Genomic DNA, 922,746 nt, shown 5'->3' with positions numbered 1-922,746 from the left:
GATCCTGCTGCTGGTAACTCCGGCGCAATTTCTGGCGGAAACGCTCTCCCGCATGTCCGCCTTCCCGCGCGATCTGGTTCTGTGCGCCAAGGGGATAGAGGCGAAGACCGGCCGCATGATGCATGAAGTGGCGTCACAGGCCGCACCGGCCAGCCAGATCGCCGTCCTTTCCGGGCCGACCTTCGCGCATGAAGTCGCCGCCGGAATGCCGACCGCGATCACCCTGGCCTGCGGCGGTGGCGAGGAACAATGGCAACGCCTTTCCTCCGCACTCGGCCGGCCGAGCTTCCGCCCCTATTACAGCGACGATCTGACCGGCGCGGAAATCGGCGGCGCGGTCAAGAACGTGCTGGCCATCGCCTGCGGCGTGGTCGACGGGCTGGGCCTCGGCCAGAACGCACGCGCTGCCCTGATCGCGCGCGGCTATGCCGAAATGCAGCGTTTCGGCGAAGCGCTGGGCGCTGATCGCCAGACTCTGTCGGGGCTGTGCGGTCTCGGCGATCTGGTGCTGACCTGCTCTTCCACCTCCAGCCGCAATTTTTCCCTTGGCGAAGCGCTGGGCAAAGGTGCGAAGGCATCGGAACTGATGGCCAACCGGCATACGGTGGCCGAAGGCGCCTTTACCGCTCCGGTCCTGGCGGAAATGGCTGCCAGCCGGGGCATTTCCATGCCCATCGTCGATGCGGTCAATCGCCTGCTGGACGGCGCGGACGCCCGCGACATCGTCACCGGCCTGCTCGCCCGCCCGCTCAAGGCCGAAGGACCGTCCGCTTGAGCGTTAAGACAGCGACGGAGGAACAGGGCGGCGATCTGGTCGCGCTGGCCAAGGGCGGGCGGACGAATTTCTTCGGCTTCCTGCTGCGGCTGGCCGCACGCCTTCCCTTCCTGTTCATTGCCGGCCGCCTCTATGGTGCGGCGGCGCTGGGGCGTTTTGCATCGGCGCTGGTGATTGTCGAACTGATCGCCATGCTTTGCACGATGGGCGAAAAGCGCGGCCTGGCGCAGCGCCTTTCCGATAGCGATGATCAGGATCAGCATCCGGGCCTGGTGGCGGACGGGCTGGTTCTGGCCTGCGGCGTTGGCGCACTGGCGGCGCTGTTGCTGTGGTTCGTACCGGCGCCGATGTTTCCCAGCGGCATCTATACCGAAACCGACAAGCTGCTGGTTCTGGCAATACCGGCACTGGCGCTGACGGAAATCATCCTCGCCGCGCAGGCTTACCGCTATGACATCGCCACGACGGTACGCGCGCGCGCCATTGTCGAGCCATGGACGATCTCGATCATGGCCGGCGTCATGTATCTGGTAACACCCGCCAGCGGATTGTCGCTCGCCTATCTGATATCCATTTATGCGGCGCTGATCACGGCGCTGATCCCGTTCCTGCGCAGCTATGGCCTGCCGGGCGGCGGCTGGCGCCCTTCCTTCAGCCGGATGAGCAGCCTGACAATTCGCGGTGCGCCGCTGGCCGCGGCAGACGCAATCGAATGGGGAACGAGGCGGCTCGATATCTTCATTCTCGGCCTGTTTGCCGCCCCGACGGCAGTCGGCGTCTATTACGTCGCGCAACAGGTCGCCAGCCTGCCGCAGAAGCTCAAGACCAGTTTTGAACCGATCCTCGGCCCGGTCATCACGCGCAAATTACGGGAGAAGGATTACAGCTCGATCGCGAAACAGGTGTGCCAGGTGGGCTTCTGGATCACCGCCGCACAGGCTGGTGTCGCGCTGGCCCTGGGCATTCCGGGCGAAGCGGTGATGGGGCTGGTGGGGCCGAACTTCGTGGGCGGCACCGGCGCACTGGCTTTCCTGCTGGCTGCCGAAGTGGTGGCGGCGACTGCCGTCGTCGCAGAAGCCGCGCTGGTCTATGTCGCGCGGCTGCGCAATCTGTGGGTTTCCGCAGGCACGATCGGGCTGCAGGCGCTGCTGACCGTGGGCGCCATGTTGGTGGCCGATCATTATGACTGGAACGAATATTATCGCGCCGCCGCCGCAGCCGCTGCGCTGATGCTGGCACTGGGCGCGGCATCGCTGATCAAGGCTTTGATGCTGGGCCGCATCCTGCACGAGCCGGTGAACAATTGGCGCTGGGCACTGGTCTGGGCCGTCGCGGTCGCGGTCGTGGTCGGCCAGTTCATGCTGCTGCTGCCCGAATGGGCGGAGCTTGCCTTCGGCATCCCGGCCATATTGCTCGCTTATGGCTGGGTCATCTGGACCAAAGGGTTCGGCCCGGAAGACCGTGTGCTGTTCCGCCGCAAGATGACCGAGGAAGAGCCGCCCGAAACTATCGACGGCAAGTGATTTCCCGCTAGTAAGGCCCCATGTCCGCGTTGCGTTCCCCCTATCTGCCCATCGTCGCCGGTGCCCTGCTTTGCATGGCGCTGGCGCTGGCGGCCAGCCGGATGAACGGCGCCGCCATGGCCGATGATCTTGCAGCGCGTGCGGAACTGGCCATTGCCGAAGCGCGCGGCGCGCCCGTGATCGCCCATTTCCGGACGGAAGGTGGCCTGCCCACGCGGCACCCACTGCTTAGCGGAGGGGAAGAGCTGAACGAGGCGACCCGCGCCCGCATCGCCAACGTCGTGGCCGCGATACCCGGCGCAGGCGGCATTCGCTGGACGGACGGCTCGGCCCTGGCGGAAAGCAGTGCCGCACCGATCCGTCCGCTGCACTGCCAGAACGAAGTGGAGGCATTGCTTCGCGCGCGCACCATCCGGTTCGAGGAAAGCTCCACCCGGATCGACGCAGCCAGCCAGCAATTGCTGGATGAAGTCGCCGCCGCGCTGCGCCCCTGCCTTGGCAGCATCATCGCCATTACCGGGCACACCGATTCCTCGGGGCCGGAACCGGGCAACCTCGCCTTGTCCGCCGACCGGGCCGAAGCCGTGCGTCTCGCCCTGATGAATCGCGGAATTCCGGCAGACGGTCTGCGCGTGCGGGGCATGGGATCGAGCGATCCGGTCGAAGGGCTGGATCCCACGGACCCGGCCAATCGCCGGATCGAATTTTCGGTCATTGCGACCGAAGCAATCGTGCCGACCCCTGTGGACACGCCCGGCCCGCGCTGATGCAAATCGTGCAGCATTTCCACGTCCATTGCCAAGCCCGGGCAAAGACCATTAAGAGCCGCCCATGCCGATAAGTCTTGAGCTGGTTGTGCTGTCGCTTGTCGCCTATGGCGCCGGGCTCGCGATCGGCTGGGGCCTGTGGGGCCGGGACGAGAGCAGGACCGAATAGGGAGATAGACTGTTATGGCAGAGCTGATCCAGCAGAACTGGATTTTCCTGGTCATCGCATTGGTCGTCGGGCTGATCGTTGCCTGGTGGATCTTCGCCGCCAATCGGCGCACCACGGTTACTCTCGAAAAGCCGGAAGAAGATCAGCCCGCAGCGGCAAAGCGCAACCAGGCGCTGATCGACGCGCCGCCTGCCGCTTCTGCGGATTCGGGCGAAGACCTGCCCCCCGTTACACCCGTCGGCATGGCTGGCGTGGGTGAAGCGGTCGCCGCCGCGGCGCGGCCCGTCCATGTCGAAAGCAGCCATGACGAACTGACCCGGATCAAGGGCATCGGCCCCAAGCTGGCGCAGCAATTGCACGATCTGGGCATCACGCATTTCACCCAGATTGCCGATTGGGACGATGCCGAAATCGACCGGATAGATGCCCAGCTCGGCCGTTTTCAGGGCCGTATCCGGCGCGACAACTGGCCCGAACAGGCCCGCCTCCTCTCCTCCGGCGATAAGGCCGGATATGAGGCAAAATTCGGCAAGCTCTGACCCTGGCGGGAACTCAAACCCCGGGTTTTGGGTTCTAGTCTCCAAAAACAACCCGAATTTAGAGAGATTTAAGGTCGCGCTAGGAGTGTTATGAAATGGCAACCGCCGCATTAAGCGAAGAGAGGCCGAGGGTCCTGGTGGTCGAGGATGAGTTCATCATCGCTCTCGACCTGTCCGAGACGGTCAAGGATCTCGGCTATGCGCTTGAAGGGCCATTCGCAGACAAGAAAACCGCATTTTCCGCATTGGGCCGTGGCTTGCCCGATTGCGCCATACTCGATGTATTCACCAAGGATGGCGAGGTCTTCCCGCTTGCGGATGCGTTGACGGAAGCCGGTGTCCCCATCATTTTCCATTCCGGCCATGTCGATGCGGAAGAGATGCGCAAACGCTATCCCCGCGCCATTGCCTGCAACAAGCCCTGCCCGCCCGATCACATGATCGACATGTTGCAGGCAGCACTCGACCAGGCAAAATCCTCGCACTGAGGGCCGCCGGCCAGCGCAAGCCATTTGGCGCGCCGATCCTCCACGGTTAAGACAGCCGCAGAGAAGGATCAGCATGGCAGACAAGACGCCGTTCGATTGGGCCGACCCGCTCGGCCTCGAAAAACTGCTCACCGAAGAAGAGCGGATGATCCGCGATGCCGCACGGCGTTTCGCACAGGATGTGCTTATGCCGCGCGTGATCCGGGCCTATCGCGAAGAGATCAGCGCGCCCGAACTGTTCCCGATGATGGGGGATGCCGGCCTGCTTGGCGTCACCGCGCGCGAGGAATCCGGCGGCGCTGATGCAGGCTATGTGGCTTACGGCCTCGTCGCGCGGGAGATCGAGCGGGTCGATTCCGGCTATCGTTCGATGGCATCTGTCCAGTCGAGCCTGGTGATTCACCCGATCGAGGCTTTCGGATCGCAGCAGCAGCGCGAATATTATCTGCCCCGCCTTACGAGCGGCCAGGCGATTGGCTGCTTCGGCCTGACCGAACCGGACGCCGGATCGGACCCCGGATCCATGCGCAGCTTTGCCCGCAGGGATGGCGATGGTTTCAGCCTGTCCGGCACCAAGACATGGATCACCAACGCCCCCTTTGCCGACATCTTCGTGATTTGGGCGAAGAGCGAAGCGCATGGCGGGAAAATCCGCGGCTTCGTGCTGGAAAAGGGCATGCCGGGTCTCTCTGCCCCGAAAATAGAGGGCAAATTGTCCCTCCGCACCAGTACGACCGGCGAAGTGGTAATGGATGAGGTGAAATTGCCCGCCGATGCCATTCTGCCGGGCGTGGAAGGCATAAGGGGGCCGTTCTCATGCCTCAACCGTGCCCGCTACGGCATTTCATGGGGCAGTATGGGCGCTGCCGAGGCGTGCTATTCAGCGGCCCGGCAATATGGGCTGGACCGCAGGCAGTTCGGCAAACCGATCGCCGCCAACCAGCTATTCCAGAAGAAACTGGCCGATATGGCGACGGAGATCGCACTCGGCCTCCAGGCCAGCCTGCAAGTCGGCCGCTGTATGGATGAAGGCGATTTTGCGCCGGAAATGATCAGCCTGGTCAAACGCAACAATGTCGGCAAGGCGCTGGAAATTGCCCGCGCCGCGCGGGACATGCATGGGGGCAACGGCATTTCCGAAGAATTCCACGTGATGCGCCACATGGCCAATCTGGAAACGGTGAACACCTATGAAGGAACGCATGATATCCATGCGCTGATCCTCGGCCGGGCTATTACGGGCATAGCCGCCTTCTGAAGTGCCGCCTTACACAGCGATTATAGGCAAAGGGGAAATCGGCGCCGCGATGGCTGGCAGCATTGCCGCCAGCCCGATCGCGACAGGAGACTGAAGCGAATTCAGCCGGTGATCAGCGCATACCCCCGGCGCGCCGGCGCGGCCCACCCTGACCGGGAGTGCGTTCGCGATAGACGATCCGCCCCTTGCTGAGATCATAGGGGGTCATTTCCACATGCACGCGATCCCCCACGACTGAGCGGATGCGGAAACGGCGCATCTTTCCAGCGGTATAGGCGATGATGCGGTGATTATTGTCCAGCGTTACACCGAAACGGCCATCGGGCAGGATCTCGTCAATTTCGCCTTCTACGGTAAGCAATTCTTCCTTGGCCACGGATACTCCTTCCTGAGAATGGAACGTCGCCGACACACGCCCGCCGCAAGGGGGCGAGAGCGAAGACTCATAGGTTTGGAACTGCCGCGCGGAATCGCGGCAAGGCCCGTCGCAGGCGACGTGAGATTGCATAAAGATGGTGTCTCGTTGCCGAATTACAACATTGGCGCGCACATCCCGGAGCGCGCTTGTGTGAAGGTCCTGCGGGAACTGTCTTTCCGAAACATCTCTGCCGCATGAAGATTTCAGCCGGCCCTGCAAAACCGACTCGAAATAGCAGCGCCCGGCCCGTCTACCTGTGGATAAGCCGGTGCATATCTTCGACACAAAAGACGCTCGGACCTATCCCGCAGATGGGATATGATCGCTGCAGTCGAACATACGGTCGCACCCATTCTTCGCAATTGCGGATCAACGGAGACGTATGATGTCGAAACACAGCTATCGCAGTAGCCGCCCGGACAGATGGAGCGTGCCCCGCCCACCGCTCGACCCGAGCCTGCGCCTCTCTCGCTTCGGCAAGATTCAACCCATGGAAGAACCGGGATTTCTGGCGCGCCTTTTCCGCTGGCGCTGACGCGAAATTGAACGGCGGGCCTGCGGCGTTCCGCCAATCGGCTGGGCAAGACCTCAGGCAGGCTTTACGGCGATGGGTGATCCGCCCTATCAGGCCTGCACTTGCCCGGGGTGGATCGCACCCGTGGCCGCCGAAGCCGAGGTTCCTTGTTCCAGCCAAGCGACGTGCCAGAGGGTTCCTTGCGGGAACGCATTCGTGCGGGGCTGGGTCCGCGCGCAATGGGCATTATCGTCGCGCTGGCGCTGGAAGCCTTGCTTATCGGCCTGCTGCTGACAATCGGCTGGGTAAACTCTCCGCCAGAGGTGATGGGCCCGGCAATCGCTACATTCGACGCTGGCGACGCTGAACCGGATCAGGCCCCCGAACCGCAGCCCGAGACCGAGCAGGAACAGAGCGTTCAGGAACAGGTGCGCGAGGCTGAACCGACGGAGACGCCGCCTGAGCCGGTATTGGAACCGGTCCTGGAACCGCGACCGGCCCCATCGATTCCGGCCTTCATCCCGCTGACCCGTGACCAGATGGCCTCTGCCGATATTGCCACCAGGGAAAGCGCGCCCGCACCGCCCGCCGCCAGCCAACCGGCCTATGGCCCGGCTGACATGGAACCCGGCCCGCCCGATACGGAGCGGGTCGGCACCGCGCCGAATGGCGAGCCGCTTTATGCCGCACGCTGGTATCGGGAGCCGACCCGTGACGAGATGGCCGGCTATCTTTCAACCGCCCGGCCCGGCTGGGGCCTGATAGCATGCAAGACCGCGCCGAATTACCGCGTGGAAGATTGCGTCGCGCTGGAAGAATCCCCTCGCGGATCGAATGTCGCCCGCGCCGCGCTGGCGGCGGCCTGGCAATTCCGCGTCCGCCCTCCCCGCCTCGGGGGAAAGGAAATGATCGGCGAATGGGTCCGCATCCGCATCGATTACAGAATTACCAGATAGGCGCCGCACCTGCCCGGCCGACCGCGCGGGGGCAAACCGGCCCAATCGCCATAATCATGCCGATGTAATGCGCCACATGCGATCCAACCGCGAGAAGGCAGGCCGGATCGCATGTGCCAGGGCTGGATCAGTCGACCAGCATCAGCGCGTCGAGCGCAACCACTCCATCACCCTTGGGATGGATGATCACCGGGTTGAGATCGATTTCGCGGATGGAAGGATTGCCGGTCATGACCTGCCCGATCTTCACGATCAGATCGGCCAGAGCATCGACATCCAGTTCCGGCGATCCGCGATAGCCCTTCAGGATCGGCGCCTGCTTCAATGCCAGCAAGCCTTCCTTCACCCGTTCCACGCCCATATCCGGGGTGAACAGCTTCACGTCCTTGAGGATTTCCGCCGTCACGCCGCCAAAGCCGGCCAGCACGACCGGGCCCCACTGCGGATCGGACTTGGCGCCGACGATCATTTCGGTGCCCATGCGGCCCATTTTTTCAACCAGCACGCCGTCCAGCGTGATGGAGGAATCATAGCTGGCCACATTGTCATACATGCGGGTGAAGGCTTCGCGCACTTCGTCCGCGGTCTTCAGGTTCAGGATGACACCGCCGGCATCGCTCTTGTGGCCAAGTGCGGCAGCCTGCGCCTTCATCACCACCGGGAAACCGATGGTTTCGGCCACGGCGGCCGCTTCATCCGCGCTGGGGGCGAATTTGCTTTCCGGGAAAGCGATGCCCGCCGGGCGGAGCAATTCCTTGGCCTTGTATTCAGGCACGACGCCGGACACTTCGGCCATGCCGGAAAGGGGCAAGGGTTCGCCCGACTGGTCCGTCAGATCGCGCTTGGCAAGATCCGCCAGCCGCGCGATCGCGCGATAGGCGCGTTCCGTGCTCGGGAACCAGGGAATGCCGACCTTGCGTAGCCCGTCGATATATTCCTGCGGCACGGTGGCGCCTTCATCGACGCCGGCGAAGACCAGCGGCTTGGCGAAGCTGCCGTCTTCCAGCACCTTGATGATATGCGGAAACTTGATGCCGCTGGTGATCGGGTCCGACTGGATGATGGAGGCGACCACCGAGCCGACCCGGTCATCATCCAGCAGCGCAGTCAGCACCTTGGTGTAGATCTCTGGCTCCGACAGGCCGATCGCCGTGATGTCCGTCGGATTGGAAACCGGCACGAAATCGGGCAGCACGGCGCGAAGGGCCGGGCTGTTATCGTCATTCAGATCGATCAGGTCGAGGCCGATATCCTCGGCAATGTCGAAGGCCAGGCCACGCAGCGCGCCGCTTTCGCCCAGAACCGCCATATTGGCGCCGGGCAGAGCCGGGCAGCGCAGGGCGATTTCGGTAATGTCTTCCAGCTCTTCCAGCGTATCGGCGAAGATCACGCCTTCACGGGCTAGCTTGGTCTTCATCAGCGCATAATCGCCGGCCATGGCGCCCGTGTGGGTGGCAGCCGATTCCTGCGCCTTGTTGGACTTGCCCGGGTGCAGCATGATGATCGGCTTGCCGGCCGCGCGGGCGCGCCGGGCCGCTTCGATGAAGGCCTTGGGCCGGCGCAGGCTTTCCACATACATGGCGATGACATGCGTATCCTCGTCATCGACGAGCCAGTTCACATAATCTTCCACGCCCGAAGCCGCTTCATTGCCGGTGGAAACGGAGGTGGAGACGTAGCAGCCGCGCGGATGCAGCGCAGTCGCCAGCACGGCGGCCAGCGCGCCGGACTGGCTGGCAATGCCAACAGCGCGCGTGCCCTTGGGCGGCGTCTGCATGTTGGTTTCAACGAAGGTCAGCGGCACGCGTTCGACATAATTGGTGCAGCCCAGGCAGTTCGGCCCTTCGATCACCATGCCGTGTTCGCGGGCGATTTCGCCCAGTTCGAGCTGTTCCTTCATGCCTTCTTCCCCGGCTTCGGAGAAACCGGCGGAATAGATCACAACCGCGCCGCATTTGCGGGCCGCAAGGCCGCGCACCGTATCGAGCACGAAGGGACGCGGAATGGCAAGAACGGCGCAATCGATGCCTTCGGGCAGTTCATCCACCGTGTGATAGACCTTCAGGCCCAGCAATTCGTCCCGCTTCGGATTGACGGGATAGATATCGCCATCAAATTCATACTGCACCAGATTGTTGAGCAGCGTCGCGCCAAGCGCGCCCTTGCGGTCCGACGCGCCGATAACCGCCACCGATTTGGGGCGCAGCAGCCGGTCGATCTGTTCATTGGTGAAACGCCGTTCGCTCATTGCAGCAATCCTCCCATGCGAATGCCCCGGCAACCATGCCGGAGCATCCGAAATTCCGCGTGTCCCTACGGTCGGAGGGCGGACCCGACAAGCCCGCCCTGCCAGATCAATCCTTCTTGATCTTGCTCGTATCGAAAGTACCCAGACCCGGCTTGAATTCCTTCTTGTCGAGGAACTGGCTGGTCGCTTCCGTGCGGGCTTCCTTGCCGCCGAAGCTGTGCAGCGCTTCCTGAGCGCGGATCTGGTAATCGAGGCCGTTGTCATAGGTCATGTCGACCATGCGGCGCATCGTCCACTTGGTGGCACGAAGGGCGTGGGTTTCCTTCTTCTTCAGAACGTCGCAGATTTCCTGCACGCGTTCCTTCAGCTTGTCAGCCGGCACACATTCGGTGACCAGGCCCTGTTCTTCGGCCTGCTTGCCGGTCAGGTTTTCACCCATCATCGCGTGATACATGGCCTTGCGGAACGGCATGAGTTCCTGCGCCACCTTGGAGGCGCCGCCACCGGGCAGGATGCCCCAGTTGATTTCCGACAGGCCGAACTGCGCATCTTCCGACGCAACGGCGATATCGCAACCGAACAGCGGGCCGTAGCCGCCGCCGAAGCACCAGCCATTGATCATCGCAACGGTCGGCTTTTCATACCAGCGCAGGCGTTCGAACCAGCCATAGCTTTCACGCTGACTCTTGCGGATGGCGCCCAGCCCTTCCGCTTCGGTCATGCGGAAATATTCCAGCAGGTCCATGCCCGCAGTCCAGGCCGTGCCTTCGCCAGTCAGCACCAGCACCTTCACATCGTCGCGGAATTCCAGCTCTTCCAGGACGATCTTCATCTGGCGGTTGAGCTTGGGGCTCATGCAGTTGCGCTTGTCCGGGCGGTTGAAATAAACCCAGGCAACATCGTCAATCACTTCATATTTGACGGTTTCTTCCTGCGGACGCGGATCTGGTTTGGACGGCATGGCCATTTGGTCTCTCCTCGGACAAATGAGTCGCCGGACGCGGTCCGGCTTTCGCATTGCCTCCCCCTTATCGGCGGGTATTGTTATGATCAACAACAATCGCTAGGCTCCCACCATGCGAGATCCATTGCCCAGCCTGCCCGGCTATGCGCTCCGCCGCGCCGCGCTGGCGACTGCATCGGAACTTGCCGCGCGGCTAAGCGCAATCGGCCTGCGCCAGTCCGATGCATCCGCCCTGATCCTGATCGGCGAAAACCCCGGCGTCACCGCCAGTGCGCTGGGCCGGCAACTGGCCATTCAGCGCGCCAATATGGTGCCGCTGCTGAAACGGATGGAAGATGCCGGCCTGATCGATCGGGCGCCGATCGACGGCAAGTCCCAAGGGCTTGCACTGACCGCGGCCGGCCAAGCCCGGCTGGCGGAAGCGCGCAATGTCATTGATACATATGAAGCCGAACTGCTGCGGCGCGTTCCGGCGGAACACCGCAATCATCTGCTGCCGGCGCTGGCCGCGCTCTGGACCTGATCCCTCTTGAGCCGGGGCGCCATGCGGCCTAGCCCCTTTCCCGGACTGGCTGCTTTCCCTAATCAGGCTGCCAGCAAGTGTGTGGGAGCAGGTGATGAGCGACAAGGCGGTTTATCCGGTGCCGGAATCCTGGGCGAAGAACGCCCTGATCGACGCAGCCACTTATGAAGAGCGTTATCGCAATTCGGTGGAAGACCCGGAAAGCTTCTGGGCCACGGAAGCCCGCCGGATCGACTGGATCAAGCCCTTCTCCACCGTCAAGAACACCAGTTTCGCGGCTGACGATTTCCGCATCAAATGGTTCGAGGATGGCACGCTCAACCTTTCGGCCAACTGCCTTGACCGGCATCTTGCCGACAAGGGCGACGATATCGCCATATTGTGGGAGCCGGACGATCCCGAGAACGAGGCGCGCAGCTACACCTATCGCGAATTGCACGAGGAAACCTGCCGCTTTGCCAATGTGCTGAAGGCACATGGCGCGAAGAAGGGCGACCGGGTCACCATCTATCTGCCGATGATCCCCGAAGCAGCCATCGCCATGCTGGCCTGTGCCCGGATCGGCGCGGTCCATTCGATAGTCTTTGCCGGGTTCAGCCCGGAGGCGCTGGGCGGCAGGATCGACGATTGCACCAGCGACCTGGTCATCACTTCGGATGAAGGCCTGCGCGGCGGGAAGCATATTCCGCTGAAAGCCAATGTGGACGAGGCGCTGGAACATCACGCCAAGGATGTCTCCACCGTGATCGTCGTCCGCCATACGGGCGCCGACATCGCCATGAAGGAAGGCCGCGACGTGTGGTGGCACGAAGCGATGAAGGGGCAGGAACCGGAATGCGAACCGGAGGAAATGAACGCGGAAGACCCGCTGTTCATCCTCTATACCAGCGGCTCCACCGGCAAGCCCAAGGGCGTGCTGCACACTACCGGCGGCTATGCCGTGTGGACCAGCATGACCCATGAATACACATTCGATTATCGCCGCGGCGAAGTCTATTGGTGCGCCGCCGATATCGGCTGGGTCACGGGCCATTCCTATGTCGTCTATGGCCCGCTGGCCAATGGCGCGATCACGCTGATGTTCGAAGGCGTGCCGAACTATCCGGATTTCTCCCGTTTCTGGCAGATCGTGGACAAATATCAGGTGGCGCAATTCTATGCCGCACCCACCGCCCTGCGCGCCCTGATGCGCGAAGGGGATGACTGGGTCACGCGCACCAGCCGCAAGAGCCTGAAAGTGCTCGGCTCGGTCGGCGAACCGATCAATCCCGAAGCGTGGGAATGGTATTACAAGGTGGTGGGCGACAGCCGCTGCCCCATCGTGGACACATGGTGGCAGACGGAAACGGGCGGCCACATGATCACCCCCCTGCCCGGCGCGACCGCTCTCAAGCCCGGCAGCGCGTCCATGCCGATGTTCGGCGTGCAGCCTGCCATCGTCGATAATGACGGAAAGGTGCAGCACGGCGCGACCGAGGGGCCGCTGGTCATCACCGATAGCTGGCCCGGCCAGATGCGCACGGTCTATGGCGATCATGAACGCTTCATCCAGACCTATTTCAGCACCTTCCCGGGCAATTACTTCACCGGAGACGGCGCCCGCCGGGACGAGGATGGATATTACTGGATCACCGGCCGGATCGACGACGTGATCAATGTTTCCGGCCACCGCATGGGCACTGCCGAAATCGAAAGCGCGCTGGTGCTGCATGAAAAAGTGGCCGAAGCCGCCGTTGTCGGGATGCCGCACGAGATCAAGGGACAGGGCATCTATGCCTATGTCACCACCACGGCGGGGACCGAGGATTCAGACGAATTGCGCGCCGAGCTGATCAAGTGGGTGCGCCGTGAAATCGGCCCGATTGCCACGCCGGACGTGCTGCAATTCGCCCCTTCCCTGCCCAAGACACGCAGCGGCAAGATCATGCGGCGCATCCTGCGCAAGATCGCGGAGAACGACACGAGCAATCTGGGCGATACTTCCACCCTGGCCGATCCCGGCGTGGTGGACGATCTGATCGCGAACAGTCCGCAGACCAATCAGGCTGATTGATCCGGCAACAAGAGGCCAGGCACATGATCACGATCTACCACGTTCCCAATTCCCGTTCCCTGCGCATCGTCTGGCTGATGGAGGAACTGGGAGAGGATTATCATGTGGAGCGGGTTTCCTTCCCCGTTGGCGAGGAATTTCTGAAGGTCAATCCGCTCGGCTCCGTCCCCACGATCGAGGATGACAACATCGTGATGTGCGAAAGCCTGGCGATCCTGCAATATCTGACAGGGCGCAGGCTGGTTGCTGGCAATGCACAGGCGGCCGCGCTGACCACCGGGCCAAATCCGGACCCGGCTGCCTATGCCGAACATCTGCAATTCCTCCATTTCGGCGAATCTGACCTTGCCGTCCCGCTCGGCACAATATTCCGTACCAGAGTGTTCGCGAAGGAGGTGACCAATGGCACGGTGAAGGATCTGTTCTCCCAGGTCGCAAAACGGCTGGCCTTCCTGAACAATCATCTTGCCGATGGCCGGGAATGGGTGACCGGCGACAGGTTCACCATTGCCGACATTTCAATCGGTTATGCTTTCGTGATCGCCGATTTCGCCGGGTTCGATCTGGATCTTCCCGAACATGTGGCGGCCTATTGGCAAAGGCTGCAATCGCGCCCCGCCTATCAGCGGGCAATTGGCAAGTAAGGCAAGCCGGCTCCGCAGGTAAAATCAGAATCTAATCGCTGGCGCATCGCCCGACGGGCAAGTAGTGTGCTCTCAAACAACAGGGAGAGGGCCCACCATGACACTTTCTATCCGCGCTGCGGTGCTTGCCGCCGCATGTCTGTTCGCCGTGCCCGCCGCGGTTTCGGCAGAAGTTCCATTGCCGCCCAAGCCGGAACAATCGTGTCAGCGGGAATGCCTTGAAGACTATGTGAACCGCTATCTCGCCGCCATGCGCGATCAGGATGTGGATGACGACCTGTTTGCCGACAATGTCCGCTTCACCGAAAACGGCATCGAATTGCCGATCGGCAATGAGGGGCTGTGGGCGACGACCAGCGGGCTTGGCAATTACACCTTCTATGTCCCCGATGTGGAAACGCAGCAGGTCGCCTTTCTCGGCACGGTGATGGAAACGGCGGGCAGCAGCGCGGCGGGCGCCATGCGCGATCCGGAACCCGTGGGCCTGGCGCTTCGTCTGCGGATCGACGATCAGGGCAGGATCAGCGAGGTGGAACAGATTGCCGCCCGTCCGGACCGGCCGCTGGGTGATAGCACCGGCGAATCTTCCAGCCCCTTCCCGGCCACGGGTGAAGCGGTGGAAAAGATGGGATCGCCCCATCCGCATTTCCTGCAAGCGATCCCGGAAGACGAACGGATGAGCCGGGCCGATCTGATTGCCGTGGCCAACCAGTATTTCGAAGGCATGCAGCGTAATGACGGCAAGGGATATTATCCCTTCACCGATGATTGCGTGCGTCATGAAAACGGGATGTTGGCCGCCGCGCCGGTAGAGGTCGTTGCAAACCTGCCCGAACGCCCCGCCTTTGGCCGCATCCAGACCTGCAAGGGCCAGTATGAAACCGGGTTGAAAGGCGTGGTGACAGGCATTCGCGACCGGCGCTTCGTTGCCGTCGACCAGGAACGCGGTATCGTCTTCGCCTTCGCCTTTTTCGATCACCGGCCGATCAACTGGACCTGGCAATTGGGTGAATTGTTCAAGATCGAAAAAGGCCTGATGAGCCGGATCGAAGCCATCTTCATCCGCGGGCCATATGGCATCAATTCGGGCTGGAGCACTTACGAACAGGGCCGCTCCGAAGAAATCCAGGATGTCCGCTGAGACGATGCCAAGGGGGAGAAAGAGCATGTTGAAGAAAGCACTCGCCACCGCCCTGCTGCTGGGCGCGGCAACGCCGGCTCTGGCGCAGGGCGCCCCGCCCAGCCCCTATGCCCCGCTGCAGGATCGCCCCGAATGCACGAAGGCGCAATTGCAGGCGGCCAGCGCCGCCTATGTGAAGGCGCAGGAAGCGGGCGACCTGTCCGGCCTGACACTGGATCCGAAGGCGCATTTCCTTGAAAACATGGAAACGGTGGATCAGGCGGAAGGGCTTTGGAACACTGCCCTGCCCGTCGCCCATGCAATGAGCTTCCATGATGACAGGCGCTGCAAGACCTTCACCGAAATCATCGTGACCGAAGGGGGCAAACCCTATGTCATCGGCACGCGGCTCTATCTCCATCAGGGCAAGGTGATCCGCGTCGATTCCATCGTTACGGAAGAAGGGGACTGGCTGTTCAACGCCAATGCCTTCCTCAAATATACGAAGCAGGAAAATTGGGAGCCATTGTCGAAATATCAGCGCACCGATCCTGCGGAAATGATCCGCGGGGCCAATGCCTATCTGGATGGATTTGCCGACAAGTTCACCGATATTCCGTGGGGAACGCCCTGCGCGCGGCTGGAAGGCGGCGCCTATACCAACCGGGACGGCGACCCGGAGGCGAGCTGCGAGATCGGGATGCCGCCGGGCGTGCTTTATATCGTCAATCGCGATTATCTGATCGACGAGGAAATGGGCGTGATCAACGTCTTCTGCCGCTTCGGCGGTTCGGATGGCGGGCCGGATTCACACACATTCCGCTATGTGGATGGGAAATTCCGCCAGATCCACACTCTCACCGCCATTCCCGGGCCGCAGGCGGATGACAATGGCGCGATGGCCGGCGGCGCGCCGGATCCGAACGCCACCTGAGGAATAGCGAGGGCGCGGCCGGTATTCGTGCACCGGCCGCGCTTTGTTGCGATTTTGGTCACACCCCCGGTTTTGTTGCATTTTTTGCAAATCGCAAAGCTGGCGGAATCCTGCGCTCGCTGTTAGGCGAGCCCTTTCCTGAATCACGACAAGGTCGCATTATGCGCACGAGACTTTATCCGCTCGAAGAGCTGGACGACATTCCCGGCACCAAGATCTTCAACGCCAGGCGCTCGCGCCAGGCCTATCACCTGCACAAATTCTGCATGTCCTTGATGCAGGCGGAAAATCGCGAAAAGTTCAAGGCCGACGAACGCGCCTATCTCGATAATTTCCGCATGAGCGAGGAACAGAAGCAGGCCGTGCTCGATCGCGATTTCAATCGCCTGATCGACCTTGGCGGCAATGTCTATTTCCTCGTCAAGCTCAGCAACACCGACGGGTGGAGCGTGCAGAAGGCGGTCGGTTCGATGACCGGCATGACGGCAGATGAATATGCGGCGATGATGCGCGCGGGCGGACGCCCCGCCAAGGGCAATCGCTCTATCCGGGAAGGAAACTGAACATGGCCCGCATTACCGCAGGTATCGCCACCAGCCACGTTCCCGCCATCGGTGCGGCGATCGATCTCGGCAAGACCGAAGAAGATTACTGGAAACCCGTTTTCGCCGGCTATGAATGGGTGAAAGAGTGGGTCAAGGACAACACGCCTGACGTGGTGATCCTGGCTTATAACGATCACGCATCCTCGCTGATGCTGGATATCGTGCCGACTTTCGCCATCGGCTGTGCCGAGGAATTCCGCCCCGCCGACGAAGGCTGGGGCCCGCGCCCCGTGCCGACCGTGATCGGGCATCCCGAACTGGCAGCCCATCTGGCCGAACAGCTGGTGATCGACGAATTCGACATGACCATTCTCAACGAGATGGATGTCGATCACGGCCTGACCGTGCCCCTCTCCCTGGTCTTCGGCCAGCCCGAGGAATGGCCGTGCAAGGTGATCCCGCTGGCCGTCAACGTCACGCAATTCCCCACCCCGTCAGGCAATCGCTGCTTCCAGCTGGGCGAAGCGATCCGCGACGCGGTGAAGAGCTTCCCGCAAGATTTGAACGTGCAGGTCTGGGGCACGGGCGGCATGAGCCACCAGTTGCAGGGCCCGCGCGCCGGCCTGATCAATCCGGAATTCGACAACAACTTCCTCGACAAGCTGATCAACGATCCCGACGATCTGCGCACGATCACCCGCCTGGAATATCTGCGCGAAAGCGGCAGCGAAGGGATCGAACTCATCATGTGGCTGCTGATGCGCGGCGCGCTCGGCTATGGCGTGGAGGAACTGCACCGTTTCTACCACGTCCCCGCCTCCAATACGGCGGTGGGCCATGTGGTCTATGAAACCAAGGAAGCGGCCAGCGCCAGGGCGAAGGCCGCGGCCAAAGCCTGACCTGATCGGGAGAGGGGGCGATTTTCCGCCCCCTTTTCTTTTTGAGGCCGCCGTGTTGGGGTTTCAGCAAGATTTGCCCACTAGTCTGCACGCGCAGAACCGGAGGGCGCATCTTGATCGAGATCGAAGTCCAGAACGAAACGGACCAGACGCAGCAGCGCCTGCGTTTCGCAAGCGTGCCGCGCATTGGCGAAGGCATCAGGCTGCGCGGAACGGATGGCTTCTGGGCATCCTATGACGTGCTCGACGTCTGGTATCAGAAAGCCGATTACGGCGATGTCTGGGTTCCCTATCTGCATGTCCGCCTGACGCCGGCCGAAGGCGAAGCCGCCCCGCTGCCGGGCGAAGTGGAGCCTTTCCCATTCACGGCCTGATCAAGCGAGCCGCCCAGCCGGCACGCCCGGCGGAGAAGCGAGTGGAAGAGCCCGCGCCCGCGCCCGCTCCCGTAATGGGCCCGCGCAACTGCCTGATCGTGGACGATTCACGCGTGATCCGCAAAGTCGCCCGCCGCATTGTGGCTGGCCTCGGCTACAGGGTCGAAGAGGCGGAAAACGGGCAGGAAGCGCTCGCCAAGTGCAAGGTTGCCATGCCCGATCTGATCCTGCTCGACTGGGAAATGCCAGTGATGAGCGGGTTGAATTTCGTCACCGCGCTGAATGGCGCAACCGCCGAAAAACGGCCGCGCATCCTGTTCTGCACCACGCGGACGGACACGCTGGACATTCATCGCGCGATCGAAGCCGGGGCAGATGATTACCTGCCCAAGCCCTTCGACGAAGCCGGCTTGCTGGCCAAGCTGAAACGGATCGGCGCCGCCTGATTTCAGCCGGCATATGAGCCACCGCCATCCATGGCCGCATGAACCGCATGGCGGGAATAAATACCGGGGGCGTGCCCGTAAATTCCTGTCGCCATGCGGTTTCTCGCTTCATTCCGGGGCGATGTGGAACACGCGTTCGGCATTGCCGTGGCAGACGGCATGGCGTTCCGCCTCGGTCAGCGGGGCGGACTTGATGAACTCCACCGCCGGCGCCATCGGCTGGTAGGGATAGTCTATCGCCCAGATCACATTGTCGATCCCCATCCGGTCGATCGAATATCTCAGCGCCAGATGGTCTTCCACGCCGCTGGTGGTGAAGACGAAATTGTCGCGGAAATATTCCTCCATGCTGCGCTGGGTCTTGCGGGCGCGTCCCACCTGCTGCGCGCGGGTGTTCATGAAATTGATCCGCCAGATCCAGAACGGGATCGCTTCGCCCATATGGCCGATGCAGATCTTCAGATTGGGGAAAGCGTCGAACACGCCGCCCGCCATCATGCGCACGGCATGGGTGCCCACCTCCACGCCATAGCCCCACATGGCGCTGTCCATGCCGTAATCCTGCAACGGACCTTTCAGCGTGTCGCTGGCCCCGCGCGGATGGATATAGATACATGCATCATGCGCTTCGGCCGCTTCCAGGATCGGCCAGAATTTCGGATCGTCGAAATATTCGCCATAAGTGTGGCTGTTGACGATCAGCCCGTTGAGCTTGAGTTCGCTCATCGCGCGGTCGATCTCCTTCGCGGCCCGCTTCGGGCTGTGCGGGGCAAAGCTGGCCAGCCCGGCAAAACGCTTCGGATATTTGGCGCAGATTTCCGCCATGCGATCATTGGCGAGCGCGGCCAGATCGGTTGCCGTATCGGCATCGAACATCTGCACGCCCGGCGCGGTGAGGGACAGCAGGTGCATGTCCACGCCCAGTTCGTCCATCTGCTTCAGCCGATGTTCCTCGACATCGGTCAGGCCGGACAGGAAATCGAGCTTGCCATAGCCGGACGTGTCGGCGGGCGCGTCGTAAATTCCCTTCACCAGCAGCTTGTCCAGGCTCTGCGTCGGGCTGTTCGCGACCTTCTTCAGTTCCGCGGCGACTTCCGGGATCGACCAGGCTTCTTCGGTGGCGATCAGGCGCATTTCAACTCTCCTCAGTCTCTATATCCGTGGGCCCGGATGGGCCGCCATTCGGGCTCAGGGCCGGCCACTCCCGGCAGCTCTTCACCAGAATGATTGTCCTCCGCCGCGAACAGGGCGGATGCGATTTTGAAAGTCCGATTATCGGCATGGAGGGCATCGGCTGCCATTGCGCAGCGGACTTGCGACAGGCAGCCAGAGGCCAAGGCAACGGCCGATAGCATCATCTCTCCCCCCAATTATCGGCTGCAAACTGGACGATTGCCGGGCTGACCGCAATGCCGTTCTCCGCCATATCGCGGAGCCTTGCCGCTTTCCCCCGCGCGGCGTAACTTCCCCCCATGGGAGAGCCGCGATCAGCGGAAGACACAAGCTGGAGCTCGGCGGGACTGGCCCGGCCCGAGGCGCTGAACCAGTGGCGCGACTGGGCCGCCAGCACCATCGCCCCTATCGAAGTGACCGTGTTCGATGCCGATGCCTTTGCCGCGCGCTGGGCCAGCCACGGTCTCGGGCAATTGCGGATGCTGCATCTCCACGCGCCTGCCCAGCGCGTGACCCATACCGGGGCGGAAGGCAGCAGCGGGCGGGCCGCGCCTTCGATCCAGCTCGTCTATTCGCGGCACGGCGTGCTGAAAACCCGCATGGGCGGCAAACGGTTCAACGTCATGCCCGGGCAATTCGTGCTGCTGGACAATACCCAATTCTATGAAATGGAAATGGAGACAGAGCATGAATGCCTGGACCTGATGATGCCGCAGGGCTGGCTGGAAAAACATTTGCCAGATCCCGCCGCCCTGCTCGCCCGGCCAATCTCCGCGCGGGACAATTGGGGCGCGCCGCTGGGCGCATTGCTGGAAGCGATGCTGGACGGGGTGGACCAGGCGCCCCTGCCGCGCCCGCTGATTGCCGAACAGCTGGGCAGCCTGCTCGGCCTGGCAACGGGCTTCCATGAACCGTCGGAAACCACACGCCATCGCGGGCAATTGGCGCGGCAGATCCTGCGCCGGATCGAAAGCGAATATGCCGATCCCGATCTTTCGCCGGAACTGGTGGCGGAAGAATGCGGCATATCCAAACGCTATCTGCAAAACCTGCTGGCCGGCAGCGGGACCAGCTTCGTGCAGGAACTGAACGCCACCCGCCTCGACCGGGCGAGCGACATGCTGGGCGATCCGCGCGCACGGACGCTTTCCATCGCCGATATCGCTTTCCGCAGCGGGTTTCTGGATCCGGGCTATTTTGCGCGATTGTTCCGCAAACGCTTCGGCATCACCCCGCGTGAATGGCGCGCAGGCCACGCGCCGCAGAGCTGATCCGCCCGCCGCGTGTCAGCCGGAAACCGGCCTGCCCCCTGCGCCATTCCGCGCAAGAAGGCCGGGACATAAACCAGACAAATTCCCCTGCGCTTTTGTCCTGTTCGGCCTGCGCGGGAATCCTTCACCGTTCAGTTATGAACCGTTAGGATCGTAATCAATCGGGATATTGGCAGACGCCGCAAATGGCGCGCCGATCCCGGAGAGAGAGGATGCGATCCATGGCCGATGAACAGAAGTCATTCCCCCTGCCCAGCTCCGTCAAGGTGGTGCCGGGCACCGAGGATGCACAGGCAGCCTATCCCTATTACGCGCAGTTCACGCCGGAAGACGATGACCGCTTCTGGTTCTATAACTCCATGCATTTCCCCGAACCGATGCATCATTTCGACATGATCACGGCGGAGGCGGCCTATTGCGCATTGGGCAGTTTCAACACCCGCGTGCATGTTCTGCCCACCACCAAGGGGATCGATCACCGGGTCATCAATGGCCGCGTCTTCATCGGCGGCGTGCCCGTTACCGATCCGGAAGAGATCGAGGCGCGGACGGCGGAATTCCAGCAGCGCGCCTTCTATTACTACGAAAACTGGGAAAAACTGTACGACCAGTGGAAGGAAAAGATGAAGGCGCTGATCGCGGATGCGCAGGCGCTGCCAACCCCTTCCCTGCCAGATCTGGAACCGATCGAAACAACCCACACCGGCAAGGGCGTGGCTGCCAATCACGCGCTGATCGATACTTATCGCAAGCAGCTCGAAGGCTATTACCGGATGTGGCACCACCACTTCGAGTTCCTGCTGCTTGGCTATGGCGCCTATCTGACCTTCTTCGATTTCTGCAAACGCGCCTTCCCGGAAATTTCCGACCAGGCGATCAGCCGCATGGTGGCGGGCATGGAAGCGGAAATCTTCAAGCCGGACGAGGAAGTTAAACGCCTGGCCCGCCGCGCCGTGGAACTGGGCGTGGACAGCCATTTCCATGACGAGATGGAGATCGAACAAGTGCTGGGCGCGCTGGACCAGTTGGGCGAGAATGGCCGCGAATGGCTGCAGGAACTGGAGACCAGCCGGCACCCCTGGTTCAACGTCAATGTCGGCGATGGTTTCTATCACTATCACCGCAGCTGGAACGACGATCTGTCGATGCCCTTCGCCGCCCTGCCCGGCTATATCGACAAGGTGAAGAAGGGCGAGAATATCGAACGCCCGATGGACCAGCTCGTGGCGGAGCGCGAACAGCTCGTTTCCGATTATCGCGAATTGCTCGACAGCGAGGAAGACAAGGCGACCTATGACCAGCTGATCGGCCTGGCGCACCGGGTGTTCCCCTATGTCGAGGGGCACAAATTTTATTGCGAGCACTGGTACACCAATCTGTTCTTCAACAAGATCAGGGAATATGGCGCCCTGCTGCGCGATCACGGCTTCTGGGAAGCGGAGGAAGATGTCTTCCACCTGACCCATTACGAGCTGGAAAGCGCCATCGTGGACCTGATGCTGGCCTGGTCCAGCGGCTCCGCCCCGCTGGGGCCGAAACGCTGGCCCGCAATCATCGCACAGCGCAAACAGGCGATCGAGGCATGGGCCGAGGCAACCGTCCCGCCCGCGCTGGGCGCGGTGCCGGACGTGATCGATGATCCGGCCATCGTCATGCTGTGGGGTATCACGCGCGAAAATCTCGATACCTGGCTGTCCGACGGCGAGGAGAACGAGAATGAGCTGAAAGGCTTTGCCGCCTGTTCCGGCGTGGTGGAAGGCACGGCGCGGGTCGTGAAATCGGTCAAGGAAATCGGCCGCCTGGAAGAAGGCGATATCCTTGTCTGCCAGGTCACCAACCCGACATGGGCGCCGATCTTCCAGAAAATCAGCGCCGCCGTATCCGATATTGGCGGATCGATGAGCCATATGGCCATCGTGGCGCGCGAATATGGCCTGCCCGCCGTGGTCGGCACCGGCGCGGCCACGCAAAAAATCAGGGACGGCCAGCGCATCCGCGTGGATGGGGGCCGCGGCGTTGTGACCTTGCTCGATGAAGAACATGTGCTCGAGGACGCCTGAACGATGAGCAGCGCGAATGAAGCAGTGGCATGGTTCAGGGATGTGGGCATTGCCGACCGTCCCACGGTGGGCGGCAAAGGCGGATCGCTGGGCGAATTGACGCAGGCGGGCATTCCCGTGCCGCCCGGTTTCGTGGTGACGACGCACGGGTTCGAACTGTTCCTGCAGGCGCTGGAAGCGCGCGATCCGGTCCGTTCGCGGGTGGAGGCACTGGATCGGCACGATCTGGCCGCTGTCACCAGCCTGTCCGAAGAATTGCGCGCCCGCGTGCTGGAAGAAAAAATGCCCGCCGAAGTGGAACAGGCGATCGTCGATGCCTATCGCACGCTCTGCCCCGATGGGGAGCCGGTGGCCGTCCGTTCCAGCGCGACGACGGAAGACGCCGAAGATGCCAGCTTTGCCGGGCTTCAGGACACTTTCCTGTGGGTGCTGACGGAACAGGACATGGTCCACCGCGTGCGCGAATGCTGGGGCAGCCTCTATTCGACCGAAAGCATGACCTATCGCCTGAAGCATGATTTCCCCGAAAGCGGGGTGGCCATGGGTGTGGTGGTGCAGCGAATGGTGGATGCCAGATGCGCGGGCGTGATGTTCACCCGCAGCCCCACCACGGGCGACAAGTCCGTAATCACGGTGGAAGGGGCATGGGGCCTCGGCAGCGCGGTGGTTTCAGGCGAAGTCACGCCGGACAAATGGGTGATCGGCAAGATCACTGGCGAAATCTCCGACCGGGAAATTTCCGACAAGCATGCGCGGCAGGTGCCCGCCGATGGCGGCGGCATCCGCGAAGTGGAGAACAAGCCAGATAAGCGCAAGGCGCCCTGCCTGACTGACGAGGAACTGATGGGCCTGCGCGAAGTCGGCCGCCGGATCGAACGGCATTACGGCAAGCCGCAGGATATCGAATGGGCGGTGGACCAGGATGGCCAGATCCTGCTGCTGCAGAGCCGGCCGGAAACGGTCTGGGCCACGAAGGACAAGGAAACGCCGGTGAAGAAGCCCGAAGGCAATGCGCTGAACCACGTGATGACGATCTTCGGAGGGAAGAAATGAGCCTTTCGCGGAAAGACGTGGAAGAGATCATGCAGCTGCTGGAAGGCAGCCGCTTTGACCGGCTGGCGCTGGAAATGGACGGGGTGAAGCTGGAACTGGTGCGGGAGGGTGCCGGGTTGGGAGCGCGTCCTTCGACAGGCTCAGGACGAGCGGAACCTCCTCGTTCCCCCGAACCTGCACCCACCCCCGCTCATCCTGAGCCTGTCGAAGGACAGCCTCCGCAAGCACCCGCCCCAGCCCGCGGGGAAGGACTGGTCGAAATCAGGAGCCCGCTGCTCGGCGTATTCTACCGTGCGCCCAAGCCCGGCGAACCGCCCTTCGTGGAAGTGGGCAGCCGGGTGGAAGAAGACACGGTGATCGGCATCATCGAAGTGATGAAGCTGATGAATTCGGCCCGCGCCGGCGTGTGTGGCGAAGTGGTCGAAATCCTCGGCACCAATGGCGAAATGGTCGAGCATGGCGAAGCGCTGATGCTCGTCCGCCCGGATTGACCATGGCCATCCGGCGCATATTGATCGCCAATCGCGGCGAAATCGCCGTTCGCATCATCCGCACATGCGAGGCGCTGGGCATCGAAACCGTGCTGTGCGTGTCGGAGGCGGATCGCAATTCGCTGGGCGCGCAAATGGCCACGCGGGCCGTCTGTATCGGCCCCGCCAGCCCGGCCAGAAGCTATCTGTCCATGGAAACCGTGATGCAGGCAGCCATCGGATATCACTGCGATGCGATCCATCCCGGTTATGGATTCCTGTCCGAACGTGCCGAAATGGCAAAAATGTGCGAAGATGAAGCGGTAATCTTCATCGGCCCTACGGCAAGCCAGATAGAAGCCGTGGGCGACAAGCTGCGCGCCCGCAGCGAAGCCATCGCCGCCGATGTTCCCGTGGTCCCGGGCGGGCCGGTCGAAACACCGGAAGATGCGCGCAAACTGGCCGAAGAAATCGGCGCCCCGCTGCTGATCAAGGCGGTCGGCGGTGGCGGCGGGCGCGGCATGAAACTGGTGGAGAATCTGAAAGACCTGAACTCCACGATGGACATGGCCAGCGCGGAAGCGGGCGCCGCCTTTGGCGATGCGCGCGTCTATATCGAACGCTATGTCGAACATGGCCGCCATATCGAAGTGCAATTGCTGGGTGATGGCGCAGGCCGCGTGATCCACCTGGGCGAACGCGATTGTTCGGTCCAGCGCCGGTATCAGAAACTGGTGGAGGAAACCCCGGCTCCGCATCTGCCGCCAGCCACGCGGGAAAAGCTGCTGGATGCCGCGGTCCGCTTTGCCGAAAGGCTGCATTATCGCGGCGCGGGGACGGTCGAATTCCTCTATGACGTTGCGCGGGACGAATTCTATTTCCTTGAAATGAATGCCCGCATCCAGGTGGAACATCCCGTAACCGAAATGGTCAGCGGGGTGGACCTGATCGCGCAGCAGATCGCCATCGCCGCGGACGAAGGGTTGCGCGTCACGCAGGAAGAGATCGGCCTGAACGGCGCGGCGATCGAATGCCGGATCAATGCCGAAGATCCGGCCAATGGCTTCATGCCCTCCCCCGGCACGGTAACTTCGGTTCAGTGGCCGGAGGGCGAAGGCATCCGGGTGGACACGCATATCGTGGAGGGCGCGAGCATTCCGCCCTTCTACGATTCCATGATCGCCAAGATCATAGCCCACGGCCCGGACCGGGCGACCGCCCTGGCCCGCCTGCGCGGCGCGCTGGAACGCACGCGGATAGATGGGATCGCCACCAATCTGGCCTTCCAGCAGGAAGTGCTGGCCGAACCGGAATTTGCGGCGGGCGGCGTGGATACCGGCTTCCTGGCGCGGAAGCTGCAGAAGGAGCCTGCCTGATGGCCAATATCGAACTTGTCGAAACCTCCCTGCGCGATGGCAATCAATGCCTGTGGGGCGCGCTGGGCGTTACCACGGCGAACACGCTGGCCGTGGCCCCGGCGCTGGAACGCTGCGGTTTCAAGGCGATCGATTTCACCACCTCCACGCATATGGGCGTTGCCGTCCGCTACAAGCAGGAAGACCCGTGGGAACGGATCCGCCTGATGGCGGAGGCCTGCCCGACCACGCCGCTGCAATTCCTGTCCACCGGCTTCCGCTTCATCGCCTGGGAAACCGCCACGCCCGAATTCATGGAGCTGGCCTTCCGCACGCTGGCGCGCAACGGCATCCGCCGCTTTGCCCTGGCTGACCCGATGAACGATGCGCAATCGAATGTGGAAGTCGCCCGCATGGTCAAGCGCGCGGGCGGGGAACAGGTGGTGGGCGCGCTGGTCTATACGATCAGCCCGATCCACGACGATGCCCATTATGCCGAAGCGGCGCGGATCATGGCGGAAAGCCCGGATGTGGACGCGCTTTATATCAAGGATCCGGGCGGGCTGCTGACATCGCGCCGGGCGCGCACGCTGATCCCCGCCATTTTGGAACAGATCGGCGACAAGAAACTGGAACTCCACGCCCATTGCACGATCGGGCTGGCGGAACAGGCTTATCTGGAAGGTGCGGATCTGGGCGTCACCGCCGTGCAATGCGCCAGCGGCGGGGCGGCAGACGGCACATCCAACCCGCCCATCGAACGGATGATCGCCAATCTGCGCGAGATGGGCCACACGGTTGAGATCGACGACGAAGCCGTGGCCGAAGTGGCGCAATATTTTCGCGACATGGCGGAGGCCGAGGGCCTGCCCACCGGCAGCCCGATGGCTTTCGACGCGGCCTATCTCCACCACCAATTGCCCGGCGGCATGGTCGGCACCATGCGCCGGCACCTGGCCGATCACCGTGTCTCCCATCTGGAAGGCGCCGTGATCGAGGAGCTGGGCCGCGTGCGCGAGGAACTGGGCTGGCCCATCGTGATGACGCCCTTCGCGCAAATGCTGCAAACCCAGGCGGTGATGAATGTCACGGGCGATGAACGCTATGGCGTGATCCCGGACGAGATCATCCGCTATGCCCTGGGCAAGTTCGGCCGCCCCAATGTCCCCATCGAACCGGATGTGATGGACAAGATCATGGCCAATCCGCGCACGAAGGAGCTGGAGGCCGAAAAGGGCATGGCCGATCTGGACGATCTGCGCAAACGCATAGGGCCCAACCTGTCGGACGAGGAATTCCTGCTGCGCGCGACCATGCCCGCCAATCTGGTGGATGCGATGCAGGCCGCCGGACCGGCGCAGCGGGAATATAATCCGCAGAAACAGCCGGTGATGGAACTGTTGCGGCAAATGCTCGCCCGCACCGACCTCACCCGCGTCAGCGTGGAGAAGGCCGGCTTCAAGCTGGAGCTGGAGAGAAACGAGCCATGAGTCCCCGCGCAGGCGGGGACCTCCCCCAGCCAGCGCGGCGCCTAACAGATTGAGGCCCCCGCCTGCGCGGGGGCTCACCGCGAAAGAATGGAACAGGCCGAATGAGTGACACCGCCCTTCCCCGCCAGCCGAAAGGCTTCATGTTCGATCTGGACGGGACGCTGATCCTGTCCAACCGCAAGCTGGGCAGTTACCAGGTGATCCCCGGCGCGGTGGATCTGCTACAGGCGCTGGAAGAGCGGGGTATTCCATATCTCGCCATGACCAATGGCAGCGCCTATCCCGCCCGCAAACAGGCCCCGCGCCTGCGTGAAGTGGGCCTGCCGATCCGGGACGAACGGCTGTTCACCCCCAATTCCGTGGCCGCCGGGGTGATGCTGGAACGGGCCTATTCCCGCGTCATGGTTCTGGGCACGGATGGCGTGGCGGAAGCGCTGACAGAACAGGGCGTGCATTGTTGCCTGCCGGGCGACGAAGCGGCGGCGGATGCCGATGCGGTCTATGTCGCCTGGCACCCGGATTGCACGATGGACCATATCCACGCCGCCTGCGGCCGCATCCTCGACGGCGCGCATTTTCTCACCGCGTCGGACGTGCCCTTCTTCGCGACCAAGGAAGGCCGCAGCTTCGGCTATAGCTGCGCCATCAACGGCGCCATCGCCCGCGTGACCGGCACAGAGCCGGAACCGACCGGAAAGCCCTCCACCGACGCCATGCGTTTCGTGGCGAAGCAATTGGGTCTGGACGTAGCCGATGTGGCCGTGGTGGGGGACGATGCCGTGGCCGAAATGCAGATGGCCCGCGCAGAGGGCGCGATGGGCATCGCCGTCACCAGCGGATCAACCAGCCGAGAGGATTGGGCCGCCCAGCCCCCCGAACGCAGCCCGCATCTGGTGATCGAGCATGTCGGGGAATTGCTTAGCGAGGGCTATCTGGGCTGAGTTCCTTCGCCCGCAGCGCATCGAAATAGGCGATCAGATTGGCGATATCGTCCTCTTCAAAGGTGAAGACGGGCATTTCCGCCGTGTGGCCCACCTGAATTCCCCGCTCGAACGATCCTTCCACCATCCAGTCCGGCAAACGGTGCGCCGCATGGCGAAGGCTCGGCGCATCAGGATTGGGCGAGACACCATCGTCAATCGCATGACAGCCGGCGCAATTCTGCTGCGCAAAGGCCCGACCTTCAGCCGCGCTTTCGGAGAGCGTGTTCGCTTCGCGATCGGTAACGCAAGCCGCCAGCAGCAGCGGAGTTGCAAGAACAAGCAGGCGCTTCAACACGATATGATCCCCTCTTCCGATCGGAGCGCAGTAGCGCAGCGGGGCCGATAGGCACAAGGCGGCTGAGATGGAAGGAGTTTTGGTTCTGGGTGTGTGCGGTGGGGTGAACGAGGCAGACGCCCCTCCCCGCTCATCCTGAGCCTGTCGAAGGATGCGCTCCCACGCTAGAGACTGCGCGATGGACTTCTACGCTTACCTCCTGCGTTGCAATGACGGGTCATATTACGCCGGCCACACGGACAATCTCGATCAGCGCATGGCGCAACACGGCTCGGGGTTGCTCGGCGGATATACCGCAGGTCGGCTACCGGTGACCCTCGTCTGGTCGGAGCGTTTCAGTAGCCGCGATGAAGCCTTCGCCGCCGAGCGTCGGATCAAGGGCTGGAGCCGGGCGAAAAAGGAAGCTCTGATTGCCGGGGATTGGGACGAATTGAAAAGGCTTGCCCGGAATCGGCAGGTTGACGCGGGGGTTGGCGCGCATCCTTCGACAGGCTCAGGATGAGCGGGTTTGTGCAGGGGATTTCATCCACGCCCGGCAGCACTCTACAAACTCAAGCTCGGCTTCCTCGTCGACGCTGGCTGAAAGAACATACCACCTGCCCGCTCATCCTGAGCCTGTTGAAGGATGCGCGCCGACACCCACCCCCGCGTCGCGCCCCTTTCCTACACGCCCCCGGAACTCCACAAACGCGCTGCTCTTTGCCATCGTCCACCCCCCTTTCGCACCGGAAAGCCTCCGCCTTTCCGGGCGACATAAGGCAGCCCCGAACCGCCGTGATTTTCCTGGCACAGGACTGTGTTCCAAGTGTTCCAGCCACGGGGAAATCCTCGCCTTGTCAGTCATTTCACCCGATCCGGCGGGCGGGCGTTTCCATTTGCCCGCCCAGCCCGTAAAGTCGTGGGACCATTGGGAGAATTGCGATGAAACTGGGGCCGCTGAACCATGTCGGCGTGGCGACGCCGTCGATTGACGAGGCCGTGACCTTCTGGCGCGAAACCATGTGCGCCAGCGTGATCCACGAACCGTTCGACATGCCCGAACAGGGTGTGCGCGTGTGCTTTGTCGATACGCCCAATTCGCAGATCGAATTGCTGGAACCGCTGGGCGCGGATTCGCCGATTGCCGGATTCCTGGAAAAGAACCCGCAGGGCGGGCAGCATCATCTCTGTTTCGAAGTGCCCGATATCGAAGCCGCGCGCAGCCGGTTCGAGGAACTGGGCAAGCGCATACTCGGGCCCACGCGGATCGGGGCGCATGGCACGCCGATCTTCTTCCTCCACCCCAAGGATATGGGCGGCATCCTGACCGAGATCATGGAAACACCTGAAAAACCCGCCGACGAAACCGGCAAATTCGCCTGGGCGCAATAAGGGACCGGCCATTTCCATGACAGACAAGACCGACTGGCAAGCAAAGGCCGCGAAGGAACTGAAGGGCAGAGACGTGACCTGGCACACGCCGGAAGGCATCGACGTGCAGCCGCTCTACACGGCGCAAGATGCACCTTCGGATGGGCCGGGAATGCCGGGCATGCCGCCCTTCACCCGTGGCCCCTATGCCAGCATGTATACCGGCCGGCCGTGGACCATCCGGCAATATGCGGGCTTCTCCACCGCGGAGGAAAGCAACGCCTTCTATCGCCGCAATCTGGCCGCCGGGCAGAAGGGGCTTTCGGTCGCCTTCGATCTGGCCACCCATCGCGGTTACGATTCCGATCATCCGCGCGTGGTCGGCGATGTCGGCATGGCGGGCGTCGCCATCGACACGGTGGAAGACATGCAGATCCTGTTCGACGGCATCCCGCTCGACCAGATGAGCGTGTCCATGACCATGAACGGCGCGGTCATCCCGGTCATGGCGTTCTATATCGTGGCAGCGGAAAAGCAGGGCGTCGGCCAGGACCGGCTGAGCGGAACCATCCAGAACGACATCCTGAAGGAGTTCATGGTCCGCAACACCTATATCTATCCGCCGGAACCCAGCATGCGGATCGTGGGCGATATTATCGCCTATACGAGCGAGCACATGCCGCGCTTCAATTCGATTTCGATCAGCGGCTATCACATGCACGAAGCCGGGGCGACTGCCGTGCAGGAACTGGCCTTTACCATTGCCGATGGGAAGGAATATGCGAAGCGGGCCATGGCAGCCGGGCTGGCGCTGGACAGTTTCGCGCCGCGCCTGTCCTTCTTCTTCGGCATCGGCATGAACTTCTTCATGGAAGTGGCCAAGCTGCGCGCCGCCCGCACATTATGGTACCGGGTGATGGACGATCTTGGCGCGCAGAATGACAAGTCCAAAGTGCTGCGGACCCATTGCCAGACCAGCGGTGTCAGCCTGCAGGAACAGGATCCCTACAATAATGTGATCCGCACCACGGTGGAGGCGATGGCCGCCGTGCTGGGCGGCACGCAAAGCCTGCACACCAATGCGCTGGACGAAGCGCTGGCCCTGCCCACGGACTTCTCCGCCCGCATCGCCCGCAACACGCAATTGGTGCTGCAGGAAGAAACCGGCATCACCAATGTGATCGATCCGCTGGGCGGCAGTTACTATGTCGAGGCGCTGACTGCCCGGCTGGTGGAGGAAGCGGAAAAGCTGATCGCCCGCGTCGATGAAATGGGCGGCATGACCGAAGCCGTGGCCAGCGGAATGCCCAAGCGCCTGATCGAGGAAGCCGCCGCCGCGAAACAGGCCCGCGTGGATCGCGGAGAGGACGTGGTGATCGGCGTCAACAAATATGCCGTCGATGAAAGTTCCCCCATCGATACGCTGGCAGTGGATAATCACAAGGTCCGCAAGGGGCAGATCGCGCGGATAGAAAAGGCCCGCTCCACCCGCGACGAAGCGGCCTGCCGCGCGGCGCTGGAGGCGCTGAGCGAAGGCGCGGGATCCGGCGGCAATCTCCTCGCCCTGGCAGTGGAATGCGCGCGGCAGGATGCGACCCTGGGCGAAATCTCCGCCGCGATGGAAAAAGTGTTCGGTCGCCACGATGCCTCCCCCACGCCGGTCCGGGGCGTCTATGGCCCGGCCTATGCAGGCGATGCCCGCTATGCACAGGTGACGCAGGGCGTGGAGGCCGTCAGCCACCGGCTGGGCCGCAAGCCGAAGATCCTGATCGCCAAGATGGGTCAGGACGGGCACGATCGCGGCGCGAATGTGATCGCCAGCGCCTTCGCCGATATGGGGTTCGACGTGGTTTCCGGCCCGCTGTTCCAGACGCCGGAAGAAACCGCGCAAATGGCACTGGCGGAAGGGGTGGATGCCGTGGGCGCCAGCTCGCTCGCCGCCGGGCACAAGACGCTGATCCCCGAACTGATCGGCCATCTGCGCAAGGCCGGGCGCGGCGATATCAAGGTGGTGGCAGGCGGCGTGATCCCGCCGCAGGATTACGACTTCCTGCGCGAAGCCGGGGTGCAGGGGATTTACGGGCCGGGTTCCAATGTCGTGGAATGCGCGGCGGATATGCTTCGCCTGCTCGGCCACAATATGCCACCGTTGGAAGAGGCGGCGGAATGATCAGCACTCTCCCCTCGTCATCGACGGAATAGGGACGATGGCCGGTCTCGGCTTCTCGGTCGAAGAGCTGCTTCCCCGCGCACGCGGCGGCGGGCCGCTGAAGATCGGCCTCGCCAAGCTGACCGAAGACGAATGGCTGCAACAAGCGCCCGATCTGGCAGCGCGCAAGGCGGCCTTCGATGACCATCCCGATAGCGTCCAGCTAACGCCGGAGGCCGAGGCACCGGGCCGCGAACTGGCGGCCATGCTCGCCCTCAGCGGTGGGCTGGAGAGCGCCGCCCGCGCGCATCACGAGGATATGTGCCTGCTCACCCGCGCCGAGAGCGAGGATATCTACCGCCTGATCGGCGCGGCGGTGGCCTATCCCACGGACTGGCACCCGGCGGACAAGATCGGCCTGCCGCTCACCGCGCTGCACGGCCCGATCCACGGCTATGCGGATCAGCTCGCCAGCGGGGTCGATCGCTTCATGGCGAAGCTGAAGCCCGGCGCGATCTATGGCCGCTGCAACTGGTTCGTCAGCCCGACAGCGGCGCTGCGCTGGATCGAAACCCGCCCACCCGAACAGGCATTTGCCCATGTCTCGCCGGATAATGCCGGTGAAACTTTGTTCATCCGATCCGAACGGCAGACCCTGCGCCGCCTGCCGGAAAGCGGCGCGATCCTGTTCACGATCGGCGTCTATGTCGCTCCGCTCGGCACGCTGTCCCCGGCAAATATCGGACGGATGGCAGGGGCACTGGCCACTCTGCCGCCGGAGGAAGCAAAGCGGCGCAGCGCGGAGTATTTCGCGCCCGCTTTACAAGCCTTTGCTCAGGCCCATGGCAGCGCTATCGGGGAAGCCGCATGATTGACATTCGCAATGACTGGACCCGCGAGGAAATCGCGGAAATCTTCGCCCTCCCCTTTACCGAGCTGGTGTTTCGCGCGGCCGAAACCCATCGCCGCCATCACCCGGCGGACGAGGTGCAGCTCTGCACCCTGCTGTCGATCAAGACCGGCGGCTGCCAGGAAGATTGCGGCTATTGTTCTCAAAGCGTCCATGCCGATAGCGGCGTGAAAGCAACCAAGCTGATGGACGCGCAGGAAGTGCTGCAACGCGCGGCGCAGGCCAAGGATGCCGGCAGCCAGCGTTTCTGCATGGGCGCCGCATGGCGCAATCCGAAAGACCGCGACATGCCCAGGATCGTGGAGATCGTGAAAGGCGTGCGGGAAATGGGCCTGGAAACCTGCATGACATTGGGCATGCTGACGCCAAAACAGGCGGAAATGCTGGCCGAGGCAGGGCTGGATTACTACAACCACAATATCGACAGCAGCCCCGAATATTACGAACGGGTGATTTCCACCCGCAGCATGGATGACCGGCTGGATACGCTGGGCAATGTCCGCGCGGCGGGGATCAATGTCTGTTCGGGTGGGATTGTCGGCATGGGCGAAACGCGGGAGGATCGCGTCGGCTTCATCCACACGCTCGCCACGCTGGAACGCCACCCGGAAAGCGTGCCGGTCAATGCGCTGGTGCCGGTGAAGGGCACGGCGCTGGGCGATATGCTGGCGGATACGCCGCTCGCCCGGATCGACGATATCGAGTTCATCCGCACCGTGGCAACCGCGCGCATCTGTATGCCGATGAGCATGGTGCGCCTGTCCGCCGGGCGCGAGAGCATGAGCGAGGCGACGCAGGCCCTGTGCTTCCTGGCCGGGGCGAACAGCATCTTCACCGGCGATAAATTGCTGACAGCGCCCAATGCCGGGGATGACGAAGACGCCGTCCTGCTGGCGCGGCTGGGCATGAAGGCAATGGAAGGCGAAGAACCGATGCGCGCCGCCTGTGAACGGGAGCCAGCGGAATGATTATCCTACCCCTGCTTGCCGCCGCCGCCCAGGCGGCCACGCCCAATCCCGAGTGGAATTGCGATGACCCGGTCCAGCAGCAGGAAATGAACTGGTGCGCCCAGCAGGATTTCCTCGCCGCGGACGAAGCGCTCAACACGCAATGGGATGCCACCGCATCGCGGATGAAGCAGCGGGACATGGTCTATGACACCAGCCATGACGGCAGGCCCGGCTATTTCGAACAATTGCTGGAAGCGCAGCGCGCCTGGCTGAAATATCGCGATGCACATTGCGCCACGGACGGCTATCTCGCACGCGGCGGATCGCTGGAGCCGTTGCTGGTGGCGACCTGCAAGACCGCGCTGACAAAGACGCGTATCGAAGAATTGCATGATATCGAGGTTTGGCCCGAATAGGGCCGCCATTGGCGCAACATTGCCGATTGGGAGAGAGACGAATGAGCGAGACCGAACAGCACAATATCGAAACCATGGCGATCCACGCGGGGACCGCGCCCGATCCGACGACCAAGGCACGGATCACGCCGATCTACCAGACGGCCAGCTATGTGTTCGACGATGTGGACCATGCCGCCCGCCTGTTCGGCCTGCAGGAATTCGGGAATATCTACACCCGCATCATGAACCCCACCAATGGCGCGCTGGAAGGCAAGATCGCGGCCATGGAAGGCGGCGCGGCCGCGCTGGGCGTGGCATCGGGCCATGCGGCGCAGTTCATCGTCTTTCACACGCTGATGGAACCGGGCTGCGAAATCGTTGCCGCCAAAAAGCTCTACGGCGGCTCACTCAACCAGCTGGGCCAGAGCTTCCTGAAAATGGACTGGCACACCAAATTCGTCGATGCGGATAATCCGGCGGAAGTTGCCGCCGCCATTACCGACAAGACCCGCGCCGTCTTTATCGAAAGCCTCGCCAATCCGGGCGGCGTGGTGCAGGATATCGAAGCTATCGCCAAGGTCGCGCATGATGCGGGCGTGCCGCTGGTGGTGGACAACACGCTGGCCACGCCAATGCTGTGCCGCCCGATCGAACATGGCGCCGATATCGTCGTCCATTCGGCAACCAAGTTCCTGAATGGCCATGGCAATTCCATTGGCGGGCTGATCGTGGATTCCGGCAAATTCGACTGGGGGGCGAGCGACAAGTTCCCGACCATGACCCAGCCCAACGCATCCTATCACGGCGCGGTCTTTACCGAAGCGGTCGGCCCGATCGCCTTCATCATCGCCTGCCGCGTGCTGGGCCTGCGCGATCTTGGCCCGGCCATGGCGCCGATGAACGCCTTCCTTGCCCTGACCGGCATGGAGACGCTGCCGCTGCGGATGGAACGGCATTGCAGCAATGCCCTCGCCCTGGCGCAATGGCTGCAAGATCATCCGAAAGTGGACTGGGTTTCCTATGCGGGTCTTGCCGACAATCCCTATCACGCGCTGGCTCAGAAATATCTCGGCGGCAAAGGCGGCGCGGTGTTCACCTTCGGCCTGAAGGGCGGATATGATGCGGGTGTGAAGCTGGTTTCGTCCGTCAAATTGTTCAGCCACCTCGCCAATATCGGCGATACACGCTCGCTGATCATCCACCCGGCCAGCACCACCCATAGCCAGCTGGAGGGCGAGGAACTGGTGCAGGCCGGTGCCGGGCCGGACGTGATGCGCGTCTCTGTCGGCATCGAACATATCGACGATATCATCGCCGATATGGCGCAGGCGCTGGATCAGGTCTGACCGCGGCGTGTTCTCCAAGATCCTCATCGCCAACCGTGGTGAAATCGCCTGCCGCGTGATCCGCACGGCGCGGCGGATGGGCATTGCCACGGTGGCGGTCTATTCCGATGCAGACGCGCGCAGCCCGCATGTCGCGCTGGCGGATGAGGCGGTGCATATCGGCCCCGCCCCCGCCGCCGAAAGCTATCTGCTGCCGGAAAAGATCATCGCCGCCTGCAAGCAGACCGGGGCCGAGGCCGTGCATCCCGGCTATGGCTTCCTGTCCGAACGGGCGAGCTTCGTGGAAGCGCTGGCGGCGGAAGGCATCGCCTTTATCGGCCCACCGGCCAAGGCGATCGCCGCCATGGGCGACAAGATCGAAAGCAAGAAGCTGGCGGCCGAAGCGGGCGTGAATGTGGTTCCCGGTTCGGAAGGTGCGATTGCCGATACGGAACAGGCCCTGCGAGAAGCGAACCGTATCGGTTATCCGGTGATAATGAAGGCCAGTGCCGGCGGCGGCGGCAAGGGCATGCGGCTGGCCTGGAACGACACGGATGTGCGCGAAGGCTTCGAAGCGACGCAGCGCGAAGGCTTGAACAGTTTCGGCGATGACCGCGTCTTCATCGAGAAATTCATCGAGAGCCCGCGCCATATCGAAATTCAGGTGCTGGGGGATCAGCACGGCAATATCGTCTATCTCAACGAACGCGAATGTTCGATCCAGCGCCGCCACCAGAAGGTAGTGGAAGAAGCGCCCTCCCCCTTCGTGACGCCGGAGATGCGGCGCAAGATGGGCGAACAGGCCGTCGCGCTGGCCCGCGCAGTCGGCTATTTCTCGGCCGGGACGGTGGAACTGATCGTCAGCGGGGCGGACCCGACGGGGGAGAGTTTCTACTTCCTTGAAATGAACACCCGCCTGCAGGTCGAACATCCGGTGACGGAAGCGATCACCGGCGTGGATCTGGTGGAACAGATGATCCGCGTGGCCGCGGGCGAGAAACTGCCATTCGCGCAGGGCGATATCGGCATCAATGGCTGGGCGATCGAGAACCGGATCTATGCCGAAGATCCCTATCGCGGTTTCCTGCCCAGCATCGGCCGGCTGGTGCGCTATGCCCCGCCCCCTGCCGAATTGCGGCAGGCGCCCTTTGCCGAACCTGCCGAAGAGGGCGCGCCGGACGGCCCCTATGTCCGCGTGGATGATGGTGTGGCCGAAGGCGGCGAAGTGTCGATCTTCTATGACCCGATGATCGCCAAGCTGATCACATGGGGCGAAACGCGTGACGAGGCGGCGGATCTGCAGGTGCAGGCGCTGGACGCGTTCCGGATCGAGGGGCCAGGCCACAATGTCGATTTCCTGTCCGCCCTGATGCAACACCCGCGGTTCCGCGCCGGGGAACTGACCACGGGCTTCATTGCGGAGGAATATCCGGACGGCTTCACCGGCGCACCGGCATCGGATCAGCTTTCCCGCCAGCTTGCCGCGATTGCCGGCGTGATTGCCACAGTGCGCGCGGACCGCGCCCGCCGCATCAGCGGGCAGCTGGACGGCAGCCCCCATCCGCCCTTCGCATGGCGCGTGCAGCGGGGCGATGCGTCATGGGATGTCGCCATCACGGAGGAGGATATCCTCGTCGACGGCGAAGCGATCGACATCTCGATGGAATATACGCCTGGGGACTGGCTGGTCAGCGCCCGGTTCGGAGAGGAAGATCTGACCGCGCAGGTGCAGCCCGGCCTGCTGGGCCTGACGCTGACCGCGCGCGGTGCGAAGCACAAACTGACCGTGCTGCCCACGCGCATGTCCGAACTGGCCGATCACATGATCGAGAAGGTGCCGCCGGATCTCTCCCGCTTCCTCATATGTCCGATGCCGGGCCTGCTGGTGCGCCTGCATGTGGCGGAAGGGGAACAGGTGGAACCGGGCCAGCCACTCGCCACGATAGAGGCGATGAAGATGGAGAATATCCTCCGCGCGGAGAAAAGCGGCACCGTGTCCTCCATCTCGGCCGCGGAGGGTGACAGTCTCGCCGCCGACACGGTCATCATGGAACTGGATTAGCGGCTCAGCTCCGCCTCCGCCCGTGCAAGGTCAGCGGGCCGGTCAATATCCAGCAAGGCAGATTCCGGGGGATCGAGCAGCGTCAATTCGTCCAGTCCGGCCAGCAACGAAGCAGCGCCGCGATCTCCGCCAAGCTGGGCCAGTTGCGGCAGGAGAGAAGCAGGAAACAGCGCGGGCACGCCCGGCCGGCCTGTTTCATGGCGTATTGCGGCAGGCGCATTGGCGCCGGCCAGCCCCGCAATCAGGCCTGGCGGGACCAGCGGCATATCCGCCAGCAGGACCAGCATGGGCGCATCATCCCGGCGGCTGAGTGCATCTCGGGCAGCCAGGGCGAGCGAGGTGCCAAGCCCCGCTTCCGGTTGCGGATTGACCAGCAAGCGCCACCCCGGCGCGGCTCGTGCAAAGGCGGGAACATCCGGCCCGACCACTATGGCACCCGGCGCCAGCCCGGCCTCCGCCACGGCATCCAGCACCCATTGCCCCAGCCTCTTGCCCGCGCATGGTGCATCCAGCTTGCCACCGCCAAAACGTGTCGCCCGCCCCGCGGCAAGCACCACGACATGCGGCTTCTCAGCCATGCGGGTGCAGCGCCTCATATTCGCCGACGACCTGCGCCAGCACGGAAAGAGCCAGTACCGAAGGCTCCCGGCTGCGCGGGATCAGGCCGATCGGGCTGCTGATCCGCTGCAATTGATCTTCCGCCACACCAGCGGCACGAAGGCCGTTCATCCGATTGTTGCGTGCCTCTGCACCGCCCTGCGCGCCGATATGGAAAGCGGGGGTCTGCAGCGCCCATTGCAGCAGCGCCTGTTCCCATTCGTGATCGTGAAACAGCAGGATCACTGCTGTCCATTCATCGATTTCCTCACCCTGTGGCGCCTTGCCCAGCGATAGGGCCGACGGATCATCCTTGCGCCGCGCCGAAACTTCGATCCCGGCCGCCCCTGCCAGCTGCGCCAGCTCTTCCAGCTCCGGACCTTCGCCGAACAGGGCCAGTCGCATCGGAGGGATATAGCGCCTTTCGCGCAGAAGCCCCTGCCCCGCATCCAGATCCAGCGTGGCCGGCCTGCGCAGGTCGAGATGGTTCACCGCTTGCCGGCAGGCCCGATGATCGGGCTGCGGGTCGATCAGAATGTCCAGGCCACTGCCGCAAGGCAGGCGGAAATCTATGATTGGCGATCCCGCGCCAAAGCGCTTGACCACGGCGCCCTGTCCGCGTGCCCGTTCGATCTCGCTCGCCAGCTGTTTTTCCAGGCAACCATCGGCAAGGCTGCCGGTGATCCCGCCATCCGGATGCACGGCAAGCTGGGCGCCAAGGCGGCGGGAGAAACTGCCTTCGATGCCGACAATGGTGCAAAGCCCCGTTCCCGGTTCACATGCGGCGCGCAAGGCGGCGCGGTCATCACTGCGGCTCGGTCTTTGTGCTGTCATCATCGCGCCCAGACATAATGTGCTTCACGCCGATAGCCAGCATTGCCCGCTTGCCTGGAAGAGGCCGCCCACCATAGGATCAGCCCATGAGAGCCCGAAAAGCGGCTCCGGAAGGGAGAGGGGATTGCCATGAAGACTTGTAACTTGTTCACCGCTGCCGCGCTGATCGCGCTGGCCACTCCTGCCGCAGCGCAGGCGCAGGACTGCGACCGTGATTGCCTGATCGGCCTGGCAGATGATTATGTTGCCGCACTGGTCGCCCATGATCCATCCGCCGTGCCGCTTTCCGGCAATGTGACCATGGTAGAAAACATCCAGACGATCGCGCCGGGCGATGGCTTGTGGAACTCGCTGGCCAGGGGACCGGATGGCAGTTTCACCATCCATGTGGCGGATCCCGTGTCCGAACAGGTCGGCATCATGACAATGGTGACGGATAGCGACAACGAACCGGCCCTGATTGGCATACGCTTGAAATGGGAAGACGGTGCAATCACCGAGGCGGAACATATGGTCACGCGGGACCTCAGCCCTGTGGCGCTTGGCAATCTGCAGGTGCTGCGCCCGGCCATCATGCAGGAAGTGCCAGAGGCATATGCCGATTCCCGCAGCCGGATGATCTGGCTGGGCAAGAGCTATTACGACGCGCTGGACAACAACAATTCCCGGCATTCGGCGATGGCGGATGATTGCGAAAGGCGCGAAAACGGCTTCCAGACTGCCCGCAATCCCATGGTTCGCCCCACGCCAGAAGGTCCGTCAAACGGACAGCGCGATCCGATCTTCGCCTATCTGGGCGGCCTTGGCTGCGCGGCCCAGATGGACACGAATATGTGGGAATATATCACCAGTATCGACAACCGCCGGGTGGAGATCGCCGATCCTGTGACGGGTCTGGTCTGGGGCGTCAGCCATTTCCGCCATGCTTTTGACAAGAAGGACTTCGATCTGGTGGGCGTGCCCTGGGCGGACAGCCGGCACCTTGATTTCCAGCCCTTCGATATGCCGGCGATCCATATCTACAAGATATGGGGCGGTCAGATCCACGAGATAGAAGCGATGGGCTTCACCACCGCATACAGGGCGCCGCTCGTTTTCGCGGATTGACGCGGGGCTTTTCAGGAACGGACTTTCCGGGGCGGGTACATGGCCCGCCCCGGCCTCTCCAACTCAGACCAGAGCCTTGCCGTCAATCGGCAGGCTGCGCACGCGCTTGCCCGTCAGGGCCGCCAACGCGTTTACCAGCGCGGGAATGACCGGCGGCAGGGCAGGTTCACCCAGCCCCGTCGGCGAATAATCGGTCTTGATGAATTCCACCTCGATATTCGGCGTTACCGGCATACGCGGAACCGGATAATCGTGGAAATTGGACTGCACGGTGGCGCCGCCTTCGATCTCGACCGCCAGCGACATGGCCTGGCCGATACCGTCGATGATTGCGCCTTCCACCTGGTTCAACGCGCCGAACGGATTGATGATGTGGCTGCCCACATCGCCTGCCGCCCAGACATTGTGCACGGTAATCTGGCCGCGATCCGAAATGCTGGCTTCCACCACTTCAGCGAAATAGCCCATATGGCTGAAATAGAAGCCGAAGCCCTTGGCCCGCCCTTCAGCCGAAGGTGTGCCCCAGGCGCCCATCTGCATGGATTTTTCGATCACTGCCTTGGCGCGCGCCGGTTTGAAACCCGGCTGCATCCCGACAAAACCCTGCGTATCGGGGAACGGGCCGCGGGTGGACAGCAATTCCAGCATCAGGTTCGGCAGGTCGGAACCCTGTTCCTGCGCCACTTCATCCAGGAACGACTGGGTCACGAAGCTGAGCGCATTGGAGGATGGCGCCCGCAACGCCCCCATCGGCACGGCCGATTTCAGCTTGCTCTGCGCATAACGCAGATTGGGCACGAATTTCGCCGGGAAGATGTCCGGCGCCATGGCGGCCGGATTATAGGCGCCGTCGCCCAGATCGAAGGTGATGAAATGATCGTCAAAGCCGGTCAGCTTGCCGTTTTCATCCAGCGATGCACGCAGCCGGTGCCAGCCTGCCGGACGATAGAAGTCGCTGCGGACATCGTCCTCGCGGCTCCATATCAGCTGCACGGGCGTGCCCGGCATCTTCCTGGCGATGGCGGCGGACTGGTGCATGTAATCATTGGTAAGACGTCGGCCGAAACCGCCGCCCATACGGGTGACATGCACCGTCACCTGTTCGGGCTTGAGGCCCAGCATCTGCGCCACGCCCTGCTGCCCGCCCTGCGGGGTCTGGGAGGGCGCCCACATTTCGATCGAACCGTCATCCTTGCACAATGCGGTGCAATTCTGCGGCTCCATCGGCACATGGGCCAGGAAGGGATAGGAATATTCCGCTTCGAGGATCTTGGCCGCGGAGGCGAAGGCGGCGTCCACGTCCCCTTCGGAAGAGAACACTTCCTCCGGCTTGCCCGCCGCCATCAATTCGCGCGCCTTCTTGTCATAACCGGCGCTGGAATGGCTGGCCCATTCGCCATTATCCCATTCGATTTCCAGCTTTTCGCGCGCCTTGTTGGCGATCCACCAGTTCTTGGCGATGATCGCCACGCCGTCCACCAGCTGTTCGGCATTGCCATTGCCTTCCACCACGAAGGCATCGATCACGCCCGGCTGCGCCTTCACGGCGTCCAGCCTGGCCGAAACCAGCTTCGCCCCGAATACCGGCGAGCGTTCATAAGCCGCATAGACGAGGCCCGGCAGCTGCGTATCGACACCGAATATCGGTTCGCCCCTCACGATCCGGGGGCTGTCGATCCCGCCGATCGCGCGGCCGATGATCTTGAAATCCTGCGGGTCCTTCAGCGGCACCTTCGCAATATCTGGCACGGCCACCTTGGCCGCTTCACTCGCCAGTTCGCCATAGGTCAGCGAACGGCCGGACGCGGGGTCCACCACCGTTCCAAGCCTGGTCTGCAGTTTGGCGCTATCGACACCCCAGCGGCGCGATGCAGCTTCCAGCAGCATCTGCCGCCCGGCTGCGCCGACCTGGCGCATGGGCATCCAGTTCATCGGTGTCGAAAAACTGCCGCCGGCCATCTGCGGGCCGTATTTCGCCATATCGGCATCGGCCTGCACGATCCGGACCTGATCCCAATCGGCGTCCAGTTCCTCTGCCACCAGCATCGGCAGCGAAGTCTTGATGCCCTGCCCGATTTCCGGATTCTTGCCGACGATCGTGATCGTATTGTCCGGCGCGATGGTGATGAAGGCGTTCAGCATCGCCTCTGCCGGTTCGGCGCCGGCCGCCGCGCGGGCAACCATCGGAATGCTCGCCGTCAGCGTCAGCCCGCCGCCGGCAAGGGCGCCGGCCTTGAGCAATGTCCGGCGGCTAAGTTGCGGGGAAGCAGCCTTTTCCATCAGGTCAGACATTGGCCGTGTCCTTCTTTTCCGCGACCTGGGCGATCGCATCGCGAATGCGGGTATAGCAGGCGCAGCGGCAGATATTGCCCTGCATCGCCGCATCGATCTGGCGCGCGCTGGGCTGCGGATTGCGATCGAGCAGCGCCGTCGCGCTCATCAACTGGCCGGCCTGGCAATAGCCGCATTGCATCACGTCCTCATCGAGCCATGCCTGCTGCAGGGCCTGGCCGGTTTCGGTTTCGGCCAGCGCCTCGATCGTGGAAACCCTGGATTCGCCCACAGCGCTGACGGGGAAGGAACAGGACCGCTGGGCCTGGCCATCGATATGCACGGTGCAGGCACCGCACAGGCCGACGCCGCAGCCGAATTTCGTGCCAACCATGTTCAGTTCATTCCGGAGCACCCACAAAAGCGGCATTTCGCCGGGTACATCCACTTCATGTTCGACACCATTGATCGAGAGCCGATAGGCCATTCGAACCTCCAATTGATCCTTCCCCGATCACCGGGCGGCACATCTGCGGCGCGCCTGCCTGTACGAGGGTAAAAAATACGCGCGTGAAAAGACTTGCAGCCGGGCGAGTTTACCTTTCTGGCACGCGGCTGCAATACACTTTGATGGCCGCAATTGGTATCGGCCGTTCGGTGGACAGTTCGAGGTAATCATGACGACGGCGAAGGCGGGCAGCGGCCCGGCATCGAAGCGGGGCGGCAAGTCCAGTTTCCAGATCTATGAAAACGGCGGATCGACGGATGAAATCCGCCTGACCATACAACTCGTGATCGTTGCGCGCCGATGGCGCTCGCTGATGGATGAACGCCTGCGGGCAATCGGGCAGAGCTCTGCCCGGATGGAAGCCATGTCGGCGATCATGAATTCACCCGAACTCAGCGCGCAGGTGGATATTGCCAAGAGATTGCGGATCGAAGGGCCGACCATGACCCGCATGATCGACACGCTGGAGAAAGACGGCCTGGTGGAACGCCTGCCCGATCCCACCGACCGCCGAAGCAAGAAATTGCGCCTGACGCCGGAAGGCAAGACCGTGCTTTCCGACATCTTCGACATTGCCGACGAAATGCGCGAACGCCTGCTTCAGGGATTGCCGCAGCAGACGGTGGACGAGCTGAACGACGTGCTCAAAATCCTGTCCGATCGTCTCGACAAGGGCCTGCCCGCGGTCGAAGGCTGACCCTTCGCCAATTGCCCGACCGTGCCGCGTCACCGGCCGGGCCGCGGCAATTTTATTCGCCCCAATCCTCGTTGGCGCGCGCGATCAGATAGGCGTGGATGGCATCCGCCTCTTCCTCGTCGATCAGGTCGGCGAAGGAAGCCATGCCCTTGTCCAGATAGAGCCCTTCCAGCACGATCTGCCTGAACTTCTCATGCGCTTCGGCGCTCATATGCCGGAGGTCTTTGACCCCGCCCACGGCATTGTCGCCATGGCATTGCGAACAGGTATCGGCATAAAGCTTCGCCCCGCGCTGGACCACGGCTTCGCTCGCGCGGAGCGGCGGTGGCGGCGGCACGGGTTCCTGCGCCGCAAGCGGCGGCAATTGCGCGCTTCCGCCCAGCTTGAATACAAGCAGGCGCGCGGGCGAGCGCGGCAATTCGATGCCTGCCCCACGCTCTATCTGCGCGGCGCCGCCGCCCCAGCCAGCATTGATGGCGATATATTGTTCGCCATCCAGTTCATATGTGATGCCGCCCGCCACCGGGGCGCTCTGTGTCGGAAACTCCCATAATTGCTCGCCCGTATTCGCGTCGAAGGCAGCGAAGGTCTGCTTCGTTGTCCCTTCAAAGACGAGATCGGAAGCGGTCACGAACACGCCGCCATTGCCGTGGCGGGGCAGATCAACCTTCCAGGCGATTTCCTGCTTCACCGGATCATAGGCGACCAGGAAGGCCTGTTCGTCCTTGTCCCCTTCCTTCTGCAGGGCCAGCGTCCGGTCGATCTGATGCGGGCCATACCCGCCCCAACCGGAATTGGACCGGAAAGGCTTGGCCTTGAAATCGGGATCCAGCGCATAGGTCCGCCCCGATTGATAGGCCGGAAAATAGGCCAGCTTCGTGCGCGGGCTATAGGCCATGGGGAACCAGTTATGCGCCCCGCCCGGCCCCGGATAGACCAGCACCGGATCGGTGCCATAACGGACTTCCGGGTTGACGATCATCCGGCCCGTTTCCGGGTCCGGCCCGCTGGACCAGTTGACCTTCACATAGCTTTCAGCGCTGATCAGTTCGCCCGTCTTGCGGTCCAGCACATAATAGAACCCGTTCTTGGGCGCCTGCATGATGACCTGGCGCTGCTTGCCATCGATTTCCAGATCGGCGCTGACGATGGAACTGGTGCAGGTGTAATCCCAGTCTTCCCCTGGAACCATCTGATAGTGCCAGGCATATTCGCCGGTTTCGGCATGAAGGGCCACGATCGAACAGAGGAACAGATTGTCCCCCTTGTTCTCGCTGCGGTGATAGCGTGACAAGGGCGAACCATTGCCGGTGCCGACGAATACCAGCTTGTTTTCCGGGTCATAGGCGATGGAATCCCAGGCATTGGCGCCGCCGCCCAGTTCCCAGTACTTGTCCCCGAACCAGGTCTTGCGGATCATCTCCATGATCGGGTCCGACGCTTCGCCATCGGGGCCGTCCGCCGGATTGCCCGGGGCGAGATAGAATTTCCAGAGCTTCTCCCCGGTATCGGCGTCCAGGGCGATCACGAAACCGCGCACGCCGAAATCGCCGCCAGACTGGCCGATAACCACCTTGCCATCGAACACACGCGGCGCGCCGGTGATCGTATAGGCATATTTTTCATTATCGAAGGTCCGGGTGGACCAGACCTGTTCGCCAGTCTTCCTGTCCAGGCCGATCAGCCGCCCGTCCAAAGTGGCGATGATGATCTTGTCATTCCACATGGCCAGCCCGCGCGACACGGGTTCGCAGCAGGCATAACGGCCCATCTCACGCGGCACTTCGGGGTCAAAGGTCCACAGCCGTTCCCCCGTCTTCGCGTCATAGGCGATGGTGATGTTGAAGGGCAGGATGTTGTAGAGCACGCCATCGGAATAAAGCGGCGTCGCCTCCACCCCGCGATAAGTATCGAGATCGTCATACCAGGCCAGGCCCAGTTCCCCGACATTGGACGCATCGATCTGCGTCAGCGGGCTGTATCGCTGCGCGGAATAGGTTCGCCCGTCGCTAAGCCATTCGCCTGCGGCGGGATCGGACAGCGGATCCGCATCGCCTGCCAGGGCGGAACAACCAGCAAGGGCGAACGCGCAGAGCGGCGCGAAAATTGCTCCGGCAAAAGCGGATGCGCGTTTTCGGAACAGCATCATCTCAATTCCTCGGGGCTTCGGCGATCGGCTGCGTCCCGTCAGCCAGCCGGCCCACGGTCAGCGATTGCGCCTGTTCCGGCGTGCCGGGCGGCCGGTGATAGGCGCCAACCTGGCCCGCGTCGGTGACAAAGCTCTCCCCCGTGACCGGGTTGGGATAGTGGAAGGGCACGATGTAATAGGCGGGATAGGTCAGATAGACCGTGCTGGGCGGCAGGTCCGGCGGCGGATCGAACTTGTCCGGCCAGGTGTTGTTGAGCGCGTTTTTACCCCAGCCCTCCCAATTGGTGTACATGGTGAAGGGCCCGGTCAGGCGGCTGATTTTCCAGACGCCGTCTTCCTTCACGAACTGGTCTTCATATAGCGGCAGGCCCCAGCCGCCATTGCTCATCACATAGGCGCGGGACCGGATCCAGCCGGTCTTGCCATCGGGCGAGACATCCGGGATCGGCTGGAACTGCATGTGATTGACCAGCAGGCCCGGCTTCGCGCCATCAGGGCCGAAAGCGGTCTGCATATATTCGAGCACGCGGTCCTTGCCGATGAAGATGCCCTTGCCGCCGATCTCCAGCGTCGCATCTTCGGCAAACAATTCGGAAAGCCGGGTCCACTGCCCCTTGTCCACGAAATAGCCATAGGTCCGCTGCACCCGCTCGATCTGGTTGAGATCTTCCAGCCGGGTGATCCGCGCATCAAGATCGTCCAGCCGTTCTTCAGCAGTCTGGGAGATGGCTGGCGCGGGCAGAACAGCGGCAAGCGGCAACAGCCCGCCCAGAAAGCTCCGCCGCACAAACCCCCAACCCGCCCGTCTCGAGCCGGTCGAAGGACGAGCGGAGGCAATGCGAAGGGCCTTGGGACAATTCACCATCATCATTCCCTCCCCAACACGTCGTCAGCCGGCTGCGGAATGTCCGACAGCGGCTTCCCGGTGACAGGGTGATCGAAACTGAAAGGCGGAATATATGCGCCCGGCAATGCGCGATACCGCTCCGTCGGCGGGGCGTCGGGCGGGAACAGCGCGCTCTGCCCTTCCATCGGAATGGTGGAGCGCATCCAGCCCGCATCGTAATCGGTCTTTGCCGTGACATAGAAATGCAGGCTGGAAATCTTCCAGGCGCCGCCTTCCTTCACATATTCGTTTTCATAGATGCCGACGCCCCACTGGCCGTTCGCACCGGGCTCGCCCAGCATCACCATGCCCTGCCAGCGCGCAGTCGCGGTTCTGCCATCAGGGGCGACCGCGATAACGGCCTGCAATTGCATGTGATTGTTGAGATGGCCCGGCGCCAGGCCTTCCGGCCCGAACAGCAACAGGGCACGGCGAATGCGGTCCTGCCCGATATAGACGCCGCGCTGGCCATATTCGAAACTGCCATTCCGTGAAAAAAGGCTCGCCACCTCGTCCCACAGGCCCTTGTCGAAATAATAGCCATAGAGCGCCTGCAATTTCTCTATGTCATTCTGGTCTTCCAGCCGCTCGACCCGCTCACGATAGGCGGAGACGCGCTGTTCCAGCGATTGCTGCGCCAATGCGGGGCCGGAAATAGCGGCAGTGCCCATGCCCAGCGACAGGGCCAACAGAGCGAATTTGCGCATCACTGCCCCCCTTCCACGTTCTTGCCGGTCACGGGGTTCGGCGCCCGGAACGGTGGCAGCTGCACAGCCGGGAAAGGTTCATAATTATCGCTCGGCCCGCGGTCGGGCGGAAATTCCTTCGATGCATCGCTGCGCAACAGCCCTTCACCCGGCTGCAACCGCGCCCAGCCCTTTTCGTAAGGGGTGACGAAATTCACATAGAGATGGAGCGAACGGATACGCCAGATACCATCCGCCCCCTTCACATAAGTGTTCTCGTAAATTCCGTCGCGCCATTCGGCATGTTGCTTGTACTGCCCCAACATGCCCAGATCGCGCCAACGCGCCGTCGCGCTCATCCCGTCATCGGCGATGGAGATGGCCGGCTGCAGCGTAACCCATTCGTTGAGCTGGCCGTAAATCAGGCCTTCCTGCCCGCCATGCAGGCGTTTCAGATATTCGCGGATCCGCTCCTTGCCGACATAGACGCCGTCAATGCCGATTTCGATCGTACCGTCATCGGCGAAGAGATCCGCCGCTTCTCCCCACAATCCGCGATCGACATAGAAGCCGAAGGCCCGCTGCAACTTCTTTACCGCGCGAATGCCCTCCAGCCTTTCGACGCGCTGCGTCAGCTCGTCGATTTCCCGGTCCAGCCGCGCCGACTGGGCGGAGGCCGCAACTGGCGCGCACAGAATGGCCAGCGCCGCGAAGGCGGCACAATTCCGCCGCATATTAGCTGAGAAAATCCCCATCCTCTCCCCATCCGGTCTATGCCGTTTGTTAGTATGATAAACATACGCCGGCACAAGCAAAGCCCAAATGCGGCAGCAGGCGCGATTGTTCTTTCCCCCCTCCCGCCCATCGACCGACGACGCAAAAAATCAAAAAAGGAAAAGAATGGAAAGCGTTGCTTTCAGGCAACGAGAATTGACACTTGTCAAGAAAACTTGCCCCTCGAACCAAAAACGCTTTTGCGCGATGCCAATACAGCCCCTAGGATCAAGTTTCGAATGGGGCGGTATTGGGGAAAACCGATGTATTCACGGCGAACGGTCCGCAAGGCCGCCTGTCTCGCCGTATGCGCCGGGGGGGTTTTCTCTCTCGGGGCCTGCAGCACAGCTTACATCCCGCCCGCCCAGACCGGATCCGACATTCCCGAACAATGGGCGGAAAGCGATCCGGCGCCAGTCAGCCGGGACATTGCCGAATACTGGACCACGCTGGACGATCCGCTGGTCAGTGAATTCGTGCAAGCCGGCCTGGCCGAAAATCTCGACCTCGCGCAGAGCGCTGCCCGGCTTGAACAGGCCCGCGCATCCTTTCGCCAGGCCCGCGCCGGCTGGCTGCCGCAAATCAACGCCAGTGGCCGCACGACGCAGGAAGTCGGCGATTTCGCACAGGACGATCTGCAAATCTCGCTCGGCGCCGATGCCAGCTGGGAAATGGACCTGTTCGGCCGGATCGGCGGCAATGTCGCGGCATCGCAGGCAGATCTGCTTGCCGCCGGTTATTCGCTGGCGGATCTGCAAAGGCTGATTGTCGGCCAGGTGGCGCAGGCAACGATCAATGCCCACGCCACATCGCTGCAACTGGCCATTGCGCGCGACACGCTGGGCTATCAGGACGAAAATCTCCAGATCGCGCAATGGCGCAACCAGGCCGGTCTGGTCTCCAGCCTCGATGTCGAACAGGCGCGGACCCAGCGTGCCCAGACCGCGGCAACCATTCCGCAGCTGGAAAGCAATCTGGCCGCCACGGCCAACGGTATCTCCACCCTGATCGGAGAGCCGCCCGGCCGGGTTCTGGCCTTGCTTGCAGATAGTGCCGCCGTGCCCAAACCGCCAATCATGGCCGGGTTCGAACCGCCGGCAGAGGTACTTCGCCGCCGCCCCGATGTGCGCGGGGCCGAAGCGACACTGGTCGCCGCCGGCGCGCGGGTTGGCGTGGCCAGGGCGCAATTGCTGCCGCTGGTCCAACTGAGCGGCACGGTAAACACCGCCTCCGTCGGACTGGGCGACCTGTTCGACGTGATCACCGGCGCGCTTTACGGCTCGATCAGCCAGCTGATCTTCGATGGAGGACGCACCGCAGCCCAGATCGACAGTGCAGAGGCCGCAGCCGATGGCGCGTTGGCCGCATGGCGCCAATCCATCCTCGGCGCGCTGGAGGATGTGGAAAGCGCCGCCGTCAATCTGCGTTCCGCGCGCGAACGCGTGGCCATATTCGGCGAAGCGCTGGATGCGGCGAACAATTCCGCGATTCTGGCCCGCAGCCAGTATCAGTCCGGCCTGACCGATTTCCGCACCTTGCTGACTGCCGAGAACCAGCTTCTCTCCGCGCGCAATTCGCTGATCGCGGCGGAAGCGGAGCGCGCGAATGCCTTTATCAGCCTGACCCAGGCCCTGGGCGGCGGATGGTCGCCCGATGACTATCCCATGCCTTCTACCGACGGGATCGAACAATGAACGACACGGCACAAGAGCCCGAAGCGATCGAGGATTTTCTCGGCACGTCGGAACGCCCGCGCTGGCGCCGCTGGGCCCGTTACTGGGTTCCGGCCGTGATCGTCATCCTGCTGGTGCTGATCGTGGTGCGCTGGACCAGCGGGGGTGGAAAGCCCGATTACATTACCGAGGAAGTGGCCCGGCAATCGCTCGACCTGACGGTGACGGCAACGGGCAATCTGCGGCCCACCAACCAGGTGGAGGTCGGCTCCGAAGTGTCGGGCCGCATCGACGAAGTCTTTGTTGATGTGAATGACCGCGTATCGCGCGGCCAATTGCTCGCCCGGATCAATACCGACGTGATCGAGGATCAGATCACCCAGGCCCGCGCCAGCCTGAATGCCGCACGCGCGGCGGTGGAGCAGGCGCAGGCCACGCTGGACGTGGACACCGCCCAGCTCGAACGATTGCAGGAAGTGCTGCGGCTTTCGGGCGGCAAGGTCCCGTCGAAGACGGAACTTCAGGCGGCCGAAGGGCTGGTCCTGCGCGACAGGGCGGCGCTTGCTTCCGCCAGGGCCAATGTCGCATCGGCCCAGGCGGCATTGTCCTCCAACGAAACCAATCGCGACCGCGCGGCGATCCGATCCCCCGTTTCGGGCGTGGTCCTGGCCCGCCAGATCGAACCGGGGCAGACCGTCGTAGCAAGTTTCAACACGCCGACCCTGTTCGTGCTGGCGGAAGATCTTTCCACCATGCAATTGCGCGTGGCGATTGACGAGGCAGATGTCGGGCAAGTCGCGCCCGGGCAGGATGCGAGCTTCGTGGTCGATGCCTATCCCAGCCGTCGCTTCCCGGCCAAGGTCACGCGGATCGATCTTGCATCAAGCAATACGGCAACCGCCAGCAGCAGCGGCACGAGCACGGGCGCAGCAGGCTCCACCGGCAATTCGGTCGTCAGCTATGAAGCGCGTCTGGCGGTGGCGAATGGGGACGGCCTGCTCCGCCCCGGCATGACCGCCACGGCGACGATCGCCACGGAAAGCACGGGTGAACAATTGCTCGTGCCCAATGGCGCCCTGCGCTTCACGCCCGACGCGCAGGAAGAGGAAGAAGGCGGCGGCGTGCTCAATCCGGAAATCGGCCTGGGGCGCGAAGAACAGCAGGCGACAATCGGCGTCGGCAGTCGCCAGGTCGTGCATGTCCTGCAGGATGACGGATCGCTGAAACCCTATGATGTGGTGACGGGGCAGAGTGACGGGCGGCGAACGGTTGTGATGTCCGATGAACTCAAGCCGGGCATGAAGGTGGTCACGGGGGTCAGGGCAGACCAGTCGTGAGCGATAGCCACCTCATCGAACTGGAAGGAATCACCAAGACCTTCGGCCAGGGCGAAACCGCGTTCCAGGCATTGAAGGGAATCGATCTGCAGATCGACCGCGGCGATTTCGTCGCGGTCATGGGCCCGTCCGGCTCCGGCAAATCGACCACGATGAATATCCTCGGCTGTCTCGACACGCCGACATCGGGCATCTTCCGTTTTCGCGGGGTGGAGGTGCAATCGCTCAACCGCGACCAGCGATCCCTGATCCGGCGGCGCTATCTCGGCTTCGTTTTCCAGGGCTTCAACCTGCTGGCCCGCACCAGCGCGCTGGAAAATGTGGAACTGCCCCTGCTCTATCGCGGCGAGAAGAAATCGGCGCGGGAAGAGGCAGCCATGAAGGCGCTCGATCTGGTCGGGCTTGGCCCATGGGCCGATCACACGCCGGCGGAACTTTCGGGCGGCCAGCAACAGCGTGTGGCCATCGCCCGCGCACTTGTAACCGATCCCGACGTGCTGCTGGCTGACGAACCGACCGGCAATCTCGATACGGCCCGCTCGATCGAGATCATGGAATTGCTGCGCAAGCTCAACCAGGGCGGCATCACCATATTGATGGTCACGCACGAATCGGAAATGGCCGAATACGCAAAGACCATCGTGCATTTTCGCGATGGGCTGGTGGAAAGCGTGGAACGCGGCGCCCGTGCCGATCACGGAGTATCCGCCTGATGTTCGGCGCCACCCTGCTGCTCGCCTTTCGCGAGATCAGGCGCCATCTGTTGCGCTCTTTCCTGACGACGCTGGGCATCGTGATCGGCGTGGCGGCGGTGATCACCATGGTCACGCTGGGCCGCGGCGTTACTGCATCGGTGCAGGAAGATATCTCCTCGCTCGGTTCCAATGTGTTCATCGTGTTCCCGGTGCGGACCGACCGTGGCCCGGGCCGCCCGTTCGACGGCGATGACGTGGAAGCAGTGGCAAGCCAGATCGCCGGGGTGGAAGAGGCCGCCGGCAGCGTAAGCGCCAATGCCACGGCCATCTATAACGGGCAGAACTGGTCCACATCGGTGCAAGGCGCCAACAACGCCTTCCTGCGGGGGCAATCGATCGAAGTGGATGCGGGCCGCACCTTTACCGAGACGGAAGAAACTGCGGGCAAGAGCGTCTGCCTGATCGGGACCAAGGTCCGCGCGGCGATCTTCCCCATATCCAGCAGCCCGCTGGGGGAAAACCTGCGGCTGGGCGACGTTTCCTGTACGGTCATCGGTGTGTTGAAAGAGCGCGGACAGGGCGCATCAATCAACAACCAGGATTCCGACGATGTCGTGATCATGCCGCTCAAGACCGTGCAGCGGCGCTTCACCGGCAGCACGGATCTGCAATATTTCATCGTCAAATATTCCAGCGCCTATTCCAGCACCGGCATCCAGAACGCACTGATCGATCTGTTGCGCGAACGCCGCGTTTTGCAGGGCGGGCAGGACAATGATTTCGACATCATTGATACGGCGCAGGTGAATGACGCCATATCCTCTGCCACTGGCGCGCTGACCGCCATGGTCGCCGCGATTGCGGGGATCAGCCTGATGGTGGGCGGCATCGGCATCATGAACATCATGCTGGTTTCCGTGACGGAGAGAACACGGGAAATCGGCATAAGGCTGGCCATCGGGGCCCTGGCGCGCGAAGTGCAATTGCAGTTTCTGACCGAAGCGGTGGTCCTGTGCTGTTTCGGCGGGATGATCGGCATCGGGCTGGCCTTCGTTCTTTCGATCAGCCTCGCCCAGGTTCTGGACGTGCCATATGTGTTCGATCCGGCAGTCAATGCGATCAGTTTCCTGTTCTCCGCGCTGATGGGCATCGCCTTTGGCTATTACCCGGCACGCCGCGCATCCCGGCTGGATCCGATAGACGCCCTGCGCCACGAATAGGCTTCCTGCGCCCTCAATGCCCGTTTCCGCCATCTGGCGGGCACGCCTTTTCGCATTCGCAGCATAAAGGTTTTGATTTGTTCAATCGAACGAATTATTGAAATCGCATGGTGAAATCACGCCTCATGGACGTGGCTGTCGCCCATTTCGGCCGGCGCGGTTTTGAAGGCGCCAGCACGCGCGACATCGCCACGGCCGCGGATACGGCCATGTCATCCATCACCTATCACTTCGGCGGCAAGGAAGGGCTTTATCTCGCCTGCGCCGATCACATCGCGGCGCAAATCCGGGAAAGGCAGACAGAAGCCTTCGCCCTGTTCCTCGATGCCATGTCGCTCACCCCCGACGAAGCGATCGAACGGGTGCTGCTGGTCGGGGACAGCATGGCCGTGATGATGCTGGATCCCGCCTCTGCCGACTGGGCGCGCATCGTGGTGCGCGAACAGCAGGATCCGACCGAGGCTTTCGACAGGTTGTGGCGCGGGGTGATGGAAGATCTGATGCTGGGCGTGCAGGCCCTGCTTTCGCGTATCTGCCCCAATCATTCCCGGATCGAATTGCGGGCCCTGGCCATTCTGCTTTTCGGGCAGGTCATGGTCATGCGCTCTGCCCGTGCTTCGGTGTGCAAGGCGCTGGAGGTAGAAGAGCTGGGCCAGGAACAGGCCGCAAGGCTGCGTGACCGGCTGCGACGCAATATTCTCGCCATTCTCAATGCGGAGAAAACCAGATGAACAAGCGCCTGATCGCCATCATCGCCCTGGTGGCGCTGGCCATCATCGCCTATTCGACAAGCGGGTTTGGCCTGTTCGCCGATGATCGCAACGGCCCGCTCAAACTCTATGGCAATGTCGATATTCGAGAAGTCGATCTGGGTTTCCGGGTCGGCGGCAGGATTGCCGAAATTGCCGTGGAAGAAGGCGACCGGGTGGAGCAAGGCCAGCAACTGGCCCGGCTCGATCCCGCACCGATCGACGCGCGAGTGGCCGAAGCGGACGCGGCGATCGCCCGGGCGCGGGCGCAACTGGCCGAATTGCGCAATGGCAGCCGCACGCAGGATGTCCGGCAGGCCAGCGCCGCGGTTGAAGCTGCCCGGGCCGCCTATGAAAAGGCCCAGCAGGACGTTGAAAGGCGCGAACCGCTGGTTGGCCCCGGCGCGATCAGCCGCGAGGTCTGGCAAGCCACCGTGGCCGCCCGCGATCAGGCGAAGGCGCAACTGGAACAGGCGCGGCAAACCTATTCCAAACTGCGCGAAGGCGCCCGGCCGGAACAGATCGCCGCGGGCGAAGCGCAGTTGGAATCCGCACTCGCCGCGCGAGGCAGCATCACAACCGATCTTGGCGATACAGTGCTGGAAGCGCCGCTGGACGGAACCGTGGTGACACGCGCACAGGAACCGGGCGCTATCGTTCAGCCGACGCAGACCGTGCTGACCATGTCGATCGACCGGCCATTGCGCATCCGGGCCTATGTCGCGGAACAGGATCTGTCCCGCGTCGCCCCCGGCATGGAGGTGGAGGTCGAAGTGGACGGCAATCCCAGGATTTATAAGGGACAGATCGGCTATATCTCCCCGCAGGCAGAATTCACGCCAAAGACAGTGCAGACCGAAGATCTGCGCACCGATCTGGTCTATCGCATGCGCATTATCGTCAAAGATCCGGATGACCGCCTGCGTCAGGGCCAGCCGGTAACGGTGATCGTCCCCCGCCCCAACCCTGCCCCTGCCGAGGGCTGATCCCGATGGGCGACGCCCCGGACCAGGCGACCGCCACCGCGCGCGATGTCGTGAAGCGTTTTCCCGGCGCCGAAACACCCGCGCTGGCCGGCGTCAGCATGGAAGTGGAACCGGGCAGGATCACCGGCCTTGTCGGCCCCGACGGTGCAGGCAAGACCACGCTGATCCGCCTGCTGGCCGGGCTGATGGCCGCTGATGAAGGCGAGGTCGCGATCCTTGGCCGCCCCGCCGGCGAAATGCTGGACCAGCTTGGTTACATGCCGCAGCGTTTCGGCCTTTATGAAGATCTGACGGTTCGCCAGAATCTGCAACTTTATGCAGAATTGCGCGCCCTGCCCAAGGAAGAGCATGACGCGACCTTCGACCGCCTGCTGAGCTTTACCGACCTTGCCCGGTTCCAGGATCGGCTGGCCGGCAATCTTTCAGGCGGAATGAAGCAGAAGCTGGGCCTTGCCTGCACTCTCGTCCGCACGCCCAAACTTATGTTGCTGGACGAACCGGGCGTCGGCGTCGATCCGATTTCCCGCCGCGAATTATGGGCCATGGTGGAAGATCTGACGCAGCAGGGCATCGCGATATTGTGGTCCACCGCCTATCTGGACGAGGCGGAGAAGTGCGACACGGTCTATCTCCTCAATGACGGCAAATTGCTGTTCCACGGACCGCCGGGGGAACTGACCGGCCGCATATCGGACCGGGTGATACAGGTCAGCGGTTTTGAACAGCGCCGCCGCCATTTCCTGACCAGAATGCTCGACCGGGACGATATTATCGACGGGTCGATCCAGGGCCACAGCGTCCGCCTGCTGGTGCGCGACAATTGCGAAATACCGGATGCCAGCGCCCTTGGCGGCGGAAGTCGGACCGCCGTGACCGGCACCGCCCCGCGTTTCGAAGACGGTTTCATAGAGATACTGGGCGGCGGCCCCGGCGGTTCCAGCCGCCTGGCCGAACATTTTCGCACCATTCCGGACAGCGGCCGCCCCGCGATCGAGGCGAAGGGCCTGACCAAGCGCTTTGGCGATTTCACGGCCGCGCGGGATATGCAGTTCGAAATACCGCAGGGTCACATCTACGGTCTGCTCGGCCCGAATGGCGCGGGCAAATCGACGACGTTCAAGATGTTGTGCGGATTGCTCAGCCCCACCGAGGGCACGGGATCGGTGGCCGGCAACGATCTGCGCATATCGGCGGCAGAGGCGCGCAGTTCGCTCGGTTACATGGCGCAGAAATTCTCGCTCTATGATGAACTCAGCGTCGCGCAGAATCTCGATTTCTTTGCCGGCGCTTATAATCTTGCGCGGGGCGAGGCGCGGCAGGCCAAGGATGCCATGGTCGAGATCTTCGATCTGGGTGACAAGCTGGACCAGAATGCCGGCGCACTGCCGCTGGGTTTCAAGCAGCGGCTCGCTTTGGCCTGCGCGGTGATGCACGGGCCGCCCGTGCTGTTTCTGGACGAGCCGACATCGGGTGTCGATCCAGTGACGAGGCGCGAATTCTGGACCCATATCAATGGCCTGGTTGAAAAGGGCGTGACGGTTCTCGTCACCACGCATTTCATGGACGAGGCAGAATATTGTGACGATGTCTCGCTGATCTATCGCGGCGAACAGATCGCCAGGGGCACGCCCGACGGGTTGAAGGAAGAAGCCGCGAAACTGGCCGGGCTGGAAGATCCCAGCATGGAGGATGCCTTCATCGCCCTGATCGAGGAAAGCGACCGCAAGCGCGAAGCGGCGGAAGGCGAGGCGGCATGAGCGGGGAGAAACTGCGTTTCGACAAGCGGCGCCTGCGTGCCATGATCGTGAAGGAATTTTCGCAGATCAGGCGCGATCCCTCCACCTTCCTGATCGCACTGGCCATGCCGCTGCTGCTGCTGTTCCTGTTCGGCTATGCCGTATCGCTCGATATTTCCGGCACACGCGTGGCACTGGTGGTGGAAGACGATAGCGGTCCGGCCGCAGGCCTGACCCAGTCCTACGCCGCATCCCCTTATTTCAACGTGGAAATCATGCGGGACCGGCAAACGGCGCGGGAGCGGATGGTTTCCAGCCGGACCCGCGGCATCATCGTGATTCCGCAGGATTTCGGGCGTGTGGTCGCTTCGGGCCGGGTGCCGGAAATCCAGATCATTACCGATGGATCGCAGCCCAACATGGCGGCTTTCATCGCCGCCCATGCGCAGGGCGTATTCCAGACATGGCTGAGCGCGGAGGGAATGGCCGACGCCCCGCCCACGCCGCAGATAGAGGTCAGTTCGCGTTACTGGTTCAATCCAGGCCTGCGCAGCCGATATTTCCTGGTGCCGGGCGCCATCGCCACGGTGATGACGATGATCGGCACCTTGCTGACCGCACTGGTGGTGGCGCGGGAATGGGAACGCGGCACGATGGAGGCGATCATGGCGACACCGGTTTCCATGGCGGAATTCATCGCCAGCAAAATCCTGCCCTATTTCCTGCTGGCCCTGGCATCCATGACATTATGCGCGGTGATCGGCGTGACCTTGTTCGGCCTGCCCTTCCGCGGTTCCATCCTCGCGCTCTACCTGCTTTCCTCCGCCTTCCTGCTGCCGGCGCTGGGGCTTGGCCTGTTCATTTCTTCGGCCACGAAAAACCAGTTCGTTGCCAGCCAGATGGCGTTGCTGACCAGTTTTCTGCCGACCTTCCTGCTATCCGGCTTCATCTACGAAATTTCGTCCATGCCGCTGCCGATCCAGGCGCTGACCTATATCGTGCCGGCCCGATATCTGATCCCCTCCTTGCAGACGATCTTCCTCACCGGCGACATCTGGGCGCAATTCCTGCCCAACATGGCCGTGCTCGTGCTGTTCGGGCTGGCCTTCTTCCTCCTCTCCTTCCGCGTGACGCGAAGGAGCCTCGACTGATGCAGCGCCTGAAAGCCATGGTCGTGAAGGAAATCTGGGCGCTGCTGCGCGATCCCAAGGCGCGGATCGTGCTGATCGCGCCGCCATTGATGCAGCTTTTCATCTTCACTTTCGCCACGACGCTGGACGTGACCAATGTCGATATTGCCGTGCTCGACCGTTCGCAGGGCGTTCACGCGGCGGAGCTGGTGCAGCGCGTGGCGGGCAGCCCGAATTTCCGCAAAGTGGTCCATGTCCATTCCGCGCAGGAACTGGATGCCGCGATCGACCGGCAGGATGTGATCGCGGCGCTGGTGATCGACAATGGCTTCGACACCGCGCTGGAACGCGGGCAGCAGGCCCGGCTCGGCATCGTGCTGGACGGGCGAAGATCCAACGCGGCCCAGATCGTCAATGGCTATATCAACCAAATCGTCAGCGACATGAACCTGGAAAATGTTCCGCAATTGCGGGGCGGCGGCGCGGTGGTGACCAACTGGTTCAACCCGACGCTGGATTTCAAATGGTTCACCCTGCCCGGCCTGATCGTGATCATTTCCTCCATCGCGGGCATTGCCGTCACCAGTCAGACCGTCTCGCGCGAGCGGGAGATGGGCACGTTCGACCAATTGCTCGTTTCCCCCCTGCGCGTGCACGAAATCCTGGCCGGCAAGGTAGTGCCGCCTTTCCTTGTGGGGCTGGTGAACGGGATATTGTTCCTGGTGGTGGCGCAGATCGTGTTCGGCGTGCCTTATACCGGCTCCGTCCTGCTGTTTTTCCCTGCCTTGTCGCTTTACCTGCTCTCGCTGATCGGGATCGGCCTGTTCGTTTCCTCCATGTCGATGACCCAGCAGCAGAGCTTCCTCGGCGCCTTCGCCGTGACTGTGCCGCTGATGCTGCTGTCCGGCTATGCCGCACCGATAGAGAACATGCCCGTCTGGCTGCAGCCGGTGACCTATCTCAACCCCGCCCGCTATTTCCTGATCCTGATGCAGGGGCTGTTCCTGAAGGATATGCCCGTTTCGGCAGTGCTGCAGCAATTATGGCCGCTGGCCGTGATCTCGATAATAACATTGACTGCCGCCGGGCGCCTGTTCCGCGCGCGAATGGAGTAACCGCCATGCGTCTCCGCCCCCTTTCCGCCTTTCTCGTTCCGGTCCTTCTGGCCGGCTGCACTGTCGGCCCGGATTACCAACGGCCCGAAATGGCCGTGTCAGATCAATGGATGGAGCCTGTATCGGCCGATCCCGTCGATCCGCGATGGTGGGACCGTTTCAACGATCCGGTTCTGACTGCGCTGGTGGAACGCGCCTTTGCCGACAGTCCCGGCCTGGCCGAAGCCAGCGCCCGACTGGCCGAAGCGCGCGCCCAGCGCGAAGCCGCACAGGGCGGCCGCCTGCCGCAGGGTGGCACAAGTGCAAGCGTGACCGAAAACCGGCTGAGCGAAAACGGCCAATTGCCGGTGGGCAGCATTCCCGGCTTCGACCCCACCTTCCCGCTATTCGACACAGGCTTCGATGCCAGTTGGGAAATCGATCTGTGGGGCAAGACAAGCCGCGAAGTGGAAAGCGCGGCCGCCCGTGAACAGGCGGCCATGTGGGCAGAACGCGATGCCCGCATCGTGCTCGCCGCCGAAATCGCCCGTGCCTATGTCGATTGTCGCCAGGCGCAGGCGCAACTGGCGATCCTGCGGCAGGAAGCAGATGCGGCGGCCAATGTCGCCCGCCTGACCGGTCTGCTGGCGGATGCGGGGGAAGCGAACCGCATCGATGCCAGCCGCGCCGCTTCTTCCAGCCAGGCCGCGCAAATCGCCTTGCGCAATATCGAAGCGGAAGTGGCCGGGGCCGAATATCGTCTGGCCGTTCTCGCCGGGGCCACGCCCGAAGCGATCGTTCCTGAATTGCAGGCCACCAGCGCGCCCGTTCCCGAAGCGCCGGACATCATCGCCAGCGGCATCCGTTCAGACCTGTTGACGCGGCGGCCGGATATTCGCCGTGCGGAGAGGGAGCTGGCGGCAGCCACTGCCGGGATCGGCGTCGCCACTGCCGATCTCTATCCCAGATTTTCGCTGATCGGCAGCCTGGGCCAACAGGCGCAGCAGACAGGCGATCTCTTCGACAGTGCCAGCACCCGCTACAGCGTCGGACCGAGTGTGAGCTGGCCGATCTTCTCGCTCGGCACCATTCGCGCCCAGGTGCGCGCCGCCGACGCCCGCGCACAGGCGGCAGCGGCACGTTATGAAGCGGCGATAATCCAGGCGCTGGCCGATAGCGAAGGCGCAGCCAACCGCTTCGCCGCGGCCAGCGCCTCCGCCCGTGCAGCGCAACTGGCGCTGGAGCGGGAGCAGGAGGCATATCGCCTTGTCCGGATGCGTGAAGAACGCGGGGAAGACAGCAGGCTGGTGCTGGAACAGGCCCGCCTCAGCCTGACCCGGGCAGAACGCCAGGCACTGCAGGCCCGGGCGGGCAGATCTGCCGCCGCCATCGCATTCTACAAGGCGCTGGGCGGCGGCTGGCAATAATGCCTACATACCGTCCATCTGCGAGCGTATCTGCTTGAGCGCCGATGCCTTCAACTGGTGCACGCGGGGCACGCTGACATCCAGAATGCTGGCAATCTCCGACAGGTTAAGCTCTTCCACGAAATAGAGCTGGATAACCATCTGCAACCGTTCCGGCAGCGCGGAGATCGCTTCGATCAGCTGGCTGCGATCTTCCTGCTGGAGCAGGATTTCTTCCGCGTCCGGCATATCGCTGGCAAAGGATCCATCACTGTCCGAATAGCAATCGTCGATCGAGGTGAGCGAGACTTGCGCACTTCCCGCACGCAGGCGCGAGGTTTCTTCCACGCTCAGCCCCAGGGCCTGAGCCAGTTCGGCCATATGCGGTTCGCGGCCCAATTGCGCACGCAGGGCCTGTTCGGCCTTTTCCAGGCGCAGCCGTCGCTCGCGCGTGCCGCGCGCTTCGGTGGAGGAACTGCGCAGCAAATCCACCATGGCGCCGCGCACGCGCAATTTGGCATAAGCTGCAAAGCCGTCCTCACCCGGCCCTTCATGCCTCTGCGCGCATTCCGTCAGCGCAATCAGCCCGGCCTGCATCAGATCCTCGGCATCGAGTTCCGGTCCGGCGCTTCCCGCCAGATGCCAGGCATATTTGCGCACCATGGGAAGGAAGCGCGCAACACGCTCCCCGATAGGATCGCGATAGACTCGTTCGGCCTGCAGGCCGGCATGGTTGTGGATCATGCGGGGACTGCCTCCATGTCATGCATATGCGGCGTTTCCTGACTGTGCGAATTCGGTGCCGGCAGCCCCTGCTGCTGACTTTCGCCGCCAATCACCGAAATGACTTCTATCGGCTGACTGGTCGGAAGTTCGTTGATGGACAGAACCGCGCAGCTTGGCGCGCGCAGTTTGAGCAGGGATGCCAGCGGGCGCCGGGCGCGCGGCTGGACGATCAGCGCGGCCGCCGTGCCAGCGGGCAGGCTGTTGACGATCTGCGATACACGCTCCCCGATGGAACGGGCGAGATCGGGTTCGATCACCATCTGCCCGGTCGTCGGATCCTGCATCCCGCCGACCACCATCTCTTCCAGTTCTGCGGCGAGAGTGATGACCGGCAGTTTCTCGTCCGGGCCGCAAATGCTGCCCACCAGCATCGGGCCAAGATCGGCGCGCATCATGTCGACCAGCGTGTTGTGATCCGTGGTCTGCTGTGCCGCCTGCGACAGGCTGGAAAGCACCGGAATCGGATGGGCCAGCGAAATGCCATCCGCCAGCAGGGCCCGCAGGAGACGCGTGACCTGTGCCAGGGAAAGCGGCTGCGGCGTGATGGTTTCCACCAGCTGGCCGTGGCGCTGCTTCACCGTGTCGAGCAGTTCGCGGACCTGGTCCGGCCCCAGCAATTCCTGCGGGCGCGAGGATAGCAGCTGGTTCACATGGGTGGCGACAACGCTTTCCGCATCCACCACCAGATAGCCTTCCGCCACGGCCAGATCGCGCTGGCCGGGTTCGATCCACAAAGCCGGGCAGCCAAAGCTGGGATCCTGGGTCGGATCGCCCTGCAACAACGATTCCTGCCCTACCTGCCCGGTATCGATGGCAAGGACCCTGTCGGCGCGCAATTGCGCGGTGCCCAACGGCGCACCGCCCAATGTCACGCGGTAACGATCGGGGGCGAGTTCGAAACTGTCCTTGATGCGAAATTGCGGGATGATGAAACCGAAGGACTGGCACATCTGCCGCCTCAATCCGGTCAGGCGCGATACCAGCGGCGCCCCGCGCCTCTCATCCGCCAGATGGACCAGGCCATAGCCCAGTTCCACCGTGACCAGTGCCTGTTCGGAAATATCGTCCATGCTGATCCGCGACGGATCGGGTTCCGGTTCCGGAATGATTGCCGCGAAGGCCGCCTGTTCCTTGCGCTTCTTCAGATAGTGCCACAATGCGAAAGCACCGGCTGAAAGCGGCAGGAAGATGGTTTGCGGCATGGCCGGGATCATGCCCATCGCGCCCAGCACGAAGCCCACGGGCAGCCAGATGCGCGGATCGGAAAGCTGCCCCCCAATCTGGCCCGTCAGGTCGCGTGTATCCGCTACACGGGTAACGATGGCGGCAGCGGCAATCGACAGCAGCAGGGCCGGGATCGAGGCGACCAGCGCATCGCCCACGGCCAGTGTGACATAGCGTTCGCCCGCTTCCCCGGCGGTAAGGCCATGGCTGATCATGCCCAGAACAAGCCCGGCAATGATATTCACCGCCAGGATCAGCACTGCGGCAATCGCATCGCCCTTCACGAATTTGCTGGCACCATCCATGGAGCCGTAGAAATCCGCTTCGGTGGCGATTTCGCGGCGGCGTGCCTTGGCCTCTTCCGCGGTCAGCAGGCCGGCTGCCAGATCGGCGTCGATCGCCATCTGCTTGCCGGGCAAGGCGTCGAGCGTGAAGCGCGCCGACACTTCCGAAACGCGGCCGGCGCCCTTCGTCACCACCACCAGGTTTATGATCATCAGGATCAGGAAGACGAAGATGCCGACAGCAAAATTGCCGCCGATCAGGAATTCGCCAAAGCTCTGGATCACCTTGCCCGCGGCGGCTTCCCCTTCATGCCCGTTGAGGAGCACCACGCGGGTCGACGCCACGTTGAGAGCCAGCCGCAACAGGGTCGCGAACAGCAGAACAGAAGGAAAGGAGGAAAAGTCGAGCGGCTTTTGGGAATTCACCGCAGCCATCAGCACCGCCACGGACAGCGCGATGTTCAGCACGAAGAATATGTCCAGCGCCATAGCCGGGATCGGCACCACCATCAGGACGATGACGGCCAATATGCCGAAAGGCAGCGCCAGTGCTGGCGAAATGAGGGATCGCAGGTTCACAGTCCGAAAGCCTTGAATTTGGCGTAGGCGGCATTCACCCGCTGGCCGGCCGCGTCAGCGGAAGATCCAGCGGTGCCGAAGGTGGCGCGCAATGTTTCGGCCATGGATGGCCGCGCGGGCGCAGGGTTCATGGGTGGCGGCGCAGGCGCGGCGGGCGCGCCGCCCTGCGATGCCGACAGGGATTGAGAATAAGCCGCCGCCATCGGGAAACTTCCCTGATTGGCATCCATTGCCCCGTCGACCTTGGCGCGGACCAGATCCATCACCTGCCCCACGGTGCGCGGCATGTTGCCATCATAGAAAATGGGCCGGTTGGCTGCCGCCGCCTTGGGAAACAGGGCCGGCGCCGATTTGGACGGTGTCGCCTGCAACACGCCCAGGAAATCCCGCGCGCCCTTCGCGCCTAGGAAATGGGCGAGATAGAGTTCGGAAGAATCAGGCGAACGGCCGAGAAACCCCTCCAGCTCCGCGCTGTTATCGCGCGCGAGTTCCGCAGCCATCAATGCGGAGGCGTTGGGGTCGTAACGCAGGGCCATGACTTCGGCCCGCATGGACGGATCGGCAATCACTGCCCGCCCGCCCTTGCGGCTGATCGCATTGTCCGCCCAGCCAAGGCCGTGCGCGGCGCCATGCTTGTCCAGCGTATCCAGCCAGGTTCCGTTGACGAATTGATAGAGGCCGGCGGCGGATGACGTGCCTGCCCGGGCTGAAGGATCGAAACCCGATTCCAGCTTGGCCTGCGCCAGCAGGTAATCGAAATTCACGCCCGTTGCGGCGGAAGCGCGCGCAATGGCGGCGTGTACTTCGCCTTGCCGGACAGGATTGATTGAGGGCACGTTCTTCCCCGGGGTTGATCAATATCCTCCCGGGGTTCTGCAACAAGCGTGCCAGTTTGCTGTTTAGCGCGGCATCTCCGCAATCACGGAGGGACGCTGGCCCGAATAGACGTTGACCGCGCCGGTCAACGAATGGAGCCGCGCCTGCAGATTATTGGCTATGAGGTTGCGAAGCTTGCGGTTTACCTCGTTGAGGCGTTTCACCGCGTCCAGCAGGCCGGTGCATTCCTCGTCCAGATCCGCCTTGTTGCAGCGTTCCATCACGGCGCAAAGTTCCAGCTTGCCATCGGCGCAGCTGACGATGCGATCCATGTCCAGGGCGGCAAGCGCCTGCCGCTCCCCTTCCAGGAGGGCAAGCATTTGCCGCAGATGGTCGCGAAGGGATGCGGGCTGGTTCACGACTTGGTCCTCAACAGATAACCGGCAGCAATCATGGCGTCACCGATGCGGGTCGGGACCAGCGGATAACGCCCTTCTTCCACCGCCTTGCGGATTTCCGCGACCCGATCGACATCGATCGGGGCTTCGGCTCCTGCCGATGCGGTCTTTTTCAGGCCGGTGGTCACGGCGGCGCCGGTCCTGCCCCCTTCACTGGCGGCAGGACGGACTGCTTCCGCGCGTGACACGGGGGACGATGCGCCGTTTTTCAGGCGCTGAGTCACATTCAGACTTGCCGCGTCAACCGGGTTCATCGTTCCGCTCCGTAAAGCAATTCGATAACCAGAACGGCCGCGGGGGAGCATATTTAAGGGGCACCCCCGACAAAATTTTGCCGGTTACGGCAAATCCATGCCGACCATGCCGGGCCGGACCACGCGGGCGCGAACGGGATCGGTACGTTTGCCCGCCGGTCGCACGCGGATCCATTCGCCCACGGCGCCGGATTCCATCGCCTCTCCCTGGCGGGACAGGACAAAACCACTGCCGCGCACGGCGATGGTCACGGATTCCCCGCGGGAGACGACCGGCTGGGCCGGTGCGGCGGCGGCCATCTGCTGCTTCGGCTCTGCCACCAGCGGCACGAAAATCCGCCAGCCGCCCGGTTCCGGGCAGCGGACAAGCACGGTTTCCCGGTTCCTGCCATACCATTCAAGGTCATGCGGCTGCGGGCAGTTGGACAGTTTCAGCCGCCGGTCGACCGGCAGGCGCGCGCCGCCCGGTTCGCCCTGGCGGGCGCCAGTGAACTGCGCAACTTCGAGATCGATTGTGGCAGGATCGGCAAAACCGGCGGCGATTGCACCAGAGGCAGCAGTCAGCGCAGCGGCGCCCGCTGCGAGCTGGATGATACGCATGGTCTATCCCCTTGCATGGTGGCACCATCGCCACCTTTGCCCGGAACTGTGCAATCTTCATGCCAGCCGGCCTGCGTATCGTCATAGGCCAGCACCGCCAGCAGTTCCGCCTGTTCCCCCGGTTCCAGGAGAATGCGCGTGCGCCCGGCCCTTTCGCCGGCCTCCTCGGCCAGGGCCAGCGCTGCGCCTGCCGCTTCGACCGAGGCGCCATTGGGATAGCGGGCCATGATCGTCAGGCGCTGGCGCGGATCGGCCTGCATCTGTTCAAGCCAGTCGGCGATCGGCAGGGCATCGGGCCCCGCGCGGTAAATGCCGATCGGCTCGCCCTCTGCCGGCAGCGGATTGGCCAGCACTGTCTCCTGCGGCGCGGCCTGCCCTTCATCCTCCCCGTCGCCGTCCCCGATGGCGGAAACCGAGATCATGAACAGGATCAGCGCGAGATCCGCGATCACGGTCTGCCAGCTTGCCCCCGCCCCGCGGGAGATCACGCCGCATTCCTTCGCCGACCGTCAGGCGCGGCCCGTTTCCGCACTTCTTCGCGCAGGGCACGCGGGCCGCTGGCGTCTTTCACTGCCTGCGCCAGCCAGTCGAGCAATTCCTTGCGGGCGCATTCTTCCACGCTGGAACGGCGCTTCACCGCGGCCGCCAGGGGGGAAAAGAGGAAGTTGGCGATAACCAGGCCATAGAGCGTTGTGGTGATCGCCATGCCGATAGCGGCTGCATAATTACCGCCTTCGGCCACATCGGAAGAAAGGCTTCCCAGGGAGATCAGCGTTCCAGCCAGCCCCAGCACGGGTGCAAGCTCGGCCGCGGCCGCCAGAACGCCTGCCCCGGTTTCCGCAAGAGCAAGCCTCTTCTGCCGGTAACGTTCATGTTCATCGTAAAGCGCCTGGACCGATCGCCGCCCGATCAGCGTTCCCGAAAGTCCATCGAACTCGTCATCGCCCGATCCCCGCAGTTCGGCCCGCAGAAGCCCGTCTTCCTGTATGGCCCTGACCTGCCCCGCGAGCTCCGCCTTCACGCTCGCCGCGTTGAACGGGCGCGCCGGCAGCTGTGCGAGAGAACGCAGCATATCGCGCATATCGCGCCAGCCGCAGCGCAGCACAGTCGCCGCGATCGTGCCCCCCAGCACGATCGCGATGGCCGGCAGATCGATCAATTGCGTGACGGTCATTGGGTCTCCTTGACCATCAGAACGGCAGGAATTCGCCGTTTTTAATCTGAATGGCCAAAACTTGCCGCCGGACGGCAATGCTTTGCCGCTTCCTCGGCTTGTCGACTTGAAACCCCAGCAATTCCGCCAGTTTCGCCAGTTTGGCACACCAATTGCTTAATTGGGTGCGAGTTATTGTGTGGAGTGTGTGATGAGCGAAGGACTTTTCGGCGTCCACGGTGCCGCGCTGGAGATCAGATCGCAGCGCCTTGGCCTGCTGGGCTCCAATATCGCCAATGCCGCGACGCCGGGATACAAGGCGCGCGACATCGATTTCGATGCCGCGCTCGAAGCGCGTCTGGGTGGTGCGAGCGGGGACGAGGCCATCGGCACCGCCACACGCTATCGCGTTCCGGTCATGCCCAGTCTCGATGGCAACACGGTCGAAATGGCGACCGAACAGACCGCCTTCGCGGAAAACGCCGTCGCCTACACGGCCACGCTCTCCTTCCTTCAGGGCCGGATCGAAACCGTGACCCGCGCGATCAGGGGCGAATGACGATGTCCGACCAGATGACCATGTTCCAGCTGGGGCAGCGCGCCATGTCCGCGCAGCTCGTGCGGATGAATGCGGCCGCTTCCAACCTGGCCAATGTCGGCAGCGTATCCGCCAGCGAAGGCGAAGCATACCGCCCCGTTCGCGCGGTGTTTTCCGAAGAACTGGATCAGGCAACCGGCCTCAGTTCCGTCCGCGTCGACCGCGTGATGGCGTCCGAGGCCGCACCGATCAAGCAGCACGATCCCGACCACCCGCTCGCTGACGAGAACGGCGATATCTGGGTCTCCCCGGTCGATGAGAATGAAGAGATGGTCGAGATGCTCGAAGCGTCCCGCCAGTACCGCAACATGGTCGATGCACTGTCGACCGCCAAGCAGCTGATGCTCGAAACAATGAGGATGAAATGACGGCTATCGCCTCCACCAGCGCGGCGAACACCGCCGCGTCCTCCACCACCGGGAAAGGCTTCGCCTCGCTCGGCTCCGAAGACTTCCTCGAACTGCTCGTCGTCCAGATGCAGCAGCAGGACCCGTTCAACCCGGTCGATAATACCGACATGCTGGCGCAGATGGCGCAGTTCTCCTCCCTGTCGGCCACGACCGACAGTTCCGAGTTGCTGCAGGAAATCTCCGACAAGCTGGACCTGCTGGTCTCCGCCCAGGCCCATGGCGCAGCCAATACCGAAACTACCGAGAACTGATCAGGAGTTACACCGATGTCCTTCTATGTGTCGCTGAACGGATTGAAGAATTCCCAGACCGATCTGGGCGTGATCGCCAACAATATCGCAAATGCCGAAACCAACGGCTTCAAGAAGAGCCGCACGGATTTCGGCGATGTCGTGGCCGCCACCGCGCTGACCAATCCGCGCATGATCCAGGGCGTGGGCTCCACCGTGGAATCCATCACCCAGGTCTTTGAACTCGGCCCGATCGAACAGACCGGCTCCGCGCTCGACCTCGCGATCACGGGCCCCGGCTTCTTCACCACGGTCAACATGGAAACCGGCAAGACCTATTATACGCGCAACGGTTCCTTCACGACCGACCAGGTCGGCAATATCCAGGACGGTTCGGGCAATGTGCTGCAGACCTATCCGGTGGACGCCAACGGCACGCCGACTTCGAACACCCCGCAAGACACCCAGATCCCGGCAACCAATGCATCCGGATCGGAATTCGCCAGCGTCTCGATCAGCACTGACGGCCTCGTTACCGCATCCTATGCCGATGGTTCCACCCTGCCCCTGGGCAGTGTCGCCCTCGCCTCTTTCCTCACGCCGGAAGGCCTGAAGAAGGTTGGCTCTTCCAACTGGGAAGTCAGCGGCATTTCCGGCGCCGCCAATTATGGATCTCCGGGCTATGGCCAGTACGGCACGCTGCTGTCCGGTTCGCTGGAACGGTCCAATGTCGACATTGCCGAAGAACTGGTCGGCCTGATCACGGCCCAGCGCAATTTCCAGGCCAATGCCAAGGCGATCGACACTGCGACCCAGATTTCGCAGACGATCATCAACCTGCGGACCTGATAGAAGATGGACCGGCTGATCTATACCGCTTTATCGGGGATGCAGTCCTCGATGCAGCAGCAGCGGGTGATCGCCAGCAATATGGCGAATGCCCAGACTCTCGGCTTCAAGGCCGAGCTGCTGGACCAGCGGCCGATGACCGTGAAAGGCGACAGCCTGGAAGTGCGGGCGATGCAGCACGCCGAAGTGCGCGGCGCCCGCATGGATACCGGGGACGTGATCGAAACCGGACAGCCGCTGGATATCGCCATCAACGGACAGGCTATGCTGGCCGTGCAGGCGGACGACGGGTCGGAGGCATATACGCGCCGCGGCGACCTGTCGATTTCGCCCACCGGCCTGCTGGTCACCGGAGAGGGTCAGCCCGTCATGGGCGATGCCGGTCCCATCACCATCCCGCTGGGCGGCAAGGCCAGCATCGCGCCGGACGGCACGGTTTCCGTGACCGATCCCGCCGCGCCCAACGCCCCTGCCCAGGATGTCGGCCGGATCAAGCTGGCCGGCTGGCAGGGCAGCCCGGTTCTGAAAGGGCTGGACGGCCTGTTCCGTGTCGAGGGCGGCGGCGTTCTGCCGCGCGACGAAGAAGCGAGCGTCACCACCGGATCGCTCGAACAATCGAATGTGAAACCAACCGAGGTGCTGGTCGAAATGATCGACGCGCAGCGCCTCTTTGCCATGCGCAGCAAGCTCATCGCGACCGCCAGTGAAGTGGACGAAAGCGGTTCGCAGCTGATGCGAATGACCTGACGAAAGGATTGAACCCATGCCTGTTTCAGCACTCCAGGTCGCCCGCACGGGGTTGGAAGCACAGGATGCGCGGATGCGCGTCGTGGCCAACAACCTGGCCAATGTCGGCACCACCGCCTTCAAGCGCGATCGCGCCAATTTCGCGACACTCGCCTATCAGGATGCCCGGATTGCCGGCCAGCGCAGTTCCGGTGAAACCGCTTATGCAACCGGCCTCAATCTCGGCACCGGTGTCGCCATTCAGTCGACCAGCCAGATCGTGACGCAGGGTGCGCTCAACACAACGGGCAATGCGCTAGATCTCGCGCTCGATGGCGATGGCTATTTCCAGGTGGAACTGCCCGGCGGCCAGCTTGGCTATACCCGCGCCGGCAATTTCACCGTTTCGGCCGAAGGGCAGGTGGTGACGCAGCAGGGCTATGTCGTGCAGCCCGCGATCACCATCCCCGAAGGCGCCAGCGCCATTTCCGTTTCCCCGGACGGCATCGTTTCGGCCCAGCTTCCGGGAGAGAGCGAATCCGCCGAACTGGGCCAGCTGCAAATCGCGAGCTTTTCCAACCCGGCCGGCCTGCGCGCCATTGGTGACAACTTCCTGGTCGAAACCGGCGCCAGCGGCGTCGCCCAGCTCGGTCCGGGCGGAGAAAACGGCCGCGGCGGCATCCGCCAGGGCATGCTCGAAGCCTCCAACGTCAATATCGTGGAGGAGCTGGTCGACATGATCGAATGCCAGCGCGCCTACGAGATCAATTCCAAGATGGTCTCTTCCGTCGACGAAATGCTGCGCAACGCCAACCAGACGCTGTGATCGGCCGCGATATCGTGACCGGCGAAGCGACAAGGACCAATATGATGACCGTCAAATTCACCCGCATTGCCGCCCTGCTGGGAGCGACCACGCTGCTCGGCGCCTGCGGTGCGGAACGGCCCGCAGGCTTTACCGCGTCGCTGCCCCCTGCCCCGGTGGCGGCACCTGCCCCCGGCAATGGCGCCATCTTCCAGGCGGCAGGCGGTTACGCGCCTTATTATGCCGGCGCCCGCGCCCATCAGGTGGGCGATCTGGTGACCGTGGCGCTGATTGAACGCACCACGACATCCAAATCCGCCAGTTCCAGCAATTCGCGCGACGGCGGCTTTGCGCTGACTCCGCCGACCACCGGCCCGCTGTCTTTCGATCCCAGCAAGCTTAATTCTTCGGCATCTTCGTCGTTCAATGGAGGAGGCGACGCGGCGCAATCCAGTTCGCTGGCCGGCACTATCACCGTGACCATCGCGGAAGTGCGGCCCAACGGGACCGCGCTGATCAGAGGCGAAAAAGTCATGAATTTCAGCCAGGGCGATGAATGGATCCAGCTTTCGGGCATCATCCGTCTCGCCGATATCGGGCCGGATAACATGATCGCTTCGCAGCGGATCGCGGACGCCCAGCTTCGCTATGCCGGCAAGGGCGCCGTCCAGCAATCCAGCCGTCAGGGCTGGCTGCTGAACTTCTTCAACAAGATCAGCCCGTTCTGAGGTCGGCCATGATACGCAAGCTGCTCATCGCACTCGCCGGCGTTATCGCCGCCATTGCCAGCCCCGCCGCGGCCGAGCGCGTGCGCGATCTCGGCACGTTCCAGGCGGTCCGTTCCAACCAGTTGACGGGCTATGGCATCGTGGTCGGACTGGACGGATCGGGCGACGACAATTTCGCTTATGCCACGCAGGCCATGCGCGGCGTTTCCAGCCGGTTCGGCCTGCAATTGCCGCCGGGCGTGAATCCCGCGCTCAAGAATGCGGCGGCCGTGCTGATCACTGCCGATTTGCCCGCTTTCGCCAAGCCGGGCCAGCGGATCGACGTGACCGTTTCCGCCATCGGCAAGGCCAAGAGCCTGCGCGGCGGCGCGCTGGTCCTGACCCCGCTCTATGGCGCGGACGGCCAGATCTACGCCATGGCGCAGGGCAATCTTGCCGTGGGCGGGCTTGGCGTTTCGGGGCAGGACGGATCCAAGCTGACCGTCAATGTGCCGACAGTGGGCCGCATCCCCGAAGGCGCCAGCGTGGAACGCGGCGTTGCCACCGGCTTTGAACAGACCCCGGTGCTGCGCTGGAACCTTTATCAAGCGGATTTCCTCACCGCCTCGCGCGTGCGCGATGCGATCAACAACATATATCCGGGCATGGCCCTGGTGGAAGACGGGGTGACGCTGGCGCTCAACCTGCCGGCGGGTGCCGATATCCGTGCCAGCATCATGTCGCAGATCGAGATGATCGATGTCGATCCCGCAGAGGCTGCCGCCCGCGTCGTGGTCAACAGCCGCACGGGCACGGTGGTCATCTCCAGCGCGGTGCGCCTCGCCCCGGCAGCCATCAGCCATGGCAGCCTGGTCGTCCGCATCGACGAGGATCCGACCGTGGTCCAGCCCGAACCCTTCAGCCGCGGCCAGACTGCGCTGGAGGATGACAGCCAGATCGATGTCGAACAGCGCGGCGGCCATGTCGCCATGTTCGATCCGGGCGCCTCGCTGGCCGAAGTGGTGGATGCGCTGAACCTGCTCGGGGCAACCCCCGCAGACCTGGTGGCGATCCTGGAGGCACTGAAGCAGGCCGGTTCGCTCAAGGCGGAGATGGTGGTGATATGACCCAGCCGATTGCCCTTGCCAGTCACAATGCCTCTTCGGCGTTCCAGTCCACCCAGCCCGGCGATCGCGAGAAGCTGGGCGAGGTGGCGGAACAGTTCGAGGCGATTTTCCTGCGCCAGATGCTTGCCGCGGCCCGCAAGGCCGATTTTGGCGGAAACGAGCTTTTCGGCGGACAGGGGGAGCAGACCTTCCGCGAAATGCAGGATGCGCAATTTGCCGATATCGCTTCGCAGACCGGCATGATCGGCTTCGCCGCCTCCATCGAGGCGCAATTGTCCCAATATATCCAGCCGGAGGACTAGGCGATGGCATCGGACCTCCTGCAGATTGCGGCCAGCGGCGCCCGCGCGGCGCGCGGCGCACTGGACGTGACAGCGCAGAACATCGCCAATGCGTCCAGCGATGGCTATGTCCGCCGTTCGGTCACGATCGAGGAAGTCACTGCCTCGGGCGGGATGCGCCGCGTCCACGATATTTCGCTGTCAGGCTCGCGCGTTACCGGCATCAATCGCAATGCGGACATGTTCCGTCAGTCGGAAGTCCGCCGCACGGTCAGCGACCTCGCCCGGTCTGACGCGGAGCTGACGGCGCTGCAGAACCTGGAGGCTTCGGTCGACCAGGTCGGCATCTATCAGGCCATCGTCGAATTCGAAGGATCGCTGCAGGAACTCTCCGTCGATCCGGTCGATCCGTCGCTCCGGGCATCAGTCATCGCCGCGCTGGATTCACTGGCCAACAAGTTCGAGATCGCCGACAGTTCGATCACCTCGGCCATGTCCGGGATGCAATTCAACGCCCAGGCCGGTGTCGATCAGGCCAATGTCATCACCACCGAACTGGCGCGGGTGAACTTGCAGCTGAGCCGCGCCGGCGATGGCAGCAGCGACCAGGCATCCCTGCTGGACCGGCGCGACAGCCTGCTGGAACAGCTCAGCGGCATAACCAATATCAATACCACTTTCGGCACCAATGGCACGGTCACCGTGCAGGCGGCTGGGGCATCCGGCCCGACGCTGGTATCCGCCGGAAACGCCGCTTCTATAGCCATGGCTACGGCGGCCGACGGCACGATTTCCTTTACCGCTGGCGGCACCGCCTTCACGCCTTCCGGCGGATCGCTGGCGGGTAACGCGCTCGGCCTGGCAGAAGCCACCGACCTGCGCAGCCGGCTCGACACTGTGGCGGATTCGGTCATCAGCGCGGTCAATAATTCGCAGGCCAGCGGCGTCGCCCTGGACGGTTCGGCAGGCCAGCCCCTGCTGACCGGCAGCGGCGCCGGCGGGATCCAGCTGGCCTTCAGCAATCCCGACGGGCTGGCCACCGCACCGGCCGGCGCAGGCGCGAACAGCCGCGATGCTTCCAATCTCGACGCGCTGCGCTCGGCGCTGAACAACAGCGAAGCGGCGGATGACATGAACGCCCTGCTGTTCGAGATTTCCAGTAAGGTTTCCAGCCGCGAACTGACCAATGAAGCGCTGGAAACCATTGCTTCCTCGGCCCGGATCTCGCTGCAGGAACAGGCCGGCGTCGATCTCGACAAGGAAGCCGCCAACCTGATCCGTTACCAGCAGGCGTTCCAGGCTTCGGGCCGCGCCATGCAGGTGGCCAAGGAATTGTTCGACACCCTCGTCGCCATTGGATGATGCCACGATGATCAATCTCAGCACTTCGGCATATTTCGAACGCGCCACACGCCAGATGGGCGATCTGCGTTCGCGCGCCAACAAGATGCAGGAACAGATCAGCACCGGCGATCGGCTTACGCGGTCTTCGGACGATCCGGTCGCGGCAGCGCGCCTGCGCACTTTGTCGCGCACGCAGACCTTGTCCGATATCGACAAGACCAATTCCGACCGCGCCGCCGCCGATCTCAAACTGGCCGACAGCGCCCTGTCTTCCGTGGCGGAGATCATCACCCGCGCCAAGGAACTGACCATCCAGGCTGCCAATGGCATCTATGGCGAGACCGAGCGGGCGACGATCGGCATGGAACTGGAAAATCTCCAGAAAAGCCTGCTGCTGGTGATGAACGGCGAAAACAGCGCGGGCCATGCCCTGTTCGGCGGGCAGACAAGCGGCGATTCCTACGAATTGCAGGGCGGCAGCTATGCCTATGTCGGCACGGCGCAGACCACGCCGCTCGATCTGGGCGAAGGGCAGGACGTGATACCGGGCGTAACCGGGCCGGAAGTGCTGGAATTCGAAGTGAATGGCAGCACGACCGACCTGTTCGCCGTGCTCGGCAATCTTGCCGCCGTGCTGCAGGACAGCAGCCAGGACGGCACATCCGCAGCCAATGCCGCGCTCGACAGTCTGGATGCCGGTTTGCAGAAAGTAACCACGGCCCAGACCGTGATCGGCGCGCGGATGAACTGGGTCGATCTGATGGATACGCGCCGGATCGAAGCGTCCGAACTCAATGCGGATGAGAAGGCAACGGTCGGCGGGGCGGATATCGCCGAAACCACGGCCCGGCTCCAGGAAATGCTGACCGTGCTGGAAGCCAGCCAGGCCAGCTTCGTCCGGCTCGCCAATCTCTCGCTCTTCAACATGATCTGACCTGCGCAAGCGGAACCTGAAGGACTAAAATAAATGTATGCTGCAATCGGGATCGTCATTCTGCTGGTCATGGTTTTCGGCGGCTTTGCCATTACTGGCGGCGCGCTCGAACCTGTCATGCATGCGATCCCGCATGAAATGCTCATCATTGGCGGCGCCGCGCTGGGCGCGACCGTTGCCGGCAATTCGCTGCATGAACTGAAGGCGATCGGCGGCGGGCTGGCCAAGGTCTTCAAGGGCCCGCGCCACACCAAGCAGGATCACATGGATGCAATCGCGCTGACGACGAAGCTGATGAAACTGCTGCGCAGCGAAGGCCCGGTCGCGCTGGAAAGCCATGTGCAGGAACCGGAAAATTCCCCGCTTTTCGCCGAATATCCAAGGGTTCTGGCCAACAAGCCGCTGGTGGCGCTGATCTGCGACACGCTGACGCTGATCGTCGTTTCTTCCGGCACGCTGGAAACGCATGCCGTGGAAGAGGTGATGGACAATGCGATGAAGACGCATTTCCACGAATTGCACGAGCCGCAGCACGCCTTGCAGTCCCTTGCAGACGCCCTCCCCGCACTGGGAATCGTCGCCGCCGTGCTCGGCGTGGTCAAGACCATGGGTTCCATCGACGAACCGCCTTCCGTGCTGGGCGGCATGATCGGTTCGGCGCTGGTCGGCACCTTTCTCGGCGTGCTTCTGGCCTATGGCATTGTCGGCCCGCTGGCATCGCGCCTGAAGCAGGTGCTCGAAGCCGATGAACAGATCTTCCACGCGGTAAAGCAGGTGATCATCGCATCGCTGAACGGCTATCCGCAGCCGCTGGTGGTGGAAAGCGCGCGTTCGGGCCTCGGCCACGCCTTCCGCCCGGGCCTGTCGGAACTGCTAGACAGCCTGCGGAGCCGCTGAGATGGCATCGCAACGCGGAAAGAACGAACCGCCGCCGCCCATCATCGTCAAGAAGGTCACCGTCGTCGAAGGCGGTGGTCATCATGGCGGTGCCTGGAAGGTCGCCTATGCCGACTTCGTGACGGCCATGATGGCCTTCTTCCTGCTGCTCTGGCTGCTCGGCGCCACGACGGAGGACCAGCGCAAGGGCCTGGCCGACTATTTCACGCCCACCCTGGTCAAGACGCGCCAGGAAAGCGCCGGCGCCAATGGCCTGCTTGGCGGTTCATCGATCACCGATGTCGACAATTATCCCAATCGCGCCGGCCAGACCGGCACGAAATCGCTTACGATTCCCCGCGGGGCGACCGGCGGCCCCAAGGAAGGCGCCGACGCGGTCAGCCGGATGCGCCGCCGGGTCGAGCAGGAACTTAATGAAAGCAAGCGCATGCGCCGCCTGGTCCAGCAGGTGCGCATGGTCGACACGACCGAAGGCGTTCGCATCGACCTGGTGGACGATGCCGATTTCTCCATGTTCTCTCTCGGCACCACGGTGCTGACGCAGGATGCCTCGCAATTGCTGAAGGTGATTTCCCGGGCCGTAGCCGAAGAACAGGGCAAGCTGACCGTTCGTGGCCATACCGATGCCCTGCCCTGGAAGAGCGGGATCAAGGCCAATAACTGGTCGCTTTCCGCCGGACGCGCCGAAGCAACGAGACAGGCCTTGATGCGCAGCGGCATTGGCGAAAGCCGCTTCCTGCGGATCGAAGGTGTTGCGGACCGCGAATTGCTGATCAAGGACAACCCCCAGGATCCACGCAACCGACGGATTTCGATCCTGCTGAGCCATTAGCCCTTAAGGAACGCGCCAATCCGGTGTTAAGGTCGGTTACCGCCTGTTAACCATGGCTGTTTAAGCCCTCTGTTCAGACAGGGGGGCGATACCGGCATGGCGCCGGCAACAGGCTATGCTCCCGAAGCGACAGGAGCTCGCCTTGACCGTTTCCCTTTCGCCGCATCAGTTCGACCAGTTGCTTGGCAGCCATCCCGGCATCCAGTGCCTCTCGCTCGACTGTTTCGACACTTTGCTGTGGCGCGACACCCACAGCCCGCGCGATATCTTTCACGGCCTGCCGGGGATCAGCATCATCCAGCGCAGCAGCGCGGAATCGCGCGCCCGGCGCGCGGCACAACTGAACGGCCGCGGCAGTGAAGTGACGATTGCCGATATCTATGATCAACTCCTGCCAAATGCGGATCGGCAGGAGCGCGAAGCCGCCATCGAAGAGGAAATAGCGGCAGAAGCACGCCATTGCTTCGGCTTTGCGCCGGTGGTGCAATTGATGGTCGCGGCAAAGCAGCGCGGCCTGAAAATCGCCGTGGTCAGCGACACCTATCTCGATTCAGATCAGTTGCTCAGCCTGATCGCGAAGGCGGCGGGGCAGGACGTGGCCGATCTGATAGATCACGTCTTCTGTTCATGCGCATTCGGCAAGTCCAAGTCCGGCGGCGTTTATCACGATGTGCTGCGCAAGCTGAAATTGCCGGGCAATGCGATCCTGCATGTGGGCGACAATCGCAGCGCCGATATCGACGGGGTCAAACCCTTTGGCGTGAACACCGCCCATCTGGCCCAGTTCGCGAATTCGACCGAACAGAGATTGCGCCTGGAAGCGGCGATCGACCGCATGATCCATCCGCACAGGGCGGAGAAAGTGGCGGCTACCCTGCCCCATCGCGCGGCCCTTTCCATTGCCGAACCCCTGGCCGAAAGCCCGGCGGAACGGCTGGGCATGACCCTGCTCGGCCCGGTATTTTGCGGTTTCGAACGGTGGCTGAAGTCCGAGGCGAAAGCGCTGGAAAGCGCCAATGGCGGCAATGTGCACTGGTGTTTCCTGATGCGCGACGGCCATCTGCCGATGATGGTGCATTCCCTGTTCGGGAAAGACGAAAATGCCCATGCGCTGGAAATCAGCCGTTATACCGCCGTCGCTGCGTCGCTGACGACGGAAAAGGCCCTGCAGCGTTTCATCGAACAGAACGCCAATCTCGATCCCTTTATTCTCGCCCGGCAATTGCTGATCGACGAGGAACAGATCCGCACGATTTGCGCCGATCTTCCCCCGGCGCAGGCCAGCCAGGCCCTGCTGCGCGAATTGCGCACCGGGCAGCGCAAGAAATCCATCATTCGCGCATCGCGCGAAATGGCGGAGCGGTTGATTGCCCATATCGCCAATTCAGTGCGGCCAAAGACTGGCGACACGCTGATGCTTGTCGATCTGGGCTATAACGGCACGGTCCAGAACCGTATCGATGGATTGCTGGCCGAAAGACTTAGCGTGAAAATCGCGGGGCGTTTCCTGTTGCTGCGCGAAAATGACCGTCCGGGCCTCGACAAGAAGGGCTTTATCGGCGCCGATCATTACGACGCATTCACGCTGGAATCGCTCTGCGCCAATGTCGCCGTGCTGGAGCAGCTATCCACCCGCGCCACCGGATCGACCATCGATTATGAAGAGGATGGCACGCCGGTCCGGCAAGGCAACGAAATCAAGGAAACACAAAGCGCCACGCGTGACGCGATCCAGGCAGGCTGCCTGAAGTTCCAGGCTTTTGAAGAGACAGCGACCATCCGCAACTCGGCGGAACTGGATCTGGAAAACTGGCGCCGCGGCGCGGCCAATGTGCTGGCCCGGATGATGTTCCTGCCCACGGCCGAGGAATTGAATGTGATAGAACAATTCGAACATGACGTGAATCTTGGCACGGCGCGTACCACGGGCCTGTTCGACAAGACGATCGCCCATCGCGGCCTGCGCAAGCGCGGGCTGTTCTACATGAACGGATCGGAACGGATGTATCTTCCGGCCGAAATCCAGGGTCAGGGCATGGCGACACGTCTCAGCCTGCTGACACAGCGCCGTTTCGGCCTGCCGCTTACCTTCGGCGACATGGCCGATGCCACGATCGAACTTCCGGTAATTTTTGCCGACAGCAAGGAGGCCGTGCCGCAACTGGTCACCGCCACCAACACGCATGACGGCTTCTTCATGGCGGCGATCCCGGTCGGCGCGAGCCAGTATTCCGTGGCACTGCAATTCGGCGCCCTATTCGAATATTTTGAGCTGGACAGCCTCAGCTTCCACCCGGTCGAGGAATTCCTTTCGCTGACACCGGATGATCCGCGCAATGAACAACCGGCGGAACCTGTGCTGGACGGTATCGAAAAAGCCGCCGGCCGGCTCATGCATTGCCAAAACGAGGCCGGATTCATGATGGTTTCCCCCCCTCATAATCCGGACGGGCAGCAATTGCTGCTGGCCTGCGTGTTCCGGCCGACCGTGATCCGCAAAGCTGCGACAAGCCCTGCAAACACCGCCGATGTCGAATCCGGACAGCCCCTTGCCGCCACGGAGATCAATTGATGGCCGATCTGCTTATTCATTCCATGGCCGAATTTGCGCCGCTTATCCGGCCCTGCCTCGATCGGGCCGGCGTCAAGGATATCGTGGAAATCGGCGCCGAATTCGGCGGCATGTCCACCCTTCTGGCGGAACATTGCGCATCGGCCGGCGGCACGCTGACCAGCATTGACCCGGAACCCAAGGCGGAGTTCCTGGAATGGGCCGCGTCCAGCGACAATGTCCGTCATTTCGCCCAGCCCAGCCTGGAAGCGCTGCCGCGCCTGTCCGCAGCTGATGCCTGGGTGATCGACGGCGATCACAATTATTACACGGTCTTCAACGAACTGTGCCAGATCGACGCCATCTGCCAGCGGGACGGCAAACCGTTGCTGGCCTTTCTGCACGATATCAGCTGGCCGTGCGCCCGGCGCGATTTCTACTATGCGCCGGAGCGGATCCCGGAACAGCATCGCCATGCCTATAGTTACGATGTCGGCGTGACGATCGACAGCGGCGATCCCCGCCCCAATCGCGGGATGCGCGGCATGGGTCATTTTGCCTGGGCGCTGGAAGAAGGTGGCCCGCGCAATGGCGTGCTGACCGCGGTGGAAGACTTTCTGGCCCAGGCCGATAGCGACGATCGCCCCCTGGTCTTCGCCCATATCCCGGCCGTGTTCGGCCTCGGGGTTGTTTTTGACGGCAGCGCCGAATGGGCGGAGGATGTGGCCGGGCAATTACTCCCCTATCACCAGAACGAATTGCTGGCGAAGCTGGAGCTTAACCGGCTGACCAATTACCTTGCCGTTATCGAATGGCAGGACCGCGAAGCGGAACGCATCGCGGGCTGAACAAGCCCCGGCAAACGCCGGGCGCCCCTGTCTCTTCGGCCGCCGGCACCCACGGGATCAAACCTTCCGACACGCATACAAAAAAGGCCCCGCGCTCCAGGAGCGCGGGGCTTTGAGATTTTGAAGAGATTGTGGGTCTGTTTTATTAGCGCAGCAGGGAGAGAACGTTCTGCTGGCTCTGGTTTGCCTGCGAAAGCATTGCGGTCGAAGCCTGGCTGAGGATCTGCGCCTTGGCGAGAGCCGTGGTTTCCACCGAGTAATCCGCATCTTCGATCCGCGAACGGGCGTCCGACAGATTGGTGATGTTGTTGGTCAGGCTGGTCACCGCCGATTCAAGGCGGCTCTGAGCGGCACCCAGCGTGGCGCGGGTGGTGCTGATCTTTTCGATGCCCGTGTCAACGGTGGCCAGAACCGCGTTCGTGGCGGAGGTCAGATCGACACTGGTGACAGCCGTCACGGCAGCATCGGCCGCCAGATTGCCGAAGGTGAGCGAGACAGTGTCCGAAGCGTTGGCGCCGGACTGGATCGTCACCGTGCCGCCGCTGCCGGCGGTGCCGTCGAACAGCTTGACGCCGTTGAATTCGGTGTTGGACAGGATGTTGGTGATTTCCGAAGTCAGCTGCGTCACTTCCGACTGCAGGTTCGTCTTGTCGCCTGCGTCATAGGTGCCGCTGGTGGCCTGCACGGCCAGTTCGCGGATACGCTGCATCATGTTGGTGACTTCGTTCAGCGCGCCTTCGGCCGTCTGGGCCATGGAAATGCCGTCATTCGCGTTGCGAACACCCTGGCTCATACCGCGGATCTGCGAAGTCATGGTGTTGACGATCGCCAGACCGGCGGCGTCATCCTTCGCGCTGTTGATGCGCTTGCCCGTGGAGAGACGTTCCATCGCCGTGCCCAGGTTCTTGTTCGCAAGGGCGGAAGCGTTCGACGCCCGCATCGCGCTGGTATTGGTGTTGATGACAGACATTGTAAAACTCCCTGATAGTCCTTCGATCGCTGCCGGGCATTGATCCGTTGCGATCGGGCAGCTGGAACCTAGACCGGCAGTTCCGGCGAAAGTTTAAGCGGGAATTTTCGGACCCTGATGTGCGATTGATGCGGGCCTACGTAGTTATACGTGTTTTCCCTTAAGGGGCCCCTCAATCTCTAAAATTAACCTTCTTTTGTCCGTCCCGCGCGCATCAGGGTTCACGAAGAGATTGAGTTAACACGCCGGGGGGCGCTTCATGGGTTCGGTAGAAATTTCTGGCACGTTCGATCGCGCGCATGCTGCGCTTGCGGGAAAATTGGCGGGGGTTGCCCCGTCGCTTTTTCCGGATCGCCATGTCCTGCTGACGGATGGCCAGGAAAATGGCCAGGGCAGCCACGCAAACCGGATTGCGGTGACACGCGGCGATACGGCGGCTTTCGAACGCAGCGGCAATAACGGCGCGCTGACCTATTCCGATCCGGCCAGCGAAGCGAGTTTCGCGGCCCTGATCGCCATGCTGTGCGGACGCCGAGCCCCGGTCGCGGCCGATCCGGCATCGCTTTCGGTCCTGGCCCTGGCCGACCGGATCGCCACGGCGGAGATCCCGGTCCTGATCAACGGCCCGACCGGCACCGGCAAGGAAGTGCTGGCCAGCTTCATCCACAATCGCAGCCCGCGCGCCCATAAACCCTTTGTGGCCGTAAACTGCGCCGCAATCCCCGAAACCATGCTGGAAGCAATGCTGTTCGGCCACCAGAAGGGTGCCTTCACCGGCGCCAATTCGGCGGGCGAAGGCTTCTTCCGTGCGGCCGATGGCGGCACTCTGCTGCTTGACGAAATCGCCGAGATGCCTCTGGCGCTTCAGGCCAAGCTGCTCCGCGCCTTGCAGGAAGGCGAAGTCGTGCCGATCGGTTCGACCACGCCGATCAAGGTCGATGTGCGCATCATCGCCTGCGCCAACCGCGATCTGCCGCTTGAAGTGGAAGAAGGCCGGTTCCGTGCCGACCTTTTCTATCGCCTCAATGTTTTCCCGATGTCGCTGGCCGCCCTGCGCGAACGCCCGGCCGATATCGCCCCGCTCGCCTTCATGATGGTGATGCGCCACACGCCGGAAGGCCAGCCCAAGCCGTGGATCAGCGATGAAGCGCTGGAAATGCTCAAGGCACATGGCTGGGCCGGCAATGTCCGCGAACTGGAAAATGTCATGCGCCGCGCCCTGGTGCTGGCCATGGGCCAACCCGTGATCGAAGCTGAACACATCATTTTCGATCAGCCCGCGCGACTGGTGGAAAGGCCGATGGCGGAAGCGCAGCCCGCTGCGCAGGAAGTGCCGGCCAAGTCGGGCCAGAAATTGTCCAAGATCGTCCAGCTTTCCGAAGCGCGCGCGATAATGGAAACGCTCGACGCCTGTGGCGGCCGCCGGAACGAAGCGGCACGCAAGCTGGGCATCAGCGAACGGACCCTGCGCTATCGCCTGGCATCCTTCCGTGAAGCCGGGCTGGCGATCGGAGGTGCACGATGAACCCGATCGGTGGAGGCGCCGGTGGCGCCGGATCTGTCCAGCAGATCATGGAGATGCGCCAGCAGCTGCTCGACAAGTCGAAGCTGCTGCAGGAATTGCACGAGGCAAAAGCGGGCGCGCCCGCCGAACCGGAAAAGAGCGCCGGAGGCGGTTTTGCGGACACGCTGAAAACCGCACTGGATGGCGTCAGCGCGAGCCAGTCCAAGGCGGGCGAGCTGACCGAAGCCTATGAACGCGGGGAAGTAACCGACATCGCCAAGGTCATGCTGGCGCGTCAGGAGGCGGGGGTTGCTTTCGAAGCGACCTTGCAGGTCAGGAACAAACTGCTCTCCGCCTATCAGGAAATCATGCGAATTGGGGTCTGATAGATGAGCGATCTCGTTCCCGCGGCCCAGCAAGGGTCCATTCTCCAGCCCCTGAGCAATCCGGCGGGCGGTTCGATGCCGAACCGCCTCAAGGCGTTTACGGCCCAGCCCGCCATTCGCCGCGCTTTGCCATGGTTTGCCGGCCTGGCCGGTATCGGCCTGCTGGCCCTGACCTGGGCGACGATGGCCCCGGCGCCCCAGCGCGTGCTCTATTCCTCTCTCAGCGACAATGAACGCGCCGAAGTGGTCGCCGCGCTCGAAAAGGGTTCGGTCAACTACCAGATCGATTCCGGCACGGGCGTGGTCACGGTGGATGAAGGCGATCTCTATCGCGCGCGTATGCTGGTCGCCTCCGACGGCGCATTGGCGACACCGGAAAGCGGCGCCGAACTGCTCGATTCCCTGCCGATGGGTGCCAGTCGCACGCTTGAAGGCGACCGTCTGCGCGCCGCAAACGAACGCGAACTGACGCTGACCATTTCCGAAATTGACGGGGTGGAAGCGGTGCGCGTGCATCTGGCCCAGGCCGATCGCTCCGTCTTCGTGCGTGACAATATCCCGCCCAGCGCCTCTGTCATGGTGCGCATGGCGCGCGGGCGCCAATTGTCGGATTCCCAGGTGATGGCGATCGCCAATCTGGTTGCGGGTTCCGTGCCCGGTCTTGCGGCCGAGGCCGTGCGGATCGTGGACCAGCATGGCCGCCTGCTGTCCCAGATCGACAGCAAGAATTCCGACCGGCTGGAACTGCAGGCGCGGATGGAAGAAAAGCTGCGCCTTCAGGTGGAACAATTGCTGGCCCCGATGATCGGCGCGGAGAATTTCTCGACCGAGATCCAGGCAGAGCTGGACATGGACGAGGTTACCTCGGCCCGGGAAAGCTATGACAAGGATGGCGCCGTGCGCCGCGAAACGGTGCAGGAAACCAGCAGCAGCAGCGGACCCGGTGCCGCCGGTGTTCCCGGCGTCATGTCCAACACCCCGCCAAGCGATGCCCAGGTGGAAGAAGGCGCGCCCAATCCCGGCCGCGCAGCCGGCGCCGGTGCTGCCGGCCCGCGCAACGACAATACCAGTTCCAGCCGCACTTACGAGCTGGGCCGGGAAGTCGCCGTATCGAATACCGCGCCCGGCACGCTCAAAAGGCTGTCCGTTGCCGTCGCTCTCAATGAAGAGGCGATGAAGGGAGCGAAGCCGGAAGAGCTGGAGAAGATCAAGGAACTCGTCTCTGCCGCGGTTGGCGCAAATGAAGCGCGCGGCGATAATGTTGCCGTCATGGTTCGCCCGTTCCAGAAGATGGAGGTTGAACCCCTGCCCTTCTGGGAAACGGCATGGTTCGCCACTGTTCTGCGCAATGTGGTGGCGCTGATTTCGGTATTGCTGGTCCTGCTTCTGGTAGTCCGGCCCGTGGTAAAGTCCCTGACCCGCGGCAAGCAGAAAGCATCGGAAGAAGGCGAAGCCCCGTCTGGCGCCGGCGTGGTCAATCTCGTCGGCCAGCAGGCCCCGCCGCAGGGCGGAAACCCGGCCGCACCGCCACAGGGCGGCGGCAATGAACAACTGACCTCGCAGATCGAACTGGCCCAGCGCATCGTGCGCGAAAAGCCGGATGACGCGCTGGAAGCCTTGCGCCGTATGCTGGGTGAACCGGACAAGGCGGAGACTGCCCGATGAGCGACATGTCCCCTGCCACCACCCCCAGCGGCGCCGATCGCGCCGCGGTGATGGTCATGCTGCTGGGCGAAGAGGATGCAGCCAGGCTGCTCGGCCGCCTCTCACCCGAAGAGCTTCGCGTGCTTGGCGCCAAAATGTGCGAGCTGGGCGAAATCAGCCCGGCAACCATTGCCGATGCGATATCCAATTTCGCCAGTTCCGCCAACCAGTCGGGCATTTCGGCCCATGGCCGGCTCGACAGTGTCCGCCGGATGATGGTCGGCGCGGTCGGCGATCTGAAGGCGGAAAATATCATGCGCAGCCTCGCGCCCGAGGAACAGTCGGCCAAGACGCCGGCACTCGACCTTGCGCGCTGGCTGGAACCGGAAGTCCTGATCCCGCTGGTGTCCGACGAACCGCCGCAGGCCATCGCGGTATTGCTGGTGCAACTGGACCCGGTCGTGGCGGCAAAGGTGCTGGCCGGATTGCCGGAACATCTGCACACACCGGTGGTCCACCGTATCGCCAAGCTCGGCCCCGTATCGCCCGACGCGATAGAAATACTCGAACAGACCCTTTCCACCAAGATTTCCCGCGCCCATGGCAAGTCTTCCCTGAAAATGGGCGGCGTGCGCGGCGCAGCGGAAATCATCAACAATTCGGGCCGGGTGCTGGAAAAGCGGATCATGCCGGCGCTTGGCAAGCTGGACAAGCAGCTTGCGAAACAGCTCGAGCAGGAAATGTTCAAGTTCGAACATCTCTATGTCCTCGATGCCCAGATGATGGGGCAGTTGCTGCGCGAAGTGGATGGCGAATTGCTGATCGACGCGTTGAAGGGCATTCCGGACGACGAACGCGATCATTTCTTCCGCGCCATGTCCAGCCGTGCAGCCGATGGCCTGCGCGACGAGATCGAATCGCGCGGGCGGATCAAGCGCGCCGACGTGGAAGCTGCGCAGCAGAAGATCCTGATCGTGGCGAAAAAGCTGGCCGCCGAAGGATTGCTGGTGTTCGGCGATTCCGGGGAAGACGAATATGTCTAGGCCAGCCTTGCAGGACATGTTCAAACCGCGCAGCTTCACCCAGGATCCGCGCTTTGCCGGCTTTGCGGGCAGCCCTCCACCGCCCTGCCCCGCCGATCCCGTGGGCGAAGCCTTTGAACGCGGCTATGCCCAGGGAATGGACGATACACGGGCAGAAATCGCCCGGCAGCAAGCGGCCAGTGAAACGGCCTTGCGCAAGATCGAACTCGCCTTCACCCGGCTGGACGAAGAAACGGCCGCCGAACTGCGCGAGAAATTCCGCCAGACAGTGCTGGCCCTGTGCAACGAGGCAATCGCCCCGCTGGCCGTGGATGAGGAAGGGCTCACCCGCCGCATTGAACGCGCCGTCTCAATGTTGCAGCGTTCCCAGGATGAAAAGCGCGTGCTGCTCAATCCTGAAGATCTCGCTCTTGTTGCCGATCGCCTGCCCTCCGGGCTGACCGTGGAAGCGGACCCGGCAATCGAACGCGGCGCCTTGCGGATCGAAACGCCCGACGGCGGAATAGAGGACGGCCCCAGCCAGTGGCGCCGCATTCTCGACGAGGCATTTCGCGAGTGCTGAAGCAATTCGACACGATGCTGGATGAGCTCGCGGTCGCGCCGATCGATCTCAGCCCCCGCCGTTTCGGCCGGGTCACGGCATGCGATGGCGGCCTGATCGAAGCGAGCGGGCTGGCCGTGCCTGTCGGCGGCCTGTGCCGCATAGACCATGGCAAGGGGCAGGCCCTGACCGCGGAAGTCATCGGTTTCCGCAATGGCCGCACGATGATGATGCTGCTGGGCGACACGGTTCTTCTGCGCCCCGGTGTTCCGGTCCGGGCCGAAGGGCGCCCCGGCATGTTGCCGGTGGGCGAACAATTTCTCGGCCGCGCGGTCGATGGACAGGGCAACCCGATCGATGGCGGGCCTCCGGTCCATGCGATTGCCGACTGGCCCGCCGGCGGAAAGCGCAGCGGCGCGCTGGATCGCGCCAGCGTTACCGAACCATTCGACACCGGCATTCGCGCGCTGAACGCATTGACCACTTTCGGCGTGGGCCAGCGCGTGGGCATCATGGCCGGGTCCGGCGTCGGCAAATCCGTCCTGATCGACATGATTGCCCAAGGGGCGCAGGCCGATATCGTCGTGGTCGGCCTGATCGGTGAACGCGCGCGCGAAGTGTCCGATTTCGTCACGCGCCACATGCGCGGAGAAACGGGCACGCGCACCGCCGTGGTTGCCGTGCCGGCTGACCATGCCGCCAATCTGCGGCTGCGCGGGGCGCTGTTCGCCACTTCCCTGGCCGAATATTTCCGCGCGCAGGGGCACCGCGTGCTGCTGATCCAGGACAGTTTGACGCGCATCGCCCATGCAGCGCGCGAGATCGGCATCCTGCTGGGCGAACCCGGCGCGGCGCGCGGCTATCCGCCTTCCGCCCTTTCCGCCATTACCAAGCTGGTCGAACGGGCCGGTAATTCGGCCGAAAGCGGGGGGTCGATCACCGGCCTTTATACCGTGCTGGCCGATGGCGACGACCAGAACGATCCGGTGGTGGATACCGCGCGGTCAATTCTGGACGGCCATATCGTGCTGTCGCGCGAACTGGCGCAGCGCGGGCAATATCCCGCCGTGGATGTCGGCGCTTCTCTCAGCCGGGTGATGAACGACGTGGTGCCGCCGCATCAGGTGCAGCTGGCCCGCAAGTTTCGCGCCCTTTCCTCCAGCTATGAAAGCAATCGCGATCTCGTGCTGATGGGTGCCTATCGCCAGGGCGCGGATGCCGTGCTGGACCGGGGCATTGCCCTGGCCCCGCGTCTGGCCGCTTTCCTTTCACAGGATGTGGGCGAGCGTGTGTCGCTCCCCCAGTCGCTGGAACAGCTGGAAGAGCTGATCGGCAATGACCAGTGACCGCCAGCGCCTGCGCCGGGTGCGCCTGATCGAGCGGCTGCGGTCCAGCGAACATCGCCAGGCCGCAGCCGAAGCGCATCGCGCGGAACTGGTGCGGCAGAAGCTGGAAAAGCTTTCCGAACGGACCCGCTCCCTCGCCCAGCTTTATGCCTTGCGCGACGGTGCGCGGGACGGCGCGGATCTGCGCGGCGCGACCTTGCTCAGCGCCCATATGAACGAGCTCGGCCGTACGGCCGAACAGCAGGCCAGCCAGGCGCGCGACGCCGCCGATGAAAGACTGGCCGAACTGGCCATTGCCGACCGCAAGCGCCGCCGTGCCGAAGATAATCGCCGCGATGTACATCGTGCGATCATTGATCGGCTTGCGAAGCCTGATTCCACCCCTGCCCGGAGGACTGGCACGGAACTTGAATAGCAAGGAAGGCAACAGAACGCACAGGCAGGCACATGCAATCTCTACCTTCCTTTCTCGACGCGCTTTCCCCGTCCGGCCCCGCCAAGGGTCTGAAGGGTATGGTCGAGTTCGCAAGCGCAGAAAATGGCGCAAAACCTGACTTTTCGGGCCTTCTCGCCAGTCTCGTAAAACCGTTGCAGGGCAAGGATGGGATGCTCAAATCCCTCTCCCCCGAAGATGCGCTTCCCGGCGAAGAAGGCGGTAGTCTGCCATCCGCCGAACCTGCCGACGGCAGTACGCTGCCGCTTATGGTTAAGACCGGCAAGATCTTGCCGCTTTCCTTGCCGGCTGCCTTGCCGGTCGCCTTGCCCGTTACGCTGCCGATCGCGGCTGGCGGCGAAGCAAAGGAGATCACAATCTCCGAAAATGGAGAAAGCGCGGATAAGACCGAAGACGGCCAGGAAATCGCCGATGCGGCCATGCTGGTCGGCGCCGCTCCGCTGCTTGCCGTGACTGCACAGGAAGCGCCCATTACACCCTCCGCGACTGACAAGCCGGACATGATGCAGGGCGCGCAATCGAATGCCGCCATGCTGGCTCAGAAGCAAAATGATCCGAAGCAGGCCGATCCGAAACCGGCCGATCCGAAACAGGCAGGCAGGGCGGAAATGGATCAGGCGCCGGCGGTTTCGCTGCGCATGGCCGATCGCTCCGCCAATGCGGATCTGGCGGATAGCTCGGCCGGGACCGGGCGGCAGGATATGCAGCAGGGCGGGCAGCGTCCCGAGATCGTCCGCCAGGCCCAAACGGTGCACGCCCAGGGCGTGATCGAAACGGTGCAGACCGGCAGCGATGCGTTCACGCAGGCGACGGCGGCACCGGCCATTCCAGCCGCGCCGCAACCGGCGGCACATGGCGGAACGAATATCCCCTCCCTCAATCCCGCCGCCAATATGGATGCGCGGCAGGATCTGATGCAGATCGTCAACCGGCTGGTGGCCGCGCGTGAGGCGGCAGCCCCGGCCACGGCGGATTTTTCCATCGACCATGCCGAATTCGGCGAACTTTCCCTTCGCATCGACCAGCGGCAGGACGGCCGCCTGGCGGTGGAACTTTCGGCGCGCGATCCGGATGCGCATCGCGCCATTGCCGCCGCCATGGCCGCCGATCGCGGCCAGTTTTCCGGCAACGACCAGTCCGGAACCAACAGCCAGCAACATCAGAACGCGCAGACGCGTGGCGGAACCGCCGAGCGTGAAGCCGGTGCCGGCAATGGCAGCAACAACAGCACCGCCCGGCAGGATCAGCCGCACGGGCGCGCCGACATGCGCGACAGCGATCAGAACCAGCCCGGCGGCGAGCCCCGCAGCGGCATCTTCGCCTGAACCCGAACCGACAGCATTATCCCGCAGGAACTGACATGAGCGACGAACAGGAAGACAAGAAGCCGAAGAAAAAAGGCATGGGCATGGTCACCAAGCTGCTGATGGGGCTGGTCCTGCTGGCAGCCGGCGGCGGCGGTGTCTTCGGCCTGATGGCAGCCGGCATCATCGGTGGCGGGGCGCAGGCCGAACCGGCAGAGCCGCAGGGCCCGCAGCTTGTCCTCAAGGGAGAAGAAGATCCCTATGCCCTGCCCGCAGGCAAGGGCGAGGCAGAGATCGAGATGGTCTATGGCGAAGGCGGCAGCAAATACCGCACCGCCTATTTCGACTTCGGCGATGATTTCACTTCCAACCTGAAGAATTCCGAAGCGCTGGTGCAGGTGAGCCTTGCCGCATCGACCCAGCGCGATGGCCGCGTGCTGATGTGGCTGAAGGAACATCAGACAGCGATCCGTTCGCGCATGTTGGTGGAACTGGCCAATACGGGCGAAGAGGAAGTGTTCACGCCTGAAGGCAAGAAGAAGCTGCAACAGCGGATGACCGACGCGATCAATGAAGTGCTGGTCGACCGTGAAGGCTTCGGCGGTGTCGACCGGGTCTATTTCCGGACCTTCATCGTCCAATGATGCAACAAGGCTTCCCTGTCGCGGCGAGTGTCGCCGCGAACCATTGCGACGCGCTGCGGGCCAGACGTTCGGCAGCTCCGAACGATTTGATGCCGCAGCTGTCGCGCGCGGGCGAAAGCCTGGCCAAGTCGCTGGCGGAAGAACTGGCGGAATTTTTCGGTGATCAGGAACCCAAGATTAAATCGCTGGGCGCACAGACGGCCAGATCGGAAACCTTTGCCCGGCTGACGGGCCCGCTGACGGCCAATGCGCTGATGGCGCTGGGCGCCACGAACCATCGGCTGCTGCTGTCGATCGACGCGCGCATCATTCTGGCGGAGCTGGACCGCACTTTCGGTGGCACCGGCGATATCGATGACGATGAAGTTCCGGCCGCCCTGCCTAAATCGGCGGAATTGCTGGCCCGCAAGATCCAGCAACGCATGGCCGATGGCTTCATCAATGCGCTGGGTGCCAAATGCGCCCTGCGCAATGTCGGCGGGAATGCCCGCTATTCTCTGCTCTCCCCCTTTCCCGAGGGGAAGGAGCTGGCCGTCCTGACGCTGGAAATCGAACGCGGGGATGCGGATCCCTGGACCGTTCGTTTCGAAACCGATCTGGAAGCCCTGCCCGCGCTGCTGTCGCAAAGCGCAAAGAATACTGCCGACGGCCCGCGCGAACCGGCCAGCCCCCTGGACCGTCCCTTTGCCGATGTCCCGCTGGAAATGCGCGCGACGCTGGTGGACATGGACATCCCGCTTTCCCGGCTCGCCGCCCTTCAACCCGGCATGGTTCTGCCGGTGGCGGTTGCCCGAAACGTGCCGTTGAAGATCGGCGATACAATGATCGCGCGCGGCCATGTGGGCGAACTCGACGATCAGATCGCCCTGCAAATATCCCAGACATTTTCCGGAAAGGAAGCGCAATGACCTTCTCAGCCGATGGCTTCGGCCTGATTCAGGACATCGATGTCCGTCTTACCGTCGAACTGGGCCGCACGCAGATGCGCCTGCGCGACGTGCTTGGCCTGGCCGAAGAAAGCGTGGTCACGCTGGACCGTCTGACCGATGAACCGCTGGACGTGATGGTCAATGGCAAGCTGATCGCCCGGGGCGAAGTCGTGGCCGAAGGCAATCGCTTCGGCCTCAGGATCCTCGAACTGGTCGGCGCGAACGGCCAGGGTTCTGCTCCGCGCGCTGCGCCCACCCCGCCCCCGGCACCTGCCGCTGCTTCGGGCATGGCCGCATTCGGCCAGGCCGAAATGCCCTCTGCGGAGTAACGCAATCCATGTTCTGGTATGTCGTCAAACTGCTGGTCCTGCTGCCGCTGATCGGACTGATGATCTGGGGCAGCCTGAAACTGGCCCAGCGTATGCAGGGCCGTTTCGGCGCCCCGCAAAGCGGCACGCGCTCCGTGCGGATCGTGGAAACCACCATGCTTTCGCCGACCATGCGCCTGGCCGTGCTTGAATTCCACGGCCGTGAAATCCTCGTTTCCACCTCCCGCAACGGGCTCGTCCGCCTGGCCGAAGCGCCGGCGCGGCCAAGGTCGGAGATCGAGGAATGAAGCGCCTGTCTGCCCTTGGCGGCGCCCTGATCGCGGCCGCTGCCCCGGCACTGGCCCGGGCGCAGGATGTGGCTGCGCAGGCACAGAACGCCATGCCCGGCGCGCTGGACCGCGCCTTTGGCGAACTGGGCGGCGCGGGCGGCGAACCGTTGAGCCTTTCGCTCCAGCTGCTGCTGGTCATGGGCCTGCTGACGATCCTGCCGGCCCTGATCCTGATGATGACCAGCTTCACGCGGATCATCGTGGTGCTCGCCATTCTCCGCCAGGCGCTGGGCCTGCAACAATCCCCGCCCAATCAGGTGCTGGTGGGATTGTCGCTGTTCCTGTCGCTGTTCGTGATGGCGCCGACGCTGGAACGGGTGAACGACGCCGCGCTCGCGCCCTATTCCGCCGGAGAGATCAACGCCGAACAGGCAATCGCTTCCGCGGGCGACCAGTTTCACGCCTTCATGATCCGCCAGACGCGCGAAACCGACCTGGAAATGTTCGCCGATATTGCCGACGTGCCCCGTTTCGCCTCCCCGCAGGACGTGCCTTTCAGCATCCTGCTTCCGGCCTTCGTCACCAGCGAGCTGAAGACGGCGTTCCAGATCGGCTTCATGCTGTTCCTGCCATTCCTGATCATCGATCTCGTTGTTTCCAGCGTGCTGATGTCGCTGGGGATGATGATGATGTCGCCCATGCTGGTATCGCTGCCTTTCAAGCTGCTGCTCTTCGTCCTGGTGGACGGCTGGGCGCTGCTGATGGGCTCGCTCGCTTCAAGTTTCGGATAAGTCGATGAACGAGCTTCCCACCCTTCTCTCGCTGACGGACCAGATGCTGTGGGTCACGGCGCTGGTGGCGGCGCCCGTGCTGCTGGCCAGCATGGCCGTGGGCCTGGTGATCGGCCTGATCCAGGCGGCGACTTCGGTCAACGAACAGACCCTTACCTTCGTCCCCAAGCTTGCCGCCATCGCCATCGTGCTCGTCCTGCTTGGCGGCTCGATGATGGCACTGGTGAGCGACTTCATGCAGGACATCTTCCTGGAGATCGCCAGGATCGGCCGATGATCGCACTGGATTTCGGCCTCGGCGCGATCGAGGAACAATTCCTGATCGTTGTTTTCCTGATGGTGCGGATCGGTGCCGCGCTTCTGGCCGCGCCCTTTTTCGGGGGCGCGGCCGTACCCGTTACCGTGCGCGTCTGCGCCACCGGAGCGCTGGCCATTTTTGCCTTCAACTGGATGCCTCCCATCGCCACCCCGCCGGAACTGTTTTCCGCAGTCGGCCTGCTGGCCGTGGCGGGCGAAGTTCTGATGGGGCTGGTTCTGGGCTTCGTCCTGCAGATCGCCTTTGCCGCACCGCTGATCGCGGCCGAACTGATCGGCGGCGGCATGGGCATGAGCATGGCGACCGCCGTCGATCCCAATAGCGGGGTTCAATCAACCGCTTTCGGCCAATATTTCACCATCGTCCTGACGCTGATCTTCCTGGTTCTTGGCGCCCATCTGCAATGGATCGGGCTGCTGATGGAAAGCTATCGCACCTTCCCCCCGGGGCAGACATGGCTGGGACCCGAACGGTACGAGATGATCGGCGGCTTTGCCGGGCTGATGTTCGAAACGGGGCTGCGCATTGCCCTGCCCGTCACTCTCGTTCTCCTGCTCGTACAATTGCTGACCGGGGTTCTCAGCCGCTCTGCACCGTCCCTCAACCTGTTCGCGCTGGGCCTGCCTGCGGGCGTGCTGGCGGGTATCGCCGCCATGATCATCGCCGCGCCGCTGATCTATGACCAGTTCATCGACATTGCAGAAACATCGCTGCTGCAGGTCGAACAGGTGATGACGCCATGAGCGAGACCGCCGGCGAAAAAACCTTCGCCCCAACCGCGAAGCGCAAACGCGACGCGGCGCTGAAGGGCGATGTCCTTCGGTCAAAGGAATTGTCCAGCGCGGCGGTGATCCTGCTGGGCGCGGCCTGGCTGACCTTTGCCGGCCCCTGGGTGTTCAGCGATCTGACCGGGATCCTGCGGTCCGGCTTCGTGTTCGACCGGCGCGACCTGATCGATTTCGAACCCGGCTCCATGCTGCGCGGCGGATTGTTCTTCATCCTCCCGCTGCTCGCCACCATTGCCCTGCCCGTGGTTCTGGTGACGCTGCTGACCCAGCTCGGCTTTGGCGGAGACGGGCGCTGGGTGATCGAAAACCTCAATTTCAAGGGATCGCGCATCAATCCGGCCTCAGGGCTGAAGCGCATGTTCGGCCCGAATGGCCTGATCGAAATGGGCAAGGGTTTGCTCAAGGTCGCCCTGCTGGGAACCATCGCCTATTTCTGGGGCGTCAACTGGCTGGAAACGATTGCCGGGCTGGGCCGCGGCAATATCGCCCATCAGCTCGCCGCCGGCTGGGGCGCGATCACATCGCTGCTGTTCTCGCTGGCGGCCGGGCTGGTGATCATCGCCATGGTGGATTTTCCGATCCAGCTTATCCGCCGCAACATGCGCCTGAAGATGAGCCACCAGGAAATGCGCGATGAAAACAAGGAGATGGAAGGCTCCCCCGAAGCAAAGGCAGCACGCCGGCAAAGGCAGCGCGAACTGGCGGCGGGCGGTGTCGCCCATGCCATGCGCGAAGCGCAATTCGTGCTGACCAACCCGACCCATTTCGCTGTCGCCATGACTTACGACCCCGCCAAGGCATCGGCCCCCTTCGTGCTGGCCAAGGGGCGCGGCGACAAGGCGCAGGCGATGAAGGAACTGGCGCGTGAACTTGGCGTGCCGATGCTGGAATATCCGCAGCTTGCCCGTTCGGTCTATTTCACCACGCGCGAAAACCAGACGATCCGGGAAGAGCTTTACGCCGCGATTGCCGCCGTGCTGGCCTTCGTCTTCTCGCTCAAGCGAGGGGAAAAGCCGCCGGTCCCGATCATCGATGTTCCGGCCGAACTGCGTTTCGACGCCGATGGCCGCCTGCAAGCCTGATCACCCCCTTAACCCTGCGCCCGGAAAGCCGTTCTTCTCACCATGGTGGACAATTCGATATCTTCCTCGATCGTCACGTCGCTCGGTGCGGGCAGCGGGGTCGACATGTCGGCGCTGGCGACGCAGCTCGCAACGGCGCAATATGAAGATCGCGTCACCCGCCTGACCGAAAAGAGCGAGACGCTGGAAACGCAGATTTCCTCCGCCTCATCGATCAAGAACATCCTTGCCCAATTCGTTTCCGCGCTGGGCGACCGTGTCCGCGCGGGCGATTTGTCGGCCCAGCCGAATATTGCCAATTCCGCGATAGCGCGTGTTTCCTCCCCGATCGGAACCGCCGGTTCGGGCAGCTACACGCTGGAAGTGGAACAATTGGCCAGGGCGCAAACGCTGACCAGCCCGGCCTTTGCCGGGGCAGATACCGTGGTGGGCGCCGGTTCGCTGACTTTCCGTTTCGGCACCGCGACTGCTTCCGGCTTTACGGAGGATAGCGGCCAGACGGCGCTGACCGTGGATCTGGACAGCGGATCGACGCTGGCCGATGTAGCGCGCGCCATCAACGCCCAGGGTGCCGGCGTCACGGCATATGTGGCGCAGACAACTGCCGGTGCACAGCTGGTCTTCAAGGGTGAAGAAGGGGCACTGAACGGTTTCATCGTCGAAGCGGTGGAAACGCCCGGCGAAGAAGGGCTGTCTGCGCTGGCATGGGATCCCGGTTCCGGGGGCGCCCCTTCCCGGCTGCTGGCCGTATCGGGCGATGCCTCCTACAAGCTGGATGGCCTGCCCATGACCAGCGCCAGCAACAATGTGGGCGAAGTCGCGCCCGGGCTGGCACTGGAACTGACCGGCACGAATATCGGATCTCCGACCACGATCGGGTTCAAGGACCCGACCGAAGCGATCGGATCCATGATGGATGACCTGGTGACGGCGCTGAACGAAGTGCTGGCGGAACTTCTGCCTGCCACTGACGCGCTGACCGGCGAACTGGCCCGCGATCCGGGCGCACGTGCCCTGCGCCGCGCCTTCCAGGAACTGGCCAGTGCGGAAATCATGCCCAATGCCCCGGCAGGCGCGCCGCGCACGCTGGCGGAACTGGGCCTCAGCACCCAGCGGGACGGCACTTTCGCGCTGGACACCGCGCAATTGCAGCGCGTGCTGGAAGCCGACCCGGAAAGCGTGACCGCCATGTTCACCACCGGGGTCAACGGCGTCTATGCCAAGCTGTACAGCATCGAACGGGCGGCCCTTTCCACTTCCAACCCCGCCTCGCTCGCCTCTTCCATCAGCCGCTACCAGTCGCAGACCAGCGACGTGGCCGAAGCGCTGGAGAAGGTGGCGGAAAAGCAGGAAAACCTGCGCGCTTCACTCGCCAGCCGTTTCTCGGTGGCGGATTCGCGGATTGCCGCATCGCAATCCACCCTGACCTTCCTGCAACAGCAGATCGACGCCTGGAATTCGCAGAACTGACATGCTTGCGCTGACCGATCCCCACGAAGCCTATCGCCGCAGCGAAATCGACGCACGCGTATCGGGCGGCAATTCCGCCGATCTCGTGCGCTTCTGCCTGAGCCAGGTGATCGAAGGTCTTGGCGGCGCAATCGCCGCGCGGGGCCCGGCAACACCCACCCTGCGCAGCAAATCGATCACGCGGGCACTGACCGCCCTGACCGCGCTGGAAATGGGGGTGGACCGGGGCGCACCGCTCGCAGGCGCGCTGCTGCAGGTCTATGGCTCTGCCCGTCGGGCCCTGCTCGATTGTGTCACCGATTTCGATGCCGATCGCCTGCGGCTGGTGCGACAGGACCTTGCCGATATCCAGCAGGCATTTTCCCAGACAGCCTGATACGAAAAACGGGTTTACTTGCGGAATCAACTTTAGTTGATCTCCTATGGTTTCCCGTTTCGAGACAAACCGGTTCTATTTGCGGCTCCTTTCGTTATAAACCCTGTTGGGGACAACGGAGATGGGGGGCCATTCTCCTGCGAAAACAGCAGCACCAGGGTTAACGGATAGTCGGGTCTTGCCGCCAGGAGCTTCGGCTTCCGCTATTCGGACAAGGTCGACAATTGCCCAATTGCGGTTTTCGCAGACGTTTGTCCCATCGGGGGGCCTGTTTCCAGGTTCCGAATGTATGGACACAGACAGTCGGGGATCATGCCTTCAATTCACAGCATCTTCTTCATCGGGGCCGACACGCGCACCCGGGCGGAAGTTACCAAATTATTCTCGACTGGCGGCTGGCAGATCAGTCCGGCGGACAGTTTCGACGAATTCGACGCCGTGCCCGTCAAGGGCGCTGTAGCGCTCTGTTATGTCAAGGATGCAGGGGACGTAGCAGAAGTTCAGGAACAGATGGCCCGCCGGGGTCACTGGCTGCCGCTCATCACCTGTTGCGACGGCGGCGATCACAGGCTCATTGTAAAAGCCGTCCAGTCGGGTTCGCACGGCCATCTGGTCTGGCCCTTCGATCTCGATGAATTCGCCGGCGTCCTGGACGAAGCCGAAATCCGGATGGAACAGATCGTCCGCAAGCAGAGCGCGCGCGCATCGGCCTCGCGCAGGCTTCAGTCCCTCTCGCGCCGCGAACGCGAAGTGCTGGCCGCCCTCGCCCGTTTCGGATCGAACAAGCGAATTGCACTGGAACTGGATCTCAGCCCGCGCACGGTCGAAATCTATCGCTCCAAGATCATGCAGCGCCTTGGCGTGAGCCATGTTGCACAGGCCCTGTGGCTTGCCTTCCAGAGCGAGGAATTCGTGGGCGATCCACAAGCCGGAATGCCACAGGTGGAAGACCAGACCTACCCATCGCCCTTCCCTGGTGATGCGCTGCTTGGCGATATTGTGCGATAATACTAAGATTCAGGGTAAATAGCGGGTTAAATTCCGGCGATTTATCTCCAGTTTTCCGTGTGATGGGCTGAATTTCTTAGTGAACGTTCCGTTCTTATGGGCATGTTCATCCGCTCTCCCTCCCTCGCCGCACGTCGGCCGCTCGGCAATTGGCTGCGCACCGGTGCATCCGCGCCGATCACCGACAATGTCGGCATGGGCGGCCGGCCGGATCCGAAGCACCAATTGCTGGAACAGATCAGCGCATTCCTGATCGACAATGATCTGGAAGTGAACCCGGCCAATCTGGCCACCGCATTCCACGTTGCATCGGGCGGCAAGCCGCGCCTTGCCTTCCAGGTGGCGCAGCTTTCCGCCCATGGCGGGATCACCCAGGCCTGGCTCGATGCGCATCCGGACCACGAATCCGAAGTCCATGAGGCGGAGATGTCGCGGCGCCTGATGTCCGAGCTGGATGAAGTGCTGACACAATTTTCGCGGCAAGCCACCGCCGCGCGCAGTGCGGCCAGCGATTACAGCAGCGATCTTCAGCGCCACGCCTGCGAACTGAAAGAAATGGACGGCGGAACAGACAATCTTGTCGGCCGGCTCGTCTCGCTCACCCAGCGCATGGCCGAACGGACCCGCGCGATAGAAGGAGAGCTAAGCTCGCGCGAGAAAGAAGCGCGCAAGCTGCGCCGGCAGATGGGCCAGATGAAGCGCGATGCCGAACAGGACCACCTGACCGGCCTTCCCAATCGCCGTGCCTTTGAGGTGCAATTTACCGCTGCCTGCGAAAAGGCACGCGAAAATGACGAAGCGCTGAGCCTTGCCTTTTGCGACATCGACCACTTCAAGCGAGTGAATGATACGCATGGCCATGATGCGGGCGACCGTGTGCTGAAAATGGTGGCCAAGGTGCTGAGCAGGATTTCCAACGAGCGTTGCCACGTCGCCCGTCATGGCGGCGAGGAGTTCGTGATGCTGTTCCGCGGCAAGGATGTGCTGCAATCGAAAGATGCGCTGGATCAGGCGCGCGAGACGCTCGGCGCGCTGCGCCTGATCAATCGCGACACTAACGAGCCGATCGGGCATATCACTTTCTCGGCCGGTGTGGCGGATGTGTTTGCCGACGAAGATCCGCGCAAGGCACTGCGTTCTGCCGACGAGGCGCTCTACAAGGCCAAGCATTCCGGCCGAAACCAGGTGCTTGTCGCCGGCGCGGACGAGCAGGAGAATCCAGCCGAGAAGCTGTGAAAAGCTCGCGGATTCGGGCGTTGCCCCACCCAAGTGACCGGCTCGACAGCGGCCAGTTTCCATCCGTCACCATCGGGATTGGTTTAGCCCCGCAAATGGCTTGAAGATCTTGCTGGCAAGTATTGGCCGAACGGAAGAGAAGCCCGCCGATTGAGCGGGCTTTTTCATGTCAGGAGAAATGAAAATGTATGGAGCAAGGTTTGAGGTCGCGCGCCTCGCAGCTGCGAGTGGCGCAAGTCCCAGCAAACTAGTCAACGTCGCAGAGACTATCCGCGCTTTTCTGGAAGAAGGGCAATCGCGTCTTCTGGATAACTCGGGGCTTTCACGGCGTGAAGACAGGCTGCAAACGTCTTAATGATCCATTCTCGGGGCGGTGCGTCCCCCATTCCAACCAAAGTATAGCCTTCGGTTCGCGCGATTAATCCCATGAGCCTGTAGGCAACTTGTTCAGGCGAATTCTCGCCCATATGAACCACAGAATTATCAGCCATTAGATCCTCCGTTTTAGCGATTGGCGGAGGGTGTCTTAACGCGTGCACAGAGTCGAGTCAGTCCAGTGACTTAGGGCTGTGTTTGCAAGGTATCCAATCACCAAAAAGAAAGGGGCCCGATTGGGCCCCTTTCGAAACTCGGTTCGGCCTAAGCCTTAGCGGTAATATCCGCCGAGCAGCCATTCCCAGAAGCCACGAGCGGACTGAGCCGTGCGAGCCTTCGGTGCCTGCATAGTTTTACGATTGGACATGATTCGACCTCCTTGTGCTGGAAGCCGTAGTTAGAATTAACCATGTCTGTTTGTAAAGTATTTACTATACTCGTCGGCGTGGCACCCCGTCGGTCAAGCGCTTTGCCGGTGCTTCGAATTCCATTAAACGGCTGAATTTCGCGGGTTTGGCGAAGTAATAGCCCTGCGCAATATCGCAGCCGGCCTCCTTTAGTCTTTCGACAACATCAGCCCCTTCAACCCCTTCAACCCCTTCGGCGATAACCGTCATGCCTAGACTCTTGCCAAGCATGGTTACCGATTCGACAATTTTGCGGGCTTTCCGGTCATCCGGCGTTTTTGCCACGAAGCTCCGGTCGATCTTGACCTCGTCAAACGGCAGGGCATGCAGGGTTTCCAGGCTCGCCGCCCCAACCCCGAAATCGTCGACCGAAAGTTTCACGCCGGTCTGACGCAGGCGTTCCATAACCAGGCCCGCCTTGACGTAATCGACGATGCGCGCCGTTTCGGTGATTTCCAGCGTAATCTGGGTCGGATCGAGCGAGACGCCCGCCAACGCTTCTTCCAGTATTTCCGCTACGCGATAATCGGCCAGCAATGTGGCCGAGACGTTCACGGATAATTGGAAACCGGTTTCCGCCAGCGGCGAAGCTGCGAGGGTGGACAGCGCATCGCGCATGACCTTGCGCGTCAGCGCCTCCATGCGGCCCGCCTGTTCGCATTGTTCGATGAAGTAGGACGGGGAAATCGATCCGCGTTCCGGATCCTCCCAACGAACAAGCGCCTCCGCCCCAAAAAGGGCGCCGCTGCGTATATCGATCTGCGGCTGATAGACGACGTAGATTTCGCCCGTGCGCAGCGCATCGTCGATCTTGGCTTGCAGCGAGATGTTCCAGATGCGGTCCGCCTCGCTGGAGGCACTGGCGAAGTGGATCGGCGCGACCGCTTCCGATGTCTTGTCCGCGGCGGCAGTGGCGGAAGCGATCTTGCGCACGGGGGAACCTTCGGACGTGGAATCCACGCCAAAGGTTATCACCACGTCCACGGCAGTACCGCCAACACTCAACGGGCTGGAGAATACGGCGCGCAATCCCTTGAGATGAGCTTCGAGCCGGACATCGCCGTGATCCTGCACGGCCCATGCCAGATAGCGCCCGCCATTGGTGTAGATCTTCAGGTCGCGCTGCGTGATGCGCAGGCGATCAGCGATCATGTTCAGATATTCGCCGTGTTTTTCCACCGGCAGGGCGGACAGCACTTCATCGAAGTGGTGGACCTTGGCCACGACGACCGATGCCGTGTGGACCGATCCCATCTGGAACAGGTCGCGTTCCAGCGCCTTGAATGTGGGCAGGCCGGTCGCTTCATGTACGAGAGCGCTGGCATTCTGCCGCGCAACCCACAGGCGCAACCCGCCATAGATTGCCAGGAATATCGCGGTTTCGGCCAGATTGGCGGGCCAGTGTTCAGCCGTGAAAAAGGCAAACAGGCCGATCAGGGTCAGTGAAATCAGACCGTAACCGATCCGCCGCGAGCCCCGCTTCACCTTGATGACCGCCACGATCAGCGTCAGGCCGGTGAAGAACAGCAACATGGTCGGCCAGGCGAATTCCGGCGGCAGCCCAGCCAGCAATGTTTCCGCGCCATAGATGGATACCATCGCCCCCGGCACCTTGGGATGGCCCGGTATGGTCGCGACATTGGTGGTGTTGGCAACGCCGCTGCCGATCACCACCGTCTTGCCGGCAAAGGCTTCTTCCGCCTTGCGCATATCGGTGCGAAGCATGGTGGCGGCTTCCACCATGGTGAATGCGGGGATGGTGGAATAGCTGACCGAGTAATCGACGGCGAAACTTTCGCCTGCGGGACCGATCTGACCTGCGAGAGCGGCGGGAAGGCTGGGCAATTTGTGCCCATCATCCATGACTGCGAATGGCAGGCGCCAGATAAAGCCGAAAGGATCGACCCATTCCTTGCTCACCACCTCATCCGAATTGCCGGTGATGATGGGCAGCGATCGCAGCGTCTCGTCTCCACCCATGGTCGTCATGTGACGACGAACGAAATATATCTGTGACGTGCCGGCAACTGCATCGCCCAGGCGACGGTCAGCCTCGATCGTGGAAGGCTTGTCAAAAACGTCGGTGACGAATGTCCTGGCCGGGCCTGCCCTTCCCAAACCGTCGATCAGGTCGGCCAGTGCGGCGCGGCGGCCGGGACTGGACGGATCGGCCAGATCTTCCGGTGCGCCAATGAATACCACCTGGCCGGACGCCGGGTGGCTGGCCAGGCGCGATTGCAGGATACGCAGGAAATTGGATGCCGGAGAAGCAATTCCGGAAATGCCGAGCGCAAAGGCAATCAGGGCAGCAATTGCCACATGCCTGGTGCGCTGGTTTCGCCAAAGATCCGTCAGTGCTGTCATCCACCTTCTCTTGGATACGTTCTTCTTGCGACCTTGTGTTCCGAACGACCCCGCAGATTACCTAGCAGCCGATGGTAAACAGCCCGTTTTCAATTGCCGAGATCGGTAGCCTCACTGAGAAAATCGCTTTCCCGGGATAATCTTTTGTAAAACCAACAATTTGGCGCGTTTCACCAAGCGCCTGATCAAATTTGATCCCCGGAAATCTGCAGAAATCCGCTGGACATGGTTATTTTCTTGATGCCGCAATCAATCCACACCGCATCCGCAAGCGGGATTCGGTTTACGGGAATCCGCCCGGTCAGCCGGCCCGGAGCACGGCGGCACACGATAGATACGGCCAAAGAGTTTCAGGCGGCCGCGGGGTTGCCCCCGACATCCGGCCGCGCGGAAAGCCGCTTGGCAATGATCGCACAGGCGATCAGCTGCAATTGGTGGAACAGCATCAGCGGCAGCAATATCGCACCCACTTCGGCCGGGGCGAACAACACGCCCGCAATAGGCACGCCGGAGGCCAGGCTCTTTTTTGAACCGGCGAAGAGCAGCACGACCTGATCTTCGTAGGAAAAGCCCACCAGCTTGCCAGCCCACCATGTGAGCGCCAGAACGACGGCGAGCAGGACACTGCAGCAGGCCAGCACGATGGCCAGGTCGGTCCAGGAAACCTCGCTCCACAACCCCTCCACCACGGCAGCGCCGAAAGCTGCATAGACAACCAGCAGGATGGAGCCGCGATCAACCTTAGAGAGGATCCATTTATGCTTCGTCACAAATGCGCCGATCAGCGGCCTAAGGGCATGGCCGACAAGGAACGGCAGCAGCAATTGCAGCACGATCTTGGTAACGGAATCGAAGCTCAGTTCCACCTGCGATCCGCCCATCAGCAGCACGGCCAGAACCGGCGTCAGGAAAATGCCGAGCAGGTTGGAAAAGGATGCCGTGCAAACCGCAGCCGCGACATTGCCCCGGGCGATGGAAGTGAAGGCGATGGAACTCTGCACCGTGGAAGGGAGCAGCGTCAGGAACAGCAGCCCCGATGCCAGCGCCACCGGCAGGCCCGGCACGGCGGCAAAGCCGAGGCCAAGCAGCGGGAACATCACGAAAGTGGCTGCCAGGACTGTCAGATGCAGTCGCCAATTGGCGAGGCCCTGAATAATCGCCTCGCGCGAGAGCTTTGCCCCGTGCAGGAAGAACAACAGCACGATCCCCGCATCGGCTGCGATGTCCACCACCGGCACGAAACCACCGCGCGCAGGAAGCACGGATGCCAGCACGACAGTCGCCAGCAGGGCACCGATGAAGGGATCGAACAGGGCAAGGATACGGCGGATCATTCAGCGTCTTTCTCTCCGCCATGGCGGCGGTGCAGGATGGCCCTGCGCAATAATCAGGACAGAATGCCCAGCCACATCCCGATCTTCACGATGCGAACAGGCAGTTCGGCAAGGCCATGTTCCGCCATCCGTTGATCCGGCGGCAGAGTGCTGCCGGGCCGCGCAGGACGAAAAAAGCCTCTGAATCGTCCTCTAGCGCCGCGATCCGGTCTGCAACAGATGGTGGACGCGGCAACCATATAAAGTGCACGCTTGGGATCAAAACGTCGCGCCGGGCATCCCACAAAGGCTGCCTCCCCGCGCCAATACGCAAGCCGATCAAGGCGATGGCTGGATCATGCGGTAGCTGGGAACGGCTGGAGGACGCGGACTTGCCGGTTCAGTCCTGCCCCGCCGCGCAATTTTCCGCCATTTCGGCGGCATTGGCGTTGAGCAGATCGACATAGGATTGCAGGCGCCGGCGCTGCACATCGCGCAACCCTTCTACCAGGGCGACATTCCGCCTGATTGCATCCTGCAGCATTATGTCGTGAATCCGCCAGCCTTCATCGGTCAGCTGGAAACGGACAGGCTCGTTCCGGCCGCCCTTGCTCCGTTCCAGCAGATTGGCCCCGACCATCGCATCCAGTGCGCGGCTGACCTGGGCCTTGTCACTATCAACATGGTTCACGATTTCCATGAAGGGAATGGAAGGGCGATAGGCGACATTGGCCAGGATCCGCCATTCATAATTTGAAATGCCGGTCAGCCTTTTGAAGGACAAGGTTGCCCCGCGAATGATCAGCGTCGCCAGATTGATCACGGCCGGCTGCACCCGGCTGGGCATTTCGGCCATAGCCTGATCGGCCGGATCCTCTGCCTCGGCGCCATCTCGTGCCCTGGCCGTTTCTTCAGCCAGTATCTGCGCGGCATTGTGCATCAGAATGCCCAGCAGACTGGCCAGTTCGAACATTTCCTGTGCGCTCAGCCCCTTGGTCAGCTGTTCTTCCCGGCGTGAGGCGACCTCGTCGATCAAGGCTCCCAGCTGCTTGCCCTTTTCTGTCAGGCGATAGGGATCGCGCTGCCTCTCCCGTTCGACAATGCCGCTATCCCGGCCGGCCCGCAGCGCCCGGCTGACTTGCGACACGTCATTGCCGAGCCGGATTGCCAGTTCGGAAACACGCGCTTCCTCCAGCCGATAGAGGGTGAGCACGATCCGCCGTTCCATCTGGCTATCCGGCTCGACGCCGGCAAAATCCCGGCGCGCGCTCTTCCGCAATAACCGACCGAGCAGGAGGAAATGCGCGCCCAGCAGTTCCCGCTGGACACCGGCCAGCGGTTCCGACCATGCCGCCTTCGTATCGGTATCGATCTGCACTTGCTCTTTCCCAGCCTCCTGGGCGTAAACTGCATTCGTCCGACCGGAGCGCGCGGCCAATGTCAAGGAAATCGGCCCTCTGGCGCGCGCCTTGCGATCAATGGGGGACCATGCCGTAGGGCAATTCGGAAGTGAATGCCTCGATCCGCTCAACCTTTCCATCCGTGAAGTGGAACAGTTCCACCACCTGGTATGTCAGCGGATAGCCGGCGCCATTCCGGGCCGGCAAATCCTCGAATGTGCGGAACACGGCCAGTCCCCGGCTTTCATCCATGGCGAGCAATTTGCGGTCACGCACATGCTCTATCGCCGCCAGGCCTTCGCCGCCGAACGGAGCGGCGCAAGCGGCGACATCCTGCCCATTCACATGCCAGCGGCAATCGGAACCGAAGATGGAAGGGGCAGCGCCCCTGTCATTCACCGCCGCATAGAACTGCGCCGCGCCCGCCAGCATCTCCTTGCGCGAAGTGCGGCTTGCCGCCGGCAGCACGCCATAATCGTTCGCCGAAACGGGATCGGCATAGGGCAGGCCATATTCCTTCCGGCGGATCAACGCATCGACCGCGCCGATCCGGTCCCCATCGCCGGTCATGGTGATAGCCGCCCAGGCGGGCTGGCCATGTTCTTCTATCCGGCCGATCCACACGGCCTTGCCGGTTTCGTCATCGGCAACGACCAGCGGATCTTCGTCCACCGCCGTAACAGTGGCCCAGATGCCTTCGCTCACCCGGATGCCGACGCTGTTCTCCGCATAGCCAACCTTGTCGGCCCAGTTCAGGCCACGCCATTGATTGCCGATCATGCCCTGCACCAATTGGCGGGCATTATTCGCCAGGCACTCTCTGTCGCAAAGATCCGGCTTGGCGGCATATTCCGGCGGGCTTGCATCCGGCCCCCAGAAGGGATTGTGCATGAAATAGGGGACATAGGTGAACACCGCCTCGATCCGCTGGATTTCCGCATTCCTGATCCGGAAGGCTTCCAGCAGGGTGATCGAATTCGGCCATTTCAGCGCCGTCTTCATCTCCTGCCCATTGGTCAGAAGATAGCGGTCAAATTCATTGGCGTGATCGAAGAAACCGCGCGCCACGGCCACGCCGCGTTCCTCGTCGATGATGAAGATGTCCCGCCGGATCCGCTTGTTGATCCGGTAAATGCCCAGTTTGAACTGGTTTTCGCACCCGGCCATGATCGAGGCGGCATTGCCACCACCGTCACCCGGAGCCGCAGCCGTGGTGGAAATGCCGTTTTCCAGCCGTGCGCAATCATCCGCGAATGGGGCGAAAACCTGCCCGTCATTCACTTCAACCGTGTCGAAATAGGAATCGGCGATCGCATGCAGCCTTTCGCGCGTGCTGCGTTCTTCCTGCGGCAGGATTTCGTAGAATTCAGGATCGTGGACCATCTGTTCCACATCGCCGAAGGGTGCCGGCAGCGCCGTCTTGCGATGGACCACGCTTTCGATCTCGTCGATCAGGCCATCTTCCACATGGATGCGCACGGCATAGATCGCCGGCTCGCCATTTTCCCGCACGGAACCGAACCAGGCGGCATTGCCCGTCCACGGATCGGCGGTTTCCAGCCCGATTTCGTCCACGGCAGTAACCGTGTTCCACAAGCCCTTGCCGACCGGCAGAAGAACATTGTTCTCGGTAAAGCGGATATCGGCGGCCAGCGGCAGGGCGGACGCATCACCCGCCTTCAGGGCCGCCATGTGATCCTTCAGAAAACCGATCAGGCATTCCCGGTCGCAAGGCCGCGCGGGAACGGCACTGCCCTCCCCCGGAGCCTGCGCGAAGGCAGGTGTGGTCAATCCGGCCAATGCCAGCGCGGCTAGTCCAAGAAAACGCATCCTCGATATCCCCCTTGCCCGGTCGTGGCCGGTATTCTTGTTCTTTAGCTGTTTATTGCGCCGAAACGGCGGCGTCCTGCCAATCCTCATTACCGCGCGCGATCAGATAGGCATGGATCGCCTCGGCCTGTTCCTTCGACAGAATATCGGCAAATCCCGCCATCCCCTTGTCGGCCAAAGTGCCGTTCAGCACGATGTCGAGAAATGCCTCGTGGGTTTCGGGCGCCATGAAGCGCAGATCCTTCACCCCGCCCACAGCATTGTCGCCATGACATTTATGGCATGTCTCGCCATACAGCCTGCGGCCCAGCGCGACCTGCTGCTCACCCGCCATCAGGCGTGGCGGGCGTGGCAAGGCCGTCGGCTCGGGCGGCGGCGGCAAGGTCACGCCACTGGCATCCAGCTTGAACACCAGCAGCTTGGCCGTGGATGTCTGGAACGGTCCGAGATTATAGACCGGTGATCCGCCCCAACCGGCATTGAGTGCAATATATTGCTCGCCATCGACCATATAGGTGATCGGCCCGGCAATGGCCGCCTGGTCGACATCCATCTCCCACAATTTCTCGCCATTGTCGGCGCGATAGATCGCCACGGTCTTGTTGATCGTGCCCTGCACCAGCAGATTGCCGCCCGTGGCCAGCACTCCGCCCGATCCGGGATGCGGATAGGGCACGCGCCACGCCTCTTTCTGCGTCTTCGGATCCCAGGCCAGGAGATAGCCCTTTTCCGTCTCGTTTGCCTGTTTCTGCAACTTCGCCCGCAATTCGGGGTGATTGCCATAAGCCTGGCCGGAATTGGTGCGGCCGGGACCGGGCCGGTACTGATATTCCCCATCGGCAGCACGGGCATAAATGGCGCCCTGTTCCTGCGCCCCCAGATAGACCAGCCCGGTGTCGGGGCTGTAGGCCATCGGGTGCCAGGTATGCGCTGCCAGCCAGCTCGGGCTCATCAAATGCGGCGTCGTGGTATTATGCGCACCGGGCCGCAACACGGGGCGGCCCGTCTTCATGTCGATATGGCTGGCCCATGTGTTTACCGAGACATAGCTTTCCGCGGAAAGCAGCTCCCCCGTGGCGCGGTCTATCACGTAGAAGAAACCGTTCTTGGGCGCCTGCATGATGACCGGGCGCTGTTTCCCGCCCAATTCCAGATCGGCCAGGATCATCGGCTGGGTGCAGGTGTAATCCCAGTCTTCCTCAGGCACCATCTGGTAGTGCCATTTATACTCGCCGCTATCGGCATCGACCGCGACGATGGAACAAAGGAACAGATTGTCTCCCTTACCCTCGCTGCGGAAATGCCACATATGGGGCGAACCATTGCCGGTGCCGATATAGACGAGGTTGAGATCGGGATCGTAGGCGAAGCTGTCCCAGGCATTGCCGCCCCCGCCTGCTTCCCAGAACTTGCCATGCCAGGTCGGCCGGGCGATTTTCATCGCGCTGTCGGAGGCTTCACCATCCGGTCCCTTCGCCGGATCGGTTGGCACGATATAGAATTTCCAGACCTTTTCGCCCGTTTCGGCATCGAAAGCGGCCACGAAACCGCGCGATCCGTAATCGGCCCCGCCATTCCCGATAACCACCTTGCCATCATAGACGCGGGGCGCCCCGGTGATGGAATAGGGCGCCTTCTCCGCATCGAAAGTGCGGGTGGTCCATACTTCCTGCCCGGTCTTCGCATCGAGTGCGATCAGCCGCCCGTCAAGCGCGCCGATATAGAGCTTGCCCTTCCAGGCCGCGATCCCGCGAGAGGACGGGCCGCAGCAGGCAAGCCGCGCCCATTCGGTCCCCACCTGCGGATCATGGGTCCATAGCTTGCGCCCGGTCTTCGCGTCATAGGCGGTCACGACGTTGTAGATGCTTTCATTATAAAGCACCCCATCGACCACCAGCGGCGTCGCCTGCACGCCGCGAAACGTATCCAGATCGTCATACCAGGCGAGGCCGAGCCGCCCCACATTACTGTCGTTAATCTGATCGAGCGGGCTGTAATGCTTCTCGTCCCAGCCGCGGCCGGTGCTCATCCAGTCACCCACATTGGCAGGCGCATCGAGCTGCCGCATTCGCTGGCCATCGACCATGGCCGGCCCCGCATCGGCGCCGCCAGACGCAGACGGTTCTTCCATCGTCGCCGCGCAGCCGGCCAATGCCAGCAAGGCCGCGGCGCCCAGCCACCAGCCATGTTTCGGTGAAAACGCCACGCCCCTCATCCTCAATCCCGTCTTTTCGTTTTGCCGCCCAACCATTGCCCAATCGAGGCACGGTGTGAAGGGCGAAAGGGGCGGAGCGTCGAGGCCCCGCCCGGTATGGTCAGAACCGCTTGCGGACTGACAAGGCGACTTCGCGCGGCCTGCCCGGCTGAAAAGCGCCACTTTCCGACCGTGGCGAAAGTGCGGAAACGCTTTTCCCCAGGCCCGCCCCGGCTATGATGGGCGGATTAAAGGACACAAACATGATGGGGGACATCAAGATGACTGATCGGCAGAATAATCATGCGCGCACTGCTGGGCTGACGGCGATCTGCGCGGCGCTGGCGCTGGCGCTGGCGCTGGCCGGTTGCGGGGGCGAAGCGACTGCGGAAGTCGAGGCGGAAAGGACAGTTTCCGAAATCACCATCGACGGGACGGATATCTTTCCCGAAAGCCTGACCGCCGACGCCAAGGGCAACATCTATGCCGGCAGCGCCGGAGGCACGATCTACCGCGCCGAACCGGGTGCGACGATTGCCACGGCCTGGGCCGTTCCCGATCAGGAAAATGGCCTGCAATCGCTATTCGGCGTGCTGGCGGATGACGCGCATGGCCTGCTCTGGACCTGTTCCAACCAGGACATGTTCTCGCCGGGCGAAAATGCCCTGCCCCCAGCGATCAAGGCCTTCACACTCGGCACGGGCAAGATCGCCGCCAGCTATGATTTTCCGGAGGGGAAGCCCGTCGTCTGCAATGACATTGCCATTGCAGCGGATGGCACCGCTTTTGCCACGGAAACCGCTTCCGGCCGCATTTTCCAGGTCGCAGCAGGTGCGGATGAGATGACCCTGTTCGCGGATGGGGAGGAGCTGATTGGCGTCGACGGCATCGCCTTTGCCGAAGACGGGACGATGTATATCAACAATGTCCGGCAGAACCTCATCCAGCGCGTCGAACGGAATGAGGATGGCAGCTATGCCGGGCTGACCACGCTCGAACTGTCGGAACCTGTCGCCGGTCCGGATGCCTTGCGGCCACTGGGCGGAAACCGCTTCCTCCAGGCAGAAGGGACCAACGGGCGTATTACCGTGGTCACGATAGAAGGCGACAAGGCCAATATCAGCGTGGTGGAAGACCGCTTCGATTCCACGGCCGCGGCCACCCATTTTGGCAACACCGGCTATACGGCGGAAGGCAAGATTGCCTATCGTTTCGATCCGGCGCTGCAGGGACAGGATCCGGGGCCGTTCACGATAGAAACCTTCCCGATGCCGCAGGCTGAATGAATCGGCGCGGCGCCGCACCTCTCAAAAACCGGCTGCTGCTTCCCATATGGGGCGAGCTTTCGCCACATATGGGAAAACAGCCATGCCGGGCACGATTACCGATCAGGACACCAATATTCGCAAGGTCGCGCTTGTTTCTGCCGGGGAGCCGACCTCCGACGGGGCCGGCGTCAATCTGACGCGGATGCTGGGCAATCGGCAGCTCCCCCAGCTCGATCCGTTCCTGCTGCTGGACCAGATCCGTTCCGACGCGCGGGAAAATTATATCGCCGGCTTCCCCAACCATCCGCATCGCGGCTTTGAAACCGTCACCATCATGGTGGAAGGGGCGATGAAGCATGGCGATAACAAGGGCCACTCCGGCATTATCGAAGCGGGCGGCATCCAGTGGATGACCGCCGGCAAGGGCATCGTCCATTCGGAAATCCCCGTGATCGAGGATGGCCGGCTCTGGGGTTTCCAGCTCTGGATCAACCTGCCCGCGGCATCGAAAATGGTCGAACCGGCCTATCAGGAATTCGGCGCCGCGGAGATACCGGAAGTGCCCGTCTCGGGCGGGAAGATCCGCATATTGGCCGGCACCCATTCCTCCGGCGCAACCGGCCCGGCCAGGAGCGCGGCGACCGACCCGCTCCTGCTCGATATCGCGCTCGAAGCGGGCGCGAGACTGGAAGAAGCTGTGCCAGAAGGCCATAATGCGATTGTCGCGGTCTATCACGGCAGCCTCTCCCTCGGCGCCGAGGGGGAAGCGCAGGAAGTGCACGATCCGGACCTCGCGGTGATGGCGCAGGGCGATACGATCCGCATGGTGGCCGGCAAGGAGGGAGCCCGGGCCCTGCTGATCGCCGCCCAGCCCATTGGCGAGCCGGTGGCCCGCTATGGCCCCTTCGTGATGAACACGCCGGAGGAAATCCAGCAGGCCTTCACGGATTTCCAGAACGGAAAGTTCTGATCGCCCCTGCGCCGACCGGCGGAGATTGCCGAATCGCACGATGCACGGTGCCCCTGCGGGTATGCCCCTGCGCGCGCTCCAAGCCGGCTTGACGCCCCCCATTCGCTGGAATTATACAATCGTATAAATCGAAGAGAGCCTGCGCGCTCCCGGGTGGCCCGGCCTCCCGGTTTGGGGGAGAAGATTGCCAATGTCGCTACCACCGGGCGTTTCCGCCTCCACCTTTGCCGACGGGCTGGCCCAGATGCGTTCCGCTGTCGGGGACGAATGGGTCTTCACCAATGAAGAGGATGTGGGCCTCTACCGCGATTTCTATTCCGTCCTGTGGGACGAGCCTGAAGAACGCGTAGCCTCCGCCGCAGTGGCCCCCGCCAATGTGGAGGAAGTGCAGGCCGTGGTCCGGGCCGCGAACGAACGCGGCATCCCGATCTATCCCATCTCGACCGGGCGCAATCTCGGTTATGGCGGATCGGCCCCGGTCTATTCCGGCAGCGTGGTGCTGGATCTGAAGCGGATGAACCGCATTCTGGATGTCAACGAAGGCAACGCCTCCTGCCTTGTCGAACCCGGCGTTTCCTATTTCGACATGTATCGCCATTTGCAGGAAACCGGGTCCAAGCTGTGGCTGGACGTGCCCGATCCCGGCTGGGGAAGCATGGTCGGCAATGCGCTGGATTCCGGCGGTGGCTATACAGCGGCGCCATATCGCGGCCATTTCGAGGCGCAATGCGGTATCGAGGCGGTTCTGGCCGATGGCGAACTGTTCCGCACGGGCATGGGCGCAATGCCCGGTTCCGAGACCTGGCAGCAATATCGCATGGGCATCGGCCCCTGCCTGGACGGGCTGTTCCGCCAGTCATCGCTGGGCGTTGTCACCAAGATGGGTTTCTGGCTGTTCCCCCAGCCGGAGGCGTTTCTCAGCGGATCGGTCGACCTGCCGCGCTTTGCCGATGTCGGCCCGCTGGTCGATCTTTTCAACGAGCTGGAATATGGCAACATCTTCAACGGCATGCCGTCCATCAGCTCGCCGGTTCTCTCGCGCGAGAACCCGATGATGTTCCAGCAGATCCCCGAAGAAGATGAAATGAACCGGCTGGCGCAGGAAACCGGCCTGCCGGCATGGAGCGGTTCGGCCAGTTTCTACGGCCCGGAAAAAGTCATCCGCGCGCAATGGGAATATGTGAAGGAACGTTTCGCCCATTTCGAAGGCGTGAAATTCCGCGAAAACCAGTTCGTGAAACTGCCGCTTTCGGCAGAAGACATGAAGAAAGTCTCCAAGGCCCGTTTCGGCATTCCCAGCCTGGAAATCTTTTCAGTCGGATCGCGGGGCTTCGGGGATTTCAACCCGAGCGATGGCCATATCTGGTTTTCCGCCGTCATCCCCCGCACGGGCGAAGGGCTGGTCAAGGCAAACCGCGTAATGCGCAGCGCGTGCAAGCGACTGGACATGCCGCTGTTCATGTTCAGCCCCGCCGTCACCTGCTGGACGCGCAGCTTCGTGCTGTTCGCGGCCGTGCCCGTCTACAAGGACGCCGAAAGCAACAAGGCGCTGCGTGAAAAGGTGCTGGAGGTAATCCGCATCTGCGCCGATCACGGCTGGGGCGAATATCGCTGCCCGCCCGCATTCCAGGATGCGGTGATGGACAGCTACAGCTTCAACAACAACATCCTGCGCCGCGTGAACGAACGGATCAAGGATGCGCTCGATCCCAACGGCATCATCTCCGCCGGCCGCTATGGCGTCTGGCCCAAACATCTCCGCGAAGGGAGGGCATAATGAAGCGCTATCTCGCAATCGCGGCGATCGTGATCGCAGGCGGCATGATCGGCGTGGCCCAGGCGGAAGACACCTCCGCCGTCCGCACGGGCGAAACTGCCGCAGCACTGGCGCCGGGCAAAGATGTCTTCGCCCATTGGTGCGCGCCCTGCCATGCGGCGGAACCGCGGCTGGCCGGCACCATGGCGTTGCAGGTCAAATATGAAGGCGCGATCCCGGCCGCGCTGGAAGACCGCACCGATCTGACCCCGGAAGTGGTCGCCTATTTCGTGCGCAACGGCGTTGCGTGGATGCCGCCCTTCCGCAAGACGGAAATCTCGGACGCGGACCTTGCCGCCCTGGGCGCTTACCTGTCCGCGCCGCTGGAAGAACGGGGCGCACATGCACCGCGCCTCGCCGATGAAATGATGGCCCGCAAGGGAGTGCAGCAATGATCAGCCGCCGCGACATGCTCAAATGGAGCGCCCTGACTCCGGTTCCGGCCTTTGCCGGCATGGCTCCGCTTTCCATCATCCAGGTTCCCGAAGGGCTGGATGGTTTCGTGATCGACCGCCGTCACGCCGGATCGGGCTTAGCCAGCCCGTTTGGCGCGCGCGTTTTCAAGATTGACGGTGATGTCACCGCATTGTGGTACGAAACGCTCGATCCGCTGTGGCGCAAGCCGGGCTTCGTGCTTGGCGGAATCACCGGGGCAGATGCGCTGTTCGTGCTGGAAAATCTGGCCTGGGATCGCGGCCGCAGGGTCGTCAGCCGCAAGTTGCAGGATGCGTCCGCAGGCAAGGACGGCAAGGTCATCAGCTGGGTCATTGCGCCGCACCATCCCAGCGTGAAGGCCTGATCCGATGGCCGTTCTTCCCCCCGATATGAATGCTGCCGGTTTCGCGGCGGTGCTGGAAGAATTTCGCGGCGCCGTGGGCGCGGACTGGGTCTGGTCCAGCGAAGATGAACTCGGCCCCTATCGCGACAGCTTCTCCCCCGTATGGAACATGGAGGAGGAACGGCACGCCTCCGCCGCGGTTGCGCCCGAAAATGTGGAACAGGTGCAGGCGATCGTCCGCATCGCGGCGAAGCACAAGGTCCCGCTGTTCCCGATCTCTACCGGCAAGAATTTCGGCTATGGCGGCCCCTCGCCCAATGTCACCGGCAGCGTCGTACTCGACCTGAAGCGCTTGAACCGCGTTCTGGAAGTGGACGATAAGCGCAATTTCGCGCTGGTCGAACCGGGCGTTTCCTATTTCGATCTCTATCGCCACATCCAGGAACGCGGGCTGAAAGTCATGATCGATTGCCCCGATCCCGGCTGGGGCAGCCCCATCGGCAATTCGCTGGAACGCGGTATCGGCTATACGATGCCGCATTTCCGCGACCATTTCGGCGCCAGTTGCGGGATGGAAGTGGTCCTGCCCAATGGCGAATTGATGCGCACCGGAATGGGCGCAATGCCCGGCGCCAAGACCTGGCAGGAATATAAATACGGTTTCGGCCCCGACCCGTCCGGCCTGTTCGCGCAGGGCAATTTCGGCATCGTCACCAAGATGGGCTTCCGCCTGATGCCGACGCCCGAATATTACCGCACCGGGCTGATTACCGTACCCCGGCGGCGCGATTTCGTGAAACTGGTCGAACATGTGAACTTCCTGTCCGACAGTTCGATGATCGGCGAAGCCGTCTATGGCAGCCCGCTGGCCGCGCTGATGGGGGACCAGGAATTTTTCGCGCTGGCAACCAGGCCCGGCGGCCCTTCCGACGCGGAGATGGACGCTGCTGCACAAGCCGCCGGATTGCCCAGCTGGCAGGTCGATCTGCAATTCTTCGGCCCGAAAGAAGCGACGGCGGCGAATTGGGAATATGCCAAGGCGCGCATATTGGCCGATATTCCGGGCGCGAAGGCGCTGGACGGGGACCATTTCCCGCTGCCCGCCACCGAACAGCAATTGCTCAATACCACTCAGCCTTATCGCACCGGCATACGCCGTTTCGGCGCGCTGGGCGTGCCGAGCCTCGGCATCTGGCGGATCGTTCAGGATGATGGCCATGTCGGCTTCTTCCCCGTCCTGCCGCGCAGTGGGGAGGCGGTGTTTGAAATCCAGCGCGTCATGTGTGACGGCTTGCGCGAATTCCCGCTGGCCGGGCGATTCTTCAATGCCACCACGGCGCCGCTTTACTGGCACACATTCGCCTTCCAGATGGTCTTCGCGCCATCGGTAAAGCATGACGATCCGGACCATAATGCCATGGTCCATGCGGCGATGAAGAAAGCCGTGGCCGTCGCCGCTGAACATGGCTGGGGCGATTATCGCGCTTCGCCCATCTATCAGGATGACGTGGCCAGCACATACAGCTTCAACAACCACCAGCTGCGCCGATTCCACGAACAGCTGAAGGATTCGATCGACCCGGACGGCATCATCGCGCCCGGTCGCGGCGGCATCTGGCCCAGGAGGTTCCGCGCATGACCCGCTGGACGATCATACCCGCGCTGGCCCTGCTGGGTGCCTGCAGTTCGCCCATGGCGCAGGAAGTGCCGCAGCAAGGCAGTCCGAAAGTGGTGAAGGCCGATTTGCCGGGCCGGACCATTTTCGAACATCAATGCGCGCCCTGCCATGGTGCCGGGCCCGGCGATGACGGTATGCCCATGTTGCCGGGCACGATGGCGCTGGCCAGGAAATATGATGGCGCCCTGCCCGCCGCGCTGGAACTGCGTAGCGATCTCGGCCCGGAAGTGCTGGAGCTTTTCGTCCGCAAAGGTTCCGGCGCCATGCCGATGTTCCGCAAGGCGGAGCTGACCGACGCGGATATCAGCGCAATCGCCGAATATCTGCAGGCCACCGCCGAAGCGAGCGGCAGCGAATAAACCCTGGCCGATACTGCACCAGCAGGATGCCCCCGGCGCGCCACTGCGAGGCGCGCCGGGAACTATCCGCCCGCCGACCGGGGGTAAAGCGGGTGTTGGCGGACGGAATCCCTGCTGGAATCAGAAGGCCATGCGCAGCGATCCGCGCAGCGAATAGGCAGTTTCGCCCATGCGGTCCTCCGCGCCCAATTCTCCGCTGAGCTGATAGGATTCGCTGCCGCCAAGGGCGCGCAGCCTCGCATACCAGCCGCTTTCCAGTTCATCGGCATCGAGGGTGAAATCCTCCCCATCCTCGAAACGGGCGGTTGTCGCGCCAAGCGAACCATCCACGATTTCGCGCCAGCCGCCTTCGCCTTCGATGCGGAACCAGTTTCGGTCACGCCGGCCGGTGCCGGTGAAATCCACGCCCAGCGTCAGCCCGCCATTGACGGCGAACTCATCGCTCTTGCGGCTATCCACCATGAGATCGAGCGCTTCGCCCCCGCCCGTATCGGTATATCCGTCCTCGTCCAGCCGGGCGTAATCAACCGTCACGGCAGGGCGGAAGAAGAAGTGCTTCCCGCCGCCTTCGAAAGACGCCCCGCCATTGAAGGTAACAAGCGTGCCGCTCCATTCGGAAAGCGCGCTCAGTTCCACCGCTTCGCCATCGGCAGCCCCCTTGAGAGTGCGGCGACCGTGGAAATCGACCGTACCGATGGACCCGCGCGCGAATGCCGCGAAGCCGCCCCACTTCCCGCGCCAGTAACCGGCCAGTTCATACGTATCCGACTGGACGCGGTGGCTGGCCGATCCGTTGGTATGTTCGTTCCACAGCCAGCTGACCTGCGCGCCAAGCGAACCGAAGCCGGTGTCCACTTCCCCCGCCGCGGTGAAGCCGAAACCGCCAAGATCATAGGCCGCGGTCTGGCCTTCGGACTTGTTCATGCCCCACGCCCCGGTGCCGACAATCACGTCCAGCCCGCCCAGCGTGTAAACCGGGCTTTGCGGTTCGGAGACCTGACGGGCGAAGGTGCGCGCCCCCAGGCTCACGCCCTGGAAACTGCCGCCCGCATGATCGGGCACCATCTGCCGCACTGCCTGGCGGAACTGGTCGCCATTGGTGATGCCCAGAAACACGCCTTCCACATCCTCGTCATTGGCGAGTGCAGCGTAAATCGCATCATAAGCGCCAGCCTGGGAACGGTTGAGGCCGAGTTCCGCAGTGGTGCGGCGCGCGACATCGACGGAAAGCTGATTGGCAGGCGCATCTTCCGACAGGCTGGCCTTGAACATGAAGGGGATCATGTCCGTATCGGTTTCGATCCCGTCCAGGCCTTCCAGCGTCCCGGCGTCGAGGATGACGTAATTCCCTTCCGCATCGGCCACGCTGGCGAGACGGAGCGAAAGCGTGGCCCCTTCCGCGAAGGAAGCGGTTCCGGCCACGTCATAATAGGTGCCCTCCCCCGCATCCTTGTCGAGAGTGACGGCCAGGTGGCCGCTTGCGCCCACGCTGAGCGAGGAGATCGAAGCGGGCGTGCTGACATCCAGCGTGCCGCCCGAGACGTTTACGGTCAGCCCCGATGCCCCGGCGAGCGAGCCGGAAAAGCGCGAACTGCCCGACAGGCTGAGCGTATCCGCGCCGCCGCCGAAATCCGCGCTGCCGGTAAAGACCGAGCTTCCGGCCAGCGACATCGCATCATTCCCTGCGCCGAAAGCGACCGATCCGGTCTGCACCGCATCGCCGGAAAGCTTGTGCTGGTTGTTGCCCGCACCGAAGAAGACCGCGCCGCTGACCTTGCCATCGGCCACGTCCAGCACATCGCTGCCGCTGCCGAAGCGTATATCGCCGGTAATGGCGGGCGCGGCGACGCCGGATGCGACCTGCGTCTGACGAATGGTTGCGCCCTGCGTGTTGGCGGCAAGGTCGATCGCGATATTGCGGCCTGAACCTTCCTCCGCCCCGGTGGCGCTGATCGCGCCGCTATTCTCGATCAGGGCGAGCGTGCCGCTGGTATCGCGGATTGCATGGGCCGTGCCGTCATCGCCCGATGCCACTGCCTCCACCTTGCCGCTGACACGCAGCAGGGGAAGATCCGCGCCCTGGCCGATCAGGATGGCCGTGGAAGTGGTGGCGGAATTTCCGCTGCCCTTGGCGCTGACCGTGCCGGAAACGCGCAGTTCCGGCACATCGGCCCCGGATCCGACATATATGGCCGTGGCATCGGCGCCCCTGGCTTCGGCAGAAACGGTGCCGGCAATGCCGATCCCATTGGCGAAGCTGACCGCGCCGCCCAGCCCGCCAATCGAAAGCCCGGTGGCATCGACGCCGGAATAAACGCCGCGCCCGGCAATAACGCCCTCCACGACAAGCCCGTAACCGCTCGCCGTGCCCGCCACCGAACCGATGGAGATATCCCGGTTGGCGGAGCCAATGCTCATGGCCGGAGCCGCGCCGTAGGAGACGACCGCGGCGTTGCCCTCTGTCTTGTCGGGGATGCCGTCCGAATCCTCGTCATCGTCAGCAGGATCGGTATCGGCAGGTGCCGTGGCGAGCACTATGCCGCCCGTCACATCACCTTCGATCGACAGGGCGGAACCGCCCTGCAGCAAATCGTCATCATCGAGTTTCGACGTGTTGCCGGGCGCCGTGGTCTTGCGATAGCCGGTCGCGCTGACCGTGCCCTGCACCACCAGCGCACCATCCACATCGCCCGCAAAGCGCGCGCCAATTGCATCCTCGCCCCGCGCGCTGACCGATCCGGCCAGCCGGACATCGCCGGCAATATCGCCGGCCTCTACACCGACGGAACGATCGCCGACCACGCCGGTGGTCCCGTCATGCACCAGCTTGCCGGTCAGCGGCCCTTCCAGCCTGATGCCGGCGGAATCATTGCCCTGAACGGCGATGGTCCCATCGTTGCGAATATTGCCCGTATGCGCACCCTGGGTGGAAATGCCCACCCGGTTGGACCCGATCGCGAAGGGACCGTCGAGATCGCCGTCATTATCCTCGTCCTCGGGCTCGTAGGATTCGTCCAATGTGATCGTGCCGGTATTCACGATATCGCCGCTGGTTCCCGCCAGCGCGGCAATGCCCCTGCCGCCATTGGCATTGCCGACAGAAATCTTGCCGTCATTGGTGACGGCGTGGTTGCTATCCATCGTCACCGCCGTGCCGGCGGTCAGCACCACGGATCCATCCTCGTCGATCACGATGGCATCGGGCGCGCCATTATTGATGGTGGAGGTGCGCAGGGGCTGCGTCCTCGCGTCCGAAACGGTTTTTGCCGCGGCAGGCGCGGAAATTGCCAGAACAGCGGTGGTGGCAAGCAGGTAACGGTGCATGTGTGGTGTGGCCCTCTTCCGGATCATCTTTGACCTGCAGGACGGAGCCACTGCCATGCAGCCTTGAGAGATTTTTCCGATTTTCTTCTGGCCGGATTTACCAGCTGGCGTCGAGGCCGATCCGGATCGTGCGTGGACGCAGGGGCGTGATCTGGTCGCGCCCGATGGCAAATGGCGTGCCCAGCGCAAAGCGGTTGCCCTTCACATCGGCCAGATTGCTGACGCCCAGAGTGACGCCGAAGCCACGCCGGCCCACCCGCACAGTCAGCCCGCTATCCAGATAGTCCCCTTGCCGCGCGCCCAGTTCCGGCCCGATGCCGAGGCGGGACTTGCCGACATAATTGACCCAGCCCCGCGCGGTCAGCAGCAGATCATTCCCCACGGGGCGCAGATATTCCATGCCGACCCGGCCGGAAAAATCCGCGATATTGGGCACCTGGCTGACCTGGGAGGCCAGGGCCAGATCCTGCTGCCCGATCAACCGGTCTATCAGTGCGGTGGAAAGCGGCGATGTCACCTGCCCCATTTCCGGAAAGTCGATGGCGGGAACATAAGTGAAGGCCGGTTCGTCCACGCGGCTGTCATTATAACTGATGCCCGCATCCAGCCGCAGGCCGGGGGCAATACGCAGGCCGCCCGTCAAGGTCGCGCTCCATATCCTGCCATTGCCGATATTGGCCGTGCTGGGGAATCCGGACGGATCAATGAAATCGGCCTGGATATTGTTCCAGCGCGTGTAGGAAACACTGGCCGCAATATCGAAGGCGCCCGCGCCAGGGCTGCCGTGGCGGCCGCCGAATTCCAGTGTGCGGACCTGATCGTTCTCGTATCGGCGGATATACGGCCCTTCGATGGACAGGCCGCCGGGGCGGAAGCTTTCCTGATATCGCAGATAGAGCGCGGTTGCCGGCATCACATTGGCCACCAGCGATGCCGAAGGGAGGAAGACGGTTTCCGATCTTTCCGCCGCCACCTCCGCCAGCGCGGCCATCAATTGCGGCGCAATATCCTCTCCCGATCCGCCAAGCTGCGAATGGGTCAGCCGGGCACCGGCCGTGGCAATCAGGCCATCCGCCAGCAGCAGGCTGGCTTCGCCATAAAGCGTCGCCTCATCCACCGTGTTGCGAACGCCGGTGGTGGGCGCACGCAGGATCAGCGTTTGCAGATCGCGGGTCAGCCTGGTGGAATTGTGGGTGAAGCTTACCCCGGCCAGCCAGCCGAAACGATCGCCCAGCGGCTGCCACAGGCGCGTTTCATTGGCGAACATCTTGGTATCGTTGTTCTGGGTGAACAATCGGCGCGGCCCGTCCGGCTCTGTCGCATCGAAACGTTCTTCCAGCCCCTGCCATGTCGCCCCGGAGGATGACCGCAGGCGTATATTGCCCAGCCGCCCGGAAATGACGAACTGGGCCTGCCTGAAATCGGCATCGAACCCTTCGGGCACTGCCGACTGACGTTCCAGCCCGCCACCTTCGCGATCGGCATATTGGCTGTCATCCGCTTTGGTCGCCTGGCCCACGCCGACCAGGTCCATCACCCAGTCCCCGCCCAGCGCCACGCGGAAGGCCGCGCGTCCGCCATAAATGCCGGTGCGATTGACATCATCCCTGCCCAGCAGCGGCTTGTCGATATATCCACCCTGCGTTTCGGCATCGACGGCAAGGCGCAAGGCGGCCTGTCCTTCCGCCACGGGCAGGTTGATCATCACGCTGGCATCCGCACCCGGCGCGCCATGCTGTGTCGCGCTGCCGCCGAACATGGCAGAACCATAGGCGGCATCGAGATCGGGATCGTTGGGCACGATGCGGATAATTCCGCCCAGCGAACCGGCGCCATAGAGCGTGCCCTGCGGCCCCTCCATCACTTCCACCCGCTGAATGTCGTTCAGCCGCAGATCCGGGTCGGGCGCGTTGTAGCTGATCCGCAGATCACCCAGATACTGGCCGACCGTGGCCTGGGTCGGCCCGGTAAAACTGGAATCGGCGATCCCCCGAATGAACAGCTTGTTCCGTCCGCTGCCCAGATGGGTGGACGATACGGTGGCGAGACTTCGGGTAATCTTTTCCGTGCCGCCAACGCCGCCGAAGCTCAATTCCTCGCCATCCAGCAGGGAAACCTGGCTCGGCACCTGTTCCAGATGCAGATCCCGCTTGCTGGAAATCACGACTATCGGTGGAGACGGCGGCGGAGCGGGTGGAGGTGCCGGGCGCGGTTCCGCCCCTGGCGGTGCCGCCTGCGTTCGGGGCATGGGCGCGGCAACCAGCCGCCAGCCATACGGCCCCGCAGGCACCGCTTTCGCACGTGCCGCGCGGGCCAGGCGGCGTACTGCTTCTTCCGCGCTGAATGTCCCTTTTATCGCACCGATGCGGCGGTTCGAAATTTCCCGATCGACGATTACGATGCTGGTGCCGGTCTGCCGCGCAACGGCGGCGGCGACATCGCCCGCGCGGCCGGCGGGCGCATCCACGCCCATGTCCCGCGCCAGCGTGGGCGAGGAGATGGCCACGGCTATTGCCGTCGAAAAAAATTTGCCCGTCCGCCGCATGGTCACTGCACGGCGATGATCCAGCTATCGCCCTGGCGCCGCACGGTTACACCCAGAAGCGGCGCAATAGTGCGGGGGTCATCCCGCACCGGCCCAAGCAACAAGCTGCCCGAAACACGGGGAGCATTGGCGGCACCTTCAGCAGCGGCGAAGGGAATTCCGGTGGCGCGGGTCAGATCCCCCGCCAGTTCGGCGATGGTGGCATTCTGGAAGGTCAGCCGGCCGGTCCGCCATTCGCCCACCTGCTCCAACGGGACGCGGGAAAGCGTATATTCGGCAGATCCCACGGCGCTGGTCAGCATGTCGCCGGGCTGCAATTCGACATTCTGCCCATCAGGATTGAACAGAACCGCCCCTTCGGAAACGGCAACGGTCAGCGAATCCGGGCGCGCCGCAACATCGAACACCGTGCCGATATCGACCAGCCGATCACCGCCCACTTCCAGCCGGAAGGGATTGGCCGGATCGTGAGTAATCGTGAACAGGGCCTGCCCCGCCTCCAGCGCGGCTTCGCGCGGATCTTCGGGATCGAACAGGAGGCGCGTTCCCCCGGAAAGAACAATTTCGCCCCCATCGGCCAGCGCGATAACCCGCGTTTCCCCCGGCGCTGTCTCAAAGGTCTGGCTGCCGTCGCGCGATTGCCAGACGCCAATCACGGCCAGCACCGCCACCGATGCGGCCAGGGCCCCGCCCAGCCAGCGCCGACGCGCCGGGGATTGTGGCATTTCGCCCGCATCACCGTCATTCGCGGCCGGTGCGGGCGCCGGAATATCGGCTTCCGCCGCTTCGGCCACGGCTGCCATCACGCGGTCATAGGTCGCGGCGTGATCGGGATGGCTTTCCAGCCACGCCGTAAACTTTTCCCAATCATCGAATGCCGGATCGCTCGTCAACACGGCCCAATGAGCCGCCTGGTCCCGGATCGGATCAACTGGTCCCATGGGTGGATCCTCCTGACAGCAGGACGGAGACATTCGCATTACGCCTCATCGAAGCGCTCCTTCAATTCGGCCAGGGCAGCATAGGCGGTGCGCAAATCGCCCTCCACCGTGCTGAGGCTGACGCCAAATTCCTCGGCCACCTTGCGTTGAGGCACACCATCAACCCTGTGGCGGCGGAATATGGCCGCGGCGCGCGGGCCGAGTTCGTCCAACCTCTGCGCGATCATTCCCATCTGCTGGCGCGCCATGATCGCACGGTCAGGCAATGGCGCGTCGGAAATGCCGGGCATCGTGCCGACCTGGGTTTCCGTCCATTCCCGATCGCGAATGTCGGACTGGCGCGCGGCGCGATAGCGATCAATCATCAGCAGGTTGGCCATGCGGAACAGATAGGACAAGGGTGAAGCCACCGGGCCGGACGGCGCCGCCTTCACCTTCAGCCACATTTCCTGCAGCAGATCTTCCGCCGAATCCCCCGCCCCGCGCGCGACGAGAAACCGCAGCAGTTTTTCGCGATTGGCGAAAAAGGCACCTTCAAGGCCACTATTGGAAGGATGGTCTGACAATGGGCGAACCGTTTTGATGAAGGTGCCAAATAGCCGCACCGGACAGCGAAGACCACGTGAATATGTAACGGATATGTACTGGCCCGCATCGCCCGTTGTGCAACATATCCTTCCCCGCCTATGCATGAATTGTGCTTTTGGCGCGGGTCCGATGAGATCTGGCAAACAACGGAAATACAAGGGAAATGGCGCGTAGTCCGGTAGATCTTGAACGCAGGGCGGAAATCGGCCGGGAACGCCGGGCGAAGACCCGCGCGAAGATCATCGCCGCAGCCTTTGAACTGTTCGGGCATGAAAACGGACTGTTCAGCCGGGTAGAGGACATTGCCGATCGGGCGGGCGTAACGCGGCCGACCTTCTACAACCATTTCAAGGGAATGGAGGAATTGCGCGAGGCGTTGAGCGACGAGCTCACGCATGATTTCCTGGCCGCCGTGACGCAGACGGTTTCGCAAATGGCCGATCCACGCCAGCGCGCGGCCTCCGCCATACGCTACTACCTCCGGCGCGCCCGCGAGGATCGGCCATGGGCCTGGTCGATCCTGAATATGAGTGCGAATGGCGTGATCATGGGCAGCGAAACCTATCGCCAGGCGGAGCAGACCGTGATCGAAGGGATGGAGGCAGGCATGCTGCCGATCCCGTCCAGCGCGATCGGGCGCGACATCATCCTGGGATCCACCCTGGCCGCCATCGGCACCTTGCTGCGCGACGATCCGCCCAGCGAATATTGCGAGACCGTGGCGGGTTATATCCTGCTGGGCCTTGGCGTTCCGTTCGACGATGCCCGGCGGCTCGCCTCGGTCCCCCTGCCGCCCTTGCCCGGCAAGCCCTGACCGAAGGGGAAGGCCCGACCAGTCCGCGCCAATCGGAGAAGTAACAAGCCCCTTCCGAGATTGACGAAATGACAAATTTGAATTAAATAATTCCGAACTTTACAATCTGTCGCATTTGAAGAACGGCGGATGTTGGAGGGGAGAGAATTATGGAAAGGCCGAAATATCGGCTGGGCGCCGCATCCGCTGTCTGCGCCGCCGGCATTTTGTTTTTCGCGCAATCAGGCGGGTCCGCCGCCGAACCCGGTTCCCCTGCTTCAGGAGAGAGGCCCCCTGAATTCATCTATGACCGGACCTGCGGCTATTGCCACGGTCACAATGTCGGTCCGATCCTGAAGGGGCGCGAGCTTCCAGCGGAATCGATCGAATATTTCGTTCGGCACGGCAATGGCGCGATGCCGGCTTTCAAGCCGACAGAAATCACGCCGTCCGAACTTGCTGCACTGGCCCGATGGATCAGCGATGCGCCGGCCGATCCACAGGAGAAGGGCCGATGAGCACCGAGATCTCCCGTCGCGGCGTGCTCGTCGGCTCCACTCTGCTCGGGGCCAGTGCAGCGATCAGTCCCCTCGCCCATGCGCGGATGATGCCGCAGGACATGGACCGGGACATATTCGCCGCCGCCATTCGCGAATTGCGCGCCATCGTGGGCAATGACTGGGTTTTCGCCGACGAGGCGAGCACGGTCAGCTACCGCAAGAGCTTCATCCCCGATCTCAAGGGGGAACATATTCCATCTGGCGCGGTCGCCCCCGCCTCGGTGGAGGAAGTGCAGGCGATCCTGAAAGTCGCCAACAAGTACAAGCTGCCGATGTGGCCGGTCTCCACCGGGCATAATATGGGCTATGGCATGGCCACGCCCGCCAGCAGCGGGCAGATGATCCTGGACCTGAAAAGGATGGACCGGATCCTGGACTTCGATGCCGAACTCGGCACGATACTGGTGGAACCGGGCGTCACCTACCAGCAGATCCAGGACTATATCGAAGCGAACGATCTGCCTTACTGGCTGGATGTGCCCACGGTCGGCCCGATCGTGTCCATGGTCGGCAACACGCTGGAACGCGGGGTCGGCTACACGCCCTATGGCGATCACTTCATGATGCAATGCGGCATGGAAGTGGTGCTGGCCGATGGATCGGTTCTGAAAACGGGCATGGGATCCATCCCCAACGGCAATAGCTGGCAAGCCTTCAAATGGGGCTATGGCCCCTATCTGGACGGCATTTTCACCCAGTCGAATTTTGGCGTCGTTACCAAGATGGGCATGTGGCTGATGCCCAAACCGCCAGTCTACAAACCCTTTGTCGTTCGATCGGCCGAAATGTCGGACGTGGCCCGGATCACCGACACGATCCGCCCGTTCCGCATGAACAACCTCATCCCCAATGGTGTGCTGATAATGGGCGCGCTGTACCAGCTGGCCATGTTCCAGCGGCGCACGGACATTTTCGACGGCGAAGGCGCCATTCCGGATGAACTGATCAAGGCCGAGGCGAAACGCAACGGCCTGGGCATGTGGAACACCTATTTCGCGCTTTATGGCACGGAAGAAACCGTGGCCGCGACCGAACCGATCCTGCGCAGCGCATTCGAAGCCGCAGGCGGTGAAGTGCTGACCGATGCCGAAATGAACGGCAATCCCTGGTTCGAACACCACAAGACCCTGATGCGCGGCGGGATGACGCTGGAAGAAATCGGCCTGGTCCGCTGGTGGGGGCCGCAGGGGGGCGCCATCGCCTTCGCGCCGGTTGCCCCGGCCAAGGGCACGGAAACTGGCGGCCAGACCGCGCTCGCCAAGGAGATCATGAACCGGCACGGTTTCGATTATGCCCCGGCCTATGCGGTTGGCGGGCGGGAACTGCACCACATCATCTTCCTGATGTTCGACAAGGGGGACGATGCATCTTCCGCCAGGGCCAACGAATGCATGGACGAAATGATCGTCCGCTTCGGGGAAAGAGGGTGGGCAGCCTATCGGTCCAGCGTTTCAACGATGGATCTCGTGGCCCGCCAGTATGGCGAAACCAATCGCGACGTTAATGCCCGGCTGAAACAGGCCCTGGATCCCAATCATATCATTGCACCGGGGAAACAGGGTATCAGCTAAGGGTCGCACGGGGGGCAGTGCCGCAACTGCCCCCCAAACCCGCAATGGGGGGAGGAAAGGACCATGATACGCCTTTGCCTGGCAGCCGCACTGCTGCTGTTCACCACACCCGCCGCAGCCCGGCCGGACGCTGGATCGCCCCCGCTCGATTTCGAGGTGCTGCGAACTTCCCCCGGGTCGCTCAACGTCAATGTCGCGCTGATCATGGGGGAACGGGATGCCGTGCTGGTGGATCCGCCCTTCACCCTGGCCGACGCCCACCGGGCAGTGGCCATGGTGCTCGACAGTGGCCGGAACCTGACCCATGTGTTCGTGACCCATGACCATCCCGATCACTTCTTCGCCATGGAAGTGATCCAGGATGCTTTTCCTGATGCGAAAATCGTCGCCCATCCCACCGTGGTGGCCGATATCTGGCGGTCCCTGCCCTTCAAGGTCAAACGCTGGAGCCCGATGCTCGGCGATAATGGCCCCGTCCATCCCAGCGCCCCGCAAGCGCTGGAAGGGGACAGCATCATGCTGGAAGGCCACGAATTGAAGGTGCTCGGCCCGATGCAGGGCGATCACATCCACGCCACGGCGCTGTGGGCGCCGTCGATCCGCGCGCTGTTTGCCGGAGACCTTGTTTTCAACCAGATGCATCTGTGGCTGGGCGAACACGATCCGCAGCAGGTGGAAGGCTGGGCGGAATCTCTGACGAAACTGGCCGAACTGGGTCCCGAAGTGGTCGTGGCCGGTCATTCCGCGCCCGGCCTGCCCGATACGCCCGAGGCATTGCAATTCAGCCGCCGCTATCTGGAAATGTGGCCGCAATTCGTGGCGCAGGCGGAAAATTCGGCGGAAATGCGCGCGCTGGTGCGGGCGGAATTCCCCGATGCGGTGGATGCGCTGGATGATTTCATCCTCGGCAATTCCTCGAAGGTGGCAATTGGTGAGGAACCGAAATGGCAGGAATAGACGGGCGGTTTTCCGGCAAGGCGGCGCTGATCACGGGCGGCGCCACCGGCATCGGGCGCGCGGCGGCAATCGCCTTTGCCGCGGAAGGTGCCAGGGTGATGATCGGCGATATTGACGAGCGCGCGGAAGAAACCGTGGCGATTATCCGCCAGTCCGGCGGAGAGGCGGAATTCAAGCCGACTGACGTGACGGATGGCGAAGCGGTCCGCATGCTGGTCGGCAGCTGCCTGGCCACTTACAAACGCATGGACTGTGCGTTCAACAATGCCGGAATATTGCCGCCCCAGCGCCCGATCCATGAAGTTCCGGACGAAGAACTGGATGCCGCGATCGATGTCGATTTCAAGGGCGTATGGTATGCGGTTCAGGCGGAAATCCGGCACTTCCTGACCACAGGCGGCGGCGCGATCGTGAATACTGCATCGGTGGGCGCCGTGATCGCCGATCCCAACATGGCCGCTTATTGCGCGATGAAACACGCCGTCGCCGGGCTGACCAAGGCAGCGGCGGTGGAATATGCTAGGCACGATATCCGCGTGAATGCCATCGCCCCCGGCTTCGTGGTCACTCCGATGACGCAGCACTGGGCCGACAGCAATGAATTCACCGACGCATTCTTCCAGCACAACATATCCGGGCGTGCGGCCGCGCCCGAAGAGATTGCCGGAACCGTGCTGCACCTCTGTTCCGATGCGGCGAGTTTCGTGAATGGCGCCCTGTTCGTGATCGACGGGGGCCAGACTGCCCATTGATGATCACCGCGGCGCGGGCCGCCGGTGTGGGCATGAAACGGCACACAAAAATGTGGCCGGGCGTGGAGGGACACGCCCGGCCACTCCAATGAACCGGCGTTAGGCCAGACGGTCCACCAGATGTCCCGGCCCGACAACTTCCACGCGATTGCCCAGCTTCTTGCGACGGGCGATCCATTCGCGGACCTGTTCGGACGAGGTATGGTCAAAGCCCCTCACGCGATCGAGATGCAGGCGCACCGGGCGTGACATGGGGATTTCTTCCAGCTTGCGGGTCAGGCCGGTCAGGCTGACAAAGGTCGCGCTGCCTTCCAGATGGACGGAGCGTTCTTCGCCCTCATCATCTTCTTCCACCTTCAGGCGGAGGCTGCGCATATGCGGCACCAGCTCGATCAGGGTCAGGGCCAGGCCCACCAGCACCCCGGTCAGCAGGTCAACCGCGACGACCAGCACGAAAGTTGCCGTCCAGATCACCGCCGGCAGCGCACCATAGGATGCGTAGAGATGGCGCACATGGGTCAGGCTGACCAGCCGCCAGCCAGTGACGACCAGCACACCGCCAAGCGCCGCCATCGGGATCTCCCGCAGCAACCAGGGCAGCAGCGAAACGAAGCCGAGAATCCAGAAACCATGCAGGATGGTGGAAGTCCTGCTTCGCGCGCCGGCCTGCACATTGGCAGAGCTGCGAACGATAACGCCGGTCATCGGCAAGGCACCGACAAGACCGCACAGGAAATTACCCACGCCCTGCGCGCTCAGTTCCTTGTCGTAATTGGTGCGAACGCCGTCATGCATACGGTCCACCGCCGCCGCCGAAAGCAGCGTTTCAGCACTGGCGATGAAGGCCACCGCAATCGCCGCAATGATGATCGCGGGGGACATCATCATGGACAGGAAGCTTTCATCCGGCGAACGGACTGCACCGATGATCGATTCCGGCACGTCGACACGGGCAATGTCGAGCTGCAGCATCCAGGCGGCAATTGTCGCGGCCATCACGCCCAGCAGGGCGCCCGGCAGCAGGCCGAAGCCCGAAGGACGGTATTTCTCCCAGACGAGCATCACGGCAATGGTCAGCAAGCCGATCAGCAGGGCCAGTTCGGTCGCCCGCAGGTCAAACGGCGTCAGCCCCAGCAGGCGCGCGGGCATGGCCGCCAGATTGTCGATACCGCTGGAGAGCGGCTGCGCATCGAACAAAATATGGAACTGGCTGATGACGATCAGTGCGCCAATACCCGCGAGCATCCCGTGCACGACCGCGGGGGAGATAGAGCGGAAAAAGGCGCCGAGTTTGAACCAGCCCGCCACCAATTGCAGGGCACCGGCAAGAACCAGCATCGGACCGAGAGCGGACAGGCCGTTCTGGGTGACGAAATCGAACACGATGACGGCAAGCCCCGCCGCCGGCCCGCTCACCTGCAGCGGCGAACCGGCAAACAGGCCAACGACGATACCCCCGATAATGCCCGTCAGCAGGCCCTTTTCGGCCGGCACGCCGGAAGCGATGGCGATGCCCATGCACAGCGGCATGGCGACAAGAAACACCACGATGGACGCGGTGAAATCTCGCGAGAAATTCTGCGAGAGATTTTCCTTTATGGCGGATAGGCTCATGCGGCCTCCCCGGCATAGGCAGGACGGGCCGGGTAACGGGCAGCAGCCGGGAAGGCCACGGGCAGCTGTTCATGCTCGCGCAGCGGCACGAATTCATTGGTCTTGCCTTCCAGGCCGAGAACCTGCCCGGCATGAATATCCACGAACCAGCCATGCAGCGACATTTCACCCGATGCGAGCGCCGTCGCGACCGAAGGATGGGTGCGCAGATGGGCCAGCTGGGCAATGATGTTTTCCAGGCTGATCGCGCGGATCCGCTCCGCACCCTTCAGATCGGGGGTGCAGGTGCTGACGACATGTTCGGCGGCGGCGCCGTGGCGCAGCCAGGCGGCGACATTCGGCATTCCTTCCAGCAATTCAGGCTGGGCCAGTGCCTTCATCGCGCCGCAGTCCGAATGGCCGCAGACGATGATGTCCCGCACTTTCAGCGCTGCCACCGCATATTCCACGGTGGAGGAAACACCGCCATTCATCGTGGCGAAGGTGGGAACGATATTGCCGGCATTGCGGCAGACGAACAGATCGCCCGGCCGTGCCTGCATTATTTCTTCGGGAACGATACGCGAATCCGCGCAAGAGATCATCAGTGCCTTGGGGCTCTGGCCGTCACGTGCGAGCGAGCCGTATAATTCGCTGCTTTTGGGGAATACGCTCTTTTCGAAGCTGAAAACGCGTCCGATCAGTTCGTTCACGGGTTCGGTCCTCCTGAATACGGCCCACCGGATGCATTTCCGGGAGCGCGATCAGGCAGGAAGCTAGGGCGGCAATTTCTCTACCGTCGTGCCGCTTTGTAAGATTTTATTGCTGCACCTGCGAAGACAGCCGAAGCGTTAATTCTTCGCGGCAACCGGAAGGCGCACCACGGCACGCAGACCGCCTTCTGCCCTGTTGGACAGTTCGAAACAGCCGCCCTCGCCGCGCACGATCTGATCGACAATGGCAAGGCCCAGCCCCATTCCAGGCGTATCGCGGCTGCGCGCCTCGTCCAGGCGAACGAAAGGCTGGAGCACTTCTTCAAGGCTCTCCTCGTCGATGCCCGGCCCGTCATCCTCCACCGTAATCACCACTTCGTCGGGTTGGGAGTGGATGGTCAGCCGCACATTGCCGGCATAATGCAGCGCATTCTCCACCAGATTGGACAGCACCCGCCGCAGCGACAATGCACGGCCCTGCATTACAAGATGGGTCGGCCCGTCATAGCGCGCATCATGCCCACGGTCGCAGGCATCGTCGATCAGCGTCTCCGCCATGGAGGCGATATCCACCCGCTCTATTTTGCCCGTGTGATCCAGCCCTTCATTGAAGGTCTGCAACGATTCCAGCAGCAGTCGCATCTCGACGATATCGGCGGCCATCGCATCCCGGTTGTCCTTGTCTCCGGGATCGTTTTCCAGCCGCATCTGCAACCGCGTCAGCGGCGTGCGCAGATCATGCGCGATGGCCGACACGGTCAGCTGGCGATTGCGGATCAGCTGGTGGATGCGATCCTGCATGACGTTGAAGGCGTTGAGCAGCGCCCGCACCTCATGCGTGCCCGACACGGAAATCGGACTGGGTTCATCGCTGCCCACCTTGCGTGTCGCCTCCAGCAGCTTGTTCAGCGGTTGCAAGGCGGCCCGCACCAGCAAGGCGCCGACCAGGACAAGCAGGACGGTGGGCATGATAAGGATGAGCACGCGCTGGGCATTGAAATGCCAGGCCTCGTTCACGTCGGCGGAAAAGGATACGATGGAACGGTCCGACAATATCATGCTGCCGCCGACATCTCCGCCATCGCTCAAGGCCTGGAGATGCAGGCGCAGGCCGGTGCGGTTGAGATCCGGTTCCCGTTCCAGGATCTGTTCGCGCAACCGGTCCAGCTCGATACTGGTGGCCTGTCTGCTGGCTTGCGGCGCCCAGTTCACGGTAAAGCGTTCCGTGCATAATTCCTCGGCCACTTCCCCGCGCATATCGATCGGGGACTGGTCCAGCATGCGATAGGCAACGACAAGCTGATCGGACATGCGGGAGGCGTCTTCCTCCTGCAGGGAAAATTCATTCGCCCGTTCGAAGACGATCGCGTTGAGGATGAAATCCGCCGCGACCACGAGAACCAGAATGCCGAGCAGACGGCCCAGCAGGCTGGACGGACGAAGCAGTTTCACGCCAGCGAAACGTCGGCGCGGAACATGTATCCCACGCCGCGTACCGTCGCGATCGGTGCCTCCTGCCCATCATGGCTCAGCTTGCGACGCAGACGGCTGACCAGCACGTCCACGCTTCGGTCCGACGCATCGCCAATGCGGGAACGGGACATTTCGATCAGCCTTTCGCGGCTGATGGCCCGCTGCGGTTCCTGCAGGAACACGCTGAGCAGATCGAATTCGGCCGTGGTCAGATCGACCAGCGCATCGCTGGGGGAACGCAGTTCCCGCCGGGCGAAGGACAGTTTCCAGTTGCAGAACTGCGCTTCATCCCGCCGATCCGGAGTCTTGAGGGCGCCGTTTCCGTGGCGACGCAGAACTGCCGTAATCCGCGCGATCAGTTCACGATTGCCGAATGGCTTGGCCAGATAATCATCCGCGCCCAGCTCCAGCCCGATCACGCGATCCGCTTCGTCCCCGCGTGCACTGATGAAGATAACGGGAAGATCGCTGTCGGCGCGCAACCTGCGCAGCAATTCGATGCCGTTCGATCCGGGCAGCATGATGTCCAGCACCACCAGATCGACCGGCCCGTTTTCGAGCAGAACCTGCATTTCGGCCCCGGTGGAAGCCGTCCGCACCTGGAAGCCATGTTCCTTCAGGGAACGGGCGACCAGCAGGCGCAATTGGGGATCATCCTCGACGACGAGGATCGTCGGTGCTGTCATAGTCTAACTGTCAGTAGGGGCATGGGGCGACCTTGTTTTTCAACCTATTTAGGTCCGCGCCCGTGCCGCATCAACGGTCGACGAGCGCGGATCGCGTTTTCCCGTGGTCGAAATACGGGCAACCACTTTGCCTTCATTCCTTCACGACGGTGTCATCGCCCTTGCGGGCCGCGAACAGGGTTTTGCCGCCCGCGCGCGCGCGGGCATTGCAACTGCGGGACTTGGTGGGATCGGGATGGCACAGAACCGTCGCCTGCTTGCCCTTGTTCCGGGCAGCTTCCCTGTTCTTGCCGCAGCCAGGCACCTTGTGCGCGAAGGGATGGCACCGCTTGCGATAGGCAGCGAATGTTTCAGGCGAGGCTGCCTGCACCGAAGGCTGGGAAAGGCTTGCGACCGTAAGAGCGAGTGCTGCGGCCAGCATATATTGTCTCCACTTTGTTAGCGGAGCGGGCTGGTAGACTTCAGACTGTTTCGCTTCCTTGCCATGAATGTAATGTTTTATTGCTGAACGAAAAATTGCAGGAATCCGGCAAGAAGGCCCGGTTTGGCGATCCAACCCGGCATATCGGCGGGGCCGGTTTCCGAAGAGGAAAGCCCCCTTGCTTCTGCCTTTGCCCGGTCCCGGCGCGCGGGAATATCGGGATTGGGGTTGCACGGATGCAAGAACCGGCGGACAGCCACGAAGCAGTCTGCCCGCCGGCCTTCCGCCCCCTCAGGAAGTCGTCATCCGCTCGATCGGCGGGTCCACCTTCCACATGCCGGAAGGGAGGAATTGCAAGGCGCAGATCAGCTTGCCATCGCGAAACAGTTCCGACCTGCGATCGGACGCATGTTCCCTGGCCTCCACCAGCGCCTGATAGGCGTCCATGGCAAGGAATTCATATTCCGTTTCTTCGTGAATAGCATCGGCAAGAACCTTCAGACGATAGGCATGAAAACCGTCTGCGCTTGCCGCCGGATTCGCTTCATCGTCAGGTCTGTTCGGCTTCTTCAGCATAGTGTCCATGTAACATGCGGCTTTGCCTCGGCAGCCAACATTTGTTGCTTTGACCGGAATTCTTCGCGGCGATAATCGGTTCCTGCGCCAAGCCAGGGAGAAGCCGCTTGCTTACGGGTCAGTTCTTGAAAGGCCGCCTTCGGCAGGATTTGGCCGAAGAGGAAATGCGGGCGCTGGAAAACGCCATCGACAAGGTCAGCGAAGTCGGCCCGCGACGGGTGTTGGTTGAACGCGGCGCATGGCTGGAGCGGAGCTTCTACGTCATCGAGGGCACGATGTTGCGCTATCTCGACGATCGGAAGGGTGAACGCCAGCTGGTGCAGGTGAATATATCCGGCGAATTCGTGGATCTGCACGGCTATGCGATGAAGCGGCTGGACCACAGCATCGAACGCTGACCAATTGCCGGCTGGCCGAATTCACCCATGCCGCGATCACGGATCTGGTGGCCCGTTTCCCCCACCTCGCCCGTGCCTTGTGGTTTTCCACCCTGCTGGACGCGGCCTTGCACCGGGAATGGATCTTCATGCTGGGGCGCCTGACCGCCGAAGGGCGGATCGCCCATGTGATCGCCGAATTGATTGCCCGGCTGCGCCTGCTGGGCAAATATGATGGGCGAACCTTCCCCATCCCCCTGTTGCAACGCGATTATGCCGATATTTGCGGAATTTCCGCCGTCCACGCCAATCGCAGTTTCCGCACGCTGAAGGAACGCGGCATACTGACCCCGCTGGGCGATGGCAGGATGGAGATACTGGACGAACCGGCCCTGCGCGAACTGGGTGAATTTTCAGGCGATTACCTTTACGGCACCGGACAATTGGCGGTGGAATCATTGCATGATCGGGATCCGCACGCCTAGGCAGCGATTCAACAGGCACAATCCGCGCGAACAAGGTTCGCGGCACCGAAGAAACCGGAAAGACAGATTATGGCGGGTCCATCCCCCATCCTAGTGCTCACCACGGGCGGCACGATCGACAAGCAATATTTCGATGCGCTGAGCGAATACCAGATAAGGGAAAGCACGGTCGCGCGCCTGCTGGAAATCGCCCGCGTAACCCATCCCTTCCGCACCAGGGAACTGATGCGCAAGGACAGCCTGGAACTGACGGATGAGGACCGCCAGATGATCCGCCAGGCGGTGGCCGATGCGGAGGAAAGCCGCATCGTCATCACCCATGGCACGGATACGATGGCACAGACCGCGCAGGACCTTTCCGGCATCGAGGGGAAGACGATCGTTCTGACCGGTGCCCTCGCCCCGGCGCGCTTCATCGAAAGCGATGCCGCCTTCAATGTCGGCATGGCCTTCGCCTGCTGCCAGGCCGCGCAGCCCGGCATATATATCACGATGAATGGTTCAGTTTTTGACGGGCTGCATGTCGCGAAAGATCGCGAAAGGGGCAGTTTCGTCACAACGACCGACTGACGGGTGCGGCATCGCCAAGCTGGACCTCATCGCGCATATACATTATATACCGCGCGATATGGAAAAATTGGATTGCAATACAGATCCGAAGACAAGGGGGCGCCCGCGCGAATTCGATGTGGATCAGGCACTTGCCGCCGCTCTTCGCGTATTTTGGGACAAGGGTTACGATGCAGCCTCGCTCACCGATCTGACCGAGGCGATGGGGATCACACGGCCGAGCCTCTATGCCGCCTTCGGCAATAAGGAAACGCTCTTCAAGCGCGCGCTCGATCTCTATGAAAACGAAAAGCTCGCATATGTCGGGCGGGCAATGCACGCGGCCACTGCCAGGGGCGTGGCGCGCAACATGCTGGATGGCGTGATCGAAACAGTCACCAGTGCCGGCCGCGGATGTATGCGCGTGATTGCTTCTGTCGCATGCAGTCGCGATGATTCCCCGATCCGGCAGGATGTGCAGGCACGCTCCCAATCCGCATTTCGCGTGATAGAGGCGCGTATGCAGCGCGCGATAGATGAAGGCGATTTTACCGGCCCTATCGATGCGGAAACGATCACGCGCTATCTGCTTGCGGTGATGCAGGGCATGTCCGTTCAGGCGGCCGCCGGTGCTTCTGCCGAACAATTACAGCAGATTGCGGACGCCACACTGGCGATATGGCCCAGCCGCTGAACACGCCAGAAATGGTGCGTTGCGAAAAAAATATCGGTCGGTATAGAAATATCGCTTGACCTGAACGCCAGATTACATACTTAGCGGTACAGAAAGCTCCGAATGAAGAGTTCGGGATTCGCTGTCGGCACGGCCGGGCGCGAAGGCCGGATTGCTTTGCCGGATGCGTTTTCCGCAAGGCCCGGAAAATATCGGGCCGTAAATGACCGAATTTTCTGATCGTCACTCCGCAAGCCGCGCGCTTCCCGGGGCGATATCGCACGATTGCAGGGGAACCCGCCGGGCCGCTGCACCGAAGGACCGATGATGAACGATTTGACGCCGATCGATATCGATGAGCTGAAGAAGCTTCGCGAGGATGAGGGTTCGCGCCCCCGTGGGCGCCGTATCTTCTGGATTGTCTTGCTGGCGGGCATCGTGGCGCTGGCCTGGTATCTCCTGTCAGGCCGGGAAGCGCCGGCGGCCGGGCCGGCCCTGCCCGTTGTGACGGTTGCCACTCCGCTGCAGCGCGAAGTCACCGAATGGGACGATTATATCGGCCGTTTCGAGGCCAGCCGCAGCGTTGACCTGCGCCCCCGCGTCTCGGGCGAGATTACCGCGTTGCATTTCCGCGATGGCCAGTTCGTGCGCAAGGGGCAGCCGCTCTTCACCATCGATCAGCGTCCCTACCGTGCCGCCCTGGCCGAAGCGCAGGCCGGCGTCGCCACGGCGCAAAGCGATCTCGCCCTTGCCCAGAGCGATCTTGATCGTGCGCTCCGGCTCGTTGCGGATGACGCGGTATCGCAGAGCGAGATCGATTCCCTCCGCGCGCGAGTGAAGGCCACGCAGGCTGCACTTGCCGGTGCCAAGGCCCGTCTCCGCTCGCGCAGTCTCGACATGGAATTCACCACGGTGCGCGCGCCCATAAGCGGGCGCATTTCCGATCGGCGTGTCGATCCGGGCAATCTGGTTGCCGGCGGAGAAGGCCCTTCGGCCACGCTGCTGACAACGATCAAGGCGCTGGATCCGCTCTATTTCACCTTCGATGGTTCGGAAGGGCTGTTCCTGAAGGCGAAGCGCCAAGGGCTGGCGCGCGGTGCGGCGGTCGATATCAGGCTGCAGGACGAAGCCGGCTACAACTGGCATGGCGAACTGGACTTCACCGATAACGGGCTCGATCCGGCTTCCGGCACGATCCGCGCCCGCGCCATTGTCCGCAATCCGGACAATTTCCTGACGCCCGGCATGTTCGGCAATATGCGCCTGGCCAGCGGCGGCAAGGAAATGGCGATGCTGGTGCCCGAAACCGCGATCCTGACCGACCAGACGCGCAAGCTGCTGCTGGTCGTCGACAAGGAAGATACGGTTCTGGCCAAGCCTGTCGAACTCGGCCCTCTCGTCGACGGGCTGCGCGTGATCCGCGGCGGCATCCTGCCCGATGACCGCGTGGTTATCGAAGGCACGCAGATGGCGATGCCGGGAAGCAAGGTTTCCGCGCGCTTCGACAAGATCGCGCCCCCGGTGGCCGATGCACCGGCCGCCGAAACCGTGGCCCAACTCCCAGCGGGCGAGGCAACTCTCGCCAACTGACGGCGCAACCCCCTCCGCAACCTGATCCAGATTCCACCAGGAGCCCGAAATGCGCCTGTCACGCTTCTTCATCGACCGGCCGATATTCGCCGGGGTGATTGCCATCATCATCACGCTTGTCGGCGCGATCTCCTATTTCTTTCTCCCGGTGTCGCAATATCCGGAAGTCGTGCCCCCCACGGTGACGGTCACGGCAACCTATCCGGGCGCCTCCGCCGAAACGGTTGCGGACACGGTCGCCAACCCGATCGAACAGGAAATCAACGGGGTAGACGGAATGCTCTACCTCTCCAGCCAGTCCACGGGCGATGGACGGGTGACAATCACGGTCACCTTCGAACAGGGAACCGATCTCGATCAGGCGCAGGTGCTGGTGCAGAACCGCGTCGCCATTGCCGAACCGCGCCTGCCCGAAGAAGTGCAGCGCCTGGGCATCGTGACGAAGAAGACCACGCCCGACTTCCTGCTGATCGTGAACCTCATCTCGCCCGACAAGTCGCTCAGCCGGGAATATATCTCCAACTACGCGCAGACGCGGATCAAGGACCGCCTGGCCCGCATCGAAGGCGTGGGCGATGTGCAATTATTCGGCAGCCGCGAGCTTGCGATGCGTGTCTGGATCGATCCTGGCCGTGCCGCCGCACTGAACCTGACGGCGGGCGATATCGTTTCGGCACTCCGCGCGCAGAACGTACAGGTCGCCGCCGGCGTACTCGGCCAGCAGCCGAGCCCTGAAAGCGCGTTCCAGCTCAATGTCGAGACACAGGGCCGTTTCACCGATCCCGCGCAGTTCGAGAAAGTCGTCATCCGGACCGATGCCGATGGCCGCCAGGTCCGCGTGGGCGATGTCGCCCGCGTGGAAATCGGCGCGCAGGATTACAGCACCTCCGCATATCTGAGCGGCATGGATTCGGTGATCATCCCGGTCTTGCAGCAGCCGGGGTCAAACGCCCTTGGTTCGGCCGAGGAAGTCAAGGCGACGATGGACGAGCTGTCCGCGGATTTCCCCGCGGGGCTGGAATATCGCATCGTCTATAACCCGACCGAATTCATCGAACAGTCGATCGACGCCGTCGTGCACACGCTTCTCGAAGCGGTTGTGCTGGTGGTGATCGTGATCGTCGTCTTCCTGCAGAAATGGCGCGCTTCGCTGATCCCCGTGCTGGCCATTCCAGTGTCGCTGATCGGCACATTCGCGGTGCTGGCCATGCTCGGATATTCGCTGAACAACCTTTCGCTGTTCGGATTGGTGCTGGCGATCGGCATCGTGGTGGACGACGCGATCGTGGTGGTCGAGAATGTGGAGCGTAACCTCGAAAAAGGCATGAGCCCGCTCCAGGCCGCGCGAACTTCCATGGACGAGGTGGGTGCGGCGCTGATCGCCATCGTCCTCGTGCTCTGCGCCGTTTTCGTGCCGACGCTTTTCATCGGCGGTCTTTCCGGTGCGTTCTATCAACAATTCGCAGTGACGATTTCCGCTGCCACGGTGATCTCGCTGATCGTTTCGCTGACCCTGTCGCCTGCCCTTTCCGCGCTTTTGCTGCGGCCGCATGAACGGGCGCCCCACGGTGCCTATTGGCGGCAGCTGACCGAACGAGCCGGCGATGCATTCAACCGGGCATTCGACCGCTTCAGCGAAACCTATGGCCGGTGGACGGCAAGGCTGGTGGCCATGCCAAGGCGCATGATGGGCGCCTATGCCGGGCTGATCGCACTGACCGGCGCTGCATTGTGGGCAACGCCGACAGGCTTCATCCCCCAGCAGGACCAGGCATATTTCCTGACGGTAATCCAGCTTCCGCCCGGCTCCTCCACTTCGCGAACCGACGAGGTGGTGAAGAAGGTTGCCGAGCGTGTTCTGCCGATCGAAGGCATTATCGGTTCGGTCATGCTGTCCGGCTTTGACGGTACGTCGGAAACACAATCGGCCAGTTCCGCAGCCGCTTACTGGGTGCTCGACGATTTCGACAAGCGCGCGGCCAAAGGCCAGACGCTGGAAAAGCTCATGGCCCAGGCGCAGCAGGCCACCGCCGATATCACCGAAGCGCGGCTGATGATCGTCAAGCCGCCCATCATTCGCGGCATCGGTTCCGCCGGCGGTTTCCGCATGATGATCCAGGACCGCAATGGCGAAGGTTATCGCGCCTTGCAGCAGGCCGCCTATGGCGTGATCGGCCAGGCCAACCAGCAGCCCGGCCTGGCTGGCGTCTATACCTTCTTCGATACCGGAACGCCGCGCGTGCGCGCCGATATCGACCGTGACAAGGCGCAGATCCTTGGTGTTGCCCCGGCAAGCATATTCGAAACGCTGCAGGTCTATCTGGGATCGGCCTTCATCAATGATTTCAACCTGCTGGGCCGCACCTACCGCGTAACGGCGCAGGCCGATGCACCATTCCGCGACAGCCCGGCGGATATTGCCAACCTCCAGACCCGATCAGCCAACGGTTCCATGGTTCCGATCGGTTCGGTCGCAACGCTGAGCGATACGACCGGCCCCTATCGGGTCACGCGCTACAATCTCGCGCCGGCCGTTGCGGTGGATGGCGATACGGCTCCGGGATATTCGACAGGCCAGTCTCTGGCGACGATGGAAGAAGTTGCAGCCGAAGCCCTCCCGCGCGGAATGGACTTTGAATGGACGGGCATCGCCTATCAGCAGAAATATGCCGGGAACACGGCCGTCCTGGTCTTCGGCCTGGCAGTGCTGCTCGTCTTCCTCGTGCTCGCCGCGCAATATGAAAGCCTGGTGATGCCGCTCTCGATCATTCTGATCGTGCCGATGTGCCTGCTGGCGGCGATGATAGGCGTCAATCTGAGGGGGATGGACAATAATGTCCTGACCCAGATCGGCCTTGTCGTGCTGATCGCCCTCGCCGCAAAGAATGCGATCCTGATCGTGGAATTCGCCCGTCAGGGTGAAGAAGCGGGGCTGAGCCCGGCGGAAGCGGCGGTGGAGGCGGCCAAGACCCGTCTGCGGCCAATCCTGATGACCAGCTTCGCCTTCATTCTCGGATCGGTCCCGCTGGTGATCGCAACCGGGGCCGGGGCAGAGCTGCGCCAGGCGCTGGGTACGGCAGTGTGCTTCGGGATGCTGGGCGTTACCGGCTTCGGCCTGATCTTCACCCCGACCTTCTATGTCGTCTGCCGCTCGCTGGGAGACCGTATCGCTGGCCTGCGCCGCCCTGGCCGCAGGGATGGCGATAGCGATCCCGCCGCGCAGCCCGCCGAATAGGTGCCATGATGAAACTTCGCCATCTCGCCTCCTCATCTCTTTCCGCACTGGCCCTGTCGGCCTGCGCGGTGGGGCCGGACTACGTCCCTTCCACCCCCAATCCCGCGTCGTCCGCCCCCCTCCTTTCCGCAGATGATCCGGCCTTCGCGCCGGATCCCCTGCCGGCCGATTGGTGGCGGCTCTACAACGATCCCGTGCTGGACCAGCTGGTCCAGGATGCACTGGCGGCGAACACGGACATGCGCCAGGCGCTGGCCCGGATCGACCGGGCCCGTGCCGGCCTGCGCGGTGCGCGAAGCGATCGCCTGCCGCAGAGCGAAATCGGTGCCGGGGCAACCTATAACCGCCTTCCCGAACAGCAATTGCCCGCAGGCCTGGACCGCGAGGCATGGAATTACGACGCCGGGATCGACATTGCCTATGAAGTCGATCTGTTCGGCCGGGTCGGGCGCGGGGTCGAAGCGGCACGCGCCGATCTCGCCGCCAGCGAGGCTGATGCCGATGCGATCCGCGTGATGGTCGTGGCCGACACTACCCGCGCCTATGCCGATGCGGCATCCGGCGCTGAACGGTTGCGCGTTGCGCATGAAATTGTGGACCTGCTCGACGAATCTCTCGAACTGACGCGCAAACGCCATAAGGCCGGGCTGGAACACGGGCTTGCCGTGGCGCGCATCGCCACATTGCGCGATCAGCGCGCGGCGGAAATTCCGGCACTTGAGGCGCAGCGGCGCGTGGCGCTGTTCCGGCTGGCCACGCTGACCGGGCGTGCACCTGCCGAATTGCCTCCCATCGCGGGAGAGCGCAGCATGGTGCTGGAAATCGAACAGCCGCTGCCCGTTGGCGACGGGGCGCAATTGCTGGCGCGCCGCCCCGATGTGCGGGCCGCGGAACGGCGCCTGGCCGCCGATACGGCGCGGATCGGGGTCGCCACGGCGGATCTCTATCCGCGTATCACGCTGGGCGGCGCGATCGGATCGACCGGGCCCGATCTGGGCGATATCTTCACCAGCGGCCCTCTGCGCTGGGTGCTGGGTCCGCTGCTGAGCTGGACTTTCCCCAATCAGGAACCGATCCGCGCCCGGATCGACGCCGCCGAAGCCGATGCCAGCGGCTCGCTCGCGGCATTTGACGGTACAGTGCTGACCGCGCTGGAAGAGGCGGAAACCGCGCTGACCAATTATGCCGCCGCGATCCAGCGGCGCCGTGCGCTGCAATCGGCGAGCGAGCAGGCGGACAAGGCCGCCCGTATCCTGCGGGCCCAACAGCGCGAAGGGGCGGTCAATTCGCTCGACAGGCTGGATGCCGAACGGACCCTGGCTGAAGCGCGCGCGCAATTGGCAGCGCAGGATGCCACCGTGTCCCGTGCGCAGATCGACGTGTTCCGCGCCCTGGGCGGAGGCTGGAGCCAGGGCTGAAAGCCACCCCGGGCGCCCCGCTGATCTACACGCCGTCGCGTGCTGCCCTAGCGCACGCGGCGGACGCGCGCGGGCTGCTGATTGTCATAGCGCAGGAGATAGCTGCCCAGCGATCCGCGTTCGATCTCTACCTTCGATCCCCGCCGTGGCGGGCGATAAGACAGCGGCATGTTGTCGGAATATTCCCAGCTGGCGCCGTCTTCCAGCGTCACCAGAAATGCGCCCGGCGACCGTTCGGAAATCGAAGCGATAACGGGCGTGAAGCTGCTTTCCCCACGCGGAGGGGGCGCGTCTTGCCGGACGGGCGCGACAGCAGCCCGGGTTTGCGTTGCAGCACCTTCAGCAAACGCCGGGCTGGCCGGCTGTCGATCCTGCCCCCGGTCCGGCACAGCGGCCGCTGCTGAAGGTTCGACCCTGCGGATATTATTGTCATAGCAGGACACGCGCGCCATCGGATCGGCGATTTTCGCGCATTCCAGCAGGATATTCAGCACGATGTCACGGTCCACTTGCGCCGATACCGGCAGCGGGGCCGCGGCGAACGCGGCCGCGCCCGCCACGGTGAGAACGGCCCGGTTCGGAATGATCGGCATGTATACCCTCCCTTGCCCAAACGCCTGACAATCATCTGCAGATCATCATGGCCGGCCCCCGGCGCGTTAACTGCGCCGGAGTCCGGGTATTCCAGTCCGGTTTGAACCTACCTGCGCACCTCAAGCCCGGCCCCCGGGCCACGGCCCGGTCCGCGCGGGCCGCCAGCATTCGCCGCCACGAGCTTGACCCATAATGTGGAGTCATCCTTGTAATAAGCGGTGCCCTGGGCCGCGCGCAGTGCATCTAGGCTATCCAGCTGCTCACCCTCGGCGGCAGTGGTGAAGCCGGGTAGTTCGAAAATGACCCAGGAGCCCTTGTCCATTTCCGCCAGTGACAGCGACAAATTGTCCCTGCCCGTCTCGACCCTGACTTCGGCTCCGCTGCGGATCGTCGTCTGCCCGGTATATTCCCAACGCCGGCCATTGCGGCTGAGCATGATCGGATCGGCGATCGGGCCGCTGCCGAAGCCCATATTCCCGCCAAGCCCGAAATGGCCGAAATCGCCCCGGCATATGGCCGCGCCCCAATCCGGCCTGATGTCACACGCATCTTCATCGGAAGCGATGCCGTTATCCAGGACGATGTAGGAATCGGGGACGCCACCGACCGAGCCGTCCCGGTCATGGATCGCCGCACCGCGCCACGCATTGCCCCTTCCGAAATCGGACGCCCATCTGCGCACGACCGGGGGGAAACTGACCGGCTTGGCATCGACGAAGGTCGCGCCTTCGACGGCGTTCTCCGTGCTCATCCCGAAGCTGGTATACATCAGGTAAGAAATGGCCCCCGCATCGCGCGTTTCATTGGGCTGGAAATTGACGAAGGTGACGTTCTCCACGTCATGGCGCATGTCATAATATTCATAGCCCCGGATCGGGAAATCCGCATGTTCGCTCGGCAGGCTGCGGCCATAGGCGATTTCTTCCGGGCTGCTCGGATTGCCGATATTGTCGCTTTCGCCCACGAAAATGGAATCGATGACCCTTGAGGAATAGGCATTTGGTCCCCTGCCCGCAGCATGGGTGAAGCCGATGGCATTATCGGCCAGTTTCAGATTCTTGAACGTGTGCAATTCGCCGCGCGCCCAGATGGCGCCGTTGCGGTTCTTGTAGCCGGTGAAATCCTCGAACAAGGAATCCAGCTTCTGGCTGTCGGGATCGGACGGATCGGCATGGCCGGTATGGTAGTTGCTGCCGACAACGCTGAATGTTCCGTCGGGCTTGGGCCCGCGATCGAACATCAGCCCGTCGAAATTGGAATGGGCGGTGTTGCCCTTGAATTCCCGCACCGGAATCCGGCGCGGCCAGGTGTTCGCGCTCGTTTCCGTGCCTTCGAACTGCCCCGTCGGGTGTTCGGGCAAGGCGAACCAGAAGCCGATCTGGTCCGAACCAGCGGCCACATTGTCCCGGTAGATATTATCGGGATTGGTGATCCAGAAAGTCGATGCCGTGTTGTCCGAAGGGATCAGCACATGTTTGGCGCGCTGGCCGGCCATGCCCGATCCACCGCCCGGCGCCAGGTTCGTCGGCTCGCACGGGAGGGTGGGATGGCATTTGGTCATGATCCCCAGATTGCGAACGAACTGATTGCCCGTTTCCACCGCGTCTTCCAGGAAGAAACAGTGGCCGACAGTATCGAAGGTCACATTATTTTCCACCCGCACATTATTGGTGCCATGCACGGTGACACAGCGGCTGTAGGTGTTGTGGATCGCGGCGTTGCGGATGTACTGGCCAGCCCCTTCGCCCACCAGGTGCCAGTGCATCGGGTAGCGGGCCAGGTGCATGTTCTGCCCCATGCGATACAGCTCCACACCGGAAGCGCGGACCTGGGATCCGGGCATGGCCATGATATGCCCGCCGAAATAGGTTTCCTCCGCATCCTCCGAAGCCTGCACGCGGATATTCCGCGTCAACAGGCCGACTTCGCCGCGCTGGTCCACGCCTTGGGTGATCTGGCCGAAATGCATGTAATCCAGCTTGCGATCGAGCGTGATCAGGTTGCCCCGGATGGCCATGATCCTGCGCTTTTCCGCCTGGCGGGGATTGAAGTCGGTCGATGCGAGGACGATCTCGTCACCCTTGCGCCAGCCGCTGGCGTCCAGCACCTCGATCTCGGCGCTGCCGGCTTCGGCCGTTTTGGCAAGCTTCGTCCATGTGTGTTCGCGGTCGCCATGCAGGTTCAGCGTGCCCCGCATCAGCAAGATGCCACGATCCCCCATCGTGTTGACATCCTCGTCGCGGATATTGTCCGTGAGGGTGATAACCGCCTTGCGCGTATGCGGACTGGCTTCGGTGCCGATCTCAAGCTCGCCGCCGCGGACATAGATCCACTCGGTTTCCAGCTCGATATCGAGATCGTTCGAAAAGCTCAGCTTCCCGTCGATGGTCAGGCTGCGCAGGGCCGGGGGATCGACATCCAGAACGACCTCCATGTTGCGCGGAATTGTGACCGCATCGCCCGCGCCCGGTACCTTCCCGTCAGGCCAGGCGGCAGGATCGGACCAGCGCGCCTTGCTGACCGCCGCCGCGGACCTATCCGCGCCCTGTTCCATATGGGCGTGATCTTCCTGCGCGGCCGCCACGGACCCGGCGCCCAGCATGAGCACCGCCGGGACAAGCGAGGCACAATGAAGGAGGCTAAGCTTTCGCATCGTATTTATCCCCTCAACCGGGACTTCGGTCCCGTATTTTTATGGTCAGAAGCTCACATTCGCGCCGAACGAGAAGCGACGGCCGAGTGTGTCATGAAACAAGCTGTAACTGCCACCGGGAATTTGACCCAGCGACCTGTCGATATTGGCGTCGATATTGGTCAGCGGCGGCCTGGTATTGAACAAATTGTCCACGCCGAACCGCAGCCGCACCACATCGCTGAGCTGATAGCTCGTATTCAGGTGAAATAGATTATAAGCCGGAAGCCCGGTCTGGTCGGATCCTTCCGCCGCCAGCCCGTTGAGATACAGCGCTTCATTGCCGTCTTCCGTCTTGGGCAGATGCTGCCATTGCAGCGAGATCGACGCCGGACCCAGATTATAGCCGAGCACGCCGAAGATCTTGTATTCGAAGGAAGAACCCGAACTGACGCCAAGGGCGCCCGTGCCGGTGGTTCCGACATAATCGACCAGAGGCTGGCCATCGAAGGCGCGGATCTTGAAATCGATCATGTAATTGGCGTTGAGGTTGAGGAAGACAGACCCCGGCCCCGCATCCGTGCTCCAGGACAGATTGGCATCGATGCCGGACAGCTTGACCAGCCCTTCATTGCCATAGGTCCCGACCGTGTCCGCCGTGTTGAACTGCCCGGTGAAATTCAGCCCCGTGCTGGGATCGCGGAACACGCCCGAACAGGTCGATTCCGCATTGGCGAGCGCGGCCTGGGCCCGTGCTCTTATCTCCGGATCGTTCAGATCGGCCGAACTGGTGGCCCCGGCCGCAACGCCGGCGGCGGCGGGGTTGTAGGCCGGGCTGACACAACGCAGGAGCTGCGCCCCCGCACCGATGACCGAGATCGGATCGCTGATCTTGATGTTGAAATAATCGACCGTCAGGCTGAGGCGTGACAGCGGGCCGCTGGCCAGGGGCGAACGGATCACCGCCCCAACTGTCCAGGTGTCCGCCTTTTCAGGCTGAAGCACCGGGGCAGAAGGGTTGATGTCGCGCCGATAGACTTCGGTTCCCACCCTCGGCGCGGTGGAGAAACCGCCACCAACCGCCTGGCGAACCAGGGCATCGGCAGGATTATAGAAACTGTTGGGGTTCGGCGATCCATCCGGATTGGTGATCGGCGCATACACACCGCCATTATCGCGCGCCATCAGCTCCAGACAGACGGCCTGCACATCAAGCGCGGTAGAGGAATTGGCATTGGGATTGGCCGAGAAGAGGTTGTTGTGCCGTGTCGAACAGACATCGCCGATCGGATCGATCGAGATGGAACGCTGCATTTCCAGCATCTGTTCACCGATATTCGGTGCACGTTCGGCCCGGTTGTAGCCACCGCGCAGCCGCAGCCAGTCAGTAACCTGCCAATCGCCCAGGATCTTGTAGGTATAGCTGGTGCCGCTGGTGCTGTAATCCGACATGCGGCCGCCCACTTCGAGGCTGAAGCTTTCGATCAAAGGCAGATCGGCAACCAGCGGGATCAGCAATTCGCCATAGAATTCCCGTGTGTTGTAGCCGGTGTTCTCCATTATCGTGCTGGCCGCACTGCCGACCAGAGAGTCAAGGAATTCACGGCCTGCTGATGCCTGGCCGGAAGGGAGGAATTCGTAACGCGCCTCTCGATATGTGGCGCCCGCGGCAAAGCGCACATCGTCGCCCGCCCAGGGAATCTCGAACAGGCCGCCCTGCATATTGGCTTCCACGATGGTCTGCCGCGAGGTTCCGATATTCTTGTTGTCTTCAGCGATAGCCTGCCGGCAATCATCGGAAATACCCTGGTAGCCGCCGAAGAAATTCAGCCCGGTTGTGCAACTGCCGGTCGTGGCGCCGGAACCATTGGTATATTGATTGCCGGTATATTCGAAATTCTGCCCGAAATTGGGCGCCGAGATCACGGCGCGGAGCCGGTTCAGCGAATACATGCCCGTCTGCCGGCTGATGGTCCGGGCGATACCGTGATTGACGAAGGCCTCCCACGTCCAGTCGGTTCCCGGCACATAGCCTTCCAGACCGGCAATCAACGTGTAGGTCGTTACATCCTGATAGCTCTCGCGAGGATTCGGGAGCATCCCGGCCAGGCTGACACGGGCGTTCGGGTCCGGGCGGGCGTTGAGAAGCGCCTGGATGCTACCCGGCACCACTGCCTGGAAAGCCTCGGTATTGGTGCAGCCGGTGGGGTTGTAACCCGGGTCGCCCCGTGTCGCGCAGGGCAGAATGCCGCTGTAGATATCGATGAAGGCAGGATTGGGAGCATAGGTCGTGACAATCTGCCCGTTCACCACGTTCTGCGTCCCGATAACTGCGGAAGGAACGGACGGGTTCTGATAGACGGCCTGCGGATAACCGCCGGAAATCGCGCCGGTATATTTGCCGTCACCCCACGGGATATACAGGTTGGATGCCGCGCTCGGCTCCAGCGCGGTATAGGTGGTGCTGTTGCTGAACAGCCCCTGCGCGAACACGCCGATCCAGTCGTTGATTTCGTAATTGCCGCGGGCAAGGAAATTATAGCGATCCGATGGGACAACCTGGGCAGTGTTGGTGCTTATTCCATACAGCGTCCCGGCCGAGGTGGTCTTCCAGTACACGCCGCTCTGGGCGTCGACCGCGTCCCACAGCTTGAAGAAGCCCACGGAACCGCGCGCATCGTAATTGGCACCGAAGAAGGAGGACGGGCTGAACAGCGATCCATCCTGGTTGAGATATACCGCAGTGGTATTGTTGGGCACGCCCGGGGTGGAACCGGCGAAATAGTCGGTAAGCACACAGCCGCGCGGTGCGACCTGGAATTCACATCCCGCACCCGGAGTGGAAAGCGGCAAGCCGGTGGCCGGATTGATCTGGTTGGGCGTCAGGCCGATCCCGGTGATCCCGGGCCGGGCCACGCCCAGCAGCCCGCCTGACGTGGTATCGGGATCGGCCCAGAGTTTACGGTAGAACGGGTTGTCGGACTGCATCAGCAATTCGCGGGTATTGACCGACATCGCCAGGCTGACATTGCCGCGCCCGCTGTCGAAATCACTGCCGACGATACCGGAAAGCTGGTATTCGAAGCCATCGCCCTGCTGGTTGACGCCAGCCTGTGCGTCGATCTCCACACCCTGGAAATCGCGCTTCAGGATGAAATTGGTGACGCCCGCTATGGCATCCGCGCCATAAGTGGCGGATGCGCCCCCGGAAATGATCTCCACGCGCTGAAGCGCGGCCGAAGGAATGGTGGAAACGTCAACCGCGCCATTGGCGTTGCCCGGCGTGCCGCGACGGCCATCGATCAGGACCAGCGTCCGGTTGGCGCCGACGCCGCGCAGCGAAACAGTGGCAGCTCCGGGCGTGCTGGTGGCGCTTGGCTGAATGCTGGTGCCAGCCGCAACCGGCCCGCTGGTGCCGCTGACCGTGTTGAGAGTGGTCGAGGATTCCGCGACGACGAATTGCGGCAGCCTGTTCAGCTGTTCTTCGACGGCAGCAGTCGCCGACTGCTTCAGGAAGGCATCGTCAACGGTGACGATGGGGCTGTTCGCTTCGTAATCCTTGCGCGCAATGCGCGATCCGGTGACGACAATGGCCTCTGCAGGAGCGGACGGCACCGCACTGGTGCCGATCCCGGCGCAACGGGCGTCTTGCGGATTGGCGGCGCAGTCAGCCTCTGCGGCCTGGGAGGACACTTGCGCCGCCGCCGGCGCGGCCACGGCCAGAGCAGCCAGACCGACACCGCCGGCCAGCCATGCGCGAAGACAAATTGTCCGATTCCCCGGTTCCCGAAATGTCACAGCTTCTCTCCCCCCACATGTTATTCCCTGCGGCTCTGCCGACCGCGAATTATTGAATTTTCGGTCCCGGGAATGTGGGCAGCAGGCGTATCGGAGGGGTCGTGGCGCGCCCTCTCTTTGCCCTCGCCTCCCCCCAGGCAGACATGAATTCATCGGCTGTGGTAAGTCCGGTGGGATGAAAGCAGCGTGGGAGCGGCATGACGCGCGCCTTGCCTCAAGATTAATATCGGATGAAATGCCGATGATTTCTTTGGCTCTCCGCCCCGAAACAATTAGAGTGCTTACCGATAACCCGAAAAATCGGGGGCGACCGCCCTGAAGGCCGGTGCCGAATCTGGGAGGTTGAGGAGATGCTGGGTGACCGCTGGCTCCCGCCATGGAGCCTTCGGGGCCGGTTGAGCGCCACTGCGCTGGCCGGGCTTACAATTACTGCCGTTCTGACAGTCCTCCTTTTGCTGACCGCATGGTCAGCGGACGAGGTAGTGACCACGGCGCAGCGAACCCATGAAAGGGTTCATATCTACACCCAGATCCAGGACGCCACGCGAGATTATCAGGGCCAACGCTATGCCGGTGTCCGCGAGCCCGGCCTTGCGGCACGCAGAACCGCGCTCGAAGCGCGCACCCGGCTTGAAAACCTGCTGGCAGAAGCGGCTCAGCTTCCCCTGGCCGATGAACGCGAACGCGAAGTCAGCAGGCTCATCGCGCAGCAAGGCCAGGCAGTACTGGACCATCTTCGCGATCCCGATGCGCTCGTCGCCCGGGTCGGCCGCGTTGACCGCATCTACCGCACCCAGGGATCAGGTGTGGCAATGCGCGAGGTGGAACGCATGACCCGGCCGATCCATGATCTCAGGGAAACCCTCAACGCAGAGATACGGCGCGGCAACTGGGCCGTAGCCGCGGCGACGAAGAACACCCAATCGCTGATCCGGACGGCTGTTTACGCTGCGGTTGGCGGGCTGGTGCTGTCCCTCATCTTCCTGCTCGCCATGCAATATCTGCTGCAGGTGCGCTTGCGCCCGGCGCTGAAACGGCTGGAAGATGGCGCGCATGCCTTTGGCCGGGGCGATCTCGATCACCGGGTCGGGCTGGCCGGCGGGGACGAATTGTCCCGGCTGTCCAATGCTTTTGACGCCATGGCGGCAACGATAGCCGAGAAGCAGGAAGCCCTGCACCGGATCCAGCACGATCTGGAACGTGCAGTGGCGGAACGGACGGAAGAACTGGAACAGGCCAATGGCAAGCTTGCTGCCGCCGATGAACGGCGCCGCGCCTTCCTGGCCGATGTCAGCCACGAACTGCGCACGCCGCTGACCATTATCCGCGGGGAAGCGCAGGTCGCACTGCGCACCGTCGACCGGACGGGATTCGAACCGCAGGAGGCGTTCGAGCGGATATTGCAACAGACGCACGATCTCAGCCGCATGGTGGATGATCTTCTGGTGATCGCCCTGGCGGAAGCCGGGCGTCTGCCGCTCGAACGCGAATTGCTGGATCTGCGGGAACTCGGCGCGAGGCTGGCCGGGGACTTCGAGATCTGGGTAAGCGAGATGGGCGGATCAATCGCTTCGGTGGCTGGACCGGCAGTGCTCGCCTCGGTCGATAGCGATCGATTGCGCCGTGCGCTTGCCGCGCTGATAGAGAATGCGTTGCGACATTCGCAGCGCGGCGTGGCCATCACCATCAATAGCAGCGTCAGCGCCGAATGCGCCGCCATCTCGGTAATCGACAATGGGCCGGGTCTGGATTTCGCGCAGGCCAATCACCTGTTCGAACGTTTCCATCGCGGCGAAACCCGCGGTGAAGGTTCCGGCCTCGGCCTCAGCCTCGTCCACGCGCTGGTTCAGGCCCATGGCGGCCGCACGGAGCTGACGCCGAATCCCGGCGGCGGCACGGTGGCGACACTGTATTTCCCGCTGACTATTGCAGAAAGGGTCGCTGCCTGATGGAGCTGCTTCTGGTGGAGGATGACGAACGCGTCAGCCGCTTTGTCCGCCGCGGGCTGGAGGCGGAGGGATATTCCGTCACCGCAGCGCAGGATGGTGTCGCAGGACTGAGCCGGGCCCGGGCTGAAAGCTATGACGTGCTGATCCTTGACGTGATGCTGCCCGGCCTCAGCGGCCGCGACGTATGCCGCCAATTGCGCAAGGCGGAAGTATCGACACCAATCCTGATGCTGACCGCGCTCGATCACACCGATGACAAGGTGGAATGCCTGCGCGGCGGGGCGGATGATTACCTCACCAAGCCCTTCGATTTCGAAGAACTTCTTGCCCGACTGGAAGCGCTCGCAAGGAGAGGGAGAGGCTTCTCCAGCGAACCGCCGGCCGTGCTGGAAGTCGGAAATGTCCGGATCGATCGTCAATCGATGCGGGTGCTGCTGGATGGCGAGCCGGTGGAACTGACCGCCAAGGAATATCAGCTGCTCGATCTTCTGCTGTCATCGCCCGGCCGGGTGTTCAGCCGCACGCGCATCCTGAACAAGGTCTGGGGCTATGATTCCGATCCGCTGACCAATGTGGTGGATGTGTATATCCGTCGCCTGCGCGGAAAGATGCGGTGGGACAGGGATACCGGCTGGATCCGAACGATCAGGAGCTATGGCTACCGCCTCGACCCCACGATTTGAATCGCGATCAGGAGACGTTCGCCAACCGCACCGGCACACGCAAATCAAGATGGCAGCGGGGACCGAATCGGGGCTGTCGGAAAGGCAAGTGGCGGAGCGGGAGGGATTCGAACCCTCGATACGGGGTTACCGTATACACACTTTCCAGGCGTGCGCCTTCGACCACTCGGCCACCGCTCCGCATACCTGTCGGGAGGGCGCCCACTAGCGCCGGGAATGCGACAAGGCAAGCCACTCGCTTGCTGGTAATGCGTTCCGGCCTTATCCAGTCCCCAATGGCACGGAATTTCGGCATTGCCCCTTCGGCTGATGAAATGGAAAAGCTGGCCCGCCAGGCATTGGCCAGGCTGCCGGATCAGTTCCTTTCCCATCTTGGCGATATCGTGTTGCAGGTGGAAGAATTCGCCGACGAGCATCTGCTTGCCGAAATGGAGATAGAAGATCCCTTCGCGCTGACCGGCCTGTATGAAGGCCTGCCGCTGCATGCGAAAAGCATCGATCATTCCGGCACCATGCCCGACCGCATCCGCCTGTTCCGCCGGCCAATTCTGGATGAATGGGTGGCGCGCGGGGATGAAACGCTGGAACGCCTGATCGCCCATGTCGTGGTGCATGAGGTCGGACATCATTTTGGCCTGTCGGACGAGGCGATGCACGCGCTTGAGGAAGCAGCCGGATAGGGGCAGAAGGGGCGAATGAAGCACACTTCCCTGCTCTCGGCCATGATGCTGGCCGCCCTGTCCCTGACATCCACGGCCGCACAAGCCCAGGAAGATCAGGCCCCGAAAAATACGGAAAAGCCAACGCCGGAATCCGTCGTGGCCGCAGCTGCGGACAGCGAATGGCTGGCGATCGATCCGGCGGATCTGCTGGTGATGCAGCTTGCGCCCGACATGGCGGGGCAGGACCGGACGGTGGTTATCCAGCTGATGCCCGCACCCTTCAGCCAGCCCTGGACGGAAAATATCCGCAAACTGGCCGCCGCCCATTGGTGGGACGGCACCAGCATCTATCGCGTGGTCGATAATTGGGTGGCGCAATGGGGCGGCGGCGATCCGGAACTGGACATGGATCCGGGCCCGATGCCCGATGGCGTGGCATCCCCGACCAGCGATTATACGCTGACGGAAGCGGATGATGGCTTTACCGATCTGGCGCGGGGTTTCCTGGAAACGGCGCGCGAACGGGCCCGGGCAAGTGCGATCAATCATCGCGCCGATGAACGCGACCGGGAAAAGGCCGAAGCCGGGGAAAAGAAACCCTTGCTGACGGTGCGCGCCAATGTGCCGCCCATGGTTTTGCTGCAGGACGATCCCTATGCCGAGGGGGCATCATTCCATCAGGGATGGCCGATCGGGCTTGGCAAGGGCGCGATGTGGCCGGTCCATTGCTATGCCTCCGTCGGCGTGGCGCGCGATCTTGTGCCCGATACCGGCACGGGCAGCGAGCTTTATGCCGTGATCGGCCATGCCCCGCGCCAGCTGGACCGCAATATCGCCGTGGTCGGCCGCGTGATTGACGGGATCGAACATCTTTCCACCCTGAAGCGCGGGACCGGCGCGGCTGGCGTTTATGAAACGCGCGAGGAAGATACGCCGATTACTTCGGCCCGGATGGGCGACAGCCTGCCGGAAGGCCGGCGGCCGCATTTCGAATATCTCGACACGTCGAGCAAGAGCTTCGCGCAATACGCCCATATTCGCGCCAACCTGGAAGACAGCTTTTACCAGATACCGGCAGGGGGCGTTGATATCTGCAATCTGCCGGTGCCGATCCGGGAAGCCGGGGCGGAGTAAGCGGCCCGACTTCCCGTAAAATCAGATACGGTCTGCCTCTGCCACGGAATCGCTGGCGCGCAGGGCGCTGACGATGCGTGTCAGATGGGCCAGATCCTGCACTTCCAGATCCACTTCGTAAGTGTGGAAGGGATCGTCGCGCTCTACCAGTTCTAGATTGATCACATTGGCGTGATTGCGGGCGAAGACCCCGGCCATTTCGGCCAGCGTTCCGGTGCGGTTGTAAAGGACGCTGCGGATGCGGCCGACGGCACCCTGCGACCGTTCACCCCAGGACAGATCGACCCAGTCGGCATCCACGCCATTGGCGAGTTGCAGGCAGTCAATCGCGTGAACTTCCACGCCTTCACCCTTGCGGCGCAGGCCGACGATGCGATCTCCTGGCACCGGATGGCAGCAATTGGCCAGGCTGAAACCCATGCCGGGAGTCAGCCCCTTGATCGAGATCGCCTTGCCCTGCGTCGGCTCCTCCGGCATGTCGGCCGTACTTCCGGGCACCAGCGCTTCCATCACTTCGCGATCGCTCAGCTTGGCTGCGCCGATGGCATGCATCAGGTCGTCCTCGTCATCGAGTTCGAGCCGTTCCAGCGCGGCGGCGATGGCCTTCTTGCCGATCTTGGCCGGGATCTGTTCGACAATTTCGTCAAACAATTTGCGGCCGATCGTGGCCACTTCGGCGCGTTCCTTCGCGCGGACGAAGCGGCGGATCGCAGCACGGGCCTTGCCCGTGACGACAAAGCCCAGCCAGTTCAGTTGCGGCTCTGCCGTGGCGCCCTTGATGATTTCCACCACGTCGCCATTGTTCAGCGGAGTGCGCAGCGGCATGTGCCGGCCATTGATCTTGGCACCCACGGCCTGCGCCCCCAGATCGGTATGGACGGCGAAGGCAAAGTCCACCGGGGTCGCCCCCTTGGGCAGCTGGAACAGGGCGCCCTTGGGCGTGAAGGCGAAGATCCGATCCTGATAGATTGCCAGCTTCGTATGTTCGAGCAGTTCCTCGGCATCCTGGCTGGCATCGACGATCTCGATCAGGTCGCGCAGCCAGCCCACCTGCCCGTCCGGCCGGTCACCCTGTTTGTAAGCCCAGTGGGCAGCAAGGCCGAATTCATTGCGGCGGTGCATTTCGCGCGTGCGGATCTGCACCTCCACGCGCATGGATTTGCCATAGATCAGCGATGTGTGAAGGCTGCGATATCCGTTGGTCTTGGGCGTCGAGATGTAATCCTTGAACCGCCCGGGCACGAATTGCCAGACCTGGTGAAGCACGCCGAGGGCGCGATAAGTGTCTTCGACATTTTCCGTGACCACGCGGAAGGCCATGATGTCGGTAATCTGTTCGAAGCTGACATGGCGTTCCGCCATCTTGCGCCAGATCGAATAGGGATGTTTTTCCCGCCCCCAGACTTCGGCCTGGATGCCGGCTTCGGCCAGTGCATGCTTGATTTCCAGCGCGATGGCATCGACCTGCCCGCCTTCCTGGCTGCGGATCTGCGCCAGCCGGCCGGTTATCGTGGCATAGGCTTCCGGCTCCAGCTGTTCGAAGGCCAGAAGCTGCATTTCGCGCATATATTCATACATGCCCACGCGTTCCGCCAGCGGGGCATAGATATCCATCGTTTCGCGCGCGATGCGGCGGCGCTTTTCCGGATTCCTGATGAAATGGAGCGTGCGCATATTGTGCAGCCGGTCCGCCAGCTTCACCAGCAGAACGCGTAAATCCTCGCTCATGGCGAGGAGGAACTTGCGCAGATTTTCAGCTGCCCGTTCATTTTCGGGCATCTGTTCGATCTTGGAAAGCTTGGTCACACCATCCACCAGACGGGCGACTTCGGGGCCGAAATTGGCCCGTATGTCGTCAATCGTGGCCAGCGTATCCTCCACCGTATCGTGGAGCAGCGCGGTGATGATGGTTTCCTGGTCCAGCTTCAGATCGGTCATCAGACCGGCGACTTCGACCGGATGGCTGAAATAGGGGTCGCCCGATGCACGCTTCTGCGCGCCGTGCTTCTGCACCGTATAGACATAGGCGCGGTTGAGCAGCGCCTCATCCGCGTCAGGGTCGTAGCTCTTTACCCGCTCAACAAGTTCATATTGCCGCAACATCGTATCCCTGATGTGCGGATTGTTGCGCGAACGGCAAGAGGAAAGGCGCGGCTGTGCGCAAATACCGGACGAATCCGGTCCGGCATCGTCCCGGTCATTGGCAGGCTCCGCCGTGCGGAAGCCACCAAAGCCGGTATTATCCAGCACGCTTTCGATCACCCCCGTCGCTCAATGCGCGGACCGATCCCAGATCTTCCACGCTGAAGGGATCAAGCAATTGCAGGCCCGCAATGTTTTCCTGACTCCAGCGAACGATGCCGTCCTTCTCTCCGCCTCCGGGAAGCAGCACGCGGACTTTCAGGCCGGGGGTAAATTCGCCCCTGTGCGAAAGCTTGACGCCGCGCTGCGACACGTCATGCGTGCGCGTCACGCAAGTGCGGCCTTCGTGATATACCCAGGCCGGCACATCGGCCTTCAGGCGCGGCGGACGGGCACCTTCGGCCCTCAATTCGGCGGAGGTCGTGCGCAGCAGGTCCGAACTGTCCACCTTGTCCAGAAACTTCACGCCGCAATCGCTCCCGTTAACCCACACCACCTGCCCTTCCAGCGATACGCTGGGCGAAAAGTTCAGGCAGACATGATCGTTCAGCTGCACCGGCATCGTCAGATGGAGGGCAGCACCGCCATCGGAAATATTGCGGCAGCGGGCGAGACCTTCATCATCACCGCTCAATATCTGGACCAGCCGATAAATCGTCCGCGTTCGCTCGTCATCGCGGCGATTGCCTTCATTCCCAACCGGCGCATCCGATGCGCCACCATTGCTCTGCATGTCCCGCTCTCCGACGAAGAGTTGCGTGCAAGAATGGTCTGGTAAACAACCAAATTACAACTCGGTTCCAAAAAATATTGAAGATATTAACCGGTATTTAACTATTTATATTATTTCTTAATATTAAGAATTTTAAAAAGCGGCCGTTTCTTGCGGCCTTCAGTGTAATCCCGTGAATGCGCCTGCGTTCCGGACGCGTACTGACACCCCGGCCAACTGTCCGCCAGACACTTGATCGGACACAAAAAAGGGAGCGCGGCATCAACCGGCGCTCCCTTGTCTGTCATGCAGAGAGGCGGCGGGGGATCAGCCGTCCCGGCCCATCACCTTGTCCACCGCGCCCTGCGTCACGGCATGATAGCCGCTGCGCGTATCGGCATAGATCCGTTCCGCAATCGGGCGGCCCCACGCACCCTGATCCACCAGCGCCTTGAACAGCGGGCGCACGAATTTGGTGCGGCCGACCGTGGACAGGAATTGTTCCGCCTGCGGCACGGCCGGTTCGTAACGGTTCTCCAGCGCCAGTTCGAGCCAGGCGAAGCGGATCTCGTTATTGCCCGTTTCCGACAGGCCCAGCTTGCTATCCAGCTCAGCCAGCTTCGCCGCGCTCAGTTCACGGGGGAGCCTGGCCAGGAAACGCTGCCTTTCCGCCGTGGTCCACCCGCCCCACAATTCGGGGTTGAGCGTGCCGTCGTCTTCGTAAGCGGACGCCGCCCGGTCCACTTCGGCAAAGGCGCTTTCCGCCGGACGCGCAACATTATCGGGCAGGCCCGGTTCATAGACCCAGGCATCGAGCTGCAGCTTCTCTTCCAGCTCCTTGTCACCCTGCACCAGGTTGGCGCGCATATCTTCCAGCAGCAGGGCGGAGGTGGCGGGCTGGAATGCGTGACTGTCGAACCACTGCCGCAGCCAGGCATCGAATTTTTCCCGCTCGACGATCTTTTCGACCGTGCGCATGAAAGTGGCGCCCTTGTCGTAAATGATGCCGGATGATCCGCCATCGGGCGTCGCTTCTTCCGGCGGCAGGTGCAGCGCGGTGATCATGGCGTCGCTGCCATTCTCCGCAATCGCTTCCTCCATCCCGGCAAAGCTCAGCGCAGCCTCCTGCTCCGCCCGCTTCTTGCCATAGACCTTCTCGACGATGCGGTTTTCGAAATAGGAGGTGATGCCTTCATTCAGCCAGCTGTCCGACCAGTTGGCATTGGTGACGAGATTGCCCGACCAGCTATGCGCCAGTTCATGCGCCACCAGCCCGGTCAGGCTCTTGTCACCGGCGATGAAGGTCGGCGTCAGGAAGGTCATAACCGGGTTTTCCATCCCGCCATAAGGGAAGCTGGGCGGCAGCACGATCATGTCGTACCGGCCCCAGCGATAGGGGCCGTAAAGCTCCTCCGCCGCTTCCACCATCGCTTCGGTGTCTTCCAGTTCGGCGGCGGCGGCATCGATCATGGCGGGTTCGCTCCACACGCCGGTGCGCGGGCCCAGTTCGCGGAATTCCAGATCGCCCGCCGCGATCGCGATCAGATAAGGCGCGACTGGCTTGGTCATGGAAAAGCGGAAGGCCCGGCGATCATCGCCCACATCCTCCGGCTCGCCCACGCTGAGGCCGGACATGACCACGGTCAACGGTTTGGGCGCGGTGATGCGTGCTTCCCAGCTCTGGCGGATGCCGGGGCTGTCCTGCGTGGGGATCCAGGTGCGGTTGAGCGTCGGCTGTCCCTGGCTCAGCAAATAGGGATGTTCCCCGCCCGCTGTCTGTTCAGGGGAAAGCCATTGCAACGCCGCGGAATCTGGCGCGGTATAGGCAACGGTGATCTGCCGGGCGTCCCCGATGGTAACCGTCACCGGCTCGCCCTTGCCTTCCACCGTTTCGCCCACGGTGAAGGGCACATCCGCACCATCCTCATTGGTGATGGCGGAAATCTGCAGGCCCTTGCTGTCCAGCACGATCGTATCCGCATCCGGATCGGCCAGCACGTCCAGCGTGGCGGTGCCCGAAACGCTCCTGCTTTCAAAATCCAGCGCCAGGTCCAGATCGACATGGGTGACCCGCGCGACTTCCGGCTGGGCAAAGCTGGCCGGGTCCTTTGCATCCTCGGTAGTAAGGATGGGGGACACCATCACCTCTTCCTGCGGCGCATCGCCGCCACTGGAACAGGCGGCAGCAAACAGCAGAAGCACGGCGGACAGGGCAAAACGCATCTTTGTCTCCGGTCGGAGGGAATGGGCAGTTGGTTGCAGTAGTAACCTCAAGCGCAGCCGAGTGGCAATGTCACGGGTGGATGGCGTGGTGACCATCCTTCGACAGGCTCAGGATGAGCGGGATTTGCACCGAAGAGAGAACCAAGACCCGCTCATCCAGAGCCTGTCGAAGGATAGGCACAAGACCAGCCGCTAGTTCGCAGGTCTCAACCCCACCGCCGCAATCGCGGCGAGCGCGCAGGCCTCGTCATTATCACTGGTATCGCCGGTCACGCCGATAGCGCCCACGATCACGCCCGCTTCGTCCAGCACGATTACCCCGCCCGCGGCCGGGACCATGCCGCCAAAATCCATGGAATCGATGGAAGCGATGAAATGCGGACGGTCCAGCGCCATTTCGCCGACTGTCCGGCTGGAAACGCCCAGCGCCAGCGCGCCCGCCGCCTTGCCCGCCGCCAGCCTCACCCGCAGGGTGGAGGCATTGTCCTGCCGCTGGCACGCGATCAGATGGCCGCCCGGATCGTGGATTGTCGCCGTCAAGGGCTTCAACCCCATCTCCGCCCCCTTGGCGAAAGCGGCTTCGATCATGGCATTGGCCTGGGCCAGGGTCAGTCGGTGCATGTCATTCCTCTGCTGAATCGAGCCGTGGATAGGCAAGGCGGTACCATAGCAGCCCAACAAACAAGCCAATCAAGGTACCAATTTCGAAGATTTGTCCGGGCCCTTCACCAAGTTCATGAAACCCCATAGTCCAGCTCAGCAGGCGTCCACTCCCGGCGCCTGCCAGAGCGGCAAGAGGCCACATCCACCACCGGCCAGAGAACCGTCGAAGCAAAATAGCGACAGGCACTCCAACCACGCACAAGGAGATGGCAGCGACGGGAAAGCAGAACAGGGTCGCAATAAGCAATACGGTGACGAGACCCATAAAAGGGTCCACCGATGCCGAGGGTTCGTACGCTGCCACCGCAACCATCACGGAGCTCAGGCCAAGTACTGAACCAAACCAAGCAGCACCTGTAAGGGGCCCCAAAAGATCAAGAACGCGCCAACTGGCTATATCGTCAGCTCCACTTCACCTCGGGCGGAAGGCTCATCAATATCGCGTCGATATTGCCGCCGGTCTTGAGGCCGAACAACGTCCCGCGGTCATAGACGAGGTTGAATTCGACATAGCGGCCCCGCCATTCAAGCTGTTGCTGCTTGTCCTCGGGCGTGAATTCCATGCCCATCCGGCGGCGGGCGATCTTCGGGAAGGATGCCAGGAACGCCTCGCCCACGTCTTTCGTGAAGGCGAAATTGCGTTCCCACGCCGTTTCATCCGCGCATTCCAGGTGATCGTAGAAAATGCCGCCCACGCCGCGCGCGACATTGCGGTGGGGGATGAAGAAATAATCATCCGCCCATTTCTTGAACCGTTCGTAATAGGTCGGGTTATGGGCTGCGCAGGCGGCGCGGAAGGCAGCGTGGAATTCCTCCGTATCCTCTTCATACGGGATCGGGGGGTTGAGATCCGCCCCGCCCCCGAACCACGCCTTGCTGGTGGTGATGAAGCGGGTGTTCATGTGCACGGCCGGGACATGCGGATTGGCCATATGGGCGACTAGGCTGATGCCCGTGGCGGTAAAGCCGGGATTTTCCTCGCTCGCGCCGTTGATCGTGCCGGCGAAACCGGGCGCAAAATCGCCATGCACGGTGGAAACATTGACGCCGACCTTTTCGAAGACCTTGCCCTTCATCTGGCCGCGCACGCCGCCGCCGCCTTCGGATTCGTCATCCGTGTCGCGGTTCCAGGGGATATATTCGAAGCGCGCATCCGATCCGGCTTCACGCTCGATCGCTTCGAATTCGGCGCAGATGCGGTCGCGCAGCGATTCGAACCATTCCCGTGCACGCTCGGTATAGGGTTGCCAGTCGGTCATTCGTTTTTCACCTTCCCCTGCCCGCAGCAGTCCTTCCAGACCCCTTGCCAAACCCGCCGCCGCGCGGCAAGTGAGAGCCATGGTTCACCTTTCGTTCGCATCGCTGGAATTTGCCGGGGAAGAGTTCGCCCTCACCGCTTCCAACGCGCTGTACTGGCCGCGCGAATCCGCGCTGCTGGTGGCGGACCTGCATCTGGAAAAGGCCAGCTTCTATGCCAGGCACGGCCAGATGCTGCCCCCCTATGACAGCCGCGAAACGCTGGACCGGCTGGCGCTGGCGATTCGCGAAACGGGCGCGCGGCGCGTGTTCACCCTGGGGGACAATTTCCATGACAGCGCCGGGGCCGATCGGCTGGAACCCTATGCAGCGGGAATGCTGGCCGCCCTCACCCGCGCGGTGGACTGGGTGTGGATCACCGGCAATCACGATCACGAATTGCACGATCACCAAACGGGCGATGGCAGCGGCGGCGAACTGGCGGAAGAACTGGAAATTGCCGGGCTGATTCTCCGGCACGAGGCAAAGAAGGGCGAAAAGCAGCCCGAACTTTCCGGCCATTTCCACCCCCGGCTGCAACTGCGCGTGCGCGACCGTTCGATCCGCCGCCCCTGCGCGGTGCGCAGCGAAAGCCGGATGATCCTGCCTGCTTTCGGCGCACTTACCGGGGGGATGAACGCCGCCGATCCGGCAATTTTGAAGGCCATGCAGCCAGCCAATGCGATCGATGCCGTGGTGCCGGCCAGGGGCAGGATCGCCACATTCCCCCTCTGGCGCGCAGCCTGACGCCGGCAAATCTGCAATCTGTTCCCCGTTTCCTGCGCTGCACCCCCTAGCGCGCCGGAGCGTTAGCCCTTAAATAGAGGGACTGAGGGCAATAGTTACAGGAGAACGTCTTATACCCCGTCCACCCCGGCGCATGATGGCGCCCCCGGTCAAATCAGGACCGCGCTACGATAACATGATCCAGGTTCCCAAGGTTCGCGTCATTGACGAGAACGGTGAAAATCTGGGCGTCATGTATACCAGGGAAGCGATCGAACAGGCTGCCGAAGTCGGCCTCAACCTCGTCGAAGTTTCGCCCAATGCAGACCCGCCCGTCTGCAAGTTCCTCGATGTCGGCAAACATCGCTACGAGGCGCAGAAAAAGGCGAGCGCTGCGCGCAAGACGCAGAAGACGCAGGAAATCAAAGAGATCAAGATGCGTCCCAACATCGATGACCATGATTACGATGTGAAGATGCGCAATGTGAACAAGTTCATCGAGCATGGCGACAAGGTGAAGGTCACCCTTCGCTTCCGCGGACGCGAGATGGCGCACCAGCATCTGGGCATGGACCTGCTCCGCCGCGTGCAGGACGATGTTCAGGAAATCGCGAAGGTGGAAGCCTATCCGCGACTCGAAGGCCGGCAGATGCTGATGGTGCTGGCTCCCAAATAGGGAAATCGGGCGATTCGCCACTCGGCGCGGCGCCTATCCATTTCAGGAAAATATCCGGATGATGCGCGAAGGGCGAACTGCCATTCGCGCATCATCGGAAATTTCGGCCCGAAAACCATCGAACCGGCCCCGCCTGCCAAGCATCAGCCCTACGCCGGCGGCTCCCACAATTCGATGGGATTGCCTTCCGCGTCATGGATCCGGGCAAAACGCCCTGTCTCTGGGTGATCCCATTCCGCGCGTGTTTCCACCGCAATGCCGTGATCGCGCAGCCGGGCAATCAGCGCATCCATCCCTGAAACCCGCAAATTGATCATTACCTGCCGGTCCGCGGCGAAATAATCGCTGTCCGCTGGAAAAATGGAAAAGACCGTATCGCCGCCTTCGGCCTGCCAGAACCACGCCCCGTCGGGCGAAGGTTGCCCGGCGCAAGTCACGGTAAATCCCAGATTGTCGCGATACCAGGCGGCCAGTCGCTGCGGGTCCTGCGCACGCAGAAATATGCCGCCGATGCCAAGCACCCTGCCCTCAGCCACGGCCAACCTCCTTGCCGAATGAACATCCAAGGCTAGGATCGGTCCCGCACGGGGTAAAGGGGGCTATATTGGGCGGACGGGCATGAATGCGCAGCGGATCGGCTTCTGGCTGGGCCTGGCCGCTTTTTCCGCCACGATCATATTGCCCGCACCCGCCGGCATGTCTGCCCAGGCATGGTCCGTGGCCGGGCTGGTCATGTGGATGGCCGCCTGGTGGATGACGGAAGCGATCCCGCTGACCGCCACGGCCCTGCTCCCTTTCGCCATCCTGCCCTTTGCCGGGGTCGGCAGCCCGAACGAAGTCGCATCGGATTATTATTCGCCGATCCTGTTCCTGATCCTGGGCGGGGCCTTCCTCGCCCTCGCCATCGAAAGAACGGGCTTGCACAAACGGCTGGCTGTCTTCGTCCTCGATGCAGTGGGGACAGGCGGGCCGATGCGCGTGATGCTGGCCTTCATGGTATCGGCGGCGATCCTTTCCAATATCATCTCCAACACTTCCACATCGCTGATCATGATGCCGATGGCGCTGGCAGTGCTGGCAGGCGGCGGAGCAAACAAGGATCAGCGCATGGGCCTTTCGGGCGCGCTGCCCATGGCCATTGCCTTTGCAGCCTCTATCGGCGGGCTCGGCACGATCATCGGCAGCCCGACCAACGCCATTGCCGTCGCCCTCCTGCGCGAAACGATCGGACTGGAAATCAGCTTCGCCCTGTGGATGGTATTCGGCGTGCCGATCGTCATTCTCGGCATTCCGCTGGCCGCATTTCTGATCGCCAGGGTGCAGCGCATTGCCGATCACCCCTTCGATGCGGTGGCCGCACGCGAAGCGATCAAGCCGGAGGGGCCATGGACCGGCCCGGAAAAGCGGCTGGTTCCCGTGATCCTGCTTGCCTTCCTGCTGTGGATGACACGGCCCCTGACCGGCCCCTATCTGCCACCAGGATCGCTGACCGACGGCACGATTGCCGTTGTCGCGGGCCTCGCCCTGTTCATCCTGCCGGACGGGACGGGCCGCCGCCTGCTCAACTGGACGGAGGCCAATCGCGCCCCGTGGGATGTGATCATGATGTTCGGCGGCGGGCTTGCCCTGGCCGGCGCGATGACACGCAGCGGGCTGGCTGACTGGCTGGGCCAGGCATTACTGCCACTGGCCAGCGTGCCCCTGCCCATCGTGGCACTGGCGGTGGTGGGCATGGTGGTGCTGATCACCGAATTTGCCAGCAATGTCGCCACCGCCAGCGGCATCATACCGGTCGTCGCCAGCCTGGCCGTGGCGCTGGGCGTCGATCCCATATTGCTGGCCATGCCAGCGGCCATGGCGGCGAGCTGGGGCTTCATGCTGCCCGCCGGGACAGGGCCAAACGCCATCGCCTGGGCAACCGGCCGGATAGAATTGCCGCGCATGGTCAGCGCCGGATTGCTGCTGGATATTTGCGGAATATTCCTGATCGTGGGCACGGTCTGGGCGATCAAGGCTTTTATCTAGCGCGCCCTGTGCTGCCCCGCCCGTCCCTGTTCCCCTTTCCTACTCCGCTTGCCTGATCCACCCTCCGGCGCATGGCTGGCACCGCGCAAAATTGCCCCTCTCCACCGTCATTTCGGAACCGGCCCATGCTGGCGGAATTCTCCTTCAGGACAGTGTTCCAACTGTTCCAGCGCACGGCATTGTTTGGCGCTCGCAATACAATTCCAGAAAGGTTACCACTGTAACCATGTCCGATCCGAAAGACCTCCCGCCCATCGATCCCACCACTCCGCGGCGCAAACCGAAACCGGAAGTGACAAAGATCGGCGGGCGCAAGCTCAAGCCGTCCACGCTGATGATGGGCTTCGGCTATGATCCGGTTCTGTCAGAAGGCGCGCTGAAGCCGCCGATCTTCCTGACCAGCACTTTCGCCTTTGAAAGCGCGGAGGCGGGCAAAAGGCATTTCAAGAGCATTACCGGCGGCGGCGGGGCGGATGGCCTGGTCTATTCCCGCTTCAATGGCCCCAACCAGGAAATACTGGAAGACCGGCTGGGCGTGTGGGACGGCGCGGAGGAAGCGCTGGTCTTTTCCAGCGGCATGACCGCAATCTGCGTGCTGTTGATGGCCTATTGCCAGGCAGGCGATGTGATCGTGCATTCCGGCCCGCTCTATGCGGCGAGCGAGGGCTTCGTGGCCAAGGTGCTGGCGAAATTCGGCGTCACCTATGTCGATTTCCCGGCCGGTGCCATACGGGAAGAACTGGACGCGGTGCTGGCCAAGGCGAAGGCGCAGGCCGATGCGCAAGGCGGCAAGGTCGCGATGATCTATCTGGAAAGCCCCGGCAATCCCACCAATGCGCTGGTCGATGTGGAGGCGGTGCGCGATGCGCGAAACGCCGCGATGGACCCGGCCGAAACGCCCATCGCCATCGACAACACTTTCCTCGGCCCCGTCTGGCAGCGCCCGCTCGATCATGGCGCGGATATCGTCGTCTATTCGCTGACCAAATATGTCGGCGGACATTCCGATCTGGTGGCCGGCAGCGTGGCGGGCGCGAAACACTGGATGGATCCGGTGCGATCCCTGCGCAACACGATGGGCGGCATTTGCGATCCCAACACGGCATGGATGCTGCTGCGTTCGCTGGAAACGGTGGAACTGCGCATGCAGCGGGCGACCGAAAACGCGGTGAAGGTCTGCGATTTTCTGAAAGACCACCCGAAGGTGGAAGGCGTCGGCTTTCTCGGCCTGCTGCCGGAAGGTTCACGCCAGCAGGACATTTACCGCCGTCATTGCAGCGGCCCGGGCAGCACATTCTCGGTCTTCATCAAGGGCGGCGAAGCGGAAAGTTTCCGCTTCCTCGACAGTCTGCGCATTGCCAAGCTGGCCGTCAGCCTAGGCGGCACGGAAACGCTGGCCAGCCACCCTGCGGCCATGACCCACCTATCCGTTCCGGATGCGCGGAAAAAGGCGCTGGGCATCACCGATAATCTGGTGCGCATCTCCATCGGGATAGAAGATGCGGACGATCTGATCGCTGATTTCGAACAGGCACTGGATCAGGTTTAGGAACCGCGCCATTCCCGGCGTTCTTCCGCCTGCCGCAGGACTTCATAGGCCACGCTGAAGGTCTGGAACTGTTTTGCCGCCTCCGCGTCCCCCGGCCTCACATCGGGATGCACTTCCTTGGCCTTTTCCCGCCACGCCTTCTTGATGGCGGCGAAATCCGCGTGGGAATCCAGCCCAAGCACATCAAGCGCGCGCATCTCGTCCGCGCTGCGGCTGCCATCGCCGCTGGTCGCCCAGCCATAATGGGCGGATTCGGCATAGCCGGCATTTTCGGTCTGCTCGGCCTGGGCGCGCTGCGCCGCCTCTTCCTTGTCGAGCCCTTCGAAATAATCCCATTTCTGGTTGTATTCGGCCGCGTGGCGCTGACAGAAATACCAGCGTTCCGGGCTGTTCGGGGATTTTGGCGCAGGGCAATCGCCAGGTTCTTCACAGCCATGCCGGTCGCACAGGCGAACGGTTGCCGCCTCGCGGGAAGAACCATAGCCGCGCCAGCGCGGAAAACCCCAGTCGAGCGAGCGCCTGTGCCTCGCCATCAATTCGCACCCAGTGAAAGCATTTGCCCTTTATAGGCATTCTCGCGGCAATCGAACAGGGCCGTAAAGGCCGCCGGCACGCCCGGTTCCGATCGGCGAGCATTATTATCTGGCCGATGCTGCATTGCAATAAACCGATTGTTGACTATGTCCCCGCTAAAGCCCCGGCCACCATTCACCCTGTCGAAGCATCCATGTCCAAACAGCTCGCCATCGCATCTGCCTTTGCCATTTTTGCGCTTTCCGCGCTGGCCCTGTTTGCGCCCGGATCTTTTCAGCCTTCCGACATGGCAATGCAAAGGGGCGCGACGATGGATATCGCCGCGCCCGCAATTTCGGTGCAGCTGCCGGATTTGCCGCTGCCCGTTATCCTGCGCTGATCAGTTCAGGACGATAGTAACCGCGCGGCGGTTCTGCGCCCAGGCTTCCTCGTTGGAACCAAGGGCAATAGGACGTTCCTTGCCATAGCTGACCACGGTCAGGCGGGTCGCCGGGACGCCCAGGCTGACCAGATAGTTCTTGGCCGCATTCGCACGACGTTCACCCAAAGCGAGGTTGTATTCGCGCGTGCCGCGTTCGTCACAATGGCCTTCCACCGTGGCGCGGATGTTCGAATACTGCATCAGGTACTGAGCCTGAGCGCGCAGCGCGGCCTGATCCTGTGCATCGATATCGTACTTGTCGAGATCGAAATAGATCGTGTCCTTGCCGGACATTGCCTGCGAGAAATGCGCCTGTGTACCCGGGACCGGGCCCGTGGGCGTCGGCGTGGGGGCAGGTGTCGGCGCCGGGGTCGCAGTCGGCGGCGGCGGCGGCAATTCTTCGGGCGCTTTCTTTGCGCAGGCCGCGAGCGCAAGCGCGCTGGTGGCGGTCAGGGCGAGAACGAGCTTCTTCTGCATGCCTTATCCTCCTCAACTAACTATTTAAAATGATGCGGCCCTTGGGGATGGAAACGCATTTACGGCAAAACCGGTCCCCAGGCCGGATCTGACGCGCCAACCGGCGTGGGGAGCCTGCGCTCGTTCTCGCCGGTAAGATCAACCTGCCAGAGCGAGCCTTCGCCCGATCCCCTGGCTGTACGGAAGAATTGCACGATGCGGCCGTTGGGCGCCCATGTCGGCGCCTCGTCCTGCCAGCCATCGGTAAGATGGCGCATATTGCGGCCCGACGGGCTCATCACGGCAACGCGCAGGTCGCCGACAATATGCGTAAAGGCGATCTGGTCACCGCGCGGGCTCCATTCAGGCGTCGCGCAGCGTCCGCCAAAGAAGCTGATGCGGCGCTGATTGGTGCCGTCGGCATTCATGACATAGCATTGTTGCGAACCGGAACGGTCGCTTTCGAACACGATCTGGCTGCCATCGGGCGAATAGGATCCGCCAATGTCGATGCCCGGCGTATCGGTCAGCTTTTCGCTGCGCCCCCCACTCGCCGGGACGCGATAGATATCGGTATTGCCGGCAATGGCCATGGAATAGAGAATCCAGCGCCCATCGGGCGACCAGCGCGGAGCGAAGGTGGCATTGTCGCTCTGCGTCACCAGCGTCTGGCGGCCAGTGCCGATGTCATAGACATAGATGCGCGGCCTGCCGTTGAGATAGCTGAGATAGACGATCTGCGAATAGTCGGGCGAATAACGCGGGGTCAGCGCCGTCGCCTGGCCATTGGTGATGAAGCGATGATTGGCGCCATCGGAATCCATGATCGCCAGGCGTTTGATCCGGCGATCCTTGGGCCCCGTTTCCGCGATATAGGCGATCTTGGAATCGAAGAACGGGCTTTCCCCGGACAGGCGCGAATAGACAAGGTCGGAACATTTATGCGCCGCGCGGCGCCATTCGGCGGGCTGCACGACCCAGCCTTCCCGCACCAGTTCATCCTGCAATTGCACATCGTAGAGATAGCAGCCCACGGTCAGCCGCCCATCATCGTTCGCGCGGACATAGCCATGGACCAGCATTTCCGCCGAACGGCCGCGCCAGACATTCCATGCCGGGGCGGTGATCTGTTCATAGTTCGGCCGCGGCAAGGCATCCGGGCCGACCGGGCGGAACAGGCCATTATTGCGCAGATCGTTGAAGATCACCCGCGACAGTTCCAGCCCCAGCGCGCCCGTGCCCTGCGAATTGGCCGGCGTCGGCACATCGCGGTTGGTTGCGAAGGCAGGAATGGCAATGCCAAGATCCTGCCACGCATTTTCATCGGTAACGGAGCCGGTCAGCCCGCCTTCATCGCCATTTTCCGCCTGCACTGGCGGCAGGTCCAGCGAACCCGAAGGCGCGGCTTGCTGCGCGGCGGCAGGCGCGGCGACAGCAACCAGGGCGAAGGCAAGGATCGGCTTCAGCATAATCACAATTTCCTGTCGAAGCGCCATTCGCGAATGCGCTTCCATTTGTCGTAGAATTCTTCCGGCAGATTGAACGGCGCCGCAAGTTGAACTGCACGCATGGCCCTTTCTGCATGTAATTTGGCCTGCGGGCGATTGGAATCGGTAATACCGGACTGGCTCACGAGTCTGGGCGCACCCGCCAGGCTGCCATCCCGGTTCAGTTCCCAGCTTAATACGGTCACCAGTTTTTCGGCATCGACGCCTTGCGGCGCGCTCCAATGCGGCTTCAGCTGGCGGTTGATCGCAGATGCCAGCGCGGCGCGCTCCGCCGCGCCGAATTCGCTCGCCTGCGTCCCCCGGTCCGCCCCCTCGCTCGTACCGGCGCCTTCCAGGAAGTCGGATCCGATGCGGCTGCCGCCGGCGCGTTCCTGCCGCGTGGGGCTTGGCTGCGGTGTCGGCGTGGGCGTGGGCCGCGGGCGACTGGTCGCCGTCGGGCGCGGCGCCGGTGCGGGGGTGGAGGCGACGCGCGGCTGCGGCGGAGGAGGCGTAACCGGCTGCGGCCGTTCTTCGGTGACGGCGGGGCTCGGTTCCGGCACCGGCGCGGGCTCCGGCGATAATTCGGGCGCCACGACGGCCTGCGGCTGGGCAGCTGGATCCGGCGCGGTCGAGGTCAGGCTGATCTCGTCCGCCAGGCTCACTTCCATCCGTTCGGGCGGCGGTATGGAAGGCGGCGACTTGTCATAGAATACCAGCACGGCGACGATCGCCACATGCGCCGCCGCGGCAATGCCGAGACCGATGCGTTCTTCACGCGAAAGATGGGCGAAACCGGCCATGGAGGCGGAGCTATGGAGCCTCATCTGAACCGCGGGTGACCAGCGATATCCGGTTGCAGCCCGCGCGGTTCAATTCACCCATCACGGCCATCACCCGGCCATATTCCAGCCCGCGATCGGCACGCAATGTAATGATCGGCCCTTCCGGCGCGCCGCATTGCAGGCCCGAAATCACCGATGGGAAAGCGCCGTTTTCAACCACTGCATCATCCACATAGATGAAACCGCTGCGGTCGATGGAAATCGTCACCTGGTCCGGTTCCTGATCCAGCGCATTGGCGCGGCTTTCCGGCAAATCCACGGGCACGCCGCTGGTCAGCAGCGGCGCGGTGACCATGAAGATGATCAGCAGCACCAGCATCACGTCGACCAGCGGCGTGACGTTGATTTCCGCCATGGGCGTGCGGCGCGATGACCGCCCGCGCCGCCGCGAACTATGCAGGCCCATTGCCATGGTCAGGCGCGCTCCAGCTCTCGGCTGATCTGGGCGTGAACCTTGTCCGCAAAACGCTGCAACCGCGCCTGGAAATTATCCACCCGGTGGCTGAATCGGTTATAGGCGATCACCGCCGGGATGGCGGCAAACAGGCCGATTGCGGTGGCGAACAGCGCCTCCGAAATACCCGGCGCCACGACGGCGAGCGAGCTGTTCTGCTGCGTCCCGATCTGGAAGAAGCTGTTCATGATGCCCCAGACCGTGCCGAACAGGCCGACAAAAGGCGCGACCGATCCGGTAGTGGCCAGGAAGTTCAGCCTTTCGGCAAGCCGGTCACTTTCCACCGCGACCTGCCCTTCCATCGCCAGGGCAACGCGCTGGCGCGTGCCGTCACGATCGCGCACGCCGCCCGAAGTGGAACTTTTCAGTTCCTCTATCCCGGCTGCGGCCACGCGGGAGGATGGGTTGGCCTTGCCCTTGCGGCCACCCAGCAGGCTTTCAGGATTGTCGGCCTGCCAGAAATCTTCCTCGAAATCGCGGCAGCGGCGTTTCACACTGCCCATCTTCATCGAGAAGGAAACGATGATCATCCACACCCAGATACTGGCCGCAATCAGGCCGGCGATCACCAGCTGGACGATGATATCGGCATCGAGAAACAGTTGCAGCGGATCGAGCCGGGTCGGCGCCGTAGCGCCCGCTGCAGTCATCATGTCTAGAATCATTCGGCGTCTTTCACGTCGAGTAGGGGAGCGAATGCATCCCGCCAGGCGGCGGGTTGGCGGCGGGGGCGGCCTTGGGGACTGACGAAGCCCACACGAATATCAGCTTCGGCCAGAAGCACCTTCTCCTCCCCATCCATACGCAGGGCACGTTGTTGCAAACGCACGCTGGCCGCGCGCAGTTCCGTGGCCCGTGTTTCAATGATTATAGCGTCATCCAGCCGCGCCGGGAGAGCAAATCGTATCGCGATGTCGGCGACCGCGTAATTTCCCTCTCCAGCCTCCAGGGCTGCACGCTGGTTTATATCCAGCAGGCGCAGCATGTCCGACCGCGCGCGTTCGAACCAGCGCAGGTAATTGGCATGGTAAACGATACCGGACAGGTCGGTATCTTCGTAATAGACCCGCACCGGAAAGAGATGCAGACGGCCTTCGAAATGGCCCGAGGGTGGTTGGGGGTGCGCCATGGAGATGACAGCAGTAGCGCCCCCGCGACTCACGGGGCAAGCGCCATCTTCGCGGTTTTGCGGCAGAGCGATTCTAGACGGCGATCATCCGCCCCAGCGGACCACCGCCGAACAGGTGGACGTGCAGGTGCGGAACTTCCTGCCCGCCATGAGCGCCGATATTGGCCAGCATCCGGTATCCGGGCTCTACCAGCCCATGTTCGCGCGCGACATGGCCGACGGCACGCACGAAGCCGGCAATCTCTTCCGCCGATGCTTTCGCGGAAAAATCGTCCCAGCTGACCCATTCCCCCTTGGGCACGACCAGTATGTGCACCGGCGCCTGGGGCGAAATGTCGTGGAATGCCAGCGACCATTCATCCTCATACACCTTGTTGCACGGGATTTCCCCGCGCAGGATCCGGGCGAAGATATTGTCGGGATCATAAGGCTGGGTCGGGTCGATCGGCATCACGCTTTCCTCGCGGCTTTTTCCACCAGGCCGGATGTCCCTTCCCGCCGGTCCAGTTCCGCCATGACTTCGGACAGTTTCACGTCCTTGGCGCCCAGCAGGACCATCAGGTGAAACAGCAGATCGGCCGCTTCGCCCACCAGTTCTTCCCGGCTGCCCGAAAGGGCGGCGACAACGGTTTCAGTCCCTTCTTCGCCCAGTTTGCGGGCCATGACCGGCAGGCCGCGCGCATTCAACTGCGCGACATAGCTCTGGTCCGGCGCGGCACTGGCGCGCTGGGCAATGGTCTGTTCGAGACGGGAAAGCGTATCGCCTGGCATATCCATGCGCCGGGCATGGGCAAGCGCAATGCGCTCGTCAAGCGGGTCCGCGCATGAAAGCGCTCAGCGACGCTTGCTGGCGATGCCCCGCCCTATAATCACGCCCAGCACGCCAAGCGCGAACAGCGTCAGATGCGATCCTTCGGGAACGGCAAGACCTGCCTGCGCATGAGCAGGCGAAGCGGAAAGCGCGATCAAGGCGCAGCAGATTGCAGAAAATCGACCCATCGCAAATCTTTACGCAAACACCGTGCCACAGCCAAAAAACGACGCAATCACACGGACAGGAAGGTTAACGCGAAAGACGCCCTACATCCGTTTGTAAAAAATTCCGACGATCAGCTACGCGCCGGAAGGCCCGCAGCGCGCAATGCTGCATGGGCATCGGCTATGGAATAAGTGCCGAAATGGAAGATCGACGCGGCCAGAACCGCGCTGGCATGGCCTTCCGTCACACCTTCCACAAGATGCTGGAGCGTTCCGACGCCGCCGCTGGCGACCACCGGGACTGAAACCGCATCGGCAATCGCGCGGGTCAGCTGGAGATCATAGCCCTTTTGCGTTCCGTCTCCGTCCATGGACGTGACCAGCAATTCACCCGCGCCGAGATCAGCCAGTTTCACCGCATGGTCCACCGCGTCGATCCCGGTCGGGCGGCGGCCGCCATGGGTGAATATTTCCCATTTCCCCGGCCCGGTTCGCCGCGCATCGACGGAAGCGACGACGCATTGGCTGCCCATCCGTTCGGCAATATCGGAAACCACTTCGGGCCGTGCCACGGCGGCGGAATTGACCGCCACCTTGTCCGCCCCGGCCAGCAGCAGGGCCCGCGCATCTTCCACCGTGCGCACACCCCCGCCCACGGTGAAAGGCATGAAACAGACTTCCGCCGTGCGCTGGACGATATCCAGCAAGGTGCCCCGCCCTTCATGGCTGGCGGAAATATCCAGAAAGCATAATTCGTCAGCCCCGGCCGCGTCATAGGCGCGGGCCTGCTCCACCGGATCGCCGGCATCCTTCAGGTCGACGAAATTGACGCCCTTCACCACGCGGCCATCGGCCACGTCCAGACACGGTATGACTCTGACCCGGACCGTCATATCGATTCCAGAATGACCACGGGACAGGGCGGGCCGCCATTGCAGACCGGCTCGTTCGCCAGCCGTTCGACCAGCACCGCCAGGCAGGCGCCGAAACACAGCGCAGAAAGCGCGATCAGCGCCCAATATGCGCGCGGCGTCCGGTCGCGCCGAACCATCACCGCGCCGAAGCTGACACGGCGGCGAAAAATATCATGCGCCAAAGCGAGCGCGACCAGCATGGCAAGAAGGGCAGCGGCAAGCACCATCGGTCAGGCCTTTTCCGCCATGGCCAGCGCCGCGGCAAGATCCAGCCGGCCTTCATACAGCGCACGGCCGGTGATCACCCCTTCGATCCCGTCCTGTGCGTGCAGGGACAGCATGTGAATATCGTCCAGCCCCTTCACCCCGCCACTGGCGATCACGGGCAAGTCCGTCTGGCGCGCCAGATCCACCGTTGCCTGCACATTGCAGCCCTTCAGCATTCCGTCGCGGCCGATATCGGTGAACAGCAGGCTGGCAACGCCCGCATCTTCGAACCGGCGGGCAAGGTCCGCCACGGGCACGTCGGACACTTCCGCCCAGCCTTCGGTCGCGACCATCCCGTCGCGCGCATCGACTGCCACGACGATACCGCCTTCCCATTCGCGGGCCATATCCTTCACGAATTCCGGGTTCTTCAGCGCGGCCGAGCCCATGACCACGCGGGCCACGCCAAGCTTGAACCAGCCTTCCACGGCGCTGGCATCGCGAATGCCGCCGCCCAGTTGGACATAGCCGGGAAACGCCTCGACAATCGCTTCCACCGCTTCCCGGTTTTCCGCGCGTCCGGCGAAGCTTCCGTCAAGATCGACGACATGCAGATGCTGCGCCCCGGCATCGGCAAAGATGCGGGCCTGCGCGGCGGGATCGTCACCATAGATGGTCGCCCGGTCCATATCGCCTTCCGCCAGGCGAACGACCTGGCCACCCTTGAGATCGATGGCGGGAAAGATGATCATGACGGATCCCATTCAAGAAAGCGGCCCAGCAGGTCCAGACCGTAACGCTGGCTCTTTTCCGGGTGGAATTGGACGCCAACCATATTGTCGCGCGCGACGGCGGCGACCAGCCCCCCGCCATGGTCGGTCATGGCGGCGATATCCCGCCCGTTTTCGGGCTGGAAGAAATAGGAATGCAGGAAATAGGCTTCGCCCGGTTCGATCAGGGCCGCCCCGTCATGATGCGGAGTGGGGACGACATCGTTCCAGCCCATATGCGGCACTTTCACGGCAGGATCGGTGCGTTCGATCATGTGCACTTCCCCTTCGATCCAGCCGAGGCCGGGCGTGCTGCCATGTTCGAGCCCGCGCGTGGCAAGCAATTGCATGCCCACGCAAATGCCGAGGAAGGGCACGCCGTCATCCAGCACGCGTTCTTCCATCGCCTGCACCAGGCCGGGGATCGCCTTCAGCCCATGGGCGCAGGCGCGGAACGAACCCACGCCCGGCAGAACGATGCGCTGCGCGCCGCGCACGATATCCGGATCGGCCGTAACCGCGATCCGTTCGGCACCCGCTGCCTTCAGCGCGTTATGAACGGAATGGAGATTGCCGGCGCCGTAATCGATCAGGGCAATGGCTTCAGCCACCCAGCCGCCCCTTGGTGGAAGGCACGGCCCCACCCTTGCGCGGATCGAGTTCTACTGCACTGCGCATGGCGCGGGCGAAACCCTTATAGATCGCTTCGCACACATGGTGGTTATTCTGGCCGTAAAGCAGTTCGATATGCAGGGTAATTCCGGCGGCCTGCGCCACCGAATGGAACCAGTGTTCGACCAGTTCCGTATCCAGTTCGCCCAGCTTTTCCTGCGTGAAGGCGGCCTTCCACACCAGATAGGGGCGGCCGGAAATATCCAGCGCCACGCGGGCCAGCGTTTCATCCATCGGCGAATAGGCATGGCCATATCGGCCGATACCGGCCTTGTCGCCCAGCGCATCCAGTATCGCCTGGCCCAGCGCGATCGCGCTGTCTTCCGTGGTGTGGTGCTGATCCACATGCAGATCGCCATCGACCTTCAGCGTCACATCGATCAGCGAGTGACGGCTGAACTGTTCAATCATGTGATCGAGAAAACCGATTCCGGTGGAAATCTCATAACTGCCCGACCCATCGAGATTCACCTCGACGAGAATGTCGGTTTCCGCAGTCTTTCGGGCTATCCGGCCTGTACGCATGAGGCACGCGCTATACGCACGGCGCGCCATGGTGCAAGCATTCCTGCTTGACCGGGAGCGAACACGGCTCCACCTATCGGCTCGATATGAGCGACGAAACGCCTGACAGCCTGATACCATATGACGAAATCGTGCAGGAAGCGCTGCGTGCCGTGGTCGGTCGCGTGCTCGGCTCGGTTGAACGTTCCGGCGGCACATTGCCGGGCAATCATCATTTCTACGTGACGTTCAAGACGGGTGCGCCGGGGGTGAATATCCCTTCCCACCTGCGCGAACGATTCCCCGACGAAATGACGATCGTCCTCCAGAACAAGTTCTGGGATCTCGCTGTCGAGGAAGAAGGCTTTTCCGTCGGCCTGACCTTCAACCAGATTCCGGCAAAGCTGGAGATTCCCTTCTCGGCCATCACGGCCTTTGTCGATCCCGCGGTTGATTTCGGCCTGCAATTCCAGGCCGCCGTGGCCGATGCCGAACCCACCATGCACGACGATGCGGAAAATGACGCGCCGGGCGAATCCGGCAAGGAACAGGGCCGCGAAGAAGGCGTTGGTTCGAGCGAGGACGGCTCCAACGTCGTCACGGTCGATTTCGGCCGCAAGAAATAACCCAGCCGCCTTCTTGCATTGCGGGGCGGCTGCCAGAACGGGGGCTGACCGGATGACAGACGCGATCGAACCTGGCGAATTGGCCGATCAGGCTTCGGACAAGACGCGCCGGGAAAAGCGGCGCGTGGGCAAGGCTGTCGGTTCGGCGAAACAGGGATTGAAGCAGGGAATCCGCAAGGTTCGCGGCCCCAGCCCCAATGAATCAACCAATCTGCTGATCGCCGATGTGGGTATGCGCGTGGCGATGATCCTGTTCCGACGGAGCATGGAACGCGGCCTGTTGAGCGCCCGCTTTGACGAGGAAAAGGCCCGCGCGATCATTGAAGGCCGCCCGAAAATGCGGGCGCTGGCCACGGCGGCGGTGGCGCGGCAGGCCAGCAAATCCGTGCCTGGCATGGTATTGCTGGGCGGCGGCCTGCTGGCCAAGGTGGCGTTCGATCGCGGCCGCAACCGGCGCAAGGCGCGTGCGGCGGGGGACAAGGCGCTGAACAAGATGGCCCGGAACGCCGACGGGAAATGATTCCCGCCTTCCGCTGACCCAAGTCTTGATTTTACATGCCGGTCTGCGCCAACAGCGCTCATGCCGGATAGTCCAGTTGAAACAGGTTCGCTGCCCCGCCGGGGGCTCATGTTCATTCTCTCTTCCCCGTCGGGTGCCGGGAAGACGACGATCGCCCGCCGCCTGATGGCGGAGGAAGGCGATCGGCTGAGAATGTCCGTTTCCGCAACCACCCGCCCGATGCGGCCGGGCGAAGTGGACGGGAAGGATTATTTCTTCATGAACCAGGCCGGTTTCGACCGGATGGTGGAGGAGGATGCCTTTCTCGAATATGCGGAAGTGTTCGGCAATTGTTACGGCACGCCGCGCGCGGAAATTCGCGCAGGATTGAAGAACGGACAGGATTACATCTTCGATATCGACTGGCAGGGCACCCAGCAGCTTTACCAGCGCGCGCAGGGCGATGTGGTCCGCGTGTTCCTGCTGCCGCCCAGCATCGATGCGCTGGAGAAACGCCTGCGCTCACGCGGGACTGACAGCGAGGAAGTGATCCGCGGCCGGATGGCCCGCGCCAAGTCCGAAATCAGCCATTGGGACGCTTATGATTATGTCGTCATCAATGACGATATCGATCATTGCTTCCACAAGGTGAGGATGATCCTGGAGGCGGAGCGGTTGCGCCGTCTGCGGCAGGTTGGCCTGATCGATTTCGCGCGCGAACTGATGCGCTGAACCGGCTCAGAAATCGCGCGACCAACGCAGGCCGAACCCGTAATCATCCGCTAGGGCGGAATAATGGCCGGGATCACGCCGGTAGAACAGGCTGGCCGCCGCATCGCCGGACAGCAACCGCCCGCGCCACGCCATTTCACCAAGGATTTCCCGCCCCTCTGGCGAGAGCGGGAGGCTGCGCCGCCCATATTCGGGCAGCATGGTCTCGTGACTCCAGCCCACGGGCAGGTTCAGGCCAAGCGATCCGCTTTCCACGCGCAGCGACTGGGCGATCCGCAACCCGACACTGCCGCCCCCCGGCACAGCGCCGGAATAGGCCAGTTCCACGGACCACGCCCTGCTGGCCAGGCTTGAGCCGGAAGCGATCAGCCCGCCCTGCGCCGCCCGTGTCCAGCCCTGCCGCAGTTCGGCGCCCATCCGCCAGTGCTGCGCGATTTCCAGCCCCGCCCTTGCGTTCACGAATAATGTATCGGCGCCGCCGGACCCGAAGGAAGCCGGCAGGCGGCTGCCCAGAAGCGTGTTTTCCTCACGCATCCAGTCAAGGCCAAGCGCCGTTTCCAGCGCGCCAAAATCCCGGTCCAGCGCGGCGCCATACCGGATCACGCCATGGCGCCTGCGCCCTTCCGCCAAAGCGACGGGATCGAAGCGGCGGTATTCGGACATGATCTCTCCGCGCATGGCGCCGATCGTCAGGCCCCAGCCCGCGCCGATTTCCCGCCGCAGGGCGATGGAGGCATCGCTGCGCAGATAAAGAGGCGCATCATCCCCGGCAGCGGGCGCGACCATGAAGGCCGGCCAGTCCTGCCCCTGCAATTGCGCAACAAGCCCATCCGCCCCCTGGGCATAAGCGAAGGCAAATTGCGTGTCGGGCGACAATTTCAGCGCGATCCGCGCCGCCAGCACCCTGGCCCGTCCGGCATCGTCACTGGCGAGGCGCAATTGCGCGATATGCGGCATCTCCCCGGCCTTGCCGGACGCATCGATCGAGACGGACAGGCTCATCGCTTCAGTGGCCAGGCCCATCTGCCGGGTCTGCCCGGCCAGGGCGCGGCCCAGCCGGCTGACCGGCGCCGCCCCGCGCAGGGAACGCGCAAGATCGGCGCGATAAGCCCGCGAATATTCATCGAGAACGACAGTGGGCAGTGACGCCGCATTGAGAGCATCGCCCATCGCGCCGGACATCGTGCCGCCCAGCGAGCCCGCGCTGACGGCAATATCGCTGCCGGCAAGGCTGGTCGTGCCGCTGGGCGCGAATGCAGCGGCAATATCCAATATGCCCCGGCCATAGACTGCATCGGTCCCCGGAGCGCCCGCATCGCGCGCGGAATCGAGCAGTATCTCCGCGATTTCACGGCCGGTAAGATTGGGAAATGCCTGCGCCAGCAATGCCGCAGCACCGGAAATCAGCGGCGCGGAATAGCTCGTGCCAGAGACGATATAGCGATAGCCGTCCGCATCGACATAAAGCTCCCCGTCTTCATAAACGCAGCACAGCCCTTCTCCAAGAGCGGAAAGATAATTGGCAGCCTGCCCGCCCGCGCGGTTGCTGAAATCGGATATGGCGCTGCTGTCATCCACCGAACCGGCGATGATCACGCCGCCATTGCCGGCACTGGCCAGTTGGCGGGCAAAATCGGTCGGCTCAAGCTCGCTTTCATTCCCGGCGGAAACCACGACCAGAGCGCCCCCACCCACGGCATTGCGCACGGCGTCGAGCACACGCTGGGACGCCCCTTCGCCGCCAAGCGAGATATTGATGACCTTTGCCCCGTTGCTGGCCGCGAAGTTCACGGAATCGGCAATCGCACTGTCATTGAACAGGCAATCGCTCGCACAGCTTCCGGGCTGATCCGTGCGCAGGGCCAGCACGGTCGCATCATAGGCCATGCCGACAATGCCGTAATCGTCGCGCGCGGCGGCGGCGAACAGGGCAACCTGCGTGCCGTGATCGCTTTCCCCTTCGAGCGCGCGATTTTCGGCGTAAATATCGCGCGACAGCGGAGAGAGGCGCCCGGCGAATTCGGGATTGTCGGGATCTATACCGCTATCGACCACGGCGATTGTAATACCGTCCCCGCTATGTCCGCCGAGCCACGCGGTCAGTGCGTCATGCGCAAGCGGCCCGTCCGACCTGCGGACTTCCGCCGTGTCGAAATCCGCCGGAGTGGGCGCAGGCGCCGGGGTTGGCGACGGAGCGGGTGTCGTCGGTGCAGGCGCGGCGGGAGGCGTTGGCGTACTGATCGGACCGCCACCGCCGCTTCCCCCGCCACATGCGCCCAGCAGGATCAGCGCAAATGGCGCGGCCGAGCGCAGCAGCAGGAGATGTGGAAGTCGTTTCGGCATAGTCGCCTGGTCCACTTAGTCATTCAAAATACGACTTTTCCTAGGACCGGCAAAGCTAATTCCGAGTAAATGCCGCGCCTGCCGACTTGCCCCGCCACGGCCGCCGGGCTAGCGGGCGCAGCGACTAGCCGCAGATCCGGCGGCCGAACATTAAGGAGAGAGCATGTCCGCCGACCTCGAAACCGCCATTGCACAGGCCTGGGAAAACCGCGCTTCGGTAACCCCGGCAAGCAGCGATGTGCGCGAGCCCGTGGAAGAAGCTCTGAACCTGCTCGATTCAGGGAAGGCCCGCGTGGCCGAACCGGATGGCCAGGGCGGCTGGAAAGTGAACCAGTGGCTGAAACAGGCCGTGCTGCTGTCCTTTCGCCTGAACGACAATGTCGTGATGCCCAATGGCGCGGCCGGCGCACCCGGTTTCGACAAGGTGCCGAGCAAGTTTGCCGGATGGGACGATGCCCGTTTCCGCGATGCCGGTTTCCGCGTGGTGCCCGGAGCCGTCGCCCGCGCGGGCAGCTTCATCGGCAAGGGCGTGGTGCTGATGCCCAGCTTCGTGAATATCGGCGCCTATGTGGATGAAGGAACCATGGTCGATACCTGGGCCACGGTCGGTTCCTGCGCGCAGATCGGCAAGAATGTGCATATTTCCGGCGGCGCAGGCATTGGCGGCGTTCTGGAACCCTTGCAGGCCGGGCCGGTCATCATCGGCGACGGTGCCTTCATCGGCGCACGCAGCGAAGTGGCCGAAGGCGTGATCGTGGGCGAAGGCGCAGTCCTGTCCATGGGCGTCTATCTTGGCGCATCGACCAAGATCGTGGATCGCGCCACGGGCGAAGTGCATCGCGGCAAGGTTCCGCCCTATGCCGTGGTTGTCCCCGGCGCATTGCCGGGCAAGCCCCTGCCCGACGGCACGCCGGGCCCGTCGCTCTATTGCGCGGTGATCGTGAAGACGGTGGATGCGCAGACCCGCGCCAAGACTGGAATCAACGAACTGCTGCGCGACTGATCCTCCCGTTCGCGCTGGGCCGAGGAAAAGGATCGGGGACTTGGCGATCATTGCGGGTTAGTCTGCCCGCATGATCGCCATGTTGTTCACCCAGTTCGCCATTTCATCCTTCCTGGTGGTCGTCTGCGTCACGATCCACGGCTTCGGCCTGTTCGGGCTGAGCCGGGTGATGCATACCGAACGCGCGCGGGAGAGGATCGAGCGGATCAATCCGCTTTCTCCGCGCGGAACGATCTTCACCCTCGGCGTGGTGATTGCCATTGTCATGCTGCATGGCACGGAAATCTGGCTGTTCGCCTTCGTCTATCTGATCCTCGGCGCGGTGGGGAATTTCGAACAGGCATTGTATTTCTCCACCATCAGCTATTCCACGGTCGGCTACAGCGATGCGCATATCCAGCTCGACTGGCGGCTGATCGGGGCTTTTGAAAGCATATTGGGGGTGATCCTGATGGGATGGTCCACCGCCTTCTTCTTCCGCATTCTGACACGCATCGATCCGCACTGATCGCGCCCTGCGCCCTGCGTCGGGGCGGAACATTCGTTCGCGGCAACCGTATCTCTGGGGAATGCGCCCTGAGAGAAGACGGAGGCACCATGAACGAAAATAACACTGAAATGCACAGGGATTCCGATGCGGTCCGTGCCGGATCGACCCCGCATGTGGTGCGCTGGATTCTGGGCATCAGCCTGCTGGCCGTGATTATCGCGCTATCCGCGATCTGGATCTTCGGTGCGGCCACTCATGGCCCGACCGAAGAAACCGTCGGCACGCAAATGCAGGACGGTTCCGCCGTGGGTCAGCTGGACGACAATATCACCGAAGGATCGGACGAATTCGAAGCAGTGGATCCGGACGCGCCCGACACGCCGCTGCAGACGATAGAGAACGAAGGCTAGGAGGTTATCATGCCCGCCAAATCCAAGGCACAGCAGAAGGCAGCCGGGGCGGCCCTGTCCGCCAAGCGCGGCGAAACCAAGGTTTCGGAACTGCAAGGCGCATCGAAGGACATGTATGATTCGATGAGCGAAAAGCAGTTGGAAGAATTTGCCGAAACCGACCGGGAAAATCTTCCCGACAAGGCCGATTCCTGAAGTCAGGACTGGATATCCGATATGGGCGAATGCCGCGGATTGACCCGTTTCCTCCAGGCCCAGGCCGGCATCTACCCGCGGGCGCTGGAAGAGCTGCGCCAAGGCAGCAAGACCAGCCACTGGATGTGGTTCGTCTTCCCCCAGATCGAAGGGCTGGGCCGCAGCAGCACCGCCCAGTTCTATGCTATTGCCGACCTGGCCGAAGCGCGGGCCTATTGCGGGCACGAATTGCTGGGCGAACGGCTGGCCGAAGCGACCCGTGCCATGCTGGACTGGGCCGGCAGGAAATCCGCCCGCGACATTCTGGGCGAAACTGACGCGATCAAGTTCCGCTCTTCCATGACCCTGTTCGAAGCCGCCTGCGCCGATCGCGATCTGTGCGCCGCCGCGCTCGACGCCTTTTACGATGGCGAGCGTGATCCGGCGACGCTGGAGAAGATCGGGGCGACAGGCCGGACCGAACCGGCCTGAGCCCTATTCCGCGATCGGCGTTTCGATCGGCAGATCATCCTTGCGGCTGGCGGCATAGGCTTCCGCGCCGCGCAGCACCCGCATCATGTTGCGGCTGGCGATCTTTTCCAGATCTTCCTGCGAATATCCGCGCCGGGCCAGTTCAACGAACAGCGCTGGATAGCCGCTGACATCTTCCATACCCACCGGCCCGGTGGCCATACCGTCATAATCGCCGCCAATGCCGATATGGTCCACCCCGGCCACTTCGCGAATATGGTCGATATGGTCGGCCATGTCGGAAACGGTGGCTTGCGGGGCGGGATGCGCCTCGTCCCAGGCATCCATTGCCGCCTCCACCGCATCGGGCTGGCCCTGCCACAGGGCGGAAAGCCGCGCCTGTTCGGCGGATCGCTGCGCCTGGAACTGGCGCAAATCCTCGCTGAGATAGCCCGGCAGGCCCACAACCATCACGATACCGCCATTTTCCGGCAGGCGTTTCAGCACGCAGTCGGGCACGTTGCGCGGGTGGCCGTTCACAGCGCGCGCGCCGGAATGGCTGAAGATCACCGGCGCGCCGGACACATCCAGCGCATCCATCATCGTCGCTTCGCTGACATGGCTGAGATCGACCAGCATCCCCAGCCGCTGCATTTCCCTCACGACCTTTTCGCCGAATTCGGTCAGCCCGTCATGTTCGGGCTTGTCCGTTGCACTATCGGCCCAGGCCAGCGTCTTGGAATGGGTCAACGTGATGTATCGGGCGCCGAGATCGTAGAACTGGCGCAGCACCGCCAGGCTGCCATGCAGCGCGCCGCCACCTTCCATCCCCAGCAGGGAAGCGATCCTGCCCTGCGCCATCGCCTGTTCCACATCATCCGCCGTAAGCGACAGGGCGAGCTGATCCGGATAGCGCGCGATCAGCCGCTTCATCACGTCGATCTGTTCCATCACCGCCACGGTCGCTTCCGGTTCCGGCAGGCTGGCACTGACATAGACGGACCAGAACTGCGCCCCCAGCTTCCCTTCGCGCAGGCGCGGCAGGTCGGTATGCAGCGACGGGCTGCCCCAGTCGCTTGGCGGAACATCGGTGCCGTCATTGAAATCGAAATCGGCGATCACGTTCCCGTACCGATCGCGTAATTGTCCAGGCACGTCATTATGCCCGTCCCATACCGGCGCCGCTTCCAGCGCGGCGGCGGCCACCTGTTCGGGCGATTGCGCCGCCAGCGGGGTGGACAGGGCCAATGCGGCAATCCCGAAAACGGCAGTTCTCATTCGCTTCCTTTCAGCATGTCGGCCAGCGCCATCGCGGCGGCCGGTGCGCGTTCCTTCGCGCCGTTGATCATGAAGGCGAAGACATCGCCCCCCTCGCCCCGACTATCGCCGCGATCGCCATAGTGAGACAAGCCCTGCGGTGCGTGCCCCCCGGCCCAGCTTTCGCAGATGCGGCGGATCCGGTCGAGTTCGGCAGGCGGATATCCGGTCGGGCAGCCCGCCTCCATCCCCTGCAGCCGCAGATAGGCGAAACCGGCCGAGCGGTCGGCGATGGGCGTGCGTTCGGGATGGTCGGACCAGACCACCGCCACGCCCGCCTTGCGCGCCAGTTCGACGAAGTCCGCGCAGGCAAAGCTTTCATGCCCGACCTCGATCGCATGGCGCAGCGCCACGCCTTCGTGCTGCGCCGGCAGCAGATCGAAAAAGGCGGAGATATCATCCGGATCGAACCGCTTGGTGGTCGCCAATTGCCAGCAGATCGGGCCCAGCTTCGGCCCCAGTTCCACCAGCCCCTGCTTCAGGAAATTGCCAACTCCCTCCTCCGCTTCGGCCAGCAGTTTGCGATTGCTGACATAGCGCGATCCCTTCAGCGCGAAGATGAAGTCATCCGGCACTTCATCATGCCATTTGCGGAAGCTTTCCGGCTTTTGCAGGCGATAGAATGTGGCGTTGATTTCTATCGTGCGGACATGGCGCGCGGCATATTCCAGCTCGCGCCGTTGCGGCAGGTCGGCGGGATAGAAAACCCCGTCTCGCCAGCCTTCATAGCTCCAGCCGCCAATTCCCGCGCGAATAGTCATCGATGGGACAATAATGGAACGGGCGAGACTTTTCTGCGATAATATTCCACAATCGGGGCAATACAGGCAGGCGGGAAGGTCAGTATCGTGAACGAAGCCAAGGCCATTATCGAAGAATTGCGCCTGTCACCCCATCCGGAAGGTGGCTGGTATCGCGAAACCTGGCGCGCCCCCGCGGCGGAGGGTGAACGCGCTGTCGCCACCGCCATCCATTTCCTGCTGGAAGCGCATCAGCGGTCGCACTGGCACCGGGTGGATGCGGCAGAAATCTGGCTGTGGCATGCAGGCGATCCCCTATTGCTGTCACTGGCCGCCACGGATGAAGGCCCGATCCGCGAAATGCAGCTGGGCCCGGACGTGCTGGACGGCGATCTGCCGCAATATGTTGTCGCGGCGGACGAATGGCAGGCCGCCGCGCCGCTGCCGGGACAGTTCGGCTATACGCTGGTCAGCTGCGTGGTTGCCCCCGCCTTCCAGTTTGAAGGCTTTGAACTCGCGAAGGAAGGCTGGCGTCCCGGAAAGTAACCCGGCGGTCGCGGCATCTGTCCTGCCGCCATGCTGCTGTGCCGGCTGCCCTCCAATGCAAATGATCTGACCACGAAATCAGGCACTGTCTTGATTGAGTCAAAGTGTTGATTTAGCCTCTCTTCCGATGGTTTGAATGAGGGGAGGTTTCTGATGAAGAAATTGGCTCAATGCGCGGCGATCATTTCGGTCCTGTCACTTGCTGCATGCCAGGATACAACGGAACCAGTTGCCGAAAGCACGCCCTCTCCCCGTTCCGATTTGACTTTGCCAGTCAGTATCAATGCAGTGATGGTTGGCCTGATCGACAATTCCGCCGATTATATCTGGGCGGTCGGCAATGGCGACATGCCGAAGGATGATAATGACTGGGACCTGGTTCGCAGCGCCACTTACGACATGATCCTGGGCGGCACGGTTTCCAAGATTCCCGGCACTGGCGAGTTCGACGCCCAATGGACGGCCGAAGAAAACTGGCAGGAAATGGCCGATGAACTGACGAAGATCGGTCAGGATGCCCTGCCGCTGGCGGAAGCGAAGTCGACCGATGTCGAGGCGTGGCGGCAGATCGGCGACCGCCTGATCCAGAATTGCGAAAGCTGCCACGAAGCGTTCAAGCCGGAAATCCCCAGCGAAGGGATCCTGCACCGCTCCACGGAAAGTGAATCGCGCGGCGAAAGCATTTTCGACTGAGGTCCGGCAGGGGGCCTACCCCTCCCAGCCGAACACATCCTCCACCCCCACGCCGAACAGGCGGGCAATGCGGAATGCGCTTTCCAGGCTGGGGGAATAGCGCCCCTGTTCAATGGCGATCACGGTCTGGCGGGTGACGCCGATGGCATCGGCCAGCGCCTGCTGGCTGATGCCGCCATGCAGCGCGCGCAGATCCTTCACCCGATTGGTGATCGGCGGAGCTTTGGCCATGGCTCAGGCGCCCCTGCGGAAGAACCAGATCTGCAAGCCATATTCGGCCACCTGCGCCGCAATCAGCGCGCCGATCACCCACAGGAACATCACATTGCCATTGCCCAGCACCACATAATGCAGCGCCCCCGCGACCGCGCCGACCGCCAGCACATAGCCGGACCAATTGCCCGCCCGGTCCAGCGCCACACGCTCCCGCTCATCCGCCTCCCGCCCCGCTTCGCGCGGGGACATGGCGGCCAGCACAATCTGCACCACGATGGAGCCGATCACGACGGCCAGCACATAGGGGATCATCGGCCCGATCTGCGCCACGGCCGGAGCATCGGCAGGCAAGCGCGCGGCGATGGAGAAATACCACGCTCCCGTCACCAGCATGAGCAAGCCCATGGCCCAGGCGGATTTTTCACGAAATGACACGGTGTTTTCCTCTCACGATTTATGTCTGATATTTTTGACATAGTCGAAGATTTTTTACGTGTCAAAGATTTTGTACACCCGGAGTGGATAAGCAGCCTAAGCCCAAAAACGCTGCCACTCCCACCAGCAGGGGGAAATTGGGGCACCGGCAGCCGCATTAGGCTGTCCTACAACGCCCTGCCCTGCCTATGCCCGCCACGCTCTTTCTCAGCGTCGCATCCCCCTGAAATCGCCCGCGCATTACCTCCGGGCTTTTGGCTTCAGAACAGTGTTCCAAGTGTTCCAGGCCGTGCACAAAACAAAAGGCCGCGGGCTTGTGCCCACGGCCTTTCCCCCGCCCCGTCTGCCCTTGGAGGGGCTGCGGTTCAGTCGTCGTCTTCTTCCTTGCCGGCAACACCGTAAGTGATCGCGGCATTGCGGGTTTTCTGGAATTCTTCCACGCTCATGCCCTTCATCGCGGCATAGATGTGGATGTTGCCCACCCCGGTCACCGCGCCGAGCTTTTCCAGCATGAAGAAGATCACGCCGTAATGGATCATGCCGATCCAGTCCCGGCGGCGGATCAGATCCCGTTCTTCATCCGTCAGATCGGCTTCGGCCAGGCATTTTTCCTCGTCTTCCTTGAAGGCGCGGCGGATCTTCGGATCGATCAGCGAATGCAGGAAGTGGTTGATGCGGAAACCCTTGACCGACCGTTCTATGGTGAAGGGATAAGTGCCTTCCAGCGCGGCCGCGCCTTCCCAGTCCCACTCCATCCGTGCGCGGAATGCCTCGTCGCTTTCGCGCGGTTCAGGCTCCGGCTTTTCTTCCATGATCATGGTGGCGATCGGCGTCATGGAAGGCAGGAAATAGGTCTTGTGCGTGCACTCCACCTCTTCCGACAGGGCGGCGCGCATCATCATCCACATCACCACTTCGGCGCCTTCCCAGCCGCCCAGTTCGGCCAGTTTCGACACCGGATAGTCCAGCAAGCCTTCCGGATGCTTTTCCAGCCGGTCCATGAATTCCATGTCCCATTCGGTGTTGTTGAAGCCGTTGCGTTCGCCATGCACCTGGTGGCTGAGGCCGCCCGTCCCGATAATCGCGACCTTGATATCTTCCGGATAGGACTGGATCGCACGGCGCAAGGACTTGCCGAATTTCCAGAACCGCTTGGCCGAAGGCAGCGGCACAGTCAGCACGCCGCAGGCAATCGGCACGAAGCGCGCGGCCCAGCCATCCTTGTCATAATCCAGGATGACAGACAGCGGCGAAAAGGCGCCATGATCCAGCTTCTTGCCCTGGAAATAGGACAGGTCGAATTCGTCCGCGACCATGGCCTTGGCAATGTGCTGCGCCAGTTTCGGATCGCCGGAAATGGCCGGGATATCGCGCGGGCCGCCGCCTTCATCGGCCGGGCCGTAGCTTTCGCCCACGCCCAGCGCGAAATGGCTGTAATGGTCGAAAAAGGCGGTCATGTGGTCATTATAGATATAGACCAGCACGTCCGGCTTCTTTTCACGCATCCATTGCTGGACGGGTTCGTAACCTTCGAAAATGGGCTTCCACACCGGATCGTCGAACTTGTTCGCATCCTTGGCGAAAGCGATCGTGGGAGTATGCGAAGTGGCGATGCCGCCGACAATTGTTGCCATGATCCGGGCCCTGTCCTCTCCATGAAAGCGCATCGGGCTGCGCCAATTATTTATCCCTGAACAATGCCACGGGCGGCTGCATTGCCACAAGTCAAAAACTACGCATTGGCGAATGGATCACATATATGAAAAGAAACGGGCGGCGCAGCCATTCCGGCCACACCGCCCGTTTCTTTCAGGATTTCGGAACCGGCCAGAAGACCGGCTCCACGCCCGGTTAGCTGAGGTGCTTGGACACCGCGGCAGTCATCTTGAACATGGAAATCTGTTCCTTGCCGATGACGGCGCCCAGCTTGTCGTCCGGGTTAATCTGGCGCTTGTCCTTGCTGTCCTGCAGGTCGTTCGCCTTGATATATTCCCACACTTTGGAGGTGACTTCGGCGCGGGTCATCGGACCCTTGCCCACCACATTTTCGAGTTCGCTCGACAGGGTAACCGGCTTGCTAAGAGCGTTGTTCTTGGCGGCCACTTTTCTTCCTTTCCAATGTAAACTTGTTGCGGGGGCGTGCGGGACCGAGGGGATTATCCCTCGTCTTCGTCCTCCCAATCCTCGAAATCGTCCCCACTGGGGGCGAATTTGGCGGTCAGCAGGGCCGCACCGATCACGTGGCCGTTCATGGCCGCGATCAGTTCGTCCCTCGTCGCGCCGGGCATCAGGGTCAGCGGCAGGTCCAGCGCGAAGAGCTGGAACACATATTCATGCGGTTCCCCCTCCTCCGGCGGATTGGGCAGCAGCCATTCGGAATTGCCGAAGGAATTCTTGCCCACGCGCGGCGGCACTTCGCCTTCCAGCAATTTGCCCTTTTGCGCCGGCAGGCCCCAGACCAGCCAATGGCATGACGGCTTGTCCGCCGGGGCGTTGGCATCTTCCACCACCAACGCCAGCTCATGCGCGCCGGCGGGCGGGTCCGTCCATTCCAGCGGCGGGGCGACGGCGTCTTCCTCTTCCGCGGTAAAGCAGGGGTCCAGTTCGTCCCCGTCGCTGAATGCGGCGGAGCGCAGCTGGAAACCACTCTTGCCCAGCAAGTCTTCACTGCCGAATTGGACGATCGCCAGCCTGCCATGTCCGGCGCCCGCATCGGGCAACGCCTTGGCAAGCCAGGCGGGGACAGGTTCTGCCATCAATCCTCTCTATATCTTTCAACCACCAAGGGAGGCGGCCATGTGCCGTTTCGCCAGGGCCTTGGCAAGGGCGCCCCGATATCTCCCCGTCGATACGCCACACCATTGAAGGCATGACCGCCGATTGAACGCTGCCGCCCCGGCTTCGATCCCGCTTGCCGGGAAACAGTTACAAGGACAACCGGAAGCGGGGCCTCTCCAGTCAATGACTGAAGGTATTTTATCGCTTTATAACAATGCGTTAATCACAGAAGCCAACCATGCGCCATCGCTGTCTTGATAGCAGATCGGCCGCAGTGCTCGCAGGCGGCTTTTCGGCGCGTCCTGCACCTTTGGCAAACAGCGGCCAACCCTTGGGCCGGTAAGTTGCAGGCTCCTTGTCCATCACGGGAAATGGCAGCTTTTCCCCAGCGCGCTGTGCGAAACGGCAGCAAAATGGCGCCAGGCAGGCTGCCGCCTGCATATTGGCGCGCCAGCTGACTCGCATTCGGATTCGCGACCTTCGCATCCCCCCGTGAAGATAATCGATGAAGGCAGGCGCGGAATCGGATATATTGAATGACGCAGCTTTACTGAAGCGGCCGAAAAGGATCTGCGCGATGCCTCTGCCGAATTGCACGGCGCAGGGCATGACCAGAACGATCACCCGCTGGCGCGACGATGGCCGGCAGGATCCCGTGGCCGCATTGCCAGGGCGCAATCGATGAAAGAAAAGCGGGCAATTGTTACGGCTTTTCGCTCCTTTCCCGGAGTGGGCGAAAATCCGTCCGAACGCCTGCTGAAATATTTGCAGGAGAATACCGGCCTGCTTCACCAAAGCGCCGATCTGCAATTGCTGGAAACAGCCTATGCCGCGATCCAGCCGGCGCGGGATGCCATCCTGGCCGATCCGCCCGACATTCTCGTCATGCTCGGTTACAGCGCAATGGCGAATGGCTTCAAACTGGAATGCCGCGCCACCAGCCTGTGTTCGCCGACTTTTTCCGACGCGCGCGGTTTCCGGCCCGAACAATCGGATGACCCGCCCGACTTGCTGCATAATGATACCCTGGATTTCGGGGCATTGGCGGCGGATCTGAACCAGGCCGGCCTGCCCGCCCACTTGTCAGACAATGCCGGCGCCTATGTCTGCAACCATGCCTATTATTCGGTCCTGTCGCATATTGCGGAGCAGAAGCTGCAGACCAGGGCCATCTTCGTTCATATCCCCGCCATCAGCGGATCGGCCCTGGCCCCGATCAGCAAATCATCCATGGAACTGGCGGATCTGGCGCGCGGCGTCGGAGTGATTACGCGGCATCTGGCCGAGGACGATTGAGGGCGAGACGGGTCTGGCCAGCTGCTCATGCAGCAGAGCAGCCGCCCGTTCCGGATCAGATTTCGCCCGGCCCTTCGAATGGCTGCTGATCGGTATAGGCACAGCCAGCCCGATCCTCTCCTCGCACCATAAGGGTCGCGACATAGGGGTAGGTCCGATCGCTCATCCCGTCGCTGCATTCGCCCGGCGTTACGGCAAGCACGAAATCCTGATCGGCAAGCCGGCCGGTAAAAGACACGCCGTTGCGGCCGGCAAAGCGGTCCACCCGGATCACCGTGCCTTCCATGTCTTCCGGCGTTGAATAGGTCAGCCTGCCATCGGACACTTCGCCGTTCCAGAAAGGTTCGGTCCCGGTGAAATAAACCACTTCATCCTCGCCAATGCCCGAAAATGGTTGCGTGTCGGACTGATCGCCCGGCGCCCCATTGGCGGCATCGCCACCTGAATTGCAGGCGGCAAGGGAAAGGGCGAGAACCGAAATGAAGAGGCGATTTTTCATGGAGCCGTCATGCCCTGCCATACGGCCAGCCGCAACAGCACCCCTTGCAAGGGACGGAACATGCGGCACCCCCATGCGAGGCACCAATCAATCGAAGCGGAAGGCGGAAAGCTGGCTGCACAGCACCACTTCGCCGAAATCGCGCCTGCCCGGTTCGCCGGAAGCCCCGGCGGCGACCATCAGCGGCAGCAGATGTTCCTCTCGCGGATGGCAGAGCCGTGCAAAGGGCGCCGTTTCCCACTGCGCCAATTGCGCGGCGCGTGTTGCAGGATCTGCACCGGCAGCGCTCTCCAGCCATGTGTCGAATGCCCGGGAAGGTTCTGTCACCTGCGGATTGCCATAGCCGCGCATATTGTGGAAGCTCATGCCCGATCCGATGATCAGCACGCCCTCTTCGCGCAGAGGCGCAAGGGCATTGCCGGCGGCGACATGCTGCGCCGGGTCCAGCCCCTTGGCCAGGGACATCTGCACCGTGGGAATATCCGCGTCGGGAACCGCCACTTTCATCGGCACGAAGACACCGTGATCGAAACCGCGCTGCGGATCGATGGAAGCGGGCATGCCGGCCTGTTGCAGCAATTCCATGCCCCGCTGCGCCAGCCACGGGGCACCGGGCGCGGGCCAGGCGATTTCGTAAGTGTGGGGCGGAAAGCCGTAATAATCGTAGATCAGGCCCGGATGTTCATCGGCGCCGGTAAAAGCGAAACCATCCGCTTCCCAATGGCCCGAGATAATCAGGATGGCCCGCGGCCTTTCCGGCAGGCTGGCGACCAGCCCGCGCAGATATTCGGCCATCCCGGTCCAGGTCCCTTGCGGATCGGGCATGAAGAAGCAGGGGCCGCCCCCATGGGGAATGAAGATGCTGGGCTGGCGAAGCGCGGTTGCAGTGTCAGTCATGCAGCCCAATATGCGCACGGCACGCGATGGGGAAAGAAGGCACAGAAATGTGACCGGGCGTGCAAGGTTCAGCCGCCCACCTCATCCGCCGGCCAACTGATCAGCATCGCACCGCGCAATTCGCCGGGTTCAAAGCCAATGGCCTTGTCGCCGGGATAAAGCTCATTGATCTTTGCCGCCACTTCGGGGGCGACATCGGTGCCGTGACAAACGGAGCAGGGTTGTTCCTGCATCGGAATGGCGCTGAGCACGTTGATCCGCGCCGCCTCCCCTTCCCCGCTGCGCCAGATTTCGCGGCTTGGCTTGCCATCGGTCAGCGGCATTTCCTGCAATAATGCATAATGCGGCAAAAGCTCTTCCGTCAGGCCGCCATCCGGGTTGCGGTTGCGGGCGGAGACGCGGCTCAGATCCGCGCCGCTTTCCTGCGAGAGTTCCGCGGCAATCATCGGCGCGGCCGAATGGCACACATCCAGCGCCAGAATCGGGCCACCGGCGGCCAGCGCTTCCTTCAGCTTGGCCTGCAATTCGGCCTGGAATTGCCCGGCCACTTCTGCCGAACGCGCCAGAACCGCCGCCTCGTCAAAGGAAGCCGTGGGCCCGGAAGCAGAATCGGAAACCGTATCGGTTTCTGTCCCGCCGCAGCCTCCAGCCGCCAATGCGGCCGAGGCTGCGACAAGACCCGGAAACATCCTGCGCGACATTATCTCCTCCAGCTTGCCGGTTCGCTATATTCAGCCATTCATCCGGCAAGGCAGTGAGACAAGCCGGTAATGTCCCTATTCCTTCACGATGCCATTACGGGCATCATATTCGGCCAGGGCCAGCCTGGCGCTGTAGCCGCGCGCTTCCAGCTGATCCGCCGCACCGGCCCGCGCCTGGGTGAGGCAAGCCGTGGCATCGGGCAGCCGGTCGATCTTCGATCCAGCATTCACGTCACACACTTCGCGCGCCGCACCTTCGATACGGATGGCCAATGTGCCCCGGTCATAGGCGGTCGACAGGTCCAGGTCGGAAACCTGCACTTCGACCGAACGCAAATCAGTGGACGGTTCCGATACGACGAGTTCGGACTTGCCGCCGGCCATGGCAGCGCTGGCGCTGAGGCCGAGAATACCGGCGAGCGCGGCACGGCCCAGATAATGGGGTATACGATTAACAGACATCATTCTCTCCTACGTGTCCGCCCGGCGTTCGTGCGCCGGGCGTGAACGGCACCGATATAGGTTCCGTGTGACAGGCTGGCTATGCGCGGCGCAGCAATTCGTGCCCCGCAGCGCAGCGAGAAATGGCGGTTTTCCGCCGGATCGTGTGCCAGTTCCGGCAAATCGTGCCAGCCGCGTAATCGCGTGCGGAACGCGCAGGGGCCCATGTGCATTGTCATAAGCAACGGAAGCCATTAGGAAAAATATGGATGCGGAACCGGAAAACCCTGTTCTTGATCCTGCCGGTCGGGCTCGCCCTTGGCGCTGCCAGCGCCAGTCTGGTGAAGCCGGAAATGAAGGACCGCGTGGCCGAGCCATATCAGCTGGGCCGCGATGGACAGCCCGAATCGCCGGTCCAGACCTATCGCGCCTATATGGAAAATGCCGCAGCCTCCGCCCGCGATGCGGCCTTGCGGATAAGGCAGGCCGCCTTCGATCCGGAAACGGAGCCATCCCCGCCTCCGCCCCGCACCCCTTCGCCCGAACCGCGCGCGCCGGGAAGCCCCCTGCCCGCCATCTGGTGAGGCCGGAAACGGCATCGCTTCGCCGCAAATCCAGCACGGCTGGAACGCCTGGAACACAGTCCTGACCGGGAAAACTCCCGCCCCCGCCGCACAGTGGCCGCAAAGGCGCGCACCGCCCCATGAAGGGCAGCGGGCAAAACCATCGAATTGTTCGGATCAGGGCCCATCACTGAGGAATGAGCCAGATTTTCAGCCGGTAGGAAACTGCAAACGGCCCAGCCTAAATAGCCCGGCTCAAACGCCCCGGCCCAAACGGCCCAACCTGACGCGTCAGTGTTTGGGGCCGGCTTCGTCCATGCGGGCGGCAGCTTTCTGCTGTTCCACCTTTTCCCGCTCCGTGGCGACAGCCCTTGCCTGGTTTGCCAGGCCCCGCCAGGTCGCTTCGGACCGCAGCGCCCTTGCGCGGACATTGTCCAGCGTGGCGATCTTCGCCTCGGCGGCGGCTTCGCGCGCCCGTGCATCGTAAAATTCGAATGTCAGGGCCATGGGTGGCGCCTCCCCATATCGGGTGGCAAGCGCCCCTCCCGCATCAGCGGGAAGGGCACTCGGAAAAATCAGTCAGCAGCGGACAGGTTGACCGCGCTTTCCTTGCCATTGCGGCCCATTTCGACCTCGTAATTGAGGCGCTGGTCGCGATCGAGCGTCTGCATGCCCGCAGCCTGAACGGCGGTGATGTGCACGAAGCTGTCGGAAGAGCCATCATCGGGCTGGATGAAGCCATAACCCTTGTCGGCGTTGAAGAATTTGACGGTGCCAGTCTTGGCCATGAAATATTCCTTTCAGGAAACGAGATTGCCGCGCCGCAAGATACGGAACGGCGGCCCTTAATAGTTACAGCCCGATCGCGGGCACGATCGGGAGGCGATAGGTCGTCCGATGAAAGGAAAACGTCGTCTGGTTTACGCCGGGGCTGCATCCATCAAAGGATCAGCAAGCGGCGAGTCTCAAATTTCGATTCCGTCGCAAATTTCGACGTCAGCAGCGATTATGTAGCACGGGCTGCGGCATTTAGCGAATGATTATGTTCCCCATTCCCGCCTGCCCCCTTCCCCTTGCCGAATACGCCTGCCATTGCCCCCATAAACAGCAGGAGAAAGCCCGCATGGCCGGGGATGATGAAGAGTATGTCTATGACGAAGCGAGCGGCGAATGGATGCCCGCTTCCGAACTGGCGGCCAGGCAGGCCGCGGAAGATCAGGTCGAAGTGCGCGACGCGGTGGGCAATTTGCTGGCCGATGGCGATCAGGTGACGCTGATCAAGGATCTGACGGTCAAGGGTGCCGGGCAGACGCTGAAACAGGGCACGCTGATAAAGAGCATCCGCCTGACCGGCGACCCGCAGGAAATCGACTGCAAATATCCGGGCATCAAGGGTCTCGTCCTGCGCGCCGAATTCGTGAAGAAGCGCTGACCGCCCCTCGAGTAGCGGAGCGGTAGGGTAGATAAGAACCCTTCAAGTAGCGGAGCGGGAGAGCCGCGCAAAATCCCTCTCCCGCTCAGCCTGAGCCTGTCGAAGGCCCCGCGCTGATCCTGAGCCCCTCGCTCATCCTGAGCTTATCGAAGGCCCCGCGCTCATCCTGAGCCTGTCGAAGGATGGAGGAAGGGACGGATAGCCTCCGCCAAAGAGACAAGCCATCTCCATTCGGCTAGGCCCCGCCCCATGCCGAACCAAGCGCCCGAACCCGCCACCATCCTGGTCGATGCCGATGCCTGCCCGGTGAAGGAGGAGATCTACCGCGTCGCCACGCGCCACAAGGCGCAAGTGCGCGTGGTCAGCAATTCCCCCTTCCGCATCCCCGACAATCCGCGCGTGCGCCGGGTGGTGGTGGATGACGGGTTCGATGCGGCGGATAACTGGATCGCGGAAAATGCCGGGCCGCGCAGCGTGGTGATAACGGGCGACATATTGCTGGCCGAACGCTGCCTGAAAGCGGGCGCCCAGGTCCTCGCCCATAATGGCAAGTCCTTCGACGCCGCCAGCATCGGCACCGCCATAGCCACCCGCGCCATCATGGCCGACCTGCGCGCAGGCATGGACGGAGTGGGCGGCGGCCCACCGCCTTTCAGCAAGGCGGACCGGTCACGGTTTCTACAGGCGCTGGACCGGGTTTTGGTGGGTTTGGGGTGACAATAGAAAGCTTCGGAACAATTCCAAAACCCTACCCCCGCTCCATCACCGCCATAACCAGCAGCGCGAGCGACAGCACGCAGGCCACGCTGCGCACATGGTTCCAGGCCATCCACCTTTTCATATAGCGGCGCCACATCGCCTCGCCCTCCGGCCCGGCGGGGTCGGTGGCTTCCAGCGCGTTGTTCAGCGGGACGTTGCGCGTGGCCGTCACCACGAACATGCCCAGCACATAGGCCGCGCCGCCCGCCGCCATCTGCCATGATCCGGGCAGGTTCCAATACACCACGCCCGCCACCACCAGAGCCGCGCAGGCCAGGCTGCTGACGAAGAACAACGGCAGGAAGGGGGAGACGAGGATCACCCGGTTGATCGTCTGCATGGCGACCATGCCCGCGGGCCGATCCAGCCGGTCCAGCGATTGCATCAGGAAGGTGGAAAAGGTGAAATAGACCCCCGCCATGATGCCCACGGCCAGAACCGCGAACCACAATATGGCGCCAAGCACGATCTGCACGGGACTTCCCCCCCTCCGGTTACGACGAGACCCATATTAGGGCACAGCCGCCCGCCGGAAAGGGGGGAGCAGACTTATCTGCGCAGGACGATCAAGCTGAAGAGAGCCGTGACTTGCTATCCCGCGCCCAAAACCGCGTCGGCCAGTTTGGTATCCATGAATTCGCGCACTTCGACGATCTGCCCTTCAGCCATGCGGAAGACGAAGCAATATTGGTTGGCATATGTCCGGCCATCCCTGGTCTGCGCGTCTCCGCGCGCCAGCACCACCACGTGATCCCCATCGGCCAGCACGAGTTCGGGGATGTTGCGATAAGGGCCGGTGAATTTGGCGAATAGCGGGCCGATCAGTTCCCGCTCCACATTGGCGAGGCCGCTGGCTTGTTTGGACCAGGCGCTGGTGCCCATCACGCGCCAGGTGATGTCCTGTGCGAACAGGGGCAGGAATTGCGATGGATCGCCATGCTCCAACGCCGCGAAGGCGCCGGTCAGTGCGGCGCGATTGGCTTCGGTCCGGTCGGTCACCTCCGTCTCCCCCATGCTGCCTGCGGCAATGGCAGGAAGCTATGATGGGGGAGCGGAAATGGCCAGACAGAGATGGCCGGAACGGGCCGCCTATTCCTTGGCCGGGACGTAGAGATCGCCGGCTTCGCGGTATTTTTCGGCCATCTGTTCCATGCCTGCTTCCGCATCTTCCGCGGCGACAAACCCTTCCACGCCCTGGTTCTGCTTCGCGGCGAAATCGCGCACTTCCTGGGAAATTTTCATCGAGCAGAATTTCGGCCCGCACATGCTGCAGAAATGCGCCGTCTTGGCGCCTTCGGCCGGCAGGGTCTGGTCGTGATATTGTTCCGCCGTGTCGGGATCGAGGCTGAGATTGAACTGGTCACGCCAGCGGAATTCAAACCGCGCCTTGGACAATGCATCGTCCCGCACCTGCGCGGCCGGGTGCCCCTTGGCCAGATCCGCCGCATGGGCGGCCAGCTTGTAGGTGACGACGCCGACCTTCACATCGTCCCGGTCCGGCAGGCCCAGATGTTCCTTGGGCGTGACGTAACAGAGCATGGCCGTGCCGTACCAGCCGATCTGCGCCGCGCCGATGCCGCTGGTGATATGGTCATATCCCGGCGCGATATCGGTGACGAGCGGCCCGAGCGTGTAGAAGGGCGCTTCGCCGCAGGCTTCCAGTTGCTTGTCCATGTTTTCCTTGATCTTGTGCATCGGGACATGGCCCGGCCCTTCGATCATCACCTGCACATCCTGTTCCCAGGCGCGCTTGGTCAATTCGCCCAGCGTGTAGAGTTCGGCGAACTGCGCTTCGTCATTGGCATCGGCGATGCTGCCAGGCCGCAACCCGTCGCCCAGCGAATAGGCGATGTCATAGGCCTTCATGATCTCGGTGATCTCGTCGAAATGTTCGTAAAGGAAGCTCTCCTTGTGATGCGCGAGGCACCATTTCGCCATGATCGAACCGCCCCGGCTGACAATGCCGGTCACCCGTTTTGCCGCCAGCGGGACATAGGGCAGGCGCACCCCGGCATGGATGGTGAAATAATCCACGCCCTGTTCCGCCTGTTCGATCAGCGTATCGCGGAAGACTTCCCAGCTCAGATCCTCGGCCACGCCGCCGACCTTTTCCAGCGCCTGGTAAATCGGCACCGTCCCGATCGGCACCGGGCTGTTGCGGATGATCCATTCGCGCGTGTCATGAATGTTGCGGCCGGTGGAAAGGTCCATCACCGTGTCCGCGCCCCAGCGGATGGACCAGACCATCTTGTCCACCTCGCTCGCCACGTCCGACGCCACGGCGGAATTGCCGATATTGGCATTGATCTTGACCAGGAAATTGCGGCCGATCGCCATCGGCTCCGCCTCCGGGTGGTTGACGTTGCTGGGGATGATCGCCCGGCCCCGCGCCACTTCGTCCCGCACGAATTCCGGCGTCACGTAATCGGGGATCTGCGCGCCCCAATCCTGCCCTTCGCGCTTGTATTCGGCGAGGCGGGCACGGCCGAGATTTTCCCGTTCCGCCACATATTCCATTTCCGGCGTGATGATGCCGCGCCGCGCGTAATGCATCTGGGAAAGGTTGGCGCCCGGCTTCGCGCGCAGTACCTTCTTCGCCACATTGGGGAAGGCAGGCACGCCGCCGCTGCGATCCGGGCCGAGTTGGCCGTTATCTTCCGGCTTTACTTCGCGCGCGGAATATTCCTCCACGTCCCCGCGTTCGAGCTGCCACTGGCGGCGCAATTGCGGCAGGCCGGCGGCGATATCGATGGTCGCTTCGGGATCGGTATAGGGGCCGGACGTATCATAGACGCGCACGGGCGGATCGCCGCTGGTCGGCTCCAGATCGATCTCCCGCATGGCGACGCGATATTTGCCGACATGGATCTTGCGGCTGCCACGGATCGGGCCGGTGGTAACGCCGATTTCGAGATGCGAGTTGATGTCGGCCATGCGAATGCTCTCCGTATTATCGGAGCGAGGCCACGGAATTCAGGCGAAGACCGCTTCCCTCCCTCCGCCGGTCTTAACCGGATCAGGTTCAGCGGGTCGACGGCTCGTGCCGCCCTCTCAAGCGCCGTCACAGCGCTCCCCCGGGGATGCGGTGCAGACTAGGCGTTCCGCCCGGCCCACGCAAGCGCATCGCGGCACGGCCCCGGCGGCTGGGTGCGGACAGGATGTTCCGGTTCTGCTATATTCGCGGATCGGAGGGGACGAGGAGAGTCGACATGACCCGATCTGCCCGAATATTCGCCATTGCCGCCGCGCTGGCCCTGCCCGCAACCGCCGCCGCCCATCACGGCTGGGGCTGGACGGAAAACGAGGAAAGCCGCCTGTCCGGCACGATTGAATCCATCAGCTTCGGCAATCCGCATATGCATCTGCAATTGCGGTCAGACGTTGCCGGGTGGAGCGAAGGCGCATTGTGGGAGGTGGACCTGTCCCCGCCCATTGTTGCCCGCCGTTCCGGCTTCGGCCCGGATGCCGCCAAGGTGGGTGACAAGGCCGTGCTGACCGGCCACCGCGCCCGCGACAAGGACGTGCTGGGCTTCAAGGCCGAAACGATCACCGTCAATGGCAGGACTTACGACGTCTATCCGCAACGCGAGAAGTCGCTGAGTGCTGATTGAGGGGAGAATTCCGCGGACGGCAATTCCTGCATGAATTCCGAGATTCCGTAGACATCCAATTCAGTGTCAAGGTCCGCAGGCTTAGACTTGTAGTAGCCTTGATGCAGTAATATGGATCGGTCGCCAGAAAGGTACGCCCCTGTAAAATTTCAACGCCATAACTACTTGGCCAGATCGGTTGCGAGTGAATATGCATTCGACTGGCGGCGGGTTCATACGGATAGGATGCATCTCGGATGGAATGGAGCAAACTTCTTAAGCTCAATCGGCTGAATGATACAGATTATATTCAACAGAAACACCGCCCCGCCTACGCACAAGATATCGATCGCATTCTTTTTTCTCCGCCGTTCCGTCGGTTAGCGAACAAGACCCAAGTGCACCCGCTTTACGACAATGATCACATTCATCATCGCCTGATACATAGCCTCGAGGTTGCGAGCGTCGGACGTTCGCTCGGTATCGAGGTCGGGGCATGGCTTGAAGAGCGCGGCGAAATTCAAGCAGATCAAGTAGAGGTGATCGCCGGCCTCGTGCAAACTGCGTGTATGGCGCACGATATTGGCAATCCGCCTTTCGGCCATTCCGGCGAAACCGCGATCGCATCTTGGTTTCGAACGAAATTTGCCGATCAACGTGGCTTACTCGCCGATATTGATGACCGCCAGCGTCCTGAATTTGAAGAGTTCGAAGGCAATGCTCAAGGCTTTCGAATACTCGCTCGAACCGAGATGTATCGGGACGATGGTGGCATGCGGCTGACACTCGGGTCGCTTGGAGCTTTCACCAAATATCCGGTGTCGGCGTTCGTAAAGGCCCATTCCGGCGACATATTGATCGATGAGCATCCCTATATCGGCGTCAAAAAATATGGCGTGTTCGAAAATGATGTTGCTGTTTTCTCGGCGATTGCTGGAGAATTGGGCTTGCCTTCTCACGAGGTGCGCGGATCCAAACTTGAGTTGCTAGGGCACTGGTGGGCGCGGCATCCGCTCGCCTACCTCATGGAGGCAGCGGACGACATATGTTACAACGTGATGGATTTGGAAGACGCCTATCTCAGTGGCGATCTAGAAGCCGATTTCGTTATCGAGCTGCTCGAGGGGCTAATTTCGAGCTCTAACAAAGCTTATCCTGAACAGAGCAAGGCGGAGACGGTTTCCCGCCACCGGGCGTTGGCGATCCGCGGTGCCATCAAGTCTTGCGTTGAGGCCTTTAAGGAGAATTACAAGGCCATCATGGCCGGATCCTTCCCAATATCTCTCGTCGACGCCGCATCTGTGAAAGATTCCTTCAAAGAGATCAAGAGCGTCGCGAAGAACCGCATCTTCGAGGCCCGTCGCAAGACTGAGCTTGAAGTGTACGGTCGTAACATCGTCTACAAAGTTCTTGATGGCCTCCTGCCGCTGTTCGATGACCTTGGAAGAGTTGATTGGAACACGGACAGAGTCAGCGACTACCACCGCAATGTCATCCGCGCGCTTCGGATTCCGACCGCCTCTCTTAAAACCCCCTACGACGCCGTCCACGGCCTGACCGACTTCGTGTCGGGCATGACGGACCGCTACGCAGTTAAGGTCGCCGACATGATCGGAGCGCGATAGCGTCGCAGCCTAGCCTGCCTCTTTATCCGTTCATTCTGGCTAGCGCGGGAACGGCGACAACGGGCGTACTGCTGCCGTCAATCCATCGGTGGGCCAAATGCTACGCTATGTCAGCTTACTTCGGTTCGCACAGCCATCACTCTGTCCTACAGCATCTTCCCGGACGTAAGAGCACGCCGCTCTTTCTTACTGTCCGGCCTTGCTCGAAATGCCTCGTGCGCGCGAGGTGGGGAATTGTCCTTCGGGACTGTGTTCCAACTGTTCCAAGCTGTAGGGTTTGGCCGGAGTTCTCGGTCTGACAAGCCTGGATAGCGGCCCAGGATAGGCCCACCCCCAAAACGCCCCCCTTGCTCCGGCCCGCGACCCGCGCGATGGCGGGGGCGGTGACCATGCTTTATCGTCTCGATGCGGATGCCGCCGCTATTGCCCGGCAGTTCGGGGTGCGATTGGGGCAGGATCCGTGGCGGGGCGGGCATGTCGCCCCCGGTGCCTTTGCGCCGGTGATTACAGCGGGGCGTGAATTCATTGCCGGGCCCCGGCCTGCCAAGGGGGAGCGGCGGATGGTGCCGCGCCTGTGGGGTGTCCCGCCCCCGCCCGCCGCAGGCAATGCCACGCGCGGCGTCACCAGTGTCCGCAATGTGGACAGCCCGTTCTGGGTCGGCAATCTGCGCAATAGCGAGTTTCGCTGCCTGGTTCCGGCCACTGCCTTCATGGAATGGGGCAGCGGCACGGATCATGAAGGGCGCCGCATCCGCCACTGGTATGCCCCGGCGGACCAGCGCATCTTCGCCTTTGCCGGTGTGTGGAAGGACAGCGAAGTGCCCAGCTTCGCCCTGCTGACCTGCAAGCCCAATGCCGTGCTGCGCGGATCGGGCCGGGATGCCATGCCGGTGATCCTGCCCGCCGATGCGCGCGCGCAGCATGTGTGGCTGCATGGCAGCTGGAAACAGGCGGCGGATCTGATCGCGCCCTATTCATCCTCCCTCATGCTAGAACGGCGGGAGGAATGACCTGCTTCAGGCAATACGGCTGAGGGCGATCATCACCAGCACTGCGCCCAATGCGGTGGAGACCCAGGCCCAGAATTCACCCTTCACGCCCACGATCCGGCGGGCCAGCGCCATGAAACGATCCCCCACGGCGATCAGCGCGCCGCCTTCGGCCGCGATCAGCCCGCCCATGATGGTGACGACCATGGCCAGCGGATCGTCAAGATTCCACGGGTTGGAGAGATAGATCGCCGCGCCGAGCGACAGGCAGACCACGCCGGTGACGAAGCGCAGGGCCGGGCTGTGTTCCAGTTCCGACAGTATATCGAGATAGAGGCCGTTCACGCGCAATTCGCCCGCGCCGCCGGCCAGCGCATAAAGGCCGATGAAAAAGGCGATCCACGCCGGGATGTCCATATTCGCGGCCATGGCCACATTCTCCGCTCAGCTTGGCGCCCCCTAGGCCGAGCGGGCGCGAAGATCAAAGCCCCTTGCGGCCGAAGCCCCCGGCGCGGCGGACAAAGGGCGCGCGGGCGGGTTCCGGCGCGGCGGGCGGCGCATCGGCTTTCGCGCCCGGTGTCTGGACCTGTTCGGGGCGGGAAGGCTCGCCGCCATCCACTGCCGCCTGCACAGGGCCGAAAGCGGCGATTGCGGCTGGCAGCCCTTTCCCGTTCATCACCTGCTCCGCCACCTGTTCGACTTGCCCATTGTCGAGCCAGGGGCCGCCTTCGAAACGGCACTGGCTGCCTTCCCGGTCCGCCTGGCACAGGGCAAGCGCGGTCACGGCCAGCATGCGTTCCGCCAGATCGCGATCCTCCGTGGTCGGATGATGCAGCGCCAGCGTGAACACGTGATGCGATCGCTCCGCCGCGGCCGGCCAGCCCGGTTCCAGCGTCATGGTCACGATCATGCCGGCGGATCGCCCCATGATCAGCTGGCTGCGGCGAAAGGGCACGGCGCAATCGGCGCTGCCATCGTCATCTTCCCCGCAAGTCCAGACATACAAGGGCAAGGCGGCGGAAAGCGCCCTGCGCAATGCCCCCGCCGGCAGTTCTATTTCCTTGCCAAAGGCAAGATCAGCCATGCCGTTTCCCGATTTCACGGAACCGATGCTATCCCCCAATCTTGAACATCCGGTAAGCGCGGCGAGCGAGCGGATTGCACAGATTGGCACCCTTGCTATGGTTTCGCCGCAAACCAGTTGGAGGAAACGATCCGCATGGCTGCCCTGGGCAAAGCTCTAATCATCCTGGCGCTTGCCGCGCCCACCCCTCTCCTCGCCCGGACCATGACGCCGGAAGACGTGGTGCGGTTGCAGGCCGTTGGCGCGATAGAGATTTCGCGCGACGGATCGCACATCGCCTATACACGGTCCCACCGCCCGGATGTGACGAAGGGGGAAAAGGACGGCGGATCGCGCCAGCAGCTTTATCTGGCCAGCGGCCCGGACAATGCCCGCGCCTGGCTGCCGGAGGATATGAGCGTTTCGGGCGTCGGCTTTTCGCCCGACAGTTCCATGGTCAGCTTCCTGTGGAAGAAGGACGATGAAAAGCGCGCCGTCTGGGGCATCCCGGTGGATGGCGGCGCATGGCGCAAGCTGGCCGAAGTGGGCGATGCCGATATCCGCTCCTACGCCTGGGCGCCGGACGGATCGACGATCTATCTGCTGGCCGGGGCCGCGCCTGACGAAACGCGCGACAAGGAAAAGAAAGCCGGCTTCGATTCCATCGTTTACGAAGAAGAATTCAGGTTCAACCGCCTGTTCGCTGCGCGGATCGGGGCGGAAGTGGATGCCGACCCGGCGGAAATCACCGTCCCCGGCCATGTCAGCGCGATGAAGGTTTCGCCCGACGGCAACTGGGCGATGATCGAAACCGCGCCCACCCCGCTGGTGGATGACAGCTATACTTCCAAACGCGTGGCGATACTGGATCTTGCCAGCGGCGAAGTGCTGCGGACGGTGGAAACGCCGGGCAAGATCGGCGATGTCGAAATTTCGCCCGACGGCAGCAAGCTTTCCATGATCGCCGCGGTGGACAGGAACGATCCCGCGCCGACCACGCTCTATTTCGTGGATGTGGCGACGGGTGAATATCGCGCGCTGAACGAAGGCGAACCCGAAGCGGCGGTGGATACGGAATGGATGGCCGATGGCCGGCTGGCCGCGGTGATCCATGTCGGCGCGCAAAGCGTGCTGCGTTTCTACAACGATAGCGGCAACATGATCGAGAATGTGGATCCGGGCGATCTCATCCTCTCTTCTCTGGAACAGGGCGGCAACCGGCTGATCGTGCGCGCCGATGCGCCCACCCACCCCGGCGAATTGTTCCTCTATGCCGGATATGGCGAGTTCGATCGGTGGACCAATTCCAATCCGTGGCTGGCCGATATCGAATTCGGCACCCAGCGCACCATGATCTATACCGCGCGTGACGGGCAGGCGGTGGAAGGCATTTTGATCGAGCCGGTCGGCACACCGCCGCTGGAAGGATCGCCCACCATCATGATGGTGCATGGCGGGCCGGAAGCGCATTATTCCAATGGCTGGCTGACCGCCTATTCCATGCCGGGGCAAGTCGCGGCGGGACAGGGCTATGCCGTGTTCCACCCGAATTATCGCGGCTCCACCGCTTACGGCACGGCATTTTCAAAACAGCATCAGGGCAATTACACCGATCCCGAATTCACCGATATCGTGGATGGCAAGAACGCGCTGGTGGACATGCTGATCACCGATCCGGCGCGGGTAGGCATAACCGGCGGATCCTATGGCGGATATGCCACCGGCTGGAGCGCCACTGCCCTGACCGAAGAATATGCGGCGGGGGTAATGTTCGTCGGCATTTCGGACCAGATCTCCAAATTCGGCAAGACCGACATTCCGGAAGAAATGTATCTGGTCCATTCCACCAAATGGCCGTGGGAAGACTGGATGGGGATGCTGGAAGTCAGCCCGATCTACCATGCGGGCAAGGCGGACACGCCGCTGCTGATCATGCATGGCACGGATGATCCCCGCGTTCCGCCAGACCAGAGCTATGAACTCTATCGCTTCATCAAATTGCAGACCGATACGCCGGTGCGGCTGGTGCTTTATCCCGGCGAAGGGCACGGCAATTCCGGCACGGCCGCGCGCTATGACTATAATGTCCGCATGATGCGCTGGTTCGACACCTATCTGAAAACCGGCAATCGCGACGCGGAAATGCCCCCGCCCCGCCCCGCATTGGAAAGCGGCGGGGAGGACTGATTGCAGGGCCTGATGCGGGACTGATTGCGGGGGCCGCCGCTATCCGGCGGCCTCCGCCTTCGCGCCCGGATGCACGGAAGGGGCGCTTCTAGAAAGTATAGCCGATGCCCAGCGCGCCCATCCACTGGTCCGCACTGCCGCGAATACTGGTGATCGGGCTGTCCTTGGCATCGCCAAGCATCCGCGAATAGCTGCCGATCCCGACAAGCGAAAAGCCGCCATTCTGCAGGTCGCCATCCAGATCCACGGCCAGCAGCAATGTCGCCCCGGCCCTGGTGAAACCCTTATCCGCCTGAAAGGCGGGCAATCCGCTGGCCGCCTCCTGCGCGGGCGTGATCGAGTAATAATAATCGGCAAAATCATCATCCGCATATTCGGCGGAGAAAGACAGCGATCCGGCCATGCCGCGGCTGAAAGGCGTGAAATAGGAAATCGTGGGATTCAACGTCATCCCGTCATGCGCGCCGGCCACATCCCACAGCGCATCGCCGCTGATCGTCAGGCTGTCATAGGGATTGAGCAGTTGGGAAAAACTGATGCCCGCGCTCGGCCCGAACTCGATGGCGGTATCCAGTTCGCCCAGGCTCTTCACCACTTCATCTTCGATCTGGCGCGCACGGTTCATGCGCACCCGTCCCGCTACGCCAAGGTCGAAGCCGACCGTGCCATCGCCGTCCTGGATGAAATCCAGCGCCAGCCCGGCTGCGCGCGGATTGATATCGACGCCGCGGAATGAACCTTGCAGGATCGGCGCTGGCGAGACCACATAATCGTCCGATCCGTCATAGCTTGGGCCATAGGCCGCGCCGATACCGATACTCAGATAATCGCCGTCAAAGGCGCTTTCGCCGCCCTCGCCCCCGGCTCCGCCAACGCTCTGGCCATGGGCCGGCGCGGCGGCCAGCAGGACTGCGCCGCCCATTGCGGCTACGATATTTTTCATGCGGTACCCCGTGTTTCCATTTATTGCTGAACTAATGGTCGGAAGGGGAGTTCCCCCCTCCCACGGCCCATCTCAGCCCATCGCCTGCCACTGGCGCACGGCCTCCAGCGGCCAGACCAGCATCAGCACGTTCAGCGCCAGATTGTCCCGGATCATCCAGGCAGTGAATAATTCCAGTGCGATGCCGGTGGCCAGGCTGGCCTTCCACGGCAATTTCGCCGCATATAGGAAGCCTGCTGCCATCCAACCGATATCGGCGGCGGAATTGACGATACTGTCACCCACATAGCCCCAGCTGATCGTAACTTCGCGATAGCGGTCGATTATCATGGGCGTGTTCTCCAGCACTTCCCATGCTGCCTCCACCAACACCGCGATCGGCATGGCCCAGCGCGCGGGCCTGCCGCCGAACAGGCGCCAGCGGCTCCACAGCAGCCATGAAGCGAAATACATGATCAACCCGTGGGTGAAGTGGCTGGGCGAATACCAATCGGTAATATGCTGGCTGTTGCCCGCCGATTGCACCGTGCCGTGCCACAGCGCCACATGGCCGCAAGTGCAGATGGGCGGCCTGCCCATGGCGAACAGCACCGCCACCGCCCCCAGGAAAATGGCCAGCGTGGCAATCAGGGCGGATCGGTGCGGCAGAAGTCGCGTCATATAAGTCATTGTCTTGCCGACATCCGGCAACAGCGCAAGCATGGCATTGCGCCGCGCCCATCAACCGCTAGAGCGGAATGCATGAACGGGCGCGACTGCGACATTGCCATTGCGGGTGGCGGGCTGGCCGGGGGGCTGATTGCCCTGGCGCTGGCGCGCCTGCGCCCGGATGTTTCGGTAAGGCTGCTGGAAGCCGGCACCGTGCCGGGCGGCAACCACCGCTGGAGCTGGTTCGCCAGCGACCTTTCCCCGGCCGCGCGCGATCTGATGAACCCGTTCCGCAAATCGCGCTGGGAAGGCGGATATGACGTTCGATTCCCCGCGCATGAACGGCATCTGGCAACGTCCTATCGTTCGCTGACCTCGCTCGATTTCGCCTATGCGCTGCAACGTGAACTGGCGCCGGGAACGCTGCGGGTGAATGCCGTTGTCGCCACTCTCGATGCGGGCGGCGTCACACTGGAAAGCGGGGTACGGATCACGGCCCGCACGGTGATAGATTGCCGGGGGTTCACGCCGACCGCGCATCTTTCGGGCGGGTGGCAAGTGTTCATGGGCCGCCACCTGCGAATGGCGGAAATGCACGGCGTCCACCGTCCAATCATCATGGATGCCCGCGTCGCGCAGCATGGCGGCTATCGCTTCCTCTATGTCCTGCCCACCGGCACGAACGAACTGTTCCTGGAAGATACCTATTACCAGGATGGCCCGCTGCTGGACCGGGGGGCGCTTTCCGCCCGGCTCGATGAATATGCCAGGGCCCATGGCTGGGTGGGGGAAACGATCTCTTCCGAAACCGGGGTGCTGCCAGTCATTACCGGGGGCGATTTCGGGGCATGGCAGGCCAGCCAGCGTGTTCCCGGCGTCGGCATGGCGGGGGCGAAGGGAGGTTTCGTCCATCCGTTGACCAGCTATACGCTGCCTTTTGCAGCACAGACTGCCCTCGCCATCGTGGCCGGGGCAGACCTTCCCGGAGAAGAGATGAGCGCGATGCTGGAAGATCGTGCCCGCGCCCACTGGCGGGCGACACGTTTCTATCGCCAGCTTGGCGGCATGTTGTTCGGCGCCGCCAAGCCCGAGGAAAGATACCGCGTGTTCCAGCGATTCTATCGTCTGCCGGAACCGCTGATTGAAAGATTCTATGCCGCCCGCTCCACAAGGGCGGACCGGATGCGCATTTTATGCGGGAAACCACCCGTGCCGATTGCCGGGGCGCTGCGCGCCCTCGCCACGTCGCGCCCCGCCCTGCAGGAGCCAGCATGATGAATGACAAGGGATCGACCGGAAAGCGGGCCTGCGTGATCGGGTCCGGCTTTGGCGGGCTGGCGCTGGCCATCCGCCTGCAATCGGCGGGCGTGGCAACCACCATTGTCGAAGCGCGCGACAAGCCCGGCGGCCGCGCCTATTTCTGGGAAAGGGACGGCTTCACATTCGATGCCGGGCCCACGGTGATCACCGATCCCGATTGCCTGAAGGAATTGTGGCAATTGACCGGCCACGACATCGCCGAAGATGTCGAACTGATGCCGGTCTTCCCCTTCTATCGCCTGAACTGGCCGGACGGCACGAATTTCGATTATTCGAATGACGAACGGGATCTGCGCAACCAGATCGCCAAGCTCGATCCCGGCGATATCGCCGGATACGAAGCCTTCCTCAACTATTCCGCCGCCGTTTTCGAAGAAGGCTATGTGAAGCTGGGCACGGTCCCCTTCCTTGACTTCAAGAGCATGATCAAGGCGGCCCCGGCGCTGGCCAAGCAGCAGGCCTGGCGTTCCGTCTATGGCATGGTCAGCAAATATGTCCGCAACGAGAAGCTGCGCGAAGCGCTGAGTTTCCATACCTTGCTGGTCGGCGGCAATCCGATGACCACCAGTTCGATCTATGCCCTGATCCACAAGCTGGAAAAGGATGGCGGCGTGTGGTGGGCGCGTGGCGGAACCAACCGGCTGGTGGCGGGCATGGTGCGCCATTTTGAAAGGCTGGGCGGCACCATCCGGCTGGCCGATCCGGCGGTGAAGGTCCACACGCTGGGCAACCGCGCGACCGAGGTGGAAACCGCCAGCGGCTGGCGCATGGCATTCGATGCAGTCGCCAGCAATGGCGACATCGTGCACACCTATCGCGAATTGCTGGGCCAGACGCAGCGCGGCAGCACTTATGGCCGCAAGCTGACGCAGAAGAAATTCAGCCCCTCCCTGTTCGTCGTCCATTTCGGGATCGAGGGGAACTGGCCGGGCATCCCCCATCACATGATCCTGTTCGGCCCGCGCTATAAGGGCCTGCTGGACGATATTTACGTCAATGGCGTGCTGCCGCAGGATTTCTCGATCTATCTCCACCACCCGACGGTGACGGATCCATCCATGGCGCCGGAAGGCAAGAGCACCTTCTATGCGCTGGTCCCGGTGGCCCATATGGGCAAGCTGGCGGTGGATTGGAAAACACTCGGCCCCGTGCTGGAAAAGCGGGTGCTGGACGAAGTCGGCCGGCGGCTGATCCCCGATATTCACGACCGGGTGCTGACCAGTTTCCATTACACACCGCGCGATTTCGCGCATGATCTGGGCGCCCATCTGGGCAGCGCCTTCAGCCTGGAGCCGGTGCTGACGCAAAGCGCCTTCTTCCGCGGGCATAATCGTGACGATGTGTTCAGAAATTTCTACCTGGTCGGTGCGGGCACCCATCCCGGCGCCGGCATTCCCGGCGTGGTCGGCAGTGCCAAGGCCACGGCCGGATTGATGCTTGAGGATATGAATCAGTGAAGCGTATCGCCATTTATTGCGGATCGGCCACTCCCGGCGATCCACGCTATATGGAACTGGCCTATATGGTCGGGGAAACACTGGCGCGGCGCGGCATCGGCGTGGTCTATGGCGGCGGCAGGCTGGGCCTGATGGGCGCCGTGGCCAAGGGCGCGCTGGAAAGCGGCGGCGAAGTGATAGGCATCATCCCCGAAGCGCTGGTGGGCGGTGAAGTGGCCAATACCGACTGCACCGAACTGCATGTCGTCAAGAACATGCACCAGCGCAAACAGGCCTTTACCGATCTTTCGGACGGGTTCCTCACCATCCCCGGCGGCGTGGGGACGATGGACGAATTGTGGGAAGCGGTCAGCTGGGCCCAGCTTGGCTATCATTCCAAGCCGGTCGGCCTGCTGAACGCCTTCGGCTTTTACGACAAGCTGATCGAATTCAATCGCCACATGGCTGAAGTCGGCTTCGTGCGCGAGGCGCATCGCGGGATCATCATCGACGATCAGGCGTTGGGCCCGTTACTGGAAAAGATGGCCGAATACGTGCCCCATCGGACGATTTTCGAAATGAAGGCGGAGGATCTGTAACAGGGCAATGCCGCGACCGCGCCTTTTGGCACCCTCCCGAATCCTGCGATCCACGCCCCGCCAGATTGGCGGCGGTCGATCGCGTGAGGCACTGGTCCGCCGGGCGCGGGAATCGATCGAAAAGGGCAGCAAGAGCTTTGCCATGGCCAGCCGGTTGTTCGATCGGCACACGCGTGAAAAGGCGTGGCTGCTCTATGCCTGGTGCCGCCGGTGTGACGATATTGCCGACGGGCAGGATCATGGCGGCGAACTGAAGCTGGACGAAGCGGACGCCAAAGACCGGATAGAGGCGATCCGCGTCCTTACCCGCCGCGCGCTGGATGGCCAGCCGACCGCCGAACTCGCCTTCGATGCGCTGGGCCAGGTGGCGATGGAAGCCGGGCTGACCCAGGACATGACCGACGACGTGATCGAAGGTTTCGCCCTGGATGCCGCCGGCTGGCGCCCGCGCAGCGAACTGGACATGATGCGCTATTGCTATCACGTGGCCGGCGCGGTGGGCGTGATGATGGCGCAGGTGATGGGCGTTCCGGCGGATGACCAGGACACGCTGGACCGGGCCTGCGATCTCGGCCTTGCCTTCCAGCTCAACAATATCGCCCGCGATGTGTGGGAAGACGATGCCGCCGGCCGTTGCTACCTGCCGATGGAATGGCTGGTGGAAGCGGATATTCCCCCCGGCCAGCACATGAAACCGCAATATCGCGGCAAATTGGTGGAACTGGTCGCCCGCATGGTCGGCATGGCCGAACAGCATGAAGCGGCCGCCCGTCTGGGCGCGGCACGGCTCGGCTTTCGCCAGCGCTGGGCGATCCTGTCCGCCGCCAATATCTATGGCGCGATCGGGCGCGAAGTGCGCGCACGGGGCGCCGCCGCGTGGGACCATCGCGTGCATATTTCAAAAACGGCCAAGCTGCGCCATGTCGCCCGCGCCTTCCGCGAAGCGCTGCGCAAACCGCCCGAGCCGGAACAGATGCCGCGCTGGACGCGGGGCGAAATACTCGTCGCCGTGCGCATGGCAGGCCCCGTTGCACCAATCCCGATGACGCCCCTGCCCGATGATTTCTGAGCGAAGGCAGCCTTTGCCTTTCCACTCTTCTCGGCTAACCAGTTGCACATGATACGATCTCTGCTCATCGCCAATCGCGGCGAGATCGCCTGCCGCATCATCCGCACTGCGCGGGCGATGGGGATCCGCACGATTGCGGTCTATTCCGATGCCGATGCCACGGCGCTGCATGTTAGGCAGGCGGATGAGGCCGTGCATATCGGCCCCTCCCCCGCGGCTGAAAGCTATCTCGTGGGCGAACGGATCGTGGCCGCCGCGAAACAGACCGGAGCGGAAGCGATCCATCCGGGATATGGCTTCCTGTCGGAAAATGCGGATTTCGCGCAGAGCGTGCTGGATTCCGGGCTGATCTGGGTCGGCCCGAGGCCGGAAAGCATCCGGGCGATGGGGCTGAAGGATGCCGCGAAGAAGCTGATGGAAGATGCCGGCGTGCCGGTGACGCCCGGCTATCTGGGCGAAGACCAATCACCCGAAACCCTGCGCGCCGAAGCGGACCGGATCGGCTATCCAGTGCTGATAAAGGCCGTGGCCGGCGGCGGCGGCAAGGGCATGCGCAAGGTCGATAATGCGCAGCAATTCCTTGAAATGCTTCAATCCTGCCAGCGTGAAGCGAAGGCCAGTTTCGGCAATATGCAGGTCCTGCTGGAAAAGTGGATCACCAGCCCGCGCCATATCGAAGTGCAGATCTTCGGGGACAGCCACGGCAATGTGCTGCACCTGTTCGAACGCGATTGTTCGCTGCAACGCCGCCACCAGAAAGTGATCGAGGAAGCCCCCGCCCCCGGCATGGACGAGGCCACGCGAGAGGCGATCTGTGCTGCTGCCGTGCGTGCAGCAAAGGCGGTCGATTATGTCGGTGCCGGGACGGTGGAATTCATTGCCGATGCCAGCGACGGGCTGGATGCGGAACGCATCTTCTTCATGGAGATGAACACCCGCCTTCAGGTCGAACATCCGGTGACCGAGGAAATCACCGGCGTCGATCTGGTCGAATGGCAATTGCGCGTCGCCAGCGGGGAGGAACTGCCCAGGAAGCAGGAAGAGCTTTCGATCAATGGCCACGCCATCGAGGCGCGGCTTTATGCGGAAGACCCGGCGAAGGGGTTTCTGCCGAGCACGGGGCGGCTGGATATCCTGCAACTTCCGCACGGCGCGCGCGTCGAAACGGGTGTGGCAGAGGGAAGCGAGATATCGCCTTTCTATGACCCGATGATCGCCAAGATTGTCGTTCACCGCCATGACCGCGCAGAAGCTGTAGAGGCGATGGAAACCGCCTGCCGCACGGTCGCGGCCTGGCCGGTGAAGAATAATGCATGGTTTCTGGCCCGTCTCATGCGGATGCCCGAATATGATGCGGGCACGATGACCACCGGTTCGATCAACGATCACATCGACGCTCTGACCGCAGCCCCGGCCCCGTCCGGCGGCATGATCGCTGCAGCGGCCGAAGCCGCCTTCTTCGATCACGTGGCATGGGAGAATAGCTCGCGGGAAACCGGCCTGATGGGATTCCGGCTGAACGCGCCGCGCCGGGCCGCGGCGTCACTGACCGTCGAGGGCGAACGCGTGGACGCCTGCATCGATATCGATCTCGCGCAGGAATGGCGTGACGAACGGATTGGCCGCGAGGATTTCGGCAACGGCATCTTTGCAGAGGACGGAGCCACATTCGCCCTTCCGGCCTTTCGCGCCGATGGCGGCGGCGCTGCCTCCGCCCATGATGGAGATATCCTCGCCCCCATGCCCGGCAAGGTCATTGCTGTGGACGTGGCCGAGGGCGACATGGTCGAGGCCGGGCAGCGGCTGATGGTGCTGGAAGCGATGAAGATGGAACATGCGCTGACCGCACCCTTTTCCGGGACGGTGGCGGAACTTGCCGCCAGCGAAGGTGCACAGGTTCAGGTCGAAGCGCTGCTGGCGAGGATAGAATCAGCGGAGAAGGTGGAGAACTAACCCCTCCCCTCCTCTCTCCGATCTGGATTGTTTCACTACGCTCGCAACTACGAATGCCGGAAACTCAGCCGCCCGGAAACAAGTCAAACGGATCGTTCATTCCGCTTCCTGCCGGACCGGGCCGTTCAGGCGGCGGAACAGCCGGCCCTTTTCGCTGAACAGGACCAGCGCCAGCGCCAGGACGCTGCAAATCAGCAGGGCGAAGGCGAAGGGGCGTGCCGTGCCGTCATAGGCCTGGCCAATGACAAGCCCGACAACCGCCGCACCGAACATGCGGAAGAAGCTCTGGATCGAACTGGCGGCCCCGGCGATATGGGCGAAAGGCTGCATCGCGATGGAACCGAAATTCGCGCCCAGAAAGCCGAGCAGGCCCAGATTCGCCGCCATCAGCGGCAGGAACCAGGCCAGTTCCCCGGGATGCGCATAGGATGCCCAGACCTGCACCATGCTGACCAGCATGAACAGCAAGACCCCGGCATGCGAAACCCGCCTTGCGCCGAATGTTTCGACAATCCGGGAGTTCACGATGTTGGAAAGGACCATCATCGCCGCCGTCGCGCCGAACACAACCGGGAACCACGTGCCAGCCCCGAAATGTTCCCCGATAAGCTGCTGCGCGCTGTTCACGTAACCGAACACGGCACCGATCAGCAGGCTGGTGCCCAGCACATAGCCGACAGCGGCACGGTTGAAGAACGCGGCGCCCATATTGCGCAGGATGATCGGCACGTTGATTTCATGGCGATATTCGGGATGCAGCGTTTCCGGCAAGCGCAGCCACAGCCACAAGGCACCGATTGCGGAAACGCCCGCCAGCGACAGGAATATCCAGCGCCAGCCGGCAATCAACAACACGCCCTGCCCGATACTGGGCGCGACAACGGGCACGACGATAAACACCGCGCCCACCAGGCTCATCAACCGGGCCATGGCATCGCCTTCGAACTGATCGCGAATGATTGCGTAGGGGACGACCATCAGCCCGGCAGCGGAAAAGCCCTGCAAGGCGCGGATCACCAGCAATGCTTCAAAGGAATGGACCAGCGCCACGGCAATCGAACAGGCGGCAAAGGCCGCCAGAGTGCCCAGCAATACCGGCCGCCGGCCGTAACGGTCAGCCAGCGATCCGGGGAACAATGTTCCCACGCCATTGGCCAGCAGAAATACAGCGACCACCAATTGCCGCTGATTACCGTTCGCCGCGCCAAGTTCCCGCGCCATTTCATCGAGAGCGGGCAACATGCCGTCAATCGCCATCGCGCTGAGACTCATCATCAGCGCGATCAGACAGACAAGCTCTCTTCTGCCGATCATCGGCATTTCATGGGGGGCAATCCTGGTAGCCATGCGCGCGGCCCTAGCCTCATGCTGCGGTGCGGTAAATCGGTTTTGTAACAGGCGCGCGTGGCAAAGCCCGCGCGCAGGGGCTACATCCCGGCCATGACGAGGCCCGCGCCCGAAGAGGATGCCGAGGAAGCGCAAGGGCTGCGCAAGATCATCCATGTCGACATGGATGCCTTCTTCGCCAGCGTGGAACAGCGCGATAATCCCGATCTGCGCGGCAAGCCGGTGGCGGTGGGCGGATCTTCCGGCCGCGGCGTAGTGGCGGCGGCCAGTTACGAAGCGCGGCAATTCGGCGTGCGATCGGCCATGCCTTCCGCCACGGCGAAGCGCAAATGCCCGGACCTGATCTTCTGCAAGGCCCGGTTCGACATCTATCGCGAAGTGTCCCAACAGATTCGCGAGATCTTTCGGCACTTTACACCGCATGTTGAGCCGCTGAGCCTGGACGAAGCCTATCTGGACGTGACCGACGATATTCGCGGCATTGGCAGCGCGACGCGGATTGCCGAACTGATCCGCCAGCGGATCAGGGAGGAAACGCGGCTGACCGCCAGTGCCGGCGTGTCCTACAACAAGTTCCTGGCCAAGCTGGCGAGCGATCAGAACAAGCCCGACGGCATATGCGTGATCCGGCCCGGCCAGGGCGCGGCTTTCGTCCAGTCATTGCCGGTGCGGCGTTTCCACGGGGTCGGCCCGCGCGGGGCGGAAAAGATGGCGCGTCTGGGCATAGAGAGCGGCGCCGATCTGGCGAAAAAGGATGTGGCATGGCTGCGCAGCCATTTCGGCAGTTTCGGCGATTATCTCTATCGCGCCGCGCGGGGCATCGATCTGCGCCCCGTGCGCGCCAACCGTATCCGCAAATCCATCGGCGGCGAACGGACCTTCCACGAGGATATTTCGAGCGGCCCTGCCCTGCGCGAAGCGCTGGCCAATATCATCGACATCGTGTGGGGGCGGATTGAAGAGGCCAATGCCAAGGGGCGCACGATCACGCTGAAACTGCGCTATTCCGATTTCCAGCTGATGACGCGGGCCAGATCCCTGCCCGACTTTGTGGCGGACAAGGCGCAATTCGCACGCGTGGCAGGGGAATTGCTGGACGCGCAATTGCCGTTGCCCATGCCGATCAGGCTGATGGGCCTGACGCTCAGCTCGCTCGACCGGCCGGATGCCGAAGCTGAGGAAGAGGATACGGCGCAGCTTTCGCTGCTCTAATCCCTCCCCGTCCGTTCCCGCCAGAGATCGAGCCGCCTGCGCGAAAGACCGCTGAGCCGCAAAGGCAGTTCATCCGGGGCGAACATCCCCGCCTCGATCACCTCGCGGCCATCGGGCCTGGGTTCTCCGACCAGGGTCAGCGCGAAGACATAGGCCGTGTGCGGCGCGCCCGATATCCGTTCTTCCAGCACGCTCAGCAAGGTTACATCCTCCGCCTCGCAGCCGAGCTCCTCGAACAATTCACGCCTTGCGCCGGCTTCCGGATCCTCCGCCTTGCCGATCCCGCCTCCCGGAAGGGACCACAGGCCCGAACCATAGGAGTGCCGCACAAGCAGCACGCGGCCCTGCCGATCCGTTCCGATAATCGAAACGCCGGCAATATGGGGCCGGGCCAGCCGCCGGAAACGCGCGCGAAGCCGATGAGCGATCCTGAGCGCGGCGCGATGCAGCGGCGCGGGTATCAGGTGAAGCATGTCACCTTCTGCCGGGCAGCGCCAAGCAGGCGCGCGATTGGTAGATCCACTTTCCCTTCCATGGCGCGAAGGAACAGGGCCCGTTTGTCTTCCCCGCGAATGACGAACAGCAATTCGTCACTGTCGAGCAGAGAGGGGATGGTCAGCGTAATCCGGTCGAACGGCGCCTCTGGCGGCAGGGGATCGGGCGTCAGGCGCCTGATCGGCAGGGGATCATCCACCTGCGGATCGGTATTGGGAAAGAGCGAGGCGATATGCCCGTCCGCCCCCATGCCCAGCCACGCCACGGCAAAATGCGGGACGTTTTCGCCCGTGGCCAGCGGCACGATCCTGGCCCCTGCCGGTTCCAGCAGGGCGCGGATCCTGCCGGTATTGCTGGCCGGGTGATCTTCCGGCACTTCACGATCGTCACCCGGCCAAACGGCGATGCGTTGCCAATCCAGCCCGTCCCGAGCCAGTTCTTCCAGGATGGGGAACGGCGTGGAACCGCCGGGCACCGTGATGGCAACGGGCCCTTCCTGCGCATTCAGCGCGGCAGACAGGCGGGCCTTGAGCCAGGCGGCGATATCTGAATCGCCTGCATTTTCGATCAATTGGATTTCGGCCATGAAACGCCCCCTACACACAAAGCCCCCGCGGCGCGATGGCCGCGGGGGCAGATTTGACCCTGGAGGGGGGACAGGGTCAGTTAATCGTTTCGCTGAGGAACCAGATCCGTTCCTCGGTCTGGTCGATCCAGTCATCGACCATGCCGTTGGTGGCATTGTCGCCAGCGTCTTCCGAAGTCTGTTTCACGGTCTTCAGCCGTTCCAGCAGCTTCACATTATCGTCCCGCAATTCCTCGATCATTTTTTCCGGAGCCAGATTGATATCGTCCTGATCGGCGATGTTGGTCGCCTTCGAGACGGAGCCCAGTCCGGTCAGCGTCTTTTCGCCAATCTTGCGAACACGTTCGGCAATCGTATCGACAAGGCCGAACAATTCCCCTGCCTGTTCATCGAACATCAGATGCAGGCTGCGGAAACGCGGGCCCGATACGTGCCAGTGAAAATTCTTCGTTTTCAGATAGAGTGCAAGGTGATCGGCCAGCGCGCCATTGAGTGCTTCGACCAGCGCCGCTTTCGAATTGTCTCCGGTATTTGCCATAATCTTGATCCCCTTTCGTGAATTCCATTTGGGGATGTAACGGCGCGCCACAAGATCGGTTTCGCGCAGTATCACGAAGAGACCGATCGCCTCAGTCGATCACGCAAGAATGCCCAGCCCTATCAACAACATGGCGGCCCCGGCCAGCAGCAGAAGAGTGGCTGCTGCCCAGCGCAATGCGGCCAGAGGCAACCGTTCTTCCCATTCGGCGCCCATTGCCCAGGCAAACGTCAATACGATGCCACTGCCCAGCGCACCGCCCGCCGCGGCCAGCATCGGCACGCCATTGGCAACGGAGAGAGCCAGCACGAGAAACCGCGCCGCATCCGTGATCTGCGATGCCAGCAGCACCAGCAGCATCGCCCCGGCAGACCGGGTCGGCTCTGCCGGTTTCCTGCGCGGGCGCAGCAGCGCCAGCTCCCCCGCGCCCATCAGCAGGGCCATGGCGGCGAAGACCTGCTTGGCATCGGGCGCCATCATCGGCGCCAGCACACCGCCGACCCACGCGGCCAGGGCCGAACTGGCAATGCAACTGGCCCAGATCGCCACCAGCAGGCCCACGCCCTGCCCCAGCGAGTGGGAAAGCCGCGCCGTGGACACGACTTCGCGCCCGCCAATCGTGGCAAGAACGCAAGCAATCAGCGTGGTAAAGAATGCCGGCAAGGAACCTCCCCGTCACTTATTGTAACGGTGGAGCGGTGAAGGGAAGCCAATAGGCTGGGCAAGCCATTGAATTCAATTTTCTTTTTGAAAACAACGATTTCAAAGGCCCCCAATCTGGCCCCCAGCGTACCGCGCTTCTGTGGAAAAGGCTGAGAACAAGCGAGATCATCGCGCCCTTCTTGAAGCTTGGCTTTTAGCGCTCCGAGCGATGTCTGTCATGGCCCGTGACAACAACTCACCTGCGAGCAGAGCGCCGCAATAGCACATCGAGGAAGCCAGAATTCTGCGGATCGCAGACCACTTGCAGCCTCGTAAGGAATTACCGCACCAATCCAATGCCTTAAAGGAGAGCGAGTTGCCAGCGGTTCGGTGCAAACCCGCTCAACTCGTAGACGGGTGACTTTCACCCAAACCACATTTATTAATATAAACCAACGGCTTGCATCCCGAATTCGCGGTGTACGGTGTGCTCGCCAGATTACGTTTTGCGCGAGTGGGCGTTAGATAGAGCGAGATCATTGCCTGTGCCCTTACAGGACAAGTGAATGGAGGTAGAGCCGCGCGGCGATTGAGCGCTGAAGAACGGCAGCTTTGCGCCCCAATCCCGGCCGTTGGAGACTTTAACCTGTTCCCCCGAAAGCAGACATACACCAAAGCCCTACCGGAGGGCCGACATTGGGACTTTCCAGTCATTCCAAAGCAAGTGGTCGAACAGCAGTTCTGAAAAAAAGCGGGCATTCAGCTTTCGCCTGATCAGCATCGCAGAATGACATAGAATGAGCCGATTCCTGACTAGCGGTTTCTGGAACGGTCCAGGCGGAAAGCTGCCATTCGGCTTACGCTCCCCTTCGGCCACTTAGGAAGCGCCGCTCGAAATGGGCACTGCACCTAAGGCAGCCCCCTCAGAAGGGTAAACGCGAATCCTGTAGCAGGAGAATTAGGTTGGCCTACTGCAAGCGTAGCAGGAAATGGCAGTGCTGCACCGATAGGCAATAGGCATGGATACAAATTCTCTGCTGATTGACAGCGGAATGGCTGTAGCTAAACAATCGCTATAAATGGGGGGGTGACAGTGAATTTCCTGACAAAAATGCTTGCCGCCGTGCTGGCGCTTTCCGTCCCTGCGCCGCTTGCCGCACAGGAACGTGGCGCGGTACGACACGATTTCGACGCTACGCAACTGCAGGGCGGAGCTCGTATTTTGGTTTTCCGTCCGCGCATTCGGGTGGGCGAACAATCGACCGGCGGCATGTTCGAGCCCCGCGCTGACTGGACCGAATTGGCGCGAGACAATCTCGGCACGGCTATTGATGATTACCAAGCGCGGTTTGGCGCATCGCTGATTGACGCCCCCGAGGCGTTTGGCGACGAAGCACGGCTGGTGGATGATTACATCACCTTGTTCAGCGTGGTCTCCGAATCGATTGTCAACTATCAGTTCTTTGTCGGCAACCGGCTGGAAACCAAGAAGGCGAACAACCGCGAGGATATTTTTGATTGGTCGCTCGGATCAGGCGTGGGCGAACTACCCGGGGCCGCCCAGGCCGACTATGCCTTGTTCATTAACGTCGAGGATCACTACGGCTCGACTGGACGTAAGGTGTTGCAGGTATTTGCCGCGCTAGGTGGGGTCAGCGTGACTTCGGGCCGCCACGCGGGCTTCGCTGCGCTGGTCGACCTGCACACGGGGAATATACTTTGGGTCAATGCCGACCTCCAAATGGGCGGAGACGTGCGAGAAATTGATGGGGCGCAGCGCCGCGTCGAACAGCTCTTCGAGGACTTTCCGTTGCTGCCGAATGACGCGGTCGCGGCCGAATGAGTGTACTACGCCGGGCGTGTGCCGCCGCCGCGCTCATCTCACTCGCAATCCCGTTTGCAGCCACCGCGCAAGACGAATTTGCCGTGCCAACTTACGAGGGCGTCTACCAACCGCAGGACCGTGACGAGCGTGGACTGTGGACGATGGCAGATGAAGACGAACGCCTGCTCCGCGATGCCGACCTGGTAATCCGCGATCCCGCACTCAACGACTACATCCGCAGCATATTATGCCGCACCGTGGGTGACGATCGCTGCGGCAACGTGCGTATCTACATTGTACGGGTCCCCGTCTTTAACGCCTCGATGACCCCCAATGGCACGATGCGAATAAACACCGGTTTGTTGCTGCGTATGCGCAATGAAGCCGAGCTGGCTTCGGTGCTAGGCCACGAGTTCGCGCATTTCGAACTTCGCCATACGCTGGCAAATTACCGCAATACGCGGTCCGGCAGCGATCTCCTTGCCTGGACTGCAGTCTTGGGCGCGGCCGCAGCGACCTATGGCGGTGCGTATAACAACAACCGCGACTTGCAGCTGGCGGTCTTGGGCGGCGTGTACAGCTTTCGACGAAACCAGGAGCGCGACGCTGACATGCTCGGCTTTGGCTACATCGCGCAGGCCGGTTTCCGGCCCGCCGCAGCAGCTGACGTCTGGCGCGCAGTGATGAATGAGGCAGACCAGACCGCTATCGATCGTGGTCGCCGCACATCGCGCTACAATGGGGTGGCGTTCTTTGCCAGTCATCCGACCAATCTTGAACGCGCAGACACGCTGGCGACGCTTGCCAACCGCGTCTCCGGCGGCGACTATGAAGGTCGCGATGCTTATAGCCGCGCGCTGGCACCGTGGGTCGCCCAATTCCTCGCCGACGAGCTTGCTTTGAACGATTTCGGCGGCACCGATTATCTGATTAACCGCATCGCGGGCGACGAATATACTGCTGACCTGCTGTTCGCACGGGGCGAACTGTACCGCGGCCGGGGTCATCCACGTGACTTGGTCAACGCGGCGGAATTTTACCGGCGAGCACTCGACCTCGACCCGGATCTGAGCGCAGCCTGGCGCGGAATGGGGCTGTCGTTGATTCGCAGCGGCGAACTCGCGCTGGGGTCTGACGCGCTGCGCACCTACTTGGAGAAAGCCCCTGAGGCCCCCGACGCGGCGATGCTCCGCACTATGGTACAGGAGTGACGAATGCGTAAACTTGGATTGATGCTGTCGATGCTGTTCGCGCTGACACCGGCGGCCGCGTCGGCCCACCGCTTAATTGAGGCCAATGCCGCTGTGACTGTAGCGCGTTCGGATGTCACCGTAACCCCGACGATTGAATGGAACCGCATCAGCCAACGACCGGGTAACCGTGCCGAGCGCTGGACGCTTGACGGCGAGCTACTAAACGACGTGCTGTTTTTCGCAGAGGTCGGCGATGGTGATACATTGTTTCGTGAAGTAAACCGCCGTGAAATGCCGCTGCCGCAGTTCTCGGGCAACATGCTTCTGGTCGACGTGCCCAGCTTCCTGGAAAGCTCGCTGCGGATCAGCAAGGGCGTGGCCACCTTCGAGGTGACTTCGGCAGCGCCGGTCCAATTCCTTAGTCATGACGGCATCCGCTTCGAATTTACAACGCTCGGTGCAGACGACCTGCAACGGCGGGGAGTTGCCCAAGCCACCATCATCGACGGCAATCTATTCATGATGCTGTACGAGGCCCCAGCGCTGCACTTCTTCCAGCGCAATTTGGCCGATTTCGAACAACTGGTCGCCAGCGCTCGGATTGACTGAAATTGCGTCTCTTGCGTTGGTAGCCGAATGGTAGATTCCGGGCGACCGGCACTGCACGGGGAAGCCGCCGTTCCGAGGCTAGATCGCAAATTGCAGCTTCCGGCCAGACCCTGCCGTCTCAACTGAGCCGACGCGACCTTCGCTTTCCGGAAGTCGGCGGAGAAGCCTGTATGAGCGAGATGAGGGCAGCACTGCTGCCAGGCCGATCAACGAACCGGGAATGGCCGGTTGGGGAAGGAGCGGCCTTCCCGCGCTAGCAGCGGAACGCATTTAGTTGGTCGACAGTTGCCTCACCGGAGCTTCGCGAGGAAGGGCAGCTATCTCTATTTCACTGCCCGAAACCTGACGGTCGGCAAGCGGCCTAAAAGCAGCCTCAAACGCCAGCGAGGCTGCAAATCCAACTCTAAGCGATGCGTAGCCCCGCGAGCACCTTGTCTCGCCTTTCTGGCCTCTCCACTGTAACTGGAAACGTGAGCACACCCTACGCAGTAAGACTGCCATGGTATGGGAAAAAATGCCGTAAAATCAGTGCGTGAGATGCTGGAAGTGCTCGGCAGCAGGCATGCTGTTGAAGGCCATCCGATCCCCGAAAATGACGGTAATTCCGCGACTTTTGAGGGCAGTTTTGCTAGTGACGATTGCCATATGGTCCCCAGGCGGCGAAAGCCCGGGCGCCGGGCACTGCTCGATGGCAATTTCGCGCGGCGCAAGCTGCCGCTTCGCGAGACCGAATACTGCATCTGGGATACCGAGCTTGCCGGATTCGGCCTGCGTGTCAGGCCGAGCGGCAATTACTTCTGGTTTGTCCGCGTACGACATCGCGGTAAGCATCGCCGGATTTCGCTTGGTCGAACGGATGAACTCGATGCTTCTATAGCAAGGGCTCAGGCGCGGCGCATTCTTGCCGAGGTGGCGCTAGACGGTCTGCCCAAGCGTGCCGTGGTCAAAGCCACGCCAACGCTTTCTGATTTCGTCGAGACGTATTGGGATGACCTTTCGCGGGTCTGGAAGCCTTCGACGATCAAGCGCAATCGGAATGCGTGGCGGCTTTCCATCGAGCCTGAATTTGGCGCGATGCGGGTGGCGGACATCATGCCCGCCGACATCCACCGCTGGCGTGACGGTTGCTCCGGGGAAGGCGAAACGAGCTTCAACCGCGCCGTGCCGGTTCTCGCCTCGCTCATGAAATACGCCGAGGCGCTGCGGATGCGCCGCAAGGGATCGAACCCTTGCCGGGGGATGCCGCGCTTCAAGCGCCCGAAGATGGAGCGATACCTCACACCTGCAGAGTATCGCCGCCTTGGTGCGGCTTTGCGTGAGGCTGAGGCCGAGCATCCCATTCCGGTCTCAATACTGCGTTTGCTGATGTTCACCGGCGCGCGGTTGGGCGAGATCAGGTTTCTTCGATGGGGAATGGTGAAACCGCCGCGGCTCGTGCTGCCCGATAGCAAGACCGGCCCGAAAGTGATCTGGCTCAACTCTCAGGCGCTTGAGGTGCTGGCAGGATTTGAGCGCGGCGAAGACGACGCGCTGGTGTTCGTCAACTCAAGGGGCAAGCACCCGGTCAACATCGAACCGTGGTGGTACAATCTGCGCCGACGCTGCGCGATGCCCGATTTGCGCGTCCACGATCTGCGGCACAGCTTCGCCTCGACCGCCATCATGGACAATGTGCCGCTCGCCACCATCGGCAAGCTGCTAGGCCACGTCTTGCCGGAGACGACGGCAAAGTACGCGCATCTGTCCGATGACGTGATCGGCGATGCCGCCGAGCGCATCTCCGGCTCGCTGGCGCAAGCGATCGGACTGCGGTCATGACTGCTGCCAGCCTCAAGCGCATTGTCGAAGAGGCACTTGCCGAGGTTGGAGCATCGGTAAACTTCAGGCTCGTTCCCAAGGGCAAGGCACGGACGACGACCTGGCTCGGGATCGAGCACGGCTTCGGCATCCGCCACTATCCCAGCGGACGAAACGTTTACATCGTGCAGACCCGGATGGGTGGCAGGCTGCGCACTGTCACCATCGGCCCGGCTTCGGTCCTCACGCGCCATCAAGCGCAAATGGTCGCGCGCCGCGTTATTGCCTACGCGCAGGTGGGGCGCGATCCGGCCACCGATCGAAAGCGCATTCGATCCGCGCCGAGGTTCGACGATTTCCTTAAGGAATATTGGACCCGCTGGTCGCCGCGCTGGAAAGTCTCGACGCTCGATTCACACACACGCTATCGGCGGCTCTACCTCGACGACGCCTTCAGGGGCGTCTTCATCGACGAGGTCAATGAAGAGCATGTGACCAAGTGGTTTGCCGAGCTCAACAACCGCACCGGTCCGGGTGCTGCCAATCGGACCCTCGAAATCCTCAAGCACATGCTCAACAAGGCTGAGGCGTGGGGGTATCGGCTGGAGAATACCAACCCGTGCCGGTCAATCCGACCGAACCGCAAACGCCAGTGCGAGCGGTTCTTGACGGTTGAAGAGCTGGGGCGGATCGGGATCGAGCTTGCGAAGTTGCGTGAGAGCGACGACCTGACCGCCCGCTGTGAGGGCGCGGCAATCACCCTGCTGCTGCTGACTGGTTGTCGCAAGGGCGAGATACTCAATCTGCACTGGGGCGACGTGAAGGGAAATCGGCTGAACCTTCGCGATAGCAAGACTGGGCCGCGCACCGTCTGGCTCGGCTCCGCCGCGCGAGAGGTCATTGGTGGCATCCCGCGCCATCGGAAGCTCCCCTGGCTATTCTGGAACTACCGATACCGGCGGCATATGCGGGACGTTGCTTGGGCATGGAAAGGTATTCGCGAACGTGCCGGGCTTGGTCAGGTCCGCATCCATGACCTGCGACACACCTTCGCCAGCCATGCCGCCATGAACAAGGAAACGCTGCCCATGATCGGTCGGTTGCTTGGCCATGCGAACCACCAGTCGACGGCCCGGTATGCGCATTTGGATGATGGCCATTTGCTGGATGCGGCGCAGCAGATTGGCGACGCAGTCGAACGAATGTGCGGGGGAAATCAGTCGCTTTGGAATTGATCCTTGTGGACGAAATGTGGACAAGCACGAAGTGCGCATACGGATTGCGATTCTTCGCCAGAGGAATCCTTTCGCCAGAGCAAGATAGCTCCGAAAGGTTCGCCGATCCGCTTGCGCGTCATTGCTGGCGATTTTGACAGCAATCGCTATAGTGGTCTGGGGCAGCTTCGGTTGAATGGAAGAGAATGGCGCGCGGCGAGTTGATGAAAAAGCTGCTGGCAAGTTACGGCCGGGACGAGGAGTTCCGCGCTGTGGCCGAGCAGATCATCGGCGAAGAGGAAAAGAAGAATAACCGCGTTCTCGCTCGTTCGCTGCGCAAATCCTTGGAGACCGGTCCTTCGCCGCGATCAAAGCCGAGAGGCCTTGCGCCATTAATTCCATTCCCAGAGTCAGCTGGTGATTTCATCGAGCTGGTCGAGCCGTCGCACAACAAACAGGACATCGTACTGTCCTCCGAGAATGTGCGAATCTTCTTGTCGTTGCTGCGAGAATATCGTCGCGGCGACGAGATCCGTCGGCGCGGCCTGCCTGTGCGCTCCAAATTGCTTTTCTGCGGGCCGCCGGGCTGCGGCAAGACATTGTGTGCTGAAGTGTTCGCGGCAGAGCTCGGTTTGCCGCTCTATATCGTTAAGATTGATCGGCTCATCTCGTCTTACCTTGGCGAAACAGCGACAAATATCCGCAAGATCTTCGAGTTTGCTCGCAAGCAACCCACTGTCCTCTTTTTCGATGAGTTTGATGCGCTAGCCCGTGCACGGAGCGAAGATGGCGAGCACAGCGAGTTGCGCCGGGTAGTGAATAGCCTCCTGATATTCATTGACCGGATTCAACCGAAAGGTTTTTTGGTAGCTGCGACCAACTTCGACCAATCGCTGGATTCCGCGATATGGCGGCGGTTTGACGAAGTAATATGGTTTGACCGTCCTGATCGACGAATGGCCGCTCGATTCCTTCGAATGAAATTTAAGAACGTTCCATTGCAGTTCGATCCCGAGGCCCATTTGGATGGCTTAGATGGATACTCCTACGCTGAATTGGAAAGGATCTGTGTTCAGGCGATCAAGGCATCGATCATCGATCAGCGAAAGCAGGTTTCGGAAAAGGACTTCCTCGATGCATTGGTTGATGAGCGGCGGCGGCGTAGACGCACAGCGCGTATAGCCGAAGCATGAGCTGTCATTGCCTCGCTACGATCACCTTGAGCTTGTCAGGCTGCCGGAGCGCCTCCCTCGCCGCAAAACCGGTGGCGGTGGGCCACCACCGCAACGAAATCCGGGCGGGCACAGCCGCCAGCTCAGCAACGAGCTCGACGAAGCAATAGCGTCACAAAGACGGCGACGCAGGCCTGATTCCGTCGATCCATCACTTATTTTGCGTGTCCAGATGCATGGGGCACTCCAAGAGGATGAGTGGGCGAAAGTTGGGCTGACGGTCCTCTCGAGCGACGAGGATCGCACACTCATTTTGTTTGCCGATAGTGATGAACTTGATGAGTTCCGGAACAAGCTCGACAGCTATGGGCAAGGAACGCAGCCGGGTCGGCAGAACCCGGCTTATGCCGCTTTCATCGCAAATGTTGATGCGATCGCCGAGGTCGCGCCGCGTGATCGCATTGGGATGCGCGCGCGCGAAGAAGGCTTGGTTGAGGTCAACGATTTCCAGGCGGGTGTAGAGTATATACTCGACATCGAACTTTGGGATTTGGGACCACGAGCCTTGCGTGAGCGCAAGCTCGACGACATCGCTGCGTACTCAGAGGCCCTCGGGGCAGAAGAGTTGGACCGTCATATTGGTCCCAATTTGACGATGCTTCGATTGCGTGCCGATGGAACGGTGGCCCGCAGTCTGCTGAACATCGAGGAGATCGCCGAACTCGACTTTCCGCCGGAGCCCGATCTCACCACGAGTGAGTTAATTGAGCGACCGTTGGTGGATGTGCCAGACCCCGAGGACGCGACCGACGATCTCCCACTAATTGGCATCATTGATAGCGGGATCAACGATCACCCTTTAATTGAAGACGTTATCGCGGGATCCATCGCCATTCCGGATACGCTCGGTACTGCCGATGATTTTTGCCATGGGACCTTTGTCGGAGGAATAGCCACCTTTGGCGATTTGCGGGCTCAGCTTGGGCAGGAGAGGCTGGTTCGCTACGCAAGGCTCTGCTCGGCGAAGGTAGTGGATGATCGGGGGCGATTTCCGAATAGTCGGCTCACTCCGCGTCTAATGCGCGAGGCTGTCACCCGCTTACACGATGAGTTTGGTTGCCGTATTTTTGTGGTGGCGCTGGGTGATCGTAAAAAGCTCATCGAAGGATCCAAGGTTGGCCCTTGGACGCAAACCCTCGACGAACTTGTCCGTGAGCTGGACGTGGTCATCATCGTGTCCGCCGGAAATCACCAACCGCGAGGTGGCAACAGGATCGAAGAGGCGGTTACGGAATACCCTCGCTATCTAGTCGAACCAAGCAACCGCCTTTGTGAACCGGCGGGCGGAATGAACATAGTTACCGTCGGTTCGCTTGCGCATAGCAATGGCCTGGGCCGACAAGCTCAAGAGAATATCGGAATTCGTCCCATCGCCGATCTGAACGAGCCATCTCCGTTCTCGCGTGCCGGACCGGGTGTGCGGGGATCGATCAAGCCCGATTTCGCAGACATTGGCGGAACGCTGATTTATGACGGGCAAGCAATTGCGTTGCGCGGCGGTGAAGCAAGGCCCGAAGCCGGTGTTGTCTCGCTTCATTATCGGCCAATAGATCGCTTGTTTGCGACCTATTCGGGTACGTCGTACGCTGCTCCACTCGTCGCTTTCAAGGCGAGCCAAATACTGGCTCGCTTTCCAGATGCATCTGCAAATCTTATTCGCGCACTTCTGGCAAGCAGTGCTATTCCTCCAGAAGAGGCGCTGAGGCGTCTTGAGCCGTTGGGAGGACGAGCGGCCCTCGACCTTTGCGGACATGGGCTAGTAGATGCCGAAAGGGCGGCGTTCTCCGACGATGCGCGGGTCATTCTCTATGCTGAGGATGAGCTCGAGATCGATCATTTCGCTGTTTACCAGATACCCATCCCGGACGCATTTCAAACGGAGCGCGGCCGCCGCACGGTCCGCGTGAGTTTAGCGTATGATCCGCCGGTTCGACATAGTCGTCTCGACTATAATGGTGTGTCGATGGGATTCCGACTCATCCGGGGCTGTGAGCCTGACTTGATCTTTGAGCATTTTCGCCAGCGAACCGCAGAGGAAGGGCCGTTTCCGCGAGTTGAGAACCGCTACAACTGCGATTTGAGTCCGAGTTCTACAATCCGCGAGAAATCAAGTCTTCAAACTGCTTCTGTAACCTTCTCAAGAGACATCCAGCAATACGGCGACAATTATTACCTTGTGGTCCGCTGCGCGGGTGGTTGGGCTGGAGACGTCGGTCGCCAGAGTTTTGCTGTGACAGTCGAACTGTCACACGAAGCGGAGGTGCAGCTTTATGAGCGCCTCCGGCAGCGGGCCAGGGTCCGTACTTAAAGCCGCGGATCAACCGGTTCGCTCTCCATCGCCAGCACTCCGAACACGCATTGGTGCACGCGTGTGAGCGGAGCGTGGTCGACGAACCGTTTCAGCGCCTCGATCCCCAACGCGAATTCGCGCAATACCATCGACCGCTTTTGGCCAAGTCCTCGTTTTTTCAGCCGCTCGATGTTGCCTGGTCGGTCGTAGTGCGGGCCATAGATGATCCGCAGATACTCGCGCCCGCGACACTTGATGGCAGGTTGCAGAAGGCCGCGCCGACCGCGAGCGATGAAGTCGAGCGGCTTGACCACCATGCCCTCGCCACCCTTGGCGGTCATGGCCTCCCACCATTCGATTGCCTCTTGAATCTGAGTAGCGTCGTCGAGATCGAGAGCTCGATATTCGGTCGCAAGCAGTAGGTCTGCGTCAGCAGCACATAGCCTGTGAGCCATCCCCATGTGCCAGAGGTGATCCTTATCGGAATGTACCTGACCCTCCGATGCCAAGAGATGGAACGGTGCGATCTTCAGGTCTGCAATGCCTCCGAATGGGTGGACATACCGGTTATAAGCTTCGCGATAATTCGCCGCGTCTTCGAGGCGCTGGAAAACTCTCGCTCCCAAGTCTTTGATGTCCACGCCACGCGCGATGGCAGCCTGCAACGCAGCATCGAGGGCAGATAGACCTGAGTTGGCGGCTGCACCGACTGACGCGTATTGGCCGCGCACAAGCGCACCGGCCTTCATGCTCCAAGGCATGATTTCACAGTCCCACAGGACCCAATCGGTATCGAGCTCAGTCCACAGGCCTGAACTCTCCATCGCCTGGTCCACGCGGTGCAGAACCGACGCCTCTAATTCGGCATCGTTGAAGAAGCGCCGACCGGTTCGGGTCACGATGGTTCCTCGCGAACCATCGTGAATGCCAAAACGCTTGGCCGCGGTTTCTTGGGTTTTCGACAGCACGATTAGCGCGCGCGAGCCCATGTGCTTTTCTTCGAGCACAAGCTTTCGTGCGCCCTTCGAGCCGTAGTAGGCGAAGGCCTCTTCCGGCCGCTCTAGCCATCCGTCCAGCGCGCTCGTTTCCGCTGGCGACATGGTCGGCGGCAGATGGATCAGCCAGTGCGGATCGACTGCGTGCCGAGTCATTACCTCTAGCGCTGCAGCTGCGTTATCTTCGCGCACCGTCACATGACCATAAAGGCCAGTTTCGATGACCTGCTTGCCAAGCACGTCGGCAATGTTGAGCTGATGCGCCGGCGTGCTCCCCGTATCGGCGGCGGGAGCATCAAGGGGCCGGATCGGCTCGTAGTAAGTCCGCTCGGCATCGACTGACACCAATTCGAGTTCGGGGTAGCGAAGGGCAGTAAGCTTGCCGCCGAACACGCAGCCGGTGTCGATACAAATCGTGCCGTTGACCCAGTTCGCTTCGAGCACAGGTGTGTGACCGTAAACGACCTTGGCGCGACCCTTGTATTCGGATGCCCAGTCCCACCTGACGGGGAGGCCAAACTCATCGACCTCGCCAGTTGTCTCACCATACATGCAGAAGCTGCGGATCGCGCCAGAGGCGCGGCCCTGCATTTCTTCCTTTAGACCGGCATGGGCGACGACGAGCTTCCCATCGTCGAGCAGGTAGTGACTCAAAAGACCGTCGAGCCACTCGCGCATCTCAGCCAAAAATTCCGGCGGCTCGCTACCAAGCTGCTCGATGGTTTCGGCAAGCCCATGCGTCGGTTTGACATTGCGGCCAGACAGATGGCGCTTCAGCTTGTCATCGTGGTTTCCGACCACGGCCAAGGCAGTGCCGGAGTCCACCATGTGCTTCGCGATACGCAGGACGTCAGGTGAACGCGGCCCACGATCAACAAGATCACCAACGAAGATCGCCCTACGACCTTCAGGTGGAGTTACATGGACGTCCTTGCCTTCCCACGAAACTTGATAGCCAAGCTGGTCCAAGATGGTTTCGAGTTCATCGGCACAACCGTGCACGTCACCGATAATGTCGAACGGTCCGGAGTCTTCGCGACGGTCAGTCCAAAGGCGCGTCCGCGTTATCTCGACCGCCTCCACCTGCTCGATGGTGCGCAAGCGATGCACGTAGCGGATGCCTTCGCGCCCCATGCTTTTGATGGAGCGTTTCAGATTGAGCATCTGGCGACGGACCGGTCCTGCACCAAACTGGCGGTCGGGACGCTCGGCGTTGCGAGCAAGTGCGACCTCTTCAGGCAGTTCGAAGGTAATGGCGACGACCAGGGCGTGCCATTTGCGGGCAAGCGCGACCAGGCTCTTGCGGGATTCCGGTTGTACACTGGTTGCATCAACGACCGTGAACCGCCGGTTCTTGAGCCGTTTCTCGACGATGAAATGGAGCATGTCGAAGGCGTCGCCGGTGGCGGATTGGTCAGTCTCGTCATCGGCAATCCAACCACGCATGCGATCCGAGGATACGACCTCAGTCGGCAGGAAGTGCTTCGACGCAAAGGTAGACTTGCCCATACCCGACGCGCCAACCAGAAGGACGAGCGCGAATTCTGGAATCTCGATCTTCATGCCGCCTCCTTCACCGCATCGACGCGTGAAAAGATGGCGACCTGTGTCGGGTGACCATAAGTTGGATCTTCGCTCCCAATTCCTTCGTATCGAACTTCGTAGCCGTACGCCTTCGCAACTGATTCCGCCCAATGGTGGAATTCGGAACGCGACCACTCGAACCGATGGTCCGAATGCCGCATGGCGCCTGGCTCCAACCCTTCGAAAAGGACGTTGTATTCGCTATTGGGAGTGGTCACGATCACGTTTGCCGGTCGCGCGTGGCCGAACAAGGCCGCTTCCAGTGCTGGTAACCTCTCTGCATCGATGTGCTCGATAACCTCCACAAGAGCGGCCGCGTCGAAACCCTTGAGACGATCGTCGCGGTACACGAGCGAGCCTTGCATCAGCTCAATCCGCTTGCGCTTGATGTCGGGCATGTGGTCCAGCTTCAGCCGGTCACCTGCCTTTGCGAGAACGCGCGGCGCGACCTCGACACCGACAATGCGGTCGAGACCCTTGATCGTGAGAAGCTGGCGCAACAACCGACCTTCTCCGCAACCAAGATCGAGTACGCTCGACGCTCCTAGATTGCGGATCAAATCCGCCAGATAATCCATGCGCTGCGTGTTGAGCCGGATCGGCTTTTCGATCTTTTCTTCCTCTGTATCGCGCGACGCGTGTTCCTCCGGTTCTTCCGCCTCAACCCGCTCCTCTAGTTGCTCGGTTGCTGACCGCATGAGCGACCGGAACCCGAGCAGGTACCGACGAACGATGAGCTCCTTCTCAGGATGCGCCTCAAGCCATTCGCCACCCTTTTGCAGCAGTTTTTTGACCTCATCTTCACCCACGTAATAGTGCTTGGAATTGTCCAGCACCGGAATGAGTACGAAAAGGTGCGTAAGCAGGTCCTGAACCCTTACCGTGCCTTTGATGTTCAGCGACACATATGGGCTAGCCCCCCACTCTGGATGCGCCGGATCGAGCGGAATTGCTTCTGCCTCGACCGAGTATCCCAACGGTTCGAACATGCGCGCCAGAAGGTCAGCCGACCCCCTGGCCGGGAGCGGCGTAAGAAAACATTCAAGCGGGATCGCGGTATCAGCAAGCTCCTGACGTAGCTTTGATCGGCCAGCCATTGCGGTATTGAGAAGGCGGCCAAGAGCGACCGACAGCAGCGATGACGCGGCATAAGGCCGGTCATTGACATACTGATCCTCAATGCTCGCCTTGCCCCTGACCAGCGCGACCGGATCGACCTCTAAAGTAATCGCGGCGGTGCATCGATCCTCCCCGGCCTCAGGGTAAAACAGCGTCGCTGATCCAAACGGCAGGTCGACCGAATGGACGTTCTCCGGATGCTTCATCAGGAGGAAGCCGAGGTCGGTAGCAGGCCTGTGAGTGGTGGAGATTGTCAGAAGCATTTTCTCGATCCGGGTATAAAAAAGCCCCGTCGATTTCTCGGCGGGGCTGCGTCCTTTGTCTGGGTGGTTTCCGAACTAGGGCGCAGCGTTTTGATTGGGCAGCAGGGCGCGGTAATTGCGCGCGCAAAACCGCTCGTCGCCAAAGGCGGAATGATTCAGAGCAGGCAGTTTCGCTATGAGCATGTGCTTCTAGTTCAACAATTCTTCGATACGGTCAAGCAAGCAGTTGGAAGTGGCTGCGTGTGTCCGACGGTTGGTAGGATATGCATGTTGGCTATTTGGTCCCCATTTCGGAACAGAGCGTGATTTTGGGCCCCGACTTTGGAACCATCTTGAGAAAACTTTTCCGCTCGGATGCCGCTAGAAGGCGCGTCAATCCTCTGGAAAATAGATCAAAACTCTCAGGTCACTGATCGCAGTGAGACCGGACCCGAACACGCAGTCAGAAACCCGGTTGACCGGGCACACCGTACCCCGCGAATTCGGGACCTATCTACCTAATATCATTGTGAAATTGCAGTCTGGGCGAAAGTCACCCGTCTACGAGTTGAGCGGGTTTGCACCGAACCGCTGGCAACTCACTTGACGATAAGCATCTGTAAAAGCACGGCACTTCGTCGCACTCGCGCGGATCGCAGAAGAGTTACGGATTTTGGGGCAATCGGTCAGCGCTTCGCGGTGTTGATCGGCACCACCTGAGCCCCTGCTCGAAGCTTATCGAGGTAGTCGCTCCACCATTGCGCCATCTTCACGCGCTCCTTCCAGTGTGCGCCGCGATGATAGGCGGCGCGAACTTTATCGCTGTCGCCGTGGGCCAGGGCGCGCTCGATGGCGTCAGGATTCCATTTGCCGCTTTCGTTCAGCAAGGTGGAGGCCATCGCTCGGAAGCCGTGGGCGGTCATTTCATCGGTGGTGTAGCCGAGGCGGCGCAGGCCAGCGTTGATCGTGTTGTCACTCATCGGACGCCCGCGGGTGCGGACAGACGGAAAGACATAGCCACTAGGACCGGTCAGCAGTTGGGCCTCCTGCAGTATTTCGATGGCCTGGCGTGAGAGCGGGACGAGGTGGTCCTTGCGCATCTTTGTTTTGCTCGCCGGGATCGTCCACAACGCTTCATCGAAGTCGAATTCGCTCCATTCTGCATGGCGAAGCTCGCCCGGCCTGACAAACACATGTGGAGCGAGTTGCATTGCCAGCTTGGTAATCGGTTGGCCTTCGTAGCTATCGATTGCTCGAAGCAACTCCCCAGCCCCGTCAGGATCAAGGACCGCGCCGTAATGCGTCACGTTCGGGTTCATCATTGCGCCCCTCAAATCGCGTGTGGGATCGGATTTGAGGCGCGCTGTGGCGACCGCATAGCGGAAGACCGAACCAGCCAGCTGCAGGGTTCGCTTTGCGCTCTCGAGCTTGCCCTTGCTTTCGATCCGGCGAACGGCGGTCAGGATGTCGGCAGGCTCGATATCAGCAATTGGCAGGTTGCCAATCGAGCTGTTAAGCACCGAGAGCAGATATTCGCAGCGCTTCGCCGTGGCGGGTGCCCATGCCCGTGAACCATCATTCCGGCGCTTTTCGCAGAACTCCGCAGCCAGGGCAGCAAAGGTATTCTCGGCATCCAGCCTCGCGCGCGCCTTCTCACGTTGTTTTTCGCGTGACGGGTCTTTGCCCTGCGCCAGCAGCTCTCGCGCCGCGTCTCGCCTTCTGCGGGCCTCTGCCAACCCAATTTCCGGGTAGCGCCCGATCGCCAGCTTCTTTTCCCGGCCATCGACGCGATACTTCATTCGCCACAGTTTTCCGCCGGTTCGCTCCACTAAAAGGAAGAGCCCCAACGAGTCGCTCATTTTGTAGGCTTTCGGACCAGCCTTGGCCTTGCGAATTGCAACGTCAGTTAGCGCCATGATTTCAGACCTTTACCCAGAAAAGGCCCCCAGTCTGGGGGCCTCTCGAATTGGCGGAAACCTGCATGGCCCCCAAAAAGGCCCCCAGTTTCGAGAGATTTGGCGAGACTAGCCGGGCAAACGCAAGACAATCGCACGGCATAAACCCTCGGATTTCCGAGGGTTTTATAGCTTTTCCGGGATGTTTTGGGAAGCCTGAGCTGGAGCGGGCGAAGGGAATCGAACCCTCGTCGTAAGCTTGGGAAGCTTCTGCTCTACCATTGAGCTACGCCCGCAAAGCCTTGAAACAGCCAGAATTATCTCTCTGGCCTGGCTGGTGGTCTGCAATGCGGCCCGTAAACCGCACCACAAGCGCCCGGCGATTGCCACAGCGATCCCGCCCCGGTCAACATAAACACGCAAGCGGCAAGCCGCCGGGAGCGGTTTCAGTCTTCCAGCGGCAATTCGCTCCGCAACATCCTGATCAGCCCCACCGTCATGGATAGCAGGACAACCGCGAAAGGCAGGCCGGTGACGATTGCCGCTGTCTGCAGCGCGCCCAGCCCGCCGGACCAGAGCAGCACGCCGGACAGCATCCCGATCGCGATGGCCCAGGTTACGCGCGGCATGAAGCCGGCATGATGATGCCCGCCCGATGCGATCATGGCTGTGACCAATGCGCCCGAATCCGCCGAAGTGACGAAGAAGGTTGCCACGACCACGATGGCCAGGCCCGATGCGATCGTGGCAAGCGGATAGTGCGAAAGGAAAGCGAACAGCGCATCGGGCATGCTGGCATTCACCGCTTCCGACAGGCCGCCATTGCCGAACAGTTCGATATAGAGCGCGCTGTCCCCGAAGATCGTCATCCATGCGAAGGTGAACAGGGTCGGCACCAGCAGCACGCCGGCGATGAATTCGCGCACTGTGCGCCCATAGGAAATGCGGGCGATGAAAATGCCCACAAAGGGGGACCAGCTGACCCACCACGCCCAGTAGAAGATCGTCCAGTCATTCTGCCAGCCATTGGCGACATAGGTTTCCGTCCAGCTGGACAGATAGAGGAAACGCTGCAGGTAATAGCCGATATTCTGCACGAAACCGTCCAGCAGGAAGACGGTTGGGCCCAGCACCAGGACGAAGATCGTCAGGCCCAGCGCCAGCACCATGTTGATTTCCGACAGGCGGCGAATTCCCTTGTCGAGCCCGAAGGCAACCGAAGTGGTTGCCATGGCGGTAATAATTGCGATCACTATGCCCTTGCTCAGGCCGGTATCGGGAACGCCCGTCAGCAAATTCAGACCGGCATTGATCTGCGATGCACCGAAGCCGAGCGAAGCGGCCACCCCGCAAACCGTGGCGGTAATCGCCAGCACGTCGATCGCGTCGACGGCCGGATCCGGAATGCGGGGAAAGGCCGTCTTCAGGAAGGCGCCGATGGAAAGGCCCACGCCCCGGTTATAGGCGACATAGGCCAGCCCCAGCGCGATCACCGCATAAATCGCCCAGGCGTGTAGCCCCCAATGCAGGAACACCAGGCCCATCGCGTGCTGGGCATTGCCGGCAATGCCGCGCGGCATTGCCGCATCCGGGTTGGAGAAAGCGGAAACCGGCGGATTGGAGAAATGCATCACCGGCTCCGCCACGCCATAGAACAGCAGGCCGATGCCCATGCCGGCGCTGAACAGCATCGCAAACCAGGTGAGCAGGCCGTAATCCGGCTTCGCCCCGCGGCCGCCCAGCCGGATGCCGCCCATGCGCGAGAATGCCATATAGACGCAGCAGATCAGCAGGATGTTGACCGTGAGCACCAGCAGCCAGCCGAAATTGGAAGTCGCCCAGAGCTGCACGGCATTGAACCGTTCAGCCGCCGCATTGGTATCGTAGAGCGCGAACAGGATCAGGAGACCGATGAGACTTATGGCACCGAAGAAGACAGTTGGCTTGAAATTGTCTGTAGGACTTGCGCCATGCCCGGGCTCACTTGCCACTCTTCAAATCTCCAATTGAATAATGAAAGTAATGAAAATAAATTACCTTCTGATTATATGATTTAACTTTTCAGCAAATTTACGCCATCGCGACATGGCAGAACACACAGCATAATACAAACCGTGCAAGCGTGATTGTTCCAGACGGTGAGGGGCGAAGCGCAATTTTCGCAATGCCCCCTCCCTTCTATTTTCACCTCCGATTCTGCGCGTGATCAGGATAGATTTTCACTGCAAGTGACGCAGATGACCTTTGGATGCAGGCATCCTCATCCGGCCACAGCATCCATTCTGTCAGTGAAATGGCCCGCCGCGCGGCACGAACCGCAACCCGGCCCGCCGGCCGAACGGATTCCGCAATGCGCTGGCGCCCTGTGAGGGTGTAGCGCGTTTCAGTAACGCTGTTACGCGCGCTGATTACCGTAAATAACTTACGCCGCTCCGTGCCGGGAACCATAACGGGCGAAGTCGCCTAAGCGGTCCTCGCTCTGGCGGCCCCACCCCTACTGGCGCGCCGCCAGGCTTGTTCGCAGGCCAGGTCCGCAACACACCCTGTGCGGCGCGCATTTTATTCGCCAGACCTGCTTTTCCGGACGCATATCGCGCCCCGCCCATATTCAGGCAGCACCCGCCCCGTTTTCGGACATATTCAATCTCGATTGGCGCAGAAGCGGCAATATCGGGTGGAGCAGCGGTGTTATGATGGCTATGGACCCGAGTCGGAAATACGGCCAAGGCCGCACAACAAGACGCACTGGAGGGTATTCTCGATGCCAATGGTAAATATGAAGCCGTTGTTACGCCATGCGATGGACAACGGATATGCCGTTGCCGCATTCAACCTTGTCGATTTCGGCACCACGAAAGCGATGGTGGAAGCGGCGGAAGAACTCAACGCGCCGGTCATCTGCCAGACAAGCGCGAAGACGATCAAATACTGGAGCCACAAGGAAATCGTTTCCTGGGTGCGCACCGTTGCGGAAGAAGCATCGGTCCCGGTCGTCCTGCATCTCGATCACTGCAAGGATATCGAGATGATCGAAGCCTGCGCGAAGTCCGGCTGGACCTCGATCATGATCGACGCTTCGGAATATCCGTTCGAGGAAAATCTCGAAATGTCCAAGCGCGTTCGCGACATTGCCGAAAAATACAATGTCGGCATGGAAGCCGAACTGGGCCAGATCATGGGCGTGGAAGACGACATGGTCGTGGACGAAGCCGATTCCGTGCTGACCGACCCGGAAGACGCCAAGAAATTCTGCGATGCGCTGGACCTGTCCGCCTTCGCCTGCGCAGTCGGCACCGCCCACGGTTTCTACAAGGGTGAACCGCAGGTCGATTTCGACCGTATCGAGGCGATCAACAAGCTGACCCGCACGCCGATGGCGCTGCATGGCGGCACCGGCCTGTCCGACGAAACCTTCGCCAAGGCGATCGCCCGCGGCAGCGCCAAGGTGAACATTTCGACCAATCTGAAGCATGTCTTCGTCGAAAGCTTCATCGACTATCACAAGAAGAACCCGGACGATTTCGAACCGCTGCGGGTGATCGATGCCCAGTACCAGGCCTGCAAGAACCTGTTCAGCGGCTTCATCGAGAAGTTCGGCGGCAAGAACCAGGGCGCAGCCTTCCTCTCTTCGCTCAAAGAAGTAGCCTGAAGGAGCGTTTGAGAGGATGGTAAAGGCTATCATTTTCGATTGCGACGGCGTGCTCGTGGATACAGAGCGTGACGCGCACCGGGTTGGCTTCAACCGCGCTTTCGACCAGTTCGGCATCGATGCCGAATGGAGCGTGGAACTCTATGCCAAACTGCTCCTGACAGCAGGCGGCAAGGAGCGGATGCGCGTCTATTTCGACGAGTTCGGCTGGCCGGAAGACAAGGTTTCCGAATATGGCGGGAAGGACGAACTGATCGCCGCCCTGCACAAGGAAAAGACCCGCATCACGTCCGAAATCGTGGCCGAATTGCCGGTGCGCCCGGGTGTGTTGCGGCTGGTGGACGAAGCCATCGCGGCCGGTGTCCGGCTGGGCGTGTGCACCACGTCCAACCCGAAATTCATCGACGCGGTGCTCGACCTGTTCGGCCAGGAACGCAAGGCCGCCTTCGAATTCGTCCATGCCGGCGATGTCGTCAGCAAGAAGAAGCCGGATCCGGAAATCTACGATCTCGCCACCAAGTCGCTGGGCCTCTCGCCCGCGGATTGCGTCGTGATCGAAGACAGCCGTAACGGATTGCTGGCAGCGACCGGCGCGGGCTATCCCACGCTGATCACCACCAGCACCTATACGATGGATGAAGATTTCACCGAAGCGGCCAAGGTCGTGCCCGAACTGGGCGATGAACCGAACGTCAAGGTGACGCTTGCCGATCTGGGCGAACTTACCGCCAAGGCAGCGTGAAGGAGGGATTGATGGCTGATATCTCGCAAGAAAGGATCGAGAAGGCGATCGACCTGACCGCCGATACCGCGATCCGTAACGAACATTATTTCTGCGATCTCGACGGTTTGGCCGGCGATGGCGATTTCGGCAATTCCCTGGCCACCGGGTTCAAGGTGATCAAGGCGGAACTGCCGCAGATCGAAGGCGATATCGGGGCCAAGCTGCTGAAGATCAGCATGTTGTGTTCCAAGCATGTCGGCGGCAGCTCCGGCCCGATCTGGGGCACCGGCTTCATGAAGGCCGCCATGGTCAGCAAGGGCAAGACCGAAGTGACACTGGCGGAACTGACCGAAATGGTCGGTGCCGCGGTGGACGGCATCATGGCCCGCGGCGGTGCGAAGCTGGGGGACAAGACCCTGCTCGACGCGCTGATCCCGGTGCATGAAAAGATGAAGGAAATGGCCGAAAGCGGCGATCCCGCTGCCGTGCTGGGCGCATGTGCCGAAGTGGCGGACAATGCGATCGACGAAACCCGCACGCTGGTGGCCCATCGCGGCCGCGCTTCGCAGGTGGGCGATCGCAGCGCCAACACGCCCGATCCGGGCATCGTCGCCATCGCCACCATCCTGCAGGACTGGTGCAACCATTTCGGTGTCGAACGGTCGCCCAAGGCGCCCGAACTCAACCGCGCAACCGCCTGATTACAAATCCCACGGAGAGGATTACCGCATGAAGAAGTTCGTCAACGATCCCGCCAATTTCGTGCCCGAATTCATGAAGGGCGTGATGCTGGCCAATCCGGACCTGCTGGAAGCCGTGCCGGAATTCCAGATGATCAAGCGCAAGGACCGCCCGGTGGCGGACAAGGTTTCGATCGTGCAGGGTTCCGGCTCCGGCCACGAACCGGCCCATGTCATGGCCGTCGGCCCGGGCATGCTCGACGGTGCCTGCCAGGGTCCGGTTTTCGCCGCCCCGCCGGTCGATGCCTGCTATGAAACGATCAAGGCTCTCGCTTCGGATGCCGGCGTTCTGGTGCTGGTCAACAACTACCAGGGCGACCGCATGGCCTGGGACATGGCCTGCGAAATGGCGGAAGCCGAAGGCATCAAGGTCAAGCAGTTCCTGATCAATGACGACGTGGCCGTGAAGGACAGCCTCTACACGGTGGGCCGCCGCGGTGTGGCCGGCAATTTCTTCGTCATCAAGGCGTGCGGCGCCGCCGCTGCCGCCGGGAAGAGCCTGGACGAAGTCCTGGCCGTGGCAGAGAAGGTCAACAACAATGTCCGCACCATGGGCGTTGCACTGACCAGCTGCATCCCGCCGGCAAAGGGCACGCCGATTTTTGAAATCGGCGACGATGAAATGGAAGTGGGCATCGGCATTCATGGTGAACCGGGCCGCGAACGCACCAAGATCACCAGCGCCGATGAAATCACCAAGACCCTGTTCGACGCGGTGCAGGTCGACCTGCCGTTTGAAAGCGGCGACAAGGTTGCACTGATGATCAACGGCCTGGGCGGCACGCCGATCAGCGAATTGTACCTGCTGTATGGCAAGGCCCATGAACTGGCCGAAGAACACGGCCTGACCGTCGCCCGCAACTATGTCGGTGAATATTGCACCAGCCTGGAAATGGCCGGCTGTTCGCTGACCATGCTCAAGCTGGACGATGAACTGGCCGATCTGCTGGCGGCACCGGCCGAGGTCGCAATCCGCACTTTCTGATCCGGCTTCAACCGAAGCTTCAATTGAACAAGAGAACGCCCGGTTCCCGATGGGGAGCCGGGCGTTCTTGCATTTCCGCGCACTTTACTAAGTCCGTAAGGGGCAAATCGTGAAAAATGCGAACGGGTCTGTTGCGCAATATGCAACAGCCTTACATAATTTCGCGATTGCGAAATTATCTGATTGGGACCATTGGCCCGCCCATCGAGCAACGCCGCACCATATGGTGCATGTGAAAGGAGACAGGGTTATGCGCTATTTCGCCAATCATGCTCTTTCTGCGGCAGTCGCTGTTTCAATCAGCTACGTATTGTTCACCGCAGTTATTGTCTGAGCGATTTCCAGCTTTCAGTCCCAACTCTTCCGTCCCCCCATTTGGAAGAGAAGGAGCGGGCGCCTCTCCTCCGGAGGCGCCCGTTTTTCTTTTTCGGCTGCATTTCTATTTAACGTACGGAACCTAGCGGCCGCTCGCCCGGGCGCCCTGAATATCGACCACCTTGGGCGATCTGGAAAACAGTTCCGTATAGGGATCGTCACCCGTTTCCATCGTGTGCGGTTCAGTGCCTTCGCGCACGGTGGTGCGGCGCATATCGCGCTTTTCATTGGTGTAATCGAAATCGCCGCCGCGATGCATGCTGCATAGATTGTCCCAGATCACCAGATCGCCCGGATGCCATTGCACGCTGAACGTATATTGCGGCTGGGTGCAGTGATCGATCAGTTCGCGGATCAGCGCACGCCCTTGCGCCTTGTCCATCCCTTCCACGTCCATGGTATGGGCCGCGATGAACAGTGCCTTGCGGCCGGATCCCTTGTGCACATGGACAAGCGGATGCTTCGCCATGAAACGGGATTCAATTTCCTCGTCCGGAATGTCCGCCCCGGCCTGTTTGCGGCTCCACCACAATGAATTGATGCCGATCTTGCCCTCCAGCAATTCCTTCATCTGCGGGGACAAATCTTCATAGGCGCTGCGCGTATCGGCGAACCATGTCTCGCCACCCTTGCCGGGCACCTGATGCGCCAGCAGCAGGGAATAGGATGTCCGCTTTTCCAGGAAGGCACTGTCCGTATGCCACAGCCGATCGCCCTTGCGATACTGGATTGCCGCTTCGTCCCGCGTGATTTCGCCATTGCTGTTGAGATTGGAGGCATCGAACAATTCGCGATAGGGAAGGCGCATCTTCATGCCTTCACGCTTCGGAACCCGTTCCAGATAGCCGAAATTGCGGCTGAACTGGACATGCTGTTCGTCATTCATGCCAGTATCGCGAAAGATGCAGACACCCCACTGATCCATCGCATCAGTGACCTGCTTCACTTCATCGGGACCGAGCGGCCTGGTCAGATCGAGGCCCGAACAAACGGCGCCGAAGCGCGGCAGGATCGGTTCGGCTTTCAAAGGCATGATTCTCTCCGCTATATGCTTAGCATACTAACTATAGCACAAGCCCCTACACGCCGCGACCCGAAATTGCCAATCCTATTGCGGGCGTTTGCGTTGCAGCCCGGTGCGCTGGCAATGCGCCACCAGCTCGCCATGCTGATTATAGGCGCGATGGGCGAATGTGACGATCCCCTGGTCCGGGCGCGATTTGCTCTCACGCAAGGCAATCACTTCAGTTTCGATCCGCAAGGTATCGCCAATGAAGACCGGCTTGGGAAAGCGCACTTCGTCCCAGCCGAGATTGGCCACCGCTGTTCCCAGCGTGGTATCGCCCACCGATACCCCCACCATCAGCCCGAGGGTGAAAGTGGAATTGACGATCACCCGGCCAAAATCCGTGCCTTTCATATATTCGGCATCGAGATGCAGCTGGGCGGGATTATGCGTCAGGGTTGAAAAAAGCAGATTGTCGGTTTCGGTCACGGTCCGCCGGATCGAGTGATCGAAAACCTGCCCCACTTCCAATTCATCGAACCACAATCCGGCCATCAATTCTCTCCTCGGGCGGGTTTCTAGCGCGCCTGCCGCGGCGGGGAAAGGAATGGGCCGACAGGCGTTTGCGCAATTACACTGCTTTGGAGAAACCATATGAAGAATGCCCTCTGGCCAATGGCCGCCCTGCTTGCGCTGGGTGCTTGCGGCGGCAGCACAGAGGATCAGACCCCGACCGAAAGCGAAGGCGACGCGCCAGAGGGAAGTCCGGACATCACCCTGCGCTTCCCCGTGGGGGAAGAAGGTGGCGAAGCGCGCGCCGAGCATATCAGCGTGGCGATGCAGATCCCCCCTGCCCTGCGCGGACGCTGGGGCATGAATGCCGCCGATTGCGAACCGGGCCGGGCCGACGCCAAGGGGCTGCTGGCCATTTCGCCCAACGAGCTGGAATTCTATGAATCGGTCGGCCAGCTCATCGACATAGACGAGATCGACGACAGCAGGATCGCCGCCACTTTCGCATTCACCGGCGAAGGCATGGAATGGGAACAGCAGGTGACGCTGGACGCACAGGATAGCGGAACGGTTCTGATCCGGCGCGAATATGGTAAGGACGCGGCACCGGGCCCGTTCCGTTACGAGAAATGCCCGTGAGGGAGGATATGATGATCAGACGAATGGCAGTGACGCCAGCCGCGCTGCTGATATTGGCGGGCTGCGCGACAATGGGCGAAACGGAAAATGGCGAAATGCCATCCACCCCCAAACAATGCGATGACAGCAAGGTGCAGCGCTTCATCGGCATGCAGGCCACGGCCGAAATCGCACAGGAATTGCTGCAGGTCACCGGCGCGGAAACATTGCGCTGGGCCCCGCCGCGCACGGCGTTGACGATGGATTTCCGGGCTGAACGGCTGACCGTCAGCTATGATGACGACATGGCGATCACGAGGATCAATTGTGGCTGAGCCGCGGGACGGGCGGCAACGCATCGCCCCCCTCTCCCCCTTCGAGGAAGAGGCAGGCTTCACCCGCGCCCTGCGCGTGGGGGACCGGATCGTGGTTTCGGGCACAGTCGGCGTTGAGGCCGATGGTTCGGTGGCGGAGGCGGCAGGCGATCAGGCCGATCGCTGTTTCGCGCTGATCGCCGATCACATTGCCGAGCTGGGCGGCCGCATGGCCGACGTGGTGCGCGTGCGCATGTTCGTGACCGATATCGCCTATGCGGACGAAGTCACCGCTTCGTTTTCCCGCGCGCTGCGCCATGCCCGGCCAACGGGAACGCTGGTGGCCATCGCCGCACTATATGATCCGCGCTGGAAGGTGGAGATCGAAGCCGAGGCCGTTTTGGGCAGCGGACAATAGTTGCATGCGAAACCTTTTGCAGGCATCACGTTTGCGGGGAGAGGATCAATGAAGCTATCGACATGGTGGACCATCGGCGGCGTGGTGATGCTGGTGGGCGGCATCTTCGCGCTGTTCAACCTGTTCGCCGCCACGATTTCGGCCGTATTGCTGGCCGGCTGGTTCTTTCTGGTGGCGGGTGCCCTGCAACTGATCGCCGCATTTTCCGATCGCGGGCTGGCGGCCAGGATCTTCCACATTCTGTGGGGGATATTGGCGATTTATCTGGCCATCACCCTGTTCGCCAATCCTCTGGCCGGAATGCTGACCCTCACCATCGCCGTGGCGTTGATAATGGCCGTCTCGGCGGTGATCAGGCTCTTCCTGGCAGTCCATTTCCGCAGGACTTCCGCCTTTTGGGGCCTGATCCTGTCTGCCGTGATTTCCGGCGCCCTGGCCGCGCTGATCCTGTTCTCCCTGCCCGAATCCGCCGCGATCTTCCTCGGCATCTATCTCGGCCTGGAACTGCTGTTCGGCGGCTTCGCCTTCCTCGCCATGGGGGCGGCAGCCCGTTCCAACGAACGAATGGCGGAGGAATAGGCCACACCGGCCCACACCGGGAGGACACGCACCATAATGACCGGACAATTCGCCCTTACCGATGATCAGCTGGCCATTCAGGACATGGCCCGGCGCTTCACGGCGGACAATATCACGCCCCATGCTGCCGAATGGGACGATAAGCATATCTTCCCGCAGGACGTGATCCGCGCCGCGGCAGAGCTGGGTTTCGCATCCATCTACGTGTCAGAGGAAAATGGCGGGATCGGCCTGGGCCGGCTGGAAGCGGCACTGATAATGGAGGCCATGGCCTATGGCTGTCCGGCGACCAGCGCCTTCCTGTCGATCCACAACATGGCCAGCTGGATGCTCGACCGCTTCGGATCGGACGTGGTGCGCGAGAAATACCTGCCCCGGCTGATCGGGATGGACTGGATGGCATCCTATTGCCTGACCGAACCATCTTCCGGCTCGGACGCGGCGGCGCTGAAGACGCGCGCGGTAAGGGATGGCGATGACTGGGTGGTATCGGGCACCAAGCAGTTCATTTCCGGCGCCGGGGTCAATGATCTCTATCTCACCATGGTCCGCACCGGGGATGATGGGCCCGGCGGCATATCCTGCCTGGCCATTGAAAAGACCATGCAGGGCGTCAGCTTCGGCGCGCCGGAAAGGAAACTTGGCTGGCACGCCCAGCCGACCGCTTCGCTGATCCTGGACGAAGTGCGCGTCCCGGCGGAAAACATGGTGGGGGATGAGGGCGAAGGTTTCCGTATCGCCATGATGGGGCTGGATGGCGGGCGGCTGAATATCGGCGCCTGCTCTCTGGGCGGGGCGCAGCGCTGCCTGGACGAAGCGATCGGCTATACAAAGGATCGCAAGCAGTTTGGCCGGGCCATTGCCGATTTCCAGAACACCCAGTTCACTCTGGCCGACATGGCGACCGAGCTGGAGGCGGCTCGCGCCCTGCTCTATCTCGCCGCTGCCAAGGTGACGGAAGACGCGCCGGACAAGACCCGCTTCGCCGCCATGGCCAAGCGTTTCGCCACCGATACGGGCAGCGCCGTGGTTGACCGCGCGCTGCAACTGCATGGCGGATACGGATATTTGCAGGATTATCCGGTGGAACGCTTCTGGCGCGACCTGCGGGTGCATTCGATTCTGGAAGGCACCAACCAGATCATGCGGCTGATTATCGGGCGCGACCTGTTGCGCGACTGAAACCTGTTGCGCGACTGATTGGCCATGCACCACAGCGGCGACGATCTTCAGCGACACGAACGGAGCGCATCTTGACCAGGGAAGTCCTGACTCATCGCCACGGCCCGGTGGGCCATATCTCGCTGTCCCGCCCGAAGGCGCTGCATTCGCTTACGCGGCCAATGTGCCTGGCGATGAGCGAAAAACTGCTGGAATGGCACGACGATGCCGGCATCGAGGCCGTGATTATCGACCACGCGGAAGGACGCGGGTTCTGCGCCGGCGGCGATGTGGCACTGGTCCGCCGCTCCGCACTGGAGGATGGCGGCGAAACAGGGCGTGCCTTCTTCCATGCCGAATACCGGCTCAATCATCTGCTGTTCACTTATCCCAAGCCGGTCCTGGCCTTCATGGACGGCGTGACCATGGGCGGCGGGGTGGGACTGGCCCTGCCCGCGAAATATCGCATCGCGACTGAAAACACCCTGTTTGCCATGCCCGAAGGGGCGATCGGCCTGTTCCCCGATGTCGGCGCCGGGTGGTATCTGCCGCGCCTGCCGGGGCAGGTGGGCAAATTCCTTGCGCTCACGGGGGCGCGGCTGGATGGCAGCGAATGCCTCTGGGCGGGCCTTGCCACTCATTACCTTCCGGGCAGCTCTCTCGCCGAAGCCAAGGCGCGGATCATTGCCGAACCGGGCGATACGGACAGGATCCTGGCCGACCTGTCCGAAGAAGCGCCCAAGCCCCGGCTTGCCGGCAACAAGGAACGGATCGACCGCCTCTTTGCCGGCGATACGCTGGAAGAAATCCAGGCCGCCCTTTCGGCCGATCCCTCCGACTGGGCGGCCAAGGAATTGAAGGCGGTGCGATCCAAATGCCCGGCCAGCGCCAAGGTTGCCCTGCGGCAATTCGCCGGAAGCGCCAGCCGCGCCGATTTTGCGGAAGAGATGGAGCTGGAATATCGAATCGCTTCGCGCATGATCATGCGGCCGGACTTTGCCGAAGGCGTGCGGGCCGTGCTGGTGGACAAGGACGGCTCCCCCGAATGGAACCCCGCCAGCGCAGAAGGCGTAACGGAAACTATACTTGAGGCGATTTTCGCGCCCTTGCCCTTAGGAGATCGCTGGGAACCCATCCCGACATAGGACACTTAGCCCCCTGATAGATTTTATGGGGGCGCACCCGCTTGCGATTGTGCGCTGCAATCGGCATTCGATAGCGCGATGCAAAGCCTAACTCATCTCCAGCGGCTCGAGGCCGAGAGCATTCACATCATGCGCGAAGTCGTGGCGGAAGCTGCGAACCCGGTGATGTTGTATTCCGTTGGCAAGGACAGCGCCGTGATGCTGCACCTTGCCAAGAAGGCCTTCTACCCCTCGCCCCCGCCCTTCCCGCTCATGCATGTGGATACGACCTGGAAGTTCCAGGCCATGTATGAATTGCGCAACAAGGCGGCCGAAGACGCAGGCATGGACCTGATCGTCTATCACAATCCCGAAGCCAAGGAGCGCGGGATCAACCCGTTCGACCATGGCCCGTTGCATACGGACATGTGGAAGACCGAAGGGCTGAAGCAGGCGCTCAGCCTCCATGGTTTCGACGCGGCTTTCGGCGGCGCCCGCCGCGACGAGGAAAAGAGCCGCGCGAAGGAACGCATCTTCTCCTTCCGCACGGCGACCCATGGCTGGGATCCGAAGAACCAGCGCCCGGAATTGTGGAACCTCTACAATGCGCGCAAGGCCAAGGGCGAAAGCATCCGCGTCTTCCCGCTCAGCAACTGGACCGAGCTCGACATCTGGCAATATATCATGGCCGAGAATATCGAGATCGTGCCGCTTTACATGGCGGCCCAGCGGCCGACGGTGGAACGTGACGGCTTGCTGCTGATGGTGGATGACGACCGCTTCCCGCTGGAAGACGGCGAAGAGCCCGTGATGCGCTCCATCCGTTTCCGCACGCTGGGTTGCTACCCGCTTACCGGCGCGGTGGAGAGCACTGCCTCCACCCTGGCCGAAGTCGTGCAGGAAATGCTGCTGACCACCACCTCCGAACGGCAGGGGCGCGCGATCGACCGCGACGCCGGCGATGCCTCGATGGAGAAGAAAAAGCAGGAAGGCTATTTCTGATGACCGAGATTCCTGCATCCGGATCCATGGACGAACCCATTTACAAGACCGACGCGCTGATCGCGGAGGATATCGACGCCTATCTGGAAATGCACCAGAACAAGGGGCTGCTGCGCTTCATCACCTGCGGCAGCGTGGACGACGGCAAGAGCACGCTGATCGGGCGCCTGCTTTACGATTCCAAGATGATCTTCGAAGATCAGCTGGCCGCGCTGGAAGCTGACAGCAAGCGCGTGGGCACCCAGGGGCAGGAAATCGACTTCGCCCTGCTGGTCGATGGTCTGGCTGCCGAACGCGAACAGGGCATCACGATCGATGTCGCCTATCGCTTTTTCACGACTGAAAAGCGCAAGTTCATCGTCGCCGATACGCCCGGCCACGAACAATATACGCGCAACATGGTCACCGGCGCTTCCACCGCCGACCTGGCCGTGATCCTGATCGACGCGCGCAAGGGCGTGCTGCCGCAGACGCGGCGCCACAGCTTCCTCGCCCATCTGATCGGCATCCCGCATGTGGTGCTGGCGGTGAACAAGATGGATCTCGTCGATTACGACCAGTCCAAATTCGAACATATCGTCGCCGATTATCGCAGTTTCGCGAAGAGCATCGGCATCGATGATTTCACCGCCATCCCGATTTCGGGCTTCAAGGGCGACAACATCACGACGGCGCCCTCCGAAAACACGCCCTGGTACAAGGGGCCGAGCCTGATCGACCATCTCGAAACGGTGGAGATCGCCAACACGGCAGCGCAGGAACAATCCTTCCGCATGCCGGTGCAGTGGGTGAACCGGCCCAACCTGGATTTCCGCGGCTTTTCCGGCCTGATTTCCAGCGGCACGGCCCGCCCCGGCGACGCTGTTCGCATCGTCCCGTCGGGCAAGAACAGCACGATCAAATCCATCGTCACCATGGATGGCGAACTGGAAGAGGCGGTGGCCGGCCAGTCGGTAACCATCACGCTGGCAGACGAAGTGGATTGCAGCCGCGGCGATGTGATCTCCGCCTCTGACGATCCGCCCGAGGCAGCCGACCAGTTCGAAGCGACAATCGTGTGGATGAGCGACGACAAGCTGATCCCCGGCCGCGGCTATCAGCTGAAGCTGGCAACGCAGACGGTGAATGCGACCATTGCCGAGCCGAAATACGAGATCGACGTCAACAGCCTGGAACATCTGGCCGCCAAGACGCTGGGCCTCAATGGCATCGGCGTGGCAGAAGTGACGACCGACCGGCCGATCACTTTCGAAGCCTACAAGGATAGCCGCCAGCTTGGCGGGTTCATCCTGATCGACAAGATCACCAATGCCACCGTGGCCGCCGGCATGATCCATTTCAGCCTGCGCCGCGCCCAGAACGTGCATTGGCAGGCGACCGAGATCTCTCGGGAACAACATGCGGACCTGAAGAACCAGAAGCCGGCTGTGCTGTGGTTCACCGGCCTGTCCGGCTCCGGCAAATCGACCATCGCCAATATGGTCGAAAAGAAGCTAAACCGGATGAACCGGCACACTTTCCTGCTGGATGGGGACAATGTCCGTCATGGCCTGAACAAGGACCTGGGCTTTACCGAAGCGGACCGGATCGAGAATATCCGCCGCGTGGGCGAAGTGGCCAAGCTGATGGCCGATGCGGGCCTGATCGTGATCACCGCCTTCATCAGCCCGTTCCGGGCCGAGCGGGAAATGGTGCGCGCGATGCTGCCGGAAGGCGAGTTCGTGGAAGTCCACATCGACACGCCGATCGAAGTGGCTGAAAGCCGCGACGTGAAAGGCCTCTACAAGAAGGCCCGCGAAGGCAAGCTGAAGAACTTCACCGGCATTGACAGCCCGTATGAGGCGCCGGAAAAACCGGAAATCCGGATCGATACGACTGCAATGACGCCGGAAGAAGCGGCAGATATCATCGTCGACAAGCTGATCGGCTGATCGGCACAATAGGGGGCAGACTGGAATGACCGACGCGGAACTCGCCGCCCATCTCTCCGCATGTGCCGGACGGATCCTGATCGAAGTGCGCGAAAGCGGCATGTTCGAAGGCAAGGCGCTGGGCAAGGCTGGCGATCAGACGGCGAACCAGTTCCTGGTCCACGCCCTGCGCGAACAGCGGCCCGATGACGGATTGCTGTCGGAAGAAAGCAAGGACACGGACGAACGGCTGGGCAAGTCGCGCGTCTGGATCGTCGATCCGGTCGACGGCACGCGCGAATATGGCGAAGCGCGTTCGGACTGGGCCGTGCATGTAGGCATGGCGGTCGACGGCGTGCCGACGCTGGGCGCGGTCGCCCTGCCCGGCCTCGACGGCGGCACTGTGTTCCGCACGGACAAGCCGGTGGAACTGCCCGCGCATGATGGCAAGCCGCGCCTTCTGGTAAGCCGCACCCGCCCCGCTGCGGAAGCGGTTGCCGTGGCGGACGCGCTGGGCGGCGAACTGGTGCCCATGGGCTCTGCCGGGGCCAAGGCAATGGCCGTGATCCGCGGCGAGGCCGATATCTACCTCCATTCGGGCGGCCAGTATGAATGGGACAGCTGCGCCCCGGCGGCAGTGGCGCTGGCGCATGGCCTTCATGCCAGCCGCATCGACGGCAGCCCGCTGGTCTATAACCAGCGCGATACATACATGCCCGATTTGCTGATCTGCCGCCCCGAATGGGCCGAGCCGGTGCTCTCCCAACTGCGGGCGATGGCAGCCGCCGACTGACATGGATCTGCCCTATTCTCTGGCGGGGGCCTTTGTCGGCTTCCTCGTCGGACTGACCGGGGTCGGCGGCGGATCGCTGATGGCGCCGATCCTGATACTTCTGTTCGGTTTCAGTCCGGCCGTCGCGGTCGGCACGGATCTGTGGTTTGCCGCCATCACCAAGGCGGTGGGCGGCGGCATCCACCACCGGCTGGGTTCGCCCGACTGGAAGATCGTGCTGCGCCTGGCTGCGGGCAGCCTGCCGGCGGCGATACTCACTCTCGCCTGGCTATCTCTCTATCATGGCGGCGAGCTGGAATCCGGCGCGCTGATGAACCTGTTGGGCGTGGCCTTGCTGCTCACATCCATCATGATGCTGGCAAAGCCGCGTATCCAGGCGCCACTGTTGCGCCTGCGCAAACAGCTCGGCCCCAGGATGCGGTCCCGGCAATTCGCGGCGACGGTCATTGGCGGCGCCGTGGTCGGCGGCCTTGTCACGCTCACCTCCGTGGGCGCAGGCGCCCTGGTCGCGGTGATGCTGACGGTCCTCTATCCGCTACGCCTCGGTGCGCGGACGATCGTCGGCACGGATATCGTCCACGCCGTGCCGCTCACCCTTGTCGCCGCGCTTGGCCATAGCTGGCTGGGCAATGTCGATAGCTGGTTGCTGGCCAGCCTGCTGATCGGATCGATCCCCGGCATCGTGGCGGGCTCTCTGGTGGCAGGCAGGGTGAATGAAGATCATGTCCGCTATGCCCTGGCGGCCATGCTGATCATTTCCTCCATCAAGCTGATCTTCAGCTGAGCTGCACCCGACCGATCGATAACGGTCCGACGGCGGAAGGTCAGACCCCGCAGGCGTCGAGCGCGCGATCCACCGCACTGCGATAGGAATTTCCGAACAGGCGCAAATGCACCAGCAGCGGCCACAGGCGATAGACCGGCTGCCGTTCCCGCCAAGCTGCGTCGAGCGAAAGGCCCGCGAAGAATTCTTCGGGCGGATGATCGAACAGGGTCAGCATGGCCAGATCCACTTCGCGGTGGCCGTAATAACAGGCCGGATCGATCAAGGCCGCCACGCCGCCTTCGCGCCACAATATGTTGCCGCCCCACAGATCGCCATGCAGCAGGCTGACCGGCGGATCGTCCGGGATCAGATCGCCCAGCTTCGCGCCCAGTTTTTCCAGCCGCCCGGTCAGGCGCGGGCCGAATTTCTCCCCGTGGCAGAGCAGGCGATTGTCCCGCCAGAACGCGACCCAGCCATCCCGCCGGCCATTGGGAATGGCAACCGGCCCGAAATGATAATCCGCATCCCAGCCGCAGGGCTGATCGGCCGGAACATGCAGTGTTTCAAGCACGCGGGCGAGATCGAGCCAACCCGCTTCATCGGGCCGCCCCTGCGCTTCGACAAAATCCATCAGCAACAATTCGCCTGCGTCATGCAGCACGGAGGGTGCAGGCGCGCCAGTGGCCGCGATGGCGCGGAGCATGGCGCCTTCCTTTGCGGCATCCGGTCCCTGCTTGGCGACGATCCTCGATCCATTGGCCAGTTCCAGCAGGGAAGCCCCGCCAAGGTCTCCCCCGGCCAGCTTGCGGCCACCTGTCACCTCGCTGCCGGTGATCCGGGCGACTTCCCCGGTCCAGCTCAATTCGTTGCCAGACGTTCTGCCAGAGCACGGGCGGCTGCGCTGACATCGCTCCAGGTGATTTCGAAACCGGCCTCGTCCCCGTAATAGGGATCGGCCACCGGTTCCCCCGCGCGGCCGGGCACACAATCCAGCAGCAGGCCGATTTCCGCCGTCGCATCGGAGGGCGCGCGGGCAAGGATATTGGCGAGATTTTCGGCATCGAGCGCGTAGATATGGGTGAAGCGGTAGTAATCCCCTTCCGCCAGTTGCCGCCCGCGCAAATGGTCGATCGGGGCGCCTTTCAATTGCGCGATGGCCCGGGCGCGATGATCGGGCGGTTCCCCGATATGCCAGTCCCCCGTGCCCGCGGAATCGATCTCCACCGCCAGGCCCAGCCGTTCCGCTTCCTGCCGGAAAGCCGCCTCTGCCAGCGGAGAACGGCAGATATTACCAAGACAGACAAAGAGGACGGACACGCTCATAATTTCGGGTTCCCCTCGGTCCATCTGATCGACATCTCGATCCCGCTTCCGATCGGGAGCAGCATGGTTTGCAGATCGGGCTTGCCCCGCACCGCACCGCGATAGGCGCGGACCGCCTCGCGCGCACTTGCCGGCGCGATCATGTTGTCGGAAACCAGGATCCCTTCTTCCGCCAGTTTCGGATAAACCGCATCGAAACAGGGGAGATACAGGTTCTTCCAGATGTCCAGCAGGACGAAATCCCACTTTCCCTGATCCTGCGCGATAATATCCAGCGCATCGCCGCAGCGAAATTCCACGTGATCGGCCAATCCGGCCCGCTGCATCATATTGCGGGCATAATCCTGTTTCGCGGCATCCACATCGACCGAAACCAGTTTCGACCCATTCTCCCGCGCCGCATCGGCGAGGAAGAGCGTGGAATAGCCATAGCTGGTGCCGAGTTCGAGAATGCGTGCCGGTTGCTGCGCGATCACGAGCGAACGCAGATAGCCGCCCACCCTGGCGCCGATGGGCAAAAGGAATTCATCGCGCAATTCGCCAAACGCGCCCGGCGGCAATTGCTGCATCCGCTCCCGCTCGCTCTGGTGGCGCTGATCGTATTCGGTAAAGATGGCGAGGACATCGGGATCGGAAAAGAGCATGCGCCCAGCCTAGCCCCCATCAGCTCTCATGGCGAGAGGAGCGTGAGGCTAGGCCGCCCAGGGCCCGGTTATCGCCACTGTCCGCGCCGGGCTGTACAGATTGACGAACAGCGTCTTCCCATCGGGGGAGAAACAGGCCCCCGCCCATTCGGTCTGTTCGCGCAGCAGGGCCAGCGTATAGGCCGTGCCATCGGGCGTGATGCCGCGCAGATGGTTCTGCGCCTCGTCGCTATACTGATCCTCGCACACGATCAGATGGCCGTTGGGGCCGATGGTCAGGTTATCGCCATAATTGAACTGTTCTGCACTCTCGCTTTCGAAGAACAATTGCAGCCCGTCCGCACCGTGAATGCGCGGGACGAGGCGGAAGATCTGCCCCAGCCCGGCCTTGCCGCCGCTGGTGCAGCAGAAATACAGTTCCCCATCGCCCATATGCAGCCCCTCCCCGCGGGCGAACAGGGTGGCCCCGGCCTTTGCACCGCGTAGCCGCAAATCATCTTCCGGCGCTTCCACATCATCCAGCGTGATCCAGCGCGCGCCGTGCCATTCCCCCACGGCCATGGAGGCGGTATCGAAATTGCGCGTATCGGGCAGGCCGTCGATCGCCAGCGCCTGCAGGCTGCCTCCATCGGCCAGCTTGCCCGGATGGACCGGCACATAGCGATAGAACAGGCTGTCGTTGCGATCTTCGGTCATATAGACAATGCCCGTAGCCGGATCGACGCAGGCCGCTTCGTGATTGAACCGGCCCATCGCCTTCAGCGGCACGGGATCAACTGGCCCGGTGGCGGCCGCCGGCACTTCGAATACCCAGCCATGCACCTTGTTGATCCTGCCGTCCGGCGTGGACAGATCCTCTTCACAAGTCAGCCAGCTGCCCCAGGGGGTGATGCCGCCGGCGCAATTGCGGATCGTGCCGTTCAGCGAACGGAACTGCTTTTCCACCGCCAGCGTCCTGGCATCCAGCACGATTGTGGTGGTGCCGCCCGCCAGTGGCACAAGGCTGCGTGCAACCGTGTCATAAGCAGGGCCGGAGGCGCCGCCATTATCATGCCGGGCCTGCAATTCATGATTGCGGACCAGCGCGATCTTGTCATTGCCCAGGTCGAAACAGCCCATTCCGTCCGCCGCATCCGGCACGGTGGCGCCATCGTCCATCGGATCGCCCAGCGTGGAAAGAACGCGATAGGAAAAACCTTCGGGCAAATCGATCATGCCAGCCGGATCGGGCTGCAACGGGCCGTAATCCCAGCCGCCGGACGCCGTGCTGACCACATTGTTGCGCGCGCAGCCGCTGGCCGCCAGTGCGGCAAAGGCTGTGCCCGTGGCACGCAGGAAATCGCGACGATCGGCAATCATGGGAAATTCCTCCTCCGCCATGCGTGGCCGCAAAGACCGGCCAAGGTCAATGGCAAAGCTGCAACGCTGTCGACTGGCCGGGCCTAGCGCGGCGGGATGAACCGATCTTCCACGAAACCGATCACGGTCAGCAGCACCAGCCCGATCACGGTTGCGGCGGCCACCAGCGGCCATTGCCCCGCCCCGCAGGCAATACCGATCATCGCCGTCAACCAGAGATAGGCGGCGGTGGTGACGTTCTTCAATTTGCCCTTGGAGAGAATGACCAGCCCTGCCCCGACAATGCCGAGAAATGCCCCTGCCGCCTCGAAAATGCGCAGCGGGTCCATGCGCTGCCCATCCAGTTGGAAATAGAGCGCAAGGGCGGAAACGGTCATGGCCGCACTGGCAAAACAGATGATCCCGTGCGTGCGCAGCCCGGCGGCATGGCCCCGCAATTCGCGGTCCAGCCCCAGCAGCAGGCCAAGCGCGGCCGCCGCAGCCAGCCGGATAATCAGATCCACATCCACCCAGTGGATCAGCGTCGGTTCGTTCAAGATCATCGTCTCAACAGGCCATCCTGACAGGGGCGTTCGCTCTCTTGCGAAATCAGCGTTCAAGGGCGGAAATTGGTTCCACCGCCCAGAAGCCGGTTGCCGATTTGCCGTCCCGGTCGTTAGCAACAATCATGACCTGGCAATTCTGGATCGATCGCGGCGGCACTTTTACGGATGTGGTTGCGCGTGATGGCGCGGGCGAACTGCACCGCATGAAGCTGTTATCCGACAATCCCGAACATTATGCCGACGCGGCGAGCGAGGCGATGCGGCGGCTGACCGGAACGCCAGCCGGCCCGTTGCCGCCCTCCGAATTGCGGCTGGGGACCACGGTGGCCACCAATGCCCTGCTGGAACGCAAGGGGGAGCCGGTGCTGCTGGCCATCACCCGGGGGCTGGGCGACGCGCTGCGTATCGGCACGCAGGAACGGCCGGATATCTTCGCGCGCGAGATAGTCCTGCCCGATCCGCTATATGCCGATATTGCCGAAATGCCGGAACGGATCGGCCCCGATGGTGCAATCATCCACCCGCTGGACGAGGATGGGGCGCGGCAACGCCTGCAGGCGGCCCATGACAGGGGATTGCGGGCCGTCGCCATCGTGCTGATGCACGGATATCGTTACCCCGCGCATGAACAGCGCCTGGCGGAGATCGCTGCCGAAATCGGCTTCACCCAGATTTCCACCAGTCACCGCGTCGCACCGCTGATCAAGCTGATCGCACGCGGCGATACCAGCGTGGTGGATGCCTATCTCTCCCCCGTGCTGCACCGGTATATCGCAGGGCTGGAAGCCGGCATGGGACCGGCGGTGCGCGCGCTCTACATGCAATCGAGCGGCGGACTGGCCGAAGGAAACAGCTTTCACGGAAAGGATGCGATCCTGTCCGGTCCGGCAGGCGGGATCGTGGGCATGGCTGCCGCTGCCCGCTCCGCCGGGCTGGATCAGGTGGTCGGCTTCGACATGGGCGGCACCAGCACCGATGTGTCCCACTGGGCCGGTGCCTTTGAAAGGGACAGCGAAACGCGGGTCGAAGGCCAGCGCATCCGCGCGCCGATGATGCGCATCCACACGGTCGCCGCCGGGGGCGGGTCCATCTGCCGCTTTGCCGGCGGCCGGTTCCAGGTCGGCCCCGAAAGCGCGGGCGCGGTTCCGGGCCCTGCCTGCTATCGCCGGGGCGGCCCACTGACCGTGACCGATTGCAATCTCATCCTCGGCCGGTTGCAGCCCGATTATTTCCCAAGCGTTTTCGGCCCCCATGCGGACCAGCCGCCCAGCCTTGCCGATGCCAGGGCGCGGATGGAGGAAGTGATCGCCGGGGCCGAAGCCGCGACCGGGCAAATATTCACCCCGGAACAGGCGGCGGAAGGTTTCCTGGCCATCGCCGTTGCCAATATGGCCAACGCCATCAAGGCAATATCGCTGAGGCGCGGGCATGACGTGACCCGCGCGGCGCTGCTGCCCTTTGGCGGGGCGGGCGGCCAGCATGCCTGCCGCGTGGCCGATGCGCTGGGCATCACGGAAATCCTGTGCCACCCGCTGGCCAGCGTACTGTCCGCCTATGGCATGGGCCTGGCCGATCGCCGCGCCCTGCGTGAAGTGACGGTGGACCGCCCGCTGGACGGCGAAACTCTGGAAGAGGTGAACCGGCTGGCCGAAACGCTCGGCACGGAGGCGGAGGCGGAACTGGCCCCGCGCGAGGAAGAAAGCGCCCACCGCGAATTGAGCCTGTTCCTCCGCCCGCCCGGCGCACAGAGCACGATCGAGGTTCCACCCGGTTCGATGGAAGAAATCGCGCGGGAATTCGACAAAAGATGGCGCGCGCAATTCGGCTTTGGCGCAAGCGGCCAGCCGGTGGTGGACATGCTGCGCGTGGAAGCAATCGTCAGCAGCGGCGCATCGCAATCCCTGCCCGCCCCCGATGCCGTTACCGCGCCCGAACCGGAACTGGTCCGGGCCTTTATCGGCGGCGAAAACCGGCAGGTGCCCGTTTATTCGCGCGGAATGCTGCCATCGGGCTTCACCCGGGCTGGCCCCGCTTTGGTGATCGACGACACTTCAACCTATGTCGTGGAACCGGACTGGGATTTCACTGTCGATCAGGCGGGCAATCTTTTGCTTTCGCGCAGCCGGGCGGCACGGGGCCATCAAGAGTCGATGACCAGCCGCGATCCGGTGAAGCTGGAAATCATGGCTTCGCTGTTCATGGCCGTGGCGGAAGAGATGGGCGCGGCGTTGCAGCATTCGGCGCGATCGGTGAACATCCGGGAAAGGCTGGATTTCTCCTGCGCCCTGTTCGACCGGGAAGGCGCGCTGATTGCCAATGCCCCGCACATGCCCGTCCATCTGGGTTCAATGGGTGAAAGCGTGCGGACAATCATGGCGAACAGGGGGAATGGCAGCGACAGGCGCGGAATGCGGCCGGGCGATGCCTATGCCCTGAACGCCCCCTATGCCGGCGGCACCCACTTGCCCGATATCACGGTGGTCATGCCCGTCTTTGCCGAAGATGGGGATGCGCAGCCGGCCTGGTTTGTGGCAGCGCGCGGCCATCATGCGGATATTGGCGGCATTGCCCCCGGTTCCATGCCTTCGCAAAGCCGTTCGGTCGAAGATGAAGGCATATTGCTGGACGATGTCCTGCTGGTCGATGAAGGGGATTTCCGGGAACAGGCGATGCGCGATCTGCTTTCCGCCGGCCCCCACCCCGCCCGCAATATCGAACAGAACATTGCCGATTTGCAGGCGCAGGTGGCATCCTGCACGCGCGGCGCGCGCGAATTGCGACGGATTGCGGCCGAACAGACCCGCGCCACGCTGGACGCCTATATGGGCCATGCGCAGGATGCCGCGGAAGAGGCGGTGCGCGAACTGCTGAAAGGCCTGACCGACGGCACGGCAATCTGCCCGATGGATAATGGCGCGCAAATCCATGTCGCCATCACGGTGGACGCCGAACGGGGCGAAGCCGTGATCGATTTCACCGGCACAAGCGGCCAATTGCCCGATAATTTCAACGCCCCGCTGCCCGTGGTCCGCGCCGCCGTGCTCTATGTGCTGCGCACCATGGTGGACGCGGCCATACCCATGAATGAAGGATGTTTGCGCCCGGTGCGGATTACCGTGCCCGTAGGATCCATGCTGAATCCGCGATATCCGGCCGCCGTGGTGGCGGGCAATGTGGAAACCAGCCAGATCATCACCGATGCGCTGTTTGCCGCATTCGGCGCCATGGCGGCCAGCCAGGGGACGATGAACAATCTGAGCTTCGGCAATGAAAGCCACCAATATTACGAAACCATCGCCGGCGGAGCGGGCGCCGGTCAAAATCGCGACGGCAGCGGGTTTCCCGGCGCCAGCGCGGTGCAGACCCATATGACCAATAGCCGCCTGACCGACCCGGAAGTGCTGGAAGCGCATTTCCCCGTGCGACTGGAAGAATTCGCGATCCGGCAGGGATCGGGCGGCGCGGGGAAATGGCAAGGCGGGGATGGCGTGCGCCGGGCAATCCGCTTCCTCGAACCGATGGAAGCCAGCATATTGTCGGGCAGACGACTGACTGCACCCTTCGGCCTGGCAGGCGGGGAAGATGCCGGGCCGGGCACGAACCGCGTGATACGCGCCGATGGCACGGCGCAGGAACTGGGCCCCACCGCCACCGTCACGCTCGAAACCGGCGACATGCTGGTTATCGAAACGCCCGGCGGCGGCGGGTTCGGGGCGAACTAGATCCCGAGCGCGTCCTTGATCGCCTTCCAGGAGACGAGCTTGAAGTTCTGCGCCTCCGCGCCGTTCTGCCCATCCTGTGCAACGAACAGGCCTTCGGGGAAATCGGGGCCGTAATTGCCTGCCACCAATTCGATCCCGTCTGTTTCCTCGGTCGAACCGAACTGCCCTTCGGCCACGCGGAAACGGCCGATCGGCGTGACATCCGGCAGGCTGAACACGGCATAGGCATTGTCGCCCTGGCTGGACGCAACCAGATTGCCGCCATCCGCGCCATCCGTGACCAGGGCCAGCCCTTCCACGTCGGCCACGAGATAGCGATTATCCACCGCGGCCACGATTTCGCCTTGCGTCTCATCCGGCGCGAAACGCCAGATGCCGCCCGCCTCTTCCCCGACATAGAGCGTGCCGTCACGCGGATCGACGACGCAGCCTTCTATCTGGGTGGGGATGGCCATTTCCCGCAATTTCTCGCTGCGCGGCGCAGCCTGCGACAGGTCCAGCCGATATTCGATGACAGTGCCGTGCTTCAGCGCGGAATAGGCGCGGGTTTCATCGCCCTTCTGCCACATGCAGAAGCCATAGCCTTCACCCTCCCCTCCATCGGCCTTGCCGAGGAAATTCAGCTCCGCCCTGTCCGTATCAAGCCGATAGATGCTGATCGCGGCCCGCACGGGATTGTCGCGATTGCTCGCCGCCACGATCACGCCATGACCCGGCGTTTCAACCAGCGCGACATTGTTGACGAGGCCGGCCGCCACGAAGCTCTTGCTCGCACCGTCCAGGCCATAGACGTGAAGGCCCGCCTTCTTGTCCGTCCCGATCACAAGGCTCGCGGCCGGGTTCGCGGCATTGTGCCACACCGCCGGATCGTCCGCCGCATCCGCATTGGCGGTGCCGACCGGCACTGTCTCCGCCGAAGCGGTGACGGCAACCGGAGGCAGGCCGGTGGGGGTCGTGGCACATCCGGCAAGAGCCGTTGCCAGGCTGAGGATTATCGCAACCTTACGCATCAGAAGTTCACCCGAACGCCGAATTTCATCGTCCACTTGTAACGCTCAAACTGGTAGTTGTTCTTCTGCCCGCCGAGCGTGTTATAGGCGAAATACTTGGCGTCGTTGATGTTGACCCATTCATAATACAGCTTGATATTTTCGGTAACGCGATATTTCGCGCTGAGATCGAGCTGGAAGTGATCGTCCACTATTCGGTCAGTAAGGGCATCGTCGCCCAGTTCGTCCAGATATTTGCTGCGGTATGTGCCCGACAGGCGAATATCGAACGGCCCCTTGTCGAAGCCGAGAACGATATTACCCGTATGTTTGGACGTGGACGGCAGGGTGACTTCGCGCAATTCCTGCGGATCGCCATCGGTCGGCACCAGGCCGGTGGCGTCAGTATAGGTATAATTCGCCTGCAACAGCAGCCCGTCCAGCGGTTCCGGCAGCATGGAAAACGCCTGGGAATAGCTCAGCTCCAGACCGTAGATCTCTCCGCTTTCACCGTTAAAGGGAATGGTCGCTTCATCATAGGCAATGCCGCGATACACGCCCGGATCATCGAGATTGATGTCATAGATGAAGTTCTTCACGTCCTTATAGAAGACGGCAGCACTGATCGCGCCATTACTGCTCAGATAATATTCGAGCGAGGCGTCGAAATTCCACGCCTTGTAGGGTTTCAGGTCCGGATTGCCGAACTCGCCTTGCCGTTCGCCCTCGTCATTCTCCTCGATCGAAAAACGCGGCGGCAGCTTGGACAGCTTGGGGCGAACCAGGCTCTTGTAACCGGCCAGGCGCAGGATCAGATCCTGCTGCGCGGACCAGCGAATATTCAGGCTGGGCAGCCAGTCCTCATAACTTCTGGCCGCATTGGTCGGGCTGACGATGACGGTGTCATCCTCGGCCACGTCGCCATTGGGCAGAGTGCCGTCTTCTTCGACAAGCAGGACTTCATTGGCACGGATCTGGTTGTCGGTATGTTCGTAGCGAAGGCCGCCAATCACGCGCAGCGTATCGCTATCCCAGCGGCCGAGCAGGTAACCGGCCATGATGTCTTCATCGACGGAATAATCGTCGATCGCGGAATCGAACAGCGTATCAGTCTCGGCGATCTCGAAATCGCCGATATTGGCGTAGAAATAATCCGTGCCCGCCGTCTTGTCGGCAACCGGGCCGATATTGGCGATGCGATAGGTCTGTTCGCCCAGCGCATCGGCCAGTGTCATATCGTCATTCTCGTAGAAGGTGACGTCCTTCGCGTAGCTCTTGGAACGCCAGCGCCCCTTGAAACCGGCCTGCACGGTGAAGCTTCCCGCATCCATCCAGAATTCACGGCCAAGATCAAAACGGGCCGAATATTCCTCGTCCTCCGCCAGGGAGAGATCGACGAATTCGATATCGTTGAGTTCATATTCGCCGGCATCGAAGAAATCCTCCGTGCTGCCGGACACGGAATAGAGCGGTCTGCGCGCGTCGCTGTAATCGACGATCACATCCAGGCCATCGCCTTCGAAATCCCGTTCAAACTGGATTGGATCCAGCGAGCCATCTTCCTTCTCGGAGGATTTGGCCCAGCTGGCGGAATATTCGGCCGTCCAGCCATCGGCTTCGGTCTTGCCGCCGGCAACCACGGTGCGGATCTTCTGGCTTTCAAAGCGGTCCTTTACGTCACGTTCAACCGTGAATTCCTGATCCGCGTCGGAATAGATCGCCGTGGCGCCATCGAAACTGCTGGGGCCGTCATCTTCGAAATCGCCGAAATCGAACGTGGTGCGGCGGCGATATTCCTGATCGTCGAACTGGCTGTAAATGCCTTTGACATAGAGTTCGGTGCTGTCTCCCACCCGGAAATCGAAGCCCAGAGTGGCGCTGATACGCTCGCGCTCCACATCGTAATCGCGATACTGGATCTCTGTGGCGAACGGGCCGCCAGCGGATTCTTCCCAGCCATCGGTTTCGATATTGTCGGTTTCGAACTTGCGCTTGTAATAGGAAATGCCGCCCGAAACGCCGACATTCTCGCCCAGCCTCGTGGCGAAATCGACACTGCCCTTCGGCGTCAATTCGCCAGAATAATCATTATAGCTGCCTTCCAGCTTGCCGGTCAGCAGGCTCTTCCGGCGGTCGAAGGCGCTGGTGGTTTCAATCTCGATGGAGGCCCCGATCGTATCGGCATCCATGTCGGGGGTGAGCGATTTCTTCACCTCGATGGATTCGATGATGTCGGAAGAAATCACATCCAGCGCCACCGAACGGACATCCGATTCCGGCGATGGGACGCGCACGCCGTTGAGCGAGGTGGAATTGAGGTTCGGGTCAAGGCCGCGAACGGATACGAAACGCCCCTCGCCCTGATCGTTCAGCACATTGATGCCCGGCAGGCGGCGCAGGGATTCGGCCACATTCTGATCCGGAAACTGCCCGATGGCATCACGGCTCAGCACATCGCTGACGACATCGGATTCACGCTTGCGGGAAAGCGCGCTGGCCTGGTTTGCGCTCTGGCCGATCACCAGGATCGCCCCATCCGCGCCAGCCCCGCCCAGGGCAAAGTCTGCTCGCACCGTGCCGGTTCCCGGCACGTCGATGGTCAAGGTCTGCGGCTTCGCACCGACATAGCGCGCCACCAGCGTGTAAGTGCCCGCAGGCACATCGGGGAAACGAAAGCTGCCGTCCCGTTCGGAAACCGCCTCGCGGTTCAGTTCCACCAGGCGAATATTTGCAGATTGCAGCGATATCGTATCCGTCGTGTCGACCACGACACCAACCACTTCCCCGGCAAGAGCCGGGGTGGCCGCAAGCGCGCAAGCCGCCGCGCTGGTCGAAAGAAGCAAGCGGTTCAGTTTCATTCCTGGGAGCCCTCTGTTTCAATTGAGGGCGCCCTAGGGTCGGTGCGTGAAGCTCCCGCGACAGATTTGCTGCAATCCCATGACATGCGGCCACTGTTGCGACTTTGCATCGCCGCCAGTGGATATATGCGCCGCTGGGTCCCGCTCAGCGTGGCCCGATCATGTCTTCAGGGTGCACGATCCGGTCATATTCCTCTTCCGTCACATCCCCGCTCGCCACGGCCGCTTCGCGCAATGTGATGCCCTTCCAGTGCGCGGCCTTGGCAATCGCAGCGGCCTTGTCATATCCGATCTCGGGTGCCAGCGCCGTCACCAGCATCAGGGAATTCTGCACACCGCGCGCGATATTGTCCTCACGCGGTTCCAGCCCCATCAGCAGATTGGCGGTGAAACTGCGCACAGCATCACCCATCAGCCGCACGGATTGCAGGAAATTATAGGCCATTACCGGGCGATAGACGTTGAGTTCGAACTGGCCCTGGCTATCGGCGAAAGTCAGCGTGGCCTGATTGCCGAAGATCTGCGCACAAACCTGCGTCAGTGCTTCGCACTGGGTCGGATTCACCTTGCCGGGCATGATTGAAGATCCGGGCTCGTTTTCCGGCAGGGCCAGTTCGCCAAGGCCCGATCGCGGGCCGGAGCCGAGCAGGCGAATATCATTGGCGATCTTGTAAAGCGCGGCGGCCAGCGAATTTATCGCACCGTGGCAGAACAGCAGCGCATCCTGTGCAGCCAAAGCCTCGAACTTGTTGGGCGCAGTCACGAAAGGAAGGCCCGTCACCTCAGCGATCCGCGCTGCGACTTCACCCGCAAATTCCTCCGGCGCATTCAGCCCGGTTCCCACCGCCGTGCCGCCCTGGGCAAGCTCATAGAGGCCCGGCAGTGTCGCCTCGATCCGCTCGATCCCGGCCGCGACTTGCCGTGCATAACCGGAAAACTCCTGCCCCAGGGTCAGCGGCGTGGCATCCTGCGTATGGGTCCGGCCAATCTTGACGATGCCCGACCAGCCCTTCGCCTTCGCTTCCAGCTTGTCCCGCATGTCGGCAAGCGCGGGCAGCAATTCCCCGGTGATCTGCATGGCGGCGGCGATATGGATGGCCGTAGGGAAAGTATCGTTAGAGGACTGGCTCCTGTTCACATGGTCATTGGGGTGGACCGGTTGTTTGGCACCCAGTTCCCCGCCAAGCATCAGGTTCGCGCGATTGGCGATCACCTCATTGGCATTCATATTGGTCTGCGTGCCCGATCCGGTCTGCCACACGACCAGCGGGAAATGCTCGTCCAGTTCCCCCGCGATCACCTGATCGGCGGCTTCTACAATCGCCGCCGCAAGATCCTCATCCAGCAGGCCGAGATAGGAATTGGCCAAGGCTGCGGAACGCTTGATGATGCCCAGGGCACGGATCACGGGGCGCGGCATTCGCTCCTCCCCGATGCGGAAGTTCTGCAGTGATCGCTGCGTCTGCGCGCCCCATAATTTGCCCGCAGGGACCGCGATTTCGCCCATCGTGTCACTTTCGATCCGCGTTCCGCTCATCTCTTCCTCCTGCATCGCCGCTCATGGACTGGAATGCTGCCAATCGTACCGCGTTCCTCCTGCAATTGCATCGCGGCCCGGCAGAATGGGATGAGAGGCATGGCATAAGGTTATTAGCCGGCCGCTGGCCGCTGCGCGATTGTGGCGGGCGCCTCCCCCAATCCGACACCGCGCGGAAGTTCTTGCACGCCCCTCGACATGTCGTGGCGACGAACTGTGGGAGAAGCGGCGGAGCCGGCTGGACGGCCTGTGCGGCACATTCTAGCGGCACGCCATGGCAATCATCGCGACCATCATGAACACCGCCACCGGGCGGCCGATCCAGAAAATGACCTTCGGCCGTATGCCGAAGCCCTGGGCCAGCTTCAATCTCGCCACCGGCGAACTGGTGACGGCGGAACGGGTCGATGTCGGCAAACCCGCTCCGGGCAAGTTCATCGCCCCTGTGGATGTGTGGGTCACTCTCAAATCGCCTGATTGAGCCCTAGCCTGCCCCTGCCCCGCACGGACCTTTGCCCCGGCGGCGCCATGCGCTAACGCCGGACAAATGTATTTCGACGATCTTCTGAACCGTTATTTCGGCAGCGCCGACATGGCGGAAGTGTCCCCGGCCATGCTTGAAGCAGGGCTGGACCGAATGCGTGTGGACTTCGGGCTGGAGAAAGACCGCCCGCGCCGCTTCGCCCTGTGGTCAGTGCTCTACATGGTCGGACATGCTCCGGACCTTGATACGGCGTTTCAGGATGAAGACGACCGCAACGCCGCCCGCAATTTGATGGATCTGCTGGACGTGGCCGAAGGCAAATAACCGATTAGCCGGTTAGGCGGGGAATGCGCTTGCCCTTGCGCCGGCTGGTCAGGTGAAAACGTCCACATCGGTCGCAGCGATAGATGCGCAGATCCAGATCCGATGCACAGGCAGCGTGAAGAGCGGCCCCTTCGGTAGGGAAAGCTCGCTTTTTGCGGCAGATGCTCAATCTTGTTCGCATCTCATTATCCCGCACCTTGCGGCATCCGCCGCTATCATGGGGTGCAGATATGACAAAACCCCGCTGAATCACAGCGGGGTTTGATCTCATATCTACTGATATGTCGGAAGTTTTGATCCCGCGTCTATCGTAAGAGACGCCAGGATTGAGGCTATTCGGTAAGGGTTAGCCTCATGAGATTGAGAATGGGTTTTTTTTCCGCGCGATACGCCGGCTGCAATGCCTGGCGGCGTCCTACTCTTCCAACGCTTGAGCGTTAGTACCATCGGCGCTGCCTGGTTTCACGGCCGAGTTCGAGATGGGATCGGGTGGGTCACAGGCGCTATGGCCACCAAGCAATGAAGCCGGCGTATTGCGGGTTTAAATCGATGACTGATGTTAGTTATCGGGCTGGATGATCCTCCGGATCAACAGCCGCCCTGCATGTGCAGGACTGACGTTGATGGTGGGATTCAACAAGCGCGAACAGAGTTATTAGGACCGGTTAGCTCCACACATTACTGCGCTTCCACACCCGGCCTATCAACGTGATGGTCTATCACGACTCGATGATTGCTAATCTTGAGGGAGGCTTCCCGCTTAGATGCTTTCAGCGGTTATCCCGTCCATACATAGCTACCCTGCTGCACCGCTGGCGCGATGACAGGTACACCAGAGGTATGTTCACCCCGGTCCTCTCGTACTAGGGGCAACTCCTCTCAACAATCGACGCCCACGGCAGATAGGGACCAAACTGTCTCGCGACGTTCTGAACCCAGCTCACGTACCACTTTAATTGGCGAACAGCCAAACCCTTGGGACCTGCTCCAGCCCCAGGATGTGATGAGCCGACATCGAGGTGCCAAACGATTCCGTCGATATGAGCTCTTGGGAATCATCAGCCTGTTATCCCCGGCGTACCTTTTATCCGTTGAGCGATGGCCCTTCCACAAGGGACCACCGGATCACTATGACCGACTTTCGTCTCTGCTCGATCCGTCGATCTCGCAGTCAGGCAGGCTTATGCCATTGCACTCTTGCAGCCGGTTTCCAACCGGCCTGAGCCTACCATCGCGCGCCTCCGTTACTCTTTAGGAGGCGACCGCCCCAGTCAAACTACCCGCCACAGAGGGTCCCTGTACCGGATAACGGTACGAGGTTAGACATCAGAAAACAGCAGGGTGGTATTTCACCTATGGCTCCACCAAGGCTGGCGCCCTGGCTTCAAAGCCTCCCACCTATGCTACACAACTCTTTCCTAATGCCACTCTGAAGCTGCAGTAAAGGTGCACGGGGTCTTTCCGTCTAACCGCGGGTACTCCGCATCTTCACGGAGAATTCAATTTCGCTGAGCATATCCTGGAGACAGTGGGGAAGTCGTTACGCCATTCGTGCAGGTCGGAACTTACCCGACAAGGAATTTCGCTACCTTAGGACCGTTATAGTTACGGCCGCCGTTTACTCGGGCTTCAATTCGGAGCTTGCACTCCTCCTCTTAACCTTCGAGCACCGGGCAGGCGTCAGACCCTATACGTCGTCTTGAAGCCGACTTAGCAGAGTCCTGTGTTTTTGCTAAACAGTCGCTACCCCCTGGCCTGTGCCCCCTGAAAAGAGTTGCCTCAATTCAGGGCCTCCTTCTTCCGAAGGTACGGAGGCAATTTGCCGAGTTCCTTCAGGATACTTCTCTCAAGCGCCTTGGTATACTCTACCTGACCACCTGTGTCGGTTTCGGGTACGGTCTATACGGTGGGGCTATTTCCTGGGACCACTTGGCTGCCCGATCAATCCGATAAGATCGAACAACTTCCACAATCCGTCACACACCACCAGGCCCACGAATATTAACGTGGTTCCCATCGACTACCCCCTTCGGGCTCGTCTTAGGGGCCGGCTCACCCTGCGCCGATTAGCGTTGCGCAGGAACCCTTGGTCTTTCGGCGAGAGGGCATCTCACCCTCTTTGTCGCTACTCATGTCAGCATTCGCACTTCCGATACGTCCACCGTCGGTTACCCTTCGGCTTCACTCGCTTACGGAACGCTCCGCTACCGCTCAGTACAAAGTACTGAACCCTAAGCTTCGGTGCATCACTTTAGCCCCGATACATTTTCGCCGCAGGATCTCTTATTTAGACCAGTGAGCTGTTACGCTTTCTTTAAAGGATGGCTGCTTCTAAGCCAACCTCCTGGTTGTTTTGGAAATCCCACATGCTTTCCCACTTAGTGATGACTTGGGGACCTTAGCTGTAGGTTAGGGCTGTTTCCCTTTTGACGACGGACCTTAGCACCCGCCGTCTGTCTGCCGGATAAGACTCGATGGTATTCGGAGTTTGGTTAGGTTTGGTACAGCTCGCGCCGCCCTAGCCCATCCAGTGCTCTACCCCCATCGGCATACATCCGACGCTCTACCTCAATAGATTTCGCGGAGAACCAGCTATTTCCCGGCTTGATTGGCCTTTCACCCCTAAACACAGCTCATCCGAGAATTTTTCAACATTCAACGGTTCGGTCCTCCAGTGCGTGTTACCGCACCTTCAACCTGGCCATGCCTAGATCGCCGGGGTTCGGGTCTAATGCATCATACTCTGTCGCCCTATTCAGACTCGCTTTCGCTGCGCCTACACCTAACGGCTTAAGCTTGCATGATACACTAAGTCACTGACCCATTATGCAAGAGGTACGCTGTCACTCCCTATGGAGCTCCAACTGCTTGTAAGCATTCGGTTTCAGGTACTGTTTCACTCCCCTAATCGGGGTGCTTTTCACCTTTCCCTCACGGTACTTGTTCACTATCGGTCATGTACGAGTATTTAGGCTTGGAGGGTGGTCCCCCCATGTTCAGACAGGATTTCACGTGTCCCGCCCTACTCGAGTCCTTTCACATCACTTTCACATACGGGGCTGTCACCCGCTATGGCCACTCTTTCCAAAGTGTTCTGCTAGTTGAATGAAAGGCACTGGCCTGGTCCCGGTTCGCTCGCCACTACTACGGGAATCTCGGTTGATGTCTTTTCCTCCGGGTACTGAGATGTTTCAGTTCCCCGGGTTCGCTTCACCAAAGCTATATATTCACTAAGGTGATACCTTATCCACCTCTCTCAAAACCCGATCGCTCGGACAATGAGAGAAATGGTGAAGGTGGGTTTCCCCATTCGGAAATCGCCGGATCAAAGTTTGCTCACAACTCCCCGACGCTTATCGCAGCGTGCCACGTCCTTCGTCGCCTGTACATGCCAAGGCATCCACCAAATGCTCTTACCTCACGCTTGAGAATCCACACCATCAACGACAAGCCTGCATAAAAGCCTGACGCCTGAAAATGGCGCGGAGGATAATCTCAGCCAGATATTACATCTGTAAAGTGTCGCATTGCCGCCAACCCAATGGTCCGAAAACCATTCAGATCGACTGCCATGCGCCACGGCATCGATTTAAAAACCCATTCACAATGTCAAAGACAGCGGCCAGATGCCGCCTACCGGTCGAAACCGGATCTGTTTTCCTTCACTGGAGTATTCGCGACTGGTGGAGCCTATCGGGATCGAACCGATGACCCCCTGCTTGCAAAGCAGGTGCTCTCCCAGCTGAGCTAAGGCCCCGCACCAGATCGCAAAATGGTGGGCCGAGCTGGACTCGAACCAGCGACCTTACGCTTATCAGGCGTACGCTCTAACCACCTGAGCTACCGGCCCATTCTGCTGCCCTGCCGGCCAAAAGGCCGCGGGCGGCGTGAGCCAGCTCAGGCATTTGACCCAAAATCGCATAGCGACCCAGGGTCAATCTCCAGTGATGAAAGGACATGAGGACGACGGCATGTTCTTTGGAAATGGAGGAAGCTCTTCCGGACATGAAGTCCGGCGCTTTCCGCCAAAATCCTTAGAAAGGAGGTGATCCAGCCGCAGGTTCCCCTACGGCTACCTTGTTACGACTTCACCCCAGTCGCTGATCCCACCGTGGCTGGCTGCCTCCTAAAAGGTTAGCGCACCATCTTCGGGTGAAACCAACTCCCATGGCGTGACGGGCGGTGTGTACAAGGCCTGGGAACGTATTCACCGCGGCATGCTGATCCGCGATTACTAGCGATTCCGCCTTCATGCTCTCGAGTTGCAGAGAACAATCCGAACTGAGACGACTTTTGGAGATTAGCTCACACTCGCGTGCTCGCTGCCCACTGTCATCGCCATTGTAGCACGTGTGTAGCCCAGCTTGTAAGGGCCATGAGGACTTGACGTCATCCCCACCTTCCTCCGGCTTATCACCGGCGGTTTCCTTAGAGTTCCCAACTAAATGATGGCAACTAAGGACGAGGGTTGCGCTCGTTGCGGGACTTAACCCAACATCTCACGACACGAGCTGACGACAGCCATGCAGCACCTGTCACCGATCCAGCCGAACTGAAGAAAAGCATCTCTGCTATTCGCGATCGGGATGTCAAAAGCTGGTAAGGTTCTGCGCGTTGCTTCGAATTAAACCACATGCTCCACCGCTTGTGCAGGCCCCCGTCAATTCCTTTGAGTTTTAATCTTGCGACCGTACTCCCCAGGCGGATAACTTAATGCGTTAGCTGCGCCACCCAAGCACCATGTGCCCGGACAGCTAGTTATCATCGTTTACGGCGTGGACTACCAGGGTATCTAATCCTGTTTGCTCCCCACGCTTTCGCACCTCAGCGTCAATACCTGTCCAGCGAGTCGCCTTCGCCACTGGTGTTCTTCCGAATATCTACGAATTTCACCTCTACACTCGGAATTCCACTCGCCTCTCCAGGATTCTAGCGATCCAGTTTCAAGGGCAGTTCCGGGGTTGAGCCCCGGGATTTCACCCCTGACTTGGAAAGCCGCCTACGCGCGCTTTACGCCCAGTATTTCCGAACAACGCTAGCTCCCTCCGTATTACCGCGGCTGCTGGCACGGAGTTAGCCGGAGCTTATTCTCCAGGTACTGTCATTATCATCCCTGGTAAAAGAGCTTTACAACCCTAAGGCCTTCATCACTCACGCGGCATTGCTGGATCAGGCTTTCGCCCATTGTCCAATATTCCCCACTGCTGCCTCCCGTAGGAGTCTGGGCCGTGTCTCAGTCCCAGTGTGGCTGATCATCCTCTAAGACCAGCTATGGATCGTCGCCTTGGTAGGCCTTTACCCTACCAACTAGCTAATCCAACGCGGGCCCATCCAAAGGCGATAAATCTTTGGTCCGAAGACATTATCCGGTATTAGCACCCCTTTCGGGGAGTTATTCCGAACCTAAGGGCAGGTTCCCACGCGTTACGCACCCGTGCGCCACTAGCTCCGAAGAGCTCGTTCGACTTGCATGTGTTAGGCATGCCGCCAGCGTTCGTTCTGAGCCAGGATCAAACTCTCAAGTTTGTGTCACACACCAAACAGACACGGGAAAATCCCGCCAGCCTGCCTGGCATGAGCTTCAAGGAGCCGATACCTGCACTGTCAAACGTAATGGATACGAATGAACATGCATCATCTCAACCAGACTGTGGAGCCTGGATGGATGTGGCGTCGGCTTAATTTACCGGTACCCGGAGCCTTGAGACCCCCGGACCGGGCGCCGTCGCCCACATGTCCCTTCATCAAAAAACAACAATTTCAAAGAGCCATCCAACAACGAGGCGGACAACTAGCGGCCCCCCAATTCTCACCGGGGGTCCGGTTGCCCGTTAGTGTTGGCGACCAATGAGGCAGCGGTGAAACCGTCAGCGCCCCGTCGGTGAAGCGGCATATATGGAGGGGGTCAGATTCGGTCAACGGGTTTTTGCAATTTTATGTCACTGAATAGGCAACATACTGAAAATACAGAGATATTTCTCACACCACCAGAAACCCAACCAAACAACCCATCACAGCCCAACACCGAAAAACATACCATGCGAGACGGCGCCGTGGCGGGGCGTACGGCAAAATCCGCATGGAACGGTTTTGCACCGATCATCTAAGCCTTTTGAGCTCGCGACAGGAGACCGACGACGATCAAGCATTCAGAGGTGTTCGAGCGAGAAACAGTATGCATTGCGCTGGCCAGCGGGTTGCCCGTTAAACGGGTCGAATCGGATTTGGGGATCGGGTGAGTCGACGCCGGGCAAGTTGGTTGCTCAATATCTGCCGTTTATCTGGTGCCAGCGCGGCAAGCAGGTCTAATCCAAGGGAATGAACCTCTTCGCCTTGAGCCCCATGGGCTTCGGGAGGAAAGGGAAGCTTCGCGAAAGACCGCTCTGTACTTTGCGAGCCAAAAGCCGCGAGATTTGCTTTCGTGCATGGTTGGCGGCACCGACAGCCCCTCGCAGCGAGTGCAGCACGAGTGTCGCGATCGCCTTTGACATCGTCAGAATCCCCAGGTGCCACTACGCACCTGTTCGATCAGTTCCCGAGAGACGCGATAGCGCTCAATAGAGGGAGAGTGTGGGTGTGGCAGGCATCAGACTTATAGATCTCGTCGATTGCCTTGGGATAGGCTTACTTATCGGCCGGTAGGCCAGGCGGTTTCGGGAAGATGTCAATGACCGCCTGCCGATAGCTCGACCAAATGGCCTGCAAGCACCCCATTATCGGCGCGCGAGCAGAGTCGATTTTCGCAAAAGTGCGGTTGGGTTCGAACGGATCCGTCTCGCAGATCGCGCAATCCGCCGCCTTCAAATGAGGCCCGCGGACAAAGAAAAAGCCCCTGTGAAAACAGGAGCCTATAAATTTCTTGAGTTGGTTGCGGGGGTTGGATTTGAACCAACGACCTTCAGGTTATGAGCCTGACGAGCTACCGGACTGCTCCACCCCGCGTCACCGCACGACGCCTTATCGGCAAAGGCGCCACCCATCGATAGCTCTATCTACGGAGACGCCAGGATTGAGGCTATTCGGTAAGGGTTAGCCTCATGAGATTGAGAATGGGTTTTTTTTCCGCGCGATACGCCGGCTGCAATGCCTGGCGGCGTCCTACTCTTCCAACGCTTGAGCGTTAGTACCATCGGCGCTGCCTGGTTTCACGGCCGAGTTCGAGATGGGATCGGGTGGGTCACAGGCGCTATGGCCACCAAGCAATGAAGCCGGCGTATTGCGGGTTTAAATCGATGACTGATGTTAGTTATCGGGCTGGATGATCCTCCGGATCAACAGCCGCCCTGCATGTGCAGGACTGACGTTGATGGTGGGATTCAACAAGCGCGAACAGAGTTATTAGGACCGGTTAGCTCCACACATTACTGCGCTTCCACACCCGGCCTATCAACGTGATGGTCTATCACGACTCGATGATTGCTAATCTTGAGGGAGGCTTCCCGCTTAGATGCTTTCAGCGGTTATCCCGTCCATACATAGCTACCCTGCTGCACCGCTGGCGCGATGACAGGTACACCAGAGGTATGTTCACCCCGGTCCTCTCGTACTAGGGGCAACTCCTCTCAACAATCGACGCCCACGGCAGATAGGGACCAAACTGTCTCGCGACGTTCTGAACCCAGCTCACGTACCACTTTAATTGGCGAACAGCCAAACCCTTGGGACCTGCTCCAGCCCCAGGATGTGATGAGCCGACATCGAGGTGCCAAACGATTCCGTCGATATGAGCTCTTGGGAATCATCAGCCTGTTATCCCCGGCGTACCTTTTATCCGTTGAGCGATGGCCCTTCCACAAGGGACCACCGGATCACTATGACCGACTTTCGTCTCTGCTCGATCCGTCGATCTCGCAGTCAGGCAGGCTTATGCCATTGCACTCTTGCAGCCGGTTTCCAACCGGCCTGAGCCTACCATCGCGCGCCTCCGTTACTCTTTAGGAGGCGACCGCCCCAGTCAAACTACCCGCCACAGAGGGTCCCTGTACCGGATAACGGTACGAGGTTAGACATCAGAAAACAGCAGGGTGGTATTTCACCTATGGCTCCACCAAGGCTGGCGCCCTGGCTTCAAAGCCTCCCACCTATGCTACACAACTCTTTCCTAATGCCACTCTGAAGCTGCAGTAAAGGTGCACGGGGTCTTTCCGTCTAACCGCGGGTACTCCGCATCTTCACGGAGAATTCAATTTCGCTGAGCATATCCTGGAGACAGTGGGGAAGTCGTTACGCCATTCGTGCAGGTCGGAACTTACCCGACAAGGAATTTCGCTACCTTAGGACCGTTATAGTTACGGCCGCCGTTTACTCGGGCTTCAATTCGGAGCTTGCACTCCTCCTCTTAACCTTCGAGCACCGGGCAGGCGTCAGACCCTATACGTCGTCTTGAAGCCGACTTAGCAGAGTCCTGTGTTTTTGCTAAACAGTCGCTACCCCCTGGCCTGTGCCCCCTGAAAAGAGTTGCCTCAATTCAGGGCCTCCTTCTTCCGAAGGTACGGAGGCAATTTGCCGAGTTCCTTCAGGATACTTCTCTCAAGCGCCTTGGTATACTCTACCTGACCACCTGTGTCGGTTTCGGGTACGGTCTATACGGTGGGGCTATTTCCTGGGACCACTTGGCTGCCCGATCAATCCGATAAGATCGAACAACTTCCACAATCCGTCACACACCACCAGGCCCACGAATATTAACGTGGTTCCCATCGACTACCCCCTTCGGGCTCGTCTTAGGGGCCGGCTCACCCTGCGCCGATTAGCGTTGCGCAGGAACCCTTGGTCTTTCGGCGAGAGGGCATCTCACCCTCTTTGTCGCTACTCATGTCAGCATTCGCACTTCCGATACGTCCACCGTCGGTTACCCTTCGGCTTCACTCGCTTACGGAACGCTCCGCTACCGCTCAGTACAAAGTACTGAACCCTAAGCTTCGGTGCATCACTTTAGCCCCGATACATTTTCGCCGCAGGATCTCTTATTTAGACCAGTGAGCTGTTACGCTTTCTTTAAAGGATGGCTGCTTCTAAGCCAACCTCCTGGTTGTTTTGGAAATCCCACATGCTTTCCCACTTAGTGATGACTTGGGGACCTTAGCTGTAGGTTAGGGCTGTTTCCCTTTTGACGACGGACCTTAGCACCCGCCGTCTGTCTGCCGGATAAGACTCGATGGTATTCGGAGTTTGGTTAGGTTTGGTACAGCTCGCGCCGCCCTAGCCCATCCAGTGCTCTACCCCCATCGGCATACATCCGACGCTCTACCTCAATAGATTTCGCGGAGAACCAGCTATTTCCCGGCTTGATTGGCCTTTCACCCCTAAACACAGCTCATCCGAGAATTTTTCAACATTCAACGGTTCGGTCCTCCAGTGCGTGTTACCGCACCTTCAACCTGGCCATGCCTAGATCGCCGGGGTTCGGGTCTAATGCATCATACTCTGTCGCCCTATTCAGACTCGCTTTCGCTGCGCCTACACCTAACGGCTTAAGCTTGCATGATACACTAAGTCACTGACCCATTATGCAAGAGGTACGCTGTCACTCCCTATGGAGCTCCAACTGCTTGTAAGCATTCGGTTTCAGGTACTGTTTCACTCCCCTAATCGGGGTGCTTTTCACCTTTCCCTCACGGTACTTGTTCACTATCGGTCATGTACGAGTATTTAGGCTTGGAGGGTGGTCCCCCCATGTTCAGACAGGATTTCACGTGTCCCGCCCTACTCGAGTCCTTTCACATCACTTTCACATACGGGGCTGTCACCCGCTATGGCCACTCTTTCCAAAGTGTTCTGCTAGTTGAATGAAAGGCACTGGCCTGGTCCCGGTTCGCTCGCCACTACTACGGGAATCTCGGTTGATGTCTTTTCCTCCGGGTACTGAGATGTTTCAGTTCCCCGGGTTCGCTTCACCAAAGCTATATATTCACTAAGGTGATACCTTATCCACCTCTCTCAAAACCCGATCGCTCGGACAATGAGAGAAATGGTGAAGGTGGGTTTCCCCATTCGGAAATCGCCGGATCAAAGTTTGCTCACAACTCCCCGACGCTTATCGCAGCGTGCCACGTCCTTCGTCGCCTGTACATGCCAAGGCATCCACCAAATGCTCTTACCTCACGCTTGAGAATCCACACCATCAACGACAAGCCTGCATAAAAGCCTGACGCCTGAAAATGGCGCGGAGGATAATCTCAGCCAGATATTACATCTGTAAAGTGTCGCATTGCCGCCAACCCAATGGTCCGAAAACCATTCAGATCGACTGCCATGCGCCACGGCATCGATTTAAAAACCCATTCACAATGTCAAAGACAGCGGCCAGATGCCGCCTACCGGTCGAAACCGGATCTGTTTTCCTTCACTGGAGTATTCGCGACTGGTGGAGCCTATCGGGATCGAACCGATGACCCCCTGCTTGCAAAGCAGGTGCTCTCCCAGCTGAGCTAAGGCCCCGCACCAGATCGCAAAATGGTGGGCCGAGCTGGACTCGAACCAGCGACCTTACGCTTATCAGGCGTACGCTCTAACCACCTGAGCTACCGGCCCATTCTGCTGCCCTGCCGGCCAAAAGGCCGCGGGCGGCGTGAGCCAGCTCAGGCATTTGACCCAAAATCGCATAGCGACCCAGGGTCAATCTCCAGTGATGAAAGGACATGAGGACGACGGCATGTTCTTTGGAAATGGAGGAAGCTCTTCCGGACATGAAGTCCGGCGCTTTCCGCCAAAATCCTTAGAAAGGAGGTGATCCAGCCGCAGGTTCCCCTACGGCTACCTTGTTACGACTTCACCCCAGTCGCTGATCCCACCGTGGCTGGCTGCCTCCTAAAAGGTTAGCGCACCATCTTCGGGTGAAACCAACTCCCATGGCGTGACGGGCGGTGTGTACAAGGCCTGGGAACGTATTCACCGCGGCATGCTGATCCGCGATTACTAGCGATTCCGCCTTCATGCTCTCGAGTTGCAGAGAACAATCCGAACTGAGACGACTTTTGGAGATTAGCTCACACTCGCGTGCTCGCTGCCCACTGTCATCGCCATTGTAGCACGTGTGTAGCCCAGCTTGTAAGGGCCATGAGGACTTGACGTCATCCCCACCTTCCTCCGGCTTATCACCGGCGGTTTCCTTAGAGTTCCCAACTAAATGATGGCAACTAAGGACGAGGGTTGCGCTCGTTGCGGGACTTAACCCAACATCTCACGACACGAGCTGACGACAGCCATGCAGCACCTGTCACCGATCCAGCCGAACTGAAGAAAAGCATCTCTGCTATTCGCGATCGGGATGTCAAAAGCTGGTAAGGTTCTGCGCGTTGCTTCGAATTAAACCACATGCTCCACCGCTTGTGCAGGCCCCCGTCAATTCCTTTGAGTTTTAATCTTGCGACCGTACTCCCCAGGCGGATAACTTAATGCGTTAGCTGCGCCACCCAAGCACCATGTGCCCGGACAGCTAGTTATCATCGTTTACGGCGTGGACTACCAGGGTATCTAATCCTGTTTGCTCCCCACGCTTTCGCACCTCAGCGTCAATACCTGTCCAGCGAGTCGCCTTCGCCACTGGTGTTCTTCCGAATATCTACGAATTTCACCTCTACACTCGGAATTCCACTCGCCTCTCCAGGATTCTAGCGATCCAGTTTCAAGGGCAGTTCCGGGGTTGAGCCCCGGGATTTCACCCCTGACTTGGAAAGCCGCCTACGCGCGCTTTACGCCCAGTATTTCCGAACAACGCTAGCTCCCTCCGTATTACCGCGGCTGCTGGCACGGAGTTAGCCGGAGCTTATTCTCCAGGTACTGTCATTATCATCCCTGGTAAAAGAGCTTTACAACCCTAAGGCCTTCATCACTCACGCGGCATTGCTGGATCAGGCTTTCGCCCATTGTCCAATATTCCCCACTGCTGCCTCCCGTAGGAGTCTGGGCCGTGTCTCAGTCCCAGTGTGGCTGATCATCCTCTAAGACCAGCTATGGATCGTCGCCTTGGTAGGCCTTTACCCTACCAACTAGCTAATCCAACGCGGGCCCATCCAAAGGCGATAAATCTTTGGTCCGAAGACATTATCCGGTATTAGCACCCCTTTCGGGGAGTTATTCCGAACCTAAGGGCAGGTTCCCACGCGTTACGCACCCGTGCGCCACTAGCTCCGAAGAGCTCGTTCGACTTGCATGTGTTAGGCATGCCGCCAGCGTTCGTTCTGAGCCAGGATCAAACTCTCAAGTTTGTGTCACACACCAAACAGACACGGGAAAATCCCGCCAGCCTGCCTGGCATGAGCTTCAAGGAGCCGATACCTGCACTGTCAAACGTAATGGATACGAATGAACATGCATCATCTCAACCAGACTGTGGAGCCTGGATGGATGTGGCGTCGGCTTAATTTACCGGTACCCGGAGCCTTGAGACCCCCGGACCGGGCGCCGTCGCCCACATGTCCCTTCATCAAAAAACAACAATTTCAAAGAGCCATCCAACAACGAGGCGGACAACTAGCGGCCCCCCAATTCTCACCGGGGGTCCGGTTGCCCGTTAGTGTTGGCGACCAATGAGGCAGCGGTGAAACCGTCAGCGCCCCGTCGGTGAAGCGGCATATATGGAGGGGGTCAGATTCGGTCAACGGGTTTTTGCAATTTTATGTCACTGAATAGGCAACATACTGAAAATACAGAGATATTTCTCACACCACCAGAAACCCAACCAAACAACCCATCACAGCCCAACACCGAAAAACATACCATGCGAGACGGCGCCGCCCTCGCTCATATTCGCCAAACCCCCGGAATCCCGCCACTTTCAGCAGAACCGCAATGATTCATCAGCTCGTCATCCAGCCGATGCGATTCTATCCCGAGTCAGCTGCGCCAGTGATTCCGGCCAACGAAGTGTCGGGTCCGCCCCCGCCCATCTGACGCCCTTCCTATGATTCACGCGCGCATGGTCCGTTAAACTAATTCTTATCGAGCGGCGGCTAAGCCCCGCGCACATGGAATTGCAGTCCGCCCCCTCTCCCCCGCCGCCGCGCGTCGCCGTGATCGTTCCGGCCTATGGCGTTGCTCACTTGGTCGGTGAGGCGCTGGATTCCCTGCTGGCCCAGGACATGACCGATTGGGAATGCGTGGTGGTGGATGATGGCGCACCGGACGACGTGGCCGAAGCAGTCACCCCTTATCTGAAGGATTCGAGGATCACCTTCCTCCATACGGACAATGGCGGCGTGTCCGCGGCACGCAACCGGGCCATCGCGATCACCAGCGCACCCTATATAGCACTGCTGGACGGGGACGATCTGTTCCGGCCTGCCTATCTCGCCCGCACGACCGCGGCACTGGACGAGGACCCGGCCGCACGCATTGTAACCTGCAATGCCCGCATCTTCGGCGCGCTGGACAGGGAACGGTACTGCGTTTCCGCCAAGCAAGGGACGAGCGACGGGCTGCACGGTTCGCTGGGAGATGTGCTGGACCGCAGTTTCAACGTCTATATCGGCTCCACCTTCCGGCGGGCTGATTTCGATTCCGTGGGCGGGTTCGACGAAACCATGTCCCATGCAGAGGATTTCGATTTCTGGGTCCGGCTGATGATGCTGGGCGGCCATGCGCTCTATCTGGACGAAGTGCTGGGAGAATATCGGGTGCGTCCCGAATCCGCCTCCGCCAGCAACAGCAAGATGATCCGGGGCAATCTGCGCGTCTATGAAAAGGCGCTGGCTGCGCTGGGCAACGGGCCCGATGCCGGCATCGCCCACCGGATGATCGCCGTAAACCACAACCAGCTGGCGTTTGAACAGGCTCTGACACGTGTCGAACAGGGGGATACGCAGGGCCTGCCCGCCCTGCGCGCCGTATACCGGGCACAAGGCGGCATGATCTGGACGCTCGCCTTCGCCCTGTGGCGGATCGCCCCCGCCCTTGCCCCACCCATGCTGCGCTGGCGACGGCGGGCCCATATGCGCGGGGGCAGCACGGTGAATGTGCCGCCCTTGCCTTCCGCGCGTCCGGCAAGGCTGGCCCGGGCATGAGCGAATCCCTGCGCGACGAGGTGAAACGCGCCGTCATCTGGCGGTCCGGCAGCCAGATCCTGGCGCAAGCCGTGGCCTGGGGTTCGACCCTGGCAGTGATCCGGATTCTCGATCCGTCCGATTACGGCCTCTTCGCCATGACCCAGGTCGTGCTGGCCTTTCTCGCCTTTCTCAACGGCTCGGGCTTTGCCAGTTCGCTGATACAGGACCGCCATATAGACGAGACGAAGGTGCGGCAGGGATTCGGCCTGCTGATCCTGGTCAATGGCGGGATCGCCCTGATCCAGCTGGCCATCGCCCCGATCGCGGCGGCCTGGTATCGGCAGCCGCTGGTGGAGGACCTGCTGCAGGTCCAGGCGCTGATGTATCTGGCGACGCCCTTCATCGCGATTCCCGAAGTATTGCTGACGCGCGAGCTGGATTTCCGCCGCCCGGCAATCGCCAACACTATCGCCACGATCGTGTCCGCCGCTGTTGCCATCACCTGTGCGCTGGCGGGGTTCGGCGTGTGGACGCTGGTCTATGCGCCAATCGCAATGTTCTGGACGCGCGCCATCGCGCTGATGGTGGCATCGCGCTTCACCCTTCTTCCCAGCTTCAGCTTCGCCGGGGCCGGGCAGATGTTCAATTTCGGCATCATGTTGCTGGCCAGCCATTTCTTCTGGACCATCATCACCCAGGCCGATGTCTTCATCGCTTCCCGCTCGGTCGAACCGCACGATCTGGGCATTTATGCCGAGGGGCTGTTTCTCACCACGCTGATCGCCAACAAGTTCGTGCCCCCGCTGAACGAGGTGGCCTTCCCCGCTTATGCCAAATTGCAGAATGACAGGGCGACATTGTCGGCCAGTTTCCTGAAGGCGGTGCGGCTGATCATGCTGGTCACCTGCCCGCTCTATTTCGGGCTGGCCGCCGTGGCGCCGGATGCCGTCTTGATATTGCTGGGAGAGAAATGGACGGAGATGACGCCGCTGGTGCGGATCCTCTCGCTCGCCATGCCGGCAATGACATTGCACATCCTGTTCGCCCCGGCAGTGAATGCCATCGGTCGCCCGGAAATATCCATGCGCACATCCCTGTTCGGCGTTCTGGTGATGCCGCTGGCCTTTGTGATCGGGGTGCGTTCCGGCATTGAAGGGCTTGCCTGGGCCTGGCTGCTGGCCTTCCCTCTGTTGCCGGCCTTCGCCTTCCTGCTGGCGCGCAAACCGCTGGGCATAGGGGCGCGGCAATTGCTGGCGGCGCTCGCCCCCGGCATTGGCGCCGCCGCGGCCATGGCCCTGCCCGTTCATGCGCTGGGCACGGCCCTGCCGGAAATGGCGAGCTGGGCACGGCTGATCTGCCAGATCGCGGCGGGTGGCATTCTGTATGGCGCGATCCTGTTCGTCACCTCGCGCGCAACTTTGGAAGAACTGATCGCCCTTGTGTTGCGCCGGCGCTCACCGGAAATTTCCGCAACTGCCTGATATTTGGTAATTTTGGCGCTGCGTGATATGGTTTCACCGGGTTCTGGATCCGGCCAGACGGCCCTTTCCGGAACCCGGGAGAAAGACCATGACCTGGCACCTGCTTGCAGCCGCGCTGGCAAGCGTGGCTGGCGGTGCGATTGCGAACCCGGCGGAAACCGCGGACAAGACCACGCAAGCACCGCAAACCGACCATGAAGTGATCGCGCTTGAGCAAGAGCGATACAGGCGGCTGACTGTCCCCGTCACCATACAGGGACAAGGGCCCTTCCGATTCCTGATCGACACCGGATCGCAGGCCACCGTCCTGTCGCACGATCTGGCCGACCTGCTGCAACTGACCGAGCGCCGAACGGCCATATTGGTGGCCATGGCCAGCCGGATGCCGATCGAAACTGTCGATGTCCGCGACCTGACACTGGGATCGCGCAGCTTCTATATCCAGACCGCGCCGCTGCTGGATGCGATCCATATCGGCGATGCAGACGGCATATTGGGGCTGGACAGCCTGCAGGACCAGCGCGTGCTGATCGATTTCGTGAACAGCGAGATCGCCGTGGCCGATGCAGAGGAACTGGGCGGCAATCGCGGGTTCGAAATCGTGGTCAAGGCACGGCGGCGGCTGGGGCAATTGATCATCACCCGCGCCATGCTGGACGGGGTGCGCACAGCGGTGATCGTGGATACGGGCGCGCAGGGCAGCGTCGGCAATCGCGAATTGCAGCGCCGCCTGCGCAATGCGCGCGTGTTGGGGCAAAGCGAGCTGACCGATGTGAATGGCCAGCAGATGACCGGCTCGGTCATGCTCGCGCGGTCGCTGGCGATCGACAATGTGCAACTGACCCATGTGCCGATCTTCTTCGGCGATTCGCCCACATTCCGCTCGCTGAAACTGGACAAGGAACCGGCGCTGGTGCTGGGCATCCGCGAGCTGAAGATGTTCCGGCGCGTAGCGATCGATTTCAGGAAGGGGCAGATATTGTTCGACCTGCCGCGCAGCGTCCGCCGGTTCGATTCCATGTATGGGGGCAGGATCGGCCTTTGACGCGCAGCCGCGTTGCCTGATCGCCCTCCGTCCCCCACATAAAGGGCAATGTCGCAACAGGGATCCCCGAAGAGCCAGGAAGATTATGCGGGCTGGAACACGGTCCGCCGCTTCCTGCCCTATCTATGGCCGAAGGACCGGCCCGAACTTCGCTGGCGCATTGCCGGCGCGACCTTCTTCGTCGTGCTGGCCAAGATCGTCGTGCTCACATTGCCCTTCGCTTATGCCGGCGCCGTGGACACGATGGCGGCGGATGGCGATCCGGCCGTGTGGGTCGCGATGGCGCTGGTCGTGGCCTATGCCGCGGGCCGGTTCGCCACGGTCGTTTTCGACAATATCCGCAACATCATCTTCGAACGGGTCGGCCAGGACGCGGTGCGGCATCTGACGGAAGACGTCTTCCGCAGGCTGCATAACCTGTCGCTCCGCTTCCACCTGTCGCGCCGCACGGGGGAAGTGACCAAGGTGGTCGAACGCGGGACGAAGAGCATCAATTCGATGATCTACTTCCTGCTGTTCAACATCATGCCTACTGCGGTCGAGCTGCTGATCGTGGCCGGTATTTTCTACACCAAGTTCGGCTGGGAACTGGTGGCCGCGACGGCGGTGACCGTTGTCTCCTATATCTGGATCACGCGCCTGATCACCGAATGGCGAACCAAATTGCGCGCCCGGATGAACGATCTGGATGGCATCGCCCTGTCGCGCGCGGTGGATTCGCTCCTCAATTACGAGACGGTGAAATATTTCGGCGCGGAAAAGTGGGAACAGGAACGATATGGCTCCGCCGCCCGCGCCTATGCCGCCGCCGCCATCAGCAGCGAAAATTCACTCGGCCTGCTCAATATCGTCCAGGCATCGATCACCAACCTGCTGATGGCGGGCGCCATGGCCTTCACCGTCTGGGGCTGGAGCCGGGGCGATCTGAGTGTCGGCGATCTGGTGCTGGTGAACACTTATCTGATGCAGCTGTTCCGCCCGCTGGATCTGCTGGGCTGGGTCTATCGCACGATCCGCCAGGGCCTGATCGACATGGCGGCGATGTTCCGCCTGATCGATACGCAGCTGGAAGTGGAGGACCGGCCCGGCGCCCCCGCATTGATCGTGCGCCATCCCACTGTCGCCTTCGACAATGTCGTCTTCGGTTATGACCGCGACCGGGAAATCCTGCACGGGCTGAGCTTCGAAGCCCCGGCCGGACAGCATATCGCCCTTGTCGGCCCGTCGGGGGCGGGCAAATCCACCATCGGGCGGCTGCTGTTCCGCTTCTACGATCCGTGGTCGGGGCGCATATTGATCGACGGGCAGGATATCAGCGAGGTGACGCAGGCCAGCCTGCGCGCCCGGATCGGGATTGTCCCGCAGGACAGCGTGCTGTTCAACGACACGATCGGATATAATATCGGCTATGGCCGGGAAGATGCCACGCAGGAGGAAATCCTGGCCGCCGCGCGCGACGCCGCGATCCTGCCCTTTATCCGGAACCTGCCGCAGGGTTTCGAAACCGAGGTGGGCGAACGCGGCCTGAAACTGTCCGGCGGGGAGAAGCAGCGCGTGGCCATTGCCCGCACATTGCTGAAGGATCCGCCGATCCTGCTGCTGGACGAGGCGACGAGCGCGCTGGACACGCGGACCGAGCAGGAAATCATTTCCACCCTGCGGCGCGTGTCCGAAAGGCGCACTACAATCGCCATCGCCCACCGCCTGTCCACCATTGCCGATGCGGATCGCATCTTCGTGATGGATGCCGGGCGGCTGGCCGAAAGCGGCACCCATGCGCAGCTCCTCTCGCGCGACGGGCTCTATGCCGAAATGTGGCAGCGCCAGGCGCATGAACGGGAAGAGGCGGCCGATGAACCGCAAAGCGTATTGTAACCCCGCACGTTACCGTAATTAACTTGCGCAGCATCGCCCGCCCCCGCTCAGGCAGCAGGGCAATTCACGCGCAGAACCAGATTGGAAGGATGCCGAGGATGAAACTGACCGGACTGAGCCTGATTCCGGCGCTGGCACTGGTGGCAGCCTGTTCCCAGCAGGAAGAAGAGGCGCCGCAGGACGTGGAGCTTACTCTCCACGAAGTGATGAAGAATGAAATCGATGTGCGGGCAGACGAGGTCTGGGCGATAGGCAATGCCGCGCTCGACGATCAGGCCGGTATCGACCCCGATCTGATGAGCGACGAGGACTGGACCAACTTGGCCGCCCATTCGCTGAGCCTGCGGCAAGCGGCCATAGATCTGGCCACGCTGGACCCGATCATCGTCACCCGCCCGGGCGTGAAGATCGTGGATGAAGGCGTGCCCTTTGGCGATAGTTCTGCCGACGTGCAGGCCAATATCGACAAGAACCCGCAGGGCATGCGCGACATGGCCAATGCCCTTGCCGCGCATATGGCGGATCTGGCCGCTGCGGCGAAGGACCATGACGCCGCCCGCGCAGGCCCGCTGATCAACCAGCTGGATGGCGTGTGCGAAACTTGCCATCTCGAATATTGGTATCCTTCGCAGAAGGAGATAATCGAACAATACATCAATGAAGGTGTCCTCGATCCCGCAAGCTGATAGGCTGGACACTCGCGGCGGCGCGAATTGACGGGAATCAAGGTCTTGCCCGCGCCCCGCAGATAGGCTGGACCAAATATTCAGACGATGAACGGCGCAGAGAGGACAGGATCAGCGATATGAGGATTGCACTGGGAATCGGCGCCGCCGCATTGGCCTTCGCCGCCAGCGGGCTGGTTGCGCAGACTGTTGCCGACGATGGTGCCCTGCGCATCCGCGCCGTGATGCAGGATGCCGTCAATCCCGCGATCCTGACCATCTGGGATGTCGGCAACAACGCCATGAGCGACGATGGCGGCATCGATCCCGAACTGATGACCGATGAAAGCTGGGACCGGCTGGCCCATGCATCCGCCGAACTGGTGGAAGCCAGCCGGATGATCGCCGCCGCCGACAAGATCAGCGCCGCCGCGCCCGACAATATGGGCACGGCAGAGGGCGAGATCTCCATGGAAGATGTGCAGCGCTATATCGATAACGACACGGATGGCCTGCGCGAACTGGCGCTGGAGCAGGCAGCCCATGCGGAAAAGCTGCTGGCCGCCGCCAGGGCGAAGGATGCGGCCACTGCCGGAGATCTGGTCGCCGGCATGGATCTGGTCTGCGAAAGTTGCCACGCGCGATACTGGTATCCGGAAGGCTGAACCGCCGCCGGGCCTGGCGTGCCCCTTCCCCTTGTAAATTAATCAATACCGCTCCCCTTGCGGATCGCGCCGCGCTGCCCGATAGGCCTCCCGCCCTGTCGGAAGGGCATAAACCCTTATGGCTGTGACAAGCCCGCCGGTTCCATGCTGGACTGGGCGGCACGATTTGCGGGATCGATCGACATGACCCAATCAAGCGCGCTGCGCCGCGACTGGCTGAGCAATCCGCGCAAGGATATCCTTGCCGGTCTCGTCGTCGCCCTGGCCCTCATCCCCGAAGCGATCGGTTTCTCGATCATTGCCGGGGTCGATCCGCGTGTCGGCCTTTATGCCTCGATCGCGATTGCCATCGTCATTTCCTTCACCGGCGGCCGGCCGGGCATGATTTCCGCCGCCACCGCCGCGGTGGCTGTGGTGGTCGTGCCGCTGGTGCGCGATCACGGCGTCGAATATCTGTTCGCCGCCACCATATTGATGGGCATCTTCCAGGGTATCGCCGCCCTGTTGCGGCTGGACCTGCTGATGCAGTTCGTCTCCCGCTCCGTCATCACCGGCTTCGTCAATGCGCTGGCGATCCTGATCTTCATGGCCCAGCTGCCGCAGCTGACAGATGTAAGCTGGGCGGCCTATGCGATGGTCGCGGCCGGTCTGGCGATCATCTATCTGCTGCCGCGTCTGACCACTGCCGTCCCCTCCCCGCTCGTTGCCATCGTCATTCTCGGCGCGATTTCCATCGGCATGGATCTGGACGTGAACACGGTGGGCGACATGGGCGAACTGCCCGAAGGCCTGCCCTATCTGGTCTGGCCCGACGTGCCGCTGACCTGGGAGACGTTGCAGATAATCGCCCCCTATTCGCTGACCATGGCCGCGGTCGGCCTGCTCGAATCGCTGCTGACCGCCCAGATCGTGGACGACATGACCCATACGGACAGCAACAAGCGCCGCGAAAGCGCCGGGCAAGGCGTTGCCAATATCGTGGCGGCAATGTTCGGCGGCATGGGCGGCTGCGCGATGATCGGCCAGTCGGTCATCAATGTAACTTCCGGCGGGCGCGGGCGCCTGTCCACCTTCACCGCCGGTGCTGCGCTGCTGATTCTGCTGTGGCTGCTCGGCCCGATAGTCGGCCAGGTGCCGATGCCGGCGCTGGTGGCGGTGATGATCATGGTTTCGATCGGCACGTTCAGCTGGAATTCGATCCCCAATCTCCGCCGCCATCCGTGGCAGTCATCGGTGGTGATGCTGGCCACCGTGATAGTGGTCGTCGCCACGCATAATCTGGCGCTGGGCGTGCTGGTGGGCGTGCTGCTGTCCGGGATCTTCTTCGCCGCCAAGGTGCGGCGCATGTTCGAAGTGGTCCGCAGGCGCGAGGCGGACAAGGCGATCTACACCGTCACCGGGCAGATCTTCTTCGCCTCGGTCGACCGTTTCCAGAAAGCGCTCGGCCCTGAAAGCCAGCAGCCCGATCCGGCCGATCACGTGGTGATCGACGTGACGGGCGCCCATTTCTGGGATATCTCGGCAATCGGATCGCTGGACAAGGTGGTGGAACGGATGCGCCGCAACGGCCGCAGCGTGCAGGTGGTTGGCCTCAACCAGGCCAGTGCCGACCTGGTCGACAAATTTGCCCTGACCGACAAGACCGGCGTGGAAATCGGCCTTGCCCCGCATCCGTGAAGTGAAGGGCTCGACCTGTCAGGGGATCGGCTTCTATGAATAATGGCGCAGGCGGGGCATCACGCTCCGCCTGCGCGCAGCAAGGGATAGGCATATTCATGCGATTGGCGATGACGCTTGTTCTGACCGGCGGCCTGCTGACTGCCTGCGCCGCACAGGGCATCCGCCCGGCTGCCGCAACCGGGGCGGAAGCGGTAAACACCCGCGAAGCGATGGTGGCGGGCATCAATCCCGCCGGCCTGGCGATCTGGGCCATTCGCGACAGCGCCAGTGACGACCGCGGGCATATCGACCCGGCGCGCATGAACGAAGATAGCTGGAAAGCGCTGGCCGATGCCGGCCGTATGCTGGAAACCTATTCCCGCCGCCTTGCGGAAGCGGACAGCTTCCGCGCCGAAGGGACCGACGTGGTTTCCGGAGAGACGCCCGAAGGCATCGCCTCGCGCGAGGAAATCCAGCAGATGATCGACGCCAACCCGGCGGGGTTCCGCGCCTGGTCAGCCGTGCTGGAACAGCAGGGCCGGGATCTGGTGGATGCCGCCCATGCCCGCGATGCCGCGCGTGCGGGCGTGCTGGCCTACGGAATAGACAGCAGTTGCAGCGGTTGCCACGAACATTACTGGTTCGTGCCGGACTAGATCCGGTTCAGTCCCCGTAACCGGGCCAGATCACCGCCTGCGCGACATAGCGATTGGTGCCGTCGCTGGTGATGGACGGCGAACCATGCAGCCGCCAGCCCTGCCTCAGCGCGTCGGAAACACGGGCGCAGAACTTGTCATCATCGAGGCCCGTCAGGCAGCGATAGGGCAGTTTGCCATCGGGCGGTGTGCTGCTCATTGGTTCAAATCTCTCATCATTTGCGTTTCAGCTTCCGCAACCTCATTCGGCGGCGGGTTGTCGAGGCGAATACAGTATCGTGATATTCCTTCGAGAGCTGATAGCGCCCTTCGTTTTCATATTTGCGCGCAGCCACGCGATCCGCGACGCGAAAAGCATGAAGCGTGCGCCATACGAGAAAGCCTATCCACGGCAATAAAACCGGTGCCAGCAATCCTGCAGCCAAGGGCAGATCCGCCGGAGAAGGCCGCCAAATCATCATGACCGATGCGACAAAGAACATGGGTAGATACCACGACGCCGGCCTATGCCTGTAGATCAGATCGCGATCAGTCCAACGGCGAAATCGAATAAACCAGCGCGGCATCTGCCACGACTAGGGGCATTCAAGCCTAGAGTATATATTTACTCAAATCGCTGTCCTGCGCCAGGTCGTTCAGCCTTTCGCTGACATAGGCGGCGTCGATCGTCACCGTCTCGCCCGTGCGTTCCTCGGCATCGAAGCTGAGTTCTTCCAGCAGCTTTTCCATCACCGTCTGCAGGCGGCGGGCGCCGATATTCTCGACGCTTTCATTCACCTGCGCCGCGATTCTCGCCACTTGTTCGATGGCGTCCCCGGTCACGTTCAGCGTCACCTTCTCGGTGCCGATCAGCGCCTTGTACTGTTCAACCAGATTGGCCCGCGTGTCGGTGAGGATGGAGACGAAATCCTTTTCCGTCAGCGCCTTCAGCTCCACCCGGATCGGCAGGCGGCCCTGCAATTCGGGCAGCATGTCGCTCGGCTTCGCCACATGAAACGCGCCGCTGGCGATGAACAGGACATGGTCGGTCTTCATCGGGCCGTATTTGGTCGAAACCGTGGTGCCTTCGATCAGCGGCAGCAGATCCCGCTGCACCCCTTCGCGGCTGACCGATCCGCCGCGCACATCGGACACCGCGATCTTGTCGATCTCGTCCAGGAAGACGATCCCGTTGGTTTCGGCATTGGCCAGCGCGACGCGGGCGACATCGTCCTGGTCCATCCGCTTTTCGGCTTCTTCGTCCACCAGCTTGTCCCACGCATCGGGGACTTTCAGCTTGCGGCGCTTCATCGGCGATTTGCCGAATGCCTTGCCCATCATGTCGGACAGGTTGATCATGCCGACACTGCCGCCCATGCCCGGTATGTCCATCGGCATGGAGGGTGCTTCCTCCACTTCGATCTCCACTTCGACATCGTTCATGGCGTTCTGGACGATGCGCTGGCGGAAACTTTCGCGCGTCGCTTCGGATGCATTTTCGCCCACCAGGGCGTTGAGCAACCGATCCATCGCGGCCTTGCTGGCGGATTCGCGCACGGATTCGCGGCGGCGTTCCTTCTCCAGCCGAATCGCCTCTTCCACCAGGTCGCGGGCGATCTGTTCCACGTCCCGCCCGACATAGCCGACTTCGGTGAACTTGGTCGCTTCCACCTTCACGAAGGGCGCATCGGCCAGCTTGGCCAGGCGGCGGCTGATCTCGGTCTTGCCGCAGCCGGTGGGGCCGATCATCAATATGTTCTTGGGCGTCACTTCATCGCGCAATTCGGGGGGCAGCATCTGCCGCCGCCAGCGATTGCGCAGCGCGACAGCCACGGCCCGCTTGGCTTCCGACTGGCCGATAATATGTTCGTCCAATGCGGCGACAATCTGCTTGGGAGTAAGTGCTTCGTTCATTTTCATCTCTCTGCCCCGCGATCCGGAAGGGTCGGGGCCGGGGGTAAGCGTCTGGTCGGAAAGCCGGGCCGCGAAAATGCGGGCCTACAGCGTTTCGACCGTCACATTGCCATTGGTGAACACGCAGATATCCGCCGCGACATCCATCGCCTTGCGCGCGATCGTTTCGGCATCTTCTTCATAAGCGTCGATCGCGCGGGCAGCGGCCAGCGCGTAATTCCCGCCGGATCCGATGGCGGTGATGCCGCCTTCCGGTTCCAGCACATCGCCATTGCCGGTCAGCACCAGCAGGCTGTTTTCGTCCGCGACGATCATCAGGGCTTCGAGATTGCGCAGATATTTGTCGGTCCGCCAGTCCTTGGCGAGTTCCACGGCGGCACGCAGCAACTGGCCGCTATATTGTTCCAGCTTGCGTTCCAGCCGTTCAAACAATGTGAAGGCATCGGCGGTCGCCCCGGCAAAACCGGCAATGACCTTGCCGCCTTCGCCAATCCGGCGAACCTTGCGCGCATTGGGCTTCATGATAGTGTTGCCCATGGAGACTTGCCCGTCCCCGGCAATCACTGTCTTGCCGTTCTTGCTGACGCCGATGATCGTCGTCCCGTGCCACTGCGTCAGGCCGTGGCTCGCCCGCATCTCTTCCATGGCCGGGCATATGGGCAAACAGGCGGCGACCTTCAAGCGAAGCCGCAGCCTGCCGCGGATTACTGGCCTGTCGGGCTGCCCGCGCCGCCGGGGCCGGTAGCCGCGCCGACCTGCCCGATATTGCCGAACAGGTCTTCCAGCAGGCCGCGATCGCGCCCCAGGGTCGGCGTTACCGTGCTGTCCGGATCGATCCGCGCAACCTGGTCCATGCCGGTGCGATCGACCGACAGCACATTGTCATTCTCGTCAAAACGGACGGCCAGAACCGTGTGCTGCGTGATCTTGGGCGTAGTGAACGGCGCCTGTTCCGTGGTGCTGGCGACATAATACCAGACCGGCTCGCCAAATTCGCTGGTGAAGGTCGGCCGGCCCAGCGTGCGTTCCACCGACATGCGGTTATCGACGCCCGGCTGAACCGAAGCGATCAGCACTTCATCGGCAACGAAGCCGCGATGGTTGACGATCGAGCTGCAGCCGGAAGCAAGCGCCGCCGCTGCCATTACTGCTGCGATCTTTCGCGTGCCGATCATCTGTTTGCCTTCTCCAGTTTCGTCATGGGCCGACAGGCAATTGCCAAGCTGGCCATGGCGCCTATATCGACCCCGAGCCTTAAGGGCTGGCACGCCGCCACGCAATGCCGCTTGGCGACGGCGCATTGAATAGCCGCTGAATGAGAAGGCGCCTTTCGATAATGTCGATCTTTACCCGCATTTTCCGCAACCGCCCCGACCCGCGCGAGGAGATGCGCCCGCTGTGGCACCGCGTGGTGGAAGTTTCCCGCAATCGCCGCTGGTATGCCGATGATGGCGTGGCCGATAGTGTGGGCGGCCGGTTCGACATGATCGTGGCCGTGCTTTCGCTGGTCCTGCTGCGGATGGAAAAGGATGCGGAAATCGCCGGCAACTCCGCCTTGCTGACCGAACTTTTCGTGGAAGACATGGACGGCCAGCTGCGCCAGAGCGGCGTGGGCGACATGGTGGTGGGCAAGCATATCGGCAAGCTCGTTTCCGTGCTGGGCGGACGGCTGGGGGCACTGCGCGAAGCGCTGCAACAGGAAGATGACACGGCCCTGCGCGAAGTGCTGGAACGCAATGTCAGCTTCACGGAAGGTTCGCAGCCCGATGCGCTGGCGCGCGACCTGCGCGCCTTCGCCGCCCGGCTGGACAGGATCGCGCCGGAAGATCTGACTGGTGGAAGGATCGACGCGTGACCGTTCCCGAATTCTCCCGCCCCTTCGACCGGCGCCAGATCACGGACAAGCCGGTGACGCTTTCCGCCGGGGAAGCGGAAATGGCCGCATTGGCCGAACGTTTCGGGCTGGTCGCGGTGAAGCGGCTGGAAGTTGAATTACGCCTGCAGCCCGAAGGCGAAGCGGTGGATGTGGCAGGCACATTGTCCGCCGACATCGTGCAGAGCTGCGCCATTTCCGGGGATGACCTGCCCGCGAAGATCGAGGAAGAAATCGCCTTCCGCTTCGTTCCCGATCGCATCATCGAGGATAAGGAGATCGAACTGGAGGAAGAGGATCTGGACGAGATCCCCTATTCCGGCACCAGTTTCGATCTGGGCGAAGCCATGGCGCAAAGCCTGGCGCTGGCTATCGATCCCTATGCAACCGGGCCGAACGCGGATGAAGCGCGCAAGGAAGCGGGGCTGGTGAATGCAGAACCCCAGGGCAAGATGGCCCAAGCGCTGGCGGCAGCGTTGAAGAAGGACTGAGGCGGCAGGCGGGGCCGCCCCGCCGCGACCCATACTCGCCAGTTGCGCAGACGGGAAACCACGCCCACCCTCGTCATTCCCGCGCAGGCGGGAATCCAGATCACGGCGTTTCCACTTGTCGCGGCTCGGGCCCGGTGGAGCCGACAGTGCAGCGCGGGCGGGCAAATGCCGCGTGCACCAGCTGGATTCCTGCCTGCGCGGGAATGACGAGAAGGGGAATGGGCAAGGGCCGAGGCCAGCAGATAGCCCCCTTTCCTACACGCCGCCTTTCAGGGCAGGACCAAGCCCGCTCTTTATCATCGTCCACGCTGCTGCCCGCGCCGTACCGTTCGCACTAACGGCGCGAGAATCGCACCGCACAAGCGCGGCAATTTTCAGCTACAGGACAGTGTTCCAACTGTTCCAGCCGTGGCTGGCTTGCGACGAAGCGAGCCCTCAGAACGGGATGTCGTCGTCCAGATCGTCATAGTCGGAGCCGCCGCCGGAGCCGCCTGAAGTCTGGCCCCAGGCACCGCCGCCACCGCCACCGGCGCCGCCGCCCATACCGCCGGAGCTTCCGCCCCCGCCCTGGTTCCAGCCGCCACCGCCGCCACCGCCGCGCTGGCCACCGCCACCACCGCCGCCGCCGCCGCCCTGGGCGCCGTCGAGCATGGTCAGCGTGCCGTTAAGGCCGCGGATCACCACTTCGGTGCTGTAACGGTCATTGCCGTTCTGATCCTGCCATTTGCGGGTCTGAAGCTGGCCTTCGATATAGACCTTGCTGCCCTTGCGCAGGAAACGTTCGACCACGCCCACCAGGCCTTCGGAAAAGATCGCGACCGTATGCCATTCGGTCCGCTCCTGCCGCTCCCCCGTATTACGGTCTTTCCAGGTTTCACTGGTGGCAATGCGCAGATTGGCGACCTTGCCGCCATTCTGGAAGCTGCGGATTTCCGGGTCGGCACCCAGATTGCCGATGAGCATGACTTTATTGAGGCTGCCGGCCATGGAATCGCTTTCCTCTTTTGGATTGGCGTCCGACTTATCGGATGGGCGAAGTGCTCGCCACCCTCACCACGCCCTATCCACAGGCGGTAAAGCTAAAGCCCTATCGCCGTCGCCACCCAGAAGGTCAGCCCGGCAAAGATATAAGCCAGGGCGAACAGATAGCCGAGCATGACCATTGGCCATTTCCAGCCATTCGTCTCTCGCCGGGCGACCGCGATGGTGGAAAGGCATTGCGGGGCGAACACAAACCAGGCGAGGAAGGCCAGCGCCATCGGCAATGTCCAGCGTGCGGCCAGCTGGTCCTGCAGCGCCACGGCTTCCGCATCTTCATCCTCGGCGGAAACGGCATAGGTCGTCGCCAGAGAGGAAACCGCCACTTCACGCGCGGCCATGGCCGGGATCAGCGACAGGGCCATGTCCCGGTTGAAGCCAATCGGTTCGACCACCACGGCCAGGCCGTTGGCGATCTGTCCTGCAAAGCTGGCATCCACCTGATCTTCACCCGGCCCGGCCTTGGGGAAGCTCAGCAACAGCCACAGGATCATGGTGACGGTGAAGATGATCGTGCCCGCGCGGCGCAGGAAGACCCAGGCACGCTGCCACAGGCCGATCAGAAGATCGCGGATCAGCGGCAATTGATAACGCGGCATTTCCATGATGAAGCCGGAAGCCGTGCCCTTCGTTACCGTGCGGCGCAGCACCAGCGCGGCAATGAACGCGCCGATAATGCCCGCAACATAAAGCGCGAACAGCACCAGCCCCTGCAACCCGACCGGGCCGAAAGCCTTGATATCGGGAATGACCGCACCAATGATCACCGCATAGACCGGCAGGCGCGCCGAACAGGTCATCAACGGGGCGATAAGGATGGTGGTCAGCCGGTCCTTGGGATCGGCGATGGCCCGTGTCGCCATGATGCCCGGAATTGCGCAGGCGAAGCTGGACAAAAGCGGGATGAAGCTGCGGCCGGAAAGTCCGACATAAGCCATCATCCGGTCCATGATGAAGGCGGCACGCGCCATGTAACCGGACTGTTCCATCACCAGGATGAAGAGAAACAGGATGATGATCTGCGGCAGGAACACGACGACCGAACCGACACCGGCCAGCACGCCCTGGGTCAGCAGGTCAGTCAGGAATCCGCCTGGCAGATTTGCATTGGCGAGATCGATCAGCGCGCCAACCGCCCCATCCAGCGCATCCGCGAAAGGCGTGGCCCAGGCGAACACGGCCTGAAAGATGATGAAAAGCAGGCCGAAAAGAATCGGCGGGCCAAGCCAGGGATGCAGCAGAACCTTGTCCAGACGGGCATGGATCCTGTGCTGGGACGTTTCCGAAAGGATCGCCCCGGCGGCAATATTATGCGCCGCCAGCCGCCGTTCCGGCAAGGTGACATGCGGGCGGCGGTGGTCATGCGGATCAGCCTCTGCGGTGGCTTCCGCCTCTGACACGGCCTGCCGCAATTCATCCAGCCCGCGCCTGCGCACGGCGACGGTGGGGATTACAGGGACGCCGAGAGACTGTTCCAGCGCGGCGGGATCGAGAACCAGCCCGTCCCTTTCCGCAAGATCGATCATGTTGAGCGCGACGACAGTCGGCCGGCCAAGTTCGATCAGTTCCTGCGCAAAGACCAGATGCTGTTCCAGATTGGCCGCATCCAGCACGATAATCAGGACATCGGGCAGCGATTCGCCGGGGAATTCGCCCAGCACCACGCGCCGGGTCACTTCCTCGTCCGGGCTGGCCGCATCAAGCGCATAGGAGCCGGGCAGGTCGATCAGTTCCACCGGCTCGCCCGAAGACAGGAACATGCGGCCCGCCTTCCGCTCCACCGTGACGCTCGGATAATTGGCAATCTTCTGCCGCGCGCCGGTCAAGGCGTTAAACAGCGCGCTCTTGCCCGAATTGGGGTTGCCGACCAGTGCGGCCGTGCGCAGCCGGCTCATATTTCCTCCACCGTCATGGCCGCAGCATGGGCGCGGCGCAGGGCAATAGTCATCCGCCCGACGATCAGCGCGATCGGATCGCGCCCGCCAAAGATGCCGCGATGAGCAACGGCAACCCGCGCCCCCGCATCAATGCCGAGAGCGCGAAGGCGCTTGCCTTCTTCGGGGTCGAGCCTGCTCCAGTCGACCGAAATGATTTCGGCCCGGTGGAGCGGCGGGAGCATGTCGAGGGTCATGGCAGAAGTCACCATTGCGCGGTGCCAGAGAGCCGCATCATTTGCAACTGGTTCGCATTAGAGTTTTAGCGCGCCGGATAGCGCAAACGGCCGAGAAAACGCGCCACATCGAAATGCTCCCGCCCGGTGAACAGCTGGGCCTTCGCCTTTTCAAACTTCATCACGCCTTCGATTCGGCGGTCGAGAAAGGCTGAGGTCTCGGCCTTGCCTTCGCTTTCATCCGTCACAAAAACCGCCAGCGTAGCGGCGTAGAGAGATCCCAGCGTGGCCCGCTTGGTATAGTGATTGTAATCGGTGGCCATATCGCCGGCGAGGCGCCACATCAGATCGGCGCTGTTCCAGCCTAGGCGCAGGCTGCGCGACAGGTTTTGCGGCATGGCCTGAATGGCAAGAGCCCGGCGCAGCGCCTCTTCCTTGCCCGCCACCGCATCCAGCCGGAACTGCACGAGGGTGCGAATCTTCTCGCGAATCTTCATATTGGCGAGCGCATCGCCGGCGAATTCCCGTTCCATCCGCGCATCGATCGAGGCGATCCAGCCGGCGATCATGTCCATCGGGCCGCCGGGGAAGGCCAGCCTGGCCACAGCCGGATCCACCCCTGCTGAACGCGCCACCTGCTCCAGCGCCGCCGTGCTCCAGCCGTCGAATGCCGCTGCATCCGCGATTTGCGGAGCCAGCGCGATCCGCAATTCATCCAGCGTCAGGTCTTCCATCGCCCGGTCCGAAACCATGTCAGAAACTCGGCCCATAGACTTCGCCTTCCGCTTTCCTGTCCGCTGCCCGTTCTTCCGCATTTCGTTCGATCTCGGCCAGCGTCTGGCTGGAAGCGCCATCCAGCCGGGCATAATCACGCGCGGTCCGGCCCGAATTGTCCGCCCGGTCCGGATCAGCGCCCGCCTTCAGCAATACCCGCATCAGGCCCGTGTCGCGGGCATGGACAGCAGAGATCAGCGGGGTTTCGCCCGCATTATTGGGTTCGTCCACTCGCGCTCCTGCATCGACCAGCGCCTGCACGCCGTCAATCAGGCCCATGCGACAGGCGAGGATCAGCGGCGTCACGCCCTTCTTGTCGGCAATATTGGGATTGGCGCCCTTGCTAGTCAGGAAACGGATCCAGCTCAGGTCGCGCGCCTTCACTGCAACATGCAGCGCGCTTTCGCCGGTGGCCAGATCCCGCGCGTTGATGACGGTGGAGCCCGGCTCCTGCAACATCTTGTTCACTTCGGCGGTGTCCCTGTCCTTCACCGCTTTCAGGAATTTGTAGCCGTCGGAATATTGCTGCGCCGATGCGGGCATGGCCGACGCCAGCATCAGCGCCGCAGCCGCCCCTGCCACCATTCTGCCGAACTTGCCGCGGGACATATTCATGACCTCTTTCATCAAATCTCTCGGGCAAATCGCCCGTTCCCTTGCCTGCCCCCTTGCCCCGAGGCCGTTAGCAGAGCATGAACCCGTGCGCCATGATCAAGCCCATAAAAGGCACGCTTGCCGCCTGTATCGCCCTCTCCCTCCTCGCCGCATGCGGCGACCAGGGAGGCGGCGAAGCACCCGGCGAACCGCCTCTGGCCGGTGCATCCATCGGCGGGCCGTTCGAACTGGTCAATAGTGCGGGCGAAACAGTTCGCTGGGCCGATTTCGACGGCAAATACCGCATTGTCTATTTCGGCTACGCCTATTGCCCGGACGTGTGCCCGACCGATGTGGCGCGCTTCATGCGCGGCTATGCCCAGTTCAAGGAGGCCGAACCGGAACTGGCCGCGCAGGTCCAGCCGATCTTCATCAGCATCGACCCGGACCGTGATACGCCCGCCGTGGTGGGCGAATTCACCAATGCCTTTTCCGATGATCTGATCGGCCTGACCGGATCCCAGGAACAAGTGAATGCGGCCGCCAGCGCTTTCAGCGTCTATCACGAGAAGGGTGAGGAGAACGAGGAAGGCGGTTATCTGATGAACCACAGCAGCGCGACCTATCTGTTCGGTCGGGAAGGCCAGCCGATCGCATTGCTGCCGACCGATGTCGGCCCCGAAGCCGTGGCTGCGGAACTGGAAAAATGGGTATTCTGAGGGACCGTTTCTGGGAACTTCCGCTGGAATCCCTGTCCCGCGCCGAATGGGAAGCCTTGTGCGACGGATGCGGGCGCTGCTGCCTGCACAAGCTGGAAGACGAAGATAGCGGCGCAATCGCTGAAACCAATGTCGCCTGCAAACTGCTGGATACGGCCACGGCGCAGTGCAGCGATTATCGGCACCGCAAGGCCTTCGTGCCCGATTGCCTGCGCCTGACGCCCAAGCTGGTGCAACAGATCCGCTGGCTGCCCGACAGCTGCGCCTATGTCCGCCGATCGCGGGGCCAGCCCCTGCCGCGCTGGCACCATCTTCTCACCGGCAGCGCGGAAGCGATGCATCGCGCAGGCGCCAGCGTCGCCGGCCGTGTCACCAGCGAAAATGATGCCGGCCCGCTCGAACACCATATAGTCGATTGGGAGGAAGAATGATCGACTGGCTGCGCAAGGATCTGCAAGATCCCAGCGTGACCATCGGATCGCGCGAATTGCCGATCGCCATTCGCCGCCATCCCCGCGCCCGGCGCCTTGTCATGCGGCTGGCGCCCGATGGCAGCGAAGTGCGCATCACCATGCCCAGCTGGGGAAGAACCAGGGATGCGCTGGCCTTCGTCAGCAGCCGCCGCGAATGGATCGAACGGCAATTGGGCAATCTCCCGCAGCCTGCCCCGCCGGTTCCGGGTGGAACCCTGCTCTATCGCGGCAGCCCGCTGGTAATCGACTGGAACCCCGACCTGCCGCGCAAGCCACAGCTGCACGCAGGCGGCCTGCAACTGGGCGGGGCAGAAGAAACGCTGCCCGGCCGCCTGCGCCGCTGGCTGGAAGGGGAAGCGCTGCAACTTATACAAGGCGATCTTGCGCATTACTGCGCCGAGGCCGGGCAGACGGTTCCGGAACTGCGGCTTTCCCGCGCCCAGCGCCGCTGGGGAAGCTGTTCGGGCAAACGCTGCATCCGCATCAACTGGCGGCTGGTCCAGGCGCCCGACCCGGTGCGGCGGTCCGTGGTTGCGCATGAAGTCGCGCATCTGGTCCATTTCGACCATTCGCCCGCCTTTCACGCCTTGCTGGGCACCCTGTTCGAAGGCGATCTGGAAGCCGCCGACCGATGGCTGAAACGCGAAGGACGTAGCCTCTACTGCACATTCGGCTGATGCTGGAGACTGGCACAAGGACCAAAGGACGCCTATCTTCGCTCCATGGGCTTCTGGCGTAATGTATCCCCGAGCGGCGCGGTCGCGGATTTTGTATCGGTATGGCGGGACAATCCGCATCGCTGGCGCGTGCTGGCCGTCTCCATCGCGGCGACGACCGGGCTGATGATGCTGTTCATCCCCGAAAGCCAGCTGGCTGAACCGCCCCGCCCCAAGATCACCTATATCACCACATTCGATCCCGAACGGACCGAGCAGGAGATCATCGCTTCCAATCTGGAAAACCAGAAACGCAAGGAAGAACTGGAAGCCCGGCTCGCCGAAGCAGAGGAACGGCGCAAGGACATGTATCGCGCGCTGGGCCGGGCAACCGGCCTGGATGTCGACGCCATGGAAGAAGAAATCGCGCGCGAACAGGCAGCCGAAGAAGCCGCGCGGGAAGCCGCCGCCCCGCCGCCGCCGGAAACCGGCATTTATCAGGAAACACCCAACCAGGCCGAGAGTGGCGAGTAGAAACGATTCGCGCTGGCTGGCTGCCGCGGCCTGCCTGGCCGAACGCGCCCGTCCGCTAAGCCGCCCCAACCCGGCAGTCGGCGCGATCATCCTTCAGAACGACGTGGTTGTCGGCCGGGGATGGACCCAGGCCAGCGGCCGCCCCCATGCCGAAGCCATGGCGCTGGAACAGGCCGGAACTGCGGCCCGGGGCGGCACGCTTTATGTCACGCTGGAACCCTGCGCCCATCAATCGCAACGTGGCCCGGCCTGCGCCGACCTGGTGGCCCGGGCCGGGCTATCCCGCGTCGTGGCGGGTGTGCAGGATCCGGATCCGCGCACGGCAGGCGATGGTATCGCCCGGCTGCGGCAGGCCGGCATCGCGGCGGAATGCGTGGATGACGATGCGTGCCGGGCCAGCCTTGCGGGCTATCTCATGCGTCAGGCCAGGGGCCGCCCGCATGTCACCCTGAAACTCGCCATGTCGCTGGATGGCTGCATTGCGTTGGCCACGGGCGAAAGCCAGTGGATCACAGGCGATGTAGCCCGCGCCCATGTCCATCGCGAACGCGCCCGTGCCGATGCCATACTGGTCGGCGGGGCGACTTTGCGTGCCGACCGGCCGCGGCTCGATGTCCGCCTGCCGGGGCTGGAAGACCGCAGCCCTCAACGCTTCGTCCTGACCGGCCAGGAGGCGCCGGAGGGATGGATCCGCATATCTTCACCTGGCGAAATCAAGGCGATCGAAGGCGCGCAATATCTCTTCATCGAAGGCGGAGCGGGTGCCGCCGCCGCCTTCCTGCGCGAAGATCTGGTTGACCGCCTGCTGCTCTACCGCGCGCCCATCCTGATCGGGGGTGGGTTGCCGGCGCTGGGCGATATCGGGCTCGGTTCGCTGGCCGATGCCCATGGGCGCTGGCGGCAGCATGGCAGCCACCGCCTTGGCAGCGACCTGCTCGAAGTCTATCAGCGGACCTGAGGGAGGAAGCGCGCATGTTCACCGGCATCGTAACCGGCATCGGTACCGTGGAAAGTGTGGAACAGCGCGGCGATCTGCGCATGCGCATCGCCAGCCCGTTCGATCCCGCAAATGTGGCAATCGGCGCGTCCATATCCTGTTCCGGCGTGTGCCTGACCGTGGTCGAACGCGGCGGGACGCCGGGCAATTGCTGGTTCGCCGTTGATGTCTCCGCCGAAACGATCAGTCGCACGGCGGCCGAACTCTGGCAGGCTGGCCGCCGTCTCAATCTCGAACCGGCGCTGAAGCTGGGTGACGAACTGGGCGGGCATATCGTGACCGGCCATGTCGATGCCGTGGGCATTGTTGCCGAAAGCGAACATGTCGGCGATTCCACCCGGCTCACCATCGCCGCGCCCAAGGCGCTGGCCCCCTTCATCGCCGCCAAGGGCTCCATCACGCTGGACGGCGTCTCGCTGACGGTCAACGAAGTGCGCGACCAGCCCGATGGGAGCGTGCATTTCACGCTCAATATCATCCCGCATACGGCGACCGTCACCACTCTGGGCGATTTGCGACAGGGGTCGGAAGTCAATCTGGAGATCGATACGGTGGCCCGCTATCTCCAGCGGATGGAAAGCCTCAGGGCCTGATCCCTGCCTAACGGGCCCCGCCGGCGATAAGCGCCGCTTCCGCCGCTGCCCGCACATTCAGCCAGCGCTGCCGTTCGTCCTGCGCATCAGCCAGCGCGCGATGCACCGGCGCCCCCTGGCGATCACGCAATTTGGCAAGCGCCAGCAGCTTGTCGACCGCATCGGTCAGCTTCTGCCCATGGATTGCCCTGGCCATGATCTGATGAGCTGTATCCTTCAGCAGATGATCGGTGCGCTTCACCCGCAGGGCATGGCGCGGGAATTCCGTCGCGCGCAGCAATGTGCTGAGCCATTTGCCGTCCCATGACGGCGCGCTGACATAGAGATCGTGGCCGGTCAGCGCCTCGATCATGCGCCATGCAACTTCGTCATGCCCGGTGCCATGTTCGATCAGTTCCGTGCGGGAAATGCCATGGATCGCCTCTGCCTCCGGATCCCAATCCTCCCATTGCGGGGCGGGCCGGATCAGATAGGTTTCGCTCGCCCCATCCTCGAACACCCAGGCGACTTCGATCGGATAGCTCCGCTCCGAAAGGGAGGATGCCTCGAAATCGAGAAAGGCGATCATGCAGGTTTAATGCACGGAAAGCCGCCCTGGTGCCAATCGCGAATCGACTGCGCGCGGATCAGATCGGGAATTGCGCGGCAAGCGGGCCGCTGGCGAAGCTTTCCCGCGTGATTTCGAACACCACATGTTCCGTCGGGCCGGCGGCTCGTTCTGCGATGTAAGTCTCACCAGTCAGACGGCCGCCAATATTGGCCATGGCCCGCCGCGAAATCTCGTTTTCGGCGCCAACGCGAAAAATCACCCGGCCCACATGGCGGAAGGCATATTGCAGCATCAGCCCCTTGAATTCGCCATTGTAACCGAGCCCCCAATAGGGCCGCGCCAGGAAACTCCAGCCGATCTCGACCTGGCCGCCGCCCGCAGGATCATATTCCTGGAAACGCGATGACCCGATAATCGCCCCGCTGCCCTTGCAGACCACGGCCAGCGCGCCGCCTTTGGCCAGCGCATCGTCGAAGAAGGCGCGGAACACCGGTTCCTGCCAGCGATCATGCGACGGGTGCATCGCCCAGACTTCGCGATCGGACGCAATCTCGTAGAGCGCGTCCCAATCGCTTTCCTGGAGCGGCCTCAGCCAGACCCGATCTCCTTCGAGAACAGGCTGCCTGTTCACCTCAGGCGGTAACGTCGGCCAGAGCGGCGATGAACTTGGGCAGATTGTCGAGCGTCAGGCCGGCGACATTGATGCGCCCGGATCCGGCCATGTAGATGCCGTGATCTTCCCGCAATTTCTGCACCTGTTCCTTGCTCACGGGCAGCATGGCGAACATGCCGTTCTGGATACCCAGCGGCCTGAGATCGACCGATCCCGCCACACCCGCTTCCGCCAGTTTCGACCGGACCTGCCGGATGCGCGTGCGCATCTGGTCCAGTTCATCCAGCCATTGTTCGGTCATCGCGGAATCGCGCAGCACCAGGCGTACCGCGGCGGCGCCGTGATCGGGCGGCATGGACCATGCAGCCCGCGCCAGCGTGGCGCCATTGGACAGGATCGCGTCCAGGCCGGACTGTTCCCTGGCCTGCACGTACAACGCGCCCACACGGTCGCGATAGAGGCCGAAATTCTTGTCGCAGCTATAGGCGATCAGCGCTTCCGGCACAGCCGCCAGAACAGCGCGCGCGCCATAGGCATCCTCTTCCATACCCTGGCCAAGGCCCTGATATGCAAGGTCGACGATCGGCAGGACGGGACTATCCGCCAGCAGGGCGGCGATTTCGTCCCACTGCTCGTTCGAATAATCGATGCCGGTGGGATTGTGGCAGCAGCCATGCAGCAGCAGGGCATCACCCTCTCCCGCATTGGCCAGCGCCGCCTTCAGCCCCGCAAGATCGGCCGTGCCATCTTCCGCCGCATGGCGGAAGGGCGCCATTTCCACGCCGAGATCGGCCAGGATCTGCGCATGGTTGGGCCAGCTGGGCGTTCCCATCAGGATGCGGCCCACACCGGCGCGCTTGGCCAGTGCGGCAGCAAGGCGGACGGCGCCGGTTCCGCCCGGCGTCTGCATGCCTTCGATCCGGCCATTATTGGTGGCGTCGGGGCCGAAGATATGCGGCATCAGCGCATGGACAAAGCCCATATCGCCTTCCGGGCCGAGATAGGCCTTGGTGTCCTGTTCCTCGACCAGTTTGCGTTCGGCCGCCTTGATCGCGCCGAAGACGGGCGTTTCGCCCTGCCCCGTGCGATATACACCGACGCCGAGGTCGATCTTATCGCCCCGCGGATCGGCGTTGTAGAGTTTGATCAGCGCGAGAAGCGCGTCGGGCGGTTGTTGGTCGAGTCTGTCGAGCATGGCGCGGCGCTCATGCCGGGCAAGCGCGCGCTGGGCAAGCAACAAATCACCTTTTTTACCGCCCGATCCTTGCGACCTCAGAAGGGCAGCCAGCGCTGCTTCTTCGAGAATTTCATGTAACCGGCATTCACGCCCAGGCGGAGGCCCGCGCCGACACGGATCGGAATCAGCACCACATCGCCTTTGCGCAGGTAGCTGGCATTGAAACCGCCGACCAGATAGGCCTGCCCCTCGCCCGCCGGATAACGTTCATACAGTTCTTCCGTATCGTACAGGTTGTACACCAGCACGAAGGTGTTGCCGGCATTGGCGCCCGCGTCAAAACCGATGGACGGGCCGGTCCAGTAAACGGGCATCTGCCCTTCCACCTTGTGGAACAACGTGCCCGAACCGTAACGCGCGCCGAACACGAAGGCTGCGCCGGCTTCGCGGCCGACGATGTAACCATTCGGCTCGCCCTGTTTCTTCAGAATGTCCTCGATCAGCCCGGCGAGACCCTGCGCGCCCTTGCCGAACAATCCTTCGGCGGCGCCGATCAGATCGTCTTCCTTGTAGGTCGTGCTGTCATCCTGAGTCGCCGGCTGTGCCTGGGCAGCCGTTCCGGCCACATTGTCGTTATAGGCGATCTGCGGCTGCGGATAGGCGCCTTCCTGCTGGGGCTGCGGCTGCGGCTGGGGATCCTCATAATTCGGGGAATAATATCCGCCATCCGCATTACCCGGTGGCTGCGCCTGCGGTTCGGGCGTCGGCTGCGGTCGGGCGAGATCGCCATCGATCACCACATCCGGGTCGACTGTCTGGATACCTTGCGCGGCGAGCGGCGAGCCCGCGCATGCGGCAGCGATGCCGAACGCGATGGCGACGGCGTGGCGCCGACAATTTGCGGCGAGCTTGTTAATCATGGGCCGATACCCCTCTTTCATTCGGTCGGGCCTTTGCGGGCGACAAGAATCCTCCTCGCCTGAAGCAGCAATGAATGCGCGGCAGGGTGAGTCGGTTTTGCGGCGAATCGAATCAGCCGCAGGGCACCCGCCCGTCAGGGAATAGGCATTACGGATAAGCGAGCCTCTTGAAGCGCAACGCACCCGCCGTTATAGGCCGCCCCTCGCCAAGCGACCCGGAGACGTGGGTGAGTGGCTGAAACCAGTTCCCTGCTAAGGAACCATACGCGTAAGCGTATCGAGGGTTCGAATCCCTCCGTCTCCGCCACATCACATCGCTACCGATCCCGAAGCCCCCCGCCAGCCGCAGAATTTTTGCGCTTTCGGGCCCGTAACGCAATCCATGGCGCTTGCCGTGCGGCTGTCGTTTTCCCGCAAACTCGACGGGCCGCAATGGCCGGGCTAGGCCGTAGACTCATTAGTTGCGATCCATAACCGTGCTGAGAAGAGCTTAATGGCAGCGAGGAAGTTATCGGCGCGTTTGTCGTAGCGTGTCGCCAAGCCTCTGGCGTGTTTGAGTTTTCCGAAGAAGCGCTCGATCAGGTTGCGATAGCGGTAGAGGAAGGCGCTGAAGGCGAAGCCCTTTCGTCGATTACGCTTTGCCGGGATGTTGGCGAAGCCGCCGTTGCTTTCGATCCGTGCGCGGATAGCATCGCTGTCATAGGCCTTGTCAGCCAGGAAAGTGCTGCCGGGTGGTACGACATCAAGCAGCGCTACAGCCTCGCGGCAATCGCTGGCTTGTCCTTCCGACAGATGCAGGCCGACCGGTAAACCCCGGCCATCAACCAGCGCATGGATCTTGGTAGTCAGGCCGCCCCGGGAACGTCCCATGCAGCGATTGGGGGCCCCCTTTTTAGGGTCGCACCATGCTGGTGGACCCGGATCGAGGAACTGTCGATCATGACCAGTTCGCCATCGAAAGCGGCGCTGACGGAGGACAGAAGCCGGTCCCATACGCCAGCTTTGCGCCAACGCACGAAACGGTTGTAGCACGTCGTGTATGGCCCATAGCGCTCCGGGATATCCGCCCAGGGGCTGCCTGTGCGAAACCGCCACAATATCCCATTGATCACCCGACGATCATCAACACGCGGAACACCGCGCACCTTGTTCGGCAACAACGGCTCGATCACCGACCACTCGAAATCCGTAAGCTCAAATCTGCGACGGCTCATCCAAGGCTCCTTCAAATGCCTTGAATCAATCCAATCTACATCTCGCAAGCCAGTTTATGAGTTTACCACCTAGTATGCTTCGAGGATCAATAGATGCGAGGCGAACCATGTCTTCAAAGGGATCCAACCCAGCCGTTATCTGGCTGGACCAGCTTTCGATCGACGACGTTCCTTCCGTGGGCGGCAAGAATGCCTCGCTCGGCGAACTGGTGGGCCGGCTCGGAGAGGCCGGAGTAAGAGTGCCCCAGGGCTTTGCGACAACCGCACAGGCCTTCCGCGATTTTCTGGCCGCCAACGACATTACCGGCGCCATGCAGGAGCAGATCCGCCTTTATCGCTCCGGCGAGAAAACGCTCCAGGACACGGGGCATTCCATTCGGGAACTGATCCTGGCCAGCAAGTTCCCCGACGATTTCGCGCAGCAGATTCGCCAGGCATATTCGCAGCTGGCCGAACATGTGCAGAGCAGGGATCCCGCCGTTGCCGTGCGCAGCAGCGCCACTGCCGAAGATCTTCCCGGCGCCAGCTTCGCCGGGCAGCATGAAACCTTCCTCAACATACGGGGCGAGGCGGCACTTCTCGATGCCTGCCTGAGATGCTTTGCCTCGCTCTTCACCGACCGCGCGATCAGTTACCGCGAAACGAAGGGATTCGATCATTTTGCCGTCGCCTTGTCGATCGGCGTTCAGCAGATGGTGCGGTCTGACCTGGCCGGTTCGGGCGTGCTGTTCACCATCGATACGGAATCGGGTTTTCCCGGCGTCGCCACCATGAGCGCAGCATGGGGCCTTGGCGAAACAATCGTCCAGGGCGCCGTAAATCCCGACAGATACGTGGTGTTCAAGCCGCTGCTCGACACGCCCCACGCCCGGCCGATCATAGAAAAGACGCTGGGCGAAAAGGCGATCCGCATGATCTATGCCGAAGAAGGCGGCAAGCAGACCCGTATCGTTCCTTCAACCGAGGATCAGCGCCAATCCTATGTGCTGAACGATGACGAGATACTGGAGCTCGGCCGCTGGGCGGTGGCCGTGGAAAAACATTATGGCCGGCCGATGGACCTGGAATGGGCCAAGGATGGCGATAACGGGCTGCTTTATCTGGTGCAGGCCCGCCCCGAAACAATTCATGGCGACAGCAATCAGGCAGGCTTCCGGCGATACAGGCTGACGGCAGATGCAGAACCCGCCCTCTCGGGCGTCGCGATCGGCAGCGCCATCGCCAGCGGCAAGGTCTGCCTTATCCGCGATGCTTCCGACATCGCCCATTTCCAGGACGGGTCAATCCTGGTCACCGGCAATACGGATCCCGATTGGGTTCCGATAATGAAGCGGGCCGCCGGTATCGTCACCGACCGGGGCGGCAGCACCAGCCATGCCGCCATTGTGAGCCGGGAGCTTGGCGTTCCGGCCGTGGTCGGCACCGGCAAGGCTACCGAAATTTTTCACGACGGGCAGGAAATAACCCTTTCCTGCGCCGGCGGGGACAAGGGCTTGATCTTCGACGGGCTGATCGACTTCGACATCGAGGAAATCGATCTTTCCGCCCTCCCCGATACCCGTACCGGGATCATGCTGAATATCGCCGATCCCGCCGCCGCGTTCCAGTGGTGGCGGCTACCCGCCAAGGGCGTGGGTCTGGCGCGGATGGAATTCATCATCAACAATCTGATCAAGGTCCATCCCATGGCGCTGCTGCACCCGGAACGGGTTTCCGCAGCCGACAACCGCCATATTCGGGAGCTGGTCCGGGGGCATGACAATCCGGCGGATTATTTCGTTGACATACTGGCACGCGGCATAGGCCGCCTGGCCGCGCCGTTCTTCCCCCACCCGGCGATCGTCCGCCTGAGCGACTTCAAGACCAACGAATATGCCCATCTGGTCGGCGGTGAAGCGTTCGAACCGAAGGAAGAAAACCCGATGCTCGGGTTCCGGGGGGCTTCACGCTATTATGATGACCGATACCGCGATGGTTTCGCGCTTGAATGCAGGGCGCTGCGAAAAGTTCGCGAGGAGATGGGCTTCGCCAATGTCATCGTGATGGTACCCTTCTGCCGCACGCCGGCCGAGGCTGACCGTGTACTCGCCGTCATGGCCGAAAACGGGCTGCGGCGGGGCGAGAACGGGTTGCAAATCTACATGATGTGCGAAATTCCATCCAATGTCCTGCTGGCGGAACAATTCGCCACGCGTTTCGATGGCTTTTCCATCGGGTCGAACGATCTCACCCAATTGCTGCTGGGCGTTGATCGGGATTCCGAACTGCTTTCCGCAATGTTCGACGAACGGGATGCGGCAGTAATGCAGGCAATCTCCGACGCGATCAGAAAAGCGCACGCTGCGGGCATCAAGATCGGCATCTGCGGCCAGGCGCCGAGCAACTATCCAGAATTTGCGGAGTTTCTGGTTCACGAAGGGATCGATTCAATCTCGCTCAACCCCGACAGTTTCGTGAAAACCAGTGCCGCCATCGCTGCTGCGGAGGGATCTGCCGCGCAATGAATTAACAGGCTGCGGAACCTGCAAGCGCAATAGGCTGGCCCACAGGAACATGGTGCACGGATGACGCCCCGGCCATGCCCGTCACCCTCAGGCCAATAGCTCGACAGAAAGGGGATGGGCCGGCCTGCCATCCAGTTCGAACTGCGAAATATTCTCGATCGTCGTCTCGGCAATCGCGGTCAGCGCGTCCTGCGTAAAAAAGGCCTGATGGCCGGTGATCAGGACATTCGGAAATGTCAGCAATCGCGCGAAGATATCGTCCTGAATGATCTGCTCCGACAGGTTCTCGAAGAACAGGTCGCTCTCCTCTTCATAGACGTCGAGGCCGACATAGCCGACCTTCCCGCTCTTAAGCCCTCTTATCAGCGCCCGGGTTTCGACCAGCGCACCGCGGCCGGTATTGATGATCATCACGCCCGTCTTCATCGCCCGGATTGCGGCCGCATCGATGAGATGGCGGGTCTGCGGGTTCAGCGGGCAGTGCAAGGTGACGATGTCGGACTGGCGCCAGAGTTCGTCCAGATCCACATAGCGCCCTCCAAGGCGAATGAATTCCGTATCTTGCCGTGGATCGAAGCCCAGCACGCGGCAACCGAAGCCGGACATGATCCGCGCCACGCAGATGCCGATACTCCCGGTGCCGACTATGCCGACCGTGCGGCCCTTGAGATCAAAGCCAAGCAACCCGTCGAGCGCGAAATTCCCTTCCCGCACCCTCGCATAGGCGCGATGCACATTCCGATTGAGGGACAGGATCAGGGCGACGGTATGCTCCGCCACTGCTTCCGGGGAATATCCGGGCACCCGGGCGACGGTGATGCCCAGTTCATGCGCGGCTGCGAGGTCCACATTGTTGAAACCAGCACAACGTAGCGCCACCAATTTCGTCCCGCCTGCTGCCAGTATCTCCAGAACCGGGCGGTCAAGCATGTCGTTCACGAAGGCGCACACCGCCATGAAGCCGCGCGCAAGAGGCGCTGTATCCCGGCTCAGGCGGGGTTCGAGAAACAGAAATTCATGCCTGTTCAGGGCCGCATCATTGGCCGCCGTCAGAAACGTTCGGTCATAGGGCTTGGTGCTGAATATCGCGACCTTCATTGCCTTGAACCTCCGCGGCCAAGACTACCGCCCCATTTAGCAGGAGCAAGGCCTTCAACGCCGTTTCGATCACGTCCAGGATCAAGAGCCAGGCCGGGCCTGCTTCTGTTCAAGGAGCGGAGAAAATGATAAGATATATGAAAGGTTAAAGCCGACTCGAGACCTGGCGCGCCGGTGTTACTGCGAAGCTGGATAATCCGGTATTCAACCAGAAATCTTGAGACGAGATGTGGACCCGCCGGCGTCTGGACCAGAGCGTTCGCGCCAAGGAAAAGCGTGGGTTTATTGAGTGCGGACCCAGGCAGAGGTTGAACGGCAGGATACAGGCGCAACTCTTCCAATAACATCCTTAATTGGGAATATTGCGTATGTGACCCGGCCGCTTCCCGGCTGATAGTATTAAAGATGAGGTGAAACCGACCAACAATAGAGGCTGAAGTGAACGCGCAATCCGACAATTACGTCGAACAGGCGGCCAGGCCGGTCTTCTTCAATGAACGCCCGGTTGCTGAAAGTCTGGTCCGTTCGGCAGGAGATAAAATCTCAGGCGCAAGCATACTGGCCTGTGTCGACGATGCTCCGGCAAGTGCGGCGGTGGTACTTCATGCATTCGCAGTAGGTCGCGGCCTCGAACTCCCCATCACTTTGGCACGCGTGGTTGAAACCTCACCGCAAATCGGATTGCCGGCCGATCCGGTTGAATGGCGGCATCGGCGCAATGAGTATCGCAGCCAGCTGCGCAGGATCGCTGCCCTGCCACCGGGCGCCAGTTCGCCTGCAGGCAGCATATTGTTGACCGGCGCCCCTGCGGATCGGTTGAGCGACTGGGCCATTGAACATCGTGTGCCGCTGCTGGCGCTTGCAACGCACGGACATTCTTCGGCGCGACAGAATGGCCTTGGGCCGACTGCCCAGCGAATCCTGCAACGGGCTGCGACCTCGCTATTGCTTGTCCCGCCCGGCGCCGCGACCGACAGGGGCCCCAGTTACCATAAAGTACTCGTGCCACTGGACGGTTCCTGTCGGGCGGAAAGCGTGCTGCCGCTGGCGTCGCGCATCGCCAGGGCCCATGGCGCGGAAATCGTGCTTGCCCACGTCATCCCGAAATCGGCCTTTGTCGACAGCCAGGCCACGGAAAAATCCGATCTCTGGGCAAGGCTCGTAGCGCAGAATGAAAAGCAGGCGCGCGAATATCTGGACGAACTCCAAGCCAAACTGCGCGGTGACGGGCATGTTGTCAGCGTGGTCGTGGCGCCCAACGGCGATGCCCGGCCCCGCCTGCGGCGGCTGGCCCAGGAACAGCAGATCGATCTCATCGTATTATCGTCGCATGGCCAGAGCGGATTGAATGACGTGCCTTGTGGCAGTGTCACCGAATATCTGGCGACCCATGCGCCAGTCCCGATGCTCATCGTCCGCCCGAACTTCATTCACGGTTGCGGTGCAGCGGCAGCCAGTACGATGCCGCCAGCCGAATCCGGATTACTGCCGAGCTAGTGGCGGAAGCTGACGCCGAGACGGGCGGGCTTCTGGAACAAATCGCGAGTCAGCTGAGCGCTCGCCATATATTGTCCGAAAAGCCGCCCCTCCCGATCCCTGCCTGGGCCAGGCTGGAGGCAGGGTTTGACTGGCTGCATGACGTCCGATGCGCCTGTGTCGAGGCTCCGCCCGAGGCCGGCAAGGCCGCCGAATGGCTGCTCGACAATGATTATCAGATTCACCGGGCCCTGCGGCAGATCAAGAAGGATCTGCCGCACAGTTTCTATTCTCGTCTACCGGCACTCGCTTCGGAAGCGGAACCGGACGTGCCCCGCGTCTTTGCGCTGGCGCACGAACTGCTCCACGCGACAAGGTTGCAGCTATCGCTCGGCCATGCCGTGCGGTTTGTCAGCGCCTATCAGCAAGGCGCCGGCCTGACGATTGCCGAACTCTGGGCATTTCCCACCATGCTGCGGATCGCGAGTATCGAGATACTCGTCTCCTCTATCACGCCTCTGGTATGCGGCGAACGGGCCCTGCCCTTCCGGGCAACGGCATGGACTGCCGATCCGGAATCGCTCGATTCCACCGAACGGGTTGCCCGTTCGATCGCAAGCCTGGCCGCCATCGCCTCGATCCCGTGGGAGGATTTCTTTGATCGCACCAGCCGCGTCGAAGCAATCCTGTGCGAGGATCCTTCAGGCTTTTACAGCCGCATGGATTTTGAAAGCCGCGACCGATATCGCCGCCGCGTCGAAGAACTTTCAAGACATTGCGCCGCCAATGAATCCGACGTGGCCGCAGAGGCGGTGGAACAGGCCGCATCGGCACAACCCGGCGACGTGGCCGCTCATGTCGGATATTGGCTCGTGGGGCCGGGCCGGCGGACTTTCGAAGCGCGAACCGGCGCATCCTTTCCTCGTGGGCAGAGATTGCGACGTGCGGTTCTCCTGCATCCGGGCATTGCCTATTCGCTGGCACTGATCTTCGCGGGGATCGGCGCGCTCATACTGCCGGCATTCTATCTCCATGCCGTCGGCACTGATCTGTCGGGCTGGATTGCGGGTCTGATACTTTCGCTCATCCCGGCTTCGGTTTTCGCAATCACGGTCGTGCACTGGATCATATCACGATCATTGCCGCCGCGTGTCCTCGACAAGCTCGACTTCAGCAAGGGTCTTGCAAAAGACAGCCGCACCATCGTCATAGTGCCGGTGATCGTCGCCGCCCCGGGCGAAGCGGCACGGGCGGCAGAGCAGGTGGAAACACACTGGCTCGCAAATTCCGATCCGATGTTGCAGGTCGCATTGCTGGCCGATCTGCCAGACGCGGCCGAAGAAAGAATGCCGGGCGATGTGGAGATCGAAGCTGCGCTGGAAAGCAGAATTCGCGCGCTCAATGAACGCCACGGCGCAAACGGCAAAGGGTCGTTCCATCTGCTGCTTCGGCCGAGATCCTACAACCCCTCCCAGGGCTGCTGGCTTGCCTGGGAAAGAAAACGGGGCAAGGTCGAACAGTTCAATCGTCTGCTGATCGAAGGCGACGATTCCGCCTTCTCCCTGCATGTGGGAGATCGCGCAGCGCTGGAAAATATCCGGTTTGTCGTAACCGTGGATGCGGACACGATGCTGCCGCAAGGTTCTGTCGCGAAGCTGGCGGGCGCGCTTGCTCATCCGCTCAACCAGCCGAAAGCCGATCCGGAAACCGGCAGGATCATTTCCGGATATTCGATCATTCAGCCGCGCGTCGAAATTTCGCCGAAAAGCGGGATGCGGACATTGTTCGCCCGTCTTTTCACCGGCGATACGGCAATCGACATCTACAGCCGTGCCGTATCCGACGTGTATCAGGACCTGTTCGGCGCCGGCATCTTCGTTGGCAAGGGCATCTACGACCTCCGGGCCTTTCATGAGAGTGTCGACGGCCGTGTGCCCGAAAACCGGATCCTCAGTCATGATTTGTTCGAGGGGGCACATGGCCGGGCCGCGCTTGCAACCGACATAGTGCTCTATGAAGGGTTTCCCGCCAGCTATTCTGAATTCGGACAGCGAATGCATCGCTGGATCAGGGGCGACTGGCAGCTCCTTCCGTGGCTGGGCCGGAGCGTTCCCGCAGCCGATGGTTCGCGGCTGCCGAACAGGCTGACGGGTCTGGATCGCTGGAAGATCATCGACAATCTTCGGCGCAGCCTGGTGCCGCCTTCGCTCATGCTTCTTGCGCTGGGCGACTGGTTCTTTCTGCCGGGCTCAGCATGGTTCTGGACTCTCCTGGTTGTCTTCGCCCCCGCAGGCCAGCTTTTCACCGATCTTGTCAGCGGGCTTGCGCGCGGCCGCCGCCGCAGTGCAGTACGAAGTCTTCCCGCGCGCCTTTCGGATCAGGCCGGGCGCTGGCTGCTCGCAATTGTCTTCCTCCTTTATGAAGCGGCTTTATCGCTGCACGCGATTGGCGTCACGCTCTGGCGGATCTTCGTCAGCCGCCGCAATCTGCTCCAATGGACGAGCGCCGCGCATGTGGCCGCGAAACTGCGAGGACACACGACGCGAGGCGACGTGTGGAAGCAGATGTGGTGGGGCCCGGCAGCGGCACTCTGCATCGGGTTTTTCCTGCTGCTGGTTCGCCCTCAAGCAATGCCGGCAGCCTTGCCGCTGCTTCTGCTCTGGCTGGCGGCTCCGGAAATTGCCTGGTGGATCGGCAGGCCGCGCAAGCCGGACGTCGAACCGCTCGCGGATGAAAGCCGTTTGTTCCTCAGGTCGCTCGCGCGCAAGACCTGGTACTTCTTTGAAACCTTTGCCGGTCCCGGCGACAATTGGCTGCCGCCGGATAATTATCAGGCAGAACCGCATGAGGAGGTCGCCCACCGCACTTCGCCCACCAATATCGGCATGCTGCTGGTTTCAACCGCCGTGGCCTGGGATCTGGGTTATATCGGACGCATCGAATTTGCAGCGCGCGCGCGCAATTTGTTCGACAGTCTCGACGGGCTCGACGGGTATCGCGGCCATCTCTTCAACTGGTACGACACGAGAAGCCTGAGGCCGCTTGAACCGCGCTATGTATCGACTGTCGACAGCGGCAATCTTGCGCTGAGTCTCATCGTCTATGCACAGGCCCTGCGCGAAGCGGGAGCCGCGACCGGGCTGGAGCCGCAACGGTGGGACGGCCTTGCCGATGTGGTCAACCTGCTCGATGCCGCCTTTGCCGTCGCCGGAGCAACCGCAGCACGCAACGATCTCGCGAAACTGGCTGACCGCCTGAACAGATCGAAACGCCAGCCGGAGGACTGGGCTACCCATCTCGAAGCGATCTTGCAGACGGACATTCCGCCGCTGGAAGCGCATGTCGCCGAAATTGCTGCGCCGCCAGCGTCCTTGCCGGCGGAAACGCTACGCGAACTCTATGCCTGGATCGACCGGCTCCAGCAGCAGATCCGGACGATGTTGCGGGATATGAACGAGCAGGCACACCCTGCCCATGATTTCCAGGCTCTCGCCGCTGAAGCGACTGCCCTTGCATATTCCATGGATTTTACCCCCCTCTACAACACCGAACGCGGCCTGTTCCACATTGGCCACAATGTCAGTTCCGGGAAGATCGATCCCCACTTCTACGACCTGCTCGCTTCCGAGGCACGAATTGCAAGCCTGTTCGCGATCGGCAAGGGCGATGTACCGCTTGAACACTGGTTCCATCTTGGCCGCCCGGTGACACGCGCCGGTCACCACATGGCGCTCATTTCCTGGAACGGCTCGATGTTCGAATATCTGATGCCGCGGCTGTTCCTGCGCAGCGGCCCCGAGACACTGCTTTACGAGAGCGAGCATACAGCTGTCCGAATCCAGCGTGATTATGGCATTCGTCACGAAGTTCCCTGGGGAATCTCGGAATCCGCCTATGCTTCCCGCGATCCCGAACACCGTTATCGCTATCAGGCCTTTGGCGTTCCCGGGATCGGGTTGAGACGCGGCCTGGCGCGCGACATGGTCGTCGCTCCATATGCTTCGGCACTGGCGCTCGCCGTGGCCCCTGCGGAAGCGGCGAAGAACCTCGCCGAACTGCTGCGACTTGGCGCCGGGGGCCGTTTCGGCCTGTTCGAGGCGGCGGATTTTACCCTTGAACGACGAACATCCGAAGAACTGTTCGCGCCGGTCAAGGCCTATATGGCCCATCATCAGGGCATGATCCTTTGCGCGATCGACAATGCGCTGGGCGAGGATATTCTGGTCCATCGCCTCGCACGGGATCCACGCCTCAATCTTGTCTCGCTCCTGCTCAGCGAACGCTTGCCGACCGAATTGCCGGCAGAAATCGAGCGTCTGGAAGAGCTGGATCGACAGGTTACGACAAATGGAAGCGTTCGCCCTCTCCGCCCCTGGGAGCCGGATACGGCCGCACCATTCCCGCAAGTCCTGCTGCTCGGCAACGGGCGGCTTTCGAGCTGGATTTCCGATGGGGGCGGCGGCCGCCTGCGGTGGCGGGGGCAGGCAATAACGCGATTGGCGCCCGATACGACGCGAGACGCGGACGGTGTCTGGATTTATGTCGCCGATGACGAGACCGGCGATCTGTGGTCGGCAACGCGGCAGCCGACGGGCGCCGTGCCGGACGAATATCGCGCGGTCTTCCACCCGCATCTTGCCGAGTTCCACCGCCGGGACCACCGCATCGAATTGCGCATGGAAGCAGGCGTCGCGGCAGGGGACGATATCGAAATCCGCCGTCTCGTGATCGCCAATGAAAGCGACCGTCCCCGTTCGCTCCGCCTCACAAGCTATGCGGAAGTCGTCCTGGCACCGCCGCTGGAGGATGAGCGGCACCCCGCCTTCAGCAAGCTGTTCGTGGCAAGCGAGCGGATTCCGCATCTGGGCGCGATCCTGCATTACCGCCGCCCGCGCAGCCCGCACGAAACGCCGCCCGTAATGCTTCATTACGCGCTCGACACGGATGGGCCGATAGAAACTGCCCGTTTTGAATCCGATCGCCGCGCCTTTATCGGGCGAGGGAATAATTCACGAAATCCCGCCGGTGCGACATCCGATCTCGGCAATAGCAGCGGTTGCACGCTGGATCCGATCGCGGCGCTGCAGGTCAGGCTGGACCTCGGCCCTTTCGAAAGCCGCGAGGTTTGCTTCCTCTCCGTCGCCGCAGCCACACGCGAAGGCGCGATCGAAATTGCAGAGCGATACCTGACGCCCGCCTCGATCAATTGGGCCATGCAGGATGCCGCTCTGGAAACGGCCCGCGCCGTCCGACAACTGCGCCTCGATCCGGACGCGCTCCACCGGGCCCAGACGCTCAGTTCGCTGATGATACATCCCAGTGGCGTGCTGCGCGCCAATTCCCCCGCATCCCTTGCCAATCGTCTTGGCCAGCCATCGCTCTGGGGCATGGCGCTTTCGGGCGATCTGCCGATCATGGTTCTGCGGGCCACGCAGGGCAGCGGCGACATGCTGGAGGAACTGGTTGGCGCGCATCAGCTCTGGCGCCGCATGGGTCTCGAAACCGATCTTGTCATCCTGCAAGGCAGCGGCTCTGCCTATATCGAGCCGCTGCGGGAAGAAATCGTCGAGACGCTGCGGGATGTCGGGGCGATCGAAATGCTGGGCCGCAAGGGCGGCGTCCACCTGTTGTTTTCCGATCAGATCGGCACCGACCAGGTTCGTCTGCTGGAAGCCGTCGCCGCAGTCCTGTTCGACGAGACGCAGGGCACGCTTTCCGAGCAGATGGAGCGAGCGATGGAGCCGGTAAATCCGTTGCCGCTGATGGTTCCTTCCATGCCCGAACAGGACGCGCCCGCTACCGCGCCCGCGCGCCCGGCCGATCTGCTGTTCGACAACGGCATTGGCGGCTTTTCCGCTGACGGGCGCGAATATGTCATCCATCTTGAAGCAGGCGAGAAGACACCGGCGCCATGGTCCAACATTCTGGCCAATGACGAATTCGGCTGTCTTGCGACAGAGACAGGCGGCGGTTTCACCTGGGCGATCAACAGCGGTGAGAACAGGATCACCCCCTGGACGAACGACCCTGTCTCCGACCGGCCGACCGACGCGCTCTATCTGCGCGATGAAGAAACGGCAGCGGTATGGAGTGTGACCCCCGCCCCGGCCGGGAACGATGCCGCATGTCAGATACGGCACGGTGCAGGCTACAGCACGTGGCACAAGCACGCGCATGGCCTTGAACAGGAATTGCTCGTCTTCGTGCCGACCGACGCTCCGGTAAAGATAGTCCGGCTTCGTGTTCGCAACCTGCTGGACCGCCACCGCCGGCTGACCGCAACCCAATATGCGGAATGGTTGCTCGGCTCACTTCCAAGCATGGCCCGCCCGCATGTTCGCTGCGATTACGATGCCGACGCACAAATATTGCTGGCGCATAATTACTGGAACCCGGATTTCGCCGATCGTGCCGCGTTCCTTGCCGCAAGCCGGAAACCGCATGGCTTCACCACCGACCGACGGGAATTCCTGGGGAAGGAAGCAGACCTCGCAAGGCCCGCCAGCCTCGGTCGCTGGGGCCTGACCGGTGAGACTTCCGGCGGGCTGGACCCATGCGGTGTCTATCAGGTTCACCTGGACCTTGCGCCCGGCGGAACCGATGAAGTCATATTCGTGCTGGGCCAGGGCAAGGATCAGGCCGAAGCCCTGACGCTGGCGAAGCAATGGCGCGATCCCCAACGGGTCGAGCAGGCATTGCATCAGCTGGGTGAATATTGGGACGGGGTGCTGGGCTCTATCGAAGTGCACACGCCCGATCCGGCCTTCGATCTGATGGCCAATCGCTGGCTTGTCTATCAGAGCCTCTCTTCACGCATCCTCGCCCGGACCGGCTTCTACCAGGCGAGCGGAGCGATCGGTTTTCGTGACCAGCTGCAGGATATGCTGGCCTTCCTCTACAGCGAACCGGAGCGCGTACGCGCCCATATCCTGCTTTGCGCCGAACATCAGTTCGAGGAAGGCGACGTTCTGCACTGGTGGCATCCGCCATCGGACCGCGGCGTGCGTACGCGGTGCAGCGACGACCTGCTCTGGTTGCCTTATGCAGTTGGGACCTATGTTGCGGCCACGGGCGATGTCTCCATCCTCCACGAACGGTTGCGCTTCCTCGATGCGCCGCCGCTCGCGGCGGGCGAGGAGGACAGATATTCCCGTTTCGAACATTCCCTGACGCGCGCGCCACTGATCGAACATTGCGAAAGAGCGCTCGCACGCGCGCTCAAGCTGGGTGCCCACGACCTGCCCCTGATCGGCAGTGGCGACTGGAATGACGGGATGGACCGGATCGGGAAAGCCGGGCGCGGTGAAAGCGTGTGGCTCGCATGGTTCGCGGCCGTGACGGCTGACGCAGTGGCGGATCTCGACCGGCGCATCGGGCGGGCGCAAGAAGCGGAACGCTGGGCCAAATGGGCGCGGGAACTTCGCCAGAATGCCGAGGGGGCGGGCTGGGACGGCGCATGGTATCGGCGCGCCTATGACGATGAAGGTCATGCCTGGGGTTCAGCGCAAAGCGAGGAATGCCGGATAGATTCCATCTCTCAATCCTGGGCGGCCCTTGCGGGTGCCGATCCGGCACGGGTGGAGCAGGCTCTTGGTTCCGCCCTGACGGAACTCGTGGACGAAGAACATCATATCGCGCGCCTGTTATGGCCCCCCTTCGATCAGGCACCGCATGATCCGGGCTATATCAAGGCCTATCCGCCCGGGATCCGGGAGAATGGAGGGCAATATTCGCATGCGGCCGCCTGGCTTGGCATCGCCCTCGCCCGGACAGGGAAGACCGATGAAGCGATGAAGGTCTTCAACATGCTGAACCCGATTGCACGGGCAATGGATCCAGCCACTGCCAAACATTATCGCGGCGAACCCTATGTCGTAGCAGGGGATATCTCAGCCGGAGAGCAGCATGGAGGGCGCAGCGGCTGGACATGGTACACAGGTTCCGCCGCATGGACGTGGCGTTTCGCGGTGGAGACTATTCTCGGATTGAGCCTTGCCGACGGTAAGCTTCGCATCGATCCGCGCATTCCCCCGGGCTGGCCCGGTTTCCAGGCCAGTGTCCGGCGCGCGGGCGGCATCCTGGATATCCGGGTTGAAAATCCACACGGGCTGAGCGGGGGCCGCGTCGAACTTGTGGTCGATGGACACCCCCACGCCGAGCAGGAAATCGAGTTTCCGGGGGATGGGGGTAAGGCAGAGGTGGTGGCGCGCATCGTTGAATGATCGCACATGGATCCCGGCCTGCGGACGCCCTGCAACTTCCTCCATTCGTTGACGCGATCATAACAATCGTTATGGTCTTTCCCGGAGCAGGACGATGAGGGGCAGAGGGTGAGGCATGGGCCGGCACCCGGTTTGATCACCTTGACGGACCAGTTTCACGCTAACGATCCGGGAACAGCCGGGCGGGGAATTCCGCATCCGGGGATCGCGGCAGAACGAGAAGGGAAAGCGGATCTTGGTCGAACCTGATATCATCGTAATCGGAGGCGGATCGGCTGGCGCGGCCATGACCGGGCGGCTTGCCGCAGCCGGGCTTGACGTTACCCTGGTGGAAGCGGGCGCATCGGATCGCCACCTCAAGTCGCGCGTACCGGCCCTGACAAGTTCCATCGTGCAGAACCCCGATTTCGACTGGTGCTACCAGGCGGAACCCGATGCCTCGCTCGGCGGCCGGGCCGATGTCTGGCCGGCCGGCAAGATGCTGGGTGGCGGCAGCGCGCTGAACGGGATGATGTTCATTCGCGGCCACCGCTGGGATTATGACCATTGGGCGGATCTTGGCGCATCCGGCTGGGATTACCAGTCAGTGCTCCCCTATTTCCGCCGCATGGAAGACAATGAGCGCGGGGCGGATGAATGGCGCGGAACCGGCGGGCCAATTTCCGTATCCGAAGGGCGCGCCCGCTATCCGATCACGGAAGCGTGGCTGGCAGCGGCGGAAGCCGCGGGCATCGAACGGCGCGATCTCAACGGCGAAACCGCAGAGGGCGTGGACTATGTTCAGGTCTCGCAGCGCAATGGGGAACGCTGCTCCGCCGCGCGGGGTTATCTGCATGATTTCAAGGGCGCCAATCCGCCCCATATCGTGCTCGAAGCGCAGGTTCTGCGTATCCTGATCGAAAACAAGCGGGCCGTAGGCATCGTCTATCTGCAGGATGGCCAGGAAAAGACCTTGCGGGCAAAGCGCGGCGTAGTGCTGAGCGCGGGCGCGATGAATACGCCGCGCCTTCTGATGCTGTCCGGTATCGGCCCGGCCGAACATCTGGCCGACAAGGGTGTCCCGGTGCATCATGATCTTCCCGGTGTCGGGGGCAATCTGCAAGATCACGTGGGCACGCATGTCGTGAACGAAGTCAGCGCGCACACGCTGAATGACGATGCGCGGGGCCTGCGCGGGGCAATGTCAGTCCTGCGCTATGCACTCTCGCGGAGCGGCGCGCTCAGCACATCGATCGGCCACGCACAGGCTTTCGTGAAGAGCCGGCCGGACATGCCCGCGCCGAACCTGCAGATCTCGTTTGCCGCCTTCGCCTTCGATTTCGATGAACAAGGGCGGCTGATGCTGCGCAAGAACGCATCGGTCTCGACCCTCGTCGGCCTGATGCGCCCGGCCTATCGCGGACGCATTTCCCTGCGCTCCTCCGATCCGATGGCGCCGCCGGTGATCGAACATCAGCAATTGTCCTGCGATGACGATATCGATCAGATCGTGGAAGGGATCGCTATCGCCCGCGAAATCCTGCAGCAATCGCCTGTGGCGAAATATATCACCGGCGAACTGCGCCCGGGTGCCGCGATGACGGCGCCGGAGGATTTGCGCGGCTATGTGCGCATGGCGGCCATCCCGATGTATCACCCGGTCGGCACGGCAAGGATCGGGAAGCCGGAGGATCCGATGGCGGTCGTCGATCCCGATCTGAAAGTGATCGGCATGGAAGGACTGTGGGTCGCCGATGCGTCGGTCTTCCCATCATTGCCGGCGGGCAACACCAATGCCACCGCCATCATGGTGGGAGACAAGGGTTCCGACCACGTTCTCAAAGGGCTGCGCATCAACGCCTGAGCTTCGCGGCAAGCCCGACCGTCCGAACCTTCAATCGGCGGTCGGGTTTGCTGCCTCCGGTGCCGCAAGCGCTTCCGCCCCGCGCCGTGCGCGGGGGATGAGCAGGACCGCACCGATACAAAGGAATGCGGGCAGCGCGGCAAAGGCGAAGAAGGTGGCCGTACTGGCTCCGGCGCCGATCACTGCCCCGCCCACTACCGGCCCACCGATCGCGCCAAGCCGCGCGACTGCCACGGCAATACCAATGGCGGAGGATAGCAGGTGCGGCGGGAAGAACCCGACTGCAACCGCCATGATCGCCAGATGCGCGGCCGATATTCCGCCACCCGCAATCAGCAGCAATACGCCCCAACTGAATGGATCCGGCTGGAACAGTCCGAACATCAGCAGGGCGGCGGCAGCGCAGGAATAAGTGGCAATCAACGCCCGCACCGCCCATCCGCGATCCAGCAGAAGCGACAGACCGAGACCGATGATCAAGCCACCGAACTGTATGAGCGAAAGGAAACGCGAAGCCGTATCCACGCTGATACCCGCCGCAGGCAGCACCGTGGGCACCCAGCTGACGATCAGGTAAAGCACGAGTGCATTAACCGCATAGAGGCCCGCGAACAGCGCGGTAGAAAACAGGAGCGGCGGGCGGAGCAATTGCACGAAAGCGACCTGGCGCTTGCTGCCGGGGGCGACCTCCGGCCGCTCCAGCTTGGGCGATTCAGGCAGAAGCAGCATCAGTGCCAGCAGCAGCGCGAAAGTCGCCGCGCCGCCAAAGATGAAGAGCCCGTGCCAACCGGCCAGCGAAACCAGCGGAGGCGCGAGCAGACCCGCAGCGATGCCGCCCAGTGCGATACCCATCGAAACGATGGTCAAGGTGCGGGCCCCGCGCCCGGCCGGGGCGATCTCGGCCACCAATGCGGTGACGTTCGGCAGGCAAGCGCCCAGCCCCAGCCCGGTGGCGAGACGCCAAAGGGTGAATTCGGTAATGGTCGAACCGGTCGCCGTGCCCAGCGTGGTCACCGCCATGACCCCGGTGGCGAGCAGGATCATCGGCCGTCTGCCGATCCGGTCGCCAAGCGGCGCCAGCACTATGGCGCCAATGCCCAGGCCCAGAAGAACCGCCGACAGCGCCCAGCTGAACTGTTCCGGCGCCGCGCCCAGTTCCTCAACCAGATATGGCACCACCAACGGCATGGCGTTGAGATCGTAGCCGTCGATGAACATGACCAGCCCGCACAGGATCAGCGGGATCAGCGTGCGCCGGTCAAAAGCGGTGGCGGCGTTCACCTACCACCCCAGGGTGACGGCATGTGATAGGGCACGGTCATGAAATTCGCTTCGATCTGACGGATGGCTCCGTCCTCGATCCTGAACAGCTCCGCCAGATAGAATGTGTGCGGCCGCCGGATCATCGAATCGACGTGTTCGCCATTGGTCAGCGTATATTCCGCCAGGCGCCCGCAATGGTCGATAAACCCATATGCCATCACCAGCCCCCGCTCTACATCGAACAAGGGAAAGCGCCGGGCGCGCAGGCGATCGTCATAGCGATACCAGCCGAGCCTGAACTGTTCTTCGCATGGCAGGCCGGCAATCGGCAGCAGGAAATCGGGATTGTTGGTCGTTTGCACGCCATTTTCGACCCTGTTGCACTCCGGATGAAAGCGGGTGAACAACTGGCCGTCATTCTGTTCGAGCGTGTTGAAATACCCATCCGCCACCGCACGCAGGCGCTCGCGGCTCATCCGTTCGCCCTCGGGCACTATCGCTTCGAGAATCGGCTTGCGCTCGAATTTCGGGTTTTCGAATCTCAGCGCTTCGTCACTCTGCCGCACAATCAACGTTTCCACCTCGCTGATTGCCCCCGTCGGGTCGATGGCGAGACGGAAGGTGACGGCCGATTCCTGATCGGTTTCCGCCAGCGTGGTGAACAGGCCGACCTGGCGGTTCACGGGGTCTGCGAAACGCAGATCGTAATCGCCCCGGCCCGTCGCCGTACCCCAGATACCGTCACCAATCTGGAGCGCGACATTGTTCTCTGTCGTCCGTGCCCCTTCGGCCCAGCGGACCCGCCCCGGATCACGCGCGAGCAGCGCGTCCATGAATCCATCCAGCGCCGCGTAAAGTGCTGCACGGTCGCAAGTCTCCGCCACGCCGCTTACCATGACCGGCCGCTGACCGGATTGGCATAATGGAAGGGGGGAATGAAAATCTCGGGGAAGGCTTCGTAATCATGCGTGGATGGCTGATCGGGCTGCAGACCATCGATCTTTCGCACCATCGGAACGCCGCCATGATTGGGACCGCGATCATATTCGCAATAGAAGGTGATAAAGGCGTGCAGCTTGGAGATGCGCCAGACACCGTCGATCAGCTGATAGGCGTTTTCATAGACCGCCTCGCCCCAGCGCGCTTCGCCGCCAAGCCAGGCGATCAGGATGAATGCGCGCCAGCGCCCCTTGGCGGTCTGGCCATCCGGATCGATATGAATGACCGGCTGCAGCTGCATGTGATTGAAGATCGTGCCGCGCTCGTAAGGCGGAAGGGCGTGAAGATACTGGCGCACGCGATCCTGCCCGATATAAACGCCGCGGCCGGCGATCTCCAGCGTGCCGTCCGGCGCGAACATGTCCGCCGCTTCGTCCCACAGGCCCTTGTCCACATAGTAACCATAGGCGGCCTGCAAGTTGCAGATTGCGAGATGCGCTTCCGCGGCCGTCGCCTTGGCCCGCAAAGCGCGAACTTCTTTTTGCAGGGCAAGGACGGTTTCGCGCAGCGATGCATCTTCTTCAGACATATTAATTCTCCCGGCAGCCACTCAGGTGGCGCTTATTTGGTTGTACGTCGCAACGATCTTGACAGTTAATACAAGAAGCCCGGCAGGCCTCAGTCCTCCCCCGGGGTTTGCAGACGTCGGTCGTTCGGATCGAGCCGAAGCATGTCGGCGCTTTTGAGCGCCGGATCCCAATGTTCGACGATTTTACCATCCGCGATACGGAACAGATCGAACCAGCTCGTATGATAGGGTTCGTCCTGCGCATCGCGTTCCGGCCGCACGAAGGCGAACAGGACCATGTCCCGCTCGGCTATGATCGATACAAGCGGCAATTCGATTGTCGGCTTGATCTCGCGTTCGGGGCGTGAATTGCGGATGAAGTTGGCAAGTTCGTCCGGACCGCTGGCGACATTGGGATTATGCTGGATATAATCTTCACCGATAAATTCCGGCACCCTGTCGGCGCGCCCTGCCTGCAAGACGATGCGATACATGTCGTAGCAAAGCCGCTTATTCCGCTCCAGCACGGGGCCGCCGCCGGCCAGCATGGCCTCGTGATCGGCCGCGATGACCGGGGTAGTCTGCCCTTCGATCGGGTCTGCGGCCGGGAGCATCCTGGTCACTTCGCTCATTCCGGCTTCTCCTCCGTCCAGGGACGCGGCCATTTGCGTGTATCATCCCAATGTTCCACGATCAGACCGTTTTCCAACCGGAACATGTCGAATGAATGGCCCTGATAGGTTTCGCCAGGCCGGGTCGGATCGGGCTGCGCCTGTTCCCAGATCGCCACCACATAATCGCCCTGCGCCACGGTGCGGACCAGTTCCTTGTGGGCCGGGGGCGTGAAATCCTTGGGCGTGTTACGGACCAGATCGGTCAGATGGAGGATATGTTCCCGCCCGGAAGGCATGTTCACATTGTGCTGGATGTAGTCGGGGTGGATATATTTCAGCACCGCCTCGCGGCTGCCTTCATAGATCACGCCTTTCCACATCGCGATCACGATTTCGGCATTGCGCTCTTCCAGCGTGGATTCCTGAGCCATTTCATCCTCCCAACTTCCCTGTCACCGGCGGGTTCACCCGCTTCGATTTGCAAGGATATCGTAACGAACGTTATCGTCAATGCAAGCCTCTCAGGCCCATTCGATACTGCACCAGCTTGACGGGCCGAAGCCCGCGGCCCCACATAAGAGCCATGTCCGAACCTATCGATACGCAGCAGGCCAAGCCGTCCGACCTGAACCGTGACGCAGAAATGCTGCACAACATTCTGAAGCTGGGCAACCGGCTGATGGCGCCGTTTTCCGTCTATCTCGCGCACCAGCATCGCATCAGCCTCAATGAATTCCGCGTGATGATGCTGATCGGCCATTACGGGTCGGCCGCAAACTACGAACTCGTCGAACTGACGGGGGTCAGCCCCATGAGCATATCGCGGGCGGTTTCGACTCTGGAGAAGAACGGGCGCGTTGTCGGCACGCCCGACCCCGCCAATCGGCGCAGCAAGAAACTCACGCTGACGGAAGAGGGCGAGCGGTTGTTCCGCGCGATGCGGCCAGCCACCGATCTCGTCGCCGAATATCTCCTGTCCCGGCTCAAGAATCACGAAAAGGCGGCGCTCGACCACATATTGCACACCCTGATCGCCACGCTGGAAGCGAAGGACGAAAAGGGCAGATCCCTCTTCATGGAGCATACGCGGCCCGACCGCGCCGACGAATCATCCTGATCGCGCCGGGCCCTCAGCCCATACCGCGTCCGCTCGCCGTGGTGGCGGGCACGGGTTGCGCGACATCCCAATGTTCAACGATGATACCGTCTTCCATCCGGAAGATGTTCATCAATGCGTGCCCCGGATCTTCCGGCCCCTGGCGCCCGATAAGGTGCGCCACGGCATAGTCGCCATCAACAAGCAGGCGGCGAACATCCATGCTGACGGTGGGCCGGGCCAGCAAGCCTTCCAGATGCGCAATCGCCGCCTCGCGCCCGTCCACGACAGCCGGATTGTGCTGGATATAGTCGGGATGAACGTAACGTTCGAAGGCTTCGCGAACCTTCATTTCATCATAATACAGCCGGACGAAATCGAGAAAGGCCTCCCGGTTGCGAGCCGTGCGGGCGGCATAATCGGCACTGGCAGCCTCTGAAAGCTCTGCTGTTCGAATGTGCATGGTCCAGATTTCTCCTCTCCGCTCCCGCTTCACCCTCGTGGCGGCAGGAGCATTTATGGACTGTTGGGCCCACCCGTATCGGGTTGACTGTTTGTAACGTTCGTTATAGTTTTTGCATCAACCGAGACCACAGTAAAGATGGTTCAGGACAGAGAGAATGCATTGGACAAAGGCCAGGGGCGCTCCCCGGATTTTCCGCGCCATTTGCCCAAAGCCCGCCCGCGAAGTTCAGCAGCGCTGAGAGCGTCGCCAAACCTTCACGAGCGAAGAAGATCGCCGCCACGCATCGGCGTGTAGGTCCGCCAATGGGGCAAGAAGCCAAGAATATGAAAGGGAGGAAGGATGAACACCAAGACCATGCGCACCTGCTGCAGTGCCATCGCGATCGGCATCGCCACAGTGGGTGCTAGCCACGCAGCCGCTCAGACTGCTGAATCGACGGAAGCAAGGACCGCTGCTTCCGTCGCGGAGATCGTGGTTACGGCGCAACGCCGTGAACAGCGGCAACAGGACGTGCCGATTTCCATCTCCGTGGTCGATGGCGCGCAGATTTCGCGTGACAATCTGGCAGACCTTTCGGCGGTGGCCGATCGTCAGGCCAATGTTCAGATCACCCCAGGGCCGTTCGACCAGTTGAACATCCGCGGTATCGGTTCGTCGAACAATACCGGGTTTGAACAATCGGTCGCCACATTCGTGGACGGCGTTTACCGTTCACGCCCGCGCGCCATCCGTGCCGCCCTGTTCGATGTAGAACGGGTGGAGATCCTGAAGGGGCCGCAAACCACCTTCTTCGGCAACAATGCCATTGCCGGCGCGCTGAACATCGAAACCCGCAAGCCCGGCAATGATTTCGAGATCAATGGCACCGCGCTTTACGGCACGTTTGACGAATATAATCTCGAAGCCGGCGTAACCGTGCCCGTCAGCGACATGCTCAGCCTGCGCGTCGCAGGGCGCCTTTCGGGCATTGACGGCTATGTGGACAATGAATTCACCAATGACGATGCGCCGCGGGAACGCACCCGCGTCGGCCGGGCGTCCGTGGCATTCACTCCTACGCCTGGTTTCCGATCGGATCTGCGGGTCGATGTCGGTGACATTTCGTCGGATGATTTCCTCCCGTTCGAGATGGAAAACTGTCCGCCCGATGCGCCCTTCACGCCCGGCCCGACCTGCGCCAGCTACCTCGCGGCCAATGGCGGGGAGATCGATGATACACTCAACTGGCGCAACAACAGCCCTCCGGGAAATCTCGATTATTCCTTCACCGAAGTGGGCTGGACCAATTCGATCGATATCGGCGCCCTCACGCTCAACGCGATCACGGGCTATTTCGATCACCATACCGAATATCTGCAGCAGCTTGTGCCCTCACCCGTTCCCGGGATTGGCGGCGGCGGGCAGCTGCCGGTCTTCCAGCGTGAAACCTTCCGCCAATGGTCGCAGGAACTTCGCCTTGAATCCCCGACCGGAGGGTTTCTCGAATGGCAGATCGGCGCGTTCTATTCCGACACCAAATTGCGCAATAACGGCCTGACCGGGTTCTATTTTGCCCCCTTCGGGGCTTCCGCACCGCCCTTCACGGCAGACTCCCCGGTATCCGGCCGGGTCACCGTGAATGAAGACAGTGAAACGAAATCGGTCTTCGGCGCCGCCACGCTCAATCCGACCGACCGGCTGAAACTGAACCTTGGTTTGCGCTATTCCGAGGTGGAGAAGCATGGGTTCCGCAGCCTCGTCTACGGTGTAGCCGACGCGACATACCCGACGCCGGAAAGCTTCGTGCCCGGCAGCGAGGAAGTGAGCGAAACGCTCAACGCCATCCTGGGATCGTCCAACACCAATTTCGCCAATCCGGACCGCACTGATGACAAGCTCATGCCGTCCATCGGCCTGCAGTTCGAGGCGACGCCCGATCTCACCGCTTATGCTACTTACAGCAAAGGCTTCAAGGCGGGCGGCTTCAGCGGTGGATCGACGGGGGGCGATTTTGGTCCCGAAACGGTCGACGCCTATGAAGTGGGCATCAAGGGCAGCCTGTTCGATCGGAGCGTGACATTTGCGCTGAGTGCGTTCCGCGGGGATTATTCGGGACTGCAGGAATCCGTTTCGGAAACATTGCCGAGCGGTTCCGTGCGCGTAAGCGTGGCCAATGCCGCTTCGGCCCGCTCGCAAGGGCTGGAGTTTTCGACCAGCTGGCGAGTGACAGACTGGCTGACCGCAAGCACGGATATCGCCTATCTGGATGCCGTGTACCGGGATTACGATGCTGCGCCCTGTTCCTCGATCCAGACCATCCTCGGGGAAGAAGCCGGCTGTATCGACCGCCGGCAGGATCTTTCCGGGAAGCGGCGCGGTTTCGCCCCGGAATGGAGCGGCAATTTACGGCTCGACGCGACGATTCCGGCCGGCAACCTGCAGGTTCGGGTCACTCCGCTGATGTATTTCACCTCATGGTTCTACCAGTCATCCACGGCGGACGATCTTATCCGGCAGGAAGGATATGCGAAGTTCGACCTGCGGCTGGGTGTAGGCCCGCAGGACGGAATCTGGGAAGTGGCGCTGATCGGCAAGAATCTGACCGACAAGGCCACTGCCGGCTTCCGCCAGACGGTGAGCGGAGCCAACGGTTCAGTATCTGCCCTGGCCGATCGGCCCAGGACCGTCGCCCTGCAGGTGATGTTCAGATATTAAGAGCTTCTACCACCCGGCCGGGGGCAATTGCATCCCGGCCGGCCCGGCATTCGCGATCAAGGTGGTTTATGGCACCGGCATTAGTCGGCTGAGATTGCTCAGGCCCGATGGGGCCTGCCGCCTGCGCCCAATTTTATGATCTCCAGCTGGATGATCGACCAGATCATCACCACCATCACGATGATGCCCGGCTTGAATACCGTCTCGATATCCGAATTTTTGACCCATTTCGCCTGATTGACATATTCATCGAGATTGAGCCGGGAGAAATGCCCGATTTCCCGGCGGTCCGCTCTTTGCCATCGGCCGCCGATGACGCGGCGTTTCTTCGCGATCAGGGCACGGAAATCGGCTCTCGCCGGATGGCGGACCAGCATGTCCGGTGCATAATGCAGGGGATATCCGGCATCGGCGATGCGGGCAGCGCATTCGCCGTCCCCGCCCGACATCAGCGTATCGTCAAACATGCCGATTTCCACCAGCAGGCGTTTTGAAATCAGCCAGTTGGCCGTGACACAGTGCCTGTTCCTGACATTCCATTCCTGATTGAGGCCGGTGGTCAAAGCGTCATATCTGGAACTGAATGCGCCGGAATTGCCTGCACGGAACATTTCGATCCGGCCGCCCACCAGGCAATTGTCCCCATGGATCTTTGCATAAACAAGCGCCTGCGCGATCCAGTCGGGCGCAGGCACGCAATCCGCATCGGTAAACAGCAGAAATTGGCCAGAAGCCTTGGCGACGGCATGATTGCGAGCAGCGTAGGAGCCGGGCTTCGTTTCCCTTTCCACGCGAACGAATGGATAATCCCGGGCGACTGCAACAGTCCTGTCCGAAGAACCGTTATCGACGACGATGACTTCATAGGTGTCCGCGGGTGCAGTCTGGTCAGCCAGAGCATCCAGCAGAAGGGGTATCTCCTTTTCACCGTTCCAGACAGGGATGATGACGGAGAGCGGCAATTGATCGGTCATGAGCAACCCTTGGCCCCGAGGAAGCGTGGCACGACGGAAGATGGCAGGAATTGCCACGTGCGAATTGGGCCCGCGAACAACGGGGTCAACGGGCTGACACGCGCCAACCATCTGCTTTTATTGATGTATTTTGGGGGTATATCAAATCCTGCGGCCCGGGCAATCAGCCCACATTCGGCTGGGGCTCATCCATGCACGCTTCGTCCGAAATCTGGCGAAGGCCGCTGGTCCCTAATCCGCTTCGGCCAGCGCACCGGCCAGCCTGTCCACGACGAAGGCCAGTTCCGGGGCCCGCTCATCCCCGATCAGGCCTTCGCAGCGCGCCGCCAGATCCTCCGGCGGGACATGGCCTGCCGCGCCGATCAGGGTCAGCAACAGGGCCTCTCCCTCGGCCACGCTGGGGCAGCAGGGCGCGGAAAAATGCAGCGGGCAGCGCGTATGGCGGGCAAGCACCGACATCAGGCAGTGGAAAGCACCCAGCGCGCCTTCCGCCTCCTTTTCCCGGAACAGCGGCTCCACCGCCCGGACGGAACAGCGCGCCTGATGCTTGGACATGACCCACAGGCGCATGGCCCAGACCAGGAAACGCTGCCTCTCGGCCAGTCCTTCCAGCGGCCTATCGATATAGTCGTACATGCGCGCCTCCATTCAAACGGACCACGGCGACAGCGATGGCCGCCATCCATTGCCGGGCATCTGCGGCCTGCGCCCTGTGGTCCCACACAACCAACAGCCGATGACCGAACGCATCCGCCCTTTGCGATTAATTCTCATTAGCGTCTATTGAAGAAGCGAAGTGCGGTCAACCGGCACCGGCGGAGTTTTCTGCACCGCTGAAACGGGCACGAAAAAGCCCCCCGGCGAAGCATTCGCCGGGGGCAATCGAGGATGATGATGGCCCGGCCCGCGCCGGACGATCAGATCTTGTAGGGATAGACCGGACGGATATCGACCGGGATGCTCGCCATTTCGGCAATCGCATTTTCGGCGTGTTCGTCCAGCACTGCCCAACGGTCGAAGAAGGCCTTGGTGCCTTCGTAATCGCCATTGGCCTGCAGCATCAGTTCTTCATGCAACAGATCGCGCAGGCCGGCCTCCATCTTCGCCTCGTCGATGACGTAATGGCCGCCTTCTTCATCCCAGGCGAAAGCGCCCTTGTCCTTCAGATAACCATATTGCGCGGCCGCGCCCTTCCCATGCGCCTCCAGAATGCCGAACCGCATCGCGCGGAAAATGCCGGTGAAATAGGTTGCCCAGAGCTGGCTCTTCTCGGCCTTGGGCAGTTCGCCCTTTTCCATCATGAACAGGATGTTCCAGACGCCCATGATATCGGCCTTGGATTCTTCCAGCGCCGAATACTGATCGCGCAATTCCTCCCCCACGGTCGTCTGGCGGCCATTGACGGTGATCGTGCCCGGCCCGAGGCTGTGCGACAATTCGTGGAACAGGGTTTCCAGTTCCATGTATTTCTTCGCCACCAGATCGGCCTGTTCCTGCTCCAGCACGATGGCTGCCATCGGCTGCAGGATCCGGTCATATTTCGCGCCCAGCACATTGCGCAGGATCACCTTCTTGGCCCCCTTCGCTTCGCGAACCCGCTCGTCATTGGGCAGGTTGAAGGCGATGGTCTGCACGCCGGGCACATTATCGCCCCCGCCCTGCACCTGATCGGCCACGGCAATCGGGCTTTCAAAGCCGCGCTGGAAATTCTTGTAGCGATCCTCGATCGGGAGGTTCCCCTCCATATCGCGCAGATATTGCTTGTATTTGTCGAGCGCGGCGGATGCCTGCGGATCCTTCAGCGTGACAAAGCTCTCAAACGCGGTCTTCGTGCCGAACAGCCCGTCAGTATAGACTTCATACGGCCCGATCGCGACTTCGATCGGCGTGCCGGACAGGTCCATCCAGGCCAGCTCGCTCTCGAAATAATCGTCCGTCAGGAACGCTTCCGCCCGCAGATTGAGGAATTTCTTCAGGCTGGCATTGCTGGTCTTCGCCGCTGCCTGCCGCAACAAATCCGCCGCCGGTTCCAGCCATTGCCGGTATTCAACCGAATAGGGCACGGCCACCAGCGCATCGCCATCGCGCTTCACCACCGTATAGGGGCTGGTCAGCGCCGCTTCCTGTTCCGGATGAGCTTCCAGATAGGCATCGAATTCCTCGCGCGTCAGATCTGCCGGGTAGAAACCGGCCCCTTCCGGCATGGGATCGCTGCCCCAGAAGGGATGGCGTTCGGCGATTTCGTCCCACGGGCCGAAATTGCGATCGAACATGTCCAGCAGCAGATCCCTGTCATCACGGTCCGAAGCGGCAATCGCCGCGCGGATCTGCGGGTTGGCCGGGTCCCGCTGGCGCATGTAGATCTCGCTCATCAGACCGGATGCCTCGATCAGAAGGTTCACCACCTCCCGCTCCTCCGCGGAAAGATAGGACGTATCCGGATTCATCGCGATTTCGGCCATCTTGGCCTGCTGGGCGGCAAGATCATAAGCGGCAGCATCCGCAGAGGCCACATCAGCCGGCCCCGTTGCCGACTGGCCGCATGCGGCGAGCGAGAGAGCGACCGGAAGGATTAGCATTCGCATGGAATTTTTCCGTTTTCTTGCAATGATCTCCACGCTCTAGCCCCGCCAGCCGCACATGTCACGAATGCCGCAGCAACCGGCGCGGCATTGCGTCATCCAGTCATAAGCGAGTCACATGGGCGAGGCAGGAAATCTCCGGAAAATCTGCTGGAATGAGGCGGGATGAACCGGATCAGTATCTTCACGACGAGCTTGGCGGCAGCAGGGTTCGAGGATTTCCACCATGGCGACACGGTCTTCTCTTTCGAATTGCTGGGGCCGGACGGTCCCCGGATACTGATCGAAGGCCCCGCATGGGCCTTTGTCGACTGGGTGATGGACGATTTGTCAGGCCTGGAAATGTGCCGCCGCCTGCGCGCCGATCCGCGCCTGCGCGATGCCCATATCACCATGGTGCTGGAACATGACGACAAGGAAGACCGCCGCCGCGCGCTGAAGGCCGGGGCCGACGATTACGCCATCGGCCCGTTAGACCGGCAAGCCATGCTGGACCGTGTTCTGGCCCTGCATGCCTGCGACCGCCTGCGGGGCATCGGCCAGATGATCGAACTGGGCGAATTGCAGATCAATGTCGCGGGCGAACAGGCCCTCTGGAAGGGCAAGCAGATCCCGCTCCGCCCGAATGAATTCCGCGTTTTGCGTTTCCTGGCGGAAAACCCCAATCGCGTGCTGTCGCGCCAGGAACTGGTTGATGCACTGGGGAAGGCCGGGGATCCTGAATATCTCCGCACGGTGGATGTGTGGATCAAGCGGTTGCGTTTCGGCCTGCGCAATGCGGGGGCGAACCACTTGCTGCGCACCGTGCACGGCAAGGGCTATGTCCTCGACCTGATCTGACTGCCGCCCTTCCCGGCATCATGGGGACTGAACTTCAAAATTGCGCGGCCGATGCCCCAGGCGCAGCGAAGCACCGGCCGCGTCCATTCAGAAAGTGATGGAAAGCGAAGCCGAGAAACGGCGCCCCACATCATAACTGTTGTTCTCGAACCGCAGCCCCTGGCTGTTGATCTGGTATTCCTGATGATCGGTGCCAAGCAAATTGCGCGCTTCCAGCTTGAATTCGGCATCGGCGCCGAACAGGTCGATACCCTGCCGCGCAACGAGATCGAGCTGGACGCCCGGCTTTTCGATCACGTCAGGCAATGTGTTGAAGCCCCGCAAGGATACACGGTCGCTGGCATAGGACAGCAAGACGGTGAGCTGCTGCAGCCGATCCGTATCCTCCAGCCCAAGCTGCAGGTTTATCAGGTGATCCGACTGGCCGACCAGTCGCGCGCCGTCCCGGAAATAGCTTGATGCCTGCGCACCGGGGATGACGTTTTCGCCCACGATGACCGTAACGGTATCATTGTCGCCGACAGAAAGTTCGGAACTGGTGTAGGTATAATTGGCCAGGAAGACGAGCTGCTTCGTCTCGAACCAGCCGCCCCAATCATACAAATCCATGAAATACTGGAAATCCGCCTCCGCGCCATAGATCGACGCTTTCGGCGCATTGGCATAACCCACGCGCTGATCGCCCGCGACGGAGAAGATATAAGCCTCGATCGGATTGTCGATTTCCTTGTAGAAACCGGCAAGCGAAACACGGCTCTGCCCGCCGAGGTAATATTCGGCGCGCGCTTCGCCATTCAGCAATTCGCTATCCACCAGATAGGGGTTGCCGCTGAACTGGCGATTGGTTTCCGGGTCGAAATAGACCTGGCGGACCAGTTCGCGGAATTGCGGACGGGCGATTGTCTTCGAACCGCTGATCCGCAATTGCAGATCGTCCATCGCCTCCCAGGTGATCGTGGCGCCGGGCAGCCAGTAGCTCTCGCTCCTGGATACGGCAGTACCCAGATTGAGCTGGCCGATCGGCGTGGTCGACTGGGTGGCGTCTTCATAACGGACACCGCCCTGGATGGTCAGGTTCGGTGTGGGCGTCCATTGCAGCTGGCCATAACCGGCATTGATCGTCAGCTCTGCCGAGAAGGCCGGATCGCTCTCGTTGAAATCGAGCAGTTCGATATCGAAGAGATTGAAAGTGGCCGAATTGAACAGATAGGTGGGTGATCGCGTACCGGCGGCAGCCAGCACATATTCCAGCGCCGGCAGCACTTCGGGCGGCAGGCTGGGAATATCCGGATCGCCATCGGGGTTGAGGAAATCCAGATCCACATCCGCCCGCAACTGGAACCCGCGGCGTTGGGAATAGCGATCCGTATCCGTATAGGCATAGCCCGCGGTGATGCTGAGAACCGGCGTTATTTCATAGGTAGCATCAATGCCGCCGAACCACAGTTCTTCATACAGGTCGGAAAAGCTGACATTGGCGCCGGTTTCCTGCAGCGCCTGCTGCCCCGCACCGCTCAGATCCACGCGATAGACATTGCCGAAGGGATCGTTGGCGTCATTCGTGCGGGCATAGACATAGTTGAGATTATACGGCGCTTCACGGTCCGTCCGGGCGAAACCACCGCGCAGGTCCAGGCTCAAGGCACCGAAATCGAATTCGCCCACTGCCTGGGTATCGATCAGCTGCCGTTCGAACCAGCCCGTCTTCTGTTCCTGCAGATCCGCATCGGGGAATTCGTTGAAATCCTTGAAATTGGCCAGGCTGGCCTGCTTCACCGTATCCCGGATGAAAAGATTGGTCAGGCGGATCACATGATCGCCGAATTCATAGCCAATGCCGAGCATCGCATTGACGAGCATGTTGTTGTCGGTGACGAAATTGCTTTCATCGCGCGCCAGCGTCGTGTCGTTCGGGCCGGCCTCCTGCCGGGAAATCACGCGATTGCGATAATTATTGCTGAGGCTGCCGGTAAGAACGATTCCCAGCCGCCCGTCGGCACCAACATCGAAGGCGGTGCCCGCTGTCATGCCGACCGAGAAATTGGGGCGGAGATCGCCGATCTTCTGCAGCGTCGACATCTGCGAAGGCAGCAGGACACGGGCCAGGTCTTCCACCCCGCCCTGATCGAGATCGCCGACGGTCAGGCCATCAGCAATGGAATTGTCGATGAAATTCCGCAGCACCGGCGGCATGTCGCGTATGCCATTGTCGAAGCCGGTCCAGTCAGTTCCGGCCCCGTAATAGGCCAGGCCGTTTTCAAACGTGGTTTCGGTATCGCCGCTCAATCCCCCGCTGATGGTCAGGAAACTTTCATCCGGCACGGCGCGGGTTGTCAGATTGATCACGCCGCCGCCAAATTCGCCGGGGAAGTTGGGCGAATAGGTCTTCTGGACGAGCGAGGAGGCGACCACATTGGTCGGGAAGATATCCAGCGGCACAACCCGGCTGAGCGGTTCCGGGCTTGGCAATGGCAGGCCGTTCAACATCGCCAGTGAATAGCGATCGCCCAGGCCGCGAACATAGACGCGGCCATCGCCCACGACCGAAAGGCCGGTCACACGGCCAAGCGCCCCGGCAATATCGCCTTCGCCGGTGCGCGCGATCTGTTCTGTAGAAAGCACGGAAACGACCTGTGCCGCATTGCGGGTGGGGTCGCGGTTCACCCGGCCGGTGACGATGATGGCACCGCCGGGGATGGAAATGACGGGATCTTCGACAGCTTCCTGCGTGTCACCTTCAACGCCTTGAAGGACCGCATCCGGATCCTGTTCAGCCTGCTTCTGCGAATTTGCGTTTCCCTGCGTATCCTGCGCCAGGGCGACGCCCGGAAAGCTAAGCGCGGTGGAGAGCAGAAGCAGTCCAGCCAGCTGCTTGCCAGTGGTCATGGTAGAAGACCCCCTCATTATACGGTCCTAAATATTTCGAGGGCTTGCGCCCCGGGTGTCAGGGGAGAGGCTCGCCCGGCGGGCAGAACCCCTCCCCCATTTCCAGGTTGCTCAGACTTGGCTGTAAACGGGGAGCGACTGGCACGAATTGCCGCTTCCGAAGCTGACCGTGGCGGAATCGCAGGTCCAGCCCTGGGTCCAGTCGGCACCGTTCGGCACCGCGCCGATGAAGTTCACCGTCTCGAAGAAGCTGCTCAGCGCTGTCACATCGAAGATCGGGGTGAAGCCCGTTTCGCTTGCGCCGTTCAGATAATTCCCGGTCAGCGTGTTGGTGTAATCGAGCACATTGCCCGTGCCGGCATTGATATAACCCAGCACTTGGCCGCTATCGGCGCTCGAACACTGGAAGCCGACGGATTCGAAGCTCGGCTCGCCAGCTTCGTCGGCCGTGCTGCGGCCAGCGGCGGTTTCATCACCATTGACCGAAACGCAATTGCCGTTCGGCTTCACGATCACGCCATTGACCATGGTAAGGTCGGCCGCACCGCGAACCGCCACCGCCTGGCTGCCGCCGCCAGCGGCCCAGAAAGTGAAGTTGGAGAAGCGGGCATGGGTGCGCGGCATCGCATCGATGGTGAAATCGCCATCGGGAGAATCGAGTTCGAGCGCACGGTCGCCGGCGCCAGCGCGCTGAACCGCCAGGGCGAACTGGATATCGGCCTTGGCACCCGTATCGATATCGAAGGAATCGTCCTCGGCGCCGACCACGATGAAGTGGTCCATATTGACGTTACCGCCGAAGATTTCGACGCCATCGTCCGAGCTGTTATAGGACTGGACGTGGCTGATCGTGGTGCCGCTGCCCACGCCGCCCGTGGTCAGGGACTGCAATTCGCTGCCCTGGGCCAGCGTGAAACCGGAATAACGGATCTGCAGATATTCGATGGAGCCGGAGCTGTCGCCCGGCGTGTTGCCGCCAAAGCTCGGCGGGTTCAGCGCACCTTCGAGTTCCTGCTGGCATTCCACCTGGTTGGCGGGGTTGGGCGTGCCCGATGCGCAATCCGAAACCGGCGCGCGGCCAAGCAGGACGATACCGCCCCATTGCTGCGAGGAACTGTTGTTGTTCAACCCTTCCACATTGTCTTCGCTGGTGAAGATGACCGGCCGATTGGCCTCGCCCTCGATATTCAGCGTGCTGCCGCGCTGGGCGACGAGATAGGAACGCCCCGTGGCCGCATAGACAATGGCACCGGCCTCGATCGTCAGATCGACAGTCGTGCCTTCGATACCGTCGCTGGCATCGGCGGTGGGTCCGTCATCGACCCCGATATCGACGCGCCCGTTCATCGCATACAGCACGCCCGGGACATAGGGCAGCGTCGCATCTTCGGAGAATACGGAAGGCAGCGTGCAAACGCGCCATTCGCCGGTCGGGCCGGTGATCGTGCCCGAATTCGCCAATTCGTCGGCCCCGATCGTCGGGCAGCCCGCCGCCGGGGTCACACCGGTGGGTGTGGGGGTCGGCGTGCCGCCGGTGCCGCCGCCGACATTGATATCGCCGATATTGATGTCCCCATTGGCGCCGGGCGAAGCGATTTCTTCCGGACCGCAGGCGGCAAGCGCCAGGACACTGCAGCCAAGAACAAGCGAGCGAGAAAGGTTAGTCACAGCGTGCGGTCCCCTCAAAAAAAACCAGAATCAGAAAGAATGCGAATTCGTGATCGCGAATCGCTCGCTAGGACCGCGAAGTGACAGTTTCTTTGCAGGGCAAGGATTTGCGGCATGCCGGATTGCGGCACTGCCCCCGAAACGCCCGATCAGCACCGGGAAACCGGGCCATTTTGTGTGACCGGAAAAGTTCTGTTTCAGTTTTATGACATTATGACGTTTTTATTGCAGTCATCATTGCCGGGGCGCATTCTCCCCTCACGAATGAAAAGAAGGGAGAGTGCAGATGACTGCCTCGATGATCATGGCGGCCATGCTTGCCGCCCAGGGTGTCACCGTATCGCCGTTGCTGGAAACGGATACGATCCAGCAGAAGGATGCCGCTTTTGAAGATATCGCCGCCGGTAAGGCCGACAGTGCGATAATCCTGCTGAAAGCCGGCCTGGTTGAAGAGCCCGGCGATCCGGCATTGCTGATCAATCTTGGCGCGGCTTATGAACAGACCGGCGATCTGGAAAGCGCGGCCCGCGCCTATCGCGCCGCGATGGACAGCCGCACGCGCTACCAGCTGGAACTGGCCGATGGCCGCTGGATGGATTCGCGCCGCGCCGCGCAGATCGCGTTGAGCAAGCTGGAAATGACAGGCACGATCGCGCTGCGCTGAACCTGCGCGCCTTCAACAATAATCATTACACGGTTCATACGGGCGATAACGGCCCGTAAGCCGCACGATACAGGTGCCCGGACGGAAGCGTTCGGGCCCCTGCGTTTTCGCACCGCGCACCCTCATCCCGTCCCTGTCACGACTTTGTCATTTGCAGTGCGCATTGGGCGGGCTGTGGAACGTCGGATGATTCTGGGTGCGGCGAAAGCCGCGATCGGTCTGTCGCTGGGCACGCTCTGCGTAGCCCCGGCACATGCCGACGTGCTCGAAATCGGCGACAAGGGCGCTCGCTGGATCTCCGGCCCGGATGCCGATGCGCAGCAGACCGGCCCAATATCCGCTGCTGTTCCGCTGGAAGAAGTGCCTGCGGAAGCTGGCCTGGTTCCGGAACATGCAGTGGCCCGCGCGGGCGATGGAGCGGCGGCCGTGCCGCAATTATATTCCGCGAAAGTGGCGGAACTGTCCGCCCGATATGATCTCAGCCCTTCCCTGATCGAAGCGCTGGTGTGGCAGGAAAGCCGCTGGCGCGCGAATGCCGTATCCCCTGCCGGTGCGCGGGGACTGGCGCAATTGATGCCCGGCACCGCCCGCGATCTGGGCGTGAATCCGGACGATCCCTTTGCCAATCTGGAAGGCGGCGCCCGTTACCTGCGTGAACAGATCGACCGTTTCGGCGGCGATCTGGAACGTGCCCTGGCGGCATATAACGCCGGGCCGCACCGCGTGATCCGTTCCGGCGGCGTGCCCGACATCACCGAAACGAAAAACTACGTGTTGGCCATCATGGGCCGTCTTTCCGACCAATCCCGGAGTTCCGAATAGATGCGTTCGTTTTCCCGTATTGCCGCGCTGGCGGCCCTGCTTGTTCCGTCTGCCGCTTATGCGCAGGGTGCCGATCCTCAGGGCTCCGGCCCGATCGTGGCCGCGCTGACCTGGATGCAGGGCACCTTGCTGGGCAATGTCGCCACCGCCGTGGCGGTGATGGCCGTGGCTGCTGTCGGCTTCATGATGCTGACCGGCCGGATGAACTGGCGTTTCGGCGCCACGGTAATCATCGGCTGTTTCATCCTGTTTGGCGCTGCATCGATCGTTTCCGGCATCCAGTCCGCCGCGGCGGTGGGCTGACCGCGCGATGGAACTGGCCCGTTACCCCGTCCACCGTGCGCTGACCCGGCCGCAGATGTTCGCCGGGGTGACGTTCAACTATTTCATCATCAACGGCCTCGTCACGACGGAGATGTTCCTGATCCTCAAGAGCTTGTGGATCCTGCCCATCCCCTTCGTGATGCATGCGGCGGGCTATTTTGCCTGTCTGCGCGAGCCGCGCATTTTCGACCTGTGGATCACCAGGGTGAGCAAGTGCCCGCGGGTCAAGAATTTCAAGCGCTGGGGCTGCAACAGCTACGCCGCCTGAGCTGAACCGCCGCATTGCGCGGCACGGAGCATGACATGAAGACCAAGTGGCTCGGAGCCGCCGCATGGAGCGCGAAGGAAGCGCATGCCGGCGACCGCCTGCCCTATGCGCGCCTGGTGGACGGGAACACGCTGCTGCTGCGCGACGGTTCGCTGATGGCCGCGCTGCAAGTGCCGGGCCTGCTGTTCGAAACCGAAGATACCGACGCGCTGAACGCCCATGCGGCCACGCGCGAAGTCGTGCTGCGTTCCAATCTCGATGCGCGTTTCGTGCTTTATCACCACATCATCCGCCGCCGCGTATCGGTGGAATTGCCGGCCCGGTTCGACGATCCGCTGGCTGCCCATATTGACCGCCGCTGGCGCGAGAAACTGTCCAGCGGATCGCTGTTCGTGAACGACCAGTTCGTGACGCTGGTGCGCCGCCCCGCGCGCGGCAAGGCCGGGCTGGTGGAACGGATCGGCAGGAAATTCCGCAAGCGCGGCGGCGAACTGGCCCAAGCCGATCCCAGGGATCTGCGCAGCCTGCGCGCTGCGGTGCAGGCGCTGGCCGCCTCGCTCGGCGAATATGGCGCGCAGCCGCTGGGCGATTACACGGGCAGCAGCGGGCAGGTGAACAACGAACTGCTCGAACTGCTGAGCGCGCTCTATAATGGCGAAATGCGCCCGGTCCGCCGTCCGGCCGATGATGCCGATATAGGCAATATGCTGCCTTATCGCCGGATCAGCTTCGGCGTGGACGCGATGGAGCAGCGCGGGGCGGGTCGGCCCGATTTTTCGGCGCTGCTGAGCCTGAAGGATTATCCCGAAGCGACATCGCCGGGCCTGCTCGATCCGATGCTGCGCCTGCCCTTCGAAATGGTGGTGAGCGAAAGCTTCGCCCCGCAGGAACGGCAGACCACGCGCGAACGGATCGACCAGGCCTTGCGCCGCCTGCGCTCCGCGGACGAGGAAGCCGTGGCCGAACGCAGCGAAATGCTCGCCGCGCGGGACGGGCTCGGCAGCGGATCGGTGGCGTTCGGCGATCATCACCTGACCGTGCTGGTGCGCGAACGCGATCTGGCGCGGCTGGACGATGCAACTGCCTCCGTCGGCGCGGCGCTGGCCGATGCGGGGGCCATTGCCGTGCGGGAAGACACCAATCTGGAACCCGCCTTCTGGGGCCAGTTCCCGGGCAATGAGAGCTATCTGGTCCGGCGGGCGATGATCTCAACCGCCAATATGGCCAGTTTCGGCAGTTTGCACGGTTTCGCGCTGGGCCAGGCCGAAGGCAATCACTGGGGCGATGCTGTCACATTGCTGGAAACCACCAGCGCGACGCCGTTCTTCTTCAATTTCCACCATGGCGATCTGGGCAATTTCTCGGTCATCGGCCCGTCCGGTTCGGGCAAGACCGTGGTGATGAACTTCCTTGCCGCGCAGGCGCAGAAATTCAGCCCGCGCACCATCCTGTTCGACAAGGATCGCGGCGCAGAACTGTTCATTCGCGGGATTGGCGGCAATTACGACCGGATCCGCGCGGGCGAACCGACCGGCTTCAACCCGCTGGCCCTGCCCGACAGCGCCGCCAGCCGCGCCTTTTTGCGCGACTGGCTGGGCGTTCTGCTGAAGGCAGAGGGGCCGGAAGAGCTGGCAACGATCGCCGGGGCGGTGGATGCCGCCTATGGCAATGATCCATCTCTGCGCCGCCTGCGCTATTTCAAGGAATTGCTGTCCGGCGCCCGCCGTCCGCAGCCGGGCGACCTGGCGGACCGGCTTTCCGCCTGGATCGAGGATGGCGAATATGGCTGGCTGTTCGACAATGCGCAGGACAGGCTGGACCTTTCGACCCGCGTGATGGGCTTCGACATGACTGCGCTGCTGGAAAATCCGCGCCTGCGCACGCCGACCATGATGTATCTGTTCCACCGCATCGATGAACGGCTGGACGGCGAGCCGACGATGATCCTGATCGACGAAGGCTGGAAAGCGCTGGATGACGAGGTGTTTGCCGCCCGCATCCGCGACTGGCTGAAAACGCTGAGAAAGCGCAACGCGCTGGTCGGCTTCGCCACGCAAAGCGCGCGCGATGCACTGGAAAGCCGCATTTCCACCGCGCTGGTCGAACAGACGGCGACGATGATCTTCATGCCCAATGCCCGCGCACGGCCCGAAGATTACTGCGAAGGCTTTGGCCTGACAGAGCACGAATATGCGCTGATCCGCAGCCTTCCCGCGCATAGCCGCTGTTTCCTGGTGCGCCAGCCCGATGCCAGCGTGGTCGTCCGGCTGGACCTGTCCGGCGCGCCCGAAGTGCTGACCATGCTTTCCGGCAGGGAAAGCGCGGTCCGCCGGCTGGACCTGCTGCGCGAAGCGGTGGGGGACGATCCGGCCGAATGGTATCCCGCGCTTACCGGCCGCGCCTGGCCGGGCGAAAAGAGCGCCAGCGAAGATGCCGACTATGCCGCATGGGAGGCGGCAGAATGAACAGCGCCGCCTGCCAGCAAGCGCTCGACAATGTCGGCAGCGGCGTCGCCGCCAGCCTTAGAGCGGTGGATTGCGCGGCAACGGCAACGGCGCAGGCAGCCTTCGGGCGCCTGTTCGGCACCGATGGCACGTTGATGCCGGTGCTGACCATATTGCTGACCATCTTCATCGCATTCTTCGGCTTCATGCTGATAACCGGCCGCAGCCGGATCGGCATCGCCACGCTGACACCGCGCATGGTCACGCTGGGGCTGGTGGTCACATTCGCCACCAGCTGGGCCGCTTATCAAAGCGTGTTCTGGAACCTGTTTGCCAGCGCGCCGGACTGGATCGCCTCCCTGCTGATGGGGGCGGAGGGATCGGCGGTCGATATCTTCGCGCAGAAGATCGACTTCGTCTTCGCCGCCCTGATCGAGGCATCCGGGCCGCAAGCGATGCAGCAGGGCGCGGCCTCCACCTTTTCTCCGCCGGGCCTGCTGTGGGTTGGCGGGACCCTGCTGCTGCTCGGCACGGTCGGCCTGCTCGCCGTGTGCAAGATCGCGCTCGCCGTGCTGCTGGCGCTCGGCCCGGTCTTTGTCGTGCTGGCCCTGTTCGACGGCACTCGCGGCCTGTTCGTCGGCTGGCTCAAGGGCGCGGCGATGCTGGCCATGACGCCGCTATTCGCCGTGCTGGGCGGATCGCTGATGCTGGAATTGTCCGTCCCGGTGGTGGGGGCATTGTCGCAGGTTCCGGGCGAGATCGATCCGCGCGCGGCCATGGCCTTCTTCATGATCGGCGCGATCCATTGCGCGCTGATGGTCATGGTACTGAAAGTTGCGGGCACGATGGTGTCCGGCTGGACCGTGTTCGGCCTCGCCCGTTCCATCGATGACAGCGCAGGCAGTGGCAGCATCTCTACCGCCCGCGGCCCGGCCCCTGCGGTTTCCCCGCTGACCGCGCGCGCGGACCAGTCCCGCAATTCCCCTTCGCCCTCACGCCAGATCCGTATTGCCGGTGCCGCGCCCGTCGCCGCCAATGATACGGGTGCGGCAACCACGATCCGGCGCGAGACGACCATCCTTTCCGGAAGCGGAGCCGCCACCGGCGGACATTCCGCCGCCGGCCCATCGCGCGCCCGCGGCATTGGCAGCCGGTTCCGCAACGCGCCCGCACGCCCTCTGGAGAAACTGAAATGACCCGCGCCCTGCTTGCAGCCGCGCTCTTCGCCGGTGCCGCCTTTACCGCCCCGGCACAGGCTTCCGATCCGCGCCTTGTCGATCGGCTTTACGATCCCGACCAGATCGTCAGCATCCAGGGCAAGGCCGGGGTGCAGGCCACGATCATGTTCGGTGAAGACGAACGCATCGAAAATGTTGCGATCGGCGATTCCCAGAAATGGCAGGTCACGCCCAACAAGCGCGCCAATCTGCTGTTCGTGAAGCCGCTGGCCGAACGCGCAGCCACGAACATGACGGTCGTCACCGACAGGCATACCTATCTGTTCGACCTGGTGGCCAGCCCGGCCAACAAGAACCCGCTCTACGTCCTCTCCTTCAGCTATCCGGTCGAACTGGAGCAAGTGCAGCAAGCCGATGCCGCAGCCACGCCGCCTGCCGAAAGCGCCAATGCGATAGAGCTGGCCGCGGCCAATGATCCCTATGCCGTGGTCGATCCCGCCGAACTGAACTTCGCCTGGAAGACCGAAGGCGACAGCAAATTGCTGCCGACCCGGATCTATGACGATGGCGATGCCACTTTCCTGACATGGCCTGCGGATGCGCCGCTGCCGGCAATCCTGGTGAAGGATCACGCAGGCACGGAAGGCCCGGTCAATTTTGCCGTGCGCGGGGAAGTGATCGTGGTCGATCGCGTCCCGCGCGAATTCATCCTCCGCTCCGGCGGGGATGTTGCCACCCTCGTCAATGAAGGGCCGGTTCGCGAGCCTGCCAAGTCGCCGCAATCGGCGCTGGCCCAGACCGTTTCCCGCAAAGCGGAGGTGAAGTGATGAAACTGGCCATGCGCCTTCCCGAGAAAAATCACGGCGCCCCGCGTGACAGCGACCCGCGCGAGGAAGCGGGCGCCGAAGTGATCGACCTGGCCAGCCGCACCGCCTATCCGGCGGTAGCCAATGGCAAGGGCCGTTCCGATGCGCTGGGCCTGGCCGCCGGTGTCGCATCTGTGGCCATACTCGGCGCCGCCACATTATGGGGGCTGAACGCATCGCGCATGGGATCGGAAGAGACCGCCCAGCCCGCCGTGCAACCTGTGCCAAAAGCGCCCGCGGCCACGCCCGCTCCTGCTCAGCAGGAAGGCCGGCCGCTGGCCAATGCCGCGCCGAACCGGCCCGCTGCCGCGCCAGAACCGGTCATCGCCAACCAGCCCGAGGTTGCTCCGGCCGGGAATCCCTATGCCTCGCCCGCAATGGTATTCGATCAGAGCCTGGCCCCGGCCCCACTGGCCGAAGGCGTGGCGCCCCCCGCAGGCGATGCCGCCGGAGGCCCTGCCTCGGGCAGTTCCGCCTATGACTTTGCCAGCCGGATCGGCGGCGTCGGCGGTGCGCCTGCCGTCGCCAGGAACGATATCGACCCGCAGAACACGGTAACGCAGGGGACAATGATCCCGGCGATCCTGGAAACGGCGATCAATACGGACGTGCCAGGCTTCGCCCGCGCCGTGGTCAGCACCGATGTGCGCAGTTTCGACGGCACGCGTATCCTCGTCCCTCGTGGCAGCAGATTGGTCGGCCAGTATCAGTCCGGCCTGCAATCCGGGCAGAAACGCGCCTATGTCATCTGGCAGCGGCTCACGCGGCCGGACGGCGTTTCCGTCGCGCTCGCCTCGCCCGCCACCGGCTTTGACGGCACAGGCGGCCTGCCCGGCGATGTGAACAGCCATTTCTTCAAGCGGTTCGGTTCAGCCATATTGCTTTCCGTAATCAGCGGGCTGACGACGATTGCCAGCGGCGGCACTTCGGTGGTGCTGGGCGGCGGGCAGAGCGCCGCCTCCACCGCCCTGCAACAGGATGGGCAAATTGCGCCGACCGTGCGTGTCCGGCAGGGCGAACCGATCCGGGTTTTCACAGCCCGCGATCTGGATTTCAGCCAGGCCCCCCGTCTCTGAGATTTTCGATGACCGCGCAGATCCACCAGTTGAGCGCCCAGGGCGAAGACGGCACGCCCCCGGCCCCGGCCCAGCCCCTTGCGGCAAGCGGAAGCGTCTATCTCGACGCCTATCTCGCACCATTCCGGCAATGGCTGGACCGGGACACAGTGACGGAGATTATGGTCAACCGTCCGGGCGAGATCTGGGTGGAAGATGCCGCCCATCCCGGTATGCAGCGGATCGAGGCGCCGGAGATCGAGGACAAGCTGATCCAGCGCCTGGCGGAACAGGTCGCGCGGGTCAGCCATCAAGGCATCAACCGCGAACATCCGCTGCTGGGGGCGACCCTGCCCGATGGCGGGCGCATCCAGTTCTGCGGCCCGCCCGCCACGCGCAAGCACTGGGCCATGGCGATCCGCCGTCACCGCAGGCTGGATCTGCCGCTGGATGCCTATGATTCCGGCCCTTTGCAGGCATATCAGGAACCGGACATGCCCGATCCGGCGGAAGAACCGATTGCGTTCCTCCGCGCCGCCATCGCCGCACGCAAGACGATCCTCATTTCCGGCGGCACCTCCACCGGCAAGACCACTTTCCTCAACGCCATGCTGGGCGAAATACCCGATCATGAACGCGTCGTCCTGGTGGAAGACACGCCCGAACTTCGCCTGCCGGGCGCCAATGGCGTGGGGCTGGTGGCAGTGAAGGGCGAATTGGGCGAGGCGAAAGTGACGGCCAATGAATTGCTGCAATCCGCCTTGCGGTTGCGCCCGGACAGGATCGTTCTGGGCGAATTGCGCGGCGCGGAAAGCGTCAGCTTCCTGCGCGCCATCAATACCGGCCATCCGGGCAGTTTTTCCACCATCCACGCCAACAGCCTGCGCGGCGCGCTGGAACAGCTTGCGCTGATGGTCATGCAAACCGGGATCGGCCTCGGCCGCGGCGACACTATCGCCTATGCCGCATCGGTCATCGATGTCATCGTCCAGCTGGATCGCAGCTCGGGCAAGCGCGGGATCAGTGCGATTGCCCGCAGCAGCGATCTTCTCTGATTCGCACTATTGCAGTGCTCGATCAAACGGGTAACGAGAAACCGCATTGGCCCTACCGCAACTGATTGACAGGACGCGATGAGCACCGCCGCGCCCGATACCCCGCCCCCGACGAACGGCTTTCGCCGGAGGAACGCTATTTCAATCGCGAGCTGAGCTGGCTGTCCTTCAACGAACGTGTTCTCGCCGAAGCATGCAACACCGCCTATCCGTTGCTGGAAAGGCTGCGCTTCCTGTCCATTTCAGGCAGCAATCTGGACGAATTCATGATGATCCGCGTGGCAGGCCTTGCAGGCCAGCTGCGCAGCGGCGTCAGCAAGATGTCGATCGACGGGAAAACTCCGGGTCAGCAACTCGCCGCGATCAATCGCAAGGTCCGCGAACTGGAAAAGACCCAGCAGGCAATCCTGTCCGACCTGGAGCCGCTGCTGGCCGCGCAGGGCATCCATCTCGCCGGAGAAGCGCGGATCGATGCCGCCGCCGAAAAATGGCTGCGGCAATATTTCCTGGAAGACATCATGCCGGTCCTGACGCCGCAGGCGATCGACCCGGCCCACCCCTTCCCCTTCGTGGCCAATCAGGGGATCGGTGCGCTGTTCAACCTGACCCGCAAGGAGGATGGCAGCCAGCTGGTGGAAATGGTGCTGATCCCCGGTGCCCTGCCCCGCTTCATCCGCATTCCCGGCGAAGATGCGACCTATATTGCGATCGAAAGGCTGGTCTGCCGCTTTGCCCATCTGATGTTCCCCGGGTTCCGTATTGCGGGTGACGGCGTGTTCCGTGTGCTGCGCGACAGCGATATCGAAGTGGAGGAAGAGGCGGAGGATCTCGTCCGCTATTTCCGCACCGCGATCCAGCGCCGCCGCCGCGGCAAGGTCATCCTGCTGGAGATCGACAAGGAATTCGATCCCGACGCCGAAGCCATGCTGCGCGAACAGCTGGGCCTGGAAGATGCCATGGTCACCAAGACCGACGGCATGATCGGCATCAGCGGCCTGTCGGACGTGGTGGACGAAGACCGGCCCGATCTGAAATTCGCACCCTATACCCCCCGCTATCCCGAACGCGTGATGGAACATGACGGCGATTGTTTTGCCGCCATCCGCGAGAAGGACATCATCATCCACCACCCCTATGAAAGTTTCGAGGTGGTGGTGGACTTCCTGCGCCAGGCCGCGGCCGACCCGGCCGTGGTTTCGATCAAGCAGACGCTTTATCGCGCGGGCCACCAGTCCCCGGTGATCGCCGCCCTGATCGAAGCGGCGGAAGCGGGCAAGTCGGTGACGGCCGTGGTGGAACTGAAAGCCCGTTTCGACGAGGAACAGAACCTCAAATGGGCCAATGAACTTGAACGCGCCGGCGTCCAGGTGATTTATGGCTTCGTGGACTGGAAGACCCATGCCAAGGTTTCCATGGTCGTCCGCCGCGAAGATGATGGTTATCGCACCTACTGCCATTTCGGCACCGGCAATTATCACCCGGTCACGGCGAAGATTTACACCGATCTCAGCTATTTCACGGCGGATCCGAAGCTGGGCCGCGATGCCGCGCGCCTGTTCAATTTCATCACCGGCTATGTCGAACCGCAGGAAACCGAAGCAATCGCGATTTCGCCGCTCAACCTGCGGGAAACCTTGTACGAACTTATCGACAAGGAAATCGTGAATGCCCGCAATGGCCGCCCGGCGGCGATCTGGGCCAAGTTGAACTCGCTGACCGAGAAGGGCATTATCGACCGGCTGTATGATGCCAGCAAGGCAGGGGTTCACGTGGTTCTGGTGATCCGCGGCATTTGCTGCCTGCGCGCCGGCGTCCCCGGCCTTTCGGAAAACATCACGGTCAAATCGATTATCGGCCGTTTCCTGGAACATAGCCGCATCTGGGCCTTCGCCAATGGTTACAACCTGCCGAGCGGCCGGGCGAAGGTCTATATCTCCAGCGCCGATGCGATGAGCCGCAATCTCAACCGTCGCGTGGAAGCGCTGGTGCCGATCCGCAACGCCACCGTGCATGATCAGGTGCTGGAACAGGTGCTGCTGGCCAATCTGCTCGATACAGAGCAGAGCTGGCTGCTGGATGGCGAAACTGGTGAATATGAACGCGTGGAAAGCGATGGCGAAGGTTTCAACTGTCATGAGTATTTCATGACCAACCCCTCCCTCTCCGGCCGCGGCGACGCGCTGAAGCAGAGCCGCGTGCCCAAGCTGACCCTGCGCAAGGGCGCGATATGACCGGAAGGGCCGGATCCCGCCGCCTGCATCCATCGGGGGACCGTCCGGACCGGGCGGTCATCGATATCGGATCCAACACGGTACGTCTGGTGATCTATGCCGGATCGCGCCGTGCCCCTGATGTCTGGCTGAATGAAAAGGTCAGTGCCCGGCTTGGTCGGGAATTGTCAGCCACGGGCCGGATGCCGGACAAGGCGATCCAGCTCGCGCTTTCGGCCCTGGGACGCTTCGCGACCATCGTATCCGATATCGATATCGACGATGTGCAGACCGTGGCCACCGCCGCCGTGCGCGATGCCGAAAACGGCCCGGAATTTCTCGAACAGGTTCGCGCAATGGGCCTCGAACCGCGCCTGCTTTCCGGCGAAGAAGAAGCGCGCGCCGCGGCGCATGGTGTGATCGGGGCCTTCCCCGGCGCGCGGGGCACGGTGGCGGATCTTGGCGGCGGCAGCCTCGAACTCGTCCAGATCGAGAATGGCGAATGCCATGACGGGGTCAGCCTGCCGCTTGGCACATTGCGCCTGCCCGGCCTGCGCGAAGACGGGCCGGAAAGCTTCAACGCAGCGGTGGAACGGGAATTGACCAGGGCTGGCTGGGCGGCGGAACATCCCGGCCCTCTCTACATGGTCGGCGGGACTTGGCGCGCGCTGGCCGCCTATGCCCTGAACAAGAGCAATTCGCCGATCACCGATCCGCACAGCCTGCGGCTGGATGCGGATGCGGCAGACAAGATCGCTAGGAAGATCGCGCGGGCAGCGCCGGGCGAGCTTGCAGCCATATCCGGTATTTCATCATCGCGCGCGGCGGCCCTGCCCGATGCCGCGGCCATGCTGCGCGTCATGCTCAACGATCTGCGGCCGGACGGGATCGTCTTTTCGTCATGGGGCCTGCGCGAAGGGCTGTTGTTCCAGAAACTTGCTGCCGGTGTTCGGGGGCAGGATCCACTTCTGGCGGCGATGAGCCATTTCGCAATTCCGCGCGGCGGATCGGTGACACTGGCGACGTTGATCGCTGCGTGGACGGCCGATGCCAGCACGCCCAACGGCCATGGCGCGGAACGGTTGCGTCTCGCCGCCACCATGCTGGCGCTGGCCGCCGCCCGGATCGAGCCGAACCTGCGCCTGCGCACAGCCTATGGCTGGGCGATGGACAAACGGTGGGTCGGCATTGGCCTGGCTGACCGGGCCCGCCTCGCCGCCGCCTTGCGTGCGGCATGCGGCAAACCTTCCATCCCCTCCGAATTGCTCGATCTGGCGGACGAGCCGACCCTGCGCGAAGCCGCCGGCTGGGGCCTCGCCATTCGCCTGTGCCGGAGGCTGGGCGGCGGATCGCGCGTTTCGGTGCTGACCAGCAAGCTGCAGCGCAGGGGCGAAAAGCTGGTGTTGTGGATCGACGAAAGCCGCCGCCAGCTTGCCACCGAAAGCGTTGCCAGCGATCTCAAATCGCTTTCCCAATGGCTGGGGCTGGAACACGAAATGCGGATTGGAGAACCGGCCGAACTGCACCCGGCCGACTGATCAGCGTTTCTGGCAGTTTTGTGACGCCGCAAGCATTTGCTTGTTCCTGGGTGCCCGATGCGCTGTCTTGCGGGCTATCTGGCCGACGCGGTATTGCAGCATCGGAAAGCCCTGCTAGAGGCAGGTGACAAATTGATCAGATCACCCGGACAGCATTGCAATAAAAAATAGTCCGGGCCCTTCCGGGTCGCGCTCGGAAGAAACTGAGCCGCCGCCGAACTGCCCCCCGGATCGGCGGCGGCTCTGTTCTGATTTTCTACCACGGATCCATCGTCTGTTCGCTGAATGGCCGCGTATCGGCCGGCGGGGATTTATGCTGCGGCCGGGGCGGCATGGTCCGTTCCGCCTTCCAGGGAACTTGGTCCGCGGATGTCCAGGCATTCACATGCAGGCGGAAATATTTCCACCGCCCGTTCCGCTTGACCAGCCGATCGTCACGCGTGCCGATCCCCATCACGAAACTGGTCCCGTAATCGGCATTCCACTGGATGATCTGGAAGAAACAGCGGACCCGCGCGCCTTCCTTGCGCGGATCCATGATGAAATGGTTGATCAGGTGCTGACGGCCATACCACCAGTGCTGCCGTTCAAACCAAAGCTTCCGCAAATTCTCGCGTATGGCTTCGCGGCCATTGACCTTGCCCTGCCACAGATGATCGAATTCCGCATCTTCGGCGAATGTATCGAGCACCTGTTCCTCGTCCGCCAGATCCAGCCCCCAGGCGTAGCGGGCGTAAAGTTCCTCGATCTCGGTCCGGTCCTGCGCCGGCATGATTTCCGGCACGCCATCCGGCCACGGGTTTTCTGCCAAACCTTCTCTCCCTGTCATGTTTCTTTGCCGGGCGGTCTTGCCAATTGGCGGCTTCCCGGTTCACTTTGATTCTAACAAAACGGAGAGAGACATGCCCGAAATTTTTCATGCTGCGGCCAGTTTCGGCCAGCAGGAAAAGAAGCCGCTGCGTTTCGAAGCCGATGTCTTCGACTGCGAGATCGAAGGGGAAATCCCCGACAGCCTGCAGGGCGCCTATTTCCGTGCAGGGCCGGACCGGCAATATCCCAGCCTGGAAAATGATATCGTGCTGAATGGCGACGGGCAGGTTTCGGCCTTCTGGTTCGAAGATGGCCGGGTCCGCTTCCGCAGCCGCTATGTAATGACCGAAAGGCTCAGGCGGGAACGAGAGGCGCATCGCCGGCTCTACGGCGCCTATCGCAACAAATATTCGGACGATCCCTCCGTCTCCAACGCACCGGCGCGAGACAATACAGGCAATACTTATGCCTTTGCGCATCATGGCGATCTCTATGCATTGCGCGAAGATTCCCGCCCGCACCGGATCGATCCGGCAACGCTGGAAACCTTGCCGATCGGCGATTTCGGACGTTTGCAAAGCACTGCCGTAACGGCACATCCCAAGATCGATCCGGTTACCGGGGAATGGTGGAGCTATGGCGTGTTTGCGCGGGGGGAACCCACCACCGATGCTTCGCTTCATGTCTTCGATCGCGATGGGAAACTGGTGCGGGAAGAATGGTTCCAGACGCCCTTCCCTGGCCTGAGCCACGACTGGGGCGTTACGCGCGAACATATCGTCTTCCCGATCATGCCGCTGACCGCAGACGATGCGCGGCTGCGCAGGGGCGGCGACTATTACGAATATGATCCGGACCTGTCCTCTGCCTGGGGCATCATGCCCCGGAACGGCAGCACCGACGATATTCGCTGGTTCCGTATCCCGAACCTGGTGATGGGCCATGTCATGAACGCCTTTACCGAAGGCAATGTGGTGCATGTGGACACGCCATTTTCGCCCGGCAATTGCTTCAGTTTCTTCCAGGACAAGAACGGCCGATCGCCGACACCTGCGGAAGGGGTGACGCAGATCAGCCGGATCAGTTTCGACCTGTCCAAACCCGCAGAGGAAGCGGTGACGATCACACCTGTTGAAGGGGCGCTGGGGGACATGCCGCGGATCGACGATCGCTTTGCAATGGATAAGTACCGCATCGGTTATTTTGCCCTTCGTGATTTTCCCAATATGGGAATTGGCCAGCTCGATTGGGAGAGCGGCGACCTGGTATTTCACGCATTGGAAGGTGCCGCCGCACAGGAACCCGTCTTCGTTCCCCGCAGCCCCGATGCGCCAGAGGGGGATGGCTATGTGCTGGCGGCAGTGGATCGGTTCGCTGAACGGCGCACGGATCTTCTGGTGCTGGATGGCAATGATGTCAGCCGGCCACCTATCGCGACGGTGAAGCTGCCTTTTGCCCTGCCAATGGCCTTCCACGGTTGCTGGATGGAAGGCGTCAAAGCCGGGGATTGATCAGCCGCCGGTTCCGCCATCTTCGCCCCAGGCGCCTGCCATGCTGACATGGCGCCCCCTGGGGCCAACGACGAGATCATATTCCGCACGCGCCTGCCGGGCGAAAGCATCGAGCAGGCGCGTGCCAACCCCGGAACTTGCCCCGGCACTGCTGCTGTCGGACTGGCCGATACCATCATCCTCCACCCGCAGGCACCAGCCGTCCTGCTCCACCGCAAGCGACACATTGACCCAGCCCTCGCGCTCGTCCGGGAAGGCATATTTGGCACAATTGGTCAGCGCTTCATTGGTGAAAAGGCCGATTGCCACAGCCACTTCCCGCGGCAATTCGCATTCATCCACATTCAGCGTAACATTGATATTTTCGCCAAAGGCACCCCGCGTCACCTTGGTGACGAGTTCGGTCAGATAGGGCTGCATGGCCACGATCGCCCCTTCGCCCTGGCTTTCCGCCAGATTGGCATAAGCATGCGCGAAGGAATGAATGCGGTTCAGCGCCTGGTCCAGCGCGTCCTGCACCTGCGGATGGTCTTCCCGCCGTTTCTGCAGTTCCAGCAGGCTGGCGGCGAGAGAGAAATTATTCTTCGTCCGATGTTCCAGTTCCTGCAACAGAATGGCGCGCCTTTCGATCTCCAGATCCCGTTCCGCCATTGCAGAAACCACGGCCCGGCGGAATGTTTCGGCAAAGATCAGCACGATCAGGGCGGCAAAGGCATTGATCGCAACCCGCGGCGGATCGGTTGCGAATTCAAAACGGAAAGCCTGCGTTTCTGGCAGCACAAAATACCACGCCCACAGAAAGCTGATCGAATAGGCGACGCTGCCCGCCTGCCAATGACCGTAAAGCGTGGCCAGCAGCACGGTGGGATAAACAAGCGCAAAGGCGCCCGAAGTGGGCGCCCAGATATCGAAGGCGCTGCGCAAGAGAATCATCAGCCCCGCACAGCCAGCCCCGAAAAGGATCTGCACCAGCAGGCGCGTATTCGCATCCTTGTAAGGCCGAACAATATCGTAATTAGCCAGTCGTTTCATGCAAATGCGCCCTCTTGCGGGGATCGCTCCGGCCCCTCGCTACCACCCTATCCTACGCAAACCACGGAATTGGCGCGAATTATTTTTTCCCGCTGCCGCAATATCCCTGCCCGTCCCGGCAAATAAGAACCGCAGGCCGTGTGTAGGACAGCCGCAATTGCAACCGGGCAGCCAGGTGGAACCCAAACCGTTCACCACCATTGCTACTGCGTGACAGGGGCAGAATTGATCATGATCGGCTTCGGCCTGGCGGTGCAGGCGCTGTTGGGCGCCTGGCATCTCTATGGCCTGCGTCTGATCAAGAAGATCCGTCCCGTCGGCGATGAGCATCCGCATCTGGGCGTGTTGGCCGCATTCTGGGGCCTTGGCATACTCCACTTCAGCGAAATCGTTCTGGGGGCGGCGGCCTATGCCCTGGCATTGACCATTCCCGCTGCAGGAAACATCAGCCAGGTGGAAGGAAGCCAGGCGGCGGAACTGCTTTATTTTTCCGGCACCACCTTCACCACGCTGGGCCTGACGCACCAGCAGGCCAGTGGCCCGATCCGGCTGCTGGTGATGCTGCAATCGCTGGGCGGCTTCATGCTGATCACATGGTCCGCCACATTCGTTTACACGATCTGGGGCGAACTGTTCCGCCGCGAAGGCTGACAGCCAGCCGCCATGCGCCCTATCGCGTCACCCGTTTCGCAAAGCCCGCCACCAGCCTTTCTATCTCCTTCTCCCCCGAACCGATGCTCAGCGCCGGGGAGAGATGATTGTGCCCTGCCAGCAAATGCATTTCGGGATAGGCAGCGTGCGCCACGCCCCATGCCCCCACCAACTGCGCCGCCTGCGTCTGGAAATCCTGCGGATCCAGTTCCGACAGGGTGAAGCAAAGCGGGATCCGGGCATTGAGCAGCCCCGCCATGCAGGACGCCTGCCCCCAAACCTGCGGATCATCCCCGTAATAGGCGCGGTGGAAATCATTGGGCGTACAAGTCAAAGTGTCGAACATGCCCGACATCATGATGGCGCCGGCAATCCCGCCATTTTCCGCCACGTGAAAGCGTTTATGCGCGACATAGCCGGCAACATGCACCGCACCGGCAGACTGGCCCGACAGCACGATCCTGTCCGGATCGCCGCCATAATCGGCGACGTTATCCTTCAACCACTGCACCGCCAGCGCCAGATCCTCCGGCCCGGAGGGGAAGCGATTGGCAGGCGCAAGGCGATAAGTGATCGTTACGCCCACCATACCGCGGCGCGCGGCAAAATCGCCGATATTGGAATAGAAGGGGCTGCCTTCCGTGTGCTTGTCCCCCATCACGAAGCCGCCGCCATGCACGAAGACCAGGACCGGGGCGCCGCTGGTCCCTTCCTGCCGGAAGATGTCGAGCCGATTGCGTTCATCCGGGCCATAGGAAATGTCCCGCGCAACCTGCGTATCCGGGTCCATTCCCAGATTCATCTCGGCAAATATCTGGTTCGTCCCGCCCAGCAATTCGGGCGTCAGGTCGCGGCCGAAACTTTCCAGTTTCTTGCGCAATTCCGGGTTCATTCGGCCTCTCCTTGTCTTGTCGCTTCGGGCCCTTTCGCATCGGGAATTATCGCGTCGGCCATGGTCAGCACGGGCTTGATCACCCGCCCCTGCCGCGCATCCTCGAAAGCGCGCCCGATTTCCTCAAACGGATAGAATGTCAGCAGCCGGTCAAACGGGAAGCGCCCCTGCCGCCAGAAATCGACCAGCATCGGTATGAAGCGGCGCGGTGCGGCATCGCCGCCCAGCACGCCTTTCAGGCTGCGGCCCCCCGCCAGCATGGGGAACATGGGGGGCTGCCACTCCCCGCGCGGGGCAGTGACGAAGGCCGCCGTGCCGCGCATGGCCAGGCATTCCATCGCCGTATCGAACACCGGCGGCGCCACGGTGGTGTTGATGCTGGCATCCATCCCGCGCCCGGTAATGGCGCGGATCGCCTTGGCCAGATCCGCCTGATCGCCGCGCAGGCAATCGGTCGCGCCCAGTTCGCGCGCCAGTTCCAGCCTTTGGGGCGAAAGGTCCACGGCCACGATGCGGCTGGCGCCGATCAGGCGGGCAGCCATCACCGCGCTCAACCCCACACCCCCGGTGCCGAACACGGCCACGCTTTGTCCGGGTTGAAGGGCAAGGGATTCTATCACTGTCCCCGCGCCGGTAATGATGCCGCAGCCCAGCGGCGCCATCATTTCCAGCGGCACGTCCTTGGGCAGTTTCACCGCCGTTCGCTGCGGCACGATGGCGTGGCTGGCAAAGCTGGACTGCCCGAAGAAATGCGAATGGACAGGCGATCCTTTCCGGCTGAGCGCGGTTGAACGGTCCATCCGCCCGCCGCCGAATGTGCGCGGCATGGCCGTGTCGCAATAACTCGGCAAATTCGCTTCGCAGCTTGGGCAGGTGCCGCAGGAACTGCCTGAAAGCAGCACGTGATCGCCCACGGCAAAATCGCTGACGCCTTCGCCCAGTTTTTCCACCACGCCCGCGCCTTCATGGCCCAGCACGATGGGCAGCGGGGCCAGCCTGCCATCCTGCGCATGAAGATCCGTATGGCAGATGCCGCAGGCCGCGATGCGCACGCGCATTTCCCCGGCGCGCGGTTCCTCAAGATCCAGCTCGGTCAGTTCCGGCGCATCGTGCCCGGCCTCGCTCAGTGCAGCCCTTATCCGCATTGTAGCCCCCACTCGTTTCGTCGCATGCAGGGCACGGCTGGAACGCCTGGAACAGGGTTATGGACGCAAAAACCGGCGGTGCGTGCCGCGCCCGTTTTCGGGGTGGCGGAAAGGGCGGGCGGCATGGTCATGGCCCCTGTCTGCCCGTGCCGGGCGGAGTAGGAAAGCGCCGGGCCATGCACCCTCATCTGCCCTGCCCCTGGCCTTGGCCCAGATGATGATCGTCCTGAATATCGGCCACATCGCCATGCTGCGTCATCAACGCCTTGCGGCGGATGAAACGCAGGATCGATTCCGGCCCGGTGCGCGAACCACCCAGCCCGGAAAAGCCGAAACTATGCGTGCCGATCGTGCGCATCTTGCCGAAGGTCAGGAAAGTATCCTGCAGGAATACTGCCCCGGCATTGACCCGCCGGCCAATGGCCAGCGCTTCTTCCTCGCCACCCGCGATGACCGATGCGGTCAGGCCGAAATCCGTATCATTCGCCAGCGCAATCGCCTGGTCGGTATCCTTATATGCCATCACCGGGATGCACGGGCCGAATGTCTCGTCCTGCATGATCAGCATGTCATGGTTCACGCCGGTCAGCACTGTGGGCCGCATGTAAAGCCCGCCGCCGATCTCCTCCACCTCTCCGCCGGTCAGGATCCGGGCGCCTTTTGCCACGGCATCATCCAAATGGTTGCGGACAATCTCGGCCTGGGGCGCGAAAGTGAACGGGCCGATATGGCCGGCGCGCGGATCGTCCGCATTCAGGCGGACCTGCTGCGCGGCTGCCACCAGCTTTTCCACGAAGGCATCGTGCACCTTTTCATGCACATAAACCCGCTCCGTCGAATAGCAGACCTGCCCCGTGGCATAGACTGCGCCGCGCAGGACCGCCGTCACCGCCCGGTCCAGATCGGCGGTTTCAGTTACGATTGCCGGATCCTTGCCACCCAGTTCCAGGAAGCAGGGGATCAGCCGCCGGGCACAGGCCACTGCCACCTTGCGCCCGGTGGGCACGCTGCCGGTGAAGCAGATCAGATCCGCCTCCCCGATCACCGCTTCCCCGATATCGCCTGCCCCGGCGACATAATCGAACACCGCGGCCAGTTCCGGCACGGCGCGCACCGTTTCAAACAGGGTTTCGATGACGCGCGGGGTCACTTCGCTCGGCTTCAGCAGAACGGCGGAACCGGCAAACAGGGCCGGCACCGCATCCAGCAGTGCCAGCATCAGGGGCGCGTTCCACGGGCTGATCACGCCAACCAGCGAATAGGGCACGATCTGGCTGCGGACTTCGACATCGGGCATCACCGCGCTGCGGCCATGGAAATCATACCGGGCCAGCGCCTTGGGCGCATCTTCCAGCCAGCCGCCAATATTGCCCAGCGTGATGAAACCCTGAAGATATGATGTGTGGCAGCCACCCGTATCGACTGCATCCGCTTCACCGATTTCGGCCGCTTTCGCCTTCACTTCGGCAAGCCAGCGCGCCATCACGCCGCAGCGCGCCTCCAGCGGCATGGCCGCCCAGGCCTGCTGGTTCTGGCGCAGGCGGGCCGCCTTTTCGGCCACCTGCCCTGCCGTGGAAACATGCAATCGGAAATCCGCCTCGCCCGTGCGCGGATTACGCACGTCGAGCATCGCCTCCTGTGCGGGAGCCGCACGCATCATATCCCTCTCCTGTCTTTTTTTCTTGGGTAACGGCTGACAGGCGCCGCGAACAGGGCAAAATGCTCCCCTCCCGCGCGGGAGGGGAGGCTTTCATGTCAGAAACCGTAGCGGATGCCGCCCCAGACGGTCAGCGGCGTGCCGATATCCATCGATCCGCCCTGATTGCGGGTGATGATGGTTTCATCGAACAGGTTTTCCACCCGGCCGACCACGCTCCACTTCCCGGCCACGGGCAGCTGGGCGAACAGGTCCACCGTGGTGGCGGCGGGCAGCACGTCGGTTTCCTGATCGTCCTCATACTGCTTGCCGACATGGCGCAAGGTCGCGGCAAATTTCATGCCGTCCTGCGGCTGCCAGCCCAATGTCGCGCTGGCCGACCATTTGGGCGTCTGCGAAGGGCGGAAACCATCCAGCGCGGCGGCCGCGCCATCATCCGACATGGTCGCATCCGTATAGGCAAGCGTGCCGTCAAAGCTGACTTGCCCGAAGCGCAGCTGGCTGGCCAGTTCCACGCCCTGCGCATCGATGGCGCCGATATTGCGGCGCTGGCGCAGATTGGTGTCGATCGTCACATTGGTGATGGCGTTCTTCACCTTGTTGTCGAACGCGGTCAGCGCCAGGCTGATATTGTCGTCCGGCCGCCAGTCGATACCGGCCTCGAAACCTTCCAGACGTTCGTTCTCCAGCCCTGCATTGGCCATGGTGGTGACGGGGAAGACCACGAAGGGGCGATAAAGTTCGTTCAGCGTGGGCAGGCGCAGCCCGCTATAGGCTGCGGCCCGCAGGCGCACGCCTTCGCCTGCATTGAACACCGCGCCGCCGCGATAGGAGAACGCCCAATCCGCGCGGTCAGCATAAAAGCTTTCTTCCAGCAGGTTGCCGGCATCATCCTGCGCCCGGTAATATCCATCGGCAATGCGATAACGGTCCGCCCGCACACCGCCGGTCAGCACCAGCGGCCCCACCGTCCAGTCATCTTCCAGGAACAGGCCGAGATCGGTGTTCACCCCGCCGGCGAAACGCTGTTCCGTGCGCGCGCCGGAGAAGGCGGAATAGGCATCTTCGAACAGATCGCCTTCCGACCGGCGGAAATCCACGCCAAAACGCAGCACGTGGTCATCGCCCAGCGGCGGGCGGATCTCCAGCTTGCCGCCCTGCCCCGATGCGGGCGTGTCCTTCTGATCCAGCACGCGGGTGAAGCGGCTGGACGAAATCACCGTATTGTTGAAATTGCGCCACTGCGCATAAGCAAGCGCATCGACCTGCCACGCCCCGCGGCTGACCATGCGGACGCTGACATCCTGCCCTTCGATCCCGTTATCCGCGCCATCGAAACGCAGGGTCCGGTTATCTTCAAAGGCAAGGCCGCGAAGCTGAAGTTCCAGATTTTCCGCCACGGGCTGCACCAGCCGCGCGCTGGCGGACCAGCTATCGTAACGCGCGCGGGACGTGGCATCGACCCGCTGATCCTGCGGCGTGGTGTAGAAGCCCTTGCCCCGGTCCCAGCGGCCGCTGACCACGGCAAAGCCATCGCCCACTTCGGGCGCCAGCGTGCCGGACAGTTCCGTGCCGCCGCGATCATTGACCAGCGCCTGCCCGCTGAGCAGGCCGAGCGTATCCGCATCCGCGCTTTCCAGTTCGATCGTACCGGCCAGCGCGCCCGCGCCGAACGGGCCTGAACCCCCGCCCCGCGTCACGCGGATGGAACCGAGCCGTTCAGGCGCCACTGCGGAAAAGGGAATATAGCCGAAAAAGGGATCGGACAGCGGCACGCCGTCAAGCAGCATCAGCGCGCGGCTGGTGGCGTTGCCGCCCAGCGCCCGCAGGGTGGCACCCTGCGCGGTGGGATTGGAAGATCGGCTGTCTGATCGGCGGAATTGCTGGAAACCGGCAATGTTGGAAAGCACGTCCTCCAGCCGGTCGGACCCGCTATTGACGATCTGCTCCCGCTCGATCTCTATCGTGCTGTAGGCGGGGGTGGCAGGGGTGGAATCCAGCCCTTTGCCCGTCACCACGATTACCGGCCCATCCGCTGCCTGCGCCGCAGAGGCAGACAGAATCAACGGCATAAAAGCAAGGTATCTGAGGCGCATATTGGATCCCATCCCGATTTCAAATTGCGTTTGTCTGATTTAATAGCGTGGTTGGCTTGCCGCGTCACCCCTCCTTTGGCAGGAAGCCGGCAAAGGAGAAAGGCGATGCGTTCAATCATGCTGGCCGCCACGGCCCTGCTGGCCATCACGGCCACCGCCGCAGCGGGTGAGGAAAAGCCGCTGGCTTACGAAAAGCCGCAGATCCCTGAAGACCATGAAAGCCTGATCGCCAGCGATGATCCGCAGCTCGCCGCGAACAAGCGGCTGGTCTATGACATGTACCGCATCGTATTGCAGGCGGGCCTTGCCGATCGCGCGCATGAATACATCGCCGTTGACTATGTCCAGCACAACCCCAATGCCGCGCAGGGGCTGGACGGGCTGATCGACTATGTCCGCTCCACAAGGCCCGAACGCCCCATCAAGGACAAGCTGGAACTGCCGCTGATCCACCTGATGGCAGAAGGCGACTATGTCACTACGGCCTTTGTCCGCCCCGAAAAGGACGCGGAAGGCCGCACCTATTACGCGACCTGGTTCGATCTCTATCGCATAGAAGACGGCAAGATCGCCGAACATTGGGACCCGATGCTGAAAAGCGATCCGAAGATCGATCCCAACGACAGGCAGATCTGACAGGATCATGCGGCGGCCGTTTCCCGGCTGCCGCCCGGTCAGGCCGTGCCGCAACCGAATTTCATAACGTGTAACCCCACTTTGGCAGAAAAGGTGGGGACATTGTCCTAACGGCAATCGGCGCTGCGGCCTATTGTCTGACCATGACGAAACAAGAAGCAAACGGCACCGCCGCCCAGGAAACGCCACGCCGGGTGGTCATGGTGACTTACCCCGATGCCCATATCCTGGATATTGCGGGCCCGATCGAGGTGCTGTCCGGTGCCGCCCTGTTCCTGCCGGAAGGCACCGCACCCTATGCGATGGAACTGGTGGCGCAGCAGGCCGGGCCGGTTCTTACCACCAGCGGGATATCCCTTCAGGCGGACCGGGCATTCAATGATGCGCGGCAGGATACGCGGGCCATGGACACGCTGATCATTTCCGGCGGCCACGGCACCAGCGCAGCATTGACCGATCCTGCGCTGATGGATTTCATCGCCTGGGCCGTACCGCGCGCCCGGCGGGTGGTTTCGATCTGCACCGGCGCGATGATCCTGGCCGAACTGGGCATGCTGGATGGCCGCCGGGCGACAACTCATTGGTGGTGGTGCCCGATCCTGTCCCGCAAATATCCGGCCGTTCATGTCGAACCCGATTCCATCTTCGTGCGTGACGGGCCGTTCTGGACCTCCGCCGGCGTGACATCGGGCATGGATCTGGCCCTGGCCCTGCTGGAAGAGGATTGGGGCCATGATATCGCGCTGCAGGTCGCCCGCTATAATGTGATGTATGTGATGCGGCCCGGCGGGCAGACCCAGTTCAGCGCCAATCTGCTGGCGCAAAAGGCTGAAGACCCGGCGATCGGCAAGACGCTGGAATATATTCTCTCCAATCTTGGCCAGCCACTGACCGTGACTGCACTGGCCGCCCGCGCCTGCATGTCGGAACGCAGTTTCGCCCGCAAATTCCGGGAAGAAACCGGGGTGACGCCGGCCCATTACGTGGAAGCCGCAAGGCTGCAGGCGGTGCGCGTTGCGCTGGAGCAGACCGGGGATTCAATCGATCAGATCGCCCGCCGCACAGGCTTCCAGAACGCCGAGAGGATGCGCCGGGCGTTCCACCGCCAGATCGGCGTTTCGGCCAATGATTATCGCGCACGGTTCCGTTTCTCCCCGGCGGAGGGCGACCAGGAACCCCCGGACTGAATGATGCCGGCATTGCCGGCTGACTGACCCGCCCCGCCCCTGATCCGGCTCCGCCGCGTCAACGGCGGCGGCCCATCCCGTAATTTTGCAATGCCGCGCAGGCCGTACCTGCGCGCGCCCCGTCGCTTTGCCTGATTTTGGTTACTTACAAGAAGGAAAATAGCATGTTCACACCCAATAAGAGCGCTTGTGTAAAGCTCATCGCCATTGCCGCCATGTCCTGTCCCGCACTGGCCGCGGCGCAGGATAATCACTTCCAGGGCGTCACCATCGGCGCGCAGGCCGGCTGGGACCGCAGTTCCATCGACGAAACCGTGCTGGCCACGCCCGACGATGTGCAGCTGACCGACCGGGATGACGGCATTGCCTATGCCCTGTTCGGCGGTTTCGACCTGCAATCCGGCAGCTTTGTGATCGGCGGGGAGGCGGGCTTCTCGCCCGATGGGCGGACCTTGCGCGCCGATGTCGGCGCGGATGGCTATGTGAAGCTCGATCCGAAATGGTCCGCCAATGTCTCGGCCCGGGCAGGCGTTGCCCTTGCCCCACGCCTGCTGGCCTATGGCCGTGTCGGTTATCAGCTCACCCGTTACCGCGTGGGTGGGTATGAAAACGGCAATTCCACCCCACTCGCCAGCGACCGTGAAACCGGCGACGGGCTGATCTTCGGTGGCGGGCTGGAATATGCGGCGGGTGACAGCATGCTGCTGCGCGCCGAATATCGCCGCCGCGATCTCGATGGGTCGCTGGGCGGTCATCAGGCCCTGATCGGCGTGGGCTTCCGTTTCTGACCTTCACCATTTGCCGGGCGCACGGCCATCACGTCGTCGCCCGGCACTTCCCCATTCATGAAAGGGAATTGCCATGACCACCGTGAATGCAAGATCCGCCCTGGCCCTGGCCCTGGTTCTGGCCCTGGCCTGCACCGCCTGCGCCACCACCCGGCAACAGGCCGCGAAATTCGACGGGATGAGCTGCGACCAACTGGCAGTGGCGCTGCAATATGAAAAACAGGGCCGCAGCGAAGACCGGCGCTCTGCCGCATTATCCGCCGTGGAAAGCATCTTCGCGAAGGGCGACGCGGCGGATTCAGCCAGCCTGGATTCCGACATCCACTATATCGATGCCGATAATCACAAGAAGATGATGAAGGAAATCAGGAAGCGGCAGCAGGCCCTGCACTGCATCTGATGCACCGGCGCCCCGCCCCGCAATTGCGGGACGGGGCGCCAGTCATCTCAACTTCCCGGCCGGTCAGGAACCGGCGCCGCCCGGCATCGGGCGTGGGCCGGTGCCCGGATCGTGATCGAAAGGCTGGGCGAAGCGTTCCCGATCGTCCGGCGCGTTGGGATCGGCCTTGCCCGCTGCAAGATCGGCCCGGTGTGCGCGTGATGCGCTGATATAGTCGCGCGGCATGTAATTGCCTTCGTGGCAGGCATATTCGAAGAACTGGTAATCGTCGTCCCGCGTCCATTCGATCCGCGTGGTCCAGGGCTGGGTGTACACTTCCGGATCGGAATAGGTCAGCTCATGCACGATCGCGTCCGGCCCCGTCATGGTCAGCCGTTCGACAGTCATGGCCTGCTTGCTCATCGGCACGGTGTTGAAGGCGGGCACGTCCAGCGTGCCGGTGAACTGGGTGGCCATGTTCAGCGGCGCGGCGGAGCGGGCATAGGTATCGTGCGTCACGCTGTCCCCGCTCTTGATATTGGTGGTTTCGATGACCAGCGTCTTGCCTTCCCACCAGCCGCGGGAATTGCCCAGCCATGCCTCCACCGCATCGCCCCAGCCGGCAGCCTGTGCCGCTTCCTTGCTGTCATAAATCTTGACCACGCGCGTGCCGAGCATTTCCAGCAGGATCGTGACATAGCCGGGGGACTGGAACACGCGGATGCCGTTATTATAACGGAACGGGTACATGGAAGCCGGGAAACCGCGTGAAACGCAGCGGTCCCAGCTGTCAAAATCGGCAAGGGAATCATAGCCCTGCCCCGGCACCCAGCCGGAACGACCGGCCTTGAACAATTCCATCCCGTGTTCGGTCAGCGCCGGCAACTGGCCGTCCGCCGGGCTGACGAGCATGGATGTACGCTTGCCGAAATTGCTGTTTTCAAACCAGGCGGCCAGCCCTTCCGTGCCGGGCGCGCCGATGCCGCTTTCCGATGCTTCGGCATAGCTGCCATCCGCCCTTTTCGCCGCTTCCACCCGGCGGGCGAATTCTTCGTCATTGACCCAGAACCGGTTGCCATAGGCGGCGGGCCGCTGGAACAATATGTGGCCGTTATTGATGTTTTCGATCGGCCAGGTGCCGCGGAAATCCCAATCACCCCACGGCGTCTTTCCCGGCGTGTAATCGGTGGGGACCGGCGGCAGTTCGGTCAGGTCTGCCGGCCGATCCTGCGCATTGGCGACAGGGGCCGAAAGAGCCATGGCCAAGGCGGCACCGGCCGATGCGGTCCGGGCCATGAGTGAAGCGAAACTGCGGCTTCCCATTTAACAAATCCCTCCCATGAGTCTGTTATTTGAGCCTTGACTATAACAACTCCGCACGGGTGGCCAGCGCGAATGGTGGACTTTGTCCGCCTGGCCAATGCACTCTAATAACCGGCAGCCTGCATCTGCGCGCGCAGCCGTTCCAGCGTGGCTTCGGGCACGCGCGGCAGTTCCCGCGCCTGCTTGCCTTCGCGCAGTTTCCGCCGCTCTTCCTCGGGCGGATCGACACGGCGGACACGGACCGGAACGATCCCCTTCTGCCTGATGCCAAGCTGCTGCGCCGCACCGCGCGACAGGTCGATAATCCGCCTGCTGTCGGAAAACGGACCCCGATCGTTGATTCGCACCAGAATGCGCCGCCCGGTATCGAGCGCCGTCACCTCGACATAAGTGGGAAGGGGCAAGGTGGTGTGGGCAGCCGTAATCCAGTCGGGGCGAAACCGCTCTCCATTGGCGGTCTGCGATCCCGATTCCGGCCCGTACCAGCTGGCATAGCCGAGCCGGTCGTAAGCCGGGTCCGCCGCGGGCGTGTAGGTCGTGCCCCGGATCGTATAGGCCGGGCCGATGCGAATTGGCACATCGCTGACCGGCCGATAATCGCGCCCGCCGCCACAGGCCGCCAGCGCCAGCAGGGCGAAGGGCAAGGCAAAGCGGGCGATGGGGGAAAGATTCATGGGCGCATATCTACGCGCCCGGACACGGAGCGGGAAGCCGGCTTTGCCGCATTCAGGGCGCGGCCCGTCTTCCCGTGCCGGATGCCGGCGGAGCGTGATGGCCCCGCCGGTTCCGTATCAGGTCAAAGCTGCGACGGCGCCCCGTCCAGCAGGATGGTCTTGGTTTCGAGATAGGGCCACAGGCCTTCCGGCCCGCCTTCACGGCCCATGCCGGACTGCTTGAAGCCGCCAAAGGGCATGCCGAATTCCATGCGCATGCCGTTCTGCCCCATCACGCCGGTGCGGACCTTGCGGCTGATGTCATAGGCAGCCTGGGGATCATTGGTGAAGACCGATCCGTTGAGGCCGAAATTGCTTTCGTTGGCGATGCGGATGGCATCTTCCTCGTCCTCTGCCGGTATCAGGCAGAGCACGGGGCCGAAGATTTCTTCCTGGGCGATGCGGCTGGTATTGTCGACATTGGCGAACAGGGTCGGTTCCATATAGTAACCCTTGTTCATATGCGCCGGACGGCTGCCGCCGGTGACGAGATCGGCACCGCTCTTGCGGCCTTCCTCGATATACATTTCCACGCGTTCAAGCTGGCGCTTCATGGCCAGCGGGCCAAGCTGCGTTTCCGGATCGTCCGGCGTGCCGATGCGGATGCCCTTCATCACGCCCGCAATCGCTTCGGCCAGTTCGTCATGCCGGTCCTTGGTCACGATGGCGCGGCTGAGCATGGCGCAGACCTGCCCGCTCATCACCGTGATCGTGTTGCCGAGGATGCCCGCGGCCGCCTCGATCGGGAAATCATCGCGCACGATCGCGGCGGACTTGCCGCCCAGTTCCATCGTGCAACGGGTCATCTTGCTGCCGCAGACGCCGGCAATATGCATGCCCGCCGCGCTGGAGCCGGTGAAGGTGACCTTGTCGATATCCGGGCTGTGGATCAGGTGATCGGCAGCATCGCGGCCGCTGGGCACCAGGTTCACCGTGCCGGCCGGCAGCCCCACGGCCTCCGCCGCTTCGGCGATGATATAGGTTTCCAGCGGCGTTTCGGGCGAAGGCTTCATGATGATCGGGCAACCCGCGATCAGCGCGTAGAACACCTTGTTGGCCATGATGCCGAAGGGGGCATTCCACGGCGCAATGCCGACCACCACGCCAACGGGTTCACGTGCCACGATGGCGGTATCGACCACCTGCCCCTTCTGCTGGGTGACCCAGTCGAAGCTTTCGCCCAGTGCCGCGATGCCGCGCAATTGCGCAACGGCGCCGCCATGCATCATCGGGGCGAAACTGGCCAGGCCGCCGACCTGCGCCGTCCACGCGGCGGCCATTTCCGGCACGCGCTTTTCCAGCACATCGGCCATTTCCATCAGCTTCCGGCCGCGTTCGGCAGGCGGGGTGTTGGGCCAGGGGCCATTGTCGAAAGCTTCGCGCGCGGCGGCCACGGCCTTGTCCATGTCCGCATTGCTGGCTTCGGCAACCCGGCCGACGACTTCCTCCGTGGCCGGGCTCGACAGCTCGATCTGGGTGCCGCTGGTCGCGGCGACCCATTCGCCGCCGATGAACAGCTTGTCCGGATGCTTGATATTTACGCCTTCGGGGGTCATCGAAATTCTCCTCTCGATTGCGCCCGTGCATGGGCGCGCTGTGTCTCGTTTCAGAAGTTGGACAATATGGTCAGGCTCCGCGAATCCAGCGGTTTGCCCTGGCGCTGCAATTCAAGCTCGCGCGTGCGGAGCTTCTTCTGTTCGTCAATCAGGAAAGCGTGGATCGCCCTGGCCTGTTCCGGATCGAGTATGTCGTCCCAGCGGGGCATGCCGTTGGGCAGCAACAGCCCTTCCAGCACGATCTGGTCGAATGCGCCATGCACGCCTTCGCTCATCCGGCGCAGATCGGGCAGCGGCGCACGCGGCTGGTTGGAATGGCACATCGAACAATTCTCGGTAAACAATGCCGAACCAGTTGCGATCATTTCCGGCGTCGCATCGGCGAACTGTTCCGGCGGCTGCGGCGCGGGTTGCAGCGGCGGCAGATCGTCGGGGATCGGAACCTCCCCGCCATCCAGCTTGAATACCAGCAGCCGGTTCTGGTTGCCCTTCTTGTAAGCGACCGCATAACCGGGCACGAAGCCCCAGCCGCCACCGCCCCAACCGGCCTGAACGGCGACATATTGCACACCGTCCACACGATAGGTCATCGGCGCGGCAAGGATCGACGTGCCGGTTTCGATAGTCTTCAGCAATTTGCCGGTTTCGGCGTCGAACACCTTCAGACGGCCCGCAATATCGCCATGGAATACAAGGCCGGAGGCGGTGGAAAGCACGCCGGCGCGATCCTGCCAGCCATCATGTTCCGCCGTCCATTTCACTTCGCCAGTCGCCGCATCCACGGCACGCAATTGCGAACTGAAGGGCATGTCCTGCACCTGCTGCCATTGCGGCAGCGCCTTGACCGCTTCCTGCATTGGTGGCGGCAGGGTGGCCAGCGCCTGTTGCAGATCGGCGGTGAAGATCAGTGCCGCATCGGCATTCAGCGCCTTCGGTTTGTGCGGCGGGTTTTCCTGCCCCGGCGGAATGAACATCAGGTTGCCCATATCCACGAAACTGGCAAAATAGAGCCCGCGCGTGGGATCATAGGATGCCGGGTGCCAGTTGCGGGCGCCGGAACTGGCGGGAAAGACGATCTTCGGCCCGGTTGAATAATCCGAATATTCAGGCGTCAGCTTCGGCTTGCCGGTTTCCAGGTCCCAGCCGGATGCCCAGCTGGTGCGAACCATCTGCTGTGCGACCAGCGGCTTCCCGGTTTCGCGGTCCACCACGAAATAGAACCCGTTTTTCGGCGAATGGAGGATGACCTTGCGCTGGTTTCCGCCCACTTCCATGTCGGCCAGGATCATCGGCTGTGTCGCCGTCAGGTCCCAGCTGTCCGTCGGGGTTTCCTGGAAATGCCACTTCATCTCGCCCGTTTCGCGGTCCAGCGCGACGAGAGAGTTGAGATAGAGATTATCGCCGCCTTCGGGCGAGCGGATGGCCAGTGGATAGGGCCCGCCATTGCCGACGCCGATGATGACCTGGTCATAGACCGGATCATAGGTGATCGCGTCCCACACCGTGCCGCCGCCGCCAATGTCCCAGCGGCTTTCCGGATCCCATGTTTCCAGCGCATCTTCCAGCGCAAGGGATTCCTGCGGCCCTTCCGCCGGGTCGTGCGGGATGGTGAAGAAGCGCCAGACTTCCTCCCCGCTGCTGGTATCATATGCAGTGACATAACCGCGCACGTCATATTCGGCGCCGGCATTGCCGATTATCACCAGGTCGCCGGCCAGTTCGGGTGCGCCGGTAATGGTATAGCCGCGCGAACGATCATTGATCGTATCGACCTTCCACAGCACGGCGCCGCTCGCACCATCCAGCGCATAGAGCCAGCCATCCAGCGCGCCCACGAACACCGTGTTGCCATCGTGGCCGTGCTGCACGGCCACGCCGCGATTGGCCTGGTCGCAACAGGCGGCGCGGTTGGCCTGCATGTCGATATCCGGAACGAAGGTCCAGAGCTCCTCTCCGGTTGCGGCGTCCAGCGCATAGACACGGCCGAGATTGCCCGACGTGTACATGATGCCGTCAATGACGACCGGCGTCGCTTCCTGCACCCGCGCAGTGCCGAGATCATATTCCCAGGCCAGGCCCAGCCGCCCAACATTGGCGGCATCGATATCGGTCAGGCGGGAGAAATAGCTTTCCGCCCAGTCGCCGCCCGGATTGTTCCAATCGTCCCCGGCACCATAGACCGAAATATCGATGTCCGGCTTGTCCCGCCCGCCGGAACAGGCAGACAGGGCAAGGGCCGCCGCCGCGACGACAAGCAGCTTCCTCATTTCGGCCACAGGTCCTTGTACTGTTCCAGCACGGAATGCAGGGTGCGCGGCTTCTGGCCGGTGATCATTTCCACATCGTCGCTCAACACGTCGAAATAGCCTTCGCGGATCGACTGGCCGAACGTCACCATCCCTTCACTCGCCCATGGAATCGGCCCGTCGGGCAGAATGTCCGAAGCGGTGCGCGGCACGCCCAGCGAATCGAAATACTGGTACATGCCTTCATCATCGACCGGGATCAGTTCGATCGGCTTGCCCGCCATTTCGGAAATCATGGCCAGCGCCTGCGGAATGGAAAGCCGTTCCGGCCCGGTAATGTCATAGGCCTTGTTGGCATGGCCTTCCTGGGTCAGCACGCCAACCGCGGATGCCACGCAATCTTCGCGGCTGACCATGGCCACTTTCCCGTCGCCCGCATTGTCGGGCTTGCTGCCCGCCTCCAGCGCCGGGATCGCCATGGCGGTGGCCACGGCGTTGGAATAGAGGCTGTTGCGCAGATGGGTCCAGGCTGCGCCGGATTTCTCGATCAGCTGCTCCGTCGCATAATGATCGTGCTGTTCGATGCCCGGATGCTGCGCCATGCCCCCGCCGATAACCGAGGTGTAGACGATATGCCCCACGCCATTGGCCACGGCAGCTTCCACCGCATTGCGGTGCTGTTCGACACGGGTGCCGACACGGGTGGTGGATATCAGCAGCATCTTTTCGCCGCCCCTGGTGGCGGCGGCCAGGCTTGCCGGATTGTCAAAATCGGCCTGCCTTACATGCGCGCCCGTCTCCGCGAATTCGGCCAGGCTTTCAGGTGTGCGTGACAGGAAGACGAGATCTTCGGCCGCACATTTTCCGAGCAATTGCCGCGCAGCCGCACTGCCAAACTGGCCCGACGCGCCGGTGACGATGATCTTACCCAAAATTCCTCTCCCTCAGGCACGCAGAGGTAAACCCGCCTGCTTGGCAACAATAATAACGAGTGTTACGGTTGAGGCAACAGAAGGGAGAGCCATACGTGAACAAACTGTCCGTTGAAGACCGCCTGGGCTTGCAGGATCTGCTCGCCAATTACAGCTGGGCGCTCGATACCGGCGATGCCGATGCCCTGGTGGAATGCTTCACCGAGGATTGCCTGATGAGCGAGGAGGTGTTCGAAGATCCGGACATCTGGAACGGCCACGAAGGGATTCGCGGCCTGGTCAAACATTATTCCAATGCGCCCGGCTTCCCCGGCCGCCAGCATCATGTGACCCAGTGCCAGTATTTCCCGCAGGAAGATGGCTCGGTAAAGATGAAGAGCTTCGCCTTCGTCACCGAATGCCATGGGGAGCCGCCCTTCGAGCTGCGCTTCGCCGGCTGGTATGACGATCATGCCGTGAAGGGCGAGGATGGCAATTGGCGTTTCAAGCGGCGCCTTGTGCGGCTGTGGGACGGCGAAGTGCTGAAGAACTTCCCCGGCCATGGCGAATGGAAACCGCGCAAGCGGCCCGCCAGCCTGATCATCAAGAAATAAATATTCCGGCAATCACGGGCGGCGATCAGGGCAAATTCCGGATCGCCGCCTGTCAGCCGAACGTCCTCACCCGCGCGGCGCGAGGACCCAGCCGATTACCAGACCGGGATCGACCCGCGGCGCCGCCACGGATGCCAGGGCGCGCCCGGCGCTTTCACCGGGTTTCGCGGCATAATCGGCCAGCGCTTCCACCCAGTCACCCCCTGCCATCCGCGCCATGCGGGCAATACCCTGCCATCCGGGGAGGCAGCTTTGGGCGGAACAGCTGCGGGCGCGGCCATGGATTTCGGCCACGCGCACATAGCCGGATTCCCGCGCGACATCTTCCAGCATCAGCGCATCGGCATGGCGGCTGACACCGGCAATCAGGGACGGCCGGCGTTCAAGCACCTTGCCGGCCAGGCGGATGCGATCCCCTTCCAGCGCAAGCACTTCACCGCCGCGCATCCGCCCGGCATCGGCAAAGCGGCGCCCAGCGGCCAGCGAGGAATCATGCAGCAGCACGCTGTCTTCCCCATGGCGCCAGCGCCATTGCGCCAGCCCGGCCACGGTCGGGACGGCAAGCGCGCCGATCAGCGCGGCCCGGCGTGTGGTGGTGATCATTGCGCCACCCCCTCATGCGGACCGGCGGCCAGATATTCCGCGATCTGTTCCAGCTGTTCATCGCTCACTTCGCCGCGCGGGATCGCCGGCATGTTGCCGATGCCCATGCGCGCCGCGGTGACGACATATTCGGCCGTCAGATCCTCGCGCAGTTCAAGGTTCGGCTGGTCCATGCGGCGGCCGAGCAGGCCGTGGCCCATGCCGTTGGGCGCGTGGCACATGGCGCAATATTCGACATAGAGCGCTTCCCCGCCGGTCGCTTCGGGCCGCTGCGCCAGGGTGATCGGCTGCGGCATGGGCGGCGGGCCGCCGGGCGCGGCGCTGATTTCACCGCCGACACCCGCTTCCGAACCTTGTGAACAGGCCGTCAGCGCCATTGCCAGCGCAACGGATACCAGCCGCTTCATGCCACTCTCCCCTTGGAACCCTTGGGCCAGATACCGCTCTTCCCCGGCGCCAGAATGCCATTGGGATCGAGTGCGTCCTTCACCGTTTCGTTCAACCTGCGCAGCGAACCGCCATTGAAATCATAAGTGTCGGATACGAGGTCCATATAATCGAGATGGGTGCGGTATTCGCAATATCCGTGCTGTTTCGCATCGGCCACCAGCGTGCGGAAGAAGGGATCCACCTTCGCCATCATTTCCGGCGAATCCTTGTCGAAGATCATCGCGTTGACATTCAGCAGGTGGCGTTCGCCAAAGGCGAAGCTGCCCTGATAATCCATCCCGTATTCCTGATAGCGGGCATAGGTCCGCTTGAACTGTTCCAGCGCCGCCGTGCCATCCTGCGGCAGGACGGGCGAAAAGCCGATATGGCCGCCGCGGCCGCCATACCAGTTCACATTCTGCATCGGGAACGTCATCGGCGTGCCGGTCCAGCCGGTATATTCAAGCGGTTCGCCCTTCACCCAGCTGGTCGGCTTGATCGCCATCGGGTTGATGTCGTTCATCGCCTTTTCGAGGATCTTGTAGGCCGCCTTGTTCACCTCTTCCCGGCCGTAAAGACGCAGCGACACGCCCCACCAGCCAATGCCGAACTGCTTGCGGATCTTGTCGATCACTGCATCGGACAGGGCGCCGGGTTCATCCGTCCACTGGTCGCGCGTGGTCAGCACGGCGGCGGCACGCAGCCAGTTGCCGATGCTGGGGCTCTGCTGCAGCACGCCTTCGCGGCGCAGCGGGCCGATCGTGTCGATCATCGCCTTCAGGTCTTCGGGCCGGTCGAATTCGACATCCATGCCCATCAGGCTTTCCGGTTCCGGCATCAGCCACAGACCCATCTTGGTGACGACGCCGAAATTGGACTGCACGAACATCTGGTCCCAGCCGGGGCCAAAGCCGAAGGGGTAAAGCTGCCAGCTGGGCGCACCTTGCGCCGCGCCCATGCCGGTGCGCACCAGTTCGCCGCTGGGCAGCACCACTTCCATGCCGCAAATGCGCTTCGTATGTTCGCCATAGGGCGTGTAGCCCAGCCCGCGATCCAGCGCATTGCCCATGACCGAGCCCCAGCTATTGCCCGGCGTGCTGATCCAGAAAGGCAGATTATTGGCCTGGATGTAATCATACAGGTCGTAGAAGCTGACGCCCGGTTCGACGATGACGGTTCCGTTCGCCTCGTCAAATTCGATCTTCTTCATGCGGCTGAGATCCATCACCACACTGCCCGCGAGCAGGGGGGCGGTGCCGCCATATCCCAGATTCTTGCCGCGGCTGATCGGCCAGATCGGCAGGCGATACTGGTTCGCCACGCGCAAGGCGGCCTGCACCTCCTCCACGCTTTCGGGCGCGATCGCGCCTACCGGGTGATGCGCCGCATCGTCGACGGCGAACTTGTCTTCGTAACTCGTTCGGTCGAGATCGGTGAAGAACACCTTCTTCGCGCCCAGCACGCTTTCAAAGGCGCGCTGGGCCTGGGTGACCTTGGCTTCGGTGAAGCCGGGGGGAAGCGGAATATCGGCCATCTATTTCAATCCATCGACCATTTGGTGCGCGCAGGCGGACGTGCCCCGGCATCGAGCCGGATCACTTCGCCATTGAGCAGGGGTGTATGCAGCACGAAATCGACAACCTCGGCAAATTCCTCGGCCCGTCCCGCGCGTTTGGGAAATTCTGTATCGGCCAGCAATTCGGCCACGAAATCATCCGGCAGATGCGCCACCATCGGCGTTGCCATGAAGCCGGGCGCGATGCCGTTCACGCGAATGCCATGGCGCGACAGATCGCGCGCCCAGACCAGGCACAGCCCAGCCATCGCGGACTTGCTGGCGGTGTAGGCGCCCATGCCTTCCTGCCCTTCGAAACTGGCGATGGAACAGGCATTGACGATCGCCCCGCGTTCGCCGTCTTCCCCCACGGGATCATTGCCGATCATCCGCGCGGCGACGGCGGCCGTTACATTGGCCGCGCCCAGCAAATTTACTTCCACCACTTTGCGGAAAGCGGCCATGTCGCCCGGCCCTTCTGCCGATGCGATGGGGCCGATGCCGCCAATGCCGGCACAATTGATCAATATGTGGATCGGCCCGTCGATTGAATCCACGGCCGCCTGCACGGCGGCATGATCCGATACGTCACAGGCGATATGGCGCACGCCATCCGGCGCTTCGCCAGTCGGGTCGAGCGATACGACCTTCGCCCCGGCGGCGGCCAGCCATTCAGCCGTGGCGCGGCCAAGCCCCGAATTGCCGCCCGTGACCACGGCGCATTTTCCTGCCGGCTCCATACCCTCTCCCTCGCCACGCTTCCGAACGCGACTTTAACGCTCGTTACTTTTCAGGTAGCACCACGCAGAGTCAAGCGAGGGAGAGGGTCTTGGCCACACGAGAAGAACTTTATGCAGTCCTGGACCGCTTCATCGCCGCGCTGGAACGGCGCGATCCCGCCGGTGTGGAATGGGCGGATGATTTCCTGAATTCGGAAAACAATGTCGTGCTGCAACCCGGCGACGGGTTGTGGAACACGATCACAGCGCGCGGCGATTATGACCTGCGATTCGCCGATGAGCGGACCGGGCAGGTCGCGCTGTTCACCTGTGTCGAGGAAACAGATGCGCTTTCCCCCGCCGCCTTCAGGCTGGGCATCAAAGACGGCCGGATTGCCGAGGCGGAGACAGTGATCGCCCGCAATGCCGATGAAGGCTTCCCCTTCAAGGGCCAGAAATTCGAACTCAAGCCGGTGATGGAAGCGATGGTGCCCGCGGGCGAAACCTCCCCGCGGGAGGAATTGCTGGAAATCGCCAATGGCTATTTCGAAACGATCGAACGCAATGACGGCACGATCAACACGAAATTCCACCCGCATTGCAACCGCGTGGAAAACGGGGTGCAGACGACCAACAACCAGGATTTCCCCCTGCCCATCGCGCGGCTGGGTTGCGAAGAACAATTCGCGCTCGGCTGGTATCGTTACGATGATCGGCTGCGTGCGCGCCGATTCCCGCTGGTGGATGAGGAACGCGGCATCGTGCTGGCCCATGGCTTTATCGATCATTGCGGCATTGTCGGGGATTATGAACTGGCCGACGGCACCCCGGCATCCAGCCCGGTGCGCAGGCCCCATTCCTATTACCTGGCCGAAGCGTTCAAGATCCGCGCCGGTGCCATCGAACAGGTGGAGGCCGTGTTCCATACCGTGCCCTATCACATGCCCAGCCCGTGGGATTCCCGCTCATGACCGGCGGGCGCCGTATCGCCGCGCTGATCCTGCTGGCGGGCGTAATGCTGATCGACGGCTATGACCTGAACGCCATGGCCCTGGCGCAGAAATATCTCGCGCCCGAACTCGGCCTGAAGGAAACCGATTTCTGGGTGGTCCATTCCGCCGTGCTGGTGGGCCTTGGCATCGGCGCCCTGCTGATCGCCCCGCTGGGCGACAGGTTCGGGCGAAAACGGATCATCGTTACCGGCTGCCTGGTCATCGCGGTGACCACCCTGGCCACGGCGCTTTCCGCCAGCATCGCCACCTTTGCCATCTGGCGATTGCTGACGGGCATCGCACTGGGCGCCTGCCTCGCCAATGTTTCCGCCCTTTCTTCGGAAATCGCGCCGGAAGGGCGCCGTTCCACGGTCATGGCCGTGGTGTCGGCCGGTATCGCCATCGGTGCCATGGCGGCCGGCTTCACCGCGCCGGAACTGGTCGGCTGGGGCGGATGGGAAATGCTGTTCCTCGTGCCCGGCGGGATCGCGCTGATGCTCGGGATCGGGCTGGCTTTTGTCCTGCCCGGCAACAAGGCGGCGGCGGATGGCGCCAGACCCGCATCGGGGACCAAATCCGGCGTGCCGCTGATGGACTTGCTGCGGCCACCGCTGGCCTTCCCGCTGGCCGTTTTCGCCTCCACCTACATGATAAACGCAATTGCGCTCTACATGCTGGTGAGCTGGACGCCGGTGGTGCTGCCCAATGCCGGATTCGATGTGGATCTCGCCGTAAGGATACAGGGATTGCTGCAGGGTGCGGGCCTGTTTGTCAGCATTTTCCTGGCCTTCCTGCTGGACAGGTGGAAGCCGGGCCTGACGCTGACCATCGGCTATCTGCTGATCGGCGTCGCTTTCCTGGCGATATGGGGAACACCGGCCGATCCGCTGAGCTGGAGCATTCTGCTGCTGATTGCAGGCGGCGGGATCACGGGCATTCACGGCGCGCTGATGGCGCTCAGCCCCAAGCTGTTCCCGTCCACCGTACTGTCATCCGCGATTGGTGCGGCTGTGGCGATTTCGCGCATTGGCGCAATCGCCGCGCCGCCCATCGGCGCGGCATTGATCGACGGCGGGGTTTCCCCCGCGGGCTATTTCCTGTCGCTGACCATCCCCGTCGGGCTGTGCGTGCTGCTGACGCTGCTGATCCCGAAGGTGATCCGCAAGGATATCAGGGCTTGAAATCAAGCCCGCCGACACGTTCGGCAAAGCGCCAGCCTTCGGGGGTCAGCACGATCCGGTCGCGGAACCAGCCGACCAGCGGCGAATTCGCGCTCATTTCGGGCAGTTCGCCTTCGGGTGCGACTTCGCCCTGGAAAAGCAGGATCGCGCTGAAGGCGCGGGCCGTTGCCGGGCCTTCCACATCCACCACCGTATTGGCGATCACATGGCGCTGCGCACGCGGCTTGCGCGCCTTGAAGCTTTCCAGAATCGCTTCCCGCCCGATCACCGGATCGCCGCCGCTGGGCCGCATGAATCGCGCATCTTCGGTATAAAGCCGGGCGACCGCGTCCCAGTCCTGCGCATCGTTGAGATTGGCGTAGTGATTGACGAGCCGGATGCATTGCGCCTCGATCGAAAGTCTCTCGTCCAGGTCCATCATGCCGTCTCCATCGTCTGCTGTTGTTGGTTTCGCGCGCCTCTAACGCAAGGCGCCCCGGTCTGGCCATCCATTGCGGACAGGATTTGCGGTCAGTCTTCGTCCGCCTGTTCGCCTTCGGGCCGCGTGGATTCGAGGAACAGCGAATTGCCGCGATCATCGGTGGCTTCCAGCGTGCAGATCAGCACATCCATGATCCGGTCCAGCGCCGCCACATCTTCGTCCGAAAGCTTGTGCAGCAGATATTCGGCCACCTTCACGCTTTGCGGGCGCATGATGGCATAAAGCCGTTCCCCCTCTTCCGTGAGGCGCAGCGTCTTGCGCCGCCGATTGCGCGGGTCCGGTTCCACGGAGATGCGGCCATGTTTTTCCAGCGTGGCCACGGCGCGGCTGACGCTCATCGCATTGACGCCGGTATGTTCGGACAGTTCATGGCTGGCGCAGGGGCCAAGCCAGCCGATCGCCATCAGCATCCGGAATTCATTCATGCTGATGGAATAACGATCCGCCAGATGGGTGGAAAACGGCGCCATCAGCCGGTTGGTCAGCTTCAGCAGCTGGTGCAGCGTACCAACCTTGTTGATCTTCCTTTCACCGCCCTGGTCCGCCTCCGCATCCCGGCGGCCCGGCCTTTTTTCTCCATTGGCCTGCACGAAACCCCCCTTCTTTTTTGCATCCGGTCAATGCCGGGCTTTCCGATAACCTTAACAGCCGTTACGTTCATAAGCGAGGAATCACTGGGAGAGCTAGGATCATGGGCGCGTTTCCGCAGACTATTCACTTTATCGGCACCAATACACCGCGCCGCGTGGAGATGGCCGTCCGCAATCTGGAGGTCGAGGGCGAAATCCCGGCCGAGGTTGACGGCGCCTTTTTCCGCGCCGTTCCGGACAATGCACATGCACCGATGTTCGAGGACGATATCGCCCTCAACGCCGATGGCATGATCAGCTGCTTCCGCTTCACCGGCGGGGCGGTCGATTTCGAGATCAAATATGTCGAAACCGAACGCTACAAGGCGGAAAAGGAAGCGCGCCGGGCGCTGTTCGGCCGTTACCGCAACCCCTTTACCGACGATCCGAGCGTGGAAGGCGTGGACCGCACCGTGGCCAATACCACGCCGGTCTGGCACGCCGGCCGCCTGTTCATGACGAAGGAGGATGGCCGCGGCTACGAAATCAATCCGCACACGCTCGAAACCATCGGCAAGTGGGATTATTACGGCGCGCTGAAATCCGAAACCTTCACCGCCCATCCGCGCATCGATGCCAGCACCGGGGAAATGTTCTTCTTCGGTTATGAAGCCGGTGGCCTGTGTTCGCTGGACGTGGCCTATGGCATTGCGGACAAGGACGGAAACCTGAAATCCGAAGTGTGGTTCGACCAGCCCTATTGCTCGTCGATCCATGATTTCGTGATCACAGAAAAATACGCGATCTTCCCGATCTTCCCGACCCTGGCCGATCTGGACCGCCTGAAGGATGGCGGCGCGCACTGGGCGCATGATCAGGACAAGCCGAGCTATGTCGGCATCATGCCGCGTTACGGCGATGCGTCGCAGATCCGGTGGATCGAAGGGCCCAAGGGCGTATCCTGCTTCCACGAGGTCAACGCCTATGACGATGGCGATTTCGTCCATCTGGACCTGTGCCTGACGGACACGAACGCATTTTCCTTCATGCGCGAAGCCGGCGGCATCCACCGCGATCAGCAGGACATCAAGGGCGCGCTGACCCGCTGGACCATCGACATGTCGAAGGACGATCCGCAGATCGAAAGCCGCGAACTCGGCCCTCCGGGTGATTTGCCGCGTCTGGCCGATGCGGATCAGGGCCGCAATTACAACCGTGCATGGTATCTTTCCATGAATCCGCAGCCCAAGGGCCCGCCGATGCTGGGCGGCCCGGTAGGCATCAATTTCAACGCATTGCTGCGCATCGAACCCGGCAATGGCCGCATCACCATGATGGAGCCCACGCCCGGATCGGCGCTGAGCGAGCCGGTGCATGTCGTTGCCAACGATCCCGACCATGGCGGCTGGCTGTTGCTGGTGGTGGATACGCCCAACGGCCCTCCGGGACAGGGCAATCCTTCCGACTATTCCAGCGAATTGTGGATCCTGGAAGCCGACTTCATCGAAAAAGGCCCCATTGCCAAGGTGAAGACCGGGCTTGCCCTGCGCAGCCAGGTGCACGGCACATGGGTCAGCCGCGCCAAGCTGGACGCATCGAAGGTCAAGTAATCCCTTTCTGACGCCCCGTTGCCCGCAAGGCAGCGGGGCGCATTGCCGTGCGAGTTTTCCGATGTTCAAATGGGTCTATCACGCCGTCCGCGTGATCTTTGGCGGATGGTGGCTGTTTTCCGGCCTCATGCATTTCCTGTGGCCGCATCTGCAGCCGCTCGGCGATGAAAAGCCCGCCATCGATTTCACCCTTGCGCTGATGGCCAGCGGCCTGTTCGAATGGATCAAGGTGATAGAGGTCGTGCTGGGTGTCACCATCCTGCTGAACCGCGCAATGCCGCTGTCCATCATTGCGCTGGTTCCGGTGAACATCGTCATCATCTACTGGAACCTGGTGCTCGACACCGGGATGACCGAATGGACCTTCGGCATCCTCAGCGCCATCTTCAACATCATCCTGATCTGGCCCTGGCGGCATTATTTCTGGCCATTGATCGTGTGGAAGGGGCGCGCCGATTACGGGATGGAGCCGGGCTGGCCGCAATCGCCGGGCAATCCCCCCGCCTGATCGCGCCGACAGGCACGTTCTTCCCACGCTTGCGCCCTGCCCGCCCACGGGCATACTCTCCGGTAAAAAGCGAGGAGAGGAACGATGGGCTGTCGCCTTCTGGGGGCCGCACTGGCTGTGCCGTCATTATTGGCGGCAATGCCGCCCGCGGCCATGGCGCAGGAACGGGCAAGCGAAATTGCACAATCCTGGCAGGCGCCGCGAACAGGCTGGGGCGATCCCGATCTGCGCGGCAAGTGGCCGGTGGATTATCTCGGCCAGACCCCACGCGAACGCCCGCCGGAATTCGGCAATCGCCGCTATCTGACGGAAGAGGAATATCAGGCCGCCCTGCAGCGCGGGCAGGCCCAGCTCGATCGTTATGACGCCGAACAGGAAGCCGGCACGATGGGCATGGGCCATTGGGCGGAGCGTGGATTGCCGCTGCGCCAGACATCCATGATCGTGGAGCCGGAGAATGGCCGCTATCCCCCGCTGACCGAGGAAGGCAAAAGGCTGAAGGCTGCCGAACGCACATCCTGGAACACCGAAGTGTTTGACAGGATGGAGGATTTCGGCCTGTTCGACCGATGCATCTCGCGCGGGATGCCGTCATCCATGTTGCCCGGAAACTATAATGGCGGGATCGAGATCTTCCAGGCTCCCGGACTGGTGGCGATCAGCCTGGAAATGATCCACGAAACACGGCTGATCTATCTCGACGGGCGCGATCCGCCGCCGCCGGAAGTGACCGATTATCTCGGCTATTCCCGCGGGCACTGGGAAGGCGATACGCTGGTGATCGAAACCACCAATTTCACCCCCGGCGCATCCGCCGGCCCGGCCCCGAACAGCGGCCAGTTGCATATCGTGGAACATCTGACCCCGGTCGGCCCCGATGAAATCCATTACGAGGCATGGGTGGAAGACCCGGTCGTGATGGTCGGACGTTACAAGATCGACATACCGTGGCAGCGGGATGATGATTACGGCATGTTCGAATATGCCTGCCATGAAGGCAATGTGCAGATACGCGGCTACATCACCTCCACCAGCCCGCGCTTTGCCGCCATGCGGGAAGCGAACTGGGCGGAAACAGCGGAGGAAGGCCCTTCCGAATAGGCAGGGTTCAACCGCGCCGCCGAATGTCCGGCGGCGCGGTTGCGGGTCAGGTCAGGCGTGTTCGGGATCGGCCGTCGCTTCGGCGTTGGCCCCGCCCTTCTTCGTCAGCGCATTGGCCAGCATTTCGGAAACGAAGCCGAAAGCGGCCCCGATTACCACGGCCAGCACCACCGGCACGAAGGCCGCCTGCGGCGCCTTGTCGGCCAGCAGGATCGGCCCTGCGATGGAGGCGAAACCATAGACGCTGGCGGGAATGGTCGAAAGCCATCCGATGGCGGATGACAGGCAGATCAGAGCCGCGCCAAGGCCCACCGCAACCGGCGCGGCCATGATGCCGAGGCCGGCCAGCGCACCGCCGGCAAGCATGACGGCAACCATGCCGACCAGCGCACCCCAGCTCATGCAGACAATGGCAGTCGTGCTGCCCTTGGTGCCGCCGCCCGACTGGAAGTGGCAGCCCCATGCGATGAATGAAATCCAGACCAGCCCGGCCAGGCTGGTGGCCGCCAGCGGCCCCACGAACAGCCAGGTATCGACCACGGCAAGAACGCCGACAGACACGGCGAGCGCAAACAATGCGGGCATGAAATCCCCCTCTCCCAAGATGTGTTTTTTCTAGGGCGTCCCGGACAGGCCGACCGCCGGGGAGGAAAGCTAAGCCAAGGTCATGCGTGCGCCAAATGATTTCGGCACAGATCATTCAATACATGACCGGTATTCAGAAGATCCCGTTGTCATGCGGCAGCGTTTCAGGGATTTCCTGCACCACTTCCCAATGTTCCTTCACCTTCCCGCCTTCCAGCCGGAAATAGTCGATAATGCTCATCCCCGGATCGCCGGGATGGCGGATGGTGTGGATGTGGAACATGGTGAAATCGCCATCGACCATGCTGGCCTTGATCGCGAATTCGACATCGGGAAAATTCTCGGCCCGGTTCTGGAAGAAATCGCGCAGCCCTTCCTTGCCGCCAGTCGCCGCGGTGGAATGCTGGATATAATCGTCAGCCAGGAATTCATCTATCTTCGATGCGTCGAAGCGGAACAGCATCTCGTGATACATGCGGGTGCAGAAATCGAGATTGGCCTGTTCCTGCGGCGTGCGGGACATATCCCCCTCCTCTCCCCGGTCGCGCCCCGTGGCGCGCGCTGCCATTCCGGTGCCCCCACGGCCCGGAATGACTGCATGATGCACGCCATCGAAGGCTGGGCCAAGCGCCATGCGGCGCCCGGCCGAGCTTCAGACCAATGCGTAATAGCGCAGCAGATTGCCGTCGCTGCGCCGTTCACCCACGCCGATGAACACATGCTTGGTCAGCCAGTCATGCTTGCCCACCGGACATTCGAATGTCGGGTTGCCGCGCAGGTAATATTCGTCATGCGGCACGGGATCGCCGCCATTGAAGGCCCAGTCGCGCAGGCGTTCCATCGTGTCCGGCTTGCGCCCCCACAGGAAACCCTTGTTGTTGAGCAGGATGACCGTGCCGTCATCCTCTTCCAGCAGATAGCGGGCATCGAAACAGGCCACGTCGTCCGGCCGGAAATAGGCATAATCGCCGCCCGATCCGGGGATGGCGCGGCCTTTCAGATTCGGCCCTTCAAAACTGCCGCCCTGCACCAGTACCGCCGTGCGCATACCGCCTGCGGGAACAGGCGCCATTGTGTAGACGTCCGGAAAAGTCAGCCGCACTTCCATCACGAATTCCATGCGCGGATTGTCCAGCGCGGAAAAAGGCGGTTCGAACGGGGTGGTGTCGGTAAATTCCATCAGCGCAACTCCAGCATGCCGCCATCGACGAACAGATTGGCGGCGGTAATAAAGGATGCATCGTCACTGGCGAGGAACAGCACGGCCTTGGCCACTTCGTCCGCTTCGCCCATCCGGTGCATGGGGATGTTTTCGATCATCCGTTTCTTCAGATCCGCGATCGCATCCTCCGTCATGCCCGGATTGCGATAGAGCAGCGGCGTGTCGATCGGGCCGGGGCTGACCATGTTGAGGCGGATGCCTTCGGCCACCAATTCGCCCGCAAAGACCTTCATCGCCGCGTAAAGGCCGCCCTTCGCCGCGGCATAGACGCCGTTACCCGGCAGCGCGGCATGGGCGCCGATTGATCCGGTGACGATGATCGAACCGCCCTTGCCCATCAGGCGCAAGGCCTTCTGCAACGCGAAGACGCAGCCTTTCAGATTGATCGAATGCGTGTGGTCCCAGCTTTCCGGGGTAATATCGCGCAAGGGCGCAAATCCGCCGACACCGGCATTGATATAGAGCACGTCGATCCGGCCATCCTTTTCCTCGATGGCAGAAACGACCCTTTCGCTGGATTCGATGTCGGAAATATCCGCGCTATAGCCCGCCGCGCCGGGGATCTGGGCCAATGCCTCGTCAATCGTCTGCTGGTTGCGGCCGGTGATGTGCACTTTCGCGCCTTCCGCCGCGAAGGCCCTGGCCGTGGCCAGGCCCATACCGCTGTTTCCGCCCATGACGAGCGCGACCTTGTCCTTGAAACGCATTGGCTTCTCTCTCCTATGCCGCCCGCCATGATGAGCCTGCCGAACCGGGACGAGCGAGGTTCGCCTGTTTCGACAAGCTCAGGACGGGCGGGACTTGTTCATGCTTCAAAAGGGCGAATTCGGGTTTGGTCCGCCTTCGATAATGTCCTGCATGACATCCCAATGTTCGGCGATCATGCCGTCTTCCACGCGGAAAATGTCGATCACCGCCCAGCCCAGATCATCGGGCCAGCGGCGCACATGGTAATGGACAGTCACGTGATCGCCATCGACAAAGGCGCGCTTCACATCATGCACGGCATCGGGCGTCTGTTCGCGGATCATGTCGAGAAAAGCCTTCAGCGCATCGCGCCCCGGCTCCACCGACTGGTTATGCTGGATGTAACCGGGCGCGAGAAAGCGATCGACCGCGCCGGAATCCATCGGGTTCAGCACTTCGGCGAACATGGCGAGCACCAGGTCGAGATTCGCCTGTTCTTCGGCTGTCCGGCTCATGCCGCTTCCCCCTTCGCCGTGGCCCTGTCACGGGATGGCAGCTCCGCGCGCGGCAGGCTGCGGCCCATGATCAGGTCCGCCGCCTTTTCGCCAACCATGAAGGCGGGCAGATTGGTGTTGCCGCCCGGAACGGTGGGCATGATGGAACAATCGGCCACGCGCAGCCCTTCCACGCCGATCACGCGCAATTCATTGTCCACCACGGAATGTTCACCCATGCCCATGGCGCAGGTGCTGGTGGGATGCTGCGCGACATAGCAGGTGGCCTGGATGAAGGCGTCCAGCTCCTCGTCGCTTTCCACCTGGGCGCCCGGCGTGCGTTCGCTTTCGATCAGGTCCGCCATCGGCGCCGTGTTGTAGATCTTGCGCGTGGTGCGGAAGGCGCGGCGCATCTGTTCACGGTCGGCCTCTTCCGAAAGGATATTCAGCGTTACCGAAGCGGTTTCGCGCGGGTCGGAGCTTTTCAGTTCCACCCAGCCGCGGCTTTCGGGGTGCAATTGCACCACGCCCGCCCAGAACACGTGATCCTGCTCCGCCTTGATACCGGGGAACCAGGGCTGCGCGTCGAAACGGATGGGATTGACCATGATCTGCAGATCGGGCCGGTCGAGATGGTCGGCCGTGCGGATCACCACATTGCAGCTGTTCACCTGCGTCGCCATCAATCCCTTGCCGGTCAGCGCCCAGCGGATCGAATTCATCGCGATCTTGTCCCACCGCAGATGCTTGAGGAATGTCACCGGCCTTGCGGCGTTGAATTCCAGCATGGCGCATGGGTGTTCCTGCAGATTGCGGCCCACGCCGGGGCTGTTATGCAGCACTTCGACCCCGCGGGATTTCAGATGTTCCGCCGGGCCGATGCCCGAAAGCATCAGCAAATGCGGCGAATTATAGGCCCCGCCGGACACGATCACTTCGCGCGCGGCGCGCACGATCTGCGGGCCATCCGGCCCTTCGATCTCCACACCGATGCAGCGTTTCCCGTCAAAGGCCAGGCGGTGGACCAGCACGCCCGAACGGACATCCAGGTTCTGCCGCCCCATGGCCGGTTTCAGATATGCCGTGGCCCCGCTGACCCGGCGGCCGCGCGCATCGACTGTCTGTTCCCCCCGAGCGAAGCCTTCCGGATGGGCACCGGCCAGATCGTCCGTGGTGGAAAAGCCGGCCGCTTCCGCCGTCTGCATCATCGGTTCATGCAGCAGATGCGGCGAATCAATGGGGCGGATTTTGATCGGCCCGTCCGTGCCGTGATAATCGCTGTCCCCGCGCCAGCTGCTTTCCGACTTGCGGAAATAGGGCAGCACATCGGCGAAGGACCAGCCGCGCGCACCCATCTGCGCCCATTGATCGTAATCGGCCGGGTGGCCGCGCATGGCGAACATGCCATTGATCGAACCGGATCCGCCCATCACCTTCCCGCGCGGCAGCGGCAATTGCCGCCCGCCCAGATGCGGTTCCGGTTCCGTCATGTAAGTCCAGTTGAAACGCGGGTCCGGCATGGCCTTGAGGAAGGCCAGCGGCATCTTGAGATAGAGATGTTCATCGCGCCCACCGGCTTCCAGCACCAGCACCCGGTTCTTCGGATCCTCGCTCAACCGGGAAGCAACGACGCAGCCGGTGCTGCCCGCGCCGACAACAATGTAATCGTAGCTTGCCCCGTAATCCTCTTGCGCCATGCAAACTCTCCCTTGCCGCCTTGCTAACGGTCGTTACGATGGCTGGCAAGGAGAGGAGATTACACCAATGTCGACCCTGCGCGATCCCGCCGATTATGCCCGCTATGCGGAAGCCTTCAATGCCCGCGATTACGATGCCGTGTTCGCTTTCTATACCGATACGCCGCGCATGGCCTTTTTCGGGATAGAGATCACCACCCGCCAGCAGCTGCGCGATTTTTACGGTTTCCTGCACCAGTTCGTGAAAGAAACCATCAGTGTCGAACGGATCGCCGTAAGTGACAATCTATGCGCACTGGAAGGCGTGATTCGTATCGAGGGGACTGATGACCTGACGCGCGAAATGCTGGACCAAAACGGGATGGAGCAATTCTTTCCCATAAAAAGGGGTGACGCGCAGGAAATGCGGCAATACATTCATTATCACCTGAAAGACGGCAAGATCGAAAGTGTAGGCTGCGCCCTCGTCTGACCTTGAAGGCGTCATTTGCGGCTACTTCCGGAATTCACACTTGCGTTGATTTCGCATACATGAAAGAAGCTCCTTCAAGCGAAGAGAGGAGCAAATCTTGATCAAGACCACCCATGTGGGCAGCCTGCCGCGCGGCCCGGAACTCGTTCCGCTGCTTCTCGCCCGCGACAAGGGCGAGCCCTATGACGTTGCCGAATTCGACGCCAAGGTGCAGGCCGCCATTGACGAGGCCGTTGCCAAACAGGTCGAAGCCGGGGTGAGCGTGGTGAGCGACGGCGAGCTCGGCAAGGTTGGCTATTCGACCTACATCATCGAACGCCTTTCCGGCTTTGGCGGCCACACGCCGCGCAAGCCCGCGCTGGACCTGGCGCAGGTCCCTGAACTGACCGAGAAACTCTCGGGCATCATGGGCAAGCAGGAATTCACCCGCGCCAGCGCCATCGACAAGGTCGAACTGGTCAATCTGGAACCCTGCCACGAGGATATCCGCCGCTTCAGGAAGGCGCTGGAAAACCACGGCAAGGGCGCGGAAGGTTTCCTCAATTCCGCCAGCCCGGGCCTGATCACGGCCTTCCAGCCGAACCAGTATTATCCCAGCCACGAAGCCTATCTGGCCGATCTGGCCACGGCCATGCGCCCGGAATACGAAGCCATTGTGGAAGCCGGCTTCAAGGTGCAGCTGGACTGCCCCGACCTGGCGATGAGCCGCCATACCGGCTATCAGGACATGGACGAGGCGGAATTCCTCCGGACCATCCAGCAGAACGTGGAAGCGCTGAACGAGGCGACGAAGAACATCGCCCCGGAAATGATGCGCATGCATGTGTGCTGGGGCAATTACGAAGGCCCGCATGATTTCGACATTCCGGTCGAAAAGATCATGGATGTCATCCTGTCCGCACGCCCGGCAACGATCCTGTTCGAAGGCGCCAATCCGCGCCACGAACATGAATGGGCCGTGTGGAAGGAAACCAACATTCCGGAAGAGAAGATCCTCGCCCCCGGCTTCATCGATTCCTGTTCCAACTATATCGAAACGCCGGAACTGATCGCCCAGCGGATCGAGCGTTTTGCCGATTTCGTCGGCAAGGACAGGGTGATGGCCAGCAGCGATTGCGGCTTCGGCACCTTCGCGGGCTATGGCAAGATCGATCCGTCCGTGGCGTGGAAGAAGCTGGCGAATCTGCGCAAGGGCGCAGACATCGCTGACGAGCGGATCAACTGACATGACCGACAGCGTGCCGGGCAACGGACAGCACAGCCCGCCACCGGCGGGCTCTGCACCGTCGAGCCAGGTCAAATCGGCCACGCGCACGCTCGACATAATCGAATATGTCGTCGCTCATGACCGGCCATTGGTGGCGCAGGAGATCGCGGTGGCGCTGGGCATTCCGGTGTCCAGCCTGTCCTATCTCCTGTCCACCCTGGTCGAACGGCATTATCTGACGCGCGAGGGGCGGCGTTATTCCGCGGGGCCGGGCCTGGAAAGGCTGCAGGCCAAGAGCGGGGGGTTCAGCCTGTCCGAACGTGCCGCGCCGCTGGTCCGTACATTGCGCGTGCAGCTCAACGAAACGACCAGCTTCTTCGTGCGTAGCGAATGGGACGTGGAAGCCACGGTGACCGAAACCAGCGAACAATCGCTGCGTTATTCGATAGATATCGGCAAACGGATACCGATGCATGTAATGGCATCGGGCAAGGCCTTGCTGGCGGCCATGACGGACGAGGAACTGGACCGCTATTTTGAAGAGAGCGAGCGGCAGCGCTTCACCTCTTCCACCGTGACCGGCGAGAAGCAATTGCGCCAGCAATTGGCGAAGATCCGCAAGGAAGGCTTCGCCATGACGGACGAGGAACGCAGCCTGGGCATTTGCGGCATCGGCCGCGTGGTCACTATTGGCGGGGAGCCGGTGGGCGCCTTGTCCGTGGCAGTGCCGAAAGTCCGGTTCAACGAGCAGCTTTGCGACCGGGTGAAGGATCTGCTGGAACGCACCAGCAGCCTGCTGGAGGCGGGCTGACCCGCTTTATCGCCCGGTGATTGCCGGTTGTTGCTGCGGCCCCTCCGGCTCCGATTTCGGCGTATCCACCAATTCCGGCGCGACCGAGAATTGCACCAGCGCGCCGGGGATGGACAGGCCGGCATCCGTGCGCTTGTACACTTCGCCCAACGCCCAGGGCCCGACTTCGTCCCCCGGCCCGGCCCGTTCCAGCTTGATTACCGGGAAGCCGGTTCCGGCATAAAGCGCCTCGGCGCTGTCATCGTCCGTGGCGCGCAGGCGAAACACGTCCGGCACGGCGCCCGGGCGCGGATCGTCAAAGGTCAGTTCCAGCCAGCCGCCAGCATTGCGTGCGCGGGAAGAGGTGACCGTTACCGGCGGGCCGGACAGGCGCACGAACTGAATACCGTCGCTGGCGAAGGATCGCGGGCGCACCCATTGCCCTTCCCATTCCCCGTCTTCCCGTTTCAGCGCGAAGGCGAAGATGGCCGTGCCTTCCACGCTGAAGGTCCAGAACCCTTCCAGCGCATCTTCATCCTGCGCCGATGCGGGTCCGGCCAGCAGGGGCGTGAATGTCAGGGCAATCGCGATGGCAAGCAGCAGGCGTTTCAACATGGGGCCTGCCTAACCGATCGGGCGGCTGCATGGGAAGCGTTGTGCGCCCGGCCGAAACATGCGCGCCGCAAACGAAAAGGGCGGCCACCGAAGTGACCGCCCTCTCGCTGTTATGGCTTTGAGCCGTAATCAGGCGTTGGCGCCAACGCCTGCCTGACGCCAGCTGTCCGCATAGGACGTGCGGGCTACGTTCGAATACGGAACCGGCGAGATGACCGCCTTGATTTCGGTCTGCACATGCGGTTCGACCGTCGGCTTGGTGGTGCCGCCATTCGGCTCGCCCCACACCAGCTTCACTTCCTTGCCCATTTCGACCTCGTCCGGATCGATCATGGCCAGCGTCAGCATCTTGCCTTCGTTGGAGGAATAGCCGACCCAGGTCGACACGCCGATGACCTTGCCGTCGGCATTCTTCACTTCGTCGAACGGGTGCATGGCGTAAACCGCACTCGGGAACTCGAAATACTTGGCGCGCTCACCCTCGGCATAGAGCGAGGAGAGGACGCGCAGCATGTCTTCGTTGTCGAGAGCAAGCGTGACCTTCTGCTTGTGCTTCTGGTCTGCCATCTTTTCGAGCGCTTCGCGGCCCACGAAATCGTGGTCGAACTTGACGATGTGGCCATAGCCGATGTCCCACGGCGTGAGGTAGTAACCCTCGATGCTGTCGGGAACATAGGAACCGCCGATCGAGCACATGCCGGCATAGGACTTGCCCGAAGCCCAGGCGCGGAAATCCTTCATCATCTGGCTGTCGCCGGTGAAGAAAGCCGGCAGCGGCGAAGGCAGCCAGCCCGATTCCAGCGTGTTGGACGAATAGGCGCGGCCGCCGACCAGGGTCAGGCCGTCATTCTTGCCGGCTTCGACCAGGGCGGAGTGCACGGCTTCGTAATCTGCCCACGGGCCGAACAGTTCGTAACCCGGCTGGCCGGCCATGCCGTGACGCAGCGCGATCACGTCTTTGCCGTTGATGTCGATATGCGCCATGTTGAAGAACTTCAGGTCGGGGGCGTCCGTGCCCATCGCCTGGCTGAGGATCTTCATCGCGTTCGGGCCCTGCAGCTGGAAACGGTAGTTCTTGCGAACACCGTCCGTGCGCATCGCGGTGCGTTCGTCACGCTCCACGGTCACGTTCCACTTGCTGCCATCCGGCTTCGGATACTGGGCGTGGAATTCAACCCATTCGATGGCCGGTGCACGGCCGACCAGGCTGAATTCTTCCTCGTCCAGATAGAACAGGATCACGTCGCCGATGACATAGCCTTCCGGCGTCACCGGAACATACTGCTTCGCCTTGTTGACGGCGAAGTTCTTGAACGAGTTGATCGCCGTATATTCGAGCAGCGCCTTGGCATCCGGGCCGCGGACATAAAGCTCGACCATGTGATAGCTCTGGTTGAAGAGCACCGCGGTTTCGGCCCAGGCGCGCTGTTCGTTGCGCCAGTTGGAATATTCCGCCGGCACGCCCGGATAGGGGTTCGGGCCAAGCTGCTGGTTGCGCAGGAACTCGACGATGTCGCCCTGTGCATCCAGCTTCTGCTGAAGGGTCTGTTCACTCATGGAAATTTCCTCTCCTCGAGGGGTTGCGATTAATCACGTACAGGCCGGGACAGCCAGTTTGCGATGGCGGCGTTCACCTCTCCGGGCGCTTCGAGAGGCAGCATATGCCCCGCGCCGGGAACGATGACGAGTTCGGAATTCGGTATGACAGCGGCAATCGCTTCGTGCTGGGCGGGCGATGCCCAGGCGTCCAGTTCGCCGGTCATGACCAGCACCGGACAATCGATCTGCGGCAGCAGGCTTTCCACCTCCGGCCGGCCCAGCAGCGCGCGGACATTGGCGTCGAACACGTCCTGCCCCGCTTCCAGGCACATTTGCCGCATCGGTTCGTAAAGTTCGGCCTTGTCGCGATTGGGTTCCGCGACCATCGGCGGCAACCACTGATCGACCAGCGCGGTAAAGCCCTTGTCATAGCCGACCTGCTGCAATGCGGCCCGGCTTGCAGGCTCCCCTTCGCGCGGGGAATGGACGCCAGTGGACACCAGGGCGAGCCGGCGCACGCGTTCGGGCGCCAGACGATAGACTTCCAGCGCGACTCGGCCGCCCATGGAATGGCCGAATACGTCGAATCGCTCCGCCCCTTCGCGGTCAGCGGTGTCGATGACGATGCGCGCCATATCCTGCAGGCTGTCCACCAGACCATAGGCATTTATCGCGCGGGAATCCGGGAATGCTGCGGTTTGGGGCGCAAAAGTGCGCGCGTCACATATAAGGCCGGGACAAAAAAGCAGCATCGCTCTCGCCAGTTAGCGTCTTCAGTAATTCGCAGGTATGAAAATTTCGTCTATACGAAGAAATGTCGTTGCGCTAGGGCCTTTGTGATCCGGGCCCGACCGCTTAAGGGGTCCTGCGAGAGGAGAAAGATTCGATGTCCTATGCCGCCATCCATCCCGATTGGGAAAAGCCCCGCACCAATATGGTCGATGGCTATTCGCTGGAGATGACGGCGAAGGAAATCGAAGGCCTCAAGGAAGCAGCTCCGCAGATCCGCCCCGGCACGCAGATCGCGGTCACCTTCCTCCCGGGGGAGGAAATGGACCAGCGCGTGGAAGCAGCCGTGCAGGTCCGCGAACTGGGTTTTGAACCGATCGTCCACCTTTCCGCCCGCCGCATCGGTTCGGAAGAAATCCTGGACCAGTATCTGTCGGACATCACCACCAAGGCAGGTGTGAAGCGCGTCTTCATCATCGCGGGTGACCCGCCGGAGCCGGAAGGCCCCTATTCCGATTCGCTGCAGATCATCGAAACCGGCCTGCTGCAGAAGCACGGCATCCAGATCGTCGGCATTGGCGGCCACCCGGAAGGCCACCCCAACGTATCCAAGGCCGATCTGTGGGTCTGGATGGAAAAGAAGATCGCCGCGATCCGCGAAGGCGGCATGGTCCCGCTCGTCGTCACCCAGTTCGCTTTTGACGATGATGCGATCGTGGAATGGATCGAGGAAATGCGCCAGCGCGGTATCGACGTGCCGGTCCGCCTCGGCGTTCCCGGCCCGGCCGGTATCAAGCGCCTGCTCGGCTTCGCCAAGCGCTGCGGCGTGGGCGCATCGGCCAGCGTGATGAAGAAATACGGCATCTCGCTGACCAATCTCATCGGCAGCGCCGGCCCTGACAAGCTGGTCGATTCGCTGGACAAGAAGCTGAATGACGCCGAACATGGCCGTGTTCGCCTGCACTTCTATCCGTTCGGTGCGCTCAAGGCTTCGGCCGAGTGGATCAACACCTACAACAACAAGCATAGCTGAGATACGCCCGACGCAATGCCTTCCTGCACGCTCAGCCTGTCCTGCCCGATAAAGCCCGGCGTTTCGGCCCGGGTCTCGAGCTTTACGGCTGAGCGTGGGTGCACCATCCTGGAAGCGCAGCAATTTTCCGACCGGGTGACGGGCCGTTTTTTCATGCGCGTGGTCTTCGACCCGGCTGAGAATCAGGCCGATGTCTTGCGGACGGAATTCGCAGCGCTGGCCCGCCAGTTCGACATGCAGTGGGAACTGCGCGATCCGGAATGGATGCCCAAGGTCGTGCTGATGGTCAGCAAGTTCGATCATTGTCTGGGCGATCTGCTGTATCGCATGCGGATCGGCGAAATCGCGATGGACGTGGTTGCGATCATTTCAAACCATCCGCAGCATGTCCTCACGACATCGCTGATCGGCGATATTCCCTATCACCATTATCCCATCACCCGGGAAACCAAGCCGCAGCAGGAAGCGCAGGTGCGGCAGGTGGTGGAAGAAACCGAGGCCGATCTGGTGGTGCTCGCGCGCTACATGCAGGTCCTGTCGGACGAGATGGCGGCCTTTCTCAACGGACGCTGCATCAACATCCATCACTCCTTCCTGCCGGGCTTCAAGGGCGCCAAGCCCTATCACCAGGCGTATAAGCGCGGAGTGAAAATGATCGGGGCGACCAGCCACTATGTCACCACCGATCTCGATGAAGGTCCCATCATCGCGCAGGACGTTGAACCCTGCGGCCATGTCGAAACCCCGGAAGATCTCGTGGCCAAGGGCCGCGATGTGGAACGGCGGGTTCTGGCCAAGGCGGTGAAAGCACATTTGCAGGACCGTGTGTTCCTCAACGGACATCGCACGGTCGTCTTCGACGGTTAAGAGGAAAACGAATGGCCGATATTATCGACGGGCGTGCTGTCGCGCGCCAGCTGGACGATGAAACCAAGGCGCAGGTCGACCAGATGATCGCCAAGGGCCAGCCCCGTCCGGGCCTGGCCGTGGTACTGGTGGGTGAAGACGGCGCCAGCCAGGTCTATGTCCGTCGCAAGATCAAGGGCTGCGAAAAGGTCGGCATCCGTTCGATCGAACGCCGTATGCCGGCCGAAACCACGCAGGAAGAACTGCTGGCCGTCGTCGCGGAACTGAATGCCGATCCGGAGGTGAACGGCATTCTGGTGCAGGTTCCGCTGCCCGATCATATCGACGCGCGAACCGTGCTCAGTGCGATCAAGCCGGAAAAGGACGTGGACGGGTTCCACCCGGTCAATGTCGGCCGCCTTTCCACCGGCACGGGCGGCATCGTGCCCTGCACGCCGCTGGGCATCATGAAGCTGATCGATACGGTGGTTGACGATCTGACCGGCCTCGATGCCGTGGTGATCGGCAAGTCCAACATTGTCGGCAAGCCGGTGGCCAACCTGCTGCTCGACCGCGAAGCGACGGTTACCGTCACCCATATCTATACCGAAAACCTGCCTGAAATTGCCCGCAAGGCCGACATCATCGTTGCCGCCGCCGGCGCGCCGGAACTGGTGAAGGGTTTCTGGGTCAAGGACGGCGCCGTGATCATCGATGTCGGCATCACCCGCATCATGGGCGATGACGGCAAGGAGAAGCTGGTCGGCGACGTTGCATTCGACGAAGTCCAGCATGCCAAGGCCGTGACCCCGGTGCCCGGCGGCGTCGGCCCGATGACGATCGCCTGTCTCCTCGCCAACACGGTTCAGGCCGCGCAGACGCAGCTGGAAGGTGGCGACAAGGGCGATGATTACGGCGACGCGCCCGATCGCTCCATGTTCACTGAAACGAGCGCCTGACCGGATTACGATAATGACATGGCGGTTCGCGAGAGGGCTGGCCTCAAGCGCTCGCTTGGCCTAATCCGCCGCCATGTCACACAATGCAGAGAAGATCTGGACCGCCGCCCTCCTCGTGATCGGCGACGAGATTCTCTCCGGCCGCACGCATGACAGGAATATCGCCCAAGTGGCGAGCTGGCTGCAGGTGCAGGGAATTCGCCTCTCCGAAGTGCGCGTGGTGCCCGATGTGATCGGGCGGATCGCCGATGCGGTGAACGCGCTACGCGGCCAGTATGACTATCTCTTCACCACGGGCGGGATCGGCCCCACCCATGATGACATCACCGTGGATGCCGTGGCCGAAGCACTGGGCGTGCCGGTGATTATCGACCCCGAAGCGCGCGCGATCCTGGAAGAATATTACCAGACGCGCGGCGGGCTGAACGATGCGCGGCTGCGCATGGCCCGCGTGCCGGAAGGCGCGGACCTGATCCCCAATACAATGTCCGGCGCGCCGGGTATCAAGATCGGCAATATCCACCTGATGGCCGGCGTCCCGGCAATCACGGCGCAGATGCTCGCTTCGCTGACCGGCACGCTGGAAGGCGGCGCCCCGCTGCTGAGCGAAACTGTCGGCGGCTGGATCAAGGAAAGCGAAGTGGCCGATATACTGCGCGAAGTGGAAAAGGCGCATTCCGGGTGCCAGATCGGCAGCTATCCCTTCTTCCGCGAAGGCCGCACCGGCGCCAATTTCGTGATCCGCTCCACCGACAGGGACGAGCTTTCCAGCGCGGTTGACACCCTGTGCGAAGCGCTGGGCGAAATGGGTTTCGACTTTACCCCCGGCGGGATCTGAGGCGGCCAGATGATGCGATGGCCGAAAGGCCGTGCCACCCTATCTGAAAGGTTCCGGCCCCGCGTTTTCCCAGAAGAAGCGCGCCCCAAGGCCTTCCCGGCATCAACAACACTTGCGGATCGAAGCATGGCGGGCGCGACTAATGCCCGCTATTCCCGATAATAACTGACTCTGGGCCCCGTGGAGCGGTGGATATCGCTGTCTTTGCGACGACGCCGCGACCGGACGAAACGGATTGTCGCTATCAGCAATAACACGCAAACCGCAGCGAGCGTCGATATGACTGCGATCATGGTTCGGCCTCCATTTGCGAAGATCAACGCGTGAGCTCTCGTTTCCTTCCCAAGTGCAGAAGCTCTTGCCGAGAATATGCATCGCTTTGGCTCACCCCGCCGGGTTACAGGCTTCTGACGGACTGCATTCTCCGGATGAGTTCAGGCTGGCCCGCCCGTTGACTGCAAGCAAATCGTGCGAAACACTAAGTCTATCAGAGCAAATAGTGACCAGATGTTGCTCGAGGAATTGAACGGGGAATTTCATGCCTACGAACTACGCAGACATTCACCCGGCTTCCCAAGCATTTGAAGTGTCCGTTCTCTCATTTCCTTCCGCCCTTGAAAGGCGGGATCGCATTACCCGTATGTTCGCGGAATTGCCTGACTGCGACTGGAAGTTTTTTGATGTCGTTCCGGCGGACGAACTGTCAGTCCGATATGACGAGGAAGCGGCATTCCGGTCTTATGGCTCGATACTCTCCGCGGCGGAGCGGAGCTGCGCGGCCAGCCACATCGCGATGCTGGAAACCTGGCTCGCCGATGGGCGGACGCAGTACCTTGTCGTCATGGAAGATGACCTGCTGATCGATCCCAATTTTTCGATCGGGCCGATGATCAACTTCATGGATCTCTGCCAGGTCCACTATCTGAAACTCTATGCCCGTTTCTTCGTGCCGGCGCATTTCATCGCCAATATCGGACGGCAGCTATTCTATCGCGCATCATGGCCCGCGCTCGGCACGCAATGCTACATCGTATCGCGCGAAGGCGCCTTGCAATTGACTGGCCATATCCGCGAGACCGGCCTTCTCGCCTCCATAGACATGACCTTTGACCGCTTCTGGGAAACCGGTGTGCCAGTCACGCTGGCATATCCCTTCCCCTTGCTGGAAATGGCGAACGGCTCTTCGATCCATACGAGCCGGGCAACCATTCACCAGCGCAATCGGGAATTACGCGAAAAAATCGGCGAAAGAACGCAATGGCAGCGCCTGCGCGAGAAATTGGCCCGCCATCGCGCCGACCGCGCCATGCGCCAGTTCGACGCTGCATTGCGCCAGCGCATAGCGGTTCACCAAAATGCGCTTTACGACCCTCTGAACGCGATCTGATCAGCCCCTGCCGCCCCCAAACAAAAAGGGCCGGCGGATCGCTCCGCCGGCCCCCTTGGTGATCTCTTGCGAGGAAAGGCTCAGGCGCCTTCGACCTCGGTCATGTCGATCTTGATGCCCGGGCCCATGGTGGAGGTCAGGGAAATCTTGCGGACATACTTGCCCTTGGCGCCCGACGGCTTGGCCTTGACCACTGCATCGGTCAGCGCCTTGAAGTTCGCCTTCAGGTCTTCATCCTTGAACGACAGCTTGCCGATGCCGGAATGGATGATGCCCTGCTTTTCCACGCGGAATTCGACCTGGCCGCCCTTGGCGTCCTTCACGGCCTGCGCCACGTTCGGGGTCACGGTGCCCAGCTTCGGGTTCGGCATCAGGCCCTTCGGACCCAGCAGCTTGCCCAGGCGGCCAACCACGCCCATCATGTCCGGCGATGCGATCACGCGGTCATAGTCGAGATTGCCGGCCTGCATGTCTTCCATCAGGTCTTCGGCGCCGACCTTGTCCGCACCTGCATCCAGCGCTTCCTGCGCCTTCGCATCCTTGGCGAACACGGCGACCTTGACGGTCTTGCCGGTGCCCGACGGCAGCGAAACCATGCCGCGAACCATCTGGTCCGCATGGCGCGGATCGACGCCAAGATTCATCGCGACTTCAACCGTCTCGTCAAACTTCTTGCTCGCCAGGTCCTTCAGCAGGGCCAGCGCTTCTTCGAAGCCATACAGCTTGTCGGCATCGACCTTCTCGGCCAGCACCTTCTGCTTCTTGCTCAGCTTAGCCATTGGTTCAGCCCTCCACCACTTCGAGGCCCATCGAACGGGCGGAGCCTTCGATGATCTTGGTTGCCTGCTCGATATCGTTGGCGTTCAGATCCTTCATCTTCGCCTCGGCGATTTCGGCGACCTGCGAACGCTTGATGGTTCCTGCCGAAACCTTGCCGGGTTCCTTGGAACCGGACTTCAGCTTGGCGGCCTTCTTCAGATAGAAGCTGGCGGGCGGGGTCTTGGTCTCGAACGTGAACGAACGGTCCGCATAGACGGTGATGACCGTCGGGATCGGCGCGCTCTTTTCAAGATCCTGCGTCGCAGCGTTGAACGCCTTGCAGAATTCCATGATGTTCACGCCGCGCTGGCCCAGGGCCGGGCCGATCGGCGGAGACGGATTGGCGGCGCCGGCAGGCACCTGCAGCTTGATATAGCCTTCGATCTTCTTGGCCATGAGGCCACTCCTTTCACACTTTCGCCCCGCGCCGGAACGCGAAGCTCATGGTAAGCGGTCAAGCGAGATGCCACGCATCTCTCCCGCACGGATTCCCGAACTGTCGCTGGGAACGCGGGCACATAGCGTTTCTGCGCCAAAACGCAAGCATGGATGCCCGGCGGAACGCCATTGCGGCCATTCAGAAACTGAGCACGACGATGATCCTGTCGGAATAATTCCCCACCGGGGGCGGCCGGACCAGATCGACACGGCCATAGACAGGGACGGACTGGACCGCACCATTGCCGGAACCGACGATCGCTTCATCAACGCCAATCGGCATCGATCGCGCTGCATCGCGATAGAGGCGATAGGGAACATAATTGCCTTCCCCGCTCTGCATACGCCGTTCCCCGCCGACGGCATGCATACCCGCGCCGAAACCCAGCGACCAGCGAACGCCGCCGGGGCACGAAACCTGCACCGCTCCGGCCGCGTCCGCACGGGTCCAAAGACCGGCGGGTGTGCCGAAATCGACTGCCTCGGTGGTGCCCAGCGAACAGGCTTCTGTTACGGAAGCGGTCACGAACAGCGTGAAATCCAGCCCATTCAGATCGGACTGCACCGGCTGGCAACCCTGCCCGGTGGGCGACAGGAAACCGAGCACCACGTTGAAGAAAAACGCCTGGTAATTGCCCACGGTCGAGAGCTGGCCGGATGCTATCCTGCCGTAGAAGGGAAGGCTGCCAGTGGCCGTGCCTCCGGCGGCCACGGTCACCGCCCGGTTGATCGGATTGGCAGAAGTCCAGGGAACTGTCGCAGCGGAATCGGAATAGATGTTGAAGTTCTGCCGGTTGTTGCCGCTGATCATCACCGGTTGCTGGATGGTTCCAGGAAAGCTTGGCGTACCCGGGGCCGTGCAGATCGTGAAGCTTCGCGGGCGCGGATCGTAATTGCGGCAGGTATAGCGGACTTCGCCGCTCCCGACCATGGAAGTGCCGAAAGCGAGAGTGACCGGATGGCTGGCGAGCGAGCACACCACATTCGCCGCCGCCCGCTCCGGCCACAGCAGGAAGAGCGCGCCAAGCAGCAGCGCCAATATTGCAGCGCGGAACCGGGTTAGCGGCATGTGAGGGGTCCGATCGTTACCTGGCGCCCCGGAACAGGTGCGAAATCGAATTCGACGCTGCAATCAGGGGCCCCGCCGCGCTGCACGACAAGGCGATTACGGGCAGCAAGCCCGGTCACATAGGTGCGCCCGTCATAGCCGATCACGGCTTCTTCGGTTCCGCCCTCGAGCGTGGCGAGCGAACCGAGCGGAAGCGGTTGACCGTCAGCATCAACGAGCACCAGAACCGCTGCGGCCTCGGGAGCTACGCCGAAATCTATGATCGCCCCCGCCCGATCATCGGGAATTACCTCGACTTCGGTCCGCTGCGCCCTGACATCCACGGGGAGATTGGTCGGGTCGATTGCCACACGGTTCACCGCAAGCGAGCGCAGATCCGGCACAAGCGCGCGGCCATTGCGGTCCGTATGTGTCATCTCGCGCGTATTGACCTTCACCGGCGTATTGGCACCTGCGCCCTTCACCACCGCGAAACTGCTGCCGATGCGCGGGGCGAAATACAGCCCGCCCATCGCGACCACCGCACCTTCGACGGATGCATGTCCGGTGACGCGATCGCCGGACTGTTCGATACCCGCCCCCAATATCGTGTGATGCGCATTGTAAGTCATGTTGGCCGCGCGAATACCGGGTCGGTCGCCCGAAAGCTGCTGATTGTTCACGACGCTCCAGCCCACGCTGCCATGCCCCTCGTTCCTCGCATGGGTGACACGCGTCGACACCATGGCGTGATCGCGACGATGCGAGAAATTGCTGCTGCCCCAGCCATGCTTGCCCAAGGTGATGCTGATCCCGGCGATCACGCCATAATCCTTGCGGCTGCCGAAATCCCGGTAGCTGTTCGCCCAGGCCGCGACGCGCCGACCGAGGGGGCGGCTCAGCGCCATATTGACCATGCGGATCTTCTGTTCGGGGAGCTGGGCATTGGTGAAGCCCAGATTGACCCCGGTCCGGGCAAGGGTGAAGCTGGCGGCCACCCGCTGGGTGCGCCGTGAAAACGCGATCTGGACAGGTTCGTCAATCGGCCCCACCACCGGACCCGAGGGAAGATCCAGGACCGGCGGCCTCGCCGCCTTCCGGATAGAGGTGACAGTCACGATATTCTGAAAATCGGTGTCTGCACGATTCACAGAAGCATAGAGATCGACCCCGCCCAGCGTAACGTGACCGTCCACCTGGTAGCGCACACCGAAATCCCCTTCAAAATGGCTGCCGGCCAGCGCCACGGAGAGGGAACCGATACTGCCCAGCCGTGCCGTGCCTCCCACGGTTCCGCTGCTCAGGCCCGGCATGCTTTCGGCGTAGGCGCGCAGGGTGAACCCGTCCGTCACGCCATATCGGATCATTCCCGATCCGGTGATCTTGCCGTAATAATCGAAGGAATCCACACCATAGTTCACACGCGGAAAGCCGATCTCCATCGAGAAATCCAGCATCCCCCTGGGCAGCACCCCCTCCACGAAGAAGAGCGGCTTGCTGATCTCGGTTTCTCGCCCGGTCGCATCGGTCAGGACCATTCTGGCAGTCGCCCCGCCGCCGATATTGGGCAAGGACCGGAACTGGAATGGTCCGCGGCCGACTTCACCAGTGAAGTATCGCAGGCCGTTGATATACAAGTCCAGGGTCGATGGCACGGCCGCCGATCCGGAAAGGACCGGCAATACATTCGTCACCAGATCGCTGCGGCGGCCAAAATCGCGGCGCAGCTGGATTCCGGCGAAGCGGTATGCATTGCCAAGCGTGCCGGGATCCGCGATCGAATCCCCGATCGTCAGAACGGCGGTGCGACGCACATCGACATAGCGCCAGCGTGTATCCAGCCGCACATGCGATAAATTCTTGCGCGCGCGCCCATTCACCCAGGTGGCATAGCCGTTTGTCTCACCAACGCCGTGCCAGGTCAGCAGACGCAGATTATATTGCCCGACAGCGCTCAACCCATGCTGCCCGATATCGGTATAGAGGCCGTAATTGAGGACCGCCCCGAGATTCCGGACAAGCTTGTCAGGATCGATCGGGGCGGGTCTGGATGCAGAATCCAGCACGACCGGCACCAGCGCATCATCGCTCGCATCGATCTCGACCATCTGGCGGGCCTCGACATAGCGGTAGCGGATGCCGGGAAGGTCATCGAGGCGCACGATTTCAGCTTCCGGCGGCAGGCCGCGCACGTCGAATCCCAGCAGGCCGAGCCTTCTGGTGCTGGTCGCCAGCGTGCTATCGGGAAGCAGGACGAACTGCCAGAGCAGCGGAGAGCGTACTCCGTTCAGCCTTACGTCAAGGATGAGCTGAACCTGTTCCGCCACTGCGACATCCTGTGCCCCGGCGGGCGGAGCCGGTGCCGCCAGACACGCCGCTGTCGCGGCAAGCAGGCAGAGGCGGCCATGCACCGTCATAATGACTGACGATCAATGCCGCCCTGCCTTGGCCGCCGCCAGCTGCCTCGTGATCGCCCGAAGCGGTCCGGGCAAGCTACAAGGACTCTAGCGGTTCGCAATCTTGAGAGGTTTGCGGACTTCAACCTTGCCAACTTCCGTCACGAGTGTCGCCTCGGTACCGGCCGGCGGAAGCTCGGCACCGGCCGGCGACACCCAGCGGCGCGTGGAACCGGGGAGGACATAGCCCATCAGTCCCTTGCCGATGGTGACATCGCCCAGACTCATCCCCACGACCCGTGCATGTCGGGTGCCGCGATTGGATGCTTCGACGACGAGGGTTCCGTCAGAACGATAGGCCGTCCATTCGAGATTCGACTCCGCGGCGGGATCCCCGAAGAATACGGGCATGTCGTAACGCAGGCGGACATCCACTGCCGCATTGTCGTCCGTCGTATCGGCGGTGATGGGAATCTCGTCGATCCACAGCCGGTAACTCCGTTCGCCCCCTTCCACTGCGCCGGCGGTGCGCGCCACGCGAATAGTGTAGGTCGAATTGCCCGGAATCGTGGCTGCCGGAGGGCTGACAACCACTTCATCGGTTGGGCGGATCGAGTCCGAACCATCCGCAGACTGGGTCCATTCGAAAATCCGCAATTGAAGCGAAACCGGCGAAGTTCCGGTATTTTGCAGTGATACCGACGTTGCCTGCGACGGGTGCAGCACTTCGACCGTGACCGGCTGCACGCGGAGCGATGTCTGCGCCGAGGCGGCACTGCTGGCCGCGAACATGGCACATGCGGCAAGAAGCGAACGAATATACATGCGAGCCTCCATCAGAACGTGACCGTAACGGTCACAACGTCGCGGTATGAACCCGGCGTCGGCGCGGGGCTGATCGCAGGAACCCTTCCGTAGATCGGGATGCTCTGAAACGCGCCGTTGCCCGTGTCGCTGACCTGGGTGAGGACCACGCTGCGCGCTGCATCGGAATAAAGCTGATACGGGACCTCGGCGCTGCCCGTCGGCCCGGCCATGGCCCGGGCGCTGACATCGGTGGCGTTCTCGCCAGGGCCGAAATCGACCGTATATGCAACGCCGGGATTGCAGCGCACCTCGATGCCGCCGGAACCCCCGACGCCGATTTCCCCATCAACACTGGATGTCAGAAGCTATGTCTCGCCGAAGTCCAGCGTAGCCTCACCGGTTCCGCCCGAGGCGGAGCCATTGACTTCGCACGCTTCGGTAACGCGAAGCAGAACTTCCAGGCTGCCGGTGGCGGTGCCTTGCACCTGTGCCTGCGCCGCCCCGACGGGAACGACGGCAAGAAGAGCAGAAAGAGCGGAAAATAATGAAAATTTGCGCGTCATGAAGCCTCTCCCTCTCCATCCTGTTCGGACTGGAGCCCCGGTAAACCGGAGGTGTGATCATCGCGGCATTCGAGCCACGGGACACAGGGAGTGCGCCAGACTGCCAGTTAGCAAGTTGTTAACATTCACCGCAGGTTACCCTGCGATCATGGCCAAACAGGCGCCTCGCCATAATCGCGACCGACACCGGGAATGATGCCTGGCAGCCGCGTCTGGATAGAGTGCGCCTCCGCCCCGCCAGGCGTGAAGCCCTGCCCTGCAAATGGGAAGGATTTCACGCTTGCAAGCGGGCGGTCTACTTGACCAGTTCGACCTGTTCGAAGTCCAGTTCGACCGGGGTCGCGCGGCCAAAGATGGAAACGCTGACCTTGACCTTGGACTTGTCGAAATCCAGCTCTTCCACCACGCCGTTGAAGCTGGCGAAGGGGCCTTCCAGCACCTTGACCTGATCGCCGATCTCGTAATCGACGGAAACCTGCTTCTTCGGGGCAGCCTTCGCTTCTTCCACTCCGCCGAAATAACGGGCAGCTTCCTTTTCGGAAATCGGCTGAGGCTTGTTGCCCGAACCGAGAAAGCCCGTAACCTTCGGAGTGTTCTTGACGAGGTGATAGACGTCGTCCGTCAGGTTGAGCTTGGCCAGGACATAGCCCGGCATGAACTTGCGTTCGACCTGAACCTTCTTGCCGCGCTTGACCTCGGTAATGGTCTCGGTCGGCACTTCGACCTCTTCAACGCCTTCGGACAGGCCGAGCCGTTCAGCCTCGGCGATGATCGAATCGCGGACCTTGTTCTCGAAGCCGGAATAGGCGTGGATGATGTACCAGCGAGCCATGTATCTCTTTCCGTGTATTTCCGAGTGCCGCGCGTCAGACCAGCGACAGCAGCCACTGCACGATAAAGCTGAACAATGTGTCGATGCCGAGGAAAAAGACCGACAGGATCACCATCATGATCGCCACGAAGATCGCGGTGCGAACCGTTTCCTCACGGCTCGGCCACACGACCTTGGATGCTTCGCTGCGAACCTGGCGGATGAATTCACCGGGGCTGACCTTGGCCATTTCGTCACCGACCTTGCACTTGCAATTGACGTTTCCTTTTCCGCCATAGGATCATCGCCGCCCCGGTCGAGACCGGGAGGGGCTTCAATGCTCCGATGTCGGAAGACGCCAGCGATTTAGCGATTGCTCCGTCAGATAGCAAGTAGAGTGCACAGAAGTTGCGGAATCCATCAAGGATTGCCGATTTTGGGGGCTGGTTTCGTTGCAGGCTTGTGACTAGTTTTGGGTTTACAAACGGGTGCAAAATCAAGGGGGCCTTCGGGTGGCGGCAGAACAACAATCGGCAACATTGATCGATCATGTGACGAATGTCTCGGATTTCATCTGGGTGGGAACCTGGGGAGGCCAGGAGGTTCTGCCCTTCCCCCCCATGACCATCATCCTGCTGGGCATCGGCCTGTGGATCATGGTCGGCCTGCGATTCTATCCGATCGTGAAGCTGGGCAGCGCCTTCGCCGGGCTGTTCAAGGGGCGCAAGGGTGCGGGCGCCGGCGAGATCTCGCCCTTCGCCGCGCTTTCCACCGCGCTTTCGGGCCAGGTGGGCACGGGCAATCTTGCCGGTGTGGCCACCGCCATCGCGCTGGGCGGGCCGGGCGCGATCTTCTGGATGTGGGTCACCGCCCTGTTCGGCATGGCTCTCGCCTTTGCCGAAGGCTCGCTCGCCATCCGCTACCGCGAACGCACGAGTGACGGCGTCTATCGCGGCGGCCCGATGAGCTACATCATGCTGGGGCTGGGGCCGAAATGGACCTGGCTTGCCATCGTGTTCTGCATCGGCACGCTGTTCTCCGCCCTCGTCACCGGCAATTCGATCCAGGCCAACGAGGTCGCCAGCGGGCTGACCGAACTGTTCGGCTGGGAACGCTGGCTGGGCGGGCTGATCGTGGCGCTGGCGGTGTTCGTCGTCATTATCGGCGGGATCAAGTCGATCGGCAGCGTGGCGGAAAAGGTCGTGCCCTTCATGGCCGCGCTCTACATCGCGATGGCCTTCATCGCGGTGGTCATCAACTTCGCCGACCTGCCCGAAACCTTCGGCCGCATCTTCGGCGGCGCCTTCAGCTTCCAGAGCGCAAGCGGCGGATTCGCGGGCGCGGCGATCATCATCGCGCTGCGCGCAGGCGTGGCGCGTGGCCTGTTCTCCAACGAGAGCGGCCAGGGTTCGACCCCGATCGCACATGCCGTGGCACAGACCGACGATCCGGAACAGCAGGGCCGCATGGCCATGCTCGGCACCTTCATCGACACACTCGTGATCTGCACGATGACCGCGCTGGTCATCTTGACCGTGGAAGGCAATTTCACGCACACGCTGGCCGATGGTTCGGTGGAACAGGTGCGCCATGTCTGGCAGTCGGACCTCGGCACCACACAATTGTCGGGCTTCGTGACCACTTCGGGCGCCTTTGCGGCGGCTTTCCCCTTCGCGCTGGCGGGCATCCCCATCGGCACGCTGATCGCCAGCGTCGCGCTGATCCTGTTCGTCTTCACGACCATGCTGACATGGTCCTATTACGGCGAACGCGCGATCACCTTCATCTATGACCGCGTGCCCGGCTCCACCCGCCGGGGCGAAAAGATGCTGCACTTCGGCTGGCGCGTGCTGTGGTGTGTTGCCATCTTCTTCGGCGCGATGCAGCCGTCCGAACTGGTGTGGCGCCTGGGCGATATCTCCAACGCCTCGATGGCGCTGCCCAACCTTCTGGCGCTGCTGCTGCTGTCGGGCGTGGTGTTCAAGCTGGCCCGTGGGGAGCGCAAGGCCGGGCCTGACCACCACCGCGAAACCCCGGAAGAGCCGGAAGAATACTGACCAGCGCCCCCGGGGCGTTCATCGCTGCAAATATCGAGGAACCGGGTTTCAGGGGCGCGCAAAAAGGCGCGCCAGGAAACCCGGTTCTTCCATTGGCCGGATGGGGCCATGCGTCATCAGACGCAGGCTGGCATCGCGATGCGGGCGCGGCATGGTCCAGCTGTCAGGACGGCTGCTGCGAAAGCTGAAGCTCGACATCGTCACTCCTCCTTTCGAAATAACAGTTCATCGCTGACAATGAACGGCTGGCCGCAATGGTTCCCGGCCGCAAGCCGTTTTGCCATGCGAAAAATCGCCTGGAGGGATCAAATTCGGGAAAGCCCGCCGGAGTTCCCGCAGGCCGGATTATTCTGGAAGGAAAGCTTTTCCGCGCCTTCCGGCCGCATCATCGTCAGATTGCGGCGGGAAGGAAATGGCAGGAGTGGCAGGATTCGAACCCGCGGCCCTCGGTTTTGGAGACCGATGCTCTACCAACTGAGCTACACTCCTGCAGGCGGAAAGCGCCTCTATACGCCGCAGCCGCGCTTGGCAAGCGACGAGCGGCAAAGCTTCTGCTAGCTTTGCACAATGCACGCCCCGGCGCAGAGAATCATACCGTCCGAATTGCTGCTTACCGCCTATCGCAGCGGAATTTTTCCCATGTCCGACAGCAGGGAGGACGAGGAACTCTACTGGGTCGAACCGCGCGAGAGGGCGATTCTCCCGCTGGATGGTTTCCGCTGTTCGCGGTCGCTGGCCAAGCTGATCCGGCAGGAACGGTTCCAGGTCACTTGCGACAAGGCCTTCGGCGCGGTGATCGATGCCTGCGCCGCGCCCCGGCCCGGCCATCCCGAAACCTGGATCAGCCATGTGATCTCTGCCAGCTACCGCGCCCTGCACGACAATGGCCACGCCCATTCGATCGAATGCTGGCAGGACGGCGAGCTGGTTGGCGGCCTCTATGGCGTTTCTTTCGAACGGGTCTTCTGCGGTGAAAGCATGTTCAGCCGTCGGCCCAATGCCTCGAAGGTCGCGCTGGCCTGGCTGGTCGTGCTGATGCGCCGTGCCGGATTCCGCATCCTGGACTGCCAGTTCATGACCGAACATCTCGCCTCTCTGGGCGCGGTGGATATCAGCCGTGAACGATATCTGGAAATGCTGACCCGGGCGATCAGCGCCGACAGCCGGTTGACCCTGCCCCAGGCCTATTCCGAATTGCTGGAAGAGGCAGCGCCCGCTTCCTCCTCACCCGGGAAGCTCATCGCGCAATCCTTGACCCAGACATCGTAAACCGGGTGTTCCACCACATTGAGGCTGGGGGAGTTCTTGAACAGCCAGCCAGAAAAGATCCGGCGCCATACCGCGTCCGAATCGGCATCGGGCCGGTCCTGCACCAGAACCTGCACGAAGGCGCCGGTTTCAGGCGGATCCTCCCAGGGAAGCGTCCGCTCGCAGGCTGACAAGCGAATGATCACATTGCCCACGCGGCGCGATTCGCCGGGCTTCAGTTCGACATCCTGCGTCAGATTGTTGCGTTTGTTGAGCAGGCCGAGAGTGGCCACACGCTCTTCCATCGGCGTGCCGATGCCGCTGTCATAGGAGGTGGCAGGGCCATCCTGTGCGGCCAGCTCTTCCGGAATCTCGGTACTATCCGGCTCCGGCTCTGGCGCACCTCTTTCGCAGCCGCCCAGCAGAACCAGCGCCGCCCCGGCCGCAAGCCAGGCGCGTCCGGCCCGAGCACGTCCGGCCCACGCGCGTCTGGCAGGGCGAATCACCCCTCCGGCGTCCAGGATTCGTAATCGCCCGTGGCGCGGGCGCGCTTGCCCCCACGCTCCAGCGCGCCGGCCGGGCGATAGGCGCCGGGCGTACCCGTGGCATTGGGGGAGTAATCCACTTCCCAGATCCGCGGCGGCGACAGATGGCTTTCAGGCAGTTCATCATAGGAATGATGCAGCCAGCCATGCCATTCGGCAGGCACGCGGCTGGCATCGTTGGCGCCATCATAGATGACCCAGCGCTGATCGAGGCCAGTCGCCGTCTTCCGCTTGGTGGAGCGGTAATATTTGTTGCCCTGGGCGTCCGTGCCCACATGTTCGCCATTCATGGAGCTGAACAGCGAGGTGCCGACGGTCGCACCGTCCCACCAGGTGAAGATCTTCGAGAGGATTCCCATGAGCAGCGCGTTAGCCGGAAGTGGCGATCCGGTGCAAGCTTCTGTGCGCCCTCACCACTTCACTTCGTCGCCGGGCACAATGCCCAGTTCCGCCGCGCGCCCGCCGATCAGTTCCAGCACGGCGGAAGCAGGCGCATCGGACAGGAGCTGCTTCTCCGAAAAGGGTTCGGCATTGGCGATGATGTTGATCACCTTTCCGTCCGGCCCGACGAAGATCAGGTCCAGCGGAAGCGGGGTGTTCTTCATCCAGAAGCTGAGAATGCGCGGCTGGGCATAGGGAAACAGCATCCCTTCATCGGGGCCCATTTCCTCGCGATACATAAGGCCTTGCGCCTGGGCTTGTGCCGAACGGGCCATTTCGACCCGGAATTCATGCGTCTTGCCGCCGGATGTCACGGTGAGCGGGACGACTTCCAGCCCGGACACGGGATGGGTGGCGATTTCAGCCACCGGCGCCGGCGAATTCTCCGCCGCCTGCGGCGAACAGGCCGGCAGGATCAGCGCCATGGGAAGCAGCGCGGCAACAAATGGCATTCGCATGGAATCAGGCCTCATATTCGTCTTCATCCGCTTCGGCGGCCCATTCCTCCGCCACCTCCGCGCTGCGCGCATCAATTATTTGCAGCGCATTGTCGAGCCTGTGCCCCGCCCGCATCATCGCCGCAATCTGCTTTTCACGGCGGGCGGGATCGATCGCCCCGCCGGCGCGGCCAAAGGGTCCGAAGCCGCGCTTGCGCGCCATGGCCAGCGCGGCATGGCGTTCCTGCGCTTCGTCCGGGCGCATGTCCTCGCGGATGGATTCGCCCACTCCCGCCTCGCCCAGCGCCTGGTTGACCCGGCGCGGGCCGTAGCCCCGACGCAGCAGGCTGCCGCTTTTGGCGCGGGCGAAAGCCTCGTCATCAACATAGCCGAGTTCGGCATAGCGGCTGACCATGGCGGGCAGGTCGGGTTCATTTTCCCCATCCCATCCGCGTTCACGCAATTTACGATACAGGTAGCGTTCAAGTTTCGACGTGGTAGTGGCGAAACGCGCCATATAGGCGAGCGCCAGCTCCTGCAGGCGGGCCTCGTCGAGCGGTTTGGGCTTTGCCCGGCGCCGCTTACATGGTTGTTCATCGCCTCCCATTGGCCATAATCGTGCCACAGTCGTTGACAAATGGGAAAGATTATCGCGGGGTCGGTATGATTATCGACGCCGCCATTTAGTTTGGGGGAGCGCCTTTAAAGCGCGAAATTGATGGGTTGCCAACAGAATATATGACCGACCTGATTCCCACGCCGAATGATTGCCCTCTGCCGCGCCGCCGCGCCGATTTCGCTACGTTCAACGAAGCGATCCATTACGCGGCCGAAAGCCAGAAGGGCATGAATTTCCACGACATGCGCGGCACGCTGACGCGCGTATATCCCTATAGCGAGATGCGTGACGACGCCGTGCAGATGGCCCGCCGCCTGATCGCATCCGGTGTCGCCAAGGGCGACCGGGTGGCGCTGATCGCCGAAACGGGGCCCGATTTCGCGGCGCTGTTCTGCGGCACGGTGTTCGCCGGCGCGTGGCCGGTGCCATTGCCTTTGCCGACGACCTTTGGCGGCAAGGAAAACTATATCGAGCAATTGGCCGTGCAATTGCAGAGCTGCGATCCGAAGATCCTGCTCTATCCGGCGGAGATTTCCGAAATGGCCGGCGCCGCGGCGCAGCGCCAGGGCTGCGAAGCGGCCGATTGGGAAAGTTTTGCCGGGCGCGAGGCGCCCGAGATGGAGCTGCCCGAGGCCGAGCCTGACGATATCTGCTATCTGCAATATTCCAGCGGATCCACGCGTTTCCCGACCGGGGTGGCCGTGACTCACCGCGCCCTGCTGCACAATCTCTATGGTCACGCGACGTCGATGAATATCGGCATGAATGACCGCGTGGCGAGCTGGCTGCCCTGGTATCACGATATGGGGCTGGTCGGCTGCTTCCTGTCCCTGATCGCCAATCAGGTGTCGGTCGATTATTTGCGCACCGAACATTTCGCGCGCCGTCCGCTGGCCTGGCTGGACCTGATCAGCCGCAACAAGGGGACGACGCTCTCCTATTCACCCACCTTCGGCTATGACATCTGCGCGCGGCGCATTTCCAGCCAGTCCAATGTCGCCGAACGGTTCGACCTGTCCCGCTGGCGGCTGGCCGGCAATGGCGCGGACATGATCCGGCCCGACGTGATGCAGAATTTCGTCAATGCCTTTGCCCCGGCAGGCTTCCAGGCAAATGCCTTCACCCCCAGCTATGGCCTGGCCGAAGCGACGCTGGCCGTCACCGTGATGCCGCCGGGCGAAGGAATCCGGGTGGAACTGGTGGAGGAAGAGCGCCTTTCCGGTTCGCGCCGCGACCTGTCGCGCCCGGCCCGCTATCGCGCGATCGTCAATTGCGGGAAGCCGCTGCCCGATATGGATGTCGAAATCCGCGGCGAAAACGGCAAGACGCGCAAGGACCACCAGATCGGCAAGGTCTGGTGCCGTGGCCCCAGCGTCATGCATTCCTATTTCCGCAATCCCGAAGCGACGCAGGAATGCCTGGTCGATGGCTGGCTGGATACGGGCGACATGGGCTATATGGCCGATGGCTATCTGTTCATCGTCGGCCGCGCGAAGGACATGATCATCATCAACGGCAAGAACCACTGGCCGCAAGATATCGAATGGGCGGTGGAACAATTGCCGGGCTTCAACCATGGCGACATCGCCGCCTTCTCGGTCGAGATGGAAAATGGCGAGGAAGCGCCGGCCGTGCTGGTCCATTGCCGCGTGTCCGACCCGGATGAACGCGTGAAGCTGCGCGACACGATCCGTGACAAGGTGCGTTCCATCACCGGCATGCACTGCGTTGTCGAACTGGTCCCGCCGCGCAGCCTGCCGCGCACCAGTTCCGGCAAGCTCAGCCGCGCCAAGGCGAAGAAGCTGTATCTTTCGGGTGAGATCGAACCGCTGAAGCTGGCGGCCTGAGTCCGGCAGAAACAAGCCAGATCGCAAATGCCATGTGCCGCCGGTGCCTTCGGGCCCCGGCGCGCTTGCGCGCGCACGCCATCCGTTGTCGCCTCACCCGGAAAAGCGCGCTACCATGCCGCAGGGCGAGGCACCGCTATGCTTGAAATACGTGTCTTGCAGACCTAATACAGTGGGATAGTTCCGGAAGGGGTCATTAGCAGACATGGCGACAAGCACCGAAACCGCGACCAAGGCCGATCTTGAGCTGACACCGCCCGAACCGGTCCCCACGGTAACGGCCGAAAAGGCCGCCGGGCTTGTTCCGGTGAGTGAGGAAAAGAAATCCCGGCTGGATGCGAAGGTGGAAGACTTCGTGGCCGAACTGGTTGCGCTGGACGCCAATTCACCCGATTTCGGCAAGAAGGTGGACCAGATCACCAATATGGGCCGCAAGGAGATCCAGCAGGCGGCCGGCATGTCCAACCGCTTCCTCGATCGGCCAGTCCGCGCGATGGACAAGGATGAAGGCGTTGGCGCCAATCTGGCCGAACTGCGCCGGGTGGTGGAAGATCTCGATCCCGGCAAGCGCGGCAAGCTGACCGGCACGCGCAAGATCCTGGGCATCATCCCCTTCGGCAACAGGCTGACCGAATATTTCCGCAGCTATCAAAGCGCGCAGACCCACATCCAGTCGATCCTGTCCAACCTTGCCAATGGCAAGGACGAATTGCTGATGGACAATGCCGCGATCGATGTCGAACGGCAGAAATTGTGGGAATCCATGGGCAATCTGGAACAGATGATCCATATTTCCAAATCGCTGGACGCAAGGCTGGAAGACAAGGCGGCGGAACTGGATGCCACTGATCCGGCCAAGGCCAAGGCGGTGCGCGAAACGGCGCTGTTCTATGTCCGCCAGCGCACGCAGGATCTGCTGACCCAGATGGCAGTCAGCGTGCAGGGCTATCTGGCGCTGGACCTGGTCAAGAAGAACAATGTCGAACTGGTGAAGGGCGTGGACCGCGCCAGCACCACAACGGTGGGCGCCTTGCGCACCGCCGTGACCGTGGCCGAGGCGATGACCAATCAGCGGCTGGTATTGCAGCAGATCACCGCCCTGAACGACACCACTGCCGGCATCATCGATTCCACCAGCACCATGCTGGCCGACCAGACCGGCAAGATTCACGAACAGGCTGCGTCCAGCACCATCCCGCTGGAAACGCTGCAGCGCGCCTTCCAGAACATCTATGACACGATGGACAATATCGATACGTTCAAGCTGAAGGCGCTGGATTCCATGAAGCAGACGGTCGACACGCTTTCGGTCGAAGTGGAAAAGTCCAAGGGCTATATCGCGCGAGCCGAAGGTCAGGCGCAGGCCCAGGCCAATATCGCCGCGAATGAACCCTCGCTGCTGAGTCTCGACAGCTGATGGCGGCAGACCTCACCAATCAGAGCGACCGCCTGCTGTCCGAAGGGCGGGCACTGGTGCGCGATAACCAGTCGGGCGGGCGGCACCGCAACAGCGCATCGATTGGCAAGGGTTCCGCCCGGATCCGTCGCAGCAATCTGATGAAGCGGGCGAAGTTCATTGCCGCGGCGCTGTTCGCGATTGTCGTGGCGGCCGGCGCGGCGGGCATCGTGCTGGACGGGATCGGCTTCACCGGGGTGATGATCACATTCCTGGCCATTATGGCCGCGATCTTCATCTTTTCCAGATTCCCGAAGGTGAAGACGCCCAAGCGCGAAGACCTGGCCCGCACGCAGGATGCGAAGCAGCTCGTCGCGCGCACCGAATTATGGCTTGAACATCAGCGCCCCGCCCTCCCCCCGCCAGCCGTCAACCTGGTTGACAAGATCGGCGTCCAGCTGGACGAACTCGGCCTGCAACTGGAAGGTATCGACCGCGAACATCCAGCCGCCGTGGAAACGCGCAAGCTGGTGGGCGAATATCTGCCGCAGACGGTGGACACCTATCGCAAGATCCCGCGCAACCTGCGGGAGGAGAAAGGCGCCGGCGGATCGCCGGACGAACAATTCGTGGAAAGCCTGGGCAAGATCAGCGGCGAAATCGACCGTGTGACGCGGCAGCTCGCCAGCGGGGCGATCGATGATCTGGCCGTGCGCACACGCTATCTTGAATATAAATATGGCGAGGCGATGCAGCCCGCAGAAAAGGACGATTGATGGAAGTCGCCATTCCACATGCGCTGGAACGGGCCGAAGTCCGCCGACGCCTGAAAGCGAACAGCCACGAAATCGCCGATCACATTCCCGGCGGCATGGCCACTGTGGCGACTGACTGGCCGAGCGAAGACCGCATGGCGATGACCATCAGCGCCATCGGGCAGAGCATTATTGGCCATATCGACGTGGAGGAAAGCCGCGTGGTGGTGGTGTTCGATCTGCCGCCGGCGCTGGGTTTCCTCCAGCCTATAATCGAAAGTGCGGTGCGCCAGCAGGGCGACAAGCTGATAGAACCGCCCAGAGCGGGCTGAAAAGGCAAAGCTCCACCAAACTAGAGCTTGCGTTCAAGCTCCAGATAAGTCTCGGGAATCTGTAGCGCCTCGGTCGCCTGTCTGGTTTCGCGGATGAACAGGACCAGCGCGATCATCAACAGGCCGATAGCAATTGTGAAGGCGCCCGCCACGACCAGTTGCAGATCAAGATCGGCCAGTTCTTCCACGAACAGCAGGGCAACGACGATGCCCACCGTCAGGCCGCTGGCAACCAGCAGCAAGATTGCCTGGCTGATGATGCGGATGCGCCTTGCGACCATGCGCATTTCCCGCACCACCGCATCATGTTCAACGCCCGATGTTTCCGCATGGAGTTGTTGCAGCACGCGTGACCGGTCCACCACACGGCCCAGCCGGGTGGACAATATGTTCATGATATTGCCGATGGCCACCAGCATGAAGACCGGGGCCAGGGCCAGCTGAATTGTCTGCGCGATCATGAACGCATTCCCCTGTGAAAGGCGGGCTGTGTTTCAGGCATTTCCGGGAACCGGACCCATTGCCAACCATTACTGCAACTTATCTATTGATGATTGCAACTATCAAGCGGTCCGTGGCGACAATGCCCCTTCCCGCTGGATACGCGACGGGGGACTCCGGCAATTGGACGACATTCGGGCGGAGCGAAATCTGCGCGCTTCTCTGAAGCGGGCATGCGCCGAAGAACATGACCGGCTGGACCGCATGGTTTCCCGCCTCGATCTGTGCAGCACAACACATTACCGGCAGTTCCTGACCATGCAGCTATCGGCACGGGCGCCGATTGAACGCTGGGCCTTGCGCCATTGCCCGGACACCACTCGCCCCCCGCCCATGGTTCCCTTGCTGCTGGAAGACCTGGCAGAACTGGGGGAACCGTTTTCAGTCCCCCGGCGCAATTTCCACATGCCGGATGGCGCAGATCCGCTGGGCATGGCCTGGGCACTGGCCGGATCGCAGATGGGCAATCGCGCAATCCTCACCCGCATGCGCAAGGCCGGCGCATCCACCGCAGCCACCCGTTTCCTGTCCGATGATGCGATGACCGGGTTCTGGAACAGGCTGCGCCCCACGATCGAACAGGCAGCCGATCCCGCGCAGGTAAATGCCGCGAGCATGGCAGCGCGGGCTGTCTTTGCCTGTTTCGCCGAAGCGGCACAGGCCGAACAGGATCGCCTCGCGGCATGAAAAAAACTCAGGACGAAACCGTCACTCTGACCAATTGCGACCGCGAACCGATCCATCAACTTGGGAAGATCCAGGATTTCGGGGCCCTGCTTGCGCTGGACGAAAACTGGCTGGTGCAACACTGCTCTGCCAATGCCGGCGAATTGCTCCAGCTGGAACAAGCCCCGCAACCCGGAACGCCGCTGGCCCGGATATTCACCGACAAGGCGATTGCCCTGTTGCAGTCACGGCTGGAAAACCACCTGGAAGACGCGGAAGTGCAACGCATGTTCGGGGTCGATCTGCTGGGCGCAGACCAGCATTTCGACCTTGCCATGCATCGCAGCGGCCCGCTGACCATTATCGAGGTGGAACCGACCGACGCGGACAGCCTGCAACAACATACCAGCGCGATACGCCCGATCATGGACCGGCTGAAAAAGGCCAGGGGCATAGAGGAATTGTGCAGGCAGGCCGCGCAGGAGATGAAGGCGTTGCTCGGCTTCGACCGGGTGATGGTCTATCGCTTTCACGCGGATGAAAGCGGCGAAGTCGTGGCCGAAGAGCGTGAACCGCATCTCGAGAGATTCCTCAATCTGCGCTATCCCAAGACGGATATTCCGCAGCAGGCGCGGCGGCTTTATGTCCGCAACCTGTTCCGGATCATCAGCGATGTGAACGGACGGCAAATCCCGATCGAACCGCCGACCCGCAAGGGTGGTGAGCCGATTGACCTGTCGCTCAGCACGCTACGCGCTGTTTCGCCGATCCATATCGAATATCTGCAAAATATGGGCGTGCGCGCCTCGCTGTCGATCTCCGTGGTGATCGACGGCAAATTGTGGGGCCTGTTCGCCTGCCATCATTATTCGCCGCGCGTGCTGCCCTATTCCCTGCGCACCGTGGCGGAATTGTTCGCCCAGCTTTTCGCCCTGCAACTGGAACTGGAACAGGCCAATGCCGGCCGCCACCTGCGCGAACGCGGGCGCGAATTGCATGACCGGCTGATGAGCCGCATGGCGGGCGGAATCTCGCTGGTCGAAAATCTCGCCACGATAGACGGCATCATGCGCGAAGTTATCAGCCATGATGGATCGAGCGTGATCATCGATGGCGAATATGAGACGCGCGGCGAGGCCCCGAACGAGGCGGAATTCCGGGCATTGCTGCCGCAACTCAATGAAATGTCCACCGGGCAGATCATCTGTTCGGACACGATTGCCGATCTCCTGCCCAAGGCCGCCGCCTTTGCCGATTGCGCCGCGGGGGCTCTGATCGTGCCCGTATCGCGCAGACCGCGCGATTACGTGATCCTGTGGCGGCGCGAATTGCCGCAAGTCGTAACCTGGGGCGGCAATCCGGAAAAACCCGTCGAATATGGCCCCAACGGGTCGCGCCTGACACCGCGCAAGAGCTTTGAGGCGTGGCAGGAATCCGTCCGCGGCCGCAGCGCGCCCTGGACGCCGGAAGAACTGGCCATTGCCGAAAATCTGCGGGTCACATTACTGGAAGTGATCCTGCGCATAACCGACGATGCCATCCGCGAAAGGTCGCGGGCGCAGCAACAGCAGGACCTGCTGATCGCGGAACTGAATCACCGCGTGCGGAACATACTGACGCTGATCCGCAGCCTCGTCAGCCAGTCCCGCCCGGAAGCAAGCGATATCGAAGGCTTTGCCGAACTGGTCAGCGGCCGGATCCGCGCCTTGGCCATGGCCCATGACAATATCACCCGCGAACAATGGGCGCCCGCATCACTGCACAGCCTGATCGAAGCAGAGGCGGAAGCCTATCTGAGCGGCAAGACAGACCGCGTGATCGTGAAGGGCGCGGACGTGCTCGTGACGCCTGAAGCCTATACGGTTCTGGCCCTGGTGCTGCACGAGATGATGACCAATTCGGTCAAATATGGCTGCCTGTGCGATCGCAGCGGAAGGCTGGAAATCGAAGCCAAGGTCGATGACAGCGGCGAACTCGTAATTTCCTGGCGAGAACGCGGCGGGCCGCCCGTCAAGGCGCCGACCAGGCAGGGATTCGGCAGCACCATAATCACCAGGTCTATCCCATTCGAACTGCATGGCGAGGCGGATATCCGGTACAAGCTGAAGGGCGTGGAAGCCGATTTCATCATCCCCGGTCGCTTTGTCCGGGACGTGCCCGAGGCGCGGGGCAAGGACCCCGCCGAAATATTTGCGGAACGCAAGCTGGGGAGCGCGAACCATGCCGCGAAGGGCGCGCGCGATAATGTCCTGCTGGTGGAAGACAGCATCATCATCGCCCTGGACGCGGAGGATATTCTGAAGGGGCTGGGCGTCAGGAAAGTGACGGTCGCCAGCTCTGTCGAACAGGCCATGGCCGCAATCGACAAGGATCCGCCGGACCTGGCCTTGCTGGACTTCAATCTGGGCGAGGAATCGAGCGAGCCTGTGGCCGAACGACTGGCGAAGGCCGGCATCCCGTTCTGGTTCGTTACCGGCTATGGCGATGCAGTGGAAATCCTGTCGGATTCCAAGGCGAATGGCGTGATGATGAAACCCTATACGTCCGAAGATCTGAAGAGCCTGCTGGAGAAGGCGGAAGCCGAATCCGGGGGCTGAACGTGCCCCCTGCCAGGTTCCTACTGGTTGCTGGCTCCGCTCAGCTTGCCGACCTTCTGGGCCCCCTCCATCGTCGTCACCAGAACCTCATTACCGTCCACTACCACGGCGATATTTTCCAGGCCGATGATGGAAATGCGCGGCCCGTCAGTTTCCGCGAGCACATTGCGGCAATCGACGATTTCCACGGGTCCGCGTGTCCGGTTGCCGCCTTCATCGCCTTCGCGCGCATCGCGCAAGGCCTGCCAGTTGCCGATATCGGACCACCCCATTGATACCGGCACGACAGCCGCGCGATCGGTATTTTCCATCACGGCATAGTCGATGGATTCCCCCTTGATACGGGCGAATGCCTCGGCATCAGGGTGGAACTGGGCGCCTTCTTCATGCCCTCCGGCCACGGCCTCGGACACGGCAGAGGCGATATCGGGACGATATTTTTCCAGTTCCTGCATCAGGAAGCCGGCACGGAAGAGAAAGATTCCGCCATTCCAGCTGTAATTGCCGTTGGCCAGGAATTGTTCGGCGGTGGCCTGGTCAGGCTTTTCCACGAAACTTTCGATACGGAAACCCGCCCCCACTGGCTCGCCGCGAAGGATATAGCCAAAACCTGTTTCCGGTGAAGTTGCGGTGATGCCGAAGGAAACCAGCCAGTCCTCGCTCGCCAGTTCGGCGGCGGAACGGATCGCCGCCAGGAAAGCATCCTTCTTTCCGATATAGTGATCGCTGGGGCAGACCAGCATAAGCGCATCTTCCGGCAGCCGCGCCGCGGCCAGCGCAATGGCCGCCGCCGTATTGCGCGCATCCGGTTCGACAATCACCTGCGTGCCCGCGACGGCAGCGGATTGTTCCTCCACATATGACAAATGCATCGCTCCGGTCACGATGATGGGCGGCGCGAACAGATCACGGTCCGAACAGCGATCCAGCGTGGCTTCGAACAGGGTCTTCTCGCCAATTAGTGGCAAAAATGGTTTGGGTGCAGTTTTTCGGCTGCGGGGCCAGAGCCTGGTCCCGGCCCCGCCGCACAACACAACCGGATGGATCGTTGTCATCGCCCGCCTTTTCTCCTGAAGTGCCGCGTTTTCTAACCGCCAAAACCTATCAAGTCATCAAAACCAGCGCTGCCGCCAGCCATAAGTGGACTCTACCGGATTGCCTTCTGCATCGCGGGCAGGGCGGAAACGGAAACGCTCCTCCGCCAGCTCGCAGGTGATGCGATCGGCTACGGGGTCGGGGCTCGGTTTGACGACACGGCAATCCCGCGCGCGCCCGTCCTTGCCGACCGTCATATAGACGATGACCTCATGCCCGCGCCTTTCGTCCCGTCCGCCTTCCGGGACGGGATAATCGCGTGCATCATTGATATCGCCGGCAATCTTCACCGGCTTCGTTACCGGCAGACCGCCCTGCCCGCTGCCTGCCCGGCCCGATCCCGTGCCCTCGCCCTCTCCTCCGGCGCCCGTTCCTGCACCTTCCGATCCTGCCCCTGCCAGATTGGCATTTCCGGTCGAGGAAGCACGCGGCGCCGAGCTGGGACGCGGAATAGGGGCTTCGGGGGCGACGACTTCCCGCGCAATCGCCTCCTGCGCCTGCTCCGCTGCGGCGCCCTGTTCGGGTTGCGGTTCGGGATCCGGGCTGGGCGTCACTTCCGGTTCCGGCGGCGGGCGGGTGCGCACGGTCACGCTGACGAATGAAGTCGCTTTCTCTATCGCGGTGGAGGTCAGGTCAGGCGCGAAGGCGCGCACCAGGCCGGCAAGAGCCACGAGGTGGAACAAAACAACCAGGGCCAGCGTGCCCCAGCGCGGCCGATGGAAGCGAGCCGTCTTTTCCCCTGTTTCCACCATGTCCGGCACCTTGCCCGCAATCGGTTCGCCAGGACAACGTTTGAGCGTCCGGCCGGTTCTCCAGCGAGGCGTGGCCCATGCGCGGCGAGACGAGGAACGGGCCTGCCATCCACCCGTTGGTTAGACATAAGTAATTAAATAGAAAGGAGTTTCTTCATGTTCGAGAAGCTACGCATCAAGGAACATATGGAAATTGCCGACGCCAGTGGGCAGCATGTCGGGACGGTCGACGATGTGGAAGATGAACGCATCAAGCTGACCCGCACGGACAGCAATGACCACATGCACCACTACCTCCCGCTCGAAGCGGTAGAGAAGATTGCCGATAACCGCATCTATCTGAAGCAAGGGACGCAGATCCCGGTCGGCGTGTGACCGCCGACGAATATCTCCGCCACATGGCAGGAGAATTGGGCCCTGGCCGCGCTAGCCCCCTCCGCGCGCCAGGGCCTTTTCATGGAAATCCGGCTGGTTGCCTCTGGCGCGCCAGGGTGGGCCCCGCCCCTCCCACCATCGCGGCAGGAGGCGCCGGACCCTCTGATCTCGTTCCTATTCACCTTCAGGATAGGAAATGCCCAACTGGTCCAGATAGCTGTCATATCTGGCCGGATCGTAATAATATTCTTCCATCTGCGGGCGCAATTCCCGCATGATCTCGGCATTCAGGTCGATCGCGGGCTGATCCTCCGCCGTGATCAGCGGATCGTAACTCTGTTCCGCGAACTGCACTTCCTGCTGGTACTTCTTCGCCTCCGCCAGAAGTTCCGGCGTGGTCAGCAGATCAAGTGTCGTCATCGCCACCGCCTTGGCACCCGCAACGGCGCCCTTGTGGGCAATGGGCGTGGCCATGGCCATCGCGGCCAGCACATTGTGAAAGATCACATTGGGTGCCTGGGAGGGATAGCCGATCGTGATGGTCGGCAGGGTCCACATAATGTCACCCACATCATCCGAAGGGCCGCCCATGGGCGGATTGCCACTCGGCACGCCGAGGGGGGCGACTTCCGTTGCCAGCGGCATCAATTCGCGATTATTCGCTTCCTGAAGGCGGCGCACGAAGGCCTGATCCTCGGCCGACCATTCCGGCATCCCAACGGCCTGGATGTTCTTATAGGCGGCTTCGGCGATCGGCTTGTTCGGCCATTGCGGCGCGGCATAGCCCAGCGTCCGGCGCGTCATGGTCGTGCCGGTCATTTCCGCTGCCGCCTCGGCAATCGTATTGCCGGTTTCAAACAATGTACGGATGCCGTCAAAAGACACGTCGCGGAAATAATACCAGACCGATGCTTCGCCCGGCACGATATTTGGCTGGCCGCCGCCATTGGTGATCACATAATGCGAACGCTGGGTCAGCGGCAGATGTTCGCGGCGGAAATTCCAGGCCACGTCCATAAGCTCCACGCCATCCAGCGCACTGCGCCCTGCCCATGGGGCACCGGCACCGTGCGAAGTCTTGCCCTGGAACGTATATTCGACGGAAACCATGCCGGTGCTCTGACTCTGGCCATAGGCAGTGCCGAATGCCGGGCTGACATGGGCGAAGATGCAGGCATCGAACCCGTCGAAAATGCCTTCCCGAACGTAATATGCCTTGGTCGCCAGCAATTCCTCGGCAATGCCCGGCCAGATCATCAACGTGCCGGTAATGCCTTCCGCTTCCATCACGTCCTTCACGGCCAGCGCCGCGGCAACCATGGCGGGAATGCCGGAATTATGGCCCTCTCCATGCCCGGGCGCGCCTTTTACCAGCGGCGTGATCTCTGCCACGCCGGGCTTCTGGCTCAGGCCGAGCAGACCGTCCACATCGCTGCCCAGCGCGATCTTCGGGCCTTCGCCATTGCTCCAGGTCGCCGTCCAGGCAGACGGAATGCCGGCCACGCCCTTTTCGATGGTGAAGCCGTTCTCTTCCAGAATGGCGGTGACATATTCCTGCGTCCTGAATTCCTGGAAACCGGGTTCCGCAAAGCTGAAGATGGAATCGACCATCTCCTGGACCAGCTTGGCGCGGGCATCGACCCCTGATGCGGCGGCCTCCTTATAGGCAGCAGGCGCTTCCGCCCGGGTCGGCGCAGCCCCCAGCATCGCAATCGCCGCTACAGCCGTGAGAGCCCCGTTTCCGAACTTGCGCATCTTTTGCCCCTTGGAAGGTGAGTGGAATCCAGCTGATATTCAGCCATCCGGTGGTTGAGTTGAGAGATGATCCTGCCAGGCTTGCCGCAACTGCAGGCAGGCGCATCGCCGGCGGGTGTGAAAAAGGGTGGCGTGCGAGGTGCCTGCCACCCTTCTCCGGGGAAGAAACATACTTCTTCAGAAGAGCCTGGGATCAGCCACCCGTATTGGGATAGTCCACGCCAAGCTGATCCAGATAGGTGTCGTATTTGGAAGGATCGTAATAGAACTTCTCGAGCTCCGGCCGCAGGCGATCCATGATTTCCTTGTTCAGGTGGATGGCCGGCTTGTCTTCAGGAGTGAGGACAGGATCGTAGCTCTGTTCCGCAAACTGCACTTCCTGCTGGTACTTCTTCGCTTCCGAAACCAGTTCGGGCGTGGTCAGTATGTCCAGCGTGGTCAGCGCCACGGCCTTCGCCCCGGCAACCGCCCCCTTGTGGGCAACCGGCGTCGCCATTGCCATTGCAGCCGTGATGTTGTGGCCGATCATGTTCGGCACGTTGGACGGGAAGCGGATGGTGATGGTCGGCAGGGCCCACATGATATCGCCGATATCGTCAGACCCGCCGCCCATCGGCGGAATATCAGACGGCACGCCCAGTTCGCCCACTTCACTGCGCAGCGGTTCCAGCGGGCGATCATTGGCTTCCTGCAACATCCTGGCGAAGGCCTGATCCTCCGCCGTCCAGTCCGGCATGCCGACCGCCTGGATGTTCTTGTAGGCAGCTTCGGCCAGCGGCTTGTTCGCCCATTGCGGGGCGGCATAACCCAGCGTCCGGCGCTGCACCGTCGTGCCGGTCGCTGCGGCAGCGGCTTCGGAAATAGTGTTGCCGATCTCGTAGAGTTCGCGAATGCCGTCAAAAGTGTGGTCACGGAAATAATACCAGACCGATGCTTCGCCTGGCACGATATTCGGCTGACCGCCGCCATTGGTGATCACATAGTGCGAACGCTGGGTCAGCGGCAGATGTTCGCGGCGGAAATTCCAGGCGACATTCATCAGTTCCACGCCGTCAAGCGCGCTGCGCCCTGCCCATGGGGCACCCGCCCCGTGCGAGGTCTTGCCTTGGAACGTATATTCCACCGACACCATCCCGTTGCCGCGACCCTGGCCGTAACCGGTGCCGAAACTGTTGGCGACATGGGTGAAGATGCAGGCGTCGAAACCTTCGAACATGCCTTCGCGCACGAAGAAGGCTTTTGTGGCCAGCAGTTCCTCGGCAATGCCGGGCCAGAGCATCAGCGTGCCCTTGATGTCATGCTTCTCCATCACGTCCTTCACCGCGAGGGCGGAAGCGACCATCACGGCCATGCCGGAATTATGCCCTTCGCCATGCCCCGGCGCGCCCGGAATCAATGGAGTGATTTCGCCAGTGCCCGGCTTCTGGCTGAGGCCGAGAAGCCCGTCCACATCGCTGCCGAGTGCAATCTTCGGACCTTCACCATTGCTCCATGTGGCGGTGAAGGCGCTGGGAATGCCCGCGGCGCCCTTGACGATGGTGAAGCCGTTCTTTTCCAGAATATCGGTCAGATAATCCCGCGTCTGGAATTCCTGAAAGCCCGGTTCCTGGAAGCTGAAGATGGAATCCACGATTTCCTGGACCAGCTTGGCCCGGTCCTCGACACCGGCAATAGCTTCATCCTTGTAGGCTTGCGGCGCCTCTGCATGTGCCGGGGCGGACAGGGTAACTGCTGAAAGTGCTGCAATTGCAGTCAAAGTGCGGTGGCGAAGCTTCATCATCTGAGAGTAATCCTCATCATTTGGCCCCGATATTTCCGGGTTGGCCTGGCTGATTGGTGCGACACGAAGAGCGCTGGCGCTCGCAATGCAAAGTGATCGAAAGAAGGTGGAAGGGGGCGGCGATGCGGCGCCGCCCCCTGCCGTCTCGCTATTAGTATTCGAAGCTCACACCGAGACGGAACGTACGACCAAGAGTATCGTACAAACCGCGATCGGTCCGCGGATAAGCAGCGGTATTGTTGCCGCCGATCGTCCCGTAGCCGAATACATACGGATCCTTGTTCAGGACGTTCTTGACCGCGAATTTAGCCTGAGCGGCTACACCAGCCACCTCGAATTCATAAACGAAGTTGGTATCGAGATAGAACGAGCCCGCACGGTAATTATTATTGACCGTGCGCGCATCAGGGCTGGATGCCGGGCAGTTGACGGAACAGACAACATAAGCGTTGTCGATCACGCCATCATCGAAGCCACGCCCCACGATCGTCGTGCGGAAGCCATTGTAATCGTAGCTTGCCGTGAGACGATAGCTCCAGCTCGGAAGGGTGGCGCCGGCAGTATCGGTGGGATAGCTGAATCCATCATCCGAGACATTCTCGATATAGTGTGAAGCGACCGCACGAAGCGCCAGATCACCCGGCCCGAGAGGGGTGCGATAGCTGGCTTCGAAGTCGACACCGCTAACCTTCTGGCTCGCGAAGTTGAAAACCGGCAAGTCGATGGTCAGCACATCGAGGTTGCGCCCCGTGCTGAACCGCTGGCCACCTTCATACTCGATATTGAGGCACTGTTCCTCCACCTTCTGCTCGTAGCAGAACAGAACAGCCTGTTCCGCGCTGAGCGAGCCGATCGCGTCCGACAGGTCGATTTTGAAGTAATCGGCCGAGAACGCAAAACCAGGCAGGAACCCGGGCGTGAAGACCACGCCGAGACCGATCGTATCCGCCTTTTCCGGATCGATTTGCGGGTTGCCCGTGGCACTCTGCACGAACTGATCCGAAACGGAGACGCCAGTAACATTCCCGTTGGAATCCAGGATCGGACGACTGATCGAGTTCGTACGCGCCGTACCGCTGGCAAACAGATCGAGCAGATTGCCGGCACGAATGTCACGCGAATAGGTGCCGCGCAGCTTGATCGCATCGATCACCTGCCAGGTCAGGCCCAGCTTGTAAGTATAGACCGTGCCCGAGCTGCTGTAATCGGTGATGCGGAACGCACCGTTGAAATCGGCGCCGTCAAACAACGGAACGATCGTTTCGATATAGGCTTCCTTCACATTGTAGGAGCCATCATCTTCGCGATAGTTGCCGTAGAGCCAGGTCTGTTCGTACTGAAGAGGATCGAGAGTACTGTCGAGCGTTTCCTTGCGGTACTCACCACCCAGGGCCAGCGAAACCGGGCCTGCCCAGATATCGAAAAGGCTGTTTGTCGACAGGTTGAACGCTGCCACTTCCTGTTTCACGACCTGGTTCCGGAACGGCGTGAGCTGGAAGAGATAGTCGACCGCTTCATCCGTGACGCCGCCAATGCCGATACGATTGATCGGCACGCAACCCGGCAGATCATTGTTCGGATTTCCGTCGATATTGACCCGGCAGACAATGTTCCCGCCACCGTCATACACCGCATCGGTCATGGCGTTCATGCGGGAGTTCAGCCAGGTATTGGTCAACTGCTGATCGAGATCGGCACGGCCCATCTGGTAGGAAATGTCCCAGTCCAGGCCGCCCAGGACATCCAGCGAACCTTCAGCGCCGACAAGATACCGCTCCACCACGCGCTTGTTGTCAGAGCCGGCCGCAGGAATGCCCGCGTTCGACGTTCCGATGCTGATCGAGGAAACCTGATCCGCCGGTGCCGCAGTCGCATTGTAATCATTGACCATGTCCACGAAGGACTGGGGCAAATACGGGTTATCGAGCTGGATCGTCGCGGATGAGGGGGTCTGCTGATAGAAGCTCTGGCCTTCATACTGGTTCCACGACACCTGAGCGAACAGCTCGACATCAGGCGTGATTTCATAACCGATACGCCCGAACAGGCCGATCCGTTCTTCATGCGGGGCGAGCGAATTGGAGCCGAAATGTTCGTCCTCCAACAGGTAATCGCCGCCAATCGTGTAACGGCCGGTGGTCGCGCCGTAAGCGAACTCACCAAGAGTCGCCAGGCCGGTACCCGGATCGATTGCACCGAAATAGGTGCCGCGGAACGGCCCGCTCGTGATCAGGCCGCCGGGCGAAAGGATCGCTTCACCTATGCCGTCCGCCCAGATCCTTTCAGGCTGGCCATTACCCGCAGCATAATACGGATTATTCACCATGAAAGTGTGGGTATTCCAGTCACGATCGATGGTATCCACGCCTTCCTGGGTGAAGAATTCACCGCTGGCGATGATATGAAGGCGGTCATCGAGCAGGCTTGCCCCGCCGGTCAGTTCGATCTTGTGGTTTGGAACGTCTCCGTAAGTGGTGACGCCATATTCGTAATTGGCTTTGAAACCTTGATAGTCGCGGTCGAGAACGAAGTTTACGACACCGGAAACAGCGTCGGAACCATAAGCGGCAGAAGCACCGCCGGTCACCACTTCAACCCGTTCGATCAGGGACTGCGGGAACGTATTCACGTCCACCAACCCTGCGGCGGAAGATGTCACTGAACGCCGGCCATCAAGCAGTACAAGCGTGCGGTTGCTGCCGAGATCGCGCAGGTTCAGCGCATTGATGCCGGCGTTGGAACTGGAAAGACTGCCCGAATTCGTGCCCCCGTTCTGACTTCCGGAAACGGCCGGGAGAGTGTTCACGAAGTCGGAGATGTTTGCCGGCGCCTCGGTGTTGATTTCCTCGCCGGAAATAACGCTCAGCGGCGTCGGCGCATCGTAACCGTCGCGGACAATGCGCGATCCGGTGACGATGATAGGCGCCTCGTATTCTTCTTCAGCAGCACCCGCGTCCTGCGCAAATGCAGGCGCCGCGATAAAGGTAAAAGCTACGGCCGCACCGGCCGCGCCAGCCAAAAGGCGCTGTTTGCGACCCCCCGACTTCTGACGAAGTTCTTGAAACTTATTTGTATTATTCACGGATCAACCCCCTTTTTGGTGTAAGTTGATCCTCCCCCACTTATCTCTTTGCCTATCCGGGACCGTTCTGGCCGGTCCGGCTAGTATGTTCTTTTTGATGTCCTCCGCTGTCAGTTGGAACTATAGGTCAAAGCCGATATCGTTTTGCAGATATTTTGCATGTGCACGGCATTGTTCGCGCAGCATTCTTGCGCAGAACACCATCCCGCTATCGAATTCCGTCACGATCCTCCGGCGCCCCGCCACCACTTCGCCATTCAACTGAAATCATCCAGAATCGCCGGTGCGATTCGCCGGCGCGCGACCTCGCGCAGCATGAAACTGCTGCGGATCTTCGACACATGGGGCAGGTTGGAAAGCTCCTTGCGATAGATCCTTTCATAGTCGTCGAAGGACCGCGCATTGATGAGCATCATGAAGTCGTTCTCGCCGGAGATGAAGCTGCAATAGGACATTGAAGGGCAGCCCTTCACAGCCTCCTCGAACTCGACCAGCTTTGCCTCCGCCTGCGAGCTGAGTTCGATCAGCACGAGCACCGTTATCGTGAAGCCCAGCGATTTCTGGTCGATCACGGCGCCGTAACCGGAAACGATCCCCTTCTCTTCGAGGATTTTTCGGCGCCGCGCCGCAGCGGTGCTGGAAAGATGCACGCGTTCCCCGAGCGTTACGTCCGCGGCACGCCCATCTTCAACCAATGCCCGCAAGACTCGAAAGTCGGTGCGATCAATTGGCTTGTGATCGTTTTCGTTGCCCAATTCCATTCCCCCGCCGAAATCCATCAAGATCACGATCCGATGATGCCAAATTTCCAAGGATGCGCAATGAGTGGAGTGATATTCCTACCTCATCGTCAGCTTATTGGGCGGTCACGATCAAAACAGGGGGTCGATTTTGGAACGGACGCGCAGATTGTCGCGGCATTTGCTCATTTCCGCATTACCGATGGTATTGCTTATTCCGGCCGCCGCCTCCGCGCAGGAGGTTCTGCTGCCGGTCAGTACTTCATCGGACCAGGGGACGGTGCATTTCACATTGCCCGCGCCCGATGCCGATGGGCAGTCCGGCTGCTATGTCTATGCCAGCGCGCTGCGCACCGGGCTTGGGACCGCGGACAGCATGCTGGACCGGGGCCGGGTCAACGTTTCCCAATTGCTGTGCTTCCGCCAGATCGGCGACAAGATGGCCGCGACTTTCGAAAATCCGTCGTTTCGCGCCACGGGCGATGCCGTGACCGAAGAAGGGGCCGCAGAAAGCTTCGCCTTCACTATCGCCGCCATGCTGAAGATCGTTTCCAGCGACAGCAACGGCGTGGAAGTGGACATGGCGCCGTTCCTGATGCGCGACGTTGCGGATATTGCCGCAACGCTCAATCGCGGGGGCAAGGGTTATCGCCATTCGCCGCAGCTCAGCGCGGTGGATACGGCGTCGCTGAAGGCCTTTCCCGACAATATCGAAGTGGACGTGGTCCAGACCTTCGCTACCGACACGGCCGGCAGGGGCAGCACTACCGGCATGATCGTGCCTGATGCGCGCCAGGTCAGCTTCACCGTCCACCACAGCTTCATCCGTCTGCCCGATCCCGGCTTCGTGCCCCGACTGGCGGATCCGCGTGCGCCGGTCGGCGGGCCGGTGCTGTATGATTTCGGTACTCCACTGGGACAGCCGGTGGCGATCCAGCTCGCCTCGCGCTTCCGCCTGGAAAAGACTGACCCTGTGGCGGAACGGTCCACGGTCAGGAAGCCGATCATATTCTACATCGATCCGGCCGCGCCCGAACCCGTGCGCACAGCCTTGCTCGAAGGTGTGAACTACTGGGCTTCATCCTTCGAGAAGGCCGGCTTCATCGACGCGTTTCGCGCCGAAATCCTGCCCGAAGGGGCGGATCCGATGGATGTCCGCTACAACATGGTCAACTGGTCCAACCGCCTGACGCGCGGCTGGTCCTATGGCGGCGGCATCCGCGATCCCCGCACGGGCGAAATCATCAAGGGCAATGTCGTGCTGGGCGCCCTGCGTGTGCGGCAGGACGTGGCCATTTTCGAAGGTCTGGTCGGCACTGCGGAAAACGGCACGGGAAGCGGGAATGATCCGGTTCGCGCCGCGCTTGACCGCATCCGCCAGCTGGGCGCGCATGAAGTGGGCCATGCGATCGGCTTCATGCACAATTTCGCGGGCAGCACGCAGGATCGCACCAGCGTGATGGATTACCCCGGCCCGCGCATCAAACTGACCGACGGCAAGATCGACCTGTCCGATGCCTATGCCCGATCCGGCGGCGCGTGGGACGATTTCTCCGTGGACTGGCTGTATGGCGATCCGCCTCCGGGGCAGAACCCGGATGCACATGCAGCCCGGAAAGCTCTGGCGGTGGAGGAAGCGGGTCTGCGTTTCGTTACCGATATTGACGGACGCTCCCCGGACCTCCCCAGCCCCATCGCCAGCATGTGGGATGACGGGCCGGATCCCCTCGCCGCGCTCGACCACATGCTGGCGGTGCGCCAGGTCGCACTCGCCAATTTCGGGGAGCAGGTGCTGCTGCCCGGTGAACCGCTGGCCAATCTGCGCCGCAAATTCGTGCCGATCTGGCTGCTGCATCGCTATGACGTGGAAGCGGCCGGCAAGGTCATTGGCGGCCTCGACTATGAATATGCGGTTCGGGGGGACAATCATCCCGAACCCGCGCCCTTCCCGGCCGACATGCAGCGGTCCGCCATCGAAAAGATGATCGGCACCCTGTCCGCATCCATGCTGACCGTGCCGGACGAACTGGTGATGAAACTGTCGGTGCCGACCACACGGCTGCCCGATCCCCAGTTCAACCAGGAAGTCTTCGCCAATGCCGGTGCCGCCGCCTTCGATCCGCTGGTCGCGGCCGATGTCGCTGCGCAATTGCCGCTCGACAGCATGTTGGCGCCTTCACGCCTGACACGCCTGTTCGAACAGCATCGGCGGGACAGCGCCATGCCGGGCGTGGAATATCTGCTCGACCAGCTGGACGAGAAAGTGATCTCTGCCAGGCCGGACGCGGTCGCCCGCCGGATTGCCTATCGCGCGATCATCACCATGGCCGAAACGCAGCGCGATGCGGAAACCTCCCCCGGCGTGGCCGCGCTTCTGGCAGGCAGGCTTGACAATATCGCCACCCGCCTTTCTGCCGGCGGCAAGGGTGAGGACGGAGCCTGGGCCCGCTATGTCAGCAGCCTGCTGCAGGACGAAGACAGGCTCTCCAGCGTGATGGAAGAAGGTGATGCTGCGCCCGATATCCCGCCCGGGATGCCGATCGGCGGTTCCGGCGGGAGGTTCGATGACTGACGCCAGGCACCTGTTCCACCTGACAGAAAGTCAACGGTGATGACGCCCCGTTGGCGGCCCGGAGCAGCATTTCGCTGTCTGTTGCCCGCCCTGATGCTTTCCGCCTGCGGTTCCGGCGCGGACGCCCCTTCGGGCGCCGGCCCGGCGCCGCTCGTCAAGGTCGCGCAGCCGGCGCCGCATGTCTTCGTGGACGTGATCGAGGCGGTCGGCACGGCGCGCGCCAATGAACAGGTCACCATCGCATCGCCGGTCGCCGAACGGGTCGAAAAGCTCCTGTTCGACGATGGCGATTTCGTGCGCAGCGGACAATTGATCGCCACGCTGGACCAGGCGCAGGAACAGGCCGCGCTGCAATCCGCAATGGCGCAGGAAGAACTGGCCAGAACCCAGCTGGAACGCATCCAGTCGCTGTTCGATCGCGGCTTTGCGACGCAGGCCCAATTGGATCAGCAGGTGGCACAGGCGGCGCAGGCCCGCGCCAATGCCGACGATGCGCGGGCGCGCATTGCCGACCGGACGATCCGTGCGCCGCTGACCGGCGCGGTGTCCCTGCGCACGATTTCCCCCGGCACTATCGTTTCGGTGGGCGATGCAATTGCCACGGTGAGCGATCTCTCACGCATAAAGCTGGACTTTTCCGTGCCGGAAACGGCTCTCGGTTCGCTCCGCGCAGGTCAGCCCATCACTGTCACGTCGGCCGCTTTTCCGGGCGAAACCTTCACCGGTACCGTATCCGTGATCGATCCCGTGATCGATCCTGCCACACGTGCCCTGCTGGTCCGCGCGATCCTGCCCAATCCGGGCGCCCGGCTGAAACCGGGCATGCTGCTGGAAGTCGCCGTGCAAAGCGCGCGGCGCAGCGCGCTGGCGGTGCCGGAACTGTCCATCGTCGGCGAAGGCCAGGATCGCTTCGTCTATGTCGTGGGCGCGGACGGCAAGGTGAAACGCACCAATGTGCAGACCGGGATGCGCGATAATGGCGTGATCGAAATCATCGGCCTTGCCCCCACCAATCGCGTGGTCACGGAAGGCGTGATCAAGGTCGCCGACGGGATAGAGGTGCAGATCGAAGGCGATTCCCAGGGAAGGGCCGGCTAGGTGGTCCTTTCGGATCTTTCGGTAAGGCGGCCGGTCGTGGCCGCCGTGACGGCGATTTTGCTTACGATCATCGGGATCGTGGGCTTTCTCAGCCTGTCCGTGCGCGAATTGCCGGAAACGGATCCGCCGGTGGTGTCGGTCAGCACCGAATATACCGGCGCCAGCGCCGCCGTGATCGAAAGCCGTATTACCCAGCCACTGGAAGACCGGCTGGCCGGGATCGCCGGTATCGAGACTATCACCTCGCTTTCGCGCGACGGACGGTCGGATATCTCGATCGAATTTTCGCCCGGCCGCGATGTCGATGCCGCGGCCAATGATGTGCGCGACCGGGTATCCGGCGCGTCCGACAATCTGCCCGAAGATGCGCTGGCGCCGGAAGTGCGCAAGGTCGATGCCGATGCAAGGCCGATCCTGTTCTTTATCGTGCGCGGCCAGGGCTGGGATCCGCTGGAACTGGGCGATTACGCCGAACGCGTTCTGGTGGACCGTATTTCCAATGTGGATGGCGTCGCACAGGTCAATGTATTCGGCGATTCCCGCCCGGCAATGCGCGTCTGGCTGGATATGGACCGGCTGGCCGCTTACCAGCTGACGCCGCGCGATATCGAAACGGCCCTGCGCACCCAGAATGTGGAACTTCCGGCCGGCCGCATCGAATCCACCCAGCGCAATCTCTCCCTCCGGGTCGACCGCTCCTTTGTCACGCCGGAGGATTTCGGGTCCCTGGTGGTGGGCCGCGGCGCCGATGGTTATCTCGTCCGCCTGGGCGATGTGTCGCGGATCGAACGCGGCCCGGAAAACCCCTATACAAGGTTCCGCCTCAACGGAGAGACGGGCGTCGGACTGGGCGTGGTGCGCCAGTCCGGGGCCAATACGCTGAAAGTGGCGGAAGACGCCAAGGCAGCGATGGCCGCGATGGAACCGGACCTGCCCGAAGGGATCACGGTGGATACCGGATCCGATTCCTCTCTCTTCATCGATCGGGCGATTGAAAGCGTCTATCACACGCTGGGCGAAGCGGCGGTGCTGGTCGTCCTCGTCATCTTCCTGTTTCTGGGCAGCTGGCGTGCCACGCTGATCCCGGCAATCACCGTGCCGATCTGCCTGCTGGCCACTTTCGCCGTGCTCTGGCTGTTCGGCTTCTCGATCAACCTGCTTACCCTGCTCGCGCTGGTGCTCGCCATCGGGCTGGTGGTCGATGATGCGATCGTGGTGCTGGAAAATATCCATCACCGGATCGAAAATGGCGAAAAGCCGCTGGTCGCCGCCTATCTCGGTGCACGCCAGGTCGGTTTCGCGGTGATTGCCACCACGCTGGTTGTCTGCGCGGTCTTCGTGCCTGTCATGTTCATCAGCGGGCAGACCGGCCTGCTGTTCCGCGAACTGGCCGCAGCAATGATTTCCGCCATCGCCCTGTCGGGCTTTCTCGCCCTGACACTGACGCCGATGCTGTGTTCCAAGATCCTGAAGCATGACCAGGCGGGCAGCTTCTCCGCCCGGATCGACAAGATCTTCGCACGGGTGGAAGCAAGTTATGCCGGCTGGCTGGACCGCTGCTTCAAACATCCGCTGCTGGTCTATGCGCCGGTGGCCGCAATGCTGGCCCTGGCGGGATGGCTGTTCACCACATTGCCCGCCGAACTGGCCCCTGCGGAAGATACCGGCGTGATCGAAACGCGCCTGAGCGCGCCGGAAGGCACCAGCTTCGCCGCGCTGGACGGCTTCGTTCGCGAAGCGGAAGCGAAGGTCCTGCCGATGATGGACGAAGGCGCCATTCGCGGCGTTATCGGGCGCCTGCCTTCCGGCCGTGGCAACAGCGATTTCAACGAAGGGCGGCTGGTGATCTTCCTGACGCCCTGGGAAGAACGCGAACAGACCTCGGCCGACGTGGCAGCGGATTTGAACAACACGCTGACCGGGCTGGCCGCAGTACGCGGCAATGCCACTGTCCGCTCGTCGCTGGGCCGCGGACGCGGGCAGCCGATCAATTTCGTCATCGCCGGGGCCACTTACGATTCACTGGCCATCGCGCGCGATCGCATCCTGGCCGCCGCGCGCAACAATCCCGGCATCATCAATCTCGATGCCGATTATGTGGAATCCAAGCCGCAGATCCTGATCGATGTCGATCGCGAACGCGCGGGCGATCTGGGCGTGTCAGTGGAAGATGTCAGCCAGGCGCTGCAAACGCTGATGGGATCGCGCCGCGTCTCCACCTATGTGCAGAATGGCGAGGAATATCGCGTGATCGTGCAGGCCGCCGCCAGTGAACGGGACCGCGAACAGAAGCTGTCTAGCATCTATGTCCGTTCCCGCACCGGCGAACTGGTGCCCCTGTCAAACCTGGTCAGCCTGCGCGAGGAAACTTCTGCACGCGAACTGGGCCGCTTCAACAAGATGCGCGCCATCACCCTGCAGGGCGGCCTGGCCGATGGCTATCCGATGGGCGAAGCGCTTGCCTTTCTTGAAGACCAGGCGCGCGCATCGCCGGAAGTGCTGGCAATCGGCTATCGCGGGGAAAGCGAATCCTTCAAGCAGACCGGATCATCGATCTGGATCGTGTTCGGCTTCACCATCGTCACCATCTATTTGCTGCTGGCGGCGCAATTCGAAAGCTTCATTCACCCGGCCGTGATCATCACCGCGGTTCCACCGGCCTTTGCCGGGGGTGTGTTCGGACTCGCCCTGACCGGGGATTCGATCAATCTCTACAGCCAGATCGGCCTGGTCATGCTGGTCGGGTTGGCCGCGAAGAACGGCATACTGATCGTGGAATTCGCCAACCAGCTGCGCGATGAAGGGCGGGAATTCGCCGATGCGATCCGCAGCGCTGCCCGCCGCCGGTTGCGGCCGATCCTGATGACCTCCATCGCCACGGTGATGGGCGGCGTTCCCCTCGCCCTCGCCACCGGCGCAGGCGCAGGCGCCCGCGCAGCCATCGGCATGGTGCTGGTGGCCGGCGTCTCGCTCGCCACACTGGTCACGATTTTCCTCGTCCCCGTGCTCTATGCGGCGCTGACCCGCCGCACCTCCTCCCCCCAGGCCGTGACGCGCGAATTGCAGTCTGCGCTGTCCGACAAGGGGCTGCAACCGGAGGCAAGTTCATGAAATCATTTTTCTTCTCTCAGTCGGGAGCATTCCGCTTGACCGTTGCGGCCGGGCGTAGGATGACAAGCCAGCTACCGGGAATTTCGATTCCCGTTCGTGTCGTGGGAGAGCCTGTTCTTTCTCTGGAAAGAGCAGCGCCGAAGGAGCAACCGCCCCGGAAACTCTCAGGCGAAAGGACCTCGGCACGGTCATGGCGCTCTGGAAAGCGGATGGATTGCGGTCCATCCCACCGAAGGGGAAAGTGCGCGGCGCAGGTTGCGCGCAAATCTCTCAGGTTACCCGACAGAGGGGGCGACGGTGAAAATGTCCGCTGCGGGCATTGCCGTTGTTTGTCGGGAGCGTGCGCATGAACGAAACAGTCCCCCTTGAACAGGAAGTGCGGCCCCTGCCGCTCGATGCCTGGCACCGCGCCAGAGGTGCCAGAATGGTTCCTTTTGCGGGCTATTCGATGCCAATCCAGTACGAAGGCATCGTGACCGAACACGAATGGACGCGTGAACATGCGGGACTGTTCGACGTCAGCCATATGGGCCAGATCATCATTTCCGGCCCCGGTGCGACGAAGGCGCTGGAAGCCCTGCTGCCCGCCAATCTGGCGATATTGAAGCCGGGCCGTATCCGCTATTCGCTGCTGCTGGCCGACAATGGCGGCATTCTGGACGATCTGATGATCACCAATGTCGGCACTGGCGATGATGAGACATTCTACCTCGTCGTCAACGGCGCGACGAAGCATGACGATATCACCCATATTCGCGCGCATCTGCCTGAAAGCCTGTCATTCACCTATATGATGGACCGCGCCCTGCTGGCATTGCAGGGACCGGAAGCGGCGGCAGTGCTGGATGGGCTGTTCCCGGGCATATCTGGCGAATTGTCCTTCATGCAATCGACCAGCCGCACCTGGAATGGCGCCGCGATCGGCATTGGCCGATCCGGCTATACGGGCGAGGACGGGTTCGAAATCTCGCTTCCCGCCACGATTGCGGAAGAATTTGCCACCGCCCTGCTGGCCGATGAACGGGTGAAGCCCATCGGCCTGGGCGCGCGCGATTCCCTGCGCCTGGAAGCCGGTTTGCCGCTCTATGGCCATGATCTCGACACGGTGACCGATCCGGTTTCTGCCGATCTGACCTTCGCACTGTCCAAGCAACGGCGCGAAGAAGGCGGCTTCCCCGGAGCGGAACGGATCGCGCAATTGCTGGCCGATGGCCCCCCGGCAAAGCGCGTCGGCCTCGAATTTGAAGGGCGTTTGCCCGCGCGCGAAGGCGCCGCGGTCTTCGCGGGCGACAATGAAGTGGGCACGGTCACGTCAGGCGGTTTCGCCCCCACGCTCGGCCGCCCGATCGCCATGGCTTACGTGGACATCGCCCACACCGAACCAGGGGCAACCCTATCCGTACAGGTCCGCAATCGCCGGCTCGACGCAAAGGTCGTGCCCATGCCTTTCGTACCTCATCGCTACTACCGTGCAGGAGCCGGAAAATGACACGCTATTTCACCGAAGAACACGAATGGATCGACGTCGATGGCGAAACCGCCACGATCGGTATTACCGATTTCGCCCAGAGCCAGCTGGGCGATCTGGTGTTCGTCGAACTTCCCGAATCCGGCAAGGAACTGGCCAAGGGCGCGGAAGCGGCCGTGGTTGAATCCGTGAAAGCGGCCTCGGAAGTCTATTCGCCGGTTTCCGGCACTGTCCTGGAAGGCAATCCCGCGCTGGAGGAAGACCCCGCGCTGGTCAATTCGGACGCCGATGGCGACGGCTGGTTCTTCAAGCTGACCATGACCGACGCCGCCGAGCTGGAAGGCCTGATGAACGAGGCCGCCTACAAGGAATTCCTCGCCGGCCTCGAATGACCGGAATGACTGGGACAGATATCTGATGCGTTACCTACCCCTCACCGATCCCGATCGCGCGGAAATGCTGGAAGTCGTGGGCTCCCCCTCGATCGAGGCATTGTTCGTCGATGTTCCCGAGGAAGCCCGGCTTCCCGGATTGATAGAAGGCCTGCCGCTCCATGCGAGCGAGCTGGCAGTCGAACGGCATATGGCGCGGCTTGCGGCACAAAACATATCCGCGGGAAGCGCGCCTTTCTTCCTTGGCGCGGGCGCTTATCGCCATCACGTGCCGGCATCGGTGGATCACCTGATCCAGCGCGGCGAATTCCTGACCGCCTATACGCCCTATCAGCCGGAAATCGCGCAGGGCACGCTGCAGATGCTGTTCGAATTCCAGACGCAGGTGGCCCGCCTGTTCGGCTGCGCGGTTGCCAATGCGTCCATGTATGATGGCTCCACCGCCTGCTGGGAAGCGCTGGTCATGGCCCGGCGCATAACGAAGCGCGGCAAGGCGCTGCTCAGCCCCGGCCTGCATCCGCATTATGTTTCCACCATCGAAACCATGGCCAGGTTCACGCGCGACACGATCGTGCATTCGGATCCGGCCCTGGTCGCAGAATGCGGCGAGGCGGAGCTGATCGCGGCGATCGACGACGAAACAAGCTGCGTCGTGGTTCAATATCCGGACATTCTCGGCCGCCTGCCGGACCTGTCGAAGATTGCCGATGCCGCGCATGAACAAGGCGCATTGCTGGTTGCCGTCGTCACCGAACCGGTGGCGCTGGGGGCTATCAAATCGCCGGGTGAACTGGGTGCGGACATCGTCGTGGGCGAAGGGCAGTCCATCGGCGTGGGCCTGCAATTCGGCGGCCCCTATCTGGGCCTGTTCGCCGTGCGCGATGCCAAACATGTCCGGCAGATGCCCGGCCGCCTGTGCGGTGAAAGCGTGGACGCAGAGGGCAAGCGCAGCTTCGTGCTGACGCTTTCCACCCGCGAACAGCATATTCGCCGCGAGAAGGCGACGAGCAATATCTGCACCAATTCCGGGCTCTGCGCGCTCGCATTCTCCATCCACATGACATTGCTGGGTGAAAAGGGCCTCCGCGCACTGGCATCGGAAAATCACCGCCTTGCCTGCATCGCGGCGGACCGGCTGGCCGCCATTCCCGGCGTGGAGATCGTGAATGACAGCTTCTTCAACGAATTCACGCTGAAACTGCCCGAAGGCAAGGATGCACGGCAGGTCGTACGCGACCTGGCCGATCGCGGCGTGCTGGCCGGCGTTTCGCTCGGCCGGCTCTATCCCGGCAATAGCAGCCTTGAAGGCGGACTGCTGGTGGCGCTGACGGAAACGACGAGCGAGGACGATATCGAAACATTTTCCACCGAGCTTCAGGAGGTGCTGGCATGAACATGAATCCTGCAGGCTGGCGCCCCACCACGCCCGAAGCGGCAGCTGACGACATGCCCGGAACCGTGACCGGCAATCGCGGGCTGATGCTGGAAGAAAAGCTGATCTTCGAGATTGGCGGCAAGGACACATGCGGTGTCGACCTTCCCGAACCGGCGAGCATCCCGTCCAGCCGTTTGGGCGGACTGGAACGGAGCGAAGAGATCGGCCTTCCCGGCCTCTCCGAACCGGAAACGGTGCGCCATTATACGCGGCTCAGCCGCCAGAATTACGCCATCGACTGCGGTATCTTTCCGCTCGGTTCCTGCACGATGAAGCACAATCCGCGCCTGAATGAAAAGGTCGCAAGGATGCCCGGCTTCGCCGATGTCCATCCCTTGCAGCCGCAAAACACTGTGCAGGGCGCATTGGCAGTCATCGAAGAGCTGGCCCATTGGCTGGTCACGCTCACCGGGATGCACGGCGTGGCGATGAGCCCGAAGGCAGGCGCCCATGGCGAATTATGCGGCATTCTGTGCATCCGCGCCGCGCTGGAAGCACGCGGCGAACCGCGCGAAGTCATCCTGGTTCCGGAAAGTGCGCATGGCACCAATCCGGCGACGGCGGCCTTTGCCGGCTATCGCGTGGAAGCCATTCCCGCCGCGGCGGATGGCCGCATCGATACGCAGGCCCTGCTCGCACGGCTTGGCCCGGATGTGGCCGGGGTGATGATCACCAACCCCAACACTTGCGGCCTGTTCGAACGCGATCTGAAAGTGATTTCGGACGCGGTCCACGAAGCGGGCGGCTATGTCTATTGCGACGGCGCGAATTTCAACGCGATTGTCGGCCGCGTTCGGCCCGGCGATCTTGGCGTCGATGCGATGCACATCAATCTGCACAAGACCTTCTCCACCCCGCATGGTGGCGGCGGCCCCGGCTCCGGCCCGGTCGTCCTGTCCGAAGCGCTGATGCCCTATGCGCCGATCCCTTCGGTCGTGCGCGACGGGGACGGCACATTGCGGCTGGTGGAGGAAGAAGGGGCAGCGGCGGACGGCACGGCCAGCTTCGGCAGGATGAGCGCTTTCCACGGACAGATGGGCATGTTCACCCGCGCGCTCGCCTATATCATGAGCCACGGCGCGGATGGTTTGCGGCAGGTATCGGGCGATGCCGTGCTCAACGCCAATTACATGCTGCGCAAGCTGGAGGACGTGCTGGAAGCGCCCTTCGCTTCATCTGGCCCCTGCATGCACGAAGCGCTGTTCGCCGATGGCGGATTCGCCAAGGGCGTTTCGACACTGGATGTCGCCAAGGCACTGATTGACGAAGGCTTCCATCCGATGACGATGTATTTCCCGCTCGTCGTCCATGGGGCCATGCTGATCGAACCGACTGAAAGCGAGAGCAAGGCGACGCTGGACGAATTCATCACCGCCCTGCGATCCATTGCCGAGCGGGCACGCGATGGCGATCCCTCGCTTTCGCAGGCGCCGGTCTTCGCGCCACGCCGCCGGGTCGATGAAGCGCAGGCCGCGCGCAAGCCGCGCCTCGCATGGAGCGCGCCCGAAGCCTGAGAACGGAACGGGGCCTGAGAACGGGGCCACCATCCTCAATCGGTGGAATTCACACGTCCGGCAGCATATGGCCTGCCGGACGTGTTGAATTTTTGCTGACAGGCAGGCTTCCATCGCAAACCAAGGCGGACCGAGTGCAGGAGATGAGAGGCGGCGCCCTTTCGGGCTGCGCCCCCGTTCTTGGCTGTCTAGCGCCCTTCTCGCCCTTTTCTTTGTCACCGCCTTCACCCTTATTAGTGCAGGTGGCGAAGCCCCGCAGCGGGAAAGGCGGAACAGCCCCGCCCCCGAAAAGCCGCAGCGCATCGTATCGACCAATCTCTGCCATGATCTGCTGCTGCTGATGCTGGTGCCGCCAGATCGCATCGCATCCGTTACCTATCTTGCCCATGATGCAGTCGAAGTGCTGATGCCGGGCGCAGATCGCGGGCTGCGGACCAATCGCGGCACGGCGGAAGATCTGGTGCGCGATCGGCCGGACCTGATCCTGACCAATCCCTGGGCAGCGCAGCAGATGAACCGTCTGGCAGAAAAAGTCGGGGCGCCGATGGTCGAAATCGGTTCGGCCAGTAATTTCGAGGATATTCGCCGCATCACCAGGCAGGCCGGGGCCGCCGTGGGGGAACCCGAACGCGCCGAAGAACTGATTGCGGCGATGGACCGCGATCTTGCCGAATTGGGCGCCACCTCCCCGGCAGAACCGATGCGCGTGGTGGCCTGGAACGGCGATGGCTCCGTCCCCGGCAAGGGCACGCTGACGGATGCAATCATTCGCGCGGCAGGGGCGGAAAACGTGGCTGCGACCATGCCCGACAGCCGCTTTTCCACATATGGAATGGAAGAATTGCTGCTCGCCCGCCCGGATGCAATCCTGCGCGGCAACAGCACCTATGACCAGCCATCGCTGCGCGAAACGGCAAACGAGCACCCACTGATCCGCAAGGCCTTTGCCGGCCGCCAGATAGCTTATCCCGCCTCTCTCTATGGCTGCGGCCTGCCCATCTCCACCAAGGCGGCGCAGCAATTGCGCGACGCGCTGGAAACTGTCCCGGAAGGCCCGGTTCGGTGGTGAAGCGTTTTTCCAGGTGGGCGATCGCCGTCCTGCTGCTGATCCTCAGCATCCTGCTGTCGCTGGTGGTCGGCCGGGTATGGCTGGAACCTTCCGCCCTGCTCGCCGGGATGCTGGACCCGAAGCCGAACCTGCCCTGGCTGATCCTGTATGAATTGCGGATGCCGCGCACGGTGCTGGCGCTAATGGTCGGCGCGACGCTCGGCCTGTCGGGCGCGGTGCTGCAGGGCCTGCTGCGCAATCCGCTGGCGGAACCGGGCCTGCTCGGCGTTTCCGCGGGTGCGGCACTGGGCGCGGTGATCGCCATCTATTTCGGGCTGTCCGCCGCCTTCGCACTGGCGACACCGCTGCTGGGCATTTGCGGGGCCCTGGCGGCAGCGGCGCTGACCCTGACATTCGGGCGCGGGGGCACGCTGACCATGATCCTGGCAGGGGCTGCGGTATCCGGCCTGATGGGGGCCGGGCTCAGTCTCGCACTCAATTTCGCGCCCAGTCCCTATGCCGCCTATGAACTGACCGTCTGGCTGCTGGGATCGCTGACCGATCGAAGCTGGCCGCAGGTCGGGCTTGCCTTGCCGTTCATGCTGGCAGGCTGGCTCTGCCTGGTGCTGACCATCCGCGATATAGATGCGCTTTCCCTGGGGGAGGCGCAGGCCGAAAGCCTCGGCATTCATATCGCCCGCACCCGCCTGCTCGCTCTGGCGGGCACAGCCCTGTCGGTCGGCGCGGCAACGGCCGTTACCGGGGCGATCGGGTTCGTCGGGCTGGTCGCGCCCCATCTGGTGCGGCCCTTTGTCGGCCACCAGCCCAGCCGGGTATTGCTGCCCGCCGCGCTCTTCGGCGCGATCCTGCTGCTATTGGCCGATGTCGCCACGCGGCTGATCCCCACAGCGCAGGAACTGAAACTGGGCGTATTGACCAGCCTTGCCGGAACGCCCTTCTTCTTCTGGCTGGTGCTGCGGCTGAAACGGATGTCGCCCTGATGCGGCTGGAAGCGCACGATCTCGCCATCTCGCTTGGCGGCAAGGCAGTGGTCAGCGATGCTTCGCTCATGCTGGAGGGGGGCATGTTCCTGTGCCTGCTTGGCCCGAACGGCGCCGGTAAATCCACGCTGATGGCCGCGCTGGCCGGACTGCGCCGGCCCGATGCCGGATCGGTCCTGCTGGACCGCGTCCCGATCACGGCAATCGACCGGCGCAAGCTGGCACGCCTGCGGGCCTATCTGCCGCAAAACCCCCGCGCCGAATGGCCTATCTCGGTCAAACGGCTGGTCGCATTGGGGCTGACGCCGCAACTGCCAGCCTTTGGCGGACTGCCGCCTGCCATGCGCAATCATGTGGCCAGGCTTATCGAACAATTCGACCTGCAGGATCACCGGAACCAGCCGGCAACCACCCTGTCCGGCGGTGAACTGGCCCGGGCAATGCTGGCCCGCGCGCTGGTGGGCGATCCCGACATATTGCTGGTGGACGAACCGCTCGCCGGGCTCGATCCGCGCCATGCGCTGGAAAGCATCGCCCGCCTGCGCGCCCAGGCGGATAGCGGCAGGCTGGTGATCGCGGCGCTTCAGGAACTGACGCTGGCGGCCCGTTTCTCCACCCATATCGCCGTGATGCGTGAAGGCCGGATCATGGCAAATGGACCGACCGCCGAAGTGCTTACCTCCCGATTATTGCATGACACATTCGACATAGATGCCTGCGTCAACGCAGCGGGCACGCCTGCCGCCACGGTCGATTTCGTCCCCAGAAAGCGCGGGTGCTGAACAGGCACGGCGACATGCCTAGAAGATCGCCCAGGCCCGCCCGAGACTGAAAAGGCTGGTGGCGATCAGCACGGCGGACACGGCCAGCAACAAGGCGCGCGGCCTGATCCGCTTCACCAGAACCGCACCGATCGGGGCCGCGATCATGCCGCCGATTATCAGGCCGACAGTTGCAACGGTAAAAGCCGCAAACCCCAGCGTCGCGATGAAGGTGATGGAAATCGACAGGGTAAGGAGAAACTCTGTCGTATTGACCGTGCCGATCGTGGTGCGTGGATCCCCGCCCTGGACCAGCAGGTTGGAAGTCACCACTGGCCCCCACCCGCCGCCGCCCGCTGCATCGAGGAAGCCGCCCGCAGCCGCCAGCGGGCGGGTATATTTCGGATCTTCGAATTTCGGCCGGCTGAGCCTGATTGCCCGCACCAGCAGATAGACGCCCACACCCGCCAGATAGAGCATCACGAAAGGCCGCGCCGCCGAAGCATCCACGCTGGACAGCGCATATGCCCCGGCGACGCCCCCGATTATGCCGAAGGGGGCCAGCCGCCGGAACAAGGCCCAGTCGATATTGCGATGCCAGATATGGCTCGCCCCCGATGTGGCGGTGGTGAAGACTTCCACCAGATGCACGCTGGCCGATGCCGTGGCCGGCGGCACGCCCAGAAGGCTGACCAGCATGGTCTGCGATATGACCCCGAAGGCCATACCCAGCGCCCCGTCCACGATCTGCGCCGCAAAGCCGACCAGGATGAAGGGCGCGATATCGGCGAAAGACAGCTCGGCAATAAATTCGAACATGAGGTTGTCCTCCCTGCTCGCCCGCAGGCGTCAGAAACGATGCTGGATCGTGAAGCCGTAGGTACGGGGATCGCCGGGCTGGCCGACGATCAGGCCGGTATTTCCGGACGGCACCGAAAGCTGTTCAAAATAGTTCTGGTCGAACGCGTTGCGCAGCCAGCCGAATATCTCGAACCCTGCATCGGATCGGTATCCCGCGCGGAAATTGGAAAGGGAATATCCGTTTACCCAGGTATATCGCGACGGGCTGGCGTTGGACGAGAAATCAGAACGCCAGCTTCCATCATATCCGAGATAGATTTCACCCGTTTCACCGAACAAACGTGCAGGAGCATTCGCTTCCGCCCCGAAGGACAGCGCCCATTCGGAAACGCCGGGCAGGCGCTGCCCCGAAATATCGCAATTGGCAGGGCTGAACCCGCCGGGCGTTCCCGGCGCGCTGGGCGATCCGCCATCGGGCACGGTAGTCCCGCCGGAAAGTTCGGGCGGGCATGGCGCATCGGAGAAGCGGCGATATGTCGCATCCGTATAGGCACCACTGAGATAAGCGTTGAAGCGCCGGCTCGGCCTGATGGCGATATCCCATTCGATCCCCTGGGTCCGCACGCTTTCGGCATTGGCGAGATAGCCGCGCAACACGCCGATCTGGCCGTTCACCACCAGCGCCTGATAATCCGCTATGTCCGTGCGGAATGCCGCGAGGTTGAACGTCAAGCGCCTGTCCCAGCCCTGCGCTTTCAGTCCCAGCTCGAAATGATTGACCTTTTCGGGCGCGACAGAGCCGACCTCGAGGATAGGATTGCCGGCATCGTCATTGGGCACGCCGTTTAGGTTGACCCCGCCGGGTTTGAAACTGCGCGCATAAGTGCCGTAAACCAGGAAATCGGGCGACACCTCATAGCTCACGGTCAGGTCGTAACTGGCGTTCCAGTCGCTGAATGCGGGTTCGAAACGCTGCGGGGAGAGCACTCCGCGCTGGGCGACGATGCGCGGATCGGCGCTGGCGAAAGTGACGAGCTGACCATCGCCATTGGTCACCACGCTCTCATACAGGCCCTTCTTCCGGTCATGATTGACGCGGAAACCGGGCTGGATGGTCAAGGCATCGGTCACATGCCAGCTGACCTGCCCGAAAAAGGCGAGGCTGGTATTATCGAGCCGGATATCATTGGTGGCGGTCAGCCCGTCCAGCACGGTCGGATCCTGCGACAGGGGGTTCGCAGGATTGATGAGCCAGCGGGACGCGGTCGGGCCTTGCGCTTGCGATCCCTGGGTGCGCACCTGCTGGTGGAAGGCAAAGGCGCCCAGCAACAGGTCCAGCGCCTTTCCAGTCCGGTTGTAGCGGAACTCCTGCGTGAACTGTTCCTGCTGCGAAGGGTTTTGCGACAGCGTGGTTATCGGCAGACCGATATAGTCGCGGTCATTCGCCGGCAGCCAATCCCAGTATCGCCACGCACTTATCGACGTCAGCTCTCCTTCGCCCAGATCCAGCCGCGCACGCAGGGAAACGCCCCCGATCTCGTTCCCGGCGTTCAGATCGGCATCCACATCGGTCACGCGGTCGAAGGGATTGCGGCTGGGCAGGATATAGTCCTGAGCCGCGGCAAGCGCTTCAAACTGGCGTGCCGCCGCCCTTTGCGTGGCGCCGGTGCGAACGAAGACCGTGCCGCAGCATTCGGGATTCTGCGTGCTGAAATCGCCCGCCAATGTCAGGTCCAGCCGGTCGGCCGGTTGCCACAATATTTGCCCTCGCAGGCCGATATTGTCCTGTTCATTGATACGGTTGCCCGTGGCGATATTGCGGATCGTGCCGTGGCGGCCAGTGCCCGAAACGGCGATGCGCGCGGCCACCGTTTCGCCCAGCGGCCCGGAAACAGAGGCCTTGGCCTGCCTGAAGCCGAGATTGCCGATGGATATTTCGGAATTGCCTTCCAGCGTGAAGGTCGGCTGGCGCGTGGTTATGTTGATCGCGCCTGCCGTGGTGTTCTTGCCGTAAAGCGTGCCCTGCGGACCGCGAAGCACTTCGATCTGCGCCACGTCCAGGAAGTCGAAAGTGGCCGATGCGATGCGCGAATAATAAACATCGTCGACATAGATACCCACGCCCTGGTCGAAACCGTCATTGGTCAGACCGAAGGGCACGCCGATCCCTCGTATATTGACCGCCGAATTGCGCGGATTGGACGAATAGAAATTCAGCGCCGGCGTAAGCTGTTGCAGACGCCCGACATTGAACGAACCCGTATTGTCGATCCGGTCGGACCCGATGACGGAGATCGCCAGCGGAATGTTCTGCGCAGTTTCTGCACGCCGCCGCGCCGTGACAAGGATCGGGTCACCGACAGATGCTTCAGGAGAAGCGGCGGGGGGCAGTGCCTCCTTCGCTTCCTGCCCCTGTGCGGCGAGAGGGAAGATAATGGCGGTTGCAGCGGCAAGACGCCGCAGGAAAATCGAATGCATTGTTCTCGCTTTCTCAAGCGGGCGATGCATCCGGCGGTCCGGTCTGCTGTCCCTTTGTCGGTTAAATGGAATGAGGCTGGCTGATCAGCCTGCGAAGCGTTGGCGTTCGGTCACGTCTACTTGCGTCACCTTGCCGTCATGTACGGTCAGCTGGATCGTGCCGTAGCGCATTTGCGCCAGAGCGCCGACAACGACCCGGAGCGGCTCTGCCGCGTGGCTCTCAATACCGGTCGCCTGATGGTCGGTTGGCATGGTTGTCTCTCCGTCTGCAGCTTCCTGCTGCAGTGACTTCTTATTCTCTACCTTTTCAATTGACAATAGGGCGGCCGACAACTTCCTCTATTTGCGATGAAGGGCCGGCTTTTGGCGACGGGGCGAATTTGCGCGCGCGTGGCGGTTAAAGCTGGGTGCTCTCGTCAAATGGCGGTGCCGGATCGATCGCATCGGACAGGCGGATGGAATCGAGTATCTCCGCCGTCCTGTCGCGCACTTCCAGCATCAGCGCGCGCGTGCGGCATTCCCCTTCTTCGACGCAATTCTTGCATTTTTCATGCGCAAAACGGCTGGCACAAGGCACCAGTGCCAGCGAACCACGCATCACGCGAATGAGATCGCCATAGGTGATATCGACCGGGGCAATGGCGAGCCAGTATCCGCCATCCTTGCCGCGCTGCGATTCCACCAAGCCGAAACGGGTCAGTTCGGACAGGATGACGGTGAGGAACTTGGCCGGTATGTTCTGCACCTGGCTGATTTCGGCAAGTTGCACCGGCCCCTTGCCATAATGGTCGGCAAGGTGCTGCATCGCACGGATGGCATAGCGGGTCTTCTGCGAAAGCACGGCCGGATCAATGCAGCCTTTGCACAAACGGGACAAGCCGCGCCGGAGATTACCCGGCAATTTCCAGAAGGCGACCCCAGCCACCATGCGGAACCTCACCCAAAAATGCGGCGATATGATTCGCCTTCTGGGCAAGGTGGTGAGCCCTGCTGGATTCGAACCAGCGACCTACTGATTAAAAGTCAGTTGCTCTACCGACTGAGCTAAGGGCCCGGGATGCCTTGCGTCCGCGGAGGCTCCCCTAGGGAGCGGGCGCGGGCGGGTCAAGCGGCTGTGAAGCTGATATATCGTCAGACCGGTAACAGGATCGCGCCAATCGGGGGCAATGGCCTGTGCCGGGCCCAGCACGAAAGCCCGTTCGCGGAACAGCGGATGCGGGATGGTGAGCTGTTTCGCCGAATAGGCGCCCCCGTCCCACAGCACGATATCGAGGTCGAGCACGCGCGAACTCCAGCGCTGCCCGCGCTGTCGCCGGCCAAACCATTGTTCCAGATATTTCAACCGGCGCAGCAAGGCTTCCGGGTCATCATTCGATCGCAGCAGCAGCGCCGCATTGGCATAGCGCCGCAGGGATGGCCCGATCGGATCGCTATCCACTATCGGCGATGTGGCGATCACGGCGCCATACGATCCGTCCAGGCAATCCATCGCCGTCGCCAGCACCTGTCGTGGGCGGCCGAAGCGGTGGTGGCGCCGGTTGGAACCGAGCGCGATCAGATAGGTATGGCTCAAATATCCTCGCCTATCCGCGAATAGAGATTGGGGCGCCGATCGCGGAAAAAGCCCATGCCTGCCCGGTGGCGGGCGGCGCGCGACAGATCCAGCTCCGCCAGCAGGACCCCGCTTTCATCGCGCCCGTAATCGGCCAGGAAATCGCCCCATTCGTCCGTGATGAAGCTATGGCCATAAAAGGCCTGCCCTTCCTCCAGCCCGATACGATTGGCCGCGACCACGGGCATGCAGTTGCAAACGGAATGGCCGATCATGGCCCGGCGCCACATGCGGCTGGTATCCAGATCGGCATCATAGGGTTCCGACCCGATGGCCGTGGGATAGAACAGCACTTCCGCCCCCATCAGCGCCATGGCCCGCGCGCATTCCGGATACCACTGGTCCCAGCACACGCCCACGCCAATACGGGTGCCGAATACGTCCCACACCTTGAAGCCGGTATTGCCGGGGCGGAAATAATATTTCTCTTCATATCCCGGCCCGTCGGGAATGTGGCTCTTGCGATAGATGCCCAGTATGTCCCCGCCCGCATCCACCATGGCCAGCGTGTTGTAATAATGCGGCCCGTCCTTTTCGAAGAAGCTGGTCGGGATCGCGACATTCAGCTTCTTCGCCAGATCCTGCATGGCAAGGACGGAAGGATGCTCCGCCGTCGGGCGTGCGAGAGCGAACAGTTCCTCTTCCTCGCGCTTGCAGAAATATGGGCCTGAAAACAATTCAGGCGGCAGGATCACCTGCGCGCCCTTGCCCGCGGCATCTTCCACCAGTGCGGCGGTTGCGGCGATGTTTTCCTGCTCGTCCGGCGAATTGAGCGCCAATTGCAAGGCGGCAACGGTAAGCTTGGTCATTTCCTGCGCCTATTGCCGGGCCCGCAGCTTGTCCAGATCAGCCGCCGGGCCCGGCGATGGCAGTTCGATCATTCGCTTTGCGTGACGAAGGCGATGTGCCCAGTCACGGACGCCAATCACGGACGCTTGCGGAACAGCAATGTCATGCGGTCGCTTTCACCAATGGCCAGCATCCTTTCCCGCGTTTCATCCGTGGCGCCGGCCAAGCTGGGCGGCAACATCCACACGCCGCGTTCCCAATCCTTCGTATCCTTGGGATTGGCGTTGATCTCGCTCTGCCCGACGAGGTCGAAGCCATAGACATCCATCAGGTCGATCACGTCGCTCTGCCGCAGATAGCCCTTGCCCCCGTCGCTAATCGAATAGGGCGCATCCTCATCCATGCGATGGTCGGTAATGCCAACCATGCCGCCCGGCTTCAGCATCTTGCGGATCGCCAGCATGTCTTCATGCAGCCAGCCAAAGCGCAACTGGTTGTGCATTTCGCGGAAGATCACCACCCGATCGACCGTGCCAGTCAGATCCGCCGGCAATTCATCGCCCGTATTGTACCCGGTCAGCCGGGCGCCGCCATTCACGTCCCATTCCGCGGCCTGGGTGACGATCTTCTCTTTCAGATTGCCGCCGGAACGCTGCATATATTCGCTGGCGCCCGTGACATCCGGGCCCATCGCGACATAGCGCCCTTCCGGCCCCAGATAGGGGATCAGTATCCGCGAATACCAGCCGCCCGCCGGCAGATAATCGACCACGGTCATGCCCGGTTCGATCTCGAAAAAAGCAAGAGTTTCCGCAGGGTGGCGATATTGGTCGCGGGCTGCGTCATCCGCCCTGCGTGGATGGGCCAGCACTTCTTCCAGCGCGGCGCTGTCCGCGGCCTGTACCGGCGCCGCAATCACCATGCTCGCGGCGGCAAGGGCCGCCCAGATGCTGTTCTTCATGCCTATCTCCAAGCTTGCTCCCTCCCGGCAGACTAGCCTGCGCACAGAGGATGACAAGCGCGTTGCGGCTTCCCATCTTCGCCCGCGAAGGAGAGTGTGGAAATGAGCGAACAGGCAATCCTGGCAGGCGGGTGTTTCTGGTGCACCGAGGCCGTTTTCCGCGACGTGATCGGCGTCAGCGAAGTGGGAAGCGGATATATCGGCGGCAATGTGCCCGATCCGACCTATAAGCAGGTATGCAGCGGCACGACCGGCCATGCCGAAGCGATACGGGTGACTTACGATCCCTCCGTCATTTCCTATGGCGAATTGCTCGACGTGTTCATGGGCACGCATGATCCGACCCAGCTCAACCGCCAGGGCAATGATGTGGGCACCCAGTATCGCAGCGCGATTTTCCCGCTGGATGAGACGCAGCGCGCTGAAGCCCAAGCCGCCATCGCCCGTTGGAACGATGAACATGGCGGCAGTGCCGTGACGACGGTGGAAGGCCCAGCCGAATGGTATCCGGCGGAAGATTACCACCAGGAATACTGGGAAGGGGAAGGCCAGCGAAACCCCTATTGCCTGGCCGTGATCCCGCCCAAGCTGATGAAATTGCGCAAGAGCTTCCAGAATCGCGTGAAGGGCTGAGCGGCCCCTGCGGCGGCAGGCCAGCTCACTCGCTGGAACAGTTGGAACACTGTCCTGAGAGGGAAATTCCGGCTGGTTGCGGGGTCGGTATTTTGGCGTGATTGCAGATGGTTGGCGTGCGCGGGAGGACATCCGGCAAGGTCAGCACGCCTCGCGGCCTGTAGGAAAGTCTGGCCCGACTGGACCCCGCATTGGCGGGGATGACGAGTTATGAGGTCCAAGCCCCCTTTTCGTCATTCCCGCGCAGGCGGGAATCCAGTAGCGCCATCACATGCAACGCGACTTCGGGCCGACAGTTTACATCATGGCCTCCCGCCGCAACGGCACGCTCTATATCGGCGTCACCTCCAACCTGCTGCAACGTGCCTACCAGCACCGGACCGGCGCAATATCCGGCTTCACGAAGGAGCACGGCGTTAGGATGCTCGTCTGGTTCGAACAGCATTCGACCATGGACCACGCCATCACGCGGGAAAAGCGCCTGAAGAAATGGAACCGCGCGTGGAAGCTGCGGCTGATCGAAGACAGCAATTCTGCCTGGCGCGATCTGGCAGAGGATTTCGGGTTCGAACCGCTATGCTGACTGGATTCCCGCCTGCGCGGGAATGACGAGGTGGGTTCATGCTTTCTATTCGTCATTCCCGCGCAGGCGGGAATCCAGCGATGACAGAACCGCCCCTAGTCGGCGCGCCAGCGGGCGGCGAAGAAGCCGTCCATTCCGCCCTGTTCGGCCAGCATTCCCGGATCGGTCCGCAGCCAGCCCTTTGCGGTGGGCGGCACGGTGGCGGGCAATTCTTCCGGCTTGATCGGATCGGCGGGCAGCATGCAGCCGACCACCTGATGTTCGCCCTCTTCGGGTTCGAGAGAGCAGACCGCATAGACCAGCCGTCCGCCGGGCTTCAGCCAATGGCTCGCGCGGTCGAGCAGTTTTGCCTGAAGGTCAGCGACATCGTCGATCTGTTTCGGCCCGATGCGGTGGATCACATCCGGGTGGCGGCGGCAGGTGCCAGTGGCCGTGCAGGGCGCGTCCAGCAGGATCGCGTCAAACTTTTCCTCCGGCGTCCATTTCAGCGCATCGGCCTGCACGATTTCCGCCTGCAAACCGGTGCGGGTGAGGTTTTCGCGGAGGCGGGAAAGCCGCTTCTCGCTGAGGTCGAGCGCCGTCACCTGCCAGCCGGCAGCGGCGAGTTGCAATGTCTTGCCGCCCGGCGCGGCGCACAGATCCAGCGCCCGCTTCCCCTCGCCCGGGCCGAGCAGGCGCGCGGGCAGGGATGCGGCAAAATCCTGCACCCACCAGGCGCCTTCCTTGTATCCGGCCAGTTCGGTGACAGGGGCACCGCGCGGCAGGCGCAGATGGCCCGGTGCCAGAACGATTGCGGACAGGCGTTCCGCCCATTGTTCCGTCTCCGCCGCATCGCGCAGGGCGAGATCGAGCGGGGGCGGGCGGGCGATTGCCGCCGCGATTGCCGGTGCGCGCTCGCCCCAGCGGGATGCCACCGCTTCCGGCAGGGTCGGCACATCCGGCAAAGTCACTTTCTGCCGCGCGAGATTGGAAAAGACTCCATGCGCCAGGCGCCGCGGCCCGCCATCCAGCAAGGGCAGGCCGGTGCCGATGACGGCATGGGGCGGCGTTTCCAGCCGCAACCATTGCGCCAGCATCATGCGCAGGACCATCCGCGCCTTGGCGTCGCCGGCCAGTTTCTGCCTGGTCGCGCTGTCGATCAGCGCATCCAGATCGACCAGCCAGCGCAGCACCTCCCCGGCGATGGCCCGGGCGAGCGCACGATCGGCAAGGCCGGGCACTCCGCCCATGGCCGCGTGATCGGCCTGGTCGAGCATTTCACCGCGGCGAAGCACCGCATCGAGCAGGCGGAGCGCGGCACGGCGCGCGGGAAGTCCTGGTGGAGCTGGCATAGATTGTCGGCTTATAGGCGATTGCATCCGGGCGCCAGCCACCCCATGATGGGAATATGACAAAGCGGCCCACATCTTTCCGCAAGCCCGATTACTGGACCAACAACCCGCCGCCCGAACCGGCGGCGCTGGAAAAGGCGCAGGAAGAGCTGAGTCCGACCCGCTATGGCGACTGGGTCAAAGACGGAATCGCCATAGATTTCTGAGCGTTTCGTTCAGATCCAGCCGGAAAGTTCGCGGCGGATCAACCCCTCCAGCATGTCCATCCCGGTCGGCCCGGCATTGAGGCAGGAAAGGGCGGCGAATTGTTCGCCCCCGGCTTCCACGAATTCTTCCCGCCCGCGAATGGCGAGTTCTTCCAGCGTTTCCAGGCAATCGGCGGCAAAGCCCGGAGCCGCGATGGCCAGGCGTTTCGTGCCCGCCCTGCCCTCTTCCGCCAGCACGGCATCGGTGGCCGGGCCAAGCCATTCGGCGCGGCCAAAACGGCTCTGGAACGTGGTGCGGAACCGCACTGACGGGCGGGCCAGCGCTTCTTCCAGCAGGCGCGCGGTCTTGTGGCAGTGGCAGTGATAGGGATCGCCCAGTTCCAGCGTCCGCTTCGGCATTCCGTGGAAACTCAGCAGCAATGTTTCCGGCTGGAATTCCAGCGCGTCCAGCTGGGCGCCGATATCCTTTGCCAGTGCGGCAATATAGGCCGGATCGTCATGATAGGGCGGCAAGGTCCGCAGGGCGGGTTGCCAACGCATTTCCCGCAGCTTCTCCCCCGCCTTGTCCACAACCGTGGCGGTCGATGCCGCGGAATATTGCGGATAGAGCGGGGCCAGCAATATGCGTTCGCAGCCTTGATCCATCAGGGCCTGCAACCTGTCACCGATGGGTGGATTGCCATAACGCATGGCCCAGCTGACCTGCACATCGGTGCCGAGCCTCTGTTGCAACAATTCCGCCTGGTCAGACGTGATCGCCGCCAGCGGGGAGCCCTTGTCCGACCATACTTGTGCATAGGCCTCTGCCGATTTTTTCGGCCGCGTATTCAATATTATACCGCGCAGGATCGGCTGCCAGACCAGTTTCGGAATCTCGATCACGCGCGGGTCCGAAAGGAATTCCGCCAGATATCGCCGGACGGAGCGCGGATCGGGCGCATCCGGAGTGCCGAGATTGACGAGCAGCACGCCGACGCCGCCGCTTTTCACCGGCTTGTGGTCCGCCGGAAGTTTCTGTTTCTGCCAGGTCATAATCCACCTGATAGCAGCGGCAGGCGCCGCAAGCGAAGCCCCGTTGCGGAAAACAGCGCATTGGCGATGGCGGGGGCGACCGGGGCCACCGGCAATTCGCCCGGATCGAATGGATCGGCATCGCTTTCGATCAGTTCGATTTCGATCTCCGGGCTGTCAGCCAGGGAGGGCATGTTGAGCGAAGCCAGCCGCCCCTGCACCGGCAGCCCCTGATCATATTCCATGCCCGAACCGAGCGCGAGGCCGAGGCCGAACAGCAAGCCGCCCTCTATCTGCTGCAGGGCGATATCGCGATTGATGACACGCCCGATATCGACCGCAGCGCTCAACCTTTCCACCCGCACGCCGCCTTCTCCGGCGACCGCCGTCGCGATCAGCGCGATGCGGCCGCTGCGCGCATCATCGCCCATGCGGTGGCAGGCCAGGCCCTGCCCGCTGCCCGCTTCGCCGCCGCCCCAATTGCCCAGCCGCGCGGCAGTTTGCAGGCAATGGGCAAGGCGCAGATCGTCCCCCAGCATGGAAATGCGGAAGGAAAGCGGTTCCTGTTCCTGCCGCCGCGCCACTTCATCGATGAAGCTTTCCATCATGAAGCAGCCATAGCCAAGGGCGTTGCCGCGCAGTCGCCCCGTGGGCAGGCCGATCCGCACAGGCACATGATCCAGCGCGACATGGGGGATGGCATAGGGCGGCATCAGCCCTTCCAGCACCATGGCATCCGCTTCCCCCGCGACATCGGCAATCGCACCCCAGCTGGTGGCGTTGCCGAACAGGCGGCGGCCGAATTCCAGCGCGGAAGGCGGCGCGGCCACGCGGGCACGCATGATTTCGATCCGGCCCGACGAATCCAGCCTGGCACTGAGCGTTGCCGCCACCGGCGGGCGCGGGCGCAGCCGCAATTGTTCCTGCCAGCGCGACCAGACCAGTTGCACCGGGCGGCCCGTTTCCCGCGCAATCAGCGCCGCCTCTATCGCGTGGTCGTGTTCCAGCCGCCGGTCGAAACTGCCCCCTGCCGGCATTGGATAGAGGACGACATCACCGAGGGAGAGACCAAGCGCCTTTGCCGCCGCTTCCCGTGCATATTCCGGCGCCTGCGTGGCCAGCCATAATTCCAGCCGGCCATTGGCAAGGCGCGCCGTGCAGCTGGCGGTTTCCAACGTGCCATGCGCAGCGGGCATTATGTCATAGCGAAAGGCCAGCGTCGGTTCGACCATATTCGCGTCGCCATCGCCGCGCTGGCCAACGCGCTGCCCCGCCCCCCGGCGCACGCCCGCATCCAGCGCCTCGGCGATTTCGGCGGAACTGACAGGGTCCGTGACGCGGAACCGCACGGCAAGATCATCCAGCGCGCGTTCGGCCGCCCACCAATTGCTTGCCACGGTGGCCAGCCAGCGCTTGCCATTGACCACACCCAACAGTTCAGGATGGCCGGCGATCGCTTCCCGGTCGAAACTGGACACTTCCGCCCGGTCCAGCGGCCCGTGGCGGATGGCGGCATAAACCATGTCCGGCAGGCGGACATCTCCGGCGAAAAGCCAGCTCCCATCCACCTTCGATGGCAGGTCCAGCCGGGGGAAGGGCAAGTGCCGTTCATCCTCCAGCGCGAATTCCGGCTCGCCATCCTTCGGCGCCTGCGGACGCAGGGGCGGCGGGTCCGGCGGATCGAATTCGCCAGCATCCTCGACCAGTTCGGCAAAGCTCAGGCGCGCTTCACCATGCCGGATGAAGCCGTTTTCCGCCTGGCATTCCTGCCACGGCACGTCCCAGCGTTCCGCCGCGGCCATGGTCAGCATGGCCCGTGCGCTGGCCGCCGCCTCGCGGCAAGGCAGTTCGAAATTGGCGATGGATGTGCCTTCGGCCGTGGCGGTAAAACGTTCCCCTTCCGCCCAGCGGCGCAGCATCAGGTCATCCGCTTTTTCCGCCAGCGATGGCAACAGGGGCCGCCACATGGGCGCCCATCGCGCCGCCAGTTCATAATTGGCATAGGCGGCGCTGACCGGTGCGGGCTCCACCGCGATCTGGCGCCAGTCCGCCCCCAGTTCCATCGCCACGATCTGCGGCAACAGGGTGGAAATGCCCTGGCCCATTTCCAGCTGGGGCATTGCCACGGTGATCACGCCCTGCCGGTCGATCTTCAGCCAGGCGCCAAAGCCCGCTTCGCCCGGGCCGGCTTCCAGGGATGACCCGTAATCGCGCGGCATCAGCATCCACGCGACAACAAGGCCGCCGCCCGCGGCCGCACCGGCCAATACAGCGCGGCGCGAAATCTTCACCCGGCCTATTCCTTGTTCGCGTCCAGCCAGGCGGAAAGACGCTCCGCAATGGCGGTAAAGGCGCGGCCCTGTTCCGTATCATTGGCGGCGGGCGGCTGCCCGGTATCGCTGGCGACGCGGATTTCCATGGCCAATGGCACGCGGCCGAGGAAATCCTCGCCCAATGCGCGCGAAGCGGCTTCCGCCCCGCCCTGGCCGAAGGGATCGGAAATTTCGCCGCAATGCGGGCAGACATAGCCGGCCATGTTTTCCACCAGGCCGATCACGGGCACCTGCGCCTGCCTGAACAGATCGATCGCGCGCGTCGCGTCGATCAACGCCAGATCCTGCGGCGTGGAAACCACGATCGCACCGGCCGGCTTGAACTTCTGCAGCATGGTCAGCTGCACGTCGCCCGTGCCCGGCGGCAGGTCGATCAGCAGTAATTCGGTGTCGCCCCAATGCGAATCCATCAGCTGCGACAATGCGTTGCCCACCATCGGCCCGCGCCAGGCGATTGCCTTACCCGGCTGCACCAATTGCGCCATGGACAGCAATTTGACGCCGAATTCGCTTTCCACCGGCACCAGCTTGTCGTCTTCCGCCTTCACCTTCTGGTTGGCGGCATCCAGCAGCATGACCTGCGACGGGCCATAGACATCGGCATCCACCACGCCGACCTTGCGCCCCATCCGGGCCAGCGCCACGGCAAGATTTGCGGTCAGGGTGGATTTGCCCACCCCGCCCTTGCCGGACCCGATGGCAATGATGCGCCGGGCCACGCGGTCAGCCATCAGCGCCACGCGCACTTCCGATACGCCATCCACTGCGCTGGCATGGCTTTCCAGCTCTCGCTGCAATTCGGCCGCAGCGGCGCGGCCCAGGCCCGATGCATCGGCAACGATGGTGGCCACGCCGTCGGCAAAACGGACCGACCGGACGAATGCCGCGATCTTGGGAGGAATCTGCTGTTTGATATCTTCTGCGGAGGTCATGGGGCCGCCTGCTAGCGTTAATACGGCGACCATGCAGCGAAAATGTCCGTTCCTCCCCTGTTTTTTACCGATATCCGCCCTATAAATGGAGCTTATGGAAAGAATGGGCGGGATGATCGAAAGGATCGCGCTGGCAATGGCCGGGAAGCGAAGCCCCTGGGGCAAACCAGGCGGCGACAAGGAATCGGGCAATTCCGGAGACGGATCAGGCTCCGGGGAAGAAGGCACGCCTGCGCCGTCGGGCGGCGAAGGCCCCAAGGGGCCGCGCAATCCGTGGCTGCCCGGTGGCGGTTCGGATGAACGGCCGCCGCGCCGTTCGGCCAGTATCGAAGACATTTTCAAGAATCGCGGGCCGGAAGGTCCGCGTCGCAAGGGTGGCGGCGGCGGCGGGCCGGGCGGTCCGAATTTCCGCCTGCCCCAGCGCCCGGACGGCAAGAGCTGGTTCCCCCTGGCGATCGTCGCCCTGATAGTGGTGTGGCTTTTCGCCACCAGCGTCCATCAGATCGCCCCGCGCGAACAGGGCCTGGTCACGACTTTCGGCAAATATTCGCGGACCCTGCAATCGGGCTTCAATATCACCGCGCCCTGGCCGTTCCAGCATGTGACGGTGATGAATGTCAGCGAGATCCGGCAGGAACGCATCCCCGAAGGGACGCAGCAGAAACTGATCCTTACCGGGGACCAGAACCTGGTGGATCTCAGCTATCTGATCCGCTGGAACATCAAGGATCTGAAGCTGTTCCATTTCCAGCTTGCCGAACCGGAAGAGACTTTGCGCGAAGTGGCCGAAGCCGCGATGCGCGCGTCCGTGGCCGAACATGAACTGGACCGCGTGCTGTCCGGTGCGGGCCGCGCCGATGTCGAACTGACGGTGCGCAACCGGATGCAGGCCGTGCTCGATGCCTATCGTTCGGGCATTGCCGTGCAGGGTATCGAAATCCAGAAGACCGATCCGCCCGAACAGGTGGTGGAAGCGTTCAAGGACGTGTCCGCCGCGCAGCAAGACGCGGATACTGAAACCAACCGCGCGCGCGCCTATGCGCAGCAGGTAATGGCCCAGGCCGAAGGCGAGGCAGCCTCGTTCGAAAAAATCTACGAACAATACCGGCTGGCTCCGGAAGTCACTCGCCGCCGCCTCTATTATGAAACCATGGAAAGCGTGCTGTCACGTACCGATAAAACCGTGGTCGAAGCCGATGGCGTGACCCCTTATCTGCCCTTGCCAGAGCTGAAACGCCGCGCCGAACAGCAGCAGCAGCCGGCGGGAGAATGATTATGCTGACCCTGTGGGAAGATCATAAGCGTTCGATCATCGCTGCGGCGGCGGCCGTCCTGGTTGCCCTGTCATTCCTGATCGTGGTGCCGGAAACCAGCCAGGCAGTCGTGGTCCGTGCCGGCGATCCGGTGGCGGTGGTGAACCGCTTCAAACCGGACCAGACCTATGGCCAGACCGGCGCGGGCATCTGGTACCGCGTGCCGTTGCTCGACACCGTGCAATATGTCGACAAGCGCGTGCTCGATCTGGACATGGAGCCGCAACAGGTCCTGTCCAGCGACCAGCAGCGGCTGCAGGTCGATGCCTATGCCCGTTTCCGGATTATCGATCCGGTGAAGATGGTGCGCAATGCCGGCAGCGAAGAAAATCTGGAAATGCAGTTGCAGCCCATTCTTTCCTCGGTCCTGCGCCAGGAACTGGGCCGCCGCAGCTTCGCTTCGCTGCTGACGGCGGAACGCGGCACGGCCATGTCCAACATCCGGGACAAGCTGGATGCGCAGGCGCGCGAATATGGCGCGCAGGTCATCGATGTGCGGATCAAGCGCGCCGACCTGCCCGAAGGCACCCCGCTGGAGGCAGCCTTCACCCGCATGCAGACCGACCGCCAGCAGGAAGCGGCGACGATTCGCGCACGCGGGCGCCGTAATGCGCAGATCATCCGCGCCGAAGCAGAGGCGGAAGCGGCCAAGACCTATGCCGATGCCTATGGCAAGGACCCGGACTTCTATGATTTCTATCGCGCGATGGAGAGCTATCGCCGCACTTTTGAAACGGGTTCTGCCGAAAGCAGCTTCATCCTTTCACCGGATAATGAATATCTCCGCCAATTCCGCGGCAACAGCCGCTGAGCCGTTCAATACAAGTTCAGGCCCGCAAGTCTCAATCACTTGCGGGACTGACAAATGCGGCTTGCCCCGGCGCGCCGCAACAGAATGAAGGATCAGAGGACGTGAAGCCCGTGCGCTACTCTTATGGCATCACAGGTGCCCTGCTCGCCGGCGGGGCCGCAATTTCCCTTATCACCGGATATCCGGCGGGCGCCCAGGTCGCCCAGAATGACGCGAGCAAGATGACCCATGTGGTCCCCGAAGCTGGCGCCCCGGCCAGTTTCGCGGATTTGACCGAACAATTGCAGCCTGCTGTGGTCAATATCTCCACCAAGCAGCGCATCACCGTGGAAACCAACCCGTTTTCCGGCACGCCCTTCGCCGAATTGTTCGGCAATCGCGGCGGCCAGCCGACCACGCGCGAAGCGCAGTCTCTGGGTTCGGGTTTCATCGTGTCCGCCGATGGTTATGTCGTCACCAATAATCACGTGATCAGCCCGGAAGGCCGCAATGCGGAGCTGGAAGAAGTCACCGTGACGATGCCGGACGGCACGGAATATCCGGCCGATGTGGTCGGCAAGGATGCCGCATCCGATCTGGCCGTGCTGAAGATCCAGCGCGACAAGGCCTTCCCCTTCGTGAAATTCGGCGATTCCAGCGCCGCCCGCGTGGGCGACTGGGTGATTGCCATCGGCAACCCGTTCGGCCTTGGCGGAACGGTGACCAGCGGCATCGTATCCGCCGTATATCGCAACACCGGCGGCGGCGCCTATGACCGCTATATCCAGACCGATGCCAGCATCAATCGCGGCAATTCCGGCGGCCCGCTGTTTGACATGCAGGGCAATGTGATCGGCATCAACAACGCCATCTTCTCCCCTTCGGGCGGCAGCGTGGGCATCGGCTTTGCCATTCCCGCCGAAACCGCCGCGCCGATCGTGGACAAGCTGATTGCCGGCGAAGACATTTTGCGCGGCTATCTGGGCGTACGGATCAACCCGGTGACGGAAGATTTTGCCGAGGCGCTGGGCATCCCCGAAAAGCGGGGCGAATTCATCCAGATGGTCCAGCCGGGCGAAGCCGCCGACAAGGCGGGCCTGAAATCCGGCGACGTGGTGCTGAAGGTGGACGGCAAGGACGTGACCCCCGACCAGACCCTGTCCTTCATCGTCGCCAATATCGAACCGGGCACCACCGTGCCGCTGGAAATCCTGCGCGATGGCGATCGCCGGACAGTCAATGTGACCGTCGGCCGCCGCCCGAGCGAGGAAGAACTGGCCGCGCAGAGCTTCGACACGGATGACGAAAGCACGCCTTCCGACCCCGCACCCAGCGACAGCAATGGCCTGGTGGGAGAATCCCTGGGCGTACAGGTCATCCCGATGACAGCGACGATCGCCCGCCAGCTGGGCGTCGGCACGGATACGCAGGGCGTGGTCGTTACCGCGGTCGATCCCAATGCCGATGCAGCGCGCAAGGGCGTGCGGCGCGGCACGATCATCCTGCGGGCGAACAACACCGACATCGCCAGCATTGCCGATCTGGAACGCGTGATCAGTTCAGCCAAGAGCAGCAATCGCGAAGCGATCCTGCTGCGGATGAAGCCGCGTGGCGCCCCGGCAATCTCCATGCCGGTGCGGATCCGCTAAGCCGCGCAAGCATATACCCGAAAAGACAACGGGGCCCGCCATCACGGCGCGGCCCCGTTTCTTTTGCGCGAATTGGCAATATCGGCGCGGCGCGGCGCCTCGCCTAGTTTTCGAACAGGCGGCCGAAGGGCGTTTCGCTGGGTGAAGGCACGTTCTGCTGGCGCCGCTGCGGCTGGCGCCCCGGCAGATCCTGCCCCGTCGCCCTTTCGAGGAAATCGTCGCTGGCGGCGGCCGGTGGCGCCCCGCCCTGCGAACTATTGCCATTGCCGGGCATTGTCGGCCGCGCCGGCTGGGTCGGCTCGCCACGCGGCAATTGTTCTCCCTCGATCGGGAAGTCCAGGCCGCGATCATCGTCACCCAGCCCGCCGGGTTCGATCAGATTGCCCTGCTCGTCGATGAAGTAATAATCCTCTTCCGGATCGCCATAGAGCCACTCGTCATCCGGCTCGAGCTGCCATTCGGGCAGTTTCAGGTCGGTATCGAATTTCTCCACCGGCCGATCCTTGACGGCATAGCGCATATAGGCGGCAAAGGCGCGGGCCGGCGCCCGGCCGCCGGACAGGCCGGCAACAGCGCGCGCATCGTCCCGCCCCATCCAGACAGCGGTGGTGATCCCGCTGGAAAAGCCGACAAACCAGCCATCCTTGTTGGAAGATGTCGTGCCGGTCTTGCCCGCCACCGGGCGGCCGATCTGGGCCGCCTTGCCGGTGCCGGTATTGACCGCAGTCTGCAACAGATCGGTCATCCCGGCGGCGATATAATCCGGCACGAGCTGCACGCTGCGCGGTTCCTCGTGCTCATAAAGCACGTCCCCGCCAGCCGTGACGACCTTGATAATACCATATGGCTCCACCGAATTGCCGCGCGCCGCCACTTCGGCAAAGGCGCGGCTCATGTCGATCACCCGCACTTCGGACGTGCCCAGCACCATGGAAGGATAGGTGGAAATCGGCGTGGTGATGCCGAAACGGCGCGCCATGGAAGCAACGGTGGAAAAGCCCACTTCATTGCCCAGCTGCGCCGCCACCGTGTTCTTGGAATAAGCGAATGCGGTGCGCACATCGATCTCGCCCGCGTAATTGCCGCCCGAATTATGCGGGCTCCAGTCTCCAATCGTCACCGGCCCGTCCACCACGCGGTCATCCGGCTGGTATCCGGCCTCCAGCGCGGCGAGATAGACGAACAGCTTCCACGCCGAACCCGGTTGGCGCACGGCTTCCGTCGCGCGGTTATAACTGCTTTCGACATAATCCGTGCCGCCCACCATGGCCAGGATCGCACCGTCGCGGTCCAGGCTGACCAGCGCGCCCTGCGCGCCATCCGGGGCGTTGCTCTTGATCGCGGCCGTGGCGGCGCGCTGCATGCCGATATCGATCGTGGTCCAGACCTCGATCGGCTCGAAATTCCCGCTCGGCAATAACAGGTCCAGCTGCGGCAGGGCCCAATCGGTGAAATAGCGGATCGAATTCTGCCCGGCTTCCGTCTTCAGCTTCACGGCGGAAACATCCACCGATGCCGCTTCCTCCGCACCGATCGCGCCATATTTGCGCATCTGGCCCAGCACGACATTGGCACGGCTGACCGCCGCATCGACATCCGCCGTGGGGGAATAGCGGCTGGGCGCCTTTACCAGCCCGGCAATGATCGCCGCTTCCGCCGTTGAAAGCTGGCGCGCCGAATGGCTGAAGAACTTTCGGCTGGCGGAATCGATGCCATAGGCCCCGCCGCCGAAATAGACCTTGTTCAGATAAAGCTCGAGGATCTGCTCCTTCGAGAATTTCCATTCCAGCGCCATGGCCAGCACGGCTTCGCGCGCCTTGCGGTCATAAGTGCGGTTGGAATTGAGGAAGATATTGCGGGCCAGCTGCTGGGTGATGGTGGACGTGGCCGAAACCCGTTCATCATCGCGCAGGGCAACCACCAGCGCGCGGGCAAGGCCGATGGGATCGATGCCGAAATGCGAATAATACCGGCGGTCTTCCACCGAAACCATCGCATCCTTCATCACCTGCGGAATCTCGTCCGAATGCAGCCACTGGCCGTAACTCGGCCCGAGCGAGACGATTTCCGTGCCATCACGCGCGCGCACCACGATGGTCTGCCCGTTCTGGCTGTTCATCAGCGTGGAGTAATTGGGCATGTTCCGGGCGGCGAAATAAACCGCCGTGCCCAGCGCGATCACGCCGAGCATCCCCAGAACACCGCCCCAGATCACGATCCGGCGGGCCCAGACTTTCCACCAGACGCGCCTGGCACCACGCGCGCCGGTCTTCCTCTTATTGGGGCCCTTGCCCCCACTCTTCGCCATCAGGCCCCATCATCGTGCTGCAGCCGGCCACACCATGCCGGCCCTTGTAAAGGCCATGCATAGGGCATTCGTAACCCAGCGTTAACGCAGGATGGAATGCGCAAGCTCACTTATCCTCCGGCTTGAATTCCAGCGCGGCACTGTTGATGCAATAACGCATTCCGTCCGGTCCCGGCCCGTCGGGGAAGACATGCCCCAGATGGCCGGCGCAGCGGGCACAGACCACTTCTGTCCGCACCATGCCATGCGTCATGTCGCGATGTTCATCCACCGCATCGGCATCGACCGGGCGGGTGAAGCTGGGCCAGCCGGATCCGCTGTCATATTTGTCGTCGCTTTCGAACAATGGCTGGCCGCAACCGGCGCAGACATATTCGCCCGCGGCCTTGTTCTTTTCATATTTGCCGGTGAAGGCGCGTTCCGTCCCGGCTTCGCGCAGGACGCGATATTGTTCGGGCGTCAGCCGTTCGCGCCATTCCTGGTCGCTGAGCTGGATCTTCTCGGGCATCAAGGGCTCTCCTTTGCGCGGAATATGGGACCTGCCACGCGGCGGGCAAGGCGCTGCGCCCTACCCGACCAGGCGTGCCCGCTCAGGCGTTCACGTCGGCATAATGGCGCGGCGGGGGGATGCCTTCCATCTTTTCCGCCAGCAGCGGGCGGAAGCTTGGCCGGCTTTTCATCACCCGGTACCAGCTATGCGCGCTGTCATGGCCGGACCAGTCGATTCCGCCGAGATAATCGGCGACGGAAATCTGCGCGGCGGCGGCGAAATCAGCGAGGCTCAATTGCGCCCCGGCCAGCCAGCGGCGGGTATCGGTCAGCCAGTCGATATAATCCAGATGTTCATGCGCCAGCCGCATGGCCGTGCGCAGGGCCTGCGAATCCGGCGGCTGGCGATAGACGAGCCGCTTCTTCATCTTTTCGAACATCAGCGGCGCGGTGACATCGGCGAAGAATTGTTCATCGAACAGGGCCGTCAACCGGCGGATTTCCGCGCGGCCAGCCGCCGTACCGAGGATCAGCGGGCTCTTGTCCACCGTCTCTTCAAAATATTCGCAGATCGCCTGACTGTCGATCAGCGTCAGCTTCTTTTCCGGCTGATACACCACCGGGGTACGGCCTGCCGGGTTCAGCGCGAAGAAGGCATCGCCTGCCTGCCAGGGATAAACCAGCGTCAGTTCGTGGGTAACGCCCTTCTCGCTAAGGGCGAGGCGCACCTTGCGGCTGAACGGACAGAGGGGGAAGTGATAGAGTTGCCACATCGAGGCCCCTCACATGCCGCAAGCCGCGGGGCGCGTCCAGATCGCTGATCCATTGCGCATGATTATGCAGGTCAGCCGATGTTCTTCGCCTTGCGGCGGGTTTCCGCGAATTTTTCCTGCCGCATCTTTTCGAAGGCCACCCGCTGTTCGAATCCCGGATCGGCGGGATAGTCGCGATAATCGGCCAGGATCTCGTCGAACAATTCGCGGACTTCCTCCTTGTGGTCGGGATGGGGAAAGATATTGGCGCGGTTTTCGCGAATGCCGTCAAGAATGCGTTCGCCGATCACGTCCGGCTCCATGCCGAACTGGTGCACGCCTTCCAGCCGCTTCACATTTTCCGTGTCGACCGGCTTCATCTCGCCCTTCAATTCATCCGGGCGAATATCGTCGCTGGCATAGATATAGCTCTTCACCAGCCCCGGATGCACGACCGAGACACCCACGCCATATTCATACATCGAATGGCGCAGCGAATAGGACAGGCCGCGCACGGCGAATTTGGTGGTGTTGTAGATGCCCGGCGCGCCGCTGGCGATGAAGCTGGCCATGCTTGCCGTGTTGGTGATGTGGCCGCCCTTCTGCTCCCCCGCCAGCACGCGCTGTTTCATGCGCGGGGCAAAGGTCATCACGCCATTGATGACGCCGTGCAGATTGACGCCCAGCAGCCAGTCCCAATCGTCATAGGATGAATCCTCGATCGTCTGGAAAAGGTTCACGCCGGCATTGTTGAACAGCAGGCTGACCGGGCCGAATTCAGCCTCCACCCGGTCAGCCGCCTGCCGAAATCCTTCACGGCTGGACACGTCCAGCTGCACACCCATGATTTCGCGGTTATCCAGCGTGGCCAGCGCCTGTTCGATGGAATCCTGCCGGATATCGGCGATCGCCACCTTGCAGCCCTGATTGAGCAGGTTACGCACAATGCCGATGCCAACACCATTGGCGCCGCCGGTGACAAAGGCCGTCCGGCTCGCGAAATCCTTCATGACATGCCTTCTCCTGTTACGGACTATTCGGCCAGCCGGTCCATTTCAGCCACAGGGTTTTCCGACCCCGAATGCCGCCCGTCGAGGAATTCGTTGAGGATGCGCCGCTTGGAGAACAGCCACTGGCCATCCACCTTGCGCAATTCATCCTCGTAAATGCCGAAAGTGCCCATTTGCGGGGTCTTGCGCCCGGCTTCGTTCTTCGGCCCGTCATTGGCCATTTCGTACCAGAAGGCGCGGGCCCAGGCGCGGTCGCCCTCCACCCGGATCACGGTCTGGGCCAGGACGTGACGCAGCACGGCGGGGTTGCCGTCCACATCCTTGTACACCGTGGCGATCCGGTCCTTGAACGCCTTGGCCGTGGCCTTGATATTGTCCCGCCCGACAGCCGTTCCGCTGGCGAATTCCAGCTCCCCATCCTCGGTAAAGGTAGCGGCGTAGCTATCCATGTCGTTGTAATCCATCGCGAACAGATAACGTGCCATGAGATCTTCGATCTCGGCGCGATCCTTCGCATATTGATCCGTGTAATTCTGGGGACTGGCCGCAGCGGGCATAGACAGGGCTCCTGTTGTCAATAATGTCAGCAGGGCAGCCGCAATGGCTGCCCGAAATGTCGCAGGCTGTTGAAGTACGGCCAAAATCCGGGGCTCCGGCTGCCGGTATCCGTTCATCTGGCTATCCTCTCCCGCCGCGGGTTCCATCGCTTGCGACGGAATGCGACAAATTTTCTATTTCGCCTCTTTGTATTCGCCACCTAGAAGCAGCGGCAAGCGGAAATAATCTTGCTGACGGCCGCAAGAGCCCGGTTCGCAGGGGAGGATGTCGAATGGCCATCGCGCCCAATGTACAGGAATTGCCGCCCGCACAGGATGGCGAACCGGCCAGGGAAGAAATGGCCTGGCCCAGCGAACGGGCCGGTTTCTATGCCCTGTTCGTTATCATCCTCGCCACCTTCCTCAATTTCTTCGACACCACGGTCTTCGCCATGCTGGCGGAACGGATAAAGGGCAGCTTCAACCTGTCCGACAGCGCGCTGGGCTTCGTGCTCGGCCCTGCCAGCGTGGTTGCGTTCGTCTTCGTCGGCATCCCGCTTGCCCGGCTGGTCGATCTCTACCCGCGCAAGCTGGTCCTTTCCGCCAGCATCGCAGTGCTGGGCACCATCACCGCGCTGGGCGGGCTGGCGCAGAGTTTCGGCCAGTTGATCGGATCGCGCCTGTTCGTCGGCGCGGGCGGCGCGGCCAATGGGCCGGGCAGTTATTCGATGATGGCGGATTATTTCCGCCCGATGCGCATTCCGCTGGTCTTCGCCCTGATGCAGCTATCCTATGTTCTGGCCAGCGCACTGGGCACATGGGGCGGCGGGCGGATGATCGCGTGGACCGATACGCTGCCCGAAACCAGCAGCTTTGCCGGCCTGACCATTTTCAGCTGGCAATGGATCCTGATCATCATCGGCGTGCCCGGCCTGCTGACTGCGCTGCTGTTCCTGACGGTGAAGGAACCACCCCGCCGCAATCCGGCCGGTGCCAAGCCGCTGGTGCCCTCTACCGCACCGCTGGGACGGCGGATCCTGGCCTTTACCGGGCTGGATGCGCTGAAGGCGATCAACCTGCGCGGCGCCGTTTACTGGCCGCTGTTCATCGCGCTGGGCATGTCAGCCATTGAAAGCCAGGGCCTGCCCGCATGGCGCGTGCCCTTCATCGCCCGCACCTATGGCTGGACAGAGGCGGAAATCGGCAATCTGCTGGCGCCGCTGCTTCTGGGCGCGAGCCTGGCGGGCCTGCTGATCGGCGGCTTTTTCGTCAGCTGGATGAACAAGCGCCACAAGGACGGCAATATCCGCGCCACGGCGATCATCTTCAGCTTCACCACCGTTTTCGCCATCGCCGCCCCGCTGATGCCCACGGCGGAACTGGCACTGGGCTGCATGGCGATGACGACCTTGTGCGGCCTCGCCGGCGCACCGGCGCAGAACGCCGCGATCCAGCGTATCGCGCCGAACGAGATGCGCGGCCAGGTCACTGCGCTGTATCTGTTCATGTATACGTTCTTCGGCGCGATGGGCAGTTTCGTGATCGGCACTGTCAGCGACCTGATCGTTGGCGACCCGGCCAAATTGTGGGAAGCGCTGCTGATCGTGGCGGCTATCTTCATGCCCTTGGCCACTTTCTTCATGTGGCGGGCCATCAAGCCCTATCGCGAAGAAGTCATGCGGCTCGAAGCGCAGGGCATCTGATCCGCAGAGTTTTGCGACGGGTGGAAAACAGCAGGCGTTGACAGCTTCCCGCCGCCGCTCCAGAATTGTAAGCAAAGCATACGAATTGGGAGAGGTTCGTGTCCTGCATACGGCAAAGCCGGCTATTGCCCAGCCGGCGACGGCCCTGCATGACGCGCCGATCCCGCAGCACGAACGCTTAGAGGAGCCGCGCGTGGCAGATTATCCTTCCCTGCATATGATTATCGACGGAGAGAATATTTCCGGTGGCGGACGGCGCACATTCGACGTCGTCAATCCGGTTACCGGGGAACAGATCGGCGCCTTGCCGCTGGCCGAAGCCGCCGATCTGGATCGCGCGCTGGAAGTGGCGGAAAAGGGCTTCCGGATCTGGCGCAAATCCACGCCGCAGGAACGCGCCAACGTGCTGCAGGGCGCCGCCCGCCTGATGATAGAGCGCAAGGAAGACCTGGCCCGCGCTGCAACGATGGAACAGGGCAAGCCGCTGGCCGAAAGCCGCATCGAAGTGATGATGAATGTCGGCCTGTTCAATTTCTATGCCGGGGAAGTATTCCGCCTCTATGGCCGCGAACTGGTCCGCCCCGACGGGATGCGGTCCACCGTGCGGCATGAACCGGTCGGCCCCGTGGCCGCCTTTGCGCCGTGGAACTTCCCGCTTGGCAATCCGGGCCGCAAGCTGGGCGCGCCGATCGCCGCTGGCTGTTCGGTAATCCTGAAAAGCGCGGAGGAAACCCCGGCTTCGGCGCTGGGCGTGCTGCAATGTCTGCTGGATGCCGGACTGCCCAAGGAAGTGGCGCAGGCCGTGTTCGGCGTGCCGGACGAAGTGAGCCGCCACCTGCTGGGCAGCCCGATCATCCGGAAACTGAGCTTCACCGGGTCGACGGTGGTCGGCAAGCATCTGGTGAAGCTGGCCGCGGAAAACATGCAGCGCACGACGATGGAACTGGGCGGCCATGGCCCGGTCCTGGTGTTTGGCGATGCGGATATCGACAAGGCACTGGAAACCGCCGTGGGCGGCAAATACCGCAATTGCGGCCAGGTCTGCGTCAGCCCCACCCGCTTCATCGTGGAAGAAAGCGTGTTCGAGAAATTCCGTGACGGTTTCATCGAACGCGCCCGGCAGGTGAAGGTGGGCGATGGCCTGGAAGAAGGCACGCAGATGGGCCCGATGGCCAATCCCCGCCGCCCCGAAGCGATGGACCGCCTGATCGGCAATGCCAAGGACAAGGGCGCCCGGCTGGGCACGGGCGGAGAGCGGATCGGCAATCAGGGCTTCTTCTATGCCCCCTCCGTCCTGTCCGAAATCCCGCTCGATGCGGATATCATGACGGAAGAGCCCTTCGGCCCGGTCGCACTGATCAACCCGTTCAAGGGCGAGGAAGAAATGATCGCCGAGGCGAACCGCCTGCCCTATGGCCTGGCCGCCTATGCCTGGACCGGGGATGCCAAGCGGCAGCAGCGGCTTGCGGCAGAGATCGAAGCCGGCATGGTCGGCATCAACAGCCACATGATCGGCGGCGCGGACAGCCCCTTTGGCGGGGTGAAATGGTCCGGCCACGGCAGTGAAGACGGCCCCGAAGGCGTGCTCGCCTGCATGGTCACCAAGGCTGTCCACGAAGGCTGAATCCAGGGATCCATATAATGACGCATGAACTGAAGACCGGCGGCGACCGCGGATATCTGCGCATCGCCACAGAGGAAGCCTTCGCCACCGAAGAACAGATGGACGCGATCCTGCGGCTGGTGAAGGAAGGCCGCGCGGACAAGGGGACGGTTTCGCTGTGGGGCTTTTACGGCACCAGCACATCGGAACGCACCACCTTCATCCGCGAAAGGCTGCTCGATCTGGGGCCGCTGCGGTTGCAGGCGATGGACGATGCCGGGATCGACAAGGCCGTGCTGGCGCTGACCAGCCCCGGCGTGCAGTCGATGCATGATGCCGAAGAAGCAAAGCGCATCGCCCGCAATGCGAATGATCACCTGAAGGCGGCGTGCGAACGCTATCCGGACCGTTTTTACGGAATGATCGCCATCGCCCCGCAGGATCCGGAATGGTCCGCACAGGAACTGAAGCGCGGCAAGGAAGAGCTGGGTTTCCACGGCGTGCAGGTGAACAGCCATACCCATGGCCACTATCTGGACGAAGAACAGTTCGACCCGATCCTGCGCGCCTGCGCCGATCTTGACCTGCCGCTCTATATCCATCCGCAGGGGCCGCCCGACGCGATGATCGGCAGCATGGTGGAAGCGGGGCTGGACGGCGCCGTGTTCGGCTTTGGCGTGGAAACCGCATTCCATGGGCTGCGCATGCTGACCACCGGCGTGTTCGACCGCTATCCCGGCCTGCAGATGATGCTGGGCCATGGCTGCGAAGCGATCCCCTACTGGATCTATCGCCATGATTACATGCACCGCGCCGGTGTCCGTTCGCAGCGTTATCCCCGGCTGAAGCCGTTGCAGCACGATCTGTTCCACTATCTGCGCAACAATGTGCTGGCCACGAATAGCGGCATGGCCTTTGAACCGGCGATCAAGCTGATGATCGAGGTGATGGGCGAAGATCGCGTGATGTACGCGATGGATTACCCCTATGAGTACCTGCCGGACGAGGTACGCTGGATGGATAATCTGGCGATCAGCGATTCGCAGAAGAAGAAGTTCTTCCAGACCAATGCGGAACGCTGGTTCAAGCTGTAGAGAGGTACCGCGATGACCACCTATGCCATTACGGGGGCGACCGGCCAGCTTGGCCGTCTCGCCCTCGACGAATTGATGCTGAAGGTCGCGCCCGCCGATATCGTCGCGCTGGCGCGTGATCCCGCGAAACTGGCCGACTACGCCTCAAAGGGCGTGCAGGTCCGGCAGGGCGATTACGATGATCCGGCATCGCTGGAAACGGCGCTGGATGGCGTGGACCGTGTGCTGCTGATTTCCGGCAACGCCGTGGGCGAACGCAAGCGGCAGCACGGCAATGTGATCGACGCGGCAAAAAAGGCGGGCGTTTCCTATATCGCCTATACCTCGATCCTGCATGGCGACCGGTCGAAGCTGCAACTGGCGCCCGAACATGTCGCGACCGAGAAATTGCTGGCCGATAGCGGGCTGAATTACGACCTGCTGCGCAATGGCTGGTACTCGGAAAACTACACGATGGGCATCGGCCAGTCGCTGGAAACGGGCGTGATCCTGGGGGCGGCCGGGGACGGCAGGATATCCTCTGCCAGCCGCGCGGATTTTGCCGCTGGCGCGGCCGCCGCGCTGGTGGATGGCAAAGGCGGATCGGTCTATGAACTGGCCGGGGATGAAAGCTGGACCATGGCCGATTTCGCGGCCGAGCTTTCCCGCCAGTCGGGCAAGACGGTGGAATACAAGGATCTGAGCGAAGCGGAATATGCGCAGGTGCTGGAAGGCGCCGGCCTGCCTCCGCCCGTTGCCGCCATGCTGGCCAGCACCAGCGCGCTGACCGCTGCGGGCGAACTGCATGAGGAAAGCAAGGATCTGAGCAAGCTGGCCGGCCGTCCGACCACGCCGATCAGCGAAACAATCGCGCGCGCATTGCGCTGAACAGGGAAAGCCTCCACGCATGAGGGGGAAGTCCAGACCGGGCGGAGGGTTGGCGCGGGCCATCGTTCCGCCGCAAAGAATATGTCGTGATTCTCCGCTCCCTTGCGAGCCGAGGGGGAGAAACTTGGGAGGGAGAGGGCAGTAATGGCGACCAGCGCCGAAACCGAGAAACCGAATCCGTCTGCCGGGATAACTCGCGCCGGGTGGTATGCCCTGACGCTGGTATCCGCGGCCCAGGCGATGAGCCTGCTGGACCGGCAGATCCTGTCCATCCTCGCAACGGATATCCGCCGCGATCTGGGCATTGGCGATGCTGAACTCGGCCTGCTTTACGGCACGGTCTTCGCCCTGTTCTATGCGCTGTTCTCCCTGCCGCTGGGGCGGCTGGTGGATGGCTGGATCCGCACCCGGCTGCTGGGCATCTGCCTGTGCGCATGGTCTTTCTGCGCCGGACTGGCCGCCTTCGCCAACGGCTTCCTGCTGCTGGCGATCTCCCGCCTCGGCGTGGGTATCGGCGAAGGGGCGACACAGCCCGCGGCCAATTCGATCATCTTCGACAGCTTCCCGCGCAACCGGCGCGGCATCGGCATGGCCGGGCTCGGCATCGGCCTCGCGCTAGGCCTTGGCCTGTCCATGACACTGGGCGGCATCGTCGCCGAATGGTGGGACGGGCTTTACCCTGACGGCGACGCCCCGCTGGGCTTTGCCGGCTGGCAATTCGCCTTCATCGTCGCGTCGCTCCCCGGCTTTCCGCTCGCTTATCTCATCTACACGATGAAAGAGCCGGAACGCGGCGCGATGGACGGGATCAAGGCGCCCGAAGACCCGCATCCGTTCAAGGCCAGCGCCAATGTGCTGGGCGCAGTCACGCCGGGCAGCAACTGGTTCTATCTCTGGCATCGCAATGCAGGCGCGAAGCAGTGGGCAATCAATTTCATCGGCCTGGCCGTGATACTGGCTCTCTGCACCGGCATGACGCTGATGACCCAATCCTTTTCCCCGCGCCCGTCGCTGGACGTGATGGGGCTGCCGGTCGATCCGCATATCCTGCAATGGTCGGTGGTCGGTTTCGGCATGTTCGTGATCCTCAACCTGTTCCAGAGCTTCAAGCTGACCGACAAGCCGACTTATAATGTCGTATTGTCGCCATCGCTGATCCTGCTGATGGTCGTTGGTGGATTGCAGACTTCGATCAATTACGGCGTGATGGGCTTCACCCCGTCCTTCCTGATCCGCGATTTCGGGCTCAGCCCGGCACAGGCCGGCGTCCAGTTCGGCCTGCTGGCTGCGGGCCTGGGCATGGTCGGCCCGATCGTGGCCGGCCCGCTGTCCGACTGGCTGACATCGCGAATGGGCATGCGCGGAATGGTGCTGCTGGTGCTGGTGTCGCTGGGCATTTCGCCCTTCTTCGGCATCTGGGCCTTCAGTGCTGACGATCCGGGCAGCTTCTATCTGCGTTTCGTCGCCTACAGCCTGATCCTGACCCTGTGGCTGCCGCCGGCCTATGCGCTGATGCTGGGCCTGGTCCTGCCGCGGATGCGGGGGATTACCTTTTCGACCTATACGATCGTCATGACCCTGCTCGGGCTGGGTATCGGCCCGTATTTCGTGGGCATCGTGTCCGACCGGAATGGCGGCGATCTGGGGCAGGCGATCATGTCCGTAAACCTTCTGGCCCCGCTGGCAGTCATCTGCCTGCTGATCGTGCTGATGCGCGTGAAGAGGGACGAAAGCACGATGCTCGACCGTGCCCGCAAGGGAGGAGAAGTGCTGTAAATGCCGACCGTCCGTGAAGCAGCGTTCAAGGTGTTCGAACATTTCGGCGTGGATCGCCTGTTCGGCAATCCGGGCAGTACGGAACTGCCCATGCTCAAGGCGATGCCCTTCCCCTATGTGATGGGTTTGAACGAAGCGGTGGTGATGGGCATGGCCGATGGCTATGCCCGCGCCAGCGGCAGGCCCGCACTGGTCAACCTGCACAGCAGCGCGGGCACCGGCCATTCGCTGGGCAATCTCTTCACTGCCTACAAGAACAACGCCCCAGTCGTGGTCACTGCCGGGCAGCAGGCGCGCAGCATATTGCCCCACGATCCGTTCCTGTTTGCGGAACGGCCGACGGAATTCCCCCGTCCCTATGTGAAATTCTCGGTCGAACCGGCCCGGGCGGAAGATGTGCCGCTGGCCCTGGCCCGCGCCTTCGCCACGGCGATGACCCCGCCAATGGGCCCGGTTTTCGTGTCGATCCCCGTCGATGACTGGGACCGGGAATGCGAAATGCCGGCCCTGCCCGACCTGATATTGCGGACCATGCCCGATCCCGCCGGGATAGAGCGATTGGCGAACATGCTGGACGCGGCGGAAAACCCGGCGCTGGTTCTGGGCACGGGCGTTGCCAATTGCGGCGGATGGGAAAGCGCGATCGCGCTGGCCGAACGCTGCGGCGCCAGCGTGTGGGCCGCCCCCTATGCCGCGCGCGAAACCTTCCCCGAAGATCATCCGCAATTCGCCGGCTTCCTGCCCGCATGGCGCGATCAGCTGCGTGATCTGCTGTCCGGGCATGACGCGATCCTGGTCGCCGGCGCACCGGTCTTCACCTATCACGTGGAAGGTAGCGGCCCGCACTGGCCGGCCCATGCCAAACTGGCGGCGTTGAGCGACGATCCGCAGCATCTGGCATCCCTGCCCGGCGGCGGCGGCGTTCTGGGCGATGTGGCAGCCGGACTGCAATCGCTGGCACAGAAAGTTACCGCACGCGCATGGTCCGGCACACCGCGCAAGCTGGCTGAACCGCAGCCGGATATGAATGCCGCCCATGTGCTGAAACGGGTCGCCGCATTGCGCCCGGCCGAAGCCGTGATCGTGGAAGAAGCGCCAACGGCGCGCGGGCCGGAGCATGACACGCTGCCCATCACCCGCGAGGGCGGCTTCTACACCTGTGCCAGCGGCGGGCTGGGCTATTCCCTGCCGGCCGCGATCGGCATCGCACTGGGGCAGAATGACAAGGTCATCGCCATATTGGGCGACGGCGCATCCATGTATACGATTCAGGGCCTGTTCGCGGCGAAGAACGAGAAGGCCAATGTCAGCTTCGTCGTCCTGAACAATTCCGCCTATGCGGCGCTGACCGGCTTTTCCGCCGAATTCGGCATGAACCACGTGCCGGGCTGCGATCTGACGGGCCTGGATTTCGTGAAGCTGGCAGAAGCGCAGGGCGTGGCCGCGCGAAAGGTGGAACAGGTGGACAGTCTCGATGCCGCCCTGGCCTGGAGCTTCGGCACGGACGGGCCAACATTGCTGGATATCCGCATTTCCTGAATTGCAGATGGGCCTGACATGAAACGGGCGAGGAAGCAGCCGCTCCCTCGCCCGCCAGGATCGCGTGATCGGTCTGATCAGTTCATTGCAAACACGCCGCAGGCATAGCGGCTGCCGCTGTCGCCAGACGGGTCGGTCGTCTGATCGTCCGCACCTTCATGGACGATGAAGGCGGAACCGTCTTCGTCCATCAGGCCAGCGAATGTGGCGCCACCCTGCAGCGTATATTCCAGCGTGCCCATGCCCGTTTCGCTGACTTCGAGATTCGGCATGTCGCCGGCGTGCTGGCCGTCATCACCTTCAAGCCCGTGCGTGGTTTCTTCCGGGTTCCAATGGCCGCCCGCGCTGGTAAAATCAGGCGCTTCGCAGGTTCCGGTGGTGTGCACATGCACGCCATGTTCGCCCGGCGGCATATTGGTGGCGTTGACCGCGATCATCACGCCATCGGGCGTTTCGGAGGCAGTCACGGTGCCCACTTCCACGCCTTCGGCGTTCATCAGCGTGGCAGATGCCTGAACGGCCGGTTGGGCCTCAACCGGGGTTTCCTCTACCGCTTCCTCGGTCGGCTCGGGCGAACCGCAGGCCGCGAGCCCGAGAGCGAGAACGGCAACAGATGACATTGTAATCTTGCGCAAGGGACTCTCCTTTTCCTTGTTCAGAGACAGTGAGCGAGCGCCGCAACCGTTCCCGTTTCCCTGTTACGGAGCGGGCGGCGCCGAAATTTCCGATCTATGTGACCCGCCAGACCCACAGCTTGATGCCGCTGGCATAACGCGCGCCGGAACAGACGAAGATCGACTTGTTCAGCCAGTCATAGGGGCCTTCAGGCGCGATGAATTCCGGCACGGTGCGGAAATAATATTCGGCCGGGTCCACTTCCTCGCCCCGGCGCAACCGGTCCATGACTTCGGGCGGGCCATGGCGCAGCCCCTTGTTGCGGATCTGGATCAGTGCGCCATCATCGGTTTCGATGGCGTAGATCGCGTCCGCCACGGTCACGCCATCGGACCGAGTCAATTGCCAGTCTGCCGAATTGCCGACCAGCTTGCCGCTGATTTTCGGCCCTTTCACATAGCCGCCGCCCACGATCGGAATGATCCGGCGGGTGCCATCCACGACCTTGCCGATTTCGCGCGGCGGCTCCAGATCTCCGCCCGCTTCATAGACAAACTCAAGCTCTGGCTTGATCAAGATCATTCCCCCCGGCCATGTTTTCAGTGACCGGACAGCTTAAGGACCTTAGCTTCAGGAACAAGCGAGTCGCGCAAATCACGCGTGAAAAATTGCTGAGAGGAGAATGAAATGGCGGCGGATCTCTACGCGGACTATGTCATCATCGGGGCGGGCAGCGCTGGCTGCGTGCTGGCCAACCGTTTGACGGAAAACGGGAAACACCGCGTCGTATTGCTGGAAGCCGGGGGTGACGACCGCCCGCTGCATGAACCAAGGCAGTTCATGTCCAACATGATGATCCACACGCCGATCGGCTTTGGCAAAACGCTGAACGATCCCAAGGTCAACTGGCTGTACGAAACCGAAGTGGACGAAGGATCGGGCAATCGCAGCCACAAATGGCCCAAGGGCAAGGTGCTGGGCGGATCCTCCTCCATCAATGGCCTGCTCTATGTCCGCGGCCAGTCCGCCGATTATGACGGCTGGGCCCAGATGGGGGCCCGCGGGTGGAGCTGGGACGATGTGCTCCCCTATTTCCGCAAGAGCCAGAACCAGGAACGCGGCGAAAATGAATTTCACGGCGCCGGCGGCCCGCTCAACGTATCCGATTTTCCCGAACATCACCCGGTCAGCGCCGCACTGGTGGAAGCCTGCACCCAGGCAGGCATACCCTACAAGGAAGACCTGAATGACGGGAACCAGGAAGGGGTCAGCTTCTTCCAGATGACGGCCAAGAACGGCCGCCGCCAGTCAACCGCCGTTGCCTATCTCCACCCGGCCATGGGGCGTGAAAACCTGCTGGTGGAAACCCACGCCATGACCACGCGCATCCTTTTCGAAGGGAAGAAGGCCGTCGGCGTCGAATACAGGCAGGGCAGCGAAACGCGCAGGGTCATGGTCCGGCGCGAAGTGATCGTATCGGCAGGCGCGGTGGAAAGCCCCAAGCTGCTGGAGATTTCCGGCGTAGGCCAGGGCGCGCTGCTGCAGGAACTGGGCGTCCATGTCGTCCACGAATCCCCGATGGTTGGCGAAAACCTGCAGGATCACTTCATGATCGGCTGCCAGGCGCCGCTGAAAGAGGATGCCCATTCGATCAACCACCTCAGCCGCGGGGTGAAGCTGCTGGGCCAGATCGCCAAATACGGCGTCACCCGCAAGGGGCTGCTGTCCTATGCCGTGGCCCATGGCTGCGCCTTCGTGAAGAGCCGCGATACGCTGGACTTCCCGGACATCCAGATCCACGTGATGGCCGCCAGCATGGATCTGGAATATCTGAACCAGTTCCAGGGCTTGCGGCTGGACAAGGAACCGGGCCTCGCCTCCAATCCGTGCCAGTTACGCCCGGAATCCCGCGGGTCCATCCATGCCCATTCGCGCGACGGAATGGTGACGCCGAAGATCGTTCCCAATTACCTGTCCGATCCGATCGACAGGCAGAGCGTGGTCGATCAGCTGAAGATCATCCGCAATATCTGGGAACAGCCTGCGCTTAAGCCCTATCTGAAGGCGCCCGGCGATCCCTTCGGCAGCACGGACGAAGAAATGATCGGCTATGCCAAGCTCGCCGGCGGCACGCTCTATCACGCGGTCGGCACGGTCGCGATGGGTGATGAACGCTTCCCGCTCGACCCCGAAATGCGGGTTCGCGGGGTGGAAGGGCTGCGCGTCATTGACGCTTCCGTCTTCCCCAAGATCCCCAGCGGCAACACCAATGCCCCCACGATCATGGTTGCCGAAAAGGGCAGCGACATGATCCTGCAGGCAGCGAAGGAAGCCATTGCGGCCTGAGATCGGAACAGCCCGGGGGCCGCAACACGGCGCCCGGGCTAGACCAGATCCACCACGTCCGCGATCGAATCCAGCACGCGACTGGGGCGATAAGGGTAACGGGCGACCTCGTCCTTCGCGGTGGAGCCGGACAGGACGAGGATCGTTTCCAGTCCCGCCTCGATCCCGGCGACAACATCGGTTTCCATCCTGTCCCCGATCATCACCGTGGACAGGACATGCGCTTCGATCCGGTTCATCGCGCTGCGGAACATCATCGGGTTGGGCTTGCCCACGAAATAGGGTTTCGCCCCCGTCGCCGCGGTTATCATCGCCGCGGCGGATCCGGTGGCGGGGATCGGCCCTTCGGGAGAAGGGCTGGTCACATCGGGATTGGTGGCGATGAACCGCGCCCCGGCGGAAACCAGCCGGATCGCCTTGGTTATCGCTTCGAAGGAATAGCTGCGCAATTCGCCGATCACCACGTAATCGGGATTCACATCCGTCAGCGTATAGCCGACATCGTGCAGCGCCGTGGTAAGCCCGGCCTCGCCAATGACATAGGCCGTCCCCCGGGGTTGCTGCTGGTTGAGGAAATCGGCCGTGGCGAGCGCGCTGGTCCAGATCGATTCTTCCGGCACGTCCAGCCCCGAACGGGCCAGCCGCGCCGCCAGATCGCGCGGGGTGAAGATCGAATTATTGGTAAGAACCAGAAAACGGCGCTGCTTTTCGATCAGCCGGGCGATGAATTCCGCCGCGCCGGGGATCGCCATCCCTTCCTTCACCAGCACGCCGTCCATATCGGTCAGCCAGCATTCGGGCGGTTTCCGTTCGGTTTTCATGCCTTCTAGGTGCCCCTGCCCGACGCGGAAAGCAACGGTTTAGCGCGTATGGTGGCGGGCAACGCCTGCCCGCCACCACGCATCGGCTCAGGCCGGTTCGGCAACCTTCAGCCCGATATCCTCGCTGCGGGCAAAATTGCCGTGCAGGCCAAAGCGCAGGCGGATCGGCACTTTCACCGTGGCCACCGGCCCTTTTTCGATATCCAGCGCGTCGAAGATCAGCAGGTCGCTGCGATGTTCTTCCAGCCGGTTGCAGATCATTACGATCCAGCCATCGCCTTCGGGCGAATCCTTGCTGCGCGGGATGAAGCAGGGTTCCTGCAGGCTGCTGACCGGGCCGCACCACCAATGCTGTTCCGCCCCGGTTTCCAGATCTTTCAGGAACAGGCAGTTCATCAGGAAACCGCCGGCACTGCCGCCCTTCAGGTCGCAAGGCCGGCTCATGTCCATTTCCAGGCTCCAGCCGTAACGGTTCTTCATGCCGGTGAAGCGGTCGTCGATACGAGGGAATTCGCTGGCTGTATCCGTCAGGCGGTTGATCTCCGCGAAATCGTCGCTGTTGGAGGACATGTCCACCACCCAGTCGGTCAGCTTGCTCATCGCTTCGGCACCGTTGAACGGTTCGCCATGCACATCCGGGAAGAACGGGAACATGTTGTTCTTTGCTTCCGGCACGACGAAGTGGATCTTCGACCCTTCCTGCCAGGCATTGAGCACGTGACTGGCAAAGCAATTGTCCCGCTTGAACCAGCGGATGTCTTCCTGCTTCACATCGTCGCGGCGCGGAATGACGCCGAGATAGACCGGCATGGTGGTGTCGAAGCCGAAATGCGGCTTCTTCTGTTCCAGCCGTTCCCAGCTGCCGATGGAAGGCACGATATGCAGCACCAGGTAATCCTCGGTGATGCCGAAATCATGCATCATGCAGTAATAGGGGACCTTGAACCAAACCTCGCGCACCAGTTCGCCGTCGGGGTTCACTTCGTAATAGGTCACATCATCCGTGCACAGGCCGGACGCGGCATAGCCGATGGCGACCATGTTGCCGGTATGCGGATCGATCTTCGGATGGGCAGTGAAGGTTTCGCCGGTCATCTTGCCGCCGAATTTCTCGAACCCTTCGGTTTCCATCGTCACCGGGTCCATCAGCAGGGCCGGGCTGTCTTCCTTCATCGCCCACAATTTGCCGCCATAGATCCAGGCATTGGTGTTGGCGGTAGACCGAATCATGCCCTTGACCGAAGGATCATCGGTCAGCGGGTTGCGATACATGCCGAACAGGCCGCGGCCGGCCTCTTTTTCTGCCTTCCACTTGTCCGTCTTGGCCCAGCGCTGCCTGAAATCGCACTGGCCGTCATGGATGTGGAATCGGGTAATCATTCCATCGCCGTTGAAGGCGATGTCATCGCCCAGCATGGGCGGAAATTGCGGATCCGGCTGGACGCGGAAGAAGGCACCGTCGATCTCGCGGGGGATTTCTCCCTCCACGTCGAGATCCCTGATATCGGCCTCTATCCGGCTTGGCGTGTTGAATCCCGTGAAATTCGGGGTGTCGGGGAATTGACTCATACTGTTCCTCTCCTTGCGCCCAATTGTATGCTTCACTAACGATTAGGCAAGACCACCTGTTCGGGGATAAGGCCGTTGAGCGCGCCGACATTGATCGAAAGCAAGGAAAAGGAGTTGGGCAGCCTGCACGACATATTAGGCTTCCACATCCGGCTGGCACACGGGGCCGTCTATCGTCATTTCACCGAGACATTCGCTGATCTCGACCTGACGCAGAAACAGGTATCCGCATTGTGGGTCGTGGCCGAAAATCCCGGTATTTCCCAAGTGGATATCGGCACGCGCCTGCGGATGGACCGGGCGACGACGATGACGATCGTCAACCGCCTGCGCGAACGCGGCTATGTCCGCCGGGAACAGTCGGAAACGGACAGACGAAAGCACGAATTGTTCATCACCCCGGACGGGGAGGAAGCGCTGGTGGAGGCCAAGCGCTGCATCGAGGAGCATGAAGCCTGGCTGAAAAGCCGCTTCACCGAGGACGAAATCGAAAAACTGGTGGAAATGCTCGCGCGAATCCACGATTGAGGCCGCGCGATCGGAGAGGGATTTAAAAGAATGGCAGGACCAGCTGGGGGGGCGAACCCCATCGCCGTCATCAAGGATACACCGATGGGCGCGCGACAGATGATTGTCGTGGCGCTGATGGTGTTCCTCAACGCACTGGACGGGTTCGACGTATTGTCGAGCGCCTTTGCAGGGCCGGGCATGATGGCCGAATGGGGCATCGATCGGACCCAGCTCGGCGTGGTACTCTCGGCCGAACTCGTCGGCATGGGCTTCGGCTCGGTGCTGCTGGGCGGCATGGCAGACAAATACGGCCGCAAGGCCACCATGCTGGCCTGCCTGCTGGTCATGACCTTCGGCATGTATCTCGCCAGCATCGCCGTCTATGCGCAGATCCTTCCCGGCGTACCTGGCCTCAGCTGGATGACGGATATCGTCGCGTGGCGCTTCATCACGGGCCTCGGCATTGGCGGCATGCTCGCCTCCACCAATGCGGTGGTGGCCGAAGTCACGAGCCGGACTGGCCGTTCGATTTCCATGGCCTTCTACGTCATCGGCTATCCGGTCGGCGGCGTGATTGGCGGTTTCGCGGCACAGGAATGGTTGCTGGTGCAGGGCACCTGGCACGATGTGTTCCTGTTCGGCGCGGTGGTGACGGCGGCGATGATCCCGCTGGTCATGCTGCTGGTCCCGGAAACGCCCGCCTTCTATGCCGCGCGGCGACCCGCGGGCGCGCTGGAAAAGATCAACAAGTCGCTGGCCGCTTTCGGCAAGACGGCAATTGCAAGCCTGCCGGTGATCGAAACGTCCGGGCCCCAGCCCAAGGTGACGGACATCCTCGCCAATCCGCGACTGCGCCCGATCACGCTGCTGCTGTCATTCGGATACATGGCGCACACTTTCACCTTCTATTACATCCTCAAGAACGCGCCGACCATCGTCGCGCTGTCGGGATATACGCAGGCGGAAGGCGCCAGCAGCCTGACCTACGCCAATATGGGCGGTGCCATTGGCGGGGCGATCTTCGGCTTCTTCCTCAAGAAGTTCGGCCTCAAGGGCCCGACCATTGCCGCCCTGGCCCTGGGCGTGGCCGCAGTGCTTTATTTCGGCCTCGGCCATGAGAGCTTGTGGACCTGGCGCATCGCCGCATTGCTGACCATGTTCTTCCTGAACGCGGCTATTGTCGGTTACTACGCGGCCTTCGCACTCAGCTTCCCGGCCTATGCTCGTGCCAGCGGCACGGGCTTCGCGCTCGGCGTCGGTCGTCTCGGCGCGGCAGGCTCGCCGATCGCGGCAGGCTGGCTGTTCGACACGATCAATGGCGGCAGCGAGAACCTGCTCGCCGTCTCGGCGATCATGAGCGTGGGTTCGATCCTCGCCATGCTGCTGCTCTGGATCATGCCGATCCGCGATGCGGACGAGGAGATGGAGGCAGCCACCCCGCTCCCGCAGGAAGGGCCGGAAGCCGGCGTCCCGGCGAACAAACCGGCCTGAGGCAATGAAGCCGGTCGCGCTGCGGCGCGGCCGGCCGTCCCCTGCCCGCCTTTCTGCCACGGGAGGGCGGATTCCAGGTGGCATGAACGCAACGAAAAGGCCATGAGGCCGAAAAATCGTTCACTTTGCAAACCAATGAGGGATTGAGATGAAAACCCGCGCAGCCGTTGCCTTCGAAGCGAAAAAGCCGCTGGAAATCGTGGAGCTCGATCTGGAAGGGCCGAAGGAAGGCGAGGTTCTGGTGGAAATCATGGCCACCGGCATCTGCCACACCGATGCCTACACGCTGGACGGCCTGGATTCGGAAGGGATTTTCCCGTCCATCCTCGGCCATGAAGGCGCCGGCATCGTGCGCGAAGTCGGCCCGGGCGTGACCAGCGTGAAGCCGGACGATCACGTGATCCCGCTCTACACGCCTGAATGCCGCCAGTGTAAATCCTGCCTTTCCGGCAAGACGAACCTGTGCACGGCAATCCGCGCCACCCAGGGCAAGGGCCTGATGCCGGATGGCACCAGCCGCTTCTCCTACAAGGGTGAAACGATCTATCACTATATGGGCTGTTCGACTTTTTCGAACTTCACCGTCCTGCCGGAAATCGCCGTGGCGAAAATCCGCGAGGACGCGCCCTTCAAGACCAGCTGCTATATCGGCTGCGGCGTGACCACCGGCGTCGGCGCGGTTACCAATACCGCCAAGGTCCAGCCGGGTGACAATGTGGTGATCTTCGGCCTGGGCGGCATCGGCCTGAACGTGATCCAGGGCGCCCGCATGGCCGGCGCGAACAAGATCATCGGCATCGACATCAATCCCGAGCGGGAGGAATGGGGCCGTAAATTCGGCATGACCGATTTCCTCAACACTGCCGGCATGAGCCGCGAAGATATTGTGGCCAGGATCGTGCAGATGACCGATGGCGGCGCCGATTACACCTTCGACTGCACCGGCAATACCGAAGTGATGCGCACCGCGCTGGAAGCATGCCATCGCGGCTGGGGCACCAGCATCATCATCGGCGTGGCCGAAGCGGGCAAGGAAATCAGCACCCGCCCGTTCCAGCTTGTCACCGGCCGCAACTGGCGCGGCACGGCATTTGGCGGGGCCAAGGGCCGCACCGACGTGCCGAAGATCGTGGACTGGTACATGAACGGCAAGATCGAAATCGATCCGATGATCACCCATGTTCTCAGCCTCGAAGAAATCAACAAGGGCTTCGACCTGATGCACAAGGGCGAATCGATCCGCTCGGTCGTGGTTTACTGATCCCGCATCCGGCCTGCCCCGTGGCAGGCCGGGCGGTTTGCAGGGGAGCGCCTGCCATCTTCAGACATGTCTTTTTCGGCGCCGACGATCCCGAACAGGCGCGCATATTCTATGATGCCACCTTCGGCGCATTGGACATTGGCCCCGGCACGCCGGACGCCAAGGGCCGCTATGTCTATCGCCATGGGAACGCGCTGTTCGTCATCGGCCGGCCGATCGACGGCCAGCCGGCCACCCATGCCAATGGCGGCACGCTCGGCCTGTTCGCGCCATCGCAGGATGCGCTGATGGCGTGGTACGCCGCCGGCCTCGACAATGGCGGCCTTCCTTGCGAAGGGGAACCCACGCACCGGATCTCGCCCGCCACCGGCAGGGAGATATGGATCGCCTATCTGCGCGATCCCACGGGCAATGAATTATGTGCCGTGTATGAAGTGCCGGAATAGCGGACGCGTCCGGCAAATGCCGGAATGATGCCCCCGCAAGGTCGAAACATGCCGCCCCATCTTTCGCAAGGGCGAAAACTTCGGCTATATGATGAACCCGGCTACCGAATCTGGTAGCGAGAGACACAGGAGAGGCCCCCCAATGTTCACACACAGCTATCTCGGCACCAACGATCTGAGCAAGTCCCGTCCCTTCTATGACGAGACGATGGGCGTTCTCGGCTATGAAGGCCACGAACTGCCGCATGGTTCGGTCTATGCCGATGGCCAGGGCACGGCGCTGGTGGTGGCAACACCCGCCAATGGCGAACCGCATAATGTCTCCAACGGCCACACTCTCGGCTTCCGCGCCGCCGATTACGACACGGTCGACAAATGGCACGCCGCCGGTCTGGCCAAGGGCGGCACGAACGAAGGCGATCCGGGTTTCCGCGAAAATTCGCCGGGCAACATGTACGGCGCTTATCTGCGCGATCCGGATGGCAACAAGATCTGCGTCTTCGCGCCGAACACCGGCCCCAAGGCCTGATCTCCATGAGCCTGGAGACAGTCAGCGAAAATCGCAGCTTCGGCGGCACGCAAGGCGTTTACAGGCATGTATCCGTCGCAACCGGGACGGAGATGGCATTCGCCGTCTTCGTGCCCGAACATGCGGCCGGTGCGAAGCTGCCCGTGCTGTTCTATCTCTCGGGCCTGACCTGCACCCATGCCAATGTCATGGAAAAGGGCGAATATCGCCGGGCCTGTGCCGAACACGGCATTATCCTGGTCGCCCCCGACACATCCCCGCGCGGCGAGGATGTGCCGGACGACGAAAACTATGATTTCGGCAAGGGTGCGGGCTTTTACGTCGATGCGACGGAAGAACCCTGGGCGAAGAATTACCGCATGCGTTCCTATATCGAACAGGAACTGCCGGATATCATCGCCCGCAACTTTCCTGCCGACATGGATCGGCAGGGCATTTTCGGACATTCGATGGGCGGGCATGGCGCGCTGACCATATCGCTGCGCAACCCCGGCCGTTATCGTTCGACCAGCGCCTTCGCCCCGATCGTCAGCCCGCTGAACTGCCCCTGGGGCGAAAAGGCGCTGACGGGCTATATCGGCCAGGATCGCGCGAAATGGCGCGAATATGATGCCTGCGCCCTGATCGAAGACGGCGCCCGTCTGCCCGATCTGCTGGTGGATCAGGGGCTGGCCGACAATTTCCTGGAAGAGCAGCTGAAGACGCATTTGCTGGACGAAGCGTGCCGCAATGTGGATATGCCCGCAACAATCCGGATGCAGGAGGGGTATGACCACTCCTATTATTTCATCTCGACCTTCATGGCCGATCATATTGCCTGGCACGCGGAAAGGCTGAAATCTTGAGCAGCAAAGAACAGAAGATCGGCGAGATCATCGCCGAACACCACGGGCGCGAAGGGCCGCTGCTGCCCATCCTGCACGATGTGCAGAAGGAATTCGGCTTCGTCGATGCCGAAGCGGAAACGCTGATCGCCAAGGGGCTGAACCTCACCCGCGCGGATGTGCATGGGGTGGTCAGCTTCTATCACGATTTTCACCAGCAGCCCGATCCGCGCCCCGAAGTGCAGATCTGCCGCGCGGAAGCCTGCAAGGCACGCGGCGTCGAAGCGCTGATGGCTGATGCCGAAACCGCCGCGGGCAACCGCGTGAAGCTGAAGACGGTTTACTGCCTCGGCCTGTGCAGCGTCGGCCCCAATGCCCGTGTGGGCGATGACCTGCACGCCCGGCTGGATGCCGCCGGCCTGACCAAAGTGATCGAGAACGCCCGATGATTGTCCGTATTTCCGATGATGCCCTCGCCCTCGCCTGCGGCGCGGATGCCGTGGCGGAAGCCTTCGCGAAAAAGGGCCACGAAGTACACCGCGTCTCCAGCTGGGGGATGCACTGGCTGGAACCGCTGGTGGAAGTGAACGGCGTTGGCTGGGGCCCCGTCACCACGGACCGGGTGGACGAAATCTGCGACGGCAAGGCGGACGATATCTGCATCGGCCCGGTGGAAGCCCACCCCTTCATAGCCGGTCAGCAGCGGCTGACTTTCGCCCGCGCGGGCAAGACCCGGCCAACCAGCATTGACGATTACGAAGCGACCGGCGGCTGGGAAGGCTGGAAGCGTGCGCGCACGATGGACCCGGCCGACATTATCAGGGAAGTGACCGAATCCGGCCTGCGCGGTCGCGGCGGTGCGGGCTTCCCCGCCGGCATCAAGTGGAAGACCGTTGCCGACGCGAAGAACCCGCGCAAATATGTCGTGGTCAATGCCGATGAAGGCGACAGCGGCACTTTCGCCGACCGGATGCTGATGGAAGGCGATCCCTTCCAGCTGATCGAAGGCATGGCCATCGCCGCCTATGCGGTGGGCGCGCAGACTGCCTATATCTACACCCGCAGCGAATATCCCCACGCCATCGCCAAGATGGAAGAGGCGATCCGCAAGGCCGCGCCGATCATCTCCCCGCTGCACATGGAAGTGCGCACCGGCGCGGGCGCCTATGTCTGCGGCGAGGAAACGTCGCTGCTGAACAGCCTGGAAGGAAAGCGTGGCGAAGTGCGGGCCAAGCCGCCCCTGCCCGCGCTGGAAGGCTTCATGGGTTGCCCCACCGTGGTCAATAACGTGCTGACCATGGCCGCCATTCCGCACATCCTGGCCGAAGGCGGGGCGGAAGAATATGCAAAGCTGGGCATCGACCGGTCCAAGGGCACCATGCCGATCCAGATCGCCGGCAATATCAAGCATGGCGGCCTGTACGAAGTCGCCTTCGGCATTCCGCTGAGCAAGCTGATTTACGATATTGGCGGCGGCACGCAGAGCGGGCGCCCGGTCAAGGCGGTGCAGGTGGGCGGCCCGCTGGGCGCCTATATCCACCCGGACCAGTTCGACATTCCGTTCGATTACGAAGCCTACGCCCAGGCCGATGCACTGATCGGCCATGCCGGTATCACCGTGTTCGACGATACGGCGGACATGGGCGCCATGGCACGCTTCGCGATGGAATTCTGCGCCGCGGAAAGCTGCGGCAAGTGCACGCCCTGCCGTATCGGTGCGGTTCGCGGCGTGGAGATCATCGACCGCATCCGCCATGGCGGGCGCAAGCGCGACACGATCGAACTTGCGCCGGTGATGCACAATGCGCCCAAGGACGCCGGACGCCTGCCGGAACAGGAAGTCGGCCTGCTGACCGATCTGTGCGAGACGATGAAATTCGGTTCGCTCTGCGCGCTGGGCGGTTTCACCCCCTATCCGGTGATGAGCGCGCTGAAGCACTGGCCGGAAGATTTCTTCGGCAAGGGCCAGGAACAGAAGGCACTGGACGAGACGACGGCGTGAGGACTGGCGCATGATCCTCGGCGTCGTCCTTGCAGGCGGCCTGTCCACCCGCTTCGGCAGCGACAAGGCGCTGGCCGAATATGGCGGGCACACGCTGCTGGCGCGCGCCGTGGATGCGATGTCAGGCTGGTGCGAATATGTGGTGATCGCGGGCCGCGAAACCGGACCTGCGCCCTGTATCCCCGACTGGCCGCGCCCCGGCATGGGCCCGCTGGCCGGCGTGGCGGCCGGGCTGCGCCATGCGCTGGACGAGGATTACGAATCTGTCCTGACCTGCGGCGTGGATTCCCCGAACCTGCCGGAAAACCTGCTCGAACTGCTCTCTCCGCCCTCGGCATATCTTGAAACTCAGCCGGTTATAGGGCATTGGAAAGCTAACGCCGCATCGATTGCAGAGGCGATCCTCCAGAGTGAAGGACGCCACTCGATGCTAGCATTCGCAGAAGCCGCCAAAGCGCGGGCCGTGAAGAGCGCGTATAAACCTGCTAATATAAACAGGCCGTCCGATTTGGCGGCGATGGAGCAACGCGATGGGCTATGAACGCCAGAAAGATTTCGGGACCCCCGAAGTCAAATCCGACGAGATGGTGACACTCACCATTGACGGGCGCGAAGTAACCGTGCCGGCTGGCACCAGCGTTATGCGTGCGGCGGCCGAAAGCGGCGGCGACATCCCCAAATTGTGCGCCACGGACAATATGAAGTCCTTCGGATCCTGCCGGCTGTGCCTGGTGGAAATCGAAGGGGCACGCGGCACGCCCGCATCCTGCACCACCCCGGTCGCGCCGGGAATGCAGGTCAAGACCCAGACCCCGCGGCTGGAAAAGCTGCGCAAGGGCGTGATGGAACTGTATATTTCCGATCACCCGCTGGACTGCCTGACCTGTTCCGCCAATAATGATTGCGAATTGCAGGACCAGGCTGCCGCCGTCGGCCTGCGCGATGTGCGCTATGGCTATGAAGGCGCCAATCACCTGGGCGAAACGACGGACACGTCCAACCCCTATTTCGATTTCGATCCCAGCAAGTGCATCGTCTGCAGCCGCTGCGTGCGCGCCTGTGACGAAGTGCAGGGCACTTTCGCACTGACGATCGACGGTCGCGGCTTCGCTTCGATGGTGAGCGCGGGGCAGAGCGACGACAATTTCCTGTCCAGCGAATGCGTCAGCTGCGGCGCCTGCGTGCAGGCCTGCCCCACGGCGACGCTGCAGGAAAAGAACGTCAAGGCAATCGGCAAGCCGGAACGTTCCGTGGTCACTACCTGCGCCTATTGCGGCGTGGGCTGCACCTTCCGCGCCGAAATGCGCGGCGAACAGCTGGTGCGCATGGTGCCGTGGAAGGACGGCAAGGCCAATCATGGCCATAGCTGCGTGAAGGGCCGCTTCGCCTGGGGTTATGCCAACCACCAGGACCGCATCACCAAGCCGATGATCCGCGACAGCATCGACCAGCCCTGGCAGGAAGTCAGCTGGGAAGAAGCGCTGGATTACGCCGCCGGCAAGATCAGGAAGATCAAGGCCGAACATGGCGCCCGCGCGCTGGGCGGCATCACTTCCAGCCGCTGCACCAACGAGGAAACTTTCCTCGTGCAGAAGCTGATCCGCGCCGGTTTCGGGTCTAACAACACCGATACCTGCGCCCGCGTGTGCCACTCGCCCACCGGCTATGGCCTGTCGACGACCTTCGGCACCAGCGCCGGCACGCAGGATTTCGACAGCGTGATGGACAGCGATGTCATCATGCTGATCGGCGCCAATCCCACCGATGCGCACCCGGTCTTCGGCAGCCGCATCAAGCAGCGCCTGCGCCAGGGCGCGAAGATGATCGTGCTCGATCCGCGCCGGATCGATCTGGTGAAATCGCCGCATATCGAAGCCGCGCATCACCTGCCCCTGAAGCCCGGCACCAATGTCGCCGTGCTGACCAGCATCGCCCATGTGATCGTGACGGAAGGCCTCGCCAATGAGGAATTCATTCGCGAACGCTGCGACTGGGACGAATATCAGGACTGGGCCCGCTTCGTTTCCGATGAAAGGCACAGCCCCGAATTCCTGGAAGCCGTGACCGGCGTACCGGCAGAGACCGTGCGGGAAGCCGCACGCCTCTTCGCCACGGGGGGCAATGGTGCGATCTATTACGGCCTGGGCGTAACCGAACACAGCCAGGGTTCGTCCACCGTGATGGCAATTGCCAATCTGGCCATGGCCACCGGCAATATCGGCCGTTCCGGCGTCGGCGTGAACCCGCTGCGCGGCCAGAACAACGTGCAGGGCGCCTGCGACATGGGCAGCTTCCCGCACGAACTGCCCGGCTATCGCCACATTTCGCAGGACGATACGCGCAAGCTGTTTGAAGACGATTGGGGCGTGACGCTGGACCCGGAACCGGGCCTGCGCATTCCCAACATGCTCGATGCCGCGGTGGATGGCACCTTCAAGGCGATTTACATCCAGGGCGAAGACATCCTGCAATCCGATCCGGATACGCATCATGTCGCCGCCGGCCTTGCCGCCATGGAATGCGTGATCGTGCACGATCTCTTCCTGAACGAGACAGCCAATTACGCGCATGTCTTCCTGCCCGGCTCCACCTTCCTCGAAAAGGAAGGAACCTTCACCAACGCGGAACGGCGCATCCAGCCCGTCCGCCGCGTGATGGAACCGGCCAATGGCTATGAAGACTGGGAAGTCACCCAGCTGCTGGCCAATGCCATCGGCTGCGAGTGGGATTACAGCCATCCGGGCGAGATCCTGGCCGAAATCGCGCGCCTGACGCCGACTTTCGCCGGTGTCACCTGGGACCGCGTGAAGAGCGGCGAACCGCTGCAATGGCCGGTCAATGACAAAGCGCCGCAGGGATCGCCGATCATGCATGTGGACGGCTTCGTGCGCGGCAAGGGCAAGTTCGTGGTCACCGAATATGTGCCGACGGATGAAAAGACCGGACCGCGTTATCCGCTGCTGCTGACCACCGGCCGCATCCTGAGCCAGTACAATGTCGGCGCGCAGACCCGCCGCACGGGCAATGTCGTCTGGCACGAGGAAGACCTGCTGGAAATGCACCCGACCGATGCGGAAAATCGCGGGCTGCGCGATGGCGACTATGCGCGTCTTGCCAGCCGTGCGGGTGAAACGACCCTGCGCGTGAAGGTGACGGATCGCGTGGCGCCGGGCGTTGTCTACACGACCTTCCACCACCCGGCCACGCAGGCCAATGTGGTGACGACCGACAATTCGGACTGGGCGACCAATTGCCCCGAATACAAGGTCACGGCCGTGCAGGTCACGCCCAGCAACGGCCCGAGCGAATGGCAGGAAGAATATGCCGACCTGACCGCCCGCGCCCGCCGCATCGCCGGCGAGGAAATGGAGCCTGCCGAGTAATGAGCACTGCAAAACTGCGCCGCATGGCCGACCAGATCGGCGCGAATTTCGCCGCCATCGGCCATGACAATGCCGTGCTGGCCACTGCCGATCACATCAACAAGTTCTGGGATCCGCGCATGAAGGCCCAGATCTTTGCCGATGACCATGCGGCACTCTCCCCCATTGCGCGCGCCGCGATTGAAAAGCTGGCGGCGGGCGCAAACCCGCCCCCGCAAAGCCCGGCGACGGAGTTCAACAAGGTCGACGAAGTCGGCCATTCCGACGCGGGCTGACAGGCTCCGCGGGTCTCGGCCCGTTCCCCGGAGCTTGTCGAAGGACAGTCTTTCCTTCCAGCCCGGTGCCGGAAGATCAGGGCCAGGCTTCGACAAGCCCTGGGCGAACGGAGATTAGAGGGATGAGCGAGGTCACGGAATTCCTTGCGGATGGAGCGCGCCAGCCGCGCAACCGCCAATGGGTGCCCGAATCCCCCGTAGCGCTGGAATTCAACGGCCTGTCCTATGCGGTGATGATGGCATCGCCGCAGGATCTGGAAGATTTCGCCCTCGGTTTCGCCCTCACCGAAGGGCTGGCCAAATCTCCGTCCGACATCAGCGATATCGGCGTGGCCGAAGTCGAGAAGGGCTGGATCGTGCGCGCCATGCTGACCGGGCTTGGCGTGGACCAGTTGACCGAACGTGTTCGCGCCCGCGTGGCGGAAAGCAGCTGCGGCCTGTGCGGGATCGAAAATCTCGAAGCCGTGGCCAGGCCCCTGCCCCCGGTTGCCCCGCATCAGGCGCTGGCCCCGGCGGCAATCTTCGCCGCTCTGGCTGCCTTGCGCGATCACCAGCCGCTCGGCCGTGCCACGGGGGCTGCCCATGCCGCCGCATTCTGCGCGGCTGACGGCACAATCCTCCATGCGCGCGAAGATGTCGGCCGCCACAATGCGCTGGACAAGCTGATCGGCGCACTGGCCAGCGCCGGACAGGACGCGGCGCAAGGCTTCATCCTTTCCAGCGCGCGCTGTTCCTACGAAATCGTGGAGAAAGCCGTCCGCGCCGGGGCCACCACGCTGGTGACGATCTCGCTCCCCACCAGCCTGGCCGTGGACCGCGCAAAAGCTGCCGGCCTCAGCCTGTGGAGCCTCGCCCGCGACGACAGCGTGTTACTGGTGAATGGCTGAACGACAGGCGGGAACGATCGTCCCCCGCCCTCACCGGCTCAACAGATAAACCGCGTATTCCGCCCGCCAGTTCGCGCCCATGGCGCCGATTTCGCGGCTGCTGCTGAAGAACCAGCTGCGTTCGACCGACACGCCTTTCTGGCGCAGCAATTCGCGGAAATCGCTCACCGTGACATGGTGGATATTCTGCGTTTCATACCACGTCACGGGCAGATGGCTGGTGACGGGCATACGGCCATGCCACAGCAATGCCAGGCGCATCCGCCAATGTGCGAAATTGGGGAAGCTGACAAATGCCTTCCGCCCGATGCGCAGCAATTCATCCAGCATCAGGTCCGGCCGTTCCGCCGTCTGCAACGTCTGGCTGAGCACCGTGTAATCGAACGCATCGTCGGGATAGGCGGTCAGTTCGCGATTGGCATCGCCCTGCATCACTGAAAGGCCGCGCGCCACGGCCCGTTCCACTTCTTCCGGATCGATCTCTATCCCGCGCGCATCCACATGCTTGCCATGGGCCAGCACATGCATCAGCTCCCCATCGCCGCAGCCGACATCCAGCACACGGCTGCCCGCCGGCACATGCCGGGCGATGACTTCGAGATCGGGCCTGAGCACACTCATCCTTCGAGGAAGCCCTTTATCACGCGGTCCAGCGCAGGGACGTTCAGCAGGAAGCTGTCATGCCCATAGGGCGCAGACAGTTCCACGAAGCTGACCGGCGCGGACGATGCGTTGAGCGCATGGACGATATTGCGCGATTCCGCCGTGGGATAGAGCCAGTCCGTATCGAAGCTGACCACGCAGAAACGCGATTTCGTATCCGTAAAGGCATCGGCCAGCCGCCCGCCATGTTCTTCCGCCAGATCGAAATAATCGGTCGCGCGGGTGATATAGAGATAGGAATTGGCGTCAAACCGGTCGGTAAAACTCAGCCCCTGATACCGCAGATAGCTTTCCACCTGGAAATCAGCATCGAAGCCGAAGCTTTTTTCGCCCTTTTCCCCATTCGGGCGGTTCTGCAGCCGGCGGCCGAATTTCTCCGTCAGCCCCGCTTCGGACAAATAGGTGATATGCGCGGCCATGCGCGCCACGGCCAGCCCCTTGTCCGGCGTCTGGCCCGATCCGTAATAATCGCCGCCCTGCCATGCCGGATCGGCCATGATCGCCTGGCGCCCCACCTCGTGATAGGCGATATTCTGCGCCGAATGCCGCGCGGTGGACGCGATCACCATGATCCGCGCCGCGCGTTCCGGGAAATTGGCCGACAGGCTGAGCGCCTGCATCCCGCCCATGGAACCGCCGACCACGCCGTGCAGCCTTTCGATCCCCATCACGTCCAGCATGGCAATTTGCGCCCGCACCATGTCGCGAATGGTGATGACGGGGAAACGCATGCCATAGGGCTTTCCGTCCGGCGCCAGGCTAGCCGGGCCAGTGGAACCCATGCAACTGCCGATCACGTTGGAACAGATGATATGGAACTTGTCCGTATCCAGCGGGAGGCCCGGCCCGACAATGCGTTGCCACCAGCCAGGTTTTCCGGTGATCGGGTGCGGGCTGGCCAGATGCTGGTCCCCCGTCAGCGCGTGACAGACGAGAATCGCATTGCTTCTGTCCGCATTCAGTTCGCCATATGTCTGATAGGCGATGCACACATTTTCCAGCTCCTGCCCGCTATCGAGCGGCAGTTTCGCGGGAAGCGCGATATTCAGCGTGTCCAGTGTGGAAGTGGTGGCCATGCAGCGGGGGACTTGGGGGAGGCCAAGCGGGCTGTCAATTGCCGTCGCGACAGAGTATGCGCGCGCCCGTGACCGAAGCAACACCTCAGAAAGCCCCCCGCATGAAGCCGTGGATCGAAGCGATCCACGCCTATGCGCCCGGAAAGAGCAAGGCCGGGGACGGCCGTTCGCTGATAAAACTGTCCGCGAACGAGAACCCCCTCGGCACCAGTCCTGCCGCCCTGGAAGCACGGGCGGAGGCGGTTATGCCGTCGCTCTATCCCGACCCCGATTCGACCGGATTGCGCGAAAAGCTGGGCGAATTGCACAGCATCGATCCTGCGCGGATTGTCTGCGGCACTGGGTCCGACGAATTGCTGAACCTTGCCGTGCAGGCCTTTGCCGGGCCGGGGGACGAAGTGCTGTTCAGCCGCTTCAGCTTCTCTGTCTATGATATTGCCACGCGGCGCTGCGGCGCGACTCCGGTGGAAGCGCCGGACCGGGATTTCGGCACCGATGTCGACGCGATGCTTGGCCTGGTGAGCGAGCGAACGCGGGTTGTCTTCATCGCCAATCCCAACAATCCGACGGGCAGCTATCTTCCGCAGGACGAATTGGCGCGGCTTCACGCCGGGCTTCCGGCAGATGTGCTTCTGGTCATCGACCAGGCCTATGCCGAATATGTCGCGCCGGAAGACGATGACGGGGGGATGGCGCTGGCGGCCGCGCATGAAAACGTGCTCGCCACCCGCACATTCTCCAAGATCTATGGCCTCGCGGGGGAACGGGTCGGCTGGGGAACGGGCGCGCCGGGCATTATCGCCGCGCTCAACCGCATTCGCGGACCGTTCAATGTCACGCTGACAGGCCAGAAGGCGGCCGTGGCGGCGCTGGGCGACCAGGATTTCGTCCGCAATTCACGCCTGCACAACCAGGTGGAACGGCAGCGTTTCGTCGAACGGATCGAAGCGCTGGGCAATCACGGCCTGCGCCCCCTGCCGAGCGAGGCGAATTTCGTGCTCGTGCTGTTCGAAGGTGCGCTGAGCGCAGAGGCGGCGGCCGAAGGGCTTGCCGATCGCGGCTTTGCCGTGCGCCATCTTCCGGGCCAGGGCTTGCCGCAGGGGCTGCGCATCACGATCGGAACGCAGCAGCAGATGGAGATTGTTGCCGCCACCCTGCGCGAAATGGCAGAAGCAGCACGATGAGCTTCAACCATATCGCGATCATCGGCCTCGGCCTGCTGGGCGGTTCCATCGGCCTTGCCGTGCGCGAACACCTGCCCGATTGCACGACCACCGGATTCGACAATGATCCGGATGTGCGCAAACGCGCCGCCGAACGGCAATTGGCCGACACGATCTGCGAAAGCGCGACCGACGCCGTCAAGGGCGCGGATCTGGTAATCCTGTGCGTGCCGGTGGGTGCGATGGGCGATGCGGCCCGCACCATTGCCGATACGCTGAAACCCGGCGCGCTGGTAAGCGATGTGGGATCATCCAAATCCACGATTTCCCGCACGCTGATGGATGCCCTGCCCGGCCGCAGCGTGATCCCGGCTCATCCGGTCGCGGGCACGGAACATAGCGGCCCGGATGCCGGCTTCGCCACCTTGTTCCATCAGCGCTGGTGCATCATCACTCCGCCCGAAGGCGCCGATGAGAAGCAGCTGGCCGCCCTGATCCATTTCTGGGAAAGCCTGGGCGCGATGGTGGAAACCATGGATGCCCAGCATCATGACCGTGTATTGGCCGTCACCAGCCATATTCCGCATCTGATCGCCTATACGATCGTGGGCACGGCTTCCGATCTGGAAAACGTGACCCGCAGCGAAGTGATCAAATATTCGGCTGGCGGCTTCCGCGATTTCACCCGCATTGCCGCGTCGGACCCGACCATGTGGCGCGACGTGTTCCTGCATAATCGCGATGCAGTGCTGGAAATGCTGGACAGTTTCCTGACCGACCTCGCCCTGATGCGGGAGGCAATCCGTGCCGGCGATGGGGAAACGATGTTCGACCTGTTCAGCCGCACCCGCGAAGTGCGCCGCTCCATCGTGGCGCTCGGACAGGACGATGCGCGGCCCGATTTCGGCCGCAAGGACCACGGCTGAACTTCGGCTCCGCTACGGATCAACGCTGTTCAGGACGTTTATCGCCTGCGTCACCCGCGCTTCGATTTCCGGGCGCGGCAGGCCGGGTTCGATCGCTTCCCCGAACCGGATGGTGATCGTGCCCGGGCGTTTCCACCGCCTCTGATATAATAGCCCGCTATCCACTGCGACCGGCACCACCGGCACGCCAAGCAGTTTGTAAAGCGCGGCAAATCCGGATTTCAGCGGTGCGACATGCCCATGCGGCACCCGCGTCCCTTCCGGAAAGATCACCAGCGGCCGCCCGCCTTTGGTATAGTTACGCGCATCGACCAGCATACGGCGCAGCGCCTTGGCGCCGTCGCGCCGCGCCAGCGGAATAGCGCCATAGGCCCGCGCCGCCCTGCCCCAGCCCGGTATGCGAAACAGCTCTTCCTTGGCGAAGATCACCGGGTAATCCAGCGATACGGGAAGGTCGATCGCTTCGAAAAAGCTTTCATGCTTGAAGGCGAAGATGGCCGGGCCTTCCGGCCGTTCCCCCTCTTCACGCACGCGGATGCCGGCGAAGTATCGAAGGCAGAAACGATGATAATGCGACCATGAAGTTGCCACCGGCACCAGCCGCCCGGGCGCCAGCAACAGGGCAAGCATGGACACCACCAGATAAGGCACGGTTCCGCCGTAAAAGGCGACGTAAAACAGCAGGCTGCGGAGCATGTTCACGTCAGGTCAGCCCGGCCATGCCTGTGCCAGCCAGCTGGCCAGCAACTTGTGATATTCGAGGAACAACGTCCACAGCGACGGTTCCGAACGGACGGCATCGCGCACCATCTCCACATCGGCGGGCAAGGTGCCCTGCAGTTCCAGGGCAGCCCGGCGCATATGCCAGTCCGCCGTTACCAGGCGGATGGAATGAACATTCTCCGCCGCAACCCAATCCGCCGTTTCCCGCGCATTGCCACGCGTGTCGAGCGCGGTGAAACCCAGGGTCACGCAGCAATCCATCAGCCGGTCGGGCACGTCATATTCCGCCGCGAATTCGGCCGGGCGGACATCCAGATCGACCCCGGTGACGAGCATCTTGCCCGCCTCCCCCGCATTCAGCAGGGCAAGCCCGCGCGGAATGCGCCCGCCGCTGCCGGTCGGCACCACGATGGCATCGGTCTTCTGCGGACCCTGCGGCTGCGGCAGGGCAACGGCAAACCACAGGAAGCCGAACGCCCAGAGGACGATCAGGAATGCCACTGCGCGCCGGATCACAGCATCCGCCTCAGCGCGGAAAGTACGGTGAAGCGGGCAGTCAGCATGGCCAGTATTATACCAGCCAGCGGGATCGCCGCCAGCACTGCCCAGTCGAAGGGTTCCAGCCCGCCGCTGGCCACCATGCCCGATCCCAACCGGCCGAATTGCCGGCCCAGCAACAGGGTAGCGCCGAGGCCAAGCAGCAGCCCCACCGCCCCGCCAATGGCCGCATCCATCGCGATGGATCGCTGGAATATGCGCGCGATCTGCCGATCCGTGCCGCCCAGAAGGTGGACGATCTCGATCGTATCGCGATTGGATCCCAGCGCACTTCGGGCCGCCAGCCATACGGCCGCGGCGCTGGTCAGGGCCAGCAGCAGGATAAGGCCAATGGCCAGCCATTGGAGCGACGCGATCGCATCGAATACAGGCCCCAGCCATTCCGCCTGCGCATCCACCCGGGCAGACGGGGCGGAGGACACCAGCACGCCGCGCAATTCCTCGATCCGGCGTTCCGTCACCGGGCCTTTCAGCCGTACATCGATCAGGGCCGGGATCGGAATGGCATCCTCCTCCACCCCTGCCTCCGCACCAAGCCAGGGTTCCAGCAGGCGCTCCAGTTCCGCATCCGGCACGCGGCGGATATCGGCCACGTCTTCCCGGTTGCGCAATATGGTCAAGGCCGCTTCGGCCTGGCGGTTGCGCTCCGCCGGGGCCGCTTCCACAAGCTGCACGGTCAGCCCGCCATCGATCTCTGCCGCGGCGTTGCGCGTCACATTGCCCAGCGCCAGACCACCAGCGGCAGCCATCACGGTAAGGGCGATCATGATGGCGATGACCCACGGCATGGGCCCGGCCAACCGGGTCTGCGAAACCAGCCCGGAACGATCGCCGCCGAAACGCAGCACGTTGCGGCGGATCAGGGATTGCGCCCGGCTCATGCCCCGGCATCCTGCCGCAAATCGCGCCGCGGCGGATAACGCAGCGCGCCGGTCGGGTCCGACAGGCGCCCCTTGTCCAGCCGCATGATCAGCGAATCGGGCACTTTCTTCAGCAGGTGCACATCATGCGTCGCCACCACCACCGTGGTGCCCAGCCGGTTCAGCGCTTCGAACAGGCGCAGCAATTTTACCGCCATTTCCGGATCGACATTGCCGGTCGGTTCGTCCGCCACCAGGATTTCGGGCCGGGCGATCACTGCCCGGGCAATGGCGACCCGCTGCTGCTCCCCGCCGGAAAGCGTGGCCGGCCGTGCATCCGCCCGGTGATCCAGCCCGACCCAGTCGAGCATGTCCGCCACGGGCCGTTCCACTTCGTTTTCCGGCACGCCCGCAACGCGCAGGGGCAAGGCGATATTGTCGAAGGCCGAAAGATGCTGGACCAGCCGGAAATCCTGGAACACCACCCCGATCCTGCGGCGGAAGGACGGCAGGTTCCCGCGCGGTTCGGTGATGATATCGGTGCCGAACATGCGGATGATCCCGCGCGAAGGACGCTGGGCCAGATATAGCAGCCGCAAGAGGGAAGTCTTGCCGGCCCCGCTGGCGCCGGTCAGGAAATAGAAACTGCCCGGATACAAGGTGAAAGACACGTCGCTCAGCACCTCACGATCGGTGCCATAGCGCAGCCCGACATTGTCGAACTGGACGATGCTGCTTTCATTCCCGCTCATCACGCAACTCGGTAGCGCGCTCTACGGGCGAGGGACATGGCGTTCTTCACCCAATCTTGCTGTTCGATGTGGAAAAATGCCCAATGGCGGCGCAACATGTCGGCAACATAGCTTGTTGCACCACGAAGCCCGGCCTAGGTTCCCGCCCGTCATGATCATTTCCTGCCCAGCTTGCGCAACACGTTATGTCGTGCCGGACAGCGCGATCGGCCCTGATGGCCGCACCGTACGTTGCGCCAAGTGCCGGCATAGCTGGTTTCAGGACGGCCCCACGCTGGAAACGGCGCCGGAACCGTCCCCCGCCAACAGGGACAAGGCGCCCACGGCCCCGGCACCCGAAGCCCAGAGGGAGGAACCGCGCCCGCGTTTCGTGACGCCGAAGCCGCCCACCACGGAGGCCGGACCGCAAGAGCGGCCTCAGCCCGCAGCGGCGCCCCGCCCCGCGCCGGCGCCGGAACGCCCTGTGCCACCCCCGCCGGTGGAGCCTGCCTATTCTGGCGCGGATGATGGCTATGCCAGTTCGCGCTTCGATTCCGCGCCGCCATTTCGTGGCCGCCGCAATGTGCTGAAACTGTGGACCTGGGCTGCGGCGATTTTCGCCATGCTGGCGGCAGGCACCGTGATCGCTGCATCCTATTGGGGCCTGCCGGACTGGGTCCCGGTCAGCCGGTCCAGCTTCGCCCTGGGCCCGTCGGATCTCCAGCTGGATTTCCCGGCCGAACAGCAGGAACGGCGGCAATTGCCCAATGGAACCGAATTCTTCGGCGCCAGCGGCACCATCACCAATACGGGCAGCGAAACGCGCAATGTCCCGCCAATCCTGATCCAGCTGCGGGACGAGCAGAATCGCATCGTCTATAGCTGGGAGGTCATTCCGCCCAAGAACACGCTCGCCCCCGGCGAAACCATCAGCGTGAACGAAGCCGTGACGGATATCCCCCGCCGCGCGCGCTATGCGGAAATCGGCTGGAAACCCAGCTGAGTCCCGCCCGCGCGCCGGTCCGGCGCGGCTTCCGGGCAATAATGCGAAATTTCCGTGACAGCGCAGCTTGCAGCACCCCGGGGCCTTTGCTAAGGGCCCGCTCCTACCCTGCGGGGCCGCCCGGTGCGGCCCTTTTCGATGATGCGGTCGTGGCGGAACTGGTAGACGCGCAACGTTGAGGTCGTTGTGGGCGAAAGCCCGTGGAAGTTCGAGTCTTCTCGACCGCACCATTCCCGGTCAAAGTTGGGCACCCGCCCCTTTGACCGTGCAATTACAGCAGCTCCATGATCGAGCGCTGCGGCTTCCCCTTTGATCTCGATCTTTGATCCAATACGAATGCGGCTGATGAAAGCTCGCGCGATGGTCGCCTCACGTCGCTATCGCTGCGAGTGAGGTTCTGACCTGCCCCGCTGATCATCCTCCAAGTTTGAAAAACCGCTTCCCAGAAAAACGTCATAAGAGAGGCGCGGTGATCAACAGGCCTATTCTGAATATCTAAAAATGGCCGCAGCAGAATCACAACGAAAATCCAGCACTTTCGATCGACTACCTGGATACTAATCGCCTTATCTCACCGTCCAGCCTGGCCATTATATTATCCTTCTGAATAGAGGATCTTTTTGAAAAGCTCACAGCTGACAGGCTGCGCTGTTCGTATTCATCATCATCAAACCATAGCTTGCGGAGCACTTCGCACCAATCTTCGATAGGCGCTGTTCGCTTCAAAACCACGCCTCCAGGGCCAACAGCTTCAGGCAGCCCGCCCGCGTCCGATGCAAGAACTGGAATGCCACTAAAATGTGCTTCAGTCGCTACTCGACCCCAAGCTTCATCCCACTGACTCGGAGCAAGAAGAATCTTCGCCTGACCGTAAATTTCTCGCATGTCAGACGCAGGCTCCATCAATGTTACATTAGGGCAGTCGCGCTGAAGAGCCTCAAGTTCGCTCTCATCCTCGTCATTTAAAGTCCAGGCCCTGACGATGAGAAAGGGAATGTCAGGCAGTCGTCGAACCAGCTCGAATGCGATTGATTTTCCCTTCTCCGCCCTCGGATTTATGAAGAGCACCTTATCTCCGGGCGTAGTCCGATATTTCTCCGGATCGACATATGGCTCGATCGTGGTGGAGGATATATCAAACCGCTCTTTGACGAACTGAGCGGTGAACTGCGAATTAGAAATGAAGCCGTCTGCTGCATCCGAAGGATCGCCGCCGAAATCATCCAACTCGACATTTCTGAAATAGATTATTGTCGGAACACCCGATTTCCGAAGAGCCGTTGCAAGAGGAACGGGGAATCCCGAGAGACAAATTGCGATATCGGGCTTGAACTTCCTAACGAACTCCGCTGCCGAATTTTGCGGAAACCAGGACCGAAAGGTCTTTATATTATCTGTCCGGTCACAAAAGACACTGCTTCGTGTAAGTTTGAAGTGAATTCGAGCCCGTGTTGCCGGGCTGGAACCACCGCTAAGGCCGACGAAAAAACCCACTTCGTAGCCAATAGAAGTCAGCATCTCTGCAAGCTGCTGCATGCTGCGCTGTGCACCGCCGACAAGTTGCGGCGGAAATGGATGCGCACTACAAAGTGCAACACGGACGCTGCTCATCAATTTCTCCGGATTTCAAATGCCTGATTGCTGGCACCGATTATGAGCGGGATCGCGTATCCATGCGTCTGGCTGTAAATGCCATTTCCTGAAGTTACCGAGTGCAGCAAGCGGGTAGTGCCGATCGCCCCGGTGTGCGAGGCATGCAGCTCATATTTCCACCTGATTTTACAGGACAGGATGCCGATCCTGTTGCAGCCCCCTGATCTTGCTTGCATCATCGCGTGATGCGGCCCTCCAAGCTTAACCATCGTGCCTTGCAGGCCGCCATTTTGCTGGCATTCGGCGTCCTGGCGCAAATGCCCGCCAAAGCGCAGGATACCGTAGTTGCGGCGCCTGCCGAAACCGTGGCCCCCGCTATCCGGCAGGCCGACCATGTCCTGGCGCTGATAGAAGGCGAGCTTGACCCGGCCATCTCGGCGGAGGAATTGTTCCGCTTCTCCCTTACCGGAGCGGATGCCCTGCGGATGCGCGCCGTTGCCCGGCTTGTGCAGGACGATGCGCTTTTTACGCGGGCGAGCGAAAATCCAGATACGCTGGACAGTCTTTCGGCCGAACAGGCACGGCTGGCCCTGGCCGAAGCGCGCTTCCTGCGCCTTCCGGAAAGGCGGCGGCAGGCGCTGCTGCAAGCCCATGCCAAGGCGCATGAAGCCTTTCGGCAGCAACGTGACAGACAGCAATCCGCGACGCAGGAGCTGGACAGGCTGACCCGCGAACTTGCGGGATTGCGCGCTTTCCTGGCCGGGGAGGCAGTCAATCCCGATTTCCTGAAGGTCAATCCGCTAGCCGCATCCGGCGATACGGCGGAAATGGCGGTCCTTGGCGGCCCGGCACCGGAGGACGCCGCCGAACCGGCAGCAGACGCCCCGGCGGCGCAGCGCATGGCCTGGCTGAGGGACCAGATAATTCTCGCCAAGCGGCGGATATTCCAGCTCCCGCGTGAACGGCTGGCCGCGCTGGAGGAATCCGCCGGGCTCAGTTCCGGTGCCGCCGACGCGATTGCCTTCGCCCAGGCGGAGCTGGACGATGTCCGGCTGGAACTGAGCAACGCCGAACAGGCCGCGATCAACGCCGCGAACGAGCAGGAACGGCTGATTGCCAGCGAACGGGCCAGGCTGCTGCAGACCAGCCAGGCGCAGGCCCAGTTCCGGTCCGAACTCGCCCGATCCACTGGCGAGGCCGCCAGCATAATAGACGATGCGCTGAGCTGGCGCCGCCGCGGACTGGAAGCCGCGGCAGCGGGCAATGACAATGCAAGCCAGCTTTATGACGATCTGGTTGTAGAACTCGCCAGGATCCGTCAGCGCCTGCGCCAGGCTCTCGACACGCCCGAATATCCGCCCCTGTCCGCCTTGCGCCCGCCGGCCATCGACAGGGCCCTGCCCGACAATGCGCCGGAAACGCTGGAATTGCGCAGGCAGGTGCAGGAGCTGGAGCGCGGGTGGAAAAACCTGCAGGATGCCTATGCCAACCGGCTTTGGGAACGCCGCAACGCCTTGCGCGATGCGATGAACCTGCTGAACGAAGCGCGGCTGGCCCTGCTGCCCTCCCTCACTTCGCGGGAACGGTCGCGAGTCACCGGCTTCGGGGCGGAAGGCGTGGCGCAGGTCCGGCGCGAAATCTCCGAGATTGTTCTGGAACTGCGGTTCAGCGTGCAATCCTGGCGGCGCACGCTCTCCGAAATACTCACCCGGATCATGAGCCCCAGCCCGGCTTTCGTGCTCTCCATGCTGCGGATCGCCATGATCCTGATCTTCTTCGCCTGGTGGCGGCGGCGCGGCGACGGGCTGCTGGCCCGCGCGCAGGCGGACGCTGCAACCCGGCGCCCCCGCACGATGGCGCGGTCCTTGCAGACTGCGGCGCTGCGCAACTGGCGGGAAATCCGCGCTCCGCTCGACTGGCTGATCCTCGCCATATTGTTGTGGTGGCTGTGGCCGGAAGAACTGGCGATCGAAAGCATGGTTTTCGTGTGGATCGTGCTGTTCTGGTCATTGGTGACTGTCACCCTGGTCCGGCTGGTGAACGAACTGGCAAAGGGCCGGACCCACGAAGACCCGCGAGCATCCTTGCGCTGGAAATCGCTGAAACTTATCGCCGGCAGCCTGCTGGCGATCGGGTTGCTGCTCAATCTCACACAGGCGAGTGTCGGGCGCGGCGCAATCCACAATTGGGTCTCCACCATTGCCTGGCTGCTCGTGCCGGTGGTCGCCCTGCTGCTGGCGCATTGGTGGCGGCAACGGATCGTCGCCCTTGCAGAGGCCGAAGCGGGCGAAAGCATGTTGCTGCGCTGGATGGCCCGCGACCCCGGCGGCATCACCGGCCTGCTGGGCCGGATTGCCGTCGGCCTTCTGCTGCTGGCCAAGGGCGTCCGTGCAATCATCTCCCGCCGGCTGCGCGACATGGCACTGGTGCGCGAAATGCTGGATCAGCGGGCACGGATCGTCGCCGAACGCCGCGTGGCGGAGGATAAGGCGAGCGGCCGCTTCCGCCGGCTTCCCCCGGAAATCACGGCAGCTTTCGATCCCCATCGCCCCCCCTCCAAACTGCGTGTGGGCGATGAACGGCCGGGCCATGCCCTCTTGCCGGAAATTCCGCCCGGTTCACTGACACTGGTGGTCGGCGAACGCGGCCTTGGCAAATCCTCCTATCTGCGTGATCTCGCTGAAAAATCGAGCAAGGACAGCAGGATTGTCGCCATGCAGGCGCCGCCTGCAAACCCCGCGGAATTCCTGGACGATCTGGCCGCCGCCACAAGGCCGGGGGTAAAGGGCGGAGCGGCGCAAGAGCAGGTCTTCGTGACGGTCGATGACATTCAGCGGCTGATCGTTCCGGCAATAGGCGGACTTAACATTATCGAGCGCCTGGTCGCCCTTGCCCGGACGAGCGGCCCGAATTGCCGCTGGGTCTTCTCCATCTCGCAGGAATCCTGGCGTTTCCTCCAGCGCGCGCGGAACGACCGGATCCTGTTCGATACGGTGATCTCCCTGCCCCATTGGTCCGCAGGCGAATTGCGCGCCTTGATCGAACGGCGCACCGCGCAGGCGAAACTCTCGCCCGATTTTTCCGCCATGACCGATGATGGAATCTTCGAATTCGGGGAGGACGTGTCCGCCACCGAACGCCGCAAACGCGGCTATTTCGAAAGGCTGACCGATTATGCCAGCGGCAATCCCGCGATTGCGCTGGATTACTGGCGCCAGTCGCTGTTCGTGGACAGCATAAGCGAACAGGTCACTGTCCGCACATTCGATACGCCGCCAGTGGAAAGCCTTTCCGCGCTGCCGATGTCGGCATTGTTCGTATTGCGGGCGATGGTGCAGATGGATCTGGTCAGCAAGGAAACGATCCGCACCAGCACGGACCTGTCCGACATGCTGGTGAGCGACGCCTTGCGGCGGCTGGAACGGCTGGGCACGATTACCTGCGATCAGGGCACCTGCCGCATCTCGCTGCATTGGTGGATCGAGGTGGTACGCCTGCTTGCCCGGCAGAACCTGATCGTGCGGGAGAAGAGATGATGGCCTCCGGCATTTTGCGCCCGGCAACCCTGGCGATTGCACTCGCATCCCTGCTCGCCTGGAATCCGGCGATGGCGCAGGAAGAGATCGACGCCAACACGATAACCCGGCTGGCAGATATCATCCGCTGGGGCGGTGTGATCACCTCCATCTTCGTCATCGCGGGCGCCTGGGCACTGCTTCGCCTGCTGTCCCGCTTCGTCAATGCTTTCGGTTCGGAATTCTCATCCCGCCGGCTGACGCTGCACAAGGTCAGCACGATCAGCCAGTTCGTGATTTATGTAACGACGACCGTCATCGTCGTGCTGCTGTCCTTCCGCTTCGACGAAACGACCCTGGCGTTGATCGGCGGCGCAGTGGCCGTTGCGATCGGCTTTGCAATGAAGGATCTGGTCGCTTCCTTCATCGCCGGGATGATCGTGATGCTGGATCGCCCGTTCCAGGTGGGGGACCGTGTCAATTTCGGCGGCGAATACGGGGATATCACGGCCATCGGCCTGCGATCCGTGCGCATGCAGACACTGGACGACAACACCGTCACCATTCCCAACAGCAAGTTCCTCAGCGATGTCACCTCTTCCGGGAATTACGGCGCGCTGGACATGCAGGTGGTGATGGATTTCTACATCGCCCCGGATCAGGATATCGAACGGGCCCGGGACATCATAAACGAAGCGGTGCTTTCCAGCCGCTTCGTTTTCCTGGCAAAGCCGGTCACCATCCTGGTCAATCAATGGGTGTCGGATTATCTCGTGGGCGTGAGATTGCGCCTGAAGGCCTATGTCCTGGACACGAGGTTTGAAAAAGCCTTCGAGTCGGACGTCAATATGCGCGTCCTCCGCGCATTCCAGCAGGAACGGATCGCCACGCCGGGCAATGCCCTGTCCGCGCGTGACGGCGGGTAGGAACCAGCCCTGCCCATCCGACGGTCCCTGCGTGCATGGCCGTGCGAAATGCTGCGCCGCATCTTGCGATAGGTGATAACATCTTGCCGCAGGGGTCCACAAACTGCGAAAAAACCTGCATAATGCCCCCGGACAGGCGGGACTTCCGCTATTTGATTCCAATCAATGTGCGTTGCGGCAGGACGGTGCAGCGCGGCGGCAGGACGTAGGGACACCAGATTCATGGAAACAGCACTCTCTCGGGTCGGAATGTGGTTCGGCCTGCTTATTCTCGCGGTCATTGCGATCGCGCTTGCGCAGGATGCCGGCTTCGCCACCCACATGACCATCGTGGCGCTCGCCATTTTCATCGCCCTGTGCGTCGACGCATTCCGCGCCGATGTCGGGGCGGCAGCGAACGCCATTTTCCGGATCCCCTCTGACCCGTCGAAATATGATGACGATCCGATTCGATGGGGCGTCATCGCCACGGTCTTCTGGGGCATTGCGGGCTTTCTCGCGGGGGTGTTCATCGCCCTTCAGCTCGCCTTTCCCGAACTGAATCTGGAACCCTATCTGAATTTCGGGCGGCTGCGCCCGCTGCATACATCCGCGGTCATTTTCGCCTTTGGCGGCAATGCGCTGATCTGCACCAGTTTCTATGTCGTGCAGCGCACCTGCCGTGCGCGGCTGGCATTTCCGGGCCTCGCCCGGTTCGTGTTCTGGGGCTACCAGCTGTTCATCGTCCTGGCGGCGACCGGCTATCTTCTGGGTATCAGCCAGAGCAAGGAATATGCCGAGCCCGAATGGTATGTGGACTTGTGGCTGACCATCGTCTGGGTCGCCTATCTGGTGGTGTTTGTCGGCACGATCGTGAAACGGTCGGAACCGCATATCTATGTCGCCAACTGGTTCTTCCTGGCCTTCATCATCACCGTGGCGATGCTGCATGTCGTGAACAATCTCGACATTCCGGTCAGCCTGTTCGGTTCAAAGAGCTACCCGGTCTTCGGCGGCGTTCAGGGCGCACTGGTGCAATGGTGGTATGGCCACAACGCGGTGGGTTTCTTCCTGACCGCCGGCTTCCTGGGCATGATGTATTACTTCGTGCCGAAACAGGCGGAACGGCCGGTCTATTCCTATCGCCTTTCGATCATCCACTTCTGGGCGCTGATCTTCCTCTATATCTGGGCTGGTCCGCACCATCTGCACTACACCGCCCTGCCCGACTGGGCGCAGACGCTGGGCATGGTCTTTTCGATCATGCTGTGGATGCCGAGCTGGGGTGGCATGATCAACGGCCTGATGACGCTGAACGGCGCGTGGGACAAGCTGCGCACCGATCCGATCATCCGTATGCTGGTGATCAGCATCGCCTTCTACGGCATGAGCACGTTCGAAGGCCCGATGATGTCCATCAAATCGGTCAACAGCCTGTCGCACTATACCGACTGGACCATTGGCCATGTCCATTCCGGCGCGCTGGGATGGAACGGCATGATCACCTTCGCCGCCGTCTATTTCCTGGTCCCGCGCCTGTGGAAGCGTGAACGGCTCTATTCACTGCGCATGGTCAACTGGCACTTCTGGCTCGCCACGGCAGGCATCGTTTTCTACGCTGCCAGCATGTGGGTGGCCGGCATCACCCAGGGCCTGATGTGGCGTGAATATGGCGCCGATGGCTATCTGGTGAACAGCTTCGCCGAAACGGTCAGCGCGCTGCATCTGATGTATCTGCTGCGTGCCTTCGGTGGCGGCCTGTATCTGATCGGCGCGGTGCTGATGGTGATCAATGTCTGGGCCACGATCCTGGGCAAGCTGCGCAACGAAGCCCCGATGAGCGATGCGGCCTATGACGCCGAAAAGGATCGCCCCATCGTCACGGTTCCGGCCGAGTAGGAGAAGTTTCCGTGAGCATTACCGAACAGCACAAGAAGCTCGAGCGGAACGTGACGCTGCTGGGCGTGGGCGCCCTGATCACGGTCGCCATCGGCGGTATCGTGGAAATCGCACCGCTTTTCTGGATCGACAACACGATCGAGGAAGTGGACGGGATGCGCCCTTACACCCCGCTCGAACAGGCCGGGCGCGACATCTATGTGCGTGAAGGCTGCTATGTCTGCCACAGCCAGATGATCCGCCCGTTCCGGGACGAGGTGGAACGCTATGGCCATTACAGCCTCGCTGCGGAAAGCATGTATGACCATCCGTTCCAGTGGGGTTCCAAGCGTACCGGGCCGGACCTGGCACGCGTGGGCGGCCGCTATTCCGACGAATGGCACGTGCAGCACCTGATGGACCCGCAAAGCGTGGTGCCCGAAAGCGTGATGCCGCAATATGGTTTCCTGGCGGAAACCGACCTGGAAGTGCCCGATCCTGCCGCGGCGCTCAGCGCGCTGAGGATGGTCGGCGTTCCCTATACCGATCGCGACATTGAAATGGCGGCGGCCGATCTCAGGGCCCAGGCCAATCCCGATACCGATCCGGAAGATCTGGAAGACCGTTATCCCAAGGCGAAGATCCGCGACTTTGACGGCGATCCGAAACGCCTGACGGAAATGGATGCTCTGGTCGCCTATCTCCAGATGCTCGGCACGCTGGTGGACGTAAACAGTGCCGCCGCACAGGAGGAGCTCGCTTCGGAGACCGGCCGATGATCAACGACCATTCGACTTACGAGACATTGCGTCACCTGGCCGACAGCTACGGCCTGATGATCATGGTCATTGCCTTCCTCGCCTTGTCGCTCTGGCCGTTCCGGCCCGGCGCCCGCAAGCATCACCAGGATGCGGCCAACGTGATTTTCAAGGACGATAACGATGGCGAATAAGCACATCGACGAAGCAACCGGCGTCGAAACCGTCGGCCATGAATGGGACGGTATCGAAGAACTGAACAATCCGCTGCCGCGCTGGTGGATATGGTCCTTCTATGCCTGCATCGCCTTCGCTATCGGATATGGCATCGCCTATCCGGCCTGGCCGCTGATCAACAAGGGCACGGAAGGCGTGCTGGGCTGGACCAGCCGCGGCCAGCTGGCCAAGGAACTGGAAACGCAGCAGGCGGACCGCGCATCCGTGGTGGCCGAACTGGCCAGCATGCCGGTGGGCAAGATCCAGGGTAACGAACAGCTGACCCGCGCCGCGATTGCCGGTGGCCGCGCCGCCTTCAAGGTCAATTGCGTGCAGTGCCACGGCGCCGGCGCCGCGGGATCGGAAGGCTATCCGAACCTGAATGACGATGACTGGCTGTGGGGCGGCGATCTGAATGCGATCGAAACCACGCTGCTGCATGGCATACGCCAGCCCGGCGTTGATGAAACCCGCCTTTCGATCATGCCCGCCTATGGGGACGGTTTCCTGACGGGCGAACAGATCGACCAGCTGGCCGACCATGTGCTGAGCCTGTCGGGCAAGGCCCAGCCCAATCCGGCCGGGGCGCAGCTCTTTGCGGAAAATTGCGCCGTCTGCCACGGCGAAAACGGCCGCGGTCTGCGTGAATTCGGTGCGCCGAACCTGGCGGATGCGATCTGGCTGTATGGGGGCACACGGGAACAGGTCGCGCGCCAGATCAGCAATCCGCGCATGGGTGTGATGCCATCATGGGAGGGGCGGCTCGATCCCGTGACCATCAAGATGCTGGCGGTTTACGTACATTCGCTCGGGGGTGGCGAAGACTTCGCGGAGGTCGCCGAAGAAGCAGGCGACAGCGCGCCGGAGGCTGACCCCGATGAACAATCCTGAACGTATCGAAGAAGGAACGCCCGCCCAGCTTTATGAAAAGCGCAAGGCCGTCCACCCGCAAAAGGTGGACGGTCCGTTCCGCCGCTTCAAATGGCTGGTCATGCTGGTCACGCTGGGGATCTATTACGGCACGCCGTGGATCCGCTGGGACCGTGGCCCCTACGCGCCGGATCAGGCCGTCCTGATCGACCTGGCCAATCGCCGTTTCTACATGTTCGGCATCGAAATCTGGCCGCATGAATTCTATTTCGTCGCGGGCCTGCTTATCATGGCCGGCATCGGGCTGTTCCTCGTCACCAGCGCGGTGGGCCGCGCATGGTGCGGATATAGCTGCCCCCAGACTGTGTGGACCGATCTGTTCCAGCATATCGACAGGCTGGTTGATGGCGATCGCAATGCGCAGATGCGCCTGGAACGGGCGCCCTGGGGTCCGAAGAAGATCGCCCATCGCGCCGTCAAATGGTCAATCTATCTGCTGATCAGTTTCTGGACCGGTGGCGCATGGATCATGTATTTTGCCGATGCGCCGACACTGGTGCATGATTTCTGGACCGGGCAGGCCGCCCCTGTCGCCTATCTGACCGTCGGCATCCTTACCGCGACGACTTTCGCCCTTGGCGGCTTCATGCGCGAACAGGTGTGCATCTATATGTGCCCCTGGCCCCGTATCCAGAGCGCGATGCTGGACGAAAAATCGCTGATCGTCACCTATAAGGACTGGCGCGGCGAACCGCGCGGCAGCGTCAAGAAGGCGCAGAAGAATCCCGGCGAATTCGGCGACTGCATCGATTGCAACCAATGCGTTGCCGTCTGTCCCACCGGATATGACATCCGCAAGGGGCCGGATATCGCCTGCATCACCTGCGGCCTGTGCATCGATGCCTGCGACCGGGTGATGGAAGAAGTGGGCCGCCCGCGCGGCCTGATCGATTATGCCACGCTGGAAGATTGCGAGCGGGAAAAGGCCGGCGAGGAACCGCGCCCGGCATGGAAGGCTTTGCTGCATCCGCGCACGCTGATCTATTTCGGCGTATGGGGCGGCATCGGTCTGGCCCTGCTGTTCGCGCTGGGTGTGCGCAGCCATACCGACATATCGGCCGCGCCCGACCGCAATCCGCCCTTCATGCTGATGAGCGATGGCAGCATCCGCAACTCCTACACGGTCAAGCTGCGCAACATGGAAAGCCGCCCGCGCGATATGCGCGTGACGATGGAAGGGCTGGATGGCGGCCGCATGTGGACTGACCAGATGGCCAGCGAAGATGCCGCCCGCGAACTGACAGTCACCGTCGCGGCCGACAGTACCGAGCCGCTCCGGCTCTATGTTATCGCACCGCCCGATACGGCATCGCAGGATTTCGCCTTCACCGTGACCTCTCTCGACCAGCAGGCCGAAATGGACACCAGCGAAACCTATTTCGAAGCCCCCGGAGGAGAATGATGCCCGGACAGACGAAAGGCCGTTTCACCGGCTGGCACATGACCGGCATCCTGGTCGGCTTCTTTGGTGTGGTCGTGGGCGTGAACATCCTGATGGCCAGCTTCGCCAGCACGACCTTTGGCGGCATCGTGGTCGAAAATTCCTATGTCGCCAGCCAGGAATATAATCGCTGGCTGGAACAGGCGGAAGAACAGGAAAAGCTGGGCTGGGATGCGGCAACCGCATGGAGGCCGGATGGCAGGCTGGCGGTGAAGGTCACAGGCGCACCGGACGATGTGGCCGTCAATGCGATTGCGCGCCATCCGCTGGGCCGGATGCCCGATGTCCCGCTGGCTTTCGAACCGATCGGCCAGGGCCGCTATCTGGCGGATCGCGCCCTGCCGGACGGGCGCTGGACGCTGCGGCTGGAGCTGAGCGACGGCACCAATGACTGGCGCCGGGAAGAAGCGTTGCAGTGACCGCACTGAAACAGAGCGATGAAGCGCTGGAATGCACCGTACTGGCGGTGCCCGGCATGCATTGCGCCGGCTGCATGAGCAAGGTCGAACGCGGCCTTGGCGCCCTGCCCGGAATTGCCGATGCCCGCGTCAATCTGTCTTCCCGCATGGTCACCGTGCATCACACCGCGCAGATCGGCAGCCATGAACTGGTTTCCGCGCTGGCAGAGATCGGTTTCGAGGCGCAGGCACGGCGAGAGGAACTGGCCCGCCCTTATTCCGCCGTCCGGCCGCTGCTGGCCCCGCTGGCCGTTGCCGCCTTTGCCGCGATGAACGTCATGCTGCTTTCGGTCAGCGTCTGGGCCGGGGCAGAAGGCGCGACCAGATCGCTGTTCCACTGGATTTCGGCCGTCATCGCCATTCCGGCCATCGCCTATGCCGGACAACCCTTCTTCCGTTCCGCCTGGAAGGCGTTGCGCCACGCCACCACCAATATGGACGTGCCGATTTCGATCGGCGTGCTGATCGCCACCGGGCTGAGCCTGTATGAAACGGTGATCGGCGGCGAACATGCCTGGTTCGACGGCGCATTGATGCTGCTGACCTTCCTGCTGGCCGGGCGGGTGCTGGACGCGATGATGCGCGACCGGGCGCGGCGCGGTGTCGATGCATTGCTGAGCCAGGCGGCGCAGGGCGCGATGATCGTCGGCCCGGACGGGGAACTGACCTGGCGCGATGCGGGGCAATTGATGCCGGGCATGGTAATGCGCGTGGCCGCGGGGGAGCGGCTGGCCGCCGACGGTGAAATCATCACCGGGTCCAGCCGTTTCGACCAGTCCCTGCTGACTGGCGAATCCGCGCCTGTCGCCGGACACCGGGGCGATCAGGCCCTGGCCGGAACGCTCAATCTCGATGCGCCGGTGGATGTGCGCATCAGCCATGCAGGCCACGACACGACGCTGGCCGAAATCGCCCGGCTGATGGAAGCGAGCACGCAGAACCGCAGCCGCTATGTCCGGATCGCGGATCGCGCCGCGCGCCTCTATGCACCGGCGGTTCACACACTGGCCGCCGCGGCGGTAATCGGCTGGCTGATTGCCGGGGCCGGGCTTTATCACGCGCTGGTGATCGGCGTGGCAGTGCTGATCATCACTTGCCCCTGCGCGCTGGGGCTGGCCGTGCCGGTCGCCCAGGTCGTGGCCAGCGGGTCGATGATGCGGGCCGGCATCATGGTGAAGGATGGCTCCGCCCTCGAAAGGCTGGCCACGGTCGACCGGGCGCTGCTGGACAAGACAGGCACGCTCACCCTTGGCCGCCCGCTGCCGGATCCTGCGGTGCTGGAAGCGCTGCCGAACGAAGCGGCCTCGATCGCCCTCGCCCTTGCCTCTCACAGCCGCCACCCGCTGTCCCGCGCCCTGTCCGATGCCCTGTCCGCGCGCGATCATCGCGCGGCACCGCTGGACAAGGTGGAAGAACGGCCCGGCGAAGGGGTGTTCGCCATGTCATGCGGGAAACAGGTCGCCCTGCGCCGCCCGGACAGCGCCAATGGCATCGCCGTGGCGCTGGAAATTTCCGGACAACCGATCTGGCTGATTCCCTATGCGGACCGGCTCCGCCCCGATGCCGGGCAGGCCCTGGCGGAAATGCGCGATCTGGGCGTGGAATGTTCGATCCTTTCGGGGGACAATCCGGCTGCCGTTGCCGAAGTGGCGCGCGCAACCGGGCTGACAGCCCATGCCGCCGCTTCTCCCGCTGCCAAGCAGGAAGCCATTTCCCGCCTGCGCAATCGCGGCCGCCGCGTGCTGATGGTGGGGGATGGGTTGAATGACGGCCCCGCCCTGGCCGCCGCGGACGCTTCCATCGCACCGGGTTCGGCCAGTGAAGTCGGCCTGCAGGCGGCGGATCTGGTCTTTGTGCAGGATACGCTGCTGGCCCTGTCCCGCGCCATTCGCGCTTCACGTGCGACCATGCGTGTCGTGCGGCAGAATTTCGGCCTGGCAATCGCCTATAATGTGCTGGCCGTGCCGCTGGCCCTGGCCGGTCTGGTCACGCCGCTGGTGGCCGCCATTGCCATGTCCGCAAGTTCGCTGATCGTCATCGGTAATTCGCTGCGCCTGGCGAGGGCGACGCGGTGAGAGGGCTGATATTCCTCATCCCCATCGCTCTCATCCTGGGTGCGCTGGGGCTGGCCAGCTTCTTCTGGGCATTGAGGAACGGCCAGTTCGAAGATCCGGAAGGCTCCGCCGCACGCATCCTGATGGACGAGGATGATGATCGGAAAGAGGACAAGGACGAAGATCGTTACGCATGAGCGAATCCCTCTCCCTGCTCGCAGCCCTGGCGCTGCTGCCGGCGATGACCGGGCCGGTTTCCGGCGGATCGGCGGGCAATGCTTCGATCGCCCTCGCTTTGTGCAATGGCGGGCAATTGAACATTCCCATCGAAAGGGTGCCTGCTGCGCCGGGCACGGCGCCTTGCTGCGCCAAAGGATGCCATTCCAAACGTCGCAAGGGGACTGGCGGCGAGGAGCCGCTTTCAGAATAACCAGCCTTGGCGCCAGCCATCAGGGATTCTAGTTATCGCGGTTGAGGCGCAATCTTCAGAAAGAGAGCCTGCGACTTGAACGAGCGGGAAGCAAGCAGCTGGCACGCAATTGCCGTGGACGATGCGCTGGCCCGGCTCGTTTCCAGCGCCGAAGGGCTTTCCGGCGAAGAGGCAGAGCGGCGCCTTGCCGAACAGGGCCCGAACCGGCTGACACCGCCGCGCCGGGAATCCGCCCTGCTGCGCTTCCTTGCCCAGTTCACCAATCTTCTCGTCCTGGTGCTGCTGGTATCGGCAGTGGTGATGCTGCTGATCGGCGAATTGCTCGATGCGGCGGTGGTCGGTTCTCTGGTGATCGTGAATGCCGCCATCGGCTTCATCCAGGAAGGCCGGGCCCAGCGCGCATTGGAGGCCGTGCGCAATGCAGTTGCGCCAGAAGCCCTGGTCCTGCGCGGCGGACGGCAGAAGACCGTGCCCGCCACCACGCTGGTTACAGGCGATGTGGTCGTTCTGGCCGCCGGCACGATTGTTCCTGCCGATCTGCGCCTGATCGAAGAGCGTGGGCTGGAAATTCAGGAAGCGGCGCTGACCGGCGAATCCGCGCCCGTCGGCAAATCGCTGATGCCTTGCCCCGAAACCTGCCCGCTGGCCGAACGCAGCGACATGGCATGGTCGGGCACGACTGTGGCGCGGGGCGCCGGTCTCGGCCTGGTGATTGCCACGGGCGACAATACGGAAATCGGGCAGATCGGCACGATGCTGGCCAGGAGGGAGCGCATCAACACGCCCCTTTCGCGCCAGCTGAACAGGTTCAGCGCCAGGTTGACCGTTGCCATCCTGATTATTGCCGCCGCCGTTTTCGCCATCGGAAGCTGGCTGAACCAGATGCACATGGTGGAAGCGTTCCGCGCGGCAGTGGGCGTGGCCATTGCCGCCGTGCCCGAAGCGCTGCCGGCGATCCTGACCATCAGCATGGCCGTGGGCGTTACCCGTATGGCCGGACGGCGCGCGATCATCCGCAAACTGCCCGCCGTGGAGGCACTGGGCTCAGTCGATATAATCTGCGCCGACAAGACCGGGACCATCACCGAAAACCGCCTGACCGCGCGCACCGCGCTGACCACCAATGGCCGGTTTGAAATTCCGGGCGCGGAGAACGGGGCAAATGCCGCAGATCCGCTGGTTCAGAAGCTGGCGCGCGGCGCCCTGCTGGCCAATGACGCGCAGATCCGGCGCGAGGATGGCGAATGGGCGATCGAAGGCGATCTGACCGATGGCGCACTGCTCATCTTCGCCCGCAAGCTGGGTGTGGAACGTGACGGTGCACAGCGGATCGCCTCCATCCCCTATGAGGCGGACCAGCAATATATGGCCGTGCTGGAAGACGACCCACAGGGCACGGCAATATGGCTGAAAGGCGCCCCTGAACGCGTGCTGGCCCTGTGCAGCAGCCAGGCTGAAGAAGGCGGCGATCGCCCTGTCGATCATGATCTCTGGGCGCGCAGGGTGGATAGGCTGGCGGCGGATGGGGAACGCGTGCTGGCCATTGCCTGCCGCAGGGCGGATGGCGCAACCCGGCTCGATCCGGCGGCAATCCATGCCGGCGATTTCACCCTGCTCGGCCTTGTCGGCATGATCGACCCGCCGCGCGCCGGCGTGAAGGAAGCCATCGCCAGCGCGCGGCAGGCGGGCATCGCGGTGAAGATGATTACCGGCGATCATCCGGCCACGGCAGGCGCCATCGCCGCTTCGGTCGGGCTGGAAGGGGACACGGTCACCGGGACGGAACTGGACCAGCTGACGGATGCGGAATTTGCCGGGCGGGCCGATTCCGCCACCATCTTTGCCCGCGCCACGCCGCAGCACAAGCAGCGGCTGATCGGCGCCCTGCAATCGCAGGACAAGAGCATTGCGATGACCGGCGACGGGTTCAACGATGCGCCGGCCCTGCAAAAGGCCGATATCGGCGTTGCCATGGGCGGTCGCGGGACAGAAGCCGCCCGGGAAGCATCCGATATCGTGCTGACCGACGATAATTTCACCTCGATCGTGGCCGCCGTGCATGAAGGGCGCACGGTCTATGAAAATATCCGCAAGGCACTGGTCTATATCCTGCCAACCAGTCTGGGCGAAGCTGGGCTGATTATCCTGGCCGTCATGCTGGATCAGCCCCTGCCCATTACCGCGTTGCAAATCCTCTGGATCAATCTGGTTACCGAAGCGACGCTGAGCCTGGCCATCGCCTTCGATCCGGCGGAACCGGCGATGATGCAGCACCCACCCAGACCAAGGCACGAATCACTGCTGACCCGTTTCCTGATCTGGCGCATCGCTTTCGTCGCCACACTGATGACATTGGCGACATGGTATTTGTTCGATCGTTTCAGCGAAGAGGCATCGCTCGAACTTGCCCGCACCATCGTCGTGAACGGGCTGGTCGCCTGCGAGATCGGCTATCTGATCAATTGCCGGCACCTGCACCGCCCGGCGATCGGCCTGGATGTGCTGCTGGCCAATCGGATCGTGCCGATGTCCATCGCCGCCGTGATCGGCCTGCAGATGATGTTCACCTATGCGCCGTTCATGCAGGCGCTGTTCGGGTCCGTCCCGCTCGGCTGGGCCGATTGGGGCTTCATCGCCTCGCTGGGCCTGCTGGTCTATGCCGTCGTCGAACTGGAGAAACTGATCACACGCCGCGGCCGGGCCTAGGATGGCGCGGTAAACAGAAAAGCCATCGCCGCGACATATAACAGGATCGCGGTCAACGAATCATAGCCCATCCGCAGAAAGGTCCGGTTGCGCCGTTCGATCAGGCCGATCACATAGATGCCGGTCAGCGCCAGTCCCAGCAAGGCGGCAATCGCTTCAAACCGGCCGGCCATGCCCAGAACAGGCGGGCCGGGCGCCACGAGGTCGATCACCAGGATCAGCGCAAGGTTGAAGATGTTGGATCCGAACACTTCGCCGATCGCCAGTTCGTAATGGCGGGTGCGGATCGCGGAACTGATGGAACTGAGTTCGGGCAGCGATGTCGCCAGGGCAACGAAGATCAGGCCGACCAGCCCGCTGCCCAGACCGGTGCGGACGGCAATCTCGTCCCCCGTCATGGCCAGCACCGATCCTGCGCCCAGGATCAGCAGGGCAAGACCGGCCATGCCCCAATAGAGGCGTTCCGGCTCATCCTGCGTCTCCGCCTCCAGCGCATGCGTTTCCGCCTCTCCGGGATCGATAACGACCCATCTCGGCCGCCTTTCATAGCGATAGGCGATCCGCATCGCGATCAGGCAACCGGCAAAGACCAGCAGGGACCAGATCCCGACACCGGCAAGGCCGACATCCTGCCACAGCACCGCCGCGGCCACGAAAGCCAGCAGCAGCATTCCCAGCACACCCTGGATCAGCGTTGCCGGCTGCGCGACCACTGAAGTCAGCGGCCGGTTGCCCAGAACCGCATCTGCCATGGCGATCAGCAATATGTTGAAGGCAACGCTGCCAAGAATATTGTTCAGCGCCAGGGACGATGCCCCGATGGCCGCCGCACTGACTGCGGTGGACAGTTCCGGCAGGGAAGTGATCCCGCCCAGCAGCAACATGCCGGCAAAGGCCTGCCCGATGCCTGTCCGCCGGGCGATGGCGGCGGCATAAGCCGGCAAGCGGGTGCCCGCCCACCAGACCACGGCTGCCGCCGCGGCAAACATCGGGACGAGGATACTCAGCTCCAAGCCGCTGCTCCGATCCGTTCAGCCATAGCCTGCCCTCTTCGCCTGTCCCCGCGCAATGTCCAACCTGACGCCGCCGGAATCAATCCGGGGCCGGCAAAAGAGGGATCGGGACGAATATCGAAGGCGCAGGCCCAAATGCGGCCCGCGTAGCTTAATGCCGGGCCGCGCCGGAAAGGCTCTGGAAATCCAGCCCGCTCGGTTCCTGGAACAGGCGCAGGCCGAATTCGGGCATGATCGCCAGCAGGTGATCGAAAATGTCCGATTGCACCGTCTCGTAATCGCCCCATTCGGTCGTATTGGCAAAGGCATAGACTTCCAGCGGCAGACCCGCCGGAGTGGGGTCCAGCTGGCGCACGAGCATGGTCTTTGCCTGGTCCACCCGGTCATGCGCCTTGAGATAAGCGATCACATAGGCGCGGAAGGTGCCGATATTGGTCAGCTTGCGCGCATTGACCGGATCCTGCTTCGCACCGGGGGAAGATTCATTCCAGTTGCGCAATTCCTCGTCCTTGCGGGCAAGGTAATCGTCCAGCAGGCTGAAACGCCGCAATCGCTGGATTTCGTCCTGCTGCAGGAAACGGATACTGTTCTGGTCGATCAGCAGCGGCCGTTTCATCCGGCGGCCGCCCGATTCCTTCATCCCGCGCCAGTTCTTGAAACTGTCGGAAATCAGCCGGTACGTCGGGATGGTGGTGATCGTCTTGTCCCAGTTCTGCACCTTGACTGTGTGCAGGGCGATGTCGATCACATCGCCATCGGCGTTCAGTTCCGGCATTTCGATCCAGTCGCCAACGCGCAGCATGTCGTTGGAAGAAAGCTGGACCGATGCCACCAGGGACAGGATCGTGTCCTTGAACACCAGCATCAGCACCGCGGCCATCGCGCCCAGCCCGGACAGCAACAGCAGCGGCGATTGTTCCATCAGCGCCGCGATGACCAGGATGGCCGTGCCCGCGAAGAGCACGATCTTCAGCAACTGGATATAGCCCTTGATCGGGCGGCTTCGGGCTTCCGGCCGGCGGCGATAAAGCTCGTCCACGTAATCGAGCATTCCACTGATGGCGAAAGCGATACTGACCACGATCAAGGCGGAGGCCACGTTTTGCACCACGCTGACCAGCGCTTCCGGCAGATAGGGCACCAGATAGATGCCGTTGCCCACAATCAGGGCCGGCAGGACATTGGCCAGCCGCGCCGCGGCCTTGTCCACCGTCAGGCTGCGGCGGTCCAGGAATGGCGCGGCTGCGCGCAGCAGAACCTTCTTGACCAGGAAATTGACGGCGGCAGCCGCCAGCGCCAGCAGGGCGAGCCCGATCAGCGCCTGCAACCAGGGCTGCTGCTCTGCGATGAGGATCTGCAGGCTTTCCATTTTCAGCTTGGCGGGAGCCTCTCCGTATTCGTGGCGTGATTGCTGATGCTGTGGCGGCGGCGGATGGCAAACTTTGCCGGCAGGGACAACCCGCGCGACAAGCCGCTGCTAGAGGTCAGGCAGGGATTGATCGGCAAAACCCCAGCCGGACAGCCCCTTGCCCCCGGCACGAGTGAGCAATTTCTTCGCATCGTCGATGGTGAATTCATGCGCGCTGGCCATGTTCTTCAATTCGCCCCAGGCGATGGGCGCGGCAATTGGCGCATTTTCGCGTGCGCGGGCGGAATAGGGGACAACCGCGGTCGATCCGCGCTGATTGCGCAGCCAGTCTATGAATATCTTTCCCTTGCGCTTGGCCTTGCTCATCGTCGCGGTGAAGCGATCGGGATCAGCCATGGCCAGCGCCTCGGAAAAGCGTTTCGCGAAATCCTTGTGCGCTTCCCACGAATGGCCCGGCCGCAACGGGGCAATCACATGCACGCCCTTCCCGCCCGAAAGCATGGCGAAGCTGGTCAGGCCGATTTCGGCCAGCCGATCGCGAATATCGACGGCGGCGCTTTTTACATCCTCGAAATCCAGCCCTTCATCGGGATCGAGGTCGAAGATCATCCGGTCCGGCGCTTCCACATCGCGGCTGCGGCTGGCCCAGCCGTGAAATTCAATCGTGCCCATCTGCACGCAGGCAAGAATGCCCGTGGCATCCTCCACATAGATATAATCCTCCGTGCCGCCGTCCTTCTCCCTGATCGGAACGTGATGGACATGGTCCCCGAAACCGCCAGTATCGTGTTTCTGGAAGAAGCATTTCTTCGCCCGCCCCTGCGGGCAGCGCACCAGGCTGACGGGCCTGCCCGAAAGGAAAGGCAGCATCAGCGGCGCGATCCGGGCGTAGTAATCAGCGAGATCACCCTTGGTCTGGCCTGATTCCGGGAAAATGACACGATCGCGGCTGCTGATCCTTACCGTCTCCGCCTCGCTTTCCTCAGGCGGATCGGCCGGGCGTTCCGGCTTTACCTCCTTCGCCTTCTTGTCGCTGCGAAGGCCGAGGAAACTGGCATGGCGCACGCGCCCTTCGGCAGTGAATTCGGCAAAGGCCACTTCGGCCACCAGTTTCGGGGTCAGCCAGGTCACGCCGCGCGCTTCGGCCCGGTCGGTTTCGACCGGCGGCGTCTTGCGCTCCAGCGATTTGAACTTGCGGGCCAGATCTTCCAGCGTGTCGGCATCGAAACCCGTGCCGACCTTGCCCTTGTAGGTCAGATCGCCGTCTTCATACTGCCCCAGAACCAGCGATGCGAAGGGGCGCCCCCTGGCAGAGCTTTTCGTCCAGCCAATGATCACGAATTCCTGCCGCCGCGTGCATTTGACCTTCACCCAGGCCTTGCCCCGGCGGGATGTGTAGCGCGCGTCGATCTTCTTGGAGATGATGCCTTCCTGCCCGGCGTCGCACATTTTCTCATACAGTTTTTCGCCCGCGCCGATCACGTGATCGGCCACATGGACCGGGGGCCCGGCATCGCGCAGCAAGGCCTCCAGCCGTTCCTTGCGTTCCACATTCGGCAGCGGCGCCAGATCCTCCCCATCCAGTTCCAGCAGATCGAAGGCATGGAAGGCCAGCTTGTCGCTTGCGCCCTGCCCGCCCTTGCCGCGTTTCAGCAGTTTCTGCAGCGTCGAGAAATCCGGATTGCCCTTGCCGTCATAGGCGACGATCTCACCGTCGATCAGGCAGGGCGGCAGATCCAGCGCGGCGATGGCCTGTGCCAGCGGGCCGAACTTGTCCGTCCAGTCCTTCCCGCTGCGTGTATAGACCGCCACCTTTTCCCCGCTGGCGGAAACCATCGCGCGATAGCCGTCGAACTTGATTTCATGCATCCAGCCATTGCCGGAAGGCACGGCATCCACCAGCGTGGCCAGTTGCGGCTTGCGAAAAGCGGGTGGCTTCGCAGTGGATTTACGGCGTTTCGCCTTGCCCCGGTTGTGGCAGGCGGCCCGCTTCATCTCCTGGGCGAAATCCTCGCCCTTCTTGCCTTTCAGCGAATGCTCCCCACCCTCGTCCGCGGCGATTTCCGCCATGGGCCGCCCGGTCAGGACACTGGTCAGGCATGTGTCGATCAGCTTGTCGCCGCCCTCCGCATAATCATCGTCGATCTTGCGCAGCAGCCAGTTCTCGCGTTTCTCGCCCTTGCGCGGTTTCATGCGGACCAGCAGCCATTCCCCCTTCATCCGCTCGCCATGGAGGATGAAATGGAGATGCCCTTCTTCCAGATCTTCCGCCTTCTTGCCTTCAATCGGTTCCCACGTGCCCCGGTCCCACAGCATAACGGTGCCGCCGCCATATTCCTGTTCCGGGATCGTGCCTTCAAACTCGGCATATGCCAGCGGATGATCTTCCGTCCGCACGGCCAGCCGCTTGATATCGGGATCGGCCGAAGGGCCCTTGGTCACGGCCCAGCTTTTCAGCACGCCGTCCACTTCCAGCCGGAAATCCCAATGCAGGCGGGAGGCGTCGTGCTTCTGCACGATGAAGCGGCGCTTGCCGTTACTCTGCCCCATCTTCCCGGCAGGTTCCGCCGTTCGGGAAAAATCGCGCCGCCGGTTATATTCCGCCAGCGGATCGGATTTGCCGCGCGCCATGTCAGGCCCGCTTGCGGGATTTGGCGGACGATTTCTTTGCCGGCTTCTCTTCCCCGACGGACTTCTTCAGCGCGGCCATCAGATCGATGACATTGCCGCCGGATCCGCCCTCGGCCGGTTCTTCCACGCCCTCCACCAGTTTGCCGCCCTTGGCCCTGGCCTTCTTCTCGACCAGCTTCTTCAGCGCGTCTGCATAGCGATCATGATATTCGCCGGCATCGAAGGGGGCGGATTTCTTGTCGATCAGCGTGGTGGCAAGATCGAGCAATTCCTTGTCCGGTTTGTCATCGCCCACATCGTCGAAGAATTGCTGCCCTTCGCGCACTTCGTCGGCATAGCGCAGCGTTTCCAGCAACAACCCCTTGCCGCAAGGCTTGATCGCCACCAGCTTCTCCCGCCCGCGCACGGATAGCTGCCCCAACGCGACCTTTTTCGCCTTACGCAATGCCTCGCGCAGGACGACATAGGCTTCTTCAGCCAATTCGTCGGCCGGGGCCACGTAATAAGGCTTTTCGAAATAGAGCGGATCGATCTCGTCATTATCGACGAATTGGACGAGTTCGAGCGTCTTCCTGCTCTCCAACCGGACCTGCTCGATCTCCTCATCCTCCAGCAGGACGTAATTTCCCTTGGAGACTTCATAGCCTTTCAGGATTTCGTCGCGGTCGACCGGGCCCACGCCCTGCGCCACTTTTTCATAGGAAATCGGCTTGCCGCTGGGTTCATGAATCTGGCGGAAGGATATTTTCGCGCCGGATTTGGTCGCGGCATAGATTTCGACCGGAATCGAAACCAGCGCCAGCCTGATCTGTCCTTGCCAATAGGCACGTGCTGCCATGTGGATACCTCCGCGAGTCCAACACGCGAAGCGGCCGGAGGTTTCGGCGGGTCGTTTCCAGCCATCGGCAAACCGTCCCCGACTGTCGCACAACTGACGCCTTTCCGGATTATTTTTCCTTCCCGCGGGAACGGTTTGCCGCCGAACCGCCTGTAACTGTGGTTAAATCAGAAGCACGCCGGGCCCAATGGGGACAGGCGCGCCGTTAGGGTTGGATGTGCAATGCAGGCTCTGGGTGTTTATGTGGACGGGCAGGAGCTTTCCCGTCAGGTCGTCGTGGTCGGCTTGTCCCGCGAAAGCTGCGAAACCGCCGAAAGTGCAACTGGCAATGTGATCGGCAGCAAGGTCCAGTTCTGGATCGGCGGCCTCGGCCCCTTTGGCGGCCAGACCGAGGCATCGGCAGAGAGCCGTCTGGCGATCCGCTTCACCGATCCGCTGGAACACGCGATAGTCGAACATTTCACAGCGGCCTGATCCGGCCTTGGTCATGGCCGGGTTCTGGCCGCAGGCGACGCTTCGGCCCCGCCATGCCCTACCCCTCCTTGCCGCGATAGGTTAAGTACCGGCAGGCAATAATGGCGCCAGAAACCATGGGAGGTGCTGCAGACATGACCGGAAAATCACTCGATTCGACGCTGGGCGATACGCCGGGCCTGATCCTGGAAACGCGCAGCGGGATCACCCTGCAATTGCGCCCGGTCACGCCGGATGATGGCGAAGTGCTGACCGGCCTGTTCAAACGCGTCAGCCCGGAAGACCTGCGCTTCCGTTTCTTCAGCGGCACGGTCAGCGAACAACAGATCGCCTCCATGCTGGAAGTGGACCATCGGCACAGCGAACATGTGCTGGCTTATGATACGGCGAATGGCGAACTGGCGGCCAGCCTGATGGTTCTGGCCGATGATCACATGGAAACCGCCGAAGTGGCGATTGCCGTCGCTCAGGAATATACGGACAAGGGTGCCGGCTGGGCGCTGCTGCGCCACGCGGCGGACCTGGCCCGTGAACGCGGGATCAAGAAACTGCGTTCGATAGAAGATCGCGCCAATCACAAGGCGCTGGAAGTGGAACAGGCGCTCGGCTTTTTTGCGCGCGACTTCGATGGCGATCCTTCGCTGGTAATTGTCGAAGCAGATCTGACGCTGGATTGACCGGCGGGTTTGACCCGCCCGGAAGGGAACCGGGCGGCAAACGCCTCCCCAGACATCGCTGCCGCCCGCCCCTTTCCTCCGGAACCTTCCGGGGGGGTGGAGGCAGTAAGGTTAGAAGGCCCCCTCGCATCAATTATATCGGGTAGTTTACGTAACGGACAGGCCAACCGCCTGCCGTAGAATGGGCAAAAGCAACCGATCGCCAATAATTGCGCGGAGAGCTTCCATGGCCTGTACTGCAACGCCGGGCGTTCCCGATTTTGAACGCACGGTCAGCACTTTTCTCGATCTTGCCTCCATCCCCTGGGAATATGCGCGGGCTATCCATGGATGGCAGGAAGAATGGGCACGTTTCTGCGCCCATTTCTGCATGGGTTCGGCCTTCCCGCCACATGCACATGAAGCACGCTGGCAATTGGAAATACCCGATCCAATCGCCGCTGAGGCAGAACAGGACCTTTTCGCCTGAAAGCGTCCCGGCGGGTCAGTGCTTGAGCACGTAGCGGCCGGGCGCATCTTCCAGCGCGGGATAGCCCTTGCGAGCATTGCCCGGCTTGCGCGCCGCAACCGGTTCGCCCGAATGCTGGTCCAGCCATCTGGCCCAGTCGGTCCACCAGCTGCCCTCAGTCACTTCGGCACTGGCCAGCCAGGCATCGGGATCGGCGTGGCGTTTGCCGCCATTGCGGGTCAGGCCGCGATAATGGCGATGCGGGTGACCCGGCGGAGAAACGATGCCGCCATTATGCCCGCCGCTGGTCAGCACGAAACGCAGGTCGCAATCGGTCAGCGTATGGATCTTCCACACGGAATGCCACGGCGCGACATGATCCTTTTCAGTGCCCAGCACATAGGACGGCGCCGAAATCTCCTCCAGCGAGATGGTGGAGCCGCCCACGCGGAAGCGATCCCTGGCCAGCGCGTTTTCGAGGAATAGCTGGCGCAGATACTGGCTGTGCATCGCATAGGGCATACGGGTGCCATCCGCATTCCAGGCCATCAGGTCGTTAACCGGCGCCCGTTCCCCCAGCAGGTAATCCTGCACTCCGCGCGACCAGACCAGATCGGCGGAACGGAGCATCTGGAAGGCGCCGCCCATCTGCGAACTGTCGAGATAGCCCTGCTGCCACATTTGGTTTTCGAGAAAGCGGACCTGCGCCTCGTCAATGAACAGCCCGATTTCGCCCGGTTCGGAAAAATCGGTCTGCGCGGCGAGGAATGTCAGCGAATGGAAGCGCTTGTCCCCATCCCGCGCGGCAGCGGCGGCGGCGATGGCCAGCAACGTGCCGCCCAGGCAATAGCCGCAAGCATGGACGCTTTCGGCGCCGGTGATGTCGGTCACCGCTTCCACGGCGCGCATCACGCCGTCGCGGCGATAGGATTCCATGTCCAGATTGCGCTGTTCCGGCCCCGGATTGCGCCAGGAAATCGCGAAAACAGTATAACCCTGATCGACCATGAACCTGACCAGGGAGTTTTGCGGCGAGAGATCGAGAATGTGGTATTTTCGCTGGAAGCGCACTGGGGCGTAGTATAGCGTTGATTTTTCGACCTTTTTTCTAAGCCTTACTGCGCTACACTAGCAGTCTCTTGGCGGCTTTTTCCGCTTCGGTGATTGCTGGGTGATTGCTGGAAAGCACCTGCAGGAGGCTCGAAAATGGCTACAGGAAGAATAGGTAAGCGCGCGGTCGATGCGATGCGTTCGGCTGGCGTTGCCGGCTTCTTATGGGACGAGGATATCAAAGGCTTCGGGATGAAAGTCACTTCATCCGGTGCGGCATCCTACATCCTGCAATATCGAATGGGTGGGCGAGAATCCAAGACACGCCGGTATACGATCGGCGGACATGGTTCTCCTTGGACACCCACTACGGCAAGAGCTGAAGCTGAACGGCTCAGTTTGCTCATTGCGCAAGGCACCGACCCTACCGAAGCGGAGAAACAACGACGCCGGGAAGCCGTCGATCTCGCCTTCGACAACTATGCCGACCGGTTCGCACAATCATGTACGGGCAAGGGATGGATAACTCTCGTGAAGCGTTCGTTCCGGCTTCATGCAAAGCCGGTCTTGAGCAACAAGCCCCTGCCTCACATTACGCGAGCGGACATCGTGGCGGTGTTCGATCGAATGCCCGCTGAGCAAGTTGCCAACAAGCGCAACGTCTTCGCGGTTTTGAGACGCATGTTCCGCTGGGCTGTTAGCAGAGGTGATATTGAACGTAGCCCGATGGAGGGCATGGAGACACCGCCTCCTGTCAAGCCTAGGGACCGCTGGTTGTCCGATGAGGAGCTTCCCCGGATATGGAAGCAAGCCCCTAAAACGCATCACTGCTTCGGGCCGATCGTGCGCCTGCTCATCACGACGGGCCAACGTCGCGAGGAAGTGGCGGGGCTTACCTGGGAAGAGCTGGATAGAGCCGAGCGCATGTGGACGCTAAGGGGGGAAAGGACGAAAAATGGAGAGCCAAACAGCGTTCCCCTCAACGATCTCGCGGTAGCTGTTCTGGATGGTGTCGCAGGAGGGAAAAATTGGCCCCGACGCGGCAAGGTTTTCCCAACGTCTACCGGCGGTCCGTTCACCGGCTATCATAAGGGAAAGTTGAAGCTGGACCATCTTTTGGAGAAAGATGGCGGTGATCCTATGCCGCCGTGGCGCCTACATGACCTTCGGCGCACATTGGCAACGGGCTTTCAAAGACTCGGTGTGCGCTTTGAAGTCACGGAAGCAGTTCTGAACCACGTTAGCGGATCACGGGCTGGCGTCGCAGGGATTTATCAGCGTCACGACTGGAAAGATGAAAAGCGCGAAGCGCTGCGCTGTTGGAACGAACATATTGCTGGGTTGCTAGCAAAGATGGAAAAACCAAAGCACCCCTAGGTTTCGCGCCGCCGGTTTGTCGGGCTATTGATCCCTGACGAACACCGACGGCGCGCAACCTCGGCTACTGACTATTCAGCATCGTCCAAGCCGCCCAATCGCATTGGGGCGCCTCACTCGGTTTGTTTGTTGGCCCCGCATAGCCTCCAAAGCAGCAATTCGCCTTTCGGTCGCCGGATGCGTCGAGAACAGCTCTGAAACGTGCGTTGGCACGATGTAGAGTTGTGCCGCTGCGGGATTGCGTTCGGAAACCGGGTTAGGAATCCTCTGGGCCGGGGAGGCGATTTTCCTCAGAGCCGAAGCCAGGGCCGCAGGATTGCCGCAAATCTCCGCACCGGCACGGTCAGCACCAAATTCCCGAGTACGGCTTATAGCCATCTGCACAATCATCGCCGCAAATGGTGCGACCACGACTGCTGCGAGCAGCGCCAAGGGATTGGACCTGTTGTCATTGCTGAAGAAAAAGCCAAAATTAGCGATCATGGAGATGGCGCCGGCGATCGTAGCTACCATCGTCATAATCAGCGTATCGCGATTGCGGATGTGACCTAACTCATGCGCCATCACGGCTGCGATCTCTTCGTGCGAAAGCATGCGCAAGAGACCCGTCGTTGCTGCAACCGCAGCGTGGCGGGGATCGCGTCCGGTCGCAAAGGCGTTCGGATGAGGGCTATCGATAATATAGACTTTTGGAACCGGCAAACCGGCCCGGATCGCGAGCTCACGAACCATTCCATAGAATTCAGGGGCGCTGGTGGCGTTCACTTCGCGAGCCCTGTGCATGGACAATACGATTTTGTCCGCATTCCAGTATGTGAAAAAGTTCATCGCCGCCGCCAGTACGAGCGCGATCAATGCGCCGCTGGAGCCGCCGATCATGTAGCCGAGGCCCATGAAAAGCGCGGTCAAGGCAGCGAGCAGAATGAATGTCTTCATCGTGTTCACTGTGAGTCCTCCAACCTGTTATTCTGCACTGATTTAGGTGAAGGACGACCTGTTTCAATTCCTGGTGAACCCGAAAATTCGGCGAAATGCAGCGTGTCCGCGCGCCGCGTAACTCCGCCCTGCGCGCATAATGCGACACTCTCATACGCGCGCCATTCGACGCAGGGTTTGAACGTATATGTGGCCTTGATGGAGCCTGCGAAAGTCGCTTGTACCAGGCCATCCAGAACCGCGCCTCCACCACGATATCGGGCAACCCAGTACGTGAAAGGTCAGTGCGAGGCTAAAGTGCGGATCGGGGAACGGCAGAGTGAGAGGCGCGGTTATTGTTCTGAAGCTGCCTCTGCCTTTTCAGGTGGAACAGGCGTCATTGGCGTCTTGGGCAGCTCCACCGGTACTGCAAGGGGATCAGGTTCGGTTACTATCAATTCCCCACCGCTGATATCCTTAGCGCCAGGAACATAGGTTACCTCCTTTTCCTCTTCCTGGCCAAACGGGCCAATGAACCAAACGAGGAGAGCGATCGCCAGCAAAGCTGCCAGTATCCAGGGAAGCTTTCTGGGAACAGTTTCAAGGAAGGGTTTGTCGGACAATTCCGCCTCCTTCTGGTCAATCATTAACTGTCGTTTCGAGATTATCGATCTGCTTATCTATTGCTTCAAACAGATCCCTCGATTCGTTCTTGGCGGAGACTTTTTTCTTCAAATCCTCTATGTCCCGAGCAAGCTTCTCATAAAGGCTGTCATTGCCGTATGTCAGAGCCCTCGCGAGCTCCACCTGATACGAGGCATTGTCGATGAAGATGGTGGGGTCGATTTGCGATTTCTCCGACTCTTCGTCCGCCGCCTTCGCAGAGCCGTCTTGCAGCTGTTTCTCTGCGGCACTCAGCATCGCCTGAGCACGCAAAAGCGGAAGCGGCAGAACCTCTTCCTCGATCACCAGGGTCGATAAAGCAGTGTTGAGGGCGGATTTAGCCTCAGCCAACTTGCCTTGATCGATGAGACGAGCAGCCTCTCTGATGGCAGCAGGATATGTTGCGAGGGGAATATTGGTGGTGTGGATCCGAATCTCGCTGGCGAAGGTTTCCATCAACACTCGCGCGTCCTGCAGACGCCCCTCCTTCACGAGCGCTTCAATTCTGTCCCGGATTTTCCTGACGTCGGCGACTGTCGCGATGATGTCTGTGCGGCTGGTCACGACATCGACGGGCGCCAGCGCAAGGCCCGGATCCCGAGCCAAGATTATGTCGAGCCTGCCCGTAGCTGTCGCGAGGGCATCCAGCGCTTTCTTTCCGTCTTGCTTGTCCAGATGCTCGATCGCAAGTTTGGTCTGCTGGAGCGCCTCCACAGCTTCGGAAAGAAGTTCGGCGCGCTTCTTGGTGACTTCATCACCTGCTTTCTCGCCAACAGATGCTCCAACTGCTTCTGTCGCCTCCGCTTGGCTCGGCGGGGCTGTAGATTCCTTGTCGCTTTCCTGAGCGCTTGCGCTGACGGATACGCCGAGGAGCAACGCAGCATAGAGACCTCTGACCGAGACCCGATTGAGTACCCGTGATCTGCGGCACTTCTTATTCTGATCCATCGTGCTTCCTTCCCTAAGGCAATTTCCAGACTGGGCCGGCCTTCATTTCCAGCGGCATGAAGATCATGCCGACGCCTCGAATTGGCGGACGCTAATTTGCGTAAGGCAGGCAGCCGATCCGGCTTTCCGATCGGAGTTACGGGACCGCCACAAGCGAGCGCTGGCAGCCCATCCGCTGAGAGAGACAAGGTGTAAGAGCTCTCCATCCATGAAGCTCTTCTTCCATCAGGTGGTAGACGGCGCACTGATCTGAATCAGTGCCTCCTGCATTGGCGTTCTGCTCTCGCAATCTCTTCATCCTGTCGGACGAAGCGCGCTTTTATGACCCGCGAAGGCAGGCTTCTCGGGTCCGCACCCGATCTGGCGTGAAGACATGACTTTTGGACAGGCCCTGCAAGAACGCCTGAATTGCTCCTATGCCGCTTGCGACAAGAGCACCGGCCTTTCGATTTCGGATGAGCCGCGCAGTCGCTGGAGAAAACTGTCACACCACCAAGCCGCATCTTCCCGGTTCACGATGTCGTATAGCGAGCGCCAGCGACGCTTGCGCTCTGCGACCGGCATCTTGAGCGCCTGTTCGATTGCTTCCGCCAATTCGTCAGCGCTGAATGGATTGATGGTGAGCGCCTCTTTCAGCTGAGCCGCCGCTCCGGTGAATTTCGACAGAATAAGCACTCCGGGATTTTCAGGATCCTGTGCCGCGACGAACTCCTTCGCCACGAGGTTCATGCCGTCCTGAAGCGGAGTCACGAGCCCGATCCGGGCCGCCCGGAAGATTCCCGCAAGTTGCTGCCTGCTGTGCTCACGGTTCACATAGCGGATCGGCACCCAGTTCGAGGTCGCATGTTTGCCGTTGATGCGGCCTGAAAGAGCTTCGAGTTCTTCGCGGATATGACTGTAGCACGGAATGTCATTGCGCGCGGGCGGTGCGATCTGGAGCAGGAAGATCTGCTCCTGCATATCGGGCCGCGCGGAGAGGAAACGGTCATAACCGGCAAAACGCTGCGGTAGCCCTTTTGAAAAGTCCAGCCGATCGACTCCGGCGATCATGCTCCTGCCATTCGCGCTTTCCATGGAAGCCTGATGGCTGGCCCGTGCCTCGGGGCTGGCCAGCAAATCTCGATATTCGGCTGCATCAATACCAACGGGCAGAGCGAGAACCCTGATACAGCGGCCTTCGAATTCGATCAGGTCATCCTCAATCGGAGAGATGCCGAGTTCGCTCTCGAGATAATCGAGAAAGGCCTGTCGGTAATCTTCCGTTTGAAAGCCGATCACGTCATAGCACAGCAAGGCTTGAACCATCCTGGCATGGTCCGGCAGAGCGGTCAGTATCGAACGGTGCGGCCAGGGCGTGTGCAGGAAGAAGCCGATCCTGTTGTCGCACCCCAACGCGCGCAGTTCGTTTGCGACCAGGAACAAGGGATAATCGTGCACCCAGACAAGGTGGTCCTCCTCGATTAAGGGCATAATTGACCGGGCCAAACGGGAATTGCCCCGCTCATAGCCGTCCGTAAAATGACGTTCGAATTCCGCAAGATCGGTACGGCCGTGGAGCATCGGCCACAATGTCCGGTTGGCATACCCATTCACGAACTCATCAATATCGGCGGCGTCCAGATCGACACTCGCCATCCGCATCCCGTCGCAGCATTCGAGTTTCAACGAACCGGTAAAGCGTTCGGTGACTTTGCCGGACCAGCCAAACCACAGCGCATTCCGACCTGCCATTGCCGATACAATTGGCTGCGGCAGGCCACCTCCATGCGCTTCGGCTTCGCCTTCAGCCAAGGCATGAACGAGACTAGAAATGACGATCAGTCGTTCCATGGCTCTTCCTCATCAGACCATCGACAGAACTCGCACGTCGCCCGTACGATCCAGAACATCGACCAGAACCTTCTCCCCCGAGCGCCTCAACATGATGTCGGCATGTCCATCGCCGGCGCGAACGTGGCGAATGTGGAGTTCATCCAGAAAGTTCGGCAAAACAGGTTCGCTGAAAATGATGTGTTCGGCCTTCGCATCGAAACTGAGGCCGAGACTCGCTTGAATCAGGAAGAGCGGTGCGGCCGCGGACCATGCCTGCGGAATGCAGGCCACCGGATAAAAGGTCGGACCCTGTACCGGACGACGGGGGAAGCCGCAGAACAACTCCGGAAGACGGCGGAGGTCGACATAAGTTGAAGCGCCCATCAAGGCCTCGAAAATCATCGAAGCCTCCAGCCGGAATCCATAACGGGAGAAGCCCGCCGCAATCAACGCGTTGTCATGTGGCCAGATCGAACCATTATGATAACTCATGGGATTGTATCGGGCTTCGGTGGTGGCAATCGTACGAATGCCCCAGCCGGAAAAACTGGAAGGCGACATCAACGTCTCGACGACGGCAGCGGCGCGCTCGGGCTTGGCAAGCCCGGTAAAGAGAACGTGTCCTGCATTGGACGAACGAACCCGGCAGGGCCGTTTCTCTCCATCCAGTGCAATAACGTATGTACGGAGATCCTCGTCATAGAAGTCGCGGTCGAACCGCTCGCGTAACGCCTCGGCCCGCATTTTCAGCGACTGGGCCTCCTTGGCGTTACCCAGTCGATCAAGCATCGCGGCCCCGGCTTCCCACGCTCCATAGACATAGGCTTGCACTTCAGCGAGCGCGATCGGTCCAGCTGCCAGGCGACCATCTGCATGGAAAACAGAGTCGTAACTGTCTTTCCAGCCCTGGTTGGCCAGCCCTTCCTGCGTGTGTCGGCCATATTCGACATAGCCGTCGCCATCCCGGTCGCCATGGTCCTGGATCCAACGCAGGGCGGCTTCGACATTCGGCCAGATAGCTCGGGCGAATTCGACGTCATCTGTACGCTGAAGGTATGCGCCGGCCAGGATGACAAAGAGGGGGGTGGAATCGATGCTGCCGTAGTAGTGGCGGAACGGCACTTCTCCCAATTCCGCCATTTCACCGCGGCGAACCTCATGGAGGATCTTGCCAGGTTCTGCATCGGCGGCCGCATCGAATTCCTTTGCCTGTTTCGCCGCGAGATAGGACAGAACACCGCGAGCGATCTCCGGATCGATCCACAGCGTTTCCAACGCTGTAATAAGCGCGTCGCGCCCGAAGATCGTGCTGAACCAGGGAATGCCGGCGTATGGATAGGGGCCATGCTCCGTGTCTGTGACAAGCATGTAGATGTCCGCCACACAGCGGCGAAGCGCCTGATTGAAAATCTCATTGGATGATGCGACTGCGGCAGCCCGCGAGGAAGATGCGCGCAACGCCCTCCTTGCAGCCCGGAACGAGTGTATGAAAGAGGTACGCAGATCCTGGTTCAGATCCGCTTCCCCGCAATGCACCTCAATAAGAATGGATTGCCGCTCGCCTGCCCCCAATTCGAATGAGAAGACAGCCTGATCGTGGCTGATAACCTGTGGCTGCGGTGAAAACCTCAGAGTGGTATGACGCGTCAGATTGTCGCGGCCAATATAGCTCAGCACCACATGGTCATCACCGAACACCGGAGAGCATCGCTCTCCGCGCTTTGGGCGAACCGTGCCGCGCACCTCGAACAGATCGGCGAAATCAGCGGCGTAACCGATCTCCACTGACAATCGATGCGGCTGATCGTCGTAGTTGAAGAGTGACAGCCGTTCATATGCGACGCCGTTCCAGAGGAAGCGCGTCCTGCGGATGTGGACGAGGTCATTCCGCATGACGCATTCGCCGCCCTCATCGTGGATATCCGGATTCGTGAGATCACAGGTCAACGTCGCATTGTCGTCTCTCAATGCGGAACTGAGAAGAATCGGCCGCACTCCGCCCATGAGTGTCAGATAGAAATGCGAGAGATGGCGTGTATCCCGGTGATACAGCCCTTCCGGACTTCCATGGCCGCTGATGGCATCGCCACTGTGATCGAACACCGCGAACGTGTCGCCGTGCTTGAGCGTACGCGGTCTTCGTTCATGCAACGAGGCAGTTGCCGGAACGAAGAACTGGGTTGGTGCTTTCGCGATGCCATTGGGCTCTGTCGCCCGGGCAGAATCTGAACCAGCTACGGCCATATCCATCTCGCTTCCCCTCGCCTGAATCAGGCTTCACTTTCGAGTGTCGGATCTGCTTCAACTAACCTGTCGACATCCAGGCCATCCAGATATCCTCTGTGCAGTGACTTGTAGATTTTCACATAGTCTTGGGCCATCCGTTCGACCGAGAAACGTGCTTCAAATGCCGTTCGCACGGCCGCACGGTCCAGCGCGTTAAGCCGCTGCACGGCCTGGACCGCCTCGTCCACATCGGTGACAATGTAACCTGAAACCCCTTCGTCGATCACTTCCGGTACGGAACCGCAACGAAAGGCGATGACGGGCGTACCGCAGGCCATCGCCTCGATCATCACCAGGCCAAAAGGTTCGGGCCAGTCGATTGGAAACAGAAGTGCACGGGCCTTGCCCAGAAATTCCGCCTTCTGATGTTCGTCGATCTCCCCGATGAATTCGACATTGGGATTGGCCGCGATCATCGGAGCGATCATTTCATCCCAGTATGTCTGATCGGCCTTGTCCACCTTGGCGGCGATCCTGAGCGGCATGCCGGAACGAGCAGCGATCTCAATTGCCCTGTCGGGGCGCTTTTCAGGAGAAATGCGACCGAGAAAGGCAAGATAGTCTCCCTTCGCTTCCAGTGTGGCCGGCAAGAGATCGCGCGGAAGCCCGTGGTAGACGGTGCCCGCCCAGTTGACGGGCGGCATCGGTTGACGCTGGTGGTCCGAGATGGACACCAACGGCATATCCGAGAAGCGGCGATAGAAGGGCTGAAGATCGGGAAGATCCAAACGACCGTGAAGGGTCGTCAGCGTCTTGTTCGCAAAACTGCGGGTCAACGGCGCATGCAACAGGTCGATATGGAAGTGGAGAACATCGAACTCGTGGGCCCGCCTCGCAACCTCATCAAGCAGGATCATGTGATGAGGAATGGCATCGACAATCAACGGATTGAGGCGGAGCGCGGTCTCCGTAATCGGAACCAGTTCCGCTGCGGTCGTTGAGTCCCCGCTGGCGAATAGCGTTACATCATGGCCCTGGCGGACCAGTTCTTCGGTCAGGTAGGAAACAATCCTTTCCGTGCCTCCATAAAGGCGCGGCGGTACGCTTTCCGCGATCGGAGCAATCTGGGCAATCTTCATGTTTCAATCCTCCATGCACGGAGCAGGCAGGGAGAATTGCCCAGCTCCCCGCATGCCGATTGGAACCAGAAAGAGTGTGAAGGGCCCCGGCGCTCACGCCGGGGCCAGCTGCCGTATTAGAAATCCATCGCCGGCATGGGAGCAGGCGTGTCTTCCTTCGGCAGTTCAGCGACCAGTGCCTCGGTGGTAATAAGCAGCGAGGCGACTGACGCTGCATCCTGGAGCGCGGTGCGGACGACCTTGGCCGGGTCGATGACACCGGACTTCACCAGATCCTCGTATTCGCCGGTCGCGGCGTTGAAGCCCTGGTTATAGTCATCGCTTTCGAGCAGCTTGCCGACGATGTAAGCGCCATCCTCGCCAGCATTGTCCGCGATCTGCCGTGCCGGGGCCCGCAGCGCGCGGCGGACGATGTCAATGCCCGACTGCTGGTCGTCATTCGCTGCCTTGAGACCGTCGAGGGCCTTGAGCGAACGCAGCAGGGCAATGCCGCCACCCGGCAGGATGCCTTCCTCGACCGCGGCGCGGGTCGCGTGCAGCGCATCGTCGACACGGTCCTTGCGCTCCTTGACCTCGACCTCGGTTGCGCCGCCGACACGAATGACGGCGACACCGCCGGCGAGCTTCGCCACCCGCTCGTGCAGCTTCTCACGGTCGTAATCGCTGGTCGTGGTCTCGATCTGCGCCCGAATCTGGCTGACGCGCGCATCGATGTCCGCGCGTTTGCCGGCGCCATCGACAATGGTCGTGTTGTCCTTGTCAATGATGACCTTCTTGGCGCGGCCCAGCATGCCGAGCGTGACGTTCTCGAGCTTGGTGCCAAGCTCCTCGCTGACCACGTTGCCTGCCGTGAGGATGGCGATATCCTCGAGCATGGCCTTGCGGCGATCACCGAAGCCGGGCGCCTTGACAGCAGCCACCTTGAGGCCGCCGCGCAGCTTGTTGACGACAAGCGTGGCCAGGGCCTCACCTTCGACATCTTCGGCAATGATGAGGAGCGGACGGCTCGACTGCACGACCTGCTCAAGGACCGGCAGCAGCGCCTGGAGGTTCGACAGCTTCTTCTCGTGGATCAGGATATAGGGATCCTCGAGCTCCACCTTCAGCTTTTCTGCATTGGTCACGAAGTAAGGCGAGAGGTAACCGCGATCGAACTGCATACCCTCGACGGTTTCGAGTTCGGTTTCGAGGCTCTTGGCCTCCTCGACCGTAATGACCCCTTCATTGCCGACCTTTTCCATCGCTTCGGCAAGGATGCGGCCGACTTCGGCATCGCCATTGGCGGAAATCGTCGCGATCTGCGCGATCTCGCTATTGGCTGAGACCTGCTTGGCGTGGCTTTCCAGATCCTGGACGACCGCATTGACGGCCGTGTCGATACCGCGCTTGAGGTCCATCGGGTTCATGCCGGCGGCCACGGCCTTGGCGCCTTCGCGCACGATGGCCTGTGCCAGGACCGTAGCGGTCGTGGTACCGTCACCTGCCTTGTCGTTCTGCTTGCTGGCCACTTCGCGCAGCATCTGGGCGCCCATGTTCTCGAACTTGTCCTTTAGTTCGATTTCCTTGGCGACGGTCACGCCGTCCTTGGTGATGCGGGGAGCACCGAAGCTCTTTTCGATCACCACGTTGCGGCCCTTGGGGCCGAGAGTAACCTTGACCGCATTTGCAAGCGTATCCACGCCGCGGAGCATGCGATCACGCGCGTCCGACGCAAATTTTACTTCCTTTGCAGCCATTTTGGCCTGCTCCTTTCTCTTCCTTCGGTTGAACTGAAGATCGGGCTTTCTCGATTACGCCGCTTTCTTGAGCTCGGCGGTGTGCTCGATAATGCCCAGGATGTCGTTCTCCTTCATGATGAGCAGATCTTCGCCTTCGATCCGCACTTCGGTGCCGGACCACTTTCCGAACAGAATGTGATCGCCGGCTTTGACATCGAGTTCGACCAGCTTGCCGGTTTCATCGCGCGCGCCGGACCCGACGGCGACAACTTCGCCCTCCGTCGGTTTCTCCTTCGCGGTGTCAGGGATGATAATGCCGCCTGCGGTTTTCTCTTCCGCTTCGATGCGGCGAACCAGCACACGATCGTGCAAGGGGCGGAAATGCATGCATAACCTCCATTGTACAAGCGATATGACTAAAGGCGCCTCCCCCGCTTTCGGCAGGAGACTCGCGCGATCTAGTTTTGGGGAAAAACGGCTTCAAGAGGTCCGAAGGAATTTTTTGGCACTCGATTGGGCCAAGTGCCAAACGCCAATATTGGTGCCTCTTCTCAGCATCTTGACGAGCGATGCGCGAAGTCCAAAATATTGCGGGCGGAGCGATCCGCAGTGAGCAACTAGCGACAAGCCAGAAAGGAGGAAGTTCCTATGTCGCAACCTTTCTCACGCTACCTTCATCCCTTCGATGTCGCTCGCAGTCCCTCGCTTGAGCCCGAGGTGAAGCGCGCAATCCTGGCCTCCTGGGCCTCCGATCAGTATGCCGTGAGAGATCATCCGGCGTTACGGAAACCTCCGGACCTCGAAAGCCCGGTCTCTGTCGATGATGTACTCGCGGCCATGCATCTGGTCGACCAGCCTCAATCTGGACGGCCCACGGTGCAATGAGCGATCGAGCCTTTATTGCCCAAATTGAAGGGTACGGGCTGACGACTGCGGAAATCTATTATTTCCTTCCCGACCATCCTTCGCTTGTGCAGCTCTTTGCGTGGCAGGAGTATGATGCGGCGCCGGATTTTCCGGTCCTGTTCGGGTTTCTCGACCATTGGCGTAGAGAAATCGAGGCGGAGATCCAGTCGGTCCGGATTGCTCATGAGCAGTTGATACGGCCTGCCGAATGGCAAGCTGTCGATGGTGTAATCTCGCTGGACTGAGCCGGGGAGGTCTTACGCCTCCCCGGAGATTTGCAAACCGTGGGAAGAACGTCTGGTGGAGCATGCGGTGGGGAAAGCCTTCCCCTGAGCCGTAGCCGCTTCGCTGTCTCCGGCTACCCCTTCTGCGGGGACACCCCGCAACGCCCCGTCAATCGGAGCGGGGCTTATGACGCGCTCATTTCCGCGCATCTGGCGATGCGCTCCTGAGGGCGCGGCATCCTCGTTCCGGGCCCCGCACGCCACTCTGATTACGGCTGCCGCTGGCACAAGAACCGGCCTCCCCGACGACTGGCCCCGCCGGAGCGCCCGGTTCTCGAATTCGTAGCTTACGCCTTCATTCAGGGTGCGCATTCCCGTTCCTTTCGCAGCTCGCTGGCCGCTCGCCGAGATTGGCGGCAAGAACAGGTTGCTGCGGACGGCGCGCGAACGCGCCGGCGTTGTTGGTGCGGTCCGCGGAAGTGGCGGGGTGGGCGGCGCTCCCGTCTAGGCACGGTCCGGCCAGCCGCAACCCGGCCCTGCGGAACCGGGTCTTCCATTACCATTGCAGCCCTTTGGGATTGGCTGACCATTCAGCCACTCGCTCCATGCGGGTGCGGCTGGCCGTCCCGCGCCTTTCTGGTCGCTGTCACCGCCCACCCCGCCCCTTCCGGGGCCGGTGTGCGGATTTGGGCAGTTCGGGAGGCGACGATGGCGCGTGGAAAGTCAAAGGTTCGGAATGATGGCAGGCGTGGAAGGGCGGCGCGCAGCGCCGCGCGCGGGGAGCGTTCCCGCGCTTCGCTCTACGATGAAGTCACAGCGACGATCATCGGGCAGCTTGAAGAAGGCGTATTCCCGTGGGTTAGGCCATGGAGCAAGGCCAAGGCCGCGCCGGGCCTGCCGCACAATGCAGTGACCAAGCGTCCCTATTCGGGAATCAATATCCTTGTTCTGTGGGGAGCCGTCATCGAGGGCGGCTATCCTTCGCAGGACTGGCTCACCTTTCGGCAGGCGCTGGCCGCTGGCGGTTGCGTTCGCAAGGGTGAACGCGGGCGCACGATATTCTATGCCGACCGCTTCACTCCGAAGGACGCCGATGACGGACATGGGCGCGAGCAGGTCGAGAGCGGCGAGGAAGTCCGCTCAATCCCGTTTCTCAAACGGTTTACTGTATTCAATGCCGCGCAGTGCGACGGCCTGCCCGCTGGGCTGGTCAGCGAGCCAGCGCCATTGCCCGAACGCGAGTTGCACTGCGCTGCCGAAGACCTGATCGCAGCCAGCGGCGCGGATTTCAGGATTGGCGGGGCGCAGGCTTTCTATTCGCCGTCTGCCGATTTCGTGATGGTGCCGCCACAACCGGCCTTTCATCACCAGATCGACTATTACCGCACCGCCTTGCACGAGCTGGGCCACTGGACCGGCCACCGTTCGCGGCTTGATCGCGAGCAGACAGGACGCTTCGGGTCAGCTCCCTATGCGCGTGAGGAACTGGTTGCGGAACTGGCCTCCGCGTTCCTCTGTGCGGCGCTCGGCATCGAACCAACGGTGCGCCATGCCGACTATCTCGGCAGCTGGCTCGAAGTGCTGCGCGCCGACAATCGCGCGATCTTCAAGGCCGCCAGTCAGGCCAGCAAGGCTGCCGAGTTCCTGCTGCAATACGGCGCTGCCGCCAAGGAGCAGGCGGCGTGAGCAGAGAGACTGACTGGCCCGCGCGTGGCCGTGCGTTCGAGGCCGAGGACACCGAGGCCGGTTGCCAGACCTTGGTGCCCGGAGTTGCCCCGGTGACGTTGGGCGACCGGCTCGCCGTGCTCGCCAATGCGCCGTTGCTGCCCCGCAAGGATCAGCGGCCCGCCGATCATGGGCTGTTCGACACGAACGCCCGCAACCAACTCGAAATGTTCTGAACCGGAGGCGCTGACATGGACCTTCTCACTCCATCACTTCACGAGAGTCTGCTGGCCAATGGCCGATGCGAGGGCGACCACCTGCCGGTCGTCAAGTTCTTCAATCCCGTTGGCGCGGCGACCTGGCTGTTTTCCGAACTCGACGGCGACGGAGATACGCTGTTCGGTCTGTGTGATCTTGGTTTCGGTTTTCCGGAACTCGGATCGGCCAGCCTGTCCGAAATCGTTTCGGTGCGCCTGCCATTCGGCCTCTCCATTGAGCGCGATCTTTCCTTCGCCGCGACGCACCCGCTTTCGGTCTACGCCGAAGCCGCGCGGCTTTGCGGCCAGATCACCCAGCATCCCGATCACCTTGCCCGTGCGGAAGCGGCGCTGTCGCGCGAGCGGAGACATTCGCCGCCGTAGGCCCCCAAGCCAATAGCGGCGAATGATGCCCGCATCGGAGCCGTCCGCCCGATGCGGGACCAACCGGCCCCGCCTTTCGCCTCCCAAGCCCCCCGAACGGAGGGCGGGGCCACCCCAGTCCAAGCGAACCACAAGGAGTAATATCATGCAGATCGTCCAGATTCCGCTCGAGCGACTTTCCGTTTCGGCCCTCAATATGCGGCGCGGCCGCAAGCTGCCCGACGTCAGTGACATATTACCATCGGTGAAGGCGCGCGGCGTGCTGTCGCCGCTGTTCGTCCGCGGCGTTTCTTCCCCCAAGCGGGATGTTGGCGGCAAGCCCGAGCATTTCGAGATACTGGCGGGCAAGCGGCGCTATTTCGCCAGTATCGAAGCCGCCAAGGAATGCGGCGGCGAACGCAGCCTTCCCTGCATCGTCATCGGCGAAGGCGACGACGCAGAGGCGCTCGAAATCTCGATGATCGAGAACCTGCTGCGGCAGGAACCCGATGAGGTCACGCAATGGGAGAGCTTCACCCGCCTCGTGAAGGAAGGACGCAGCGTCGATGACATTGCCGCAACCTTCGCGCTCACCGAAACGCAGGTGAAACGTATTCTCGCGCTCGGCAATCTCCTGCCGCACATCCGTGAAGCCTACCGCGCCGACGAGATCGACGCGGCAACCATGCGTCACCTGACACTCGCGAGCAAAGCGCAGCAAAAGGCTTGGCTGGCGCTCTTCGACGATCCCGAAACCTATGCCCCGCGCGGCAGCCAGCTCAAATCATGGCTGTTCGGCGGTACGTCGATTTCGACCGCTGTCGCACTGTTCGATCTGGAAAGCTATTCCGGCCAGATCGTTGCCGATCTGTTTGGCGAGGATGGCTATTTCGCGGACAGCGATGCCTTCTGGCAAGCGCAGATGGCCGAGGTGGAAAAGCGCAAGGCCGCCTATCTCGAAGCGGGCTGGGCCGATGCGGTGATCGTCCCGCCCATCGAGCAATTCTCGATCTGGGAATTTGACCATGCGTCGAAGCGCAAAGGCGGGCGCGTCTATATTCAGTTGCGCGTCAATGGCGAGGCGGTGTTCCACGAAGGCTATGTGACCCGCCGCGAAGCGCAGGCGGCGGCGAAACGCGCGCGCGGCGAGCAGGTGGACGAGAAGCCAAACCGGCCCGAACTGACTGCGACGCTGGCAAGCTATGTCGATCTTCATCGGCATGCCGTAGTGCGCGAGGCTCTGGCAAGCGACTCCGCGCTCGCCTTGCGAGTGGCCGTTGCGCACATGATCTGCGGTTCGGTTCACTGGAGCGTCAAACCAGCGGATCATTTCAGCCGCAATGCGGCGATAAATGACAGCGTTTCCGGTTGTTCCGCCGAGGCTGCCTATTCGGCGCGCCGTAAACAGCTTCTCGATCTGCTGGGCTTCGATGTCGAGCGCGAGAGTCTGTGTCAGGACCGATATGGGGCCGACCTCGTGCCGCTGGTGCTGCGCCTGCTGGCGTTGAGCGATGAACAGGTGATGCAGATCATGGCGTTCGCCATGGCGGAGACGCTTGCCATCGGCAGCGAGCTGATCGAACTTCTGGGTTCGCACCTTGCCATCGACATGGCTGATCACTGGCAGGCCGACGATGCCTTCTTCGGGCTTCTGCGCGACAAGGAAGTACTGGTGGCAATCCTGTCCGAAGTCGGTGGCGCTGCCGTCGCCAGCGCCAATGCGACTGAAAAAGGCGCCACGCTCAAGGGGCTGATCGCCGACCACCTGACCGGCGTGAACGGACGCCCCAAGGTCGAGCGGTGGGTGCCGCGCTGGATGACCTTCCCGCCTTCTGCCTATACTGCGCGCGGCGGGGTCGGAACGGTAGCCGCCGCTGATCGCGCACGCTGGCTCGCCGAATCTGACGATACCGATAGGGAAACCTGCGGCGGTGGGGATCGCGGGATCGAGGTCAGGCCCGATGCGCCGGCCCTGGAGGAGAATGAGCCGTTGGCCGCCTGAATGGTTTTGGTCGTGGAGCGGGAAGCGGGACGATCCCGCTTCCCGCCTTGTCCTCCGTTCAGTTTTGCCTTGGACACGGGTCCGGTCGAATTTCGCATCATGGCGGAGCAGAGCCACAGGCCGACCGGGATCTAAGATCGCGGCGCCAGCGCCAAGATGGTGCACGACCGTTCCAACTTGTCGCCTCCATGGCATCGCTCGCCACGGTCCCAAGAAGCCCGCGAGACCACCTTTTTCTGTGCTGCTCGGCTCCAACGGATGGCATTCAGCCTCCCTTGCGGTCACGCTTAACCAATAGCCCCCACATTCGTTCGGCCTCGCGAAGTCAGGCTGGCCTTCGTCCCTCTTCCATTGCTGTAGCGCCTGCTCCACCGGCTGCCTCGTTCATGGCGTGTCTGGCGTCTGCCGGGCTTCGCCCTTGCGCGGCCTCGGGCGCAAAGGCGCAGCGCGGGGCTATTTTCCGCCGAGCGCTCGCGCGCTCTTTGCATCGCGAAACAAAATAGCCCCGCTCCGCTGCCCTCCTCCGCTTCGCTGCGGTCCCTGACGGGATGCGCCGGCCGCGCCCATCCGCCTTTGCCCAGCCATCGAGGCTGCGATGGGCGCAGGCTCGAGCAACAGCAAAGGAACTTCATCATGGCCAACATCGGCAACTTCACCAAGACGTCCAACGGTTACAAGGGCGAAATCGTCACCATGAGCGTGCAGCAGAAGAATGTGCGCATCGTCGAAGAAAGCGAACAGGCAAGCGAAAACGCGCCCTCGCACCGAGTCTTTGTCGGCCGCGCCGAAATCGGTGCCGCGTGGAGCAAGCAGAGCCAGGAAGGTCGCGACTACCTTTCGGTTAAGCTGGACGATCCGAGTTTCGTCGCTCCGATCTACGCGAACCTTTTCGCCGATGATGATGGCGAGAACTTCAGCCTGATCTGGACCCGCAGCCGGAAAACGAACGGCGAATAACCCCCGTAGGGGCTCCCCGCCCGGCACATGCCGGGCGGGGTTCTTTCCATTTTCCGGCGACACTTGTTGTCATCAGCGGCAAGCGAGCCAAGTCGTCATGCTCCTCGGTCATCCGCTAGAGATTGACGTTGCCGCTCCGAGCCATGAGGAGAAGCGATTGCCAATCCGTTCTATTTATGTTCTCATGGGTGCATGATGATTCGGCCCGACAACGATGAATTGCGCGACGTCATAGCAATCGCGCTGACGACTGCGCCCGGATATGCACTACGCGATGTGATGACAGCGACGCGAAAGCTCAATCGGCAAGTGGCCATCGAAACCCTGACTGCGCGCGTCGTCGCTGCCCTTCGCCCCTACGAATTGACACGCGAGGCGCGGTCCAACGAGGTTGGCGCTGGAACCTTGCCGTTGTTTCCGGAGCGTGGATGATCGCGCGGATCCAGCATATCAAAGCTTGGCGGTCCTAGCTTTGATGAAGATCGACCGGCTTTTGCAGCAACGAGGCCGGGTCGGCATTCAATGCCCTGGCCAGCCTTTCGATTACATCCAGAGTCGCAGCGTACTGGCAGCGTTCAAGACTGCTGACATAAGTGCGGTCGATTTGGGCACGGTGAGCCAATTCCTCTTGAGAAAGTCCCACAGCTTCCCGGGTCTGCCGGAGATTCAGCGCAAATGTCTCACGCAAGCTCATGCCACTGACAAAGTGGCATTGCAGAGTATTTAACCACGGAGTATACTCGTCAAATCGGTGCTTGCTCGCCAAGCTGCTATATTTTCATGGCAATATCGCATCGATAAGGAAGCCGCCCTTATGCTCGTAGGCGGATATCTGTTGTCCTCTCCCGGCACTGAGGTTCGTCACCGCGTTGCAAGCAAATGATGATAGAGCATTCTTGACGGGCCGCTGCCGCAAGCCGGGTAGAACGTAAATGATCTCGACTGGATTTGAGGTTACTCCTCCTCAGGCTGACACCATCACTGATTATGACGAGCGGAACTTCGTGACTTATCTCCGCTTGCTCGACGCCGTTGCGGAAGGCGCAGATTGGCGGGAGGTTGCCGCCATCATCTTTCATATCGATGCGCACGCTGAGCCTGAGCGGGCCAAAACGGTTTACGAGACTCATCTCGCGCGTGCGCGCTGGATGGCCCGTGCCGGCTATCGGCAACTGGCCACCCAACGATAGGCGTTCACAGAGATCGATTGATGACCTCTCAAGTGACTCTACCCCGATTTCGGTATCCTCGCTTGCGGCTAATGTACTGAAAAATTGGTGACTTGCTGTCGTTCTGGCGAAGTCGGAGCCTGCATCCCGGCCCTGTGCCCCTTAGGTTGGGAGACCGAGGATGTCTGGTAATACATCATGGCAATCGCCCGACACGAACGGTCGATATGAGAACCACGATGACGCTGATTTCGCGCAGGAATTTTTGCGACGAAACCCGGATTACCGCCGGGACTTTTCCAGAACCGAGCAACGCGTTGCATTAGCCCCCGAACTTGCCGTGAAAGAGAGGGAGGGTCTGGCTCGACGGTGGGGCCTTAGTTTTCCCCTGCGATCCGGAAAAATCTCCAATTATGGAACCCGCGCACTGGTCTCCAGGCGTGCTCGGCACGACAATCATCTGCCAAAGACGCACCAGCCTGATTCTTGGAAAGCCACCCTGGAGTAAGGTCAGGACCCACAATTGCAGCTGTACGGATGGGGAACATTCCATCTTACAGATTGGTTCGGCACGATTTCGACTCTGGGTTCAGCGCAACAGTCAATCAGACGCTGCTATCTTCGTCTTGCCCGACGACGGCTTCGTGCTCCTTCGGACCGAAGCAATGCGAGACTTTCTAGTTGCCTTGTGGGGCCGAAAGCGCCGTGCCACCAACCCTCTGATTGCTCCCACCGCATACCAGCGTCAGCGGTTGGCAAGGCTGCTGACCATCCTGGATGCGCGGCTGGCAGGAGCCAGCACCCACGAGATCGCCTTTTCCCAGATCTTTCCGAAAATGCGGCCGTTGAAGGGCGCCACATGGAAAGGTTCGAGCGAGAGACGCCACACGCTGCGCCTTATGGCGGAAGCAAGAAGATTGGCGTCGACCGGCTACAGGCAAATCCTTTCCCACATTCCGCCCCATTGCCGCCTCAGTTGAGGCCGGGGTCGCCCCTCATCTTTTTGAACGGGACAGCCTCACAGCGGCGCCAAGAGGTGACGGATGCTCGGCCTGCAAGCTTGTCACTCCCACCCGACCTCACCGATGCGCCATTCCACTCCGCGAGGGGCGGCAGTTGGCCGCCGCCCTCAGCACCTAGCGGAGATTTCTTATGGACGCCGTTCCAGCCCCAATACGCCCGCGTTACTTGCGCACCCCGGACGCAGCTGTTCACCTGGGTCTGTCGCCCCGCACGCTTGAGAAGCACCGCTGTTTCGGCACCGGACCTGCCTACCACAAGCTGGGTGGGCGGATTGTGTATCGAGTAGACGATCTCGAAGCATGGGCTGAACAGGGATTGCGCCGTTCGACCTCCGATCCTGGCAATGGCGTTGTCCACCCAGCCAAGCGCCTCCCCACTGGTTGCGTGCGACGCTGAGACCCATGGGCGTTGCACAGTCTCCTTCCACCCGCTCCGGCGCCGAACGGACGCAGCTGGAACTGTTCCGTTCGGTTCCCGGCAATCTCACGCCGCGCGATGCGCAGGATCTGATGGCCTGGCCATTTTTCAGTCTGGCCAAGAGCAGGCGCATAGCGCCGATCGATTTCAGTATGGGCAAGACCCGCATATCGGTCGAGGCCGTGCCAGAACATGGCATGGCGACCATTTGGGATGCCGACGTGCTGATCTGGGCGGCAAGCCAGCTCATCGAGGCGCGCGATGCCGGCCGGCCCACTTCGCGTCTCATGATAACGACGCCGCACGAGATATTGGCGTTCACCCGGCGCGGCACCGGCAAGGCAAGCTACGAACGGCTCAAGGCTGCGCTCGACCGGCTGCAATCCACCACTGTAGCAACGTCGATCCGGCAGGAGCATCAGCGTCGCCGTCATCGCTTCTCGTGGATCAACGAATGGCGTGAACTAGCGGACGGCCAGGGCCGGGCGCTCGGGATCGAGTTGATCCTGCCGGACTGGTTCTATGCTGGTGTGCTCGACCGCGCGCTCGTGCTGACGATAGACCGGGCCTATTTCGATTTGACTGGCGGACTGGAGCGCTGGCTTTACCGCATCGTGCGCAAGCATGGCGGGAGGCAGGAAGGCGGTTGGAGCTTCGACATTCCCCACCTTCACATGAAGTCCGGCGTGCTTTCGCCGCTGCGCCGCTTCGCTTTCGAGTTGCGCGCGATCGTCGCCCGCCAGCCTCTACCCGGTTACGTCCTCAAGCTCGAAAAGGCACTTGGCCGTGATCGGCTGAACTTCGCGCCCATCCCGGAGCATCCACTCGACGCCGCCATGCGCCGAATGGGCATCGACGCTGTGGATAACCGGTCATGAGGTTCGGACTATCGGGAACGCCCGGACTCGGACCATCAGGAACGCGATCCTCGGACTATCGGGAACACGAGTGGCCCGCGAGGCCGCAGAAATCCTCGCAGAATCGCACCCCTTCTAACAGTGCTAATAGAATCGAATCCTTCGGATTCTTGCTAACGCAGCTCGCCGCTGTGGACAGATCGCGCGCCGCTTCGCCGGCAAGGCGACTGCTCGACGGCGGCTCAAAGGAGATCGGCAATGAATAACGACGCACCGGGCGGTGCGCGCGGAGGCCGCGCATTGGGCTCGGCACGCAAGCAGCTGACCGAAGTCGAACTGACCTGGATCGAGAAGAAGTTCGAGCACTGGATACGCTTCGGCCGAATTGCGCAGGACCGCATTGTCACGCGCAAGACCCGCGTCGTCGGCTTCCAACCCGGCGCGATCTTCGCCTTCGTCCGCTGGATGGCGAACGACTATGGAACGATCAGTTCGCGCATCGATGTGCTGCGCGCCGTCGCGCACGGCGAAGCCTACACGACCTTGCCGTTCGTGCGGCCCGGAGGAGAGATTCTGCTTCACATCGAGGGCTGGCCGAAGGTCAATCAGGTGTTGTCCGCGATCGACAGTGTGGAGGCCGCCGGTGTCGATCCCTGCGAAGCCGCACCAGATCATTGGCGCCATGTTCACAACCGTATCGCCGCCGGGCAAAGCCCGCGGCCCTATACGATGGAACGTCACCTTGCCTGGCTCAAGCGGCGGGAGATCGAGGGATGACCCGCTTCGGCTATGTCATCGCCACGGTCGTTACCGCGCAGGCGTTTATCGTCTTGTTCGTCACGGTGGCGCTTGCCGATCCGCGTCCGCGCGTCCTCTGGAACGCCAGCGCGAGCGCACCGATCGGTTTCTACCGGATACACGCCGACGACGATCCGCCGTCCGGTGCATTGGTAGCTGTTACCCCGCCGCGGCCATGGGCACGCTGGATAGCCGAGCGCGGCTATCTCCCGGAAGGCGTGCCGCTTCTGAAACATGTCGAGGCAAAAGCGGGGCAGCGTGTTTGCCGCATCGGCAACATGGTCAGTGTCGATCGCCGGCCCGTTGCCGTTGCGCTGGATCGCGACAGCCAAGGCCGCCCGCTGCCGGTCTGGCAGGGGTGTCACAACCTCCGGTCGGGCGAATTTCTGTTCATGAACCCCTCCGTGCCTGACAGCCTGGACGGCCGCTATTTCGGACCGCTTTCGGCCACGACACTGCTGGGCCGCGCGACGCCGATGCTTACCCGCGACACGGCGGACGGACCGCTGATCTGGCGGGGAATCGCGCCATGAAACGCAGGCCATTTGCCACCACTTTGGCAATCGCTTTGCAGATGGTCGGCTTGCCTTCGGCTACGGCAGAACCTGCACACGGCACTCCCGGAGTCCATCCCTACGCAGTGCATGTGGCCGATGCAGCGCGGCGGTTCGGCATTCCCCAGGACTGGATATGGGCAGTCATGCGCATCGAAAGCAACGGTGAGAGGCGCGCTGTTTCGTCCGCCGGAGCGATGGGCCTGATGCAGATCATGCCCGCAACCTGGGCCAACCTGCGCGCGCGTTATCGTCTCGGATCGGACCCGTTCGATCCGCGCGACAACATCATGGCGGGCGCAGCCTATCTGCGCGAGATGCACGACCGCTACGGCAACGCCGCTGCCATGCTGGCCGCCTACAATGCGGGGCCCGGCCGCTATGAACAGTATCTTTCACGCGGTCGTCCGCTGCCACGCGAGACGCGCGCCTATCTCACGAAGCTGACAGCGGTCACGGGTAATTCCGGCTACGCGAAGCTTGCTGCGGCGCCACCGCCCGATCCATTTGCCTGGCGCCGCGCGGGCCTGTTTCCCGCACGGGCAGATGGCATCCCGAATACGGAGGATGCAGTGACGGACGAAGCTTCGGATTCTTCGCCGACCGCGCCACCCGGTGCTGTCGAGCGGCCGGCAAACGGTCTTTTCGTATCGCTTTCAGGGCAATGACGGCTGTTGCCACCTACAGCGCCCAATGGCGTGCTCTCCGCCCCGCTGGAGGGCGGCAGAGCAGTGACAAGTCTATTGAATTGACGAAGCCAAATAAGACGGCAAGATAAAAGCCGCGATGTGCCGAGCCATCTGCAGCCGGTCGTGGCCTTGTTTTACAAGGCTTTGCGGCGTTCCGCCGCGAGGTGCGCGCCCGATGGCGCGATGTGTAGCATGTGCCGCTTTCCGCCGTTTGTGCGGGCTTGCCGCACATCGCAGGCCCGAACATGACCGACGACAGCGATTTCCGTGTCCGGCCAGGCCGCATCCGCACGCGGCGCGGGCAACGCGCACGGCCCGCCATCGCGCAGGCTCTTGCCGCCGCCCAGCGAGCTGGAGGCCTTGGCGCGGGACGCGCGCGATCTTCAGGTGTGGGGTTTTCGACCTTCGGACGCGGGCGTGCGGCGAGCATTCGCGCCGCCCATCGCCTCGGTGGCCGGGCTCGCAACGTCGTAATCAAGGCGCGCGTGGTCCGGCATGGAGGCCGCTCGTCGCTTGGTGCACATCTCGATTACCTGCAACGCGACGGCGTCACCCGTGATGGCGAGCGTGGCATGCTATTCGGGACCGAGGGTGACGAATTCGACCGTAGCGAGTTTGCCGCGCGCTGCGAGGATGACCGGCACCATTTCCGCTTTATCGTCTCGCCCAAAGACGCCGGGCAAATGCGCGACCTCAAGACTTTCACGCGGGAACTGATGACGCAGATGGAACGGGATCTCGGCACCCGTCTCGACTGGCGCGGGGTCGAGCACTGGAACACCGACAACCCCCATGTCCATGTCATCGTTCGCGGCGTCGGCGAGGACGGCCGCGATCTCGTGATTTCGCGTGACTATATCCGCGAGGGAATGCGGGCACAGGCGCGCGAGATCGTCACGCAGGAACTCGGCCTGCGCACCGATCTCGAAATCCGCCAGTCGTTGGAGCGGCAAGTCGATGCCGAACGCTGGACCGATATCGATCACCGATTGGCACGAGAGCGCGACCGCAACGGCATCATCGACACTGCGCCCGAACGGGGAGCGCGGCCCGGTCCGGATCATGCGCTGCGCATCGGCCGCTTGCGCAAGCTCGAAGGGCTCGGCCTCGCCAGCGAGGTGGCGCCCGGTCAGTGGACCATGCGTGGCGATGCCGAAACCGCGCTGCGCGAATTGCAGGCGCGTGGTGACATCATCAAGCGGATGCACCGCGCCATGACAGAGCGGGGCATCGACCGGGGCGTCGGCAGTTATGTGCTTGAACCCGAACCTGGGCAGCCTCTAATGGGCAGGCTGGTCGAGCGTGGGTTGCACGACGAGCTGACCGGCAGGGCCTATGCGATCGTCGACGGCATCGACGGACGCACGCACCATATCCAGCTTCCCGACATCGCCGCAACCGGCGATTGCAGGCCCGGCGCAGTCGTCGAGCTAAGGCACTTCGAGGATCGCAAAGGCCGACAGCGGATGGCACTGGCCGTGCGCTCGGACTTCGACCTGAACGCACAGGTCCGCGCGCCCGGTGCTACCTGGCTCGATCGCCGAAACCTGTCGGGCGATGGACGTGATCTCGGGGGCGGTTTCGGGGCGGAGGTTCGGGTCGCGATGGAAGCACGGGCGGAGCATCTCGCCGACGAGGGCCTGGCGCGGCGGCAGGGGCGACGGATCATCTTCGCCCGCAATCTGCTCGATACGCTCCGGCGGCGGGAACTGGATGCCACCGCTGAGAAACTGTCGGCGGAAATCGGCCTGCCGCATACTCCGTCACAGACCGGCGATTACGTCACGGGCACGGTGCGCCAGCGTCTGAACCTTGGCTCGGGTCGCTTTGCCATGATCGACAATGGGCTCGGATTTCAGCTCGTGCCCTGGTCCCCCTCGCTCGACCGGCAGATGGGCAAGCACATCTCCGGCGTCATGCGTGGCGACGGCGGCGTGGACTGGTCGTTAGGGCGCGGACGGGGGTTGGGAATCTAATGTCACGGCTCGTGGATCATCATACAGCGTGCGGGCCATAATACGCACGATAGGATTCGGCAGGATCGTCAAAAAATCGCAGCCTAACAACTTCGTCAAATTCGCTCGCGAGAGTGCGGGCAAGCGGAAGCAGGATTTGCTTGGCACGGTAATAGTCGTCGAGCGCGATCGGATCGTCGGCCATCTGAGGCGCGTCGATCCTCACAAGCTGATCGCGACCTATGAGAAGCCCTGCCTGACCAAGCGCGTTTTGGCCAGACAGTCGCATTGCCGACGAAATGACCTCTTTCCAGTGCCACAGCCCGCCGAAGTGGACTTGATCATGCGTAAAGAACATCTCGGACTCGCCACAACCGAGTGACAGAATCTGGACCTGGCGACGATCGAGCGCATGGCAGCTCAGCGCATCGACCAAGGCGACCATGACGGGATTGTTCGCCCAGACTCCCCCATCAGCAAAGCGGCGGTCGCCATTCTTATAGACTGAAAAGAAGGTTGGCGCTGCGGAGGTAGCGAGGGCGGCCGTCACCATTTGCTCGCGCCAGTCCAATTTGAAGTCGGGATGGTGAGGCGTCTTGAAGATATGGACTTCGGTGAATCCGTCAAATGCCGGGATGCACAGACGGCAGCCGGCATCGCCGATCGTCTGGTCGCCGAACAGCTTGCGCAGTTCGCGCTCCAGCGGCTCGCGCTCATACTGATAGCGCGTCAGCGAATGGAAGAAGCGAAGACCCGACTTGAGCTTTTTGAAAGGGGGGCGGATCGGTGGAAAAATTGCTTCGCCATGATCGAGGTAAAGCTGGAGAATTTCGCTCGCGCACATACCAGTCGACAGGCCAAGGGCGATGATGCCGCCTGTCGAGGTTCCCGCTATCATGTCGAAATAGTCGCCTGCGGAGCGTCCGCCAAGGTGGCGATTTTCAAACTCGGCCAGAAGAGCGGCGGGAAGGATGCCGCGGATTCCGCCGCCGTCGATCGAAAGAATACGGAAAGGTCTGTCGGCGGGCCAGGGTAATTGCAACCGCTGCTCGGCTAATGTTCCATCAGACCGCCGCGATGGCCTTCTCAGTGGTGATGCCATGTCGTTCCTCTCGCGTCGGGTGCCGACCGCCGCCGCGCCATTTCTTCGTCGCGAGCCACCCTTCATAGAAGAAGAGATAGCGCGAACTCCACGGGACAATCGTCTCGGCCAAAAGATCGCCTGGTGTCCATTCCTGATTATAGGCGTCGAACAGGCAGAGATAAGGCAGAGTCGGCTCGTCGCGGTTCATATAGACATGGGGGACAGGGCCTTCCTCATAGTCCGAATGTCGTTCGAGGACCGGATCGAGGACCTGCACGCGGGGTTGGACCTGGAGCACCGAGAACGCTTCGATCGCGAGTGGCACACGATAGCCGAGCCGAACTGTATAGTAGCGCTGGAGAGGTCGCAGCCGTCCCTGCCAGACCGCGTATCGCTCGGCGCGCTCGATAACCTCGAAGCCGGGCCAGCGTTCGGCCATCGCGGCAATCTGATTCTCGATGCTGATCAGTCCGGGATGCATCCGCCACCCATGTTGGTGCTGGCGCGCGCGGTCGTGCTCGTCGCGGCGCCGAGGATGGCAGGCGCGCCGGTGAGGATACGTCCGGTCGTTCCGAACCGCATCGTGCCGCGTTCGGCTTCGCGCCGGCTTGCGTCAAGGAAGCGCTCCACTGCGAAGCCTGCCGCCGTCTCGCCGAATAGGTCGTCGAGAATAGTCCGCATCTCGGTCAAGTTCGTATTGTCGCTGCGAAGGCGACCAAGCTGTCGCTGCAGATGATCGAGGTCCCGCATATAGACATTCTGCGCGGCGACGTCGCCCGGCCAACGATCGGTGAAAATGTCCTCCGGGAATGAGGGATTGCGCACGACGAGTGTGCCGAACCGCCGAATGTGATCCTGAAGCTGGCCGCTAATGTGCGAGGCGATATTGATGACCTCGTCAACCAGTCCGGAGCGTGCCGGACCGATGTCCAGCGCCATCGCCGCGAGCACTACCGACGGCGGCTTGCGGCCCTCACGAGAACGGTAGCGAACATCGCGGTTGCGCTTCAGCAACTGGAGGGCGACGACACGCGATGATTTCTCCGAAAGGGGAACGCGGCCCGGCAGTGGGTCGGTTTCGGCTTTCGCGACTACCCCGTCCGCGATCTGGCGGCGGGCGTCGAACATCGTTGCGAAAACCGGATCGAACGCGACTTCGCGATTGAAGTGATCGGCGAAGCCCCAGGGGTTGACCGGCTTATGATAGGTTTCGACGCTCTCACGTCGCCAGTGGAACAGATGGCCGGCCTTGAGGGGCGTGTGGGCGAGCCGGGCAATCGGCATAAGATCGACGCGCGTGCCATCTTCATAGGTCACGGTGACGCAGCGGCTGTTGAGGGTGACCCGTCCGTGATATCGGCTGCCTTCGTCCCCATTGATCGCGACGAACAAGGTCGCAAGCACTCCCGAAGGCTCGCTGTACGGCGAAATGTCGAGTTCGATGACGACGTCGACATCGTGCTGATCTTTCGAGACGCGCGATGCGATCGCAGTTCCGGTCGCGAAACTGCCCCCAGGATAGCAGGCGATCACCTTCCCGTGCAGCGGGCTGTCGGGCCGATCCACATGGGCGCAGAGCGCCTGATAATGCTGTTCGGCCTCGTCATGCTTGGTGGGCGAGAGTTGGATGCGGCGCGCGACGTCCATCAGGAGAGCATCGGCGGTCGAAGGCGGCAGGATCGGCGTCTGGTATGTCATTGAAGGGTTTCCCTGGTTCAGCCTTCGGGCGGGAATTCGTCGCGGCCGTGGCTGTCGCGCGCGCGGATTCGACCGTTGCGGCCATGGATAAGAAGTTCGGATTCCTGATTGCGGGCGATCTCGCGACCGCGGGCAATCGCCTCAGCCTGTGTCCGGTGAACAGACGACGCACGCTGGCCTCCGGCCGGCTGGACGGCCCAGCCGCGGGGGTGGGGCGTGATATGTTGGTTACGACTCATGAGCGATTCCTTGTCGGATTGGTCTTACAGGATCGTAAGATATACCGAACGATGCCTTAGGTCAACTGATCGGACGAAAACGTTCGTTTGACCGAACGATTGTTGATTCCTATGGGGGCGTCCGCATGATAGGATGCGGGAAAGGAGATATGCCTATGTCCTTGGCGACGAAGCTTCAAAAACTTCGCACGGCAAAGCGACAGTCGCTTCAGGATGTCGCGGACGCCATTGGCGCATCGAAAGCGCACGTCTGGGAACTGGAGAAGGGCACCGCCAAGAATCCGTCGATCGAGCTCGTCCGAAAGCTCGCCGATCATTTCGGCGTTTCAATTGCCAGCCTTGTTGGAGAGGCACCCGACGAAGGCAGCGACGAAGAACAATTGCTCGTCATGTATCGCGACCTGAAATCGCTCGATGCGAAGGAGCGCGAACTGATCGAAGATATCATCAAGGGAATGCAGAAGCGCCGAACCGGGGGGTAAGATGGAGATTGACCGGATCGAACTCGCGGACTGCGGTTCGCCGGAGAAGATCATCGCTGAAATCATGCGGCAAGTCCCCGATATGCCGATCCCGGTGCCGATAGAGGAATTGGCCGAGGCGGTCGGCATCACCGATATCCATCGGCTGGACACAGCCAGCTTCGAAGGTGGACTGGTTACACAGCCCGAACGCGCGAGCGGCGTCATTCTGGTCAACAGCAAGGGCTCGGTGCAACGCCAGCGCTTCACTATCGGGCACGAACTCGGACATTACCTTATTATCGCCCACCAGCCCGCGCGCGCCGGCCAGTTCACATGCTCGAAATCCGATATGGCGATCCGCGTGGCGGATCGCGACAATCGTGCGCGGCGGATGGAAATGGAGGCCAATCGGTTCAGCGCGGGCATCCTGATGCCGCTCGCGCGCTTCAAGCCCGACATGCGCAATCTGGGGACACCGGCGCTGGAGCATGTGTTCGCGCTGGCCACGCGCTACAATATGAGCAAGGAAGCGACCGCTCTCCAATATGTGCTGCATCATGATGACGTTTGCGCGGTCATCGTCTCCAAGGATGGCATCGTCCGTCGAATCTACAAGCCCAACCGTTTCCCATTCATAGATGTTCGGATCGGGGCGGATTTGCCTACGCCTTCCCTGGCCGCGCGCTTGGCTAATAGTCAGCAATCCGATTGGGATGACGTGAACGCTGGCGTGTGGTTGGCCCTTGCGGCAGAAGGCTGTCCCCCATCCCTGCAGGAACAAGCCTATCGGCTGAGCGGTGGATGGATGATGACGCTGCTTGTTCATACCGATCAGGACGAGGAGGAAGACGGCGAAGGAGGAATTCCTGATGCCTATGACGTGTGGGAAAACCCACGCTTTCCGTCTCGAAGCCGGCGCCGGTGAATGAAACAAGAACCGAAGCACTAGCACCACTACCTTCAATCGGGTGGCAAGCGGCTGCCTTCATCCTTCTCGACGAATAGGTGTTTACGCCATTCCCTGTCTTTCTTCGCCACGCTGCGCCGGACGCGAATAGGACTTGAATCGGCTCATTCCCGACTTCTCCTTCGTCTGGAAGGAGCTCGCATGTCCGCGACCAAAATCCTCTGGGGCCAGATCATTGCCGTCTTCCTGATCGTGCTCATCACGGTCTGGAGCGCAACCCAATGGACGGCGGCTGCGCTGGCCTGGCAACCCGAACTTGGCGCGCCCTGGTTCATGGCATTCGGATGGCCGGTCTATCCACCCTATGCCTTCTTCTGGTGGTGGTTCGCCTATGACGCCTACGCGCCGGAGATATTTCAGACCGGCGCCATCATTGCCGCGTCGGGCGGGTTCGCCGCGATCATAGTAGCGATTGGCATGTCGGTCTGGCGCGCCCGCGAGCTTGAGAACGCCGAGACCTATGGTTCGGCACGCTGGGCGGACGAGAGGGAAATCCGCAAGGCCGGTCTGCTCGGCGACGACGGCGTGGTGCTGGGTGCGTTCGGCGGTGCCTATCTGCGCCATGACGGACCGGAGCATGTCCTGTGCTATGCCCCGACCCGTAGCGGCAAGGGCGTCGGCCTCGTCGTGCCCTCGCTGCTGACATGGCCAGGCTCCGCCATCGTCCACGACATCAAGGGGGAGAACTGGCAGCTTACTGCTGGCTTTCGCGCGTGCCACGGTCGCGTGCTTTTGTTCGATCCGACCAATGCGCTGTCGGCGGCCTACAATCCGCTGCTGGAAGTACGACGTGGCCGGTGGGAAGTGCGCGACGTGCAGAATGTCGCCGACGTGCTGGTCGATCCCGAAGGCTCGCTCGAACGCCGCAACCATTGGGAGAAAACCTCCCACTCGCTGCTGGTCGGCGCGATCCTCCATGTCCTCTATGCCGAACCCGACAAGACGCTGGCCGGGGTCGCCGCGTTCCTGTCCGACCCGGCGCGGCCAATCGAGACGACGCTCGACCGGATGATGGCAACCCCGCACCTGGGCAAGGCCGGTGTTCATCCCGTCGTCGCCAGCGCCGCGCGCGAGCTGCTCAACAAATCAGCGAACGAGAGGTCGGGCGTTCTCTCGACTGCCATGTCCTTCCTTGGCCTCTATCGCGATCCGGTGGTCGCCGAGGTTACGCGGACCTGTCAGTGGCGCATTGCCGACATTGTCGAAGGCCCGGCGCCGGCAACGCTCTATCTGGTGATCCCGCCCTCCGACATCTCGCGTACCAGACCGCTCATCCGCCTGATGCTCAACCAGATCGGCCGGCGCCTGACAGAAGAACTGGAAAGCGGTGCGAAGCGCCATCGCCTGCTGCTGATGCTCGATGAGTTTCCTGCGCTGGGCCGGCTCGACTTCTTCGAGTCCGCGCTGGCGTTCATGGCCGGCTACGGCATCAAGGGGTTCCTGATCGCCCAATCGCTCAACCAGATCGAGAAGGCATATGGCCAGAACAACGCGATCCTCGACAATTGTCATATCAGGGTGAGCTTTGCGACCAATGACGAGCGCACCGGAAAGCGGGTGTCCGATGCGCTCGGCACCGCCACCGAAATGCGGGCGATGAAGAACTATGCCGGGCACCGCCTGTCGCCCTGGCTCGGGCACCTGATGGTCTCGCGTTCGGAGACCGCGCGCCAGCTCATGACCCAGGGCGAAGTCATGCACCTGCCGCCCAACGAGGAGATCGTCATGGTCTCCGGTGTTCATCCTATCCGCGCGAAGAAGGCGACCTATTACACCGACACCCGTCTGGCTTCGCGGATCATGACGCCGCCCGATCCCGCCTTATGGACCAAGCGCGAAGTTCGCCCTGACGACTGGCGGGACATGCCGACTATCGCGCCCGATGCCACGATGATGCGAGTGCTGGCCGAACACCGTGCGAAGGCGGAAGGACCAGGGGAAGGTGACGATGAGGGCAATGCGCCGAAGGCGGGCAAGACTGATGCGACCGGAGAGAGCGAGGTGGCAGCCGACGTTCGCCGGGAGCCCGAACAGGAGCGCCATATCGACATCGCGCCGAAGGCCCGGTCCGTGCCAGCCAACGAATTCGATCCCGACGAACCGGAAGCAGATGCGGACGCGATCCGCAATCGGGCTGTCCTGCGCGAGCAGGCGATGAACGCGCGCCGCGCGACAATGGATCGCGATGACGGGATCGAGCTATGAGCAAGGCACGGCTTTCCGTTTATCTCGACCATGACATCATGCAGGCGCTCGCAATCTGGGCCGACCGGCGCGGGCAATCACGATCGCTGATTGCCGAGGCCGCCATCGCGTCCTTCCTGTCCCCCGATGGTGATGAGCGGCGCGAGGCGGCGATGGCGAAGCGCATCGACCGGCTCGACCGCAAGGTGGCACGGCTCGAACGCGATCTCGGTATCGGCGTCGAGATGATCGCGCTTTTCGTGCGCTTCTGGCTGACATCGACGCCGCCACCGCCGGAAAGCGAACGCGCCGCGCTGCGCCGTTTGGGCGGTGATCGCTACGATGCCTTCATTGAAGCGCTGGGACGCAGGCTCGCCAGCGAAGCGAGGGTCAGGCAGGAGATCAGTGAGGATAAGCTGGCATCGCCGGAATAGTCGGTGCCCTTTCAAGAAGTTTCGGCCGTCCTGATGTAACTAGCTTTCCTGTCGGACACGGACCACGTCCAAAAAGCTGGTCACGTCCATGAGCCATGCTTGCTGTGTCAGACGGTAGGTGTTGTGCAAACGCTGCGGTACGACAAGCTGGAGGCGCTTCGCCTGCATCTCGTCAGTCTGGTTCTCGGATATACCCGGTTCGAGAGTCAGGAGATGCTTTTCCTCGATCCGCACAGCTTCCGAAAGCACCTGACGCCAGCGGTCCTTGAGCGTCGACTTGGCGCCCAGCATGGTCAGGCGTGCAGCGGGAAAATCCGGATCGCGATATTCCTCCTGACCGGGAAAGAGGAAATCAGGCTTGTTGCGGTTCTCGGTTTCGGCGCCACGCACATAGCAAATGCCCTGCGCTCCGAATACGGCTTCCAGATGGTTCTCCAGTGCCTGTCCGGCTCGCGCCTTACGCCGGTTCTGGACGCTTAGCGAGAAGGAAAGAAAACCATCGACATCGGCACCGTCGGGCGCGCGAAAGCCGTCGCCGATCCGCGCCGTAACAATGCGCCGTTCGAGGCGGCGGAAAAGCTGTTCCTCCCGGTCCATCCAGTCAATGAGGGCTCGGTCCGGATCATCGGCAGCTGATACGCCCGGCAGGGAGGAACGAGCCAGTTCCGAGAAAATCCGGGTTGTCGGAAAGACCAGCCCGAATTGCTCGATCAGGCTGTCAAGCTGATCCGCTTCCGGTTCGTCCGGCTCTATCCCAAGCTCATCGAGAATATAGCGTGCTGCGAAATCGAGTTCGGCGTTGTGCTTCCCTTCAATCTCCTGGAAGGTGAAACCGAATTCGGGCTGCTCCTCGATGCCGAAGAGCCAGACAAGCTGGTTCTGGATGGTGTCTGCCGGCGTGATGACGACAAGGATCGATCCGTCCCGTTGCAGCGCAAGAAACAGCATATCTGCCGGCTGCATCAATTCGGTAACGGCGTTGCCGGAATAATAGAGATGGTACTCCGGCGCGCGGGGCTTGCCCTTGCGGACATTTGACCAGCTCATGAAGCCGTCTTCGGTTACGGCTTCCTGCTCGCCGGAAATCCAGATGAAACGGGTTGGAATGCCGCGCCGGTCGTCCTCGCCCATCAGACGCCGGAGTGGCCGCGTACCCTGAAATTCATGCTGGTTCGACTTTTCGGTGATCGTTTCGACCAGCGTCAGCTTCTTGGCCACGACGCCGGTAAACAGGTCCGACAACATCCCCCGGCGCATTTATCCTCCCCTGATCTCGATTCTCTGCCTGTCCGACCTCAACCAGTCTGCACAGGCAGAGATCACTTCTTCAAGCGGCAAACGGGTTCGGCCCTTCAGGGCACATTCCCAGACAATTGCCTGTCGCCAGCCAGCGTCAGCCAGTGCGGCATCCGTGCGCTGGTCAACCTCACGATTGCGACCGATCTTGGTTCGCCAGAATTCGGGCCGGGTCGCGGGCCATTTGAACAGATGACAGTCATGACCGTGCCAGAAGCAGCCATGTGCAAAAATAACGGCGTGGTAGCGGGGCAGAACGATATCAGGTTTTCCCGGCAAGGACCGGTCGTGGAGCCGAAAACGGAAACCCTGTGCATGCAGTCCCTTGCGCAGAAGCAATTCGGGCCTGGTGTTCGTGCTCCGGATTCCTGCCATCATCCGGCTGCGCACCTCGGCCGGAACGATGTCAGCCATTCGCTACAGCGGGTTCCCGGTCGGGACGGGTTACTGTGACAGGAGCAGTGATCGGATGAGTACTGGCTGTCGAAAGCGCCGCTTCGATATGCGGCTTCATCGCTTCGGCAATGAACTCGACGACCGGCACCACCACAGCATTGCCGAACTGACGATAGGCCTGGGTATCAGACACCGGGATCTTCCAGCGGCGATCACCCCGGTCGAAACCCATAAGTCGCGCGCATTCAAGCGGGGTCAGTCGCCGGGGACGCTTGCCTGGCTGGGCAACCAGCACTTCGGAACCATCCTTGTAATAACGTGCCGACAGGGTCCGTGTCACATCGTCAGGTCCGAACAGGCTGTAGCCGAAGCCATTGCCCTTCGCGTTATGCTTTTTTTTGTAGGCCTGCAGATACTCCCAGAGCCGCTCGGTCAGGGTGTATTTGGGATCTACTTCATCGTGTGGCTGGAGAATGCTGCCGAGCTTCGGACCACCTTCCGGCAGCTTCAAGCCCTTCAGATCGAAGGCGGTTGGCTCACGAAAGCCGACAATGAAGATGCGCTCCCGCTTCTGCGGCACCCAATGCTCGGAACTGATCACGCGCGTCTGCACATGATATCCCAACTCGTTTTCCAGGACGTTCATGATAGTGGCAAAGGTGCGCCCCTTGTCGTGGCTTTCGAGATTCTTGACATTTTCCAGCACGAATGCCGCCGGGCGGTGATGGGCGATGATCTGGGCCGTATCGAAGAACAGCGTCCCCTGCGTGTCGCAAAGGAAGCCGTGCGGGCGTCCGAGCGCATTCTTTTTTGAGACCCCGGCAATGGAGAACGGCTGGCAGGGGAATCCGGCGAGCAGGACATCATGTTCGGGGATACGATCGGGTTCCTCCGCATATTCGCGGATGTCGCCGGCAAGAGGGTGATTATCGCGAAAATTCTGTGCGTATGTCTTTTGCGCGTTTGCATCCCATTCCGATGTGAACGTGCAATGCCCGCCAATTCCCTGAAAGCCAATCCGCAGCCCGCCAATTCCAGCGAACAGATCGATAAAGCGAAATGAAACAGGACGGGGAGGCCCGGCGGTTTTTCTCGCCGCTTCTTTCAGGACGCGCAATGCCAGCTGTGACGGGCGACCGGTACCATTGGCATAGCGGGCAATCGTGCGGTCTGATACGGACAGCAGCGATGCTGCTTCGGAAGGCGTCAGCCCTGCGCGATCGCAGAGCTGGTTGAATTCATTCTGTCGCACCGCCGATTTTCGCATGTCCCGCCCTCACTGTGTCGATTTTCGCCACATTGGCAGGAAGATTCCCGGAGATCAAGTTTGTTCTTGCCATGTTCCAGTTTTATACCCTGTCCTCTCCATAGCGCCACCGGCTTTCTTTCGGAGTATCCCGCTCAGGGGCCAAACTGATTTCGCCGGCTTCAACGGACCGCCTACGCCATTCCCTGTCTTTCTTCGCCAGCCTGCGACGCACGTATTTTCCTGTTGTGTCCTTCCGCTTTGCGGCTTTCTTGATGAGCCCCTGACGCCGGGCGGCGGTTCGCCCGGCAGACAAGCAGGGGTCCACCTTGACCGTCCATCCGATCCGTTCCGAGGCAAGTTCACGCGGCGCGCGCATGCTGCGCACGGCGCTGGGGCCGTCGATCGCGGCGTGGCTCGATGATCCCGCCGTCATCGAGGTGATGCTAAACCCCGACGGCAGGCTATGGGTCGACCGGCTTGGCGAAGGCATCAGCGATACCGGCATGACGCTCAGCGCCGCCGATGGCGAACGCATCGTCCGCCTCGTGGCCCACCATGTCGGCGTCGAAGTCCATGCGCGGTGCCCGCGCGTCTCAGCCGAGCTGCCCGAGGGCGGCGAACGCTTCGAGGGTCTGTTGCCGCCTGTCGTCGCCGCGCCGGCTTTCGCGATCCGCAAACCCGCTGTCGCGGTGTTCACGCTCGACGATTATGCTCGCACTGGAATTATGTCGGCGGCCGAAGCTACGGTGCTGCGCGACGGCGTTGCCGCCCGCGCCAACATTCTCGTCGCCGGCGGGACGGGCAGTGGCAAGACCACGCTGGTCAATGCGCTGCTTGCCGAGGTGGCAAAGACCGCCGACCGCATCGTCCTGATCGAGGACACGCGCGAACTGCAATGCGCCGCGCCCAACCTGGTTGCCATGCGCACCAAGGATGGCGTCGTCTCACTGTCCGATCTTGTCCGGTCCAGCCTGCGGCTGCGCCCTGATCGCATACCCATCGGCGAGGTACGGGGCGCCGAAGCGCTCGATCTCCTCAAAGCCTGGGGCACCGGCCATCCCGGCGGGATCGGCACGATCCATGCCGGAACCGCACTCGGTGCGCTCCGCCGCATGGAGCAACTCATTCAGGAAGCCGTGGTCACGGTTCCGCGCGCGCTGCTGGCCGAGACCATCGACCTGATCGCCGTGCTCGTGCGTGACGGGCACGGACGCCGACTTGCGGAGCTGGCTCGCGTCGAAGGGCTTGATTCTTCCACGGGCGATTACCGCCTCACTTCGCTTTCCCAGCCCACATCAGGAGACCTGCCATGATCCATGCCATCCGGCATGGCGCCCGCCGCGCCATGCTTGCCGTCACCGCCAGCGTGATCGCGCTGTCCCTGTCGTCGCCTGCTTGGGCCGGCGGCTCGTCGATGCCGTGGGAAGCGCCACTGCAAAGTATCCTCGAATCGATCGAGGGTCCGGTCGCCAAGATCATCGCGGTCATCATTATCATCATCACCGGCCTGACCCTGGCCTTCGGCGATATGTCGGGAGGCTTTCGCCGGCTGATCCAGATCGTGTTCGGGATCAGCATCGCGTTCGCCGCCAGTTCCTTCTTCCTGTCGTTCTTCAGCTTCGGCGGCGGAGCACTGGTCTGATGGAGGTGGCCGAACCCATTTCCGGATATTTGGCGCCGTTGCATCGTGCGCTGACTGAGCCGATCCTGCTCGGCGGCGCGCCGCGCTCGCTCGCGATCCTGAACGGCACGCTGGCTGGAGCCATCGGGCTTGGCCTGCGCCTGTGGGTCGCAGGCCTTGCTATCTGGGCCATCGGCCATGCGCTGTCGGTATGGGCCGCGCGGCGTGATCCGCAATTCGTGGACGTGGCCCGGCGGCATCTCAGATATCCGACATGGATGCGGCCATGATGTCCCTGCGCGAATATAGAAGCGGCGCCGCGCATCTCGCCGACTTCCTGCCCTGGGCGGCTTTGGTGGAGACAGGCGTCGTTCTCAACAAGGACGGATCGTTCCAGCGCACGGCACGCTTTCGCGGTCCCGATCTCGACAGCGCGACACCCGCTGAACTGGTCGCCACCACAGCCCGACTCAACAATGCGTTGCGGCGACTCGGTTCGGGCTGGGCGATCTTCGTCGAGGCGCAGCGGGTGCCCGCGCTTGATTATCCTGACTGCGATTTTCCCGATCCGGTCTCGGCTCTGGTCGACAGGGAGCGGCGTGAACAGTTCCAGGAAGAGTGCAGCCATTTCGAGAGCCGTTATTATCTGACCCTGTTGTGGATGCCGCCGGCCGAAGATGCGGCCAGGGCTGAAGGCTGGCTCTACGAGGGCCGGTCGAACTCCGGCGTCGATCCCTGGGAACTGCTGGGGAGCTTCACCGACCGCAGCGACCGCGTGCTGAACCTGGTCGAAGGTTTCATGCCCGAGGTCCGCTGGCTCGACGATGCTGAAACCCTGACCTACCTGCACAGCACGATCTCGACCCGGCGCCAGCGCGTGCGCGTTCCCGAGACGCCGATGCATCTCGATGCACTGCTGGCCGACGAGGCGCTGACTGGCGGGCTGGAGCCGAAGCTGGGCGAGCATCATCTGCGCACGCTCACCGTTACCGGCTTTCCGAGCGCGACCTTTCCCGGCCTGCTCGACGAACTCAACCGCCTCGCCTTCGAGTATCGCTGGTCCACCCGCGCGATCATGCTCGACAAGACCGATGCGACGAAATTGCTCACGAAGATCAGGCGGCAATGGTTCGCCAAGCGCAAATCGGTTGCCGCGATCCTGAAAGAGGTGATGACCAACGAGGCTTCGACGCTGCTCGACAGCGATGCCTCGAACAAGGCCGCCGACGCCGATACCGCCTTGCAGGAGCTGGGCGCCGACTATGCCGGCATGGCCTATGTCACGGCGACCGTGACAGTGTGGGACCGCGATCCCGCCATCGCGGCGGAGAAGCTGCGGCTGGTCGAGAAGGTCATACAGGGCCGCGACTTCACTTGTCTTGCCGAGGGCATGAACGCGATCGAGGCATGGCTGGGAAGCCTGCCCGGCCACACTTACGCCAACGTGCGGCAACCGCCTATCTCCACGCTCAATCTCGCCCACCTGATCCCCCTGTCAGCGGTATGGGCGGGGCCGGAACGGGACGAGCACTTCGGGTCGCCCCCCTTGCTCTACGGCAGGACCGAAGGCTCGACCCCGTTCCGGTTTTCTCTTCATGTCGGCGATGTTGGCCACACGCTGATCGTCGGCCCGACCGGCGCGGGCAAGTCGGTACTGCTGGCGCTGATGGCAATGCAGTTCCGGCGCTACGAGAACGCCCAGGTCTTCGCCTTCGACTTCGGCGGCAGCATTCGTGCCGCCGCGCTCGGAATGGGCGGCGACTGGCAGGATCTCGGCGGCGGTCTGTCCAACGACGATGATGGCGGCGTGCAGTTGCAGCCGCTTGGCAAGATCGACTTGTCCGAAGAGCGCGCCTGGGCGGCCGAATGGCTCGCTGCTATATTCGCCAGTGAAGGTGTTGCTGTCGATCCGCAGGCCAAGGAGCATATCTGGTCGGCGCTGACCTCGCTTGCGAGCGCGCCTATGTCGGAGCGCACCCTGACCGGCTTGGCCGTCCTGCTCCAGAGCCAGCGGCTCAAGCAGGCGCTGGCACCCTATTGCATCGGCGGGCCGTGGGGCCGGTTGCTCGATGCCGAAGCCGAACGGCTTGGCGTGGCGTCGGTCCAGGCCTTCGAGACCGAAGGGCTGGTCGGCGCGGGCTCGGCCGCCGCCGTGCTGTCCTACCTTTTCCACCGGATCGAGGGCCGGCTCGACGGCTCCCCGACGCTCATCATCATCGACGAGGGGTGGCTGGTGCTCGACAGCCCGGACTTCGCAGCACAGCTGCGCGAATGGTTGAAGACGCTGCGCAAGAAAAACGCCTCCGTCGTCTTTGCAACCCAGAGTCTCGCCGACATCGAGACGAGCAGCATTGCGCCGGCCATCATCGAGTCCTGCCCGACGCGCATCTTCCTGCCGAACGAGCGTGCAGCCGAACCGCAGATCGCGGCCATCTACGAGCGGTTCGGGCTCAATGCCCGCCAGATTGAAATCCTCAGCCGGGCGACCCCGAAGCGGGATTACTATTGTCAGAGCCGGCGGGGGAACCGCCTGTTTGAACTGGGCTTGGGCGAAGTGGCGCTGGCCTTCGCAGCGGCGTCTTCAAAGACTGACCAACTCACCATTACCGACATCATCGAAAAGCATGGGCCATCGGCTTTCGCCGCCGAATGGTTGCGTCATCGCGGCTGTGCCTGGGCTGTCGAATTGCTGCCCAAGGCTTCTGTCTCCGAGAACCCCCTTTCCCTCACACCAGATATGGAGATTGAAACATGAAGCTGCCCTATGTGCGCCCTGCCCTTATGGCCGGTGTTCTTGCCACCACGAGCATCGTTGGCCTTGCCTTTGTGAGCCCGGCTCACGCACAGTTTGGCGGGATCGTCTATGATCCGACCAATTACGCGCAGAACCTGCTGACCGCCGCCCGGTCGCTCGAACAGATCAACAATCAGATCCGGCAAATCCAGAACCAGGCGGCCAGCCTCGTCAACGAGGCCCGCAATCTCGCTTCGCTGCCATTCAGCTCGCTTCAGACCTTGCAAGATCAGGTTCGCGAGACGCAGCGGCTGCTCGGCGAAGCCCAGCGAATCGCCTATGATGTGCAGCAGATCGACCAGGCGTTCACCGATCGTTACAAGGGATCGGCGCTTACCGGCAGCAACGCGCAGATGATCGCCAATGCCAATGCGCGCTGGGAAGACAGCGTCGGCGCCTTTCAGGATTCGCTCAAGGTGCAGGCCGGTGTCGTCGGTAATATCGACGGCGCCCGCACCACCATGGACGATCTGGTCTCGGCAAGCCAGTCGGCGACAGGCGCGCTGCAGGCCAGCCAGGCGGGCAATCAGCTTCTCGCCCTGCGATCGCAGCAGCTTGCCGATCTGACCGCGCTGGTCGCGGCACAGGGCCGGGCGCAAGCACTCGATTCCGCACGGCAGGCCGCCGAGGAAGCCGAAGGGCGCGAACGTTTCCGCCGCTTCTTCGGGCGCAACTGAGAGGGGCCGGCCGATGTCGCGCAATTCCAGGATCGCGGGCGTCGCGGCGATCGCCGGGATCATGCTGGCCGTGGCGATCGTCGCCTTGCGCGAACCGGGCGACCCGCCGCGCGAAGCGGTTCTGCCTGTCACCGAAGAAAGCGAGCAACAGGAGATGCTGGCGCGCGAACTCGAACGCTGCGCCACGCTCACCATGCCCGATACGGCTTGCGAACATGCCTGGGCGGAAAAGCGCCGACGCTTCTTCGGTAGCGGTGAAGGCGACCGGCGATGAACGATACCGGCGTCATCGACAATTTCCTGGGCGTGTTCACCGGCTATATCGATTCCGGCTTCGGTCTGCTGGGCGGTGAGGTTGCGTTCCTCTCGACCACACTGATCGCCATCGACGTAACGCTTGCCGGTCTGTTCTGGGCCTGGGGCGCGGACGAAGACGTGTTGCAGCGGCTCGTCAGGAAGACGCTCTATATCGGTATCTTCGCCTTCATCATCGGCAATTTCTCTACGCTGGCGACGATCCTGTTCGAAAGCTTCGCGGGGCTGGGCCTCAAGGCGAGTGGCGATGCGCTCAGCCTCGCGGAGTTCATGCAACCAGGTTCCATCGCCGAGACCGGGCTCGACGCCGCCCAGCCCCTGATCGACGCCACCGAGGCGTTCGGCAGCATCTGGTCGGTATTCGCGAACCTCGCCATCATTCTCGTACTGCTGATTGCCTGGCTGATCGTGGTGCTCGCCTTCTTCATCATCGCGGTGCAGGTCTTCATCACCCTTATCGAGTTCAAGCTGGTGACACTCGCCGGCTTTGTTCTCCTGCCCTTCGCCTTTTTCGGCCGCACCGCCTTCATGGCCGAGCGCGTGCTGGGCCATATCGTCTCGACCGGCATCAAGGTGCTGGTGCTTGCGGTCATCACCGGCATCGGCACCACCCTGTTCAGCCAGTTTACCGTCACCATGGGTCCGGAGCCCGATGCAGAGCAGGTCATGGCGATCGCGCTGGCTGCGCTCTCGCTGCTCGGCCTTTCTATCTTCGGTCCCGGTATCGCCAACGGCATCGTCACCGGCGGTCCCCAGCTTGGCGCAGGCGCCGCGGCCGGAACGGCGCTGGCCGCCGGTGGTGCTCTGGTCGGCGGTGCGGCCGCCGCCCGGCTTGGCGCGGGCGCGGCGGCGGGAGCGATCGGCGGTACGGCGAGAGGCGCGGCCTACGCGTCCGGCGCCGCGCGCGGGGCTTATGCCGCCGGCTCATTCGGCAAGAGCGGCAACGCTGCGGTTGCGGGCGGCGCAGCCGGGGCCGGCAAGGCTGCCGCAGGAGCCGTGTTGTCGCCGCTCAGAAAGGCCGCCGGTTCGCTCAAGGAAAGTCATCGCGCCGGCGCTCGCGCGGGTCTGGGCGTAGCCGCCGATCCGGCAGGAAGCGCTGCCTCCTCTTCATCACAGCCTGCATGGGCCGCCGCGATGAAACGCCGTCAGTCGGCCGCTCATGGCGCGACCGTTGCGGCCCATACGCTGAAAGCCGGAGACAGTCATGGCGGAGGTTCCGGTCCCGATATTCGCGAGAAGGAATGATACGATGTTCCGACGCCCATCCATCCGTTACGGACAGATGCCCGAGCCCGTCACACCCTATCAGCGTGCTGCACAGGTATGGGACGACCGTATCGGCTCCGCGCGCGTCCAGGCGCGGAACTGGCGCCTTGCCTTTTTCGGTTGTCTCGTCCTTTCCGGGGGCCTTGCCGGCGGTCTCGTCTGGCAGACCGCGCGCGGTCACATCGTTCCCTGGGTGGTCGAGGTCGACAAGCTGGGCCAGGCCCAGGCAGTAGCACCCGCTACCGCGGACTACCGCCCGACCGATCCGCAGATCGCATTCCAGCTCGCCCGCTTTATCGAACAGGTCCGCAGCATTCCGGCCGATCCGGTGATCGTTCGGCAGAACTGGCTGCGCGCCTATGATTTCACCACCGACAAAGGCGCGATGACCCTCAATGACTATGCCCGCGCCAATGATCCATTGGCCGAGGTCGGCAAGGTGCAGGTCGCAGTCGATATATCGAGCGTCATTCGCGCCTCGGACAACAGCTTCCGCGTCGCATGGACCGAGCGCCGCTATCAGGACGGCAGCCTTGTAAACACCAGCCGTTGGTCGGCCATTCTATCCATAGTCATACAGACCCCGCGCACGCCCGATGCCTTGCGCAGGAATCCGCTCGGCCTGTTCGTCAACGCCATCAACTGGTCGAAGGAACTGGACCAATGATCCAATTACCCGCTCGCAAATCTCTTGCTCTCGCGCTCGTTGCCTCGGCTCTGTCCGCCTGTGCCACCACATCGCCAAGGCTGCCGGAAATCGCGTACGACGATCCGCCGCGCGAGATCGCGGCCATGCCTGCACCGGCGACTCCCCGGCCGGTCGAGGTGGTTGCCATTCCCGAGCCACTACCCTTGCCGGGTCAGTTGAAGCCGGTCGCGGAATCCAGGACGACGCCCGAGCCTGCCGATCCCAGGAAACGTATCGGTGCGGCCAATGACGCCGCGCGTGTGCAACCTGTGCGCGACGGCTTTCTCAATGCCATCCAGCAATATCCCTGGGCGGATGGCGCGCTCTATCAGGTCTACACCGCGCCGGGACAGGTCACGGACATTGCCTTACAGGAAGGCGAGCGGCTTGTCGGACCCGGACCGGTCGCGGCAGGCGATACCGTGCGCTGGATCATCGGCGATACGCTCAGCGGCAATGGCGCGTCCGCTCGCGTGCATATCCTGGTCAAGCCGACACGGCCCGACATTGCCACTAATCTCGTCATCAATACCGACCGGCGCAGCTATCATCTCGAACTGCGCGCTACGCCCGCGACATATATGGCATCGGTCTCCTGGATTTATCCGCAGGACGAGTTGATCGCGTTGCGGAATCGGAACGCAGTGGCGGCATTCGCCGCGCCAGTGGCAACGGGTGTGGACGTGTCCGCACTCAATTTCCGTTATCGCATCGAAGGCGATCGTGTGCCGTGGAAGCCCCTTCGCGCCTTCGATGATGGGCGGCAGGTGTTCATCGAGTTTCCCGCCGGGATCGCGCAAGGCGAAATGCCTCCGCTGTTCGTGACGGGGGCCGCCGGCGATGCCGAGCTGGTCAATTACCGCGTGCGAGGGCGCTATATGGTAGTGGACCGGCTGTTCGCCGCTGCCGAACTGCGCCTCGGCGACAAGCGCACTGAGCGAAGTGTTCGGATCGTGCGCACCGATGACAAGCGCTGGAGGCGGTGATGGCTGACCCCGACGGAACTACCCTTTCCGAACCTGCCGCGCCGGAGCGAACCACGCAATATCCGGGTACCGATCCCCGGCCTTTCCAGCTTCGCGGGCCGACGCCGAGCGTGATGCGCCTGTCGCGAAAGGCGCTGGCGGTACTTGGCATAGTGGCTGGTCTCGGTATCGGCGGGGCGCTTATCTATGCGCTGCAACCGGCGGGCGAGCGTGAAGGGCAAGAGCTCTTCAGCACCGATAGCCGCGCCACGAGCGAGGCCATCACGTCGGGACCTAAGGACTACGGCGACGTGCCCAAGCTCGGCGAGCCGCTTCCCGGCGATCTCGGCGGCCCGATCGTGGCGGCGCGCGAACGCGGCGAGAATGTGCCGGTGCCGCCGGTCGCACAGCCCGATCCGCGCGCCCAAGCGGAAGAGGCGGCGCGCCAACGTGCCGAGCAGGAACGCGATGCGGCGCGGACCAGCACGGTTTTTCTTGGTGGTGGGTCAGCTGGAGCCGCCAGTGTCACGGCCTCACTTCCGGTCTTGCCTGACGTCACGGCACAAGCATCCGCCGATTCAGGGGAAACCGCGTTGCAGGGCGAGCAGGCAGGCAAGCGCGCCTTTCTTGAACGGGCATCCGATCGGCGCACAGTGAGTGCGGAGCGGCTGACTGGACTCGCATCGCCCAACGTCCTTCAGGCCGGCAGCATCATTCCGGCCGCGCTCATCACCGGCATTCGTTCCGACCTCCCCGGCCAGATCACCGCGCAAGTCACGGCGAATGTCTACGACAGCCCTACGGGGCGCATCCTGCTCATTCCGCAGGGCGCGCGGCTGATCGGCGAATACGACAGCGATATTGTCGCCGGGCAGACCCGCGTACTGCTTGCCTGGGATCGCCTCATCATGCCGGATGGCCACTCGATTGTCCTTGAGCGCCAGCCTGGTGCCGATCCGGCCGGGTTTGCCGGATTGCAGGATGGCGTGAACCAGCATTGGAGCAATCTGCTCCGGGCCGCGGCTATTTCGACGCTGCTTGGCATCGGCGCCGAGCTGGGCGCGGATAGCGATGACGATCTGACCCGCGCGCTGCGTCGGGGATCACAAGACACTATCAATCAGACAGGTCAGCGGATCGTCGACCGGCAGTTAAACGTGCAACCCACGCTCACCATTCGGCCCGGGCATCCCTTACGCGTAGTATTGACCCGCGACATCATATTCGAGGAACATTCATGACGCGGTTGAAGCTATCCGACATTATCGACGATAAGCCGGTCAAGATCACCATCGAAATTCCAGTACGGCTCCATCGAGAGTTGACCACATATGCCGTTGTACTCAATGGTGGTGACGCCAAGAACGCACCTAGTCCTGACAAGCTTATTCCCCCGATGATCGAGAGATTTATATCTTCTGATAGAGCCTTCGCGAAAGCGCGCCGGTCCGTTCAGGAGGTCGAGAACGAAGGATAACGTTTGTCGACTAACCTGAAGAGACGAGCTAGCACGGGATTATCGTTGTCTTCTGACCACCATGCGGCGAAATCGAGATGCGCTGTGCCGGTCGGCTCAGCGATCTCGCAAATGGCAACGTCTGGATGGACCGCAATTGCCGCGCTCTCCGGTATCGCCGTAATGAATTTGCCATATGGGACCAACGAAGCAATCGTTTCTGTGCTGTTGGATTGAACGAGAATGTTGGCTTCAAAACCGTGTGCGGCGAGCCTTTGGCGGATCACTCGCGTAACCGTGGGACCCGTGGAATACTTTGAGAAGGCGAAGATGGCATCGCGAAGATCCGTCCAGAAGACTTTTTCCAAATCGAGAAGATAATGATTTCTTGGCAGGACGAGCATCAGCCTCTCAGACCACAGAGGGCGATGCGCGAGGCCGACAGCTGATATCTGACAAGCATGAATCGCCACATCGATGAGCCGGGACTGCAATGCTGAGAGCATTTGATCTGGCCTGGATTCCTGAATATCAAGTTCCACGCCGGGGCAGTCTTTGAGAATATCACCGAGTACCAGCCTCAAATTGCCACTGCTCAGGGAACATGAGAATCCCATGCTCAATTGACCAGCCAATCCTGACCGGACTGCCTTGGCGGTATCCCTGAGGCCGTCAACGTCGCGTACGATGCGTCTGGCCACTTCGATGAAGGCGCGCCCAGGGTCCGTCAGGACCACGCCCCTTGTCGAGCGCTCGAAGAGCGTGATTCCAAGCCGCCGCTCGAGGACACCGACACGCTTGCTCAATGTCGACTGTTTGACGTTGAGCTTTTTTGCGGCACCTAGAAAGCTAGACGCATCAGCCGCCATCACCGCGAAGCGAAGCTGCCGGATATCGATAGGCATGAAAACTCAAGGAACTCAATTGTAAGCAGTTCACCCATTGTTGCCCGCTGAGTCGGGTTGGCTTGCCTTCTTGGCACGCTCAAAGAGTTTTTCGATCTTATCGAAGAACCGGCTGCCCGATTGATCATTCTTCGTTTCATCTTCAATTTCATCGACGCTATCGAGGAGATCCTTGATGTCATCCTTCTTCGCATAACCAAGTGCGCGTGCAAAACGGAGTTGCTCCCGGGCCTTTTCCAAAAGGCCAGTGATGCGGTCATTATCCGCTTTGGTTCGGGAAGATTTCTTAGCAAGTTCCCTTGCTTCGTTAATGGCGCCCTGTGCCCGCGCGATCGGCAGCGGAATGATTGTGTCCTGAACTACTATTGTACCGAGTGCCGCCAGTATGACTTCCTTGGCCTCCTGCGGCTTATCCTTCGCAAGAAGCGCTGCAGCTGACTTGATGGCGTCTGGATAGGTTGCGAGAGGCAGGTTGCTAACGCGAATTATGGTCTCGCTTGCTAGACCATCCATCAATCGGCGAGCTTCCTGTAGGCGCCCGTCGTCAATCTTGTCCTCGACCTGCTTCTTGAGCGCTTTAACGGCGTCTTCATCGGCCAAAATATCGTGAGTGACGACCGAAACGTCGACAGGCGCCAGCGCGAGATTCGGACTGCGGGCGAGAAGGATTTCAAGCTTGCCTGTGGCCCGCTCCAGAGCTTCCAGTGCCTTCTTATCATCCTCTTCGTCGATAGCCCCGAGCGCAGTTTGCGTTTCCTGAAGGGCTGCAACGGCCTCTTCGAGGAGTTCGCTAGCATCGACGGCATTCATTTCGTCAGAGGCCGAGGCTGTCTCGGTCACTTCATTCGGAGAGGTCTGGGTTTGCTCCTTGGCTTCTTCGCCTTTGTCAGAACAGGCGCCGGTCGCGAGCAACGCCAAGGCAAGGATGGGCGAAGTTTTGTGGAAGGACAGCATGGCTAAACCCCTTTTCAACAGCGAGAGAAGATTATGTAGCGGAAGGCCGCTAGTCGCCTTGCGGCGCTGGCAGCATCAGCGGTTCCTTGAATCGAATGACGTGCCGGACTGCGTCCCAATCGACCACGAGCATCGACGTCACCCCTGTAGGACTATCCATCACCATCAAAGATTCAGGTCGCCTGATCAGATGATCGAGGCCTTCGAGGGCGATCTCGAACACGTCGCTCTTATGGTCATAAGTGATCCCTAAGATCGGCAAGCTCTTTGCTTGCACCTGATCTCCCAGGTCGAGAGACGCGACCTCAATTTCTGCCCTGAGTCCTGTCAGAGCATCTGTCACTTGGTTGCAGAAACTGGTCCATTGGGATTTCGGTACCGATTTCATTTCTTTAGCTCACCTAATTTTGGGTTGAGAATCTGGGCGAGGCGGCAGGGTTGCCTGTGACCAAAAATTGGTAATCTCGCGCTGCAATTCGTCGCCCAGCAGACGTGTGCGGCGGCACAGCTCATCCGCGGATCGACCTCTTGTTTCTCGTAAGCGGCACATTCGATCAAAAAAACGCTGTTCGAGATTCTTGAGACGCACGAACGCTTTCAGCTCAGCCTCAGATTGCTCCCCTAGCTGGCTCATGACTGCCTCGAGCCTCAGAAGACTTCCTCGGGTGCGGCCGACCTCCAGCGGCAGGCCGGCAATCCAGATCGTTGAGATATTGACCAACTGCATCGCACCCTCCTGCTTTTGGCGGGACGAAGTTGCGTCAATCCAACTCTCCTCGCGCTGACCTAGGTCAGCCCGAAAGCCGTTTTGCTTTGGTAGCTTGCCACACTGCAACGGAATCATGGTGACATATGTCACATTTAATGCTTTATAGCACTTATGGTGCTATATGGTATATTGCGAATATGAATCGCGCAGCAGCATTGGGGCTGCCGCCGCTCTTTTCTGGGCTGGCGCCGCGCGTGATCGAGCTGAGGGAAGGTCAGGACTTATCCATCAGCCCGACCGGGGATTTGTACTGGGTATTGTCCGGTGTTGTGCAAAACAGCGTGATTGCAGAGGATGGACGGCGCTGGATCGAAGGATTCCACCTCCCGGGTGAATTCTTCTGGGCCGATCAAGCGAGCGTCAAAAGCCAAACGGCCGAAGCGCTTTGCGCTACGTCCATCTTGATCACAGCATCTTCTGTTCTTCAGGCGCTGACATCGAGCAGTGATGCAGCGGTAGACTCTGTGTGGTCTTGGTGTGCCAGGACGCATGTGGCTTCATTGAGACGCGGATTTCTCCTCGCGCGGTCGACGGCAGTAGAAAAACTATCCTATTTCCTCATGGATCTGGTCCATCGCCTTGGCGGGCGCCGGGAGATTTGCCTGCTCATGTCGCGTGCCGAGATTGGCGATCATCTCGGCCTCACCAGCGAGACCGTTACCCGCACATTCACGCTTCTGCAGAACGAAAAGCTCCTCCGTGTGAACGGCAAGGACGTGACGATTCTCGATTCGAACGGGCTGCTTCTCAACGCCCAAGCCATATTCTCGACCTGACATGACGGCCAAAAGATTTGGCCGGCCATCCAATCGGGCAGTGGTGCTTCAGTCGCTGGCCGAGGGCTCTGGTGAATTGCCCGCTCTTGAAGCGAGCACCGCCCCACCCAAATATCCGGGCAAACGTCGTGCCAGGTAGCGGAGAAGCCAATAAATCCTCCATACTCAGAGATTTGCTTACTAGAGGTCTAAGGAGCAGACAGCATGGCTAGTTCAATTGATTCCGAGGTCCGAAACATGTCGGGCTTTTCTATCGGTCAGATCGAATGCACCCTCTCGGGAAACTGGTGGGTTTTCTTCATACGCGGGGTACTGTTCGTACTATTGGGCGCCTTGGCACTGGCAATGCCGATCAGTGCGGTTATCGCGCTAACGCTCCTATTTGGAGCTTTCTCATTCGTGGACGGGGTTCTCGCGCTTTGGTCCGGGGTGAGGCGGATGCGGAAGAATAAAAGGTGGGGATGGCTAATAGCGAGTGGTCTGATCGGGATCGTCACGGGTGCAATTGTCCTCATTGCCCCATATGTTGCTTCACTCGCGCTCGCATTATTTCTCTGGGGCATGATTGCATTCTGGAGCATCATGCGAGGCGGAATGGAAATAGCCGCAGCCATAAGAATGCGGAAGGAAATTAAAGGCGAATGGCTACTTGTCGCCGCCGGGCTCATATCCCTGCTTTTCGGGATTCTAGCAATTTACCTGATCATCGCCCTTCCGGGCAGCGCCGTCCTCGCCGCTGGCTGGGTGTTCGGAATCTACGCACTGATTTTTGGTGGGTTGATGCTTTTGCTCGGGTTCCGTCTGCGGCGCATCGCAAAGGCAGGCGGTGCAGTGGAGACATGAAGGCGACTAGCGGGATGACAAAAGCAATCGCCGTCGCCGGTAGGCCTCCTATGTCCGCTCCTTCTTGACGGGAGATCACAAGGACTAACAAGAATGGAAAGCGCATCAAACGCAACCCCTATGCTCGAAAGTGCAGCGCTCCTTATCGGCGGAGCCTTCGTTGTCGTATCGCTTTCCGTCCGGCTCGGTGTCCCAGCAATTCTGGGGTTTCTGCTTACTGGGCTCGTATTGGGACCACACGTTCTGGGGTTGCTGCAAGAGGAAGGTGCCGCATTGGGTGCCTTGGGGGAGCTAGGGGTGATCCTGCTGATGTTCTCCCTAGGCCTCACATTCTCGTGGACGAAGCTCGTGGAACTCCGCCGTTTGATCTTCGGAATTGGCGGGGCGCAGGTCGGCATAACGGCTGTCATCGTCGCGCTCGGTGCGAATCTGCTTCTAGATGTGTCTTGGCCGAAAGCCATATTGCTTGGCGCCGCCACTGCAATGTCGTCGACTGCTCTGAGTATCAAGCAACTGGAGGCCTCCGGTGCGTTGGGCCATGCTCAAGGCCGGACGTCGATTGCCATTCTTCTCTTTCAGGATCTGGCAACGGTAGGATTTCTGGTCCTTATTGATGCTCTGCAGACAGCAAGTGCTACCGGGCATGGGGTCGAAAAGGGCTTCTTCAACGTACTAGGTCTTTTCGCCGCGCTCATTCTTGCCAGGAAGCTTCTCATTCCACTCGCCCAGTGGATTGAACGAAGCTCCAACAACGAACTTCCGCAGTTGCTTGCGCTCTTTCTGGTTCTTTCGACAGCAGTCGGAGCGCACTACGCCGGCCTTTCGCCAGCACTCGGAGCGTTCATCGCAGGAATGCTGATTGGCGAAGGCGATGCTCGAAACGTCGTTGAACGCGAAGTGAGGCCTTTTCGGGATCTCCTGCTAGGGATCTTTTTTGTCAGCCTAGGAGCTCAAATGGACATTACGATCCTTGGCCAAGCGTTTGGATCTGTCCTCGCTTGGCTGGCGGTCATCGTGTTCCTCAAAGCTGCGATTTTGGCCGCGATTCTCTACCTGGCAGACACCGACGCCGAAGTGTCCGCAAAGGTGGCATTGATATTGGCCCACGCCGGTGAATTCAGCCTGCTTCTCGTGTCTCTGAGCGTGGGCGCCGGTTTGCTCGACAATGCGTTGGCCCAACCCTTCCTGCTGGCAATTGGGATCAGCCTTTTTATCGCACCCTTCCTTATCTCGCTATCCGCCAGAGAGAATCTTGTCCGGCAATCCCTTTGCAAGTTGCGGCGAAACCAGGGGAGATAGGGGGGCACGCCACCAACGCGACCTTGTGCAGCGCCAAAGATCATGCTGCCAGCTTACCGATTGCAGATTGATCCACCGATCCCGGAGCCTAGATTCCCGGAATGCAACGACAGACACCCACACCGTCACGCTCTTTCCGCCCGTTAGTAATTGCGCTAATCGCCATGAACGTCCTCCTCCTTTCAGCAGTCGCTTCGCTCCTTCTATTGCAATCCGCGCCTGTCGCTGAGCCCCGCACTGTTACGCCGCGCGGCGACCTTGCTGCCGATGAGCGAGCCACTATCGATCTTTTTCGCAATGCGCGCGATTCGGTTGTGTTCATCTCGACCCGCCAGCGTGTTGCCGACTTCTGGACCCGCAATGTCTACAGCGTGCCGCGCGGTTCGGGATCGGGCCTGATCTGGGATGGGGCCGGACACATCGTCACCAATTACCATGTAATAGAAGGAGCCTCAGAAGCTCAGATACAGATGTCCGATGGCCGCCAGTTCAATGCCCAGCTCGTCGGCGTGAGCCCGCAGCACGACCTCGCTGTTTTGAAGATCGGTGGCGCAGGATTTAGCGCCCCGACGCGTGTTCCGATCGGCACCAGCAGTGATCTACAGGTCGGACAGAATGTCTTTGCCATTGGCAATCCCTTTGGTCTCGACTGGACGCTAACCAAAGGGATTGTTTCCGCCCTCGACCGGTCGCTCCCGAATGAGAATGGGCCGGATATCCGCCATCTGATTCAGACTGATGCAGCGGTTAATCCGGGCAATTCAGGTGGTCCGCTTCTCGACTCTGCCGGACGGCTAATCGGCATAAACACCGCCATTTACAGCCCTTCAGGCGCATCTGCAGGAATCAGCTTTGCAGTCCCGGTGGACACTGTGATGCGCGTGGTGCCACAGTTAATTGCCAACGGCCGCTACACACGCCCCGCGCTTGGCATCGAAAGTGATGAGGAAATCAATGACCGGCTCAAGCGCGCTTCTGGTATTGACGGGGTATTCATACTGAGTGTTGAGCCTGGATCGGCCGCAGAGCGCGTGGGCCTTGTCGGTGTCCAGCGTACGAGGCGCGGGATCCTACCAGGAGATGTGATCGTGGCCCTAAACAGCAGGCCGGTGTCACGGCTAGGCGATTTACTCGCGCGGCTTGACGATTTTCAGGTGGGGCAAAAAGTACAACTTACGCTTCTCCGTGCCGGCGAGGAGCGCAATGTGTCCGTCGACCTCCAACCCGGAATCTGAGCACACGAACTTCGACCGCCGCGCTCGAGGACGCTTTGCGATCACCGCGCTTCGGTCACCGGCCTGGCAGCAAGTAGATTTTTGGTTCTCCTCAATGCTTCGCAGGCAACAAGCGACACCGGGCAACCGCAAAAAGGCCGGGACGCCGAGAGCGCCCGCGCCTGACATAAATCAGCGCGACAAGCCGTCGTTCGCATAGTGAGGTCACTCATCTTGGATTCGAAAGTCCGACCAGCCGATCGCCTGTAATTTGCCGGCAAGGGCGTGGATCCTATTCGAACATGGACATCGCGAAGGTGTTCCGGACCGGAGCGGGGAAATAATGGATAGTGCGCCGCTGACCAGAGATGCCTTCATGAATATGGTAAGGGCACACCTTCCATCACTGATGGATGCGGCGGCGCGGGAACTTGCCTATCGGGAAGCGATCGGTGAACTCAGTTCCGATCAATTGACTGAAGAGGACTTGATCGCAGAGACACTTTTCAAAGCCTGGCGCAGCCGGAAACATAAGCCGGACCTGTTGGAAGCGCGCATATGGTTGATTGGCCTAGTCCACGCAACCGCAGAAATGCTCATCGCACAAGAGGCGGAAAGTCAGCCCTCCGGCATCCTCAGTATTGAAGAAGTTCTACACGAGAAACCGGCTTATGATCCTGACGCCGATTTCTGGGAATGGTTTCAGCCTGATGAGGTGTTGCGGAGAGAAGACGAAATTCCCGATGCCACCTTGATGCCCCAAGAGTGGGAGGAAATCGCACTTCGAAGCCCAGGTCTTCAGAAGCTGACCGGAACACCGAAAGAAGCCGCTGTGTTGCACCTGGTGCATAAGTTGGAAGTTGTCGAAGTGGCTCAAGTTCTTCAGCGTCCCCTTCAGCAGGTTCACGAAGATCTCCAAAGAGCTCATTCGGGAAAGGAGCAAAAAGACAAGTAGCCACTCATCCCGCACCACTACGACAGAAAGAGACACACGCTGCATGCCGAAGGTTCTTGTTCTTTATTATTCGTCATATGGCCACATTGAAACGATGGCCGAAGCTATTGCGGAAGGTGCCCGTTCGACGGGCGCTTCGGTAGACATCAAGCGTGTGCCTGAAACAGTACCAGAAGAAGTGGCGCGCAACGCCCATTTCAAACTCGACCAGCAGGCACCAGTTGCTTCCGTCGGCGACCTAGAACGATATGACGCCATCATCGTAGGCACAGGAACGCGCTTTGGCCGGATTTCGGCGCAGATGGCTGCATTCCTGGACCAGGCCGGCAGTCTGTGGGCTCGCGGTGCCCTGAATGGCAAGATCGGCGGGGCCTTCACTTCAACCGGCTCACAGCATGGTGGGCAGGAGACCACGCTGTTTTCGATCATTACCAATCTGCTGCACTTCGGAATGACGATTGTCGGATTGGACTATGGTTATGCCGGCCAGATGAATGACAAGGAAATCGTCGGTGGGGCACCCTATGGAGCGTCGACTATTGCTGGCGCGGATGGGGGCCGTCAGCCAAGCGATATTGATCTGGCAGGCGCCCGCTATCAGGGTCGACGGGTGGCCCAAGTCGCGGCCAAGGTTTTTGGCTGATTCATATCCTCCCACCGGCCATGCAGAATTGCACAGCCATTTAGAGCAACCACTCAATCGGCATGTTTGATAGCGCTCGGATTCCAATTCGCTGCCATGCAGTTGTCCCGGGTTCTGCGCGGTGTTCGATCACCATCCCTGCTCGGTGTTCCATCCAGACAAGCTTACCTCTGTCGGACAATTTCAATTCGTACGAACTGCGGAGCAGTTCTTTTGCCAACGCATGTTCGACCCGGTTCGCAAGCGTTGGGCTTTCAATCACGCAACCCAACTCGGTATTGAGGTGCATGGATCGTGGATCGAAGTTAAAAGAGCCGATGAACAAGCGGCGCCTGTCTATGGTGAACGTCTTGGCATGCAGTGTCGTAGCGGTGGACCGCAGAATCTTCCCTGCCTTCCCGCTTCGCCGTGAGGCCCCACTACTGAGCAAATTACGCTTCTCACCGCTGCTCCGCCGCCTTCCTCTCAGTTCGAACAGTTTGATGCCCTTTCGCAGCAGCGCTTTGCGATAAGATGCATATCCTGCATGAACTACCCAGACATCCGTTGCGGCGAACGAGTTAGTTATCACCCGTATCTCAACACCCTTCTCACGCATGGCCGTGAACACGTCGACCCCAGCTGCGGTAGGGACGAAATAAGCGGATATCAGCGAGATTTCGCGGATAGGCGTCTCGAGTATGCGATTGAGTCGATTTCCCAGGAGTTGGCTCGGTTTCGCTCGGCCAAGTGCCTTGGCAGGGTCGTCGCTAACAAGCCTTGCCGGTGCCCAATCGAGACTGTTGGACAACCCGATCTGCAAGGATGGCGCCGAGCGGATTGTTTGAACATAAGTTTGGGAAAGCGGCAGGTTCATTACCTGGGACAAACGATCTGCCAGTGCGGAAACGGGCGAGGTGGCCGACCTGTCGCAAAGAGCCTCAAGAGGATAGGCTAGTGAACTGGACCAAAAGCGGTCGAAGTCCGTAGAGAGTTGGCCGACGATCGGCCCCACCGCCAGAGCATCAAGGTCCGCAAAATGCGATTGCTCATCTACCGCAAAATACTCATCGCCAATATTGCGGCCTCCAATGATGGCAAACGCGTTATCCGCAATGAAGCATTTATTGTGCATCCGCCGGTTAAGGCGGCCAAAGCTGGTTAGGTATTCGAGGAAGTGCCAGCGTTTGCTCAGGAACGGATTGAAAATCCTCACTTGTACGTTCGACGCGGCACTGAGTGCCGCCAACTCGGAGTAAAGTGAGAGTGCGCCATTTCCATCTAGTAGCAATCGGATACGAACGCCACGTTCGGCAGCCTTGCGAAGGGCGTCCAGTAGAAGCACCCCACATAGGTCGTTCCGCCACAGATAATATTGAAGATCCAGGCTTCTTACGGCCAACTCGGTCAGGGAGAGGCGCGCAGCGAATGCATCGCCGCCCTCGTTCATTAGGGAGAAGCCGGAGAGCGCGCCCTTTTCATTGGCAAGAACCTCCGCTTCCGCGCCTAAGGGAGTGTCGGCCGTGTCAACGAAAGCATGGCTTTCAGTTTGAAATGGAATGGCCGCGCTACGGACAGCAAAGACGATTTTCAGAATCGCCAAGGCGGAGGCCAATGCTGCCACGATGACGACGATAATCGCCCAGTGCCCCAAAGCTGCCTCTTCCGTTCGAGCGAATTGGATGAGTGGGTATGAGGGGATTACCCTGCTTTAACAATGACAAAGGTCAGAACGACAAAGCTCCAACTTGGGGTCTTGAACCGGTAGAGAGCGCTCCTAAATCTTGCAGTGCCGGGCGCCGCACAAGGGCTCGGTGGACATAGAGAGCGTCGGCTCTCATTACCGACGCTTCTCAAGTCCAGATTGCTCACAGGAGGATTTGGAAATGAGAACGAGTATTGACCTTGCGCCATATCGCCGTTCGACGGTCGGCTTCGATCGTCTCTTCGACATGCTCGAAGGCAAGACCGATGGCCAGGAAGGCTATCCGCCTTACAACCTCGTGCGCCTTGGCGAGGACAGCTACCGCATCGAGCTGGCCGTAGCCGGCTTCACACCCGATGAGGTGGAAGTCATCGCGCAGCAAAATCGCCTCACTGTAAGCGGCAAGAAAGGCGAGAACGAAGACGGTGGCGAATATCTACACCGGGGGATCGCAACACGTTCCTTCGAGCGCCGGTTCGAACTTGCTGACTATGTCGAGGTTGATTCAGCGAATTTCGAGAACGGGCTGCTTAGCATCACTCTCAGGAAGGTGGTGCCCGAAGCGATGAAGCCTCGCCGCATTGAGATCGGCCACGGCGAACCCGCTTCGAAGCAGATCGATACGGCTCAGGCACAAAGCCAAAAGGCCGCCTGATCTCTGACCCAACCGTTGTGCCGACGTCGCCGCATGACGGCGGCGGCGGAGGCATTCGCTCACTCGAAATTGATATAGGTGAATTATGGCAATCAAAGATTTGATCCCGTGGCGGCGGAATGAAACCTCATCCGAAATAACGCCGAGTTCCACGACGAACTGGCCGGAAGAACGGCACCCCGTCGAACAGTTCCGTCGACAAGTCGATCGACTGTTCGATGATTTCTTCTCGTTCCCGTCGCTTCTACGCGACCAGACCAAGGCATTCCCGGTATGGCCCAGTCTTGAAGTGAAGGAAAACGACAGTGAAGTCACCGTGACCGCAGAGCTGGCCGGCTTGACGGAGAAAGATGTGGAGGTCTCGGTTGATAACGGAGTCCTCACCATCCGAGGCGAAAAGACGAGCGCTAACGAAGATCGCGATAATGGGTGGTCGGAGCGCTTCTATGGCTCTTTCGAGCGCCAAGTTGCGCTGCCTGATGGTGCTGACGATGAAAAGTGCCATGCGAACTTCGACAACGGCGTACTGACTATCACAATGCCGAAAGCCGCAGGTAAATCTCGGCTGAAGAAGATTCCGATCGGCAAGGCCAATAACTGAGCCTGATACGCATGAGGTCCCATTCCCGCGGGAATGGGACCTCGACTTTTCCCATTCGGGCCACCCCATGTCGCAGCAGTTCAACTGTTAGGAGACAGGAGCATGGAACGCGAGGAAATTACCAGAATTGCCGGTGCACTGGATGATACAACCATAGCCACGATCGAGGGTATGAATGTGTTGATTTCCACTGAGAGCTGACCCGGGATTTCCATCGAGAATTGACCCGGGTGGGTATTATGTCCCGCTGTGCGGGCGGTGGGTCAAGCGGGTGATTTTTCCTTTCTGGATTTGGGCGCTGCCGAACTGGCGCGGAAGCGGAAGCTGTCGTTTCCGGTTTCGAGGATGTGGCAGTGATGGGTGAGCCGATCGAGCAGCGCTGTGGTCATCTTGGCATCGCCGAACACACCGGCCCACTCGCTGAAGCTGAGGTTGGTGGTGATGATGACGCTGGTACGCTCATAGAGCTTGCTCAGAAGGTGGAAGAGGAGCGCACCGCCTGACGGGCTGAACGGCAGATAGCCAAGTTCGTCGAGGATCAGCAGATCGAGGCGCAGCAGCCGGTCGGCAAGCTGACCGGCCTTGTTCATCGCTTTTTCCTGTTCCAGCGCATTGACCAGATCGACCGTGGCGAAGAAGCGGACCTTTTTGCGGTGATGCTCGACAGCCTGAACGCCAAGCGCGGTGGCAATGTGCGTCTTGCCGGTTCCGGGACCACCGATCAGCACGACGTTGTGAGCCCCATCGATGAACTCGCCGCGATGAAGCTGGCGGACCATGGCCTCGTTCACCTCGCTGGAAGCGAAGTCGAAGCCGGCCAGGTCCTTGTAGGCCGGGAACTTGGCGGCCTTGATCTGGTAGGCGATGGACCGGACTTCGCGTTCGGCGACTTCGGCCTTGAGCAACTGGGAGAGAATAGGGACGGCCGCATCAAACGCGGGTGCCCCTTGCTCGATGAGTTCGCCGACGGCCTGGGCCATGCCGTACATCTTGAGAGAACGCAGCATGACCACGACGGCGGCGCTGGCGGGGTCATGACGCATGACGCAGATCCTTATTCCGCAGGGTATCGTAGCGGGCGACGTTGGCCTTGGGTTCACGCTGCAAGGTCAAGGCCTGCGGGGCATCGATTCTGGGCGGCGTGCCATCCTTGCCGTCAATCAGGCGATGCAGGATATTGAGAACATGGGTCTTGGTCGCGACGCCGGCCTCGAGAGCCAGTTCGACGGCACACAACACGGCTTGTTCGTCATGGTGCAGGACCAGCGAGAGGATTTCTACCATCTCCCTGTCGCCGCCGGAGCGCTTCAGAAGCTGGCCCTGTAGTTGCCGGAACGCCTCCGGCATCTCGGTAAAGGGGGCGCCATTGCGCAAGGCTCCCGGTTTGCGCTGGATCACCGCAAGATAGTGCCGCCAATCATAGATCGTCCGTCCCGGTTGATCATGGGATCGTTCGATGATCCGCCCATGCTCGCACAGGAGCTGCCCCTCGGCGGCAATGACGATCCGATCGGGATAGACCCGCAGGCTTACCGGCCGATTGGCGAAGGAAGCGGGGACGCTGTAGCGGTTGCGCTCGAAGGATATCAGGCAGGTCGGCGACACCCGCTTGGTGTGTTCCACAAAGCCATCGAAGGGGCGCCCCAGTGGCATCAGGCTTGCGAGTTCGGCGGCATGCACATCAGCGATGGTGCCGGGCAGCACGCCATGCGGGATCTCTCCCCACTGCGCGATGCATTGCTCCTCGAGCCAGGCATTGAGCGCATCGATGTCCGGGAAGGCGGGCCCGGAAGGACCATGGGCCTGCCACAGTCGCCGCCGCGCATCCTGAACGTTCTTCTCGACCTGACCCTTCTCCCATCCCGCGGCGGGATTGCAGAACTCCGGTTCGAACAGGTAATGGCTCGCCATGGCTGCAAAGCGGGCGTTGACTTGCCGGGCCTTACCGCTGCCGATCTTGTCGACTGCGGTTTTCATATTGTCGAAGATTCCACGCTGCGGCACCCCGCCCAGCACCCGGAAGGCCTGGGTCATGGCATCGAACAGCATCTCATGGGTCTGGAGCGGATAGGCCCTGACGATAAAGGCTCTGCTGTGCGACAGCTTCGTATGTGCGGCCTGCAGCTTGGTCTGCTTGCCGGCGATCATGGCCCAGTCCTCGCTCCAGTCGAACTGGAACGCCTCGCCAGGCTGGAATACCAGTGGGACGAAAGTTCCACGCCCAATAGTCTGGGCGTCGCGCTGGCGGTCCGCCTTCCAGGTCCGCGCGAAAGCCGCAACGCGGTTGTAGGAACCGTCGTATCCCAAGGCCACGAGATCGACATGCATCTGCTTGACCGTGCGTCGCTGCTTGCGCGACTTGCTGGCCTCGATCCTCAGCCAGGCCGAGAGCCTCTCGGCAAACGGGTCCAGCTTGCTCGGGCGATCGGGAACCTTGAACTTCGGCTCCACCGTATCCGCCCGCAGGTACTTGCGGATCGTGTTGCGCGACAATCCCGTGCGCCGTTCAATCTCACGGATCGGGATGTTCTGCCGGAAATGCCAGCGTCGAATTACACTCAGTAACGCCATGTCGATCACTCCAGGATCTCCCGACCTGCAAGCCAGGAGAACGATCAAAACATGGGTCAATTCTCAGTGGAAATTTATGCCCCTCCCGGGTCAGCTCTCAGTGGAAATCAACAGTATGAATGCAACGTCCGCAGAGTTGACCGAGGCGATGAACTGGATAGCAAACGACGAGGCGTTGATATCCGATGGCCATCATCTCCCAGCCGGTCGTGTGGCAGCGCTGATTGATGCGCTAGAGCAAGCCGACCAAGCCCTCAATCCACCGGATTTTGAATAGTGAGAGAGCTTGGCAGCCATGGCCCGCCTGACGGGGGGTGGGGGCGGCGGACCATGGCTGCGCCGGACAGGTGTACCAAGCCAGATCGGGGCAGATCTATTGCTTCAGAATCGACCGCAACATCCAGGCGGTCTTTTCATGTACACCAATCCGTCCAACCACGAGGTCAGCCGTGGCTTGGTCATTTCCCTCTTCCGCATCAGGAACAAGTCGTCGCGCCGTCCTCGCCGCACCTTCATGCCCCTCAGCCAGGATTCTGACCATATCAGTCGCCTCAGGCGGATCAGCAGGAGCATCTGGAAGCGAACTTAGGCGGGCGAATTCCGCATATGAACCCGGTGCAGAACTACCAAGAGACCGGATTCTCTCGGCAATTGGGTCGACCGCATTCCACAGCTCTGTGTACTCGGTCATGAACATAGCGTGCAGGCTAGTGAACATCGGCCCGGTCACGTTCCAATGGAAGTTATGGGTGGTCAGGTAGAGCGTATAGGTGTCGGCCAATAGTTTTTTCAAACCATCGACAATGACAATCTGCTTTTCCTCTAAGATTCCGGTTGCGACCGCCAATTCCAGTCTCCTTCACTGACAGCAAGGGTGACTTCAAGGCAGCGGGTCGAAGCGCTTCGCTGAGATCAATAACTCCTCGCGATACTGCGGCATCCGACTCGTCCTCGAACGCGACATTTCATAGCAAAAATATGGGAAGAAGGCCTGATATAGGTCAGTTCCGAGCAGGTATTGGCCGGCCCATCATATGTTCCCTCCTCCTCTGCTGGGCTGACATGGCTCAGCGACACTTTCTTCGCTGCACGCCATCCAGCCCTGTGGTGAGTGATCGCCACAGACTTCTGTTGAAGGAGAGCAATGATGACACCGTTTCGTAGTGATGAAAGCATAAAAAAGGACATAGAAGCGGAGATCAAATATGATCCCTCTATCCAGCATCATGAAAGTATCGCGGTTACAGTCAAAGAAGGTATAGCCACACTGGCTGGAACAACCAACACCTTCATGGACTCTTATTACGCAGAAAAGGCAGCAAAAAGGGTTGGCGGTGTAAAGGCGGTTGCGAATGATATTCAAGTAAAGGTTACGGTTGAGCGACTCGACACGGAAATCGCCTCCGACGCCGTAAAAAGCATTGCGCGGGAAGTTCCGATAGTAGCCGATAAGATCAAAGCCGTAGTTAAAAACGGATCGGTCACGCTGGAAGGAACAGTCGAATGGCACTACCAGAAGGAATGGGCTGAAAGAGCAGTTCGCTCGATACCGGGCGTGAAAAGTGTATCTAATGTCATCGTAGTTAAGCCGCGGGTCAGCCCCGTCGAAGTGAAGAAAAAGATCCAAGATGCGCTGGTACGAAGTGCGCAAATCGACGCCGAAGGCGTAATTGTCGAAACCGATGGCGGGAAGGTCACCCTAAAGGGCTCGGTACGCTCATGGGCAGAGCGTCAGGAAGCCGAGCGCTCTGCCTGGGCCGCGCCCGGTGTGACGAGCGTCCAAAACAAGATTACTATCAAGCCGTGAGCAGGATGATACCCGCGATCGACCAGGTCGCGGGTATCATTTTCAAGGTCTTAGACGAGCGTTTCACTGCTCGCCTTTTCCTGCTGCGCCGAGCCAGCTTTGCCAGCCTCTCGCATTCGCCACCAGGAATACACAATTCCGCCGATCAGGAGAAACAACGTCACGCTCAGTGAAATCAGCGGCTCTACATGCCCACCAAAGTCCTGATACAGGATCTTGCCACCGATGAACATCAAGATCAGGGCCAGCGTGTGCTTCAGGTATTGTAGCTTTTCCATCCCGGAAGATATCGCGAAATACATTGCACGCAGGCCAAGGATAGCAAATATATTTGATGTATAAACCAAATATGGTTCTTGTGTAATAGACAATACGGCAGGAACGCTTTCAAAGGCAAAGATAACATCCGCAAACTCAACCAGCAAAAGGGCCAAGAATAGAGGCGTTGCGAACCAGCGGTGTCTTGAAGGCACAGAGTCGTCAGTCAACCGTACAAAAAACGCGCGGCCATGCAACTGGTCCGTCACTCGGAACCAGCGACGAAAATTGTCTACAATCCTCGTCTGGCTGAACGAAAACTTTCTCTCGTCATGCCTAAACATTTGGACAGCAGCCCCAATCAGGAGGATGCCAAATACCGTTAGCAGCCATGAGAACTCCCGCACCAAGGCGGTGCCTGCGGCAATGAGGAGCGCCCGCAAAACCAGGACGCCCAGAATACCCCAAAACAAGACCCTGTGCTGAAGCGTGGCGGGTATCGTGAAGTATCCAAAGATCAGTGAGAAAACGAAGATGTTGTCGAGGGAAAGACTCTTCTCAAGGACATATGCGGTCAGGAAGCTCAAGCCGGCCTGCGAACCAAACGAAAACCATATCCAGCCGCAAAAACACAGTGCCGCAGCTATATAGAACAGGCTGCTCGCTAGGCTCTCGCGTAGGCCTATGACACGTTCGCCGCGGTGGAAGACACCCAGATCGAGCGCAAGCAAACCAAGCACGAGCGTAACGAAAAGACTCCACGCCCACAGCGGCGTGCCCGCCACGCTCGTGCCAAGCCATGCCAGGATATTTGCATCGGCCATCTCACACTAAGCCCCTTGCGATCCAACGCTCACGAGGTTCTGGACTTTACTGGAGAGCCGGACGGAGCGCTTTCGTGCTGCCGTTGCGCGCCATCGTCAGAGCCTTGAACGTCTATGCACGGGAACTTGCCGCAGCACAGCGCATGGGGACCGGTAGGCGAGCAACAAGGTGCCAGCACCGACTCCATCTGGAATGCCTGTCGCGCTACCGGCTTAGGTCGAGTCTTGGGGCGTTCGTGTACGCGATATTTGATGCCTCTCCTTTCACAATAATCTCGTGCGGACTCCTTATCGGGAAAGCGCAGATCGACATGGATCAATGGATCCCTCCCGCCTGTCCAGCCCATTAGCCAGTCGACGAACGGTTCTTCCCTCGGCTCGAATCGCAAGCGCCACTCGTTCTTTCGCGCGCGCCCGCCGTGCTGAGCCACCGATTCCGGGTAAGGCTCGATGATCGCCGATGCTCCATCGGGGATCGAACTTTTGTGCCGCAGCCAAGCTGGGTCTTCGTTGGGCTTTGTACCGATATGCATGGGCTCTTCATTATCGTTGCCCAGGACACCGACAGCTGTCTCCAACATACTCCCGAACTCTGGAGAAGTCGGCGTGTAAGTCAGTTTTGAAGCAGGTTTCGATCGTGCCACAGCCATTTTACTTTCCTCCTCAAGGTCATCGGATACGCAGCTGCGAAGCAGCATGCGCACCAGTCATGGAGTGTTCTTCAGCTTGGCGAGTGCCCCTGGCCCCCAGCACCAGTCGCCGGTTCAGAGCGGACTTCAATGCGTCGCGGACGCAGTGCGTCGGGGATCTCGCGCTTCAGTTCGATCACGAGAAGGCCGTCACGCATGTCTGCGGACAAAACCTCCATGAAGTCTGCGAGTTCGAACTGTCGGACGAACGGCGGCGTAATGATGCCGCGGTGAAGAAAACTTTCCCTGTCTTTCCCATCGGTGTCACTGCTGCCCCTGACTGTTAGCAGATTGCCTTGCTTTACGACTTCGACATCGGTCGGACGGAAGCCTGCCAGGGCAAGAGTGACCCTGTAGGAGTCGGCACCAAGCCGCTCAATGTTGAAAGGGGGAAACGAAGGGCCCGTGACGCGACCAGAACCGTTGATGGTCTCCGGTTCAGCAGAGGGGTACCGGAAAGGCCTCGCACTCGTAGTTTTGTCTAGTCTCATAACCAAATCCTCCTGTGAGCAATTCGGACATGAGAGGCACCGGAGGGAGCCGATGCCCTCTGATCCCACTGGGTCCATACGGCACCCAGCCAATAATTAGCTAGTTGCCGCAAAGACGACTTCAAGGGGCATATCGCGTCACAAAGGTTACGCTCAGACCTTACGATAAATCGTTACGCCTCGAGCTGAGATAGATCAGAGCGGGAGCCCGCAATCACCGCGATGCCATGACGCGCAACCCTTGCATCGGCATTTGCTCGGGCGGCGGAGTGATGAGCAATCCTGAGGAGAAAGGCAGTGGCCATGCGTGATCTGATGCCCTGGGGACAACCAGGCAACAACAACTCTGTAGTCGCACAGGATCAGTCAAACGACCCGGTTCGTTCGCTTTATCGCGAAATGAATCGACTCTTTGACGATCTTTTTCCCGGCTATCGTGGGCCAGCTCTTGAGCAGTTGACGCGCTATGCGGACTTTCCAAAGCTCGAGATATCCGAGAACGATAAGGAAATTCAGATTTCTGCTGAGCTACCTGGAGTGCATGAGGACGACGTAGAAATCACTCTCGAGAACCAGCTGCTTACTATCCGGGGCGAGAAGAAGTCTTCGGTTGAGGAGAAGGATAAAGGGTATTCCGAGCGAAGCTACGGTCTTTTTGAGCGGCGCATCACCCTGCCGGCCGGCACCGAGGCAGACAAGGCGTCGGCAAGCTTCGGAAACGGCGTTCTGACGTTGAAAATACCAAGATCGGCCGAAGCGATCGAAACTACACGGCACATTCCGATCAACGCCAAATAGCATCTTCCAACTTATGTGAGTTCTGCCGCTCACCGACGCTGCATCAGACAGTGGGCGGCAGTTCACCCTTAGGCTCGAGAATCTCGCCCCGCCACCCAGCTTGGTGGATCACTAGCGGGAAATGACTCCTTGCCGGCCTCATCCACCGGATCGATCCCTTGAGAGTTGGGAATCTCTGGCTGCTTGTTCTTACGACTCCCAGGAGGCTTTACACCTGGCCGAGGATCAGTGCCGTTCGGAGGATCATTCTGCGTGCTGGCCATTGGAACATGTTACTCCATCATCAAAAGGATTGTGTGCTGCCGGCGGGGCGGCAGCCGCCTGTCGTTCCTGCAACATCCGCTGCCGGAAGATAAATGATCATGGTCGTTCCTGTTCCCTCATGGGTTTCAACGGCGAAATGCCCATTGGATTCAGCGACAAATCTTTGGACCTGAGTAAGGCCGAGCCCCGTCCCGCCAGTTTCAGACTTGGTGGTAAAACACGGTTCGAGCACATGCTTCAATAACTCAGCTGGGATGCCCACTCCGTCATCTCTGACCTCGAGCTTTACGAAGTTTCCCGACAACCCATGATGGACACTCTCATCCGATTCCGTATTCTTCGCTGTGATTCTGATCACCCCGCCTTCCGGCATCGCTTCAGCAGCATTCACGACCAAGTTTAGCACGGTCGATTTCAGACTGGTTGGATCGACCTCGACCGGCCAAACTGAACCCCCGCATTCAAGTTCACATTCAATTCCACTCGGAAGCGCACCGGCGATTAGTGCCTCGAGGTTTGAGAGAAAGGTGCAAGGCCCAATCTTCTCCCTTCGATCCACTGCCGTCCTTGGACTACCAAGAATTTCACTGACCAGTGAATTTCCGTGAGAGACCGCATCGCGTAGGCCATCGAAAATTCGCAATGATCGCGCGGTAGGGCCGTGTGAGCGCTCAAGAAGGCTGATGCCGGCCGAGAAAATGGCAAGGACATTGCGCAAGTCATGCGCCACACTTCGCGCTCGCAGTGCGTCCACCATTGGCGGAGCACAAGCGTCGGGTCTAGCGATCAGGTCGTTGATACCAGGCTCCATAATTACTCCACAAAAATGATATTCTTGCGAGTTCTGAGCAAGCCGATCTTGCTCGTGACGCAAACTCGGGGCCGTGTCGGATTTCGTCAGTCCTGCCACTCTATCTGAGAAGGAAATTTGCCAAACTGAGGTATGTCAGGGCCGGCTCAGCCAAGGCTGCACATAAGATATCCGGTCAAAAATGAGATGGAGTGCGCTGTGAGACCGGACGCGGAGGTCCGACAGGATGTCGAAGCAGAAATCAATTGGGACCCCAGTTTTGAATTCCAGCACGACATCCTCGTGTCGGTGAAGGATGGGGTAGTCACGCTAGATGGCTTCACACATTCCTATTCAGACCGGAACAGGGCTGAACGTGCGGCAAAGCGTGTGAAGGGCGTCAGTGCGATAGCGAATGACATAACGGTCAAACTCCGTACTCAAGATGAGAAAACTGACCCGGAAATTGCGAGAGCAGCGATAAGCGCGATCAGATCGGCGCTTCCGGAATTGGCCGACAACTTGAAGATTGTGGTCCGGGAGGGAGTCGTCACTATTGAGGGCGCAGTTGAATGGAACTTTCAGCGAGAAGCTGCGGAAGATGCTGTCCGCCCCACCGAGGGTATCAAAAATCTCGTCAATCTCGTTACCTTGAAGCCGAAAGCGCAAGCATACGAGATCAGGGAAAAGATCGAGAACGCCCTGACGCGCAGCGCACAGGTCGAAGCCAAACGAATCAAGGTTGAGACCGACGGAAGCGAAGTCGTGCTAAGCGGGGAAGTGAACTCCTGGGCGGAGCGCTGGGAAGCCGAAAGAAGCGCTTGGTCTGCACCGGGTGTGACGAAGGTCACGAACCATATCAAAGTTGGAACAGCAGCGTGATGTCTAACAAAGGCGAAAAAGACCGCTCTTCTGATGATTCCGGCCTCAATTCAGGTTCTCCCTCCGGAGAAAACGATCAAGCATTAGAGAAAGTCCGCGTACGTGAGGTCGTTGGAACAGTTTTCAATCAAGACCTTCTGGAAAGCATGGTTTCCGAGCTGACAACCGCTGGCTTCGATAGAAGTGACATCGATCTGATGGCGAGTTGGGATACGATCCGCCAGCAACTGCCGACCATCTATCCCGATCCAGCAGTTCTGTCAGAAATTCCAGACCTCCCGCGTCGAAAGCTTGTTACCGATGACGAGGAAGTGTCCGTTACGGGCCTCGTCTTTGGTACGCTTATTACAGTTTCAGCTTTGGCGGTTGGTGCCCCCGTTGTGGCGTCCGGTGGCGCGCTGGCGGCTGTGATTGCTGCAAGCACAGGCGGAGGTTTACTGGGCGCAGCCTTGGCAAATGCCGTTCGGAAGATTCTCACCAAGGGTATGGATCCAGATACATTGGAACGCGATCTTTGGCGCGGAGGCCTTGTCGTTTTTGTTCGTGCTAGGGCGGCAGAGGCTGAGGAGCGTGCTCAAGCGATTATGCGGAGAAACGGCGCGCGGAACGTCCATGTGCACGAGATCGAGCTGAAAAAGACATTAGACGATTTGCCACTCGCCCGCATCCAGCCAGACCCCTGGTTGGACTGATTAGTCTTGGATCGACCGTAACATGCTACAAGAGCAAACGCGGTGCATGTTTTTCAGGCATCATGTAGCCCGAAAATGCGGTCATCTGCCGGCGATCCAATATGCTCAAAGAACTCGAGTCAATCGAAGCAAGGTGCCGTTGTCGCAACTCCTTCATCGATCGGCTCACATGGGTATCAGAAAGCCCGAGCAAGTCGGCGATGTGGCGTCGTTGAAGCGGAAAATAACACCAATCGCCTTTGACCATGTCGAGCGCGACCAACCGATCAAACAACTCGAGCAGGAAATACGCGAGGCGGGCGGGGGCAGGAAGACGGGATACCAGTGCGAGTCTCGTGTCCCCGCGACGCTGGTCTTCCATCAGTGCCAAGACCATTGCGTCCGAAAGGTCTCCAAACTGGACAAAAAGCTGCTTAAGCGTACGCCCGGAGAGGACGCACAGTGTCACCGGCGTAAGACTTTCAACGCCGCTATCCGAATGGCCAAGCATGAGTTGCTGGAGGCCGATCAAGCTGCCCGGCAGCAGCACTTCGATGATCTGCCGTTGCCCTTCAGACGTCAGGCGATACCGGAACGCCCAACCCGAATAGAGCGTATAGAGACGATCATCGTAAGCGCCGGGCTCGATGATCGTCTGACGAGCAGGCAATTCGATCTGCCCACTCTTGAGTGCTTTAACATAGGCGAGTTCTGGTGCCGAAAACCGCTTGAAGCGAGCAAGCTGCCGCAGAGCACATTCATCGCAAGGCACAAAGTTCATTCATCTACCCGTATCGGTGATCGCGATTTGCGCGATAGCACATAGGGGGACACAAGTCACATGGCGTTACCCTGCTGCCCTTGTGCGCGTTCAATCACCTTGGGTCGGGAACTTAAATCTAGAGCTAACGGTGGGGACGGGAAGCGATGAGCGGCTAACAATATCGATGCCTGAGGATGCAGGGAGGAGCAGAGAGTGTCAGATCAAGCTCAGTCGCGCCAAGCGGCCACCACTTCACACCGGATTCTCATACTTGACGCAATCAGGTGTTGGCGGAAGGCTCGAGATGATGGACATTTTCCGCAACCTTGCCTCTTCCGTGCCCTTGCCCCTCACGGTGCGGACTTCATTGTCCCCGCGCTCGATAGCGTTATGACATTTTATGAGAGTCATCTGCGACGTCCAATTTCGGTCGGCGACGAGCTAACGATTTCTGACGATGAAAGCTGGCTGCTTGCGTCCCTCATCGAGGTCGCAACTGAGGAGAGGTCAACAGCTCAGCACGATTGCGCAGCTCTCATGCTGGATTGCGCCATTCAATCAATGCGCGCGATTCTCAAAAGGCTTCCATCTGCCTCTCAATCGCTCGACTTTGTGGCTCTTTGTGCATCTCGACGAGCGGTCCGATGAGAATTTCGGGACAAGACGCCCACACCGATCCCACCCACTATAATCGAACCAAAGAGAATGCCCAGTTTGGCCGCTGAGGATTCAACAGGGCTACCAGCATGGTGGCTGTATTCCTGGCCACGTCCAAATGTTGCAGCTTCGAAATGTCCAGCACCCTGCCCTCCGCCATGTCCTGATCCAAAACCGACGGAAGCGATAAAGATGGACATGGTGAAACCGATGCCGCCCAGAAAACTGAGGCCAAGGAGATGTGTTCGGTCCAGTTGCCGGGGAAGCTGAAACCATCCGGTCTTCGCAGCGAGCACTGTTGCTCCGTAAATTCCCAAAGGCTTACCGATCACAAGACCAGCCAGAACGCCTAGCGTGACTGGGTGCGACATCAGCGCCAAGATAGAATCGAGTGTTGCAGGGAAAGTGACTCCCGCGTTGGCAAGGGCAAAGACGGGAAGAACCACGAATGCTACCCACGGATGGAGCGCAGCCTCCAGCCGCTGCAAGGGCGTTTGAACAATCCTTGCCGACCGTTCGACTGAAGCGAAGTGGGACTGCTGGGCCTGAGATGATCTTTCCTGATATCTGTCCTCGCGACTGATTATCGACTTCTCAAATTCATCGAGAACATTGCGCGCATCATCCAAGAACTTCATCGGCTCTATGCGACGAAAGGAAGGAATGGCGAAAGCAGCCAGAAAGCCTGCGATGGTTGGATGCACGCCAGACTTCAAAAATGCGAACCACACGCCGCAGGCCAAGATCGCATAATATGTCGTAGCGCGGATTCCGAGCCGGTTGCCGACGAACATAATGCAAAGGGCTAATGCTGCCCAGAGAAGGGCGCCAACCTTGACGGCGCCAGTATAAAAAAGGGCAATGATCAGTGTCGCACCTATGTCATCCGCTATGGCGAATGTGGTGAGAAAGACCTTGGCTGATGCTGGAACCCGCGCGCCGAGAAGAGAAAGGGCGCCGAGAGAAAACGCGATATCCGTGGCAGCTGGAATACCCCATCCGCGAAGTGCGTCTTGGCCGCCGTCCATCAGTTGAACAGTGGCGGCATAGACCGCCGAGGGAATGATCATTCCGCCGAATGCGGCAATCAGGGGAAGAAAGGCATTGCGCGGGTTTGCCAATTCACCGGCCAGAATCTCACGCTTGATTTCGAGGCCGATGACGAAAAAGAACACCGCCATCAAGGCATCGTTGACCCACAGGAGCAAGGGCTTGGACAATTGAAAAGTCGCCAATTGCAATGACAGTGGCGACTGCCAGAGTTGGAAATACGCCGACTTCCATGGAGAGTTAGACCAAACGAGGGCAAAGATCGTTGCGATCAGCAGAACCGCACCCCCAGCAAACTCCGTCTTCTGGAACTGCTGAGCTGGCGACAAGAGACGATGGATAAAGGGCGAAAGGGGCTTCGGCGCCCCAAAGGCTATGCGAACTTCGGACTGATTCTCCATACCTTAGCATCCGCGTTCCACTGGACGCCAAAAGAGCAGATTGCGAATATTCCTCCACTCCTCTGGCACGGCTCAGCGTTTCCCATCACCAGGATGGGATCAGCGAGCGTCTATGTCCGACAGTCATACAGCTTCTGGTTCTGGGGCCCCTTTCGCACTGAGACCACTTGGCATTGCTTCGCCAGAGCTGATTTCGATTTTGCGCGGCTTCATTGCCTCAGGGAGCACGCGCTTCAACGTTATGCTGAGAAGGCCATTTTCGAACTTTGCCGCCTCAACTTCCACAAAATCTGCAAGTTGGAAACGGCGCTCGAAGGAGCGCATAGGAATACCCCGATGCAAAATCTCTCCCGGCTCATTCTCCTGCCCGCGCTCCCCTTTCACAGTGAGCAGGTTCTGCTGCGCAACAATCTCGACGTCTTCTCGCTTGTATCCCGCTAACGCGACATCAATGCGGTAGTTACCTTCACTTAGCTGCACGAGATCATAGGGTGGATAGTCTCCGGCGACGTCATGACCTGCCCCATTGTCAAGCAGGTCGAAAAGGCGATCGAAACCGACGGTCGAACGCCGATATGGTGTAAGATCGATACTTGTTCTCATTTCCAAATCCTCCTGTGAGCAATCTGGGCATGAGAAACGCCGGAAGTGAGAGCCGGCGCTCTCTATGTCCACCGGACCCGAAAGCAGCATCCGGCCTAGAGGATCTAGGACGGCTCAATTCAACTTCAAGATTAGTGGAGGCAAGCCTAAGCTTGGATCATATCTGGTTGCCCTGACCTAAGTCAGTGTAGCTGTAGCCAACTTCATCAATGTCGCTGCCAAGAGAGTTTTCGACCGAACGAACATTGAGGAAGGCCGAGCGATGCTGAAGGATCTGGTTGCAGTTGTGGACGACGTCGAGGCGTCGAAAAGCTTTCTGAAGAGGGCGGTCAAGTTCGCCGAGGCCCATGAGGCACATCTGGCCGTAAAGTTGCTGACGCGAGATCTTTATGGCCTGGTTGGCCTCTACCCATTCGACGTATATCCCCTTGCTCTCCACGAGATGCATGCTGATCAGGAAGCCCAGCTCGATCAATTGAAGCAGACCCTGCACGGCGCAGCGGTTCCCGTCGAAGTCAGGGGCATGGCGGATGATCCAGGATTCGCGCATGGAACGTTGCGAATGGAGGGCCGCTATGCGGACATAGTCTTGGTTGGTCCTTCAAATGCCTATGATGACAAGAAATTGCGTCGCTATATTATCGAAACGGTTCTCCTCTCCCTTGGAGGGCCCGTGCTGATTCTTCCGGAGAACTCCAGCCTAGAGCAGATCAATCACGTCGTCCTTGGCTGGGATGCCTCAGGGGAAGCACGCCGCGCAGCACGAGAACTGCTGCTGATTGCGCAAACCAAGGCTCGAGTTGATGTCGTTCTGGTGGATCCCGAACCTACTCCAGAGGGACATGGCCCAGCACCGGGAAGTGACATCGCCAGACATCTTGCTCGCCATGATTTCGCGGTCGAGGTTCACCGTGAAGTCTCGGGTGGCCTCTCTGTGTCAGATGTCTTGGAGCAATTCGCATTGGAAAATGGGGCGGATCTCATAGCGATCGGTGGCTATGCCCACTCACGCGTTCGCGAGATCTTCCTTGGTGGCGTAACTCGCGACCTTATTGAGGATGCACGTGTGCCTGTCTTGCTAGCTCGCTAAGCCTGCCCCCTTAACGTAGAGCGAACTATCGCTCGTTCGCGTCGACGCAGTTGCGGTATATCTAATCTTTCCACTCGGTTAGGCCATTCAGGGGTCAGCGGGCTATTCACGCACCTCGGACCATTATGCAGGCGGGTATAAATCCGCGTGCTGTCCGCGAACATCCTAAGGACCTTCGCTGGTGTTTCAGTTGCGGTGATTGCTGGGTGATTGCTCAAACCGCCATCTGAAGCCTATAAATCTGAAAATACTCTTTCTTTTCAACATACTAATTGCACCAGAAGCTAAAATGTGGTATTTCATGATCCAGGCCGGCACGAACAGGATCGGTTCCGGCCTCACCTTGTCCGTGGTCGGGGAATATTGGATCAATTCGATCAGTTCGTTGCGATAAACGACCTTCCCCGGCGTCACAGCCAGATTGCGGCCAACTTCGAAATCGCCGCCATCGCCAATCGGCTCGCGCCGGATCAGGGACTGCCAGTCCTCGGCAAACAGCCTGGCGCCTTCCACCAGGCACATGCCCCCCGTCGCCAGCACGCGCTGCTGCACGACCGGATTGCTCCAGACAAAATTGGCCGGGGAGATGAGGTCGAGCAATTGCCGCACGGTGAAGCGCACCACTTCATCATGATGCGGGGTCACGCCGGGCAGGCCGCCAAAGGCGACATCCAGCCATTGCTGCGTCAGCAGAAAGGCCTGCTGGTAAAGGCCGAAGGGCCATTGGTCCCAGGCCGGATCGGTGAAGCGATGATCCTGTGGCAAAGGCTCTATGCAGCGTTCCGCTTGGCCGCCGCCGCTCGCCGCCCGCACGGCATAATCGGCCAGCCGGTTCAGCTTCCGCTCCGTCTTGGTTGCCAGCAGCATGGCCCGCCCGGGGGACCGCGCAGCATGAACCGCCCAATCGGCGAATGCGGCGGCGAGCGATTCGGGCGCAATACCCAGCGTCCACTGCGCCAGTGAAGCGCTGGTCGCGCGGTCGATCAGTTCGGCAACACCTTCCACCGGATCAGGAGCGGCCAGATCATCGCCACGGGATGAGGCAGGCTGTGGGACCGGGTTTTGCGACATTGCGGGATCCTCCGTCGCGGCGGACATTATCTGACGGTTCTGAACATCTCGTGACCTCGGGCGCATTGCACCGTAAAATCCGCCTGTGCCATGCCTGCGGCATTCCCGGCGCGCGCTCCGCAATATTGCGGAAAAGCGTTCCTGCCCGAACAGTCTAAACCTTCCGCAGAGGAATGTTCGATGACGACGATGAAAGCAATGCAACTGGATCAGCCGGGCACGCCGCTGCACATGGTGGAGCGCGAACTGCCTGAACCCGGCGAAGGGGAATTGCGCATCGCCATTGCCGCCTGCGGCGTCTGCCGCACGGATCTGCATGTGACCGATGGAGATATCCATGGCACGCTGCCCATCGTGCCCGGTCACGAAGTGGTCGGCCACGTGGATGCGATCGGTCCGGGGGTCGGCGGCTTCAAACCTGGCGACCGGGTTGGCGTGCCCTGGCTTGGCCATAGCTGCGGCCATTGCCCCTATTGCCGGAACGGACAGGAAAACCTGTGCGACAGCCCTTTATTCACCGGCTTCACCCGCGATGGCGGTTTTGCCAGCCATTGCATTGCCGATGCCCATTTCTGCTTCCCGATCCCCGACGGCTTCGATGATATCCATGCCGCGCCGCTGCTCTGTGCCGGACTGATCGGCTATCGTTCCTATCGCATGGCGGGCGATGCGCCGGTGCTGGGGCTTTATGGCTTTGGCGCGGCCGCGCATATCCTTGCCCAGCTGGCCATCTGGCAGGGGCGCACTGTCTATGCCTTCACGCGGGAGGGGGATGAAGATGCGCAGGCCTTCGCCCGCGAACTGGGTTGCGCCTGGGCCGGGTCTTCCACCCAGGCGCCGCCGCAACAGATGGACGCCGCCATCATTTTCGCCCCGGTCGGCCCGCTGGTCCCGCAAGCGTTGAAAATGGTGAAGAAGGGTGGCCGCGTCGTCTGCGCAGGCATCCACATGTCGGATATTCCCGCCTTCCCCTATGCCGATCTGTGGGAGGAACGGCAGATCCTTTCCGTCGCCAATCTGACCCGCGCCGACGGCACGGAATTTCTCGATCTGGCGGCACGGGCCGGCATTTCGACCCATGTCACCGCCATGAAGCTTGCCGAAGCGAACCAGGCGCTGGATCGATTGCGCGCGGGCGAAGTGGAAGGGGCCATCGTCCTGTTGCCGGACGGTTGAAACGCATCCGTATCATTCCCGATGGAGCATAGCGCCTGCCGGGGTAGTTAGTTGGGTTAGTGTAGAGGGAAAACGCCATGAAAAACGTATTGGTCCTGATTCATGACGATGCAGGTCAGGAGGCTCGCCTGCAGGTGGCGCTCGACCTCGTGCGGGGGCTGAAGGGGCACCTCAACTGCATCGATATCGTGGTCCCGCCCATGATCGTGTCCGATTATTACAGCGGCGCGGGCGAAGCGATGGTGCTCGATTATGCACGCAAGCACGAAGCCACCAATCGCAAGACCATTGAAACCCGGCTCGCCCAGGAAGACGTGCCGTGGGACATGGTGACGGCCACGGGCTTCCCGGTGGACGAGATCCGGGGCGCATCCGAACTGGCCGATATCATCGTGGTCACCAGCCGTTCCGATGATGAAGATCCGCTGGATGCACGGCGCATCGCGGGCGAACTGGCCGTGAAGGGCGAACGCCCGCTGCTGGCAGTGCCGCCGACAGCCAAATCCTTCAACCCGCGGGGCCATGCGCTTGTCGCCTGGGATGGATCTTCCGAAGCGAACAAGGCGCTGCGCGAATCCCTGCCCATGCTGCAAATCGCCGAAACGGTGACTTTGCTGGAGGTAAACCAGCCCGATGGTGAATTCGCGGTGGAAGATGCCGCCAGCTATCTTTCCCGGCATGACGTGCATCCGCGCATTGTCCAGAAATCGACCGAGGGGACCATCGCCGAAACCCTGCTGGAACGCGCATCGGATGGCGGCAGCGATTATGTCGTGATGGGTGCCTATGGCCACAGCCGCACGGTCGAGGCGATATTCGGCGGCGTTACCGTGAGCATGCTGGAAAGGAGCGAGATCCCCCTGTTCCTGGCCCATTGAGGCCGGGAAAGGATCGCATTCAGCCAGAAGAGCCGGGCCGTTCTGCCCGGCTGTCGGCATGGGCATCGCGCCATTCGCTTTCGGAACCGAGCCCGGCGGCAAAGGCTATGCGCAGGGCGTCGGCAAAATTCGATACGCCCAGCTTGGCCATCAGATTGGCGCGATAGACTTCCACCGTGCGCGAACTGATCCCCAGGTCATAGGCGATCGTCTTGTTGGGATATCCGCAGGCAAGCCCGTCCAGCACTTCCCGCTCCCGATCGGTCAGGGCATGTATCTGGGTGCGCGCCCACTCTTCGCGGCTGCGCTGCGCCTCCTTGTCGGCCAGCAAGCCGAAGGCCTCCTCCACCGCTTCCAGGATTACCTTGCGATCGAATGGCTTCTGCAGGAAATCCACCGCGCCGGCGCGCATGGCGCGCACGGCCATGGCCACATCGCCATGGCCGGTCAGCATGATCAACGGAAGATTGATCCCGCGCCGGGCCATTTCCTCCTGAATATCCATGCCTTCCATGCCGGGCATACGCAGATCCATCAGCACACAGGCCGGCTGTTCCGGATCGACCCCCTTCAGGAAATCATTGCCACAGGCCCAGCGTTCCACGCGGTAGCCGGCAGTGCGCAACAGGAAATCCAGTGAACGGCGGATCGCTTCCTCGTCATCCACCACGTGAACCAGGCGGGCATCAGTCATCCATGACCTCATATTCCCGAAGTGCGGGTACGGTAAAATGAAAGGCCGCGCCGTGTTCCAGCGAAGGTTCATACCACAATCGCCCGCCATGCGCTTCGATGATCGTTCGGCAGATCGACAAACCAAGCCCCATCCCCTGGGTCTTGCTGCCCGCAAATGGCTCGAACAATGTCGACACGCGATCGGGCGGCACGCCGGGCCCGTTGTCGGTGACGGAAAAACGGGTCATTGTTCCCTCGGCGCTGGCGACGATGGAAACCTGCCCATCCTTTCCCACGGCTTCCAGCGCATTGCGGATGAGATTGAACAGCACCTGCTGTATCTGCACGCGGTCAACCAGCACTCGCGGTATCTCGTCCGGAATGGTCACCTGGCAGTAAATGCCGCGTGCCTGCGCCCCCACCGTGGCAATCGAACAGGCTTGCTCTGCCAGTTCCGCAGGCGATTCCACCGTTCGTTCCAGTTCCCCGCGGGACACGAATTCGCGCAGGCGGCGAACGATGGCGCCGGCGCGCAACGCTTCTTCCCCGGCTTCGTCCAACGCCTCGCGGATCAGGGTCAGCACCTCGTCCTCATTCGCTCGCAGCAGGCTGGCCGATGTCTGGACATAGCTGGTGATCGCGGAAAGCGGCTGGTTCAGTTCATGCGCCAATGCCGTGGCCAGCGTGCCAACGGCGCTGACGCGGGAGATATGCAGCAATTCATCCTGCAATTCCTGCAATTGCGCCTCTGCCGCCTCTTCCGCGCTGAGATCGCGCAGGAAGCCGGTGAAAAGCCGCCGCCCGCCGCCGACAGCCTCCGCCACGGTCAATTCATGGGGGAATTGGGTTCCGTCCTTGCGCTGGCCGACAACCCGCCGGTTCTGGCCGATCACGCGTTTCACCCCGGTATCCCGATATTCAGCGATATAGCTGTCATGCCGTTCACGGTCCGGGGAGGGCATAAGCATGGAGACATTGCGCCCCAGCACCTCGCCCTCATCATAGCCGAACAGCTTTTCCGCCGCCTTGCTGAAGGACCGGATCAGACCCTGTTCGTCGATCACGATCATCGCATCGGGAACGCTATCCAGAATGGATCGCAGCTGGACTTCGTTCGTCTCCAGTTCGCGGGCGCGGCGGTCCTCTTCGGTCACGTCGCGCACGACCTGGCCGAAGCCCACGAATTGCCCATCCCTGTCATCGATCCGCGTGATCATGACATCGGCAAGGAAACGGCCATTCTGCTTATGCGGGCGCCAGCCCCGCCATTGCAGACAGCCCTTTTCACGCGCTTCCGCCAATTGGCGGGCCGGCAGGTTTTGGTCCCGATCGGATTGGTCGAACAAGATGTCGCTGGGCTGGCCCAGCACTTCATCCTCGCACCAGCCGCACAGGCGCTCGGCACCGGCGTTCCAGATGACGATGCGCCCGGCCCGGTCGAGCATGTAGATCGCATATTGGGTGGCGCTGTCGATCAGCAGATTGAGTTCCTGGCTCAACACTTCCGCGCGCTGGCGGCTACGGACCTGCTCGGTCCGCCGCTGGAAAAAGACCAGCAACCCACCCGTTTCGCCGGCGCGGTCGCGCCAGGGCGTCACCCGCCAGTCAATCCAGTCTTCCGCGCCATTGGGCCAGACGATCCATTCCAGTTCGCCGGACAGCGTTTCGCCTGCCAGCGCCCGCCGGAAAACGGCCGACCACTTGCCTTTATGGTCAGGCACCAGTTGGAAATGGGCCTGGCCGACAAGGTTTCGCCCTTCCAGGCCGACCACCGCGCGCCAGAGCTGATTGCAGGCGATGTAACGAAGATCGCCGTCAAGCAGTGCCACGGCAACCGGAACATGGTCCAGCAGCAACCAGGCAATTTCATCTGGCGGCGGATCTTCTTTCATTCATCCAGTTCCGAACAGCCCGGATGGTTCGGGCAAGCGCCGCCGGCAGAACCGGCGGCGCGAACCATTGCCCAGTGGGAACTATTGCGCGGGCGCTTCCGTTGCGCCCGGCTCTTCCACCGGCGTATTGGTCATCGGCGTATCGGGGAGATCGACCGGCACGCCCGGCTCTTCCGGTGCCGTGGTGAAGTCGGGGTTCGGCGTCTCAGCCGGTGCAGGTTCCGGTGTTTCACCAAAGGGATCGAGGAACCAGACTGCCAGCAGTACGAACAGCAGGATGACAACTAATGCCCAGAACCACTTGGCTCCCGAGCTCGAATCCGGATTCGCCATTTTCTCGTCTCCTCCATTGATAACGGATACAGACTAACCCCGCAGGGCGACAGTTTCGATCCCCAATTCTCCTGATGCGCCAGCCATTACCTGCGGCAGGGCAATATTCATCTTCCCAGCCCCGCGGAATGCGGGCGATCCGCACATGGAATTTGTTGCGCCACCACCTGCGGCAGAATGGAACCGTCGGGCTTTTGCAGCGTCGATCAGAGATGAAAAAGCACAATAATCGCGATGACGGAAAGCACAGGAAGCCGGCTGATGATGCCGGCTGGGAAGATATCATCCTGCGCAACGCCCGGCGTCGCGGCTTTCTTGTGGCCAGCATGCTGGCCTTCGTGGTGCTGGCCCTGTTTCTGGCCGCGCTGATCGGCTCATCCGGATAGGCGAAACCGCATCTCCGAAGGGTGGCGGAGATTTGCTGCTGAACAATTCGCCAACCCTCGCTATGTTTGGCCAGATCGGCTGACGACAGGGAGGGGGAGCCCATATGAAAAGATATAGCAGCGGCGCCATAATACTGCATTGGCTGATAGCCTTTGCATTGGCTTTTGAAATTGCGCTCGGTTTCTCGATGCCCAGGGGGACAGAAGGCTTTGCCCTCTTCCAGCTGCACAAATCCGTTGGCATCACCATTCTGGCATTGACGGTGCTGCGCATTCTCTGGCGTTTCACCCACCAACGCCCGCCTGCGGTGGAAAAGGGCGTCACCCACCTGCTCGCCAATGCCGTGCATATCGGGTTCTACGCCTTCATGCTGCTGGCCCCGCTGACTGGCTGGGCGATCGTTTCCACTTCCGACATTGTCGTCCCGACCATGCTGTATGGCACGGTGCCACTGCCGCATCTTCCGCTGCCGGCCGGCATCAACGAAGCGGTGGAGGAAACGCACGAACTGCTCGCCTGGGTGGCGATTGCCCTGTTCGTGCTGCATGTGGCCGGGGCGATCCGCCATGAATTGCTGCTGCGCCGCGCCTTGCTCGTGCGGATGGCGCCAAACAGGCTGACCGGTGCCCTGCTCGGCCTTGGCGTTGTGGCGGTGTTCTTCGTCACCGGCAGTTACATTGCCGGCAGCTATGCCAGGCCGGACGCGGAAGAGCCTGCCGATATTGCGCAGGAAGCGGAAGTGGACACGCCAGCCGCCCCCTTGGCCGCCCCCGGCCCCGAACCGGGCGAAGGCACGGCCACAGAGGAAGAGGACGAAGCTGCCGGGGAAGAGCCCCCCACCGCCGAAGCGGCCGATCCCGCGGCAGAGGCCGCGCCCACTCCAGCAGCCGTGCAACCCGGCCCGCCGCCGAAATGGTCGATCAGGCCCGGTGGGCGACTGGGCTTTTCCGTGGGCAATGGCGGAGAGACGATTTCGGGCAGCTTCTCGCAATGGAGCGGTTCGATCGCCTTCGATCCGGAAAATCCAGCCAGCGCCGACATAAGGATCGAAATCAACCTTGCCAGCGCCTCGGTCGGCGATGCGACGCAGGACGGAATGCTGCAGGGCGGGGAATATTTCGCCACGGACAATTTCGCGACCGCGACATTCCGGGCCACTTCGGCGCGCAAGACGGGCGGCAACAACTATACGGCCAATGGCACGCTGACTCTCAAGGGAGTCAGCCGCCCGCAGGTGATTACTTTCCGCCTGACCGGCACCGCTGCGAACCGGCATGTGGAAGGCAATGCCTCCATTGCCCGCGCGCCATTCGATATCGGCACCGGATCGACCGGAGGGGATCTGGACGCCAATGTCGCGGTCAGTTTCTCTTTCGACGCGACCCGGCAGTAACCGGATGTGAGTCCCCGCACGGGCGGGGACTCACTTCAAGCGGCGATCAATCCAGCGCGACGGAGATTGCCTTCAGTTCGGTATAGGCTTCCACGCCAGCGCGGCCGTTTTCGCGGCCCCAGCCGCTGGCCTTGAACCCGCCCAGCGGCAATGCCGGATCGACGCCGCCCGACCCGTTGATGCGGATCGTGCCGGCCTTGAGCCGCCGTGCAAGGCGGTGGGCCATGCCGATATCCTTCGTCCAGATGCTGGCGGCGAGGCCGAACTGCGTCTCGTTGCCCAAGGCAGCCAGGCGGTCGGCATCGTCTTCCCCGGCAAAGCGTGTGGCGCACAGGACCGGGCCAAAGATTTCCTCCGCCCGCACCTTCATGCTCGCTTCCGTATCGACCAGCACCGTGGGTTCCACGAACCAGCCCGCGCCTTCCTTGCGGCCGCCGCCGACCATCACGGTCGCGCCTTCCTGCCGCCCGCTTTCGATATAGCCGGTCACCCGGTCGAGCTGCTGCTGGCTGACAAGCGGACCGATCACCGTTTCCGGATCGAGCGTGTGGCCGACCCGCAGCATCTTCGCCATGCCGGCAATGCCTTCCAGCACCTGATCGGCCACTTCTTCCTGCACGAACAGCCGGGAACCGGCGGCGCATACCTGCCCTGCATTGAAGAAGATGCCCATCGCCGCGGCGGGAATGGCCTTTTTCAAATCGGCATCGGCAAAGATGAAGGTGGGCGACTTGCCGCCCAGTTCCAGGCTGATGCGCTTGAAATTGGTCTTGGACGCTTCGATGATCGCCTTGCCGGTTTCGGTCGATCCGGTGAAGGCCACCTTGTCGACATCCATGTGATTGGCCAGCATGGCGCCGGATGTGCGGCCATAGCCGGTCACGACGTTGATCACACCTTCCGGGAAGCCTGCTTCAAGTGCCAGTTCACCCAGCCGGATCGTGGAAAGCGGGGTCTGCTCCGCCGGTTTCAGCACGACGGTACAGCCTGCCGCCATGGCCGGACCCAGCTTCCCGCAAGCCATGGCCAGCGGGAAGTTCCACGGAACGATCTGGCCGCAGACGCCGATCGGTTCGCGCAGCACATAGCTCAGCCATTCGCCCGGTGCGGAAATCTCGTTCGTTTCGCCTTGCAGCTTGGTCGCCCAGCCCGCCTGATAGCGCAGCTGGCTGACCGCGCCGCCGACATCGGCGATACGGCTGAACTGGATCGGGCGGCCCACATCCAGCGTCTCGGTCAGCGCCAGTTCGTCGCCATTTTTCTCGATCAGGTCCGCCAGCCGGTTGATCAGTTTCGCCCGCTCATCGGGCTTCACCTTGCTCCACGGCCCTTCAAAGGCAGCCCTTGCCGCGGCAACCGCCGCATCGACATCTTCCTGCCCCGCACTGGCGACATCGGCCAGCTTTTCCCCGGTAGCCGGATCTTCGGTCGCAAAGGTTTCGCCGCTGGCGGCTTCGCGCCATTCGCCGCCGATCAGCATCTTGCCGGTCGTGCCGCTCCAACGGCTGCGAAATGCCTCCAGGCGGGTTTCAATGGGTGTTTCGGCGTTCAATTTGGCTCTCCGGACTCTTGTTGTCTGCGTCGTGCGGGCGCATAGAGATTGTAAGCGATACTTACTAGATCGCAGACGAGGAGAGCAGCTCTGCAAGGGAATTTCGACTATGTGATCGTCGGTGCCGGGTCCGCCGGATCGGTCCTGGCCGCCCGGTTGACTGAAGACCCGTCAGTGCGTGTGCTGCTGCTGGAAGCAGGCGGCGGGGCGGACAAGTTCCTGGTCAGGATGCCGCTGGGCATGATGAAGGCAATGCTCAAGCCGGAACTGACCTGGCGCATGATGACGGAACCGGAACCGCATCTGAACGGGCGCCGCCTGTTCCTGCCGCGCGGGCGGCTGCTGGGCGGGTCCAGTTCGATCAACGGCATGGTCTATATGCGCGGGCACAGCCGCGATTATGACCGCTGGGCGCAAAAGGGGTGCCTTGGCTGGAGCCATGCCGATGTGCTCCCCTATTTCCGCCGGATGGAGCGCAGCTGGCGGGCGGACAATCCGGATTACGGGCATGACGGCCCCCTGCCCGTGACGAAGAACAACACGCAGTTCCTGCTGCATGACGAACTGATGCAGTCCGTCGCCAATGCCGGTTTTCCCGTGACCGGGGATATCCATGCCGGGGCGCAGGAAGGTGCCAGCCTGGTCGAACTGACGATCGACGAGAAGGGCCGCCGCGCTTCAACCTATGAGGCCTATCTCAAGCCCGCCATGCAGCGGCCGAACCTTGCCGTGGTGACCAACGCACTGACCCGCAAGGTAATGCTGGAAGGCAAGCGGGTGACGGGCGTGGAATATGAAGTGGACGGCGACGTTCGCACTGCCATGGCCGGGCGGGAGGTGATCCTGTGCGGCGGGGCATTCAATTCCCCGCAACTGCTGCTGCTGTCCGGCATCGGCCCGGCAGAACATATTGCCGCCAGCGGCATCAGGGTAGAACATGACCTGCCCGGCGTGGGCCGCAACCTGTCCGAACATCCGCGCGTGCCGCTGGAATTCGCGGCAAAGGGCAAGGTCACATTCGTCAATCAATTGCGGTTCGACCGGGCAATGCGGGCCGTGGCGCAATGGTATCTGCTGGGCAGCGGTCCCTTCGCCCGCCAGCTGAACAGCGCAAACCCGATGCTGCGCACGGATGATCGGCTGGACCAGCCGGACATCCAGCTGTTTTCCAACCCGGTGAAGCTGTCGGCGCATCTGTGGTTTCCTGGCCTTGTCAAAAGCCCGCCCCACGCATTTTCCGCCGATGTCATCCTGCTGCACCCGCAGGCACGCGGCCATGTGAAACTGAAATCCGCCGATCCGCACGATCTGCCGGCGATCCAGCTCAACCTGTTCAACAATGAAGCGGATTTCGCCACCGCCCGCGCCGGCCTGCGCATGGCACGGAAGATCTACGGCACCCAGCCGATGGCAGATCTGATCTCCGGCGAGAATATTCCCGGCGCCGATGTTCAGGGCGATGAAGCGCTGGACGAACATATCCGCGCCACGGCCGCCACCACGCAGCATCCGGTCGGCACCTGCGCCATGGGCACCGGCCCCAACGCGGTTGTCGATCCGCAATTGCGGGTCCGTGGCATGGAAGGGCTGCGCGTGGTCGATGCCTCGATCATGCCGGACGTGCCGGGCGGCAATACGAATGGCCCCACGATCATGGTGGCGGAAAAGGCCAGCGATATCATTCGCGGCCGTTCCCTGCCCGCATCAGAGCCCGCGTCAGAGGAGGAGAGCGCATGACCGAAGAGGATTTCCGCACCTATATCGCCGCCTTCAACGCCAAGGATTTCGACGGATTTTCGAAATTTTACGCTGATGATGTGGAATTCAATCTCGGCGATCGGAAGCAGATTATCGGCAAGCAGGGCATCGTCGATTTCTACACCCAGGTATTCGATCATATTGACGAGGATCTGCAGGTGGTGGACCTGATCGTCGGCCCGGAAGGCGCCGCGCTGCACAGCCGCACCACTTTCACCACCGTCAAGGACTGGCCCGATTTCGAGATCTGGCCGACCATGAAGGGCGATGTCCGCCTGGTGGAAAGCATCAACATGTACCGCACTTCAGGCGGCAAGATCGTGCAAATCAAATCGGGACGCTATTCAAGCAAATGACCAGGAGCACAGATTTCATCGTCGTCGGCGCAGGTTCGGCGGGCGCGGTCGTGGCTGCCCGACTGTCCGAAAATCCCGATATACGGGTAACGCTGATCGAGGCAGGCAATCGCGAACTCCACCCATTGCTGACCATGCCGATCGCCTTCCCGATGGTGATGGCGGACAAGCGCTTCAACTGGGGGTATGAGGGGGAGCCGGAGCCCCATGCCGACAATCGCCGCCTGCGCCAGCCGCGCGGCAAGGGATTGGGCGGATCGAGCCTGATCAACGGCATGCTGTATGCCCGCGGCCATCCGCGCGATTACGATGAATGGCGCCAGCTCGGCCTGGAAGGCTGGAGCTATGAGGATGTGCTGCCCTTCTTCAAGAAATCGGAAGAGCACTGGGGCCCGGCGGACCAGTATCACGGCAAGGGCGGCCCGCTGACCATCACCAAACATATTCCCGATGACAAGCTCTATCCCCGCTTCATCGAAGCGGTGACGAAGCTGGGTTACAAGACCCAGGCCGATCACCACGGGCCGGATCAGGAAGGCTGGGGATCGCCCGACATTTCGATCCACAAGGGCCGGCGCGGCAGCACGTCGGAACGGTTTCTCTATCCGGCGATGAAGCGCCCCAACCTGACCGTTATCACCGGCGCGCTGGCAACGCGGATCGCGATCGAGGGCGGGCGGGCCAGGGCCCTGCATTATCGCAAGGACGGGGCCGAACATGTCCTTCACGCAGACCGCGAGATCGTGCTGGCCGGCGGTGCGTTCAATACGCCGCAATTGATGTTGCTGTCCGGCATCGGCCCGGCGGACGAATTGCGCGAACTGGGCGTGGAAGTGGTGCATGATCTGCCCGGCGTCGGCCGCAATCTGCAGGATCACCCTTCTGTCGGGATCATTTCGGGCGCGGATCGCGATGTGACGCTGACCAATGATCTGCGCTTCGACCGGCTGACCCTGTCGGTTCTGCAGTGGATCGCCACCGGCAAGGGACGGATCGCCAACATGCCCGTCACCGCCAATGGCTGGATCAAGACGCGCGAGGATCTGGAACGGCCCGATGCGCAATGCCTGTTTCAGCCGACCAGCATATTCGCCCGCCCGTGGTTCCCCGGTATCAAGCAGCCCGCCGCCGATGTGGTGGCAATGGCCTGTGTGCTGCTGCGGCCCGAAAGTCGTGGCTGGGTAAAGCTGGCAAGCACGGATCCGGCGGCGCGGCCGCGGATTTTCTCCAACATCCTCGGCAGCGAGAACGACCGTGCCTTTTTCCGCCGGATCGTCCCCCAGATTCGCGAAATATTCGCCACCAGCCCGCTGGCCGATATCATGGGCACGGAAATCGCGCCCGGCCCGCAGGTCCAGACAAGGGACGAGATCGACGCGTGGGTGCGGCAGGCGACCAACACCGCCATGCACCCGGTCGGCAGCTGCGCCATGGGCACGGGGGAAGAGGCGGTGTGCGACGCGCAATTGCGCGTGCGCGGGATCGACGGGCTACGCATCGCGGATGCGTCAGTCATGCCGCGCATCGTGGGCGGCAACACCAATGCGGCCTGCATCATGATCGGGGAAAAGGCCGCGGCGATGATGGCGGACGCTTGATCCTCGCCCCGGCGCCCCCAAGTCGCAAACTTGAGAAGCCCGGCTTCGGGCGATAACCAGCAGCCCAACTCTTTCGACGGGATCGATCAATGACCACCCACACCACCAGAATGCTGATCATCGGATCAGGCCCCGCCGGGCTTTCCGCCGCCATCTATGGCGCGCGCGCCGGGATGGAGCCGATCGTTGTGCAGGGCCTGCAGCCCGGCGGCCAGCTGACCATCACCACCGATGTGGAAAATTATCCGGGTTTCCGCGACGTGATCCAGGGCCCGTGGCTGATGCAGGAAATGCAGGCCCAGGCCGAACATGTCGGCACGCGGATGATGTGGGACACGATTACCGAAGTGGACATCGCTGGCGGCTCTCCCTTCCGCGCGAAGGGCGATAGCGGCGATGAATATGTGGGCGATGTGCTGGTCATCGCCACCGGCGCGCAGGCCAAGTGGCTGGGCGTGCCGGGGGAAGAAGCCTTGTCCGGCAAGGGCGTGTCCGCCTGCGCCACCTGCGACGGGTTCTTCTATCGCGGCAAGAAAGTGGCCGTGATCGGCGGCGGCAACACTGCCGTTGAAGAAGCGCTTTACCTGACCAACCATTCCGACGACGTCACGCTGATCCACCGGCGCGATGAATTGCGGGCAGAAAAGATCCTTCAGGACCGGCTCTTCGCCAATCCCAAGATCAGCGTGTTGTGGAACAAGCGGGTCGAGGAATTCCTTGGCGATCCGGCGGCAGGCGGCCTGACCGGGCTCAAGCTGGCCGATAGCCAGACCGGCGAGATCAGCGAGTTCGGCTGCGAAGGCGCCTTCGTCGCCATCGGTCACGCCCCGGCGACGGAATTGTTCAAGGGCAAGCTGGAGATGGACGATAGCGGCTATCTGATCGTTCAGCCTGGCACGACCAAGACCAACGTGCCCGGCGTCTTCGCCTGCGGAGACGTGATGGATCACACCTATCGCCAGGCCGTGACCGCCGCCGGCACCGGCTGCATGGCGGCGCTGGATGCGGAACGCTTCCTGGGCACGCTGGAATTCGCCAGGGAAGAGGCGGACGCCGCCGAATAAGACAGGCAAGGCGGTAGGGCTGCTGGACCTGCAAATCCGGTCCGGCGGCCCCTGCGCCCTGCCGCCATTATGGGCAGGACAGGCCGCCGGCATTGCCCGGCCGATCAACCGGCCGGCCGCGCTGCATCAGGCCGCGCGGACATGCCCCAGGAATTGCGCGACCTGCGCCTTGAGCGCGACCGCCTGCCGTTCTAGATCGGTGGAAGATGTCAGCACTTGCGAAGCTGCTTCCCCGGTTGAAAGCGAACATTCGCGCAATTGATCGATATTGCCCGAAACGCTTTCCGTATTGCGGGCGGCCAGATCGATGCTGCGCGCAAGATCGTGCCCGGCGATGGATTGCTGGTCCACGGCCGCGGCGATGGAAACGGATGTGGCTTCCAACTGGCTGATCTGGTCAGCAATGGAACGCAGCGCATCGACACTGGCCGTCGTGGTCTGCTGGATCGCGCGGATCTGGCGGCCCACCTCCTCGGTCGCCTTGCCGGTCTGGTTGGCAAGATCCTTCACCTCTGCCGCGACAACCGCGAAGCCACGGCCGGCCTCACCCCCGCGCGCCGCCTCGATCGAGGCATTGAGCGCCAGCAGGTTGGTGCGCTGGGCAATCTTCTGGATCACTTCCACGATTTCGCCCACTTCGCTGGCAGACAGGGAAAGTTCCGAAATGGTCGAATCCGCCTCGCTGGCGGCAGTGGATGCCTGGCGCGCGAGTTCGGCGGAACTGGATGCCTGGCGGCTGATCTCGCCTATCGACATGGCGAATTCGTCGCTCGCCGCAGCAGCCGCAGTGACCCCGGCGGACGCATCGCCAAGGCTGGTGGAAACCTCTTCCGTCTGCATCACCGATTGTTCGGCGGAAGATGCCATGGAACTGGCGGTTGCCTGAAGCTGGCTGGAAGCCGCCGCCACGCTGCCGACAATGTCGCCCACCGTGTCTTCGAATTTATCAGCCAGTGCGCGCAGCGTTTCCGCCTGCTTGGCGCGCAATTCTTCCCGTTCGCTTTCCAGCTCCATCTGTCGGCTCAGTTCCTGCGCGCTGGCCGCTTCGCGTTCGCGCCGGATGCGATCGAACTTGCTGGCCGCCTTCTTGATCACGACCAGACAGCGGGCCATTTCACCAACTTCGTCGCGCCGGTCGGTATGGGGCACATCCACATCGCGATCCCCCTCCGCCAGATGGCGCATTGCCCGGCAGACTTCCTCGATCGGACGGATGAAATCGCGGCCCACGAAACGGATGGCCAGGATCGCCGTGGCAAACATCGCCCCGCTGAGCAGCACCACCGCCAATGCCAGTCCGGTGAACAATTCGCTGCCATTACCCAACTGGATCAACAGCTTGAGTGACGACAACAGCAGCAGGATGCCCGAACCCGCGGCCATCAGGCCGAGCAGCATGGTCAGCTTCCAGCCCACGGAAGAGGCAAAGGCCCCGCCCAGACCCGTAGGCGCCGCATTGCGATGTTCTGCACGCAGCGCGACACGATCACGCTCCAATTCGTCGGTTGTTTCCACGACAGGCAGTTCAGCCGACATGTGCATGGGCTTCCTCGATCATTTGGCGATTCTTGCAGAGATGGATGCTGACTTCGTCGGCACTGATCGCCTTGTAATAGAACCAGCCCTGGATCTGATCACACCCGGCAGAGCGGACGAGATCGGCCTGGGCCTTGGTTTCGACGCCTTCGGCGGTCACGGCCATGTTCATGGCGCGCGCCGTGGCGATGCTGGATGCCAGCATGGCCAGCGATCCATCGTCATTCGCCGCATCCACGATCAGGCTGCGGTCGATCTTGAGCTTTTCAAAACGGAAATTGCGCAGAAAACCGATCGACGCATAACCCGATCCGAAATCATCCAGCACGATGCTGACACCAAAGCCGCGAATGACTTCCAGATTGCGGCCCGCCACGACCGGATCGGTGACGAGATATGTCTCGGTCACTTCCAGCTCCAGCCGCGAAGCCGGAAAGCCGGTTTCTTCCAGAATCTGGCCGAGATCGATCGGGAATTCCGGATTGCGCAATTGCGCGGCGGAAACATTGATCGAAACCTTGATATGATCCCAATTGGCGGCATCGGTGCAGGCCGTGCGCAGCACCCACAAGCCAATCGGATAAATCAGCCCGGTCTGTTCCGCGACGGAGATGAAGACGCTGGGGCTCATTTCCGACCCGTCTTCCCGCCGCCAGCGCAGCAGTGCCTCCACCGCCACGATTTCGCCGTCCTGGGCATCGACCAGCGGCTGATAGGCAAGCGTCAGGCGGTCGGCCTGCAGCGTTTCGCGCAGATCTTCCTCGATCTTCTGGGCGAGGTCGCGATTGCGGTCGAATTCCGCGCTGAACCAGGTGCAGCGGTTCTTGCCCGCCGCCTTGGAGGCATACATGGCCACGTCCGAACGGCGCAGCAATTCGGAGGAGGAGTGATCGTCTGATGGGCCGCTCTTCGAGAGACCGACGCTGGCGCCGATCACGACGTTGCGCTGGTCCACCGTAATCGGTTTCTCCAACCGGGAGAGAAGGCTGCGACAGATGCCTTCGAGGATATTCCCCGAGATGGGGCCCTGCACTAAAATGGCAAACTCATCGCCACCCAGGCGATAGGCGCGCGCTTCGTCCCCGCACATTTCCTTCAACAGGCTGGCGCATTCGCGGATCAGCCGGTCGCCAACGAAATGGCCATATTGATCGTTCACCATCTTGAACCCGTCGAGATCGACGAGAGCGAGGGCCCGTTCCTTGCCTTGGCCGGCGCGGACATAATCGAGATGCAGGGCGCGCCGGTTGGGAAGACCCGCCAGGCTATCGGTCAGCCCCAGATTCTGCAGGCGGGAAATACTCGCCAGTCCGTGCCGCACGACGAAAAAAGCCGCGACGGCATAGGTCACGGCGCCGCCGACGATGATGGATGTCGTACTGAAACTCGCCCGCTCAAGACTGAACAGCAACAGGCCGAGAATCACCACGGAAATCAGCGTCAGAACGGCAACCGGCACAACGATAAGAACCGCTGGATGAACCGTCATCTGGCGAAAGAACAGTTTCAATTTGGGCCCCCTATCCCCAATATGAAGGTGTTCATCTAGGCCGGAGTGCTTAAGTTTACGTGAAGTAATCATTTCAGGCCCGGATCGAGGTAGTAAGCGGTAAGGAAGATCGAATTTCTTCGGGATGCCGAAAAGCCCAACTATTTCTTTCGGCAACCAGCTGATCGGTAAAGCCATTTGTGGTCTCACCCAGGCCGAGCATCAGCCAGCCATCCGGCGCCAGTGCCTCCGCCAGCCGGGAAAAGGCGCTGCGCCGCGTCTCGGCATCGAAATAGAGCAGGACATTGCGGCACAGGATCAGGTCGAAACTGCCCGGTGCCGGCGGATCTTCCAGCAGGTTGCGCGTTTCGAACCGTGTCATCCGCCGCAATTCGGGCCGGGCGCGCCAGCCCGTGGGAACTTCCTCGAACCATTCGACCATCTGTGCGGCACCAAGGCCCCGCTGGACCTGGAACTGGGAGTAGGTCGCTTCCGCAGCGGCGGCGACCATGGAGGCGGACACATCCGTGCCGAGGATCTCGATCTTCCAGCCTCGCCACCGCTCCCGCTCACCCGCAAACAGCATGGCCAGCGAATAGGCCTCCTGCCCGGTAGAGCAGCCGGCGGACCAGATGGACAGCTTGCGCTGGCGTGTCCGCGCCTGCTGCAGACGGGGCAGAACCTGTTCGGAAATCTGTTCGAACAAGGCTCGATCGCGGAAGAAGGATGTCTCGTTGTTCAGCAGCGCTTCGACCACCTGTTGTGCCAGCGCAGTCTGCCCCTGCTGCTTCAACCTTTCGCCAAGCGCGTCGATGGAGGCCAGCCCGTTGGCGCGCAACACGCCGGAAAGGGCACCAGCCACGCGCCAGGCCCGGTCCGCGGTCAGACGCTGGCCGGTTCGCGTTTCCAGCAATCCGGCAACGATACCGAGCGCCAGTTCATTCGGGTCGAGCGGGGCGCCGCGAACAGGCGCGCGGTTTTCGGCGATGTTCCGGCTCATGTCCGGGACACACTGGCGGCAGCGCGCATCGCGATCTGTTCCGGCGGCATCACGCCGGCGGCAAGTCCGGCAGCGGCAACCGCCCCCGGCATTCCCCAGACGGCGCTGCTTTCAGCATCCTGCGCGAATACGCTGCCGCCTTTTTCCACGATGCAGGCGGCACCCAGCATACCGTCACGCCCCATTCCGGACAGGACGACTGCCAGTACCTTGTTGCCCAGAACCTGGGCGCAGGTGGAAAACATGCGATCGACCGAAGGCATGCACCCATTCGCGACGGGGTGGCGGTCCAGCCGCACGACAGGTTCGCCGTCCGGCCCGACGACCAGCGTCAGATGGGCGTTTCCCGGCGCCAGAATAATCTTGCCAGGCATCAGCTTCTGGCGGTTTTCCGCCACCAGCACTTCGCGCCCGGATGCGGCGTGGAGCTGCCGCGCCAGCGCGCCGGAAAAGGTGGGCGGCAGATGCTGCGTTATGAGAATCGGCAGGGTGACGGAGGCAGGAAGTGCGCCCAGAAACTGGCCGATAGCGTGAATGCCGCCCGTGGACGCGCCTATGGCGATCACTTCGGGCGCGCAGGTATCCTGGCGGCGCAAGATGGCAGGAAGCGGCGCCGAGGACCGGACGCGCACCCTTTTGGCGACCCGGCCAAGCAAGCGGATGCGACGCAACAGGGTTTCGCGGTAATTCTTGTCGAATTCGCCGGGACGCGGCTTGGCCAGCGTGTCTGCCGCGCCAAGCGAAAGCGCGGCAAGCGTGTGATCCGCCCCTTTCACGCTGAGAGAGGAGACGACGAGAATCCGCGCCGGCGCGGATTTGGCAATGATCCGGGGGATGGCATCCATCCCGCCCATGCCCGGCATTTCCAGGTCGAGCAGGATCACATCCGCCTCGACAGTGTCGAGCAGGACGAGCGCCTCTTCTGCCGAGCCTGCGGACCCGGCCAGCACCATATCCGGTTCCTGCGAGACGAGCTTGCGATAGACCGAACGGACGACCGGCGAATCATCGACCGCCAGGACCCGTATCGCATCCAGCCCCTTGCTGCCGGGGCGGAAACGGATCGCAATATTGGAAACTGCGTTCACGCAATTATACCTAGGCCACACCAATCAGCTGCAGCTTCATCTGCAACGTATCGTGATCGAAGGGCTTCATCACATATTCGTCGGCACCGGCTTCCAGCGCTTCACGAATATGGGCGACGTCGTTTTCAGTGGTGCAGAACACGACCTTGGGTTCATTGCCGCGTTCCCGTTTGCGCAATTCGGCAAGGAAACAGATCCCGTCCATGACCGGCATGTTCCAGTCCAGCAGGATCACGTCGGGCAAGGATTCATCGCATCGGTTCAACGCTTCCTGACCGTTCTCGGCCTCCGAAACGGCAAAGCCGAAGCTTTCGACGATATGTCGCGAGACCCGGCGGATTACGCGCGAATCATCCACGATCAGGCAATGTTTCATTGGGGCGGCCTCATATGTTTATTGTCCCCGGTGTAAGTTAATTTCGTTATCAAGAAATTTACCGAGGGGGCCCTCTCCCGGGCCGTCTATGATTGTCGGTATATCCAGCAGCGGAAGCAGGCCGGATTCGGTCTCCACCATGCTGCGGCAGGCGTGGCGCCACCCCTCTCCGGGGTCGACGCGCAAGGGGACGGGATCGGCCAGCGCGGCAACGATCTCGTCCGCTTCATCGACCAGCAGGCCGTAGAAGTGGTTTTCCTGGTCGACCACCACCGCGCGGGACGATCGGCAGCTTTCGTCATCGCCCAGGCCGATCGCCTTGCGGCAGGAAATCACGGTCAGCGGGCGGCTGCGCAAGGCAGCCAGGCCGGCAATATGATCGGGCGCACCGGGAACAGGCACCGAATGTTCCAGCTCGATTACAGAATCGATGGCACTGGCGGCCATCACTGCCCGGCGCCCCGCGAGTTCGACGACGAGAAATTTTGCGCTCATGCCGCCAGTTCCTCTCCGGCGCGGAGCAAGGCTGCCATCACGGCCGCCCTGTCGTAACGATAGATCCCGTCCTCCGTACCGGAGGCGAGCGGCTGGGAATGCAGGCGGATGGCCCGGCGCGCGGGAATCTGCCGATCCTGCGGTGCATGGGCATCGACAAAGGCGATATCAGCCTCTTCCTCGCCGGAAACGAGCCGGTAGCCGGCCGCCTCCACGATCGGGCCGAGAAAGCCGCGCATCCATCCTTCTTCGCCCACAAGCCGGCAAGTCATCCCGACAGCAGGGGCGATGGCGCCGCAACGGCGCGCGAAGAGGGCATGGCAATCAAGCAGTTCGGTAATTTCGTCGCCAACCATGACAAGGCCGGCAATATCCGGACTGCCTGCCGCAGGTCTGGGCGTGTCGGACAGCCAGACCACATCTGCCACTTCCTGCACGGCATAGGCCAGTTGCCGTTCGCCATCGGCCAGATGCAGGATCAACAGCGGATCGGGCAGGTCCGCCTGATCGGGAATGCCCGCCAGCGGCACGATGTCGTCCCCGCAGGCGATGGTCGAATCGGCACCGGCAAGGCGGACCGCGCTTACCGCGACACGTTCAACCTTGGCCACGGCGCCAACCGGCACAGCCTGCCGGCGCCCCGCGAGATCGCGCAGCAGCATGACTTGAAGCCCCCGATCACGCTCACTCTCGCTCTTGGCTGCCCGATCTGCGGCGGAGGGGCGCTGCAATTCGCGCGGAATGCCCGAACCATAGCCGATCGATGCGACATCCAGCACCAGCACGGGCGAGCCATCATCCAATTGCGTACAACCGACGAAATAGCCGCTCTTCATCAGTGCCGGGGCCAGCGGCTTGATCACCAGTTCCTGGTGATCAAGGATCGCGTCCACTTCCAGCGCATAGAGATCGCCCCAGCCCAGCCGGAGCACGACATAGACGGGGTGCGCCGCGTCCTGCGACGGTGCAAGCCCCAGCGCCCGCCCCAGATTGACGCAGGGCAGCCGACGGTCGCGATACGTCAGGTAACGCCGTTCCCCGACATCGGCGAATTCCAGATTGCCCGCGATCGGGCTGACGATTTCTTCCACATAGGAACGCGGGAGAGCGAAAGTCTGTTCGCCGCTGCGCAGGGTCAGGCTGGGCAGGATGCTGAGTGTCAGCGGCACATTGATGAGGAAGCGCGTACCCTCCCCCTGGGCGGATTCTATTTCCAGCGATCCGCCGAATTTCTCGATATTGGCGCGCACCACGTCCATGCCCACGCCGCGGCCAGACACTTGCGTAACGGCTGCGGCAGTGGACAGTCCCGCTTCGAACATCAGTTCGATGCGTTCTTCCCTGTTCATCGCCTCTGCCTCGACCGGGGTCAGCAACCCCACATCGACGGCCTTGGCCACCAGTTTCTCGTCATCGATCCCGCGCCCGTCATCCATCACGCCGATCAGGATCGTATTGCCGGATTGGCGCGCGGTAATGGTCAGCAGGCCGCATTCATGCTTGCCGGAATTGCGCCTTTGTTCCGGCGTTTCGATCCCGTGATCGATGGCATTCCGGATAATATGCAACAGGGGATCGCGGATCAGTTCGATCACTTCGCGGTCCAGCTCCACCTCGCCGCTTTCGATATCGACCAGCACCTGCTTGCCCAGTTCGGCGGAAAGATCGCGGACAAGCCGGGGGAAGGTGGTGAACAGACCTTCGATCCTGCGCATGCGGGTGCGGGTGATCGCGTCACGCACTTCGTTCAGCAGATTGGAAAGCCGGGTGAAGGGCGCTTCGAGACCGCTCTCCCCGCCCATGGCCAGCAAGCGCCGCGACAGATCATTGCGGACCAGCACCATTTCCGAAACGCCGCTCATCACCTGGTCGATCAGATCGACCGGCAGGCGGATGGTGCGCTGTTCCGCGCTTTTGCCGGCGGAGCCGCCCGGCCCACCGGGCCTCGCCACAGGCATGGCAGGTTCCTCGCCAGCTGCGGAAAGCGCGGCAATCAGATCGGCATCGTCGCCGCTGGCAATTTCGCCCCGCTCCTCGATCTCGGCCAGCATGGCCTCGATCCGGTCGATCACGGCCAGCGCCAGATCGACCAGCCGCGCATCCGCATGCCTGCGACCAGCGCGAACATCGGCCAGCGCATCTTCCGCCGCATGGCTCAACGCCTCCAGCCGGGGGAAGTCGAAAAAGCCGCAATTGCCTTTGACGGTATGGAAGAATCGGAAAATCGTATCGAGACGATCACGGTCGGCCGGATTCGCCTCCCAGGCGACCAGCTCGCCCGAAAGGGCAGATACCATTTCTCGCGTTTCGGCCAGGAATTCGGCCAGCAAATCGTCCATGGGGCCCCCACATCGAAAGGCCTTCATGAACCGGCAAGGTTAATGCTCGGTTATCCGCGGGGGCGCTTCATTATCCGCGCGAAATCTCGGTTTCCTTTTCAGTGATGAATTCAACCAGTGCGGGCTGCCCGCGTTCGATTGCCGCCAATGCACGGTGCAATGCAGGCACGATCTCCTCGGCTTCGGTCACACGTTCACCATGGCAGCCCAGCGAACGGGCGAAATTGGCGTAATCGCCGCTGATATCGGTCGCGCGGAAACGTTCCGTCGCTTCCGGCATGATCTTCAGTTCGCAAGCCATCGCGTAATTGTTGAGCAGGATGGACAGGATCGGGATATTCTCCCGCGCGGCGGTTTCCAGATCCGTGCCGGTAAAGCCGATCGCCGCGTCACCCCAGACATTGATGCAGAGCTTTTCCGGGTGAACCAGCTTCGCCCCCATCACGAGGCCGAGCCCGTAACCGAGCTGGGTCGATTTGCCCCAGCCAATATAGGAATGGGGCGAAACGCTCTTCCAGAACGGGACCAGCTGATCGCGCGGGCTGCCCGCGTCATGGGTGATGATCGTATTGGCCACATCCACGGTCTGCTGCAGGTCCCACAATACGCGATAGGGGGAGAGCGGGCTGGTCGGCTGGGTGCACTTGGCTTCCCATTTCGCAAACCATGCGGCCTCCGTGTCCCGGATCGCCTGCGCGACCGGCGCGCTGTCGCGCGGTTCCGGCAGGCGGCGCTTCACAGCCTCCAGCAAGGCGGCCAGGGTCAGCCTGGCATCGCCGATCAGGCCGATCTCGCACGGGACTGCCTTGTCCACATCCAGCGGGTCCAGCGTGGCGTGAAGCACGCGCTTCCCTTCCGGGATGGTCAGGCCGAAAGGCGTGGGAGTGAAGCTGCAACCAATGCCTAACAGCAGATCGCATTCATCCAGCCATTTGCGCACGCAGCCATTGATGCCATTTCCGCCAGAGCCAAGCGCGAGTTCATGCGTCTCGTCAAAACAGCTCTTGCCTTCCAGGCTGGTCATGACCGGGATCGCCAGATGTTCAGCCAGGGCGCGCAATTCGTCATAGGCTTCCGCCCAATGGACGCCCTGCCCGGCATAGATGGCGGGATTTTCCGCCGCGATCAGCAGATCGGCCGCCGCTTCGATCTCATCCGCCGCCGGCAGGTTATGAAGCGCCTTGCCCGGCACATAATCCATCTCCCCGGTAAAGGGTTGGGTCAGCAGGTCGAACGGCAATTCCACCACCACCGGCTGCGGGCGGCCATTGCGCAACAGGGAGAAGGCGCGGCGCAGCACAGGCACTACCTGATCGGCCCCGGTCAGCGGTTCCGCATGTTTGGCGAAACTCGCCATGGATCGGGTGGAGCTGAAATTGAACGGCAGATGCGCTTCATGCAGGGCATAGCCTTGCGGCATGACCAGCACAGGCACGCTTTCGGAAAAGGCCTGCGCCACGCCGCCCATGGCGTTTTCCGATCCGGGGCCCTGCTGCATCACGAAGACGCCCATCATTCCGCCCTTGCTCATCCGGCTGACGGCATCGGCCATATGCATTCCGGTGCGTTCCTGCCGCACGATGATCGTGCGCAAACCGGCCCGCGCCGCAGCTTCCAATATGGCGTTGCGCGGATAGCCGAAGACCACTTTCACCCCTTCGCGCAGGAGCACGGCAACGATCGCATCGGCAACCGTGCCATTGGCATGAACCTGTTGGGCCGGATCGCCGTTTCCCCGTCGCATTATCGTTCTCCCCTTTGTTTCCGGGGCTAGGATATGGCGGTGCAAGGCGCAACAAGCCTTCGCGGCACGTCGCAGGGAAGTGCCGGCCTTCGCCCGTGATTATTGATCGGGCCGCCGTTCGATCTGGGCGATCATTGCCTCCGCCCATTCGCGCGGGGCCCTGCGCCGCCCGATATCGGCCACAAATTCCTGCCCGCGCGCCACGCTGCGCAGGCGGCTGCCGCGCAACCAGCGATCGGTCCGATCGTGATAGGATAGGCCGGTCCGGCGCAGCCATGGCGGTATTTCCCAAAGGCTTGGCGGCCCCTCTGCCACGGTCAGGCGCAAACCGGGCGTGGCCATGGCCGCCACTCTTCCCGGCCCGTGATAGAGCGTGTCATTCCGGCCCAGCATGGCGAGCGCATGGGGGTGGCTCAGCGCATTGGCGCGTTCCAGCAATGCCTGATCGCAACCCGGCAGCGGCATCACTTGTTCGACCCGCAAATAGCCGAAGATCCGGTGGTGCGGATCTTTCCCTTCTTCACGAAACAGGCCGAAAAACAGGAAGATGTCCCCCGCCCCGACCCCTTGATTGGCAAGATGGGTCTGCGCCGCTCCGACCTGTCCGAACAGGCAGGTGCCATCATCCAGGAACATCGGATCGTGATGGCAGGGATCCTTATCCCCCAGCCGCCCCCGGCTCGCCCGCCCGGCCAGCCCGCCAAGCCCCAGCGCGCCATAAGTGGTGCGTGACGGCCCGGCCCCGGCCGGGATCGGCAGACTGACCGGCCGGCCATCCACGATCGGAGACGGGCCGCCGCCCGATGCGCTGTCGAATCCCTTCCTGCTCAGCACGATCTTCATGCCCCGCTTGTTGCGCAGCTTTTGCCGCCGGCCAAGGCGCCTCGCGGAGCGGCGGCCGATCCATCCCAGTTTGCCGCTAAGGCCCTGATCACAAAGCTTGATAACACGTGAAACCGGGTCCATGTGCCCGCAATGACGCTAGACCGCACCGCATTGCGCGCCGCATACCGCCTTGAAGAACAAACCTGCGTGGAAGAGCGGCTTGCACAAGCCGCCGGGGCATCCGCCATTCACGATCAGGCCGCAGAACTGGGCGGCAAGCTGATTGAGGGCGCGCGCACCCGCAAGGCCAAGGGCTTGGACGCCTTCCTGAACAGCTATGGCCTCGCCACGGAAGAAGGCATTGCCCTGATGTGCCTGGCAGAGGCGCTGCTGCGCGTGCCGGATATCCGCACTGTCGATGCGCTGATCAACGACAAGCTGGGCACGATGGACTGGGCCGAACATCTCGGCGAAAGCAGTTCCACCTTCGTCAACGCCGCCACCTTCTCGCTGATGCTGACGGGGCAGGTTCTCCATGCCGGGCGCGAGGCGGAAGCCGGGCTGGCCAATACGATGCGCCGGGCGATCGGCCGCATGGGCGAACCGGTAATCCGCCAGGCCGTGTTGCAGGCCATGCGCATTCTGGGCGGGCAATTCGTCTTCGGCCGCACCATTGAAGAGGCGCTGAAGCGTGCCGCGCCGGAACGCAAGCGCGGGCTGGTGCACAGTTTCGACATGCTGGGCGAAGCGGCCATGACCTTCGCCGATGCGGAGCGTTATCGCCAGGCCTATTCCGATGCGATTGAAAGGCTGGCAAGCGAAGCCGGGCAAGGGCTGCGCGCCAGCCCGGGCATTTCGGTCAAGCTGTCCGCGCTTTATCCGCGTTACGATTATCTCCACGCCCCGGCAGCCCGGGCGGCACTGGTGCCGATCATGCGCGATCTCGCCGCCAAGGCGCGCGATGCCGGCATTCATTTCACCGTCGATGCGGAAGAGGCGGAACGGCTGGAACTGTCGCTCGACATTATTGAGGAACTGGTCGCTGACGACGATCTCTTCGCCGGCGGCTGGGACGGTTTCGGGCTTGCCGTCCAGGCATATCAGAAGCGTGCTCTGCCCCTGTGCGACTGGGTGGCCGAACTGGCCCGCACCCATGGGCGCAAGCTGATGGTGCGGCTGGTCAAGGGCGCTTATTGGGATACGGAAATCAAGCTGACCCAGGTGGGCGGGCACAAGGATTACCCGGTCTTCACCCGCAAGATCGCAACCGACGTTTCCTATCTCGCCTGTGCCGATCGGCTGCTGGCTGCGAAGGACGCGATCTATCCGGCCTTCGCCACCCATAACGCCTATACGGTGGGCGCGATCAAGGCGATGGCCGACAAAGCCGGCGCCAATGGCGAATTCGAATTCCAGCGCCTGCACGGCATGGGCGAAGATATTTACGGCGCCCTCGCCAATGAAGAGAAGAATTCCTCCAGCCAGACCCGCGTGCGCATTTACGCGCCGGTCGGGGGGCACAAGGACCTGCTGGCCTATCTGGTCCGGCGCCTGCTGGAAAACGGCGCCAACAGTTCCTTCGTCAATCGCATGGCCGATGCCGAAGTGCCGGTGGAAGATCTCGTCACCGATCCGGTGGTCGAACTCGCCGGGCTGGAACCCAAGCGCAACCCGACGATCCTGCTGCCGGCCGATATCTACCCCAACCGGCGCAACAGCGCGGGTGTCGACCTGGCCGATCCCACAGTGCGCGGCCCGTTGCTGGCCGATCTCGACCGGCTGGAAAAGCGCGAATGGGATGAAAACGTGGAAGCCGGTTCCGCACGCGAGGTCCGCTCGCCGCAGGATCGGCGCAAGGTTCTCGGCCATGTCCATGACGCGACAGAGGCAGAGATTGACGACATGTTCGCCCGCGCGCTGGCCGCGCAACCGGCGTGGGACGCGATGGGCGGCCTGAAACGCGCTGCCTTGCTGGACAAGGCGGCCGACCTTTTCGAACAACATACCAACGAATTCATTTCCCTGTGCCAGCGCGAAGCGGGCAAGACCGCGATCGACGGCATTCTGGAAGTGCGCGAAGCGGTGGATTTCCTGCGCTATTACGCCTGCGAAGCGCGGATGCTGTTCGGCGCGCCGCAGCCCATGCCCGGACCCACCGGCGAAGAGAATTTGCTGCGCCTGCATGGCCGCGGCGTTTTCGTTACGATTTCCCCCTGGAACTTCCCGCTGGCGATCTTCACCGGCCCCGCGGCCGCAGCGCTGGCCGCAGGCAATACGGTGATCGCCAAACCGGCCGAACAGACACCGCTGATCGCCGCGCTGGCCACCCATCTTTGCCACGAAGCCGGCATTCCGGAGGATGTGTTCCACCTCGCCCCGGGTGACGGCAAGGTCGGCGCAATGCTGACATCGGATACCCGCCTGTCAGGCGTCGCCTTCACCGGATCGAGCGCCACAGCCCATGCAATCAACCGCAATCTTGCCGCACGCGAAGGCGCCATAGCCACGCTGGTGGCCGAAACGGGCGGCCAGAATGCGATGATCGTGGACAGTTCCGCCCTGCCCGAACAGGTCACCCGCGACGTGATGGCTTCCGCTTTCCAGAGCGCGGGCCAGCGCTGCAGCGCGCTGCGCGTGCTTTACCTGCAGGATGATATTGCCGATTCCATGCTGGAGATGATCCGCGGCGCTTTTGAAGCGCTGGTGATCGGGGATCCGGCCGATCTTGCCACCGATGTCGGCCCGGTGATCGATGACGAGGCGAAGGAAAAGCTGGAAGCCCATATCGCCGAAATGAAGGCGAAGGGTAACACGGTCTGGCAACGCGAATTGCCGCCCTATTGCGACCATGGCAGCTTCGTTCCGCCAACCATCATCGAAGTGGATTCGATCTCCGAACTGGAAGAGGAACATTTCGGCCCCGTGCTGCATGTCGCCCGCTTCCCTGCGGCCAGGCTGGCGGAGACGGTGGACGAGATCAACGCGGTCGGCTTCGGCCTGACACTCGGCCTGCACAGCCGCATCGATGCGGTTCGCCGGCTGGTGGAATCGCGCGCCCGCGTCGGCAATCTCTATGTGAACCGCAACCAGATCGGCGCGGTCGTGGGCAGCCAGCCCTTCGGGGGCGAGGGCCTGTCTGGCACCGGCCCCAAGGCCGGCGGTCCGCATTATGTTTCCCGCTTCGCCACGGAACGGGTGACGACGGTCGACACCACGGCGGCCGGAGGCAATGCGAGCTTGCTTGCCGGGGGATAAGTCCCCGGCGGGCTTGCCCCGCCCCGATTGCTGCGGAATCCCTCCTGCATGACGATTCTCAGCGACCGTTGGATCCGCAACGAAGCCCGCCATAGCGGCATGATCGAACCCTTTGTGGAGCAGCAGCAGCGTGACGGCTGCATCTCCTACGGGCTGTCATCCTATGGTTATGACGCGCGCGTGGCGGATGAATTCAAGATCTTCACCAATGTCGACAATGCGGTGGTCGATCCGAAGAACTTTTCCTCCAACAGCTTCGTGGACCGCAAGGCGGATGTCTGCGTGATACCGCCCAACAGTTTCGTCCTGGCGCGCACGGTCGAATATTTCCGCATCCCGCGCGATGTACTGGTGATCTGCCTGGGCAAGAGCACCTATGCCCGCTGCGGGATCATCGTGAATGTCACCCCGCTGGAACCCGAATGGGAAGGTCATGTGACGCTGGAATTTTCCAACACCACGCCCCTGCCCGCCAAGGTCTATGCCAATGAGGGTGCCTGCCAGTTCCTGTTCCTGAAAGGGAATGAACCGTGCGAGCGCAGCTATGCCGACAGGTCAGGCAAATATATGGGCCAGCGCGGGGTGACGCTGCCCAAGCTTTGAGTTCCGACAATCCGTGACGAAGACGGGCGGAGGAGGAAGGTCGATCTCCTCCGCCCGATCCCCGGCCGCCATTACAAATGGCGACCGCTCCAACGCCGGTGAGTTCCAGGGGGTTAGAAGCTCAACCGGGCGCTGACCTTGAAATTCCGGCCCGCCAGCGGGACGAAATCCTTGGTGAAGCTGGCATGGCGGCGACCCTGGGCATCGAACAGATTATCCACCTGCGCCATGAAGGTGACGTTTTCCGTCCCTTCCAGCGGGTGCCACGCCAGCGACAGATTGACGAAGGCGAAATCATCGGTCGGCGTTTCATGCTCCGATACGCGGGTCTGTTTGTCGAACCACTGCACTTCGGCGCGAGCATCGAAATGGCCGAACTGCGCCTCCAGCCCTGCCAGCAGGCTTAGCGGGGGGATCCGCGGAACCGGCGATCCATCCGCCAGCGTGGCGCGCACATAATCGCCGCGCAAATCGGTCAGCACCGTCAGTCCATCACCTTCATGGACCGGAAGAGTAATCTGGCCTTCGATACCGAACTGGTCGGCATCCTGTTGCAGGAACTGGAACACTTCCAGCCCGTCTTCCTCGGCGCCAGTTTCCGACAGGAAGATGAACCCGTCGAACCAGTTGCGATAGATGCTGGCCGAAAGCATCGCCCCGCCAATTTCGCCGCGCACATAGCCTTCAACACCCCAGGAACTTTCCGTGTCGAGCGCGGAATTGCCGATTTCATATTGCTGGGTGGCCACATGCGGCCCGTCGGCAAACAATTCCTGCGCGGAAGGCGCGCGTTCGGCCCGCGAAATATTGAAACCGGCCCTCAGTTCCTCCGCCAGTCCATAGGACATGCCGAAGGCGCCGGAGAATGTATCGAAATCCCGTTTCAGGCCGAGAGACTGCCGTGCGTCCACGCCCGTGCGTTCATAGCGGCCGCCCAGCTCGATCTCGAACGGATCGAAATAGAGTTCCTGCACGGTGAACAGGGCGATGCTGTCCGTCTTGTTGGAAGGAACGAAGGCTTCGTCGCCGCTCGCGGAAAAATCGGTATGGGAATACTGGCTGCCGATCGAACCCTGCCAGCCACCGCGCAGCGACTGCACCAGTTCAACCCGGCCCTCCACGCCTTCCACATCGAACACGGTGCCGATCTCGTCACCTTCGAATTCGGTATGGGTATAATCGCTATAGCCCCAGCGGGTTTGCACCTTGTCGAAAAAGCCCTCGCCCAGATCCAGCTCGCCCCGCAAATCGGCGCGATAACGCTTCATGCCGATCGAGACATCGCCTTCCTCATGGCCGTGATCTTCCTCTTCTTCGTGGCCGCCTTCATCTTCGTGTTCATGCACATGGCCGACGCCGGGCAGGCCGGGAACGCCGTAATTCGTGTCGTAATAGTCGAAGGAGACGCCGATATTGCTCTCGCCCGAGAAGAAGGCGATGCCGGTGCCCAGCGTATAGGTTTCCGTCCAGCTATTAGGCAGGGTGCCCCTTGTATTGGCCCCTTCGCGGATCTCCTCCGCTTCATCCAGATGGCCTTCCTCTTCCTCCTCCGCCGCGCGGGCCAGCATGTCGGCGCGCAGCGATTGCGAAGCGACATAGCCCGGAATCTCAAGGTTATCCGTGTTGCGATAGGATCCATCGACATGGAACGCGACATTGCGGCCCAATGGAATGTCGAGCGACAAACCGCCTTCACGCTTGTTGGCCGCACTGTCCACGCCGGCACTGGCATCGACATGGATGGCCTCGTCCGCCACGCGCGGCGGGATACGCCTGGTGATCACATTCACCGCGCCGCCTATCGCCTGGCTGCCATAGAGAAGGACCGCCGGGCCGCGCAGCACCTCGATCCGTTCCGCGATCAACGGGTCCACCGTCACCGCATGGTCGGCTGAAGTGCTGGATGCGTCAATGGCGCCGATGCCGTCGGTCAGAACGCGAACACGTTCACCGCCGAAACCGCGCAGCACCGGGCGCGATGCGCCGGGGGAGAAACTGCTTGCAGATACGCCCGGCAGCTTGGCCAGCACTTCGCCAATCTGGGCATCCAGATTACGCTGTAATTCGGTCCCGTCCATGACGGACGAACCGGCCAGAACGTCCAGCCGGCGCAGGCCAGCAGCGGTCACGACGATCGGACCATGCAAATCATCGCTACCCGGCGTGGCCTGTTCGCCTCCCGATGACTGGGCGAGGGCCGGAGTGGCAAACAGCAATGATGCGGAGAGAAAAAGCGATACCCGAAAGCCATTCATGAAGATGCGATCCGCCTGTTGTTGTTGCGATTAGATGTAATGGTATATCATCGTGCTGCAGCGCACAAGCGGGCTGTTTCAGTTTTCTCCCGAAAAATGAATTTGTCCGTGGCTGTCTAACGGGCCGCTGCGGCCAGGCGCGAACGGGCGGCTTCCTCGCCTATCAGCGGCAGCAGCGCATTCATGTCCGGCCCGTGGTCGCGCCCGGTCAGCGCCTGACGCAAGGGCAGGAACAGGGCCTTGCCCTTGCGGCCCGTTTCTTCCTTCAGTGCCGCCGTCAGGCCGCGCCAGGGTTCATCCCCCCATGTCAGCAATTCCGCAGCACGAGCGAGAAAGGCCTTCGTCTCATCATCGAAGTCAGGGGGCGAAACCGGGCCGGTGACCACCGACCACCAATCCTGCGCGTCCGCGAGCTTTTCCAGGTTGGGGCGGATCGCCTCCCAGGCTTGCGGCCCCATGCCTTCGGGCAGGCGGGCCGCCACATCGTCATAGGGCAGCTGGTGGAGGATGGCGGTATTGATGCGGCCCAGCTCCGCATCGTCAAACTTCGCAGGAGCGCGGCCGAATGTGCCGAGATCGAAGGTTTCGATCAGCTTGCTGCGGTCGATAATCGGTTCGACAGGCTGTGACGTGCCGAGCCGGGCAAGAAGTGACAGCAGCGCCTCCGGCTCTATCCCGGATTCGCGCAATGCATCGCAGCCGAGCGCGCCGAGCCGCTTGGACAATTTGCCTTCGCGCCCGACCAGCAATGCCTCATGCGCAAAGCGCGGGGGTGCAGCATCAAGTGCGGTAAACATCTGAATTTGCACTGCTGTGTTGGAAACATGGTCCTCACCGCGGAGTACGTCCGTCACGCCCATCGCAATGTCGTCCACCGCGCTGGGAAGCATATAGAGCCAGGACCCATCCGCGCGCCGCACCACCGGATCGGACAATTGCGCCGGATCGAAATGCTGGGGACCTCGAATACCATCGTCCCACTCGATCATGCTGTCATGGTCGAGCTTGAAGCGCCAATGCGGAGCCACGCCTTCCGCTTCCTTCGCGGCACGATCCTCGTCACTTAGCGAGAGAGCGGCACGGTCATAGATTGGCGGCAGCCCCCGCCCCAGCAGGATCTTGCGCTTCAGTTCCAGTTCCTGCGCAGTTTCATAAGCAGGATAGACCCGCCCGGCCGCTCGCAATGCCTCGAATGCCGCCTCATATTCCGCAAGGCGTGCCGATTGCCGCTCTTCCCCGTCATGATCGAGGCCGAGCCAGGCGAGGTCTTCGCGGATCGCATCCACGAAGCGTTCTTCGCTACGCGCGGCATCGGTATCGTCAATCCGCAACAGGAAACGCCCGCCCGCCTGCTTTGCCAGCAGCCAATTATGCAGCGCAGTGCGAATATTGCCGACGTGAAGCCGGCCCGTGGGCGACGGTGCGAAACGTGTGGTGACCATACCCGCCCCTATAGGCGAAGGAGCGCAAGCGTGAAGCACCATCGCAATGTTGCCCCGCCTTCCAGCCGGTTAATCCAGCGTGGCAAGTGCCGCCGCATCGAAATCCCGCAATTCATCGTCTTGCCCGTCGCGAATTTTCTCCGCCCATCGGGCATCGGCCAACAAGGCCCGGCCCACCGCGATCAGATCGAATTCGCCGCGTTCCATCCGCGCAACCAGACGATCGATCCCCGCCGCCTGGGAGGCTTCACCCGCGAAGGCCGTGAAGAAATCCGATGAAAGGCCGACCGAGCCGACGCTGATTGTCGGCAGGCTGGTGATCTTCCTGGCCCAGCCGGCGAAGTTCAGCCCGTCCTCGCCATCGATTTCCGGGAACTCCGGCTCCCAGAAACGCCGTTGGGAACAATGCAGAATGTCCACCCCGGCATCGACAAGCGGCGTCAGCCACTGCTCCATCTCATCAGGCGTATTGGCCAGCCGCGCCGAATAATCCTGCTGCTTCCATTGGCTGAGCCGCATCAGGATCGGGAAATCCGGTCCCACGGCTTCGCGCATGGCAGAAACGATCTCCGCGCCGAAACGGGCGCGTTCGGCAATGGTCGGGCCGCCATAACGATCCGTGCGGCGATTGGTGCCGCTCCAGAAAAACTGGTCGATCAGATAGCCATGGGCACCGTGGATTTCCAACGTGTCGAAGCCGAGCCGTTTCGCATCGCCTGCCGCGCGGGCGAAGGCGGCAATCGTGTCGGCGATGTCTTCCTCGCTCATGGGTTCGCCGCGTGGATCGTCGGGGCCGTTCAGGCCGGAAGGCGTATCCACCTTTCCCGGCTCAAACCCGTCGGGGGAGCGCGCGCCGCCCGTGTGCCAGATTTGCGGCCCCATCTTGCCGCCGGCGGCATGGACCGCGTCGATCACGCCCTGCCAACCGGCCAGCGCCGCATCGCCGTGGAAGAAGGGGATGCCGGGCTGGTTGCGCGATGCCGGGCGGTCCACCACCGTCCCTTCGGAGAGGATCAGGCCAACCGCATGTTCGGCCCGCCGGCGGTAATAGGCGGCATTCGCTTCACCCGGAACGCCATCAGGCGACATGTTTCGCGTCATTGGCGCCATCACGATGCGGTTGGGCAGGCTCAGCTTGGCGGACGAAAACGGCTGAAACAGGATGTCGGTCGATACCATGGGAATCTCCGTTGCAATTCGCCACGTGAATTGGGTGCATGCGCCGCAGGATCAAGCCAGCTTGTGCTGGATAAAGAAAAACCCCGCCGGATCGCTCCGGCGGGGTTTTCTGTCTGGTCAGCTGAAGCTGTCCCGCGGGATCAACCCTCTTCGGTATTATCCGCTTCGGGGCTTTCCAGCGTCTCGTCACTCTGCTGCAGATACTCGCCGGCATCCGCATCCGTGCCGTGGGTTTCCCCCTCGACAGCGGCCAGCGGATCGTCGCCCAGATCGTCAGCCGGATCGCGCCGCAATTCGGCGGCACGCTCTTCCTCTGCCGTATTGGCAGCGACAAGAGCATCCTGCATCTTCTTGTACTGGGCGCGCAGGGCAGCATCGCGGCTGGAAGCCGTAACGCGCAGACGGTTCATGCCCGCGCCGGTACCGGCGGGGATGAGACGGCCCACGATCACGTTTTCCTTGAGACCGATCAGCGTGTCCTTCTTGCCTTCGACGGCAGCCTGGGTGAGCACGCGCGTGGTTTCCTGGAAGGAAGCCGCCGAAATGAAGCTGCGCGTCTGCAGGCTGGCCTTGGTGATGCCCAGCAGGATCGGCGTGCCGGTGGCAGGCTGCTTACCCTTGCCCAGCTTCGCATTCACCTGGTTCATCTCTTCCAGATCGACCTGTTCGCCCGGCAGCAGCGTGGTATCGCCGCCATCGGTGATCTCGACCTTCTGCAGCATCTGGCGAACGATCACCTCGATGTGCTTGTCGTTGATCTTCACGCCCTGCAGTCGATAGACTTCCTGAATCTCGTTCACGAGATATTCGGCCAGCGCCTCGACCCCGAGAACTTCCAGGATATCGTGCGGATTGGGACTGCCCGAAATGAGCGTGTCACCCTTCTTCACGAAGTCGCCTTCCTGGACGTCGATCACCTTGGTCTTGGGGATCAGGTATTCAACCGGTTCGCCCTCTTCCGGGATGATCGCGATCTTGCGCTTCGCCTTGTAGTCGCGAACGAATTCGATCCGGCCCGAAATCTTCGCGATGACCGCGTTATCCTTCGGGATGCGGGCTTCGAACAGTTCCGCCACTCGCGGCAGACCGCCGGTGATGTCGCGCGTCTTGGCGGCTTCACGGCTGGCACGCGCCAGAATGTCACCGGCCTCGACCCGCTGGCCATCCTCGACCGAAAGCGTAGTGCCCGGCGCCAGCATGTAGCGCGCGGCCTCCGTCTCGTCCCCGGCTTCGTTCAGCAGGGTCATGCGCGGACGCAGATCCTCCTTCTTGGAACGGCCGCCGACGCGATATTCGGTCACGACGCGCTGGGCGATGCCGGTGGCTTCGTCCACACGCTCTTCCATGGTCTTGCCTTCGGCGAGATCCTGGTAGCGCACGATACCCGACTGCTCGGTGATGATCGGCAGGGTGAACGGGTCCCACTCGGCCAGGCGATCGCCTTCCTTCACGGCCTGTCCATCCTCGAACATCAGCATCGTGCCGTAGGGCACGCGGTGGATCGCGCGTTCACGGCCTTCAGCGTCGACAACCACCATCTCGCCATTGCGGGCGAGAGAGAGGCGGCGGCCCCTCTTGTCGGTGATGGTCGGCATGTCGCGATAGATGACCTTGCCGTCGCTGATGCTTTCCAGGTGGCTGGTTTCGTTCACCTGGGCGGCACCGCCGATGTGGAAGGTACGCATGGTCAGCTGCGTGCCCGGTTCACCGATGGACTGGGCGGCGATAACGCCGACCGCCTCACCGATATTCACCGGCGTACCGCGGGCCAGATCGCGTCCGTAGCACTTGCCGCAGACACCCTGTTCCGCTTCGCAGACCAGCGGGCTGCGGATCTTGGCCTGCTGCACTTCGGCTTCCTCGATGGCCTTGACCATCGGTTCGTCCAGCAGCGTGCCGGCCTTCACGATCACCTCGCCCGTGGCAGCGTTGATGATATCCTCTGCCGTGGTGCGGCCAAGGATACGTTCGCCGAGCGAAGCGATGACACTGCCGCCCTGAACGATCGCACGCATTTCCAGCGCGTTCTCGGTCTTGCAGTCCTCTTCCACGATGACGCAGTCCTGCGACACGTCGACCAGACGGCGGGTCAGGTAACCCGAGTTCGCCGTCTTGAGCGCCGTATCGGCCAGACCCTTACGGGCGCCGTGGGTGGAGTTGAAGTATTCAAGGACGGTCAGGCCTTCCTTGAAGTTCGAGATGATCGGCGTTTCGATGATCTCGCCCGACGGCTTGGCCATGAGGCCGCGCATACCGGCAAGCTGCTTCATCTGCGCCGGCGAACCACGCGCACCGGAATGGCTCATCATGTAGATCGAGTTGATCGGCGCTTCACGCCCATTCTCGTCCAGCGGAGTTGCCCGGATCTCGTCCATCATGGCGTTCGCCACCTGGTCGCCGCAACGGCTCCAGGCGTCGATCACCTTGTTGTACTTTTCCTGCTGGGTGATGAAGCCGTCCTGGTACTGCTGCTCGTAATCGGCGACCAGGGTCTTGGTTTCCTCGATCATTCCTTCCTTGGAATCCGGAATGATCATGTCGTCCTTGCCGAAGGAAATACCCGCACGGCAGGCGTGGCGGAAGCCCAGTGCCATGATGGCGTCGGCAAACAACACCGTGTCCTTCTGGCCGGTGTGACGATAGACCTCGTCGATAACGTCGCCGATGTCCTTCTTCGTCAGCAGGCGGTTGATGACCTCGTAAGGGACCTTGTGGCTCTTCGGCAGGCATTCGCCGATCAGCATCCGGCCCGGCGTGGTGTCCACGCGCTTCATGTACTGCTTGCCGTTTTCGTCGGTCTGCGGGACGCGGCTGGTGATCTTGGAGTGCAGGGTAACCGCCCCGACATGCAACGCTTGGTGAACCTCGGCAATATCGGCCAGCACCATGCCTTCGCCCGGTTCGCCCTGGCGATCCATGGACAGGTAATAGATGCCCAGCACCATGTCCTGCGAAGGAACGATGATCGGCTTGCCGTTCGCGGGTGACAGGATGTTGTTGGTGGACATCATCAGCACGCGCGCTTCCAGCTGCGCCTCGAGGCTCAGCGGAACGTGGACGGCCATCTGGTCACCGTCGAAGTCGGCATTGAAGGCAGAACAGACCAGCGGGTGAAGCTGAATCGCCTTGCCCTCGATCAGCACCGGCTCGAAAGCCTGAATGCCGAGGCGGTGAAGCGTCGGGGCGCGGTTCAGCAGAACCGGGTGCTCGCGAATGACTTCGTCGAGGATGTCCCAGACTTCCTTGCGCTCTTTCTCGACCCACTTTTTCGCCTGCTTCAGGGTCATGGAAAGACCCTTGGCGTCGAGGCGGGCGTAGATGAACGGCTTGAACAGCTCGAGCGCCATCTTCTTGGGCAGGCCGCACTGGTGCAGCTTGAGTTCCGGACCGGTCACGATGACCGAACGGCCCGAATAGTCGACGCGCTTGCCCAGAAGGTTCTGGCGGAAGCGGCCCTGCTTGCCCTTGAGCATGTCGGACAGCGACTTCAGCGGACGCTTGTTGGCGCCGGTGATGACACGGCCGCGGCGGCCATTGTCGAACAGCGCGTCCACTGCCTCCTGCAACATGCGCTTTTCGTTACGGACGATGATGTCCGGCGCGCGCAGTTCCATCAGGCGCTTCAGGCGATTGTTGCGGTTGATGACGCGGCGATAGAGGTCGTTGAGGTCGGACGTCGCGAAACGGCCGCCATCCAGCGGAACCAGCGGGCGCAGTTCCGGCGGAATGACCGGCACGACTTCCAGGATCATCCATTCCGGGCGGTTGCCGGAATCGATGAAGCTTTCCACGACCTTGAGCCGCTTGATGATCTTGGCGGGCTTCAGCTTGGACTTGGTGGTGGCGAGTTCTTCGAGAAGATCGTCGCGTTCCTGTTCCAGGTCCAGGTCCATCAGCATCTGCTTGACGGCTTCGGCGCCAATGCTCGCGGTGAAGGCATCCTCGCCATATTCATCCTGAGCGTCGAGCAGTTCGTCCTCGGTCAGGAGCTGGAACTTTTCGAGCGGGGTCAGGCCCGGCTCGACCACGATGTAGCTCTCGAAATAGAGCACGCGCTCCAGCTGCTTCAGCTGCATGTCGAGCAGCAGGCCGATGCGGCTCGGCAGCGACTTCAGGAACCAGATATGCGCGACCGGTGCGGCCAGTTCGATATGGCCCATGCGTTCGCGGCGGACCTTGGTCACCGTCACTTCGACGCCGCACTTTTCGCAGACGACGCCCTTGTATTTCATGCGCTTGTACTTGCCGCACAGGCATTCGTAATCCTTAACCGGACCGAAGATGCGCGCGCAGAACAGGCCGTCACGTTCGGGCTTGAACGTGCGATAGTTGATCGTTTCCGGCTTCTTGATCTCGCCGAAGGACCAGCTGCGGATACGCTCCGGGCTCGCGATCTCGATCTGGATCTGGTCGAAGGTTTCCGGCTTGGCGAGCTGGTTCGTGAATTTGGTCAGTTCGTTCATGTCTCAAATCCCTTGAGGGGAAAGTCACAGGTGGAGGGGGTGGGCGGCGCCTTCCGGCACCGCCGCGCCACCCGTTATTCAGCCGCGATCTGGCCGAAGCCGTCGTCCTCATCCTCGTCATTCAACGAGGACAATTCGACGTTCAGACCCAGCGAGCGCATTTCCTTCACGAGCACGTTGAAGCTCTCCGGAATACCGGCCTCGAACGTGTCGTCGCCCTTGACGATCGCTTCATACACCTTGGTCCGGCCCACCACGTCGTCCGACTTCACGGTGAGCATTTCCTGCAGCGTGTAAGCGGCGCCGTAAGCCTGCAATGCCCAGACCTCCATCTCACCGAAGCGCTGGCCACCGAACTGCGCCTTACCGCCCAGCGGCTGCTGGGTGACGAGGCTGTACGGGCCGATCGAACGGGCGTGGATCTTGTCGTCGACCAGGTGGTGCAGCTTCAGCATGTAGATGTAGCCGACGGTGACCTTGCGGTCGAAGGCTTCACCAGTACGGCCATCGAACAGGGTAACCTGCCCGCTGGTATCGTAACCGGCCTTCATCAGCATGTCGGAAACGTCGGATTCGCGCGCACCGTCGAACACCGGAGTACCCATCGGCACGCCGTTCTTCAGATTGCCGGCAAGTTCGACGACCTCTTCCGTCGTACGGCTTTCGATATCGTCGTGATACTGCTCGCCATAGACGTCCTTCAGCTTCTCGACCAGGGCCGACGGCGGGGCCGCAGCTTCCGGATCGGGATTGGCTTCGCGCCATTCTTCCAGGGCCCGTGTCACCTGCTGGCCAAGTCCGCGCGCGGCCATGCCCAGATGGGTTTCGAAGATCTGTCCGACATTCATGCGCGAGGGCACGCCCAGCGGGTTCAGCACGATATCGACGGGAGTGCCGTCTTCCAGGAACGGCATGTCCTCCTGCGGCAGGATGCGGCTGATAACACCCTTGTTACCGTGGCGGCCGGCCATCTTGTCGCCCGGCTGCAGCTTGCGCTTCACCGCAACGAAGACCTTGACCATCTTCAGCACGCCCGGGGCGAGTTCGTCACCGCGTTCGAGCTTCTCCTTGCGGTCTTCGAACTTGTCCTTGATGCGCTTCACCGCCTCGTCATACTGGCTCTTCACTGCTTCCAGCTGAGCCTGCATGTTGTCGTCGGCAACGGCGAACTTGAACCACTCGTGGCGCTCGACCTCGTCCAGCACTTCCTGCGTGATGACCGTGCCCTTCTTGACGCCTTTCGGCGCGGCGGAAGCGGTCTGGCCGTCCAGCATTTCGCGCAGACGGTTGTAGGTCGCACGGTTGAGGATGTTGCGCTCGTCCTCGCTATCCTTCTTGAGGCGTTCGATTTCCTCGTTCTGGATGGCGCGCGTACGGTCGTCGATCTCGATACCGTGGCGGTTGAAGACGCGGACTTCCACGATCGTACCGGCAACGCCCGGCGGCAGGCGGAGCGAGGTGTCGCGCACATCGCTGGCCTTTTCACCGAAGATGGCGCGCAGCAGCTTTTCTTCCGGCGTCATCGGGCTCTCGCCCTTGGGCGTGATCTTGCCGACCAGGATATCGCCCGGATGCACTTCCGCACCGATATAGACGATGCCCGCCTCATCGAGGTTGCGCAGCGCTTCCTCGCCGACATTCGGGATGTCGCGGGTGATGTCTTCCGGCCCGAGCTTGGTGTCGCGGGCCATCACCTCGAACTCCTCGATATGGATCGAGGTGAAGACGTCGTCCTTCACGATCCGTTCGGAGATCAGGATGGAGTCTTCGTAGTTGTAGCCATTCCAGGGCATGAAGGCGACGAGGCTGTTCTTGCCCAGGGCCAGTTCGCCCAGATCGGTCGAAGGACCGTCGGCAATCGTGTCGCCGGCTTCGATCACATCGCCCACCTTCACCAGCGGGCGCTGGTTGATGCAGGTATTCTGGTTGGAGCGCTGGAACTTCTGCAGATTGTAGATGTCCACGCCCGGGTTGCCGGCATCGACCTCGCCCGAGGCGCGGATGACGATACGGGTCGCATCGACCTGATCGACCACGCCGCCGCGCACTGCGGAAATCGCAGCGCCGGAATCGCGCGCCACGGTTTCTTCCATGCCGGTGCCGACGAAGGGCGCTTCCGCCTTCACCAGGGGCACGGCCTGACGCTGCATGTTGGAACCCATCAGCGCGCGGTTGGCGTCATCGTTTTCCAGGAACGGGATCAGCGACGCAGCAACCGAGACAAGCTGCTTGGGCGAAACGTCCATCAGCGTGATCTGGTCGGACGGGCTCATCACGAACTCGCCGTTCTGACGGGCTGACACCAGCTCTTCCACGAAGCTGCCATCTTCGTTCAGTTCAGCGGAAGCCTGCGCCACGGTGTGCTTCTGCTCTTCCATGGCGGAGAGATACTTCACCTCGCCCGTCACCTTGTTGTCGGTGATGGTGCGGTAAGGCGTTTCGATGAAGCCGTATTTATTGACCCGCGCAAAGGTGGAGAGCGAGTTGATCAGGCCGATATTCGGGCCTTCCGGCGTTTCAATCGGGCAGATACGGCCATAATGCGTCGGATGAACGTCGCGGACTTCGAAGCCGGCGCGTTCACGCGTCAGACCGCCCGGGCCAAGTGCCGAAACGCGGCGCTTGTGGGTGACTTCCGACAGAGGATTGGTCTGGTCCATGAACTGCGACAGCTGGGACGAACCGAAGAATTCGCGCACAGCGGCCACGGCCGGCTTGGCGTTGATCAGGTCGTTCGGCATCACGGTCGACACATCGACCGAGCTCATGCGTTCCTTCACCGCGCGTTCCATGCGCAGCAGGCCGACGCGATACTGGTTTTCCAGCAGCTCGCCCACCGAACGCACGCGGCGGTTGCCGAGATTGTCGATGTCGTCGACTTCGCCCTTGCCGTCCTTCAGGTCGACCAGTTCCTTGACCACGGCCAGGATGTCTTCCCGGCGCAAGGTCGTCACCGTGTCTTCGGCATCGAGGCCAAGGCGCATGTTCAGCTTCACACGGCCAACGGCGGACAGGTCATAGCGCTCTCCATCGAAGAACAGGCCTTCGAACAGCGCTTCTGCCGTTTCCTTGGTCGGCGGTTCGCCCGGACGCATGACCTTGTAGATCGCCTCCAGACCCTCGTCCCGATTTTCGGCCTTATCGGCCTTCATCGTGTTGCGGATCCACGGCCCGGTGGTGACATGGTCGATATCGAGCAGGTCGAGCTGGTCGATGCCGGCAGCATCCAGCTTGTCGAGATTTTCCGGCGAAACCTCGTCGCCAGCCTCGATATAGATGCGCCCCGTGCTTTCATCGATGAGATCGCGCGCCGAATAATGACCGAAGATTTCCTCGGTCGGGATCAGCAGCGTTTCCAGGCCATCCTTGGCCGCCTTGTTGGCAGCGCGCGGGCTGACCTTCTGGCCGGCGGGGAACACTTCCTCGCCGGTTTTCGCGTCCACCAGCGGGAAAGCCGGCTTCTGGCCACGCCACGCCTCGGCACTGAAGGGAATTTCCCATCCGTCCTTGCCGCGCTTCCAGGTGACCTTGTTGTAGAATACGTCGAGGATTTCCTCGCTATCGAGGCCCAGCGCATAAAGCAGCGCAGTGACCGGCAGCTTGCGCTTGCGGTCGATGCGGACATTCACGATGTCCTTGGCGTCGAATTCGAAGTCCAGCCACGAACCGCGATACGGAATCACGCGGGCGGCGAACAGGAACTTGCCGCTGGAATGGGTCTTGCCGCGGTCATGGTCGAACAGCACACCCGGCGAACGGTGCATCTGCGACACGATGACACGCTCGGTCCCGTTGACGATGAAGGTGCCGTTCCCGGTCATGAGCGGCATGTCGCCCATGTAAACGTCCTGCTCCTTGATATCGAGGACGGAACGGGTTTCGGTTTCCTGATCCACCTCGAACACGATCAGGCGCAATGTGACCTTCATCGGGGCCGCATAGGTAATGCCGCGCTGACGACATTCAGTCGTGTCGTATTTCGGATCCTCGAGCTCGTAATGCACGAAGTCCAGTTCGGCCGTGCCGGCGAAATCGCGAATCGGGAAGACCGAACGCAGGGTCTTCTCAAGGCCGGAAACGTAACCGATCGAAGGGTCGGAGCGGAGGAACTGCTCGTAGCTCTCGCGCTGAACCTCGATCAGATTCGGCATCTGCACCACTTCGTGGATGTCGCCGAAAATCTTGCGGATGCGCTTCTTCTTGGAGCCGACGGTGGTCGGGGCCTTCGCCTTGGTCGCCATAAGAGAGGTGTGCCTCTTTACATTGGGCCAGCCACGAAACGCGGCCGGCGGAAAAATCTCGGGCGCGAGGGAGCATGAAACGCGCGAAAGCCGCATGACGAAGCGCACCCCACGGGGGCCGCCCGACTGCAGCTTGAAACACGTCTCACGGATTACCGGGCTTCCATCCCTTGGCGCGCCCCCGCGTCAGGCACGCCTTGCTCGAAGCTCTCCGGCTGGGGCGGATATAGAGAGCGAGGGCCGCGGGGTCAATTTCTGTTTTGCGAGCAGCCATCCGCGCGATCGCCATCCGGAGCGACATATCGTTTTTCGATATTATCGATTGACAATAAACCCGACTCGCCTTATTGGATATCAATATTGAGCATATCGGAGAACGAGAAATGAGCCACTTCCTGCAAAACACGGCCGCTGCGATTGCCGCGGCCCTCATCGTCACCGCCACGCTGCTGCCACTGGTCAGCACCCCCGCGGCCGAAGCCGCCATGGTCGCCGCACCGGCACTCGCCTGATCCGCCACTCCGGGAAGGAGAAATGAAATGACCCAAATTAAAAGAGACAAGCTGCTTATCGCAGCAAGGATACTCGTCATCTTCCTCAAGGCAGTGCTGGGCATCGCCGCCCTCGGCGTGGTGGTCGCGATCCCGGTCGTCCTGTTCAGCCAGAGCCATGTCGCCGATGCGCTGGTGTCGGGCGTCAGCCTTGCCTCCGGACTGAGCGCCATCGTGGCGACCCTGCTGCTCGGCATGGTCCTGCTTGGGGGCGCCTTCTGGTTCGTTCACCTGCTTGGGCGGATGATCGACACGGTCGGGGAAGGAAACCCCTTCGTGCCGGACAATGCGGATCGCCTGTCCCGCATGGGCTGGATCGCCGTGGCCCTGCAAGTGGCGCAGATCCCGCTGACTGTCTGCGCTTCGATGGTCGACCAGTATTTCCCGGAAGCCAATGTCAATATCGACTCGGGCATTTCGCTGACGGGTATCGCCCTGGCCATCGTGCTGTTCATCCTCGCCCGCGTGTTCCGTGAAGGAACGGCCATGCGCGAAGACCTGGAAGGGACCGTCTGATGCCGATCAATGTGAAACTCGACGACCTGCTCCACGAACGGCGCATGACACTGACCGAACTGGCCGACCGCGTGGGCCTCACCCTCGCCAATCTGTCGATCCTCAAGACCGGCAAGGCCAAGGCAATCCGCTTCTCCACACTGGAGGCGATCTGCCGCGAACTGGACTGCCAGCCGGGCGACATACTCGGCTATGACGGAGAGTGAGGGCAGCAAAGCATACAATAGAGCATACGATGGGGCCGGGGTAATTCCCGGCCCCTTGTTCTACCTGCCATTCAACAAGCCGGTCGCTTGACTTTTGCGCCTGCACAGCTATTTACCCGCTCCGATCGCATACCGGTATTCCCGGGGGCGGTCATCCGTCCGAGACAGTTGGTGAAGGCAATCGGGTCTTCTTAATTTCCAGCCTAGACGGGGAAAAGAGTTTTCCGGCGGTGCGCATTGCGCCGCTTTCGCACGTTTGGCGTGCATCTCCTTCCCCATCAACGGACCTTGCCCGTGTCGATGATCGGCATGGGTGAATGTGAGCCGGTCGCGGCGCCCTTCGGGGTTCGCGGCCATAGTGCCTCCGCATGGTTCCTCCGTGCGGCGGACAGAGAAGGAGTAAGGCATGGATCGTTCGCAGAAAGCCGATTCGGTCGCCCAGCTCAACGCGGTCTTCAACGAGAGCAGCGTGGTGGTTGTCACCCGCAATCTCGGCCTGTCGGTGGCTCAGTCCACCGAATTGCGCACGAAGATGCGGGAAGCCGGCGCGACTTACAAGGTTGCGAAGAACCGCCTCGCCAAGCTCGCCCTGAAGGACACGGACTACACCGGCCTCGAGGATTTCCTCGTCGGCCCGACCGCTCTGGCCTATTCGGCCGATCCGGTTGCAGCTGCCAAGGCTGCGGTGGACTTCGCGAAGACGACCGACAAGCTCGAGATCGTCGGCGGTTCGATGGGCAGCACGGTACTCGACGAAGCAGGGGTCAGGGCGCTTGCCTCGATGCCGAGCCTCGACGAGCTGCGTGGCACGATCGTGGGTCTCATCAACGCCCCGGCGACGAAGATCGCCCGGGTCGTCAACGAACCCGCGTCCAAGCTCGCCCGCGTCTTCGGTGCCTATGGCGCCAAAGAAGCGGCGTAAGCGGTTTTTCCAATTCTCGAATTCCCCGGTGCGTATTGCCCGGGTCCATCATTTGAACGGAGTTAAGCATCATGGCCGATATCGCCAAGCTTGTTGAAGAACTGTCGCAGCTGACCGTCATGGAAGCTGCCGAACTCGCCAAGGCTCTTGAAGAAGAGTGGGGCGTTTCCGCCGCTGCCGCAGTTGCGGTTGCCGGCCCGGCTGCCGGTGGCGCCGGTGAAGCCGCTGCCGAAGAAAAGGACGAATTCGACGTCGTCCTGACCGGCGACGGTGGCAAGAAGATCCAGGTCATCAAGGAAGTCCGCGCCATCACCGGCCTGGGCCTGACCGAAGCCAAGGCTCTTGTCGAAGGCGCGCCGAAGCCGATCAAGGAAGGCGTGAACAAGGCGGAAGCCGAAGAAATCAAGGGCAAGATCGAAGCCGCTGGCGGCACGGTCGAGCTGAAGTAATGGACAGGCGGGCGCGCAAGCGCCCGCCACCTCCCCGCTCCGGCGGGCCATTACAGCGACAAAAGAAAGGGCGGCGCCATCACGGCACCGCCCTTTTCTTGTGTGCAGAAGGCAGGCCGGCGCCAAGCCGGCCCGGTGCCCGAACTTACAATGACTTCACATAATCGACGATAGCCTTGCGCTTGGCATCGTCCTTCACGCCGCCAAAGCCCATGATCGTGCCCGGCACGACCTTGCGCGGATCCTTCAGATAGCGGTCCAGTGTTGCCTCGTCCCAGGTCAGGCCCGATTCGAGCATGGCAGGGCTGAACTTGAAGCCAGCGACCTCGCCCGCCTTCGTGCCGTAAATTCCCGCCAGGCTCGGGCCGATGCCGTTCTTGCCCGGCTCGGTCGAGTGGCAAACGCTGCACTGGACGAAAGCCTGCGGCGGTCCGGACGGGGCCGCAGCAGCGGCAGCCGGCGAAGGCTTCGCGGCAGGCGTGGCGCTGGCCGTCGGCTTGGGCTCGGGTTCAGGGGCGGCAGTCGTCTCTTCGACCTCTTCCTCAACCGCTTCGGCTTCCGCAGCGGCTTCTTCCTCGACCGGAGCGGCAATGTCTTCCGGCGCGGCTTCGGCTTCGGTCACTTCCGGCGTCTCGGTCAGGGCAGGATCGTCCGCTTCCTCTGCGCCGCCACCGCAAGCGGCGAGTGCGAATGCCAGTGCAAGCGGTGCGATAGTCGTGCGATCGAACTTCATGTCGGCCTTTCCAGGTGAATAGAGCGACGCGCCTAGTATAGCCGGATCGGGACGAGGGGAAGCACTTGTGTCCACGGAGCCGCACTTCCCAAAAGAAGGTGTGCCCGCACGACACAGGGCTTTTAGCTGCAACCGGAGCGGCCTACGCAACCGCCGCCATGCAGCCCGCGACAACGCCCCCCACCTGGAAGCGAGAATTCACGGCGACCCTGCGCCTCGCGGGGCCGCTGGCGGCGGCCAATCTGTTGCAGATGCTGACTTATGCGATCGACGTGATGTTCATCGCCCGGCTTGGCGAGGCCGAGCTGGCAGCCTCGGCGCTGGGCATCGCGATCTTCGGCCTGCTTTCCTGGGCGTTGACCGGCCTGACCGGCGCCGTCGCGCCTCTGGCGGCGGCCGAACTGGGTGCCCGCGCCCCTGCACTGCGCCCGGTGCGGCGATCGGTGCGCATGGCCTTGTGGCTATCGGTGATGAGCGGCGCCGGGGCGATGGTGCTGTGCTCCCTGTCGGAACCCTTCATGCTCGCCACCGGACAATTGCCGCGCATCGCCGCGCTGGCGGGCGAATATATGGAAGTGCTGCTGTGGGCGACGATTCCAATGATCGCCGCCAGCGTGCTGCGCAATTTCGTCTCCACGCTGGGGCGCCCCGTGCTCGCCACGATGATCACCGGCGCCGGTATCGGGGTGAACGCGCTGGGCAATTACGCCTTCATCTTCGGCAATTTCGGCGCCCCTGCCCTGGGCCTGCAAGGTGCAGCCTGGGCCACGGTGGCGACATCGGTAATCACCTTCGCCGCCTATGTGCTGGCAATCCGTCTCGATCCGAGGCTCCACCGCTATCACATATTCGGCTTCTTCTGGCGTCCGGACTGGGCGCGCTTCGCCGCGCTGATGAAGATCGGCACGCCCATTGCGCTGACCGTTCTGGCCGAAGCCGGCATTTTCGCCACTGCCGCTTTCCTCATGGGGCTGATCGGCGCGCCGCAGCTCGCCGCCCACACAGTGGCACTCCAGATCGCCGCATTGTGCTTCCAGATTCCCTCCGGTGTCAGCCAGGCGGCCACTATCCGGGTCGGCTATTTCCATGGCGCACGCGAAGCGATTGGCGTCGCGCGCGCTGGCTGGGCCGCGATGGCGCTCGGCACCGGCTTCATGGTGTTGACAGCCATCGCCATGCTGACCGTGCCGGAATGGCTGCTTTACGTCTATGTGGACCCGTCCCAGCCGGCCAATGCCGACATGGTGAAGCTCGCCATCGGCTATCTCGCGGTCGCCGCCGCTTTCCAGCTGACCGATGGCATCCAGGTTGTTGCGGCCGGTGCACTGCGCGGGCTGCAGGACACGCGCATGCCGATGTGGATCGCCATCTTCGCCTATTGGGTCCCCGGCTTCGGCCTTGCCGCCGGACTCGGCCTATATACACCGCTGGAAGGCATCGGCGTGTGGATCGGGCTTGCGGCGGGACTGGCCTGCGCCGCCGCCCTGTTGCTGACACGCTGGCACTGGCGCGGGCGGCTGGGCCTGCTGGAATACGCGAAAACCTGAATCTCCCGCGGCAAAAAATTGTCCCTGCCGGGAGTTGACGCCCATGGTGCGCCCAACCATATGCGGCCCGCTGGCACTCTCAGCCCGAGAGTGCCAACAGGATAAACCACTCACTTTGGAAGAGGTCATAGATATGGCATTCCGTCCGCTGCACGACCGTGTTCTGGTCCGCCGCATCGAGGCCGAAGAAAAAACGGCCGGCGGCATCATCATCCCCGATAGCGCCAAGGAAAAGCCGAGCGAAGGCGAAGTCGTCGCCGTCGGCGAAGGCGCCCGTGACGAAGATGGCGATCGCATCGCTCCCGACGTGAAGGTCGGCGACCGCGTGCTGTTCGGCAAGTGGTCCGGCACCGAGGTCAAGCTCGATGGCGAAGACCTGCTGATCATGAAGGAAAGCGACATCATGGGCGTGATCGCCTGAGGCGACGCAACCCACGCTTTCAACCGCAACGAATTCGCAAAGAGGAATCATAACAATGGCTGCCAAGGACGTGAAATTTTCGCGCGACGCGCGCGAACGCATCCTCAAGGGCGTGGACACGCTCGCCAATGCCGTGAAGGTCACGCTGGGCCCGAAGGGCCGCAACGTGGTGATCGACAAGAGCTTCGGCGCCCCCCGCATCACCAAGGACGGCGTTACCGTCGCCAAGGAAATCGAACTCAAGGACAAGTTCGAGAACATGGGCGCACAGATGCTGCGCGAAGTGGCTTCCAAGGCCAATGACGCCGCCGGTGACGGCACCACCACCGCAACCGTTCTGGCCCAGGCCATCGTGCGCGAAGGCATGAAGTCGGTCGCCGCCGGCATGAACCCGATGGATCTGAAGCGTGGCATCGATCTGGCCGTTGCCAAGGTTATCGAGAACCTGAAGGGCCGTTCCAAGGACGTTTCCGGCTCCTCCGAAATCGCCCAGGTCGGCGTGATCTCCGCCAATGGTGACAAGGAAGTCGGCGAAAAGATCGCCGAAGCCATGGACAAGGTCGGCAAGGAAGGCGTGATCACGGTCGAAGAGGCCAAGGGTCTCGAATTCGAACTCGATGTCGTCGAAGGCATGCAGTTCGACCGTGGCTATCTCAGCCCCTATTTCGTGACCAATCCGGAAAAGATGACCGTCGAACTCGACGATCCCTATATCCTGATCCACGAAAAGAAGCTGTCGAACCTGCAGTCGATGCTGCCGATCCTCGAAGCCGTGGTGCAGAGCGGCCGTCCGCTGCTGATCATCGCAGAGGATATCGAAGGCGAAGCGCTGGCTACCCTGGTCGTCAACAAGCTGCGTGGAGGCCTGAAGATCGCCGCCGTCAAGGCGCCGGGCTTCGGCGATCGCCGCAAGGCCATGCTGCAGGACATCTCGATCCTGACCAACGGCGAAATGATCAGCGAAGACCTGGGCATCAAGCTCGAAAACGTGTCGCTGAACATGCTCGGCCAGGCGAAGAAGGTCACGATCGACAAGGACAACACCACCATCGTCGATGGTGCCGGTGATGCCGATGCGATCAAGGCCCGTGTCGAACAGATCCGCGCCCAGATCGAAACCACCACCAGCGATTATGACCGTGAAAAGCTGCAGGAACGCCTGGCCAAGCTGGCTGGCGGTGTTGCCGTGATCAAGGTTGGCGGTGCGTCCGAAGTCGAAGTGAAGGAACGCAAGGACCGCGTTGACGACGCCCTGCACGCCACCCGCGCTGCGGTGGAAGAAGGCATCGTCCCCGGCGGCGGTACCGCGCTGCTTTACGCCACCAAGGCTCTCGAAGGCCTGAAGGGCGCGAATGACGACCAGACCCGCGGCGTGGACATCATCCGCCAGGCCATCATGGCTCCGGTTCGCCAGATCGCAACCAATGCCGGCTTTGACGGCGCCGTGGTTTCGGGCAATCTCCTGCGCGAGAATGACGAGACGCAGGGCTTCAACGCTGCGACCGACACCTATGAAAACCTGGTCTCCGCCGGCGTTATCGACCCGACCAAGGTCGTGCGCACCGCGCTGCAGGATGCGGCTTCCGTCGCCGGCCTGCTGATCACCACCGAAGCGGCGATCAGCGAAGTTCCGGAAGACAAGTCGTCCGCCCCGGCCATGCCCGATATGGGCGGCATGGGTGGCATGGGCGGCATGGGCTTCTAAGAGCCTGTTGCCGAACGGCCGAAATCAGGGGCCGGGGGAGCGATCCCCCGGCCCCTTTTTCATGCCCGCCGCCCTGGGAAATCCATGTTTACCGCGATTTTCCGGCATTTGGCCGGACACTTCGCGGCTTCTCGGCCGTTGGTGTCTCCAGAAACCCGAAGAAACAGGCCGAAGAAACAGGAGAGCCGCCCCCATGAAATGTCCGCACAAATCCCATGTCGCGCTGGTTGACGGAGAGCGCTTCCTCTTCTTGCGCAATGACGGACAGATCTTCGAACCCAGGCTGACCATGCTGGATCAACCTGAACTGGAGAAGACCAATTTCAGTGCTGGCGTGCGCAACCAGGACGATGCCGGACAGCGCGGGGGAAATACCGATCTGAACGAACTGGCCCATGGCGCGGCCGCAGCCGAATGGCTCAACGCCCAGGTGCTGTCAGGCGATATCGAACAATTGACCGTAATCGCCGATCCCAAGACTCTGGGCGAGATGCGGCGCCATTATCACAAGGAACTGGAAAGCCGGATCGTCGGTGAACTGGCAAAGGACCTGTCGGGAGAACCGATCCCGGCCGTGGAAAAGGCGCTCGCCAACGCCTGAACGCCCTGCTTTGCCGTGCCCGGCCGCAGTGGTAGGATGACGCATAAACAGGGAGAGGAACCGTTCCATGCGTCACATGATCCTGCCGCTGTGCCTCGGCACGGCGCTGGCCGCCTGCTCACCTTCGGCGGAGGAAGCGACAGAGGAAACTGCCGCCGAATATTCGGCCGGGGACTACACCGTCGCCATCAACGATATTGCCCGGCCGGATGCGGACCGGGAAGCCGATGCCGCACGCAAGCCGGGCGAATTGCTGGCCTTTGCCCAGATCGACAAGGGCGAGATCGTGGGCGATTACATCATGGGCGGCGGATATATGACCAGGCTGCTGGCCATTGCCGTGGGCAATGATGGCAAGGTCTTCGCCTTCCAGCCGGAAGAATTCATAGCTTTCCGCCCAGAATACGCCACGGAGCAGGAAGAAGCGGTTGCACCCTATCCCGAACGGGTGACCCCGCTGCGCGGCGCGATCGACGAACCGCAATTCCCCGAACTTCTCGATACCATCGTGACGGTAATGAACCTGCACGATCTCTATCTTGCCGGAATGCCGGAAGGCACTGGAGAAAAGGCGATTGCAGCGCTGTTTGATTCGCTGAAGCCGGGCGGCACGCTGGTGGTCGTGGATCACAGCGCCAGGTCCGGCACCGGCACGCAGGATAGCGATTCGCTGCACCGGATAGACAAGCAGGCCGCGATCGAGGCGCTGACCGCTGCCGGTTTCGAACTGGAGGCAGAAAGCGATTTATATTCACAGCCGGACGACCCGCGCGACGCAAATGTGTTCGATCCCGTGATTCGCGGGAAGACGGACCAGTTCGCCCTGCGGCTGCGCAAGCCGGGCTGAAATGCGCGGCAAGTTGCGCCGGTTCCCGGTTTCAGGCGCAACTTGCCGTCCCTTACCGTCACTTCATCGCGGCTCCGATTGTGGTCTTTCCAAGCTCAGTTAAGTTTTTAACAACCATGAAGGGGTAATCTTGGGAGCTTATGGGACTCGGTAATTTCGCACGTATCGCCGCCACACTCGGCCTGGCTTTTGCAGCGGTCGCCCCTGCCCAGGCAGGTGACGACACGATCGAAGTGGCTTTCGACACCGCGCTCGGCACTGAATTGCGCGCCCCGCGCGATTATACCCCCGATTACGATACGCCGTTCGAACGGCAGATCGCACAGCTGGCAGACGGATCGAACGGCCGCATCGGCGTTGCCGCGATCGATCTCGCCACGGGTGAACAGCTTGCCGTTCTGGGCGATCAGCGTTTCCCGATGGCCAGCACCAGCAAGATCGCCGTGGCCGCTGCCTTCCTGGAAGGCGTGGATCAGGGCCGTTTCAGCCTGACCAGCGAATATCCGCTGCTGCTGCCCGTCAATTCCCAGCCTTTTTCTTCACCCGTGGCGCCAGTGCGCAAGGGCAAGTATCTGCAGGCGCGAGAGCTGATTCACCTGATGCTGACACGCAGCTCCAACTCCGCCACCGATGCGTTGCTGGCGGCTGTCGGCGGGCCGAACGTGGTGAATGACTGGGTGAACCGTGCCGGCATCACCGAATATAACCTTACGCGCGATATCGCGACCCTGGTGCGCGACGATGGTGAAATCGATCCTGCCGTCCAAATCGACACGCGCGACAGCGCAACGCCCAAGGCCATGGTGCAGCTGCTTCGCGGCCTTTACCAGGGCCGTTGGCTATCGCCGGAAAGCCGGGACTTCCTGATCCGCACGATGGAAGAGTGCCGGACCGGAACGCGCCGCATCCCTGCCAATCTGCCGGGCGATGTGACCGTGGCCCACAAGACGGGTTCGCTGAACAACACATCAAGCGATGTCGGCATATTGACCGCACCCGATGGCCGCACCATCGCCCTGGCGATCTATGTGACCGGCCAGGGTTCACGCCTCAATCGCGAACACAAGATCGCCAGCATCGCCCGCGCCATCTATGACGGCTATACCAGCAAGGACAGCCGCCAGTGGGTCAGCGCCAGCTACAGCTCCGCCCACTGACACGAATCGGATAGGGTGCGCCCGGCCTCAGCCGGTCAGCCCTGCTTCGTTTGACACAAAGAGAAAGGGCGCAGCCTCGCGGCTACGCCCTTTCTTTGTCGCAAAATGCGCGCTTGGCTTAGTCAGCCGCGGCTTCTTCGACGGTCTCGTCCTGGACGTCGGCTTCGATTTCGTCGCCCATCTGGTCCGTAGCTTCGCCAGCGGCGTCAACAGCTTCGCCGGCTTCGTCCATGGCGCCTTCAGCGGCATCGCCCATGGCTTCGACATTGGCTTCGGTGTCAGCCATTGCGGAATCGACGGTGTCGCCCGCAGCTTCTTCAGTGCCTTCCGAGCAAGCAGCCAGCGAAAGGGCAGCGCCGGCAACGGCGGCAGCGAGAACGATCTTGCGCATGTTTGTTAATCCTTAAACAGCGAGAAGAAATACGCTTTCCCCTTGCGGGGGCAGCGTGAAATCCACCCCCTTGGAGGGAATTCCAGCTTTGCTAAATAATGGCAACTTTGTGGCCGCGCAAGCCAATTGTGGCAAGATCGGGGCAAAGGCCGTTTTTCGCCACATTCCGCCAGCCGCGTTGCAATAGCGGCTGACCTGACGGCGCGGCGCTGCTAGCAGGTTCCGCATGGCGGACAAGCAGCATCTCTATCTCGTCGACGGTTCGTCGTATATTTTCCGGGCATATCACAGGCTTCCGCCGCTCACCAACCCGCAGGGCACCCCCGTGGGAGCGGTCTATGGCTACACCACCATGCTGTGGAAACTGGCGGATGATCTGCACAAGGCGGACGGCCCGACTCACCTGGCGGTGATACTGGATGCATCGGGCGTATCGTTCCGCAACGAGATCTACGACCAGTACAAGGCCAACCGGCCCGAACCGCCAGAAGATCTCAAGCCGCAATTCCCCCTGATACGCGATGCCACGCGTGCCTTCAGCCTGCCCTGTATCGAGGAAGAAGGGCTGGAAGCGGACGATCTGATCGCCTCCTATGCCCGCGCCGCGGCGAAGCGGGGGTGGGATGTCACCATCGTTTCGGGCGACAAGGATCTGATGCAGCTGGTGGGCGAGGAGGTGGAGCCGGATGACGGCTTCGCCCCTGGCAAGGTCGATATGCTGGACACGATGAAGAACCAGCGCATCGGCATCCCCGAAGTGATCGAGAAATTCGGCGTGCCGCCGGAAAAGGTGGGCGATGTCCTGGCCCTGATGGGCGATTCGGTGGACAATGTCCCCGGTATCTTCGGCATCGGCCCCAAGACCGCCACCAAGCTGATCCAGGAACACGGTTCTCTCCAGGCCGCGCTGGATGCCGCGCCGGACATGAAGAAGAGCAAGCTGAAGGAAAGGCTGCTCGAAGGCCGCGAAATGGCCGAACTCAGCCGCGTCCTGGTGCAGCTGAAGGAAGATTGTGCCCTGCCCATGCAGCTGGACGATCTGAAACTGGACGCAGTGCCGAAAGAGCCGCTGGCGGAATTCCTTGCCCATCACGGCTTTACCAGCCTGCTGAAACGGCTGGACGGCGGCACCGGATCCCCCGCGCGCAAGACGGATCTGCATCCGGCCAAGCAGGATAATCAGGCCCGCGCTGCCGCCCCCGAAGGCAGCCGGCAGGCATTGCCCGAAATGCCGCCGGTTGATTGTTCCGCCTATGAATGCGTGCAGTCCATGGAACGGCTGGAACACTGGATCGCCCGCGCCTTTGCCGCCCGGAAAGTGGCGCTGGACACGGAAACCAGTTCGCTGGATGCGTTGCAGGCCAGCCTGACCGGCATCAGCCTGGCACTCGGCCCGAACGACGCCTGCTATATCCCGCTGGGCCATGGCGGCACCGACATGTTCGCCGAAAAGCCGGAACAGATCGGCCGCGATGCCGCCCTCGCCGCGCTCAAACCGCTGCTGGAAAGCGATGCGGTGCTGAAGATCGGGCAGAACATCAAATATGATCTCAACGTCCTGGCCCGGCACGGCATAGCCGTGGCGCCGGTGGACGATACGATGATCATCAGCTTCGCGCTGGACGCCGGCCGGTCGATGGATGGCATTGGCGGCGGGCATGGCATGGATGAATTGTGCCAGCGCCATTTCGGCCACACGCCGATCGCCTTCAAGGATGTTTGCGGCACCGGCAAGAAGGCCATTCCCTTCGGTGAAGTGCCGCTGGACCGGGCGACCGAATATGCGGCCGAAGATGCCGATGTGACATGGCGCCTTCACCGGCTGCTGCATCCGCGGCTGGCCCATGAAGGCAGCACGCGCATCTATGAACGGGTGGACCGGCCGTTGATCCCGGTGGTGGCCGAAATGGAACGCAACGGCATCAGGGTAGACCGCGCCGCCCTGGCCCGCCTGTCGGAAGAATTCGCCACCCGCATCGGCGAGATCGAGGCCGAAGTGCACGAAATTGCCGGGCAGGAATTCACCATTGGCAGCCCCAAGCAATTGGGCGAAATCCTGTTCGACAAGATGGGATACAAGGGTGGCCGCAAGGGCAAAAGCGGCCAATATTCAACCGATCAGGCCATGCTGGAAAAGCTGGCCGCCCAGGACGACGCGCCGATCGCGCAAAAAGTGCTCGACTGGCGGCAATTGTCCAAGCTGAAGAGCACTTATACCGATGCGCTGCAGGCGGCGATCAATCCGGAAACGGGGCGGGTCCACACTTCCTACAGCCTGGTCGGCGCGCAGACGGGACGCCTTTCATCCACCGATCCGAATTTGCAGAACATCCCGATCCGCACGGAAATCGGGCGGCAGATCCGGACCGCTTTCGTCCCCGAAGCTGGCAATGTGTTGCTGGCGGCGGACTATTCCCAGATCGAACTGCGGCTGGCCGCGCATATGGCCGATGTGCCGCCCCTGAAAGAAGCGTTCGCGCGGGGCGAGGATATTCACGCGCGCACGGCCGAAGAACTGTTCGGCCATGTGGACCGCGATACGCGCGCCCGCGCCAAGACGATCAATTTCGCCATTCTCTACGGTATTTCCCGCTGGGGCCTGGCCACGCGGCTGGGCACGGAACCGGACGAGGCGCAGGCGATGATAGACCGCTATTTCGAACGCTTCCCCGGCATCCAGCGCTACATCGTGGCCACGCTGGAAGGGGTGCGGGAACGCGGATATTCGCAGACCCTGTTCGGCCGCAAGACGTGGTTCCCGCGCATAAGCTCCAAGAACCAGGCCGAAAGGCAGGGGAGCGAGCGGGCGGCGATCAATGCGCCGATCCAGGGCACCAGCGCCGACATCATCAAACGCGCCATGGTCCGCATGCTGCCTGCATTGCAGGACGCCGGGCTGGGCAATGTGAAGATGCTGTTGCAGGTGCATGACGAACTGGTGTTCGAACTGCCCGAAAGCGAGGTTGAGGCGGCATCAAAGGTGATCGAAAAGGTCATGGGCGAAGCAGCCCTGCCCGCGATTTCGCTCGACGTTCCGCTGGCCGTGGAAATCGGCCATGGAACGAGCTGGGACGCCGCTCATTGATTGGAGTATCGTTCGCAAGTGCAGCAATGCAGGCGAAGGCTCCGATGAATGATTGACCAGATAAGAACGCAATTCGACAACTGGCCCGAATGGATCGGGGTTTCGATTATCGCCGCCATTGCGCTGGTCGCGGCAATCGCGGCCGCGCTGGTGGTCCACTGGCTGATCTTCCGCTTCCTGCGACGCATCGCCAAGGCGAGCGAAAGCCAGTCCGACAATATCGTCGCCCGCAAGCTTGCCAGGCCAACCCGCTATGCCCTGATCGCGCTGGCTATCGTGCTCGCCTCCGATGCGATCCCGGTGCTCGACGAATTGTGGGAGCGGATTGGCGGCGTGGTGATGCCGTTGCTGATCGGCTGGATGGCGCTGGCCATTCTCCATGCGCTGGTCGAAGCGATGATCCTGCGCAACGACATTTCCGTGCCCGACAATCGCGAGGCGCGGCGGCGGCGGACGCGGCTGTCCATTTTCGGGCGCATTGCCACTTTCGTAATCGTCTTCATCACCGTGGGGCTAATGCTGCTGGCCATTCCCGGCGTGCGCCAGATCGGCGTGACGCTGGTTGCATCGGCGGGCCTTGCCGGCCTGGCCGTGGGCGCGGCGGCGCAGCCCGCGCTGAAATCGCTGATCGCCGGTTTCCAGATGGCGCTGACCGAACCCGTGGTGATCGGCGATGCCGTGATCATTGGCGGCGAATGGGGCTGGATCGAAGAAATTCGCACCACCTATGTCGTGGTGAAGGTTTGGGATGAAAGGCGACTGGTGGTGCCCACCAGCAAGTTCCTGGACGAAATCTTCCAGAACTGGACCAAGACCACGTCCCAGCTGATGGGCACGGTGATGCTCTATGTGGATCCGATGACCAATCTCGATCCGATCCGGGAGAAGTTCTACGAACTGATCCAGGCCAACAATCGCTGGGATGGCCGCGTCAAATGGATGCAGGTGACCGAACTGACGCGTGACGCGATAGAGGTCCGCTTCCTGATGACAGCCAAGGATTCGCCGACCCTGTTCGATCTGCGCTGTGACATCCGCGAAGCGCTGATGGCGTGGATCCGCGATGAAATGCCGGAAGCGATCGTGCGCAACCGCCTGCTGCCGGTGGCGCCGGTGGAAGTGGCCGGCATCGGCCCGGTTTCGGGCGAAGTTCTGTCACAGATGCAGGGCGACGGATCGGGCCCGGCCCGGGGCTAGACCGAAAGAGCGGGCCAGAACGAAAAAGCCCGGCACGATGGCCGGGCTTCTCCTCGATCTAAGGGCCTCAGCCGCGCTATCCGTGTTTACGGTCGCGCGTGCTTTCCACCATGCCTTCATGAATGAAACCGATTGGCCGCACTTCCAGCGCGCGCTTCTTCAGTTCGCCCTTCATCTTGGCATATTCCTGTTCCATCTGTTCGGTCACAGTGGGGCGGCTGTCCTCCAGCGCTTCGGCAAAGTCCTGCGCGGTCACTTCCTTCGCATTGGTGCCATCGCGGCGGATTGCCACCAGGCCGGCCCGGCGAACCACATCTTCCAGATCGGCGCCGGTATAGCGCGGCGTCTTGTCGGCCAGTGCCGACAGATCGACATCGCCGGCCAGCGGCATGTTGCGCGTGTGGATCTTCAGGATCAGTTCCCGCCCGTCCTTGTTCGGCGCGCCGACATAGACCAGTTCATCGAAACGGCCCGGGCGGAGCAGTGCAGGATCGACCAGTGTGGGGCGGTTGGTGGCCCCGATCACCACGATGGAGTTCAATTCCTCCATCCCGTCCATTTCGGCCAGGATCGTGTTGACCACGCGCGCCGTCACCTGCGGTTCGGTGCCGCCGCCAGAACCCCTTGCAGGCACCAGGCTGTCAATCTCGTCGATAAAGACGACGCAGGGCGCCACCTGCCGTGCGCGGGCGAACATGCGGCTGATCTGCTGCTCGCTCTCGCCATACCATTTGGACAGCAGGTCCGAACTCTTCATCGAAATGAAGTTCGCTTCCGCTTCCTTGGCCACGGCCTTGGCGAGCAATGTCTTGCCCGTTCCCGGCGGCCCGTAGAGCAGGAAGCCCTTGGCCGGACGGATGCCGAGGCGGTCGAATGCCTGCGGGTTCTTGAGGGGCAGTTCCACGCCTTCGCGCAGCTTCTCCTCCGCTTCGTCCAGGCCGCCAATATCGGCCCAGCCGACGGTCGGCGCCTGCACCATGACTTCGCGCATGGCCGAAGGCTGCACGCGTTTCAGCGCTTCGCGGAAGTCGTTCTTCTCGACCTGCAATTCCTCCAGCACCTGCGCAGGTATCTCGCGCGCGTCCAGATCAAGCTTGGGCATGATGCGCCGCACGGCCTCGATCGCCGCTTCGCGCGTAAGGGCGGCCAGATCCGCGCCGACAAAACCGTGCGTGCTGCGGGCCAGTTCCTTCAGATCCACGCCCTCGCCCAGCGGCATGCCGCGCGTATGGATGGCAAGGATTTCGCGGCGCCCGTTCTCGTCAGGCACGCCGATGATGATCTCGCGGTCGAAGCGGCCGGGCCGGCGCAGGGCCTCGTCGATCGCATCGGGCCGGTTGGTGGCCGCGATCACCACCAGATTGGTGCGTGACTGCAAACCGTCCATCAGCGTCAGCAACTGGGCGACCAGCCGCTTTTCCGCTTCGCCGCTTACATTCTGCCGCTTGGGCGCGATCGAATCGATCTCGTCAATGAAGACGATGGCCGGCTGGGCCCGCTCCGCCTCCTCGAACACTTCGCGCAGCCGTTTCTCGCTCTCGCCATAGGCGGAGCCCATGATTTCCGGCCCGTTGATGGTGAAGAATTCGGCGTCGCTTTCATTGGCGACCGCCTGGGCGAGCCGGGTCTTGCCCGTTCCCGGCGGGCCGTGCAGCAGCACGCCCTTGGGCGGATCGACGCCAAGCCGGGTGAACAATTCGGGATAGCGAAGCGGCAGTTCCACCATCTCGCGCAATTGCTTGATGGTTTCGTCCATACCGCCGACATCGTCGTAATTGATGATGCCCCGGCCATCGCGCGGTTCCTCGAACTCGGCGCGCAGTTCCACCTCGGTATTCTCGTCAATATGGACGATGCCCTTGGGCTGGGTCGAAATCACCTGCAGGCGGATCTGGGTGAGCGCATAGGCCGGCGCGTTGAACATGCGGCGCACTTCGGGCGGCACGTTCTGGACCGGCTGCTGCCCGTGGGTGGCAACCAGATCCCCGGCGACCAGCGGCTTTTCGAAAAAGACGCGTTTCAGCGCTTCAGTCGGTCCCTGAAGCCGCATCTCGCGCTGCGCGGGGGCGAATACCACCCGCGTCGCCGGACGCGATTCCGTGCGGCGAACCACCACATGCTCGCCGGAAGACGTATCGGCATTGCCGCGCTGCAACCCGTCGAGACGGATGACATCCAGCGCATCATCCTCGCTGGCGGCCAGCAAGGCCACGGCGGCGGTGCTGCGCTTGCCTTCGATCTCGACAATATCGCCTTCGGTTATTCCCAGGGCCTGAAAAGCCGATCGGGGCAACCGGGCAACGCCGCGCCCGCTTTCCTCCTGTCTTGCCGCCGCAACCTGCAGGCGGACGGTGCCCTCTTCCACTTCAGCAACATCGGCATCGGCCATGGGCTCTATCACCTTTTTTTCGATCTGCTTCGAATGAGAGAGCTAGGATCGCACCTCCCCGAATGCAAATGATCGTCAGGCGATATCGTGCCGGCAGGTCATGAAACCAGGCCGGAAAGAAAAAAGGCCCGGCCGTTGCCGGCCAGGCCTTGGAAGTTTTGGGAGAGGATGCCTGAAAGGCAGTTTCGATATGCTCCGACGCCCCTCATTTCGCAAGTGCGAAAAGCGCAAGTTGAGTTGCATAAAGCGCAACTGGCGGTCATCCGATTGATTTGCAATTGTTTTTCAAGGTTCCTGCACTGCTTTCCGGCAGGTGAGCAGATAGATCAGGCACGAGTTCTGCGGAAATTGCTGCATTGCACCAATTCTGCGGCGCAGATATTCCGATCTTGCGCGCCGCCCTCGCGTGACAGCAAAGCGGCGATTTCATATGGCGTGGAAGCACAACAAGCCAATAGGGAGCCGGCGGAATGAAGAAACTCTATCCCGATGCAGAGACCGCACTCGACGGGATACTCCATGATGGCATGTTGATTGCCGCTGGCGGATTCGGCCTTTGCGGCATTCCCGAACGCCTGCTCGACGCAATCCAGAACAGCGGGGTCAAGGATCTGACCTTCGCCAGCAACAATGCCGGAATCGATAATGAAGGCATCGGCAAGCTGCTGCGCACCCGGCAGGTGAAGAAGATGATCTCCTCCTATGTCGGCGAAAACAAGGAATTCGAACGGCAATATCTGTCGGGCGAACTGGAGGTGGAATTCTGCCCGCAGGGCACGCTGGCGGAACGGATGCGCGCAGGCGGGGCCGGCATTCCCGGCTTCTACACCAAGACCGGCGTTGGCACGCAGGTTGCCGAAGGCAAGGAAGTGAAGAATTTCGACGGGGAGGAATATATCCTCGAACGCGGGATCTTTGCCGATCTGGCCATTGTGAAGGCGTGGAAGGCGGATGAAAGCGGCAATCTGATGTTTCGCAAGACGGCACGCAATTTCAATCTTCCGGCCGCCACATGCGGCAAGATCTGCGTGGTTGAAGTGGAAGAAGTGGTCCCCACCGGCAGCCTCGATCCGGACTGCATCCACCTGCCCGGCGTCTATGTCCAGCGGATGGTGCTGGGCGCCCCCTATGACAAGAAAATCGAATTCATCACCACGCGGGAACGTAAAAACGCATGAGAGCCACAGTAACCGGATGTATCGCACTGGCTCTTGCCGGCTGCACGACAACCAACACCTATAACCAGTACACCGCACCGGAACAGGCGGCCGAAGCGGGCCGCGGCGGGGATGCGGCCGCCCCTGATTCGATGCGCTGGCTGTTCGGATCGGGCGAAGGCGCCGCCGCTTCGATCCAGGCGTGGCGGATGCTTGCCGATTACGTCGAAATGCAGGCGCGGCAGGGGGCCGATCAATCTGTGCTGATGGGCCTGCCCGGTGCGGAAGGCGGGCTGGCCCGGACAAGCTGCACGGCAGAGGATGGATCACCCAAACCCCAGGCCGCCGTTTTCGACGTGGACGAAACCGTGCTGCTCAATCTCGGTTATGAATATTGGCAGGCGGAAAGCGGCAGCGGATATGATGGCGGCGTCTGGGCTGAATGGGAACGGACAGGTTCAGCATACACCGCCCCCGTCCCCGGCGCCGTGACCGGGCTGCGCCGCATCCGGGATGCAGGCGTGACGGTGATATTCAATACCAATCGTGTAACGGAATATGCCGCAGCCACGATCGATGCCCTGCGGGCCAATGGACTGGGCGAAGCGGTCCATGGCGATACGCTGTTCCTGAAGGGGGACGATGCGATGGGGTCGGCCAAGGATGGGCGCCGGGCGGCCATCGCCGCGCGTTACTGCATCGTGGCACTTGCCGGGGACAATCTGGGCGACTTTGCCGATCTGCTGAACGAACGGGACCGCGCCCCGCTCGACCGGCGGCAGCTGACCGCACGCGGCCAGATCGCCTCCCTCTGGGGCAATGGCTGGTTCGTCATTCCCAACCCCGTTTACGGCGCATCGATCCAGGGCAGCGTGGACGAGATTTTCCCGCCCGAGGCGCGCTGGACGCCCCAAGCAACCACCCCGAAAGAAGGCGAGTGAGCATGAGCGATACGGCAGTGAAACATGGCTGGGACCGCGACGAGATGGCTGCACGCGCGGCGAAGGAGCTGGAGGACGGATATTACGTCAATCTCGGCATCGGCATCCCCACGCTGGTGGCAAACCACATACCGGAAGGCATGGAAGTCACGCTCCAGAGCGAGAACGGAATGCTGGGTATCGGCCCCTTCCCCTATCCTGACGAGGTGGATGCCGACCTGATCAATGCCGGCAAGCAGACGATCAGCGAACTGGATAAATCCGCCTATTTCGACAGCGCGCAGAGCTTCGCCATGATCCGGGGCGGACATATCGATCTGACCGTGCTGGGCGCGATGGAAGTTTCCGAAAATGGTGACATCGCCAACTGGATGATCCCCGGCAAGATGGTGAAGGGCATGGGCGGCGCCATGGACCTGGTGGCCGGGGTCAAGAAGATCATCGTGGTGATGAGCCATGCGTCCAAGCATGACGAACCGAAATTCATCCCCGAATGCACATTGCCGCTGACGGGCAAGAACGTGGTCGACATGATCATTACCGATCTTGCCGTGTTCCAGCGCCCGGATCACAGCAGCCCGTTCAGGCTGATCGAGCTTGCCCCCGGCGTGACTGCGGAAGAAGTGGCGCAAAAGACCACCGCCCGCTACGTGTCCTGACCTGAAGCCCCATCAAGGGGACGGGAGAGGGATATGAGTGAAGGCGGTTTGCGCCGCGATGCGCCGTGGCTTGCGTTGATCGTCCTTATGGCGATCAGCACGGTCGGCTTTATCGATCGCATCGTGGTGAATGTTCTGGTGGAGCCGGTGAAGGCCGAATTCGGCCTTTCCGATACGCAGGTTTCGCTGATGGGCGTTGCCTTTACCGTCCTCAATATCGGTGTCGGCCTGATCATTGCGCGCATTGCCGAACGCACGCGGCGGATGACGCTGATCTCGGTCGGCACGCTGCTGTGGTCCGTCGCCACGGCGGCCTGCGGCGTGGCGGCCAGCTGGATCCAGTTGCTGGTTTCACGCATGGGCGTGGGCCTGGGTGAAGCGATCGGGCTGCCAAGCCTGCAATCCGTCATCGCGGACTATTTTCCGGCCAATCGCAGAGGCTTCGCCATCTCGATCCTGATGCTCGCCCCGCCGGTCGGTGCCTTTATCGGCTTTGTCGGCGGCGGCTGGATCGCGGAAAATTTCGACTGGCGCTTCACCTTCCTGGTTGCAGCCTTGCCCGGCCTGCTGCTGGCCATGCTGGCCTATGCAATCGTGGCGGAACCTGCGCGCGGCCGCCACGATCCCGGCGCCGGTGACGAGGTGCCGCCCCTGATGGACGTGCTCCGCCGCCTGACCGGCCTGTCCAGCGCACGCAATCTGGTGATCGGATCGGCGCTGGCCGCCATGCTGGGTTTTGGCCTGAACTATTTCTTCGCATCGCTGATGATCCGCCGTTTCGAATTATCGATCGGCGAAGCCGGTTTCTACGCCGGTGTGATCGCCAGCCTCCCGGCGGCATTATCCGTGGTCGGCACCGGCTGGCTGGGTGACAAGTTCGGCGAAAAAACACCTGCCGCCTATGCCCTTGTCCCGGCAGTCTCCCTGCTGCTGGGCGGGCCGATCTACGCCTTCGCCATTACCCGCGATGCGCTTGTGCCCCTGCTCGCCCTGATCAGCATCGCGACCTTCCTCAATTTCGGATATCTCGGTGTTACCTACGCCACGCTGCAAAATCTGATGCACCCCCGGATGCGGGCGACGGCGTCGGCCATGCTCAATGTCGTATATGGCCTGGCCAGCGCGGGCGGGCCGCTCTTCCTCGGGATGTTGAGCGACCGGATGGCGCAGACGCATGGCGTGAGCGAAGGGCTGGTCATCGCCATGGCGATCTTCGGTCTGGCCTATGCCTGGGCCGGGGTGCACTATCTGCTGGCGGCGCGGCGGCTGAAGGCCGACATGGCGGTAACGGCCCTGCGCAGCGGGAGCTGAAGCCTATCGCCGCAACGGCATGCGGCGAAGCCGGGCGGCGCTGCGCCAGAACCATTCGGCTGGGCCCTGACGGAAATGGCCCAGCCATAATGGGGACCAGGCCAGCATGGCTGCCGCCGGGACGAGGGTGATGGCGCATGTTTCCACTCGCCCCAATTCCCCGAACAGGCCGAAACCCCAGCTATGGAAAATCGCGCCCAGCATCACGCTGGTTGCCAGATAATTGGTCAGCGCCAGCCGACCGGCGGCGGCGAGCCGGCGGACCCAGCCCGCATCGGCGCCCGCGCGCACGAACAGCCCCATGGCAAGTCCTGCCCAGCCTATGCCAAGCAGCAGGTCGAATGGCGCCGACCAGACCAGGGCATTGGTCCCGATCACGGCGCCGTTGAAGCCGGAAAAATGGGCCAGCCAGGCCAGCAGTCCCAATACGGGCAAGGAGATGGCCGCCATCCAGCCGGCAAGGCGGAAAGCGCGTGCGGGCGGCCATTGTCCGGCCAGCAAGCCACTGCGCCACAAGGCCATGCCCGCAAGCATGGCCGCCAGGGTGACCGGCATGACCACGCCCGCCGCAATCAGCGAGGCGGCAGGCGATGAAAGGCGGCGCTCGATCCTTTCCATCAGGGGCTCCCGCCCCATGGCCAACCCTCTTTCGAGCGTCGCGGGATCGGCACCGAAAGCCATTTCAGCACGAGCGAGGGGTGCCGGATCCGTGCCGGGCAGGCTGACCGTGCGCCACCAATATTCGGTCCAGCCAAATGCGATATAACCGCCAACAGCCATATAGACGGCCATCAATATACAAGCGGCGATCCACAGGCGGCGCGCCGGCCAGAACGCGCATATTGGCAGGACCAGCCCTGCCAGAGCATAAAGCCGCAGCACGTCTCCGCTGAACAGCAAGGTCGCGTGGATGGCGCCGATTACGAACAGCACCGCCATGCGGGAATAATGGGCGCGCAATCCCCCATCGCCCTTCCGGCCAAGCAGAATCGCCACCCCCACGCCAAACATCATGGCGAAGAGCGTGCGGAACTTGTCTTCGATGAAGAGGAAGCTGGCAGTCCACAGAGCCAGGTCAGCCAGGCCGGTGCCGCCCCAGGCGCGGGGATTGTAATAGGCTGCCCCCGGCATGGCGAAGGCGAAGACATTCATGAAAATGATGCCGATGACTGCAAGGCCCCGCAACGCGTCCAGCGGGACAACGCGCCCCCGCCCGCCGGGTGAGAGCGCAACGCCTTGGGCGGGGCCGGTCATCGAAACGGCCCCGCCCGATGCGGATCAGGCCAGAGCGGCCTTGAGATCCTCCACCAGGTCAGTGCGTTCCCAGGGGAAGAAGTCGCCATCAGCCTTGCGGCCGAAATGGCCGTAAGCCGCACTCTTGCGATAGATCGGCTTGTTGAGGCCCAGATGGGTACGGATGCCGCGCGGAGTCATGCCGCCCAGCTTCCCGATCGAACGGATCGCCTTTTCGATGGATTCTTCCGTCACGCCATCGGCGCCGGTGCCGTGCAGATCGACATAGATCGAAAGCGGTTCCGACACGCCGATCGCATAAGCGAGCTGGATCGTGCAGCGCTTGGCAAGCCCGGCCGCCACTACATTCTTGGCCAGATAGCGGGTGATATAGGCAGCCGAACGGTCAACCTTGGTCGGATCCTTGCCGCTGAACGCGCCGCCGCCATGCGGGGCCGCACCGCCATAGGTATCGACGATGATCTTGCGGCCGGTCAGGCCGGCATCGCCATCAGGGCCGCCAATTTCGAACGTGCCGGTCGGGTTGATGTGATAAACTGTCTCGTCAGAGATCAGTCCCGCCGGAAGAACATCGGAAATCACGCCTTTGACGTAAGCCTTCAGCTCGGCTTCCTTCGCGCCCTTGTCATAACCCGGCGCGTGCTGGGTGGAAACCACCACTGCGGTGCAGGCAACCGGCTTACCATCCTGGAAACGCAGCGTGACCTGGCTCTTCGTATCCGGTTCAAGGAAGGGGGCGACGCCCGATTTGCGATCCTGCGCCATGCGCTGGAGGATCTTGTGGCTGTAATCCAGCGTGGCCGGCATCAGATCCGGCGTTTCATCGCAGGCGAAGCCAAACATGATGCCCTGGTCGCCGGCGCCTTCGTCCTTGTTGGAGCCTTCTTCACCGGCATCGACACCCTGCGCAATATGGGCGGACTGGCCGTGAAGCAGGTTTTCGAAGGTCAGCGTTTCCCAGTGGAAGCCTTCCTGTTCATAGCCGATATCCTTGACGGTCTGGCGCACGACCTTTTCGATTTCTTCCAGCGCGCCCGGGGCCCATTCGCCATTCTCGTAAACGCCCTTGCAGCGGATTTCGCCGGCCAGGACAACGCGCTGGGTCGTCGTCAATGTTTCGCAGGCGATGCGGGCTTCTGGATCTTTGGAGAGAAAGAGGTCGACAATCGCATCGGAAATCTGGTCCGACACCTTGTCCGGATGTCCTTCGGAAACGCTTTCGGAGGTAAAAAGGTAATTGCTGCGCATGCAGGATGATCCTCTTGAGCTGGTGTTTCTGTCGTGTTCCGAATGGCCTCCTATAGAGCGCGCCGTCGCATGGCAACGAAAGCTCCGGCAAGGAATAGTCCGGCCCAAACAATTGCGAGTATGTTACCCATTCTGGAGAAGAGCGTCGGCGGTGCGGCAGGCGGCACTTTCCCGTCCAGCCGCCCGGCTTCATGCATGGCCAGATGTTCGCGCACCACGCCGCGCGCATCAATAATTGCGCTGATTCCCGTGGTGGTGGAACGCAAAACCGGCAGCCCTTCTTCCAGCGCACGCATACGCGCCTGGGCGAGATGCTGGGGCGGGCCGAACGCGCCGAACCAGCCATCATTGGAAGGGTTGAAAATATAGTCGGGCCGGTTTGCCGGATCGACAACTTCGCCCGAAAAAACAATTTCGTAACAGATCTGGATCCCCGCGCGGCCCAATTGGCCGAAATCGAGTGTCTGCGGGCCGGGGCCGGGGAGGAAATCAATGGTGCCGGGAACCAGACGGCTGAGGCCCAGCGGTTCGAGAATCTCCCGCATCGGCAGATATTCGCCGAACGGCACCAGATGGGCCTTGGAATATCCGGCAAGAATGGTGCCCTGCCCATCCAGCGCCGTCACCGAATTATAGGCCCCGATTGCCCGGCCCTGATCAATCTCCAGATCAACCGCGCCGGTGAGCAATACGCTGTCAGGGCCGATCACCCGCCCGATCCGCTGGCGCGCGAATTCCGGGCTGCCCAGCGCCGTCATCCGATCATAATAACGCTGCGGATAACCCGGGCGCAGATAATCGGCGAGGCCCGATTCGGGCCACAGGACGATTCGCGCCTCCCCCGGCACACCGGGACGGGAAAGACCGGCCAGGACCTGGAAATTCGCTTCGTAGAATTCGGGATTGTTCAACCGTTCCTGCCGCAGATCGGGCTGGACCAGGGTGAACGGCAACGTGCCTTGCATGGCCTGCCCCGCGGGAAGATACATGCCCACGCAGAGCAGGATACTGACGAGAACGAGCGGGACCGGGCACCGTTCGCGCACCAGCATGGCAAGCCCGCAGGCCAGGAAAACCGCCAGACCGGACAGGGCATAGCTGCCCATCCAGGGCGACAAGGCGGCAAGCCCCGGCCGGTCGAACGGCCCGAGCAGCACCATGGCGAATGGATCCCAGGCATAGCCGGTAAAGACCTTCGCCCGCAGCAGTTCGCCGAGAATCCAGCACCCGGCAAAGGCTAGAGCCAAGGCCCAGTCCCGGCGCCTTGCCGGGGCAATGCCGCCAATGGCCATTGCCCATGCCCCCAATGCGGCGAGGCCGGGATAGATGGCCAGATACAGCGAAAGCAGTGGCACGGCCGGCCAGCCAAGCACGGCGGGCATTTCCGCCTGGTAAGTGAATGCCGTGGCTATCCAGCTATTGGCCAGGGTGAAATGCCCCATGCCGAACAGCCAGCCCCACAGGGCGGCCTGCCGCGCTGTTCGTGCTTCCGCCAGAAGGGCGAAGAAGGCCGCCATCGCCGCGAGGGCGAGCGGCCAGATAGCTATCGGGCGGAAGCCGCAGGCGGCAAGCGCCCCGAAGAGGAGCGCCGACAGGCGCGGATGGCGAAGGAGGATTTGCCAGATCTGGGCGGCGCGCTGCATGGCGTCCCCGTGGCCCGGCAAATCCGGCGGCGCAAGCCCGCTCTAACGATCAGCTGACCGCTTCGAGAGCTTCGCCGTCGCCATCCTCTGCCGTCTTGGCCTTGCGGGTGCGCGTGCGCTTTACCGGCTTCTTCTTCTCGGCCTCGGGCTCGCTTTCGCCTTCATCATCGCTGCGCGAGATCGAAGGGGGGAGAGCGCTGGCGTCGATTTCGGAGCTTTCGCCCGATGCGTCATTGGCCGGCTTGCGACGGCTGCGCGGGCGCGGCGTGCGCTGGCGGGTTTCGCGGGTGAACGGGTTATCGTCCTCCGCCGAATCGCCTTCATCGCCTTCGGAACCCTGTTCGCCTTCATCGCGAGACGTATCGCCATCATCGCGGTCGCGGCGGCCACGCGTGTTGCGGCGGCTGCGCGATTCCTGGCGCTCTTCCTCATCCTCGTCATCATAGTCGGAGGATTGGTCACGATCGGCATCGCGGCGCTGGCGCGCTTCTTCCTTCTGCGCCTTGTTATCCGCGATCACGCGGAAATAATGGTCCGCAAACTGCAGATAATATTCGGTCTGCACACGGTCGCCATTGAGTGACGCATCATGCGCCAGCTTCTTGTATTTCTCCAGAAGCTGGGGCGCATTGCCCCGCGCCCGGCTGTCGATCCGATTAGACTGGTTTCCGCCGCCGGCCTGACCGCGATTGCTGCCACGGCCGCGCCGACGATTGTTGTTACGATTTGTATTCAAGGGAAATCCGCTTTCCTCTTTGAAGGCTGGCAACAAGCCAGCCACATGACCCCCGCCACGGCGTTAGGTTTACGCTTCGTGGTTCCCCATCTGCTCGAACGAAAGACGTTCCAACGCCAATCTGGAAGGCAAATGATGGAGTGAGGCGTGGATTTGGCAACAGCCGCTTTACCACTGGCCCGAACAAGAGGTAGCCACTGGCAACCTATTTGCCAAGTCCTAATCGCATGATTACCGCTCTGGGCCGTCCGGCAAGGTCCGCGCGCAATATGGTTTCAAAACCCGCCCCGGCCCCGATGGCAGCCACCGCCTCCGCCTGAGTGGCACCGATCTCCAGCACCGCGACACCCCCCGGGGCCAGCAGCGCAGGCAATTGCGGGATCAGGACGCGGTAATCCGCCAGCCCGTCGGCCCCGGCAAAAAGTGCCCCGGCAGGTTCCCAATCGCGCACATTCGGGTCCAGCGGCGCATCATCTTCCACATAGGGCGGATTGGCCAGGATCAGGTCAAAACGGCCCAGATCCGCCGTCCAGCCCGGTTCATGCCAATCCCGCCGGATCATCTGTGCGCGGCATTCATGCGCAGCGGCATTGCGACGGGCGATTTCCAGCGCATCTTCCGATCGGTCAATGCCGACCCCTTCGGCATCGGGCCGTTCGACGAGGACGGTCACCAGCAAGGCGCCCGATCCGACGCCGCAATCCAGCACGCGGCGCGGTGCGGGGCAGGCTTCCAGCGCGGCCTCGACAATGGTTTCGCTGTCGGCGCGCGGGATCAGTACGGCGGGCCCCACTTCGAAATTCCTGCCGTAAAATTCCTGATGGCCGAGAATATAGGCCACCGGCTCATGCCGGGCGCGCCGGTCCGTCAACGCGCCGAACCCTTCCGGCGCGGGATCGCGCATATGCCGCAACAGCATATCGGAACGCGAAGCGCCCAGCGCATGGGCCATCAGCAATTCCGCATCCAGCCGGGCAGTATCGGAAACCGGCTGCAGGCGCTGCGCCGCATCGCGCAGGGCGTCCGCGACAATCACCCTATTCGTCCATCGCCGCGAGCCGCTTGGCCTGATCCTCGGCGATCAAGGCGTCGATCAGCTCTGCCAGCCCCGGCCCTTCAAGCACTTCGGCAAGCTTGTGCAGTGTCAGCCCGATGCGGTGATCGGTCACGCGGCCCTGCGGGAAATTATAGGTCCGGATCCGTTCCGAACGGTCCCCGCTGCCGACCATCGCCTTGCGCGCCTGCGCCTCCGCACCCTGCGCCTCGTCGCGCATCTTCTCATACAGCCGCGCGCGCAGAACCTGCATGGCCTTGGCCCGGTTCTTGTGCTGACTGCGCTCATCCTGCTGGGTCACGACGATGCCGGACGGCAAGTGCGTGATGCGGACCGCGGAATCGGTCGTGTTGACGTGCTGCCCGCCTGCGCCGGATGCACGGTAGATGTCGATCTTCAGATCATTGTCATTGATCTGCACATCCACTTCGGTCGGTTCCGGCAGGACTGCCACTGTGGCCGCCGATGTATGGATGCGCCCGCCGCTTTCCGTCACCGGCACGCGTTGCACGCGGTGCACGCCGCTTTCGAATTTCAGCTTCGCGAACACGCCCTGCCCGGCGATATTGGCCACGATTTCCTTGAAGCCGCCCGCATCGCTGGCATTCATGCTGACCGGCTCCACCCGCCAGCCCTGTTCCGCGGCATAGCGTTCATACATGCGGTAGAGATCGCCGGCGAACAGGGCCGCCTCGTCCCCGCCGGTGCCGGCGCGGATTTCCAGCATGGCCGGGCGTTCGTCCGCCGAATCCCTGGGCAGCAGGGCGATGGCCAGCCGATGTTCCACCTCGGGCAGGCGCTGGCGCAATTCGGCCAGTTCTTCCTCTGCAATGGCGCGCATTTCCGGGTCTTCGGTCAGCAGGGCCAGCTCGGCGATTTCGACGCGCATTTCGCGCAGTTCGGCGGCCGCTTTCGCCACCGGCTCCAGCTCTGCATAATCACGGCTGGCGGCCACGAATTCCTCGCCCTCCAGCTGGCCGGACGCCATGCGCGCTTCCAGCTCGGCAAAGCGATTGGTGATCTGGTGCAGGCGCTCTTCGGGTATTTTCACGATGTTCTTTCAATTCGCCATCCCGGCTTCCGAGCCGGGATCCCGCTATATCTATCGAACCCAGGCGGGATGAAAAGCGGCACCCCGGATCAAGGCCGGGGTGACGGGTAATTGTCAAACTAGGAAATCAGGCCTTCCACCCTCGCCCGAATCTGATCCTCCGCACGCAGGGAAACCCTGGTTTCACCATCGCGAATCGAAAGCGAGACAATCGCTTCCGCACCCATTTTGACGGCCTTATCAAACCTCTTGCGGGGGGAACCCGATGCGATCAGATCGGCGGAAAGCCCGTCGCGCCGCAATTTGGCGATGGTCGCAATCCCGCGATCCATCAACGCATCATCTTCCACCACCACGATGACATCGGCCACGGCCTCGCCCCGCTCTCCCACCAGCATGGCCAGCCGCTCTATCCCGGCGGCCCAGCCGACCGCAGGCGTTGGCGCACCGCCAAGGCTTTCCATCAGCCCGTCATAGCGCCCGCCGCCAAGCACCGTGCCCTGCGCGCCAAGCCGGTCGGTAACGAATTCAAACGCCGTGTGACGGTAATAATCGAGCCCGCGCACCAGTGCCGGCAAGCGTGTCCAGGCGACGCCTGCGGCATCCAGCCCTTCGGTCACCCGCCCATAGAAATCCTGCGCATGGGGCGTCAGGTAATCGTCGATCTGCGGGGCATCCGCCACGAATGCCTTGTCACGCGGATCCTTGGAATCGAGAATCCGCAGCGGGTTCCGCTCCAGCCGGTCCTGGCTGTCTTCCGACAATTCGCCGCGAACCGATTCGAAATAGGCAACCAGCGCCACGCGCCATGCATCGCGGCTGTCGGCATCACCCAGCGTATTGAGCTGCAGGGTCACGCCATCGGCAATTCCCAGTTCCTTCAGCAACTGGTCGGCCATGACCAGCAATTCCACATCGGCCTGCGGTTCACCCGCGCCGATGATCTCCGCGTCGATCTGGTGGAACTGGCGGTATCGGCCCTTCTGCGGGCGTTCATAACGGAACAGCGGGCCGTGGGTCGCCACTTTCAGCGGGGCATATTGCTGCCACCCGTCAGTAAGATAGGCGCGCGCGATACCGGCCGTGAATTCCGGGCGCAGGGTCAGCGATTCCCCGCCGCGATCATCGAAGGAATACATTTCCTTGGAAACCACGTCGGTCGTTTCGCCCAGCGAGCGGGAAAAGACCTCGGTCTTTTCGAAAACCGGCATTTCCACGCGGCGGAAGCGGTAAAGCTTGCGCACCCGTTCAAAGGTTTCGACCACGAAGGCGAAGGCTTCCGCCTCTGCGCCGAAGATGTCCTGCGTGCCACGAATGGGCCGGGGGGTTTCAATCCTGCTCATAATCCACGCGCGCTTAGACCGATTGAGCGGTTTCGCAAAGACGCGCGGCACGGATGATACAATGTATTGCGGCACGGCGTACGAACCGCCATGGAACGATGCCATGAAAACACTCCGCGCATTTGCCCCCCTCCTTGCCGCCGCCCTCCTTGCCACCACCGCCCAGCCCGCCTTTTCCGCGGTGCCCAATTCGAAGCCGGTGGCCGTGCCGGTCGTCATCTCCGTGCCGGATGCGCAGGACGTGCCCTATCCCGGCACGATCGGCCTGAATATCGATGCCAGCGACACGGACCGTAACGTCTATCGCATCACCCAGACTTTCCCGGTGGAAGAAGGGGCAAGCAGCCTGATCCTGCAGCTCCCCGCCTGGCTGCCCGGCAATCATGCATCGCGCGGGCCCATCAATCTGCTGGGCGATCTGCACTTCACCGCCAATGGCCGGGAACTGAGCTGGACGCGTGACCCGGTTGAAGTCCACGCCTTCCATATCGACCTGCCCGAAGGGACCACGGCGGTCACCGCCCGCTTCGTCCACACCTCGCCGATACAGTCGAACGAGGGGCGCATCACGATGACGCGCGAAATGCTGAACCTGCAATGGGAGAAGATGAGCCTTTATCCCGCAGGCCATTACGTGCGGCAAATCCAGGTGAAGCCCACGGTGAAATTTCCCGAAGGCTGGGAAGTCTTCACCGCTCTCGACGGGCAGAGCGAGAGCGGAAATGTCGTGACCTGGGACCGGGTGGATTACGAAACGCTGGTCGATTCGCCGATCTTCGCGGGCAAATATGCGCGCAGCTGGGACATGGGCCACGACATCAAGCTGGACGTGGTTGCGGACGAGCCCGAACTGCTGGAGATCGCGCCCGAAAATCTCGACACGTTCCGCAAGCTGGCGGACGAGGCGCTGGCGCTGTTCGGATCAAAGCATTTCGATCATTATAACTGGTTGCTGGCGCTGACCGACCGCATGGGCGGCATCGGGCTGGAACATCAGCGGTCGAGCGAAAACCAGTATGAGCCGCGCAATTTCGTGGATTGGGACACGATGGCGCATGACCGCAACGTGATCAGCCACGAACTGGTGCATAGCTGGAACGGCAAATATCGCCGCCCGGCCAAATTGTGGACGCCCGATTACCGCCAGCCGATGCAGGACAATCTGCTGTGGATGTATGAAGGGCAAACCCAGTTCTGGGGCTGGATCCTGGCCGGCCGTTCGGGCCTGCAACCAAAGGACATCGTGCTGGGCGCGCTGGCCAATTCGGCCGGATATTATTCAGAACAGCCGGGCCGTTCATGGCGTTCGGTCGAAGATACGACGCATGATCCGATCATCAATGCCCGCCGCCCGCTGCCCTTCTCCTCCCTCAGCCGGAGCGAGGATTATTATTCCGAAGGCATGCTGGTGTGGCTGGAAGCAGACCAGATCATCCGCGAAGGCACCGACGGGAAGAAAGGGCTGGATGATTTCGCCAAGGCCTTCTTCGGCATGAATGACAGCGACTGGGGCCAGCTGACCTATGAATTCGACGATATCGTTTCCACGCTGAACGCGATCCATCCTTATGACTGGGCCGGTTTCCTCGACATGAAGATGCGGCAGCCGGGCCAGCCTGCCCCGGTGACGGGGATTGAAAAGGCCGGATACAGGCTGGTCTGGAAGGACGAGCCCAATCCCTATGAGGCTGGCCGCATACGGGGCGGCAATTACGTCAATCTCGCCTATTCGCTGGGCATGAGCCTGACTTCGGACGGGACGGTCACGTCCACCATCTGGGACGGGCCGAGCTTCAATGCCGGGATCGTGGACGGCGCGAAAATCGTGGCCGTCAACGGCACGCAATTCAGCAAGGATGCGATCATGGATGCCGTCAGCATGGCGGAAACCAATGACGATCCGATCGAATTGCTGGTCAAGCGCGGCGATCGCTACCTGACCATCCCGATCCACTATCACGAAGGGCTGCGTTACCCGTGGCTGGAACCCGCCGCCGAAGGTGAACAGCCGCTCGACCGGCTGCTGGAAGCGCGCACGGGCAAATAGGCCCGCCGGGGGGGGGCGGCGGATTACTCCGCCGCTTCCAGGAAACGGTCGTCTATCGAGGTGTCGGCTTCCCAGCTCTTCACTTCGGGCAGCACCTTTTCCGCGAAGAGGTGCATGTTCTTGCGCGCATCCTGCTGGCTCATCCCGCCGAAATAGACATGCGGGAAGAAGCCCTGCGGGCGGTAGATCTCTTTCAGTTCCCACATCCGGTCGAGGATCATCTGCGGAGTGCCGGTGACGGCGCCCTTCCCGAATTCCTCGACATAGGGTTCGATCTCGTCGGGCCGGAGCATCATGTTTTCGTAATGCTCGTACCCCTTGACCTTCGTGAAGGTGCCCGGACTGTCCAGCGCGTAATTGCGCACGGCGGCGCGCATCGTATTGGCCAGATATTTGCGCCCCTGTTCTTCCGCGTAATCGGCATTTTCATCGATATAGAAATTGCCGCTGACCATGGGCGGCGGCGGGCTGGACCCGTCCTGGTGCACTTCGGCCCAGACTTCGGCATATTTGTCCGGCGGGGCTTCCTTGCCCCGCTGGGGCAGCATCAGCACCATATTGCCGAAACCGTGGCGGGCGGCCGAATACATCGAATTGCCTGACAAGGATCCGCAGAACTTGCGGCCGGCAAAGCTCCTGATCGGGCGCGGGCGCAATTCGCTGCGCGGGATGGAACCGAATTCACCCTCCCCTACCAATATGCCGGTTTCCAGCGCCGGGATCAGCACGTCCAGAATATCGGAATAAAGCGCGCGCGACCGGTTCTGGTCGATCCCCAGCCCGGCAAATTCATGCGGCGCCAGCCCGCCGCCAAAGCCGAGTATGGCGCGTCCGCCGGACAGGATATCCAGGTTCACGATCTTTTCCGCCAGCCGGGCGGGATTATGCCAGGGCACGATGATGCATTGCGTGCCCAGCTTCACCCGCCTGGTGCGTGCCGCGATATAAGTCAGCAGCTGCAACGGGTCGTTGGACATCGAATAATCGGAAAAATGGTGTTCGGTGATCCATACCGAATCGAAGCCCAACTCTTCCGCCAGAATGAGGTTTTCGACCTCTTCCCGCAGGAATTGCGCATCGTCATATCCGTTACCGCGCTGATGCGCGAAGCCACTGGCCAGCCCGACATGCATATATTCTCTCCCACCGGCCGCGCATTATTGTAACGAGTGCCGGATTTTTCCTCTTCCGTGTCCAACAATGGCTCGCAAGGCACGATTCGGCAAATCCTCCCTCGCCAAAGCCGGCCGGCTAGGCTAACCGCTCGCGCCGGGAGAACGGAGAGGATGCCGCGACAAACGCTGCACATCCGGAGAATATATGCGCATCGAACAAATACCTGTTGGCGACAATCCGCCGGAAAGCCTGAACGTAATCATCGAAGTTCCGACTGGCGGTGAGCCGGTCAAATACGAATTCGACAAGAAATCCGGCGCCCTGTTCGTCGATCGCATCCTGCATACGCCGATGCGTTACCCTGCGAATTACGGCTTCGTTCCGCACACGCTGTCGCCCGATGGCGATCCGCTGGACGCGCTGGTCGTGGCCCGCTCGCCCTTCATCCCGGGCTGCGTTGTCCGCGCCCGCCCGATCGCGGTGCTGAATCTGGAAGACGAACATGGCGGCGACGAAAAGCTCGTCTGCGTGCCGGTGGATTCGACCTTCCCCTATTACAGCGATGTGAAGAGCATCTCTGACCTTCCGCCGATCGTTTTCCAGCAGATCGAACACTTCTTCACCCACTACAAGGATCTGGAAACCGAAAAGTGGGTCCGTATCGGCGCATGGGGCGGCACAGCCGAAGCATGTCAGGTCGTTACGGAAGCGATCGAACGCTACAAGGAAAACAAGCTGGCCACGGCCTGAGCTTACCTCAATTCATTCAACCGGGCGGGACGGATCCAGCAGATCCGGTTCCCCGCCCGCCTCTCTCTCCGCTTCCACCATGCGCGCGATCTCGCTTTCAGGCGAAGTGTCGCGCGCTTCTTCCCGGGCCGCTTCGGGCTTCCTGCGCGGCGGCGCCGCCGCCTGTGTGCGCTCGCCCTGCGGCATGGCGAAGGGCGGCACCCCATTGTCGAACCGCAGGCGATAGATCGGTTCCGGAAGAGCGAAGCCCGCATCTTCCAGCGCGGTCTTGACCGCGGGGATCGCCCGGCTGCGCGCCTTGTACCAATCGGTCTGGCGCTGATCGATCCAGCCGAGGAAGCGGATGACGATGTTCGAATCGCCCACTTCGTCCACCACGGCCTGCGGTTCCGGTTCATCGAGAACGAAATCCAGGCTCTTCAGCACTTCCACCCCCAATTGGCGCGCGGCCGTGGGATCGTCTTCCGCATCGATGCCCAGCGCAAAATCGAAGCGCCGCTGCGGATTGCGGGTGTAATTCAGGATCACCGCCTTGAAGACCTGGGCATTGGGCACACGCAGATGATTGCCATCCAGCGTCATCATGATCGTGGCCCGGCTGGTCAGGCGGATGACGCGCCCCTCCTTCCCGTCAATCTCCACATGGTCATTGGGGCGGAAAGGCTGACGGACACTGAGCATCAGCGAAGCGACATAATTCTCTATCGTGTCGCGCATCGCGAAGCCCAGCGCGATGCCAACCACACCAGCACCGCCCAGCACTGCGCCAAGCAGGGCACCCGCCCCGATCATGTCGAGCGCGATGACGAGGCCGCCGATCACGAAAACGAAGCGGATGGCGCTGGCGATCAGTTCGGCCAGAAAGGCATTGGGCGTGAAGCGCCGCCACAATCCCGTAAAGGAAGCAAGCAGATAGCCGAAAGCGGAGATGACCAGCGCCACGATTATCGCCGCGCCGATCAGCGGCAGCATATGTGTGAATTCGCTGATCCGGTCCCGCAAATCCCCGAGACCCAGCCCGCTATCGACCGAGACATCGCGGGTGATCGTGTTCTCGACCGTGGCAACGCCCTGAACCCGGCCGGCAATCGCTTCTGCCCGCAGGCGCGCTTCGGGATCGGCCACCGTGCCGCCCAGCGTCACCACGCCCTGCTGTACTGATACATTCACATCGGCAAGGCTGGGCACTTCGGCAAAGATACCGGCGATGCGAGCGCGGATGCGGTCATCCTGCCCGGCCTCCCGATCGGCATCAATTTCCGCCTGGGTTGCTGTTGGCGTCCCGGCAGGAGTTCCCGAAACCGTGGGCAGGATCGCGCCTGACGGAGCCGCCACGGCGAAAACCAGCGCAGCTGCCATACAGGCCCGGATCAGTGCGGGAATGCCGGGTTTCATCAGCTCGCCACCATGGCGACAATTTGTCGCATGGAAGGGTTTGTATCGCCAGAGATCAGGGCGAAACTATCCGAACAAGGAAATGATAAAGGAGAAAAGCCCCGTCAGCACCAGCGGCAGACCAATGGCGCAAAGCCACAGCACGGTCACGTCGCGCCGGAAAAGGCCGGCCAGTTCAGTGTCCGAAGCGGCACGATCGCCAATCGTTTCCCATCGTTTTTCAAACAGGCGGCAGCCCGGAATGATGGCAGCGACCAGCACGATCAGCGCGAAATAGGGCAGGATCGAGCCATGGCCTTCCGTCAACGCCGTCATGGTCACGAAGATCTGGAGCCCCGTATAGACCAGCAGGGCATAAGCGACGTGGTCGCTGATCCTGCGACGCCAGTCGAACCTGCGGGCCTCTTTCGCCCTGGCCCGAACGGCCCTCTGCACGGTCTTGTGCATCCGCCTTCTCCTTTTCTCTCCCAGCCTGAACTATTCCATCCGAAAACGAGTCGTGCAAGAGCGGCCACCCTGCACCGAGAGCAAGCTCTGGATTCGGCACACCATGCAGGAATCTTGCCAATTGGGCTTCAAAGCGCGGCCAGCCGTGCTAAATTCAGTTCCATGACGACAATTGCCGATACGCCTTTCGACACCGAAGCCCTGGCCGATGCCATGGCCGAAGCACCCGCCCACGCGGCGCCGCCCATCCCGCAGGGCGGGCTGGAAGTCGTGTCGATCGCCAAGAGTTACGACAAGCGCGCCGTTCTGACCGATATCTCCCTGACGGTCGGCAAGGGGGAGGTTCTCGGCCTGCTCGGCCCGAACGGCGCGGGCAAGACGACCTGTTTCTATTCCATCATGGGGCTGGTGCGGCCCGACAGCGGCCGCATCCTGATGGACGGCGTCGATGTGACCAAGCTGCCCATGTATCGCCGGGCCATATTGGGCCTGGGCTATTTGCCGCAGGAAACTTCGATCTTTCGCGGGCTGACGGTGGAACAGAATATTTCCGCCGTGCTGGAAATGGTGGAACCGGACAAGGATACGCGCCAGCAGGAACTGGACCGGCTGCTGGAGGAATTCCACCTGTCCGGCCTGCGCGAAAGCCCGGCCATGGCGCTTTCAGGCGGGGAACGGCGGCGCTGCGAAATTGCCCGCGCGCTGGCTGCAAAGCCTTCGATCATGCTGCTGGATGAACCCTTCGCCGGCATCGATCCGCTATCCATTGCCGATATTCGCGGATTGGTGACCGATCTGAAGAACCGGGGCATCGGCGTGCTGATTACCGACCACAATGTTCGCGAAACGCTCGATATCGTGGACCGGGCCTGCATCATCTACGGCGGGCAGGTGCTCTTTGCCGGCAGCCCGGAAGAACTTGTCGCGGATGAAAATGTGCGCCGGCTCTATCTGGGCGAGAGCTTTACGCTCTGATGCTGCGCGTGGGGGGATCCTGAGTTATGGCGCTGGGTCCGAGGCTCGACCTCCGCCAGTCCCAGTCGCTGGTGATGACGCCGCAATTGCAGCAGGCGATCAAGCTGCTGGCGTTGTCCAATCTCGAAATCGAGACTTTCATTTCCGACGCGCTGGACAACAACCCGTTGCTGGAAGCCGGCGAGCTTTCGCAAGAACGGGGCGAGGAAGGCCCCGCCGCCGACACCACGCCGGCAGATCCGACTTCCGTCGAATTGATGATGCGCGGCGCGGGCGAAGCCGATTCGCCGCTGGATATAGATCCCGCCGCGCTCGATCGGGACCGGGATACGGGCGACTGGTCGGCGCAATCCTATTCCGGATCGGGCGAGGATCTGCCCGATATCGATGAACGGGGCGATGACGAACCGACACTGGCGGAACATCTGGAAGCGCAGATCGGCGCCGCCACGCGCGATCCGCAATGCGCCTTCATCACCCGCCATCTGGTGGGGCAGCTGGACGAAGCAGGCTATCTCACCGTGTCGCTGCGGGAAGTTTCGCAGAATCTCGGTGTTTTGCCGGACAAGGTGGAAGAAGCGCTCGCGCTGCTGCAATCGCTTGATCCGACGGGTGTGGGCGCCAGGTCGCTTTCGGAATGCCTGGCGCTGCAGGCCATGGAAGCGGATCGCTACGATCCCTGCATGGAACGGTTGCTGGACAATCTGGATCTCGTCGCGCGCGGCAGTTTCCCCCAGCTCAAGCGGCTGTGCCAGGTGGACGATGAAGATCTGGCCGACATGCTGGACGAACTGAGGAGCTACGATCCCAAGCCCGGCCTGCGTTTCGGCAGTGCGGAACGGGCGCCGGTGGTGCCGGACATATTGATCGCGCCGGGCAAGGCGGGCGGATGGGACATCGCCCTGAACCAGGCGACCCTGCCGCGCCTGATCGTCAATCGCGGCTATTACGTGGAATTGCGGGGTGGCCGGGCAGACAAGGCGACGAAGAGCTGGCTGGGCGAAAAGCTGGCAGATGCCAACTGGCTGGTGAAGGCGCTGGATCAGCGGCAGAAAACCATCCTCAAGGTCGCATCCGAAATCGTGAAGCTGCAACAGGGCTTTTTCGAAAGGGGCGTCTCCGCGCTCAAGCCGCTGACCCTGCGGGCCGTGGCGGAAGCCATCGACATGCATGAAAGCACGGTCAGCCGCGTCACCTCGAACAAATATCTCAATTGCCCGCGCGGCACGTTCGAATTGAAATATTTCTTCACCAGCGGCGTCGCGGCGGCGGATGGCGAAGGGTCTGTTTCGGCCGAAACGGTCAAGGCCCAGATTCGCGCCCTGGTCGATGCGGAAGATCCCAAGGCCATATTGTCTGACGACAAGCTGGTGGAATTGCTGAAGGAAAAAGGCTTCGACCTCGCCCGGCGAACCGTCGCCAAATATCGCGAGGCAATCGGAATCGGGTCTTCCGTGCAGCGCCGAAGGCAGAAAAAACTCGCCCGAATAGCCTGATAGAGGAGGCAGGCGGCACGGCACCGCCAGAATGCCGCCCGGGCGCAATTCTTGACTGTGGCCGAAAAGACTCGACCCGTCGCCCGCAGGGGGTTTTACGACTAATTAACCTTTTTCGTTGAGACATGGCGTGGTTAATTCCGGTCAACACCTCTTAGCGGCAGGTTACCGCGGGATCCAACAGGGGCTAACGAATGCGAGTTTTGCTGATCGAAGACGAGCCGACCACGGCGAAGGCTATTGAGCTCATGCTCACGACTGAAGGCTTCAATGTTTATTCCACGGACCTGGGGGAGGAAGGCCTCGATCTGGGCAAGCTCTATGATTACGATATCATACTGCTCGATCTGAACCTGCCTGACATGCATGGTTATGACGTGCTGAAGAAGCTGCGCGTCGCCAAGGTGCAAACCCCCGTGCTGATCCTGTCGGGCATCTCCGAAATGGATTCCAAGATCCGCAGCTTCGGCTTCGGCGCGGATGATTACGTGACCAAGCCGTTCCACCGGGACGAGCTGATCGCCCGCATCCACGCCGTGGTTCGCCGGTCCAAGGGCCACAGCCAGTCGATCATCCGCACTGGCAAGCTGGCCGTGAACCTGGATGCCAAGACGGTGGAAGTCGACGGCGCCCGCGTGCATCTGACCGGCAAGGAATATGCGATGCTGGAGCTGCTTTCGCTCCGCAAGGGCACGACGCTGACCAAGGAAATGTTCCTCAACCATCTCTATGGCGGGATGGACGAACCCGAATTGAAGATCATCGACGTCTTCATCTGCAAGCTGCGCAAGAAGCTTTCCAGCGCTTGCGGCGGCGAAAACTACATCGAAACCGTATGGGGCCGTGGCTATGTGCTGCGCGACCCGAACGAAGAGGCGGAAGCCGCCTGATCCAGTCTCCGACCTACCCGTTATAATTTCATCCCCGGGCTTCGGTCCGGGGATTTTTCTTTGCGGGTTCAGCCCATCCGGGTGCGCAACTGGCGCAGCAGCATTCCCGCGACATAGGGCACAGTAATCACGCCGGCATTATAGACCAGCGTGAACAGGATCCCTTCCAGGCTGAGATCAAAAGGCTGCGCCGCCATCAGCGCCACGGTACAGCCGATCGTGGCAACGGCGATGCCCTTTATCTCGCGCGGGCCGAGTCGGGCGATCTGCCAGCCGAGAATGGCGGAAATCAGGATTGCAATCAGTTCCATGGGTGAAGCCTAGTCTGCCCTGCCCCCACTTGCGAGACAGTAAACGCATCGAGGGGCTGGACAGCAGCCATGCGCCCGGCCTAGCCGCCGCGCCATGACTGCACACAAGCCCGGCGATCCGACCACACTCAACCGTCTTTACGGCCGCAGCCAGGGCCGCCCCCTGCGCAAGGCGCAGCAGGAACTGGTGGAAAAGCTGCTGCCGCAGATTTCCGTACCCGAAGAAGGCCCGGTGACGGCGGAGCGCCTGTTCGGCCAGCCATGCCCGCTCCATTTCGAAATCGGCTTCGGCAGCGGGGAACATATGGCGGACCGGGCGGATATGCTGCCCGATCACGGCTTTATCGGCGCGGAACCTTTCCTCAACGGCGTGGCCGGGGCCCTGATCCACATCCGCGAGAAGCAGCTGACCAATATCAGGCTGCATCACGGCGATGCGCTGGAGGTGCTGGAACGTATTCCGGACGGCGCACTGAGCTTCGCCTATCTGCTGCACCCGGACCCCTGGCCCAAGGCGCGCCATGCCAAGCGCCGCATGATGAATGACGGGCCGGTGGACATGATCGCGGCTAAGCTGAAGCCGGGTGGAGAATTCCGTTTCGGCACCGATCACCCGGTCTATCTGCGACATGCGCTGATGGTGATGCGCCGGCATACCCACCAGTTCGAATGGTTGGTGGAAGGCCCGGAAAGCTGGCAGAATCGGCCCGGCGGGTGGAGTGAAACCCGCTATGAAGCGAAGGCCCGCAAACAGGGCCATGAAGTCTGGTACTTTCGATTCAGACGACGCTAGACTACGCTGGTGTCGTAAAAACAACGACTTAGCCTAAATCACTTTCGCCAGAATGGCCTCCAATTCGCCCCTTTTTCCGCTTGCGTGATTACCCGGTGATTGCCAGAAAAAGGCCACGAGGTATCGCATGGCAACAGGAAAAATCAGCAAGCGCACGGTCGACTCACTTCCGATTGGACCAAAGGAAAATTATCTTTGGGACACCGATCTCAAGGGCTTCGGCGTCAAAATTACAGCTTCTGGATCAATCAGTTACATTATCCAGTATCGAATGGGTGGACGAGAAGCGAAGACGCGTCGCTTCACCATCGGATCACACGGGTCGCCCTGGACACCGACTACTGCACGCCTGGAAGCTGAGCGATTGTTGGTGATTGTTGCGCAGGGCATTGATCCGGTTGATGCGGAAAAGCAGCGTCGGCGGGAAGCTGTCGACTTAGCCTTCTCGAACTACGCCGACCTCTTCACTCGCTCCTGCAAACGCGAGGGATGGCGTCGCCTCGTCGAGCGATCCATCCGCCTTTACCTCAAACCCACATTCGGAATGAAGGCGCTGCCAGCTATCACGAAGATCGACGTTGTTTCTGTTCTCTGTCCGTCGTCAGAACATTTGGCGCAACTGGCGGCGTAGATTAGCGGAGTGTCGGCCTCGTCTGGGGGTTGATGTTAGGCGGCGAGCTTGCGGTGTTGCAAGCGCCGATGCTCGATGGTCTGTCGCTTGATCCTTTCTCGCTGTTTGATGATGGCTGGGGCCCTGCCGAAGTAGGTGTCGGCGGGCGTCACGTTGTTCAGGCTCTCGTGGTAACGCTGGTTGTTGTAGTGCTCGACGAAGGCTTCGATCTGGTCCTCAAGGTCGCCGGGCAGGAAGTAGTTTTCCAGCAGGATGCGGTTCTTCAGGGTCTGGTGCCAGCGCTCGATCTTACCCTGGGTCTGGGGATGGCAAGGGGCGCCGCGCACGTGGCTCATCTTGTTGGCCTCGATGTATTCCGCCAGTTCGCCAGCGATATAGCTGGGGCCATTATCGCTTAGCAGGCGCGGCTTGTGCAGCACCGTAGCGCTGTCGCAGCCGGAAGCCGCCAGAGCGCGGTCCAGCGTGTCGGTCACGTCCTCGGCCCGCATGTTGGTGCACAGCTTCCAGGCGATGATATAACGCGAGAAGTCGTCGAGCACGGTCGACAGATACATCCAGCCCCACCCGATGATCTTGAAGTAGGTAAAGTCGCTCTGCCACATCTCGTTCGGCCGGGTGGTCTTGGTGTGGAACTGATCGGCAGCCTTGATCACGACATAGGCCGGGCTGGTGATCAGGTCGTGGGCCTTCAACAGGCGGTAAACCGTGGCCTCGGACACGAAGTAGCGCTTCTCGTCAGTGAAGCGCACGGCCAGCTCGCGCGGGGACAGCTCACTGTGATCCAGCGCCATCTCGATGATCTGGTCCTGGATGCCCTCGCCGATGCGGTTCCACACCCGGCTCGGTGCCGATGGCCGATCCTCCAACGCTTCCGGCCCGCCTTGGAGGTAGCGGTCATACCAGCGATAGAATGTCCGGCGGGCGATGCCGAGCTGGTCCAGCGTGTGCTTGGCGGACAGGTGCGACTGCTCGACGATCCTGATGATCTCGAGCTTCTCGGATGCAGGATATCTCATTCGTCGTCGCCCCCATCCGCGAGAATGCTTTTTTTCAGCAGGCGGTTCTCGAGCGTCAGGTCGGCGACGCACTCCTTCAAAGCGCCGGTCTCCCGGCGCAGATCCTTCACCTCATCTGTGGTCGCAGCGCGGGCGGTGTCACCAGCCAAGCGGCGCTTGCCGGCCTCCATGAACTCCTTCGACCAGGTGTAATACAGGCTCTGGGCGATGCCTTCCTTGCGGCACAGCTCGGCGATGCTGTCATCGCCGCGCAAGCCTTCCAGCACGATCCTGATCTTGTCTTCCGCCGAGAAGTGCCGCCGGGTGGCCCGGCGGATGCCCTTCACCACAGCTTCCGCAGGGGTCTTGGTCCGCGATTTTGCATTGGAGGATTTGGGTCTCATCTTCGTTCCTTCGTCACTACGACGAGACCCAAATCCTCCTTAAATCACAACCTCAAATCTGTGCCATAGGTGCTGACGGGGAACACGAGCCCGGCGAACAGCATTCCATTCCAGCGATGAACCTGCGTGCGCTATCCCCGCCAAATCAGAGACCGATACGGTTTGAACCGAATATGATCGCAACGTTCGCCCGGAACACCACTTGCTAGTCGTCTTGCGCCAAGTCCTGACGGGCAGCCATCTGCTCCATCATATCGTGCATCATCATCATGCGCTGGTGACAGGCCGCCATCATATCGGCATTGCCGCCCTGCATCATGCCCGACATGTGCTCCTGCATTTTTGCACGATGTTCGGCCATCAGCCTCTGGCGTTCGGCAGGATCGCTTGTCGCGCGCGCCTGCTGCATCAGCGCGCGCATCTCATCCATCTTCGCGCGATGTGCCGTCATGACCTCCGAATCCTGCATCATGTGGCCAGCGTGATCCTGCTGTTGTGCCGCAGCTTGAGCTCCGTGGTCATGCTGTTGCTGGGCCAATGCCGGAGTGGTTGTCAGGCCGGTGGCGAGCGCGAAAGCCAGAACTGTGCGTCTCATTGTCGAATTCCCTTAGTCGGTTTTGTGGTGAATGCCTTGTGTATTCATTGTCTATACGCAGCTGACGGCCCTTCCCCTCAAACAATTCGCAGAAGCGGTGGGGCGCGTAGGGCAAAGCACGGCCGGTTGCAGAGGTGCTGTTTTTCGGCCACTCTTTTTGAGAGAGGTCGATAGAGACGAATGGGGAATATCATGGTGCCAATAGAGCCGTCGGAGAAGCAGTCATGAGCACGGTCAATGAGGACGGCAGCTGGGATATTCCGGAGCCCGATCATGCCGAGCTGGTGCAAATGCGTATTCGCCTCATAACTCTCGAAAACATAGTTCTCGGCCTCTTGTCCGGCGCGAGCGACGAACAGATCGAACAGATCAGGAAGCGTGCGGACTTGATCGAACCGCGCCCTGATGCGAGCCGGCATCCACTGACCGAACTGGCAGCAGGTGATATGCGGAAATTTCTCGAACGCGCTGCTCGCATGGCCAAGACCGAGAGCCGCGAAGACCGTGACTGATCCAGGCTTTAAGGCAGCAAAGGCGTTATGCAGGGCGTGGAACTCCGGCCCGCCGCAATTTCCTTGCGCACATCATTCCGGCGTATCCGCAGCATGACCAGAACCCATTGGCTCATCTTTGTTTGTGGAGGCCTGATCGCGTTCGTCTGGGAGATCTTCCAGATGCCGTTTTTCAAGCCGGGAAATCTCGATCCCTTTGATCAGACCATTCGCTGCGGCATTGCAAGCCTGGGCGATGGCGTGATCCTGCTCACAGCCTACAGCCTTGCAGCTTTGCTCGGCGGGCGCGCGTGGCTCTGGCAAGCCGCAAAAATGATGCGATCTATTTCGGCTTCGGGCTTGTCCTCGCCATCGCCGTCGAAATGATCGCTACATCGCTTCCGGCAGACAGTTTCCTGAGCTGGCGCTACAGCGATTTGATGCCGCGTGAGCCAGTCACGGGACTGGCGCTGATTCCGATCACGATGTGGACGATCGTGCCCGCGCTAACCATCCTTCTGGTCCGCTTCGCGCACGTCGAGCCTGATTGACTTAGTAACGCGTTCAGGATGCGTGGGACAGGTCTAGTTTGTGCCTTCGGGCACATCCTCCACGGCGTCCAGATGCGCGCCCGACAGATATAGCTCGGGATCGCTGATGAACTGGTCGTGGCAGCGCGACGAACAGAAATAATGTTTCGCGCCCTCACGCGTCGCGATGTGCTCGGCTCCTTCGATCGCGACGCTCATGCCGCATACCGGGTTGATCGCAGTACCCTCGATCACGCTCTCGCCCTTGCTCATCGCCTGTCCTTCCTAGCTCTGCACGACTACGAACTGCCCCATCATGCCAGCATCCTCGTGTTCGAGAATGTGGCAGTGATACATGTAGGGCAGCCCTGGGTCAGTGTGTTCTTCAAAACGCAGGAGAAGGCGAACCTGCTCGCGCGGGTTGACGATAACGGTATCCTTCAAACCGGTTTCCAATGCTGGGGGCGCTCGACCATCGCGGTCGATCACACGAAACTGGACATTATGGATATGAAACGGATGGGCCATCATCGAAGGGTTGGCGATCTCCCAGATTTCCCATTGGCCGACCGGCACACGTTCGTTGATCACATTCATGTCCATCGCAGCACCGTTAATGGACATTCCGCCGCCCATCATGCCCATGTCGAGAACGAAACGCCGGGTTCGGACGGCTGACGACGGGTCGGTTGGCGCAAGCGATGCCAGTTGTGTCGGCACCCTGATGCGCTGGGCCGAACTTGCCGGCCTGATATCGAGGATTTGAAACACGTCTCCGGAAGCATCGTCGCTATTGCCGCGACCCATCATTCCGCGTCCGCCCATCATGCCCATGGCGATTTCGGGACTGCTGGCAAGAAGGCGAAGCGGGCGTCCTTCCGAGAGATCGATAATTACCTGCGCGCGCTCCCCCGGTGCGAGCCTGACCGAGCGGACGATGTGCGGACGATCGAGCAAGCCGCCATCGCTCGCGATCAGTTGCATCGAACGATCACCTTCGAGCGAGAAATCGTAGAAGCGGGCGTTCGATCCGTTGAGGATGCGCAGCCGTAATTGGCCTGTCTGTGCGTCGAACACGGCATTCTCAGTGCCGTTGACGAATATCCGGTTCCCGCGCATGCCCATCATCCGCGTGTGCATGCTCAGCGGGTACACCAACCGGCCGAACCCATCGATCACGCGGTCCTGCACGATCAGCGGAATGTCGTCGACGCCATAGTCGCTCGGCAAGTCGAGGCGCTCTTCCTCGTCATCGCGAACATAGATCGGCGCGGCGAGCCCGGCATAGACCTGCGGCCCGGCTTTGCGCTCCAAGTGCGAATGATACCAGTAGAGCGAGGCCCGCTGGCGAACTTCGAAAGAGGGGCTCCAGCGTTCACCGGGACGGATCAACTGATGCGGTCCGCCATCGGCTGCGGCAGGAAGTTCGAAACCATGCCAATGGACCGTAGCGCCTTCGGCCAGATTGTTGTCGATATGGAACTGCACCCGCTCGCCCCGGCGCATTTCCAGCGTCGGTCCCAGATAGGGTGCGTCGATGCCGATGGTGGACGAAGCAACACCGGGGACGAATTCCTTCTGGCCTGGTGTCAAAGACAGGCGGAAAACCCGCGTGCCCTGCTCTATCTCGCCACTCTGCAAGGGCGGTATAGCGAGCGGATTGGACCCTGGAGTGCTGTCCAGCATCGATGCGTCTTGCGCTTTGCATCCTGCAAGCGGGAACGCGGCAAAGCCTGCAGCAGCAAAGCCTGCGCTTTTGATCAGTCCTCGGCGGTCTACGGATAATGCATGGGTGATGCGGGGTGTCCGGATCATGCTCCTCCTGTTTCGCGATGGGCGGCGCCAGATTTGCCTGGCACCACCCGACCGATTTATTCCTTCGTGATCGACGTGATCACACTGCCTTCAGAACCAGTACGAAATTCAAAGGCAATGCCCTCACCGACGCTTACTTCGCTGCGCAGTTGCTCATCGGCTTCGAACGCCATGGTCATCGCCGGCCATTCGATTGCGGGGACCGGGCCGTGGTCGACGGTGATCGTACCCGCTTCGGCGTCGATGGCGGTGACGGTGCCTTGCGCACTCGCGGACTGCATTGCGTTGCCAGTGTCCGTCATTGGCATATCCTGGCCGTCCATCATCATTGCATCTTCAGCCATCGGCATGTCCTCCATCTCGGCAGTGTCCTGGCCAGAATCGCAGGCCGCCAGCGCCAGCGGCGCGGCCAATAGGGTTATGAGGGTTGTGGTTCGCATTCTTCTTCTCCTTGGGGTTGGGTTGGCCGTTCGGGCCGGGGGCGCCGCATCAACAAATATGCGGCGGGGATAACGAACATCGAAAGCAGCGGCGCGGTGATCATGCCGCCTACCATCGGCGCGGCGATGCGGCTCATGACCTCCGAACCTGCGCCGGTTCCAATGAGGATAGGGAAGAGACCGGCAAGAATGACGGCCACGGTCATCGCCTTGGGACGCACGCGCAGAAGAGCACCCTCCCTGATGGCTTCGCCCACGCCGTCCGCATCGAGGGCACCGCTGCGCCGGGCCAGCGCAGACTTGAGGTAGATCAGCATGATGACGCCGAACTCGGCAGACACACCGGCAAGCGCAATAAAACCCACCGATGTCGCAACAGACTGGTTGTAGCCCATCAGATAAAGCAGCCAGAAGCCGCCGGTCAGGGCGAAGGGCAGCGTGCCCATAACAAGTAGCGCTTCGTCGAAGCGGCGGAAGATCAGATAGAGCAAAACGAAAATGATGCCGAGCGTCGCGGGAACGACGACCTGCAACCGCTCATTGGCGCGGGTGAGATATTCAAACTGGCCCGCGTAAGAGATGCTCACACCGGCAGGCAGATCGACGCCGTCTGACACTGCCGCCTGAAGATCACTTACGACCGAAGTAAGATCGCGCCCGCGCGTATCGACATAGACCACGCTGATGAGACGGCCTTGCTCATTCTTGAGCATCGGCGGACCGTCGCTGATGCTCACCTGCGCTACGGTCCCAAGCGTGATTTGCTGGCCAGAGGGGGTTAGCAAAGGCAGCGCGCGCAGTTCTGCGAGGCTGTCGCGGATCTCGCGCGGATAGCGCACATTGATGGGATATCGCGCCAGTCCTTCGACCGTTCTGCCGATATTCGCGCCGCCGATCGCGCCTGACACAATCTGCTGAACATCGGCGATATTCAGCCCGAAACGCGCCGCAGCGACCCGGTCGATGTCCACATCGACATAGCGGCCTCCCGACAGACGCTCTGCCAAAGCGGAACTGACTCCGGGAACCTGCTTGGCAACATTCTCGACCTGCAACGCCACGCGCTCGATCTCGGCAAGGTCCTCGCCAGATACTTTCACGCCGATCGGGCTCTTTATACCGGTCGCAAGCATGTCGATGCGGTTGCGGATCGGTGGCACCCAGACATTGGCGAGTCCCGGCACCTGCACTGCACGATCAAGCTCTTCGACGAGCTTCTCTGGCGTCATTCCCGGCCGCCACTCTTCGCGCGGTTTGAAGCGGATCGTTGTTTCGAACATCGTGAGCGGCGCAGGGTCGGTCGCTGTATCAGCCCGCCCCGCTTTCCCGAACACGGTATCGACTTCGGGCACGGATTTGATCAGGCGGTCGGTCCGCTGAAGCAATGCGGACGCTTCACCAGGAGACAGGCCAGGCAGAGCGCTCGGCATGTAGAGGAGATCGCCTTCGTCGAGCGGCGGCAGGAATTCCCCTCCCAGACGGGTGAACGGGATCAGCGCCGTGAGGAATACAAGACCGGCCACGAGCAATGTCGTCTTGGGTCGGCTGAGCACCCAATCGAGACCCGGCCGGTAGGCTTTGGTCAGCACGCGATTGAGGAGGTTGGTATCCTCCTTGGGTATCTTGCCGCGGATCAGCCAGCCCATGAGTACAGGAACCAGTGTCACCGACAGTATCGCTGCCGCCGCCATCGCATAGGTCTTGGTAAAGGCCAGCGGCGAAAAGAGCCGCCCTTCCTGGGCCTGCAAAGTAAAAACCGGGAGGAACGAGAGCGTGATGATGAGAAGGCTGAAGAAGAGCGCTGGCCCCACCTCTTTCGACGCCTCCGCAATCAGCTTCCAGCGCTCGCCGCTGGACATCTCCTCGTCGGGATGATCCGCTTCCCAATGCTCGATATGCTTGTGGGCGTTCTCGATCATAACGATGGCGGCGTCGACCATCGCGCCGATTGCGATGGCGATGCCGCCCAAGGACATGATGTTGGCATCGACTCCCTGAAAACGCATCACGATAAAGGCGGCCAGAACCCCTAGCGGGAGCGTGACGATGGCCACGAAAGCCGATCTCACGTGCCACAGGAATAACGCGCATACGATCGCAACGATGATGAATTCGGCGATGAGTTTGCCGGTCAGGTTTTCGATCGATGCGTCGATCAGCTTCGAACGATCATAGGTCGTGACAATCTCGACCCCTTCGGGAAGACTGGCTTGGAGCACGTCGAGCTTCTCTTCGACAGCCGCGATGGTTGCCCGTGCGTCCTCGCCTTGCCTGAGCACGACAATACCGCCTGCGACCTCGCCTTCCCCATTGAGCTCGGCGATACCGCGCCTCATTTCGGGCCCAAGCTGGATCGTGGCGACATCGGACAAGGTGACGGGGATACCGTTACCGACCGATTTCAGCGGAATCTGCCTGAAGTCTTCGAGAGACGTGAGATAGCCTGATGCGCGGACCATAAACTCGGCCTCGCCCATTTCGACAACCGATCCTCCAGCTTCCTGATTGGAGGCCTGGATGGCACGCACGACATCGCTGTAAGTGACGCCAAGCGAAGCCATCCGGTAGGGTTCCAGCACGACCTGGTACTGCTTGACCATGCCGCCGACGCTGGCGACCTCGGCTATGCCCGGAATAGTCTGGAGCTCAAAACGCAGGAACCAGTCCTGAAGGCTCCGAAGGTCAGCGAGATCGCTGTTCCCCGTTCGGTCAACCAGCGCATACTCGTAAATCCAGCCAACGCCCGTCGCGTCCGGCCCGAGCGAGCTGGTCACTCCGTCGGGCAATTCGTTTTGCACCTGGTTGAGATATTCAAGCACGCGCGAGCGCGCCCAGTAGAGGTCGGTCCCATCCTCGAAGATCACATAGACGAAGCTGTCGCCGAACATCGAATAGCCGCGCACAGTTTCCGCGCCCGGCACCGAGAGCATCGTCGTTGCAAGCGGGTATGTGACCTGATCCTCAACGATGCGCGGAGCTTGCCCAGGATAGTTCGACCGCACCACGACCTGCACATCAGACAGATCGGGGATCGCATCGACAGGCGTTGCGCGCACCGCCCAGAAGCCAGCGAGCGTAACCGCGATGGCCGCCAGAACGATGAAAAACCGATTGGCGATCGATGCATCGATTATGCGCGCTATCATCGCTCGGTCTTCCTGATAGACTCGATGCGCGGACCGGTGTCGTGCTGCGAGAAGGTAAACTCGACCTGGTCGCCCGGTTCCAGATCCTCGGCCAGAGTGGCGTCAGCCAAGGCAAAGGGCATAACCATGCTTGGCCATTCGAGGGCGGGAACCGGCGCGTGATTGAGAGTGATCGAAGCACCAGCGATTTTCGTCACTCTTCCCGTGGCGGTGTACGTCCTCATCTTTGCTGAGCCATCGGATGCCATGCTCATGGTTCCGTCGATCGACCTGATATCGATCCCGGCCAAACTCGCCTCGGAGTCGATCAGGAACTGCCCGGAAGTGACGACCTCTTCGCCTTCGGCAAGGCCTGCCAGGATCTCAGTCCTGCCATTCGCCTCGCGTCCGATTTCGACCTCGGCTGGAAGAAAGGCGCCTTCATCCTGCTTGAGCATCACAAGATTGCGGCGGCCGGTTCGAATGACCGCCTCCGACGGTACCAGCAAGGCTCGCCGTGTGTCGGGTGAAAGCGACACCTGCGCAAACATCCCTGGCTTCAACCTGCCGCGTGGGTTCGGCAGCTCAGCCCGGACGGTGATGGTTCGGCTCGCGGCATCGGCGCTAGGAAGGATGGCAACAATTCGTCCCGCAAATCGCTCATCAGGATACGCTGCCAGGGTCGCACTGATGGGCTGGCCCTGTCGGACATTTGTGGCCTGGGCTTCAGGAACCGAAGCTTCAAGCCATATCGGCGAAAAGCCTGCAATCTCGGCCAATGTCTGGCCTTCCGTCACGGTCATGCCTGGACGCACCCCCAGCACTGTTACAGCGCCGCCCACCGGTGCGGTGACTGTAAACGTGTTCTGGACGCGGCGGGTGCGTTCGACCGACGCGATCATCGCATCGGTCATGCCGAGCAGGCGCATGCGCTGCCGCATCGCGTCTGCAAGTGCCTGATCGCCGGTATCGAGCACGGCAATGTACTCGCGCTGCGCGCCGCCCCAATCAGGGACCAAGATATCGACGATCGGAGCGCCGCGACGCACGACATCGTCCTGCGCAAGGCCATAGGTGCGTTGGACATAACCGCCCGCTCTTGGCTGGACGATGGCAACATCCCGGCTGTTGTATGCCAGGACACCCGTCACGGTGATTTCCGGCTCGAGAACTCCGAACTCGGCCGCTGCGGTGCGAATGCCGAAATTCTGGACAAGGCCCGGATCAATCCGGACGCCCGCTTCGGCGGCTTCTCCCGCGCATTTGGGTACCAGCATCATGTCCATGAAGGGCGACTTGCCAGGCTCGTCAAAGCGCTGTCCGGGAACCATCGGATCGTACCAGTAGAGCACCTCTTCGCACTCCGTCTCGGAGGAGCCCGACATCCCACCCTCGCCCTCATCTCCTACGAGCGAGAGCGCGTATCCGGCGCCGAGGCTGACAAGCGCGACGGCCGCGATGATTGCATAGGTTCGCTTTGAAGGGCCGGAGCTGTCGACTGTATCGCTCATGGCTGCTGCTCCCCGTAGGTCAAGCGAAGCATCTCGGCCCATTCCACGGTCGCGGCTTCGCGTTCAAAGATTTCAAGATCGAGCAAGGCCAGATCCGCCTTTGCTGCAATCACATCGATCAGGTCTGCGTTTCCGGCAGCAAAGCTCGCCGTTTCCAGTTCAACCCTTTGCCGGGCCAGCGGCAGCAATTCATCGCGAGCGCGTTCCCATTGGCGCTTCGCACTGCGCCACGTGGCGAGATCGGATTCGAATTGCACACGCAGTGCCCGCAACCGATCATCGCGCTCAGCCTGCGTAGCGGCAGCCTCTGCCTCGGCGGCACGAATGCGCGGCTTTTGACGTTGATCGGTGAAGATGGGCAGGGTAACCGATCCCATGACAGAGAATGCATCTCCGAAGGCAGGGTCGCGCCGGCCATAGTTCACGCTCACTCCGAAGTCGGGGCGCAAGTCGGCGCGCGCGAGGTCGGCGTTCGCTTCTGCGCGTCCGGTGGCCGCATCGGCAAGACGGATGACGGGGTTAAGGTTCAGAGCTTGCTCGAGGCTGCCGCTGTCGACATCGGCCGCTGGCGCATTACCAGCGATAGTAGGGTCGTCTGTCTGAATGTAGCTCGAGAGCATGGCGCGCGCAGCATCTCTTTCGGCTTCAATTCTTGTGATTGCATCTTCGATCACAAGGAGCTCGCGGCGAATGGCTAGGCTTTCGGCCGGACGGGCTGCCCCCGACGCGACAGCGCTGTTTGCCACCGGCTGAAGCCTGCGCAGATCGCTCAGTGCCGTATGGGCGAAGGCGAGCTTCTCTTCGGCATAGTACAAGTCGATCCAAGCCGCTGATGTGGCGATGTCGATCCGTTGCTGCGCAACCCCAAATCGCATTTGCGCGATGGCTACATCTGAGTTCGCCACACCTCGACGCGCTCGGCGCTTTGCAAGGTTTGGGATTGGTTGCTCAATGCCAACAGCAATCTGCGTTGGAAGCTGGCGATCAAACTCGATCGCCACAGGCCCGGTAATTGGCAGGTTTGCAATCCCGCCACGCAAGATAGGATCGGGCAGCTCATCTGCGGCATCCGAGACATCTCGCGTCCCATCGATACGCAATTGCGCGGCCTGGAGCAGCGGCTGATCCTCGCGCGCTGCCCGCAAGGCTTCTTCATAGCCAACCGGCTGCGCGAGTACGACCTGCGCCTGCATCAGCGAGGCGGCAAGGATACCGCCTATGGACCATTTCATGGGAATTTCTCACTCGATTTGCGTGCCGAGGTCCGGCGGCAATGGCGGTGCATTGCAGCGTCAAGACCACGCATTCAGAAGGCGCAATTCGCCTTCAGGTTATGCAATCAAGTCAGATTCGTGGAGGGGGGTAATCGGGCGCAGAAGCGCGACTGAGCAGAGGTGAAGTAATGTTCGACAAATACACAGGGCCGTCGGAAAACGGCTTAACAACATGCGAAGGCGCATCGCTCCCCACCCAAACGGGAGAAACCGCGTTGGTTGCAAGCAAACAATCAGCCGACATGCCTTCACACGGTGCGTCAGTATTGCCGTTATGGCTGTGCATTGGTTCATCGCCCTCAGAGTGGTGCATCATTTCAGCACAATCGGAAGCGAGCATCTTCTCCGATTGAGGCGTTGGCATGGCCTGCACGGGTGATTGGATCACGAAACCAATGCAAAGCATTGTCAGCAAAAAGGAACGCAATCGAGCCATCGTCGAGAGCCTAGAGACTTTGCGGCTTATCGACAAGGATGCATGTACCTGCGGACAGAGGCGCAACCATTGCCTTGGTGATATGCGATTTTCTAGCCTGAGCCGGTCTCGGCCGACAATCGACTGTATTACGACCAATGCACCCTGTGCGTGCCAAGCCTGAGACTTTGGAAGATCACGGCTCGCCGGCAGCGGAGCTTCGGGGAAATATGGGATTGAAAGAAACATGAACGCGGTGATCGTCTACGAGCTTTGCTGCTTCCAAGCGCCCATGGAGCCGAGATAGATGTCGAGGCGCTTGAAGCCCTGGCTCGCCAGCCAGCCTGCGGCAACGCTCGCCCGCATGCCGCTCGCGCACATCAGCGTGTAGTGTCGGTTGCGGTCGAGCTCTTTCCATCGCGTGTTGAGCTCGCCAACATAGATATGTTCTGAGCCGTCGATGCTTGCTTCCTGTCGTTCGTCCGCGTCGCGCACGTCGAGCAAAGTCCATTCACGGCTGTCCTGATTGAGCCTGCGCGCGATTTCCTCGGTGCCGATCATGGGAATGTTGCGCATCGCTTTGCCCTGAGCAGCGGCCGGAACCACGCCGACATAGCCGCCGACAACATTATCGAGACCGATGCGCACCAGATGGGCCGTGGCGTGGGCTAGCTGGTCTTCCTGGGAAGCGACGAGCGCGATCCTGTCGCCTTCACCGAGGAACCATCCGGCAAAGGCCGGTATCATTCCCACCGGAAGGCACATGGCACCCGGCAGATGGCCGGCAGCGTAGGCGAGCGGCTCGCGCACATCGACCAGGTGATCAGCGCCGCTCTCGCTAAGGTCTTCCAGCCCCAGACGCCTTGGCCGCATAATCCGCGGCGCGGCATCGGACCCTTCGAGGTTGAGCCGCTCCATCAGCCGGAAATAGGGCGGCTGGTAGTGGTGTTCTGCCACCTTCGCCTTGATGAACTCGTCGCGGTCGGAGATGCGCAGTCGCGGGTTGTTGCGTCGCTCGTGGCCGATTGTCGAGAATTCCCGGTCCGCCATTCCCGACCCGCAGACCGAGCCCGCACCATGCGCCGGGTAGATAATCGCCTGATCGCCGAGGCCGCAAAGTTTCTGCAGGGAATCGAACAAAAGGCCCGCGACTTCTTCCTTGCGCTCGGGATAGAAGTCGGTGCGCCCGACATCGCCGACGAACAGCGCATCGCCGGTAAAGACGCCGACCGGTCCCTCGCAATATTCGCTGTCATGGATGACGAAAGCGAGATGATCGTCGGTGTGTCCAGGTGTTTCAAGCACCTCGATCCGCAATTGACCCAGCTCGAAACAATCGCCCTCGCGTGCGGTATTGGCAAAAACGATCTCGCCTGCCGCGTTGGGCCCGTGATAGACCGTGGCTCCTGTCAAATCGGCCAAAATCGGCGAGCCGCTGAGCAGATCCTCATTGCGATGGGTTTCGAAGATATGCGTGATCTCCAGCCCTTCGGCCCGGGCCTTTTCGACATAGACCTCGCAGTCCCGGCGCGGATCGATGACCGCCGCCTGCCCGCCCGAGCCGATGATATACGAGAGGTGCGAGAGACCGGGGGTTTTGATCTTCTCCAGAAACATACGACTTCCTTGTCTGTTGCTCAAAACTTGTAACGTGCGGGCCCGTCACAAGTCGAAAAATGATACGACGTTTAATCGATACCGAGTTCGGCCTTGATGGCGGCAGGACTTTCGAACTGTTCGGCTTCGGGCCTGCCGATGGCAGGTTTTGCGTTGATCCAGATGTCTTCGCACACGAAGTCGAGGAGGCTTGCCGCGAGATCTGCATGACGGCATCGGAAACAGCCTTCTGCCAAGCGTTCGTCCGAAATGACGGCATCGCCGGTGTAAGGCTCATCCAGGAGCCAGCCCGGTCGTGCGGCCGTCCATTTGATGCCTTGGGCGTCGCTGAGCATCGCTTCCATGGCGCGCATCTGCTCGAGTATATTGAACAATGCAGGCTTGGCGGTGAGCTCAAACCACGCCGGAACGCTCGACTGATGTTCGACGAAGGCAGCGGAGATCACGGCAATGCGGTCGATCTTCGCTTGTGCCATCGCCCCGAGCAGGTTGCGCGTGCCATCGGAATAGAGCGGCGGTGGATCGATCGCATTGCCCGGACCGAAAGCGACACCGAGCGTCGAGATAACCGCGCGGCAGCCATCGAGATCGCCCGCGAAATCATCCGACAGCACATCGCATTCGATATATTCGAAGTCGCCCACCCGCTCGTCTGGCCCGGGCACGGTGTGTTCGAAGGCGCGGATCGGTATGTCCCGCGCAAGGGCACGCCGCAATAGCTCGGTGCCGGTCTTCCCGCCTGCACCGAAGACAGCGATGGGCCTCGTATCGGTCATCTGCTTGTTCCTGTTAAGACTGGTGAGGGCGACGAACGGAGGAGCTGCGGGCGCACGGGGTAGCCAACGGCCCGCCCATGCGCCCTGCCAGTATCAGGCTCCGCCTGCCGGACAGGTGGTATATCCCCAGAACCCGAACTCGTCCTTCATCCGGGGTCCGACGACGATCATCTCCTGCATTTGCAGACCCGCATCGCCTTCATCATCCAGTACACGGGTCCTGATCCGAAGCTCGCCATTCGAATAGCTGCCGGGGCCATCGGCGGTGACGGGGATCAATTTGCCATTGATCTTGATCGCACCGCCCCCGTCGCCGTCATAGACAAACGAGGGAAAGGCCACTTCGGTCAGGCGGAACTGGCAGGCCTGCCCGGCACCTAGTGCCGCGATATCGGCGTCATTCATTGTCTCGGGAAGCATCAGGCCCGGGCTGACATTAGCCAAAGCACTGGCCGCGGCCTCGATCGGCGCGGCAGTAGCGGGCGGGTCGAGCTGGGCTTCGCGGTCGTTGCCCGGAGCGGTGTTCGAATTGCAGGCGGCGAGCGGAAGCGCGATGAGCGCCGTGAAAGCTATCTTTTTCATTGCTGCATCTCCTCGGGGAGGCGTTCTTCGGTCCGCGGACCGTTCTGCTCGATATCGTCTATGAGATATTTCATCTCGGCGATTTCGCGGCGCTGCGCGACGATGATGGCCTGCGCGAGTTCGCGCACGCGAGGATCTTTCAGGCTCGCGCGTTCGCTGGTCATGATCGCGATTGAGTGGTGCGGGATCATCGCTGCCATATATTCGGTATCGTCGACGGTGGTCTGGCTGCGCACCAGCCATAGTGCGAGCGCGAACACAAAGGCGCCGACGCCCAGAATGATGAAGTTCTTGGTCCGGTCCTTGTACATGCCCCACATGAAGAGCAGCATGACGATCATCATCATCGCGCCCATGACGAACATCATCCAGAAGCGCGTTTCGCTCCAGAAAACATCGTCAATCGTGAAGGTGTTGGCATACATCAAGAAGAACATGATCACGGTCGAGGTCGACACCATGGCCATGAACCGCCAGTAGCTGCCGCCCCCTCCCTTGTCCGAGTGGGTCGTCTTTTCGGTCATGCTTCTTCTCCTTTATGCATCATGGTCCAGAATAGCTGCGCCGAGCAGCTGATGAGAGCGAAGCCGGTGAGGGCCTCGACGCCGGCGAGAACCCGCAGGTGCTCTGTTGGGAAAATGTCCGCCAAACCAAGCGTCGTCACGTTGATCAGAGAAAAATAGAAATAGTCCATCGCGGTCATCGCGCCGGCCTGCCGGAAGCCGCCCAGACCCAGCTCCTCGCCGATCCAGAAGCCGGCGGCGAAGAACGCCGCTACGGTCAGATGCGAGAAAAGAACGAGCAGCGCGATGCCCAGCTTGTGCAGAAGGCTGCAGTTTTGCTCGAGCAGCGTATGGCCCGCATTCAGTATGACGAGGTGCGAGCCCACCGATATCAGGAACAGCGAGGTCGCCAGGATTAAACCGAGGATCCTGTAAAGACCTTGAGACCCATCCAGAGCCCCATCCCCATCATGAACAGGTTCTCTGTCAGCGAGACGAAACCGAGCGGGACGTTGCTGCTACCTCCGACGCAAGCGCATTTGAGCTCACGCTTGTCGATGTAGACAGCCTTGAAGACGCTGACAGCGCCGACGGTGCCGATGAATAATGCCAGCGGGGCAGAAAGCCAGGTCAGTGCGCCCGCGGTCATGAGAATGCCGGCAGCGGCTTCGCCGAACGGATAGACGAAGCCATAGGGCACCCAGCGCCGTGCGAGTAGATCGTAGTTGAGGAACATGGTCGAGAAACTGCGCACGTCCTGAAGCTTCTGGACGGCGAGCAAGGTCATCGAGAGGCTGACGAACCACTCCGCGGCCCGAACGGTGAAGAGGTCGTCAAAAAACGCCCAGCTCAGCCCGAGCGCGAGCAGCAGCGCGACCGCGAAAATCGCAATGACCGGCTGATAGCTGGTTTCGCCTTCCTCGGGCTGCGAGCGGCTTTTGCCGAAGAACTCGCGGACATCGTCATAGCCGCCAATGCGCTTGCCTTCCATAAAGGTCTGCGGCGTGGTCTCGACGTCGTGCTTGTCCTTGAACGCGTCGGTTTCCTCCCTGCTGGTCAGGTGATGATCGTCGACCTCGAAGCCTTGCCGCTTGAGAAGATCGACCGTTTTGATGCCATAGGGACAGACATGATCCTCCATCACCATCCGGTAAACACTCGCAGTTTTCATGCCTTTACAGCCCCTTGTTCACACGCACAGCCTGGGGCTGCTTGTTCAATTCCAATGTTCGTTTCGCGTTTTCGTTTCATCGTTCTTCGAAAGAGAAACGATGTTTGTCGCAATCGCCGACATTCCTCCCGCGAATCTCTTTCTGCCGGTCGATCGCGCGGCCTGGTACGGACAAGATGGACAAACTTCCGGTATTCCGATTGCAGCCGAAGGAATAAAGACGGGCGGGGCGGCGCGAAATTACGGCGCCGCCTCAAAAATATTTATCTGAGCTGCCAAACAGCCAATGTTGCGCTCAAGGACGGTCGTGATCGCCGCTTCCGCTCTCGACCTTGTTTTCAATAGAATCTGTGTTCGTCTCCCTGCGCTGGCCGGACAGAAATATCCATTCCGCCACGAACACGGCCGCGATTCCGATCACCGCATAGGAAACCACGGCCGGATCGCTCTTGAGTTTGGCGGCCGTAAATGCGGCGAGCACAACGGCGTCGGCCGCCAGCGCGGTGAGCAGGACGGAAGCGCGGGCGCCGATCTCTTTGCGAAGACTGCGAAACACGCCCCAATGGACGAGCATGTCCATGACAAGGTAGAAGAAGGCGCCGAGCGAGGCGATGCGGGAAAGGTCGAACAGGACCGCCAGTGTGCCGGCTATGACGACCGTATAGACCAGCATGTGGCTACGGATGCCGCCCTTCATTCCGAAATGGCTGTGGGGGATCATCTTCATCTCGGTCAGCATTGTCAGCATCCGCGAGACGGCGAACACGCTCGCAATGACCCCCGACGTAGTCGCCGAGATGGCAATCGCTACGGTGAAATAGAACCCGAGATCTCCCAATGCGGGGCGCGCTGCCGCGGCCAGGGAATAGTCACGCGCCTGAACGATCTCGCCGATGCTGAGACTGGAGCCAACGGCCAAGGCGACGAGCAGATAAACCACGATGCACACGGCAATCGAGATCATGATTGTGCGACCGACATTCTTGTGCGGATCGACGATTTCTCCGCCACTGTTGGTGATGGTTGTAAACCCCTTGAATGCAAGGATCGAGAAGGCCACCGAAGCGAGCAATGCTTCGCCGTTCGACAAGGAAGCAGGCTCGGTAAAGGCGCCTGCGAACAGTCCGCTGGCCCAGATCGCCGCAACTGCGAACACCGCTATCCCGCCAACCTTTATCGCCGACATAACGAGCGAAAACCCGCTTACCGATCTATTGCCCGCGGCGTTGACCAGATAGGCGAAAACGATGAGTCCCAGCGCCAAGCCCGATATCAGCAATGCGTTTTCTTCGAGCCCAAACGGACGCAGCGCATAGGTCGCGAAGGTTCGCGCCACCAGGCTCTCATTGATAACCATCGACATGGCCATCAGCACTGATGCGGAGGCCGCGACGACACCCGGACCATAGGCCTTTTGCAGGATCATCGCGATGCCACCCGACGATGGCCAGGCATTCGACATCTTGATGTAGCTGTATGATGCGAGCGCGGTGATGAGCGCGCCTGCGACGAAGGAGAGGGGGAAGAGAGGGCCGGCAAGCTCCGCGATCTGACCGGTGAGCGCAAAAATGCCCGCACCGATCATGACGCCAGTCCCCATGGCAACGCCGCCAAGCAGGGTGATGCTGCTCTTGTTCAGATTATCTTCGTGCGCCGAATGGTTATCCATGCGGTTTACCTTTCTATGGCTTGCGTCGCGCTGCCATCTTCCACAGGCGACCGGCCCTGCCGCAATGCGGAGGCATTGAGGCATGGATCAGGGATGGCGATTTGTTCGATTGTCGAATGTTCACAGCTTCGCACTACGAAGTCTGAGCGAGTTCAGGACTACCGATATGGAGGACGCACTCATCGCAAAGGCTGCGAACATTGGGCCAATCAGGATGCCGAAGAAAGGATAAAGAACACCGGCCGCGACGGGCACGCCCGAGGCGTTGTAAATCAGCGCAAAAAACAGATTTTGCCGAATATTGCGCATCGTAGCCCGGGCAAGCTTGCGGGCCCGGACGATCCCGTCGAGATTGCCTCTAACGAGCGTAATCCCCGCACTTTCGATCGCGACATCCGCGCCGGTTCCCATCGCAATGCCGACATCTGCCTGGGCAAGCGCCGGAGCGTCGTTAACCCCGTCGCCGGCCATGGCCACCTTGGCACCGCCTTCCTGCAATTCACGGATGAGCCGCGCCTTGTCCGCGGGAAGAACGCCTGCGCGAATGTCGTCGATACCAAGGCGGGCGGCAACCGCCTGCGCCGTCCGCTCATTGTCGCCGGTCGCCATAATGATCGTAAGGCCGAGCTTGTGCAGGTCCTTGATCGCCGCAGGAGTGGTTTCCTTGACCGGGTCGGCAACGCTGATGAGGCCAGCAATCTTGCCTGCCACGATCACGAACATGACGGTTTCGCCTTCGTCGCGGCGCGCATTGGCCTTTTCGCTGAGCGTGGCACCTTCCAAACCGAGGTCTGACAGGAGCGCAAGGTTACCCAGCGCGACGCGTTTACCGGAAACCGTGCCCATGACGCCTTTACCGGTTACGGCCTCGAACTCGCTGGCGGTTTCCATCGCGACGCCGCGTTCTTCGGCGCCGCGCACGATCGCTTCTGCGAGCGGGTGCTCCGACCCGCGCTCGAGCGACGCCGCCAGGCTCAACACCTCGATTTCATCGTGGCCCTCTTCGGGCATAACCGCGACGAGCCTTGGGCGCCCCTCGGTCAGCGTACCCGTCTTGTCGACGATCAGCGTATCGATTTTCTCGAAGCGCTCGAGCGCTTCGGCGTTCTTGATCAGAACGCCCGCCTGCGCCCCTCTTCCTGTCGCGGTCATGATCGACATCGGCGTCGCCAGGCCGAGAGCGCAGGGGCAGGCGATGATCAGTACCGCAACTGCAGCAATGAGGGCATAGGCAAGCGCTGGTGCGGGGCCCCAGATCGCCCAGGCGATGAAGGCGAGCACGGCTATGCCGATAACCGCGGGGACGAACATGCCGGCCACCTTGTCGGCGTACTTCTGGATCGGCGCGCGCGAGCGCTGTGCGGCCGCAACCATTTCCACGATCTGCGCGAGCATGGTGTCTGATCCGACACGTTTCGCTTCGATCACCAGGCTGCCTGTTCCGTTGATCGTTGCCCCGGTCACGGCGTCGCCCTCGACCTTTTCGACCGGGACTGGTTCACCGGTGATCATGCTTTCGTCGATCGACGAGCGGCCTTTGAGCACTACACCGTCAACGGGCACCTTGTCGCCTGGGCGGACCCGCAATTGGTCGCCAACAGCCACGTGCTCAAGGGGGATTTCTTCTTCAGTGCCGTCTGCCCTGATGACGCGGGCGGTTTTGGCTGCAAGATCAAGGAGAGCGCGAATGGCCTTACCGGTGCCTTCACGCGCGCGCAGCTCCATGACTTGGCCGAGGAGCACAAGCGTAACGATAACGGCCGCGGCTTCGAAATAGACGCCGACATGTCCCTCTGGATCGCGAAAGCCATCCGGGAAGATGTCCGGTGCCAGGACGGCGACGACACTGAAAATCCATGCGGCGAGAACGCCCATGCCGATGAGCGAGAACATGTTGAGGTTCCAGGTGCGGAACGAATTCCAGCCCCGTTCGAGAAACGGCCATCCGCTCCACAACACGACCGGTGTACCGAGCACCAGTTCAATCCATAGGGTGGCCCGCTCGCCAAATATTTCGCGCACGCCCGGCCAGCCCACATAGGGGCCCATCGTGAGAACAAGCAGCGGCAAGGTGAGGATGGCGCCGACCCAGAAACGCCTTGTAAAGTCGACGAGCTCCGGGTTCGGTCCGTCATCGACCATGGCCGCGGATTCGAGTTCGAGACCCATGCCGCAGATCGGGCACGACCCCATCTTTGGCTGCCGGACCTGCGGGTGCATGGGGCAGGTATAAACCGGTCCGTCATAACCAGCGGGAACGAGATCGTAGCGGCCATCATCGCCAGCAACGGCTTCGCCGTGGCCGCTATGGCTGCAATTAGAATGGTCCATCATAGTCTCCCTGGATCTGGCCAAAGGTGTGCCAGTGTTCCGCCGACAAGGCCGAACCGAGCTGACAGGCGGCGTACCCCGCTGAAAGTGACAGCGTGAAACGGGAAACGAGATCAACCCGACTTGCCGATTTATGGCAGAGGATCATCTCATGCCTGCCGTGCATATTCTTTTCCGCGCTGCGAAAGGTGAGTGTGCGCTTCGCGCGCATCCAATTCCCGTGTACTGTTGCCGGCGCGGAGCAAGAAGCGCGCCACTCCATTGTCGAGAAAATAGATCGGTTCGAGGCTCTTTTGTGCGATCACGCGGCAAACAGTTCGGCCATCGAGATCGTGAAAGTAACAATGGATCAGGGCGCAGGCGTTACCGCCGAGTGCTGATCGTATCGCGTCCATCAGCACGCGCTCGAACCCGTCCTTATTGGGGTGCTTGAGAGTCTTCAGATCGGCCTCGATTCCTACGATGCCCCCGCTATCGTCGACGCCGATGAGCAGCGTGCCGCCATCATTGTTGAGAAATCCGGCAATCGTTTTGAACACGACCTGTTGAAGGCTTCGATTTGCGCGCTGTTCACGCGTATCCCAACGCAGCGACGATTTGAATTCCAGCTGTGCGCCCTCGCCTCGGGCGATGAGCAGCGGCAGCTCTTCGGCCAATTGATGCTCCAGAGAGCGGATTATCTGGCGATCTGCCATGAGCCGCAGATGATAAAGACCAAACGTCAGGCCGATTGCGCCGCCGATCACCGCGAAAGCCAGGCTCATGGGCAGCATTTCGATTTCAAATGCCGCGCTCAGTCGATCGACCGCCGAGCCCAACTGCTCAGCAAATGGCACGCTCGCCGCTGCTGCCCCTCCAGACCCATAAACGAGCGCGGTGAGCGGATGAAGGATTAAGATGCCCAGCACTGGCCCGATAACCGTATGCAGGAACAATTCCCTCTTTTTGCTGAAAGACGAACCGGAAAAGGGTAAGCTGTGCATTGTCATAGGCTTTGCGACCTGTGCGGAATTCGCGGCAGCGGATAAATCCACATTGCCGGTTCTTCACCCGATCCTTTTTCTGAAATAGCGGACGAGCGGGACCCCTAGGATCGCGATATACCAGCCATAGAGAAAGCTGCCGATAGCCCCGGCGAAGAAGCCAGGCCATGTCAACCAATCGAAGCCTGGCAGCAAAGGCGCCCATGCTTCATGCATATGGAAAGTATCGGGCGCGATCAAGCCAAAGGCCACGCAGAGCAGATAGGTAATCAGCAGTAAGACGCTGAAAGCCCAGCCCCAGGCAAGGATTGAACCTTTCGTCGTCGCATTGGTCATCTTTGTCTCCGTCGCATACTATAGGGGGGTATAGTGTATTGCGAACTGCTTTGCAACTGTGTCAAAAGCAGTCAGGAATGAACTCGGCGTCTGGAGAGAACGGCATGAGCGATGATCAAAACCCCAAGTTTCGTGATGTCTTGACCCGAATGCGCAAGATCGAGGGGCAGGCGCGAGGAATATCGAGAATGATGGAAGAAGAGCGCTATTGCGTCGATATCCTGCAGCAGATCCTCGCGCTCGAAGCCGCCGCGCGCGCCGCCAGGACCAAAGTACTCGACATCCATACCAAGCACTGCATCGAACAGGCGCTCTCATCGAACAACAAGGCCGATCAATCGGAGAAGATCGCCGAACTTCTCACTCTCATCGAGCGCATGGCCCGTTAGACCGTCTGGAGCCGATTGAATTGTCGGCTCCAGACGCCAAAGGCTGGTCAGTCGTGCTTGTGTTCGGTCTGCGGCTTTTCAGCCTCGGCGGCCTTTTTCTTGCCATGGCCGGACTGGCCATGGTCCATTTTCGAATGGTCCATCTTGGAATGGTCCATCATCTGGCATGACATTTTTCCGTCCTTGTCCTTCTTCATCATACCCTGCATTTTCTTGCCATCGTGCATCATCTCGCACATTTTGGGCTTTTCAGAAGGGGCCTCCTGAGCAAGGACCGGGCTTGCCGAGAAAGCAAGCGCGCCAGCGACGGTGAGGATCATTTTCATCATTATTCTCCAAAAGTTGGGGGCGTTTTCTTGCCCGTTCAGGGGTAACTTGCGAAAACCGTACGGCCGCCGGGCCCAAAGGCGATGACGTCATAGGGTTGCACACGGTTCTCGTATTCCATGCCAGGTGAGCCCAGCGGCATGCCGGGAACGGCAAGTCCGGAAACGCCTGCCGGGCGCTCGCGCAGCAATTTTGAGATTGCTTCTGCCGGGACGTGACCTTCGATGACATATCCCTCGATCACCATCGTATGGCACGACCACAGATCGGAAGGTACGCCCTTGTCGGCTTTCACCGAACCCATGTCAGTGGTGTCGACAGTCGCAACCTCGGCGTCCATGCCGTTCTCGAAATGGTTGGCCCATTTGAGGCAGCAGCCGCAGCCGGGATCGCGATACATCGTGTAGGTGGCCGCCTGGGCAACGTTCGAACAGGCGGCAATTACCAGGAGGGCTGTTGCGGCGAACGAGTTGCGAAAGCGCTTTCGCGCAAACGTGCGGGTCATGTATGGGGACCTTTCTTGTAGCCGTGCCAGAGCGATATCGCTCCGGTGGCGGTCGGGAAGACGTGAAGCCTTTCGGCGTCGGTGAAAATTTCGGCAAGCTGCCGCTCCAGGATACCGTCGACATTGGGCTGCGTGTCTTCGACACCGTCGAGCTGCTGCACCGTGGCGCGGAAAAGCTTGCGCATAAGGGCGGAGTCCTGAGCCATATAGTCGGCAATCAGCACCATGCCTCCGGGCTGGAGCAGATCGTGCATCTGCTCCAGGATTGCCCGCTTTTCACCCAGCGGAACCTGATGAAAGACGAGGCTGCTGACGATCTTGTTTGGCTGCCATCGCGCGGTCAGGTCGAGGGTATCGAGAAAGCCATTGTGCCAACGGATCAGATCCGCCCCGGCGCCAAACTTGCGACGCGCGATGGCCAGTGCTGCCGGATCGGGCTCAACGCCGGCGAGACCCGCCTGCGGACAGCTGATCATGAGATCGCGAAGCAAGGTGCCGGTTCCGCACCCAACATCGATAAGATGATCGCCGGGCGCAAGATTGGCGGCGCGGACAACCGCGCGCCGCCATGTCCGCTCACGCGTAAACAAGGCGATGGTGAGGTCATAGACCGGGGTCAGCCAGGCTTTGCCAAGGGCTGGCGTGAAGGCTCGGTCGCCTTGAGGAGCGGCTACCCGTCCCACCTACATGATGCCCATATGATTGGGCCCGTGCACCATCTCCCCGCCGAAATAGCCTTGTACGATGAGCGCCGCAGCGATCAGCGCCAGAAGCAAGCGCAGCGCGCCTCTCCCCTTTCCGCGCGCAGCAACCCACCAGGCGAGGAGGCTCAATATGGCAATCGTCGTGCCGTTCCAGCGGTGAATGGCGAGATTTTCCGACCGGTCCAGCAGTCGCCATCCACCCGCAAACCATCCGAGCAAAGCCGCAACGACCGCCCCGATCGCGCCGCCGGCTACGAGAAACCGGATCGTCGTCTCAAGCCCCAAGGTCGGGCGCACCATCAAGGCGAGTTCGGCGAGTGCGGCGACGAGGAGAAGCGCAATCGGGAAATGCGCCGCGACCGGATGAAGGCGCGACAGAAGGTCCTCTGCCGAGGTCAGGCGGTTTTCCGTGATTTTCTGCTGCATCATGTCTTCAGGCGACATGGACTGCTGCGCGTTCGGCCTGTCCATCTCTTCCCCGGGCGGCGCAAGCTCGCCGGCATGGGCGTCGTCCGGCATGGCCATACCCTCCTCCATCGCCAGCATTTCAGCGTCGGACATATTGTCCTGATGCCCTTCATGCGCGTGCAAGGGTGCCGAAAGCAGAAAGGCTGCGAAGAGGGCGGCGAGGCCAAGGCGGGTGAATATGCTCATATGCCTTGATACGCGCGAGAATATCATACCCCTCAAATATTTTTTTGAGGGCTTCGGCGGGCTGTGGCGTAAAGGAGTTACAATAGTTAGAGGTTGCCTATGTCAGATTATCCTTCCCTCGATGCTTCGCTCAAACAGCTGGCCGCGCATGATATTGTGCATGACCCGTCAGACTTCATGGATGGTGTCTGGCAGCGCGCCGGACAGCTTGGCGAGGTTGCCGATCGCCGCCGGCGTGCCGCGCTCTTTTGCAGCCTGTTCGTCATCGGCCTTGGAGCAGGCTTCGGCACGACCATCATGCCCTACAATCAGGGCTCAACTGCGAGTTCCGCCTATAATGATTTTGCGTCGAACGAGCACCTTTCTCCCGCCGCTCTCCTGCATGTCGGGAGCTAGACTTTGACGAACGGACGCCTCCTGCTTGCCGTTCTTCTTGCCGGGCTCGCGGGATGTTTGGGGGCGATCGCGGCTGATCGCTGGCTCAGCCACGAAGACAATGGCAGCCTGCACCAGTTCGTGCACGAGGAACTGGTTTTGACCGAAGACCAGAACGCGCGCCTCGAGACCCTGGAAGCCCGCTTCGCCGTCGAGCGTGCTGAACTTGAGTCATCGCTGCGCGCGGCAAATGCGAGGCTCGCTCAGGCGATGGCCGACGAGCACGAATATGGCCCCGAAGTGAGCGCGGCGATTGACGATGTGCATGGACGGATGGGCGAATTGCAGAAAGCCACGGTCCAACACGTCTTCGACATGCGCGAGATACTCGAGCCCGAGCAGCAGCGCCTGTTCGATCGGAGGGTCTCCGAGGCGCTCACCAGCAATTCGCGTAATTAGGCTTCCGTGACGCAGGCGCAAAGCCGGTCCGAGACCGCCCTGGTCGAAGATGCCCGCAGGGGCAGCAAGGCAGCATATGGGACGCTGGTCGAACCCCATATAGCGCGGCTTATTGCTTTGGCGACACGCATGCTTGCGTCTCCGCATCAGGCCGAAAACGCTGTTCAGGACGGGCTTGCTTCGGTCTGGGTCGCCCGGCACCGCCTCGACCCGGACCGTCCTGTTGGCCCTTTTTTGACGACAGTCGTGCTCAACAAATGCCGCGACAGGCTGCGCAAACGCAAAACGGCGCGCTTTTTCGGATTGGGCGCGGAATCTGAAACACTGGCGATTGTTGACGACAGCCCCGATCCGCAAGAGATCGCGATGCAGCGCCAGGAATTGCGAATGCTCCTGGAGCAAATCGAGCGTCTTCCGATCCGTCTTCGCGAAGCGCTCATATTGGTCAGTATCGACGGACGCAGCCAGGCGGAAGCCGCCGAACTTCTCGGCGTGTCGGAAAAGGCAATCGAGACCCGCATCTATCGTGCCCGGCAAAAATTGCGCGACCGCCTGGAAAATTTTTGAGGGGTAGAACCGGGCCCTTCGTAGTTGAGGGTGTATCGTTCATACAGGAGCTTTCGATGGTCGCGATCAATCGCCGTAAATTTCTGGGGTCTAGCGCAAGCGGGGTCGGAATGCTTGGCCTTGCCGGTGCAATGCCCGCGTGGGCACGCGGAGGTCTCGATGGCACGATCGCGCGCCGCGGGAGCGACGTTCTGTCCGGCGAACATCTTACAATGAGCGTCGCCGACACGACCTTCACCACTGGCTCGCGCCGCGGGCCGGGTGTTGCCGTGAATGGCACCATCCCAGGACCCTTGGTGCGCCTCAAGGAAGGCCAGAACCTGACGGTCGATCTCCTCAATCGGAGTTCGCATGGCACTTCCATTCACTGGCACGGATTGCTCGTACCCTTCCTTATGGACGGTGTACCCGGGGTGAGCATGGCGGCTGTTGAGCCGGGCGATACCTATCGTTACCAGTTTCCCATCCGCCAGTCGGGCACCTATTGGTGGCACGCGCATACGCTGCAGGAGCCGCTTGGCCATTACGGCCCCCTGATCGTCGACCCGATCGAGCCCGAACCATATGAATACGACCGCGACTATGTTGTCATGCTGTCCGACTGGTCGACCATGAGTCCCTATTCGATCATGAAGAAACTCAAGGTCGCCGAGGGCTACTTCAACTATGGCAAAACCACCTGGACCGACGACTACGACATGAGCGGCGAAGAGCGCCGAATGTGGGCGCGCATGCGGATGATGCCGACCGACATCTCCGATGTGAGCGGCGCGACCTACACCTTCCTCATCAATGGTCACGGGCCGGAAGACGATCTCGAATACCTTTTCCAGCCGGGAGAGAGGGTCCGCCTGCGCTTTATCAACGGCGCCGCGATGACCTATTTCAATATCCGCATCCCTGGCCTGCCGATGACCGTGGTTCAGGCCGATGGCCAAAACGTACAGCCGGTCGAGACCGACGAGTTCCAGATCGGTGTTGCTGAAACCTACGACGTGATCATCGAGCCGCGCGGCGAGGCTTATTCGCTCGTCGCCGAGGCCATTGATCGCTCGGGCATGGGCGTGGCGACCCTTGCCAGTCGCCCCGGCGCCCGGGCCAGCGTCCCGCCCCTGCGCAAACCGCCGCTTCTCACCATGACCGATATGGGCATGGCCGGGCACGGCGATAGCGCAGGCGCTGCTGGAGACGGGCATGCGGGTCACGGTGCCGCGGCGAGCATGGATCAAAGCGCGGGTGGCATGGCCGGAATGGATCATGGCTCCAGCGGTGGATCCGAGATGGCTGGGATGGCTGGCATGTCGGGTATGAACATGCGCGATACATCACTGCTTCCACCCAATGTGAAAGTTGGTCCAGGGATCGACTCGGTTGCCATGAATCCTATCGACCGGATGGGTTTTCCTGGCCTCGGGCTCGACGATGTGAGCCACCGCGTGCTCAACTACAACCAGCTTATCGCCGCCAAGCCCAATACCGACAACCGGCGTCCGAGCCGGCTCAAGACGATCCATCTAACCGGCAATATGGAGCGGTATATGTGGTCGTTCGACGGGAAGAAGTTCGACGAGATCACCGAGCCGATTCAATTTGCCTATAACGAGCGCGTGCGCGTCAAGCTCATCAACAACACCATGATGGCGCATCCGATCCATTTGCACGGACACTTCTTCGAACTCGTGAACGGGGCTCCGGCCGACCGTCAACCGCTCAAACATACGCTGACGGTCCAGCCCGGCGGCAGCGCGCAATTCGACCTGACCGCCAATGAACGGGGCGACTGGGCGTTCCACTGTCATCTCTTTTACCACATGCATAACGGAATGTTTCAGGTGGTGACGGTCCGACCGCTCGAGGGAGGAGAAGGCTGATGAAGCGCGCGACCATGATGATCGCCCTCCCCCTGCTGGCACTTCCGAGCGCAGTCTGGGCACAGCAGCATGATCACGGCACGCAGGCTGCCGAACCGCAGAGCCAGGCCGGGCAAGCTGCTCAAGACGACGAGGCTGCGAGCGAGGCGCACGATCACCATGCGCCGGATCAACCTCAGATGGATCACTCCCGGACGCAGCATCCTCAGGAGGAGGTTGAGAACCCGGAGGTTATGGATCATTCGAACATGGATCATGGGGCAGCCCAGCATGGCGCGATGCCCATGACCGGCAAGGAGGATGAGGGCGGCATGTCGCAAATGGATCATTCCGCGATGGGCCATGGAGCATCCGCCGACCATATGGCGATCCCGGAAGGCCCTCCCCCGCCTGAAGCGCTACAGGGCCCCGCCTTTGCCGCCGATGCCTTTGTCGGCGCAGAGGAAATGGCTGCGTCTCGGGCGGCCGTCACCAAGGAAGTGAGCGGAACGCCGGTATTCTGGTTTCAGGGCGACCGGCTCGAATACCGCCTGCGCGAGGGCGACGACGGCTATTTGTGGGACGTCCAGGGTTATTATGGCGGTGACTACAACAAGTTCTGGTTCAAATCCGAAGGCGAAGGCAGCTTCGGCGAGACCATTGAAAGCGCCGAAGTGCAGGCGCTTTGGAGCCGTGCCATTGCGCCTTTCTTCGATTTTCAGGCGGGCGTGCGGCAGGATTTTACTGGGCCTGAACGCACCCATGCGGTTGTGGGCATCCAAGGGCTCGTTCCCTATGAGTTCGAGGTCGATGCAGCAGCATTTCTGTCGAACAAGGGCGATCTTACCGCACGAATTGAAGGTGAAATCGATCAGTTCATCACACAGCGTCTGATCGTGCAGCCGCGCGCCGAAATCGCGCTGTCAGCACAGGACATTCCCGAACTCGGGATCGGCTCGGGGATCGATACGATCGAGGTCGGCATTCGCCTGCGCTACGAATTCGCGCGCGAATTCGCGCCCTATATCGGCATCGACCAGGAATGGAAGATCGGCAACAGCCGCGATTTCGCAAGGGCCGACGGCGAGGACCCCAGCGTAACGAACTACGTCGTCGGCGTGCGGTTCTGGTTTTAGGTCAAGGGAGAAGAAACTGACATGATGAACACTTTATTGCGAGTGCCGGTAGTTGCGCTAGCTATTGCTGCGGCGCCAGTGCCGGCTGCGGCGCAGGACATGGACCATTCCGGACATGGGACACATCATTCCGACAAGACAGGTTCGGCCAGCGAAGATGTGTCGGGCGCTGAAGATATTCTCGAGGCTTATCGCGCCGCATTGGTGTCGCGCGATGCCGAAGGCATGTCGGCCCTGTTCGCGGAAGCCTCCGCGATCTTCGAGAACGGCAAGTCCGAGGGGAGTTTCGCCAATTACATGGAGCACCATCTCGGACCCGAGCTCGATGCGATCACGAGCTTTACTTTCACCGACCCGACGCTGACGATGACCCGTAAGGGCCATATGGCCTATGGCTACGAAACCTACGGCTACCGGATCGAGCTCGAGGACGGGCGCGTGATCGAGCGTGACGGGGTCGCGACCTCGGTCCTTTCGCACGATGAATCGGGCTGGAAGATCGTGCAGTACCACTCCTCCTCGCGCGCGCCGCGGCGGCCCTGACCCGCTACGGAGCGGCGAGACAGTTGGCTTCGCGGTCCCTCAAACTGCGCTTGCATGTCTTTAGCAGCAAGCTCCACAAGTGGTTGGCGCTCCTGATCGGGGCGCAAGTTCTGCTGTGGATGGGCACCGGTGCCTTGATGTCCTTTCTCGATCTGGAGGAGGTACGCTCGGAGCATATCGTGTCCCGCGCTGCGCAAATATTGCCTGCCCGGGCCGAGTTACCCGAATGGCTGGAAAGGCAAGATGATGTGGTTTCGGTTGCCACACGTGCTCTCGACGGCAAGGTGGTGACCGAAGTGCGGCGAGCGGATGGCGGCGTCACGCTACATGATCCGCATAGCGGACGCTTGCTGTCCCCAATTTCGGCCGCGACAGCGCGCGCGATCGCTCGCCGCGCCTGGATTGGCCCGGAAACCTCGGTCAACGCCGCGCGGCTTGTCGAACGCGACGTCGGGACCGAATTCAGGGGGCCCTTCCCGGCCTGGCAGATCACCTATGACGATCGCGACGCGACACGCGTCTATATCGGTGCCTCGAGCGGAACGATCCTGTCAGCGCGAAGCGATACCTGGCGGCTCTTCGATTTCATTTGGGGCCTTCACATCATGGACTGGACCCAGCGCGACCGCATCAACAGCTGGTGGCTTCTCCTGTTTGGTATCGCAGGGACGTTCATTGCCCTTTCGGGATTTGTTCTGCTGGCCAACAGGCTACCAAGGATCAGATGGCTGAGTTGGAAACGAAAGTCCGGTTCCTGACTCGCCGACACGGGTCGGATCATCCTGTTCAAGACGCCTCTCTCCTACGCGAGGTTCGCCTGGCCGGCACCATTGATGGATCTCTCGTGGCGATCGGATGCAGCATACCCCCCAAGGAATAAGGGTGATTTATTCCCCAAAAGGTATATTGCCATTTTATACCCTTGGCGGTATAGTGGAGTGTGGAGGTATGCTATGCGCCAGATCGTCAGGCTTCCCAGTCAACTCGGAGCCGTGATCCAGACCCATCGCCTCGGCAAGGGCCTGACCCAAACCGAGCTCGCCAGACTCGCCGGGACGCAGCAGAAAACCATCTCGGCCATAGAGAACGGAAGCGAAGGAACAAAGCTCGACACGCTCATCAGTGTCATCGCAGTCCTCGGCCTCGATCTTCAGATCGTGCCGCGTCAGCAGGACGGCGCCTCGATTGAGGACGTCTTCTAAATGGCGCGCAAAAAGACCCATGCGCCCCTCGATGTACTTATCAACGGCAGGCAGGTCGGCCGCCTCGAAAAGGCGGCGAGCGGTGCAATCAGTTTCCGGTATTCCGAAGAGTGGCTGGCCTGGGAGCACCGCTTCGCAGCGTCGCTCTCGCTGCCTCTGACCCCGGCGGCCTATCGTGGCGCTCCGGTCATCGCCGTGTTCGACAATCTTCTCCCGGACAGGGATGCAGTACGCCGCCGCGTAGCCGAGCGCATGGGCGCTCAGGGCACCGACTTCTACAGCCTACTCGAAGCCATCGGACGCGACTGCGTCGGTGCCATGCAGTTCCTGCCCGAAGGCGCAGATCAGGCGCAGAGTACCGACATCGAAAGCGAACCGGTCAGCGACACCGAAGTCGAGGCCCTTCTCGCCGATCTCGCACGGGCTCCACTTGGCGTCGATCGGGAACAGGAATTCAGGATCTCGGTTGCCGGCGCGCAGGAGAAGACGGCCCTGCTTCGAATCGATGGGAAATGGCACCGACCGGCCGGTGTGACCCCGACAACTCACATCCTGAAGCCGCAACTTGGACAGATACCCAGCGCCGACGGGATGATCGACATGTCGAACAGCGTCGACAACGAGCACTATTGCATGACGCTGATGAAGGCGTTCGGCCTGTCGGTCGCAGCGACAGAGATCGCGACCGTCGGCCAGCGCCGAGTTCTCGTCGTCGAACGGTTCGACAGGCACTGGCGCAACGCCAAGCAAATCCTGCGTCTGCCGCAAGAGGACTGCTGCCAAGCACTCGGCTATCCGCCCACGCACAAATATCAGAGCGATGGCGGCCCGAACATGAAGGATATCTTCGGCCTGTTGCGCGGTGCTGACGATCCGCAAGCCGACGCAGCCGCCTTTTTCAAGAGCCAGATCCTCTTCTGGCTCATTGGTGCAACGGACGGGCACGCCAAGAATTTCAGTATCTTCCTGAAGCCCGGCGGACGCTACAGCCTGACCCCCTTCTACGATGTGCTCTCGGCCCAACCGGCCGTCGACTCCGACCAGATTGCGCAGAACAGGTTCCGGCTCGCGATGTCCGCAGGCACCAACCGTCACTACCGGCTGAACGAGGTGACCGGTCGGCATTTTGTCCAGTCGGGCAAGTCAGCGGGGCTTGGCAAAGGCCTCATGCGTGCAGCCATCAACGAACTGATGGACCGCGCACGTGATGCGCCGACGGTAGCGCGCGAAGCGATGCCGGTGGACTTCGCCGAACCTGTTCATGACTGCATAGCTGCGGCCCTGGCGACGCGTTTGCCCAGGCTTTCGAGCGCGCTTGAGGAGTTTTAGCTTTAGCATCCGCCAACGAAGTCATCGCCCGCCCTTTGCTGCAGCCCATCGCCACCTGATTTTTTCACGAAGAGCATCCCTTATGCGCGCCCGTCCCTCGCTCCTTTCGCTTTCGGCTGAACGTCACTCGATGACTTTATGGTCGTCAGCCATACGCCCGCGGTTGCAATTGCTGTGCCCATGATGATCAGGGGTGTAAGCCTTTCACCGAAGAAGGCAGCGCCGATCGTTAGACCGAAAACGGGCACCAGGAAGCTGAATACATTAGCCTTCGAGAGTTCGATTTTGCCGAGCGTATATTGCCACAGCCAGAATGCGAGGGCTGTACCTGGGATCGCCAACCCAAGCAGGCTCGCGATGAAAACCGGCGACCAGTCGATTTGGCCCTGATCTTCGGTAAGCAAAGCCAGAAACGCGAGCGGGACAGCGCCGATGAGGAGTTGAAGGCCCATGGCGATCGCTGCGTCGGCGCGCCCCGAGAGCTTCTTGATGGCGATGTTGCCCACGGCAACGCCGAAGGCCGCAAGCAGCACATATGCAAAGCCGGTTGAGAGCGCCAGCGGACCTTGGAGAATTCGTGGGCCAGCAATAATGAGGATTCCCGCAAAGCCGAGCCATAACCCGATCCAGCCTTTGGAGGACAGGCGCTCGCGGAGAAACAGAAAGGCGAGACCTGCCGCGATGAGGGGTTGGCCGTTGGCGATGACGGTTGCAAGGCCGGGCGAAACGAACTCCGCAGCGTGGAACATCCCGTAGTAACCCAGCCCCGTCATGCCGAGACCGGCAAGGATGATCCATCCCCAGATGCTTCCATCGCGCGGAAAGGGCTTTCTGAGAATGATACCGACCGCCAGTAACGTGGTGCCTGCAAGAACCGCGCGCAGCACGGCGAAGGTGAGATGGGGCGCGCTGTCGAGACCGACCGTTATGAGCGGATAGCAGGACGCCCAAAGAAGCATCACTAAGATTGCGGAAAGACGCGCTGGCATAGTAGGTTAAGCGATAGCCTTCCATCCCGGCACCCGCAATGGCGGGCCGCGCAGGTCCAGCCTATGGATCGTCACGCCGAACAGCGAACTTGGATCAATGACCCTAAAGAGATCCCTTTGTATTACTTCGCAAGCGATCCAGATTACTCAGGGATCTCATTCTTTTCATCTGGCCACTTCGGGCTTTGTAAGCCTGGCGGTGCACAGACGTCCGTAATTGCGAGCGAGACCATGGTCGAGCTGAAATCATAATTACAGCGCACGGCAAGCTTGGTACTTGGCCCGTGTGTAACATGGGTGCATGAAGAAATCCTCGGGCATCCAACCAGCGAGGGTAGACTGAATGTGTTTTTCCGCCACAGCGAGTTTCGCCGCCGGCACCGTGCTGTTGGCAACCGGTGCCTTCACAATGCGAATGGCGCGCAATAGCGGCGAGAGACCCTACGCGCTGATTCCGGTTCTGTTTGGCGTCCAGCAATTGATCGAGGGCGCACTGTGGCTGACATTTCCTGACAAGGCGCCGGTACTGAAGACGGTTCTGACCTATCTCTATTCGGTCTTTTCACATGTTCTGTGGCCAATCTACGTCCCGGTGGCGGTCTATATGCTCGAGAAGGTAGCCTGGCGCCGAAAGGCCCTCGTGGCGACGGCGATAGGCGGAACCCTGGTTGGACTCTACCTGCTGTATTTCCTTATCCGCCTGCCAATCGTCGCGACAGCCGGCGACGGTCATATCGACTACGAATCCCCCCACTTCTACGTTGGCATCGTCATGACACTGTATGTCTTGGGTACCTGTGTCAGCCCGCTGCTATCCAGCCATCGCTGGGTAAACTGGTTCGGGGTCGGCGCAATCGTCTCCTTTCTTGCGGCAGGCGCGTTCTATCTCACCTGGTTCATATCGGTGTGGTGCTTCTTTGCCGCAGCGATGAGCGTGATCGTCCTGATGTTCTTTCTGCGTAGAGAGCCCGACGCTCCTCCTTTCCCCCGGATGGGTGAGCCGGTGCGCTAGTTTGTAGGGCGCCAGACAGGCTGCTTTGGTCTCACCGAAGGCGATTTGTGCCCTGAGTTTTCAGTCTGGTATGCCCGCGCCACAGCGCCAGCTCAGGCGGGTGGAAAGGAGGGGTACGCGGTGGGTGTCTCCTCAAGAATTACGTGTTCTGCCTGGTGTGCAGGTCCAGTGCATGGTTGCAAAACTTCTTGCTGCTCTCGGTGCAGTTTTGGCTCGAATTCGAGGCGGCCCCGGCTCACCCCCAAGGTCATTAGCCGATCGAGAGCTTTAGATCGTCGCTGATGACATATTGCGGAACGACCAAATTCTTCGGTGCCGGCCCTTTCCGCACGCGCCCGGAATTGTCGTAGATCGAGCCGTGGCAGGGACAAAACCATCCCCCATATCTTCCGCGGTTTTCGCCCACTCCCTGTCCCAATGGTATGCAGCCAAGATGCGTGCAGACGCCCACGACCACGAGCCACTCTGGTCGCTGCACGCGCGCAGCGTCCGTCTCTGGATCGATCAGCCCTGAAGAGGCATCGTCGGCTTTGGCTCGCGCGATCTCTTCAGCTGTGCGCCGCACAATGAACACCGGCTGCTCGCGCCAGCTCACAGTGATACGTTGACCAGGCTCGATAGGTTGCAAATCGACTTCGATCGTAGCCTGTGCGACCACATCGGCCGATGGGTTCATGCTGTCGATAAGCGGCCAGACGGCCACTGCGGCACCGGTTCCTGCGAACGCAACGGGCGCGATATGAATAAAATCTCGGCGGCGAATGCCTTCCGTCCCGCCGTCCTTGCCGGCACCGTTGCTCGCCGCTCCGTTTGAACCTGTCTTGGTCATTCATCTCCGCATTCTTGCGTCTTTCAAGAGCAGACGCCTCCATGAAGCCGGGATTACACTCGCAAGCAGCCGATCAATCGGCTTCGTGCTATGTTGACGTCATCGCATCGCTCGCGTTTGGCGACCACGGTCGGGCTGCCTTAGGCGCGCTGGATCACCGATCGTCAACGCTCCTCCGACGGATCGGGATCCGCAAACTCGATGCCACTGCCGTGCATACTGATCGTCGTTCCGCGCTCGCCGCTGACGACCGCCTGAAGATCGCTCAGTGCGCCGATTGCAGCTTTCTTTCCGGTTGCTGCAGCGAAATTGCAGGCCGCACGCACTTTTGGGCCCATAGAACCTGCGGGAAAAGCACCAAGATCGACCGCGTCGGGCGAAGCCGAGCGGATGGCGCGCTGACCGGCCTTGCCCCAATTGAGATACACTGCATCGACATCGGTGGCCATCACCAGCAGGTCGGCTTCGAGGTCTCGTGCCAGCAGCTCGCTGGCAAAATCCTTGTCAATCACAGCTTCTACGCCGGCATAATGTCCATCCGAACCCTCGGCGACCGGGATCCCCCCACCCCCGGCGCAGATGACGATCGCCGCCTTCTCTATGAGCCATTGGATCGGTTCGCGTTCGACGATGCTTTTGGGGGTGGGTGATGCGACAACACGGCGCCAACTGTCACCATCCTGCTTCATCGCCCATCCCTTCTCCTCTGCAAGGCGCAGAGCATGGTCCTGGTCATAGATCGGCCCGACAAACTTAGTCGGCTCGTCAAAGGCCGGGTCGTGGGGGTCGACTTCGACCATGGTCAGAATCGTGGCGAGCTGTTGGCTGGCAGGGAGGAGGTTCTTGAGCTCCTGCTCGATGATGTATCCAATCATGCCTTCCGTCTGGGCGCCGAGCACATCGAGCGGAAACGCCTCGTCAGGCTTGTAAGCGGCACCTTGCAAGGCGAGCAGGCCGACTTGAGGTCCATTGCCGTGCGAGATGATGAGTTCGTGCTCCACGGCGAGCGGCGCAAGCGCGGCCGCAGCAATACGGACGTTCGCGCGCTGGTTTTCCGCGGTAAGTGGTTCGCCGCGTTTCAGCAGCGCGTTTCCGCCCAGGGCGACGACGATGCGCATGGCGTCAGTTCCCGATCGTGGCAACAAGGATCGCCTTGATGGTATGCAGCCGGTTCTCGGCCTGTTCGAATTGAATTCCGGCCGCGGATTCGAAGACCTCGTCGGTGACTTCCATTTCGGCAATACCGTGGGCCTCAAAAATCTCCTTCCCGACTTTTGTTTCGGTGTTGTGGAAAGCGGGAAGGCAATGCATGAACTTTGCTGCGGCATTGCCGGTTGCCTGCATGAGTGCGGTGTTTACCTGATAGGGTGAAAGCAACTCAATGCGTTCCTGCCAGACGTCTTCGGGCTCCCCCATTGAAACCCAGACATCGGTGTTGACGAAGTCGCAGCCCTCCACCGCCTCGACCGGATCCTCGGTCAGTGTAAGCCGCGCGCCATATTGATCCGCAAACGCTCTGGCAGGCTGTAAATAGTCATCGCTCGGCCAGAGGCTCTTGGGCGCGCCGATCCGCACATCCATGCCCATCAGGCAGCCTGCAATCATGAGCGAATGCCCCATGTTGCTCCTCGCATCGCCGACAAAGGCATAGGAGATGCCGCCAAGCGGTTTGTCGGCATGCTCGCGCATCGTCATCAGGTCAGCCAGCATCTGCGTGGGATGGAACTCGTCGGTGAGACCGTTGAACACCGGCACGCCAGCATGGGCGGCGAGTTCCTCGACTTTCTCCTGCCCGAAGCCGCGATATTCGATCGCATCGTACATGCGGCCGAGCACACGAGCCGTGTCTTTCATCGACTCCTGTTCCCCGTCAGCACCTATGGCACAGATTTGAGGTTGTGATTTAAGGAGGATTTGGGTCTCGTCGTAGTGACGAAGGAACGAAGATGAGACCCAAATCCTCCAATGCAAAATCGCGGACCAAGACCCCTGCGGAAGCTGTGGTGAAGGGCATCCGCCGGGCCACCCGGCGGCACTTCTCGGCGGAAGACAAGATCAGGATCGTGCTGGAAGGCTTGCGCGGCGATGACAGCATCGCCGAGCTGTGCCGCAAGGAAGGCATCGCCCAGAGCCTGTATTACACCTGGTCGAAGGAGTTCATGGAGGCCGGCAAGCGCCGCTTGGCTGGTGACACCGCCCGCGCTGCGACCACAGATGAGGTGAAGGATCTGCGCCGGGAGACCGGCGCTTTGAAGGAGTGCGTCGCCGACCTGACGCTCGAGAACCGCCTGCTGAAAAAAAGCATTCTCGCGGATGGGGGCGACGACGAATGAGATATCCTGCATCCGAGAAGCTCGAGATCATCAGGATCGTCGAGCAGTCGCACCTGTCCGCCAAGCACACGCTGGACCAGCTCGGCATCGCCCGCCGGACATTCTATCGCTGGTATGACCGCTACCTCCAAGGCGGGCCGGAAGCGTTGGAGGATCGGCCATCGGCACCGAGCCGGGTGTGGAACCGCATCGGCGAGGGCATCCAGGACCAGATCATCGAGATGGCGCTGGATCACAGTGAGCTGTCCCCGCGCGAGCTGGCCGTGCGCTTCACTGACGAGAAGCGCTACTTCGTGTCCGAGGCCACGGTTTACCGCCTGTTGAAGGCCCACGACCTGATCACCAGCCCGGCCTATGTCGTGATCAAGGCTGCCGATCAGTTCCACACCAAGACCACCCGGCCGAACGAGATGTGGCAGAGCGACTTTACCTACTTCAAGATCATCGGGTGGGGCTGGATGTATCTGTCGACCGTGCTCGACGACTTCTCGCGTTATATCATCGCCTGGAAGCTGTGCACCAACATGCGGGCCGAGGACGTGACCGACACGCTGGACCGCGCTCTGGCGGCTTCCGGCTGCGACAGCGCTACGGTGCTGCACAAGCCGCGCCTGCTAAGCGATAATGGCCCCAGCTATATCGCTGGCGAACTGGCGGAATACATCGAGGCCAACAAGATGAGCCACGTGCGCGGCGCCCCTTGCCATCCCCAGACCCAGGGTAAGATCGAGCGCTGGCACCAGACCCTGAAGAACCGCATCCTGCTGGAAAACTACTTCCTGCCCGGCGACCTTGAGGACCAGATCGAAGCCTTCGTCGAGCACTACAACAACCAGCGTTACCACGAGAGCCTGAACAACGTGACGCCCGCCGACACCTACTTCGGCAGGGCCCCAGCCATCATCAAACAGCGAGAAAGGATCAAGCGACAGACCATCGAGCATCGGCGCTTGCAACACCGCAAGCTCGCCGCCTAACATCAACCCCCAGACGAGGCCGACACTCCGCTAATCTACGCCGCCAGTTGCGCCAAATGTTCTGACGACGGACAGATGGCGTGCTTCTCTTTGCCATAGGCACGGTGTTCTTTGCGGCCCTGGAACTGGAAAAACGACTGCGCTTGAGCTTAAGGGCAATGGGCCAAACGGCGCATCGGCAAGAGGCTGGCGGGTCCAATGCCCAGTGATCGGGAGTGGCTCGCCGCAGACCCGTCTCGCCCTCTATCCCGCTAAGATATTGCTGAGCCTCAAGTTCGGTCCACGACAAGTTACTTGAGTACCTGCAGACCGGGCAGCGCGATGCCAGCTACCCATTCGAGAAATGCGCCGCCTCCAGTCGACACATGGGTGAGGTCCGCAGTCAGACCGCTCTTGTTGAGGGCCGCAACTGTGTCACCGCCACCGGCAAGCGAGGTCAGCGATCCCTTTCGTGTCAGCTCGGCGGCCGCCTGGGCGATCGCGAAAGTCGATGTCTCGAAAGGAGGCGTCTCGAATGCACCGAGCGGGCCATTCCAGATGAGCAGCTGCGAGGATCGCAGCACGTCCAGAGTTTTCGCGACAGTGAGAGGCCCCAGATCAAGGATCATCTCATCGGCGGCGACATCTTCGACCAGGGCCGTGCGCAGCGAAAGGGGATGCGGCGTCAGTTCCCTGCCTACCATGACGTCCTGGGGCAGATGGATCTGGCACTTTCCCTGACTGGCACTCTTCAGAATTCGTAGCGCTGCATCCTCGAGGTTCCGCTCGGCGAGCGATCTGCCGATTGGCTTGTTCAGCGCGGCAAGAAAGGTGTTCGCCATCGCTCCGCCGATGATGAGGTTATCCACCTTCGTGCTGAGCTGCTCGAGGACGTTGAGCTTGCTCGAGATCTTGGCGCCGCCGATAATCGCGGTGGAAGGGCGCCGCCCGAGCCCGGTCGCCGATTGCAACGCCCCGATCTCGTCTTCCAGGGCGCGGCCCATATAGCTCGGCAGCAGTCTTGCCACTCCCACCGTGGATGCATGCGCCCGGTGTGAGGCCGAGAACGCATCGTTGACATAAAAATCCGCAAGGTCGGCCATCGCGCTTGCAAGCTCGGGATCGTTGCTTTCTTCGCCTGCGTAGAAGCGGGTGTTTTCCAGTAAGGCAACATCGCCCGCCTCTAGCTCGGAAACCGCGCGCTGCGCTCCCGGGCCAGTCCAGTCTTCGAGAAAATGAACCTCGTCTCCGAGCAGGGAGCTGTAGGTTTTGGCAACCGGCGCGAGCGAGAATGCCGCGTTCGGTTTTCCTTTGGGACGACCAAGATGCGAGAGCAAAAGGACTACCGCGCCGCGCCTTCTGAGCGCCATCACCGTTGGCAAGCTCGCTCGCAAGCGCGTATCATCACCGACCGCGCCGTCGTTTCCGATTGGTACATTGAAGTCGACCCGGACCAGCGCAATTTGGCCAGCGATTTCGCCCAGATCATCGAGGGTTTGCGGAACCGACATGCGACTATTGCTCCTTGCTGCAGGAATGGGGCGAAGTCGCGGCTCAACCGCGCGCGCTTCCCTCCATTAGGGACGGAATGGCGCGCGAAGGCTTACATAGCAGCAATGAGATAGCGAAAGGCGCCGCCGAAAAGTGTAAGTCGCGCGGGCTTCCGGCGTCCTTTTGGATCAGGTCCAGCAGGGGCGAACGCAAGGCATCTGCCAAGAGTGGCCTGATATGCGTCACGCCAGCGGAGCGCCGGGCGGCTTGCCGAAGCTCGCAAGGTTACAGGAAGGGAATGAGACAAATGAAAACAGTGCTGCTGCACGTCAATCGCGACGCCGGACAGGACAGCCGCCTGGCTGCGGCGATCGATCTCGTGCGAGATCACAAGGGCCTCCTCATCTGTCTGCAAGCCACAAGCTGGAATTCCTATGTTTTTATCGGTGATCCGTATGGTGCAAGCTATATTTCGCCCGAAGCGTTGCAATCGGTTCGCGATGCGGAAAATGAAGATCGCCAATTGATCGAGAGCCGCCTGGCGCAAGAAGGCGTTGAGTGGGAATGGCGCCGCGTCGAGGGTTCCGCAGGACAGGCGCTGGCTGCGCACGCGACTCTGGCCGATCTGGTGGTCATTAGTCAGCCTGAGCAGAAAGATGCCGTCCTGCCGCGAGCCGCGCCGCTCGTCGCCGATCTTGTCGTTCATATCCAGTCTCCTTCGCTCGTCGTACCGCTCGGCGGAAAGCGGTTCGCGCCTAGGGGGAACGCGATCATTGCGTGGAATGGATCCGCCGAAGCCGGGCATGCCGTTCGCTTGAGCCGATCACTCTTGCGCGATGCTGCTGAGGTCCACATCGTAACCGTCAGCGAGGACAAAGAAGGTTCGTCGCCGGACGAACTTGCGCAATATCTTGCACGACACGGCATCGAAGCGCAGACCCGGCGGCAACCCGCCGATGATGCATCGATCTCTGAAGCGTTGGTGGCTGCGGCGAACGATGTTGGGGCGGCTTACATCGTGCTCGGCGCCTATGGGCACTCGCGTATCCGGGAAACCATACTCGGTGGGGTCACCCGGGAGATGATCCTGCACAGCCCGATCCCGATGATTCTCGCGCACTAGAGCAGAATAGGCATAAGGGATCTAGGCTAGTGTTGGACTGGCGGCGTCTTATCGATCGGCCAAACGCTTGACTGTCGAAGCCCGGTAGATGCGCTCGACGGCGCGCCCGAGCACATCGTTGAATTCCTGATCTTGCATGTGCGCCCGCAAATCCTGCAACAGAGCCCGGCTGAAGCTCGCGATCATCCCGCGGTTTCTTTCGAGCGCGGCGCAAGCGGCATCCTGGGAGAGCCCACCCGAAAGGGCGAGCACCCGCGCGCAGCTGGGATGGGCAACGAGGGGCGCGTAAAGCCCGTCCGAAACCGGCAGCGAGAGTTTCAGTACCACACGGCGGCCATAGGCTTGCCCATCGAGCGCATTACTGAGTTCGGCAAGAAGGATACTCTCGCACTCTTGGCGCGTTGCACTTGCGATATTCACTTCCGGTTCGATAATCGGCACAAGTCGCTGGTCGAGGACATGGTTGGCCAGCTCGAATTGCTGGCGCACGACGTCGCCGATCCCCTGGTGCGATGCGACGTTGATCACCGAACGCATCTTGGTGCCAAAAACGGCCCTTGAGCGCGCCCGGGACAGCAGGCTTTCGAGATCCGGCATGGGTTTCATGAGCTGGACGCCGCCTGTGTCTTTCTCCAACCCTTGGTCGATCTTGACGAAGGACACGATCCCCCGCCGCCAGAGAAACTCTGGCACCGGTACGGTGTCAATCTGCGCATCCATAGTGCGCTCGAAAAGGATGACGCCAAGCACCCTTCGCCCATCGATGCATGGGGCTTTCATGATCCGCACGCGCAATCCATGGATAAGCGCGAACATCTCGTCCTCGCCGGAATACCGGTCCGCGCCGATGCCGAAGGCCTGAAGGGCAGCAGGTGTCGAGCCGCCGGACTGGTCGAGGGCCGCTACAAAACCGGCACCACCCACAAGCTGCGCCATCATTTCCGCATATTTCATGGGGTCTCCCCGGCTCCAGTCTTTGCAAACGCGACCGATCGACGCGGCCGCGAATAATATCGTCAATGCGTAGAGAATGGACGCCTTTGGCAGCGCTTGATTACAAACGCCGCTACCGGCGAGCAGACCTTGGGCGGCAATACCCCTCGGTCAGTGAAGCAACTTCGCCGCGCGGGTTCTCCTTCTCAGGCCAGCCCCGCACAGTAATCCACCCGCATTTCGAGCGTCCAATCATGGTGAGGACACAAGAGGTCAGAGCGGGCTATGATAATCCGGGGAATTCAGATCATGTGGACAGCAACCCGGCTCCTGCTGGATGTGCTGAGCGCAATGATGCTGAATCGGATGGGGTTCGGTCGGCGCATGACCACGCTTCCGCAAAGGACCACGCGGCGTCTCGAAAATCTCGGCCCGACCTTCACCAAGCTCGGTCAGGCGCTGAGCGAGCGCCGCGATATCCTCGATGCGAACTGGGCCGCGAGCCTCTCGAACCTGCAAAGCAAGGCCGCTCCTTTCCCTGCCGATGCAGCGGTAGGGATCATCGAGCAGTCATTGGCCGCGAACACGGCAACGGCCTTTGCCGGCTTTGAACGCGAGCCTCTGGCCGCAGGGTCGGTAGCACAGGTCCACGCCGCAAAGCTGCATGACGGACGCGAGGTGGTCGTCAAGGTCCTCCGGCCCGGAGTGGGCGAGCAAATTGCGCGAGATATGCGCATCCTGCTCGTATTGGTGCGCCTGTTTCAGCACGTCATACCTGCACTGAGACGCCACCGCGCGGCGGCCCTGGCGAAGGAACTTGCGCACAATCTGAAAAGGGAAACCGATTTCCGGCAGGAAGCGCGCAACATCCGCCTGTTCGCCCGCGCTTTCGCTGATTCTGAGACGGTTTACATTCCCGATGTCGTCGACGAGATGTCGGACGCCTCCGTCATTACGCAGGAGCGCAGCATGGGCACCCCGCTGGATGAGCGCGAGGCCATCGAGCGCGGCAATACGCTCACCGAGACTTTCATCGATTTCTATCTGCAACAGTTTTTCGTTCTTGGTGCCTTTCATGCCGACCCGCATCCGGGAAATTTGCTGATCATGTCGGACGGGCGTCTGTGCGTGCACGATTTCGGAGCTGTCGGCAGGCTCGACATTGGCACCCGCGAGGCTCTGCTCGGTTTTGTGGCAGCGTTCATTTACCTCGATTCCGAATGGCTCACCGATGCGGCGATCGACCTCGGTCTCCTTTCGGTCACCGCCGACCGCGCGGCACTTACCCGCGGCGTGGACGGTATCCTGGCGGAGCTGCAGGGCGCCGCCATGTCGGAATGGTCTCTTGCCAAGACCATGCTCGATATCGGACGGTTGTCGGGGTACAGGACACTCAGCTTGCCGCCGCATCTGGCCGCCCTGGTCCGTACTGTGTTCACGGCAGAAAGCACCCTGCGCAAGCTCAACCCCGAGGCGGACCTGCTGCTTGTATTGCAGGCGACCGGAAACCGATTTCTCGCTAATCGGCGCAGCGCCGTGATCGGCAATCTCCATACTCCCCGGCTCGAATGGGAAATCGCCCGATTTGTCCGGCGGGCGCCCGCAATCGGCGCCGGGTGGCTACAAAGGGCTCCCGCCGGGGCGGCGGGGCATCCGATCGGATCTCTCGCCCCTGGAAGCGGGCTTGACCATGCTGTCAGGCAGGTCGCCTTGGCAATTGCCGCGCTCGGCAGCTACCTCGCCTCGGCAGCGTTGATGCTGGCCGATCGGGGTCCGCGCGTGCTCGGCGATATTCCTCTTCCGGCAGCCATCATCCTTGCAGCGGCCCTCCTGCTGACCATTCAAATCCTCATCCAATCGCACCGTCAAAGCGAGCAACAACAATGAGGCAAATGCACAGCCAGGCAGCGCGCGCCACGGCTCATGGCATTTCCCAAACGTCCCGGAGGGACCGCGCATGAACCCTGTCGTCGAAGCCGTTACTGCCCGTATTGCCAACCGTTCGAAGCGGCGACGCGACGCCTATCTCGCCTTCATTGACCGTCAGCGGGATGCCGGCCCGCGACGAAGCGCGCTTTCGTGCAGCAATCTGGCGCACGCATTTGCCGCATCGGGCGAGGACAAGCAGACCATCGCGGGCGCCCATGCGATCAATATCGGAGTGGTCACCGCCTATAACGATATGCTCTCCGCGCATGCGCCCTATTATCGCTATCCCGAACAAATCAAGATTTTTGCCCGCGAGGTCGGCGCGACAGCGCAGATCGCGGGCGGCGCACCGGCGATGTGCGACGGCGTCACCCAGGGCCAGGACGGCATGGAGCTCTCGCTGTTCAGCCGCGATACAATCGCGCTCGCCACCGCGGTAGGGCTCAGTCACGCGATGTTCGAAGGTGCGCTCCTCCTCGGCATTTGCGACAAGATCGTGCCTGGCTTGTTGATCGGCATGCTCCGTTTCGGACATCTGCCTGCGATCCTCGTGCCCGCCGGGCCGATGCCGTCAGGGCTCCCAAACCGGGAAAAGGCGCGCATCCGCCAGCTCTTCGCCGAAGGAAAGATCGGGCATGACAAGCTGCTCGAAGCCGAGAGCGCCTCCTATCATGCCCCTGGCACCTGCACATTTTACGGCACCGCCAATTCCAACCAGATGATGATGGAGGTGACGGGCCTCCACGTGCCGGGCGCTGCGTTTGTCAATCCCGGCACGAAGCTGCGGCAGCAACTTACGCGCGCTGCCGTCCACAGGATTACCGAGATCGGATCTGAGGGCCAAGATTACCGTCCGCTAGCGCATTGCATCGACGAAAAGGCGATCGTCAATGCTGCCGTGGGCCTGCTCGCAACCGGCGGCTCGACCAACCACACCATTCATCTGCCGGCCATCGCCCGCGCGGCGGGCCTGGAGATCGACTGGAGCGATTTTGAGGAGTTGGGCACGGTCGTTCCGCTCTTGGCGCGGATTTATCCGAATGGCGGTGGCGATGTGAACGACTTCCAAGCGGCAGGCGGAATGGCCTTTGTCATCCGCGAACTCCTCGAGGCAGGTTTGCTTCACCAAGATGTCCTGACCGTCTGGAAGAACGATCTCGGCGCCTATGCAAAGCAGCCGGCATTAGATGGTGATGAACTTGTATGGCGCAGCGGTGCAACAATAAGCCGCAACGAAAGCATTTTGAGAACCGCTCAGGCACCGTTTTCGCTCGATGGCGGGATAAGGCTCCTCACCGGCAATCTCGGTCGCTGTGTCATGAAGACGAGCGCGGTCGCCCCCGAACGCTGGACAATCGAGGCGCCGGCGCGGATTTTTCCGGACCAGGATGACGTGCTACGCGCATTCGAGGCGGGGGAGATCGACCGCGACATGGTGATCGTCGTGCGCTTTCAGGGGCCGCGCGCGAACGGGATGCCCGAACTGCATAAGCTCATGCCACCTCTGGGCGTCCTTCAGGACCGCGGACTCAGCATCGGGCTTGTCACGGACGGCCGTATGTCAGGGGCTTCGGGCAAGGTGCCCGCGGCGATCCATGTCTGGCCCGAAGCGCATGCTGGTGGTCCGCTCGCGCGCTTGCGCGACGGCGACGTGGTGCGGCTGTCTGCGGATAACGGCGTGGTCGAAGCCCTGGTGAGCGAGAAAGACTGGAACGACCGCGAACCCGCCCTGCCGCCGCGGGACGAGCAAGGGCTGGGCCGTGAGCTCTTTGCGATGATGCGCCAGCACGCCGACGAGGCCGAAAAAGGCGCGTCAGCAATGCTGGCACTGGCGGGGCTTTAGCGCGGTGAATGCGAGCACTCCAGGAAAGCGCTCGTCCGCTCCAGGTTCAACGCCGCTTTACAAGGATCGCAGATGAACGTCCTGACCATGCCCGCGCGCCCCTACGATGATCAACGTCCAGGCACTTCGGGGCTCCGAAAACCGGTGGCTATATTCAGGCAGCCGCATTATCTCGAGAACTACCTGCAGGCGATTTTTGAGACGGTCGGCGGAGGCGCGAACCGGACGCTTGTCATCGGCGGAGACGGCCGCTTCTTCAATCGCGAGGCTATCCAGACAGCCAGCAGGATGGCGGCCGCGAATGGCTACAAGCATCTCGTCGTTGGCCGAGCAGGCCTGCTGTCCACGCCGGCAGCTTCCCATCTTATCCGAAAGCGCGGTGCAAGTGGCGGTTTGATCTTCTCGGCCAGCCATAATCCCGGTGGACCCGAAGGTGATTTCGGGATCAAATACAACTCCGCGAACGGAGGGCCTGCCTCGGAAACTCTGTCGCGGGCCATCTACGCGCGTAGCAAACGGATAGTCGCCTATCGCTTGGTGGACGAGCCCGACATCGACATCGATCGATTGGGTAAGGTCTCGCTTGGCGAGACCGAGGTCGAGGTGGTGGATCCGGTGTCGGACTACGCGGAACTTATGGAGACGCTGTTCGATTTCGAGCGCCTCGCCGAATTGCTGACGAGCACCAGTTTCAAAATGCGGTTCGACGCGATGCACGCGATCACCGGACCTTATGCGCGAGCAATCCTCGAGGAGCGCCTCGGGGCGCCGGTCGGAACCGTCATCAATGGAAAGCCCTTGCCGGATTTTGGCGGGGCGAAACCGGACCCAAATCTTGGGCGGAGCCGGAACCTGGTCGACTTCATGTTCGGGCAGGACGCCGTGAATTTTGCTGCCGCCTCGGATGGCGACGGGGATCGCAACATGATCCTGGGTCGCAAAATATTCGTGACGCCAAGCGACAGTCTCGCCGTGCTAGCGGCAAATGCGCATGTCGTCCCGGGCTACAGCGGCGGTCTCGCCGGCGTCGCGCGCTCCATGCCGACGAGCCGCGCGCTCGACCGTGTCGCGCAAGAGCTCGGCGTTCCCTGTTTCGAAACGCCGACCGGGTGGAAGTTTTTCGGCAATCTGCTCGACGCCGGCAGGATCACGCTGTGCGGCGAAGAAAGTTTCGGGGCCGGGTCCGACCATGTCCGGGAAAAGGACGGCCTGTGGGCGGTGTTGTTCTGGCTCACGATCATCGCCGTTCGCGGCATGCCTGTACACCGCATCATTAAGGATCATTGGGATCGCTACGGGCGTCATTTCTATGCGCGGCACGACTATGAAGCTGTGGACGCCGCCGCGGCGAACTCGCTGATGGACGCCTTGCGCGATCAGGTCGGCGACATGGCGGGCAAGCGGCTCGCCGGGTCGATCGTCAGCATGGCCGACGATTTCAGCTATACCGATCCGGTCGACCGCAGCGTGGCCGAACGCCAGGGCATCAGGGTCCTGCTCGAAGACGGCTCTCGCATCGTCTACCGCCTCTCCGGCACGGGAACGGGGGGTGCGACATTGCGGATTTATCTGGAGCGGTATGAGGCCCGTGCGTGGTTGCACGATAAAGACGCCCGAAAAGTACTGAACGACCTTTCGTTTGCCGCAGGCAGTCTGGCCGAAATTCCGGCACGCCTCGGGCGCGAACGTCCATCGCTTGTAACATGAGACCCAAGCGCGTCTTGGCGCAGGCGGGCAAGAGCGATACCGCGTTTTCCGGACCCCGCAGTGTCGATGCCGCTCGTCCGCGCGATGTAATTTCCGTTCTCCCCATGCGTCTTACTTTTCACGCAGATGGAGCCCGATATGATTTCGAAACAGATTCGATCAGCAATCGCGCTGGTTGCAGCGGCAGGTATGTTCGCAGCGGTCATGGCGCCGACCAACAGTCACGCAGGGGTGGTCGATGGTGTCAGGACCGCGGACGGGTTAATGATGTATCTGGGCGTGGTGCCTGCCGCGACAGTGCGCGGCCACGCCAAGAGCCACCCCGAAGCGAGGATGCACGGCGGCGTGCCCGCCGGTTCGCACAGCATGCATATCGTTGCGGCCGTTTTCGACGAGGCTTCCGGCGCCCGGATAACCGATGCGAAGGTCAGGGCGCATATCACCGAGCCCGGCGGTTTGCAGCGAACGATCCGTCTGGAACCCATGACCGTCGCCGGCGCGCTCACTTTCGGTGGTTTCACGACATTCCAACGCGGCATCAAATACCGGATCGGGATCGAGGTCGAACGCCCCCCGCATATGCAATCCTCCCCGTCCAAGAATACGCCGCCAAGAATGCACCGGGTCCCCGCCGTCACGGCGCACTTTACCTATACCCACGACTAACGATCGGGCCGCGAGGTGCCGATCCGCGCAAGAAAGGGAATTCTACTTATGGAAGACCACCGATCCGCGACAAGCTTTGATCGCGCCTCTACCCCTCAATCGGTTCCCTCGGGGACGTTTGACGCGGGGCTGCGATCATACATGCTCGGCGTCTATAATTACATGACGAGCGGATTGCTTCTTACCGGTATCGTCGGACTTTGGGTCGCGAATACCGCCAGCATTCGCGAGATCTTCTTTTCCGCTACCGGCGCGCCAACGGTGCTGGGCTGGATCGCCATCTTTGCACCCCTGGCCATTGTCTTTGCCTTGGGATTTGGGATCAATCGTTTCTCGGAAAGGACCGCGAAAACGCTGTTCTGGAGCTATGCGGCACTCATGGGCGTGTCGCTATCGACCGTATTCCTCGCCTATACCGGGGTGAGCATCGCCCGGACCTTTTTCGCCGCCGCCTCTGCCTTTGGCGGCCTGAGCCTGTGGGGATATACAACCAAGAAAGATCTATCGGCCTGGGGCGCCTTTTTGATCATGGGGGTTGTCGGCCTGCTCGTTGCCCTGGTCGTCAATATGTTCCTCCAATCCTCGACAATGGACCTGATTGTCAGCGGTCTGGGCGTGCTTATCTTCGCGGGCCTGACTGCCTATGACACGCAGAAGATCAGAAACATCTATTTCCAGGTCGGGCAGACCGAGTTTCGCGGCAAGGCCATCGTACTGGGCGCCCTGACGCTCTATCTCGATTTCATCAATCTGTTCCTGTTCCTGCTTCGCCTGATGGGAGAGCGCCGCTGAGGCAATCGGCCGCGGCTCGTGCGAGCAGTTCAAATGCCAGAACAGGCACGGCACGGATGGGCGCGATCCGAAGCGTGGGTTCGTTTCGAACCGTTGGCTCGGCGATACTACGCAGACGGGTCGTACAAATGCTTTCGATCAGCAATTAATTTCGCATCGCTGGCAGCACCGCAGATGCTGTGCTTCGCAACCGCTTGCGAATTGCACCCTCACAAGCGGCTCGACTCTTACCGGACGTGCCTTTGTTCTGCCGTTCAACCTCAGCTGGTCGACGAACCATCGTAGCGCATCGGTGGAACCCCTTCGGAGTTCGACGTCCCAAGCAAACGCGAGCGAGCTGAGCAGCTGCAGCGCAAATGGTTCCCGCCTGCATCGCGCGGCACGACGCTTTGATCGCGTGGGGCGTAGAGATATTCACGCGTCAGCGGGACCGCGTCCCGCTTGTGCGCAAGCTGGAGCTGGAAAACCATAAGATTGCCATTGCGAAACATCATTTCGCAGGCGGCGAGATAATACTCCCACATCCGGCAGAAGCGCTCGTCGAAGAGTTCGAGCGCCTTTTCGCGGCGCGATTGAAAGCGCTCGTACCAATGCGCCAGCGTTTCCGCATAGTGCAGCCTCAGGATCTCGATATCGGTAACCCACAGGCCCATGCGCTCGACGACGGACAGGGTCTCTGACAGCGACGGGATGTAGCCGCCGGGAAAGATGTACTTGTCGACCCAGGGATCCTTTCCGCCCGGGGGAGCCATTCTCCCGATCGAGTGGACGACGGCGACCCCATCCGGAGCAAGATGCTCTTCGATGGCTCTGAAAAAGGACCCGTAGCTGGCAGGGCCGACATGTTCGAACATCCCGACGGAAACGATACGGTCGAATTCACCCTGAAGGTCGCGGTAGTCGCAGAAATCGAACCGCGCCTCTTCTGCAAACCCAGCCTCCTCGGCGCGCTGGCGCGCCAGCGTCAGTTGCTCTTGCGAAAGGCTGATGCCTAACACTTCGGCCGCGCCCTGCTTTGCCAATTCGATCGCGAGGCCGCCCCAGCCACAGCCAATGTCAAGGACGCTCATGCCTTCACCTACCATCAGCTTTTGACCAATATGGGAGCGCTTTGCGGCTTGAGCGTCCTCTAGCGAGGAACAACCTTCGCAAAAATAGGCACACGAGTATTGCCAGTCTTCGTCGAGGAAGAGTGCATAGAACTCGTTCGAAAGGTCGTAATGACGCGCGACGTTTCTGGCCGCTTTACGGCGCCGGTTGCCTGTGAGACGGGTGGCTATGCGCGCGAGCGGTGCGCGGAGGCGTTCGATCGGCAATTCATCAAGTCCGTCGAGCCCGGAAGTAACAATTGCAAGGAGATCGCGAATGGATCCGTCCTCCACAGTGAGGGACCCATCCATATAGGCCTCGCCGAGCGCAAGCGAGGGGCGCGAGAGAAGCTTGAACGGCAGCGCAGCGCTATGAAGCTTGATCGCAACCGAGGGTCCTGGTGCACCCGAATCGATGACCAGTCGCGTCGCGTGAGCACCGATGACTGTAAGTCGACCAGCCTTCACGACGGCGCGCAAGGCCGGCTTCAATGCACGCAGACCAAGTTCGTGACGCGCTGATTTTCCTCGTTGTCTCTGGGTCATACCGCCTCTCAGGTATTGAATGATTGTGTTCCCAAAGACGAGCGGTCGGTGATCAACTTACACTTCCAAGTCCGGCGTGGGTGGTTTCGGGCACCACAAGAAAGCCTCCCTGTAAGAACGCGGCCGCCTCTGCGTCTACTTCTTGAAGCGCCGCCAAACGAGGCGCGGCGCTGCGATTGAGGAATAACTATGCGAAAGGGGACAAGTGGTCCGGATCGGCCATTTTTTGGAACGCGCGCGGGAATAACGGTGATCGTGTTTCTTCTCGCCGCCGGGTTTCTGCTGCTGTTCGAGCATCAGGCCCATATCCCCGGCGACTATTATCTGCTCGGATTGATCCTGGCGTTTTGCGTGGGCATCCACCTCTTCATGCACGGTGGGCATGGCGGACACGGCGGGCATGGCCAGGCCGATACACCACCTTCCGGGCACCATGGCGCACATGACCAGACAACCGATAGCGCGTCCAAGAAAACTGCCTCCCGCTATGCGGCTAATGACCGGCCGGGCAACGAAAGAGGAGTGCGCTGACGATGCACGATTCCGCATACGGACTTTGGATATTGGTCGCCTTCAACTCGGCGATCTTCATTCTTTTTGCGTTCAGCTTTTTCAAGCCGAAATCGGGCCGCGATTGGCGCTCCTTTGGGGCGTTCAGCGCCTTTCTCGTGGCGCTTTTCACCGAGATGTACGGCTTCCCGCTTACCATCTACTTCCTGTCCGGATGGCTGCAGAGCAATTATCCGTCGGTTGACTGGTTCGCGCACGATTCCGGTCATTTGCTCGAAATGCTGTTTGGCTGGCGCGGCAATCCGCATTTCGGTCCGTTCCACCTCCTCAGTTTTGGATTGATCGGAGGTGGTTTCATCCTTTTGTCGGCCGCGTGGCGCGTGCTCTATCAGGCACAGAAGGGGGGGGCACTTGCAACCGAAGGACCTTATGCTCGCATCCGCCACCCGCAATATGTCGGTTTCGTCCTCATCATGCTGGGCTTTCTGGTTCAGTGGCCGACCATACTTACGCTGGCCATGTTCCCGATCCTCCTCCTCATGTACTGGCGGCTGTCGCTGCGGGAGGAGCGAGAGGCACTCGCCGAGTTCGGCGAACGCTATCGTCAGTACGCAGCACGCGTTCCCCGGTTTTTCCCGAAGTTTCGCACGCTCGTCTCCGCCAAGCCAGGGAGGTGACAATAACTTGCTCCATTCCTGCCGGGGCGCGGTTCGCGACTGACCTGACCTAATGAGCGCAGCCGTTACAGTGGTCGGCGCAGGTCCGGCGGGTCTCGCCGCGGCGATCGTGCTCGCCAAAGGCGGAAGGGATGTCGAGCTTCACGAATGGCACCGCCACGTCGGGGCGCGGTTTCACGGCGATTTCCAGGGCCTTGAAAACTGGAGCTGCGACGAGGATACGCTGTGCGAACTCCAAAGCTGGGGGATCGATATCAACTTCCTGGCCCATCCAGTCCGGACAGGCACGGGTTTCGATGCGCGCGGACGGCGGCACGAGATTTCAGCGCGCCGCCCACTCTATTATCTCGTTGAGCGCGGCGGATCGGTGCAAAGCCTCGAGTATGGGCTCCTCAAGCAGGCAGAGGCGCTTGGTGTGCGGGTCCATTTCGGGAGTCGCGTTCGCGAAACCGAGGGAGAAACGATCCTCGCCGGGGGACCGCGCAAAGCCGATATTATCGCCTCGGGATATGTATTCGAAACCGAGTGTGAAGATGGAGCTTACATTGCCTTCGACGACCGTTTGGCACCGCGAGGCTATGCCTATCTCCTCGTCCATCAAGGCCGCGGGACTATCGCAGCGTGTCTTTTTAGCGGCTTCAAACGGCAACAGGAATTTGTCGAGCGAACCTGTGATTTCTTCCGGGAGAAAGTCGGGCTCGTGATGCGTAACGAACAAGCCTTCGGCGGTTATGGAAATCTGCGACTCCCAAGAAGCGCAGTCCAGGGGCGCCATCCGGTTGCGGGCGAGCATGCTGGTTTCCAAGATGCCCTTGCGGGGTTTGGTTTACGCTATTCAATCACTTCGGGCGCGCTCGCTGCACAAAGCATCCTCGAAAATCGAAGCTATGAGCAATTGTGGCGCCGTTTGCTTTTACCGAGAATGAAGGCGGGCTTCGTCAATCGTTTTGTCTTCAACAGCATCGGAACGACAGGACGCCATTGGGTGACAGCGAAACTGATGCAAGCCAATACGGGAGAGAGGCTGCACAAGCTGTATGCGGCATCATCTCTCCACGCTATGCTCTTCCCCGCTGCAGAACGTCGCCTGCGCAGGGGCTTACATGACCCAAGTTGCGACCATCAGGACTGCACATGCGTGTGGTGCGAACATGGAACGGCGTTCTGACGATGCAGGTGACCGATCCAGTATGCCAGCGTAGCATTCCGCTAGAGACCGTCGAGGCCCACCGCGAATTTTTGGGATGGTCTTATTTCTTCTGCTCGGCTCAGTGCGTGCGGCGCTTCGATCAGCGCCCCGAGAAATACATTGATCGGCAGCAAGGCGGGCCGCCGGCGCACATTGCGCAGCCCTGACAGGGCAGAGCCTCTTCGCTTGGAGGCGAATGCGCATCGACCCTTGCGCGCAGTCTGGTGAGCAAGATGCCCCGCCGGGCCAGAGCCTCCACCGATCGATAATCCCGGTTCGATCTTGGAACGCGAGACCGCACGCGAACCAATGGTGCGGGTGTAATTGATCAGTGCCGCTCGCGTCCAAGTATATGTCGGCCTTCCCCGATCGGCCGGCTTTCGAGAAGAAGTCTCGCTGCCCTGCATGAGGCTGGTGAGACCATGCCGGTGCTTCCTGCGTCTGATGGCCGATGTGCCATAAAATCCATTCGCGGGGGCACCAGGCATGATTGCCTGGGCGAAACGATGATGCCGGAGCGTACTGCCATGTCGACGAATACCCGATCACGTGCCAGCACGGTGCTGAGGTCGCCGGTTGGAGACGAACGCACCCGCTTTTCTAGCCAAGCGCCGCAAATTCTTGCTTGTCTGGACGAAGACATGAACCGCCTCGAAGTGACACGGCACGCGCGCGCAATCGCGAAAGCTCTCGACCTGCAGCTTGGCTTTGCCCAGATCGTTGAAACGGCCCCGCATGGGGTTCTTCCTGCCGACCCGATCGAGTGGAACCTGCGCTTCACCGAATGCCGCGACGGCATAGGCGAGCTTATTGGGGAGGCAAGCGAGACGGTCTCGGATGTGCTGCCCGTTGTTCTCCCGGGGACCGCCCATGAACGGCTGATAGACTGGGCGGAGGGTCATCGCGGGTCGGTCCTCGTCCTCGCGCGGCATAGCGGGCGAGGTCCACATTCAGGCCTGGGCACCACCGCCGACCGGCTGCTGACAAGCGGCGCAGCATCCATGCTTCTACTTCCTTCGGGACGCGAAAGGAAATGTTCGGCCGAGTACCGCAGACTTCTGGTGCCGCTTGATGGATCGCCCAATTCCGAGAGCGTGCTGCCGGTTGTCACAAGGCTTGCCCAGTCGCTAGAAGCGCAAGTGATCCTGGCGCACATTGTTTCTCCAACCGCCGAGTTGCCCTCACTCGAAACACAGGCCGGTTCCGATAGGAGCAATACCTCCGCGCGCGCCCGCAACTATCTCGAAACATGGAAGTTGAGGCTCCTGCGGCAAGGCATCGACGCTACCGTGTATTTCGGAACCGACAGCGAAACGTGCGAGCGGCTCAATCTGATCGCATCCCGCCTCGAAATCGACCTTGTTGTGGTCGCTTCCCATGGCCAGACCAACCTTGCCAGCGCGCCCTACGGAAGTGTCGCCGGCGCTCTGGCGAAAAGTGCGCCCTGCCCGACATTCATCGTCCAACCGGACCTTCGGATTCCATTGGCCAAACCGGGCCGCTCTGGCTTCATGTTCGAGGCCCTCGCTGCGGAAACTGAATTCGCCAGCTGATGTCGGACATTAATCGCGATTTCTCGGCGCTCGATCATGCTGCAATCCAGTTTGCCGAGGAGGACCGGATATCCCCGCAAGCAGCGCAAGAGATTCCCGCTCGCACGGGAACCGATGCCATCCTCGAGTGGCTGCGTGCGGCTTGCCTGGCATGCGCCAAGGCTGGGGCCGAAGCCAGCAAGGCGGCGGAATGGTTGCTCGACAATGACTATGTGGTCCACCGCGCGCTGAGGCAGATCAAACAGGATCTGCCGACCGGCTTCTATAGCAAACTGCCAGCCCTCGAGGGTGAAGAAACCATTGGCTTCCCGCGTGCCTTCGTGCTCGCGCACCGTTTTCTCGAACTGAGCCGAATGCAGGTTTCGGCATCGGCCCTGAGCCGGTTCCTGATCGCTTATCAGCGCACGGCGCCGCTCCGCATCGGAGAACTCTGGGCGTTCCCGGCCATGCTTCGCATCGCTTGCGTCGAGATCCTCGTGGAGACCCTGTCGACCCTGCTGTGCGATCAGCTCGACGTGCCCGTCGCGACCACCTCATGGGCAGGCGAGGCGCATGCACTGGAAGCAAATGAACGGGTCGCACGCGCGATCGCCAATCTCAGTACCCTTGATGCCATCTCGTGGGAGGATTTGTTCGACGACGTAAGTCCGGTAGAACAGATCTTGCGAAACGACCCATCCGGATATTACGGGCAGATGGATTTCGATAGCCGCGATCGCTATCGCCGCGCGGTTGAAGAACTGGCGGAATATGGCGATTTATCCGAGACCGATGTCGCACTCGAGGCGATCCAAGCAAGCCGCGCCGCTTTGCCTGACGACCGATCTCATCACGTCGGATTCTGGCTCGCCGGTGAAGGACGCCGGGCATTCCGGCAACAGACGGGAGCGGTATTCCCGGCTCGGGTTCGGCTTCTGGACTATGCCTTGCGCCATCCTGGCCCGGTCTACTTCGTTTCGCTCATCGGGCTCCTTGTCTGGGCCCTATTGCTGCCAGCGATATATCTCGACGCCGCTGACGCAGGCGCGACGGGATGGTTCGCCGGCTTGTCCTTGTCGCTCATTCCCGCCTCGGTTGTCGCGATCACTTTCTTGCATTGGTCGATCACGCGTCTCTTGCCACCGCGAGTTCTTTTCAAACTCGACTTTGGTGACGGGCTGCCGGAGGACTGCGCTACGCTGATTGCGGTCCCGGTCGTGATCGCCCGCGAGGACGAAGTGCCTTTCCTGATCGAAAAGCTGGAGAACCACTGGCTTTCGAACGGCGAGCCGATGGTGGACGTAGTGCTCTTGGCCGATCTCGCCGACGCGGCGAGCGAAAGCACTGCCGGGGACAAGCAAATCGAGCAGGCACTAGAAAGGGAGATTCTCGAGCTCAACACTCGCTATCGCAGCGAGGGAAGCGAGCCGTTTCACCTGCTGATGCGCCCTCGACAATATTGTGAAGCACAAGGGTGCTGGCTCGCATGGGAGCGCAAGCGCGGAAAGCTTGAGCAGCTCAATCACATGCTCATCGAAGGCGATGGTGGAGCATTCCATCGACATGTCGGCTCGCGCGAAATACCCCGCAATATTCGCTTCGTCGTCACTCTCGATGCGGACACCACCTTGCCTACAGGCACTGTGCGAAAGCTCGTCGGCACGCTTGCCCATCCACTAAACCAGGCCAAGTTCGATCCGGACACTGGAACGTTGCTTGGAGGCTATACGATCATCCAGCCTCGGGTGGAGATTTCGCCCCAGAGTGGATCGCGAACGCTGTTCGCACGGCTCTTTGCCGGCGATACGTCAATCGACATCTACAGCCGGGCTGTCTCGAACGTCTATCAGGACCTGTTTGGCGCGGGAATTTTTGTCGGTAAGGGCATTTACGACCTTCATGCTTTCCACCGCAGCGTTGCCGGGCGCGTGCCCGAAAATTCCATTCTCAGCCATGACCTCTTCGAAGGTGTCCATGGCCGGGTTGGTCTGGCCAGCGATATCGTCCTGTTCGAAGGCTTTCCCGGAAACTACCTCGAATATGCGCGGCGCGCGCATCGCTGGATCCGCGGGGACTGGCAGCTCCTGCCATGGCTGGCAGGCAAGGTGAGGCGATCAGATGGCACAAGATCCCCAAATCCGATCGCCGCCATCGACCGATGGAAAATTATTGACAATCTGAGGCGTAGCCTGGTTGCCCCGGCAACGATCTTACTGGTGGTCTCGGGTTGGTATATTTTGCCGGGGCAAGCATGGTTCTGGAGTCTGCTCGCCTTCTTCATGCCAGCAGGTCAAGTATTCACCGATCTGGTGACCGGATTGGCGACAGGACGGCGGCGTGGGACATCGCGTAGCCTGGGGCCGCAATTGCGCGATCAGGCCGGCCGCTGGTTTCTGGCCGTCGTCTATCTGCTCGATGACGCCATATTGTCGGTGCGTGCGATCGCGGTCACGCTCTGGAGGCTTTTTGCAAGCCGGCGCAACCTCCTCGAATGGACAAGCGCCGCGCACTCCGCCACCGACCTCCGCTCGAACCGAGCGCGAGGTGTCATATGGCGCAAGATGTGGTTGGGACCGACTATTTCGGTCGCTCTCGCGGCGCTTCTTGCCGCCATCAAACCTGACGCTTTGGCCGCATCCCTTCCGCTGCTCATTCTTTGGATCGCCGCGCCGGAAATCACTTGGGCGATGGCCCGCGAACGCCGCGAAGATGCGGAACCGCTTGCCGAGGATGACCGGCGCTTCCTGCGGGGCCTGGCGAGGCGGACCTGGCTCTTCTTCGAGACCTTCGCTGGTCCGGAAGACAATTGGCTCCCCCCGGACAACTACCAGGGCGCTCCGCATGCAGAAATCGCGCAGCGCACGTCACCGACGAATATCGGCATGTTGATGCTATCGACAGCCGCAGCCTGGGACCTCGGTTACATCGGCCGTTCGGAACTCGCGGCGCGGACGGCGAACCTTTTCGCCACGCTCGATCGCCTGGAACGATATCGAGGACATTTCTACAATTGGTACGACACAAGAACGCTCGCGTCGCTGGAACCTCGATATGTCTCGACGGTGGACAGCGGCAATCTCGCGGCGGCCCTGCTCGCCTACGCTGCTTCCTTGCGTGAGGCGCGGCGTGCGGAAGGTATGGAGGAGCAACGCTGGCGCGGCCTGATCGATGTGATCGATCTGATCGAACAAGTCGCGCAAAACTCTGAGGATGCAGCGCTTCCTCGTTGGATCACCCAGCTAAGGTCGCGCCTGGAGGGTGTCGAGGAAGACCGTGCCCACTGGATGGCCGGCCTGCAGGATATCTGCGAGGTATTGATCCCGGAGATGGAGGCAGCGCTTGGTCTGGGCGAGCAGTCCGAAAAGGCAGCGCCGAACCATCTGGTCGACATCGAGGTGCTCGTCGATCGGTTGCAGTACCAGATACGTTCGATGTGCCGGGACCTGGGGAACGGCGGTATCCCGGCTGACCAACTGTCCAGCCTCGCAGACCAAGCAATCGAGATGGCCTATTCAATGGAGTTTGCGCCGCTCTATGACGAGCACCGGCGCCTCCTGCGCATTGGCATCAATGTCAGTCTGGGACGTCCCGATACACATTATTATGACCTCCTCGCTTCCGAGGCACGGCTAGCGAGCTTTTTCGCCATCGCAAAAGGCGATGTTCCGCCAGAACACTGGTTCCATCTGGGCCGCCCGTTACGGCGCGTCGAGGGTGGAGCGATGCTGATCTCCTGGAACGGCTCGATGTTCGAATATCTTATGCCGCGCCTGCTGCTCAAGCCGGACACCGGCACGCTGCTGGGCGAGAGCGAGCGGATGGTGGTCGACGTCCAGGAGCGCTACGGGCGAGCCCAGAGCGTTCCCTGGGGTATCTCGGAATCGGCATATTCCGCTCGCGATCCTGAACACCGTTACAGGTATCAAGGGTTCGGCGTTCCCGAACTTGGCTTGAAACGGGGCCTCTCGCGGGACATGGTTGTCGCGCCTTACGCAACTGCGCTTGCACTGGCAGTTGCACCAAAGAAGGCAGTAGCGAACCTCAGGCTGCTGACACGATCGGGCGGCAGCGGTCGATATGGCCTGGTCGAAGCGCTCGACTTCACGCCTGAGCGGTCCCCGGGCAGCGGTCCCCGGACCGTTAATGCTTATATGGCACACCACCAAGGCATGCTCCTGTCGGCGATCGTCAATGCGCTGTTCTCAGACCGGTTCGCTAGCCGTTTCGCCGAAGATCCACGAATGCGGCCCACGATGTTGTTGTTGAGCGAACGGGTGCCACGCGAGATTCCACCAGAAATTGACAGGCTTGCCGACCCTACGATTTCCATGGTTCGGGGAACGCCCGTCACTCTGCCTGCGTCATGGCAACCCAGGCGCGAAGCATCCGTGCCGCAAATGCTCCTGCTTGGAAACGGGCCTTTATCGACGTGGCTCTCTGATAGCGGTAGCGGCGGACTGCGCTGGCATCACCGGGCGCTGACACGCTTCGTGGCCGACGCCACTCACGACGCGGACGGTTACTGGATCTACATCGCCGATGAAGACACCGGACGGCTATGGTCGGCGACGCTCGAACCAACCGGGTCCGAAGCGGAAGAGTACGAGGTCACATGCCATGCGCACCAGGCAGTAATTCGCCGGCGCGATCAAGGCGTTGTATCGCGTCTCGAGATTGGCGTTCTTGCCGGAAGCGACATCGAGGTGCGGCGCTTGCGGCTCATCAACGAGAGTTCCCGTCACCGCAAGCTTCGCGTGACGACCTATGCCGAGATCGTGCTCGGCGAGCCGCTCGAGGACGAGCGGCACCCGGCATTCAGCAAACTGTTTATCAAGAGCGAGCATGTCCCATCGCTTGGTGGTCTGCTGTTCGAGCGCCGCGCGCGCGCGCCACAGGACACGCCGCCGGTGCTCCTTCATTTTGCGGTCGATGGCGGGGGACCGGTTCGCAATGCCCGCTTCGAAACCGACCGGCGCGCCTTCATCAGGCGTCATGAAAGCCTGCGCTCCCCAACAGGAGCGACCGAAGCCGTGCAGAACACCCAAGGGTGGACCCTGGACCCGGTCATGGCTCTTCAACACCTCATCGACCTGGAGCCGTTCGAGATTAGGGAAATCTGTTTCCTGACAGTCGCAGCCGCGTCGCGCGAATCCGCCGTCGAGCTGGCCGAGCGTCATTCGTCTCTCGATTCGATCGAATGGGCGCTCCACGATACGGCAACCGAAAATGCACGCTCCCTGGTTCACATGAACATCGAAGCCGAACACCTGCCCGTCGTGCAGCAGCTCGCTTCGGCTCTCATCTATCCGCAGAACGCCCCATCGAGCGCGCGGACGATCAAGAACGAGAACAGTCTCGGACAAGCGGATTTGTGGGGGATGGGCGTGTCCGGCGATTACCCCATCCTTCTGCTGCGGTCTGCCGGTGAGACCACGACCCTGCTGCCCGTCCTCCTCGCCGCCCATCGATTGTGGCGGCGGCACGGACTAGAGGTGGATCTGGTGATCCTCCAGCTTGCCGGCTCAGCTTACATCGAACCGGTGCTCGACCAGCTCAGGGAGGCGCTGCAACGCGCGAAGATGCCGGAGCTGCTTGGACGCAAGGGCGGCGTGCATATCGTTTTCGCGGATCAGATCGGTGCGGATCGGGTGCGCCTTCTGGAGAGCACGGCGCGTGTCACCCTCGACGACGCGCGGGGGAGTTTGCAGGAACAGCTGGAAGAAGCGCACGATGTGCCAAACCGCTTGCCGCTGTTTTCTGCAACAAGGGCTGCGCAGCATCCCTCGATGACACCGCTCGAACGTTCAGCGAACCTTCTCTACGACAATGGTCTGGGTGGGTTCACGGCGGATGGCCGCGAATATGTCATCTTCGTCGAACCCGGGCAGGCGACGCCTGCTCCGTGGTGCAACATTCTCGCCAACCGTGACTTCGGCGCGCTCGTAAGCGAAGCCGGCGGGGGATATACTTGGGCAATAAACAGCGGCGAGAACCGTCTCACAACATGGTCGAACGACCCGGTCACGGACCGTCCCTCCGAAACACTCTACCTGCGTGATGAGGAAACTGGCGAGGTATGGACCATAACGCCTGCTCCTGTTGGCGATGCCGCTGCCTGCGAAGTCAGGCATGGCGCGGGTTACACCAAATGGTCAAAACGGTTCGCCGGCTTGGCCCATCAGCTCACAATGTTCGTACCGCTTGATGCATCGGTGAAGATCGTTCGGCTGCGGATCCGCAACTGCGAAGACCGGCACCGGCGCGTAACCGCAACCTATTATGCCGAGTGGCTGCTCGGCTCTCTTCCCAGTATCGCACGCCCGCACATAGTCTGCGACTTTGACACCGAGACGCAGACCATCACGGCAACGAACCGCTGGAACAGCGATTTTGCCGGACAGGTGGCGTTTCTCACGGCAAACCGCCCACCGCACGGCTTCACGACCGACCGCGGCGAATTCATCGGCAGGGGTGGGGACCCGGCGGATCCCGCGGCGCTTCGGCGATGGGGTCTAACCAACAGCGTATGCGCGGGCGGCGATACATGCGGAGCCTATCAGATACACCTCGATCTTGGCCCGGGCGAGGAAGAAGAAATCCTGTTCGTGCTCGGCCAAGGGCTAGGCCACCATGCGGCCATGGAACTCGCCCAGCGCTGGCGTGAGCCAGACGAGGCAGAGACGGCAATGATAGCGCTGGAGAATTTCTGGGATGAGACACTCGGCGCCCTTCAAGTCTCAACCCCGGACCCTGCTTTCGACGTCATGGTCAACCGCTGGCTGCTCTACCAGACGCTGTCGTCCCGTGTTCTCGCGCGCACGGGATTCTATCAGTCGAGCGGGGCCTTCGGCTTTCGCGATCAATTGCAGGACGTTCTTGCGCTTCTCCACACCGCGCCGGCGCTCGCTCGCGCGCACATCCTCGAAAGCGCGCAGCATCAATTCGTAGAGGGCGATGTTCTGCACTGGTGGCACCCCCCTGCTGATCGCGGCGTGCGAACGCGTTTTTCCGACGATTTACTCTGGTTGCCTTATGTTGTCGGCATCTATGTCACGACGACCGGTGACCTTGATATCCTCGACGAGGAAGTCGCGTTCCTCGATGCCGATGAACTCGCCCCCGACGAAGCCAATCGATATGCGCAATTCGATGCGACCGAGTGGCGCGGCTCGCTGTTCGAGCACTGCGAGCGCGCACTGCACCGCGCTCTGGCAGTCGGGGCCCATGGACTGCCGCTGATCGGCGCCGGGGACTGGAATGATGGAATGGACCGCCTCGGCGCGAAGGGCCATGGCGAAAGCGTCTGGTTGGCATGGTTTATCACGGTCACAGCGCAAGGCTTCGCCGACATCTGCCGCCGGACCGGTCGGATGCACGAGGCGAAAGAATGGGAAGAACGGGCATCCGAGATAAGACGGCGCGCGGAAGAAAGCGCCTGGGATGGCTCATGGTACTTGCGCGCGTTCGATGATGACGGGCGGCCCATCGGCTCGGCAGAAAGCGACGATTGCCGGATCGATTCGATCGCGCAGTCATGGGCGGCCTTTGCCTCGGCTGATCAAGAGCGCGTGAGCGAGGCTCTCCAGTCCGCATGGGATATGCTTGTTTCGCAGGAAGACCAGTTGGCCAGGCTGCTCTGGCCCGCGTTTGACGAAGGCTTGATCGATCCCGGTTACATAAAGGCCTATCCCCCGGGAATTCGCGAAAATGGGGGTCAGTATTCGCATGCGACCGCGTGGCTGGGCATGGCCTTTGCGCGGGTGAAGGACCCCGAGAAGGCCTTTGCCCTGTTCAACATGATCAACCCCGTCCGTCGCTCTGACGATCACGCCAAGGCCGAGCATTATCGCCTGGAGCCCTACGCCGTCGCCGGAGACATATCTGCGGGCAAGCAACATACGGGCAGAGGGGGCTGGAGCTGGTATACTGGGGCCGCTGGCTGGGCATGGCAGCTCGCCACAAAAAGCATCCTGGGGTTGCAACAGATCGATGGCCAACTCATCGTCAATCCCTGTATCCCGCCCAACTGGGGCGGCTTCAGCGCGACACTGCGCGTTGGTGGCGGGTTGGTGTCAGTGAAAGTCGAAGATCCGCAAGGGCTTGGCTGCGCTGACGTCGAACTCACCGTTGATGGCAAAACTCATGCCGGGAATGCGATTGTACTCCCGAAGAATGGCGAAACAGTCGAACTTCGGGTCCGCATTGTTGGACGCAATGTACAACACCCCTCCCCCGCCTGAGAATTCCGCCCGGAGCTATTCAAACGCTCCTCCCAGCGCGTGAAAATCCTGGCGGGGTGTTTGGCAAAGATGCGCGACGCGAAGTCTGCCGTGCAAAGCAAAGTTGATCCTATAATAGCGGGCTAAAGAGCCGTGCTGCATTTTCCGCAGCGCGGGCAAGCGCAGGTCTGGCATTCCATTCGGCGCGAACCAAGCGCTCACTCCCCGCAATGTTGCGCGCCTCCTCTTCGCGCAGGCGCGCGACTGTGTCCTGATCATAGATGAGGAGGCCAGCTTCTCCGTTCAACTCCAGCGAGCGCAAATCGATGTTCATCGAACCGACAAGGACGAGGTCATCGTCGACGCTTACATGCTTGGCGTGCAGGAAGCCGCGATGATAGAGGTGTATGTCGATGCCCGCTTCCAGCATTCGATCGAAGAAAGAGCGCTGCGCCAGATCGACCAGACGATGGTCGCCCTTCTTCGGTAGAATCAAGCAGACCTCGACACCGCGGGCGGCGGCCCCTTCGAGCGCGAGCAGGAGCGCTTCGTCCGGCACGAAGTAGGGGGTCGTGATGACCAGACGGTGTTCGACCGTATGCACCAGCGCATCGAGCAGCAGCCGGATGACAGAGCGCCGATATTCGGGTCCGCCAGCCACCAATTGTGCGCGCGCCGCCCCTGCGGACCGTTCATGCGGAAAGAGCGCCCCGTCGCTCAACAGATCGCCGGATTCCAAAAACCAGTCATTGGCAAAGAGCGCCTGCATCTGGAGCACGACGGGTCCGTTGACCCTCACCACGAATTCCTTGCTGCGCTGACCTCCCGGTAGCTCGGCGCTGATGACGTTCTGCGAGCCGATATATCCGAGCCGTCCGTCGATCACAGCGAGCTTGCGATGATTGCGCAGATCGGGCCGCAGGGCCTCCATGTTCGTTAGCGATACGGGCAGCGCGCGGCGCACCGTTATCCCGCAGCTCCTGAGTTTTCGAATGATCCGGCGGGACCACCAATAGGAACCGAGCGCATCGATCAGAACCCGGCATTCTATCCCGCGGCTTGCGGCAGCCACGAGCGCCGCGATGATCTGGTTGCCCACAGCATCGTCGGAGAAGATGTAGGTCGTGAGATGAACATGGTGCCGGGCCGTGCCAATGTCGGCCACGAGACGGTCGATCACTTCCTGATAATCCGCTAGCGCTTCGATGTTGTTTCCACCCACCGCAGGGAACAAATTGACCCGCTCGATGAGCTGCGCTGCCCGAACAAGATGCGCGGGAAGCTGCGGCGGTGAGCAGTGCTGCGACATCAGGATCTGGCGGCGCGCAATCTTGAGCTGCCTTCGCGCTTCAGCAAAACGCGCACGCCTGCGCGCCGTTGCCAGCGGACGGAACGCCCAGAGAACAACGAGAATGGCTGGAATGGGGAAGACGAGAACCAGCGCGAGCCAGCCCTGTGCGCCAACCGCTGGTCGGCTGAAAATGATCACCGCGAAGATAGCAAACCGCGCGAGCCAATCCAGCGTGAGGAATAGCAAGAGCGTATCAGACACCGGTCTTGCTCCCGCTTGTCGGAAAGCAATGGCGGCACGCCGTAGGAGGGGGGAGGATCACGGCGTGCCGCACTGCCGAGGCGCGGGGTTGGAGGCATCGCCGCGGCAACGAGCTTGGCGGGTTCGGGCTTTTACGCAGCCAAATGGTCCCGACAATTCGACCCTTAGAGCTCGCATGCATGTACATAGACGCGGGAGCGCGCCTGCTATTACAGCGCAGACCTCGTTTCGGTCTCACTGAATAGGCATGACATAGTCTCTGCCCGCCCACACGAGCGCGTCGGCTCCTCAAGTTTGCAAAGCAATAGGGGTGTCGGCCAAAGCATCGCGAAATGCGCCGCGGGCACGATGGAGTCTTACGGCGAGATTGTTGGGCGAAATGTGGAGGCGCGAAGCGATGACTGAAGGCTCGTCCCGCCCCAGGTCCATTTGCCGGATGATTTGCGTATAGGCTGGCCGAAGCGTCGCCAATACCTCCTCGACCACCTCGCTTTCATCGACCGATAAACTTTCTCCCAAGATTTCTTCCAAGGGTGGGCCGCCGGGTTCAAGCGGGGTCGTTTTGGCGTTGAGCCGCGCCGAGGCCCGGTAATGGTCGAGCAACGTCGTCTCGAAGAGGCGCCGCAGCCATCCGTGGACGGCATTTTCATCGCGCAATTGATGCGCGCGCTCAAGCGCTTTGACGCAGAAGGACTGAAGGACATCATCCGCCGCGAGGCGGTCGCGCAGACGCTTGAGAGCAAGCCGGCGGAAGATGACATAATCGCCAACAAGAACCCGCTCAATAATCTCTCTGTTCGTCTCTCGCCGGTTCTCAGGTTCGGAACGCTCCTGCTCTTCGGCAACAATATCCTCTGATTGTGCGGCGTAAGATAATGGCATGAGTTCTTCCCCACCGAAGTTCCACCTACTTGGAATACGCAGGGAGAGGCCCCGCCCCTCAGATTTCTTTGGTGTTTCGGCGGATGATGAGAGGTTCCGGCCGGGAAACAACGCGCTGATGCGCTTCGTCCTGTAAGCCGAGCTGCCGTGCCCCGTCTCTTGTTTCAGCCCGTTTAGAAATCCTCTGCACCGAGACGAGAAAACCCGATGAGCCGCCTGATCACCACTACGCGAAGTCTCGCCTTTGCAGTGTCGGCGGCGGTGTGGACTCTCCTTTTTGCGCCCTTGATCCCGCTATTGGTTCTTCTGGGTCGTCCGCCGCGGATCATTCGGCAGCTCACCCGGATTTGGGCGCGCGGCCTTCTCTGTCTCCTCGCTGCGCTGGCCGGAATCCGCTATACGGAAAGGGGACGCGTTAACCTGCCCGAGGGTCCCGTCCTCATCATCGCCAACCATCAATCGGCCTGGGAAACGTTTGCCGCACTCGTTCTCTTCCCTGACGTGGCGATTGTCACCAAGCGTGAGCTTCTGGCGCTGCCTGTGATAGGATGGTTCCTGAAGAACTCCCCCATGATCCCGGTCGATCGCGCTCAGTCGGCGCGGGCGCTGCGTGAAATGCTTGCGGCCTGCCGCGCGGAAGTAGCGGCGGGTCGCTCGGTGCTCATTTTCCCCGAAGGCACACGCAAGCAGCCGGGAAGCCCGATCGAATTCAAGCGCGGAGTGGAACTGCTCTATCGAAATCTGGCGATACCCCCAGTAATCGTTGCCCACGATGCCGGCCGGCTCTGGCGGCAGGGCATGCGGCTGCATCCTGGATCGATTACCGTTTCGATACTCCCGCCGATCCCACCTGCTACCGATCATGGAGTTCTTGTCGCGCAGGCACAGCGGTCCCTCGCGGTCGAAGTCGCCAATCTGAACAAGGCCTAGACTGACCGCCGAAAGGGCCCGGATCCCTATGAGGATGAGGAGGCCTGCGCTCCCATGAACATGATCTTGCATCTCATTGCGAGAGGCAACACCCATTTGTTCTGAACTTCGCCGTCGGCGACGTTCTCGTAATCACCAAGCGCGCCCCGCGTCTGTTTATCCGAATGAGGTGCCGCCCGGGCAGGCCAGCGCGCACCAGGAGCCGGTCTGGACGGACAATCAAAACCGGGAGTCTTGCAATAAGGAGCAGTGTGTGTGGCGAAACCGCCAACGAACAAGAGGATATTGGAGCAGCAGTTTTCTCGCCGGGCGACAATCTTGTGCGCGGTGCAGCTCGGTCTCGGCGGTGTGTTGGCAGGCCGGCTCGCCTGGCTTGCGATCGCCGAAAACCAAAAATGGCAACTGCTCTCCGAGAGCAATCGGCTTCAGCTGAGCCTGATCCCGCCGAGGCGCGGATTGCTGCTTGATCGCACGGGCGTCCCCCTCGCCAGCAACAAATCGGTCTTCATGATCGATCTCCTGCCCGATCGCCTCGAGGACGCCGATAAGGTCCTGAAGCAGCTTGCCGAGCTGCTCGATCTTAGCGCCGATGAGACGGACCGCCTCAAGACCGACCTCGAACAAGCATTGGATCACCAGCCCGTGCGGGTTGCGAGCGATGTCGAGTGGGACCAATATGCCGCTGTAAATGTACGCCTTCCCGACCTCCCCGGCGTATCCCCGATGAGAGGGTTTTCGCGGCACTATCCAGCAGGAGCCGCGACAGCTCACTTGCTCGGCTATGTCGGAGCCCCAAGCCGCGAGGAGTATGAAAAAACCGGCGATCCCTTGCTAATGGTTCCGGGCATGCAAGTCGGCAAGGATATGCTCGAGAAGACGCTCGACGAGCATTTGACGGGCAAGCCCGGCGCGCGCCGGGCCGAAGTGACAGCCACGGGCAAGGTCGTACGCGAGCTAGAGGTCCGATCCGACACTATAGGTAAAAGCGTACAATTGACCATTGATGGTGGGCTTCAAACCTATGCGTCGCGGCGACTGGGCACCCAGTCCGGCTCGGTCGTGGTGCTCGACGCGGTCACCGGCGGCGTTCTCGCTATGGCTTCGATGCCAGCCTACGATCCCAACAGTTTTTCGGATGGGATCAGCCAGTTCGAATGGGACATGCTGTCGCAAGACGAACGCGTTCCACTCAGAAACAAGACCCTCCAGGGACTTTATCCGCCCGGATCGACCATCAAGCCGATCACGGCCCTGGCTTTGCTGAATGAGAACATCGACCCAGACGAAACCGTCCTTTGTACCGGCCGGATCAACATTGCCGGCGGCACGTTCCATTGCTGGCGCCGTAGTGGCCACGGTGTAGTCGACATGAACCGGGCGATTGCAGAAAGCTGTGACATATATTTCTATGTCATGGGCATTCGGGTGGGCATTCAGCCAATTGCCGACATGGCCAGACGTTTTGGGCTTGGCGAGCGGTTTTTAGGCTTGCCGGTTCCCTATCAGTATTACGGCACTGTCCCCGATCCTGCCTGGAAACGGCGACGATACAACGAGCCTTGGGAAGCCTATGACACTGTCAATGCGACAATCGGGCAAGGCTATCTGCTCGCCAACCCGCTGCAGCTTGCGGTCATGACGGCGCGGCTTGCCGCCGGTGAGAAAACCCATCCCAAGCTACTTGCCGCAAAGGAGGCGCCTGCCGCACCACTCGAAATTGACCCCCGAATGCTTGCGATCGTCCGCCAGGGAATGGAGGATGTTGTCAATGGCCAGGGCACCGCAACCCGCGCCCGCCTTCCCCTTCCGAACATCAAGCTGGCGGGCAAGACGGGCACCGCGCAGGTTCGCCGCATCACGATGGCCGAACGTCGCCGCGGCGTCCGCTCCAATGCCTCTCTCCCCTGGAAGCTGCGCGATCATGGATTGTTCGTTGGTTATGCGCCGGTTCACCGGCCCCGCTATACGGTGGCGGTGGTAATCGAACATGGCGGAGGGTCTGGAGCGGCCTATCCCATCGCAAGCGATACGCTGCTCTATCTGTTTGACGAACGGCAAGCCATGAAGCGCCTGGCATCACTGGAGAATGGCTGGGGTGGCGGAATCGAGGAGCGAATGGCGCGCGAAGCGGCAGAATTCGCCGCCCGCACACCGAGCGACTGACCCCCTAAACAATGAGGTTCTTCGGCGAACCCATTGCAAAAGCTTCGATATTCTCAATTGTCGTCTCGATGATGCGCGCGACCGCCTCATGCGTGTTATAGGCGACATGCGGAGTCACGATGACGTTCGGAAAGCGCAGTAGCACATGATTGGCCACGAGGGCCTCCAAATTCTCCTTCTCCAGCGGCGGTCCGCGAAACACTTCTGCCTCTTCACGGACGAGCGGCTCCTGCGGGAGCACATCAAGGCCAGCGGCGCGGAGTTTCCCCTCCGCCAGCGCGCGCACCAGAGCGGGAACGCTGACGATGTTGCCGCGCGCCGTATTGATCAGGAGCGCGCCGGTCTTCATGGCAGCGAACTCGGCATCGGACAGGAGATCCTGGGTCTGAGGGGTTGCCGGCAGATGCAATGTGACGATGTCGGCTTGGGAAAGGAGTTCGGCGAAAGGCAAATAGGTAAAGCCGAGATTTGCTGCCGCAGAGCTATCCGGATCGACGTCGAACGCTACGACATTCATGCCAAACCCGCGCGCGATCTCGATCGCGCGGCGCCCGATGCGGCCGGTCCCGACGACGCCAAGGGTCTTCCCGCGCAGCTCGATACCGCGCAGATCATCCTGTGAAAAATTTCCGCGCCGTGTACGTTCGACCGCCGGAACGAGATATCGCGCTGCCGCCAGCATCAAGGCAAAACTGTGCTCGGCTACAGTAACATCACCATAGTCGGGAACGTTGGCGATCTCGATGTCTTCTGCGGCGCACCAGGCCAGATCGATGTGGTCGTGGCCGGTCGAGCGGGTGGCGATCAGCCGCAGCTCGGGGAAGTGGCGCAGGACTTCTGCATCGAGCCGTGAATTGATGAATGTGCTGATCACTTCGGCATCGCTGTATTTTGCCGCGTTATCAGATGTCAGCCGTTCCTTGACACAAGTGAGTTCGTGATTGCCGGAAAGTGCGCGGCATGCCCGCGCCTCCCATTCCTCGGCCTCGAAGATGACGACCTTCATGTTGGCGAACCCTCAGCCGGTTGTGCTCGGCCTTTATCCGACATGGCCTCGGCTTGAGCGACCACCTTGACTGCGGCAACAAAACTGTCGGGGTTAAGCGAAATGGAGTCGATCCCGCAATCGACCAGGAAACCGGCAAACTCGGGATGGTCACTCGGTGCCTGGCCGCAAATTCCGATCTTTATCCCGGCCTGGTGCGCCTTGATAATGGCTTCGCCAATCGCCCGTTTTACCGCCTCGTTGCGTTCGTCGAACTGATCGGCGAGAAGCTCGGAATCGCGGTCGATCCCGAGCACGAGCTGGGTGAGATCGTTGGAACCTATCGAAAATCCGTCAAAGCGCTGTGCGAACTCCTCCGCGAGCAGGACGTTCGCCGGAATCTCGCACATCATATAGATTTGGAGACCGTTTCGGCCTCGTTCGAGACCGTTTTCCGCCATCACTTCAAGGACCCGATCGGCTTCGGCGAGCGTACGGCAGAATGGCACCATGATGATGACATTCTCAAAGCCGATCTCCTCGCGTACGCGCCGCAAAGCGCGGCATTCGAGCGCGAAACCTGCCTTGTAACCGGGGCTGTAATAGCGCGAGGCGCCGCGCCATCCGATCATCGGATTTTCTTCATCCGGTTCGAAGGCCTCTCCTCCGAGAAGATGAGCATATTCGTTTGTCTTGAAGTCGCTGAGCCGGACGATCACCGGCTGCGGATGAAACGGGGCCGCGAGCTTGGCTATGCCGAGCGCAAGCGTGTCGACGAAATAGTCGGTCGGCTCGGCATATCCGCGCGTAAGCTCGGCGATCGCGAGCTTCGCATCCTCGCTCGTGACCTTCTCCGGGGCGACGAGCGCCATCGGATGAACTTTGACCAGGTGGTTGATCACGAATTCCATCCTCGCGAGGCCTACACCGCGCGCAGGGAGGCGCCACCAGCGCATGGCGGCGGCCGGACTCGCGATATTGAGCATCACGTCGGTCTCGGTCTCGGGCAGATCCGCCAGGTCGAACTCGATGGTTTCGAACTCGAGCGTCCCTTCATAGACCGCACCGCGGTCGCCTTCCGCGCATGACAGGGTGATGGGCTGCCCGTCCTGCAGGCTGCGCGTCGCTGTCTGTGTCCCAACGATGGCCGGCACGCCGAGTTCGCGGCTAACGATCGCTGCGTGGCTGGTAGTTCCGCCGTGATCAGTGATGATACCCGCTGCGCGCTTCATGATTGGCACCCAGTCCGGATCGGTCATGCCTGTTACAAGGATTGCACCATCTCGAAAGGCCTCGATCTGCGAGGCGTCCCGGATCGCGCAAACCTCCCCGGTGGCGATCGCCTCGCCAACCGCCGCGCCCGTAAGCAGCGGTTCGGCGTGCTGTTTCAACCGGTAGGTCGTCAGTTTTCCCGCTGTCCTGCCCGACTGAACGGTTTCCGGCCGGGCCTGGACGATGAAGAGTTCACCGGATGTACCATCCTTCGCCCACTCCATGTCCATCGCGCGTCCATAATGCTTTTCGATGGTCTTGGCGCAGCGCGCCAGCTCAAGAACCTCGTCGTCGGACAGGACGAAGGTCTCGCGTTCGCGGCGCGTGGTTCTCTTAGTCAACGTCCTGACGCTGCCGCCGGTCGCATAGGCCATCTTGCGCTCCTTGGCTCCAAGACTGCGCTCGATAAGCGGGGCCGTGTCGGCACGTTCGAGAAAGGGTTTGAAGACACGGTAGGTGTCAGGATCGACAGAGCCCTGGACGACAGTCTCCCCAAGCCCCCAGGCGGCACTTATCACGATCACGTCGGGGAAACCCGTTTCGGTATCAACTGAAAACATGACCCCTGATCCAGCGAGATCCGAGCGCACCATGCGCTGAACTCCGATCGACAGGGCAACATCCATATGGTCGAAACCTTGTGCCTGACGGTAGCTGATCGCCCGGTCGGTGAAGAGCGAGGCAAAGCAGCGCCGGCAGGCATCGAGAAGTGCGCGCTTGCCGGTGACATTGAGAAAGGTCTCTTGCTGCCCGGCGAAGCTCGCTTCGGGAAGATCCTCCGCTGTCGCGCTGCTGCGGACCGCGACGCTGACCGCATCCTGTTCGCTGCGCGCAGACAAAGCGTCATAGGCTTCACCGATGGCCGCCTCGATCTGCGGTGGAAACGCCCCTTCCAGAAACGCATGCCGGATCGCAGCACCTGCCACTTGAAGCGAGGCGCGCCCGACAGCGAGCGCCTCGATCCAGCGCCTCATTTCGGGTTCAATGCCGTTGGCCGCGATATAGTGACGATAGGCCTGCGCCGTTGTGGCGAAGCCTCCCGGCACTCTGATACCGCGCTTCGACAGCGCGCTGACCATCTCACCGAGCGAAGCATTCTTTCCGCCAACCATGGCGACGTCGCCGCGTCCAATATCCTCAAACCAGGCAATAAGGGCGTCGGGCATCGAAATCTCCGGGTCTTTCGCGAGCGGTGCTCGGCTGTGGTCGAACGTGGACGTTGCCTCGATTGGGGCTAAATCTTACCCGCCGCCGCCGAAGCATCGTCCATATGATGAGACGGTTTTCAGCCTGGCCGATTACAGCCCTGCTGCCCGCGCTCGCGAAAAAGCCAGCGCAGTCCGATAGGCGTGACAATCGTGGTGACGAGCGCCATGAGGACGAGAGCGGAAAAGAGATTGGCCACGACCGGGCCGGGATAATCGAAAAGTCCTGCTTCCAACGCGATACTCACGATGATCAATTCAACCGCGCCGCGGCCGCTCATGCCGAACCCGACCCCGAGCGCCTCCTTGCGGGTAAGACCAGAAAGCAGAGCAGGAAGCCCGGCGCCGATGATCTTGCCCATAAGTGCGGCTAGGATCAACGCCAGCACGATGCCAGGAATGATGGCAAGGGCCGCGAAATCGACGCGAATGCCGATCGAAAGAAAGAAGAGCGGGGCCAGCAAGCCCATCGTGAGATCGCTGACCGTTGCTTTCAGGCGCGCGAAAGAGGCTTGACCCAGGCTCTTGGCGTTGAACAGAAGGGCGGCGGCCAAGGCTCCGATGATGAAGTCCATGCCAAGCAGTTCGGCCAGCCCTGCAAACCCCAATGCTGTCAGAATGAGCGCGGTAAACTCAGGGGCGGGAATCCGCAGCCACGAGATCAGATTGGCGATCCTCGGCGCCCCGAAATAGCCCGTGCCAGCGACAATGAGGAAGAACAGCGCGGCTTTGCCAAGCAGCGGCAACATCGCCCCAATCCCCGGGACGGAACCTGCCGCAATGGCGCCTGTCAGAATTGCGAGGAGCACAAGTCCGATGATATCGTCGAGAATTGCAGCGGCGATCACCGTGCGACCAGTTGGGGTGTGGACCATGCCGAGATCCATGAACACGCCGATGGCGACAGGGACCGCAGAAATTGACAATGCAACGCCGACCAGCAGAGCCTGGACAAATTTCATCGGGTTGTCGGGAAGCACCCACCACGCGAGCGCCATACCCAGAGCGAGTGGCAACAGAACACCTCCGAGCGCCACGGCAACCGAGCGGCCCGAATGTCTGAACAGCTCTGCAGGGGCGATTTCGAGGCCAGCAAGCAGCAGTAGGAAGAAAATTCCGAACTCGGCGGCAAGGTCGAGAAACGCGCTGCGCGACAATTCGGCGAAAAACGGAGCGTTGAGGGAGGCCGCCAAGACCGCCAGTGCTAGCCCGGCACCGATCTCCCCCACCAGCGCGGGCTGGCCGAGACGCGTTGCGATCTCGCCGAAGGATCTCGCCGCCAGAAGCAGGAGAATGAGATGCAACATATGCTCGATCATCGTGCGAACCCGATTGCGGCAGCTGCGACAAGGCCAACGGCGGCAGTATAGGCGAGCATGGGTACGAGCGTGACCCGGATGATCTCTCCCTCGCGCCCGACACGGCCGACGACGGCTGCAGCTGCTACCACATTGACTACCGACACCATGTTCCCCGCGCTCGCGCCAAGGATCTGGGCGCCAAGGACGGTTTCCGGGGGCAGTCCAGCCTGATTGGCTGCAGTGAGTTGAAACAGCGCAAATGTCATATTGCTGAAGGTCGCACTTCCTGAGAGAAAACTGCCCAGCGCTCCGATGAATGGTGCAATCACCGGCCAGTTCTGTCCGGCGGCATCGGCCGAAAGAACTGAAAGCGCCATTGGCATGCTGGGCAGACCGTCCGAATTGATTCCCGAATACACAAAGACGCGCACCATCGGGACCGCCGCCGCAAGCGTCACCGCGCTTGCGGCCGTGATCTTCAGAGTGTCCCGGCCAGCGCTGCGTAGACGCTCACTGTCGAGAGGCAAAATACAGACGGCCAAGAGACCCGCGATCAAAAACATCGAACCAGGCAAATATAGCGGCGCAAGCGCTATGTTGATCTGCGTCCCCAGAACCGAATCCCAGGCAAAAGAGACGTCCTGCAAGGCCTGTTTGACCGGCAACAGATCTGCGCGGCTCACGAGAAGGAGCGCGGCGAGCAAGAGATAGGGTGCCCAGGCTCGCTTCAGTGTAACGCGTGACGGTTCTGCGGCAATCGGCGCACCCGGATCAGCCCCGCTCGAGCGGGGAATGAGAAAGCCTTGCCGTGCTGCTGGTACCACGAGCACGATGGCACAAAGCGCGCCGGCAAGCGCGGGAAGTTCCGGTCCTAGCGTCGCACTGACGATAAAGGCAGGTATGGTGTAAGCCAGACCGGCAAACAGAGCGAACCGCCAATAGCCCAGCGCACTGGACCAGCTTCGTTCTTCGGAAAAGAACCGCGAGTAGAGAAGGATGAGCGCGAACGGGACGAGCGAGCCGGTAGCGAGATCGATAGCGCCTGCCATCTGCGCCGAGTTTTCAATCAGACTATCGAGCCCGCCATCTGCGGCAGGTTGACGGAGTCCTTCGCGTAGCCCGATGGCTACCGGCGTGCCGATCGCACCGAAGGCTACCGGACTGCTATTGGCAATCAGTGCAAGTGACACGGCTGCCATGGGTGTGAAACGAAGCGCCACAAGCAGCGGAGCGGTAATGGCGGCCGGGGTGCCGAAACCGGCGACGCCTTCGAGGAAGGCACCCAAGGTCCAGCCTATGACGATAAGCTGGACCCGCGGTTCCGGCGATATGGCCGCGAATCCTTCGCGTATCCGTGACATCGCCTCGCCTTCGGTAAGGAGCCTCAAGAGAAGTATCGCACCAAAGATGATCCATAAGACCGAGGCCGCGATCGCCAGACCCTCGATCGAAGCGGCCAGGATTGTGCGGGGCGCCATGTGCCACAGGAAATAGCCGGCAGCGGCGGTTACGATATAGGCCAGTGCCATGGCCCGCGATGCGGGCATCCGCAGACCGACAAGGAAAAGCAAAACCGCGAGCAGAGGCGAAAGCGCTGCAAGAAATAGGATGAATGTAATGTCGCCCTCCGCTCGGTCGTGCGCAGCGTCAGACTGCGTCTCGTCTATCGGACGGGAAAGAGGGCCGGCGATTACGGCGGAGACAGGCGCAGGGCACCCTCGGCGCGCATCAGCGCGGCTCGACCCTCCCCGTCCGGGGCCAAAGGAGTCAGGCGGGCTCAGCCATTCGGCAGCATGGCTTCTCGCGCCGCTTGCTCGGCAAAGCTCGCGATAAGCTCACAGCACCTTTCCGGCTCGCGCAGAAAGGGGTGATGATCGAGCCCCTCAAGGACACAAAGCTGCACATTCGAGAAAGCTTCTGCCAGCGCTCTTACCGGCGCAAGCGGTGCCATGATGTCATCGCTCCCATGAATACACAGCACGTTGTGAACGGGCTCTAGAATTCTCAGGTCGTCCGCAACGTCATGGCGATAGACAACATCCCATAGCGACGAGGTAGATGACCTCCACGTATGCTTGACAAGGTCTTCGACGACCTCGCGCGGAATATCTCGAATGAGATAGGGCAGGATTCTCCCTAACAGGCGGCGCGTGATGATGCAGGCTAGCATGGTCAACAGGACGTTGGTGTATATGAGCCCTCCTTTAACCGGTCCCTGGCGCATATATGTATACGCCGCGTCCTGCGATCCGAAGTGAGGCAAGCTGATGAGTACGAGGCGCTCGACAGTCTCGGTATGTCTGGCCGCATAGGCTGCGGCAATCAAAGCGCCCAGCGAATGGCCAACGAGCGTTACCGGCCCGAGAGGGGCGAGAACGCGCTGCAGGGCATCGACATGCCGTTCGACGCTATACTTCACCCAGGGCTTGGGCGATCGTCCGAAGCCCAAGAGGTCGACGAGCACAATTCTATGCTCTTGCGCAAGCTCGGTTACCCGCGTCTCCCAATATCGCGTGGTCCCACCCAGCCCCGCAACGAACACCAGGGTCCGGACACCGCTTCCAAATATCTTCACAAACAGCTCAGGGTCGCGATCGCGTCTTGAAGGGAGGATCAAATCTTGCACCATTTCTCTGATTTTTCGCGGGTCGCCTGCGAGGACAGACGCCTTGGCGTCGCCAAGGTTACACGGGCGGCTCAGCCTGACGAGCGCCGACGAAACCAGACAGGCATACGAGCGGATCATGGCGGCGTAAGGCTGCGTATCCTGCCGCGTCCTAACCGGGGAGACCGTAAAAACGACAAAGGATTCCCTCGTCATGATAGCCACCCTGACGCTCAACCCGACTATCGATGGCGCGGCGCAGGCCGAGGTGGTGAAGCCGATGCACAAGATCCGCACATTCGATGAGCATTATTACCCTGGCGGAGGCGGTCTCAACGTTGCGCGCGTCATCAATGAACTCGGCGGCCAGTCCTACGCGCTTTATCTTGCAGGTGGAGCAACAGGCGGCGTGCTGCAGGAGCTCGTCAAGCAAGCAAGGGTGCGTGCCGAACGCTTCTCGATCTCCGGCTCCACGCGGATCAGCCACGCGATCTACGAACGGTCCACCAATCTCGAATTTCGTTTCGTGCCGCAGGGTCCGGAAGTCTCCGAACGCGACTGCGAAGTCGTCCTGCGAGCGCTGCAAACGCTCGATTGCAAATATCTCGTGGCAAGCGGGAGTCTTCCGCGCGGGCTGCGTAGCGATATCTACGCCGTCGTCGGTGCGATTTGCCAGCGCCGAGGCATCAAGCTGGTGCTGGACAGTTCTGGAGACGCTCTGCGGCATGGCATTGGTGGCGGCGTTCACCTGGCAAAGCCGAGCCTAGGCGAACTCGAAACGCTCGTCGGCCGAAGGCTGGCGACCGCGGCAGAGCAGGAAACGGCGGCCCAAGCCATCGTGCGCGATAATGGCCTCGACATGCTCGCTCTCACTCTGGGGCGCGATGGCGCCATGCTTGTAACGCCCGAGAAGACCGTGATGCACGCCGCACCGAAGATCAATGCACAAAGCGCCGTCGGTGCGGGAGACAGCTTCCTTGCCGCAATGACCGTTCGCCTTGCCGCAGGCGACGCTCCCGAGGCGGCCTTTCTTTACGGCATGGCAGCTGGCGCTGCCACGGCGCTTACACCAGGAACTTCGCTATGCAAGCGCAGCGATGTCGAGCGGCTCTATGCCGAACTCAGAGCGCGCAGCGAGGGCTAGGATGGCGGGAATGCAACTGTAAGAGCCGGCACTTCTCACCGTCTTGATCCAGAAGCAATACGGTTCAGTCTCGAGGGAATTCGCTTTGGCAACACTCACTTTAGAAGTCGGAAATCTCTTTGAAGAACTCGATCACCTCGGCGTGGAGAAGCAGCTGCGGCATGAAGCCGGCGTAAGCCGGGCCACTGCAAACCCCGCGGGGGGCAGCGTGACCGTGGAATACGACCCTGCGCAGACCGATGGGACGCGGCTTCAGGGCCTGATCAAAAGCTGCGGTTTCCGCTGCCGTGGCGGCATCATGCCGAAGCATGTCTGCAAACCGGCGGAAGCAAATCTTTCGGAATCCGGCAGGGGACCGGGGCGCGGAGCGGACAGCAAGGGAGAACAGGCAGTTCACCACGACCACCGCCAAGGCGGGGCGAAGGACGAAATGGCCCAGGAAATGGGCCACGGGGCAGGCATGGACATGCAGGAGATGGTACGCGACATGCGCAACCGTTTCTGGATTGCCTTCATCTTCACGATCCCGATTTTCATCTACTCCCCGATGGGCGGCTTTTTCACTCCTCCTGCCCCGCCGTTCGGCATGGATCTTGAGCTCTTTCTGTTCGGCCTGGCGAGCGCTGCCGTGCTTTATCCGGTCTGGCCGTTCGTGGTCGCAGCATGGCGCGCCCTTCGCAATGGCATTCTCAATATGGCCGTGCTTGTCGTGCTTTCGGTCGGCACCGGTTATCTCTTCAGCGTCGGATCGACATTTTTCTTTCCCGGTGTGCAATTCTATGAGGCGGTCGCCATCCTGCTCGTGTTCATCCTCCTCGGGCACTGGCTGGAAATGCGCGCGCGGGCGGGCGCGTCGGCGGCGATCCGGGCTCTGCTCGACCTGGCCCCGCCGATGGCGGTCGTGCTGCGCGATGGCGAGGAGCAGGAAATACCAACGGCCGATGTCCTTGAAGGCGACACCGTGCTCATCCGCCCGGGTAACAAAATCCCGGTCGACGGGGAGATACTGGAAGGCAGCTCCCAGGTCGATGAATCGATGCTGACCGGCGAATCCATGCCGGTCGCAAAAGGACCCGGTGACGAGGTCATCGGAGCGACCATCAACAAGAGCGGCAGTTTCCGCTACCGGGCGACCAAGGTCGGCGCTGACACGGCGCTCGCGCAAATCGTGAAGCTCGTGCAGGAGGCGCAGAATTCCAAGGCGCCCGCGCAATTGCTCGCCGACCGCGCGTCGCAATGGCTTGTTCTGATCGCGATCGTCATTGGCCTGGGAACGTTTGCTGTCTGGTTCTGGTGGATCGGTGAGACATTGCTGTTTGCCGTGACCCTGACAATCACGGTCTTCGTGATCGCCTGCCCCGATGCGCTCGGACTGGCCACACCGATGGCGGTCATGGTCGGCACCGGGCTCGGCGCAAGTCGCGGCATTCTGTTCAAGAACGCGTCGGCGCTGGAAGACGCCACAAAGCTCAATGTCGTTATCTTCGACAAGACCGGCACCTTGACGATGGGCGAACCACGCGTCGTGGATATCGTGGCCGCCGAGGGCCGCATGCCCGAACAGGTGTTGCTACTGGCCGCTGCGGTCGAAAAGGGATCGGAGCATCCGCTCGCCCTTGCCATCCTTGACAAAGCCGAAGGACTGAAGATCCCCGAAGCGCGCGATTTTCTCAACCGCGACGGGAGAGGGGCGCAGGCGGAGGTCCACGGCGATACCGTTTTCCTCGGCAACCGCCGGCTGATGGACGAAGAATCAATCTCACTGGGAGGGCTGGCTGACAAGGCCGAGGAACTCAAGGGAGCGGGCCGCACGGTCGTCCATGTCGCTCACCAGGGGATTCTTGTAGGCCTGATCGCGATCGCCGATGCGCCGCGTCCGACGGCCAAGGCCGCGATTGCCCGGCTGCATGACAAGGGCGTCGAGGTCGCCATGCTCACCGGCGACAATGAGGGTACCGCGCGGCGCGTGGCCGAGGAACTGGGTATCGACATCGTGCTCGCCGATGTGCTTCCCGGCCAGAAGGCCGACAAGGTCAAAGAGCTTCAGGCCCAAGGCAAACGGGTTGGGATGGTCGGGGATGGCATCAATGATGCGCCTGCCCTGACCCAGGCCGATGTGGGCTTTGCGATCGGGGCCGGTACCGATGTGGCCATGGAAAGCGCAGACGTCGTGCTGATGCGAAGTGATCCCTACGATGTTGTCGGCGCGGTCGAGCTGTCGCGTGCGACGCTGCGAAAGATGCATCAGAACCTGTTCTGGGCGGTCGCCTACAACGTCATCGCCTTTCCCGCCGCCGCCGGTGTCTTCTATCCGTTCATTATCAGTCCCGCTGTCGCAGCAATCGCGATGTCCGGCAGTTCCGTCCTTGTCGCGGTCAATGCCCTGCTGCTCAAACGCACCCGCCTAGACAGCTATAAGCCTGAAAATTTTGCCGAAGAGGCCCCCACACCGCCTGTTACCGGTCAGGCGAGTGCCTGAGTTCAGGCCTTGATGCCGTCCAAGTGTCCTTCACTGCAAGAGCGTCCGACGCCTCATTCGCTCGGCAGGGCACGGGCCAACAGCCGGTCGGTGTCAAGCGAAGCATTCGCTCCGCCATAAAGAAACGCACGGTTGTCGGGGTCGAGCCGCGTCACGCAGAACCCGGCGAGAACGGCAGATGGTGCATCGCGGAGGCAGACTGCCTCGAGCGACAGCGCGACCGTCTCGACGAAGGCGCGCGCTTCGGATTCCGCGGGGACACCATTGACACGAATGCCGTCGAGGCGATCGATGGCCGCATCGAGCAGCGGATGCGCGCCCTGCGCCCGGCCAAGCTCCGCGCGCAGGGCTTCCCACGCTTGCGGTTCGCGCGTGAGCGCGCGGAGGGCATCGAGCGCGATCACGTTACCCGACCCCTCCCAGATCGCATTCAGAGGGCTCTGCCGAAAAAGGCGCGGCATGGGCCCCTCTTCCACAAAGCCGGCGCCGCCAAGACACTCAAGCGCTTCGTAGACGAAGCCGGGTTGACGTTTGCAGACCTAGTATTTTGCGATCGGTGTCGCGAGGCGCGCAAAGGCCGCTTCGCGTTCGTCGCCGGCCTGCGCAGCGTCGAACGCCGAGGCGATGCGGATCATCAGCGCCGTCGCGGCCTCGACCTCGAGCGCGAGGTCGGCGAGAACACCGCGCATGGCGGGCTGGTCGGCCAATTGGCGCTGGAAGGCCGTGCGGTGCCGCGTATGCCATGCGGCCTGCGTAAGAGCTGCACGCATTCCCGCGGCGGACCCTGCAATACAGTCAAGCCGTGTGCCCTGCACCATATCGATGATCGTCCGGATGCCCCTGCCTTCTTCCCCGACACGGCGAGCCCAGGCACCGTGATATTCGATCTCGGACGAGGCGTTGGAGCGGTCGCCGAGCTTGTCTTTGAGCCGCATGATGCGAATGGCATTGCGGGTCCCGTCGGGGCGCCAGCGCGGCACGAGAAAGCAGGTCAGACCGCCTTCTGCGTAGGCGAGGGTCAGAAAGGCGTCGGACATCGGGGCGGAACAGAACCACTTGTGGCCGATCAGCTCATATTCCCCCGTGCCGAGCGCATGCGCGCGTGTAGTATTCGCGCGAACGTCGCTACCGCCCTGCTTCTCGGTCATCGCCATGCCCATTGTCGCGCCAGTCTTCTCAGCCGCCGGGATAAACCGCGGGTCATATCGGCCGCTCGTGACGCGCGGCACCCATTCCGCGGCTACGGCCGGTTCGGCGCCGAGCGCGGGAACGACCGCGTAAGTCATCGACATCGGGCAGACCGTGCCCGCGTCGGCCTGGGTCATGAGGTAGAGGAGCGAAGCGTGCAGCGTATGACCCGCCTGTCCGGCGGTCCAGGCCGCCCCCGACACGCCCGATTCAAGACCGAGGCGCATGAGTTGGTGGTAGGCGGAATGAAACTCGACTTCGTCGATCCGGCGGCCGAAGCGGTCGAAGGTTTTCAGCTTTGGCGGATTTTCGTTGGCAAGACGCCCCACTCAATCGCCTCGAAACTGCCGATGCGTTTGCCAAACAAGGACAATTGTTCGCAATGCGCACTCGCCCCGCTTCGTTCGAGTGCGCTTTGCAGAGGAACGTCGAGCTCGAAGGCGTTGAAATCCACAAGGGGTGGAGGCTGATTGAGCACCTCGTGCGTGGCAAGCTGGTCTGGCAATGGGATTTTCGGCATATCCGAGTCTCGCCGAGACAGCGAAAAAGCGCAACTCCTCACTGGGCCAAGTGGTTTAGCTTCCCCTTATTCATGGAACCGAATGATGCCATGCGATGACAAGACCGACAGCTGTGCTGCAGAACAGGCCGAAGGCAAGGCTGCGGACTGGGCCAATGCCGAGTGCATGTGCGTAACGCTCGACCGGCAGCGTCTGGCGGCTCTGCTCGATGCGGAACTTGGCGAGCGCGGGGCCGGAGACACCCTCCTTGCATCCCAGTCGAACCTTTTCGCCAACGCCCCGGTATTCATCGATCCAGCTACGCTTTCGGCCATGACGGAGGTTGTGACGGCCATCGAGGCCGTCGTCAGAATCCCCGCCTTCCGCTCGGTTGTCATGGGCTGGGCGCCTTCGTCAGCCGCCCGAGATTTCGGGCCCAAAGGGGTTCTTATGGGCTACGACTTCCATCTCACCGCCAACGGTCCGCGGCTCATCGAGATCAACACCAATGCCGGCGGCGCTTTTCTGAACGCCTTGCTTGCCGATGCGCAAACCCAATGCTGCAGGGAAACACGACCGGCTCTGGCCGCAGACATCTCACAGGACACGTTTCGGACAAGGATTTCCCGGATGTTCGAGGAGGAGTGGCATGCGCAGGATCGTGCCGGTGAGCTCGAATCCATCGCCATCGTCGATGATGATCCTGAAGGACAGCCGCTCTTTCCCGAATTTCTCGCAGCAAGGACCCTATTGCAGGAGCACGGATATGAAGCGGTGGTCGCCGGGCCTGAGGATCTCGAGCTGTCCCCCGCCGGATTACTCTTCGAGGGCAGGAAAATCGATCTTGTGTATAATCGCCTGGTCGATTTCTCGCTCAATCGCCCGGAGAGCCGGACCCTTCGGGAAGCCTATATGACAGGGCGCGTCGTGCTCTCGCCAAATCCGCATATCCATGCGCTCTATGCCGACAAGCGGAACCTCTGCCTGCTTTCCGATCCGGATTGGCTGGCCTCGAGCGGGCTGAGCGAACGCGAGCAAAAAGTGATCCTCGCCGCGGTGCCGAAAACAACAATCGTCGATCGTGATAACGCCGAGACATTCTGGTCCGAACGGCGAGACTGGTTTTTCAAACCTGCCCGCGGATATGGCAGCAAGGCCGCCTATCGCGGAGCGAAGCTGACGAAGCGGGTCTGGTCCGAAATCGTCGAGGGCGGCTATGTCGCGCAGCGATTTACGCCCCCGAGCACGCGCAAGGTCCGCCTTGAGACGGATATCGTCGAGCTCAAAGTGGATGTCCGGCTTTATACCTATGCCGGAGAAATACTGTTGCGCGCAGCACGGCTCTACCAGGGCCAGGCGACAAATATGCGAACCCCGGGTGGCGGCTTTTCGCCGATCCTTCCCATGCCGGATGATTCTGCCTGCGGATTCCGATAAGCTCGGAAGGATAAACTGTAATTCCCGCCACGTGCTCCCGTCTGTTGGGGGTTACTAATCTATCCGATTGGCAGGGAAGAGGTCTGGTGAGCTACACGCTAAATTTTCTAGGAGCAGCTGGAACGGTCACCGGATCGAAATATCTTCTGCAGACGCCTGATCACAGGATCCTTATTGATTGCGGGCTCTTTCAGGGTTTCAAACAGCTTCGTGAGCGCAACTGGAAGCCGTTTCCGGTCGATCCGGCGTCAATCGATGCGGTCCTTCTCACCCACGCCCACCTTGATCATTCGGGCTACGTTCCAGCTCTGATACGCGACGGGTTCAAGGGGCCCGTGCTGAGCACGCACGCAACGCTCAAATTGTGCGAATTGCTGCTTCCCGACAGCGGGTATTTGATGGAGGCCGATGCCCGCTATGCGAAAAGGAAAGGGTACAGCAAGCACAAGTCGCCTCGGCCCCTATACACCCAGGCCGATGCGAAAACCGCGCTGAAGTCATTCAGGCCTGTGCCCTTCCAGGAGCCGGCCGAAGTTACGCGCGATTGCAAGGCGATCTTCCGGCCGATGGGCCATATTCTCGGCGCATCAAGTATCGAGCTGCAATGCGGCGATATGAAGATTGTCTTCTCGGGTGACATCGGACGCTACGGCAGCGCGACGATGGTCGATCCTGTTCCGGTTCCCGAGGCCGATTACATCGTCACCGAGTCCACATACGGCAATCGGCATCATGGAGAGGCCGATCCTGAAAGTGTACTCGAAGACGTTGTCGGAAGAACGGTCCGGCGCGGCGGGTCGGTCATCATTCCTTCCTTCGCGATCGGGCGCGCCCAGACGCTCCTCTACCATCTCGGTCAGTTGCGGCAGCAAGGCCGCCTGCCGCAAATCCCGATCTATCTCGACAGTCCCATGGCGGTGAACGCCAGCTCGATTTTCTGTGACCATCTCGGCGAACACCGGCTCACCGAAAAGCAATGCCGCGATGCCTGCGGAATTGCCGAATATGTTCGCGAAGCCGAAGATTCGAAGCAGCTCAATCGCAGCGCCATGCCGAAGATCATCATATCAGCAAGCGGCATGGCAACCGGGGGACGCATTCTCCACCACCTCAAGCATTATGCGCCGAGTCACCGCAACACGATCATCCTCGCAGGATTTCAGGCTGGCGGCACGCGGGGGGCAGCTTTGCGGGATGGCGCGACCGAACTGAAAATCCACGGCAGTTACATCCCCATCCGCGCCGAGGTGGCACAGCTCGACATGCTCTCGGCCCATGCCGAGCAGGACGAGCTGCTGCGATGGCTCGAAGGTTTCCAATCCTCTCCGCGGCAGGTCTTCGTAACCCATGGAGAACCCAGTGCTTCCGACACACTAAGACATCTTGTTACCGAACGTCTTGGCTGGAATGCGCGCGTCCCCGAGCACGCCGAAGAGGTTGTCCTTTCATGAGTGAGGCCATCCTTTCCCCCACCTCCTCCACGGATGCACTTGCTCATCCGTTGCGCGCGCGGGCTTTGCCGATCGAAACCGATGGCGAAGCGATGATCTTCATGCATGAGGATTGTCCCGTTGCGCGGTCCGAAGGGTTTCGCGCCCGCGTGCGGGTGGAACTTGTCGCGAAAGGAAGAAGGCTTTTGGCGACGCTTTACCGGGCTACGGATGATCTCCTGGCCGACGATGAAGTGGGCCTGCCTCACCGGCTGATGGCACGGCTTTCTCTCGCCGAGGGCGACGAGCTTCAAGTCAGGCATCCTCATCCGTTGTCGTCGCTCAGCCACGTTAGAGCTAAACTCTATGGCCACCGGCTTGACGAGATCCGTCTAGGACACATTATCGCCGATATCGCGGACGGTCGGTATTCGGATGTCGACATCGCCGCGTTCGTGTCCGCTTTCGCTGCGCAGCCAGCACAAGGAGAGGAAACCGCTGCCCTCACCCGAGCGATGCTCGCTGCGGGCGACCGCCTCGAATGGAATGCCGACCGCGTGATGGATAAACATTGCGTCGGCGGACTGCCGGGCAATCGGACAACACCTATCGTGGTCAGTATTATCGCGGCAGCCGGTCTCACGATGCCAAAGACGTCATCCAGGGCGATCACATCACCGGCCGGTACTGCGGATGCGATGGAGACCATGGCGCCCGTGACGCTCGATCTGGCGGCCATGCAGAAGGTGGTCGAACGAGAGGGCGGCTGCATCGTTTGGGGCGGCAGCGTCAATCTCAGTCCTGCTGATGACGTCCTCATTCGGATCGAGCGGGCTCTGGATGTTGACAGCGATGCGCAACTTGTCGCTTCAGTGCTTTCCAAGAAACTTGCTGCCGGATCGACGCACGTATTGCTTGACCTACCAGTAGGACCGACCGCGAAGATTCGGAGCACAAGGGACGCCGATGCGCTTGCGGGGCTCCTCGAGAACGTGGCGCGGCAATGCGGACTGCACGTCGCGACAGTCCAGACCGACGGGACCCAGCCAGTTGGACGCGGGATCGGGCCGGCCCTGGAGGCACATGATGTCCTTGCGGTCCTCGCCAACCGCGACGACGCGCCGCAGGATCTCAAAGCTCGCGCGCTGGCGCTGGCTGCCGGCATCCTCGAATTGAGCGGCGCACCAAGCTCCGATGCTCTCCATCGGGCGACGCAATTGCTGGTCGAGGGGCGCGCAGAAAGCAAATTTCTTGCTATCTGCGAGGCCCAGGGCGGCTTCAAAGAGCCAGGGCGGGCGCTCCAGACGCGCGAATTCCTCGCCGCGCGCGCAGGACGGGTAGCCACCTTCGACAACCGCCTGCTTGCGCGCACTGCCAAACTCGCTGGCGCACCGCAGCGCGCGACGGCCGGTATCGCTCTGCATGTGAAGTCGGGCGATTTGGTTGAGCAAGGCCAGCCCCTCTTCACCATTCACGGCGAAAGCATGGGCGAACTTGATTACGCTTTCGCCTTTGCTTTGCGCAACAGCGATATGATCAGATTGGAGGCACAATGAGCAGGGTCGTCTTTTCCCTTAGCGCGGCACCGGGCATGGCCGAAGGACTTGCCCGGTGTTTCGAGGCCGATCTCGGCGAACTCGAGACGCGCCGGTTCCCCGATGGAGAAACCTACCTGCGGATCGCCACACCCGTAAGTGGCCGCGATGTAGTCCTGCTTTGCACTCTTGATCGGCCCGATGCGAAAATCGCGCCATTGCTTTTTGCGGCGGATGCGCTGCGCGATCAGGGCGCACGCAGCATCGCGCTCGTCGCGCCGTATCTAGCCTATATGCGCCAGGACAAGGCGTTCAATCCGGGCGAGGCCATCACATCCATGTCGTTCTCGCGGCTGCTGTCGTTCTATTTCGATTTCCTCGTCACCGTCGATCCCCACCTGCACCGCATCGACAATCTCGACGAGATTTATTCGGTGCCGAGCAAGGTCGTGCCCGCAGCACCGGCGATCGCGGATTGGCTAAAAGCCAACATTCCGGACGCTTTCGTCATCGGGCCCGACGAGGAGAGCGAACAATGGGTGCTCGATGTCGCAGACAGGGCAGGGATCCCTTCAGCCGTTCTGGAGAAGAAACGCTGGGGCGACTTCGATGTGGCGATCAGCGGCGGGAGCCTTCCCGATATGGACGACAAACAACCCGTCATCATCGACGATATTGCCTCTAGTGCGCGAACGCTCGTCGAAACAGTCAAGCTGCTCTTGAAGGCTGGGACACAGCCGCCGGTGTGCGTTGTGGTCCACCCCATCTTTGCCGGCGATGCATATGACGAGCTCCTGCAGGCCGGGGCCAAGCGCGTGATCAGCGTCAATGCCATCGCGCATCCAACCAACGCGGTGGATATTTCGCCGGCACTCGCCGAGGCTTTGTGCGCATGGAGCGTCCAGAACGATGAGCTGATCGGAGCCGGCCACTAATCCCACCCTTTCGGCGTAACGAAAGCGCCGCAACCACCAACTGGAGTTCATTTTCAATGACAAAGGAGCCAAACAAGATCTCGGTAGGGGTCGTAGGAGCAGGGGTAATCGGTCGCCGCGTTGTCGGCGCCGTAAGGCTGCAACCCGATATGGCATTGGCCGGTGTCGCCGACGTCGCCGCCGATTGGCGGATCGCAATGCTCGCGAAGGGCGGCGTTCGCCTGTTCGCGGCCAGTTCGCAGGCCTCGCAAACCTTGCCGGAGTCGGGTCTCGACGTTGCGGGTTCGCTAGAGGATCTCATCGCGGCAAGCGACGTCATTGTCGACTGCACACCCAAGGGCATCGGTGCCCAGAACGCAAACATCTATCGCCGCGCCGGGAAGCCATTCATCGTGCAGGGAGGCGAGAAGCACGACGTGGCGGGGCACTCATTCGTCGCCGAAGCAACCTACGGGAGCGCATTCGGACGCGATGCGACACGGGTCGTGTCATGCAACACCACGTCGATTGTCCGCACCCTAGGGGCGCTGAAGCGCGCAGGCCTGCTCAAAAAAGCGCGCGGGACACTTATGCGCCGGGCCACCGACCCCTGGGAGAGCCATCTCGGGGGGATCATGAACACGCTCGTGCCCGAGCCGACAATCCCGAGCCATCAGGGGCCGGATGCCCGGCATGTGGATCCGGAACTCGATGTGGTGACGATTGCGATCAAGGTTCCTGAGACCCTGGCTCATCTACACAGCTGGTATGTCGAGCTCACCCGGCCGGCGACAAAGGAGGAAGTCCTCGACGCATTTGCGGCCTCGCCAAGAATTCTGCTCATCGATGGAGACAGCGGACTGTCGGCCCTCAACAGCGTCAAAGAGGCGATGGCGATGGAGGGGCGGCCCAATGCAGACCTCTACGAGGTGGCCCTGTGGAGCAACATTCTCGCGGTCGATGGAACCGAACTGTGCTACAATTACATGGTCGACAATCAAGCCATCGTCATCCCTGAAACGATAGATGCGATCCGTGCCCTGGCGTCGAGCGAGGAGCAGCCCGAGGTCTCGATGCGATTGACAAACAAGACGCTTGGTATCGGAGCAGACGAGCTGAGATTGTAGCGATTGAAGGCAAGAGCGAAGCCAATGACGAACGCCCCCACGGACCGGCCACGATGCAAGCCAAAGACGCGATCCTCCGGCCTGGAAGAGCGAGCGATCGACGAAGCTTTGATCGAAACGTTTCCCGCAAGCGACCCGCCGGCCTGGACCTTAGGCGTCGACAGCCATCCACGCCAAAACGATAAAGCTACACAGCCATACAGCCCAGGAGACGCGCGGCCGAAGGAGGGAGACTAGCATCGCCCAGATAGTGCGGCCCCGACAGTCCGCGTCTACAGCGCGGGCGCTTGCTCCTTCTCTTGCTGGCATTCGCAATCGAGGAAACCGTGAATGACACAGGTGCGGCACATCTGGAGCAGGCGCGTGCGAAGTGCGCCGCGCGCACGATGAAGACGCACGTTGATATTGTTGACACTCGTATCGAGCGCGCTGGCAATGCTTTCACGCGGCTCCTCGAGCAAATCAGCGCGCCAGATGACTTCGGCATAGTCCGGCCTGAGCGTTGGCAGGAGGCGATAGAGACAGTTGCATACGGCAGCCTCCATCTCCGCGTCAGAAACGACCTCCGCTTCTGCGAGTTCGGCAAGTTCCTGAGGATCAATGGCGGTTTCGTGTTTACGGCCGCGCGCAGCCTGTCGGTAAAAGTCGGCAATCGTCGTCGCCAGCACTCGGGAGAGCCATCCCTTGACCGAACCCACATCCCGCAGGTCCCCAGCCCGCTCGATCGCACGAAGCATGAAACGCTGGAGAACTTCCTCCGCCTCCTGACGCCCCCGCATGCGGCCGATAAGGAAACGCAGCATATCTTCGTGGCTATCCACCAGGGCCCGGCGCACTGCTTCATCCATCGGTCGCAACGCCTCCTCGGACCCGTCAGCTTTATCGGCTCTATTTTCGATCATGGAAAACCCCGAAGCGCCAGTGCCCCAATACCGGAGAAGGGCCCGTCCCTTCCTGTAAAACGGTCGCAGGCGGTAGTATCGTTACGACATGTTCGGGGCTCGTCCCCTCATCGCAGCTAAAGAGCCGGAGAGCAACATGTCGAGTTCGCAAAAGAAGAAAATATCCAAGAGCGAATACAAGCAACAATTGCGCGCGCTGCAGATCGAACTGGTCAAGATACAACGCCAGGTCATCGCCCATGGCGAGCGTGTTCTGATCATCTTCGAAGGGAGAGATGCGGCCGGAAAGGACGGTGTGATCAAGCGTGTGCGCGAACATATGAGTCCGCGCGAGACTCGCGTCGTGGCGCTGGGCAAACCCTCAGATCGTGACACGCGAAGTTGGTATTTTCGCCGCTACAGCGAACAGCTGCCCGCCGATGAGGAGATCGCTCTGTTCAATCGCTCTTGGTACAACCGGGCGGGGGTCGAACGGGTGATGGGATTTGCCGACAAGGAGGAAGTTGCCGACTTCTTCTCTAACGTCGCGCAATTCGAAGAAATGCTGGCACGCGACGGGACTACGCTTCTCAAATACTACCTCGACATCGATAGAAAAGAGCAAGCCAAGCGCCTCAAAGCGCGGCGCACTGATCCGCTCAAGCAGTGGAAGATCAGCCCCATCGATGCAGCGGCGCTTGAGAAGTGGAATGATTATTCCAACGCCCGGGACGAAATGCTGACGCGCACAGATTTTGCCTATGCCCCGTGGATTGCAGTGCGCGCCAACGACAAACGCGCCGCACGCCTCAACATCATCCGGCACATGCTGCAATCCATCGCGTGCCAGGCGGTCGATCAACGCCTCGCGCGTCCCGACCCTTCGGTCATCCTGCCGATTGCCGAAGTCGGGATTGGTGGCTTGGCCCCGTGAAACTGTTTAACCCGTTCGGCGGCGGAACAACCAGGTCGCCGCCAGCAGGCTCGCGGCAGCGATAAGCGCCATGGGCCAGATGTGGGAGAAATAGAGCCAAAGGGGCGCTTCACGAAGATACACCGCTTTGCTGATGACTATGAAGTGGGTGATCGGCGTGGCGGCGGCAAGGCCCTGCAACCAGTCGGGCATGTTTTCTACCGGCGTGGCATAGCCCGAAATGAGCACAGCCGGGACCATATACATGAACAGCCCGATAATCGCCTGCTGCTGGGTCTTGGCGAGCGATGAGATAAACAGGCCGATACCGACTATTGCAGCGAGATAGACAACCATTCCGAAGAAAAGCAGGGCGAGAGAACCGCGGATCGGTACGTTGAGAAACAGCATCCCCAGAACCAGCATCGCACTTGCGCTCGTCAGCGCAATCAGGAGAGCCGGCACGCTTTTGCCGATCAGGATCTCGAAGGGGCGCAGCGGCGACACCAGCAATTGCTCGAAGGTACCGAGCTCGCGCTCGCGGGCGATCGACAGCGCGGACACCATGAAACCGACCACGGCTACGAGGACGGCAAAGAGCGCTGGCACTGCGGACCAGAGCGGCTCGAGATTGGGATTGAACCAGGTCCTTTGGACAAGACGCACAGGTGCCGTCGCGCGCAGTCGATCGAGCCGCTCCTGATTATAGGTTTCGACGATCCGGCTGCTGTATCCCAGCAGGATCTGAGCGGTGTTGGATCTGCGGCCATCGAGGATTAGCTGAACCTCGGCACTTTCGCCGCGCTCGAGTCGCCGCGAGAAGTCTTCGCCAACGCGCATGACCAGCGTCGCACGGCGTGCGTCGATTGTCGGCGCGATATCCGCGCCTGCTCGCAAATGGATAATCTGATCGAATACTTCGGCACCCTCGAAGCGGCTGATAAGCTCGACCGAGGCATTGCCGTGGTCCTGGTTGTAGACCGCCAGGGTGACGTCCGATACTTCCTGCGTAATTGCAAAGGCGTAGATGAGGAGCAGAAAGGGCGGCGAAAACAGCACCACCCAACGGGTTTGCGGATCGCGCGCGCTTGCCAGAAGCTCCTTCACGATCAAGGCGTAGATGCGTTGCCACATGGTCTCAGTCGAGCCGGGTGCGTGTGAACAGAGCGCAGATCGCGAAGATCACAATCGCGAAGATGGCAAGGGCAGCGAGATCGGGCAGCAGAACCGCCCAGACATTGCCGGCAAGAAACTGCGTCTGCAGGGTAGAGACGAGAAAGCGCGCCGGGATCGCGTAGCTGAAGAGCTGGAGCGCCAGTGGCATGCTGTCGAGCTCAAAAACGAAATTGGAAAAGTAGAACGCGGGCAAAAAGGCAAGCATCACCGCGACCTGCGCTGCCACAAGCTGGTTGCGGGTGAGCGTCGAAATGAGCAGTCCTTGGCCCAGCGAGCACAGCATGAAGAGTGCGGCTGCGAGCGAGAGCGCGAGAAACGATCCGCGGAAGGGAACACCAAAAAACGCCACGGCCACAAACACGGACAGCATGAACGAGCCGAGGCCCAGCACGAAATAGGGCACAAGCTTGCCCAGCAGCAGTTCGAGCGGACCGACAGGTGTCGCAAGAAGGGCCTCCATTGTGCCGCGCTCCCATTCGCGGGCGACCACAAGCGCTGTGAGCAAGGCGCCGATTATGGTGAGAATGATCGCCACCGAGCCGGGGACCAGATAGTTGCGGCTCGAAATCTCGGCGTTAAACCAGACACGCGGCTCAATCGAGACGAGAGGCGCGAGCGGCGGTTGCCCGCGATCGAGCCATTCCTGCTCGAGCCAATTGATAACGAGCAATTCAATATAGGAGCCAACCAGTCCGGCTGTGTTTGGATCACCCCCATCGACCAGGATCTGGATCGGCGCCGCCTCTCCGCGGAGCGCAATTGCGCTGAAATCCTGTGGCAGGATGATGATCGCATCGAGCTCGCCCGCGGCCATGAGGGTTTCGAAGTCCTTTCGCACAGGCGCTGTTTCAATCTCGAAATAGCGCGTGTTGCGCAGCGACGCGACAAAGCTCTCCGTCTCTCCGGTCGGCTGTTCGACCACAACGCCGACCGAGAACTGCCGGGGGTCGAACGAAACCGCATAACCGAACAGGAAAATCAGCATGATCGGCAATAGGCCGGCAATCATGAGTGTGCTCGGGTCCCGGATAGCCTGCCGGGTTTCCTTGCGCATGATCGCGGCGAAACGCGAAAAACTCATGGCGAGGTCTCCGCTTCGTTCTTTTCGACGAGAGCGATGAATGCATCCTCAAAGGTCGGGTTGGGCATGGTCGAGGAGGCCGCTTGCGCCTTGAGTTCGGCGGGAGTCCCCAAAGCAATCATCTGGCCGCGATATATGAGCGCGGCGCGGTCGCAATACTCCGCTTCGTCGAGAAAATGTGTCGTCACGATGACGGTTACGCCGTTCGTGACCATGGCGTTGATATGGGCCCAGAATTCACGGCGCGTACGCGGATCGACACCCGAGGTCGGCTCGTCGAGAAAAAGGACGTCAGGCTCGTGCATGACGGCACAGGCGAGCGACAGGCGCTGCTTGAAGCCAAGCGGGAGCTGGGCGGAATTTTCATCGAGCTTGTCCGTGAGGGCGAAGCTTTCGATCATACGCGCAATCATGGTACGCTGCCGCACTCCGGTAAGGCCGTAAACGCGTGCGAAGAACCGCAGATTCTGCATCGTGCTGAGATCGCCATACAGCGAAAATTTCTGCGCCATGTATCCGAGACGAGCCCGTGCCTCGCTCGCGGCAGTACGCAAATCGACACCGGCAATACGAGCCTCACCGCTGGTCGGCTTGAGAAGGCCGGAGAGCATTTTGAATGTAGTCGACTTGCCCGCGCCATTGGGTCCGATAAGCCCAAACACTTCACCTCGACGCACATCGAAACTGATCTCGGAAGCCGCAGTGAAGGAGCCGAACATCCGCGTTAGTCCGCGCGCCTCTACGGCAATCGCTATATTGTGGCTGCGCTGCGAACCGCCGGCGAAGGGCGATTCAGCGCGAAACCCGCCGCCAATGAGATCGATGAACGCATCCTCGAACCGCGGCGCGACAGGTTTCAGCCGAGCTTCATCCCCCGCGCCAATCGAAGCCAGAGAGAGGGCACGCGCGTTCTCATTGAGCAACAGCCTGACATGGCTGGCCTGGATTGTTCCATCCATCACAGCCTCGTGTTGGCGTGCTCTGTTCAAAACGTAGCGCCGATCGCCCTCGATGCCCTCGATCAAAAACACCCGGCCAGCGACACGCGCGGCCAGATCGGTCGGTCGACCGTCGAAGATGAGATCGCCCTCGCTCAAGACGAGCACAGTCTCGCATTTCTCTGCCTCATCGAGGTAGGCGGTTGCCCAAACGACCGTGATCCCTTCATCGGTCAGTCGGCTTACCATTCGCCAGAGTTCACGGCGCGAAATCGGATCTACGCCGACGCTTGGCTCGTCCAGCAACAGGAGTTCAGGCGTAACAACGAGAGCGCAGGCGAGCCCGAGCTTCTGCTTCATGCCGCCCGACAAGGCGCCTGCCAATCTGCCGGTAAATGGCGCTAGGCCGGTAAAATCGAGAAGCCGCTCGAATGTCGCCTTGCGCGCTGATCCAACCAGTCCGCGCAGATCTGCGTAGAGTTTGAGATTTTCCTCCACGCTCAGATCCTCGTAGAGGCCGAAACGTTGCGGCATATAGGCAATGCGCGCGCGCACCTCCTTCGCGTTGGCGACGGGATCGAAACCTCCCACGTCGATCCCGCCTTCATCGGCGCGCAGCAGTCCGGCGATCAAGCGCAAGAAGGTTGTCTTCCCCGAGCCATCGGGCCCCACCAGCCCGACGATGTGGCCCGATCTGATCTGTGTACTAACACTGCGCAATGCCGGTTCGGCTTGCTTGGGGAACCGTTTGGTCAGGCCTTCGATGGTTACCAGGGCCACCACCCGTCAACGCCCGCGGGCGACGGGACGGACGATCACGGAGACCGGCATGCCCTGCTTCAGGATTCCGTCTTGATCTTCGGTACGCACACGCACCCGGTAGACAAGGCTGGTGCGTTGTTCGCGGGTCTCAACGGACTTGGGTGTAAACTCGGCTGTCGGTGAGATGTAGGCAATGCGGCCGGGAAATTCGCGGCCAGCCTCGGTCAACACTGTCGCGGGGGTACCGATCTCGACGCGCTCGAGGTCGGGTTCCTCGATATAGGCCCGGATCCACATGGGCGAGGTGTGTGCGAGTGTGAATACGGTTTCGCCCGGCCCCACGATGGCTCCAGCCTCGCGTGCGCGCGTCAGGATGATCCCGTCAGCGGGCGCGTAAAGGTTCGCGTCTACTAGGCGTTGCCGGGCGAGTGCAGCGGCAGCTCGCTCGGCTCCAAGCGCCGCGCGTCCTTGCCGGATTTCTTCGCGTCGGGGTCCCTCGCGGACAAGCGAGAGTTCTTCGAGTGCCGCCTGCCGCTGAGCGGCCGCGCGATCGCGCTGAGAGCGCGCCTCGTCCCGGGTCTGCCGTGAGGCAAAGCCCTTCCCGGCGAGGTGTTCGACCCTGTCCAGGGTTGCCTGGGCAACGCTCAGCGCGGACTCCGCTTCTGCAACCCGCGCTCTCGCCCGCTCGATCTCCTCCGGCCTGCTGCCCGATTCGAGAGCGGCGAGCGCTGCGGAGCGTTGGCTGGCATGCGCTTCGGCAAGCGCGATCTCGTTCTTATAATCCTGAGGTTCAAGCGAGGCCAAAAGATCGCCAGCTTCAACCCTATCTCCCTCATCGAACGCCAATCGGTCGATCCTGCCTGGAACCTTGAACGCCAGATTGACCTGACGAATATCGACATTTCCATTGAGTACCAGATGACCTTCTCGCTCATGCCGATCAGGCTGCATCAGCCAGATTGTCGCTGCCGAAGCGGCTAGCAATACGAGCAGGCCAATGCCGATGTAGACCTTCTGTTTGGATCTCATGATTCGCCTCCGGTCCTAGCGGCACTAGGTTCCAGCAGGCCCAGGAGTTCGAACTCGGTGCAATGCCCTGCCAGCGACACGCTCGGTGCGTTCGGCGCGACAAAAACGGCGTAGTGCATTGCCCGCTCGATCATTCCGACAAGAAGCCAAGCAATGAGTCGCGCCGGGAGATTCTTCACCAGGCCGAGCTGTTGGGCATCTTCGAGATACCGCGCGAGCGCGTCAGCACCTTGCTCGAAATGTCGATTGATATGAGCGCGCTGCTCGGGCGGAAGCGCATAGGCCTCACGCAAGACCAGCCTGGTCAGAATATCATGCTTGCGGCCATACCGAATGATGGTCATCCAGATCTCCTCAACCTCGGCTGATAGATGCTCTCCAGTTTGCAGCCGCTTGCCGGGATGGCGGGCAATGGTCTCCTCAATCAGTCCTGCAAAGAATTCATCGATAAGCGCGACAAACAGCGATGGCTTGTTTTCAAAATGCAGGTAAAAGGTCCCCTGCGCTACGCCCGCATTCGCGACGATGTCGGCGACGCGGGTCGCCGTAAATCCGTGCTGAGTGAACAGCCAGGCCGCGGCAGATTTCAATTTTCCGGCGATATCATCGGCCATTTGAACACCTCGATATGACTGACGCATCAGTCAGCGAGATATTACAGATCGGCAGGGTTCCTTTTCGGCCGAACTCTATGCTTGCTCTGAAACGTGGGATGTTCCTTCGCAGACCCGCCCCGCGTCCGGACCGAGGAGACTACGTAACCGGGACCGCTCATCCCTTAACGTTTGCCGGTGGCGAATTGGAAGAAGCCCGGCTTGCGCGAAATCCGGCAATCAGGGCCAGCAGCGTGAGCAATTGCGCGCCGATCGTCTCGACAGTCGGGAAGAAGCCGAGTTCGGCGAGGCGCGGCAAGTCGGCGATGAAAGTGGCGGAAAGAACTCCGGCCTCCTGGAAAGCGCCCACGCCCTTGCCCGCGAGAATGACCGCAAGGATCGCAATCAGGATAGCACTGTAGCGGAAGAACTGGGTGATCGGCAGTTTGCGGCTGTAGCGCAGCATGGCCCATGCAATGAGCGCCAGCAGGGCGACTGCCGACAAGGCGCCCGCCAGTATCACGCTGCTGCTCTGCGGATTCCATAGGGCGGCGTAGAACAGAATTGTCTCGAAGGCTTCGCGATAGACGACCACGAACGCAAGACCGAAGAGAAACCATGCCGATCCGCGCGAAAGCGCCTTGCCCATTTTTTCCTGGATATAGCGCCGCCATTCCTCGGCCTGAGATTTGCCATGCATCCAGATCCCGACCGATACGAGAATGACAGCCGCAAGCAGCGCGCCGATCCCTTCGGTCATCTCGCGGCTCGCACCGCTGATGCTCACAAAGTAGGTTGCCAGGACCCAGGTGGCGACACCTGCAAGAAGAGCAGCGATCCACCCGCCATGGACATAGGGCAGTACCTCGAAGCGGTGCGACTTTTTCACAAAGGCGATCATGGCGATCACAACCAGAAGTGCTTCGATCCCCTCGCGCAGCAGGATGGTGAACGCCCCGAGAAAGGTCGAGATTTCGCTGGCCGCCTCAGGAGCCAACGCTTCCTCGGCTCTTGCCAGCAGACTATCGATGCGAGCCCTTAGTTGCTGTAGTTCGGATGGATTCGCACCGGACTCTATTCCGGCCCGGAATTGCCCGAGCGCCTGTTCTACCTCCCGCATCAAACCGCCATCGCGCGTTGCCAGGAGGGCCTCCAGGGGTTCAAACCCGTCGAGATAGGCAGACAGGGCAAGCTGCCGCGCTTCCTCTCGGTTGCCAGCCCGATAAGCTGACAGGCTGCGATCGAGCGTATCGCGAACGAAGGCGAGCGAACCTGCGTCATTTGCCTGTCCCACCGCATCGGGATTGGCGCGAAGATAGGCCATGACGGCGAGCGCACGGTCCTCGCCGATCTGCTCGGCCAGACTTTCCGGTGTGAGCGCGGCGAGCGTCTCGAGATCGGGGACAAGCTGGCGTATGCCATCATCTTCCCGCCAAATACGCTCGCCCTTGGCCACATCTTCAAAAGCAATGCTGCCGGCATGGAATGCAAGCGCCCAGCGATCCTCGTCGGACAGCGATGCGAAGCTGGCCATGGACGTTCCTTCCAGCCCTTGCGTGATGACCTGGTAAAGCCCGAACGCACTGCGCTGCCGCGCCCGGTCGATATCGGTGAAGTCGATCGGCGGGGGATCAAGTGCCTGCATTGCGGCCGGTGGCGCACTTCCGGCGGCGCCGTGACACGAGGCGCAGTTCTGCGCGAAGAGAGTGCGGGCGCGGTCAAGGTCGGGCGCTTGCGAAGGGGCAAGCGGAACCGGGTAGGCTGTCAGCAACGAGGCTGCCAGCGCGCGCGCTAAGCGCCCAACTCGCTCGGCGGGTTCCTTATTGGCGATCAGAGCTCGCAGCTGGTCCGATCGGCGGATGAGTGCTTGATTGTCTTTAGTATCCGGCAATGCAGCGATCTGCCGCGCCACGACATCGGAAAACTCCACCATTTCGCGATATTCGAATTCGTCGGCAACACGTCCCTCGGAAACGGCGGAGGCGTAGTCGACCGCGATATAATCGAGCAGACGCCAGGTGGTTCGCACGTCGGGTTCTTCCGCGTTCGCGGTGACGGACAGACACAGCGCAAGCGCCAGCAGAATGAGCCGCAGTGCCGGATGGACGGTGGCGGAGACGATGCGATGCATGAGGGGTCTCTATATCTGTTGCAATTAATTCGCAATAGCAGGGTGTAGACGGAAATGTATTTCCTCCAACCCCCGATCGCGGGGATATTCTGGAGTTTAGGTAGAGCGCAGTTCGCCACGGGCCTGTTTGGAGACTTCGGCACTTCCCCACACCGCCAGTCCTGCCATGATGCTCGCCACAACCAGATCGGGCCACGCACGGCCGGTGCCGAAAACGCCAATCGCTGCCGCCAGCACGGCGATATTACCGATCGCGTCGTTGCGCGAACAGATCCACACCGAGCGCATGTTCGCATCGCCCGAGCGATACCGGAACAGCATCGCGGCGACGGCGAGATTTACCGCCAGAGCAAGAGAACCGATGGCGCCCATCGTTCCCGGGTCGGGCGACGCCCCGACAAAGAAACCCCAGATGGCCGAGCCGAGCACCCACAGGCCGAAAGCCAGCATGGTCGCCGCCTTTACGAGAGCCGCACGCGCGCGCCAGACGAGCGCCATCCCCGCTACACCGAGACTGATAGCATAGTTTGCCGCATCACCGAGAAAGTCGAGCGCGTCGGCCTGCAAGGCGCGCGAATCCGCAGCAATGCCTGCCACGATCTCCACGCCGAACATGATTGCATTAAGGCCCAGTGCGATCCACAGAATGCGCCGCCATGTCGGATCGTTGTTGTTTGCACCGGCCTCATCGGGGCCGCAGCAGGTCTTTCCCATTTACTCGACTCCTTGCGTCAATCCGCCCTATGCACCTTGTAGTAACTACAAGGTCAAGCGACAGGAGCCTTTGTCATGAGAATTGGTCAACTTGCCCGGATAACCGGCGTCAAATCCGAAACAATCCGCTTCTACGAGCGTGAGGGTATCCTCGCTGCCCCTCCACGCACGCAGGCCAATTATCGCGATTATGGACCAGCAGAGGAAGCGCGCCTTAACTTCATACGGCGCGCGCGTGATCTCGGCTTCTCCATGGCACGCATCAGGGAATTGCTCGATCTCTCCGATGATGCCGACCGGTCCTGCGCGGGCATCGACGCTCTGGCCAGAAGCCATCTCGGCGAGGTCGAGCGCAAGATCGCGAGCCTGGAGGCGTTGCGGACGGAACTTGGGCGTATGATCGCTGCCTGCGAGCAAGACACTGTAGGCGATTGCCGCATCATCGATGCACTTGCGGGTACCGCCGAGCCTTGATGTCCGCGCCTCGTGCGCCAGTTCGGTCAGGCTCGCCAATGCACGGCTTTTGTCGGCCGCCCATAAGAGACTTAACTTCGGGAAAGGCCGACGAGTGCGAAGCTGCCCGTGTCGCCATCCCGGGTCTGTCGAACGGGCTATGATGCCGCCGCAGGCCAGTTCCAGACGGCCATTTTTTCAATGCTCATATCCGCCATAGTGTAGGGGATCCCGCCGACGCCAAGCCCGGAGCGGCGCAGCCCTGCAAAAGGCATCCAGTCCACGCGGAATGCCGTATGGTCGTTCACCATCACAGCCGATCCCGCCAGAGACTGTATGCAATGATTGGCGATTGACAGCCGATCGCTGAATACAGCGGCCTGAAAGGCGTAAGGCAGGGCATTGGCCTGCTCGATAGCCAGGTCGATATCGTCATAGCCATACACGCAGATCACGGGGCCGAAGATTTCTTCCTGGGATACCTTGGCACTTTCGGGAGGATCGACAATGACGGTCGGGGAGAAAAGAGTGTCACTCAGACGGCTTCCCCCGCACACCAGGGTGCCGCCTGCTGCAATGGCTTCATCGACCCAGCGTTCGACGCGGTCGACTTCCTCCGTCCGGATCAAGGGGCCGCATTGGGTTTTAGCATCGGCGGGATCGCCCACGACCAGCTTTTCGGCAGCTCGCCCTAGGTCATTGGCGAAGTCTTTCAATTCTGCAGTAGGGACGTACACGCGCTGCACGGAAACGCAGACCTGACCCGAATGATAGAACCCGCCTTTGAGCAACGAGGCGATCACTGCTGCGCGCTCCACGCCGCTGTCCACGATTACCGGCGCCGCGCCGCCGTGCTCGAGAGCAATGCGGGTTCCCGGCGCCAGCTTCGAGCGGAGCATCCAGCCAATTTTCGCAGAACCGATGAATGAGAAGAACTCCGTGCGCGGATCGGTTACCATTCTTTCGGCAATATCGTTGCCGCAAGGTGCGAACCGGCACCAGGCCTCGGGCAGGCCGGCTTCATGAAGAATGCTCACGAAGCTCTGGCATGACAGAGGCGTTTCCAGCGCAGGCTTGATGAGAACGGGGCACCCGGCTGCTACCGCCGGTCCAACCTGATGGACGATCAGGTTGAGCGGGTGATTGAATGCCGAGATCGCCACGACAGGACCGATCGGTTCGCGGAAGGTATAGGCCGTCCTTCCCGCACCCGCTTCTGTCAGGTCCATCGGAATTTCATGGCCGCCGCCCTCACTCAGCGCCTGAACGCACAAGTCGACGCTGTTGATCGCGCGACCGGCTTCCACCCGCGCATCGACCAGCGGTTTGCCGCCCTCCCTGACGATCTGGAGAGCCAGATCCTCGGCTCGTTCGCGCATGATATCCGCAGCCCGCCGGAGGATGGCGACACGCTCGTGCACGGCAAGCCAGCCATGGCGGTCGCGGTGGAGCAACTGCGCTTCATTCAGCCATTCATCGATTTGAGCCCAGTCGACAAGCGCTACTTCTGCAATCGGCGAGCGGTCGAAGGGATTGTGAACGATCGTTTTCATAGCTCGCACACCTTTGCGCCGAGTTCGTCGATCAGCACCTTCTTGTTTTCGGAATAATCGACGGGCAGGTCGACAAGGTGCACGCCGCCAGCCTCGAATGCGGCGTTCAGGACCGAAACCAGATCCGCGCTTCGCTCGACACGGTGGCCGGTCGCTCCATAGCTTTGTGCATAGGTGACAAAGTCGGGATTGGAAAAGGTCAGGCCGTAGTCCGGAAAACCGAGCTGGTCCTGCTTCCAGCGGATCATGCCGTATGCCGCATCGTTCAAGACGAGTACGACGAGGTTCAGGCCCAGCCTGACGGCCGTTTCCAGCTCCTGCGAGTTCATCATGAACCCGCCATCACCGCATACCGCGAGAACTCTTTGCCCGGGAGACAGCATCGCCGCCACCATGGCCGACGGAAGGCCCGCGCCCATCGTCGCCAATGCATTGTCGAGAAGGATGGTGCCCGGTTCATTCGCAATGTAGTTTCTGGCGAACCAGATCTTGTAGATGCCGTTGTCGAGCGCAACGATATCATCGCGCGCCATTACGCTGCGTACGTCGGCAACCACGCGCTGGGGGACCATCGGAAAACGTTCGTCGTCGCTGGTTTCGGAGATGTGCGAAGCAATCTCGCGATGCAGCGCGGTATAATAGCCGCGGTCGCATTGGAGCTTGCCATCCAAACGGCTTCCGAGGCGCTCGACCGATCCGGCGATGTCGCCGATGACCTCGAGCTGCGGGAAGTAGACCTGATCGACTTCGGCCGCCTTGTAATTGATATGGATGACGGTCTGCCCGCCCGGCTCCATGAAGAAGGGCGGCTTTTCAACCACATCGTGACCGATATTGACGATCAGATCGGCCTTTTCGATCGCGCAGTGAACATAATCTCCCGACGATAGTGCTGCGGTGCCCAGATAGAGCTCGCTATCTTCATCGACCACGCCTTTGCCCATCTGGGTGTCAAAGAAGGGAAAGCCCGTATCGGATACGAATTTGCGCAACGCCTTCGAAGCGCAGCGGCGGTTCGCTCCGGCTCCGATCAGTAGCAGAGGTCTCTGTGCAGCGAGGATACGTCTCGCTGCCTCATCTAGAGCGGCGTCACCCGCTACGGCATAGCGCCTGTCATGCGGCGGTATGACAGGTTCGACCGTTTGCTCTTCAGCAATGTCTTCGGGCAGCTCGAGCAGCACAGCGCCCGGCCTTTCTTCCTGCGCCAGGCGAAATCCCTCGCGAACGAGCGACGGGATGCGGTTGCCGTTCACAATCTGGGTCGATGCCTTGCACAGCGGGGTGAACAGGGAAACGACGTCGACAATCTGGAACTGGGCCTGTTTCGAGGTCTTGATCGGTTTCTGCCCGGTAATGATCACGAGCGGGAAGGCTCCGAGCGCGGCATAGGCCGCCGGTGTGGTCAGGTTCGTGGCACCTGGCCCGAGTGTTGCCAGGCACACACCTGCCTTGCCGGTCAGGCGGCCATAAGTTGCCGCCATGAAGCCAGCGCCCTGTTCGTGACGGGCCAGAACCAGCGTGATGGTGGAAGTTCGCAGCGATTCCAGAAGATCCAGGTTCTCTTCGCCTGGAACGGCGAAAACATACTCGACACCCTCTGCCTCGAGCGCGGCGACCATAAGATCGGAAGCTTTCATTCGTCGGTCCTCATTTACGAGTTGCAGGGCGGTTCATGCCGTGCGCTACCAAACTGCTTGCTTGCAGCGGCCGACCTGATCGCCGCGCTTGTCAATGGTCGTGATCATGGTCTTGGCATTGGTTCTTTTCGACCTGATGGCCCGGGACCATAACCGGATCACAGTTGGCAGCGAGGCAGGCTTCGAACGTTGCATGGGTGATGGCGTGCCGCGTCTCGAGCATACCGCGAGCCCGCGCCTTCACATCCTCGAAAGCCTGCAACGAAGATTCGGCAGGAACGACATGCGCCTCAAGCGCGCGATAATGCTCGCTGATGCTCCAGACTTGGACGTGATGGACGTCGGCCACGCCTTCTGCGTCACGCAGGTCGCTCACAATGCGATCGAACTCGCTTTCGTCCGGCACCGCGCCCATCAAGAGACGCACCGTGCGAGGCAACAAAGTAACGCCCTGCCAGATCACAAAGTCACCAATGACCACCGTGATGGTCAGATCGGCGATATAAAGTTCGTATCGCAGAATGAGCACGCCAGCCACGATCACACCGGCCGAAGCCAGCGCATCGGACACATTGTGCAGGAAGATCGAATAGGGTCAATTCCTCTTCTCGCCGTGTTTGGTTCCCGCATCGTCGTGGCTATCCATGTGAGCGTCGCGCAGAATCTCGATGCCGCCATAGAGAGCGATGCAAGCTACCGCGATGCCCACAACGAGGTCGGGCCAGTTGGTTCCGGTCAGCATCACAATGATGCCGGCGATAATGATCCCGCCATTAGAGATAAAGTCGTTGAAGCTGAAGGTGGTCGCCGCCCGCATATTGACGTCCTTGTTCTCCATCTTCTGCAGCAGGCGCAGGCAATAGAGATTGACCATCCCCGCGATGAACGCCATCGCCATCATCAATATCCCGCCCGGATCGGACCCTTCCACAAACCGTCGGTAAGCATCGAAGATAACCCCAGCAGAGAAGATCAGCAGCATGATGCCGGAGAAACGTGCGGCCCCGCGTTTCCAGGTCCGTGAGCGGGTCAGCGCGAGCAGGCTGAGCGCATAAACGATGGCATCGGATGAATTATCGAGGCCGTTCGCCAACAGCGCATTAGAATCGGCAAAATACCCGACCGCGAAAAAGCCGATCGCGATGGCCACGTTAAGCCACAGGACAACCCACAGGGTCTTGCGCTTTTCAGGCGACCCGACATCGACCTCATGTCCGCCACTCATGCTGCGTCCTCCTCGGTTTGTACCCAGCTTTCCGCATGACTACGCTGTGTTGGCCGGAAGAACTTCATTTCGGTGCGGAAGAGTGAGGATGACAATTTCGTGCCCCACTCTTCCCATTCGCTGTCGCCGATTATGGCGATCCGGCCGAAACAATCCTTATGCCGGATGTCGAACTTGAGATCGCGCCAGAGACCTCCGAAGTTCCAACCCGAAAAGTCAGGCGCGAGCTCGATCACCATCGGGACGGTACCGGCCTCGCGCTCTGCGATATGTTCGAATTGGGGAACAAAGCGGTCATAGGCTTCATCCCCCTGCCTGCCTCCGGCACGTATCCAGAGCAGTCCGTTCTTTTCCTTCAGTGCCAGCACCGTATTTTCCTTTCCCGATCGGTCATGCGATGTCCTTCAGCTCGCGCTGCTCATCGCTTGTCAAATTGCGCCGCAGCCGCTCCCACCAGCGCTGTCGCCAGGTCCGGTCATCTTCTCTGGTCCCGAAAACCAGCTTCAAGACTGCGGGCAAGACGAAGAGGGTGAGCGCGGTGGCCGTGATCAATCCTCCGATGACGACTGTCGCCAAGGGACGCTGCACTTCCGCGCCGGTCCCGGTCGCAATGGCCATCGGCACGAAGCCGAGCGATGCGACGAGCGCGGTCATGAGAACCGGCCTCAGGCGCGCCAGTCCACCATCGACGATCGCATCATCGAGCGCCATGCCCTTGTCGAGCCGCTGACGGATCGCAGTCACCATCACAAGGCCATTCAAGGTCGCCACGCCCGACAGGGCGATAAAGCCTACCGCCGCAGATACCGAGAATGGCATCCCGCGCAGAGCCAAGGAGAATATTCCGCCTGCCAGGGCCAACGGGATCGCGCTGAATACGGCGAGCGCCGGCACCCAGCCCCCAACCGCCATGTAAAGCAGCAGGAGAATGACCGCGAACGCGATGGGAATGACTATCTGAAGTCTTTCCTGAGCGGCTTGGAGGTTCTGGTATTGCCCGCCCCACTCGATAAACGCGGCAGCGGGCAGTTCGACCTGCGCCGCGACCCTTTCCTGGGCCTCTTCTACAAAAGACCCGAGGTCGCGTTCTCGCACGTTGGACGAGACGATCACCAGTCTGCGTCCCTGTTCCCGGCGAACCTCCGCGAGACCATCCACCACACGGAACTCGGCAACCGAGCGTAGCGGTATGGTTGCCCCGTTCGGGAGCAGCACCGGCAAAGCACCCAACTGGTCGAAATCGTCGCGGGTCGCGTCCGACAACCGCACAACCACATCGAAGCGGCGATCGCCTTCGAAAACGAGGCCCGCAGGCCGACCGCCCAGTGCGATCGCCACCGATTGCGCAACGTCTTCGACCTTCAGCCCGTAACGGGCAATCGCTGGCCGATCGAAGGCAATATCGAGGGTGGGGAACCCGGTCACTTGCTGGACCTTGACGTCCGCGGCGCCGTCGACATTGCGCAGCGCGCCCGCAACCTCGTTCGCCGCCGAGGTCATGGCGCTGAGATCGTCTCCGTAGATCTTGACGGCAACATCTCCGCGAACGCCTGCGATCAATTCGTTGAACCGCAATTCGATCGGTTGGCTGAACTCGTAAAGGTTGCCGACGAGACTGCTGAGGGCGCTCTCCATTTGCGCGACCAACTCGTCCTTGGCGAGGTCGGGATCGGGCCATTCCTCACGGGGTTTGAGGATCACGTACGCATCGGAAGCGTTCGGCGGCATCGGGTCACTGGCCACTTCCGCCGTGCCCGTCCGCGAAAAGACGAGCTCGACCTGCTCAAACTGCTCGAGCCGGTCCTCGACCCGCCTTTGCATCGCGAGCGAACGTTCGAGCGATGTCGAAGGAATACGCAGCGATTGCACGGCGATGTCGCGCTCGTCCAATTGCGGTGTGAACTCGCTCCCGAGGAAGCTGAACACGAAGGCCGCAAAGGCGAAGATGCCGACGCCCATGCCGATGACCGGCCAAGGGCGGGTGATCGCCCTGCGGACCAGCGGTCCGTATCGCTCCTTGGCGATCCGGATCGGCTTGACCTCCTTTTCCGTCAGCTTCTTGTTGAGCAGGATGGCGATCATTGCCGGGACGAAGGTCAGCGACAACACGAACGCCGAGGCGAGCGCGAGCATGACCGTGATCGCCATGGGCGAGAAGGTTTTGCCTTCGACCCCGGTAAAGGTCAGAAGCGGTGCGAAGACGAGAAGAATGATCGCCTGCCCGTACACAGTCGGCTTGATCATTTCCTGCGCGGCAAGCCGCGTTTCCGTCAGCCTCTCGCCCAGTGTGAGAAGTCGCCCTTCGTGTTCCTGTCGGGCCGCGAGCCTCGCGACGCTGTTCTCGACGATGATGACTGCACCATCGACGATCAAGCCGAAGTCCAGCGCACCCAGGCTCATGAGGTTGCCCGAAACGCCGAGCCGGTTCATTCCGATCGATGCCATCAGCATGGAAAAAGGAATGACCAGCGCCGCGATGATCGCTGCCCGGATATTTCCCAACAGCAAGAACAGGATTGCGATCACCAGAAGCGCGCCTTCAACGAGGTTCTTCTCGACGGTCGCGATCGTGGCATCGACCAGCGAAGACCGGTTGTAGACGATCTCCGCGACAATTCCTTCCGGCAGGGAGCTGCGAACTTCCTCGAGCCGTTCGGCCGCCTGGGCCGAAACGGTGCGGCTGTTCTCGCCCGCGCGCATGAGCACGGTACCCACGACTGCTTCATCGCCATTCAGCGACGCCGCGCCCGTTCGCAGGTCGCCACCGATGCTGACCGTGGCAATGTCGCCTACGCGAATGGGGACCCCCTCGCGGGTGGAAACGACCGCCTGCTCGATATCCTCGACACTGCCGAGGCGCGCATCGACCCGGGCGAGGAGCGCTTCACCGGCCCGCTCGACGAAATTGGCGCCTTCGGCGAGGTTGGCCGCTTCCAGCGCGGTAATCACTTCGTCGAACGACAAACCGTATCCGGTCATTCGCGCGGGATCGGGTTGAACGAGGTATTGCTTTTCGAAGCCGCCGATCGAGTCGACACCTGCCACACCGTCGACCGACCGCATGAGGGGTGCAACCACCCAGTCCTGGATGGTTCGCAGATAGGCAGCCTTGGCAACATCGCTGTCGAGCCGGTCGCCACGTTCGGTCACAAAACTCCCGTCGGACTGCCAACCGACCGCTCCGCCCCGCGGTGCTTCCTTGCCGTCCGGAAACTCGTACTCGATGGTATACATGAGCACTTCGCCCAAGCCGGTCGAGATGGGTCCCATCACCGGTTCGGCACCCTCGGGTAGGGAGGCGCTTATGGGCGTCAGCCGTTCGTTGACCTGCTGACGCGCGAAATAGATGTCGGTCCCTTCCTCGAAAATTGCGGTCACCTGGCTGAACCCGTTGCGCGATATCGAGCGGGTCATCTCCAGACCCTCGATACCGGCAAGCCCGGTTTCAACGGGATAGGTGACCTGCGTCTCGACTTGCGAGGGCGACAAGGCTGGTGCCTCGGTGTTGATCTGCACCTGTACGTTGGTGATATCGGGCACGGCATCGATGGGCAGGCGGAGCAAATTCACCACGCCATAGATTGCCACACCGAGCGTCAGCACGACCATCGCCCAGCGAAAGCGCACGGCGACGTCGAGGATCATGCCGATCAGGCCATGGTGGTGGGAGCGATCCGCGTCCTGCATGTGATCAGTGTCCATGCTCGGCCTCCTCCTTCTCGAGTTCAGCCTTCAGCAAAAAGGCATTGGTGGTGGCGATCCGCCACTGCGCTTCGAGACCGGACTCGATGACCACCCGTCCTCCCGAACGCGCACCGGTGACCACCGGACGGGCTTGAAACCCGCGGCGCGTGCGAACGAAGACCACTTCTGCGCCATCGATTGTCTGGACGGCACTTTCCGGCACCGACATGCGGCCTGTATCGACCTCACCCGAAGGGCGGATACGTGCCTGCAGGAAGGCCCCGGGCTGCAGGCCGGGAATCGGCCTTGCCAGCGACAGGACCGCCGTAGCGCTGCGGCTTTCGGGATCGAGCGAGGGAGTGACAGACCGCACGCGCGCACCCACTTCCCGGTTGTCCGCGATTTCCAGCGTCGCCTCGTCGCCAGGCTGGATGCGGCTTGCTTCAGCCGACGGGAGGGCAACCTCGACCTGCATGCCGTTCGGATTCACGACCTGATAGAGTTCTTCCCCGGCATCGACGAAGGAACCGAGAACGATAGGCGCCGAGGTCACTCTGCCCGCGAGCGGGCTCGTAACCGCAAGGGAGCGCCCGTCGCCGCTAACGCCCGCCGCGGAGACTGCCGCCTGGGCGCGCGCAAGTTCCGACTGGGCGACCTGCAGATTTGCTCGCGCGGCCTCGAGATCCTGCCGTGCGGTGACATTGGCCTCGAACAGGCGGCGCTCCCGATCGTAGGCAGCGGACAGTTCGTTGACCCTCGCGCGTGCTGCGCTCAACTGCGCTGCGAGAGCAGCCGCGTCGGCGCTCTCGATGCGGGCAATCGTCTCGCCCTGCCTCACGTAATCGCCCAGCGTTTTGCCGACACTGCGGACCACGCCCGCCGCGCGGGCATCGATGCGGGCACTTGCCGTCGGGCTTGCCGCGACGGTGGCCGGGAAGACCAGCTCGACCGCCGATCCCTGGCCGACGGTTTCAACCACTATCTGGGACGCTTCAATTTGTTCGGCGCCAAGCAGGACAAGGCCTTCGGGAAGCTCGACCTCCTCACTCGTCTCCTCGGCGTTTTGGTCAGCTTTGTTATCGGGCCACAGCATGAGCGCCGCGACTACAAAGAGAATGGCAAGGCCGATCACGACGGCCAGACGTTTACGGTTCATCGGGAAATACCTCATTGTGCACCGAGCCAGATCAGTGTCGCCGCCAGGCGACCACGATCTTCCTGAGCTTGAATCAAAGCTTCACGGATGGTGTCGCGTGCTTCGGCCGCAGCCAGAACTTCGATCAGCGGAAACCTGCCGTTGCGGTAGCCAATCCGAACGAGGCGCAAGGCTTCTTCGGCTTGGGGTAAGGACGTCTCCGCGAGGGTCTCGACCCGCGCTTCGGCTGCCAGAAATTGTCCGCGGGCCTGCGTGACCTCGAGTTCGAAATCGGTGCGGGCAATTGCTTCCCGCGCCGTCGCGGCGCGAAGCCGCGCTTCGGCAGCGGCGATGTTTCCCTGGTTGCGATTACGGAATGGAAGCGGGATCGAAACCCCCACGAGAAACGCCTGGTCTCTACTTTCCTCGAACCGTCGGATTCCGGCGGATATTGCCGGATCCGGAATGCCTAAAGAGCGTTCCCGGGCGATCGCGGCATCCGCGGCCTCGCGTTCGGCACGGGCGACCTGAAGACGTAAGGCCGAAGGTGACGCGAGCAGCGTCGCCGGAGGTTCGATCTCGGGGAACACCGAAGGCACGTCCGTAGCAGGTGTTGCCTCGCCCCAAAGCGCGGCGAGCGCGTTCCTCGCCGTACTGTCGGCAGCCAGGGCCGCTTCAAGCTCCGCGAGCGCCTCCGCAAGTGCCGCTTCGGCACGAAGCGAGCGCAGGGGAGGCTCCCGCCCAACATCGACCAGTACGCCTGCGATCCTGGCAAGCTCGCGATTGCGCTCGACTATGTCGCGCGCGAGTTCCAATCGGGCTGCCGCAGCGACGGCTTCGACATAGCGTTCGCGCACCGATCGCCCGAGCTGAGCAACCGAGAGCGCTCCTGAAAGGGTCGCGACGCGCGCTTCCGCTTGGGCGGCGCGGACGCGCGCTCCTTGTTTGCCGCCCAATTCGAGCCGCTGGCTCAGGGACAAAGTGTACTCGGTGGCCTGCAATCCCGAAAATGCGCCGCTTCCGGCAATGTTTTCGGCTTCGAGAGCAATTTCGGGGTTGGGCCGCAGCCGCGCCTGGTCGACCAGGGCCCGCGCCGCGTCGGCTTCGGCCCGCGGTCCGATCAGGCGCGGATTTTCTGGGGGCTCATCTGCGCTGTCGACGATGCCCGCACGAGCGAGCGCAGCTTCGAGCGTCAGAAGCTCACGCTCCTGCGCCGCCACGGTCGTGGCTTGAGCGGCGAGGAACAGCCCTCCAAGGAGGACCCCTCGCCAATGAATGGCTGACATTTTTCGAAAATTCCTCTGCTGACGATCCGAACTGCGCTGCGGCATGCAGCGCGGTGACGGTCGTCAGGCGCGAGGGGGGCGCTTCAGTCGGTCGGTAATGTCGGAAGCGAGCGCTTCGGCGGGAGGCGCATCGGGAACCACGACCAAGTGAGGGACCGAATTCTTCTGCACGGTGCCGGCAAAGCTCGCCCCGTGATGGCAATGGCCGTGTCCACACACGCCGTGTTGCTCGGCCGGCGCATCCGGATCGCCCGGCACTTCGTCGGCGGCTGCGGATGACGCAGACGCGCTATCGAGCGAAGCCAGAACGGGCGTGCTTCCGGGCGCCACTTCGGCACCGCAAGCAGCAGCATCCGCCGCCGTCACGAACACCATCGCGACCAGCATAAGCAGGACGACGAAAGGGTGCAGGACAAGGCGACGATAGCTTGTAGTCATGGATTCCAACGGCTCCTAGCAAACCGCATCAAGATTGCAAGTTCCGTAACACGATGAAGTATAAGTCTTTTGTTACAGTATAACAGTCCTCGAATACTGTTTCGGTCTTTTAGAACGGCGCGATCAGGCCGCGCGAAGCTCGGGATGCGGATGCTCGCAGCGATGAACTTCGATCGTGACGTGCACATATTCTGCATACTCTGAAAGTCGGCTGGCATAATTGTCGGGCGCGAGCGGATCATCGGCGATGAGCGAGGCGATGACTGCATACTTGCCGGGACCGATCCGCCAGATGTGCAGATCGCCGATCGCGGCGTCCCGGTCCTCGAGCGCCTCGCGCACCTCTGTGTACCGTTCAGAGGCCGCTTCGGCGTCGACAAGCACGGCAGCGGTATCGCGCAGCAGTGACCATGACCAGCGCCCGATCACGAATGCACCCACCAGCCCCATTGCCGCGTCCATCCATGCCCAGCCGAGGTACATGCCGGCGAGAAGGGCCACGATAGCCAGGACGGAGGTCAGGGCATCGGCAAGCACGTGGAAATAGGCGGACCGCAGATTGTTATCGGCATGCGCATGGTCGTGGTGATGATGATGGTCGTGATCATGCCCATGGTGATGATCGGCACCAAGCAGCCAGGCACTCGCGAGGTTCACCACGAGGCCGAGCACGGCGATCCAGATAGCCTCGGTATAGGCAATCGTGAGCGGACTGACGAACCTTTGAGCCGATTCAACCGCGATCCCGATTGCGAAGATGGCGAGGACAAGCGCGCTCGCGAAGCCGGCGAGGTCGCCCACCTTGCCGGTACCGAATGTGAAACGCGGGTTGTTCGCATGGCGCCTGGCAAACCAGTAGGCGAAGGCCGCGACGCCCAAGGTACCTGCATGGGTCGCCATGTGGATACCATCGGCTAGAAGCGCCATCGATCCGGTCCACAGGCCAGCGATGATTTCGACCACCATCATCGCGGCGGTCAAGGCAACGACATAACGCGTGCGCCGCTCATGGGCGTCGTGCGAGGCGCTCAGGAAGTTGTGATCATGGGCGAGCGGATTGGAGTCGGCGTGGTGCATGCGGGGCGGATAACCCGAGATGCCTTCCCAAGAAATCCCCTCTCCAACCGAAAAGGCAATCGACGACGATTGTCTGTGATGATCGCCGCAGCTAATCGATGGTAGAAACGCTGCGGCGACCAACAGGCTATTATCCCTTAGTCTTGGATCGGGACGTGACGGTCCTGCGATCGACCACGGTGATCCGGCGCGTCTTGGCGTCGATCACTAGCCGTTCAGTCACGCCATTGCCCGGAAAGGCGACAACGTAGCGCGGATTGAGCGAGAGCATCTGCTCGTTGCGCTTGAACCCGGCGCGGGCACCAAGACGACGATCGAGCGAAAAGGTCAGCTGCTGGACTTCGCGGCGTTCAGCCCAGCTCGCGGCGAGGCGATCGGCACCCTTGCCGTCGCCGCCATGGACCAGGAAGAGATCGGGAACCGCATCGCGAACCTTGTCCAGCGTTGCCCAGATAGTGTCGGCATAGATGCGCGCGTCCTCAGCGTTGTCGAAGCTCTGGCGACCACCGGCAAAGACGACCGGAGTTCCTTCAGGGATCAGGGCGTGACGCCGGTTCTCAGCACGTGCGCGGAGGAAATCGCGGGCATCGATCACAGCCGAAGTAAGGTGGCGCGAATGGCTCGTACGCGAGCCCGAAACGGGCTTCCACGAGGAACCAGTTTCGTCGCGATAGAGTGCTGCAGCAGCCTCGCGCATCTGCTCGAAGGCCAGCATGCTGGCTTCGGCAGCCTGCGCACGCTCGACCTGCTCTTCAAGATTGCTCGAATGCACTTCGGAGCCATCGGCTGATGCTAGAAGGACCCTGATCTCGTCGCTGGCCCGATCAAGTTGAGCCGACTTGCGGCTGGCTGCGCGGTGAAACAGATTGACCACGCCCCAGGCAATGTCCTCGGCATCGGCTTCCAGGGCGGTGTCGGAAAACATCGCGAAGAGGTCGGACCAGACGGCGCCAAGCGTCTGGTCAATCGCGTCCTCGCAGGGAAAGTCGGTCTCGTTGAAGGGAGCTGGCCTGATGCTGAGGCCTGAAAGGTCAAGGCCGCTCAACTGGTCGATGAAGCTGTCGTACATGGGTGTCTCCTGATCGCGGGGACAAGGAGAGGAGGCACTATTGCCTCGGCCCTGTCCGCCGGAGCCCGATCAGGGCCGGTAAAAGGGGCGAGACGCACCGCGCAGCGGGAAACCTGCGGCCCTAGGCTGGCGCGGGCAACACGGGCCGACGGGCCGCAGGTTGCGGCGCGCCCCGACCGGCCCAAGGGCCTCTCCCGGCGGACAGGGATGAGGCAGGATCAGGTCCCGATGTCGCAGGTGGATCGGGAGCGCTCGAAGATCGCTTCGCCATTCGAGAATCGCCCGATCAGGCGCAGATCCCCGAACAGGTCGATGAAGCGTCCCGACACCTGGGCGAGCCAGTGCCGTGCCCTTGCCGTTCGTGGGACGTAGAAATCGGCTTCCCAATAGCGGGCGTCATCCCGCTCGGCGAGCCAGATCGCAGCGAGCCCGCAATATGTCGATATGCCGCAATCGGCGAAGGCGTTGCGCAAGAGGATGCGATCCTCGCGGCCGCGCCATCCATCGAAGCGTTCGAAGGAAGGAAAGGTCGCCTTCATGGTGTCGATGACCTCGTCGACGAGGCACTCATAAACCCAGTCGACATCGTCGTCTTCGCCCTCATCGAGCAGGCGAAAGGCCACCACGGAGCCGGTCGGATAGCTGACGGAACGTCCCATCTCACTGCTCCTCAGGCTGCATCAGCGAGATCGATGTCGGCCTCGCTTTCACGGGATTGGTGACCACCAAGGTCAAGCAACAGGCTGGCCGCTTCCTCGGCCTTGGCCGCAGCGGTCAGGATCGCGCGCTCGTCAGATTTGAGGATCTTGAGCCAGGACGCGATGTAGCTGGCGTGATGGTCGAGGTGGGTGACCGGAAGACCCAGTTCGGCCCCGAGGATGGCCGAGGACAATTCGGCGATCAATTCCTCGGCAGCATAGGCATCGCTGCCGAAGCGGTTCTTGAGGTCGCGGTCGAGCCGCGAAGAATGCCCGGTCCAGTGCGACAGCTCGTGGGCGAGTGTCGCGTAATAGTGGTCATAGGCTTGGAAGAGTTCGGCTGGCGGCATGGTGACCCGGTCGCGCAGCGGCTCGTAATAGGCCTGCGCACCGTGATGGCGCAGGTCTGCGCCGATATGGGCAAAGAAGGCATCGAGGCGGTCTTCGCGTCCTGCGGGCTCAAGCGCGGCAACCAGCGGCTTGGGATGGTAAAATGCAGGGAGGCCGTCGCACTGGTCGGCATTGAACACGGCATAGGCCTTGAGCACGCGCCGGTTCTCGGTGTCGGCCTCGCCTTCGGCGTTTTCGACCTCCTTGGTGTAACTCTTGTAGAAGATCGCGATGGTCGACTTCTCGCCCTTGCGAACCTGTCCGCCAAGTTTCTGGCACTGGCGGTAGGTCATCCAGTATGGCGAGGCGAAGTCGCAGCAATCGGCCACCATCCACAGCCAGAAGGTGTTCATGCCGCGATAGGGTGTCCCGCAGCTCCGCAAGGGTCGCGAGACCGGCACGCCGCGCCACGGCTTGACCCAGGGCTTGGTGCCTTGCTCGAGCTTTTCAATGATGGCGGCAGTGATGCGGTGGGCTGGCGAAGCTGAAGCAGCGCGGCGGGACTTGGTCATGGGAGGTCTCCTGATCGCCGGGACGGGCATATCCCGGTTCAGGAAGAGCAAAGCTCCCTCTTCTCTCTTTTTGCTGCGTGCAACCTCGCACGCGCCGGATCTTCCGTCGGACACGGGGTCGTACGGCAAGCAATCGCTCAAAAACCGGTCCCCGCGGCTTGCCCATTCGCTTGCGATCGGCTAACCGCCCGCCGATGCGCCAGCTCCATTTCCTGTTTTTGTTGGCATTGCTCCTGGTCTCGCATGGCGGACTTCCGGGATCGATTCCGCATCTGGAAGCGGCGCATGCACACGAGGCGGCAAGCGCGCATCATGCGCATGAGCACAATTCCGCCGATGTCATCGAGGTCGAGACAGACGCCGATTCGCTCGCGTCCGAAGATATCGTGCCTCACCCCGCTTCGCATTCGCACAGCTCGATTGCGATGCCGGACCAGACCGAGTTCGCGGGCAACGCCCCTGCGTCTCGAACACTTCTGCGGCCGGGCGAGACACCGCCTCTCATCGGCTCTTCGCCGGCTCCGTTAACACAGCCCCCATCAGCCTGATTTTCTGAATCCGGCCCGCATTCCGGGCCAATTTCCATTCAGACAATCAGGAGCAGTCTATCATGCACGTGTCCACGCGTGCCGCCCTTCTGGCGGCCACGTTGGTGTGGGCGACCTCGGCATCCGCCCAGACGTACACACTCGAGGAGGCCGTTCGAACTGCGGTCGCCAATTCACCGCAGGGCGAGGCGACCGCCGCGCGCCTCGACGGCCTCAACGCAGCGCGAAGCGCTGCCGATACCAACCCCGCGCCCACGATCGATGGGACCGTCGAGAACATCGGCACCCCGGGCTTTTCCCAATGGCAGATCGACGGGACTTACAACCAGCGACTGGAGCGCGGCGGCAAACGCGCGGCGCGCGTGGGCCTCGCGCAAGGCGATATCGCCGTTGCCGAGGCCGAGGCGCTCGTGCGGCGTCTCGATCTCGCGAGCGAAGTCCAGGCGTTGTACGTGGAAGCGCAAGCCGCCGCCTTGTCGCTCGAACTTGCCAGGAGCAGGGTCGAGATCGCCGAGACCCTCGCCAATGAGGTGCAGCGCAGGGTCGATGAGGCGCGCGACCCTCTGTTCGCCGGAACGCGGGCCCGCACACAACTGGCCGAAGCCCGGGTGGATCTTGGGCTGGCGGAACACGCCTTCGAAGCCGCTCTGGCGCGCCTGGCGCTCCTTACCGGCGGAGATCCACGCAGCATCGGAGTCGTGACCTCGGGCTTCCTCGAAGCCGAAGAGATTGCCATCACCACTGCCGACCTTACGCCAGTCGATCTTGCCGTTTTCCAGGCCCGGCGCGAGAGGGCGGACGCGAACTATCGCCTCCAGGAAGCCAATTCGCGCACCGATCCAACTGTCTTCGCGGGACCCAGGTTGTTCGGCAATGGCGACGTCGCCGTCATTGCGGGCTTCTCGCTGCCTTTGCCCAACCGCGCGCTCAATCGGGCCAACATCGACCGCGCCGCGGCCGAGCAGCGGCAGGTAGAGGCGGACCTCGCGGTCGAACGGTTCCAGCGTCGCCGGCAGATCGCTCTGGCTGCCGAACGCGTCGAAGAGGCGCGCCACCAGGCCGAGGCGATCCAGGAGCAGGTGGTGCCCGGTGCCGAACAGACCCTGCGGGAGGTCCGTGCCGGCTACAATCGCGGAGGGTTCACCTTTCTCGATGTCTCCATTGCCCAGACCGCATTGCACGAAGCCAGAGTCCGCTTCGTCGATGCGCTCGCCGAATATCATCAGGCCAAGGTCGACTACGACCGACTGACTGGCCGCTTCATCGAACTTGTTGGGGGTTATTGATCATGCGCAAGACGCATTTATTCCTTGCTGCATGCTTTGCAGCGACACTTGCCGCCTGCGGCCAGTCGGCAGATACGCCGGAAACTTCCGAAGAACAGGCAGCCGCAGAGAGCGAGTACGAGCGCGGTCCACACAACGGGCGCATGCTTCGTGACGGCGACTTCGCTATCGAGATTACCGTCTTCGAAGACGGTGTTCCGCCCGAATACCGTCTCTACGCCTACCGTGACAACGAGCCCGTCGATCCCGAAACGGTCCGTGCCCGGGTCCTGATCACGCGTCTGGACGGCGAAAAAACCACGTTCGAATTCGAACCGGAACAGGATTACCTGCGAGGCCAAGGGGTTCTCGTCGAACCGCACAGTTTCGACGTCGTGGTAGTGGCAAACGAAGGCGACAACAGCCATCGATGGGCGTTCGAATCCTACGAGGGTCGGGTCACGATCTCGGACGAGGCGGCACGTGCGGCCGGCATTCGGACCGAAACGGTCGGACCGCAGCAGGTCGGTGAAACCGTGGAAATCATCGGACGGGTTGAGCTCGATCCCTCCGGCAGCGCCGAGGTGGGAGCCAAATTCCCGGGCACCGTCATGTCGCTGCATGCCAATCTCGGCGATCGTGTAGCCCGGGGGGCGCTGCTGGCGCGGGTGGAAAGCAGCTCATCGTTGCAGACCTATCCGATCTACGCGCCGATTTCCGGAGTGATCACGCAGCGCAATACCAATATCGGCGACATCGCGGACAGCGATCCGATGTTCGTCATCTCCGATCCGTCCCGCACGGTTGCGACCTTCCCGATCTTCCCACGCGACATCGAGCGGGTTCGTCCCGGACAATCGGTGCTCATCCGGGGCCTCGAAGGCCAGCGTGCGCAGGGCTCCCGCATCCGGGACTTCCTGCCTCTGGCGGAAGTCAGCAGCCAAGCGGTGACCGCACGTGCGCCGCTCCCCAATCGCGATGGCTTCTGGCGACCGGGAATGGCGGTCCGGGGTCTGGTCTCGGTCGACCAGCGACGGGTGCCTCTCGCCGTCAGGACGGACGCCATCCAGCAGTTCCGCGATTTTCGCGTCGTCTTCGCCAAGATCGGCGAGACCTACGAGGTGCGGATGCTCGAGCTTGGTCAGGAAGGTCCCGAGTGGACCGAGGTGCTGAGCGGGATCGATGCAGGCACCGTCTACGCATCCGAGAACAGCTACCTGATCAAGGCCGACATCGAGAAGTCGGGCGCGAGCCACGATCACTGAGGAGCGCGATTTCATGTTGGAAAGAATTGTCGAGCTGTCGATCAGACAGCGTTTCGCAGTGCTGGCAGCGGTGTTCATTTTCGCCGCCGTGGGCATTTACAGTTTCGGCCGGCTCAAGATCGATGCGGTGCCGGACATCACCAATGTGCAGGTGCAGATCAACACTTCGGCGCCGGGCTTTTCTCCGCTCGAAGCCGAGCAGCGCATTACCTATCCGGTCGAAACCGCCATCGCGGGGTTGCCGGGGCTTTCCTATACGCGCTCGGTTTCGCGCTACGGTCTGAGCCAGGTTACCGTCGTTTTCGAGGATGGCACCGACATCTACTTCGCCAGACAACTCGTCAACGAGCGCCTGCAGGCGGTACGTTCGAACCTGCCGGAGACGGTCGAACCCGAACTCGGACCTATCGCCACGGGCCTGGGCGAGATCTTCATGTACACGGTCGAGGCCGAGCAGGGCGCGGTCAAACCCGATGGGTCGCGCTATACCGCGCAGGATCTGCGGACGTTGCATGACTGGGTGGTTCGGCCACAGCTTCGCACGGTTCCAGGGGTCACCGAGGTCAACTCGATCGGCGGCTACCGCAAGGAGTATGTCGTAGCGCCGCTTCCCGAACGTCTTGCCGGCTTCGGTCTGACGGTCGAGGACGTGATCGAGGCGCTCGAAAACAACAATGCCAATGTCGGTGCTGGCTACGTCGAGAGGTCGGGTTCGCAATATCTTATCCGCGTACCCGGACAGGCCGAGGACGAACGCGATCTGTCCGGGATTATCGTCGATTACCGTGATGGGGTTCCCATTCGCATCGCTGATGTGGCGGATGTCGAGATCGGATCCGAGATCCGCAATGGCGCCGCGACCAAGGATGGCCGCGAAGTCGTGCTCGGCACGATCTACATGCTCGTTGGCGAGAATGCCCGCGATGTCAGTGTCGCGGTGGCCGAAAGGCTGGAAGAGGTAAACCGCTCGCTGCCCGGCGGCGTTGTCGCCAATACGGTCTACGATCGCTCCGAACTGGTCGAAGCAACGGTCTCCACAGTCGAGAAGAACCTCGCCGAAGGGGCGCTGTTGGTCATCGTTGTCCTGTTCGTCCTGCTCGGCAACTTCAGGGCTGCACTCATTACCGCTGCCGTGATCCCGCTCTCTTTCCTCCTGATGATCACGGGGATGGTCGAGAACAACGTGTCGGGCAATCTGATGAGCCTGGGGGCATTGGACTTCGGCCTGATCGTGGATGGTGCGGTCATCATTGTCGAAAACTGCCTACGTCGGTTCGGCGAGGCGCAGCATTCGCTCGGAAGACTGCTGAATCGCGAGGAACGCTTCAAGCTGGCGGCCCGCGCATCTGCCGAGGTGATCAAGCCGAGCCTTTTCGGCATTCTGATCATCACGATCGTCTACGTGCCGATCTTCGCTCTCGAAGGCGTGGAGGGCAAGACGTTCCACCCGATGGCGATCACGGTCGTCATGGCGCTCACCGCCGCCATGGTGCTCTCCCTCACCTTCGTTCCGGCCGCGGTCGCGACATTCGTGACGGGCAAGGTCGAGGAGAAGGAGACGCGCGTCATGCGCGCCGCCAAATCGGGCTATCAGCCTATGCTCGACTTCGCCTTGCGTTCGCGCAAAGCTGTCCTTGCCGGAGCCGTGGCTCTGGTGGTCCTGAGCGGATGGGGCGCAAGCCGGATGGGATCGGAATTCATTCCCAATCTGGATGAAGGCGATATCGCGCTCCACGCCCTGAGAATTCCGGGTACCAGCCTCAGCCAGGCGGTCGCCATGCAGACTGCCCTGGAAGACAAAATTCGGACCTTCCCCGAGGTGGACCAGGTGTTCGCGAAGATCGGTACCGCCGATGTGGCCACTGACCCAGTGCCGCCATCGGTCGCCGACACCTTCGTGATCATGAAGCCGAGAGAGGATTGGCCGGATCCCCGCAAACCAAAGGAGCAACTCGTCGCCGAGATGAACGAGGCCGTCCAGCAGGTGCCCGGTTCGCGCTACGAGTTCCTTCAGCCGATCCAGATGCGCTTCAACGAGCTCATAGCGGGCGTGCGTTCCGACGTCGCGATCAAGATCTTCGGGGACGATCTCGACCAGCTTGCTTCCGTTGCAGCCGAGGTCGAGGGCGTCGTCTCTTCGATCGAGGGATCGCAGGACGCGCAGACCGAACAGGTGACCGGCTTGCCGTTCATTCAGGTCATCCCTGATCGCATCCGCCTGACCCAGCTCGGGTTGAACGTGGACGATGTTCAGACGGTGGTGTCGACGGCAATCGGCGGGACCGAGGCCGGCCAGATCTTCGAGGGTGATCGACGCTTCGATATCGTTGTCCGGCTGCCCGAAGAGATGCGCGAGGATCGCCAAGTCCTCGAGCGTCTTCCTATCGCACTGCCAGGTGGAGGGTCTGTCCCGCTGTCGGAGGTTGCGACGATCGAGAACGTTCAGGGGCCGAACCAGATCAGCCGCGAGGACGGCAAGCGGCGTGCGGTGGTCACCAGCAATGTGCGCGGACGGGACCTGGGTTCCTTCATATCCGAGGCGCAAGAGAGGATCGCCACGGAGGTCGAGCTGCCCGAGGGCTACTGGGTCGACTATGGCGGCACATTCGAGCAACTCGAATCCGCGAGTGCGCGGCTTCAGATCGTCGTTCCGCTCGCCTTGCTGCTGATCTTCGGCCTGCTGGTGGCGCTGTTTCGCTCGGTGAAGGACGCGCTGGTCGTGTTTTCCGGGGTGCCATTGGCTCTTACCGGAGGCGTGGCGGCGCTCATGCTGCGCGGCATCCCCTTCTCGATTTCCGCGGGGGTTGGCTTCATCGCCCTGTCGGGAATCGCCGTGCTGAACGGCGTCGTCATGCTGACGTTCATCCGGCAGCTGATGGATGAGGGCAAGCCGCTCGAGGACGCCATCAAGGAAGGAGCCATGGCTCGTCTGCGGCCCGTTCTCATGACCGCACTCGTTGCAAGCCTCGGCTTCGTTCCGATGGCTCTGAATGTCGGGCTCGGTTCGGAGGTGCAGCGTCCGCTCGCGACGGTCGTCATCGGCGGGATCGTCTCGGCTACCGCGCTGACACTGCTGGTTCTGCCAGCACTCTACAGGGTGGTTCGCGGCGAACGCACGGAAGTCCCGGAGACAAGGGCGTCCGACGAAAACCCCAACCCCCAACTCGCAAGCTGAAGCCGGAGCGGTCGTCCGCAGGGTGCAATCCCGCGGGCGGCCGACATCCGGGACCGGAGAACGAAATAATGTCCATAACGCAATCTCTTTCCAATACATCAGTCGTGCGCATTCTCGCGCTCGCTGCAGTTCTGTTGATCTTCCTCGCCTCGGGTGCCGAAGCGTGGGCGTACAATGTCGCCGAGGGGGACAAGGGCTACATCCAGGAGAGCAGCGGAACGCTGATCCTGCCCTTCATCTATCTCGGCGCGAAACACATGGTGACCGGATACGATCACCTGCTCTTTCTTTTCGGCGTCATCTTCTTTCTCTACCGGTTGAAGGACGTCGGAATCTACGTGACGCTGTTCGCGATCGGCCATTCAACCACGCTGCTTTTCGGTGTCCTGACCGGTATCACCGCCAACGCCTATCTCATCGATGCGATCATCGGTCTGTCGGTCGTCTACAAGGCCTTGGACAATCTCGGTGCCTTCCAGCGGTGGTTCGGATTCCAGCCAAGTACCAAGGCAGCAACCCTCATTTTCGGCTTCTTTCACGGCTTCGGCCTTGCCACAAAGATCATCGAATTCGAGATCGCCGAAGATGGCCTCATCCCAAATCTTCTCGCCTTCAATGTCGGTGTGGAAATCGGGCAATTGCTCGCCCTTGGCGCAATCCTGATCGTGATGGGCTTCTGACGCAGGACCGAGAGCTTCATGCGTCACGCCTTCGCCGCCAACACTCTTCTCATGACCGCGGGCTTCATGCTCGTCGGCTACCAACTCGTCGGCTTCGCCGTAGCCTGATCACATTTTTCCAGGAGCAATAGACATGTTCAATTCACAGCGCCCGTCCATCAGCGACCTTCCCACCAACCGCCAGCTTGTCAGGGCGACCGCGTTCGCCTTGGTGACCGCGACCGTCCTCTTGGTCACCGTGGTTCTACCCGCGGAATATGCGATCGATCCGACCGGAGCGGGTCGTCTTCTTGGATATTCCGAGATGGGCGAGATCAAACAGCAACTTGCCGCGGAAGCAGCCGCCGACGAGCAGAACACAGCCATCGGGGAGGTTCGTACGCTCGCCGGTAACAGCGATAACGGCGCAGAAGCGGCAACGCGCAGCGATGTGACCGAATTAACGCTCGCGCCTGGTGAGGGTGCGGAAGTCAAGGCGGTCATGGCCGAAGGGGCCAGCCTTCAATACGAATGGTCGGTGCAGGACGGCCACGTCAACTTCGATACGCATGCCGATGCGCCGGGCATCTCTTATCACGGGTATGACAAGGGCCGTGAATCCACGGGAGAAGCGGGCACGCTCGTCGCCGCCTTCGATGGCAGCCATGGATGGTTCTGGCGCAATCGTTCAGGCGCAACCGTCACCGTGACCCTCAAGACCGACGGCAGCTACTCCGATATCAAGCGCGTGGTCTAGATCACGCTCTGGCTGAAGGAAGACATCGCCATGCTCTCCGTTCTGACCAATCGCACTTATCGTCACCTGTTTCTTGCGCAGGTCATCGCGCTTGTCGGAACGGGGCTGGCGACGGTCGCTCTGGGCTTGCTGGCCTACGATCTCGCCGGTGCCGACGCCGGCGCGGTCTTGGGAACGGCCCTGGCCATCAAGATGGTCGCTTATGTCGGCATCGCCCCCCTCGCGGGCGCTCATGCCGACAAATTACCACGCAAACGTCTGCTTGTAGGAATGGACATTGTCCGTGCCGGCGTGGCGCTCCTGCTTCCCTTCGTCGATGCGGTCTGGCAGATCTATCTGCTCATTTTCCTGCTGCAATCGGCATCGGCCGTGTTCACGCCTACCTTCCAGGCCACCATACCCGACATCCTGCCCGACGAAGAGAAATACACCAAGGCTCTGTCCCTGTCCCGACTGGCCTACGATCTCGAGAGCCTCATCAGTCCGGTCCTGGCCGCCGCGCTGCTGACAATCCTGAGTTTTCACTGGCTATTTGCAGGAACAGCCGTCGGTTTCGTGATCTCTGCGTTGCTGGTGATGAGTGCCGCTCTGCCGTACAGGAAATCGGTCGCAAAGCGGGTCGAGGGCGTCTGGCGTAAAACCACGCGCGGTATACGGGTCTATCTCAAGACCCCGAGGCTTGTCGGCTTGCTGGCGGTCACCCTGGCAGCGGCAGCCGGCAGCGCCATGGTCATCGTCAACACGGTCGTGATCGTGAAGAACATGGGAGGGACGGAGGGCGACGTCGCGCTGGCTCTGGCGGCTTACGGAGCGGGCTCGATGATGGCTGCCCTCGCCCTCCCACGCATTCTGACGCGAATTGACGATCGCACGATCATGATCGCCGGCGGCGGCCTCTTGCTGGTCACGCTGGCAACGATAGGCCTGGTGTTCGGGCAGTTGGGCCCCCGAACCTTCTGGCCGGTTGTGCTGGTCGGCTGGCTGACGATGGGTATCGGGTATTCGCTTTGCGTCACGCCCAATGGGAGATTGCTCAAACGCTCGTCGGCGGATGAGGACCGCCCGGCATTGTTCGCCGCCCAATTCGCGCTCAGCCATGTTTGCTGGCTCGTCGCATATCCCCTGGCAGGTCAAATCGGCGCACGGTTCGGCATGGCACCGACCTTCCTGGTTCTCGCTGGCCTGGCCGCACTGGGTGTCGGACTTGCCCTGTGGCTATGGCCCCGCAACGACCCCGCGAAATTGCTCCATTCGCATCCCGACCTGCCATCCGATCATCCGCACTTGGAAGAGCACGGAGGCAGCAGTCACCAGCATCATTTTGTCATCGACGATCTGCACACTGGGTGGCCGGGCAAGGTGTGAAGCAAGAAAGGCGGCCCGTCCCGATTGGGACGGACCGCCCGCCGAGTGACCTGGACCTGTCAGGAGGGGTCAGGCAGCCTGCTCGGCAATCTCACCAGTCGCATCGTCGCTGACCGTTTCGTCAGCTTCGTCATCAATCCACGCAGCTTCTTCGAGATCAGCTGGAACATCGGCATCAGTGAACCGCATGATCGAAGGAACCCAGGCCTGCGCCCGTTCCTTGACCTCGGCCTCGCCGATGAAGTTGCCCGAGAAGATGCGTTCGGCAGCGCTCGCCAGTTCGGCCTTCTTCGATGCGGCATAGCGACTGACCAGTTCGGGACCACCAGCAGCGTCGAGCGCTTCGAGCGTGCGAGCCTTGGCCACGCGGTCGAAGTAGTTCGCCGCCGTAGGACGCCACCAATGCGCGGTCTCGATTTCGAGGAGGGAGCCGAGTGCTTCGTGCAGCGGCACCGAGCGTTCGCCTTCGCAGGCCAGGCTGGCAACCAGTGTGCGCGAGACGACATGGCCGAGCCAGGCCGAACGCACTTCGTCGGAAAGCGCCCGGAACCTCGCAAATCGCTCCACGTCGCTTTCGCCAGAACGCCAGCTCTCATTGAGCGAACCGGCAAACTCGGCCAGCGCAGCGCTCGCCGGCGCGTCCTTGGCCTCGAACCCAGTGACCGGGCCGGACGCGACGGGGCCAGACAGCGTCGATGCCTTCTTGGCGCGCCAGTCGTGTCCATCTGCATCTGCGAGCGTGAAGACCATGAAGTCGAGCGCCAGTGCCGGATCGTTGGCGAGGTGGATCGCCAGGATATCGCGGCGCTGCATTGCCAGTTCGTCGAGTAGGCGCTGCGACAAAGAGCTTCCCTTGGGCTTCGCCGCACCGCTCTCTTCAATGGGCTCGACCACGCCTTCGTCAGCGATGACCTCGGTCTCGGTGTAGAACTGCGGGACCAAGGTCGGCTCGCCATTGCGCGAGAGGACGAGGAAGGCACCGGCCTCGGCTTTCAGTTCGTCGGCCAGCACCGGCGGACGATCGGTGAGGTCCCGCATGGCGCGATTGATCGCCACCAGTTCCTCCTCGGCCTTGGCGACCTCGTCCTCGTCGCTGTCCTCGTCTTCGAGAATGGCGGCGACGCGGTCGTAGTCGGCCTCGAGCTCGCCGAGCTCCTGCGCTTCCTGCTCGGTCATCGGTGCAGGTTCGCAAGGCAAGCGATTGAGGCCGTCGACAAGGTCATGGCTGACATAGGTGCCAAGCGTCGGCCGGACCCAGGCAAGGCCATATTCGAGCGCGGCCTTTTCTGCCGCCCCTTCCATGGCCTTGTGCGCGAGGTCCTCGAGCAGCGCGACATCGATCCAGCTCTCGCTGGCTTCATCGTCGAACAATTCGCGCTCGATCCGGCCACCTGCGGCGAGGTACGCATCGCGTCCGACCAGAACGGCTCGCGGATCGGAACCGCGCACCGTGGCATCAAGCACCATGCGGCGGATCGTGTCAGGCGTGATCTGGTACCAGGCGTCCTGCAACTCGGCATAGACATGCGCCTGTCGCTCGATGTCAGAGATTGCGCCGTAGGCCTTGGCCATGTCGAGCGTGATGGTGCCTTCGGCGAGCGCTTCGAAGACGCAAGGCGCGAGAGAGGCCAGGCGCAGCCGTCCTTCGACAAAACGGACAGTGAGGCCGAAGCGGCGCGCCACGTCTTCTGTGGTAGCCCCCGCCTCGATGATGGAGGCGAAGGCCTGGGCCTCGTCGGCCGGATTCATCGCGAGACGTTGGAAGTTTTCGGCAAGGCTGGCTTCACGCACCTCGCTTTCCTCGCCTTCGATCACGAGGCAGGTGACCTCGTGGTTTTGGGACAAGGTGCCCTCTTCGGCCAGTGCCTGCAGCGCGGCGAGCCGACGACCGCCGGCCTCGACCTCGAACTTGCCGCGCTTTCCTTTGCGAACGACGAGGTTCTGCAGCAGACCGCGCGCAGCAATGTCTGCCCGCAGCTGGAGGTCGGCGAGCACGTCGCTCGACTTGCGAACGTTGCGGGGGCTCGCAGCGAGCTTCTTCAAGGGGATCGACTGGATCATGGGTTTTCTCCTGATGGAATGAAGGCGCAGGTGAGGATCACGAGGCCCACAAGCCCAAAGGGCTCCCTCCACTCTCTTCAATGGCTGTGGCGACCATCTATACGACCGAGATGGGGCGAGCAGGGATCGGCTGAGTTCCGTCCATGAGAGCAGTTGTTCTCAATGCGCGAACCCATTCGCAGGCCCGTCATCAGCGGGCACAGGCAGATCAGCCGCTCGGACTGGAGGAAGGACGTGATTAGGCTCCGGCGTACGCGATACGGGAGCTTATCGATTCATTCAGTCACACGGAGGGGAGGAGAGAAGGGGAAACTTGAGCGCAATCGAAGGCAGCGCTCAGATTCATCCGGACCCTGACCTCTTCAGCGGAGCCTATGCCTATCCGCTGCTAAGCAAGCGCTCTTCGAGAAGCGTCCGAAAATCCCGACGCGCATCAGCGATTACGAACACGGTCACTTGACCGGGTGCTGGCTCGGGCTGATACCCGTAGATGATGCGGAACGGAAAGCGCGACAATTGCCGAAAGTCGGTAATCCCGAGAGCCTCAAGTTCCGGTGGAACCGGTCCTTTCTCAGGATTGTTCACAAGGGATTCGATAGACGCGACAATGTCATCCAGCAGTGCGTCCGCACCATCGTCGCCATCCGGCCCGCGCTGCGTCAGGCGGCGCTGCCAGATACCCGTGAGATCGCGCTCCGCACCGGAGGTGATCTCGATCGCTACGGCGGCCGTCATCATTCAGTTTGACTTACCCCGTACGCGATCCGCAAGGCCTGCCACCAGGCGGGTCCGACCGGCGGCAACATCGGCCTGTCCGAGCGCCAGAAGTTTTAGCAGAGCGAGCGTTTCCTGTGCGCGCTCGTAGCTGGCGACATCCTGCAGAACTGCCTTGGCTTCGCCATTCTGCGTGATGACCATTGGCCCGGCGCCATCTCCAATCTCCCGGATAATTTCGGCGCTGTGGGCCTTCAGATAGCTGATCGGTTTGATGCGCTGGTCCAGCTTCATAGAACACCTTAGGACTGAATTTGGTCTCTATATAGACCAGTTTAGGGCAAATGAGAAGTTCAAGGCTCGATTGCGATGCTTTGGAGGATCTCGCTTGCTCTCGAGACCGAGGCAAATAGCCGCGTGCGGTAGCGGATGATCTCGGTGAAGCAGCCCTTGTTCTTGTACCAGTCGAGGCGATCCGGCGAGAATCCGGTCAGTTCAAGGCGCTGTTCGCCGCCGACCAGCGAGCGCTTCAAGGTGAGTGGATCGTGGCTCACAAGGCCCAGCGGTTTGCCGCTGGCGAGGACGAGGTCGCCGATCTGATCTGCCGATGGTCCGACAACGCCGGAGAGGCCAAAGGTTTCGGCGATTGCGGCGAGATCGATATCGAGCACTTCGCGGCCGATGATCGCTTGACCATCTTCGGCAACGAGCCGGGTGACCCGAACATGATCGCCGGGCAGGCGCTTCCAGACCGGGAGCAACAGGCCGGTAGCAAGATGGACGCGCTCGGTCACCGGTGACATGGCCGCCTCTGCTTCCTCGGCCCGCCAGGCGCTCGTGAACGCGGTGACGCCAATTTCTTCCCAGTGGCTTTCACCGAGTGCCTCAAGCGTCCAGTTCGCGGACTTGAGCGGTCGAAGCAGGCGCCGGCGTTCGATCACGGCGCCGTCGTCAGCGATGAGGCGCCGGACAGGAACCGACAGGGCGACCTTGCCCGAGCGCGCATTGCGCATCGGGATCGCGTGCGGGCTGCCAATCTCGTGCATCCGCACCAGGCGCTGCAATCTTAGGGGCCGAAGGTGCCTCGTTACTTCGAGCGAGACAAGACGGGTCTCGGCACCGGTCACGGGGTCCGTGCGCAGGAGTTCGTCGGCGAGGATCGTGAAGTGATCGACCCTCACGGTTTCCAGTCCCTGGTCGAGCGTCCCGGCCTCGCGCGCGGCTTCGATCCGCGCTTCGACGAGGCCGAGATATTCATCGAAGATCGCGTTCTGGAGCGCGATCGGCAGCGCGAGGATGCGGTTGAGCCAGCGCTGGATCGTGGGGAGATTGTCAGTCAGCCCGCCATCGGGGTTTTCGAGCCTAAGCCCGGTGCGCTCGACGAAGTTACCGAAGCTCGTGGCTTCGAGCTTGCCGTCATAGAGCAGCTGGAACCAGCGGCTGAGCGCATCGCGCGCATAGTCGCTTTCGAGATTGTCGGCCGGATCGAAAAGGTTTTGTCCGCCGGTCTGGCGCTGACCGCGCGTAAGCGCGCCCAAAGCGTCGAGCCTTCGCGCAATAGTCGAGATGAACCGGCGCTCGCCCTTCACATCTGTGGTGACCGGGCGGAACAGCGGGGCCGAGGCCTGGTTGGTGCGGTTGGTACGACCAAGACCTTGGATGGCGTTGTCGGCGCGCCATCCCGGCTCGAGCAGAAAATGGACCCGGCGTTGCTGATTCCTGGCGCCGAGGTCGGCATGGTAGGAACGCCCCGTACCGCCGGCATCCGAGAAGACCAGGATGCGCTTGGTCCCTTCCATGAAGCTTTGCGCTTCGGCGACATTCGCACTGGGGCTCCGGCGTTCGAGGCGCTGCTGACCATCGCGGCCCAGGACCAGCCTGCGGGTCCGGCCCGTAACCTCGGCCACGGCGTCGGTTCCGAAGTGTTCGATGATCGCATCGAGCGCAGTGGCGATCGGCGGCAGCGCACAGAGCTGTTCGATCAGCGCATCGCGCGCGGCCATGGCGCGCGGGCAGAAAACGGGATTGCCTTCCTCGTCGCTCATCGCCTCGGAGCGAAGATTTCCGTCCTCGTCGGCGAAGACCTGCATCAATCGCACAGGGAAGCTCATCGCAAGATAGTCGATGACATATTCACGCGGGGACAGATCGATGTCGAGCGCTTCGCGTTCTTCCACGCTAAGGTCGGCAAGGCGCCGGTCGAGCATGGCCTCGGCGGTCGAGACGAGCTGCACGACAACCGAATGATCATCGCCAAGCGCCGCTTCCATCGCGGGGATCAGGCTCGGCAGTTTCATCGAGAGCAGGAGCTGGGCAAAGAAGCGCTGCTTGGTGCCTTCGAAGATCGACAGCGCAGCAGCTTTGGCGTTGCGATTGAGCGTATCGCCGCTGTCCTCGTCGACCACGCGGGTTGCTTCGAGCGCGGCTTCTAGGTTGCGGTGAATGATCGCCCAGGCATCGGCATAGGCATCGTAGATCCGCACCTGTGCTTCGGTCAGGCTGTGTTCGAGGATCTCGTACTCTACCCAGGCGAAGGACAGCGCACGGGCGAGATAGAGGCCCTGAGCCTTTAGGTCGCGGGCGACAAGCTCCATCGCCGCGACGCCGCCAGCGCGGATCTCGGTCAAGAACGCCTCGTGGGTCGGGAAAGCGGTCTCGGGTCCCCAGAGGCCAAGCCGGGAAGTATAGCCCAGATTGGCGATATCCGAGGCGCCAGTGGCAGACGCGTAGAGCACCCGGGCGCGCGGGAGACGGTTCTGTAGCCTGAGGCCCGCCATCCCCTGTTCGGAGCCTTTGACCTTGCCACGGGTTGAAGAGCCCCCGAGCGCATTGGCCATCGCATGGGCTTCGTCGAAAGCGATCACGCCGTCGAAATCCACGCCCGCCCAGGCAAGAATCTGGTCGAGCCGCGTATCCTCGGCGCGGCCCGAGCGCAGCGTCGGATAGGTGACGAAGAGAATGCCTTCGGACATCGTAATGGATTGGCCGAGTTTCCAGCGTGAGAGCGGCTGGAGATCGAGTGGCAGCCCGCCAAGCGCTTCCCAGTCGCGGCGTGCATCTTCGAGCAGCGCCTCGTTCTTGGTGATCCAGATATGGCGACGCTCGCCTGCGAGCCAGCGGTCCATGATGACTGCGGCGATCTGTCGTCCCTTGCCCGCTCCGGTTCCGTCGCCAAGGAAGAAGCCTTGGCGGAATGCGTGCCCGTCTTCGGACAGTTCCAGCGCGGTGCCTTCCTGACTGATTTTGAACTGGCCCGGTAGGTCGCGCGCGAATGCCTGGGCAGCGTAGACCAGTGTCTCGCACTGAGCCTCGGATAAAAGGCCATCGGCCTGCCAGTTGGTGGGGAGACGTGGCCGCACTTCCGGCTGCGGAGCCGCGACCGAGCCCATCGCGACCGATTCCACGAGCGGGGTGGGATGTACCAGCGCATCCTCGAACGCGATGCGGCTGGGCCGGTAGGGCAGGTAGATGCCTGTTTGTTCAGGCACCGGCGCAGGTTCGGCGAGGACCGAATAGGTCAGCTCGATCGCAGTTGCTGTGAGTGCAGGAGTCCCTGCGAATGGTGCTACCGGGCGGACTGGCGCGCGATACACTGAGGTCTTGCCAACGAGGCAGACTGGCTTCCCGATTGCCAGGCGATGGATGTTGGTGGAGGTCTCTACGCGTGGCGGAAGCGCGTTGAGCAGCTCGTGGAGCGCGATGAGATCGCAGGTATCTCCGGTGATCGCTGACGAGGGCGCAGTCGACACCTTGTCGATCACGATCAGGCGAACGGCAATCCCCGTCCCTGTCCGGCGAAACATCTGCTCCAAGCGGACATTGAGCAGGAGCGACGCTTCGTCCTGTGCTTTGGCGAACGTGGAAGCATCGAATCCTTCGGGCATGATCGCAACAATCCTCGCCCCAGCAGCAGCAGACCGGATTGCACTTCGAAGGTGGCGCTGTGCCGTCTCGCCGTCCATGCCTCGTTCCTGGCTCCGGGCGAACGGCGGGTTCATCAGCACGACTGACGGAACAGGGCCGCGATGCAGGTCGGCGATCAGTTCCCCGTCATGCGCAGTGATTGTGGCCTTGGGGAAGATATGGCCCAGGCTGTCTCGTCTTGCCGGATCGATCTCATTGAGAAGCAGCGAGGCACTCTGAACGCTGCCCCAAAGAGCAAGCGCACCATTGCCTGCGGATGGTTCGAGGAGCGTGTCTTGCGCAGAGATAGCTGCGGCCTTCGCCGTCAGCCAGGCCAGCATCGGCGGGGTGGAGAACTGCTGGAGCTCGACCTGTGCTTCGCTGCGAACGTGCCGGGGCGGCAAGGCTGCTTCGAGCCAGTCGAACCGCGCTTCGGCTTCGTGCACGCTTGTCGTCAGATCGATGCGTGAAGACTCGCGAAGCCAGAGCAGTGCGCCGATCTCGGCCGCGTTGTTGTAGTCGTCGATAGTCCAGGCGCTTCCCCAGTCCAGGGCGCCGGTCTCTTCAGCGAAGAAGCCGGAAATGTCCGCACGGGTAAGATGACGTCCCGAAGCGAGAAGTTCGGCAACTCGGGTGCCGATGGCATAAGCCAGGGGCTCTGACGGCGACTGCTCGCCAGCTGGAAACAGGTCTGATTGAAACATGGCAATTCGTGCTCCTGATGGGGGCATCGGGACACGCCCTCTGCCGGATCAGGAATTCGAGAAGCCCTCTCTCCTCTACCGCGCCGCTTTGCGGCGCAGCCATGCCGTGAGTTCATCGTTCCAGTCGGTGTCGTTTAAGGAAGGCTTGCGAACGTGGATTGACCGCCCATCGTGGGCATAAGCGGCCAGGCCACGGGACGCGGCTAGCTCGCCGCCAGCATCGTGATCGACGAAGAGATGAAGCTCGGTCACGCTCTCAGGCACGCTGACGAGGCCGAACCGCTCATTGCCCAGGGTCGCCCAGACGGGGATGCCGGTAAGAGCATAGGCCGACATCGCGCTTTCGATGCCCTCGGCGAGGCCGAGCTTGCCGGAAACCGGAGCGAAGAGGCGGACGGCAGCTTCACCGAGCGCGCCGAGCGCGCGCTTCGGTTTGTCGAATTCGGCCTTGGCATTGCCCGAAAGGAATGTGCGATGGATGGCGATCGACCCCTCATCGAGACTGACCGCCGAGATCATGGCCGGCAAAAAGCGGGTGCGTCCCTTCGGGCCAAGCGGTGTTCGCGGATGAAAGCGGAGCGCTGACGATGCGGCGAGAATGCCTCGGCTCTCCAAGTAAGCCTTTGCCGGACTGGTAAGCAGCGGTTGCGCATCGCGCCAGATGCGCAAGGCAGCGGCCGAAGGCTTCGCTGCGTGACCAGTGTCCATCGTGGGCTCGATTGCACCTTCCGAAAACAAGGTTGACGCCGGTACGCCTTCACGCGCTAGCGCTGCGAGCACGGACTCCTGATCGCATCCGGCAAAGCAATGGAGGAGAATGGCTCCTCGCCCGAGTGACACACCGAGTGACGGCGTACGGTCGTCATGCGCAGGGCAGCAGGCCATGCCCTTTGTGCCGGACCATTTGCCGCCCCGGTTTTCACAGATGCGGCGGGCGGCTTCTTCCAAAGAGCTTATCTTGGTGGAATATCGGTGGGACATGGCACATCGCGATCCTTTCGGCTCGCTCACAAAGGCCCTCCTCCCCTCCAGCCCTTCTGTGTTGTAAGAACAGGTCGGAGGGGATTCACGTCTGCACTGCGAGCCCGTCGATTTGAGCGTCACATCGACATCGCCGCTCACCCGCGAGGTCTACCGATTATTCGTAGTGACTTCTCACTAGCGCCATTGATCCTTATTGCTGCCCCACGACCTGGTCAGTTTAGATCATGCGACACGTTACCTAATCGAAAATTCCGGTCCGATCTTTCCTTTTGCAAATCGCGTCGTGCCTTCGGAAGGTAGTCCCGCCAAGTCCGTCGATGAGTGATATGGCTGATTTTGCCGGGCTTGCTCATTCCCGCCATCGCGGCAACCGCCATTCTGCCATGGCCGGGTTGATCATTTTCACGAGCGAATAATGTCTTCGCGCGTTCGATTTCCTCGTCTGAATAATGCATTCGATGCTCCATCGGGTTGGACCTGCGAGAGCGTTCGAACGAAATTCGGCGAACCCTCTGCAGGGTCCGCCGGTTAACCTCCAACTGGAGGACGGGACCTCGGAATTCTTCCGAGGCTGTCGGCTTGTGCCGACATGCGTGACGTTTGCGATATAGTCGCTGAGACAATTCGCGCAACTGCACAGCGACTTTTGAAGTACGATGGTCAAGCCGCGGCCTAGCGACCGCTCACTAGCGCCTCTCCACTCAGTCATGGTCATTGTAAGCCTCGTGCAGGAGGCGGTGAAGCATCTTCCTTCGGTAAATCTGCTTCAAGCGAAAGAGCACAAAAACATGACATATCATTTCTATTTGCGGAATTTAGCATGATATGTCATATATCGGGCCATGCCCCGTTCGTCTCGAGCTGCTAGCGGACTACCGCCCCAGAGCCAACGTGCGATTACACGGCTAGGTAAGGATATCGCCCTTGCTCGCCGCCGGAGAAAACTTCCTCAGCGTTTAATGGCCGAGCGCATGATCGTCTCGGTTCAAACGCTGCAACGCCTCGAAGCGGGAGATCCTACCGTGGGCCTCGCGGTTCTGGCGAGCGCCCTGCATGTCCTGGGGATGACACAGCGCCTTGCCGAGCTGGTAACCCCAGACAGTGACCGGGCTGGCATCAGCGAGGATTTGTCCCGCCTGCCCCAGAAGACCCACGCTGTCAGCGACGATGATCTGGATTTCTAGCAAGCCGTGACGACCATCCGCACCTATGTCTTCGTGCATCTTGAGGAGGGGCCTGTTCCGGCAGGCCTTCTCACGATGACCGACGAACCGCGCAACCAGTTTGCTACCTTCGCTTACGGGCGGCGTTATCTGGAACGCGCTGACCGTATTGCGGTCGATCCTGTAGCTCTGCCGTTGCACGAAGCTGGAACTTCTCGAACATTCAGGACGGAAGAAGGCTTTGCCGTGTTCGGTGGCATTCGGGATGCTGCTCCTGACGGCTGGGGCCAATACCTAATGTACAAGGCGATGGGCGATCGCTTGCCGAGCGAAATCGATCTCATTCTGGCCTCGGGCGAACATCGCGTGGGTGCGCTCGCCTTTGGGCCGACGTCCGCCCAGCCTGAGAGAATTACGCCATGGGGGGACGGCCCTGCTCCGGGCGAAGAGTTCACGCTCGCAGAGCTAGCAGAAGCCGCCGAACGAGCGCAGCATGTCGACGAACTCGACGAGAACTTGAGGGCGTTGCTGGCCGCCGGGTCATCTCTGGGCGGCGCCCGGCCGAAGGCAGCTACAAAAATCGGCGAGCAGCCCTGGATCGCGAAATTCCAGAAGCGGGGGGATAGCTTTCCCGAATGCAGGGTCGAACTAGCGACAATGCGGCTTGCCGGCGAATGTGGTCTCGACGTTCCGCCACTCGACTTCCGCTGCGTCCTTGATCGCGACATCTATCTGATCGAACGGTTCGACCGGATTCCTCACGGGAACTGGCTGGAGCGTAGGCCCTTCGCTTCGGGGCTCACAATGCTCGGGGCGCATGAGAGCGAGGTCAGCAGCTTCAGCTATGCCGATCTCGCAGGAGCGATCCGGCAATTCGGAACCGAAGTACGTCAGGATCTGCACGAGCTATTTCGTCGTATGCTGCTCAATATCCTCGTCACGAATGATGATGATCACCTGCGTAATCATGGCTTCCTGTTCGATGGTGAGGGTTGGCGGCTATCGCCGCTTTACGATGTAGTGCCAAAGCCGCAGCTGGGACTGGAGCGACGGCTCGTCCTCGGTGTGGGGCCGGAAGGCCGCAATGCAACGATCGAGAATGCTCTCGCCGGTGCCGCGGTCTTCGACCTCGGCCATGAGGACGCGACAGCAATCGCCGAAGACATGAGTAGGATCGTAGCGACACGGTGGGAACACCTATTCACAGAAGCAGGGATAAGCGCGGCTGATCGCAAGCGTTTCGCCACCTGCTTCCGATTGGCAGCACCTGCGTCATGATCACAAACGCAGAAATCCGTTCATGGGGGCGCGCGCTTACCAAATTCGGCACGGTGATTACCCGGTGATTGCTAGCCGAGAAAATGGGGATCAAAAAATGCTAGTTAGTGATTATATATCAGTGTGTTATGATAGTATGGCCACTAAGGTCTGGTATTTCCGCTTCCGCCGTCTGGAAGAAAGCTGACCGCAGAAGGAATACGCCACCCGCCGGGCCTGCCGGCGGATGGCGCGGGTGGAGCCTTATTCGGCGGCCATCGCCTCCGCCTCGGCGGAAACCGGCGTCAGGTCGACATTATATTCAGACACGATTTTCCAGGTGTCGCCGGTGGCCTTGTACCACACGGTCTGGTTGCGCATGGGCACGACGGTGGCTTCGCCCGTTTCCGGATCGGTGACCGTCATCGTGCCATCGGACGTCGTCACGGCCAGTTCGCCGCTCTGTGCCGCCCAGCCTTCTCCCTGCTGCATTTCGACGGCCAGATTGGGGTCTTCCATCAGCCCGGCAAGCGCATTCTGGATGGCGGCCTTGCCAGTGGCCGGAGCAGCGCCGGGCGTCACGATCACGGCATCATCCGCGTAATAACGCATCACGCCATCGACATCCTTTGCAGCCAGCGATTGCAGCTGCGCGGTTTCCGTGTCCTTCACGGTCTGCACGGTTTCAGCCGGATCCACCGCGGTGCCACCGCAGGCAGCAAGCAGGGCCAGAGGAGCAAGCGAAACAACGGACAGCCAAGAAACTTTCTTCATGAAATCCCTCCCATCAGGAATGCGGTCCGAACCCATGCCGATACCGCGCGCCAGGCAGCCATGGCGCGAATCACGGGCCTGATCTTTGACGTCGCTCAAAGCGGGGGAGATGCCGGGAACGGTAATGGCCGCGATACACGAAGCCGCGCCCGACGATTATCGGACGCGGCCACATGTTCTGTCAGTGTTTCGGTTATTCGGTAATCCGGCCGGTATCAGCCCGTCACATCAGCCCACCACGCCGGCCGCGGCCAGCACGGACAGGGTCAGCACATCCGGCGCATTGGCCGTCATCGGTGCGATCTGGACTGGCTTTTCCATACCGATCAGCATTGGCCCGATAGTGGCATTGCCGCCCAGTTCGCGCAGCAATTTGGCCGAAAGATTGGCGGATTGCAGGCCCGGCATGACCAGCACATTGGCGGGGCCGGACAGGCGACTGAACGGATATTGCGCCATTACCTGCGGATTGAGCGCGGCATCGGGCGCCATTTCGCCTTCATATTCGAAGTCCGGCTTTTCCTCGTCCAGGATATGCACGGCCTCACGGATATTTTCGAGCCATTTGCCCGCCGGATTGCCGAAGGTGGAATAGGACAGGAAGGCCACGCGCGGTTCATGGCCCAGCCGCCGTGCGACGGCCGCCGTATCCTTGGCGATATGCGCCAGCTGTTCAGCCGTGGGCCGTTCATTGATCGTCGTATCGGCCAGGAACACGGTGAAATTCTTGCCGATCATCATGTGCACGCCGAAGGGCACTTCGCCCTGCTTGTGATCGAGCACGAGATTCACTTCGCGAATGGTCTGGGCGAAGGGCCGCGTCAGGCCAGTGATCATCGCATCGCCATGGCCAAGCGCCAGCAACAGCGAGGAGAAGATATTGCGGTCCTGATTGACCATGCGGCGCACATCGCGTTCCGTATGGCCGCGCCGCTGGAGCCGCTTGTAGAGATAATCCACCATGTCCGGCACGAATTCGGATTCGGCGGAATTCTGGATTTCGAAGGAATCGGGATTGGCCGCGGCCAGTTCCACCAGCTTTTCCCGCACCGCATTGGTGCGGCCAACCAGGACCGGCGTGCCATATCCGAAATCGCGGAACTGGATGGCGGCGCGCAGCACCACTTCTTCTTCCGCTTCCGCGAAAACCACCCGCTTGGGATTGTTCTTCACTTCGGCATAGACATTGGTCAGAACCGAAGTCGTCGGGTTGAGCCGGCTCTTCAGCGCATGGCGATAGGCGTCGAAATCCTCGATCTGCGTCTGGGCCACGCCGCTATCCATGGCGGCCTTGGCCACTGCGGCGGAAACGACTTCCATCAGCCGCGGATCGAACGGCACGGGAATGATGTAATCACGCCCGAACTGGTGATTCTTGCCATAGGCCGCCGCCACTTCTTCCGGAACCGGCTTGCGCGCCAGTTCGGCGATGGCCTGCGCCGCGGCAATCTTCATTTCCTCATTGATGGCCGTGGCCCTTACGTCCAGCGCGCCGCGGAAGATGAAGGGGAAGCCCAGAACATTATTGACCTGGTTCGGATAGTCCGACCTGCCCGTGGCCACGATCGCATCGGGACGCACGGCCTTGGCGGCATCCGGCGTGATTTCCGGATCGGGATTGGCCATGGCGAAGATGATGGGCTGATCCGCCATCTTTTCCACCCATTCGGGTTTCAGCGCGCCGCCGACCGACAGGCCGAGGAAAATATCCGCACCGACCAGCGCATCTTCCAGCGTGCGGCGATCCGTCTGGACCGCGTGCGCGCTCTTCCACTGGTCAACATTGTCGCGCCCCGGATAGATCACGCCGCTGCGGTCGCACATCAGCACGTTTTCATGCTGCACGCCCATCGCCTTGATCAGCGCGGTGCAGGCGATGGCCGCCGCGCCGGCGCCGTTCACCACGACCTTCACATCCTTCAGGTCGCGCCCGGTAATGTGGCAGGCATTCAGCAGGCCGGCGGCGGAAATGATCGCCGTGCCGTGCTGGTCATCATGCATGACCGGGATGTTCAGCTTTTCGCGCAGGGCCTGTTCAATGATGAAGCATTCAGGCGCGCGGATATCTTCCAGATTGATGCCGCCAAAGCTCGGTTCCATCAGCGCCACGGCATTGATGAAGGCCTCAGGGTCTTCCGTCGCCAGTTCCAGGTCGATCGCATCGACATCGGCAAAGCGTTTGAACAACACCGCCTTGCCTTCCATCACCGGCTTGGAAGCCAGAGCGCCCAGATTGCCCATGCCGAGAATGGCCGTTCCGTTGGAAATCACGGCAACGAGGTTGGAACGCGCCGTGTAACGCGCGGCATTGGCCGGATCATCGGCGATGGCCTGCACCGGCACGGCCACACCCGGCGAATAGGCCAGGCTCAGATCGCGCTGCGTCGCCATCGGCTTGCTGGCGACAATCTCGATCTTACCCGGCCGGACGGTCTCGTGATAGAAGAGCGCTTCGCGCGCGGTGAAGCTGTCGGTCTGGTCCGCCAAGGCAATCCTCTGATCGTTCTAATGCACCCGTGGCCGCGCCCTAACGCGCGAGGCGCGCCCGGTATAGCGAAAACCCGCATAAAAAAGCAGCAACGGCAACGGCGGCTGTCCAGCCGCTCAGGCTTCCAGCTCTATATCCCAATAGAGCCAGTCCCGCCATGTCTCGTGCAGATAGTTGGGCGGAAAGCATTTGCCATGCTGCTGCAATTGCCAGCTTGTCGGCCGGATCGGGTTCACCAGCGGCCGCATATTGGCCTGTTCCGGCGTCCGCCCGCCCTTCTTCATGTTGCAGGGCGCGCAGGCGGTGATGATATTCTCCCACGTCGTCTTGCCGCCCAGCCGGCGGGGCACGACGTGGTCGAAGGTCAGGTTCTGCGGGCTGCCGCAATATTGGCAATTGAAGCGATCGCGCAGGAACAGGTTGAAGCGGGTAAAGGCTGGAAATTCGCTCGCCTTCACGAATTGCCGCAGCGCGATCACGCTGGGGATTTTCATGTCGAGCGAGGGCGAATGCACTTCCCGGTCATAGCTGGCGACAATATCCACCCGTTCGAGAAAGACCGCCTTGATCGCGGTCTGCCATGGCCACAGGCTTAGTGGATAATAGGAAAGCGGCGTGTAATCCGCGTTGAGAACCAGCGCAGGGCAGCTTTCCAGCCTGCGCGTTGGATCTTCTTCCGCGCTCCGGAAACGGGCTGCGCGTTCGATCAGTTCGGCTTTGAACACGGCGTGTCCTCCCTGATACTGTGAGAGGAGCATTTGCGCGGAAAAGCGTCAAGCCTGTTACAAAAGTTGAATCCACAGCAAAATCCGCGAGTCGGGCCGTCAGGCAGAAAGCAGCAATGACATGATCGTGACCCGTTTCGCCCCCAGCCCGAACGGTTCGTTGCATCTCGGACACGCCTATTCGGCAATCAGGGCACATGATCTGGCCCGTCAGGCGCATGGCCGTTTCCTGCTTCGGATCGAGGATATTGACGGCGCGCGCAGCAAGGCGGAACTGGCCGGGGAATTTCGCGCCGACCTGCATTGGCTGGGCCTGGAATGGGAAGAAGTCGCCCCGCAATCCTCCCGCATCGCGGCCTACGAAGCGGCAGCCGCAAGGCTGCGGGACATGGGCCTGCTCTATCCCTGCGCCTGTACACGGTCCGAAATCGCCGAAGCCGCAACCGCAACCGGACCTGACGGCCCCGTCTATCCGGGCACCTGCCGGGGCGCGGCAATCGACACGGACCGGCCGGTGGCCTGGCGGCTCGATGTCCGGGCCGCGCTGGAACAAACCGGGCCGCTGACCTGGTTGGATGAACTGGCGGGCGAACAGCAGGCCCGGCCAGACCTGGCCGGCGATGTCGTGCTGATCCGCAAGGATGCGAGCACGCCGGCCAGCTATCACCTTGCCGCCACGCTGGACGATGCGGCAGACGGTGTCACACTGGTCACACGCGGACGGGATCTTTTCGCCGCGACTCACATTCACTGCCTGATCCAGGCCCTGCTGGAATTGCCCGTTCCGCATTGGCACCATCATGCGCTGCTGCTGGACAGTGGCGGGCGCAAGCTCGCCAAAAGACGCGGCTCCCCATCGCTGGCCGACCGGCGGCTGGCGGGGGAAGACGGGCACGCCCTGGCCGATGCGTTGCGCCGGGGCGAGTTACCGGCTGGAATTGTGCTGGATGAAGGCCTACATATCCACGCATGACCTATCTACTCATCCTCGCCATCATCGGCTTGGCAATCATGGTCGTCGTATCGCTGGTGCGTGGGATCATTGCCTTTCTGCAAAGTTCCCGCCTGGAAGTGGACAACCCGGAAGAAGCGGAAAGAGTCGGCCGGCTTCAGCTGAAACAGAACCAGATGATGTTCGCCCGCATCAAATATCAGGCGCTGGCGGTCGCAGTGGTTGCCGTGCTGCTGATGATCAGCCGCTAAGCGGCAGCGCCGACGCAAAGTGGTCCGGCTTTCCAAGATCTACACACGCACCGGGGATGACGGCACGACCGGGCTGGTCGACGGATCCCGCCTGCCCAAACACGCCATCCGCATGAAAGCCGTCGGCGCGGTGGACGAGGCGAATTCCGCGCTCGGCCTCGCCGCATTATCGCTGGAAGGCGAAACTGCCGCCGATCTTTACCGCATCCAGAACGACCTGTTCGACCTGGGCGCCGATCTGGCGACGCCGGGGGATGATTTCGAACCTTCGGAAATGGTCCTGCGCATGGTCCCGACCCAGACGGAATGGCTGGAAAAGCGGATCGATGCGCTGAATGCCGGGCTGGAACCACTGAAAAACTTCATCTTGCCGGGTGGCAGTGAAGCCGCCGCAAGGCTGCATGTCGCCCGCGCCGCCGCGCGCAGGGCGGAACGCGCAATCAGTGCGCTGGCGGAATTCCAGCCGGTGAACCCCGCGGCCCTTACCTATATAAACCGCCTGTCCGACCTGCTCTTCGTCATGGCGCGCGCAGCCAATTCGGGCGGAACAGGCGATGTCCTATGGCAGCCCGGCGCGAACCGGTAGCGCGGCCATTCCGCATCCGCTAACCCGTCTTCGCAACTGCGAAGGAGCGATCTGATGGATTCGATCGGCGTAATTGGCGCGGGGCAAATGGGATCGGGCATTGCCCAGGTCGCGGCGGCCAGTGGACGGAAGGTCTTTCTGGCGGATCGTGAAATCGCCGTGGCTGAAAAGGCGAAAGGCAGCATTGCCAAACGCCTCGCCCGCCTGGTCGAAAAGGAAAAGATCGCGCAGGCCGATGCCGATAACGCAATTGGCCTGATCGTGCCGACCGCGGATTATTCCGCCATGGGCGGTTGCGGCTTCATCATCGAAGCGGCGACCGAAAATGAGGAGATCAAGCAGGCGATCTTCCGGTCTGCCAGCGAAGTGCTCTCCCCCGACGCGATTCTGGCCACCAACACAAGTTCCATCCCGATCACCCGCATGGCCGCCGGGGTGCCCGATCCGGCCCGCTTCATCGGAATGCATTTCTTCAATCCGGTGCCGGTGATGAAGCTGGTGGAAGTCATACCCGGCCTGGCCACTGCCGCCGGCACGGTGGAAAAGACCTGCGCCTTCGCGGCAAGCCTGGGCAAGGAAGTGGTGAAGAGCGAGGACGAACCCGGCTTCATCGTCAATCGCATTCTCCTGCCCATGATTAACGAGGCGGTGTTCACCCTGGGCAATGGCACGGCCAGCGTGGCGGATATCGACAAGGGCTGCCGGCTTGGCCTCAATCACCCGATGGGCCCGCTGGAACTGGCCGATTTCATCGGGCTGGATACCTGCCTGGAAATCGTGCGCGTGATCTTCGATGGCACGGGCGACACGAAATATCGCCCCGCCCCATTGCTGGTGAAATATGTCGAAGCTGGCTGGCTGGGCCGCAAGACGGGCAAGGGATTCTACGACTATTCGGGCGAGGAGCCCGTCCCTACGCGTTGATTCCGCAGCCGGGAACAGGCCGCACCTCCGGCCCGTTATCCGGCAGAAGGAGTGTTCGCGATGATCGACAAACCCGAAAAGAATAAAAACAGCCAGGCCCCCGAGCTCTATAATGACGAGCAGGAGGACGAAAGCAGCCAGTCACAGGAAATCGCCGAGGAAGCGCGCAAGCGCATGCCCGATGAAGACCGCGCGACGGAAAGCACCAAGAAGCGCGGCAGTGGCATCATGGGCGAGGATTCGCAGGATCTCGTCGATCACATGAAGGACATGGAACAGTCCGGCCGGATCGACATGGCCGCCTATCGCGGCGAGGATAATCTGGACGATAACGAAGACAAATATGACCGTAGCAACCGCGTGGACGATTTGCCTTCCGACGGCAGCTAGCCGCCGATCCTCCCGTCATTGAGAACCCACAAGCCGGCGACCAGCAGAACAGATCCGATCGCAACGATCCATGCGATCCAGCGGATATTCGGCGCGCTCACCGTATCCACCGCGTGACAATCCAGTTTTTCAAAGGATTTTCTCGCGCGGTGCTGGGCGGTGAGCGCCACACCCGCCCCCAGAAGGAGGAACAATGTCGCGATGGCCCGCGCCAGCCAGGGCGGATCCAGTTCACCGAATAATGCATTGAAGGCCAGGCCGATGCCGATCGCCCCGAAGGCAGTCCGCATCCAGCCTGCGAAAGTCCGCTCCACCGCCAGGATCGTGCGGTCCTCCGCCCAGTCGGTGCGATCTTCCGCCAGGCGTGTACTGCGGTCAGGCTTGTCCTTACCCTCGCTCATTCCGGAAGGCTAACCGGCGGAAGGGAAAAGGCAAACTATCCCTATGCTTCGCCCGCCTCGCGCTTCAGTTCATAAAGCAGGTCCAGCGCCTCCCGCGGGCTAAGCGCGTCCACGTCCAGACCATGCAGCCTGTCGCGCAGGGCGTCGCATTGCTCCTCCTCCGCTTCCGCCGCAGCAGCGAATAGCGGGAGTTCGCCCAGACCGGCAGCCAGACCACCCGTTTCTGCCCGCCCTTTCTCCAGCTTTTCCAATACGGCCTTGGCACGCGCCACCACTTCCCGGGGAACGCCGGCCAGCCGGGCGACGGCAAGCCCATAGCTGCGATCGGCCGCCCCTTCGGCAAGTTCGTGCAGCAGTACCAGTTCCCCCTTCCACTCCTTCGCGCGGACATGGTGGAGCGAAAGGGAGGGGCAGCTGTCAGCCAGCCGGGACAATTCGTGATAATGGGTGGCGAACAGGCAGCGGCAGCGATTGACCTCGTGAATCGCTTCGGCAACGGCCCAGGCAAGCGCCAGCCCGTCATAAGTGGAAGTGCCCCGGCCCACCTCGTCCAGAATCACGAAACTGCGCTCGCTCGCCTGGGCGAGAATGGCTGCGGTTTCGACCATTTCCACCATGAAGGTGGAACGGCCTCGGGCGAGATTATCCGACGCGCCGACCCGGCTGAACAGGCGGTCCACCAGCCCGATCCGCGCGCTTGCCGCCGGCACGAAGCCGCCAGCCTGGCCAAGCAGGACGATCAGCGCATTCTGGCGCAGGAAGGTGGACTTGCCGCCCATATTCGGGCCGCCGATCAGCCAAAGCCGATCCTCGCTCGCCAGCCGGCAATCATTCGCCACGAAACGTTCGCCCGCACGGGCCAGGGCGGCTTCCACCACCGGGTGCCGCCCGCCTTCGATTTCCAGGCAGGGATCGTCCAGAATTTCGGGACGGCACCAGCCCCCTTCCGCCGCGCGTTCGGCCTGTCCGGCGGCCACATCGAGGCGGGCAAGCGCGGCGGCGGTGGCAGCGATTTTCTCGCGCGCATTCACCACTTCGCCGACCAGCTCCTCGAAATGGGCATCCTCCGCCGCCAGCGCGTGGGCGCCCGCTTCAGCAATGCGGCCCGCTTCCTCGTGCAATTGCAGCGAATTGAACCGCACCGCGTTGGCCATGGTCTGGCGATGGGTGAAGCCGCTTTCGGGCGTCATCAGCTTGTCGGCATGTCTGGCCGGCACTTCGATGAAATAGCCGAGCACGCCGTTGTGCTTGATCTTGAGCGCGGCGATGCCGGTATCGTCGCGATAGCGTGCCTCCATCGCCGCGATAGCGCGGCGGGCATTGCCCGATACGGCGCGCAATTCATCCAGCGCGGCATCATAACCTTCCGCGATGAACCCGCCCGATCCACGCTCCGTCGGCGGGGCGGCCACCAGCGCGCGCGACAGCAGATCGGTCAACGCGCCATGACCGCCCAGGCGCGGCAGTAATTCGGACAGCAGATCCGGCTTGTCGCCACGTGGCTGGAGATAATCGCCAATCCGGCGCGCTTCGGCCAACCCGTCGCGCAATTGGCCAAGATCGCGCGGGGATCCACGCCCGGCGACCACACGGCCAAGTGCCCTGCCGATATCCGGAAGGCCACGCAGGACTTCCCGCAAATCCGCGCGAAGCAGCGGATCGGCATGGAAAAAATGCACCAGATCGTGGCGCCGCCCGATCGCCGCCCGGTTCGCCAGCGGCGTGGCAAGATCTTCCGCCAATTGCCGCGCGCCGGCCCCGGTGACGCAGCGATCCACTTCGGCCAGCAGGCTGCCCTGCCGCCCGCCACCCTGCGCCTCGATGATTTCAAGGCTGGCCCGCGTCGCCTGGTCCATGGCCAGCACGCTGTCCGACCCGCGCATTTCCGGGGGCAGCAACAGCGGCAGGCTGCCCCGCCCGACATGGTCGAGATAGGCGATCAGCCCTCCCGCAGCGGCCAGCATCGGACGGGAGAAATCACCGAAACCGTCCAGAGTGGCGACACCATGCACGGATTTGAGGCGGGCCTCCCCCTCATCACTGGCAAAATCGCGCGCCGGGCGGCTTATCGCATCGGGCGGCGCTGCGTCCCAGCCTTCGGGCGCAACCACTTCACTGGCCGCAAAACGCGCCAATGTGGCGTCCAGCGAGCCCGGATCGCATTCCTCCAGCTCCATCCGACCGGTGGAAATATCGCAGGCGGCGATGCCGCATGTCCCGCGCAATTCGCAGGCGGCAACCAGCAGATTGGCCCGGCGCGGTTCCAGCAGCGCCTCTTCCGTCAGCGTTCCTGCCGTGACGAAGCGCACGATGTCCCGCCGCACGAGAGCCTTGGAGCCGCCGCGTTTCTTCGCTTCTTCAGGGCTTTCCACCTGTTCCGCGATAGCCACGCGGCAACCGGCGCGAATCAGCCGGGCGAGATAGCTTTCCGCCGAATGCACGGGCACGCCGCACATCGGCACGGGCGCCCCATCATGTTCCCCGCGACTGGTCAGCGCGATGTCGAGCACGGCGCTGGCCCGCTTCGCATCGTCGAAAAACAGCTCGAAGAAATCGCCCATGCGATAGAACAGCAGGCAATCGCCAGCCTCCCGCTTGAGCGAGAGATATTGCGCCATCATCGGGGTAGGTGCGGAAGCATCGGCCATGAGGGACGCGGATTAGCGGCTTATGCCGCCAAAATCACCGGGGGCGGCGGATTTGCTGCGGAAAGCTGCCGCTTATTGTTCGATCACCGGGTGATGCTTGTCGAGATGACGCTTGATGATCTTCAGATTGCGGGTGTTGGACCGGAACATGAAGTCGAACAGATCGCCCGCCACCGGGATTGCGCCGACTGCGCTATCGAAAGCGAGATTGCCGGCCATGCGCCACAATTTCCACCTGGGCATGCCGATATTCTTCGCTTCCCAGATCAGATAGGCGCCCATCGCCGCAGTGATGATATCGCCGACAACGGGAACCAGCCCGACAATCGCATCCAGCCCGACGGTCCGGTTGATACCGGGGACCACGAAGCTGCGCTCCAGGATCATTTCCATGGCTTCAACCCGCTGGCGCACGGAGTGCGGGTCAGTGCCGACCGGCAATTCATAGGCCATGCGCCGGGGGCGCTCGGCCCGGATCCTCTCCGGGCGCACGATTTCTGGCGTGTCCCTTTCCATCCCGCCTATCTGGGGAGTGTCGCCATCGGCGGCAAGGGATGGAAGGCCCAGGCATTGGCGGCGAAGCCATCCACATTGCCGCGAATGAGCGACCAGCGCAGCGGCGAGCCGAACGGAATATAGGCATTGGCGAGGTTGAGCGAGGCTTCCGCTTCGGACAATAGCGAGGATCGGACCTGCGGATCGGTTTCGGCAATCGCCTGTTCCACCAGGTAATCCGCATCATCATCGCACACACCGCGCCGCAGCGAGCAATTGAACTGGTCAAGGAACCAGCGGGGCCCGGCAAAACGCGCCACCCGGTCCACCAGGACGAGATCGGCGCGGCGCGTATCCTCGGCGCGTTCCAGCCTGATGCGCACCGTGGAAAGCTGGTCAGCGATCTGCCGGAACAGGGTCTGCAACCCCGGCTCGTCGCCAATGGCGAGCGTCAGCACGACCCGGCGATCAGCCCCGGCCTCGCCATTTTCAGGCGGGTTGAGCCGCAGCCATTCCGCCACACGGGCGGATGCTTCCGCCCGCCGCTGATCCATGTCGATGCCGACCCATCTTTCGGTATTGAAATCCGATCCGCCCGGCAGGCCCGGAGGCACGATGCGCGTCGTGGCCACCCAGCCGCCAATATTGAACGGCGCCATCAGTTCTGCCCGGTCGAGCGCCATGGAAAGGACTTCGCGCCCTTCCGGCGTCGCCAGCAGGCCGGTGGCATTGCGCACCTGCATCCCGAACAGCCCGATCGCCGGATCGATGCGAACCGTGCCGCGCGACAGGGGCCCGGTATCGGCCAGCGGCAATGAACCGATCCGCCCGCCCAGCACGGCATCTACCTCCCCCTCTTCAAACAGGTCGATCGCCTGTTGCGGACCGGCGGCATGGATCCGCACGGTGCGGACATGATCCTGCCATTCCTCGTCCGCGGGCAGGCCGCGTTGTTCAGGCGCCTTCATGGTCAGGATGGCAAGCGAACCCTGACGCCGTAATTCCATGGGCCCGGCGCCTTCCCCGTTATTGGACAGGGCCAGTTCGGGCTGGGCCAGCAATTGCAGCAGGGTGGGGACAGGGCCGGACAGGCGAATTTCGACCACGCGCCCCGCCATGGCCCGCACTTCCTCTATCGGCGCGAGATCGAGGCCAAGCGAAGTTCCGCGAAGGCGGCGGATGGCATCCAGCAGGGCGGCGCGGGCGCTCTCGGCAGTGATTTCGCTGCCATCGGGCCAGCTGCCTTCACGCAGGCGGAAAATGAAGCTCATGCCGTCATCGGTGACGATCCAGCGATCGGCCAGGGCAGGGATCGTTTCGCCATATTCGTCCAGCGCGACCATGCCCGTGCCGGTTGCCGCGCGGAGATGCTGCGCGGCGGAGGACAGGCGCAGCCCACCTGCGAACAGGCTGTCTTCCGATGCAATAAAGGCGATGTCCAGCGCGCCGCTTTCCCGCTGGCCACATCCGGTCAGTGGCAACACCGCCAGAAGCGGGATCAGGAAAAGGCGCCGCACCATCGCCCAACTCCTAGGCCGGGCCGCGCAGCGCTTCAACAAGGCTTGCGGAGGTTCAGATCTTTCTGATGACGGAAGGATCGACCGGTTTTTCCACCTGGTGATTGCGCGTGAAACGCGGGCTCTCAAAGCCGGGCGCTTCCTTGGGGGCGGATGCGCGGGCCAGCTTGGGGTCGATTTCCTCGACAAAGGCGATGCCGAAGCGGTTTTCCTGCTTCCAGGCAACGGAGCCTTCGACCCATCCGATATTGCGCAATTCCACCGACACAAGCGAACCGCGCATTACGCGGACATCGCCTTCGGCCATCATACCGCCGGAGGAGAGGTTGCGAACCTTGACGCGGTGGACCGCATCCTGCCCGTCCACTCGCAGCTGGGCGAGCAGGAACAGGCTGTCACGGTTCATCTGACGCGTATCGACATTGCTCATGGCAGGCGTCTGATCCTTATCTTCCACAGCGAAAGCCGCCTGTTGCGCGACTATCTCATTAGATGGAGTGGTTTGTCGCCCGCTTTGGCTAACGCGAAGTTAACGCGCGCCCTCCAGATACAAAGCTGTGCCAGATTGGGTCAGTCGTCGCGGGAAATCTTTTCGCGCCGTTCATGGGCCTGCTGCGCTTCCACGGTCATCGTCGCGATCGGCCGGGCGGTCAGCCGCTTGATCCCGATCGGTTCACCCGTGACTTCGCACCATCCATATTCGCCTTCGTCGATTCGGCGCAGGGCGGCATCAATCTTGGAAATCAGTTTGCGCTGGCGATCGCGGGTCCGCAATTCGATGCCCCAATCCGTTTCGCTCGACGCGCGATCATTCAGATCGGGTTCGCGAATCGGGCCATCCTGCAGCGATTGCAACGTGCCTTCCGATGCGCTGAGGATCGACTTCTTCCATTCCAGCAGCAGGACGCGGAAATAATTGAGCTGCTTTTCCGACATGTATTCTTCATCGTCGGAAGGTGCATAATCACGGTCCAAAGCCCGTTTGGCCTTGGCGAGAATGTCGATTTCGTCTCCTGGCATCGATGCCATTCAAGAACTCCGAATGCGTATCCGCCCCCCGCGGGCTTGCCGGTCCTTCTGGCGGGTCCGGCAATTTGCTTGCGCACCCCGGCAAGATTTCGCGGCCTATAGTGGCAGTGCGATTCCGGCACAAGCGGCAATCCCGCCAGCACTGGTGGCAATAAGTTCAGGCAGGACCGAACTTGCGCGGCAGAACTTGCCTGACAGCCTGTTAACCATTTCTTGACCGTCTTCGGCAGAACATTCCCGGCGAAGCTCGTGGGGGTGCGGGCAACACAGGGAAACCCGTCATGGAATGGGCCAATATCGAAGAATTCGCGAAAATACGTCCGGCCGATGAAAGCCGGAATGATTTGAAGATTGCGCATTATCTCGCCGCCGCGTCGGATGGGGACATGGACGCCTGCTATGATCTGGGGGTCGTTTATTCGACCGGCGGTTATGGCGTGGAGTGCGATCTGATCGAAGCGCATAAATGGTTCAACATCGCCGCATCGCGCGGAAACGAGGAAGCCGGCTGGTGCCGCGCCGACCTGTCCGATGAAATGACCGCCCGCGAAATCGCCGAAGCCCAGCGCCGCGCGCGCCAGTGGCTGGTCTGCGCGGACAAGCGCGTCGCCTGATCAGGCTTTGCGGAACGGCGTCCTTTCGCCCAGCATCATGCTGTCCTGCGAAATGCCGAGACGTTCCTGTTCCAGATAATCCGCCACAGCCGCGCGAAAGCCGGGATCGGCGATGTAGTGCATCGACAATGTCTGCACCGGCTCATAACCGCGGGCCAGCTTGTGCCCGCCCTGCGCGCCGGCTTCCACCCGGCGCAGCCCGCGTTCTATCGCGGCATCGATCGCCTGGTAATAACACAGTTCGAAATGAAGGAAGGGCTTGTCCACCAGGCAGCCCCAATATCGGCCGTAAAGCGCCTGTGAGCCGATGAAATTCAGCGCCCCGGCAATCGGCCGGTCATCCTCGAAGGCCAGCACCAGCAGCACCTGATCGCCCATCCTTTCGCCGAACAGGTCAAACGCTTCGCGCGTCAGATAGGGCGTGCCCCATTTGCGCGCGCCGGTATCCTGATAGAAATCCCAGAATGCATCCCAGTGTTCAGGGCGGATATCGCCCCCTGACAGGGCGCGAATCATGACCCCTTCCTGTGCCGCCTTGCGTTCCTTGCGAACGGCCTTCCGCTTGCGCGAAGCCAGCGCGGCCAGGAAATCGTCGAAACTGGCATAATCGCGGTTTTCCCAGTGGAACTGGATATCGCGGCGCGGCAGCCAGCCTGCCTGTTCGAAGAAGCCGCGCTGTTCTTCTTCGATGAAGGTGGCGTGGGCGGAAGAAAAACCGTGCTGCTGGCACAGCCGCTCCGCCGCTTTCAGCAGCACGCCGGCATAGGCATCGTCCGACAGCAAAAGGCGCGGCCCGGTGGCCGGCGTAAAAGGCGCGGCGATCTGCAATTTGGGATAATAATCCCCGCCCGCCCGGTGCCATGCATCGGCCCAGGCATGATCGAACACATATTCCCCCTGGCTGTGCATCTTGGCATAGGAAGGGAGCGCCGCCAGCAGCTGGCCCCGTGCATCCTCGATCACCAGGGGGGCTGGCGTCCAGCCGCTGCCCGGGCCGACACTGCCCGAATCCTCCAACGCGGTAAGGAAGGCATGGCTCATGAAGGGATTGCCCGATCCCGCCAGGGTATCCCAGTCCGCAGCCGGGAAAGACCCGACCGAAGGTGCCACGCGTGCCGTCAGATCGCCATCCGCCATTGCCGGCAAGATAGAGAAGCCGCAGCTTCTATGCGACCCCTTCCCCTTCCACGATCGGCGCATCCGCGTGATTTTTCGCCCGGTCGAGCAATTCCGCGCTGTCGACCGTCCAGGTCAGGACCGGCAGCCCACGGGCCCGCTGGGCAGCGGCAAAGCGGCTCGGCAAGTCGCGAATGTCACAGGCGAGGAAATTGGCGCACGATTGCCACAGGGCGAAATGGCGCCCGGCACGCCCGCGCCAGCCTTTTCGCCCCTGTTCCGTCACAACCAGCCCGCGCGGAATGGCGGGCGCCTGCCGCGCGAACCAGCGGACCACGCGGGGATCGAACGACATCACCGCATATGGCCCGCCATAACCTTCAAGATTACGGCGAACCGCAGCGCAAAGCGATGACACGGGGCGATCCCGGTGCGATTTTATCTCGATCAGCAGAGGCACGGCGCCCCGCGTCTGCGCCAGCAAATCATGCAGGGTGGGAATGCGCTCCCCACTTCCCCTCAGCGCGATACGGGTCAGTTCCCCCACGCTGCGGGCAGCGAGCGGCCCGGCTTCCGCCGTCAGCCGATCCAGATCCGCATCGTGGAACACGATTGCCCGGCCATCACGGCTTTTCTGCACATCGCATTCCACGCCCATTCCCGCCGCGATGGCGGCGGCGAAGGCGCCGGGCGAATTCTCCACCACATCGCCGCCATGCAGGCCGCGATGGGCATAATGGTGATCTTTCAGCCAGTCCGTCCGCGCCGGTTCGGGCGCGGCGGCCAGCCAGCGGTCAAGCAGCGGCCAGGGCAATGATAGCGTCGATCTCGACAGCAGCGCCAAGCGGCAGGGAAGGCACGCCAACCGCGGCGCGGGCGTGCCGGCCGGCTTCTCCGAAAATGTCGAACATCAGTTCCGAAGCGCCATTGGCCACTTTCGGCTGATCGGTGAAATCGGGGGTGGAATTGACGAAAGCCCCCAGCTTCACGATCCGCTGCACCCGTTCGAGCGGAATCCGCGCAGCTTCCAGCTGGGCCAGGATCATTAATCCGCACGCCCGCGCGGCGGCAGCGCCCTGATCAACGGATACATCTTCGCCCAGGCGGCCAGTCACCAATTGCCCGTCAATGAAGGGAAGCTGGCCCGAAACATGGGCCAGGTTACCGGTTACCACCACGGGGACATAGCTGGCCACCGGGGCGGCTGCCTGCGGCAGGGTGATACCGAGTTCTGCGAGACGTGCCTGAATTGTCATGATTTGACCCCATGCAATGTTTCCAGCAGCCAGGGCAAGGCCTCCTGCCAATTGTCGATCCGCGCATGGGCATGCCCGCCCTCATGCGCACAGGGCACATACCGGGCGATGGCCGGTTCGCCGCAGAAATGCAGGCGGAACGTATCGGGCAGGATCTCCGCTGCAGAGGCATGATGCTTGGCGATATCGTCGATGAAGACCGCGCGGCTGGGCGCGAACTCTTCCACGATGCGGCGCAGAGCCTCTCCCTTTGGCCCCTGATTGGTAAAAATCCGCGCCTCGATCCCGTGGCCGAGCAATTGGCGGCGGCGATCTTCGTTGAATTCATCGACCAGGTTGGTGAGCACGACCACATCGGCATCGCGCTGCAATTCGGCGATTGCGTCCACCGACCCTTCGATCGGGGTCTGCCGGCCCATTTCGCTGCGGAAAAAATCCTTCAGCAGGGCCCAGCTTTCCTCTTCCGACAGCGGCTCCGCCGCGCCGCGCCGCTTCATCGCCTGGCTGAAGGGGTTGCCTTCCAGCGAGAATTCTATGTCATGCGCTTCGCCCAGCCAGTCCCGGAAATGCCGCACCATATGCAGCAGCACTTCATCGCAATCGGTCACAACAAGCGGGCGGTTCATCGGCACATTTCCTCTCGCGCGGAGGCGAGCTCGGCAGGCTGGATACCGAGCGCTTCGGCAGATGCCACAAGATCCGGCTCATGTGCACAGAGAAATTCCAGAACGGCGCGATGGGTTTCCGGCCGTGCGATCGCAGCGCGCAATCCGTCGGGCGTCAGCCCGGTAAGGTCGAGGAAACGCTGCGCCCGATCGCCATCCGAAAGAATCCAGCCAAGCGCGGCAAGCGCCAGGTCTGAATGGTCGCGGGGCGAAGTCCGGCTTTGGTTAATAATTGTAAGCCATCCTGTAAACGTATAGGAGAAGATTGCAGGTCTTCCGTGGGGGCGGATTGATCGGGGGATCCATGACGAAGCGCATCCTTGTTGTCGAGGACAACGATCTGAACCGGAAGCTTTTCTGCGATGTGCTGCAAGCCAGCGGTTTCGCGGTGGAGCCGGTCGCCAATGGCAATCATGCCATTGAAAAAGCCCGCATTTTCAACCCCAACCTGGTGGTGATGGATATCCAGCTTCAGGACGTATCGGGGCTGGACCTGATCGCCACCCTGAAAAACGATGCCCAGCTGGCCGATGTCCCCGTACTTGCCGTGACCGCCTATGCCGGCAAGGGGGACGAGGAACGGATTCGCGAAACGGGCGCGGAAGGCTATTTGTCGAAACCGGTTTCGCTCGGCCCGTTCATGGCCGCGGTGAAGGGGCTGGTTGGCCAATAGGCATCCCCGCTCTGGCGGCAGGCTGCCTGTATCCCGTTCATCGCCCAGACAAATATGGTCGTGGATCGTCGGGGCACTGGCGCTTGCCAATTGCGCCCTCGCTTGACAAGCAACCCGATGGGCCGCTTTTGCGCGGCAGAGCGTGGCCGGCCTTTTGCCGGCGCGCAGATTGGATAGGATTTTTCTATGGATCGCGCCGAAATCGACAGCCGCATCCGTTCGTTGATCGAACCCTTCAACAAGAAGGGAATCGCGATCGCGGACGAGACGACTTTCGCCGGTGACCTGGAATTCGACAGTCTGACGGTGATGGATTTCGTCGCCGCGATTGAAGACGAATTCGACATCATTATCAGCATGAACCAGCAGGCCGAAATCGAAACCTACGGGCAGCTGGTCAGCGCCGTGAGCGATCTGCAGGACAAGTGAGGCCGGCATGAGCGAGCAATCGGCAAAGGCGGCCACGGCGGAATCGGGCGGCGCCCCGGCGGGCGATCTCTTCTCCAAGTTCGACGGCATCATCCAGACGCGCGAAAACCTGCTGTCGCAGGGCGCGGAAGATCCGTTCGGCCTGGTGATGGAGAAAGTGCTCTCCCCCACCCGCGCGATCTGCAACGGGCGGGACACGATCCTGCTGGGCACCTATAATTACATGGGCATGACCTTCGACCCCGACGTGATCGCGGCGGGCAAGGAAGCGCTGGAAAAATACGGGTCCGGCACCACCGGCAGCCGGGTGCTCAACGGCACGTATCAGGGCCATGTGGAGGTAGAGGCCGCGCTGCGCGAATTCTACGCCATGGACCATGCCATGGTATTCTCCACCGGCTATCAGGCCAATCTCGGCATCATTTCCACCATTGCCGGCAAGGGCGATTACATCGTCCTCGACATAGACAGCCATGCCAGCATCTGGGACGGCTGCGCGATGGGCAATGCCGAAGTCGTGCCCTTCAGGCATAACGACCTCGAAGCGATGGAAAAGCGCCTGCGCCGCATTCCCGAAGGGGCGGGCAAGCTGGTGGTTCTCGAAGGCGTCTATTCCATGCTGGGGGATGTCGCCCCGCTGAAGGAAATGGTCGCCATCGCCAAGAAATACGGCGCCATGGTGCTGGTGGATGAAGCGCATTCGATGGGCTTCATCGGCCCGAACGGGCGCGGCGTTGCCGAAGAACAGGGCGTGATCGACGATGTCGATTTCATCATCGGGACGTTTTCCAAGAGCGTCGGCACGGTGGGCGGCTTCTGCGTTTCCAACCATCCGAAGTTCGAAATCATGCGGCTGGTCTGCCGCCCCTATGTCTTCACCGCCAGCCTGCCGCCGAGCGTGGTGGCCACTGCCGCCACTTCGATCCGCAAGCTGATCCAGGGGGGCGACAAGCGCGCCCATCTCTGGGAAAATTCCAAACGCCTGCATGGCGGGCTGAAGGATCTCGGCTTCGCGCTGGGAACGGACCATCCGCAAAGCGCGATCGTGGCCGTGATCATGCCCGATCTGGAACACGGCGCCGCCATGTGGGAAGCGCTGCTGCATGAAGGGCTTTACGTCAATCTGGCACGCCCGCCGGCAACGCCCGCAGGCATGACGCTGCTGCGCTGCTCCCTATGCGCCGAACACAGCGCGGAAGAGGTGGAAACCATCCTCGGCATGTTCGAACGCGCCGGCAAGGCGGTGGGGATTATCTGATTGCGATCAGGCATCAGATCTGGGCAATGCTCGTGACCTGGGAGCATTTGTCCTGGGCTTCCTCACCCCCGCCGCCCAGCAGGGCCAGGACGAGGAAACCGCCAACCAGCAGGGCGCCGAATACGGCCGTCACCAGCCCCAGATATTCATCCACGATCCGTTTGATCGGGGCACCGAACAGGCGGAACAGGATGCCCACCGTCATGAAGATCAGCGCGCGTCCGGCAATGCTGGCGAGGATGAAGGGCACCAGCCCCATGCCGATGAAGCCGGCCGTGATCGTCAGCAGCTTGAACGGAACCGGCGTGGTGCCCGCCAGCAGGATCACTTCCCAGTCATATTCCTTGAGATAGCAGGCCGCCTTGGGAAAACTTTCCCCGAGGCCCAGCACACCGATCAGCCAGGCGCCCACTGATTCGTACAGGAAGAACCCGATCGCATAGCCGAACAGGCCGCCCAGCACCGAAGCGAAGGTGCAGATCAGCGCGAAGCGGACGGCCTTTTTCGGCTCCGCCAGGCACATCAGGCCCAGCAGTGGATGCGGCGGGATCGGGAAAAAGCTCGATTCAACGAAGCTGATCAGCGCCAGCCAGCCCGGCGCATGGCGATGCGCAGCCTTTTCCATCGTCCAGTCATAGAGCCGGCGCAGCATGGTTATCCCCTGTAATCCAGCCGTGTCCTGCCCGGCAGTTGCCGCGAACTAGGCCAGCCCCCGGCGCCGTGCAATAGGCCACGAATCCCCAATATAACCTATATGGCACTTTTTGATTGACATCGCGACGCTCTTTGGTTAGAGAAGCGGAACATCGCGATAGAGCGAGTCGCCGGGGCCCTCCCGGCATTCCCCTGGGACTTCCTGCCATGACCAATGACGCCAAGGGCGCGACCCGTTCGCGCCGCAAAACCGGTGCGCCAAAGAACTGGCGCGACATCTTCATCGCCAAGCTGGGAGAAACATCCAATGTCAGCGCCGCCGCGCAGGCCGCCAATATCAGCGTAAGCCAGGTCTATAAGATACGGCGCAACGATCCCACCTTCGCCCGCCGCTGGTTCGGGGCGTTGACCGAAGGCTATGACAATCTGGAAATGGAACTGCTCCACCGCCTGCGCAGCGGGCAGACCGAATATGTCGACGAGGACGGCAACAAGCGCAAATTCGATCTCGGCACCGCCTTTCGCTGCCTGCTTGCCCATCGCGAAACCGTGGCGCGGGAAAAAGGCCGCCGAACACTGGCGCAGGAGGCCGCGACCATCGCTTCAGTCAATGCCAAGATCGATGCGATGCGGGCCCGTGAAGCGGAAGCCAAGCGGCTGATGGCGGGCCTACGCAGGAACAAAACGGATACAGAAAGTGATGGCTGAGCTGGCGGCGGATCGCGGCGAATGGTTCCGCGAAACCGATCACGAAAAGCGGCTCTGCCTGTGGAACCAGCTGAACGAGGAAGAGCGCGAGGCGACCGGGCGCTATCACTGGGAAATCTGGGGGCGGAGCGACCAATTGCCGCCACCGGGAGACTGGCGCGTCTGGCTGGTTTGCGCCGGGCGCGGTTTCGGCAAGACACGCGCGGGCGCCGAATGGGTGCGGCATATCGCCCGGATGGACGGCACGGCCCGGATCGCGCTGGTCGGCGCTTCCCTGGCAGAAGCGCGTGCGATCATGGTGGAAGGGGAAAGCGGGGTGCTGGCCGCCGCGCCGGGCGCCTACACGCCGATATTCGAACCGTCCCTGCGGCGGCTGCAATGGGAAAACGGCGCGCAGGCATTCCTGTTTTCCGCCGCCGAACCTGAATCGCTGCGCGGCCCGCAGCACAGCCATGCCTGGAGAAGCGGGACACGGTAAGCCGCGAAACGCTTGGCCAGGCAGTCATGCAAACCGGTCTCGCAGGTTGCGCTGGCCCGCTGCGCTGTCTCCTGCAGCAAATATTGCAGGGCCGCGCATGAGTGCATGTTTCGCGGCGGCGGCGCTGCGACTGTCCGGCCTGGCCTCTCGCCAGCTCGGCTGGCGCCCGGATGATTTCTGGTCGGCCACCCCCGCTGAACTGATGGCGATACTGGCCCCGCCCGAGGGCCATCGCGATGCACCGCTAAGCCGCCACGAAATGCAGCAATTGATGGAGCGCGAGCGCAATGGATGAGGAAATGGAAAGCCTGCTGGTGGAAGTGCGCGCCAGCACGCAGGGCTTCCGCAGCGATATCGAAACCATGCGCGGTTCGGTCGATAATACGCTGACGGAAGGCTTCGCCCGCGCCGGATCGGTTCTGGAAAGCGGCCTGCTCAGTGCAATCCGCCGGGGCAGTCTCGGCTTTGACGATCTGAAGCGGGTCGCCCTGCAGACACTCGACCAGATAGCGGCGCAGGCATTGCAATCCGGCCTGTCCGGAATTTCCGGCAGCGCGGGTGGCATTGGCCCGCTGCTCGGCGGAACGCTGGGCGCGTTGCTTGGCCTTCCCGGCCGCGCGACGGGTGGACCGGTCAGCCCGAACACGCCCTATCTGGTAGGCGAAAGGGGGCCGGAACTATTCGTGCCCACTGCCGCCGGGCGCGTGGAAGCGGGCGGTTCCTCCCCGCGCCGCGACTTGCGCGTTTCGATCCAGATCGCCCAGCCCCGGGGCACTTCCGCACCCGCCACATTGCGCCGTTCGAGCCGCCAGGTCGCAAGCCAGGTGCGGCGCGCCCTTCGCGAATTCTGAAGAGGAAGAAAGACATGGCATTCTGGCTCGCCCGCAAACGTGACGGGCAGCAAAGCGACCATATCCAGCGTTTCGACCCGCGTTTCTGGACCGTGGATTTCCCGCGCCCGCAAATGGGGTCCGTGGTGACGACAGGCCCGGATTCGCTGCGCGTGGATCTGGAATTCCATCATCGCGATGCACTGGCCGGGCTGATCTGGGACAGCGTGGACAGGATCGATCATCCTCTCCACGCCTATGACACGGATCGCGACTATTCGCGGACGATATTGCGTTTCCGCTGGCAATCTTCCGGCGTCCTCCCGCTGGACGCGGTGAACGGGCCAACCCTGACAGCGGAAGGGCGCGACGCGGCAGGCAATGCACGCAGCTGGTTCGTGCGGCTGTGGGATTATGCCACCGGCACGCCCGAGGATGCAGAGATTGTCCTGCCCTTTTCCCACCTGTCCGGCGGATGGGAGGCCGAGGGCGACGATCCGGTGCATCCAGGCGATATCGACCGGATGTTCATTTCGCTGGTTCCGCCGGGCTTTACCCCGGATGACACCGGCCTGCTGCCCGAACGGGCAAATGGCTGGTTGGAACTTAGCGCGATCTCCTGCGAGGGCGAGCGGCCGATGCTTGCCATCGGCGATGCGCTGCTGCCCCCGCATGATGTGCGCATGGCGACCGCCTATGACGATTGCTACAACCAGACACCTGCCCGCCTGCTGCGCCAGTTGCGCTGGCTCGGCTATCGCGACAGCGTGCTGCACTATGTCGGCATGAGCCATTTCTTCCGGCTGGAACGGGTGGGCACAGACCTGCTGGCCGCGCCGGACGGAACATTCTGCACCCCGGCAGAAAACTGGCATCGGAATTTCCTGGCCCTGGCCAAGGATGCCGGGATCGATGTGATCTGTTCGCTTTCCTATGAATTGTTCGCCCGGCATTGCCCCGATGACTGGCAGCAACGCAGCCATGACGGGGAACCGGCGCGGACCGGGTGGGATCCGCCATCCGCCCTGCTCTCCCCGGCCAATATGCAGGCAATGGGCTGGCTCAAGGCTGTGGCCGCCAGGTTCACTTCCCTGCTTGGCGAAGCGGGCCTGCCGGCGCTGTTCCAGATCGGCGAACCATGGTGGTGGGTGATGCCGGACGGCCGCATCTGCCTCTATGACGATGCCGCGCGCGCCGCGCTGGGCGGAAACCCGGTGGAGATCGCCGATATTCGTGCCCCGCTCGGTCAGGCGCAGCGCGATCTGCTCGACAATGCAGGCGTGCTGCTGGCGCAATCGACGGCGGAAATCGCGCAAGTCGTACGGGACAACGCCGTTGGCGATCCGCAGGTTCATTTGCTGGTCTTCACCCCGACCATACTGGACCCTGCAATGCCCGAATTGCGCCGCGCCAATCTGCCCCTCGGCTGGGCCTGGCCCGCTTTCGAACGATTGCAGCTGGAGGATTATGACTGGCTGACCGCAGGCGCCGATGCACTGCGACGCGGCGCCTATGATCTGGTGCAGCAGCGATTGGCCTATCCGGCAGAGAGGCAGGATTATCTTTCCGGTTTCGTGCTGTCCGCCGGTGATGCCGACAGCTTCTGGCCCCTGATCGACGGCGCCTTCGAAGAAGCGCGCCGCCGCAATGTGCAACGGCTGTTCGTCTGGGCGCTGCCCCAGGTCTGCCGTGACGGATATACCCGCCTACCCTTCGTGCAGGAGGATTGCTTGCAAGCTTTCGACGATGTTCTCTACCCGCTCGCGCTTGGCCGCGATGCCGGTGTCAGCCCGGAATTTTCCACCTCTATCGCCGTTACTGCATCGGGCCATGAAAGGCGCAACAGCCATTGGTCGGACGCGCGGCTCCATTTCGATGTCGGGCCGGGCATCCGGTCCGAAGCGGAACTCGGCACGCTGATCGCGTTCTTCCGTGCGCGGCGCGGTGCGGCGCGGGGTTTCCGGCTGGCCGATCCTTTCGATTGCAGCTCCCACGGGATGAACGGGACACCCACCATGTCCGACCAATGGCTTGGCCGGGGCGATGGACTGACCGCCACTTTCCAGCTCATCAAACATTATGGCGAAGGGGAAGATGCGCAGATGCGACCGATCACCCGGCCGCGCGCGGACACGATCCTGATCAGCGTGGACGGAATTGCGCATGGCGATTGGCAGCTCGAATCGGGCGGCCGGATCAGGTTCGGCACTGCCCCATCCGCCGGGGCAGAGATCCGCGCCGGTTTCCTGTTCGACGTACCCGTTCGATTCGAACAGGACCGGCTGGATATTACCGGCGCCGCCTTCGCCGCGGGTGAAGCACCCTCTGTTCCGCTGATCGAAATACGCGAGGCCGTATGAACAGGGTGTTCTTCCACCACGAACTGGAAGGCGTGGCGACATGGTGGCGTGTGCTGCGCCGGGATGGCGTCACGCTCGGTTTCACAAGCCATGACCGGGATTTGCGTTTCGACGGCATTCTGCACCGCGCGGCGCCGGGCATGTTGCCATCCGCCATCAGGCGCACTGCCGATCTCGAACTCGACAGTGCTGAAGTGAGCGGCGCCCTGAGCCATGATTCAATTTCCGCCACCGATCTCCACGCCGGCCGGTTCGATGGGGCAGTGGTGGAAATCGGGCTGGTGGATTGGGAAGACCTGCAGCGCGCAACACTTCATCGCGGCGAGATTGGCGAGATTTCGGAAGAGGATGGGAGTTTCCAGGCAGAACTGCGATCGGCGAAGGCAGAACTGGAACTGGATCTCGTGCCGCGTACGGCGCCGACCTGCCGCGCTGCCTTTTGCGGTCCCGGCTGCTCCCTCAGTTCCGTACGCTTCACCCGGGAAGCCCGGTTGACCAGCATGGACGCTGGAGAAAGCCGATTGCACTTCGAAGACGGTCCGCCACCCGCGCATATGCTGGGCGGGAGTATCCGCTGGCTGGATGGGCCGCATTGCGGATTGACCATGCAGGTTTTTCGGGCGGATGAGGAAGGGCTGGTAGTCGACAAGCCACTGGATCCTTCCCTGCACGTCGGCGCCAGAGCGTTATTACACCAGGGCTGCGACCACACATTGGCGACCTGCCATGCACGCTTTGCCAATTCGGTTAATTTTCAGGGCGAACCACATCTACCCGGCAATGATCTGATTGCCCGCTATCCCAGGGCCGGATCGTGACAGCGCAATCAATCGCACTGGCACGTGCGGCGGAAGCATTGGTTGGCACGCCATTCCGGCCCGGCGGCCGGCATGTGCTGACCGGACTGGATTGTTTCGGCCTTGTCGCGGCAGCTTTGTCCAGCATCGGTCGGGAAGCGCCGACCCTGCCGATACGCCGGTTAAAACAGCCCTCTTTCCTTCAGTTCCTGCCACTCGCCACGATGGCAGGGCTGGCGGAAACAGATGATGCAATCGCACCGGGGGATGTGCTGCTTTCTTCTCCGGGCCCGGCACAGTTCCATCTTCTCATCGCCGACAGCAAGGGCGGCTTCATTCACGCTCACGCCGGGCTGCGCCGCGTAGTTCAGACGTCTTCTCCACTGCCCTGGCCAATCCTGCGCCAATGGCGCCTCACCGAAAACGGATAACCATAATGGCTAGTCTTGTCTTTACCGCGATCGGCACAGCGATTGGCGGGCCGCTGGGGGGTGCGCTTGGCTCCCTGCTCGGCAACCGGATCGACCATGCGATCTTCGGCTCTTCCGGCCATCGGGAAGGCCCCCGGCTGAAAGAACTTTCGGTCACCACGTCCAGCTACGGCACCCCTATTCCCCGCCATTATGGGACCATGCGCGCCCCCGGAACGATCATCTGGGCCACCGATCTGATCGAAAGCAGCGAACGTAGCGGCGGCGGCAAATCTCGCCCCTCAGTCACCACCTACAGCTATTCCGCATCCTTCGCCGTCGCTCTTTCCAGTCGGCCCATTCTCGGGATCGGGCGGATCTGGGCCGACGGCAATCTGCTGCGCGGCGCGGCTGGCGATCTCAAGACCGGCGGAGAACTGCGGATCCATCATGGCCATGGCGACCAGATGCCGGATCCACTGCTCGCATCAGATCTGGGGGATAGCTGCCCCGCATTTCGCGGCACCGCCTATTGCGTGTTCGAATCGCTCCAGCTGGCCGATTTCGGCAATCGCATTCCAGCGCTGACCTTCGAAATTCTGTCCGATCATGGCGATGTCTCGCTTCGCTCCATGCTGGAGCCGGTCGGTGAAACGGCCGTTGCAGCGCGGGATTTGCCCGGCATGGCCGGATTCAGCGACGAAGGCGGTCCGCTGGCTTCCACGCTGGCTGCGCTGGATGAACTCTATCCGATCTCCTGCACGGTGGAGGATGGGAAGGTCACCCTGCGCGCTGGCGATATCCTGGCGGATGAACCGGAAGTCCTGCCCGCAGCGGTGGCTGACGCCAGCGGGGAAGGCTTTGGCGCAACATCGGGCAGAACCAGTCGGCGGCGACCGGACGCGCGCCCGATTCCCGAAGCCATGCGCTATTACGATCCGGACCGCGACTTTCAGGCGGGAATGCAATTTGCCGGCGGCCGGGCGCGGCCGGGGCGCAGCCGGACAATCGAATTTCCCGGCGCATTCCAGGCAAGCGACGCACGCAGGCTGGCGGCATCCGCTGCGGAACGCGCAAGCTGGGCGGGCGAGAAACTTTCCTGGCGCATGGCAGAACTGGACCCGGCCCTGGCACCGGGCATGGCGGTCATCGCACCCGGTCGCGCCGGGATCTGGCAGATAGACAGCTGGGAATGGCGGGAAGGTTTCGTGGAACTTGAACTTCATCGCCTGCCGCCCGATCGGCTGGACGCTGCGCAAGTCACGGACCCAGGGCAGAATCTCCCGCCAGCCGATCTGGACATAACGCCCACGGTTCTCACCGTTTTCGAATTGCCCGCCACAGGCCAGACGCGGCAGATCCATGCGGCAATTTCATCAACGGGCCCAGGCTGGCGCGGCGCTGCCTTATACGAATTGCTGGGTACGGAACTGGAACCGATCGGGGCGAGTGGCACCCGCCGCGCCATCATGGGCACCCTTGCCGAAACGCTGGCCGCTGCACCAGCCATGCGCCTTGGCCAAACCGGCCGGATGATCGTGGAACTCATCGCAAGCGATTTCGCCCTGGACGATGCAACCGCCACCATGATCGCCAATGGCGCCAACCGCGCATTGGTCGGCGGGGAAATAGTGCAATTCGCCCGAGCCACTCCGCTAGGCGGAAACATATGGGAACTGCGGGGCCTGCTGCGCGGTCGCGGCGGGACGGAGGCTTTGGCAATGCAGGGCCATCCCGCCGGCACATCGTTCATCCTGCTCGATGATCGGCCCATTGCGCTCGACCCTGCTGCGCTGAGCGCGTCTGCCGCGCCAACCATCGCCGCCCTGGGCCGGATACAGAACCGGTTCTGGCGCCAACCATGAATCCCGGCCTCACCCTGCGACCACTTTGTCCGGTCCACCCCCGGGCGCGGAGCGGCCAGAATGGGGACATGGTTTTCAGCTGGGCCCGTCGCGCACGCGGGGCCTGGGACTGGCCCGATCTTGTCGAGCCACCGCTGGCCGAACAGACAGAAGCCTATCGCGCAGGCGTGGGCAACCCGGATGCGCCCAGCCTCGTCTGGGATCTCGCTCATCCCCGCCTGGAGCTGTCCGCAGCGACATGGGCCACATTGCAGGCCGACCATTCCGGCGCCCCACTATGGGTTCGCCAGATCGGCAGTTTCTCCGCCTCCGACCCGCTTTTGCTGACACAGATAGATTGACGAAAAAAGAGAGCAATATCATGCCCGATCCCATCAGTTTCACTACGGCTTCGCCCCGCTATCAACTCCCCCTGCTTTTTTCCGGGCAGGCTCAGAAGGAATTCTTCGTCAATGAAGCCCATGCCCTGATCGATACGCTGCTCCACCCCGTTATCGAAGGGGAAGCCGACGATCCGCCCGCCGATCCTGCTGCTGGCGAATGCTGGCTGGTAGGCGCTTCGCCCACTGGTGATTGGGCAGGACAGGCGGGCATGCTGGCATGTTTCCAGGCCGACGGATGGATTTTCACCGCCCCGCGTGACGGAATGCGATTATTCGACCGATCCGCGGGCCGGGACCTGCGCTATCTGGATGGCTGGCATCAGGCCGACCCGCCCGCGCAGCCGGCAGGCGGCAGCGTGATCGATGAAGAGGCGCGCATCGCGATCAACGGCCTGATCAATGCGCTGGTCAGCGCAGGAATTCTACCGCAAAGCTGAGCTTCGGGAGGACAGGGGCGGCTTTCCTGCTAAGGGAGCCCCGAGATCAGGAGCCTTCGCCATGAAAAGATCCGCACTCCTCGCCCTGTCACTGGCCGCCGCCCTGTCCGGCTGCAAGACCATGGACGAACAGCCGAGCGAACGACTGGGCCACGCCGTCCTGATCGGCACGGATGGAACCCGGGTGGGCACAGCGCGCCTTCTTTCACGCGGGTCGGTGGTGAATATCTCGGTTGCGATAACCGGCCTCCCGCAGGGAAGGCACGCCGTCCATCTTCACACCATCGGCGCCTGCGACGCGCCCGATTTCGCTTCAGCCGGCGCGCATCTCAATCCCGGCGGCAGGCAGCACGGCTTCGAAAATCCGGCAGGCGCGCATCTTGGTGACCTGCCGAATGTGACGCTGAACGCAGCCGGCGCCGGCACGATGAGTGCGACACTGGAAGGCCTGCGCGCAGAATTGTTACCGCAGATATTCGATCTGGATGGTACGGCGGTGGTCGTTCATCAATTGGCGGATGACTACGCAACCGATCCTTCGGGCGCGGCTGGCAGCCGTATTGCATGCGGCGTTTTCATGCCGGAATAACGGCCGGTCGCGCCGCTGCCGCCCGGTCCATGCGCGTGCTTTCACTCGCCGGCCCGTATCGCATCGCGATCCACAGCATCAGCAGGCCGAACGGCACGATCGCCAATGTTGCCATGACGCCCACGGCCAGGCTGCCGCTCGCTTCCGAAACGAAGCCAGCCGTAAACGGCCCGAACGCCAGGCCGATCAGCGTGCTGCCAAGAAAGAAGATTGCCGTGGCGGTGCCGCGCATATGCGGCAGAACCAGTGCCTGGCTGGCCGCGGCGGAGGCTCCCAGCGTCGCCGAAGTCACTATCTGGATCAGGAATGCGCAGACCAGGAAGGTGACGGCATCGGCAGTGGTGTAACCGAGCAGTACGATCGGCACCATCAGCAGGAAGGCGACGGCCACGACCAGCAATCTTCCGCTTGCCAACCGCATCTGCAACCGGTCTGCCAGCCAGCCCCCGCCAATCACGCCGAGAAAGCCGCCAAGCGCCGCGGGGCCGCCCAGCATCCAGCCCAGATCGGCCTTGTCGAAGGCGAAAACGCGTTCCGCATAAGGCGCGGCCCAATAGGTCACCGTGTATCCGACAAAGGATTCCGCGCCATAAGCCAGTACGATGGCGATGAAGGCCGGTGTACCCCAGGTGAGGCGATATGTGGGCAGATCATCCACCCTTAGCGCCTGCGCCCAGCTGAATACGGCATATATTCCGACGGCGACGAAGGAGAATTGCGCCATATTGCCGCTCGCCCGCCCGATGCCCAAGGCCAGCACGGCCAGGAAGGCCGCCGCAAACAGGTTCATCAGCAATGGTTTCACGCCCTGCCGAGCCGCGCCAATCAGCGTGAATGGTGGGACGATACGGAGCACCTGCCCCGCGAAATCCCGCCAGGCGCGTGGATTTCCGCCGCTGACCAGGCCGTCGATCGCGCCGCGCACCGGCTCGCGCAGAGACAAGACCCAGACCGCAAGAACCAGGCCGGGCAGGCCCACTGCCAGAAAGGCCGCCTGCCAGCCGACGAGGCCGAGCGGGCCGCCTTCCGGATAGGCCGCATTCCAGCTTTCCACGATCAGCCCGCCAAGCACCAGAGACAGGCCGCTGCCCAGAAACAGGCCCGCAGAATAGATCGCCAGCGCGGTCGCGCGCAGGCGCTGGGGGAACCAGTCGGCAATCAGCGAATAGGCGCACGGGCTGGCCGTCGCTTCCCCCACGCCCACACCGATCCGCGCGAGGGCGAGCGTAGCCCCGTTTCTCGCAAAACCGGAAAGCGCGGTCATGCAGGACCACAGGCCCAATCCGATTGCCAATAACCGCGTCCGGTTCCAGCCATCGGCCAGACGCCCCAAGGGTATGCCGAACAGCGCGTAAAAGATGGCGAAGGCCGTGCCATAGAGAAAGCCGAGCTGGGCATCGTCCAGACCCAGATCGGCCTTTATGTCATTGGCCAGGATGGAAAGAATCTGGCGGTCAACGAAATTGACCAGATAGACGAGGCTGAGAACGCCAAGCGCATACCAGCTATAAGCAGGGACTTTATCCTGCCCCCGCGCCCCCGTTTCCGGCGCGCCTTCCACTGTCAGTCAGCCGGTGTTGCGGCATATTCGGTGCGGTCAACGACACCCGCTTCTTCCATGCCCTTCCTGCGTAGCCGGCAACTGTCGCAAAGCCCGCAGGCCATGCCCTCCGGCGTCGGGTCATAGCAGGACCAGCTCATCGCCGGATCAAGCCCCAGACGCTGGCATTCCTGCGCGATACGCGCCTTGCCCCAGAATTGCAGCGGGGTTTGGATCGTGAAACTATGCCCCTGCGCGCCCTCTTTGGTGGCCAGTGTCGCGGTGTCGGTGAAGCTGGCGATGAACTCCGGCCGGCAATCGGGATAGCCGGAATAATCCAGCGCATTCACACCGATGAAAATGTCATGCGCGCCAATCGGCTCTGCCCAACCCAGCGTCAGCGACAGGAAGATCAGATTGCGGGCGGGAACATATGTGACGGGTATATCATCCGTCAGGCCGGTTTTCGGCACCGCGATATCATCTGTCAGGGCGGACCCGCCAAACTGGCGGAGATCCAGCGGCAGGATCACATGGCGAACGGCGCCCAGTTCCTTCGCAATGGTCTTGGCCGCTTCGATCTCGCAGCGATGGCGCTGATTATAGTCGATCGTGAGGGCGTTGATCGCAAAGCCCTGTTCGCGCGCGATGCCACCGGCAACCATCGAATCGAGGCCGCCGGAAAGGAGAACCACCGCATTCCTGCGGGTTTCGGTCTTGGTATGATCGGACATGTGCCGGGGCTAGGCAGGTGCAAGCGCGGCGGCAAGCCCATTAACAGGGGCCGTGGAAACGCGCTTCGCCCCCGAAGGCAAACGGCACGCCATTATAGATGCCCTGAGTATTCACCTGTACCAGTTCATTGTCTTCGCGGCGGATCGAGGTCCGGCCATAACCATTGCCGCGGCAAGTATATTGCACCACCACTTCGCTCGCCCCGTCCTTTACGATGAAGTCGCTGCATCCGGGCTGCCGGTGGCGAAGCTGGATCAGTTCACGCCCGGTGCGCAGGCAGATCTTCCGCTGAGAGCCGTCATCGCGAATCCGCAGCAGCCAGCCCCCCTTCTTCAGGCTATCCAGCATGGCAAGTTCCGGCGCCTGCGCGGCAATTGGCCATGCGGCAAATAGCGCCGCGGCCATTCCGGCCACGGCGCGCCATCCAGCCTTGGATCGCAATAGCCCCTGCATTCGCCAAACTTCCTCCAATGCGGTGAAACCTGTCGTTACCATGTCGAAGATGAACGACCAATTGCACTATAGGTGCGACGAATTGTTTAATCCTGGATCGGAAATTCGCGAGAGCAGAAAGCGCAATCAACGAGGATGATACCATTCTCGTCCTGCATGTCCCGCCGGTCTTCCTTGGGAAAGCGAGCCAGAACCTGTTCGAAGTGAACAGTCGAACACCGGCAACCCCGCGATAGCTGCGCCCCCTGGACAACCCGGACCTGGCTTTCTTCGTGGAACAGGCGCCAGACAATTTCTTCAGGCTGCAGGTTCTGGTCGACAAGCTCATCATCCCGGATGGAGCCGGCCATGATGCTGACATGTTCCCATTCCGGGTGGTCGGCGCGCGCCTGCAGCCGCTCGCCACCCTCTTCACCATCGGCCATGTGCTGGACCAGCATACCGCCGGCAACATAGCCGCTCGGGCCACCGCGCACGGCAGTGCGGAACAGGGTCGGCACCTGTTCGCTCCGTTCGAAATAATGTTCGACCGCGCTCGTCAGTGAATCGCCTTCCAGCGGTACAATGCCCTGATATCGCTCGCCCAGTTCGGCAATGTCGAACGTGATCGCCAGATAACCCTCGCCAAAAAGCGTTTCCAGCGAAGTATCGGCCCCCAGCTGGTCGAACCGCTCCTGATCGTGCTTGAGATAGCCGCGCAGCTCCCCGTCGCGAAAATCGCAGACAAGCAATTCCACCACGCCGCCCTTGGTCTGGGCCTGCATGGTCAGCTGGCTGCTTTCACGCTTCAGCAAACCGCCCATCAGGGCGCAGAGAACCAGCGCCTCCGAAAGAAGATTCTTCAGCGCTGGCGGATAGTCATGCGCGCCCAGTATCTCGTCGAGAACGGGCCCGAGCCGCACTATGCGTCCGCGGGCATCGTGTTCAGGGATGCTGAAGCCCAGGATCCGGTCGAAGCCGGCCTGCTTGGATTCCATATTTTCGGTCATGGCCGCAATATGGGGGGCGAACGTGCCGAAATTAAGCCCGCTTCATTCGGGAAGCAGGCCAAAACACCAGAGCAGGACCGATTTCTGGCCATGAATGCGGTTTTCGGCTTCGTCGAACACAACCGATTGCGAGCCTTCGAAGACTTCCTCGCTCACCTCGTCCCCGATATGGGCGGGCAGACAATGGAGGAAGCGGGCATCCGGCTTGGCCTTGGCCATCAGGGCCTGGTCCACGCGGAAGGGTTCCATGGCGGCCAGCTTTTCATCGGCATGGGCCTGCCCCATGGAAACCCAGGTATCGGTCACCACGATATCGGCCCCGCTGGCCGCTTCGGCCGCATCATGCGTCAGCGTCACCACCGAACCCGCAGCACGGGCCATTTCCACGAATTCCGTTTCCGGCTCGTAACCCTTCGGGATGCCGACGCGAACATTGAATTTCATCAGGGCGGCTGCCTCCAGAATGGAATGCAGCACGTTATTTCCATCGCCAAGCCAGGCAACTTCAAGGCCCGGCAGCGACTTGCCCTGTTCGACGATGGTCAGCAGGTCGGCCACGATCTGGCAGGGATGAGATCTATCGGTCAGGCCGTTGATCACCGGAACCGTTGCATGGCGCGCCATTTCCTCGATCTTGGCGTGATCGTCGGTCCGGACCATGATCGCATCGACCATGCGGCTGAGCACGCGGGCCGTATCGGCCACGCTTTCCCCGCGCCCCAACTGGCTGGTTCCTGAATCGAGGATCAGCGCGCTGCCGCCCAATTGGCGCATCGCCATGTCGAAGCTGACACGTGTGCGGGTGGAATTCTTTTCGAACACCATGCCGAGCACGCGGCCTTCCAGCGGCTTGTCCGCATCGGGGCGGCCCTTGGGCCAGTTCGCCCGGGCGGCCTTGCGGTCCTGCGCATCGTTGATCATCGCGGCAATCGCATTGCCGCCCGCATCGGAGAGGTCGAGGAAGTTGCGATGAGCCATCACGCCGCCTCCGGCGCTTTATAGTCAGACGCCCCGGCGGAAAGCTTTTCGAAGAATTCGTCTATCTCCGCATCACCGATCACCAGCGGCGGCAACAAGCGCAGCGTCTGGTCACCCGCAGCCACCGTCAGCAAGTGATGATTGTCGCGCAGATGCTGCATGAAGGGCCGCGGTTCGACCTTCATCCGCAGACCGAGCATCAGGCCCCGGCCGCGCACGCTCTCAAAAAGCTCGGGATAGTTCCCAATGAACTGTTCAAGCCGGGCACGGATCCGTTCGCCCTTGGCGCGCACCTCTTCAAGGAATTCGGGCTCCAGAACCACATCCAGAACCGCCTCTCCAGCGGCCATGCCCAAGGGATTGCCGCCATAGGTCGATCCATGCGTTCCGAAGGTCATGCCCCGCGCCGCCTTTTCCGTCGCCAGGCAGGCGCCGAGCGGGAAACCGCCACCGATCCCCTTGGCGATTGCCATGATATCCGGTTCGATCCCGTATTGTTCATAAGCGAAGAAGGTGCCGGTGCGGGCAACGCCTGTCTGAACCTCGTCAAGGACCAGCATCAGATCATGTTCGTCCGCCAGTGCGCGGAGGCCCTGCATGAATTCGTCCGAACCTTCCCGAATGCCGCCTTCGCCCTGGATCGGTTCCACCAGGAAGCCGGCCGTGTGCGGCCCGATCGCCGCCTTCACGCCTTCCAGATCGTTGAATTCCACATAGCGGAAGCCGGGCAGAAGGGGCGCGAAGCCCTTGTGCATCTTTTCCTGGTTCGATGCGCTGATCGTACCCATGGTCCGCCCGTGAAAGGCATTGTTGAAGGTGATGAGTTCGTAGCGATCCTCATTACCCTGATACTGGTGGTAGGCACGCGCCGTCTTGATCGCCGCTTCCACGGCTTCCGCGCCGGAATTCGTGAAGAAGACAGTGTCGGCAAAAGTATTGTCGACCAACCGCTGGGCCAGCTTTTCACCCTGGGGGCTGCCATAGAGGTTGGAGACATGCATCAGCGTTTCCGCCTGCCGCTGGATCGCGCCGATCAGGCCGGGATGGGAATGGCCGAGCAGGTTCACCGCGATGCCAGCCGCAAAATCGAGATATCGCGTGCCGTCTTCGGAAATCAGATGGCAGTGTTCACCGCGAACGGGCCGAACGCCGCACCGGGGATAGACGGGCATCAGCGGGGTGATCGTCATGGCTTCAGACTTCCTCTGCAACACGCAAGCTTTGCTTCAACGACAAATGGCGGCTTCTCTGGGGAAGCCGCCGACTGCATCCGTTTATGGAATTGGCATGTATGATGTCGGCGATGCCCGGTCAAACGAGCCGACCATCGCCGAAATTTGCCGTGCGGGCAGTGACCCGCCGCGTGTCAGCCCTGAACGGGCACAAGGTTGACCGCGGAGAACTTGCCTCGTCGGTCGACCTCGAGATCGAATTCGAATCGGTCGCCTTCATCGATACCCGGCAGGCCGGAACGTTCCACCGCGCTGATATGCACGAAGGCGTCTTCCTTGCCATCATCCCGGGTAATGAAGCCGAAGCCCTTCATGCTGTTGAAGAACTTGACCGTGCCGGTTGCCTTCTCGCCAGTGAGCTGACGCTGCGGGCCGCCTGCGCCGCCAGCAGCAGGAGCACCGCCACTGCGCTGTTCCACGGGAATCACGTCACCGACAACCTGCAGGTCGGCAGCAGAAATCTTTCCGCCGCGATCGACCAGGTTAAAGGCAAGTTCCTGACCTTCGGCAAGACCTTCCAGTCCGGCGCGTTCGACCTGGCTGATATGGACGAATACATCTTCACCGCCTTCATCACGCTGGATGAAGCCGAAACCCTTCTGGGAATTGAAGAATTTTACCTTGCCCTGGCCGGTGCCGACAACTTGGGCGGGCATTCCGCCACCGCGCGGGCCACCACGGCCACCGCCGCCGAACCCACCGCCGCCGCCGCCGCCACGCGGACCACCGCCGAAGCCGCCGCCACGATTATCGTCGAAACGGCCACCGCCGCCTCCACCGAAACCGCCGCCGCCGCCACGCCAGTCATCTCCGCCAAAGCGAGGCGGTCCGTTATCCGCGAAGGGATCGAAACCCTCTTCACCAAAACTGTCCCGCTTGTCGCGCCCCCGGCCGCGACGACCTTTATCGTAACCCATGAACCGAACGTACCTTCACTTCGAATTCGTCCCCAACTTGCACCCGGCGACCGGGACGGAAGCCCTTCCGGATCGAAGCGATGGACATGCCCGCCACTTCTGGAGGGGCGTTATAACTCAATACGGTCGGTGACGCGAACAATTTAAGAATAGGCGCCGGCGCCTGTGTATGAGGGGCAGCTTGCAAGGCTCTTGCCTGCCGGTTCCACTTCAGCGAAAAGGCCCGGAGATGGATATTCTGGCCTTATTTTTGGACCCCGCGGCCTGGGCTGCGTTGCTCACGCTGATCGTACTCGAGGTCGTGCTTGGCATCGACAATCTCGTATTCATCGCGATTCTCTCGAACAAACTGCCAGTAGAACAGCAGGCCAAGGCCAGGCGAGTGGGCCTGATTCTGGCACTGGTGATGCGAATCTGCCTGCTGCTGCTGATCGGCTGGCTGGTAACCTTGCAGACCCCGCTCTTCGATCTCGGCATTTCGGGCGAACCGGGTCCTTATGGCGAACCTACTTTCGAAACAGCTTTTTCCGGTCGCGACCTGATCCTGCTCGTCGGCGGACTTTTCCTGCTGTGGAAGGCCACGAAGGAGATCCATCACAACATGGATCCGCATGATGATTCGGGCGAGATGCTGGATCGCAACAAGGGGCCTGCGCAGCTCGCGTTCAGTGCCGCGATTGCACAGATCATAGCGCTCGATCTCGTCTTTTCAGTCGATTCGATCCTGACGGCGGTCGGCATGACCAACGAAATTCCGATCATGGTCACCGCCGTGGTGATTACCGTCGGCATCATGCTGGTGGCTGCGAACCCGCTGGCCGAATTTATCGAACACAACCCGACGCTCGTCATGCTTGCGCTCGCATTCCTGGTCATGATCGGCCTGGTGCTGATTGCCGACGGCTTCGGCTTCCATGTCCCCAAAGGTTATATCTACGCTGCGATGGGCTTCTCCGTGTCGGTTGAAATCCTGAACATAGTCAAGCGCGGACGGCGGGCCCGGCGCGCGAAAGGAGCCGCATGATGAGCGATTTCCGGCAGCTATCCGACAATTTCTGGGCAAGCCCGCAGATCGGCGTGGATCAGGTGGCCGAGGCTGCGAAGCTTGGATTCAAGCTGATCGTGAACAACCGGCCGGAAGATGAATCGGCTGACCAGACACCGGGCAATGCAATCGAAACCGCCGCGAAAGAAGCCGGGCTGACCTATATCGCGATCCCGATCACCCATGCCGGTTTCAGCGAAACGCAGGTCGATATGATGGCGGATGCGCTGGCGAATGCGGATGGGCCGGTACTCGCCTATTGCCGCTCGGGCACGCGCTCGACCCTGCTTTGGGCCCTGGCCCGGGCCCAGGCTGGCCAGTCCCCCGATTCCATCGCTGAAAATACCGCCCGTGCCGGTTACGACGTGGCACCAGTGCGCCCGGCCATGGATTTCTACGCGGCCAAATCACGCGGTTGAACACGGCACATCAGTCCGGCCGCCAGTTGGAGCGCCGAACAAGCCTCGACGAATAGAAAAGGGCCGGAGGATTTCTCCTCCGGCCCCTTTTTTGCCTGAAAGCGGCGTCGCTTACATGCCCGATCCCGGACCGTAAGTGATTTCGACGCGGCGGTTCTGCGGTTCGCGAACGCCGTCAGCGGTCGGAACGCGCGGATTGGCTTCGCCGAAAGCTTCGCTGGTGATCGAACCGGCGGGGATGCCCTTGCCAGTCAGATATTCCTGCACGCTTTCATTGCGGCGAGCGGCCAGGCCGAGATTGTATTCCACCGTACCGGAACGGTCGGTGTAGCCCGCGAGCATGATCGGCACGCTGTCGCAATTGCCATAGGCAGTGACGGCGCTGTCGAGAATGGTCGCAGCCTCGGGCGTGATGTCCGACTTATCCCAGTCGAAGAACACGATGTAGGGCCCCTTGTTGCACACAGCCTGCGGCGGCGGAGGCGGCGGGGGCGGAGGAGGAGGCGGCGGGGGAGGCGGCGGCGGAGGCGGCGGGGGCGGAGGAGGCGGCGGTGCAGCTTCCTTGCCACCGAAGTTCGCAATGAAGCTGACCATTGCAGAATGGGTCGCCACTTCGAACTCGTTCATCCGGCCGGCGGAGTCCAGGATCTCCATCTTCTTGGTATTGAGATAGCGATACTTGAGGCCGACTTCCATCTCGTCACTGATCGGATAGCGCGCAGCGACAATGCCCTGCCAAGCCCAGTCGTGATCATCGCCGGTAAGGTAGGTGGTGTTGCCATAGACGCTATGGCCCATATCGACCCAAGCATGGCCAGCGCCGACACCCAACGATACGCCGAGGCCGTCTTCGCCGCCAATGTCGATCAGTGCGTTGGCCATCGCCGTCACGATCTGCATCTCACCATTGACCGGATCGAAACCGCCGGTGGTCAGGCCGCCAGCCGCATCGGGCACGCCTGCGGTGGCATTGAGGAAATCGGCACCGTATTCCTTGTAGGCAACTTCGGCTTCCGTGCGCAGCACGCCAAAGTCGTAGCCTATCAGACCTGCCAGATCCCAACCATTGTCGTTTTCGATAACCACGCCATTCGGAGTGCCATCGACACGAATATTCGTGTCTTCTGCAACCGACAAACCCAAATCGGCTTCAATATACCCCTGGCCATCCCTGGCCATTGCGGGTGCGGCGAGTGCCGTAGAGGCAACTGCCATTCCCAGCGCAATCTTTCTCATAATTATTCCCCTTTGAACCTGCGCGGCTCAGCTTTTAGTTCCGGTCCATTTTCCATGCAACCGGATCGCCTCGCCTACAGTCCTCACTTGGCGGCGCGAACCAGCCGCGCTGTCCGAATTAGCAAGGAACGAGAGGGATTATCGTTCCGTATATCTGTCAGGGAACGGCCATTTTTTCTCGAATTCGCCAAGGAATCCCAGTCATTTGTTGCACAAATATCACACAATTTGCATGTAGTACCCGGCATCATCCGCCACTTGCGCAAGACATGAAAAATGGGCCGGAGCAACAGCTCCGGCCCGTTGTAGTTTCGTTCGCAGGAGGAACATGGTGAGGCGGAACCGGGGGGAGAGGAGGAAATCCCGGCTCCGCCAATCTCTTAATTCGCCTCAGGCAACCCGGGCGAATTCCGGATAGGCTTCGATGCCCGTTTCCGAGTGATCGAGGCCCGCCATTTCGTCTTCCGCGCTCGGGCGCAGGCCCATGACCGCCTTCAGGATGAACCAGACGATCGCGCTGAAAATGCAGGTGAATACGCCGACCGCGACCACGCCCGTAAGCTGGGCCATGAACGGCACGTCGCCATTGGTGATCGGAACCGCCAGCGTGCCCCAGATACCTGCGAGCAGGTGAACCGGGATCGCGCCAACAACGTCGTCGATCTTCAGCTTGTCGAGGATCGGCACGAAGATCACCGGAAGGGCACCGCCGATGCCACCGATGATGATCGCCCAGCCGACATTCGGTGTCAGCGGTTCGGCCGTGATCGCAACCAGGCCGGCCAGCGCGCCATTCAGCGCCATGGTCGTGTCCGCCTTGCCGTAGCGCAGCTGAGTGAAGATGATCGCCACGACGACACCGGCAGCGGCGGCCATGTTGGTGTTCACGAAAATCTTCGAAACGTCGGAAACGTCACCCACAGTGCCCATGGCAAGCTGCGAAGCGCCGTTGAAGCCGAACCAGCCGAGCCAGAGGATGAACGTGCCCAGCGTGGCGAGCGGAATGCTCGAACCCGGGAACACGTTTACCTTGCCGTCGACATAGCGGCCAAGACGCGGACCGATGATGACCGCACCCATCAGGGCAGCCCAGCCGCCGGTGGAGTGGACCAGGGTGGAACCGGCAAAGTCGCTGAAGCCCATGGCGTCGAGCCAGCCGGCGCCCCATTCCCAGCTGACGACGATCGGATAGATCACGCCGGTAAGGACTGCAGTGAAGATGAAGAAGGGAACGATCTTGGTGCGTTCGGCAATGGTGCCCGAAACGATCGAGGCCGTGGTGGCACAGAAGACCATCTGGAAGAACCAGTCGGACGCGACCGAATAACCCGTTTCGACATCGGCTTCACCGACACCTTGCATCGGATACCAGGCCCACACGCCGGAGACGAAACCGCCTTCGGAAACGCCATAGGCAACATTGTATCCGACAACCCAGAACATCAGGCCGGCAATTGAATAAAGGCCGATATTCTTGAGACACTGCACGCTGACATTCTTGGACCGGACAAGACCGGCTTCGAGCATGGCGAAGCCAGCCGCCATCCACATCACCAGGAAGCCGCCGATAAGAAACAGCAGGGTGTTGAGGATATAGGCGGTGCCGCCACTGACGGCATCGGCCGCGGGTTCTACCACTTCGGCAATTTCGGCCACCGCGGGGGCAGCCTCGACCGGCGCGGCAGCAAATGCCGGCGCTGCGATCGCGAGCGCGGCCACACCGGCGGCGCCCCATTTGATCAATTTAGCGTTCATTGAGCTTTCCCCCTGATCAAAGCGCGTTGTCGCCGGACTCGCCGGTGCGGATGCGCGTGGTTGAAGCGAGATCGAGCACGAAGATCTTGCCATCCCCGATGCTGTCCGTGCTGGCGGTCTGCTGGATGGTTTCGACCACTTGCGGCGCCAGTGCGTCGCTGGCGGCGATCTCGATCTTCACTTTGGGGAGCATATTGGTCGAATATTCGGCCCCGCGATAAATCTCGGTTTGCCCCTTTTGCCTGCCGAAGCCCTTGACCTCGGAGACGGTCATGCCCGCAATTCCGATCGCGCTCAGCGCTTCGCGGACCTCGTCGAGCTTGAATGGTTTGATGATGGCGATGATGAACTTCATCACTGACCCCTCTTGCTTACCGGACGAACCCCGGCCGAGGTCTGTTTCGCAACAAGCGTGCCAAAAGTTGTTTTTCGGCGCATTACCGCGCCTTAACCATATCTTAAGGACGCATCGGCCCACGCACTCGCCTGAATCTTGTGCAGCTGCCTAAATCTTGGGCACCAATTCCTGCTCTGGATCGATCGGCCGGCCACAGCAAAAAGGCCGGAGCTGCAAAGCCCCGGCCTTCTGGGAATTGGTATCTGTTATCGGCCGCGCGGGTTTGAGCCCGCGCGGCCAATGATGTCAGTTATAGGCCCGTTCGCCATGTTCGGCGATGTCGAGGCCTTCCGTCTCGACCTTGTCCGACACTCTCAGGCCGGTCAGAACCTTCGCGATCGAACCGGCGATCACCGTTCCAACCCCGGCCCAGACGATGGCCACGAGCACGGCCTTGATCTGGATCCAGACCTGCGTGGCCATCACGAAATCATCGCCACCCGGTCCGCCGAGCGCGGGCGAATACACGATGCCCGTCCCCACGGCACCGACGATGCCGCCCACGCCGTGAATGCCGAAAGCATCCAGCGAATCGTCATAGCCCAGCGCCGGCTTGATCTTGGCCACCATGAAATAACAGACGACCGAAGCGACGATGCCCAGAACGATGGCGCCCATCGGGCCGGAATTGCCTGCCGCCGGCGTCACCGCCACCAGGCCGGCGATGATGCCGGAGCAGAAACCGAGCGAGGAAGGCTTGTGGCCTGCCAGCTTTTCCACCACCAGCCATGCCAGCGCGCCCGCGGCCGTCGCCACGAAAGTGTTGATCATGGCCAGCCCGGCCACGCCGTCCGCTTCCAGTTCCGACCCGGCGTTGAACCGAACCAGCCCACCCACAGCAGGCCGGTGCCGACCATGGTCAGCGTCAGCGAATGCGGCGGCATCGGTTCCGACGGATAGCCTTTGCGCTTGCCCAGCATATAGGCGAGCACCAGGCCCGAAACACCGGCATTGATATGCACCACCGTGCCGCCGGCGAAATCCAGTGCGCCCCATTCGAAAATCAGGCCGCCCCCGGCCCACACCATATGGGCGATCGGGAAATAGACGATGGTCAGCCACACGATCACGAAAATCATCGTGGCCGAAAATTTCATCCGTTCCGCCGTTGCGCCAAGCACAAGCGAAGCCGTGATGGCCGCAAAGGTCATCTGGAACGAAAGAAACACATATTCGCTGATCACTTCATCGCTGAAGGTCGCAGCCGTGCTGTCTATCGTTGTCTGCGCCAGGAACAGATTGCCCCAGCTGAAGAAGGCATTGCCTTCCGGGCCGAAAGCCGTGGAATAGCCCCACAGCACCCAGATCACCATGGCCAGCGCCGCCGTGGCACCGATCTGCGTCATGGTGGAAAGCATGTTCTTCGATCGGGTCAGGCCGCCATAGAACAGCGCCAGCCCCGGCAGTATCATCATCAACACCAGCACGGTGGCGGTCATCATCCAGGCATTATTGCCGGGATTGGCCACGGGCGCGGCAGCTTCGGCGGCCCAGGCAGGGACAGCGGCAAAGGCCGTAACTCCCAGCGCGCCAGCCCCACAAATATATTTGCGGATCATTATCTTACCCCCTCGGTTTGATGGCGCAGTTCAGAGCGCGTTTTCGCCGGATTCCCCTGTGCGGATGCGGGTGGCGGACGCCAGATCGAGAACGAAGATCTTGCCGTCCCCGATACTGTCGGTGCCTGCCCTCTGCTGGATGGTTTCGACGATCTGCGGCGCCAGTTCGTCACTGGCGGCGATTTCAAGCTTCACCTTGGGGAGCATATTGGTCGAATATTCGGCCCCGCGGTAAATCTCGGTCTGGCCGCGGCACAATTCCGGCGCGTTTACCTTAGCAAGAAGCACGTCAATTGCGTCAACCAATCGGCAGTAGCAACATCCTTTCAAGGATCGGCAGCAATGCGGCGACAGGCAGGATGACGCGGGCCCGCCAGAAATCAGCCGGTGATCGACAAACGGGCGCGCACAGGCAGATGGTCAGACGCCTTCGCGGAAAGGGCGCTGTGATGCACTTCCGCCCCGTCACAGGCCCAGTGCGATGAATGCACGATGCGGTCCAGCGCGGCGAGCGGGCGCCGACTCGGAAAGCTGCGGCCGGGATGCAGGACCGTCCAGTGATCTTCGAAACCGCGAAAGGCGCCCTTGCGCGTGGACCATTCGTTGAAATCGCCGAGCAGCACGGCCGGTTTTTCCTGCGCGGGAACATGGGCGCAGATTTCCTCTATCTGCCTGCGCCGCAACAGGCCCGACAGGTCCAGATGCATACCCACCACGCAGAATTCGCGTCCTGCCGCCTCGAGATGCGCGCAGACGGCGCCGCGGGGTTCAAGCGCAGGCAGATTTATCGGCTCTGCCTCGCGCACTTCGATTTCAGGCGACACGAGGATTGAATTGCCGTGCCAGCCCATACTCCCCGGCCGCATGGCCAGCGGCACGACCTGCCAATGCCATTCTTCCACCAGGGTTCGCGGCAGCACCGCTTCCCGCTGGCCGAAGCGGCGATCGGCCTCCTGCAAGGCGATGATATCGGCATCCAGTTCGTTCAGAACCGCGAGAATCCGTTCAGGATCGCGCCGGCCATCGGTGCCGACGCCCTTGTGGATGTTATAGCTGGCGAATGTCAGGCCGGTTTCAGTCAGAAAGCACCCCCGCATCCCCGGCGATATACCTGTCAGTTACCCGGGCCGGCAGCCCGTCAATACTGGTGCGGCGGGTCTTGTGCTTGCCCGCCCATTCGGCAGGATCTGCCTGGGCATGGGCTTTCAGCAATGTCTTGCGTTCCTGCTGCAACTCCATGATCGGAACGCCCCAGCCGCAACTGGTCTGCACGCTTTCCACCGCAATATCGAATATCTGCCGCGTACCCGGCATCAAGGTGAAATGCCCGGCCAGATCGTCCCAGCCGCGATCCCACGGCACCACCGGTTCGCCCCTGCCATAGATGCGCAGAATCTGCGCCGGCTGCTGGAAATTGCAGAACATCAGGGTGATCCGGCCATCGGCCAGGAGATGGGCATTGGTTTCATTACCGGAACCGCCAAGATCGAGATAAGCCACGCGCCTGGGCGACAAGACGCGGAAACTGTCATAGCCTTTCGGGCTGAGATTGATCCGCGCATCCGCCGCCGCCGTGGCGACGAAGAAGACCGGCTGCCGCGCAATCATGGCGACGTGCCTGTCACTCAGTTCCTCGAAGAAATCGGCCATGGCGGAGGTTTATCGCTGCCCCGCGCCAAGGGGAAGCTTATCGTTCCTTGGTCGCGGAGAAGGTCAGTTCCGGGTTCTTTTCCTGCTGATAATTCACGTCCCATGGCGATTTGGCCATGAAGACGAGATCATTGTCCCGATCGCGGGCGAGATTGGCGCGGTTGAACTGTTCGAAATCGGCCAGGGCCGCATCGCTGCCGGTGATCCAGCGCGCCGTGGCGAAGGGCGATGCCTCCAGCCCGGCTTCCACCTTGTATTCCGCCTCCAGCCTGGCGATCAGCACTTCCAGCTGGAGCTGGCCGACTACGCCGATGATCCATTGCGCGCCTATTTCCGGATAGAAGACCTGGATCACGCCTTCTTCCGAAAGATCGTCCAGCGCCTTGCGCAATTGCTTGGTCTTGGTCGGATCGCGCAATTGCACGCGGCGCAGGATTTCCGGCGCGAAATTGGGCAGGCCGGTAAAGCGCACCTCGTTCTTTTCCGACAGCGAATCGCCCACCCGCAAGGTGCCGTGGTTCGGGATGCCGATAATGTCGCCCGCCTCTGCCGTATCGGCGATTTCCCGGTCCTGGGCGAAGAACATGATGGGCGAATGCACGGCAATCGGTTTGCCAAGGCCGCTGGGCGTCAGCTTCATGCCGCGTTTGAACGTCCCCGAAACCATGCGCATGAAGGCGATCCGGTCGCGGTGATTGGGGTCCATATTTGCCTGAACCTTGAAGATGAAGCCGGTCACCTCGTCCCTTTCGGGGCCGATTTCGCCGTCCTGTGCCGGCTGCGGGCGCGGCGGGGGCGCATATCTGGCGATCGCATCGATGATCTCTTCGACCCCGAAATTCTTGAGCGCGGATCCGAAATAGACCGGCGTCAGGTCGCCATTGCGATAAGCCTCGAAATCGAAGGGGGCATAGCCTTCACGGCCAAGCAGCCCCTCTTCCGCCACCCTGGCCACCCCATCGGCAGAAAGATAATCCGCCAGCACGGGGTCTTCCGCTCCGGTGGTCTTCACGATCTTGCCGAGGAATTCGCGCGCCGGGCCTTCGGGCAGGCGGAGTTCGCCGCTCTCGAAATCAAACACGCCTTCGAACAGCCCGCCCATGCCGACAGGCCAGCTCATCGGCGAAACATCCAGCGCCAGCTTGTCTGCGATCTCGTCCAGCAATTCGAACGGATCGCGGCCTTCCCGGTCGATCTTGTTGATCAGCGTGATGATGGGCACCGAACGCAGGCGGCAAACCTCGAACAGTTTCAGCGTCTGCGGTTCGATACCGGCGGCCGCGTCCAGCACCATGATCGCTGAATCGACCGCCGTCAGCGTGCGATAGGTATCTTCGGAAAAATCCTCGTGCCCCGGCGTGTCGAGAAGGTTGAAGGTGATCCCGTCCCGTTCGAACGTCATGACCGAACTGGTGACGGAAATACCGCGCTGCTGTTCGATCTTCATCCAGTCGGACCGGGCACGCCGCGCCTGGCCGCGCGCCTTTACCTCCCCCGCGAGATGAATGGCCCCGCCCTGCAGCAGCAGCTTTTCGGTCAGCGTGGTCTTACCCGCGTCGGGGTGCGAGATAATGGCGAAGGTACGGCGGTTGGAAACGGCGTCAGGCATGGGAGGCGCCCCTATACGGGCTGTTCACCCACGTCCATTCGGAACAGCGGACCGCAGGCTGCCGAATGCGCCGCCAATTCGCCACAAGCGATGGCGGCGCTTCGGCTCACCCGCGCAATTCCGCGCCCTGCCTGGCCGCTGCGGCAATCACCTTGTCGGCAATCGCCTTGATCTGCTCGTCCGTATAACTGGCCTCGCCCGGTTGCAGCGTGACCTCGATCGCCAGCGATTTCTTGCCTTCCGGCACGCCCTGCCCGCGGAAATTGTCGAAGATGCGGGCATCGACAATATTCGCCTTGTCCGCGCCCTTCACCGCGCGCAGCAGGTCGCCGGCCGGAAGATCGGCATCGACCAGAAAGGCGAAATCGCGCAGCACGGATTGCAGTGCGGGCGGGCTGTAAGGCGCCCGCGCGAAGCTGGGCGCGCCCTTCTTTGCAGGAATCGCGTCGAGGAAGATTTCCACCGCAACCACGGGCCCTTCCACGTCGAATTCTTCCAGCGTCCTGGGGTGCAGCGCCCCGAACCGGGCGAGCACGTTCTTCGGCCCCAATCGCAATGTCGCGGACTGGCCCGGATGGAATTGCGGACCGGCCTCCCCCATCACCTGCAACTTGTCCACCGGGGCACCGGCGGCAGCCAGCAGCGCTTCCGCTTCGGCCTTGGCATCATAGGCATCGAACGGGATCGCCCTGCCGCTGGCCCAGCCACGCGGGGTTTTCTCCCCCGCCAGGACCACGCCGAGAATGGCGCGCTCGTCGCTCATACCGTTATCGGCGCGCAGATAGGACCGGCCAATCTCGAACAGGCGCAGCCCAGCCGCGCCGCGATCCAGATTGCGCTTCGCCGCGGAGATCAGGCCCGGCAACAGCGAAGGCCGCATGACCTTCATGTCCTCGCTGATCGGATTGTCGAGCACCCACAGGCCGCCATCGCCGGGGCTGAAATGATCGGCCTGGGCAGGCGGGAGGAAGGACCAGGTCACCGCCTCGTTCAGCCCGCGCGCGGCCGCCGCGCGGCGCAGGCGCCGTTCCAGCACCTGCTGCGGCGTGGCCGTGGGCCGGGCAACGCCATCGGCACGCGGCAGGGCCACGCTTTCCACCTTGTCGATGCCATGGATGCGAACCACTTCCTCGACCAGGTCGGGCGCGCCTTCCACATCGTGGCGGCGCAGCGGCACGGTGACTTGCCAATCGTCCGACACTTCGAAATCGAGCGATTCCAGGATCCGCTTCTGCTCCACTTCGGGAATGGCAACACCGCCCAGCCTTTCAGCCAGGGAAGGATCGTAGGTGACCGCTTTCCGTTCGCTCGGCGGATTGCCCGCACGCACCACTTCGGATGCTTCACCACCGCAGATTTCCAGCACCAGCTGGGTCAGCAAATGCAGTCCGTCATCGAGGAAGGCGGGATCGACACCGCGTTCAAAACGCGTGCGCGCGTCGGATGCCAGGCCCAGCCTGCGCCCGGTCACGCCGATCCGGTCCGGATCGAAATAGGCGATTTCCAGCAGAACATCGGTCGTGTTTTCGGTCACGCCCGAATCCTCGCCACCCATGATGCCGGCAATATCGTGTACGCCCTTGTCGTCCGCGATCACCGTCATCGAATTGTCGAGCGTGTAAGTCTTTTCGTTCAGGGCCAGAACCTGTTCGCCATCCGTCGCGCGGCGGGCCACCACGGCGCCGGAAAGCTTGGCCAGATCATAGGCATGGGCCGGACGGCCAAAGCCGAGCATGACAAAATTGGTGATGTCGACCAGCGCGGAGATCGGCCGCTGCCCCGCTTCACGCAAAGTCGCCTGCATCCAGTCCGGCGAGGCGCCGTTCTTCACCCCGCGAATGACCCGCCCATAAAATGCCGGGCAGCCTTCGGGATCGTCCGTGCGGATTTCCACGGGACAGGGGAAGCTGGAAGGCGCATCGCGCAGGGGGAGCGGCTTCAGAGTGCCGAGGCCAGCTGCCGCCAGATCGCGCGCAATGCCATAAACACCCATGCAATCCGGGCGGTTGGGCGTGATCGCCACGTCGAACACGGGGCTGGCGGATCGGTATTCGGTAAAGCTGGTGCCAATGGGCGCATCGTCCGGCAGTTCAATGATGCCATCGTGATCGTCGCCCAGTTCCAGTTCGCGCACGCTGCACATCATGCCGTTGGATTCGACACCGCGGATCGCGCTCTTGCGCAGCACCATGCCATTGGCCGGCACCACTGCGCCGGGCAGGCCGAGAACGCCCTTCATCCCCGCGCGGGCATTGGGAGCGCCGCAGACTACCTGCAGCGGTGCCCCTTCGCCGGTGTCGACGGAAAGAACCTGCAGCCGGTCCGCATCGGGATGCGGGGCGGCGGTCAACACGTGGGCCACGCGGAATCCGGTCAGCCTTTCGGCCGGATCTTCCAGATCCTCCACCTCGATGCCGATCGCGTTGAGCTTGGCGGACACTTCCTCCGCCGTCGCATCGGTTTCAAGATATTGCTTGAGCCAGGTCAGGGAGAATTTCATGCGCGTGCTCCCACCCCGCCGGAAAGGGTCGGCTGGTCAAACGGGCTGAAACCGTAATGCTGCAGCCAGCGAACATCGCCGTCAAAGAAGGCGCGCAAATCGTCCATCCCGTATTTCAGCATGGCCAGACGGTCGACACCGAGGCCGAATGCGAAGCCCTGCCATTCGTCCGGATCGAGGCCGGAAAATTCGATCACCCGGCGATTGACCATGCCGCTGCCCAGCAGTTCCATCCAGCCATGGCCGGGTTCGTCACCCGATCCGCCAAGCACGCGCTTGCCGTTTTCGATCGCGAAGCCGACATCCACTTCCACTGACGGTTCAGTGAACGGGAAATAGCTTGGCCGCAGCCGCAGCACGATATCCTCTCGCTCGAAGAAAGCCTTGAGGAAGGTTTCCAGCGTCCATTTCAGATGGCCCAGATGGATGTCCCGGTCGATCACCAGACCTTCAATCTGGTGGAACATCGGCGTGTGGGTGGCATCGCTGTCGCTGCGATAGACGCGCCCGGGGGCAATAATCCGCACCGGCGCGCCCTTTTCGGTCATGGTCCGGATCTGGACCGGCGATGTGTGCGTCCGCAGCAACATGCGCCCGCCCCTGGGCGCCTGATCCGGGAAATAGAACGTATCATGCATCGCGCGGGCCGGATGGCTTTCCGGCATGTTGAGCGCGGTGAAATTGTACCAGTCATCCTCGATCTCCGGCCCGGTGGCGACGGAGAACCCAAGATCGGCGAAGATTTCCGCCAGTTCATCCATCACCTGGCTGACGGGATGAACGGTGCCGCGCGGCATGTCCGGCGCAGGCAGGGACAGGTCCAGCGTTTCCTGCGCCAGCCGCTGTTCCAGCTCCGCCTCTTCCATCGCGGCCTTGCGGGCGGCAAGGGCATCCGCCACGTCCTGGCGCAATGCCTGGATCTTCGGCGCCTTCTCCTGCCGTTCTTCCGGGCTCATCTTGCCCAGCGTCTTCAGCAGGCCGGAAATACTGCCTTGCTTGCCGAGAAACTCCACCCGCAAGGCTTCGAGGGCGGCAAGATCCTGCGCTGCGTCGATACGGGCGCAGGCACCGGCTTTCATCTGTTCGAGTTCAGTCATCTCAGCAAGGTCAATTGTCAGCACTGGGCCGGCCTGTAGCTGGCCCTTCCCCGGTCCCCAACCCCCAAATTGCGCGGCGGGTCAGAGGCCGTGCCGAAGCCCGTCCGGCCGATAACGCAATATTGTGGGCAAATCCGTGCGCGGCGCCGCGCCCTGATCGGCCATGCGCTGGCTCATGATGCGTTCGATGATCGGATGTGGCGAATCCGCATATTCGCTGGGTGTCATGCCCATGAAAGACCGGAAATCCCGGACGAATTGCGACTGATCGTGATATTGATCGTCGATTGCCTCGCTCCAGCTGTGATGCCCGTTGAGCATGAACTGGGCCAGGCTGCGGATGAAGCGCTGGCGGCGCAGCATCAGCTTGGGCGGAAAGCCGAAATAGCGAGCGCATAGGCGTTCCAGCGATCGGGAACTGATGCCGAGCCGTTCCCCCAGCTCACTAACCGTGCGCAGGCCGGGATCGCGCATCAGATCATGGCAGGCCCGCACCCGCCGGACGTGGCGGGCGGGGCGACCCACATGATGCATGAGATAGGCGTTGATCCGTTCCGCCACTTCGTCCTGCGGCGCATTGACGCCCCGCACGATGTCCAGGATCGGGGTGAAGATCGAAAAAGCCGCTTCGCCGGAGCCGTCGACCGTCCGATCGGCAAAATCCCGCGCGCTGCCATCCACGAATTTGGCCCAGCCGGCGGGCAGCACGCCCAGGCCCCAGGTTCGCGAGGTGAGCAGGCGGAAATGTATCGGCTGGCTGGTAGGGCCGCTGACCACGAAGGGCCATTGCGTCTTGAGGGGCGCGGAACCCACGGCCCCGATGGGCGGCACGCCTTCGCTGAAACGCATGGCCGCCCATTCCGGATGCAGGCAGTCCTGCACATATTCCCCTTCGGGGCAGGTAATGTCGAACAGATACAGGGCCGTGAAATACGGCTGGAGCTCTTCCGAGAGCGTATAGAACTGAATATTGATGCTGAAGTCTTCAGCCATGTCCTATGCGACCGACCCGCTCATCGGAATCCCACGCCATTTATGCGCGCCGAATACCTAACCCCCGGATGTTGCCGCGGTTGGCAACGCGTAAACCCTTTGAATGAGATAAATCAGCTCATGTCCATGAAAAATTGCTCCGATATGGACATTACCCTGCCAGCAATTCGCGCGTCGGGCACGCTTTCAGAATTGCCCCTTCATTCCCGGAATGAGACAATTCCGCGCTTTTCCAAGCACTTCCCGCGCACAGAAAAGGGGCGCGGACAGCCTAGCCATCCGCGCCCCTTTGCTAGGCGTCCTTCCGAGGTCGAATCAGGCCGGAAGGGCCGCCTTCGCCTGCTTGACGATGGCGCCGAAAGCAGCGCCCTCGTTCATCGCCAGGTCGGCCATCACCTTCCGGTCCAGTTCGATACCGGCGAGCTTCACGCCGTGCATGAACTGCGAATAGGTCAGGCCTTCAGCGCGAACTGCCGCGTTAATACGCTGAATCCACAGCGCACGGAAGTTCCGCTTCTTAACCTTGCGGTCGCGATAGGCATACTGGCCGGCCTTTTCGACGGCCTGGCGGGCGATGCGAATCGTGTTCTTGCGACGGCCGCGATAGCCCTTCGCCTGATCGAGAATCCGCTTGTGCTTCTGGCGCGTGGTAACGCCGCGCTTGATACGGGGCATGGTCTAGTTCTCCTGTCCTTGAACCGGGCTCAGCCGAGGCCGTAGGGGGCCCATTTCTTGATCGTCTTCGCATCAGCGTCAGAGATCACTTCGGTACCGCGGTTCTGGCGGATATACTTGGCGTTGTGGCTGATCAGCCGGTGGCGCTTGCCTGCCACGCCATGCTTGACCTTGCCGTTGGCGGTGATCTTGAAGCGCTTCTTCACACCGCTCTTGGTCTTCATCTTGGGCATTTTCGTCTCCTTGTCAGGGACACGTCCAACCAGCCCTGGCAGCCCTTGTGGCCAGACCGGAAGATAAATCACGTGTCGGTGAAGGCCGCGCGGTTAAGCTCAAATCGCGAAAAAGGCAAGCCCTAACGCCCGGTAATCGGACCACGCCCCGTTTCACGCAACCAGCGGCCGAAATCGCCGTGGGGGATAGGTTCGGCATCCTTCGGCACATCACGCGCATAGCAGTAGGCATAAGCCATGGTGGAGAAGCCATTGGGCAGCATCACGGGAATTTCACGCCTGTTATATTCGGCATCGGGGCCGTCATGCGCGTCTTCGAATTCATCCATCGCCTGCCATTCCACACGGCCCGCTTCGTGCACGATGCCGTGGATTTCCCCGCCTTCGGGATCGTGCAGCATGATCGGATACCAACCATCGCCTTCCCCGCGCACGGCATAAAGAGTGCCCCGCGCAGTGGCGGGAATGCCTTCTTCCAGCGCGGCGACGAGTTCCGCGGCGCGGCCCTGCGCCAGTTCGCGGATCAGCACTCCATAAACAAACAGGCGCATCTTTCCTCCAGCCGCGAATCAGTGGTGGTGGTGGCCGCCCATGGCTTCCAGCACATCCTCCAGCCGCGCCGAATCGCCCAGCGCGAGCACATGTCCGCCCGATCCGCCATGCAGCGGATCGCCGTTCCAGTCGCACATCGTGCCACCCGCCCCCTCCACCACGGGGACAAGTGCGGCATAATCATGCAGTTTCAGCCCGGCTTCGCAGACCACGTCCAGAAAACCGGATGCGAGCAGGCCGTAATTGTAGCAGTCCCCGCCCATGATCATCCGCTTGTGATCGGTCTTGGCGGCGAGGGCCATGAACACGTCGCCCTCTTCCTGCGAGAAATATTGCGGGCCGGTGGTCGCCAGGGCGGCGTCGGACAGGTCCCTGCAGGCGCGCGTCTTCACGGGCTTGCCGTTGAAGGTGGTGGGCGCGCCCGCCACTCCGAGCCAGCGTTCACCAAGAATCGGCTGGTCGATCATGCCGAGCACCGGGAACCCATCGACCAGAAGGGCGATGAGTGTACCGAATATCGGCCGTCCGGAGAGGAATGCGGTGGTGCCATCGATCGGATCGAGCACCCATTGCCGGCCGGACCGGCCCTCGCTCACGCCGAATTCCTCCCCATGGATGCCATCCTGCGGGAATTCGGCCGTCAGGATCCGGCGCATCGCCTCTTCCGCCGCGCGATCGGCAATGGTGACAGGCGTGGAATCGCCCTTCCGCTCCGCCTCCACCGCGGATCGGAAATGCGGCCGGATCGCTTCACCTGCCGCGTCGGCAAGGCGGTGGGCCAAGGCCGTTTCAGCCGTCAGATTCACTCTGTTTCCTTCGTTTCAGCAGGCACGCTCTCCGGATCGCCCGCATCATGGACCCGCAGCACGATCGCGCGGACGCCCTGGCTGCCGGCGCGCGGCGTGTGGACCGCACGCGCCGGTATGATGAAGCTCTGCCCCGGCAGGACGACACGCTGCGGTTCCCCCTCTATTTCGACCAGCGCGCTGCCGGCCAGAACATAGAGATATTCCTCCCATGGGTGCCAATGGGCCTGCCCGGCCGCATCAGGGCCAAGAGCCAGATCGGCCGCAATCAGTTCATGCCCCGGCGCGGCCGAAAGTGCTTCGTGGAATATCTGGTTGGAACCCATCGGGGGCGTGAACACCCCCGCAGCCGCCGGCCGCGCGGAATTGTCCGTTGCGCAGGCCGCCGATGCAGAAATGAGGATCGCTGCCGCCAATAGCCTCATGCGACGCATGGCCAATCCTCCATTCACCTCAGTCAAACAGGCTCGACACACTGCTTTCATCGGCGATGCGGCGCACGGCTTCGCCAATCAGCGGCGCGACCGTCAGCACCCTGATCCGCTGCGAATCCATCGTCGCATCGGTCGGCAGGATCGTGTCAGTAATGACCAGCTCCGTCAGGGCCGAATTATCGACTCGTGCCACGGCGCCGCCGGAAAGCACGCCATGCGTGATATAGGCCGCCACGCTGCGCGCACCGGCATCCATCAAAGCCTGCGCCGCATTGCAAAGCGTGCCACCCGAATCGACGATATCGTCGATCAGAACACATGCGCGGCCCTTCACATCGCCGATGATGTTCATCACTTCCGATTCGCCCGGGCGTTCACGCCTCTTGTCGACAATGGCCAGCGGTGCGTTGTCGAGTCGCTTGGCCAGGGCGCGGGCGCGAACCACGCCGCCCACATCCGGCGACACGACCATCAGATCCTTGTCCCCGTAACGGGCGAGGATATCCGCCGCCATGACCGGCGCGGCATAGAGATTGTCAGTCGGAATATCGAAGAAGCCCTGGATCTGCCCGGCATGGAGATCCACCGAAAGGACGCGATTGGCCCCGGCTTCGGTGATCAGATTGGCCACCAGCTTGGCGGAAATCGGGGTGCGCGGGCCGGGCTTCCGGTCCTGCCTGGCATAGCCGAAATAAGGGATGACGGCGGTGATGCGGCGGGCAGAGGCCCGGCGCAGCGCATCGATCCCGATCAGCAATTCCATCAGATTGTCATTCGCGGGGAAGCTGGTCGACTGGACCAGGAACACGTCTTCCCCGCGGACATTCTCATGAATTTCGATGAAAATCTCTTCATCCGCGAATCGCCGGACGCTGGCATCGGTCAGCGGGATTTCGAGATAGCCGGCAATGGCGCGAGCGAGTGGCAGGTTAGAATTGCCGGCCATGAGTTTCATTGCAGCAGAGCCCTTTTCTGCGCGGAGACACGAATGGCCCGGCTCTAACCGAGCGTCACACGATTGCAACCTGCATCCCGGGCCCGCCGGGGAGAATCCGCCTGAACAGGTTCCCCCGAGGCGAGATTACCTGACGCGATGTTCCCCGCGAACCCAGCGAACGGTGCCGGTGCTGGCCCGCATCACCACGCTTTCCGTGGTCATCTTGTTACCGCGCTTGCGCTTCACGCCTTCCAGCAGCGAACCATCCGTCACGCCGGTGGCGGCGAAGATGCAGTCTCCCTTGGCCAGGTCTTCCAGAAGATAGATCCGGTCCAGGTCCTCCACACCCCATTTGCGGGCGCGGGCGCGTTCATCCTCGTTACGGAACAGCAACCGGCCGTTGAACTGGCCACCGGCGCAGCGCAATGCCGCCGCAGCCAGCACGCCTTCCGGCGCGCCGCCCGTGCCCATATACATGTCGATCGTCGTATCCTCGTCGGTGGTGGCGATAACGCCGGCCACATCGCCATCGGGGATCAGGTGCACGCCGCACCCGATCGAGCGCAGTTCCGCAATCAGTTCCGCATGGCGTGGGCGGTCCAGCACACAGACATTGATCTCGGCGGGCGCGACACCCTTTTCGCTGGCCACAGCTTCCACATTTTCGCGAATCGATTTGTCGAGGCTGATCACGCCCTGGCAATAGCCGGGGCCGACCGCGATCTTTTCCATATAGACATCGGGCGCGTTGAGCAGGCAGCCTTCTTCCGCCGCAGCCAGCACGGCCAGCGCGTTGGGGCCGGCCTTGGCGGTGATGGTGGTGCCTTCCAGCGGATCCAGCGCAATGTCGATCTTCGGCCCCTTGTCCGGCGCGCCGCCGACCTTTTCGCCGATATACAGCATCGGCGCTTCGTCGCGCTCACCCTCGCCGATGACCACGGTGCCATCGATATAGAGAGTATCGAACGCCTTGCGCATCGCTTCCACGGCGGCGGCATCGGCCGCCTTCTCGTCACCTCGGCCGATCAGCGAAGAGGCCGCGATCGCCGCAGCTTCGGTCACGCGGACCATCTCCATGACAAGCACGCGATCGAGGACATGGCTGGTCGGAGTAATCTTCTGAGTCGGCATGGAAGCTCCCGTGGAGTGATCGTGCGGCAGGATAAGCCGGAAATGTGACATTGCCGAGCAAGGCCCATTACGCAAGCGCAGCCCCGCACCGGTCCCGTAACCGGACGCAAATCAGGGACGACACGTTATTGCGGGGTAAGCCGTTGGAGCTGCAGCCCATGCCCACCCCGCGATAATCGGATCAGCCGAGCAGGCGCATGACCAGCGGCGCGTCCGTCAGGCTGGGCGATCCCTCCAGAAGTTCGAGCGCCTTGGTCACGCCGCTTTCCGGTCCTCCATGAGTGACCATGACGACAAAGACCTCTCCCCCTTCTTCGGGGCGGCCCTGCTGGATCAGGCTTTCGATGGAAACCTTGGCATCGCGCATGGCCGCCGTGATTTCCGCCAGCACGCCGGGCCGGTCCGCCACGGTGAAGCGCAGATAGGTGCGGTTACGGCGATGGCCAGTTTCGGCCGGCTCAAGCGACTGCAACAATCCGACAGGAATGGAGAAAGGCGCGCTCCGGTCGCCGCGCGCGATATCGATCAGGTCCGCCACCACGGCGCTGGCGGTGGGGCCATCCCCTGCCCCGGCGCCTTCGAACAGCAGCCTGCCCGAATAATTGCCTTCGCAAACCACGGCATTGGTCGGCCCGTCCACAGTGGCCAGCGGGTGATCGCGCGAAACGAGATAGGGCTGGACGCGCTGGAACAGGCGACGGGTCCCGTCCTCCAGCGTTTCGCAATCGGCCAGGCCGATCAGGCGGATGACATAGCCCAGCGCTTCTGCCTGGGCGATATCGGCGGCAAGAACACGGCTGATGCCCGCCACTTCGACCGCGTTGAAATCGATCCGCGCCCCGAATGCGATCGAGGCGAGAATGGCCAGCTTGTGCGCGGCATCGATGCCTTCAATGTCGAAAGTCGGGTCGGCTTCGGCATAGCCAAGCTCCTGCGCTTCCTTCAGCACTTCGCCAAAATCGCGGCCCGAATCCTCCATCTGGGAGAGGATGTAATTACAGGTGCCGTTGAGAATGCCGTAGATTCGCTCGATCCGGTTGGCGGCCGCACCTTCGCGCATCCCCTTCACCACCGGGATCCCGCCTGCAACTGCGGCTTCGTATTTGAGCGGCACCTGCGCACCTTCGGCCAGTTCCGCGAGTTCCATGCCGTGATGCGCGATCATGGCCTTGTTCGCGGTGACGAGGCCCTTGCCGCCCTTCAGCGCGTTGCGCGCAAGGGCAAGGGCCGGACCGTCGGACCCGCCGACCAGTTCCACCACCACATCTACGTCATCGCGCCCGGCCAGCGCGGTCATGTCGTCTTCCCACTCGAAGCGTGAAAGGTCGACCCCGCGATCCTTGCTGCGATCGCGCGCGCAGACCGCCACGATTTCAATCGGGCGGCCGGCGCGCTGGGCAATCAGCGCACCATTGCTCTCGATCAGCCGGATAACCCCGGCCCCCACGGTTCCAAGCCCGGCCAGGGCAATGCGAAGCGGTTCGGCCATCTGTTCCCTCATCTGCTGAGCGCGCGGCGTTAAGGCCCTGACGCGCCATTGGCTAGGGGGCAGTGGCACGAAAGAGGATCATTCCACGATCCGGATACAAGGCCCGAGCTGGTCGAGAATGAAGGCATAATCCTCCCGCGCGCGGGCAATCGATTCGCGATCATTCTGCAGGAAGGCACCTTCGGGCAGTTCACGCGGCAGCGAACAGGCCAGACGATACCACTCAATCGTTTCCGGCTCCGGCGCGCTGGCAGCCTGGTCCACGATCTCGCTCCACGACACGCCCCATTGCGGCGGCTGGCCCGGACGGCGGATCACGCTGAGCGAAACCGGCGCGCCGCTGGACGTATCCACAAACATCTGGGTTTCCGATTCACCGGCAAGGTTGCCCGGCACGGATATGACATCGCGCACCCCTTCCACCATTGGCGGGCGATCCGGCTGGGCCAGTTGCGCGATCACGCCGCGCAGCCGCGCCTCCAGATCGGGACTCGCCGGAAGCTGCGGGCCCACCAGTTGCAGCGCCCCGGGCCGTCCGCTGACCGGCGCGGCGAACAGAATGAAGCGCTGCTTTTTGAGCTTTGGCGCCTTTTCTTTTGAATCGAGGGGCACATCGACAAGATAGGCCACCGATTCGCCGATCGGGGTCCGTCCGGCCAGCAAAGCCGTTGTTTTTGCCTCCAAATAAAGCCGGGCGTGGCCTGGCTCCAAACCCGGCGCGCGGGCGTTCTCGACCTGCGCCTGGTCCACCACTTCCACCAGCGCCACCATGGGCGCCCGCTCCGCCAGGCCGACCAGATCGGCATAGCTGGCAACCATTGTCGGGGTCGTTTCCGAAACGCTTGAATCCTGCGCAAAAACGGCAGCCCCAGGAATGAGTATTGCAGCCGTGAAACAGGCCTTCAGCAGGCGCATATTGCGGGCACTTGGCAGCATGGATTCTTCCTTAGATACGGGCCGCACGGCCGGTCACAAGCCGGCTGCGGGCCCTGTTGGAACGCGAAAGATGTGAATTGCGGGTTAACCGACAAAGCGTTTGCCCAACCCTTTCATCGCCGTTAAGACCTTCGCCAATTGGGACCCAAAAGCCAAACAACAACTCGGTTCCCGCAACTCAGCCCTCAGGTTTCGCAGCCCGTCTCAAAACGTCGCCGCATTGCCTATAGGGTGGACAAAACTTCGCGGCTGCTGCCAGATGCGAATTCTGACAGTGGTCGTTCGTGCCGGGCATCCGTCCGGCGGATTGGTAACGGAGTAAAGGGACTGGATGGCTTACGCTGACCAACAAATGAGCGGCAGTCGCGTTGTAGCGATTGTCATCGTCGGCCTGATCCACCTTGCTATTGGTTACGCGCTCGTCACCGGCTTGGCCTATGAGGCCTATAAAAAGGCGGTGGAACGTGTGACCACGGTGGATATCGAGGAACCGCCGCCCCCGGAGGAAGAACCGCCGCCCCCGCCGCCTGAGCCCGAAACGGCTCCGCCGCCGCCGGTTGCGCCGCCTCCGCCTATCGCCGTAAACCCGGCGCCACCCCCCATTGTGACGCAAACGCGCATTCCGCCGCCCGCGCCGCCAGCACGTATCGTGCCGCCGGCCGCGCCGCCTGCGCCGCCGCCTCCTCCGCCGCCGCCTTCCAAGGCACGCGGTGCGACGCCGGACAATCAGGGCCGCTGGGCCGCACGCATCCAGGAGAATTACCCCTCCCGTGCGATCCGCAGCGAAACTGAAGGCAGGGTTGGCGTCCGCGTCACGATTGACGAACGCGGTCGTGTCTCGAGCTGCTCCGTCTCTTCTTCGAGCGGTTCCAGCATCCTGGACGACGCTGCGTGCGAGGGCATGGAACGCTATGCCCGTTTCAACCCGGCTCTCGACGATGCAGGCAACCCCACCACGGGCAGCTTCGCGACGACAATCGTGTATCAGCTCAGCCGATAACTTTTGATAATACAGGCTTTTCCTAGAAGAGGATAACCCGCATGCTTATTGACATCCTGGCTGCCGCCGCCGGCGAAGCCACTCCGCAGAACAAATTCGGCTTCTTGGAAGCCATGGAACAGGGCGGTATGATCGCCTGGACGATTTTCGGCGTCCTCGTGATCATGTCTGTCGGTTCGTTCTATATCCTGATCACCAAGCTGTTCGAACAGAACAAGATCTTCAGCCAGTTCAAGTCGATCCGTTCGGGCGCTTTCTGGCGCGCGTCTTCCCTGAAGGAAGGCTCCGCCAAGCTGGAAAAGAACAGTGCATGGCGCCAGCTGGTCGATGACGCTCTGGCCGCTGAAGAACAGCACACGAAGATGACTGACAGCCTGGAAGCCCATGACTGGCTGCACGGTTCGCTCGCGCGTTCGGAAGCTTCCATCAACTCCAAGCTGGCTGGCGGCCTGCCGTTCCTGGCAACCGTGGGCGCGACCGCACCGTTCGTCGGTCTGCTCGGTACGGTTATCGGTATCTACCGCGCTCTCATCAATATCGGCCTCGCCGGTTCGGCCTCGATCGACAAGGTCGCAGGTCCGGTTGGTGAAGCCCTGATCATGACCGCCATCGGTCTGCTCGTGGCCGTTCCCGCCGTTCTGGCTTACAACTGGCTTCAGGGCCGCAACAAGAAGATCGCGGAACTGCTGAGCGGTTTCTCGACCGACATCCTGGCCAACATCGCCTCGCGCGGTTCGGTGAAGCCTGCGGTTACTGCTGCTCCGGCCAAGCCTGCTCCGAAGCCGGCACCGGCTGCGGCCAAGCCGGCCACTGCCACCAAGGCCTGAGGCAGTTCGCAAGGACGAGGGGCGGGACCTGGCATGCGGGCCACCCGCCCCTCCGACCAAGCTCTGAGATAGGAAAAGACACATGGCAATTTCTGCAGGCGGAGGCGGCGCCGAAAAGCCGATGTCAGACATCAACACCACGCCCCTCGTGGACGTGATGCTGGTGCTGCTGATCATCTTCCTTATCGCAGTCCCCGTCGCCATCCAGACGATCGAAAAGCTGGAAATCCCGATCTTCGAATCCGTCGAATCGAAGGACAAGGTGGAGAACCTGCTGATCACGGTGTCGACCACCGACTTGCAAGGCCGCACCGCTGGCACGCAGCAGTCCGACTTTTCCGGCGCGACCCGGGACGGCGAATGCCGGATCTACTTCAACAACACGACCCTGGTCGATTCGGGCGAGCTCTATGACCGGGCTTTCGAACGGCTGGACGGTATCGTGCAGCGCGCAGGTGGTCCGGAAGCGATCATGGCGGATCCGGATCTCATTCCGCAGGTTCATATCCGCGGTGACGTGAACGCCCCGTGGCGTTGCGTGGCAGGTGTGATCTTCAATGTGCAGGCGGCTGGCTATCCGACCGTCGGCTTCATTTCCAACCCGGTCGATCCGAACGCTTGATCGGGCACTGGCGAGACTTTCAGGAGTAATTCCCCATGGCAATGTCAGGCGGCAAGGACGATGGCGAGCCGATGATGGAGATGAACACGACGCCGCTCATCGACGTCATGCTCGTTCTCCTCATCATGTTCATCATCACCATCCCCGTGGCGACGCACTCGGTCGATATTGACCTGCCGGTCCCGAACCCCAATCCGCCTGAAAACATGGTGGATCCGGTCAAGAACAAGATCGTGCTCACCCCCAATGGCGAGATCTTGTGGAACGGCGAGACGATCGACCAGGGTACGCTGGTGGCCAATCTGCAGACCTCGCTGACCTTCGCGGTCGAACCGGAACTGCAGTTCGAGCCGGAAGCGAATGCTAGCTACGACCTCTCGGCCAAGGTGCTCAACATCATCAAGGCCTCCGGCGTGACGAAATTCGGCTTCGTCGGAAACGAGAAATACCGGGTCTTCGGCAAGTAAGCCGGTCACGGAAACAAACATGAAAAGGGGCGGGTCTTCCCGCCCCTTTTTCTTTGCCCGCGGCGCAGGCAGAACATCGCCCTTTTCGCAATGGGAACACGGAACGCGCCTCGCTGGCGTTCCTTTCAGCTGAAGGGTGAGCAGGGCGGTCCCATGCCCTTTGTCCGGCAACACCCGCCCCGCCATGATCCACCGTCTGAGCGTGCGCAGGAGAGCTGGGCCTGATCCGACTCCCTACTCTTCCTCATCTTCCAGCGGATCGAGCTGCATCGCCGCGCCGGCCAGCGTTTCGGCTTCGAGCAGCAATTCATCATCCACGGATCCTTGCGGCAGGCTTTCCCGCCCCAGCATCACCATGACCGGCACGGCAAGGGGGCTGACCCGATCCAGCTGCACATGATCGATATGGCCAACCGCCCGATCCAGCAGATCACCCAGGCGGCCGATATCGGTCATCTTCGCGCGTGCATCCGCCCAGGCCGCTTCTATCAGCACATGGTCCGGCTCATATTTGCGCAGCACATCATAGATGAGATCGGTTGAAAACGTGACCTGCCGCCCGGTCTTGCGCTTGCCCGGATGCTGCCGCTCCACCAGTCCGGAGATCACCGCCACTTCGCGAAAGGCGCGGCGCAGCAGATAGGAATCCTGCACCCAGTCGACGAATTCATGGTTGAGGATTTCCGGCGACAGCAGCGGCGCCGGATCCTCAACCTTTTTCAGCCCCCAGACCGCCAGCGAATAATCATTGGCGACAAAGCCCCCCGGCATCAGGCCGCGATCTTCCATCCGCTTGGTAATCAGCATCCCCAGGGACTGGTTCGCGTTCCAGCCGGTGAAAGTGTAGAAAGCCGTATATTCCCGCCCGCCATGGGGGAAGCTTTCCACCAGCAGCCGCCCCGGCGCGGGCAGATGGGAACGCCAGGCCTGCACCTCCAGCCATTCGCGCACATCGTCCGGGAACCGCGCCCAGCCTGCACGATCCGTCAACATGGCCTGAACCCGGTCCGCCAGATGCGTGGATAAGGGCAGCCGCAGCCCGCTATAGGACGGGATCATCGCCCCCCGCCGCGATGCGCGCACCACCAGTTCCATATCGCGCAATTGCTCGACCTCCAGATCGAGCCCGGCAAACTGGAACGTATCGCCCGGCTTTAGCGAGGCGGCGAAACGTTCCTCCACCTTGCCAAGCGAACGGCCGTTGCGGAAACGTACATCCAGCATTTCGGAATCGACGATGATCCCCGCATTCATGCGGTGGCGCTGCGCCTGTTCGGGATGAGTCAGACGCCAGAAGCCATCCGTATCGCGCGTGATCCGGCGGAACTTGTCATAGGCTTTCAACGCATAACCGCCCGTGGCGACGAAATTGAGCACGCGTTGCCAGATCGTTTCATCAATCCAGGCATAGGGCAGGCTCGCGCGGATTTCCGCCAGCAGCGCATTCTCGTCAAAAGGCGCCGCGCAGGCACAGGCCATCACATGTTGCGCCAGCACATCCAGCCCGCCGGGGCGAAAATCCTCCCCGTCACGCCGGCCCTCGTCCACGGCATCCTTGGCCGCAGTAGCTTCCAGAAATTCAAACCGATTGCCGGGGACCAGAATTGCCCGGCTGGGCTGATCGAGCCGGTGATTGGCGCGCCCGATGCGTTGCAGCAGGCGGCTGGATCCTTTTGGCGCGCCCATTTGCACCACGCAGTCCACATCGCCCCAATCCACCCCAAGATCGAGACTGGCCGTAGCCACAAGCGCCCGCAATTCCCCCCGCGCCATCGCGCCTTCCACCTTGCGGCGGGCCTCCACGCTCAACGATCCGTGATGGATCGCGATAGGCAGATTATCCTCATTCGCATCCCACAGATTGCGGAAGATATACTCGGCCAGGAACCGGGTATTGGTAAAGACAAGCGTCGTCCGGTTGCGGCGTATCTCCTCGTAAAGCTGCGGTATCGCCCAGATGGCGGCATGGCCGCCCCATGGGACACGCTCTTCCCGTGGCAGAAGGATTTCAACTTCGGGCGGGGCGCCTTTCTCCCCCTCCACCACAGTCACGCTGTCCACATCGCCCCATGGCGCCAGCCATTCCCGAAATGCCTCCGGGCTGGCCACCGTGGCGGAAAGGGCCGCGCGCTGCATATCGGGCGCGATTGCCTGCAAGCGTGACAGGGCGAGCGCCAGCAGATCGCCGCGCTTGCCGGTCGCAAAGGCGTGCACCTCGTCGATCACAACGCGCCGGAGACCGGCAAAAAGCTGGAAACTGTCCGGATAGGAAAGCAGCAAGGAAAGGCTTTCCGGCGTTGTCAGCAATATGTCGGGTGGTTTGCCGATCTGCCGCTTGCGCCGGTCGGACGGGGTATCCCCGCTGCGCGTTTCGATGCGGATGGGCAGGCCCATTTCCTGTACTGGCGCCAGCAGATTGCGCTGCACGTCATGCGCCAGCGCCTTGAGCGGCGAGATATAAAGCGTGTGCAGCCCCTCGCCCGGCTGCACGCCGCCGGAAGGGCAGAAATCAACCAAGGTCGGCAGGAAGCCTGCCAGTGTCTTGCCCGCGCCGGTATCGGCCACCAGAAGCGCATGCTTCCCGGCGCTGTGCGCGGCCTGCATTTCACGCTGATGCCGCCGAATTCGCCAGCCGCGCCCGGCGAACCACGCCTCTATCTCCGGCGGCAGGGCAATGTCCGCTGCCGGGTTCACACGCCGCCGGGCCGCCCCGCGCCCAATCCCGGAATCTGCGCGAACCGGGCGCGGATTCGCGGATTATGCAGACAGGCGGCCCCGACAAAACCGATAATGGCGCCAAGTGCGGAATCGATGAAACGCGCCTCCATCAATGCGCCCACATCCGCGTCTCCCAGAGTCGGCGCTTCGGCCAGCAAGATGGTGAGCGGGGTGATGAACATCACGGCGAAACCATAATGCCGCACAACCGCCATTTCGATCACGAAATGCAGCACCATGATGCCGATCGCCACGCCCCATGGACCATGTACGAAGCTGAGCAAGGCCCATGTCACGCCCAGCCCCAGCGCCGTGCCGATGATACGGTGGATCTGGCGGTTCCATGCTGCGCGCAGTGACATGCCCTGGATAATGGCCAGGCAGCTGACCGGCACCCAATAGGGTTTATCCAGCGCCAACAGCTCTGCAATTACGAGCGAAAAGCCCACAAACAGGCCGATAATCACTGAATCCACGCGGATCACCGCCATCGCCGCTCCGTCAGGCGGAGGGGGCGGCGCATCGGCAGGTTTTCGGCGCAGCACATACAGGCTGTAAAGAAACGCCACGAAACAGGCGAAGATGCAGCCGATTGCCATCATGCCCGCCCGCGCCGGTATCTCCGCCAGATCGCCGGGGCTGAAAGCGGCAATCGCCGCCGCCATGATAAAAAACATGCCGCCGGGGGGAAGCACGCGGAAACTACGACAGGCAAATGTGATGATCAGCGCGGCAATCGCCAGAACAGGGATCCGCGCCACCGGCACGGCGTGAACGACCAGGCCAATCGTGTAACAGGCAATCATTCCCAGGGCGCAGGCCATGATCGTGGCCATGCGGTGGCGCATATCGGTGGGCGGCAGATAAAGGAATGTCAGCGCGGCCAAGGCCATGACGGCACCAGCTGCCATCTGGTCCAGCGCGGCAGCGGTCATCAGCGGGACGCCCGCCGCCAATGCCGCGGCGAAGGGCAATTGCCACGGCCGGTCACTCGGCCGGACCGATATCAGTTCGCGCCATTCCGCGCGCAGCAAATCCGCAAGAGCGGCCATGCGGCCCCGCCTAGACCACAAGCAGGGCCATTGCGGGGCAGGCCTTTACCCACACCGCAGTGGCACCTCTAATCTCTGGCCGCATCAGCATCCCCTTCCGCCTGCATGGTTTCGCCCAACTCATCAACGGCGAGGTCCAGCAGCTTCTTCAGAGAGATGCTTCTTTCAATGTCCGGCCTGGGGCCCGCGCTTCAGGCCGGACAGGGCCAGCTGTTCATCGATCTGCGCCATCAGCCGGGCAAGCCCTTCTTCCGTGAAGCTTTCCGCACGGGCCACCAGCACATCCTGCGTGTTAGACGCACGCAGCAGCCACCAGCCATCGTCATTGGTGACACGCACGCCATCCGTATCGTTCACGTCGGAGGGGCTGTCCTTCAGCCGTTCCTTCACTTCATCGATGGCGGCGAATTTGCGGCTTTCATCGACCTGGAAGCGCATTTCCGGCGTATTGACCATTTCCGGCATCGCGCTGCGCAATTGGGTGACTGTCTTGCCCAGCCGCGCGGAGGCCGCGATCAGGCGTACACCGGCATAAAGCGCATCGTCATAGCCGTAATATTCATCGGCAAAAAAGACATGGCCGCTCATTTCGCCGGCCAGCGGCGAACCTGTTTCCTTCATTTTGGACTTTATCAGGCTGTGGCCGGTCTTCCACATCAAGGGCTTGCCGCCCAGTTCCGCCACGCGATCATACAGGGCGCGGCTGGCCTTCACATCGGCGATAATCGTCGCGCCGCTCTGCCGCGTCAGCAGGTCTTCGGCATAGATCATCAGCAATTGATCGCCCCAGATCACGCGGCCTTCACCGTCGATCGCACCGATCCGGTCCCCGTCTCCATCGAAAGCGATACCGAAATCGAGCTTCTTGTCCGCGACAAGCTTGATCAAATCTTCAAGATTTTCCGGAACAGTGGGATCGGGATGATGGTTCGGAAAACTTCCATCCACCTCGGTATAGAGGAGATGATGCTCGCCGGGCAGGCGGGCGGCCAGCCGTTCGAGCGCGGGCCCGGCGGCGCCATTCCCCGCGTCCCAGCCGACCTTGAGCGAAGCGAGCTTTTCAGGGGCGATCCCGGCCAGCCCTTCCAGCATCCGATCGATATAGGCGTCCATGACATCGACCTGCTCGACAGAGCCGGTCCCGTCATCCCAATCGCCCTTCGCGGCCATTTCCCCGATGGTCAGGATGTCCTTGCCGAAAAACGGCCGACCCTGAAATACCATCTTGAAGCCATTGTAATTGGCGGGATTATGGCTGCCGGTTATCTGTATTCCGCCATCGACCTCTTCCGCTGAAGCTTCCGCGTAATACAGCATCGGCGTAGGGCCCATGCCGATCCGGCGCACATCGCAGCCACTGGCCGTCAAACCTTCCACCAGCGCGTGTTCCAGCATCGGGGAGCTTACGCGCCCGTCATAACCGACTGCCACCAGCTTGCCGCCCGCCCGGCGCAGAAGAGTCCCGAAACTGCGGCCGATGGCGCGGGCATCGTCGGCGCCAAGCGTTTCGCCGATAATGCCGCGAATATCGTATTCACGCAGGACAGTGGAATCGAACTGGTGGGACATGCAGGCTCCTGATCAATGGATAACAAGGGCTTGTTCGTTGAATTGCGACCCGCTTGTAGCCCGGTTAATACCTTAAGTAACAGTGTCGTGTGGCAATTGATCCAGCAGCAGGTCGCGTGCAGCATTCGCTTCATGGACCTGGGCACTGCTTCCGCCGCGATCGGGGTGGACCATCGCCACAAGGCGTTTGTGCGCGGTGAGAATTTCCTGCCGGCTGGCGGCGGTTTCGACTCCCAGCAATCGGCGCGCATTGAACACCGCCTGCTGGCGCGCGGAAATTCTGGGCTGCCACGGCCAGCGGCCAGTAAACATCTTCCAGCATATGACTGCGATCGCCGCGATGATCAGCAGCTTGCCCATCGGATCAGGCCGCTTCGCTTGCCTGCCTGGCCGCCTTGGGCAGGTTGAGATTGGCCACCAGCGCCCGCAATTCCTGCCGCGCGACCAGATGGCTGGTGCCCAGTTCGCCCAATTGTCCGCGATCGAGCAGCGTCAGGCCGGAGGGGAACAATTCGCGATAGATCACGCGTTCGGAAAGGCCGGGGGACACGCGGAAACCGACGCGGCGGGAAAGTTCCGACAGCGCCTGGTCAACACGCTTCTGGTTGCGCGCATCCAGCCGCTGAACGCGGTTGCGCACGACCACCCAATCCATTTCGCGCCTTTGTTCCTTGATCTGTTTCAGCGCACGGCTCTTGCGCGCTTCCCAGATCAGTTCGGCATAGAAGCTGAGCCGGCGGACCTTGAAGCTTTCTGCGTCCACTTGCCCGATCAGGTCGAAATCGACGAAGCTGTCATTCATCGGCGTGACCAGCGTATCCGCCTGTGTCGCGACATAGCGCGCCAGCGGATCGTCACGGCCGGGTGTATCGAAAATCAGGAAATCCACACCCTCGCCCAGTTCGGCGGCGCGTTCTTCCAGCTCTTCCTCGTTCCCGCCTTCAAACACCGCAAAGCGTGCGCCCGGCATTTCGATGCCGCGCCTCTGTTCCGTTTCGCTGCGATTTTCCAGATAGCGGTACAATGTCCTCTGCCGCGGATCGAGGTCGATCGCCGCCACCTTCGCGCCCTGATAGGCCAGAGCCACTGCGACATGCACGGCCGTGGTCGATTTGCCGGTTCCGCCCTTCTCATTGGCGAAAACGACACGGTGCGGGGCTGCGGAGGACAAGGACACGGAAGGATTGAGCTTTCTTCGCTGGTTTCTAGAATGACCTGGCTTGTATCCAAGCGCCACGCGGAGCGAAAGCCTTGGCCTGATTTCAGCCACGGGTTATTCTCCGGTTTCCGGGTCGCTGACCAGGCCGCACCTCGTCCGCAAGAGACGTGACGGCCACTTTCAGATCGGGGGACGACCCATCATGACAAATCTCAAACAATACGCCGCGGCCATGACTCTGGCGTTCGGGATGGTTGCAGCGCCGGCCCAGGCGCAAGACAGATCTTCCGGGCGGCAACAGCAGGAAGAAGGCCAGGCGGAAATTCCGCAATGCACGCGCAATCTGGGCACGATTGCCATCGTTGAACCCGACAACAAATGGTGGCGCGAATATAATCTCGGCAGTCCCGAAGCGATCCTGCGGTTGTTCGTGCAGCGTTCGGGCTGTTTCAGCCTGGTCAATCGCGGCCGGTCTCTGGGCAGCCGGGCCATGGAACGCGCGCTGGCGGAACAGGGCGAATTGCAGGATGGTTCCAATGTCGGCGGGGGGCAGGTCCGCACTGCCGATTATTTCATCGAACCTGACATCGTCAGCGCCAATCGCAATTCCGGCGGCGGCGGGCTGGGTGCCGCACTGGGCGGTATCGGCGGGCTGCTGGGCGGCCGGGCCGGTCGTCTCGCCGGCGGGTTGAACGTGAAGAAGGGCGAAGCGAACGTGATCCTGTCCGTCGTCAACGCCCGGACCACTGTCGAAGAAGCGCTGGCGGAAGGCTATGCCCGCAAATCCGACATCGGCTGGAGCGCGCGCGGATCGCTCTGGGGTGGCGGCGGCTGGGGCGGCGCCGGGGCCAGCGGCTATCAGAATACGGAGATCGGGCAGATCATCGTGCTGGCCTATCTCGATGCCTACAAGAAGCTGGTCTATGAACTGGGCGGCTTGCCCGAGGATGCGGCCGGGGCCGCCCCCGAAGCACGCTGACAGGCGCCCTTTCGCACGCGCCCTGCGGGGCCGGCGGCTCTTGCCTTCGGCCCCGCTCCGCGCGAGAGCGCAGCCATGGAAACCATCACCAGACTCGCGGACCTGCGCGAAACGGTCAGCCGGTTGCGCGAAACCGGGCCGGTGGCCCTCGTGCCGACCATGGGCGCCCTGCATGAAGGCCATCTCACCCTTGTCCGCACGGCGCGGGAAAGGGCAGCAAGCGTTGTCGTCTCGATCTTTGTGAACCCGACGCAATTCGGCCCGAACGAGGATCTGGACGCCTATCCGCGGCAATTGGCGGAAGACCAGCGCGCGCTGGAGGCCGAAGGGGTGGCGCTGTTATGGGCGCCGCCGGTGGAGGAAGTCTATCCCGATGGCTTTGCCACCAGCATTTCCGTTTCCGGCGTCAGCGAAGGGTTCTGCGGCGCATCCCGCCCGGGCCATTTCGACGGTGTCGCCACCGTCGTCGCCAAATTGTTCAACCAGGTGCGGCCGGACATCGCCTTTTTCGGCGAGAAGGACTGGCAGCAACTGGCCGTGATCCGCCGCATGGCGCGCGACCTCGATTTCACCCTGCCCCATCCGGATTCCATCATCGGCGTGCCCATCGTGCGCGAGAGGGATGGCCTCGCCATGAGCAGCCGCAACGCCTATCTCTCCGCCGAACAGCGCCGCAATGCGGCCGCCCTGCCCAGTGCCATGCGCGCCGCCATTGCGGCGATAGAGGCGGGCGATGCGGTGGGCCGGGCGCTCGACAGCCTGCAGGCAGAACTGATTGCAGGGGGTTTTGCCAGCGTGGATTATGCGCAACTGGCCGATGCCGCCACGCTGGAACCGCTGGATTCCCTCTCCGATAGACCGGCGCGGCTGCTGGTGGCGGCGCGAATCGGAAGCACCAGGCTGATCGACAACATGCCGGTTGGGCCTGCATCATGATTTCCCGTAGCGCAGGCCCGGCCAAACCGCTCTAATGATCCGGGCGATGAAATGGATGGAGGCGCCGGTGACGGAACCGGAAATGATCGAGAACCGCACTTTCGACGAAATCGAAGTCGGCGATACGGCCAGCCTCTCCCACACATTGAGCCAGCGGGATATCCAGCTTTTCGCCCTGGCCTCCGGCGATGTGAACCCGGCCCATCTGGACCCGGACTATGCCGCGACGGACATGTTCCACCGCGTCATCGCGCATGGGCTGTGGGGCGGCGGGCTGATCTCGGCGGTGCTGGGGACCGAACTGCCGGGACCGGGCACGATCTATCTCGGCCAGGACCTGCGCTTCAAGCATCCGGTGCTTCTGGGCGACACGATCACGGCAAGCGTGACCGTGACGGGGAAGCGTGCGGAACATCACGTGCTGACGCTGGACTGCCAATGCACCAATCAGAATGGCGAGGTGGTCATTTCCGGCGAGGCGACGGTGAAAGCGCCGACCGAAAAGGTCCGCCGGCCGCGCACGGCCCTGCCCGATGTCCGGCTGTATGATCACAGCGGCTATAAACGCCTGATCGAAGCGACATCGGGCCGCGAAAAAGTGCCGACGGCCATTGCCCATCCATGCAGCCCCGCCGCGATAATGGCAGCCTGCGAAGCCGTGGAAGCCGGGCTGATCGAACCGATCCTGGTCGGCCCCGAATCGCGCATCCGCGCCGCTGCCGAGGAAGCAGGCGCGGATATATCCTCCTTCCGCATCGAACATGCCCCGCACAGCCATGCGGCTGCGGCGGCCTGCGTCGATCTTGTCCGCCGGGGCGAGGCGCAATTGCTGATGAAGGGTTCGCTCCATACCGATGAACTGATGGGCGCGGTGGTGCGCCGCGAAACCGGCCTGCGGACCGAAAGGCGGATCAGCCATGTCTATCTGATGGATGTGCCCGGCCACCCCACCCCCCTGCTGATCACCGATGCGGCAATCAACATCGCCCCGACCCTGGAAGAAAAGGCCGATATCATCCGCAATGCGGTGGATCTGGCGCATGTGATCGGCATCGAACAGCCGCGCGTGGCGATCCTTTCCGCAGTCGAAACCGTCAATCCCGCCATTCCTTCCACGCTGGACGCCGCGGCCCTGTGCAAGATGGCCGATCGCGGGCAGATCACCGGCGCATTGCTGGATGGCCCGCTCGCTTTCGACAATGCGATCAGCACGGCGGCCGCGAAGGACAAGGGCATCGTGTCGGATGTGGCGGGCAAGGCGGAAATCCTCATCGTGCCCAACCTGGAATCCGGCAATATGATAGCCAAGCAACTGACTTTCCTTGGCGGGGCGGATGCGGCGGGCATCGTGCTGGGTGCGCGCGTTCCGATCATCCTGACCAGCCGGGCCGACAGCTTGCGCACGCGCATTGCATCCTGCGCCGTGGCCACCCTGCTGGCCCATGCCGGGACCAAGGCCGCGCCCGGCCTGCCCGCGGAACCCGCATGAGCAAGGCGATCATCTGCATCAATTCCGGGTCTTCGAGCATAAAGTTCGGCCTGTTCACCCTGGCCGAAGATGGCCCCCGCCATGCCGCCGGGGGCAAGCTGGAAGGGATCGGCACCGATCCGCGCCTGTTGATCCGGGACGATGAAGGCAATGTGCTGGAACAGCGGCATTGGGAAAACGGCGCGCATCTCGGCCATGAAGAATTGCTGCGCGCGATCTTCGCTTGGTCTGACAATCACCTTGATGAATATGACATCGTCGCCGCCGGACACCGCGTGGTCCATGGCGGGCGCGAATTCTGGCAGCCCTTGCCGATAGATGCCCACGTGCTGGCGGAACTGGAAAGTTTCTGTTCCCTGGCGCCGCTGCACCAACCGCATAATCTGGCCGCCATCAGGGAAATCGCGCGCCATTCACCCGGCATGTTGCAGGTCGCCTGTTTCGACACGGCCTTTCACCATGCCATGCCGGCCGTCGCATCGGCCATGGCCCTGCCGCGGGAACTGAGCCAGCGCGGCTTCCGCCGTTATGGATTTCACGGCCTGTCCTACGAATATATCGCCCGCCAGTTGCGCCATCTCGATCCCGAACTGGCGCAGGGCAAGGTGATCGCGGCCCATCTGGGCAATGGCGCCAGCATGTGTGCAATGGATGGCGGCCGCAGTGTGGATACGACCATGGGTTTCACTGCCCTGGACGGGCTGATGATGGGCACGCGCACGGGCTCTCTGGATCCCGGCGTCGTGATCCATCTGCAATTGCAGGAAGGGCTGACCGCGCAGCAAGTGGAAACGCTGCTCTACAAGCAATCCGGCCTGCTGGGCGTTTCGGGCATTTCCAGCGACATGCGCGCCCTGCATGACAGCGCAGATCCGCGCGCACGGGAAGCGATCGACCTGTTCGTGTGGCGCGCGGCGCGCCATGCAGCTGCGCTGATGTCCGCATTGCAGGGCCTCGACGGGATGGTCTTCACCGCCGGTATCGGGGAGAATGACCCGTTGATCCGCAAGGCGATTTGCGAAAGACTTGGCTGGGCCGGGCTGCTGCTGGATGAAGAGGCGAACCAGGCCAACGCCCCGGTCATCAGCGCGCCGCATAGCCGCGTCAAACTGCGCGTGATCGCCACGGACGAGGAGCGGATGATCGCACTCCACACCCATTCGGTCTATCAGGCACAGCGTTCCGTCGCATGAAGCCGCTGGTCGATCTTTCCGGCAAGAAGGGCCTGGTCGTCGGCATTGCCAACGATCATTCGATCGCGACCGGCTGCGCAAGGGCATTCCGCCAATGCGGTGCCAGCCTGGCGGCAACCTATCTGAACGAAAAGGCCCGTCCCTTTGTGGAACCGGTGGCGCAGGAACTGGGGGTGGAAATTCTTGCGCCCTGCGATGTTCGAGAACCGGGGCAGCTGGAATCCCTGTTCGCGCAGATCCGGCAGGAATGGGGGCGGCTGGATTTCCTGCTCCATTCCATCGCCTTCGCCCCGCGGGAGGATTTGCATGGCCGCGTGGTGGACAGTTCGGCCGAAGGTTTCGCGATTGCGATGGATGTGTCCTGCCACAGCTTCCTGCGCATGGCGAAGCTGGCCGAACCGTTGATGACGCAAGGCGGCACATTGCTGTGTGTCACCTTTTACGGGTCGGAACGGGTGGTCGAACATTACAATCTGATGGGCCCGGTAAAGGCTGCGCTGGAAAGCGCGACACGCTATGTCGCGGCGGAACTGGGGCCGAAGGGCATCCGCGCCCATGCGATTTCCCCCGGCCCGATCGCGACCCGGGCCGCCAGCGGCATCAGCCGGTTTGACGAACTGATCGAACGCGCATCGCAATCGGTGCCGGAACGCTCGCTCGTTTCGATCGATGATGTCGGCGCGCTGGCCGCCTTCCTGGCCAGCGATGCGGCGAAGCGAATTACCGGGACCATCGTCCCCGTCGATGGAGGACAGCATCTGATCGCCTGATCAGTGGGCTGGCGGCGCATAGGCCGGATCGGTCAGCAGCCCTTCATCGGTCAGGCTTTCCAGAAACGCTACCAGGTCAGCCACTTCCCGGTCCGAAATGGTAAAGCCTGTCAGCAACGGATCGCGCAGCGGGCTGGCGCCATTCGGCCCGCCGGCCGCCCGTCCGCCAATCGTATAATGATCGCGGATCACTTCCTCCAGAGTAGCGATCGACCCGTCATGCATATAGGGTGCGGTCACGGCGACATTGCGTAATGAGGGGGAACGGAACTTGCCTTCATCCGCATCGCGCCCGGTCACTTCCCGCGCGCCGGGATTGGCTTTCGGATAGGCCCCCTTGCCGTCCAGATTATACAGGCCGGTATTGTGAAAGCCCGTTTCCGGGAAGGGCATCATGGAAGTCTGGAAATTGTCGGTAAAATTCGCGCCGCCATGGCAATGCGAACATTCCAGCCTTTCGCTGAAAAACAGATCTTCGCCACGCTTCGCCGCAGCGGATATGGCATCTTCCTCCCCCAGCCTCTTGTAACGGTCATAAGGGCTGTCGAAGGAGATGATATTGCTGACAAAGGCAGCCAGGCTGCGGGTCAGCACCTCCATATCCCATTCTCCCCCCGATGCAGGGAAGGCTTGCTGCGCCAATTCGCGATAGACAGGGTCGGCGGACAGGGTGGCGAAGAGTTCCCGCTCCTTGCCCTGCATCCCCATCTCCACCGGATTGTCTCCGAAGAGCGGGATAAGGACCTGCCGTTCCACTTCGCGCAGGCCGGGATTGCCCCAGTTGAGCGTCGGCATATAGGCCAGATTTGCCAATGAAGGGACATTGCGGACCCCATCATCGCCATGCACGCCCGCATGGACCGCCTGGCCATCGGTGAAAGCCAGAGATTGCACATGGCAAGTGTCGCAGGACATGGACCCGTCCAGCGACAGGCGCGTATCATAGAACAGGTGCCGGCCCAGTTCGATCTTTGCGGCAGAGGGCGGATTGCCATCCGAACGGGGCGGAGGCGGCATCCATTCCGGCAGGCGATAGATTTCCGGCGCCGGTTTCCCCACGGCGGCGACCAGAAGGACGGCGGCAAGCGCAAGTGCTATCCGCGCGGCATACATGCCTATTCAGCCCTCAGGAATACCTGTTCCCAACCCGGATGGCCCCCGAATGGGAGGCCCAGCGCACGATAGACACCGGCGCAATCGCTATCGGCGGGATCGCCCATGCAGCCCGGCGCCGTGTCCGGCTCGTTAAACTGGAGATTGCTGTATTGCAGCAGCCTGGCGAGATCGGCGACCACCACATTGCTGGCCGGATCGAAATCATCGAACCGGACTTTGACGCGGTTCGGCCTCTGGCATGGTTCGGCGGGCCTTTCCGTAGGGGCGGGCCCTTCGCAGCCCGTGCTGCCCACATGCATGGCATAGCCTGACGCATTGGCGTGCATCGCGTGGCCATGGCCCGTGGGCTTTCCTTGCAGATCGACCTTCAGGAATCGATATCCGGTCCGCCAGACCCAGAACATCGCCGTGTAGTTCAGCGGAGCGGGTGCGAGGGAGGGATCGTTGTGATTGAGATCGAAAGGTATGCCGATCTCCAGTTCGATCCCGCGATAATCGCCGTCAGGAACCGTGCCCACGACGCGGGCATTGGTTCCGGCATTACCGCTGAGGCACGGGCCCTGCCCGTCTTCCAGATCGATCATGGCGACATTTGAATATTGCCAGATGCCATCCTGATCGAGAGCGAGCGGCACGGCGGCCCCATCCCCGTCGATCAACGCCACGGAAGAGACATAGAAGCGGAAATCGGCAGGTGTCGCCGTGGATGCAGGCGTTCCCAGACCGGCATAGCTCTGCCCGCAGGCGAAAACCTCATCGCCGACCTTGCCAGAAAAATTTATGGCCACGCGCTGGCGCGGCTCCTCCTGCCCAGAAGCGGGTGCCGCCACAATGGCCGTCAGCAGGCCCAGACCCGCCAGGAATCGTCTCATGCTTGGCTCCATCGACAGCAGGCAAAGAAGAAGGGGCAAGCTATCGTCCGGCAATCGCGGCGCAAAGAGCCGCACCGGCCGGGCTGGAGACGGAATCGAATACCGGAGGCCGAACAGGCGAAAGGAACCGTCAAACCCCGCGCGCCAGAGCGCAGTGCGCGGGCAAATTTATCCCGGAACTGCACTTTTCCGCCGGATTCCGGCGATTTCCAAGGGCTTCCGATTTTCAAGAATGGGGAAGGCTGGAGCGGGTAGCGGGAATCGAACCCGCATAACCAGCTTGGAAGGCTGGGGCTTTACCACTAAGCTATACCCGCTCGGGCCCGGCCAATTGCCACTGCTGACGGCTATCCGTCAAGCACCCTCGGACCTGCCACCCTCTTTCGCTGCTTCAGGCCCGGCTTCTTCTTCAGCGGGCGGTGCTTCCGGATTGGTGCCGGCCGGGCCGATCCAGATGTCCACGCGGCGGTTACGCGCGCGGCCGGCTTCGTCCGGCGTGCCGTCCAGCTTCGCATTCGGTGCCACCGGGCGCTGTTCGCCCAAGGCAATGATTTCAATCCTTTCATGGCCTACGCCATTGTCCACCAGCCAGGCAGCCACGGTTTCCGCCCGCTTTTCCGATGCGATGAGATTTCCGCTATCCGTTCCTTCGGAATCGGTGTGGCCGCGCAGCACGATGGGCCAGCCTTCAGCCAGGGCATCGGATTCCATCACCCGGGCCAGCACCCGCCGGGCGTCTTCATTCAGCTCATATCCCCCCTGGGGGAAGGGCACCGTTTCCTCGACAGGGGCGGGCGGCAGATCCAGCACCGGAGTAGGCGTGACATCGGGGCGGATAATGGAAGCGGCAGGGGTTTCGCTGGCCGTTGCCTCGGGTTCCGGCGTCGCGGTTGCGGCGGGTTCCGGTTGCGGCTGTGCCTCGCCGTCATCCTTAATCTTGCATCCCGAAAGCGCCAGCAGCGCGGCAGCGGCCAGCACGGCGGTTCTTCGCGGATCGAGTTTCATCGTCTCTCCTTTACGTGGCCGCGGATCTGGACGCAGCAGAGGTCTTGGCCGCCTTCCTGGCGGCGGCCTCCTCCGGCGTCTTCCGGCGCGGCGGCGAATAGCTCACGATCGTATCGCCCGCCTGGGGTTCGGGTGCACTGGCGTGAGTGAAGAAACGCATTTTCCCGTCAGGCTTCAGCAAAAGCAGCATATTGGCCGCTTCGGGCAGCGTTTCCCTGGCGTCTTCAACATTGAAACGGTCAGACAATTTGGTGCGGCGGAACACCCAGCCTTCCATCTGCCGCTTGTGCAGATCCGCCACGCCGAGACCGGATGAAAACAGCGCACGCCCCTTGAGCGAGGAGGGCAGCTTGCGGTGATCGCCATCATCTTCCGCTTCCCCGATCTGATAGACCGAATCGGTTCCGATATCATGGGCGAATTCCGAACAGACGAGCGCGTTATAGGCTTCGTTGTCCGTGGCAGCGACCAGGACCTGGAAATGGCCCAGGTCGATATTATGCTCCGTCGCCTCGTTCAGGATCTCCCCGTGATAGGTCGGTATGCCTGATGCGCGCGCGGGCTGAAGCCGCCCCCAGCTGGAATCGACCAGCAGGACCGGGGTGCCCAGATCATGCATCTGCTTGGCAAGCGCGATGGCCCATGGCGTCGCCCCCACGATAAGCAGGCCTGGCCTTTCAACCCCCGTTACGTTCAGCAGCCGCGCCACGATGTTGGCGGTGAAACCATGTGCGACGATCGTGGCGACCACGACTGCGAAGCTCAGCCCGATCAGGATTGAACCGTCGGCATAGCCGAGTTCGTTGAGGCGCAGGGCGAACAGGCCGGAAATCGCGACCAGCACGATGCCGCGCGGCGCGATCCAGGCGAGGAACAAGCGCTCGTTCCACGGAATATCGCTGAACAGCAGGCTGAGCAGGATCGTGGCCGGGCGCACCAGGAACAGCACGGCAAGCAGGAACAGGCCGAAGCGCCATTCGAATGTGCGCAATTGTTCAAAATCGAGGCTGGCCGAAAGAAGCACGAAAATGCCCGATACGAGCAGCACGGCGATATTCTGCTTGAAAGGATGAATGCTTCGCAGGCTGGTAACATTCATATTGGCAAGGGCCACGCCCATGACTGTCACAGCAAGCAGGCCGGCCTCATGCTCCACCATATTGCAGAGCACGAACACGCCGACCACGGCGACAAGCAGGACGGGGACTTTCAGATATTCCGGCACCAGACCGCGCGGGAAGGACCAGGCAATGATCCATGCCGCAGCATAGCCGATCAGGCCGGACAGTGCCGCCGCGATGATCATCGGGGGCACCACTTCGAACACGGTCGCACCATCGGCTGAAAGCCGAAAATATTCGTAGGCAATGACGGCGCAAAGTGCCCCGAACGGGTCGTTGACGATCGCTTCCCACTTCAACATTGCGGCAGGTCGCTGCTTCACATTGGACTGGCGCAGCAACGGCAGGACCACAGTCGGGCCCGTTACGACAAGGATGCCGGCGAAGAGAATCGCAACCGGCCAGACCAGGCCGGCGACATAATAAGCGGCTAGCGAGCCGAACAGCCAGGCGAGCGGGACACCCAGCAGCACAAGCCTAGACACGGCGCGGCCATATTTCTTGAGCTCACGGAAATCGAGACTGAGGCCGCCTTCGAACAGGATCAGGGCAACGCCGATCGATATCATCGGCTCCAGCATGGAACCAAAGGCTTCGTCCGGGTTGATTACGTGAAAAATCGGCCCGGCGAGGAAGCCGGCCGCAAGCATGAGCACGATGGCTGGCCAGCCTGTACGCCACGCCACCCATTGGGCTCCGATGCCCAGGACGCCCACCAGGGCAATTACGAGAGCCTGTTCTTCCATTCGATGAAAAATGACCGTCGCACGAAGTCGGTCCGATTAGCAAATCACCGGCGCAAAAATGCGTTCCGAAACTTTGCGATCAATGCCCCGCAAACTGCATCAGGGCAGATACTTCGATGCCGTTTTCCCGCAGCAGATTGCCGCCGCCAAGTTCGGGCAGGTCGATAACAAAGAGCGCATGATCGACCACGGCCCCTGCCTGACGTAACAGGGCAGCCCCTGCCTTGGCTGTCCCGCCAGTCGCCAGAAGATCGTCCACCAGAAGAACGCGGCCACCTTCGTCTACCGCGCCGGGATCGAGTTCGATGCGCGCCTTACCATATTCGAGATCATAATCGATCCCGATCGAAGGCACGGGCAGCTTTCCCGCCTTGCGCAACGGGATGAAGCCCAAGCCCATCCGGGCAGCGATGGCTGCACCGAAGATAAAGCCGCGTGCTTCGATACCGGCAATGGCCGCCACATCGGCCTTGCTTGCATAGGCCACGAGGTGATCCATCGTCGCGGCAAGCCCTTGGCCATGGGCGATGAGCGTGGTGATATCGCGAAACTGAATTCCGCGGGCCGGAAAGTCCGGCACCGTGCGGACCAGTGCCTTGAGGTCTTCAGGGGACATCATGCCTCCCCGAAAACCCCGAAACTGGCACCGGTTACAATCAAGCCTTCTTCTTGGGCTTCACGGCCGACCATACTTGCTTCTTGGCAAGATAGGCCAGGATCGTAGCGAAGAGCAGGAAGCCAAGCACGGCCCAACCCGTCTGGTGACGCTTTTCGAGCGTAGGCTCGGCAGTCCAGATCAGGAAGGCGGATACGTCTTCCGACATCTGGTCAATCGTCGGCTCGGTACCGTCGGCATAGGTGACCTGGCCATCCGTGGTCAGAGGCGGCGGCATACCGATGTTGAGCGCCGGGAAGTACGGGTTGTAATAGGTGCCAACCGGCGATTTCGCATCGGGGAAGCGTTCCAGCAGTTCTGCCGGCTGTTCCTCGTAACCCACCAACAGCGAGTGGACATAGGCACCGCCATCGTGGCGCGCCTTGGTGATCAGCGAAAGATCCGGCGGGATCTTGCCACCATTGGCGGCCGAAGCGGCCACGTCATTGGCGTAGGGCGACGGGAAATAATCCGTCGGCGATCCCGGCTGCGTTGTCGCTTCGCCAGTGTTCGGATCGACGGCGGGAACCGACCAGGTCGCAGCCTCAGCCTTGACCTGCGCTTCGGTGTAGCCAAGCTGGCCGAGGTCGCGGAAGGCGACATGGCGCAGAGAATGGCAGGCCGCGCACACTTCCTTATAGACCTGATAACCGCGCTGGAGCTGCTGACGATCGAAGGTGCCGAAAGGCCCGTCGCTCGAGAATTCAACCTCCATCGGGTGTTCGTAATAGACGGTCTCGGCCGTTTCGGCCCCAAGGCCTTCGGTTGCAGCCGTATAGGCGCCGGTCACGAAGGCCAGCAACACCACAAGGCTGAAGCCAAGGCCAACAACGATACCAATCAGACGGGTCATTGCGTCGTCTTTCCCTTAATCCCGTGCGCTCAGGAGGCCGCAGCCGGCTTGTCGCCCAGCACTGCCTGCTCATCGGAGCCCAAAACCGATTCGGTGATCGAGAAGGGCAGCGGCTTCGGTTTCTCTACCATCGATACGATCGGCAGAATCACCAGGAAGTGCAGGAAGTAGTAGGCAGTCGCGATCTGGCTGAACATCACATAGGGCTCTTCAGCCGGCGCACCGCCAAGCCAGAACAGCACGAGCATATCGACGACCAGAACCACGAAGAACCACTTGAACAGCGGGCGATAATGGCCGGACCGCACCGGCGACTTGTCGAGCCAGGGCAAGAAGAACCAGCACAGGATCGCGCTGAACATGGCGAGCACGCCCCACAGCTTTGCCGGGAGGATGAAGTCCGCGGTGAAAGCACGCAGGATCGCGTAGAACGGCCAGAAATACCATTCCGGAACGATATGCGCAGGCGTGGAGAGCGGGTTCGCCGGAATGTAGTTGTCCGGATGGCCAAGATAGTTCGGCGCGAAGAACACGAAGGCGAAATAGATGATCAGGAACACGCCCAGCCCGAAGCCGTCCTTCGCCGTGTAATACGGGTGGAACGGCACCGTGTCGCTTTCGCTCTTCACTTCAACGCCGGTGGGATTCGACGATCCGGGGATATGCAGCGCCCAGATATGCAGGATCACAACACCGGCAATCACGAACGGCAGCAGGAAGTGCAGCGAGAAGAAGCGGTTAAGCGCGGCATTATCCGGCGCAAACCCGCCCAGCAGCCACACTTGCAGCGGTTCGCCAACGCCCGGGATCGCCCCGAACAGGCCGGTGATCACCTTGGCGCCCCAGAAGCTCATCTGCCCCCAGGGAAGCACGTAACCCATGAAGGCAGTGGCCATCATCAACAGGAAGATGACAACGCCGAGCAGCCAGATCATTTCGCGCGGCGCCTTGTAGGAGCCGTAGAACAGGCCACGGAAGATGTGGATGTAAACGACCACGAAGAACGCACTGGCGCCGTTGGCATGCGCATAACGCATCAACCAGCCCCAGTTCACATCGCGCATCGTGTGTTCGATGGAATCGAAGGCGACCTGCGTGTTGGCCGCATAATGCATGGCCATGATCACGCCGGTGACGATCTGCAGCACGAGGCAGAAACCGGCGAGAACGCCAAAATTCCAGAAATAGGAAAGGTTGCGCGGCACCGGATAGCCAGCGCCGATCGCATTATAGACGAAGCGCGGCAGTGGCAGCTTGTCGTCGATCCAGCGCATCACGGGCGCCTTGGGTTCGTAATGCTTGGCCCAGGGGAAGCTCATGGTCGGTTCTCTTGCCTCAGCCGATCAGGATGGTCGTGTCGGAGGTGAACTCATAGTCCGGAACCTCCAGGTTGGTCGGCGCGGGGCCTTTGCGGATGCGCGCCGCGGTATCATAGTGCGAACCGTGACAGGGGCAGAAATAACCGCCGAATTCGCCGCGCGGTTCACCTTCTGCAGCACCCAGGGGAACGCAGCCCAGATGGGTGCAGACACCCATCGTCACGAGCCAGTTCTGGCGCCCTTCCAGTGTCCGCTCTTCCAGCGATTGCGGATCGCGAAGGCTGGACAGCGGAACCGCATTCGCCTCGTCAATTTCGCGCTGCGTCAGATTGCGCACGAAAACGGGCTGTTTGCGGAACACCGCCTTGATTGCCTGTCCCGGCTCGATCGCAGAGATATCCAGTTCAGTCGTGGATTCGGCCAGCACGTCCTTGGACGGCGCCATCTGGCTGATCAGCGGGACCAGGGTTGCAACCCCGCCCACGCCAGCCGCCGCGACCGCAGCAATATTAATGAAATCGCGCCGACGCACACCTTCTTCGGTGGCCAGCGTGTCCGTATCCGCACTGCCAGTGGTGGTTGCCATCGCCTTGCCTTGCCTGCCGGCCGCAAACGGACGATTCGTCCGCATCAGACCGAGGAATATTCGACCCGTCGCCCCCCGAAATTGCCCCCGAGGCGCGACTTGGCGCGGCTGATAGACGAGCAATCCCTCCATGCCAACAGGCTTTTGGCGGCTTTGTGACAGGAATCCTCAGGCGAGACCGATCAGGGAAATCTGCCGGCCGTAATTAGGTTCCCCATTATGGGTGGCCAATCGATAGGAAAAAAAACGTTCAGGATCGGCATAAGTATCCAGCCCGAGTGGGTCGATCCTGCCGACTCCAGCATCCGCCAGCCGCCGCGCGACATAGGCTTCGAGATCGAATTGCCAGCGCCCTTCCCGCCCCGGGATGAAGAAAATTTCGTCCCCTTCGCCGAATTTTTCACGAAAGGGCGCATCCACTTCATAGCTCGGCTGCGCAATGGCCGGCCCGATGGAAGCGGCGATATTTTCAGGCCGGGCGCCAAGCCTTTCCATTTCCGCGACTACCGCTTCGAGCACGCCGCCATGGGCCCCGCGCCACCCCGCATGGGCTGCCCCGATCACGCCGGCATCCGCATCGGCCAGCAATACGGGTGCGCAATCCGCGGTCAGAATACCCAGCAGCAGGCCCGGCGTGCGCGTCACCAGCGCATCGGCCCGCGGGCGATCCTCATGCTTCCAGGCCTTGTCCACCACGGCGACATCGGGCGAATGCACCTGATATGCGGTGAGGAAGCTCGCGCCGGGCAGCACGGCTTCTGCCGCGAGCCGGCGATTCTCCCGCACATTTTCGGTATCGTCATCCGCGCCGAAACCGGCATTCAGCCCCGAAACCGCGCCTGTCGACACGCCGCCCCGCCGGCCCAGAAAGCCATGCGGAACCGTTCCCAGCGCCGATGAACGGATAACTTCGACCGGGTCAGCCAAGGCTGCGGGATACCTGTTCATGCGTGTCGCGCGACAGATTCGGCGCTGCGGCGATCCGTTCCAGCTGAGCACGCATCAATTCCGCGCGCCCCGGTTCGATCCGGCGCCAGCGCCCGAGCGGCGGCACGAAACGCGCCGCGGTTTGCGGATTGATCGGATCGAGAGCGAGAATGAGATCGGCGATCATCCGATAACCTTCGCCATCGGCCGCATGGAACGCATGGGGATTCACAGCAAAGGCCATATAGAGTGAACGCACCCTGTTCGGATTGCGCAGGGTGAAGTCCGGATGATCGGCCAGCGCCTTCACATGTTGCAACGCATCAGGATGCAGCGACTGCGCCTGGATCGCGAACCATTTGTCGATCACCAGGGCATTGCCGCGATAGCGATCGTAGAAGTCCTTCAACCGTTCGGCACGCTGGGGCACTTCCAGCCCGGCCAGCGCCACGAGGGCGCTCTGCCGTTCGGTCATATTGGCGGCTGCATCATATTGCGCGGAAGCAAGCCTGGCGGCGCGATCCGCGTCGCCCGCCGCAAGATAGGCCAGGGCCTGACCCCGCACCTTGCGCGCGCCCCGTGCCGCTGCGTCCGAGCCGGCAGACACCGAACCGGCCCGATCATGCAGGGCCAGCAATTCGCTGCCCAGTTCCCCCGCGAGCCATGCCTTCAGCCCTTCACGCTCGCGATGGATCGCCGCCGGATCAGCCACAAGCATCTGTTCCGCCAGATAGGACTGGCTGGGCATGATCATCAATTCGCCGCGCATCAGATCGTCCAGCGCATCGTCCTGCAGGATCGCGGACAAGGCCTTGCGGATGGCGGCGCGGCCCGCCGAAATTCCGGCCTGATCGAGCGAGCCGGAAATCGCTTCGCGCAAATGGCCAACCACCAGATCCTGCATCGCCTCATAACGGGCGAAAGGATCGTCATCATTGGCGGCGAGGAACACCAGATCCTCGCTATCGATCCGGCGGTCGATGGAAACGGGGGCGGAGAAACCGCGATTGATGGACAGGATCGGTTTCCGAGCAAATCCGTCAAAGCTGAAGTTCGCTTCAGCCTCGGTCAGAACAACCAGCTTTTCCCCGTCATGGCGGCCGGTTTCGGGATCGAACAGGGCGATGCGCAGCGGGATCGGCATCGGCTTCTTTTCCGCCTGTCCGGGCGTTGCCGGCACCTGCTGCGAGAGATGTAACGTGGCTGTTTCGCCCGCATGATCGAGCCTGACGGACAGTTTCGGCGTGCCTGCCTGACTATACCAGAGGCGGAACTGGCCGAGATCCAGCCCGGCCCCTTCCTCGATCGAGGATACGAAATCCTCGCAGGTCGCCGCTTCGCCGTCATGCCGATCGAAATAGAGATCCGTGCCTTTGCGGAAGGCTTCCGGCCCGGCCATGGTCCGCATCATGCGGATGACCTCTGCCCCCTTGTTATAGACGGTCGCGGTGTAGAAGTTGGAAATTTCGCGATAGGAATCCGGCCGGATCGGATGTGCCAGCGGCCCGCTGTCTTCCGGGAACTGGACTGAACGCAAAATGCGCACATCCTCGATCCGCTTCACCGGCTCGCTGCCCATATCGGCGCTGAACAATTGATCGCGCAGGACGGTGAAGCCTTCTTTCAGCGAAAGCTGGAACCAATCGCGGCAGGTGATGCGATTGCCTGACCAATTGTGAAAATATTCGTGGCCGATCACGCCTTCGATCGCATCATAATCGCCATCGGTCGCGGTTTCGGTATCGGCCAGGACATATTTCGTATTGAAGATGTTGAGGCCCTTGTTCTCCATCGCGCCCATGTTGAAATCGCTGACGGCAACGATGTTGAACAGGTCGAGATCATATTCGCGGCCGAATGTCTCCTCGTCCCATTTCATGCTGTTTTTCAGCGATTCCATCGCGTGGCCGGTCCGTTCCAGATCGCCTTCCCGCACCCAGATGGCGAGATCGACCTTGCGGCCCGAACGGGTGGTGAAACTGTCGCGATTGGCGACCAGATCGCCCGCAACCAGCGCGAAGAGATAGGAAGGCTTGCGCCATGGATCGTGCCATTCCGCCCAGTGCCGGCCATTTCCCGCCTCGCCTTCGGCCACGCAATTGCCGTTGGAAAGCAGCACGGGAAACTGGTCCTTCGGCCCTTCCATCCGCACGCGATAGGTGGACAGCACGTCCGGCCTGTCAGGGAAGAAGGTGATCCGGCGGAATCCTTCAGCCTCGCACTGGGTGCAAAGCATCCCGTTGGAAGCATAGAGGCCCATGAGCTGGCTGTTGGCGGAAGGATCGATTTCGGTGATCACTTCCACCAGATGGCTATCCCCGCGCAGGGGCAGCATCAGGTCGGCATCGTCCATCGACCAGTCATTGATCGCTTCGCCATCCACCTTCACTTCGACCGGGGTCAGCCCATCGCCATTGAGGCGAATCATATCGTTCGGCACGGCGGCGGAATTGCGCTGCACGGTCAGTGCGGAGCGAATCCGTGTACGGTCGAGGCCAAGATCGAAATCCAGCGCGATTTCCGGCACCAGCCACGGGAACGGCGTGTAATCTTCCCGCCGAATCAGCGGCGGCGCTTTCGGTTCGGGCGCGGCATCGGCCATCTCGGGATTGCCATCGGGCGTTGCTTGCGTGTCGACTATATCCATGGGCCTGTCCTATAATCTTTTCTGCCCGCGTCCACGCTCCTAGTATGCGCGAGCGATGCATCTGTTCATATTCGGACTTGGATATTCCGGCGGCTTTATCAAGCAGGCTTTGGAAAGGCGCGGTTGGCGCGTGAGCGCGAGCGGCAGCGCGGGCGATCACGCCTTCGACGATGAAGATCGAATCCGCGCGACCCTTTCCAACGCCAGCCACGTGCTGTCCTCCGTCCCGCCCACGCAGGGGGAAGACCCGGTGCTTGCCCGGTATGGCGACGCGCTGAACCATGGCTGGCTGGGCTATCTTTCCTCCACCGGAGTTTATGGAGATGCTGGCGGCGCCTGGGTGGATGAAACCGCGCCGACCGGGCACGGACGCAGATCGGCGCGCAGCCAGTGCGATGCCGAATGGCTGGCCCGCGGGGCGCGGGTGTTCCGCCTGCCGGGCATTTACGGGCCGGGCCGCAGCGCTTTTGACCGGGTGCGCGACGGGCGGGCGAAGCGGATAGATCTTCCCGCGCAGGTTTTCAGCCGGGTGCATGTGCAGGACATCGCCACTGGGGTGGTTGCCGGGCTGGACGGGCCGCCGGGCGCCTACAATCTGGCGGACGATCTGCCCACCAGCCAGAACCTGGTGATAGAGGAGGCCTGCCGCCTGCTCGGCCTCGAACCGCCGCCCATGCTGTCATTGGAGGAAGCCGATCTTTCCCCCATGGCGCGCGGCTTTTATTCAGAGAACCGCCGCGTCGCGAATGGCAAGGCCAGGCGCGTTCTTGGCTGGCGGCCGCGTTTCCCCGATTATCGCAGCGGGCTGATGGAACTCTTGGCAGGATAGGGCGCGTGGCGCCCCCGCATGGCCACGACCAGCCCCAGCAGCGCCAATGCGCCGCCGGCCATGGCCAGCCATGACCAGCGATAGCCTTCAAACACGGTGGAAAGCGCCATCGCCACGATCGGCACCGCCACACCATTATAGGCCGCGCGGCCGGGGCCAAGATCGCGAATCAGCCCGAAATAGAGCGGGAAGGTGATCACCGAACCGACCAGGCCGAGATAGGCGACCCCACCCCAGTAACGCAGGCTGGACGGAAAGACGGGCGGTCCGGCGAAACTCCACGCGAAGGCGGCATCGGCCAGCGTTCCCCACAGCATGGCCCAGGCCAGCATCACCCGCAAAGGCCGTTTGCGCGCCGTTTCCGTCGCCTGCAGGATATTGGCGGTGGAAGCGGAAAAGATCCCCAGAACGGCAAACAGGATGCCAAGGCCGACCAGCCCGGTAACCGGCGCTTCGCGCGCTTCATGCAGCAGCAGCAGGGCAATGCCCGCCAGCGCGATCATCGTGCCGGCCATGAACCGGCGAGTGATCCGGTTTTCGAGGAAAATCAGGCCCAGAACCGCATTGGGCACGATCAGGAAGGCGAACAGCACCGCCACTATGCCCGAGGTCAGGTGGATTTCGGCACGATAGACGAAATTGAAATTCAGGAAGAACTGGGTGATGCCGATGGCGAAGGCTATCACATGGCCCGAAACAGTCATGCGGAAGCCCCGCCCGCCCATGGCCGCCAGGGCAAACATGCCGATGGTGGCGATGGCAAAACGGTATGTGACCGACCAGCTGGGCGGTGCGGCCATCAACTGGTCCTTGATGACGAACCAGGTCGAACCCCAGATCAGCGCCACCAGCACGAATGGCACGGCAATTTCCGGCCGCAACAATGCGTGCGGGCGTTTCGCCCCGATTAGCGCGCCATTCATAACGAAGCGATTGCGCGGGCCAGCGCCAGCGCATCCTCTTCCCTGGTATCCCAGGCGGCAACGAAACGGGCGGCATCCATGCCCCAGTCATAGAAGCCGAATCCCTGCGCGCGAAGAGCCTGCCTTTCGGCGGTGCTGCATTTCAGGAAAACTTCGTTGGCTTCCACCGGGTGCAGCAGCCTTTCCTTCGCCGCGCTGCCGATTTCCGCCGCGGCCGCATTGGCGGCTGCCGCATTGTGCAGCCAGAGATCACCGTCCAGCATGGCCAGCAATTGCGCCGCCATGAACCGGCCCTTGGATTGCAGATGGCCGGCGCGCTTGCGCCGGAAACGGGCCAGATCGGCCAGTTCCGGATCGAAGAAGACGATTGCTTCCGCGCTCATCCCGCCATTCTTCACGCAGCCGAAACTCAACGCATCGACCGGGCCTGCCACTTCCGCCGCAGGGCGCAACAGGAACGCCACTGCATTGGCGAAACGCGCGCCATCCATGTGGAAGCGCAGGCCCCGGCTGCTGATTTCCATGTCCAGCCGGGCCAGTTCCCCCGGCCGATAGCAGCAGCCATATTCGCTGGCCTGGGTGATGGAGACAGCGTGCGGCTGAACCTGGTGAACATCGTCGCGAATCGGATCGAGCGCAGCACGCAGCGTTTCCGGCGTGATCTTCGCATTGTCCCCATCGGCCAGGATCAGCTTGGCCCCATGCAGGAAGAAGCCGGGCGCGCCGCCTTCATCCATTTCGATGTGGGCTTCCCGGTGGCACAGGACCGCGCCATGCGGCTGGACCATCGTGGACAGGGCCAGGCAATTCGCCGCCGTGCCCGTGGCCACCCAGATGGCCGCCACTTCACGCCCGAACAGTGCGCTGAAGGCATCGTCCAGCTCGCGGCTCAGCCGATCCGTGTCATAAGGAGTGTCGGAATTGTCCGCATCGCGCATCGCGCGCCAGATATCGGGATGTACGGCGGCGGCATTGTCGGAAAGAAACTGCACCGGAACGCCATGGCTTGCCCGCGTGTTGGAGGCAAGAAGGAGATCGCCAGCATGGCCAGCAAAGTCGAAATTTCGCGAGAAGACGATGTCACCCATGGCGCCTATCGCGCCGATGTGCCGGGCACGGAGAAAAAGGCCGAACTGACATGGCGCGCCCGTGGCAAGGCGCGTATTGCCGAACACACTTTCGTTCCGCCCGAAGCGCGGGGCATGGGCATCGCCATGCAATTGGTGGAAGCGCTGGTGGAGGACGCACGGAAACAGGATTTCACCGTGGTCCCCCAATGCAGCTATGTGGAAATGGCGTTTCGCCGCAATCCCGACTGGGCGGACATAAGGGCTGAAATCGAAAGCTGAACCGGGCCGCAGCCGCGCCGAATTTCCGGAACATGGGCCGCCGCCATTCATTGAATCCGTGAGAGCCGATGAGGTTTGAAACGCGGCCGGAAACGCCCCTTGTCCCAGAGGGTTCGTTTCCCGCCGGCCCAGCATCCATCCCGGACTGCGCCATCATCGGCCACAGCCACGAAAGGAGATGGGACCATGAATCAGGCTACACTCCGCAACGAACAGACTTACAGCGATGCCGAACTCGGCAAGAGGCGCGAATATGATCGCAGCCGCCCCCTGGAACGGGACGAGACGAGCAATCTCATCAGTTCCGACAAGGTGGACGGAACCGCCGTCTATGCGACGGATGGCGAAAAGATCGGCCATGTCGATCACCTGATGATCGGCAAGCGCTCCGGCCGCGTGGAATATGCGGTGATGAGTTTCGGCGGCTTTCTGGGCATCGGTGAAAGCTATCATCCACTGCCCTGGGATGCGCTGGATTATGACACGGAACGCGGCGGCTATGTCGTGAATGTGGACAAGGATCAGCTGAAGGAAGCGCCGCAATACAAGGCCGGCAACCCGCCGACCTTCGATCGGACCTTCGGCGAGAATGTCTATACCTATTACGGCGTAATGTACTGATCGCGCCGCAGCGCTTGAGGCGAGAACGCATGAGGCCCAAAATGGCTAAGGAAGGCCCCGGCAAAAACGGGGCCTTTTCCTTTGTCAGCCCGGCAGGCGGGAAAAATCGACGCTGGCGATGCTGCCCAGCACCGCGCCGCGAATCGCCCGCGCATCCTCCACGCCAATGCCCCGCATGGCGAGACTGCCGCCGGCCAACCCGAATATCAGATCGGCATAGCCGCGGCGGATGGCCAGCGGCCCCTGCGCAATCTCCACCGATTGCAGCTTCACCCGCGATCCGATGTCGAGACGCGGGGCGAGCCATCCCCGCCTGATATATAGCTGCCCACCATCAATCGCGTGGCGATCATGCAGCCAGAGGAAATGCTGCCGGAAGGCCAGCGCGATACCGCCAAGGCCAGCGGCCAGCGCGGGCCAGTAATGCCCCGATCCTGCCAGCACGACCCCTGCCAGCATTAATGGCAGCACCGCCATCAGCGCCCGGTCGAAACGGTGTTTCGCGCTCGGCCGGCGCCATTCGATCTGCTGTGCGGGCAGAGTGAACCCGGTCGTTTCCACGACGGGCGCAATTTCTTCCATCCGGCCGAAGGGCACCACGACATGGCTGGAAGATTTGGCGTCCTGCGCCAGGCTGATCACGGACAGATCGTGCCAGCCGAACCGGCGGCGAAGCAGGCCGGTACCGATCTTGAGCGCCTGCACACGGTGCAGCGGCATCACCACATCGGTCCGCGTGAACAGCCCCCGGCGGCGGCGCAGGCCCTTGGGAGTTTCTTCCAGCCGGAAGCCCCAATCGCGCAAACCTGTGCGCACAATGCCTGTCGCCAGCCCGACCATCACCAGGGAGCCAATGGCGAAGATGACGGCCAGTGCCCGCGCGGCAATGCCGAACTGGGCCAGCCAGTGTTCCGACCCTGCAAGGAAGGAACCCCACGTATCGGGATCCCATACATCGAAAGGCAGCAGGAAATCGACCTGCTGGGCCAGACCGGCCAGAACCGCGAATACGACCAGCGAAAATTCAAACAGGCCGAATGTCAGCAGGCGCGGCAGGTCCATTTCAAACAGCAGCCGCCCCTGTTCCGCCTTCATTTGCGGCGCGGCGCCCGGTTCCGCCGATTCGGCCAGCGGGGTTGCGGCGCCTTCCTTTCGGGCCCGCACGGTTTCGCGCAGTGCTTCTCCCTGCTCCTCCGAGACATAGGCGATCGTCAGTTCATCCTTGCCGCCGGCGCCGGTTTCAAACTTCACCTGCACCATGCCGAAGAGACGCGGGACCAATGCCTGTTCCAGGCTCACATCCTGGATCCGTTCATACGGCACGGAACGCGCGGCGCGGCTCAACAGCCCCTTTTCCACGCTGATATCGTGATCCCCCAGCCGATAGCGGAAATGCCGCCAGGCCACCCAGCTGAAGAGGAAGTTGGCGGCCAGTATCGCCAGGACCAGGGGCCCGACCCAGACGGCATCCCCTTCCCACCCCCGCGCGCCGAACATGATCGCCACGATGGGAATGGCCGAATGGCGCAAGGCCATGATGCCGCTCACCACGAAGCCCAGCGCACTGGTGCGCCGCCATTCGCCCAGTTCCGGCGGGCCCGCTTCGGTCACAGGGATTCGCGGCGTACATGGGCGCGAATCATCTCGCGCATTTCCACCGCATCGCCTGCGGCAAGGCCCGGCAATGAAACGGAGGCATTGTGATTGCCCGCCGTATGCAGGACGAGCGTGGACAGGCCATAGAAGCGTTCCAGCGGGCCGCGATTCACATCGATATGCTGAACCCGGCTGAACGGAACCACCGTGTCCGACCGGAACAGCAGCCCGCGCACCACGCGCAAACGTTCTTCCCCCAATTGATATCCGCGCGCGTGATAACGGCGCAGCGGCACGCGAATCAGCAGGAAAGCCGCCAGCAGCAATACGGGTATCAGGAAGGAACCGATGGGCAGCAGGCCCGCGCTTTCCAACACGCCCGCACCAATGATGAAGGGCACCGTGGCCACAAGCCAGCCGATCCGCAGGACCTTCACATAATTGGGGTGCAGCGGAGTCAGTTCGTCATCGTCGTGCACGGTATCGTTCATGGGTGCACTACATGATCAATACACCTGCCGCGCGCAAGCGAATCCACGGGGTGGCCCGAAGGCCGGAATATGGGATTGGGAGAAATGGTGCTGCTGGGGAGGATTGAACTCCCGGCCTCACCCTTACCAAGGGTGCGCTCTACCACTGAGCTACAGCAGCACTGAAAACATTCTCCGCAATGCGAATGGGCACTGTCGGAGGGCAGGCGCGCGCTATTGGCATGACGGGCTGCGATGTCAAGCCAAGCTTGAGCCAAGGGCATATTGGCGGCAATGCATTTCGCATGAATGAAGATCGCAAGGAATTATCCCGGGAAGAGCGGCTGGCCGCGAAGCTGCGCGAGAATCTGCGCCGCCGCAAGGCGCAGGCCCGTTCGCGTCTGGATGACGGGCAAGGTCAGGACACCCTTCCCAAACCGGCAGAGGAAGGCTAACGCGCGGAGCTCCCGAGAGACCGCAGGAGCCAAACCTTCCGTGCCAAACCTGATCCTCGTCCGCCACGGCCAGAGCCAGTGGAACCTTGAAAACCGATTCACCGGCTGGTGGGATGTCGATCTGACAGAAAAAGGCGTGGAGGAAGCAATCGCCGCGGGCAAGCTGCTGGCGGAAAAGGAATTGCTGCCGACTCGCGCCTTCACTTCCCTGCAATTGCGCGCGATCAAGACGCTGCATCTGGCGCTGGAATCATGCGGCCGCCTGTGGATCCCGGAAACCAAGGACTGGCGCCTGAATGAAAGGCATTATGGCGGGCTGACCGGCCTGAACAAGGCCGAGACGGCGGAAAAGCATGGCGAAGAGCAAGTGCATATCTGGCGCCGCAGCTTCGACACGCCGCCGCCGCCGCTGGAACCGGGCAGCGAATTCGATCTGGCGTCCGATCCGCGTTATGCGGGCCTGGACGTGCCCGATACGGAAAGCCTGAAGCTGACCATCGAACGCGTCCTGCCTTATTGGGAAAGCGACATCCTGCCCGTGCTGGCCAGTGGCGAGACGGTGATGATCTCCGCCCATGGCAATTCGCTGCGCGCATTGGTGAAGCATCTGTCCAATATCTCCGATGAAGAGATTACCGGCCTGGAAATTCCCACCGGCCAGCCGATCGTCTATGATTTCGACGACAGGATGCAGCCGGGCGAACGCCATTATCTGAAGGATCGCTGAGCATGGGCGCACCCGTCGCCATCGTGATGGGCAGCCAGTCCGACTGGCCGACGATGAAACTAGCCGCCGACGTGCTGGACGAGCTCGGGCTCGCCCACGAAGCGCGCATCGTATCCGCCCATCGCACGCCTGAACGGATGGTGGAATTCGGAAAGGGCGCGGCCGATGAAGGCTTCAAGGTCATCATTGCCGGGGCTGGCGGCGCGGCGCATCTGCCGGGCATGCTGGCGGCATTGACCCATCTGCCGGTCCTGGGCGTTCCGGTGCAATCACGCGCGCTCTCCGGCCTCGACAGTCTGCTTTCCATCGTCCAGATGCCCGCCGGCGTCCCCACGGGCACGCTGGCCATCGGGGAAGCAGGGGCCACCAATGCCGGATTGCTGGCGGCGGCGATCCTGGCCCTGTCCGACGATGATCTGTCCGCCCGCCTGCAGGCATGGCGCGCCGCGCGCCGCGACGCCGTGGCTGAAACCCCCACAGATAATTGAGCCGGCCCGACGTGATCCCTTCAGGTTCGACAATCGGCATAATGGGCGGTGGCCAGCTTGGCCGGATGATCGCCATGGCCGCTGCGCAGCTTGGCTATCGCTGCCACATCTACGCGCCGGAAAAGCACAGCATCGCCGCGGAAGTCAGCGCCGGTTTCACCTGCGCCAGCTGGCTGGATCAGGCGGCCCTGTCCGAATTCGCGCAGAATTGCGCCGTCGTCACTTACGAATTCGAGAATGTGCCGGTCGCCCCGCTGGCCGCAATACCCGAAGACCGGATGGCCCCGGGCAAGCTGGCGCTGGAAATCGCGCAGGACCGGCTGAAGGAAAAGCAGTTCATCGCCGATCTCGGCGGCCGCCCCGCCCCCTATGCACGGGTGGATACGGAAGAGGGCCTGCGCGACGCGGTGGAGCAGGTCGGCATGCCCGGCATCCTGAAGACAAGGCGCGATGGCTATGACGGCAAGGGCCAGTGGCGCATCCACAGCCTTTCCGAAATGGACGGCGTGCGTGTACCGCAAGGCGGGCTGATCTATGAAGGCTTCGTCCGGTTCGAGGCGGAATTTTCCGTCATCCTCGTCCGCGCTCGGGACGGATCGGTGAAGTTCTGGGACAGCGCACAAAACATCCACAAGAACGGCATCCTGGCCGAATCCCGCCTACCCGCGCCGAAACTGGTGGGCGAACAGGTGGAAGAAGCGCGCGAACTGGCGCGGCAGGCGGCCGATGCGCTGAATTATGTCGGCGTTCTGGCGCTGGAATTCTTCGCCACGGCGGAAGGGCCGGTGTTCAACGAAATGGCGCCGCGGGTCCACAATTCCGGCCACTGGACCAGTGAAGGCGCGGTGACGAGCCAGTTCGAAAACCATGTCCGCGCGATTTGCGGCCTGCCGCTGGGCGATACATCCACCGTGTCGACACGGGTGGAAATGCGCAATCTGATCGGTGGCGAAGCGGCAGATATCGCGTCGCTGCTTGCGGATCCGCGTGCCCATTTGCACCTATATGGCAAGGCCGAAGCGCGGGAAGGCCGCAAGATGGGCCATGTGACGAAAGTGGGTTGATGACGCGCGAGGTGATTTTCGTTGTGGCACGGGCGATCGATGGAACGATCGCGCAGGATGGCGATGTGCCGTGGAAAATCCGCGAGGATCTGCAGCGTTTCAAACGGCTGACCATGGGCAAGCCGATGGTGATGGGCCGCAAGACATTCGACAGCCTGCCGAAATTGCTGCCCGGCCGCCGCCACATCGTGCTCACCCGGCAGGCGGGGTGGAGCGCGCAAGGCGCGGAAGTGGCGCATGATATGGATGCGGCGCTGGCCCTTGCGGGTGATGGCGATATCGCGGTGATCGGCGGGGCCGAGATTTTCGACATGTTCCTGCCACTGGCCACGCGGCTGGAAATCACCGAAATATTCGAAAACACCGATGGCGATGTGTTCATGGGCACGCCCGATCCGAAGAAGTGGCGCGAAATCTTCCGCGAGAAGCATTCGGCCGAAAATGGCGATCCGGCCTATGCCTTCGTGACTTTGGTGCCCGCCGCGTGATCCGGCTCGATCATCGCGAATTCGTGCCCCGCGAACTACGCGGCGCCGTGCTGGCACTCGGCAATTTTGACGGATTCCATCTCGGCCATCAGCGCGTCGTGGCGGAAGCGGTTGGCTGGGCCCATGCCGAAGGGCGCAAGGCGATTGTCTGCACTTTCGATCCGCATCCGGTGCGCCATTTCGCGCCGCATATCCCCCCCTTCCGGCTGACCACGCTGGACCAGCGGGAAGAACTGTTCCGCTCCGCCGGGGCAGATGCGATGCTGGTGTTCCATTTCGACGACGCGCTTGCCCGGCTTTCCGCCGAAGCCTTCGTCATCAAGATGCTGTCCGAAAAAATCGGCGCAGCGGGCGTGGTGACGGGGGAGGATTTCACCTTCGGCAAGGATCGCGGCGGCGATTTTGAATTGCTGGCATCGGTCGGCCGCCGCCACGGCATTGCCGCGCGCGCTGTCGGCCCGGTCCGTTCCGGCGGGATGACCGTTTCTTCCAGCCGCATCCGCGATGCGTTGAAGGCGGGCGATTGCGAAACCGCCGGAAGCCTGCTGACCCGCCCCTTCGCCATTCGCAGCACGGTTCAGCACGGGGACAAGCGCGGGCGCGATATCGGATATCCCACCGCCAATATGTGCATGGCCAGTTACCTGCGCCCCCGTTTCGGCATTTATGCCGTGACCGGGCGCATTCTGGATACCGGGCAGACGCTGAAAGGCGCGGCTAATGTCGGCATCCGCCCGCAATTTTCCCCGCCGCAGGAATTGCTGGAACCGCATTTCTTCGACTTCAAGGGCGATCTTTATGGCCGGGAGGTCGAAGTCGCCTTCCACCATTTCCTGCGCCCGGAAGCCAAGTTTGACAGTGTGGACGCCCTGATCGCGCAAATGGAACAGGACTGTATCCAGGCACGCAGAATGCTGGGCTGAATCGTCGCCGCGCACGAACGAAATTGCAGGAACCGCTCCCCACCGCTAAGGCCCGGCCGCTATGAGCGAACAGCGCGACTACAGAGACACCGTTTTCCTGCCGAAGACGGACTTCCCCATGAAAGCCGGCCTCCCCCAGAAGGAGCCGAATATTCTGGCGCGCTGGCAGGAGGATGACCTCTATGCCCAGGTGCGTGAAAGCCGCGCCGGGCGCGAAAAATTCATCCTGCATGACGGCCCGCCCTACGCCAATGGGGACATGCATATCGGCCATGCGCTGAACCATGTGCTGAAGGACATGGTGGTGCGCACGCAGACGCTGCTGGGCAAGGATGCTCCCTATGTTCCCGGCTGGGACTGCCACGGCCTGCCCATCGAATGGAAGGTCGAAGAGCAGTATCGCAAGAAGAAGCTGAACAAGGACGAGGTCCCGGCGGAGGAATTCCGCGCCGAATGCCGCGCCTATGCCGCCAAATGGGTGGATGTGCAGCGCGACCAGCTGAAACGGCTCGGCGGGCTGGGGGATTGGGACAATCCCTATCTCACCATGCAGTTCGAGAGCGAGGCGACCATCGTCAACGAGCTGCTGAAATTCGCGGAAAGCGGCCAGCTCTATCGCGGCGCCAAGCCGGTGATGTGGTCGCCTGTTGAGAAAACGGCGCTGGCCGAGGCCGAGGTCGAGTATGAGGACATCACCTCGACCCAGATCGACGTGGCGTTCGAGATCACCGAGAGTCCGATCGAGGAACTGGTCGGCGCCTATGCGGTGATCTGGACTACGACTCCGTGGACGATCCCGGTGAACCAGGCTTTGGCCTATGGGCCGGATGTTGAGTATCAGCTGTGCATCATCGATGGCGGAGGCAGCAACCAACCCGGCGTTGACGAGCTGTTCAGAAAGTTCGGCGGGAAGCAATTGCTACTTGCGTCAAACCTTATTGATGCGGTGCAGGAACGCTTTCAGAACAACTTCAAAACCGGCGGCACCTTGCTCCTAAAGCGAGGCAAGATCATCAAAGGCTCCGACCTGGCCGGAACCAAGGCCCGTCACCCGATGCACCATCTCGGCGGCTTCTTTGCCGAGCCGCGTCCGCTGCTGCCTGGCAATTTCGTCACGACCGATAGCGGCACCGGCCTCGTCCACATGGCGCCCGATCATGGCGAAGACGATTTCGAACTGTGCAAGGCGAACGGAATCAATCCGAAATTCGTGGTCGATGGCGATGGCCGTTACCGCGAGGACTGGCTGTGGCTGCCGCGCACGGATGAACGCTCCGGATCTGTCATCAATCCCAAATTCAACGCGCCGGACGGGCCGATCTGTTCCGATCTGCGCGAAGTGGGCGCATTGCTGAGCGCATCGGCCGATTACCAGCATTCCTATCCGCATAGCTGGCGGTCCAAGGCGAAGATCATCTTCCGCTGCACGCCGCAATGGTTCGTGCCGATGGACAAGGAAGGCATCCTTGAACATGCCGACACGCCTGCAGAACAGCGCTGGGAAGGCGAAGGCGGATCGCAGGAACCGAGCCCGACCCTGCGCAAGCTGGCGATGGAGGCATTGGGCCAGACGCGCTTCGTGCCGGAAAAGGGCCGCAACCGCATCGGCAGCATGGTCGAAGGCCGGCCCGACTGGGTGCTTTCCCGCCAGCGTGCCTGGGGCGTGCCGATCACCCTGTTCGTCAACCGCGCCACGGGCGAATATCTGGTGGACGAACAGGTCAATGCCCGCATCGTCGCGGCGGTGAAGGAACAGGGCGTCGATGCGTGGAGCGACACCAATGCGCAGGCCCTGCTGGGCAATGACTACAATGCCGAGGATTACGAGCGGGTGACCGACATCCTCGACGTGTGGTTCGACAGCGGATCGACCCATGCCTTCGTACTGGAAAGCGGGCGCTGGCCGGCGCTGCAATGGCCGGCCGATCTCTATCTGGAAGGCAGCGACCAGCATCGCGGCTGGTTCCAGTCCAGCCTGCTGGAAAGCTGCGCCACGCGCGGCCGCGCGCCTTACAAGGCAGTCCTGACCCACGGCTTCACCATGGATGCCAAGGGCGAGAAAATGTCCAAGAGCAAGGGCAACACGGTCAGCCCGCTGGACGTGATGCGCGATTACGGCGCGGACATCATCCGCCTGTGGGCGCTTTCGGTCGATTACACCGAAGACCACCGGATCGGCCCGGAAATCCTGAAGGGCGTGGCGGACCAGTATCGCAAGCTGCGCAACACCTTCCGATACATGCTGGGCGGCCTTGCCGGTTTTGACGAGGCGGAACGCGTGCACGACGTTTCGCAGATGCCGGAACTGGAACGCTACATGCTGGCCCGTCTGGGCGAGCTGGATGCGCAAATGCGCCGCGCGGTCGATGATTTCGACTTCAACGATTATACCCGCGCGCTGGTGGATTTCTGCAACGAGGATTTGTCGGCCTTCTTCTTCGATATCCGCAAGGACAGGCTCTATTGCGATGGCGCGGACGATCTGGCCCGCCGTTCCTATCGCACGGTGCAGGACATCATCTTCCACGCGCTGGTCCGCTACGCCGCGCCGGTGCTGGTGTTCACGGCGGAGGAAATCTGGACCACCCGCTATCCCGATGACGGCAGCGTCCATCTGCTGGAATGGCCGGAAATCCCCGCTGCCGAAGCGAATATGGAACGCTGGGCGCAATTGCGCGAATTGCGGGAAGACGTGATGGAAGCGATCGAACCGCTGCGGCGGGAAAAGATCGTCCGTTCCGGGCTGGAAGCAAAGGTGACTGTCCCCGCCAATGCCGTGCCGGAAGGCTTCTCCGACGCGGATCTGGCGGAATTGTTCATCAGCGGCGCGGTGTCGCGCGGCGATGGAGAAACGGTCAGCGTCGCCAAGAGTGAAGACCACAAATGCGGCCGTTGCTGGCGCCTGCTGCCCGAAGTCACGGAAGACGGCGCCCTGTGCAATCGCTGTGACGAGGTGGTTTCCACCATGGATGCCGCTGCGTGAACGGCGCCTGGCGCAACCGGATCGTCGGGCTGGTCCTGGCCGCAACCATCTTCCTGCTGGATCAGTGGGTGAAGATGCTGGTGCTGGGCCCGTGGCAATTGATGGAAAAGGGCCAGATCTACCTGCTGCCCTTCTTCAACCTGACCTTCACCCGCAATTACGGCGTTTCGCTGGGCATGTTTGAAGCGAATTCGGTGGAAATGCGCTGGATGCTGGTGGGGATCACCGCCACCATCGCGCTGGTCGTGTTCGTCTGGATGCTTCGGGAACGCAAATTGTGGGACGTATCCGCGCTGGCGCTGGTTCTGGGCGGCGCGCTGGGCAATATCCTGGACCGTTATAATTACGGTTATGTCGTGGATTATGCCGATTTCCACATTGGCGGGTTTCGTCCCTTCCTGGTGTTCAACATTGCCGATGCCGCCATTACAATCGGCGTCGTGATTATTCTTGCCCGCGCTCTGTTCATCCGCGAGAAACGGTGACACCCACAGAGCGAAGATCCGGGCGCCCACTGGCGGACGAACCCGCGGAGATTATTTGATGCGCAAAGCCACCACGATCATCCTTCTTGCCGGCGCTTCGGCCATGCTGGCCGCATGCGGCACCGGCGGAATCATGAACCGCGAACGGCCGGACGAATTCGCCGTGCAGCGTCAGGCCCCGCTGGTGATCCCGCCCGAATTCGATCTGGAACCGCCGGCACCGGGCGCCCCGCGCCCGACCGAAGGAACCGCCGCGCAACAGGCGCTGGAAGCGATGTTCGGCGATCAGGCCCCGCAGCGCAGCGCCACGGAAATCAGCGCACTTCGCCAGGCTGGCGATCCCGAACCGGGCATCCGCTCTTCCGTTGGCGACACGGAAACCTTCACCGTGGACAAGGGCAATGCGACCCGCACCATCATCGCCGCGCCCGAGGGTGACGGGCAGGACGCGCGCGCCGTCATCCCGAGCTGAGCGGGCTGGCGCGGCCAGTCATTTCAATTTCGAGAAGTAATGCGGACCTGGCCGCGAGAGGTCAGGTCTCGGCGGTTTCGCTGCGGCTCGCCAGCAATTTGTCGATCTTGCGGCCGTCCATGTCCACCACTTCGATACGCCAGCCCTGGTCTTCGAAGAATTCGCCTTCCTGCGGCAGACGTTTCAGCATGAACAGGACATAGCCCGCCGCAGTCGCGAATTCGCGATCGCCGGGCATTTCCAGCGAGAGCTTTTCCGCCAGCACATCGGCCGGCATCGCCCCCGCCACCAGCAGCGACCCGTCAGCGCGTTCGACCAGTTCAGGTTCATCCCCTTCATCCTGGTGGCTGGCGAAGCCGCCCACGATGGCGGTCAACAGGTCCGCCGGTGTGACGATACCTTCCAGATGGCCGTATTCGTCATGCACCATGGCCATGCCGGTGCCCGATTGCTGCAATGTGCGCAGCGCGTCGATCGCGTCCAGCTGATCGGGGATGACTTCCGTCTTGCGCACCAGATCCTGCAATTGCACCGGCTGACCGGCCAGCAGCAGCGCCAGCACGTCGCGCACCTTGACCACGCCCAGCATCCGGTCGGACGATCCTTCGCCCACGGGCAGGCGCGAATGCGGCGTTTCGGCGATGATGCGGCGCAGTTCGGCATCATCCGCGTTCACGTCGAGCCAGTCCAGCTCCGTACGGGGGGTCATCAATTCGCGCACCGGCCGTTCGGCAAGGCGCATGATGCCCGAAAGCATGGCCCGTTCCTCTTCCTCGATCACACCGGAATGGGTGGCTTCGGCAAAGATCATCTGCAGTTCTTCCGCCGTCAGCCGGGCTTCCCCTCCGCTACGTATGCGGAACAGGCGCATGACAATGCCGGAGGAAGTATCGAGCAGCCAGACGAAGGGCGCGCCGATACGCGCCAGCCACATCATCGGCAGCGCCATCAGCATGGCGATGGGCACGGCAGCGCGCAGCGCCAGCTGTTTCGGCACCAGTTCGCCAATCACCAGGCTGGCATAGGTGGTCAGCCCGATGACGAGCACGAAGCCCGCTTCGCCCGCTATATCCGGTGGCACGCCCAGAAGAGCCAGGCGCTGCCCCACGGGTTCGCCCAGCGTGGCGCCGGAAAAGGCACCGGCAATAATGCCGACCAGCGTGATGCCGATCTGGACCGTGGAGAGGAACTTGCCGGGATCAGCGGCAAGCGACAGCGCCGCCGCGGCAGCGGCACTGCCCTTGTCCGCAGCCATTTGCAGATGCGCGGTACGCGCGGAAACAATTGCCAGTTCTGACATGGCAAAGACGCCGTTGATCAGTATCAGACCGATCAGAATGGCAAGATCGAACCAGGGAAATGGTGACATGGGGCTGTTACGGCTAGCAGATGACGGCGCTTGGGCGAAGATGCTGTGGATACTGTTGGAACAGGGATGCCGCTTGGGCGTTTTCCACAGCACGTTCAGGCGGCGTTGTCCATCGCCCAGCGAGACATATGCGCCCGAAGGTTCGAAACATGAGGATGCACGTTAAAATGAAGAAATCCCGCATTATCGTCTCCAGTCTCGCCGCGGTGTCCCTGCTCGGCCTGTCGGCCTGCGTCACGGATCCGAATACCGGCGAACGCAAGGTATCGCGCACCGCCATCGGCGGGGTTGGCGGTGCAGGGCTCGGCTATCTGCTGGGCGGCCTGATCGGCGGCAAGACCGCGCGGATCGTGGGCGCGGGCATTGGCGCGGCGGCTGGCGGCTATGCCGGCTACCGCATGGACGAACAGATCCGCGAACTGAAGGAATCCACCGCCGGTACCGGCGTGGATGTGACGGAAACGCCCGGCGGCGACGGGATTCTGGTCAATCTGCCCGATGTGACCTTCGCGGTGGACAGCACGGCCATCAGCCCGAGCTTCCGCGCCACGCTGGACGACGTCGCACAGAGCATGATCACATATCCCAACAGCCTGATCGACGTGATGGGCCACACCGATTCGACCGGGTCGGACAGCTATAATCTCGACCTTTCGCGGCGGCGGGCCGAATCCGTGGCCAATTATCTCGTCTCGCGCGGTGTCTCGCGCGCACGGATCGAGACGGTCGGCTATGGCGAGCAATATCCGGTGGCAGACAATACCACGCCGGAAGGCCGCGCCCAGAACCGGCGCGTGGAAATTCGCATCACTCCGATCACGGAGCAGGATGTCAACCAGGCCTATTGACCGGGTGCGGCGCGGCCTGCGCCGCCAATGGTAAAGAAAAGGGGGCCGGTCGTCCGGACCGGCCCCCTTCATGTCAGGCCGTCATTTTTTCCTGCGGAATAACGCGCGGCACGATCAGCCAGCCGGTCCACTGCTGCGCGATGGATACCCGGCGCGCAGGCCAGCAGGCCGAAAGCGCGTGGATCGCGCTTGTTATAATTCAGCGGGCGGCCGAATGCGTCGCTAACGCTGGCCCCCGCTTCCCGCGCAATCAGCGCCGCCGCTGCGATATCCCATTCATACCCCCAGCGCAGAGTGGCCACGAGATCGGCCGAATCATTGGCCACCATCGCCACGCGCAGCGCAATGGAATTGGGTTTTTCCACCAGCACCAGATCCTGGTCCTCTCGTGGCAGCGAATCGGCCGGAACCCGCGCGCCGGCCAGTTGCCGGCGAGTGCTGGCGCCAATTGGTTTATCGTTCAACCAGGCGCCCTGCCCCGAAATGCCGCGCCAGGTTTCGGCCCGGGTCGGGGCGACGAGCAGACCGATCAGTGGCCGCCCCGCACTGATCAGCGCGACAGAAACGGCCCAGCCCGTGCGTCCGCGAATGAAATCGCGCGTCCCGTCAATCGGATCCACCAGCCAGATCAGGCCGCGGTCCAGCCGCGCAGGCGCATCCACCGTCTCTTCCGACAGCCACCCGGCCGATGGCAGCAGGCTGCCGAGTTCCCGTTTCAGGAAGCTGTCCACTTCCAGATCGGCCACGCTAACGGGGTTTCCGGGCAATTTGTCCCAGCTTTCCAGCGAATGACCCGCACCCGGCCAACGGCGCATCGCCATCTGCCCCGCTTCGCGGCAGATTTCTTCCAGTCGTGCAAAGTCGATCATCGCCCGCCAGTTGCCGTCACCGCTAAGCGTTTGCAAGCGAGGCGCGCATTTGCTTTAGCACCTGCACAAAGCCCACCCCAGATTCCCTGAAGGCATCTCCGATATGAATATCCACGAATACCAGGCGAAGGAACTGCTCTCGAAGTTCGGCATCGGCGTGCCGACCGGCTATCCCGCATTGACGGTGGAAGAAGCCGTGGAAGCCGCGAAGAAGCTGCCCGGACCGCTCTATGTCGTGAAGGCGCAGATCCATGCCGGCGGCCGCGGCAAGGGCAAGTTCAAGGAACTCGGCCCCGATGCGAAGGGCGGTGTGCGCCTCGCCAAATCGATCGGGGATGTCGAATCCGACGCCAGGGAAATGCTCGGCAACACGCTGGTGACCGTGCAGACGGGCGAAGCCGGCAAGCAGGTCAACCGCCTGTATGTCACTGACGGCGTGGATATCGCCAAGGAATACTATCTTTCCATGCTGGTGGACCGCGCCACGGGCCGGATCGCGATGATCGTTTCCACCGAAGGCGGCATGGATATCGAAACCGTCGCCCATGAAACGCCGGAAAAGATCACCACGGTCACGATTGACCCGGCGACCGGCTTCATGCCGCATCACGGCCGCGCCGTGGCTTTCGCGCTGAAGCTTGAAGGCCAGCTGGCCAAGGCGGCGCAGAAGCTGGCAAAGCAGCTTTATGACGCATTCCTCGCGCTTGACTGCGCGATGCTGGAAATCAACCCGCTGGTGGAAACCGAAGGCGGCGAGCTGCTGGTGCTCGACACCAAGATGAGCTTCGATTCCAATGCTCTCTATCGCCATCCCGACGTCGAAGCGATGCGCGACGAGACGGAAGAAGACCCGATGGAGGTCGAGGCGAGCAAATATGACCTCGCCTATATCAAGCTGGACGGGAATATCGGCTGCATGGTCAATGGCGCAGGCCTTGCCATGGCGACGATGGACATCATCAAGCTGAACGGCGCCTTCCCGGCTAACTTCCTGGATGTTGGCGGCGGCGCCACCACGGAAAAGGTGACGGCCGCCTTCAAGATCATCCTGTCGGACCCGGCGGTGGAAGGCATTCTGGTCAACATTTTCGGCGGCATCATGAAGTGCGACATCATTGCCGATGGTATTGTCGCGGCTGCCAAGGAAGTGAATCTTTCCGTGCCGCTGGTCGTGCGCCTGGAAGGCACCAATGTCGAAAAGGGCAAGGAAATCCTCGCCAATTCCGGCCTGCCGATCGTTCCGGCAGACGATCTGGGCGATGCCGCGAGGAAGATCGTCAGCCAGGTGAAGGAAGCCGCCTGACCGTTTAACGCCCGATTCGCGGCGCCGCCCGACCGCTCGCCTTCGGTGCGGGCGGGATGGGCGGCGCCGAATCGGGAAAGGTCAGCCAGTCCTGCCAGATACGCTGGGTTTGGCCGCGGGGCATTGCCGTGCGTATCGGGCCGCCCTTCCCCTTGTCATGGATGGCAGCGCATTCCTGGTCCCGATCAGCCGCATTGGCGATAGCGGCCAGGCAGCAGCTTCCAGCGCGGCGAATTTCCTGCTCCAGCGGATGGACCTGCACGGATCAGAAACTCGGCGAAGTGGGCGACAATGCGGATGGCACCCGCCTCCTTCGAATAGCCTGATACCATCCACCCGCTTGCCATATGCGCGGCGGCGATACTCTTGACTGTGTCCCGCCGGAACGCGAATGCAGGCGCAACATTGTTACAGTCATAATCAATGCCCAGGAGGGGCCCCCACCCATGAAGATCCTCGTGCCCGTCAAGCGGGTGATCGATTACAATGTCCGCCCGCGCGTCAAACCCGATGGCAGCGGCGTCGATCTGGCGAATGTGAAGATGAGCATGAACCCGTTTGACGAGATTGCCGTGGAAGAGGCGATCCGGCTCAAGGAAGCGGGCAAGGCTGAAGAAGTTGTCGCAGTGTCTGTCGGCCCGGCAAAGGCGCAGGAAACGCTGCGCACTGCACTGGCCATGGGGGCCGACCGCGCAATTCTGGTCGAAACGGATGAAACGGTGGAACCGCTGGCGGTCGCCAAGATCCTGAAGGCGATCATGGGCGAAGAACAGCCGGGCATCGTGCTGATGGGTAAGCAGGCGATCGACGACGATTGCAACCAGACCGGCCAGATGCTCGCCGCCCTGACCGGGCAGCCGCAGGGCACCTTCGCCAGCAAGGTCGAAATCGAAGGCGACAAGGTTTCGGTCACGCGCGAAGTCGATGGCGGGCTGGAAACGGTCAAGCTGTCCTTGCCGGCCATCATCACCACCGATCTGCGCCTGAACGAACCGCGCTATGCCTCCCTGCCGAATATCATGAAGGCGAAGAAGAAGCCGCTGGACACGAAGACCCCGGCCGATTTCGGAGTGGACATCGCGCCGCGCCTGACCACGCTGAAGGTTGAGGAACCGCCCGTCCGCGAAGCCGGGGAGAAAGTCGGTTCGGTCGACGAACTGATCGCCAAGCTGAAGACATTGGGAGTGGTGGCATGAACGTTCTCGTATTGGTCGAACATGAAGCCGGCGCCGTGAAGGACGCCACTCTTGCCACCGTCACCGCTGCGGCAGAATTGGGCACGGTCCACCTGCTGGTGGCGGGCGAAGGCACGGATGCAAAAGACGCAGCCGATGCGGCGGCGAAGATCGCCGGGGTTGAAAAGGTGCTGCTGGCCGCCGATGCCGCCTATGCCCATCAGCTTGCGGAAAATGTCGCTCCGCTGCTGGCCGGGCTGATGGATGGCTATGACGCCCTGCTCGCCCCGGCGACCACCACCGGCAAGAACATCGCCCCGCGCGTTGCGGCCCTGCTCGATGTCATGCAGATTTCCGACATTACCGGCATCGTGGGCCCGAAGACCTTCACCCGCCCGATCTATGCCGGCAACGCCATCGCCACGGTCGAAAGCAGCGATGAAAAGCTGGTCATCACCGTGCGCGGCACGGCCTTCGGCAAGGCGGAAGCACAAGGCGGATCGGCCCCGGTGGAGGAAGTTTCAGGATCGGGCGATGCCGGTCTGTCATCCTTTGTCGGGTTGGAAGCGTCCGCCAGCGAACGCCCGGACCTGACCAGCGCGGGCATTGTCGTATCCGGCGGACGCGCACTGAAGGATGCGGAAACTTTCGATCAGTTGATCGTGCCGCTGGCCGACAAGCTGGGCGCCGCGGTGGGCGCAAGCCGCGCGGCAGTGGATGCGGGCTATATCTCCAACGATTATCAGGTCGGGCAGACCGGCAAGATCGTCGCGCCGGAGCTTTACATCGCGATCGGCATTTCCGGGGCGATCCAGCACCTGGCCGGGATGAAGGATTCCAAGACCATCGTCGCCATCAACAAGGATGAAGACGCACCGATCTTCCAGGTCGCCGATATCGGCCTGGTGGCGGATCTGTTCGATGCGGTGCCGGAACTGACGCAGAAAATCTGAACTGCCGGGCCGCGCATGGCGGCCCCTTGCCCCTGCCCGCCTGATTGACCTAGCCTGTCTGAAAACGACAGGGAGGGATCAATGAAACATTTCGGGGCCTGGCTGGCCATGGCCGGCATATCCGCAACAGCGGCGATGCCGGCACATGCGCAGGATGTGGACGTTTACGAAAGTTCAGGCCCGTGGGCCATGGATTATGGTGAGGATTATTGCCGGCTCGCCCGGACATTCAGCAACGGTGATGAGACATTGAGCCTGGGCATGGATCGGATCCAGCCCGGGCCCATTTTCCGCCTCATCCTCATCAGTGACGGAATCAGGCTTTATCGCGGTGCCGAAAAGCTCGGATTCAGCTTTCTACCGGACGGGGCAGAGCGTTCGGCAATTGCGCTTCGTTCCGAAACGGGCGACGGGCAGCAATATCTCAATCTCGGGCCCACCATGCTGGCTGATATGGCCCAGCCGGAGCCGGGCAGCCAGGCCGGCCCGCCGCCTTCCTATTCCCGCGAAGAGGAGAAGGACGCAGCCAGATCCATTACCGGGCTGGAACTGCAAAGCGGCGTGATCAGGCCGGTGCGGATCGAAACCGGCCCGCTGGCTGACGCCATCGGCGCCTTGCAGACCTGCACGGACGAACTTGTTGCCTATTGGGGCCTCGACGCCGAAGCGCACAAGACACTGAGCCGCCCCGTTTCCCCGGCCTCAAAGACGGCTGACTGGCTACCCGGCGGCACGATCGGCTTCGGCGATTTTCCGAAACTGGGCGGCGGGCACAACCAGGTGCGGCTGATGGTGGACAAGTCCGGGAAGCCCGCTGCCTGCCACATCCACTGGGCCATGCTGGACGAATCGACAAACCGGAAAATCTGCGACGCCCTGATGGAAAGGGCGAGCTTCACCCCAGCTCTCGACGCGGCGGGCGAAGCGATAGACAGCTACTGGATCGCCAGCCCGTTCCTGCTGATGCCGGGCCCGGGCGGCAGCTAGACCTGTTCGGGCGGCCGATTCGCTGAACCGGCCGCCCGGTCCAGCAAAATGACCGCCTCCCCATCGGGCAAGGCGCCTTCTCGCATAGGGGTGAAGCCGAGTTTTTCCGCCAGGCGCAAGGATGGCCGATTCTCCGGCGCAATCATGCAGACCACCCGGTGCGGGCCATGCGTCTGCTCAAACCATTCAAACACCGCGCGCATGGCCTCGCCCGCATAACCCATCCCGCCATATTCGTGGCCAAGGATCCAGCCGGCTTCGGGATTATCGTCAAAATCGTCCCCCACGCCGCGCCAGCTATGGAAGATGCCGCAATTTCCGATCAACTCCTCCCGCCCGCGCAGGCGGACCATGAAGCTGCCATAACCATAGAGCAGCCAGCTTCCCGCATTACGCGCCATGCGTTCGAAATGCAGGGCCGGGTCGGATGCACGGCCGAGGAAACGGGATGTCTGTTCGTGCGAGACAATCGCATGCATCGCCGCAATGTCGTCAGCAACAGGGAGACGCAGTTCCAGTCGCTCAGTCTGCAGCTGCATCGGGGCGATCACAATATGGTGGCCAGCGTGTGGATCGTCACGCCGACAAGGCCGCCAACCAGCGTGCCGTTGATCCGGATGAATTGCAGGTCGCGGCCCACCGCCCCTTCGATCCGCGCCGTGACCGTCCGCGCATCCCAGCGGCGCACGGTTTCCGAAACCAGCTGCACGATCTGGTCACCATAGCGGGTGACCATGCCCACAGCCGTCCGCCGGGCGAAACGGTTGACCTGCGTTTGCAGCGCCTTGTCTTCCCGCAGGGAACGGCCCAGCTCCGCCAGGCTGCCGCCCAGCTGCCCCGGCAATGCGCTGTCGGGATCGCGCATCATGTCGATCAGCGCGTGGCGCAACTTTTCCCAGACATTCATCCACCAGTCTGCAAGCGCCGGATTGTTGAGCAGATCCTTCTTGGTCGCTTCCACCCTGGCGCGGGTTTCGGGATCGTTGACGAGATCATCGGCCAGTTTTCGCAGCCCTTCCTCCACCTTGCCGCGCAGGGGATGGTTCGGATCAACCAGCACTTCAGCCAACAGGCGATAGAGGCCATCGAGCACCGAATTGGCGAGCCGTTCGTCCAGTCCCGTCCAGCGCAGCAGTGCATTGGCGCGGTCATGGATCATTTTCCGCACCATTTCTTCATTGTCTTCCAGCGCCAGCCCCGCCCAGCGGATCATGGAATCCATCAGCGGGCGGTGCTTGCCATCAGCCATTGCGGCGGAGAGCATATTGCCGAGCAGCGGCGCGATATCGAGCTTTTCCAACTGGCGCGCCAGGCCGGAGCGGACCTGATCGCCAAGCCTTTCGGGATCGAGCGATTCCAGCAATTCGGCCACCAGTTCGGCGGCCCCCGCGCGAATCCGCCCTTCGCCCGTCGCGCGCGGCTGCAGCAGGAAATTGCCCGCCGCCAGGGCGATATTGCTGTCACGCATGCGCCGCGCGACCACCGAGGGGGTGAGGAAATTGTCGCGCAGGAAATCCGCCATCTGGTCGGCGATGCGATCCTTCTTTTCCGGAATGATCGCCGTATGGGGGATAGGCAGACCCAGCGGACGGCGGAACAGCGCCGTCACCGCGAACCAGTCTGCCAGACCGCCGACCATGGCCGCTTCGGAAAAGGCCAGCACGAAGCCCCAGGCCGGATGCAGGCCCTGATAGTGATGAGCCAGCAGGAAGGTGCCCGCCATGGCGACCAGCAAGCCGGTTGCCGTATAGCGCATGCGCCGCGCGCGGTCGGGCGGAACCGCTTGGGCAGGGGCCGGCACGCGGCGCATCACGGCATCGCCTTTCTCACTCGGCGGGATGGGCCTCCGGCGATCCATGATCGCCATCACCCGGCCTGTAAGTCAGCAGCTTTTCGCGCAGCCATGGGCCAAGCCGTTTTTCCAGCCCGTCGGCAAGGCTGAACCCGGCCGGCACGATCACCAGCGTCAGCAGCGTGGACAGCAGCAGGCCGCCAATCACAACCACGCCCATCGGCGCGCGCCACGCGGCGTCGCCCGAAATCGAAACCGCCGTTGGCACCATGCCCGCCGTCATGGCGACCGTTGTCATCAGGATCGGCTGAGCACGTTTGTGCCCGGCATCGATGATCGCTTCCTTCTTTGGCACTCCCCTGGCGATTTCCTCCAGCGCGAAGTCGATCAGCAGGATCGAGTTCTTCGCCACGATCCCCAGCAGCATCAGCAAGCCGATATAGACGGAGATGGAAATCGGCTGCCCCAGAATGGCAAGCGCGAGCAGGCCACCAAGCGGCGCCAGCAACAGCGAGGTCATGTTCACCAGCGGCGAAACGAAGCGTTTGTAGAGCAGGATCAGCACGGCAAAGACCATCAGAACCCCGCTGATCACCGCGGTGATGAAGTTCTGCACCAGTTCCTGCTGCCACTTGTCTTCGCCAATCGCGCGGTTGGAAACGCCGGCCGGCAGGTCCTGCATGACGGGCAGATTGTTGATCCGCTCCATCACGGGGCCCTTCACCTGGCCCGGGCCCAGATCGGCGCCGACGAAAATACGGCGCGACTGGTTGAAGCGCTGGATCTGGGTGGGACCGGCCCCGAAACGGATTTCGGCCACGCGGCTGAGCGGGACGGAACCGCCCGAAGCCGTTGGCACGGGCAGATTCTCCAGAGTCGAGATATCGCGCCGCGCATTCTTGGGCAGCACCACCCGGATCGGAATCTGGCGATCGCTGAGCGAGAACTTGGCGGCGTTCTGATCGATTTCGCCCAGAGTGGCGATGCGTATCGTCTGGCTCAGCGCACTGGTCGTGACGCCAAGCTGCGCGGCAAGATCCAGACGCGGCACGATCAGCAATTCAGGCCGCTGGATATCGGCATCGATCCGCGGAGCGACCACGCCCGGCACACCCTGCATCTGCTGCACGAGTGTCTGCGCCGTATCTTCGAGCAGTTCCGGATCGGAACCTGTCAGCATGACGGAAATGTCCCGCCCGGTGCCGCCACCGCCCGACTGGGAAGCAAACGTGACACGCGCATCCGGGATCTTCTGTAATTCGGGGGCCAGACGCCGTTCGAATTCGTAACTCTTGGATTCGCGATCCGGGTTCAGGACCAGGAAAAGGCGCGCGGAGCCTTCATTGATACGCTCCAGAATGCGGCCGACCTCAGGCTGTTCCGCCACCAGGGCGGTAACACGGTCAGCCACTTCTTCCGTCTGTTCGATCGTGGTGCCCGGCACCATTTCGATATTGATACGGCTGGTATCTTCGTCCGCCGTCGGCTGAAATTGCTGCGGCAAGACCATCAACAGCAAGACCGTGAAACCCAGCGCGCCAATACCGGCAAAGAACATCCAGAGCCGGTGGTCGCGCAGACGGGAGAAGAAGGGGCTGCCGCCGCGGGCCCGGTAGGCTTCCACTTTTTCAGTGTTCAGCGTCCAGGTGAGGACCTTCATGTAGAGGTCCATCATCGGGCCGCTGCCATGTTCGGCATGGCCCTTGGCCTTGAGGAAATAGGCCGCGATCATCGGGGTGATCAGACGCGCCACGGCAAGGCTCATCAGCACGGCGGCCACGACCGTGAGGCCGAAATTCTTGAAGAACTGCCCGGAAATGCCCGGCATCAGGCCGACCGGCAGGAACACCGCGACAATGGAGAAGGTGGTGGCGACAACGGCAAGGCCGATCTCGTCCGCAGCATCGATCGAAGCCTGATAGGCGCTTTTGCCCATGCGCATATGGCGCACGATATTCTCGATCTCCACGATGGCATCATCCACCAGCACCCCGGCCACGAGGCTGAGGGCCAGAAGCGAGAGCTGGTTCAGCGTGAAGCCCAGCATATCCATGAACCAGAAGGTCGGGATGGCAGACAGCGGGATGGCCAGGGCCGCGATAACGGTCGCCCGCCAGTCCCGCAGGAAAAGGAACACCACGATGACGGCCAGGATCGCGCCTTCCACCATTGCGGCGATGGAGCTGGCATATTGATCCTTGGTGTAATCGACGCTGGTGAAAAGCTGGGTGAAGCGGATGCCGGGATTGTCTTCCTCGATCTGCTTCAACTCTTCGATTGCCGCATCATAGACGGTCACGTCCGAAGCGCCCTTGGCGCGTTCGATCCCGAAGGTAACGACCTGCCGGTCATTCAGCTTGGCGATCGATGTCTGTTCCGAATAACCGTCAAAAACATCGGCGATCTGGTCCAGCCGAATGGTCCGGCCACCGCCCAGATTGATTCGGGTATTGGCAAGCTGGAGGGCATCGTCCGCATTACCCAGCACGCGCACTGACTGGCGCGCTCCGGCGATTTCGGCCGCACCGCCCGCGGCATCGGTATTCACCTGGCGGAGGGCGGAGTTGACCTCGCTCGCCGTGACGCCCAGCGCCTGCATCCTCGCCGGATCCAGCACGACGCGGATTTCGCGATCAACGCCGCCCGCGCGGCTGACCGCGGCCATTCCTTCGATAGACAGCAATCGCCGGGAAATCGTATCGTCGATGAACCAGCTGAGCTGTTCCATCGTCATGTCATCGGCGCTGACCGCGAAATAGCCGATCGGGCCACTGCCGCCGACTTCGATCTTGCTGACCCGCGGTTCGAGGATCCCGTCGGGCAGATCGCCGCGCACCTGGTCCACCGCGTTCTTCACTTCGTTCACGGCGACATTGGAATCGGTGCCGATCACGAACTGCACCATGGTGCTGCTGCTGCCTTCGCTGGCAGTGGACTGGATCTCGTCCACGCCATTGACCGAGCGGACAGCGGCTTCGACCTTTTGCGTGATCTGGGTTTCGATTTCCGTCGGCGCGGCGCCGGGTTGGCTGATCTGGACCGTTACCGCAGGAAAATCGATATCCGGCTCGTTGTTCACGTCCATCCGGTTGAACGAAACCAGCCCCGCCAGCGTCAGGCCGATGAACAGAACAATGGGGACGACCGGATTACGGATCGACCACGCGGAAATATTGCGGAAGTTCATGATCCGGTTGCCTGTTCGCCATCTTCAGCGAGAACCGGCTTCACCTTGTCGCCTTCATTCAGGAAGCCGCCCGCGCGCATCACGATCCGTTCATCGCCCTTGAGGCCGGAGACGACGGCAATGCCTTCACTGGTCACGATGCCGGTTTCGACATTACGGCGGATGACGCGATTCTCGTCCCCTATGACAAAGACATAGCTGCCCTGTTCGTCGGACATGATCGCGCTTTCCGGCAGGCGCGGAGCCACGAGAGCACCGCGATCGATCTCCACCGATGCGAAACCGCCGGGCCGGATCGCCTGGTCGTAGGAGAGCGCGATGCGCGCCACACCCTGGCGATTCGCCGGGTCGATGACAGGGGAAATCTGCCAGATCCGTCCCGCAAAACTTTCATTGCTGCCGACCGGATGAACAATCGCGGTGGCTCCCACCGACACCGCGGCGAGATCATCCTCGTTGAGATTGGCGAGCAGTTCCATCTGCCCGTCCTTGGCGATGGTGAACAGGTCGCCCGATCCGCTGCCGACCACCTGGCCCGGCTCCACATTGCGTTCGAGCACGAGACCGGCCGCCGGAGCGACGATGTTAAGCCGCGCATTACGCTGCAACAATTCGCGATATTGCGCTTCCGCCACCCTAACGCGGGCGACTGCGGCATCGCGCGTCGCGGTCAAGCGGTCCACATCGGCCTGGGAGACAAAACCGCGATCGACGAGCTGCAATGCGCGATCGAGATTGGCCTGGGCCAGTTCGGCATCCGCCTTGGCCACTTCCACCTGTGCCGCGGCGCTCTGCGCCTGTTCGCTCTGCACCGAACGATCAATCACGGCCAGAACCTGGCCCGATTTCACCCAGTCACCCGGCTCGACATTCACGGATACGACGCGGCCACCTTCGCCGACCACACCGATCGGCATCTGCCGACGGGCCGCCAGCGTACCAGTGGCGTTCACCGCGCCTTCCACGGAATTTTGACCGGGGGCGATGACGGAAACAGTCGGCACCTGGTCCCCATCTGGCGGCGGGAAAGGCGATTCCTGACCATGGCCGAGATAGAACATCGCACCGGCCGCAAGAAGGCCGACGACCACAAGCGCAATTACGATGACGCGACGACGCTTCGACCGCGCCTCGACAGCCTCCTGATCCTCATCCGGCATGTGGTTAACGCCGGCCAGATCGACTTTCGTCTCGTAGTTCATTTCGCCTCATCAGCCCCCGGCCTTGAGATCAAGACCATATCAGATTTCGGTTATTGCTGCATTTATACGCAGAGAATGGCGGAGTGCGCCTTATACGGCACCGGTTAAGCTATCAATGCGCCACTCTGCCAAGGCCGCCCTTGCGCCGACGAAATGCTTTCATCTGAGACGTAAAAAGCGCGGACAAGCTGGGTTGTCCGCGCTTTTCAGGCAATTTGTATCAAATTGTCCGTGGGGTATCAGCGAACCCTGCCGCGCTGGACGAGATTTACAATCGCCAGCAAGACAATCGCGCCGACAATGGCAATGATAAAGCCGGTAATATTGAAGGTCTGGATAGTGCCTTCGATGCCAAGCAGCGATCCGGCAAGTAAATTGCCGATGACGGCACCGACTATGCCCACCACGATATTCCAGAAAATCCCCATCGATGCGTCACGATTCATCACCATGCTGGCAAGCCAGCCGGCAACGCCGCCCACGATAATTGCTATGATCCAACCCATATCCACGCTCCTCACTGCTTGGAACCCGCACCATTGTGCTTGTGGCTGCATGAACGAGCAGGCGGGGATTGCGTTCCGCCGCACCGATTCCTGAAATGAAGAAGCCGGGCGAAGTGGATCGCCCGGCTTCCATATTCGTGGCTGTATCTGTCCGCCGGGAATGGACCCGGCGGCCCCTGTCAGTATTTCAGCTGCCGTTCGTACAAATCGCGGTAATGCTGGATGCGCGTGACCCGCAGACCCTGCATGCCGGAACGGTCGACTGCGCGCTGCCAGCTGGCGAATTCCTCCAGCGTCAGATTGTAGCGCTCCAGAACCTCGTCGATCGTCAGCAGCCCGCCATTGACGGCTGCCACGACCTCCGCCTTGCGACGGACCACCCAGCGCTTCGTCTTGGGCGAAGGCAGGTCGTCAATAGTCAGCGGCTCCCCGAGCGGGCCGATAACTTGTGCAGGGCGGATTTTCTGGTTCTCGATCATTGCTTCCCTCGGACAGGCGAGCTTCTCGCGCTTTTTTTCGGCAAGTCCTTGCCGTTTTCTTCTGGCAAGTCCTTGCCGCCTGTCTCTTTGCCATTCGCTGAAGCATCAGGGTTAATGGCATCTTTACCATTCTGGCGGGCTGCGATCCTCCGTGCAGATCCTGCGTCGAAACTCGCATCCACGTCCTCCGTCTCCTCGCAGTCGGATTCGCCCGGCGACGCACGAAGATCGCGCGCCACGGACAGCCGCCTTACAAGATCGGACCATTCCAGCGGGCGCAGCACGCCGTTTTCACCCTCTTCGGGATCCAGCGGGCGGTGATCGCCAATTCTGGGCGGTTTACCCTCCAACATGCGGCGGGACTTAGCAATACAAGCGTCAAAATCCGGTAAAGCAGTGGTTTACCACGTGCCACGCGGGGATTTGGCAGCCGGGGGTGGCAGGTGTAAGGGCGCACGCATGGGAACTGAACTCGAATCCCGCCTTGATCCCGCCGCGCTGTTCGACCTGCCGCGCGAAGCATCCGCATGCCGGATCGTCGTAGCCATGTCCGGCGGGGTGGATTCCTCCGTCGTGGCCGCGCTGGCGGCCGCCAGCGGGGCCGAAGTGATCGGCATCACGCTGCAGCTCTATGACTATGGCGCGGCGACCGGACGCAAGGGCGCCTGTTGCGCGGGCGATGATATCCGCGATGCGCGCAAGGTGGCGGACCGCCTGGGCATTGCGCATTACGTGTTCGACCACGAAAGTTCCTTCCGCGAAGAAGTGGTTGAACGTTTCGCCGATGATTATCTGGCCGGACGCACGCCGATCCCCTGCATTCGCTGCAATATGGGGCCGAAATTCACCGATCTGCTGCGAATGGCCAAGGAATTGGGCGCGGATTGCCTGGCGACGGGGCATTATGTCCGCCGCGAGCACGGTCCCGGCGGGGTGGAATTGCATCGCGCGATCGATCCCGCGCGCGACCAGTCCTATTTCCTGTATGGCACGACCACACAGCAGCTGGAATTCCTGCGCTTCCCGCTGGGCGGCCTGCCGAAACAGGATGTGCGCCGCATCGCCGCCGAATTCGGGCTGGCGGTGGCTGCCAAGCCGGACAGCCAGGATATCTGCTTCGTCCCCGACGGGGATTATGCCCGGATCGTGCGTTCCGTAAGGCCCGAAGGCGGCCGCGCAGGCCGCATCGTCCATGCCGAAACCGGCGAAGTGATGGGCGAACACAAGGGCGTGATCCATTACACTGTCGGCCAGCGACGCGGGCTGGAGATAGGCGGCCAGCCGGAACCTCTCTATGTCGTGGAACTGGACGCTGAAACCGCCGAAGTGCGCGTGGGGCCCAAACACATGCTGGCGGTGGGCGCGGCGCATATCGTGGAAACAAATCGCATCGGCCCGCTGCCGGACATGCCGCTGACTGCCAAGGTCCGGTCGCTCGCCAAGCCTGTGCCGATCACGCTGGAAGGGACGCTGGGCGATGGCGCGAACGTGCTGATTCGCTTCGACAGTCCCGAATATGGCGTCGCACCCGGGCAGGCGGCGGTCATCTATGCCGGGGACCGTGTTGTTGGCGGCGGCTGGATCGACAGCACCGAACCGGCCTGATTACCCGCCCCACGGTTCCAGCACGCAGCCATAACCTTCGCGGAAAGTGGCGGTTTCGCTGGCGATCAGGGGAACGCTGGCAGTGACGCTCCGCGCTTCTTCGTCATCGCTCAGGAAAAGGATTTCCATCCCCGGTTCGAAATCCTTCTTGCAATCACCGATACTGCGCCCCGCAACATAGCGGCAGGAACATACGGTATGCGCGCCGAAAGCCGTGGCGACGCGTGTATAACCATCGATCGGTTCGCGGTAATACCAGCCGGCAGCGGCTATCAGTACCGCGGCGAGGAGGATGTAGCGCGTGAATCTGCGCGGAGGCCTGCTGCTGCGGTTCTTTGCGGTTGCCATCGCCGAATGCCTGGAGGAAGAGCTGCGCCCCGATGACGCGCCCGTTCAAGATCAATCGCTTCCCTAGCCGCGCAGCCGCGCTGCTGCCAGCCCTGCTGCCGCTTTTGCTGGTATCCGCATGCAAGGATGAAGGCCCGCCGGCCCCGCCCCCCGTTCCGCCCGAAGTGCTGGCCACCGTGGCGGAAGAGCCGGGGACCGACCGGGAAGACCTGGCCCGCGCAGTGGATGCGCTGTTCACGCGCGACGATATCGGGGAAACCCGCGCACTGATCGTGATGCATGCGGGCGAAGTGGCGGCCGAACGCTATGGCGGGGAATACGGCCCGGAAACGAAATTTCTCGGCTGGTCCATGTCCAAGACAGTGACTGGCGTATTGATGGGAATGATGGTGGCCGATGGCCGTCTGCGGCTCGACGATTCGCCGCCCATCCCCAGCTGGCAGCGCGCCGGGGATCCGCGTGGGGAAATCACCCTGCGGCAATTGCTGCAAATGCGATCCGGCCTGCGTCATCAGGAAAAGGCGGAGCCTGTCTATACGTCCGACGAAGTGCGGATGATGTTTCTCGACGGGCGCGACGACATGGCGGCATGGGCCGAAGCCCAACCGCTGGAGCATGAACCGGGCCGCGAATTCGATTATTCAACCGCCAGCGCCACGATCCTGTCCGATATCGGCGCGCGAGTTCTGGCTCCGGAAGGCAGTGCCGACAAGCGGCAGGCCGCGATGGATGATTTTCTTCATGCGCGGCTGGGCGTTCCGCTCGGCATGAAATCGCTGACCGCCGAATATGACCGGGCAGGCACGATGGTTGGCGGCAGCATGATCTGGGCGACCGCGCCAGACTGGGCGCGCTTTGGCGAATTCCTGCGTCATGGCGGATCGGTGAAGGGCGCACAGATCGTGCCGCGCGGCTGGATCGATTTCATGAAAAGCGAAAGCCCGCGCGCACCCGATTACGGGGCGACCTTGTGGCTCAACCGGGATTCCGGAACCGACCGCGAAATGCTGTTCCCGGAAAGTGGGCCGGAAAGCCTGTTCGCCGCAATCGGCCATCTCGGCCAATATGTGCTGGTTTCCCCGTCGCAGAAACTGACCGTGGTCAGGCTGGGCAAGACCGATGAGGAAGACCGGGCTGCACTGGTCGATGCGCTGGCGGAGATCGTCGCCCTCTATCCCTGAAGGAAGAAGCGCCCTTCTACCACGGTAACGCAATCGCCGCCGAGCCAGGCGCGATTGCCATCGAGGCGGCAGATCAGATCGCCGCCACGCGCCGAGGCCTGATGCGCGGTAAACCGATCGCGCCCGAGCCTTTCCGCCCAGAAAGGCGTCAGCACGGCATGGGCCGATCCGGTCACACTGTCTTCATCCACCCCGGCGCCCGGCACGAAAACGCGGCTCACCACATCGCTATCGCGCCCCGGCGCCGTGCAGATGAAGGCATCGTCCCCCAGCTGGCCAAGGCCGCGCAAATCGGGGTTCAGGGCGCGAATTTCGTCCTCGTCGCCATACAGGAAGACATTATAGCGGTCGGGATTGCGCCAGACCCCGCGCGGTTTCCGGCCCAGCAAGTGAACGGCCTGATCCCATGCGCCCTGTTCGACCGGGATGGCAGGCAACGCCAGTTCATAGCCGTTTTCAATCCGCCGCACTTCCAGAATGCCCGCCTTGCGCGTGCGGAAGGTAACTCGCTCTCTCCCGTCGCGGGCCAGCAGCACATGCCCGCTGGCCAGAGTCGCATGGCCGCAAAGGCGAATTTCCCCGGTCGGCGTGAACCAGCGCAACTCCCAGTCCGCCTGCCCGCTGTCATCACGCAGGAGGAAGGCCGTTTCCGCGAAGTTATTCTCTTCCGCAATCGCGAGAAGGGTTTCATCCGGGAACCATTGATCGAGCGGCATCACCGCCGCCTGGTTTCCAGTGAAGGGCCGCGATGCAAAGGCATCCACATGCCAGTATGGCAGAGAGGCGGCGCTCATGATCCCTCCTTCAACCGGGCGAATTCATCCTGTTCCACCAGATCGTTGCCCGGTTCATCCACATGGCCGGCCGGATCGATATGGATCAGCAATTCGATTCCGGGGAAGGCCTCCAGCAAGTCGCGCTCGACCTCTTCCAGCACTTCATGCGCCTCCCCCACGCTCATCGATGCGGGCATATCGACATGAAATTGCACGAAATCCTGCGCCCCGCTGGTTCGCGTGCGGAGATCGTGCAGCTTGCTGAGCACCTGATGGCGGGCCACCCGTTCCACGAAAGCCTGGCGTTTTTCTTCCGGCCATTCCCGGTCCATCAGCGAATCCACCCCATCGATGGACGCACGCCATGCGCCCCAGAGCAGCCAGGCGGCGATAGCCAGACCGAAGATCGGGTCCGCCCCCGTTAAACCGAGATACTGGTCCAGCACCAACGCCAGGATCACTGCCAGGTTAAGCAGCAGGTCCGACTGGTAATGCACATTGTCGGTGCGGATCGCCAACGACCCGGTCCGGTGGATGACGTAACGCTGCCAGGCCAGCAACAGGAAGGTCGCGGCAATCGCCACCAGCGAAACGGCAATCCCATCGCCCGCCGCTTCCGTCCGGCCACCTTCGATCAGGCGCAGGACGGCGCGAAAGGCGATTGCCCCGGCCGACAATACGATAAGGAAGACCTGGAACATCGCCGCCAGCGCTTCCGCCTTGCCATGGCCGAAGCGATGTTTCTCATCCGCGGGCTGCGCCGCGATCCATACGCCCAGCAATGTCGCGATGCTGGCAATGAGATCGAGCGAGGAATCCGCCAGACTGCCCAGCATCGCCGTGGAAGAGGTGCGCCAGACCGCCCACAATTTCAGCGCAGCCAGGAACAGCGCCATGGAAATGGAGGCGAAGGCCGCGCTCCGCGTCAGCCAGGCATGATTCGCGCTCATGGATAAAGCAGCATGCTGCTCCAGCCAGAACCGGACCAGTTGAACTGCCGCCGTTCATGCAGGCGATGCGCACGATCGTGCCAGAATTCGATCCGCGTGGGGGTGAGCAGGAAGCCCGTCCAGTGCGGTGGGCGGGGGATTTCGCGGCCTTCATATTCAGCGCGCAATTCCTCCACCCGGTGGAGATAGGTTTCACGCGAATCCAGCGGCCGCGACTGGTCACTGGCTGCGGAACCAAGTTGCGAATCGGGATGGCGGGAATGGAAATAATCATCCGCCATCTGCCCGTTCACCTCTTCCAGCGGGCCTTCAATGCGAATCTGCCGCCGCAAGGACTTCCAGTGAAACAGCAAGGCCGCCTGCGGGTTGGCAAGAATTTCTCCGCCCTTGCGGCTCTGCGCATTCGTATAGAATATGAAACCGCCGCGCTCTCCAAGATCCGGCCCGTGCCCTTTCAGAAGAACCATGCGAACCGAAGGGGCGGCGCCCGGCGTGGCCGTGGCCAATGCCATGGCATTCGGATCGTTCGGCTCGCTCTCCTTGGCGAGAGCAAACCACTCCTCGAACAGTTCGAATGGATTACTATCCGGAATGGCATCTTGCGCTGGTTTCATATCTCTGCCCTATCCCGTCGCGCAGGCGCAGGAAAGTGTTGCGCTTGCGTCCGATCATTGCATTACCTAGCTAACACACCATGGCCGATCCCTATGCAACCCTGGGTGTCTCTCGTGGCGCGAGCGAGAAGGACATCAAGTCCGCCTATCGCAAGCTTGCCAAGGAGCTGCACCCCGACCGCAATAAAGACAATCCGCAAGCTGCCGAGCGTTTCAGCGATGCCACCAAGGCGTATGATCTGCTGTCCGACAAGGACAAGCGGGCCAGGTTCGATCGCGGTGAAATAGACGCGGAAGGCAATCCGACCATGCCCTTCGGCAATGCCGGTTTCGGCGGCGGTGGCGGTTACCGATCTGCCGGGGGCCAATCGCGCAGCTATTCCGCGCGCGATTTCGAAGGCTTTGGCGGGGATGACATCGATCTTGGCGATATCTTCGAAGGGCTGTTCGGCGGGCGCGCCGGCCCGGCTGGCGGTGCGCAGCGCGGTGGCGCCGGTTTCGGCCGCCGTACCCAGGCCCCACCCCAGAAGGGGGCCAACCGCCCCTATCGCCTGCAGGTTCCCTTTGCCGATGCCGCTGCGCTCAAACCGCAGCGAATCACCCTGGCGGATGGCAAGACGATCGACCTGAAACTGCCCGCCGGCCTGGAAGACGGCACGCAGATGCGGCTGAAGGGCAAGGGCGATCCCGGCCCCGGCGGCAATGGCGATGCGCTGATCACGCTGCAGATCGAAACGCATTCCTTCTATACGCGCGATGGCGACGATATACGGATGGAACTGCCCGTTACGCTGGACGAGGCGGTGAATGGCGCCAAGGTGAAAGTGCCGACAGTGGACGGGCCGGTGATGATGACAATCTCCCCTGGCTCGGGCTCCGGCAAGGTGCTGCGTCTCAAGGGCAAGGGATTTTCCCGCAAGGACGGCAATCGCGGGGATCAGCTGGTGACGCTGGAAATCCAGCTGCCGGATGACCTTACCGAACTGGCCGGACGGCTGGAGGGCTGGAAGGACGATACCAATGTCAGGAGCCGCCTCGGCGTCTGACAGGCTCGACACCATGCCCGGTAATGCTAGGGTTCAGGGCAATGGCTCCTCCCCCGCCCCCTTCATCCCAGAATGATGGCGAGCCACCCGTCGACCTGAGCCCCGAGGCCCGGCGAAGGGAAGCGATCCGGCATCGGGCGGGCTTGCCCGCGGAGGTCGCGCATGATCTGGGCCTTGGTCCGCGCAGCTTCCAGATCATGCGCCGCGTGGTGATCGGCGCCTGGAATGACGGGTTCATCCATGCCGGCAATCTTGCCTATCTGGCGATGCTGGCGATCTTCCCCTTCTTCATTACCGGAGCCGCCGTTTTTTCCGTGATCGGGGAAAGTGCCGAGCGGATGGCATCGATAAATGCCGTGCTGTCCACCCTGCCCCCGGTCGTGGCGGAGGTGATCGAACCGGTGGCCCGCAATGTGGTGAAACAGCGCAGCGGATGGTTCCTGTGGATCGGCGGATTGTTCGGCCTGTGGACCGTGGGCAGCCTGATGGAAACGATCCGCGACGTGCTGCGGCGCGCCTATGGCACCAGCGCGACAAAGGCATTCTGGAAATACCGGCTTTTTTCCACCGCCATCATCATCGGCGCCGTCATCCTGCTTTTGATCAGCCTGATCGCGCAGGTGATGATCGGCGCCGCGCAGCAAGTGATCGCCACGTGGTTTCCGGAACTCAGCAATGTGTTGAACGATCTGGCCTGGTCGCGAATCGTGCCGGCAATCGGGCTGTTCGGTTCGATCTATCTGCTGTTCTATACGCTGACGCCTGCCGAATATCGCCATCACCGCTATCCCAAATGGCCTGGCGCCCTGTTCGTCACCATCTGGTGGGTGCTCGTCACCTTCTCCCTGCCACCCCTGCTGACCAGCGTGTTTTCCTATAATCTTACCTACGGATCACTCGCCGGAATCATGATCGCGCTTTTCTTTTTCTGGCTCGTGGGACTAGGGTTGGTCATGGGTGCGGAACTCAACGCCGCGCTGGCCGAAACGCCTGAAGAAGAGCAGGACCGCGCGGGTCACATGGACAAGAATGGGCGCATAGAGCGCCAAGCGTAGATGGAGGAAGGCAACCGATGGGTTTGCTGATGGAGGGCAAGCGGGGCCTGATCATGGGTCTCGCCAACGACAAGTCGCTGGCCTGGGGAATCGCCAAGCAACTGGCCGAAGCAGGAGCAGAGCTGGCCTTTTCCTATCAGGGCGACGCGCTGTTGAAGCGCGTGAAGCCGCTGGCGGAGCAGTTGGGGTCCGATTTTCTGTTCGAATGCGACGTCTCCGACATGGAGGCGCTGGACCGCGCGTTCGACACGCTCAAGGCGCGGTGGGAAACGATCGATTTCGTGGTCCATGCAATCGGCTTTTCGGACAAGAGCGAACTGCGCGGCCGATATGTCGATACCAGCCTCGACAATTTCCTCATGACAATGAACATTTCCGCCTATTCGCTGGTCGCCGTGGCCAGGCGTGCAGCGGCGATGATGCCGCCGAAGAACGAAGACGGCACGGGCGGCGGCTCGATCCTGACGCTGACCTATTACGGCGCGGAAAAGGTCGTGCCGCATTACAATGTGATGGGCGTGGCCAAGGCAGCGCTGGAAACCAGCGTGCAATATCTGGCCAATGATCTTGGCCCGGACGGCATCCGTGTGAACGCGATCAGCGCGGGGCCGATCAAGACGCTGGCCGCCAGCGGGATTGGCGATTTCCGCTATATCCTCAAATGGAACGAGCTGAATTCGCCGCTTCGCCGGAATGTCACGATCGAAGATGTCGGCGGGGCCGGGCTGTACATGCTGTCCGACCTGTCATCCGGCGTCACGGGTGAAGTCCATCACGTCGATGCGGGTTATCATCTTGTCGGCATGAAGCAGGAGGACGCGCCGGACATCTCGCTCGTATAAAACGGGCGAGCTGTCGGGCGGGTCAGCCCGCCTTTTTCAGCGCTTCCGGTTCAAAATCGATCTGCGGCAGCGGCTGATCGGGCCAGATGCCGCGCGTGTCATAAACAGTCTTGCCGGCCCGTTCCGCCAGAGGGACGGACCGGAAGACATCGTGATCCACCAGCACGATCAATATGCCGCATTCTTCCAATGCGGTATCGATATCGATTGCCGTGGCCCCGGTGCCTTCGAATTCGCGCGGCAATTCCGCGGCATAGGGTTCCACGATATTGATCCGGTCGCCGAAGCGACGGGCCAGCGTCGCGGCAACAAGGCGCGCCGGGCTTTCGCGGAAATCATCGATATTGGCTTTGAAGGCCAGGCCGAGACAGGCGACCTTCGCCGTCGGATCGGCTTCCACCATGGCACTGGCCCGGGCGATCACGTGATGGATCTTGCCGTCATTCACCCCGCGCGCCGTGCGGATCAGCGGCGTGTGTTCCGGCGCGCCATTGACGATGAACCATGGGTCCACCGCGATGCAGTGCCCGCCAACACCGGGGCCAGGATTGAGGATGTTCACGCGCGGATGGCGGTTGGCCAGGCGGATCACTTCCCACACATCCAGCCCCATCGCGTCCGAAATGATCGAAAGTTCATTGGCGAAGGCGATATTCACGTCACGAAACGCGTTTTCGACCAGCTTGGTCATTTCCGCGCTCGCCGCGTCAGTCGTCACGCAGGTTCCCCGGACGAAACGCTTGTAGAAGGCCAGCGCCTTGCGGGCGCAACGCGGGGTAACGCCGCCGATCGAACGGTCATTATTGGTCAGTTCTTCCAGGATGCGGCCCGGCAGCACCCGCTCCGGACAATAGGCGATGGCCACATCCGGCGTTCCATCGCAAAGGCCCGGCATCTTCAGATCCGGGCGTTCGCGCGCGATCATGTCGCGCATCTGCATGGTCGTACCCACCGGCGAGGTGGATTCGAGGATGATGGTGTCCCCCTGCTTCAATACTCGTGCCACATTCCTTGATGATTCCAGCACAAAGGAGATGTCGGGCGTATGCCGGCCGTCCTTGTGAAAAGGCGTAGGCACGGCGATCACGAATATATCGGCAGGGGAGACTTCGGTGGAGGCAGACAGCAGGCCGCGCTGGACCACACCATGCACGAGGCCGTCCAGATCGACTTCCTCGATATGGATTTCGCCGCGATTGATCGTGTCGACCACTTCCCGCGATACATCGACGCCGCTGACCTGCATTCCCGCACGGGCGATGATCGCCGCTGTGGGAAGACCGATATAGCCGAGCCCGATGACACTGACCCTGGGAAGTTCCTGCCCGCGCATAGATTGCCTTTCTCCGTTGGCGCCCGCTGTGCCGCAAAAGGGTGAAGGAAGCGGTAATGATGCGGCGGATTTCAGCCGACGAGCAGGTCCACGATGCGCGCCGCGCTCTTTCCATCGCCAAAGGGATTGTGCGCCCGGGCCATGGCGGAATAGGCCGCATCGTCATCCAACAGGCAGCCCGCTTCCGCGACGATGCGATCGGCATCGGTGCCGACCAGTTTCGCCGTGCCTGCTGCCACGCCTTCCGGCCGTTCCGTGGTTTCACGCATGACCAGCACCGGCTTGCCCAGTGCCGGCGCTTCTTCCTGCACACCGCCGCTATCGGTCAGCATCAGGGTTGAGATGCCCAGCAGCCGCGCGAAATGCGGATAATCCAGCGGTTCGATCAGGGCGACATTGTCCAGCCCGGCCAGCGCATCGTTCATCACCGCACGGACATTGGGGTTGAGATGGACGGGGAAGATCACGGCAATATCGGGCCGGGCGGCCAGCCGGCGGATTGCGTCAGCAATGGCCTGCATCCCTTCCCCG

The 922,746-nt window shown here is 61.9% G+C and carries 861 protein-coding genes, 13 tRNA genes, 6 rRNA genes, 6 pseudogenes and 2 riboswitches (2 of these 888 running past the window's edge); of the genes and pseudogenes, 456 read left to right on the top strand and 430 right to left on the bottom strand.

Annotated elements, in window-relative coordinates:
* From WYH_RS15925 to WYH_RS15900, 6 genes are all read left to right on the top strand, one after another.
* A protein-coding gene (locus tag WYH_RS15925; protein ID WP_046904621.1) for an NAD(P)H-dependent glycerol-3-phosphate dehydrogenase crosses the window boundary here: on the top strand, positions 1-775 show its 3' portion. The gene continues 221 nt to the left of window position 1, outside the view; only the last 775 of its 996 coding nucleotides appear in the window; its start codon lies beyond the left edge, outside the window; it ends in the stop codon at positions 773-775.
* Positions 772-2,298 carry a lipopolysaccharide biosynthesis protein gene (locus WYH_RS15920; protein ID WP_046904620.1) on the top strand — a complete coding sequence of 509 codons (1,527 nt, stop codon included), beginning with the start codon at positions 772-774 and terminating at the stop codon, positions 2,296-2,298. The genes WYH_RS15925 and WYH_RS15920 overlap by 4 nt, the downstream gene beginning before the upstream one ends.
* 20 nt (positions 2,299-2,318) lie before the next feature.
* Positions 2,319-3,065, top strand: coding sequence for an OmpA family protein (locus tag WYH_RS15915; RefSeq protein ID WP_046904619.1), 747 nt, complete (start codon positions 2,319-2,321; stop codon positions 3,063-3,065).
* Between the two features lie 183 nt (positions 3,066-3,248).
* Positions 3,249-3,773: a hypothetical protein gene (locus WYH_RS15910; protein ID WP_046904618.1), complete on the top strand. Its 525-nt coding sequence runs from the start codon at positions 3,249-3,251 to the stop codon at positions 3,771-3,773.
* Positions 3,774-3,868: 95 nt separating this feature from the next.
* A complete protein-coding gene (locus WYH_RS15905; RefSeq protein WP_046904617.1) occupies positions 3,869-4,261 on the top strand; it encodes a response regulator in 393 nt (130 codons plus the stop codon).
* Between the two features lie 73 nt (positions 4,262-4,334).
* The gene (locus WYH_RS15900; protein ID WP_046904616.1) at positions 4,335-5,519 is read left to right on the top strand and encodes an acyl-CoA dehydrogenase; all 1,185 of its coding nucleotides are present in this window, start codon (positions 4,335-4,337) and stop codon (positions 5,517-5,519) included.
* A gap of 112 nt (positions 5,520-5,631) precedes the next feature.
* On the opposite strand, the gene infA is transcribed toward WYH_RS15900, so the two are convergent.
* Positions 5,632-5,895 carry a translation initiation factor IF-1 gene (gene infA / locus WYH_RS15895; RefSeq protein ID WP_046904615.1) on the bottom strand — a complete coding sequence of 88 codons (264 nt, stop codon included), beginning with the start codon at positions 5,893-5,895 and terminating at the stop codon, positions 5,632-5,634.
* Positions 5,896-6,618: 723 nt separating this feature from the next.
* Between infA and WYH_RS15890 the strand changes: the two genes are divergently transcribed.
* Positions 6,619-7,407: a hypothetical protein gene (locus WYH_RS15890; RefSeq protein ID WP_053833708.1), complete on the top strand. Its 789-nt coding sequence runs from the start codon at positions 6,619-6,621 to the stop codon at positions 7,405-7,407.
* A 127-nt stretch (positions 7,408-7,534) separates the two neighbouring features.
* On the opposite strand, the gene WYH_RS15885 is transcribed toward WYH_RS15890, so the two are convergent.
* Positions 7,535-9,655, bottom strand: a complete 2,121-nt coding sequence (locus WYH_RS15885) for an acetate--CoA ligase family protein (RefSeq protein WP_046904613.1) — start codon at positions 9,653-9,655, stop codon at positions 7,535-7,537.
* A gap of 106 nt (positions 9,656-9,761) precedes the next feature.
* Positions 9,762-10,622 carry a p-hydroxycinnamoyl CoA hydratase/lyase gene (locus tag WYH_RS15880; protein ID WP_046904612.1) on the bottom strand — a complete coding sequence of 287 codons (861 nt, stop codon included), beginning with the start codon at positions 10,620-10,622 and terminating at the stop codon, positions 9,762-9,764.
* A gap of 109 nt (positions 10,623-10,731) precedes the next feature.
* Here WYH_RS15880 and WYH_RS15875 point away from each other — a divergent pair, with 109 nt between their 5' ends.
* The 9 genes from WYH_RS15875 to WYH_RS15835 all read left to right on the top strand — a co-directional run bounded on the left by WYH_RS15875 (position 10,732) and on the right by WYH_RS15835 (position 18,157).
* Positions 10,732-11,142 carry a MarR family winged helix-turn-helix transcriptional regulator gene (locus WYH_RS15875; RefSeq protein WP_046904611.1) on the top strand — a complete coding sequence of 137 codons (411 nt, stop codon included), beginning with the start codon at positions 10,732-10,734 and terminating at the stop codon, positions 11,140-11,142.
* Between the two features lie 94 nt (positions 11,143-11,236).
* Complete coding sequence (gene acs / locus WYH_RS15870) at positions 11,237-13,195, top strand: acetate--CoA ligase (RefSeq protein ID WP_046905278.1); 1,959 nt, start codon at positions 11,237-11,239, stop codon at positions 13,193-13,195.
* Between the two features lie 23 nt (positions 13,196-13,218).
* Positions 13,219-13,839, top strand: coding sequence for a glutathione S-transferase family protein (locus WYH_RS15865; protein ID WP_046904610.1), 621 nt, complete (start codon positions 13,219-13,221; stop codon positions 13,837-13,839).
* A gap of 97 nt (positions 13,840-13,936) precedes the next feature.
* Positions 13,937-14,980, top strand: coding sequence for a DUF8021 domain-containing protein (locus WYH_RS15860; protein ID WP_053833642.1), 1,044 nt, complete (start codon positions 13,937-13,939; stop codon positions 14,978-14,980).
* A gap of 25 nt (positions 14,981-15,005) precedes the next feature.
* Entirely contained in the window at positions 15,006-15,893 is an 888-nt protein-coding gene (locus tag WYH_RS15855) for a DUF8021 domain-containing protein (protein WP_046904608.1), read from the top strand.
* A gap of 161 nt (positions 15,894-16,054) precedes the next feature.
* Positions 16,055-16,456 (top strand): protocatechuate 4,5-dioxygenase subunit alpha, encoded by a 402-nt coding sequence (gene ligA, locus WYH_RS15850; RefSeq protein WP_046904607.1) that lies wholly within the window; start codon positions 16,055-16,057, stop codon positions 16,454-16,456.
* A gap of 2 nt (positions 16,457-16,458) precedes the next feature.
* The gene (locus tag WYH_RS15845; protein WP_046904606.1) at positions 16,459-17,337 is read left to right on the top strand and encodes a class III extradiol dioxygenase subunit beta; all 879 of its coding nucleotides are present in this window, start codon (positions 16,459-16,461) and stop codon (positions 17,335-17,337) included.
* A gap of 113 nt (positions 17,338-17,450) precedes the next feature.
* Positions 17,451-17,711 carry a hypothetical protein gene (locus tag WYH_RS15840; RefSeq protein ID WP_235979589.1) on the top strand — a complete coding sequence of 87 codons (261 nt, stop codon included), beginning with the start codon at positions 17,451-17,453 and terminating at the stop codon, positions 17,709-17,711.
* Positions 17,712-17,785: 74 nt separating this feature from the next.
* Positions 17,786-18,157: a response regulator gene (locus tag WYH_RS15835; RefSeq protein ID WP_046904605.1), complete on the top strand. Its 372-nt coding sequence runs from the start codon at positions 17,786-17,788 to the stop codon at positions 18,155-18,157.
* A gap of 108 nt (positions 18,158-18,265) precedes the next feature.
* Here WYH_RS15835 and WYH_RS15830 read toward each other — a convergent pair whose 3' ends face one another.
* Positions 18,266-19,291, bottom strand: coding sequence for an amidohydrolase family protein (locus tag WYH_RS15830; RefSeq protein WP_046904604.1), 1,026 nt, complete (start codon positions 19,289-19,291; stop codon positions 18,266-18,268).
* 338 nt (positions 19,292-19,629) lie between these two features.
* Here WYH_RS15830 and WYH_RS15825 point away from each other — a divergent pair, with 338 nt between their 5' ends.
* The 7 genes from WYH_RS15825 to WYH_RS15795 all read left to right on the top strand — a co-directional run bounded on the left by WYH_RS15825 (position 19,630) and on the right by WYH_RS15795 (position 27,970).
* The gene (locus WYH_RS15825; RefSeq protein WP_046904602.1) at positions 19,630-20,601 is read left to right on the top strand and encodes a helix-turn-helix domain-containing protein; all 972 of its coding nucleotides are present in this window, start codon (positions 19,630-19,632) and stop codon (positions 20,599-20,601) included.
* 221 nt (positions 20,602-20,822) lie between these two features.
* Positions 20,823-22,661: a PEP-utilizing enzyme gene (locus tag WYH_RS15820; protein WP_046904601.1), complete on the top strand. Its 1,839-nt coding sequence runs from the start codon at positions 20,823-20,825 to the stop codon at positions 22,659-22,661.
* 3 nt (positions 22,662-22,664) lie between these two features.
* The gene (locus tag WYH_RS15815) at positions 22,665-23,714 is read left to right on the top strand and encodes a PEP/pyruvate-binding domain-containing protein (protein WP_046904600.1); all 1,050 of its coding nucleotides are present in this window, start codon (positions 22,665-22,667) and stop codon (positions 23,712-23,714) included.
* On the top strand, positions 23,711-24,205 hold the full coding sequence (locus WYH_RS15810; RefSeq protein ID WP_046904599.1) for an acetyl-CoA carboxylase biotin carboxyl carrier protein: 495 nt from the start codon (positions 23,711-23,713) through the stop codon (positions 24,203-24,205). Before WYH_RS15815 ends, WYH_RS15810 begins: the two co-directional genes overlap by 4 nt.
* Positions 24,206-24,207: 2 nt before the next feature.
* Positions 24,208-25,560: an acetyl-CoA carboxylase biotin carboxylase subunit gene (locus tag WYH_RS15805; RefSeq protein WP_046904598.1), complete on the top strand. Its 1,353-nt coding sequence runs from the start codon at positions 24,208-24,210 to the stop codon at positions 25,558-25,560.
* Complete coding sequence (locus WYH_RS15800) at positions 25,560-27,029, top strand: acetyl-CoA carboxylase (protein ID WP_046904597.1); 1,470 nt, start codon at positions 25,560-25,562, stop codon at positions 27,027-27,029. The genes WYH_RS15805 and WYH_RS15800 overlap by 1 nt, the downstream gene beginning before the upstream one ends.
* Before the next feature lie 101 nt (positions 27,030-27,130).
* Entirely contained in the window at positions 27,131-27,970 is an 840-nt protein-coding gene (locus WYH_RS15795; protein WP_046904596.1) for an HAD-IIA family hydrolase, read from the top strand.
* Here WYH_RS15795 and WYH_RS15790 read toward each other — a convergent pair.
* A complete protein-coding gene (locus WYH_RS15790; RefSeq protein WP_169780815.1) occupies positions 27,948-28,307 on the bottom strand; it encodes a c-type cytochrome in 360 nt (119 codons plus the stop codon). The two genes, WYH_RS15795 and WYH_RS15790, sit on opposite strands and share 23 nt — an antisense overlap.
* Positions 28,308-28,485: 178 nt before the next feature.
* On the opposite strand from WYH_RS15790, the gene WYH_RS15785 reads away from it, so the two are divergent.
* From WYH_RS15785 to WYH_RS15750, 8 genes are all read left to right on the top strand, one after another.
* Entirely contained in the window at positions 28,486-28,809 is a 324-nt protein-coding gene (locus WYH_RS15785; protein WP_046904595.1) for a GIY-YIG nuclease family protein, read from the top strand.
* 419 nt (positions 28,810-29,228) lie between these two features.
* The gene (gene mce / locus WYH_RS15780; RefSeq protein WP_046904594.1) at positions 29,229-29,678 is read left to right on the top strand and encodes a methylmalonyl-CoA epimerase; all 450 of its coding nucleotides are present in this window, start codon (positions 29,229-29,231) and stop codon (positions 29,676-29,678) included.
* Between the two features lie 16 nt (positions 29,679-29,694).
* Positions 29,695-31,827, top strand: a complete 2,133-nt coding sequence (gene scpA, locus WYH_RS15775) for a methylmalonyl-CoA mutase (protein ID WP_046904593.1) — start codon at positions 29,695-29,697, stop codon at positions 31,825-31,827.
* Between the two features lie 37 nt (positions 31,828-31,864).
* The gene (locus tag WYH_RS15770; RefSeq protein ID WP_046904592.1) at positions 31,865-32,677 is read left to right on the top strand and encodes a heme-dependent oxidative N-demethylase family protein; all 813 of its coding nucleotides are present in this window, start codon (positions 31,865-31,867) and stop codon (positions 32,675-32,677) included.
* Positions 32,674-33,684, top strand: a complete 1,011-nt coding sequence (bioB, locus tag WYH_RS15765) for a biotin synthase BioB (protein WP_046904591.1) — start codon at positions 32,674-32,676, stop codon at positions 33,682-33,684. Before WYH_RS15770 ends, bioB begins: the two co-directional genes overlap by 4 nt.
* Complete coding sequence (locus WYH_RS15760; protein WP_046904590.1) at positions 33,681-34,082, top strand: lysozyme inhibitor LprI family protein; 402 nt, start codon at positions 33,681-33,683, stop codon at positions 34,080-34,082. The genes bioB and WYH_RS15760 overlap by 4 nt, the downstream gene beginning before the upstream one ends.
* Positions 34,083-34,123: 41 nt before the next feature.
* Positions 34,124-35,410 carry an O-acetylhomoserine aminocarboxypropyltransferase gene (locus WYH_RS15755; RefSeq protein ID WP_046904589.1) on the top strand — a complete coding sequence of 429 codons (1,287 nt, stop codon included), beginning with the start codon at positions 34,124-34,126 and terminating at the stop codon, positions 35,408-35,410.
* A gap of 7 nt (positions 35,411-35,417) precedes the next feature.
* Positions 35,418-37,451, top strand: a complete 2,034-nt coding sequence (locus WYH_RS15750) for an acetyl-CoA carboxylase biotin carboxylase subunit (RefSeq protein WP_046904588.1) — start codon at positions 35,418-35,420, stop codon at positions 37,449-37,451.
* On the opposite strand, the gene WYH_RS15745 is transcribed toward WYH_RS15750, so the two are convergent.
* Together WYH_RS15745 and WYH_RS15740 are read right to left on the bottom strand one after the other, a co-directional pair.
* The gene (locus WYH_RS15745) at positions 37,448-38,029 is read right to left on the bottom strand and encodes a nucleotidyltransferase family protein (RefSeq protein WP_046904587.1); all 582 of its coding nucleotides are present in this window, start codon (positions 38,027-38,029) and stop codon (positions 37,448-37,450) included. The two genes, WYH_RS15750 and WYH_RS15745, sit on opposite strands and share 4 nt — an antisense overlap.
* Positions 38,022-38,882, bottom strand: a complete 861-nt coding sequence (locus WYH_RS15740) for an XdhC family protein (protein WP_169780813.1) — start codon at positions 38,880-38,882, stop codon at positions 38,022-38,024. Before WYH_RS15740 ends, WYH_RS15745 begins: the two co-directional genes overlap by 8 nt.
* A gap of 129 nt (positions 38,883-39,011) precedes the next feature.
* On the opposite strand from WYH_RS15740, the gene WYH_RS15735 reads away from it, so the two are divergent.
* On the top strand, positions 39,012-39,989 hold the full coding sequence (locus tag WYH_RS15735; RefSeq protein ID WP_156320166.1) for a DUF8021 domain-containing protein: 978 nt from the start codon (positions 39,012-39,014) through the stop codon (positions 39,987-39,989).
* 63 nt (positions 39,990-40,052) lie between these two features.
* On the opposite strand, the gene WYH_RS15730 is transcribed toward WYH_RS15735, so the two are convergent.
* Together WYH_RS15730 and WYH_RS15725 are read right to left on the bottom strand one after the other, a co-directional pair.
* A complete protein-coding gene (locus WYH_RS15730; protein WP_235979587.1) occupies positions 40,053-42,281 on the bottom strand; it encodes a xanthine dehydrogenase family protein molybdopterin-binding subunit in 2,229 nt (742 codons plus the stop codon).
* The gene (locus tag WYH_RS15725) at positions 42,274-42,747 is read right to left on the bottom strand and encodes a (2Fe-2S)-binding protein (RefSeq protein ID WP_046904584.1); all 474 of its coding nucleotides are present in this window, start codon (positions 42,745-42,747) and stop codon (positions 42,274-42,276) included. Before WYH_RS15725 ends, WYH_RS15730 begins: the two co-directional genes overlap by 8 nt.
* 190 nt (positions 42,748-42,937) lie before the next feature.
* Here WYH_RS15725 and WYH_RS17315 point away from each other — a divergent pair, with 190 nt between their 5' ends.
* Positions 42,938-43,465, top strand: coding sequence for a MarR family winged helix-turn-helix transcriptional regulator (locus tag WYH_RS17315; protein WP_046904583.1), 528 nt, complete (start codon positions 42,938-42,940; stop codon positions 43,463-43,465).
* 52 nt (positions 43,466-43,517) lie between these two features.
* On the opposite strand, the gene WYH_RS15715 is transcribed toward WYH_RS17315, so the two are convergent.
* From WYH_RS15715 to WYH_RS15700, 4 genes are all read right to left on the bottom strand, one after another.
* Positions 43,518-45,614, bottom strand: a complete 2,097-nt coding sequence (locus WYH_RS15715) for a PQQ-dependent dehydrogenase, methanol/ethanol family (protein WP_156320165.1) — start codon at positions 45,612-45,614, stop codon at positions 43,518-43,520.
* A 1-nt stretch (position 45,615) separates the two neighbouring features.
* Positions 45,616-46,401 carry a nuclear transport factor 2 family protein gene (locus tag WYH_RS15710; protein WP_169780811.1) on the bottom strand — a complete coding sequence of 262 codons (786 nt, stop codon included), beginning with the start codon at positions 46,399-46,401 and terminating at the stop codon, positions 45,616-45,618.
* 80 nt (positions 46,402-46,481) lie between these two features.
* Positions 46,482-47,207 carry a nuclear transport factor 2 family protein gene (locus WYH_RS15705; RefSeq protein ID WP_053833638.1) on the bottom strand — a complete coding sequence of 242 codons (726 nt, stop codon included), beginning with the start codon at positions 47,205-47,207 and terminating at the stop codon, positions 46,482-46,484.
* The gene (locus WYH_RS15700; RefSeq protein ID WP_053833637.1) at positions 47,207-47,920 is read right to left on the bottom strand and encodes a nuclear transport factor 2 family protein; all 714 of its coding nucleotides are present in this window, start codon (positions 47,918-47,920) and stop codon (positions 47,207-47,209) included. Before WYH_RS15700 ends, WYH_RS15705 begins: the two co-directional genes overlap by 1 nt.
* A 303-nt stretch (positions 47,921-48,223) precedes the next feature.
* On the opposite strand from WYH_RS15700, the gene WYH_RS15695 reads away from it, so the two are divergent.
* The 10 genes from WYH_RS15695 (at position 48,224) to WYH_RS15650 (ending at position 60,007) form a co-directional block, all read left to right on the top strand.
* Entirely contained in the window at positions 48,224-49,654 is a 1,431-nt protein-coding gene (locus WYH_RS15695; protein ID WP_046904582.1) for an efflux transporter outer membrane subunit, read from the top strand.
* The gene (locus WYH_RS15690) at positions 49,651-50,970 is read left to right on the top strand and encodes an efflux RND transporter periplasmic adaptor subunit (RefSeq protein ID WP_046904581.1); all 1,320 of its coding nucleotides are present in this window, start codon (positions 49,651-49,653) and stop codon (positions 50,968-50,970) included. The genes WYH_RS15695 and WYH_RS15690 overlap by 4 nt, the downstream gene beginning before the upstream one ends.
* On the top strand, positions 50,967-51,683 hold the full coding sequence (locus WYH_RS15685; protein WP_046904580.1) for an ABC transporter ATP-binding protein: 717 nt from the start codon (positions 50,967-50,969) through the stop codon (positions 51,681-51,683). Before WYH_RS15690 ends, WYH_RS15685 begins: the two co-directional genes overlap by 4 nt.
* Positions 51,683-52,885, top strand: a complete 1,203-nt coding sequence (locus tag WYH_RS15680) for an ABC transporter permease (protein ID WP_046904579.1) — start codon at positions 51,683-51,685, stop codon at positions 52,883-52,885. Before WYH_RS15685 ends, WYH_RS15680 begins: the two co-directional genes overlap by 1 nt.
* Positions 52,886-52,992: 107 nt before the next feature.
* Positions 52,993-53,616 (top strand): CerR family C-terminal domain-containing protein, encoded by a 624-nt coding sequence (locus WYH_RS15675; protein ID WP_046904578.1) that lies wholly within the window; start codon positions 52,993-52,995, stop codon positions 53,614-53,616.
* Positions 53,613-54,620 (top strand): HlyD family secretion protein, encoded by a 1,008-nt coding sequence (locus WYH_RS15670; RefSeq protein ID WP_046904577.1) that lies wholly within the window; start codon positions 53,613-53,615, stop codon positions 54,618-54,620. Before WYH_RS15675 ends, WYH_RS15670 begins: the two co-directional genes overlap by 4 nt.
* 5 nt (positions 54,621-54,625) lie before the next feature.
* Positions 54,626-56,377 (top strand): ATP-binding cassette domain-containing protein, encoded by a 1,752-nt coding sequence (locus tag WYH_RS15665; protein WP_046904576.1) that lies wholly within the window; start codon positions 54,626-54,628, stop codon positions 56,375-56,377.
* Positions 56,374-57,507 carry an ABC transporter permease gene (locus WYH_RS15660; RefSeq protein WP_046904575.1) on the top strand — a complete coding sequence of 378 codons (1,134 nt, stop codon included), beginning with the start codon at positions 56,374-56,376 and terminating at the stop codon, positions 57,505-57,507. Before WYH_RS15665 ends, WYH_RS15660 begins: the two co-directional genes overlap by 4 nt.
* Positions 57,507-58,601: an ABC transporter permease gene (locus WYH_RS15655; protein WP_046904574.1), complete on the top strand. Its 1,095-nt coding sequence runs from the start codon at positions 57,507-57,509 to the stop codon at positions 58,599-58,601. Before WYH_RS15660 ends, WYH_RS15655 begins: the two co-directional genes overlap by 1 nt.
* Positions 58,602-58,606: 5 nt before the next feature.
* Complete coding sequence (locus WYH_RS15650; protein WP_046904573.1) at positions 58,607-60,007, top strand: efflux transporter outer membrane subunit; 1,401 nt, start codon at positions 58,607-58,609, stop codon at positions 60,005-60,007.
* A gap of 3 nt (positions 60,008-60,010) precedes the next feature.
* On the opposite strand, the gene WYH_RS15645 is transcribed toward WYH_RS15650, so the two are convergent.
* The 8 genes from WYH_RS15645 to WYH_RS15610 all read right to left on the bottom strand — a co-directional run bounded on the left by WYH_RS15645 (position 60,011) and on the right by WYH_RS15610 (position 66,161).
* Complete coding sequence (locus WYH_RS15645; RefSeq protein WP_046904572.1) at positions 60,011-60,730, bottom strand: sigma-70 family RNA polymerase sigma factor; 720 nt, start codon at positions 60,728-60,730, stop codon at positions 60,011-60,013.
* Complete coding sequence (locus tag WYH_RS15640) at positions 60,727-62,859, bottom strand: flagellar biosynthesis protein FlhA (RefSeq protein WP_046904571.1); 2,133 nt, start codon at positions 62,857-62,859, stop codon at positions 60,727-60,729. Before WYH_RS15640 ends, WYH_RS15645 begins: the two co-directional genes overlap by 4 nt.
* A complete protein-coding gene (locus WYH_RS15635) occupies positions 62,856-63,695 on the bottom strand; it encodes a hypothetical protein (protein WP_046904570.1) in 840 nt (279 codons plus the stop codon). The genes WYH_RS15640 and WYH_RS15635 overlap by 4 nt, the downstream gene beginning before the upstream one ends.
* Before the next feature lie 63 nt (positions 63,696-63,758).
* Complete coding sequence (locus WYH_RS15630; protein ID WP_046904569.1) at positions 63,759-64,094, bottom strand: hypothetical protein; 336 nt, start codon at positions 64,092-64,094, stop codon at positions 63,759-63,761.
* Positions 64,091-64,387, bottom strand: a complete 297-nt coding sequence (locus WYH_RS15625) for a flagellar biosynthesis anti-sigma factor FlgM (protein WP_053833635.1) — start codon at positions 64,385-64,387, stop codon at positions 64,091-64,093. Before WYH_RS15625 ends, WYH_RS15630 begins: the two co-directional genes overlap by 4 nt.
* 84 nt (positions 64,388-64,471) lie before the next feature.
* Positions 64,472-64,987 (bottom strand): flagella basal body P-ring formation protein FlgA, encoded by a 516-nt coding sequence (locus tag WYH_RS15620; RefSeq protein WP_046904568.1) that lies wholly within the window; start codon positions 64,985-64,987, stop codon positions 64,472-64,474.
* Positions 64,948-65,475 carry a hypothetical protein gene (locus WYH_RS15615; protein ID WP_053833634.1) on the bottom strand — a complete coding sequence of 176 codons (528 nt, stop codon included), beginning with the start codon at positions 65,473-65,475 and terminating at the stop codon, positions 64,948-64,950. The genes WYH_RS15620 and WYH_RS15615 overlap by 40 nt, the downstream gene beginning before the upstream one ends.
* Positions 65,472-66,161, bottom strand: a complete 690-nt coding sequence (locus tag WYH_RS15610; RefSeq protein ID WP_046904567.1) for a MotA/TolQ/ExbB proton channel family protein — start codon at positions 66,159-66,161, stop codon at positions 65,472-65,474. The genes WYH_RS15615 and WYH_RS15610 overlap by 4 nt, the downstream gene beginning before the upstream one ends.
* A gap of 190 nt (positions 66,162-66,351) precedes the next feature.
* Between WYH_RS15610 and flgB the strand changes: the two genes are divergently transcribed.
* From flgB to WYH_RS15535, 15 genes are all read left to right on the top strand, one after another.
* Positions 66,352-66,699 carry a flagellar basal body rod protein FlgB gene (gene flgB, locus WYH_RS15605; RefSeq protein ID WP_046904566.1) on the top strand — a complete coding sequence of 116 codons (348 nt, stop codon included), beginning with the start codon at positions 66,352-66,354 and terminating at the stop codon, positions 66,697-66,699.
* Complete coding sequence (flgC, locus tag WYH_RS15600; protein WP_046904565.1) at positions 66,696-67,106, top strand: flagellar basal body rod protein FlgC; 411 nt, start codon at positions 66,696-66,698, stop codon at positions 67,104-67,106. Before flgB ends, flgC begins: the two co-directional genes overlap by 4 nt.
* Positions 67,103-67,399 (top strand): flagellar hook assembly protein FlgD, encoded by a 297-nt coding sequence (locus tag WYH_RS15595; protein ID WP_046904564.1) that lies wholly within the window; start codon positions 67,103-67,105, stop codon positions 67,397-67,399. The genes flgC and WYH_RS15595 overlap by 4 nt, the downstream gene beginning before the upstream one ends.
* Before the next feature lie 15 nt (positions 67,400-67,414).
* A complete protein-coding gene (locus tag WYH_RS15590; protein WP_046904563.1) occupies positions 67,415-68,227 on the top strand; it encodes a flagellar hook-basal body protein in 813 nt (270 codons plus the stop codon).
* A gap of 6 nt (positions 68,228-68,233) precedes the next feature.
* A complete protein-coding gene (locus WYH_RS15585) occupies positions 68,234-68,974 on the top strand; it encodes a flagellar basal body rod protein FlgF (protein ID WP_046904562.1) in 741 nt (246 codons plus the stop codon).
* Positions 68,975-68,990: 16 nt separating this feature from the next.
* Complete coding sequence (gene flgG, locus WYH_RS15580; protein ID WP_046904561.1) at positions 68,991-69,779, top strand: flagellar basal-body rod protein FlgG; 789 nt, start codon at positions 68,991-68,993, stop codon at positions 69,777-69,779.
* A complete protein-coding gene (locus WYH_RS15575) occupies positions 69,776-70,486 on the top strand; it encodes a flagellar basal body L-ring protein FlgH (protein ID WP_244877938.1) in 711 nt (236 codons plus the stop codon). Before flgG ends, WYH_RS15575 begins: the two co-directional genes overlap by 4 nt.
* 8 nt (positions 70,487-70,494) lie before the next feature.
* Positions 70,495-71,592, top strand: a complete 1,098-nt coding sequence (locus WYH_RS15570; protein ID WP_046904560.1) for a flagellar basal body P-ring protein FlgI — start codon at positions 70,495-70,497, stop codon at positions 71,590-71,592.
* Complete coding sequence (locus WYH_RS15565; protein ID WP_046904559.1) at positions 71,589-71,894, top strand: rod-binding protein; 306 nt, start codon at positions 71,589-71,591, stop codon at positions 71,892-71,894. Before WYH_RS15570 ends, WYH_RS15565 begins: the two co-directional genes overlap by 4 nt.
* Positions 71,895-71,897: 3 nt before the next feature.
* Positions 71,898-73,235 carry a flagellar hook-associated protein FlgK gene (flgK, locus tag WYH_RS15560; RefSeq protein ID WP_046904558.1) on the top strand — a complete coding sequence of 446 codons (1,338 nt, stop codon included), beginning with the start codon at positions 71,898-71,900 and terminating at the stop codon, positions 73,233-73,235.
* A 7-nt stretch (positions 73,236-73,242) separates the two neighbouring features.
* Positions 73,243-74,151 carry a flagellin N-terminal helical domain-containing protein gene (locus tag WYH_RS15555; protein ID WP_046905267.1) on the top strand — a complete coding sequence of 303 codons (909 nt, stop codon included), beginning with the start codon at positions 73,243-73,245 and terminating at the stop codon, positions 74,149-74,151.
* A gap of 33 nt (positions 74,152-74,184) precedes the next feature.
* Positions 74,185-75,048: a flagellar motor stator protein MotA gene (gene motA, locus WYH_RS15550; protein ID WP_046904557.1), complete on the top strand. Its 864-nt coding sequence runs from the start codon at positions 74,185-74,187 to the stop codon at positions 75,046-75,048.
* 1 nt (position 75,049) lies between these two features.
* Positions 75,050-75,880: a flagellar motor protein MotB gene (locus WYH_RS15545; protein WP_046904556.1), complete on the top strand. Its 831-nt coding sequence runs from the start codon at positions 75,050-75,052 to the stop codon at positions 75,878-75,880.
* Positions 75,881-76,022: 142 nt separating this feature from the next.
* Positions 76,023-78,452 (top strand): HAD family hydrolase, encoded by a 2,430-nt coding sequence (locus WYH_RS15540; protein ID WP_053833704.1) that lies wholly within the window; start codon positions 76,023-76,025, stop codon positions 78,450-78,452.
* A complete protein-coding gene (locus WYH_RS15535) occupies positions 78,452-79,279 on the top strand; it encodes a class I SAM-dependent methyltransferase (protein ID WP_046904554.1) in 828 nt (275 codons plus the stop codon). Before WYH_RS15540 ends, WYH_RS15535 begins: the two co-directional genes overlap by 1 nt.
* Before the next feature lie 145 nt (positions 79,280-79,424).
* Here WYH_RS15535 and WYH_RS15530 read toward each other — a convergent pair whose 3' ends face one another.
* Positions 79,425-80,249 (bottom strand): flagellin N-terminal helical domain-containing protein, encoded by an 825-nt coding sequence (locus WYH_RS15530; RefSeq protein ID WP_046904553.1) that lies wholly within the window; start codon positions 80,247-80,249, stop codon positions 79,425-79,427.
* A gap of 259 nt (positions 80,250-80,508) precedes the next feature.
* On the opposite strand from WYH_RS15530, the gene WYH_RS15525 reads away from it, so the two are divergent.
* The 20 genes from WYH_RS15525 (at position 80,509) to WYH_RS15430 (ending at position 97,709) form a co-directional block, all read left to right on the top strand.
* On the top strand, positions 80,509-81,774 hold the full coding sequence (locus tag WYH_RS15525; RefSeq protein WP_046904552.1) for a sigma-54 interaction domain-containing protein: 1,266 nt from the start codon (positions 80,509-80,511) through the stop codon (positions 81,772-81,774).
* Positions 81,771-82,139 carry a flagellar hook-basal body complex protein FliE gene (gene fliE / locus WYH_RS15520; RefSeq protein ID WP_046904551.1) on the top strand — a complete coding sequence of 123 codons (369 nt, stop codon included), beginning with the start codon at positions 81,771-81,773 and terminating at the stop codon, positions 82,137-82,139. The genes WYH_RS15525 and fliE overlap by 4 nt, the downstream gene beginning before the upstream one ends.
* A gap of 3 nt (positions 82,140-82,142) precedes the next feature.
* Positions 82,143-83,804: a flagellar basal-body MS-ring/collar protein FliF gene (gene fliF / locus WYH_RS15515; protein ID WP_046904550.1), complete on the top strand. Its 1,662-nt coding sequence runs from the start codon at positions 82,143-82,145 to the stop codon at positions 83,802-83,804.
* On the top strand, positions 83,801-84,826 hold the full coding sequence (gene fliG / locus WYH_RS15510) for a flagellar motor switch protein FliG (protein WP_046904549.1): 1,026 nt from the start codon (positions 83,801-83,803) through the stop codon (positions 84,824-84,826). The genes fliF and fliG overlap by 4 nt, the downstream gene beginning before the upstream one ends.
* The gene (locus WYH_RS15505) at positions 84,819-85,388 is read left to right on the top strand and encodes a FliH/SctL family protein (RefSeq protein WP_046904548.1); all 570 of its coding nucleotides are present in this window, start codon (positions 84,819-84,821) and stop codon (positions 85,386-85,388) included. The genes fliG and WYH_RS15505 overlap by 8 nt, the downstream gene beginning before the upstream one ends.
* A 14-nt stretch (positions 85,389-85,402) precedes the next feature.
* Positions 85,403-86,713: a FliI/YscN family ATPase gene (locus tag WYH_RS15500; RefSeq protein WP_046905266.1), complete on the top strand. Its 1,311-nt coding sequence runs from the start codon at positions 85,403-85,405 to the stop codon at positions 86,711-86,713.
* Entirely contained in the window at positions 86,703-87,128 is a 426-nt protein-coding gene (locus tag WYH_RS15495) for a hypothetical protein (protein ID WP_046904547.1), read from the top strand. Before WYH_RS15500 ends, WYH_RS15495 begins: the two co-directional genes overlap by 11 nt.
* A 98-nt stretch (positions 87,129-87,226) precedes the next feature.
* Positions 87,227-88,492, top strand: coding sequence for a hypothetical protein (locus tag WYH_RS15490; RefSeq protein ID WP_046904546.1), 1,266 nt, complete (start codon positions 87,227-87,229; stop codon positions 88,490-88,492).
* A gap of 35 nt (positions 88,493-88,527) precedes the next feature.
* The gene (locus WYH_RS15485) at positions 88,528-89,115 is read left to right on the top strand and encodes a flagellar basal body-associated FliL family protein (protein ID WP_046904545.1); all 588 of its coding nucleotides are present in this window, start codon (positions 88,528-88,530) and stop codon (positions 89,113-89,115) included.
* Positions 89,116-89,204: 89 nt separating this feature from the next.
* Positions 89,205-90,023, top strand: coding sequence for a FliM/FliN family flagellar motor switch protein (locus WYH_RS15480; RefSeq protein WP_053833632.1), 819 nt, complete (start codon positions 89,205-89,207; stop codon positions 90,021-90,023).
* Complete coding sequence (fliN, locus tag WYH_RS15475; protein ID WP_046904543.1) at positions 90,020-90,373, top strand: flagellar motor switch protein FliN; 354 nt, start codon at positions 90,020-90,022, stop codon at positions 90,371-90,373. The genes WYH_RS15480 and fliN overlap by 4 nt, the downstream gene beginning before the upstream one ends.
* A gap of 8 nt (positions 90,374-90,381) precedes the next feature.
* Entirely contained in the window at positions 90,382-90,660 is a 279-nt protein-coding gene (locus WYH_RS15470) for a flagellar biosynthetic protein FliO (RefSeq protein WP_046904542.1), read from the top strand.
* The gene (gene fliP, locus WYH_RS15465; protein ID WP_046904541.1) at positions 90,657-91,433 is read left to right on the top strand and encodes a flagellar type III secretion system pore protein FliP; all 777 of its coding nucleotides are present in this window, start codon (positions 90,657-90,659) and stop codon (positions 91,431-91,433) included. The genes WYH_RS15470 and fliP overlap by 4 nt, the downstream gene beginning before the upstream one ends.
* Before the next feature lie 4 nt (positions 91,434-91,437).
* Positions 91,438-91,710 (top strand): flagellar biosynthetic protein FliQ, encoded by a 273-nt coding sequence (locus tag WYH_RS15460; RefSeq protein WP_046904540.1) that lies wholly within the window; start codon positions 91,438-91,440, stop codon positions 91,708-91,710.
* Positions 91,707-92,492, top strand: coding sequence for a flagellar biosynthetic protein FliR (gene fliR, locus WYH_RS15455; protein WP_046904539.1), 786 nt, complete (start codon positions 91,707-91,709; stop codon positions 92,490-92,492). Before WYH_RS15460 ends, fliR begins: the two co-directional genes overlap by 4 nt.
* Positions 92,489-93,619: an EscU/YscU/HrcU family type III secretion system export apparatus switch protein gene (locus tag WYH_RS15450; RefSeq protein WP_046904538.1), complete on the top strand. Its 1,131-nt coding sequence runs from the start codon at positions 92,489-92,491 to the stop codon at positions 93,617-93,619. The genes fliR and WYH_RS15450 overlap by 4 nt, the downstream gene beginning before the upstream one ends.
* A 42-nt stretch (positions 93,620-93,661) precedes the next feature.
* The gene (gene fliD, locus WYH_RS15445; protein ID WP_046904537.1) at positions 93,662-95,089 is read left to right on the top strand and encodes a flagellar filament capping protein FliD; all 1,428 of its coding nucleotides are present in this window, start codon (positions 93,662-93,664) and stop codon (positions 95,087-95,089) included.
* Between the two features lies 1 nt (position 95,090).
* Positions 95,091-95,465: a flagellar protein FliS gene (locus WYH_RS15440; protein ID WP_046904536.1), complete on the top strand. Its 375-nt coding sequence runs from the start codon at positions 95,091-95,093 to the stop codon at positions 95,463-95,465.
* 312 nt (positions 95,466-95,777) lie between these two features.
* Positions 95,778-96,473, top strand: a complete 696-nt coding sequence (locus WYH_RS15435; RefSeq protein WP_053833631.1) for a response regulator transcription factor — start codon at positions 95,778-95,780, stop codon at positions 96,471-96,473.
* 102 nt (positions 96,474-96,575) lie between these two features.
* A complete protein-coding gene (locus WYH_RS15430; RefSeq protein WP_235979564.1) occupies positions 96,576-97,709 on the top strand; it encodes a GGDEF domain-containing protein in 1,134 nt (377 codons plus the stop codon).
* Positions 97,710-97,975: 266 nt separating this feature from the next.
* Here WYH_RS15430 and WYH_RS16920 read toward each other — a convergent pair whose 3' ends face one another.
* The 6 genes from WYH_RS16920 to WYH_RS15405 form a co-directional block, all read right to left on the bottom strand.
* The gene (locus WYH_RS16920) at positions 97,976-98,200 is read right to left on the bottom strand and encodes a hypothetical protein (protein WP_156320164.1); all 225 of its coding nucleotides are present in this window, start codon (positions 98,198-98,200) and stop codon (positions 97,976-97,978) included.
* Between the two features lie 315 nt (positions 98,201-98,515).
* Positions 98,516-100,855: an EAL domain-containing protein gene (locus WYH_RS15425; RefSeq protein WP_046904535.1), complete on the bottom strand. Its 2,340-nt coding sequence runs from the start codon at positions 100,853-100,855 to the stop codon at positions 98,516-98,518.
* A gap of 350 nt (positions 100,856-101,205) precedes the next feature.
* Positions 101,206-102,189 (bottom strand): bile acid:sodium symporter family protein, encoded by a 984-nt coding sequence (locus tag WYH_RS15420; protein ID WP_046904534.1) that lies wholly within the window; start codon positions 102,187-102,189, stop codon positions 101,206-101,208.
* A gap of 379 nt (positions 102,190-102,568) precedes the next feature.
* Positions 102,569-103,546 (bottom strand): MarR family winged helix-turn-helix transcriptional regulator, encoded by a 978-nt coding sequence (locus tag WYH_RS15415; RefSeq protein ID WP_046904533.1) that lies wholly within the window; start codon positions 103,544-103,546, stop codon positions 102,569-102,571.
* A gap of 97 nt (positions 103,547-103,643) precedes the next feature.
* Complete coding sequence (locus tag WYH_RS15410; protein WP_046904532.1) at positions 103,644-105,398, bottom strand: DUF8021 domain-containing protein; 1,755 nt, start codon at positions 105,396-105,398, stop codon at positions 103,644-103,646.
* A gap of 52 nt (positions 105,399-105,450) precedes the next feature.
* Positions 105,451-107,613, bottom strand: coding sequence for a PQQ-dependent dehydrogenase, methanol/ethanol family (locus WYH_RS15405; protein ID WP_053833630.1), 2,163 nt, complete (start codon positions 107,611-107,613; stop codon positions 105,451-105,453).
* Positions 107,614-107,873: 260 nt separating this feature from the next.
* Between WYH_RS15405 and WYH_RS15400 the strand changes: the two genes are divergently transcribed.
* The 7 genes from WYH_RS15400 (at position 107,874) to WYH_RS16705 (ending at position 114,461) form a co-directional block, all read left to right on the top strand.
* Entirely contained in the window at positions 107,874-108,878 is a 1,005-nt protein-coding gene (locus WYH_RS15400; RefSeq protein WP_169780809.1) for an SMP-30/gluconolactonase/LRE family protein, read from the top strand.
* Between the two features lie 82 nt (positions 108,879-108,960).
* Positions 108,961-109,830: a pirin family protein gene (locus WYH_RS15395; RefSeq protein ID WP_046904531.1), complete on the top strand. Its 870-nt coding sequence runs from the start codon at positions 108,961-108,963 to the stop codon at positions 109,828-109,830.
* Positions 109,831-110,020: 190 nt separating this feature from the next.
* Positions 110,021-111,607 carry an FAD-binding oxidoreductase gene (locus tag WYH_RS15390; RefSeq protein WP_046904530.1) on the top strand — a complete coding sequence of 529 codons (1,587 nt, stop codon included), beginning with the start codon at positions 110,021-110,023 and terminating at the stop codon, positions 111,605-111,607.
* On the top strand, positions 111,607-112,041 hold the full coding sequence (locus WYH_RS16710; protein WP_218917149.1) for a c-type cytochrome: 435 nt from the start codon (positions 111,607-111,609) through the stop codon (positions 112,039-112,041). Before WYH_RS15390 ends, WYH_RS16710 begins: the two co-directional genes overlap by 1 nt.
* Entirely contained in the window at positions 112,038-112,445 is a 408-nt protein-coding gene (locus WYH_RS15380; protein WP_046904529.1) for a hypothetical protein, read from the top strand. The genes WYH_RS16710 and WYH_RS15380 overlap by 4 nt, the downstream gene beginning before the upstream one ends.
* Before the next feature lie 4 nt (positions 112,446-112,449).
* Complete coding sequence (locus WYH_RS15375; protein ID WP_046904528.1) at positions 112,450-114,063, top strand: FAD-binding oxidoreductase; 1,614 nt, start codon at positions 112,450-112,452, stop codon at positions 114,061-114,063.
* Positions 114,060-114,461 carry a c-type cytochrome gene (locus WYH_RS16705; RefSeq protein WP_156320162.1) on the top strand — a complete coding sequence of 134 codons (402 nt, stop codon included), beginning with the start codon at positions 114,060-114,062 and terminating at the stop codon, positions 114,459-114,461. Before WYH_RS15375 ends, WYH_RS16705 begins: the two co-directional genes overlap by 4 nt.
* Positions 114,462-114,581: 120 nt before the next feature.
* Here the strand turns inward: WYH_RS16705 and WYH_RS15365 are convergent, their stop codons facing one another.
* The 4 genes from WYH_RS15365 to WYH_RS15350 form a co-directional block, all read right to left on the bottom strand.
* Entirely contained in the window at positions 114,582-117,785 is a 3,204-nt protein-coding gene (locus WYH_RS15365) for a transporter (protein ID WP_046904527.1), read from the bottom strand.
* A gap of 97 nt (positions 117,786-117,882) precedes the next feature.
* On the bottom strand, positions 117,883-120,291 hold the full coding sequence (locus WYH_RS15360) for a TonB-dependent receptor (protein ID WP_328700723.1): 2,409 nt from the start codon (positions 120,289-120,291) through the stop codon (positions 117,883-117,885).
* 41 nt (positions 120,292-120,332) lie between these two features.
* Positions 120,333-121,271 carry a FecR family protein gene (locus tag WYH_RS15355; RefSeq protein ID WP_046904525.1) on the bottom strand — a complete coding sequence of 313 codons (939 nt, stop codon included), beginning with the start codon at positions 121,269-121,271 and terminating at the stop codon, positions 120,333-120,335.
* Between the two features lie 38 nt (positions 121,272-121,309).
* The gene (locus WYH_RS15350) at positions 121,310-121,837 is read right to left on the bottom strand and encodes an RNA polymerase sigma factor (protein ID WP_046905259.1); all 528 of its coding nucleotides are present in this window, start codon (positions 121,835-121,837) and stop codon (positions 121,310-121,312) included.
* 185 nt (positions 121,838-122,022) lie between these two features.
* Here WYH_RS15350 and WYH_RS15345 point away from each other — a divergent pair, with 185 nt between their 5' ends.
* From WYH_RS15345 to WYH_RS15325, 5 genes are all read left to right on the top strand, one after another.
* A complete protein-coding gene (locus WYH_RS15345) occupies positions 122,023-122,673 on the top strand; it encodes a TetR/AcrR family transcriptional regulator (protein ID WP_046904524.1) in 651 nt (216 codons plus the stop codon).
* A gap of 149 nt (positions 122,674-122,822) precedes the next feature.
* Positions 122,823-123,170, top strand: coding sequence for a c-type cytochrome (locus WYH_RS15340; RefSeq protein ID WP_053833628.1), 348 nt, complete (start codon positions 122,823-122,825; stop codon positions 123,168-123,170).
* Positions 123,167-124,783 (top strand): FAD-binding oxidoreductase, encoded by a 1,617-nt coding sequence (locus tag WYH_RS15335; RefSeq protein WP_053833627.1) that lies wholly within the window; start codon positions 123,167-123,169, stop codon positions 124,781-124,783. The genes WYH_RS15340 and WYH_RS15335 overlap by 4 nt, the downstream gene beginning before the upstream one ends.
* Before the next feature lie 63 nt (positions 124,784-124,846).
* A complete protein-coding gene (locus tag WYH_RS15330) occupies positions 124,847-125,740 on the top strand; it encodes an MBL fold metallo-hydrolase (protein ID WP_053833626.1) in 894 nt (297 codons plus the stop codon).
* On the top strand, positions 125,728-126,492 hold the full coding sequence (locus WYH_RS15325) for an SDR family NAD(P)-dependent oxidoreductase (protein WP_046904523.1): 765 nt from the start codon (positions 125,728-125,730) through the stop codon (positions 126,490-126,492). The genes WYH_RS15330 and WYH_RS15325 overlap by 13 nt, the downstream gene beginning before the upstream one ends.
* A 99-nt stretch (positions 126,493-126,591) precedes the next feature.
* On the opposite strand, the gene WYH_RS15320 is transcribed toward WYH_RS15325, so the two are convergent.
* The 6 genes from WYH_RS15320 to WYH_RS15290 form a co-directional block, all read right to left on the bottom strand.
* Positions 126,592-128,106 carry a SulP family inorganic anion transporter gene (locus WYH_RS15320; RefSeq protein ID WP_046904522.1) on the bottom strand — a complete coding sequence of 505 codons (1,515 nt, stop codon included), beginning with the start codon at positions 128,104-128,106 and terminating at the stop codon, positions 126,592-126,594.
* Entirely contained in the window at positions 128,103-128,798 is a 696-nt protein-coding gene (locus WYH_RS15315; protein WP_046904521.1) for a carbonic anhydrase, read from the bottom strand. The genes WYH_RS15320 and WYH_RS15315 overlap by 4 nt, the downstream gene beginning before the upstream one ends.
* A 138-nt stretch (positions 128,799-128,936) precedes the next feature.
* Positions 128,937-130,250 (bottom strand): ATP-binding protein, encoded by a 1,314-nt coding sequence (locus WYH_RS15310; RefSeq protein WP_082348028.1) that lies wholly within the window; start codon positions 130,248-130,250, stop codon positions 128,937-128,939.
* Complete coding sequence (locus tag WYH_RS15305) at positions 130,247-130,957, bottom strand: response regulator (RefSeq protein ID WP_046904519.1); 711 nt, start codon at positions 130,955-130,957, stop codon at positions 130,247-130,249. The genes WYH_RS15310 and WYH_RS15305 overlap by 4 nt, the downstream gene beginning before the upstream one ends.
* Positions 130,958-131,090: 133 nt before the next feature.
* Entirely contained in the window at positions 131,091-131,378 is a 288-nt protein-coding gene (locus WYH_RS15300) for a hypothetical protein (protein WP_046904518.1), read from the bottom strand.
* 291 nt (positions 131,379-131,669) lie between these two features.
* The gene (locus WYH_RS15290; RefSeq protein ID WP_156320161.1) at positions 131,670-131,963 is read right to left on the bottom strand and encodes a hypothetical protein; all 294 of its coding nucleotides are present in this window, start codon (positions 131,961-131,963) and stop codon (positions 131,670-131,672) included.
* 116 nt (positions 131,964-132,079) lie between these two features.
* On the opposite strand from WYH_RS15290, the gene WYH_RS17215 reads away from it, so the two are divergent.
* From WYH_RS17215 to WYH_RS15260, 7 genes are all read left to right on the top strand, one after another.
* Entirely contained in the window at positions 132,080-132,352 is a 273-nt protein-coding gene (locus tag WYH_RS17215) for a hypothetical protein (RefSeq protein WP_235979563.1), read from the top strand.
* A gap of 47 nt (positions 132,353-132,399) precedes the next feature.
* Positions 132,400-132,816: a Crp/Fnr family transcriptional regulator gene (locus WYH_RS17210; RefSeq protein WP_244877937.1), complete on the top strand. Its 417-nt coding sequence runs from the start codon at positions 132,400-132,402 to the stop codon at positions 132,814-132,816.
* Between the two features lie 69 nt (positions 132,817-132,885).
* On the top strand, positions 132,886-133,386 hold the full coding sequence (locus WYH_RS15280; RefSeq protein ID WP_046904515.1) for an asparaginase domain-containing protein: 501 nt from the start codon (positions 132,886-132,888) through the stop codon (positions 133,384-133,386).
* A gap of 58 nt (positions 133,387-133,444) precedes the next feature.
* On the top strand, positions 133,445-134,059 hold the full coding sequence (locus WYH_RS15275; protein ID WP_046904514.1) for a TetR/AcrR family transcriptional regulator: 615 nt from the start codon (positions 133,445-133,447) through the stop codon (positions 134,057-134,059).
* Between the two features lie 306 nt (positions 134,060-134,365).
* The gene (locus WYH_RS15270) at positions 134,366-135,628 is read left to right on the top strand and encodes an efflux RND transporter periplasmic adaptor subunit (RefSeq protein WP_046905255.1); all 1,263 of its coding nucleotides are present in this window, start codon (positions 134,366-134,368) and stop codon (positions 135,626-135,628) included.
* A 49-nt stretch (positions 135,629-135,677) separates the two neighbouring features.
* Complete coding sequence (locus WYH_RS15265) at positions 135,678-138,863, top strand: efflux RND transporter permease subunit (RefSeq protein WP_046904512.1); 3,186 nt, start codon at positions 135,678-135,680, stop codon at positions 138,861-138,863.
* A 5-nt stretch (positions 138,864-138,868) separates the two neighbouring features.
* A complete protein-coding gene (locus WYH_RS15260; RefSeq protein WP_046904511.1) occupies positions 138,869-140,281 on the top strand; it encodes an efflux transporter outer membrane subunit in 1,413 nt (470 codons plus the stop codon).
* Between the two features lie 47 nt (positions 140,282-140,328).
* On the opposite strand, the gene WYH_RS15255 is transcribed toward WYH_RS15260, so the two are convergent.
* The 3 genes from WYH_RS15255 to WYH_RS15245 form a co-directional block, all read right to left on the bottom strand.
* Positions 140,329-140,874 carry a hypothetical protein gene (locus WYH_RS15255; protein ID WP_046904510.1) on the bottom strand — a complete coding sequence of 182 codons (546 nt, stop codon included), beginning with the start codon at positions 140,872-140,874 and terminating at the stop codon, positions 140,329-140,331.
* Between the two features lie 107 nt (positions 140,875-140,981).
* Positions 140,982-143,528, bottom strand: coding sequence for a G8 domain-containing protein (locus WYH_RS15250; protein ID WP_082348027.1), 2,547 nt, complete (start codon positions 143,526-143,528; stop codon positions 140,982-140,984).
* Positions 143,529-143,573: 45 nt separating this feature from the next.
* Complete coding sequence (locus WYH_RS15245; protein ID WP_053833624.1) at positions 143,574-147,305, bottom strand: TonB-dependent receptor domain-containing protein; 3,732 nt, start codon at positions 147,303-147,305, stop codon at positions 143,574-143,576.
* A gap of 350 nt (positions 147,306-147,655) precedes the next feature.
* Here WYH_RS15245 and WYH_RS16915 point away from each other — a divergent pair, with 350 nt between their 5' ends.
* Both WYH_RS16915 and WYH_RS15235 read left to right on the top strand, forming a co-directional pair.
* A complete protein-coding gene (locus tag WYH_RS16915) occupies positions 147,656-149,254 on the top strand; it encodes a sensor histidine kinase (protein ID WP_156320160.1) in 1,599 nt (532 codons plus the stop codon).
* Positions 149,254-149,937: a response regulator transcription factor gene (locus tag WYH_RS15235; RefSeq protein WP_046904507.1), complete on the top strand. Its 684-nt coding sequence runs from the start codon at positions 149,254-149,256 to the stop codon at positions 149,935-149,937. Before WYH_RS16915 ends, WYH_RS15235 begins: the two co-directional genes overlap by 1 nt.
* Before the next feature lie 89 nt (positions 149,938-150,026).
* Here the strand turns inward: WYH_RS15235 and WYH_RS15230 are convergent.
* Positions 150,027-150,117, bottom strand: a tRNA-Ser gene (locus WYH_RS15230).
* 95 nt (positions 150,118-150,212) lie between these two features.
* On the opposite strand from WYH_RS15230, the gene WYH_RS15225 reads away from it, so the two are divergent.
* Positions 150,213-150,617, top strand: a complete 405-nt coding sequence (locus WYH_RS15225) for a metallopeptidase family protein (protein ID WP_046904506.1) — start codon at positions 150,213-150,215, stop codon at positions 150,615-150,617.
* 15 nt (positions 150,618-150,632) lie between these two features.
* Entirely contained in the window at positions 150,633-151,733 is a 1,101-nt protein-coding gene (locus WYH_RS15220; protein ID WP_046904505.1) for a peptidylprolyl isomerase, read from the top strand.
* Between the two features lie 21 nt (positions 151,734-151,754).
* On the opposite strand, the gene WYH_RS15215 is transcribed toward WYH_RS15220, so the two are convergent.
* From WYH_RS15215 to hemF, 5 genes are all read right to left on the bottom strand, one after another.
* Positions 151,755-153,836: a RelA/SpoT family protein gene (locus tag WYH_RS15215; RefSeq protein WP_046905253.1), complete on the bottom strand. Its 2,082-nt coding sequence runs from the start codon at positions 153,834-153,836 to the stop codon at positions 151,755-151,757.
* Positions 153,837-153,972: 136 nt separating this feature from the next.
* Positions 153,973-154,608 (bottom strand): PilZ domain-containing protein, encoded by a 636-nt coding sequence (locus WYH_RS15210; protein ID WP_046904504.1) that lies wholly within the window; start codon positions 154,606-154,608, stop codon positions 153,973-153,975.
* Between the two features lie 306 nt (positions 154,609-154,914).
* Positions 154,915-156,810: a M1 family metallopeptidase gene (locus WYH_RS15205; protein WP_046904503.1), complete on the bottom strand. Its 1,896-nt coding sequence runs from the start codon at positions 156,808-156,810 to the stop codon at positions 154,915-154,917.
* Positions 156,811-157,002: 192 nt separating this feature from the next.
* A complete protein-coding gene (locus WYH_RS15200; RefSeq protein WP_046904502.1) occupies positions 157,003-157,431 on the bottom strand; it encodes a GlcG/HbpS family heme-binding protein in 429 nt (142 codons plus the stop codon).
* 443 nt (positions 157,432-157,874) lie between these two features.
* Positions 157,875-158,732: an oxygen-dependent coproporphyrinogen oxidase gene (hemF, locus tag WYH_RS15190; protein ID WP_046905252.1), complete on the bottom strand. Its 858-nt coding sequence runs from the start codon at positions 158,730-158,732 to the stop codon at positions 157,875-157,877.
* 79 nt (positions 158,733-158,811) lie between these two features.
* On the opposite strand from hemF, the gene pdeM reads away from it, so the two are divergent.
* Complete coding sequence (pdeM, locus tag WYH_RS15185) at positions 158,812-159,516, top strand: ligase-associated DNA damage response endonuclease PdeM (protein ID WP_046904500.1); 705 nt, start codon at positions 158,812-158,814, stop codon at positions 159,514-159,516.
* Positions 159,517-159,649: 133 nt separating this feature from the next.
* Entirely contained in the window at positions 159,650-160,171 is a 522-nt protein-coding gene (gene infC / locus WYH_RS15180) for a translation initiation factor IF-3 (protein WP_046904499.1), read from the top strand.
* A 149-nt stretch (positions 160,172-160,320) separates the two neighbouring features.
* Here the strand turns inward: infC and WYH_RS15175 are convergent, their stop codons facing one another.
* Positions 160,321-160,707 (bottom strand): VOC family protein, encoded by a 387-nt coding sequence (locus tag WYH_RS15175; RefSeq protein ID WP_046905251.1) that lies wholly within the window; start codon positions 160,705-160,707, stop codon positions 160,321-160,323.
* 82 nt (positions 160,708-160,789) lie between these two features.
* Here WYH_RS15175 and WYH_RS15170 point away from each other — a divergent pair, with 82 nt between their 5' ends.
* Together WYH_RS15170 and WYH_RS15165 are read left to right on the top strand one after the other, a co-directional pair.
* A complete protein-coding gene (locus WYH_RS15170) occupies positions 160,790-162,196 on the top strand; it encodes an SLC13 family permease (protein WP_156320159.1) in 1,407 nt (468 codons plus the stop codon).
* A gap of 226 nt (positions 162,197-162,422) precedes the next feature.
* The gene (locus WYH_RS15165; RefSeq protein WP_046904497.1) at positions 162,423-163,745 is read left to right on the top strand and encodes a cystathionine gamma-synthase family protein; all 1,323 of its coding nucleotides are present in this window, start codon (positions 162,423-162,425) and stop codon (positions 163,743-163,745) included.
* On the opposite strand, the gene WYH_RS15160 is transcribed toward WYH_RS15165, so the two are convergent.
* On the bottom strand, positions 163,742-164,278 hold the full coding sequence (locus WYH_RS15160) for a J domain-containing protein (RefSeq protein ID WP_046904496.1): 537 nt from the start codon (positions 164,276-164,278) through the stop codon (positions 163,742-163,744). The genes WYH_RS15165 and WYH_RS15160 overlap by 4 nt on opposite strands.
* Before the next feature lie 194 nt (positions 164,279-164,472).
* Between WYH_RS15160 and WYH_RS15155 the strand changes: the two genes are divergently transcribed.
* The gene (locus WYH_RS15155; protein WP_046904495.1) at positions 164,473-164,658 is read left to right on the top strand and encodes a hypothetical protein; all 186 of its coding nucleotides are present in this window, start codon (positions 164,473-164,475) and stop codon (positions 164,656-164,658) included.
* On the opposite strand, the gene pal is transcribed toward WYH_RS15155, so the two are convergent.
* The 14 genes from pal to hisB form a co-directional block, all read right to left on the bottom strand.
* Positions 164,659-165,177 (bottom strand): peptidoglycan-associated lipoprotein Pal, encoded by a 519-nt coding sequence (pal, locus tag WYH_RS15150; protein ID WP_046904494.1) that lies wholly within the window; start codon positions 165,175-165,177, stop codon positions 164,659-164,661.
* Positions 165,178-165,236: 59 nt separating this feature from the next.
* Complete coding sequence (gene tolB / locus WYH_RS15145; protein ID WP_046904493.1) at positions 165,237-166,625, bottom strand: Tol-Pal system beta propeller repeat protein TolB; 1,389 nt, start codon at positions 166,623-166,625, stop codon at positions 165,237-165,239.
* A gap of 2 nt (positions 166,626-166,627) precedes the next feature.
* Complete coding sequence (locus WYH_RS15140) at positions 166,628-167,467, bottom strand: energy transducer TonB (RefSeq protein ID WP_235979557.1); 840 nt, start codon at positions 167,465-167,467, stop codon at positions 166,628-166,630.
* Positions 167,454-167,897, bottom strand: a complete 444-nt coding sequence (locus WYH_RS15135) for an ExbD/TolR family protein (protein WP_046904491.1) — start codon at positions 167,895-167,897, stop codon at positions 167,454-167,456. Before WYH_RS15135 ends, WYH_RS15140 begins: the two co-directional genes overlap by 14 nt.
* 2 nt (positions 167,898-167,899) lie before the next feature.
* Positions 167,900-168,604 carry a protein TolQ gene (tolQ, locus tag WYH_RS15130; protein WP_046904490.1) on the bottom strand — a complete coding sequence of 235 codons (705 nt, stop codon included), beginning with the start codon at positions 168,602-168,604 and terminating at the stop codon, positions 167,900-167,902.
* Complete coding sequence (locus WYH_RS15125; RefSeq protein ID WP_046904489.1) at positions 168,601-169,068, bottom strand: YbgC/FadM family acyl-CoA thioesterase; 468 nt, start codon at positions 169,066-169,068, stop codon at positions 168,601-168,603. Before WYH_RS15125 ends, tolQ begins: the two co-directional genes overlap by 4 nt.
* Before the next feature lie 73 nt (positions 169,069-169,141).
* Entirely contained in the window at positions 169,142-169,519 is a 378-nt protein-coding gene (locus WYH_RS15120) for a histidine triad nucleotide-binding protein (RefSeq protein WP_046904488.1), read from the bottom strand.
* On the bottom strand, positions 169,519-169,845 hold the full coding sequence (locus tag WYH_RS15115; protein ID WP_046904487.1) for a phosphoribosyl-ATP diphosphatase: 327 nt from the start codon (positions 169,843-169,845) through the stop codon (positions 169,519-169,521). Before WYH_RS15115 ends, WYH_RS15120 begins: the two co-directional genes overlap by 1 nt.
* 57 nt (positions 169,846-169,902) lie before the next feature.
* Positions 169,903-170,067, bottom strand: coding sequence for a hypothetical protein (locus WYH_RS17025; protein ID WP_169780807.1), 165 nt, complete (start codon positions 170,065-170,067; stop codon positions 169,903-169,905).
* Between the two features lie 110 nt (positions 170,068-170,177).
* Positions 170,178-170,939, bottom strand: coding sequence for an imidazole glycerol phosphate synthase subunit HisF (gene hisF / locus WYH_RS15110; protein WP_046904486.1), 762 nt, complete (start codon positions 170,937-170,939; stop codon positions 170,178-170,180).
* On the bottom strand, positions 170,936-171,187 hold the full coding sequence (locus tag WYH_RS15105) for a hypothetical protein (RefSeq protein ID WP_046904485.1): 252 nt from the start codon (positions 171,185-171,187) through the stop codon (positions 170,936-170,938). The genes hisF and WYH_RS15105 overlap by 4 nt, the downstream gene beginning before the upstream one ends.
* A gap of 3 nt (positions 171,188-171,190) precedes the next feature.
* Complete coding sequence (gene hisA / locus WYH_RS15100; RefSeq protein WP_046904484.1) at positions 171,191-171,919, bottom strand: 1-(5-phosphoribosyl)-5-[(5-phosphoribosylamino)methylideneamino]imidazole-4-carboxamide isomerase; 729 nt, start codon at positions 171,917-171,919, stop codon at positions 171,191-171,193.
* Positions 171,916-172,548, bottom strand: coding sequence for an imidazole glycerol phosphate synthase subunit HisH (hisH, locus tag WYH_RS15095; protein ID WP_046904483.1), 633 nt, complete (start codon positions 172,546-172,548; stop codon positions 171,916-171,918). The genes hisA and hisH overlap by 4 nt, the downstream gene beginning before the upstream one ends.
* Positions 172,541-173,134, bottom strand: coding sequence for an imidazoleglycerol-phosphate dehydratase HisB (hisB, locus tag WYH_RS15090; protein WP_046904482.1), 594 nt, complete (start codon positions 173,132-173,134; stop codon positions 172,541-172,543). Before hisB ends, hisH begins: the two co-directional genes overlap by 8 nt.
* Before the next feature lie 86 nt (positions 173,135-173,220).
* On the opposite strand from hisB, the gene WYH_RS15085 reads away from it, so the two are divergent.
* The 3 genes from WYH_RS15085 to gmk are packed head-to-tail and all read left to right on the top strand — an operon-like array spanning position 173,221 to position 174,970.
* Complete coding sequence (locus WYH_RS15085) at positions 173,221-173,739, top strand: SspB family protein (RefSeq protein ID WP_046905250.1); 519 nt, start codon at positions 173,221-173,223, stop codon at positions 173,737-173,739.
* A gap of 52 nt (positions 173,740-173,791) precedes the next feature.
* Positions 173,792-174,259 carry a hypothetical protein gene (locus tag WYH_RS15080; protein ID WP_053833621.1) on the top strand — a complete coding sequence of 156 codons (468 nt, stop codon included), beginning with the start codon at positions 173,792-173,794 and terminating at the stop codon, positions 174,257-174,259.
* 60 nt (positions 174,260-174,319) lie between these two features.
* Positions 174,320-174,970 carry a guanylate kinase gene (gene gmk, locus WYH_RS15075; protein ID WP_046904481.1) on the top strand — a complete coding sequence of 217 codons (651 nt, stop codon included), beginning with the start codon at positions 174,320-174,322 and terminating at the stop codon, positions 174,968-174,970.
* Between the two features lie 6 nt (positions 174,971-174,976).
* Here the strand turns inward: gmk and WYH_RS15070 are convergent, their stop codons facing one another.
* A complete protein-coding gene (locus WYH_RS15070; RefSeq protein ID WP_046904480.1) occupies positions 174,977-177,313 on the bottom strand; it encodes a S8 family peptidase in 2,337 nt (778 codons plus the stop codon).
* Positions 177,314-177,476: 163 nt separating this feature from the next.
* Here WYH_RS15070 and dapD point away from each other — a divergent pair, with 163 nt between their 5' ends.
* The 5 genes from dapD (at position 177,477) to WYH_RS15045 (ending at position 179,882) form a co-directional block, all read left to right on the top strand.
* Positions 177,477-178,316 carry a 2,3,4,5-tetrahydropyridine-2,6-dicarboxylate N-succinyltransferase gene (gene dapD / locus WYH_RS15065; RefSeq protein WP_046904479.1) on the top strand — a complete coding sequence of 280 codons (840 nt, stop codon included), beginning with the start codon at positions 177,477-177,479 and terminating at the stop codon, positions 178,314-178,316.
* A 70-nt stretch (positions 178,317-178,386) separates the two neighbouring features.
* Positions 178,387-178,824 carry an ion channel gene (locus WYH_RS15060; protein ID WP_053833620.1) on the top strand — a complete coding sequence of 146 codons (438 nt, stop codon included), beginning with the start codon at positions 178,387-178,389 and terminating at the stop codon, positions 178,822-178,824.
* Positions 178,825-178,913: 89 nt separating this feature from the next.
* Positions 178,914-179,216 (top strand): hypothetical protein, encoded by a 303-nt coding sequence (locus WYH_RS15055; protein ID WP_046904478.1) that lies wholly within the window; start codon positions 178,914-178,916, stop codon positions 179,214-179,216.
* 9 nt (positions 179,217-179,225) lie between these two features.
* Entirely contained in the window at positions 179,226-179,411 is a 186-nt protein-coding gene (locus WYH_RS15050) for a DUF3008 family protein (protein ID WP_046904477.1), read from the top strand.
* Positions 179,412-179,432: 21 nt separating this feature from the next.
* On the top strand, positions 179,433-179,882 hold the full coding sequence (locus WYH_RS15045) for a DUF1810 domain-containing protein (protein WP_046904476.1): 450 nt from the start codon (positions 179,433-179,435) through the stop codon (positions 179,880-179,882).
* 3 nt (positions 179,883-179,885) lie between these two features.
* Here the strand turns inward: WYH_RS15045 and WYH_RS15040 are convergent, their stop codons facing one another.
* Together WYH_RS15040 and WYH_RS15035 are read right to left on the bottom strand one after the other, a co-directional pair.
* The gene (locus tag WYH_RS15040) at positions 179,886-181,139 is read right to left on the bottom strand and encodes a dipeptidase (protein ID WP_046904475.1); all 1,254 of its coding nucleotides are present in this window, start codon (positions 181,137-181,139) and stop codon (positions 179,886-179,888) included.
* Positions 181,136-181,939: a DUF72 domain-containing protein gene (locus WYH_RS15035; RefSeq protein ID WP_046904474.1), complete on the bottom strand. Its 804-nt coding sequence runs from the start codon at positions 181,937-181,939 to the stop codon at positions 181,136-181,138. Before WYH_RS15035 ends, WYH_RS15040 begins: the two co-directional genes overlap by 4 nt.
* 87 nt (positions 181,940-182,026) lie before the next feature.
* On the opposite strand from WYH_RS15035, the gene WYH_RS15030 reads away from it, so the two are divergent.
* Both WYH_RS15030 and WYH_RS15025 read left to right on the top strand, forming a co-directional pair.
* The gene (locus WYH_RS15030; RefSeq protein ID WP_179945421.1) at positions 182,027-182,464 is read left to right on the top strand and encodes a cupin domain-containing protein; all 438 of its coding nucleotides are present in this window, start codon (positions 182,027-182,029) and stop codon (positions 182,462-182,464) included.
* Positions 182,465-182,617: 153 nt separating this feature from the next.
* Positions 182,618-183,157 (top strand): cytochrome c, encoded by a 540-nt coding sequence (locus WYH_RS15025; protein ID WP_046904472.1) that lies wholly within the window; start codon positions 182,618-182,620, stop codon positions 183,155-183,157.
* Positions 183,158-183,172: 15 nt separating this feature from the next.
* On the opposite strand, the gene WYH_RS15020 is transcribed toward WYH_RS15025, so the two are convergent.
* The 5 genes from WYH_RS15020 to WYH_RS15000 all read right to left on the bottom strand — a co-directional run bounded on the left by WYH_RS15020 (position 183,173) and on the right by WYH_RS15000 (position 186,564).
* Positions 183,173-183,388 (bottom strand): helix-turn-helix transcriptional regulator, encoded by a 216-nt coding sequence (locus WYH_RS15020; RefSeq protein WP_046904471.1) that lies wholly within the window; start codon positions 183,386-183,388, stop codon positions 183,173-183,175.
* A 3-nt stretch (positions 183,389-183,391) separates the two neighbouring features.
* Positions 183,392-183,808 carry a hypothetical protein gene (locus WYH_RS15015; protein WP_244877935.1) on the bottom strand — a complete coding sequence of 139 codons (417 nt, stop codon included), beginning with the start codon at positions 183,806-183,808 and terminating at the stop codon, positions 183,392-183,394.
* A gap of 365 nt (positions 183,809-184,173) precedes the next feature.
* Positions 184,174-185,442: a gallate dioxygenase gene (locus WYH_RS15010; protein ID WP_046904469.1), complete on the bottom strand. Its 1,269-nt coding sequence runs from the start codon at positions 185,440-185,442 to the stop codon at positions 184,174-184,176.
* Between the two features lie 217 nt (positions 185,443-185,659).
* The gene (locus WYH_RS15005) at positions 185,660-185,911 is read right to left on the bottom strand and encodes an SWIB/MDM2 domain-containing protein (protein WP_046904468.1); all 252 of its coding nucleotides are present in this window, start codon (positions 185,909-185,911) and stop codon (positions 185,660-185,662) included.
* 53 nt (positions 185,912-185,964) lie between these two features.
* A complete protein-coding gene (locus tag WYH_RS15000) occupies positions 185,965-186,564 on the bottom strand; it encodes a YbhB/YbcL family Raf kinase inhibitor-like protein (RefSeq protein ID WP_046904467.1) in 600 nt (199 codons plus the stop codon).
* A gap of 703 nt (positions 186,565-187,267) precedes the next feature.
* Between WYH_RS15000 and WYH_RS14990 the strand changes: the two genes are divergently transcribed.
* On the top strand, positions 187,268-187,882 hold the full coding sequence (locus WYH_RS14990) for a pyroglutamyl-peptidase I (protein ID WP_082348025.1): 615 nt from the start codon (positions 187,268-187,270) through the stop codon (positions 187,880-187,882).
* Between the two features lie 55 nt (positions 187,883-187,937).
* On the opposite strand, the gene WYH_RS14985 is transcribed toward WYH_RS14990, so the two are convergent.
* The 4 genes from WYH_RS14985 to WYH_RS14970 form a co-directional block, all read right to left on the bottom strand.
* Positions 187,938-188,381 (bottom strand): COG3650 family protein, encoded by a 444-nt coding sequence (locus tag WYH_RS14985; protein WP_046905246.1) that lies wholly within the window; start codon positions 188,379-188,381, stop codon positions 187,938-187,940.
* Positions 188,382-188,468: 87 nt separating this feature from the next.
* A complete protein-coding gene (locus WYH_RS14980) occupies positions 188,469-189,278 on the bottom strand; it encodes a DODA-type extradiol aromatic ring-opening family dioxygenase (RefSeq protein WP_046904465.1) in 810 nt (269 codons plus the stop codon).
* Between the two features lie 68 nt (positions 189,279-189,346).
* Positions 189,347-189,979, bottom strand: a complete 633-nt coding sequence (locus WYH_RS14975; RefSeq protein ID WP_053833618.1) for a c-type heme family protein — start codon at positions 189,977-189,979, stop codon at positions 189,347-189,349.
* A gap of 75 nt (positions 189,980-190,054) precedes the next feature.
* Positions 190,055-190,441, bottom strand: a complete 387-nt coding sequence (locus WYH_RS14970) for a UrcA family protein (protein WP_046904464.1) — start codon at positions 190,439-190,441, stop codon at positions 190,055-190,057.
* 248 nt (positions 190,442-190,689) lie between these two features.
* On the opposite strand from WYH_RS14970, the gene WYH_RS14965 reads away from it, so the two are divergent.
* Complete coding sequence (locus WYH_RS14965; protein ID WP_046904463.1) at positions 190,690-191,004, top strand: hypothetical protein; 315 nt, start codon at positions 190,690-190,692, stop codon at positions 191,002-191,004.
* A gap of 270 nt (positions 191,005-191,274) precedes the next feature.
* Here the strand turns inward: WYH_RS14965 and WYH_RS14960 are convergent, their stop codons facing one another.
* Both WYH_RS14960 and WYH_RS14955 read right to left on the bottom strand, forming a co-directional pair.
* Positions 191,275-191,490, bottom strand: coding sequence for a hypothetical protein (locus WYH_RS14960; RefSeq protein WP_046904462.1), 216 nt, complete (start codon positions 191,488-191,490; stop codon positions 191,275-191,277).
* Positions 191,491-191,558: 68 nt separating this feature from the next.
* On the bottom strand, positions 191,559-191,771 hold the full coding sequence (locus WYH_RS14955; RefSeq protein ID WP_046904461.1) for a cold-shock protein: 213 nt from the start codon (positions 191,769-191,771) through the stop codon (positions 191,559-191,561).
* Positions 191,772-192,019: 248 nt separating this feature from the next.
* On the opposite strand from WYH_RS14955, the gene WYH_RS14950 reads away from it, so the two are divergent.
* Both WYH_RS14950 and WYH_RS14945 read left to right on the top strand, forming a co-directional pair.
* Positions 192,020-192,415 carry a zinc ribbon domain-containing protein YjdM gene (locus tag WYH_RS14950; protein ID WP_328700721.1) on the top strand — a complete coding sequence of 132 codons (396 nt, stop codon included), beginning with the start codon at positions 192,020-192,022 and terminating at the stop codon, positions 192,413-192,415.
* A gap of 249 nt (positions 192,416-192,664) precedes the next feature.
* Entirely contained in the window at positions 192,665-193,132 is a 468-nt protein-coding gene (locus WYH_RS14945; RefSeq protein ID WP_046904459.1) for a YaiI/YqxD family protein, read from the top strand.
* Between the two features lie 31 nt (positions 193,133-193,163).
* Here the strand turns inward: WYH_RS14945 and WYH_RS14940 are convergent, their stop codons facing one another.
* From WYH_RS14940 to thiC, 3 genes are all read right to left on the bottom strand, one after another.
* Positions 193,164-193,649 carry an anthrone oxygenase family protein gene (locus tag WYH_RS14940; protein WP_218917148.1) on the bottom strand — a complete coding sequence of 162 codons (486 nt, stop codon included), beginning with the start codon at positions 193,647-193,649 and terminating at the stop codon, positions 193,164-193,166.
* A gap of 116 nt (positions 193,650-193,765) precedes the next feature.
* Positions 193,766-194,173 carry a nuclear transport factor 2 family protein gene (locus WYH_RS14935; protein WP_169780803.1) on the bottom strand — a complete coding sequence of 136 codons (408 nt, stop codon included), beginning with the start codon at positions 194,171-194,173 and terminating at the stop codon, positions 193,766-193,768.
* Between the two features lie 90 nt (positions 194,174-194,263).
* Positions 194,264-196,108: a phosphomethylpyrimidine synthase ThiC gene (gene thiC, locus WYH_RS14930; RefSeq protein WP_046904458.1), complete on the bottom strand. Its 1,845-nt coding sequence runs from the start codon at positions 196,106-196,108 to the stop codon at positions 194,264-194,266.
* Between the two features lie 42 nt (positions 196,109-196,150).
* Positions 196,151-196,260: riboswitch (TPP riboswitch) on the bottom strand.
* Between the two features lie 123 nt (positions 196,261-196,383).
* Here thiC and WYH_RS14925 point away from each other — a divergent pair.
* From WYH_RS14925 to WYH_RS14915, 3 genes are all read left to right on the top strand, one after another.
* Complete coding sequence (locus tag WYH_RS14925) at positions 196,384-196,785, top strand: DUF6152 family protein (protein WP_046904457.1); 402 nt, start codon at positions 196,384-196,386, stop codon at positions 196,783-196,785.
* A 236-nt stretch (positions 196,786-197,021) separates the two neighbouring features.
* On the top strand, positions 197,022-198,389 hold the full coding sequence (gene dgt / locus WYH_RS14920) for a dGTP triphosphohydrolase (protein ID WP_046904456.1): 1,368 nt from the start codon (positions 197,022-197,024) through the stop codon (positions 198,387-198,389).
* 347 nt (positions 198,390-198,736) lie between these two features.
* Positions 198,737-199,399, top strand: coding sequence for an SOS response-associated peptidase family protein (locus WYH_RS14915; protein ID WP_235979555.1), 663 nt, complete (start codon positions 198,737-198,739; stop codon positions 199,397-199,399).
* Between the two features lie 6 nt (positions 199,400-199,405).
* Here WYH_RS14915 and WYH_RS14910 read toward each other — a convergent pair whose 3' ends face one another.
* Complete coding sequence (locus tag WYH_RS14910) at positions 199,406-199,807, bottom strand: hypothetical protein (protein WP_046904455.1); 402 nt, start codon at positions 199,805-199,807, stop codon at positions 199,406-199,408.
* 52 nt (positions 199,808-199,859) lie between these two features.
* Positions 199,860-200,462 carry a hypothetical protein gene (locus WYH_RS14905; protein WP_046904454.1) on the bottom strand — a complete coding sequence of 201 codons (603 nt, stop codon included), beginning with the start codon at positions 200,460-200,462 and terminating at the stop codon, positions 199,860-199,862.
* Positions 200,463-200,597: 135 nt separating this feature from the next.
* Between WYH_RS14905 and WYH_RS14900 the strand changes: the two genes are divergently transcribed.
* The gene (locus WYH_RS14900) at positions 200,598-202,628 is read left to right on the top strand and encodes a S9 family peptidase (RefSeq protein WP_046905241.1); all 2,031 of its coding nucleotides are present in this window, start codon (positions 200,598-200,600) and stop codon (positions 202,626-202,628) included.
* Between the two features lie 88 nt (positions 202,629-202,716).
* On the opposite strand, the gene WYH_RS14895 is transcribed toward WYH_RS14900, so the two are convergent.
* Both WYH_RS14895 and WYH_RS14890 read right to left on the bottom strand, forming a co-directional pair.
* Positions 202,717-203,571, bottom strand: a complete 855-nt coding sequence (locus tag WYH_RS14895; protein ID WP_082348023.1) for a MipA/OmpV family protein — start codon at positions 203,569-203,571, stop codon at positions 202,717-202,719.
* A 72-nt stretch (positions 203,572-203,643) separates the two neighbouring features.
* Positions 203,644-204,231, bottom strand: coding sequence for a DUF2585 domain-containing protein (locus WYH_RS14890; RefSeq protein WP_046905239.1), 588 nt, complete (start codon positions 204,229-204,231; stop codon positions 203,644-203,646).
* Between the two features lie 81 nt (positions 204,232-204,312).
* On the opposite strand from WYH_RS14890, the gene crtY reads away from it, so the two are divergent.
* The 5 genes from crtY to WYH_RS14865 are packed head-to-tail and all read left to right on the top strand — an operon-like array spanning position 204,313 to position 210,596.
* Entirely contained in the window at positions 204,313-205,494 is a 1,182-nt protein-coding gene (gene crtY / locus WYH_RS14885; protein WP_046904453.1) for a lycopene beta-cyclase CrtY, read from the top strand.
* Positions 205,491-206,996 (top strand): phytoene desaturase, encoded by a 1,506-nt coding sequence (locus tag WYH_RS14880; protein ID WP_235979553.1) that lies wholly within the window; start codon positions 205,491-205,493, stop codon positions 206,994-206,996. Before crtY ends, WYH_RS14880 begins: the two co-directional genes overlap by 4 nt.
* Complete coding sequence (locus WYH_RS14875) at positions 206,993-207,574, top strand: LOG family protein (protein ID WP_046904452.1); 582 nt, start codon at positions 206,993-206,995, stop codon at positions 207,572-207,574. The genes WYH_RS14880 and WYH_RS14875 overlap by 4 nt, the downstream gene beginning before the upstream one ends.
* Before the next feature lie 7 nt (positions 207,575-207,581).
* Entirely contained in the window at positions 207,582-208,643 is a 1,062-nt protein-coding gene (locus WYH_RS14870; protein WP_046904451.1) for a phytoene/squalene synthase family protein, read from the top strand.
* Between the two features lie 48 nt (positions 208,644-208,691).
* Positions 208,692-210,596 carry an acetyl/propionyl/methylcrotonyl-CoA carboxylase subunit alpha gene (locus WYH_RS14865; RefSeq protein ID WP_046904450.1) on the top strand — a complete coding sequence of 635 codons (1,905 nt, stop codon included), beginning with the start codon at positions 208,692-208,694 and terminating at the stop codon, positions 210,594-210,596.
* A 96-nt stretch (positions 210,597-210,692) separates the two neighbouring features.
* On the opposite strand, the gene WYH_RS14860 is transcribed toward WYH_RS14865, so the two are convergent.
* A complete protein-coding gene (locus tag WYH_RS14860) occupies positions 210,693-211,943 on the bottom strand; it encodes a multidrug effflux MFS transporter (protein WP_046904449.1) in 1,251 nt (416 codons plus the stop codon).
* Between the two features lie 93 nt (positions 211,944-212,036).
* Between WYH_RS14860 and dinB the strand changes: the two genes are divergently transcribed.
* The gene (gene dinB / locus WYH_RS14855; RefSeq protein WP_046904448.1) at positions 212,037-213,155 is read left to right on the top strand and encodes a DNA polymerase IV; all 1,119 of its coding nucleotides are present in this window, start codon (positions 212,037-212,039) and stop codon (positions 213,153-213,155) included.
* Here the strand turns inward: dinB and WYH_RS14850 are convergent.
* From WYH_RS14850 to WYH_RS14835, 4 genes are all read right to left on the bottom strand, one after another.
* Complete coding sequence (locus tag WYH_RS14850; protein ID WP_046904447.1) at positions 213,152-213,628, bottom strand: NUDIX domain-containing protein; 477 nt, start codon at positions 213,626-213,628, stop codon at positions 213,152-213,154. The genes dinB and WYH_RS14850 overlap by 4 nt on opposite strands.
* Positions 213,616-214,236, bottom strand: a complete 621-nt coding sequence (locus WYH_RS14845) for a 6-phosphogluconolactonase (protein ID WP_046904446.1) — start codon at positions 214,234-214,236, stop codon at positions 213,616-213,618. Before WYH_RS14845 ends, WYH_RS14850 begins: the two co-directional genes overlap by 13 nt.
* Before the next feature lie 76 nt (positions 214,237-214,312).
* The gene (locus WYH_RS14840; RefSeq protein ID WP_046905237.1) at positions 214,313-214,774 is read right to left on the bottom strand and encodes a Dps family protein; all 462 of its coding nucleotides are present in this window, start codon (positions 214,772-214,774) and stop codon (positions 214,313-214,315) included.
* A 99-nt stretch (positions 214,775-214,873) separates the two neighbouring features.
* The gene (locus WYH_RS14835; protein ID WP_046904445.1) at positions 214,874-215,437 is read right to left on the bottom strand and encodes a hypothetical protein; all 564 of its coding nucleotides are present in this window, start codon (positions 215,435-215,437) and stop codon (positions 214,874-214,876) included.
* A gap of 1,072 nt (positions 215,438-216,509) precedes the next feature.
* Between WYH_RS14835 and WYH_RS14830 the strand changes: the two genes are divergently transcribed.
* The 7 genes from WYH_RS14830 to WYH_RS14800 all read left to right on the top strand — a co-directional run bounded on the left by WYH_RS14830 (position 216,510) and on the right by WYH_RS14800 (position 225,594).
* On the top strand, positions 216,510-217,259 hold the full coding sequence (locus WYH_RS14830) for a hypothetical protein (RefSeq protein WP_244877934.1): 750 nt from the start codon (positions 216,510-216,512) through the stop codon (positions 217,257-217,259).
* The gene (locus tag WYH_RS14825) at positions 217,256-218,452 is read left to right on the top strand and encodes a M48 family metallopeptidase (RefSeq protein WP_046904443.1); all 1,197 of its coding nucleotides are present in this window, start codon (positions 217,256-217,258) and stop codon (positions 218,450-218,452) included. Before WYH_RS14830 ends, WYH_RS14825 begins: the two co-directional genes overlap by 4 nt.
* Before the next feature lie 3 nt (positions 218,453-218,455).
* Entirely contained in the window at positions 218,456-219,043 is a 588-nt protein-coding gene (locus tag WYH_RS14820) for a hypothetical protein (RefSeq protein ID WP_046904442.1), read from the top strand.
* Between the two features lie 537 nt (positions 219,044-219,580).
* Positions 219,581-220,861, top strand: coding sequence for a site-specific integrase (locus WYH_RS14815; protein WP_235979551.1), 1,281 nt, complete (start codon positions 219,581-219,583; stop codon positions 220,859-220,861).
* Complete coding sequence (locus tag WYH_RS14810) at positions 220,858-222,075, top strand: tyrosine-type recombinase/integrase (RefSeq protein WP_046904441.1); 1,218 nt, start codon at positions 220,858-220,860, stop codon at positions 222,073-222,075. The genes WYH_RS14815 and WYH_RS14810 overlap by 4 nt, the downstream gene beginning before the upstream one ends.
* Positions 222,076-222,260: 185 nt before the next feature.
* A complete protein-coding gene (locus WYH_RS14805; RefSeq protein ID WP_046904440.1) occupies positions 222,261-223,247 on the top strand; it encodes an AAA family ATPase in 987 nt (328 codons plus the stop codon).
* A 7-nt stretch (positions 223,248-223,254) separates the two neighbouring features.
* Complete coding sequence (locus tag WYH_RS14800; protein WP_046904439.1) at positions 223,255-225,594, top strand: S8 family peptidase; 2,340 nt, start codon at positions 223,255-223,257, stop codon at positions 225,592-225,594.
* Here WYH_RS14800 and WYH_RS14795 read toward each other — a convergent pair.
* From WYH_RS14795 to WYH_RS14775, 5 genes are all read right to left on the bottom strand, one after another.
* Positions 225,591-228,134: a polynucleotide kinase-phosphatase gene (locus WYH_RS14795; protein ID WP_046904438.1), complete on the bottom strand. Its 2,544-nt coding sequence runs from the start codon at positions 228,132-228,134 to the stop codon at positions 225,591-225,593. The genes WYH_RS14800 and WYH_RS14795 overlap by 4 nt on opposite strands.
* A complete protein-coding gene (locus WYH_RS14790; protein ID WP_046904437.1) occupies positions 228,131-229,537 on the bottom strand; it encodes a 3' terminal RNA ribose 2'-O-methyltransferase Hen1 in 1,407 nt (468 codons plus the stop codon). Before WYH_RS14790 ends, WYH_RS14795 begins: the two co-directional genes overlap by 4 nt.
* A gap of 665 nt (positions 229,538-230,202) precedes the next feature.
* Complete coding sequence (locus WYH_RS14785) at positions 230,203-231,432, bottom strand: tyrosine-type recombinase/integrase (protein WP_046904436.1); 1,230 nt, start codon at positions 231,430-231,432, stop codon at positions 230,203-230,205.
* 201 nt (positions 231,433-231,633) lie between these two features.
* A tRNA-Gly gene (locus tag WYH_RS14780) sits at positions 231,634-231,707 on the bottom strand.
* Between the two features lie 150 nt (positions 231,708-231,857).
* A complete protein-coding gene (locus tag WYH_RS14775; RefSeq protein WP_046904435.1) occupies positions 231,858-233,402 on the bottom strand; it encodes a BCCT family transporter in 1,545 nt (514 codons plus the stop codon).
* Positions 233,403-234,172: 770 nt separating this feature from the next.
* Between WYH_RS14775 and WYH_RS14770 the strand changes: the two genes are divergently transcribed.
* From WYH_RS14770 to WYH_RS16910, 5 genes are all read left to right on the top strand, one after another.
* On the top strand, positions 234,173-235,060 hold the full coding sequence (locus WYH_RS14770) for a class II fructose-bisphosphate aldolase (RefSeq protein WP_046904434.1): 888 nt from the start codon (positions 234,173-234,175) through the stop codon (positions 235,058-235,060).
* A gap of 16 nt (positions 235,061-235,076) precedes the next feature.
* A complete protein-coding gene (locus WYH_RS14765; protein ID WP_046904433.1) occupies positions 235,077-235,802 on the top strand; it encodes an HAD-IA family hydrolase in 726 nt (241 codons plus the stop codon).
* A gap of 11 nt (positions 235,803-235,813) precedes the next feature.
* A complete protein-coding gene (gene dhaL / locus WYH_RS14760; protein ID WP_156320158.1) occupies positions 235,814-236,485 on the top strand; it encodes a dihydroxyacetone kinase subunit DhaL in 672 nt (223 codons plus the stop codon).
* A 28-nt stretch (positions 236,486-236,513) separates the two neighbouring features.
* Entirely contained in the window at positions 236,514-237,509 is a 996-nt protein-coding gene (gene dhaK, locus WYH_RS14755; RefSeq protein WP_046904432.1) for a dihydroxyacetone kinase subunit DhaK, read from the top strand.
* Between the two features lie 109 nt (positions 237,510-237,618).
* Complete coding sequence (locus WYH_RS16910) at positions 237,619-237,843, top strand: hypothetical protein (RefSeq protein WP_156320157.1); 225 nt, start codon at positions 237,619-237,621, stop codon at positions 237,841-237,843.
* Positions 237,844-237,966: 123 nt separating this feature from the next.
* Here the strand turns inward: WYH_RS16910 and WYH_RS14750 are convergent, their stop codons facing one another.
* A complete protein-coding gene (locus WYH_RS14750) occupies positions 237,967-238,917 on the bottom strand; it encodes a TauD/TfdA dioxygenase family protein (RefSeq protein WP_046904431.1) in 951 nt (316 codons plus the stop codon).
* Between the two features lie 75 nt (positions 238,918-238,992).
* Positions 238,993-239,445: a MaoC family dehydratase gene (locus tag WYH_RS14745; protein WP_046904430.1), complete on the bottom strand. Its 453-nt coding sequence runs from the start codon at positions 239,443-239,445 to the stop codon at positions 238,993-238,995.
* 99 nt (positions 239,446-239,544) lie between these two features.
* Here WYH_RS14745 and WYH_RS14740 point away from each other — a divergent pair, with 99 nt between their 5' ends.
* From WYH_RS14740 to WYH_RS14695, 10 genes are all read left to right on the top strand, one after another.
* Positions 239,545-240,042, top strand: coding sequence for a hypothetical protein (locus WYH_RS14740; RefSeq protein WP_046904429.1), 498 nt, complete (start codon positions 239,545-239,547; stop codon positions 240,040-240,042).
* A gap of 8 nt (positions 240,043-240,050) precedes the next feature.
* Positions 240,051-240,356, top strand: a complete 306-nt coding sequence (locus WYH_RS14735; RefSeq protein WP_235979541.1) for an I78 family peptidase inhibitor — start codon at positions 240,051-240,053, stop codon at positions 240,354-240,356.
* Entirely contained in the window at positions 240,349-240,753 is a 405-nt protein-coding gene (locus WYH_RS14730; protein ID WP_244877933.1) for a Rid family hydrolase, read from the top strand. The genes WYH_RS14735 and WYH_RS14730 overlap by 8 nt, the downstream gene beginning before the upstream one ends.
* Positions 240,754-240,801: 48 nt before the next feature.
* Complete coding sequence (locus tag WYH_RS14725) at positions 240,802-241,332, top strand: HdeD family acid-resistance protein (RefSeq protein ID WP_053833613.1); 531 nt, start codon at positions 240,802-240,804, stop codon at positions 241,330-241,332.
* A 36-nt stretch (positions 241,333-241,368) separates the two neighbouring features.
* A complete protein-coding gene (locus WYH_RS14720; RefSeq protein ID WP_046904427.1) occupies positions 241,369-242,514 on the top strand; it encodes an acyl-CoA dehydrogenase family protein in 1,146 nt (381 codons plus the stop codon).
* A 71-nt stretch (positions 242,515-242,585) separates the two neighbouring features.
* A complete protein-coding gene (locus WYH_RS14715; protein WP_046904426.1) occupies positions 242,586-243,638 on the top strand; it encodes an enoyl-CoA hydratase/isomerase family protein in 1,053 nt (350 codons plus the stop codon).
* Between the two features lie 54 nt (positions 243,639-243,692).
* The gene (cysD, locus tag WYH_RS14710) at positions 243,693-244,619 is read left to right on the top strand and encodes a sulfate adenylyltransferase subunit CysD (protein WP_268908461.1); all 927 of its coding nucleotides are present in this window, start codon (positions 243,693-243,695) and stop codon (positions 244,617-244,619) included.
* A 26-nt stretch (positions 244,620-244,645) separates the two neighbouring features.
* Complete coding sequence (gene cysN, locus WYH_RS14705) at positions 244,646-246,550, top strand: sulfate adenylyltransferase subunit CysN (protein WP_156320211.1); 1,905 nt, start codon at positions 244,646-244,648, stop codon at positions 246,548-246,550.
* Between the two features lie 25 nt (positions 246,551-246,575).
* Positions 246,576-247,322: a 3'(2'),5'-bisphosphate nucleotidase CysQ gene (locus WYH_RS14700; protein WP_046904423.1), complete on the top strand. Its 747-nt coding sequence runs from the start codon at positions 246,576-246,578 to the stop codon at positions 247,320-247,322.
* A 1-nt stretch (position 247,323) separates the two neighbouring features.
* Positions 247,324-248,106 (top strand): sulfite exporter TauE/SafE family protein, encoded by a 783-nt coding sequence (locus tag WYH_RS14695; RefSeq protein ID WP_046904422.1) that lies wholly within the window; start codon positions 247,324-247,326, stop codon positions 248,104-248,106.
* A gap of 40 nt (positions 248,107-248,146) precedes the next feature.
* Here the strand turns inward: WYH_RS14695 and WYH_RS14690 are convergent, their stop codons facing one another.
* From WYH_RS14690 to WYH_RS14670, 5 genes are all read right to left on the bottom strand, one after another.
* Positions 248,147-248,950 carry a fructosamine kinase family protein gene (locus WYH_RS14690; RefSeq protein ID WP_046904421.1) on the bottom strand — a complete coding sequence of 268 codons (804 nt, stop codon included), beginning with the start codon at positions 248,948-248,950 and terminating at the stop codon, positions 248,147-248,149.
* Positions 248,947-249,411 carry a low molecular weight protein-tyrosine-phosphatase gene (locus tag WYH_RS14685; protein WP_046904420.1) on the bottom strand — a complete coding sequence of 155 codons (465 nt, stop codon included), beginning with the start codon at positions 249,409-249,411 and terminating at the stop codon, positions 248,947-248,949. Before WYH_RS14685 ends, WYH_RS14690 begins: the two co-directional genes overlap by 4 nt.
* Complete coding sequence (locus tag WYH_RS14680) at positions 249,408-250,055, bottom strand: O-methyltransferase (RefSeq protein WP_046904419.1); 648 nt, start codon at positions 250,053-250,055, stop codon at positions 249,408-249,410. Before WYH_RS14680 ends, WYH_RS14685 begins: the two co-directional genes overlap by 4 nt.
* A gap of 48 nt (positions 250,056-250,103) precedes the next feature.
* A complete protein-coding gene (locus tag WYH_RS14675) occupies positions 250,104-251,414 on the bottom strand; it encodes an alkaline phosphatase PhoX (protein ID WP_046905232.1) in 1,311 nt (436 codons plus the stop codon).
* An 83-nt stretch (positions 251,415-251,497) separates the two neighbouring features.
* Entirely contained in the window at positions 251,498-251,956 is a 459-nt protein-coding gene (locus WYH_RS14670) for an MgtC/SapB family protein (protein WP_046904418.1), read from the bottom strand.
* A gap of 125 nt (positions 251,957-252,081) precedes the next feature.
* Here WYH_RS14670 and WYH_RS14665 point away from each other — a divergent pair, with 125 nt between their 5' ends.
* Positions 252,082-255,681, top strand: coding sequence for a hydantoinase B/oxoprolinase family protein (locus WYH_RS14665; protein ID WP_046904417.1), 3,600 nt, complete (start codon positions 252,082-252,084; stop codon positions 255,679-255,681).
* On the opposite strand, the gene WYH_RS14660 is transcribed toward WYH_RS14665, so the two are convergent.
* From WYH_RS14660 to fumC, 3 genes are all read right to left on the bottom strand, one after another.
* Positions 255,678-256,691, bottom strand: a complete 1,014-nt coding sequence (locus WYH_RS14660; RefSeq protein ID WP_046904416.1) for a phytase — start codon at positions 256,689-256,691, stop codon at positions 255,678-255,680. The genes WYH_RS14665 and WYH_RS14660 overlap by 4 nt on opposite strands.
* Entirely contained in the window at positions 256,691-259,528 is a 2,838-nt protein-coding gene (locus WYH_RS14655) for a TonB-dependent receptor (RefSeq protein WP_046904415.1), read from the bottom strand. Before WYH_RS14655 ends, WYH_RS14660 begins: the two co-directional genes overlap by 1 nt.
* A gap of 145 nt (positions 259,529-259,673) precedes the next feature.
* A complete protein-coding gene (gene fumC / locus WYH_RS14650; protein ID WP_046905231.1) occupies positions 259,674-261,065 on the bottom strand; it encodes a class II fumarate hydratase in 1,392 nt (463 codons plus the stop codon).
* Between the two features lie 274 nt (positions 261,066-261,339).
* Here fumC and WYH_RS14645 point away from each other — a divergent pair, with 274 nt between their 5' ends.
* Positions 261,340-261,546 (top strand): hypothetical protein, encoded by a 207-nt coding sequence (locus WYH_RS14645; protein WP_082348021.1) that lies wholly within the window; start codon positions 261,340-261,342, stop codon positions 261,544-261,546.
* Between the two features lie 66 nt (positions 261,547-261,612).
* Positions 261,613-261,873 (top strand): hypothetical protein, encoded by a 261-nt coding sequence (locus WYH_RS14640; RefSeq protein ID WP_046904414.1) that lies wholly within the window; start codon positions 261,613-261,615, stop codon positions 261,871-261,873.
* Between the two features lie 402 nt (positions 261,874-262,275).
* On the opposite strand, the gene rrf (WYH_RS14635) is transcribed toward WYH_RS14640, so the two are convergent.
* The 11 genes from rrf (WYH_RS14635) to WYH_RS14585 form a co-directional block, all read right to left on the bottom strand.
* Positions 262,276-262,390 (bottom strand): 5S ribosomal RNA (gene rrf / locus WYH_RS14635).
* A 118-nt stretch (positions 262,391-262,508) separates the two neighbouring features.
* Positions 262,509-265,300 (bottom strand): 23S ribosomal RNA (locus WYH_RS14630).
* A 254-nt stretch (positions 265,301-265,554) separates the two neighbouring features.
* Positions 265,555-265,630 (bottom strand) — tRNA-Ala (locus WYH_RS14625).
* A 16-nt stretch (positions 265,631-265,646) separates the two neighbouring features.
* Positions 265,647-265,723: transfer RNA gene (locus tag WYH_RS14620), tRNA-Ile, on the bottom strand.
* 188 nt (positions 265,724-265,911) lie between these two features.
* Positions 265,912-267,399: ribosomal RNA gene (locus WYH_RS14615) — 16S ribosomal RNA — on the bottom strand.
* Between the two features lie 1,339 nt (positions 267,400-268,738).
* Positions 268,739-268,815, bottom strand: a tRNA-Met gene (locus tag WYH_RS14610).
* 143 nt (positions 268,816-268,958) lie between these two features.
* Positions 268,959-269,073: ribosomal RNA gene (gene rrf / locus WYH_RS14605) — 5S ribosomal RNA — on the bottom strand.
* 118 nt (positions 269,074-269,191) lie between these two features.
* Positions 269,192-271,983 (bottom strand): 23S ribosomal RNA (locus WYH_RS14600).
* Between the two features lie 254 nt (positions 271,984-272,237).
* Positions 272,238-272,313 (bottom strand) — tRNA-Ala (locus WYH_RS14595).
* A 16-nt stretch (positions 272,314-272,329) separates the two neighbouring features.
* Positions 272,330-272,406 (bottom strand) — tRNA-Ile (locus WYH_RS14590).
* 188 nt (positions 272,407-272,594) lie between these two features.
* Positions 272,595-274,082 (bottom strand): 16S ribosomal RNA (locus WYH_RS14585).
* The 16S, 23S and 5S rRNA genes sit together here with 5 tRNA genes alongside, the layout of an rRNA operon.
* Before the next feature lie 759 nt (positions 274,083-274,841).
* Between WYH_RS14585 and WYH_RS14580 the strand changes: the two genes are divergently transcribed.
* From WYH_RS14580 to WYH_RS14545, 8 genes are all read left to right on the top strand, one after another.
* Complete coding sequence (locus WYH_RS14580) at positions 274,842-275,876, top strand: glycosyltransferase family A protein (protein WP_053833612.1); 1,035 nt, start codon at positions 274,842-274,844, stop codon at positions 275,874-275,876.
* Positions 275,873-277,339 carry a lipopolysaccharide biosynthesis protein gene (locus WYH_RS14575; protein WP_046904411.1) on the top strand — a complete coding sequence of 489 codons (1,467 nt, stop codon included), beginning with the start codon at positions 275,873-275,875 and terminating at the stop codon, positions 277,337-277,339. The genes WYH_RS14580 and WYH_RS14575 overlap by 4 nt, the downstream gene beginning before the upstream one ends.
* 88 nt (positions 277,340-277,427) lie before the next feature.
* Complete coding sequence (locus WYH_RS14570; protein ID WP_046904410.1) at positions 277,428-278,384, top strand: aspartyl protease family protein; 957 nt, start codon at positions 277,428-277,430, stop codon at positions 278,382-278,384.
* A gap of 48 nt (positions 278,385-278,432) precedes the next feature.
* Positions 278,433-280,259: an ABCB family ABC transporter ATP-binding protein/permease gene (locus WYH_RS14565; protein ID WP_046904409.1), complete on the top strand. Its 1,827-nt coding sequence runs from the start codon at positions 278,433-278,435 to the stop codon at positions 280,257-280,259.
* Between the two features lie 98 nt (positions 280,260-280,357).
* On the top strand, positions 280,358-280,945 hold the full coding sequence (locus tag WYH_RS14560; RefSeq protein WP_046904408.1) for a cytochrome c: 588 nt from the start codon (positions 280,358-280,360) through the stop codon (positions 280,943-280,945).
* Positions 280,946-281,064: 119 nt separating this feature from the next.
* Entirely contained in the window at positions 281,065-281,589 is a 525-nt protein-coding gene (locus tag WYH_RS14555) for a hypothetical protein (protein WP_046904407.1), read from the top strand.
* A gap of 183 nt (positions 281,590-281,772) precedes the next feature.
* Positions 281,773-283,266 (top strand): SulP family inorganic anion transporter, encoded by a 1,494-nt coding sequence (locus tag WYH_RS14550; protein WP_046905228.1) that lies wholly within the window; start codon positions 281,773-281,775, stop codon positions 283,264-283,266.
* A 98-nt stretch (positions 283,267-283,364) separates the two neighbouring features.
* Complete coding sequence (locus WYH_RS14545; protein ID WP_053833611.1) at positions 283,365-283,904, top strand: cytochrome c; 540 nt, start codon at positions 283,365-283,367, stop codon at positions 283,902-283,904.
* A gap of 7 nt (positions 283,905-283,911) precedes the next feature.
* Here WYH_RS14545 and WYH_RS14540 read toward each other — a convergent pair whose 3' ends face one another.
* The 5 genes from WYH_RS14540 to WYH_RS14520 form a co-directional block, all read right to left on the bottom strand.
* Positions 283,912-284,103, bottom strand: coding sequence for a DUF1737 domain-containing protein (locus tag WYH_RS14540; protein ID WP_046904405.1), 192 nt, complete (start codon positions 284,101-284,103; stop codon positions 283,912-283,914).
* Positions 284,104-284,119: 16 nt separating this feature from the next.
* Entirely contained in the window at positions 284,120-284,386 is a 267-nt protein-coding gene (locus tag WYH_RS14535; RefSeq protein WP_046904404.1) for a hypothetical protein, read from the bottom strand.
* Positions 284,387-284,495: 109 nt separating this feature from the next.
* On the bottom strand, positions 284,496-285,797 hold the full coding sequence (hslU, locus tag WYH_RS14530; protein ID WP_046905227.1) for an ATP-dependent protease ATPase subunit HslU: 1,302 nt from the start codon (positions 285,795-285,797) through the stop codon (positions 284,496-284,498).
* Positions 285,798-285,881: 84 nt separating this feature from the next.
* A complete protein-coding gene (hslV, locus tag WYH_RS14525; protein ID WP_046904403.1) occupies positions 285,882-286,442 on the bottom strand; it encodes an ATP-dependent protease subunit HslV in 561 nt (186 codons plus the stop codon).
* Positions 286,443-286,501: 59 nt separating this feature from the next.
* On the bottom strand, positions 286,502-286,972 hold the full coding sequence (locus WYH_RS14520) for an outer membrane protein assembly factor BamE (RefSeq protein WP_046904402.1): 471 nt from the start codon (positions 286,970-286,972) through the stop codon (positions 286,502-286,504).
* 161 nt (positions 286,973-287,133) lie between these two features.
* Here WYH_RS14520 and WYH_RS14515 point away from each other — a divergent pair, with 161 nt between their 5' ends.
* Complete coding sequence (locus WYH_RS14515; RefSeq protein ID WP_046904401.1) at positions 287,134-287,652, top strand: ubiquinol-cytochrome C chaperone family protein; 519 nt, start codon at positions 287,134-287,136, stop codon at positions 287,650-287,652.
* A complete protein-coding gene (locus WYH_RS14510) occupies positions 287,649-288,161 on the top strand; it encodes a YceD family protein (RefSeq protein ID WP_046904400.1) in 513 nt (170 codons plus the stop codon). Before WYH_RS14515 ends, WYH_RS14510 begins: the two co-directional genes overlap by 4 nt.
* Positions 288,162-288,596: 435 nt before the next feature.
* Here the strand turns inward: WYH_RS14510 and ssb are convergent, their stop codons facing one another.
* The 5 genes from ssb to WYH_RS14485 form a co-directional block, all read right to left on the bottom strand.
* Positions 288,597-289,148 (bottom strand): single-stranded DNA-binding protein, encoded by a 552-nt coding sequence (gene ssb / locus WYH_RS14505; RefSeq protein WP_046904399.1) that lies wholly within the window; start codon positions 289,146-289,148, stop codon positions 288,597-288,599.
* Positions 289,149-289,240: 92 nt separating this feature from the next.
* Entirely contained in the window at positions 289,241-291,094 is a 1,854-nt protein-coding gene (gene feoB, locus WYH_RS14500; protein ID WP_046904398.1) for a ferrous iron transporter B, read from the bottom strand.
* The gene (locus tag WYH_RS14495) at positions 291,091-291,330 is read right to left on the bottom strand and encodes a FeoA family protein (protein ID WP_046905226.1); all 240 of its coding nucleotides are present in this window, start codon (positions 291,328-291,330) and stop codon (positions 291,091-291,093) included. The genes feoB and WYH_RS14495 overlap by 4 nt, the downstream gene beginning before the upstream one ends.
* 65 nt (positions 291,331-291,395) lie before the next feature.
* Positions 291,396-292,079 carry a COQ9 family protein gene (locus WYH_RS14490; RefSeq protein ID WP_235979535.1) on the bottom strand — a complete coding sequence of 228 codons (684 nt, stop codon included), beginning with the start codon at positions 292,077-292,079 and terminating at the stop codon, positions 291,396-291,398.
* Positions 292,063-292,698 carry an ankyrin repeat domain-containing protein gene (locus tag WYH_RS14485; RefSeq protein ID WP_235979516.1) on the bottom strand — a complete coding sequence of 212 codons (636 nt, stop codon included), beginning with the start codon at positions 292,696-292,698 and terminating at the stop codon, positions 292,063-292,065. The genes WYH_RS14490 and WYH_RS14485 overlap by 17 nt, the downstream gene beginning before the upstream one ends.
* A gap of 92 nt (positions 292,699-292,790) precedes the next feature.
* On the opposite strand from WYH_RS14485, the gene WYH_RS14480 reads away from it, so the two are divergent.
* The 6 genes from WYH_RS14480 to WYH_RS14455 are packed head-to-tail and all read left to right on the top strand — an operon-like array spanning position 292,791 to position 296,649.
* Positions 292,791-293,396, top strand: a complete 606-nt coding sequence (locus WYH_RS14480) for an SCO family protein (protein ID WP_046905224.1) — start codon at positions 292,791-292,793, stop codon at positions 293,394-293,396.
* Positions 293,384-293,827, top strand: a complete 444-nt coding sequence (locus tag WYH_RS14475; protein ID WP_046904396.1) for a YcgN family cysteine cluster protein — start codon at positions 293,384-293,386, stop codon at positions 293,825-293,827. Before WYH_RS14480 ends, WYH_RS14475 begins: the two co-directional genes overlap by 13 nt.
* A complete protein-coding gene (locus tag WYH_RS14470) occupies positions 293,824-294,546 on the top strand; it encodes a M48 family metallopeptidase (RefSeq protein WP_046904395.1) in 723 nt (240 codons plus the stop codon). Before WYH_RS14475 ends, WYH_RS14470 begins: the two co-directional genes overlap by 4 nt.
* A 45-nt stretch (positions 294,547-294,591) precedes the next feature.
* Positions 294,592-295,059, top strand: coding sequence for a hypothetical protein (locus tag WYH_RS17205; RefSeq protein WP_235979514.1), 468 nt, complete (start codon positions 294,592-294,594; stop codon positions 295,057-295,059).
* A complete protein-coding gene (gene ribD / locus WYH_RS14460) occupies positions 295,049-296,017 on the top strand; it encodes a bifunctional diaminohydroxyphosphoribosylaminopyrimidine deaminase/5-amino-6-(5-phosphoribosylamino)uracil reductase RibD (protein ID WP_046904394.1) in 969 nt (322 codons plus the stop codon). Before WYH_RS17205 ends, ribD begins: the two co-directional genes overlap by 11 nt.
* Before the next feature lie 14 nt (positions 296,018-296,031).
* On the top strand, positions 296,032-296,649 hold the full coding sequence (locus WYH_RS14455) for a riboflavin synthase (RefSeq protein WP_046904393.1): 618 nt from the start codon (positions 296,032-296,034) through the stop codon (positions 296,647-296,649).
* 7 nt (positions 296,650-296,656) lie between these two features.
* On the opposite strand, the gene WYH_RS14450 is transcribed toward WYH_RS14455, so the two are convergent.
* The 4 genes from WYH_RS14450 to WYH_RS14435 form a co-directional block, all read right to left on the bottom strand.
* Positions 296,657-297,217, bottom strand: coding sequence for a 3'-5' exonuclease (locus tag WYH_RS14450; protein WP_046904392.1), 561 nt, complete (start codon positions 297,215-297,217; stop codon positions 296,657-296,659).
* Positions 297,218-297,275: 58 nt separating this feature from the next.
* The gene (locus WYH_RS14445; RefSeq protein ID WP_046904391.1) at positions 297,276-297,830 is read right to left on the bottom strand and encodes a GNAT family N-acetyltransferase; all 555 of its coding nucleotides are present in this window, start codon (positions 297,828-297,830) and stop codon (positions 297,276-297,278) included.
* 1 nt (position 297,831) lies between these two features.
* On the bottom strand, positions 297,832-299,007 hold the full coding sequence (locus WYH_RS14440) for an amino acid aminotransferase (protein ID WP_046905222.1): 1,176 nt from the start codon (positions 299,005-299,007) through the stop codon (positions 297,832-297,834).
* Between the two features lie 77 nt (positions 299,008-299,084).
* The gene (locus WYH_RS14435; protein WP_082348016.1) at positions 299,085-299,909 is read right to left on the bottom strand and encodes a DUF1134 domain-containing protein; all 825 of its coding nucleotides are present in this window, start codon (positions 299,907-299,909) and stop codon (positions 299,085-299,087) included.
* A gap of 217 nt (positions 299,910-300,126) precedes the next feature.
* Between WYH_RS14435 and WYH_RS14430 the strand changes: the two genes are divergently transcribed.
* Positions 300,127-300,216 (top strand) — tRNA-Ser (locus WYH_RS14430).
* 134 nt (positions 300,217-300,350) lie between these two features.
* Here WYH_RS14430 and WYH_RS16680 read toward each other — a convergent pair.
* Positions 300,351-301,123 (bottom strand): IS5 family transposase gene (locus WYH_RS16680; RefSeq protein ID WP_244877932.1). Its coding sequence is split into 2 segments (ribosomal slippage): positions 300,351-300,805 and positions 300,805-301,123, totalling 774 coding nucleotides; the frame shifts between segments, so codons are not numbered across the junction.
* Positions 301,124-301,230: 107 nt separating this feature from the next.
* Between WYH_RS16680 and ppsA (WYH_RS14415) the strand changes: the two genes are divergently transcribed.
* Entirely contained in the window at positions 301,231-303,627 is a 2,397-nt protein-coding gene (gene ppsA / locus WYH_RS14415; protein ID WP_046904390.1) for a phosphoenolpyruvate synthase, read from the top strand.
* 87 nt (positions 303,628-303,714) lie between these two features.
* Here ppsA (WYH_RS14415) and WYH_RS14410 read toward each other — a convergent pair whose 3' ends face one another.
* Entirely contained in the window at positions 303,715-304,725 is a 1,011-nt protein-coding gene (locus tag WYH_RS14410) for a 2-hydroxyacid dehydrogenase (protein WP_046904389.1), read from the bottom strand.
* Positions 304,726-305,163: 438 nt separating this feature from the next.
* Here WYH_RS14410 and WYH_RS14405 point away from each other — a divergent pair, with 438 nt between their 5' ends.
* The 3 genes from WYH_RS14405 to WYH_RS14395 all read left to right on the top strand — a co-directional run bounded on the left by WYH_RS14405 (position 305,164) and on the right by WYH_RS14395 (position 316,266).
* Positions 305,164-306,222, top strand: a complete 1,059-nt coding sequence (locus tag WYH_RS14405; protein ID WP_053833610.1) for a universal stress protein — start codon at positions 305,164-305,166, stop codon at positions 306,220-306,222.
* Entirely contained in the window at positions 306,222-314,423 is an 8,202-nt protein-coding gene (locus WYH_RS14400; protein WP_046904388.1) for a GH36-type glycosyl hydrolase domain-containing protein, read from the top strand. Before WYH_RS14405 ends, WYH_RS14400 begins: the two co-directional genes overlap by 1 nt.
* A 235-nt stretch (positions 314,424-314,658) precedes the next feature.
* Positions 314,659-316,266, top strand: coding sequence for a GMC family oxidoreductase (locus WYH_RS14395; protein WP_053833609.1), 1,608 nt, complete (start codon positions 314,659-314,661; stop codon positions 316,264-316,266).
* Positions 316,267-316,296: 30 nt separating this feature from the next.
* Here WYH_RS14395 and WYH_RS14390 read toward each other — a convergent pair whose 3' ends face one another.
* The 5 genes from WYH_RS14390 to WYH_RS14370 form a co-directional block, all read right to left on the bottom strand.
* Positions 316,297-317,547, bottom strand: a complete 1,251-nt coding sequence (locus WYH_RS14390; RefSeq protein ID WP_046904387.1) for an MFS transporter — start codon at positions 317,545-317,547, stop codon at positions 316,297-316,299.
* Positions 317,544-318,413, bottom strand: coding sequence for a DUF8021 domain-containing protein (locus WYH_RS14385; RefSeq protein WP_244877931.1), 870 nt, complete (start codon positions 318,411-318,413; stop codon positions 317,544-317,546). The genes WYH_RS14390 and WYH_RS14385 overlap by 4 nt, the downstream gene beginning before the upstream one ends.
* Before the next feature lie 5 nt (positions 318,414-318,418).
* The gene (locus WYH_RS14380) at positions 318,419-319,057 is read right to left on the bottom strand and encodes a nuclear transport factor 2 family protein (protein WP_046904385.1); all 639 of its coding nucleotides are present in this window, start codon (positions 319,055-319,057) and stop codon (positions 318,419-318,421) included.
* An 89-nt stretch (positions 319,058-319,146) separates the two neighbouring features.
* Positions 319,147-319,668, bottom strand: a complete 522-nt coding sequence (locus WYH_RS14375; RefSeq protein WP_053833608.1) for a nuclear transport factor 2 family protein — start codon at positions 319,666-319,668, stop codon at positions 319,147-319,149.
* Positions 319,665-320,081, bottom strand: coding sequence for a nuclear transport factor 2 family protein (locus WYH_RS14370; RefSeq protein WP_053833607.1), 417 nt, complete (start codon positions 320,079-320,081; stop codon positions 319,665-319,667). Before WYH_RS14370 ends, WYH_RS14375 begins: the two co-directional genes overlap by 4 nt.
* 152 nt (positions 320,082-320,233) lie before the next feature.
* Between WYH_RS14370 and WYH_RS14365 the strand changes: the two genes are divergently transcribed.
* On the top strand, positions 320,234-320,767 hold the full coding sequence (locus WYH_RS14365; protein ID WP_046904384.1) for a MarR family winged helix-turn-helix transcriptional regulator: 534 nt from the start codon (positions 320,234-320,236) through the stop codon (positions 320,765-320,767).
* Between the two features lie 13 nt (positions 320,768-320,780).
* Here WYH_RS14365 and WYH_RS14360 read toward each other — a convergent pair whose 3' ends face one another.
* On the bottom strand, positions 320,781-321,209 hold the full coding sequence (locus WYH_RS14360) for a nuclear transport factor 2 family protein (RefSeq protein ID WP_046904383.1): 429 nt from the start codon (positions 321,207-321,209) through the stop codon (positions 320,781-320,783).
* Positions 321,210-321,551: 342 nt separating this feature from the next.
* On the opposite strand from WYH_RS14360, the gene WYH_RS14355 reads away from it, so the two are divergent.
* Complete coding sequence (locus WYH_RS14355; protein WP_053833606.1) at positions 321,552-323,906, top strand: TonB-dependent receptor; 2,355 nt, start codon at positions 321,552-321,554, stop codon at positions 323,904-323,906.
* A gap of 98 nt (positions 323,907-324,004) precedes the next feature.
* Here WYH_RS14355 and WYH_RS14350 read toward each other — a convergent pair whose 3' ends face one another.
* The 3 genes from WYH_RS14350 to WYH_RS14340 all read right to left on the bottom strand — a co-directional run bounded on the left by WYH_RS14350 (position 324,005) and on the right by WYH_RS14340 (position 327,465).
* Positions 324,005-324,880, bottom strand: a complete 876-nt coding sequence (locus tag WYH_RS14350) for a glycosyltransferase family 2 protein (RefSeq protein ID WP_053833605.1) — start codon at positions 324,878-324,880, stop codon at positions 324,005-324,007.
* A 231-nt stretch (positions 324,881-325,111) separates the two neighbouring features.
* A complete protein-coding gene (locus WYH_RS14345) occupies positions 325,112-325,516 on the bottom strand; it encodes a hypothetical protein (protein WP_046904382.1) in 405 nt (134 codons plus the stop codon).
* Positions 325,517-325,797: 281 nt separating this feature from the next.
* Positions 325,798-327,465, bottom strand: coding sequence for a dipeptidyl-peptidase 3 family protein (locus WYH_RS14340; RefSeq protein ID WP_046904381.1), 1,668 nt, complete (start codon positions 327,463-327,465; stop codon positions 325,798-325,800).
* 162 nt (positions 327,466-327,627) lie between these two features.
* On the opposite strand from WYH_RS14340, the gene WYH_RS14335 reads away from it, so the two are divergent.
* On the top strand, positions 327,628-328,302 hold the full coding sequence (locus WYH_RS14335) for a response regulator transcription factor (protein WP_046904380.1): 675 nt from the start codon (positions 327,628-327,630) through the stop codon (positions 328,300-328,302).
* Positions 328,303-328,389: 87 nt separating this feature from the next.
* Here the strand turns inward: WYH_RS14335 and WYH_RS14330 are convergent, their stop codons facing one another.
* Positions 328,390-331,188, bottom strand: a complete 2,799-nt coding sequence (locus WYH_RS14330) for a TonB-dependent receptor domain-containing protein (RefSeq protein WP_046904379.1) — start codon at positions 331,186-331,188, stop codon at positions 328,390-328,392.
* Positions 331,189-331,299: 111 nt separating this feature from the next.
* Complete coding sequence (locus WYH_RS14325) at positions 331,300-332,856, bottom strand: hypothetical protein (RefSeq protein WP_046904378.1); 1,557 nt, start codon at positions 332,854-332,856, stop codon at positions 331,300-331,302.
* A 286-nt stretch (positions 332,857-333,142) separates the two neighbouring features.
* On the opposite strand from WYH_RS14325, the gene WYH_RS14320 reads away from it, so the two are divergent.
* The 11 genes from WYH_RS14320 (at position 333,143) to WYH_RS14270 (ending at position 345,280) form a co-directional block, all read left to right on the top strand.
* Positions 333,143-333,520: a tetratricopeptide repeat protein gene (locus WYH_RS14320; protein ID WP_046904377.1), complete on the top strand. Its 378-nt coding sequence runs from the start codon at positions 333,143-333,145 to the stop codon at positions 333,518-333,520.
* A gap of 186 nt (positions 333,521-333,706) precedes the next feature.
* A complete protein-coding gene (locus WYH_RS14315; protein WP_082348014.1) occupies positions 333,707-334,342 on the top strand; it encodes a lytic transglycosylase domain-containing protein in 636 nt (211 codons plus the stop codon).
* Entirely contained in the window at positions 334,343-334,645 is a 303-nt protein-coding gene (locus WYH_RS14310) for a TrbC/VirB2 family type IV secretion system protein (protein WP_046904376.1), read from the top strand.
* Between the two features lie 7 nt (positions 334,646-334,652).
* A complete protein-coding gene (locus WYH_RS14305; protein WP_046904375.1) occupies positions 334,653-334,934 on the top strand; it encodes a VirB3 family type IV secretion system protein in 282 nt (93 codons plus the stop codon).
* A gap of 35 nt (positions 334,935-334,969) precedes the next feature.
* Positions 334,970-337,399, top strand: a complete 2,430-nt coding sequence (locus WYH_RS14300; RefSeq protein ID WP_046904374.1) for a VirB4 family type IV secretion/conjugal transfer ATPase — start codon at positions 334,970-334,972, stop codon at positions 337,397-337,399.
* On the top strand, positions 337,396-338,574 hold the full coding sequence (locus WYH_RS14295; protein WP_046904373.1) for a TrbL/VirB6 family protein: 1,179 nt from the start codon (positions 337,396-337,398) through the stop codon (positions 338,572-338,574). The genes WYH_RS14300 and WYH_RS14295 overlap by 4 nt, the downstream gene beginning before the upstream one ends.
* Positions 338,571-339,383, top strand: a complete 813-nt coding sequence (locus WYH_RS14290) for a TrbG/VirB9 family P-type conjugative transfer protein (protein ID WP_046904372.1) — start codon at positions 338,571-338,573, stop codon at positions 339,381-339,383. The genes WYH_RS14295 and WYH_RS14290 overlap by 4 nt, the downstream gene beginning before the upstream one ends.
* A complete protein-coding gene (locus WYH_RS14285) occupies positions 339,383-340,498 on the top strand; it encodes a TrbI/VirB10 family protein (RefSeq protein WP_046904371.1) in 1,116 nt (371 codons plus the stop codon). Before WYH_RS14290 ends, WYH_RS14285 begins: the two co-directional genes overlap by 1 nt.
* Positions 340,499-340,506: 8 nt before the next feature.
* Positions 340,507-341,532 (top strand): P-type DNA transfer ATPase VirB11, encoded by a 1,026-nt coding sequence (gene virB11, locus WYH_RS14280; RefSeq protein ID WP_046904370.1) that lies wholly within the window; start codon positions 340,507-340,509, stop codon positions 341,530-341,532.
* Positions 341,533-341,597: 65 nt separating this feature from the next.
* Positions 341,598-343,763: an RNA degradosome polyphosphate kinase gene (locus tag WYH_RS14275; RefSeq protein ID WP_046904369.1), complete on the top strand. Its 2,166-nt coding sequence runs from the start codon at positions 341,598-341,600 to the stop codon at positions 343,761-343,763.
* Complete coding sequence (locus tag WYH_RS14270; protein ID WP_046904368.1) at positions 343,760-345,280, top strand: Ppx/GppA family phosphatase; 1,521 nt, start codon at positions 343,760-343,762, stop codon at positions 345,278-345,280. Before WYH_RS14275 ends, WYH_RS14270 begins: the two co-directional genes overlap by 4 nt.
* 256 nt (positions 345,281-345,536) lie before the next feature.
* Here the strand turns inward: WYH_RS14270 and WYH_RS14265 are convergent, their stop codons facing one another.
* Positions 345,537-346,091, bottom strand: a complete 555-nt coding sequence (locus WYH_RS14265; protein ID WP_053833604.1) for a nuclear transport factor 2 family protein — start codon at positions 346,089-346,091, stop codon at positions 345,537-345,539.
* Positions 346,092-346,182: 91 nt separating this feature from the next.
* Here WYH_RS14265 and WYH_RS14260 point away from each other — a divergent pair, with 91 nt between their 5' ends.
* The gene (locus WYH_RS14260; RefSeq protein WP_046904366.1) at positions 346,183-347,601 is read left to right on the top strand and encodes a carotenoid oxygenase family protein; all 1,419 of its coding nucleotides are present in this window, start codon (positions 346,183-346,185) and stop codon (positions 347,599-347,601) included.
* On the opposite strand, the gene WYH_RS14255 is transcribed toward WYH_RS14260, so the two are convergent.
* Positions 347,602-348,633 carry a sensor histidine kinase gene (locus WYH_RS14255; protein ID WP_046904365.1) on the bottom strand — a complete coding sequence of 344 codons (1,032 nt, stop codon included), beginning with the start codon at positions 348,631-348,633 and terminating at the stop codon, positions 347,602-347,604. It abuts the gene before it with no gap.
* A 231-nt stretch (positions 348,634-348,864) separates the two neighbouring features.
* On the opposite strand from WYH_RS14255, the gene WYH_RS14250 reads away from it, so the two are divergent.
* On the top strand, positions 348,865-349,284 hold the full coding sequence (locus WYH_RS14250) for an ion channel (protein ID WP_046904364.1): 420 nt from the start codon (positions 348,865-348,867) through the stop codon (positions 349,282-349,284).
* Between the two features lie 19 nt (positions 349,285-349,303).
* Here the strand turns inward: WYH_RS14250 and WYH_RS14245 are convergent, their stop codons facing one another.
* The 4 genes from WYH_RS14245 to WYH_RS14230 all read right to left on the bottom strand — a co-directional run bounded on the left by WYH_RS14245 (position 349,304) and on the right by WYH_RS14230 (position 355,050).
* The gene (locus WYH_RS14245; RefSeq protein ID WP_053833603.1) at positions 349,304-350,176 is read right to left on the bottom strand and encodes an alpha/beta hydrolase; all 873 of its coding nucleotides are present in this window, start codon (positions 350,174-350,176) and stop codon (positions 349,304-349,306) included.
* Positions 350,173-351,321 carry an NAD(P)-dependent alcohol dehydrogenase gene (locus WYH_RS14240; protein ID WP_046904363.1) on the bottom strand — a complete coding sequence of 383 codons (1,149 nt, stop codon included), beginning with the start codon at positions 351,319-351,321 and terminating at the stop codon, positions 350,173-350,175. Before WYH_RS14240 ends, WYH_RS14245 begins: the two co-directional genes overlap by 4 nt.
* A 184-nt stretch (positions 351,322-351,505) precedes the next feature.
* Positions 351,506-352,981, bottom strand: a complete 1,476-nt coding sequence (locus tag WYH_RS14235; protein WP_046904362.1) for an aldehyde dehydrogenase family protein — start codon at positions 352,979-352,981, stop codon at positions 351,506-351,508.
* A 95-nt stretch (positions 352,982-353,076) separates the two neighbouring features.
* Positions 353,077-355,050 carry a TonB-dependent receptor gene (locus tag WYH_RS14230; RefSeq protein WP_046905212.1) on the bottom strand — a complete coding sequence of 658 codons (1,974 nt, stop codon included), beginning with the start codon at positions 355,048-355,050 and terminating at the stop codon, positions 353,077-353,079.
* A gap of 129 nt (positions 355,051-355,179) precedes the next feature.
* Between WYH_RS14230 and WYH_RS14225 the strand changes: the two genes are divergently transcribed.
* The 4 genes from WYH_RS14225 (at position 355,180) to WYH_RS14210 (ending at position 358,085) form a co-directional block, all read left to right on the top strand.
* A complete protein-coding gene (locus tag WYH_RS14225) occupies positions 355,180-355,710 on the top strand; it encodes a nuclear transport factor 2 family protein (protein WP_046904361.1) in 531 nt (176 codons plus the stop codon).
* Between the two features lie 143 nt (positions 355,711-355,853).
* Positions 355,854-356,897 carry a GlxA family transcriptional regulator gene (locus WYH_RS14220; RefSeq protein ID WP_046904360.1) on the top strand — a complete coding sequence of 348 codons (1,044 nt, stop codon included), beginning with the start codon at positions 355,854-355,856 and terminating at the stop codon, positions 356,895-356,897.
* A 164-nt stretch (positions 356,898-357,061) separates the two neighbouring features.
* Positions 357,062-357,685: an outer membrane protein gene (locus tag WYH_RS14215; protein ID WP_053833602.1), complete on the top strand. Its 624-nt coding sequence runs from the start codon at positions 357,062-357,064 to the stop codon at positions 357,683-357,685.
* A gap of 73 nt (positions 357,686-357,758) precedes the next feature.
* The gene (locus WYH_RS14210) at positions 357,759-358,085 is read left to right on the top strand and encodes a hypothetical protein (RefSeq protein WP_046904359.1); all 327 of its coding nucleotides are present in this window, start codon (positions 357,759-357,761) and stop codon (positions 358,083-358,085) included.
* Positions 358,086-358,148: 63 nt separating this feature from the next.
* On the opposite strand, the gene WYH_RS14205 is transcribed toward WYH_RS14210, so the two are convergent.
* The 5 genes from WYH_RS14205 to WYH_RS14185 form a co-directional block, all read right to left on the bottom strand.
* On the bottom strand, positions 358,149-359,387 hold the full coding sequence (locus WYH_RS14205; RefSeq protein ID WP_156320153.1) for a hypothetical protein: 1,239 nt from the start codon (positions 359,385-359,387) through the stop codon (positions 358,149-358,151).
* A gap of 104 nt (positions 359,388-359,491) precedes the next feature.
* Positions 359,492-360,061, bottom strand: coding sequence for a septal ring lytic transglycosylase RlpA family protein (locus WYH_RS14200; protein WP_046904357.1), 570 nt, complete (start codon positions 360,059-360,061; stop codon positions 359,492-359,494).
* A 122-nt stretch (positions 360,062-360,183) separates the two neighbouring features.
* The gene (locus tag WYH_RS14195) at positions 360,184-361,656 is read right to left on the bottom strand and encodes an aldehyde dehydrogenase (protein WP_046904356.1); all 1,473 of its coding nucleotides are present in this window, start codon (positions 361,654-361,656) and stop codon (positions 360,184-360,186) included.
* 50 nt (positions 361,657-361,706) lie between these two features.
* Positions 361,707-363,923 carry a PQQ-dependent dehydrogenase, methanol/ethanol family gene (locus tag WYH_RS14190; protein ID WP_046904355.1) on the bottom strand — a complete coding sequence of 739 codons (2,217 nt, stop codon included), beginning with the start codon at positions 363,921-363,923 and terminating at the stop codon, positions 361,707-361,709.
* Complete coding sequence (locus WYH_RS14185) at positions 363,920-364,834, bottom strand: SDR family oxidoreductase (RefSeq protein WP_046904354.1); 915 nt, start codon at positions 364,832-364,834, stop codon at positions 363,920-363,922. Before WYH_RS14185 ends, WYH_RS14190 begins: the two co-directional genes overlap by 4 nt.
* Before the next feature lie 95 nt (positions 364,835-364,929).
* Here WYH_RS14185 and WYH_RS14180 point away from each other — a divergent pair, with 95 nt between their 5' ends.
* Positions 364,930-365,427 (top strand): nuclear transport factor 2 family protein, encoded by a 498-nt coding sequence (locus tag WYH_RS14180; protein ID WP_046904353.1) that lies wholly within the window; start codon positions 364,930-364,932, stop codon positions 365,425-365,427.
* Positions 365,428-365,493: 66 nt separating this feature from the next.
* On the opposite strand, the gene WYH_RS14175 is transcribed toward WYH_RS14180, so the two are convergent.
* From WYH_RS14175 to WYH_RS14160, 4 genes are read right to left on the bottom strand one after another with little or no spacing between them, the layout of a single operon-like run.
* Positions 365,494-366,030, bottom strand: a complete 537-nt coding sequence (locus tag WYH_RS14175; protein WP_053833601.1) for a hypothetical protein — start codon at positions 366,028-366,030, stop codon at positions 365,494-365,496.
* Positions 366,027-366,437: a c-type cytochrome gene (locus WYH_RS14170; protein ID WP_046904352.1), complete on the bottom strand. Its 411-nt coding sequence runs from the start codon at positions 366,435-366,437 to the stop codon at positions 366,027-366,029. Before WYH_RS14170 ends, WYH_RS14175 begins: the two co-directional genes overlap by 4 nt.
* Positions 366,434-367,993 carry an FAD-binding oxidoreductase gene (locus WYH_RS14165; RefSeq protein WP_046904351.1) on the bottom strand — a complete coding sequence of 520 codons (1,560 nt, stop codon included), beginning with the start codon at positions 367,991-367,993 and terminating at the stop codon, positions 366,434-366,436. The genes WYH_RS14170 and WYH_RS14165 overlap by 4 nt, the downstream gene beginning before the upstream one ends.
* Positions 367,994-367,998: 5 nt before the next feature.
* Complete coding sequence (locus WYH_RS14160) at positions 367,999-368,754, bottom strand: SDR family NAD(P)-dependent oxidoreductase (RefSeq protein WP_046904350.1); 756 nt, start codon at positions 368,752-368,754, stop codon at positions 367,999-368,001.
* Positions 368,755-368,843: 89 nt separating this feature from the next.
* On the opposite strand from WYH_RS14160, the gene WYH_RS14155 reads away from it, so the two are divergent.
* Entirely contained in the window at positions 368,844-369,704 is an 861-nt protein-coding gene (locus WYH_RS14155) for a DUF8021 domain-containing protein (RefSeq protein WP_046904349.1), read from the top strand.
* Positions 369,701-370,906: an MFS transporter gene (locus tag WYH_RS14150; protein ID WP_046904348.1), complete on the top strand. Its 1,206-nt coding sequence runs from the start codon at positions 369,701-369,703 to the stop codon at positions 370,904-370,906. Before WYH_RS14155 ends, WYH_RS14150 begins: the two co-directional genes overlap by 4 nt.
* On the opposite strand, the gene WYH_RS14145 is transcribed toward WYH_RS14150, so the two are convergent.
* Together WYH_RS14145 and WYH_RS14140 are read right to left on the bottom strand one after the other, a co-directional pair.
* Positions 370,896-371,327 (bottom strand): nuclear transport factor 2 family protein, encoded by a 432-nt coding sequence (locus WYH_RS14145; protein WP_235980016.1) that lies wholly within the window; start codon positions 371,325-371,327, stop codon positions 370,896-370,898. The two genes, WYH_RS14150 and WYH_RS14145, sit on opposite strands and share 11 nt — an antisense overlap.
* Before the next feature lie 89 nt (positions 371,328-371,416).
* Positions 371,417-371,977, bottom strand: coding sequence for a MarR family winged helix-turn-helix transcriptional regulator (locus tag WYH_RS14140; RefSeq protein ID WP_244877930.1), 561 nt, complete (start codon positions 371,975-371,977; stop codon positions 371,417-371,419).
* 101 nt (positions 371,978-372,078) lie between these two features.
* Here WYH_RS14140 and nov2 point away from each other — a divergent pair, with 101 nt between their 5' ends.
* From nov2 to WYH_RS14125, 3 genes are all read left to right on the top strand, one after another.
* A complete protein-coding gene (gene nov2 / locus WYH_RS14135) occupies positions 372,079-373,566 on the top strand; it encodes a lignostilbene-alpha,beta-dioxygenase NOV2 (RefSeq protein WP_046904347.1) in 1,488 nt (495 codons plus the stop codon).
* Positions 373,567-373,627: 61 nt separating this feature from the next.
* Entirely contained in the window at positions 373,628-374,074 is a 447-nt protein-coding gene (locus WYH_RS14130) for a hypothetical protein (protein ID WP_179945420.1), read from the top strand.
* 84 nt (positions 374,075-374,158) lie between these two features.
* Positions 374,159-375,175, top strand: a complete 1,017-nt coding sequence (locus WYH_RS14125; RefSeq protein ID WP_156320152.1) for a hypothetical protein — start codon at positions 374,159-374,161, stop codon at positions 375,173-375,175.
* Between the two features lie 51 nt (positions 375,176-375,226).
* Here the strand turns inward: WYH_RS14125 and WYH_RS14120 are convergent, their stop codons facing one another.
* From WYH_RS14120 to WYH_RS14095, 6 genes are all read right to left on the bottom strand, one after another.
* A complete protein-coding gene (locus WYH_RS14120; RefSeq protein WP_046904345.1) occupies positions 375,227-375,760 on the bottom strand; it encodes a DUF1097 domain-containing protein in 534 nt (177 codons plus the stop codon).
* Positions 375,761-375,893: 133 nt separating this feature from the next.
* Entirely contained in the window at positions 375,894-376,328 is a 435-nt protein-coding gene (locus WYH_RS14115; RefSeq protein ID WP_046905207.1) for a nuclear transport factor 2 family protein, read from the bottom strand.
* Between the two features lie 84 nt (positions 376,329-376,412).
* Complete coding sequence (locus WYH_RS14110) at positions 376,413-376,940, bottom strand: DUF3237 domain-containing protein (RefSeq protein ID WP_046904344.1); 528 nt, start codon at positions 376,938-376,940, stop codon at positions 376,413-376,415.
* The gene (locus WYH_RS14105) at positions 376,940-377,689 is read right to left on the bottom strand and encodes an SDR family oxidoreductase (RefSeq protein WP_046904343.1); all 750 of its coding nucleotides are present in this window, start codon (positions 377,687-377,689) and stop codon (positions 376,940-376,942) included. The genes WYH_RS14110 and WYH_RS14105 overlap by 1 nt, the downstream gene beginning before the upstream one ends.
* A 105-nt stretch (positions 377,690-377,794) precedes the next feature.
* Entirely contained in the window at positions 377,795-378,184 is a 390-nt protein-coding gene (locus tag WYH_RS14100; RefSeq protein ID WP_046904342.1) for a nuclear transport factor 2 family protein, read from the bottom strand.
* Positions 378,181-379,860, bottom strand: coding sequence for a GMC family oxidoreductase (locus tag WYH_RS14095; RefSeq protein WP_046904341.1), 1,680 nt, complete (start codon positions 379,858-379,860; stop codon positions 378,181-378,183). Before WYH_RS14095 ends, WYH_RS14100 begins: the two co-directional genes overlap by 4 nt.
* A gap of 67 nt (positions 379,861-379,927) precedes the next feature.
* Between WYH_RS14095 and WYH_RS14090 the strand changes: the two genes are divergently transcribed.
* The 3 genes from WYH_RS14090 (at position 379,928) to WYH_RS14080 (ending at position 382,350) form a co-directional block, all read left to right on the top strand.
* Positions 379,928-380,332 carry a nuclear transport factor 2 family protein gene (locus tag WYH_RS14090; RefSeq protein WP_046904340.1) on the top strand — a complete coding sequence of 135 codons (405 nt, stop codon included), beginning with the start codon at positions 379,928-379,930 and terminating at the stop codon, positions 380,330-380,332.
* Between the two features lie 94 nt (positions 380,333-380,426).
* Positions 380,427-381,557 carry a cobalamin-independent methionine synthase II family protein gene (locus tag WYH_RS14085; protein WP_046904339.1) on the top strand — a complete coding sequence of 377 codons (1,131 nt, stop codon included), beginning with the start codon at positions 380,427-380,429 and terminating at the stop codon, positions 381,555-381,557.
* Between the two features lies 1 nt (position 381,558).
* Complete coding sequence (locus tag WYH_RS14080; protein WP_046904338.1) at positions 381,559-382,350, top strand: IclR family transcriptional regulator; 792 nt, start codon at positions 381,559-381,561, stop codon at positions 382,348-382,350.
* Between the two features lie 6 nt (positions 382,351-382,356).
* Here the strand turns inward: WYH_RS14080 and WYH_RS14075 are convergent, their stop codons facing one another.
* From WYH_RS14075 to WYH_RS14065, 3 genes are all read right to left on the bottom strand, one after another.
* Positions 382,357-382,944 carry a hypothetical protein gene (locus WYH_RS14075; protein ID WP_046904337.1) on the bottom strand — a complete coding sequence of 196 codons (588 nt, stop codon included), beginning with the start codon at positions 382,942-382,944 and terminating at the stop codon, positions 382,357-382,359.
* Positions 382,945-383,073: 129 nt separating this feature from the next.
* On the bottom strand, positions 383,074-384,501 hold the full coding sequence (gene desA, locus WYH_RS14070; protein ID WP_046904336.1) for a syringate O-demethylase: 1,428 nt from the start codon (positions 384,499-384,501) through the stop codon (positions 383,074-383,076).
* Positions 384,502-384,530: 29 nt separating this feature from the next.
* Complete coding sequence (locus WYH_RS14065; RefSeq protein WP_046904335.1) at positions 384,531-385,235, bottom strand: alpha/beta fold hydrolase; 705 nt, start codon at positions 385,233-385,235, stop codon at positions 384,531-384,533.
* 134 nt (positions 385,236-385,369) lie between these two features.
* On the opposite strand from WYH_RS14065, the gene WYH_RS14060 reads away from it, so the two are divergent.
* From WYH_RS14060 to WYH_RS14040, 5 genes are all read left to right on the top strand, one after another.
* On the top strand, positions 385,370-386,245 hold the full coding sequence (locus WYH_RS14060; protein ID WP_046904334.1) for a methylenetetrahydrofolate reductase: 876 nt from the start codon (positions 385,370-385,372) through the stop codon (positions 386,243-386,245).
* Positions 386,246-386,260: 15 nt separating this feature from the next.
* Complete coding sequence (gene purU, locus WYH_RS14055) at positions 386,261-387,112, top strand: formyltetrahydrofolate deformylase (protein WP_046904333.1); 852 nt, start codon at positions 386,261-386,263, stop codon at positions 387,110-387,112.
* Positions 387,113-387,123: 11 nt separating this feature from the next.
* Positions 387,124-388,050, top strand: coding sequence for a bifunctional methylenetetrahydrofolate dehydrogenase/methenyltetrahydrofolate cyclohydrolase FolD (gene folD / locus WYH_RS14050; protein WP_046904332.1), 927 nt, complete (start codon positions 387,124-387,126; stop codon positions 388,048-388,050).
* Positions 388,051-388,123: 73 nt separating this feature from the next.
* A complete protein-coding gene (locus WYH_RS14045) occupies positions 388,124-388,888 on the top strand; it encodes a competence/damage-inducible protein A (RefSeq protein WP_046904331.1) in 765 nt (254 codons plus the stop codon).
* A gap of 538 nt (positions 388,889-389,426) precedes the next feature.
* Positions 389,427-390,275, top strand: coding sequence for a glycosyltransferase family 25 protein (locus WYH_RS14040; protein WP_082348012.1), 849 nt, complete (start codon positions 389,427-389,429; stop codon positions 390,273-390,275).
* Between the two features lie 80 nt (positions 390,276-390,355).
* Here WYH_RS14040 and rplA read toward each other — a convergent pair whose 3' ends face one another.
* From rplA to secE, 9 genes are all read right to left on the bottom strand, one after another.
* Positions 390,356-391,054 (bottom strand): 50S ribosomal protein L1, encoded by a 699-nt coding sequence (gene rplA / locus WYH_RS14035; protein ID WP_046904329.1) that lies wholly within the window; start codon positions 391,052-391,054, stop codon positions 390,356-390,358.
* Positions 391,055-391,058: 4 nt separating this feature from the next.
* Positions 391,059-391,490, bottom strand: coding sequence for a 50S ribosomal protein L11 (rplK, locus tag WYH_RS14030; protein ID WP_046904328.1), 432 nt, complete (start codon positions 391,488-391,490; stop codon positions 391,059-391,061).
* A gap of 181 nt (positions 391,491-391,671) precedes the next feature.
* Positions 391,672-392,601: a Csu type fimbrial protein gene (locus tag WYH_RS14025; RefSeq protein ID WP_082348011.1), complete on the bottom strand. Its 930-nt coding sequence runs from the start codon at positions 392,599-392,601 to the stop codon at positions 391,672-391,674.
* A complete protein-coding gene (locus tag WYH_RS14020) occupies positions 392,592-394,997 on the bottom strand; it encodes a fimbria/pilus outer membrane usher protein (protein ID WP_046904326.1) in 2,406 nt (801 codons plus the stop codon). Before WYH_RS14020 ends, WYH_RS14025 begins: the two co-directional genes overlap by 10 nt.
* 87 nt (positions 394,998-395,084) lie before the next feature.
* Entirely contained in the window at positions 395,085-395,801 is a 717-nt protein-coding gene (locus WYH_RS14015; protein ID WP_169780801.1) for a fimbrial biogenesis chaperone, read from the bottom strand.
* A gap of 11 nt (positions 395,802-395,812) precedes the next feature.
* A complete protein-coding gene (locus tag WYH_RS14010; protein ID WP_280513198.1) occupies positions 395,813-396,121 on the bottom strand; it encodes a Csu type fimbrial protein in 309 nt (102 codons plus the stop codon).
* 27 nt (positions 396,122-396,148) lie between these two features.
* Positions 396,149-396,346 carry a hypothetical protein gene (locus tag WYH_RS14005; protein ID WP_053833596.1) on the bottom strand — a complete coding sequence of 66 codons (198 nt, stop codon included), beginning with the start codon at positions 396,344-396,346 and terminating at the stop codon, positions 396,149-396,151.
* A gap of 295 nt (positions 396,347-396,641) precedes the next feature.
* Positions 396,642-397,178 (bottom strand): transcription termination/antitermination protein NusG, encoded by a 537-nt coding sequence (gene nusG / locus WYH_RS14000; protein WP_046904325.1) that lies wholly within the window; start codon positions 397,176-397,178, stop codon positions 396,642-396,644.
* A 34-nt stretch (positions 397,179-397,212) separates the two neighbouring features.
* Positions 397,213-397,407: a preprotein translocase subunit SecE gene (gene secE, locus WYH_RS13995; RefSeq protein ID WP_046904324.1), complete on the bottom strand. Its 195-nt coding sequence runs from the start codon at positions 397,405-397,407 to the stop codon at positions 397,213-397,215.
* A gap of 262 nt (positions 397,408-397,669) precedes the next feature.
* On the opposite strand from secE, the gene WYH_RS13990 reads away from it, so the two are divergent.
* A complete protein-coding gene (locus WYH_RS13990) occupies positions 397,670-399,214 on the top strand; it encodes an alanine/glycine:cation symporter family protein (RefSeq protein WP_046904323.1) in 1,545 nt (514 codons plus the stop codon).
* A gap of 48 nt (positions 399,215-399,262) precedes the next feature.
* On the opposite strand, the gene WYH_RS17020 is transcribed toward WYH_RS13990, so the two are convergent.
* Together WYH_RS17020 and WYH_RS13985 are read right to left on the bottom strand one after the other, a co-directional pair.
* Positions 399,263-399,412 (bottom strand): hypothetical protein, encoded by a 150-nt coding sequence (locus WYH_RS17020; RefSeq protein ID WP_169780800.1) that lies wholly within the window; start codon positions 399,410-399,412, stop codon positions 399,263-399,265.
* A gap of 215 nt (positions 399,413-399,627) precedes the next feature.
* A tRNA-Trp gene (locus tag WYH_RS13985) sits at positions 399,628-399,703 on the bottom strand.
* A 78-nt stretch (positions 399,704-399,781) separates the two neighbouring features.
* Between WYH_RS13985 and aat the strand changes: the two genes are divergently transcribed.
* Entirely contained in the window at positions 399,782-400,483 is a 702-nt protein-coding gene (gene aat, locus WYH_RS13980) for a leucyl/phenylalanyl-tRNA--protein transferase (protein WP_046904322.1), read from the top strand.
* Here aat and WYH_RS13975 read toward each other — a convergent pair.
* The 4 genes from WYH_RS13975 to WYH_RS13960 are packed head-to-tail and all read right to left on the bottom strand — an operon-like array spanning position 400,399 to position 402,492.
* On the bottom strand, positions 400,399-400,968 hold the full coding sequence (locus WYH_RS13975; protein WP_244877928.1) for a DUF2155 domain-containing protein: 570 nt from the start codon (positions 400,966-400,968) through the stop codon (positions 400,399-400,401). The genes aat and WYH_RS13975 overlap by 85 nt on opposite strands.
* A complete protein-coding gene (locus WYH_RS13970; protein ID WP_046904321.1) occupies positions 400,965-401,366 on the bottom strand; it encodes an NADH:ubiquinone oxidoreductase subunit NDUFA12 in 402 nt (133 codons plus the stop codon). The genes WYH_RS13975 and WYH_RS13970 overlap by 4 nt, the downstream gene beginning before the upstream one ends.
* Before the next feature lie 51 nt (positions 401,367-401,417).
* A complete protein-coding gene (locus tag WYH_RS13965; protein WP_046905204.1) occupies positions 401,418-401,906 on the bottom strand; it encodes a DUF192 domain-containing protein in 489 nt (162 codons plus the stop codon).
* A gap of 4 nt (positions 401,907-401,910) precedes the next feature.
* Positions 401,911-402,492 (bottom strand): regulatory protein RecX, encoded by a 582-nt coding sequence (locus WYH_RS13960; protein WP_046904320.1) that lies wholly within the window; start codon positions 402,490-402,492, stop codon positions 401,911-401,913.
* A gap of 131 nt (positions 402,493-402,623) precedes the next feature.
* Here WYH_RS13960 and WYH_RS13955 point away from each other — a divergent pair, with 131 nt between their 5' ends.
* From WYH_RS13955 to WYH_RS13940, 4 genes are all read left to right on the top strand, one after another.
* A complete protein-coding gene (locus WYH_RS13955; protein WP_046904319.1) occupies positions 402,624-404,351 on the top strand; it encodes a fatty acyl-AMP ligase in 1,728 nt (575 codons plus the stop codon).
* 205 nt (positions 404,352-404,556) lie between these two features.
* Positions 404,557-405,768 (top strand): toxic anion resistance protein, encoded by a 1,212-nt coding sequence (locus tag WYH_RS13950; RefSeq protein ID WP_046904318.1) that lies wholly within the window; start codon positions 404,557-404,559, stop codon positions 405,766-405,768.
* Positions 405,768-406,523 (top strand): hypothetical protein, encoded by a 756-nt coding sequence (locus tag WYH_RS13945; RefSeq protein WP_046904317.1) that lies wholly within the window; start codon positions 405,768-405,770, stop codon positions 406,521-406,523. Before WYH_RS13950 ends, WYH_RS13945 begins: the two co-directional genes overlap by 1 nt.
* Positions 406,523-406,834, top strand: coding sequence for a polyhydroxyalkanoic acid system family protein (locus WYH_RS13940; protein ID WP_046904316.1), 312 nt, complete (start codon positions 406,523-406,525; stop codon positions 406,832-406,834). Before WYH_RS13945 ends, WYH_RS13940 begins: the two co-directional genes overlap by 1 nt.
* 20 nt (positions 406,835-406,854) lie before the next feature.
* Here WYH_RS13940 and WYH_RS13935 read toward each other — a convergent pair whose 3' ends face one another.
* Positions 406,855-407,295, bottom strand: coding sequence for a DUF2721 domain-containing protein (locus tag WYH_RS13935; protein ID WP_046904315.1), 441 nt, complete (start codon positions 407,293-407,295; stop codon positions 406,855-406,857).
* Positions 407,296-407,458: 163 nt separating this feature from the next.
* Here WYH_RS13935 and WYH_RS13930 point away from each other — a divergent pair, with 163 nt between their 5' ends.
* Together WYH_RS13930 and WYH_RS13925 are read left to right on the top strand one after the other, a co-directional pair.
* Positions 407,459-408,022 (top strand): biliverdin-producing heme oxygenase, encoded by a 564-nt coding sequence (locus WYH_RS13930; protein WP_156320151.1) that lies wholly within the window; start codon positions 407,459-407,461, stop codon positions 408,020-408,022.
* Positions 408,019-410,598 carry an HWE histidine kinase domain-containing protein gene (locus WYH_RS13925; RefSeq protein WP_046904313.1) on the top strand — a complete coding sequence of 860 codons (2,580 nt, stop codon included), beginning with the start codon at positions 408,019-408,021 and terminating at the stop codon, positions 410,596-410,598. Before WYH_RS13930 ends, WYH_RS13925 begins: the two co-directional genes overlap by 4 nt.
* A 20-nt stretch (positions 410,599-410,618) precedes the next feature.
* On the opposite strand, the gene WYH_RS13920 is transcribed toward WYH_RS13925, so the two are convergent.
* Positions 410,619-411,653: a mannose-1-phosphate guanylyltransferase gene (locus WYH_RS13920; protein WP_046904312.1), complete on the bottom strand. Its 1,035-nt coding sequence runs from the start codon at positions 411,651-411,653 to the stop codon at positions 410,619-410,621.
* A gap of 57 nt (positions 411,654-411,710) precedes the next feature.
* Entirely contained in the window at positions 411,711-412,445 is a 735-nt protein-coding gene (locus tag WYH_RS13915; protein ID WP_046904311.1) for an energy transducer TonB, read from the bottom strand.
* Between the two features lie 156 nt (positions 412,446-412,601).
* Between WYH_RS13915 and WYH_RS13910 the strand changes: the two genes are divergently transcribed.
* Positions 412,602-412,820, top strand: a complete 219-nt coding sequence (locus WYH_RS13910) for a DUF2171 domain-containing protein (protein ID WP_046904310.1) — start codon at positions 412,602-412,604, stop codon at positions 412,818-412,820.
* Between the two features lie 174 nt (positions 412,821-412,994).
* Here the strand turns inward: WYH_RS13910 and WYH_RS13905 are convergent, their stop codons facing one another.
* The 4 genes from WYH_RS13905 to WYH_RS13890 form a co-directional block, all read right to left on the bottom strand.
* Positions 412,995-414,575 (bottom strand): peptidase dimerization domain-containing protein, encoded by a 1,581-nt coding sequence (locus WYH_RS13905; protein WP_046904309.1) that lies wholly within the window; start codon positions 414,573-414,575, stop codon positions 412,995-412,997.
* A gap of 193 nt (positions 414,576-414,768) precedes the next feature.
* Positions 414,769-416,352, bottom strand: a complete 1,584-nt coding sequence (locus tag WYH_RS13900; RefSeq protein ID WP_046905203.1) for an amidohydrolase — start codon at positions 416,350-416,352, stop codon at positions 414,769-414,771.
* Between the two features lie 154 nt (positions 416,353-416,506).
* On the bottom strand, positions 416,507-419,374 hold the full coding sequence (locus tag WYH_RS13895; RefSeq protein ID WP_221232171.1) for a TonB-dependent receptor plug domain-containing protein: 2,868 nt from the start codon (positions 419,372-419,374) through the stop codon (positions 416,507-416,509).
* Between the two features lie 320 nt (positions 419,375-419,694).
* Positions 419,695-420,216: an Lrp/AsnC family transcriptional regulator gene (locus tag WYH_RS13890; protein ID WP_046905201.1), complete on the bottom strand. Its 522-nt coding sequence runs from the start codon at positions 420,214-420,216 to the stop codon at positions 419,695-419,697.
* A 163-nt stretch (positions 420,217-420,379) separates the two neighbouring features.
* On the opposite strand from WYH_RS13890, the gene WYH_RS13885 reads away from it, so the two are divergent.
* The 10 genes from WYH_RS13885 (at position 420,380) to WYH_RS13840 (ending at position 434,598) form a co-directional block, all read left to right on the top strand.
* Positions 420,380-422,749 (top strand): zinc-dependent metalloprotease, encoded by a 2,370-nt coding sequence (locus WYH_RS13885; RefSeq protein ID WP_053833594.1) that lies wholly within the window; start codon positions 420,380-420,382, stop codon positions 422,747-422,749.
* 81 nt (positions 422,750-422,830) lie between these two features.
* A complete protein-coding gene (locus WYH_RS13880; RefSeq protein WP_235980020.1) occupies positions 422,831-423,847 on the top strand; it encodes an efflux RND transporter periplasmic adaptor subunit in 1,017 nt (338 codons plus the stop codon).
* Complete coding sequence (locus tag WYH_RS13875; RefSeq protein ID WP_046904307.1) at positions 423,848-426,958, top strand: efflux RND transporter permease subunit; 3,111 nt, start codon at positions 423,848-423,850, stop codon at positions 426,956-426,958.
* A 92-nt stretch (positions 426,959-427,050) separates the two neighbouring features.
* A riboswitch (glycine riboswitch) is annotated at positions 427,051-427,148 on the top strand.
* Between the two features lie 156 nt (positions 427,149-427,304).
* Positions 427,305-428,447 (top strand): glycine cleavage system aminomethyltransferase GcvT, encoded by a 1,143-nt coding sequence (gene gcvT, locus WYH_RS13870; RefSeq protein ID WP_046904306.1) that lies wholly within the window; start codon positions 427,305-427,307, stop codon positions 428,445-428,447.
* Complete coding sequence (gene gcvH / locus WYH_RS13865; RefSeq protein ID WP_046904305.1) at positions 428,444-428,818, top strand: glycine cleavage system protein GcvH; 375 nt, start codon at positions 428,444-428,446, stop codon at positions 428,816-428,818. The genes gcvT and gcvH overlap by 4 nt, the downstream gene beginning before the upstream one ends.
* Positions 428,819-428,843: 25 nt before the next feature.
* Positions 428,844-430,211 (top strand): aminomethyl-transferring glycine dehydrogenase subunit GcvPA, encoded by a 1,368-nt coding sequence (gcvPA, locus tag WYH_RS13860; protein ID WP_046904304.1) that lies wholly within the window; start codon positions 428,844-428,846, stop codon positions 430,209-430,211.
* On the top strand, positions 430,208-431,767 hold the full coding sequence (gcvPB, locus tag WYH_RS13855; RefSeq protein ID WP_046904303.1) for an aminomethyl-transferring glycine dehydrogenase subunit GcvPB: 1,560 nt from the start codon (positions 430,208-430,210) through the stop codon (positions 431,765-431,767). Before gcvPA ends, gcvPB begins: the two co-directional genes overlap by 4 nt.
* Positions 431,768-432,107: 340 nt before the next feature.
* The gene (locus WYH_RS13850; RefSeq protein WP_046904302.1) at positions 432,108-432,836 is read left to right on the top strand and encodes an ABC transporter substrate-binding protein; all 729 of its coding nucleotides are present in this window, start codon (positions 432,108-432,110) and stop codon (positions 432,834-432,836) included.
* Positions 432,833-433,816, top strand: a complete 984-nt coding sequence (locus WYH_RS13845) for a FecCD family ABC transporter permease (RefSeq protein WP_046905199.1) — start codon at positions 432,833-432,835, stop codon at positions 433,814-433,816. Before WYH_RS13850 ends, WYH_RS13845 begins: the two co-directional genes overlap by 4 nt.
* Complete coding sequence (locus WYH_RS13840; protein WP_046904301.1) at positions 433,816-434,598, top strand: ABC transporter ATP-binding protein; 783 nt, start codon at positions 433,816-433,818, stop codon at positions 434,596-434,598. The genes WYH_RS13845 and WYH_RS13840 overlap by 1 nt, the downstream gene beginning before the upstream one ends.
* Before the next feature lie 18 nt (positions 434,599-434,616).
* Here the strand turns inward: WYH_RS13840 and WYH_RS13835 are convergent, their stop codons facing one another.
* From WYH_RS13835 to WYH_RS13800, 8 genes are all read right to left on the bottom strand, one after another.
* Positions 434,617-435,396 (bottom strand): sulfite exporter TauE/SafE family protein, encoded by a 780-nt coding sequence (locus WYH_RS13835; protein WP_046904300.1) that lies wholly within the window; start codon positions 435,394-435,396, stop codon positions 434,617-434,619.
* A 30-nt stretch (positions 435,397-435,426) separates the two neighbouring features.
* On the bottom strand, positions 435,427-437,856 hold the full coding sequence (locus WYH_RS13830; protein WP_046904299.1) for a TonB-dependent receptor: 2,430 nt from the start codon (positions 437,854-437,856) through the stop codon (positions 435,427-435,429).
* Positions 437,857-437,940: 84 nt separating this feature from the next.
* The gene (locus tag WYH_RS13825; RefSeq protein WP_082348114.1) at positions 437,941-438,108 is read right to left on the bottom strand and encodes a YezD family protein; all 168 of its coding nucleotides are present in this window, start codon (positions 438,106-438,108) and stop codon (positions 437,941-437,943) included.
* A 145-nt stretch (positions 438,109-438,253) separates the two neighbouring features.
* Positions 438,254-438,697, bottom strand: coding sequence for an RrF2 family transcriptional regulator (locus tag WYH_RS13820; protein WP_046905198.1), 444 nt, complete (start codon positions 438,695-438,697; stop codon positions 438,254-438,256).
* 137 nt (positions 438,698-438,834) lie between these two features.
* Positions 438,835-438,910, bottom strand: a tRNA-Lys gene (locus WYH_RS13815).
* Positions 438,866-439,429 carry a 2-amino-4-hydroxy-6-hydroxymethyldihydropteridine diphosphokinase gene (folK, locus tag WYH_RS13810; RefSeq protein WP_046905197.1) on the bottom strand — a complete coding sequence of 188 codons (564 nt, stop codon included), beginning with the start codon at positions 439,427-439,429 and terminating at the stop codon, positions 438,866-438,868. Before folK ends, WYH_RS13815 begins: the two co-directional genes overlap by 45 nt.
* A complete protein-coding gene (gene aguB / locus WYH_RS13805) occupies positions 439,426-440,277 on the bottom strand; it encodes an N-carbamoylputrescine amidase (RefSeq protein ID WP_046904297.1) in 852 nt (283 codons plus the stop codon). Before aguB ends, folK begins: the two co-directional genes overlap by 4 nt.
* A 116-nt stretch (positions 440,278-440,393) precedes the next feature.
* Positions 440,394-441,218 carry a class I SAM-dependent methyltransferase gene (locus WYH_RS13800; protein WP_046904296.1) on the bottom strand — a complete coding sequence of 275 codons (825 nt, stop codon included), beginning with the start codon at positions 441,216-441,218 and terminating at the stop codon, positions 440,394-440,396.
* A 102-nt stretch (positions 441,219-441,320) separates the two neighbouring features.
* Here WYH_RS13800 and msrA point away from each other — a divergent pair, with 102 nt between their 5' ends.
* Positions 441,321-441,851, top strand: coding sequence for a peptide-methionine (S)-S-oxide reductase MsrA (gene msrA / locus WYH_RS13795; protein ID WP_046904295.1), 531 nt, complete (start codon positions 441,321-441,323; stop codon positions 441,849-441,851).
* A 271-nt stretch (positions 441,852-442,122) separates the two neighbouring features.
* Positions 442,123-442,434 carry a GIY-YIG nuclease family protein gene (locus tag WYH_RS13790; RefSeq protein ID WP_046904294.1) on the top strand — a complete coding sequence of 104 codons (312 nt, stop codon included), beginning with the start codon at positions 442,123-442,125 and terminating at the stop codon, positions 442,432-442,434.
* 95 nt (positions 442,435-442,529) lie between these two features.
* Here the strand turns inward: WYH_RS13790 and WYH_RS13785 are convergent, their stop codons facing one another.
* Positions 442,530-443,765 carry an RsmB/NOP family class I SAM-dependent RNA methyltransferase gene (locus WYH_RS13785; protein ID WP_046904293.1) on the bottom strand — a complete coding sequence of 412 codons (1,236 nt, stop codon included), beginning with the start codon at positions 443,763-443,765 and terminating at the stop codon, positions 442,530-442,532.
* A gap of 56 nt (positions 443,766-443,821) precedes the next feature.
* Here WYH_RS13785 and WYH_RS16675 point away from each other — a divergent pair, with 56 nt between their 5' ends.
* Positions 443,822-443,971: a DUF1674 domain-containing protein gene (locus WYH_RS16675; RefSeq protein WP_082348007.1), complete on the top strand. Its 150-nt coding sequence runs from the start codon at positions 443,822-443,824 to the stop codon at positions 443,969-443,971.
* A gap of 9 nt (positions 443,972-443,980) precedes the next feature.
* Here the strand turns inward: WYH_RS16675 and hemH are convergent, their stop codons facing one another.
* From hemH to WYH_RS13770, 3 genes are read right to left on the bottom strand one after another with little or no spacing between them, the layout of a single operon-like run.
* Complete coding sequence (gene hemH / locus WYH_RS13780) at positions 443,981-445,003, bottom strand: ferrochelatase (RefSeq protein ID WP_046904292.1); 1,023 nt, start codon at positions 445,001-445,003, stop codon at positions 443,981-443,983.
* Positions 445,000-447,273: a xanthine dehydrogenase family protein molybdopterin-binding subunit gene (locus WYH_RS13775; RefSeq protein ID WP_046904291.1), complete on the bottom strand. Its 2,274-nt coding sequence runs from the start codon at positions 447,271-447,273 to the stop codon at positions 445,000-445,002. Before WYH_RS13775 ends, hemH begins: the two co-directional genes overlap by 4 nt.
* Before the next feature lie 5 nt (positions 447,274-447,278).
* The gene (locus tag WYH_RS13770) at positions 447,279-448,247 is read right to left on the bottom strand and encodes an Mrp/NBP35 family ATP-binding protein (RefSeq protein WP_046904290.1); all 969 of its coding nucleotides are present in this window, start codon (positions 448,245-448,247) and stop codon (positions 447,279-447,281) included.
* 136 nt (positions 448,248-448,383) lie between these two features.
* On the opposite strand from WYH_RS13770, the gene hflK reads away from it, so the two are divergent.
* From hflK to WYH_RS13755, 3 genes are all read left to right on the top strand, one after another.
* Complete coding sequence (gene hflK / locus WYH_RS13765; RefSeq protein ID WP_046905196.1) at positions 448,384-449,520, top strand: protease modulator HflK; 1,137 nt, start codon at positions 448,384-448,386, stop codon at positions 449,518-449,520.
* 2 nt (positions 449,521-449,522) lie between these two features.
* On the top strand, positions 449,523-450,371 hold the full coding sequence (gene hflC, locus WYH_RS13760) for a protease modulator HflC (protein ID WP_046904289.1): 849 nt from the start codon (positions 449,523-449,525) through the stop codon (positions 450,369-450,371).
* 110 nt (positions 450,372-450,481) lie between these two features.
* Complete coding sequence (locus WYH_RS13755) at positions 450,482-451,999, top strand: Do family serine endopeptidase (protein ID WP_046905195.1); 1,518 nt, start codon at positions 450,482-450,484, stop codon at positions 451,997-451,999.
* Positions 452,000-452,102: 103 nt separating this feature from the next.
* On the opposite strand, the gene WYH_RS13750 is transcribed toward WYH_RS13755, so the two are convergent.
* The 5 genes from WYH_RS13750 to WYH_RS13730 all read right to left on the bottom strand — a co-directional run bounded on the left by WYH_RS13750 (position 452,103) and on the right by WYH_RS13730 (position 457,115).
* Positions 452,103-454,307, bottom strand: a complete 2,205-nt coding sequence (locus WYH_RS13750; protein ID WP_046904288.1) for a transglycosylase domain-containing protein — start codon at positions 454,305-454,307, stop codon at positions 452,103-452,105.
* A gap of 106 nt (positions 454,308-454,413) precedes the next feature.
* Positions 454,414-454,815 (bottom strand): peptide-methionine (R)-S-oxide reductase MsrB, encoded by a 402-nt coding sequence (gene msrB / locus WYH_RS13745; protein WP_046904287.1) that lies wholly within the window; start codon positions 454,813-454,815, stop codon positions 454,414-454,416.
* Between the two features lie 82 nt (positions 454,816-454,897).
* Complete coding sequence (locus WYH_RS13740) at positions 454,898-455,569, bottom strand: glutathione S-transferase family protein (RefSeq protein WP_046904286.1); 672 nt, start codon at positions 455,567-455,569, stop codon at positions 454,898-454,900.
* Between the two features lie 71 nt (positions 455,570-455,640).
* Positions 455,641-456,558, bottom strand: a complete 918-nt coding sequence (locus WYH_RS13735; protein WP_046904285.1) for an SDR family NAD(P)-dependent oxidoreductase — start codon at positions 456,556-456,558, stop codon at positions 455,641-455,643.
* Positions 456,559-456,581: 23 nt separating this feature from the next.
* Positions 456,582-457,115, bottom strand: a complete 534-nt coding sequence (locus tag WYH_RS13730; protein ID WP_046904284.1) for a nuclear transport factor 2 family protein — start codon at positions 457,113-457,115, stop codon at positions 456,582-456,584.
* A gap of 272 nt (positions 457,116-457,387) precedes the next feature.
* Between WYH_RS13730 and WYH_RS13725 the strand changes: the two genes are divergently transcribed.
* The 6 genes from WYH_RS13725 (at position 457,388) to mdlC (ending at position 465,676) form a co-directional block, all read left to right on the top strand.
* Positions 457,388-458,797 carry an MFS transporter gene (locus tag WYH_RS13725; protein ID WP_046904283.1) on the top strand — a complete coding sequence of 470 codons (1,410 nt, stop codon included), beginning with the start codon at positions 457,388-457,390 and terminating at the stop codon, positions 458,795-458,797.
* 193 nt (positions 458,798-458,990) lie between these two features.
* Positions 458,991-460,421 (top strand): NAD-dependent succinate-semialdehyde dehydrogenase, encoded by a 1,431-nt coding sequence (locus tag WYH_RS13720; protein WP_179945419.1) that lies wholly within the window; start codon positions 458,991-458,993, stop codon positions 460,419-460,421.
* A gap of 17 nt (positions 460,422-460,438) precedes the next feature.
* Entirely contained in the window at positions 460,439-461,494 is a 1,056-nt protein-coding gene (locus WYH_RS13715; RefSeq protein WP_046904282.1) for an amidohydrolase family protein, read from the top strand.
* A 12-nt stretch (positions 461,495-461,506) separates the two neighbouring features.
* Positions 461,507-462,361 (top strand): SDR family oxidoreductase, encoded by an 855-nt coding sequence (locus WYH_RS13710; RefSeq protein ID WP_046904281.1) that lies wholly within the window; start codon positions 461,507-461,509, stop codon positions 462,359-462,361.
* Positions 462,362-462,505: 144 nt separating this feature from the next.
* Positions 462,506-464,137 carry an MFS transporter gene (locus WYH_RS13705; RefSeq protein WP_046904280.1) on the top strand — a complete coding sequence of 544 codons (1,632 nt, stop codon included), beginning with the start codon at positions 462,506-462,508 and terminating at the stop codon, positions 464,135-464,137.
* Entirely contained in the window at positions 464,138-465,676 is a 1,539-nt protein-coding gene (gene mdlC / locus WYH_RS13700; RefSeq protein ID WP_046904279.1) for a benzoylformate decarboxylase, read from the top strand.
* 77 nt (positions 465,677-465,753) lie between these two features.
* On the opposite strand, the gene WYH_RS13695 is transcribed toward mdlC, so the two are convergent.
* Complete coding sequence (locus WYH_RS13695; RefSeq protein ID WP_235980026.1) at positions 465,754-466,311, bottom strand: superoxide dismutase family protein; 558 nt, start codon at positions 466,309-466,311, stop codon at positions 465,754-465,756.
* Positions 466,312-466,405: 94 nt separating this feature from the next.
* On the bottom strand, positions 466,406-466,867 hold the full coding sequence (locus WYH_RS13690; RefSeq protein WP_425304758.1) for a DUF3237 domain-containing protein: 462 nt from the start codon (positions 466,865-466,867) through the stop codon (positions 466,406-466,408).
* A gap of 111 nt (positions 466,868-466,978) precedes the next feature.
* On the opposite strand from WYH_RS13690, the gene WYH_RS13685 reads away from it, so the two are divergent.
* Positions 466,979-468,637: a GMC family oxidoreductase gene (locus tag WYH_RS13685; protein WP_046904276.1), complete on the top strand. Its 1,659-nt coding sequence runs from the start codon at positions 466,979-466,981 to the stop codon at positions 468,635-468,637.
* Positions 468,638-468,675: 38 nt separating this feature from the next.
* Here WYH_RS13685 and WYH_RS13680 read toward each other — a convergent pair whose 3' ends face one another.
* Together WYH_RS13680 and WYH_RS13675 are read right to left on the bottom strand one after the other, a co-directional pair.
* Complete coding sequence (locus tag WYH_RS13680) at positions 468,676-469,458, bottom strand: HAD-IIA family hydrolase (RefSeq protein ID WP_046904275.1); 783 nt, start codon at positions 469,456-469,458, stop codon at positions 468,676-468,678.
* Between the two features lie 87 nt (positions 469,459-469,545).
* Entirely contained in the window at positions 469,546-471,027 is a 1,482-nt protein-coding gene (locus WYH_RS13675; RefSeq protein WP_046904274.1) for a lignostilbene-alpha,beta-dioxygenase, read from the bottom strand.
* A gap of 75 nt (positions 471,028-471,102) precedes the next feature.
* Between WYH_RS13675 and WYH_RS13670 the strand changes: the two genes are divergently transcribed.
* From WYH_RS13670 to fdhD, 12 genes are all read left to right on the top strand, one after another.
* A complete protein-coding gene (locus WYH_RS13670) occupies positions 471,103-471,555 on the top strand; it encodes a Saro_0803 family transcriptional regulator (RefSeq protein WP_046904273.1) in 453 nt (150 codons plus the stop codon).
* A gap of 30 nt (positions 471,556-471,585) precedes the next feature.
* A complete protein-coding gene (locus tag WYH_RS13665; RefSeq protein WP_179945418.1) occupies positions 471,586-473,028 on the top strand; it encodes an MFS transporter in 1,443 nt (480 codons plus the stop codon).
* Between the two features lie 148 nt (positions 473,029-473,176).
* Positions 473,177-474,289: an S-(hydroxymethyl)glutathione dehydrogenase/class III alcohol dehydrogenase gene (locus WYH_RS13660; RefSeq protein ID WP_046904272.1), complete on the top strand. Its 1,113-nt coding sequence runs from the start codon at positions 473,177-473,179 to the stop codon at positions 474,287-474,289.
* A 20-nt stretch (positions 474,290-474,309) separates the two neighbouring features.
* Positions 474,310-474,735, top strand: a complete 426-nt coding sequence (locus WYH_RS13655; RefSeq protein WP_244877927.1) for a VOC family protein — start codon at positions 474,310-474,312, stop codon at positions 474,733-474,735.
* 142 nt (positions 474,736-474,877) lie between these two features.
* Positions 474,878-475,264: a VOC family protein gene (locus WYH_RS13650; RefSeq protein ID WP_046904271.1), complete on the top strand. Its 387-nt coding sequence runs from the start codon at positions 474,878-474,880 to the stop codon at positions 475,262-475,264.
* A 5-nt stretch (positions 475,265-475,269) separates the two neighbouring features.
* Positions 475,270-476,109: an S-formylglutathione hydrolase gene (fghA, locus tag WYH_RS13645; protein ID WP_046904270.1), complete on the top strand. Its 840-nt coding sequence runs from the start codon at positions 475,270-475,272 to the stop codon at positions 476,107-476,109.
* Positions 476,106-476,537, top strand: coding sequence for an NAD(P)H-dependent oxidoreductase subunit E (locus tag WYH_RS13640; RefSeq protein WP_046904269.1), 432 nt, complete (start codon positions 476,106-476,108; stop codon positions 476,535-476,537). The genes fghA and WYH_RS13640 overlap by 4 nt, the downstream gene beginning before the upstream one ends.
* Positions 476,534-478,090, top strand: a complete 1,557-nt coding sequence (locus WYH_RS13635; protein ID WP_046904268.1) for an NADH-ubiquinone oxidoreductase-F iron-sulfur binding region domain-containing protein — start codon at positions 476,534-476,536, stop codon at positions 478,088-478,090. The genes WYH_RS13640 and WYH_RS13635 overlap by 4 nt, the downstream gene beginning before the upstream one ends.
* Before the next feature lie 10 nt (positions 478,091-478,100).
* Complete coding sequence (gene mobA / locus WYH_RS13630) at positions 478,101-478,631, top strand: molybdenum cofactor guanylyltransferase (RefSeq protein ID WP_046904267.1); 531 nt, start codon at positions 478,101-478,103, stop codon at positions 478,629-478,631.
* Entirely contained in the window at positions 478,621-481,473 is a 2,853-nt protein-coding gene (gene fdhF / locus WYH_RS13625) for a formate dehydrogenase subunit alpha (RefSeq protein WP_046904266.1), read from the top strand. Before mobA ends, fdhF begins: the two co-directional genes overlap by 11 nt.
* The gene (locus WYH_RS13620; RefSeq protein ID WP_046904265.1) at positions 481,473-481,748 is read left to right on the top strand and encodes a formate dehydrogenase subunit delta; all 276 of its coding nucleotides are present in this window, start codon (positions 481,473-481,475) and stop codon (positions 481,746-481,748) included. The genes fdhF and WYH_RS13620 overlap by 1 nt, the downstream gene beginning before the upstream one ends.
* Before the next feature lie 122 nt (positions 481,749-481,870).
* Positions 481,871-482,635: a formate dehydrogenase accessory sulfurtransferase FdhD gene (fdhD, locus tag WYH_RS13615; RefSeq protein ID WP_046904264.1), complete on the top strand. Its 765-nt coding sequence runs from the start codon at positions 481,871-481,873 to the stop codon at positions 482,633-482,635.
* A 30-nt stretch (positions 482,636-482,665) separates the two neighbouring features.
* Here the strand turns inward: fdhD and metW are convergent, their stop codons facing one another.
* Complete coding sequence (gene metW / locus WYH_RS13610) at positions 482,666-483,256, bottom strand: methionine biosynthesis protein MetW (RefSeq protein ID WP_046904263.1); 591 nt, start codon at positions 483,254-483,256, stop codon at positions 482,666-482,668.
* Entirely contained in the window at positions 483,253-484,374 is a 1,122-nt protein-coding gene (gene metX / locus WYH_RS13605) for a homoserine O-acetyltransferase MetX (RefSeq protein ID WP_046904262.1), read from the bottom strand. Before metX ends, metW begins: the two co-directional genes overlap by 4 nt.
* Before the next feature lie 101 nt (positions 484,375-484,475).
* On the opposite strand from metX, the gene hisC reads away from it, so the two are divergent.
* Together hisC and WYH_RS13595 are read left to right on the top strand one after the other, a co-directional pair.
* Entirely contained in the window at positions 484,476-485,558 is a 1,083-nt protein-coding gene (gene hisC, locus WYH_RS13600; RefSeq protein ID WP_244877926.1) for a histidinol-phosphate transaminase, read from the top strand.
* Positions 485,555-486,463 (top strand): prephenate/arogenate dehydrogenase family protein, encoded by a 909-nt coding sequence (locus tag WYH_RS13595; RefSeq protein WP_046904260.1) that lies wholly within the window; start codon positions 485,555-485,557, stop codon positions 486,461-486,463. The genes hisC and WYH_RS13595 overlap by 4 nt, the downstream gene beginning before the upstream one ends.
* A gap of 12 nt (positions 486,464-486,475) precedes the next feature.
* On the opposite strand, the gene WYH_RS13590 is transcribed toward WYH_RS13595, so the two are convergent.
* From WYH_RS13590 to ftsE, 4 genes are read right to left on the bottom strand one after another with little or no spacing between them, the layout of a single operon-like run.
* A complete protein-coding gene (locus WYH_RS13590; protein WP_046904259.1) occupies positions 486,476-487,159 on the bottom strand; it encodes a lysophospholipid acyltransferase family protein in 684 nt (227 codons plus the stop codon).
* A 12-nt stretch (positions 487,160-487,171) separates the two neighbouring features.
* The gene (locus WYH_RS13585; RefSeq protein ID WP_046904258.1) at positions 487,172-487,702 is read right to left on the bottom strand and encodes a YdcF family protein; all 531 of its coding nucleotides are present in this window, start codon (positions 487,700-487,702) and stop codon (positions 487,172-487,174) included.
* On the bottom strand, positions 487,699-488,625 hold the full coding sequence (locus tag WYH_RS13580) for a cell division protein FtsX (RefSeq protein WP_046904257.1): 927 nt from the start codon (positions 488,623-488,625) through the stop codon (positions 487,699-487,701). Before WYH_RS13580 ends, WYH_RS13585 begins: the two co-directional genes overlap by 4 nt.
* Positions 488,622-489,356, bottom strand: a complete 735-nt coding sequence (ftsE, locus tag WYH_RS13575; RefSeq protein ID WP_046904256.1) for a cell division ATP-binding protein FtsE — start codon at positions 489,354-489,356, stop codon at positions 488,622-488,624. The genes WYH_RS13580 and ftsE overlap by 4 nt, the downstream gene beginning before the upstream one ends.
* Positions 489,357-489,507: 151 nt before the next feature.
* Between ftsE and WYH_RS13570 the strand changes: the two genes are divergently transcribed.
* Both WYH_RS13570 and WYH_RS13565 read left to right on the top strand, forming a co-directional pair.
* Entirely contained in the window at positions 489,508-490,338 is an 831-nt protein-coding gene (locus tag WYH_RS13570) for an MJ0042-type zinc finger domain-containing protein (RefSeq protein WP_046904255.1), read from the top strand.
* A 143-nt stretch (positions 490,339-490,481) separates the two neighbouring features.
* Positions 490,482-490,568: transfer RNA gene (locus WYH_RS13565), tRNA-Leu, on the top strand.
* Between the two features lie 316 nt (positions 490,569-490,884).
* Here the strand turns inward: WYH_RS13565 and WYH_RS16670 are convergent.
* Both WYH_RS16670 and WYH_RS16665 read right to left on the bottom strand, forming a co-directional pair.
* Entirely contained in the window at positions 490,885-491,949 is a 1,065-nt protein-coding gene (locus WYH_RS16670) for a glycosyltransferase (protein WP_046904254.1), read from the bottom strand.
* On the bottom strand, positions 491,949-492,326 hold the full coding sequence (locus WYH_RS16665) for a hypothetical protein (protein ID WP_156320149.1): 378 nt from the start codon (positions 492,324-492,326) through the stop codon (positions 491,949-491,951). Before WYH_RS16665 ends, WYH_RS16670 begins: the two co-directional genes overlap by 1 nt.
* Between WYH_RS16665 and WYH_RS13555 the strand changes: the two genes are divergently transcribed.
* The 12 genes from WYH_RS13555 to WYH_RS13500 all read left to right on the top strand — a co-directional run bounded on the left by WYH_RS13555 (position 492,297) and on the right by WYH_RS13500 (position 507,222).
* On the top strand, positions 492,297-495,467 hold the full coding sequence (locus tag WYH_RS13555) for an SMC family protein (protein WP_156320148.1): 3,171 nt from the start codon (positions 492,297-492,299) through the stop codon (positions 495,465-495,467). The two genes, WYH_RS16665 and WYH_RS13555, sit on opposite strands and share 30 nt — an antisense overlap.
* Entirely contained in the window at positions 495,467-496,372 is a 906-nt protein-coding gene (locus tag WYH_RS13550; RefSeq protein ID WP_156320206.1) for a mechanosensitive ion channel family protein, read from the top strand. Before WYH_RS13555 ends, WYH_RS13550 begins: the two co-directional genes overlap by 1 nt.
* A 222-nt stretch (positions 496,373-496,594) precedes the next feature.
* Positions 496,595-498,250 (top strand): cytochrome-c oxidase, cbb3-type subunit I, encoded by a 1,656-nt coding sequence (ccoN, locus tag WYH_RS13545; RefSeq protein ID WP_046904253.1) that lies wholly within the window; start codon positions 496,595-496,597, stop codon positions 498,248-498,250.
* Positions 498,251-498,261: 11 nt separating this feature from the next.
* Entirely contained in the window at positions 498,262-499,008 is a 747-nt protein-coding gene (gene ccoO, locus WYH_RS13540) for a cytochrome-c oxidase, cbb3-type subunit II (protein ID WP_046904252.1), read from the top strand.
* The gene (locus WYH_RS13535; protein ID WP_179945417.1) at positions 499,005-499,181 is read left to right on the top strand and encodes a cbb3-type cytochrome c oxidase subunit 3; all 177 of its coding nucleotides are present in this window, start codon (positions 499,005-499,007) and stop codon (positions 499,179-499,181) included. Before ccoO ends, WYH_RS13535 begins: the two co-directional genes overlap by 4 nt.
* On the top strand, positions 499,171-500,094 hold the full coding sequence (ccoP, locus tag WYH_RS13530) for a cytochrome-c oxidase, cbb3-type subunit III (protein WP_046904251.1): 924 nt from the start codon (positions 499,171-499,173) through the stop codon (positions 500,092-500,094). Before WYH_RS13535 ends, ccoP begins: the two co-directional genes overlap by 11 nt.
* A complete protein-coding gene (gene ccoG, locus WYH_RS13525; RefSeq protein WP_046904250.1) occupies positions 500,081-501,535 on the top strand; it encodes a cytochrome c oxidase accessory protein CcoG in 1,455 nt (484 codons plus the stop codon). The genes ccoP and ccoG overlap by 14 nt, the downstream gene beginning before the upstream one ends.
* Positions 501,535-501,993: a FixH family protein gene (locus WYH_RS13520; RefSeq protein ID WP_179945416.1), complete on the top strand. Its 459-nt coding sequence runs from the start codon at positions 501,535-501,537 to the stop codon at positions 501,991-501,993. Before ccoG ends, WYH_RS13520 begins: the two co-directional genes overlap by 1 nt.
* Positions 501,990-504,107 (top strand): heavy metal translocating P-type ATPase, encoded by a 2,118-nt coding sequence (locus WYH_RS13515; RefSeq protein ID WP_046904248.1) that lies wholly within the window; start codon positions 501,990-501,992, stop codon positions 504,105-504,107. The genes WYH_RS13520 and WYH_RS13515 overlap by 4 nt, the downstream gene beginning before the upstream one ends.
* A complete protein-coding gene (gene ccoS, locus WYH_RS13510; protein WP_046904247.1) occupies positions 504,104-504,283 on the top strand; it encodes a cbb3-type cytochrome oxidase assembly protein CcoS in 180 nt (59 codons plus the stop codon). Before WYH_RS13515 ends, ccoS begins: the two co-directional genes overlap by 4 nt.
* Positions 504,280-504,516, top strand: coding sequence for a hypothetical protein (locus WYH_RS13505; protein WP_046904246.1), 237 nt, complete (start codon positions 504,280-504,282; stop codon positions 504,514-504,516). Before ccoS ends, WYH_RS13505 begins: the two co-directional genes overlap by 4 nt.
* A gap of 75 nt (positions 504,517-504,591) precedes the next feature.
* Complete coding sequence (locus WYH_RS13500; RefSeq protein ID WP_046904245.1) at positions 504,592-507,222, top strand: cation-translocating P-type ATPase; 2,631 nt, start codon at positions 504,592-504,594, stop codon at positions 507,220-507,222.
* Here WYH_RS13500 and WYH_RS13495 read toward each other — a convergent pair.
* The 4 genes from WYH_RS13495 to ku all read right to left on the bottom strand — a co-directional run bounded on the left by WYH_RS13495 (position 507,219) and on the right by ku (position 513,073).
* Positions 507,219-508,235, bottom strand: a complete 1,017-nt coding sequence (locus WYH_RS13495; protein WP_235980030.1) for a sodium:calcium antiporter — start codon at positions 508,233-508,235, stop codon at positions 507,219-507,221. The two genes, WYH_RS13500 and WYH_RS13495, sit on opposite strands and share 4 nt — an antisense overlap.
* 151 nt (positions 508,236-508,386) lie before the next feature.
* Positions 508,387-509,604, bottom strand: a complete 1,218-nt coding sequence (locus WYH_RS13490; protein WP_046904243.1) for a mechanosensitive ion channel family protein — start codon at positions 509,602-509,604, stop codon at positions 508,387-508,389.
* 108 nt (positions 509,605-509,712) lie between these two features.
* Entirely contained in the window at positions 509,713-512,235 is a 2,523-nt protein-coding gene (gene ligD / locus WYH_RS13485; protein ID WP_046904242.1) for a DNA ligase D, read from the bottom strand.
* Position 512,236: 1 nt separating this feature from the next.
* The gene (ku, locus tag WYH_RS13480) at positions 512,237-513,073 is read right to left on the bottom strand and encodes a non-homologous end joining protein Ku (RefSeq protein WP_046904241.1); all 837 of its coding nucleotides are present in this window, start codon (positions 513,071-513,073) and stop codon (positions 512,237-512,239) included.
* 222 nt (positions 513,074-513,295) lie between these two features.
* On the opposite strand from ku, the gene WYH_RS13475 reads away from it, so the two are divergent.
* From WYH_RS13475 to WYH_RS13465, 3 genes are all read left to right on the top strand, one after another.
* Entirely contained in the window at positions 513,296-513,547 is a 252-nt protein-coding gene (locus tag WYH_RS13475; RefSeq protein ID WP_046904240.1) for a hypothetical protein, read from the top strand.
* Positions 513,548-513,681: 134 nt separating this feature from the next.
* Entirely contained in the window at positions 513,682-514,224 is a 543-nt protein-coding gene (locus tag WYH_RS13470; RefSeq protein ID WP_046904239.1) for a GNAT family N-acetyltransferase, read from the top strand.
* 226 nt (positions 514,225-514,450) lie between these two features.
* Positions 514,451-514,693 carry a hypothetical protein gene (locus WYH_RS13465; RefSeq protein ID WP_046904238.1) on the top strand — a complete coding sequence of 81 codons (243 nt, stop codon included), beginning with the start codon at positions 514,451-514,453 and terminating at the stop codon, positions 514,691-514,693.
* Positions 514,694-514,708: 15 nt separating this feature from the next.
* Here the strand turns inward: WYH_RS13465 and WYH_RS13460 are convergent, their stop codons facing one another.
* Positions 514,709-515,680: a PHA/PHB synthase family protein gene (locus WYH_RS13460; RefSeq protein WP_053833591.1), complete on the bottom strand. Its 972-nt coding sequence runs from the start codon at positions 515,678-515,680 to the stop codon at positions 514,709-514,711.
* A 198-nt stretch (positions 515,681-515,878) separates the two neighbouring features.
* On the opposite strand from WYH_RS13460, the gene WYH_RS13455 reads away from it, so the two are divergent.
* Positions 515,879-517,099, top strand: a complete 1,221-nt coding sequence (locus WYH_RS13455) for a tyrosine-type recombinase/integrase (RefSeq protein ID WP_046904237.1) — start codon at positions 515,879-515,881, stop codon at positions 517,097-517,099.
* A gap of 75 nt (positions 517,100-517,174) precedes the next feature.
* On the opposite strand, the gene htpX is transcribed toward WYH_RS13455, so the two are convergent.
* The 8 genes from htpX to groES (WYH_RS13415) form a co-directional block, all read right to left on the bottom strand.
* Positions 517,175-518,035 (bottom strand): zinc metalloprotease HtpX, encoded by an 861-nt coding sequence (gene htpX / locus WYH_RS13450; RefSeq protein WP_046905187.1) that lies wholly within the window; start codon positions 518,033-518,035, stop codon positions 517,175-517,177.
* A 332-nt stretch (positions 518,036-518,367) separates the two neighbouring features.
* Positions 518,368-518,661 carry a hypothetical protein gene (locus tag WYH_RS17200; RefSeq protein ID WP_235980033.1) on the bottom strand — a complete coding sequence of 98 codons (294 nt, stop codon included), beginning with the start codon at positions 518,659-518,661 and terminating at the stop codon, positions 518,368-518,370.
* Positions 518,654-519,625, bottom strand: a complete 972-nt coding sequence (locus WYH_RS13440; RefSeq protein WP_053833590.1) for a YfdX family protein — start codon at positions 519,623-519,625, stop codon at positions 518,654-518,656. The genes WYH_RS17200 and WYH_RS13440 overlap by 8 nt, the downstream gene beginning before the upstream one ends.
* A gap of 414 nt (positions 519,626-520,039) precedes the next feature.
* Positions 520,040-521,455, bottom strand: coding sequence for an alpha,alpha-trehalose-phosphate synthase (UDP-forming) (locus tag WYH_RS13435; protein ID WP_046904236.1), 1,416 nt, complete (start codon positions 521,453-521,455; stop codon positions 520,040-520,042).
* A gap of 12 nt (positions 521,456-521,467) precedes the next feature.
* The gene (locus WYH_RS13430) at positions 521,468-523,687 is read right to left on the bottom strand and encodes an amylo-alpha-1,6-glucosidase (RefSeq protein WP_046904235.1); all 2,220 of its coding nucleotides are present in this window, start codon (positions 523,685-523,687) and stop codon (positions 521,468-521,470) included.
* Between the two features lie 20 nt (positions 523,688-523,707).
* Positions 523,708-524,802 carry a glycosyltransferase family 4 protein gene (locus tag WYH_RS13425; protein WP_082348002.1) on the bottom strand — a complete coding sequence of 365 codons (1,095 nt, stop codon included), beginning with the start codon at positions 524,800-524,802 and terminating at the stop codon, positions 523,708-523,710.
* Positions 524,803-524,918: 116 nt separating this feature from the next.
* Positions 524,919-526,538, bottom strand: a complete 1,620-nt coding sequence (groL, locus tag WYH_RS13420) for a chaperonin GroEL (protein WP_046904234.1) — start codon at positions 526,536-526,538, stop codon at positions 524,919-524,921.
* Between the two features lie 54 nt (positions 526,539-526,592).
* Entirely contained in the window at positions 526,593-526,907 is a 315-nt protein-coding gene (gene groES, locus WYH_RS13415; RefSeq protein WP_046904233.1) for a co-chaperone GroES, read from the bottom strand.
* 261 nt (positions 526,908-527,168) lie between these two features.
* On the opposite strand from groES (WYH_RS13415), the gene WYH_RS17195 reads away from it, so the two are divergent.
* The 8 genes from WYH_RS17195 (at position 527,169) to WYH_RS13375 (ending at position 533,326) form a co-directional block, all read left to right on the top strand.
* A complete protein-coding gene (locus WYH_RS17195) occupies positions 527,169-527,405 on the top strand; it encodes a hypothetical protein (RefSeq protein WP_082348001.1) in 237 nt (78 codons plus the stop codon).
* Positions 527,402-527,671 carry an usg protein gene (locus WYH_RS13410; protein WP_046904232.1) on the top strand — a complete coding sequence of 90 codons (270 nt, stop codon included), beginning with the start codon at positions 527,402-527,404 and terminating at the stop codon, positions 527,669-527,671. Before WYH_RS17195 ends, WYH_RS13410 begins: the two co-directional genes overlap by 4 nt.
* A gap of 687 nt (positions 527,672-528,358) precedes the next feature.
* Positions 528,359-529,336 carry an ArdC family protein gene (locus WYH_RS13400; protein ID WP_046904231.1) on the top strand — a complete coding sequence of 326 codons (978 nt, stop codon included), beginning with the start codon at positions 528,359-528,361 and terminating at the stop codon, positions 529,334-529,336.
* Entirely contained in the window at positions 529,333-529,551 is a 219-nt protein-coding gene (locus WYH_RS13395; RefSeq protein ID WP_046904230.1) for a hypothetical protein, read from the top strand. Before WYH_RS13400 ends, WYH_RS13395 begins: the two co-directional genes overlap by 4 nt.
* Before the next feature lie 15 nt (positions 529,552-529,566).
* Positions 529,567-529,956, top strand: a complete 390-nt coding sequence (locus tag WYH_RS13390; RefSeq protein WP_046904229.1) for a DUF2958 domain-containing protein — start codon at positions 529,567-529,569, stop codon at positions 529,954-529,956.
* A 145-nt stretch (positions 529,957-530,101) separates the two neighbouring features.
* Positions 530,102-531,937, top strand: a complete 1,836-nt coding sequence (locus WYH_RS13385) for a ParB/RepB/Spo0J family partition protein (RefSeq protein WP_046904228.1) — start codon at positions 530,102-530,104, stop codon at positions 531,935-531,937.
* A 633-nt stretch (positions 531,938-532,570) separates the two neighbouring features.
* Entirely contained in the window at positions 532,571-532,894 is a 324-nt protein-coding gene (locus tag WYH_RS13380) for a DUF736 domain-containing protein (protein ID WP_046904227.1), read from the top strand.
* 195 nt (positions 532,895-533,089) lie between these two features.
* Complete coding sequence (locus WYH_RS13375) at positions 533,090-533,326, top strand: hypothetical protein (RefSeq protein ID WP_169780780.1); 237 nt, start codon at positions 533,090-533,092, stop codon at positions 533,324-533,326.
* 34 nt (positions 533,327-533,360) lie between these two features.
* Here WYH_RS13375 and WYH_RS16655 read toward each other — a convergent pair whose 3' ends face one another.
* Positions 533,361-533,660 (bottom strand): helix-turn-helix domain-containing protein, encoded by a 300-nt coding sequence (locus WYH_RS16655; RefSeq protein ID WP_244877925.1) that lies wholly within the window; start codon positions 533,658-533,660, stop codon positions 533,361-533,363.
* A gap of 166 nt (positions 533,661-533,826) precedes the next feature.
* Here WYH_RS16655 and WYH_RS13365 point away from each other — a divergent pair, with 166 nt between their 5' ends.
* The 9 genes from WYH_RS13365 to WYH_RS13340 all read left to right on the top strand — a co-directional run bounded on the left by WYH_RS13365 (position 533,827) and on the right by WYH_RS13340 (position 540,377).
* Positions 533,827-534,084 (top strand): DNA -binding domain-containing protein, encoded by a 258-nt coding sequence (locus WYH_RS13365; protein WP_046904224.1) that lies wholly within the window; start codon positions 533,827-533,829, stop codon positions 534,082-534,084.
* A 160-nt stretch (positions 534,085-534,244) separates the two neighbouring features.
* The gene (locus WYH_RS17190) at positions 534,245-534,571 is read left to right on the top strand and encodes a transcriptional regulator domain-containing protein (protein WP_221232172.1); all 327 of its coding nucleotides are present in this window, start codon (positions 534,245-534,247) and stop codon (positions 534,569-534,571) included.
* A complete protein-coding gene (locus tag WYH_RS17400; protein WP_082347999.1) occupies positions 534,477-535,043 on the top strand; it encodes a DUF2285 domain-containing protein in 567 nt (188 codons plus the stop codon). The genes WYH_RS17190 and WYH_RS17400 overlap by 95 nt, the downstream gene beginning before the upstream one ends.
* 172 nt (positions 535,044-535,215) lie before the next feature.
* On the top strand, positions 535,216-535,482 hold the full coding sequence (locus tag WYH_RS16640; RefSeq protein ID WP_082347998.1) for a helix-turn-helix transcriptional regulator: 267 nt from the start codon (positions 535,216-535,218) through the stop codon (positions 535,480-535,482).
* Positions 535,483-535,487: 5 nt separating this feature from the next.
* Positions 535,488-536,381, top strand: a complete 894-nt coding sequence (locus WYH_RS13360) for a replication initiator protein A (protein ID WP_046904223.1) — start codon at positions 535,488-535,490, stop codon at positions 536,379-536,381.
* Between the two features lie 237 nt (positions 536,382-536,618).
* The gene (locus WYH_RS13355; RefSeq protein ID WP_046904222.1) at positions 536,619-537,137 is read left to right on the top strand and encodes a DUF2840 domain-containing protein; all 519 of its coding nucleotides are present in this window, start codon (positions 536,619-536,621) and stop codon (positions 537,135-537,137) included.
* A complete protein-coding gene (locus tag WYH_RS13350; RefSeq protein WP_046904221.1) occupies positions 537,134-537,691 on the top strand; it encodes a S26 family signal peptidase in 558 nt (185 codons plus the stop codon). Before WYH_RS13355 ends, WYH_RS13350 begins: the two co-directional genes overlap by 4 nt.
* A gap of 41 nt (positions 537,692-537,732) precedes the next feature.
* Positions 537,733-538,380, top strand: coding sequence for a lytic transglycosylase domain-containing protein (locus tag WYH_RS13345; RefSeq protein WP_244877989.1), 648 nt, complete (start codon positions 537,733-537,735; stop codon positions 538,378-538,380).
* 266 nt (positions 538,381-538,646) lie between these two features.
* A complete protein-coding gene (locus WYH_RS13340) occupies positions 538,647-540,377 on the top strand; it encodes a relaxase/mobilization nuclease domain-containing protein (protein ID WP_046905183.1) in 1,731 nt (576 codons plus the stop codon).
* A gap of 19 nt (positions 540,378-540,396) precedes the next feature.
* On the opposite strand, the gene WYH_RS13335 is transcribed toward WYH_RS13340, so the two are convergent.
* The 4 genes from WYH_RS13335 to WYH_RS16635 are packed head-to-tail and all read right to left on the bottom strand — an operon-like array spanning position 540,397 to position 543,377.
* The gene (locus WYH_RS13335; protein WP_156320147.1) at positions 540,397-541,458 is read right to left on the bottom strand and encodes a CBASS cGAMP-activated phospholipase; all 1,062 of its coding nucleotides are present in this window, start codon (positions 541,456-541,458) and stop codon (positions 540,397-540,399) included.
* Positions 541,421-541,921 carry a type II CBASS E2 protein gene (locus WYH_RS13330; protein WP_046904219.1) on the bottom strand — a complete coding sequence of 167 codons (501 nt, stop codon included), beginning with the start codon at positions 541,919-541,921 and terminating at the stop codon, positions 541,421-541,423. Before WYH_RS13330 ends, WYH_RS13335 begins: the two co-directional genes overlap by 38 nt.
* On the bottom strand, positions 541,906-543,138 hold the full coding sequence (locus WYH_RS13325) for a nucleotidyltransferase domain-containing protein (protein ID WP_046904218.1): 1,233 nt from the start codon (positions 543,136-543,138) through the stop codon (positions 541,906-541,908). The genes WYH_RS13330 and WYH_RS13325 overlap by 16 nt, the downstream gene beginning before the upstream one ends.
* Positions 543,139-543,155: 17 nt before the next feature.
* A complete protein-coding gene (locus tag WYH_RS16635) occupies positions 543,156-543,377 on the bottom strand; it encodes a DUF2188 domain-containing protein (protein ID WP_082347996.1) in 222 nt (73 codons plus the stop codon).
* Between the two features lie 155 nt (positions 543,378-543,532).
* Here WYH_RS16635 and WYH_RS13315 point away from each other — a divergent pair, with 155 nt between their 5' ends.
* The 4 genes from WYH_RS13315 to WYH_RS13300 all read left to right on the top strand — a co-directional run bounded on the left by WYH_RS13315 (position 543,533) and on the right by WYH_RS13300 (position 547,426).
* Positions 543,533-543,859, top strand: coding sequence for a helix-turn-helix domain-containing protein (locus WYH_RS13315; protein ID WP_046904216.1), 327 nt, complete (start codon positions 543,533-543,535; stop codon positions 543,857-543,859).
* A gap of 109 nt (positions 543,860-543,968) precedes the next feature.
* Complete coding sequence (locus tag WYH_RS13310; RefSeq protein ID WP_169780776.1) at positions 543,969-544,766, top strand: ImmA/IrrE family metallo-endopeptidase; 798 nt, start codon at positions 543,969-543,971, stop codon at positions 544,764-544,766.
* A gap of 183 nt (positions 544,767-544,949) precedes the next feature.
* Positions 544,950-547,013 carry a conjugal transfer protein TraG gene (locus tag WYH_RS13305; protein ID WP_046904215.1) on the top strand — a complete coding sequence of 688 codons (2,064 nt, stop codon included), beginning with the start codon at positions 544,950-544,952 and terminating at the stop codon, positions 547,011-547,013.
* Positions 547,010-547,426, top strand: a complete 417-nt coding sequence (locus tag WYH_RS13300; protein ID WP_046904214.1) for a CopG family transcriptional regulator — start codon at positions 547,010-547,012, stop codon at positions 547,424-547,426. The genes WYH_RS13305 and WYH_RS13300 overlap by 4 nt, the downstream gene beginning before the upstream one ends.
* A gap of 39 nt (positions 547,427-547,465) precedes the next feature.
* Here the strand turns inward: WYH_RS13300 and WYH_RS13295 are convergent, their stop codons facing one another.
* Genes WYH_RS13295 through dcm form a run of 3 tightly spaced genes read right to left on the bottom strand, consistent with a single transcriptional unit; the run spans position 547,466 to position 550,385 of the window.
* Positions 547,466-548,683 carry a type II restriction endonuclease gene (locus WYH_RS13295; protein ID WP_046904213.1) on the bottom strand — a complete coding sequence of 406 codons (1,218 nt, stop codon included), beginning with the start codon at positions 548,681-548,683 and terminating at the stop codon, positions 547,466-547,468.
* On the bottom strand, positions 548,684-549,136 hold the full coding sequence (locus WYH_RS13290) for a very short patch repair endonuclease (RefSeq protein WP_046904212.1): 453 nt from the start codon (positions 549,134-549,136) through the stop codon (positions 548,684-548,686).
* Positions 549,129-550,385, bottom strand: coding sequence for a DNA (cytosine-5-)-methyltransferase (dcm, locus tag WYH_RS13285; RefSeq protein WP_046904211.1), 1,257 nt, complete (start codon positions 550,383-550,385; stop codon positions 549,129-549,131). The genes WYH_RS13290 and dcm overlap by 8 nt, the downstream gene beginning before the upstream one ends.
* 308 nt (positions 550,386-550,693) lie before the next feature.
* On the opposite strand from dcm, the gene trbB reads away from it, so the two are divergent.
* From trbB to WYH_RS13230, 11 genes are read left to right on the top strand one after another with little or no spacing between them, the layout of a single operon-like run.
* Positions 550,694-551,680 (top strand): P-type conjugative transfer ATPase TrbB, encoded by a 987-nt coding sequence (gene trbB / locus WYH_RS13280; RefSeq protein ID WP_046904210.1) that lies wholly within the window; start codon positions 550,694-550,696, stop codon positions 551,678-551,680.
* Positions 551,677-552,009 carry a TrbC/VirB2 family type IV secretion system protein gene (locus tag WYH_RS13275; RefSeq protein ID WP_046904209.1) on the top strand — a complete coding sequence of 111 codons (333 nt, stop codon included), beginning with the start codon at positions 551,677-551,679 and terminating at the stop codon, positions 552,007-552,009. Before trbB ends, WYH_RS13275 begins: the two co-directional genes overlap by 4 nt.
* The gene (locus WYH_RS13270; RefSeq protein ID WP_046904208.1) at positions 552,009-552,278 is read left to right on the top strand and encodes a VirB3 family type IV secretion system protein; all 270 of its coding nucleotides are present in this window, start codon (positions 552,009-552,011) and stop codon (positions 552,276-552,278) included. Before WYH_RS13275 ends, WYH_RS13270 begins: the two co-directional genes overlap by 1 nt.
* On the top strand, positions 552,275-554,743 hold the full coding sequence (gene trbE / locus WYH_RS13265) for a conjugal transfer protein TrbE (protein WP_046905180.1): 2,469 nt from the start codon (positions 552,275-552,277) through the stop codon (positions 554,741-554,743). The genes WYH_RS13270 and trbE overlap by 4 nt, the downstream gene beginning before the upstream one ends.
* Positions 554,740-555,459 carry a P-type conjugative transfer protein TrbJ gene (gene trbJ, locus WYH_RS13260; RefSeq protein WP_046903668.1) on the top strand — a complete coding sequence of 240 codons (720 nt, stop codon included), beginning with the start codon at positions 554,740-554,742 and terminating at the stop codon, positions 555,457-555,459. Before trbE ends, trbJ begins: the two co-directional genes overlap by 4 nt.
* Positions 555,460-555,472: 13 nt before the next feature.
* Positions 555,473-555,733, top strand: coding sequence for a putative entry exclusion protein TrbK-alt (gene trbK-alt / locus WYH_RS13255; RefSeq protein ID WP_046904207.1), 261 nt, complete (start codon positions 555,473-555,475; stop codon positions 555,731-555,733).
* On the top strand, positions 555,730-557,019 hold the full coding sequence (gene trbL / locus WYH_RS13250) for a P-type conjugative transfer protein TrbL (protein ID WP_046904206.1): 1,290 nt from the start codon (positions 555,730-555,732) through the stop codon (positions 557,017-557,019). Before trbK-alt ends, trbL begins: the two co-directional genes overlap by 4 nt.
* Before the next feature lie 4 nt (positions 557,020-557,023).
* Positions 557,024-557,707, top strand: a complete 684-nt coding sequence (gene trbF, locus WYH_RS13245; RefSeq protein WP_046904205.1) for a conjugal transfer protein TrbF — start codon at positions 557,024-557,026, stop codon at positions 557,705-557,707.
* On the top strand, positions 557,704-558,714 hold the full coding sequence (trbG, locus tag WYH_RS13240) for a P-type conjugative transfer protein TrbG (protein ID WP_046904204.1): 1,011 nt from the start codon (positions 557,704-557,706) through the stop codon (positions 558,712-558,714). The genes trbF and trbG overlap by 4 nt, the downstream gene beginning before the upstream one ends.
* A complete protein-coding gene (locus WYH_RS13235; RefSeq protein ID WP_046904203.1) occupies positions 558,714-559,934 on the top strand; it encodes a TraB/TrbI/VirB10 family type IV secretion system protein in 1,221 nt (406 codons plus the stop codon). Before trbG ends, WYH_RS13235 begins: the two co-directional genes overlap by 1 nt.
* Entirely contained in the window at positions 559,931-560,170 is a 240-nt protein-coding gene (locus WYH_RS13230) for a DUF2274 domain-containing protein (RefSeq protein ID WP_046904202.1), read from the top strand. Before WYH_RS13235 ends, WYH_RS13230 begins: the two co-directional genes overlap by 4 nt.
* Here the strand turns inward: WYH_RS13230 and WYH_RS13225 are convergent.
* From WYH_RS13225 to WYH_RS13210, 4 genes are read right to left on the bottom strand one after another with little or no spacing between them, the layout of a single operon-like run.
* Complete coding sequence (locus WYH_RS13225; protein ID WP_046904201.1) at positions 560,146-561,054, bottom strand: LysR family transcriptional regulator; 909 nt, start codon at positions 561,052-561,054, stop codon at positions 560,146-560,148. The two genes, WYH_RS13230 and WYH_RS13225, sit on opposite strands and share 25 nt — an antisense overlap.
* A 30-nt stretch (positions 561,055-561,084) precedes the next feature.
* Positions 561,085-562,008, bottom strand: coding sequence for a YfdX family protein (locus WYH_RS13220; RefSeq protein WP_156320146.1), 924 nt, complete (start codon positions 562,006-562,008; stop codon positions 561,085-561,087).
* A 49-nt stretch (positions 562,009-562,057) separates the two neighbouring features.
* Positions 562,058-562,396, bottom strand: a complete 339-nt coding sequence (locus WYH_RS13215) for a DUF5335 domain-containing protein (protein ID WP_046904200.1) — start codon at positions 562,394-562,396, stop codon at positions 562,058-562,060.
* Positions 562,397-562,405: 9 nt separating this feature from the next.
* A complete protein-coding gene (locus WYH_RS13210; protein WP_156320145.1) occupies positions 562,406-562,735 on the bottom strand; it encodes a hypothetical protein in 330 nt (109 codons plus the stop codon).
* Between the two features lie 179 nt (positions 562,736-562,914).
* Here WYH_RS13210 and WYH_RS13205 point away from each other — a divergent pair, with 179 nt between their 5' ends.
* The 6 genes from WYH_RS13205 (at position 562,915) to wrbA (ending at position 568,507) form a co-directional block, all read left to right on the top strand.
* Entirely contained in the window at positions 562,915-563,553 is a 639-nt protein-coding gene (locus WYH_RS13205) for a helix-turn-helix domain-containing protein (RefSeq protein WP_046905178.1), read from the top strand.
* Positions 563,554-563,757: 204 nt separating this feature from the next.
* Positions 563,758-564,396 carry an HdeD family acid-resistance protein gene (locus tag WYH_RS13200; protein WP_235980336.1) on the top strand — a complete coding sequence of 213 codons (639 nt, stop codon included), beginning with the start codon at positions 563,758-563,760 and terminating at the stop codon, positions 564,394-564,396.
* A gap of 93 nt (positions 564,397-564,489) precedes the next feature.
* Entirely contained in the window at positions 564,490-565,695 is a 1,206-nt protein-coding gene (locus WYH_RS13195; RefSeq protein ID WP_082347994.1) for a cation:proton antiporter domain-containing protein, read from the top strand.
* A 164-nt stretch (positions 565,696-565,859) separates the two neighbouring features.
* Positions 565,860-566,930 (top strand): S1C family serine protease, encoded by a 1,071-nt coding sequence (locus tag WYH_RS13190; protein ID WP_046904197.1) that lies wholly within the window; start codon positions 565,860-565,862, stop codon positions 566,928-566,930.
* 322 nt (positions 566,931-567,252) lie between these two features.
* Positions 567,253-567,864 (top strand): RNA polymerase sigma factor, encoded by a 612-nt coding sequence (locus WYH_RS13185; RefSeq protein ID WP_046904196.1) that lies wholly within the window; start codon positions 567,253-567,255, stop codon positions 567,862-567,864.
* 43 nt (positions 567,865-567,907) lie between these two features.
* On the top strand, positions 567,908-568,507 hold the full coding sequence (gene wrbA, locus WYH_RS13180) for an NAD(P)H:quinone oxidoreductase (RefSeq protein WP_046904195.1): 600 nt from the start codon (positions 567,908-567,910) through the stop codon (positions 568,505-568,507).
* A gap of 40 nt (positions 568,508-568,547) precedes the next feature.
* On the opposite strand, the gene WYH_RS13175 is transcribed toward wrbA, so the two are convergent.
* On the bottom strand, positions 568,548-570,140 hold the full coding sequence (locus WYH_RS13175; protein WP_053833585.1) for a phospholipase D family protein: 1,593 nt from the start codon (positions 570,138-570,140) through the stop codon (positions 568,548-568,550).
* Positions 570,141-570,372: 232 nt separating this feature from the next.
* Here WYH_RS13175 and WYH_RS13170 point away from each other — a divergent pair, with 232 nt between their 5' ends.
* Both WYH_RS13170 and WYH_RS13165 read left to right on the top strand, forming a co-directional pair.
* Positions 570,373-570,846: an Hsp20 family protein gene (locus WYH_RS13170; protein ID WP_046904194.1), complete on the top strand. Its 474-nt coding sequence runs from the start codon at positions 570,373-570,375 to the stop codon at positions 570,844-570,846.
* A gap of 85 nt (positions 570,847-570,931) precedes the next feature.
* Complete coding sequence (locus tag WYH_RS13165; RefSeq protein ID WP_046904193.1) at positions 570,932-571,447, top strand: Hsp20/alpha crystallin family protein; 516 nt, start codon at positions 570,932-570,934, stop codon at positions 571,445-571,447.
* Between the two features lie 263 nt (positions 571,448-571,710).
* Here the strand turns inward: WYH_RS13165 and istB are convergent, their stop codons facing one another.
* Positions 571,711-572,490 carry an IS21-like element helper ATPase IstB gene (gene istB, locus WYH_RS13160; RefSeq protein WP_046902793.1) on the bottom strand — a complete coding sequence of 260 codons (780 nt, stop codon included), beginning with the start codon at positions 572,488-572,490 and terminating at the stop codon, positions 571,711-571,713.
* A complete protein-coding gene (gene istA / locus WYH_RS13155; RefSeq protein WP_046904786.1) occupies positions 572,480-574,018 on the bottom strand; it encodes an IS21 family transposase in 1,539 nt (512 codons plus the stop codon). Before istA ends, istB begins: the two co-directional genes overlap by 11 nt.
* Before the next feature lie 115 nt (positions 574,019-574,133).
* Here istA and WYH_RS13150 point away from each other — a divergent pair, with 115 nt between their 5' ends.
* Positions 574,134-574,295, top strand: a complete 162-nt coding sequence (locus tag WYH_RS13150; protein ID WP_218917147.1) for a hypothetical protein — start codon at positions 574,134-574,136, stop codon at positions 574,293-574,295.
* A gap of 96 nt (positions 574,296-574,391) precedes the next feature.
* Here WYH_RS13150 and WYH_RS13145 read toward each other — a convergent pair whose 3' ends face one another.
* The gene (locus WYH_RS13145; protein ID WP_218917146.1) at positions 574,392-574,865 is read right to left on the bottom strand and encodes a Dps family protein; all 474 of its coding nucleotides are present in this window, start codon (positions 574,863-574,865) and stop codon (positions 574,392-574,394) included.
* Between the two features lie 297 nt (positions 574,866-575,162).
* Here WYH_RS13145 and WYH_RS13140 point away from each other — a divergent pair, with 297 nt between their 5' ends.
* The gene (locus WYH_RS13140; protein ID WP_046904190.1) at positions 575,163-575,825 is read left to right on the top strand and encodes a BON domain-containing protein; all 663 of its coding nucleotides are present in this window, start codon (positions 575,163-575,165) and stop codon (positions 575,823-575,825) included.
* A 50-nt stretch (positions 575,826-575,875) separates the two neighbouring features.
* On the opposite strand, the gene WYH_RS13135 is transcribed toward WYH_RS13140, so the two are convergent.
* The 3 genes from WYH_RS13135 to WYH_RS13130 form a co-directional block, all read right to left on the bottom strand.
* A complete protein-coding gene (locus WYH_RS13135; protein ID WP_046904189.1) occupies positions 575,876-576,907 on the bottom strand; it encodes a TerC/Alx family metal homeostasis membrane protein in 1,032 nt (343 codons plus the stop codon).
* A gap of 29 nt (positions 576,908-576,936) precedes the next feature.
* Positions 576,937-577,440, bottom strand: coding sequence for an NADH dehydrogenase ubiquinone Fe-S protein 4 (locus WYH_RS17395; RefSeq protein ID WP_082348109.1), 504 nt, complete (start codon positions 577,438-577,440; stop codon positions 576,937-576,939).
* A gap of 188 nt (positions 577,441-577,628) precedes the next feature.
* Positions 577,629-578,087 (bottom strand): Hsp20 family protein, encoded by a 459-nt coding sequence (locus WYH_RS13130; RefSeq protein WP_046904188.1) that lies wholly within the window; start codon positions 578,085-578,087, stop codon positions 577,629-577,631.
* A 303-nt stretch (positions 578,088-578,390) separates the two neighbouring features.
* Between WYH_RS13130 and WYH_RS13125 the strand changes: the two genes are divergently transcribed.
* A complete protein-coding gene (locus WYH_RS13125; protein WP_221232186.1) occupies positions 578,391-578,885 on the top strand; it encodes an Hsp20/alpha crystallin family protein in 495 nt (164 codons plus the stop codon).
* 283 nt (positions 578,886-579,168) lie between these two features.
* Here WYH_RS13125 and WYH_RS13120 read toward each other — a convergent pair whose 3' ends face one another.
* On the bottom strand, positions 579,169-579,960 hold the full coding sequence (locus tag WYH_RS13120; protein WP_082347992.1) for a two-component system sensor histidine kinase NtrB: 792 nt from the start codon (positions 579,958-579,960) through the stop codon (positions 579,169-579,171).
* A 198-nt stretch (positions 579,961-580,158) separates the two neighbouring features.
* On the opposite strand from WYH_RS13120, the gene WYH_RS13115 reads away from it, so the two are divergent.
* Together WYH_RS13115 and WYH_RS13110 are read left to right on the top strand one after the other, a co-directional pair.
* Positions 580,159-580,821 carry a BON domain-containing protein gene (locus WYH_RS13115; RefSeq protein ID WP_156320141.1) on the top strand — a complete coding sequence of 221 codons (663 nt, stop codon included), beginning with the start codon at positions 580,159-580,161 and terminating at the stop codon, positions 580,819-580,821.
* The gene (locus tag WYH_RS13110) at positions 580,821-581,513 is read left to right on the top strand and encodes a hypothetical protein (protein ID WP_179945415.1); all 693 of its coding nucleotides are present in this window, start codon (positions 580,821-580,823) and stop codon (positions 581,511-581,513) included. Before WYH_RS13115 ends, WYH_RS13110 begins: the two co-directional genes overlap by 1 nt.
* A gap of 25 nt (positions 581,514-581,538) precedes the next feature.
* Here WYH_RS13110 and WYH_RS13105 read toward each other — a convergent pair whose 3' ends face one another.
* The 3 genes from WYH_RS13105 to WYH_RS13095 form a co-directional block, all read right to left on the bottom strand.
* Positions 581,539-582,273, bottom strand: coding sequence for a Crp/Fnr family transcriptional regulator (locus WYH_RS13105; RefSeq protein ID WP_046904184.1), 735 nt, complete (start codon positions 582,271-582,273; stop codon positions 581,539-581,541).
* A gap of 578 nt (positions 582,274-582,851) precedes the next feature.
* Entirely contained in the window at positions 582,852-584,363 is a 1,512-nt protein-coding gene (gene nhaA, locus WYH_RS13100) for a Na+/H+ antiporter NhaA (protein WP_046904183.1), read from the bottom strand.
* A 123-nt stretch (positions 584,364-584,486) separates the two neighbouring features.
* Positions 584,487-584,966, bottom strand: a complete 480-nt coding sequence (locus WYH_RS13095; RefSeq protein ID WP_046905174.1) for an Hsp20 family protein — start codon at positions 584,964-584,966, stop codon at positions 584,487-584,489.
* A 262-nt stretch (positions 584,967-585,228) separates the two neighbouring features.
* Here WYH_RS13095 and WYH_RS16625 point away from each other — a divergent pair, with 262 nt between their 5' ends.
* Positions 585,229-586,056, top strand: coding sequence for a universal stress protein (locus WYH_RS16625; protein ID WP_046904182.1), 828 nt, complete (start codon positions 585,229-585,231; stop codon positions 586,054-586,056).
* Positions 586,057-586,242: 186 nt separating this feature from the next.
* Here the strand turns inward: WYH_RS16625 and WYH_RS13080 are convergent, their stop codons facing one another.
* Entirely contained in the window at positions 586,243-587,154 is a 912-nt protein-coding gene (locus WYH_RS13080; protein WP_053833581.1) for a poly-beta-hydroxybutyrate polymerase N-terminal domain-containing protein, read from the bottom strand.
* 153 nt (positions 587,155-587,307) lie between these two features.
* Between WYH_RS13080 and WYH_RS13075 the strand changes: the two genes are divergently transcribed.
* Both WYH_RS13075 and WYH_RS13070 read left to right on the top strand, forming a co-directional pair.
* On the top strand, positions 587,308-588,303 hold the full coding sequence (locus WYH_RS13075; protein ID WP_046904181.1) for a zinc-dependent alcohol dehydrogenase family protein: 996 nt from the start codon (positions 587,308-587,310) through the stop codon (positions 588,301-588,303).
* A 77-nt stretch (positions 588,304-588,380) separates the two neighbouring features.
* Positions 588,381-589,181, top strand: coding sequence for a universal stress protein (locus tag WYH_RS13070; protein ID WP_046904180.1), 801 nt, complete (start codon positions 588,381-588,383; stop codon positions 589,179-589,181).
* Between the two features lie 19 nt (positions 589,182-589,200).
* Here WYH_RS13070 and WYH_RS13065 read toward each other — a convergent pair whose 3' ends face one another.
* From WYH_RS13065 to WYH_RS13055, 3 genes are all read right to left on the bottom strand, one after another.
* Positions 589,201-589,875 carry a response regulator transcription factor gene (locus WYH_RS13065; protein ID WP_046904179.1) on the bottom strand — a complete coding sequence of 225 codons (675 nt, stop codon included), beginning with the start codon at positions 589,873-589,875 and terminating at the stop codon, positions 589,201-589,203.
* Positions 589,868-591,748 carry a PAS domain-containing sensor histidine kinase gene (locus WYH_RS13060; protein ID WP_082347990.1) on the bottom strand — a complete coding sequence of 627 codons (1,881 nt, stop codon included), beginning with the start codon at positions 591,746-591,748 and terminating at the stop codon, positions 589,868-589,870. Before WYH_RS13060 ends, WYH_RS13065 begins: the two co-directional genes overlap by 8 nt.
* A gap of 81 nt (positions 591,749-591,829) precedes the next feature.
* Positions 591,830-592,081, bottom strand: a complete 252-nt coding sequence (locus WYH_RS13055; protein ID WP_046904178.1) for a hypothetical protein — start codon at positions 592,079-592,081, stop codon at positions 591,830-591,832.
* A 128-nt stretch (positions 592,082-592,209) separates the two neighbouring features.
* On the opposite strand from WYH_RS13055, the gene WYH_RS13050 reads away from it, so the two are divergent.
* On the top strand, positions 592,210-592,467 hold the full coding sequence (locus tag WYH_RS13050) for a hypothetical protein (protein ID WP_053833580.1): 258 nt from the start codon (positions 592,210-592,212) through the stop codon (positions 592,465-592,467).
* Positions 592,468-592,571: 104 nt separating this feature from the next.
* Positions 592,572-593,861 (top strand): cytochrome b/b6 domain-containing protein, encoded by a 1,290-nt coding sequence (locus WYH_RS13045; protein WP_046904177.1) that lies wholly within the window; start codon positions 592,572-592,574, stop codon positions 593,859-593,861.
* 46 nt (positions 593,862-593,907) lie between these two features.
* On the opposite strand, the gene WYH_RS13040 is transcribed toward WYH_RS13045, so the two are convergent.
* Positions 593,908-595,413: an aldehyde dehydrogenase family protein gene (locus tag WYH_RS13040; RefSeq protein WP_235980121.1), complete on the bottom strand. Its 1,506-nt coding sequence runs from the start codon at positions 595,411-595,413 to the stop codon at positions 593,908-593,910.
* A gap of 111 nt (positions 595,414-595,524) precedes the next feature.
* On the opposite strand from WYH_RS13040, the gene WYH_RS13035 reads away from it, so the two are divergent.
* The 4 genes from WYH_RS13035 to trxB all read left to right on the top strand — a co-directional run bounded on the left by WYH_RS13035 (position 595,525) and on the right by trxB (position 600,189).
* On the top strand, positions 595,525-597,150 hold the full coding sequence (locus WYH_RS13035) for a GMC family oxidoreductase (RefSeq protein WP_218917145.1): 1,626 nt from the start codon (positions 595,525-595,527) through the stop codon (positions 597,148-597,150).
* The gene (locus tag WYH_RS13030) at positions 597,147-597,527 is read left to right on the top strand and encodes a nuclear transport factor 2 family protein (protein ID WP_053833579.1); all 381 of its coding nucleotides are present in this window, start codon (positions 597,147-597,149) and stop codon (positions 597,525-597,527) included. Before WYH_RS13035 ends, WYH_RS13030 begins: the two co-directional genes overlap by 4 nt.
* Positions 597,524-599,125 (top strand): GMC family oxidoreductase, encoded by a 1,602-nt coding sequence (locus WYH_RS13025; protein WP_046904175.1) that lies wholly within the window; start codon positions 597,524-597,526, stop codon positions 599,123-599,125. The genes WYH_RS13030 and WYH_RS13025 overlap by 4 nt, the downstream gene beginning before the upstream one ends.
* 89 nt (positions 599,126-599,214) lie before the next feature.
* On the top strand, positions 599,215-600,189 hold the full coding sequence (gene trxB, locus WYH_RS13020) for a thioredoxin-disulfide reductase (RefSeq protein ID WP_046904174.1): 975 nt from the start codon (positions 599,215-599,217) through the stop codon (positions 600,187-600,189).
* A gap of 126 nt (positions 600,190-600,315) precedes the next feature.
* Here the strand turns inward: trxB and WYH_RS13015 are convergent, their stop codons facing one another.
* The 9 genes from WYH_RS13015 to WYH_RS12975 form a co-directional block, all read right to left on the bottom strand.
* Positions 600,316-601,725 (bottom strand): methyl-accepting chemotaxis protein, encoded by a 1,410-nt coding sequence (locus tag WYH_RS13015; RefSeq protein WP_053833578.1) that lies wholly within the window; start codon positions 601,723-601,725, stop codon positions 600,316-600,318.
* A complete protein-coding gene (locus WYH_RS13010) occupies positions 601,715-603,235 on the bottom strand; it encodes a putative bifunctional diguanylate cyclase/phosphodiesterase (RefSeq protein ID WP_235980134.1) in 1,521 nt (506 codons plus the stop codon). The genes WYH_RS13015 and WYH_RS13010 overlap by 11 nt, the downstream gene beginning before the upstream one ends.
* A 73-nt stretch (positions 603,236-603,308) precedes the next feature.
* Positions 603,309-604,214, bottom strand: coding sequence for a CheR family methyltransferase (locus WYH_RS13005; protein WP_082347989.1), 906 nt, complete (start codon positions 604,212-604,214; stop codon positions 603,309-603,311).
* On the bottom strand, positions 604,211-605,302 hold the full coding sequence (cheB, locus tag WYH_RS13000; protein ID WP_053833577.1) for a chemotaxis-specific protein-glutamate methyltransferase CheB: 1,092 nt from the start codon (positions 605,300-605,302) through the stop codon (positions 604,211-604,213). Before cheB ends, WYH_RS13005 begins: the two co-directional genes overlap by 4 nt.
* 10 nt (positions 605,303-605,312) lie before the next feature.
* Positions 605,313-605,678: a response regulator gene (locus WYH_RS12995; RefSeq protein ID WP_046904173.1), complete on the bottom strand. Its 366-nt coding sequence runs from the start codon at positions 605,676-605,678 to the stop codon at positions 605,313-605,315.
* Between the two features lie 18 nt (positions 605,679-605,696).
* Positions 605,697-606,173 carry a chemotaxis protein CheW gene (locus WYH_RS12990; protein ID WP_046904172.1) on the bottom strand — a complete coding sequence of 159 codons (477 nt, stop codon included), beginning with the start codon at positions 606,171-606,173 and terminating at the stop codon, positions 605,697-605,699.
* Complete coding sequence (locus WYH_RS12985) at positions 606,170-608,512, bottom strand: chemotaxis protein CheA (protein WP_046904171.1); 2,343 nt, start codon at positions 608,510-608,512, stop codon at positions 606,170-606,172. The genes WYH_RS12990 and WYH_RS12985 overlap by 4 nt, the downstream gene beginning before the upstream one ends.
* Before the next feature lie 70 nt (positions 608,513-608,582).
* The gene (locus WYH_RS12980; protein ID WP_046904170.1) at positions 608,583-610,256 is read right to left on the bottom strand and encodes a thiamine pyrophosphate-requiring protein; all 1,674 of its coding nucleotides are present in this window, start codon (positions 610,254-610,256) and stop codon (positions 608,583-608,585) included.
* Between the two features lie 99 nt (positions 610,257-610,355).
* Complete coding sequence (locus WYH_RS12975) at positions 610,356-611,099, bottom strand: Nmad3 family putative nucleotide modification protein (protein ID WP_046905165.1); 744 nt, start codon at positions 611,097-611,099, stop codon at positions 610,356-610,358.
* A gap of 132 nt (positions 611,100-611,231) precedes the next feature.
* On the opposite strand from WYH_RS12975, the gene putA reads away from it, so the two are divergent.
* Together putA and dcd are read left to right on the top strand one after the other, a co-directional pair.
* Positions 611,232-614,336, top strand: a complete 3,105-nt coding sequence (putA, locus tag WYH_RS12970) for a bifunctional proline dehydrogenase/L-glutamate gamma-semialdehyde dehydrogenase PutA (RefSeq protein ID WP_046904169.1) — start codon at positions 611,232-611,234, stop codon at positions 614,334-614,336.
* A 48-nt stretch (positions 614,337-614,384) separates the two neighbouring features.
* Complete coding sequence (gene dcd, locus WYH_RS12965) at positions 614,385-614,939, top strand: dCTP deaminase (RefSeq protein ID WP_046904168.1); 555 nt, start codon at positions 614,385-614,387, stop codon at positions 614,937-614,939.
* A 113-nt stretch (positions 614,940-615,052) separates the two neighbouring features.
* On the opposite strand, the gene WYH_RS12960 is transcribed toward dcd, so the two are convergent.
* The 5 genes from WYH_RS12960 to rpoB all read right to left on the bottom strand — a co-directional run bounded on the left by WYH_RS12960 (position 615,053) and on the right by rpoB (position 628,519).
* Entirely contained in the window at positions 615,053-617,194 is a 2,142-nt protein-coding gene (locus WYH_RS12960) for a TonB-dependent receptor (RefSeq protein ID WP_046904167.1), read from the bottom strand.
* Positions 617,195-617,310: 116 nt separating this feature from the next.
* Positions 617,311-618,636 carry a glutamate--tRNA ligase gene (gltX, locus tag WYH_RS12955; protein ID WP_046904166.1) on the bottom strand — a complete coding sequence of 442 codons (1,326 nt, stop codon included), beginning with the start codon at positions 618,634-618,636 and terminating at the stop codon, positions 617,311-617,313.
* Positions 618,637-618,705: 69 nt separating this feature from the next.
* Positions 618,706-619,815: an NADH:flavin oxidoreductase gene (locus WYH_RS12950; protein WP_046904165.1), complete on the bottom strand. Its 1,110-nt coding sequence runs from the start codon at positions 619,813-619,815 to the stop codon at positions 618,706-618,708.
* 140 nt (positions 619,816-619,955) lie between these two features.
* On the bottom strand, positions 619,956-624,278 hold the full coding sequence (rpoC, locus tag WYH_RS12945) for a DNA-directed RNA polymerase subunit beta' (protein ID WP_046904164.1): 4,323 nt from the start codon (positions 624,276-624,278) through the stop codon (positions 619,956-619,958).
* Between the two features lie 74 nt (positions 624,279-624,352).
* Positions 624,353-628,519: a DNA-directed RNA polymerase subunit beta gene (gene rpoB, locus WYH_RS12940; RefSeq protein WP_046904163.1), complete on the bottom strand. Its 4,167-nt coding sequence runs from the start codon at positions 628,517-628,519 to the stop codon at positions 624,353-624,355.
* 383 nt (positions 628,520-628,902) lie between these two features.
* Here rpoB and WYH_RS17310 point away from each other — a divergent pair, with 383 nt between their 5' ends.
* The 5 genes from WYH_RS17310 to rplL all read left to right on the top strand — a co-directional run bounded on the left by WYH_RS17310 (position 628,903) and on the right by rplL (position 631,163).
* Positions 628,903-629,031 (top strand): hypothetical protein, encoded by a 129-nt coding sequence (locus WYH_RS17310; protein ID WP_268908540.1) that lies wholly within the window; start codon positions 628,903-628,905, stop codon positions 629,029-629,031.
* Between the two features lie 27 nt (positions 629,032-629,058).
* On the top strand, positions 629,059-629,586 hold the full coding sequence (locus WYH_RS12935) for a DUF2975 domain-containing protein (protein WP_046904162.1): 528 nt from the start codon (positions 629,059-629,061) through the stop codon (positions 629,584-629,586).
* Positions 629,586-629,792, top strand: coding sequence for a helix-turn-helix domain-containing protein (locus WYH_RS12930; RefSeq protein WP_046904161.1), 207 nt, complete (start codon positions 629,586-629,588; stop codon positions 629,790-629,792). The genes WYH_RS12935 and WYH_RS12930 overlap by 1 nt, the downstream gene beginning before the upstream one ends.
* A gap of 406 nt (positions 629,793-630,198) precedes the next feature.
* On the top strand, positions 630,199-630,714 hold the full coding sequence (rplJ, locus tag WYH_RS12925; RefSeq protein ID WP_046904160.1) for a 50S ribosomal protein L10: 516 nt from the start codon (positions 630,199-630,201) through the stop codon (positions 630,712-630,714).
* A 71-nt stretch (positions 630,715-630,785) separates the two neighbouring features.
* Positions 630,786-631,163: a 50S ribosomal protein L7/L12 gene (gene rplL, locus WYH_RS12920; RefSeq protein ID WP_046904159.1), complete on the top strand. Its 378-nt coding sequence runs from the start codon at positions 630,786-630,788 to the stop codon at positions 631,161-631,163.
* Positions 631,164-631,308: 145 nt separating this feature from the next.
* Here rplL and WYH_RS16905 read toward each other — a convergent pair whose 3' ends face one another.
* Positions 631,309-631,896, bottom strand: coding sequence for a c-type cytochrome (locus tag WYH_RS16905; RefSeq protein ID WP_156320140.1), 588 nt, complete (start codon positions 631,894-631,896; stop codon positions 631,309-631,311).
* 158 nt (positions 631,897-632,054) lie between these two features.
* Here WYH_RS16905 and WYH_RS12910 point away from each other — a divergent pair, with 158 nt between their 5' ends.
* The 6 genes from WYH_RS12910 to bla all read left to right on the top strand — a co-directional run bounded on the left by WYH_RS12910 (position 632,055) and on the right by bla (position 638,174).
* Positions 632,055-633,443, top strand: coding sequence for an MATE family efflux transporter (locus tag WYH_RS12910; RefSeq protein WP_046904158.1), 1,389 nt, complete (start codon positions 632,055-632,057; stop codon positions 633,441-633,443).
* 133 nt (positions 633,444-633,576) lie between these two features.
* Positions 633,577-633,864 (top strand): co-chaperone GroES, encoded by a 288-nt coding sequence (groES, locus tag WYH_RS12905; protein WP_046904157.1) that lies wholly within the window; start codon positions 633,577-633,579, stop codon positions 633,862-633,864.
* Between the two features lie 55 nt (positions 633,865-633,919).
* Positions 633,920-635,569 carry a chaperonin GroEL gene (groL, locus tag WYH_RS12900; protein WP_046904156.1) on the top strand — a complete coding sequence of 550 codons (1,650 nt, stop codon included), beginning with the start codon at positions 633,920-633,922 and terminating at the stop codon, positions 635,567-635,569.
* A 193-nt stretch (positions 635,570-635,762) separates the two neighbouring features.
* On the top strand, positions 635,763-636,170 hold the full coding sequence (locus WYH_RS12895; protein ID WP_046904155.1) for a baeRF12 domain-containing protein: 408 nt from the start codon (positions 635,763-635,765) through the stop codon (positions 636,168-636,170).
* A gap of 67 nt (positions 636,171-636,237) precedes the next feature.
* Positions 636,238-637,017: a class I SAM-dependent methyltransferase gene (locus WYH_RS12890; protein WP_235980137.1), complete on the top strand. Its 780-nt coding sequence runs from the start codon at positions 636,238-636,240 to the stop codon at positions 637,015-637,017.
* A gap of 140 nt (positions 637,018-637,157) precedes the next feature.
* Positions 637,158-638,174, top strand: coding sequence for a class A beta-lactamase (bla, locus tag WYH_RS12885; protein WP_046904153.1), 1,017 nt, complete (start codon positions 637,158-637,160; stop codon positions 638,172-638,174).
* A 118-nt stretch (positions 638,175-638,292) separates the two neighbouring features.
* Here the strand turns inward: bla and WYH_RS12880 are convergent, their stop codons facing one another.
* Complete coding sequence (locus tag WYH_RS12880) at positions 638,293-638,565, bottom strand: hypothetical protein (RefSeq protein WP_046904152.1); 273 nt, start codon at positions 638,563-638,565, stop codon at positions 638,293-638,295.
* A gap of 226 nt (positions 638,566-638,791) precedes the next feature.
* On the opposite strand from WYH_RS12880, the gene polA reads away from it, so the two are divergent.
* Positions 638,792-641,650 (top strand): DNA polymerase I, encoded by a 2,859-nt coding sequence (polA, locus tag WYH_RS12875; RefSeq protein ID WP_046904151.1) that lies wholly within the window; start codon positions 638,792-638,794, stop codon positions 641,648-641,650.
* Between the two features lie 48 nt (positions 641,651-641,698).
* Positions 641,699-642,847 (top strand): mechanosensitive ion channel family protein, encoded by a 1,149-nt coding sequence (locus WYH_RS12870; protein ID WP_046904150.1) that lies wholly within the window; start codon positions 641,699-641,701, stop codon positions 642,845-642,847.
* 76 nt (positions 642,848-642,923) lie between these two features.
* Here the strand turns inward: WYH_RS12870 and WYH_RS12865 are convergent, their stop codons facing one another.
* Positions 642,924-645,236: a CDC48 family AAA ATPase gene (locus tag WYH_RS12865; protein ID WP_046904149.1), complete on the bottom strand. Its 2,313-nt coding sequence runs from the start codon at positions 645,234-645,236 to the stop codon at positions 642,924-642,926.
* A gap of 470 nt (positions 645,237-645,706) precedes the next feature.
* Here WYH_RS12865 and WYH_RS12860 point away from each other — a divergent pair, with 470 nt between their 5' ends.
* From WYH_RS12860 to WYH_RS12845, 4 genes are read left to right on the top strand one after another with little or no spacing between them, the layout of a single operon-like run.
* Positions 645,707-646,414, top strand: a complete 708-nt coding sequence (locus WYH_RS12860) for a CoA transferase subunit A (RefSeq protein ID WP_046904148.1) — start codon at positions 645,707-645,709, stop codon at positions 646,412-646,414.
* On the top strand, positions 646,411-647,334 hold the full coding sequence (locus tag WYH_RS12855; protein WP_046904147.1) for a 5'-nucleotidase, lipoprotein e(P4) family: 924 nt from the start codon (positions 646,411-646,413) through the stop codon (positions 647,332-647,334). The genes WYH_RS12860 and WYH_RS12855 overlap by 4 nt, the downstream gene beginning before the upstream one ends.
* Before the next feature lie 2 nt (positions 647,335-647,336).
* On the top strand, positions 647,337-647,993 hold the full coding sequence (locus WYH_RS12850; RefSeq protein ID WP_046904146.1) for a CoA transferase subunit B: 657 nt from the start codon (positions 647,337-647,339) through the stop codon (positions 647,991-647,993).
* Positions 647,994-648,026: 33 nt separating this feature from the next.
* Positions 648,027-649,304 carry a spinster family MFS transporter gene (locus tag WYH_RS12845; protein WP_053833576.1) on the top strand — a complete coding sequence of 426 codons (1,278 nt, stop codon included), beginning with the start codon at positions 648,027-648,029 and terminating at the stop codon, positions 649,302-649,304.
* Between the two features lie 3 nt (positions 649,305-649,307).
* On the opposite strand, the gene WYH_RS12840 is transcribed toward WYH_RS12845, so the two are convergent.
* From WYH_RS12840 to hisS, 7 genes are all read right to left on the bottom strand, one after another.
* Positions 649,308-650,558: a DUF418 domain-containing protein gene (locus tag WYH_RS12840; RefSeq protein WP_046904145.1), complete on the bottom strand. Its 1,251-nt coding sequence runs from the start codon at positions 650,556-650,558 to the stop codon at positions 649,308-649,310.
* A 24-nt stretch (positions 650,559-650,582) separates the two neighbouring features.
* Positions 650,583-651,806, bottom strand: a complete 1,224-nt coding sequence (metK, locus tag WYH_RS12835) for a methionine adenosyltransferase (protein ID WP_046904144.1) — start codon at positions 651,804-651,806, stop codon at positions 650,583-650,585.
* A gap of 50 nt (positions 651,807-651,856) precedes the next feature.
* On the bottom strand, positions 651,857-653,449 hold the full coding sequence (gene lnt, locus WYH_RS12830) for an apolipoprotein N-acyltransferase (RefSeq protein WP_046904143.1): 1,593 nt from the start codon (positions 653,447-653,449) through the stop codon (positions 651,857-651,859).
* 49 nt (positions 653,450-653,498) lie between these two features.
* Complete coding sequence (locus WYH_RS12825; protein ID WP_046904142.1) at positions 653,499-654,185, bottom strand: DUF4167 domain-containing protein; 687 nt, start codon at positions 654,183-654,185, stop codon at positions 653,499-653,501.
* A 205-nt stretch (positions 654,186-654,390) separates the two neighbouring features.
* On the bottom strand, positions 654,391-655,221 hold the full coding sequence (gene prmC / locus WYH_RS12820; protein ID WP_046904141.1) for a peptide chain release factor N(5)-glutamine methyltransferase: 831 nt from the start codon (positions 655,219-655,221) through the stop codon (positions 654,391-654,393).
* A gap of 1 nt (position 655,222) precedes the next feature.
* Entirely contained in the window at positions 655,223-656,290 is a 1,068-nt protein-coding gene (prfA, locus tag WYH_RS12815; protein ID WP_046904140.1) for a peptide chain release factor 1, read from the bottom strand.
* Between the two features lie 119 nt (positions 656,291-656,409).
* Positions 656,410-657,633 (bottom strand): histidine--tRNA ligase, encoded by a 1,224-nt coding sequence (gene hisS, locus WYH_RS12810; protein ID WP_046904139.1) that lies wholly within the window; start codon positions 657,631-657,633, stop codon positions 656,410-656,412.
* Positions 657,634-657,736: 103 nt separating this feature from the next.
* Here hisS and WYH_RS12805 point away from each other — a divergent pair, with 103 nt between their 5' ends.
* Positions 657,737-659,680, top strand: coding sequence for a M61 family metallopeptidase (locus WYH_RS12805; protein WP_046905162.1), 1,944 nt, complete (start codon positions 657,737-657,739; stop codon positions 659,678-659,680).
* A 23-nt stretch (positions 659,681-659,703) separates the two neighbouring features.
* Here WYH_RS12805 and WYH_RS12800 read toward each other — a convergent pair whose 3' ends face one another.
* Complete coding sequence (locus WYH_RS12800) at positions 659,704-660,813, bottom strand: LLM class flavin-dependent oxidoreductase (RefSeq protein WP_046904138.1); 1,110 nt, start codon at positions 660,811-660,813, stop codon at positions 659,704-659,706.
* Between the two features lie 187 nt (positions 660,814-661,000).
* On the opposite strand from WYH_RS12800, the gene ppa reads away from it, so the two are divergent.
* A complete protein-coding gene (ppa, locus tag WYH_RS12795; RefSeq protein WP_046904137.1) occupies positions 661,001-661,546 on the top strand; it encodes an inorganic diphosphatase in 546 nt (181 codons plus the stop codon).
* Positions 661,547-661,558: 12 nt separating this feature from the next.
* Here ppa and WYH_RS12790 read toward each other — a convergent pair whose 3' ends face one another.
* Positions 661,559-662,941, bottom strand: a complete 1,383-nt coding sequence (locus tag WYH_RS12790) for a mechanosensitive ion channel family protein (protein ID WP_179945414.1) — start codon at positions 662,939-662,941, stop codon at positions 661,559-661,561.
* A 66-nt stretch (positions 662,942-663,007) separates the two neighbouring features.
* Entirely contained in the window at positions 663,008-663,388 is a 381-nt protein-coding gene (locus WYH_RS12785) for a hypothetical protein (RefSeq protein ID WP_046904136.1), read from the bottom strand.
* Positions 663,389-663,601: 213 nt separating this feature from the next.
* Here WYH_RS12785 and lptB point away from each other — a divergent pair, with 213 nt between their 5' ends.
* The 3 genes from lptB to ctrA all read left to right on the top strand — a co-directional run bounded on the left by lptB (position 663,602) and on the right by ctrA (position 666,749).
* Positions 663,602-664,363 (top strand): LPS export ABC transporter ATP-binding protein, encoded by a 762-nt coding sequence (gene lptB, locus WYH_RS12780; RefSeq protein WP_156320203.1) that lies wholly within the window; start codon positions 663,602-663,604, stop codon positions 664,361-664,363.
* Between the two features lie 26 nt (positions 664,364-664,389).
* Complete coding sequence (rpoN, locus tag WYH_RS12775; RefSeq protein WP_046904134.1) at positions 664,390-665,859, top strand: RNA polymerase factor sigma-54; 1,470 nt, start codon at positions 664,390-664,392, stop codon at positions 665,857-665,859.
* A gap of 194 nt (positions 665,860-666,053) precedes the next feature.
* Positions 666,054-666,749, top strand: a complete 696-nt coding sequence (ctrA, locus tag WYH_RS12770; RefSeq protein WP_046904133.1) for a response regulator transcription factor CtrA — start codon at positions 666,054-666,056, stop codon at positions 666,747-666,749.
* Between the two features lie 68 nt (positions 666,750-666,817).
* Here ctrA and WYH_RS12765 read toward each other — a convergent pair whose 3' ends face one another.
* Complete coding sequence (locus tag WYH_RS12765; RefSeq protein WP_046904132.1) at positions 666,818-667,060, bottom strand: hypothetical protein; 243 nt, start codon at positions 667,058-667,060, stop codon at positions 666,818-666,820.
* A gap of 94 nt (positions 667,061-667,154) precedes the next feature.
* Here WYH_RS12765 and trmB point away from each other — a divergent pair, with 94 nt between their 5' ends.
* Complete coding sequence (trmB, locus tag WYH_RS12760) at positions 667,155-667,853, top strand: tRNA (guanine(46)-N(7))-methyltransferase TrmB (protein ID WP_046904131.1); 699 nt, start codon at positions 667,155-667,157, stop codon at positions 667,851-667,853.
* 127 nt (positions 667,854-667,980) lie between these two features.
* Positions 667,981-668,484, top strand: coding sequence for an Arm DNA-binding domain-containing protein (locus WYH_RS12755; protein WP_082347987.1), 504 nt, complete (start codon positions 667,981-667,983; stop codon positions 668,482-668,484).
* Between the two features lie 35 nt (positions 668,485-668,519).
* On the opposite strand, the gene WYH_RS12750 is transcribed toward WYH_RS12755, so the two are convergent.
* A protein-coding gene (locus tag WYH_RS12750; protein ID WP_156320037.1) for an IS3 family transposase occupies positions 668,520-669,883 on the bottom strand; the annotation gives its coding sequence in 2 pieces (ribosomal slippage) (positions 668,520-669,535 and positions 669,535-669,883; 1,365 coding nt in all).
* Positions 669,884-670,088: 205 nt separating this feature from the next.
* Positions 670,089-670,478, bottom strand: a complete 390-nt coding sequence (locus WYH_RS12740) for a hypothetical protein (protein WP_244877924.1) — start codon at positions 670,476-670,478, stop codon at positions 670,089-670,091.
* Positions 670,479-670,702: 224 nt separating this feature from the next.
* Here WYH_RS12740 and WYH_RS12735 point away from each other — a divergent pair, with 224 nt between their 5' ends.
* From WYH_RS12735 to WYH_RS17175, 3 genes are read left to right on the top strand one after another with little or no spacing between them, the layout of a single operon-like run.
* Complete coding sequence (locus WYH_RS12735; RefSeq protein ID WP_046904130.1) at positions 670,703-670,990, top strand: hypothetical protein; 288 nt, start codon at positions 670,703-670,705, stop codon at positions 670,988-670,990.
* Positions 670,991-671,017: 27 nt separating this feature from the next.
* On the top strand, positions 671,018-671,356 hold the full coding sequence (locus WYH_RS17180; protein WP_244877923.1) for a hypothetical protein: 339 nt from the start codon (positions 671,018-671,020) through the stop codon (positions 671,354-671,356).
* Positions 671,353-671,520 carry a hypothetical protein gene (locus WYH_RS17175; RefSeq protein ID WP_235980283.1) on the top strand — a complete coding sequence of 56 codons (168 nt, stop codon included), beginning with the start codon at positions 671,353-671,355 and terminating at the stop codon, positions 671,518-671,520. Before WYH_RS17180 ends, WYH_RS17175 begins: the two co-directional genes overlap by 4 nt.
* A 36-nt stretch (positions 671,521-671,556) precedes the next feature.
* Here WYH_RS17175 and WYH_RS12725 read toward each other — a convergent pair.
* From WYH_RS12725 to WYH_RS12700, 6 genes and pseudogenes are all read right to left on the bottom strand, one after another.
* A pseudogene (locus tag WYH_RS12725) lies at positions 671,557-671,772 on the bottom strand (YHS domain-containing protein); the annotation flags it as partial.
* 12 nt (positions 671,773-671,784) lie between these two features.
* Positions 671,785-673,314, bottom strand: coding sequence for a multicopper oxidase family protein (locus WYH_RS12720; RefSeq protein ID WP_046904128.1), 1,530 nt, complete (start codon positions 673,312-673,314; stop codon positions 671,785-671,787).
* Positions 673,315-673,370: 56 nt separating this feature from the next.
* Complete coding sequence (locus tag WYH_RS12715; RefSeq protein WP_224199585.1) at positions 673,371-673,754, bottom strand: copper-binding protein; 384 nt, start codon at positions 673,752-673,754, stop codon at positions 673,371-673,373.
* Entirely contained in the window at positions 673,733-676,900 is a 3,168-nt protein-coding gene (locus WYH_RS12710) for an efflux RND transporter permease subunit (RefSeq protein WP_046904126.1), read from the bottom strand. The genes WYH_RS12715 and WYH_RS12710 overlap by 22 nt, the downstream gene beginning before the upstream one ends.
* Entirely contained in the window at positions 676,897-678,390 is a 1,494-nt protein-coding gene (locus WYH_RS12705) for an efflux RND transporter periplasmic adaptor subunit (RefSeq protein ID WP_046904125.1), read from the bottom strand. Before WYH_RS12705 ends, WYH_RS12710 begins: the two co-directional genes overlap by 4 nt.
* A complete protein-coding gene (locus WYH_RS12700; protein ID WP_046904124.1) occupies positions 678,387-679,622 on the bottom strand; it encodes a TolC family protein in 1,236 nt (411 codons plus the stop codon). The genes WYH_RS12705 and WYH_RS12700 overlap by 4 nt, the downstream gene beginning before the upstream one ends.
* Before the next feature lie 170 nt (positions 679,623-679,792).
* Here WYH_RS12700 and WYH_RS16900 point away from each other — a divergent pair, with 170 nt between their 5' ends.
* Positions 679,793-680,017: a hypothetical protein gene (locus WYH_RS16900; RefSeq protein ID WP_156170874.1), complete on the top strand. Its 225-nt coding sequence runs from the start codon at positions 679,793-679,795 to the stop codon at positions 680,015-680,017.
* A gap of 326 nt (positions 680,018-680,343) precedes the next feature.
* Here the strand turns inward: WYH_RS16900 and WYH_RS12695 are convergent, their stop codons facing one another.
* The 6 genes from WYH_RS12695 to WYH_RS12670 all read right to left on the bottom strand — a co-directional run bounded on the left by WYH_RS12695 (position 680,344) and on the right by WYH_RS12670 (position 684,728).
* Positions 680,344-681,696: an MBL fold metallo-hydrolase gene (locus WYH_RS12695; protein WP_046904123.1), complete on the bottom strand. Its 1,353-nt coding sequence runs from the start codon at positions 681,694-681,696 to the stop codon at positions 680,344-680,346.
* Between the two features lie 71 nt (positions 681,697-681,767).
* Complete coding sequence (locus tag WYH_RS12690; RefSeq protein WP_046904122.1) at positions 681,768-682,472, bottom strand: NAD(P)-dependent oxidoreductase; 705 nt, start codon at positions 682,470-682,472, stop codon at positions 681,768-681,770.
* Positions 682,473-682,565: 93 nt separating this feature from the next.
* Positions 682,566-683,054, bottom strand: coding sequence for a DUF6692 family protein (locus WYH_RS12685; RefSeq protein ID WP_046904121.1), 489 nt, complete (start codon positions 683,052-683,054; stop codon positions 682,566-682,568).
* The gene (locus WYH_RS12680) at positions 683,051-683,578 is read right to left on the bottom strand and encodes a DUF305 domain-containing protein (protein WP_046904120.1); all 528 of its coding nucleotides are present in this window, start codon (positions 683,576-683,578) and stop codon (positions 683,051-683,053) included. Before WYH_RS12680 ends, WYH_RS12685 begins: the two co-directional genes overlap by 4 nt.
* A complete protein-coding gene (locus tag WYH_RS12675) occupies positions 683,575-683,943 on the bottom strand; it encodes an ion channel (protein WP_244877922.1) in 369 nt (122 codons plus the stop codon). The genes WYH_RS12680 and WYH_RS12675 overlap by 4 nt, the downstream gene beginning before the upstream one ends.
* A 29-nt stretch (positions 683,944-683,972) precedes the next feature.
* The gene (locus WYH_RS12670; RefSeq protein WP_046904118.1) at positions 683,973-684,728 is read right to left on the bottom strand and encodes a glutaredoxin family protein; all 756 of its coding nucleotides are present in this window, start codon (positions 684,726-684,728) and stop codon (positions 683,973-683,975) included.
* 100 nt (positions 684,729-684,828) lie between these two features.
* On the opposite strand from WYH_RS12670, the gene WYH_RS16895 reads away from it, so the two are divergent.
* Positions 684,829-684,999 (top strand): hypothetical protein, encoded by a 171-nt coding sequence (locus tag WYH_RS16895; protein ID WP_156320139.1) that lies wholly within the window; start codon positions 684,829-684,831, stop codon positions 684,997-684,999.
* A 24-nt stretch (positions 685,000-685,023) separates the two neighbouring features.
* Here WYH_RS16895 and WYH_RS12665 read toward each other — a convergent pair whose 3' ends face one another.
* The 4 genes from WYH_RS12665 to WYH_RS12650 all read right to left on the bottom strand — a co-directional run bounded on the left by WYH_RS12665 (position 685,024) and on the right by WYH_RS12650 (position 690,047).
* Positions 685,024-686,397 (bottom strand): APC family permease, encoded by a 1,374-nt coding sequence (locus WYH_RS12665; RefSeq protein ID WP_046904117.1) that lies wholly within the window; start codon positions 686,395-686,397, stop codon positions 685,024-685,026.
* A gap of 120 nt (positions 686,398-686,517) precedes the next feature.
* Positions 686,518-688,731 (bottom strand): copper-transporting P-type ATPase, encoded by a 2,214-nt coding sequence (locus WYH_RS12660; protein ID WP_046904116.1) that lies wholly within the window; start codon positions 688,729-688,731, stop codon positions 686,518-686,520.
* A gap of 146 nt (positions 688,732-688,877) precedes the next feature.
* A complete protein-coding gene (locus WYH_RS12655) occupies positions 688,878-689,663 on the bottom strand; it encodes an AlbA family DNA-binding domain-containing protein (RefSeq protein WP_244877921.1) in 786 nt (261 codons plus the stop codon).
* Between the two features lie 111 nt (positions 689,664-689,774).
* Entirely contained in the window at positions 689,775-690,047 is a 273-nt protein-coding gene (locus tag WYH_RS12650; protein ID WP_046904115.1) for a hypothetical protein, read from the bottom strand.
* Positions 690,048-690,151: 104 nt separating this feature from the next.
* On the opposite strand from WYH_RS12650, the gene WYH_RS12645 reads away from it, so the two are divergent.
* On the top strand, positions 690,152-690,436 hold the full coding sequence (locus tag WYH_RS12645) for a metal-sensitive transcriptional regulator (protein WP_046905158.1): 285 nt from the start codon (positions 690,152-690,154) through the stop codon (positions 690,434-690,436).
* A gap of 47 nt (positions 690,437-690,483) precedes the next feature.
* Here WYH_RS12645 and WYH_RS12640 read toward each other — a convergent pair whose 3' ends face one another.
* Genes WYH_RS12640 through WYH_RS12625 form a run of 4 tightly spaced genes read right to left on the bottom strand, consistent with a single transcriptional unit; the run spans position 690,484 to position 692,626 of the window.
* Positions 690,484-690,762 (bottom strand): hypothetical protein, encoded by a 279-nt coding sequence (locus WYH_RS12640; RefSeq protein ID WP_169780772.1) that lies wholly within the window; start codon positions 690,760-690,762, stop codon positions 690,484-690,486.
* Between the two features lie 38 nt (positions 690,763-690,800).
* On the bottom strand, positions 690,801-691,268 hold the full coding sequence (locus WYH_RS12635; protein WP_046904113.1) for a DUF411 domain-containing protein: 468 nt from the start codon (positions 691,266-691,268) through the stop codon (positions 690,801-690,803).
* Positions 691,265-691,951 (bottom strand): class I SAM-dependent methyltransferase, encoded by a 687-nt coding sequence (locus WYH_RS12630; protein ID WP_046904112.1) that lies wholly within the window; start codon positions 691,949-691,951, stop codon positions 691,265-691,267. Before WYH_RS12630 ends, WYH_RS12635 begins: the two co-directional genes overlap by 4 nt.
* The gene (locus WYH_RS12625) at positions 691,952-692,626 is read right to left on the bottom strand and encodes a DUF2231 domain-containing protein (protein WP_053059237.1); all 675 of its coding nucleotides are present in this window, start codon (positions 692,624-692,626) and stop codon (positions 691,952-691,954) included.
* Positions 692,627-692,725: 99 nt separating this feature from the next.
* Here WYH_RS12625 and WYH_RS12620 point away from each other — a divergent pair, with 99 nt between their 5' ends.
* From WYH_RS12620 to WYH_RS12580, 9 genes are all read left to right on the top strand, one after another.
* Positions 692,726-693,022 carry a hypothetical protein gene (locus WYH_RS12620; protein WP_046904111.1) on the top strand — a complete coding sequence of 99 codons (297 nt, stop codon included), beginning with the start codon at positions 692,726-692,728 and terminating at the stop codon, positions 693,020-693,022.
* A gap of 3 nt (positions 693,023-693,025) precedes the next feature.
* Entirely contained in the window at positions 693,026-693,460 is a 435-nt protein-coding gene (locus WYH_RS12615; protein ID WP_046904110.1) for a periplasmic heavy metal sensor, read from the top strand.
* A 6-nt stretch (positions 693,461-693,466) separates the two neighbouring features.
* Positions 693,467-694,027, top strand: coding sequence for an RNA polymerase sigma factor (locus WYH_RS12610; RefSeq protein ID WP_046904109.1), 561 nt, complete (start codon positions 693,467-693,469; stop codon positions 694,025-694,027).
* A gap of 56 nt (positions 694,028-694,083) precedes the next feature.
* Complete coding sequence (locus tag WYH_RS12605; RefSeq protein ID WP_046904108.1) at positions 694,084-695,898, top strand: copper resistance system multicopper oxidase; 1,815 nt, start codon at positions 694,084-694,086, stop codon at positions 695,896-695,898.
* Complete coding sequence (locus WYH_RS12600) at positions 695,898-697,013, top strand: copper resistance protein B (protein ID WP_046904107.1); 1,116 nt, start codon at positions 695,898-695,900, stop codon at positions 697,011-697,013. The genes WYH_RS12605 and WYH_RS12600 overlap by 1 nt, the downstream gene beginning before the upstream one ends.
* A 21-nt stretch (positions 697,014-697,034) precedes the next feature.
* Positions 697,035-697,556 carry a YybH family protein gene (locus tag WYH_RS12595; protein ID WP_082134994.1) on the top strand — a complete coding sequence of 174 codons (522 nt, stop codon included), beginning with the start codon at positions 697,035-697,037 and terminating at the stop codon, positions 697,554-697,556.
* A 23-nt stretch (positions 697,557-697,579) separates the two neighbouring features.
* Positions 697,580-698,314: a PepSY domain-containing protein gene (locus tag WYH_RS12590; protein WP_046904106.1), complete on the top strand. Its 735-nt coding sequence runs from the start codon at positions 697,580-697,582 to the stop codon at positions 698,312-698,314.
* Positions 698,315-698,509: 195 nt separating this feature from the next.
* Complete coding sequence (locus tag WYH_RS12585; protein ID WP_046904105.1) at positions 698,510-698,758, top strand: helix-turn-helix domain-containing protein; 249 nt, start codon at positions 698,510-698,512, stop codon at positions 698,756-698,758.
* Positions 698,759-700,087: a type II toxin-antitoxin system HipA family toxin gene (locus WYH_RS12580; protein ID WP_046904104.1), complete on the top strand. Its 1,329-nt coding sequence runs from the start codon at positions 698,759-698,761 to the stop codon at positions 700,085-700,087.
* A gap of 80 nt (positions 700,088-700,167) precedes the next feature.
* On the opposite strand, the gene WYH_RS12575 is transcribed toward WYH_RS12580, so the two are convergent.
* Positions 700,168-701,076: a DMT family transporter gene (locus WYH_RS12575; protein ID WP_046904103.1), complete on the bottom strand. Its 909-nt coding sequence runs from the start codon at positions 701,074-701,076 to the stop codon at positions 700,168-700,170.
* Positions 701,077-701,419: 343 nt separating this feature from the next.
* Between WYH_RS12575 and WYH_RS12570 the strand changes: the two genes are divergently transcribed.
* Entirely contained in the window at positions 701,420-702,088 is a 669-nt protein-coding gene (locus tag WYH_RS12570) for a DUF6629 family protein (protein WP_046904102.1), read from the top strand.
* A gap of 250 nt (positions 702,089-702,338) precedes the next feature.
* Here the strand turns inward: WYH_RS12570 and petA (WYH_RS12565) are convergent, their stop codons facing one another.
* From petA (WYH_RS12565) to argF (WYH_RS12555), 3 genes are all read right to left on the bottom strand, one after another.
* The gene (gene petA / locus WYH_RS12565) at positions 702,339-702,917 is read right to left on the bottom strand and encodes a ubiquinol-cytochrome c reductase iron-sulfur subunit (RefSeq protein ID WP_046904101.1); all 579 of its coding nucleotides are present in this window, start codon (positions 702,915-702,917) and stop codon (positions 702,339-702,341) included.
* 164 nt (positions 702,918-703,081) lie between these two features.
* On the bottom strand, positions 703,082-704,035 hold the full coding sequence (gene arcC, locus WYH_RS12560) for a carbamate kinase (RefSeq protein ID WP_046904100.1): 954 nt from the start codon (positions 704,033-704,035) through the stop codon (positions 703,082-703,084).
* A 4-nt stretch (positions 704,036-704,039) separates the two neighbouring features.
* Complete coding sequence (gene argF / locus WYH_RS12555; RefSeq protein WP_425304757.1) at positions 704,040-704,888, bottom strand: ornithine carbamoyltransferase; 849 nt, start codon at positions 704,886-704,888, stop codon at positions 704,040-704,042.
* Between argF (WYH_RS12555) and WYH_RS12545 the strand changes: the two genes are divergently transcribed.
* Positions 704,864-706,227 (top strand): IS3 family transposase gene (locus WYH_RS12545; RefSeq protein WP_156320037.1). Its coding sequence is split into 2 segments (ribosomal slippage): positions 704,864-705,212 and positions 705,212-706,227, totalling 1,365 coding nucleotides; the frame shifts between segments, so codons are not numbered across the junction. The two genes, argF (WYH_RS12555) and WYH_RS12545, sit on opposite strands and share 25 nt — an antisense overlap.
* A gap of 290 nt (positions 706,228-706,517) precedes the next feature.
* Here the strand turns inward: WYH_RS12545 and WYH_RS12540 are convergent.
* Positions 706,518-707,717: a phosphoglycerate kinase gene (locus WYH_RS12540; RefSeq protein ID WP_046904099.1), complete on the bottom strand. Its 1,200-nt coding sequence runs from the start codon at positions 707,715-707,717 to the stop codon at positions 706,518-706,520.
* 287 nt (positions 707,718-708,004) lie between these two features.
* On the opposite strand from WYH_RS12540, the gene WYH_RS12535 reads away from it, so the two are divergent.
* Positions 708,005-708,820, top strand: a complete 816-nt coding sequence (locus WYH_RS12535; RefSeq protein WP_046904098.1) for a universal stress protein — start codon at positions 708,005-708,007, stop codon at positions 708,818-708,820.
* Positions 708,821-708,868: 48 nt separating this feature from the next.
* Here the strand turns inward: WYH_RS12535 and WYH_RS12530 are convergent, their stop codons facing one another.
* Positions 708,869-709,774 (bottom strand): fructose bisphosphate aldolase, encoded by a 906-nt coding sequence (locus WYH_RS12530; protein WP_046904097.1) that lies wholly within the window; start codon positions 709,772-709,774, stop codon positions 708,869-708,871.
* A 288-nt stretch (positions 709,775-710,062) separates the two neighbouring features.
* Here WYH_RS12530 and WYH_RS12525 point away from each other — a divergent pair, with 288 nt between their 5' ends.
* The 5 genes from WYH_RS12525 to WYH_RS12505 all read left to right on the top strand — a co-directional run bounded on the left by WYH_RS12525 (position 710,063) and on the right by WYH_RS12505 (position 716,690).
* Positions 710,063-711,640 (top strand): ABC1 kinase family protein, encoded by a 1,578-nt coding sequence (locus tag WYH_RS12525; protein WP_053833575.1) that lies wholly within the window; start codon positions 710,063-710,065, stop codon positions 711,638-711,640.
* Between the two features lie 70 nt (positions 711,641-711,710).
* Positions 711,711-713,525: a phosphogluconate dehydratase gene (edd, locus tag WYH_RS12520; RefSeq protein ID WP_046904096.1), complete on the top strand. Its 1,815-nt coding sequence runs from the start codon at positions 711,711-711,713 to the stop codon at positions 713,523-713,525.
* 72 nt (positions 713,526-713,597) lie between these two features.
* Positions 713,598-715,232, top strand: coding sequence for an alpha-D-glucose phosphate-specific phosphoglucomutase (locus WYH_RS12515; protein WP_046904095.1), 1,635 nt, complete (start codon positions 713,598-713,600; stop codon positions 715,230-715,232).
* A gap of 138 nt (positions 715,233-715,370) precedes the next feature.
* Positions 715,371-715,898 (top strand): hypothetical protein, encoded by a 528-nt coding sequence (locus tag WYH_RS12510; protein ID WP_046905153.1) that lies wholly within the window; start codon positions 715,371-715,373, stop codon positions 715,896-715,898.
* A 48-nt stretch (positions 715,899-715,946) separates the two neighbouring features.
* Positions 715,947-716,690, top strand: a complete 744-nt coding sequence (locus WYH_RS12505) for a Bax inhibitor-1/YccA family protein (protein ID WP_046904094.1) — start codon at positions 715,947-715,949, stop codon at positions 716,688-716,690.
* Positions 716,691-716,950: 260 nt separating this feature from the next.
* Here the strand turns inward: WYH_RS12505 and WYH_RS12500 are convergent, their stop codons facing one another.
* Complete coding sequence (locus WYH_RS12500; protein ID WP_082347983.1) at positions 716,951-718,324, bottom strand: class I SAM-dependent methyltransferase; 1,374 nt, start codon at positions 718,322-718,324, stop codon at positions 716,951-716,953.
* A 255-nt stretch (positions 718,325-718,579) separates the two neighbouring features.
* On the opposite strand from WYH_RS12500, the gene WYH_RS16615 reads away from it, so the two are divergent.
* The 6 genes from WYH_RS16615 (at position 718,580) to WYH_RS12470 (ending at position 730,472) form a co-directional block, all read left to right on the top strand.
* Complete coding sequence (locus WYH_RS16615) at positions 718,580-718,855, top strand: DUF2933 domain-containing protein (RefSeq protein WP_244877919.1); 276 nt, start codon at positions 718,580-718,582, stop codon at positions 718,853-718,855.
* A 2-nt stretch (positions 718,856-718,857) separates the two neighbouring features.
* Positions 718,858-719,511 carry a methyltransferase family protein gene (locus WYH_RS12490; protein WP_046904092.1) on the top strand — a complete coding sequence of 218 codons (654 nt, stop codon included), beginning with the start codon at positions 718,858-718,860 and terminating at the stop codon, positions 719,509-719,511.
* A gap of 52 nt (positions 719,512-719,563) precedes the next feature.
* Positions 719,564-720,679 (top strand): NAD(P)/FAD-dependent oxidoreductase, encoded by a 1,116-nt coding sequence (locus tag WYH_RS16610; RefSeq protein ID WP_082347982.1) that lies wholly within the window; start codon positions 719,564-719,566, stop codon positions 720,677-720,679.
* A complete protein-coding gene (locus WYH_RS17390; RefSeq protein ID WP_082347981.1) occupies positions 720,646-720,867 on the top strand; it encodes a YHS domain-containing protein in 222 nt (73 codons plus the stop codon). Before WYH_RS16610 ends, WYH_RS17390 begins: the two co-directional genes overlap by 34 nt.
* 360 nt (positions 720,868-721,227) lie before the next feature.
* Positions 721,228-722,253: a universal stress protein gene (locus WYH_RS12475; protein ID WP_165859652.1), complete on the top strand. Its 1,026-nt coding sequence runs from the start codon at positions 721,228-721,230 to the stop codon at positions 722,251-722,253.
* Positions 722,253-730,472 (top strand): GH36-type glycosyl hydrolase domain-containing protein, encoded by an 8,220-nt coding sequence (locus WYH_RS12470; protein ID WP_046904087.1) that lies wholly within the window; start codon positions 722,253-722,255, stop codon positions 730,470-730,472. Before WYH_RS12475 ends, WYH_RS12470 begins: the two co-directional genes overlap by 1 nt.
* A 109-nt stretch (positions 730,473-730,581) precedes the next feature.
* Here WYH_RS12470 and cls read toward each other — a convergent pair whose 3' ends face one another.
* Both cls and WYH_RS16600 read right to left on the bottom strand, forming a co-directional pair.
* Complete coding sequence (gene cls, locus WYH_RS12465) at positions 730,582-732,003, bottom strand: cardiolipin synthase (protein WP_158246581.1); 1,422 nt, start codon at positions 732,001-732,003, stop codon at positions 730,582-730,584.
* Between the two features lie 288 nt (positions 732,004-732,291).
* Positions 732,292-732,885: an RNA polymerase sigma factor gene (locus WYH_RS16600; RefSeq protein WP_082347979.1), complete on the bottom strand. Its 594-nt coding sequence runs from the start codon at positions 732,883-732,885 to the stop codon at positions 732,292-732,294.
* Between the two features lie 207 nt (positions 732,886-733,092).
* Between WYH_RS16600 and WYH_RS12450 the strand changes: the two genes are divergently transcribed.
* A complete protein-coding gene (locus WYH_RS12450; RefSeq protein ID WP_046904083.1) occupies positions 733,093-733,815 on the top strand; it encodes a lysophospholipid acyltransferase family protein in 723 nt (240 codons plus the stop codon).
* A gap of 255 nt (positions 733,816-734,070) precedes the next feature.
* On the top strand, positions 734,071-735,978 hold the full coding sequence (gene mrdA / locus WYH_RS12440) for a penicillin-binding protein 2 (RefSeq protein ID WP_244877918.1): 1,908 nt from the start codon (positions 734,071-734,073) through the stop codon (positions 735,976-735,978).
* Positions 735,979-735,982: 4 nt separating this feature from the next.
* Here the strand turns inward: mrdA and WYH_RS12435 are convergent, their stop codons facing one another.
* The 5 genes from WYH_RS12435 to WYH_RS12415 form a co-directional block, all read right to left on the bottom strand.
* Positions 735,983-736,984, bottom strand: coding sequence for a hydroxyacid dehydrogenase (locus WYH_RS12435; RefSeq protein ID WP_046904082.1), 1,002 nt, complete (start codon positions 736,982-736,984; stop codon positions 735,983-735,985).
* The gene (gene ppsA / locus WYH_RS12430) at positions 736,981-739,401 is read right to left on the bottom strand and encodes a phosphoenolpyruvate synthase (protein WP_046904081.1); all 2,421 of its coding nucleotides are present in this window, start codon (positions 739,399-739,401) and stop codon (positions 736,981-736,983) included. The genes WYH_RS12435 and ppsA (WYH_RS12430) overlap by 4 nt, the downstream gene beginning before the upstream one ends.
* Positions 739,402-739,520: 119 nt before the next feature.
* Entirely contained in the window at positions 739,521-740,759 is a 1,239-nt protein-coding gene (locus WYH_RS12425) for a cation:proton antiporter (RefSeq protein ID WP_053833570.1), read from the bottom strand.
* Entirely contained in the window at positions 740,756-742,351 is a 1,596-nt protein-coding gene (locus tag WYH_RS12420; RefSeq protein WP_280513197.1) for an L-lactate permease, read from the bottom strand. The genes WYH_RS12425 and WYH_RS12420 overlap by 4 nt, the downstream gene beginning before the upstream one ends.
* 167 nt (positions 742,352-742,518) lie before the next feature.
* Positions 742,519-743,562 carry an alpha/beta fold hydrolase gene (locus WYH_RS12415; RefSeq protein ID WP_046904080.1) on the bottom strand — a complete coding sequence of 348 codons (1,044 nt, stop codon included), beginning with the start codon at positions 743,560-743,562 and terminating at the stop codon, positions 742,519-742,521.
* Here WYH_RS12415 and WYH_RS12410 point away from each other — a divergent pair.
* A complete protein-coding gene (locus WYH_RS12410; protein ID WP_046904079.1) occupies positions 743,561-744,490 on the top strand; it encodes a 1-phosphofructokinase family hexose kinase in 930 nt (309 codons plus the stop codon). The genes WYH_RS12415 and WYH_RS12410 overlap by 2 nt on opposite strands.
* Positions 744,491-744,575: 85 nt before the next feature.
* Positions 744,576-746,969 carry a heavy metal translocating P-type ATPase gene (locus WYH_RS12405; RefSeq protein ID WP_082347976.1) on the top strand — a complete coding sequence of 798 codons (2,394 nt, stop codon included), beginning with the start codon at positions 744,576-744,578 and terminating at the stop codon, positions 746,967-746,969.
* Between the two features lie 53 nt (positions 746,970-747,022).
* Here the strand turns inward: WYH_RS12405 and WYH_RS12400 are convergent.
* Positions 747,023-748,677, bottom strand: a pseudogene (locus tag WYH_RS12400) (acyl-CoA dehydrogenase family protein).
* 82 nt (positions 748,678-748,759) lie between these two features.
* Here WYH_RS12400 and WYH_RS12395 point away from each other — a divergent pair.
* From WYH_RS12395 to WYH_RS12375, 5 genes are all read left to right on the top strand, one after another.
* Positions 748,760-750,094 carry a hypothetical protein gene (locus WYH_RS12395; RefSeq protein WP_235979243.1) on the top strand — a complete coding sequence of 445 codons (1,335 nt, stop codon included), beginning with the start codon at positions 748,760-748,762 and terminating at the stop codon, positions 750,092-750,094.
* An 86-nt stretch (positions 750,095-750,180) separates the two neighbouring features.
* Positions 750,181-751,545, top strand: coding sequence for an MBL fold metallo-hydrolase RNA specificity domain-containing protein (locus WYH_RS12390; protein ID WP_053833568.1), 1,365 nt, complete (start codon positions 750,181-750,183; stop codon positions 751,543-751,545).
* Positions 751,542-753,080: a thymidine phosphorylase family protein gene (locus WYH_RS12385; RefSeq protein ID WP_082347975.1), complete on the top strand. Its 1,539-nt coding sequence runs from the start codon at positions 751,542-751,544 to the stop codon at positions 753,078-753,080. Before WYH_RS12390 ends, WYH_RS12385 begins: the two co-directional genes overlap by 4 nt.
* On the top strand, positions 753,077-753,994 hold the full coding sequence (locus WYH_RS12380; protein ID WP_046904077.1) for a ribose-phosphate pyrophosphokinase: 918 nt from the start codon (positions 753,077-753,079) through the stop codon (positions 753,992-753,994). The genes WYH_RS12385 and WYH_RS12380 overlap by 4 nt, the downstream gene beginning before the upstream one ends.
* 56 nt (positions 753,995-754,050) lie before the next feature.
* Positions 754,051-755,100 carry a type II glyceraldehyde-3-phosphate dehydrogenase gene (locus WYH_RS12375; RefSeq protein WP_046904076.1) on the top strand — a complete coding sequence of 350 codons (1,050 nt, stop codon included), beginning with the start codon at positions 754,051-754,053 and terminating at the stop codon, positions 755,098-755,100.
* A gap of 272 nt (positions 755,101-755,372) precedes the next feature.
* Here WYH_RS12375 and WYH_RS12370 read toward each other — a convergent pair whose 3' ends face one another.
* The gene (locus tag WYH_RS12370) at positions 755,373-756,002 is read right to left on the bottom strand and encodes an RNA polymerase sigma factor (protein ID WP_046904075.1); all 630 of its coding nucleotides are present in this window, start codon (positions 756,000-756,002) and stop codon (positions 755,373-755,375) included.
* 136 nt (positions 756,003-756,138) lie between these two features.
* On the opposite strand from WYH_RS12370, the gene ppk2 reads away from it, so the two are divergent.
* Positions 756,139-756,915: a polyphosphate kinase 2 gene (ppk2, locus tag WYH_RS12365; protein ID WP_046904074.1), complete on the top strand. Its 777-nt coding sequence runs from the start codon at positions 756,139-756,141 to the stop codon at positions 756,913-756,915.
* A 6-nt stretch (positions 756,916-756,921) separates the two neighbouring features.
* Here ppk2 and WYH_RS12360 read toward each other — a convergent pair whose 3' ends face one another.
* The 7 genes from WYH_RS12360 to WYH_RS12330 form a co-directional block, all read right to left on the bottom strand.
* Positions 756,922-758,028: an ABC transporter permease gene (locus WYH_RS12360; RefSeq protein WP_046904073.1), complete on the bottom strand. Its 1,107-nt coding sequence runs from the start codon at positions 758,026-758,028 to the stop codon at positions 756,922-756,924.
* A 4-nt stretch (positions 758,029-758,032) separates the two neighbouring features.
* Positions 758,033-759,151 carry an ABC transporter permease gene (locus WYH_RS12355; RefSeq protein WP_046904072.1) on the bottom strand — a complete coding sequence of 373 codons (1,119 nt, stop codon included), beginning with the start codon at positions 759,149-759,151 and terminating at the stop codon, positions 758,033-758,035.
* The gene (locus WYH_RS12350; RefSeq protein WP_244877917.1) at positions 759,148-760,869 is read right to left on the bottom strand and encodes an ATP-binding cassette domain-containing protein; all 1,722 of its coding nucleotides are present in this window, start codon (positions 760,867-760,869) and stop codon (positions 759,148-759,150) included. The genes WYH_RS12355 and WYH_RS12350 overlap by 4 nt, the downstream gene beginning before the upstream one ends.
* 6 nt (positions 760,870-760,875) lie before the next feature.
* Positions 760,876-761,880 carry an HlyD family secretion protein gene (locus WYH_RS12345; protein WP_046904070.1) on the bottom strand — a complete coding sequence of 335 codons (1,005 nt, stop codon included), beginning with the start codon at positions 761,878-761,880 and terminating at the stop codon, positions 760,876-760,878.
* Positions 761,877-762,494, bottom strand: a complete 618-nt coding sequence (locus WYH_RS12340) for a TetR/AcrR family transcriptional regulator (RefSeq protein ID WP_053833567.1) — start codon at positions 762,492-762,494, stop codon at positions 761,877-761,879. The genes WYH_RS12345 and WYH_RS12340 overlap by 4 nt, the downstream gene beginning before the upstream one ends.
* Positions 762,495-762,651: 157 nt before the next feature.
* Positions 762,652-764,385 carry a cytochrome c/FTR1 family iron permease gene (locus WYH_RS12335; protein ID WP_244877916.1) on the bottom strand — a complete coding sequence of 578 codons (1,734 nt, stop codon included), beginning with the start codon at positions 764,383-764,385 and terminating at the stop codon, positions 762,652-762,654.
* A gap of 315 nt (positions 764,386-764,700) precedes the next feature.
* The gene (locus tag WYH_RS12330) at positions 764,701-765,318 is read right to left on the bottom strand and encodes a cation efflux transmembrane domain-containing protein (protein WP_010240550.1); all 618 of its coding nucleotides are present in this window, start codon (positions 765,316-765,318) and stop codon (positions 764,701-764,703) included.
* Between the two features lie 75 nt (positions 765,319-765,393).
* Between WYH_RS12330 and WYH_RS16595 the strand changes: the two genes are divergently transcribed.
* Positions 765,394-765,792, top strand: coding sequence for a MerR family transcriptional regulator (locus WYH_RS16595; protein WP_082347972.1), 399 nt, complete (start codon positions 765,394-765,396; stop codon positions 765,790-765,792).
* Positions 765,793-765,929: 137 nt separating this feature from the next.
* Here the strand turns inward: WYH_RS16595 and WYH_RS12320 are convergent, their stop codons facing one another.
* The 13 genes from WYH_RS12320 to WYH_RS12260 all read right to left on the bottom strand — a co-directional run bounded on the left by WYH_RS12320 (position 765,930) and on the right by WYH_RS12260 (position 780,475).
* A complete protein-coding gene (locus WYH_RS12320; protein WP_046904067.1) occupies positions 765,930-767,324 on the bottom strand; it encodes an aldehyde dehydrogenase family protein in 1,395 nt (464 codons plus the stop codon).
* Positions 767,321-768,961 carry an acetolactate synthase large subunit gene (locus WYH_RS12315; RefSeq protein ID WP_046904066.1) on the bottom strand — a complete coding sequence of 547 codons (1,641 nt, stop codon included), beginning with the start codon at positions 768,959-768,961 and terminating at the stop codon, positions 767,321-767,323. Before WYH_RS12315 ends, WYH_RS12320 begins: the two co-directional genes overlap by 4 nt.
* 91 nt (positions 768,962-769,052) lie before the next feature.
* A complete protein-coding gene (locus tag WYH_RS12310) occupies positions 769,053-769,541 on the bottom strand; it encodes a cation diffusion facilitator family transporter (protein WP_263435099.1) in 489 nt (162 codons plus the stop codon).
* Positions 769,542-769,556: 15 nt separating this feature from the next.
* On the bottom strand, positions 769,557-770,186 hold the full coding sequence (locus WYH_RS12305; protein ID WP_008603820.1) for a cation diffusion facilitator family transporter: 630 nt from the start codon (positions 770,184-770,186) through the stop codon (positions 769,557-769,559).
* Complete coding sequence (locus WYH_RS12300; RefSeq protein ID WP_046904065.1) at positions 770,183-770,554, bottom strand: SpoIIAA family protein; 372 nt, start codon at positions 770,552-770,554, stop codon at positions 770,183-770,185. The genes WYH_RS12305 and WYH_RS12300 overlap by 4 nt, the downstream gene beginning before the upstream one ends.
* A gap of 22 nt (positions 770,555-770,576) precedes the next feature.
* Positions 770,577-773,840, bottom strand: coding sequence for an efflux RND transporter permease subunit (locus WYH_RS12295; RefSeq protein WP_156320201.1), 3,264 nt, complete (start codon positions 773,838-773,840; stop codon positions 770,577-770,579).
* A gap of 37 nt (positions 773,841-773,877) precedes the next feature.
* Entirely contained in the window at positions 773,878-775,026 is a 1,149-nt protein-coding gene (locus WYH_RS12290) for an efflux RND transporter periplasmic adaptor subunit (protein WP_046904063.1), read from the bottom strand.
* Between the two features lie 11 nt (positions 775,027-775,037).
* On the bottom strand, positions 775,038-776,291 hold the full coding sequence (locus tag WYH_RS12285) for a TolC family protein (RefSeq protein WP_046904062.1): 1,254 nt from the start codon (positions 776,289-776,291) through the stop codon (positions 775,038-775,040).
* A gap of 63 nt (positions 776,292-776,354) precedes the next feature.
* Positions 776,355-776,729, bottom strand: coding sequence for a hypothetical protein (locus tag WYH_RS12280; protein ID WP_156320136.1), 375 nt, complete (start codon positions 776,727-776,729; stop codon positions 776,355-776,357).
* A gap of 123 nt (positions 776,730-776,852) precedes the next feature.
* On the bottom strand, positions 776,853-777,806 hold the full coding sequence (dmeF, locus tag WYH_RS12275) for a CDF family Co(II)/Ni(II) efflux transporter DmeF (protein WP_046904060.1): 954 nt from the start codon (positions 777,804-777,806) through the stop codon (positions 776,853-776,855).
* Positions 777,807-777,936: 130 nt separating this feature from the next.
* Positions 777,937-778,875, bottom strand: a complete 939-nt coding sequence (locus WYH_RS12270) for a DUF2493 domain-containing protein (protein ID WP_046904059.1) — start codon at positions 778,873-778,875, stop codon at positions 777,937-777,939.
* Between the two features lie 218 nt (positions 778,876-779,093).
* Positions 779,094-779,534 carry a hypothetical protein gene (locus WYH_RS12265; protein ID WP_046904058.1) on the bottom strand — a complete coding sequence of 147 codons (441 nt, stop codon included), beginning with the start codon at positions 779,532-779,534 and terminating at the stop codon, positions 779,094-779,096.
* A gap of 11 nt (positions 779,535-779,545) precedes the next feature.
* Complete coding sequence (locus WYH_RS12260) at positions 779,546-780,475, bottom strand: ArdC family protein (protein WP_046904057.1); 930 nt, start codon at positions 780,473-780,475, stop codon at positions 779,546-779,548.
* Between the two features lie 194 nt (positions 780,476-780,669).
* Between WYH_RS12260 and WYH_RS16885 the strand changes: the two genes are divergently transcribed.
* The 7 genes and pseudogenes from WYH_RS16885 (at position 780,670) to WYH_RS12225 (ending at position 789,509) form a co-directional block, all read left to right on the top strand.
* The gene (locus tag WYH_RS16885) at positions 780,670-781,023 is read left to right on the top strand and encodes a hypothetical protein (protein WP_156320135.1); all 354 of its coding nucleotides are present in this window, start codon (positions 780,670-780,672) and stop codon (positions 781,021-781,023) included.
* Positions 781,024-781,085: 62 nt separating this feature from the next.
* Positions 781,086-782,309 carry a TolC family protein gene (locus tag WYH_RS12250; RefSeq protein WP_046904055.1) on the top strand — a complete coding sequence of 408 codons (1,224 nt, stop codon included), beginning with the start codon at positions 781,086-781,088 and terminating at the stop codon, positions 782,307-782,309.
* A 2-nt stretch (positions 782,310-782,311) separates the two neighbouring features.
* Positions 782,312-783,553 carry an efflux RND transporter periplasmic adaptor subunit gene (locus WYH_RS12245; protein WP_046904054.1) on the top strand — a complete coding sequence of 414 codons (1,242 nt, stop codon included), beginning with the start codon at positions 782,312-782,314 and terminating at the stop codon, positions 783,551-783,553.
* Positions 783,554-783,566: 13 nt separating this feature from the next.
* On the top strand, positions 783,567-786,728 hold the full coding sequence (locus tag WYH_RS12240; protein WP_046904053.1) for an efflux RND transporter permease subunit: 3,162 nt from the start codon (positions 783,567-783,569) through the stop codon (positions 786,726-786,728).
* A gap of 68 nt (positions 786,729-786,796) precedes the next feature.
* Positions 786,797-787,516, top strand: a pseudogene (locus WYH_RS12235) (HupE/UreJ family protein).
* 25 nt (positions 787,517-787,541) lie between these two features.
* Positions 787,542-788,144, top strand: a complete 603-nt coding sequence (locus WYH_RS12230; protein WP_046904052.1) for a hypothetical protein — start codon at positions 787,542-787,544, stop codon at positions 788,142-788,144.
* 30 nt (positions 788,145-788,174) lie between these two features.
* A complete protein-coding gene (locus WYH_RS12225; protein ID WP_046904051.1) occupies positions 788,175-789,509 on the top strand; it encodes an MFS transporter in 1,335 nt (444 codons plus the stop codon).
* A gap of 69 nt (positions 789,510-789,578) precedes the next feature.
* On the opposite strand, the gene WYH_RS12220 is transcribed toward WYH_RS12225, so the two are convergent.
* From WYH_RS12220 to WYH_RS16880, 6 genes are all read right to left on the bottom strand, one after another.
* Positions 789,579-791,570, bottom strand: a complete 1,992-nt coding sequence (locus tag WYH_RS12220; protein WP_046904050.1) for a ParB/RepB/Spo0J family partition protein — start codon at positions 791,568-791,570, stop codon at positions 789,579-789,581.
* A 378-nt stretch (positions 791,571-791,948) separates the two neighbouring features.
* A complete protein-coding gene (locus WYH_RS12215) occupies positions 791,949-792,308 on the bottom strand; it encodes a type II toxin-antitoxin system RelE/ParE family toxin (RefSeq protein WP_053833565.1) in 360 nt (119 codons plus the stop codon).
* The gene (locus tag WYH_RS12210) at positions 792,309-792,578 is read right to left on the bottom strand and encodes a type II toxin-antitoxin system Phd/YefM family antitoxin (protein ID WP_046904049.1); all 270 of its coding nucleotides are present in this window, start codon (positions 792,576-792,578) and stop codon (positions 792,309-792,311) included. It abuts the gene before it with no gap.
* 59 nt (positions 792,579-792,637) lie between these two features.
* On the bottom strand, positions 792,638-796,891 hold the full coding sequence (locus tag WYH_RS17010) for a strawberry notch family protein (protein ID WP_046904048.1): 4,254 nt from the start codon (positions 796,889-796,891) through the stop codon (positions 792,638-792,640).
* 75 nt (positions 796,892-796,966) lie between these two features.
* Entirely contained in the window at positions 796,967-797,872 is a 906-nt protein-coding gene (locus WYH_RS16585) for a DUF7146 domain-containing protein (protein WP_169780819.1), read from the bottom strand.
* 215 nt (positions 797,873-798,087) lie between these two features.
* Entirely contained in the window at positions 798,088-798,330 is a 243-nt protein-coding gene (locus WYH_RS16880) for a hypothetical protein (protein ID WP_151884781.1), read from the bottom strand.
* A 387-nt stretch (positions 798,331-798,717) separates the two neighbouring features.
* On the opposite strand from WYH_RS16880, the gene WYH_RS12195 reads away from it, so the two are divergent.
* Together WYH_RS12195 and WYH_RS12190 are read left to right on the top strand one after the other, a co-directional pair.
* On the top strand, positions 798,718-799,059 hold the full coding sequence (locus WYH_RS12195) for a helix-turn-helix domain-containing protein (RefSeq protein ID WP_200858593.1): 342 nt from the start codon (positions 798,718-798,720) through the stop codon (positions 799,057-799,059).
* A gap of 75 nt (positions 799,060-799,134) precedes the next feature.
* The gene (locus WYH_RS12190) at positions 799,135-800,316 is read left to right on the top strand and encodes a type II toxin-antitoxin system HipA family toxin (RefSeq protein WP_218845232.1); all 1,182 of its coding nucleotides are present in this window, start codon (positions 799,135-799,137) and stop codon (positions 800,314-800,316) included.
* A 243-nt stretch (positions 800,317-800,559) separates the two neighbouring features.
* Here WYH_RS12190 and WYH_RS12185 read toward each other — a convergent pair whose 3' ends face one another.
* The 3 genes from WYH_RS12185 to WYH_RS12175 all read right to left on the bottom strand — a co-directional run bounded on the left by WYH_RS12185 (position 800,560) and on the right by WYH_RS12175 (position 804,282).
* Complete coding sequence (locus WYH_RS12185) at positions 800,560-801,069, bottom strand: YybH family protein (RefSeq protein ID WP_169780770.1); 510 nt, start codon at positions 801,067-801,069, stop codon at positions 800,560-800,562.
* A 228-nt stretch (positions 801,070-801,297) separates the two neighbouring features.
* Complete coding sequence (locus WYH_RS12180) at positions 801,298-803,556, bottom strand: NADP-dependent malic enzyme (protein WP_046904044.1); 2,259 nt, start codon at positions 803,554-803,556, stop codon at positions 801,298-801,300.
* 117 nt (positions 803,557-803,673) lie between these two features.
* A complete protein-coding gene (locus WYH_RS12175) occupies positions 803,674-804,282 on the bottom strand; it encodes an HNH endonuclease (protein WP_046904043.1) in 609 nt (202 codons plus the stop codon).
* 121 nt (positions 804,283-804,403) lie between these two features.
* Between WYH_RS12175 and gluQRS the strand changes: the two genes are divergently transcribed.
* Genes gluQRS through WYH_RS12150 form a run of 5 tightly spaced genes read left to right on the top strand, consistent with a single transcriptional unit; the run spans position 804,404 to position 807,385 of the window.
* Entirely contained in the window at positions 804,404-805,255 is an 852-nt protein-coding gene (gene gluQRS / locus WYH_RS12170; RefSeq protein WP_046904042.1) for a tRNA glutamyl-Q(34) synthetase GluQRS, read from the top strand.
* On the top strand, positions 805,252-805,485 hold the full coding sequence (locus WYH_RS12165) for an HIG1 domain-containing protein (RefSeq protein WP_046904041.1): 234 nt from the start codon (positions 805,252-805,254) through the stop codon (positions 805,483-805,485). The genes gluQRS and WYH_RS12165 overlap by 4 nt, the downstream gene beginning before the upstream one ends.
* 19 nt (positions 805,486-805,504) lie before the next feature.
* Complete coding sequence (locus tag WYH_RS12160; protein ID WP_046904040.1) at positions 805,505-806,071, top strand: cob(I)yrinic acid a,c-diamide adenosyltransferase; 567 nt, start codon at positions 805,505-805,507, stop codon at positions 806,069-806,071.
* Positions 806,072-806,125: 54 nt separating this feature from the next.
* A complete protein-coding gene (locus tag WYH_RS12155; protein ID WP_179945413.1) occupies positions 806,126-806,995 on the top strand; it encodes a 3-hydroxyacyl-CoA dehydrogenase NAD-binding domain-containing protein in 870 nt (289 codons plus the stop codon).
* A gap of 60 nt (positions 806,996-807,055) precedes the next feature.
* Positions 807,056-807,385 (top strand): hypothetical protein, encoded by a 330-nt coding sequence (locus WYH_RS12150; RefSeq protein WP_046905142.1) that lies wholly within the window; start codon positions 807,056-807,058, stop codon positions 807,383-807,385.
* On the opposite strand, the gene WYH_RS12145 is transcribed toward WYH_RS12150, so the two are convergent.
* The 6 genes from WYH_RS12145 to dksA all read right to left on the bottom strand — a co-directional run bounded on the left by WYH_RS12145 (position 807,382) and on the right by dksA (position 813,475).
* The gene (locus WYH_RS12145; RefSeq protein WP_046904038.1) at positions 807,382-807,786 is read right to left on the bottom strand and encodes a YidH family protein; all 405 of its coding nucleotides are present in this window, start codon (positions 807,784-807,786) and stop codon (positions 807,382-807,384) included. The two genes, WYH_RS12150 and WYH_RS12145, sit on opposite strands and share 4 nt — an antisense overlap.
* Before the next feature lie 41 nt (positions 807,787-807,827).
* Complete coding sequence (gene mutS / locus WYH_RS12140) at positions 807,828-810,434, bottom strand: DNA mismatch repair protein MutS (protein WP_459562374.1); 2,607 nt, start codon at positions 810,432-810,434, stop codon at positions 807,828-807,830.
* Positions 810,435-810,506: 72 nt separating this feature from the next.
* The gene (locus WYH_RS12135) at positions 810,507-810,887 is read right to left on the bottom strand and encodes a DUF4112 domain-containing protein (RefSeq protein WP_046905140.1); all 381 of its coding nucleotides are present in this window, start codon (positions 810,885-810,887) and stop codon (positions 810,507-810,509) included.
* A gap of 68 nt (positions 810,888-810,955) precedes the next feature.
* On the bottom strand, positions 810,956-812,449 hold the full coding sequence (locus WYH_RS12130; protein WP_046904037.1) for an ABC transporter substrate-binding protein: 1,494 nt from the start codon (positions 812,447-812,449) through the stop codon (positions 810,956-810,958).
* A gap of 52 nt (positions 812,450-812,501) precedes the next feature.
* Positions 812,502-812,876 carry a PilZ domain-containing protein gene (locus tag WYH_RS12125; RefSeq protein WP_046905139.1) on the bottom strand — a complete coding sequence of 125 codons (375 nt, stop codon included), beginning with the start codon at positions 812,874-812,876 and terminating at the stop codon, positions 812,502-812,504.
* A gap of 140 nt (positions 812,877-813,016) precedes the next feature.
* Entirely contained in the window at positions 813,017-813,475 is a 459-nt protein-coding gene (gene dksA / locus WYH_RS12120; RefSeq protein ID WP_046904036.1) for an RNA polymerase-binding protein DksA, read from the bottom strand.
* Positions 813,476-813,756: 281 nt separating this feature from the next.
* On the opposite strand from dksA, the gene WYH_RS12115 reads away from it, so the two are divergent.
* A complete protein-coding gene (locus WYH_RS12115; RefSeq protein WP_046904035.1) occupies positions 813,757-814,089 on the top strand; it encodes an SEL1-like repeat protein in 333 nt (110 codons plus the stop codon).
* Here the strand turns inward: WYH_RS12115 and WYH_RS12110 are convergent, their stop codons facing one another.
* From WYH_RS12110 to WYH_RS16580, 5 genes are read right to left on the bottom strand one after another with little or no spacing between them, the layout of a single operon-like run.
* Positions 814,090-815,226 carry a GNAT family N-acetyltransferase gene (locus WYH_RS12110; protein ID WP_046904034.1) on the bottom strand — a complete coding sequence of 379 codons (1,137 nt, stop codon included), beginning with the start codon at positions 815,224-815,226 and terminating at the stop codon, positions 814,090-814,092.
* A 28-nt stretch (positions 815,227-815,254) separates the two neighbouring features.
* Positions 815,255-816,019, bottom strand: a complete 765-nt coding sequence (locus WYH_RS12105; protein ID WP_046904033.1) for a glycerophosphodiester phosphodiesterase family protein — start codon at positions 816,017-816,019, stop codon at positions 815,255-815,257.
* The gene (locus tag WYH_RS12100) at positions 816,000-816,461 is read right to left on the bottom strand and encodes a RidA family protein (protein WP_046904032.1); all 462 of its coding nucleotides are present in this window, start codon (positions 816,459-816,461) and stop codon (positions 816,000-816,002) included. The genes WYH_RS12105 and WYH_RS12100 overlap by 20 nt, the downstream gene beginning before the upstream one ends.
* Complete coding sequence (locus WYH_RS12095; RefSeq protein WP_046904031.1) at positions 816,458-817,087, bottom strand: hypothetical protein; 630 nt, start codon at positions 817,085-817,087, stop codon at positions 816,458-816,460. The genes WYH_RS12100 and WYH_RS12095 overlap by 4 nt, the downstream gene beginning before the upstream one ends.
* Positions 817,084-817,317 (bottom strand): DUF3572 domain-containing protein, encoded by a 234-nt coding sequence (locus WYH_RS16580; protein ID WP_082347970.1) that lies wholly within the window; start codon positions 817,315-817,317, stop codon positions 817,084-817,086. The genes WYH_RS12095 and WYH_RS16580 overlap by 4 nt, the downstream gene beginning before the upstream one ends.
* A gap of 113 nt (positions 817,318-817,430) precedes the next feature.
* On the opposite strand from WYH_RS16580, the gene WYH_RS12090 reads away from it, so the two are divergent.
* From WYH_RS12090 to spt, 3 genes are all read left to right on the top strand, one after another.
* Positions 817,431-817,799 (top strand): response regulator, encoded by a 369-nt coding sequence (locus tag WYH_RS12090; RefSeq protein WP_046905138.1) that lies wholly within the window; start codon positions 817,431-817,433, stop codon positions 817,797-817,799.
* Between the two features lie 186 nt (positions 817,800-817,985).
* On the top strand, positions 817,986-818,228 hold the full coding sequence (locus tag WYH_RS12085; RefSeq protein ID WP_046904030.1) for an acyl carrier protein: 243 nt from the start codon (positions 817,986-817,988) through the stop codon (positions 818,226-818,228).
* 7 nt (positions 818,229-818,235) lie between these two features.
* The gene (gene spt / locus WYH_RS12080; protein ID WP_046904029.1) at positions 818,236-819,486 is read left to right on the top strand and encodes a serine palmitoyltransferase; all 1,251 of its coding nucleotides are present in this window, start codon (positions 818,236-818,238) and stop codon (positions 819,484-819,486) included.
* A 13-nt stretch (positions 819,487-819,499) separates the two neighbouring features.
* Here spt and WYH_RS12075 read toward each other — a convergent pair whose 3' ends face one another.
* A complete protein-coding gene (locus WYH_RS12075; protein WP_046904028.1) occupies positions 819,500-820,138 on the bottom strand; it encodes a YqaA family protein in 639 nt (212 codons plus the stop codon).
* Positions 820,139-820,347: 209 nt separating this feature from the next.
* Here WYH_RS12075 and WYH_RS12070 point away from each other — a divergent pair, with 209 nt between their 5' ends.
* The 11 genes and pseudogenes from WYH_RS12070 to WYH_RS12020 all read left to right on the top strand — a co-directional run bounded on the left by WYH_RS12070 (position 820,348) and on the right by WYH_RS12020 (position 828,997).
* Positions 820,348-820,848 (top strand): hypothetical protein, encoded by a 501-nt coding sequence (locus WYH_RS12070; RefSeq protein ID WP_046904027.1) that lies wholly within the window; start codon positions 820,348-820,350, stop codon positions 820,846-820,848.
* Positions 820,841-821,308, top strand: a pseudogene (locus tag WYH_RS12065) (terminase large subunit domain-containing protein); the annotation flags it as partial. The gene WYH_RS12070 and the pseudogene WYH_RS12065, both read left to right, overlap by 8 nt.
* 115 nt (positions 821,309-821,423) lie before the next feature.
* Positions 821,424-821,621, top strand: a complete 198-nt coding sequence (locus tag WYH_RS12060) for a phage tail assembly chaperone (RefSeq protein ID WP_046904026.1) — start codon at positions 821,424-821,426, stop codon at positions 821,619-821,621.
* Positions 821,614-822,177 (top strand): hypothetical protein, encoded by a 564-nt coding sequence (locus tag WYH_RS12055; protein ID WP_046904025.1) that lies wholly within the window; start codon positions 821,614-821,616, stop codon positions 822,175-822,177. Before WYH_RS12060 ends, WYH_RS12055 begins: the two co-directional genes overlap by 8 nt.
* A 14-nt stretch (positions 822,178-822,191) precedes the next feature.
* A complete protein-coding gene (locus WYH_RS12050; RefSeq protein WP_046904024.1) occupies positions 822,192-824,516 on the top strand; it encodes a DUF2460 domain-containing protein in 2,325 nt (774 codons plus the stop codon).
* Positions 824,513-825,334 carry a DUF2163 domain-containing protein gene (locus tag WYH_RS12045; RefSeq protein WP_046904023.1) on the top strand — a complete coding sequence of 274 codons (822 nt, stop codon included), beginning with the start codon at positions 824,513-824,515 and terminating at the stop codon, positions 825,332-825,334. Before WYH_RS12050 ends, WYH_RS12045 begins: the two co-directional genes overlap by 4 nt.
* Positions 825,331-825,744, top strand: coding sequence for an NlpC/P60 family protein (locus WYH_RS12040; protein ID WP_046904022.1), 414 nt, complete (start codon positions 825,331-825,333; stop codon positions 825,742-825,744). The genes WYH_RS12045 and WYH_RS12040 overlap by 4 nt, the downstream gene beginning before the upstream one ends.
* Positions 825,745-825,749: 5 nt before the next feature.
* A complete protein-coding gene (locus WYH_RS12035) occupies positions 825,750-827,588 on the top strand; it encodes a phage tail protein (protein ID WP_053833563.1) in 1,839 nt (612 codons plus the stop codon).
* A gap of 68 nt (positions 827,589-827,656) precedes the next feature.
* A complete protein-coding gene (locus WYH_RS12030; RefSeq protein ID WP_053833562.1) occupies positions 827,657-827,929 on the top strand; it encodes a hypothetical protein in 273 nt (90 codons plus the stop codon).
* A 20-nt stretch (positions 827,930-827,949) separates the two neighbouring features.
* A complete protein-coding gene (locus WYH_RS12025) occupies positions 827,950-828,408 on the top strand; it encodes a DUF2793 domain-containing protein (RefSeq protein WP_046905136.1) in 459 nt (152 codons plus the stop codon).
* A gap of 61 nt (positions 828,409-828,469) precedes the next feature.
* On the top strand, positions 828,470-828,997 hold the full coding sequence (locus tag WYH_RS12020; RefSeq protein WP_046904021.1) for a superoxide dismutase family protein: 528 nt from the start codon (positions 828,470-828,472) through the stop codon (positions 828,995-828,997).
* Here WYH_RS12020 and WYH_RS12015 read toward each other — a convergent pair.
* From WYH_RS12015 to WYH_RS17305, 7 genes are all read right to left on the bottom strand, one after another.
* Positions 828,984-830,558, bottom strand: coding sequence for a spinster family MFS transporter (locus WYH_RS12015; RefSeq protein WP_046904020.1), 1,575 nt, complete (start codon positions 830,556-830,558; stop codon positions 828,984-828,986). The two genes, WYH_RS12020 and WYH_RS12015, sit on opposite strands and share 14 nt — an antisense overlap.
* 2 nt (positions 830,559-830,560) lie before the next feature.
* Positions 830,561-831,271 (bottom strand): 7-cyano-7-deazaguanine synthase QueC, encoded by a 711-nt coding sequence (gene queC / locus WYH_RS12010; RefSeq protein ID WP_046904019.1) that lies wholly within the window; start codon positions 831,269-831,271, stop codon positions 830,561-830,563.
* A 40-nt stretch (positions 831,272-831,311) separates the two neighbouring features.
* A complete protein-coding gene (locus tag WYH_RS12005; RefSeq protein ID WP_046904018.1) occupies positions 831,312-831,725 on the bottom strand; it encodes a hypothetical protein in 414 nt (137 codons plus the stop codon).
* Positions 831,726-831,811: 86 nt separating this feature from the next.
* Positions 831,812-832,702: an Hsp33 family molecular chaperone HslO gene (gene hslO, locus WYH_RS12000; RefSeq protein WP_244877915.1), complete on the bottom strand. Its 891-nt coding sequence runs from the start codon at positions 832,700-832,702 to the stop codon at positions 831,812-831,814.
* A 54-nt stretch (positions 832,703-832,756) separates the two neighbouring features.
* Entirely contained in the window at positions 832,757-833,692 is a 936-nt protein-coding gene (gene argF, locus WYH_RS11995) for an ornithine carbamoyltransferase (RefSeq protein ID WP_046904016.1), read from the bottom strand.
* Positions 833,692-834,882, bottom strand: a complete 1,191-nt coding sequence (locus WYH_RS11990) for an aspartate aminotransferase family protein (RefSeq protein ID WP_046904015.1) — start codon at positions 834,880-834,882, stop codon at positions 833,692-833,694. Before WYH_RS11990 ends, argF (WYH_RS11995) begins: the two co-directional genes overlap by 1 nt.
* Positions 834,883-835,058: 176 nt before the next feature.
* Positions 835,059-835,841 (bottom strand): cold-shock protein, encoded by a 783-nt coding sequence (locus WYH_RS17305; RefSeq protein ID WP_046904014.1) that lies wholly within the window; start codon positions 835,839-835,841, stop codon positions 835,059-835,061.
* Positions 835,842-836,070: 229 nt separating this feature from the next.
* Between WYH_RS17305 and WYH_RS11980 the strand changes: the two genes are divergently transcribed.
* Both WYH_RS11980 and WYH_RS11975 read left to right on the top strand, forming a co-directional pair.
* Entirely contained in the window at positions 836,071-836,865 is a 795-nt protein-coding gene (locus WYH_RS11980) for a TerC family protein (protein ID WP_046904013.1), read from the top strand.
* Positions 836,865-837,305 (top strand): protein tyrosine phosphatase family protein, encoded by a 441-nt coding sequence (locus WYH_RS11975; protein WP_046904012.1) that lies wholly within the window; start codon positions 836,865-836,867, stop codon positions 837,303-837,305. Before WYH_RS11980 ends, WYH_RS11975 begins: the two co-directional genes overlap by 1 nt.
* Before the next feature lie 111 nt (positions 837,306-837,416).
* On the opposite strand, the gene WYH_RS11970 is transcribed toward WYH_RS11975, so the two are convergent.
* From WYH_RS11970 to WYH_RS11875, 20 genes and pseudogenes are all read right to left on the bottom strand, one after another.
* Positions 837,417-838,541 carry an OmpA family protein gene (locus tag WYH_RS11970; protein ID WP_046904011.1) on the bottom strand — a complete coding sequence of 375 codons (1,125 nt, stop codon included), beginning with the start codon at positions 838,539-838,541 and terminating at the stop codon, positions 837,417-837,419.
* Between the two features lie 390 nt (positions 838,542-838,931).
* Positions 838,932-840,296, bottom strand: a complete 1,365-nt coding sequence (locus WYH_RS11965; RefSeq protein WP_046904010.1) for an ammonium transporter family protein — start codon at positions 840,294-840,296, stop codon at positions 838,932-838,934.
* A 16-nt stretch (positions 840,297-840,312) separates the two neighbouring features.
* Positions 840,313-840,651 carry a P-II family nitrogen regulator gene (locus tag WYH_RS11960; protein WP_046904009.1) on the bottom strand — a complete coding sequence of 113 codons (339 nt, stop codon included), beginning with the start codon at positions 840,649-840,651 and terminating at the stop codon, positions 840,313-840,315.
* 288 nt (positions 840,652-840,939) lie between these two features.
* Positions 840,940-842,252: pseudogene (locus WYH_RS11955) on the bottom strand (ammonium transporter).
* Between the two features lie 30 nt (positions 842,253-842,282).
* Positions 842,283-842,504: pseudogene (locus WYH_RS17075) on the bottom strand (P-II family nitrogen regulator); the annotation flags it as partial.
* A 128-nt stretch (positions 842,505-842,632) separates the two neighbouring features.
* The gene (locus tag WYH_RS11945; protein WP_046904007.1) at positions 842,633-843,349 is read right to left on the bottom strand and encodes an endonuclease/exonuclease/phosphatase family protein; all 717 of its coding nucleotides are present in this window, start codon (positions 843,347-843,349) and stop codon (positions 842,633-842,635) included.
* Positions 843,327-843,902: a pyridoxamine 5'-phosphate oxidase family protein gene (locus WYH_RS11940; RefSeq protein WP_046904006.1), complete on the bottom strand. Its 576-nt coding sequence runs from the start codon at positions 843,900-843,902 to the stop codon at positions 843,327-843,329. Before WYH_RS11940 ends, WYH_RS11945 begins: the two co-directional genes overlap by 23 nt.
* 37 nt (positions 843,903-843,939) lie before the next feature.
* Positions 843,940-845,511, bottom strand: a complete 1,572-nt coding sequence (locus tag WYH_RS11935) for a peptide chain release factor 3 (protein ID WP_046904005.1) — start codon at positions 845,509-845,511, stop codon at positions 843,940-843,942.
* 106 nt (positions 845,512-845,617) lie between these two features.
* Positions 845,618-848,011, bottom strand: coding sequence for a phenylalanine--tRNA ligase subunit beta (gene pheT / locus WYH_RS11930; RefSeq protein WP_046904004.1), 2,394 nt, complete (start codon positions 848,009-848,011; stop codon positions 845,618-845,620).
* The gene (gene pheS, locus WYH_RS11925) at positions 848,008-849,108 is read right to left on the bottom strand and encodes a phenylalanine--tRNA ligase subunit alpha (protein ID WP_046904003.1); all 1,101 of its coding nucleotides are present in this window, start codon (positions 849,106-849,108) and stop codon (positions 848,008-848,010) included. The genes pheT and pheS overlap by 4 nt, the downstream gene beginning before the upstream one ends.
* Before the next feature lie 81 nt (positions 849,109-849,189).
* Complete coding sequence (locus WYH_RS11920; protein WP_053833561.1) at positions 849,190-850,101, bottom strand: AraC family transcriptional regulator; 912 nt, start codon at positions 850,099-850,101, stop codon at positions 849,190-849,192.
* A gap of 315 nt (positions 850,102-850,416) precedes the next feature.
* Complete coding sequence (rplT, locus tag WYH_RS11915; RefSeq protein ID WP_046904002.1) at positions 850,417-850,776, bottom strand: 50S ribosomal protein L20; 360 nt, start codon at positions 850,774-850,776, stop codon at positions 850,417-850,419.
* A 29-nt stretch (positions 850,777-850,805) separates the two neighbouring features.
* Positions 850,806-851,009, bottom strand: a complete 204-nt coding sequence (gene rpmI, locus WYH_RS11910; protein WP_046905134.1) for a 50S ribosomal protein L35 — start codon at positions 851,007-851,009, stop codon at positions 850,806-850,808.
* Positions 851,010-851,131: 122 nt separating this feature from the next.
* A complete protein-coding gene (locus WYH_RS11905) occupies positions 851,132-851,560 on the bottom strand; it encodes a gamma-glutamylcyclotransferase family protein (protein ID WP_046904001.1) in 429 nt (142 codons plus the stop codon).
* An 18-nt stretch (positions 851,561-851,578) separates the two neighbouring features.
* Positions 851,579-852,367 carry a histidinol-phosphatase gene (gene hisN / locus WYH_RS11900; protein ID WP_046904000.1) on the bottom strand — a complete coding sequence of 263 codons (789 nt, stop codon included), beginning with the start codon at positions 852,365-852,367 and terminating at the stop codon, positions 851,579-851,581.
* On the bottom strand, positions 852,364-852,801 hold the full coding sequence (locus WYH_RS11895; protein WP_169780768.1) for a cupin domain-containing protein: 438 nt from the start codon (positions 852,799-852,801) through the stop codon (positions 852,364-852,366). The genes hisN and WYH_RS11895 overlap by 4 nt, the downstream gene beginning before the upstream one ends.
* A 19-nt stretch (positions 852,802-852,820) precedes the next feature.
* On the bottom strand, positions 852,821-853,756 hold the full coding sequence (locus tag WYH_RS11890) for a ribose-phosphate pyrophosphokinase (protein ID WP_046903999.1): 936 nt from the start codon (positions 853,754-853,756) through the stop codon (positions 852,821-852,823).
* Between the two features lie 126 nt (positions 853,757-853,882).
* A complete protein-coding gene (gene glpX, locus WYH_RS11885; RefSeq protein WP_046905132.1) occupies positions 853,883-854,869 on the bottom strand; it encodes a class II fructose-bisphosphatase in 987 nt (328 codons plus the stop codon).
* Between the two features lie 181 nt (positions 854,870-855,050).
* On the bottom strand, positions 855,051-856,358 hold the full coding sequence (locus tag WYH_RS11880) for a homoserine dehydrogenase (protein WP_046905131.1): 1,308 nt from the start codon (positions 856,356-856,358) through the stop codon (positions 855,051-855,053).
* A 78-nt stretch (positions 856,359-856,436) separates the two neighbouring features.
* Positions 856,437-857,294, bottom strand: a complete 858-nt coding sequence (locus tag WYH_RS11875; RefSeq protein WP_082347965.1) for a hypothetical protein — start codon at positions 857,292-857,294, stop codon at positions 856,437-856,439.
* A gap of 352 nt (positions 857,295-857,646) precedes the next feature.
* Between WYH_RS11875 and WYH_RS11870 the strand changes: the two genes are divergently transcribed.
* From WYH_RS11870 to WYH_RS11855, 4 genes are all read left to right on the top strand, one after another.
* Positions 857,647-858,294, top strand: a complete 648-nt coding sequence (locus tag WYH_RS11870; protein WP_235979256.1) for a TonB family protein — start codon at positions 857,647-857,649, stop codon at positions 858,292-858,294.
* 41 nt (positions 858,295-858,335) lie between these two features.
* A complete protein-coding gene (locus WYH_RS11865) occupies positions 858,336-859,121 on the top strand; it encodes a MotA/TolQ/ExbB proton channel family protein (RefSeq protein WP_046903997.1) in 786 nt (261 codons plus the stop codon).
* Positions 859,122-859,203: 82 nt separating this feature from the next.
* The gene (locus tag WYH_RS11860; protein WP_179945412.1) at positions 859,204-859,743 is read left to right on the top strand and encodes an ExbD/TolR family protein; all 540 of its coding nucleotides are present in this window, start codon (positions 859,204-859,206) and stop codon (positions 859,741-859,743) included.
* Positions 859,744-859,778: 35 nt separating this feature from the next.
* The gene (locus WYH_RS11855) at positions 859,779-860,210 is read left to right on the top strand and encodes an ExbD/TolR family protein (protein ID WP_046903996.1); all 432 of its coding nucleotides are present in this window, start codon (positions 859,779-859,781) and stop codon (positions 860,208-860,210) included.
* A gap of 234 nt (positions 860,211-860,444) precedes the next feature.
* Here WYH_RS11855 and WYH_RS11850 read toward each other — a convergent pair whose 3' ends face one another.
* The 5 genes from WYH_RS11850 to WYH_RS11830 form a co-directional block, all read right to left on the bottom strand.
* Positions 860,445-862,904: a ligase-associated DNA damage response DEXH box helicase gene (locus WYH_RS11850; RefSeq protein WP_179945411.1), complete on the bottom strand. Its 2,460-nt coding sequence runs from the start codon at positions 862,902-862,904 to the stop codon at positions 860,445-860,447.
* Positions 862,901-863,980: an FUSC family protein gene (locus WYH_RS11845; protein ID WP_046903995.1), complete on the bottom strand. Its 1,080-nt coding sequence runs from the start codon at positions 863,978-863,980 to the stop codon at positions 862,901-862,903. The genes WYH_RS11850 and WYH_RS11845 overlap by 4 nt, the downstream gene beginning before the upstream one ends.
* A gap of 165 nt (positions 863,981-864,145) precedes the next feature.
* On the bottom strand, positions 864,146-865,549 hold the full coding sequence (gene pgmG / locus WYH_RS11840) for a phosphoglucomutase/phosphomannomutase PgmG (protein ID WP_046903994.1): 1,404 nt from the start codon (positions 865,547-865,549) through the stop codon (positions 864,146-864,148).
* Between the two features lie 72 nt (positions 865,550-865,621).
* Positions 865,622-865,909: a J domain-containing protein gene (locus tag WYH_RS11835; RefSeq protein ID WP_046903993.1), complete on the bottom strand. Its 288-nt coding sequence runs from the start codon at positions 865,907-865,909 to the stop codon at positions 865,622-865,624.
* Between the two features lie 4 nt (positions 865,910-865,913).
* Positions 865,914-866,720: a division plane positioning ATPase MipZ gene (locus tag WYH_RS11830; protein ID WP_046905127.1), complete on the bottom strand. Its 807-nt coding sequence runs from the start codon at positions 866,718-866,720 to the stop codon at positions 865,914-865,916.
* A 220-nt stretch (positions 866,721-866,940) separates the two neighbouring features.
* On the opposite strand from WYH_RS11830, the gene WYH_RS11825 reads away from it, so the two are divergent.
* The 5 genes from WYH_RS11825 (at position 866,941) to fabI (WYH_RS11805) (ending at position 872,075) form a co-directional block, all read left to right on the top strand.
* On the top strand, positions 866,941-867,687 hold the full coding sequence (locus WYH_RS11825; protein ID WP_235979394.1) for a CsgG/HfaB family protein: 747 nt from the start codon (positions 866,941-866,943) through the stop codon (positions 867,685-867,687).
* 75 nt (positions 867,688-867,762) lie between these two features.
* Complete coding sequence (gene panC / locus WYH_RS11820; RefSeq protein ID WP_046903991.1) at positions 867,763-868,623, top strand: pantoate--beta-alanine ligase; 861 nt, start codon at positions 867,763-867,765, stop codon at positions 868,621-868,623.
* A 46-nt stretch (positions 868,624-868,669) separates the two neighbouring features.
* Positions 868,670-870,112, top strand: a complete 1,443-nt coding sequence (locus WYH_RS11815; protein ID WP_244877914.1) for a bifunctional enoyl-CoA hydratase/phosphate acetyltransferase — start codon at positions 868,670-868,672, stop codon at positions 870,110-870,112.
* Positions 870,109-871,305: an acetate/propionate family kinase gene (locus WYH_RS11810; RefSeq protein ID WP_046903990.1), complete on the top strand. Its 1,197-nt coding sequence runs from the start codon at positions 870,109-870,111 to the stop codon at positions 871,303-871,305. Before WYH_RS11815 ends, WYH_RS11810 begins: the two co-directional genes overlap by 4 nt.
* Positions 871,302-872,075: an enoyl-ACP reductase FabI gene (gene fabI, locus WYH_RS11805; RefSeq protein ID WP_046903989.1), complete on the top strand. Its 774-nt coding sequence runs from the start codon at positions 871,302-871,304 to the stop codon at positions 872,073-872,075. The genes WYH_RS11810 and fabI (WYH_RS11805) overlap by 4 nt, the downstream gene beginning before the upstream one ends.
* On the opposite strand, the gene WYH_RS11800 is transcribed toward fabI (WYH_RS11805), so the two are convergent.
* The 11 genes from WYH_RS11800 to pepN all read right to left on the bottom strand — a co-directional run bounded on the left by WYH_RS11800 (position 872,076) and on the right by pepN (position 883,922).
* A complete protein-coding gene (locus tag WYH_RS11800; protein WP_046903988.1) occupies positions 872,076-873,188 on the bottom strand; it encodes a methanobactin export MATE transporter MbnM in 1,113 nt (370 codons plus the stop codon). It lies immediately after the preceding gene.
* A gap of 2 nt (positions 873,189-873,190) precedes the next feature.
* On the bottom strand, positions 873,191-874,063 hold the full coding sequence (locus WYH_RS11795) for an MbnP family copper-binding protein (RefSeq protein WP_053833559.1): 873 nt from the start codon (positions 874,061-874,063) through the stop codon (positions 873,191-873,193).
* Positions 874,064-874,306: 243 nt separating this feature from the next.
* Positions 874,307-874,380: transfer RNA gene (locus WYH_RS11790), tRNA-Gly, on the bottom strand.
* A gap of 37 nt (positions 874,381-874,417) precedes the next feature.
* The gene (locus tag WYH_RS11785; protein ID WP_053833558.1) at positions 874,418-875,068 is read right to left on the bottom strand and encodes an OmpA family protein; all 651 of its coding nucleotides are present in this window, start codon (positions 875,066-875,068) and stop codon (positions 874,418-874,420) included.
* A 10-nt stretch (positions 875,069-875,078) separates the two neighbouring features.
* Entirely contained in the window at positions 875,079-876,935 is a 1,857-nt protein-coding gene (locus WYH_RS11780; RefSeq protein WP_046903986.1) for a cation:proton antiporter, read from the bottom strand.
* Between the two features lie 79 nt (positions 876,936-877,014).
* Positions 877,015-877,551: an adenine phosphoribosyltransferase gene (locus WYH_RS11775; protein WP_046905124.1), complete on the bottom strand. Its 537-nt coding sequence runs from the start codon at positions 877,549-877,551 to the stop codon at positions 877,015-877,017.
* Between the two features lie 40 nt (positions 877,552-877,591).
* Positions 877,592-878,443, bottom strand: coding sequence for a cytochrome c1 (locus WYH_RS11770; protein WP_046903985.1), 852 nt, complete (start codon positions 878,441-878,443; stop codon positions 877,592-877,594).
* Positions 878,444-878,472: 29 nt separating this feature from the next.
* Positions 878,473-879,762, bottom strand: a complete 1,290-nt coding sequence (locus WYH_RS11765; protein ID WP_046903984.1) for a cytochrome b — start codon at positions 879,760-879,762, stop codon at positions 878,473-878,475.
* 16 nt (positions 879,763-879,778) lie between these two features.
* On the bottom strand, positions 879,779-880,348 hold the full coding sequence (gene petA, locus WYH_RS11760; protein WP_179945410.1) for a ubiquinol-cytochrome c reductase iron-sulfur subunit: 570 nt from the start codon (positions 880,346-880,348) through the stop codon (positions 879,779-879,781).
* A 168-nt stretch (positions 880,349-880,516) separates the two neighbouring features.
* A complete protein-coding gene (pgeF, locus tag WYH_RS11755; protein ID WP_046903983.1) occupies positions 880,517-881,296 on the bottom strand; it encodes a peptidoglycan editing factor PgeF in 780 nt (259 codons plus the stop codon).
* Entirely contained in the window at positions 881,268-883,922 is a 2,655-nt protein-coding gene (gene pepN, locus WYH_RS11750) for an aminopeptidase N (RefSeq protein WP_046903982.1), read from the bottom strand. Before pepN ends, pgeF begins: the two co-directional genes overlap by 29 nt.
* Positions 883,923-883,977: 55 nt before the next feature.
* On the opposite strand from pepN, the gene WYH_RS11745 reads away from it, so the two are divergent.
* The gene (locus WYH_RS11745; protein ID WP_046903981.1) at positions 883,978-884,751 is read left to right on the top strand and encodes a Rossmann-fold NAD(P)-binding domain-containing protein; all 774 of its coding nucleotides are present in this window, start codon (positions 883,978-883,980) and stop codon (positions 884,749-884,751) included.
* Here the strand turns inward: WYH_RS11745 and WYH_RS11740 are convergent.
* Both WYH_RS11740 and WYH_RS11735 read right to left on the bottom strand, forming a co-directional pair.
* Entirely contained in the window at positions 884,715-885,674 is a 960-nt protein-coding gene (locus WYH_RS11740) for a DMT family transporter (RefSeq protein ID WP_046903980.1), read from the bottom strand. The two genes, WYH_RS11745 and WYH_RS11740, sit on opposite strands and share 37 nt — an antisense overlap.
* The gene (locus WYH_RS11735) at positions 885,671-886,666 is read right to left on the bottom strand and encodes a threonine aldolase family protein (protein WP_046903979.1); all 996 of its coding nucleotides are present in this window, start codon (positions 886,664-886,666) and stop codon (positions 885,671-885,673) included. The genes WYH_RS11740 and WYH_RS11735 overlap by 4 nt, the downstream gene beginning before the upstream one ends.
* 51 nt (positions 886,667-886,717) lie before the next feature.
* Here WYH_RS11735 and WYH_RS11730 point away from each other — a divergent pair, with 51 nt between their 5' ends.
* Together WYH_RS11730 and WYH_RS11725 are read left to right on the top strand one after the other, a co-directional pair.
* Positions 886,718-887,023, top strand: coding sequence for a GNAT family N-acetyltransferase (locus WYH_RS11730; RefSeq protein ID WP_046905122.1), 306 nt, complete (start codon positions 886,718-886,720; stop codon positions 887,021-887,023).
* Positions 887,024-887,209: 186 nt separating this feature from the next.
* Complete coding sequence (locus WYH_RS11725) at positions 887,210-887,644, top strand: PRC-barrel domain-containing protein (protein ID WP_082347964.1); 435 nt, start codon at positions 887,210-887,212, stop codon at positions 887,642-887,644.
* 84 nt (positions 887,645-887,728) lie between these two features.
* On the opposite strand, the gene WYH_RS11720 is transcribed toward WYH_RS11725, so the two are convergent.
* The 3 genes from WYH_RS11720 to WYH_RS11710 form a co-directional block, all read right to left on the bottom strand.
* A complete protein-coding gene (locus WYH_RS11720; protein WP_156320134.1) occupies positions 887,729-889,255 on the bottom strand; it encodes a PH domain-containing protein in 1,527 nt (508 codons plus the stop codon).
* Complete coding sequence (locus tag WYH_RS11715; protein ID WP_053833556.1) at positions 889,252-889,731, bottom strand: PH domain-containing protein; 480 nt, start codon at positions 889,729-889,731, stop codon at positions 889,252-889,254. Before WYH_RS11715 ends, WYH_RS11720 begins: the two co-directional genes overlap by 4 nt.
* 85 nt (positions 889,732-889,816) lie before the next feature.
* Positions 889,817-889,891 (bottom strand) — tRNA-Thr (locus tag WYH_RS11710).
* A gap of 124 nt (positions 889,892-890,015) precedes the next feature.
* On the opposite strand from WYH_RS11710, the gene WYH_RS17005 reads away from it, so the two are divergent.
* The 9 genes from WYH_RS17005 to WYH_RS11665 all read left to right on the top strand — a co-directional run bounded on the left by WYH_RS17005 (position 890,016) and on the right by WYH_RS11665 (position 897,795).
* Positions 890,016-890,165 (top strand): hypothetical protein, encoded by a 150-nt coding sequence (locus WYH_RS17005; protein ID WP_169780766.1) that lies wholly within the window; start codon positions 890,016-890,018, stop codon positions 890,163-890,165.
* Between the two features lie 40 nt (positions 890,166-890,205).
* On the top strand, positions 890,206-890,892 hold the full coding sequence (gpmA, locus tag WYH_RS11700; protein WP_046903978.1) for a 2,3-diphosphoglycerate-dependent phosphoglycerate mutase: 687 nt from the start codon (positions 890,206-890,208) through the stop codon (positions 890,890-890,892).
* Between the two features lie 2 nt (positions 890,893-890,894).
* Positions 890,895-891,380, top strand: coding sequence for a 5-(carboxyamino)imidazole ribonucleotide mutase (purE, locus tag WYH_RS11695; protein ID WP_046903977.1), 486 nt, complete (start codon positions 890,895-890,897; stop codon positions 891,378-891,380).
* An 11-nt stretch (positions 891,381-891,391) separates the two neighbouring features.
* Positions 891,392-892,444: a 5-(carboxyamino)imidazole ribonucleotide synthase gene (locus WYH_RS11690; protein WP_046903976.1), complete on the top strand. Its 1,053-nt coding sequence runs from the start codon at positions 891,392-891,394 to the stop codon at positions 892,442-892,444.
* Positions 892,444-892,932, top strand: a complete 489-nt coding sequence (locus WYH_RS11685) for a dihydrofolate reductase (protein ID WP_046903975.1) — start codon at positions 892,444-892,446, stop codon at positions 892,930-892,932. The genes WYH_RS11690 and WYH_RS11685 overlap by 1 nt, the downstream gene beginning before the upstream one ends.
* On the top strand, positions 892,929-893,855 hold the full coding sequence (locus WYH_RS11680; RefSeq protein WP_156320133.1) for a bifunctional riboflavin kinase/FAD synthetase: 927 nt from the start codon (positions 892,929-892,931) through the stop codon (positions 893,853-893,855). The genes WYH_RS11685 and WYH_RS11680 overlap by 4 nt, the downstream gene beginning before the upstream one ends.
* A 61-nt stretch (positions 893,856-893,916) precedes the next feature.
* The gene (gene ileS, locus WYH_RS11675; protein ID WP_046903974.1) at positions 893,917-896,838 is read left to right on the top strand and encodes an isoleucine--tRNA ligase; all 2,922 of its coding nucleotides are present in this window, start codon (positions 893,917-893,919) and stop codon (positions 896,836-896,838) included.
* A complete protein-coding gene (lspA, locus tag WYH_RS11670) occupies positions 896,835-897,323 on the top strand; it encodes a signal peptidase II (protein ID WP_046903973.1) in 489 nt (162 codons plus the stop codon). Before ileS ends, lspA begins: the two co-directional genes overlap by 4 nt.
* A 58-nt stretch (positions 897,324-897,381) precedes the next feature.
* The gene (locus WYH_RS11665; RefSeq protein ID WP_046903972.1) at positions 897,382-897,795 is read left to right on the top strand and encodes a DUF3035 domain-containing protein; all 414 of its coding nucleotides are present in this window, start codon (positions 897,382-897,384) and stop codon (positions 897,793-897,795) included.
* 61 nt (positions 897,796-897,856) lie between these two features.
* On the opposite strand, the gene WYH_RS11660 is transcribed toward WYH_RS11665, so the two are convergent.
* Entirely contained in the window at positions 897,857-899,164 is a 1,308-nt protein-coding gene (locus tag WYH_RS11660) for a hemolysin family protein (protein ID WP_046903971.1), read from the bottom strand.
* A 167-nt stretch (positions 899,165-899,331) separates the two neighbouring features.
* Here WYH_RS11660 and WYH_RS11655 point away from each other — a divergent pair, with 167 nt between their 5' ends.
* Entirely contained in the window at positions 899,332-900,012 is a 681-nt protein-coding gene (locus tag WYH_RS11655) for a YiaD family glycine zipper/OmpA-like lipoprotein (RefSeq protein ID WP_046903970.1), read from the top strand.
* A 68-nt stretch (positions 900,013-900,080) separates the two neighbouring features.
* Here WYH_RS11655 and WYH_RS11650 read toward each other — a convergent pair whose 3' ends face one another.
* Positions 900,081-900,881 (bottom strand): 3'(2'),5'-bisphosphate nucleotidase CysQ, encoded by an 801-nt coding sequence (locus WYH_RS11650; protein ID WP_046903969.1) that lies wholly within the window; start codon positions 900,879-900,881, stop codon positions 900,081-900,083.
* Between the two features lie 103 nt (positions 900,882-900,984).
* Between WYH_RS11650 and sucC the strand changes: the two genes are divergently transcribed.
* The 4 genes from sucC to WYH_RS11625 all read left to right on the top strand — a co-directional run bounded on the left by sucC (position 900,985) and on the right by WYH_RS11625 (position 905,299).
* Positions 900,985-902,184 (top strand): ADP-forming succinate--CoA ligase subunit beta, encoded by a 1,200-nt coding sequence (gene sucC, locus WYH_RS11645; protein WP_046903968.1) that lies wholly within the window; start codon positions 900,985-900,987, stop codon positions 902,182-902,184.
* 446 nt (positions 902,185-902,630) lie between these two features.
* Positions 902,631-903,380 (top strand): electron transfer flavoprotein subunit beta/FixA family protein, encoded by a 750-nt coding sequence (locus tag WYH_RS11635; RefSeq protein WP_046903966.1) that lies wholly within the window; start codon positions 902,631-902,633, stop codon positions 903,378-903,380.
* On the top strand, positions 903,377-904,312 hold the full coding sequence (locus WYH_RS11630) for an electron transfer flavoprotein subunit alpha/FixB family protein (protein WP_046903965.1): 936 nt from the start codon (positions 903,377-903,379) through the stop codon (positions 904,310-904,312). Before WYH_RS11635 ends, WYH_RS11630 begins: the two co-directional genes overlap by 4 nt.
* An 81-nt stretch (positions 904,313-904,393) precedes the next feature.
* The gene (locus tag WYH_RS11625) at positions 904,394-905,299 is read left to right on the top strand and encodes a hypothetical protein (protein ID WP_046903964.1); all 906 of its coding nucleotides are present in this window, start codon (positions 904,394-904,396) and stop codon (positions 905,297-905,299) included.
* On the opposite strand, the gene WYH_RS11620 is transcribed toward WYH_RS11625, so the two are convergent.
* From WYH_RS11620 to WYH_RS11590, 7 genes are all read right to left on the bottom strand, one after another.
* A complete protein-coding gene (locus WYH_RS11620) occupies positions 905,296-905,838 on the bottom strand; it encodes a GNAT family N-acetyltransferase (RefSeq protein WP_046905116.1) in 543 nt (180 codons plus the stop codon). The genes WYH_RS11625 and WYH_RS11620 overlap by 4 nt on opposite strands.
* Positions 905,839-905,846: 8 nt before the next feature.
* A complete protein-coding gene (locus WYH_RS11615; protein ID WP_046905115.1) occupies positions 905,847-907,055 on the bottom strand; it encodes a DUF445 domain-containing protein in 1,209 nt (402 codons plus the stop codon).
* Positions 907,056-907,125: 70 nt separating this feature from the next.
* On the bottom strand, positions 907,126-910,278 hold the full coding sequence (locus WYH_RS11610) for an efflux RND transporter permease subunit (RefSeq protein ID WP_046903963.1): 3,153 nt from the start codon (positions 910,276-910,278) through the stop codon (positions 907,126-907,128).
* Positions 910,275-911,480: an efflux RND transporter periplasmic adaptor subunit gene (locus WYH_RS11605; protein WP_046903962.1), complete on the bottom strand. Its 1,206-nt coding sequence runs from the start codon at positions 911,478-911,480 to the stop codon at positions 910,275-910,277. Before WYH_RS11605 ends, WYH_RS11610 begins: the two co-directional genes overlap by 4 nt.
* A gap of 239 nt (positions 911,481-911,719) precedes the next feature.
* Positions 911,720-911,986: a GlsB/YeaQ/YmgE family stress response membrane protein gene (locus tag WYH_RS11600; RefSeq protein WP_046903961.1), complete on the bottom strand. Its 267-nt coding sequence runs from the start codon at positions 911,984-911,986 to the stop codon at positions 911,720-911,722.
* A gap of 179 nt (positions 911,987-912,165) precedes the next feature.
* Positions 912,166-912,465: a CtrA inhibitor SciP gene (gene sciP, locus WYH_RS11595; protein ID WP_046903960.1), complete on the bottom strand. Its 300-nt coding sequence runs from the start codon at positions 912,463-912,465 to the stop codon at positions 912,166-912,168.
* Complete coding sequence (locus WYH_RS11590) at positions 912,462-912,818, bottom strand: hypothetical protein (RefSeq protein ID WP_046903959.1); 357 nt, start codon at positions 912,816-912,818, stop codon at positions 912,462-912,464. Before WYH_RS11590 ends, sciP begins: the two co-directional genes overlap by 4 nt.
* Before the next feature lie 106 nt (positions 912,819-912,924).
* On the opposite strand from WYH_RS11590, the gene mnmA reads away from it, so the two are divergent.
* Positions 912,925-914,070 (top strand): tRNA 2-thiouridine(34) synthase MnmA, encoded by a 1,146-nt coding sequence (gene mnmA / locus WYH_RS11585; RefSeq protein WP_046903958.1) that lies wholly within the window; start codon positions 912,925-912,927, stop codon positions 914,068-914,070.
* On the opposite strand, the gene WYH_RS11580 is transcribed toward mnmA, so the two are convergent.
* A complete protein-coding gene (locus WYH_RS11580) occupies positions 914,071-914,418 on the bottom strand; it encodes a hypothetical protein (protein WP_053833555.1) in 348 nt (115 codons plus the stop codon).
* Between the two features lie 32 nt (positions 914,419-914,450).
* Here WYH_RS11580 and WYH_RS11575 point away from each other — a divergent pair, with 32 nt between their 5' ends.
* Entirely contained in the window at positions 914,451-915,599 is a 1,149-nt protein-coding gene (locus WYH_RS11575; RefSeq protein WP_046903957.1) for a serine hydrolase domain-containing protein, read from the top strand.
* On the opposite strand, the gene WYH_RS11570 is transcribed toward WYH_RS11575, so the two are convergent.
* Genes WYH_RS11570 through pdxH form a run of 3 tightly spaced genes read right to left on the bottom strand, consistent with a single transcriptional unit; the run spans position 915,590 to position 917,939 of the window.
* Entirely contained in the window at positions 915,590-916,393 is an 804-nt protein-coding gene (locus WYH_RS11570) for a PhzF family phenazine biosynthesis protein (RefSeq protein WP_046903956.1), read from the bottom strand. The genes WYH_RS11575 and WYH_RS11570 overlap by 10 nt on opposite strands.
* Positions 916,390-917,325, bottom strand: coding sequence for a cation diffusion facilitator family transporter (locus tag WYH_RS11565; RefSeq protein WP_046903955.1), 936 nt, complete (start codon positions 917,323-917,325; stop codon positions 916,390-916,392). The genes WYH_RS11570 and WYH_RS11565 overlap by 4 nt, the downstream gene beginning before the upstream one ends.
* Positions 917,322-917,939 (bottom strand): pyridoxamine 5'-phosphate oxidase, encoded by a 618-nt coding sequence (pdxH, locus tag WYH_RS11560; protein WP_046903954.1) that lies wholly within the window; start codon positions 917,937-917,939, stop codon positions 917,322-917,324. The genes WYH_RS11565 and pdxH overlap by 4 nt, the downstream gene beginning before the upstream one ends.
* Before the next feature lie 80 nt (positions 917,940-918,019).
* On the opposite strand from pdxH, the gene WYH_RS11555 reads away from it, so the two are divergent.
* The 3 genes from WYH_RS11555 (at position 918,020) to fabI (WYH_RS11545) (ending at position 920,882) form a co-directional block, all read left to right on the top strand.
* Positions 918,020-918,985 (top strand): DnaJ C-terminal domain-containing protein, encoded by a 966-nt coding sequence (locus tag WYH_RS11555; protein ID WP_046903953.1) that lies wholly within the window; start codon positions 918,020-918,022, stop codon positions 918,983-918,985.
* Positions 918,986-919,128: 143 nt separating this feature from the next.
* Positions 919,129-920,040: a YihY/virulence factor BrkB family protein gene (locus WYH_RS11550; protein ID WP_328700712.1), complete on the top strand. Its 912-nt coding sequence runs from the start codon at positions 919,129-919,131 to the stop codon at positions 920,038-920,040.
* 17 nt (positions 920,041-920,057) lie between these two features.
* Complete coding sequence (fabI, locus tag WYH_RS11545; protein WP_046903951.1) at positions 920,058-920,882, top strand: enoyl-ACP reductase FabI; 825 nt, start codon at positions 920,058-920,060, stop codon at positions 920,880-920,882.
* A 22-nt stretch (positions 920,883-920,904) separates the two neighbouring features.
* Here the strand turns inward: fabI (WYH_RS11545) and wecC are convergent, their stop codons facing one another.
* Both wecC and wecB read right to left on the bottom strand, forming a co-directional pair.
* On the bottom strand, positions 920,905-922,215 hold the full coding sequence (wecC, locus tag WYH_RS11540) for a UDP-N-acetyl-D-mannosamine dehydrogenase (protein ID WP_046903950.1): 1,311 nt from the start codon (positions 922,213-922,215) through the stop codon (positions 920,905-920,907).
* 71 nt (positions 922,216-922,286) lie between these two features.
* Positions 922,287-922,746: the 3' end of a non-hydrolyzing UDP-N-acetylglucosamine 2-epimerase gene (gene wecB / locus WYH_RS11535; RefSeq protein WP_046903949.1), read on the bottom strand. It continues 662 nt past the right edge of the window; only the last 460 of its 1,122 coding nucleotides appear in the window; the start codon falls outside the window, past its right edge; its stop codon occupies positions 922,287-922,289.

Origin of the sequence: Croceibacterium atlanticum (assembly GCF_001008165.2) — a bacterium.
Classification (GTDB): domain Bacteria; phylum Pseudomonadota; class Alphaproteobacteria; order Sphingomonadales; family Sphingomonadaceae; genus Croceibacterium_C; species Croceibacterium_C atlanticum.
Note: the sequence above shows the minus strand (reverse complement) of the source record. Positions and strands in the feature narration are given on the sequence as shown.

Bases quoted from the DNA above. Each gene is read 5' to 3' on its own strand.
- WYH_RS15915 (WP_046904619.1), top strand. From the start codon at position 2,319: ATGTCCGCGTTGCGTTCCCCCTATCTGCCCATCGTCGCCGGTGCCCTG.
- WYH_RS15910 (WP_046904618.1), top strand. From the start codon at position 3,249: ATGGCAGAGCTGATCCAGCAGAACTGGATTTTCCTGGTCATCGCATTG.
- WYH_RS15905 (WP_046904617.1), top strand. From the start codon at position 3,869: ATGGCAACCGCCGCATTAAGCGAAGAGAGGCCGAGGGTCCTGGTGGTC.
- WYH_RS15900 (WP_046904616.1), top strand. From the start codon at position 4,335: ATGGCAGACAAGACGCCGTTCGATTGGGCCGACCCGCTCGGCCTCGAA.
- WYH_RS15885 (WP_046904613.1), bottom strand. From the start codon at position 9,655: ATGAGCGAACGGCGTTTCACCAATGAACAGATCGACCGGCTGCTGCGC.
- WYH_RS15880 (WP_046904612.1), bottom strand. From the start codon at position 10,622: ATGGCCATGCCGTCCAAACCAGATCCGCGTCCGCAGGAAGAAACCGTC.
- WYH_RS15875 (WP_046904611.1), top strand. From the start codon at position 10,732: ATGCGAGATCCATTGCCCAGCCTGCCCGGCTATGCGCTCCGCCGCGCC.
- acs (WP_046905278.1), top strand. From the start codon at position 11,237: ATGAGCGACAAGGCGGTTTATCCGGTGCCGGAATCCTGGGCGAAGAAC.
- WYH_RS15865 (WP_046904610.1), top strand. From the start codon at position 13,219: ATGATCACGATCTACCACGTTCCCAATTCCCGTTCCCTGCGCATCGTC.
- WYH_RS15860 (WP_053833642.1), top strand. From the start codon at position 13,937: ATGACACTTTCTATCCGCGCTGCGGTGCTTGCCGCCGCATGTCTGTTC.
- WYH_RS15855 (WP_046904608.1), top strand. From the start codon at position 15,006: ATGTTGAAGAAAGCACTCGCCACCGCCCTGCTGCTGGGCGCGGCAACG.
- ligA (WP_046904607.1), top strand. From the start codon at position 16,055: ATGCGCACGAGACTTTATCCGCTCGAAGAGCTGGACGACATTCCCGGC.
- WYH_RS15845 (WP_046904606.1), top strand. From the start codon at position 16,459: ATGGCCCGCATTACCGCAGGTATCGCCACCAGCCACGTTCCCGCCATC.
- WYH_RS15835 (WP_046904605.1), top strand. From the start codon at position 17,786: ATGGGCCCGCGCAACTGCCTGATCGTGGACGATTCACGCGTGATCCGC.
- WYH_RS15830 (WP_046904604.1), bottom strand. From the start codon at position 19,291: ATGCGCCTGATCGCCACCGAAGAAGCCTGGTCGATCCCGGAAGTCGCC.
- WYH_RS15825 (WP_046904602.1), top strand. From the start codon at position 19,630: ATGGGAGAGCCGCGATCAGCGGAAGACACAAGCTGGAGCTCGGCGGGA.
- WYH_RS15820 (WP_046904601.1), top strand. From the start codon at position 20,823: ATGGCCGATGAACAGAAGTCATTCCCCCTGCCCAGCTCCGTCAAGGTG.
- WYH_RS15815 (WP_046904600.1), top strand. From the start codon at position 22,665: ATGAGCAGCGCGAATGAAGCAGTGGCATGGTTCAGGGATGTGGGCATT.
- WYH_RS15810 (WP_046904599.1), top strand. From the start codon at position 23,711: ATGAGCCTTTCGCGGAAAGACGTGGAAGAGATCATGCAGCTGCTGGAA.
- WYH_RS15805 (WP_046904598.1), top strand. From the start codon at position 24,208: ATGGCCATCCGGCGCATATTGATCGCCAATCGCGGCGAAATCGCCGTT.
- WYH_RS15800 (WP_046904597.1), top strand. From the start codon at position 25,560: ATGGCCAATATCGAACTTGTCGAAACCTCCCTGCGCGATGGCAATCAA.
- WYH_RS15795 (WP_046904596.1), top strand. From the start codon at position 27,131: ATGAGTGACACCGCCCTTCCCCGCCAGCCGAAAGGCTTCATGTTCGAT.
- WYH_RS15785 (WP_046904595.1), top strand. From the start codon at position 28,486: ATGGACTTCTACGCTTACCTCCTGCGTTGCAATGACGGGTCATATTAC.
- mce (WP_046904594.1), top strand. From the start codon at position 29,229: ATGAAACTGGGGCCGCTGAACCATGTCGGCGTGGCGACGCCGTCGATT.
- scpA (WP_046904593.1), top strand. From the start codon at position 29,695: ATGACAGACAAGACCGACTGGCAAGCAAAGGCCGCGAAGGAACTGAAG.
- WYH_RS15770 (WP_046904592.1), top strand. From the start codon at position 31,865: ATGGCCGGTCTCGGCTTCTCGGTCGAAGAGCTGCTTCCCCGCGCACGC.
- bioB (WP_046904591.1), top strand. From the start codon at position 32,674: ATGATTGACATTCGCAATGACTGGACCCGCGAGGAAATCGCGGAAATC.
- WYH_RS15760 (WP_046904590.1), top strand. From the start codon at position 33,681: ATGATTATCCTACCCCTGCTTGCCGCCGCCGCCCAGGCGGCCACGCCC.
- WYH_RS15755 (WP_046904589.1), top strand. From the start codon at position 34,124: ATGAGCGAGACCGAACAGCACAATATCGAAACCATGGCGATCCACGCG.
- WYH_RS15745 (WP_046904587.1), bottom strand. From the start codon at position 38,029: ATGGCTGAGAAGCCGCATGTCGTGGTGCTTGCCGCGGGGCGGGCGACA.
- WYH_RS15740 (WP_169780813.1), bottom strand. From the start codon at position 38,882: ATGACAGCACAAAGACCGAGCCGCAGTGATGACCGCGCCGCCTTGCGC.
- WYH_RS15735 (WP_156320166.1), top strand. From the start codon at position 39,012: ATGAAGACTTGTAACTTGTTCACCGCTGCCGCGCTGATCGCGCTGGCC.
- WYH_RS15730 (WP_235979587.1), bottom strand. From the start codon at position 42,281: ATGTCTGACCTGATGGAAAAGGCTGCTTCCCCGCAACTTAGCCGCCGG.
- WYH_RS15725 (WP_046904584.1), bottom strand. From the start codon at position 42,747: ATGGCCTATCGGCTCTCGATCAATGGTGTCGAACATGAAGTGGATGTA.
- WYH_RS17315 (WP_046904583.1), top strand. From the start codon at position 42,938: ATGACGACGGCGAAGGCGGGCAGCGGCCCGGCATCGAAGCGGGGCGGC.
- WYH_RS15715 (WP_156320165.1), bottom strand. From the start codon at position 45,614: ATGATGCTGTTCCGAAAACGCGCATCCGCTTTTGCCGGAGCAATTTTC.
- WYH_RS15705 (WP_053833638.1), bottom strand. From the start codon at position 47,207: ATGCGCAAATTCGCTCTGTTGGCCCTGTCGCTGGGCATGGGCACTGCC.
- WYH_RS15700 (WP_053833637.1), bottom strand. From the start codon at position 47,920: ATGCGGCGGAATTGTGCCGCCTTCGCGGCGCTGGCCATTCTGTGCGCG.
- WYH_RS15695 (WP_046904582.1), top strand. From the start codon at position 48,224: ATGTATTCACGGCGAACGGTCCGCAAGGCCGCCTGTCTCGCCGTATGC.
- WYH_RS15690 (WP_046904581.1), top strand. From the start codon at position 49,651: ATGAACGACACGGCACAAGAGCCCGAAGCGATCGAGGATTTTCTCGGC.
- WYH_RS15680 (WP_046904579.1), top strand. From the start codon at position 51,683: ATGTTCGGCGCCACCCTGCTGCTCGCCTTTCGCGAGATCAGGCGCCAT.
- WYH_RS15675 (WP_046904578.1), top strand. From the start codon at position 52,993: ATGGTGAAATCACGCCTCATGGACGTGGCTGTCGCCCATTTCGGCCGG.
- WYH_RS15670 (WP_046904577.1), top strand. From the start codon at position 53,613: ATGAACAAGCGCCTGATCGCCATCATCGCCCTGGTGGCGCTGGCCATC.
- WYH_RS15665 (WP_046904576.1), top strand. From the start codon at position 54,626: ATGGGCGACGCCCCGGACCAGGCGACCGCCACCGCGCGCGATGTCGTG.
- WYH_RS15660 (WP_046904575.1), top strand. From the start codon at position 56,374: ATGAGCGGGGAGAAACTGCGTTTCGACAAGCGGCGCCTGCGTGCCATG.
- WYH_RS15655 (WP_046904574.1), top strand. From the start codon at position 57,507: ATGCAGCGCCTGAAAGCCATGGTCGTGAAGGAAATCTGGGCGCTGCTG.
- WYH_RS15650 (WP_046904573.1), top strand. From the start codon at position 58,607: ATGCGTCTCCGCCCCCTTTCCGCCTTTCTCGTTCCGGTCCTTCTGGCC.
- WYH_RS15645 (WP_046904572.1), bottom strand. From the start codon at position 60,730: ATGATCCACAACCATGCCGGCCTGCAGGCCGAACGAGTCTATCGCGAT.
- WYH_RS15625 (WP_053833635.1), bottom strand. From the start codon at position 64,387: ATGAACCCGGTTGACGCGGCAAGTCTGAATGTGACTCAGCGCCTGAAA.
- WYH_RS15620 (WP_046904568.1), bottom strand. From the start codon at position 64,987: ATGCGTATCATCCAGCTCGCAGCGGGCGCCGCTGCGCTGACTGCTGCC.
- WYH_RS15610 (WP_046904567.1), bottom strand. From the start codon at position 66,161: ATGACCGTCACGCAATTGATCGATCTGCCGGCCATCGCGATCGTGCTG.
- flgB (WP_046904566.1), top strand. From the start codon at position 66,352: ATGAGCGAAGGACTTTTCGGCGTCCACGGTGCCGCGCTGGAGATCAGA.
- flgC (WP_046904565.1), top strand. From the start codon at position 66,696: ATGACGATGTCCGACCAGATGACCATGTTCCAGCTGGGGCAGCGCGCC.
- WYH_RS15595 (WP_046904564.1), top strand. From the start codon at position 67,103: ATGACGGCTATCGCCTCCACCAGCGCGGCGAACACCGCCGCGTCCTCC.
- WYH_RS15590 (WP_046904563.1), top strand. From the start codon at position 67,415: ATGTCCTTCTATGTGTCGCTGAACGGATTGAAGAATTCCCAGACCGAT.
- WYH_RS15585 (WP_046904562.1), top strand. From the start codon at position 68,234: ATGGACCGGCTGATCTATACCGCTTTATCGGGGATGCAGTCCTCGATG.
- flgG (WP_046904561.1), top strand. From the start codon at position 68,991: ATGCCTGTTTCAGCACTCCAGGTCGCCCGCACGGGGTTGGAAGCACAG.
- WYH_RS15570 (WP_046904560.1), top strand. From the start codon at position 70,495: ATGATACGCAAGCTGCTCATCGCACTCGCCGGCGTTATCGCCGCCATT.
- WYH_RS15565 (WP_046904559.1), top strand. From the start codon at position 71,589: ATGACCCAGCCGATTGCCCTTGCCAGTCACAATGCCTCTTCGGCGTTC.
- flgK (WP_046904558.1), top strand. From the start codon at position 71,898: ATGGCATCGGACCTCCTGCAGATTGCGGCCAGCGGCGCCCGCGCGGCG.
- WYH_RS15555 (WP_046905267.1), top strand. From the start codon at position 73,243: ATGATCAATCTCAGCACTTCGGCATATTTCGAACGCGCCACACGCCAG.
- motA (WP_046904557.1), top strand. From the start codon at position 74,185: ATGTATGCTGCAATCGGGATCGTCATTCTGCTGGTCATGGTTTTCGGC.
- WYH_RS15545 (WP_046904556.1), top strand. From the start codon at position 75,050: ATGGCATCGCAACGCGGAAAGAACGAACCGCCGCCGCCCATCATCGTC.
- WYH_RS15535 (WP_046904554.1), top strand. From the start codon at position 78,452: ATGGCCGATCTGCTTATTCATTCCATGGCCGAATTTGCGCCGCTTATC.
- WYH_RS15530 (WP_046904553.1), bottom strand. From the start codon at position 80,249: ATGTCTGTCATCAACACCAATACCAGCGCGATGCGGGCGTCGAACGCT.
- WYH_RS15525 (WP_046904552.1), top strand. From the start codon at position 80,509: ATGGGTTCGGTAGAAATTTCTGGCACGTTCGATCGCGCGCATGCTGCG.
- fliE (WP_046904551.1), top strand. From the start codon at position 81,771: ATGAACCCGATCGGTGGAGGCGCCGGTGGCGCCGGATCTGTCCAGCAG.
- fliF (WP_046904550.1), top strand. From the start codon at position 82,143: ATGAGCGATCTCGTTCCCGCGGCCCAGCAAGGGTCCATTCTCCAGCCC.
- fliG (WP_046904549.1), top strand. From the start codon at position 83,801: ATGAGCGACATGTCCCCTGCCACCACCCCCAGCGGCGCCGATCGCGCC.
- WYH_RS15505 (WP_046904548.1), top strand. From the start codon at position 84,819: ATGTCTAGGCCAGCCTTGCAGGACATGTTCAAACCGCGCAGCTTCACC.
- WYH_RS15500 (WP_046905266.1), top strand. From the start codon at position 85,403: ATGCTGGATGAGCTCGCGGTCGCGCCGATCGATCTCAGCCCCCGCCGT.
- WYH_RS15495 (WP_046904547.1), top strand. From the start codon at position 86,703: ATGACCAGTGACCGCCAGCGCCTGCGCCGGGTGCGCCTGATCGAGCGG.
- WYH_RS15490 (WP_046904546.1), top strand. From the start codon at position 87,227: ATGGTCGAGTTCGCAAGCGCAGAAAATGGCGCAAAACCTGACTTTTCG.
- WYH_RS15485 (WP_046904545.1), top strand. From the start codon at position 88,528: ATGAGCGACGAACAGGAAGACAAGAAGCCGAAGAAAAAAGGCATGGGC.
- WYH_RS15480 (WP_053833632.1), top strand. From the start codon at position 89,205: ATGCCGCAGCTGTCGCGCGCGGGCGAAAGCCTGGCCAAGTCGCTGGCG.
- fliN (WP_046904543.1), top strand. From the start codon at position 90,020: ATGACCTTCTCAGCCGATGGCTTCGGCCTGATTCAGGACATCGATGTC.
- WYH_RS15470 (WP_046904542.1), top strand. From the start codon at position 90,382: ATGTTCTGGTATGTCGTCAAACTGCTGGTCCTGCTGCCGCTGATCGGA.
- fliP (WP_046904541.1), top strand. From the start codon at position 90,657: ATGAAGCGCCTGTCTGCCCTTGGCGGCGCCCTGATCGCGGCCGCTGCC.
- WYH_RS15460 (WP_046904540.1), top strand. From the start codon at position 91,438: ATGAACGAGCTTCCCACCCTTCTCTCGCTGACGGACCAGATGCTGTGG.
- fliR (WP_046904539.1), top strand. From the start codon at position 91,707: ATGATCGCACTGGATTTCGGCCTCGGCGCGATCGAGGAACAATTCCTG.
- WYH_RS15450 (WP_046904538.1), top strand. From the start codon at position 92,489: ATGAGCGAGACCGCCGGCGAAAAAACCTTCGCCCCAACCGCGAAGCGC.
- fliD (WP_046904537.1), top strand. From the start codon at position 93,662: ATGGTGGACAATTCGATATCTTCCTCGATCGTCACGTCGCTCGGTGCG.
- WYH_RS15440 (WP_046904536.1), top strand. From the start codon at position 95,091: ATGCTTGCGCTGACCGATCCCCACGAAGCCTATCGCCGCAGCGAAATC.
- WYH_RS15435 (WP_053833631.1), top strand. From the start codon at position 95,778: ATGCCTTCAATTCACAGCATCTTCTTCATCGGGGCCGACACGCGCACC.
- WYH_RS15430 (WP_235979564.1), top strand. From the start codon at position 96,576: ATGTTCATCCGCTCTCCCTCCCTCGCCGCACGTCGGCCGCTCGGCAAT.
- WYH_RS16920 (WP_156320164.1), bottom strand. From the start codon at position 98,200: ATGGCTGATAATTCTGTGGTTCATATGGGCGAGAATTCGCCTGAACAA.
- WYH_RS15425 (WP_046904535.1), bottom strand. From the start codon at position 100,855: ATGACAGCACTGACGGATCTTTGGCGAAACCAGCGCACCAGGCATGTG.
- WYH_RS15420 (WP_046904534.1), bottom strand. From the start codon at position 102,189: ATGATCCGCCGTATCCTTGCCCTGTTCGATCCCTTCATCGGTGCCCTG.
- WYH_RS15410 (WP_046904532.1), bottom strand. From the start codon at position 105,398: ATGCGTTTTCTTGGACTAGCCGCGCTGGCATTGGCCGGATTGACCACA.
- WYH_RS15405 (WP_053833630.1), bottom strand. From the start codon at position 107,613: ATGAGGGGCGTGGCGTTTTCACCGAAACATGGCTGGTGGCTGGGCGCC.
- WYH_RS15400 (WP_169780809.1), top strand. From the start codon at position 107,874: ATGACTGATCGGCAGAATAATCATGCGCGCACTGCTGGGCTGACGGCG.
- WYH_RS15395 (WP_046904531.1), top strand. From the start codon at position 108,961: ATGCCGGGCACGATTACCGATCAGGACACCAATATTCGCAAGGTCGCG.
- WYH_RS15390 (WP_046904530.1), top strand. From the start codon at position 110,021: ATGTCGCTACCACCGGGCGTTTCCGCCTCCACCTTTGCCGACGGGCTG.
- WYH_RS16710 (WP_218917149.1), top strand. From the start codon at position 111,607: ATGAAGCGCTATCTCGCAATCGCGGCGATCGTGATCGCAGGCGGCATG.
- WYH_RS15380 (WP_046904529.1), top strand. From the start codon at position 112,038: ATGATCAGCCGCCGCGACATGCTCAAATGGAGCGCCCTGACTCCGGTT.
- WYH_RS15375 (WP_046904528.1), top strand. From the start codon at position 112,450: ATGGCCGTTCTTCCCCCCGATATGAATGCTGCCGGTTTCGCGGCGGTG.
- WYH_RS16705 (WP_156320162.1), top strand. From the start codon at position 114,060: ATGACCCGCTGGACGATCATACCCGCGCTGGCCCTGCTGGGTGCCTGC.
- WYH_RS15365 (WP_046904527.1), bottom strand. From the start codon at position 117,785: ATGCACCGTTACCTGCTTGCCACCACCGCTGTTCTGGCAATTTCCGCG.
- WYH_RS15355 (WP_046904525.1), bottom strand. From the start codon at position 121,271: ATGGGACCAGTTGATCCGATCCGGGACCAGGCGGCTCATTGGGCCGTG.
- WYH_RS15345 (WP_046904524.1), top strand. From the start codon at position 122,023: ATGGCGCGTAGTCCGGTAGATCTTGAACGCAGGGCGGAAATCGGCCGG.
- WYH_RS15340 (WP_053833628.1), top strand. From the start codon at position 122,823: ATGGAAAGGCCGAAATATCGGCTGGGCGCCGCATCCGCTGTCTGCGCC.
- WYH_RS15335 (WP_053833627.1), top strand. From the start codon at position 123,167: ATGAGCACCGAGATCTCCCGTCGCGGCGTGCTCGTCGGCTCCACTCTG.
- WYH_RS15330 (WP_053833626.1), top strand. From the start codon at position 124,847: ATGATACGCCTTTGCCTGGCAGCCGCACTGCTGCTGTTCACCACACCC.
- WYH_RS15325 (WP_046904523.1), top strand. From the start codon at position 125,728: ATGGCAGGAATAGACGGGCGGTTTTCCGGCAAGGCGGCGCTGATCACG.
- WYH_RS15320 (WP_046904522.1), bottom strand. From the start codon at position 128,106: ATGAGCCTATCCGCCATAAAGGAAAATCTCTCGCAGAATTTCTCGCGA.
- WYH_RS15305 (WP_046904519.1), bottom strand. From the start codon at position 130,957: ATGACAGCACCGACGATCCTCGTCGTCGAGGATGATCCCCAATTGCGC.
- WYH_RS15300 (WP_046904518.1), bottom strand. From the start codon at position 131,378: ATGCTGGCCGCAGCACTCGCTCTTACGGTCGCAAGCCTTTCCCAGCCT.
- WYH_RS15290 (WP_156320161.1), bottom strand. From the start codon at position 131,963: ATGGACACTATGCTGAAGAAGCCGAACAGACCTGACGATGAAGCGAAT.
- WYH_RS15280 (WP_046904515.1), top strand. From the start codon at position 132,886: ATGGCGGGTCCATCCCCCATCCTAGTGCTCACCACGGGCGGCACGATC.
- WYH_RS15275 (WP_046904514.1), top strand. From the start codon at position 133,445: ATGGAAAAATTGGATTGCAATACAGATCCGAAGACAAGGGGGCGCCCG.
- WYH_RS15270 (WP_046905255.1), top strand. From the start codon at position 134,366: ATGAACGATTTGACGCCGATCGATATCGATGAGCTGAAGAAGCTTCGC.
- WYH_RS15265 (WP_046904512.1), top strand. From the start codon at position 135,678: ATGCGCCTGTCACGCTTCTTCATCGACCGGCCGATATTCGCCGGGGTG.
- WYH_RS15260 (WP_046904511.1), top strand. From the start codon at position 138,869: ATGATGAAACTTCGCCATCTCGCCTCCTCATCTCTTTCCGCACTGGCC.
- WYH_RS15255 (WP_046904510.1), bottom strand. From the start codon at position 140,874: ATGCCGATCATTCCGAACCGGGCCGTTCTCACCGTGGCGGGCGCGGCC.
- WYH_RS15250 (WP_082348027.1), bottom strand. From the start codon at position 143,528: ATGCGAAAGCTTAGCCTCCTTCATTGTGCCTCGCTTGTCCCGGCGGTG.
- WYH_RS16915 (WP_156320160.1), top strand. From the start codon at position 147,656: ATGCTGGGTGACCGCTGGCTCCCGCCATGGAGCCTTCGGGGCCGGTTG.
- WYH_RS15235 (WP_046904507.1), top strand. From the start codon at position 149,254: ATGGAGCTGCTTCTGGTGGAGGATGACGAACGCGTCAGCCGCTTTGTC.
- WYH_RS15225 (WP_046904506.1), top strand. From the start codon at position 150,213: ATGGCACGGAATTTCGGCATTGCCCCTTCGGCTGATGAAATGGAAAAG.
- WYH_RS15220 (WP_046904505.1), top strand. From the start codon at position 150,633: ATGAAGCACACTTCCCTGCTCTCGGCCATGATGCTGGCCGCCCTGTCC.
- WYH_RS15215 (WP_046905253.1), bottom strand. From the start codon at position 153,836: ATGTTGCGGCAATATGAACTTGTTGAGCGGGTAAAGAGCTACGACCCT.
- WYH_RS15210 (WP_046904504.1), bottom strand. From the start codon at position 154,608: ATGCAGAGCAATGGTGGCGCATCGGATGCGCCGGTTGGGAATGAAGGC.
- WYH_RS15205 (WP_046904503.1), bottom strand. From the start codon at position 156,810: ATGCGTTTTGCCCTGTCCGCCGTGCTTCTGCTGTTTGCTGCCGCCTGT.
- WYH_RS15200 (WP_046904502.1), bottom strand. From the start codon at position 157,431: ATGCACCGACTGACCCTGGCCCAGGCCAATGCCATGATCGAAGCCGCT.
- hemF (WP_046905252.1), bottom strand. From the start codon at position 158,732: ATGACCGACTGGCAACCCTATACCGAGCGTGCACGGGAATGGTTCGAA.
- pdeM (WP_046904500.1), top strand. From the start codon at position 158,812: ATGGTTCACCTTTCGTTCGCATCGCTGGAATTTGCCGGGGAAGAGTTC.
- infC (WP_046904499.1), top strand. From the start codon at position 159,650: ATGATGGCGCCCCCGGTCAAATCAGGACCGCGCTACGATAACATGATC.
- WYH_RS15170 (WP_156320159.1), top strand. From the start codon at position 160,790: ATGAATGCGCAGCGGATCGGCTTCTGGCTGGGCCTGGCCGCTTTTTCC.
- WYH_RS15165 (WP_046904497.1), top strand. From the start codon at position 162,423: ATGTCCGATCCGAAAGACCTCCCGCCCATCGATCCCACCACTCCGCGG.
- WYH_RS15160 (WP_046904496.1), bottom strand. From the start codon at position 164,278: ATGGCGAGGCACAGGCGCTCGCTCGACTGGGGTTTTCCGCGCTGGCGC.
- WYH_RS15155 (WP_046904495.1), top strand. From the start codon at position 164,473: ATGTCCAAACAGCTCGCCATCGCATCTGCCTTTGCCATTTTTGCGCTT.
- pal (WP_046904494.1), bottom strand. From the start codon at position 165,177: ATGCAGAAGAAGCTCGTTCTCGCCCTGACCGCCACCAGCGCGCTTGCG.
- tolB (WP_046904493.1), bottom strand. From the start codon at position 166,625: ATGCTGAAGCCGATCCTTGCCTTCGCCCTGGTTGCTGTCGCCGCGCCT.
- WYH_RS15140 (WP_235979557.1), bottom strand. From the start codon at position 167,467: ATGAGGCTCCATAGCTCCGCCTCCATGGCCGGTTTCGCCCATCTTTCG.
- WYH_RS15135 (WP_046904491.1), bottom strand. From the start codon at position 167,897: ATGGCAATGGGCCTGCATAGTTCGCGGCGGCGCGGGCGGTCATCGCGC.
- tolQ (WP_046904490.1), bottom strand. From the start codon at position 168,604: ATGATTCTAGACATGATGACTGCAGCGGGCGCTACGGCGCCGACCCGG.
- WYH_RS15125 (WP_046904489.1), bottom strand. From the start codon at position 169,068: ATGGCGCACCCCCAACCACCCTCGGGCCATTTCGAAGGCCGTCTGCAT.
- WYH_RS15120 (WP_046904488.1), bottom strand. From the start codon at position 169,519: ATGCCGATCGACCCGACCCAGCCTTATGATCCCGACAATATCTTCGCC.
- WYH_RS15115 (WP_046904487.1), bottom strand. From the start codon at position 169,845: ATGGATATGCCAGGCGATACGCTTTCCCGTCTCGAACAGACCATTGCC.
- WYH_RS17025 (WP_169780807.1), bottom strand. From the start codon at position 170,067: ATGGGTCGATTTTCTGCAATCTGCTGCGCCTTGATCGCGCTTTCCGCT.
- hisF (WP_046904486.1), bottom strand. From the start codon at position 170,939: ATGACGGTCCGGGTCAGAGTCATACCGTGTCTGGACGTGGCCGATGGC.
- WYH_RS15105 (WP_046904485.1), bottom strand. From the start codon at position 171,187: ATGGTGCTTGCCGCTGCCCTTCTTGCCATGCTGGTCGCGCTCGCTTTG.
- hisA (WP_046904484.1), bottom strand. From the start codon at position 171,919: ATGATCATCTTTCCCGCCATCGATCTCAAGGGTGGCCAGGTCGTTCGC.
- hisB (WP_046904482.1), bottom strand. From the start codon at position 173,134: ATGCGTACAGGCCGGATAGCCCGAAAGACTGCGGAAACCGACATTCTC.
- WYH_RS15085 (WP_046905250.1), top strand. From the start codon at position 173,221: ATGAGCGACGAAACGCCTGACAGCCTGATACCATATGACGAAATCGTG.
- WYH_RS15080 (WP_053833621.1), top strand. From the start codon at position 173,792: ATGACAGACGCGATCGAACCTGGCGAATTGGCCGATCAGGCTTCGGAC.
- gmk (WP_046904481.1), top strand. From the start codon at position 174,320: ATGCCGGATAGTCCAGTTGAAACAGGTTCGCTGCCCCGCCGGGGGCTC.
- WYH_RS15070 (WP_046904480.1), bottom strand. From the start codon at position 177,313: ATGCCGAAACGACTTCCACATCTCCTGCTGCTGCGCTCGGCCGCGCCA.
- dapD (WP_046904479.1), top strand. From the start codon at position 177,477: ATGTCCGCCGACCTCGAAACCGCCATTGCACAGGCCTGGGAAAACCGC.
- WYH_RS15060 (WP_053833620.1), top strand. From the start codon at position 178,387: ATGATCGCCATGTTGTTCACCCAGTTCGCCATTTCATCCTTCCTGGTG.
- WYH_RS15055 (WP_046904478.1), top strand. From the start codon at position 178,914: ATGAACGAAAATAACACTGAAATGCACAGGGATTCCGATGCGGTCCGT.
- WYH_RS15050 (WP_046904477.1), top strand. From the start codon at position 179,226: ATGCCCGCCAAATCCAAGGCACAGCAGAAGGCAGCCGGGGCGGCCCTG.
- WYH_RS15045 (WP_046904476.1), top strand. From the start codon at position 179,433: ATGGGCGAATGCCGCGGATTGACCCGTTTCCTCCAGGCCCAGGCCGGC.
- WYH_RS15040 (WP_046904475.1), bottom strand. From the start codon at position 181,139: ATGAGAACTGCCGTTTTCGGGATTGCCGCATTGGCCCTGTCCACCCCG.
- WYH_RS15035 (WP_046904474.1), bottom strand. From the start codon at position 181,939: ATGACTATTCGCGCGGGAATTGGCGGCTGGAGCTATGAAGGCTGGCGA.
- WYH_RS15025 (WP_046904472.1), top strand. From the start codon at position 182,618: ATGAAGAAATTGGCTCAATGCGCGGCGATCATTTCGGTCCTGTCACTT.
- WYH_RS15020 (WP_046904471.1), bottom strand. From the start codon at position 183,388: ATGGCCAAAGCTCCGCCGATCACCAATCGGGTGAAGGATCTGCGCGCG.
- WYH_RS15010 (WP_046904469.1), bottom strand. From the start codon at position 185,442: ATGGCAACAATTGTCGGCGGCATCGCCACTTCGCATACTCCCACGATC.
- WYH_RS15000 (WP_046904467.1), bottom strand. From the start codon at position 186,564: ATGGCAGAACCTGTCCCCGCCTGGCTTGCCAAGGCGTTGCCCGATGCG.
- WYH_RS14990 (WP_082348025.1), top strand. From the start codon at position 187,268: ATGAAAGAAAAGCGGGCAATTGTTACGGCTTTTCGCTCCTTTCCCGGA.
- WYH_RS14985 (WP_046905246.1), bottom strand. From the start codon at position 188,381: ATGAAAAATCGCCTCTTCATTTCGGTTCTCGCCCTTTCCCTTGCCGCC.
- WYH_RS14980 (WP_046904465.1), bottom strand. From the start codon at position 189,278: ATGACTGACACTGCAACCGCGCTTCGCCAGCCCAGCATCTTCATTCCC.
- WYH_RS14975 (WP_053833618.1), bottom strand. From the start codon at position 189,979: ATGTCGCGCAGGATGTTTCCGGGTCTTGTCGCAGCCTCGGCCGCATTG.
- WYH_RS14970 (WP_046904464.1), bottom strand. From the start codon at position 190,441: ATGTCTGTTAATCGTATACCCCATTATCTGGGCCGTGCCGCGCTCGCC.
- WYH_RS14965 (WP_046904463.1), top strand. From the start codon at position 190,690: ATGCGGAACCGGAAAACCCTGTTCTTGATCCTGCCGGTCGGGCTCGCC.
- WYH_RS14960 (WP_046904462.1), bottom strand. From the start codon at position 191,490: ATGGCCCTGACATTCGAATTTTACGATGCACGGGCGCGCGAAGCCGCC.
- WYH_RS14955 (WP_046904461.1), bottom strand. From the start codon at position 191,771: ATGGCCAAGACTGGCACCGTCAAATTCTTCAACGCCGACAAGGGTTAT.
- WYH_RS14950 (WP_328700721.1), top strand. From the start codon at position 192,020: ATGATTATGTTCCCCATTCCCGCCTGCCCCCTTCCCCTTGCCGAATAC.
- WYH_RS14945 (WP_046904459.1), top strand. From the start codon at position 192,665: ATGCCGAACCAAGCGCCCGAACCCGCCACCATCCTGGTCGATGCCGAT.
- thiC (WP_046904458.1), bottom strand. From the start codon at position 196,108: ATGGCCGACATCAACTCGCATCTCGAAATCGGCGTTACCACCGGCCCG.
- WYH_RS14925 (WP_046904457.1), top strand. From the start codon at position 196,384: ATGACCCGATCTGCCCGAATATTCGCCATTGCCGCCGCGCTGGCCCTG.
- dgt (WP_046904456.1), top strand. From the start codon at position 197,022: ATGGAATGGAGCAAACTTCTTAAGCTCAATCGGCTGAATGATACAGAT.
- WYH_RS14910 (WP_046904455.1), bottom strand. From the start codon at position 199,807: ATGGCCGCGAATATGGACATCCCGGCGTGGATCGCCTTTTTCATCGGC.
- WYH_RS14905 (WP_046904454.1), bottom strand. From the start codon at position 200,462: ATGGCTGATCTTGCCTTTGGCAAGGAAATAGAACTGCCGGCGGGGGCA.
- WYH_RS14900 (WP_046905241.1), top strand. From the start codon at position 200,598: ATGGCTGCCCTGGGCAAAGCTCTAATCATCCTGGCGCTTGCCGCGCCC.
- WYH_RS14895 (WP_082348023.1), bottom strand. From the start codon at position 203,571: ATGAAAAATATCGTAGCCGCAATGGGCGGCGCAGTCCTGCTGGCCGCC.
- WYH_RS14890 (WP_046905239.1), bottom strand. From the start codon at position 204,231: ATGACGCGACTTCTGCCGCACCGATCCGCCCTGATTGCCACGCTGGCC.
- crtY (WP_046904453.1), top strand. From the start codon at position 204,313: ATGAACGGGCGCGACTGCGACATTGCCATTGCGGGTGGCGGGCTGGCC.
- WYH_RS14880 (WP_235979553.1), top strand. From the start codon at position 205,491: ATGATGAATGACAAGGGATCGACCGGAAAGCGGGCCTGCGTGATCGGG.
- WYH_RS14870 (WP_046904451.1), top strand. From the start codon at position 207,582: ATGCCGCGACCGCGCCTTTTGGCACCCTCCCGAATCCTGCGATCCACG.
- WYH_RS14865 (WP_046904450.1), top strand. From the start codon at position 208,692: ATGATACGATCTCTGCTCATCGCCAATCGCGGCGAGATCGCCTGCCGC.
- WYH_RS14860 (WP_046904449.1), bottom strand. From the start codon at position 211,943: ATGGCTACCAGGATTGCCCCCCATGAAATGCCGATGATCGGCAGAAGA.
- dinB (WP_046904448.1), top strand. From the start codon at position 212,037: ATGACGAGGCCCGCGCCCGAAGAGGATGCCGAGGAAGCGCAAGGGCTG.
- WYH_RS14850 (WP_046904447.1), bottom strand. From the start codon at position 213,628: ATGCTTCACCTGATACCCGCGCCGCTGCATCGCGCCGCGCTCAGGATC.
- WYH_RS14845 (WP_046904446.1), bottom strand. From the start codon at position 214,236: ATGGCCGAAATCCAATTGATCGAAAATGCAGGCGATTCAGATATCGCC.
- WYH_RS14840 (WP_046905237.1), bottom strand. From the start codon at position 214,774: ATGGCAAATACCGGAGACAATTCGAAAGCGGCGCTGGTCGAAGCACTC.
- WYH_RS14825 (WP_046904443.1), top strand. From the start codon at position 217,256: ATGAGTGTACTACGCCGGGCGTGTGCCGCCGCCGCGCTCATCTCACTC.
- WYH_RS14820 (WP_046904442.1), top strand. From the start codon at position 218,456: ATGCGTAAACTTGGATTGATGCTGTCGATGCTGTTCGCGCTGACACCG.
- WYH_RS14815 (WP_235979551.1), top strand. From the start codon at position 219,581: ATGCTGGAAGTGCTCGGCAGCAGGCATGCTGTTGAAGGCCATCCGATC.
- WYH_RS14810 (WP_046904441.1), top strand. From the start codon at position 220,858: ATGACTGCTGCCAGCCTCAAGCGCATTGTCGAAGAGGCACTTGCCGAG.
- WYH_RS14805 (WP_046904440.1), top strand. From the start codon at position 222,261: ATGGCGCGCGGCGAGTTGATGAAAAAGCTGCTGGCAAGTTACGGCCGG.
- WYH_RS14795 (WP_046904438.1), bottom strand. From the start codon at position 228,134: ATGAAGATCGAGATTCCAGAATTCGCGCTCGTCCTTCTGGTTGGCGCG.
- WYH_RS14790 (WP_046904437.1), bottom strand. From the start codon at position 229,537: ATGCTTCTGACAATCTCCACCACTCACAGGCCTGCTACCGACCTCGGC.
- WYH_RS14785 (WP_046904436.1), bottom strand. From the start codon at position 231,432: ATGGCGCTAACTGACGTTGCAATTCGCAAGGCCAAGGCTGGTCCGAAA.
- WYH_RS14770 (WP_046904434.1), top strand. From the start codon at position 234,173: ATGCCAATGGTAAATATGAAGCCGTTGTTACGCCATGCGATGGACAAC.
- WYH_RS14765 (WP_046904433.1), top strand. From the start codon at position 235,077: ATGGTAAAGGCTATCATTTTCGATTGCGACGGCGTGCTCGTGGATACA.
- dhaL (WP_156320158.1), top strand. From the start codon at position 235,814: ATGGCTGATATCTCGCAAGAAAGGATCGAGAAGGCGATCGACCTGACC.
- dhaK (WP_046904432.1), top strand. From the start codon at position 236,514: ATGAAGAAGTTCGTCAACGATCCCGCCAATTTCGTGCCCGAATTCATG.
- WYH_RS14750 (WP_046904431.1), bottom strand. From the start codon at position 238,917: ATGCCTTTGAAAGCCGAACCGATCCTGCCGCGCTTCGGCGCCGTTTGT.
- WYH_RS14745 (WP_046904430.1), bottom strand. From the start codon at position 239,445: ATGGCCGGATTGTGGTTCGATGAATTGGAAGTGGGGCAGGTTTTCGAT.
- WYH_RS14740 (WP_046904429.1), top strand. From the start codon at position 239,545: ATGAAGAATGCCCTCTGGCCAATGGCCGCCCTGCTTGCGCTGGGTGCT.
- WYH_RS14735 (WP_235979541.1), top strand. From the start codon at position 240,051: ATGATGATCAGACGAATGGCAGTGACGCCAGCCGCGCTGCTGATATTG.
- WYH_RS14725 (WP_053833613.1), top strand. From the start codon at position 240,802: ATGAAGCTATCGACATGGTGGACCATCGGCGGCGTGGTGATGCTGGTG.
- WYH_RS14720 (WP_046904427.1), top strand. From the start codon at position 241,369: ATGACCGGACAATTCGCCCTTACCGATGATCAGCTGGCCATTCAGGAC.
- cysN (WP_156320211.1), top strand. From the start codon at position 244,646: ATGGACGAACCCATTTACAAGACCGACGCGCTGATCGCGGAGGATATC.
- WYH_RS14700 (WP_046904423.1), top strand. From the start codon at position 246,576: ATGACCGACGCGGAACTCGCCGCCCATCTCTCCGCATGTGCCGGACGG.
- WYH_RS14695 (WP_046904422.1), top strand. From the start codon at position 247,324: ATGGATCTGCCCTATTCTCTGGCGGGGGCCTTTGTCGGCTTCCTCGTC.
- WYH_RS14685 (WP_046904420.1), bottom strand. From the start codon at position 249,411: ATGAGCGTGTCCGTCCTCTTTGTCTGTCTTGGTAATATCTGCCGTTCT.
- WYH_RS14680 (WP_046904419.1), bottom strand. From the start codon at position 250,055: ATGCTCTTTTCCGATCCCGATGTCCTCGCCATCTTTACCGAATACGAT.
- WYH_RS14675 (WP_046905232.1), bottom strand. From the start codon at position 251,414: ATGATTGCCGATCGTCGCGATTTCCTGCGTGCCACGGGCACAGCCTTT.
- WYH_RS14670 (WP_046904418.1), bottom strand. From the start codon at position 251,956: ATGATCTTGAACGAACCGACGCTGATCCACTGGGTGGATGTGGATCTG.
- WYH_RS14665 (WP_046904417.1), top strand. From the start codon at position 252,082: ATGACCTGGCAATTCTGGATCGATCGCGGCGGCACTTTTACGGATGTG.
- WYH_RS14660 (WP_046904416.1), bottom strand. From the start codon at position 256,691: ATGCGTAAGGTTGCGATAATCCTCAGCCTGGCAACGGCTCTTGCCGGA.
- WYH_RS14655 (WP_046904415.1), bottom strand. From the start codon at position 259,528: ATGAAACTGAACCGCTTGCTTCTTTCGACCAGCGCGGCGGCTTGCGCG.
- fumC (WP_046905231.1), bottom strand. From the start codon at position 261,065: ATGAGCGGAACGCGGATCGAAAGTGACACGATGGGCGAAATCGCGGTC.
- WYH_RS14645 (WP_082348021.1), top strand. From the start codon at position 261,340: ATGGCAATCATCGCGACCATCATGAACACCGCCACCGGGCGGCCGATC.
- WYH_RS14640 (WP_046904414.1), top strand. From the start codon at position 261,613: ATGTATTTCGACGATCTTCTGAACCGTTATTTCGGCAGCGCCGACATG.
- WYH_RS14580 (WP_053833612.1), top strand. From the start codon at position 274,842: ATGGAATTGCAGTCCGCCCCCTCTCCCCCGCCGCCGCGCGTCGCCGTG.
- WYH_RS14575 (WP_046904411.1), top strand. From the start codon at position 275,873: ATGAGCGAATCCCTGCGCGACGAGGTGAAACGCGCCGTCATCTGGCGG.
- WYH_RS14570 (WP_046904410.1), top strand. From the start codon at position 277,428: ATGACCTGGCACCTGCTTGCAGCCGCGCTGGCAAGCGTGGCTGGCGGT.
- WYH_RS14565 (WP_046904409.1), top strand. From the start codon at position 278,433: ATGTCGCAACAGGGATCCCCGAAGAGCCAGGAAGATTATGCGGGCTGG.
- WYH_RS14560 (WP_046904408.1), top strand. From the start codon at position 280,358: ATGAAACTGACCGGACTGAGCCTGATTCCGGCGCTGGCACTGGTGGCA.
- WYH_RS14555 (WP_046904407.1), top strand. From the start codon at position 281,065: ATGAGGATTGCACTGGGAATCGGCGCCGCCGCATTGGCCTTCGCCGCC.
- WYH_RS14550 (WP_046905228.1), top strand. From the start codon at position 281,773: ATGACCCAATCAAGCGCGCTGCGCCGCGACTGGCTGAGCAATCCGCGC.
- WYH_RS14545 (WP_053833611.1), top strand. From the start codon at position 283,365: ATGCGATTGGCGATGACGCTTGTTCTGACCGGCGGCCTGCTGACTGCC.
- WYH_RS14540 (WP_046904405.1), bottom strand. From the start codon at position 284,103: ATGAGCAGCACACCGCCCGATGGCAAACTGCCCTATCGCTGCCTGACG.
- WYH_RS14535 (WP_046904404.1), bottom strand. From the start codon at position 284,386: ATGTTCTTTGTCGCATCGGTCATGATGATTTGGCGGCCTTCTCCGGCG.
- hslU (WP_046905227.1), bottom strand. From the start codon at position 285,797: ATGAACGAAGCACTTACTCCCAAGCAGATTGTCGCCGCATTGGACGAA.
- hslV (WP_046904403.1), bottom strand. From the start codon at position 286,442: ATGGAAGAGATGCGGGCGAGCCACGGCCTGACGCAGTGGCACGGGACG.
- WYH_RS14520 (WP_046904402.1), bottom strand. From the start codon at position 286,972: ATGATCGGCACGCGAAAGATCGCAGCAGTAATGGCAGCGGCGGCGCTT.
- WYH_RS14515 (WP_046904401.1), top strand. From the start codon at position 287,134: ATGTCGATCTTTACCCGCATTTTCCGCAACCGCCCCGACCCGCGCGAG.
- ssb (WP_046904399.1), bottom strand. From the start codon at position 289,148: ATGGCCGGCAGCCTCAATAAAGTCATGCTCATCGGCAATCTGGGTGCC.
- feoB (WP_046904398.1), bottom strand. From the start codon at position 291,094: ATGAGCCGGCTGCGCACGGCCGCACTGGTCGGCAACCCCAATTCGGGC.
- WYH_RS14495 (WP_046905226.1), bottom strand. From the start codon at position 291,330: ATGACCCTCGACATGCTCCCGCCGCTCCACCGGGCCGAAATCATTTCG.
- WYH_RS14490 (WP_235979535.1), bottom strand. From the start codon at position 292,079: ATGGGCCGAGTTTCTGACATGGTTTCGGACCGGGCGATGGAAGACCTG.
- WYH_RS14485 (WP_235979516.1), bottom strand. From the start codon at position 292,698: ATGAATATGTCCCGCGGCAAGTTCGGCAGAATGGTGGCAGGGGCGGCT.
- WYH_RS14480 (WP_046905224.1), top strand. From the start codon at position 292,791: ATGATCAAGCCCATAAAAGGCACGCTTGCCGCCTGTATCGCCCTCTCC.
- WYH_RS14475 (WP_046904396.1), top strand. From the start codon at position 293,384: ATGGGTATTCTGAGGGACCGTTTCTGGGAACTTCCGCTGGAATCCCTG.
- WYH_RS14470 (WP_046904395.1), top strand. From the start codon at position 293,824: ATGATCGACTGGCTGCGCAAGGATCTGCAAGATCCCAGCGTGACCATC.
- WYH_RS17205 (WP_235979514.1), top strand. From the start codon at position 294,592: ATGGGCTTCTGGCGTAATGTATCCCCGAGCGGCGCGGTCGCGGATTTT.
- WYH_RS14455 (WP_046904393.1), top strand. From the start codon at position 296,032: ATGTTCACCGGCATCGTAACCGGCATCGGTACCGTGGAAAGTGTGGAA.
- WYH_RS14450 (WP_046904392.1), bottom strand. From the start codon at position 297,217: ATGATCGCCTTTCTCGATTTCGAGGCATCCTCCCTTTCGGAGCGGAGC.
- WYH_RS14440 (WP_046905222.1), bottom strand. From the start codon at position 299,007: ATGCTCGACAGACTCGACCAACAACCGCCCGACGCGCTTCTCGCGCTG.
- WYH_RS14435 (WP_082348016.1), bottom strand. From the start codon at position 299,909: ATGATTAACAAGCTCGCCGCAAATTGTCGGCGCCACGCCGTCGCCATC.
- ppsA (WP_046904390.1), top strand. From the start codon at position 301,231: ATGTCTTCAAAGGGATCCAACCCAGCCGTTATCTGGCTGGACCAGCTT.
- WYH_RS14410 (WP_046904389.1), bottom strand. From the start codon at position 304,725: ATGAAGGTCGCGATATTCAGCACCAAGCCCTATGACCGAACGTTTCTG.
- WYH_RS14380 (WP_046904385.1), bottom strand. From the start codon at position 319,057: ATGTCTGAAGAAGATGCATCGCTGCGCGAAACCGTCCTTGCCCTGCAA.
- WYH_RS14375 (WP_053833608.1), bottom strand. From the start codon at position 319,668: ATGAGCGAAGTGACCAGGATGCTCCCGGCCGCAGACCCGATCGAAGGG.
- WYH_RS14370 (WP_053833607.1), bottom strand. From the start codon at position 320,081: ATGGCTCAGGAATCCACGCTGGAAGAGCGCAATGCCGAAATCGTGATC.
- WYH_RS14365 (WP_046904384.1), top strand. From the start codon at position 320,234: ATGTCCGAACCTATCGATACGCAGCAGGCCAAGCCGTCCGACCTGAAC.
- WYH_RS14360 (WP_046904383.1), bottom strand. From the start codon at position 321,209: ATGCACATTCGAACAGCAGAGCTTTCAGAGGCTGCCAGTGCCGATTAT.
- WYH_RS14355 (WP_053833606.1), top strand. From the start codon at position 321,552: ATGAACACCAAGACCATGCGCACCTGCTGCAGTGCCATCGCGATCGGC.
- WYH_RS14350 (WP_053833605.1), bottom strand. From the start codon at position 324,880: ATGACCGATCAATTGCCGCTCTCCGTCATCATCCCTGTCTGGAACGGT.
- WYH_RS14345 (WP_046904382.1), bottom strand. From the start codon at position 325,516: ATGTACGACTATATCGATAGGCCGCTGGAAGGACTGGCCGAGAGGCAG.
- WYH_RS14340 (WP_046904381.1), bottom strand. From the start codon at position 327,465: ATGCGAATGCTAATCCTTCCGGTCGCTCTCTCGCTCGCCGCATGCGGC.
- WYH_RS14335 (WP_046904380.1), top strand. From the start codon at position 327,628: ATGAACCGGATCAGTATCTTCACGACGAGCTTGGCGGCAGCAGGGTTC.
- WYH_RS14330 (WP_046904379.1), bottom strand. From the start codon at position 331,188: ATGACCACTGGCAAGCAGCTGGCTGGACTGCTTCTGCTCTCCACCGCG.
- WYH_RS14320 (WP_046904377.1), top strand. From the start codon at position 333,143: ATGACTGCCTCGATGATCATGGCGGCCATGCTTGCCGCCCAGGGTGTC.
- WYH_RS14315 (WP_082348014.1), top strand. From the start codon at position 333,707: ATGATTCTGGGTGCGGCGAAAGCCGCGATCGGTCTGTCGCTGGGCACG.
- WYH_RS14310 (WP_046904376.1), top strand. From the start codon at position 334,343: ATGCGTTCGTTTTCCCGTATTGCCGCGCTGGCGGCCCTGCTTGTTCCG.
- WYH_RS14305 (WP_046904375.1), top strand. From the start codon at position 334,653: ATGGAACTGGCCCGTTACCCCGTCCACCGTGCGCTGACCCGGCCGCAG.
- WYH_RS14300 (WP_046904374.1), top strand. From the start codon at position 334,970: ATGAAGACCAAGTGGCTCGGAGCCGCCGCATGGAGCGCGAAGGAAGCG.
- WYH_RS14295 (WP_046904373.1), top strand. From the start codon at position 337,396: ATGAACAGCGCCGCCTGCCAGCAAGCGCTCGACAATGTCGGCAGCGGC.
- WYH_RS14290 (WP_046904372.1), top strand. From the start codon at position 338,571: ATGACCCGCGCCCTGCTTGCAGCCGCGCTCTTCGCCGGTGCCGCCTTT.
- WYH_RS14285 (WP_046904371.1), top strand. From the start codon at position 339,383: ATGAAACTGGCCATGCGCCTTCCCGAGAAAAATCACGGCGCCCCGCGT.
- virB11 (WP_046904370.1), top strand. From the start codon at position 340,507: ATGACCGCGCAGATCCACCAGTTGAGCGCCCAGGGCGAAGACGGCACG.
- WYH_RS14270 (WP_046904368.1), top strand. From the start codon at position 343,760: ATGACCGGAAGGGCCGGATCCCGCCGCCTGCATCCATCGGGGGACCGT.
- WYH_RS14260 (WP_046904366.1), top strand. From the start codon at position 346,183: ATGCCCGAAATTTTTCATGCTGCGGCCAGTTTCGGCCAGCAGGAAAAG.
- WYH_RS14255 (WP_046904365.1), bottom strand. From the start codon at position 348,633: ATGAAACGACTGGCTAATTACGATATTGTTCGGCCTTACAAGGATGCG.
- WYH_RS14250 (WP_046904364.1), top strand. From the start codon at position 348,865: ATGATCGGCTTCGGCCTGGCGGTGCAGGCGCTGTTGGGCGCCTGGCAT.
- WYH_RS14245 (WP_053833603.1), bottom strand. From the start codon at position 350,176: ATGAACCCGGAATTGCGCAAGAAACTGGAAAGTTTCGGCCGCGACCTG.
- WYH_RS14240 (WP_046904363.1), bottom strand. From the start codon at position 351,321: ATGCGGATAAGGGCTGCACTGAGCGAGGCCGGGCACGATGCGCCGGAA.
- WYH_RS14235 (WP_046904362.1), bottom strand. From the start codon at position 352,981: ATGATGCGTGCGGCTCCCGCACAGGAGGCGATGCTCGACGTGCGTAAT.
- WYH_RS14230 (WP_046905212.1), bottom strand. From the start codon at position 355,050: ATGCCGTTGATTCTGTCTGCCTCTGCGGCGCAGGCAGCGGATGGGCCG.
- WYH_RS14225 (WP_046904361.1), top strand. From the start codon at position 355,180: ATGCGTTCAATCATGCTGGCCGCCACGGCCCTGCTGGCCATCACGGCC.
- WYH_RS14220 (WP_046904360.1), top strand. From the start codon at position 355,854: ATGACGAAACAAGAAGCAAACGGCACCGCCGCCCAGGAAACGCCACGC.
- WYH_RS14215 (WP_053833602.1), top strand. From the start codon at position 357,062: ATGTTCACACCCAATAAGAGCGCTTGTGTAAAGCTCATCGCCATTGCC.
- WYH_RS14210 (WP_046904359.1), top strand. From the start codon at position 357,759: ATGACCACCGTGAATGCAAGATCCGCCCTGGCCCTGGCCCTGGTTCTG.
- WYH_RS14205 (WP_156320153.1), bottom strand. From the start codon at position 359,387: ATGGGAAGCCGCAGTTTCGCTTCACTCATGGCCCGGACCGCATCGGCC.
- WYH_RS14200 (WP_046904357.1), bottom strand. From the start codon at position 360,061: ATGAATCTTTCCCCCATCGCCCGCTTTGCCTTGCCCTTCGCCCTGCTG.
- WYH_RS14195 (WP_046904356.1), bottom strand. From the start codon at position 361,656: ATGACCCCCGAAGGCGTAAATATCAAGCATCCGGACAAGCTGTTCATC.
- WYH_RS14190 (WP_046904355.1), bottom strand. From the start codon at position 363,923: ATGAGGAAGCTGCTTGTCGTCGCGGCGGCGGCCCTTGCCCTGTCTGCC.
- WYH_RS14175 (WP_053833601.1), bottom strand. From the start codon at position 366,030: ATGATCACCACCACACGCCGGGCCGCGCTGATCGGCGCGCTTGCCGTC.
- WYH_RS14170 (WP_046904352.1), bottom strand. From the start codon at position 366,437: ATGAAGCGGCTGGTATCCGTTGCGCTGGCAATGGCGCTGACGGCCTGT.
- WYH_RS14165 (WP_046904351.1), bottom strand. From the start codon at position 367,993: ATGGCCGATATTCCGCTTCCCCCCGGCTTCACCGAAGCCAAGGTCACC.
- WYH_RS14160 (WP_046904350.1), bottom strand. From the start codon at position 368,754: ATGGAGCCGGCAGGAAAATGCGCCGTGGTCACGGGCGGCAATTCGGGG.
- WYH_RS14150 (WP_046904348.1), top strand. From the start codon at position 369,701: ATGACCGGCGGGCGCCGTATCGCCGCGCTGATCCTGCTGGCGGGCGTA.
- WYH_RS14145 (WP_235980016.1), bottom strand. From the start codon at position 371,327: ATGATGGACCTGGACGAGAGACTTTCGATCGAGGCGCAATGCATCCGG.
- nov2 (WP_046904347.1), top strand. From the start codon at position 372,079: ATGGGCGCGTTTCCGCAGACTATTCACTTTATCGGCACCAATACACCG.
- WYH_RS14130 (WP_179945420.1), top strand. From the start codon at position 373,628: ATGTTCAAATGGGTCTATCACGCCGTCCGCGTGATCTTTGGCGGATGG.
- WYH_RS14125 (WP_156320152.1), top strand. From the start codon at position 374,159: ATGGGCTGTCGCCTTCTGGGGGCCGCACTGGCTGTGCCGTCATTATTG.
- WYH_RS14120 (WP_046904345.1), bottom strand. From the start codon at position 375,760: ATGCCCGCATTGTTTGCGCTCGCCGTGTCTGTCGGCGTTCTTGCCGTG.
- WYH_RS14115 (WP_046905207.1), bottom strand. From the start codon at position 376,328: ATGGCAGCGCGCGCCACGGGGCGCGACCGGGGAGAGGAGGGGGATATG.
- WYH_RS14110 (WP_046904344.1), bottom strand. From the start codon at position 376,940: ATGGAATTTACCGACACCACCCCGTTCGAACCGCCTTTTTCCGCGCTG.
- WYH_RS14105 (WP_046904343.1), bottom strand. From the start codon at position 377,689: ATGCGTTTCAAGGACAAGGTCGCGCTCGTCATGGGCGGAAACAGCGGT.
- WYH_RS14100 (WP_046904342.1), bottom strand. From the start codon at position 378,184: ATGAGCCGGACAGCCGAAGAACAGGCGAATCTCGACCTGGTGCTCGCC.
- WYH_RS14095 (WP_046904341.1), bottom strand. From the start codon at position 379,860: ATGGCGCAAGAGGATTACGGGGCAAGCTACGATTACATTGTTGTCGGC.
- WYH_RS14090 (WP_046904340.1), top strand. From the start codon at position 379,928: ATGTCGACCCTGCGCGATCCCGCCGATTATGCCCGCTATGCGGAAGCC.
- WYH_RS14080 (WP_046904338.1), top strand. From the start codon at position 381,559: ATGACCGACAGCGTGCCGGGCAACGGACAGCACAGCCCGCCACCGGCG.
- WYH_RS14075 (WP_046904337.1), bottom strand. From the start codon at position 382,944: ATGTTGAAACGCCTGCTGCTTGCCATCGCGATTGCCCTGACATTCACG.
- desA (WP_046904336.1), bottom strand. From the start codon at position 384,501: ATGAGTGAACAGACCCTTCAGCAGAAGCTGGATGCACAGGGCGACATC.
- WYH_RS14065 (WP_046904335.1), bottom strand. From the start codon at position 385,235: ATGCTGCTTTTTTGTCCCGGCCTTATATGTGACGCGCGCACTTTTGCG.
- WYH_RS14060 (WP_046904334.1), top strand. From the start codon at position 385,370: ATGTCCTATGCCGCCATCCATCCCGATTGGGAAAAGCCCCGCACCAAT.
- purU (WP_046904333.1), top strand. From the start codon at position 386,261: ATGCCTTCCTGCACGCTCAGCCTGTCCTGCCCGATAAAGCCCGGCGTT.
- folD (WP_046904332.1), top strand. From the start codon at position 387,124: ATGGCCGATATTATCGACGGGCGTGCTGTCGCGCGCCAGCTGGACGAT.
- WYH_RS14045 (WP_046904331.1), top strand. From the start codon at position 388,124: ATGTCACACAATGCAGAGAAGATCTGGACCGCCGCCCTCCTCGTGATC.
- WYH_RS14040 (WP_082348012.1), top strand. From the start codon at position 389,427: ATGCCTACGAACTACGCAGACATTCACCCGGCTTCCCAAGCATTTGAA.
- rplA (WP_046904329.1), bottom strand. From the start codon at position 391,054: ATGGCTAAGCTGAGCAAGAAGCAGAAGGTGCTGGCCGAGAAGGTCGAT.
- rplK (WP_046904328.1), bottom strand. From the start codon at position 391,490: ATGGCCAAGAAGATCGAAGGCTATATCAAGCTGCAGGTGCCTGCCGGC.
- WYH_RS14025 (WP_082348011.1), bottom strand. From the start codon at position 392,601: ATGCCGCTAACCCGGTTCCGCGCTGCAATATTGGCGCTGCTGCTTGGC.
- WYH_RS14020 (WP_046904326.1), bottom strand. From the start codon at position 394,997: ATGACGGTGCATGGCCGCCTCTGCCTGCTTGCCGCGACAGCGGCGTGT.
- WYH_RS14015 (WP_169780801.1), bottom strand. From the start codon at position 395,801: ATGTATATTCGTTCGCTTCTTGCCGCATGTGCCATGTTCGCGGCCAGC.
- WYH_RS14005 (WP_053833596.1), bottom strand. From the start codon at position 396,346: ATGACGCGCAAATTTTCATTATTTTCCGCTCTTTCTGCTCTTCTTGCC.
- nusG (WP_046904325.1), bottom strand. From the start codon at position 397,178: ATGGCTCGCTGGTACATCATCCACGCCTATTCCGGCTTCGAGAACAAG.
- secE (WP_046904324.1), bottom strand. From the start codon at position 397,407: ATGGCCAAGGTCAGCCCCGGTGAATTCATCCGCCAGGTTCGCAGCGAA.
- WYH_RS17020 (WP_169780800.1), bottom strand. From the start codon at position 399,412: ATGTCGAGCTTCAGCTTTCGCAGCAGCCGTCCTGACAGCTGGACCATG.
- aat (WP_046904322.1), top strand. From the start codon at position 399,782: ATGCACGCCCCGGCGCAGAGAATCATACCGTCCGAATTGCTGCTTACC.
- WYH_RS13970 (WP_046904321.1), bottom strand. From the start codon at position 401,366: ATGGGAATCCTCTCGAAGATCTTCACCTGGTGGGACGGTGCGACCGTC.
- WYH_RS13965 (WP_046905204.1), bottom strand. From the start codon at position 401,906: ATGCGAATGCCATTTGTTGCCGCGCTGCTTCCCATGGCGCTGATCCTG.
- WYH_RS13960 (WP_046904320.1), bottom strand. From the start codon at position 402,492: ATGGGAGGCGATGAACAACCATGTAAGCGGCGCCGGGCAAAGCCCAAA.
- WYH_RS13955 (WP_046904319.1), top strand. From the start codon at position 402,624: ATGACCGACCTGATTCCCACGCCGAATGATTGCCCTCTGCCGCGCCGC.
- WYH_RS13950 (WP_046904318.1), top strand. From the start codon at position 404,557: ATGGCGACAAGCACCGAAACCGCGACCAAGGCCGATCTTGAGCTGACA.
- WYH_RS13945 (WP_046904317.1), top strand. From the start codon at position 405,768: ATGGCGGCAGACCTCACCAATCAGAGCGACCGCCTGCTGTCCGAAGGG.
- WYH_RS13940 (WP_046904316.1), top strand. From the start codon at position 406,523: ATGGAAGTCGCCATTCCACATGCGCTGGAACGGGCCGAAGTCCGCCGA.
- WYH_RS13935 (WP_046904315.1), bottom strand. From the start codon at position 407,295: ATGATCGCGCAGACAATTCAGCTGGCCCTGGCCCCGGTCTTCATGCTG.
- WYH_RS13925 (WP_046904313.1), top strand. From the start codon at position 408,019: ATGAAAAAAACTCAGGACGAAACCGTCACTCTGACCAATTGCGACCGC.
- WYH_RS13920 (WP_046904312.1), bottom strand. From the start codon at position 411,653: ATGACAACGATCCATCCGGTTGTGTTGTGCGGCGGGGCCGGGACCAGG.
- WYH_RS13915 (WP_046904311.1), bottom strand. From the start codon at position 412,445: ATGGTGGAAACAGGGGAAAAGACGGCTCGCTTCCATCGGCCGCGCTGG.
- WYH_RS13910 (WP_046904310.1), top strand. From the start codon at position 412,602: ATGTTCGAGAAGCTACGCATCAAGGAACATATGGAAATTGCCGACGCC.
- WYH_RS13905 (WP_046904309.1), bottom strand. From the start codon at position 414,575: ATGCGCAAGTTCGGAAACGGGGCTCTCACGGCTGTAGCGGCGATTGCG.
- WYH_RS13900 (WP_046905203.1), bottom strand. From the start codon at position 416,352: ATGAAGCTTCGCCACCGCACTTTGACTGCAATTGCAGCACTTTCAGCA.
- WYH_RS13890 (WP_046905201.1), bottom strand. From the start codon at position 420,216: ATGGATTTCGGCGGGGGAATGGAATTGGGCAACGAAAACGATCACAAG.
- WYH_RS13885 (WP_053833594.1), top strand. From the start codon at position 420,380: ATGGTATTGCTTATTCCGGCCGCCGCCTCCGCGCAGGAGGTTCTGCTG.
- gcvT (WP_046904306.1), top strand. From the start codon at position 427,305: ATGAACGAAACAGTCCCCCTTGAACAGGAAGTGCGGCCCCTGCCGCTC.
- gcvH (WP_046904305.1), top strand. From the start codon at position 428,444: ATGACACGCTATTTCACCGAAGAACACGAATGGATCGACGTCGATGGC.
- gcvPA (WP_046904304.1), top strand. From the start codon at position 428,844: ATGCGTTACCTACCCCTCACCGATCCCGATCGCGCGGAAATGCTGGAA.
- gcvPB (WP_046904303.1), top strand. From the start codon at position 430,208: ATGAACATGAATCCTGCAGGCTGGCGCCCCACCACGCCCGAAGCGGCA.
- WYH_RS13850 (WP_046904302.1), top strand. From the start codon at position 432,108: ATGCTGGTGCCGCCAGATCGCATCGCATCCGTTACCTATCTTGCCCAT.
- WYH_RS13840 (WP_046904301.1), top strand. From the start codon at position 433,816: ATGCGGCTGGAAGCGCACGATCTCGCCATCTCGCTTGGCGGCAAGGCA.
- WYH_RS13835 (WP_046904300.1), bottom strand. From the start codon at position 435,396: ATGTTCGAATTTATTGCCGAGCTGTCTTTCGCCGATATCGCGCCCTTC.
- WYH_RS13830 (WP_046904299.1), bottom strand. From the start codon at position 437,856: ATGCATTCGATTTTCCTGCGGCGTCTTGCCGCTGCAACCGCCATTATC.
- WYH_RS13825 (WP_082348114.1), bottom strand. From the start codon at position 438,108: ATGCCAACCGACCATCAGGCGACCGGTATTGAGAGCCACGCGGCAGAG.
- aguB (WP_046904297.1), bottom strand. From the start codon at position 440,277: ATGACCAAGCTTACCGTTGCCGCCTTGCAATTGGCGCTCAATTCGCCG.
- WYH_RS13800 (WP_046904296.1), bottom strand. From the start codon at position 441,218: ATGAAGAACAGCATCTGGGCGGCCCTTGCCGCCGCGAGCATGGTGATT.
- msrA (WP_046904295.1), top strand. From the start codon at position 441,321: ATGAGCGAACAGGCAATCCTGGCAGGCGGGTGTTTCTGGTGCACCGAG.
- WYH_RS13790 (WP_046904294.1), top strand. From the start codon at position 442,123: ATGCAACGCGACTTCGGGCCGACAGTTTACATCATGGCCTCCCGCCGC.
- WYH_RS13785 (WP_046904293.1), bottom strand. From the start codon at position 443,765: ATGCCAGCTCCACCAGGACTTCCCGCGCGCCGTGCCGCGCTCCGCCTG.
- WYH_RS16675 (WP_082348007.1), top strand. From the start codon at position 443,822: ATGACAAAGCGGCCCACATCTTTCCGCAAGCCCGATTACTGGACCAAC.
- hemH (WP_046904292.1), bottom strand. From the start codon at position 445,003: ATGACCTGGCAGAAACAGAAACTTCCGGCGGACCACAAGCCGGTGAAA.
- WYH_RS13770 (WP_046904290.1), bottom strand. From the start codon at position 448,247: ATGACCTCCGCAGAAGATATCAAACAGCAGATTCCTCCCAAGATCGCG.
- hflK (WP_046905196.1), top strand. From the start codon at position 448,384: ATGGCCGGGAAGCGAAGCCCCTGGGGCAAACCAGGCGGCGACAAGGAA.
- hflC (WP_046904289.1), top strand. From the start codon at position 449,523: ATGCTGACCCTGTGGGAAGATCATAAGCGTTCGATCATCGCTGCGGCG.
- WYH_RS13750 (WP_046904288.1), bottom strand. From the start codon at position 454,307: ATGGCGAAGAGTGGGGGCAAGGGCCCCAATAAGAGGAAGACCGGCGCG.
- msrB (WP_046904287.1), bottom strand. From the start codon at position 454,815: ATGCCCGAGAAGATCCAGCTCAGCGACCAGGAATGGCGCGAACGGCTG.
- WYH_RS13740 (WP_046904286.1), bottom strand. From the start codon at position 455,569: ATGTGGCAACTCTATCACTTCCCCCTCTGTCCGTTCAGCCGCAAGGTG.
- WYH_RS13735 (WP_046904285.1), bottom strand. From the start codon at position 456,558: ATGAAGGATTTCGCGAGCCGGACGGCCTTTGTCACCGGCGGCGCCAAT.
- WYH_RS13730 (WP_046904284.1), bottom strand. From the start codon at position 457,115: ATGCCCGCTGCGGCCAGTCCCCAGAATTACACGGATCAATATGCGAAG.
- WYH_RS13725 (WP_046904283.1), top strand. From the start codon at position 457,388: ATGGCCATCGCGCCCAATGTACAGGAATTGCCGCCCGCACAGGATGGC.
- WYH_RS13715 (WP_046904282.1), top strand. From the start codon at position 460,439: ATGACGCATGAACTGAAGACCGGCGGCGACCGCGGATATCTGCGCATC.
- WYH_RS13710 (WP_046904281.1), top strand. From the start codon at position 461,507: ATGACCACCTATGCCATTACGGGGGCGACCGGCCAGCTTGGCCGTCTC.
- WYH_RS13705 (WP_046904280.1), top strand. From the start codon at position 462,506: ATGGCGACCAGCGCCGAAACCGAGAAACCGAATCCGTCTGCCGGGATA.
- mdlC (WP_046904279.1), top strand. From the start codon at position 464,138: ATGCCGACCGTCCGTGAAGCAGCGTTCAAGGTGTTCGAACATTTCGGC.
- WYH_RS13685 (WP_046904276.1), top strand. From the start codon at position 466,979: ATGGCGGCGGATCTCTACGCGGACTATGTCATCATCGGGGCGGGCAGC.
- WYH_RS13680 (WP_046904275.1), bottom strand. From the start codon at position 469,458: ATGAAAACCGAACGGAAACCGCCCGAATGCTGGCTGACCGATATGGAC.
- WYH_RS13675 (WP_046904274.1), bottom strand. From the start codon at position 471,027: ATGAGTCAATTCCCCGACACCCCGAATTTCACGGGATTCAACACGCCA.
- WYH_RS13665 (WP_179945418.1), top strand. From the start codon at position 471,586: ATGGCAGGACCAGCTGGGGGGGCGAACCCCATCGCCGTCATCAAGGAT.
- WYH_RS13660 (WP_046904272.1), top strand. From the start codon at position 473,177: ATGAAAACCCGCGCAGCCGTTGCCTTCGAAGCGAAAAAGCCGCTGGAA.
- WYH_RS13650 (WP_046904271.1), top strand. From the start codon at position 474,878: ATGTTCACACACAGCTATCTCGGCACCAACGATCTGAGCAAGTCCCGT.
- fghA (WP_046904270.1), top strand. From the start codon at position 475,270: ATGAGCCTGGAGACAGTCAGCGAAAATCGCAGCTTCGGCGGCACGCAA.
- WYH_RS13635 (WP_046904268.1), top strand. From the start codon at position 476,534: ATGATTGTCCGTATTTCCGATGATGCCCTCGCCCTCGCCTGCGGCGCG.
- mobA (WP_046904267.1), top strand. From the start codon at position 478,101: ATGATCCTCGGCGTCGTCCTTGCAGGCGGCCTGTCCACCCGCTTCGGC.
- fdhF (WP_046904266.1), top strand. From the start codon at position 478,621: ATGGGCTATGAACGCCAGAAAGATTTCGGGACCCCCGAAGTCAAATCC.
- WYH_RS13620 (WP_046904265.1), top strand. From the start codon at position 481,473: ATGAGCACTGCAAAACTGCGCCGCATGGCCGACCAGATCGGCGCGAAT.
- fdhD (WP_046904264.1), top strand. From the start codon at position 481,871: ATGAGCGAGGTCACGGAATTCCTTGCGGATGGAGCGCGCCAGCCGCGC.
- metW (WP_046904263.1), bottom strand. From the start codon at position 483,256: ATGAGTGTGCTCAGGCCCGATCTCGAAGTCATCGCCCGGCATGTGCCG.
- metX (WP_046904262.1), bottom strand. From the start codon at position 484,374: ATGGCCACCACTTCCACACTGGACACGCTGAATATCGCGCTTCCCGCG.
- hisC (WP_244877926.1), top strand. From the start codon at position 484,476: ATGAAGCCGTGGATCGAAGCGATCCACGCCTATGCGCCCGGAAAGAGC.
- WYH_RS13595 (WP_046904260.1), top strand. From the start codon at position 485,555: ATGAGCTTCAACCATATCGCGATCATCGGCCTCGGCCTGCTGGGCGGT.
- WYH_RS13590 (WP_046904259.1), bottom strand. From the start codon at position 487,159: ATGCTCCGCAGCCTGCTGTTTTACGTCGCCTTTTACGGCGGAACCGTG.
- WYH_RS13580 (WP_046904257.1), bottom strand. From the start codon at position 488,625: ATGAGCCGGGCGCAATCCCTGATCCGCCGCAACGTGCTGCGTTTCGGC.
- ftsE (WP_046904256.1), bottom strand. From the start codon at position 489,356: ATGAGCGGGAATGAAAGCAGCATCGTCCAGTTCGACAATGTCGGGCTG.
- WYH_RS13570 (WP_046904255.1), top strand. From the start codon at position 489,508: ATGATCATTTCCTGCCCAGCTTGCGCAACACGTTATGTCGTGCCGGAC.
- WYH_RS16670 (WP_046904254.1), bottom strand. From the start codon at position 491,949: ATGAGCAGCGTCCGTGTTGCACTTTGTAGTGCGCATCCATTTCCGCCG.
- WYH_RS16665 (WP_156320149.1), bottom strand. From the start codon at position 492,326: ATGGTCGGCCTGCCGGATAGCGGGGGCCACGGTTTCGGCAGGCGCCGC.
- WYH_RS13550 (WP_156320206.1), top strand. From the start codon at position 495,467: ATGGCCTCCGGCATTTTGCGCCCGGCAACCCTGGCGATTGCACTCGCA.
- ccoN (WP_046904253.1), top strand. From the start codon at position 496,595: ATGGAAACAGCACTCTCTCGGGTCGGAATGTGGTTCGGCCTGCTTATT.
- WYH_RS13535 (WP_179945417.1), top strand. From the start codon at position 499,005: ATGATCAACGACCATTCGACTTACGAGACATTGCGTCACCTGGCCGAC.
- ccoP (WP_046904251.1), top strand. From the start codon at position 499,171: ATGGCGAATAAGCACATCGACGAAGCAACCGGCGTCGAAACCGTCGGC.
- ccoG (WP_046904250.1), top strand. From the start codon at position 500,081: ATGAACAATCCTGAACGTATCGAAGAAGGAACGCCCGCCCAGCTTTAT.
- WYH_RS13520 (WP_179945416.1), top strand. From the start codon at position 501,535: ATGCCCGGACAGACGAAAGGCCGTTTCACCGGCTGGCACATGACCGGC.
- WYH_RS13505 (WP_046904246.1), top strand. From the start codon at position 504,280: ATGAGCGAATCCCTCTCCCTGCTCGCAGCCCTGGCGCTGCTGCCGGCG.
- WYH_RS13490 (WP_046904243.1), bottom strand. From the start codon at position 509,604: ATGGAAAGCCTGCAGATCCTCATCGCAGAGCAGCAGCCCTGGTTGCAG.
- ligD (WP_046904242.1), bottom strand. From the start codon at position 512,235: ATGGCGCGCGGCAAATCCGATCCGCTGGCGGAATATAACCGGCGGCGC.
- ku (WP_046904241.1), bottom strand. From the start codon at position 513,073: ATGGCAGCACGTGCCTATTGGCAAGGACAGATCAGGCTGGCGCTGGTT.
- WYH_RS13475 (WP_046904240.1), top strand. From the start codon at position 513,296: ATGCAGGCTCTGGGTGTTTATGTGGACGGGCAGGAGCTTTCCCGTCAG.
- WYH_RS13470 (WP_046904239.1), top strand. From the start codon at position 513,682: ATGACCGGAAAATCACTCGATTCGACGCTGGGCGATACGCCGGGCCTG.
- WYH_RS13465 (WP_046904238.1), top strand. From the start codon at position 514,451: ATGGCCTGTACTGCAACGCCGGGCGTTCCCGATTTTGAACGCACGGTC.
- WYH_RS13460 (WP_053833591.1), bottom strand. From the start codon at position 515,680: ATGGTCGATCAGGGTTATACTGTTTTCGCGATTTCCTGGCGCAATCCG.
- WYH_RS13455 (WP_046904237.1), top strand. From the start codon at position 515,879: ATGGCTACAGGAAGAATAGGTAAGCGCGCGGTCGATGCGATGCGTTCG.
- htpX (WP_046905187.1), bottom strand. From the start codon at position 518,035: ATGAAGACATTCATTCTGCTCGCTGCCTTGACCGCGCTTTTCATGGGC.
- WYH_RS17200 (WP_235980033.1), bottom strand. From the start codon at position 518,661: ATGATTGACCAGAAGGAGGCGGAATTGTCCGACAAACCCTTCCTTGAA.
- WYH_RS13440 (WP_053833590.1), bottom strand. From the start codon at position 519,625: ATGGATCAGAATAAGAAGTGCCGCAGATCACGGGTACTCAATCGGGTC.
- WYH_RS13435 (WP_046904236.1), bottom strand. From the start codon at position 521,455: ATGGAACGACTGATCGTCATTTCTAGTCTCGTTCATGCCTTGGCTGAA.
- WYH_RS13430 (WP_046904235.1), bottom strand. From the start codon at position 523,687: ATGGATATGGCCGTAGCTGGTTCAGATTCTGCCCGGGCGACAGAGCCC.
- WYH_RS13425 (WP_082348002.1), bottom strand. From the start codon at position 524,802: ATGAAGATTGCCCAGATTGCTCCGATCGCGGAAAGCGTACCGCCGCGC.
- groL (WP_046904234.1), bottom strand. From the start codon at position 526,538: ATGGCTGCAAAGGAAGTAAAATTTGCGTCGGACGCGCGTGATCGCATG.
- groES (WP_046904233.1), bottom strand. From the start codon at position 526,907: ATGCATTTCCGCCCCTTGCACGATCGTGTGCTGGTTCGCCGCATCGAA.
- WYH_RS17195 (WP_082348001.1), top strand. From the start codon at position 527,169: ATGTCGCAACCTTTCTCACGCTACCTTCATCCCTTCGATGTCGCTCGC.
- WYH_RS13410 (WP_046904232.1), top strand. From the start codon at position 527,402: ATGAGCGATCGAGCCTTTATTGCCCAAATTGAAGGGTACGGGCTGACG.
- WYH_RS13400 (WP_046904231.1), top strand. From the start codon at position 528,359: ATGGCGCGTGGAAAGTCAAAGGTTCGGAATGATGGCAGGCGTGGAAGG.
- WYH_RS13390 (WP_046904229.1), top strand. From the start codon at position 529,567: ATGGACCTTCTCACTCCATCACTTCACGAGAGTCTGCTGGCCAATGGC.
- WYH_RS13385 (WP_046904228.1), top strand. From the start codon at position 530,102: ATGCAGATCGTCCAGATTCCGCTCGAGCGACTTTCCGTTTCGGCCCTC.
- WYH_RS13380 (WP_046904227.1), top strand. From the start codon at position 532,571: ATGGCCAACATCGGCAACTTCACCAAGACGTCCAACGGTTACAAGGGC.
- WYH_RS13375 (WP_169780780.1), top strand. From the start codon at position 533,090: ATGATTCGGCCCGACAACGATGAATTGCGCGACGTCATAGCAATCGCG.
- WYH_RS13365 (WP_046904224.1), top strand. From the start codon at position 533,827: ATGATCTCGACTGGATTTGAGGTTACTCCTCCTCAGGCTGACACCATC.
- WYH_RS17190 (WP_221232172.1), top strand. From the start codon at position 534,245: ATGTCTGGTAATACATCATGGCAATCGCCCGACACGAACGGTCGATAT.
- WYH_RS17400 (WP_082347999.1), top strand. From the start codon at position 534,477: ATGGAACCCGCGCACTGGTCTCCAGGCGTGCTCGGCACGACAATCATC.
- WYH_RS16640 (WP_082347998.1), top strand. From the start codon at position 535,216: ATGGACGCCGTTCCAGCCCCAATACGCCCGCGTTACTTGCGCACCCCG.
- WYH_RS13360 (WP_046904223.1), top strand. From the start codon at position 535,488: ATGGGCGTTGCACAGTCTCCTTCCACCCGCTCCGGCGCCGAACGGACG.
- WYH_RS13355 (WP_046904222.1), top strand. From the start codon at position 536,619: ATGAATAACGACGCACCGGGCGGTGCGCGCGGAGGCCGCGCATTGGGC.
- WYH_RS13350 (WP_046904221.1), top strand. From the start codon at position 537,134: ATGACCCGCTTCGGCTATGTCATCGCCACGGTCGTTACCGCGCAGGCG.
- WYH_RS13345 (WP_244877989.1), top strand. From the start codon at position 537,733: ATGGTCGGCTTGCCTTCGGCTACGGCAGAACCTGCACACGGCACTCCC.
- WYH_RS13340 (WP_046905183.1), top strand. From the start codon at position 538,647: ATGACCGACGACAGCGATTTCCGTGTCCGGCCAGGCCGCATCCGCACG.
- WYH_RS13335 (WP_156320147.1), bottom strand. From the start codon at position 541,458: ATGGCATCACCACTGAGAAGGCCATCGCGGCGGTCTGATGGAACATTA.
- WYH_RS13330 (WP_046904219.1), bottom strand. From the start codon at position 541,921: ATGCATCCCGGACTGATCAGCATCGAGAATCAGATTGCCGCGATGGCC.
- WYH_RS13325 (WP_046904218.1), bottom strand. From the start codon at position 543,138: ATGACATACCAGACGCCGATCCTGCCGCCTTCGACCGCCGATGCTCTC.
- WYH_RS16635 (WP_082347996.1), bottom strand. From the start codon at position 543,377: ATGAGTCGTAACCAACATATCACGCCCCACCCCCGCGGCTGGGCCGTC.
- WYH_RS13315 (WP_046904216.1), top strand. From the start codon at position 543,533: ATGTCCTTGGCGACGAAGCTTCAAAAACTTCGCACGGCAAAGCGACAG.
- WYH_RS13305 (WP_046904215.1), top strand. From the start codon at position 544,950: ATGTCCGCGACCAAAATCCTCTGGGGCCAGATCATTGCCGTCTTCCTG.
- WYH_RS13300 (WP_046904214.1), top strand. From the start codon at position 547,010: ATGAGCAAGGCACGGCTTTCCGTTTATCTCGACCATGACATCATGCAG.
- WYH_RS13295 (WP_046904213.1), bottom strand. From the start codon at position 548,683: ATGCGCCGGGGGATGTTGTCGGACCTGTTTACCGGCGTCGTGGCCAAG.
- WYH_RS13290 (WP_046904212.1), bottom strand. From the start codon at position 549,136: ATGGCTGACATCGTTCCGGCCGAGGTGCGCAGCCGGATGATGGCAGGA.
- dcm (WP_046904211.1), bottom strand. From the start codon at position 550,385: ATGCGAAAATCGGCGGTGCGACAGAATGAATTCAACCAGCTCTGCGAT.
- WYH_RS13275 (WP_046904209.1), top strand. From the start codon at position 551,677: ATGATCCATGCCATCCGGCATGGCGCCCGCCGCGCCATGCTTGCCGTC.
- WYH_RS13270 (WP_046904208.1), top strand. From the start codon at position 552,009: ATGGAGGTGGCCGAACCCATTTCCGGATATTTGGCGCCGTTGCATCGT.
- trbE (WP_046905180.1), top strand. From the start codon at position 552,275: ATGATGTCCCTGCGCGAATATAGAAGCGGCGCCGCGCATCTCGCCGAC.
- trbJ (WP_046903668.1), top strand. From the start codon at position 554,740: ATGAAGCTGCCCTATGTGCGCCCTGCCCTTATGGCCGGTGTTCTTGCC.
- trbK-alt (WP_046904207.1), top strand. From the start codon at position 555,473: ATGTCGCGCAATTCCAGGATCGCGGGCGTCGCGGCGATCGCCGGGATC.
- trbL (WP_046904206.1), top strand. From the start codon at position 555,730: ATGAACGATACCGGCGTCATCGACAATTTCCTGGGCGTGTTCACCGGC.
- trbF (WP_046904205.1), top strand. From the start codon at position 557,024: ATGTTCCGACGCCCATCCATCCGTTACGGACAGATGCCCGAGCCCGTC.
- trbG (WP_046904204.1), top strand. From the start codon at position 557,704: ATGATCCAATTACCCGCTCGCAAATCTCTTGCTCTCGCGCTCGTTGCC.
- WYH_RS13235 (WP_046904203.1), top strand. From the start codon at position 558,714: ATGGCTGACCCCGACGGAACTACCCTTTCCGAACCTGCCGCGCCGGAG.
- WYH_RS13230 (WP_046904202.1), top strand. From the start codon at position 559,931: ATGACGCGGTTGAAGCTATCCGACATTATCGACGATAAGCCGGTCAAG.
- WYH_RS13225 (WP_046904201.1), bottom strand. From the start codon at position 561,054: ATGCCTATCGATATCCGGCAGCTTCGCTTCGCGGTGATGGCGGCTGAT.
- WYH_RS13220 (WP_156320146.1), bottom strand. From the start codon at position 562,008: ATGCTGTCCTTCCACAAAACTTCGCCCATCCTTGCCTTGGCGTTGCTC.
- WYH_RS13215 (WP_046904200.1), bottom strand. From the start codon at position 562,396: ATGAAATCGGTACCGAAATCCCAATGGACCAGTTTCTGCAACCAAGTG.
- WYH_RS13210 (WP_156320145.1), bottom strand. From the start codon at position 562,735: ATGCAGTTGGTCAATATCTCAACGATCTGGATTGCCGGCCTGCCGCTG.
- WYH_RS13205 (WP_046905178.1), top strand. From the start codon at position 562,915: ATGAATCGCGCAGCAGCATTGGGGCTGCCGCCGCTCTTTTCTGGGCTG.
- WYH_RS13200 (WP_235980336.1), top strand. From the start codon at position 563,758: ATGGCTAGTTCAATTGATTCCGAGGTCCGAAACATGTCGGGCTTTTCT.
- WYH_RS13195 (WP_082347994.1), top strand. From the start codon at position 564,490: ATGGAAAGCGCATCAAACGCAACCCCTATGCTCGAAAGTGCAGCGCTC.
- WYH_RS13190 (WP_046904197.1), top strand. From the start codon at position 565,860: ATGAACGTCCTCCTCCTTTCAGCAGTCGCTTCGCTCCTTCTATTGCAA.
- WYH_RS13185 (WP_046904196.1), top strand. From the start codon at position 567,253: ATGGATAGTGCGCCGCTGACCAGAGATGCCTTCATGAATATGGTAAGG.
- wrbA (WP_046904195.1), top strand. From the start codon at position 567,908: ATGCCGAAGGTTCTTGTTCTTTATTATTCGTCATATGGCCACATTGAA.
- WYH_RS13170 (WP_046904194.1), top strand. From the start codon at position 570,373: ATGAGAACGAGTATTGACCTTGCGCCATATCGCCGTTCGACGGTCGGC.
- WYH_RS13165 (WP_046904193.1), top strand. From the start codon at position 570,932: ATGGCAATCAAAGATTTGATCCCGTGGCGGCGGAATGAAACCTCATCC.
- istB (WP_046902793.1), bottom strand. From the start codon at position 572,490: ATGCGTCATGACCCCGCCAGCGCCGCCGTCGTGGTCATGCTGCGTTCT.
- istA (WP_046904786.1), bottom strand. From the start codon at position 574,018: ATGGCGTTACTGAGTGTAATTCGACGCTGGCATTTCCGGCAGAACATC.
- WYH_RS13150 (WP_218917147.1), top strand. From the start codon at position 574,134: ATGAATGCAACGTCCGCAGAGTTGACCGAGGCGATGAACTGGATAGCA.
- WYH_RS13140 (WP_046904190.1), top strand. From the start codon at position 575,163: ATGATGACACCGTTTCGTAGTGATGAAAGCATAAAAAAGGACATAGAA.
- WYH_RS13135 (WP_046904189.1), bottom strand. From the start codon at position 576,907: ATGGCCGATGCAAATATCCTGGCATGGCTTGGCACGAGCGTGGCGGGC.
- WYH_RS17395 (WP_082348109.1), bottom strand. From the start codon at position 577,440: ATGCATATCGGTACAAAGCCCAACGAAGACCCAGCTTGGCTGCGGCAC.
- WYH_RS13130 (WP_046904188.1), bottom strand. From the start codon at position 578,087: ATGAGACTAGACAAAACTACGAGTGCGAGGCCTTTCCGGTACCCCTCT.
- WYH_RS13125 (WP_221232186.1), top strand. From the start codon at position 578,391: ATGCGTGATCTGATGCCCTGGGGACAACCAGGCAACAACAACTCTGTA.
- WYH_RS13120 (WP_082347992.1), bottom strand. From the start codon at position 579,960: ATGGAGCCTGGTATCAACGACCTGATCGCTAGACCCGACGCTTGTGCT.
- WYH_RS13110 (WP_179945415.1), top strand. From the start codon at position 580,821: ATGTCTAACAAAGGCGAAAAAGACCGCTCTTCTGATGATTCCGGCCTC.
- WYH_RS13105 (WP_046904184.1), bottom strand. From the start codon at position 582,273: ATGAACTTTGTGCCTTGCGATGAATGTGCTCTGCGGCAGCTTGCTCGC.
- nhaA (WP_046904183.1), bottom strand. From the start codon at position 584,363: ATGGAGAATCAGTCCGAAGTTCGCATAGCCTTTGGGGCGCCGAAGCCC.
- WYH_RS13095 (WP_046905174.1), bottom strand. From the start codon at position 584,966: ATGAGAACAAGTATCGATCTTACACCATATCGGCGTTCGACCGTCGGT.
- WYH_RS16625 (WP_046904182.1), top strand. From the start codon at position 585,229: ATGCTGAAGGATCTGGTTGCAGTTGTGGACGACGTCGAGGCGTCGAAA.
- WYH_RS13080 (WP_053833581.1), bottom strand. From the start codon at position 587,154: ATGTCCGCCGCGACGGAGGATCCCGCAATGTCGCAAAACCCGGTCCCA.
- WYH_RS13075 (WP_046904181.1), top strand. From the start codon at position 587,308: ATGACGACGATGAAAGCAATGCAACTGGATCAGCCGGGCACGCCGCTG.
- WYH_RS13070 (WP_046904180.1), top strand. From the start codon at position 588,381: ATGAAAAACGTATTGGTCCTGATTCATGACGATGCAGGTCAGGAGGCT.
- WYH_RS13065 (WP_046904179.1), bottom strand. From the start codon at position 589,875: ATGACTGATGCCCGCCTGGTTCACGTGGTGGATGACGAGGAAGCGATC.
- WYH_RS13060 (WP_082347990.1), bottom strand. From the start codon at position 591,748: ATGAAAGAAGATCCGCCGCCAGATGAAATTGCCTGGTTGCTGCTGGAC.
- WYH_RS13055 (WP_046904178.1), bottom strand. From the start codon at position 592,081: ATGGCGAATCCGGATTCGAGCTCGGGAGCCAAGTGGTTCTGGGCATTA.
- WYH_RS13050 (WP_053833580.1), top strand. From the start codon at position 592,210: ATGCGGGCGATCCGCACATGGAATTTGTTGCGCCACCACCTGCGGCAG.
- WYH_RS13045 (WP_046904177.1), top strand. From the start codon at position 592,572: ATGAAAAGATATAGCAGCGGCGCCATAATACTGCATTGGCTGATAGCC.
- WYH_RS13030 (WP_053833579.1), top strand. From the start codon at position 597,147: ATGACCGAAGAGGATTTCCGCACCTATATCGCCGCCTTCAACGCCAAG.
- WYH_RS13025 (WP_046904175.1), top strand. From the start codon at position 597,524: ATGACCAGGAGCACAGATTTCATCGTCGTCGGCGCAGGTTCGGCGGGC.
- trxB (WP_046904174.1), top strand. From the start codon at position 599,215: ATGACCACCCACACCACCAGAATGCTGATCATCGGATCAGGCCCCGCC.
- WYH_RS13015 (WP_053833578.1), bottom strand. From the start codon at position 601,725: ATGTCGGCTGAACTGCCTGTCGTGGAAACAACCGACGAATTGGAGCGT.
- WYH_RS13005 (WP_082347989.1), bottom strand. From the start codon at position 604,214: ATGAGCCGGAACATCGCCGAAAACCGCGCGCCTGTTCGCGGCGCCCCG.
- WYH_RS12995 (WP_046904173.1), bottom strand. From the start codon at position 605,678: ATGAAACATTGCCTGATCGTGGATGATTCGCGCGTAATCCGCCGGGTC.
- WYH_RS12990 (WP_046904172.1), bottom strand. From the start codon at position 606,173: ATGAGCGCAAAATTTCTCGTCGTCGAACTCGCGGGGCGCCGGGCAGTG.
- WYH_RS12985 (WP_046904171.1), bottom strand. From the start codon at position 608,512: ATGGACGATTTGCTGGCCGAATTCCTGGCCGAAACGCGAGAAATGGTA.
- WYH_RS12980 (WP_046904170.1), bottom strand. From the start codon at position 610,256: ATGCGACGGGGAAACGGCGATCCGGCCCAACAGGTTCATGCCAATGGC.
- WYH_RS12975 (WP_046905165.1), bottom strand. From the start codon at position 611,099: ATGAAGATCGTGCTGAGCAGGAAGGGATTCGACAGCGCATCGGGCGGC.
- putA (WP_046904169.1), top strand. From the start codon at position 611,232: ATGACGCTAGACCGCACCGCATTGCGCGCCGCATACCGCCTTGAAGAA.
- dcd (WP_046904168.1), top strand. From the start codon at position 614,385: ATGACGATTCTCAGCGACCGTTGGATCCGCAACGAAGCCCGCCATAGC.
- WYH_RS12960 (WP_046904167.1), bottom strand. From the start codon at position 617,194: ATGAATGGCTTTCGGGTATCGCTTTTTCTCTCCGCATCATTGCTGTTT.
- gltX (WP_046904166.1), bottom strand. From the start codon at position 618,636: ATGGTCACCACACGTTTCGCACCGTCGCCCACGGGCCGGCTTCACGTC.
- WYH_RS12950 (WP_046904165.1), bottom strand. From the start codon at position 619,815: ATGGTATCGACCGACATCCTGTTTCAGCCGTTTTCGTCCGCCAAGCTG.
- rpoC (WP_046904164.1), bottom strand. From the start codon at position 624,278: ATGAACGAACTGACCAAATTCACGAACCAGCTCGCCAAGCCGGAAACC.
- rpoB (WP_046904163.1), bottom strand. From the start codon at position 628,519: ATGGCGACCAAGGCGAAGGCCCCGACCACCGTCGGCTCCAAGAAGAAG.
- WYH_RS17310 (WP_268908540.1), top strand. From the start codon at position 628,903: ATGAGCCACTTCCTGCAAAACACGGCCGCTGCGATTGCCGCGGCCCTC.
- WYH_RS12935 (WP_046904162.1), top strand. From the start codon at position 629,059: ATGACCCAAATTAAAAGAGACAAGCTGCTTATCGCAGCAAGGATACTC.
- WYH_RS12930 (WP_046904161.1), top strand. From the start codon at position 629,586: ATGCCGATCAATGTGAAACTCGACGACCTGCTCCACGAACGGCGCATG.
- rplJ (WP_046904160.1), top strand. From the start codon at position 630,199: ATGGATCGTTCGCAGAAAGCCGATTCGGTCGCCCAGCTCAACGCGGTC.
- rplL (WP_046904159.1), top strand. From the start codon at position 630,786: ATGGCCGATATCGCCAAGCTTGTTGAAGAACTGTCGCAGCTGACCGTC.
- WYH_RS16905 (WP_156320140.1), bottom strand. From the start codon at position 631,896: ATGAAGTTCGATCGCACGACTATCGCACCGCTTGCACTGGCATTCGCA.
- WYH_RS12910 (WP_046904158.1), top strand. From the start codon at position 632,055: ATGCAGCCCGCGACAACGCCCCCCACCTGGAAGCGAGAATTCACGGCG.
- groES (WP_046904157.1), top strand. From the start codon at position 633,577: ATGGCATTCCGTCCGCTGCACGACCGTGTTCTGGTCCGCCGCATCGAG.
- groL (WP_046904156.1), top strand. From the start codon at position 633,920: ATGGCTGCCAAGGACGTGAAATTTTCGCGCGACGCGCGCGAACGCATC.
- WYH_RS12895 (WP_046904155.1), top strand. From the start codon at position 635,763: ATGAAATGTCCGCACAAATCCCATGTCGCGCTGGTTGACGGAGAGCGC.
- WYH_RS12890 (WP_235980137.1), top strand. From the start codon at position 636,238: ATGCGTCACATGATCCTGCCGCTGTGCCTCGGCACGGCGCTGGCCGCC.
- bla (WP_046904153.1), top strand. From the start codon at position 637,158: ATGGGACTCGGTAATTTCGCACGTATCGCCGCCACACTCGGCCTGGCT.
- WYH_RS12880 (WP_046904152.1), bottom strand. From the start codon at position 638,565: ATGCGCAAGATCGTTCTCGCTGCCGCCGTTGCCGGCGCTGCCCTTTCG.
- polA (WP_046904151.1), top strand. From the start codon at position 638,792: ATGGCGGACAAGCAGCATCTCTATCTCGTCGACGGTTCGTCGTATATT.
- WYH_RS12870 (WP_046904150.1), top strand. From the start codon at position 641,699: ATGATTGACCAGATAAGAACGCAATTCGACAACTGGCCCGAATGGATC.
- WYH_RS12865 (WP_046904149.1), bottom strand. From the start codon at position 645,236: ATGGCCGATGCCGATGTTGCTGAAGTGGAAGAGGGCACCGTCCGCCTG.
- WYH_RS12860 (WP_046904148.1), top strand. From the start codon at position 645,707: ATGAAGAAACTCTATCCCGATGCAGAGACCGCACTCGACGGGATACTC.
- WYH_RS12855 (WP_046904147.1), top strand. From the start codon at position 646,411: ATGAGAGCCACAGTAACCGGATGTATCGCACTGGCTCTTGCCGGCTGC.
- WYH_RS12850 (WP_046904146.1), top strand. From the start codon at position 647,337: ATGAGCGATACGGCAGTGAAACATGGCTGGGACCGCGACGAGATGGCT.
- WYH_RS12845 (WP_053833576.1), top strand. From the start codon at position 648,027: ATGAGTGAAGGCGGTTTGCGCCGCGATGCGCCGTGGCTTGCGTTGATC.
- WYH_RS12840 (WP_046904145.1), bottom strand. From the start codon at position 650,558: ATGACCGGCCCCGCCCAAGGCGTTGCGCTCTCACCCGGCGGGCGGGGG.
- metK (WP_046904144.1), bottom strand. From the start codon at position 651,806: ATGCGCAGCAATTACCTTTTTACCTCCGAAAGCGTTTCCGAAGGACAT.
- lnt (WP_046904143.1), bottom strand. From the start codon at position 653,449: ATGCAGCGCGCCGCCCAGATCTGGCAAATCCTCCTTCGCCATCCGCGC.
- hisS (WP_046904139.1), bottom strand. From the start codon at position 657,633: ATGAGCAGGATTGAAACCCCCCGGCCCATTCGTGGCACGCAGGACATC.
- WYH_RS12805 (WP_046905162.1), top strand. From the start codon at position 657,737: ATGAAAACACTCCGCGCATTTGCCCCCCTCCTTGCCGCCGCCCTCCTT.
- WYH_RS12800 (WP_046904138.1), bottom strand. From the start codon at position 660,813: ATGCATGTCGGGCTGGCCAGTGGCTTCGCGCATCAGCGCGGTAACGGA.
- ppa (WP_046904137.1), top strand. From the start codon at position 661,001: ATGCGCATCGAACAAATACCTGTTGGCGACAATCCGCCGGAAAGCCTG.
- WYH_RS12790 (WP_179945414.1), bottom strand. From the start codon at position 662,941: ATGAAACCCGGCATTCCCGCACTGATCCGGGCCTGTATGGCAGCTGCG.
- WYH_RS12785 (WP_046904136.1), bottom strand. From the start codon at position 663,388: ATGCACAAGACCGTGCAGAGGGCCGTTCGGGCCAGGGCGAAAGAGGCC.
- lptB (WP_156320203.1), top strand. From the start codon at position 663,602: ATGGCCGAAGCACCCGCCCACGCGGCGCCGCCCATCCCGCAGGGCGGG.
- rpoN (WP_046904134.1), top strand. From the start codon at position 664,390: ATGGCGCTGGGTCCGAGGCTCGACCTCCGCCAGTCCCAGTCGCTGGTG.
- ctrA (WP_046904133.1), top strand. From the start codon at position 666,054: ATGCGAGTTTTGCTGATCGAAGACGAGCCGACCACGGCGAAGGCTATT.
- WYH_RS12765 (WP_046904132.1), bottom strand. From the start codon at position 667,060: ATGGAACTGATTGCAATCCTGATTTCCGCCATTCTCGGCTGGCAGATC.
- trmB (WP_046904131.1), top strand. From the start codon at position 667,155: ATGACTGCACACAAGCCCGGCGATCCGACCACACTCAACCGTCTTTAC.
- WYH_RS12755 (WP_082347987.1), top strand. From the start codon at position 667,981: ATGGCAACAGGAAAAATCAGCAAGCGCACGGTCGACTCACTTCCGATT.
- WYH_RS12740 (WP_244877924.1), bottom strand. From the start codon at position 670,478: ATGAGACGCACAGTTCTGGCTTTCGCGCTCGCCACCGGCCTGACAACC.
- WYH_RS12735 (WP_046904130.1), top strand. From the start codon at position 670,703: ATGAGCACGGTCAATGAGGACGGCAGCTGGGATATTCCGGAGCCCGAT.
- WYH_RS17180 (WP_244877923.1), top strand. From the start codon at position 671,018: ATGCAGGGCGTGGAACTCCGGCCCGCCGCAATTTCCTTGCGCACATCA.
- WYH_RS17175 (WP_235980283.1), top strand. From the start codon at position 671,353: ATGATCGCTACATCGCTTCCGGCAGACAGTTTCCTGAGCTGGCGCTAC.
- WYH_RS12720 (WP_046904128.1), bottom strand. From the start codon at position 673,314: ATGATCCGGACACCCCGCATCACCCATGCATTATCCGTAGACCGCCGA.
- WYH_RS12715 (WP_224199585.1), bottom strand. From the start codon at position 673,754: ATGCGAACCACAACCCTCATAACCCTATTGGCCGCGCCGCTGGCGCTG.
- WYH_RS12710 (WP_046904126.1), bottom strand. From the start codon at position 676,900: ATGATAGCGCGCATAATCGATGCATCGATCGCCAATCGGTTTTTCATC.
- WYH_RS12705 (WP_046904125.1), bottom strand. From the start codon at position 678,390: ATGAGCGATACAGTCGACAGCTCCGGCCCTTCAAAGCGAACCTATGCA.
- WYH_RS12700 (WP_046904124.1), bottom strand. From the start codon at position 679,622: ATGAAATGGTCCATAGGCGGTATCCTTGCCGCCTCGCTGATGCAGGCG.
- WYH_RS16900 (WP_156170874.1), top strand. From the start codon at position 679,793: ATGTTCGACAAATACACAGGGCCGTCGGAAAACGGCTTAACAACATGC.
- WYH_RS12695 (WP_046904123.1), bottom strand. From the start codon at position 681,696: ATGTTTCTGGAGAAGATCAAAACCCCCGGTCTCTCGCACCTCTCGTAT.
- WYH_RS12690 (WP_046904122.1), bottom strand. From the start codon at position 682,472: ATGACCGATACGAGGCCCATCGCTGTCTTCGGTGCAGGCGGGAAGACC.
- WYH_RS12685 (WP_046904121.1), bottom strand. From the start codon at position 683,054: ATGAAAAAGATAGCTTTCACGGCGCTCATCGCGCTTCCGCTCGCCGCC.
- WYH_RS12680 (WP_046904120.1), bottom strand. From the start codon at position 683,578: ATGACCGAAAAGACGACCCACTCGGACAAGGGAGGGGGCGGCAGCTAC.
- WYH_RS12670 (WP_046904118.1), bottom strand. From the start codon at position 684,728: ATGAAAACTGCGAGTGTTTACCGGATGGTGATGGAGGATCATGTCTGT.
- WYH_RS16895 (WP_156320139.1), top strand. From the start codon at position 684,829: ATGTTTGTCGCAATCGCCGACATTCCTCCCGCGAATCTCTTTCTGCCG.
- WYH_RS12665 (WP_046904117.1), bottom strand. From the start codon at position 686,397: ATGGATAACCATTCGGCGCACGAAGATAATCTGAACAAGAGCAGCATC.
- WYH_RS12660 (WP_046904116.1), bottom strand. From the start codon at position 688,731: ATGATGGACCATTCTAATTGCAGCCATAGCGGCCACGGCGAAGCCGTT.
- WYH_RS12650 (WP_046904115.1), bottom strand. From the start codon at position 690,047: ATGACCAATGCGACGACGAAAGGTTCAATCCTTGCCTGGGGCTGGGCT.
- WYH_RS12645 (WP_046905158.1), top strand. From the start codon at position 690,152: ATGAGCGATGATCAAAACCCCAAGTTTCGTGATGTCTTGACCCGAATG.
- WYH_RS12640 (WP_169780772.1), bottom strand. From the start codon at position 690,762: ATGAAAATGATCCTCACCGTCGCTGGCGCGCTTGCTTTCTCGGCAAGC.
- WYH_RS12635 (WP_046904113.1), bottom strand. From the start codon at position 691,268: ATGACCCGCACGTTTGCGCGAAAGCGCTTTCGCAACTCGTTCGCCGCA.
- WYH_RS12625 (WP_053059237.1), bottom strand. From the start codon at position 692,626: ATGAGCATATTCACCCGCCTTGGCCTCGCCGCCCTCTTCGCAGCCTTT.
- WYH_RS12620 (WP_046904111.1), top strand. From the start codon at position 692,726: ATGTCAGATTATCCTTCCCTCGATGCTTCGCTCAAACAGCTGGCCGCG.
- WYH_RS12605 (WP_046904108.1), top strand. From the start codon at position 694,084: ATGGTCGCGATCAATCGCCGTAAATTTCTGGGGTCTAGCGCAAGCGGG.
- WYH_RS12600 (WP_046904107.1), top strand. From the start codon at position 695,898: ATGAAGCGCGCGACCATGATGATCGCCCTCCCCCTGCTGGCACTTCCG.
- WYH_RS12595 (WP_082134994.1), top strand. From the start codon at position 697,035: ATGATGAACACTTTATTGCGAGTGCCGGTAGTTGCGCTAGCTATTGCT.
- WYH_RS12585 (WP_046904105.1), top strand. From the start codon at position 698,510: ATGCGCCAGATCGTCAGGCTTCCCAGTCAACTCGGAGCCGTGATCCAG.
- WYH_RS12580 (WP_046904104.1), top strand. From the start codon at position 698,759: ATGGCGCGCAAAAAGACCCATGCGCCCCTCGATGTACTTATCAACGGC.
- WYH_RS12575 (WP_046904103.1), bottom strand. From the start codon at position 701,076: ATGCCAGCGCGTCTTTCCGCAATCTTAGTGATGCTTCTTTGGGCGTCC.
- WYH_RS12570 (WP_046904102.1), top strand. From the start codon at position 701,420: ATGTGTTTTTCCGCCACAGCGAGTTTCGCCGCCGGCACCGTGCTGTTG.
- petA (WP_046904101.1), bottom strand. From the start codon at position 702,917: ATGACCAAGACAGGTTCAAACGGAGCGGCGAGCAACGGTGCCGGCAAG.
- arcC (WP_046904100.1), bottom strand. From the start codon at position 704,035: ATGCGCATCGTCGTCGCCCTGGGCGGAAACGCGCTGCTGAAACGCGGC.
- WYH_RS12540 (WP_046904099.1), bottom strand. From the start codon at position 707,717: ATGTCGGTTCCGCAAACCCTCGATGATCTGGGCGAAATCGCTGGCCAA.
- WYH_RS12535 (WP_046904098.1), top strand. From the start codon at position 708,005: ATGAAAACAGTGCTGCTGCACGTCAATCGCGACGCCGGACAGGACAGC.
- WYH_RS12530 (WP_046904097.1), bottom strand. From the start codon at position 709,774: ATGAAATATGCGGAAATGATGGCGCAGCTTGTGGGTGGTGCCGGTTTT.
- WYH_RS12525 (WP_053833575.1), top strand. From the start codon at position 710,063: ATGTGGACAGCAACCCGGCTCCTGCTGGATGTGCTGAGCGCAATGATG.
- edd (WP_046904096.1), top strand. From the start codon at position 711,711: ATGAACCCTGTCGTCGAAGCCGTTACTGCCCGTATTGCCAACCGTTCG.
- WYH_RS12515 (WP_046904095.1), top strand. From the start codon at position 713,598: ATGAACGTCCTGACCATGCCCGCGCGCCCCTACGATGATCAACGTCCA.
- WYH_RS12510 (WP_046905153.1), top strand. From the start codon at position 715,371: ATGATTTCGAAACAGATTCGATCAGCAATCGCGCTGGTTGCAGCGGCA.
- WYH_RS12505 (WP_046904094.1), top strand. From the start codon at position 715,947: ATGGAAGACCACCGATCCGCGACAAGCTTTGATCGCGCCTCTACCCCT.
- WYH_RS12500 (WP_082347983.1), bottom strand. From the start codon at position 718,324: ATGACCCAGAGACAACGAGGAAAATCAGCGCGTCACGAACTTGGTCTG.
- WYH_RS12490 (WP_046904092.1), top strand. From the start codon at position 718,858: ATGCACGATTCCGCATACGGACTTTGGATATTGGTCGCCTTCAACTCG.
- WYH_RS16610 (WP_082347982.1), top strand. From the start codon at position 719,564: ATGAGCGCAGCCGTTACAGTGGTCGGCGCAGGTCCGGCGGGTCTCGCC.
- WYH_RS17390 (WP_082347981.1), top strand. From the start codon at position 720,646: ATGCGTGTGGTGCGAACATGGAACGGCGTTCTGACGATGCAGGTGACC.
- WYH_RS12475 (WP_165859652.1), top strand. From the start codon at position 721,228: ATGTCGACGAATACCCGATCACGTGCCAGCACGGTGCTGAGGTCGCCG.
- WYH_RS12470 (WP_046904087.1), top strand. From the start codon at position 722,253: ATGTCGGACATTAATCGCGATTTCTCGGCGCTCGATCATGCTGCAATC.
- WYH_RS16600 (WP_082347979.1), bottom strand. From the start codon at position 732,885: ATGCCATTATCTTACGCCGCACAATCAGAGGATATTGTTGCCGAAGAG.
- WYH_RS12450 (WP_046904083.1), top strand. From the start codon at position 733,093: ATGAGCCGCCTGATCACCACTACGCGAAGTCTCGCCTTTGCAGTGTCG.
- WYH_RS12435 (WP_046904082.1), bottom strand. From the start codon at position 736,984: ATGAAGGTCGTCATCTTCGAGGCCGAGGAATGGGAGGCGCGGGCATGC.
- ppsA (WP_046904081.1), bottom strand. From the start codon at position 739,401: ATGCCCGACGCCCTTATTGCCTGGTTTGAGGATATTGGACGCGGCGAC.
- WYH_RS12425 (WP_053833570.1), bottom strand. From the start codon at position 740,759: ATGATCGAGCATATGTTGCATCTCATTCTCCTGCTTCTGGCGGCGAGA.
- WYH_RS12410 (WP_046904079.1), top strand. From the start codon at position 743,561: ATGATAGCCACCCTGACGCTCAACCCGACTATCGATGGCGCGGCGCAG.
- WYH_RS12415 (WP_046904080.1), bottom strand. From the start codon at position 743,562: ATGACGAGGGAATCCTTTGTCGTTTTTACGGTCTCCCCGGTTAGGACG.
- WYH_RS12395 (WP_235979243.1), top strand. From the start codon at position 748,760: ATGATGCCATGCGATGACAAGACCGACAGCTGTGCTGCAGAACAGGCC.
- WYH_RS12385 (WP_082347975.1), top strand. From the start codon at position 751,542: ATGAGTGAGGCCATCCTTTCCCCCACCTCCTCCACGGATGCACTTGCT.
- WYH_RS12380 (WP_046904077.1), top strand. From the start codon at position 753,077: ATGAGCAGGGTCGTCTTTTCCCTTAGCGCGGCACCGGGCATGGCCGAA.
- WYH_RS12375 (WP_046904076.1), top strand. From the start codon at position 754,051: ATGACAAAGGAGCCAAACAAGATCTCGGTAGGGGTCGTAGGAGCAGGG.
- WYH_RS12370 (WP_046904075.1), bottom strand. From the start codon at position 756,002: ATGATCGAAAATAGAGCCGATAAAGCTGACGGGTCCGAGGAGGCGTTG.
- ppk2 (WP_046904074.1), top strand. From the start codon at position 756,139: ATGTCGAGTTCGCAAAAGAAGAAAATATCCAAGAGCGAATACAAGCAA.
- WYH_RS12360 (WP_046904073.1), bottom strand. From the start codon at position 758,028: ATGTGGCAACGCATCTACGCCTTGATCGTGAAGGAGCTTCTGGCAAGC.
- WYH_RS12355 (WP_046904072.1), bottom strand. From the start codon at position 759,151: ATGAGTTTTTCGCGTTTCGCCGCGATCATGCGCAAGGAAACCCGGCAG.
- WYH_RS12345 (WP_046904070.1), bottom strand. From the start codon at position 761,880: ATGAGATCCAAACAGAAGGTCTACATCGGCATTGGCCTGCTCGTATTG.
- WYH_RS12340 (WP_053833567.1), bottom strand. From the start codon at position 762,494: ATGGCCGATGATATCGCCGGAAAATTGAAATCTGCCGCGGCCTGGCTG.
- WYH_RS12330 (WP_010240550.1), bottom strand. From the start codon at position 765,318: ATGGGAAAGACCTGCTGCGGCCCCGATGAGGCCGGTGCAAACAACAAC.
- WYH_RS16595 (WP_082347972.1), top strand. From the start codon at position 765,394: ATGAGAATTGGTCAACTTGCCCGGATAACCGGCGTCAAATCCGAAACA.
- WYH_RS12320 (WP_046904067.1), bottom strand. From the start codon at position 767,324: ATGAAAACGATCGTTCACAATCCCTTCGACCGCTCGCCGATTGCAGAA.
- WYH_RS12315 (WP_046904066.1), bottom strand. From the start codon at position 768,961: ATGAAAGCTTCCGATCTTATGGTCGCCGCGCTCGAGGCAGAGGGTGTC.
- WYH_RS12305 (WP_008603820.1), bottom strand. From the start codon at position 770,186: ATGAGTGGCGGACATGAGGTCGATGTCGGGTCGCCTGAAAAGCGCAAG.
- WYH_RS12290 (WP_046904063.1), bottom strand. From the start codon at position 775,026: ATGAACCGTAAACGTCTGGCCGTCGTGATCGGCCTTGCCATTCTCTTT.
- WYH_RS12285 (WP_046904062.1), bottom strand. From the start codon at position 776,291: ATGTCAGCCATTCATTGGCGAGGGGTCCTCCTTGGAGGGCTGTTCCTC.
- WYH_RS12280 (WP_156320136.1), bottom strand. From the start codon at position 776,729: ATGACTACAAGCTATCGTCGCCTTGTCCTGCACCCTTTCGTCGTCCTG.
- dmeF (WP_046904060.1), bottom strand. From the start codon at position 777,806: ATGCACCACGCCGACTCCAATCCGCTCGCCCATGATCACAACTTCCTG.
- WYH_RS12270 (WP_046904059.1), bottom strand. From the start codon at position 778,875: ATGTACGACAGCTTCATCGACCAGTTGAGCGGCCTTGACCTTTCAGGC.
- WYH_RS12265 (WP_046904058.1), bottom strand. From the start codon at position 779,534: ATGGGACGTTCCGTCAGCTATCCGACCGGCTCCGTGGTGGCCTTTCGC.
- WYH_RS12260 (WP_046904057.1), bottom strand. From the start codon at position 780,475: ATGACCAAGTCCCGCCGCGCTGCTTCAGCTTCGCCAGCCCACCGCATC.
- WYH_RS16885 (WP_156320135.1), top strand. From the start codon at position 780,670: ATGCGCCAGCTCCATTTCCTGTTTTTGTTGGCATTGCTCCTGGTCTCG.
- WYH_RS12250 (WP_046904055.1), top strand. From the start codon at position 781,086: ATGCACGTGTCCACGCGTGCCGCCCTTCTGGCGGCCACGTTGGTGTGG.
- WYH_RS12245 (WP_046904054.1), top strand. From the start codon at position 782,312: ATGCGCAAGACGCATTTATTCCTTGCTGCATGCTTTGCAGCGACACTT.
- WYH_RS12240 (WP_046904053.1), top strand. From the start codon at position 783,567: ATGTTGGAAAGAATTGTCGAGCTGTCGATCAGACAGCGTTTCGCAGTG.
- WYH_RS12230 (WP_046904052.1), top strand. From the start codon at position 787,542: ATGTTCAATTCACAGCGCCCGTCCATCAGCGACCTTCCCACCAACCGC.
- WYH_RS12225 (WP_046904051.1), top strand. From the start codon at position 788,175: ATGCTCTCCGTTCTGACCAATCGCACTTATCGTCACCTGTTTCTTGCG.
- WYH_RS12220 (WP_046904050.1), bottom strand. From the start codon at position 791,570: ATGATCCAGTCGATCCCCTTGAAGAAGCTCGCTGCGAGCCCCCGCAAC.
- WYH_RS12215 (WP_053833565.1), bottom strand. From the start codon at position 792,308: ATGATGACGGCCGCCGTAGCGATCGAGATCACCTCCGGTGCGGAGCGC.
- WYH_RS12210 (WP_046904049.1), bottom strand. From the start codon at position 792,578: ATGAAGCTGGACCAGCGCATCAAACCGATCAGCTATCTGAAGGCCCAC.
- WYH_RS17010 (WP_046904048.1), bottom strand. From the start codon at position 796,891: ATGTTTCAATCAGACCTGTTTCCAGCTGGCGAGCAGTCGCCGTCAGAG.
- WYH_RS16585 (WP_169780819.1), bottom strand. From the start codon at position 797,872: ATGTCCCACCGATATTCCACCAAGATAAGCTCTTTGGAAGAAGCCGCC.
- WYH_RS16880 (WP_151884781.1), bottom strand. From the start codon at position 798,330: ATGCATTATTCAGACGAGGAAATCGAACGCGCGAAGACATTATTCGCT.
- WYH_RS12195 (WP_200858593.1), top strand. From the start codon at position 798,718: ATGCCCCGTTCGTCTCGAGCTGCTAGCGGACTACCGCCCCAGAGCCAA.
- WYH_RS12190 (WP_218845232.1), top strand. From the start codon at position 799,135: ATGACCGACGAACCGCGCAACCAGTTTGCTACCTTCGCTTACGGGCGG.
- WYH_RS12185 (WP_169780770.1), bottom strand. From the start codon at position 801,069: ATGAAGAAAGTTTCTTGGCTGTCCGTTGTTTCGCTTGCTCCTCTGGCC.
- gluQRS (WP_046904042.1), top strand. From the start codon at position 804,404: ATGATCGTGACCCGTTTCGCCCCCAGCCCGAACGGTTCGTTGCATCTC.
- WYH_RS12165 (WP_046904041.1), top strand. From the start codon at position 805,252: ATGACCTATCTACTCATCCTCGCCATCATCGGCTTGGCAATCATGGTC.
- WYH_RS12155 (WP_179945413.1), top strand. From the start codon at position 806,126: ATGGATTCGATCGGCGTAATTGGCGCGGGGCAAATGGGATCGGGCATT.
- WYH_RS12150 (WP_046905142.1), top strand. From the start codon at position 807,056: ATGATCGACAAACCCGAAAAGAATAAAAACAGCCAGGCCCCCGAGCTC.
- WYH_RS12145 (WP_046904038.1), bottom strand. From the start codon at position 807,786: ATGAGCGAGGGTAAGGACAAGCCTGACCGCAGTACACGCCTGGCGGAA.
- mutS (WP_459562374.1), bottom strand. From the start codon at position 810,434: ATGGCCGATGCTTCCGCACCTACCCCGATGATGGCGCAATATCTCTCG.
- WYH_RS12135 (WP_046905140.1), bottom strand. From the start codon at position 810,887: ATGGCCTATGAATTGCCGGTCGGCACTGACCCGCACTCCGTGCGCCAG.
- WYH_RS12130 (WP_046904037.1), bottom strand. From the start codon at position 812,449: ATGGTGCGGCGCCTTTTCCTGATCCCGCTTCTGGCGGTGTTGCCACTG.
- WYH_RS12125 (WP_046905139.1), bottom strand. From the start codon at position 812,876: ATGAGCAATGTCGATACGCGTCAGATGAACCGTGACAGCCTGTTCCTG.
- dksA (WP_046904036.1), bottom strand. From the start codon at position 813,475: ATGGCATCGATGCCAGGAGACGAAATCGACATTCTCGCCAAGGCCAAA.
- WYH_RS12115 (WP_046904035.1), top strand. From the start codon at position 813,757: ATGGAATGGGCCAATATCGAAGAATTCGCGAAAATACGTCCGGCCGAT.
- WYH_RS12110 (WP_046904034.1), bottom strand. From the start codon at position 815,226: ATGGCGGATGGCGATCTGACGGCACGCGTGGCACCTTCGGTCGGGTCT.
- WYH_RS12100 (WP_046904032.1), bottom strand. From the start codon at position 816,461: ATGACAATTCAGGCACGTCTCGCAGAACTCGGTATCACCCTGCCGCAG.
- WYH_RS12095 (WP_046904031.1), bottom strand. From the start codon at position 817,087: ATGAACCGCCCGCTTGTTGTGACCGATTGCGATGAAGTGCTGCTGCAT.
- WYH_RS12090 (WP_046905138.1), top strand. From the start codon at position 817,431: ATGACGAAGCGCATCCTTGTTGTCGAGGACAACGATCTGAACCGGAAG.
- WYH_RS12085 (WP_046904030.1), top strand. From the start codon at position 817,986: ATGGATCGCGCCGAAATCGACAGCCGCATCCGTTCGTTGATCGAACCC.
- spt (WP_046904029.1), top strand. From the start codon at position 818,236: ATGAGCGAGCAATCGGCAAAGGCGGCCACGGCGGAATCGGGCGGCGCC.
- WYH_RS12075 (WP_046904028.1), bottom strand. From the start codon at position 820,138: ATGCTGCGCCGGCTCTATGACTGGACGATGGAAAAGGCTGCGCATCGC.
- WYH_RS12070 (WP_046904027.1), top strand. From the start codon at position 820,348: ATGACCAATGACGCCAAGGGCGCGACCCGTTCGCGCCGCAAAACCGGT.
- WYH_RS12060 (WP_046904026.1), top strand. From the start codon at position 821,424: ATGAGTGCATGTTTCGCGGCGGCGGCGCTGCGACTGTCCGGCCTGGCC.
- WYH_RS12055 (WP_046904025.1), top strand. From the start codon at position 821,614: ATGGATGAGGAAATGGAAAGCCTGCTGGTGGAAGTGCGCGCCAGCACG.
- WYH_RS12050 (WP_046904024.1), top strand. From the start codon at position 822,192: ATGGCATTCTGGCTCGCCCGCAAACGTGACGGGCAGCAAAGCGACCAT.
- WYH_RS12045 (WP_046904023.1), top strand. From the start codon at position 824,513: ATGAACAGGGTGTTCTTCCACCACGAACTGGAAGGCGTGGCGACATGG.
- WYH_RS12035 (WP_053833563.1), top strand. From the start codon at position 825,750: ATGGCTAGTCTTGTCTTTACCGCGATCGGCACAGCGATTGGCGGGCCG.
- WYH_RS12030 (WP_053833562.1), top strand. From the start codon at position 827,657: ATGGTTTTCAGCTGGGCCCGTCGCGCACGCGGGGCCTGGGACTGGCCC.
- WYH_RS12025 (WP_046905136.1), top strand. From the start codon at position 827,950: ATGCCCGATCCCATCAGTTTCACTACGGCTTCGCCCCGCTATCAACTC.
- WYH_RS12020 (WP_046904021.1), top strand. From the start codon at position 828,470: ATGAAAAGATCCGCACTCCTCGCCCTGTCACTGGCCGCCGCCCTGTCC.
- queC (WP_046904019.1), bottom strand. From the start codon at position 831,271: ATGTCCGATCATACCAAGACCGAAACCCGCAGGAATGCGGTGGTTCTC.
- WYH_RS12005 (WP_046904018.1), bottom strand. From the start codon at position 831,725: ATGCAGGGGCTATTGCGATCCAAGGCTGGATGGCGCGCCGTGGCCGGA.
- hslO (WP_244877915.1), bottom strand. From the start codon at position 832,702: ATGGAATCCAAGCAGGCCGGCTTCGACCGGATCCTGGGCTTCAGCATC.
- argF (WP_046904016.1), bottom strand. From the start codon at position 833,692: ATGGCTCATCGCAACTTCCTCGACCTCTCCGATGCGGGCGGCAATGCG.
- WYH_RS11990 (WP_046904015.1), bottom strand. From the start codon at position 834,882: ATGACGATCACCCCGCTGATGCCCGTCTATCCCCGGTGCGGCGTTCGG.
- WYH_RS17305 (WP_046904014.1), bottom strand. From the start codon at position 835,841: ATGGGTTACGATAAAGGTCGTCGCGGCCGGGGGCGCGACAAGCGGGAC.
- WYH_RS11980 (WP_046904013.1), top strand. From the start codon at position 836,071: ATGGATATTCTGGCCTTATTTTTGGACCCCGCGGCCTGGGCTGCGTTG.
- WYH_RS11975 (WP_046904012.1), top strand. From the start codon at position 836,865: ATGAGCGATTTCCGGCAGCTATCCGACAATTTCTGGGCAAGCCCGCAG.
- WYH_RS11970 (WP_046904011.1), bottom strand. From the start codon at position 838,541: ATGAGAAAGATTGCGCTGGGAATGGCAGTTGCCTCTACGGCACTCGCC.
- WYH_RS11965 (WP_046904010.1), bottom strand. From the start codon at position 840,296: ATGAACGCTAAATTGATCAAATGGGGCGCCGCCGGTGTGGCCGCGCTC.
- WYH_RS11960 (WP_046904009.1), bottom strand. From the start codon at position 840,651: ATGAAGTTCATCATCGCCATCATCAAACCATTCAAGCTCGACGAGGTC.
- WYH_RS11945 (WP_046904007.1), bottom strand. From the start codon at position 843,349: ATGCGGGGGTGCTTTCTGACTGAAACCGGCCTGACATTCGCCAGCTAT.
- WYH_RS11940 (WP_046904006.1), bottom strand. From the start codon at position 843,902: ATGGCCGATTTCTTCGAGGAACTGAGTGACAGGCACGTCGCCATGATT.
- WYH_RS11935 (WP_046904005.1), bottom strand. From the start codon at position 845,511: ATGCCTGACGCCGTTTCCAACCGCCGTACCTTCGCCATTATCTCGCAC.
- pheT (WP_046904004.1), bottom strand. From the start codon at position 848,011: ATGAAATTCTCCCTGACCTGGCTCAAGCAATATCTTGAAACCGATGCG.
- pheS (WP_046904003.1), bottom strand. From the start codon at position 849,108: ATGACTGAACTCGAACAGATGAAAGCCGGTGCCTGCGCCCGTATCGAC.
- WYH_RS11920 (WP_053833561.1), bottom strand. From the start codon at position 850,101: ATGGCTGAAGACTTCAGCATCAATATTCAGTTCTATACGCTCTCGGAA.
- rplT (WP_046904002.1), bottom strand. From the start codon at position 850,776: ATGCCCCGTATCAAGCGCGGCGTTACCACGCGCCAGAAGCACAAGCGG.
- rpmI (WP_046905134.1), bottom strand. From the start codon at position 851,009: ATGCCCAAGATGAAGACCAAGAGCGGTGTGAAGAAGCGCTTCAAGATC.
- WYH_RS11905 (WP_046904001.1), bottom strand. From the start codon at position 851,560: ATGCGCCTGTTTGTTTATGGAGTGCTGATCCGCGAACTGGCGCAGGGC.
- WYH_RS11895 (WP_169780768.1), bottom strand. From the start codon at position 852,801: ATGCGTCGCATGAGGCTATTGGCGGCAGCGATCCTCATTTCTGCATCG.
- WYH_RS11890 (WP_046903999.1), bottom strand. From the start codon at position 853,756: ATGAAACTCATGGCCGGCAATTCTAACCTGCCACTCGCTCGCGCCATT.
- glpX (WP_046905132.1), bottom strand. From the start codon at position 854,869: ATGCCGACTCAGAAGATTACTCCGACCAGCCATGTCCTCGATCGCGTG.
- WYH_RS11880 (WP_046905131.1), bottom strand. From the start codon at position 856,358: ATGGCCGAACCGCTTCGCATTGCCCTGGCCGGGCTTGGAACCGTGGGG.
- WYH_RS11875 (WP_082347965.1), bottom strand. From the start codon at position 857,294: ATGCTGCCAAGTGCCCGCAATATGCGCCTGCTGAAGGCCTGTTTCACG.
- WYH_RS11870 (WP_235979256.1), top strand. From the start codon at position 857,647: ATGAGCGGCAGTCGCGTTGTAGCGATTGTCATCGTCGGCCTGATCCAC.
- WYH_RS11865 (WP_046903997.1), top strand. From the start codon at position 858,336: ATGCTTATTGACATCCTGGCTGCCGCCGCCGGCGAAGCCACTCCGCAG.
- WYH_RS11860 (WP_179945412.1), top strand. From the start codon at position 859,204: ATGGCAATTTCTGCAGGCGGAGGCGGCGCCGAAAAGCCGATGTCAGAC.
- WYH_RS11855 (WP_046903996.1), top strand. From the start codon at position 859,779: ATGGCAATGTCAGGCGGCAAGGACGATGGCGAGCCGATGATGGAGATG.
- WYH_RS11845 (WP_046903995.1), bottom strand. From the start codon at position 863,980: ATGGCCGCTCTTGCGGATTTGCTGCGCGCGGAATGGCGCGAACTGATA.
- pgmG (WP_046903994.1), bottom strand. From the start codon at position 865,549: ATGTCCCACCAGTTCGATTCCACTGTCCTGCGTGAATACGATATTCGC.
- WYH_RS11835 (WP_046903993.1), bottom strand. From the start codon at position 865,909: ATGGGCAAGCTGCTGATCATCGCGGCGATCGCAGTCATATGCTGGAAG.
- WYH_RS11825 (WP_235979394.1), top strand. From the start codon at position 866,941: ATGACTCTGGCGTTCGGGATGGTTGCAGCGCCGGCCCAGGCGCAAGAC.
- panC (WP_046903991.1), top strand. From the start codon at position 867,763: ATGGAAACCATCACCAGACTCGCGGACCTGCGCGAAACGGTCAGCCGG.
- WYH_RS11815 (WP_244877914.1), top strand. From the start codon at position 868,670: ATGAAATGGATGGAGGCGCCGGTGACGGAACCGGAAATGATCGAGAAC.
- WYH_RS11810 (WP_046903990.1), top strand. From the start codon at position 870,109: ATGAGCAAGGCGATCATCTGCATCAATTCCGGGTCTTCGAGCATAAAG.
- fabI (WP_046903989.1), top strand. From the start codon at position 871,302: ATGAAGCCGCTGGTCGATCTTTCCGGCAAGAAGGGCCTGGTCGTCGGC.
- WYH_RS11800 (WP_046903988.1), bottom strand. From the start codon at position 873,188: ATGTATGCCGCGCGGATAGCACTTGCGCTTGCCGCCGTCCTTCTGGTC.
- WYH_RS11795 (WP_053833559.1), bottom strand. From the start codon at position 874,063: ATGAGACGATTCCTGGCGGGTCTGGGCCTGCTGACGGCCATTGTGGCG.
- WYH_RS11785 (WP_053833558.1), bottom strand. From the start codon at position 875,068: ATGAAACTCGATCCGCGAAGAACCGCCGTGCTGGCCGCTGCCGCGCTG.
- WYH_RS11780 (WP_046903986.1), bottom strand. From the start codon at position 876,935: ATGGAAGAACAGGCTCTCGTAATTGCCCTGGTGGGCGTCCTGGGCATC.
- WYH_RS11775 (WP_046905124.1), bottom strand. From the start codon at position 877,551: ATGTCCCCTGAAGACCTCAAGGCACTGGTCCGCACGGTGCCGGACTTT.
- WYH_RS11770 (WP_046903985.1), bottom strand. From the start codon at position 878,443: ATGACCCGTCTGATTGGTATCGTTGTTGGCCTTGGCTTCAGCCTTGTG.
- WYH_RS11765 (WP_046903984.1), bottom strand. From the start codon at position 879,762: ATGAGCTTCCCCTGGGCCAAGCATTACGAACCCAAGGCGCCCGTGATG.
- petA (WP_179945410.1), bottom strand. From the start codon at position 880,348: ATGGCAACCACCACTGGCAGTGCGGATACGGACACGCTGGCCACCGAA.
- pgeF (WP_046903983.1), bottom strand. From the start codon at position 881,296: ATGAACAGGTATCCCGCAGCCTTGGCTGACCCGGTCGAAGTTATCCGT.
- pepN (WP_046903982.1), bottom strand. From the start codon at position 883,922: ATGGATATAGTCGACACGCAAGCAACGCCCGATGGCAATCCCGAGATG.
- WYH_RS11745 (WP_046903981.1), top strand. From the start codon at position 883,978: ATGCATCTGTTCATATTCGGACTTGGATATTCCGGCGGCTTTATCAAG.
- WYH_RS11740 (WP_046903980.1), bottom strand. From the start codon at position 885,674: ATGAATGGCGCGCTAATCGGGGCGAAACGCCCGCACGCATTGTTGCGG.
- WYH_RS11730 (WP_046905122.1), top strand. From the start codon at position 886,718: ATGGCCAGCAAAGTCGAAATTTCGCGAGAAGACGATGTCACCCATGGC.
- WYH_RS11725 (WP_082347964.1), top strand. From the start codon at position 887,210: ATGAATCAGGCTACACTCCGCAACGAACAGACTTACAGCGATGCCGAA.
- WYH_RS11715 (WP_053833556.1), bottom strand. From the start codon at position 889,731: ATGAACGATACCGTGCACGACGATGACGAACTGACTCCGCTGCACCCC.
- WYH_RS17005 (WP_169780766.1), top strand. From the start codon at position 890,016: ATGAATGAAGATCGCAAGGAATTATCCCGGGAAGAGCGGCTGGCCGCG.
- purE (WP_046903977.1), top strand. From the start codon at position 890,895: ATGGGCGCACCCGTCGCCATCGTGATGGGCAGCCAGTCCGACTGGCCG.
- WYH_RS11685 (WP_046903975.1), top strand. From the start codon at position 892,444: ATGACGCGCGAGGTGATTTTCGTTGTGGCACGGGCGATCGATGGAACG.
- ileS (WP_046903974.1), top strand. From the start codon at position 893,917: ATGAGCGAACAGCGCGACTACAGAGACACCGTTTTCCTGCCGAAGACG.
- WYH_RS11665 (WP_046903972.1), top strand. From the start codon at position 897,382: ATGCGCAAAGCCACCACGATCATCCTTCTTGCCGGCGCTTCGGCCATG.
- WYH_RS11660 (WP_046903971.1), bottom strand. From the start codon at position 899,164: ATGTCACCATTTCCCTGGTTCGATCTTGCCATTCTGATCGGTCTGATA.
- WYH_RS11655 (WP_046903970.1), top strand. From the start codon at position 899,332: ATGAAGAAATCCCGCATTATCGTCTCCAGTCTCGCCGCGGTGTCCCTG.
- WYH_RS11650 (WP_046903969.1), bottom strand. From the start codon at position 900,881: ATGATCGACTTTGCACGACTGGAAGAAATCTGCCGCGAAGCGGGGCAG.
- sucC (WP_046903968.1), top strand. From the start codon at position 900,985: ATGAATATCCACGAATACCAGGCGAAGGAACTGCTCTCGAAGTTCGGC.
- WYH_RS11635 (WP_046903966.1), top strand. From the start codon at position 902,631: ATGAAGATCCTCGTGCCCGTCAAGCGGGTGATCGATTACAATGTCCGC.
- WYH_RS11630 (WP_046903965.1), top strand. From the start codon at position 903,377: ATGAACGTTCTCGTATTGGTCGAACATGAAGCCGGCGCCGTGAAGGAC.
- WYH_RS11625 (WP_046903964.1), top strand. From the start codon at position 904,394: ATGAAACATTTCGGGGCCTGGCTGGCCATGGCCGGCATATCCGCAACA.
- WYH_RS11620 (WP_046905116.1), bottom strand. From the start codon at position 905,838: ATGCAGCTGCAGACTGAGCGACTGGAACTGCGTCTCCCTGTTGCTGAC.
- WYH_RS11615 (WP_046905115.1), bottom strand. From the start codon at position 907,055: ATGCGCTATACGGCAACCGGCTTGCTGGTCGCCATGGCGGGCACCTTC.
- WYH_RS11610 (WP_046903963.1), bottom strand. From the start codon at position 910,278: ATGAACTTCCGCAATATTTCCGCGTGGTCGATCCGTAATCCGGTCGTC.
- WYH_RS11605 (WP_046903962.1), bottom strand. From the start codon at position 911,480: ATGAACTACGAGACGAAAGTCGATCTGGCCGGCGTTAACCACATGCCG.
- WYH_RS11600 (WP_046903961.1), bottom strand. From the start codon at position 911,986: ATGGGTTGGATCATAGCAATTATCGTGGGCGGCGTTGCCGGCTGGCTT.
- sciP (WP_046903960.1), bottom strand. From the start codon at position 912,465: ATGATCGAGAACCAGAAAATCCGCCCTGCACAAGTTATCGGCCCGCTC.
- WYH_RS11590 (WP_046903959.1), bottom strand. From the start codon at position 912,818: ATGTTGGAGGGTAAACCGCCCAGAATTGGCGATCACCGCCCGCTGGAT.
- mnmA (WP_046903958.1), top strand. From the start codon at position 912,925: ATGGGAACTGAACTCGAATCCCGCCTTGATCCCGCCGCGCTGTTCGAC.
- WYH_RS11580 (WP_053833555.1), bottom strand. From the start codon at position 914,418: ATGGCAACCGCAAAGAACCGCAGCAGCAGGCCTCCGCGCAGATTCACG.
- WYH_RS11575 (WP_046903957.1), top strand. From the start codon at position 914,451: ATGACGCGCCCGTTCAAGATCAATCGCTTCCCTAGCCGCGCAGCCGCG.
- WYH_RS11570 (WP_046903956.1), bottom strand. From the start codon at position 916,393: ATGAGCGCCGCCTCTCTGCCATACTGGCATGTGGATGCCTTTGCATCG.
- WYH_RS11565 (WP_046903955.1), bottom strand. From the start codon at position 917,325: ATGAGCGCGAATCATGCCTGGCTGACGCGGAGCGCGGCCTTCGCCTCC.
- pdxH (WP_046903954.1), bottom strand. From the start codon at position 917,939: ATGAAACCAGCGCAAGATGCCATTCCGGATAGTAATCCATTCGAACTG.
- WYH_RS11555 (WP_046903953.1), top strand. From the start codon at position 918,020: ATGGCCGATCCCTATGCAACCCTGGGTGTCTCTCGTGGCGCGAGCGAG.
- fabI (WP_046903951.1), top strand. From the start codon at position 920,058: ATGGGTTTGCTGATGGAGGGCAAGCGGGGCCTGATCATGGGTCTCGCC.
- wecC (WP_046903950.1), bottom strand. From the start codon at position 922,215: ATGCGCGGGCAGGAACTTCCCAGGGTCAGTGTCATCGGGCTCGGCTAT.